Annotated in this window: 778 protein-coding genes, 27 tRNA genes, 12 rRNA genes, 25 pseudogenes and 2 riboswitches (1 of these 844 only partly in view); of the genes and pseudogenes, 511 read left to right on the top strand and 331 right to left on the bottom strand. The window is 51.5% G+C overall.

Annotation, left to right across the window (positions count from 1 at the left end; all coding sequences use genetic code 11):
• Genes dnaA through gyrB form a run of 4 tightly spaced genes read left to right on the top strand, consistent with a single transcriptional unit; the run spans position 1 to position 6,074 of the window.
• Positions 1 to 1,398, top strand: coding sequence for a chromosomal replication initiator protein DnaA (gene dnaA / locus LOZ86_RS00005; RefSeq protein WP_039485130.1), 1,398 nt, complete (start codon positions 1 to 3; stop codon positions 1,396 to 1,398).
• 4 nt (positions 1,399 to 1,402) lie between these two features.
• Positions 1,403 to 2,503, top strand: a complete 1,101-nt coding sequence (dnaN, locus tag LOZ86_RS00010) for a DNA polymerase III subunit beta (protein WP_039485132.1) — start codon at positions 1,403 to 1,405, stop codon at positions 2,501 to 2,503.
• A 49-nt stretch (positions 2,504 to 2,552) separates the two neighbouring features.
• Entirely contained in the window at positions 2,553 to 3,638 is a 1,086-nt protein-coding gene (gene recF, locus LOZ86_RS00015; protein WP_039513873.1) for a DNA replication/repair protein RecF, read from the top strand.
• 18 nt (positions 3,639 to 3,656) lie between these two features.
• Positions 3,657 to 6,074, top strand: coding sequence for a DNA topoisomerase (ATP-hydrolyzing) subunit B (gene gyrB, locus LOZ86_RS00020; protein ID WP_039513870.1), 2,418 nt, complete (start codon positions 3,657 to 3,659; stop codon positions 6,072 to 6,074).
• A 136-nt stretch (positions 6,075 to 6,210) separates the two neighbouring features.
• Here gyrB and pdxR (LOZ86_RS00025) read toward each other — a convergent pair whose 3' ends face one another.
• The gene (gene pdxR, locus LOZ86_RS00025) at positions 6,211 to 7,638 is read right to left on the bottom strand and encodes a MocR-like pyridoxine biosynthesis transcription factor PdxR (protein WP_039485138.1); all 1,428 of its coding nucleotides are present in this window, start codon (positions 7,636 to 7,638) and stop codon (positions 6,211 to 6,213) included.
• Positions 7,639 to 7,729: 91 nt separating this feature from the next.
• On the opposite strand from pdxR (LOZ86_RS00025), the gene LOZ86_RS00030 reads away from it, so the two are divergent.
• Positions 7,730 to 8,161 carry a GNAT family N-acetyltransferase gene (locus LOZ86_RS00030; RefSeq protein WP_039485141.1) on the top strand — a complete coding sequence of 144 codons (432 nt, stop codon included), beginning with the start codon at positions 7,730 to 7,732 and terminating at the stop codon, positions 8,159 to 8,161.
• Here LOZ86_RS00030 and LOZ86_RS00035 read toward each other — a convergent pair.
• Entirely contained in the window at positions 8,145 to 8,309 is a 165-nt protein-coding gene (locus LOZ86_RS00035; protein ID WP_159105492.1) for a hypothetical protein, read from the bottom strand. The genes LOZ86_RS00030 and LOZ86_RS00035 overlap by 17 nt on opposite strands.
• 19 nt (positions 8,310 to 8,328) lie before the next feature.
• Here LOZ86_RS00035 and LOZ86_RS00040 point away from each other — a divergent pair, with 19 nt between their 5' ends.
• The gene (locus tag LOZ86_RS00040; RefSeq protein ID WP_039485143.1) at positions 8,329 to 8,760 is read left to right on the top strand and encodes a carboxymuconolactone decarboxylase family protein; all 432 of its coding nucleotides are present in this window, start codon (positions 8,329 to 8,331) and stop codon (positions 8,758 to 8,760) included.
• Positions 8,761 to 8,832: 72 nt separating this feature from the next.
• Here LOZ86_RS00040 and LOZ86_RS00045 read toward each other — a convergent pair whose 3' ends face one another.
• The 3 genes from LOZ86_RS00045 to LOZ86_RS00055 all read right to left on the bottom strand — a co-directional run bounded on the left by LOZ86_RS00045 (position 8,833) and on the right by LOZ86_RS00055 (position 13,721).
• Positions 8,833 to 10,023, bottom strand: coding sequence for an MFS transporter (locus LOZ86_RS00045; protein WP_039485145.1), 1,191 nt, complete (start codon positions 10,021 to 10,023; stop codon positions 8,833 to 8,835).
• Between the two features lie 290 nt (positions 10,024 to 10,313).
• Positions 10,314 to 12,317 (bottom strand): methyl-accepting chemotaxis protein, encoded by a 2,004-nt coding sequence (locus LOZ86_RS00050; RefSeq protein WP_039513880.1) that lies wholly within the window; start codon positions 12,315 to 12,317, stop codon positions 10,314 to 10,316.
• A gap of 390 nt (positions 12,318 to 12,707) precedes the next feature.
• Positions 12,708 to 13,721 (bottom strand): LacI family DNA-binding transcriptional regulator, encoded by a 1,014-nt coding sequence (locus tag LOZ86_RS00055; protein WP_039513868.1) that lies wholly within the window; start codon positions 13,719 to 13,721, stop codon positions 12,708 to 12,710.
• Positions 13,722 to 13,932: 211 nt separating this feature from the next.
• Between LOZ86_RS00055 and LOZ86_RS00060 the strand changes: the two genes are divergently transcribed.
• The 5 genes from LOZ86_RS00060 to yidA all read left to right on the top strand — a co-directional run bounded on the left by LOZ86_RS00060 (position 13,933) and on the right by yidA (position 18,699).
• A complete protein-coding gene (locus LOZ86_RS00060) occupies positions 13,933 to 14,238 on the top strand; it encodes a PTS sugar transporter subunit IIB (protein ID WP_039485150.1) in 306 nt (101 codons plus the stop codon).
• A 16-nt stretch (positions 14,239 to 14,254) separates the two neighbouring features.
• Positions 14,255 to 15,568 carry a PTS sugar transporter subunit IIC gene (locus LOZ86_RS00065; RefSeq protein ID WP_230242743.1) on the top strand — a complete coding sequence of 438 codons (1,314 nt, stop codon included), beginning with the start codon at positions 14,255 to 14,257 and terminating at the stop codon, positions 15,566 to 15,568.
• The gene (locus tag LOZ86_RS00070; RefSeq protein ID WP_039485158.1) at positions 15,558 to 15,914 is read left to right on the top strand and encodes a PTS lactose/cellobiose transporter subunit IIA; all 357 of its coding nucleotides are present in this window, start codon (positions 15,558 to 15,560) and stop codon (positions 15,912 to 15,914) included. Before LOZ86_RS00065 ends, LOZ86_RS00070 begins: the two co-directional genes overlap by 11 nt.
• Before the next feature lie 159 nt (positions 15,915 to 16,073).
• On the top strand, positions 16,074 to 17,516 hold the full coding sequence (locus tag LOZ86_RS00075; protein WP_039485159.1) for a 6-phospho-beta-glucosidase: 1,443 nt from the start codon (positions 16,074 to 16,076) through the stop codon (positions 17,514 to 17,516).
• A gap of 367 nt (positions 17,517 to 17,883) precedes the next feature.
• Positions 17,884 to 18,699, top strand: a complete 816-nt coding sequence (yidA, locus tag LOZ86_RS00080) for a sugar-phosphatase (RefSeq protein ID WP_010281188.1) — start codon at positions 17,884 to 17,886, stop codon at positions 18,697 to 18,699.
• A gap of 54 nt (positions 18,700 to 18,753) precedes the next feature.
• Here yidA and LOZ86_RS00085 read toward each other — a convergent pair whose 3' ends face one another.
• Both LOZ86_RS00085 and LOZ86_RS00090 read right to left on the bottom strand, forming a co-directional pair.
• Complete coding sequence (locus LOZ86_RS00085) at positions 18,754 to 19,356, bottom strand: lytic polysaccharide monooxygenase (RefSeq protein WP_039485332.1); 603 nt, start codon at positions 19,354 to 19,356, stop codon at positions 18,754 to 18,756.
• A gap of 995 nt (positions 19,357 to 20,351) precedes the next feature.
• Positions 20,352 to 21,248 (bottom strand): LysR family transcriptional regulator, encoded by an 897-nt coding sequence (locus LOZ86_RS00090; RefSeq protein WP_230242744.1) that lies wholly within the window; start codon positions 21,246 to 21,248, stop codon positions 20,352 to 20,354.
• A 142-nt stretch (positions 21,249 to 21,390) separates the two neighbouring features.
• Here LOZ86_RS00090 and LOZ86_RS00095 point away from each other — a divergent pair, with 142 nt between their 5' ends.
• The 7 genes from LOZ86_RS00095 to LOZ86_RS00125 all read left to right on the top strand — a co-directional run bounded on the left by LOZ86_RS00095 (position 21,391) and on the right by LOZ86_RS00125 (position 29,666).
• Positions 21,391 to 22,941: an ABC transporter substrate-binding protein gene (locus LOZ86_RS00095; RefSeq protein ID WP_039485163.1), complete on the top strand. Its 1,551-nt coding sequence runs from the start codon at positions 21,391 to 21,393 to the stop codon at positions 22,939 to 22,941.
• Positions 22,942 to 23,012: 71 nt separating this feature from the next.
• Positions 23,013 to 23,897 (top strand): dihydrodipicolinate synthase family protein, encoded by an 885-nt coding sequence (locus tag LOZ86_RS00100; protein WP_039485165.1) that lies wholly within the window; start codon positions 23,013 to 23,015, stop codon positions 23,895 to 23,897.
• A 103-nt stretch (positions 23,898 to 24,000) separates the two neighbouring features.
• A complete protein-coding gene (locus LOZ86_RS00105; protein ID WP_039485168.1) occupies positions 24,001 to 24,954 on the top strand; it encodes a nucleoside hydrolase in 954 nt (317 codons plus the stop codon).
• A 1-nt stretch (position 24,955) separates the two neighbouring features.
• Entirely contained in the window at positions 24,956 to 25,945 is a 990-nt protein-coding gene (locus LOZ86_RS00110; RefSeq protein ID WP_230242745.1) for a nucleoside hydrolase, read from the top strand.
• Entirely contained in the window at positions 25,945 to 26,922 is a 978-nt protein-coding gene (locus LOZ86_RS00115) for an ABC transporter permease (RefSeq protein ID WP_010296900.1), read from the top strand. The genes LOZ86_RS00110 and LOZ86_RS00115 overlap by 1 nt, the downstream gene beginning before the upstream one ends.
• Positions 26,919 to 27,827: an ABC transporter permease gene (locus tag LOZ86_RS00120; protein WP_039485174.1), complete on the top strand. Its 909-nt coding sequence runs from the start codon at positions 26,919 to 26,921 to the stop codon at positions 27,825 to 27,827. Before LOZ86_RS00115 ends, LOZ86_RS00120 begins: the two co-directional genes overlap by 4 nt.
• 39 nt (positions 27,828 to 27,866) lie before the next feature.
• A complete protein-coding gene (locus tag LOZ86_RS00125) occupies positions 27,867 to 29,666 on the top strand; it encodes an ABC transporter ATP-binding protein (RefSeq protein WP_039485177.1) in 1,800 nt (599 codons plus the stop codon).
• Positions 29,667 to 29,702: 36 nt separating this feature from the next.
• On the opposite strand, the gene LOZ86_RS00130 is transcribed toward LOZ86_RS00125, so the two are convergent.
• Both LOZ86_RS00130 and LOZ86_RS00135 read right to left on the bottom strand, forming a co-directional pair.
• On the bottom strand, positions 29,703 to 30,002 hold the full coding sequence (locus LOZ86_RS00130; RefSeq protein ID WP_010281167.1) for a helix-turn-helix domain-containing protein: 300 nt from the start codon (positions 30,000 to 30,002) through the stop codon (positions 29,703 to 29,705).
• A complete protein-coding gene (locus LOZ86_RS00135; RefSeq protein WP_039485180.1) occupies positions 29,989 to 30,360 on the bottom strand; it encodes a type II toxin-antitoxin system RelE/ParE family toxin in 372 nt (123 codons plus the stop codon). The genes LOZ86_RS00130 and LOZ86_RS00135 overlap by 14 nt, the downstream gene beginning before the upstream one ends.
• 337 nt (positions 30,361 to 30,697) lie before the next feature.
• Here LOZ86_RS00135 and dgoR point away from each other — a divergent pair, with 337 nt between their 5' ends.
• The 5 genes from dgoR (at position 30,698) to LOZ86_RS00160 (ending at position 35,844) form a co-directional block, all read left to right on the top strand.
• Positions 30,698 to 31,396 carry a D-galactonate utilization transcriptional regulator DgoR gene (dgoR, locus tag LOZ86_RS00140; protein ID WP_230243179.1) on the top strand — a complete coding sequence of 233 codons (699 nt, stop codon included), beginning with the start codon at positions 30,698 to 30,700 and terminating at the stop codon, positions 31,394 to 31,396.
• A complete protein-coding gene (locus LOZ86_RS00145; protein ID WP_039485185.1) occupies positions 31,393 to 32,289 on the top strand; it encodes a 2-dehydro-3-deoxygalactonokinase in 897 nt (298 codons plus the stop codon). The genes dgoR and LOZ86_RS00145 overlap by 4 nt, the downstream gene beginning before the upstream one ends.
• Positions 32,273 to 32,890 (top strand): 2-dehydro-3-deoxy-6-phosphogalactonate aldolase, encoded by a 618-nt coding sequence (locus LOZ86_RS00150; RefSeq protein ID WP_111778603.1) that lies wholly within the window; start codon positions 32,273 to 32,275, stop codon positions 32,888 to 32,890. Before LOZ86_RS00145 ends, LOZ86_RS00150 begins: the two co-directional genes overlap by 17 nt.
• Positions 32,887 to 34,035 carry a galactonate dehydratase gene (dgoD, locus tag LOZ86_RS00155; protein WP_005976723.1) on the top strand — a complete coding sequence of 383 codons (1,149 nt, stop codon included), beginning with the start codon at positions 32,887 to 32,889 and terminating at the stop codon, positions 34,033 to 34,035. The genes LOZ86_RS00150 and dgoD overlap by 4 nt, the downstream gene beginning before the upstream one ends.
• Positions 34,036 to 34,554: 519 nt before the next feature.
• Entirely contained in the window at positions 34,555 to 35,844 is a 1,290-nt protein-coding gene (locus LOZ86_RS00160) for an MFS transporter (RefSeq protein WP_039485188.1), read from the top strand.
• Between the two features lie 108 nt (positions 35,845 to 35,952).
• Here the strand turns inward: LOZ86_RS00160 and bhsA (LOZ86_RS00165) are convergent, their stop codons facing one another.
• The 5 genes from bhsA (LOZ86_RS00165) to LOZ86_RS00185 all read right to left on the bottom strand — a co-directional run bounded on the left by bhsA (LOZ86_RS00165) (position 35,953) and on the right by LOZ86_RS00185 (position 40,230).
• Positions 35,953 to 36,219 (bottom strand): multiple stress resistance protein BhsA, encoded by a 267-nt coding sequence (gene bhsA, locus LOZ86_RS00165; RefSeq protein WP_230242746.1) that lies wholly within the window; start codon positions 36,217 to 36,219, stop codon positions 35,953 to 35,955.
• Positions 36,220 to 36,391: 172 nt separating this feature from the next.
• On the bottom strand, positions 36,392 to 37,192 hold the full coding sequence (gene ssuB / locus LOZ86_RS00170) for an aliphatic sulfonates ABC transporter ATP-binding protein (RefSeq protein WP_039485199.1): 801 nt from the start codon (positions 37,190 to 37,192) through the stop codon (positions 36,392 to 36,394).
• Complete coding sequence (gene ssuC, locus LOZ86_RS00175) at positions 37,189 to 37,983, bottom strand: aliphatic sulfonate ABC transporter permease SsuC (protein WP_039485200.1); 795 nt, start codon at positions 37,981 to 37,983, stop codon at positions 37,189 to 37,191. Before ssuC ends, ssuB begins: the two co-directional genes overlap by 4 nt.
• Before the next feature lie 10 nt (positions 37,984 to 37,993).
• Entirely contained in the window at positions 37,994 to 39,136 is a 1,143-nt protein-coding gene (gene ssuD / locus LOZ86_RS00180; RefSeq protein WP_039485202.1) for an FMNH2-dependent alkanesulfonate monooxygenase, read from the bottom strand.
• A 59-nt stretch (positions 39,137 to 39,195) separates the two neighbouring features.
• On the bottom strand, positions 39,196 to 40,230 hold the full coding sequence (locus LOZ86_RS00185) for a sulfonate ABC transporter substrate-binding protein (protein WP_039513853.1): 1,035 nt from the start codon (positions 40,228 to 40,230) through the stop codon (positions 39,196 to 39,198).
• 434 nt (positions 40,231 to 40,664) lie between these two features.
• Here LOZ86_RS00185 and LOZ86_RS00190 point away from each other — a divergent pair, with 434 nt between their 5' ends.
• The 3 genes from LOZ86_RS00190 to LOZ86_RS00200 are packed head-to-tail and all read left to right on the top strand — an operon-like array spanning position 40,665 to position 43,751.
• Positions 40,665 to 40,988, top strand: coding sequence for a PTS sugar transporter subunit IIB (locus tag LOZ86_RS00190; protein ID WP_072012396.1), 324 nt, complete (start codon positions 40,665 to 40,667; stop codon positions 40,986 to 40,988).
• Positions 40,985 to 42,313 carry a PTS sugar transporter subunit IIC gene (locus LOZ86_RS00195; RefSeq protein ID WP_230242747.1) on the top strand — a complete coding sequence of 443 codons (1,329 nt, stop codon included), beginning with the start codon at positions 40,985 to 40,987 and terminating at the stop codon, positions 42,311 to 42,313. The genes LOZ86_RS00190 and LOZ86_RS00195 overlap by 4 nt, the downstream gene beginning before the upstream one ends.
• 25 nt (positions 42,314 to 42,338) lie before the next feature.
• Positions 42,339 to 43,751: a glycoside hydrolase family 1 protein gene (locus tag LOZ86_RS00200; protein ID WP_039513851.1), complete on the top strand. Its 1,413-nt coding sequence runs from the start codon at positions 42,339 to 42,341 to the stop codon at positions 43,749 to 43,751.
• A 205-nt stretch (positions 43,752 to 43,956) separates the two neighbouring features.
• Here the strand turns inward: LOZ86_RS00200 and bhsA (LOZ86_RS00205) are convergent, their stop codons facing one another.
• Complete coding sequence (bhsA, locus tag LOZ86_RS00205) at positions 43,957 to 44,214, bottom strand: multiple stress resistance protein BhsA (RefSeq protein ID WP_010296876.1); 258 nt, start codon at positions 44,212 to 44,214, stop codon at positions 43,957 to 43,959.
• A gap of 235 nt (positions 44,215 to 44,449) precedes the next feature.
• Here bhsA (LOZ86_RS00205) and LOZ86_RS00210 point away from each other — a divergent pair, with 235 nt between their 5' ends.
• Entirely contained in the window at positions 44,450 to 45,730 is a 1,281-nt protein-coding gene (locus LOZ86_RS00210) for a YidR family protein (RefSeq protein WP_192828431.1), read from the top strand.
• 35 nt (positions 45,731 to 45,765) lie between these two features.
• Here the strand turns inward: LOZ86_RS00210 and LOZ86_RS00215 are convergent, their stop codons facing one another.
• Entirely contained in the window at positions 45,766 to 46,137 is a 372-nt protein-coding gene (locus LOZ86_RS00215) for a YceK/YidQ family lipoprotein (RefSeq protein WP_039485222.1), read from the bottom strand.
• Between the two features lie 388 nt (positions 46,138 to 46,525).
• Between LOZ86_RS00215 and ibpA the strand changes: the two genes are divergently transcribed.
• The 6 genes from ibpA (at position 46,526) to dcuR (ending at position 52,913) form a co-directional block, all read left to right on the top strand.
• Positions 46,526 to 46,939 (top strand): small heat shock chaperone IbpA, encoded by a 414-nt coding sequence (gene ibpA, locus LOZ86_RS00220; RefSeq protein ID WP_039485224.1) that lies wholly within the window; start codon positions 46,526 to 46,528, stop codon positions 46,937 to 46,939.
• 147 nt (positions 46,940 to 47,086) lie between these two features.
• Positions 47,087 to 47,515, top strand: a complete 429-nt coding sequence (gene ibpB, locus LOZ86_RS00225; protein ID WP_230242748.1) for a small heat shock chaperone IbpB — start codon at positions 47,087 to 47,089, stop codon at positions 47,513 to 47,515.
• A 256-nt stretch (positions 47,516 to 47,771) separates the two neighbouring features.
• Positions 47,772 to 48,227 carry a hypothetical protein gene (locus tag LOZ86_RS00230; RefSeq protein WP_230242749.1) on the top strand — a complete coding sequence of 152 codons (456 nt, stop codon included), beginning with the start codon at positions 47,772 to 47,774 and terminating at the stop codon, positions 48,225 to 48,227.
• Positions 48,228 to 48,968: 741 nt separating this feature from the next.
• A complete protein-coding gene (locus LOZ86_RS00235) occupies positions 48,969 to 50,381 on the top strand; it encodes an anion permease (RefSeq protein ID WP_230242750.1) in 1,413 nt (470 codons plus the stop codon).
• A gap of 188 nt (positions 50,382 to 50,569) precedes the next feature.
• Entirely contained in the window at positions 50,570 to 52,198 is a 1,629-nt protein-coding gene (locus LOZ86_RS00240; RefSeq protein ID WP_111778598.1) for a sensor histidine kinase, read from the top strand.
• The gene (gene dcuR / locus LOZ86_RS00245; RefSeq protein WP_039513843.1) at positions 52,191 to 52,913 is read left to right on the top strand and encodes a two-component system response regulator DcuR; all 723 of its coding nucleotides are present in this window, start codon (positions 52,191 to 52,193) and stop codon (positions 52,911 to 52,913) included. The genes LOZ86_RS00240 and dcuR overlap by 8 nt, the downstream gene beginning before the upstream one ends.
• A 95-nt stretch (positions 52,914 to 53,008) precedes the next feature.
• Here the strand turns inward: dcuR and LOZ86_RS00250 are convergent, their stop codons facing one another.
• Both LOZ86_RS00250 and LOZ86_RS00255 read right to left on the bottom strand, forming a co-directional pair.
• On the bottom strand, positions 53,009 to 54,352 hold the full coding sequence (locus LOZ86_RS00250) for a 2-hydroxycarboxylate transporter family protein (RefSeq protein WP_039513840.1): 1,344 nt from the start codon (positions 54,350 to 54,352) through the stop codon (positions 53,009 to 53,011).
• Positions 54,353 to 54,946: 594 nt separating this feature from the next.
• Positions 54,947 to 55,630: a hypothetical protein gene (locus LOZ86_RS00255; RefSeq protein WP_230242751.1), complete on the bottom strand. Its 684-nt coding sequence runs from the start codon at positions 55,628 to 55,630 to the stop codon at positions 54,947 to 54,949.
• A gap of 976 nt (positions 55,631 to 56,606) precedes the next feature.
• Here LOZ86_RS00255 and dppA point away from each other — a divergent pair.
• The 5 genes from dppA to dppF all read left to right on the top strand — a co-directional run bounded on the left by dppA (position 56,607) and on the right by dppF (position 62,384).
• Positions 56,607 to 58,214: a dipeptide ABC transporter periplasmic-binding protein DppA gene (gene dppA, locus LOZ86_RS00260; protein ID WP_039513836.1), complete on the top strand. Its 1,608-nt coding sequence runs from the start codon at positions 56,607 to 56,609 to the stop codon at positions 58,212 to 58,214.
• A 233-nt stretch (positions 58,215 to 58,447) separates the two neighbouring features.
• A complete protein-coding gene (gene dppB / locus LOZ86_RS00265; RefSeq protein WP_039513834.1) occupies positions 58,448 to 59,467 on the top strand; it encodes a dipeptide ABC transporter permease DppB in 1,020 nt (339 codons plus the stop codon).
• Positions 59,468 to 59,480: 13 nt separating this feature from the next.
• On the top strand, positions 59,481 to 60,383 hold the full coding sequence (gene dppC / locus LOZ86_RS00270) for a dipeptide ABC transporter permease DppC (protein WP_039513832.1): 903 nt from the start codon (positions 59,481 to 59,483) through the stop codon (positions 60,381 to 60,383).
• A 13-nt stretch (positions 60,384 to 60,396) separates the two neighbouring features.
• On the top strand, positions 60,397 to 61,377 hold the full coding sequence (dppD, locus tag LOZ86_RS00275; RefSeq protein WP_039513829.1) for a dipeptide ABC transporter ATP-binding protein: 981 nt from the start codon (positions 60,397 to 60,399) through the stop codon (positions 61,375 to 61,377).
• On the top strand, positions 61,374 to 62,384 hold the full coding sequence (gene dppF, locus LOZ86_RS00280) for a dipeptide ABC transporter ATP-binding subunit DppF (RefSeq protein ID WP_039485240.1): 1,011 nt from the start codon (positions 61,374 to 61,376) through the stop codon (positions 62,382 to 62,384). Before dppD ends, dppF begins: the two co-directional genes overlap by 4 nt.
• A 59-nt stretch (positions 62,385 to 62,443) precedes the next feature.
• Here the strand turns inward: dppF and LOZ86_RS00285 are convergent, their stop codons facing one another.
• The 9 genes from LOZ86_RS00285 to ltnD all read right to left on the bottom strand — a co-directional run bounded on the left by LOZ86_RS00285 (position 62,444) and on the right by ltnD (position 76,592).
• The gene (locus tag LOZ86_RS00285; RefSeq protein WP_039513826.1) at positions 62,444 to 64,684 is read right to left on the bottom strand and encodes an NEL-type E3 ubiquitin ligase domain-containing protein; all 2,241 of its coding nucleotides are present in this window, start codon (positions 64,682 to 64,684) and stop codon (positions 62,444 to 62,446) included.
• Positions 64,685 to 64,976: 292 nt separating this feature from the next.
• Entirely contained in the window at positions 64,977 to 66,647 is a 1,671-nt protein-coding gene (locus LOZ86_RS00290; protein ID WP_039485244.1) for a methyl-accepting chemotaxis protein, read from the bottom strand.
• A gap of 805 nt (positions 66,648 to 67,452) precedes the next feature.
• Positions 67,453 to 69,123 carry a methyl-accepting chemotaxis protein gene (locus LOZ86_RS00295; protein WP_039485246.1) on the bottom strand — a complete coding sequence of 557 codons (1,671 nt, stop codon included), beginning with the start codon at positions 69,121 to 69,123 and terminating at the stop codon, positions 67,453 to 67,455.
• Positions 69,124 to 69,401: 278 nt separating this feature from the next.
• Complete coding sequence (locus LOZ86_RS00300) at positions 69,402 to 71,081, bottom strand: methyl-accepting chemotaxis protein (protein ID WP_039485249.1); 1,680 nt, start codon at positions 71,079 to 71,081, stop codon at positions 69,402 to 69,404.
• Between the two features lie 310 nt (positions 71,082 to 71,391).
• Positions 71,392 to 72,750: a GntP family transporter gene (locus tag LOZ86_RS00305; RefSeq protein ID WP_039485252.1), complete on the bottom strand. Its 1,359-nt coding sequence runs from the start codon at positions 72,748 to 72,750 to the stop codon at positions 71,392 to 71,394.
• A 193-nt stretch (positions 72,751 to 72,943) separates the two neighbouring features.
• On the bottom strand, positions 72,944 to 73,726 hold the full coding sequence (gene otnI, locus LOZ86_RS00310; protein WP_230242752.1) for a 2-oxo-tetronate isomerase: 783 nt from the start codon (positions 73,724 to 73,726) through the stop codon (positions 72,944 to 72,946).
• A gap of 27 nt (positions 73,727 to 73,753) precedes the next feature.
• A complete protein-coding gene (gene otnC / locus LOZ86_RS00315; RefSeq protein WP_039485257.1) occupies positions 73,754 to 74,410 on the bottom strand; it encodes a 3-oxo-tetronate 4-phosphate decarboxylase in 657 nt (218 codons plus the stop codon).
• Entirely contained in the window at positions 74,407 to 75,681 is a 1,275-nt protein-coding gene (gene otnK / locus LOZ86_RS00320; protein WP_039485261.1) for a 3-oxo-tetronate kinase, read from the bottom strand. The genes otnC and otnK overlap by 4 nt, the downstream gene beginning before the upstream one ends.
• Positions 75,678 to 76,592, bottom strand: a complete 915-nt coding sequence (gene ltnD, locus LOZ86_RS00325) for an L-threonate dehydrogenase (RefSeq protein WP_014917036.1) — start codon at positions 76,590 to 76,592, stop codon at positions 75,678 to 75,680. Before ltnD ends, otnK begins: the two co-directional genes overlap by 4 nt.
• A 338-nt stretch (positions 76,593 to 76,930) precedes the next feature.
• On the opposite strand from ltnD, the gene ygbI reads away from it, so the two are divergent.
• On the top strand, positions 76,931 to 77,692 hold the full coding sequence (ygbI, locus tag LOZ86_RS00330; RefSeq protein WP_230242753.1) for a DNA-binding transcriptional repressor YgbI: 762 nt from the start codon (positions 76,931 to 76,933) through the stop codon (positions 77,690 to 77,692).
• 35 nt (positions 77,693 to 77,727) lie between these two features.
• Here ygbI and LOZ86_RS00335 read toward each other — a convergent pair whose 3' ends face one another.
• From LOZ86_RS00335 to LOZ86_RS00360, 6 genes are all read right to left on the bottom strand, one after another.
• Positions 77,728 to 78,918 carry an aminotransferase-like domain-containing protein gene (locus LOZ86_RS00335; protein ID WP_039485266.1) on the bottom strand — a complete coding sequence of 397 codons (1,191 nt, stop codon included), beginning with the start codon at positions 78,916 to 78,918 and terminating at the stop codon, positions 77,728 to 77,730.
• A 128-nt stretch (positions 78,919 to 79,046) separates the two neighbouring features.
• Positions 79,047 to 79,748 carry a high-affinity branched-chain amino acid ABC transporter ATP-binding protein LivF gene (gene livF / locus LOZ86_RS00340; protein ID WP_230242754.1) on the bottom strand — a complete coding sequence of 234 codons (702 nt, stop codon included), beginning with the start codon at positions 79,746 to 79,748 and terminating at the stop codon, positions 79,047 to 79,049.
• A gap of 5 nt (positions 79,749 to 79,753) precedes the next feature.
• Positions 79,754 to 80,524, bottom strand: a complete 771-nt coding sequence (livG, locus tag LOZ86_RS00345) for a high-affinity branched-chain amino acid ABC transporter ATP-binding protein LivG (RefSeq protein WP_039485270.1) — start codon at positions 80,522 to 80,524, stop codon at positions 79,754 to 79,756.
• Complete coding sequence (locus LOZ86_RS00350; protein ID WP_039485273.1) at positions 80,521 to 81,795, bottom strand: high-affinity branched-chain amino acid ABC transporter permease LivM; 1,275 nt, start codon at positions 81,793 to 81,795, stop codon at positions 80,521 to 80,523. Before LOZ86_RS00350 ends, livG begins: the two co-directional genes overlap by 4 nt.
• A complete protein-coding gene (livH, locus tag LOZ86_RS00355; RefSeq protein ID WP_230242755.1) occupies positions 81,792 to 82,718 on the bottom strand; it encodes a high-affinity branched-chain amino acid ABC transporter permease LivH in 927 nt (308 codons plus the stop codon). Before livH ends, LOZ86_RS00350 begins: the two co-directional genes overlap by 4 nt.
• 158 nt (positions 82,719 to 82,876) lie before the next feature.
• Entirely contained in the window at positions 82,877 to 83,989 is a 1,113-nt protein-coding gene (locus LOZ86_RS00360; RefSeq protein WP_039485285.1) for a branched-chain amino acid ABC transporter substrate-binding protein, read from the bottom strand.
• A 404-nt stretch (positions 83,990 to 84,393) separates the two neighbouring features.
• On the opposite strand from LOZ86_RS00360, the gene panM reads away from it, so the two are divergent.
• Entirely contained in the window at positions 84,394 to 84,840 is a 447-nt protein-coding gene (gene panM, locus LOZ86_RS00365) for an aspartate 1-decarboxylase autocleavage activator PanM (RefSeq protein ID WP_039485287.1), read from the top strand.
• Positions 84,841 to 84,923: 83 nt separating this feature from the next.
• Here panM and rpoH read toward each other — a convergent pair whose 3' ends face one another.
• The 4 genes from rpoH to ftsY all read right to left on the bottom strand — a co-directional run bounded on the left by rpoH (position 84,924) and on the right by ftsY (position 89,287).
• Positions 84,924 to 85,781: an RNA polymerase sigma factor RpoH gene (gene rpoH / locus LOZ86_RS00370; protein ID WP_010681389.1), complete on the bottom strand. Its 858-nt coding sequence runs from the start codon at positions 85,779 to 85,781 to the stop codon at positions 84,924 to 84,926.
• 347 nt (positions 85,782 to 86,128) lie between these two features.
• Entirely contained in the window at positions 86,129 to 87,097 is a 969-nt protein-coding gene (gene ftsX / locus LOZ86_RS00375; RefSeq protein ID WP_230242756.1) for a permease-like cell division protein FtsX, read from the bottom strand.
• Positions 87,087 to 87,758, bottom strand: coding sequence for a cell division ATP-binding protein FtsE (gene ftsE / locus LOZ86_RS00380; protein ID WP_010306560.1), 672 nt, complete (start codon positions 87,756 to 87,758; stop codon positions 87,087 to 87,089). The genes ftsX and ftsE overlap by 11 nt, the downstream gene beginning before the upstream one ends.
• 5 nt (positions 87,759 to 87,763) lie before the next feature.
• The gene (gene ftsY / locus LOZ86_RS00385) at positions 87,764 to 89,287 is read right to left on the bottom strand and encodes a signal recognition particle-docking protein FtsY (protein ID WP_039485290.1); all 1,524 of its coding nucleotides are present in this window, start codon (positions 89,285 to 89,287) and stop codon (positions 87,764 to 87,766) included.
• Positions 89,288 to 89,636: 349 nt separating this feature from the next.
• Here ftsY and rsmD point away from each other — a divergent pair, with 349 nt between their 5' ends.
• Entirely contained in the window at positions 89,637 to 90,212 is a 576-nt protein-coding gene (rsmD, locus tag LOZ86_RS00390; protein WP_010306568.1) for a 16S rRNA (guanine(966)-N(2))-methyltransferase, read from the top strand.
• Positions 90,213 to 90,241: 29 nt separating this feature from the next.
• On the top strand, positions 90,242 to 90,517 hold the full coding sequence (locus tag LOZ86_RS00395) for a DUF1145 family protein (RefSeq protein ID WP_161547145.1): 276 nt from the start codon (positions 90,242 to 90,244) through the stop codon (positions 90,515 to 90,517).
• A 3-nt stretch (positions 90,518 to 90,520) separates the two neighbouring features.
• Here the strand turns inward: LOZ86_RS00395 and LOZ86_RS00400 are convergent, their stop codons facing one another.
• On the bottom strand, positions 90,521 to 90,880 hold the full coding sequence (locus tag LOZ86_RS00400; protein WP_039485293.1) for a DUF2500 domain-containing protein: 360 nt from the start codon (positions 90,878 to 90,880) through the stop codon (positions 90,521 to 90,523).
• The gene (locus LOZ86_RS00405) at positions 90,880 to 91,200 is read right to left on the bottom strand and encodes a DUF1820 family protein (protein ID WP_039485294.1); all 321 of its coding nucleotides are present in this window, start codon (positions 91,198 to 91,200) and stop codon (positions 90,880 to 90,882) included. The genes LOZ86_RS00400 and LOZ86_RS00405 overlap by 1 nt, the downstream gene beginning before the upstream one ends.
• A gap of 191 nt (positions 91,201 to 91,391) precedes the next feature.
• On the opposite strand from LOZ86_RS00405, the gene LOZ86_RS00410 reads away from it, so the two are divergent.
• A complete protein-coding gene (locus tag LOZ86_RS00410; RefSeq protein ID WP_039485295.1) occupies positions 91,392 to 92,021 on the top strand; it encodes a lysoplasmalogenase in 630 nt (209 codons plus the stop codon).
• Between the two features lie 237 nt (positions 92,022 to 92,258).
• Positions 92,259 to 94,613, top strand: a complete 2,355-nt coding sequence (locus LOZ86_RS00415) for a zinc/cadmium/mercury/lead-transporting ATPase (RefSeq protein WP_039485336.1) — start codon at positions 92,259 to 92,261, stop codon at positions 94,611 to 94,613.
• 134 nt (positions 94,614 to 94,747) lie between these two features.
• Here LOZ86_RS00415 and tusA read toward each other — a convergent pair whose 3' ends face one another.
• Positions 94,748 to 94,993, bottom strand: coding sequence for a sulfurtransferase TusA (tusA, locus tag LOZ86_RS00420; RefSeq protein WP_039485296.1), 246 nt, complete (start codon positions 94,991 to 94,993; stop codon positions 94,748 to 94,750).
• A 216-nt stretch (positions 94,994 to 95,209) separates the two neighbouring features.
• Here tusA and LOZ86_RS00425 point away from each other — a divergent pair, with 216 nt between their 5' ends.
• On the top strand, positions 95,210 to 95,887 hold the full coding sequence (locus tag LOZ86_RS00425) for a 7-cyano-7-deazaguanine/7-aminomethyl-7-deazaguanine transporter (RefSeq protein ID WP_039485298.1): 678 nt from the start codon (positions 95,210 to 95,212) through the stop codon (positions 95,885 to 95,887).
• Positions 95,888 to 96,074: 187 nt separating this feature from the next.
• The gene (locus LOZ86_RS00430) at positions 96,075 to 96,641 is read left to right on the top strand and encodes a DcrB family lipoprotein (RefSeq protein ID WP_039485300.1); all 567 of its coding nucleotides are present in this window, start codon (positions 96,075 to 96,077) and stop codon (positions 96,639 to 96,641) included.
• Between the two features lie 41 nt (positions 96,642 to 96,682).
• Here LOZ86_RS00430 and LOZ86_RS00435 read toward each other — a convergent pair whose 3' ends face one another.
• On the bottom strand, positions 96,683 to 97,879 hold the full coding sequence (locus LOZ86_RS00435; RefSeq protein ID WP_039485302.1) for an MFS transporter: 1,197 nt from the start codon (positions 97,877 to 97,879) through the stop codon (positions 96,683 to 96,685).
• A gap of 129 nt (positions 97,880 to 98,008) precedes the next feature.
• Here LOZ86_RS00435 and yhjD point away from each other — a divergent pair, with 129 nt between their 5' ends.
• A complete protein-coding gene (gene yhjD / locus LOZ86_RS00440; protein ID WP_111778596.1) occupies positions 98,009 to 99,025 on the top strand; it encodes an inner membrane protein YhjD in 1,017 nt (338 codons plus the stop codon).
• Positions 99,026 to 99,192: 167 nt separating this feature from the next.
• Complete coding sequence (gene kdgK / locus LOZ86_RS00445; RefSeq protein WP_039485305.1) at positions 99,193 to 100,125, top strand: 2-dehydro-3-deoxygluconokinase; 933 nt, start codon at positions 99,193 to 99,195, stop codon at positions 100,123 to 100,125.
• Between the two features lie 97 nt (positions 100,126 to 100,222).
• On the opposite strand, the gene LOZ86_RS00450 is transcribed toward kdgK, so the two are convergent.
• The 6 genes from LOZ86_RS00450 to bcsE all read right to left on the bottom strand — a co-directional run bounded on the left by LOZ86_RS00450 (position 100,223) and on the right by bcsE (position 108,712).
• Positions 100,223 to 101,740: a M16 family metallopeptidase gene (locus tag LOZ86_RS00450; RefSeq protein WP_111778595.1), complete on the bottom strand. Its 1,518-nt coding sequence runs from the start codon at positions 101,738 to 101,740 to the stop codon at positions 100,223 to 100,225.
• Between the two features lie 340 nt (positions 101,741 to 102,080).
• Positions 102,081 to 103,373, bottom strand: a complete 1,293-nt coding sequence (locus LOZ86_RS00455; RefSeq protein WP_039485308.1) for a dicarboxylate/amino acid:cation symporter — start codon at positions 103,371 to 103,373, stop codon at positions 102,081 to 102,083.
• A gap of 319 nt (positions 103,374 to 103,692) precedes the next feature.
• A complete protein-coding gene (locus LOZ86_RS00460; protein ID WP_039485338.1) occupies positions 103,693 to 104,844 on the bottom strand; it encodes a diguanylate cyclase domain-containing protein in 1,152 nt (383 codons plus the stop codon).
• Positions 104,845 to 105,211: 367 nt separating this feature from the next.
• Positions 105,212 to 106,873, bottom strand: a complete 1,662-nt coding sequence (bcsG, locus tag LOZ86_RS00465) for a cellulose biosynthesis protein BcsG (protein ID WP_039485311.1) — start codon at positions 106,871 to 106,873, stop codon at positions 105,212 to 105,214.
• 1 nt (position 106,874) lies between these two features.
• Positions 106,875 to 107,093: a cellulose biosynthesis protein BcsF gene (gene bcsF / locus LOZ86_RS00470; RefSeq protein ID WP_039485312.1), complete on the bottom strand. Its 219-nt coding sequence runs from the start codon at positions 107,091 to 107,093 to the stop codon at positions 106,875 to 106,877.
• Positions 107,090 to 108,712: a cellulose biosynthesis protein BcsE gene (bcsE, locus tag LOZ86_RS00475; protein WP_039485313.1), complete on the bottom strand. Its 1,623-nt coding sequence runs from the start codon at positions 108,710 to 108,712 to the stop codon at positions 107,090 to 107,092. Before bcsE ends, bcsF begins: the two co-directional genes overlap by 4 nt.
• A gap of 340 nt (positions 108,713 to 109,052) precedes the next feature.
• Here bcsE and bcsR point away from each other — a divergent pair, with 340 nt between their 5' ends.
• The 9 genes and pseudogenes from bcsR to LOZ86_RS00520 all read left to right on the top strand — a co-directional run.
• A complete protein-coding gene (bcsR, locus tag LOZ86_RS00480) occupies positions 109,053 to 109,262 on the top strand; it encodes a cellulose biosynthesis protein BcsR (RefSeq protein ID WP_039485316.1) in 210 nt (69 codons plus the stop codon).
• 2 nt (positions 109,263 to 109,264) lie between these two features.
• A complete protein-coding gene (bcsQ, locus tag LOZ86_RS00485) occupies positions 109,265 to 110,002 on the top strand; it encodes a cellulose biosynthesis protein BcsQ (RefSeq protein WP_039485317.1) in 738 nt (245 codons plus the stop codon).
• Positions 109,999 to 112,698 (top strand): UDP-forming cellulose synthase catalytic subunit, encoded by a 2,700-nt coding sequence (gene bcsA, locus LOZ86_RS00490; protein WP_039485319.1) that lies wholly within the window; start codon positions 109,999 to 110,001, stop codon positions 112,696 to 112,698. Before bcsQ ends, bcsA begins: the two co-directional genes overlap by 4 nt.
• A 74-nt stretch (positions 112,699 to 112,772) precedes the next feature.
• Positions 112,773 to 115,100 (top strand): cellulose biosynthesis cyclic di-GMP-binding regulatory protein BcsB, encoded by a 2,328-nt coding sequence (gene bcsB / locus LOZ86_RS00495; protein ID WP_039485321.1) that lies wholly within the window; start codon positions 112,773 to 112,775, stop codon positions 115,098 to 115,100.
• 6 nt (positions 115,101 to 115,106) lie between these two features.
• Complete coding sequence (gene bcsZ / locus LOZ86_RS00500) at positions 115,107 to 116,222, top strand: cellulose synthase complex periplasmic endoglucanase BcsZ (RefSeq protein WP_230242757.1); 1,116 nt, start codon at positions 115,107 to 115,109, stop codon at positions 116,220 to 116,222.
• Positions 116,204 to 119,698 (top strand): cellulose synthase complex outer membrane protein BcsC, encoded by a 3,495-nt coding sequence (bcsC, locus tag LOZ86_RS00505; RefSeq protein ID WP_039513809.1) that lies wholly within the window; start codon positions 116,204 to 116,206, stop codon positions 119,696 to 119,698. Before bcsZ ends, bcsC begins: the two co-directional genes overlap by 19 nt.
• Positions 119,699 to 119,947: 249 nt before the next feature.
• Positions 119,948 to 121,630, top strand: a complete 1,683-nt coding sequence (locus LOZ86_RS00510; protein WP_230242758.1) for a ShlB/FhaC/HecB family hemolysin secretion/activation protein — start codon at positions 119,948 to 119,950, stop codon at positions 121,628 to 121,630.
• Positions 121,631 to 121,669: 39 nt separating this feature from the next.
• Positions 121,670 to 122,509, top strand: a pseudogene (locus LOZ86_RS00515) (filamentous hemagglutinin N-terminal domain-containing protein); the annotation flags it as partial.
• 95 nt (positions 122,510 to 122,604) lie between these two features.
• A pseudogene (locus LOZ86_RS00520) lies at positions 122,605 to 123,323 on the top strand (IS630 family transposase); the annotation flags it as partial.
• A gap of 37 nt (positions 123,324 to 123,360) precedes the next feature.
• On the opposite strand, the gene LOZ86_RS00525 reads toward LOZ86_RS00520, so the two are convergent.
• Positions 123,361 to 124,448 (bottom strand): IS3 family transposase gene (locus LOZ86_RS00525; protein ID WP_230242759.1). Its coding sequence is split into 2 segments (ribosomal slippage): positions 123,361 to 124,196 and positions 124,196 to 124,448, totalling 1,089 coding nucleotides; the frame shifts between segments, so codons are not numbered across the junction.
• A gap of 410 nt (positions 124,449 to 124,858) precedes the next feature.
• Here LOZ86_RS00525 and LOZ86_RS00530 point away from each other — a divergent pair.
• The 4 genes from LOZ86_RS00530 (at position 124,859) to LOZ86_RS00545 (ending at position 131,606) form a co-directional block, all read left to right on the top strand.
• On the top strand, positions 124,859 to 127,837 hold the full coding sequence (locus LOZ86_RS00530; protein WP_052012123.1) for a hypothetical protein: 2,979 nt from the start codon (positions 124,859 to 124,861) through the stop codon (positions 127,835 to 127,837).
• A 293-nt stretch (positions 127,838 to 128,130) separates the two neighbouring features.
• Positions 128,131 to 130,155 (top strand): formate-dependent uric acid utilization protein AegA, encoded by a 2,025-nt coding sequence (aegA, locus tag LOZ86_RS00535; protein WP_039487857.1) that lies wholly within the window; start codon positions 128,131 to 128,133, stop codon positions 130,153 to 130,155.
• Positions 130,152 to 130,673 carry a 4Fe-4S dicluster domain-containing protein gene (locus LOZ86_RS00540; RefSeq protein WP_039487855.1) on the top strand — a complete coding sequence of 174 codons (522 nt, stop codon included), beginning with the start codon at positions 130,152 to 130,154 and terminating at the stop codon, positions 130,671 to 130,673. Before aegA ends, LOZ86_RS00540 begins: the two co-directional genes overlap by 4 nt.
• A 189-nt stretch (positions 130,674 to 130,862) precedes the next feature.
• On the top strand, positions 130,863 to 131,606 hold the full coding sequence (locus tag LOZ86_RS00545; protein ID WP_039487853.1) for a 4'-phosphopantetheinyl transferase family protein: 744 nt from the start codon (positions 130,863 to 130,865) through the stop codon (positions 131,604 to 131,606).
• 55 nt (positions 131,607 to 131,661) lie between these two features.
• Here the strand turns inward: LOZ86_RS00545 and LOZ86_RS00550 are convergent, their stop codons facing one another.
• Positions 131,662 to 132,999: an NCS2 family permease gene (locus LOZ86_RS00550; protein WP_230242760.1), complete on the bottom strand. Its 1,338-nt coding sequence runs from the start codon at positions 132,997 to 132,999 to the stop codon at positions 131,662 to 131,664.
• A gap of 381 nt (positions 133,000 to 133,380) precedes the next feature.
• Here LOZ86_RS00550 and yieH point away from each other — a divergent pair, with 381 nt between their 5' ends.
• Positions 133,381 to 134,049, top strand: a complete 669-nt coding sequence (gene yieH, locus LOZ86_RS00555; protein WP_039487849.1) for a 6-phosphogluconate phosphatase — start codon at positions 133,381 to 133,383, stop codon at positions 134,047 to 134,049.
• Positions 134,050 to 134,068: 19 nt separating this feature from the next.
• Here yieH and LOZ86_RS00560 read toward each other — a convergent pair whose 3' ends face one another.
• The 6 genes from LOZ86_RS00560 to LOZ86_RS00585 form a co-directional block, all read right to left on the bottom strand.
• Positions 134,069 to 134,797, bottom strand: coding sequence for an amino acid ABC transporter permease (locus LOZ86_RS00560; RefSeq protein WP_039487847.1), 729 nt, complete (start codon positions 134,795 to 134,797; stop codon positions 134,069 to 134,071).
• A 1-nt stretch (position 134,798) separates the two neighbouring features.
• Positions 134,799 to 135,542: an amino acid ABC transporter permease gene (locus tag LOZ86_RS00565; protein ID WP_039487846.1), complete on the bottom strand. Its 744-nt coding sequence runs from the start codon at positions 135,540 to 135,542 to the stop codon at positions 134,799 to 134,801.
• Positions 135,543 to 135,822: 280 nt separating this feature from the next.
• Positions 135,823 to 136,659: an ABC transporter substrate-binding protein gene (locus tag LOZ86_RS00570; protein WP_039487845.1), complete on the bottom strand. Its 837-nt coding sequence runs from the start codon at positions 136,657 to 136,659 to the stop codon at positions 135,823 to 135,825.
• 198 nt (positions 136,660 to 136,857) lie between these two features.
• Positions 136,858 to 137,346: a type II toxin-antitoxin system YhaV family toxin gene (locus tag LOZ86_RS00575; protein ID WP_039487843.1), complete on the bottom strand. Its 489-nt coding sequence runs from the start codon at positions 137,344 to 137,346 to the stop codon at positions 136,858 to 136,860.
• Positions 137,347 to 137,370: 24 nt separating this feature from the next.
• Positions 137,371 to 137,712 carry a type II toxin-antitoxin system PrlF family antitoxin gene (locus LOZ86_RS00580; RefSeq protein ID WP_039487859.1) on the bottom strand — a complete coding sequence of 114 codons (342 nt, stop codon included), beginning with the start codon at positions 137,710 to 137,712 and terminating at the stop codon, positions 137,371 to 137,373.
• A gap of 332 nt (positions 137,713 to 138,044) precedes the next feature.
• Positions 138,045 to 139,223 (bottom strand): benzoate/H(+) symporter BenE family transporter, encoded by a 1,179-nt coding sequence (locus LOZ86_RS00585; protein WP_230242761.1) that lies wholly within the window; start codon positions 139,221 to 139,223, stop codon positions 138,045 to 138,047.
• A gap of 91 nt (positions 139,224 to 139,314) precedes the next feature.
• On the opposite strand from LOZ86_RS00585, the gene LOZ86_RS00590 reads away from it, so the two are divergent.
• Positions 139,315 to 139,881, top strand: a complete 567-nt coding sequence (locus LOZ86_RS00590; RefSeq protein ID WP_230242762.1) for a helix-turn-helix domain-containing protein — start codon at positions 139,315 to 139,317, stop codon at positions 139,879 to 139,881.
• 60 nt (positions 139,882 to 139,941) lie between these two features.
• On the opposite strand, the gene phoU is transcribed toward LOZ86_RS00590, so the two are convergent.
• The 8 genes from phoU to glmU form a co-directional block, all read right to left on the bottom strand.
• Entirely contained in the window at positions 139,942 to 140,673 is a 732-nt protein-coding gene (phoU, locus tag LOZ86_RS00595; RefSeq protein ID WP_039487837.1) for a phosphate signaling complex protein PhoU, read from the bottom strand.
• Positions 140,674 to 140,685: 12 nt separating this feature from the next.
• Entirely contained in the window at positions 140,686 to 141,459 is a 774-nt protein-coding gene (pstB, locus tag LOZ86_RS00600; protein ID WP_039487836.1) for a phosphate ABC transporter ATP-binding protein PstB, read from the bottom strand.
• 86 nt (positions 141,460 to 141,545) lie between these two features.
• Positions 141,546 to 142,433, bottom strand: a complete 888-nt coding sequence (gene pstA / locus LOZ86_RS00605) for a phosphate ABC transporter permease PstA (RefSeq protein ID WP_039275952.1) — start codon at positions 142,431 to 142,433, stop codon at positions 141,546 to 141,548.
• On the bottom strand, positions 142,433 to 143,392 hold the full coding sequence (pstC, locus tag LOZ86_RS00610) for a phosphate ABC transporter permease PstC (RefSeq protein ID WP_039487834.1): 960 nt from the start codon (positions 143,390 to 143,392) through the stop codon (positions 142,433 to 142,435). The genes pstA and pstC overlap by 1 nt, the downstream gene beginning before the upstream one ends.
• Before the next feature lie 161 nt (positions 143,393 to 143,553).
• Positions 143,554 to 144,594 carry a phosphate ABC transporter substrate-binding protein PstS gene (pstS, locus tag LOZ86_RS00615; RefSeq protein WP_039487833.1) on the bottom strand — a complete coding sequence of 347 codons (1,041 nt, stop codon included), beginning with the start codon at positions 144,592 to 144,594 and terminating at the stop codon, positions 143,554 to 143,556.
• Positions 144,595 to 144,806: 212 nt separating this feature from the next.
• Positions 144,807 to 146,234, bottom strand: a complete 1,428-nt coding sequence (locus LOZ86_RS00620) for a DUF4026 domain-containing protein (RefSeq protein WP_039487831.1) — start codon at positions 146,232 to 146,234, stop codon at positions 144,807 to 144,809.
• 167 nt (positions 146,235 to 146,401) lie between these two features.
• Positions 146,402 to 148,234 carry a glutamine--fructose-6-phosphate transaminase (isomerizing) gene (glmS, locus tag LOZ86_RS00625; RefSeq protein WP_039487830.1) on the bottom strand — a complete coding sequence of 611 codons (1,833 nt, stop codon included), beginning with the start codon at positions 148,232 to 148,234 and terminating at the stop codon, positions 146,402 to 146,404.
• A 201-nt stretch (positions 148,235 to 148,435) separates the two neighbouring features.
• Positions 148,436 to 149,806: a bifunctional UDP-N-acetylglucosamine diphosphorylase/glucosamine-1-phosphate N-acetyltransferase GlmU gene (glmU, locus tag LOZ86_RS00630; RefSeq protein WP_039487829.1), complete on the bottom strand. Its 1,371-nt coding sequence runs from the start codon at positions 149,804 to 149,806 to the stop codon at positions 148,436 to 148,438.
• 324 nt (positions 149,807 to 150,130) lie between these two features.
• On the opposite strand from glmU, the gene pelX reads away from it, so the two are divergent.
• Positions 150,131 to 152,365, top strand: a complete 2,235-nt coding sequence (gene pelX / locus LOZ86_RS00635; protein ID WP_039488116.1) for a pectate disaccharide-lyase PelX — start codon at positions 150,131 to 150,133, stop codon at positions 152,363 to 152,365.
• 301 nt (positions 152,366 to 152,666) lie between these two features.
• Positions 152,667 to 153,875: an IS256 family transposase gene (locus LOZ86_RS00640; RefSeq protein ID WP_230242335.1), complete on the top strand. Its 1,209-nt coding sequence runs from the start codon at positions 152,667 to 152,669 to the stop codon at positions 153,873 to 153,875.
• A gap of 104 nt (positions 153,876 to 153,979) precedes the next feature.
• Here LOZ86_RS00640 and LOZ86_RS00645 read toward each other — a convergent pair whose 3' ends face one another.
• The 14 genes from LOZ86_RS00645 to asnC all read right to left on the bottom strand — a co-directional run bounded on the left by LOZ86_RS00645 (position 153,980) and on the right by asnC (position 166,481).
• Positions 153,980 to 154,600: a hypothetical protein gene (locus LOZ86_RS00645; RefSeq protein WP_131522968.1), complete on the bottom strand. Its 621-nt coding sequence runs from the start codon at positions 154,598 to 154,600 to the stop codon at positions 153,980 to 153,982.
• Between the two features lie 364 nt (positions 154,601 to 154,964).
• Positions 154,965 to 155,384 (bottom strand): F0F1 ATP synthase subunit epsilon, encoded by a 420-nt coding sequence (locus tag LOZ86_RS00650; protein ID WP_005976558.1) that lies wholly within the window; start codon positions 155,382 to 155,384, stop codon positions 154,965 to 154,967.
• A gap of 19 nt (positions 155,385 to 155,403) precedes the next feature.
• Positions 155,404 to 156,786 (bottom strand): F0F1 ATP synthase subunit beta, encoded by a 1,383-nt coding sequence (gene atpD / locus LOZ86_RS00655; RefSeq protein WP_010681463.1) that lies wholly within the window; start codon positions 156,784 to 156,786, stop codon positions 155,404 to 155,406.
• Positions 156,787 to 156,832: 46 nt separating this feature from the next.
• Positions 156,833 to 157,696: a F0F1 ATP synthase subunit gamma gene (gene atpG / locus LOZ86_RS00660; RefSeq protein WP_039487788.1), complete on the bottom strand. Its 864-nt coding sequence runs from the start codon at positions 157,694 to 157,696 to the stop codon at positions 156,833 to 156,835.
• Positions 157,697 to 157,748: 52 nt separating this feature from the next.
• Positions 157,749 to 159,290, bottom strand: a complete 1,542-nt coding sequence (gene atpA, locus LOZ86_RS00665; RefSeq protein ID WP_230242763.1) for a F0F1 ATP synthase subunit alpha — start codon at positions 159,288 to 159,290, stop codon at positions 157,749 to 157,751.
• Positions 159,291 to 159,302: 12 nt separating this feature from the next.
• Positions 159,303 to 159,836, bottom strand: a complete 534-nt coding sequence (atpH, locus tag LOZ86_RS00670; RefSeq protein ID WP_039487787.1) for a F0F1 ATP synthase subunit delta — start codon at positions 159,834 to 159,836, stop codon at positions 159,303 to 159,305.
• A gap of 14 nt (positions 159,837 to 159,850) precedes the next feature.
• Complete coding sequence (atpF, locus tag LOZ86_RS00675; protein WP_010681466.1) at positions 159,851 to 160,321, bottom strand: F0F1 ATP synthase subunit B; 471 nt, start codon at positions 160,319 to 160,321, stop codon at positions 159,851 to 159,853.
• A gap of 63 nt (positions 160,322 to 160,384) precedes the next feature.
• Positions 160,385 to 160,624, bottom strand: a complete 240-nt coding sequence (atpE, locus tag LOZ86_RS00680) for a F0F1 ATP synthase subunit C (protein ID WP_005976545.1) — start codon at positions 160,622 to 160,624, stop codon at positions 160,385 to 160,387.
• Positions 160,625 to 160,673: 49 nt separating this feature from the next.
• Positions 160,674 to 161,474, bottom strand: a complete 801-nt coding sequence (atpB, locus tag LOZ86_RS00685; RefSeq protein WP_039487786.1) for a F0F1 ATP synthase subunit A — start codon at positions 161,472 to 161,474, stop codon at positions 160,674 to 160,676.
• Positions 161,475 to 161,496: 22 nt separating this feature from the next.
• Positions 161,497 to 161,880 carry a F0F1 ATP synthase subunit I gene (gene atpI, locus LOZ86_RS00690; RefSeq protein ID WP_039487785.1) on the bottom strand — a complete coding sequence of 128 codons (384 nt, stop codon included), beginning with the start codon at positions 161,878 to 161,880 and terminating at the stop codon, positions 161,497 to 161,499.
• 623 nt (positions 161,881 to 162,503) lie between these two features.
• The gene (rsmG, locus tag LOZ86_RS00695) at positions 162,504 to 163,124 is read right to left on the bottom strand and encodes a 16S rRNA (guanine(527)-N(7))-methyltransferase RsmG (RefSeq protein ID WP_039487783.1); all 621 of its coding nucleotides are present in this window, start codon (positions 163,122 to 163,124) and stop codon (positions 162,504 to 162,506) included.
• Positions 163,125 to 163,206: 82 nt separating this feature from the next.
• Positions 163,207 to 165,096 (bottom strand): tRNA uridine-5-carboxymethylaminomethyl(34) synthesis enzyme MnmG, encoded by a 1,890-nt coding sequence (mnmG, locus tag LOZ86_RS00700; RefSeq protein ID WP_039487781.1) that lies wholly within the window; start codon positions 165,094 to 165,096, stop codon positions 163,207 to 163,209.
• 390 nt (positions 165,097 to 165,486) lie between these two features.
• Positions 165,487 to 165,930, bottom strand: coding sequence for an FMN-binding protein MioC (mioC, locus tag LOZ86_RS00705; protein WP_039275940.1), 444 nt, complete (start codon positions 165,928 to 165,930; stop codon positions 165,487 to 165,489).
• Positions 165,931 to 166,019: 89 nt separating this feature from the next.
• Positions 166,020 to 166,481: a transcriptional regulator AsnC gene (asnC, locus tag LOZ86_RS00710; protein WP_010300103.1), complete on the bottom strand. Its 462-nt coding sequence runs from the start codon at positions 166,479 to 166,481 to the stop codon at positions 166,020 to 166,022.
• Positions 166,482 to 166,633: 152 nt separating this feature from the next.
• On the opposite strand from asnC, the gene asnA reads away from it, so the two are divergent.
• On the top strand, positions 166,634 to 167,626 hold the full coding sequence (asnA, locus tag LOZ86_RS00715) for an aspartate--ammonia ligase (protein ID WP_230242764.1): 993 nt from the start codon (positions 166,634 to 166,636) through the stop codon (positions 167,624 to 167,626).
• On the opposite strand, the gene viaA is transcribed toward asnA, so the two are convergent.
• Complete coding sequence (viaA, locus tag LOZ86_RS00720; RefSeq protein ID WP_230242765.1) at positions 167,623 to 169,101, bottom strand: ATPase RavA stimulator ViaA; 1,479 nt, start codon at positions 169,099 to 169,101, stop codon at positions 167,623 to 167,625. The two genes, asnA and viaA, sit on opposite strands and share 4 nt — an antisense overlap.
• A gap of 5 nt (positions 169,102 to 169,106) precedes the next feature.
• Positions 169,107 to 170,606 carry an ATPase RavA gene (gene ravA / locus LOZ86_RS00725; RefSeq protein WP_230242766.1) on the bottom strand — a complete coding sequence of 500 codons (1,500 nt, stop codon included), beginning with the start codon at positions 170,604 to 170,606 and terminating at the stop codon, positions 169,107 to 169,109.
• 333 nt (positions 170,607 to 170,939) lie between these two features.
• Between ravA and kup the strand changes: the two genes are divergently transcribed.
• Positions 170,940 to 172,808, top strand: coding sequence for a low affinity potassium transporter Kup (gene kup / locus LOZ86_RS00730; RefSeq protein ID WP_039487773.1), 1,869 nt, complete (start codon positions 170,940 to 170,942; stop codon positions 172,806 to 172,808).
• A 176-nt stretch (positions 172,809 to 172,984) separates the two neighbouring features.
• On the opposite strand, the gene qseC is transcribed toward kup, so the two are convergent.
• Together qseC and qseB are read right to left on the bottom strand one after the other, a co-directional pair.
• Positions 172,985 to 174,334, bottom strand: coding sequence for a quorum sensing histidine kinase QseC (gene qseC / locus LOZ86_RS00735; RefSeq protein WP_230242767.1), 1,350 nt, complete (start codon positions 174,332 to 174,334; stop codon positions 172,985 to 172,987).
• Complete coding sequence (gene qseB, locus LOZ86_RS00740) at positions 174,331 to 174,993, bottom strand: quorum sensing response regulator transcription factor QseB (RefSeq protein WP_165707564.1); 663 nt, start codon at positions 174,991 to 174,993, stop codon at positions 174,331 to 174,333. Before qseB ends, qseC begins: the two co-directional genes overlap by 4 nt.
• Positions 174,994 to 175,282: 289 nt before the next feature.
• Here qseB and LOZ86_RS00745 point away from each other — a divergent pair, with 289 nt between their 5' ends.
• The 12 genes from LOZ86_RS00745 to rrf (LOZ86_RS00800) all read left to right on the top strand — a co-directional run bounded on the left by LOZ86_RS00745 (position 175,283) and on the right by rrf (LOZ86_RS00800) (position 187,435).
• Complete coding sequence (locus LOZ86_RS00745) at positions 175,283 to 175,678, top strand: YgiW/YdeI family stress tolerance OB fold protein (RefSeq protein WP_039487769.1); 396 nt, start codon at positions 175,283 to 175,285, stop codon at positions 175,676 to 175,678.
• 204 nt (positions 175,679 to 175,882) lie between these two features.
• The gene (gene rbsD / locus LOZ86_RS00750; RefSeq protein ID WP_039487767.1) at positions 175,883 to 176,302 is read left to right on the top strand and encodes a D-ribose pyranase; all 420 of its coding nucleotides are present in this window, start codon (positions 175,883 to 175,885) and stop codon (positions 176,300 to 176,302) included.
• Positions 176,303 to 176,309: 7 nt separating this feature from the next.
• A complete protein-coding gene (gene rbsA / locus LOZ86_RS00755; RefSeq protein WP_039514210.1) occupies positions 176,310 to 177,815 on the top strand; it encodes a ribose ABC transporter ATP-binding protein RbsA in 1,506 nt (501 codons plus the stop codon).
• Positions 177,816 to 177,822: 7 nt separating this feature from the next.
• The gene (gene rbsC, locus LOZ86_RS00760) at positions 177,823 to 178,791 is read left to right on the top strand and encodes a ribose ABC transporter permease (RefSeq protein WP_039487764.1); all 969 of its coding nucleotides are present in this window, start codon (positions 177,823 to 177,825) and stop codon (positions 178,789 to 178,791) included.
• A 25-nt stretch (positions 178,792 to 178,816) separates the two neighbouring features.
• Positions 178,817 to 179,704 carry a ribose ABC transporter substrate-binding protein RbsB gene (gene rbsB / locus LOZ86_RS00765; RefSeq protein WP_015842314.1) on the top strand — a complete coding sequence of 296 codons (888 nt, stop codon included), beginning with the start codon at positions 178,817 to 178,819 and terminating at the stop codon, positions 179,702 to 179,704.
• 195 nt (positions 179,705 to 179,899) lie between these two features.
• Positions 179,900 to 180,826, top strand: a complete 927-nt coding sequence (rbsK, locus tag LOZ86_RS00770) for a ribokinase (protein ID WP_039487763.1) — start codon at positions 179,900 to 179,902, stop codon at positions 180,824 to 180,826.
• A 3-nt stretch (positions 180,827 to 180,829) separates the two neighbouring features.
• Positions 180,830 to 181,825, top strand: a complete 996-nt coding sequence (gene rbsR / locus LOZ86_RS00775) for a ribose operon transcriptional repressor RbsR (RefSeq protein ID WP_039487762.1) — start codon at positions 180,830 to 180,832, stop codon at positions 181,823 to 181,825.
• A 430-nt stretch (positions 181,826 to 182,255) separates the two neighbouring features.
• Positions 182,256 to 183,797: ribosomal RNA gene (locus LOZ86_RS00780) — 16S ribosomal RNA — on the top strand.
• Positions 183,798 to 183,870: 73 nt separating this feature from the next.
• Positions 183,871 to 183,947, top strand: a tRNA-Ile gene (locus tag LOZ86_RS00785).
• Between the two features lie 42 nt (positions 183,948 to 183,989).
• A tRNA-Ala gene (locus LOZ86_RS00790) sits at positions 183,990 to 184,065 on the top strand.
• A gap of 220 nt (positions 184,066 to 184,285) precedes the next feature.
• A 23S ribosomal RNA gene (locus LOZ86_RS00795) occupies positions 184,286 to 187,195 on the top strand.
• Between the two features lie 124 nt (positions 187,196 to 187,319).
• Positions 187,320 to 187,435 (top strand): 5S ribosomal RNA (rrf, locus tag LOZ86_RS00800).
• The 16S, 23S and 5S rRNA genes sit together here with 2 tRNA genes alongside, the layout of an rRNA operon.
• A 190-nt stretch (positions 187,436 to 187,625) precedes the next feature.
• Here the strand turns inward: rrf (LOZ86_RS00800) and mobB are convergent.
• A complete protein-coding gene (gene mobB, locus LOZ86_RS00805) occupies positions 187,626 to 188,147 on the bottom strand; it encodes a molybdopterin-guanine dinucleotide biosynthesis protein MobB (RefSeq protein WP_039513310.1) in 522 nt (173 codons plus the stop codon).
• Entirely contained in the window at positions 188,137 to 188,715 is a 579-nt protein-coding gene (gene mobA, locus LOZ86_RS00810; RefSeq protein ID WP_039513312.1) for a molybdenum cofactor guanylyltransferase MobA, read from the bottom strand. The genes mobB and mobA overlap by 11 nt, the downstream gene beginning before the upstream one ends.
• Positions 188,716 to 188,927: 212 nt before the next feature.
• Between mobA and LOZ86_RS00815 the strand changes: the two genes are divergently transcribed.
• From LOZ86_RS00815 to spfP, 5 genes are all read left to right on the top strand, one after another.
• Complete coding sequence (locus tag LOZ86_RS00815; RefSeq protein ID WP_005968263.1) at positions 188,928 to 189,197, top strand: YihD family protein; 270 nt, start codon at positions 188,928 to 188,930, stop codon at positions 189,195 to 189,197.
• 78 nt (positions 189,198 to 189,275) lie between these two features.
• A complete protein-coding gene (locus LOZ86_RS00820; RefSeq protein WP_039487436.1) occupies positions 189,276 to 190,262 on the top strand; it encodes a serine/threonine protein kinase in 987 nt (328 codons plus the stop codon).
• A gap of 24 nt (positions 190,263 to 190,286) precedes the next feature.
• The gene (gene dsbA, locus LOZ86_RS00825; RefSeq protein WP_039487437.1) at positions 190,287 to 190,910 is read left to right on the top strand and encodes a thiol:disulfide interchange protein DsbA; all 624 of its coding nucleotides are present in this window, start codon (positions 190,287 to 190,289) and stop codon (positions 190,908 to 190,910) included.
• A gap of 378 nt (positions 190,911 to 191,288) precedes the next feature.
• Positions 191,289 to 194,078, top strand: coding sequence for a DNA polymerase I (gene polA / locus LOZ86_RS00830; protein ID WP_039487438.1), 2,790 nt, complete (start codon positions 191,289 to 191,291; stop codon positions 194,076 to 194,078).
• Between the two features lie 162 nt (positions 194,079 to 194,240).
• Positions 194,241 to 194,288 carry a small protein SpfP gene (gene spfP, locus LOZ86_RS21615; protein ID WP_071892919.1) on the top strand — a complete coding sequence of 16 codons (48 nt, stop codon included), beginning with the start codon at positions 194,241 to 194,243 and terminating at the stop codon, positions 194,286 to 194,288.
• Positions 194,289 to 194,492: 204 nt separating this feature from the next.
• Here spfP and yihA read toward each other — a convergent pair whose 3' ends face one another.
• Complete coding sequence (yihA, locus tag LOZ86_RS00835) at positions 194,493 to 195,128, bottom strand: ribosome biogenesis GTP-binding protein YihA/YsxC (protein WP_072012453.1); 636 nt, start codon at positions 195,126 to 195,128, stop codon at positions 194,493 to 194,495.
• Positions 195,129 to 195,331: 203 nt separating this feature from the next.
• Between yihA and yihI the strand changes: the two genes are divergently transcribed.
• The 3 genes from yihI to hemN all read left to right on the top strand — a co-directional run bounded on the left by yihI (position 195,332) and on the right by hemN (position 197,586).
• Positions 195,332 to 195,886: a Der GTPase-activating protein YihI gene (gene yihI, locus LOZ86_RS00840; protein WP_039487444.1), complete on the top strand. Its 555-nt coding sequence runs from the start codon at positions 195,332 to 195,334 to the stop codon at positions 195,884 to 195,886.
• 3 nt (positions 195,887 to 195,889) lie between these two features.
• Positions 195,890 to 196,066: a hypothetical protein gene (locus LOZ86_RS00845; RefSeq protein ID WP_165708164.1), complete on the top strand. Its 177-nt coding sequence runs from the start codon at positions 195,890 to 195,892 to the stop codon at positions 196,064 to 196,066.
• A 146-nt stretch (positions 196,067 to 196,212) separates the two neighbouring features.
• Positions 196,213 to 197,586, top strand: coding sequence for an oxygen-independent coproporphyrinogen III oxidase (gene hemN, locus LOZ86_RS00850; protein ID WP_230242768.1), 1,374 nt, complete (start codon positions 196,213 to 196,215; stop codon positions 197,584 to 197,586).
• 183 nt (positions 197,587 to 197,769) lie between these two features.
• Here hemN and LOZ86_RS00855 read toward each other — a convergent pair whose 3' ends face one another.
• The 4 genes from LOZ86_RS00855 to glnA all read right to left on the bottom strand — a co-directional run bounded on the left by LOZ86_RS00855 (position 197,770) and on the right by glnA (position 202,209).
• The gene (locus tag LOZ86_RS00855; RefSeq protein ID WP_010298130.1) at positions 197,770 to 197,892 is read right to left on the bottom strand and encodes a YshB family small membrane protein; all 123 of its coding nucleotides are present in this window, start codon (positions 197,890 to 197,892) and stop codon (positions 197,770 to 197,772) included.
• 143 nt (positions 197,893 to 198,035) lie between these two features.
• Positions 198,036 to 199,448, bottom strand: a complete 1,413-nt coding sequence (gene glnG, locus LOZ86_RS00860) for a nitrogen regulation protein NR(I) (protein WP_039487448.1) — start codon at positions 199,446 to 199,448, stop codon at positions 198,036 to 198,038.
• A gap of 8 nt (positions 199,449 to 199,456) precedes the next feature.
• The gene (gene glnL / locus LOZ86_RS00865; RefSeq protein WP_010298136.1) at positions 199,457 to 200,506 is read right to left on the bottom strand and encodes a nitrogen regulation protein NR(II); all 1,050 of its coding nucleotides are present in this window, start codon (positions 200,504 to 200,506) and stop codon (positions 199,457 to 199,459) included.
• A gap of 293 nt (positions 200,507 to 200,799) precedes the next feature.
• Complete coding sequence (glnA, locus tag LOZ86_RS00870) at positions 200,800 to 202,209, bottom strand: glutamate--ammonia ligase (protein WP_014913638.1); 1,410 nt, start codon at positions 202,207 to 202,209, stop codon at positions 200,800 to 200,802.
• A gap of 369 nt (positions 202,210 to 202,578) precedes the next feature.
• Here glnA and typA point away from each other — a divergent pair, with 369 nt between their 5' ends.
• The 4 genes from typA to fabY all read left to right on the top strand — a co-directional run bounded on the left by typA (position 202,579) and on the right by fabY (position 206,758).
• A complete protein-coding gene (gene typA, locus LOZ86_RS00875) occupies positions 202,579 to 204,402 on the top strand; it encodes a ribosome-dependent GTPase TypA (RefSeq protein ID WP_039487451.1) in 1,824 nt (607 codons plus the stop codon).
• 162 nt (positions 204,403 to 204,564) lie between these two features.
• Positions 204,565 to 205,176, top strand: coding sequence for a glucose-1-phosphatase (yihX, locus tag LOZ86_RS00880; RefSeq protein ID WP_230242769.1), 612 nt, complete (start codon positions 204,565 to 204,567; stop codon positions 205,174 to 205,176).
• Between the two features lie 64 nt (positions 205,177 to 205,240).
• Positions 205,241 to 205,678 (top strand): D-aminoacyl-tRNA deacylase, encoded by a 438-nt coding sequence (gene dtd, locus LOZ86_RS00885; protein ID WP_010281657.1) that lies wholly within the window; start codon positions 205,241 to 205,243, stop codon positions 205,676 to 205,678.
• A gap of 138 nt (positions 205,679 to 205,816) precedes the next feature.
• A complete protein-coding gene (fabY, locus tag LOZ86_RS00890; protein WP_039513316.1) occupies positions 205,817 to 206,758 on the top strand; it encodes a fatty acid biosynthesis protein FabY in 942 nt (313 codons plus the stop codon).
• A gap of 98 nt (positions 206,759 to 206,856) precedes the next feature.
• Here the strand turns inward: fabY and LOZ86_RS00895 are convergent, their stop codons facing one another.
• From LOZ86_RS00895 to gmk, 7 genes are all read right to left on the bottom strand, one after another.
• On the bottom strand, positions 206,857 to 208,548 hold the full coding sequence (locus LOZ86_RS00895) for an AsmA family protein (RefSeq protein WP_039513318.1): 1,692 nt from the start codon (positions 208,546 to 208,548) through the stop codon (positions 206,857 to 206,859).
• A gap of 157 nt (positions 208,549 to 208,705) precedes the next feature.
• Complete coding sequence (locus LOZ86_RS00900) at positions 208,706 to 210,094, bottom strand: nucleobase:cation symporter-2 family protein (protein WP_039513320.1); 1,389 nt, start codon at positions 210,092 to 210,094, stop codon at positions 208,706 to 208,708.
• 166 nt (positions 210,095 to 210,260) lie between these two features.
• Positions 210,261 to 212,342: an ATP-dependent DNA helicase RecG gene (gene recG, locus LOZ86_RS00905; RefSeq protein WP_161546732.1), complete on the bottom strand. Its 2,082-nt coding sequence runs from the start codon at positions 212,340 to 212,342 to the stop codon at positions 210,261 to 210,263.
• A complete protein-coding gene (trmH, locus tag LOZ86_RS00910; protein ID WP_230242770.1) occupies positions 212,342 to 213,034 on the bottom strand; it encodes a tRNA (guanosine(18)-2'-O)-methyltransferase TrmH in 693 nt (230 codons plus the stop codon). The genes recG and trmH overlap by 1 nt, the downstream gene beginning before the upstream one ends.
• Before the next feature lie 5 nt (positions 213,035 to 213,039).
• Complete coding sequence (gene spoT, locus LOZ86_RS00915; protein ID WP_111778830.1) at positions 213,040 to 215,139, bottom strand: bifunctional GTP diphosphokinase/guanosine-3',5'-bis pyrophosphate 3'-pyrophosphohydrolase; 2,100 nt, start codon at positions 215,137 to 215,139, stop codon at positions 213,040 to 213,042.
• Between the two features lie 18 nt (positions 215,140 to 215,157).
• Positions 215,158 to 215,433: a DNA-directed RNA polymerase subunit omega gene (gene rpoZ, locus LOZ86_RS00920; protein ID WP_005968230.1), complete on the bottom strand. Its 276-nt coding sequence runs from the start codon at positions 215,431 to 215,433 to the stop codon at positions 215,158 to 215,160.
• A 53-nt stretch (positions 215,434 to 215,486) separates the two neighbouring features.
• A complete protein-coding gene (gmk, locus tag LOZ86_RS00925; protein WP_111778831.1) occupies positions 215,487 to 216,110 on the bottom strand; it encodes a guanylate kinase in 624 nt (207 codons plus the stop codon).
• A gap of 321 nt (positions 216,111 to 216,431) precedes the next feature.
• Here gmk and ligB point away from each other — a divergent pair, with 321 nt between their 5' ends.
• The 4 genes from ligB to LOZ86_RS00945 all read left to right on the top strand — a co-directional run bounded on the left by ligB (position 216,432) and on the right by LOZ86_RS00945 (position 221,248).
• Entirely contained in the window at positions 216,432 to 218,123 is a 1,692-nt protein-coding gene (gene ligB, locus LOZ86_RS00930; RefSeq protein WP_111778832.1) for an NAD-dependent DNA ligase LigB, read from the top strand.
• A 256-nt stretch (positions 218,124 to 218,379) separates the two neighbouring features.
• Positions 218,380 to 220,059, top strand: a complete 1,680-nt coding sequence (gene eptB, locus LOZ86_RS00935) for a kdo(2)-lipid A phosphoethanolamine 7''-transferase (protein ID WP_165708168.1) — start codon at positions 218,380 to 218,382, stop codon at positions 220,057 to 220,059.
• A 131-nt stretch (positions 220,060 to 220,190) separates the two neighbouring features.
• A tRNA-Pro gene (locus LOZ86_RS00940) sits at positions 220,191 to 220,267 on the top strand.
• Between the two features lie 450 nt (positions 220,268 to 220,717).
• Entirely contained in the window at positions 220,718 to 221,248 is a 531-nt protein-coding gene (locus LOZ86_RS00945; protein ID WP_039487475.1) for an Ail/Lom family outer membrane beta-barrel protein, read from the top strand.
• A 43-nt stretch (positions 221,249 to 221,291) separates the two neighbouring features.
• Here LOZ86_RS00945 and LOZ86_RS00950 read toward each other — a convergent pair whose 3' ends face one another.
• Both LOZ86_RS00950 and LOZ86_RS00955 read right to left on the bottom strand, forming a co-directional pair.
• Positions 221,292 to 222,896, bottom strand: a complete 1,605-nt coding sequence (locus LOZ86_RS00950; protein ID WP_039487476.1) for an EAL domain-containing protein — start codon at positions 222,894 to 222,896, stop codon at positions 221,292 to 221,294.
• A gap of 92 nt (positions 222,897 to 222,988) precedes the next feature.
• Complete coding sequence (locus LOZ86_RS00955; RefSeq protein WP_039487478.1) at positions 222,989 to 224,188, bottom strand: BaiN/RdsA family NAD(P)/FAD-dependent oxidoreductase; 1,200 nt, start codon at positions 224,186 to 224,188, stop codon at positions 222,989 to 222,991.
• Positions 224,189 to 224,466: 278 nt separating this feature from the next.
• Here LOZ86_RS00955 and pitA point away from each other — a divergent pair, with 278 nt between their 5' ends.
• On the top strand, positions 224,467 to 225,972 hold the full coding sequence (gene pitA, locus LOZ86_RS00960) for an inorganic phosphate transporter PitA (protein WP_039487480.1): 1,506 nt from the start codon (positions 224,467 to 224,469) through the stop codon (positions 225,970 to 225,972).
• Between the two features lie 186 nt (positions 225,973 to 226,158).
• On the opposite strand, the gene uspB is transcribed toward pitA, so the two are convergent.
• Positions 226,159 to 226,494, bottom strand: coding sequence for a universal stress protein UspB (gene uspB / locus LOZ86_RS00965; protein ID WP_010281678.1), 336 nt, complete (start codon positions 226,492 to 226,494; stop codon positions 226,159 to 226,161).
• 682 nt (positions 226,495 to 227,176) lie between these two features.
• On the opposite strand from uspB, the gene uspA reads away from it, so the two are divergent.
• The 4 genes from uspA to LOZ86_RS00990 all read left to right on the top strand — a co-directional run bounded on the left by uspA (position 227,177) and on the right by LOZ86_RS00990 (position 232,962).
• Complete coding sequence (uspA, locus tag LOZ86_RS00970; RefSeq protein ID WP_230242771.1) at positions 227,177 to 227,614, top strand: universal stress protein UspA; 438 nt, start codon at positions 227,177 to 227,179, stop codon at positions 227,612 to 227,614.
• Positions 227,615 to 227,905: 291 nt separating this feature from the next.
• Positions 227,906 to 229,249, top strand: a complete 1,344-nt coding sequence (gene gdhA, locus LOZ86_RS00975; protein WP_180742130.1) for an NADP-specific glutamate dehydrogenase — start codon at positions 227,906 to 227,908, stop codon at positions 229,247 to 229,249.
• Positions 229,250 to 229,423: 174 nt separating this feature from the next.
• Entirely contained in the window at positions 229,424 to 230,737 is a 1,314-nt protein-coding gene (locus tag LOZ86_RS00980) for an NAD(P)/FAD-dependent oxidoreductase (protein ID WP_039487485.1), read from the top strand.
• Positions 230,738 to 231,531: 794 nt separating this feature from the next.
• Complete coding sequence (locus tag LOZ86_RS00990; protein ID WP_230242772.1) at positions 231,532 to 232,962, top strand: hypothetical protein; 1,431 nt, start codon at positions 231,532 to 231,534, stop codon at positions 232,960 to 232,962.
• A 25-nt stretch (positions 232,963 to 232,987) separates the two neighbouring features.
• Here LOZ86_RS00990 and LOZ86_RS00995 read toward each other — a convergent pair.
• The 4 genes and pseudogenes from LOZ86_RS00995 to LOZ86_RS01005 all read right to left on the bottom strand — a co-directional run.
• Positions 232,988 to 233,227: pseudogene (locus LOZ86_RS00995) on the bottom strand (hypothetical protein); the annotation flags it as partial.
• A pseudogene (locus LOZ86_RS21440) lies at positions 233,208 to 233,390 on the bottom strand (class I SAM-dependent methyltransferase); the annotation flags it as partial. The pseudogenes LOZ86_RS21440 and LOZ86_RS00995, both read right to left, overlap by 20 nt.
• On the bottom strand, positions 233,371 to 233,469 hold the full coding sequence (locus LOZ86_RS21445; protein ID WP_425353168.1) for a hypothetical protein: 99 nt from the start codon (positions 233,467 to 233,469) through the stop codon (positions 233,371 to 233,373). The pseudogene LOZ86_RS21440 and the gene LOZ86_RS21445, both read right to left, overlap by 20 nt.
• A 90-nt stretch (positions 233,470 to 233,559) precedes the next feature.
• Positions 233,560 to 233,697, bottom strand: a pseudogene (locus tag LOZ86_RS01005) (M3 family metallopeptidase); the annotation flags it as partial.
• A 46-nt stretch (positions 233,698 to 233,743) separates the two neighbouring features.
• Here LOZ86_RS01005 and LOZ86_RS01010 point away from each other — a divergent pair.
• Complete coding sequence (locus LOZ86_RS01010; RefSeq protein ID WP_230242773.1) at positions 233,744 to 234,385, top strand: NAD(P)/FAD-dependent oxidoreductase; 642 nt, start codon at positions 233,744 to 233,746, stop codon at positions 234,383 to 234,385.
• 205 nt (positions 234,386 to 234,590) lie between these two features.
• Here LOZ86_RS01010 and LOZ86_RS01015 read toward each other — a convergent pair whose 3' ends face one another.
• The 3 genes from LOZ86_RS01015 to prlC form a co-directional block, all read right to left on the bottom strand.
• A complete protein-coding gene (locus LOZ86_RS01015; protein ID WP_039483328.1) occupies positions 234,591 to 236,486 on the bottom strand; it encodes a bifunctional metallophosphatase/5'-nucleotidase in 1,896 nt (631 codons plus the stop codon).
• A 167-nt stretch (positions 236,487 to 236,653) separates the two neighbouring features.
• Complete coding sequence (gene rsmJ / locus LOZ86_RS01020; protein ID WP_165707378.1) at positions 236,654 to 237,400, bottom strand: 16S rRNA (guanine(1516)-N(2))-methyltransferase RsmJ; 747 nt, start codon at positions 237,398 to 237,400, stop codon at positions 236,654 to 236,656.
• Complete coding sequence (gene prlC / locus LOZ86_RS01025; protein ID WP_230242774.1) at positions 237,397 to 239,439, bottom strand: oligopeptidase A; 2,043 nt, start codon at positions 239,437 to 239,439, stop codon at positions 237,397 to 237,399. Before prlC ends, rsmJ begins: the two co-directional genes overlap by 4 nt.
• A 323-nt stretch (positions 239,440 to 239,762) precedes the next feature.
• Here prlC and LOZ86_RS01030 point away from each other — a divergent pair, with 323 nt between their 5' ends.
• The 4 genes from LOZ86_RS01030 (at position 239,763) to LOZ86_RS01045 (ending at position 245,012) form a co-directional block, all read left to right on the top strand.
• On the top strand, positions 239,763 to 242,312 hold the full coding sequence (locus tag LOZ86_RS01030; protein ID WP_111778833.1) for a TonB-dependent hemoglobin/transferrin/lactoferrin family receptor: 2,550 nt from the start codon (positions 239,763 to 239,765) through the stop codon (positions 242,310 to 242,312).
• 179 nt (positions 242,313 to 242,491) lie between these two features.
• Complete coding sequence (locus tag LOZ86_RS01035) at positions 242,492 to 243,004, top strand: sigma-70 family RNA polymerase sigma factor (RefSeq protein ID WP_161546735.1); 513 nt, start codon at positions 242,492 to 242,494, stop codon at positions 243,002 to 243,004.
• A complete protein-coding gene (locus LOZ86_RS01040; protein WP_039483319.1) occupies positions 243,001 to 243,990 on the top strand; it encodes a FecR domain-containing protein in 990 nt (329 codons plus the stop codon). The genes LOZ86_RS01035 and LOZ86_RS01040 overlap by 4 nt, the downstream gene beginning before the upstream one ends.
• Positions 243,991 to 244,190: 200 nt before the next feature.
• Complete coding sequence (locus LOZ86_RS01045) at positions 244,191 to 245,012, top strand: energy transducer TonB (RefSeq protein ID WP_039483317.1); 822 nt, start codon at positions 244,191 to 244,193, stop codon at positions 245,010 to 245,012.
• 10 nt (positions 245,013 to 245,022) lie between these two features.
• Here the strand turns inward: LOZ86_RS01045 and LOZ86_RS01050 are convergent, their stop codons facing one another.
• Positions 245,023 to 245,316, bottom strand: coding sequence for a DUF2623 domain-containing protein (locus tag LOZ86_RS01050; protein ID WP_005968196.1), 294 nt, complete (start codon positions 245,314 to 245,316; stop codon positions 245,023 to 245,025).
• A 220-nt stretch (positions 245,317 to 245,536) separates the two neighbouring features.
• Here LOZ86_RS01050 and LOZ86_RS01055 point away from each other — a divergent pair, with 220 nt between their 5' ends.
• Positions 245,537 to 247,228 carry a molecular chaperone HscC gene (locus LOZ86_RS01055; RefSeq protein ID WP_039483315.1) on the top strand — a complete coding sequence of 564 codons (1,692 nt, stop codon included), beginning with the start codon at positions 245,537 to 245,539 and terminating at the stop codon, positions 247,226 to 247,228.
• 167 nt (positions 247,229 to 247,395) lie between these two features.
• Here LOZ86_RS01055 and LOZ86_RS01060 read toward each other — a convergent pair whose 3' ends face one another.
• The gene (locus LOZ86_RS01060; RefSeq protein ID WP_161546738.1) at positions 247,396 to 250,122 is read right to left on the bottom strand and encodes a J domain-containing protein; all 2,727 of its coding nucleotides are present in this window, start codon (positions 250,120 to 250,122) and stop codon (positions 247,396 to 247,398) included.
• A complete protein-coding gene (locus tag LOZ86_RS01065) occupies positions 250,122 to 250,919 on the bottom strand; it encodes a DUF1266 domain-containing protein (RefSeq protein WP_225969813.1) in 798 nt (265 codons plus the stop codon). Before LOZ86_RS01065 ends, LOZ86_RS01060 begins: the two co-directional genes overlap by 1 nt.
• A 261-nt stretch (positions 250,920 to 251,180) precedes the next feature.
• Here LOZ86_RS01065 and LOZ86_RS01070 point away from each other — a divergent pair, with 261 nt between their 5' ends.
• The 5 genes from LOZ86_RS01070 to LOZ86_RS01090 all read left to right on the top strand — a co-directional run bounded on the left by LOZ86_RS01070 (position 251,181) and on the right by LOZ86_RS01090 (position 256,473).
• Complete coding sequence (locus LOZ86_RS01070; protein WP_106389058.1) at positions 251,181 to 252,536, top strand: alkyl/aryl-sulfatase; 1,356 nt, start codon at positions 251,181 to 251,183, stop codon at positions 252,534 to 252,536.
• 120 nt (positions 252,537 to 252,656) lie between these two features.
• Positions 252,657 to 253,040, top strand: coding sequence for a TfoX/Sxy family protein (locus LOZ86_RS01075; RefSeq protein WP_039483309.1), 384 nt, complete (start codon positions 252,657 to 252,659; stop codon positions 253,038 to 253,040).
• A 289-nt stretch (positions 253,041 to 253,329) separates the two neighbouring features.
• Entirely contained in the window at positions 253,330 to 254,172 is an 843-nt protein-coding gene (locus LOZ86_RS01080) for a 23S rRNA (adenine(2030)-N(6))-methyltransferase RlmJ (protein WP_039513345.1), read from the top strand.
• A gap of 128 nt (positions 254,173 to 254,300) precedes the next feature.
• Positions 254,301 to 255,653, top strand: a complete 1,353-nt coding sequence (gene gorA / locus LOZ86_RS01085) for a glutathione-disulfide reductase (protein WP_039483303.1) — start codon at positions 254,301 to 254,303, stop codon at positions 255,651 to 255,653.
• A 430-nt stretch (positions 255,654 to 256,083) separates the two neighbouring features.
• Positions 256,084 to 256,473, top strand: coding sequence for a Mor transcription activator family protein (locus tag LOZ86_RS01090; protein ID WP_039513346.1), 390 nt, complete (start codon positions 256,084 to 256,086; stop codon positions 256,471 to 256,473).
• Positions 256,474 to 256,541: 68 nt separating this feature from the next.
• On the opposite strand, the gene LOZ86_RS01095 is transcribed toward LOZ86_RS01090, so the two are convergent.
• The gene (locus LOZ86_RS01095) at positions 256,542 to 256,901 is read right to left on the bottom strand and encodes a hypothetical protein (RefSeq protein WP_039483297.1); all 360 of its coding nucleotides are present in this window, start codon (positions 256,899 to 256,901) and stop codon (positions 256,542 to 256,544) included.
• A 64-nt stretch (positions 256,902 to 256,965) separates the two neighbouring features.
• Entirely contained in the window at positions 256,966 to 257,568 is a 603-nt protein-coding gene (locus LOZ86_RS01100; RefSeq protein ID WP_039483294.1) for a hypothetical protein, read from the bottom strand.
• A 457-nt stretch (positions 257,569 to 258,025) separates the two neighbouring features.
• Here LOZ86_RS01100 and LOZ86_RS01105 point away from each other — a divergent pair, with 457 nt between their 5' ends.
• Positions 258,026 to 258,931, top strand: a complete 906-nt coding sequence (locus LOZ86_RS01105; RefSeq protein ID WP_039483290.1) for a siderophore-interacting protein — start codon at positions 258,026 to 258,028, stop codon at positions 258,929 to 258,931.
• A gap of 84 nt (positions 258,932 to 259,015) precedes the next feature.
• Here LOZ86_RS01105 and LOZ86_RS01110 read toward each other — a convergent pair.
• From LOZ86_RS01110 to ghrB, 11 genes and pseudogenes are all read right to left on the bottom strand, one after another.
• Positions 259,016 to 259,336 (bottom strand): annotated as a pseudogene (locus LOZ86_RS01110) (disulfide isomerase DsbC N-terminal domain-containing protein); the annotation flags it as partial.
• A 110-nt stretch (positions 259,337 to 259,446) separates the two neighbouring features.
• Entirely contained in the window at positions 259,447 to 260,487 is a 1,041-nt protein-coding gene (locus tag LOZ86_RS01115; protein ID WP_039483287.1) for a type II toxin-antitoxin system HipA family toxin, read from the bottom strand.
• Positions 260,484 to 260,798 (bottom strand): HipA N-terminal domain-containing protein, encoded by a 315-nt coding sequence (locus LOZ86_RS01120; protein ID WP_039483284.1) that lies wholly within the window; start codon positions 260,796 to 260,798, stop codon positions 260,484 to 260,486. The genes LOZ86_RS01115 and LOZ86_RS01120 overlap by 4 nt, the downstream gene beginning before the upstream one ends.
• On the bottom strand, positions 260,783 to 261,109 hold the full coding sequence (locus tag LOZ86_RS01125; RefSeq protein ID WP_039483282.1) for a helix-turn-helix domain-containing protein: 327 nt from the start codon (positions 261,107 to 261,109) through the stop codon (positions 260,783 to 260,785). The genes LOZ86_RS01120 and LOZ86_RS01125 overlap by 16 nt, the downstream gene beginning before the upstream one ends.
• A 187-nt stretch (positions 261,110 to 261,296) precedes the next feature.
• Positions 261,297 to 262,430 (bottom strand): alkylhydroperoxidase domain protein, encoded by a 1,134-nt coding sequence (locus tag LOZ86_RS01130; RefSeq protein ID WP_039483273.1) that lies wholly within the window; start codon positions 262,428 to 262,430, stop codon positions 261,297 to 261,299.
• Positions 262,427 to 263,461 carry a putative FMN-dependent luciferase-like monooxygenase gene (locus LOZ86_RS01135; RefSeq protein ID WP_039483271.1) on the bottom strand — a complete coding sequence of 345 codons (1,035 nt, stop codon included), beginning with the start codon at positions 263,459 to 263,461 and terminating at the stop codon, positions 262,427 to 262,429. Before LOZ86_RS01135 ends, LOZ86_RS01130 begins: the two co-directional genes overlap by 4 nt.
• A gap of 47 nt (positions 263,462 to 263,508) precedes the next feature.
• Positions 263,509 to 265,170: a dipeptide ABC transporter ATP-binding protein gene (locus LOZ86_RS01140; protein WP_165707380.1), complete on the bottom strand. Its 1,662-nt coding sequence runs from the start codon at positions 265,168 to 265,170 to the stop codon at positions 263,509 to 263,511.
• Positions 265,167 to 266,027, bottom strand: coding sequence for an ABC transporter permease (locus LOZ86_RS01145; RefSeq protein ID WP_039483266.1), 861 nt, complete (start codon positions 266,025 to 266,027; stop codon positions 265,167 to 265,169). The genes LOZ86_RS01140 and LOZ86_RS01145 overlap by 4 nt, the downstream gene beginning before the upstream one ends.
• Positions 266,024 to 266,968: an ABC transporter permease gene (locus LOZ86_RS01150; protein WP_039483264.1), complete on the bottom strand. Its 945-nt coding sequence runs from the start codon at positions 266,966 to 266,968 to the stop codon at positions 266,024 to 266,026. Before LOZ86_RS01150 ends, LOZ86_RS01145 begins: the two co-directional genes overlap by 4 nt.
• A gap of 20 nt (positions 266,969 to 266,988) precedes the next feature.
• Positions 266,989 to 268,626, bottom strand: a complete 1,638-nt coding sequence (locus LOZ86_RS01155) for a TIGR04028 family ABC transporter substrate-binding protein (protein WP_039513352.1) — start codon at positions 268,624 to 268,626, stop codon at positions 266,989 to 266,991.
• Between the two features lie 308 nt (positions 268,627 to 268,934).
• Complete coding sequence (gene ghrB / locus LOZ86_RS01160; RefSeq protein ID WP_039483362.1) at positions 268,935 to 269,897, bottom strand: glyoxylate/hydroxypyruvate reductase GhrB; 963 nt, start codon at positions 269,895 to 269,897, stop codon at positions 268,935 to 268,937.
• Between the two features lie 340 nt (positions 269,898 to 270,237).
• Between ghrB and LOZ86_RS01165 the strand changes: the two genes are divergently transcribed.
• Positions 270,238 to 272,199, top strand: coding sequence for a methyl-accepting chemotaxis protein (locus LOZ86_RS01165; RefSeq protein ID WP_039483258.1), 1,962 nt, complete (start codon positions 270,238 to 270,240; stop codon positions 272,197 to 272,199).
• A 20-nt stretch (positions 272,200 to 272,219) separates the two neighbouring features.
• Here LOZ86_RS01165 and LOZ86_RS01170 read toward each other — a convergent pair.
• Both LOZ86_RS01170 and LOZ86_RS01175 read right to left on the bottom strand, forming a co-directional pair.
• Positions 272,220 to 272,707 (bottom strand): annotated as a pseudogene (locus LOZ86_RS01170) (N-acetyltransferase).
• A complete protein-coding gene (locus LOZ86_RS01175) occupies positions 272,704 to 273,267 on the bottom strand; it encodes a DNA-3-methyladenine glycosylase I (RefSeq protein WP_039483256.1) in 564 nt (187 codons plus the stop codon). The pseudogene LOZ86_RS01170 and the gene LOZ86_RS01175 overlap by 4 nt, the downstream one beginning before the upstream one ends.
• Positions 273,268 to 273,568: 301 nt before the next feature.
• Here LOZ86_RS01175 and LOZ86_RS01180 point away from each other — a divergent pair, with 301 nt between their 5' ends.
• From LOZ86_RS01180 to LOZ86_RS01215, 8 genes are all read left to right on the top strand, one after another.
• Positions 273,569 to 274,375 (top strand): sulfite exporter TauE/SafE family protein, encoded by an 807-nt coding sequence (locus tag LOZ86_RS01180; protein WP_039483253.1) that lies wholly within the window; start codon positions 273,569 to 273,571, stop codon positions 274,373 to 274,375.
• A gap of 126 nt (positions 274,376 to 274,501) precedes the next feature.
• Complete coding sequence (gene glyQ, locus LOZ86_RS01185) at positions 274,502 to 275,416, top strand: glycine--tRNA ligase subunit alpha (RefSeq protein ID WP_230242775.1); 915 nt, start codon at positions 274,502 to 274,504, stop codon at positions 275,414 to 275,416.
• A gap of 9 nt (positions 275,417 to 275,425) precedes the next feature.
• Positions 275,426 to 277,495: a glycine--tRNA ligase subunit beta gene (glyS, locus tag LOZ86_RS01190; protein WP_039513354.1), complete on the top strand. Its 2,070-nt coding sequence runs from the start codon at positions 275,426 to 275,428 to the stop codon at positions 277,493 to 277,495.
• A gap of 325 nt (positions 277,496 to 277,820) precedes the next feature.
• Positions 277,821 to 278,537 (top strand): DUF3053 domain-containing protein, encoded by a 717-nt coding sequence (locus LOZ86_RS01195; protein ID WP_039483249.1) that lies wholly within the window; start codon positions 277,821 to 277,823, stop codon positions 278,535 to 278,537.
• A 436-nt stretch (positions 278,538 to 278,973) separates the two neighbouring features.
• Positions 278,974 to 280,884, top strand: coding sequence for a PTS mannitol transporter subunit IICBA (locus LOZ86_RS01200; protein WP_230242776.1), 1,911 nt, complete (start codon positions 278,974 to 278,976; stop codon positions 280,882 to 280,884).
• A 61-nt stretch (positions 280,885 to 280,945) separates the two neighbouring features.
• Positions 280,946 to 282,094 (top strand): mannitol-1-phosphate 5-dehydrogenase, encoded by a 1,149-nt coding sequence (locus LOZ86_RS01205; RefSeq protein WP_039483245.1) that lies wholly within the window; start codon positions 280,946 to 280,948, stop codon positions 282,092 to 282,094.
• Between the two features lie 116 nt (positions 282,095 to 282,210).
• Positions 282,211 to 282,777, top strand: coding sequence for an MltR family transcriptional regulator (locus tag LOZ86_RS01210; protein WP_131522958.1), 567 nt, complete (start codon positions 282,211 to 282,213; stop codon positions 282,775 to 282,777).
• 214 nt (positions 282,778 to 282,991) lie between these two features.
• Entirely contained in the window at positions 282,992 to 283,354 is a 363-nt protein-coding gene (locus LOZ86_RS01215; protein WP_039483242.1) for a YibL family ribosome-associated protein, read from the top strand.
• Between the two features lie 99 nt (positions 283,355 to 283,453).
• Here the strand turns inward: LOZ86_RS01215 and LOZ86_RS01220 are convergent, their stop codons facing one another.
• From LOZ86_RS01220 to fdhD, 3 genes are all read right to left on the bottom strand, one after another.
• On the bottom strand, positions 283,454 to 285,346 hold the full coding sequence (locus tag LOZ86_RS01220; RefSeq protein ID WP_039483240.1) for a methyl-accepting chemotaxis protein: 1,893 nt from the start codon (positions 285,344 to 285,346) through the stop codon (positions 283,454 to 283,456).
• A gap of 299 nt (positions 285,347 to 285,645) precedes the next feature.
• Positions 285,646 to 286,272, bottom strand: a complete 627-nt coding sequence (gene sodA, locus LOZ86_RS01225; RefSeq protein ID WP_039483238.1) for a superoxide dismutase [Mn] — start codon at positions 286,270 to 286,272, stop codon at positions 285,646 to 285,648.
• 235 nt (positions 286,273 to 286,507) lie between these two features.
• Positions 286,508 to 287,341: a formate dehydrogenase accessory sulfurtransferase FdhD gene (gene fdhD / locus LOZ86_RS01230; RefSeq protein ID WP_039483236.1), complete on the bottom strand. Its 834-nt coding sequence runs from the start codon at positions 287,339 to 287,341 to the stop codon at positions 286,508 to 286,510.
• A gap of 419 nt (positions 287,342 to 287,760) precedes the next feature.
• Between fdhD and exaC the strand changes: the two genes are divergently transcribed.
• Together exaC and LOZ86_RS01240 are read left to right on the top strand one after the other, a co-directional pair.
• On the top strand, positions 287,761 to 289,296 hold the full coding sequence (gene exaC, locus LOZ86_RS01235) for an acetaldehyde dehydrogenase ExaC (protein ID WP_039483235.1): 1,536 nt from the start codon (positions 287,761 to 287,763) through the stop codon (positions 289,294 to 289,296).
• A gap of 221 nt (positions 289,297 to 289,517) precedes the next feature.
• On the top strand, positions 289,518 to 290,510 hold the full coding sequence (locus LOZ86_RS01240; protein ID WP_039483233.1) for an acyltransferase: 993 nt from the start codon (positions 289,518 to 289,520) through the stop codon (positions 290,508 to 290,510).
• A gap of 10 nt (positions 290,511 to 290,520) precedes the next feature.
• Here the strand turns inward: LOZ86_RS01240 and xylB are convergent, their stop codons facing one another.
• Positions 290,521 to 291,978, bottom strand: a complete 1,458-nt coding sequence (xylB, locus tag LOZ86_RS01245; protein ID WP_039483230.1) for a xylulokinase — start codon at positions 291,976 to 291,978, stop codon at positions 290,521 to 290,523.
• Between the two features lie 73 nt (positions 291,979 to 292,051).
• Positions 292,052 to 293,371, bottom strand: coding sequence for a xylose isomerase (xylA, locus tag LOZ86_RS01250; protein WP_230242777.1), 1,320 nt, complete (start codon positions 293,369 to 293,371; stop codon positions 292,052 to 292,054).
• Between the two features lie 352 nt (positions 293,372 to 293,723).
• On the opposite strand from xylA, the gene xylF reads away from it, so the two are divergent.
• Positions 293,724 to 294,719, top strand: coding sequence for a D-xylose ABC transporter substrate-binding protein (gene xylF, locus LOZ86_RS01255; RefSeq protein ID WP_039483224.1), 996 nt, complete (start codon positions 293,724 to 293,726; stop codon positions 294,717 to 294,719).
• Here xylF and LOZ86_RS21325 read toward each other — a convergent pair.
• A complete protein-coding gene (locus LOZ86_RS21325; RefSeq protein WP_258210311.1) occupies positions 294,716 to 294,838 on the bottom strand; it encodes a hypothetical protein in 123 nt (40 codons plus the stop codon). The two genes, xylF and LOZ86_RS21325, sit on opposite strands and share 4 nt — an antisense overlap.
• A 1-nt stretch (position 294,839) precedes the next feature.
• Between LOZ86_RS21325 and LOZ86_RS01260 the strand changes: the two genes are divergently transcribed.
• The 3 genes from LOZ86_RS01260 (at position 294,840) to xylR (ending at position 298,855) form a co-directional block, all read left to right on the top strand.
• Positions 294,840 to 296,381 (top strand): xylose ABC transporter ATP-binding protein, encoded by a 1,542-nt coding sequence (locus LOZ86_RS01260; protein WP_039483221.1) that lies wholly within the window; start codon positions 294,840 to 294,842, stop codon positions 296,379 to 296,381.
• Positions 296,382 to 296,409: 28 nt separating this feature from the next.
• Positions 296,410 to 297,540, top strand: a complete 1,131-nt coding sequence (gene xylH, locus LOZ86_RS01265) for a xylose ABC transporter permease XylH (protein ID WP_230243142.1) — start codon at positions 296,410 to 296,412, stop codon at positions 297,538 to 297,540.
• A 136-nt stretch (positions 297,541 to 297,676) separates the two neighbouring features.
• Entirely contained in the window at positions 297,677 to 298,855 is a 1,179-nt protein-coding gene (gene xylR, locus LOZ86_RS01270) for a D-xylose utilization transcriptional activator XylR (RefSeq protein WP_039483217.1), read from the top strand.
• 83 nt (positions 298,856 to 298,938) lie between these two features.
• Here the strand turns inward: xylR and LOZ86_RS01275 are convergent, their stop codons facing one another.
• Positions 298,939 to 299,514 carry a DJ-1/PfpI family protein gene (locus LOZ86_RS01275; RefSeq protein WP_039483215.1) on the bottom strand — a complete coding sequence of 192 codons (576 nt, stop codon included), beginning with the start codon at positions 299,512 to 299,514 and terminating at the stop codon, positions 298,939 to 298,941.
• Between the two features lie 412 nt (positions 299,515 to 299,926).
• Here LOZ86_RS01275 and argG point away from each other — a divergent pair, with 412 nt between their 5' ends.
• Both argG and carI read left to right on the top strand, forming a co-directional pair.
• The gene (gene argG, locus LOZ86_RS01280; RefSeq protein WP_039483212.1) at positions 299,927 to 301,273 is read left to right on the top strand and encodes an argininosuccinate synthase; all 1,347 of its coding nucleotides are present in this window, start codon (positions 299,927 to 299,929) and stop codon (positions 301,271 to 301,273) included.
• 269 nt (positions 301,274 to 301,542) lie between these two features.
• Complete coding sequence (gene carI / locus LOZ86_RS01285; RefSeq protein ID WP_039483208.1) at positions 301,543 to 302,193, top strand: acyl-homoserine-lactone synthase CarI; 651 nt, start codon at positions 301,543 to 301,545, stop codon at positions 302,191 to 302,193.
• Here carI and LOZ86_RS01290 read toward each other — a convergent pair.
• The 3 genes from LOZ86_RS01290 to ftrA all read right to left on the bottom strand — a co-directional run bounded on the left by LOZ86_RS01290 (position 302,177) and on the right by ftrA (position 305,484).
• Positions 302,177 to 302,905, bottom strand: a complete 729-nt coding sequence (locus LOZ86_RS01290; RefSeq protein WP_039483205.1) for a helix-turn-helix transcriptional regulator — start codon at positions 302,903 to 302,905, stop codon at positions 302,177 to 302,179. The two genes, carI and LOZ86_RS01290, sit on opposite strands and share 17 nt — an antisense overlap.
• Before the next feature lie 377 nt (positions 302,906 to 303,282).
• Complete coding sequence (pemB, locus tag LOZ86_RS01295) at positions 303,283 to 304,485, bottom strand: pectinesterase PemB (RefSeq protein WP_039483202.1); 1,203 nt, start codon at positions 304,483 to 304,485, stop codon at positions 303,283 to 303,285.
• Positions 304,486 to 304,488: 3 nt separating this feature from the next.
• Positions 304,489 to 305,484, bottom strand: coding sequence for a transcriptional regulator FtrA (gene ftrA, locus LOZ86_RS01300; protein ID WP_039483197.1), 996 nt, complete (start codon positions 305,482 to 305,484; stop codon positions 304,489 to 304,491).
• 119 nt (positions 305,485 to 305,603) lie between these two features.
• Between ftrA and LOZ86_RS01305 the strand changes: the two genes are divergently transcribed.
• Positions 305,604 to 305,993 (top strand): rhodanese-like domain-containing protein, encoded by a 390-nt coding sequence (locus LOZ86_RS01305; RefSeq protein ID WP_039483193.1) that lies wholly within the window; start codon positions 305,604 to 305,606, stop codon positions 305,991 to 305,993.
• Positions 305,994 to 306,036: 43 nt separating this feature from the next.
• On the opposite strand, the gene LOZ86_RS01310 is transcribed toward LOZ86_RS01305, so the two are convergent.
• Positions 306,037 to 306,378, bottom strand: a complete 342-nt coding sequence (locus LOZ86_RS01310; protein ID WP_039483189.1) for a GlpM family protein — start codon at positions 306,376 to 306,378, stop codon at positions 306,037 to 306,039.
• Positions 306,379 to 306,579: 201 nt separating this feature from the next.
• Here LOZ86_RS01310 and LOZ86_RS01315 point away from each other — a divergent pair, with 201 nt between their 5' ends.
• The 13 genes from LOZ86_RS01315 to LOZ86_RS01375 all read left to right on the top strand — a co-directional run bounded on the left by LOZ86_RS01315 (position 306,580) and on the right by LOZ86_RS01375 (position 320,585).
• A complete protein-coding gene (locus LOZ86_RS01315; protein WP_230242778.1) occupies positions 306,580 to 307,593 on the top strand; it encodes a ketoacyl-ACP synthase III in 1,014 nt (337 codons plus the stop codon).
• Positions 307,590 to 308,618: an NAD-dependent epimerase/dehydratase family protein gene (locus LOZ86_RS01320; protein WP_039483184.1), complete on the top strand. Its 1,029-nt coding sequence runs from the start codon at positions 307,590 to 307,592 to the stop codon at positions 308,616 to 308,618. The genes LOZ86_RS01315 and LOZ86_RS01320 overlap by 4 nt, the downstream gene beginning before the upstream one ends.
• Complete coding sequence (locus tag LOZ86_RS01325; protein WP_039483182.1) at positions 308,611 to 309,417, top strand: MBL fold metallo-hydrolase; 807 nt, start codon at positions 308,611 to 308,613, stop codon at positions 309,415 to 309,417. The genes LOZ86_RS01320 and LOZ86_RS01325 overlap by 8 nt, the downstream gene beginning before the upstream one ends.
• Positions 309,414 to 310,700, top strand: coding sequence for a F390 synthetase-related protein (locus LOZ86_RS01330; protein WP_161546750.1), 1,287 nt, complete (start codon positions 309,414 to 309,416; stop codon positions 310,698 to 310,700). The genes LOZ86_RS01325 and LOZ86_RS01330 overlap by 4 nt, the downstream gene beginning before the upstream one ends.
• Positions 310,697 to 311,353: a phosphatase PAP2 family protein gene (locus LOZ86_RS01335; RefSeq protein ID WP_165708178.1), complete on the top strand. Its 657-nt coding sequence runs from the start codon at positions 310,697 to 310,699 to the stop codon at positions 311,351 to 311,353. Before LOZ86_RS01330 ends, LOZ86_RS01335 begins: the two co-directional genes overlap by 4 nt.
• Positions 311,354 to 311,357: 4 nt before the next feature.
• The gene (locus tag LOZ86_RS01340) at positions 311,358 to 312,482 is read left to right on the top strand and encodes a sterol desaturase family protein (protein WP_039483173.1); all 1,125 of its coding nucleotides are present in this window, start codon (positions 311,358 to 311,360) and stop codon (positions 312,480 to 312,482) included.
• Complete coding sequence (locus tag LOZ86_RS01345; protein ID WP_230242779.1) at positions 312,475 to 313,614, top strand: fatty acid desaturase family protein; 1,140 nt, start codon at positions 312,475 to 312,477, stop codon at positions 313,612 to 313,614. Before LOZ86_RS01340 ends, LOZ86_RS01345 begins: the two co-directional genes overlap by 8 nt.
• Positions 313,611 to 314,711 (top strand): acyl-CoA desaturase, encoded by a 1,101-nt coding sequence (locus LOZ86_RS01350; RefSeq protein ID WP_039483168.1) that lies wholly within the window; start codon positions 313,611 to 313,613, stop codon positions 314,709 to 314,711. Before LOZ86_RS01345 ends, LOZ86_RS01350 begins: the two co-directional genes overlap by 4 nt.
• A 59-nt stretch (positions 314,712 to 314,770) precedes the next feature.
• Positions 314,771 to 315,700: a lysozyme inhibitor LprI family protein gene (locus tag LOZ86_RS01355; protein ID WP_039483165.1), complete on the top strand. Its 930-nt coding sequence runs from the start codon at positions 314,771 to 314,773 to the stop codon at positions 315,698 to 315,700.
• Positions 315,701 to 315,984: 284 nt separating this feature from the next.
• On the top strand, positions 315,985 to 317,424 hold the full coding sequence (gene aldA, locus LOZ86_RS01360; RefSeq protein WP_161546753.1) for an aldehyde dehydrogenase: 1,440 nt from the start codon (positions 315,985 to 315,987) through the stop codon (positions 317,422 to 317,424).
• 103 nt (positions 317,425 to 317,527) lie between these two features.
• Positions 317,528 to 318,688, top strand: a complete 1,161-nt coding sequence (gene lldD / locus LOZ86_RS01365) for an FMN-dependent L-lactate dehydrogenase LldD (protein ID WP_039483161.1) — start codon at positions 317,528 to 317,530, stop codon at positions 318,686 to 318,688.
• Between the two features lie 103 nt (positions 318,689 to 318,791).
• A complete protein-coding gene (locus LOZ86_RS01370) occupies positions 318,792 to 319,292 on the top strand; it encodes a GrpB family protein (RefSeq protein WP_230242780.1) in 501 nt (166 codons plus the stop codon).
• 93 nt (positions 319,293 to 319,385) lie between these two features.
• Positions 319,386 to 320,585 carry an AI-2E family transporter gene (locus LOZ86_RS01375; RefSeq protein ID WP_230242781.1) on the top strand — a complete coding sequence of 400 codons (1,200 nt, stop codon included), beginning with the start codon at positions 319,386 to 319,388 and terminating at the stop codon, positions 320,583 to 320,585.
• Positions 320,586 to 320,651: 66 nt separating this feature from the next.
• Here the strand turns inward: LOZ86_RS01375 and LOZ86_RS01380 are convergent, their stop codons facing one another.
• Entirely contained in the window at positions 320,652 to 321,014 is a 363-nt protein-coding gene (locus LOZ86_RS01380; protein WP_230242782.1) for a DUF596 domain-containing protein, read from the bottom strand.
• Between the two features lie 49 nt (positions 321,015 to 321,063).
• Positions 321,064 to 321,450: a hypothetical protein gene (locus LOZ86_RS01385; protein WP_181892613.1), complete on the bottom strand. Its 387-nt coding sequence runs from the start codon at positions 321,448 to 321,450 to the stop codon at positions 321,064 to 321,066.
• Between the two features lie 115 nt (positions 321,451 to 321,565).
• Here LOZ86_RS01385 and LOZ86_RS01390 point away from each other — a divergent pair, with 115 nt between their 5' ends.
• Positions 321,566 to 322,111: a hypothetical protein gene (locus tag LOZ86_RS01390; RefSeq protein WP_039483148.1), complete on the top strand. Its 546-nt coding sequence runs from the start codon at positions 321,566 to 321,568 to the stop codon at positions 322,109 to 322,111.
• 42 nt (positions 322,112 to 322,153) lie between these two features.
• On the opposite strand, the gene LOZ86_RS01395 is transcribed toward LOZ86_RS01390, so the two are convergent.
• The 5 genes from LOZ86_RS01395 to LOZ86_RS01415 all read right to left on the bottom strand — a co-directional run bounded on the left by LOZ86_RS01395 (position 322,154) and on the right by LOZ86_RS01415 (position 325,808).
• Positions 322,154 to 322,711 (bottom strand): hypothetical protein, encoded by a 558-nt coding sequence (locus LOZ86_RS01395; protein ID WP_039513374.1) that lies wholly within the window; start codon positions 322,709 to 322,711, stop codon positions 322,154 to 322,156.
• Positions 322,712 to 322,745: 34 nt separating this feature from the next.
• The gene (locus tag LOZ86_RS01400; RefSeq protein ID WP_207783057.1) at positions 322,746 to 323,186 is read right to left on the bottom strand and encodes a type II toxin-antitoxin system VapC family toxin; all 441 of its coding nucleotides are present in this window, start codon (positions 323,184 to 323,186) and stop codon (positions 322,746 to 322,748) included.
• Complete coding sequence (locus tag LOZ86_RS01405) at positions 323,186 to 323,425, bottom strand: type II toxin-antitoxin system Phd/YefM family antitoxin (RefSeq protein ID WP_039483142.1); 240 nt, start codon at positions 323,423 to 323,425, stop codon at positions 323,186 to 323,188. The genes LOZ86_RS01400 and LOZ86_RS01405 overlap by 1 nt, the downstream gene beginning before the upstream one ends.
• Before the next feature lie 452 nt (positions 323,426 to 323,877).
• On the bottom strand, positions 323,878 to 325,296 hold the full coding sequence (locus LOZ86_RS01410) for a Fic family protein (protein ID WP_039483139.1): 1,419 nt from the start codon (positions 325,294 to 325,296) through the stop codon (positions 323,878 to 323,880).
• Positions 325,297 to 325,481: 185 nt separating this feature from the next.
• The gene (locus tag LOZ86_RS01415; protein ID WP_111778839.1) at positions 325,482 to 325,808 is read right to left on the bottom strand and encodes a helix-turn-helix domain-containing protein; all 327 of its coding nucleotides are present in this window, start codon (positions 325,806 to 325,808) and stop codon (positions 325,482 to 325,484) included.
• A gap of 97 nt (positions 325,809 to 325,905) precedes the next feature.
• On the opposite strand from LOZ86_RS01415, the gene LOZ86_RS01420 reads away from it, so the two are divergent.
• Positions 325,906 to 326,163: a helix-turn-helix domain-containing protein gene (locus tag LOZ86_RS01420; protein WP_111778840.1), complete on the top strand. Its 258-nt coding sequence runs from the start codon at positions 325,906 to 325,908 to the stop codon at positions 326,161 to 326,163.
• A gap of 15 nt (positions 326,164 to 326,178) precedes the next feature.
• On the opposite strand, the gene LOZ86_RS01425 is transcribed toward LOZ86_RS01420, so the two are convergent.
• From LOZ86_RS01425 to LOZ86_RS01435, 3 genes are all read right to left on the bottom strand, one after another.
• Positions 326,179 to 326,496, bottom strand: a complete 318-nt coding sequence (locus LOZ86_RS01425; RefSeq protein WP_039513379.1) for a helix-turn-helix domain-containing protein — start codon at positions 326,494 to 326,496, stop codon at positions 326,179 to 326,181.
• 483 nt (positions 326,497 to 326,979) lie between these two features.
• Positions 326,980 to 328,233 (bottom strand): DNA (cytosine-5-)-methyltransferase, encoded by a 1,254-nt coding sequence (dcm, locus tag LOZ86_RS01430; RefSeq protein WP_039513381.1) that lies wholly within the window; start codon positions 328,231 to 328,233, stop codon positions 326,980 to 326,982.
• Between the two features lie 76 nt (positions 328,234 to 328,309).
• Complete coding sequence (locus LOZ86_RS01435; protein ID WP_039513383.1) at positions 328,310 to 329,026, bottom strand: PmeII family type II restriction endonuclease; 717 nt, start codon at positions 329,024 to 329,026, stop codon at positions 328,310 to 328,312.
• A gap of 383 nt (positions 329,027 to 329,409) precedes the next feature.
• Here LOZ86_RS01435 and LOZ86_RS01440 point away from each other — a divergent pair, with 383 nt between their 5' ends.
• Entirely contained in the window at positions 329,410 to 330,255 is an 846-nt protein-coding gene (locus tag LOZ86_RS01440) for a DUF8743 domain-containing protein (RefSeq protein ID WP_230242783.1), read from the top strand.
• Positions 330,256 to 330,440: 185 nt separating this feature from the next.
• Here the strand turns inward: LOZ86_RS01440 and dinD (LOZ86_RS01445) are convergent.
• Positions 330,441 to 331,112: pseudogene (gene dinD, locus LOZ86_RS01445) on the bottom strand (DNA damage-inducible protein D); the annotation flags it as partial.
• 76 nt (positions 331,113 to 331,188) lie between these two features.
• Here dinD (LOZ86_RS01445) and LOZ86_RS01450 point away from each other — a divergent pair.
• A protein-coding gene (locus tag LOZ86_RS01450; protein ID WP_103164902.1) for an IS3-like element ISEca11 family transposase occupies positions 331,189 to 332,297 on the top strand; the annotation gives its coding sequence in 2 pieces (ribosomal slippage) (positions 331,189 to 331,441 and positions 331,441 to 332,297; 1,110 coding nt in all).
• A gap of 16 nt (positions 332,298 to 332,313) precedes the next feature.
• Here the strand turns inward: LOZ86_RS01450 and dinD (LOZ86_RS01455) are convergent.
• Both dinD (LOZ86_RS01455) and LOZ86_RS01465 read right to left on the bottom strand, forming a co-directional pair.
• Positions 332,314 to 332,469, bottom strand: a pseudogene (gene dinD / locus LOZ86_RS01455) (DNA damage-inducible protein D); the annotation flags it as partial.
• 290 nt (positions 332,470 to 332,759) lie between these two features.
• A pseudogene (locus LOZ86_RS01465) lies at positions 332,760 to 332,846 on the bottom strand (YicC/YloC family endoribonuclease); the annotation flags it as partial.
• Between the two features lie 109 nt (positions 332,847 to 332,955).
• On the opposite strand from LOZ86_RS01465, the gene abiEi reads away from it, so the two are divergent.
• Positions 332,956 to 333,480: a type IV toxin-antitoxin system AbiEi family antitoxin gene (gene abiEi / locus LOZ86_RS01470; protein ID WP_039483130.1), complete on the top strand. Its 525-nt coding sequence runs from the start codon at positions 332,956 to 332,958 to the stop codon at positions 333,478 to 333,480.
• A gap of 28 nt (positions 333,481 to 333,508) precedes the next feature.
• The gene (locus LOZ86_RS01475; protein WP_039483127.1) at positions 333,509 to 334,396 is read left to right on the top strand and encodes a nucleotidyl transferase AbiEii/AbiGii toxin family protein; all 888 of its coding nucleotides are present in this window, start codon (positions 333,509 to 333,511) and stop codon (positions 334,394 to 334,396) included.
• A gap of 105 nt (positions 334,397 to 334,501) precedes the next feature.
• Here LOZ86_RS01475 and LOZ86_RS01480 read toward each other — a convergent pair whose 3' ends face one another.
• The 10 genes from LOZ86_RS01480 to ycjG all read right to left on the bottom strand — a co-directional run bounded on the left by LOZ86_RS01480 (position 334,502) and on the right by ycjG (position 345,899).
• Complete coding sequence (locus LOZ86_RS01480) at positions 334,502 to 335,365, bottom strand: YicC/YloC family endoribonuclease (protein WP_039483124.1); 864 nt, start codon at positions 335,363 to 335,365, stop codon at positions 334,502 to 334,504.
• A 98-nt stretch (positions 335,366 to 335,463) separates the two neighbouring features.
• Positions 335,464 to 336,372 carry a LysR family transcriptional regulator gene (locus tag LOZ86_RS01485; protein WP_039483122.1) on the bottom strand — a complete coding sequence of 303 codons (909 nt, stop codon included), beginning with the start codon at positions 336,370 to 336,372 and terminating at the stop codon, positions 335,464 to 335,466.
• Between the two features lie 213 nt (positions 336,373 to 336,585).
• Positions 336,586 to 337,533 (bottom strand): isoaspartyl peptidase/L-asparaginase family protein, encoded by a 948-nt coding sequence (locus LOZ86_RS01490; protein WP_039483119.1) that lies wholly within the window; start codon positions 337,531 to 337,533, stop codon positions 336,586 to 336,588.
• Positions 337,534 to 337,589: 56 nt separating this feature from the next.
• Entirely contained in the window at positions 337,590 to 338,411 is an 822-nt protein-coding gene (locus tag LOZ86_RS01495; protein ID WP_039483117.1) for a M55 family metallopeptidase, read from the bottom strand.
• 26 nt (positions 338,412 to 338,437) lie between these two features.
• Positions 338,438 to 339,496, bottom strand: coding sequence for a DmpA family aminopeptidase (locus LOZ86_RS01500; protein WP_230243143.1), 1,059 nt, complete (start codon positions 339,494 to 339,496; stop codon positions 338,438 to 338,440).
• A gap of 26 nt (positions 339,497 to 339,522) precedes the next feature.
• Positions 339,523 to 340,422, bottom strand: coding sequence for an ABC transporter permease subunit (locus tag LOZ86_RS01505; protein WP_010300708.1), 900 nt, complete (start codon positions 340,420 to 340,422; stop codon positions 339,523 to 339,525).
• Positions 340,423 to 340,430: 8 nt separating this feature from the next.
• Positions 340,431 to 341,351: an ABC transporter permease gene (locus LOZ86_RS01510; protein ID WP_014913740.1), complete on the bottom strand. Its 921-nt coding sequence runs from the start codon at positions 341,349 to 341,351 to the stop codon at positions 340,431 to 340,433.
• An 18-nt stretch (positions 341,352 to 341,369) separates the two neighbouring features.
• On the bottom strand, positions 341,370 to 342,911 hold the full coding sequence (locus LOZ86_RS01515) for a glutathione ABC transporter substrate-binding protein (RefSeq protein WP_039474573.1): 1,542 nt from the start codon (positions 342,909 to 342,911) through the stop codon (positions 341,370 to 341,372).
• Positions 342,912 to 343,017: 106 nt separating this feature from the next.
• Entirely contained in the window at positions 343,018 to 344,889 is a 1,872-nt protein-coding gene (locus LOZ86_RS01520; RefSeq protein ID WP_230243144.1) for an ABC transporter ATP-binding protein, read from the bottom strand.
• A 44-nt stretch (positions 344,890 to 344,933) separates the two neighbouring features.
• Positions 344,934 to 345,899, bottom strand: coding sequence for an L-Ala-D/L-Glu epimerase (ycjG, locus tag LOZ86_RS01525; protein WP_230243145.1), 966 nt, complete (start codon positions 345,897 to 345,899; stop codon positions 344,934 to 344,936).
• A 203-nt stretch (positions 345,900 to 346,102) separates the two neighbouring features.
• Here ycjG and rph point away from each other — a divergent pair, with 203 nt between their 5' ends.
• Positions 346,103 to 346,819 carry a ribonuclease PH gene (gene rph / locus LOZ86_RS01530; protein ID WP_102117023.1) on the top strand — a complete coding sequence of 239 codons (717 nt, stop codon included), beginning with the start codon at positions 346,103 to 346,105 and terminating at the stop codon, positions 346,817 to 346,819.
• Positions 346,820 to 346,876: 57 nt separating this feature from the next.
• Complete coding sequence (pyrE, locus tag LOZ86_RS01535) at positions 346,877 to 347,518, top strand: orotate phosphoribosyltransferase (protein ID WP_111778842.1); 642 nt, start codon at positions 346,877 to 346,879, stop codon at positions 347,516 to 347,518.
• A 227-nt stretch (positions 347,519 to 347,745) separates the two neighbouring features.
• Here the strand turns inward: pyrE and slmA are convergent, their stop codons facing one another.
• The 3 genes from slmA to coaBC form a co-directional block, all read right to left on the bottom strand.
• On the bottom strand, positions 347,746 to 348,342 hold the full coding sequence (gene slmA / locus LOZ86_RS01540; RefSeq protein ID WP_039483111.1) for a nucleoid occlusion factor SlmA: 597 nt from the start codon (positions 348,340 to 348,342) through the stop codon (positions 347,746 to 347,748).
• Between the two features lie 128 nt (positions 348,343 to 348,470).
• On the bottom strand, positions 348,471 to 348,929 hold the full coding sequence (gene dut / locus LOZ86_RS01545) for a dUTP diphosphatase (RefSeq protein ID WP_010285710.1): 459 nt from the start codon (positions 348,927 to 348,929) through the stop codon (positions 348,471 to 348,473).
• Positions 348,907 to 350,154 carry a bifunctional phosphopantothenoylcysteine decarboxylase/phosphopantothenate--cysteine ligase CoaBC gene (gene coaBC / locus LOZ86_RS01550; protein ID WP_039513389.1) on the bottom strand — a complete coding sequence of 416 codons (1,248 nt, stop codon included), beginning with the start codon at positions 350,152 to 350,154 and terminating at the stop codon, positions 348,907 to 348,909. The genes dut and coaBC overlap by 23 nt, the downstream gene beginning before the upstream one ends.
• Positions 350,155 to 350,337: 183 nt before the next feature.
• Between coaBC and radC the strand changes: the two genes are divergently transcribed.
• The 6 genes from radC to LOZ86_RS01580 all read left to right on the top strand — a co-directional run bounded on the left by radC (position 350,338) and on the right by LOZ86_RS01580 (position 355,055).
• On the top strand, positions 350,338 to 351,003 hold the full coding sequence (gene radC, locus LOZ86_RS01555; protein WP_039483106.1) for a RadC family protein: 666 nt from the start codon (positions 350,338 to 350,340) through the stop codon (positions 351,001 to 351,003).
• A gap of 238 nt (positions 351,004 to 351,241) precedes the next feature.
• Positions 351,242 to 351,478, top strand: coding sequence for a 50S ribosomal protein L28 (rpmB, locus tag LOZ86_RS01560; RefSeq protein ID WP_039278630.1), 237 nt, complete (start codon positions 351,242 to 351,244; stop codon positions 351,476 to 351,478).
• Between the two features lie 11 nt (positions 351,479 to 351,489).
• Positions 351,490 to 351,657, top strand: a complete 168-nt coding sequence (rpmG, locus tag LOZ86_RS01565; protein WP_002208990.1) for a 50S ribosomal protein L33 — start codon at positions 351,490 to 351,492, stop codon at positions 351,655 to 351,657.
• Between the two features lie 149 nt (positions 351,658 to 351,806).
• Entirely contained in the window at positions 351,807 to 353,168 is a 1,362-nt protein-coding gene (locus LOZ86_RS01570) for a DUF6880 family protein (protein ID WP_161546758.1), read from the top strand.
• Positions 353,169 to 353,193: 25 nt separating this feature from the next.
• A complete protein-coding gene (gene mutM, locus LOZ86_RS01575; RefSeq protein WP_103160455.1) occupies positions 353,194 to 354,003 on the top strand; it encodes a bifunctional DNA-formamidopyrimidine glycosylase/DNA-(apurinic or apyrimidinic site) lyase in 810 nt (269 codons plus the stop codon).
• Between the two features lie 65 nt (positions 354,004 to 354,068).
• The gene (locus LOZ86_RS01580; protein WP_039490167.1) at positions 354,069 to 355,055 is read left to right on the top strand and encodes a glycosyltransferase family 9 protein; all 987 of its coding nucleotides are present in this window, start codon (positions 354,069 to 354,071) and stop codon (positions 355,053 to 355,055) included.
• Here the strand turns inward: LOZ86_RS01580 and coaD are convergent.
• The 18 genes from coaD to rfaD form a co-directional block, all read right to left on the bottom strand.
• Positions 355,052 to 355,531, bottom strand: coding sequence for a pantetheine-phosphate adenylyltransferase (coaD, locus tag LOZ86_RS01585; protein ID WP_039490165.1), 480 nt, complete (start codon positions 355,529 to 355,531; stop codon positions 355,052 to 355,054). The genes LOZ86_RS01580 and coaD overlap by 4 nt on opposite strands.
• 39 nt (positions 355,532 to 355,570) lie before the next feature.
• Positions 355,571 to 356,848: a lipid IV(A) 3-deoxy-D-manno-octulosonic acid transferase gene (gene waaA / locus LOZ86_RS01590; protein WP_039483094.1), complete on the bottom strand. Its 1,278-nt coding sequence runs from the start codon at positions 356,846 to 356,848 to the stop codon at positions 355,571 to 355,573.
• A 122-nt stretch (positions 356,849 to 356,970) separates the two neighbouring features.
• On the bottom strand, positions 356,971 to 358,224 hold the full coding sequence (locus tag LOZ86_RS01595; protein WP_103160457.1) for a hypothetical protein: 1,254 nt from the start codon (positions 358,222 to 358,224) through the stop codon (positions 356,971 to 356,973).
• Between the two features lie 572 nt (positions 358,225 to 358,796).
• Entirely contained in the window at positions 358,797 to 359,543 is a 747-nt protein-coding gene (locus LOZ86_RS01600; protein ID WP_052012044.1) for an acylneuraminate cytidylyltransferase family protein, read from the bottom strand.
• A complete protein-coding gene (locus LOZ86_RS01605; protein ID WP_230242784.1) occupies positions 359,512 to 361,026 on the bottom strand; it encodes an N-acetylneuraminate synthase family protein in 1,515 nt (504 codons plus the stop codon). The genes LOZ86_RS01600 and LOZ86_RS01605 overlap by 32 nt, the downstream gene beginning before the upstream one ends.
• Positions 360,971 to 361,663 carry an inositol monophosphatase family protein gene (locus LOZ86_RS01610; protein ID WP_052012042.1) on the bottom strand — a complete coding sequence of 231 codons (693 nt, stop codon included), beginning with the start codon at positions 361,661 to 361,663 and terminating at the stop codon, positions 360,971 to 360,973. The genes LOZ86_RS01605 and LOZ86_RS01610 overlap by 56 nt, the downstream gene beginning before the upstream one ends.
• Positions 361,664 to 361,810: 147 nt before the next feature.
• Complete coding sequence (locus LOZ86_RS01615; protein ID WP_039483085.1) at positions 361,811 to 362,584, bottom strand: CatB-related O-acetyltransferase; 774 nt, start codon at positions 362,582 to 362,584, stop codon at positions 361,811 to 361,813.
• Positions 362,585 to 362,623: 39 nt separating this feature from the next.
• Positions 362,624 to 363,607, bottom strand: a complete 984-nt coding sequence (locus LOZ86_RS01620) for a WaaS/CpsH family glycosyltransferase (RefSeq protein WP_039483082.1) — start codon at positions 363,605 to 363,607, stop codon at positions 362,624 to 362,626.
• An 11-nt stretch (positions 363,608 to 363,618) separates the two neighbouring features.
• Positions 363,619 to 364,620 carry a glycosyltransferase family 8 protein gene (locus LOZ86_RS01625; protein WP_039483079.1) on the bottom strand — a complete coding sequence of 334 codons (1,002 nt, stop codon included), beginning with the start codon at positions 364,618 to 364,620 and terminating at the stop codon, positions 363,619 to 363,621.
• Between the two features lies 1 nt (position 364,621).
• On the bottom strand, positions 364,622 to 365,644 hold the full coding sequence (gene waaO, locus LOZ86_RS01630; protein WP_039483076.1) for a lipopolysaccharide 3-alpha-galactosyltransferase: 1,023 nt from the start codon (positions 365,642 to 365,644) through the stop codon (positions 364,622 to 364,624).
• An 18-nt stretch (positions 365,645 to 365,662) separates the two neighbouring features.
• Positions 365,663 to 366,757 (bottom strand): lipopolysaccharide 1,6-galactosyltransferase, encoded by a 1,095-nt coding sequence (gene waaB / locus LOZ86_RS01635; RefSeq protein WP_039483072.1) that lies wholly within the window; start codon positions 366,755 to 366,757, stop codon positions 365,663 to 365,665.
• Positions 366,758 to 366,778: 21 nt separating this feature from the next.
• Positions 366,779 to 367,579 (bottom strand): lipopolysaccharide core heptose(I) kinase RfaP, encoded by an 801-nt coding sequence (rfaP, locus tag LOZ86_RS01640; RefSeq protein ID WP_039483069.1) that lies wholly within the window; start codon positions 367,577 to 367,579, stop codon positions 366,779 to 366,781.
• Between the two features lie 9 nt (positions 367,580 to 367,588).
• Positions 367,589 to 368,710: a glycosyltransferase family 4 protein gene (locus tag LOZ86_RS01645; protein WP_039483067.1), complete on the bottom strand. Its 1,122-nt coding sequence runs from the start codon at positions 368,708 to 368,710 to the stop codon at positions 367,589 to 367,591.
• On the bottom strand, positions 368,707 to 369,780 hold the full coding sequence (gene rfaQ, locus LOZ86_RS01650; RefSeq protein ID WP_230242785.1) for a lipopolysaccharide core heptosyltransferase RfaQ: 1,074 nt from the start codon (positions 369,778 to 369,780) through the stop codon (positions 368,707 to 368,709). The genes LOZ86_RS01645 and rfaQ overlap by 4 nt, the downstream gene beginning before the upstream one ends.
• Before the next feature lie 192 nt (positions 369,781 to 369,972).
• Positions 369,973 to 371,226, bottom strand: coding sequence for an O-antigen ligase family protein (locus tag LOZ86_RS01655; RefSeq protein WP_230242786.1), 1,254 nt, complete (start codon positions 371,224 to 371,226; stop codon positions 369,973 to 369,975).
• 163 nt (positions 371,227 to 371,389) lie between these two features.
• Complete coding sequence (rfaC, locus tag LOZ86_RS01660) at positions 371,390 to 372,361, bottom strand: lipopolysaccharide heptosyltransferase RfaC (protein WP_165707393.1); 972 nt, start codon at positions 372,359 to 372,361, stop codon at positions 371,390 to 371,392.
• Complete coding sequence (rfaF, locus tag LOZ86_RS01665; protein WP_039483057.1) at positions 372,358 to 373,461, bottom strand: ADP-heptose--LPS heptosyltransferase RfaF; 1,104 nt, start codon at positions 373,459 to 373,461, stop codon at positions 372,358 to 372,360. Before rfaF ends, rfaC begins: the two co-directional genes overlap by 4 nt.
• A 23-nt stretch (positions 373,462 to 373,484) precedes the next feature.
• On the bottom strand, positions 373,485 to 374,417 hold the full coding sequence (gene rfaD / locus LOZ86_RS01670) for an ADP-glyceromanno-heptose 6-epimerase (RefSeq protein WP_039483054.1): 933 nt from the start codon (positions 374,415 to 374,417) through the stop codon (positions 373,485 to 373,487).
• 242 nt (positions 374,418 to 374,659) lie between these two features.
• Between rfaD and LOZ86_RS01675 the strand changes: the two genes are divergently transcribed.
• Complete coding sequence (locus tag LOZ86_RS01675; RefSeq protein WP_039483051.1) at positions 374,660 to 375,856, top strand: glycine C-acetyltransferase; 1,197 nt, start codon at positions 374,660 to 374,662, stop codon at positions 375,854 to 375,856.
• A gap of 10 nt (positions 375,857 to 375,866) precedes the next feature.
• Positions 375,867 to 376,892, top strand: coding sequence for an L-threonine 3-dehydrogenase (tdh, locus tag LOZ86_RS01680; RefSeq protein ID WP_230242787.1), 1,026 nt, complete (start codon positions 375,867 to 375,869; stop codon positions 376,890 to 376,892).
• Between the two features lie 175 nt (positions 376,893 to 377,067).
• Here tdh and LOZ86_RS01685 read toward each other — a convergent pair whose 3' ends face one another.
• A complete protein-coding gene (locus tag LOZ86_RS01685) occupies positions 377,068 to 378,015 on the bottom strand; it encodes a divergent polysaccharide deacetylase family protein (protein ID WP_165707395.1) in 948 nt (315 codons plus the stop codon).
• A gap of 2 nt (positions 378,016 to 378,017) precedes the next feature.
• Complete coding sequence (envC, locus tag LOZ86_RS01690; protein ID WP_165707396.1) at positions 378,018 to 379,319, bottom strand: murein hydrolase activator EnvC; 1,302 nt, start codon at positions 379,317 to 379,319, stop codon at positions 378,018 to 378,020.
• A 245-nt stretch (positions 379,320 to 379,564) separates the two neighbouring features.
• On the opposite strand from envC, the gene LOZ86_RS01695 reads away from it, so the two are divergent.
• The 6 genes and pseudogenes from LOZ86_RS01695 to LOZ86_RS01720 all read left to right on the top strand — a co-directional run bounded on the left by LOZ86_RS01695 (position 379,565) and on the right by LOZ86_RS01720 (position 384,900).
• Entirely contained in the window at positions 379,565 to 379,996 is a 432-nt protein-coding gene (locus LOZ86_RS01695; RefSeq protein WP_010300789.1) for a rhodanese-like domain-containing protein, read from the top strand.
• Between the two features lie 219 nt (positions 379,997 to 380,215).
• Positions 380,216 to 380,686 carry a protein-export chaperone SecB gene (gene secB, locus LOZ86_RS01700; RefSeq protein WP_010283737.1) on the top strand — a complete coding sequence of 157 codons (471 nt, stop codon included), beginning with the start codon at positions 380,216 to 380,218 and terminating at the stop codon, positions 380,684 to 380,686.
• Positions 380,686 to 381,705: an NAD(P)H-dependent glycerol-3-phosphate dehydrogenase gene (gene gpsA, locus LOZ86_RS01705; RefSeq protein ID WP_230242788.1), complete on the top strand. Its 1,020-nt coding sequence runs from the start codon at positions 380,686 to 380,688 to the stop codon at positions 381,703 to 381,705. Before secB ends, gpsA begins: the two co-directional genes overlap by 1 nt.
• A 266-nt stretch (positions 381,706 to 381,971) precedes the next feature.
• Entirely contained in the window at positions 381,972 to 382,793 is an 822-nt protein-coding gene (gene cysE, locus LOZ86_RS01710; protein WP_039483029.1) for a serine O-acetyltransferase, read from the top strand.
• A gap of 475 nt (positions 382,794 to 383,268) precedes the next feature.
• Positions 383,269 to 383,754, top strand: a pseudogene (gene pagP, locus LOZ86_RS01715) (lipid IV(A) palmitoyltransferase PagP); the annotation flags it as partial.
• A 246-nt stretch (positions 383,755 to 384,000) separates the two neighbouring features.
• Complete coding sequence (locus LOZ86_RS01720) at positions 384,001 to 384,900, top strand: carboxylate/amino acid/amine transporter (RefSeq protein WP_039483022.1); 900 nt, start codon at positions 384,001 to 384,003, stop codon at positions 384,898 to 384,900.
• Here the strand turns inward: LOZ86_RS01720 and metR are convergent.
• Positions 384,806 to 385,741 (bottom strand): HTH-type transcriptional regulator MetR, encoded by a 936-nt coding sequence (gene metR / locus LOZ86_RS01725; RefSeq protein WP_039483019.1) that lies wholly within the window; start codon positions 385,739 to 385,741, stop codon positions 384,806 to 384,808. The two genes, LOZ86_RS01720 and metR, sit on opposite strands and share 95 nt — an antisense overlap.
• Positions 385,742 to 385,845: 104 nt before the next feature.
• On the opposite strand from metR, the gene metE reads away from it, so the two are divergent.
• The 3 genes from metE (at position 385,846) to LOZ86_RS01740 (ending at position 392,594) form a co-directional block, all read left to right on the top strand.
• Entirely contained in the window at positions 385,846 to 388,110 is a 2,265-nt protein-coding gene (metE, locus tag LOZ86_RS01730) for a 5-methyltetrahydropteroyltriglutamate--homocysteine S-methyltransferase (protein ID WP_230242789.1), read from the top strand.
• A gap of 518 nt (positions 388,111 to 388,628) precedes the next feature.
• Positions 388,629 to 390,251 (top strand): methyl-accepting chemotaxis protein, encoded by a 1,623-nt coding sequence (locus LOZ86_RS01735; RefSeq protein ID WP_230242790.1) that lies wholly within the window; start codon positions 388,629 to 388,631, stop codon positions 390,249 to 390,251.
• Between the two features lie 681 nt (positions 390,252 to 390,932).
• Positions 390,933 to 392,594 carry a methyl-accepting chemotaxis protein gene (locus tag LOZ86_RS01740; protein WP_039483010.1) on the top strand — a complete coding sequence of 554 codons (1,662 nt, stop codon included), beginning with the start codon at positions 390,933 to 390,935 and terminating at the stop codon, positions 392,592 to 392,594.
• A gap of 102 nt (positions 392,595 to 392,696) precedes the next feature.
• On the opposite strand, the gene LOZ86_RS01745 is transcribed toward LOZ86_RS01740, so the two are convergent.
• The gene (locus LOZ86_RS01745; protein ID WP_039483007.1) at positions 392,697 to 393,524 is read right to left on the bottom strand and encodes a dienelactone hydrolase family protein; all 828 of its coding nucleotides are present in this window, start codon (positions 393,522 to 393,524) and stop codon (positions 392,697 to 392,699) included.
• Between the two features lie 326 nt (positions 393,525 to 393,850).
• On the opposite strand from LOZ86_RS01745, the gene udp reads away from it, so the two are divergent.
• Complete coding sequence (gene udp / locus LOZ86_RS01750) at positions 393,851 to 394,621, top strand: uridine phosphorylase (protein WP_039483005.1); 771 nt, start codon at positions 393,851 to 393,853, stop codon at positions 394,619 to 394,621.
• A 149-nt stretch (positions 394,622 to 394,770) separates the two neighbouring features.
• On the top strand, positions 394,771 to 395,553 hold the full coding sequence (locus LOZ86_RS01755) for a tyrosine-protein phosphatase (protein ID WP_039483002.1): 783 nt from the start codon (positions 394,771 to 394,773) through the stop codon (positions 395,551 to 395,553).
• Positions 395,554 to 395,710: 157 nt separating this feature from the next.
• On the opposite strand, the gene ppc is transcribed toward LOZ86_RS01755, so the two are convergent.
• Positions 395,711 to 398,350 carry a phosphoenolpyruvate carboxylase gene (gene ppc, locus LOZ86_RS01760; protein ID WP_039482999.1) on the bottom strand — a complete coding sequence of 880 codons (2,640 nt, stop codon included), beginning with the start codon at positions 398,348 to 398,350 and terminating at the stop codon, positions 395,711 to 395,713.
• Positions 398,351 to 398,590: 240 nt separating this feature from the next.
• Positions 398,591 to 399,979: a PTS transporter subunit EIIC gene (locus LOZ86_RS01765; protein WP_039482998.1), complete on the bottom strand. Its 1,389-nt coding sequence runs from the start codon at positions 399,977 to 399,979 to the stop codon at positions 398,591 to 398,593.
• Between the two features lie 322 nt (positions 399,980 to 400,301).
• Between LOZ86_RS01765 and LOZ86_RS01770 the strand changes: the two genes are divergently transcribed.
• Positions 400,302 to 401,501: a starvation-sensing protein RspA gene (locus LOZ86_RS01770; protein ID WP_039513432.1), complete on the top strand. Its 1,200-nt coding sequence runs from the start codon at positions 400,302 to 400,304 to the stop codon at positions 401,499 to 401,501.
• Positions 401,502 to 401,504: 3 nt separating this feature from the next.
• Here the strand turns inward: LOZ86_RS01770 and LOZ86_RS01775 are convergent, their stop codons facing one another.
• Both LOZ86_RS01775 and argE read right to left on the bottom strand, forming a co-directional pair.
• Entirely contained in the window at positions 401,505 to 402,218 is a 714-nt protein-coding gene (locus LOZ86_RS01775) for a GntR family transcriptional regulator (protein ID WP_039513423.1), read from the bottom strand.
• Positions 402,219 to 402,272: 54 nt separating this feature from the next.
• The gene (gene argE / locus LOZ86_RS01780; RefSeq protein ID WP_131522957.1) at positions 402,273 to 403,424 is read right to left on the bottom strand and encodes an acetylornithine deacetylase; all 1,152 of its coding nucleotides are present in this window, start codon (positions 403,422 to 403,424) and stop codon (positions 402,273 to 402,275) included.
• A gap of 202 nt (positions 403,425 to 403,626) precedes the next feature.
• On the opposite strand from argE, the gene argC reads away from it, so the two are divergent.
• The 12 genes from argC to hemB all read left to right on the top strand — a co-directional run bounded on the left by argC (position 403,627) and on the right by hemB (position 415,442).
• Positions 403,627 to 404,631: an N-acetyl-gamma-glutamyl-phosphate reductase gene (argC, locus tag LOZ86_RS01785; protein WP_015842152.1), complete on the top strand. Its 1,005-nt coding sequence runs from the start codon at positions 403,627 to 403,629 to the stop codon at positions 404,629 to 404,631.
• A gap of 37 nt (positions 404,632 to 404,668) precedes the next feature.
• Entirely contained in the window at positions 404,669 to 405,442 is a 774-nt protein-coding gene (argB, locus tag LOZ86_RS01790) for an acetylglutamate kinase (protein WP_039482987.1), read from the top strand.
• A 61-nt stretch (positions 405,443 to 405,503) separates the two neighbouring features.
• Positions 405,504 to 406,877: an argininosuccinate lyase gene (gene argH, locus LOZ86_RS01795; protein ID WP_039482984.1), complete on the top strand. Its 1,374-nt coding sequence runs from the start codon at positions 405,504 to 405,506 to the stop codon at positions 406,875 to 406,877.
• A 219-nt stretch (positions 406,878 to 407,096) separates the two neighbouring features.
• Positions 407,097 to 408,659 (top strand): DNA recombination protein RmuC, encoded by a 1,563-nt coding sequence (rmuC, locus tag LOZ86_RS01800; protein WP_039482981.1) that lies wholly within the window; start codon positions 407,097 to 407,099, stop codon positions 408,657 to 408,659.
• Between the two features lie 132 nt (positions 408,660 to 408,791).
• Positions 408,792 to 409,547, top strand: a complete 756-nt coding sequence (gene ubiE, locus LOZ86_RS01805) for a bifunctional demethylmenaquinone methyltransferase/2-methoxy-6-polyprenyl-1,4-benzoquinol methylase UbiE (RefSeq protein WP_039482979.1) — start codon at positions 408,792 to 408,794, stop codon at positions 409,545 to 409,547.
• Between the two features lie 12 nt (positions 409,548 to 409,559).
• Positions 409,560 to 410,183 carry a ubiquinone biosynthesis protein UbiJ gene (gene ubiJ / locus LOZ86_RS01810; RefSeq protein ID WP_039482976.1) on the top strand — a complete coding sequence of 208 codons (624 nt, stop codon included), beginning with the start codon at positions 409,560 to 409,562 and terminating at the stop codon, positions 410,181 to 410,183.
• Positions 410,180 to 411,820: a ubiquinone biosynthesis regulatory protein kinase UbiB gene (gene ubiB / locus LOZ86_RS01815; RefSeq protein WP_165708198.1), complete on the top strand. Its 1,641-nt coding sequence runs from the start codon at positions 410,180 to 410,182 to the stop codon at positions 411,818 to 411,820. The genes ubiJ and ubiB overlap by 4 nt, the downstream gene beginning before the upstream one ends.
• 82 nt (positions 411,821 to 411,902) lie before the next feature.
• The gene (tatA, locus tag LOZ86_RS01820) at positions 411,903 to 412,163 is read left to right on the top strand and encodes a Sec-independent protein translocase subunit TatA (protein WP_039364213.1); all 261 of its coding nucleotides are present in this window, start codon (positions 411,903 to 411,905) and stop codon (positions 412,161 to 412,163) included.
• Positions 412,164 to 412,166: 3 nt separating this feature from the next.
• Positions 412,167 to 412,757 carry a Sec-independent protein translocase protein TatB gene (gene tatB, locus LOZ86_RS01825; RefSeq protein WP_161546773.1) on the top strand — a complete coding sequence of 197 codons (591 nt, stop codon included), beginning with the start codon at positions 412,167 to 412,169 and terminating at the stop codon, positions 412,755 to 412,757.
• Positions 412,758 to 412,760: 3 nt separating this feature from the next.
• Positions 412,761 to 413,513 carry a Sec-independent protein translocase subunit TatC gene (tatC, locus tag LOZ86_RS01830; RefSeq protein ID WP_039498460.1) on the top strand — a complete coding sequence of 251 codons (753 nt, stop codon included), beginning with the start codon at positions 412,761 to 412,763 and terminating at the stop codon, positions 413,511 to 413,513.
• A 106-nt stretch (positions 413,514 to 413,619) separates the two neighbouring features.
• Positions 413,620 to 414,402 (top strand): 3'-5' ssDNA/RNA exonuclease TatD, encoded by a 783-nt coding sequence (gene tatD, locus LOZ86_RS01835; protein WP_039482965.1) that lies wholly within the window; start codon positions 413,620 to 413,622, stop codon positions 414,400 to 414,402.
• 17 nt (positions 414,403 to 414,419) lie between these two features.
• Positions 414,420 to 415,442, top strand: coding sequence for a porphobilinogen synthase (gene hemB / locus LOZ86_RS01840; protein WP_230242791.1), 1,023 nt, complete (start codon positions 414,420 to 414,422; stop codon positions 415,440 to 415,442).
• A gap of 127 nt (positions 415,443 to 415,569) precedes the next feature.
• Here the strand turns inward: hemB and rfaH are convergent, their stop codons facing one another.
• Positions 415,570 to 416,058 (bottom strand): transcription/translation regulatory transformer protein RfaH, encoded by a 489-nt coding sequence (gene rfaH / locus LOZ86_RS01845; RefSeq protein WP_039482962.1) that lies wholly within the window; start codon positions 416,056 to 416,058, stop codon positions 415,570 to 415,572.
• Between the two features lie 200 nt (positions 416,059 to 416,258).
• On the opposite strand from rfaH, the gene ubiD reads away from it, so the two are divergent.
• Both ubiD and fre read left to right on the top strand, forming a co-directional pair.
• A complete protein-coding gene (ubiD, locus tag LOZ86_RS01850; RefSeq protein WP_039482959.1) occupies positions 416,259 to 417,755 on the top strand; it encodes a 4-hydroxy-3-polyprenylbenzoate decarboxylase in 1,497 nt (498 codons plus the stop codon).
• A gap of 52 nt (positions 417,756 to 417,807) precedes the next feature.
• A complete protein-coding gene (gene fre, locus LOZ86_RS01855; RefSeq protein ID WP_230242792.1) occupies positions 417,808 to 418,509 on the top strand; it encodes an NAD(P)H-flavin reductase in 702 nt (233 codons plus the stop codon).
• A 90-nt stretch (positions 418,510 to 418,599) separates the two neighbouring features.
• On the opposite strand, the gene fadA is transcribed toward fre, so the two are convergent.
• Positions 418,600 to 419,763: an acetyl-CoA C-acyltransferase FadA gene (fadA, locus tag LOZ86_RS01860; protein ID WP_039482958.1), complete on the bottom strand. Its 1,164-nt coding sequence runs from the start codon at positions 419,761 to 419,763 to the stop codon at positions 418,600 to 418,602.
• Positions 419,764 to 419,774: 11 nt separating this feature from the next.
• A complete protein-coding gene (fadB, locus tag LOZ86_RS01865; RefSeq protein WP_230242793.1) occupies positions 419,775 to 421,964 on the bottom strand; it encodes a fatty acid oxidation complex subunit alpha FadB in 2,190 nt (729 codons plus the stop codon).
• Positions 421,965 to 422,149: 185 nt separating this feature from the next.
• Between fadB and pepQ the strand changes: the two genes are divergently transcribed.
• From pepQ to birA, 10 genes are all read left to right on the top strand, one after another.
• Positions 422,150 to 423,481 (top strand): Xaa-Pro dipeptidase, encoded by a 1,332-nt coding sequence (pepQ, locus tag LOZ86_RS01870; RefSeq protein WP_039482954.1) that lies wholly within the window; start codon positions 422,150 to 422,152, stop codon positions 423,479 to 423,481.
• Complete coding sequence (locus tag LOZ86_RS01875; RefSeq protein WP_230242794.1) at positions 423,481 to 424,092, top strand: IMPACT family protein; 612 nt, start codon at positions 423,481 to 423,483, stop codon at positions 424,090 to 424,092. The genes pepQ and LOZ86_RS01875 overlap by 1 nt, the downstream gene beginning before the upstream one ends.
• Positions 424,093 to 424,135: 43 nt before the next feature.
• Complete coding sequence (gene trkH / locus LOZ86_RS01880) at positions 424,136 to 425,587, top strand: Trk system potassium transporter TrkH (RefSeq protein WP_230242795.1); 1,452 nt, start codon at positions 424,136 to 424,138, stop codon at positions 425,585 to 425,587.
• A 21-nt stretch (positions 425,588 to 425,608) separates the two neighbouring features.
• Positions 425,609 to 426,148 (top strand): menaquinone-dependent protoporphyrinogen IX dehydrogenase, encoded by a 540-nt coding sequence (hemG, locus tag LOZ86_RS01885; RefSeq protein WP_039482948.1) that lies wholly within the window; start codon positions 425,609 to 425,611, stop codon positions 426,146 to 426,148.
• A 394-nt stretch (positions 426,149 to 426,542) separates the two neighbouring features.
• Positions 426,543 to 428,078, top strand: a 16S ribosomal RNA gene (locus LOZ86_RS01890).
• A gap of 141 nt (positions 428,079 to 428,219) precedes the next feature.
• Positions 428,220 to 428,295, top strand: a tRNA-Glu gene (locus LOZ86_RS01895).
• A 232-nt stretch (positions 428,296 to 428,527) separates the two neighbouring features.
• Positions 428,528 to 431,434, top strand: a 23S ribosomal RNA gene (locus LOZ86_RS01900).
• Positions 431,435 to 431,558: 124 nt separating this feature from the next.
• Positions 431,559 to 431,674: ribosomal RNA gene (rrf, locus tag LOZ86_RS01905) — 5S ribosomal RNA — on the top strand.
• Between the two features lie 158 nt (positions 431,675 to 431,832).
• Entirely contained in the window at positions 431,833 to 432,870 is a 1,038-nt protein-coding gene (gene murB, locus LOZ86_RS01910; protein WP_039488106.1) for a UDP-N-acetylmuramate dehydrogenase, read from the top strand.
• A complete protein-coding gene (gene birA / locus LOZ86_RS01915) occupies positions 432,867 to 433,826 on the top strand; it encodes a bifunctional biotin--[acetyl-CoA-carboxylase] ligase/biotin operon repressor BirA (RefSeq protein ID WP_039488109.1) in 960 nt (319 codons plus the stop codon). Before murB ends, birA begins: the two co-directional genes overlap by 4 nt.
• Positions 433,827 to 433,856: 30 nt before the next feature.
• On the opposite strand, the gene coaA is transcribed toward birA, so the two are convergent.
• Complete coding sequence (gene coaA, locus LOZ86_RS01920; protein WP_039488110.1) at positions 433,857 to 434,807, bottom strand: type I pantothenate kinase; 951 nt, start codon at positions 434,805 to 434,807, stop codon at positions 433,857 to 433,859.
• Between the two features lie 211 nt (positions 434,808 to 435,018).
• On the bottom strand, positions 435,019 to 435,567 hold the full coding sequence (locus tag LOZ86_RS01925; protein WP_230242797.1) for a GNAT family N-acetyltransferase: 549 nt from the start codon (positions 435,565 to 435,567) through the stop codon (positions 435,019 to 435,021).
• A gap of 330 nt (positions 435,568 to 435,897) precedes the next feature.
• Between LOZ86_RS01925 and LOZ86_RS01930 the strand changes: the two genes are divergently transcribed.
• The 14 genes from LOZ86_RS01930 (at position 435,898) to shiA (ending at position 451,697) form a co-directional block, all read left to right on the top strand.
• Positions 435,898 to 435,973: transfer RNA gene (locus tag LOZ86_RS01930), tRNA-Thr, on the top strand.
• Between the two features lie 15 nt (positions 435,974 to 435,988).
• A tRNA-Tyr gene (locus tag LOZ86_RS01935) sits at positions 435,989 to 436,073 on the top strand.
• A gap of 131 nt (positions 436,074 to 436,204) precedes the next feature.
• Positions 436,205 to 436,279: transfer RNA gene (locus LOZ86_RS01940), tRNA-Gly, on the top strand.
• 6 nt (positions 436,280 to 436,285) lie between these two features.
• Positions 436,286 to 436,361: transfer RNA gene (locus LOZ86_RS01945), tRNA-Thr, on the top strand.
• 107 nt (positions 436,362 to 436,468) lie between these two features.
• The gene (gene tuf / locus LOZ86_RS01950; protein WP_039512662.1) at positions 436,469 to 437,653 is read left to right on the top strand and encodes an elongation factor Tu; all 1,185 of its coding nucleotides are present in this window, start codon (positions 436,469 to 436,471) and stop codon (positions 437,651 to 437,653) included.
• A 236-nt stretch (positions 437,654 to 437,889) separates the two neighbouring features.
• Complete coding sequence (secE, locus tag LOZ86_RS01955) at positions 437,890 to 438,273, top strand: preprotein translocase subunit SecE (RefSeq protein WP_039514147.1); 384 nt, start codon at positions 437,890 to 437,892, stop codon at positions 438,271 to 438,273.
• A 3-nt stretch (positions 438,274 to 438,276) separates the two neighbouring features.
• Positions 438,277 to 438,822 carry a transcription termination/antitermination protein NusG gene (gene nusG, locus LOZ86_RS01960; RefSeq protein WP_039487717.1) on the top strand — a complete coding sequence of 182 codons (546 nt, stop codon included), beginning with the start codon at positions 438,277 to 438,279 and terminating at the stop codon, positions 438,820 to 438,822.
• 161 nt (positions 438,823 to 438,983) lie between these two features.
• Entirely contained in the window at positions 438,984 to 439,412 is a 429-nt protein-coding gene (rplK, locus tag LOZ86_RS01965; RefSeq protein ID WP_039487715.1) for a 50S ribosomal protein L11, read from the top strand.
• Positions 439,413 to 439,415: 3 nt separating this feature from the next.
• The gene (rplA, locus tag LOZ86_RS01970; RefSeq protein WP_039487713.1) at positions 439,416 to 440,120 is read left to right on the top strand and encodes a 50S ribosomal protein L1; all 705 of its coding nucleotides are present in this window, start codon (positions 439,416 to 439,418) and stop codon (positions 440,118 to 440,120) included.
• Between the two features lie 317 nt (positions 440,121 to 440,437).
• Positions 440,438 to 440,935 carry a 50S ribosomal protein L10 gene (gene rplJ, locus LOZ86_RS01975; protein ID WP_005970333.1) on the top strand — a complete coding sequence of 166 codons (498 nt, stop codon included), beginning with the start codon at positions 440,438 to 440,440 and terminating at the stop codon, positions 440,933 to 440,935.
• Positions 440,936 to 441,001: 66 nt separating this feature from the next.
• Positions 441,002 to 441,367, top strand: a complete 366-nt coding sequence (rplL, locus tag LOZ86_RS01980; protein ID WP_039487711.1) for a 50S ribosomal protein L7/L12 — start codon at positions 441,002 to 441,004, stop codon at positions 441,365 to 441,367.
• Between the two features lie 327 nt (positions 441,368 to 441,694).
• Positions 441,695 to 445,723: a DNA-directed RNA polymerase subunit beta gene (gene rpoB / locus LOZ86_RS01985; protein ID WP_039487708.1), complete on the top strand. Its 4,029-nt coding sequence runs from the start codon at positions 441,695 to 441,697 to the stop codon at positions 445,721 to 445,723.
• A 106-nt stretch (positions 445,724 to 445,829) separates the two neighbouring features.
• A complete protein-coding gene (rpoC, locus tag LOZ86_RS01990) occupies positions 445,830 to 450,053 on the top strand; it encodes a DNA-directed RNA polymerase subunit beta' (protein ID WP_039487706.1) in 4,224 nt (1,407 codons plus the stop codon).
• Between the two features lie 246 nt (positions 450,054 to 450,299).
• Positions 450,300 to 451,697 (top strand): shikimate transporter, encoded by a 1,398-nt coding sequence (gene shiA / locus LOZ86_RS01995; RefSeq protein ID WP_039487704.1) that lies wholly within the window; start codon positions 450,300 to 450,302, stop codon positions 451,695 to 451,697.
• Positions 451,698 to 451,794: 97 nt separating this feature from the next.
• On the opposite strand, the gene LOZ86_RS02000 is transcribed toward shiA, so the two are convergent.
• Complete coding sequence (locus LOZ86_RS02000) at positions 451,795 to 451,986, bottom strand: DUF1127 domain-containing protein (protein WP_010285501.1); 192 nt, start codon at positions 451,984 to 451,986, stop codon at positions 451,795 to 451,797.
• A gap of 173 nt (positions 451,987 to 452,159) precedes the next feature.
• Here LOZ86_RS02000 and LOZ86_RS02005 point away from each other — a divergent pair, with 173 nt between their 5' ends.
• Positions 452,160 to 453,596, top strand: coding sequence for an aminotransferase-like domain-containing protein (locus LOZ86_RS02005; RefSeq protein WP_039514148.1), 1,437 nt, complete (start codon positions 452,160 to 452,162; stop codon positions 453,594 to 453,596).
• A gap of 269 nt (positions 453,597 to 453,865) precedes the next feature.
• Here the strand turns inward: LOZ86_RS02005 and thiH are convergent, their stop codons facing one another.
• The 7 genes from thiH to LOZ86_RS02040 form a co-directional block, all read right to left on the bottom strand.
• Positions 453,866 to 454,987: a 2-iminoacetate synthase ThiH gene (gene thiH, locus LOZ86_RS02010; protein ID WP_039487701.1), complete on the bottom strand. Its 1,122-nt coding sequence runs from the start codon at positions 454,985 to 454,987 to the stop codon at positions 453,866 to 453,868.
• Positions 454,984 to 455,769 carry a thiazole synthase gene (locus tag LOZ86_RS02015; protein WP_039487699.1) on the bottom strand — a complete coding sequence of 262 codons (786 nt, stop codon included), beginning with the start codon at positions 455,767 to 455,769 and terminating at the stop codon, positions 454,984 to 454,986. The genes thiH and LOZ86_RS02015 overlap by 4 nt, the downstream gene beginning before the upstream one ends.
• A gap of 1 nt (position 455,770) precedes the next feature.
• Positions 455,771 to 455,971 carry a sulfur carrier protein ThiS gene (thiS, locus tag LOZ86_RS02020; RefSeq protein WP_039487698.1) on the bottom strand — a complete coding sequence of 67 codons (201 nt, stop codon included), beginning with the start codon at positions 455,969 to 455,971 and terminating at the stop codon, positions 455,771 to 455,773.
• Entirely contained in the window at positions 455,968 to 456,747 is a 780-nt protein-coding gene (locus LOZ86_RS02025) for a HesA/MoeB/ThiF family protein (RefSeq protein WP_039487697.1), read from the bottom strand. Before LOZ86_RS02025 ends, thiS begins: the two co-directional genes overlap by 4 nt.
• Position 456,748: 1 nt before the next feature.
• Complete coding sequence (thiE, locus tag LOZ86_RS02030) at positions 456,749 to 457,390, bottom strand: thiamine phosphate synthase (protein WP_039487695.1); 642 nt, start codon at positions 457,388 to 457,390, stop codon at positions 456,749 to 456,751.
• Positions 457,387 to 459,351: a phosphomethylpyrimidine synthase ThiC gene (gene thiC / locus LOZ86_RS02035; protein WP_039514155.1), complete on the bottom strand. Its 1,965-nt coding sequence runs from the start codon at positions 459,349 to 459,351 to the stop codon at positions 457,387 to 457,389. Before thiC ends, thiE begins: the two co-directional genes overlap by 4 nt.
• A gap of 158 nt (positions 459,352 to 459,509) precedes the next feature.
• A riboswitch (TPP riboswitch) is annotated at positions 459,510 to 459,663 on the bottom strand.
• 122 nt (positions 459,664 to 459,785) lie between these two features.
• Positions 459,786 to 460,247 carry an Rsd/AlgQ family anti-sigma factor gene (locus tag LOZ86_RS02040; protein WP_039514151.1) on the bottom strand — a complete coding sequence of 154 codons (462 nt, stop codon included), beginning with the start codon at positions 460,245 to 460,247 and terminating at the stop codon, positions 459,786 to 459,788.
• Between the two features lie 108 nt (positions 460,248 to 460,355).
• Here LOZ86_RS02040 and nudC point away from each other — a divergent pair, with 108 nt between their 5' ends.
• From nudC to LOZ86_RS02070, 6 genes are all read left to right on the top strand, one after another.
• Positions 460,356 to 461,138, top strand: a complete 783-nt coding sequence (gene nudC, locus LOZ86_RS02045) for an NAD(+) diphosphatase (RefSeq protein ID WP_039487691.1) — start codon at positions 460,356 to 460,358, stop codon at positions 461,136 to 461,138.
• A 148-nt stretch (positions 461,139 to 461,286) separates the two neighbouring features.
• The gene (hemE, locus tag LOZ86_RS02050; protein ID WP_039487690.1) at positions 461,287 to 462,351 is read left to right on the top strand and encodes a uroporphyrinogen decarboxylase; all 1,065 of its coding nucleotides are present in this window, start codon (positions 461,287 to 461,289) and stop codon (positions 462,349 to 462,351) included.
• 15 nt (positions 462,352 to 462,366) lie between these two features.
• Complete coding sequence (gene nfi / locus LOZ86_RS02055; protein ID WP_039487689.1) at positions 462,367 to 463,056, top strand: deoxyribonuclease V; 690 nt, start codon at positions 462,367 to 462,369, stop codon at positions 463,054 to 463,056.
• Positions 463,057 to 463,133: 77 nt separating this feature from the next.
• Positions 463,134 to 463,724: a YjaG family protein gene (locus LOZ86_RS02060; RefSeq protein ID WP_039487688.1), complete on the top strand. Its 591-nt coding sequence runs from the start codon at positions 463,134 to 463,136 to the stop codon at positions 463,722 to 463,724.
• A gap of 204 nt (positions 463,725 to 463,928) precedes the next feature.
• Positions 463,929 to 464,201, top strand: a complete 273-nt coding sequence (gene hupA / locus LOZ86_RS02065) for a nucleoid-associated protein HU-alpha (RefSeq protein WP_005970302.1) — start codon at positions 463,929 to 463,931, stop codon at positions 464,199 to 464,201.
• A gap of 4 nt (positions 464,202 to 464,205) precedes the next feature.
• Positions 464,206 to 464,892 (top strand): DUF1481 domain-containing protein, encoded by a 687-nt coding sequence (locus tag LOZ86_RS02070; RefSeq protein ID WP_072012459.1) that lies wholly within the window; start codon positions 464,206 to 464,208, stop codon positions 464,890 to 464,892.
• Positions 464,893 to 465,097: 205 nt separating this feature from the next.
• On the opposite strand, the gene purD is transcribed toward LOZ86_RS02070, so the two are convergent.
• On the bottom strand, positions 465,098 to 466,384 hold the full coding sequence (purD, locus tag LOZ86_RS02075; protein ID WP_230242805.1) for a phosphoribosylamine--glycine ligase: 1,287 nt from the start codon (positions 466,382 to 466,384) through the stop codon (positions 465,098 to 465,100).
• Positions 466,385 to 466,401: 17 nt separating this feature from the next.
• On the bottom strand, positions 466,402 to 467,991 hold the full coding sequence (gene purH / locus LOZ86_RS02080) for a bifunctional phosphoribosylaminoimidazolecarboxamide formyltransferase/IMP cyclohydrolase (RefSeq protein ID WP_039487719.1): 1,590 nt from the start codon (positions 467,989 to 467,991) through the stop codon (positions 466,402 to 466,404).
• Between the two features lie 606 nt (positions 467,992 to 468,597).
• Between purH and LOZ86_RS02085 the strand changes: the two genes are divergently transcribed.
• From LOZ86_RS02085 to yjfF, 10 genes are all read left to right on the top strand, one after another.
• Positions 468,598 to 470,139, top strand: a 16S ribosomal RNA gene (locus tag LOZ86_RS02085).
• 141 nt (positions 470,140 to 470,280) lie between these two features.
• A tRNA-Glu gene (locus LOZ86_RS02090) sits at positions 470,281 to 470,356 on the top strand.
• 232 nt (positions 470,357 to 470,588) lie between these two features.
• Positions 470,589 to 473,498 (top strand): 23S ribosomal RNA (locus tag LOZ86_RS02095).
• Between the two features lie 124 nt (positions 473,499 to 473,622).
• Positions 473,623 to 473,738: ribosomal RNA gene (rrf, locus tag LOZ86_RS02100) — 5S ribosomal RNA — on the top strand.
• Positions 473,739 to 473,790: 52 nt separating this feature from the next.
• Positions 473,791 to 473,867, top strand: a tRNA-Asp gene (locus LOZ86_RS02105).
• Positions 473,868 to 473,921: 54 nt separating this feature from the next.
• A tRNA-Trp gene (locus tag LOZ86_RS02110) sits at positions 473,922 to 473,997 on the top strand.
• A 440-nt stretch (positions 473,998 to 474,437) separates the two neighbouring features.
• Entirely contained in the window at positions 474,438 to 475,394 is a 957-nt protein-coding gene (gene ytfQ / locus LOZ86_RS02115) for a galactofuranose ABC transporter, galactofuranose-binding protein YtfQ (RefSeq protein WP_010283932.1), read from the top strand.
• Positions 475,395 to 475,584: 190 nt separating this feature from the next.
• Positions 475,585 to 477,105: a galactofuranose ABC transporter, ATP-binding protein YtfR gene (ytfR, locus tag LOZ86_RS02120; protein ID WP_039487966.1), complete on the top strand. Its 1,521-nt coding sequence runs from the start codon at positions 475,585 to 475,587 to the stop codon at positions 477,103 to 477,105.
• Positions 477,092 to 478,102, top strand: a complete 1,011-nt coding sequence (ytfT, locus tag LOZ86_RS02125; RefSeq protein WP_039487949.1) for a galactofuranose ABC transporter, ATP-binding protein YtfT — start codon at positions 477,092 to 477,094, stop codon at positions 478,100 to 478,102. Before ytfR ends, ytfT begins: the two co-directional genes overlap by 14 nt.
• Complete coding sequence (gene yjfF, locus LOZ86_RS02130; RefSeq protein WP_230242807.1) at positions 478,102 to 479,064, top strand: galactofuranose ABC transporter, permease protein YjfF; 963 nt, start codon at positions 478,102 to 478,104, stop codon at positions 479,062 to 479,064. The genes ytfT and yjfF overlap by 1 nt, the downstream gene beginning before the upstream one ends.
• Before the next feature lie 21 nt (positions 479,065 to 479,085).
• On the opposite strand, the gene hdfR is transcribed toward yjfF, so the two are convergent.
• Entirely contained in the window at positions 479,086 to 479,913 is an 828-nt protein-coding gene (gene hdfR / locus LOZ86_RS02135) for an HTH-type transcriptional regulator HdfR (protein ID WP_039487968.1), read from the bottom strand.
• A 120-nt stretch (positions 479,914 to 480,033) separates the two neighbouring features.
• On the opposite strand from hdfR, the gene LOZ86_RS02140 reads away from it, so the two are divergent.
• Entirely contained in the window at positions 480,034 to 480,372 is a 339-nt protein-coding gene (locus tag LOZ86_RS02140) for a MaoP family protein (protein ID WP_010283921.1), read from the top strand.
• A 57-nt stretch (positions 480,373 to 480,429) separates the two neighbouring features.
• Here the strand turns inward: LOZ86_RS02140 and LOZ86_RS02145 are convergent, their stop codons facing one another.
• On the bottom strand, positions 480,430 to 481,956 hold the full coding sequence (locus LOZ86_RS02145) for a YifB family Mg chelatase-like AAA ATPase (RefSeq protein WP_039487954.1): 1,527 nt from the start codon (positions 481,954 to 481,956) through the stop codon (positions 480,430 to 480,432).
• 407 nt (positions 481,957 to 482,363) lie between these two features.
• Between LOZ86_RS02145 and ilvL the strand changes: the two genes are divergently transcribed.
• The 7 genes from ilvL to LOZ86_RS02180 all read left to right on the top strand — a co-directional run bounded on the left by ilvL (position 482,364) and on the right by LOZ86_RS02180 (position 489,863).
• Entirely contained in the window at positions 482,364 to 482,462 is a 99-nt protein-coding gene (gene ilvL / locus LOZ86_RS02150; RefSeq protein ID WP_072012468.1) for an ilv operon leader peptide, read from the top strand.
• A 140-nt stretch (positions 482,463 to 482,602) separates the two neighbouring features.
• Complete coding sequence (gene ilvG / locus LOZ86_RS02155; protein WP_039487955.1) at positions 482,603 to 484,249, top strand: acetolactate synthase 2 catalytic subunit; 1,647 nt, start codon at positions 482,603 to 482,605, stop codon at positions 484,247 to 484,249.
• Positions 484,250 to 484,327: 78 nt separating this feature from the next.
• Positions 484,328 to 484,588, top strand: a complete 261-nt coding sequence (gene ilvM / locus LOZ86_RS02160) for an acetolactate synthase 2 small subunit (protein ID WP_039487958.1) — start codon at positions 484,328 to 484,330, stop codon at positions 484,586 to 484,588.
• A gap of 25 nt (positions 484,589 to 484,613) precedes the next feature.
• Positions 484,614 to 485,540, top strand: a complete 927-nt coding sequence (locus LOZ86_RS02165) for a branched-chain amino acid transaminase (RefSeq protein WP_014916970.1) — start codon at positions 484,614 to 484,616, stop codon at positions 485,538 to 485,540.
• A gap of 73 nt (positions 485,541 to 485,613) precedes the next feature.
• Positions 485,614 to 487,464: a dihydroxy-acid dehydratase gene (ilvD, locus tag LOZ86_RS02170; RefSeq protein WP_230242809.1), complete on the top strand. Its 1,851-nt coding sequence runs from the start codon at positions 485,614 to 485,616 to the stop codon at positions 487,462 to 487,464.
• Between the two features lie 5 nt (positions 487,465 to 487,469).
• Complete coding sequence (gene ilvA / locus LOZ86_RS02175) at positions 487,470 to 489,014, top strand: threonine ammonia-lyase, biosynthetic (protein WP_161546774.1); 1,545 nt, start codon at positions 487,470 to 487,472, stop codon at positions 489,012 to 489,014.
• Between the two features lie 105 nt (positions 489,015 to 489,119).
• On the top strand, positions 489,120 to 489,863 hold the full coding sequence (locus LOZ86_RS02180) for a DUF2461 domain-containing protein (RefSeq protein WP_039514214.1): 744 nt from the start codon (positions 489,120 to 489,122) through the stop codon (positions 489,861 to 489,863).
• 18 nt (positions 489,864 to 489,881) lie between these two features.
• On the opposite strand, the gene LOZ86_RS02185 is transcribed toward LOZ86_RS02180, so the two are convergent.
• On the bottom strand, positions 489,882 to 490,682 hold the full coding sequence (locus LOZ86_RS02185; protein WP_039487963.1) for a lysozyme inhibitor LprI family protein: 801 nt from the start codon (positions 490,680 to 490,682) through the stop codon (positions 489,882 to 489,884).
• Positions 490,679 to 491,569, bottom strand: coding sequence for an HTH-type transcriptional activator IlvY (ilvY, locus tag LOZ86_RS02190; RefSeq protein ID WP_039363271.1), 891 nt, complete (start codon positions 491,567 to 491,569; stop codon positions 490,679 to 490,681). Before ilvY ends, LOZ86_RS02185 begins: the two co-directional genes overlap by 4 nt.
• Before the next feature lie 167 nt (positions 491,570 to 491,736).
• Between ilvY and ilvC the strand changes: the two genes are divergently transcribed.
• Positions 491,737 to 493,215 (top strand): ketol-acid reductoisomerase, encoded by a 1,479-nt coding sequence (ilvC, locus tag LOZ86_RS02195; RefSeq protein WP_039487964.1) that lies wholly within the window; start codon positions 491,737 to 491,739, stop codon positions 493,213 to 493,215.
• A gap of 68 nt (positions 493,216 to 493,283) precedes the next feature.
• Here the strand turns inward: ilvC and LOZ86_RS02200 are convergent.
• Positions 493,284 to 494,606, bottom strand: a pseudogene (locus LOZ86_RS02200) (IS4 family transposase).
• A 122-nt stretch (positions 494,607 to 494,728) separates the two neighbouring features.
• The gene (locus LOZ86_RS02205; RefSeq protein ID WP_230242810.1) at positions 494,729 to 495,391 is read right to left on the bottom strand and encodes an NADPH-dependent F420 reductase; all 663 of its coding nucleotides are present in this window, start codon (positions 495,389 to 495,391) and stop codon (positions 494,729 to 494,731) included.
• 103 nt (positions 495,392 to 495,494) lie between these two features.
• On the opposite strand from LOZ86_RS02205, the gene LOZ86_RS02210 reads away from it, so the two are divergent.
• Positions 495,495 to 496,382 (top strand): LysR family transcriptional regulator, encoded by an 888-nt coding sequence (locus LOZ86_RS02210; RefSeq protein WP_039486675.1) that lies wholly within the window; start codon positions 495,495 to 495,497, stop codon positions 496,380 to 496,382.
• Between the two features lie 347 nt (positions 496,383 to 496,729).
• Positions 496,730 to 500,698, top strand: a complete 3,969-nt coding sequence (gene putA, locus LOZ86_RS02215; protein ID WP_230242816.1) for a trifunctional transcriptional regulator/proline dehydrogenase/L-glutamate gamma-semialdehyde dehydrogenase — start codon at positions 496,730 to 496,732, stop codon at positions 500,696 to 500,698.
• Positions 500,699 to 500,790: 92 nt separating this feature from the next.
• Here the strand turns inward: putA and ppiC are convergent, their stop codons facing one another.
• Entirely contained in the window at positions 500,791 to 501,072 is a 282-nt protein-coding gene (gene ppiC, locus LOZ86_RS02220; RefSeq protein ID WP_039486678.1) for a peptidylprolyl isomerase PpiC, read from the bottom strand.
• 160 nt (positions 501,073 to 501,232) lie between these two features.
• Between ppiC and rep the strand changes: the two genes are divergently transcribed.
• Positions 501,233 to 503,254 carry a DNA helicase Rep gene (gene rep / locus LOZ86_RS02225; protein ID WP_039486680.1) on the top strand — a complete coding sequence of 674 codons (2,022 nt, stop codon included), beginning with the start codon at positions 501,233 to 501,235 and terminating at the stop codon, positions 503,252 to 503,254.
• A gap of 22 nt (positions 503,255 to 503,276) precedes the next feature.
• On the opposite strand, the gene ppx is transcribed toward rep, so the two are convergent.
• On the bottom strand, positions 503,277 to 504,773 hold the full coding sequence (ppx, locus tag LOZ86_RS02230; RefSeq protein WP_039486682.1) for an exopolyphosphatase: 1,497 nt from the start codon (positions 504,771 to 504,773) through the stop codon (positions 503,277 to 503,279).
• Positions 504,774 to 504,779: 6 nt separating this feature from the next.
• Positions 504,780 to 506,069, bottom strand: a complete 1,290-nt coding sequence (gene rhlB, locus LOZ86_RS02235; RefSeq protein ID WP_039486683.1) for an ATP-dependent RNA helicase RhlB — start codon at positions 506,067 to 506,069, stop codon at positions 504,780 to 504,782.
• 118 nt (positions 506,070 to 506,187) lie between these two features.
• Here rhlB and trxA point away from each other — a divergent pair, with 118 nt between their 5' ends.
• The 18 genes from trxA (at position 506,188) to LOZ86_RS02325 (ending at position 523,276) form a co-directional block, all read left to right on the top strand.
• Positions 506,188 to 506,514, top strand: coding sequence for a thioredoxin TrxA (gene trxA / locus LOZ86_RS02240; RefSeq protein ID WP_039486685.1), 327 nt, complete (start codon positions 506,188 to 506,190; stop codon positions 506,512 to 506,514).
• 465 nt (positions 506,515 to 506,979) lie between these two features.
• Positions 506,980 to 508,239 carry a transcription termination factor Rho gene (rho, locus tag LOZ86_RS02245; protein ID WP_011095682.1) on the top strand — a complete coding sequence of 420 codons (1,260 nt, stop codon included), beginning with the start codon at positions 506,980 to 506,982 and terminating at the stop codon, positions 508,237 to 508,239.
• Between the two features lie 343 nt (positions 508,240 to 508,582).
• Positions 508,583 to 509,680 (top strand): UDP-N-acetylglucosamine--undecaprenyl-phosphate N-acetylglucosaminephosphotransferase, encoded by a 1,098-nt coding sequence (gene wecA, locus LOZ86_RS02250; RefSeq protein ID WP_106389079.1) that lies wholly within the window; start codon positions 508,583 to 508,585, stop codon positions 509,678 to 509,680.
• Positions 509,681 to 509,701: 21 nt separating this feature from the next.
• On the top strand, positions 509,702 to 510,748 hold the full coding sequence (gene wzzE, locus LOZ86_RS02255; protein ID WP_039512694.1) for an ECA polysaccharide chain length modulation protein: 1,047 nt from the start codon (positions 509,702 to 509,704) through the stop codon (positions 510,746 to 510,748).
• 56 nt (positions 510,749 to 510,804) lie between these two features.
• On the top strand, positions 510,805 to 511,935 hold the full coding sequence (gene wecB / locus LOZ86_RS02260; RefSeq protein ID WP_039486688.1) for a non-hydrolyzing UDP-N-acetylglucosamine 2-epimerase: 1,131 nt from the start codon (positions 510,805 to 510,807) through the stop codon (positions 511,933 to 511,935).
• Between the two features lie 254 nt (positions 511,936 to 512,189).
• Positions 512,190 to 513,452: a UDP-N-acetyl-D-mannosamine dehydrogenase gene (gene wecC, locus LOZ86_RS02265; protein ID WP_039486689.1), complete on the top strand. Its 1,263-nt coding sequence runs from the start codon at positions 512,190 to 512,192 to the stop codon at positions 513,450 to 513,452.
• Positions 513,443 to 514,516, top strand: coding sequence for a dTDP-glucose 4,6-dehydratase (gene rffG / locus LOZ86_RS02270; protein WP_181892630.1), 1,074 nt, complete (start codon positions 513,443 to 513,445; stop codon positions 514,514 to 514,516). Before wecC ends, rffG begins: the two co-directional genes overlap by 10 nt.
• 67 nt (positions 514,517 to 514,583) lie before the next feature.
• Positions 514,584 to 515,315: a dTDP-4-amino-4,6-dideoxy-D-galactose acyltransferase gene (gene wecD, locus LOZ86_RS02275; RefSeq protein ID WP_039486690.1), complete on the top strand. Its 732-nt coding sequence runs from the start codon at positions 514,584 to 514,586 to the stop codon at positions 515,313 to 515,315.
• Between the two features lie 4 nt (positions 515,316 to 515,319).
• The gene (rffA, locus tag LOZ86_RS02280; RefSeq protein WP_039486691.1) at positions 515,320 to 516,450 is read left to right on the top strand and encodes a dTDP-4-amino-4,6-dideoxygalactose transaminase; all 1,131 of its coding nucleotides are present in this window, start codon (positions 515,320 to 515,322) and stop codon (positions 516,448 to 516,450) included.
• A gap of 1 nt (position 516,451) precedes the next feature.
• Positions 516,452 to 517,702 (top strand): lipid III flippase WzxE, encoded by a 1,251-nt coding sequence (gene wzxE, locus LOZ86_RS02285; RefSeq protein ID WP_230242817.1) that lies wholly within the window; start codon positions 516,452 to 516,454, stop codon positions 517,700 to 517,702.
• Complete coding sequence (locus LOZ86_RS02290; RefSeq protein ID WP_039486693.1) at positions 517,699 to 518,784, top strand: TDP-N-acetylfucosamine:lipid II N-acetylfucosaminyltransferase; 1,086 nt, start codon at positions 517,699 to 517,701, stop codon at positions 518,782 to 518,784. Before wzxE ends, LOZ86_RS02290 begins: the two co-directional genes overlap by 4 nt.
• The gene (gene wzyE, locus LOZ86_RS02295) at positions 518,781 to 520,169 is read left to right on the top strand and encodes an ECA oligosaccharide polymerase (RefSeq protein WP_230242818.1); all 1,389 of its coding nucleotides are present in this window, start codon (positions 518,781 to 518,783) and stop codon (positions 520,167 to 520,169) included. The genes LOZ86_RS02290 and wzyE overlap by 4 nt, the downstream gene beginning before the upstream one ends.
• Positions 520,166 to 520,915 (top strand): lipopolysaccharide N-acetylmannosaminouronosyltransferase, encoded by a 750-nt coding sequence (wecG, locus tag LOZ86_RS02300; RefSeq protein WP_230242819.1) that lies wholly within the window; start codon positions 520,166 to 520,168, stop codon positions 520,913 to 520,915. The genes wzyE and wecG overlap by 4 nt, the downstream gene beginning before the upstream one ends.
• A gap of 306 nt (positions 520,916 to 521,221) precedes the next feature.
• The gene (gene thrP / locus LOZ86_RS02305; RefSeq protein WP_039512693.1) at positions 521,222 to 522,613 is read left to right on the top strand and encodes a bifunctional threonine/serine APC transporter ThrP; all 1,392 of its coding nucleotides are present in this window, start codon (positions 521,222 to 521,224) and stop codon (positions 522,611 to 522,613) included.
• A gap of 139 nt (positions 522,614 to 522,752) precedes the next feature.
• Positions 522,753 to 522,829: transfer RNA gene (locus LOZ86_RS02310), tRNA-Arg, on the top strand.
• A 122-nt stretch (positions 522,830 to 522,951) separates the two neighbouring features.
• A tRNA-His gene (locus tag LOZ86_RS02315) sits at positions 522,952 to 523,027 on the top strand.
• Positions 523,028 to 523,069: 42 nt separating this feature from the next.
• Positions 523,070 to 523,156 (top strand) — tRNA-Leu (locus LOZ86_RS02320).
• Between the two features lie 43 nt (positions 523,157 to 523,199).
• Positions 523,200 to 523,276, top strand: a tRNA-Pro gene (locus LOZ86_RS02325).
• A gap of 123 nt (positions 523,277 to 523,399) precedes the next feature.
• Here LOZ86_RS02325 and LOZ86_RS02330 read toward each other — a convergent pair.
• Positions 523,400 to 524,707: a histidine-type phosphatase gene (locus LOZ86_RS02330; RefSeq protein WP_039486697.1), complete on the bottom strand. Its 1,308-nt coding sequence runs from the start codon at positions 524,705 to 524,707 to the stop codon at positions 523,400 to 523,402.
• 247 nt (positions 524,708 to 524,954) lie between these two features.
• Between LOZ86_RS02330 and purB the strand changes: the two genes are divergently transcribed.
• The 7 genes and pseudogenes from purB (at position 524,955) to LOZ86_RS02365 (ending at position 532,542) form a co-directional block, all read left to right on the top strand.
• Entirely contained in the window at positions 524,955 to 526,319 is a 1,365-nt protein-coding gene (gene purB / locus LOZ86_RS02335) for an adenylosuccinate lyase (RefSeq protein ID WP_010294611.1), read from the top strand.
• 9 nt (positions 526,320 to 526,328) lie between these two features.
• Entirely contained in the window at positions 526,329 to 526,871 is a 543-nt protein-coding gene (locus tag LOZ86_RS02340) for a GNAT family N-acetyltransferase (RefSeq protein ID WP_039486698.1), read from the top strand.
• Positions 526,868 to 527,659, top strand: coding sequence for an amino acid ABC transporter substrate-binding protein (locus tag LOZ86_RS02345; RefSeq protein WP_039486699.1), 792 nt, complete (start codon positions 526,868 to 526,870; stop codon positions 527,657 to 527,659). Before LOZ86_RS02340 ends, LOZ86_RS02345 begins: the two co-directional genes overlap by 4 nt.
• Before the next feature lie 138 nt (positions 527,660 to 527,797).
• Entirely contained in the window at positions 527,798 to 528,469 is a 672-nt protein-coding gene (locus tag LOZ86_RS02350; protein WP_039486752.1) for an amino acid ABC transporter permease, read from the top strand.
• A gap of 9 nt (positions 528,470 to 528,478) precedes the next feature.
• A complete protein-coding gene (locus tag LOZ86_RS02355) occupies positions 528,479 to 529,240 on the top strand; it encodes an amino acid ABC transporter ATP-binding protein (protein ID WP_039486701.1) in 762 nt (253 codons plus the stop codon).
• Positions 529,241 to 529,317: 77 nt separating this feature from the next.
• Positions 529,318 to 530,475, top strand: a complete 1,158-nt coding sequence (locus tag LOZ86_RS02360; RefSeq protein WP_039486702.1) for a M20 peptidase aminoacylase family protein — start codon at positions 529,318 to 529,320, stop codon at positions 530,473 to 530,475.
• A gap of 740 nt (positions 530,476 to 531,215) precedes the next feature.
• Positions 531,216 to 532,542: pseudogene (locus LOZ86_RS02365) on the top strand (IS4 family transposase).
• 51 nt (positions 532,543 to 532,593) lie between these two features.
• Here LOZ86_RS02365 and hemY read toward each other — a convergent pair.
• The 4 genes from hemY to hemC are packed head-to-tail and all read right to left on the bottom strand — an operon-like array spanning position 532,594 to position 536,616.
• Positions 532,594 to 533,787 (bottom strand): protoheme IX biogenesis protein HemY, encoded by a 1,194-nt coding sequence (hemY, locus tag LOZ86_RS02370; protein WP_039486704.1) that lies wholly within the window; start codon positions 533,785 to 533,787, stop codon positions 532,594 to 532,596.
• Between the two features lie 2 nt (positions 533,788 to 533,789).
• On the bottom strand, positions 533,790 to 534,914 hold the full coding sequence (gene hemX / locus LOZ86_RS02375; RefSeq protein WP_039486705.1) for a uroporphyrinogen-III C-methyltransferase: 1,125 nt from the start codon (positions 534,912 to 534,914) through the stop codon (positions 533,790 to 533,792).
• 23 nt (positions 534,915 to 534,937) lie between these two features.
• Positions 534,938 to 535,678 carry a uroporphyrinogen-III synthase gene (gene hemD / locus LOZ86_RS02380; protein ID WP_039486706.1) on the bottom strand — a complete coding sequence of 247 codons (741 nt, stop codon included), beginning with the start codon at positions 535,676 to 535,678 and terminating at the stop codon, positions 534,938 to 534,940.
• Positions 535,675 to 536,616: a hydroxymethylbilane synthase gene (hemC, locus tag LOZ86_RS02385; RefSeq protein ID WP_039486707.1), complete on the bottom strand. Its 942-nt coding sequence runs from the start codon at positions 536,614 to 536,616 to the stop codon at positions 535,675 to 535,677. Before hemC ends, hemD begins: the two co-directional genes overlap by 4 nt.
• A 332-nt stretch (positions 536,617 to 536,948) precedes the next feature.
• On the opposite strand from hemC, the gene LOZ86_RS02390 reads away from it, so the two are divergent.
• Both LOZ86_RS02390 and LOZ86_RS02395 read left to right on the top strand, forming a co-directional pair.
• Positions 536,949 to 539,507, top strand: coding sequence for a class I adenylate cyclase (locus LOZ86_RS02390; RefSeq protein ID WP_111778519.1), 2,559 nt, complete (start codon positions 536,949 to 536,951; stop codon positions 539,505 to 539,507).
• A 45-nt stretch (positions 539,508 to 539,552) separates the two neighbouring features.
• Positions 539,553 to 540,725, top strand: coding sequence for an MFS transporter (locus LOZ86_RS02395; protein ID WP_111778518.1), 1,173 nt, complete (start codon positions 539,553 to 539,555; stop codon positions 540,723 to 540,725).
• 34 nt (positions 540,726 to 540,759) lie between these two features.
• Here the strand turns inward: LOZ86_RS02395 and cyaY are convergent, their stop codons facing one another.
• Positions 540,760 to 541,080, bottom strand: coding sequence for an iron donor protein CyaY (gene cyaY, locus LOZ86_RS02400; protein ID WP_039486710.1), 321 nt, complete (start codon positions 541,078 to 541,080; stop codon positions 540,760 to 540,762).
• Positions 541,081 to 541,139: 59 nt separating this feature from the next.
• On the opposite strand from cyaY, the gene lptM reads away from it, so the two are divergent.
• The 10 genes from lptM (at position 541,140) to LOZ86_RS02445 (ending at position 550,299) form a co-directional block, all read left to right on the top strand.
• Complete coding sequence (gene lptM, locus LOZ86_RS02405; RefSeq protein ID WP_039486713.1) at positions 541,140 to 541,325, top strand: LPS translocon maturation chaperone LptM; 186 nt, start codon at positions 541,140 to 541,142, stop codon at positions 541,323 to 541,325.
• 64 nt (positions 541,326 to 541,389) lie between these two features.
• A complete protein-coding gene (gene dapF, locus LOZ86_RS02410) occupies positions 541,390 to 542,214 on the top strand; it encodes a diaminopimelate epimerase (protein WP_039277685.1) in 825 nt (274 codons plus the stop codon).
• Complete coding sequence (locus tag LOZ86_RS02415) at positions 542,211 to 542,915, top strand: DUF484 domain-containing protein (protein ID WP_039486715.1); 705 nt, start codon at positions 542,211 to 542,213, stop codon at positions 542,913 to 542,915. The genes dapF and LOZ86_RS02415 overlap by 4 nt, the downstream gene beginning before the upstream one ends.
• A complete protein-coding gene (gene xerC, locus LOZ86_RS02420; protein ID WP_039486716.1) occupies positions 542,912 to 543,847 on the top strand; it encodes a tyrosine recombinase XerC in 936 nt (311 codons plus the stop codon). Before LOZ86_RS02415 ends, xerC begins: the two co-directional genes overlap by 4 nt.
• Positions 543,847 to 544,563: a 5-amino-6-(5-phospho-D-ribitylamino)uracil phosphatase YigB gene (gene yigB, locus LOZ86_RS02425; RefSeq protein WP_039486718.1), complete on the top strand. Its 717-nt coding sequence runs from the start codon at positions 543,847 to 543,849 to the stop codon at positions 544,561 to 544,563. The genes xerC and yigB overlap by 1 nt, the downstream gene beginning before the upstream one ends.
• Positions 544,564 to 544,643: 80 nt before the next feature.
• A complete protein-coding gene (gene uvrD, locus LOZ86_RS02430) occupies positions 544,644 to 546,806 on the top strand; it encodes a DNA helicase II (protein ID WP_039486719.1) in 2,163 nt (720 codons plus the stop codon).
• A 144-nt stretch (positions 546,807 to 546,950) separates the two neighbouring features.
• Entirely contained in the window at positions 546,951 to 547,697 is a 747-nt protein-coding gene (locus LOZ86_RS02435; RefSeq protein WP_039486720.1) for a cyclase family protein, read from the top strand.
• Between the two features lie 186 nt (positions 547,698 to 547,883).
• A complete protein-coding gene (gene ysgD, locus LOZ86_RS21450; protein WP_349814568.1) occupies positions 547,884 to 547,940 on the top strand; it encodes a YsgD/CorL family protein in 57 nt (18 codons plus the stop codon).
• Positions 547,941 to 548,106: 166 nt separating this feature from the next.
• Positions 548,107 to 549,057, top strand: a complete 951-nt coding sequence (gene corA, locus LOZ86_RS02440) for a magnesium/cobalt transporter CorA (protein ID WP_039486722.1) — start codon at positions 548,107 to 548,109, stop codon at positions 549,055 to 549,057.
• Positions 549,058 to 549,240: 183 nt separating this feature from the next.
• On the top strand, positions 549,241 to 550,299 hold the full coding sequence (locus tag LOZ86_RS02445) for an AbrB family transcriptional regulator (RefSeq protein WP_230242820.1): 1,059 nt from the start codon (positions 549,241 to 549,243) through the stop codon (positions 550,297 to 550,299).
• Here LOZ86_RS02445 and rarD read toward each other — a convergent pair.
• Together rarD and LOZ86_RS02455 are read right to left on the bottom strand one after the other, a co-directional pair.
• Positions 550,265 to 551,194 carry an EamA family transporter RarD gene (gene rarD / locus LOZ86_RS02450; protein ID WP_039486725.1) on the bottom strand — a complete coding sequence of 310 codons (930 nt, stop codon included), beginning with the start codon at positions 551,192 to 551,194 and terminating at the stop codon, positions 550,265 to 550,267. The two genes, LOZ86_RS02445 and rarD, sit on opposite strands and share 35 nt — an antisense overlap.
• A gap of 98 nt (positions 551,195 to 551,292) precedes the next feature.
• Entirely contained in the window at positions 551,293 to 551,781 is a 489-nt protein-coding gene (locus LOZ86_RS02455; RefSeq protein WP_039486726.1) for a thioesterase family protein, read from the bottom strand.
• A 429-nt stretch (positions 551,782 to 552,210) separates the two neighbouring features.
• On the opposite strand from LOZ86_RS02455, the gene pldA reads away from it, so the two are divergent.
• The 3 genes from pldA (at position 552,211) to rhtC (ending at position 555,706) form a co-directional block, all read left to right on the top strand.
• Entirely contained in the window at positions 552,211 to 553,077 is an 867-nt protein-coding gene (gene pldA, locus LOZ86_RS02460; protein ID WP_039486728.1) for a phospholipase A, read from the top strand.
• 132 nt (positions 553,078 to 553,209) lie between these two features.
• Positions 553,210 to 555,039 (top strand): ATP-dependent DNA helicase RecQ, encoded by a 1,830-nt coding sequence (gene recQ / locus LOZ86_RS02465; RefSeq protein ID WP_039486729.1) that lies wholly within the window; start codon positions 553,210 to 553,212, stop codon positions 555,037 to 555,039.
• A 43-nt stretch (positions 555,040 to 555,082) separates the two neighbouring features.
• A complete protein-coding gene (rhtC, locus tag LOZ86_RS02470) occupies positions 555,083 to 555,706 on the top strand; it encodes a threonine export protein RhtC (protein WP_039486730.1) in 624 nt (207 codons plus the stop codon).
• Between the two features lie 87 nt (positions 555,707 to 555,793).
• Here rhtC and rhtB read toward each other — a convergent pair whose 3' ends face one another.
• The gene (gene rhtB / locus LOZ86_RS02475; RefSeq protein WP_039486731.1) at positions 555,794 to 556,414 is read right to left on the bottom strand and encodes a homoserine/homoserine lactone efflux protein; all 621 of its coding nucleotides are present in this window, start codon (positions 556,412 to 556,414) and stop codon (positions 555,794 to 555,796) included.
• A gap of 130 nt (positions 556,415 to 556,544) precedes the next feature.
• On the opposite strand from rhtB, the gene pldB reads away from it, so the two are divergent.
• Together pldB and yigL are read left to right on the top strand one after the other, a co-directional pair.
• Positions 556,545 to 557,582 carry a lysophospholipase L2 gene (gene pldB / locus LOZ86_RS02480; RefSeq protein ID WP_039486733.1) on the top strand — a complete coding sequence of 346 codons (1,038 nt, stop codon included), beginning with the start codon at positions 556,545 to 556,547 and terminating at the stop codon, positions 557,580 to 557,582.
• Between the two features lie 102 nt (positions 557,583 to 557,684).
• Positions 557,685 to 558,485, top strand: coding sequence for a sugar/pyridoxal phosphate phosphatase YigL (yigL, locus tag LOZ86_RS02485; RefSeq protein WP_039486735.1), 801 nt, complete (start codon positions 557,685 to 557,687; stop codon positions 558,483 to 558,485).
• 178 nt (positions 558,486 to 558,663) lie between these two features.
• Here yigL and glpQ read toward each other — a convergent pair whose 3' ends face one another.
• Complete coding sequence (gene glpQ, locus LOZ86_RS02490) at positions 558,664 to 559,731, bottom strand: glycerophosphodiester phosphodiesterase (protein ID WP_039486737.1); 1,068 nt, start codon at positions 559,729 to 559,731, stop codon at positions 558,664 to 558,666.
• A gap of 75 nt (positions 559,732 to 559,806) precedes the next feature.
• The gene (glpT, locus tag LOZ86_RS02495) at positions 559,807 to 561,156 is read right to left on the bottom strand and encodes a glycerol-3-phosphate transporter (RefSeq protein WP_039486738.1); all 1,350 of its coding nucleotides are present in this window, start codon (positions 561,154 to 561,156) and stop codon (positions 559,807 to 559,809) included.
• Positions 561,157 to 561,590: 434 nt separating this feature from the next.
• Here glpT and glpA point away from each other — a divergent pair, with 434 nt between their 5' ends.
• From glpA to LOZ86_RS02540, 9 genes are all read left to right on the top strand, one after another.
• On the top strand, positions 561,591 to 563,261 hold the full coding sequence (glpA, locus tag LOZ86_RS02500; RefSeq protein WP_039486740.1) for an anaerobic glycerol-3-phosphate dehydrogenase subunit A: 1,671 nt from the start codon (positions 561,591 to 561,593) through the stop codon (positions 563,259 to 563,261).
• Positions 563,251 to 564,513, top strand: coding sequence for a glycerol-3-phosphate dehydrogenase subunit GlpB (glpB, locus tag LOZ86_RS02505; RefSeq protein ID WP_039486742.1), 1,263 nt, complete (start codon positions 563,251 to 563,253; stop codon positions 564,511 to 564,513). Before glpA ends, glpB begins: the two co-directional genes overlap by 11 nt.
• Positions 564,510 to 565,721: an anaerobic glycerol-3-phosphate dehydrogenase subunit GlpC gene (glpC, locus tag LOZ86_RS02510; RefSeq protein WP_039486743.1), complete on the top strand. Its 1,212-nt coding sequence runs from the start codon at positions 564,510 to 564,512 to the stop codon at positions 565,719 to 565,721. The genes glpB and glpC overlap by 4 nt, the downstream gene beginning before the upstream one ends.
• 1,008 nt (positions 565,722 to 566,729) lie before the next feature.
• Positions 566,730 to 567,599: a thymidylate synthase gene (locus LOZ86_RS02515; RefSeq protein WP_207783085.1), complete on the top strand. Its 870-nt coding sequence runs from the start codon at positions 566,730 to 566,732 to the stop codon at positions 567,597 to 567,599.
• Entirely contained in the window at positions 567,589 to 568,146 is a 558-nt protein-coding gene (locus LOZ86_RS02520; RefSeq protein WP_111778517.1) for an inosine/xanthosine triphosphatase, read from the top strand. The genes LOZ86_RS02515 and LOZ86_RS02520 overlap by 11 nt, the downstream gene beginning before the upstream one ends.
• Positions 568,139 to 568,813, top strand: coding sequence for an HAD family hydrolase (locus LOZ86_RS02525; protein ID WP_052012091.1), 675 nt, complete (start codon positions 568,139 to 568,141; stop codon positions 568,811 to 568,813). Before LOZ86_RS02520 ends, LOZ86_RS02525 begins: the two co-directional genes overlap by 8 nt.
• Complete coding sequence (locus tag LOZ86_RS02530; RefSeq protein ID WP_052012092.1) at positions 568,806 to 570,095, top strand: amidohydrolase family protein; 1,290 nt, start codon at positions 568,806 to 568,808, stop codon at positions 570,093 to 570,095. Before LOZ86_RS02525 ends, LOZ86_RS02530 begins: the two co-directional genes overlap by 8 nt.
• Entirely contained in the window at positions 570,092 to 570,721 is a 630-nt protein-coding gene (gene purN / locus LOZ86_RS02535) for a phosphoribosylglycinamide formyltransferase (RefSeq protein ID WP_039486746.1), read from the top strand. Before LOZ86_RS02530 ends, purN begins: the two co-directional genes overlap by 4 nt.
• A complete protein-coding gene (locus tag LOZ86_RS02540; protein ID WP_207783084.1) occupies positions 570,702 to 571,901 on the top strand; it encodes an MFS transporter in 1,200 nt (399 codons plus the stop codon). Before purN ends, LOZ86_RS02540 begins: the two co-directional genes overlap by 20 nt.
• A 275-nt stretch (positions 571,902 to 572,176) precedes the next feature.
• On the opposite strand, the pseudogene LOZ86_RS02545 reads toward LOZ86_RS02540, so the two are convergent.
• A pseudogene (locus LOZ86_RS02545) lies at positions 572,177 to 573,505 on the bottom strand (IS4 family transposase).
• A 661-nt stretch (positions 573,506 to 574,166) separates the two neighbouring features.
• On the opposite strand from LOZ86_RS02545, the gene LOZ86_RS02550 reads away from it, so the two are divergent.
• The 4 genes from LOZ86_RS02550 to LOZ86_RS02565 all read left to right on the top strand — a co-directional run bounded on the left by LOZ86_RS02550 (position 574,167) and on the right by LOZ86_RS02565 (position 578,401).
• Positions 574,167 to 575,312: an HlyD/EmrA/EmrK family protein gene (locus tag LOZ86_RS02550; RefSeq protein WP_039512687.1), complete on the top strand. Its 1,146-nt coding sequence runs from the start codon at positions 574,167 to 574,169 to the stop codon at positions 575,310 to 575,312.
• Positions 575,305 to 576,846, top strand: coding sequence for an MFS transporter (locus LOZ86_RS02555; protein ID WP_052012095.1), 1,542 nt, complete (start codon positions 575,305 to 575,307; stop codon positions 576,844 to 576,846). Before LOZ86_RS02550 ends, LOZ86_RS02555 begins: the two co-directional genes overlap by 8 nt.
• 40 nt (positions 576,847 to 576,886) lie before the next feature.
• Positions 576,887 to 577,995 (top strand): IS3-like element ISEca11 family transposase gene (locus LOZ86_RS02560; protein ID WP_103164902.1). Its coding sequence is split into 2 segments (ribosomal slippage): positions 576,887 to 577,139 and positions 577,139 to 577,995, totalling 1,110 coding nucleotides; the frame shifts between segments, so codons are not numbered across the junction.
• 73 nt (positions 577,996 to 578,068) lie between these two features.
• Positions 578,069 to 578,401, top strand: a complete 333-nt coding sequence (locus LOZ86_RS02565) for a DoxX family protein (protein WP_039484787.1) — start codon at positions 578,069 to 578,071, stop codon at positions 578,399 to 578,401.
• Between the two features lie 75 nt (positions 578,402 to 578,476).
• Here the strand turns inward: LOZ86_RS02565 and LOZ86_RS21455 are convergent, their stop codons facing one another.
• Both LOZ86_RS21455 and LOZ86_RS02570 read right to left on the bottom strand, forming a co-directional pair.
• Positions 578,477 to 578,887, bottom strand: a complete 411-nt coding sequence (locus LOZ86_RS21455) for a pirin-like C-terminal cupin domain-containing protein (RefSeq protein WP_039484783.1) — start codon at positions 578,885 to 578,887, stop codon at positions 578,477 to 578,479.
• A complete protein-coding gene (locus LOZ86_RS02570; protein ID WP_165708366.1) occupies positions 578,788 to 579,261 on the bottom strand; it encodes a pirin family protein in 474 nt (157 codons plus the stop codon). Before LOZ86_RS02570 ends, LOZ86_RS21455 begins: the two co-directional genes overlap by 100 nt.
• 98 nt (positions 579,262 to 579,359) lie before the next feature.
• Here LOZ86_RS02570 and LOZ86_RS02575 point away from each other — a divergent pair, with 98 nt between their 5' ends.
• The 7 genes and pseudogenes from LOZ86_RS02575 to LOZ86_RS02605 form a co-directional block, all read left to right on the top strand.
• Positions 579,360 to 580,286, top strand: coding sequence for a LysR family transcriptional regulator (locus LOZ86_RS02575; protein ID WP_039484780.1), 927 nt, complete (start codon positions 579,360 to 579,362; stop codon positions 580,284 to 580,286).
• Positions 580,287 to 580,516: 230 nt separating this feature from the next.
• Positions 580,517 to 580,750, top strand: a complete 234-nt coding sequence (locus LOZ86_RS02580; RefSeq protein WP_080728070.1) for a YdgH/BhsA/McbA family protein — start codon at positions 580,517 to 580,519, stop codon at positions 580,748 to 580,750.
• A gap of 351 nt (positions 580,751 to 581,101) precedes the next feature.
• Positions 581,102 to 581,797: a pirin family protein gene (locus LOZ86_RS02585; protein ID WP_039484777.1), complete on the top strand. Its 696-nt coding sequence runs from the start codon at positions 581,102 to 581,104 to the stop codon at positions 581,795 to 581,797.
• A gap of 161 nt (positions 581,798 to 581,958) precedes the next feature.
• Positions 581,959 to 582,954 (top strand): gluconate operon transcriptional repressor GntR, encoded by a 996-nt coding sequence (gene gntR / locus LOZ86_RS02590; protein WP_039484773.1) that lies wholly within the window; start codon positions 581,959 to 581,961, stop codon positions 582,952 to 582,954.
• A gap of 163 nt (positions 582,955 to 583,117) precedes the next feature.
• Positions 583,118 to 583,216 (top strand): annotated as a pseudogene (locus tag LOZ86_RS21460) (DDE-type integrase/transposase/recombinase); the annotation flags it as partial.
• Between the two features lie 125 nt (positions 583,217 to 583,341).
• Positions 583,342 to 589,908, top strand: a complete 6,567-nt coding sequence (locus LOZ86_RS02600) for a hypothetical protein (protein WP_039512683.1) — start codon at positions 583,342 to 583,344, stop codon at positions 589,906 to 589,908.
• A gap of 68 nt (positions 589,909 to 589,976) precedes the next feature.
• A pseudogene (locus LOZ86_RS02605) lies at positions 589,977 to 590,233 on the top strand (IS6 family transposase); the annotation flags it as partial.
• A 135-nt stretch (positions 590,234 to 590,368) separates the two neighbouring features.
• Here LOZ86_RS02605 and LOZ86_RS02610 read toward each other — a convergent pair.
• Positions 590,369 to 590,881, bottom strand: coding sequence for a gluconokinase (locus tag LOZ86_RS02610; protein ID WP_039484770.1), 513 nt, complete (start codon positions 590,879 to 590,881; stop codon positions 590,369 to 590,371).
• 157 nt (positions 590,882 to 591,038) lie between these two features.
• Here LOZ86_RS02610 and LOZ86_RS02615 point away from each other — a divergent pair, with 157 nt between their 5' ends.
• On the top strand, positions 591,039 to 592,415 hold the full coding sequence (locus LOZ86_RS02615; protein WP_039484767.1) for a GntP family permease: 1,377 nt from the start codon (positions 591,039 to 591,041) through the stop codon (positions 592,413 to 592,415).
• A 341-nt stretch (positions 592,416 to 592,756) separates the two neighbouring features.
• On the opposite strand, the gene LOZ86_RS02620 is transcribed toward LOZ86_RS02615, so the two are convergent.
• The gene (locus tag LOZ86_RS02620) at positions 592,757 to 593,350 is read right to left on the bottom strand and encodes a YhgN family NAAT transporter (RefSeq protein ID WP_039484765.1); all 594 of its coding nucleotides are present in this window, start codon (positions 593,348 to 593,350) and stop codon (positions 592,757 to 592,759) included.
• Between the two features lie 299 nt (positions 593,351 to 593,649).
• On the opposite strand from LOZ86_RS02620, the gene asd (LOZ86_RS02625) reads away from it, so the two are divergent.
• Both asd (LOZ86_RS02625) and LOZ86_RS02630 read left to right on the top strand, forming a co-directional pair.
• Entirely contained in the window at positions 593,650 to 594,753 is a 1,104-nt protein-coding gene (asd, locus tag LOZ86_RS02625) for an aspartate-semialdehyde dehydrogenase (protein WP_039474155.1), read from the top strand.
• A gap of 172 nt (positions 594,754 to 594,925) precedes the next feature.
• A complete protein-coding gene (locus LOZ86_RS02630; RefSeq protein ID WP_039484760.1) occupies positions 594,926 to 595,726 on the top strand; it encodes an MBL fold metallo-hydrolase in 801 nt (266 codons plus the stop codon).
• Positions 595,727 to 595,730: 4 nt separating this feature from the next.
• Here the strand turns inward: LOZ86_RS02630 and LOZ86_RS02635 are convergent, their stop codons facing one another.
• Entirely contained in the window at positions 595,731 to 596,219 is a 489-nt protein-coding gene (locus LOZ86_RS02635) for an amino acid permease (protein ID WP_131522962.1), read from the bottom strand.
• Between the two features lie 40 nt (positions 596,220 to 596,259).
• Between LOZ86_RS02635 and LOZ86_RS02640 the strand changes: the two genes are divergently transcribed.
• Positions 596,260 to 596,655 (top strand): hypothetical protein, encoded by a 396-nt coding sequence (locus LOZ86_RS02640; protein ID WP_052012070.1) that lies wholly within the window; start codon positions 596,260 to 596,262, stop codon positions 596,653 to 596,655.
• 334 nt (positions 596,656 to 596,989) lie between these two features.
• On the opposite strand, the gene LOZ86_RS02645 is transcribed toward LOZ86_RS02640, so the two are convergent.
• Together LOZ86_RS02645 and LOZ86_RS02650 are read right to left on the bottom strand one after the other, a co-directional pair.
• Positions 596,990 to 597,880 carry a hypothetical protein gene (locus tag LOZ86_RS02645; RefSeq protein ID WP_039484755.1) on the bottom strand — a complete coding sequence of 297 codons (891 nt, stop codon included), beginning with the start codon at positions 597,878 to 597,880 and terminating at the stop codon, positions 596,990 to 596,992.
• A gap of 370 nt (positions 597,881 to 598,250) precedes the next feature.
• Positions 598,251 to 599,969, bottom strand: coding sequence for a sensor histidine kinase (locus tag LOZ86_RS02650; RefSeq protein WP_039484752.1), 1,719 nt, complete (start codon positions 599,967 to 599,969; stop codon positions 598,251 to 598,253).
• A gap of 386 nt (positions 599,970 to 600,355) precedes the next feature.
• Here LOZ86_RS02650 and glgB point away from each other — a divergent pair, with 386 nt between their 5' ends.
• The 5 genes from glgB (at position 600,356) to glgP (ending at position 609,814) form a co-directional block, all read left to right on the top strand.
• Positions 600,356 to 602,533: a 1,4-alpha-glucan branching enzyme gene (glgB, locus tag LOZ86_RS02655; RefSeq protein ID WP_039484749.1), complete on the top strand. Its 2,178-nt coding sequence runs from the start codon at positions 600,356 to 600,358 to the stop codon at positions 602,531 to 602,533.
• Complete coding sequence (glgX, locus tag LOZ86_RS02660; RefSeq protein WP_039484747.1) at positions 602,534 to 604,510, top strand: glycogen debranching protein GlgX; 1,977 nt, start codon at positions 602,534 to 602,536, stop codon at positions 604,508 to 604,510.
• 35 nt (positions 604,511 to 604,545) lie between these two features.
• The gene (gene glgC, locus LOZ86_RS02665; protein WP_039484744.1) at positions 604,546 to 605,823 is read left to right on the top strand and encodes a glucose-1-phosphate adenylyltransferase; all 1,278 of its coding nucleotides are present in this window, start codon (positions 604,546 to 604,548) and stop codon (positions 605,821 to 605,823) included.
• 28 nt (positions 605,824 to 605,851) lie between these two features.
• Positions 605,852 to 607,291 carry a glycogen synthase GlgA gene (glgA, locus tag LOZ86_RS02670; RefSeq protein WP_230242821.1) on the top strand — a complete coding sequence of 480 codons (1,440 nt, stop codon included), beginning with the start codon at positions 605,852 to 605,854 and terminating at the stop codon, positions 607,289 to 607,291.
• A 75-nt stretch (positions 607,292 to 607,366) separates the two neighbouring features.
• Positions 607,367 to 609,814, top strand: coding sequence for a glycogen phosphorylase (gene glgP / locus LOZ86_RS02675; RefSeq protein ID WP_230243146.1), 2,448 nt, complete (start codon positions 607,367 to 607,369; stop codon positions 609,812 to 609,814).
• Between the two features lie 89 nt (positions 609,815 to 609,903).
• Here the strand turns inward: glgP and glpD are convergent, their stop codons facing one another.
• On the bottom strand, positions 609,904 to 611,403 hold the full coding sequence (glpD, locus tag LOZ86_RS02680) for a glycerol-3-phosphate dehydrogenase (protein WP_010277863.1): 1,500 nt from the start codon (positions 611,401 to 611,403) through the stop codon (positions 609,904 to 609,906).
• Between the two features lie 309 nt (positions 611,404 to 611,712).
• Here glpD and glpE point away from each other — a divergent pair, with 309 nt between their 5' ends.
• The 5 genes from glpE to malQ all read left to right on the top strand — a co-directional run bounded on the left by glpE (position 611,713) and on the right by malQ (position 618,392).
• A complete protein-coding gene (gene glpE, locus LOZ86_RS02685; RefSeq protein ID WP_010277860.1) occupies positions 611,713 to 612,036 on the top strand; it encodes a thiosulfate sulfurtransferase GlpE in 324 nt (107 codons plus the stop codon).
• A 68-nt stretch (positions 612,037 to 612,104) separates the two neighbouring features.
• The gene (glpG, locus tag LOZ86_RS02690; protein ID WP_039484738.1) at positions 612,105 to 612,938 is read left to right on the top strand and encodes a rhomboid family intramembrane serine protease GlpG; all 834 of its coding nucleotides are present in this window, start codon (positions 612,105 to 612,107) and stop codon (positions 612,936 to 612,938) included.
• 24 nt (positions 612,939 to 612,962) lie between these two features.
• Complete coding sequence (locus tag LOZ86_RS02695) at positions 612,963 to 613,721, top strand: DeoR/GlpR family transcriptional regulator (RefSeq protein ID WP_010299419.1); 759 nt, start codon at positions 612,963 to 612,965, stop codon at positions 613,719 to 613,721.
• 42 nt (positions 613,722 to 613,763) lie between these two features.
• Positions 613,764 to 616,292, top strand: a complete 2,529-nt coding sequence (gene malP, locus LOZ86_RS02700) for a maltodextrin phosphorylase (protein WP_080728069.1) — start codon at positions 613,764 to 613,766, stop codon at positions 616,290 to 616,292.
• A gap of 12 nt (positions 616,293 to 616,304) precedes the next feature.
• Complete coding sequence (malQ, locus tag LOZ86_RS02705) at positions 616,305 to 618,392, top strand: 4-alpha-glucanotransferase (protein WP_039484734.1); 2,088 nt, start codon at positions 616,305 to 616,307, stop codon at positions 618,390 to 618,392.
• Positions 618,393 to 618,459: 67 nt separating this feature from the next.
• Here malQ and nfuA read toward each other — a convergent pair whose 3' ends face one another.
• Together nfuA and gntX are read right to left on the bottom strand one after the other, a co-directional pair.
• Entirely contained in the window at positions 618,460 to 619,035 is a 576-nt protein-coding gene (gene nfuA, locus LOZ86_RS02710; protein ID WP_039484731.1) for a Fe-S biogenesis protein NfuA, read from the bottom strand.
• Positions 619,036 to 619,095: 60 nt separating this feature from the next.
• On the bottom strand, positions 619,096 to 619,797 hold the full coding sequence (gene gntX, locus LOZ86_RS02715; RefSeq protein ID WP_039484729.1) for a DNA utilization protein GntX: 702 nt from the start codon (positions 619,795 to 619,797) through the stop codon (positions 619,096 to 619,098).
• Between the two features lie 100 nt (positions 619,798 to 619,897).
• Here gntX and bioH point away from each other — a divergent pair, with 100 nt between their 5' ends.
• From bioH to LOZ86_RS02795, 15 genes are all read left to right on the top strand, one after another.
• Entirely contained in the window at positions 619,898 to 620,665 is a 768-nt protein-coding gene (bioH, locus tag LOZ86_RS02720) for a pimeloyl-ACP methyl ester esterase BioH (protein ID WP_230242822.1), read from the top strand.
• 183 nt (positions 620,666 to 620,848) lie between these two features.
• Complete coding sequence (gene acrD, locus LOZ86_RS02725) at positions 620,849 to 623,971, top strand: multidrug efflux RND transporter permease AcrD (RefSeq protein ID WP_039512679.1); 3,123 nt, start codon at positions 620,849 to 620,851, stop codon at positions 623,969 to 623,971.
• Positions 623,972 to 624,065: 94 nt separating this feature from the next.
• Complete coding sequence (locus LOZ86_RS02730) at positions 624,066 to 625,811, top strand: alkaline phosphatase (protein ID WP_230242824.1); 1,746 nt, start codon at positions 624,066 to 624,068, stop codon at positions 625,809 to 625,811.
• A 12-nt stretch (positions 625,812 to 625,823) separates the two neighbouring features.
• Positions 625,824 to 626,303, top strand: coding sequence for a hypothetical protein (locus LOZ86_RS02735; protein ID WP_039484708.1), 480 nt, complete (start codon positions 625,824 to 625,826; stop codon positions 626,301 to 626,303).
• Positions 626,304 to 626,311: 8 nt separating this feature from the next.
• The gene (locus tag LOZ86_RS02740; RefSeq protein ID WP_039484706.1) at positions 626,312 to 627,004 is read left to right on the top strand and encodes an ABC transporter ATP-binding protein; all 693 of its coding nucleotides are present in this window, start codon (positions 626,312 to 626,314) and stop codon (positions 627,002 to 627,004) included.
• Entirely contained in the window at positions 627,001 to 628,374 is a 1,374-nt protein-coding gene (locus tag LOZ86_RS02745) for an FtsX-like permease family protein (RefSeq protein ID WP_039484704.1), read from the top strand. The genes LOZ86_RS02740 and LOZ86_RS02745 overlap by 4 nt, the downstream gene beginning before the upstream one ends.
• 1,013 nt (positions 628,375 to 629,387) lie before the next feature.
• Positions 629,388 to 630,122, top strand: a complete 735-nt coding sequence (carR, locus tag LOZ86_RS02755; RefSeq protein WP_039512675.1) for a carbapenem biosynthesis transcriptional regulator CarR — start codon at positions 629,388 to 629,390, stop codon at positions 630,120 to 630,122.
• A gap of 187 nt (positions 630,123 to 630,309) precedes the next feature.
• A complete protein-coding gene (gene carA, locus LOZ86_RS02760) occupies positions 630,310 to 631,827 on the top strand; it encodes a carbapenam-3-carboxylate synthase (protein ID WP_039484700.1) in 1,518 nt (505 codons plus the stop codon).
• Positions 631,824 to 632,576, top strand: coding sequence for a carboxymethylproline synthase (gene carB, locus LOZ86_RS02765; RefSeq protein ID WP_039484699.1), 753 nt, complete (start codon positions 631,824 to 631,826; stop codon positions 632,574 to 632,576). The genes carA and carB overlap by 4 nt, the downstream gene beginning before the upstream one ends.
• 13 nt (positions 632,577 to 632,589) lie before the next feature.
• Positions 632,590 to 633,411 (top strand): TauD/TfdA dioxygenase family protein, encoded by an 822-nt coding sequence (locus tag LOZ86_RS02770; protein ID WP_039484696.1) that lies wholly within the window; start codon positions 632,590 to 632,592, stop codon positions 633,409 to 633,411.
• Between the two features lie 54 nt (positions 633,412 to 633,465).
• Positions 633,466 to 634,596, top strand: a complete 1,131-nt coding sequence (gene carD, locus LOZ86_RS02775; protein WP_039484694.1) for a carbapenem biosynthesis protein CarD — start codon at positions 633,466 to 633,468, stop codon at positions 634,594 to 634,596.
• A complete protein-coding gene (locus LOZ86_RS02780; RefSeq protein ID WP_039484692.1) occupies positions 634,596 to 634,874 on the top strand; it encodes a 2Fe-2S iron-sulfur cluster-binding protein in 279 nt (92 codons plus the stop codon). The genes carD and LOZ86_RS02780 overlap by 1 nt, the downstream gene beginning before the upstream one ends.
• A complete protein-coding gene (locus LOZ86_RS02785; protein WP_072012388.1) occupies positions 634,868 to 635,734 on the top strand; it encodes an SUMF1/EgtB/PvdO family nonheme iron enzyme in 867 nt (288 codons plus the stop codon). Before LOZ86_RS02780 ends, LOZ86_RS02785 begins: the two co-directional genes overlap by 7 nt.
• Positions 635,724 to 636,257: a carbapenem self-resistance protein CarG family protein gene (locus tag LOZ86_RS02790; protein ID WP_039484689.1), complete on the top strand. Its 534-nt coding sequence runs from the start codon at positions 635,724 to 635,726 to the stop codon at positions 636,255 to 636,257. The genes LOZ86_RS02785 and LOZ86_RS02790 overlap by 11 nt, the downstream gene beginning before the upstream one ends.
• Positions 636,254 to 636,808 carry a hypothetical protein gene (locus tag LOZ86_RS02795; protein WP_039484687.1) on the top strand — a complete coding sequence of 185 codons (555 nt, stop codon included), beginning with the start codon at positions 636,254 to 636,256 and terminating at the stop codon, positions 636,806 to 636,808. The genes LOZ86_RS02790 and LOZ86_RS02795 overlap by 4 nt, the downstream gene beginning before the upstream one ends.
• 90 nt (positions 636,809 to 636,898) lie before the next feature.
• Here LOZ86_RS02795 and kduI read toward each other — a convergent pair whose 3' ends face one another.
• The 4 genes from kduI to LOZ86_RS02815 form a co-directional block, all read right to left on the bottom strand.
• Entirely contained in the window at positions 636,899 to 637,735 is an 837-nt protein-coding gene (gene kduI, locus LOZ86_RS02800; protein WP_039484686.1) for a 5-dehydro-4-deoxy-D-glucuronate isomerase, read from the bottom strand.
• Positions 637,736 to 637,747: 12 nt separating this feature from the next.
• Positions 637,748 to 638,704 carry a 2-keto-3-deoxygluconate transporter gene (gene kdgT, locus LOZ86_RS02805; protein WP_039484683.1) on the bottom strand — a complete coding sequence of 319 codons (957 nt, stop codon included), beginning with the start codon at positions 638,702 to 638,704 and terminating at the stop codon, positions 637,748 to 637,750.
• A 352-nt stretch (positions 638,705 to 639,056) separates the two neighbouring features.
• Positions 639,057 to 639,845: an IclR family transcriptional regulator gene (locus tag LOZ86_RS02810; protein WP_039484681.1), complete on the bottom strand. Its 789-nt coding sequence runs from the start codon at positions 639,843 to 639,845 to the stop codon at positions 639,057 to 639,059.
• Between the two features lie 227 nt (positions 639,846 to 640,072).
• The gene (locus LOZ86_RS02815) at positions 640,073 to 642,406 is read right to left on the bottom strand and encodes a Tex family protein (RefSeq protein WP_230242825.1); all 2,334 of its coding nucleotides are present in this window, start codon (positions 642,404 to 642,406) and stop codon (positions 640,073 to 640,075) included.
• Between the two features lie 343 nt (positions 642,407 to 642,749).
• On the opposite strand from LOZ86_RS02815, the gene LOZ86_RS02820 reads away from it, so the two are divergent.
• Complete coding sequence (locus LOZ86_RS02820) at positions 642,750 to 644,036, top strand: citrate synthase (RefSeq protein ID WP_039484679.1); 1,287 nt, start codon at positions 642,750 to 642,752, stop codon at positions 644,034 to 644,036.
• 59 nt (positions 644,037 to 644,095) lie between these two features.
• Here the strand turns inward: LOZ86_RS02820 and LOZ86_RS02825 are convergent, their stop codons facing one another.
• Entirely contained in the window at positions 644,096 to 645,763 is a 1,668-nt protein-coding gene (locus LOZ86_RS02825; RefSeq protein ID WP_039484676.1) for a methyl-accepting chemotaxis protein, read from the bottom strand.
• A 336-nt stretch (positions 645,764 to 646,099) separates the two neighbouring features.
• Positions 646,100 to 647,815, bottom strand: coding sequence for a bifunctional ornithine lipid synthase OlsF (gene olsF, locus LOZ86_RS02830; protein WP_039484673.1), 1,716 nt, complete (start codon positions 647,813 to 647,815; stop codon positions 646,100 to 646,102).
• 174 nt (positions 647,816 to 647,989) lie between these two features.
• Between olsF and greB the strand changes: the two genes are divergently transcribed.
• From greB to envZ, 3 genes are all read left to right on the top strand, one after another.
• A complete protein-coding gene (greB, locus tag LOZ86_RS02835; protein ID WP_039484670.1) occupies positions 647,990 to 648,484 on the top strand; it encodes a transcription elongation factor GreB in 495 nt (164 codons plus the stop codon).
• 125 nt (positions 648,485 to 648,609) lie between these two features.
• Positions 648,610 to 649,329, top strand: a complete 720-nt coding sequence (ompR, locus tag LOZ86_RS02840; RefSeq protein ID WP_230242832.1) for an osmolarity response regulator transcription factor OmpR — start codon at positions 648,610 to 648,612, stop codon at positions 649,327 to 649,329.
• Positions 649,326 to 650,687 carry a two-component system sensor histidine kinase EnvZ gene (gene envZ, locus LOZ86_RS02845; RefSeq protein WP_230242835.1) on the top strand — a complete coding sequence of 454 codons (1,362 nt, stop codon included), beginning with the start codon at positions 649,326 to 649,328 and terminating at the stop codon, positions 650,685 to 650,687. Before ompR ends, envZ begins: the two co-directional genes overlap by 4 nt.
• A gap of 338 nt (positions 650,688 to 651,025) precedes the next feature.
• Here the strand turns inward: envZ and pckA are convergent, their stop codons facing one another.
• From pckA to LOZ86_RS02870, 5 genes are all read right to left on the bottom strand, one after another.
• The gene (gene pckA, locus LOZ86_RS02850; protein ID WP_039512669.1) at positions 651,026 to 652,645 is read right to left on the bottom strand and encodes a phosphoenolpyruvate carboxykinase (ATP); all 1,620 of its coding nucleotides are present in this window, start codon (positions 652,643 to 652,645) and stop codon (positions 651,026 to 651,028) included.
• 197 nt (positions 652,646 to 652,842) lie between these two features.
• A complete protein-coding gene (hslO, locus tag LOZ86_RS02855; protein WP_039484663.1) occupies positions 652,843 to 653,712 on the bottom strand; it encodes an Hsp33 family molecular chaperone HslO in 870 nt (289 codons plus the stop codon).
• Between the two features lie 85 nt (positions 653,713 to 653,797).
• Positions 653,798 to 654,208, bottom strand: a complete 411-nt coding sequence (gene hslR / locus LOZ86_RS02860) for a ribosome-associated heat shock protein Hsp15 (RefSeq protein WP_039484660.1) — start codon at positions 654,206 to 654,208, stop codon at positions 653,798 to 653,800.
• Between the two features lie 115 nt (positions 654,209 to 654,323).
• A complete protein-coding gene (gene yrfG / locus LOZ86_RS02865; protein WP_039484657.1) occupies positions 654,324 to 655,010 on the bottom strand; it encodes a GMP/IMP nucleotidase in 687 nt (228 codons plus the stop codon).
• Between the two features lie 127 nt (positions 655,011 to 655,137).
• Positions 655,138 to 657,285 carry an intracellular growth attenuator family protein gene (locus LOZ86_RS02870; protein ID WP_039484654.1) on the bottom strand — a complete coding sequence of 716 codons (2,148 nt, stop codon included), beginning with the start codon at positions 657,283 to 657,285 and terminating at the stop codon, positions 655,138 to 655,140.
• Between the two features lie 437 nt (positions 657,286 to 657,722).
• Between LOZ86_RS02870 and nudE the strand changes: the two genes are divergently transcribed.
• Entirely contained in the window at positions 657,723 to 658,280 is a 558-nt protein-coding gene (gene nudE, locus LOZ86_RS02875; protein WP_014916864.1) for an ADP compounds hydrolase NudE, read from the top strand.
• Positions 658,281 to 658,380: 100 nt separating this feature from the next.
• Here the strand turns inward: nudE and mrcA are convergent, their stop codons facing one another.
• A complete protein-coding gene (mrcA, locus tag LOZ86_RS02880) occupies positions 658,381 to 660,936 on the bottom strand; it encodes a peptidoglycan glycosyltransferase/peptidoglycan DD-transpeptidase MrcA (protein ID WP_039484652.1) in 2,556 nt (851 codons plus the stop codon).
• 240 nt (positions 660,937 to 661,176) lie between these two features.
• On the opposite strand from mrcA, the gene pilM reads away from it, so the two are divergent.
• From pilM to trpS, 12 genes are all read left to right on the top strand, one after another.
• Complete coding sequence (pilM, locus tag LOZ86_RS02885; protein ID WP_039484649.1) at positions 661,177 to 662,028, top strand: type IV pilus biogenesis protein PilM; 852 nt, start codon at positions 661,177 to 661,179, stop codon at positions 662,026 to 662,028.
• Positions 662,029 to 662,030: 2 nt separating this feature from the next.
• Positions 662,031 to 662,600: a PilN domain-containing protein gene (locus LOZ86_RS02890; RefSeq protein ID WP_039484647.1), complete on the top strand. Its 570-nt coding sequence runs from the start codon at positions 662,031 to 662,033 to the stop codon at positions 662,598 to 662,600.
• A complete protein-coding gene (locus LOZ86_RS02895; protein ID WP_039484643.1) occupies positions 662,593 to 663,180 on the top strand; it encodes a hypothetical protein in 588 nt (195 codons plus the stop codon). Before LOZ86_RS02890 ends, LOZ86_RS02895 begins: the two co-directional genes overlap by 8 nt.
• Positions 663,177 to 663,554 (top strand): HofP DNA utilization family protein, encoded by a 378-nt coding sequence (locus LOZ86_RS02900; RefSeq protein ID WP_039484639.1) that lies wholly within the window; start codon positions 663,177 to 663,179, stop codon positions 663,552 to 663,554. The genes LOZ86_RS02895 and LOZ86_RS02900 overlap by 4 nt, the downstream gene beginning before the upstream one ends.
• A gap of 100 nt (positions 663,555 to 663,654) precedes the next feature.
• A complete protein-coding gene (hofQ, locus tag LOZ86_RS02905; protein ID WP_080728067.1) occupies positions 663,655 to 664,929 on the top strand; it encodes a DNA uptake porin HofQ in 1,275 nt (424 codons plus the stop codon).
• Positions 664,930 to 665,280: 351 nt separating this feature from the next.
• Positions 665,281 to 665,802, top strand: a complete 522-nt coding sequence (aroK, locus tag LOZ86_RS02910; RefSeq protein ID WP_230242836.1) for a shikimate kinase AroK — start codon at positions 665,281 to 665,283, stop codon at positions 665,800 to 665,802.
• A gap of 52 nt (positions 665,803 to 665,854) precedes the next feature.
• Complete coding sequence (gene aroB, locus LOZ86_RS02915; protein ID WP_039484635.1) at positions 665,855 to 666,940, top strand: 3-dehydroquinate synthase; 1,086 nt, start codon at positions 665,855 to 665,857, stop codon at positions 666,938 to 666,940.
• 183 nt (positions 666,941 to 667,123) lie between these two features.
• Entirely contained in the window at positions 667,124 to 668,140 is a 1,017-nt protein-coding gene (locus tag LOZ86_RS02920) for an SPOR domain-containing protein (RefSeq protein WP_039484632.1), read from the top strand.
• Positions 668,141 to 668,219: 79 nt separating this feature from the next.
• A complete protein-coding gene (gene dam / locus LOZ86_RS02925) occupies positions 668,220 to 669,032 on the top strand; it encodes an adenine-specific DNA-methyltransferase (RefSeq protein ID WP_039484628.1) in 813 nt (270 codons plus the stop codon).
• 112 nt (positions 669,033 to 669,144) lie between these two features.
• Positions 669,145 to 669,822: a ribulose-phosphate 3-epimerase gene (rpe, locus tag LOZ86_RS02930; protein WP_039484625.1), complete on the top strand. Its 678-nt coding sequence runs from the start codon at positions 669,145 to 669,147 to the stop codon at positions 669,820 to 669,822.
• Positions 669,815 to 670,519: a phosphoglycolate phosphatase gene (locus tag LOZ86_RS02935; RefSeq protein ID WP_039484623.1), complete on the top strand. Its 705-nt coding sequence runs from the start codon at positions 669,815 to 669,817 to the stop codon at positions 670,517 to 670,519. The genes rpe and LOZ86_RS02935 overlap by 8 nt, the downstream gene beginning before the upstream one ends.
• The gene (trpS, locus tag LOZ86_RS02940) at positions 670,516 to 671,520 is read left to right on the top strand and encodes a tryptophan--tRNA ligase (RefSeq protein WP_039484620.1); all 1,005 of its coding nucleotides are present in this window, start codon (positions 670,516 to 670,518) and stop codon (positions 671,518 to 671,520) included. Before LOZ86_RS02935 ends, trpS begins: the two co-directional genes overlap by 4 nt.
• Positions 671,521 to 671,595: 75 nt before the next feature.
• On the opposite strand, the gene LOZ86_RS02945 is transcribed toward trpS, so the two are convergent.
• The 8 genes from LOZ86_RS02945 to nirB all read right to left on the bottom strand — a co-directional run bounded on the left by LOZ86_RS02945 (position 671,596) and on the right by nirB (position 681,147).
• Complete coding sequence (locus LOZ86_RS02945; protein ID WP_039484618.1) at positions 671,596 to 673,053, bottom strand: M20 family metallopeptidase; 1,458 nt, start codon at positions 673,051 to 673,053, stop codon at positions 671,596 to 671,598.
• 94 nt (positions 673,054 to 673,147) lie between these two features.
• On the bottom strand, positions 673,148 to 674,017 hold the full coding sequence (locus tag LOZ86_RS02950; protein ID WP_014701663.1) for a transporter substrate-binding domain-containing protein: 870 nt from the start codon (positions 674,015 to 674,017) through the stop codon (positions 673,148 to 673,150).
• A 76-nt stretch (positions 674,018 to 674,093) separates the two neighbouring features.
• Complete coding sequence (locus LOZ86_RS02955; protein ID WP_039484615.1) at positions 674,094 to 674,858, bottom strand: ABC transporter ATP-binding protein; 765 nt, start codon at positions 674,856 to 674,858, stop codon at positions 674,094 to 674,096.
• Positions 674,855 to 675,589 (bottom strand): ABC transporter permease, encoded by a 735-nt coding sequence (locus LOZ86_RS02960; RefSeq protein ID WP_039484613.1) that lies wholly within the window; start codon positions 675,587 to 675,589, stop codon positions 674,855 to 674,857. The genes LOZ86_RS02955 and LOZ86_RS02960 overlap by 4 nt, the downstream gene beginning before the upstream one ends.
• A complete protein-coding gene (locus LOZ86_RS02965) occupies positions 675,589 to 676,305 on the bottom strand; it encodes an ABC transporter permease (protein ID WP_039484611.1) in 717 nt (238 codons plus the stop codon). Before LOZ86_RS02965 ends, LOZ86_RS02960 begins: the two co-directional genes overlap by 1 nt.
• Before the next feature lie 518 nt (positions 676,306 to 676,823).
• Complete coding sequence (cysG, locus tag LOZ86_RS02970; protein WP_039484608.1) at positions 676,824 to 678,203, bottom strand: siroheme synthase CysG; 1,380 nt, start codon at positions 678,201 to 678,203, stop codon at positions 676,824 to 676,826.
• 26 nt (positions 678,204 to 678,229) lie between these two features.
• Entirely contained in the window at positions 678,230 to 678,598 is a 369-nt protein-coding gene (gene nirD / locus LOZ86_RS02975) for a nitrite reductase small subunit NirD (protein WP_039484605.1), read from the bottom strand.
• On the bottom strand, positions 678,595 to 681,147 hold the full coding sequence (nirB, locus tag LOZ86_RS02980) for a nitrite reductase large subunit NirB (RefSeq protein WP_039484604.1): 2,553 nt from the start codon (positions 681,145 to 681,147) through the stop codon (positions 678,595 to 678,597). Before nirB ends, nirD begins: the two co-directional genes overlap by 4 nt.
• Before the next feature lie 636 nt (positions 681,148 to 681,783).
• Between nirB and LOZ86_RS02985 the strand changes: the two genes are divergently transcribed.
• The 7 genes from LOZ86_RS02985 (at position 681,784) to ppiA (ending at position 689,215) form a co-directional block, all read left to right on the top strand.
• On the top strand, positions 681,784 to 682,938 hold the full coding sequence (locus LOZ86_RS02985; protein ID WP_039484602.1) for a mandelate racemase family protein: 1,155 nt from the start codon (positions 681,784 to 681,786) through the stop codon (positions 682,936 to 682,938).
• A 99-nt stretch (positions 682,939 to 683,037) separates the two neighbouring features.
• A complete protein-coding gene (locus tag LOZ86_RS02990; RefSeq protein WP_039484600.1) occupies positions 683,038 to 684,648 on the top strand; it encodes an ABC transporter substrate-binding protein in 1,611 nt (536 codons plus the stop codon).
• 132 nt (positions 684,649 to 684,780) lie between these two features.
• On the top strand, positions 684,781 to 685,821 hold the full coding sequence (locus tag LOZ86_RS02995; protein WP_039484597.1) for an ABC transporter permease: 1,041 nt from the start codon (positions 684,781 to 684,783) through the stop codon (positions 685,819 to 685,821).
• A gap of 38 nt (positions 685,822 to 685,859) precedes the next feature.
• Positions 685,860 to 686,741 carry an ABC transporter permease gene (locus LOZ86_RS03000; protein WP_095701977.1) on the top strand — a complete coding sequence of 294 codons (882 nt, stop codon included), beginning with the start codon at positions 685,860 to 685,862 and terminating at the stop codon, positions 686,739 to 686,741.
• Positions 686,713 to 687,600 carry an ABC transporter ATP-binding protein gene (locus LOZ86_RS03005; protein WP_080728066.1) on the top strand — a complete coding sequence of 296 codons (888 nt, stop codon included), beginning with the start codon at positions 686,713 to 686,715 and terminating at the stop codon, positions 687,598 to 687,600. Before LOZ86_RS03000 ends, LOZ86_RS03005 begins: the two co-directional genes overlap by 29 nt.
• 44 nt (positions 687,601 to 687,644) lie before the next feature.
• Positions 687,645 to 688,421: an ABC transporter ATP-binding protein gene (locus LOZ86_RS03010; RefSeq protein WP_170310727.1), complete on the top strand. Its 777-nt coding sequence runs from the start codon at positions 687,645 to 687,647 to the stop codon at positions 688,419 to 688,421.
• Between the two features lie 221 nt (positions 688,422 to 688,642).
• A complete protein-coding gene (ppiA, locus tag LOZ86_RS03015; protein ID WP_039484588.1) occupies positions 688,643 to 689,215 on the top strand; it encodes a peptidylprolyl isomerase A in 573 nt (190 codons plus the stop codon).
• Between the two features lie 86 nt (positions 689,216 to 689,301).
• Here ppiA and pelZ read toward each other — a convergent pair whose 3' ends face one another.
• From pelZ to pelA, 4 genes are all read right to left on the bottom strand, one after another.
• Positions 689,302 to 690,579: a pectate lyase PelZ gene (pelZ, locus tag LOZ86_RS03020; RefSeq protein WP_039484586.1), complete on the bottom strand. Its 1,278-nt coding sequence runs from the start codon at positions 690,577 to 690,579 to the stop codon at positions 689,302 to 689,304.
• A gap of 168 nt (positions 690,580 to 690,747) precedes the next feature.
• On the bottom strand, positions 690,748 to 691,872 hold the full coding sequence (gene pelC, locus LOZ86_RS03025) for a pectate lyase PelC (protein WP_039484584.1): 1,125 nt from the start codon (positions 691,870 to 691,872) through the stop codon (positions 690,748 to 690,750).
• Positions 691,873 to 692,580: 708 nt separating this feature from the next.
• Positions 692,581 to 693,708 carry a pectate lyase PelB gene (gene pelB, locus LOZ86_RS03030; protein WP_039484582.1) on the bottom strand — a complete coding sequence of 376 codons (1,128 nt, stop codon included), beginning with the start codon at positions 693,706 to 693,708 and terminating at the stop codon, positions 692,581 to 692,583.
• Between the two features lie 668 nt (positions 693,709 to 694,376).
• Positions 694,377 to 695,501: a pectate lyase PelA gene (pelA, locus tag LOZ86_RS03035; protein ID WP_039484581.1), complete on the bottom strand. Its 1,125-nt coding sequence runs from the start codon at positions 695,499 to 695,501 to the stop codon at positions 694,377 to 694,379.
• Positions 695,502 to 696,351: 850 nt separating this feature from the next.
• On the opposite strand from pelA, the gene LOZ86_RS03040 reads away from it, so the two are divergent.
• The 6 genes and pseudogenes from LOZ86_RS03040 to LOZ86_RS03070 form a co-directional block, all read left to right on the top strand.
• Positions 696,352 to 696,603, top strand: coding sequence for a hypothetical protein (locus LOZ86_RS03040; RefSeq protein ID WP_039484579.1), 252 nt, complete (start codon positions 696,352 to 696,354; stop codon positions 696,601 to 696,603).
• A 610-nt stretch (positions 696,604 to 697,213) separates the two neighbouring features.
• Positions 697,214 to 697,456: a 2Fe-2S iron-sulfur cluster-binding protein gene (locus LOZ86_RS03045; protein ID WP_284145705.1), complete on the top strand. Its 243-nt coding sequence runs from the start codon at positions 697,214 to 697,216 to the stop codon at positions 697,454 to 697,456.
• Between the two features lie 12 nt (positions 697,457 to 697,468).
• Positions 697,469 to 698,143, top strand: coding sequence for a hypothetical protein (locus tag LOZ86_RS03050; RefSeq protein WP_039512666.1), 675 nt, complete (start codon positions 697,469 to 697,471; stop codon positions 698,141 to 698,143).
• Positions 698,144 to 698,994: 851 nt separating this feature from the next.
• Complete coding sequence (locus LOZ86_RS03060; protein ID WP_039484576.1) at positions 698,995 to 699,273, top strand: CopG family ribbon-helix-helix protein; 279 nt, start codon at positions 698,995 to 698,997, stop codon at positions 699,271 to 699,273.
• Positions 699,273 to 699,548, top strand: coding sequence for a type II toxin-antitoxin system RelE/ParE family toxin (locus LOZ86_RS03065; RefSeq protein ID WP_039484573.1), 276 nt, complete (start codon positions 699,273 to 699,275; stop codon positions 699,546 to 699,548). Before LOZ86_RS03060 ends, LOZ86_RS03065 begins: the two co-directional genes overlap by 1 nt.
• 78 nt (positions 699,549 to 699,626) lie before the next feature.
• Positions 699,627 to 699,725: pseudogene (locus LOZ86_RS03070) on the top strand (IS6 family transposase); the annotation flags it as partial.
• Between the two features lie 35 nt (positions 699,726 to 699,760).
• Here LOZ86_RS03070 and LOZ86_RS03075 read toward each other — a convergent pair.
• Positions 699,761 to 700,039: pseudogene (locus tag LOZ86_RS03075) on the bottom strand (Tn3 family transposase); the annotation flags it as partial.
• A gap of 15 nt (positions 700,040 to 700,054) precedes the next feature.
• Here LOZ86_RS03075 and LOZ86_RS03080 point away from each other — a divergent pair.
• Positions 700,055 to 700,267, top strand: a pseudogene (locus LOZ86_RS03080) (helix-turn-helix domain-containing protein); the annotation flags it as partial.
• Between the two features lie 445 nt (positions 700,268 to 700,712).
• Here LOZ86_RS03080 and LOZ86_RS03085 read toward each other — a convergent pair.
• A pseudogene (locus tag LOZ86_RS03085) lies at positions 700,713 to 700,793 on the bottom strand (IS1 family transposase); the annotation flags it as partial.
• A gap of 1,314 nt (positions 700,794 to 702,107) precedes the next feature.
• On the opposite strand from LOZ86_RS03085, the gene LOZ86_RS03090 reads away from it, so the two are divergent.
• Together LOZ86_RS03090 and argD are read left to right on the top strand one after the other, a co-directional pair.
• A complete protein-coding gene (locus LOZ86_RS03090; RefSeq protein ID WP_014916837.1) occupies positions 702,108 to 702,683 on the top strand; it encodes an aminodeoxychorismate synthase component II in 576 nt (191 codons plus the stop codon).
• 119 nt (positions 702,684 to 702,802) lie between these two features.
• Positions 702,803 to 704,029: a bifunctional acetylornithine/succinyldiaminopimelate transaminase gene (gene argD / locus LOZ86_RS03095; RefSeq protein WP_039484568.1), complete on the top strand. Its 1,227-nt coding sequence runs from the start codon at positions 702,803 to 702,805 to the stop codon at positions 704,027 to 704,029.
• A 157-nt stretch (positions 704,030 to 704,186) separates the two neighbouring features.
• On the opposite strand, the gene crp is transcribed toward argD, so the two are convergent.
• Positions 704,187 to 704,819, bottom strand: coding sequence for a cAMP-activated global transcriptional regulator CRP (crp, locus tag LOZ86_RS03100; RefSeq protein ID WP_005969523.1), 633 nt, complete (start codon positions 704,817 to 704,819; stop codon positions 704,187 to 704,189).
• Between the two features lie 374 nt (positions 704,820 to 705,193).
• Here crp and LOZ86_RS03105 point away from each other — a divergent pair, with 374 nt between their 5' ends.
• Complete coding sequence (locus LOZ86_RS03105) at positions 705,194 to 705,601, top strand: OsmC family protein (protein ID WP_039484565.1); 408 nt, start codon at positions 705,194 to 705,196, stop codon at positions 705,599 to 705,601.
• Positions 705,602 to 705,714: 113 nt separating this feature from the next.
• Here LOZ86_RS03105 and LOZ86_RS03110 read toward each other — a convergent pair whose 3' ends face one another.
• From LOZ86_RS03110 to LOZ86_RS03120, 3 genes are all read right to left on the bottom strand, one after another.
• Positions 705,715 to 706,584 (bottom strand): phosphoribulokinase, encoded by an 870-nt coding sequence (locus LOZ86_RS03110; protein ID WP_230242837.1) that lies wholly within the window; start codon positions 706,582 to 706,584, stop codon positions 705,715 to 705,717.
• 124 nt (positions 706,585 to 706,708) lie between these two features.
• On the bottom strand, positions 706,709 to 706,945 hold the full coding sequence (locus LOZ86_RS03115; protein ID WP_039484561.1) for a YheU family protein: 237 nt from the start codon (positions 706,943 to 706,945) through the stop codon (positions 706,709 to 706,711).
• On the bottom strand, positions 706,942 to 707,982 hold the full coding sequence (locus tag LOZ86_RS03120) for a hydrolase (RefSeq protein ID WP_111778909.1): 1,041 nt from the start codon (positions 707,980 to 707,982) through the stop codon (positions 706,942 to 706,944). Before LOZ86_RS03120 ends, LOZ86_RS03115 begins: the two co-directional genes overlap by 4 nt.
• Before the next feature lie 106 nt (positions 707,983 to 708,088).
• Between LOZ86_RS03120 and LOZ86_RS03125 the strand changes: the two genes are divergently transcribed.
• Positions 708,089 to 708,691 carry a LysE family translocator gene (locus LOZ86_RS03125; protein ID WP_039484556.1) on the top strand — a complete coding sequence of 201 codons (603 nt, stop codon included), beginning with the start codon at positions 708,089 to 708,091 and terminating at the stop codon, positions 708,689 to 708,691.
• A 25-nt stretch (positions 708,692 to 708,716) separates the two neighbouring features.
• Here LOZ86_RS03125 and LOZ86_RS03130 read toward each other — a convergent pair whose 3' ends face one another.
• The gene (locus LOZ86_RS03130; protein WP_039484553.1) at positions 708,717 to 710,630 is read right to left on the bottom strand and encodes an ABC transporter ATP-binding protein; all 1,914 of its coding nucleotides are present in this window, start codon (positions 710,628 to 710,630) and stop codon (positions 708,717 to 708,719) included.
• A gap of 125 nt (positions 710,631 to 710,755) precedes the next feature.
• Here LOZ86_RS03130 and kefG point away from each other — a divergent pair, with 125 nt between their 5' ends.
• The 4 genes from kefG (at position 710,756) to slyD (ending at position 714,079) form a co-directional block, all read left to right on the top strand.
• Entirely contained in the window at positions 710,756 to 711,307 is a 552-nt protein-coding gene (gene kefG / locus LOZ86_RS03135) for a glutathione-regulated potassium-efflux system ancillary protein KefG (protein ID WP_039484551.1), read from the top strand.
• A gap of 1 nt (position 711,308) precedes the next feature.
• Positions 711,309 to 713,120, top strand: a complete 1,812-nt coding sequence (kefB, locus tag LOZ86_RS03140) for a glutathione-regulated potassium-efflux system protein KefB (protein WP_039484548.1) — start codon at positions 711,309 to 711,311, stop codon at positions 713,118 to 713,120.
• Between the two features lie 62 nt (positions 713,121 to 713,182).
• Positions 713,183 to 713,377: a YheV family putative zinc ribbon protein gene (locus LOZ86_RS03145; RefSeq protein WP_039484546.1), complete on the top strand. Its 195-nt coding sequence runs from the start codon at positions 713,183 to 713,185 to the stop codon at positions 713,375 to 713,377.
• Positions 713,378 to 713,497: 120 nt separating this feature from the next.
• The gene (slyD, locus tag LOZ86_RS03150) at positions 713,498 to 714,079 is read left to right on the top strand and encodes a peptidylprolyl isomerase (protein ID WP_039484544.1); all 582 of its coding nucleotides are present in this window, start codon (positions 713,498 to 713,500) and stop codon (positions 714,077 to 714,079) included.
• A gap of 119 nt (positions 714,080 to 714,198) precedes the next feature.
• Here slyD and LOZ86_RS03155 read toward each other — a convergent pair whose 3' ends face one another.
• A complete protein-coding gene (locus LOZ86_RS03155; protein WP_010297012.1) occupies positions 714,199 to 714,417 on the bottom strand; it encodes a protein SlyX in 219 nt (72 codons plus the stop codon).
• A gap of 282 nt (positions 714,418 to 714,699) precedes the next feature.
• Here LOZ86_RS03155 and fkpA point away from each other — a divergent pair, with 282 nt between their 5' ends.
• Positions 714,700 to 715,518 (top strand): FKBP-type peptidyl-prolyl cis-trans isomerase, encoded by an 819-nt coding sequence (gene fkpA / locus LOZ86_RS03160; protein WP_039484793.1) that lies wholly within the window; start codon positions 714,700 to 714,702, stop codon positions 715,516 to 715,518.
• Between the two features lie 138 nt (positions 715,519 to 715,656).
• Here fkpA and pdxR (LOZ86_RS03165) read toward each other — a convergent pair whose 3' ends face one another.
• Positions 715,657 to 717,150 (bottom strand): MocR-like pyridoxine biosynthesis transcription factor PdxR, encoded by a 1,494-nt coding sequence (pdxR, locus tag LOZ86_RS03165; protein WP_039484541.1) that lies wholly within the window; start codon positions 717,148 to 717,150, stop codon positions 715,657 to 715,659.
• Between the two features lie 224 nt (positions 717,151 to 717,374).
• On the opposite strand from pdxR (LOZ86_RS03165), the pseudogene LOZ86_RS21465 reads away from it, so the two are divergent.
• Positions 717,375 to 717,572: pseudogene (locus LOZ86_RS21465) on the top strand (YggS family pyridoxal phosphate-dependent enzyme); the annotation flags it as partial.
• A 112-nt stretch (positions 717,573 to 717,684) separates the two neighbouring features.
• Here LOZ86_RS21465 and pmrB read toward each other — a convergent pair.
• From pmrB to eptA, 3 genes are read right to left on the bottom strand one after another with little or no spacing between them, the layout of a single operon-like run.
• Positions 717,685 to 718,779 carry a two-component system sensor histidine kinase PmrB gene (gene pmrB / locus LOZ86_RS03175; RefSeq protein ID WP_230242839.1) on the bottom strand — a complete coding sequence of 365 codons (1,095 nt, stop codon included), beginning with the start codon at positions 718,777 to 718,779 and terminating at the stop codon, positions 717,685 to 717,687.
• Positions 718,776 to 719,444, bottom strand: a complete 669-nt coding sequence (pmrA, locus tag LOZ86_RS03180) for a two-component system response regulator PmrA (protein ID WP_039484538.1) — start codon at positions 719,442 to 719,444, stop codon at positions 718,776 to 718,778. Before pmrA ends, pmrB begins: the two co-directional genes overlap by 4 nt.
• A complete protein-coding gene (gene eptA / locus LOZ86_RS03185; protein WP_039484537.1) occupies positions 719,441 to 721,087 on the bottom strand; it encodes a phosphoethanolamine transferase EptA in 1,647 nt (548 codons plus the stop codon). The genes pmrA and eptA overlap by 4 nt, the downstream gene beginning before the upstream one ends.
• 371 nt (positions 721,088 to 721,458) lie before the next feature.
• Between eptA and LOZ86_RS03190 the strand changes: the two genes are divergently transcribed.
• The 39 genes from LOZ86_RS03190 to LOZ86_RS03380 all read left to right on the top strand — a co-directional run bounded on the left by LOZ86_RS03190 (position 721,459) and on the right by LOZ86_RS03380 (position 743,111).
• On the top strand, positions 721,459 to 722,181 hold the full coding sequence (locus LOZ86_RS03190) for a helix-turn-helix transcriptional regulator (RefSeq protein WP_039484791.1): 723 nt from the start codon (positions 721,459 to 721,461) through the stop codon (positions 722,179 to 722,181).
• Positions 722,181 to 722,570 carry a sulfurtransferase complex subunit TusD gene (gene tusD / locus LOZ86_RS03195; protein ID WP_039484536.1) on the top strand — a complete coding sequence of 130 codons (390 nt, stop codon included), beginning with the start codon at positions 722,181 to 722,183 and terminating at the stop codon, positions 722,568 to 722,570. Before LOZ86_RS03190 ends, tusD begins: the two co-directional genes overlap by 1 nt.
• A gap of 9 nt (positions 722,571 to 722,579) precedes the next feature.
• Complete coding sequence (gene tusC, locus LOZ86_RS03200; RefSeq protein WP_039484535.1) at positions 722,580 to 722,939, top strand: sulfurtransferase complex subunit TusC; 360 nt, start codon at positions 722,580 to 722,582, stop codon at positions 722,937 to 722,939.
• Between the two features lie 20 nt (positions 722,940 to 722,959).
• A complete protein-coding gene (gene tusB, locus LOZ86_RS03205; protein WP_039484533.1) occupies positions 722,960 to 723,247 on the top strand; it encodes a sulfurtransferase complex subunit TusB in 288 nt (95 codons plus the stop codon).
• A 131-nt stretch (positions 723,248 to 723,378) separates the two neighbouring features.
• Positions 723,379 to 723,753: a 30S ribosomal protein S12 gene (rpsL, locus tag LOZ86_RS03210; RefSeq protein WP_005969567.1), complete on the top strand. Its 375-nt coding sequence runs from the start codon at positions 723,379 to 723,381 to the stop codon at positions 723,751 to 723,753.
• A gap of 96 nt (positions 723,754 to 723,849) precedes the next feature.
• A complete protein-coding gene (gene rpsG, locus LOZ86_RS03215) occupies positions 723,850 to 724,320 on the top strand; it encodes a 30S ribosomal protein S7 (protein WP_009111198.1) in 471 nt (156 codons plus the stop codon).
• A 96-nt stretch (positions 724,321 to 724,416) separates the two neighbouring features.
• On the top strand, positions 724,417 to 726,531 hold the full coding sequence (gene fusA, locus LOZ86_RS03220; protein ID WP_039484528.1) for an elongation factor G: 2,115 nt from the start codon (positions 724,417 to 724,419) through the stop codon (positions 726,529 to 726,531).
• Between the two features lie 69 nt (positions 726,532 to 726,600).
• The gene (tuf, locus tag LOZ86_RS03225) at positions 726,601 to 727,785 is read left to right on the top strand and encodes an elongation factor Tu (protein WP_039512662.1); all 1,185 of its coding nucleotides are present in this window, start codon (positions 726,601 to 726,603) and stop codon (positions 727,783 to 727,785) included.
• Between the two features lie 204 nt (positions 727,786 to 727,989).
• Entirely contained in the window at positions 727,990 to 728,184 is a 195-nt protein-coding gene (bfd, locus tag LOZ86_RS03230; RefSeq protein ID WP_072012467.1) for a bacterioferritin-associated ferredoxin, read from the top strand.
• A 72-nt stretch (positions 728,185 to 728,256) separates the two neighbouring features.
• Positions 728,257 to 728,730 (top strand): bacterioferritin, encoded by a 474-nt coding sequence (gene bfr / locus LOZ86_RS03235; protein ID WP_010286186.1) that lies wholly within the window; start codon positions 728,257 to 728,259, stop codon positions 728,728 to 728,730.
• 303 nt (positions 728,731 to 729,033) lie between these two features.
• A complete protein-coding gene (gene rpsJ, locus LOZ86_RS03240; RefSeq protein WP_001181005.1) occupies positions 729,034 to 729,345 on the top strand; it encodes a 30S ribosomal protein S10 in 312 nt (103 codons plus the stop codon).
• A 32-nt stretch (positions 729,346 to 729,377) separates the two neighbouring features.
• Positions 729,378 to 730,007, top strand: a complete 630-nt coding sequence (gene rplC, locus LOZ86_RS03245; RefSeq protein WP_039487899.1) for a 50S ribosomal protein L3 — start codon at positions 729,378 to 729,380, stop codon at positions 730,005 to 730,007.
• A 10-nt stretch (positions 730,008 to 730,017) separates the two neighbouring features.
• Positions 730,018 to 730,623, top strand: coding sequence for a 50S ribosomal protein L4 (gene rplD, locus LOZ86_RS03250; protein ID WP_039362752.1), 606 nt, complete (start codon positions 730,018 to 730,020; stop codon positions 730,621 to 730,623).
• Entirely contained in the window at positions 730,620 to 730,922 is a 303-nt protein-coding gene (gene rplW / locus LOZ86_RS03255; RefSeq protein ID WP_039487902.1) for a 50S ribosomal protein L23, read from the top strand. The genes rplD and rplW overlap by 4 nt, the downstream gene beginning before the upstream one ends.
• A gap of 17 nt (positions 730,923 to 730,939) precedes the next feature.
• On the top strand, positions 730,940 to 731,761 hold the full coding sequence (rplB, locus tag LOZ86_RS03260; protein WP_039487903.1) for a 50S ribosomal protein L2: 822 nt from the start codon (positions 730,940 to 730,942) through the stop codon (positions 731,759 to 731,761).
• Between the two features lie 16 nt (positions 731,762 to 731,777).
• Positions 731,778 to 732,056, top strand: a complete 279-nt coding sequence (gene rpsS, locus LOZ86_RS03265; protein WP_039487905.1) for a 30S ribosomal protein S19 — start codon at positions 731,778 to 731,780, stop codon at positions 732,054 to 732,056.
• Between the two features lie 14 nt (positions 732,057 to 732,070).
• Positions 732,071 to 732,403, top strand: coding sequence for a 50S ribosomal protein L22 (gene rplV, locus LOZ86_RS03270; protein WP_005970275.1), 333 nt, complete (start codon positions 732,071 to 732,073; stop codon positions 732,401 to 732,403).
• Positions 732,404 to 732,420: 17 nt separating this feature from the next.
• Positions 732,421 to 733,122 carry a 30S ribosomal protein S3 gene (gene rpsC / locus LOZ86_RS03275; RefSeq protein WP_039487907.1) on the top strand — a complete coding sequence of 234 codons (702 nt, stop codon included), beginning with the start codon at positions 732,421 to 732,423 and terminating at the stop codon, positions 733,120 to 733,122.
• 12 nt (positions 733,123 to 733,134) lie between these two features.
• Positions 733,135 to 733,545 carry a 50S ribosomal protein L16 gene (rplP, locus tag LOZ86_RS03280; RefSeq protein WP_005970273.1) on the top strand — a complete coding sequence of 137 codons (411 nt, stop codon included), beginning with the start codon at positions 733,135 to 733,137 and terminating at the stop codon, positions 733,543 to 733,545.
• Entirely contained in the window at positions 733,545 to 733,736 is a 192-nt protein-coding gene (rpmC, locus tag LOZ86_RS03285) for a 50S ribosomal protein L29 (protein ID WP_005970272.1), read from the top strand. Before rplP ends, rpmC begins: the two co-directional genes overlap by 1 nt.
• Entirely contained in the window at positions 733,736 to 733,990 is a 255-nt protein-coding gene (gene rpsQ / locus LOZ86_RS03290; protein WP_010286161.1) for a 30S ribosomal protein S17, read from the top strand. Before rpmC ends, rpsQ begins: the two co-directional genes overlap by 1 nt.
• A 161-nt stretch (positions 733,991 to 734,151) precedes the next feature.
• On the top strand, positions 734,152 to 734,523 hold the full coding sequence (rplN, locus tag LOZ86_RS03295) for a 50S ribosomal protein L14 (protein WP_000613954.1): 372 nt from the start codon (positions 734,152 to 734,154) through the stop codon (positions 734,521 to 734,523).
• 10 nt (positions 734,524 to 734,533) lie between these two features.
• Complete coding sequence (gene rplX, locus LOZ86_RS03300) at positions 734,534 to 734,848, top strand: 50S ribosomal protein L24 (RefSeq protein ID WP_005970267.1); 315 nt, start codon at positions 734,534 to 734,536, stop codon at positions 734,846 to 734,848.
• A 14-nt stretch (positions 734,849 to 734,862) separates the two neighbouring features.
• Positions 734,863 to 735,402, top strand: coding sequence for a 50S ribosomal protein L5 (gene rplE / locus LOZ86_RS03305; protein ID WP_039487909.1), 540 nt, complete (start codon positions 734,863 to 734,865; stop codon positions 735,400 to 735,402).
• A gap of 13 nt (positions 735,403 to 735,415) precedes the next feature.
• A complete protein-coding gene (rpsN, locus tag LOZ86_RS03310) occupies positions 735,416 to 735,721 on the top strand; it encodes a 30S ribosomal protein S14 (protein WP_010286114.1) in 306 nt (101 codons plus the stop codon).
• Positions 735,722 to 735,754: 33 nt separating this feature from the next.
• The gene (gene rpsH, locus LOZ86_RS03315; RefSeq protein ID WP_039487911.1) at positions 735,755 to 736,147 is read left to right on the top strand and encodes a 30S ribosomal protein S8; all 393 of its coding nucleotides are present in this window, start codon (positions 735,755 to 735,757) and stop codon (positions 736,145 to 736,147) included.
• A gap of 12 nt (positions 736,148 to 736,159) precedes the next feature.
• Entirely contained in the window at positions 736,160 to 736,693 is a 534-nt protein-coding gene (gene rplF / locus LOZ86_RS03320; RefSeq protein WP_005970259.1) for a 50S ribosomal protein L6, read from the top strand.
• Between the two features lie 9 nt (positions 736,694 to 736,702).
• Positions 736,703 to 737,056: a 50S ribosomal protein L18 gene (gene rplR / locus LOZ86_RS03325; protein WP_039487912.1), complete on the top strand. Its 354-nt coding sequence runs from the start codon at positions 736,703 to 736,705 to the stop codon at positions 737,054 to 737,056.
• 14 nt (positions 737,057 to 737,070) lie between these two features.
• Positions 737,071 to 737,571: a 30S ribosomal protein S5 gene (rpsE, locus tag LOZ86_RS03330; protein ID WP_005970257.1), complete on the top strand. Its 501-nt coding sequence runs from the start codon at positions 737,071 to 737,073 to the stop codon at positions 737,569 to 737,571.
• Positions 737,572 to 737,576: 5 nt separating this feature from the next.
• Positions 737,577 to 737,756 carry a 50S ribosomal protein L30 gene (rpmD, locus tag LOZ86_RS03335; protein ID WP_004846568.1) on the top strand — a complete coding sequence of 60 codons (180 nt, stop codon included), beginning with the start codon at positions 737,577 to 737,579 and terminating at the stop codon, positions 737,754 to 737,756.
• A 3-nt stretch (positions 737,757 to 737,759) separates the two neighbouring features.
• Positions 737,760 to 738,194 carry a 50S ribosomal protein L15 gene (gene rplO / locus LOZ86_RS03340; protein ID WP_010286086.1) on the top strand — a complete coding sequence of 145 codons (435 nt, stop codon included), beginning with the start codon at positions 737,760 to 737,762 and terminating at the stop codon, positions 738,192 to 738,194.
• A 7-nt stretch (positions 738,195 to 738,201) separates the two neighbouring features.
• Positions 738,202 to 739,533 (top strand): preprotein translocase subunit SecY, encoded by a 1,332-nt coding sequence (secY, locus tag LOZ86_RS03345; protein ID WP_010286083.1) that lies wholly within the window; start codon positions 738,202 to 738,204, stop codon positions 739,531 to 739,533.
• Positions 739,534 to 739,566: 33 nt separating this feature from the next.
• On the top strand, positions 739,567 to 739,683 hold the full coding sequence (rpmJ, locus tag LOZ86_RS03350) for a 50S ribosomal protein L36 (RefSeq protein ID WP_002227352.1): 117 nt from the start codon (positions 739,567 to 739,569) through the stop codon (positions 739,681 to 739,683).
• A gap of 146 nt (positions 739,684 to 739,829) precedes the next feature.
• Complete coding sequence (gene rpsM / locus LOZ86_RS03355) at positions 739,830 to 740,186, top strand: 30S ribosomal protein S13 (protein ID WP_005970252.1); 357 nt, start codon at positions 739,830 to 739,832, stop codon at positions 740,184 to 740,186.
• A gap of 16 nt (positions 740,187 to 740,202) precedes the next feature.
• On the top strand, positions 740,203 to 740,592 hold the full coding sequence (gene rpsK / locus LOZ86_RS03360; protein ID WP_002919257.1) for a 30S ribosomal protein S11: 390 nt from the start codon (positions 740,203 to 740,205) through the stop codon (positions 740,590 to 740,592).
• 30 nt (positions 740,593 to 740,622) lie between these two features.
• Complete coding sequence (gene rpsD / locus LOZ86_RS03365) at positions 740,623 to 741,243, top strand: 30S ribosomal protein S4 (protein WP_039487914.1); 621 nt, start codon at positions 740,623 to 740,625, stop codon at positions 741,241 to 741,243.
• A 25-nt stretch (positions 741,244 to 741,268) separates the two neighbouring features.
• Positions 741,269 to 742,258, top strand: coding sequence for a DNA-directed RNA polymerase subunit alpha (locus LOZ86_RS03370; RefSeq protein WP_005970247.1), 990 nt, complete (start codon positions 741,269 to 741,271; stop codon positions 742,256 to 742,258).
• Positions 742,259 to 742,298: 40 nt separating this feature from the next.
• A complete protein-coding gene (gene rplQ, locus LOZ86_RS03375) occupies positions 742,299 to 742,691 on the top strand; it encodes a 50S ribosomal protein L17 (protein ID WP_005970246.1) in 393 nt (130 codons plus the stop codon).
• Between the two features lie 207 nt (positions 742,692 to 742,898).
• Positions 742,899 to 743,111, top strand: a complete 213-nt coding sequence (locus LOZ86_RS03380; RefSeq protein ID WP_039487916.1) for an alternative ribosome-rescue factor A — start codon at positions 742,899 to 742,901, stop codon at positions 743,109 to 743,111.
• A gap of 30 nt (positions 743,112 to 743,141) precedes the next feature.
• Here LOZ86_RS03380 and mscL read toward each other — a convergent pair whose 3' ends face one another.
• The 5 genes from mscL to def all read right to left on the bottom strand — a co-directional run bounded on the left by mscL (position 743,142) and on the right by def (position 747,919).
• Positions 743,142 to 743,555, bottom strand: a complete 414-nt coding sequence (gene mscL, locus LOZ86_RS03385) for a large-conductance mechanosensitive channel protein MscL (RefSeq protein WP_039487918.1) — start codon at positions 743,553 to 743,555, stop codon at positions 743,142 to 743,144.
• Between the two features lie 90 nt (positions 743,556 to 743,645).
• Positions 743,646 to 745,022: a Trk system potassium transporter TrkA gene (gene trkA / locus LOZ86_RS03390; RefSeq protein ID WP_010304922.1), complete on the bottom strand. Its 1,377-nt coding sequence runs from the start codon at positions 745,020 to 745,022 to the stop codon at positions 743,646 to 743,648.
• Positions 745,023 to 745,078: 56 nt separating this feature from the next.
• The gene (gene rsmB, locus LOZ86_RS03395; RefSeq protein WP_039487920.1) at positions 745,079 to 746,368 is read right to left on the bottom strand and encodes a 16S rRNA (cytosine(967)-C(5))-methyltransferase RsmB; all 1,290 of its coding nucleotides are present in this window, start codon (positions 746,366 to 746,368) and stop codon (positions 745,079 to 745,081) included.
• Positions 746,369 to 746,435: 67 nt separating this feature from the next.
• Positions 746,436 to 747,383: a methionyl-tRNA formyltransferase gene (fmt, locus tag LOZ86_RS03400; RefSeq protein WP_039487922.1), complete on the bottom strand. Its 948-nt coding sequence runs from the start codon at positions 747,381 to 747,383 to the stop codon at positions 746,436 to 746,438.
• A gap of 23 nt (positions 747,384 to 747,406) precedes the next feature.
• Positions 747,407 to 747,919, bottom strand: coding sequence for a peptide deformylase (gene def / locus LOZ86_RS03405; protein ID WP_039487925.1), 513 nt, complete (start codon positions 747,917 to 747,919; stop codon positions 747,407 to 747,409).
• A gap of 128 nt (positions 747,920 to 748,047) precedes the next feature.
• Here def and dprA point away from each other — a divergent pair, with 128 nt between their 5' ends.
• Genes dprA through LOZ86_RS03435 form a run of 6 tightly spaced genes read left to right on the top strand, consistent with a single transcriptional unit; the run spans position 748,048 to position 751,855 of the window.
• Positions 748,048 to 749,169: a DNA-protecting protein DprA gene (gene dprA, locus LOZ86_RS03410; protein WP_039487926.1), complete on the top strand. Its 1,122-nt coding sequence runs from the start codon at positions 748,048 to 748,050 to the stop codon at positions 749,167 to 749,169.
• On the top strand, positions 749,141 to 749,614 hold the full coding sequence (locus tag LOZ86_RS03415) for a DUF494 family protein (RefSeq protein WP_039487928.1): 474 nt from the start codon (positions 749,141 to 749,143) through the stop codon (positions 749,612 to 749,614). Before dprA ends, LOZ86_RS03415 begins: the two co-directional genes overlap by 29 nt.
• A 20-nt stretch (positions 749,615 to 749,634) precedes the next feature.
• Positions 749,635 to 750,192, top strand: coding sequence for a DNA topoisomerase family protein (locus LOZ86_RS03420; protein WP_039487930.1), 558 nt, complete (start codon positions 749,635 to 749,637; stop codon positions 750,190 to 750,192).
• Positions 750,185 to 750,754, top strand: a complete 570-nt coding sequence (gene tsaC / locus LOZ86_RS03425) for an L-threonylcarbamoyladenylate synthase type 1 TsaC (RefSeq protein WP_039487932.1) — start codon at positions 750,185 to 750,187, stop codon at positions 750,752 to 750,754. The genes LOZ86_RS03420 and tsaC overlap by 8 nt, the downstream gene beginning before the upstream one ends.
• Before the next feature lie 19 nt (positions 750,755 to 750,773).
• Positions 750,774 to 751,601, top strand: coding sequence for a shikimate dehydrogenase (gene aroE, locus LOZ86_RS03430; protein WP_039487933.1), 828 nt, complete (start codon positions 750,774 to 750,776; stop codon positions 751,599 to 751,601).
• Entirely contained in the window at positions 751,598 to 751,855 is a 258-nt protein-coding gene (locus tag LOZ86_RS03435; protein ID WP_039487935.1) for a DUF1488 family protein, read from the top strand. The genes aroE and LOZ86_RS03435 overlap by 4 nt, the downstream gene beginning before the upstream one ends.
• On the opposite strand, the gene LOZ86_RS03440 is transcribed toward LOZ86_RS03435, so the two are convergent.
• Positions 751,840 to 752,388, bottom strand: coding sequence for a gamma carbonic anhydrase family protein (locus LOZ86_RS03440; RefSeq protein ID WP_039487936.1), 549 nt, complete (start codon positions 752,386 to 752,388; stop codon positions 751,840 to 751,842). The genes LOZ86_RS03435 and LOZ86_RS03440 overlap by 16 nt on opposite strands.
• A 491-nt stretch (positions 752,389 to 752,879) precedes the next feature.
• Here LOZ86_RS03440 and LOZ86_RS03445 point away from each other — a divergent pair.
• The 10 genes from LOZ86_RS03445 (at position 752,880) to aceK (ending at position 764,652) form a co-directional block, all read left to right on the top strand.
• Positions 752,880 to 754,414, top strand: a 16S ribosomal RNA gene (locus tag LOZ86_RS03445).
• A gap of 71 nt (positions 754,415 to 754,485) precedes the next feature.
• Positions 754,486 to 754,562: transfer RNA gene (locus LOZ86_RS03450), tRNA-Ile, on the top strand.
• A gap of 42 nt (positions 754,563 to 754,604) precedes the next feature.
• Positions 754,605 to 754,680 (top strand) — tRNA-Ala (locus tag LOZ86_RS03455).
• A 220-nt stretch (positions 754,681 to 754,900) separates the two neighbouring features.
• A 23S ribosomal RNA gene (locus tag LOZ86_RS03460) occupies positions 754,901 to 757,803 on the top strand.
• Positions 757,804 to 757,927: 124 nt separating this feature from the next.
• Positions 757,928 to 758,043, top strand: a 5S ribosomal RNA gene (gene rrf, locus LOZ86_RS03465).
• Positions 758,044 to 758,160: 117 nt separating this feature from the next.
• Positions 758,161 to 758,463, top strand: coding sequence for a hypothetical protein (locus tag LOZ86_RS03470; protein WP_225969801.1), 303 nt, complete (start codon positions 758,161 to 758,163; stop codon positions 758,461 to 758,463).
• Between the two features lie 206 nt (positions 758,464 to 758,669).
• Positions 758,670 to 759,599, top strand: coding sequence for a homoserine O-acetyltransferase MetA (gene metA, locus LOZ86_RS03475; protein ID WP_039487251.1), 930 nt, complete (start codon positions 758,670 to 758,672; stop codon positions 759,597 to 759,599).
• A gap of 290 nt (positions 759,600 to 759,889) precedes the next feature.
• A complete protein-coding gene (aceB, locus tag LOZ86_RS03480) occupies positions 759,890 to 761,488 on the top strand; it encodes a malate synthase A (RefSeq protein WP_039487250.1) in 1,599 nt (532 codons plus the stop codon).
• A 31-nt stretch (positions 761,489 to 761,519) separates the two neighbouring features.
• Entirely contained in the window at positions 761,520 to 762,827 is a 1,308-nt protein-coding gene (aceA, locus tag LOZ86_RS03485) for an isocitrate lyase (RefSeq protein ID WP_039487248.1), read from the top strand.
• Between the two features lie 49 nt (positions 762,828 to 762,876).
• Complete coding sequence (aceK, locus tag LOZ86_RS03490) at positions 762,877 to 764,652, top strand: bifunctional isocitrate dehydrogenase kinase/phosphatase (protein WP_039487246.1); 1,776 nt, start codon at positions 762,877 to 762,879, stop codon at positions 764,650 to 764,652.
• A 271-nt stretch (positions 764,653 to 764,923) separates the two neighbouring features.
• Here aceK and iclR read toward each other — a convergent pair whose 3' ends face one another.
• Positions 764,924 to 765,754: a glyoxylate bypass operon transcriptional repressor IclR gene (gene iclR, locus LOZ86_RS03495; protein WP_039487245.1), complete on the bottom strand. Its 831-nt coding sequence runs from the start codon at positions 765,752 to 765,754 to the stop codon at positions 764,924 to 764,926.
• Between the two features lie 364 nt (positions 765,755 to 766,118).
• Here iclR and metH point away from each other — a divergent pair, with 364 nt between their 5' ends.
• The 3 genes from metH to foxA all read left to right on the top strand — a co-directional run bounded on the left by metH (position 766,119) and on the right by foxA (position 773,629).
• On the top strand, positions 766,119 to 769,754 hold the full coding sequence (gene metH / locus LOZ86_RS03500; protein ID WP_230243147.1) for a methionine synthase: 3,636 nt from the start codon (positions 766,119 to 766,121) through the stop codon (positions 769,752 to 769,754).
• A 618-nt stretch (positions 769,755 to 770,372) separates the two neighbouring features.
• Positions 770,373 to 771,329, top strand: a complete 957-nt coding sequence (locus tag LOZ86_RS03505; protein ID WP_039487242.1) for an AraC family transcriptional regulator — start codon at positions 770,373 to 770,375, stop codon at positions 771,327 to 771,329.
• 191 nt (positions 771,330 to 771,520) lie between these two features.
• On the top strand, positions 771,521 to 773,629 hold the full coding sequence (foxA, locus tag LOZ86_RS03510; protein ID WP_039487241.1) for a ferrioxamine B receptor FoxA: 2,109 nt from the start codon (positions 771,521 to 771,523) through the stop codon (positions 773,627 to 773,629).
• A gap of 71 nt (positions 773,630 to 773,700) precedes the next feature.
• Here the strand turns inward: foxA and LOZ86_RS03515 are convergent, their stop codons facing one another.
• A complete protein-coding gene (locus tag LOZ86_RS03515) occupies positions 773,701 to 775,155 on the bottom strand; it encodes a DASS family sodium-coupled anion symporter (protein WP_230242841.1) in 1,455 nt (484 codons plus the stop codon).
• Between the two features lie 306 nt (positions 775,156 to 775,461).
• Here LOZ86_RS03515 and LOZ86_RS03520 point away from each other — a divergent pair, with 306 nt between their 5' ends.
• A complete protein-coding gene (locus LOZ86_RS03520; RefSeq protein ID WP_039487262.1) occupies positions 775,462 to 777,108 on the top strand; it encodes a Na/Pi cotransporter family protein in 1,647 nt (548 codons plus the stop codon).
• Positions 777,109 to 777,151: 43 nt separating this feature from the next.
• On the opposite strand, the gene lysC is transcribed toward LOZ86_RS03520, so the two are convergent.
• Positions 777,152 to 778,528: a lysine-sensitive aspartokinase 3 gene (gene lysC, locus LOZ86_RS03525; RefSeq protein ID WP_039487259.1), complete on the bottom strand. Its 1,377-nt coding sequence runs from the start codon at positions 778,526 to 778,528 to the stop codon at positions 777,152 to 777,154.
• A gap of 115 nt (positions 778,529 to 778,643) precedes the next feature.
• Positions 778,644 to 778,837, bottom strand: a riboswitch (Lysine riboswitch).
• A 198-nt stretch (positions 778,838 to 779,035) separates the two neighbouring features.
• Here lysC and pgi point away from each other — a divergent pair.
• Positions 779,036 to 780,685 carry a glucose-6-phosphate isomerase gene (pgi, locus tag LOZ86_RS03530; RefSeq protein WP_039487236.1) on the top strand — a complete coding sequence of 550 codons (1,650 nt, stop codon included), beginning with the start codon at positions 779,036 to 779,038 and terminating at the stop codon, positions 780,683 to 780,685.
• Positions 780,686 to 780,728: 43 nt separating this feature from the next.
• Entirely contained in the window at positions 780,729 to 781,073 is a 345-nt protein-coding gene (locus LOZ86_RS03535) for a DUF4156 domain-containing protein (protein ID WP_039487234.1), read from the top strand.
• Positions 781,074 to 781,133: 60 nt separating this feature from the next.
• On the opposite strand, the gene epmB is transcribed toward LOZ86_RS03535, so the two are convergent.
• A complete protein-coding gene (epmB, locus tag LOZ86_RS03540; protein WP_039487233.1) occupies positions 781,134 to 782,186 on the bottom strand; it encodes an EF-P beta-lysylation protein EpmB in 1,053 nt (350 codons plus the stop codon).
• Positions 782,187 to 782,227: 41 nt separating this feature from the next.
• Between epmB and efp the strand changes: the two genes are divergently transcribed.
• The 4 genes from efp to LOZ86_RS03560 all read left to right on the top strand — a co-directional run bounded on the left by efp (position 782,228) and on the right by LOZ86_RS03560 (position 784,842).
• The gene (efp, locus tag LOZ86_RS03545; protein ID WP_039279757.1) at positions 782,228 to 782,794 is read left to right on the top strand and encodes an elongation factor P; all 567 of its coding nucleotides are present in this window, start codon (positions 782,228 to 782,230) and stop codon (positions 782,792 to 782,794) included.
• Between the two features lie 211 nt (positions 782,795 to 783,005).
• On the top strand, positions 783,006 to 783,530 hold the full coding sequence (locus tag LOZ86_RS03550) for a hypothetical protein (protein WP_052012104.1): 525 nt from the start codon (positions 783,006 to 783,008) through the stop codon (positions 783,528 to 783,530).
• Between the two features lie 513 nt (positions 783,531 to 784,043).
• Positions 784,044 to 784,175: an entericidin A/B family lipoprotein gene (locus LOZ86_RS03555; protein WP_014701586.1), complete on the top strand. Its 132-nt coding sequence runs from the start codon at positions 784,044 to 784,046 to the stop codon at positions 784,173 to 784,175.
• A gap of 313 nt (positions 784,176 to 784,488) precedes the next feature.
• On the top strand, positions 784,489 to 784,842 hold the full coding sequence (locus LOZ86_RS03560; protein WP_005972979.1) for a DMT family protein: 354 nt from the start codon (positions 784,489 to 784,491) through the stop codon (positions 784,840 to 784,842).
• 235 nt (positions 784,843 to 785,077) lie between these two features.
• Here the strand turns inward: LOZ86_RS03560 and blc are convergent, their stop codons facing one another.
• From blc to frdA, 5 genes are all read right to left on the bottom strand, one after another.
• Positions 785,078 to 785,662 carry an outer membrane lipoprotein Blc gene (gene blc / locus LOZ86_RS03565; protein WP_039487231.1) on the bottom strand — a complete coding sequence of 195 codons (585 nt, stop codon included), beginning with the start codon at positions 785,660 to 785,662 and terminating at the stop codon, positions 785,078 to 785,080.
• A 125-nt stretch (positions 785,663 to 785,787) separates the two neighbouring features.
• On the bottom strand, positions 785,788 to 786,144 hold the full coding sequence (gene frdD, locus LOZ86_RS03570; RefSeq protein ID WP_039487228.1) for a fumarate reductase subunit FrdD: 357 nt from the start codon (positions 786,142 to 786,144) through the stop codon (positions 785,788 to 785,790).
• Between the two features lie 14 nt (positions 786,145 to 786,158).
• On the bottom strand, positions 786,159 to 786,554 hold the full coding sequence (gene frdC, locus LOZ86_RS03575) for a fumarate reductase subunit FrdC (RefSeq protein ID WP_039487256.1): 396 nt from the start codon (positions 786,552 to 786,554) through the stop codon (positions 786,159 to 786,161).
• A gap of 13 nt (positions 786,555 to 786,567) precedes the next feature.
• A complete protein-coding gene (locus tag LOZ86_RS03580) occupies positions 786,568 to 787,305 on the bottom strand; it encodes a succinate dehydrogenase/fumarate reductase iron-sulfur subunit (RefSeq protein ID WP_039487225.1) in 738 nt (245 codons plus the stop codon).
• Positions 787,298 to 789,094 (bottom strand): fumarate reductase (quinol) flavoprotein subunit, encoded by a 1,797-nt coding sequence (gene frdA / locus LOZ86_RS03585; RefSeq protein ID WP_039487223.1) that lies wholly within the window; start codon positions 789,092 to 789,094, stop codon positions 787,298 to 787,300. Before frdA ends, LOZ86_RS03580 begins: the two co-directional genes overlap by 8 nt.
• A 477-nt stretch (positions 789,095 to 789,571) precedes the next feature.
• On the opposite strand from frdA, the gene epmA reads away from it, so the two are divergent.
• Positions 789,572 to 790,549: an elongation factor P--(R)-beta-lysine ligase gene (gene epmA, locus LOZ86_RS03590; RefSeq protein WP_039487220.1), complete on the top strand. Its 978-nt coding sequence runs from the start codon at positions 789,572 to 789,574 to the stop codon at positions 790,547 to 790,549.
• Positions 790,550 to 790,600: 51 nt separating this feature from the next.
• Here epmA and mscM read toward each other — a convergent pair whose 3' ends face one another.
• From mscM to rsgA, 3 genes are all read right to left on the bottom strand, one after another.
• The gene (gene mscM, locus LOZ86_RS03595; RefSeq protein WP_039487218.1) at positions 790,601 to 793,924 is read right to left on the bottom strand and encodes a miniconductance mechanosensitive channel MscM; all 3,324 of its coding nucleotides are present in this window, start codon (positions 793,922 to 793,924) and stop codon (positions 790,601 to 790,603) included.
• Positions 793,925 to 793,980: 56 nt separating this feature from the next.
• On the bottom strand, positions 793,981 to 795,009 hold the full coding sequence (gene asd, locus LOZ86_RS03600) for an archaetidylserine decarboxylase (protein ID WP_039487216.1): 1,029 nt from the start codon (positions 795,007 to 795,009) through the stop codon (positions 793,981 to 793,983).
• 140 nt (positions 795,010 to 795,149) lie between these two features.
• Positions 795,150 to 796,199: a small ribosomal subunit biogenesis GTPase RsgA gene (gene rsgA, locus LOZ86_RS03605; RefSeq protein WP_039487213.1), complete on the bottom strand. Its 1,050-nt coding sequence runs from the start codon at positions 796,197 to 796,199 to the stop codon at positions 795,150 to 795,152.
• A 183-nt stretch (positions 796,200 to 796,382) separates the two neighbouring features.
• Between rsgA and orn the strand changes: the two genes are divergently transcribed.
• The 9 genes and pseudogenes from orn to LOZ86_RS03650 all read left to right on the top strand — a co-directional run bounded on the left by orn (position 796,383) and on the right by LOZ86_RS03650 (position 805,952).
• Positions 796,383 to 796,925 carry an oligoribonuclease gene (gene orn / locus LOZ86_RS03610; RefSeq protein WP_039487211.1) on the top strand — a complete coding sequence of 181 codons (543 nt, stop codon included), beginning with the start codon at positions 796,383 to 796,385 and terminating at the stop codon, positions 796,923 to 796,925.
• Between the two features lie 216 nt (positions 796,926 to 797,141).
• Positions 797,142 to 797,217 (top strand) — tRNA-Gly (locus LOZ86_RS03615).
• 76 nt (positions 797,218 to 797,293) lie between these two features.
• Positions 797,294 to 797,369, top strand: a tRNA-Gly gene (locus LOZ86_RS03620).
• A 440-nt stretch (positions 797,370 to 797,809) separates the two neighbouring features.
• On the top strand, positions 797,810 to 798,355 hold the full coding sequence (locus LOZ86_RS03625) for a hypothetical protein (RefSeq protein WP_039487209.1): 546 nt from the start codon (positions 797,810 to 797,812) through the stop codon (positions 798,353 to 798,355).
• A gap of 243 nt (positions 798,356 to 798,598) precedes the next feature.
• Complete coding sequence (gene soxR, locus LOZ86_RS03630; RefSeq protein WP_039487208.1) at positions 798,599 to 799,066, top strand: redox-sensitive transcriptional activator SoxR; 468 nt, start codon at positions 798,599 to 798,601, stop codon at positions 799,064 to 799,066.
• 311 nt (positions 799,067 to 799,377) lie between these two features.
• Entirely contained in the window at positions 799,378 to 800,523 is a 1,146-nt protein-coding gene (locus tag LOZ86_RS03635; protein ID WP_111778525.1) for an efflux RND transporter periplasmic adaptor subunit, read from the top strand.
• Positions 800,520 to 803,597: pseudogene (locus tag LOZ86_RS03640) on the top strand (efflux RND transporter permease subunit). The gene LOZ86_RS03635 and the pseudogene LOZ86_RS03640 overlap by 4 nt, the downstream one beginning before the upstream one ends.
• Positions 803,590 to 805,101: an efflux transporter outer membrane subunit gene (locus LOZ86_RS03645; protein WP_052012103.1), complete on the top strand. Its 1,512-nt coding sequence runs from the start codon at positions 803,590 to 803,592 to the stop codon at positions 805,099 to 805,101. The pseudogene LOZ86_RS03640 and the gene LOZ86_RS03645 overlap by 8 nt, the downstream one beginning before the upstream one ends.
• A gap of 224 nt (positions 805,102 to 805,325) precedes the next feature.
• Positions 805,326 to 805,952, top strand: coding sequence for a superoxide dismutase (locus LOZ86_RS03650; protein WP_039487206.1), 627 nt, complete (start codon positions 805,326 to 805,328; stop codon positions 805,950 to 805,952).
• Between the two features lie 228 nt (positions 805,953 to 806,180).
• On the opposite strand, the gene LOZ86_RS03655 is transcribed toward LOZ86_RS03650, so the two are convergent.
• Entirely contained in the window at positions 806,181 to 806,789 is a 609-nt protein-coding gene (locus tag LOZ86_RS03655; protein ID WP_052012102.1) for a hypothetical protein, read from the bottom strand.
• A 168-nt stretch (positions 806,790 to 806,957) separates the two neighbouring features.
• Between LOZ86_RS03655 and LOZ86_RS03660 the strand changes: the two genes are divergently transcribed.
• Positions 806,958 to 808,190, top strand: coding sequence for an MFS transporter (locus LOZ86_RS03660; protein ID WP_072012443.1), 1,233 nt, complete (start codon positions 806,958 to 806,960; stop codon positions 808,188 to 808,190).
• 784 nt (positions 808,191 to 808,974) lie between these two features.
• Positions 808,975 to 809,604, top strand: a complete 630-nt coding sequence (locus tag LOZ86_RS03665) for a hypothetical protein (protein WP_039487202.1) — start codon at positions 808,975 to 808,977, stop codon at positions 809,602 to 809,604.
• A gap of 129 nt (positions 809,605 to 809,733) precedes the next feature.
• Here the strand turns inward: LOZ86_RS03665 and LOZ86_RS03670 are convergent.
• Positions 809,734 to 810,635, bottom strand: a pseudogene (locus LOZ86_RS03670) (IS256 family transposase).
• Positions 810,636 to 810,977: 342 nt separating this feature from the next.
• On the opposite strand from LOZ86_RS03670, the gene LOZ86_RS03675 reads away from it, so the two are divergent.
• The gene (locus tag LOZ86_RS03675; protein WP_039487266.1) at positions 810,978 to 811,607 is read left to right on the top strand and encodes a hypothetical protein; all 630 of its coding nucleotides are present in this window, start codon (positions 810,978 to 810,980) and stop codon (positions 811,605 to 811,607) included.
• A 798-nt stretch (positions 811,608 to 812,405) separates the two neighbouring features.
• Positions 812,406 to 813,035: a hypothetical protein gene (locus LOZ86_RS03680; protein WP_230242843.1), complete on the top strand. Its 630-nt coding sequence runs from the start codon at positions 812,406 to 812,408 to the stop codon at positions 813,033 to 813,035.
• A gap of 98 nt (positions 813,036 to 813,133) precedes the next feature.
• Here LOZ86_RS03680 and LOZ86_RS21470 read toward each other — a convergent pair whose 3' ends face one another.
• The gene (locus LOZ86_RS21470) at positions 813,134 to 813,337 is read right to left on the bottom strand and encodes an integrase core domain-containing protein (protein ID WP_072012444.1); all 204 of its coding nucleotides are present in this window, start codon (positions 813,335 to 813,337) and stop codon (positions 813,134 to 813,136) included.
• Positions 813,338 to 814,237: 900 nt separating this feature from the next.
• On the opposite strand from LOZ86_RS21470, the gene LOZ86_RS03685 reads away from it, so the two are divergent.
• The gene (locus tag LOZ86_RS03685; RefSeq protein ID WP_230242844.1) at positions 814,238 to 814,867 is read left to right on the top strand and encodes a hypothetical protein; all 630 of its coding nucleotides are present in this window, start codon (positions 814,238 to 814,240) and stop codon (positions 814,865 to 814,867) included.
• 136 nt (positions 814,868 to 815,003) lie between these two features.
• On the opposite strand, the gene LOZ86_RS03690 is transcribed toward LOZ86_RS03685, so the two are convergent.
• The 4 genes from LOZ86_RS03690 to LOZ86_RS03705 all read right to left on the bottom strand — a co-directional run bounded on the left by LOZ86_RS03690 (position 815,004) and on the right by LOZ86_RS03705 (position 820,509).
• Positions 815,004 to 815,447, bottom strand: coding sequence for a hypothetical protein (locus tag LOZ86_RS03690; RefSeq protein ID WP_039487273.1), 444 nt, complete (start codon positions 815,445 to 815,447; stop codon positions 815,004 to 815,006).
• A 1,027-nt stretch (positions 815,448 to 816,474) separates the two neighbouring features.
• Complete coding sequence (locus LOZ86_RS03695; protein ID WP_111778535.1) at positions 816,475 to 818,619, bottom strand: alpha-galactosidase; 2,145 nt, start codon at positions 818,617 to 818,619, stop codon at positions 816,475 to 816,477.
• Between the two features lie 222 nt (positions 818,620 to 818,841).
• Positions 818,842 to 819,846, bottom strand: coding sequence for a LacI family DNA-binding transcriptional regulator (locus tag LOZ86_RS03700; RefSeq protein WP_039487278.1), 1,005 nt, complete (start codon positions 819,844 to 819,846; stop codon positions 818,842 to 818,844).
• Positions 819,847 to 819,900: 54 nt separating this feature from the next.
• Positions 819,901 to 820,509, bottom strand: a complete 609-nt coding sequence (locus LOZ86_RS03705; RefSeq protein WP_039487279.1) for an HD domain-containing protein — start codon at positions 820,507 to 820,509, stop codon at positions 819,901 to 819,903.
• Positions 820,510 to 820,909: 400 nt separating this feature from the next.
• On the opposite strand from LOZ86_RS03705, the gene trhA reads away from it, so the two are divergent.
• Positions 820,910 to 821,557 carry a PAQR family membrane homeostasis protein TrhA gene (trhA, locus tag LOZ86_RS03710; protein ID WP_039487281.1) on the top strand — a complete coding sequence of 216 codons (648 nt, stop codon included), beginning with the start codon at positions 820,910 to 820,912 and terminating at the stop codon, positions 821,555 to 821,557.
• A 191-nt stretch (positions 821,558 to 821,748) separates the two neighbouring features.
• On the opposite strand, the gene ygfZ is transcribed toward trhA, so the two are convergent.
• Positions 821,749 to 822,750, bottom strand: coding sequence for a tRNA-modifying protein YgfZ (ygfZ, locus tag LOZ86_RS03715; RefSeq protein WP_039487282.1), 1,002 nt, complete (start codon positions 822,748 to 822,750; stop codon positions 821,749 to 821,751).
• Positions 822,751 to 822,985: 235 nt separating this feature from the next.
• Here ygfZ and sdhE point away from each other — a divergent pair, with 235 nt between their 5' ends.
• The 3 genes from sdhE (at position 822,986) to rlmF (ending at position 824,650) form a co-directional block, all read left to right on the top strand.
• The gene (sdhE, locus tag LOZ86_RS03720; RefSeq protein WP_039487284.1) at positions 822,986 to 823,252 is read left to right on the top strand and encodes an FAD assembly factor SdhE; all 267 of its coding nucleotides are present in this window, start codon (positions 822,986 to 822,988) and stop codon (positions 823,250 to 823,252) included.
• Positions 823,233 to 823,646 (top strand): protein YgfX, encoded by a 414-nt coding sequence (locus LOZ86_RS03725; protein WP_039487287.1) that lies wholly within the window; start codon positions 823,233 to 823,235, stop codon positions 823,644 to 823,646. Before sdhE ends, LOZ86_RS03725 begins: the two co-directional genes overlap by 20 nt.
• Before the next feature lie 68 nt (positions 823,647 to 823,714).
• On the top strand, positions 823,715 to 824,650 hold the full coding sequence (gene rlmF, locus LOZ86_RS03730) for a 23S rRNA (adenine(1618)-N(6))-methyltransferase RlmF (protein ID WP_039487289.1): 936 nt from the start codon (positions 823,715 to 823,717) through the stop codon (positions 824,648 to 824,650).
• A 65-nt stretch (positions 824,651 to 824,715) separates the two neighbouring features.
• On the opposite strand, the gene LOZ86_RS03735 is transcribed toward rlmF, so the two are convergent.
• The 4 genes from LOZ86_RS03735 to LOZ86_RS03750 form a co-directional block, all read right to left on the bottom strand.
• Entirely contained in the window at positions 824,716 to 825,039 is a 324-nt protein-coding gene (locus LOZ86_RS03735) for a hypothetical protein (RefSeq protein ID WP_039487292.1), read from the bottom strand.
• Between the two features lie 28 nt (positions 825,040 to 825,067).
• Positions 825,068 to 825,586, bottom strand: a complete 519-nt coding sequence (gene fldB, locus LOZ86_RS03740) for a flavodoxin FldB (RefSeq protein WP_230243148.1) — start codon at positions 825,584 to 825,586, stop codon at positions 825,068 to 825,070.
• A gap of 331 nt (positions 825,587 to 825,917) precedes the next feature.
• Complete coding sequence (locus tag LOZ86_RS03745) at positions 825,918 to 826,304, bottom strand: acyl-CoA thioesterase (protein WP_039282122.1); 387 nt, start codon at positions 826,302 to 826,304, stop codon at positions 825,918 to 825,920.
• Positions 826,305 to 826,528: 224 nt separating this feature from the next.
• The gene (locus LOZ86_RS03750) at positions 826,529 to 827,851 is read right to left on the bottom strand and encodes an MFS transporter (protein WP_039487297.1); all 1,323 of its coding nucleotides are present in this window, start codon (positions 827,849 to 827,851) and stop codon (positions 826,529 to 826,531) included.
• A 311-nt stretch (positions 827,852 to 828,162) separates the two neighbouring features.
• On the opposite strand from LOZ86_RS03750, the gene xerD reads away from it, so the two are divergent.
• The 19 genes and pseudogenes from xerD to LOZ86_RS03845 all read left to right on the top strand — a co-directional run bounded on the left by xerD (position 828,163) and on the right by LOZ86_RS03845 (position 848,666).
• A complete protein-coding gene (xerD, locus tag LOZ86_RS03755; RefSeq protein WP_039487298.1) occupies positions 828,163 to 829,062 on the top strand; it encodes a site-specific tyrosine recombinase XerD in 900 nt (299 codons plus the stop codon).
• Between the two features lie 137 nt (positions 829,063 to 829,199).
• Positions 829,200 to 829,916: a bifunctional protein-disulfide isomerase/oxidoreductase DsbC gene (gene dsbC / locus LOZ86_RS03760; protein ID WP_010279866.1), complete on the top strand. Its 717-nt coding sequence runs from the start codon at positions 829,200 to 829,202 to the stop codon at positions 829,914 to 829,916.
• A gap of 6 nt (positions 829,917 to 829,922) precedes the next feature.
• The gene (gene recJ / locus LOZ86_RS03765; RefSeq protein ID WP_181892624.1) at positions 829,923 to 831,668 is read left to right on the top strand and encodes a single-stranded-DNA-specific exonuclease RecJ; all 1,746 of its coding nucleotides are present in this window, start codon (positions 829,923 to 829,925) and stop codon (positions 831,666 to 831,668) included.
• 308 nt (positions 831,669 to 831,976) lie between these two features.
• A protein-coding gene (prfB, locus tag LOZ86_RS03770; RefSeq protein WP_099606242.1) for a peptide chain release factor 2 occupies positions 831,977 to 833,075 on the top strand; the annotation gives its coding sequence in 2 pieces (ribosomal slippage) (positions 831,977 to 832,051 and positions 832,053 to 833,075; 1,098 coding nt in all).
• An 8-nt stretch (positions 833,076 to 833,083) separates the two neighbouring features.
• Positions 833,084 to 834,601: a lysine--tRNA ligase gene (gene lysS, locus LOZ86_RS03775; RefSeq protein ID WP_039487301.1), complete on the top strand. Its 1,518-nt coding sequence runs from the start codon at positions 833,084 to 833,086 to the stop codon at positions 834,599 to 834,601.
• Between the two features lie 282 nt (positions 834,602 to 834,883).
• Positions 834,884 to 835,639 (top strand): AraC family transcriptional regulator, encoded by a 756-nt coding sequence (locus LOZ86_RS03780; RefSeq protein WP_039487302.1) that lies wholly within the window; start codon positions 834,884 to 834,886, stop codon positions 835,637 to 835,639.
• Between the two features lie 62 nt (positions 835,640 to 835,701).
• Complete coding sequence (locus LOZ86_RS03785; RefSeq protein ID WP_039487305.1) at positions 835,702 to 836,385, top strand: LysE family translocator; 684 nt, start codon at positions 835,702 to 835,704, stop codon at positions 836,383 to 836,385.
• A gap of 81 nt (positions 836,386 to 836,466) precedes the next feature.
• A tRNA-Gly gene (locus tag LOZ86_RS03790) sits at positions 836,467 to 836,540 on the top strand.
• Between the two features lie 108 nt (positions 836,541 to 836,648).
• A pseudogene (locus LOZ86_RS03795) lies at positions 836,649 to 836,852 on the top strand (integrase); the annotation flags it as partial.
• A 324-nt stretch (positions 836,853 to 837,176) separates the two neighbouring features.
• Positions 837,177 to 838,883: a DUF6138 family protein gene (locus LOZ86_RS03800; protein ID WP_039487312.1), complete on the top strand. Its 1,707-nt coding sequence runs from the start codon at positions 837,177 to 837,179 to the stop codon at positions 838,881 to 838,883.
• A gap of 69 nt (positions 838,884 to 838,952) precedes the next feature.
• Positions 838,953 to 839,879 carry a D-2-hydroxyacid dehydrogenase gene (locus LOZ86_RS03805; protein ID WP_111778532.1) on the top strand — a complete coding sequence of 309 codons (927 nt, stop codon included), beginning with the start codon at positions 838,953 to 838,955 and terminating at the stop codon, positions 839,877 to 839,879.
• A gap of 213 nt (positions 839,880 to 840,092) precedes the next feature.
• The gene (locus LOZ86_RS03810) at positions 840,093 to 841,562 is read left to right on the top strand and encodes a hypothetical protein (protein WP_039487316.1); all 1,470 of its coding nucleotides are present in this window, start codon (positions 840,093 to 840,095) and stop codon (positions 841,560 to 841,562) included.
• 288 nt (positions 841,563 to 841,850) lie between these two features.
• Positions 841,851 to 841,926 (top strand) — tRNA-Gly (locus LOZ86_RS03815).
• Between the two features lie 459 nt (positions 841,927 to 842,385).
• Positions 842,386 to 842,538 (top strand): hypothetical protein, encoded by a 153-nt coding sequence (locus LOZ86_RS03820; protein ID WP_159105496.1) that lies wholly within the window; start codon positions 842,386 to 842,388, stop codon positions 842,536 to 842,538.
• Between the two features lie 400 nt (positions 842,539 to 842,938).
• Positions 842,939 to 843,844 carry a hypothetical protein gene (locus LOZ86_RS03825; protein ID WP_039487319.1) on the top strand — a complete coding sequence of 302 codons (906 nt, stop codon included), beginning with the start codon at positions 842,939 to 842,941 and terminating at the stop codon, positions 843,842 to 843,844.
• Positions 843,845 to 844,007: 163 nt separating this feature from the next.
• Positions 844,008 to 844,709: an ABC transporter ATP-binding protein gene (locus LOZ86_RS03830; RefSeq protein WP_039487323.1), complete on the top strand. Its 702-nt coding sequence runs from the start codon at positions 844,008 to 844,010 to the stop codon at positions 844,707 to 844,709.
• On the top strand, positions 844,702 to 845,949 hold the full coding sequence (locus LOZ86_RS03835) for an ABC transporter permease (protein ID WP_039487325.1): 1,248 nt from the start codon (positions 844,702 to 844,704) through the stop codon (positions 845,947 to 845,949). The genes LOZ86_RS03830 and LOZ86_RS03835 overlap by 8 nt, the downstream gene beginning before the upstream one ends.
• The gene (locus LOZ86_RS03840; RefSeq protein ID WP_230242846.1) at positions 845,942 to 847,408 is read left to right on the top strand and encodes a TolC family protein; all 1,467 of its coding nucleotides are present in this window, start codon (positions 845,942 to 845,944) and stop codon (positions 847,406 to 847,408) included. The genes LOZ86_RS03835 and LOZ86_RS03840 overlap by 8 nt, the downstream gene beginning before the upstream one ends.
• The gene (locus LOZ86_RS03845; RefSeq protein ID WP_111778531.1) at positions 847,401 to 848,666 is read left to right on the top strand and encodes an HlyD family secretion protein; all 1,266 of its coding nucleotides are present in this window, start codon (positions 847,401 to 847,403) and stop codon (positions 848,664 to 848,666) included. The genes LOZ86_RS03840 and LOZ86_RS03845 overlap by 8 nt, the downstream gene beginning before the upstream one ends.
• Positions 848,667 to 848,723: 57 nt before the next feature.
• Here the strand turns inward: LOZ86_RS03845 and LOZ86_RS03850 are convergent.
• A pseudogene (locus tag LOZ86_RS03850) lies at positions 848,724 to 849,625 on the bottom strand (IS256 family transposase).
• Positions 849,626 to 850,268: 643 nt separating this feature from the next.
• Here LOZ86_RS03850 and LOZ86_RS03855 point away from each other — a divergent pair.
• The 12 genes from LOZ86_RS03855 to cptA all read left to right on the top strand — a co-directional run bounded on the left by LOZ86_RS03855 (position 850,269) and on the right by cptA (position 864,906).
• Positions 850,269 to 850,345: transfer RNA gene (locus LOZ86_RS03855), tRNA-Met, on the top strand.
• 218 nt (positions 850,346 to 850,563) lie between these two features.
• Positions 850,564 to 851,016 carry a ribosome maturation factor RimP gene (gene rimP / locus LOZ86_RS03860; RefSeq protein ID WP_010279686.1) on the top strand — a complete coding sequence of 151 codons (453 nt, stop codon included), beginning with the start codon at positions 850,564 to 850,566 and terminating at the stop codon, positions 851,014 to 851,016.
• Between the two features lie 21 nt (positions 851,017 to 851,037).
• Positions 851,038 to 852,567, top strand: a complete 1,530-nt coding sequence (gene nusA, locus LOZ86_RS03865) for a transcription termination factor NusA (protein WP_039485969.1) — start codon at positions 851,038 to 851,040, stop codon at positions 852,565 to 852,567.
• A gap of 25 nt (positions 852,568 to 852,592) precedes the next feature.
• Positions 852,593 to 855,295 (top strand): translation initiation factor IF-2, encoded by a 2,703-nt coding sequence (gene infB, locus LOZ86_RS03870; protein WP_039485967.1) that lies wholly within the window; start codon positions 852,593 to 852,595, stop codon positions 855,293 to 855,295.
• Between the two features lie 74 nt (positions 855,296 to 855,369).
• A complete protein-coding gene (rbfA, locus tag LOZ86_RS03875; protein WP_039485963.1) occupies positions 855,370 to 855,768 on the top strand; it encodes a 30S ribosome-binding factor RbfA in 399 nt (132 codons plus the stop codon).
• A complete protein-coding gene (truB, locus tag LOZ86_RS03880) occupies positions 855,768 to 856,712 on the top strand; it encodes a tRNA pseudouridine(55) synthase TruB (RefSeq protein ID WP_039485960.1) in 945 nt (314 codons plus the stop codon). Before rbfA ends, truB begins: the two co-directional genes overlap by 1 nt.
• 122 nt (positions 856,713 to 856,834) lie before the next feature.
• Positions 856,835 to 857,104, top strand: a complete 270-nt coding sequence (gene rpsO / locus LOZ86_RS03885; protein ID WP_005971532.1) for a 30S ribosomal protein S15 — start codon at positions 856,835 to 856,837, stop codon at positions 857,102 to 857,104.
• Between the two features lie 249 nt (positions 857,105 to 857,353).
• Complete coding sequence (gene pnp, locus LOZ86_RS03890; RefSeq protein WP_101781482.1) at positions 857,354 to 859,474, top strand: polyribonucleotide nucleotidyltransferase; 2,121 nt, start codon at positions 857,354 to 857,356, stop codon at positions 859,472 to 859,474.
• A gap of 131 nt (positions 859,475 to 859,605) precedes the next feature.
• The gene (gene nlpI, locus LOZ86_RS03895; RefSeq protein WP_039485954.1) at positions 859,606 to 860,490 is read left to right on the top strand and encodes a lipoprotein NlpI; all 885 of its coding nucleotides are present in this window, start codon (positions 859,606 to 859,608) and stop codon (positions 860,488 to 860,490) included.
• Positions 860,491 to 860,601: 111 nt separating this feature from the next.
• Positions 860,602 to 860,673, top strand: coding sequence for a protein YrbN (yrbN, locus tag LOZ86_RS21475; protein WP_223193433.1), 72 nt, complete (start codon positions 860,602 to 860,604; stop codon positions 860,671 to 860,673).
• A complete protein-coding gene (locus LOZ86_RS03900; protein ID WP_039485952.1) occupies positions 860,666 to 862,597 on the top strand; it encodes a DEAD/DEAH family ATP-dependent RNA helicase in 1,932 nt (643 codons plus the stop codon). The genes yrbN and LOZ86_RS03900 overlap by 8 nt, the downstream gene beginning before the upstream one ends.
• Positions 862,598 to 863,187: 590 nt before the next feature.
• On the top strand, positions 863,188 to 864,906 hold the full coding sequence (cptA, locus tag LOZ86_RS03905) for a phosphoethanolamine transferase CptA (protein WP_039485950.1): 1,719 nt from the start codon (positions 863,188 to 863,190) through the stop codon (positions 864,904 to 864,906).
• A 65-nt stretch (positions 864,907 to 864,971) separates the two neighbouring features.
• On the opposite strand, the gene LOZ86_RS03910 is transcribed toward cptA, so the two are convergent.
• From LOZ86_RS03910 to ubiU, 3 genes are all read right to left on the bottom strand, one after another.
• Positions 864,972 to 865,985: a luciferase-like monooxygenase gene (locus tag LOZ86_RS03910; protein ID WP_039485982.1), complete on the bottom strand. Its 1,014-nt coding sequence runs from the start codon at positions 865,983 to 865,985 to the stop codon at positions 864,972 to 864,974.
• A 165-nt stretch (positions 865,986 to 866,150) separates the two neighbouring features.
• Positions 866,151 to 867,029, bottom strand: a complete 879-nt coding sequence (locus LOZ86_RS03915) for a U32 family peptidase (RefSeq protein WP_039485949.1) — start codon at positions 867,027 to 867,029, stop codon at positions 866,151 to 866,153.
• Between the two features lie 11 nt (positions 867,030 to 867,040).
• Complete coding sequence (gene ubiU / locus LOZ86_RS03920; protein ID WP_039485947.1) at positions 867,041 to 868,036, bottom strand: ubiquinone anaerobic biosynthesis protein UbiU; 996 nt, start codon at positions 868,034 to 868,036, stop codon at positions 867,041 to 867,043.
• 356 nt (positions 868,037 to 868,392) lie between these two features.
• On the opposite strand from ubiU, the gene ubiT reads away from it, so the two are divergent.
• The gene (ubiT, locus tag LOZ86_RS03925) at positions 868,393 to 868,917 is read left to right on the top strand and encodes a ubiquinone anaerobic biosynthesis accessory factor UbiT (protein WP_039485946.1); all 525 of its coding nucleotides are present in this window, start codon (positions 868,393 to 868,395) and stop codon (positions 868,915 to 868,917) included.
• Positions 868,911 to 869,453, top strand: coding sequence for a GNAT family N-acetyltransferase (locus LOZ86_RS03930; protein ID WP_039513441.1), 543 nt, complete (start codon positions 868,911 to 868,913; stop codon positions 869,451 to 869,453). The genes ubiT and LOZ86_RS03930 overlap by 7 nt, the downstream gene beginning before the upstream one ends.
• A gap of 24 nt (positions 869,454 to 869,477) precedes the next feature.
• Here the strand turns inward: LOZ86_RS03930 and LOZ86_RS03935 are convergent, their stop codons facing one another.
• Positions 869,478 to 869,777: a GIY-YIG nuclease family protein gene (locus LOZ86_RS03935; RefSeq protein ID WP_039485943.1), complete on the bottom strand. Its 300-nt coding sequence runs from the start codon at positions 869,775 to 869,777 to the stop codon at positions 869,478 to 869,480.
• A 610-nt stretch (positions 869,778 to 870,387) separates the two neighbouring features.
• Here LOZ86_RS03935 and deoC point away from each other — a divergent pair.
• The 4 genes from deoC to deoD all read left to right on the top strand — a co-directional run bounded on the left by deoC (position 870,388) and on the right by deoD (position 874,667).
• On the top strand, positions 870,388 to 871,167 hold the full coding sequence (deoC, locus tag LOZ86_RS03940) for a deoxyribose-phosphate aldolase (protein WP_039485941.1): 780 nt from the start codon (positions 870,388 to 870,390) through the stop codon (positions 871,165 to 871,167).
• Positions 871,168 to 871,260: 93 nt separating this feature from the next.
• On the top strand, positions 871,261 to 872,589 hold the full coding sequence (gene deoA, locus LOZ86_RS03945; RefSeq protein WP_039470747.1) for a thymidine phosphorylase: 1,329 nt from the start codon (positions 871,261 to 871,263) through the stop codon (positions 872,587 to 872,589).
• Between the two features lie 89 nt (positions 872,590 to 872,678).
• The gene (gene deoB / locus LOZ86_RS03950) at positions 872,679 to 873,902 is read left to right on the top strand and encodes a phosphopentomutase (RefSeq protein WP_039485939.1); all 1,224 of its coding nucleotides are present in this window, start codon (positions 872,679 to 872,681) and stop codon (positions 873,900 to 873,902) included.
• Between the two features lie 45 nt (positions 873,903 to 873,947).
• Positions 873,948 to 874,667, top strand: a complete 720-nt coding sequence (gene deoD, locus LOZ86_RS03955) for a purine-nucleoside phosphorylase (protein WP_039485937.1) — start codon at positions 873,948 to 873,950, stop codon at positions 874,665 to 874,667.
• A 51-nt stretch (positions 874,668 to 874,718) separates the two neighbouring features.
• Here deoD and LOZ86_RS03960 read toward each other — a convergent pair whose 3' ends face one another.
• The 7 genes from LOZ86_RS03960 to LOZ86_RS03990 form a co-directional block, all read right to left on the bottom strand.
• Positions 874,719 to 876,467, bottom strand: a complete 1,749-nt coding sequence (locus tag LOZ86_RS03960) for an ABC transporter ATP-binding protein/permease (protein WP_039485936.1) — start codon at positions 876,465 to 876,467, stop codon at positions 874,719 to 874,721.
• 48 nt (positions 876,468 to 876,515) lie between these two features.
• The gene (locus tag LOZ86_RS03965) at positions 876,516 to 879,011 is read right to left on the bottom strand and encodes a TonB-dependent siderophore receptor (protein WP_039485934.1); all 2,496 of its coding nucleotides are present in this window, start codon (positions 879,009 to 879,011) and stop codon (positions 876,516 to 876,518) included.
• A gap of 152 nt (positions 879,012 to 879,163) precedes the next feature.
• Positions 879,164 to 880,126: a FecR domain-containing protein gene (locus LOZ86_RS03970; protein ID WP_039485932.1), complete on the bottom strand. Its 963-nt coding sequence runs from the start codon at positions 880,124 to 880,126 to the stop codon at positions 879,164 to 879,166.
• Positions 880,123 to 880,665: a sigma-70 family RNA polymerase sigma factor gene (locus LOZ86_RS03975; RefSeq protein ID WP_039485930.1), complete on the bottom strand. Its 543-nt coding sequence runs from the start codon at positions 880,663 to 880,665 to the stop codon at positions 880,123 to 880,125. The genes LOZ86_RS03970 and LOZ86_RS03975 overlap by 4 nt, the downstream gene beginning before the upstream one ends.
• 240 nt (positions 880,666 to 880,905) lie before the next feature.
• A complete protein-coding gene (locus LOZ86_RS03980) occupies positions 880,906 to 881,385 on the bottom strand; it encodes a discoidin domain-containing protein (protein ID WP_230242848.1) in 480 nt (159 codons plus the stop codon).
• 201 nt (positions 881,386 to 881,586) lie between these two features.
• Positions 881,587 to 882,030: a ribosomal protein S18-alanine N-acetyltransferase gene (gene rimI, locus LOZ86_RS03985; RefSeq protein WP_014914153.1), complete on the bottom strand. Its 444-nt coding sequence runs from the start codon at positions 882,028 to 882,030 to the stop codon at positions 881,587 to 881,589.
• Positions 881,999 to 882,412: a DNA polymerase III subunit psi gene (locus LOZ86_RS03990; protein WP_039485928.1), complete on the bottom strand. Its 414-nt coding sequence runs from the start codon at positions 882,410 to 882,412 to the stop codon at positions 881,999 to 882,001. The genes rimI and LOZ86_RS03990 overlap by 32 nt, the downstream gene beginning before the upstream one ends.
• A gap of 159 nt (positions 882,413 to 882,571) precedes the next feature.
• Here LOZ86_RS03990 and rsmC point away from each other — a divergent pair, with 159 nt between their 5' ends.
• Entirely contained in the window at positions 882,572 to 883,621 is a 1,050-nt protein-coding gene (rsmC, locus tag LOZ86_RS03995; protein ID WP_039485926.1) for a 16S rRNA (guanine(1207)-N(2))-methyltransferase RsmC, read from the top strand.
• Between the two features lie 33 nt (positions 883,622 to 883,654).
• On the opposite strand, the gene LOZ86_RS04000 is transcribed toward rsmC, so the two are convergent.
• A complete protein-coding gene (locus LOZ86_RS04000; RefSeq protein WP_039485924.1) occupies positions 883,655 to 884,647 on the bottom strand; it encodes an aldo/keto reductase in 993 nt (330 codons plus the stop codon).
• Positions 884,648 to 884,760: 113 nt separating this feature from the next.
• Between LOZ86_RS04000 and LOZ86_RS04005 the strand changes: the two genes are divergently transcribed.
• From LOZ86_RS04005 to LOZ86_RS04020, 4 genes are all read left to right on the top strand, one after another.
• On the top strand, positions 884,761 to 885,669 hold the full coding sequence (locus tag LOZ86_RS04005; protein ID WP_039485922.1) for a LysR family transcriptional regulator: 909 nt from the start codon (positions 884,761 to 884,763) through the stop codon (positions 885,667 to 885,669).
• A 100-nt stretch (positions 885,670 to 885,769) separates the two neighbouring features.
• Positions 885,770 to 885,856: transfer RNA gene (locus tag LOZ86_RS04010), tRNA-Leu, on the top strand.
• A gap of 79 nt (positions 885,857 to 885,935) precedes the next feature.
• Positions 885,936 to 886,022: transfer RNA gene (locus LOZ86_RS04015), tRNA-Leu, on the top strand.
• Between the two features lie 43 nt (positions 886,023 to 886,065).
• Positions 886,066 to 886,152 (top strand) — tRNA-Leu (locus LOZ86_RS04020).
• Between the two features lie 146 nt (positions 886,153 to 886,298).
• On the opposite strand, the gene LOZ86_RS04025 is transcribed toward LOZ86_RS04020, so the two are convergent.
• Both LOZ86_RS04025 and LOZ86_RS04030 read right to left on the bottom strand, forming a co-directional pair.
• Positions 886,299 to 886,589 (bottom strand): DUF1435 domain-containing protein, encoded by a 291-nt coding sequence (locus LOZ86_RS04025; RefSeq protein WP_029369019.1) that lies wholly within the window; start codon positions 886,587 to 886,589, stop codon positions 886,299 to 886,301.
• A 106-nt stretch (positions 886,590 to 886,695) separates the two neighbouring features.
• Positions 886,696 to 887,598, bottom strand: a complete 903-nt coding sequence (locus LOZ86_RS04030; protein ID WP_039485920.1) for a LysR family transcriptional regulator — start codon at positions 887,596 to 887,598, stop codon at positions 886,696 to 886,698.
• A gap of 129 nt (positions 887,599 to 887,727) precedes the next feature.
• On the opposite strand from LOZ86_RS04030, the gene budA reads away from it, so the two are divergent.
• Together budA and alsS are read left to right on the top strand one after the other, a co-directional pair.
• On the top strand, positions 887,728 to 888,510 hold the full coding sequence (gene budA / locus LOZ86_RS04035; protein ID WP_039485917.1) for an acetolactate decarboxylase: 783 nt from the start codon (positions 887,728 to 887,730) through the stop codon (positions 888,508 to 888,510).
• Positions 888,511 to 888,531: 21 nt separating this feature from the next.
• Positions 888,532 to 890,211 (top strand): acetolactate synthase AlsS, encoded by a 1,680-nt coding sequence (alsS, locus tag LOZ86_RS04040; RefSeq protein ID WP_039485916.1) that lies wholly within the window; start codon positions 888,532 to 888,534, stop codon positions 890,209 to 890,211.
• 80 nt (positions 890,212 to 890,291) lie between these two features.
• On the opposite strand, the gene fucO is transcribed toward alsS, so the two are convergent.
• Positions 890,292 to 891,443 carry a lactaldehyde reductase gene (gene fucO / locus LOZ86_RS04045; protein WP_039485913.1) on the bottom strand — a complete coding sequence of 384 codons (1,152 nt, stop codon included), beginning with the start codon at positions 891,441 to 891,443 and terminating at the stop codon, positions 890,292 to 890,294.
• A 550-nt stretch (positions 891,444 to 891,993) separates the two neighbouring features.
• On the opposite strand from fucO, the gene gcvT reads away from it, so the two are divergent.
• The 3 genes from gcvT (at position 891,994) to gcvP (ending at position 896,759) form a co-directional block, all read left to right on the top strand.
• Entirely contained in the window at positions 891,994 to 893,109 is a 1,116-nt protein-coding gene (gcvT, locus tag LOZ86_RS04050; protein WP_039513448.1) for a glycine cleavage system aminomethyltransferase GcvT, read from the top strand.
• Between the two features lie 247 nt (positions 893,110 to 893,356).
• Positions 893,357 to 893,749, top strand: a complete 393-nt coding sequence (gene gcvH / locus LOZ86_RS04055; protein WP_111778392.1) for a glycine cleavage system protein GcvH — start codon at positions 893,357 to 893,359, stop codon at positions 893,747 to 893,749.
• A gap of 118 nt (positions 893,750 to 893,867) precedes the next feature.
• Positions 893,868 to 896,759 carry an aminomethyl-transferring glycine dehydrogenase gene (gene gcvP / locus LOZ86_RS04060; protein WP_230242849.1) on the top strand — a complete coding sequence of 964 codons (2,892 nt, stop codon included), beginning with the start codon at positions 893,868 to 893,870 and terminating at the stop codon, positions 896,757 to 896,759.
• 218 nt (positions 896,760 to 896,977) lie between these two features.
• Here the strand turns inward: gcvP and LOZ86_RS04065 are convergent.
• From LOZ86_RS04065 to rlmE, 6 genes are all read right to left on the bottom strand, one after another.
• Positions 896,978 to 897,064 (bottom strand) — tRNA-Leu (locus LOZ86_RS04065).
• Between the two features lie 24 nt (positions 897,065 to 897,088).
• Positions 897,089 to 897,421, bottom strand: coding sequence for a preprotein translocase subunit SecG (gene secG, locus LOZ86_RS04070; protein ID WP_039485909.1), 333 nt, complete (start codon positions 897,419 to 897,421; stop codon positions 897,089 to 897,091).
• A gap of 249 nt (positions 897,422 to 897,670) precedes the next feature.
• A complete protein-coding gene (gene glmM / locus LOZ86_RS04075) occupies positions 897,671 to 899,008 on the bottom strand; it encodes a phosphoglucosamine mutase (RefSeq protein WP_039274136.1) in 1,338 nt (445 codons plus the stop codon).
• Between the two features lie 7 nt (positions 899,009 to 899,015).
• The gene (folP, locus tag LOZ86_RS04080; protein WP_039485908.1) at positions 899,016 to 899,849 is read right to left on the bottom strand and encodes a dihydropteroate synthase; all 834 of its coding nucleotides are present in this window, start codon (positions 899,847 to 899,849) and stop codon (positions 899,016 to 899,018) included.
• 117 nt (positions 899,850 to 899,966) lie between these two features.
• On the bottom strand, positions 899,967 to 901,916 hold the full coding sequence (ftsH, locus tag LOZ86_RS04085; RefSeq protein ID WP_230242854.1) for an ATP-dependent zinc metalloprotease FtsH: 1,950 nt from the start codon (positions 901,914 to 901,916) through the stop codon (positions 899,967 to 899,969).
• A gap of 47 nt (positions 901,917 to 901,963) precedes the next feature.
• Positions 901,964 to 902,593 carry a 23S rRNA (uridine(2552)-2'-O)-methyltransferase RlmE gene (gene rlmE, locus LOZ86_RS04090; RefSeq protein ID WP_039513450.1) on the bottom strand — a complete coding sequence of 210 codons (630 nt, stop codon included), beginning with the start codon at positions 902,591 to 902,593 and terminating at the stop codon, positions 901,964 to 901,966.
• A 143-nt stretch (positions 902,594 to 902,736) separates the two neighbouring features.
• Between rlmE and yhbY the strand changes: the two genes are divergently transcribed.
• Positions 902,737 to 903,030, top strand: a complete 294-nt coding sequence (gene yhbY / locus LOZ86_RS04095) for a ribosome assembly RNA-binding protein YhbY (RefSeq protein ID WP_010283039.1) — start codon at positions 902,737 to 902,739, stop codon at positions 903,028 to 903,030.
• Positions 903,031 to 903,158: 128 nt separating this feature from the next.
• Here yhbY and greA read toward each other — a convergent pair whose 3' ends face one another.
• A complete protein-coding gene (gene greA, locus LOZ86_RS04100) occupies positions 903,159 to 903,638 on the bottom strand; it encodes a transcription elongation factor GreA (RefSeq protein WP_039485903.1) in 480 nt (159 codons plus the stop codon).
• Positions 903,639 to 903,906: 268 nt separating this feature from the next.
• Between greA and dacB the strand changes: the two genes are divergently transcribed.
• Positions 903,907 to 905,340 carry a serine-type D-Ala-D-Ala carboxypeptidase gene (gene dacB / locus LOZ86_RS04105; RefSeq protein WP_039485900.1) on the top strand — a complete coding sequence of 478 codons (1,434 nt, stop codon included), beginning with the start codon at positions 903,907 to 903,909 and terminating at the stop codon, positions 905,338 to 905,340.
• Between the two features lie 67 nt (positions 905,341 to 905,407).
• Here the strand turns inward: dacB and cgtA are convergent, their stop codons facing one another.
• From cgtA to rplU, 4 genes are all read right to left on the bottom strand, one after another.
• Positions 905,408 to 906,580, bottom strand: a complete 1,173-nt coding sequence (gene cgtA, locus LOZ86_RS04110) for an Obg family GTPase CgtA (RefSeq protein ID WP_039485897.1) — start codon at positions 906,578 to 906,580, stop codon at positions 905,408 to 905,410.
• Between the two features lie 260 nt (positions 906,581 to 906,840).
• A complete protein-coding gene (locus tag LOZ86_RS04115) occupies positions 906,841 to 907,803 on the bottom strand; it encodes a DMT family transporter (RefSeq protein ID WP_039485894.1) in 963 nt (320 codons plus the stop codon).
• 89 nt (positions 907,804 to 907,892) lie between these two features.
• Complete coding sequence (gene rpmA, locus LOZ86_RS04120) at positions 907,893 to 908,150, bottom strand: 50S ribosomal protein L27 (protein ID WP_005971498.1); 258 nt, start codon at positions 908,148 to 908,150, stop codon at positions 907,893 to 907,895.
• Between the two features lie 19 nt (positions 908,151 to 908,169).
• On the bottom strand, positions 908,170 to 908,481 hold the full coding sequence (gene rplU / locus LOZ86_RS04125; RefSeq protein ID WP_009114476.1) for a 50S ribosomal protein L21: 312 nt from the start codon (positions 908,479 to 908,481) through the stop codon (positions 908,170 to 908,172).
• Positions 908,482 to 908,737: 256 nt separating this feature from the next.
• Between rplU and ispB the strand changes: the two genes are divergently transcribed.
• Entirely contained in the window at positions 908,738 to 909,709 is a 972-nt protein-coding gene (gene ispB / locus LOZ86_RS04130) for an octaprenyl diphosphate synthase (RefSeq protein ID WP_230242855.1), read from the top strand.
• 69 nt (positions 909,710 to 909,778) lie between these two features.
• Here ispB and LOZ86_RS04135 read toward each other — a convergent pair whose 3' ends face one another.
• Both LOZ86_RS04135 and LOZ86_RS04140 read right to left on the bottom strand, forming a co-directional pair.
• On the bottom strand, positions 909,779 to 910,153 hold the full coding sequence (locus LOZ86_RS04135) for a DNA-binding protein (protein WP_039485888.1): 375 nt from the start codon (positions 910,151 to 910,153) through the stop codon (positions 909,779 to 909,781).
• 249 nt (positions 910,154 to 910,402) lie between these two features.
• Positions 910,403 to 910,789 (bottom strand): DNA-binding protein, encoded by a 387-nt coding sequence (locus tag LOZ86_RS04140; RefSeq protein WP_039485885.1) that lies wholly within the window; start codon positions 910,787 to 910,789, stop codon positions 910,403 to 910,405.
• A 187-nt stretch (positions 910,790 to 910,976) separates the two neighbouring features.
• Here LOZ86_RS04140 and LOZ86_RS04145 point away from each other — a divergent pair, with 187 nt between their 5' ends.
• Positions 910,977 to 911,240: a helix-turn-helix domain-containing protein gene (locus LOZ86_RS04145; RefSeq protein WP_039485882.1), complete on the top strand. Its 264-nt coding sequence runs from the start codon at positions 910,977 to 910,979 to the stop codon at positions 911,238 to 911,240.
• A gap of 188 nt (positions 911,241 to 911,428) precedes the next feature.
• On the opposite strand, the gene mdh is transcribed toward LOZ86_RS04145, so the two are convergent.
• Positions 911,429 to 912,367, bottom strand: coding sequence for a malate dehydrogenase (gene mdh, locus LOZ86_RS04150; protein WP_039485880.1), 939 nt, complete (start codon positions 912,365 to 912,367; stop codon positions 911,429 to 911,431).
• Positions 912,368 to 912,836: 469 nt separating this feature from the next.
• On the opposite strand from mdh, the gene argR reads away from it, so the two are divergent.
• The gene (gene argR, locus LOZ86_RS04155) at positions 912,837 to 913,307 is read left to right on the top strand and encodes a transcriptional regulator ArgR (RefSeq protein WP_010283010.1); all 471 of its coding nucleotides are present in this window, start codon (positions 912,837 to 912,839) and stop codon (positions 913,305 to 913,307) included.
• Between the two features lie 73 nt (positions 913,308 to 913,380).
• On the opposite strand, the gene tsaD is transcribed toward argR, so the two are convergent.
• Complete coding sequence (gene tsaD / locus LOZ86_RS04160; RefSeq protein WP_039485878.1) at positions 913,381 to 914,394, bottom strand: tRNA (adenosine(37)-N6)-threonylcarbamoyltransferase complex transferase subunit TsaD; 1,014 nt, start codon at positions 914,392 to 914,394, stop codon at positions 913,381 to 913,383.
• 228 nt (positions 914,395 to 914,622) lie between these two features.
• Between tsaD and rpsU the strand changes: the two genes are divergently transcribed.
• From rpsU to rpoD, 3 genes are all read left to right on the top strand, one after another.
• Positions 914,623 to 914,838, top strand: coding sequence for a 30S ribosomal protein S21 (gene rpsU, locus LOZ86_RS04165; RefSeq protein WP_001144069.1), 216 nt, complete (start codon positions 914,623 to 914,625; stop codon positions 914,836 to 914,838).
• Between the two features lie 154 nt (positions 914,839 to 914,992).
• Positions 914,993 to 916,744 (top strand): DNA primase, encoded by a 1,752-nt coding sequence (gene dnaG, locus LOZ86_RS04170; protein WP_039485875.1) that lies wholly within the window; start codon positions 914,993 to 914,995, stop codon positions 916,742 to 916,744.
• Positions 916,745 to 916,897: 153 nt separating this feature from the next.
• Positions 916,898 to 918,736, top strand: coding sequence for an RNA polymerase sigma factor RpoD (gene rpoD / locus LOZ86_RS04175; RefSeq protein ID WP_039485872.1), 1,839 nt, complete (start codon positions 916,898 to 916,900; stop codon positions 918,734 to 918,736).
• 94 nt (positions 918,737 to 918,830) lie between these two features.
• Here rpoD and mug read toward each other — a convergent pair whose 3' ends face one another.
• Positions 918,831 to 919,334 carry a G/U mismatch-specific DNA glycosylase gene (gene mug / locus LOZ86_RS04180; RefSeq protein ID WP_039485870.1) on the bottom strand — a complete coding sequence of 168 codons (504 nt, stop codon included), beginning with the start codon at positions 919,332 to 919,334 and terminating at the stop codon, positions 918,831 to 918,833.
• Positions 919,335 to 919,474: 140 nt separating this feature from the next.
• On the opposite strand from mug, the gene LOZ86_RS04185 reads away from it, so the two are divergent.
• Positions 919,475 to 919,550: transfer RNA gene (locus LOZ86_RS04185), tRNA-Ile, on the top strand.
• Between the two features lie 1,070 nt (positions 919,551 to 920,620).
• Positions 920,621 to 921,544 (top strand): kdo(2)-lipid IV(A) palmitoleoyltransferase, encoded by a 924-nt coding sequence (gene lpxP, locus LOZ86_RS04190; RefSeq protein WP_039485868.1) that lies wholly within the window; start codon positions 920,621 to 920,623, stop codon positions 921,542 to 921,544.
• A gap of 66 nt (positions 921,545 to 921,610) precedes the next feature.
• Here lpxP and LOZ86_RS04195 read toward each other — a convergent pair whose 3' ends face one another.
• Positions 921,611 to 922,746 carry the 3' portion of an NCS1 family nucleobase:cation symporter-1 gene (locus LOZ86_RS04195; protein ID WP_039485866.1) on the bottom strand. The gene runs 349 nt beyond the window's last position, so the window shows 1,136 of its 1,485 coding nt (coding positions 350-1,485); its start codon lies beyond the right edge, outside the window; it ends in the stop codon at positions 921,611 to 921,613.

The raw sequence follows: 922,746 nt of genomic DNA on the forward strand, positions 1-922,746 counted from the left end.
GTGTCACTTTCGCTTTGGCAGCAGTGTCTTGCCCGTTTGCAGGATGAGTTACCTGCCACAGAATTCAGTATGTGGATACGCCCGTTGCAGGCGGAGCTGAGTGATAACACTCTGGCGCTCTACGCCCCCAATCGCTTTGTGCTGGATTGGGTCCGTGATAAATACTTAAATAATATCAATGTCCTGCTGAATGATTTCTGCGGGATGGATGCCCCTTTACTGCGTTTCGAAGTGGGGAGCAAACCGTTGGTGCAGACGGTAAGCCAGCCTGCGCAGTCGCACCACAATCCTGTCAGCGTTCCACGGCAACAGCCAGTGCGTATGGCACCAGTACGGCCAAGCTGGGATAACTCGCCTGTACAGGCAGAGCATACCTACCGTTCGAATGTGAACCCCAAGCATACGTTTGATAACTTCGTTGAGGGTAAATCGAACCAGTTAGCCCGCGCAGCGGCGCGTCAGGTGGCCGATAACCCTGGCGGCGCATATAACCCGCTGTTTCTTTATGGCGGCACTGGCTTGGGTAAAACGCACTTATTGCACGCGGTGGGGAATGGCATCATTGCCCGTAAGCCCAACGCAAAAGTGGTTTACATGCACTCCGAGCGTTTCGTGCAGGATATGGTTAAAGCATTGCAGAACAATGCGATTGAAGAATTCAAACGCTACTACCGTTCTGTTGATGCGCTGCTGATCGATGATATCCAATTCTTTGCTAATAAAGAGCGTTCGCAGGAAGAGTTCTTTCATACCTTTAATGCGTTGCTGGAAGGCAACCAGCAAATCATCCTGACGTCTGACCGCTACCCGAAAGAGATCAACGGCGTGGAAGATCGCCTGAAATCCCGCTTTGGTTGGGGTTTAACGGTCGCGATTGAACCGCCAGAGCTGGAAACCCGCGTGGCGATTCTGATGAAAAAAGCGGATGAAAACGACATTCGTCTGCCTGGTGAAGTGGCGTTCTTTATTGCCAAACGCCTGCGTTCTAACGTGCGTGAGCTGGAAGGCGCGCTGAACCGCGTTATCGCGAATGCCAATTTTACTGGCCGCTCGATCACCATTGATTTTGTGCGTGAAGCGCTGCGCGATCTGCTGGCGTTGCAGGAAAAACTGGTTACTATCGACAATATTCAAAAGACCGTGGCGGAATACTATAAAATTAAGGTAGCCGATCTGCTGTCTAAACGTCGTTCCCGCTCGGTGGCGCGTCCGCGCCAGATGGCGATGGCGTTGGCGAAAGAACTGACGAATCACAGCCTGCCGGAAATCGGCGATGCCTTTGGCGGGCGTGACCATACGACGGTGTTGCATGCCTGCCGCAAGATTGAGCAGTTGCGTGAAGAAAGCCACGACATCAAAGAAGATTTTTCCAATTTAATCAGAACTCTATCGTCATAACACTATGAAATTTATTGTTGAACGCGAACGTCTGTTAAAGCCATTACAACAGGTCAGCAGCCCGCTGGGCGGCCGACCAACTTTACCGATTCTGGGCAACCTGCTGATTCAGGTGACGGAAGGCGTGCTGTCGCTGACCGGTACCGATCTGGAAATGGAGATGGTGGCGAAGGTTGCGCTGACGCAGCCGCATGAACCGGGTGCCACGACCGTCCCTGCCCGCAAACTGTTTGATATTTGCCGGGGTCTGCCGGAAGGCGCGGAAATCACGATTATGCTGGATGGCGATCGCATGTTGGTGCGCTCTGGCCGCAGCCGTTTCTCGCTGTCCACGCTGCCCGCAGTGGATTTCCCTAATCTGGACGACTGGCAGAGCGAGGTTGAATTCTCTCTACCGCAGGCGACGATGAAGCGTTTGATCGAAGCGACGCAGTTTTCGATGGCGCATCAGGATGTCCGTTACTACCTCAACGGTATGCTGTTTGAAACCGAAGGTGAAGAGCTGCGCACGGTCGCGACCGATGGTCACCGTTTGGCGGTTTGCTCAATGCCGGTTGGCCAATCTTTACCGTCACATTCGGTGATCGTGCCGCGTAAAGGCGTGATGGAGTTGGTGCGTCTGCTGGATGGTGGTGACACCCCGCTGCAGCTGCAAATCGGCAGCAACAATATTCGTGCGCATGTCGGTGACTTCATTTTCACGTCAAAGCTGGTTGATGGTCGTTTCCCTGATTATCGCCGCGTATTGCCGAAGAACCCGGATAAAACGCTGGAAGCCAGCTGCGATTTGCTCAAGCAGGCCTTCTCCCGTGCGGCGATTTTATCGAATGAAAAATTCCGCGGTGTGCGTCTGCATCTGATTAAGAATCAGCTCAAAATTACTGCTAACAACCCAGAGCAGGAAGAGGCGGAAGAGATTCTGGATGTGCAGTACGACAGCACCGAGATGGAAATCGGCTTTAACGTTAGCTACGTACTGGATGTGCTAAACGCGCTGAAATGTGAAGGTGTGCGTTTACTGCTGACCGATTCCGTTTCCAGCGTGCAAATCGAAGATAGCGCCAGCCGGGCGGCGGCTTATGTCGTCATGCCAATGCGGTTGTAGAATTATCGGGCAAGTTTACTTGCCCTTTCATCATTAAGATAACTGCAACATGGCTCTTACTCGTCTTCTCATCAAAGATTTCCGCAATATCGAGGCGGCCGATCTGGCGCTGGTTCCCGGCTTTAATTTTTTAGTCGGTGCCAACGGCAGTGGTAAAACCAGCGTGCTGGAAGCGATTTATACGCTAGGGCACGGGCGGGCGTTTCGTAGCATTCAGGCGGGGCGCGTGATTCGTCACGATCAGCCGGAATTTGTACTACATGGTCGTATTGACGGTACGGAAACGGAGCGATCCGTTGGGTTAAGCAAAAACCGTCAGGGCGACAGCAAGGTGCGGATTGACGGCAGCGACGGCCATAAAGTCGCTGAATTGGCGCAACTGCTGCCGATACAACTGATCACCCCAGAAGGATTTACCCTGCTCAACGGCGGCCCGAAATTTCGTCGTGCTTTTCTCGACTGGGGCTGCTTCCATAATGAACCCGGCTTTTTCGCGACCTGGAGCAACATGAAGCGTTTGTTGCGCCAGCGTAATGCGGCGCTGCGTCAGGTGAGTCACTATGGGCAACTCAGAGCCTGGGATCAGGAACTGGTGCCGCTGGCGGAACGTATCAGCGAATGGCGTGCGCAATACGCTAAGGCGATTGCCAATGATATCGCCACGACCTGTACGCAATTTTTGCCTGAATTTTCTCTCAGTTTCTCTTTCCAGCGTGGCTGGGATAAAGAAAGTGAGTACGCCGAACTGCTGGAACGGCAGTTCGAACGCGACCGTATGTTAGGTTATACGGCGCTGGGGCCGCATAAAGCCGACTTCCGCATCCGCGCCAGCGGTGTGGCCGTCGAGGATATGCTGTCCCGTGGCCAGCTCAAGTTGCTGATGTGCGCGCTGAGGCTGGCTCAGGGTGAATTTCTCACCCGTCAGAACGGACTGCGCTGTCTGTATCTGATCGATGATTTTGCTTCCGAACTGGATAGTACCCGCCGCCGTTTGCTAGCCGAACGGTTAAAAGCCACCCATGCACAGGTTTTTGTCAGTGCGGTCAGCGCTGAACAGATCGAGGATATGGTTGGTGAAAAGGGCAAGATGTTCCGCGTAGAACAGGGTAAAATAACGGTTCAATCACAGGACTAAAATGAGCGAGAAACGTTGATGTCGAATTCTTATGACTCCTCAAGTATCAAGGTATTGAAAGGGCTGGATGCGGTACGTAAACGCCCAGGTATGTATATCGGCGATACGGACGACGGTACCGGCCTGCATCACATGGTATTCGAGGTTGTGGACAACGCTATCGACGAAGCACTCGCTGGCTATTGTAAAGACATTATCATCACCATCCATGCTGATAACTCGGTATCTGTGCAGGATGATGGCCGTGGTATCCCGACCGGCATTCACGAAGAAGAAGGGATCTCCGCCGCCGAAGTCATCATGACCGTGCTGCATGCGGGCGGTAAATTCGATGATAACTCGTATAAAGTCTCCGGCGGCCTGCACGGCGTAGGAGTTTCCGTGGTTAACGCCCTGTCGGAAAAACTGAAACTGGTTATTCACCGCGACGGGAAACTTCACGAACAAACCTATAAACACGGTGTGGCGCAGGCTCCGCTGGCTGTGACGGGTGAAACCAACAGAACCGGTACGACGGTACGTTTCTGGCCGAGCCATGAGACGTTCACCAACGTGGTGGAATTCGAGTATGAGATTCTGGCCAAGCGTCTGCGCGAGCTGTCGTTCCTGAACTCCGGCGTGTCTATCCGCCTGATCGACGAGCGTGAGAAAGATAAAGCCGATCATTACCATTATGAAGGCGGCATCAAGGCGTTTGTTGATTACCTGAACCGTAACAAGACGCCAATTCACCCGAACGTGTTTTATTTCTCGATGACGAAAGACGACATCGGCGTGGAAGTGGCATTGCAGTGGAATGATGGTTTCCAGGAAAATATTTACTGCTTTACCAACAACATTCCGCAGCGTGACGGTGGTACGCACTTGGCCGGTTTCCGTGCCGCGATGACCCGTACGCTGAATAACTACATGGATAAAGAAGGCTACAGCAAGAAAGCCAAAATCAGCGCCACCGGTGACGATGCGCGCGAAGGGCTGATTGCCGTGGTTTCCGTGAAAGTGCCGGATCCGAAATTCTCCTCGCAGACCAAAGACAAGCTGGTTTCTTCCGAAGTGAAAACCGCTGTTGAATCGCTGGTAAACGAAAAGCTGGTGGATTATCTGATGGAAAATCCATCGGATGCCAAAATCGTGGTCGGTAAAATTATTGATGCTGCCCGTGCCCGTGAAGCGGCGCGTAAAGCACGTGATATGACGCGTCGTAAGGGTGCGCTCGATCTGGCTGGCCTGCCGGGCAAACTGGCGGACTGTCAGGAACGTGACCCCGCGCTGTCTGAACTGTACTTGGTGGAAGGGGACTCAGCGGGCGGCTCTGCTAAGCAGGGGCGTAACCGTAAGAACCAGGCGATTCTGCCGCTGAAGGGTAAAATCCTGAACGTTGAGAAAGCCCGATTCGACAAGATGCTTTCCTCACAGGAAGTCGCGACGCTGATCACCGCGTTGGGCTGCGGCATTGGCCGTGATGAATACAACCCGGACAAACTGCGCTACCACAACATCATCATCATGACCGATGCTGACGTGGATGGTTCGCACATCCGTACTCTGCTGTTGACCTTCTTCTATCGTCAACTGCCTGAAATTGTTGAGCGTGGTCACGTGTATATTGCGCAGCCGCCGCTGTACAAAGTGAAAAAAGGCAAGCAGGAACAGTACATCAAAGATGATGAAGCGATGGACCAGTACCAGATCGCACTGGCGCTGGACGGCGCGACGCTGCACACCAATGCACAGGCTCCTGCGCTGGCGGGTGAACCGCTGGAGAAACTGGTTTCTGAACATTACGCCGTACAGAAGATGATTGGCCGTATGGAGCGTCGCTTCCCGCGTGCGTTCTTGAACCGTCTGATTTATCAACCAACATTGGCTGAAGCCGATTTGGGCGAGCGTGAAAAAGTACAGGCGTGGGCGGAATCGCTGGTTAGCGGCCTGAACGAAAACGAGATTCACGGCAGCACATACAGCTTTGTCATTCATCATGATGAAGAGCGCAGCGTATTTGAACCGGCGCTGCGCGTGCGTACGCACGGTGTGGATACCGATTATCCGCTGGGTGCAGGCTTCGTCGCGGGTAGCGAATACCGCAAATTGAATCAGCTGGGCGAAAAACTGCGCGGCCTGATTGAAGAAGATGCGTACATCGAACGTGGCGAGCGTCGCCAGCCCGTTGCCAGTTTTGAACAGGCGCTGGAGTGGCTGGTGAAAGAATCCCGCCGTGGCTTGACCGTACAGCGTTATAAAGGTCTGGGTGAAATGAACCCGGATCAGCTGTGGGAAACCACGATGGATCCGACCAGCCGCCGCATGCTGCGTGTCACAGTGAAAGACGCCATTGCTGCCGATGAGCTGTTCACAACGCTGATGGGTGATGCCGTTGAACCGCGTCGTGCGTTTATCGAAGAGAACGCCCTGAAGGCGATGAATATCGATATCTAATTCGATCTACGTTGTTATCGTTATCTGAACCAGCTCCCTGTGGAGCTGGCTTTTTTACGCCACTAAACTTACCAAGTCCGCAGTCGATCCCGCTACAGAGAAGGCGGCAGTGCTGGCTAACCGTCGGATAGCGCTTCTACTGTGACTGAATGGCAGCCATCAATCGGCAGACCAGTGTTTTCGCCATCTCCGGTTCGGTCACGTTGGCGAATCCCATCAGCAGCCCACTGTGTGATGTCCTGCGAATTTGCCACTGGCTCAGAGCCTGAATGGCAAGGCCGTTAGATTGGGCCGCCGCAGCCAGCAATTTGTCATCCTCCCGCTGAGCCAGCTTCGCGAGTACATGAATACCACCTGCCTGCGGCTGGATGTCCAGACGTGAACCTAACGCCTGCAAGAGTGCATCGACCAAATAGCCGCGTCGCGTTGCATAAAGCGAGCGCATCCTTCGTAGGTGGCGAGCAAAGTGCCCTTGATCCATGAAATCGGCCACCGTTGCCTGAGGCAGAATCGAACCAGGGCCACAAAGGTGATTTGCCGCGTCCCTAAACCGCTCGACCTGCGGTTCAGGAACAACCAGATAGGCCAGACGCAAGCCTGGGAACAGCACCTTGCTGAAGGTGCCTGTATAAAGCACGCGTCCATCGCGATCCAGGCTTTTTAGCGGTGGTAGTGGTCGGCCGTGGTAACGGAACTCACTGTCGTAGTCATCTTCAATGATCCACGCTTGGCGGTGGCTGGCCCATTCTAGCAGTTGTAACCGCCTTGGCAGGGATAGTGCTACCCCCATCGGACTTTGGTGCGTCGGTGTCACCAAGGCAAAACGTGCATCGGCAGCTCGCTGTTGGCCGATGTCTACATTCAAACCGTCTTCATCTACGGGCACAGGCTCCAGATTCATGCCCGCACGCTCCAGAAACTGGCGGGCGAAAATGTAGCCAGGATCTTCGTACCACCCAACATCACCGGGTTGTAACAATGCGCGGCATACCAGTTCCAACGCACCCCGGTAGCCGGGTGTAATGAATACCTGCTCGTGCGTGCAAGTGATGCCACGTGAGATAGCGAGATAGGTCGCAATGGATCGGCGCAGAGGTTCGTATCCCACAGGATCGGGATAATTCATGGCTACCGTATCCAGCGTGCGAAGATTGTGGCCGGACAAACGTGTCCAAACCTTGCGTGGAAACGCATCTAGTGCCGGCAAACCCAGTTGGAAAGGCTGGGGGGAATCGACCGCCAGCGCTTTCGGCTGAGAATGCGCCTTGGCGGCAGGTTGGGACACCGTGACAGGCAGTGACTCGCCAAGACTGTCCAGATGGGGCGAAACGATCGTGCCTGCCGGGCCACGAGCCAGAAAATAGCCCTCACTGATGAGAATCTGGTAAGCCATTTCGACCGTACCCCGTGCCAGATTCAGTTCACTGGCGAGGCTGCGAACGGAAGGTACGCGATCTCCTGGATGGAGTTTTCCGGCGGCAATCGCGTCTCGGTAGCGTCGATACAACTGCAAATAGATCGGCGCATCGTGCTTTCGGATTGGTCTCAACGGCTGAATATTCATATGCCATGTCCTATTTATTTATTCATTTTTTGCACCTTTTTACTAGGTCATTATTTTCCTAAAGTACGGATTCCATGACAAGGAGATCGACATGAGCCACTTCCGATTGAGCCTTATTGACAGCGAGCAGGACTACTTGGCCTGTTTTGACAGCATGCACGAACTGCGACCTCATCTTCTCGATGCTGCCACATTCGTGGCACAGGTTCGCCGCCAAGCCCTGCAAGGCTATCGTCTGATGGCAGCTTGGCAGGGCGATCGGGTCATGGCGGTGGCGGGTTATCGCATCCAGGAAAACCTGCTGTATGGACGGTTCCTCTACGTCGACGATCTGGTCGCCGTTGCGGGAGCCCGCCGTCAGAGTCTGGGCGGCATGCTGATTGAGGCGCTGCGTGAGGAAGCTCAGCGGCAAGACTGCGCCCATCTGGTTCTCGATACCGCCTTGGGGAATGCCCTTGCGCAACGTTTCTATTTCCGCCAAGGTCTGCTGTCCAAAGGGTTGCATTTTAGCCAAGCGTTATAGGTACAACGAACGATGCATCCACTTCTTTTTCTGGAATACCGCCCTGTTCGTCATGGATATTCGCAACATGCAGCTCGTGTACTTGCAGAGCTGTCCGAAGCATTGGCCAAAACACGCCATGCGTTGATTTCGTTTCTTGTTCTTTCACTTCCTACCGGAGACCTTCCATGAGCACACTTCGCTTGCCTTACCAAACTCTCTCGCCTGAAGCCTACCAAGGGCTTACCCTCACCAAGAAAGCGCTGGACAAGAGCAGTCTTGGAAAACCGTTGATCGAACTGGTCTATTTGAGGATTTCGCAAATCAATGGCTGTGCCTTCTGCCTGGAGATGCACGCAGCGGCCTTGCGTGCTGGCGGCGTACCGGATGCTAAGCTAGACAGCCTGGCTGGCTGGCGTGTGAGCGATCATTTCAGTGAACGCGAGCGCGTGGCGTTGGCCTGGACGGAATCGCTGGTGGATGTGGCTCGTAGCCACGCACCTGATGAGGATTTCGAACCACTTAAGGCACATTTCAGCGATACGGAAGTTGCCGACCTGAGCTTTGCCATCTCGCTGATGAGCGCTTTCAATCGCTTGGCGATCGGCATGCGTCAGTAAGACGTGGGTATACGGATGGCTTTGCCGCCATCCGCCGTTTGAGCATGTGCCGTGTCTCTTCACCGCCTTTCATCAGGCCAGCGCGCGTCGTTTGGCGCTGCGCATTTCCTGTAGCAGGGTGATGAAAGACGTGATCAACATAAAGATGACGGCAGACCAGAAAATGGCGTGAGGATGGCCGTTATCCAGCAGCCAGCCGAACAGCACGGGCCCCGCTGCGCCACCCAGATTAAAGCCGGTGGAGACAATCCCAAACACCCGACCTTCCGCCCCCGGTGGGGATGCGGCACGCACCAGCATATCCCGAGAAGGGGCAATCATGCCGGAGAGGAAACCGGCAGCTGCCAGCAATGGCACAAGCACGATAGTCGGTAAGGAATACATGGCAACGATACTGACCAGCACGGCGGTTACGGCTAGCGCAGCCGTCGCCACCAGCCCGTGACGCTTGGTTTTATCCGCCAGTGAGCCGCCAGCCAATACGCCAAAGGCGCTGGCGAACAGGAACGCGGTCAGCGCTACGTTAGCTTGTGAAAGGGACAAATCGTAGCCCGTGACTAACGCTGTTACCGAGAAATTCTGGATCGAGCCCGTACTTAAATTCAGCAGCAGGAACAGAATGAGCAGCGCCAGAATCGGTAGCGTGAAAACGGGTGCGCGCGATTTGCTCGGCTGCGTACCTGTTGCCGCCGCAGGTTTCACTCGACTGGGTTCATCATGATCTGTCATAAGCAGCGGTATCGCCAGTAAGCCGAGGACGCCGGAAACGATGAATGCGCTACTGATGCCGGAAAAGGCGGCAACGGACAGCAAAATACCGGGTGCAATGGCGGTGCCCAGAAAGCCGGAAAACGTATGCACGGAGAAGGCGCGGCCCATGCGTTTCTCATTAATCCCACGCGACAGCAAGGCGTAATCCGCCGGATGATAAACCGCGTTCGCCACCCCAGCGAATCCCATCACGGCGACCAGCCAAACGTAGCTGCCTGAAAAACCGAGTGAGAGAAAACAGAGGCTCCCGAGCGTGATCCCTGCGGTTAACGTGCGTCGCGCCCCGATGCGGTCTACCATAAAACCAATCGGCGTCTGCACGCAGGCGGAGACAATGTTGAATACGCTGAGCGCAAATCCAAGTTCAACAAAGCTGATATCGCGCTGAGCTGACAGCAGCGGAATGAGCGCGGGCAGCACCATCATGTGGAAATGACTCACCAGATGCGCCGATGAGATTTGCGCCAGTAGCGGTAGTTTTATGAATTTCATGTTGTTTTTGCAGCTTACAGGTCTGTAGATTTTATTATCGTGAGAGCTGGCGCGGGAACAGGGCGTCACTCCCTGGCAAATGGATCATAAGGTTAGCATATTATTTATATCATCTATGGCGAATACTGATACTTGCCTTTTCGGCAGAATAGGGAGAGGACGGCGTGACGATCAACGCGTATTTGGGTGGATGTTTATGTGGTCAGATTCGTTCGAGGATTGCTGCCCACGCTGGGAATAACGCACGGGCCGTTTCCGGCCCGTGCGGGGGAGTTGGTGAAGAGTGGTGATTACGAGAGCTTAAATACCAGCACCGTTTGCGCGAGCTGTCTGGCTTGCTCTTCCAGTGACGCGGCTGCTGCCGTGGCTTCCTGCACCAGCGCGGCGTTCTGCTGGGTGACACCGTCCATCTCGTGAACCGCCTGCGTCACTTGGCTGATTCCGCGCGATTGTTCATCCGACGCTGAGACAATCTCGTCCATGATGTCTTTTACCGACGTGACGGCACTCAGCATTTCCTGCATGGTCTCACCGGCGTTCTGAACCAGCGTAACGCCACTATCGACGCGGCTGGCGGATTCTGTAATCAGCGCGGTGATGTCTTTTACGGCACTGGCGCTACGCTGCGCGAGGTTACGCACCTCGTTGGCAACAACGGCAAAACCGCGCCCTTGTTCGCCCGCTCTGGCGGCTTCCACCGCCGCGTTGAGTGCCAGAATATTGGTCTGGAACGCGATACCGTTGATGATGCTAGTAATGTCGGCAATTTTCTTCGAACTGTCGTCGATCTCACTCATAATGTGAACAACCTGACCGACTATCTTGTCGCCTTTCTGAGCGATCTGCGCAGCATTCTGTGCCAGCGTTGTGGCGTTATGAGCGTTATCCGCATTCTGTTTCACCGTTGCCGTAATCTGTTCCATGCTGGCAGCGGTTTCTTCCAACGCCGCCGCCTGTTGCTCGGTGCGGGAAGCCAGATCGGTGTTGCCTGCTGCAATTTCCGTCGCACCGTGGCTGACAGATTCGCTGGTGCTAATCAGCTGCTCGGCGATATCTCTCAACTGCGTCTGCATGGCGTTCATGGCGTAAAAAATACTGCTGTCGTCCTTCGGTTGCACAGGGATAGTCTGTGTTAAATCCCCTTGTGCGACGGACAGGGCGATTTGCGCGGCCTGAGCAGGTTCGCCACCGATAGGGCGCGCGACCTTGTGGTTAAAGATGATGCCCAGCACGCCGGAAACCACCACGATGCTCAGTATCATAAGCAGCAGGCCCACGTTGCGCTGCTGCACCGTTTCCGCCATCACCACATTGACGGGGGCGGACAGGCCAAGCATCCAGGGCGTACCGGTATTGCCGATTTTTACCGGCACATACACGTTAAACGCTGGCGTGTTCAGCACAGCATTATCACGTTCGATCTGATACGGTTGACCTGTGGTGACATGCTCAAGCAGCGTTGAGTCGTTTGCAATTTTCTTGGTTATCCGAGCCTTGTCGGGATGAGAAATGTAGGCACCGGTGTGGGACAGCAGTTGCGCGTAGCCCGTGCCTTCATAGGGTTTGATGTTGTTGGTGAGCTGTTGCAGTGTATCCAGAGAAAAATCCGCTGTGACGGAGCCGTAAAACTTGTTGTTGATGATGATGGGCACGGCAATGGAGGTCAGCAGAACATCGACGCCGTTGTAAGGGTAGCTATACGGTTCCAGAATCACTTCTTTCTGGAGTTTTTTCGGCAGCAGATAGTAGTCGCCGCTACCGGGCGTTTCATAATCCACCAGATTATGCAGGGCAACGTTGCCTGCGGTATCGCGGTCAACGTAGCGGACGAAGCGACCTTGCGGGTCCTGATCGGGTTGACCGACGTACTCCCGATCTTTGCCGTCAAACGCATCGGGTTCCCACGCCAGCGACATCGAAAGGAAATCAGGATGACTCTTTAGCACATTCTTCAGCAGTGTCTCAGCGGTTTTTCGGTCGGCGTTGCCTGCTTCTTGCAGACTGACAACGCTCTGCACCAGATTACGTGCCGCATGTAGCGCGACATCCAGCTTTTGCTGAATCAGGTAGCTGTTGGTATACGCCGTTTGCTCAAGATACTGCTGTGCGATGGTCTTTTGCTGCTGGCCAGATTGCCAAATCAGCAGGCCGATGGTGAGAATAAAACCGAGTGCGATAGTGGTGACGCCCGCCAGAAGCATGAGCATACGTGTGCTGAGCTTTCTTTTTAACGTGGCTGGCGAGGCATGAATGGATGGGTTGCTGTGGTTAACCGGTAACAGTGTTGTAGACATATGCATAATATCCCCTGGGATATAAGCGCCTATACCCGTCATACTTCAAGCTGCATGTGCGTTGGCTGTGCTTGCTCACCCGAATCACTTACTCAAGTAAGCTCATCGGGATTCCCTCGCTTGCCGCCTGCCTGCAACTCGAATTATTTAGGGTCTATAGGTACTTTTTTTATAAAAAGAATCAATCGATTGTCTTCCTTTCTGTTTTTGGGTCATTCCCTTGCGCGACTCGTCATTATTTGTGATGTAAGTCACAAATAAATTATCGGCGAGAAACAATATCTCTTTAGGTTGTTCACGAAAATGTCACAAATCAGCGAGGGGCATAAATCGGTATCGCTGTGAACGGACAGAACAGCGAGGCAGGACGCCTCATCGCGTGAGTGAGGATTAGGCGGCGGGGCCTTTGCTGACGGAATCGCGGATAATCAATTCGCCTTTGAAGGCTGGTGCAGGCGCGACGGTTTCACCCTCCAGTCGGCACAGCAGCTTCTCAAGGGTATAGCTGATCATCTTGGCGACGGGCACATGCACGGTAGTGAGGGGCGGGTAGAACCATGATGCCATCGGTAAATCATCAAACCCCAGCAGCGAGACATCCTGCGGAATCGCGAGGCCGTGTTCGCGCAGCGCTTTGGCTGCGCCAATCGCCATATCGTCATTGCTGGCGACGAGAGCGCTAAAGGTGGCAGACCGCTGAAGCAGGATTTTTGCCGCCGTATAGCCGCTGTCATGGGTCCAGTCACCTGGCGCAACCAGCCCCTCATTATAGGGAACCCCGTTTTCCTCCAGCGCCTGCCGGTAGCCCGCCAGTCGGCTTGTGCCGGTAGGGGAGTTCGCCGCTCCGCAGACAAACGCGATATCACGGTGGCCCTGTGCAATCAGGTAATTGACGGCATCATGGCAGTGCTGCTGGTGATCGGCGCAGATACCATTATCGCCGTGCTGATGCAGTGTGCGATTCACAACCATGATCGGCTGGTCGTGCTGTTCGATAATCTCTTCCAGTTCATTCGTAGAGAGAAAACGCGGATAGATAATGACGGCATCGCAGCGTAAATCGAGTAGGAACTGGATCGCTTCGCGCTCTTCTTCCGCGCTGTGCTTGCCATCCGCCATGATGAGCTGCCGCCCGTATTTTTCCGTCATGGTTGCCGTTTGGAACAGCAGTTCGCTGAAATAGGGGCCGCTGTACAGCGTGTTGGTCACAACCAAACCAATAATTTGCGATTTGCTCGTGGCGAGCTGGCGCGCCAGCAGATTGGGCCGATAGCCAATCTCTTCAATCGCCTGGAATACCCGATCCCGCGTGGTCTTACTGACGTAGTTATTCCCTGTCAGCACGCGTGATACGGTGGCTTTGGATACACCGGCTTTTTTCGCTACATCGAGCATGGTTACCATCGTACTTTCCCGTTCTCCTGTACTGCCTGATGTCGTCATTATAGGGATATTTCCTCTCTTTTTATCATCAATACAGAATAGGGGGATAAAAATATTCCCCGATTTCGCTATTTATGATCGTCTTCAAAAAATAGTAAAAACAATATGAGACCGGTTGCATATTATTTTGTGTCTTGCTTGAATAATAAAAAAACGGACGGTGAGGTGCAGTATGAATAAGATTTTACTCTGTTGCGCAGCAGGAATGTCTACCAGCATGCTGGTACAGCGGATGGAAAAGGTCGCCGAGAAAAATGCGATCGCTGTTGAGATAAAAGCCGTGGGTTTTGAAGAGTTTAATGAGCTGATTGATCAATATGATTGCTGTCTTTTGGGGCCGCAGATTAAGTATAAATTACCTGAATTCAAGGTGATAGCTGACGAGAAAGCGAAGCCGATCGCGGTCATTAATATGGTTGATTACGGCATGATGAATGGGGAGAAAGTCCTCAATGATGCCCTGGCGATGATCAATTAGTATAACGGGAGGAATAATGAGTAAATTAAGCGAGTCATTATTCAGCGTTATCGAAAACCGTATTAGCCCAATTGCGGCAAAGCTCTCTAGCCAGCGCCATGTTGTAGCAATTAAAGATGGCTTCATTGCCTCTATGCCGTTTTTAATTGTCGGTTCTTTTATGATGTTATTCGCTCACCCACCTTTTAGCCCGAATAGTGAATGGGCTTTTGCGCAGTGGTGGCTGGGGATGGTGGAACGCCACGGCGAACAAATCATGATGCCCTATAACATGACGATGGGCATTATGGCGGTGTATATCACCAGCGCCATCGCTTATAACCTGGCGCAGAGCTATAAAATGAACGGTTTTATGGCGGCCAGTCTGTCGCTGATGTCCTTCATGGTGGTGGCCGCTCCGCAAATCGACAAAAGCCTGCCGGTCGGGTCGCTGGGCGGCGAGGGGATTTTCACTGCGATTATCGTGGCGATCTATTCGACGGAGCTGATGCATTTCTTGCAGAAGCGCAATATTGGTATTCGCCTGCCTGAACAGGTGCCGCCGAAAATTCGCCAGTCTTTCGATCTGCTGATCCCGATTCTTGCCATCTTCCTGACGCTTTTCCCGCTTAGCCTGTTTATGCAGAGCCAATTCGGCATGCTGTTACCGCAGGCAATCATGGCCGTCTTCGCGCCGATTATCTCGGCATCCGACTCGCTCCCCGCCATCCTGATCGCGGCGCTGCTCTGCCATCTGCTGTGGTTTGCCGGGATTCACGGCGCGGTTATCGTCGGCGGCATTTTGCAGGCGTTCTGGCTGACCAACTTAGGGATCAATCAGGAAGCATTTAACGCGGGCGCACCGATCACCAAAATCTTTATTGAACCCTTCTGGCAGTTCTTCATTACGGTGGGCGGCTCGGGAGCGACCATGGGGCTGGTCTTCCTCTATCTGCGCAGCCGTTCTGCTCACCTGCGCGCTATCGGCAAGCTGGCCGTGGTGCCAAGCATGTTCAACATCAACGAACCGGTGATTTTTGGTTCACCTATCGTGATGAACCCGCTGATGTTTATTCCGTTTATTACCGCGCCGTTGGTGAACGCCACCCTTGCCTATATCGCGTTAAAAACCGATTTGGTGCACCGCGTGATTTCTCTCGCACCCTGGACAACGCCGGGCCCGATTGGCGCAGCCTGGTCTACGGGGTGGGACTGGCGTGCGGTGGTGCTGGTGGGGGTACTGATTGTCGTCTCGTCCTTAATCTATTACCCCTTCTTCAAAATGTATGAACGTCAGCTGATCGCACAAGAAGTGGGGACAGCAGAGGAGGCAGTGAGTGATGCGCGATGAAACCATGCTTGATGAAACGACGGTAATGGAACTGATTATCTATGCGGGAGAAGCGCGCTCCAGCTCGATGGAAGCGCTGAGCGCCGCCAGAAAATACGACTGGGACAAGGCTGAGGAACTGCTGAACACCGCTTCCGTTGCCGCGCGCAAAGCCCATCAAATCCAGACGGCCTTGATTGGTGCCGATGAGGGCAGCGGGAAAATCCCGGTCAACCTGATTCTGGTTCACGCGCAAGATCACCTGATGAACGCGATGCTATGCCGTGAACTGGTGGAGGAGCTGATTCAACTGCATCGGGAAATCTCCGCCCTTAAAAAGTCAGTTAATGAAATCGTTTGTAAGTGAACAATACATATACCCTAAATAATTCGAGTTGCGTGAAGGCGGCAAGCGAGCGAATCCCCAGGAGCTTACACAAGTAAGTGACTGGGGTGAGTGAGAGCAGCCAACGCACAAGCAGCTTGAAGTATGACGGGTATGAACCTGAAATGAGAAGGAAATAACATGTCTGTTCAACAATTACCGAAAGACTTTCTGTGGGGCGGCGCGGTAGCGGCGCATCAAGTTGAAGGTGGTTGGGATCAAGGCGGCAAAGGCGTCAGCATTTGCGATGTCCTGTCCGGCGGTGCCCACGGCGTTGACCGTGTGATTACCGATGGCGTACAGCCTGGTGTCAGTTATCCAAACCATCAGGCGGTGGAGTTCTACTCCCACTATAAGCAGGATATCGCCCTGTTCGCCGAAATGGGCTTCAAATGCTTCCGCACCTCGATTGCCTGGACGCGTATTTTCCCCAATGGCGATGAGCTGGAGCCGAATGAAGCAGGCCTGCAATTCTATGACGACCTGTTTGATGAGCTGCTGAAATACAATATTGAACCAGTGATTACGCTGTCTCACTTTGAAATGCCGCATCATCTGGTTAAGCAATACGGCGGCTGGCTGAACCGTAAAGTGGTGGATTTCTTTGTTCGCTATAGCGAAGTGGTCATGAAGCGTTACCAGTCCAAAGTGAAATACTGGATGACCTTCAATGAGATCAACAACCAGCGTAACTGGCAGTATCCGCTGTTTGGCTACTGCTGTTCCGGCGTGATTTTTACCGATCACGACAAGCCAGAGCAGGCGATGTACCAAACGCTGCACCACCAGTTTGTCGCCAGTGCGAAAGTGGTGAAGCTGGGTCATGAGATTAACCCGAACTTCAAAATTGGCTGCATGCTGGCGCTGGTGCCGATCTATCCGTGGTCGTGCCATCCGGATGACGTGATGTTTGCACAGGAAGCGATGCGTGAGCGTCATCTGTTCGGTGACGTGCAGCTGCGCGGCTACTACCCGTCTTACATTCTGAAAGAGTGGGCGCGCAAAGGCTATCAGATTAATATGGAGCCGGAAGATGAACAGACGCTGCGCGCAGGCTGCACGGACTATCTGGGCTTCAGCTACTACATGAGCAGCGCGGTACAGCTGTCGGCGAAAGGCCAGAAAAAAGAAGATGCGATTACGGGTTTTGACGGCGGCGTGAAAAACCCGCATGTGAAGGCATCGGAATGGGGCTGGCAGATTGACCCGGTTGGCCTGCGCTATACGCTGAACAGCTTCTACGAGCGTTATCAGAAACCGATGTTCATCGTCGAAAACGGCTTTGGCGCGGTAGACAAAGTGGAAGCTGACGGCAGCATTAACGATGATTATCGCATCGAATATCTCAAAGCGCATATCGATCAGATGAAGAAAGCTGTCGTCGAAGACGGCGTGGAGTTGATGGGTTATACCCCGTGGGGCTGCATCGACTGCGTGTCCTTCACCACGGGTCAGTACAACAAACGCTACGGTTTCATCCACGTGGATAAACACGATGATGGCACTGGCACGTTCAAGCGCTCGAAGAAAAAGAGCTTTGACTGGTACAAGCAGGTGATCTCCAGCAACGGCGCTGAGCTATAACGGCTATATTTCAAACCTATCTGTAGAACGGAAACGGGATTAACGGAATAGAAGAGTAAAGCGTTTGCGCCATGGACAAAAACGTTAGGAACGTTTTTGAACGTCGCTTGCGACGGCCCTGCAAGGGTGAATCTCAGGGATGAGATTCATATCTGCGCAATCCGAGCTTACAGGGACGTACTTGCAGCGTCTTTACGATCTATCCGTTACTCCCGCTCTACGGACTTTGTCAGCAATCTCAGCCGTGCTTAACCGCACGGCTTTTTACGTTGTGTGTCATACGCCTGTCACCCTGCCGTATTTCACTAACGACTTCATCGCTGAATCGCGTTAGCATGAAAACAGATAACTTGATGCTGGAAAAATTATGTCTGTAAAACTGATCGCTATTGATATGGACGGGACGTTACTGACGCCCCAAAATCAAATTTCACCTGCGGTAAAAGCCGCGATTGCTGCTGCCAGAGAGAAAGGTGTGCAGGTGGTGCTGGCTACCGGTCGCCCCTACATCGGCGTTGAGCGCTACCTGATGGAGCTGGATTTGCAGCAGGAAGGCTGTTATTGCATCACCAATAACGGTGCGCTGGTGCAGCGTACGGTCAATGGTGACTGTGTGGCGCAAACGGCGCTGAGCTTTGACGATTATCTCTACTTCGAAGCGCTGGCCTGCAAACTGGGTGTCCATTTCCACGCGCTGGACTTCAATTTCGTCTATACCGCCAATAAAGACATCAGCCCTTACACCATTCATGAATCTCACCTGACCGGGATGCCGTTGAAGTATCGCGCGGTAGAAGAAATGGATCGCAGCCTGACGTTCCCGAAAGTGATGATGATTGATGAGCCAGAGATATTGGATCGCGCCATCAGTCAACTTCCACCGGAAGCCTTTGAACGCTACACCATCATGAAAAGCGCCGAATACTATCTGGAAATTTTGGATAAGCGCGTCAACAAAGGTGAAGGCGTGAAGATGTTGGCGGAGCACCTCGGCATTCCACGCGAAAGCGTCATGACACTGGGCGACCAGCAGAACGATCTGGCGATGATTCGCTATGCGGGTATCGGCGTCGCGATGGGCAATGCCATCGACGAAGTGAAAGAAGCCAGCCAGTTCGTCACCAAAACCAACATGGAAGACGGCGTTGCTTATGCGATCGAGAAATTTGTGCTGAATGCCTGATTAGAGAGAGCAAATAAAAATAGCCATCATTGATGGCTATTTTTACGGATTAAGTTACTTAATGTTTGCATCAATAACTTGATAGAAGGCATTACCTGTGTCTGCAATGTTCCAAACGGCTAAAATAATATAATAGCCCGACTTAACATTAGGAACTACACACTCCACGTTTACTGTACTGGTGGGTACTTTTCCGCTATCACTTCTTTCGCAGAATGCTGTCAAATTAAGTTGCTCTCTGGATAATGGTTGATTAGGGTTCCAATTTTCTTTAGTAATATAGAATTTCCACGATTCTGTAGAATGAGGGGCAGTCAAATTCCAGGTAAATGTCTGTTTTCCAGTGTTAATATCAATATGGCGCCAGCGCGTTGCGCTCTGCGCGTTTAATTCATTAAAACTTAATTTTCCTCCACTGGCAATTTCACCATCCTTAGGACCAGCGCTAGGGAACCCTTTAGATCCTTCTACAGATTGTGGTTCATATTGAACTCCACCGCAATTTTTGTTCAAATTCCCGCCCCCTGCCGAGCATAAAAAAGCTCTACTTGGAGGATTATTAACAAACCCATGACGGGGACTGATATTTTCTGCATAAGCAGATGACATCATTAATAGTGCACCTGAAATAATACTGGTATGTAATAACTTTTTCATGAGACACCTATTTATTGAGATAGCTAGATAATATTTATACTCATCATTTTCCAGGTTCGCATTTGTGCTGACAGATTTGTCACTCACTCGGCTCAGCTTACCTTACCTGGGTAAGCTAATCGGTATTCCATATCTTGCCGCCTTCCTGAAACTAAAATTATGTAGAGCATAGTAAGTTAACGAATTAGAATGATTCATCATATTGGTTACTCATGGGCAATTGCTGGTTTTAATTTTAGCCTGATATAATTTATTTTTTTTTGAACTCCCGAATGTGATTTTTATATCCGTTTTTTTATTAAAGATGTTGTGGGTAAATTTGTCAATTGTAAAGTTAAATTTTAAAAGTGGTGATTAAATTAGTAATTATCTATATATTTTCCGTAATGAATATTAATTAATAAAAAATATATATTTTCAATAAATGCATCGATAAGCTTTTATGCAAGAAGCTGAGCGTTTTTCAGACAAGGTGATTAATGCGAGTTATTTACGTCAGGTTCTTGAACTTAATGCATTGAATTAAAATAGGATATTGGCATCGTTGAAAGCCATTTCGGTGATCTTTTCTTTGAGATTTGGTCATGCTCATAAGTGATCAGAAATACGCGATGGTAGTCACGGCAGAGAGATTTTTCATGGCCTTCAAGGTTCTGAGCATGGTGATAAACCGAAGTATACCCTTCACACTGCACGTGTGTTGGCTGTATTATCAGGTTCTTCTATGAGCCACGCCTCGTTGGGACTGCTGTAAGCAGTGTTTAAGGTAGACTTGTCAACTGCTTTAATAAATTACCTGAGTAATATTATCGGAATTCCCTTTCTCCGCCCTCCTACAACTTGAATTATTTAGGATATAGATGAAGCAGAATAGCTATCAACGGTGGCTATTTTTATTTAAAAAAATAATTTTGATATTTATTTTTTATAAATCTATTTCTTGATAGTCATTGTTTAATAAATATATTAATGAAAATAACAGCTTTGGCTGAAAATTATTTTAATTCTAGACTACTTACTATTTTTCCTTTCATCACCTGAGTGATGTGATTAACTACCTGGCTGCGGGGAATTTGGGGTGGGTAAACTGCGCAATACGCCATTTTTATATCAGGGTTGAAAGGTTTAACGATGACGGGGGACGGGCTGTTCAAGGCGGTAATGAAATCCACCACGCCGATACCGACGTTTCTTGAAGCCAGCACGCAGCAGTTAGCCATTGAGGTTTCGATGGGGTTATGCAAATAGATCTGTCCTTTTCTGGTGGCGATATCGATCTGCGCCCGCAGTGGAGTAGTCCTTCCCGGCAAAATAGCGCGCGTACCGGCCAGGTCGGCAAGTGTAATTTCATCCGCCGTGGCAAGAGGGTGATCCACCGCTAACACCGCGACAGCACTGGCATCCGCCAGTGGTTCAGCTTCCAGCCCTTTGATGCCCGGTTGGCCAAAAATAAAACCAACATCATACTGATTTTCAGCAATCGCATTCGTAATATGGCTGCTGCTTTCGATGTCTAAAAACAGGGAAAGATCGGGGTATTTCTTGAGTAAAGTAGGGATAACCTGATCTGAACAAAGAAACGAGAGCGCCTGAACGGCGGCGATGCGCAGCACGCTGCCCTTGGCGTGGCGAATTTCATCCGCGATCATCCCGATGTGATCCAACCCCAGATAAAGACGCTCGACTTCGCGATACAGCTTCATCGCCTCCGCGCGCGGAATCAGGCCGCGCCCGTCCCTATCGAAAAGCTTAAGATTCAGTGCGTCTTCAAAGTCCTTAATCAGTCGGCTAACCGCAGGCTGGGTGATGTACATCATGTTGGCGGCAGCGGTGATGCCTCCGGTGAGGATGACTTTATGAAAGGCTTCAACCTGGCGGGGATTGATACGCATGCTCGTCACCTTAAAACATAACATTTGGTTATCAATTTAACACAAAATGCAATTTTTCATTATCCAATCTAGCGCATAGACTCACAATCATAAGATTTAATACACTTCATCAGTACTCAATCATGGAATAGAGGATTAGTGAATGAAGAAATCGACTCTGGCGTTATTGTTTACCGTTTTATTTTCATCTTCACCTTTGGCTTATAGCGCGGACCTGAATATCGGTTTGGCTTCCTCCACCACATCAATGGATCCGCAGTTTTATGTGAGTGGGGCGAATAGCGCAATGGCGCGCAATATTTTTGACGGTTTGGTTGTACAGGATGAAAAACAGCAGATTGCACCTGCCCTGGCAACTAGTTGGAAAGTGATTGACGACAAGACGTGGGAGTTTGTATTGCGTCCAGGCGTCAAGTTTCACGACGGCAGTGATTTTACGGCTAAAGATGTGATTGCCAGCATTAAGCGTGTTGCGCTGGCATCGAAAAACAGCCCTAGCTCTTACGCACCTTACGTCAGCGACATTGCTGAAGTAATAGAAGTGAATCCATTAACGGTGCGGATTAAGACAAAAGAGGCTTCGCCACTGCTGCTGAATAATTTAAGTCGGATTTCCATTTTACCGGCCCGACTTGAGAACGTCCCGACGGAAACGTTGAATTCAGGAAAAGATGTGATTGGTACAGGGCCATTCAAATTTGTTTCCTGGGTGCCGGACGACCGGGTAGTCCTTGTTAGAAATGACGATTACTGGGGAGGAAAAGCAGAGTGGGACAACGTTACTGTCCGTGTATTTAAAAACAGTAGTGCACGTGTAGCAGCAGTATTATCCGGTGATGTGGACATGATCGAAAACGTTCCAACAGCCGACAGCAGTAATATTGAAAAAAATCAGCAGTTAAAAACGATTTCAACACCAGGGAATCGTGTTATTTACCTTCACATGGACCAGCAGCGAGATGAATCACCGTTCGCCAAAGGTCCTGATGGTAAAAACCCATTACTAAAAAAAGAAGTACGCCAGGCGATGTCTTTAGCTATTAATCGTCAGGCAATCGTCGACCGTGTGATGGAGGGGCAGGCTGTTGTTGCCTCTCAGCTTGTACCGAAGGGGTATCTCGGGTATTCCGCTTCCATTCCTGCGCCGGTTTATAATCCGGAGAAAGCCAAACAGGAACTGGCAGCGGCGGGTTACCCCGACGGCTTCACGCTGACCTTCCACGCGTCGAACGATCGTTATCCTAATGATTCTAAAATTGCTCAGGCCATTGGCCAAATGTTCACACGTGCCGGTATCAAAACCGAGGTTGTTACGATGCCCGGCAGTGTGTACTTCTCACGTGCGTCCCGTCTCGAATTCAGTTTGATTATGGGTGGGGCCGCGATTGAAACTGGGGAAGCTTCTGGAGTATTGGGGCCATTGTTAGAAACCTTTGGCCCCAATGCAGGACAGGGTAATCGTGGTCGCTATTCCAATCCTGTCTTTGATAAAAAGCTGAACGAAGCACGTGTCACGCTGGATGAAACCAAACGTGGTGCGCTGCTGGCTGAGGCGATGAACATTGGCATGAACGATCTGGGTGTGATTCCGGTGATGTTCCTGTCCAACACCTGGGCGATGAAAAAGCAGTATACCTACGTGGGCCGTTCCGATGCCTACACGCTGCCGTACTTCGTCCGTTCTGCCAAATAGTCACCTGTCATTTATGATTCAAGTAAGGGGTGAGTATTCACCCCTTATCTATCCGTAACAAGGAGAGCGGAGTGAATACATTTAGCGGTGTTTTTCCCTATCTGGTGTCACCCGTCAGGCCCGATGGTCAGGTTGATAAGCCCGTTCTGGCGCAGCTCACTGAACATCTGATTCAATGTGGTGTACATGGCGTCGTGCCGTTAGGCAGCACCGGTGAATTTGCCTATCTCTCTGCGGCCCAACGTCTGGATGTCGTCAAAACAGTGATCGAAACGACGGCGGGCCGTGTGCCGGTCATCGCTGGTGTCGCGTCGACAACGATTCAGGATGCCGTTGAGCAAACGAAACGTTACGTCGAACTGGGTGCGGATGGCATTCTTGCGGTACTGGAAGCCTATTTCCCCCTGAAAGACGAAGGCGTCGAACAATATTTCCGCGCCATTGCTGAAGCCGCACGGGGTAAACCTGTGGTGCTCTACACCAATCCTCAGTTCCAGCGCTCCGATTTGAGTTTGCCCGTCATCGAACGCCTAAGCCATGTTAGTAACATCCGCTATATCAAAGACGCCTCGACCAATACCGGGCGCTTGCTTTCCATCATCGAACGTACCCGTGGCCGCATGGACGTCTTCTCCGCGTCCGCCCATATTCCCGCTTGCGTCATGCTGATTGGCGGCGTGGGTTGGATGGCTGGCCCGGCGTGTATCGTTCCCAAGCAGAGTATTGCTTTGTACGAAGCCGCCCGCGCGGGTGACTGGAACAGAGCAATGGAGCTTCAGCGTCCGCTGTGGCGCATCAATGAAATCTTTGCCCGTTATTCTATTGCCGGCTGTATTAAAGCGGCGCTGCAATTGCAGGGATTTGCGGTAGGCGATCCGTTGCCGCCTCAGCAACCGTTGGATGAAAAGGCGCGTAAGGAGATCGCTGACGTTTTGGCGTCTGTCGATTCCCTCTAACGCAAAATACATTTTGTTATTTTTCACGCTGTAGAGGTGTGGGTCTTTCTGCACCTTGATGTTCGGTAGTACCTATTAAAAAGAGAAAAGGAATCATCGAAGGATGAGCGCTTTACCTATTATTATTGATTGTGATCCGGGGATAGATGACGCGATTGCGTTATTAAGTGCATTTGTGTCACCAGAGTTGGATATTCGCGGTATTTGCGCGGTGTGTGGTAACCAGCCTGTGGAAAAAACGGTGCGTAATGCGCTGCAAATTGTTGAGCTGGGTCAGCGCACTGATATTCCCGTTTTCGCTGGCTGTCATCGGCCGCTGTTGCGTGATCCTATTCATGGCCAGTTCCACGGAGAAAGTGGGCTGGGCCAGACGGTGCTGCCTGCGCCGCAAAAACAGGCCGACGCACAGCATGCGGTGAGTTTTATTATTGCGCAGTGTAAGCAGGCGATCGCTGATGGCACGCCGATCACGCTCTGTACGTTAGGGCCGTTAACCAACGTGGCGATGGCGCTGCGCATGTCTCCTGACATTGTCGACGGTATTGCACGCATCGTGATGATGGGCGGCGCGTACCGCGAAGCGGGCAACCGCAGCCTGACCTCTGAATTCAATATGATCGCCGATCCGCAGGCGGCCAAGGTCGTGTTCGACTCGTCGATTGCCATCGTCGCGCTACCGCTGGACGTCACGCATCAGGTGATTTTAACGCCGGAATTAGTGGCACGTTTCATTGCGCTATCCGGGCGTATTTCCGGCCCATTGGGTGAAATGATGGCGTTTTGGGATCGTAATGACATCCGTCGCTATGGCTCACGCGGCGGCCCGCTACACGATCCGCTGGTCATCGCCTGGGTGCTGGCGCCGCATTGCTTCACGACGGAAAAAGCCAGCGTTTACATTGAGCAGGAAAGCGAGCTGTGCATGGGGCAGACCGTTGCTGACTGGTACGGCAAAACCGATCGGCAGCCGAATGTGGATGTGGTGACGGGCGTTGATGCCAAACAGGTTGTTGAGCTGTTTGCTGACTTACTGAGCCGCTACGGAGAGGGTGTCTGACATGGTTCGAGAGCGCATTATTATTGATACCGATCCCGGCGTTGACGATGCGATAGCCATCTGGCTGGCATTGGCTTCACCTGAACTGGACGTACTTGGGATTACCGTTGTGGCAGGCAATGTACCGCTTGCCGCCACGCTGCCGAATGCGTGCAACGTGGTGGGTGTGACGGGCAGAACCGATGTGCCGATTTTTGCTGGCGCTTCGCGCCCACTCCTCCGCGATCAGGTGTTCGGTAAGTACGTCCATATCGGCAAGTTCACCTCTGAGTGGGTGCCAGAAAGCACGCTGTCGCCGGAAGAGGAACACGCCGTCGATTTTTTGGTGCGGATGACGCGTCAGGCGGCGGCCGACAATAACCCGATCACCATTTGTTCACTCGGGCCACTGACGAATCTGGCGTTGGCGCTGTGTTTCCACCCTGATGTCGCACGTGGCATTAAACAGATTGTGTCCATGAGCTGTGCCTTTACCGCAATGGGGAATCGCGTACCGTGGGCGGATTTTAACGTCTATGCCGATCCGCATGCGGCGGAAATCGTTTTTTCTTCCGGCGTTCCCATTGTCATCATGCCGCTGGATGTGACCTTTCAGGCGCTGATTCAGACGGAACAAGTTGATGATATCGCACGCAGCGGCGGTGCGCCGGGTAAGGCGATGGCCGCGCTGCTGCGTATGTTTGACCGTAGTGAGGTGGAGCGCTTTGGCCGTGAAGGTGGACCGATTCATGATGCGACCGTCATTGCGTGGCTGTTGAAACCTGAGCTGTTCAAGTCAAAACGTGCTCACCTAGGGGTAGAAGTTTCCGGTAAGACTGCGGGTTACGCGTTCGCCGATTTTTATCACAAACTGAGCGAGCCGGAGAATGCGCTGATCATGCGGGAAATCGACGAACAAGGATTCCTCGGGCTGATTGCCGATCGCCTGCGTCGCTATGGCTCTGAAGCAATCAATGATGTTAAAGCAATCAATGGATCTGAGGAGCGCTGATGGTCGCCTACCTGCTGAGCCGAATCGGACAAACGCTGCTGACGCTGGCTGTGATGTCGGTGCTGGTGTTTGTAGGTGTCTATCTGGTCGGTAATCCGGTCGATATGCTGTTGAGTGCGACGGCCACGCCAGCGGAACGGCTGGCGGTGATTCAGTCCTTTGGTCTGGATAAGCCCGTCTGGGAACAGTACGGGCTGTTTGTCTGGAACGCCTTGCAGGGCGACATGGGCAACTCGTTTATCTTTAACCAACCCGCGCTGACGCTCATTTTTCAGCGCATGCCAGCCACGCTCGAACTGGCGATGGTGGCGTTCGTGATGGCGCTGGTTGTCGGTATTCCGCTGGGGATTTACGCTGGCCTGAAGCCAGACAGCGCGGTGTCCAAATCCATCATGACCTTTTCCATCCTCGGCTTTAGCCTGCCCACGTTCTGGATTGGGCTGGTGATGATCATGCTGTTCAGCGTGAAGCTCGGCTGGCTGCCGTCCTCTGGCCGGGGCGATACCCACGAGCTCTTCGGTATTCCATTCAGTTTTCTGACCCGCGATGGTCTCGAACACCTGCTTTTACCCGCGTTTAACCTCGCGCTGTTTAAAATTTCGCTGGTTATCCGTCTGATGCGTGCGGGCGTGATGGAGTGTCTGCAACAGGATTATGTGCAGTTTGCCCGCGCGAAAGGGCTGTCGGAAACCCGCATCGTGCTGGTTCATGTGCTGCGCAACACGCTGATTCCACTGATTACCGTGCTAGGGCTGGAACTGGGGTCGCTGATCGCATTCGCCGTGGTCACGGAAACCATTTATGCCTGGCCGGGCATGGGCAAGCTGATTATCGACTCGATTGCCGTGCTCGACCGCCCGGTTATCCTGGCTTATCTGATGATTACCGTCGTGATGTTTAGCGTGATTAACCTGCTGGTCGATTTGCTGTATGTGCTGGTCGATCCGCGTGTGCGGCTGGGAGGAGACAAGGGATGACGGGGAATACGATACACCAGCCCGCTGCGGTGCAAAAAACCACACATCCGGTGATGCGCGTCATCGTGGCGCTGATTAACGATAGGCTGGCGCTGTGTGGGCTGATCATGCTGGCGATTTTTGTGCTGCTGGCACTGCTTGCTCCGCTTCTTTCGCCGCAGAATCCCTACGATTTGATGCAGCTCGACATCATGGATGGCCGGCTCGCACCGGGTGCGCAGAGCATGGCGGGCATGATGTATTGGCTGGGGACGGACGATCAGGGGCGCGACCTGTTCAGCGCGATTCTGTACGGCACCCGCATCAGCCTGATAGTGGGCTTCTCCAGTGCGGTACTCGCGCTGCTGATTGGTGCCTCGCTGGGGCTGATTAGTGCCTACGTTGGTGGAAAAACGGATGCCACGATTATGCGCATCGTCGATATCCAGCTTAGTTTCCCCCCCATCCTGATTGCGTTGATCCTGCTGGCGGTGCTGGGGCAAGGGGTCGATAAGATCATCATGGCGCTGGTGGTGACCCAGTGGGCTTACTACGCGCGCACGATTCGCGGTTCAGCGCTAGTGGAACGTCGCCGCAGCTACGTGGATGCGGCGCGCAGCATGGCGTTGTCCAACCGCCGTATCCTGTTTCGCCATATTTTACCGAACTGTCTGGCACCGCTAATCGTGGTGGCAACGATGCGCATCGCCTATGCCATCATGCTGGAAGCCACGCTTTCGTTTTTGGGGATCGGGCTGCCAGTGACGGAACCGTCACTGGGGCTGCTGATCTCAAACGGTTTTGAATACCTGATGTCGGGCGACTACTGGATCAGCTTCTTCCCAGGGTTAACGCTGTTGCTGCTGATTGTGGCGATCAATCTGGTCGGGGATGCGCTGCGCGACATCCTCAACCCGCGGAATTAATCTGTGGGAACGCCCATAGGAATAAGGGGTAACGAACGCATGACAGTGCCGATTATGTCCGTTTCGCATCTGACCACCGCCTTTCAGGTGAACGGCGAGTGGATGAACGTGGTGCGGGATTTGTCCTTCACGATTGGCGAGAAAGAGACGGTCGCCGTGGTGGGGGAATCTGGTTCAGGGAAAAGCGTGATGGCGAAATCCATCATGCGCTTACTGCCACCTGGCCAAAGCCGGGTTGAAGGTCAGATTCATTTCGGCGACACCGAGCTGCTGTCGCTCCCCAGCAAAGCGATGCAGGATGTGCGCGGCAACCGCATTGGCATGATTTTTCAGGAGCCGATGACCAGCTTGAATCCGGTTTTGCCGATTGGCTACCAGATTACAGAAGTGCTGCGTCGCCATCGCGGCATGGGGAAAGCTGAAGCGCGTGCCGAAGCGGTGCGCCTGCTGGAAAAAGTCCGCATTCCGGCGGCAAAATCACGGCTGAACGAATACCCGCAGAGCTTCTCCGGTGGTATGCGCCAGCGCGTGGTGATCGCGATTGCGCTGGCCTGCCACCCGAAACTGCTGATTGCCGATGAACCGACGACGGCGCTGGACGTCACGATTCAGGCGCAAATTCTGACGCTGATAAAAACCCTTCAGGAAGAAGAAGGGATGTCGGTACTGTTTATCACCCACGACATGGGCGTGGTGGCGGAAGTGTCCGACCGCACGCTGGTGATGTATCAGGGCGAAATGGTGGAAAACGCCGTCACGCGGGAGATCTTCCACCATCCGCAACAGCCCTATACCCGCATGCTGCTGTCTGCCGTGCCTAAACTCGGATCGATGTCCGGCAGCGCGTGGCCGCAGCGCTTCCCGCTGGTCGACCTCAAGACGGGCGAGCGCCAGCCAGTGCCGGAGGCGGTGAATACCGTATCGGGCGAGGAGCCGGTGCTGACGGTAAAAAATCTGGTTACTCGATTTGATATCCGATCAGGATTTTTCCGTCGGCTGTCGGGGCGCGTTCACGCGGTGGAGAATGTCTCGTTCGATCTCTGGCCGGGAGAAACACTCGCACTGGTCGGGGAGTCGGGCTGCGGTAAATCCACTACCGGTCGGTCGATTATTCGCCTCAACGACGCCGTCAGCGGCGATATTCAACTGCTGGGAAAAAATATCCTGACGGCGGATAAGCGTGAGCTGACGGATTCGCGGCGGCAGATTCAGATGGTGTTTCAGGATCCGTATGAAAGCCTTAACCCGCGCATGCGGATAGGGGAAGCTATCGCTGAACCGATGCTGCTGCACGGTCTGGCGACCCGACAGGATGTTAATGCAAGAGTGAGCGCGCTGCTGGAACAGGTGGGGTTATCCGGCGATATGGCCTCACGTTTCCCGCATCAGTTCTCCGGCGGGCAGCGGCAGCGCGTCTGCATTGCCCGCGCACTGGCGCTGGAGCCGAAAGTGATTATTGCCGATGAATCGGTGTCGGCGCTGGATGTGTCCGTCAAGGCGCAGGTGATCAACCTGATGCTGGATCTTCAGCAGAAGCTGGGGCTGTCATTCCTGTTTATCTCGCACGATATGGCGGTGGTCGAGCGTATCAGCCACCGCGTTGCGGTGATGTATCTTGGTGAAATCGTGGAGATCGGGCCACGTTCGGCGATTTTCGACAATCCGCAGCATGATTACACCCGACGTCTGATTTCTGCGGTACCCGTGCCTGACCCGGACACCCGTCCGGTGCGTAATATCACCAATGATGAATTGCGCAGCCCGGTACGCGCTCCCGATTTCCACCCTCCCGCACGTCGCTATAATCAAGTCGGAGAGGGGCATTTCGTTCTGGAGTGAACGAATCGCGTTTACTGAAAATCCAGAACGACTTAATTACAAAGTAAGCGCGATACGCTTGCCATCAGGCAAGGTCACATCTAGCGTAAGCTTGCCGCCTAGGGCGGTGACATAGCGTTTCAGCGTTGATAGTTTTGGGTCATTCTCTACCTTCTCCATCTTAACAATGGATGGCTGCTTGACGCCCAATGCTAGCGCAAGCTGAGTTTGCGACATGTTCAGCTCTTCGCGTAGTTTCGCTAAAGTGATTTCCTGACGGATCTCAGCCGTGCGCGCTTCAATGCGGGCGCGGCTCTCCGGTGAACGTTTAGCCATCATTTCTTTAAGCGTTGCCATCTTCTTTTACCTCCGGTGATATCAGATGCGATGTAAACTCAGCGTCTGCGATCTTAATCATACGTTCGTAGAACAACTTTTCATCTTCGCCTTTCTTATCTCCCGCACATAAAATAATCGCCTTACGTGTCCGGTCAAACGCGAAGAATGTTCGAAATGGGTGGCCGCCAACCTGAACCCGAAGCTCCTTCATGTTTTTGTATTTTGAGCCTTTAATCTGATCAACTTGTGGTCGTCCTAGCTGTGGGCCATCCTCTTCGAGTATAGCGAGGTGTGCCAAAATCTCTTCCTGTACCGCTTCGGTTTGTTCATCAAACCAAGTATCGAATAGCGCCCGTGTGACTATTTCCCATGCCAATCTGTAAAACCTCCATGTCCTACACGCTGTAAATACATTATAACCCACAGGCTATATTGACAAGCAAACCTTGTTAACAATAATGGAGCCGCCTTCCAACTTCGCACATCCCAATCCCTCTGGATGTTGAAATCTGGTAACGCACGATGTTGCTAAATTGTATTGATTGTCCGTTTTGTGATCCACATTGTAGTACAGCATATATAAATGGTACTACAATCAAGCCAAGAAAAGAGGGAAGGATGCGGTTATTGTGCAACAGTTCGACGACGTCAGGCGGCATGGCGGGTAAAGTAAGTGCAGTGATATCAATCCGTTTTGTCTCGTTGAGGTGATGATGAATAAGCAGGAATTAAGCAAAACCGACCGCATCATTCTGGATATTGGCCAACAGATCGTTGGCGGTAAATACGCGCCGGGTACGCCGTTACCCACAGAAGCTGAGCTATGTGAAGAATTTCAGACCTCGCGCAACATCATTCGCGAAGTGTTCAGAGCGCTGATGGCGAAAAGGCTGGTGGAAGTGAAGCGGTATCGCGGCGCGTTTGTGGCCGCGCGTAACCAGTGGAATTACCTGGATACCGACGTTCTGCAATGGGTTCTGGCAAGCGACTACGACCCACGTCTGATCAGCGCGATGAGCGAGGTGCGTAATCTGGTGGAGCCGACGATTGCCCGCTGGGCTGCCGAACGGGCGACTTCAAGCGAGCTGGCAGTGATTGAAGCGGCGCTGAACGACATGATTTCCAACCATCAGAATCGCGACGCATTTAATGAAGCGGATATTCGCTTCCATGAGTCGGTATTGGCGGCGGTGCACAACCCGGTGCTACAGCAGTTGAGCGTCGCGATCAGTTCGTTGCAGCGTGCGGTGTTTGAGCGCACCTATATGCCGGACGAAGACAACATGCCACGGACATTGCGTGAGCATCAGGATCTCTACGATGCCATTCGGCATCAGGATATTGAAGCAGCAGAGCGGGCGGCGTTAACCATGATCGCCAGCTCGACCAAACGGTTAAAGGACATTACATGAGTGAAAGCTATATCGCCATTGACTGGGGTTCGACCAATCTGCGGGCGTGGCTGTATCTGGACGGCGTCTGTATCGACAGCGTGAAGTCTGAAGCGGGCGTCACACGTTTGAACGGTCAGACGCCGCAGCAGGTTTTTCAGCAGATCGTTGCGCCGTGGCAGCAGCACAACGTGCCTGTCGTGATGGCGGGTATGATTGGCAGCAATGCGGGCTGGCTTTCCGTGCCGTATCTGTCATGTCCGACTCGCCTGACCGATGTCGCCCACCGTCTAACGCGTGTGGAAGAAGCCCAGCCGCTGGCCGCCTGGATCGTGCCGGGGTTGAGTATCGCGCAGGACGATAACTGCAATGTGATTCGCGGTGAAGAAACCCAGCTGATTGGCGCGTATAGCGAATGTCCTTCCTCTCTTTATTTGATGCCGGGAACCCACTCGAAATGGGTGCGGGCCGATGACAGCAACGTGCTGGATTTCCGCACGGTGATGACCGGTGAACTGCACCACCTGCTGATGACACAGTCGCTAATTGGCGTGGGGCTGACCGAACAGCAGCTGTCCCCCGATGCTTTCCAGCAAGGGCTGGAACTGGGCTTTACCGATGACAACATTATCCGCTGCCTGTTTGAAACCCGCGCGGCGCATGTGTTGGGGCGTCTGGAGAAAAGTGCCGTGAGCGACTGGCTGTCCGGGCTGCTGATTGGTAACGAAGTCTCACAAATGCAGCGCCACTATCAGGTAGTGGCGGGAGAAAGCATCACACTCATCGGCTCCCCTGCGCTGACCGCGCGCTACGAAAAAGCATTACAACAAGCTGGATTGCGCTGGCAGCAGCTGGATGGCGATCGGGCTTTTCAGGCAGGAATAAGGAGCATTGTTAATGAGCTGGAATACTAATCTTCCCTTGATTGCGATTCTGCGCGGTATCACACCGGATGAGGTGCTGGAGCATGTCGCGGCGCTGCTGGATGCCGGATTCGATGCGGTAGAGATCCCGCTGAATTCGCCGAATCCGTATGAAAGTATTCAACTGGCGGTAGAGCATTTTGGCGATCGCGCCCTGATTGGCGCAGGTACGGTACTAAAAGCCAAATATGTCGACAAATTGCAGGAAATTGGCAGCAAGTTAGTCGTTACGCCTAACATTTCACCTGAGGTGATTCGCCGGGCGGTGGGTTACGGCATGACGGTGTGCCCAGGCTGTGCCACCGCGACAGAAGCCTTTGCGGCGCTGGATGCGGGTGCGCAATCGCTGAAAATTTTCCCGTCATCCGCGTTTGGGCCGGACTACATCAAGGCGCTGAAAGCGGTATTGCCAAAAGACGTTCCCGTCTTTGCCGTCGGTGGTGTCACGCCCGAAAACCTGAAGGATTACCTTAGTGCGGGCTGCGTCGGTGCCGGGTTAGGCAGCGATCTGTATCGAGCCGATCAGTCGGTTGACGTCACTGCGCAAAAAGCACATGCATTTGTTAACGCCTATAAGGACGCTGTTCAATGAAAATTACCAAAATCACCACGTACCGGCTGCCGCCACGCTGGATGTTCCTGAAGATTGAAACCGATGAAGGCATTGTTGGCTGGGGCGAGCCAGTTATCGAAGGCCGTGCACGTACGGTTGAAGCTGCCGTTCATGAGTTGTCTGACTATTTGATCGGGCAAGACCCAGCGCGCATCAACGATATCTGGCAGGTGCTTTACCGCGCGGGCTTCTACCGCGGCGGCCCGATCCTGATGAGTGCGATCGCGGGTATCGATCAGGCGTTGTGGGACATCAAAGGCAAGGCGCTGGGTGTACCGGTTTATCAGTTACTGGGCGGACTGGTGCGCGATAAGATCAAAGCGTACAGCTGGGTGGGCGGCGATCGTCCTTCCGAAGTGATCGCAGGCATCAAGAAGCTGACCGAGATTGGCTTCGATACCTTCAAGCTGAACGGCTGTGAAGAGATGGGCATCATTGATAACTCGCGCAAAGTGGATGCAGCGGTGGCCGTGGTCGCGGAAATTCGCGAAGCCTTTGGCAACAGCATCGAGTTCGGTCTGGATTTCCACGGTCGTGTGGATGCGCCGATGGCGAAAATCCTGATCAAAGAGCTGGAACCGTACCGTCCGCTGTTTATTGAAGAGCCCGTGCTGGCTGAACAGGCGGAATACTATCCTCGTCTGGCGGCGCAAACCCACCTGCCGATTGCGGCGGGCGAGCGTATGTTCTCACGCTTTGATTTCAAACGCGTGCTGGCAGACGGCGGACTGGCTATTATTCAGCCTGACCTGTCTCACGCAGGTGGTATTACCGAATGCTTTAAAATTGCCGCCATGGCGGAAGCCTATGATGTCGCGTTGGCACCACATTGTCCATTAGGCCCAATTGCATTGGCTTCCTGTTTGCACCTCGACTTTGTGGCACGTAATGCCGTATTGCAGGAGCAAAGTATGGGCATCCATTATAATAAAGGTGCCGAGCTGTTGGATTATGTTATCAATAAAGAAGACTTTGCCATGACCGACGGCCATTTCTATCCGCTGAATAAACCTGGCCTCGGTGTGGAAATTAATGAAGAACTGGTTATTGAACGTAGTAAAAATGCGCCAGACTGGCGTAACCCGGTGTGGCGTTATCCTGATGGTGCCGTCGCCGAGTGGTAATACCCGTCATTCGTGTTGGTTTGCCTGCAACTCGAATTATTTAGGGTGTAACGAAAACAATAGGTTAGGTGTTGAATAACAAGTAATACATAACGCATTTCCCCGGCGCGACGGAATAGAACACGCATGGATTATCACGAAATACATTATTTCGTGAGGGATTACTGTTTTATTTTATTAGCGTCGGGGAAAGTAATCTTCCATTTATCATGAGTAAGCCACCACCGGGATTTTAAAAATAAAACGCCATGATCAATAAAGGAATGTATTGACTGTGTGCGGTTATTTATTTCATTAGAAAAAATAAAGCATACCAATTGCTGGTGTTGTTGATCGTTCAAAAATAGCGGGCAATAAATATATACCCTAAATAATTCGAGTTTCAGGAAGGTGGCAAGGGAAGGAGTCCCGATGAGCTTACTCAAGTAAGTGATTCGGGTGACTGAGCGAAGCCAAAGCACATGCAACTTGAAGTATGACGGTTATGACTGTCCGTTTAATAAATAACAGGAACATAAGATGGATATGACATTAACTACCCGTCCTACAAAACGGCGTTATTTCACCTTGCTGATGATTTTTATTACGGTCGTCATCTGCTATGTGGATCGCGCCAACCTGGCTGTGGCGTCGGCACATATTCAGGAAGAGTTCGGCATTACAAAAACACAAATGGGCTATATCTTTTCCGCGTTTGCCTGGACCTATACGTTATGCCAAATACCCGGCGGCTGGTTCCTTGACCGCGTCGGTTCAAAGGTCACTTATTTTATCGCCATCATGGGATGGTCGATTGCCACGTTGCTGCAAGGCTTCGCCACCGGTCTGGCGTCGTTAATTGGTTTGCGTGCGGTGACCGGGCTATTTGAAGCGCCTGCGTTTCCGACGAACAACCGTATGGTGACCAGCTGGTTCCCTGAGCAAGAACGTGCTTCTGCCGTTGGATTCTATACGTCAGGACAGTTCGTTGGTCTAGCATTCCTTACGCCATTGCTCATCTGGTTGCAGGAAATCCTGAGTTGGCACTGGGTATTCATCGTCACCGGCGGTGTCGGTATTGTGTGGGCAATTATCTGGCACTTTGTTTATCAGTCACCGAAGAAAAGCAAAGGGATCAATCAGGCTGAACTGGATTACATTGCCGAAGGCGGCGGAATCATCGATGGTGATGCCCCGACTGAGAAAAAAGCGCGTACGCCGTTAACGGCAGCCGACTGGAAACTGGTGTTTAACCGCAAACTGGTGGGTGTGTATATCGGGCAGTTTGCCGTGACCTCTACGCTGTGGTTCTTCCTGACGTGGTTCCCAAACTACCTGACGCAGGAAAAACAGATTAGCGCACTGACGGCAGGCTTTATGACGACGGTGCCTTTCCTGGCGGCGTTCGTTGGCGTGCTGCTGTCCGGCTTTGTGGCGGACCGTCTGGTGCGTAGCGGAAAATCGATCGGTCTGGCGCGTAAAACGCCGATTATCTGTGGCCTGTTGATTTCAACCTGCATCATGGGGGCGAACTACACCAACGATCCGGTATGGATTATGACGTTGATGGCAGTGGCGTTCTTTGGTAATGGCTTTGCCTCCATCACCTGGTCGCTGGTGTCGTCGCTGGCACCGATTCGCCTGATTGGTCTGACGGGCGGGGTGTTCAACTTTGTCGGCGGTCTGGGCGGTATCACGGTGCCATTGATTATTGGCTATCTGGCACAGGATTACGGTTTTGCTCCGGCACTGACCTATATTGCTGGCGTAGCGCTGGTTGGCGCACTGTCTTACATCTTACTGGTGGGCGAAGTGAAGCGTGTAGGCTAATGCTCGTCACTTGCGTGCGGTAGGGTTCTGACAAAAGCTATAACAAAACGGACTTTCCTCTTGGTTGAGGAAAGTCCGTTTAATTTTTTGATTGTCTTTTCGTGCGCATTATTTGTAGATAATGGCGGTGCCGCGCAGTTGGTTATCACCGGTGGCAGACGTAATGGTGAACGCGTTGGCACCGGCTTTCTCTGCTTTCTCTGCTTTCTGAGCCAGCTGCGCTTGCAGTGAATCCAGGCTGTGTGCGGTAGCGCTAACGACACCGACTTTTTCCAGACTCTGTGCCTGTTGTGAAGACACCTGATCGGCAGCGAAAGTGCCAAAAGACAGAGCAGACAGTACGGCAGCAGCGGCGAAGAGTTTTACGTTTTTCATGTGATGTATCCTGTTCAATGTTGTTTGGAGTGAAAGGTCATTTCCTTTCGATGAAGAGGATATTACGCCGATGCGGAGAGAAGGAAAAACGGAGTGTTTTGAGAATATTTGTCAATATTTTTGATGTTAAATCTGGCGATAAGCTATCCCGTCTCGATCGCCAGAATGAAAGCTATATTGCCGCCTGCTGAGGTAACGGCGGTGAGGTGGGTGCCAGCACTCGCTCCAGCACGCGGGCTTCTAGTTCCGCCAGCTTCGCCGATCCGCGACGCCGTGGTCGGGGTAAATCGACCGTGATATCCAACCCTACGCGGCCTTCTTCAATCAGAATAACCCGGTCGGCCAGCGCAATAGCTTCGGAGACATCGTGCGTCACCAGCAGTACGGTGAACCCGTGTTGGAGCCACAGATTTTCGATCAGGCTTTGCATCTCGATGCGGGTCAAGGCATCCAGCGCTCCCAGCGGTTCATCTAACAGCAGCAAACGGGGATGGTGAATGAGCGCGCGTGCCAGCGCGACGCGCTGTTTCTGACCGCCGGACAGCGCCGCTGGCCAGTCATTCGCACGATCTGCCAGCCCGACGGAGACCAGCGCCTCCTGCGCTTTCTCACGCCATTTGCCGCGCAGCCCCAGCCCGACATTATCGATCACCTTTTTCCACGGTAGCAGCCGTGCTTCCTGAAACATCAGCCGCGTGTCGTCTTTTGCGCTGCTGAGCGGCGCGGTGCCGGTCAGTAGTTCGCCGCTGCTGGCCGCTTCCAGACCGGCAAGCAGGCGCAGCAGGGTGCTTTTGCCGCAGCCGCTGCGACCGACGATGGCAACAAACTGCCCGGACGGAATGCGCAGCTGCACGTCATTCAGCACGGTGCGGTGGCCGTAGTGCTTGGTGATGGCATCGAGCGCCAACGGCGCCCCCTTGGTGAGCGGCGATGGTGAATGCGCGTGCGTTACAGAATCGGTAAAGGCGGTCATGATGCGTCCCCCGATGAGGTTTGATAAGCCGGATTCCAGCGCAGCCAAATGCGCTCCAGCCCTTGAGCGCTGACATCGGCCAGTTTGCCGAGCAGGGCGTAAAGAATGATGGCGACCACCACCACGTCTGTTTGCAGGAATTCGCGGGCGTTCATGGCGAGGTAGCCGATGCCGGAGTTGGCAGAGATAGTTTCCGCGACGATAAGCGTCAGCCACATAAAGCCCAGCGCAAAGCGGATGCCGACCATGATGGACGGCAGCGCGCCGGGCAGCACCACCTGAGAAAATAGGCTCAGGCCGGACAGCCCGTAGCTGCGCGCCATTTCCAGCAGGCCGCGATCGATGTTTTTAATGCCGTGATAGGTGTTGAGGTAAACCGGGAACAGCGTGCCCAGCGCCACCAGAAATATCTTGGCCGCCTCATCAATGCCGAACCACAGAATCACCAGTGGGATCAGCGCCAGGTGAGGAACGTTGCGGATCATCTGCACCGAGCTGTCCAGCAGACGCTCGCCCCAGCGCGACAGACCGGTGATAAAGCCGAGCACCAATCCGATGCTGCCGCCGATAGCAAATCCGATTAGGGCGCGCCAGCCGCTGATAGCCAGATGCTGCCACAGTTCGCCGCTAGCGATGAGCGACCAGCCTGCGGTAATCACCGAACTGGGCGCAGGCAGAATCCGATTGGATAGCCAGCCGAACTCGACGGATACCTGCCACGCAACCAGCAGCGTCACGGGGAGCAGGAAAGGCGCAAAGCGCTGTGCCAGTGAAGAGAGCGTTCTTGCCATGATCGATTCCTCAGCTTTGCGAGACTTTGCGCGGCACATAGCGGTTAGCAATCAGCTCTCCCGCAGTATTCACCGTATGCAGCGGTGTGGGCTGCTGCGCCAGATCGAGGTGCGGGAATAGCAGTTCACCCACGCGATACGCTTCTTCCAGATGCGGGTAGCCGGACAGAATAAAGGTATCAATGCCGAGATCCGCGTATTCCTGAATGCGTTCGGCGACCGTCGGGCCATCGCCAACCAGCGCCGTGCCCGCGCCGCCGCGTACCAGACCAATGCCTGCCCACAGATTCGGGCTGATCTCCAGTTTGTCCTTCTTGCCGCCGTGCAGGGCAGCCATGCGCTGCTGACCGACGGAGTCGAAACGCGCCAGTGCCGCCTGCGCATCGGCGATGGTTTTTTCATCCAGATGGGAAATCAGCCGATCGGCAGCCTGCCAGGCTTCCTCGGTGGTTTCCCGCACGATGACGTGCAGGCGAATACCGAAGCGAACCTCACGCCCCTGCGCCGCTGCTTTGGCGCGGACCTCCGCCAGCTTTTCTTTAACCTGCTCAGGCGGTTCGCCCCACGTCAGGTAGAGATCGACCTGTTCTGCCGCCAGATTCTGTGCCGCTTCGGAAGAGCCGCCAAAGTAGAGCGGCGGGCGCGGTTGTTGGACGGGTGGGTAAAGCAGTTTGGCGTCTTTGACCTGAATGTGTTTGCCTTCGAAATCGACGGTTTCACCTTCCAGCAGTCTGCGCCAGATATGTGTGAATTCTGCCGAGGCTTCATAGCGTTCTTCATGGCTGAGGAACAGCCCTTCGGCAGCCAGTTCTTCCGGGTCACCGCCGGTCACCAGATTGAACAGCGCCCGTCCGTTAGACAGCCTGTCCAGCGTCGCGGCCTGACGCGCGGCGATGGTGGGGGAAATCACGCCGGGGCGCAGGGCGACGAGAAATTTCAGCCGCTGCGTCACCGGAATGAGCGATGCCGCGACTAGCCAGGAATCCTCGCAGGAGCGACCCGTCGGCAGCAGCACGCCGCCAAATCCTTGCCGCTCGGCAGCTTGCGCCACCTGTTGCAGATAGCTGTGATCAACATGACGTGCGCCCTCGGTGCTACCAAGATAGCGACCGTCTCCGTGGGTGGGCAGAAACCAGAATACGTTAAGACTCATGGTGTGAACTCCTTGAACTGTCTTGTTTGGGGTAAACAAAAGGGTGCGTGATAGGCAGATTAATTAGCCTGAGGACGCCAGACGCGCTCTGCGATATTGACCTTCACCGGCACCAGACGATTTTCATAAAACAGGTCGGCCGTGGATTGCTGTGCCTTGATCGTGGCGGCATCCAGCGGTTCGACGGTAGTCGGTGGGCGATGGTCGAGCGCCGTTTCAATCACTTTTTCCGGCAGCCCCACCGCATTTGCCAGCAGCGTGACGCTCTGCGCCCGGTCGCTGATTGTTAAGGCATCAGCCTTGGTCAGCACATCCAGCACCTGACGAATAAAGGTGCCGTGCGCCTCGGCGTAAGGGCGTCCAGCCAGATAGAAGGAGCCGGTTTTCTCCAGCCCGCTGCTGTCGATCAGCACGCGAACGCCGCCTTCCAGCAGCGCGGCGGAATAGTAGGGATCCCAGATTGCCCATGCATCAACGTTGCCTTGCTGGAAGGCCGCGCGAGCATCAGCGGGAGTCAGGTAGGTCGGTTTGATATCGGTGAATTTCAGCCCGTCGCGTTGCAGCGCGCGCAATAGCGTGTTGTGTGCGCTGGAGCCTTTCTGGAAGGCGACTTTGCGGCCTTTTAAATCGGCAACGGTTTTCACCGGGCTGTCTTCCCGCACCAGAATCACTTCTGCCTGAGGCTTAGGCGGCTCGACGCCGACATACAGCAGATCAGCGCCAGCGGCCTGCGCAAAAATAGGGGGGATATCACCGGTGCCGCCTAGATCGATGCTGCCCACATTGAGTGCTTCCAGCATCTGCGGTCCTGCGGGGAATTCAACCCAGCTGATTTTGGTGTTGGGGAACTGCTTTTCCAGCAACTGGTGCGATTTTGCCAGCACCAGACTGACCGAACCTTTCTGATAGCCGACGCGTAGCTGCGTTGGCTCGCTGTCCTGGGCATAGGCGGTGGAGACGAGCAGTAGGGCGCTGGCGGCCAGTATCGCGGGGAGCTGGCGCAGCCGCGCCATCACGTTTTTCCATAATGGCGTGCTTTGCCGCGCTGTTCCATCACGTCCTTCCGTGACCGATTTTTTCATCATCAATGACATGCTTATGACCTCTCCCTTATAACGAAAAATTAAAATACAGCGAGAAAATGCAACATCGGGTGATAAACATAGCAGGGGGAGGGCGGGCTTTTTAAATCTCAATTTGTCGTTTTTATAGCCAAAAGTAGAAAATGCCTGAAATCAGCGCACTTAGCGTAATAAGCGCTGCAATAGTGGGCTTTACCTGCCCTTCACGTCTGAAATACGTTTTCCATGACCTGCCTCACATTGTTTCCCGCAATGTCTATCATTTCGTGAACCTATTCTCATATATTGGTTTTTTTCATGGAAAACGGTTTCCGTTTTGTTTCCAATGGCCGTGTTTCCAATGCATGTATGTCCACTGGACGTGTTTATTCACGATGCTTTTATTGATGACGTTTTTTATTCATAACGCTTTTTATTCATAACGTACGTACGACGGGGTGTTGAAAATGAAAAGGATCATGCTTTGTTGTTCCGCTGGGATGTCTACCAGCCTTTTAATGAGAAAGATGAAGGAGGCGGCCAGCGCACGTGGTCTGGACGTTGATATTGCCGCTTACGCCGCCCATGAATTTGACGAGCAGGTCGGGAAATATGACGTTGTGCTGCTGGGGCCACAGGTGAAATATATGCTGGCGTCATTCAAGGAAAAAGCCGAGGGAAAAGGTGTGCCCGTGGCAGCGATAGACATGATGGATTACGGTATGCAGCGCGGTGACAACGTGCTGGATTTTGCCTTTTCACTGATCGAAAAATCAGGACAACCGCTATGAGTGGCCTCTATCAGTCGATGGTGAATATCATCGAGCAAAAAATTACCCCGCTGGCGGGTGTGGTGGGACAACAGCGCCACATTATCGCGATTCGTGATGGGTTTATCGCTGCGCTGCCTTTCATGATCATCGGTTCGTTTATGCTGGTGTTCATCTTCCCGCCGTTTGCACCGGATACCACACTGGGATTTGCCCGCGCATGGCTCGATTTCTCCGTTGCCTACCGTGAACAACTGATGCTGCCGTACTACCTCAGTCTGGGGGTCATGACCTTCTTTATCTCGGTGGGGATTGGGGCCAGCCTTGGCAAGCACTACAAGCTGGATCCGATCATGACCGGTCTGCTGGCGCTGATGGCATTCTTGCTGGTGGCCGCGCCTTATCAGGATAAGCAAATTTCCACCCAGTACTTCTCTGGCGAGGGGATTTTCACCGCGATTCTGACCGCGATTTATGCGGGTGAAGTCTATGCCTGGCTGAAGAAACGCAACATCACGATCCGTCTGCCGAAAGAAGTGCCGACTGGCGTGGCGCGTTCGTTTGAAATTCTGATTCCCGTGCTGGTCATCGTCGCGACGCTGCATCCGTTTAACCTGTTCATCCAGTCCTCAACCGGCATGATTATCCCTGAAGCCATCATGCACCTGCTGGCACCGCTGATTTCGGCGTCGGATTCGCTGCCTGCGATTCTGATTTCGGTATTTATTTGCCAGATTCTGTGGTTTGCCGGGATTCACGGCGCGCTGATCGTCACCGGGATTATGAATCCGTTCTGGATGACTAATCTGGCGCTGAATCAGGCTGCGCTTTCGGCCGGTGCGCCACTACCGCATATTTATTTACAGGGATTCTGGGATCACTATCTGCTGATCGGCGGGGTCGGTTCCACGTTGCCGCTGGCCTTTTTGTTAATGCGTAGCCGCGCGATTCACCTGCGTACCATTGGCCGGATGGGCGTGGTACCGAGCTTTTTCAATATCAACGAACCGATTCTGTTTGGTGCACCGATCATCATGAACCCGCTGCTGTTCCTACCGTTTATTTGCGTGCCGATGGTCAATGCCGTCATTGCCTATACGGCGACGAAGCTCGGTTGGATCGCGCAGGTCGTTTCCCTGACGCCGTGGACGACGCCTGCGCCAATTGGGGCATCATGGGCAGCGAACTGGGCGTTCAGCCCGGTGATCATGTGTCTGCTCTGCATGGTGATGTCGGCCGCGATGTATTACCCGTTCCTGAAAGTCTATGAGCGCACGCTGCTTAAGCAGGAGCAGGAGAAACAACAGCAGGCCGCAGGCGAAGCCAGCGCCAGCGCCAGCGCATAAACACGAGTGAAGCAGAGAGGAACGTATGCACGATCATCTTCAGAACGATTTTCGCTTTCCCGCGAATTTTTGGTGGGGTAGCGCCAGTTCGGCACCGCAAACGGAAGGCGAAAGCCTCAATTATGGTAAAAGCGCCACCGTGTGGGACGAATGGTTTGCCACGCAGCCCGGCCGTTTTCACCAGCAGGTTGGGCCGGCGGAGACTTCCACGTTTTATCAGCACTGGCGTGACGATATCGCGCTGCTGAAGACGCTGAATCACAACACGTTCCGAACGTCGATCTCGTGGGCGCGGCTGATTCCCGATGGTGTCGGTGAACCGAACCCGCAGGCAGTCGCGTTTTATAATCAGGTCATTGATGAAATGCTGGCGCAGGGCATCACGCCGTTTATCAATCTGTTCCATTTTGATATGCCGATGGTGATGCAGCGGCTGGGTGGCTGGGAAAATCGGGCGGTGGTGGTGGCCTATGCGGGCTATGCGGCGACCTGCTTCCGCCTGTTTGGCGACAGGGTAAAACACTGGTTTACGTTCAATGAGCCGGTGGTGCCGGTGGAAGGCGGGTATCTGTATGATTTCCACTACCCGAACGTGGTGGATTTCAAGCGTGCGGCGACGGTGGCGTACCACACGATGCTGGCGCACTCGCTGGCGGTGAGGGCGTATCGCGAGCAGTCTCAGGGTGGGGAAATTGGCATTATTCTCAACCTGACGCCTTCCTACCCGCGTTCCCAACATCCGGCCGATGTTAAAGCCGCCAACATCGCCGATCTGATGTTTAACCGCAGCTTCCTCGATCCCGCGCTGAGGGGCGAATACCCGCAGAAACTGGTCGATCTATTGCACCGATATGGCCAACTGCCGAGCTGCCAACCTGACGATCGCGCGCTGCTGGCCGATGGGATTGTCGATCTGCTGGGGATTAACTACTACCAGCCGCGCCGAATCCAATGCCGCGACAGTCTGGTCAATCCCGATAGTCCGTTTATGCCCGAGTGGTTCTTTTCCAGCTATGACATGCCGGGACGAAAAATGAATCCCTATCGCGGTTGGGAAATTTACGAACCGGGTATCTATGACATTCTAACCAACCTGCGGGTGAATTACGGCAATCCACGCTGCTTTATTTCGGAAAACGGTATGGGCGTCGAGAACGAACAGCGTTTCGACGCCAACGGTCAGATTCAGGATGATTACCGCATCGATTTTGTCCGCGAACACCTGAAGTATGTACACAAAGGCATCGCGGAAGGCAGCAATTGTCTCGGCTACCATATGTGGACGTTTATCGATAACTGGTCGTGGTCGAATGCCTACAAGAATCGCTATGGCTTTGTGCAGTTGGATTTGGCGACGCAAAAGCGCACGGTGAAGAAAAGCGGAAAATGGTTCGCGGCGACAGCGGCCGAGAATGGCTTTCAAGGTTCAACGTCGTAAGTCTTTGTTCACTTCGGTGTGGCACTCTGCCACACCGTATTAATCGTCCTTCCAGCTTCCCCACAGTCTCCCTTCCACATAAAAATCACACATAAAAAAACGGCTTGCCCTGATGAGGAGGCAAGCCGGAAAGAGGGTAATACGCGATGTCTTGCAGGTGTTTCTATAATGGCATAGCGGGATAAAAATTCAGGGTAAACAACGATTAGTTGTAGATTACCGCAGAGCCACGCAGCTGATCGTTACCGGTTGCAGACGTGATGGTATAAGCTTTAGCGCCCGCTTTTTCTGCTTTCGCTGCGAGCTGAGCTTGCAGTGAGCTCAGGTCCTGAGCCGTCGCGGTAACGACGCCCGCTTTTTCCAGGTTCTGAGCCTGAGAAGCAGATACGTATTCAGCAGCAGAAGCACCGAAAGTCATGGTAGCGAGAACAACAGCAGCGGCGATGGTTTTTACGTTTTTCATGATGTCTTATCCTTTTCTGTTTGATAGGTGAAAGGGGGCTGCCCTTTCGATATGAAGAATGTTACGCCGATGCTAATGAATTAAAAAACGGATGTTATTGAGAGAGTCTTTCTATTTTTTTGAATGATAATATCGGTTGTTGTTTGTTTTTTTTAAATAAAAAACAATAAGTTATACATAAAACTGAAATTGATTTACAAACTATTGACTGATATTTAATAAGTGGGGTGATGTCTTGTCTGTTGAAGTTCAACTAACGTTTAATGCTGCTGGTCATCAACTTACCAACATTAATTGCTGGTCATGTGATGGAGAGTGGCTGGTTTATGACGTCCGGCCTTATGGATCTTCATTCACAGGGCTGACCATTGAGCGAGTGCACCTGAAAAGCCGCAAAACCGAGGTAATTTATCGGGCAACGGCGGGGGCGCATGTGGGCGTGGTGACCTGTAGCCCGCAGGAACCGCTGCGCTATGTTTTTATCCACGGGCCGGAAAATCCGAATAGCGAGTGGCAGTATGATTTTCACCATCGCCGTGGAACGATAGTGGTGGATCGTCAGCGTGATGAAGCCGTCACGCTTGATGCCTTCTCCATTACGCCGCCTTATCAGGCTGGGGCGCTGCGCGGTGGTACGCATGTCCACGTCTTCAGCCCGGATGCCAGCCGCCTGAGTTTTACCTATAACGACCATGTACTGCATGAACATGATCCTGCCTTGAACTTGCGTAACGTGGGCGTGGCCGTGCCGTTACAGGGCGTTGTTGTTGAGAAAAGCCATCCGCGTGAATATGACGGCAGCCACTATTGTGTGCTGGTCAGTAGAACGACGCCGCAACCGCAGCCCGACAGCGATGAGATCAATCGCGCCTATGAAGAAGGCTGGGTAGGAACGGCGGGCTATATCCGACAGGATGGTTCTCGGCAGCGCTGGGCGCTGGCGTTTATTGGCGATACGCGGGCGGCGGACGGGACAACGGTTCCTGAAATTTTTATCGTCGACTTGCCGGAGGCGCTGGAAGAGTACGCCAAAGCGGGTGATGCGCCACTGGCTGGCACGGCAACGTCAATGCCTGCGCCGCCAGCGGGCGTGCAGCAGCGGCGTTTAACCTTCACGCACTCGCGTCGTTATCCTGGCCTGGTGAATCAGCCGCGCCACTGGCTGCGAACCTCGCCCGACGGCAGTGAGATTGCTTTCCTGATGCACGATGAAGCGGGCGTGGTGCAGTTGTGGACGCTTTCCCCGAATGGTGGTGAGCCAAGACAGGTAACGCGTACGGAACACGGCGTACAGTCTGCTTTTAACTGGCATCCGAGCGGGCGTTCTCTGGCGTTTGTGTGTGACAACAGCATCATGCTGTGTGATGCGAAAAGTGGGGAGCTTGCTCGACTGACGGCGCGGACGGACAGCGCGCCGAGTGCGGATGCTGTGGTCTTTTCCCCAGATGGGAAACAGATTGCGTATATGCGGGAGATTGACGGTTTTAATCAGCTTTTCGTCGTGGCAACGGCGTAACCGGTACGCGCGAGTTCATGGCGAGTGCGGTGCTATCAAAGCTGATTATGAGGCATGGTGTTATGAGGCATAGTGGCGAGCTGTGAACTGGCGGTCTGGTTTTGCTCTTCACTGTGCGAAATGCGCTCACGCGTAGACAGTTTGTTCTTATCGCTGCCTGTGCGGTAGTAATCGTAGGGCAGCAGCAGCGTGTCGGCCACCGCCGAGAACGGCAGGTCGATAGCGACCAGCGGCATCATGGCCCAACTGGTATCGTCGTCACGCAGCATATCCACACTGGCGCGCGTGCCGGAATAGTATCCCTGCTCGCTTCCGGTATGCGTCATCACGCTGGAGCAACCGCTGGTTGCCACCGCACCGCTACCGGTAATAAGGAAAGAGAACAACGCACTTTTCAGTAAGGTCATATTCCTGTCCATTAAGAACCGCTGCCAGAGCGGGTCAAAGCCTAAGACTAGTCACTTAAGTCCGTTTTTAGGGGAAACACAGGGGGAGGTTCCCGCAGGGAGACCCCACCCCTGTGGTCGCTCCGAGTATCTCAATGTTTAAACGATCGGCATGAGATCAAAGCCAGTCTATCCTGAGTGTATGTGATAACGCCTACAGCGTGAGTGAATTTTGCATGAAACCTGGCAATTTTTCCTTTTGGCCTCTTGAAAGTCTGAGAGGGGTCACCATATTGATGATAAGCCGGAAGATAAACGATATGCCGTCAGGGTATCTGTCCCGGTTGTGAACCTGTCCTTATAAGGAAGGTAAAAATAAATCCTCGCTGCATGTTTAGGAGGCTGTTTTATGCGTAACCCCGATTTTTCCCCACTGTACCGTTCTGCTATTGGCTTCGATCGCCTGTTCAATCTATTAGAAACCGGCCAGACCCAGAGTAATGGCGGCTATCCTCCCTACAACGTCGAACTGGTTGACGAGAACCAATACCGGATTGCGATTGCCGTAGCCGGCTTCGCCGAGCAGGAACTGGATATCACCGCGCACGACAATTTATTGATTGTAAAAGGGGCTCACGCCGGTGAGCAGGTTGCCCGCAACTACCTGTATCAGGGGATTGCCGAGCGCAACTTCGAGCGTAAATTCCAACTGGCCGAACATATTCAGGTAAAAGGCGCCAATCTGGAAAACGGGCTGCTGTATATCGATCTCGAACGTATCGTGCCGGAAGCGATGAAGCCGCGTCGGATTGACATCAAGTAAGTCAACACATTGCATTGCCTGAAAGAGCAGCGCCATGAATGAACATCTCGTCTGCCGAATGGGGACGACGCCAGTCATCGAATAGCGGCCGGCATAAAGTACGCCCGTATGGGCATCTTAATCTCGCTTCTTAGAAGGAGTCATATTATGCGTAACTACGATTTATCACCTTTACTACGTCAGTGGATCGGTTTTGACAAATTAGCCAGCTCAATGCAGGGCAGCCAGGAACCGATTGACTTTCCTCCGTACAATATCGAGAAGAAAGACGACAACCACTACCGCATCACGCTCGCGCTGGCAGGGTTCCGGCAGAACGATCTGGATATCGAAGTAGAAGGCCCGCGCCTGACCGTGAAAGGCAGCCCGGCACCGTCCGAGAAAGCCGTGGAATATCTGCATCAGGGGCTGGTGTTTAAGCCTTTCTCGCTGAGCTTCACGCTGGCCGAACATCTGCATGTGTCCGAGGCACATTTTGAAAATGGCCTGCTGCATATCGATCTGGTACGAGACGTGCCGGAAGCCTTGCAGCCTCAGCGTATCGCCATCAATAGTGACCAACCAGCAGCCTGCTGAAGATGCCTCATAACGCGATATCCGCATTATTTGTTTGATGATTTCCCGCGCTCGTATCATTACGGGCGCGGTTTTGTGTGTTTAATCCTGATATTCGTTTGAATTGAAAATAGCAACCGTTTCCGCCACGCTTTTCATGTTTCGACTATCACCGTCGGCACATTATATCCCAGCGAAGGGAAAGGCTTTTTTTGATTGAATCAACCCTGGTATTTGACATAATTACACTTTATTACATAGTTAGAATCATCAGTATATGAACCTATTTAGCATTATTCTCCCAGCGAAAAATCCCCCAATAACTTCAGATGTTACTTATGATTCATCTGTAAAAAAGAAGACGTCATCGATAAATTTTGCCAAAAAGATAAAAAAAATCACTAATTCTGTATTCTTTTGCATAAAGAAGGGGGCGTATTTTCCTCAAGAAACCTATATTTCAAGACCAAGAAGCAGTAGCGTATCTAAATGTGTATTTCGCGAGGTGCCAGAGAAATTAGAACCTTATTGTAACGATGGTAAGATAGAGCTTGATAATCACTTCTTTCTTAAAGAGAGTATCGCTTATGTTTCATCAGTGGATTGCTCCATGATAGGTACACAATTGCCTGAAAACAATGATGGCTCCCTGGTGTTAATTGAAGAAGGAGAGGGGCGAAAAACGTACACGACAAGACAGTGGGATATGGCACCCAACAATGCATGGGGCTAATAAAATCAATAGGCTACACAGTATTGACACTGGCAATTTCTCTGGTTTGAGAACCAAATAACAGAAGTCATTTTTTTCTACTTGCGTCATGCGTTAGCGGCGGTGTTGTGTCATACGACAGTTTATTTTCTGGCTACATCAATAAGTGCCCAATTAGGAAGACTTTAAATGTTATCAGCTGGATAAAAAATAATATTTTTTTGCCGAATAATGGCGATTTATTTCTTTATTTTTTGAATAGAGGAATACCTGAGTGAATAAATAAGGAATGGATAACTCACTGTCTGGAAAAGAATTATATTACTACTATTAGGTATAAGGTTTTTTTTATCGTTGATGTGTCGCTAATTTCGTTAATTTTATGTTCTCTAAATGTCAATTATTATTGAATTTTAAGGGTTTTTTATCGGTAAATTAAAACCGCGATAGTTTCTTAAATAAACTAATGAACCACTTTAGTAACTAAAGTTACGCTATTTTATAGGCGCATTATAATAATATCTCTTCATTAATCACTTGATTTGATAAGACGAGAGAAGCACCTTGAACCCTTGTTTTCTCGTCTTTTTTTTCCGCAGATGATTCCTGTTGCGTTGTTTTCAGCAGGGTGACGAAGGAAGAATAACGAAATACCCCTCCTCCGCACGGGACATCCGTCGTGAATATCTCCTGAATAATTTGAGTGTGACTCGAAGTATGACGGGGAATACAGAATCCGTTTTAATGAAGAGTGGTGTTCTTATGTCTGCGAATAACAGCAGGTTGATAAAGCTTCTAGTTATCCTTTGTATTGCCGGTGGCTTATGGTTATTTCCGGTTCCTGATGGGGTTAAACCCGATGCCTGGCATCTGATGGCGATTTTCATTGCCACGGTTGTCGGTCTGATTCTCTCTCCTTACCCGCTTGGCGCGATGGCGATGTTCAGCCTGACCTCGGTCGCCATATTAGGGTTATTACCCATTAAAGATGTGCTGGCGGGCTTTAGCGATCCCACCATTTGGATGATCGCCTGCGCCTTCTTTATCTCTCGCGGCTTTATCAAAACCGGCTTTGGCCGACGCATTGGTCTGCTGTTCATCAGCAAGCTGGGGAATAGCTCACTCGGTCTGGCGTATGGTCTGGTGTTTACCGACCTGATGTTCGCTCCGGCCATGCCTTCCACGTCTGCACGCTGCGGCGGGATCATCACTCCGCTGTTCCGGTCTATTGCCGAAGCCTATGACTCCACGCCGGAAAAAGGCACGCAGCGTCGCATTGGTGCGTTTCTGGTGCAGTCCATTTTCCAGTGTAACGCCGTGACCTCTGCGATGTTCATGACCTCCATGGCGGGTAACCCGATGGTGGCGAAGCTGGCTTCTCAGTTTGGTATTCACATCAGTTGGACGGATTGGGCGTTAGCAACACTGCTGCCGGGCTTCCTGTCTTTGGCACTGATTCCTTACCTGATCTACCGTTTCTATCCGCCTGAACTGAAGAAAACCTCAGAAATGCGTGCGATCGCCGTCGAAAGACTGCGTGAAATGGGCAAAATGACCCGCGACGAGTGGGTGGTGCTGGGCGTGTTCCTGGGTCTGGTGACCTTCTGGGTGCTGGGTTCCACGCTGAACATCGATGCAACCCTGACCGCGCTGGCGGGCCTGAGCGTGCTGTTGCTCAGCCGTGCGCTGACCTGGGACGATGTCGTCAGTGAGAAAGAAGCCTGGCACACCGTGGTGTGGTTTGCCGTGCTGATGACGCTGGCTGGCCAGCTCAACAAGATGGGCCTGATTGCCTGGCTGGGCGGATTGGCCGGTAATGCGGTGAGTGGGATGCACTGGCTGCCAATGCTGGGTCTGTTGCTGCTGGTTTACTACTACAGCCACTACCTGATGGCGAGTGCGATTGCCCACATCAGCGCCATGTATGCGATTTTTGTCTCTATCGCGCTGGCAGCGGGTGCGCCGCCGATGCTGACCGTACTGGTATTCGGTATCTTCAGTAACCTGTTTATGTCCACGACCCACTACTCCAGTGGCCCGGCACCGATTTTGTTCGGCACTGGCTACGTGCCGCTGGGAACTTGGTGGAAGATCGGCTTCCTGGTCAGTCTGGTCATCATCCCTATCTGGCTGGGTGTTGGCGGAATGTGGTGGAAACTGCTCGGTTTCTGGTAAACGCAGTACTGCTGGCTTTCCTGATGCGAAACATGCCTGACACAAGAAATGTACCGCAACGTTAAGCCAAATTTCCTTTCTTCAAGCCTACGCCCTGTCCTTGTGACGGGGCGTATGCATCACGGCACGCGAAACGCGACGAAACAGTATAAGATAACGGTGTGATGATGGTGGTTTCGGAGAGTGACATGGGCAAGAAAAAGGCACCGCTAAAGCTGGGAACATCGGTGTTTCTGATGGTGTCGGTTGTGCTTGGCGCGGCGTTGCTGGTGGTCTATTCCTTGCTGTTTTTTCGCATTAATCAGCTTTCAGAAGATCATCTGCGAGAAAAAGCCTTTGCCATTGCTCGCACATTTGCAGCCTCTCCCGTGGTTATTGATGAACTGAAAGGGATTGGTCGGCCTGAGGAAGTGCAGATTGCGGCGGAGACGATTCGTCAGCGTAATCAGCTGCTCTTCGTTACGGTCACGGACATGGATACGGTGCGCCATAGCCACCCTGAACCGGAAAGAATTGGTGAGCATTTTGCCGGTCGGGATATCTACCCCGCGCTGCTGGGTATGGAAAATACCGCCATCAACCGGGGTACGCTCGATCCCGCGCTGCGGGTTTTTACGCCGGTTTTCGACAACAACCATAAGCAGGTTGGCGTCGTCGCGCTGGGGATTGCCTTAACCAGCGTGCAGGAGGTGATCAGCGATAACCGCTGGATGATTCCCTGGACGCTATTGGCGGGGGCGCTGGTCGGCTGGCTGGGCACGTTGATTCTGGTGAAGGTGCTCAAGCGCATTATGCTGGGATTCGAGCCGTTTGAGATCTCGAACCTGTTTGAACAGCGTAACGCGATGCTCAAACACATCAAAGAAGGCGTTATCGCGGTCGATCAGCATGGTCGGATTACGGTCATCAATGATGAGGCGCGACGGCTTTTCCGGCAGAATAAGCCACAGGGCAGTGAAACGCCGGCTTCGAAGCCAACTGAACGCGTCAGCGACCAGTGGCTTGAACATCTGCACCTGAAGCAGGTACTGGAGAGTGGTACGCCGCGGCGCGATGAAGAGATTAGCTTTAACGGCCACCTGCTGCTGACTAACACCGTTCCGGTTTTTGTGAAGGGCGACATTATCGGTGCGATTGCGACATTCCGTGATAAAACGGAGATCAGCCAGTTACTGCAACGGTTGAGTGGGATGTCCTACTATGCGGATGCGCTGCGTGCGCAGTCGCACGAGTTTATGAACAAGCTGCACGTGATCTTGGGGATGCTGCACTTAAAATATTACTCGCAGCTGGAAGATTATATCCTGAAGACCGCCAATAATTATCAGGCGGAAATTGGTTCGATTATTCGTAAAGTGAAATCGCCAGTGATTGCCGGCTTCCTGTTGGGTAAAATCAACCGCGCACGCGATCTCGGCATTACGCTCTCCATCAGCGAGGAGAGTCTGCTGCCGGATACCGATGATGTCGATGCCACGAATGAATTGATTACCGTGTTGGGTAATCTGATTGAGAATGCGATGGACGCGATTGATAGGCAGGAAAACTGCGAAATCAGCGTGAGCTTCCACCATCAGAATGGCCGCCTTCACTGTACCGTGGGGGATGACGGCCCCGGCATTTCGCCGGAGAGTCAGGCGCGCATTTATGAACAGGGATTCTCTACCAAAGGCAGCGGGCGCGGTATCGGCCTGTACCTGACCAAGCAGAGTCTGGAGAAGATTGGCGGCACTATCGAGTTTGAATCAGAACCTGAGGTGTACACCCAGTTTTTCGTTACTATTCCTTATCAAGCAAGGCTGTTTGACCATGATTAATGTACTGATTGTTGATGACGATGCCATGGTTGCAGAGCTTAACAAATCTTATCTGAACCAGGTTTCTGGATTTAGCTGTTATGCGACCGTCCCCACATTGCAGCAGGCGCGAAACCTGCTGATGCAACCTGACTCGGAAATCGATTTGGTACTGTTGGATATTTATATGCAGCAGGATAATGGACTGGATCTGCTGCCGACTATCCGTGAATTCAGTGAAAAGACGGACGTCATCATCATCTCGTCTGCCAGCGATGTGTACACCATCAAGAAAGCGCTGCACTACGGTGTGGTGGACTATCTGATTAAGCCTTTCCAGTTCTCGCGTTTCGAGCAGGCGCTGACCGCCTATCGCGAAGAGGCGAACTTGTTCAAGCACCGCGATTTTGTTGGGCAGTCGGATATTGATAACCTGATTCGTCGTACCAGCAGTAGCACGGTTAGCGAACGTAAGAAATTGCCGAAAGGGCTGACCAGCCTGACGCTGCGTACCGTCTGCGAGTGGATTGAAGGCAATCAGGGCATCGAGTTCTCTACCGAAATGCTGGCGAACGCGATTGGTATCTCCCGCGTCTCCTGCCGTAAATACCTGATCTACCTGTCTGATACTGGCATCTTGACCACCAATATCCTGTACGGCTCTACCGGCCGACCGGTTTATCTGTATCGTCTGCTGCCAGAAAAGCAGGACTCACTGCACCAGTATTGTGAATAGAAGGCTGTGAATAGGCCTTGATGAATAAAGAGCGGTAAATAAAAACGCCACGGCAATCACCGTGGCGTTTTCGTTAGTGGGGAACCGTGGTTGGGTTAGACAACCCAGCCCAGCAGCAGCGTTGCGGCGATGACGGTAGATGCACCGCCGATACGGGTAGCGATCTGTGCGAACGGCATCAGAGACATACGGTTAGAAGCGGACAGAATCGCCACATCACCTGTACCGCCCAGCCCGCTGTGGCACGTGGTTACGATGGACGCTTCAATTGGATACATGTTCAGGTAAGGCGCAATCAGGAAGCTCACCAGCGCCATGGACAGCACCACAGAACCACAGACGATGACATAACCCACAGAGAATACCGCTACGACGCTTTCTAGCGGGATATACAGCATGCCCAGTCCGATCATCAGCGGCCACACCAGAGAACTGGAGACGAACTTATAAACGCTGTGTGCGCCCGTTTCCATAATCGCTGGAATTACGCGTCCGTATTTGCAGAAGACGGCGATCAGAATCATCAGAACGGGGCCTGGGATGTGTACCAGTTTCTCAAACAGGCCACCGACGATGAAGAAGGCGCAAATCATCAACAGTCCGCCGCCCATTAGGTGAAAATCGACCGGCTTTGGCGCTTCGTTGACGGCAAACATGGCATTGTCTTCATCGCTGCGAACCAGACGGCCTTCGCCGTTCAGATCCTTGCGGCGCATACCCAGACGGGACAGCACGCCAGCACACAGAATCGCGAAGATGTTACCGACAACGGCTGCGGGCGCTAGCTGAGCGACATAGACATCCGGGCTTTCTCCCAGAATCGCAGAATAAGCTAAGGATAACGGCAGGATGCCTTCGCCAATACCACCGCCGATGATTGGCACGATGATGAAGAAGAAAGTGTGATAAACGCTGTAGCCGCACAGTTTACCAACCAGCAAACCGGTTGCCAGCGCGGTTGCGGTGCCGACGACCAGCGGGACGAACATGCGTACCATCCCCTGAATCAGGATCTTGCGGTTCATACCCAGGATACTGCCGACCACCAGACAGGCGATGACGAAATACAGGAAGTTCGCCTCTTTCATCAGCAGGTGGACGGTTTTCATGGTGTTATCGTTGAACAGCTCAAAATATACCATAACGGAAGGCACCATCAGGCACAGAATGGCCGGGCCGCCGATATCTTTGAACACGGGAATATTGCTGCCAATGTGTGCCAGTAAAAACCCCATTGTCATGATGATGGCGAAACCGCCAATCATATTTTTAGGCAAATATCCTTCGTAGGCAGCGATAGCGACAATGGCGGCAATCGCCATAAAAAGCGCAACGGGAACGGAGCCGATTTTCTTTTTAAAAAATCCCCCGATAAACGATTCTTGTGTTTCCAGAGCGAGATCGTTCCCACATAAAATATCAGTTTCAATTTTTTTCATTATATTCACCCTGCTAGGACAGTTGGTACAGAAAGAAATGACATACCTGCCGTGTAATCTCGTTGAGATATTGGTAACGCATCGTTATCGACGCATCTTATTGGCTTTTTGCTTGCCGATATCGGTGTGGGTATCGAGCGTTGCTAATGCCAATGGCGGCAGGATGTTTATTATAAGAAAGCAGAAAAATACGTTTTTTTGTTTTTTATCAGTTAGTAACAAAAAGATAAGAAATAGTTGATGTTATTTAACAATGAATCATGTTGGAGGGTAATCTAGCATGAGGGAATGTTAAAAATAATACGTTAATTACGTATTTGTGAACTTATCAGCAACTCCATTTTAAATAACTTATATTATTTTTTTGTAATTAAAATAATTTATTGAGAGGATATGGGGAATTAAAACAGAAGGAGAGGTAAATCACAGAGTGAAAATACCACTTTATGAGAATAAGTAAATAGCGTGTTTTCATTTTAGTGAGAATATTTATTTAACTAAAATAGCCAACTAATTATTGAGCAATATCATTGTCTGCCAGTAGATACCCTGCCACGGGGATAACCCGAGAGGGCAGGGACTCTGGCTGACATATTACTTTTTCAAACGATAAATGCCGTCAAAATGGACATTCATTCCGCCACATTTACCATTATCTTCCACGATCAAATTGCCGTTAATCAGCTGCATTACGCCTTTGCATTCAAACTCCTCAAGCGAATCACCCCATTGGAGCCTATTGCCGTTTGGTATTGCCGAGGCAGAAATGTTTCCGTAATGGACAATTCGTTCACCATAACTTGATACTCCACCATGCCATGTGGCCTTACCTTTTAGATGAAGCGTGCCGTTTTTCCCGCGGGTAATTTTTATGCTATCACTATACTGATGCCACGAACCGAGCCAGGCGTTGATGCCTGCCGTGTTGATGGGCTGTTTTTCAAGATAACTCGATTGCATCCAGCCGACGAATTCGGATTGTTTGCCAAAATGCCAGACGCAGGACCAACCGTCTTTTTCCTGCGCCACCAGCACGCTGTCACCTGCTTTCAGGCTGGTTTTACTCTGGCAAACCGCCTTATTATCCGGGCATCCATCCCTTACATCATCATCGTAAAAGTGGACTTTATCGCCATGCGCCGCCGTGATTTTGGCGACAGAGTATTGGCCTGAATAACTGGGAAACCCGCCGTTACGGCACATCACCATCTCATAATCAGTACTCGCAAAACTTGAGAATGGGATACATAAAAATAAAACAGTCACTATTCCTTTCATCGCCCCGTTTTCCTTGTCAAAAACATTCCAGTACAACGATAAGTATTGCTACTTTAATTAATTTTATCAAAAGCTTATTTGATACGCATCGTCAAAATATGAAAGGTAACATCGTGTCTGATCTCGGCGAGAAATGGGGGTGATATCCACGGTGTATAGCAAATCAAGTAAGAGCAGAGAGTATTGAACGGAATAATGTGTGTTTGCGGCCCATTAAAGGAGGGGGAAACCACGTTTTTTATGTCGTATAGAGTTTTTTTATGTAGCGTAGATAGTCATTTGGCTACTTATGGTACCGTGGTAAATATCAGAATTTCTTATTATCTGTCAGAGTTTTCACCTGTTGTTAACGTTTTTAACAAAAAATAGTGCTCAAATCTTGGACATGTAAGACCAGATGACTATAGTTTTTTTAATGGTGATAATTTCTTTATGTCTGCAATGTATCGGTTTTTATCGCTGTTTTTTCATCAAAAGACAAAACATCTGCCTTCATTGGGGTGGTGAACGTGTATTTTCTCTTTTAAGAAAATGTAAGGAAATTTTGTAAATCCTTACAGCTTATATTGACGTCACCGCCATCTGTTGAGAAATTGAGGGCGTCATAGGGATATAAGGAGGAAAGCAGCGGCTTGTCTGAATGATTCTACGTCTTCATCCAGCATCCGTGAGCGGGTTGTGGCGCTTCAAGGTATACGTTGTAGTTATTATGACTATATCCAACAGCGTGGCGGCCATCGGTTTTGGTAACCACCTTTCCTCTTCCTCATTATTTGAATTTTGCCTTCGGGCGACAGGGTACAGACCACAGCACCTAAAAATACAGGTCTGGCCAACCATACCCAATTGATTTCGAGATGCATGACGGAATATCAGAGCTGTTAACCACTGTGCGTTTAACGACAGTATTAACGCGTATGCAGCTTGGAGTATGGCGGGTATAGCACACAACATCATCCACAATGGAGCACAAGTAATGGAAAAATCCCTGGTTAAATCAAGGGTGTTGAAGTTCGGCCTTGGCTTGCTTGCCATGTCCGTCGCTGCAGGCGTTCAGGCAAAGACGCTGGTGTACTGCTCAGAAGGCTCCCCAGAAGGTTTTAACCCGCAGCTGTTCACCTCCGGTACCACGTTTGATGCCAGCTCTATTCCTATTTATAACCGTCTGGTGGAATTTAAAGACGGCACCACGGACACCGGTCCGGGTCTGGCTGAAAAATGGGATATTAGCGAAGACGGCAAAACCTATACTTTCCATCTGCGCAAGGGCGTGAAATGGCAAGACAGCAAGGATTTCAAACCTTCTCGTGAATTCAATGCCGATGATGTGATTTTCTCCTTCATGCGTCAGCAGGATGCCAACCATCCGTACCACAAGGTATCTGGCGGCAACTATGAATACTATCAAGGCATGGGGATGCCAGAACTGGTCAGCAAAGTCGAAAAAGTAGACGACTACACGGTTCGCTTTGTGCTGAGCCGCCCTGAAGCGCCGTTCCTGGCAAACCTGGCGATGGACTTCGCGTCCATCCTGTCAGCGGAATACGCGGATAAGATGCTGAAAGCCGGTACACCAGAGAAGATTGACCTGAACCCAATCGGTACAGGCCCATTCCAGTTGCAGCAGTACCAGAAAGATTCCCGTATTCTGTACAAAGCCTTTGACGGCTTCTGGGGCACCAAGCCGGGCATTGACCGTCTGGTCTTCTCTATCACGCCAGATGCATCTGTACGTTACGCCAAGCTGCAAAAAGACGAATGCCAGATCATGCCGTATCCAAACCCGGCCGATCTTGCTCGCATGAAAGAAGACAAGAACATCACGTTGATGGAACAGCCTGGCCTGAATGTCGGCTACCTGTCTTACAACGTTGAGAAAAAACCGCTGGATAACGTCAAGATTCGCCAGGCGCTGAACTATGCGGTGAACAAGTCTGCCATCATCGATGCGGTCTATCAGGGCGCCGGCCAAGCCGCAACCAACCTGATCCCGCCGACCATGTGGGGCTACAACAACGACGTTAAAGACTACAGCTACGATCCTGAAAAAGCGAAAGCACTGCTGAAAGAAGCGGGTATGGCTGACGGTTTCTCTATCGACCTGTGGGCAATGCCGGTACAGCGTCCGTACAACCCGAACGCCCGTCGTATGGCGGAAATGATTCAGTCCGACTGGGCGAAAGTGGGTGTGAAGGCCAAGATCGTCACCTACGAGTGGGGCGAGTATCTGAAGCGTGCGAAAGACGGCGAGCACCAGACCGTGCTGATGGGCTGGACTGGCGACAATGGGGATCCAGATAACTTCTTCGCGACCCTGTTCAGCTGTGACGCTGCCAAAAATGGCTCCAACTACTCCAAGTGGTGCTACAAGCCGTTTGAAGATTTGATCCAGCCAGCGCGTGCCGTTTCCGATCACGAAAAACGTATTGAGCTATACAAACAAGCGCAGGTTGTGATGCACGATCAGGCTCCGGCGCTGATTGTCGCGCACTCCACCGTGTACGAGCCAGTGCGTAAAAATGTGAAAGGTTATGTGGTTCAGCCACGTGGCGTGCATAGTTTCAACAACGTGACATTGGATTAAGTCAGCCACTCGTTTTTCACGGACATTAAAAACCCCGACCTTGCGGTTTCTCGTTAGAGGAGCCGTGGAGGCGGGGTTTCTTGCCCGTTAAATTTTATGGTGGGTTTCCTCCCCACCACCCTGTGGACCGTCGTACACGACGTTTAAAATCGTTCCTGACGATTTTTTATGCTGTGAGCAATGATAAGCCTGATGGCCAATGAGCCAACGGGCATGAATAGAGAGTTCGGGATATGTTGCAGTTCATACTCCGGCGTTTGGGGTTAGTTATCCCAACGTTTATTGGTATCACCCTATTAACCTTCGCATTCGTGCACATGATTCCGGGCGACCCGGTGATGATCATGGCGGGGGAGCGGGGTATCTCCGCCGAGCGTCATGCGCAATTGCTGGCTGAAATGGGGCTGGATAAGCCGCTTTGGCAGCAATACCTCCACTACATTGGCGGGGTGATGCAGGGCGATCTGGGGATCTCCCTCAAGAGTCGTATCCCCGTGTGGGAAGAATTTGTGCCTCGCTTCAAAGCGACGCTGGAACTGGGTATCTGCGCGATGATGTTTGCTATCGCAGTGGGGATTCCGGTTGGTGTGCTGGCTGCGGTCAAACGCGGTTCCATTTTCGATCATACCTCTGTTGGCCTGGCGCTGACGGGCTACTCCATGCCTATCTTCTGGTGGGGCATGATGCTGATTATGCTGGTCTCCGTTCAACTTGACCTTACCCCCGTTTCGGGACGCGTCAGCGACACGATTTTCCTTGATGACAGCATGCCGCTGACCGGCTTTATGCTGATCGATACCCTATTCTGGGGCGAGAAAGGCGACTTTATCGACGCGGTTGAACACATGATCCTGCCTGCCATCGTGCTGGGTACGATTCCACTGGCGGTGATTGTGCGTATGACGCGCTCCGCGATGCTGGAAGTGCTGGGCGAGGATTACATTCGTACCGCGCGCGCCAAAGGGCTGAGCCGTCTGCGCGTGATTGTCGTGCACGCTTTGCGTAATGCGATGCTGCCAGTGGTAACGGTAATCGGTTTACAGGTCGGCACCATGCTGGCCGGGGCGATCCTGACGGAAACCATTTTCTCCTGGCCGGGGCTGGGACGGTGGTTGATCGATGCGTTGCAGCGTCGTGACTATCCGGTGGTTCAGGGCGGCGTACTGCTGGTGGCAACCATGATCATTCTGGTGAACCTGCTAGTAGATGTGCTCTACGGTGTGGTTAACCCACGCATCCGTCACAAGAAATAAGGGGAAGGCTAAGATGACACACGTCACTGAACCTGTTGTAAATAGCGCACCGAAGCCGATGACCCCGCTACAGGAATTCTGGCACTATTTTAAACGTAACAAAGGGGCGGTTGTTGGCATGGTGTATGTCGTGCTGATGCTGATTATCGCCATTGGTGCCAACGTGTTGGCACCGCATGCGCCCGCCGAGCAGTTCCGCGATGCGCTGCTTCGTCCGCCGGTCTGGCAAGAGGGCGGAAGCTGGCAGTTTATTCTGGGAACGGACGACGTCGGGCGTGATGTCCTGTCCCGTCTGATGTACGGCGCACGTCTGTCGCTGTTGGTTGGCTGTCTGGTCGTCGCGCTGTCGCTGGTGCTGGGCGTGATCTTCGGCCTGCTGGCCGGATATTTCGGCGGTGTGGTCGATGCGCTCATCATGCGTATCGTCGATATCATGCTGGCGTTGCCGAGCCTGCTGCTGGCGCTGGTGCTGGTGGCCGTCTTCGGACCTTCTATTGTGAACGCCTCGCTGGCGCTGACCTTCGTGGCATTGCCGCACTATGTCCGTTTGACCCGCGCCGCGGTGCTGGTGGAAGTCAACCGCGATTACGTCACGGCTTCACGCGTGGCGGGAGCCAGTTCGGCACGCCAGATGTTCGTCAACATTCTTCCGAACTGCCTGGCACCGTTGATTGTGCAGGCTTCTCTCGGCTTTTCTAACGCCATTCTTGATATGGCTGCTTTGGGTTTCCTCGGTATGGGCGCACAGCCGCCAACGCCAGAGTGGGGCACCATGCTGTCGGACGTTTTGCAGTTTGCGCAAAGCGCCTGGTGGGTGGTGACGTTCCCCGGCGTAGCAATCTTACTGACGGTATTGGCGTTTAACCTGATGGGGGACGGCTTGCGTGACGCTCTCGACCCCAAACTCAAGCAGTAGTAGAGGTAGAGAGATGGCGTTGCTCAATGTAGATAAACTGTCGGTTCACTTTGGTGATGAGGATCTGCCGTTTCGTGCGGTCGATCGTATCAGCTATCAAGTGGAAGAAGGGCAGGTGGTCGGTATCGTCGGGGAATCCGGCTCTGGTAAATCCGTCAGCTCGCTGGCGATTATGGGGCTGATTGATTACCCCGGCAAAGTGATGGCCGACAAGCTGGAATTTAACCAGCGTGATTTAACGAAAATTTCTGAGAAAGAACGGCGTAATCTGGTGGGTTCTGAAGTCGCGATGATTTTCCAGGACCCGATGACCAGCCTGAACCCGTGTTACACCGTGGGCTACCAGATCATGGAGGCCATCAAGGTGCATCAGGGCGGTAATCGCAAAACCCGTCGTCAGCGAGCGATTGACCTGCTGACGTTGGTCGGGATTCCCGATCCGGGTTCGCGTCTTGACGTGTATCCGCACCAGCTTTCCGGCGGGATGAGCCAGCGCGTGATGATCGCGATGGCGATTGCCTGTCGGCCGAAGCTGCTGATTGCCGATGAACCAACCACGGCGCTGGACGTGACCATTCAGGCGCAGATCATCGAACTGCTGCTCGAATTGCAGCAGCGCGAGAACATGGCGCTGATCCTGATTACGCATGATTTGGCGCTGGTGGCCGAAGCGGCACACCACATCATCGTGATGTACGCTGGGCAGGTGGTTGAATCAGGCAAAGCGGCGGATATTTTCCGCGCACCTCGTCATCCGTATACTCAGGCGTTGCTGCGTGCGCTGCCGGAGTTTGCGGTGGATAAAGCTCGCTTAGCATCGTTGCCGGGTGTGGTGCCGGGGAAATATGACCGCCCGAACGGCTGTCTGTTAAACCCACGCTGCCCCTATGCACAGGAGCGCTGCCGTCAGGAAGAACCTGGGCTGCGCGATATTCCTGGTCGTCAGGTGAAATGTCATACACCGCTCGATGATGCGGGGAGGCCGACCCTATGAGTGAACTGAACGCAACACCGCAGCCGTATTTGCTGCATGCGATTGATTTAAAGAAACACTATCCGGTGAAAAAGGGCTTTTTCGCGCCAGAGCGGATGGTGAAAGCGCTGGACGGCGTTTCCTTTACGCTGGAACGCGGTAAAACGCTGGCGGTGGTGGGAGAATCTGGTTGTGGAAAATCCACGCTGGGTCGCCTGCTGACGATGATCGAAACCCCATCGGATGGCGAACTGTACTATCAGGGGCAGGATCTGCTGAAGCACGATCCGCAAGCGCAGAAACTGCGTCGGCAGAAGATCCAGATCGTTTTCCAGAATCCTTATGGATCGCTTAATCCACGTAAGAAAGTCGGTCAGATCTTGGAAGAACCGCTCCAGATCAACACTGAGCTGTCAAAAGCCGAACGCCGTGAAAAAGCGCTGGCGATGATGGCGAAAGTGGGGTTGAAAACGGAGCATTACGATCGCTACCCACATATGTTCTCCGGCGGCCAGCGTCAGCGTATCGCTATCGCCCGTGGGTTGATGCTGGATCCAGATGTGGTGATTGCTGATGAACCCGTTTCGGCGCTGGACGTGTCGGTTCGCGCACAGGTGCTGAACCTGATGATGGACTTGCAGCAGGATCTGGGGCTGTCTTACGTCTTCATCTCGCACGATCTGTCCGTTGTCGAACATATCGCTGATGAAGTGATGGTGATGTATCTGGGCCGCTGTGTCGAGAAGGGCAGTAAAGATGCCATTTTCAACAACCCGCGTCACCCGTATACGCAGGCGTTACTTTCTGCGACGCCACGCCTGAACCCAGATTTACGCCGTGAGCGCATCAAGCTGACGGGTGAGTTGCCTAGCCCACTGAACCCACCGCCGGGATGCGCGTTCAATGCCCGCTGCCAGCGTTGCTTCAGCACCTGCACCCAGTTCCAGCCACAGCTGAAAACCTACGGTGAGCAGCAGGTTGCCTGCTTTGCTGTCGATCAGGATGAACAGGGTACGGTTGTAGCCTAAGGTTCCTCGTCCCCCACGCGGCGTTGATAAGGCGTGGGGGAACGTGATGCGCTTAGGTGTTATCGCTGCTCTGGTGCTGTTTTTTGTTTCCAGTACGGGGTGAAAAGTGTGTGGGGGAGTATTTTCTTGGTCATGGCTTCAAACACGGTTTCTTCGGTCTTTTTGAGCACTTCTACACCTAGATCGCGTATGGCATCATCGTCGTTTTCCATCTTCAAAGGTTTGAGTTTGGTTTCAACCGATTCGCTAAACGCTTTCTCATAGTGTTGGTGTTTTTCGTCATTTGCTTTTTCCCATTCATCAGGGGCTATGCGCTCCACGGTCTTATGCCATGCGCGCCACTGCGAAAACCAAGACAAAAACTTGTTGTTTTCAGCATTTTTGACAGAATTTTCGGCATTAATTAGGTCATCTTCAGTGATATTTGAAATCTCAAAGAATTTCATTTCAGGGGTGATGGTAGTCAATTTAAGCTTATTTCTCAGGCTGTTCTGGTAGCCAAGGCCCACTTCAATTTCATCTACTTTTACTTTGCCGTCCTTATCCCATTGCTGAATTTTTTCTCTGGCAATGCCTTCGAGGCTATCAAGGCGAAATTTTTCCCGCCCAATATCGACCAGTTTGGGAAGGTCGTTATCGTACTTGCCGGATTCAGCATGGTGTGTTCTTTCTGCACTTTTCATCTCATGGTAGGTCAAAGTAACCCGGTCTACACAGCTTGTGGTGGCATCTATCGCAATATCGAAGGTTTTCTCCCTCATGCTGCTGTCATTGACGAGTCGCGTAAGCCAGTCGGAAACCTCCTCTTTGAATTTGGGATGTTTTTGTGCGGTTTCTGTCTCACTGAGCCTGTCCAAAAAGGCGCTGAATGCAGGGGCATCTTGCTCATCGTTGAAGGCTGCCCATTTGTCCGATATCGCAACAGTTTGCCAATCTTTAACGGATTCTGGCAGTGGCCTCGGGGGGAAGGGGTTATGGCTGACGTCAAGGTAGATTATTCCCTGTGGCAGGGAGACTGGCAGAGTCTCCAGTCTGTTATAGCTGGCATCAAGGTAGGTTATTTTCTGTGGCAGGGAGACTGGTAGAGTCTCCAGTCCGTTAGCGCTGACATCAAGGTGGGTTGTTTCCTGTGGCAGGGAGTCTGGTAGAGTCACCAGTCTGTTATCGCTGATATTAAGGTAGGTTATTTTCTGTGGCAGGGAGACTGGTAGAGTCACCAGTTTGTTAGCGCTGACATCAAGGTGGGTTGTTTCCTGTGGCAGGGAGTCTGGTAGAGTTTTCAGTCTGTTATTGCTGATATTAAGGCGGGTTATTTTCTGTGGCAGGGAGGCTGGTAGAGTCTCCAGTCTGTTATCGCTGAGATTAAGGTGGGTTATTTTCTGTGGCAGGGAGACTGGTAGAGTCACCAGTTTGTTAGCGCTGACATCAAGGTGGGTTGTTTCCTGTGGCAGGGAGTTTGGTAGAGTTTTCAGTCTGTTATTGTTGATATTAAGGCGGGTTATTTTCTGTGGCAGGGAGACTGGTAGAGTCTCCAGTCCGCAATTTCTGGCATCAAGGACGACTATCTGCTCCGGCAGGATGTTTGGCAGGGCAGTCAGTGGGTTATCGCTGACATCAAGGTGGGTTGTTTCCTGTGGCAGGGCTGGCAGAGTAGTCAGTAAGTTATCTCTGACACAAAGGTGGGTTATGCTCTGTGGTAGGGTTGGCAGGGTAGTCAGTGAATTATTTTCGACATTAAGGTAGGTTATTCCCTGCGGCAAGGTGTCTGGCAGGGTTGTCAATTCTAAACTTGCTAAGTTTAACGAAGTGAAATTATTCTTCCAGCATGCCTGAATCCATTTTTCAGCAACGTGACGCTTTTCAGCTTCTCCGTCAGGAGACGCACATACCCATTTGTGCAGTGCTATTAGCCCCTGTGCAGCGTTGTGGTCATATTCACTCAGCGTGAGCGCGATAGACGTGGGGGTATCATTGCCACTGGGGACGATGGTGCAGACTGTCTCCCCTTTTCCGCCCAGGCGCTCGGTGACGAGGTTATTTTGATATTCCGGAGAAAGTAGCGTCTGCAACTGCAAAAAGTTGAATAATCGATCCCGTGGTGAAACGTCGGTGGCTGGCTGGTAAAAATCACGCAGTAGTGCTTCAGCGTGAGTCTGATTTGACAGAGGGAACCATTCTTTTGTTATCTCTGCCCACAACGGAGAGTCTTTGGATTGATGCTGCTGGTCTCTGACGTTGTTTATCTGACAGCCGTTTGTGGTTGTGTGAGAAGATGCAGGATATATATTGAAGTTTGGCATAAACTTTCCTTTGTAAGATTCCCCAGTGGCTTGCCGAGGTTGTTTTTAAATCAAAGGAACAGTTTGTTGAGTATCTCATGGTGGGGATATCAAAAAACGGGAAAGGGGACGTCTGTCACACGTCGGTGCATCATGTGTAAAATCAACCGATCGGCTTTGATGCTGCTATCTACGCTCTGGCGGATTAAAATAGGGAAAGATATTGCGTTTGTAGTTCGTGAACGCTAAAAATCAAATCAACCCATTTAAAACAATGGGTTGATTTGATTTTGGACTGTCTTTTGATTAACGGTTAAAAGGTTTCCCAGTTATCACGGCTTGAGCTGCCTGACTTGCCAGCCAGAGCCAGCCTCGGTGCCGTCGGCTTCTTCGCCTGTGACGTCAGCCGTGGCGCTGGCGTCTGAACGCCGCTGATTTTGAACACGCCCATTAATTCCAGCAGCGTTCTGGCCTGCTCACTCAGGCTGTCGGCGGCGGAGGCGGATTCTTCAACCAGCGCGGCGTTCTGTTGGGTCACCTGATCGAGCTGATTCACCGCATCATTCACCTGAGATACGCCCTGTTCCTGTTCGTGCGTGGTCAGGCCGATCTCATTGAGCAAGTTGGCAACCTGCTGAGATTTTTCGACAATGTCTTTGATGGTGATGCCCGCGTCGTTAACCAGCTTCTCACCCATTTCCACGTTAGCCACGCTGACGCTAATCAGATTTTTGATTTCCCGCGCGGCGGAAGCGGAACGCTGCGCCAGAGAGCGTACTTCACCGGCGACCACGGCGAAGCCACGGCCTTGTTCACCGGCTCTGGCTGCTTCAACGGCAGCATTGAGCGCCAGAATATTGGTCTGGAAAGCAATGCTATCGATGACGCCAATAATATCGCCGATCTTACGCGAACTGGTGGTGATATCTTCCATAGTGCGCACAACGTTACTGACCGCATCGCCGCCTTTTTGCGCCGTCGTGCTGGCGGAATGGGCCAGTTCTGTTGCGGTGCGCACGGTCGCAGCATTCTGCTTCACCGTGGTATTCATTTGTTCCATTGAGGCGGCGGTTTCCTGAAGATTCGCGGCCTGCTCTTCTGTACGCTGGCTCAGATCGGTGTTGCCCATCGCAATCTGCGTCGCGCCCGTGGCGATAGATTCGCTGCTCTGATGCACCTGACCGACGAGGTTGCTCAGGTTTTGACGCATATCTTCCATCGCGGCCAGCACGCTAGTGGTATCGCCGTCGCGCAGTTCAATCGAGACGGCCAGATTCCCTTGTGCAACCTGACGCGTGACTTCCAATGTGTAGGCTGGCTCTCCCCCGATCTGACGTTTAATGGTTCGGGTAATCCACCATGAGATCATTGCCCCCAGTACGACAGAAAGCAGGGCGATAATCACCATCAGTGTACCTGCGCTAGTGGCATTCTTTAAAGACTGGTCGGCGATTTCCACTGTAAGTTTTTCTTGCCAGTTAACCATGTCATTCAGAGCCTTGAAGACGGCATCCTGCTTGGCCCGCACATCGGTTAATAACAGATGTTGAGCCTCGCTGTTCTTGTTCGCCATTGCCAATGCGATGGCGTCTGTATAGCTACTGCTATAGGCTGGGCGCACGCGCTCCAATACCGCGACCAGTTCCTGAGCATGTTTATCGACGGCGCTGTCGTGGATTTTTTTGAGTAGCACGTTATTGCGGGAAATCATCTCCTCAATACGCACTTTCTCTTCCTGCAATTGCCGACTGTCTTCCAGCATCGTCAGGTTTCTGATGGCAAGGGCATTGGTGTTTATGTTGTCTTTAAACTCCTGCATTATCAGGAGATTGGTAATGCGGACCTGCGACAGCAGCTGGATGTTTTCCCCAAGCTTGTCGAGCTGGATGCGGCCAAATATAGCCACCAGAAATCCGATAGCGATGACCAGGGTAAAGCCAGTCCCTAGCATTTTACCCAGGCTACTATTCTTGATGAGATTCATTATGTCCCTTATTATATGTTGAGAACGAATATGGTTGGTACTGGCGTGCTTTAAATGTGAAATAGGCGTTGCGAAAATGTATTTATTTTGCAAGTACTATCACGTTGATACCCTAAAGATTCGCGTCGCAGAAAGATGAATAAACATGCGGCTTGAAGAATGACAGGTATATCCTTTCCCGTAATCGTTGCCTGTTTTCCTTGGCTAATAAACTTATCCTAAGTTTACTTTTTCCTGTCACGCTTTCCGGTAAGGGGTTGTCGTGTCTGGTGCGGTGGTACATATACAAATAAGGGTAAATGATGGCGCAGGAGTATAAAAGGTGGCGGTAAAAGCCGCAATATCTCTATGGGTTAGAGAAAAAATAAACTGGGGTCAGGCTGTAATGCTAAATTGACAATCATGTTAATATATCCGTCATACTTCGAGTTGCATGTGCGTTGGCTGCGTTTACTCGCCCGAATCACTTACTTGAGTAAGCTCATCGGGACTCCCTCGCTTGCCGCCTTCCTGAAACTCGAATTATTTAGAGTATAAACGCGGTGGTTATGATTTTTTGCTTATTTATTCAACGTTAAAAATTGTTTGTTTTTTATTCATTCTTTTTTTCGAACAACATGATGTTTTTACCCTCATATATTTGATGTTTTTATCATCGAAAATTGCCATTCCTCGTTTTTATTGATTTTATTCAACGGCGCTTAATATAAAACGCATTGCTGGTTTTCCTCTTTATTCATTGTTTTTCCCTATTGAAAAAAACCGCCGATTGCTCAGCGGTTTTGGGGATTCTTTTGACTGGCCGTTAAAAGGTTTCCCAGTTTTGCTTATCGTTTCCTGCGCTGCTTTTAGGATTGGCGAGAGAGAGTTTGGCGCTGGTAGGTCTTTTCAGCTGTGGTGCAATGCGCTGTGACGACCCGCCCTCAACGGCGAAGGTCTTCATCAGCTCGACCAGATGGGCCGCTTGATCGCTCAGGCTATCGGCAGCGGAAGCGGATTGCTCAACGAGCGCGGCATTCTGCTGCGTCACCTTATCAAGCTGGTTAATCGCATCATGAATCTGCGAGACGCCGGATTCTTGTTCCTGCGTGGTGACGCCAATTTCGTTAATCAGATCTGCAACGTTGCGCGCCTGACGCACCAGTTCTTCAATCGTCGTTCCTGCATCGCTGACCAGTCTGGAGCCAACCTCGACTTTCTCGACGCTGTGACCGATTAGTTCTTTAATCTCTTTGGCCGCTGTTGCGGAGCGCTGTGCCAGCGAGCGAACCTCGCCTGCTACCACCGCAAAGCCACGACCTTGCTCACCCGCTCGGGCGGCTTCCACCGCGGCGTTAAGCGCCAGAATGTTGGTCTGGAAAGCAATACCGTCGATGACACTAATGATGTCGCCAATTTTGTGCGAGCTGTCGGTAATTTCTTTCATGGTGATAACGATATTACCGACGGCTTCACCGCCTTTAGCCGCGGTATTGCTGGCGGCCTGCGCCAATTGAGCGGCATTGCGCACCGTATCGGCATTCTGACGCACGGTTTGGCTCATTTCTTCCGTTGAGGCGGCGGTTTGTTGCAGATTCGCGGCCTGCTCTTCCGTGCGCTGGCTGAGGTCAGTGCTGCCTGCGGCAATCTGGCTGGCACCGGTTGCGATAGATTCGCTGCTCTCACGCACTTGCTCCACAATGCTGCTTAAGCTTTTGCGCATGTTATTCATCGCAAACAGCAAGCTGGTATTGTCACCCGACGCCAGATCGACCGGTATCGCGAGATTACCTTGCGCGATTTCCTGTGTGACCTGTGTGGCATAGGCGGGTTCACCCCCCAGTTGCTTCTTGATGTGGCGGGTAATTAGCCAAGCGATGCCTGCACCAAACAAGGAGGCGATGACGGCCAGAACCAGCAGTGAATTGCCATCATAGTAGGACTCTTCAATGGCGTTGGTTGCCGTTTGCGTGGTGTAGTCTTTCTGCAACTGAATCATGCTGTTCAGATTGTTAAAAAGCTTGGTTTGTATGGGTTCAAGCTGGGTTTTAACCAACTCAATAGATTCAGCCTGCCTATTGCTGAGTGACAGCGCGACAGCCTGGCGGCCAACGGTGGCAAATTCAGTACGATTTTGCTGAAGTTCACCCAGAATATTGCGAACCTCGGTTGCCCGTAAATTTTCTTCCAACTGAGTGACGAGCTTCGTGTTTTTGGCGCTCGTGGCTTCAATCAGTTTTTGATTGTCTTCCAGAACCTTTTGTTCGGTCGCGATAAGCATACGCAACGTGGCTTTGATCGTGACGTTAAGGTTATCTTTCAATTCTTGTAGCACGATGAGGTTGGCAAGGTGGTGTTTGGCCAGCCTGTCAGTGGTATTACCGAGGCCAACCAGATGCATTCTGCCGAAAATGGCCACTAATAGGCCGATAACAATAACAATGGCAAAACCCGAACCGACCTGAGTACCCAGTTTCATTTTTCTTTTATTCTGCATGTTATCCTCATGACTTATTGACACTATTTATTGTTATTGCGCGTGTTTTCTTCTGCACGACGAGAGCAATGTACGGCTGCGGTTTCTAAATCCTTCTGATGAATAACCAAGCAGTCCACTCTAGGATATCGGCATAACCAGCGAAAACATTGATTTTAATTGTCGATATTGCCGCAGGCGGATGAGGAAAAAACAGGAAACGCAGGGAATGGATGATGCTGGCGGTGAAGGGGTGTGAAAGTAGAGTGGGGGATGCGCGATCCATCCCCCGCGTAGAATTAGAACTGCTCCCAGTTTTGGCTATCGCTTCCCATGCTGCTTTTAGGATTGGCGAGAGAGAGTTTGGCGCTGTCAGGCCGTTTCAACGGCGGTGCAATACGCTGTGACGATCCGCCTTCAACGATGAACACTTTCATCAGTTCGACCAGACGGGCAGCCTGATCGCTCAGGCTATCGGCGGCGGAAGCGGATTGCTCAACGAGTGCGGCATTCTGCTGCGTGACCTGATCAAGCTGGTTAACGGCATCATGAATCTGTGAAACGCCAGATTCTTGTTCCTGCGTGGTGACGCCAATTTCGTTAAGCAGACCGGCAACATCCTGTGCCTGGCGCACCAGTTCTTCAATTGTCACGCCAGCGCTGTTCACCATGACGGAACCCGCTTCCACTTTCTCGACGCTGTGGCCGATCAGCTCTTTGATTTCTTTCGCCGCGGAAGCAGAGCGTTGCGCCAGAGAACGCACTTCCCCTGCTACTACCGCAAAACCACGGCCTTGTTCGCCAGCCCGTGCGGCTTCCACTGCGGCGTTAAGCGCCAGAATGTTGGTCTGGAAAGCGATGCCGTCGATGACGCTAATGATGTCGCCAATTTTGTGCGAGCTGTCAGTGATTTCTTTCATGGTTATCACGATATTGCCGACGGCTTTGCCCCCTTTGGCGGCGGTATCGCTGGCGGCCTGCGCCAACTGCGTGGCATTACGCACCGTCTCGGTGTTTTGGCGGACGGTCTGGCTCATTTCTTCCATTGACGCTGCGGTTTGTTGCAGGTTGGCCGCCTGCTCTTCCGTACGCTGACTGAGGTCGGTGCTGCCAGCGGCAATCTGGCTAGCACCGGTTGCGATCGATTCACTGCTCTCACGCACCTGTTCAACAATTCCACTTAGGCTTTGGCGCATACCGTTCATGGCTGCCAGCACGCTGTGGTCATCACCGGGGCGCAGATTGACGGCTACTGCCAGATTTCCCTGCGCAACTTCTTGGGCGATATGTGCGGCGTAAGCCACTTCGCCACCCAGCAGGTTTTTTATCGTGCGAGTGATCAGGATGGAGATAAAAATCCCGATGAAGACCGCGAACGCCGCGAACAGCAGCAGCGTATTTCCATCGTCCCTAGCTTTATTTATGGCGTTGGTCGTCGTTTCCATCGTCTGTTTTTTCTGTAACGCAGTCAGTCCGTCCAGAGCCGCGAAAACCGAAGCCTGTGCAGGTGGCATTTCATTGACCATGACTAACGCGGCCTGCACTTTCTCTTCTGGCACCCCAGAGAGGCTTAATTCAATGGCCTTATTTACCGCTTTCAGATAAGCCGGACGTGCCTGCGCGAGCTGTTCCAGCAAGGCACGTGCCTCCGGTTCGGCAAGCTGTTTGTAGACTTTCGCTAAGGCTTCGTTATTACGGATAATTTGCTGGTCGAAGAGGTGTTTTTCTTCCTGGATACGGGCGCCGTCTTGTGAGAGCCCGATATTACGGACGACACGGGCGACAACCTCAAAACCACTCTTGGTGTCCTGAATCAGAAGCAGGTTGGCCAGATTTTTTTCAGAGAGCGATTCAATATCTTTACCCAGATTGGCGAGATGGACGCGTCCCAGAATGGCAACCATCAGACCGATGATGATGACAGAGGCGAAACCTGCGCCCAGCATGGTGCCAAGTTTCATTTTTGATAGAAAATTCATAATGTTCCTTTATTATTTTTCATTGATTGATGCAGGCTTTGCCTTACAGATTGGTCATCCTTTACGACAGGTCAGGAATGGGGTGCACGTCTGATTACATAATGTGTGCGGTATGCCAATTTGCGAGAATGGGCAGGAAAACGCGTTGTTGCTTACCCAAGCGATATTATAAAGGCAGAATAAAAACGGGCAGATGTGGAGTATAGGAGTAAAAAGGGCGCATTTTTTAGCATAAAAGGGGTAGGTACATGCAGTATTCAGTTGATACCAATGAGGAAGCCGCCGCCTCCCCATTGTGAAATTTCACACTTTACAGCACCAGCCACAGCGCCCAGGTGAAGAGGAACCCGGCCAGCCCGAGGATAGTCGTCAGCACTGTCCAGGTGCGCAGGCCATCGGCGACGGACAGCCCAAGATATTTGGTGACGATCCAGAAGCCGGAGTCATTGACGTGCGACAGGCCCAGCCCGCCAAAGCAGGCAGAGAGCGTCACCAGCACCAGTTGCATCTGGTTCAGGCCGCTAACGGCTTCGCTCAGCAGGCCGCAGGTGGTGAGAATGGCAACGGTGGCCGAACCTTGCGAGGCACGCAGCGCCAGCGACAGAATAAATGCGGCAGGCACCAGCGGCAGGTGAATGCTGGTCAGCGTATCCGCCAGCGCTTTACCGATGCCCGATTCCACCAGCACTTTACCGAACACGCCACCGGCACCGGTCACCATAATGACCACGGCAGCAGCAGGCATCGCATTGCCCATAATGTTGCCGGTTTTTTCAAGCGACCAACCTCTTCGCATAGCAATAAAGTAAAAGGCTAGCGCCAGCGCGATAAGCAGTGCAACGGTAGGGGAACCGACCAAGGTGGTAATATTGCGTAGTGGATGGCCTGCTGGGAACAGCGTCGCCGCCACGGTGCCGAGCATAATAATGGCGATAGGAATGACGATCAGCGCAGTCACCAGGCTGGCGGAAGGTGCATTCTTATGTGACACCCCTTCGCTTTTGTCTTCGCTTTTTGCTAATTGCAATTGCTCCAGCACATCAACAGAGAGTGTGTACTGCCGACGGTTAATATATTTGGCAGCCCAGAAACCGATGATGCCGACAGGAATAGAGATCGCCAGCCCTAATATCGTTAACCAACCCACATCGGCTTTTAACAAACTGGCTGCGGCAACCGGGCCAGGATGAGGAGGAAGAGCGACGTGAACCGTTAACATCACGCCCGCGACGGGTAGACCGAATTTAAGTGGAGAGACTTTGGCGACTTTTGCGAAGCCGTAAATAATCGGTGCCAGAATAATAAAACCAACGTCAAAGAATACCGGAATACCGAGAATAAATGCCGCTATGGTTAATGCAGCAATGACGCGTTTTTCTCCCAGCGTTTGCGTGAATGTCTTCGCCAAAGACTCAGCACCGCCAGAAACTTCGATCATTTTTCCCAGCATGGCACCTAGTCCAATGATCATGGTGATCGAACCGAGCACCCCCCCCATTCCACTGGACATCACTTTCATTATTTCTTCTGTGGGTATCCCAGTAGCTAATGCAACCAATAGGCTGACAACCAGCAGGGCGACAAAGGGCTGAATTTTAAATGTAATGACCATCAGCAGCAGGAGTAATACCCCGGCGATAGCGATGCAGAGTAAGAGCGAGGTGGCCATGTTCTTATCCTCATTGATCCCGTCTTTTCAATTCAGAGGCTGAAAAGGTAGTGGGTTATTGTTTTATTTGAAGAAAAGGGTGACCTGATTCCCGCATCGGAATAATGCGGGAACCTGACCTTTTCTCGATATTTTATAAATATGTCTCTGGTGTTTATTCTTTTATGGGAACAGCAATATTTTCCGCGATAACTTATTTCTTCAGATAGGGTTTAGCCCATCCCAACCCGTCTTCGGTTTTCCCGCGTGGGTTATATTCACAGCCAACCCAGCCGGAATAATTCACGCGATCCAATTCGGCAAAGATGAACGGATAATTAATTTCCCCTTCATCGGGTTCATGTCGCGCAGGAACCGAAGCAATTTGAATATGTCCGATGCGGCCAGCCAAATCGTGAATAATTTGCGTCAGGTTGCCATCGACAATTTGTGCGTGGAAGAAATCCAGCTGGATATAAACGTTTGGGCGATCGATCAGATTGGCTAATTCCAGCGCCTGATACTGACTGGCGAACAGATAATTCGGTTTCACCTTCGCACTCAGCGCCTCAATCATGATGTTGATGCCGTGTGGTGCAAATTTATCGGCGGCGTAGCGTAGGTTATCGATGAAAGTTTGCTGATAGGCGGCACGGTCTTCACCGGGCGGCACGACGCCCCCCCTCACCAGCACCGAAGGACAGTTGAGCGCCAGCGCATATTCCAGAGCGTTATCGATATCCCGGCGGGCATCTTCAACACGGTCGGGCAGGGCAGAAACGCCCCATTCACCCACCGCAATATTGCCGGGCGCGGTATTGAACAACACCTGCTTCAGGCCATTTTCCCGCAGCTTTTCCGCCAGCAGCGGTGCCGGATATTCATAAGGAAACAGGTACTCGACCGAGGTGAAACCCGCATCGGCAGCGGCTTTAAAACGATCGAGAAACGGTACGTCGGTAAACAGCATAGAAAGATTGGCAGCAAACTTAGGCATGGTTAACTCCTCGGTAAAAATGTCTCATCAAGAGAGCTCTGCAATATCGTCAGCGGTGAGGTAGCGAATTTTTCGGTCACCGAGAATAAAAATCAGCTTGGCGGTTTCTTCCAGCTCTTCCATGTTGTCCGCCGCTGCACGTAGATCTTTGCCAGTGACGACGGGGCCGTGGTTAGCCAATAAGAACGCCTTGTAACGCGAAGCCAGCTTCGCCAGATCTTCACCGAGTCGCGCATCGCCGGGGCGGTAATAAGGAACGACGGGCACTTTACCGACGCGCATCACCACATAAGGTGTGAACGGCTTGATAGCATCCTGTGTGTCCAGCCCTTCCAGACACGAGAGCGCCGTCAGGTAGGTGCTGTGCAGGTGAACGATCGCCTTACAGTCTGGGTCGTTACGGTAAATCGACAGGTGAAAGCTGACTTCTTTCGACGGCTTATCCCCGGAGATCCACTCGCCGCTCAGGCTGACTTTGGACAGCCGCTCGGCATCCAGTTCGCCGAGGCAAGAGCCGGTCGGCGTTGCCAGCAGCGTGCCGTCATCCAGTAGCAGTGAGAGATTGCCCGCGGAACCGGTGGCGTAGCCGCGCTGGAAAAAGGACGCGCCCAGCTTGACCATTTCCGCGCGTGCGCGCTGTTCGCTGTTTAGCGCAGCCTCGGTGCTGTGGTATTTTTCACTCATGCGGCAAACTCCTTTTGGGCGCGGGCAAAAAAGTCTTCATCACCGAAATTGCCGGATTTCAACGCCAGCGAGAGCGGATGATTGGTGGAACGCACCCACGGCACGCCGGGAGAAATGGACGGCCCGATATGGAACGCGTGAATGCCCAGCGTTTGCACCACGATGCTGGAGGTTTCACCGCCCGCGATGATGAAGCGCTGGAAGCCATCCTGCTGAAGCTGGTGGGCGACGGCGGCAAATAGCTTCTCCACCGCCTGACTGCTGGCTTCCGCCCCCCAGCGCTGCTGAATCTGCGCCAGTTCATCGGGTGATGAAGTGGCGTACAGCAGCGGAGCGAGTGCGTCGCCACGATGTGCTTTTACCCAGTCTGCCAGTTCCTGCACGTAGGCTTGTTGAGCGTCATCGCTTTCTAAGCAGCGAGCGACGTCAATCGCGTGCCCCGCTGCCTGTTTCAGATAGTGGGCAACCTGCTTGTTGGTCATCACCGAACAGGAGCCGGACAGCACAACGCCTGCGCCGGGCTGCGGCTTACCCGCCTCGGTTGCGGAACCCGTTTGTGTCGCGGGCTCTGCCCACTGGCGTGCCAGACCAATTGCCAAGCCGGAACCGCCGGTGACCAGCTTCATGTCGCGCAGCGCTTCGCCCTGTGTCAGCAGGTGCTGTTCGTTCAACGTATCCAGCACCACATAGCGTATGCCTTGTTCTTTCAACTGCGCCAGTCGCTGCTTAACGGCCTCTGCACCCTGATCCATCACGGCATACGGCACTAGCCCGCAGCGTCCGGCTGCCTGCTGCTCCATAACGCGCATCAGGTTGCTGTCCGTCATCGGCGTGACTGGATGGTGGCGCATCCCGGATTCAGACAGCAACTGATCCATCACGAATAAATGTCCCTGATAGACCGTTCTGCCGTTCACCGGCAGCGCCGGAGAGATGATGGTTTGCGTTTCGCCAAGCTGCGCTAACAGCGCATCGGTCACCGGACCGATGTTGCCTTTCGCGGTGCTGTCGAAGGTGGAGCAATATTTAAAGTAGAACTGCTGGCAGCCTTGCTGTTGCAGCCACGCCAGCGCCTTGAGTGAATCCGCCACGGCCTGCTCCGCCGGGCAGGAGCGCGACTTCAGGCTAATCACCACGGCCTGCGTCTCAACCTTAAAGTCGGACGGCGGTATGCCGTTGAGCTGCACGGTCGGCAGCCCGTTGTTGACCAGAAAGCTGGCGATATCCGTGGCACCGGTAAAATCGTCGGCAATCACACCTAGCTTGATCATGGCGCCTCCTTCTTTTCCGGCAGCGTAATGCCGTTAAAAATCTTGATGACCGCGCTGTCGTCTTCTTTACCGAATCCAGCGTTGCTGGCGGCGGTAAACATGTTGAACGCGGTGGAAGCCAGCGGCAGCGGGAAATGGAGTGATTTGGCGGTGTCGGTGACCAGCCCCAGATCTTTCACGAAGATATCAACGGCGGATTTCGGCGTGTAGTCACCGTCTACCACATGGCGCATGCGGTTCTCAAACATCCAGGAATTCCCGGCGGCGTTGGTCACCACGTCGTACATGATATCCAGCGGGATATCGGCACGCGCGGCCAGCGCCATCGCTTCTGCCCCAGCGGCGATGTGTACGCCTGCCAACAGTTGGTGGATAATTTTAACGGTCGCACCCAATCCGATCTCTTCACCGATGCGGTAGACCTTGCCTGCGACGGCGTCGAGCACGGGTTTCAGTTTCTCAAAAGCCAAATCGGAGCCGGATGCCATCACCGTCATATCGCCTGCGGCGGCTTTCACCGCACCGCCGGATACCGGTGCATCCAGCATGATGAGCTGATGCTCAGCCAGACGCTGCTCGATATTTTTGGCATCCTGCGCGGAGATAGTGGAAGACACCATGACTACGGTGCCGGGCTTGAGTTTCGCCGCGACCTGCGGTTCACCGAACAGAATCCCATTCACCTGTGCTGCATTCACTACCAGCAGCACGACGGCATCCAGCTTGTCAGCGAAGGCATCAATACGCGTGTCGGCCTGTGCCGCACCCGCCTGACGTAAGCGCTCCAGTGCCTGCGGATTGATATCGACGCCGTATGTCGTCAGGCCAGCGTTGATGCAGGACGCCGCAGCGCCAAAGCCCATGGAACCCAGACCGATAACGGCGACAGCATAATCAGAAGTCTTTTTCATCGTGGTTGCCTTGTTAAAATTAGTGATTTTTTGTTCTCTGGTGTTAAATATAAGGACTATCAGAACAAATTGTGGTGATTTTTATCACATAAATTAACATTGAGGGCGTGATGATTCAGTGTAGCTGAACCACGCTGGGAAGATGATTTCCATTATTATTTTTATATATCAGTAGATTATTTCTATTTTGGCAGCGAGTGGTGAAAAAGGTTGTTATGTCTGGCGTGGTTTCTGACGTGAATTTATGATAATTATCGTCATCAAACGGGGTGTTTCTCACAATATTTATCAGCCCCCATATTTATCAGACCAGCACAATCAAACAGGGAACGGACAGCGTGATTCCAGTAGAACGTCATCAACAGATTCTGGCGCTGATCGCCGAGCGTGGCGCAGTAAGCATTAACGAGCTGACCGAGCGACTGGGCGTGTCGCATATGACGGTGCGGCGTGATGTGCAAAAACTGGAACAGGATGGCCTGTTGCTGAGTGTCTCCGGCGGCGTGCGCTCGCCCGAACGGCTGGCGATTGAGCCGTCGCATCAGGATAAATCGGTGATGTTCAGCCAGCAGAAAGAGGCGATTGGCAAACTGGCGGCGCAGCATATCCCGTTCAATAGCTGCATTTATCTGGATGCGGGCACTACCACGCTATCACTGGCGCGCGAACTGGCAGAGCGCGACGATCTGCTGATTGTCACTAACGATTTTGTTATCGCTGCCTTTCTGATTGAGTCCAGCCAGTGCCGCATGATCCATACGGGCGGCACGCTGTGTCGGGAGAACCGATCCTGCATTGGTGAAGCTGTCGCTCAGGCGCTGCGCAATCTGTTTATCGACATCGCCTTTATCTCCGCCTCTTCGTGGAGCCTGCGCGGGCTGTCCACGCCGAATGAAGACAAAGTCGTGGTGAAACGCGCGGCGGTCGACGCCAGCAGCAAGTGCGTCCTACTGTGCGACACCTCAAAATACGGCCGCATCGCCACCCCTCTCGCCACGCCCCTCAACGTATTTGACAGCATCATCACTGACGACGGCCTACCCGCCGCCGCCAAAGACGCGCTAAGCAAAATGGGGGTTGAGGTGCTGGTGGCAGGGTGATGAAAGAGCCTACCTGAGTGGGCCACTATCAGTGATTACAGCGCCCGACGCAGGCGAGCCACCGCTTCATGCATTTGTTCATCCGTTGCTGTCGCAAAGGACAGACGCAGCGTTGAGTAATCGATATTGTCTGGGAAGAAGAACTCACCCGGCACGAAGACAACGCCCTGCTCCAGCGTCCTCTTCAGCCATTCCGTCGTGTTGAAATCGTCTTGACGGAACTTCGCCCACAGGAACATCCCGCCCTTCGGCTGGTTGAAGGTGATGACATCACCCAGTTCCTTCTCGACCAGCTGTGCCAGCAGTTCGCCTTTGTGCTTATACGCGTGGCGAATTTTCTCGATCTGCGTATCCAGACGTCCCAGCCCCAGATAGCATTCCGCGACGGTCTGCGACAGTGCGCTGGCATGCAGGTCAGCGGCCTGTTTGATAATCGCGACTTTGTGCAACAGCCAATCCGGCAGAATCGCCCAGCCGAGACGTAATCCCGGCGCCAGCACCTTCGAGAACGTAGAGGTATACAGCACGTATTCCGTGCTACCCAGTTTCTCTTCCGCCAGTTGGAACAGCGTTGGGTTGCGCTCTTCGGTGAAGCGCAGCTCACCATAGGGATCGTCTTCGATAATGACAAAACCGTAGCGCTCTGCCAGCTGAATCAATTTCAGGCGACGTTCATAGCTCAGCGTCACGCCGCTCGGGTTACCGAAGTTCGGGACAATATAAACGCCTTTGATGCGCTGTTTCTTCAGTAGCTCTTCCAGCTCATCGACCACCATGCCGTCGGCATCGGACGACACAGACATCACCTGCGCCTGTGCCAGTTCCAGCGTTTGCAGCGCTGCCAGGTAAGTCGGGCGTTCAACGACGAACACGTCGCCCGGATCGACCATCGCACGCATGATCAGATCCAGCGCCTGCTGCGAACCGGCCGTCACAACAATGTCGTCACCGCGCGTTTTTACGCCGCGTACGGCGCACAGCTCGGCAATGCGATCGCGCAGCACGCTGCTGCCTTCGGTTAAGCCATACTGGAATGCCGTTTTCGGCTGTTCGGTAATCGCTAACTGCGTGGCCTGACTTAGCCCTTCGAAATCAAATAATGCATCTGACGGAATCCCGCCAGCCAGCGAGATAATATTTTCCATCTTGCTGTGTTTCAGCAGTTCACGGATGGCGGAACTTTTTAACTGAGCGATGCGGTGCGCTAACAACCCTTCAATGGCCATCTCTTCTTAACCCTTCTACGAAACAGGCTGGTAAACCGGCCCGATAACGATTCCCCCTGTCATCCTTCAAGCGGCATGCGCGTTGGCGTTCCGCTGCTCGAATGATTTAGGGTAGATCTGCTCTAAAATTATCCGCCCAGATAGGCCGAACGTACCGCTTCATTAGCTAACAATGCCGCTCCGGTATCTTCCAACACGACATGGCCATTTTCAAGTACATAACCCCGATCAGCCAGTTTCAGCGCCTGATTGGCGTTTTGCTCCACCAGGAAGATGGTCATCCCCTCTTCACGCAGTTGCTGGATCGTGTCGAAAATTTGCAGAATGATGATCGGTGCCAGACCCAGCGACGGCTCGTCCAGCAGCAATAAACGCGGCTGGCTCATCAACGCACGGCCAATCGCCAGCATCTGCTGCTCACCGCCGGACATCGTGCCGGAACGCTGGGCGCGTCGCTCGAACAGACGAGGGAACAGATCGTAGACGCGTGCAATGCGTTCCTGATACTGATCGCGCTCGGCAAAGAACCCACCCCTCGCCAGATTTTCTTCTACCGTCATGCGGGAAAAGACGCGACGCCCTTCCGGCACAATCGCGATAGCTTCACGCATAATCTGCGCGGTCTGCCAGTTTGTGATGTCCTTACCGTCAAACGTGATGGTGCCTTCCGTCGCGCGCGGATCGCCGCACAGCGTGCCCAGCAGCGTGGTTTTACCGGCACCGTTCGCGCCGATCAGCGTGACTATCTCGCCCTGATTAATGTGCAGGCTGACCTGATGTAGCGCCTGAATTTTTCCGTAGTGGGCCGAAACCTGATGTAATGACAGCATAAACGTTATCCTTCACCCAGATATGCACGGATGACATCCGGGTTGTTACGAATTTCAGCTGGGGTGCCTTGTGCCAGCGGTGTTCCCTGATTGACGACATAAATCCGGTCAGAAATTCCCATCACCAGCTTCATATCATGTTCAATCAACAAAATGGACACCTGATGACTATCGCGCAATTCCGCAATCAGCTGATTTAACTCGTCAGTTTCTTTCGGGTTCAGACCGGCAGCAGGCTCATCCAGCATCAGCAGCTCAGGCCGTGTCACCATGCAGCGGGCGATTTCCAGACGGCGCTGCTGGCCGTAAGACAAATTCCCCGCCTGACGGTTCGCTAACTCTAACAGACCGATACGCTCCAGCCACACCGCGGCGCGCTCTTGCGCATCGGCTTCCGCACGACGAAAGCCCGGTGTTTTCAAAAGCCCGGCAAATACGCCGCTTTTCAGGTGCTGATGCTGTGCTACCAGCAGGTTCTCGATCACCGTCATTTCACGGAACAGGCGAACGTGCTGGAATGTGCGCACTACGCCCATTCGGGCAATGGCCTGTCCGGGTAATCCTTCCAGATGACGATCGCGCAGCATGATGGTGCCGCCGCTTGGGCGATAAAAACCGGTCAGGCAGTTAAAGACCGTGGTTTTCCCCGCCCCGTTCGGGCCGATCAGCGAGACGATTTCGCCAGCATGAATATCCATTTCAACGTTGTTGACCGCCAGCAGGCCGCCAAAACGCATCATCAGACCTCTGACTGATAATAGTGGCTGCGTGCTCATGCTTGCTCTTCCTTCTTCGCGACTTTCAACTTCATCTCAGGACGCTTCATCGGCAGCAGGCCTTGCGGACGCCAAATCATCATCAGAACCATCAGCGCACCCAACAACAGCATGCTGTATTCATTCAGATCGCGCATCAGCTCGCGGGACACGACCAGCAAGATTGCAGCGAGAATGACCGCAAACTGCGAGCCCATTCCGCCCAGCACGACGATGGCCAGTACAAAGGCAGATTCAGCGAACGTGAATGATTCCGGGCTGACGAAGCCCTGACGCGCGGCAAACAGCGTACCGGCAAAACCCGCGAACGCGGCGCTGATGGTAAACGCAGTCAGCTTAATGCGCGTTGGGCTCAGTCCCAGAGAACGACAGGCGATTTCATCATCGCGCAGCGCTTCCCAGGCACGTCCTAGCGGCATCCGCAGCAGACGGTTAATCACAAACAGGGTTAACACGACCAGCAGCAACGCGACCAGATACAGGAAGATGACGCGATCGCTCGGGTCATATTGCAGACCAAAGAAATTGTGGAACGTATCCCAACCACCATCGCGCGCGTTACGGCCAAATTCCAGACCAAAGAAGGTCGGTTTAGGGATCTGGCTGATGCCGTTCGGACCACCGGTAATTTCAGTGTTGTTCAGCAGCAGGATACGGACAATTTCGCCGAACCCGAGCGTCACAATCGCCAGATAGTCACCGCGCAAACGCAGCACCGGGAAACCCAGCAGGAAGCCTGACAGCGCCGCCACCATGCCTGCCAGCGGCAGACTTTCCCAGAAGCCCAATCCGTAATAGTGGTTCAGCAACGCATAGGTATACGCACCAATGGCGTAAAACCCGCCGTAACCCAATACCAGCAGGCCGGACAGGCCAACCACAACGTTCAAACCCAGACCCAGCATCACGTAAATCAGCGTGAGGGTGGCGATATCCACCGTACCACGCGACACCAGAAACGGCCAGGCGATAGCGGCGATAATCAATGCCGCCGCTAATATCTTCTGTCGTGGCGTACTGCCATCAAAGCTTGGCAGCACCAGTGACGGTGCAGAGAATTTCTTGATGCTTTGCTGGAAGAACGGGCGAATCAACTGGAAGAAGAACACCACGATGCAGCCCGCGCCAATCCAATACCAGCGGACTTCATCGGCACCGCGCACCACCAATTTGGTGCCATCCAGCGCCAACTGCATGCCCATTAAGAATGAGGCCAGCACCAGCAGCATGAACGCGGAAACCAACGCATTAAACAGGTTGAGCTGCTTCATACTTTCTCAACCTCCGGGCGACCCAGAATACCGGTTGGCATCACCAACAGCACCACAATCAGCAGCGCAAACGACACCGCATCTTTGTATTCCGTGCTCAGGTAAGCGGACGTCAGCGCTTCGGCTACGCCCAGAATCAGCCCACCGATCATCGCACCAGGGATGCTGCCGATTCCGCCCAGTACCGCCGCCGTAAAGGCTTTCATCCCGGCCATAAAGCCGATATAGGGGTTGATAACGCCGTAGAATTGCCCCAGCAGTACACCCGCAACGGCGGCCATGAGCGCACCAATGACGAAAGTTAGAGAGATGACGCGGTCGGTATTGATACCCAGCAGGCTTGCCATTTTCAGGTCTTCCGCACAGGCGCGACAGGCGCGACCCATACGGGAATAGCGAATAAATAGCGTCAGCGCCAGCATGGCGAGGAACGTCACGATCCAGATGGTCAACTGCATGGTGCTAATCGTCGCGGCAAAGCCATTGCTTTCGCCCAGCACCCACTGGCCAGTCACCAGACTCGGCAGTGCAACATCACGCGAGCCCTGATTCAGGCTGACGTAGTTTTGCAGGAAAATTGACATCCCGATGGCAGAAATCAGCGCAATCAGACGCTTTGACGTTCGAACCGGTCGGTAGGCCACCCGTTCGATACTCCAGCCATAGGCGCTGGAAATGACCACGGCGGCAATGAAAGCGGCACCAATCAGGAGCCAGCCAGCATCGATACACATCATCATCAGGGCCGCAATCACAATAAAGGAGACGTAGCTACCGATCATATACACTTCGCCGTGTGCGAAGTTAATCATGCCGATAATGCCGTAAACCATGGTGTAGCCAATGGCGATCAGCGCATAGGTGCTGCCCAACGTCAGGCCGTTGAACATCTGCTGAAAAAAGTAAAGGAACTGCTCGGACATACCTTAAACCTTAAATGCTGCCCCCGCGCCTTGCGGCAACGGGGGCTTCGGTATTGAGGGATTATTATTGGTACACACTCAGCGGGCGGAGAATGCTCTCCACGCCGAAGAGGCAGACAACGGCGTCTTCACCCGTTACCCGCCTCCCGGCATGATGATTATTTCACTGCGCTGGAAGTACCGTCTTTGTGCCACTCAAATACGCCAAATTCAAACCCTTTCAGGTCGCCTTTTGCATCCCAGCTTAATGGTCCCATTACCGTATCCACAGGATTCGCTTTCAGATCTGCGGCCAGTTTTTCCGGCTCATCGCTACCAGTACGTGTCATCGCGGTGGTCAGCGATTGCAGCGCGGCATAGGTCGTCCAAACGAACGGACCGGTTGGATCCAGTTTCTTGGCTTTCAGCGCATCAACAATCGGTTGGTTAGCAGGAACCTGATCGTAACGCTTCGGCAGCGTCACCAGCATGCCTTCAGAGGCATCGCCTGCGATGTTGGACAGCGACGAGTTACCCACGCCTTCTGGGCCCATGAATTTGGTGGTCATGCCAGCCTGACGCGCCTGACGCAGAATCTGCCCCATTTCTGGGTAGTAGCCGCCGAAATAGACGAAGTCGACGTTCTCTTTCTTCAGACGCGCAACCAGCGTAGAGAAATCTTTATCACCCGCCGTCACACCTTCAAACAGCACAACATTCGCACCGGCTTTTTTCAGGCTATCCTGAACAGATCGGGCCAAACCTTCACCATATTGCTGTTTGTCATGAACCACGGCGATACGCTGCGGTTTGATGGTTTCGACAATGTATTTTGCTGAAGTTGGTCCCTGATCGGAATCCAGCCCCGTTGTGCGCAGCACCATTTTGTAGCCGCGCGTGGTTAAGTCGGCGTTGGTTGCCGCAGGCGTAATCATGATCACGCCTTCTTCTTCATAGATATCAGACGCAGGCTGCGTTGAGGAGGAACACAGATGGCCAATCACATAACGGATACCGTCATTGATGACTTTGTTCGCGACGGCAACCGCCTGTTTAGGGTCGCACGCGTCATCATATTCAACGCCAACCAGTTTGTTACCGTTTACGCCGCCTTTTGCGTTGATGTCTTCAATGGCCTGACGCGCGCCAATGAATTCCATATCGCCATACTGTGCAACTGGGCCAGACATGGCACCCACAACTGCAACCTTAATATCGGCAGCGCTGACTGCGTGACTCAACGCCGCAGCCATACAACCCATCAGCAATACTTTACCTTTACTGAATTTCATTCTTTTTACCCCATCTGTCATTATGGATATTGCCGAAAACCTGACCGCCTTCCGCCATAACCTGCTATTTTCTTATAAGTAAGAAAGGCTTAGGTTATTATTAGTAATGATTTCTAATAAGGCTTTATTTTTCATATTATTAAACAGGAATATTATGCTGCAAATCAACTCGCGCTGTCAGAAACAAGCGGAGCAAACAGCACAAAATGCCAGATGCAAAAACCAGCATTCAATTTATATATAGTCAGATATTCTACTTTGTGCATTAATTGTTGATGGATTACTCGAAAAACAGAGAATGGGAAAAACATTTACCCTATTAACCATAACGATCAAATTACACAACTGTTCCACTACAAGACAACTACATTATTCTTCACTCATATGATGGAGTGCCGATAAAAATGAAACTAACCGTTGAATGCCTCACCCGATTCAGCCCTCAGGATAAAATTGATCTGGCAAAGATTTGGCCGCATCAGAACATTGATTTACTCGAGGAAGAACTCACCCCCGATCGGCGATTATTTGCCGCCCGTTTTAACGATCGGTTATTAGGCGGCATGCTGGTCGAGCTTGAAGGAGAATATGCGGAACTGAGCGATCTCATGGTGCGGGAAGTCACGCGGCGGCGGGGCGTCGGGAAACTCTTGATTGATGAAGTGCGCCATCAGCTTCCTGAGGTGAAAGAGTGGTGGCTGGCCACGGCCGATCATGCTGCGATCAAAGAGGAAGTGCTGGCGCGGTTTATGGTGTCCTGCGGTTTCTCACCGGTGTCCGGTGGCTGGCGCTATATTCGCAGAAACGAAACGCCGTTGATTCTTGACCAACTCAACCCAGAGAAGCCATAACTCGAGCTTTGCGGACTGACATCAGACAAAAACAAAACGGCCGGGCATTACCCGGTCGCGACAGAAAGAGACGATGAGAGCGATTAGGCTTCTATCGCCGCTCGCAGTTTTTTCATCGCATTCTTTTCTAGCTGACGCACACGCTCTGCGGAAACGCCGTATTGATCGGCCAGTTCCTGCAAGGTGGATTTGTTGTCATCATCCAACCAGCGGGCGCGAATAATGTGCTGGCTGCGTTCGTCCAGCCCTTCCAGCGCGTAGGTGAGCTTATCAGCCGCATGCGTTTCCCAGTTATCTTCTTCAATGCCATCGGCAAAATCAGACGATTTATCCTGTAGGTAAAGCATCGGCGACATCGCCTTGCCGTCGTGCGAATCTTCTTCCGGCGTCGGATCGAACGTCATGTCCTGCGCCGCCATGCGGGATTCCATCTCGCGCACGTCTTTGCTGGTCACACCAAGCTCACGCGCGACCAGTTCGACTTCATCCTGATTAAACCAGCCGAGGCGCGTTTTCGACTTACGCAGGTTAAAGAACAGCTTACGCTGTGCTTTAGTGGTTGCGACTTTCACGATACGCCAGTTACGCAGCACGTATTCATGAATTTCGGCTTTGATCCAATGCACGGCGAAAGAAACCAGACGCACACCAACTTCAGGGTTAAAGCGACGTACCGCTTTCATCAGGCCGATGTTCCCTTCCTGAATCAGGTCCGCCTGCGGCAGGCCGTAGCCGGAATAGTTACGGGCAACGTGAATAACAAAACGCAGGTGTGACAGAATCAGGTGCTTAGCAGCCTCCAGATCGCCCTGATAATGCAGCCGTTCAGCCAGCGCCCGCTCTTCCTCCGCCGTCAACATCGGATAGGCATTGGCGGCACGAATATACCCTTCCAGACTGCCCTGGGGAACTAAGGTGAAAGTTTGCATATCTTTGGTCATTCAACCCTCTCAGTTACTCTACTCGTCATATTGCAGTTGGTTATCTTAGCACTGCTTCACCGCATCGTTTTGCGCGAAGATGGCAAAACACGGCACCTTAAAGCTTATTTTAAGAAAAACCTTAAAACCAGATTAATCAAATCCTAAAATCTGTCTATTCAGACTGTGATTTCGCTCGCAAGTTCCTCTCATTTTATTCACCTCATGCCAGAGATCAAGCAGGAGAAAAACGAGACATTAACACACGAGAAACCAAGGGGAAAACACTGCGCGAAAAAGAGATGTCACTGAGGAATTGCCCCTGCAATACGGTCTGAATTACAGGGAACAATTATAGCAGAAAATGCTTACTGTGGTGTAAAACGGCGTAAATGTTGTACCGTTGCCAGCCAGGCGGCCAACCAGCCAATCATACCAGCGATTAACAGCAGCAGCAGAGATTCATCCCAGCTCAGCCCTTTGACGGCAAACGTCGTACCAAAAACAGCGGCAACCTGCGCCACCACGGCATCTAGCTTCCAGACCAGCGCCTGTGATAAAATCAGCGACAGTACCGCGCCGCCCACACCCATCGCTGCCCCACCATTCAGGAACGGACGCAGAATAAAACCGTCCGTCGCACCGATCAGCTTCATCACGTTGATGGTTTCGCGGCGGCTGAAAATACTCAAACGCACGCTGTTGCCGATCACCAAGAAGACGGCGACGATCATCAGGACACCAATCATCGCGGAAATTTGCCCGACCAAATTGGTCAATGCCACCAACCGCGCAAACCAGCTATCGTCCATCCGTACTTCATCCACGCCCTGCGTCGCTGCCACTCGGTCGCGCAGCGTCGTCAGCGTAGTGGAATCCTGAAAACTCATTTTCGGCGTGATAATCGCCACGGCTGGCAGCGGATTCTCTTCCAGCATATCGAGCGCGCCGCCAAAACCGGACCAGTTGCGGAATTCGCCCATCGCTTCAGTGCGTGACAGGTAATTGACTTTATCGACGCCGTCTTCAGATTGAAGCTGCGTGATAACCGCCTGCGCCGCGTTGTCATCCAGCGATTTATCCAGATACACCGTCAGCTGAGGCGAGGGATACCACTGTGTAGCCGCCTGCCTGACGTTTTTCCATACCAGATAGCAGATGCTGGGCAACGCCAACGAAATAGCAATGACCATCACGGTCAGAAAGGTAGCCAGCGGCTGACGCAACATATCAGCCAGCGTATTCGTCCAGGCATAGCGCCACTGTTCCTGCCAGCCGCCGCGCAGCGCTTTGGCTTTTGCGACAGGCTTTTTCGCATTACGGACGTTATTCGCCATTGTGGTTTCCCCCCACCATGCGACCATCCGACAGCGTCAGCACACGGTAATTACGGCGGGCGATCAGCCCAGTGTCATGCGTCGCCATCAGGACGGTAACGCCAACGCGATTGAATTCTTCAAACAGGCGCAAAATGCCTTCTGACAGCGCTTCGTCGAGGTTGCCGGTCGGTTCATCCGCCAGCAACACCGCGGGTTTGTTCACCACCGCGCGCGCAATGCCAACGCGCTGCTGCTCACCACCGGACAGCTGGATAGGATAATTTTTCGCTTTATCCAGCAGGCCAACTTTGTCCAGCGCGGCGGATACCCGGCGACGGATATCCTCACTGCTGGCACCCGCGATGATGAGCGGCATCGCGACGTTGTCATAGACCGTGCGTTCCATCAACAGATGGTGATCCTGAAAGATCATGCCGATCTGACGTCGCAGGAACGGGACTTCGCGCTTTTTCAGGCGGCTGATATTGTGGCCGCCAAACAAAATCTGACCCGCGCTGGGACGTTCAATGCCACAAATCAGTTTCAGCAGGGTACTTTTCCCTGCGCCGGAATGACCGGTCAGGAACGCCATTTCCGCTGGGCGCAGATGGAAATCCACTCCTTGCAATGCCTGACGCCCACCGAGGTAAGCTTTACTGACCTGTTCAAAACGAATCATCCGTTTTAATCCTCTCGGGCAAAAAGTGCCTCAATAAAATCGTCGGCCTTGAATGGCCGTAAATCTTCAATACCTTCACCTACCCCAATATAGCGGATAGGAATAGCGAACTGGTCGGCAATGGCGAAAATCACCCCGCCTTTCGCGGTGCCGTCCAGCTTAGTTAAGGTAATACCCGTCAGTCCAACCGCTTCATTAAACAGTTTGGCCTGACTCACTGCGTTCTGCCCGGTGCTCGCATCCAACGTCAGCATCACTTCATGCGGCGCGTCTTCATCCAGCTTCTTCATCACGCGCACAATCTTTTTCAGCTCTTCCATCAGGTGCGCTTTGTTCTGCAAGCGACCGGCTGTGTCCGCGATCAGGACATCAACGCCACGCGCTTTCGCTGCCTGAATCGCATCGAAAATCACCGATGCCGAATCCGCACCGGTATGCTGTGCCACCACCGCCACGTTATTGCGCTGTCCCCAGACTTGCAGTTGCTCGACCGCCGCCGCACGGAAGGTATCCCCCGCCGCCAGCATTACGGATTTGCCCTGCGCCTGGAACTGACGTGCCATCTTCCCGATGGTGGTGGTTTTACCCACACCATTAACGCCAACCATCAGAATGACATACGGCGTTTTGCCTTCGATATTCAGCGGGGCGTCCACCTTAGCAAGAATCTCCGCCATTTCTTCTTTCAGCTTCACAAAAAGCGTATCAGCATCTTTCAGTTGGCGGCGGCTGGCGTGCTCCGTCAGGCTGCCGATGATCTTACGGGTCGTCTCAACCCCGACGTCGGCAATCAGCAACTGTTCTTCCAGTTCGTCAAACAGATCGTCGTCGATTTTCTTACCGCGAAACAATCCGATAAATCCGGAACCGAGGTTCTGGCGCGTTTTCACCAGACTGCGTTTCAGACGAGCAAAGAAACCTTCTTTCGTAGGACGTTCCTGCTCTTGCGCCACGACAGGCACATCGTCTGGCTGCACCTGTTCTGGTTCTTCATATTCTTGCTCTTCCTGCTGCGCAACGTCCGGCTCTGCATCAACCACCGTCGCACTTTCGGAGATCTCAGTCTGCACGATCGGATCGACGACATCCCGATCGAGAACGTCATGGTCGATCGCGTCACGATCGTCGGTTGCGGAAATAATGGGGGCAGACGCGACAGGTTCAGAGGCAATAGGCTCAGAAACATTGGCTTCTGGCACAACGACGGCCGGTTCGTCAGCCGCTGCGGTAACGTCACGCTCGGCGACCGGTTGGATCAGCGCTTCCGCTTCAACCTTTATGTTTTCTTCAACAACAGACGCTTCCGGCAGCGGTTTCTCTACCGGCTCCGGCGCGTGCTCAACGGTCTGGTGAGCCGATGCAGCAGCATCCGACTCCGCCGCTGACGGCTGTTCTTCAACAATAATCTTCTCTTGAACAGTCGGCTTATCTTGAACAACAGGCTGCTCTTGCGGTTGCTCTTGTTGTTTTTCTTCCTGTTTCCCTAATCCCAGCCAGGAAAAAAAACCGCGCTTCTTTTCTTTTGACATGTGCGATCGCGCTCCACGCTGCTCACCGCAGCGAATCAATCAATGAAAATCATATTTAAACAACAAGTTTAACACTTTCCTGCCGACAGCAACACGCAGCCAACGGGGGCAATGACAGACAATTCTCGGTGCTGCCGACAATCTTCGTAACGAAAGGCAATGTCCGTAACGAAGTGTGTCAAACACCGCACGTTATCGAAAGCCCGCAGACAGCACAAAATTTTGAGTTAAGCGCCTTAACGTCCATCTTAACATTCCCTCTACACGTAACCGCCGCTAGAATAGCGCCAGAAATTTCCTGCCCGTATCCACACCACGATGATGCGGCACAACAATAACCCTGTGAGCTATGGCTAAAAAAAATGCATCGTCAGCCGCCGGACAAATCCGAATTATCGGTGGTCAATGGCGCGGCAGAAAACTTCCGGTTCCTGATAGCCCCGGTTTACGTCCCACCACCGATCGCGTGCGGGAAACGCTGTTTAACTGGCTGGCTCCCGTCATTCAGCAGGCACGCTGTCTAGACTGCTTTGCCGGCAGCGGCGCGCTCGGGCTGGAAGCCTTATCCCGTTATGCTGCACACGCCACATTATTGGAGATGGAGCGTGCAGTCGCGCAGCAGTTAACGCAAAATCTGGCATTGCTTCGGGCGGAAAACGCCGAGGTGGTCAATACTGATGCCCTGAGCTGGCTGGCGAAGCCAGGCACGCCGTTTGACGTCGTGTTTCTCGATCCACCGTTTCGCAAAGAACTGCTGAACAACACGCTTGCCCTGCTGGAACAACAGGGTTGGCTGGCACCCGACGCGTGGATTTACGTGGAAACCGAGGCGGAAAATGCGCAGTTGACTATCCCGGAGAATTGGCAACTGCACCGTGAGAAAATTGCGGGTCAGGTCGCCTACCGTTTATACATTCGTCAATGATCTTCGCAGCAACGTAAGGGTAAGAGATGATTTTGATTAACCTTGGCAGGCTATTGATGCTGGGCGTGTGGGGATTTTTGTTGCTTAACCTGATTCAGCCATTCCCTAAGCCGTTGAATATCTTCATGACCGTGGCGATGGTGTTTATGATCCTGATGCATGGTTTTCAACTGCTGCTGTTAAAATCCAGCCAGCCGAAAGACAGCCCCGCGCTGAACCGCGCACTTCAGGCACGCATTTTCCTTTTTGGCGTGTTTGAACTGCTGGCGTGGCAGAAAAAGCAGCCTAAGCCACCGAAGTCGTAATCGCTACTTCTGCTGGGGCACAAAGCGGATAAAGCGTGTGCCCTTTAGCTGCAACGACCCCTGAATGCCAGTATCAAGCTGGTGATAATCCGCGTTCTCAAGGCGCAACGTGATGATCGCGCCGCCGGTAATCGGCCTGAACGTGACCTCATAAAGCATATCCTCTACAACCATCACCTGATGTTCGTGCGCCCGTCGACGGCTACGGGGAAATTCGCGTTTGTGTTTCACCTCGGCGGCCACGATCCGCAGCGGAGCCGCGTCATTCTGCGCTTCCCGCTGGCGTTGGCGTCGATATTGCCGCGCCGCCAGCACCACAATCGCACCGACGGCCAAGGCCAACAGCCAGGGAAAGTCACTCATCAGGGTTTCTTGCCGGGAAGATAAGGGAACGCGGTAACGTTATTGCCTAAATCAGAAATGCGGGCGCTGCCTTTTTCCGTCACGGCATCGATGCGAATGATCGCCTGTAGAGGAATAAAACTGCGGCTAACGCCGGAGAATTCCGTTTTCAATTTCTCGGTTGACGGGTCAACCAACACCGTAGACTGGCTATCAAACACGAAGTCGGCAATTTCAATAAAACCGAATAGGCTGCTCTGCACCAACTCACGCACGTAAAGCTGGTAATTCTTACCGTTATTTATAAATTGAATACGATAAAGCGCGGATTCATTACTCATTCAACACAATGCTCCCTTCTAGACTTCACGGCGCCCATCTACAATAAAAACAGGCGATAACATAACATGAAGCTCACAGAAGTCGCATCCGTCTCACCTCGTGTTGTTTAACTTCCCCACAATCCCCTACACTGAACAAAGAACGGCTTATTTTTATCCTGACACAAACAAAAACACAAAAAGGACACGCTATGCTTTGGTCATTTATTGCTGTGCTTTTTTCTGGTTGGTTGTATGTGGACGCCAGCTACCGTGGTCCAACGTGGCAACGTTGGTTATTCAAACCGGTCACGATGCTACTGCTGCTGGCTCTGGCTTGGCAGACGCCACTGCTTGGCGTGCCGGGCTATCTGATTGTGCTGGGGCTGCTGGCAACGCTGGTCGCAGACACCCTGCTGTTGCTGCCAACTCAGCGCCTGCTTTACGCATTTGGTGCCTATTTTCTCTCACATCTTCTGTACACCATTAGCTTTTTTACCGGACAAATTTCACTCACGTTCTTCTGGCCGCTGGCATTAATGCTCGTCATTCTGGCCGCGATCCTGATCGCTATTATCTGGGGACGGCTGGAAGCACAGCGCTGGCCCGCCTGCGCATTTATCATCATGACGGCGCTGATGGTCTGGATTGCTGGCGAGCGGTATTTTGCGCTGGGGACAAACGCGAATTTCTCCCTGCTGACGGGCACCGTACTGCTATTTATCGCCCATGCGGCCTGGCTGATTCACCATTACCGTTTTCCGTTCCGCGCCCATCAGGCGATTGTGGCAGCGGGCTATTTTGGCGGCCATTTCCTGATCGTTCGCTCCCTCTATTTCTGACGTTCGCGGCACTCACGAAAATCTGGCTAAGCATTGAGCGGCGGTGTAAAGTTCCTGATGAGAATCGTAATCACTAAGAAACTATTCCAGTAGGCGTTATTGGTGCAGCCAGTTTGGACTCGGACAGCGCGCAGAAACCGGAGCGTACAGTAGTACGTGAGGATTTCGAGCACTGCCCAGGTTCAAAATGGCAAATGAAATAGCCCTAATGGGATTGGTTCAACAATGGAGGAAGATATGCACTCTCATCAACATAACCACAGCACTGAGAAATCAGCCTGCTGCAATAACAGCGTTCATCACGCGCCACGCAGCGCCAAAAGCTGCTGCAACGAGCACACGCAGCATTCAAATCACGCCGACCACAGTTGCTGTTCAACCAAACACACGTCTGACGCCGTAGTGCAGAGCGCGAGTGGCACAGATCAGTCGTCGTCAGACAGCGGCGGTAGCGCGGATTCAGATGACCCCGACGGCGGAGACAGCGACAGGCCCCGATCCCACCAGCGTTTCAGTTGGAAAATCAGCGGGATGGATTGTCCCAGCTGCGCACGTAAAATCGAAAATGCAGTAAAAAATCTCACCGGAATTGAACAGGCCAAAGTGCTGTTCGCCACCGAAAAATTGGTTGTTGATGCCAACACCGATATTCGACTTCAGGTTCAACATGCCGTTCAGCAAGCGGGTTTCACCTTGCAGGACACCGCACTCCCTCTCGCTCCACCCGACACGTCGACCGTACGTCGCTTCGTACATGAATATGGTTTCTTAATACTTTTCACTCTGCTGGCTGCTGCAAGCTGGGGACTTTCCCTGCTAAGCGAGCGCGGCGGGCAGATCGCGTTTATCGCGACCACGATTGTCGGGCTGATTCCGATACTGAAGAAAACGGTGCAGCTCATTCGCACGGGCACGCCCTTCGCGATTGAAACGCTGATGAGCGTGGCTTCCATCGGGGCGCTCTTGATTGGCGCCACCACCGAAGCCACCGTCATCCTGCTGCTGTTTATGTTGGGCGAACATCTGGAATCTTACGCGGCAAACCGCGCACGACGGGGCGTAACGGCGCTGATGGCGCTGCTTCCCGAAGATGCCACGGTCGTCGGCAACGGGCAGCGACGCCTCGTTCCCGTTGCCAGTCTGGTTCCCGGTGACGTGATTGAAGTCGCGCCAGGTGGACGACTCCCCGCCGATGCCGAGCTCTTGAACAGCGACGCCAGCTTTGATGAAAGCGCCCTGACCGGTGAATCGGTTCCCGTTGAGCGTACTCCGAGTGAGAAAATTGCCGCAGGCAGCCTGTGCGTCGATCGGGTCGTGCAACTGCGCGTGGTGTCACAGCCGGGCAACAGCGCTATCGACCGCATTCTGCAACTGATAGAAGAAGCGGAAGAGCGCCGTGCGCCGATAGAGCGCTTCCTCGATAAGTTCAGCCGTTACTACACGCCAGCCATCATGCTGCTGTCGCTGCTGGTGATTCTGGTACCGCCGTTGCTGCTGGCGCAGCCGTGGCAAGAGTGGATTTATCGCGGCCTGACGCTGCTGTTAATTGGCTGTCCGTGTGCGCTGGTGATCTCAACCCCTGCGGCGATTACGTCCGGGCTGGCCGCCGCAACGCGTCGTGGGGCGCTGATTAAAGGCGGTGCAGCGCTGGAATCGCTGGGCAGCATCAAGACTATCGCATTCGATAAAACGGGCACGCTGACGGAAGGCAAGCCGCAGGTGACGGACGTATTGCCCGCCGCTGGCGTTAGCGCAACGGCGCTGCTGACGCGCACCGCCGCCGTGGAATCCGGCTCACACCATCCGCTTGCCAAAGCCATCGTCCAGCATGCGCGCTCCAGCAGCACGTTCCTGCCAATGGCGGAAAACCGCAAAGCGCTGGCAGGAGTCGGCGTGGAAGGCACGATAAGCGGCAAGCGGATTCAGGTCAGCGCGCCGACTCGCGTCGCGCCCGATCTGCTTGATGCCGACTGGTTGCAACGGGTTGAGGCGCTGGAAAACGAAGGGAAAACCGTCGTGGTGGTGCAAGAGGACGATAACCTGCTCGGCGTGCTGGCGTTGAGCGATACGCTACGCCACGATGCGCGTGAAGCGCTGGATGCTTTGCAGCAGTTGGGGATTCGTGGCGTCATGCTCACGGGTGATAATCCCCGCGCAGCAGCAGCGATTGCGGCGACATTAGGGATCGATTACCGCGCCAGCCTGCTCCCTGCCGATAAGGTCACGGCGGTCAGCGAATTGAGTCAGCAGCATCCCGTGGCGATGGTTGGCGACGGCATCAACGACGCACCAGCGATGAAAGCCGCAACGATCGGAATTGCGATGGGAAGCGGTACGGATGTGGCGCTGGAAACGGCCGATGCAGCCTTAACGCACAGCCGCCTGACCGGGCTGGCAGCGATGATTAGCCTGTCGCGGGCGACGCAGCACAATATTCGCCAGAACATTGCCATCGCGCTGGGGCTGAAAGCCGTCTTTCTGGTCACCAGCATTCTGGGCATTACCGGACTGTGGCTGGCGGTACTGGCGGATTCCGGCGCAACCGCGCTAGTCACCGCCAACGCGCTGCGGCTATTGAGAAAACAGGACTGATATTACCGTTGCTGGCTGTGAATTGAAGGATCGAGATACACGGAGCGACCACGGGGCGAGGCCTCCCTACGGGAACCTCATCCCCGTGTTTCTCCTAATCACACACGTCAACGAACGATATAACGCACTGAGTATTATTGGCCTTTGCGCAGCAGATACCGATAGGGAAGTTGTTCGGTCTCCTGTGACAGAAGCTCATGCTCCATGAACACACAAAAACCGGGAATATCGCGGGTTGTGGCAGGATCGTCGGCAATAATCAGCAGCGTTTGCCCGGTTTCCATCTGGCGTACGGTCTTACGCACCATCATTACAGGCTCAGGGCAGCGCAGTCCCTGTGCATCAAGGGTTTTATCCGGGTTGGTAAATGGATCGGTCATCAACGTTCTCAGTACAGGAATCAAAAAACCGCCTTAGTTTACGCTGAGGATTTCCCGACGCAAGCGACGACAACGTTTGCGCAGAAAACAACCATCTTTTCCTGGCAAAACACATTGCATTAACGAAGCAATTGCGTATTATGCCGCCGCGTTGCAGCATAAATCTGCACGTTATCTCTTGGGTTCCCTAACCCCAATAACCAAAAAGGTCACATCATGTATCGTTTTACTCCCCAGCAGCGGCTTACGGCGCTGATCTGGCTATCGTTGTTCCATGTCCTGATCATTACGTCGAGTAATTATCTGGTCCAGCTTCCGGTATTGATTTTCGGTTTTCATACCACCTGGGGCGCGTTTACCTTTCCGTTTATTTTTCTGGCAACTGACCTGACGGTACGGGTTTTCGGTGCGCCGCTGGCGCGTCGTATTATTCTGACCGTGATGGTGCCTGCGCTGGTGATTTCCTATCTGGTGTCGTGCCTGTTTTATCAGGGATCGTGGCAGTCGTTCGAGGCATTAAGTCAGATAAATATCGTCGTGGCGCGTATCGCCTGCGCCAGCTTCATGGCTTATGTTCTTGGTCAGATTCTGGATGTTCACGTCTTCAACCGCCTGCGCCAGAAACGCGCGTGGTGGGTTGCGCCGGCGGTGTCGACCGTGTTTGGTAATTTCAGCGATACGCTGGCCTTTTTCTTCATCGCGTTTTACCGCAGCACCGATGCCTTCATGGCGGCAAACTGGGTTGAAATCGCGATGGTGGATTATGCCTTCAAGCTGCTGATCAGCCTGGCATTTTTCCTGCCGATGTACGGCGTCATGCTGAACATGGTGCTCAAACGTCTGAGCGAGCAGAAAGGCACACCCGACTATCACTCCGTCAGCAGCCACCATTAATGCCAATCGGGCGGCCATCTGCGCCGCCTTTTCCCCCACAGTCACTCATCGTTTTGTAAAAATAACGCAGGTACTAACAACGGTTTGCAACAACAAAATGCTTGTTTTTGCTATCTGAATAGGGTGCCATACTGTTATTACCTGTTTAAAACGATTATCTGTTTCAAAAACGAGAGAAAGGGATCCCATGTCGAATGTAATCAAATACCTCGGTGTCGGCTTGCTTGTCGGCCTGCTTGCTGCCTGTGATGGCAAAACGGATGACGCTGCAAAATCGGGCGCACAAGATAAACCTGCCGCAGAAGCTGCCGCGAGCCAGAACATTGAATTAATGGGTGGCAAGGTGGCGTTTACCCTGCCGGCCGATATGCGTGATCAAAGCGGTAAAGTCGGCACGCAGGCGAACAACATGCACGTTTACGCCAATGACAATGGACAGAAAGCGGTCATCGTGATTCTGGGCGACAACACTACGGAAGAGTTAACCGTGCTGACACAGCGTCTGGAAGATCAACAGCGCACGCGTGACGCCAACCTCCAGGTCGTCACCAACAAGACCATCGACGTTGACGGCAAGAAGCTGCAACAGCTCGACAGCATTATCACTAGCAGCGGACAGCAGGCTTATTCCTCTGTCGTGCTGGGTAAAGTGGAAAACCAGCTGCTGACCTTGCAGATCACGCTGCCAGCCAACAATCAGCAACAGGCACAGAGCGAAGCAGAAGGCATCATCCACACTCTGAAGCTGAAGTAATCATCGTTATCGAATAACAGTAGCCACCAAGGTGGCTACTGTTATTCGATGGCTGTGCGCTGGGTCAGTCGCCACGTCAGCGCTAAGCCGCCTAGCCCCAGCAGCGCCGCCGCCAGATAAATAGAGGCGATACCGGTATAAGCCATCAGCACGCCCGCCACCGGCCCGACGATGCCCAGCGATAAATCGAGAAATATCGTATAGGTTGCCAGTGCACTGCCCTGATTCTGCGGTGATACCGCCTTAACGGCGACAACGCCTAATGCCGGGAACACCAGAGAGAACCCCGCCCCCGCGAGAAACGCACCGACTTCCGCCATCAGCGGCTGCGTCGCCCCCCAGACCAGCAATAACCCGACGATTTCAACCACGAAGCACGCTATTGCCACGCGCAGTCCGCCAAACCGCTGAATACTGTTAGGAAACACCAGCCGTGCACCGACAAAGGCAACGCTGAAAATGGTTAGCGTCAGCGCCGCACCTTCCCAGTTCCGATCCGCATAAAACAGCGTGATGAAGGTGGCGATCACACCAAAACCCGCAGAGGCGATCGCCAGAATAATGCCGTAAACCCAGACTTTCCCCAGCACTTCGCGGAAGGGAATCTTTTTCCCCGGCGCGACCTGCACCGCGGGGCGCGGCAGCGCGAGAACAATCGCCACGGCTGCGATCAGGATAATGCATACGGAGAGCAGCTTTAGCCCACCGATATGGTTGAGCCAGACGCCGAGCGGTGCACCAATCGCCATCGCGCCATAGGTGGCAATGCCATTCCATGAAATCACGCGCCCAATGTGTCGGGAACCGACCACGCCGACGCCCCAGAGCGTCGCGCCTGTACCGGCAAAGCTCTGTCCGGCACCCAGCACCACACGCCCGATGCACAGTAGCAGCAGCGTGATGGCAGGCGAGGCGTCGCTAAAGGCGGCCATCAGATAAAACACCCCGCTCAGCATGACGCCAGCCAGCCCCCAGACGACGATTTTCTTCGGTCCTTTTTCGTCGGCGCTGCGGCCCGCATGCGGACGGCTTACTAGCGTGGAAAAGTATTGCAGGCTGATCACCAACCCAGCCCAGAATGCACTGTAGCCGAGATGATCGTGCACATATCCCGGCAGCACCGCCAACGGCAGGCCGATATTCAGATAGCTGGCGAAGTTGAACGCCACAATCGAAACGATGCGCAGATTAAGGCGCAGACCGCTCAGCGCCGGTTCGGAGGGGGAAGGTGTTGGCATGGAAAATTCACTCGCTTAACGTCCGTGTATGACGTACGTTCAGAAAAACATCGAAAAGTAACATTCTTATATTGTTGGTTATAATCAACCTTATGCTACTAAACTAATCCCGAACACAGGAGAAACGCAATGCCTGTACCGGCAGACCCGGATCGCCAGTCAACATCGTCAACCCCAGAAGGGGATAAATCACCACAGAAACCTCTCTCGTTTCTGGGCAAGAGCAAGCGTCTGGTCGCACGTATTCAGGCGATCCCCAGCGTGGCGCACCTGATTCGCGCGGGCGAACGTTTCAACGATCGGATGGGCAACCAGTTTGGCGCGGCCATTACCTATTTTTCCTTTCTGTCGCTAATCCCGATTCTCATGGTGTCTTTTGCCGCCGTGGGTTTCGTGCTGGCTTCTAACCCCGATCTGCTGACGGGGCTGATTAACCGTATCGTCAACAGTATCAGCGATCCTAATCTGGCCAATACGCTGAAAAGTACCGTTAACACCGCCGTGCAGCAGCGTACTACCGTGGGGATTACCGGTTTGCTGATCGCACTTTATTCTGGCATCAGTTGGATGGGAAACCTGCGTGAGGCGATTCGCGCCCAGTCGCGCGACGTGTGGGAACGGAACCCGAAAGATGAAGAGAAGATTTACTTTCAGTACACGCGGGATTTCCTGTCGCTGACCGGCCTGGTCATTGCGCTTATCATCACGCTTTTCCTGACCTCCGTTGCTGGTACCGCGCAAAACATGATTGTGACCGCGCTGGGGCTAGATGGCATCGAGTGGCTGCGCCCCGCGTTGACGCTGATTGCCCTGTCAATCTCCATCTTCGCCAACTATCTGTTATTCCTGTGGATATTTTTCGTTTTACCGCGCCATAAACCCAAACGCAACGCGCTCTTTCGCGGCACGCTGATCGCCGCCGTGGGCTTTGAAGTCATCAAATTCGCGATGACCGTCGCGCTGCCTAAATTGGCCAGCTCGCCTTCCGGTGCCGCGTTCGGTTCGGTCATTGGCCTGATGGCGTTCTTCTATTTCTTCGCTCGTTTGACGCTCTTCTGCGCCGCCTGGATCGCAACGGCGAACTACAAAGGCGACACCTCGACGGATAAGAATGAGCAGGAGAAAGAACCGCCCTCCGATCGCTAAAAGCAGCGGGAAAGCACTGGTTTTCCGATCTGCGTCATGAAAAAATAAAACATCGTTTCAAGACTATTGACTCAGTCTCGCGTAATGTTGAGACTGACGTTAATTTCCGCATTTTTTATACCCAATAACATCAGGTGCAGGGTACCTTTTCAAACAGGCCAAAAGTGATGACAACTACTAACATTGCCGTAATCGGCGAATGCATGATCGAACTGTCGCAGAAGGGCACGGATCTTAACCGTGGATTTGGCGGCGATACGCTGAACACTGCCGTTTACATTGCCCGTCAGGTAAACGCCGATAAGCTGGGCGTGCATTACGTGACCGCACTCGGTACCGATAGCTTCAGTACCGAAATGGTTGCCGCCTGGCAGAAAGAAGGGGTGAAAACCGACCTGATTCAGCGACTGGACAACAAGCTGCCCGGTTTATACTTCATTGAAACCGACGATAGCGGCGAGCGTACGTTCTACTATTGGCGTAATGATGCCGCGGCCCGCTACTGGCTGGACAGCCCAGAAGCAGAAAAAATCGGTCAGTCGCTGGCACAATTTGATTATCTCTACCTGAGCGGCATCAGTCTGGCGATTCTGAACGCCGAAAGCCGTCAGCGTCTTCTCGCCCTGCTGCGCGCCTGCCGCGCCAACGGCGGTAAAGTGATTTTTGATAACAACTACCGTCCACGTCTGTGGCAGAGCAAGGAAGAAACGCAGCAGGCCTACACTGATATCCTGTCCTGTACTGATATCGCTTTCCTGACACTGGATGACGAAGACATGCTGTGGGGCACGAAGCCGCTGGAAGCGGTGCTGGACCGGACGCACGGTTTGGGCGTTAACGAAGTGGTCATCAAACGCGGTGCCGATTCCTGCATCGTGTCTGAACGCGGACAAGCGCTGGTTGATGTTCCAGCGATCAAATTGCCAAAAGAGAAAGTGGTCGATACCACCGCCGCAGGCGACTCTTTCAGCGCAGGTTATCTGGCAGTACGTCTGAACGGCGGCAGCACGCAGGAAGCCGCACAGCGCGGTCACCTGACAGCCAGCACGGTCATTCAATATCGTGGCGCGATTATCCCGCTAGAGGCAATGCCTGCATAAACAGGATGTCACGTGATAATAAGTTAAAGGCCGCAATCGCGGCCTTTTCTATTTACTGATTAATGATTTACTGATTAGTGACTTACTGATTAATAAATTACTGTGCGGCGGGTGCCGTTTCCTGCGGTTTTGTTCCGTCAGAAACTGCGCCTTCAGATGCCGCGGCTCCAGCGCTGGCAACTGGCTCGGTCATCGGCGTCATAATCCGGTCGTAGGCTTCCTGCAATGCCTTCATATTCGCTTCCGGCTCACCGGGCTGTTGGATCAGCATCAGCGTCGTATCCTGTACCAACTGCTGATGCAGTTCCTGATTCAGCATATCGAGCGTCAACGCGGACAGATAGGTCTGGCGCAGTTTCTGATACTGCTCGGGAGAAATATCCACGACGCCATTCTGCTGGGAGCGCAGGCGCTGATCCATCAGGATGTCCGTGCTGGTCCGCGCATAGGTCGCAAACAGCTTACTCAGCTCGTCCGTCTTGCGCGCAATCAGCGCATCAAACTCTTGCTGTGTCAGCCCTTTTTCACGCAGCGTCGCCAGCTCACGCGCCATAAACGTCACGCCCGGTTCAACGCCCTCACTATTCGGTACATCCATATGAATCGCGCACTGAGAACGGGTATAAAACACATTGCAGTCGAAGCGGAGATTGTTGCTCTTCAGCGGGCTCTTCTCCAGCGCCTGCTGTAGGTGCCAGAACATCGCCTCCCGCGTCATATCGCCCAGCCAGTAGCGAACCAGCGCCTGCGATTCACGAATCGGGTGCCACGGGGCATCCCACATCAGCGACAGCGTATCCTGCTGGACGTTGTTATTCATCAGGCTGATCGCCTGCGGTGGTAGCGGGCTGAGTGTCGGCAACGGCGCTGGCGCTTCACGTTTCCCTTCCAGCGGAGAGAAGACTTTCCCGATTTGCTCGATCACGCTGCGGTTATCCACATGACCGACGATGTAGAGCGTCATCGCATCTGGCGTGTACCAGGCTTTATAAAATTGCTGGAGCTGCTCGCCATTTAACGGCGGTTTGACGTCCTGAGCAGGATCGTGTGCCAGCAGGGGTGAGCCTTTCAGGCGATAGCGCCAGCTCGGATCCTGTGGGTTAACCGGAAAGGTTGCCACCTGATCGGGCACCTTTAACGCAGCCTGTAGACTTTTTTCGTCGAACGCTATCTGCCCTGCGCTTTCCGAAAGCCACGTCAGCGCTTCTTTCAGCAGTTCAGGGCGATTATTCGGCAAACTCAGGTTATACGACGTGAAGTCGTACGAGACAATGACAGGAGGCAGGACGCGTGAGCTGTTAGCGTCTCGCATCCACATGGAAGGCCGCTGGGCGGCGGACAGCTTATCGCCGGGCGCTAAGGCCAGACGGGGAAGAAAATGGGCAAAGCCTACCTGCTGGGCATTTTCCAGCAGCGATCCAGCATTAACAACCAGACGCAGCTCAACCCGATCGCCGGGGCGCTGTGGTGTGGTTAATAACTGCCAGGTAAAACCATTATCAAGCTTACCCTGCTGCCAGGCAGGATCGGGCTGTAGTGCTTCAGCCTGCACGCCACTGCTGACTGCGGCCAGCAACAAACCACCAACGAAAAGCGCCTTTTTGGTGCCCTGCATGTGAACCCCTACTAATAGCTATCCAACATAATAAATGTGGTTATTGTTGATCATTATGGTGGCCTTGCGTCTGCCACCGCACACTCTCGTGGATATATCACGGAAAAAATTAAGACGCGAAGTGTACCATTCCCTTAGACCGCGCGCTTTTGTCTATGTCACTCCAGAAGACGAAATAATCTGCAAAAAAGGTAAAAATAGTCATATTTAACAATATTTTTACCTTTCATGGCGGGTAAGGAAAGAGGGATAAACGGTTTGGTTCGACGTGTTGGCAGGCAAAAAAATTCCCCACGGGCGTTAGCGCCGTGGGGAACTGATTTAGAAAACGGTATCGGAATTATGACTGTGCAGTCGGTGTAATCCCATTATCGTTCTTGTTGGTGCCAGACAGCTCAGCATCCAGTTTCTTCTCGTCCAGCTCGCGGCAGTATTTTGCTACCACGATAGTTGCCACACCGTTACCAATCAGGTTGGTCAGCGCACGGGCTTCTGACATAAAGCGGTCAATACCCAGAATCAACGCCAGACCAGCAACTGGCAGGTGGCCCACGGCAGACAGCGTTGCCGCCAGCACGATGAATCCACTTCCCGTCACGCCCGCTGCACCTTTAGAGGACAGCAGCAGTACCACCAGCAGGGTAATCTGATGCCAGATATCCATGTGGCTGTTGGTCGCCTGAGCAATAAATACCGCGGCCATTGTCAGATAGATGGAGGTGCCATCCAGGTTGAACGAGTAACCGGTAGGAATTACCAGACCCACGACAGATTTTTTACAACCGACCTTCTCCATCTTCTCCAGCATACGTGGCAGCACGGATTCAGAAGAGGATGTGCCCAGTACGATCAGCAGTTCTTCACGGATGTAGCGAATGAATTTGAAGATACTGAAGCCCGTCGCTCTGGCAATACTGCCCAACACCAGGAACACGAACAACACACAGGTGATGTAGAAGCAAGCGATCAGCTGTCCCAGCTGTATCAGCGTACCGACACCGTATTTACCGATGGTGAAGGCCATTGCACCGAAAGCACCCAGCGGAGCCAGTTTCATGATCATGTTAATGACGCCGAAAATGACCTTGGAGAAGCTATCGATCACATCAAAAATCACTTTGCCTTTTGGCCCTAAGCGGTGCAGCGCAAAGCCGAACATCACAGCAAACAGCAGAACCTGCAATATATTACCGCTAGCAAACGCACCGACCACGCTCCCCGGAATCACGTCCATCAGGAACGGAATCAGACCCTGTTGCGAAGCCTGTTGGGTATAGACCGCCACCGCAGACGCATCAAGCGTACTTGGATCGATGTTCATGCCCACACCAGGTTGCACCACGTTGACCACGACCAGGCCGATAATCAGCGCAATCGTACTCACGACTTCAAAATACAGCAGGGCGACCGCACCAGTACGACCGACCGACTTCATACTTTCCATGCCTGCGATACCGGTGACTACCGTACAGAAGATAACCGGCGCAATAATCATTTTAATTAATTTAACAAACCCATCGCCCAGCGGCTTCATTTGCTCGCCAAGCTGGGGGTAGAAATGCCCCAACAGTATCCCTATTGTAATGGCGGCAAGAACTTGAAAATAAAGACTTTTAAAAATTGATGTTTTCATACATACGTCCTATGGTGGGGAAAACACAGGAGGGGAATAGGGTACGAAAATGCCGCCTGTGATTGCGCCGGAAAGTAACATTGCAATAACAAGCTGAGAATGTTTTATAAGTTTAGTTTGTGAACGATAGGTTAAAAACAAGAGCTGAATCACGTCAGCAGGAATTATAAAGAAACATCAGTGCAACTTACTTGTAACAGATGCGCATTTTTTCGGCAGCTACGTCGCCTTAAAAAGCCCTCAAACCTCCGTCACACGGGGAATACGCCTTTCCGGAAACCCATCTATAAAAAGTAACATTTGCGTTACCTGTGAATACTCAGGAAGGTACCGTGAGAGGATGAATACCGGATTTTTTATCACGCCGCGCCAGCTGCATAGCAAAACGTGCCTGTGATAAAAGCAGCGCCGCGTCCTCGGGTCGAGGATCGGTAATGGTGAGGATACCGACGCTGATAGCCCGCGCAGGCTGTGAGCCCGCAGGCAAAAAGGGTGAATTAATCGCCAGCATCACATTCTGCGCCCAATCTTGCGCCTGTCCGGCGGATTGCAGTTGCTTCCCGATGATAGCGAACTCATCACAGTCGAGGCGCGCCAGATAGATAGGCCCAGCCTCGTTTTGTTCTTCAATCACTTCGCTGAGTTGCTTCGCTAGCGTGTCTACCTTGCCCTGTTTGCTGGCGGAGGAATCAAGCCCGAAAACCAGCAGACTGAACGGTGTCGCATCGGCCAAACGCTGTTCAAGGCGTCGCATAAAGTGTGCGTTGTCCGGCAATCCCGCGCCTTCGGTTCCAGCAGAAAGCGACTGTGCCAACAGCTGTTGATTGCGGTTATAGCTGCGCACCAGCGCGCCCAGCTCATCATCCTGATGCCAGGGCGGCAGCGTAAGCGGACGGTGGAGCATGTCATCCGGCGGTAGATTCTGTAACTCGACAATAATCCCACGCAGCGGGTGTATCAGCAGGCGGTTAATGCACCAGGTAATGGCGATCGACATAATCAGCGCCAGCAGCAGATACGTCGCCAACATGGTTGAAAAGGTGCTGACGATAAATTGATACATCCGGTAGGAATCCGCCTGCAACACCAGATGCGCCAGCGGCGCCGAATACTGCGTCTGCGGCGGCGAATAGAGCGGAATAGATATGCGGATCGGCAGCTTAAAGACCCGTGCAATCCAGTCTGGCACCGGACGTTCTTTCGGGAAATTCGCATGCAGCGTCTGGAAATCATCCGGCAGCAGCACATCTGCCCGGCTCAGAAAGGCAACCGGTAATAAGCTGTCCAGAATATTGCCCGCCCGCTGCACTTCCCCTTGTAACACCGCATCTGTCAGCGGTTGACGCACAGAATAGGCGATGCTCTCCAACTGCTTGGCATAATCTTCACGGCGCTGATGAACAAAGTGAAAGAGCTGTATGACGATAAACAGGCTGATCGTCACCAGTGCCACGGCAGACACGGCTGTCATCTGTTTAATCGTTAATGAACGTCTGAGCCGCAAGCGCTTTCTCCGTCAACCTGTTATGCAGACCTGGATACCTGGCCCACCAAGCAACAAACAGGTGAGCAATATACAACGCGAAAAATGCGCACGCGTTACACTCGGCAACACGATTTACACGCGCAAACAGTATAAGGCAGCTTATCGCCGCCTTAACGCTGTTTTCTGCTGATATTCGGGGGATTTCATCTTAATCCTAGGCTACCTTTGGCAACAGCGGTAACGCGGCCTCAGAATAGGGGATATCCCCTGCATAAGCCAGTATCGCTATTCGGGGAGCAGACTGAAGGATCGGGCAGGATGCTCGCCTGCCCGATAACGTCATGGGAGGGGGTTATTGCGGGTAAGGCACCCAGTCTCCGCCGTTCAGACGAATGTAAGGTTTTCCCTGATATTGCATCACGATAGCGTTCTCATTTTCCGAGATCGCTTCCGTTTGCGGCAATGCGCTCGTCAGTGTTTGCCAGTCAACGGAAGGCGCGGTGAACACTTTGCCGTCGACCAGGCGCGCCACCAGCTCCGAAATCGCCAGATAGCTGCTCGGCGACGCAATCTCCAGCGCGTTGCCCTGATGCGGTGCCTGTAGGCCAAACAGTTTCACGCCGACAGGAATATGCGTGATGCTCGGACTCGGAATATCGCGCAGACCGGACATTTGCATCTTATCCCCAGCCAGCGCCGCGCCGTGCTCCGGCACCACAATCACCATGACTTTACGGCCGGATTTTTGCAACTTGTCAAAAAACGCATCCAGTTGGTCAAACAGAATCTTCGCGCGTGGCGCATAGTCCGCCGACTGGTTGCTGCCGACAAAGCGGTTGCCGTCATGCAGCGGAATCAGGTTAAAGAAGGTCGCGTTACGGGTTGTCGTCGCTTTACCCCGCTCGCCCAACCAGCGATTTAACAGCTCCAGATCGTTATAAATCGGCTCACCGTCGAACGACGTAATCTGGTGACTGATGCCCTCCTGCGACAGCATTGGGATCTGGATATCGCCCTCTTCACGCACCTCACGCAGGTAATTCCCAAAGACGCCGGAATGGTCGAGCATCAGCTGTTCTTCAAAGCCCAGCTTCACCAGATTACTGAACAGGTAACACTGCTGATTCACTGGCTGATACAAATCGGTGTGGGACTGTTGGCCGCAGCTTGCCCGCAGCAGGCGAATGGATGCCGGCCCGCTATACGCGGTGGCGGAGTTAAACTGACGGAACAGAATATCGAACTTCTTCCACAGCGGATGGTTTTCCAGCTGCGCCACGTCCAAATCCGACCACGATAGCGAACAGATATTGATAATCAGGAGGTCAAAAGGCTGTGCATCCTGCGGCAATGTAGCGGGGAACGCCGTGGTTCGCGTTTTTTCTCGCGTATAAAACTGGTTGAGATAAGCCGTGAGATTGGCGTTCGTTGGCGGTAAGGTGGCCTCGGGCAGCGCAGCGTCTCCGCCCGTTGGGGAAGCCGCCGCTGATGAGGTGGACGCCGTCGATACCGCGGGCATCAGCGATACCGCCGGGCCCGCCAGATTGACGATGTTTAACCACGCCAGCGCCGCTACGGTAAACACCGTAATACGAATCCACTGCGCGAAGAACAGGTAGGCCACGGTAATGACCGCCGCCGCACCAACCATTTGCCAGTTAATAAAGCGATTGAACAGCTCCAGCAAGTAGGCCGCGCTAAAGCTCGCAACCTGCGACCCCTGACTGAGAATGCTGTTGATACCCGGCAGCCAGGTATCGTGGTAAAACAGCCCGATACCGAGCGGGATGGCAATAATATGACGCCAGCGGTGCAGCGTGACATTGGGGATCGGGAACAGCAGAAACGCCAGAAAGACCAGATTAAGCAGCGGATGAAAATTGAGGTAGCCAAACCATAACAGGGCAAATTTCAGCAAAAAATACACATTCCAGGCACCGAGCCCACGCCAGTAGCGCCATATATTTTGCTGTTTTTGCGTATCCTGTTGCTGCGTAGGTTTTTTTTCGTCCATTTTATTTTTTAGTCTCTGCTGAAGTCGGCTTGGTTGAGACCGTCTTTGTTGAAGAAGTGCTGCGCATCCAGACACTCGCAGGCTTCAGGTAGCGCGGTGACAGCAGCCTGTTTTTCCAGTACTGAAGCCAGTGGGGAATCACACGGTGCGCCAGATAGCCAAGCGTAAAGAAAACGACCGCGCTCAATAACACCAGTTGAACGATATCAATCAGGTTCATGACGGCTCTCCCGGTGCGCGGGCCCGTAAATCGGAACCCAATAGATCGGATGCCAATAGATCGATAGCAATCGGTTCACGCCGCGGCACCTGGCGGCTCGGTGCAGATTCGGTCTGCTGCAATTGGACATAATCGTTAATCTGCCGCTCTTGCTCCAGCGTATCGTCCTGCACCAGCGATTTAACTTCTGCCAGAATCTGTAAGTCTTGTGACCAGACAATCCGATTGCTGAACGCTTCATCCACCGGCAGGCGGAAAATGGATTTCAGCGCGATATCCAGTTCATTCAGGCGGCAATTGGACAGGAACAAAAACAGGCGACCCTGCGCGATCGTGACGACATCACCAAAGCGTCGCAGCGTGCACAGCGTCAATGCCTGCGCCGCCCGCACGCCCGGCACGGGGCGCAATGCAACCAGCACGCCCTTGCTGCCTTCCGGCATCAGCGTGTTATCAATCAACATCTGCACAGACTGCCGAAAGATATCAGGGGGCTGGTAGCCCTTAATCTGTAGCGGCCGCATGGTGGTCAGCAAGACTTCAACATCGACAGGAACGTGTTTGGTAAAGCGCTGTCCCTGCACGCTTTCAATCCGCGTCAGGAAACGGGATAGCGGCTCGGAATGAGAGACAATAATATTCGCGCCACATGCCAATAGCAGGCGCTCGTCGCTAGCGCGCAGGCAAGGCTTCATTTCCCGCACCACAATCTTCAGCAACTCACCACGCTGCCGCCGCAGGCTGTGAACTTGCTTGACGAGCGTATCCACCTGACTGGTTTGATTGAGTGCAAAAACGAGGGTAGCCGCATGGGTCAGCATGCCGGTTTGTACCAAAATGTCGTTGTCGTCCAGTAGCTGCCAGTGTTCTGACAGCGCAGGTGCGCCTTCCATCACGCTCTTTTCCATCAGAAAGAGCCCATCATCATCCAGAGACGGCGTGAGGATCGGTTCCTCTTCCTTCAGCATGTACCACCCATCACTGTCGGATTGCAGCATCTGCACCTTATTCGCCCGCACGCCCCTTTCCGTTGCCCACCATGACACCAGATACTGGGCGCGATCCTGCTGCCATTGCAGGCTGGCTAAACCGTAAAGTCCGCGATGTTGGGAAATCAGCATATTCCTCAGGCGGGTTACGCCACTGCTGTGGCTGATCACCACCAGCGTACACTGGCGCTGATGCAGCCATGCCGCAGTGTCATCGATCCAGCGCTGGAGCCCTTCCGGCGAGATATCCCGCCACAGGCTAGCTGGAGCATAAAGCACCAATAGACGATTTTTAGGGCGCAATGCGCGCATTAAATCATCGGTTAAATTCAGCAACGCGGCTTTATTTTCCGGTATTGCATAGCACGATAATTGTTTCTTTCCGGTGTTATTATTTTCTGTCGTAAACTTATTGTCTGTCGTAAACAATGCCGTCAGAAGAGAATCAGATCGTTCCCCACAGCCGATTAACGCCACTCTCGCGTCGTTATTTTGGCCGTGCATGACTTGCTGGCAAAATAATGCGGCATCAATTTGCCGATCAATATTCACCCAATAAAAGCCCGCCAACTGGAGCGTAACCAGCTCATCCCAAAGGTCACGAATACCTAATGAAAAGTTCTGCTTCATAGACTGATTTCTTTTCCGTTAATGGCAGCATTTCACCTTAATAACACAGTCAAAATAAACTCTAGCAGCCCCCCGAGGGATCACAACTGTGCGCTATAAATTATTCCTATCCCTTGATAAATCACCGATTACTATTTTTCCCCATTCACATTGCAATCATGAATTCATTGCTATAGTTAACGGGCACACCTGACTCCTTATTAAAGACAGCAGAGGCGTAACTCTTCATCTGCCAGACTGTCTGTTCTGGGTGCAGTAAAAGACGCACCACATCTGCTATTTGGATGTTTTCCCTTTATCGATCTCAATGATAATGGATAGCCTATTTCAGAGGCATGGGATGAATAACGCACCGACTCGTATAGATACCAGCGCGCACGCCGATTTAACCGAAAATGCAAGAACCGACGACGATCTACGGGTTCTCAGTCAGGCTTTTTCTTTACCTGAAATAAACTATATCGATATCGCCCGTCAGGCGCGTCTCAGCCAAATGATGGCTCGTTGGCCGCTGCTCGATGAATTAAAAGAACCGGCCGGGAGTGACTGACGATGCCCGTGATTGCTTTGCAGGGAATCCGTGGAGGCGTAGGCACCACCTCAATCGCCGCCGCGCTGGGTTGGGCTTTCCAACGGCTGGGCGAATCCGCGCTGGTGATTGATTTTTCGCCGGACAATTTGCTGCGCATTAATTTCAATATGCCGTTTGAGCAACGCCGCGGCTGGGCACGGGCGGAAGCCGATGGCGCGCCGTGGCAAACCGGTGCCATGCAGTATCTCCCCGGTCTGGATTTTCTGCCGTTTGGTCGTCTGAATACACAGGAGATCGCGACGCTCCAGCAGCATTACCACCAGCACCCTGCACTCTGGCAAAACAATCTGGCACAGCTCAGCGCGGCAGGCCACCATCGCTGGATATTGATTGATGTACCGGCGGACAACAGCCCGCTCACGCGGCAGGCGTTAGCCACCGCGAATACCGTTTTTCAGGTGGTGGTGGCCGATGCCAACTGCCATTCGCGCTTACATCAGCAGGCGTTACCGCGTCAGTGCCATTTTCTGGTGAATCAATTTTCTACGCTCAGTACGCTTCAGCAGGATTTGCATCAGCTCTGGCTGCACACGCTGTCACACCTGCTGCCGCTGGTAGTACACCGTGACGAAGCTCTGGCAGAATCGCTGATGCTGAAGCAGCCGCTGGGCGAATGTCGCCCGGACAGCGTGGCAGCGGAAGAGATCATGACGCTGGCAAACTGGTGCCTGATTCACGTTAAGGAAAACGGCGTATGAGCGGGATCCTGCGCCTCTTTCTCGTCCCGCCCGCCAGACAGGCGATTCAGCAGCGCTACCGCGGCTATCGTCAGCAAGGTGCCTCCGCCTTTGCTGCCTTTTTCGCCACACTGTTTGCGATACTCGGCTGGATCTTCCTGCGGCTGGAGTCTGAGGGCTGGCAACAGATTCGCGCGCAGCGAACCTACTGGTTCCCACACATTTCGCCTCAACGCCCGCGTCCGGCCGATATTCTTCGCTATCTGACGCAGGGTCTTTGGCTGCTGACCATCAAAAACGGCCAGTTGCCGACATCGCGCCGCAATTACTTCTCCGCGCTGCCGCGCTGGCGGCAACGCTACATGAACGCGCAGCAAGCGCTGTTCGCCCGCTTTAGCCACGCGAATACTGACGATCGCGAAGACCGTGAGTCAGGCTCCGCCAAGACAAGCCGCCTCCAGAGGCTGGTGACGGTCGCGCTGAGCCTGCTGTGTGCGGCGCTGGCGCTGCTGTGCATCACGCAGCCGTTTGATTTGCTGTCACAGTTTATTTTCATGACGCTGCTGTGGTGCATCGCCATGCTCGTTCGCAACATGCCGGGACGCATGCCGACGCTCATGATGATCGCCCTTTCTTTCACGGTTTCCTGCCGTTACCTATGGTGGCGCTACACCGAAACGCTGAACTGGGACGATCCGCTGAGTCTGATCTGCGGCCTGCTGCTGCTGGCAGCGGAAACCTATGCCTGGGTCGTATTGGTTCTGGGCTATTTCCAGACGATCTGGCCGCTGAACCGCCACCCGGTTTCACTGCCGGAAGACAGCAAAACGTGGCCGACCGTCGATCTCATGATCCCGACCTACAATGAGCCGTTGAGCGTCGTGAAACCGACGGTGTATGCCGCGCTAGGCATCGACTGGCCTAAAGACAAGCTCAATATTTATATTCTGGATGATGGCGGGCGCGCCGAATTTAAAGCCTTCGCAGAAGAAGTCGGCGTCCATTACATTGCCCGCGTCACGCACGAACATGCCAAAGCCGGGAACATCAACAACGCCCTGAAACAGGCGAAAGGCGAGTTCGTCGCCATTTTCGACTGCGACCACGTCCCTACCCGCTCCTTCCTGCAATTAACCATGGGCTGGTTCTTCAAAGACAAAAAGCTGGCGATGCTGCAAACGCCGCACCATTTCTTCTCGCCCGATCCGTTCGAACGCAATCTGGGACGTTTCCGCCGCACGCCTAATGAGGGCACGCTGTTCTACGGTCTGGTTCAGGACGGTAACGACATGTGGGATGCCACGTTCTTCTGCGGATCCTGCGCCATCCTGCGGCGTAAACCGCTGGATGAGATTGGCGGGATTGCGGTCGAAACGGTGACGGAAGATGCCCACACCTCACTGCGCCTGCATCGCCTTGGCTACAGCTCGGCGTATATCCGCATTCCACAGGCCGCCGGACTCGCGACCGAGAGCCTCTCGGCCCACATCGGGCAGCGTATTCGCTGGGCGCGCGGCATGGTGCAAATCTTCCGGTTGGATAACCCCCTATTTGGCAAGGGGCTGAAACTGGGGCAACGGCTATGTTATGCCAACGCCATGATGCACTTTCTGTCCGGTATTCCGCGGCTGATCTTCCTTACCGCACCGCTGGCGTTCCTCCTGCTGCATGCCTACATCATCTTCGCCCCGGCGCTGGCCATCGCGCTCTACGTGCTGCCACACATGGTGCACGCCAGCCTGACCAACTCGCGTATTCAGGGCCGCTACCGTCACTCGTTCTGGAGTGAAATCTATGAAACCGTGCTGGCGTGGTACATCGCTCGCCCGACTACCGTCGCGCTGTTTAACCCGCACAAAGGGAAATTCAACGTAACAGCCAAAGGCGGGCTGGTGGAAGAACAGCATGTTGACTGGGTGATTACGCGGCCTTATCTGGTGCTGGTGCTGCTGAATATCGCTGGAGTGATGTATGGCATCTGGCGTCTGATTTACGGGCCACCGGAAGAGATCATGACGGTGCTCATCAGCCTGCTGTGGGTCGTATACAACATGACCATTTTAGGCGGAGCCGTCGCGGTTGCCGTAGAAGCCAAGCAGGTGCGTCAGGCCCACCGGGTGGAAATGTCGATGTCCGCCGCGATCCTCCGTGCCGATGGGCATCTGTTCCCCTGCGTCCTGCGCGACTATTCCGATGGCGGCGTGGGCGTTGAAGCCCGCGAGTCGGGCATTCTTCAGGTCGGGGACAGCGTCTCGCTGTTGCTAAAACGCGGTCAGCAGGAGTACGCCTTCCCGTTCAGCGTCACCCGCGCGTTCGACAACAAGATTGGCCTACGCATGACCAACCTGACCATCGGCCAGCATATTGATTTCATTCAATGTACGTTTGCCCGCGCCGACACCTGGGCGCTCTGGCAAGACAGCTTCCCGCAGGATAAACCGGTCGAAAGCCTGGTTGATGTGCTGGCGCTCGGCTTTCGCGGCTACCTGCGCCTGGCCGATTACGCGCCGCCCGTCATACGCAACATTATCCTGGCGTTCCTCAACATCGTGGTGTGGGTGGTGTCCTTCATTCCGCGCTATGTAGGGAAACGCACCGTAGCAGCTCCACCGGGCGCTGCGCTGCCGGAAAAAGCCGTACATCAGGGCAAGACACCGTCTGCCCATGAAACGCGATTTGCACAAGAGAACCTGTTTGCAGAAAAGACAGTGGCTTGATTGCCATTCACAGGCCGTGATCAACGGTCTTTCTCCTGACAACGAGAAAGGCCCTTAACATTGATGATGACACGATGACGAAAAAAATAATCTGGTTCACTGCATTGGCTTTAGGCGTCAGCTCATTATCTCAGGCTGTCACCGCACCGCACGCCCAAACACCGGCCACGGGGGACGCGACCCTGCCGCCCACCAACGCTGCCACCACAGCGCCAGCGACGACGATACCAGTGCTTCCTCTGGCGCCACCGGCGACCAACGCCGCCGTGCGCAACGTGGTGATGCCGTTTGCGCAAATCGCGCCTGCGCCGGGCACCTTTGCGCTGCGCGGTGTCGATCCCAACGGGCAGATTGAGTTCGGCGTTCGCAGCGACGAAGTGGTCACACAGGCGTCGCTTGACCTCGAATTTACGCCGTCACCAGCGCTGATTCCCACCGAGTCGCATATCAAGGTTTACCTGAACAATGAGCTCATGGGCGTCACCACGATTAGCAAAGAGCAGATGGGGAAATCCAACCGCGTTCGCCTGCCTATCGATCCGCGCTACATCACGGACTTTAACAGCCTGCAATTGGTGTTTGTCGGCCATTATCAGAACATCTGTGAAAACCCAGCCAGCACCAGCCTATGGCTGGATGTCAGCAAAGCCAGCGCGCTCAACCTGCAATTCCAGAAGCTGACGCTGAAGGACGATCTGTCGCCGTTCCCTGCACCGTTTTTTGACAGCCGCGATACCCGCCCGCTGACGCTGCCCATCGTCTTTGCCGACCAGCCGGATCTGGTGCAACAGCGTGCCGCCGCGGTACTCGCCTCGTGGTTTGGCAGCAAAGCACAATGGCGCGGGCAGTCTTTCCCTGCCCTCTTCAACCAGTTGCCGAATAGTCACGGTATTGTGTTCGCGACCAACGATAAGCGGCCGGATTTCCTGCGTGATACTCCCGCCGTGAACGGCCCAACGGTATCGATCATCAGCCACCCCAACGATCCTTACGTGAAGCTGCTGCTGGTTCAGGGGCGTGATGACAATGAACTGCTCACCGCCGTGCAGGGCATCGCACAGGGGAACCCGCTGTTCCGTGGGCAAAGCGTCACCATCGATAAGGTCGAACAGCTCGCCCCACGTCAGCCGTATGATGCGCCAAACTGGGTTCGCACCGACCGCCCGATGACCTTCGCCGAACTACAGCAATATAACGAACAGCTGCAAACCGACGGTATCGTGCCCCGGCCGATTTCGCTGGCCATGAACCTGCCGCCCGACCTGTTCCTGATCCGCAGTCAGGGAATCGATATGCGTCTGAAATATCGCTACACCGCGCCGCAGGTTCAGGACGGTTCGCGCCTGAGCATCAACCTGAACAACCAGTTCGTACAGGCCTTCTCGCTGGCACCGGAACAGGACCAGAACTCCCTGTTGATGCGCCTGCCGCTCACGCAGGGGCTATGGGATTCCGACAAGAGCCTGTCCATTCCGGCGCTGAAACTGGGCACCACCAACCAGTTGCGCTTTGATTTCAACTACACCACGCTGCTCTCTAGCGGCACAGCCGACCGCTGCGAAACCTATACGCCGGTCGTCAATCACGCCGTCATCGACAGTAACTCGACGATTAACTTCTCTGGCTATCGTCACTTTATGGCAATGCCGGATCTGCGTGCCTTTGCCAATGCGGGCTACCCGTTCAGCCGACTGGCTGACCTGTCACAAACGCTGGTGCTAGTGAACAAGCAGCCACAACCGGCTCAGGTCAGCGCCATGCTGAACGCCATCGGTAACATTGGCGCGCAAACCGGCTACCCAGCGTTGGCAGTACAGCTCAGCGATGACTGGACGCAGGCAGACAAACAGGACCGCGATATTTTGATGATCGGCGCTATCCCGCCAGAGCTGCACGACAACAGCAAAATCAACCTGCTGGTCGAGCAAACGCAAAGCTGGATCAAGCAGCCAACGCGTCAGACCGCGATCCCGGATAGGGACGCACCCGCATCTGACGCGACGCCAGACAGCAAAACCACCGTCAGCGGTGACGGCGCGATGTCGGCGATTATCGGCTTCCAGTCTCCGTATCACGATCAGCGCAGCGTGGTCGCCTTGCTGGCCGACAGCTCGCAGGGTTATACGCTACTCAACAACACGCTGATTGATGGCGAAAAAAGAGCCTCGTTGTTCGGTTCTGTTTCCGTGATCCGCGAATCGGGCATCAATAATCTGCGCGTCGGCGACGTTTACTACGTCGGCCACCTGCCGTGGTGGGAACGTATCTGGCACGCCTTGGCGCAGCATCCCGTCTGGCTGGCGATCATATCGACCCTTACCGTCATTATTGTTGCCTGGCTGCTGTGGCGTGGCCTGAAATTCTTCAGCCGCCGTCGCCTGTCGCCGGATGAAAGGGACTAACGCCCCATGCCACGCGTGCTGCGTTACCTGATCGCCACGCTGCTGTGGCTCTGGGCTTCCCTGGCCACCGCCGCTGTCTGCGACTGGCCAGCCTGGGAGCAGTACAAGCAGTATTACATCAGCGAGGAAGGACGGGTGATTGATACCTCAACACCCAATAAAATCACCACGTCCGAAGGGCAAAGCTACGCCCTGTTCTTTGCGCTGGTTGCCAACGATCGCGTGATGTTTGATCGACTGCTGAAATGGACGGAAGACAACCTGTCCGCAGGCGATTTGCGCGCTAATCTGCCCGCCTGGCTGTGGGGAGAGAACACGGATAAGCAGTGGACGGTGCTGGATCCAAACTCCGCATCCGATGCCGATCTGTGGATTGCCTACAGCCTGCTTGAAGCGGGTCGGCTGTGGAAAGAGGCGCGCTATCAGACGCTAGGCAGCGCGCTGCTCGCACGCATCGCCAAAGAAGAAGTGGTGACGATTCCGGGGCTGGGCGTGATGTTATTGCCCGGCAAAGTGGGCTTCGCAGAGAAAGAGAGCTGGCGCTTGAACCCCAGCTACCTTCCGCCGCAGCTGCTGGCGCGTTTTGCTCCGCTGGGTGAGAAATGGAAAGCGATGCAGCGCACCACGCAGCGCCTGCTGTTGGAAACCGCGCCAAAAGGATTTTCGCCTGACTGGGTCATCTGGCAAAAAGACAAAGGCTGGCAACCCGATACCACCAAACCCAATATCGGCAGCTATGACGCCATCCGCGTCTATCTGTGGGCGGGGATGATGGCCGATAGCAGCAGAGGAAAAACCGATTTGCTCAAACAGTTTCAGCCGATGATTCAGCAGACTATCCAACAAGGGCTACCGCCCGAAAAAGCGGACACCGCGACAGGCACCGTCACCGGACAGGGATCGGTAGGCTTTTCCGCTTCACTGCTTCCGATGCTATCCCGTCAACCGGACGCCCTAGCTGCCCAGCGACAGCGGCTCGCCGCCAACCCACCGGGTGACAATGCGTATTTCTCTGCCTCTCTGACGCTCTTTTGTCAGGGATGGGATCAGAAGCGCTACCGCTTCACTTCACAAGGCCAACTTTTACCGTCTCGGGGCAGCCAATGCACAACAACACCGTAAACTGGCTGCGCCTCCTGCCGTTCTTACTGATTGCGGCACCGCAGCTAACCAGCGCGGAAACTGCATCGCCAGAACAATTTCTGATGGAACAGGTGCGTCTGGGAGAAGCCAGCAACAAAGACGATCTCGTGCGTCAGTCGCTTTATCGGCTGGAGCTGATTAACCCGGATAACCCCGACGTTATCGCCGCCAAACTGCGACTGGCACTGCGTCAAGGCGATCAGGCACAGGCGCGCCAGCAGTTGGACAAGCTGAAGACTGTGGCTCCCGATTCTGCCATTTACCGGCAGGCAGAGATGACGCTGGCGCTGACGCAGGAAGCCACGCGTCAGCAATTACAGCAGGCGCGTTTGCTGTCTACCGCCGGGCGTTACGCGGAAGCCAAAGCGCAGTACGACACGCTCTTTCACGGCGAGCCGCCCACGCTCGATCTCGCCGTGGAGTATTGGCGTCTGGTTTCTCGTTTGCCGAACCAGGTCCCCGTCGCGATTAAGCAGTTGGAAGCGTTGGATCAGGTTTACCCCAACAATGTTCCGCTGCGCATGGCGTTATCACGCCAGCTCTTCAGTCAGGCTCGCAACGAACAGGCCTACCCGCTGCTGAAACAACTGTCTACCGATCCCGTCGGACGCAGTCAGGCGGCATCGCTCTGGCTGGAAATTATTGGTCGGATGACGGTTACCCCGCAGAGCGTGGCGGAACTCAACCGCTTCCTGACGGTATTTGATGACGGTGAACAGGCAGAAACCGCGCGAAAAGAACTCAACCGCCAGCAGGGAATGTTGGCCGATCCCACGTATCAGGGGCGTCTCCGCAGTCTGGCGGAAGTTGAAAGCGGCGGGGGCAACCGCGCCACGCTCGGTGAGTTAAATCAAGCGCTGGCCGTTACACCCAACGACCCCGAGCTGATCGGCGCAGTGGGTCTGGTTTACCTGCGCGAAGGCGATCGGGTAAAAGCGCTGGCACAGTTCCAGAAGGCACTACAGGCGGATGTTAATCGCCTGAACAGCGGCAAGTGGGAAGGACTTATCCAAAGCACGCAATATTGGATCACCATTGCGGAAGGCGACAACGCGCTAAAAACCAATAATCTCCCGCTGGCACGCCAGAAGTATCAGCAGGCACGCCAGATGGATAACACCAATCCCTATGCGCTGATTGGTCTGGGTGATGTTGCCGTCGCCAGCCAAAACGATACCGCTGCCCAGCCGCTCTATCAGCAGGCTTTGCACCTTGAACCCGGCAACGATAACGCCCTGCGCGGTCTGGTCGGGATTTATCAGCGGCAGTCACCGGAGAAAGCACTCACTTACCTCAACAGCCTGTCGCGCAGCCAGCAGAACACAATGCGGGAGACGCTTACTGCGCTACAACTCAATATCCTGAAACAACAGGCGGACCAACTTGCGGAACAGCAGCAGTGGACGCAGGCGGAAGAGAAGTATCGTCAGGCGAACCAGCAGGATCCGAACGATAGTTGGTTTGCCTATCGCTATGCCCAGACGCTGCGCCAGTTGGGGCAAATGCAGCAGGCCGACAGCGTGGTACAACGCGCGACTGCCGTGCCACCGGCCGACGCGCAGAAGAACTACGTTTACTCACTTTACCTGTCATCGACCAATCGCGATGAGCAAGCACTCGCTCACCTGAACACGCTTCCCGTAGCACAGTGGAGTGACGACATGCGCGATTTATCCCAACGTCTGACGATGCAGACCACGCTGGCGAAAGCGGAAGCGATGCGCGATGCGGGCGATGAACCCGCCGCGATGGCTTTCCTGCGCCAGCAACCAGCCGATACCCGTATCGATCTGCTGCTGGCAGACTGGGCGCTGGCACGAGGTGAATACGCGACGGCGCTGGCGGATTATCAACGCATCCGCACACGGGAGCCGCAGAACCCCGACGCACAATTAGGTGAGATCGACGCGTTTATCGCGCAGGGTCGGCAAGATGACGCACGTCAGCGTCTGAACCAGCTCCCAGCGCAGGCAGCAGATACGCTCAATGCGCAGCGGCGCGTCGCCAACGCCTGGCAAGCGGTCGGAAATCCGCAAAAATCGACGGCGCTTTTCCGTCAGCTAAAAATCGACGTGCAGAAAGAGCCCGTCGGTCAAACTCCTATCGATCAAACGACAGCACTGATCTATCGCGATGCGGCACGCGTTGAACAGCAACGATCTCAACCTGAGCAGGCGCAGCAGGACTATAAACAGGCGATGGTCGCCAGCGGCATCACGCCCGCTCTGCCGCAAAGTGACGATGACTACACCCGACTGACGCGCAATCAGACAGGGGACGACTGGCTACAGCGCAGCATCCGCGCCGATGCGGCGGACCTGTATCGTAAGCAGGATGTGACCGTCACGCTTGACCACGATTACTCGAGTTCGAGCGGTACCGGCGGCGTTTCCAACCTGAGCGCCCACAACACCCTGTTGCAGATAGACATGCCGCTGTACGACGGCCGCGCTTTCCTCCGCACCGATACCGTACAGATGGACGCCGGTTCCTTCTCGACGGACAGCAACGGTGCCTATCGGGAAACCTTCGGCACCTGTGCCACGCAGGACTGCTTCGACGGAAAATCGCAGAAAGCCACCGGCACCAGCGTCGCAGCAGGCTGGAAGAACGATCGCTGGTCGGGGGATATCGGCACCACGCCGCTTGGCTTTGACGTGGTCGATATCGTCGGTGGCGCAAGCTACAGCGGTGACTGGCGGCAAATCGGCTGGACCGCGACGGCATCGCGCCGCCCCATCTCCAGCTCATTGCTGGCGTTCGGCGGCACCAAAGACCCAGGCACCGGTGTTACTTGGGGCGGCGTGCGTGCCACAGGCGTCAGCCTCGGGCTGAGCTACGATCGGGGCGAAGCGCACGGCGTCTGGAGTGATTTCAGCGTCCACCAGATTACTGGTAAAAACGTGGCCGATAATGACCGCGCCCGCGCCATGGCAGGTTATTACTACAAGCTGATTAACGAGGATAACCGACGCGTCACGGTCGGCCTAAACAGCATGTGGTGGCGTCACCAGAAGGATTTAAGCGGTTACTCGCTCGGTCAAGGCGGCTACTACAGCCCACAGCAATACTTCTCGCTGGGCGTGCCGGTGAACTATCGGCAGCGGACGGAAAACTGGTCGTGGGAACTCGGCGGCTCGCTGTCGTGGTCACGTTCTTCGACCAAAGATCAGCGTCGCTATCCGTTGACTGGCCTGCTGGGCAATGCCGCGATCACCGACCGAGACGCCATCGAACAGGGCAGCAGCAGTTCCGGCTTCGGCTACACGGCGCGTGCCATCGTCGAACGCCGCCTCAGCTCACACTGGACGCTGGGCGTCGGTATCGACATTCAGCAAGCGAAGGACTACACCCCAAGCCACGGCCTCATCTACCTGCGCTACTCCGCCTCCGGCTGGCAGGGCGATCTCGACAGCCCACCGCAGCCACTCACGCCGTACGCGGACTTTAAGTAATCTTCCCCCTCATTGGGTTTCCAGAACAGCGGAAACCCAATGATAAATATCAAAATTACTCTATCTTGCGATATAGGTATCTGTCCATATATATAAAAATGATAATGACTATCATTTTTATTCTCATAAATTAAGTTTCTCAATGCATTCTGTCGAATTTCTATTGGAAATCGATTTTACCTAGCCACGGAATAAGGCATTTGTGTATATAAGCGCAAAATGTAAATCAACGTAAGGATTGCGTTCATTTTGTGTAAAACCCTTTCTTTTATAAGCATTATTCTTTTGAGCATCAGCAGTTCAGCCTTTGCCGCTACCGCCATCAGCCCAACGGATCGAGATGCGCTAGAGCTCCAGCAAAAATCGTTACTGGAGCAGGCCAAGCAGCAGCGTTTATCGTTGGAAAACAGCACCACCTTAACGATACCCACGGTCACTGCACCAACAGTAAAAGATGCCGCCTGCTTCCCCATCCAACGCATTGTCTTTCACGGTGCAGACGCCTTCTCGACGAAAGATCGGACCGCTCTCCAGCAACGCTACCAAAATCGCTGCCTTGATTTAGTCACCATCCATAACGCCGTGAGGGAAACGACCAACACCTACCTCAATCACGGCTTTGTCACCAGTCAGGCCTATTTACAGGAGCAAGACCTCTCCGGTGGCACACTCATCATCAGCGTCAGCGAGGGAAAAATAGAAGCCATCCGCATGGAAGGGGAAACACCCTTGGCAATCCGGATGGCATTCACCGGACTGGAAGGACGTATTCTTAATCTGCGCGATATCGAACAAGGGATGGAACAGCTGAATCGCCTGCCTTCGCAACAGGTGGCGATTGATATTCAGCCGGGAAAACACGCCGGAAGTTCGATTGTTTATCTAAAACGCACCACGCAATCCCGCCCTGTGACCGTGTATCTCAGCACGGACAACAGCGGACAAAAAAGCACGGGTCGCGAACAGCTGTCCACTCATCTCACGCTCGATAACCCGCTGCGACTCGCTGACCGCTGGTGGCTCACCGCCAGCCGCGATAGCGCTTTCAGCCACAGCTACGGCAGCAAAGCCTTATCGGGCGGGATGTCCTTGCCTTATGGCTACTGGACACTCGGCTATCAATACGCTTGGAACGACTTTTTCCAGCCGATCCCGATTGGCAGCAGCGCGTATCGCTATGAAGGCCAAAGCAATACCCACCGCCTAAGCCTTAACAGTACGCTCTACCGGGAGGGGAAGCAGAAGCTGGCGCTGGATAGCGCGCTTTCTCGTCGACGCACCGAGAACCGCATGGCAGGTGAACGCCTTGAAGTCAGCAGCCCGACGGTCAGTAGCGCCAGTATCGGACTGAGCTACAGCACCACGCTGGCGGGTGGGTATTTTACGCTCAACCCGATGCTAAGCCACGGCTTGAGGAGCTGGGGCGCGACGGATGACACAAAGGAAAACAGTGGCCTGCCACGCAGCGAGTTCCGTAAATTGAGCGTCAGCAGCAGCTATTTCTACCCACTTACACCCTCGCTGACCTTCCTGACTTCCCTTTACGGCCAAACCACGCCGGACAACCTGTATACCAGCGAACGTGTCTCGCTCGGCGGCGAGTATTCCGTGCGGGGCTTTAAGGAACAAACGCTGACCGGCAATCGGGGTTTCTACTGGCGTAACGAAGTGAACTGGCAATTCGCCACGCTGCCGCTCCTGGGTGATATCGCGCTCACAACAGCAGTGGATAGCGGATGGATCGCCGGAAAAACCGGCAAAGTCGATGGCGGCAATATGACCGGTGCTTCCGTCGGCCTGTCCGCGTCTTCACGTTGGGTAAGCCAGTCGGTGTCGCTCGGCGTACCGCTGCATTTCCCGGACGATCTCCATCCCGATAACGCCGTCGTTTACTGGCAACTCTCCCTCCCCATTACGGCACTTTTTGATTAAGTCATTGATTCACAGCAAAAGGAAAACAAGGAAAGTCACATGGAAAAATTCAATAACCGCACTACACGCGGGCTTAGCTACCTGCTGATCTACCTGACCGCGATCCAACCGTTACACCCCGCGTTCGCGGTGCTCACGCCAGACAGCTCACGCACGCAGGTCAATAACGCGGGTGCCGTCCCGGTCATCAATATCGCAACGCCAAATGCGGCAGGTGTTTCTCACAATACCTATAAAGACTTCAGCGTCGGGACACCCGGTGCTGTGCTCAACAACAGTACCGTTGCTGGGAAATCGCAGCTGGCCGGACAGGTAAACGCTAACGCCAACCTCAATGGCAAAGCGGCCGATCTGATTATCAACGAGGTGACGGGCTCCACCCGCTCAGACCTGCAAGGGAAGATAGAAGTCTTCGGGAATAAAGCCAACGTATTGATTGCCAGACCGAACGGTATCACCTGTGATGGATGTGGGTTCATCAATACGCCTTCCGCCACGCTGACGACAGGGAAACCGGTGTTAGACCAGCAAGGCGCACTTGAAGCGTTGGAAGTGAAAAAAGGCAGCATCACCATTGGTGGCAAAGGCCTAGACGGTTCAGCAACGGATTATGTCGATATCCTCAGCTGGGCAACCGAACTGAACGGCAAAATCAATGCGAAAAACCTGACGCTGACTCAAGGCAGCAATCGGGTCGATTTCAAAACCGGCACGATCGCTCCTATCGCCGGAGAAGGTGCAAAACCACTGCTGGCGGTCGACACCAAAGCGCTCGGCGGCATGTATGCAGAGCGCATCCGACTCGTGGCAACCGAGGATGGTGTTGGTGCGAACGTCGCTAACCTGACCAGTTCTCAACAGGGCATTACGCTAAATAGCTGCGCGGAATAGTAGATCACTTTGAGGGAACTCAGCCCGGATTGTGCGATCTGATCAATCGCCAAATCAAAACAAATCACCAACCGGACTGAGCAATGCCGATCATAGCACCCATTCCTCGCGACGAGCGACGCCTGATGCAGAAAGCTATCCATAAAACGCGCGATAAAAATCATGCCGCAGACTCACCGCTATACTGATGTTGCACCGAGGAGACCGTGTCAGCGATGTCGCCAAAACGCTCTGTTGCGCCCGTTCATCCGTCGGACGCTGGATTAACTGGTTTACGTTGTCGGGTGTTGAAGGCCTGACATCCTTACCCGCAGGGCGCTCCCGTCGCTGGCCTTTTGAGCACATCTGTACCTTATTACGGGAACTGATAAAGCACTCTCCCGCTGATTTTGGCTATCAGAGTTCACGCTGGAGCACCGAACTTCTGGCAATAAAAATCAATGAGATAACGGGGTGCCGGTTACACGCCGGAACCGTCCGTCGCTGGCTTCCGTCAGCGGGGCTTGTGTGGCGCAGAGCCGCGCCTACATTGCGTATCCGTGACCCGCATAAAGATGAAAAAATGGCGGTAATCCGTAAGGCTCTGGATGAATGTAGCATTGAACATCCGGTGTTTTACGAAGATAAGGTGGATATCCACCTTAATCCAAAAATCGGTGCAGACTGGCAGTTGCGTGGTCACCAAAAGCGTGTAGTTACGCCGGGGCAGAATGAAAAATACTACCTGGCCGGAGCGTTGCACAGTGGTACGGGTAAAGTCAGTTACGTTGGCGGCAACAGCAAGAGTTCGGTACTGTTCATCGGTAATCCCCCATTTTTAGCGGAGGTGATAAGTAGAATCAGGTTATGCGTTGAATATGCTGCATCGGTGTGTAGCCATTCAACGCCATATTCGGACGTTCGTTATTATAAAACCATTGCCACTGAGTGGCATAATTCTGCAATTCATCCAGTGATGTAAATAGGTATTGCCCCAGCCAGTCATAACGCACCGTCCGGTTATATCGTTCAATATAGGCATTCTGCTGAGGTTTGCTGGGCTGAATAAAACGAAGGGTTATATTCTGATGAACCGCCCACGACATCAGCATCTTCCCCGTATATTCTGGCCCGTTATCACACCGTATTGCCGTCAGTTTTCCTTTCCACTCAATGCGTTGTTCCAGCGTTCTGATTACCCGACTGGCGGGCAGGGAAAAATCCACCTCAATTGCCAGTGCTTCACGATTAAAGTCATCAATAACATTCAGCAAACGGACTGAACGACCATCCGATAGCTGATCATGCATGACGTCCATCGACCAGCATTCGTTTCTGTTTTCAGGCACCGCCAGCGGTTCAGGTTTATCCCGTTTCAGTCGTTTTTTCGGCTTGATTCGCATGTTCAGCGACAACTCGCAATAAATCCGGTACACCCTTTTGTGGTTGAACCTGAAGCCTTTGACATTACGCAGGTACAAAAAACACAGACCAAATCCCCAGTTGCGCTGACTGTCAGTGATGCGGAGCAGCCAGTCAGCAATGAGGTCATTTTCTTCATTCAGATGAGGCTGATAGCGATAACAGCTTTCGCTGACAACAAACAACTGGCAGGCAAAACGCACACTGACGTTTCGGTTTCTGACCGCGTCCTGTGCCATCTGCTTTCGACACGATGGCATCACCACTTTTTTGCCATGGCCTCCTGAATGATTTCGGCTTTGAGCCGTTCTTCAGCATACATTTTTTTGAGGCGACGGTTTTCGTCTTCCAGTTCTTTCAGACGGGTCATCATGGAGGCGTCCATACCGCCAAAGCGAGAACGCCACTTATAGAAACTGGCATTGCTCATACCATGCTCGCGGCACAGTTCGGCCACAGGTGTTCCGGCCTCGGCTTGCTTCAGGATGGACATGATCTGGCTGTCAGTAAAACGTGATTTTTTCATAGAGATCTCCCCAGTTCAGATTACGAGAAAATTCTACTTATAAACACACCGCTTTTTCGGGGGGATTACCCCTCTGTTGATTAACACACATCAATGTTAGTAATGTCTTCATTTCAAGTGCTTCGAGCAGTATATTGTGGTCTTAGAATGGCCAGTTCCTCATCTCATTCAGCTAACTGCCGCTTAAGACAAGTAAACCCCGTAGACATTCACGTAAAATAATCTATTTTTCTCATTCAGTTTAGACATATTAGAAAATCTACCAGAACCTTCATAGAAAAAACATGTCTCCTACTAATTAGCATTACCAATAAATAATATGAATTAAAAAACACTAACAATAGTTATTTTCTGATAGTTATAAATGGATAAAAATTGTATTTTTTATTTTCAGCCAAAGAGGAAAAAAAATGCCAATATCCCAGTCACAATATCGTACATCAACAGAAAGATACCAAAGTAAATTTAATAAAAAAAATATAGATCATGTTTTTCATAAGGAAAATGTGAATAGAAACAGTTCAGATAATCAGGATAGCATGTACAATACTATCCCACTGGTTAACCACGCCAAAAACTCCCCAAGCGTGTTAAATATTCAAGCCAATCCGTGCTATTTCAGGAAAAATGCCGTTGCCACAACGATCCAGTTAATGCTGCTACTTAATTATATTCGGCCAACGAATGCTTTATTATCCACAACCAGAGAGACAACATTATCGGCGACAAACAATCACCTTCAAGCTGCGGAAATCGACGATTCTTTACCTGAAAAAAAAGAACGTAAAAGGGATGTAACTAATACATATAACAACAAAAAATATAATTTATCGAATAAGATAGACAAAAAGATTCCAGTCAATATGACTACAAAAGAAACATATGGATTGCAAAACGAAGTTTTCATCAAAGCAATAGATTCTCTCGTAAAAGAACATAGAAATGCTTTAATAGAAAACAACAAAAGCAAGAAAAATAACATTAATGATATTTTTATAAAAAATAAAACCACACCAGATTATTTTAGATTCACAGTATTAAATCATATAAAAAAAACCGAAAGGATAATAAAAAAAGAAGAAAGAAAAGATGATGACGTTAAAATAGAAAAAATAGATTACACTTGCCTGGAAGAGCGAAAAAATATGACACTAGGCGATATTTTAAGAAAAATAGGGAATACACTATCGAATCCAGTAAGTGAATTATCACAAGAAATTCAAGTGATTTATTATTACGAAAAATTTGGACGATGCGCTTCAAAAGAAAAAATAGAAAATCTTAAAAAAGCAACTTTATTTGCAGATAAAGTAATTTCCTCTATACTATCATTAATACCTGGTTCTAATCATATAGTATTATTGCAAAATATAGGTAGCCCTTTGCTAAGACTGATAGCCGATGATCTGGAGAATAAAGAACACAATCCAGAAGACATACAAAATTTAATCGGTCAATCTGCCTTTATGGCAAAAATAATCGTTGATTCATCTCCTAAAAACAGTAATGGTATAGTTATAGAAAATGAAATTAGCCCACCAGAAAACTTTATTTTTATAAAAAACAAACCATACATAAAAATAGAAAATAAAGAGTATGCAATTTTATATAATGGAAAAGGATATGTTATCGAAAAAAATAATATAGAACAAGAGGTTATCTATTCAACAAAGGAAAAAAAATGGCAGTACTCAAGAAAGGGTAAAGCATGGGAGTTAGAAAGAAAAAAAATCCTCTTTGGTGAAGGAAATGTGTACAACATAATAAAAACGGAAAATTTACTATCACAGCTATCAATTAAAAATAAAAATTATAAAAAAACAGATGAAATAAATGAATACAATCTATATTACACAAAACAATCAAATGGAAAATTATTAGCATGTATAAAAATGGATAACTACCTTGTACCAATTAGATCTGGGGGAAAAAACATCGGAGGTGTTGAAGTTTATGATTATAAAAAACCCAATAAAATAGGCTATCCAATATATTTGGGTGAGAATAAAACCTGGCATTTTGGTAAAAAAAACAACATACTAATGAGAAGCAGATCTAATTCTCAATTATATTCTAATGTTTCCATACATCTTAAAAAATCCATCCCCTCATCTTTCTACAAAACAGACCTAAACCTGCATGACTGTAATCCAATAGACAACCGAGGAATCGTAAAATTACAATATGAAGAAAAATACTTACGACTAGAAGATGGATATGTAAGGATAAGAAAACATCCACTTTTCCCTCATCTTTTTGAGCTAGGCTCAGATCAGTTTGACAAAATACTTTGTTACTTTGATAAAGCTGATAATATGTTTTATTCTGTCCCAGAAGAAAAAAGTATATCGGAGACCAATAAGCTTGAAAAGCTTATTAATGAAAATAAAAAAACACTTGGCTCTGAGTTGATTATTAAATTTAAAAAACAAGTAAAATTAAAAAGCTACCGAGAAGGATTTAGAACATTAGATTTTGAAGATTATAAAAAAATAAACATCATAGATAAGAACATTAATAGTAATTGCGAGAAAATCCATTTCTATGGTTTAAATAGAGAAGAAACATCTCAAAACTTAAAATATCAAGAAGTAGCACAAAACATAAAAATCGATGTAATTAACTCGCAAGAAATTACTGAAAAAGTGAAACGCATCCTTCTAAAGGGTGAAAAAGAAAACTATATCGCAGAATATCTAAATAAAAAAATTAAATGTAAGAATAGTAAGGAGTCAAATTACATACTAGAAATGCTAATTGATAAAACTTCTAAAATCAATGAAGTTCTTAGAAAACATATTGATGATGATTGCAGTAGAGTCTGGTTAGTCGAACACAAAAATATAGATGTTTATGGTTTAACAAATACAGAAGATCCACTTAGTCGCATATATATAAATTTAAAAATGAGCGATGCATTTATACGTAAAAATAGAAAAAATATTTCCTGTAAATTATTTTGTACTGTCCCCTCAGAGGGGGATGATATTGCAACAATTATCCATGAAGCATCTCATACTGGGGCAAATACCATTGATTCCTTCTATATGGCTAGAAATACCCTTGAATCAGAACTGGAACGACTATCTACTGGCGATATGTCAAGCAATGAAGTCAGAGATATTCTCAATAGTGACGCAGCATCAAAAGCTCCGCCCTACTTAGGAAGTGCCAGAGAACAAGCCAGAAGACTTTTCAATAACAACTCCGATGTAAGAGGAGAGTTTCTCCTTAATAATGCCGACTCACTCACGCAGATCATCCTCGATATCTATAACAAAGGCTCAAAAATTAACAAGCGAGATACTCAACCCAAAAAAATCATCAATGCTGAGATGCTATATCTCTTTGTTGCTCAAGGGCTATCTGAAAGGAAACACCGCCTTTGAGAAACTAACCTTACAAAAGCAATGATCCACAGCCCATCTCGCTACAGAGGTGGGTAAACACATCCATACCACTCTCTCACTTATGATTGAAACATGATTAAAAACAACATGATAGAGACTTAATATTTACCTTATGACAACAATACAACCAATTGAAATTATTCGATAATTTATAAAAAAACGACTTAGTTTTAACATTAACCGACTTTTTACCTGCTCTATATCAAGGTCAGGGTGTTATCCAACTATTAAGATAAAGGCCACGATCGAGGGATCCAGAGTGGGAAAAGGTAATGAACCGATTTGTTATTGCCAGTACTCAAGACTGTATAGGGTGCCATGCATGCGAAATCGCCTGTGTCATTTCACACAATGACGAGCGCTATCCAGATAGCGCCGCGGTGTTTCAGCCCAGAATTAAGGCATTCAATACGCCAACGCTGCGGGCTGCGGTGACCTGCCGTCACTGTGAAGATGCCCCTTGCGCCAGCGTGTGCCCAACACAGGCCTTGATCAGAAAAGACAATAGCATTCAGCTCGTTCAGGAAAAGTGCATCGGCTGCAAAAGCTGTGTACTGGCTTGCCCGTTTGGCGCAATGTCCATGGTAACAAGCCCTGTAGACAACAGCGCCATCGCCCACAAATGCGATCTCTGCGCCGATCGTCCAGAAGGGCAAGCGTGCGTAGAAGCCTGCCCGACTCAGGCCTTACAGCTTGTCAGCGAGCAAACGTTAGCTGCCCGCCGTCAGGAAAAACAGCAGGTAATGGCGCTGCGTTCCTCCGCTCACTGGCAGCGTGAAACGCCCGTGCTGAAAACGCTGACGACCCATCCGCTCAGCAAAAGAAAAAACTGGCCGCGCCGGGATGCCGAGAAGAAGTCGCTGACCCAGAGAACATCCACGTTTGATGAAATCTATCATGGCTTCTCCATGCAGCAGACGGAAGATCAGGCTGACCGCTGCCTTTCTTGCGGCAAACGCGCGATCTGCGAGTGGACCTGCCCGCTGCATAACAATATTCCCGAGTTGCTGAGTCTAGCCAAACAGGGGCGCATTCTTGAAGCCGTAGAACTATCACACCAAACCAGCAGCCTGCCGGAAATCTGTGGCCGAGTGTGCCCGCAGGATCGGTTATGTGAAGGAGCCTGTACGCTGGGTAAGGAGTACGGTGCGATTACCATCGGTAACGTTGAGCGTTACATTACCGATACCGCGATAAAAATGGGCTGGTCGCCCGATATGACGAATGTTGTTCCCAGCGGCAAACGCGCGGCGATCGTCGGTGCTGGTCCTGCTGGGCTAGCCTGTGCCGATGTGCTGGCACGCAACGGTGTGCAGGCCGTGGTGTTCGATCGTCACCCGGAAATTGGTGGCTTACTCACGTTCGGGATTCCGTCATTCAAGCTGGATAAAGACGTCCTGATCCATCGTCGCGAAGTGTTCAGCGCTATGGGAATCGAGTTCCGACTGAATACCGAAGTGGGGAAAGATATTTCTCTGGCTCAGTTGCTGGATGATTATGACACCGTGTTCCTCGGCGTAGGCACCTACCGCTCCATGAAAGCCAACATTGATAATGAAGAGGCTCCCGGCGTCTTCGATGCGCTGCCGTTCCTGATCGCTAATACCAAACACGTCATGGGGCTACCTGAATTAGAGGATGAGCCTTATATCTCGATGGCGGGCAAACGCGTCGTGGTGCTCGGCGGCGGCGATACTGCGATGGACTGTCTGCGCACGTCCGTTCGCCAGGGCGCAGCATCCGTCACCTGCGCGTATCGTCGCGATGAAGCCAATATGCCAGGATCGAAAAAAGAGGTGAAAAACTCCCGCGAAGAAGGCGTGGAGTTCCTGTTTAACGTTCAGCCACAAAAAATCTGCCTCAATGAACAGGGCGAAGTATGCGGCATTAGTCTGGTTCGCACCGAACTGGGCGAGCCTGACGCCAGCGGCCGCCGTCGCCCGCGCCCTATTCCTGACTCAGAATTCGTGCAGCCTGCGGAAGCCGTGATAACCGCATTTGGCTTTCAGTCACACAACATGCCGTGGCTGGAAGACGCCGACGTCGGTCTGGATAGCTGGGGATACATCACCGCCCCGCTTGATAGTCAGATACCTTGCCAGACCAACCATCCGCGTATTTTTGCCGGTGGTGATGCCGTACGCGGTGCCGATCTGGTCGTGACCGCCATTGCCGACGGGCGCAAAGCCGCATTGGGAATGATTGCGACGATGGGGCTGACCGCCGTCACGGGAACCATTCCCGCACACCCGCAGCGCCCCGAAATGAACGCAACCCTCGAGGAGCTTCGCTCATGAATCAATTTGTTATCGCCGAAGCAGAAAAGTGTATCGGCTGCCGGACCTGTGAGATCGCCTGCGCGGTAGCCCATAGCGGTGGCCATAGTGCACAGCTGCGGCCTTCTCACTTCTTTCCCCGCCTGAAGGTCGTTAAAAGCGCTAGCGTCAGCGTCCCCGTTCTTTGTCGCCAGTGTGAGAACGCGCCCTGTGCCAGCGTATGTCCGAATGACGCGCTGGTGCGCGATCGGGATAGCATTCAGGTTATTCAGTCCCGCTGTATCGGCTGCAAAAGCTGTGTCGTCGCCTGTCCTTTCGGAGCCATCAATGTGGTGACAAAAGCATCGAATGACGAGGGGGAAACACACCTCATGCAAAGCAAGGTTCACAAATGTGATTTATGCGTGGATGTTGCCCAGAGCCCTTCCTGCGTCAGCGTGTGTCCGACATCGGCGCTGCGATTAGTGACAGCGGATGAGTTGCGCAAACAGACGCTGGAAAAACAGCGGCGTTCCGCACTGGGGTGGCCGAGCCATTAAAACAGACTGGAAGGTGGCGGACAGGGAAGGATCGCCACAAAACACATGATGCAGAAAATTCGGTGTGCCTAATTAATAATTATCGCCGATTTATCCATCGATTTTTCTTTAGATCACATATTAGTCTGATAATATGCATCGGTAATGCCTGATAGGTTCCCATCTTTTATCACGATCACGGAGTGAACAATGACCTGCCATTTTGTCAGGTGGACAAGCACGGAAGCGCTTCCTGACTTACAAAGACTGCCCGATAGACTCATCTCATCAACACAGGGTTTTTCAGCCAAACGCCGCGAGCGTTATCTGAAAAGTCGCGTGCTGCTGGCTGAGATGATGTTCTATTTTTTCGGCTATCCGCTGTTGCCCACGTTACTCGTTTCCCCTGAGGGACGCCCTTATTTTGCCGAGCCCAATATGCCCAATTTCAGCATTGGCTATGCAGGCAATACTATCGCCATCCTCCTGAGCGAAGAAGGCAGCGTCGGTATGGATATCGAAATCGTTCATGTCAGGCCAACGAATCAGGTCGTCCCACAGATGCAGGCGCAGACACAGGCCGAACAGGCGTGGATCGACGCGCAGCGCGATCCGCTGGAAGCTGCAACGCAGCTATGCACTATCCGCCAGTCATTGATGAAGATCCCTGGCGTGAACAGCCACCCTCCCAATAACCTGAAACTCCACCCCGCCTCTGGCAGGCTGCGTTCAACCTGCACCCCCGCCGTAGAAGTGATGAGCGATGTTGATGATTACCTTGCCTGGGCCTGCGCCCATATCCCCACACTTAACCGATTGATCATGTGGAAATACACGTCAGCAACGGGCATGAGAAAGTCGGGAGAAATACTACAGCAGCAGCGCCAGTCTTTACGCTATATGAAATTAACCAGCCATACGATAGAAAAAGCCACCTCTACCGCCTCACAGTAGCCAGCCGCCTTGTCGCAGGCTGAGGCTCCGGGAAAGCCCCGGAGCCACGAACACATTAATGCCCGTCGATAAACACAATTTTCAGCAGGAACAGCAGCGCAACCACGACCACGCAAGGGCTGATTTCACGCCAGCGACCTGTCGCCAACTTCATCACACAGTAAGAAATGAAGCCCAGCGCGATCCCTTCAGTAATAGAGAAGCTGAACGGCATCATCACCGCGGTAATAAAGGCCGGAACGGCTTCCGTCAAGTCATCCCACTTCACGCGTGCCAGGCTGGACGTCATCAATACGCCCACGTAAATCAGTGCGCCAGCAGCCGCATAGGCAGGCACCATCCCCGCCAACGGTGACAGGAAGATCACCAGCAGGAACAGCAGACCCACAACTACGGCGGTCAGGCCGGTACGTCCGCCCACGGACACGCCAGAGGAGCTTTCAATATACGCCGTAACGGATGACGTTCCGATAAACGAACCGGCTACAGAGCTGATGCTATCGACATACAGCGCCTGCTTCATGCGCGGGAACTTACCGCGAGCATCAACCAGACCGGCTTTATCCGTCACGCCAATCAGCGTACCGGAGGAGTCAAACAGGTTAACCAGCATGAAGGAGAAAATAATGCCGGACATCCCGAGGTTCAGCGCCCCAGCCAGATCGACCTGCCCCACCACCGACATGACGCTCGGCGGCATGGAGAACACGCCAGAATACGTCACATCGCCCAGCAGCAGGCCAATTGAGGTGGTCACCACGATGGAGATCAGTACCGCGGCATGAATATTACGTGAAGCCAGTGCCACAATAATGAAAAAGCCCAGCGCACCCAGCAGCACGCTGTGTGACGTCAGGTTACCAATCGTCACCAGTGTTTCAGGGTTAGGAACGATAATGCCGGCGTTTTTCAGGCCCATCATGGCAATGAACAACCCGATACCGCTGGCGATACCCAAACGCAGGCTAAGCGGGATATTAGCGATCATCCAATAGCGAATCTGGAAGATGGTCAGCAACAGGAAACCGATTGCGCCCCAGAAAATAGCACCCATCGCAACCTGCCATGGCAGACCCAGCGCACCGACGACGACAAACGCGAAAAATGCATTCAGCCCCATTGCAGGTGCCAACGCCACAGGCAGGTTAGCCAGCAGCCCCATCAAAATGCTGCCGAATGCCGCAATCAGACAGGTGGTCACAAAGACCGCTTTGGTATCCATTCCCGCCACACCCAGAATCTGCGGGTTAACAAAAACGATGTAGACCATCGTCAAAAACGTCGTGAAACCGGCAATCGTTTCCGTACGTGCTGTCGTGCCGTGTTGTTTAAGTTTAAACACGCGCTCCAGCAGGCCTTGCTCGGTAGCAAGACCGGGTTGTGATTTATTCATGAGTAACAATCCAAAGAAGGGAATAACTGTCGTCGGGTATCCTATAACAAAACGCTGCGTTTTTACGTTGATCCCACGTTTTTTTTCATCGAATAAGAAGAACCTATTAACGTCATGGCTATTGCCCCGCCATCCCTCGATTGAAACCCCTTAATTTTATGCAAGATCGCTCTGAAAATGGCTTTGTATTCTCTAAATAATTCGAGTTTCAGGCAGGCGGCAAGCGAGGAAATCCCGATGAGCTTACTCAGGTAAGTGATTCGGGTGACTGAACGCAGCCAACACACATGCAACTTGAAGTATGACGAGTATAGGTCGCAATATCGGGTCAATTGGTTAAAGTAGGAGCCTCATCTTTTATTTCATCGATAAGGATTGGTCATGCCCCGTATTGAATGCGTCTTCTTCGACTGTGATGGCACGCTGGTTGATAGCGAAGTGCTGTGTTGCCAGGCTTATGTGAATATCTTCATCCCGTATGGGGTGAACTTATCGCTGGAGGAGGTGATAAAAACCTACAAGGGCGTGAAGCTGTACGACATTATTGCCCGCATCAGCCAGGAGTATGGTTTAACGGTATCGGTAGAAGAGGCAGAGCGCCATTTCCGACAGAATGTGAAACAGCTGTTCGATGATTTCCTGCAACCTATTGCTGGCGCACGCGAATTAGCACAATCCATCACGGTCCCGATGGCCGTGGTGTCCAACGGACCAGTCAGCAAGATGCAGCATTCGCTCGGCCTGACGCACATGCTCGATCTGTTTGGCGACCATCTCTACAGCGGCTACGATCTGAAAAAATGGAAGCCCGATCCAGCCGTGCTGTATCACGCCGCCGAGCAATTACAGCTCCCCATCGAGCGCTGCATTCTGGTTGAAGATTCCGCCGCTGGCGTACAGGCGGGCATCGCTGCGGGCATTCCCGTGTTCTATTACTGCGCCGATCCCCACAACCAACCGATCCATCACCCGCTGGTCACGATGTTCGACGACATGCGAGAACTGCCGCAAATCTGGCGCGAAAAAGGCTGGAATATCACCGCGCAGTAGCTGCCATTCAAAGCCAGCCTCAGGCTGGCTTATTCCACCACCATAGCAAACGGCGCTTCGGCTGCTTTTCCTGCTGGTTAAAACGGGCGTTAACCCCGTTCGCCAGCAGTTCCAGCGACAGACAAAACACAAAGTAGACCAGCGCGACAAACAGGAAAACCTCCATCGGGTAGACCATGCTGCGGTTATTGACCTGCGTAGCGAGGAACGTCAGCTCGCCGACCCCGACAATGTAGGCCAGTGACGTATCTTTAATCAGAGAAATCCATTGGTTGATGAAGGAAGGCACCATCATCCGCAGCGCCTGCGGCAGGACAATCTGCCACAACACCTGCCAGCGGCTTAACCCTAGCGATAGCCCCGCCTGCCACTGGCCGCGCCCAATGGCGAGAATGCCCGCCTTCACGCCATGCGCCAGATACGCCGAGGCGATCAGCGCCAGCGCACACACTACAGTCGTAATTTCAGGGATATCGACACCAAAAACGATCGGCAGCAGGAAGTACGTCCAGAAAATCAGCATGATGACGGGAATCGCACGGAAGAACCCCAGCACCATCGCCAACAGCGCACTCCACCCGCCCCGAGACATCGCCAGCGCCACGCCCAAAATCGTCCCCAACATCGCAGAGGCGATGCCCGCCAGCAGGCTCATCACCAGCGTCAGCGCCGCGCCACCCAGCGGGCCATCCGAGAACGTGCCCCACAGTAAATAGTCGATGTTATCGGTGATAACGGTAAAATCCATCTTAGTGTTTCTCCGCCAGACTACGCTGCTGACGCCACATGCCCCAGCCTTCCATCACCGCAATAGTCACGATGTACAACAGAGTCGCTACGCCAAACGCCTGAAACGTGCGCAAGGTTTCCGTCTCCACCTGACGTGACGCGTAGGACAATTCAGCGACGCCAATTGCCATCGTCAACGATGAATTCTTAACGATATTCATGTACTGCCCAAGCAGCGGCGGCAGGACGATTTTTAGCGCTTGCGGCAGCACCACATAACGCATGGATTGCCAGCCCGTTAACCCCAGCGCCTGCGCGGCATACTTCTGCCCACGCGCAACACCACGGATACCGGAGCGGATTTCCTCCGCAATAAACGCGCTAGAGTAGAGAGTCAGCCCAGCCAATCCCGCCAAAAACTCAAAAGAAGGCCACGCTAACGTCATCCCCAACAGCGAAATAACATGCGGGGTGTTCAGCCATTGCATCATCCCTGAGGGAAAAAGCTGCCCGGCACCGAAATACCAGAAAAACAGCTGCACTAGCAGCGGCGTATTACGAAATAGCGAGCTATAGGCCACCACAACGCCGCTCAGCAGCCGAATCTGGCTGTCTCTGGCGGCGGCCAACAAAAATCCCAGCACCGTAGACAGTACGATCGTACTCAGGGAAATGCCCAGCGTGATCAGGAAACCGTGCCACAGCCAGATGAGGTATTGAGGAGCCAACAGCCACGATTCAAGCGATTGCAGCGCCGTATCCATGTGTTTTATCTCTCTTTGTCATTATTACGAGGTATAAATAGAAACGCCCCTGCAATGCAGAGGGCTGAAGTTGCTGACAAAGTCAGTCGAGCGGAAGTAACGGATAGATCGTAAAGACGCTGCAAGTACGTCCATGTAAGCTCGGATTGCGCCATCCCTGGCGCAAACGCTTTACTCTTCTATTCCGTTACTCCCGTTTTCGTTCTGCAAATAGGTTTGTCAACGGTCTGTGCCCTCTGGGTGCAGAGGGCTGGGATCATAATATTGAAAGCATCAGCTATCAGGATTTAGGTTGCTGATCCAACGGGGCAAAGGTGAAATCGCCGCGCGGCTGGGATGATTTTGTGCTCGGCCCGAACCAGCGATCGTAAATCGTCTTCGCTTCACCCTGTTTTTCCAAATTAATCAGCGTATCGTTAATTTTCGCCGTCAGGCGCTCTTCGCCCTTAGGGATCCCGATGCCCTGATATTCTTTGGTAATGCTGAACGGAGATATTTCAAATTCCGCTTTCTGTGCATCAGGCACATTAGCCAGCAGGCCGACCAGTTTGGCATCATCCTGCGTGATGGCCTGAACGTTGCCGTTACGCAGTGCGGCGAAAGCCAGCGGCGTATCGTCGTAGGAAATCACTTTGGCCGTCAGATAATGTTCGCGCAGGGTAATTTCCTGCACCGTGCCTTTATCCGCGCCAATACGCAGCGTTTTGATGTCTTCTGGAGTTTTCAGCACGCCTTTACGGGCGATGAATTTTTGTCCGGTAGCGAAGTAAGGAATACTAAAGTTAACCTGCTTGGCTCGCTCATCGGTAATGGTGAAGTTCGCGGCGATCAGATCGACCTTCTGCGAGCTTAACAGCGGAATACGGTTAGCCGGGTTAGTCGCACGTAGCTCAACCTTGACGCCCAGCGCCTTACCGATCTCTTCGGCGATATCCACGTCATAACCCACCAGCTTTTTGCTCTGCGGATCGACATAGCCAAACGGCGGATTGCTATCGAAGACGGCAATTTTCACCACGCCCGCCTTCTGAATGTCATCTAATTTATCAGCCTGTGCAGCACCAGAAACGGAAGCCAATCCGGCCAATAAAGTCACTGTAAAAATATGCTTTTTCATTCCCTGCCCCTTAATTATTGCTGTATTAATCGCAGGCTATCAGCAGGGCGAAAACGCGGGAAAGAACATAAATAGCTATAATATAACCTTATGTTACTTAGGTATTCTGGCAGATTATCCTGATTTAAGAGCGCCCATTGGCAGTGTGGTGGTTCATTTGGAGAAACGGCAAAGCCCGTCATCACAGGCTCTGTAGATTTATTTTCCAAGGAAACCTGGAATAGACGTTGTGGCAGTAATTGCTTTTGCCTCGTTGAGTAGTTTCTCCCAGTCATCTGGCGGTTCGCCTGCCCTTAACATCCCTGCAAACACCTTATAGGCATCTGTCTTTGAACCGTAAGCGCGAAGCGTATCGAAATCATTTACCCAACCGATAATGATAGTCTTATGTTCCGCGCTGCAACGATAAAACAAACGGAACTGCGACAAGAATTTGGCACGGAACCAATGTTTGAATTCATCGCCTAAAGTATCTCCCTGACGGTATTGTGGATTGAGAGGATCGACTGCTATCCATTCCTCAATCACACGCTCAATCGCATGTAGGAGCTTTGTTTCCTTCTTGCCAAGGTATTCATCGGGCTTTGCAGCTTTTAACTCAACAACCTTTTGAGCAAGTTCTGCAATCTGCTGCAAAAAGCATGAATGAAAGCAGATTTTCCAACCATTTACGTCTAAATACTCCATGTCTTACCGCCTTGCTTTTTTTAGTTAGTCATCAGTAAGCGGCGCATCTAAATCGACCTCAACTCCAGCAGTTAATGCTTTGACGCTTTCCCAGAAAGCCACCGGTATGGAGTGGATGTTCTGTGGGTTTTTCTTCATGTCATTTTCGAGAAAAGTTAGAAACTGCGATACAACGGGGTCGTCCTGTTCTTCTTCCTGTCGAGACATGATGACTTTGCCACCTGCAAGCAAGGTGTACTTAATGTATTCACCTGGCTTGAGATGCAAAGCATCGCGTATTGCTGCCGGAATCGTTGTCTGACTACGTTCGGTGAGTCGAGACTCAGCGCGCAGTGACACGTCCGCCGTATTAATTTGAATCGCCATTGATTGAACCCTCTTTATTCCCACGTCCTCCATCACGAGGATGCGAATGCCTCGTTCGCCGGGAATATGTTCATTATCATGTACCCAGAACTCTCATACTGCGGAGTCATCGGTTTGCTAAACCACTGGGACTTTGCCTCTTAATTTTTAGTCGCATAAGTTGCGATTGCTCAGATGAGCACGGCAATTATAATGCACTTGCATTACACAATGCAAATGCATTCCCTTAACTAAAAACAGGCTTTAAATGATGTAAGTGTCTGGCTGTCTCGATCACTGCCTCCATTTAAGACACATTGCGCTCTCGTGTGCTTTCCTTTGCGCATTTAGCTCTAACTCTTTTCCCTTACTGACAGAATAAACCAGGTCATCATCCCGCCAATCAGTCCCCAGAACGCTGCGCCGATTCCCCACAACGTCAGCCCGGAGGCGGTGATCAGGAAGGTGATGACCGCGGCATCGCGCTGCTTTTCATCCAGCAACGCGCGGTACAGGCTGCCCGAAATGGTGCTGAGCAGCGCCAAACCAGCGATAGCGTGAATCAGCGGCTGTGGCAACGCGGTGAAAAGCTGCCCGATAGAGCCGCCAAAAACGCCCGCCAGCAGATAAAAGCCACCAGCCGCGACGGCAGCAAGATAGCGTTTCTTCGGATCGGGATGCACGTCCGGCCCCAGACAGATCGCGGCAGTAATCGCGGCGATACACACGGAAAAACCACCGAACGGCGTCAAAACCAGCGCGATTAATGCAGTAATAGTAATCAGTGGCGAGATAGGAACCTGATAGCCTGCCGCTTTCAGCGTGGCAACGCCCGGCGCGTTCTGCGATGCCATCGTGACAATGAAAAACGGAATACCTACACCCAGCAGAGACGCCCACGAAAAATGCGGCGTAATGAATTCCGGTACGGTGAACACCAGCGGCGAATCAGAAACCGCAATTTGCCCACGAAATAAGGCCAGCAGCAGGCCAGCAAGCAGCGTCAGCACAATGGCAAAGCGCGGCAGCAGCCGACGGCTGAGCAAATAGGTCACGCACATCGCAAAAGCCAGCCAGAAATCCTGTTGCAGGGAAAGAAAAGCATCCGCGCCAAAACGCAGCAGAATCCCCGCCAGCATTGCAGCAGAAATGGCTTGCGGAATAACATTCATCAAGCGGGCAAAGAGACCTGTGATCCCACAGATAAAGATAAGTGCGGAGGCAAACAGGAACACACCGATCGCTTCATTGAGCGACGTACCCGGCAGGCTGGTGACCAGCAGCGCCGCCCCCGGCGTTGACCACGCCGCCAGTATCGGCGCACGGTAGTACAGCGACAGGCTAATCGACGCCAGCCCTTGGGCAATCCCCAACATGCTTAACCAGCCGCCGATCTGCACCGCACTGGCACCCGCCGCTTCCGCTGCCTGAAAAATGATGGCGGCTGAGCTGGTGTAGCCCACCAGCACCGCAACGAAGCCAGCGATGAGGGTCGAAAAGGTGACATCTTTTAGCGCAAATGACGCAGGCATGGTATACCTTCACTCTTGTCGTGCGTTATAACGCACAGAAAGCGTTAACATAGCAGCGTGCGCTATAACGCACAAGCAGGAGCCAATATTGATGTCTGATGAGTTAACCAGCCACATTGGCAATACGTTGAAAACGTTAAGGCAAGAGAAAGGCTGGAGCCTCACGCGAGCGGCAGAAGAGACGGGTGTGAGCAAAGCAATGCTCGGCCAGATCGAGCGCGGTGAATCCAGCCCGACGGTCGCCACGCTGTGGAAAATTGCGACCGGCATGAATGTCGCGTTTTCTACCTTTATCGAACCGACGCTCGCGGATGAAGACGTGACCTATCGCTCGGGTGCGGGATCGTCATTCAGGGAAAACGAGGCGGGAATGCACGTGGTTCCCCTCTTCCCCTTCGACGAAAAACTGCGTTTTGATATGTTGGTTATTGAGCTGGCGGCGGGTGCAAGCAGCACCTCATCGGCGCATGAAAACGGGGTGATCGAGCATATTATTGTGCTGGAAGGCCAACTGGAGATGACCGTTGATGGACAGACTCATGTGTTGTCCGTCGGGGATGCGCTACGATTTGCCGCCGACAGAGAACACCGCTACCACAATCCTGCCGACACCGCAGTACGCTTCCACGATTTGATTCATTACCCTGATAAAAACTAAATCCTGATAAAAATAACGCCCTGCAAGCAGGGCGTCAGCATGATAAGCGTAAGAACGGGCTTACTCTTCTTCTTTCTTATCTTTCTGCGCCAGCAGTTTTTCCAGCGCATCACCGCCCAAATGACGGAAATCCTGACCTTTGACGAAATAGAAGATAAATTCACAGATGTTCTGGCAACGGTCACCTATACGCTCGATAGAACGGGCGCAGAACAACGCCGTCAGTACGCTTGGGATGGTGCGAGGATCTTCCATCATGTGGGTCATCAGCTGACGCACAATCCCTTCGTACTCTTTATCCACTTTTTTGTCTTCGCGATAAATACGAATCGCTTCGTCCAGATCCATGCGGGCAAACGCATCCAGCACGTCATGCAGCATCTGCACGGTGTGGCGCCCTAATGATTCCAGACTTACCAGCAGCGGCTGATGCTGATGGGAGAACTTCTCCAGCGCAGTGCGGCAGATTTTATCTGCCACGTCACCGATACGTTCCAGCTCGGAGATGGTTTTGATGATCGCCATCACCAGACGCAGATCGCTGGCAGTAGGCTGGCGCTTCGCAATAATGCGCACGCAGGCCTCATCAATCGCCACTTCCATCAGGTTAACTTTGGCATCGCCTTCAATAACCTGCTGAGCCAGCTCCGCATCCTGATTATGCATCGCGGTAATCGCATCACTCAGCTGTTGCTCCACCAGCCCACCCATGGTCAGGACCTGCGTGCGGATGTGTTCCAGTTCGGCGTTAAACTGACCGGAAATGTGTTTGTTCAGATTCAGATTATCCATGATGTTTCCTAATCAACCGTAACGGCCGGTGATGTAATCTTCAGTCTGTTTCTGCCGTGGAGCAGTAAACAGGGTATCAGTATCGCTGAACTCAATCAGCTCACCCAAATACATAAACGCCGTATGATCTGAACAACGCGCCGCCTGCTGCATATTGTGCGTCACGATGACCACCGTGTAGTCTTTTTTCAGCTCGGAGATCAGCTCTTCAATACGGCCAGTAGAAATCGGGTCGAGGGCTGAGCAAGGTTCATCCAGCAGCAAGACATCCGGGCGAATCGCGATACCGCGCGCAATACACAAACGCTGCTGTTGACCACCGGACAGGCTATAGCCGCTCTGGTGCAGTTTATCTTTCGTCTCTTGCCACAGCGCCGCTTTAGTCAACGCCCACTGAACGCGTTCATCCATATCAGCACGAGACAGCTTTTCAAACAGGCGCACACCAAACGCGATGTTGTCGTAAATGGACATCGGGAATGGCGTCGGCTTCTGGAATACCATGCCGACTTTGGCGCGCAACAGCGCGATATCTTGCTTATCCGTCAGGATGTTATTGCCATCCAGCAGGATGTCGCCTTCGGCGCGCTGCTCAGGATAGAGCTGATACATTTTGTTCATCGTACGCAGCAGCGTGGATTTACCACAGCCGGACGGGCCGATAAACGCGGTAACCTGATTCGCGGCAATATCCAGCGTAATATTTTTCAACGCATGGAATTTTCCGTAATAGAAATTCAGATCGCGTACCTGGATTTTGTTGGATGTCTCAGTAGCCATACTCATCAAGACTTCTCTCTTTTTCCTGGCGCTGCCTGGCAGCACCTTGAATTTATTTAATGTTTCTCAGAAAACGACTTTTTCTTAGCGAATTAGTGCTTCTTGGCAGAGAAAATAACGCGCGCCAGAATATTCAGCAGCAGTACACACATCGTAATCAGCAGTACACCCGCCCAAGCCAGCTGTTGCCACTCCACAAACGGGCTCATGGCAAACTTAAATATGGTGACCGGCAGGTTAGCAATCGGATGCATCATATCCGTGCTCCAGAACTGATTCGACAGCGACGTAAACAGCAGCGGCGCGGTTTCCCCAGCAATACGCGCGATGGCTAACAGTACCCCGGTGATGATGCCCGATACCGATGCCTTCAGCGTAATTGCAGAAATCATTTTCCATTTCGGCGTACCCAGCGCATAAGCCGCTTCACGCAGGCTATCCGGCACCAGTTTAAGCATGTTCTCGGTGGTACGAATCACAATCGGCACCTGCAACAGCGCCAGCGCAATCACGCCCGCCCAGCCGGAGAAGTGCTGCATTTTTGCCACCACTAGCGTGTAGACAAACAGACCCACCACAATCGACGGTGCTGACAGAAGAATATCGTTGATGAAACGAATCACTTCGGCGATCCAGGATTTACGACCGTATTCCGCCAGATAAATACCCGCCATAATCCCCAGCGGTGTACCCAGCAGCGTTGCCCACAGAATCAGTAATCCGCTCCCGACGATGGCATTCGCCAACCCGCCACCCGCCGTATTAGGCGGCGGCGTCATTTCGGTAAACAACGCCAGAGACATGCCATCCACGCCTCGGGTCACGGTCGAAAACAGAATCCAGACCAGCCAGAACAGGCCGAACACCATCGTGGACATGGATAAGAACAGCGCAATGCGGTTTTTCTGGCGACGCCAGGCCTGCATTTTACGCCGCGAACGCTCCAGAGCAGCGTCTTGCTCTATGCCTAATGTAGCCATTAGCGCGCCCCCTCATTTTTAGCCAGACGCATAACCATCAGCTTTGAACATGCCAGAACAATAAAGGTAATCACAAACAGAATCAGCCCCAGCTCCATCAGCGCCGCCGTGTGCAGGCCGGATTCCGCTTCGGCGAATTCGTTCGCCAGCGCAGAAGTAATACTGTTGCCTGGCATATACAGTGACGCGCTGTCGAGCTGGTAGGTGTTACCGATGATAAAGGTCACCGCCATGGTTTCCCCCAACGCGCGCCCTAATCCCAACATCACCCCGCCGATCACACCGTTTTTGGTGTAAGGCAGCACAATGCGCCAGATTACTTCCCACGTCGTACAGCCAATGCCGTAAGCGGACTCTTTCATCATCACCGGCGTTTGCTCAAACACATCACGCATCACCGCCGCAATGTACGGGATAATCATGATGGCCAGAATGACGCCAGCCGCCAGAATACCGATCCCGAATGCCGGGCCGGAGAACAGCGAGCCAACAATAGGAATGCCGGACAGGACATTGCCTACCGGCTGTTGGAAATATTTGGCAAACAGCGGAGCGAAAATGAACAGCCCCCACATGCCGTAAACAATACTCGGTATGGCCGCCAGCAATTCAATCGCCACGCCAAGCGGACGCTTCAACCAAGCTGGTGCCAGTTCTGTCAGAAATAGCGCAATCCCGAAGCTAATCGGAATCGCAATAATCAGTGCAATCAGTGAGGTAACGATGGTGCCGTAAATCGGAACCAGTGCACCAAACTGCTCTGCGGGCGCATCCCACTCTTTCGTCCACAAGAAGGCAAAACCGAACTTCTCGATGCTAGGCCAGGACGCCACAATCAGGGAAACAATGATGCCACCCAATAGCAGTAGCGTGACCAGCGCCGCCAGTTTTACCAGCGCGCTGAAGAGGATATCGCCATACTTTCCCGGGGCTTTGATAGTTGGCTTGTACTCCGCCATACGTCTCTCTTCTCGTTTTAACTACATTTGATAAGCTATTGAAGGCAGAGAGGTTGCTATCACCTCTCCGCCCCGATACGACTTGTTATTCCACTACGCATTTCCAGAACCTGACAACCTCATCACGCTCTGGGTATCAACACGACGTGTCGATACAATAATTAGTACAGTGCTTTACCGCTGCTGTCTTTTACCTGAGTTTTCCAGGCAGCACGGATTTGCTCAACCACTTCTTTTGGCAGTGTGGCGTAATCCAGTGCTTCAGCTTGCTCACCGCCTTTTTTGAACGCCCAGTCGAAGAATTTCAACACTTCAGTGCCCTGCTCAGGTTTTTCCTGTTTGGTGTGAACCAGGATGAACGTGGTTGAAGTGATCGGCCATGCATCAGCGCCTTTCTGGTTAGTCAGATCCTGAGCGAAAGACTTGCTCCAGTCGATCTCTTTAGCTGCGTTGCTGAAGCTTGCGCCAGTTGGGCTAACCGCTTTGCCATCAGCAGAAATCAGTTTGGTGTAAGCCAGGTTGTTCTGCTTGGCATACGCGTATTCTACGTAACCGATAGAACCAGGCAGACGCTGTACGAACGCCGCGATACCATCGTTACCTTTACCGCCCAGACCGGTTGGCCAGTTCACGGTAGAACCTGCGCCAATCTTCTCTTTCCACTCTGGGTTCACTTTTGCCAGGTAGCTGGTGAACACGAAAGAGGTACCAGAACCGTCAGCACGACGAACCACAGCGATATCCTGATCCGGCAGCTTGGCATTCGGGTTCAGTTTAGTGATTGCTGGGTCGTTCCATTTTTTGATGTTGCCCAGGTAGATATCACCCAGCGTTTTACCATCCAGCGTTAAATCGCCAGATTTGATACCAGGAACGTTCACTGCCAGCACTACGCCACCGATAACGGTTGGGAACTGGAATAAACCATCCTGTGCTAATTTGTCGTCAGCCAGAGGCGCGTCAGAAGCACCGAAATCGACCGTTTTAGCGATAATCTGTTTTACACCGCCAGAAGAACCGATGCCTTGATAGTTAACTTTATTACCGGTTTCTTTTTGATAGGAGTCAGCCCATTTAGCATAGACAGGCGCTGGGAATGTCGCACCGGCACCGGTGAGGTTAGCAGCAGCTAAAGCAGAAAATGCCGTCAGAGAAAGGGTTGCCGCAACAACACTGGCAAGAGTGGTACGCATCGGTTTCATAATCCCTCCTGTGGGATACTCAAACATGTCGACGTAACGTCGTTATCTATCAGAGTTATCAAATCAGAGTGTAGTTCGCAGGAGGAAAAATAGGACAATTTGGTGACAGTAAAATGTACGTAATATGACAGTTTTATGACAAGGACACAGAAGGCAGGGAAATTCAGACCTGACCAGCCAGAACAGGCGTTCTGACTGGGGAAGGAAAGAGGTCAGTGGGTCTGGCTATGGCTCAGCAATTTGTAAATTGTATCAGGCTTATAGCTATCGCCCTGATAATAAATCGCCCAGTCGGTTACCCACGATATATCAATAGAGTAAACACCGCCTTCCTGCATATCCTCAACGTAGAACGGATGATTGATTAATGTCCCGGTGACGACCGCATCGTCGATTTTTTCGGGCACAAACCACATGTGTTCACGCTCTTCCCCCTCTTCACCATGAGGAATGCCAAACTTCACCATAAAGCGCCATTCACTTTCGACAGGCTCAAGTGCTTTTTTGAGTAGTTTCGCTAAAAAACCCGGCTTAGCGGGTTCGTCACTCACATGGTAGTTTTTAAACATATTAACGAAATAGTGCCAGCGCAGCTGTGCCTTACGTGACATTTCTGCCGTTTCCGCATTCGTGCGCCAGAACATGATGGCATTCTGCTCATCAAATCCTTTAAAGAACGTTTGCAGTACAGGGTTTTCTTCGTTGGTACGAAACAGCATACAGGAAGGCTCCTGATGCACGTCATCTCGATCGGCGCGATCGCCCAGAAACACGCCTTCCGGCGTCCCTTCCAGATCGTAGCGCATGTCTTCCAGAGGCCGCAGTTGGTCAATCGGCGTGGATTGATTCACATGCCGTAGCCCTTCTTCAAACGGCAACGCCACCAGATATTCATAGCCGCTGTCCGTTTGCCCACACAGAATCGGCTCGTTAAAGGTAATTTGCTGATTTTGAATGGCATTATTGACAAAACTTCTGAATAAATCCGGGATGCCATAATACGAACTGAGCGTCTCGGGAATGACTAATTCAGCCTCGGTCAGGCCGCATCGCGCCAGACCATGCGAGTGAAACCAGAATGTCGTTGGCGGATCGTTCTCGGTGTCGTACACGGCATGAATGGTATACAGCGATTCAATTTCTGGCAGGACATCATCTTCCAACTGAAAACGCAGCCATTCACGGGTAAACACATTACTGCCAGCAGAAATATCGATGCCCAAGAGGAAATCCGGTACAACGGCGTTTAATAAGCGCAACTGGTGAACGTAGTCTTCCAGCGGATTTGGCCCAAAAATACATTCAACCATCACTTCTTGCGTGGCCGCATTCGCCTGCGCCAACAACTCGGGCGAAATCGGGTCGGTTGAATACGCTGGCACGATTTGGTTCTCGGGGTCGCGCCCTGAAATCTCAAGATAAAACGCCAGCTCGCGCTCATGATTCCGACAGGTATAAAAGAATCCACCCTGTTCCTGCTCGGTATAGCTTATTTCGCCATCAGTGAAAAATGATTGCGCCTCTAACAAGCTCTCCAACAGTGGATAGCTCATCTCCCGTGAGGAAAAAGCCACCATCGTTGAAGGCGCTTTATCACCCTTCCCTTCGGCGATATCCAGATATTGTTGTTTGTTATTCATATAAAGAACGTATCAATATTCAATATGGTGTAAACCAATATACCCAATAAATTTTGATGAGGAGAGCGGGAAAACCTAAAAAAGAACGAGAATGAAAAATGGGGCTTACGATGAAAATTGAATGAAGGTAGATAATATGATAGTTATTTACCTTCATTTTCAATAAGTTACTCTACCGTAACAGATTTCGCCAGGTTACGTGGCTGATCGACATCGGTGCCTTTAATCAGCGCGACGTGATAAGACAGTAGCTGCAACGGCACCGTATAGAAGATTGGCGCAATCACTTCTTCGATATGCGGCAGTGGAATAATCTTCATATTTTCGCTGCTGGTGAAACCCGCATCTTCGTCAGCGAAGACATACAGCTCACCGCCGCGCGCACGAACTTCTTCGATGTTGGATTTCAATTTCTCCAACAGCTCGTTGTTCGGTGCCACGACAACAACCGGCATATCTGCATCAATCAAAGCCAACGGGCCGTGTTTCAGCTCGCCTGCCGCATAGGCTTCCGCATGGATGTAAGAGATCTCTTTCAGCTTCAGCGCCCCTTCCATCGCGATCGGGTACTGATCGCCACGGCCGAGGAACAGCGCATGGTGCTTGTCAGAGAAACCTTCCGCCAGAGCTTCGATGAGTTTGTCCTGAGACAGCATCTGCTCAATACGCGCTGGCAATGCCTGCAAACCATGAACGATTTCATGCTCAATTTTTGCATCCATACCGCGCAGACGGCCAACACGCGCCACCAGCATCAGCAGAACGGTAAGCTGGGTGGTGAAGGCTTTAGTTGAGGCCACGCCAATCTCTACGCCCGCTTTGGTCATCAGCGCCAGATCGGATTCACGCACCAGCGAGGAGCCAGCAACGTTACAGATAGCCAGCGACCCCAGATAGCCCAGCTCTTTGGACAAACGCAGCGCTGCCAGAGTATCCGCCGTTTCACCGGATTGAGACAGGGTAATCATCAGGCTGTTCTTACGCACGGCAGGTTTGCGGTAGCGGAATTCGGAAGCAATCTCCACGTCGCACGGAATCCCAGCCAGTGCTTCAAACCAGTAACGGGAAACCATACCGGAGTTGTAAGACGTACCACAGGCGATAATCTGAACGTGTTCAACCTTCGCCAGCAGTTCATCCGCTTTCGGGCCTAATTCAGACAGATCGATCTCGCCATGGCGGAAACGCCCTTCAAGGGTGTTCTTGATCGCCATCGGCTGTTCGTAAATCTCTTTTTGCATGTAGTGACGATACGCACCTTTGTCACCGGCATCGTAATTCACTTTTGATTCAATTTCTTCGCGTGCGGCAAGCTGGCCGGATTTATCAAACACGCGCACATCACGACGAGTGATTTCCGCGATGTCGCCTTCTTCCAGGAACATGAAACGGCGAGTCACAGGCAGCAGCGCCAACTGATCGGAGGCGATGAAGTTTTCACCGACACCACGGCCAATCACCAGCGGGCTACCAGAACGTGCGGCAACCAATACGCTTGGGTCGCGGTTATCCAACACCACCATGCCATACGCACCGCGCAGCTGTGGGATCACGCGCTTAACGATTTCAACCAGCGTTCCGCCATTCTGCTGCTGTTCAAAATGAACCAGATGGGCAACCACTTCCGTATCGGTTTCGGATACAAAACGATAGCCGCGACCGATCAGCAGTTCGCGCAGCGGCTCGTGGTTTTCGATAATGCCGTTATGAACGATAGTGATATGTTCAGAAACATGCGGGTGTGCGTTCTCTTCAGAAGGTTCGCCGTGCGTTGCCCAACGGGTATGAGCAATGCCGGTACCGCCGTGCAATTCATGCTCTTCGGCTGCCTGAGACAGCACCTGCACTTTCCCCAGACGGCGCAAACGGGCGACATTTCCTTCGCTGTCAACAACCGCCAGGCCCGCAGAGTCATAGCCGCGGTACTCAAGACGGCGTAAACCTTCCAACAAAATTTCAGCAACATCACGTTGCGCAACTGCGCCTACAATTCCACACATCGATGGTATTCCTATAAAAGTGACATATTGTGTCACCAGGGATGTCTTAGACCTGATTGTTCCGGTTTTTCCGGGTTCCCCGAGCCTTGTAGAGAGTTGGGGATTATTATGTTTTGTTCTGTACTCTGGGATCGACCCCACAGAGGGATCGGCCAAAGTACAGGACAAAACTGCCTCCGCTACGTGCAGAGGCATTAAATATTATTTCTTTTTCACCGGACGTTGCCAGCCGGAAATATGCCGTTGTTTCACGCGACCGACCACCAGTTCATTCTCTGCCACGTCGCGCGTCACCGTCGTTCCAGCGCCGATAGTCGCACCGCTGGCAACGCTAACGGGTGCCACCAGTTGACTATCCGAACCGACAAAGACATCGTCACCAATAATCGTTTTATGTTTATTCGCGCCGTCATAATTACAGGTGATCGTTCCCGCGCCAATATTAACACCGGAACCGATATCCGCATCACCCAAATAGCTAAGGTGACCCGCTTTTGATCCTTTACCTAAACGCGCTTTTTTCAGTTCGACAAAGTTGCCAACATGCGCGCCCTCAGCCAGTTCCGAGCCTGGACGCAGGCGGGCAAATGGGCCAACGGTACACTGTGCTTCTAACACCGCGTCTTCCAACACGGAATAAGGGCTGATCTCACTGTCATCGCCAATGATGCAGTTTTTGATCACACAGCCAGCACCGATTTTCACTCGGTTACCCAGCTTAACATGGCCTTCCACGACAACATTGACATCAATCACGACATCGCGACCATGAGTCAACTCACCACGCAGATCAAATCGTGCCGGATCGAGCAGCATCACACCGGCCAGCAGCAGCTTATCTGCCTGTTCACGCTGATAAACCCGCTCCAGTGCCGACAGTTGCAGGCGATTATTGACGCCCTCAACTTCGCTCAGTCGCTCGGGATGGACCGCTTCAACACGCTGGCCTTCTTCCGCCGCCATCGCAATAATATCGGTGATGTAAAACTCGCCCTGTGCGTTGTTGTTATTCAACTGGCTTAACCAACGCTTCAGATCTTTGCCGTTCGCAATCAAAATGCCGGTATTGATCTCGTTAATCTGGCGCTGTTCTTCGCTGGCATCTTTGTGCTCGACGATCCCGACAACAGCACCCTTTTCACGCACAATTCGCCCATAGCCCGTCGGATCGTCCAGCTTCACCGTCAACAGACCGATACCGCCCTGCGGCTTGGCCTCACGTAAACGCCCCAGCGTTTGCGATGAAATCAGCGGCACATCGCCATACAACATCAAGATATCTTCATCATCAGCAAAATGAGGCGCGGCTTGCTGCATCGCATGCCCGGTTCCCAGCTGTTCTGCCTGCAATACCCAGTTCAACGCCGGATCGGCCAATTCACGTTTTAGCAAATCGCCGCCGTGGCCATAGACCAGATGAACGTGCTGTGCGCCTGTCGTCATAGCAGCGTCAATAACGTGCTGAACCATCGGCTTACCCGCCAGTTTATGCAACACCTTGGGAAGGTCGGAATACATACGGGTTCCTTTACCCGCAGCAAGGATCACCACACTCATCGCACTATTTGACATAAGTATCCTGACAGTTCGGAGCCACCGCTCCGCAAGAATAAAATGACTAGCCTGTTACGGCATGAATAACCAGAGTTTACCGAAACTCATGCATAACGCAGATACTTTTTAGTGAGTTTTTTCTGAAAATTTTGCTTAAAACGACGAATGTTCATGAGGAGAAGATACAAGCACCATACTCTCAACCCAAACAGAAATGACACAGAGTTTCATAAAAAACAGACTTTGTTTTTAAGTATTTCCATTTGTGACATACACAAAAGAAACAGCGTTTCATTTATAGCAATATACGCGGGCGAATAATTCAATAACGAAGGAGACACAATGAAACGTTGTTCTTCACAAAAATGTGATTCATTACGGAAACACCGTTCTTCACGCCTCGCAGCCGTCGCGTTGACGAATGCATTACTCTTTAGCTTTAGTACACACGCCGCGACAGAATCAACCCCTGTCTGGCACGGCATCGCCTTTGGTCAATCAACAGACGTAAACTTCTCATCCAATGTCCTGCCGGAAAAAATTGGCGTCAACGACGTCACCATTAACGGTAAGAAATTAGCGCCGGGGGATAACGCTGATTTGTCCGCCCCTATCACGATCGAAAGTCGTGGCGGAAAGATTGCCAACACCCATGACGGGCTGACGTTCTTCTATACACAGCTGCCTGCAAATGTGAATTTTACGCTTCAGTCTGATATTACCGTGGAACAGTTTGGGCCAGAAAACGGCGCCAAGCCTGCTGCTCAGGAAGGGGCGGGGATTCTGGTGCGCGATATTATTGGCATACCGCGTCAGGAACCGCTGAAAGAAGGGTATGAGGAATTCCCTGCGGCATCCAACATGGTGATGAACGCCATCATGACGCAGGATAAAAAGTCTCATACCGAAATCAAACTACAGGCGATTTTGCGTAATGGCGTCACGCAACCGTGGGGCAACGCGGGCGCGAAAATTACCAAAACCAGCTACCAGGAAAATGTGAATCTGGAGCAAACGCCGACGTTCCGTCTGAAACTGGAACGCACCAACGATGGCTTCATTACCTCTTATGCGCCGAAAGGCACTGACAACTGGGTATCAAAAGAAGTCAAAGGTGCGGACGTCGTCACCAAGCTGGATAAAGACCATTACTACGTCGGTTTCTTTGCTTCCCGTAACGCCAAAATCACCGTCAGCAATGCACAGTTGACCACGACGCCAGCGCAAACCAAGGCCTCACCGGAGTTTAAAGCCAAGGATTATGATCCTTTGCTTCAGGTGATGTCATCGCCTAAAACCACCAGCGAGCACTATGTGGTTCAGGCAAGAGCCAATTACGATGGCACGATCGCGGTTTCGCAAGACGGTAAATCTCTGGGTGATGCGAAGCAGGTAAAAGCGGGAGAAACCTTATCTCTGCCAGCGAAAATTGCCGCTAACGGTGCTGAGTTCAAAATTGCCTACCAGCCTGCGGAAGGCGATGATAAAGCCGTAAAAGAGAGCACGTTCAAGGTTGAAAGAGTGGCCTACGCAGACGCTAAAAATCTGTATGTTTCACCACAAGGTTCAGCCAGCAATGACGGCAGTAAAAATACACCGATCGATTTAGCCAGCGCCGTCGCCGCTCTGCCAGCTGGTGGCACAATCTGGCTCAACGATGGTGATTACAGCGCAACTGAAATCCCTGTCAGCGCCAGCGGTCAGCAAAAAACCGTTAAGAACCTGTTTGCTGTCGGCAATAAAGCCGTGATTCATGGCCTACAGCTGAAAGCGAGCCATTGGCATGTTAAAGGGATTGAAATCACAGAGAAACCGTTCCGTATCGAAGGAAGCTACAACACCATCGAACGCGTTCTAGTGCACCACGCTGACGATACCGGTATTCAGGTGACCTCGACTGGTGATGTGGGTAGACCACTGTGGGCCAGCCATAACCTGATTCTGAATTCAGAATCTCACAGCAATCAGGACCCAGGTAAAATTAACGCCGACGGCTTCGCGGTGAAAATGCGTGTGGGTGAAGGCAACGTGATTCGCGGCGCGTTCTCGCACAACAACATCGATGACGGCTTTGACCTGTTTAACAAAATTGAAGACGGCGCAAACGGCGTTGTGGTGATCGAGAATTCAATTGCCATGAACAACACCAGCAACGGCTTCAAAATGGGTGGCGAAGGCCAGCCAGTGGCGCATCAGGTCAAAAATAGCATTGCTGTGGGCAACAAACTTGATGGTTTCACTGACAACTTCAACCCTGGTGCATTGATCGTTGAAGACAACATTGCGTTAGATAACGAACGCTTTAACTTCATTTTCCGTCCAAGCCCTTACTCTGGCCCGGAAAAACAAGGCATCTTCAAGAACAACGTTTCGCTGAAAACCAAAGCGGGTAAATATGATGATGCGGTTGTCGGCAATATCGATAACACCAACTATTTCATCAAAGGCGACCGTTCGGTTAACGCGCAAGGTAAGGAAATCACCGTAAATAATTTCGTGTCAGTAACCATCCCTGAGACGTTTACGCGTGACGCCAAAGGCAATCTGGTACTTGGCGACTTCCTGAAGAAAAAATGATAATTACGCAGGAAAAAGAATTCATTATTAAAGGCGTAAAATGATGTCGATACTTCATGAAGATAATTCGACATCATTTATATACTAAATAATTCAAGCATGGGAAAACGATAAGGGAAGGTTAAATTCTTCAGGAAGGAATTTGGCTAGCCAACAACTGGCCTTCGGTGAGAGATAGGATGTCTCTCATTTCCGGTGAGTTTACTTAGTAAATCTGTCGAGGCCGAGTTGGAGACTGTAATTAAAATTGTGTAATTGCCTGTTTTTGATATGTTCACTCCAGCAAAGGAGACAGGCAATTATGGACGAAAAGAAACTCAAAGCCCTCGCGGCTGAACTGGCTAAAGGTCTTAAAACCGAAGCCGACCTCAATCAGTTTTCCCGTATGCTGACGAAATTAACCGTCGAAACGGCGCTCAATGCGGAGCTGACTGACCACCTCGGGCATGAGAAAAACGCCCCCAAAACAGGTTCAAACACCCGTAATGGCTACTCGTCAAAAACGGTGTTGTGCGATGACGGCGAGATAGAACTGAACACGCCGCGTGACCGTGAAAATACCTTCGAACCGCAGCTGATTAAGAAGAACCAGACGCGCATTACGCAGATGGACAGCCAGATTTTATCCCTCTACGCCAAAGGAATGGCCACCCGCGAAATCGTCGCTACCTTCAAAGAAATGTACGACGCTGATGTGTCGCCCACGCTGATATCTAAGGTCACCGACGCGGTAAAAGAGCAGGTTACTGAGTGGCAAAACCGGCAACTGGATGCGCTGTATCCCATTGTTTATATGGACTGCATTGTCGTAAAAGTCCGTCAGAATGGCAGTGTGATAAACAAAGCTGTTTTCCTGGCCTTAGGTATTAATCTCGAAGGCCAGAAAGAATTACTGGGTATGTGGCTGGCCGAAAATGAAGGCGCAAAGTTTTGGCTGAACGTGCTGACGGAGCTGAAAAATAGGGGTCTTCAGGACATCCTGATTGCCTGTGTGGACGGGCTGAAGGGCTTCCCGGATGCGATAAACAGCGTCTACCCCCAGACCCATATCCAGCTGTTCATCATCCATATGGTGCGTAACAGCCTGAAATACGTATCCTGGAAGGACTACAAAGCGGTCACCAGCGGGCTGAAGGCGGTTTATCAGGCCCCGACCGAAGAGGCGGCACTGATGGCGCTGGATGCGTTCGCGAAAGTCTGGGACGATAAATACCCGCAAATCAGCAAAAGCTGGCGTGCGCACTGGGAAAACCTGAATACGTTCTTCAACTATCCACCGGATATCCGCAAGGCCATCTACACCACAAACGCTATCGAATCGCTGAACAGCGTAATCCGTCAGGCAATAAAGAAACGTAAAGTGTTCCCGACAGATGACTCGGTACGGAAAGTGATTTATCTGGCGATCAGGGATGCGTCGAAAAAATGGAGTATGCCGATCCAGAACTGGCGACTGGCGATGAGTCGTTTTATTATCGAGTTCGGTGACCGCCTGAGCGATCACCTTTAACGACTGGGCAGTTACACAGAATTACTGACAGGCTCTTTAACGCTGCTTGCAGCGATCCTTCAAGACGAGTATTTAAGCACCCTCAAAATGAAAACCCCATTAAACTATTTATAATTCAGATTATTAGCCCATTCCTTAATCTTATTTATATGGTCTTTCACTTTCTGCAACGTTTCATAATCGTAGTTCTTTTCATTGCCAAAACATCGAAATTTATCTTTATCTGTTATATACTCTTCTAAAAAACGAGTAGAGTCTGAAGCAAGTTTTTCTTCATTTACTAAAGTAAGGCATGTTAGGTTGGTGACAATTCTTCGGATTCCCCCCGTATTTATATTTTCATCATTAGTAACTTTATTGCCCGCATCTACAATTCCTTTTTTCATATCAGAAATATGCTGAGGAGAACGCATAAATTTATTCATATCATCACGGCAATCATTCTTCCCAGCATGAATGTTACTATCTAGTAAGATATTTAATTTTGATGGAAAAGGAGAGGTTTTATTTAGATGTTCGATTATCTCGTTGTATTTAATTGATTTTCCTACGTTGTAGGTTTCATTTGTTGATGTGATTTTATTTATTTTTTTTAAAATAAGTTTCTCGGCAAAACATTGATGTCTATGATTTTTATTTTTTTCTGCTAGTTTAACCGCAGCATTTGAACTATTGAATAAATGAGCCTTCACATAAGTACTAATATTCATTTTTACATCACTCAAAATTAAAATCCTACATTTTATTTAATATCGCCTATATAAAAAAACGATTTTTTGTAGCGAAATAAAAGGCTCAGTTGCAAATATGATGAAGAATAAGCCTCTTTCTGTTTATGTCGATATTTTATCTGTATTGATAAATTGCAGGATCTGCCCCGTTTAACATTACTTAAAATGTTAGCGCTGCTGTTACGACGGAAAGAGAGGTAAAAATTGACATTATAGCCTCTACATCAACCCTGTTAAATTTAAATCAAAAGACAAAAACCTACGAATAACCACGTCCACATGACGTGGTTATTCGTTCGCATTGAAAAAAGGCCAGTCAGTGTAAACTGACTGGCCTTTTTTATTGCAAGCTTATCTGTTACATCGCTTTTCTGGTCAGCTCGATAACACGCAGCTTCGCAATCGCTTTAGTCAGCTCTGCAGAAGCCTGAGCATAATCCACATCACCATGCGAATTGCGGATATGATCTTCGGCTTTACGTTTCGCTTCCAGCGCTCGAGCTTCATCCAGATCCTGCCCACGAATAGCGGTATCGGAAAGCACGGTGACCATATTCGGTTGCACCTCAAGGACACCGCCAGAAAGATAGATATACTCTTCCTCACCGTGCTGCTTAACGATACGAATCATACCCGGCTTAATGGCAGTGAGCAGAGGGGCATGTCCCGGATAAATACCCAGTTCGCCTTCGCTCCCCGTGACCTGGATCTTCTGCACCAGACCGGAGAACATTTGCTGTTCCGCACTCACGACATCCAGATGGTAAGTCATAGCCATGTCACCCTCCTACAAGGCGTTACAGTTTCTTGGCTTTTTCCACGACTTCATCAATGGAACCAACCATGTAGAACGCCTGCTCTGGCAGGTGGTCGTATTCGCCTTCCATAATCCCTTTAAAGCCACGGATGGTGTCTTTCAGAGAAACGTATTTGCCCGGAGAACCGGTAAATACTTCCGCTACGAAGAACGGCTGAGACAGGAAGCGCTGAATCTTACGCGCACGGGATACCACCAATTTGTCTTCTTCAGACAACTCGTCCATACCCAGAATCGCAATGATGTCTTTCAATTCCTGATAACGTTGCAGAATAGACTGCACGCCACGGGCAACATCATAGTGTTCCTGACCAACAACCAGCGGATCCAACTGACGGCTGGTGGAATCCAACGGGTCAACGGCCGGGTAGATACCCAGAGAAGCGATCTGACGGCTCAGTACCACGGTTGCATCCAAGTGAGCAAAGGTGGTGGCTGGCGATGGGTCAGTCAAGTCATCCGCAGGAACGTAAACGGCCTGAACGGAGGTGATAGAACCGGTTTTGGTTGAGGTGATACGTTCTTGCAGAACGCCCATCTCTTCCGCCAGCGTCGGCTGATAACCTACCGCAGAAGGCATACGACCCAGCAGTGCGGATACTTCCGTACCGGCTAGGGTATAACGGTAGATGTTATCGACGAACAGCAGTACGTCACGGCCTTCATCACGGAATTTTTCCGCCATGGTCAGACCGGTCAATGCTACGCGCAGACGGTTACCCGGCGGCTCATTCATCTGGCCATACACCAGTGATACTTTATCGATTACGTTGGAGTCGGTCATTTCGTGGTAGAAGTCGTTACCTTCACGGGTACGCTCACCTACGCCAGCAAACACAGAGTAACCGGAGTGCTCGATCGCAATGTTACGGATCAGCTCCATCATGTTTACGGTTTTACCTACGCCCGCACCACCGAACAGACCCACTTTACCGCCCTTCGCAAACGGACACATGAGGTCGATAACCTTGATGCCCGTTTCCAGCAGTTCCTGTGAGTTTGACAGCTCTTCATAGCTCGGAGCTGAACGGTGGATAGCCCAACGCTCTTCTTCGCCGATGTCGCCTTTCATGTCGATTGGGTCACCCAATACGTTCATGATACGACCCAACGTTGCTTTACCTACCGGTACTTCGATCGGGTGGTCCAGGTTATTCACGTTCAACCCGCGACGCAGGCCGTCAGAAGAACCCATTGCGATACAACGAACAATGCCGCCGCCCAACTGCTGCTGCACTTCCAGCACCAGTTTTTCAGCGCCGTTCTCTACCTCAAGCGCATCGTACACTTTCGGTACGGCATCTTGCGGGAACTCGACGTCCACCACGGCGCCGATTACCTGGATAATCTTTCCAGTAGCCATCTTGAATCCTCTACGTAATTCGACAATACGTAATTCGTAAACCTGCTTAAACCGCGGAGGCTCCCCCGACGATTTCGGTGAGTTCCTGGGTGATGCTGGCCTGACGAGCCTTGTTGTATACCAACTGAAGCTCTTTGATCAGGCTACCGCCGTTATCGGTCGCGGCTTTCATCGCAACCATTCGCGCGGCCTGCTCACTAGCCAGATTTTCTACGACGCCCTGATAAACCTGAGATTCTACATAACGGCGCAGCAGGGTATCCAGCAGCGACTTAGGATCGGGTTCATACAGGTAATCCCAGGCTTTCTTCTTCAACTCACCGTCATCCGAAGGCGGTAACGGTAACACTTGAACAACAAGCGGTTCCTGAGACATGGTATTAATAAACTTGTTGCTGACGATATACAGCTTGTCCAGACGACCTTCGTCATAGGCTTGCAGCATAACTTTAACCGGGCCGATCAATTCTGATACGGAAGGGTTATCCCCCATACCGGTAACCTGAGCAACAATGTTTCCGCCTACCGAACCGAAGAAAGAAACAGCCTTGGAACCAACCAGCGCTAAATCAGTTTCAACGCCTTTGTCGCTCCAGGATTTCATATCAGCCAGCAGTTTCTTGAACAGGTTAATGTTCAAACCACCGCACAGGCCACGGTCAGTAGACACCACCAAATACCCAACGCGCTTAACGTCGCGTTCTTCCAGGTACGGGTGTTTATATTCCAGATTTCCTAACGCAAGGTGACCAATCACATTGCGTATGGTTTCCGCATAAGGACGGCTGGCCGCCATACGATCCTGCGATTTACGCATTTTGGAAGCGGCGACCATTTCCATTGCTTTGGTGATCTTCTGCGTATTTTGGACGCTTGCGATCTTACTACGTATCTCTTTTGCGCCGGCCATCTTTGCTTCTCCTCAAAGCCTTGCGGCCTGCTTTACAGCAGGCCACCGGGCGTTACCAGGACTGGGTTGCCTTAAAAGTATCGAGGATGCCTTTAAACTTGCCCTCGATCTCATCGTTATAAGCGCCAGTCTGGTCGATTTGTTGCAGAAGTTCGCCATGCTCACGGTCAGCATAAGCCAACAGTGCCGCTTCAAAGCTACCGACTTTCGACAGCTCAACATCTTCCAGATAACCACGTTCTGCCGCAAACAGAACCAGAGACTGCTGTGCGACAGACATCGGCGCATACTGTTTCTGTTTCAGCAGCTCGGTCACTTTCTGACCGTGGCTCAACTGCTTACGGGTTGCATCATCAAGATCGGAAGCGAACTGAGAGAATGCTGCCAGTTCACGGTACTGTGCCAGAGCGGTACGAATACCACCGGACAGTTTCTTCATGATCTTGGTCTGTGCTGCACCACCCACACGGGATACGGAGATCCCTGGGTTAACTGCAGGACGAATACCGGCGTTAAACAGGTTGGATTCCAGGAAGATCTGACCATCGGTAATAGAAATTACGTTGGTCGGAACGAACGCAGAAACGTCACCCGCTTGCGTTTCGATGATCGGCAGAGCAGTCAACGAACCGGTTTTCCCTTTCACTTCACCCTTGGTGAATGCTTCAACGTAATCGGCGTTAACGCGCGATGCACGCTCCAGCAAACGGGAGTGGAGATAGAAAACGTCACCAGGATAAGCTTCACGACCTGGCGGACGACGAAGCAGCAGAGAAATCTGACGATAAGCAACGGCCTGTTTAGACAGGTCATCATAAATAATCAGCGCATCTTCACCGCGGTCACGGAAGTATTCGACCATCGCACAGCCAGCATACGGTGCCAGATATTGCAGAGCAGCAGACTCAGACGCGGTAGCAACAACAACAATGGTGTTTTCCAGTGCGCCGTGCTCTTCCAGTTTACGCACCACGTTAGAAATCGTGGAGGCTTTCTGGCCGATAGCGACGTACACACATTTGATGCCGGAATCACGCTGGTTAATGATGGCGTCGATGGCCAGTGCGGTTTTACCCGTCTGACGGTCACCGATAATCAGCTCACGCTGACCACGACCAATTGGAATCATGGCATCAACAGACTTATAGCCCGTTTGTACCGGCTCATCAACGGACTGACGTTCGATAACGCCAGGCGCAATCGCTTCAACCGCAGAGAAACCGTCGTGATCCAGTGCGCCTTTACCGTCAATCGGTGCGCCCAGTGTGTTGACCACACGACCCAGCAGGCCGCGGCCAACTGGAACTTCAAGAATACGGCCGGTGCATTTTACTTTCATGCCTTCAGCCAGATCCGCATACGGACCCCTAACTACCGCACCAACGGAGTCGCGCTCCAGGTTCAGTGCGATCGCATAACGGTTACCCGGCAGAGAGATCATCTCTCCCTGCATCACGTCTGCCAGACCGTGGACGCGGATGATTCCGTCGCTGACGGAAACAATAGTACCTTCATTGTGAGCTTCGCTCACCACATTGAACTGAGCAATGCGCTGCTTGATCAGTTCGCTGATTTCGGTGGAATTCAGTTGCATGCTCCAGTCCCCTTAAGACTGCAAGACGTCTGCCAGACGTTCCAGACGACCGCGAATGCTGCCATCTATCACCATATCGCCCGCGCGGATAACCACGCCGGCCATGACAGACTTATCAATTTTGCAATTCAGCTTCACTTTGCGTGACAGACGTTTTTCCATAGCGGCAGCGATCTTTGATTGCTGCTCCTCACTCAACGTGCTGGCAGAAATCACATCGACGTCAACCGTCGATTCCAGAGTTGCCCGCAGTTGAATAAATTGTTCCAGTACTTCAGGAAGCACTGGTAAACGTCCGTTTTCGGCCATCACCTTAATCAGGTTCTGACCGGCTTCATCAAGTTGATCACCACAAACGGCAATAAATGTTTTCGCCAGCTCAATCGGTGCAACCGCACCGGAAAGCAGCTCGGCAATTTGCTCATTGCGCGCCACTTCGGCCGAAAACGCCAGCATGTTCTGCCAGCGATCCAAGGCCTGATTCTCAACCGCAAAGTCAAAAGCTGCTTTGGCGTAGGGGCGAGCTACCGTGACAAATTCAGACATCAGCCCCTCCCTCCTTACAGTTCAGCGACCAGTTTATCAACGATGTCGCTGTTAGCAGCTTCATCCACGGAACGTTCAATAATTTTCTCGGCACCGGCAATCGCCAATACGGCAACTTGCTTACGCAGCTCTTCACGAGCACGTTTACGTTCGGCTTCGATTTCAGCCTGCGCCTGCGCCACAATCTTGTTACGTTCAGCTTCCGCTTCAGCTTTCGCCTCATCCAGGATCTGAGCACGGCGTTTGTTCGCCTGCTCGATGATAACCTGAGCATCCGCTTTGGCTTTCTTCAGTTGATCTGTCGCATTGGCCTGAGCCAAGTTCAAATCTTTTTTGGCACGTTCAGCAGAAGCCAGACCGTCAGCAATTTCTTTCTGACGTTTCTCGATGGCTGCCATCATCGGCGGCCATACATACTTCATGCAGAACCAGACAAACAGGACGAACGCAATGGCCTGGCCGAGGATTGTTGCATTAATATTCACAGCACAATGCCTCTTTCAAAGTTAAATAAGTTGATGTTTTAACCTCAGCAGAAAACATTCTGCTTAGGCCACCGCAAACATCACATACAGCCCCAGACCAACAGCGATCATCGGGATGGCGTCAACCAGACCCATGACGATAAAGAACTGTGTACGCAGTAAAGGAATCAGGTCAGGCTGACGAGCAGCACCTTCCAAGAATTTACCACCCAGAATGCCGATACCGATCGCAGCACCGATTGCCGCCAAACCCATCATTAACGCGGCAGCCATGTACAGCAGATCCACACTCAGGTTTTCCATGACAGTCTCCAGTTTGTTTCAGTTAAAAACGTTATTTGTTGAAAGAAAATCAATGCTCTTCAGATGCCATCGAGAGATAAACAACCGTCAGAACCATGAAAATAAAAGCCTGAAGCGTAATAATCAAAATGTGGAAAATAGCCCAAGGCACATTTAACAGCCATTGTGACCACCACGGCAACAGACCGGCAATCAGGATGAAGATCAACTCACCCGCATACATATTGCCAAACAGTCGCAAGCCTAAAGAAATAGGTTTGGACAGCAGGCTGACACCTTCAAGAATCAGGTTGATAGGAATAAATACTGGATGGTTGAACGGCTGCATGGTCAGTTCTTTAACAAAACCACCGAGCCCCTTCATTTTGATGCTGTAGAACAGAACCAGAACAAACACCCCAAGCGCCATCGACAGCGTGATGTTCACGTCAGCTGTCGGCACAGCACGCAGATAAGCATGCGCCGGATCGTATCCCAACAGGCTATAGATGCCCGCCCAAGCTTGCGGCAACAGATCGATAGGCAGCAGATCCATCAGGTTCATCAGGAAAACCCAGACGAAAATGGTCAGTGCCAGAGGAGCAATCAGTTTGCTTTTGCCATGGAACATATCGCGTACGGTGCCATCAACGAAACCGATAATCAGTTCGACAGCCGTTTGCAGCTTACCTGGCACACCGCTGGTCGCACGTTTCGCTACGCGGTGAAAGATAACCAGAAAGAGGACCCCAAGAGCGATGGAGAAAAACATCGAATCGACGTTGATCGACCAAAAACCCGTCCCGACCTGCAAATGCTGCAAGTGGTGACCGATATACTCTTGCGGAGTAGAGATTTCTCCAGCAGCCATGATGTCTCTTACCCTTTTGTTGTTAATTACGGTAACGATTAATTACGGCCGGTGCCACGATCTGCATAACCAGCACCGATAAATAAGTCAGGCCAAGCGGAAAGAATGCCGCTTTAAACACGCCTAACGCCACCACTAACAGCGCAATGGTGATAAATACCTTGAGCGCTTCGCCAATCGCGAATGACCAGGCCACACGCCCATCAGCAGGCTTGTGTGACTGATGACGCAAGGCAAACAACACAAACAACACATTCGGTAACCAGGCTGCCAATCCTCCGCCTAATGCAGAAGCAGCAGCGTTGACGCTATTGAGGCTGAAAGCAGCACTCAACAAAGCAAAAGTCACTAACTGTAACAACAGCAGCCTTAAGGCTACTTTTCCGCTGTAAAGGGATACAGGCATGACGTTTGCTCTCTCCGTACCTTTTCAGAGGTATACCGAATGACGTATAAAACTGCCTTTACACCACTGAGTCAAGCGGCAAAAAACGAGCAAATTATACGGGTCACACCTGCGAATTCAATCGATAAGTAGCGAAAAGGTGAACAATTATTTAAATTTCTTTCTGAAGCCCCGTTTTTACTAACAATCCTCACGACTCATGCCTGGTGTCATTAATTTCTAAAGGCCTCTAATCTGTGATATGACTCACATAAAAGGGCTTACGAATATTTACAACAGGATGTATCTTTTTTTGTCCTTAGCAATAAAACGTATTTATTTTATTTAATTTCAATAATTTAATAAAAAACTTATCCCAAAAGCGCAATAAACAACGTTTCAACCACCTATTGACATTATTGATATCGTTTTTTTACTCAATTAACACAAAAATAACTAAATTTTGATGCCGATGATTTATTTTCGCTCGTTATTATTCAGTGCGAAAGCAAAAGGACAACGCTGAAAAAACGAAGATGTAAAATTTCAGTGATCGCGATGCGTTTTGGAACAATGCCACCGATAGATGAGATAGCATCCTGACATGCAATATTTAGTTATAATTTTTTTGATAAAAAACAAAATTAGTTTGGTTTAAGCACGACCAAATGGCGTTCACCTTCCAGATCGGGAACGGATAAGCGAACAACCTGATCCAATAGGACATCTTGTGGCAAGGATGACAATTCATCCTCTGGAAGTACACCTTTTAGAGCATAAAACCGACCTGTCGGTCTGGCTGGAAGATGGCTGCACCAGCTAATCATGTCCTGCAAAGAGGCAAATGCTCGGCTGATCACCCCATCAAAAGGTGGCTCTGCTGGAAACGCCTCAACGCGACTCTGCACTGGTGTGATGTTTTCAAGCTGTAGTTCATGCTGAACCTGACGCAGAAAGCGCACACGCTTACCCAGGCTATCCAGCAAAGTGAAATGCGAATCAGGGCGAACAATCGCCAATGGAATTCCCGGTAACCCAGGCCCGGTACCTACATCGATAAAACGCTGCCCGTGTAAATGTGGCTCAACCACGATACTGTCCATGATGTGGCGGACAAGCATTTGCTGCGGATCGCGTACCGACGTCAGGTTATAAGCTTTGTTCCACTTATTCAGCATGTCAACATACTGTATCAGAAGGTTTTTTTGCTTATCTGAAATCGCCATACCAGCCGCGTTTAGCAGATTATCGAGTGTGTTGCGCACAATAAGATCCCGATGAAAAATATGAGGTTAATAATAAAAATAGCCGGAGAACCGACTATTTAGGGGATAAGTTTACTTTAAATCAGGCGCTGCGACGCAGCAGACCCTGTTTTTTAAGCCAGATCAGCAGAATGGAGATCGCCGCAGGCGTAATGCCAGAAATCCGTGAAGCCTGACCGATCGACGAAGGTTTATGATCATTCAGCTTGGCAATCACCTCATTGGACAATCCACTCACCTGTTTGTAATCCAGATCGGCAGGCAGCAGTGCATTTTCATTGCGCTGCTGTTTCTCAATTTCATCCTGCTGACGAGCAATATACCCTTCGTATTTGACCTGAATTTCAACCTGTTCGGCAGCCTGCTCGTCGGTTAATCCTGGGGCAAACAGCGGTAGCGCAGTAAGCTGAACGTAATCCACTTCCGTGCGACGAAGCAGCTCTTCACCGTTCGCTTCACGGGACAACGGGGTCTTCAGCAGTGAATTGATTTGGTCTAGCTGCTCAGATTGTGGGTGAACGTGAATGTCGCGCAGGCGCTGACGCTCTTTTTCAATACTCTCGAGCTTCTCGTTGAAACGTGCCCAGCGATGATCGTCGACCATTCCCAGCTCACGACCCATTTCAGTCAAACGCAGATCGGCGTTATCTTCGCGCAGCATCAGACGATATTCAGCGCGTGAGGTAAACATCCGGTAGGGTTCTTTCGTCCCCAACGTACAGAGATCGTCAACCAACACGCCGAGATAAGCTTGATCGCGACGTGGAGACCAGCCTTCCTTATCGGCAGCCAGTCGAGCTGCATTTAGCCCTGCCAGCATGCCTTGTGCGGCGGCTTCTTCATAACCTGTTGTTCCGTTGATCTGTCCAGCGAAGAACAGGCCATGAACAAATTTGTTTTCCAGCGTAGGTTTCAGATCGCGAGGATCGAAGAAATCGTATTCAATCGCATAGCCAGGACGAACGATGCGTGCATTTTCCATCCCAGCCATTGAGCGAACAATCTGCCACTGGACGTCAAACGGCAAACTGGTTGAGATCCCATTAGGGTAAATTTCGTTGCTAGTCAGTCCTTCAGGTTCAAGAAAGATCTGATGCGTATTTCGATCGGCAAAGCGCATGACTTTGTCTTCGATCGATGGGCAATAGCGTGGTCCGATCCCTTCGATGATCCCGGCATACATCGGGCTGCGATCCAGATTATTACGGATCACATCATGGGTCTTCTCATTGGTATGCGTGATGTAGCACGGCATTTGTGCCGGATGCTGGCTCGCACTCCCCAGGAATGAGAAAACTGGCATCGGGTTGTCACCGTGCTGTTGAGCCAGCACGCTAAAATCAATCGTTCTGGCGTCAATTCGTGGCGGCGTACCGGTTTTCAGGCGGTTGACGCGCAGAGGCAGTTCACGCAGGCGGCGCGCGAGTGGAATGGAAGGCGGATCGCCTGCACGCCCACCGCTGTAGTTATCCAGCCCAATATGAATTTTGCCATCAAGGAAAGTGCCTACCGTCAACACCACGGCTTTTGCACGGAATTTGAGTCCCATCTGGGTAACGGCACCGACGACGCGATCGTTTTCCACGATCAGATCGTCAACAGCCTGCTGGAAGATCGTCAGGTTTGGCTGATTCTCCAGTGCGGTGCGAACAGCCTGACGATAGAGCACGCGATCCGCTTGTGCGCGCGTTGCTCTGACGGCTGGGCCTTTACTGCTGTTTAGTATCCTAAACTGTATACCTGCCTGATCGACGGCACGCGCCATCAAGCCTCCCATGGCATCGATCTCTTTAACCAGATGACCTTTCCCAATACCGCCGATCGCCGGGTTGCAAGACATTTGTCCCAGCGTGTCGATATTGTGTGTGAGCAAAAGCGTCTGTTGGCCCATTCGGGCAGAAGCCATTGCTGCTTCTGTTCCGGCATGACCGCCACCGATCACGATGACGTCAAATGGATCTGGATAAAACATGGTACTGCTCCTCGCATTATTGCGAATGATGAGTGGCGAACGATCGTTATTTGCCCTGGGGAGGGGATTCTACTCAACTTTGAGCCAACGACCAAGTCCGTTGGATCCTCGTTAATTAAAGAAAGATCTTTTTATTTAAAGATCTCTTTATTAGATCTCTTATTAGGATCGTCATGTTGTGTGGATAAGTGATTATTCATATTAAAGATCAAGAGAATGGGGATGATCCTTACCTGTGAATGATCGGTGATCCTAGCCAGTATAAGCTGGGATCTTAATGCGGAGTTATGCACAGGACAAAAAACATACTCGGGTTGTTATTGGGATAACTACTGCTTTTACACCTGAAGTAAGCATAGTTATCCACATTCAACTGCCGAATATTTCATCTTATTTGAGTAAATTAACCCACGATCCTAGCCATTCTTCTGCTGGATCTTCTGGAATTTGATGCTGGGTGATGTCGATCTCGAGGATTTCACCGATCCGTTTGGCCCCTAATTGAGCCAGTACACGATCCGCTGTTTGGATCGCGCCACAGAACGTGTCGTACTCTTTACTACCGATCCCCACTGCACCGAAACTCACCTGAGAAAGATCGGGCTTTTGCTGTTCCAGTTGTTCAAACAGTGCTTTCAGATTGTCAGGGAATTCCCCTGCACCGTGTGTAGACGTCACCACCAGCCATACACCGCTTTCAGGCAGTGCATCAAGCGTGGGGCCATGGAGAGTTTCAGTGGAAAAATCATCCTTCTCCAGCAGTTCAGCCAAATGCTCTGCAACATATTCGGCACTGCCAAGGGTACTGCCACTGATTAAGGTAATGTCTGCCATAGCGATCCCATCCGATAAAAGACGGGACATTGTACGCTGTGATCTGGCTGGGATCTACCTGTGGATAATATGGGTATAGGAAAAAAGCATTACGGCGCGATCGTCCGCATGATGGGGTTTTGCAGGGAGATCAGCGTTTCAGTGGACTGAATTTCATCAATTGTTTGGATCTTGTTGATAAGCACATGTTGCAGTGCCTCGATCGAGCGACACATTACCTTAATAAAGATGCTGTAATGCCCAGTGGTGTAGTAGGCCTCGACCACTTCTTCCAGATTGTTCAGCTTCTCTAGCGCAGAGGGATAATCTTTGGCACTTTTCAGAATGATGCCGATAAAACAGCATACGTCATAGCCCAGCTGTTTTGGATTCACATCCAGACGTGTACCGACAATGATGCCTGCCTGCTTCATTTTTTCCACCCGAACGTGGATCGTGCCTGGACTGACGGAAAATTGTTTTGCCAGTTCGGCATAAGGCGTGCGTGCATTTTCCATTAAGGCGGAAAGAATGCCGCGATCGAGATTATCGATCTGATAAATTTCTGCCACTTTGAGCCCCCTATTTTATCGAATAATGATTTTATACCGCTATAAAATGACGGATTAAAAGCACAAGTGCAATTTATCCATAAGATTATTGAATGACTGGTGGTTTTTATTGCTTAATGAATAACTAAATACGATGAATAAGAGACGCGGCAATGAAAAAGCAGTACATCGAAAAACAACAGCAAATCAGCTTCGTTAAGTCTTTCTTCTCCAGCCAGCTGGAGCAGCTTCTGGGATTGATTGAAGTCCAGGCTCCGATTCTCAGCCGTATCGGCGACGGTACGCAGGATAACTTGTCCGGTACGGAAAAAGCGGTGCAGGTTAAGGTTAAAGCCCTGCCAGATGCCACATTTGAAGTGGTTCACTCACTGGCGAAATGGAAACGTAAAACCCTGGGCGCGTATGATTTTAGCTTCGGCGAAGGTATCTATACCCACATGAAGGCACTGCGCCCGGACGAAGATCGTCTGAGCCCTATCCACTCGGTCTATGTCGATCAGTGGGACTGGGAGCGCGTGTTGGGGGATGGCGAGCGTCATGCGGAGTATCTGAAATCGACGGTGACGCGTATTTATCAGGGCATTAAAGCGACGGAAGCTGCGGTACATCAGGCGTTTGGCATTCAGCCTTTCCTGCCGGAACAGATTCACTTTGTGCATACCGAAACGTTGCTACAGCGCTATCCCGATCGGGATGCCAAAGGGCGTGAACGCGCTATCGCTAAAGAATTGGGTGCAGTCTTCCTGATTGGGATTGGCGGTAAGCTGTCCAGCGGACACTCTCACGATGTGCGTGCGCCGGATTATGATGACTGGACGACGCCAGGCGAGCAGGAACTGGCGGGTTTGAACGGCGATATCGTCGTGTGGAACCCGGTTCTGAACGATGCATTTGAGATTTCATCCATGGGAATCCGTGTCGATGCGGAAGCGTTAACACGCCAGCTGGCGCTGACGCAGGATGAAGAACGTCTGAAGCTGGAATGGCATCAGGCGTTGCTGCGCGGTGAAATGCCGCAAACGATCGGTGGGGGAATTGGTCAGTCTCGCCTGGTCATGCTGTTGCTGCAATTGCCGCACATTGGTCAGGTTCAGTGCGGCGTGTGGCCACAGCCGCTGCGTGAGTCAGTTTCCGGCCTGCTTTAATAAGCCTTGCCGTGCTGCCAACGGCGCATTAAGCGGCTTTTTAACCCGGTATCAAAGCGCCAGATATGGTCAAAGATGTGCATGATGCCGGGTTTGCCATGATCGGACATCGCTACAGCATGGAAACGATGCTGTAGCTGTTTCTGGCGGCTTTTCACCTTATTTACCACCTCATCCGGCAACCGCTGGGCGATAAAATCCGAAATCACCACCGCGTCGGCATCATGCCAGAGTGCGTCATCCATCTTATCCAACAATGCTGACAGACAGGCGCTCATATCCGTGCCGCCGCGGAAGGACTGGCTGAGAAAACGTATCGCCTGCTCTAATCCGTCCGCAGACGTGAGCTCGTATTTCACCACGCCGGTAGAAAATAGCATGATGTAGCAACGGCGGTTGTCGGCGAGCGCGATGCGCATCAATGCCAGACAGAAAGCTTTGGCACAGCGCTCATTAAAGCCGCCCATGGAACCTGACGTATCAACGCAGACGATAAACGGGCCACGCGGCTGCTGTTCGTTTTGCTGATGCACCACGGGGCGCTCGGTGATTTTCTCGCGCCAGCTCTCCCCCTGTAAGCGATAGGTCAGCAGCCGATGTTCCAGCAGGCGACGATAGAATTCATATTCCAGCTCGCTAATGCCCAGCGTGACCAGCTCCGTCGGCATCAAACGCAAAATGTCATCGCTCTGATGCACGCCGCTCACCTGCTCAGGCACGGTGGCAGGTTCCCGTACTCTGACCCGGAAGGCTTCTTTCGGCGCTTCCTGCGTGAGGATGGATTTGGTTTCTCGGCTGCGACCCAGGCGTTCCGCCAGTTTTTGTAATGCAGGCTGGCGTTGCAGGAATGCCCCGAAATCCAGTAAGGGACGGGGATCGGTGTGAATACGCTGTGCGGCGCTGAGATCCCAGAGTCGCCCGGCCGCATTTTCGTTTTCAGCCAGAATAGGTTCGAGTTTGCCGCTGAGGGTCAGCCGCTGTTGCAGTTCATCCAGCAGAATTTCCCGCTCTTGATCCATCAATTGCTGATGCAGTGTAACAGTTTGCAGAGTGAGGCTTAGCCGCCAGCGCTGAAGAAAGAGCGCGTGAAGCCCGCTCGTGATCTTCTGCCCTAAGGTTCTCTCTGGAGAGGCCATGAGCTGTGAGGCCTGCGTCAGAAAAGGGGATTCTACGGTGTTCAGCATATCCATAATCGCAGGCAGGCGCGTCTGAAAAGCCTGATTGTCGATCGATTGCGAACGCTGGTAGCAGCTAAATTCTTTTTCCAGCTCCGGCGGTACCTGTGTGGCATGCAGGCGCTGTTTTAAGGTTTCTTTCCAGTGGGGGAGATCGTTGAGTAACGCGGACTTCAGGCTGGGATACTTTTCAAAGAAGAAAGCGAGCTGGGGCGTTGCCAGCAGTGTGACGACAAGATCGTCCAGTAGCTCGTTTTCATCGATAGACAGCAGCATCTCCAGTGATTCCAGCGTGATCATCGGCGTTAGTCCTGTTGCTCTGATTGCTGGATCTGCTCGGCGACCTGTTGCAGGCTGGCTTCTATTTTGGCCAGCCACTCACTGGGTACGAACAGGCAAGGCTGATGCTGGCTGAATAAGCGGCGCTGTTCGCGCAGTTGCATGTTCAGCTTTTCGTATTCATCGATAATGTCGGCAGGAAGCGCACAGTCGCGTTTTTCCGGCAGAGAAAGAATGGAGGATTGCAGGCTGATATCACGAATAGCCAGATGTTGGCGATCGTCCACCAGCAGATCGAGACGTTGGGTAAAACCGATGCCGTTGAGCTTGCCCCGGATTTCTCCCCCTTTTTGTAGCCAGCCTTGCAAAGTATTCTTCTCAATGATCAGGTGGTTAACTTCAATATCGTGCAGGATCAGCGGGCGTTGTAGCACCAGATCCAGCGTTTCAGCGGCGATCGCATCAGGCAAGGTGTAATGGAATTTCCGTCCGAGGAAGTGCCCCTGTTTCTCCACCGAGAATGCCTGTAATTCGCTTTGTTCACGCTGGTATTGCTGACGTCGGGTATTCGCCTGTTGCAGCCGGAACAGCAGACTTTTCTGCTGGTAAGCGTGCTCGGTAATCAGTAGCTCAAGCTGATGTTCGATGAGCGTCAACGTGCTTTGGTCATGCCAGAGACAGTCTTTCAGCAGAATGATATCAACCGGTGTTATGGCATCCCGTCCGCAGAAAAATGCGCTGGCTTGAAGCAAGCGCAGGGCTTTTTTCCAGCGTCGATCGGAAATGTAAGGGGCCTGTTCCAACGCATCGAGCTGTTGGCGCAGCGTGTAAATCAGCTCGAAACCGAACTCCGGCAATGCGATATGCTCAATATCCTTCTGCCACTGTTGGTACTCTTCATCGCTGACGCTGAGAGCGGGCGGGACGGGGTTATCGCGTTCGCTGCTGTTATTCACGAGCAGTGCACGGAAATTCTGTTTTTCCTGCACGCGATCGAGCCACAGACGGATGAGCATTCGGTCATAGAGCGCTTCCAGACCGCCATCAGCTTCCGGTAGTTCATTCGACGCGGCGACCAGCAGGCGCATCGGAATGGTGTCTTCGCTGTTGCCATTACGGAAACGCCGCTCGTTAATGGCCGTCAGCAGGGTATTCAAAATGGCGGGGCCCGCTTTCCAGATCTCATCCAGAAACACGATTTCGGCTTCTGGCAGGTAACCCGCGGTCAGACGCTGATAGCGGCCTTCGTCTTTTAATGCCTGAATAGAAAGGGGACCGAATACCTCTTCCGGGGTGGAAAAGCGGGTCATCAGGTACTCGAACGCATTCGCATGACGAAAAGCGAATTTAAGACGTCGTGCGATCATACTTTTGGCTATACCCGGCGGCCCCAGAAGAAAAACACTTTCCCCGCTTAGCGCTGCCAGTAGACAGAGACGAATGGCGTGCTGTCTTTCGTAGAGTCCGTGCTCTAGCGCATGACTGAGACGAGAAATTCTTTCAGCCAATGCCGCGGTTTGACGCATAATTAATCCGTTAGTCCCATGATGTGATGTACCGAAATCGTTTATTTTTGAATCTGGTTGCTCGACTGAAAGCGGTGTCTCAGAAAAACCCTACTTTCAGAAAGACAATAGTAATAATAAACGGCAGATCACAGATTTTTATTAGAATACTTTTACGGATTATTCACCCTAACGGGGTAAGTAAGCAATAAACCACCCTTTACAGGATGTTTCGTATACAGGTGACCGCACAATAAAAATGGGTTTTTACCCTGATTTGTGCATACTGTGCGCTCTTGGACGAGTTGCTGTGAATGACGCGCTTCGCGGACTGATTAACAACAGAAGATAGATATGAGCTCAGAACATAAACGTTCGCTTCCGGCTGTCACGCTGGCGGCCATCGGGGTGGTTTATGGAGATATAGGAACCAGCCCTCTTTATACGTTAAGGGAATGTTTATCAGGGCAGTTTGGTTTTGGGGTCGAACCTGACTCGGTCTTTGGTTTTCTTTCACTGATCTTTTGGCTGTTGGTTCTTGTTGTTTCGCTGAAATATCTGACCTATGTGATGCGTGCCGATAACGCAGGCGAAGGTGGGATTCTGACATTAATGTCGCTAGCCGGGCGCAATACCTCCGATCGCATGACGTCTGTGCTGGTCATCATGGGGTTGATCGGTGGCAGCTTCTTTTATGGGGAAGTCGTCATCACGCCAGCTATCTCAGTGATGTCGGCGATGGAAGGGCTGGAAATCGCCGCGCCGTCGATGGACAGCTATATCGTTCCGCTCTCGATTGTCGTCCTGACATTACTGTTTATCATTCAAAAACACGGTACGGGTAGCGTCGGCAAGCTGTTTGCGCCCGTGATGCTGATCTGGTTTTTGACGCTTGGCGTACTGGGTGCGCGCAGCATTATTGCTAACCCCGAAGTCTTGCAGGCGTTGAACCCGATGTACGCCGTGCGCTTCTTTATCGAATATAAAGCGGTGTCGTTCTTCGCGCTGGGGGCGGTGGTGCTGGCGATTACCGGGGTCGAGGCACTGTATGCTGATATGGGACACTTCGGTAAATTCCCCATTCGTCTGGCCTGGTTTACGGTGGTGCTGCCGTCGCTGGTGTTAAATTACTTCGGTCAGGGCGCGTTGCTGTTAAAAGATCCTGAAGCAATCAAGAACCCCTTCTTCCTGCTGGCGCCAGACTGGGCGCTGATTCCACTGATGATATTGGCCACGCTGGCGACAATCATTGCCTCGCAGGCGGTGATTTCCGGTGTGTTCTCACTGACTCGTCAGGCGGTGCGGCTGGGCTATTTGCCGCCGATGCGTATCGTACACACGTCAGATATGGAATCCGGCCAGATTTATATCCCTGCCATTAACTGGATGCTCTATATCGCCGTTGTCATCGTGATTGTCAGCTTTGAGCATTCAAGCAATCTGGCGGCGGCTTACGGAATTGCAGTAACGGGCACGATGGTGATTACCAGCATTCTGTTCTGTACGGTGGCGGTGAAGAATTGGCTCTGGAATCGCTATCTGGCGTGGGTGTTGCTGGCGGGCCTGCTGATTATTGACGTGCCGATGTTTTTGGCAAACGTGGTCAAGATCCTCTCCGGCGGCTGGCTGCCGCTGGCGTTGGGTATGGTGATGTTTATCATCATGACGACGTGGAAAAGCGAGCGCTTTAGGCTGCTGCGCCGGCTGCATGAGCATGGTAATTCGCTGGATGCCATGATTGCATCGCTGGAGAAAACGCCGCCGACGCGTGTGCCGGGGACCGCCGTGTATTTCTCGCGCGCGACTCGTGTGATTCCGTTCGCGCTGCTGCATAACCTTAAGCACAATAAAATCCTGCATGAGCGCGTGGTGCTGTTGACCATGCGAACAGAGGATGCGCCCTATGTGCTGAACGCACGTCGAGTAACGGTTGAACAGCTTTCGCCGACGTTCTGGCGCGTGATTGCCAACTATGGCTGGCGTGAGACGCCGGATGTGGAAGAAGTCTTTCAGCGCTGCTGGCAGGATGGGTTAACCTGCCAAATGATGGAAACGTCTTTCTTTATGTCCAATGAATCGCTGATTATCGGTGAGCGCCCGTGGTATCTGCGCTTGCGCGGTAAGTTATTCATGATGCTCAGCCGCAATGCGCTGCGGGCGGCGGATCAGTTTGAAATACCGCCGAACAGGCTGATTGAGTTAGGGATACAGGTCGAGATTTAAGTGATCCCACGATTAGGGCGTTATGTTGGGATAAGATCGAGATACACGGTCGACCACGGGGCGAGGCGTCCCTGCGGGAACCTCATCCCCGTGTTTCCCTAATAACAAACTTTGAGTCGCTGCCTGTTGGGTGGGGCATGTTGCTGCCAGCGTGTTAATGGTAGAGAGAATAGCCTTTACCAATTTATGGCGACAATCAGCCCGCCTCTGGGCTGATTGGTGAACGTTACCCGCATGTGGTGCAGTTTGGCGATGTTATTTACGATGGAAATTCCCAGACCGCTGCCGGATTTCTCCTGCCCCGGCGGGCGATAAAAGCGTTCGCCAATTCTTGCCAGCGCCTCCTCGCTAATGCCCGGTCCTTTATCGGCAACCTGAAAACCGCGCTCTGTCAGCGTCAGGCTTACCGTTCCCCTTTCATGGCTGTAGCGAATGGCATTATCCAGCAGATTGCGTACCAGCAAAGCCAGCAGCAGCGGGTGGCCCTGCCGGATGACCGAAGTATCCGGTAAATCCAGCGTCAGCTCGATACCCGCGATTTGCGCCGTGTGGTAATGCGCGATCACCGCTTGTTGCAGTAGTTCATTGAACTGGATGGGCTGCATCCCTTCGGGGGCCGATTCGGCATCCAGACGCGACAGCGTCAGGAGCTGATCCACCAGCCGTGTGGCCCGATCGATACCTTTGTCCAGATTGATCAGCGCATGATGCCGCATGGCTTCATCGTCATGCGCTAGCTGTGCGACTTCAGTTTGAACTTTCAACGCTGCCAGAGGGCTACGTAATTCGTGAGCTGCATCGGAGGTAAAACGACGTTCACGAACCAGCATGTCGCTGATGCGGGAAAACAGATGGTTTAATGCGTTGACCAACGGGCGAACTTCTTGCGGGATGTGCTGCGTCTCCAGCCGCGTGCTTTCATCAGGTGAACGCTGTTGAAGCTCGGCGGTAATGCGTTTTAGCGGTGAGAGTTCACGCGTGACCAGCCAGAACAGCAGGGCCAGCATGATCGGCAGGGCGAACAGCCAGGGCATCAGGTTGGTTTTTACAATATCCAGCGTCATATCCTGACGATATTCCCACTCCTGCCCGACAGCAATCACATAGCGATTATCCGCCGTCGTCAGCCAGACGATACGCCAGGCGTCATTGTCATCGCGTAGCCTGCCGTCAGTAAAGCCGTTGCGCGTATAGTTAAAAATGAAATCCTTGCCATTATCACCATCATTCAGCACCATTTCACCATCGCGGGTAAAAATGGCGAAGGCCAGCGCATCATCTTCCTGCTTTCCCTGATTCTCATGTACCAGACTTTTGGTTTTGGGCAGAGAAACCGACTGGATGCGCAATTCATCAGGATTCATGGTGGCCAGGTGTTTGGCAAACAGCATTTGCTGGGTATCAAATAGCTCATTGATGTTATGGCGTGTTTGATGCCACGAAAGCAGACTGGCTACGCCCCAGCAAAGTAATGTCAGCAGCGTAAAACCTGCAATTAGGCGTAAACGCAGGCTGAGTCGGTTCATGGCGCATCTCCCAGAATATAGCCAACGCCATGCACGGTTCGGATAAACCCGCTGCCCAGCTTTTTGCGCAGGTGGTGGATATGTACTTCTACCGCATTGCTGGAGACATCATCGTCCCATCCGTAGAGCTTTTCTTCCAACTGCGCGCGTGTGAGTATGCGGTTCGGATTGAGCAAAAACAGTTCCAGTAACGCCAGTTCGCGGGATTTTAGTATCAGTGGTTCGTTGTTAAGCGTGACACTCCGCGATCCCGGCTCAAGGGAAACCACGCCGTGCGTTAATGTCGGTTGAAGTTGGCCATGACGGCGGCGAATCAGCGCCTGCAGGCGAGCGGCTACTTCTGTCAGCGCAAAGGGCTTACATAAATAATCATCGGCACCTCGCTGTAGCCCTTCCACACGCTGTTCCAGCGCATCGCGGGCGGTCAGAATCAGTACCGGTTCGTCATGCCCAGCCTGACGCCACTGGCGCAGAATATCCACCCCGTCTATGCCCGGCAGGCTGAGATCGAGCACTACCGCATCATAGGGTGCAGCCTTCAATGCCGCGGCACCCGCTTTACCTTCCATAAACCAGTCGATATTAAAGCCCAGTTTGTTCAACCCAGCTTTCAGACCGTCACCAATCAAGCGATCGTCTTCGATTAACAATATTCTCATGGCTGCCTCGCAGAGAATGCGCTGCTGTTGCGCTTATGCCTTTTCCGGTTTTATACGAAATAGAGAGGCGGTGTGTACAGGCCAAATCACTGAAACTGGGCAATATCCGGCAATATAAAAAAACAACAATGCGAGAACTGACGCTTTAAGATTCCGTTAAGAAAAATTTGTTTTACTCTTTTACCAAGACCGATAGCTCCCGCAGGTTGACTGCGAAACCATTGACTGTGAAACAGTTAACTTTGAAACGTTTAATTGTGAAACAACAGGCAAAAAAGGAAGGGTGAACATGAAAAAAGTCGCTGCGTTACTCGTTATTACTGCTCTGGTTTCCGCACCAGTATTTGCTGCACAAAGTGGCGGTGGTTTTGTCAATCCAGAAACACCAGCCGTTGGTGCACATCAAGGGGGATTCACCGATTCGCAGAGTTCCCTCACCACGGTAGATAAAGCTAAAGATTTGCGTGATGACAGTTGGGTGACGCTGAGAGGGAATATTGAAAAACGGATCGGCGATGAAAACTACCTGTTCCGCGATTCAACGGGCACGATGGAAGTCGAGATCGACCACAAACGCTGGAATGGCCAGATGGTTTCACCTAACGACAAAGTGGAAATTCAGGGTGAACTGGATAAAGACTTCAATTCCGTCGAGTTGGATGTGAAGCAGATTCGTAAACTCTAACGCATTATCCTCTGTTCCTTATTGGCGGGCTTTGACCCGCCATTTCTCTATTTATCAATCTCCTATACCCGCCTCTCATTACCTTTCTTTTTTTATTAGCGAAACGTTTCGATGGTGATCACATTTTTTTTATCTCTTCATTGCCTTTCTTGCTTCTTTTTCTAGAATGTTATTAGCGAAACGTTTCGCTGGTGGGGTGAGAAGATGAAAAAAGCAGCATTATTGAATTCAGATATTTCTTCCGTGATTTCTCGACTGGGGCATACCGATAGCCTTGTTATTGGCGATGCCGGTTTACCGATTCCTGAAACGACGACCCGTATCGATCTGGCGTTGACGCATAACGTGCCGACTTTTTTGCAGGTCGTTAGTGTTGTCATCAGCGAAATGCAGGTCGAGGCCGCTATTCTGGCGGAAGAAATTCTTGAAAAGAACCCCGCCGTCCATGACGCATTACTCGATCAATTGAAGCAACTTGAACAACACCAGGGAAACTCAATTGCATTGCACTATGTCAGCCATGAAGAATTTAAAACCCAAAGCGGCAAAAGCCGGGCCATCATTCGCAGCGGAGAGTGTTCTCCGTATGCCAATGTCATCCTTTGTGCTGGCGTAACGTTCTGAGGTATCAATGCAACCTTTACTGCAACTGCAAGGCATCACGAAATCTTTTCCCGGCGTTAAAGCGCTTTCCGGTGCGGCACTCAACGTCTATCCGGGAAAAGTGATGGCGCTGGTGGGCGAGAACGGTGCGGGCAAGTCCACCATGATGAAAGTCCTGACCGGGATCTATCGTAAAGATGCCGGCAGCATCCATTTTCTGGGGAAAGAGGTGGATTTCAGCGGGCCGAAAGCGTCCCAGGAAGCAGGTATCGGTATTATCCATCAGGAACTTAACCTGATTCCCCAACTCACGATTGCCGAGAATATCTTCCTTGGTCGTGAATTTACCAACCGCTTCGGTCGTATCGACTGGAACAAGATGTATGCGGAAGCCGATAAGCTGCTGAAACGCCTTAATCTGCGCTATGACAGCCGTCGTATGGTCGGGGATTTATCGATTGGCGATCAGCAAATGGTAGAAATTGCCAAGGTGCTGAGCTTTGAATCGAAAGTCATCATCATGGATGAACCGACCGACGCCCTGACGGATACTGAGACCGCTTCGCTATTCAGCGTGATCAAAGAGCTGCAATCTCAGGGATGCGGCATTGTCTATATTTCCCACCGTCTGAAAGAAATCTTTGAAATCTGCGATGACATTACCGTGTTCCGCGATGGTCAGTTTATCGGCGAACGTCCGGTCAGTGACTTAGAGGAAGATACGCTGATTGAAATGATGGTCGGCCGTAAGCTGGAAGATCAGTACCCGCGTTCGAATAAAGCGCCGGGAGAGGTTCGCCTTAAGGTGCAGAACCTGTCAGGGCCAGGTGTCGACAGCGTCAGCTTTACGGTGCGGAAAGGCGAAATTCTGGGCGTCGCAGGGCTGATGGGCGCGGGCCGTACCGAACTGATGAAGATTCTTTACGGCGCACTGCCGCGAACTGGCGGTAATGTGACGCTGGATGGACGCGATGTAGTGACCCGTAAACCGCAGGATGGCTTGGCGAACGGCATCGTTTACATTTCCGAAGACCGCAAGCGCGATGGTCTGGTGTTGGGCATGTCAGTAAAAGAAAACATGTCGTTAACCGCACTACGTTATTTCAGCCATGCGGGTGGTCGTCTGAAACACGCCGAAGAGCAACTGACGGTTGCCGACTTTATTCGCCTGTTCAACGTGAAAACGCCTTCGATGGAGCAGCCTATCGGCCTGCTTTCCGGCGGTAATCAGCAGAAAGTGGCGATTGCCCGTGGCCTGATGACGCGCCCAAATGTCCTGATCCTCGATGAACCGACGCGCGGCGTCGATGTCGGGGCGAAGAAAGAGATTTACCAGTTAATCAATCAATTCAAAGAAGAAGGGCTGAGCATCATATTGGTGTCATCCGAAATGCCCGAAGTCTTGGGAATGAGCGATCGCATCATTGTGATGCATGAAGGGCGCTTGAGCGGGGATTTCCCTATTGAGCAAGCAACCCAGGAAGCACTGATGGCCGCGGCCGTTGGTAAGCAATACGGCGCAAAGCAGGAGTAAGTCAGACATGAGTTCTCAATCTATCGCGGCAAAACGCTGGTTCAGCAAAGAGTGGTTACTGGAGCAGAAATCGCTGATCGCGCTCCTGATCCTGATTGCGGTTGTTTCCGCCATGAGCCCTAACTTTTTTACCCTGAACAACCTGTTCAATATTCTTCAGCAGACGTCGGTGAACGCCATCATGGCCGTCGGCATGACGCTGGTGATTCTGACCTCGGGCATCGATTTGTCAGTGGGTTCACTGCTGGCATTGACCGGTGCCGTAGCGGCTTCCATCGTCGGGCTTGAAGTCAATGCGCTGGTGGCGGTGTTTGGCGCGCTGGCGCTGGGGGCGCTGATTGGTGCGGGTACGGGGATCATTGTATCCAAAGGCAAAGTGCAGGCATTTATTGCCACGTTGGTCATGATGCTGTTACTTCGCGGTGTGACGATGGTCTATACCAACGGTAGCCCGGTTAATACCGGCTTTTCTGACGTGGCAGATGCGTTTGGCTGGTTTGGTATCGGTCGTCCGCTGGGGATTCCGACGCCAATCTGGATCATGGCTATCGTGTTCGCGGCGGCTTGGTACATGCTGCACCATACGCGTCTGGGGCGCTATATCTATGCGCTGGGCGGCAACGAGTCTGCTACCCGTTTGTCTGGTATCAGTGTTGATAAAATCAAGATTATTGTCTATTCCCTGTGTGGGCTGCTGTCTGCCCTGGCGGGAATTATCGAAGTCGCACGTTTGTCCTCTGCACAGCCGACGGCGGGTACAGGGTATGAGCTGGATGCTATCGCGGCTGTAGTATTGGGCGGCACCAGTCTGGCTGGAGGAAAAGGACGTATCGTTGGCACGTTGATCGGCGCACTTATCCTTGGCTTCCTCAACAACGGACTGAATTTATTAGGTGTTTCTTCTTACTACCAGATGATCGTTAAAGCAGTCGTCATTTTGCTGGCGGTTCTGGTAGATAACAAAAGCAGTAAATAACCTTCATTCACACAGGAATTGAGTTATGAATATGAAAAAGCTGGCTACTCTGGTTTCCGCTGTTGCGCTGAGCGCGACTGTCAGTGCTAATGCCTTGGCCAAAGATACGGTTGCTCTGGTGGTTTCTACGCTGAATAACCCGTTCTTTGTTTCAATGAAAGAGGGTGCGCAGAAAGAAGCTGACAAGCTGGGTTACGAGCTGATTGTACTGGATTCCCAGAATAACCCAGCAAAAGAACTGGCTAACGTTCAGGATTTGACGGTGCGTGGAACCAAAGTTCTGCTGATCAACCCGACTGATTCTGATGCAGTAGGTAATGCGATCAAAATGGCTAATCAGGCCAAGATCCCGGTTATTACGCTGGACCGCGTTGCCAGCAGCGGTGAAGTTGTGAGTCACGTGGCTTCTGATAACGCCTTCGGTGGTAAAGTTGCTGGTGACTTCATTGCCAAGAAATTGGGTGAAGGTGCCAAGGTGATTCAGTTGGAAGGGATTGCCGGAACGTCTGCCGCGCGCGAGCGTGGGGCTGGCTTCATGAAATCTGCTGAGAAAAATAAATTCGTTATGCTGGCCAGCCAGCCAGCTGATTTCGACCGTACTAAAGGGCTGAACGTGATGCAGAACCTGCTGACCGCGCACCCTGACGTTCAGGCCGTATTTGCTCAGAACGATGAAATGGCGTTGGGCGCACTGCGTGCACTGCAAACCGCAGGTAAAACAGATGTGCTGGTCGTTGGTTTTGACGGCACTCAGGATGGCGTGAAGGCCGTTGAGTCAGGCAAGCTGGCGGCAACCGTTGCTCAGCGTCCTGATCAGATCGGTGTGATCGGTATTGAAACCGCTGCGAAAGTGCTGAAAGGCGAAAAAACGCAGGCCATCATTCCGGTCGACCTGAAGCTGGTTGCAAAATAATTAAAAATATACCCTAAATAATTCGAGTTGCATGAAGGCGGTAACCGAACGAATCCCCAAGAGCTTACACAAGTAAGTGACTGGGGTGAGTAAGGGCAACCAACGCACAAGCAGCTTGAAGTATGACGGGTATAAAGCAGGGCTCGCGCCACCCATTTGTGGTGGCGCATTATTAACGTAGCGGGATTCGACATAATGAAAACGGGTAAGCTGGTGGTGCTGGGCAGTATTAATGCTGACCATATTCTCAATCTTGAGCAATTTCCCCGCCCGGGCGAAACGGTGATCGGTGAGCAATATAGCGTTGCTTTCGGTGGGAAAGGTGCCAATCAGGCCGTTGCTGCGGGTCGAAGCGGTGCAGACATCGCCTTTATTGCCTGCGTTGGAGAAGATGATATCGGCACCCGTATTTGCCAGCAGCTATCCAAGGACAATATTGATGTTTCCGCCGTTGAGGCTATCTCCGGGGAAACAACCGGCGTTGCGCTGATTTTTGTTAACGCCGACGCTGAGAACATGATTGCGATTAATGCCGGCGCGAATGCTGCTGTGACGCCTGATTACCTTCATCGTCATCAGCAACACATTATTGATGCTTCAGCATTGCTTATGCAGCTTGAGTCTCCGTTGGAAACGGTTATTGCAGCCGCTAAACTGGCGCATGAACACCAAACGAAAGTGATTCTGAACCCCGCGCCAGCCCGTGAACTGCCCGATGAACTGTTATCGCTGGTCAATATGATCACGCCGAATGAAACCGAAGCACAGTTCCTGACGGGAATTACCGTTGAGACGGAAGACGATGCGGCTCGCGCAGCACAGGTTCTGCACGATAAAGGAATCGAAACGGTGCTCATCACATTGGGTAGCCGTGGCGTATGGTTAAGTGAAAACGGTCAGGGTCAGCGAATTCCGGGATATCGTGTAAAAGCCGTGGATACTATCGCTGCTGGAGACTCGTTTAATGGCGCGTTAGTGACTGCATTGCTGGAAAATAAACCCATGTCCTCCGCAGTAAAATTTGCCCATGCGGCAGCTGCGATAGCCGTTACTCGCCGAGGCGCTCAGCCCTCTGTCCCGTGGCGTGAAGAGATCGACGCATTTTTGCAAACCCAGGGGTGATCTTTGGCCACCATGAAAGATGTCGCCCGTCTTGCGGGCGTTTCTACTTCTACCGTATCTCACGTCATTAATAACAATCGCTTTGTCAGCGATACCATTCGCGAAAAAGTGATGAAGGCCGTTGAGGATCTCAACTATGCGCCGTCTGCGCTGGCCAGAAGTCTGAAAATAAACCAGACCCGCACTATCGGCATGTTGCTCACTGCCAGTAATAACCCGTTTTATGCCGAAGTGGTGCGTGGCGTAGAGCGCTGCTGTTATGAGCGAGGCTATAGCCTGATTCTGTGCAACACCGAAGGCGACCGCGACAGAATGAGCCATAGTCTCGAAACGTTGCTGCAAAAGCGAGTCGACGGCGTACTGCTGATGTGTACCGAAAGCCATCGCCCTTTGCCCGAAATGATGAGCCGCTATCCTTCTATACCTATGGTCATGATGGATTGGGCACCTTTTAAAGGCGTTATGGACGTCATTAAAGATAACTCCCTGCTCGGTGGAGAGATCGCGACCAATTACCTCATTTCTCGTGGTTATAAAAAGATAGCCTGCATTGCGGGTCCGAAAGATAAGACGACAGCCTATAACCGATTAGAAGGTTATCGACAGGCGATGAAGTTCGCTGGGCTATTCGTTCCCGCTGATTATGAAATTTTCGGTGATTTTGAGTTTGAAGCGGGCTACCGCGCTATGCAGCAGTTGTTAGCGCTGGAAGATAAACCTGAAGCAGTGTTCACCAGTAACGATGCGATGGCCGTTGGCGTTTACCATGCGCTTTATCAGGCTGGACTTTCTATTCCGCAAGATATGGCAGTTATTGGTTACGATGACATTGAGCTGGCCCGCTATATGTCTCCACCTCTTACTACCGTTCACCAACCTAAAGATGAACTCGGCGAATTAGCGGTGGATACACTTTTATATCGTCTAGAGCATCCCAATACTGAACCTAATGCGCTGGTGTTGACGCCGGAATTGATGGTGCGTCAGTCTGTCCGGTGAAGATTTCGCCCAATTAGCGGCGAAAAATCCGGCATAACGGCGTCTTTTAATTCGCTTTGCTGAAAAAAAAATCACTCGGTAACTTTTTTGCATTTAGCGCTTGTCAGCGTGCGGGAAGTCCCTATAATGCGCATCCACTGACACGGCAACAGCGACACGCGGTTGTGGTGACAGCAAAAAGATTCAACGAAGCAGTCAGTAATGACTTGACTTCACAGCGGAAAAGCATAATATATGCACCCCGCGCCACCGATGAAGTGGCACTGCTCTTTAACAATTTAATCAGACAATCTGTGTGGGCACTCACAAGACCGTATCTTAACGATATAAAAAGTCTTGAAGAGTGAACAACAGTGAAATTCATTACGAATGAACAGTTACTAATTCTTTGAGCATCGCTTCTCGAGTAGAAGCAAATCAAACAAATCTTAAATTGAAGAGTTTGATCATGGCTCAGATTGAACGCTGGCGGCAGGCCTAACACATGCAAGTCGAGCGGTAGCACAGGAGAGCTTGCTCTCTGGGTGACGAGCGGCGGACGGGTGAGTAATGTCTGGGAAACTGCCTGATGGAGGGGGATAACTACTGGAAACGGTAGCTAATACCGCATAACCTCGCAAGAGCAAAGAGGGGGACCTTCGGGCCTCTCGCCATCAGATGTGCCCAGATGGGATTAGCTAGTAGGTGAGGTAATGGCTCACCTAGGCGACGATCCCTAGCTGGTCTGAGAGGATGACCAGCCACACTGGAACTGAGACACGGTCCAGACTCCTACGGGAGGCAGCAGTGGGGAATATTGCACAATGGGCGCAAGCCTGATGCAGCCATGCCGCGTGTGTGAAGAAGGCCTTCGGGTTGTAAAGCACTTTCAGCGGGGAGGAAGGCGGTAAGGTTAATAACCTTATCGATTGACGTTACCCGCAGAAGAAGCACCGGCTAACTCCGTGCCAGCAGCCGCGGTAATACGGAGGGTGCAAGCGTTAATCGGAATGACTGGGCGTAAAGCGCACGCAGGCGGTCTGTTAAGTTGGATGTGAAATCCCCGGGCTTAACCTGGGAACTGCATTCAAAACTGACAGGCTAGAGTCTTGTAGAGGGGGGTAGAATTCCAGGTGTAGCGGTGAAATGCGTAGAGATCTGGAGGAATACCGGTGGCGAAGGCGGCCCCCTGGACAAAGACTGACGCTCAGGTGCGAAAGCGTGGGGAGCAAACAGGATTAGATACCCTGGTAGTCCACGCTGTAAACGATGTCGACTTGGAGGTTGTGCCCTTGAGGCGTGGCTTCCGGAGCTAACGCGTTAAGTCGACCGCCTGGGGAGTACGGCCGCAAGGTTAAAACTCAAATGAATTGACGGGGGCCCGCACAAGCGGTGGAGCATGTGGTTTAATTCGATGCAACGCGAAGAACCTTACCTACTCTTGACATCCAGAGAATTTGCTAGAGATAGCTTAGTGCCTTCGGGAACTCTGAGACAGGTGCTGCATGGCTGTCGTCAGCTCGTGTTGTGAAATGTTGGGTTAAGTCCCGCAACGAGCGCAACCCTTATCCTTTGTTGCCAGCGATTCGGTCGGGAACTCAAAGGAGACTGCCGGTGATAAACCGGAGGAAGGTGGGGATGACGTCAAGTCATCATGGCCCTTACGAGTAGGGCTACACACGTGCTACAATGGCGTATACAAAGAGAAGCGACCTCGCGAGAGTAAGCGGACCTCATAAAGTACGTCGTAGTCCGGATTGGAGTCTGCAACTCGACTCCATGAAGTCGGAATCGCTAGTAATCGTAGATCAGAATGCTACGGTGAATACGTTCCCGGGCCTTGTACACACCGCCCGTCACACCATGGGAGTGGGTTGCAAAAGAAGTAGGTAGCTTAACCTTCGGGAGGGCGCTTACCACTTTGTGATTCATGACTGGGGTGAAGTCGTAACAAGGTAACCGTAGGGGAACCTGCGGTTGGATCACCTCCTTACCAAAAAGATGTGTGTTAAGTGAAGTGCTCACACAGATTGTCTGATGAAAATAACGAGCAGAAATACCTTAATAGGCTTGTAGCTCAGGTGGTTAGAGCGCACCCCTGATAAGGGTGAGGTCGGTGGTTCAAGTCCACTCAGGCCTACCAACTCTCCCATGAGTGGTATCTAAGGTATCTGTAAGCAACGATGGGGTTATAGCTCAGCTGGGAGAGCGCCTGCCTTGCACGCAGGAGGTCTGCGGTTCGATCCCGCATAGCTCCACCATCAATACTCGCTATATAGAAAACTTCAGAGTGTACCTGTTTGGGTGCACTGCGACGTTTTGCTCTTTAACAATCTGGAACAAGCTGAAAATTGAAACATGACAGCTGAACATGCATTGATGCCTACGGGTATGAATGGCGTGTCAGTGTGTCAATGAGTCTCTCAAATAATCGCAGCACGACAGTGACTTTGATTAATCAAAGACACCTTCGGGTTGTGAGGTTAAGCGACTAAGCGTACACGGTGGATGCCTAGGCAGTCAGAGGCGATGAAGGGCGTGCTAATCTGCGATAAGCGTCGGTAAGCTGATATGAAGCGTTATACCCGACGATACCCGAATGGGGAAACCCAGTGTGTTTCGACACACTATCATTACGTGAATACATAGCGTAATGAGGCGAACCGGGGGAACTGAAACATCTCAGTACCCCGAGGAAAAGAAATCAACCGAGATTCCCCTAGTAGCGGCGAGCGAACGGGGAGGAGCCCAGAACCTGAATCAGTTTGTGTGTTAGTGGAAGCGTCTGGAAAGTCGCACAGTAAAGGGTGATAGTCCCGTACACAAAAATGCACAGATTGTGAGTTCGATGAGTAGGGCGGGACACGTGACATCCTGTCTGAATATGTGGGGACCATCCTCCAAGGCTAAATACTCCTGACTGACCGATAGTGAACCAGTACCGTGAGGGAAAGGCGAAAAGAACCCCGGCGAGGGGAGTGAAATAGAACCTGAAACCGTGTACGTACAAGCAGTGGGAGCCTTGATTAATCAGGGTGACTGCGTACCTTTTGTATAATGGGTCAGCGACTTATATTCTGTAGCAAGGTTAACCGTATAGGGGAGCCGTAGGGAAACCGAGTCTTAACTGGGCGTTAAGTTGCAGGGTATAGACCCGAAACCCGGTGATCTAGCCATGGGCAGGTTGAAGGTTGGGTAACACTAACTGGAGGACCGAACCGACTAATGTTGAAAAATTAGCGGATGACTTGTGGCTGGGGGTGAAAGGCCAATCAAACCGGGAGATAGCTGGTTCTCCCCGAAAGCTATTTAGGTAGCGCCTCGTGAATTCATCTTCGGGGGTAGAGCACTGTTTCGGCTAGGGGGTCATCCCGACTTACCAACCCGATGCAAACTACGAATACCGAAGAATGTTATCACGGGAGACACACGGCGGGTGCTAACGTTCGTCGTGAAGAGGGAAACAACCCAGACCGCCAGCTAAGGTCCCAAAGTCATGGTTAAGTGGGAAACGATGTGGGAAGGCACAGACAGCCAGGATGTTGGCTTAGAAGCAGCCATCATTTAAAGAAAGCGTAATAGCTCACTGGTCGAGTCGGCCTGCGCGGAAGATGTAACGGGGCTAAACCATGCACCGAAGCTGCGGCAGCGACACTTAGGTGTTGTTGGGTAGGGGAGCGTTCTGTAAGCCGTCGAAGGTGGCCTGTGAGGGCTGCTGGAGGTATCAGAAGTGCGAATGCTGACATAAGTAACGATAATGCGGGTGAAAAACCCGCACGCCGGAAGACCAAGGGTTCCTGTCCAACGTTAATCGGGGCAGGGTGAGTCGACCCCTAAGGCGAGGCTGAAAAGCGTAGTCGATGGGAAACAGGTTAATATTCCTGTACTTGGTGTTACTGCGAAGGGGGGACGGAGAAAGCTAGGTTATCCGGGCGACGGTTGTCCCGGTTTAAGCGTGAAGGTGGATGACTTTGGTAAATCCGGGTCATCATTAACACTGAGGCGTGATGACGAGTCACTACGGTGATGAAGTAACCGATGCTACGCTTCCAGGAAAAGCCTCTAAGCTCCAGGTAACATTAAATCGTACCCCAAACCGACACAGGTGGTCAGGTAGAGAATACTCAGGCGCTTGAGAGAACTCGGGTGAAGGAACTAGGCAAAATGGTGCCGTAACTTCGGGAGAAGGCACGCTGATGGTAGGTGAAGTGACTTGCTCACGGAGCTGAAATCAGTCGAAGATACCAGCTGGCTGCAACTGTTTAATAAAAACACAGCACTGTGCAAACACGAAAGTGGACGTATACGGTGTGACGCCTGCCCGGTGCCGGAAGGTTAATTGATGGGGTCAGCCGCAAGGCGAAGCTCTTGATCGAAGCCCCGGTAAACGGCGGCCGTAACTATAACGGTCCTAAGGTAGCGAAATTCCTTGTCGGGTAAGTTCCGACCTGCACGAATGGCGTAATGATGGCCAGGCTGTCTCCACCCGAGACTCAGTGAAATTGAACTCGCTGTGAAGATGCAGTGTACCCGCGGCAAGACGGAAAGACCCCGTGAACCTTTACTATAGCTTGACACTGAACCTTGAGCCTTGATGTGTAGGATAGGTGGGAGGCTTTGAAGCGTGGACGCCAGTCTGCGTGGAGCCAACCTTGAAATACCACCCTTTAATGTTTGATGTTCTAACGTAGGCCCGTAATCCGGGTTGCGGACAGTGTCTGGTGGGTAGTTTGACTGGGGCGGTCTCCTCCCAAAGCGTAACGGAGGAGCACGAAGGTTAGCTAATCCTGGTCGGACATCAGGAGGTTAGTGCAAAGGCATAAGCTAGCTTGACTGCGAGAGTGACAGCTCGAGCAGGTGCGAAAGCAGGTCTTAGTGATCCGGTGGTTCTGAATGGAAGGGCCATCGCTCAACGGATAAAAGGTACTCCGGGGATAACAGGCTGATACCGCCCAAGAGTTCATATCGACGGCGGTGTTTGGCACCTCGATGTCGGCTCATCACATCCTGGGGCTGAAGTAGGTCCCAAGGGTATGGCTGTTCGCCATTTAAAGTGGTACGCGAGCTGGGTTTAGAACGTCGTGAGACAGTTCGGTCCCTATCTGCCGTGGGCGTTGGAAGATTGAGAGGGGTTGCTCCTAGTACGAGAGGACCGGAGTGAACGCACCACTGGTGTTCGGGTTGTGATGCCAATTGCATTGCCCGGTAGCTAAGTGCGGAAGAGATAACCGCTGAAAGCATCTAAGCGGGAAACTTGCCTCGAGATGAGTCTTCCCTGGGCACTAGATGCCCCTGAAGGGCCGTTGAAGACGACGACGTAGATAGGCTGGGTGTGTAAGCGTAGCGATACGTTGAGCTAACCAGTACTAATGACCCGAGAGGCTTAACCTTACAACACCGAAGGTGTTTTGAGACGACTCAAAGAGATTTTGATAATCAGCTTGTTCAAAGATTGGTTCTGATGGTTGTGCACACTGAAAAGTGAGGTATAACGGTTGGAATGAAACAGAATTTGCCTGGCGGCGATAGCGCGGTGGTCCCACCTGACCCCATGCCGAACTCAGAAGTGAAACGCCGTAGCGCCGATGGTAGTGTGGGGTCTCCCCATGTGAGAGTAGGGAACTGCCAGGCATCAAACACGTGGAAAGCCTCTGTCGAAAGACAGGGGCTTTTTGCTATCGGGAATTTTTGGTGGGTTTACAAAAGCCTGCAGATCACATGCTGGATACAGTGCATGGGAAAGTTTGGTTTTTGGGTTCAGAAGCCCATTTTCTGCTAGGCATTACCTAATGATTCAGAGTGAACGGTAGCCTATTCCGCACTACCGACGGTTATTTTTGAGCCATTGGTGGATAAAAGTAGCAACCTGCTCTGGTTGATTGATATCAAGCACTGGAAGCATGGTGTCGATCTCACCATCTGCTGCAATCGCGATGACATACTCATCGATCAAATCACTTAATTCTCCACCCAACGATTGGCGAAATAAGGCTATTTTAGCGATCTTCTCATGTTTGAACCCCTCAACCAGCACCAAATCGAGAGTAGACGCATCCATTTTTCCAGCTAGATGGTAAATATTGGGTTCTTCCTGATCAGGAGTCTCCGTCATCAGCGCCCACCTTTGGCTGCTGGCAACAATCGTTTGTGCTGCGCCTGCCTTACGGAGCTCATAGCTATCTTTACCTGGCGTATCAATATCCATCTGATGATGTGTATGTTTAATGAGTCCGACTCGAACACCATGCTGAGTCAGTAGCGGGATGACGTGTTTAAGTAATGTCGTTTTACCTGTGCCGCTATAAGCAGCAATAGCGAGCAAGGGGACACGATTAGGATTCACGGTGTTGCTCCTCCCAATTGGATAAATCTTCAGGCGAATTCATATTGCGAAAGGCTTTAGGCTGATCGCTAAATGAAACTGCGTTTGCTCCAATCTGTTCCATAAATAGCATCAGCTTACGGTTTCCAAGATGCAGATAAGCTTCCAGCGACTCAATAAGGTTTCTATTGATTAAGAGTAATGTGGGATGTGGACGTTCTCCGTCTGTGGCATAAGCCGCATTTGCTTCCCCACGTGCTTGCCACAAGCGGTGTACCAGATCGAAGGGGAGTGCGGGGACATCGCAAGGGACAAATACGACCCATTCGGATGGGGAGGCATGTAACCCACTCAGAATGCCCGCCAACGGGCCAGGAAAGCTTGCATCAAAGTCACCAATAATGCGGCAGCCACTTTGTGCATACATAGCCTGATTGCGATTAGCGCTGATCATGACCTTATCGACCTGTGCTTTAAGCCGAGACAGAACGTGCTGGTATAGCGGTACACCGTTCAGTGCTATCAGACCTTTATCGTGCCCGCCCATGCGTGTTGCCCGTCCACCTGCGAGAATAACGCCAGTAATCATTTTACTTTCCAAGTATCTATACTCACTTTCTTCTGTTCTGAATGTTTTGAGGGATAAACCATGCGTTATTCTCTAAAAACTTTCTCTGAAGACCAAGTTCTTTCCTCATGTGCACAAGGCTGTTATTTTTATCACTATATGCTCAATATCGTTCAAGCAGCTTCCGGCATCTTGAAATTTATTGAGTACAAATCGTTTTTAAGGAGAAAAAAATGAAATGCCATCGCGTTAATGAGCTGATTGAACTGCTGCATCCAGCCTGGCAAAAAGAACCCGATTTAAATCTGGTGCAATTTTTACAAAACCTTGCACAGGAGGCGGGGTTCGAGGGGCAGTTAAATGAACTGACTGATGATATCCTTATTTACCATCTAAAAATGCGTGATGCAGATAAAGAACAAGTCATCCCCGGTTTGAAGAAGGACTACGAAGAAGATTTTAAGACAGCTTTGCTTCGCGCCCGGGGAGTTATTAAAGACTAGTGGAAAGGAATAACACGTTCATGATGCTAACTATTGCACGCATATCTCTTACGTCGCCTCTAACCATTTGTGGCCGTGATGAATAGTTCGATATTTAATTTCCAGACGCTATTCCCCGATCTGATCGTGGATGCCTTGCTGGATGTTGGTCTGCGCGTTGATTCTGGTTTGACGGCATTAAACAGTTATGAGAATCGGGTGTACCAGTTTGCGGATGAAGATCGTAAACGATTCGTGGTGAAATTTTATCGCCCGGAACGGTGGAGCGCGGCACAGATTCAGGAAGAGCATATTTTTGCCCAGCAATTGGCAGAAGATGAAGTCCCTATTGTCGCGCCCGTCTCGCTTAATGGGCAGACGTTGAATGTCTATGAAGGATTTCATTTTGCCGTATTCCCCAGCGTGGGCGGGCGGCAGTATGAAATGGACAATGAAGACCAGCTAGAGTGGGTTGGTCGTTTTCTCGGCCGGATTCACCAGACGGGTCAGAAATCGTTATTCACCGAGCGCCCGACGATCGGGGTAAATGAATATCTGCATGAACCTTATCGGCTGTTGGAGACATGTCCGCTAATACCGAAAATACATCGACATGATTTTTTACAGGCGACCCGTCAACTGATTGATACAGTTGAAACTTATTGGCATAACGACTGGCGACCACTGCGTCTGCATGGGGATTGTCATCCAGGCAATATTTTGTGGCGTGATGGTCCGCTATTTGTAGATTTGGATGATGCCCGCAATGGTCCAGCAATTCAGGATTTATGGATGCTGTTGCATGGTGACCGTCGTGAACAACGTATTCAACTGGATATCTTGTTAGAAGCCTATAGCGAATTTGCGGAATTTCAGGAGAAAGAGCTCGCGCTGATTGAGCCTCTTCGTGCGATGCGGCAGGTTTATTATCTAGCCTGGGTTGCTCGTCGCTGGGAAGATCCTGCTTTTCCAAAAAATTTCCCCTGGATGACGGATGCTGATTTCTGGTTGAAGCAAACGGCAATATTTATTGGGCAAACTCAGCTGTTGCAGGAACCTCCTCTACAGCTAATGCCAATGTACTGAAATTAAATGGAGAGAGTGAAATTTATGAAAAGATTATGGCTTGCGCTGATTGGCGTTGTTCTGGCATTTAGTGCTTCTGCTGCAGAGTTTTCTGACGGCAAGCAATATGTAGAATTAGATAAACCTGCAACCCAAGAGCCTCAGGTTCTTGAGTTCTTCTCATTCTATTGCCCGCACTGCTATCAATTTGAACAGGTTTACCACGTTCCAGATGCAGTAAAAAAAGCGTTGCCAGAGGGTACGAAGATGACACGTTATCACGTGGACTTCTTGGGCCCGTTGGGTAAAAACCTGACGCAGGCATGGGCTGTCGCTATGGCGCTGGGCATTGAAAATAAAATTACCCCGCTGATGTTTGATGCAGTTCAGAAAACACAGACTGTACAAAAACCGGATGATATTCGCGAAGTCTTTGTGAAAGCTGGCGTGAGTGCGGAAGAATTTGATGGTGCTCTGAATAGCTTTGTTGTGAAATCTTTGGTTGCCCAGCAGGAAAAAGCGGCGGCAGATTTACAATTACGCGGTGTTCCAGCCATGTTCGTTAACGGTAAATATATGATCAAGAATGATGGTCTTGATACCAGTTCAATGGATGGGTATGTAAAACAGTACGCTGACGTGGTGAAGTTCCTCATTACCAAGAAGTAATTATTTAATAAGTCATGCGGGTAAAACCGCATGACCTTATACCTTCCCGTTTTTCATCTTCTTATCTTTTATATCTCATTAGCCCGCAATATCTATTTATCTTTTTGTTTATATCCACAAATTGGATGACGGTTTTTCATGCCTTAAAAACAAATAGGTTATATTATAACTTCATGAAATTAATGAATATAAAAAAACAGCTTAAGATAATAGGAAAAATTAGCAATTAAGTGGGTAAAACTATTCACAAAGTTATCCACAGGAAGATCTTGCGAGGATCCATGCAAAATCAGCCAATATCTCACGTTAAGGATCGTCTCTTTCCCTGACCTATGGCATGCTTAGCGCTATGACAGACAACAACGATCACGGCAGGCTATGGCTCAGATTGCAGAAAACCCTTTAATACTGGTAGACGGTTCATCCTATTTGTATCGTGCTTATCACGCTTTCCCACCGTTAACAAACAGCGCGGGAGAAGCAACCGGTGCAATGTATGGCGTACTGAATATGCTACGCAGTTTGCTGTTGCAATATCAGCCCAGCCACGTTGCCGTTGTTTTTGATGCGAAAGGGAAAACGTTTCGCGACGAGCTGTTCGAAAACTATAAAGCTCACCGTCCACCTATGCCGGAGGATCTACGCGAACAGATAGAGCCTCTGCATAAGATGGTGAAAGCGATGGGACTACCGCTTCTGGCAGTTTCCGGCGTAGAAGCGGACGATGTGATCGGTACGCTCGCGGTGCAGGCGGAAAAAGTGGGTAAGTCGGTGCTGATTAGTACCGGCGATAAAGATATGGCGCAGTTGGTGACGCCAAGCGTGACGCTTATTAATACCATGAATAACTCGATTCTTGGCCCACAGGAAGTGTGTGATAAGTACGGTATTCCTCCTGAGCTGATTATCGATTTCCTTGCGCTGATGGGAGATGCATCGGATAACATTCCTGGTGTACCTGGCGTGGGCGAAAAAACGGCTCAAGCGCTATTGCAAGGGCTCGGCGGGCTGGACTCGCTATATTCCAATCTTGATAAAATTGCCGGGCTTTCCTTCCGTGGTGCGAAAACTATGGCGCCGAAGCTTGAACAGCACAAAGACGTGGCCTACCTCTCTTATCAGCTCGCGACCATTAAAACGGATGTCGAGCTGGAGCTTACCTGCGATCAGCTTACCGTTAACGAGTTGGATGTGGATGAGTTGCATCGTCTTTTTTCCCGTTATGAATTTAAGCGCTGGTTATCAGATATTGAATCAGGCACTTGGATGCAGGGTAAAAAGAGTAGCCAGCCTGTTCAGGCGGCGAGTAACGCGGTGGTTGAGCAAGTTGCTGAAGAAAACAACGCGCCTACGCTTTCTGCCGACGGTTATGTCACGATTCTTGATGAGAAAACGCTGCTCGATTGGGTTGAGCGTTTAAAACAGGCTGAGGTTTTCGCTTTTGATACGGAAACCGACGGACTGGATACACTCACGGCTAATCTGATTGGTTTGTCATTTGCGATTAAGCTGGGTGAAGCGGCTTATTTGCCGCTGGCACATGACTATCTGGATGCGCCGGAACAGTTGGATCGCACCAAGGTATTGGCCTTGTTCAAACCGCTGCTGGAAGATGAGAAGCTGCTTAAGATTGGTCAGAATCTCAAATTTGATAAAGGCGTGATGCAGCGGTATGACATCGATTTACGCGGCATCGCGTTTGATACCATGCTGGAATCTTATGTGCTCGACAGCGTGGCGGGCCGCCATGATATGGATAGCCTGGCTGAACGCTATCTGAGCCACAAAACCATTACCTTTGAAGAGATCGCGGGTAAGGGTAAAAATCAGCTGACGTTTAATCAGATTGCGCTGGAACAGGCTGGGCCTTATGCCGCTGAGGATGCGGACGTTACGCTGCATCTGCACCAGAAGCTCTGGGGGAAACTCCAGCCGCATGCCGATCTGTGTCAGGTCTTCCAGACTATCGATATGCCGCTGGTGCCGGTTTTATCCCGCATCGAGCGTACGGGCGTACTGATCGATCCCGTGATTCTGGCAGAACATTCAAAAGAACTCACAGCACGTCTGGCGGAGCTGGAAATCCAAGCGTATGAGCTGGCGGGTGAAGAATTCAATCTCTCATCGACCAAGCAGCTACAGGGCATTCTGTATGAAAAACAAAAGCTGCCGATTCTGAAGAAAACGCCAAAAGGCGCGCCATCAACCAATGAGGAAGTGCTGGCTGAGCTGGCGCTGGATTACCCTCTGCCGAAGCTGATCCTGGAATATCGTGGGTTGGCCAAGCTGAAATCTACTTACACCGATAAGCTGCCACTGATGATCAATCCGGCGACGAAGCGTGTTCATACGTCTTATCATCAGGCTGTTACTGCGACCGGGCGTTTGTCTTCCAGCGATCCGAACCTGCAAAACATCCCGGTGCGTAATGACGAAGGGCGCCGTATTCGTCAGGCATTCATTGCGCCTAAGGGCTACAGCATTGTTGCGGCTGACTACTCGCAGATCGAACTGCGCATCATGGCGCACTTATCGGGTGATAAAGGGCTGTTGAACGCATTCGCGAACGGGCTGGATATCCACCGGGCAACGGCGTCAGAAGTGTTTGGCATCGTGCTGGATAAGGTGACATCTGAACAGCGTCGCAGTGCGAAAGCGATCAACTTCGGCTTGATCTACGGCATGAGCGCATTTGGCTTGTCGCGTCAGTTGAATATTCCGCGTAGCGAATCGCAGAAATACATGAACCTGTATTTTGAGCGTTACCCTGGTGTGCAGGATTACATGGAGCGGACTCGCCAACAGGCTGCTGAGCATGGCTATGTGTCCACTTTGGATGGTCGCCGTCTCTACCTGCCAGATATCCATTCTCGTAATGCGATGGCGCGTAAAGGCGCAGAACGTGCGGCGATTAACGCCCCAATGCAGGGCACCGCTGCTGATATTATTAAGAAAGCGATGATCGCGATTGACGATTGGCTACAGAAAGACACGCCGAAGGTGAAGATGATCATGCAGGTTCACGATGAATTGGTTTTCGAGATTCATGATTCGGTTATTGAAGAATCCATTAGTAAAATCAAAGCATTAATGGAAGGTTGTATGCAATTGAATGTTCCGTTACAGGTAGACATCGGTACGGGCATGAACTGGGATGAAGCACATTAATGGCCGATTTTTATGCTATTTCTGTAATTAAATAACAGTATTGTGTGACCTGGTTTAACTTTGTGTAATCGATAACCATTTTCTATGAAAGTAAACAACAAAAAAGCCTTTGTTCCCGTGAAAAAATAGGGTAGAGTTAAAGACGTAGGGTACAGAGGTAAGATGTTCTATCTTTCAGACCTTTTACTTCACGTAATCGGATTTGGCTGAATATTAGCCGCCCCGCTCAGTTTTGAGCGGGGCGTTTTTTATGGGCTTTATTCAGGATTTTTTACCCTCAAAACGCCAGTAACTGCCTGATAGAAAGCAGTGGGTCAGCACGGTTTCGAGTGTGAAGAGCGTCTCTGGTGGGCAATCATTGCGGGAAAGTCGGGGCGTGATGCGAGTGATGATACACTGCACCACGTGAAAGGATTATTCTGCTTCTTGTTCTTCTTCAGCGTGTGGCAGCGTGCTGAACCAGTTGTCCAATTTCTGCTGTAGTTTATCGACGCCGAGTTTTTTCAGTGACGAAAATGCTTCGACCTGAATATCACCCATAAATGGCAAGACGGCCTCGCGAACCATATTCAACTGTGTCTTACGTGCGCCTGAAGCCAACTTATCGGCTTTGGTCAGCAGCACTAAGACTGGAAGTTCAACATCGACAGCCCACTGAATCATTTGCTGATCGAGATCTTTCAGCGGATGGCGAATATCCATCAGCACAACCAGACCCTTAAGGCTGTTACGCTTTTGCAGGTATTCACCGAGCGCACGTTGCCATTTGATCTTCATTTGCTCCGGCACTTCGGCATAGCCATAGCCGGGAAGGTCGACCAAACGTACGCCGTCTACCACCTGGAACAGGTTAATCAACTGAGTACGGCCTGGTGTTTTACTGGTTCGTGCCAGGTTTTTCTGGTTGGTCAGCGTGTTCAGTGCGCTGGATTTTCCGGCATTAGAGCGCCCAGCAAAGGCCACTTCAATACCGCTATCTGTTGCCAGATGGCGAATATCCGGGGCGCTGATGATAAAACGCGTCATGTGGTAGTTATATTGCTGGGTCACGGTGGTTATCTCTATCTGGATCTCTGTCTGGTTGGGGATTATACCTGTAACTGACAATAAAGGCGGCTTTATCTGTCTCGAAATGCAGCAGACTGATGCGAAAAGAAAAGCCCAGCTGTCTGATGTGGACGCTTTTTTATTCGCGGGCTTTCTGCTAGATTCCGCCGCACTTCCCTTATATCTGTGTACCTGAGAACAATATTATGAACCGACCTGTCAAAGGGGCTGCCGATCAGGCAGGGAAACCCAAAGTAAAAAGAAAGACCCGCGAAGAGCTGGAGCGTGAAGCGCGCGAGCGGAAAAAAGATAAAAAGCATCGTGGCCACGCGTCGGGCAGCCGAACTCAGGAAAAAGCATCCGCCGATCCGCGTTCCGGTCAGCGTAAAGCTGCCGATCCGCGTATCGGCAGCAAAAAGCCTGTACAGCTTGGCGTGTTGGATAGCGATATCGCTAAACCGAAGCCTAAGTTGAAGCCTTCTGAGCCTGTGGAGAAAGTCGTTGCGGCCAAGCCGACGATGTCACCGGAAGAAGAGCTGGAAATGTTAGAAAACGATACGCGCCTGGATGCCTTGTTGGATCGTCTGGATAGCGGCGAGACGCTGAGCGCCAAAGAACAATCATGGGTTGATGAAACGCTGGATCGTATCGACATCCTGATGGAAGAGCTTGGAATCGAGCTGGGTGATGATGACGAAGAAGAGCAGCAGGAAGATATGTTGCAGCTTTTGAAGCGTAATAACCCGAAAGACACGTTCTAATCAATGAAATGGCTGTTTCTGTTCCTGATATTGCTGCTTGCGTTTTATCTGCTCTGTCTGTTCAGTAAACTATGGCTATTGTCGAAGCGTAAGCACCGGTTGCATCGCGCCCTGTTTAACGGGCGCGTGAATCAGGTGCTACGCCTACGCCCGAGACAAAAACGCCGGGAGCGTTTTTGAACGTCACAACGTGACGGCCCTTAGGGCGAGTCTCAGGGATGAGACGAGTAACAAAACGCCGGGAGCGTTTTTGAACGCCATTTTTTGGTGATCTGAAGGAGGGGAAGGATAACCCACCGAGTAAAAACTGGAAGGAGTGAGCGAATATGTCGATACCGTCCGTTGACTGGGATCTGGCCCTGATTCAAAAATATAACTATTCTGGGCCGCGTTATACGTCTTATCCCACAGCGTTAGAATTCAGTGAAGCTTACGATGAGCCTGCGTTTCAGCATGCCATTGCCCGTTATCCGCAGCGACCGCTGTCGCTGTATATCCACATCCCTTTTTGCCACCGGCTGTGCTATTTCTGCGGCTGTAATAAGCTGGTTACGCGTCAGCAGCATAAAGCGGATGAATACCTTGATGTTCTTGAGCTGGAGATTCGCCAGCGTGCGCCGCTATTCGTCGGACGAACTGTGACGCAATTGCATTGGGGTGGCGGTACACCAACCTACCTGAATAAAGTACAAATCAGTCGGCTAATGTCGCTGCTGCGTGAGCTGTTCTCTTTTTCCGATCAGGCTGAGCTGTCGCTTGAAGTCGATCCGCGAGAAATTGAGCTGGACGTCCTCGATCATCTGCGGGCTGAAGGATTCAACCGCCTTAGCATGGGCGTGCAGGATTTTAATAAAGACGTTCAGAAGCTGGTCAATCGTGAGCAGGATGAAGATTTTATTTTTGCTCTTATTGAGCGAGCAAAAGCGCTTGGCTTCACCTCAACCAATATTGATTTGATTTACGGCCTGCCGAAACAAACGCCGGAAAGCTTCGCGTTTACGCTACAGCGCGTTGCGGAATTAAGCCCGCACCGGCTTAGCGTCTTTAACTATGCGCATTTACCCAGCCTGTTCGCGGCACAGCGCAAGATTAAAGAGGCGGATTTACCGAGCGCGGAACAAAAGCTGGATATTCTGCAACAGACGATTGGATCGCTGACGCAGTCAGGCTATCAGTTTATCGGTATGGATCACTTTGCTCGGCCGGACGATGAACTGGCGGTGGCACAGCGAGAAGGGAAGCTGCATCGCAATTTCCAGGGCTATACGACACAGGGTGATAGCGATCTTCTCGGTCTGGGTGTGTCGGCGATTAGTATGATCGGTGATAGCTATGTTCAGAACCAGAAAGAGCTGAAACAGTATTACGCGCAGGTTAAAGACCAAGGAAATGGCTTGTGGCGTGGGCTACAGCTGACACGTGATGACTGCCTCCGCCGCGATGTGATTAAGACGCTCATTTGTAATTTCCAGCTCAGCTATGCGCCCATTGAAGCGGAATACGCTATCGATTTTAAAACCTACTTTGAGCAGGATTTAGCGCTGCTGGCACCGCTGGTGGCCGATGGACTGGTCGATAGTTATGAAGACGGGCTGGTGGTGACACCGAAAGGACGGTTGCTGATCCGCAATATTTGTATGTGCTTTGATGTTTATCTACGTAGCAAGCTCAGAACACAGCAATTTTCCCGTGTGATTTAGTCAAAAAAACAGCCAGTCGGTGCAAACACCGACTGGCTGTTCTCAAACGTTTATACCCGTCATACTTCAAGTTGCAGGTGTGTTGGCTGCGTTCACTCACCCGAATCACTTACCTGTGTAAGCTCATCGGGATTCCTTCTCTTGCCGCCTGCCTGAAACTCGAATTATTTAGGGTATATTGGATCAACTAAAGAAGTTAATCAGTGCGGCACACAAAACGGCGGCAATAGCAGCCTGCGGCGAATGGCTTGCCGCGGAGCCAATTTCAGCGCCATGTGTTGCCGCGGAAATCAATGAATCCAGCATGGTGTTCCTCCCGAATCAGCGACACGATCATACTGCTGACTCGAGGCAAGTAAAGTACAAATTAATGACAATTTCGTGCGCCAGATTGTATTTTTTATCACCAAATTACTTGTTAACAATTGAGCAATAAAAAAGCAATCTCGCTACTCCATTCCCAGCTCTTTTAATTTACGCGTCAGAGTATTTCTGCCCCATCCGAGTAATCTTGCCGCTTCCTGTTTATGCCCCTGCGTGTGCCGCAGTGCCGTCGTCAGCAACGTCCTTTCCATTTCTGGCTGTGCTTCTGCCAACAGGTTTTGATGACCGGAACGCAGCGCGCGATCGGCCCATTGTGCCAATAGCGTGGCCCAACTGTCCGGCAGAATATGCACGGTGGAATCAGGTGCGGTGGTTTCGAACAATTCAGGCGGCAGATCCTGAATCAGCACTTCCTGACCGGCTGCCATGACTGTCAACCAGCGACATGTGTTTTCCAATTGGCGCACGTTGCCGGGCCACGGTAAACGGGTTAGCGCTGTTTCCGCTTCTGAATGTAGATTCTTCGGCTCGACGCCCAGTTCTTTGGCCGTAGCCTGCAAGAAATAACGTGCCAGGCGTGGGATATCTTCCCGACGTTCACGCAGCGGTGGCAGATGAACGCGGATCACATTCAGGCGGTGAAACAGGTCATCGCGGAATTTGCCTTCCTGCACGCGTTGTTCAAGATTTTGGTGCGTTGCCGCGATAATACGAACATCCACTTTTACTGCGGCATAACCGCCAACGCGATAAAACTGCCCGTCTGCCAATACGCGCAGCAAACGTGTTTGTACGTCTAGCGGCATATCGCCGATTTCATCCAGAAACAGCGTACCGCCATCGGCTTGCTCAAAGCGGCCCTGACGAATCTGGTTTGCGCCTGTAAACGCGCCTTTTTCATGGCCGAACAGTTCTGATTCGATCAGATCCTTGGGAATGGCCGCCATATTCAGCGCGATAAAAGGGGCTTTTGTACGCGGGCTGTGGCGATGCAGGGCATGTGCCACCAGCTCTTTACCGGTTCCCGATTCGCCGTTAATCAGCACGCTGATCGACGAGCGAGACAGGCGGCCGATGATGCGAAAGACATCCTGCATCGCGGGGGCTTCGCCAATAATATCCGTTGTCGGGCCATTGATCGGCTGGTTGCGTACCGGCTGCTGCTGTTCCAGATAATGACTGATCGCTCGCTCAACCAGCGCAACGGCTTCATCAATATCGAACGGCTTCGGCAAATAGTCGAACGCACCCTGTTGATAAGCGCTGACGGCGGCATCCAGATCGGAATGTGCCGTCATAATGATGACCGGGAGCATTGGGTGGCGCTGTTTGATTTGCTGTAAGAGCGCTAATCCATCCATCCCTGGCATACGGATGTCGGACAGCAGAACGTCAGGCGTTTGTGTCGCCAGCGCATGCAGTACCTGATTTCCGTTCTCAAACGTTGCGCAGGTTAAACCCGCACCAGCAAGCGCGCGCTCAAGCACCCAACGGATGGAGCTATCGTCATCGACAATCCAGACTATCCCTCGTTGCATTGTGAACCTCACTGGCGAATGGGCAGGTAAACCGAGAATTCGGTGTGTCCTGGCCAACTGTTAAATTCAATTTTACCGGAGTGCTGGTCGATAAGACTGCGGGCGATGGAAAGCCCTAAACCGGTTCCCCCTTCGCGTCCGCTCACCATCGGGTAAAACAGTGTGTCCTGTAGTTGAGCAGGTACGCCGGGGCCGTCATCTTCCACGTCAATACGAGCGGCGAGACGATAGCGCACACCGTGTAACGTGAGCTGAAAAGCCGTGCGGGTACGTATCGTAATCGTTCCGCCTTCCTCGCCCAGCGCCTGTAGCGCGTTGCGGGTAATATTCAGCAGTACCTGTTCAATCTGATCGGGGTCGTGCGTCAGCTCTGGCAGGCTGGGGTCATAGTCTTTCACCAGCGTCACGTTATCCGGCTTCTCCAGTGAGACAAGCTGGCAAACGCGTTCAGCGACCTGATGGATACTTTGGGTGACGTGCAGGCCGGGCTGCTGTGGCCCGAGCAGGCGATCAACCAGATTACGCAGGCGATCCGCCTGTTCGATAATGACCTTGGTGTATTCCGTCAACGCTGGGTCAGGCAGTGCTTTAGCAAGCAACTGCGCGGCACCGCGCAATCCGCCAAGCGGATTTTTTATCTCATGCGCCAGACCTCGGACCAAATCACGGGCGGCCTGCTGTTGTGCATGTTGAAGCTGTTCCTGACTGAGACGGCGCTGGTTATCCATCGGTGCCATTTCCAGTAGGATAAAATCGTTCTGTACCCGCTGAGCGGTGAGCGACATGATGTGCGCTTTGCCATCTACGACGATGGTGACTTCGTTATCCGTAAAACCTTGTCCTGAATCCAGACTTTCACGCAGTAAATCGATATTCAGAGAAAAATATCCCAGCAAATCGGGCAGCGGCGTGCCGGATAATTTACGCGAACTTTGTGCCAGTAATTGCTGTGCTGCCGGGTTGGAATAGTGAATCGCCAGATCGTTATCCAGCAATAAGATGCTGTTTATCAGGGAATTTAGGATCTGCCCAGCATCGGGCAGCGTGCCTGTTGCCATAACGCAGACTCCCGCACCGTCGTGGTGCATTGTAGTGTGAATGATGGATGTTACGTCGCAACGGCCAATGCCGGTGGTGAAAAAAGCCCATCCGAAGAGGGGCTGAAGCGTTTCCACGGCAACAAAAAATTTTCAGGAAAAATTTTTGACGTCGCTCTGCGACGGCCCATACAGGGGTGATGGGCATGGATAGCCCATCACAAAAAAACTTCTTAGTATTCTGTTGTTTATCGGTCATGGTCGGGTATCAGCACACCCAACCACGCCGAGGTAGAGATTAGACGCTGTCGTTATTAGACGCTGTAGTACAGTTCGAACTCAACTGGGTGCGGTGTCATACGAACGCGGTCAATCTCAGATTTACGCAGTTCGATATACGCTTCGATAGCGTCATCAGTGAACACACCACCACGGGTCAGGAACTCGCGGTCTTCGTTCAGTGCAGCCAGGGCCTCGTCCAGAGAACCAGCAACTTTTGGAATCTCTGCTTCTTCTTCCGGTGGCAGGTCGTACAGGTTTTTGTCCATCGCATCGCCAGGGTGGATTTTGTTGATGATGCCGTCGAGGCCAGCCATCAGCAGTGCAGCGAAGCACAGGTACGGGTTAGCCGCTGGATCCGGGAAGCGTGCTTCGATACGACGTGCTTTCGGGCTAGCAACCACTGGGATACGGATTGAAGCAGAACGGTTACGGGCAGAGTAAGCCAGCATAACAGGTGCTTCGTAGCCTGGGACCAGACGCTTGTAGGAGTTGGTGGTCGGGTTAGCCAAGGCGTTGATGGCTTTAGCGTGCTTGATAACACCGCCGATGTAAAACAGCGCCATTTCAGACAGGCCGCCGTATTTGTCGCCAGCGAACAGGTTAGTGCCGTCTTTAGACAGAGACATGTGGCAATGCATACCAGAACCGTTATCACCGAACATTGGTTTTGGCATAAAGGTCGCGGTTTTACCGTAGGCGTGAGCCACGTTGTGCACGACATATTTGTAGATCTGAATTTCGTCAGCTTTTTTGGTCATGGTGTTGAAGCGGGTAGCCACTTCGTTCTGACCAGCGGTAGCCACTTCGTGGTGGTGAGCTTCAACAACCAGACCCATTTGTTCCATGGTCAGACACATAGCAGAACGGATGTCCTGTGATGAATCGACTGGTGGAACTGGGAAGTAGCCGCCTTTCAGACCTGGACGGTGACCTTTGTTACCGCCTTCGTATGCTTTACCGGAGTTCCAGTAAGCTTCGACATCGTCGATAGCGACGTGGGAACCGGACGTGCTGCTGCCGAAACGGATATCATCGAACAGGAAGAATTCTGGCTCAGGCCCGAACAGGACGGTATCGGCAATGCCGGAAGAACGCAGGAAATCTTCCGCACGTTTCGCGATAGAGCGCGGGTCGCGGTCATAACCTTGCATTGTGCCTGGCTCGAGGATGTCACAACGAATGATCAGTGTAGAATCTTCGAAGAACGGATCGATCATTGCGGTGCTGGCATCGGGCATCAGAACCATGTCTGACTCGTTAATACCTTTCCAGCCGCCAATCGAAGAACCATCAAACATTTTACCTTCTTCGAAGAAGTCGGCATTGACTTGATGAGCCGGAATGGTGACGTGCTGCTCTTTACCTTTAGTATCAGTGAAGCGTAAATCAACAAACTTCACTTCGTGCTCATTCAGCATCGTCAAAACATGTTCTGCGGACATACTTGGTTCTCCCGATTGGTCATTTATCGTCGTGGAACGAATATCGTTGTGGATTGATGTTGTTGCCGTGAGTAGACTAAAGCTAAAAGTGTGCCAACTTTTTAAATGTGTGCAATGTGTTGCTCCTTGGGGCTTTCTCACGTAAACCCACTGCACCATTATAGTCTAAAGCACCAAAATGGTGCTCCATATGTGAATTATTGCACTTATTTGGTGCATTCATGTTCGCTTGTAGCGCTTTTGCACCGTGAAAGGGATCACAAAGCAGGCAGCTCTAGGTTGTTTATCATAGATGCTTGTGATCTTGTTTAGTCCCTCGATTAATACGTGTACAATAGCGCGCTATTTCTAAATGCCTGAGGCAAAGCTGTGATCGAAAATTTGCGTAACATCGCCATTATTGCGCACGTTGACCATGGGAAAACCACCCTGGTTGACAAGCTGTTGCAACAATCCGGAACGTTCGGTGAACGTGTCGAAGCAACCGAGCGTGTAATGGACTCCAACGATTTGGAGAAAGAGCGTGGAATTACCATCCTCGCAAAAAATACCGCCATTAATTGGAAAGACTACCGTATTAACATCGTAGATACCCCGGGACACGCCGATTTCGGCGGCGAGGTTGAGCGTGTAATGTCGATGGTTGACTCGGTACTGCTGGTTGTTGATGCGATGGATGGCCCGATGCCGCAAACGCGTTTCGTGACCAAAAAAGCATTTGCCAACGGTCTGAAGCCAATTGTGGTTATCAACAAAGTTGACCGTCCTGGCGCGCGTCCTGACTGGGTTGTCGATCAGGTATTCGACCTGTTCGTGAACCTGGATGCGACTGACGAGCAGCTGGATTTCCCGATCATTTATGCTTCTGCGCTGAATGGTATCGCGGGTCTTGACCATGCTGACATGGCGGAAGATATGACTCCGCTGTATCAGGCGATTGTCGATCACGTTTCTCCGCCTCAGGTTGAGATGGATGCGCCGTTCCAGATGCAGATCTCTCAGCTGGACTACAACAACTATGTTGGCGTTATCGGTATCGGCCGTATCAAGCGCGGTAAAGTTAAGCCTAACCAACAAGTCACTATTGTTGATAGCGAAGGCAAAACTCGTAACGGTAAAGTCGGTAAAGTTCTGACTCACCTGGGTCTGGAGCGTATCGACGCGACTGAAGCAGAAGCAGGCGATATCATCGCGATCACCGGTCTGGGCGAGCTGAACATTTCCGACACCATCTGCGATCCGCAGAATGTCGAAGCGTTGCCAGCACTGAGCGTCGATGAGCCTACCGTCACCATGTTCTTCAACGTTAATACTTCACCATTCTGCGGTAAAGAAGGTAAGTATGTCACGTCGCGCCAGATTCTGGAGCGTCTGAACAAAGAGCTGGTGCACAACGTTGCTCTGCGCGTTGACGAAACCGAAGACGCTGATGCGTTCCGCGTTTCTGGTCGTGGTGAATTGCACCTGTCAGTTCTGATCGAAAACATGCGTCGTGAAGGCTTTGAACTGGCCGTATCACGTCCGAAAGTTATCAACCGCGTTATCGACGGTCGTAACCAAGAGCCGTTTGAAAACGTGACGCTGGACATCGAAGAACAGCACCAGGGTTCAGTCATGCAAGCCATGGGTGAGCGTAAAGGTGATGTGAAAGACATGATCCCAGATGGCAAGGGTCGTATCCGTCTGGATTACCTGATCCCAGCTCGTGGTCTGATCGGTTTCCGTACCGAATTCATGACCATGACGTCTGGTACCGGTCTGCTGTACTCCACGTTCAGCCACTACGATGACGTGCGTCCCGGTGAAATCGGTCAGCGTCAGAACGGCGTGCTGGTTTCCAACGGTCAAGGTAAAGCGGTCGCGTTTGCACTGTTCAGCCTGCAAGATCGCGGTAAGCTGTTCCTCGGACACGGTGCAGAAGTGTATGAAGGCCAGATCATCGGTATTCACTCACGTTCTAACGATCTGACAGTAAACTGTCTGACCGGTAAGAAACTGACCAACATGCGTGCATCGGGTACCGATGAAGCAACCACACTGGTTCCGGCTATCAAAATGTCTCTGGAACAAGCGCTGGAATTCATTGATGACGACGAACTGGTTGAAGTTACGCCACAGTCTGTCCGTATTCGTAAGCGTCACCTGACCGAAAACGATCGTAAACGCGCTAGCCGCGGCAGCAAAGACGTCTAATTTCAGACGGATTTGTCTTGTTACGCAACAGGGCACCTTCGGGTGCCCTGAATTTTATGCGCTTTCTTCCACTTTAACCTTTCCTTTATATTTCCTCCCTGTTCAGTTTCTCCATTTCCCGCTACAGTGAAAATCCTACGATTACTTCAGGAGGTCACTGCCATGCTGTATATCTTTGATTTAGGCAATGTCGTCATAGATATTGATTTCAATAGAGTATTGGGTGTCTGGAGTAATCTGAGCAGCGCGCCGCTCGCGACGTTGCAAGAGCGTTTTGTCATGGGCGAGGCGTTTGAACAGCATGAGCGGGGTGAGATCAGCGACGAGGAATTTGCCACCAGACTGTGCCAGGAAATGGGCATCGCCCTGAGCTTCGAACAATTCACCGCTGGCTGGCAGGCTATTTTTGTCGCGTTGCGTCCTGAGGTTATCGACATCATGCAGCGCCTGCGTCAGGAAGGGCACCGCGTGGTGATTCTGTCGAATACTAATCGTCTCCACTGTTCACACTGGCCTGCGCTATTCCCAGAAGTGGCGACGGCGACCGACAAGCTCTACCTGTCGCAAGATATTGGATTACGTAAGCCGGAATTGGCGATTTATCAATATGTCCTGACAGAGGAAGGCGTTCCGCCTGCGCAAGCCGTCTTTTTTGACGATAATGCCGCGAACGTCGATGCGGCACAAAGCCTGGGCATTCACAGCATTCTGGTGACCGATCGTCAGGTGGTGCCGGATTTTTTCGCCATGCAGGCGACGACGGCTAAAGCATGATTTATATCGCAGGGGCGGACACAGCCCCTATTGGGAATGATAACATCAGGAGTAGTTGGGTTTTATGATTGCGCTAATTCAACGAGTATCCAGCGCCAGCGTTACGGTAGAAGGCAGTGTGGTTGGGGAAATCGATAAAGGTTTACTGATCTTGCTGGGCGTTGAGCAGGGCGATGACGAACAAAAAGCCACGCGACTTTGCGAACGTGTATTGGGTTACCGCATATTCGGCGACGATGACGGGAAAATGAATCTCAATGTTCGTCAGGCTGGCGGCAATGTGCTGGTGGTTTCGCAGTTTACGCTAGTTGCCGATACGCAGCGTGGCATGCGGCCTGGTTTTTCTCGCGGTGCGCATCCCTCAGAGGCCGATCGCCTCTATCAATATTTTGTCGGACAGTGTCGTGAGCAAGGCGTTCACACGGAAACGGGGCAGTTTGCGGCAGATATGAAAGTGGCATTGGTGAATGACGGCCCGGTGACGTTCTGGCTACAGACATAGCATTGTCGCGTCATCGGTCTGTAATGTCATGGTGTTGTAACGTGCTATTACCATTGCCGTTCTGCGTATAAATTTGCTTCAACAGTCTGATTTCATGAACCCTGATGCAATGAGGCATCTCGGTATAGAGGAAGGGTTATGTATCATTTGAGAGTACCTGAAAGCGCGGAAGAACTGGATGCGTACTATCAATTTCGCTGGGAAATGCTGCGTAAACCTCTGCACCAGCCGTTGGGCTCCGAACGTGATGCCTATGATGCTTTGGCACATCACCAAACTGTGGTGGATGAACAGGGAAGGCTGGTTGCGATTGGGCGTCTTTCTATCAATGCGGATAATGAAGCGGCAATCCGTTTTTTAGCTGTTCACCCCGACGTCCGAGGGAAAGGGTTAGGCACGCTGCTTGCGATTACCCTGGAGTCAGTCGCGCGTCAGGAAAGCGTCAAGCGCGTGGTCTGTAGCGCCCGTGAAGACGCAATAGATTTCTTCTCCAAGCTGGGCTTTGTTAATCAGGGGGAGATCACCGCGCCACAAACCACCCCCGTGCGGCACTTCCTGATGATTAAACCGGTGGCGACGTTGGATGACATTTTGCATCGTCCTGATTGGTGCGGACAGCTGCAGCAGGCGTGGTACGAGCACATTCCCCTGAGTGAAAAAATGGGCGTGCGGATAAGCCAGTACACTGGAAAGCAATTTATTACCACCATGCCTGAAACGGGCAACCAGAACCCGCATCACACGCTTTTTGCCGGCAGCATGTTTTCTCTCGCTACACTTACTGGTTGGGGATTGATCTGGCTGTTGCTGCGTGAACGGCACCTCGGTGGAACGATTATTCTGGCGGATGCGCACATTCGTTACAGCTCGCCAGTGAGTGGCCGACCGAGCGCTATTGCCGATTTAGGGTCGCTGAGTGGCGATCTGGATCGCCTCGCTCGTGGACGTAAGGCGCGTGTGCAGTTAAACGTCGAGCTCTTCGGTGATGATAACAAAGGGGCGTTGTTCGAAGGAGTTTATATCGTACTGCCTGCTCAACCGGACGCGCCGCTGGAAGAAGGTGGGTCAGTAGTGGATTAACCCTAATCTCGATCGCTTAAAGATCGAGATACTGGGGGCTACCACGGTGCGAGGCATCCCTGCGGGAGCCTCATCACCGTGTTTTGAAAACGTAATAATTATGGCGTTTCTGTCACGGTTCCCTGATGCATTTGCTGTCTGACAGGGTGGTCGTTGCTATCCACGCCTTGCAGCGTACCGTTTAGCGTCGGCTTCAGCGGCGTATCGGCGGCAAGTCGCCCATTCAACTGCAATTGCAGATTCGTATTACCTGTCGGTGCGGTTGCGGGTTCTGGCCATCCCCAACGCGTCAGAACATCCAGCGGTACGGCGCGTCCTGTCAGTGACAGGGAGAAATTGCGAGTAGGTTGCTGGTTGATCGTTGCCTTGGCATCCAGCATGCCATTTTGCGTAAACGCGCTGAGTTCGTTAATAGCGATCTGATTATCGTCGGCTACCAGTGCCATCGAAGGACGGCGCACATCGACTTTATTAAACGTCGCGTCGCTGGCATTAAGATTCAACGATCCTGTCCACATTCCCCACTGGTGGTTGCGAGCCAGCAGCAAATCGCTGCCGTAGCCATCCAATGCGGTTAGCTGGAAGGGGAAATCTGGGTTGATATCGATCAGCAGATTGCGATTCGCCGTGAATTTTCGCACATTCACTTCTGCCAGCCATGGTGGCAGGGTCGCTTGCCAGCGCTGACGCCAATCGCCGGGGAGCGTGTACTCCATCCCTGCGACAACAAATTCATTCAGCTGTAAACGGTGGTTACTACGCTGCCAACTGCCGTTGGTTCGCAGCAAGCCGCCTTCCCAGCGCGTAGAAAACTGCTTGATGTTAACGCCCGCCGGTGACAAATCCAAATTCACGATAGGGTCGATAAGGTGCATGTTGCCGTTCACAATGTCAGTCGCATTGAACGACAGCGTTCCCCCTTCGCTCTGCCAGTCATTCTGCTTAAACGTGACATTTTGCAGGGCAACATCGAGGTCAATAAACGCCCATCCCGGCCCTTCAATACGGGCATCAATCAGATCAAAGCGGTCAACGGTAACAGAAGGCAGTTCGGTAACGGGCTGCCAGAAGGCCTCCGGCGTTCTCTGCGTTTGTAAACGGACATTGCTGAGTCGCAGGCTACCGATCTGCCAACTGCCGTCTTCTGCGCGGCTGGCGTTGCCTGTTAGCTGCCCTTGAGCAACATCCGCGCCGAAATTGCTCAAAATAAGCTGGTTGTGATTGATTTCGCCCTGAACCAATACCTGACTGGCGGGAATATCGTTGAGTTCGAGTGAACGTGCGCTGAGCTGGAACTGTCCCTGTTTACCCAGCAGGTAGCCGGCTTCGGGCTGCCACGGCATCATTCCGCCGTTGATCTGTTGACCATTCAGACGCCAATCGCCGTCCTTTGCCTGCAACGCCATGGTACGCAGCTGTAGCACATCGGCTTCGATAGGGAGTGTGGCGGCCTGTGAGGAAAGGTTTAGCGTACCGCCTTCCAGTTCGAGACTGGCGAAGTGGCGCGGCTCGGTAATTTGACGGGCGCTAAATCCGGCTGAAATCTGCTTTGCAGTGAGTGTTGGCGGCTGATTTTTCTGGCCAAAACTGACATCGGTGAGTTGGATATGATCGGCTGTTGACCAGTCATGATTAATTTTGCCCAGTGACAACTGGTAGTCGGTATTCTGGTTTACCCAATTGCTTACCCAGCCTGCTGCCCAACTGGTTTGCAGTAATACATATACGACCACCAGCGCTAAAAAGGCCAGCAGCAGTAGGGTCAGCAATAATTTCCCGATAAATTTCATCGTGTCAGTCCATGCCAATCGTCAGGGAGAACTGTTCTTATGCCGCAATTTCCCTGAAGGCTCAATAGGTAATGCTGTTACAGACAGTAAAAAGCGAGCGGTGTTGCATCACCGCTCGCTTTTACATGAACTGAACTGAAATTATTGCGGGCTGGCGCTATTTTTCTTCGTGTGGGAAGACGATATTCAGCACGATTGCGGTAATCCCGCCAGCGGCGATACCGGAAGACAGTAATGTTTTAATCCAATCCGGTGCGAACTGCAGAATCAGCGGCTGCTGTGATACGCCAAGACCAACAGCCAGCGACAGCGCAATAATCATGATCGCACGACGATTCAGCGGCTCACGGGACACAATGCGCACACCAGAAGCGGCGATCGTACCAAACATCACGATAGTGGCACCGCCCAGAACTGGTTCTGGAATATGCTGCACAAATCCACTAACGGCAGGGAACAGCCCCAGCGCGATCAGCATCAGTGAAACCACGAAGCCCACATAGCGGCTGGCAACACCGGTAAGCTGGATGACGCCGTTATTCTGGCCGAAGCAAGAGTTAGGGAAGGTATTGAATACGGCAGAAAGGCAAGAGTTCAAGCCGTTTGCCAGCACGCCGCCTTTTAAGCGTTTCATGTACAGCGGGCCTCTGACTGGCTGCTCTGAAACGTCGGAGGTCGCGGTGATGTCACCGATGGTTTCTAACGATGTCACCATGAAGACCAGCATCAGCGGAATCAACAGGTTCCAGTCAAAGCCTAGACCGTAATGCAGCGGTGTAGGCACCATAATAATCGTGTCATTTTGAGCAGGGGCGCTTTCCGGCAGCATTCCCATCAACCAGGCACCTAGGTAACCCACCGCCATGGCAATCACCAGCGAGGCGACGCGCAGGTAAGGGTTACGTTGGCGGTTAAGCAGAATAATAACCAGCAGCACCGCACCCGCTAATAGTAAGTTCTTGGGCGCGCCGAAGGTGTTATTACCCATTGCGGCATAGCCGCCGCCGATGGAGGTCAGGCCGACCTGAATCAGTGACAGACCAATGATCATCACCACAATGCCAGAAACCAGCGGGGTAATAATGCGTCGGGTTAAATGCAGGAAGCGTGAAAGAATGATTTCGGTGAAGGAAGCGACCATCAGCGTACCGAACAGTGCTGCCATCATCGTGGGAACATCCGCCCCGCCGTTTTTCAGCGCCAGTCCACCCATAATCAGCGGCGTCACGAAGTTAAAGCTGGTGCCTTGAATAGACAGCAGACCAGAACCAACAGGGCCCCAGGTTTTAATTTGTAGAATAGAGGCCAGACCGGAAGCGAAAAGCGACATGCTGATGATGCGCTGCGTATCCTCAGCGGGTAAACCTAATGCCTGGCAGATCAGTAGCGCGGGGGTAATCACCGCAACAAACATGGCAAGCAGGTGCTGACTGGCGGCGAACAGAGTTTGCGGCAGTGGCGGTCTGTCTTCAAGATGATAGATGAGTTCACTGCGCTGAGGTGCGGCAGCGGCTTCTGTTTGGGACGTTTCCGTGGTGGTAGTCATGATGTAAGTTGGCGTTCCTGAAACGACAAAGAGCGCATTTTAATGATCTCTTTGCTGAAAGCAAACGTTTGCTAACTCATCTTTTCGATATGAATTTTGTCTGATGAGCAAGGCCTTATTATTTAAGGGGATACTTTTAAGAAAAATGAAGAATGCGCTGCGGCGATTAGGCGTTGGTGTACCGTGCACGCTCTGGTAGCCAGCGTTCGATTAGCGCAATGGCATGCTCGGGATAGTGTTCGTGCAGGTGGCGAGCAACGCGCTGCACCTGTGGGATCAGTTCCTGATCGCGCAGGAGGTCGGCCACTTTGAACTCGGCATTGCCCGTTTGCCGCGTTCCGAGTAATTCACCCGGCCCGCGAATTTCTAGATCGCGCTGCGCGATAACAAAGCCATCGTTGCTGTCGCGCAGAACCTGGAGCCGTTTTTGTGCGGTCTTGCTCATTGGCGTTTTGTAGAGCAGCACACAGTGAGATGCCACTGCGCCGCGTCCGACGCGCCCACGCAACTGGTGCAGCTGCGCCAGACCCAGACGCTCCGGGTTTTCAATGATCATCAGGCTGGCATTGGGTACATCTACACCCACCTCGATGACGGTAGTCGCCACCAGCAGTTGCAGCTCGCCCTGTTTGAAGGCCTGCATTACTGCCTGCTTTTCCTGTGCTTTCATGCGACCGTGGACCAATCCGACCTTGAGATTCGGCAGGGCTGCCTTCAGTTCTTCTCTGGTGGCTTCTGCGGCCTGTGCTTCCAGGAGGTCGGATTCTTCGATCAGCGTACATACCCAATAGGCCTGCCGCCCTTCCTGCTGACAAGCATTACTCACGCGCTCGATAATGTCGCTGCGGCGTGAATCTGGTATCGCGACTGTGGTGACAGGGGTTCTGCCCGGTGGCAGTTCATCAATGACGGACGTATCCAGATCGGCATAGGCCGTCATCGCCAGCGTACGGGGAATCGGTGTCGCGGTCATAATCAATTGATGGGCATGAAAGCCCTGTTCTTCGCCTTTTTCCCACAGCGCAAGGCGTTGATGCACGCCAAAGCGGTGCTGTTCGTCGATGATGACCAATGCCAGCCCGTTGAATTTCACCTGCTGCTGAAAAATAGCGTGCGTCCCGACAACCATGGAAACCTGACCGTTGGCGATGGCATCCTGCTGCACCTGACGCGCTTTCCCTTTTTGTTTGCCAGCTAGCCAGCCCACTTCAAGCCCTAGCGGTTCAAACCACTGACGGAAATTATGGGCGTGCTGTTCGGCCAACAGCTCTGTTGGCGCCATCAATGCAACCTGTTTACCGTTGGCAATGGCACGTAATGCTGCCAGCGCAGCGACCAGCGTTTTTCCTGAGCCGACATCGCCCTGCACCAGACGCATCATTGGGAAGTCTTTCGCCATATCCGTTTCAATTTCGGCTACGACACGTTCTTGCGCCTGTGTGGGTTTGAACGGCAGGGCAGCGAGCAACTGTTGCTTCAAACCGTCTTGCGCCTGTAGCGGCGAGGCTTTATGCCGCTGCTCCCCCGCTCGTACCGCGAGCATACTCAGGTTATGCGCTAACAGTTCTTCCATAATCAGCCGCTGTTGCGCCGGGTGTTTCCCGTGCTCAAGCTCGCTGATCTGCATATCCGGCGGGGGACGATGTAACGTACGCAATGCGTCCGGCAAGCTAATGAGCGATCGGCTCAGGGACTCAGGCAGCAACTCATCAATGTGGTTTGCATCGAGCAACGCCAGCGCCTGATCGGTGAGTTTGCGGAGTGTTGCCTGACGAACGCCCTCTGTGGAAGGGTAAACCGGCGTGAGCGACTCTTGTAACTCGACCTGCGTACTATCCCCCTGAACACGATATTCAGGATGGATGATTTCCGCACCGATTTTGCCACGCTTGATTTCGCCGTAAGCGGTAACGCGCTGTCCCGGTGCGAGGCTGTTTTTCATCGCGGCGCTGAAATTGAAGAAGCGCATGGTCAGCATGCCGCTGCCGTCGCTGATTTGGCAGGTCAACATGCGACGGCTGCCAAAGGTGATGTCATTGCGTAGGATTTCACCTTCCACAGTGGCATACATACCGGGGAGGAGGTCGCCAATCGGGTAAAGATGCGTGCGGTCTTCGTAGCGCAGAGGTAAGTGCAGTAGGAGATCCTGCACGGTTTCCAGCCCAAGTCGTGCGAGCTTCGCTGCCTGACTTGCACCCACGCCAGTAAGTGTACTCAGCGGTTGGGTGTTCAGCAGGCGGCCTTTCATCAGCACTCCGACGATTGCATCGCGGCCCACCACGGGGTATCCGCTACAATCTGACCCTGATGGTCAATATAAGGGCGAGGCAGCCCTTTACGTTTTGCGACGCGCGCCAGTACCGGGTAGCCCCCTTCAAAAAGCAGGCGCTGCTGCTCTTCTTCATCAAGCGGGCTGTCTTCACGCTGGTACATACCGGCGATTTGGCGCTGGCGCTGGGCTTCATACAGGATCAACGCCGAGGCTACAGACACATTCAGCGACTGCACCATGCCAGTCATCGGAATGATGATATCCCGATCGGCCAGTTTGAGCGCTTCGGCTGTAATACCGGTTTTTTCTTGTCCAAGCAGAATACAGGTCGGGCGGGTGTAATCAATTTCCCGAAAATCGACCGCGTGCTCAGACAAATTGGTCGCCAGAACCTGCATGCCTTCGGCCTTCAGGTGACCAACCGCATCACTTATGTTGCGATGGGTTTTAACCTGCACCCAACTATTGCTGCCTGCGGCGGAGGAGACCAGCGTTTTCATCCGGCTGGTGGGCCAAATCGCATGGACTTCATGCACACCGACGGCATCCGCTGTACGGATAACCGCAGAAACGTTATGAGGCTTATGCACCTGCTCCATGCAAATCGTCAGATCGGGCTGACGACAGTTGAGCATTTCTTTTATGCGTGCATAACGTTGAGGAGTCATAACGATTAATTTCGGTTACGGTTAACTTTGATGACATCCGGCATTACGCGAATTTTACGCATAATATTGGCCAGATGAACGCGATCGAGGGTGGTGAGGCGGATGAAGACGCTGTATACGCGACCGTCTCTCTCTTCCGTGTTGATGCTCTGAATATTGGAGTTTGCAGCGTTGATCGCGGCCGTCAGATTCGCCAGTGCGCCCTGATGGTTGAACATATCCACTTTTATTTCGGCGATGAACTCTTGTTCCGTCACCTTATCCCACTCTACCGCCATGAATTTTTCAGGTTCTTTCTGATAGCCGCGAATATTGCGGCAGGATTCATGGTGAATAACCAGCCCTTTACCGGGGCTGACGTGGGCAATAATCGGGTCGCCGGGGATGGGGCGGCAGCATTTGGCAAATGAGATCATGACGCCATCTGCGCCCTTGATCGGCAACTTGCGCAGCCCGGTTGTGCCCAGTTCAGATTGTTCGTTCAGCAGATTTTTTGCTACAACGACGCTCATGGCATTACCCATACCAATTTCCGCCATCAGATCGTCCAGCGTGGCGAGCTTCATGCGCTCAAGCTCAAGCTGAATCGACTTTTCAGGGATGTCGGAGAGTTTGCGGCCATTGCCTAATGCATGGTTCAGCAAGCGGCGGCCGAGACTCACGGAATCATCACGCTTGAGGTTTTTCAGCATCTGGCGAATTTTGGAGCGTGCTCTGGAGCTAACCACAAAGTTAAGCCACGCGGCATTCGGTCTGGCGCCAGGTGCGGTAATGATTTCAACGGTTTGACCGCTGGTGAGCGACTGTGACAGCGGGTAAGGCTGGCGGTCGACGCGTGCGCCGACGCAGGCGTGGCCAATATCGGTGTGTACTGCGTAGGCAAAATCGACGGGCGTCGCGCCTGCGGGGAGTTCCACAATACGGCCTTCTGGCGTAAAGACGTACATCTCGTCAGGGAAGAGATCGGACTTAACGCTTTCGATAAATTCAAACGAGCTACCGGCACTTTGCTGGAGTTCCAGCAGGCTTTGCATCCAGCGTTGGGCGCGTACCTGTGCGGTGGTGCTGCTTTCGCCTTCTTTATAGGCCCAGTGTGCGGCGACACCCATTTCCGCCATTTGATCCATATCATCGGTGCGAATCTGCACTTCGACTGGCACGCCGTGCGGGCCAATTAGAGAAGTATGCAGTGATTGATAGCCGTTGGCTTTGGGAATGGCGATATAGTCTTTTACCCGGCCCGGGCGGGGTTTATACAGGCTGTGAACCTGACCGAGCACGCGATAACAGGTGTCCTGCTCTTTCACGATGACCCGAAACGCGTAAATATCCATGATGGAATGAAAACGCTGCTCTTTCAGGTGCATTTTGCAGTAGATGGAGTACAGGTGTTTTTCGCGACCGCTCACGCGGCAGGCAATCCCGGCTTCGGTCAAACGTCCTTCAATTTCCGACAGGATTTTCTGAATCATTTCCTTGCGGTTACCGCGTGCGGCCTTGACGACCTCTTTAATGACGCGATAACGGTTCGGATACAGCGCCTCAAAACCCAGCTCTTCCAGCTCGGTTTTGAGGTGATGGATACCCAACCGGTGTGCCAGCGGGCTGTATATTTCCAGCGTTTCTCGGGCAATGCGGCGGCGCTTGTCCGAGCGCAATGAGCCCAGCGTGCGCATGTTATGGGTACGGTCTGCGAGTTTGATCAGGATGACTCGAATATCTTGTACCATCGCCATGATCATTTTGCGAAAGTTTTCAGCCTGCGCTTCTTTCTTATCGCGGAACTTCAGCTTGTCCAGCTTGGACACGCCCTCTACCAGTTCAGCAACGCTTTTACCGAAAAGCTGTTCCATGTCCTGATAGGTGGCGGGGGTGTCTTCTATGACATCATGCAGCAGTGCTGCCATCAGCGTTTCGTAATCGAGACGCATCTCCGCCAAAATACAGGCGACGGCAACGGGGTGCGTGATATAGGGTTCACCGCTGGAGCGAGTCTGCCCCTCGTGAGCATCACGTGCAACTAAGTAAGCCTGCTGTAAACGTTTGATCTGATCTTCTGGCAGATAACGTTGAATCAGCAGATTAAGGCTTTCGAAAATGTACAAGGGCGACTCGTGGTGTGATTAACGACGGCCTTCAGCAATCGCGGTAACCGCCTGAATCTCTGCGGCTTCCTGCTCTTGCTGTTCCTGACGGTCACGAACATCCAGAATCTGGTTGTTGATCAGACCTTCTTCGATTTCACGCAGTGCGATCACGGTGTACTTATCGTTTTCTTCAGGAACCAGCGGATCTTTGCCGCCAGTCTGGATTTGACGGGCGCGACGAGCAGCCACCAACACCAGATCAAAACGGTTACCAATTTTCTCTACAGCGTCTTGAACAGTTACGCGTGCCATAATGTGCTACTCCACAGGAAATAAAATGACTGGGCATCATACTGAAAGAGGCGTCAGTCTGCCAATAGTTTGGTGATTAATGCATCATGCCGAACCTGTTGTCTGCTCAAACGCAGACGTTCGGCGCGAATAATGGTTTTTAGATCGAGCAGCGCCAGATCAAAATCATCATTCACAATCAGGTAATCATACTCGCCGTAGTGCGTCATTTCAGCCACAGCCTGAGACATACGACGGGCAATAACTTCATCGCTGTCCTGTCCACGGCCACGCAGGCGGCGAGCCAGTTCTTCTTTTGACGGCGGCAGAATGAAAATACTGCGCGCGTGCGGCATTTGGGCGCGGATTTGCTTGGCACCTTGCCAGTCGATATCCAGAAAAACATCAACGCCAGTCGCTAATACCTGCTCAATTTCTGGCCGAGATGTACCGTAGTAATTACCGAAGACTTCAGCGTGTTCCAAAAATTCACTGTTCTGAATCATACGCTTGAATTCATCGACTTCGACGAAGAAATAGTGTTCGCCGTGGTTTTCTCCCGGTCGTTTAGCTCGCGTGGTATGCGAAATCGATACCTGAGTGTCGTAAAGCGGCTGAGTTTTTAATAACGCCTGAATCAGGCTGGATTTCCCAGCTCCACTGGGAGCAGAAACGATATATAACGTGCCTTGAGCCATAATGAAGTTTTATTAACGGTTACGATGGTGAATGGTGATATGCAGCAGAAAAATGCGCATTTCCCCGCATTATACACGCCTATATGTCATCAGTCGCGCTGCGATAAATTCTCCGGTGACTGTTTTTTCGTTATGCCATCAGGAAAACTTTTTGCCAACGTGTCTTTTTTAGATTGCGAAGCGCGTTCCCGTCTTTTTTATTGCTGCTGCAAACGATGAAGCATCTTGCGGCGCGTTTGGCATTTCTCCTTTTTCCACCTCGTATTTTTCTCTCCGTTGCTCTGTACTGCGGCCATTCGCTAATGGATGGCAGGAGGTTTTATGTGGCTCAGGATCCGCACATTTTTGATCATCATCGTCGTTGGGGGTATCAGCAGTTTCCCAACTGTGGCCGCGGTGTGCCCTGATTGGGATAACACACGGGTTGGCAAAGAAATTGATGCATTGCGTCAGCAGTTAGAACAGTGGGATGACGTGTATTACACCGAAGGGAAAAGCCCGATAGAAGATGACGTTTATGATCAGCTGCGGGACCAGTTAAACCAGTGGTTAGGCTGTTTTCAGCCCCAAAACTCGATTCCCGTACGGTTACCCGATAATGGCAAGCAGCCTCATCCTGTTGCTCATACGGGACTGAAAAAATTGTCCGAGCGTCGGCAACTGGTGCAATGGATCGCACAGCGTGAGGATTTATGGATTCAGCCAAAAGTAGATGGTGTAGCCGTCACACTCGTCTATCAGCACGGCAAGCTCATGTCCGCGGTTAGCCGAGGTAACGGCCTGCAAGGTGAAGACTGGACGGAAAAAGTGCGCCAGATTCCGGGAATTCGTCATCTATTAACCGATGCGCCTTCCTCATTGGTATTACAAGGGGAACTATTCCTGAAGATGACCGATCATCGACAGCGTACTCAGGGCGGCGTTAATGCCCGTTCGGTCGTGGCCGGTGAAATGCGTCGTCATCAGCCATCTTCTGTGTTGTCGCAAATTGGTCTGTTTGTCTGGGAATGGCCGGATGGACCAAAGACGATGCCCGAGCGTCTGGAGAAATTGAAGGAAATGGGGTTTGCGATGACGGCGGACTATACCCATGCTATTGGGTCATTCGCTGACGCGGAGAAATGGCGCCATCACTGGTACCACAACCCACTGCCTTTTGTGACGGATGGTGTGGTTATCCGCCAGACTAAAGAGCCTCAGGGGCGCTATTGGCGTAATATATCGGCCGACTGGGCGATCGCATGGAAATATCCGCCTGTTAATCAGGTTGCGGAAGTAGCTGATGTGGCGTTTTCTGTCGGACGGACGGGTAAGATCGCCGTGGTGTTAAAACTCAATCCTCTTAAATTGGATGATAAATCGGTCAGCCGGGTGAATGTGGGCTCGCTGTCTCGTTGGAAACAGTGGGACGTGTTGCCTGGCGATCGGGTGAGCGTCAGCCTGGCGGGGCAGGGAATTCCACGTCTGGATAATGTGGTATGGCGTGGCACTGAGCGGCCAGCCATCGTTTTTCCCGGTGAACATGATTTCCATGCTTTTAGCTGTTTTCGGTATAGCGCGGTTTGCCAGCAGCAATTTCTGGCGCGCTTAGTCTGGTTGAGTGGAGAGCATGGATTAAATCTGGCGGGAGTGCGTGAAGGGATGTGGCTGCGCCTGATACAACATGATTTACTGGAGGATGTGCTGTCATGGCTATCTCTGACGGAGGCACAGCTTAATGCGGTCAATGGCATGGGCGATAAGCGGGCGCGAGATATCTATGATAGCTTACAATCGGCACGGCAGATGCCGTTATCCCGCTGGCTCCTTGCGCTGGGTATTCCTGTTCCTCGCTCCGCCATTAACGCATTGGATGATATGGATTGGCTGGCGTTACAGCAGTGGACAGCACAACAGTGGCGACAGTTCTCCGGTATTGGAGAGCGACGTGCAGAAGAGATTATGGCGTTCCTGAAGCACCCTATCGTGGTGGAATTAATTACCCGATTAGATCGTGAAGGCATACATAGATAAGCAGTGATGATTTTTCAGAATTGATTGGGATCGCATCTTTTATTTTTTCGTGGATTCATTCACAGAAAAGGACAATTTTTTTCTGTTCCCCCTACTTAATCATAAGTAAAATTTACGAATTAAACGATGTGAATCTATTTGCTGTTTTACGATATAAAAATGTCTGAGAGTCTGATTATTTCTGTTGAACTCAGGCATTGGGATGTTGTCGTATAGCTTCAGATAATAAGAAAGGTTTGTTGGAGCACTTGTCATAATGAAGTTTGTAGCATCTTTTTCGCAACCCAGATTATCGTTTGTCCTGGCAGTCTATATTGGTCTTTTTCTCAATATCTCAGTGTATTATCGCCGGTTTGATTATTTCTCACTCTCTGCTGGTAGCCAGGTTCCAACGTTTATTCCCGCTCTTGTCGAATTGACCGCGAGTATTTTATTTACCTTTTTCCTGATGAGGATTATTTCACTTGGGGGACGTCATTTTTATCGGATAGTTGCTTCTCTCTTGGTGCTGATTTCCGTTGCTGCCAGCTATTACATGACGTTTTTTAATGTTGTGATTGGCTATGGCATTATTGCGGCGGTCATGACCACGGATATTGATCTTTCTAAAGAAGTTATTGGCTTCCGTTTTCTTCTGTGGATGTTGGTGGTGAGTGCGCTGCCGCTGTTTTTGATCTGGAAGAACTCTCTGCGTCATACGCTGATCGAACAGCTTAAATCACCAGGGAAGCGTTTTGTTCCTCTTGTGGTTCTTGCCGCTGTTGTTGCGCTGGTTTGGATGCCGCTTCGCTATATGGACAACGTTCAATCGATATCCGAGCGAGAATCCAATGTGGATTTGCCCAGCTATGGCGGTGTAGTGGCTCACTCGTATCTGCCTTCTAACTGGTTATCCGCATTAGGATTATTTGCGTACACCAAGTATGACGAGAGCCAGGACTCCTCCAATCTTTTCGATCCAGCTCTGCATTTTACCTATGTCCCGCCGAAAGGCATTGACGATACCTACGTGGTTTTCATTATCGGTGAAACAACCCGCTGGGATCATATGGGGCTGTTAGGCTACGAGCGAGACACGACGCCAAAGCTATCAAAAGAAAAAAACCTGGTCGCATTCCGTGGTCAGTCGTGTGATACCTCAACCAAGCTTTCCATGCGCTGTATGTTTGTGCGAGAAGGCGGTACGGAAGACAACCCGCAGCGAACGCTGAAAGAACGGAATATTTTTTCCGTACTGAAAGAGCTGGGCTTTACCTCTGAGCTGTTTGCTATGCAAAGTGAGGTATGGTTTTACAATAGCATCGAGGCAAACAACTATTCTTTCCGTGAAATGATTGCGTCAGAGAAACACAATGACGGTAAGTCGGTGCAGGATATGTTGCTGGTCGATGAAGTTAAGGAATCGCTGGCACGCTACCCCAAAGGTAAGCACTTGATTGTGCTGCATACCAAAGGTTCTCACTACCTGTACTCCATGCGATATCCCCGCAGCTATGCACGCTATCAGCCAGAATGTATGGGCGTTGATGCCTCCTGTACGCGTGAGCAACTGATTAATGCTTTCGATAATAGCGTGCTCTATACCGATAGCTTTATTGATAGCGTGATCGACCAGGTGCGGGATAAGAAAGCGATTGTGTTCTATGCCTCCGATCACGGTGAATCCATCGATGATAACTATCATCTGCACGGCACGCCGCGTCAGATGGCACCGCCTGAACAGTTCCGTTCACCGATGATGGTTTGGACATCGGATAAGTTTCTGGCTGACGCCGATAATCAGCATGCGTTCGAGCAGTTGAAGGCTCAGCAGCGCGTTGGCAAAACACATCGTCATGAAGAGCTGTTTGATACGATTCTTGGATGTGTGGGATACACATCGCCTGACGGCGGTATTAACCCTAAAAATAACTGGTGCCAGAAACCAGCGAATTGACATGAATCACGGACAAGGACGTCGGTTTCAGGCTGTAAATACAAGAGATGGACACTTTAACGGCAGCTGAAATCCTTTTGCTAAAAAGGTATTGACGCTCTAATAAGGTAGCAGTAATATGCGCCCGCATTCGGCGAGTAGCGCAGCTTGGTAGCGCAACTGGTTTGGGACCAGTGGGTCGGAGGTTCGAATCCTCTCTCGCCGACCACCACCCTCTTTCAGTAAATCATTCTCAGCTTTTCTCCTGTTTTAATTATCGTCTGCTCACACTATCTGTTTAAAAACACCCTATCTGTTTAAAAAATAGTCTCGCTTAAAAAGCACTTTCGTTTAAAAAATAGCCGCTTGTAAGAAACCTTTATAAAGTTAGGGTTTATTTCAATATTCTTTGGCGTCGAAAATTTCCATATTCCCTCTGTATTTAGTTCAGAATCTTCCCAAAAACATCGTGAAAAAGCGCACGCTAATTATCAAGAATAATGCCTATATTTTTGTTTTTTAATGATTTTATTGAAATAAATCTCAGTTTTTTAAAAATAAGACTGACTTTACCTCTCTGTATTTAAATGTAAATTTATGTGCGGGCAACATTCGCGATACTTATATATTCGCGTTGTTGAAACCGTCTTTTTATTCAAATATGGAAGATGTTTCGATCATGAAAAAAACAACACTGCTACTCTCCACTTTGATTGCTTGTGCCATGGGAATGTCTGCTGCTCAGGCGACACAAACGGTGTCTTTGGGTTATGCTCAGGCGAAAATCGATGACTTTAAAGATCCAAAAGGGATTACGGCCAAATATCATTATCAGGGCGATTCTGCACTTGGTATTATCGGCTCTTTCACTTATCTGGGAGCAAAAGAAGATTATTATGATCGTGACTTCAACTCCAACGATACGACTAAAATCAAATACTACTCCTTGATGGCTGGGCCATCTTACCGTTTTAATGATGTCGTCAGTGTTTATGGCCTGGCGGGCATTGGTCATGGCAAAGTGGATTGGAAATACGATTACGGTGCTTTTGCTGATTCTGGTAGTGAGAAGGAAACGCGCTTTGCTTACGGTGCCGGCATTCAAATCACACCAGTAGCAAACTGGGCGATTGATATTGGCTATGAAGGCACGAAGATTTATGAAACGCGTATAGATAGCTTTAATATTGGCGTCGGTTACCGTTTCTGATTTGCCGATTATTGAATACCGGTGGACAAGTTTCTGCCGGTTATTACTGCTTTTTCCCTTCTTTGTTTTTTTTTATAAAGCTCTCAATCGATTTATTGCCATTATAGTGAAGCCAGACCAGCAACGATTCATTGTCCATTGGCTTGGCATAAAGGAATCCCTGTATATATTTGACGCCGCGCCGTTGTAAATACATGAGCTGTTGTTCGGTTTCCACACCTTCTGCTACGGATTGAAGCTTGATGCGATGGCTCAACGCAATAATGGCATCAAGAATAGGGGCTTCTTCATCCGGTGATGAAACCGCGCCGACGAATCCCTGATCTATTTTCAGGCAATCCAGCGGAAAATTTTGCAGATAAGAAAGTGAACAATGCCCGGTGCCGAAGTCATCAATGGCAATCATAAAGCCATCTTCACGCAGCTGATGCAGGCGCTGTATGATTTCAGGACCGTTGCTGATGAGGTTACGTTCTGTCAGTTCCAGCGTAATGCTTAATGAATGAGCGGCGACTTTCTCTGCGAAGCGGTGTACGTCTGATACGAAGCTCGGGTGATGCAAATGCTCTGCTGCAACGTTGAGCCCCAGATGGAAACCCGGTTTTACCTGCCAACTGGCGATATCTGACGCCACCAAATCAAATAAATGCCGAGTGATGGGAATGATCATACTTTCTGCTTCGGCGGCAGAGATAAATATATCGGGTCTAATCCAATGCCCATCGCTGCGTCGCCAGCGCAGTAGCGTTTCTACTCCGGTACAGGCTCGTGATTCCGTGTCATAGATAGGCTGGTAATAGACGGAAAATTCGCCGTTAGCGATGCCCTTACGGATTTCTTCGCGGAAGAATAACTTACGTTTTTGCCAGTACCACATCGCCGTCGTGAAAAGCAGAGAGAGAATAATGGCGAGTGGCAGAAACGTGAAAAATGCCTGCTTCCAGTTGGTGATTTCTTGGGTGGCGGGGGCGGTAACATTGAGGGTAATCGGAAAGCGGCTCGACTTAATTTCAAGCGCAGAGGTAGAAAATAGGCTCCTGTGCGGCGTAATGGTTGGGCCCGTTTGAATCGGGTGACCGTTATCCATTTGCAGGATAAGTTGATAGCCGCGAATCTTGCTAATCGCAGTCATGAGGTCGATCAGATATTGCGCATCGACCATGGCGTAAGCGCCGTATCCCGTAGGAGGCATCTGGACGAAGATCAGCGCTGGGCGTTCTTTCACGTTGTCTGAACCGGCAATCGACAGGCTCCAGCGTTCAGAATAGGTCTCCGGTAGCGGCTGTTGAATGACGCGGCTGAGTGGTGTCAGCGTGCTGCCAAACGTTGAAGAGCAATAGACGTCAGTATTATGGATAACGCCGATAGCGCGGAAGTAAGAAAAGACCGAACCAAGACGCTGTAGTTCATCGCCGATGACGTCGCAGGGCTGACCATGAAAGCGCTGGAGGCGATCTACCATCTGCCATGCCTGTGTCGAAATATTTTCGGCATGATTCATTGCGATTTGCGCAGTGGATTCCAAATCGCGCTTTACCATTAATCTGGACTCAACAAAAGTGAACAATAAACCCAGCAGCAGTGGCAGCATGGCTGCAACCAGTAACAGCAATATGTTGATTTTATGTTCGCTATGTCTGGTGCTCATCCACATCTCCTGTCTGGCAGCAGAGGCCTATGTAGAGACGTCCTTTTCTCCGTGAATCAAAGGAGAGTGCTGAATAGAGATTATTATAGTGGTTATTTGCTGAAAGGCAGCGACTGCGCACATGCCCATGCAGAGCTCCACGCCCATTGGAAGTTATAGCCGCCGAGCCAGCCGGTTACATCGACCACTTCACCGATGAAATACAACCCCGGCACCGCGCTGGCTTCCATGGTTTTGGAGGACAGCGCGCGGGTGTCAATGCCGCCGATGGTCACTTCGGCCGTGCGATAACCTTCCGTACCGTTTGGCTGCACGCGCCACTGTTGCAGGCTCTGTTCAATCTGCGTTTGCTGTGCGCTGTTGAGCTGTTTCAACGTGACGTCCGGCAGTTGTCCTAACTCCTGTAGGCATTCAACCAGTCGTTTAGGTAGCCACTGTGCCAGCGTGTTTTTCAGGCTTTGGTTCGGGTGAGCGGTGCGCTCGTCATTAATAAGCTGGGTAAGATCGCGGTCAGGCAGCAGATTGATGGTGACGAATTCACCCGCTTGCCAGTAGCTGGAGATCTGCAAAATAGCCGGGCCAGACAGCCCGCGATGCGTAAACAGAATGTTTTCACGGAACGTCACACCGTTTTCTGCTGTGACGACAGTCGGCACCGAGACGCCGGAGAGCGTTTGCAGCTGTTCGAGCAGCGGTTTGTGCAGCGTAAAGGGTACCAGTGCAGCACGAGTTGGGAGCACGTTGATATCGAACTGTGCGGCGAGCTGGTAGCCAAACGGCGTCGCGCCCAGGCCGGGCATCGACAGGCCGCCGCAGGCAACGACCAACGATGCGCTTTGGAATGATGTGCCGTTGCTTAGCTGGACGGTGAACAAATCGTCTGATTTCTCCACCGAGGTCACTTCACTGCGCAGACGGAGGGTGACGTCCGCCCGCTCGCACTCTGTGACCAGCATGTCCACGATTTGCTGTGCGGAATCATCGCAGAATAGCTGACCGAGCGTTTTCTCGTGATAAGCGATGCGGTGGCTGTTGACCAGGCTGATGAAATCCCATTGGGTATAACGCGCCAGTGCCGATTTACAAAAGTGAGGATTGTGAGACAGATAGGCCGCGGGCTCTGCATGCATATTGGTAAAGTTGCAGCGACCGCCGCCGGACATAAATATTTTCCGGCCTGCCTTCTTGCCGTTATCGAGCAGTAGAACACGCAGTCCGCGTTGTCCTGCCTGTGCTGCACAAAACATGCCTGCTGCACCGGCACCGATGATGACAGCGTCAAACTGTTCCACAATGCATTTCTCCGATGAGTGAGTGGATCTTCTTGGATGGCCGCAGGCCGATAAGCCGTAGGGCGGCAAATTGTAGTGTTGGTTTTTGTTCGATACCAGCGTAACAATTTGCATATTTTAGTAAAAATATATAATTATTTGATTTTTATTGATTAAGTGATTTCCCCATCGATCCCCATCACATATTAAGTCAAAAAAAATTCATATTTTGCTTTTCCCGACCCCTGCTTGTCGCCGATAATGCGCCACGTTCATGACCACTAAATGGCCTAACGTTTATGCTACATTTATTTGCCGGTTTGGATTACTACACTGGCCTGATGTTGATATTGGCTTTGTTGTTTGTACTGATGTATGAAGCCATCAACGGTTTTCACGATACTGCGAATGCCGTTGCTACTGTTATTTATACCCGAGCCATGCGTGCCGAGTTTGCCGTTGTTATGGCGGGTGTCTTTAATTTCTTCGGTGTATTGCTGGGCGGCCTGAGCGTGGCCTATGCAATTGTTCACCTTCTCCCCACTGATTTATTGCTGAACGTGAGTTCGGCGCACGGTCTGGCGATGGTCTTTTCCATGCTGCTGGCTGCCATTATCTGGAATCTGGGTACCTGGTATTTCGGTATTCCTGCCTCCAGTTCTCACACGCTGATCGGCTCCATTATCGGTATTGGTTTGACTAACGCACTGCTGACGGATACCTCTGTCGTGGATGCGTTGAACGTGCCGAAAATGATCAGTATTTTCCTGTCGCTGTTGCTCTCGCCGATTGTGGGGATGGTGGTTGCAGGCCTGCTGGTGCTGGTGCTGCGTCGGTTCTGGAACGACAGTAAAAAACGCAAACGCGTGCATCTGACGCCTGTCGATCGCGAAAAGCAGGACGGCAAACGTAAGCCGCCGTTCTGGACGCGTACCGCGCTGATTTTATCGGCGATTGGGGTGAGCTTCTCTCACGGTGCAAACGACGGTCAGAAAGGTATCGGCTTGATTATGCTGGTGCTGATTGGTGTCGCGCCTGCTGGGTTTATTGTCAACATGAACGCATCTGGCTATGACATCAGTCGTACCCGTGATGCCGTTGTCAATTTACAGGAATACTACAAGCAGCATGGCGACGCGCTGACGCACGTTATCGATCTGTCTCCGCCAGTGATTCCTACGCCAGAAAGCACGATTCCCGGCAACGGTCAGAAAGAGTTTCACTGTGACAGTTCACGCGTGATGATTGCGATTGACCGTACACAGGGTCTGCTGAATAACCTGAAAAGTTACGACCAGTTGAACCCTGACGATCGTAGCAGAGTACGTCGTTTGCTGATGTGTATCTCTGACACGATGGATCGGGTGATCAAGCTGCCAGAAACGTCGGGCGAAGATAAGCGCTACCTGAGCAACCTGCGTAAAGACATGCTGCAGACGGTTGAGTATGCGCCTCTTTGGATTATCGTCGCTGTCGCATTGGCGCTGTCTCTGGGCACAATGGTGGGCTGGAAACGCGTGGCTGTGACCATCGGTGAGAAGATTGGTAAGAAAGGCATGACCTACGCACAGGGCGTTTCGGCGCAGGTGACGGCGGCCTTATCGATTGGCGTTGCCAGCTACACCGGTATGCCGGTTTCCACCACACACGTATTGTCCTCGGCGGTTGCTGGGACGATGATTGCGGACGGTGGTGGCGTACAGGGCAAAACGATCAGAAGTATTCTGCTTGCCTGGGTGCTGACGCTGCCTGTCTCAATGCTGATGTCCGGTACGTTGTACTGGCTGGCGTTGAAGCTGATCTAACGGCGTTAATTCATCACGCATAAAAAAACGTAGGGAACGTTGTTCAACGTCGCTTGCGTTATAAAAAAGGCGATTCTGTGGGGAATCGCCTTTTTACTTTTTATCGACGTTCATGGTTGTCATACCAATGAGGGTGTTAATAACAATAGTTATGTTAATACCAGAGAATTGTGTCAGTACCCGCGTTTAATACCATATTGTCATCGCAAACAGACTGATGACGATAAGGCCACACAGGGCGGTCGTAAGTAGAAACTGTCCCCGCACTCGCTCGCAACGGCGAATAAATTCAGGGTCGTGATGATCAAGATAGCGTTGCGCGTAGATATAGCGTACCAGCCGGATTTGTTTACTTGGCTGGCCGTGCGATGTAAAGAAGCCACCCCCGTCAACGTATTGGTAAAGCAGCGGGTCACAGTCACGCAAAATCAGCAGTAACACGCGTAATGAAGAGTAGTACCTCGCCATATTAATGATGCAGACGATACATAAAGCCCAGAAAAGCGCAAATGTACTAATCATGCTTCCCTCCCGGTCGTTCTATTCGTCAGATTCGATGGTCATATCTTCCGATTGCCCACCTGTCACCGATGATAAGCGTTACTCTTTATTTATCCGCGACGCTTATCTATAACGTTTTTCTGCGACATTTTTCTACGAATAGTTATGCCACGCGCTTGCGCACGATTTTATTGTCATTTTGGATAGCCAACGGCATCACGGCTAGCCCCATTCTCGTTTTCCATCCCAGGGTGCAGTGGACAGGCTCACCGCTCCCTACTTCTAGTGTAGAAGAAGAATGTTCGTTTGTGCCAGAGAGGCTGGCGCAATCGGCATGAAGGACGATTTTCGACGAGATAATGCCCTTTCCGAAAGGAGAAGCTGCGCGATTTAACTGTGAAAAGGAGCAGTTTCTACTACACTTATCAATAGAATTAACAGGTTTGAAAACAGGTTGTGATCGACTGAACATACCGATAGCGCGGACGAGTGCTACCTTATACCCGTCATACTTCAAGCTGCTTGTGCGTTGGCTGCCCTTACTCACCCCAGTCACTTACCTGAGTAAGCTCTTGGGGATTCGCGCAGTTGCCGCCTTCACGCAACTCGAATTATTTAGGGTATATAACTCTCTGTTAAGTATTAGAGCGGCAGGAGAAATATCTGCTAACCCTTAATTAGTCTTTACGGAAGGAGTCTTATTATGGCTTACAAACACATCCTTATTGCTGTTGATCTTTCTCCAGAAAGCAAAGTGTTAGTGGAAAAAGCCGTTTCAATGGCAAGACCGTACAATGCGAAAGTGTCGTTAATCCACGTCGATGTGAACTACTCTGATCTTTACACAGGGCTGATTGACGTCAATCTGGGTGACATGCAACAGCGTATCTCCGAAGAAACCCAGAACGCGTTGACTGAGCTGTCTAAAAACGCGGGCTATCCCATTAGCGAAACGTTGAGCGGTAGCGGCGATTTAGGGCAGGTGCTGGTTGATGCGATCAAGAAATACGACGCCGATCTGGTGCTGTGCGGCCACCATCAGGACTTCTGGAGCAAACTGATGTCTTCTGCTCGCCAGCTGATTAATACCGTACATGTCGACATGCTCATCGTGCCGCTGCGCGATGAGGAAGACGAATAAAAATTAGCTTTTTTTGCATTTTTTTTCAGTGACGAAAGGCACGGCTTCTTAGCTGTGCCTTTTGTTATATAACAAAAACTTATAGCAAATTTCTCTTCTCAAACAGCCAAAAAACCCTTCCTATCCCATTGGATTATAACGTTTATCTTAAAAGAAAACGCTTGCTTAAATATCCACCGCCAGTGTTATAGTCCAGAGGACACAACATCATTTTCACCGATCCCACAAGCTTCTGCGTGTCTAAAAATAAAGAAGCAGACGGGAACTTATTCGTTCAATCAGGAGCTGTTCATGGCACAAATCGTATCTCTGGCAAGTTTTCTTGATTCTGTTCAACAACGCGATCCGCATCAGCCTGAGTTTCTACAGGCCGTCAATGAAGTCCTTTCCACTCTGTGGCCTTTTTTGGAACAGAACCCTCACTATGCGGATTACAGCCTGCTGGAACGATTGGTAGAACCGGAACGCGTGATTCAGTTCCGCGTTGCATGGACGGACGACAAAGGTCAGGTACAGGTGAACCGCGCCTGGCGTGTCCAGTTCAGCTCCGCGATTGGGCCATACAAAGGCGGCATGCGTTTCCATCCGTCCGTTAACCTGTCGATTCTGAAATTCCTTGGATTCGAGCAGACGTTCAAGAATGCGCTGACAACGTTACCAATGGGCGGCGGTAAAGGCGGCTCGGACTTTAACCCGAAAGGGAAAAGCCAGGGTGAAATCATGCGCTTCTGTCAGGCGCTGATGACGGAACTGTATCGTCATCTGGGCGCGGATACAGACGTTCCGGCGGGCGACATCGGCGTGGGTGGCCGCGAAGTCGGCTTCATGACCGGCATGATGAAGAAGCTGACCAACAACACCGCGTGCGTCTTCACCGGTAAAGGGTTGTCGTTCGGCGGTAGTCTGATCCGTCCTGAAGCGACGGGCTACGGCCTGATCTACTTCACGGAAGCGATGCTGAAACGCCACGGTTTGGGCTTTGAAGGCATGCGTGTTGCGGTATCCGGTTCCGGTAATGTGGCGCAGTACGCGATTGAAAAAGCGATGGAGCTGGGTGCGCGTGTGGTTACGGCATCGGATTCCAACGGCACGGTAGTGGATGAGAACGGGTTTACCCCAGAGAAACTGGCGCTGCTGGAAGAGATTAAAAACAAACGCTATGGCCGCGTGGAAGATTATGCGCGTGAAGCGAAGCTGACCTACCTTGCAGGCAAAACGCCGTGGGAAGTACCAGTAGACATCGCGCTACCGTGTGCGACGCAGAATGAGCTGGATCTGCCAGCGGCGCAGACGCTGATTGCTAACGGTGTGAAAGCAGTGGCAGAAGGTGCCAACATGCCAACCACGATCCCTGCGACCGACGCGTTCCTGGATGCTGGCGTGTTGTTTGCGCCGGGCAAAGCGGCTAATGCGGGCGGCGTGGCGACATCTGGTCTGGAAATGGCGCAGAACGCGGCACGTTTGGGCTGGAAAGCAGAGAAGGTGGATGCGCGTCTGCACCACATCATGCTGGATATTCACAATGCCTGTGTGCAGTACGGCGGTGAAGACAGCCAGACTAACTATGTGCGCGGTGCCAACGTAGCGGGCTTTGTAAAAGTGGCCGACGCGATGCTGGCGCAGGGCGTCGTGTAACACCTGCTTTACTTAAAGCGCCTGTATTCGCAGGCGCTTTGATTTCTCACTTATTTATCTAAATTTTAGCGACATTTCTTGCTGGACACCGCTTCCTGCCTTTCTTTATCTTAATCAGCATTGCGTATCGTCAGTCTTCTGGTACAACCCGTTCTCTTCAAGGCTTACACCATTGTGAAAATCAAACATCTTCCTTTCGATCAGAATCGTAATGGCTGGTCGGCAGATCTTATCGATAAACCGAATTACCCGCAGCAGCGTGGAAAAACAACGGCGGACTGGCTGGTGATCGGCGCGGGCTATGCGGGGATTGCCTTTGCACAGCGTCTGGCTGAACAGCGCCCGGATAAACACATTATCCTGCTGGATGCGGGCGAGATTGGCGACAATGCCTCCGGTCGTAACTCCGGTTTCGTTATCGATTTGCCGCATAACATCGGTAGCTCGACGGCCGAGCTGGAAAAAGCGGCGGCTTATCGTCGTCTGTTGCAGTCCGGTGTGGCGCATCTGAAAGAGAAGGTGGATCGCCATGCGATTGCGTGCGACTGGAGTGTGGCGGGGAAATATCACTGCGCCGTCAGTTCAACGTTTAACGGCCTGATCGATACCTATGTCCGTGAATTGAACGATCTGGGTGAATCCTATCAGGTGGTGGAAAAAGATGAACTGGCTCGCCGCCTCGGCACGTCTTTCTATCATCGCGCCGTGTATACCCCTAATTGCATTCTGCTAAACCCGGCGGCGCTGGTGGTCGGGCTGGTGGCGAACTTACCTAAGAACGTGACGGTTTACGCCCATTCACCTGCGCTGAATATCGAGACAGGATCGCGTATTCGCGTGGAAACGCCGTACGGCGAGATTCAGGCAGATAAGCTGATGATGGCGATTAACGGCGCGGCGCGCGGCCTGCCGTTGTTCAATGGCCGGGTATTTGCCGTGGCGACCTTCGCGACGCTGACAGAACCGCTGAACGCAGAGCAGATAGCACGCATGGGTGATATGCCGGACTGGGGGCTGACGCCGGTCAATGCGCTGGCCAGTGCGACGCTGCGCTATACGCGCGACCATCGTTTCCTAATTCGGGAGCATGTGAAATTTGCCCCGGAGCTGGTCAATAGCTCGGTAGAAACCGGACGCCACGCGCGTCGCCACGCCGCTATTTTTGCCCGGATGTTCCCGCAGTTGAGCGATGTGAAGATGGCGCATACCTGGTCAGGTTTGATTAGCGTAACACGCAACGGCGCGCCAATTTGGGGGCAGCTAAGCGACAATGTGTACGCGTCCGCAGGCTGTAACGGGGCGGGGCTGTCGAAGCAAACCGCTGCCGGACATATTCTGGCGGATTTGGCGCTGGGTGAGGACAACCCGCTGATTGGCGATATGCAATCGCTCGGACAGGCGAACTACCTGCCACCGCGTCCTTTTCTGGATGTCGGCGTGAACGGCTACCTGACGAGCGAACGCTGGAAAGCCCGCAGCGAGAGATGACACAGCCTGCCAATGGCAGGCTGTGCAGCGTCTTTACGATCACACGAGTGTTGCCAGATGAATCACCTTTTACACAGGGTCATCTGCTGGGAACCCTTTACGTTTATTTATCGCCTGCTTGAGCACAATTCAGCGATTTGATGGAGTTTGTCGTATAGGGCGCTTTATGGATGTCAGGTGGGTAGCCGAAGATTTCTCAGTACGCTCGCCAGATTTTTCTGATTGACAGGTATTTTTCACTCCAAACTCCGTAAAAATTGTCCAGCACCATCAGCGAACCACACAGCTTAACCCGTTGGAGATCTCTACTACGCGTACTTCAGGCTTTTTCGCACCATGCGGATGAGTATATAAGTGGGTGTGAGTCTACGGATGCATTTGAGAAGCAACACTAAATACTGCTCCACTTTGGCGAATGCTTGTGGCACAAGGAGTCAAAGATATCTACAAACGACCGCCTGATGGGGCTTAGCCGTTAATCTTGATAACCTGAAAATGACGGCTGTATATTCATACAGCCACCTGTTATTGTTCATTGCTATTTAGCAATCAGAATGTCCTCGATTAAAGCGTTTTATTAAATACATTCCGATGTAAATATGCTTCAATTCCACATTATTTTAAATGTTAATAATGAATGTTTAAGATAAAGATTTTGGTAATTGGTAGGGGTTATTGTTTTTTGTAATATCAACTGGATACTAGGGAAAAATAATTAAAAGAAATTGGAGAAATAACAATTATAGTTGATATATACCTATAAATTTAATGATTATAATTAGGAATGAGTAATAATGGCGACTATAAATACTTCAGCAAGAGGTGTTTCTGTACAACCCTTGAATCAGGTAATACCTGATTCAAATAAGGGTAAGTGTATCAACAAATTAGTGGGAAATACGGAGAAAGTTAAAAATAGTTCTACTGGTTTTTCTCAACAAGGTGCTCGATCAAAATCGAGTTGTTACTTGGTTAAGTTTGTAGAATACGTTAGAGGAGTGTTTAGTAAATTACTAACTAGTCAGGGGGGAAAATCAGAGAGGGCGGCATATGGGCGTGCAGCGTCTGAGGCCAGAATGAAATCTGCGACCAACGCAGAGTCTGTGGATAAAGCGAAACAGAAAACTGCTGGGGTAGAGAAAGCGAACAAATCGCCGGTTATCCTCAAAATGGATGCGAAGAGTATTCCTTTACCGCCACCGCCACCGCCACCGCCACCGCCACCGCCACGGTCCAAGAGTGCACCCTCGTTATTATCCGGCCGGATCACCGCCTCGAATAATATAAACGCCAATAAGGGGGGACAAGTTAAAGGTTCTCAGGGTGGTCTATTAGACGGGATCTCGGCAAAACTGGCAAAGCGAGCGGATAAAGAAAACATAATGGATAACAAAACAACCGCCTCGAATAATATAAACGCCAATAAGCTCGGAAATAAGGGGGGACAAGTTAAAGGTTCTCAGGATAGTCTAATAGACGAGCTCTCTGCCAAACTGGCAAAGCGAGCGGGCGCAGAAAACATAATGGATAAAAATACGCCTCCCCAGGAGCTGAAACCGTGGCAGAAGGAGCTTGCTGAAGAGAGGGCGGCATATGCACGTGGAAAGTCTGGCAGGGAAGCGGCTGATGCCAAAGAAGAGACCAGAGTGGCATCTGCGATCAAAGCAAAAAAAGCGAAACAGGAAGCTGCTAAAGCTGCTGAGACAGAGAGAGTGAACAAATTGCTGGTTCCCCTCAAAATGGATGCGAAGGGTATTCCTTTACCGCCGCCGCCGCCATTGTCACGGTCCTTGAGTTATCCCTTGGTATTATCCAACCGAACCGGCACCTCGGATAATATAAACGCCAATAAGCTCGGAAATAAGGGGGCACAAGTTAAAGGCCTTCAGGATGATCTATTCGCAGAGCTCTCGGCTAAACTGGCAAAGCGAGCGGGCACAGAAAACATAATAGATGAAAAAACAACCAGTCAGGCGCAGAAACCGTGGGAGAAGGAGCTTGCCGAACATAGGGAGACATATGCACGTGCAGCGTCTGACCGAGCAGCGTCTGAGGCCAAAGAAGAGGCCAGAGTGGCATTGGCGCTTAAAGCAGAAGCTGTGGAGAAAGAGAAACAAAAAGCTGCCGAGGCAGAGAAGGCGAACAAATCGTCGGTTATCCTTAAAATGGATGCGAATGGTATTCCTTTACCACCGTCCCCAGTTGGTAATTACCGGACTCTGTAAATAATTCTGTGTAATTGCCATCCCGTTAAAGGTGGCCGCTCAGGCGGTCACTGAACTTGATAATAAAACGACTCATCACCTGCTGCCAGTTATGGCGCGGCATACTCTGTTTTCTCGATGTTGACTGGATTGCCAGATAAATATCTTTCCGTACTGAGTCGCCTGTCAGGGACACTGTGTGTCTCTTTATCGTCCGTCGGAACACGCTATTCAGTGATTCGATGGCATCCTTCGTGTCGCTCGCTTTACTGATGCCAGGCGGGAAGATAGAAGTCGAAGCGATGGCTTTTGGTTTCCAGCATAGACTGTGCCGGTACGCCAGCCAGCGGCGGCGCATAGCCAGGTCGCTTCACCACGACGCGTTTTTTCGCCAGCGCGCGGGCGAGTTCCAGCAGCGCATCGGCATCGTCATCCGCACCCACCAGCGAAATCGACGAAGATAGCGCCAAGCTTCGGTTCGTCCTGCTTGCGCAGTTCCAGACGTTCCGCAGTCAGCACCAGTGCCATGACCGCATCGGGATCGGAAACCAGCTCCCTGCGTGCGGCCAGAGAAGAAGGCGCCACTATCGGCGCCTTCTTCTGCGATTAAGCAGATGCTCATCCTTTGATGCCATAATGCGCGAGCATGGCATCCAACTGCGGTTCACGGCCACGGAAGCGTTTGAACAGCTCCATCGGCTCTTCGGAACCACCGCGGGTCAGGATGTTATCCAGGAATGACTGACCAGTTTCACGGTAGCTCGACGGCCGAGCTGGAAAAAGCGCGGCGTATAGTCGCCTGTTGCAGTCCGGCGTCACGTATCTGAAAGAGAAGGTGGATCGCCATGCGATTGCGTGCGACTGGAGCGTGGCGGGGAAATATCACTGCGCCGTCAGTTCAACGTTTAACGGCCTGATCGATACCTATGTCCGCGAATTGAACGATCTTGGCGAACCCTATCAGGTGGTGGAAAAAGACGAGCTGGCTCGCCGCCTTGGCACAGCTTTCTATCATCGCGCCGTGTACACTCCCAATTGCATTCTGCTAAACCCAGCGGCGCTGGTGGTTGGGCTGGTGGCGAATCTGCCGAAGAACGTGACGGTTTACGCCCATTCACCCGCGCTGAATATCGAAACCGGATCGCGCATTCGTGTGGAAACGCCGTACGGCGAGATTCAGGCAGATAAGCTGATGATGGCGATTAACGGTGCGGCTCGCGGCTTGCCGCTGTTCAATGGCTGGGTGTTTGCCGTGGCGACCTTCGCGACGCTGACAGAACCGCTGAATGCAGAGCAGATAGCACGCATGGGTGACATGCCGGACTGGGGGCTGACGTCGGTCAATGCGCTGGCCAGTGCGACGCTACGCTATACGCGCGACCATCGCTTCCTTATTCGGGAGCATGTGAAATTTGCCCCGGAGCTGGTCAATAGCTCGCGCTGATTGGCGATATGCAATCGCTCGGACAGGCGAACTACCTGCCACCACGTCCTTTCCTGGATGTGGGCGTGAACGGCTACCTGACGAGCGAACGCTGGAAAGCCCGCAGCGAGAGATAATACAGCTTGCCAATGACAGGCTGTGATCTATCCATTATCACCGCTCGACGCACGTTGTCAGCAGTCTTGGATTCCCGTTGAGGCGTCGGTTAGTTAATGGCCGCGATAATCGTCAGCTGATCGTTCAGCCGCTGTTTGGTCAACGCGTTGGTGGCGTTGTCGCGCTGTTGCGTCAGCTCCGCCACGCGTTTCTCCTTCTGCGCGGCATCCGGCAGCAGCAATGCTTTCACGTTGATGGATTGCACGTTGCTGTAGCGGCCATCGTCTGAGGTCGGTACGCTGATCTTTCCGCTGTTGAGCAGCGCTTCGACGATGTGGCGTTCGCGCTCATAGCCCTGCAATCCCGCCATCTTCCAGCGCTGCGGCACCGTACCCTCGTATTGGCCTTTTTTCACCTCGGTCAGATAACGGATTGTCAGGTTACGAATCGTGCCAGCCTCTTCGCCATATTTTGCTTTGGTATCCGACAGCACTGGGAACTGCATGCCTTCCAGCACGCCGCCTTTCTGCGTCAGGTGGCCCATGCGATAGCTGTTCATACCCAGACGAATCGGCATGTCGTCGGTAACGGGCATGCCGTTATTCATTTTCAGGTCGGTGATGCGCTGCCCGGCGGGTTTCGTCAGGTCGATGGTGTACGTCACGCCGTCGAAGAAATCGTTAGTGGAATACTTGGACGCGCGGCGCTGCGGATTGAAGCTGTAAGTCACATCGCCGTCCTGTAGCTGGTTGAAGTAACCCGCTGACCATTCCATGTATTTCTTCAGTTCTTTTCCGGTGAGCTGATAAACCGTGATCTCGCCGCCAGCGTATTGATAGTTAAAGGCAATGTCCTTCGCGGCGATGGTGCCGACGTTCAGCTTGGGCCGATCGTTATCAATTTGCAGCGCGATGACCTGCGCTTTCGGGGCGTAATGGCGGCTGGCTTCCTGGAATAGGGCGCTGATGCCCGTGTCCTGCACGTGTACCTGAGGAATGCCTTTCACGGCATCTTGCGGCACCAGATCGTGCCCGAGAAGCTGCGCAATCGGACGGTTAGCGTTGGCGCGCAGGGTATTGTGATAAGGCTCGTAGATGTCTTCCATCTTGCGGTCAGAATCCACGTCCTTGATCGAATAGGTATAGCTGTCTTTGTTGATCACCACGTACTTGCCGTTCTGCTGCTCAAACTGCAAATCGATGCGCGACAGTGCACGGCCATATCTGTCCGGTTCGGTGACGATCACGCCATTAATGATCTCTTTGTCCACTTTTACGTGCATATGGCCTGCGACGATGGCGGCTAATTCAGGATTTGCGCGAGCGATATCACCGACGCCAGTGCCCGGTCGCTGGTTCTCGTTATCGATTCCCATATGGGCGACCAGCACGATGGCATCCACTTTGCCGTGGAGTTGCTGGATAACGGTTTTTACCGCCCCGACAGGATCGGTAAAGTTCAGCCCTTTCACGCGGTCAGTGCCTTTGGCGAATTCTGCGGTCATCGGCGTATCCATACCGATGATGCCAATTTTCACGCCCTGCCGTTCGATTATTTTATAGGCGGGTAAGTAAGGTTTACCGCTTTCCCAAAAAATGTTGCCCGCCAGTGCGGTGCCTTTGAATTGGTCAAGCGAGGTGGAAAGCACGTTCAGGCCGAAATCGAACTCGTGGTTGCCCAGTACCCAGACATCATAATTCAGGGCGTTAAAACCGAGGATCATCGGGCTGGTGTTGTCATTTTTGAAGGTTTCGACAAAGTTGCCCTGAATGGTATCGCCCGCATCAACCAGAATCACATTCGGCTGCTGTGCGCGAACCTTATGCACCTGCGTGGCGATTTGGCTCAGGCTGCCAGCCATATTGGCGGTGTCGGTGGCGTAATCCCAGGGAACAAAGGTGCCATGCAGATCGGATGTCCCCAGAATCGTAATATTGACGGGTTCTTGAGCGGCCATAGCAGAAGTACTCAAACAAAGCAGAAGTGACAGAAGCGTTTTTTTCATTATGTCATCTTAGTGTCATAAATGGTGATAGCGCGGAATTATGCGATTTGCTTCCCATTTGTGCCATATTTTTTCAAACAACATCGCCTTTGCAAAAACAGCATAGAAAATGCGAAGCAGGGTAAGTTTTTAGCCGCCGATGCGCTTAGCAGCACAGCGGCGAGGGGTCAGGCGGGGAGATAGAAATCGAAGCGGTGGCTTTTGGTTTCCAGCATAGACTGTACCGGTACGCCAGCCAGTGGCGGCGCATAGTCTGGTCGCTTCACCACGACGCGTTTTTTCGCCAGCGTGCGGGCGGGTTCCAGCAGCGCATCAGCGTCGTCATCTGCACCCACCAGCGACTGAAACACCCGCATCTCTTTCTTCACCAGCGCGCTCTTTTGTTTGTGCGGAAACATTGGATCGAGATAAACCACATCCGGCGGCGGCGTGATATCGCGCAGCGCAGTCATACTCGATGCGTGCAGCAGCGTTAGCCGCTCCCGTAGCCACGGGCCAATTTCTGCGTCCTGATAGCCACGCTGTAACCCGTCGTCCAGTAGCGCCGCAACCACCGGATTGCGCTCCACCATGCGTACGTGGCAGCCTAATGCGGCCAGCACAAAAGCATCGCGCCCTAGTCCAGCCGTCGCATCCACGACATCCGGCAGGTAATCTTTTTTGATCCCTACGGCTTTGGCAACCGCCTCGCCGCGTCCGCCGCCAAAGCGACGACGATGCGCCATCGCCCCACCAACGAAATCGACGAAGATAGCGCCAAGCTTCGGTTCGTCCTGCTTGCGCAGTTCCAGACGTTCAGCTGTCAGCACCAGCGCCATGACCGCATCGGGATCGGAAACCAGCCCCCAGCGTGCGGCCAGAGAAGATAAGGCGCCACTATCGGCGCCTTCTTCTGCGATTAAGCAGATGCTCATCCTTTGATGCCGTAATGCGCGAGCATGGCATCCAACTGCGGTTCACGGCCACGGAAGCGTTTGAACAGCTCCATCGGCTCTTCGGAACCGCCGCGGGTCAGGATGTTATCCAGGAATGACTGACCGGTTTCACGGTTGAAGATGCCTTCTTGCTCGAAGCGGGAGTAAGCATCCGCCGCCAGCACGTCGGCCCACAGGTAGCTGTAGTAGCCTGCGGCATAACCGCCTGCGAAGATGTGGCTGAACGCGTGCGGGAAGCGGCCCCAGCTTGGGCTTGGCACCACGGCCACCTGCGCTTTGATTTCAGCCAGCGTCGGCAGAATCTGTGCGCCTTTCGCAGGATCAAACTCGGCATGCAGGCGGAAATCGAACAGGCCGAATTCCAGCTGACGCAGAATGAACAGCGCAGCCTGATAGTTCTTCGCCGCCAGCATTTTATCCAGCAGTTCCTGTGGCAGCGGTTCACCGGTTTCGTGGTGGCCGGAGATAAAGGCCAGCGCTTCCGGTTCCCAGCACCAGTTTTCCATGAACTGACTCGGCAGTTCGACTGCATCCCACGGTACGCCGTTGATGCCCGCGACACCGGCGGTATCGATCTGGGTCAACATGTGGTGCAGGCCGTGACCGAATTCGTGGAACAGCGTGGTGACTTCGTCGTGAGTGAACAGGGCTGGTTTGCCGTTGATCGGACGGTTGAAGTTACAGACCAGATAAGCGACCGGTTTTTGCAGTTCGCCGTTGCCTTTACGCAGTTTACCCGCGCAGTCGTCCATCCAGGCTCCGCCGCGCTTGTGTTCACGGGCGTACAAATCGAGGTAGAAGCTGCCGCGCAGTTCACCGCTTTCATCGAACAGATCGAAGAAGCGAACGTCTGCGTGCCAGACATCAACGTCTTTACGCTCTTTGGCGGTGATGCCGTAGATGCGTTTAACCACTTCGAACAGGCCGTTCACCGCGCGTTCTTCCGGGAAGTACGGACGAAGCTGCTCATCGCTGATGGAATACCGATGTTGCTTCTGCTGTTCGCTGTAGTAGGTGATATCCCAGGCCTGCAATTCATCCACGCCGTAGTGTTCTTTGGCGAAGGCACGCAGCTGCGCGAGTTCTTCTTCAGCCTGTGGACGGGCTCGTTTAGCCAGATCGGTCAGGAAATCGAGCACCTGCTGCGGGTTTTCCGCCATTTTGGTCGCCAGCGACTTATGCGCATAGCTGTCGAAGCCCAGCAGCTGTGCCAGTTCGTGACGCAGTGCCAGCTCTTCTGCCATCACCTCGCTGTTGTCCCATTTGCCCGCGTTCGGCCCCTGATCGGAGGCGCGGGTGCCGTAGGCACGGTACATCTCTTCACGCAGCGCCTGGTTGGTGCAGTAGGTCATTACTGGCAGGTAGCTTGGGATATCCAGCGTCAGCAGCCAGCCGTCTTGTTCTTTGGCTTCGGCCTGCGCTTTGGCTGCTGCCAGCGCGCTTTCCGGCATGCCATCCAGCTCGGCGACGTCGGTAATCAGCTTGCTCCAGCCCATAGTGGCATCCAGCACGTTGTTGCTGTATTGCGAACCGAGTTCGGACAGACGAGCGGAGATTTCACCGTAGCGTTTCTGTTTTTCTGGCGACAGGCCGATACCGGACAGCTCAAAATCGCGCAGCGCGTTATCAACGGATTTCTTCTGTGCCACGTTCAGTGCGGTGTAGTGTTCGCCGTCGTGCAGGCTGCGGTAAGCCTGATAGAGTCCGGCATGTTGGCCGACCCAGGTGCTGTGTTCAGACAGCAGCGGCAGACATTCTTCATAAACTGCACGCAGCTCTGGGCTGTTTTTCACCGCGTTCAGGTGGCTGTTGGGTGAGAAGATGCGGCCAAGACGATCGTCGCTGTCTGCCAGCGGTTGGCACAGATTATCCCATGTAAACGGCCCCGCTTGCGCCACCACGCGTTCTACTGTCTCGCGGCATTCATCCAGTGCGGACTTCACCGCAGGAACAATATCTTCCGTTTTGATACTGGAGAACGGGGGCAGGGTAAATGAGGTCAGTAATGGATTCGTCATGGTGCCGTCCTGATAATTGTGGGTGATCTCGTTGCCGGTAAGTGAAATCCGTTGCAGAGAGAAACTGGCAAGGCGGATATCTATTGCGGATTAATCACTAAGATGAGGTCAAGCGCCGTGAAAATCAATGGCGGAGGGGATGCTGTTCGTGACCGAAGGTGCGTTTTACGGTGATGGGGAAGCCCCGTTTGTCACCTGAACACGGTCGCGAATACCGCGTTGAAGAGGTTTCCCTGAAATTTTTTGCACTTTTTCTGCCCGATTTGGTTTTTCACGTGACCTACCTGATGTGTCTTTTTTTTCAATACTTCAGGGGAATGACAATGGCGATAAATAATCATAATGGCGGGCGCATCGCGCACAAATCCGCTTTGACGGTGGCGCGGGCAGTGCATCTGGCACTGTCTGGCGTGTTGATCTTGAGTGCCGGAACGGTTGGCTCGGCGCTGGCGGCGGAAACGGCCGCTACTGCCGCAGCACCGACAGTGACGTTTTCCATTCCGGCAGGGCCGCTCGGATCCACGCTGCAGGCCGTTGCCAGCCGTGCCAATGTCATTCTCACGTTTTCTCCCGATCAAACACAGAATAAAACCAGCGGGAGCGTACAGGGAACCTACACCGTTCAGGCTGCGTTTGCGGCTGCACTGGCCGGAACGGGGCTGAGTGCGGTCCAGACGGCCACGGGCTATCGGTTGGAATCCGCGCTTGCCGCCGAGGGAAGCGACGGTAGCCTGATCATCCCGACGCTTTCGGTTGTTGGCGGCACATCGGATAGCGCCGCCGCTGGACGTTCCGTGCTGCGTCAGGCCGATGTTGATCGCGTGCAGGCCGATAATATTGCTGGCCTGCTCGATAAACTCCCCGGCGTGTCGATGGCGGGTTCTCCCCGTCCGGGTGGGCAGAGCCTGAATATCTGGGGCATGGGCGATATGGAAGACGTCAAAGTCGTGTTGGACGGTGCGCCAAAAGGCTTTGAGAAATACCGTCAGGGCTCGGTGTTTATTGAGCCTGAGCTGATTAAGCGGATCGACGTCGATAAAGGGCCGCATGATATTCGCAGCGGCAACGGCGGCTTCGGCGGCACCATTCACGTTGATACCAAAGACGCCAGCGATCTGCTGCTGCCGGGAGAAAATTTCGGCGGGATGATCAAATACAGCTATCACACCAACGATCGACAAAATATCTACAGCGGCGCGCTGTATGGCCGCACGGAAGACGGGATGGCTGATGGCCTGCTCTATATGAGCAAGCGCGATGGTGACAACATTGAACGCCCTGACGGCACACGCTTTGTCTACTCGACCAGCGATATGGCGTCCTATTTACTGAAGACCAACATCTATCTGACGGATGCTCAGACGCTGACGCTCTCTGCGATGCGCTCCGAATCTGACGGCTGGCAGCCGTTTGCCGCTAAGCGTGATGACATGGCGACACCGACACAGGCGGAAGTCGATCGCTATGGTTGGGAAGAAGCCTGGCGACGTAAGCTGGTTCACCGCGATCAGGTGGATAAGAACTACTCGTTGAAATGGAATATTGCGCCGGAAGACCAGCCGTGGCTGAACCTGACGGCGTCATTTGCCACCTCAAAAACCGAACAGCACGACCGACGCTCCGATACGGCAGCACAGGGTAGCTATCTGGGCACGCTGGGGAATGAGAGCTGGGTGAGCTACAAAGATCAGCTCGCGGAAGTCAGTAATGAAAGTCGTTTCAGCACCGGCCCGTTCGACCATGCAGTGTTGGTCGGGATGCGCTGGCACCAGCATAAGCGCAATACGCTGATGTATTACCCGTCCGGTAAGAATAGCGCCGAGTATAATTATGGCTATTTCCAGCCTTACTACATGCCAGCTGGCGAACAGGAAACGCGCAGCGTCTACCTACAGGATGCGGTGACGCTGGGCAGCGTGACGATTACGCCGGGTGTCCGCTATGACCATGTGACTAACACTGGGCAGCCCAACATTGCCTCTCGTTATAACAGCAGCCTTCCGTCTGCCGGACATGACTACAGCAGCGTGACCTACACCGGCTGGTCGCCGCGTATTGGGGCGCTGTGGAAGGCGACGGACAACCTGTCGCTGTTTGCCGATGCCAGCCGTACCTGGCGCGCGCCCGTCATCGATGAACAGTATGAGGTGCAGTCGGCGGCCTCGGGTGTGCCGGGAAGCAGCCGTAATCTGGACGTAGAAAGCATTAAAGCATTTCGTCTAGGGGCGATTCTGGACTTCAACAACCTGATGCTGGAAGAGGACAGTCTGCAAATCCGTACCACGCTGTTCCGTAACCGCGGTAAAAACGAAATTTTCAAACGTACCGGTGTGTATTGCGAGGCATCTTCCCAGACGGGCAGCAATTCCTCCTGCGCTGGGCCGCTGTCGATTTACCGCAACCTGCCGGGATACACCATCGAAGGGGTCGAGATTGAATCCTTCTACGACAGCCGCTGGCTGTTTGGCAGCCTGTCCTTCTCCTCGATTCGTGGCGAACGTGATGCGTCACCGCGTAACCCGTGGGGCAATAGAACCTGGGTCGCCGAAATCCCACCAACGACAGCACACGCCACGCTGGGCACCAAAATTCCGCGTCTGGATATGGCCGTAGGCTGGACGGGCGACTTTGTGCGCAAGCAGGATCGTTCACCTACTGACGGCGATCCGCTGGCTTCTGGCTGGGCGTTACCGAAGACGAAGGGATACGTGCTGCATGGCCTGTTTGCTAGCTGGCAGCCGCAGGCAATAAAAGGATTTGAAGCACGTGTGACGGTCGATAACCTGCTGAATACTGACTACTACCCGTATCTGGGCGAATCCGTATCCGGCGTAGGACGTAACGTAAAAATCAGCGTGTTACAGCGTTTCTAATCGCGGTGCTCGGGGCGGATATCCTTGCCGCCCCGTTAGCGAGGGGATGTTGCGTGGGCGTAATGTAAATTCAGCAAATTTGAATAATTTTCGTTTCGGAACTTGACAGTCAGAGGGAAAAACATAAATAAGAACGATTATCATTCTTATGTTTAAATAGTGCTCTGGGGTAAAGTTCGATGGTGAGGAAAGCGACGGCCAGCGTTAATGACTTTGCCCAGCAGCTCTATTTCGATCACCACCGCTGGTTGTGTAACTGGCTGCGCCATAAACTGGACTGCGCCCAGCATGCGGAAGATCTGGCACAGGACACGTTCCTGAGCGTGTTGATGAATCAGGAACTGCTCACGATTCGCCAGCCGCGCCCGTTTCTGGCTACCGTGGCTCGCCGTTTGGTCGCCAATCATTATCGTCGTAAAAAGATTGAAGATGCCTATCTGGACGTGCTGAGCACGCAGCCGGATACCTGCATGCCCTCCCCGGAAACGCGTCTGCTTACCCTCGAAATTCTTGAACAGCTTGATGCCGCGTTGGACGGCTTGCCTGCATCGGTCAGGGAAGCGTTTTTGCTCGCGCATCTCCACGGCATGCGCTACAGCGATATCGCCGAACGCTTGCGGGTTTCCAGCAGTTCGGTGAAACAGTATCTGCAACGCGCCAACCTCCAGTGTTTCTTTGCGCTGCCGCTATGAACGATCGTACTTTTTATCGTGACCGACAGGGTCAGCCGATTCAGCCGGACAGCGCGCGTGAAGCCGTGGCGTGGCTGACGCAACTGATGTCCGACAGCGTTACGGAACAGGATCGCCGCGAGTGGCAGCGTTGGCGGGACGCCTCGGCGGATAACGAACAGGCGTGGCAGCATATCGAATCCGTGTGTGCCAATCTGGGTCAGCTTAATGCGCGGGCGGCACACCAGAGCCTGTCGACGCTTAACGGTATGCAGCGCCGCAGCGTACTCAAAGCGCTGGCGATTCTCTGTCTGACCGGAGGCGCTGGCGTGGCGGGATCGCGCACCGACCTCTGGCAGTCGTTGACGGCGGATTACCAGACGCAGGTGGGCGAACAGCGCCATGCGCTATTGGATGATGGCACGACGCTGTTGCTGAATACGCAGACGGCGCTGAATGTGGCCTACGGTGACGATCTACGCCAGCTCACGCTGATTCGCGGTGAAGTTATGATCGAAACCGGTCAGGCGGAGAAGACCGCGTTATATCCGCGCCCTTTCATTGTGACGACGGCACAGGGAAAAGTGCAGGCGCTGGGGACGCGCTTTAGTCTGCGAGTGCAGGATGAACACACACAGGTGGCGGTGTATGACGGTGCGGTGAGGCTTCATCCGCAGCGTAACGGTCAGGATGTACAGGTGGTGAAAAGCGGACAAACTGCGACGTTCACTACGCAGCGCTGCGGCCAGATCGAGACGGCGAAGGCAGAGCCTGCCTGGGTGAAAGGGCAACTGCTGGCGGATAATCAGCGTCTGGTGGATTTTGTTGATGAACTGAGCCGCTATCGCAGCGGTGTCATTCGTTGCCAGCCCGAAGTGGAGAGCCTGCGGTTTTCCGGCGTCTTCCCACTGTCTGATACCGATAATATTTTAGCGGCGCTGATGGAGGCGCTGCCTGTACAGGTGCGTTATTTCTCTCGCTACTGGGTTCAGATTGCTGCGCGATAAAATATCCTGCTAAAACGTAATAACATTACTTTTTATGCTGTTTTCACTTTTTTTCTGCCCGATCCTCGTAGCTGGACGACCTACTATTATCTCTATCCATTTTATACCTAACGATGTGATGAAGAACGCATGATGATCTCCTCAGAATCCCATTCATTGAGAGTGCAGCTCCTGTCTCCACGGCGAGGGGCGGTAGACTAATGGCTGCACAGACGCGGCAATACAATACGGCTCAGCCCGCCACGACGGTTCGTTGGGGCAGCGGCTGGCTGCTGGCATTGGCGCTACACGCGGGGGTGATTGTCTGGGTTAGCTACCATGCGCTTGATTCCTCCATTGAAGCACCACCGCCTGCGATGATGTTAATGGTGGCGGATAGCGTGCAATCGACTCCCAGCCCTCAGGATGCGCCTGTCGGCCCGCAACAGACGCTGTCCACGCCGCAAGAAGCGACGGCTCAACCGGAAAAAATGATGCAGGATGCGCCGCCGCTTGCACCCGCGCCGAAACCGGTGATAACGGCAGCGCAAAAGGAAAAGCCGCAGCCGCAGAAAAAAGTGCAGAAAAAAATGGAAAAGCCGGTGCAGGAGACGACACCACAGGAAGAGATTGCGCCATCGGAAAAACCGCCCGCACCGGTTACCAGCGCGCCGCTGCCGGGCAGCAGCCAGCAAGTTGCTGCGCCGTATAACAGCGATGCCGCGCAGATGCGTAAAGGGGTGGCGGACTGGAGCAGCCAGCTACTGGCACACCTGAGCCGCTATAAGCGTTACCCGGCGCAGGCGGTGCGGCAGCGATTGCAGGGCGTCACCCAGATTCGTGTGACGTTGGATCGGGCGGGGAATGTGCTGGCCGCCTCGTTAGCCAGCAGCAGCGGTGTGATGCCGCTGGATAAGGAATCTGTCGCCTTGCCGCAGCGCGCTCAGCCGCTTCCGGCTCCGCCAGCAGAGGTGATAGGAGATAATGCGCAGCTCACCATCACCATCCCTATTAGCTTTGATTTACGGGATGTGCGCCGCTAACGGGCATTCACTAGCGCGGCGTGTGCGCATCATAGCCTGCATAAAAAAACCGAATCGCGTACGGGTTGCCTTGTTCGGTAAAGAACTCTGCGACTCTCTCCCGTTCCAGCCCGTAGCGGCGTGACAACAACCCTGCCTCGAAGGCGGCCTGCTGGCGGTCGCCTTTGGTTTCCGCCAGATTGTGAGCATAGCCACAGATATAGCCGCGCCGGTAGTCGTAGCAGTAAGGATTAATGTCGTTGGTGGATTTTGGATTGGCCGATCTCAGCCCCGCGAGGACGCCTCGCTCAAAATGGTTTCCCATGATAATGCTCCGTAAATAGCCGTTATATAGTAAATAATATAACGATTATTTATCACCCACCAGATCTGTTGAAAAATATTCCTGAATCCGTCGTGCGCGGTCTTTTCCCGATCAAGATGTATATACTGTTGCCCTGTTCGCCGAACGGGCTAGCGATCTGCGCCTGATGGGCACTCTGGGAATAGTTAGTGTACGGAATGGTTAAATAAGGAATAACAGCATGACGCACCCGCAAGACGCTTCTCTGGCGATTGGTATCGATCTGGGCACGACGAACAGCCTGATTAGCGTTTGGCAAAATGGCGAGGCCCGCCTGATACCGAATGCGCTGAATGACAACTCCACTCCCTCGGCCGTCAGCATTGATGAAGACGGCAGCATTCTGGTTGGTAAACCCGCGATTTCCCGTTTGACCACGCACCCGCAGGTCTCGGCGTCGCTGTTTAAGCGCTACATGGGGAGCAAGAAAGCCTTCCGGCTCGGGGATAAAACGTTCTCTCCCGCCGAGCTGTCGGCCATGGTGTTGAAATCGCTCAAAGCCGATGCGGAAAGTTACCTCGGGCACCCCATCAAGGACGTGGTGATCTCCGTGCCAGCCTATTTCAGCGATGAACAGCGTAAGCAGACGCGTTTTGCGGCAGAACTGGCAGAGCTGAATGCGGTTCGCTTAATCAATGAACCCACCGCTGCCTCTATGGCCTACGGCTTACACATGCAGGAACTGGGGCGTACGCTGGTCTTCGATTTAGGCGGCGGCACTTTTGACGTCAGCGTGCTGGAATACGCGTTTCCGCTGATCGAAGTACACAGTTCGGCGGGCGACAACTATCTGGGGGGAGAAGACTTCACGCAGGCGATGGTGAAAACCTGTCTGAATGCGTGGAAGCTTGAGGATTCGGCGATTCCTGCGACGGATCTGGCACGTCTTTACAGCCATGCAGAAGCGCTGAAATGTCAGCCCGGCTTTCCTTCTCAATCGAATGAGCTGGTATGGCACTGGCGCGAGGAAGAATGGCGCATCGTACTGGATAATGAAGACATCGAAGCGGCCTGGCTGCCGTTGATGAACCGCATTCGCGCACCGATAGAACAGGCGCTGCACGATGCCCGCCTGAAACCGGAGCAGCTAGACCACGTGGTGCTGGTCGGCGGGGCATCAAAGATGTCGATTATCCAGAAGCTGGTGGTCAGGCTGTTTGGCAAATTACCTTATCAGCATCTGGATGCAGATACCGTTGTCGCCAAAGGCGCGGCGGTGCAGGCCGCTTGTCGGCTGCGCAAGCAGGACATCGAAGAGGTGATTCTGACGGATGTTTGCCCGTACACCCTCGGGATTAAGACCGCCAACGATAAGCAAAATGGCCTGTTTTCTCCGATACTGGAGCGCAATACGGTGGTGCCGACCTCGCGGGTCGAGACGTTTTCTACGGGCTCCGCTGGGCAGGACAACATCTGCATCGCGATCTATCAGGGGGAAAGCCCTTACGTCGATAACAACGTGTTTATCGATGAATTCACCATGCCGATAAAAGCGAAAACGTATAAGCAATCCATTGAGGTACGTTTCAGCTATGACATCAATGGGCTGCTGGAAGTGGATGTTAATCTGCCGGACAGCGGCGATAACTTCACGAAAGTGATCGATCGCAGCCCGACCGGCCTGAGTGCCGAGCAGCAACAGAAAAGTCACCACAAGCTGCAAACGCTGAAGATTCACCCCAGAGATAACCTGATGAACCGCAACCTGCTGGCGCGGCTGGAAAAAGCCTGGGCGCAGACGCGTCTGGAAGAGCGGGAGCAGATTGGCTTCTGGCTGCGGGATTTTGAACAGGTGCTAGCAGGGCAATACGCCCCTGCGATTGACGAAACGCGGCAGCGTATTGAGCGCTATCTGGATGAGGTATCCCGCTAAATATACCCGTCATCTTTCAAGCAGCAGGTGTGTTGGCTTCGCTTACTCACCCCAGTCACTTACTTGAGTAAGCTCCTGGGGATTCCTGCGCTTGCCGCCGTCCTGCAACTCGAAATCTATTGGGTATATGCATGCGTATAATTGCTACGCCGCCCGAGTTATTGTCGTCAGCTAGGCATGGTGTCCGTTTCGGTTTTCTTGCCAGCCGGCGGCGGACCGAATTGGTTCCAGCGGTTAAGGCTCGGTGTCAGCAAGGGGAGCAGCAGAAATAGCGGTATGAGTAGGGTGAAGAAACTCATCACCCACGGCATATTGGAACCGATATCGTTATAGCGGCGACGCGTCGCACTCAACAGATTGAGCACGATGAGCACCATCAGCAGCCCTTGAATAGACGCCGGTGGCGACCCGATCCAGTCACTCGCGCGATAGAGAAAATAGCTTCCCAACCCAGCCTGCATCAGAAAACCGAGACGGCCGATGCGAGCGTTCGTGCGCCAGAGTTGCCACCAGTAGCTTTTTTTAGCCTGTGATGCTTGGAACTGACGTTCGCGCCGATCGGCACATTGCAGCAGCACTTTCGACACCAATCTTAGCGTAGCGTCTCCGTGCGGATAGGACAGATACTCGGTTAGAAATTCCTGATCGCTGTTATCGAATAAGGATGTGTCATCCTTCGCACAGTTCTGAATCAGCTTGCCGATGAGCGTGACCCGTTTGTCGTCGGAGAGCTGTTTTAGCCGTTTATCCAGTTCATCCGACCCTTCGGTAAAGGCGGTACGGATCGCATCTTCCTGCTCCGTTTCTACGGGAATAGCGGCAAGCCGCTCAAGGTGTTGCTCGGCCTGTTCTTCCTCTCCCACAAGGGCATAAGACGCGTGGAAAAAGATCTGGTAGATGATGGGCGATTTCGCCAGTTCCGCCTGCCAATGCTCATCGGTAAGATAAAAATGGCTTGCAGCAGACTCGCTGTAAGTCTCTCTGCTGCCGAGATATTCCTCAATAGAAACGGGGAAGTTCATCCAGCAGTGATAGTGCAGCGGATCGGTGAGTTCCAGCTGTTTTTTCAACGGCGTCACCACATCACCATCGTGGTATTCCGCCTTGCGGAAGAATCGAGAGAGCGAATGCGCAGGGTGGCTTAAGGCCAGTTCGGGCAGCACCGATTGACGCGGTAAACCCAGACAAGACGCTGGATCGGTCATCATTAATGCGATCAGAATAGCCTGTCTCAGTTCCTCTTTAGCGCTGAGATCCTGCGGCTTCTCCGCCCCTTGCGGCACCAGAGACACATCGCACTGATAGCGTGCGGACAGCTCGACCAGACAATCGTTGATCGGGTCGATTTCCTCCGTATGTATGCCGCTGCTATACAGCTTGTTAAGCTGATTCAGCGACAGCGGGCGCCATTGTCGCAGCCAGGTTTGCGCTTGTAGCCAGGCGGACGATTTCTGGTTAGTGAACACGCCAGGTAACGCCTCTTCTGACGGCGAATACAGCCATTCCGTGAAGGCGTGAATCGCGCCGGAGGTGTCCAGCCAGGATAGGCGCTGTGTCGCCTGAAACTGTAATCCCTGTAAGATCAACGCATACAGCGGTTCCTCAGGCAATGGTTGCGCCAGAATGTCCTGCAACAGGCGTTCATTACCCACGGTTAACATGCTGGCGTGCCAATACAGGCGATCCTGAATCGCGTCCCCGCTGTGTAGCAGCAGGTGTCGGTAGATGTCCTGCAGCTCCTGTTTGCCCAGCTTCCAGCGGGCATAGCTTTCCGCCATCGGCGACAGCGACAGCTTCAGCGCTTCTCCCCAGCGTATCAACATTTGGGTGTTGTGCTGAGAAATGAAGAAACGCTGGCGCGGATCGTCCAGCGCTAGCCCTGTCAGGTCCGGCGCTGGCGTGTGGTTGAACGACTGAATCAGTAAGGGAAGCGCATCCGGCTGATGCTGTTTGCACCAGTTAATCAGCCAGTATTCCGCTTGTGCATGGTGGGTTTGCTGATAAAGCGTCAGCCACAGCGTGAAGGCCTGCTCGCTCTCTCCAGTCAGTGAGCAGAGGCTGGCGCTGAGTTCGAGCCATTCCGCGTCGTTCGGAGCCGCATCCAACTGTTGTAGACAGTAATCGCGCAGGATGGCGTTGGGCACATCGGCGTGGCTGTGCCAGCGCGCGAGCTTTTGCATCAGCGTCGGGCTGTCGGGCCAATAAATCGCGGTCGGGGTGCGCAGCAGCGTGCCCAACATAAATGCGGGTCGATTCCAGTACATCCCGTTGGCCTGCTGGAAATAGAAGATAGTTTCCAGCTGTGCGGGCAGGCTCAGGTGAGATAGCAGGGAAAAATCGAACAGATCTTCATAGCCGAGCGAGTCGAGGAAGTGGCGGACATCTTCCACCCCGTCGCCGGACAGTTCCCCTTGTCGCTGCTGCCAGCGCAGGCGTTCGGCCAGTATGCGGACACAGAGGATTGAGATACAAGATTCGCGCATCAGGCGCTTAAGCAGCGGCCAGCGAATGCGATCGATCACCTCGAAATCCTGCTGATTCAACAACTGAATGTAGCGCTCCCAGTGCAGCGGAACGAAACGTTCAACTGGGTTGCTTAACAGCTGCTCAAACGCGTTAACCAGCGCTTTTGACTGGGGATCGGCCTGCTCGGCGGAGGTATTTTCGGTTGCCGAGGAGGCGTGTGATTCGGTGGCCGTATGTGCTTCATCATCCGTTGGTACGGGATTTTTCGCCAGCTTACAGGCGGTATCATACGCGTCGCGCAGCTGTTTAAAGCCCTCGGGGTCGGTTTCCGGGTGAAACTGCGGCACTTTCTGACGATAAGCCTGACGGATAACATCCAGATCCTGAGTCGGCTCAATGCCTAGCCGCTGCCAGCACAGTGTGTCCATTATATTTCCGCTTCTGGTAAGGACTCGGGCTTATCCATTTCTATCGGATCAACATCCCAGTCGAGGTCATGAATCGGGCAGTCTGGGTGGGTATAGAGCGTGCCGATCTGGTCAATGTAGTCAGGAATCTGGCTACAGTTGCTGAAAATGTAGCGCTGGCATTCCGGATCTTCCTCATCCGAGCCGAGCCAGTAGGTGCGGCCGATCAGGAATGCGGCGTAATAATTTTCCCAACTGCGGTAATAGTAACGCGCCCTGTCGGCCAGCCGGGTGTGAATCCACAGGTTCTCTTTTTCGCTAATCCAGCCGTTGAGTAATCCTATGCGGCTCAGGAAACTCATACGTCCCAGATCCCAGGCGCGGATCCCGCCTTCACCGCACAGCGCGGCCGTTTCGGTCACTAGCGCGAGTGCACCCTGTACGTCTTCAGATTGATTGGCGCAGTGCTGCTGCCATTCGGATGCCGTCAGGTGGTGCCAAAGGTGATAGTAATACGCCAGACGCTCGGCGTGGCCGCCGTCTGTCATATCGTTAATCATTGCGATCAGGCCTTCGCGGGAGGTGATACCCCAGCTGTTGCTCAGACTGATGGGTTCACCGGGCTCATAAAAGGTCGGCTCGCAGAAGCGGGCACCGTACTTGATATTGAGTGCGACCATCGGGGCGGAAAGCGCCATCAGCCAGCGCTGATATTCAGGTTCCATCAGAATAACGTCCAATTCCATCATGGTTAGCGTGCGATCGTACTGTATGTGACCCGTCTGGGAAACGAAAAATATCCCACGCGCAATGGGCACGTTTTCCAGACTCCAGAGTAAGGTGATGACGCCTGTCAGGTGAAGGCTCGAAACGGAACGCTCCTCTCACTACACCCTCTCACTTATGAGAAGTGGACTGTCATTTATGACTATACCTTTTTGGCTCTGCTGCTTTTATGCTGCGGGGATTACGGAATCCTGCCAATTCGCTAGGTTTTGCGTGGGTTTTGTTCCTGTCCCTCCCGTTTTTGATACATGAATCAGAAATAGGACTCAGAGTCGTGAATTGACGGAGAAAAGATGACACAGTATTTCGACGGAAAACTGAGGAAAGCGACATTGTTGCTCACAACGGTTATGGCACTGACGGCGGCAGGCTACGCAGGCGCGCATGAAGAAACGGCGGGTGCAAAAACGCTGCTCGCACATAATGCCGATTTTCAGAAGCAGATAGTGGAAGTCGCAAAAGGCGTTTATGTGGCCGTTGGGTATTCGGCTGCAAACGTGACCCTTATTCAGGGAAAAGAGGGCGCGATTATCGTGGATACGTCGGCAAATCCTGTGGATGCAAAAGCGATCATTGAAGCATTCGGTAGCCGTATGGTTCGGCCTGTGCAAGCCATCATTTACACACATAACCACCCCGACCACTCCGGCGGCGCGACGGTTTTTGCCGGTAATGACAAGCCAGAAATTATCAGCCACCGTCTTTTGGTTACAGCAAAACCGGATACTGGCCGTGGAAAGCGTGAGGGCGGTGATGCCTTCGGGACTTCCTTGCCCGATGACCAATTTATCAATGCGGGCACGCAGCTTGAATACGGTCGTAAAACGCCACACACCCGTGAAGGTTTTCTGCCACCGACCCAAACATTTGACGGTGACAGCAAGAACCTGACCCTTTCAGGCGTAAAAATGGAACTTCTCCATACGCCGGGTGAGTCTGACGAAAACACCGCGGTCTGGTTGCCTGAGCAGAAGGTCTTGCTGGCGGGTGATAATTTTCTGAAAACCTTTCCGAACATCGCCCCGCTGCGTGGTCTGCCAACTCGCAAGATTGATGAGTGGATTACCAGTCTGGACAAAATAATTGCACTGAACGCAGAGCACCTCATTCCTGGGCACATGCAGCCAGTCAGCGGTGCCGCCGACGTCAAGGCCGCGCTGACCGCTTACCGTGACGGTATCAAAAGCGTCTGGGATCAGACGATGGCCGGTATCGCCAAAGGAATGACGCCGGATGAACTGGTACAGACGGTGAAACTGCCGCCAGAACTGGCAGAAAATCCTTATCTACAGGAATATTACGGCAGCGTAGCGTTTACTGTACGTGGTATTTATGTGCAGCAGGCGGGCTGGTTTGATGGCAATGCCACACACATCTATCCGCTGACTGAGAAAGATCGTGCCACACGGTTACTGGCTATGACCGGAGGTCAGGCGAACATGCTTAAAAGCGCGGAGAAAGCACTGTCGTCCGGCGATTTCCAGTGGGCTGCCGAGCAGGCGGATTATGTGCTGGCCGTTGAACCACATAACCCAGAAGCCAGAAAGATTAAAGCGGATGCGCTGACCGAGTTGGGCGAACGTCAGGATAACGCGACTGCGCGTAATTATTATCTGACCGCGGCGCGGTATCTGAAGAAAAATCTCTAACCTGCTACCTTTACTTTAATATTCTTATAGAATGCCGGATTTATCCGGCATTCTGCGTCCATCAACGCCTATTTAGGTGCCTGTGAACCTGTCCAGCGTACCGCGTCAAAGGAGACTGATATGAATATTTCCGGAGAGTTGACCACGTTCATCATGGATCAGCTCTCACCACTCGGCCGTTTTGTTCCGCGTAAGATGTTTAGCTGTCTGGCGATTTTTTACGATGGCCTAATGGTTTTACTTATCAACAATCAGGGTGAGATTTTCGTTAAAACAGACGACCTGAATCGCAGTCTTTTTGATAAGGCAGGGTGTCAGCCGTTCACCTATACCCGCCGTGGAGAGGATGGCAAGCTCAAAACCATTTGTTTATCTTTCTCACAGCTGCCGGATGACGCGATGGAAGAGCAGGAAACGTTTGTCCGTTGGGCAGCATCTGGCATTGAGGCCGCACGACGCACTGCACACCTGAAAGGTAAATCTACCCACGCGCTAACCCCGTGAATGTTTTTACCTGTCCGTAAGAGGCTACCGAGCAAAACGCAGCTCTAGTGTGGTTGATTTTCCGAGTACTATGTTGCCCCTTTATCTGTCCGAATATCGCTAGCTTTCAATCGAATGAAAAACGGCCATGTTTCTCAATTTACTGATTTAAGAAGATAAAAATGGCCGGTTTGCGGGGCGGCTCGCAGGGTGAGGTGTTGTTTCGGTATTGAGGGGATATTTTCCGTCGCAGACGGTTATACTGTCGGTTAATCGACGTTATTTATAAAAACTTCACCGGAAAGCAAGCATGCTAAGTTACCGCCACAGTTTCCATGCCGGCAATCACGCCGACGTGCTGAAACACACCGTTCAGAGCCTGATCATCACTGCCCTGAAAGAGAAAGAGAAACCTTTCCTGTATCTGGATACCCACGCGGGTGCCGGTCGCTATCAGCTCAGCGGCGAACATGCCGAGCGCACGGGCGAGTATCTGGATGGCATCGCGAAAATCTGGCAGCGTGACGACATTCCGGCTGAACTCGAACCCTACATGCAGGCTGTGCACACCTATAACCACAATGGGCGGCTGCGTTATTACCCCGGCTCCCCGCTGATTGCCCGGCAGCTGCTGCGTGAACAGGACAAGCTCCACCTAACCGAGCTGCACCCCAGCGATTTCCCGCTGCTGCGCAATGAATTCCAGAAAGATTCGCGTACCAAAGTGCTGCGTGGCGATGGCTACCAGCAGTTGAAATCACAGCTGCCGCCGCTTTCCCGTCGGGGATTTGTGCTGATCGACCCACCGTATGAGCTGAAAACGGACTATCAGGCCGTGGTGAAAGGCATTCAGGAAGGGCATAAACGTTTTGGCACTGGCGTATTTGCGCTGTGGTATCCGGTGGTGCTGCGTCAGCACATCAAACGCATGCTGAAAGAGCTGGAAGCCACGAGCATTCGCAACATTCTGCAAATTGAACTGGCGGTGCTGCCGGACAGCGATCGCTACGGCATGACGGCGTCTGGCATGATTGTGATTAACCCGCCGTGGAAGCTGGCATCTCAGATGAAGAGCGTGCTGCCGTGGTTGCATAGCGTGCTGGTACCGGAAGGCACCGGACATACGCTGGTGGAGCAAATCGTACCGGAGTAATACACGCGATTGCGGTGGGCGATGCTGTCGTTTTTTCCTATTGCAACCATAGGCATAACCTTTATTCGGCGTAGGGCTCTGGCGTTACACTCTAGGCAAATTTTATTCACTTAAGCATGGATACACTGATGACCAAACACTATGACTACCTTGCTATTGGCGGCGGCAGCGGCGGTATCGCGTCTATCAACCGCGCGGCGATGTATGGACAGAAATGTGCGTTGATCGAAGCAAAATATCTGGGCGGCACCTGCGTCAATGTCGGCTGTGTGCCGAAGAAAGTCATGTGGCATGCGGCGCAGATTGCCGAAGCGATCCAGCAGTACGGGCCGGATTACGGGTTCGATACCACGGTAAACCAGTTTAACTGGGGCACGCTGGTTAAGAACCGTAGCGCCTATATCGATCGCATCCACCAGTCGTACGACAACGTGCTGGGTAAGAATAAGGTAGATGTTATCCACGGTTTTGCCCGCTTTGTCGATGCGCACACGGTTGAAGTGAACGGCGAAAAAATCACGGCTGACCATATCCTGATTGCGACGGGCGGTCGTCCGGTTCACCCTGCTATTCCCGGTGCGGAATACGGTATCGATTCCGACGGCTTCTTTGAGTTGGATGCGCTGCCGAAGCGCACGGCTATCGTCGGTGCAGGCTATATTGCGGTGGAGATTGCTGGCGTGCTAAACGGGCTGGGCTCTGAAACTCACCTGTTTGTACGCAAACACGCGCCGCTGCGCAGCTTCGATCCGCTGATTGTCGATACGCTGGTGGAAGTGATGAACACCGAAGGGCCGACGCTGCATACCGAGTCGATCCCGAAATCGATTGTGAAGAATGCCGATAGCAGCCTGACGCTGGAGCTGGAAAACGGCCAGTCACAAACCGTCGATTGCCTGATTTGGGCGATTGGTCGTGAACCCGCGACGGATAATCTGAACCTGAGCGTCACCGGTGTAGAGCTGAACGACAAGGGCTATATTAACGTCGATAAATTCCAGAACACCAACGTTCCTGGCATTTACGCAGTAGGCGATAACACCGGTGCCGTCGAGCTAACGCCGGTTGCTGTTGCGGCAGGGCGCCGTTTGTCCGAGCGTCTGTTTAATAACAAGCCGGATGAGCATCTGGATTACAGCAATATCCCGACTGTCGTCTTCAGCCACCCGCCGATTGGTACCGTTGGGCTGACCGAACCGCAGGCGCGTGCGCAGTATGGTGACGATCAGGTGAAAGTGTATAAATCTGCCTTCACCGCGATGTACACCGCCGTCACGCAGCACCGCCAGCCGTGCCGCATGAAGCTGGTCTGCGTGGGTAAAGAAGAAAAAATCGTCGGCATCCACGGCATCGGTTTTGGTATGGACGAAATGCTGCAAGGTTTCGCGGTCGCCGTCAAAATGGGCGCAACCAAGAAAGACTTCGACAACACCGTCGCCATTCACCCGACTGCGTCAGAAGAGTTTGTGACGATGCGGTAATGGAGTAGGGAAGCGGGTTTACTGCTTTTCTGAAAAATGAAAATAGGCTGGTCGAATAGTGAACTATTTGGCCAGCATTTTTGTATGTAAGGCAAGGAATATAATACAGTTAATTTTTTCAGGTAGTTTTTTCTATTGGTGTTGAGCAATCTATTTTTTGCCAATAAATAGATAGAAAATCGTTTTTTCAAAAACAATATGTGTTTTTAATAAATTTATTGCTAATAAAATCGCCTATTATAAAGTGTTTCCATTCATTTTTTCTACGGAAGTAAGCTATTTTATAGCTCTCTCATTGCTGAAAAATTTCATGATTAGGTCACTTGTCTTACATCTAAAAACAATCTATAGCATGAATTGTTTCCCCATCGTTTGAGCGTTGTAAATGTGATGTCATCAAACTCACAGGAACAACACAAGGAATGGTTCTATGAGCTATAAAGAAAGTACGACACATAATGATTTTTTCTATGGACTTGATATAAAGAAATTACCGGATCAACTTCAGGAACTAATTAATATCATGGGGCTGGAGGATGCCTATATTTTCTCAAGGTTATTTGGTGGTCAGTGTAAATATATTCCCAAGTCACCAAAGTTTTTTTGTTTAGATATTAATGGGGATTCTGTTGAAAGATTATGCCATGAATTTGGTGGTTTAAGCATTGATGTTCCTCATGCAAAAAATATTGACAGGCAGTTAAGGAATCGTGAAATTATCAATTTATTGGATAGAGGGAAATCTCGCGCTGAAGTTGCTAAGATATACAATCTCGGTGTAAGGCAAGTTGCTAATATAAAGAAAACTGTGTGTAAATAAAATCCATGAATAGTGTTATAAAATAAAAAGCATCCAACTGGAGTTGGATGCTTTTTATTTATGACTTTTTAGATGCTAATAGTTTTACCTAATTTAAAATATCCAGACTTCTGTCCGAAATCGCTTAATAGATAAGACGTTGCGGTTGTATGTTCTCCCATTGCGATCAGGTATTTATCTGTTCCGGCATGGTAGAAAAAGATACTCACGCTTTTTTGACCATTGCCAGAAGAGGCATGTAGCACAGGGTAAGTATTATAGGTGTAGTCGCCCGTCACTTTTCCTTTTCCAGATGTAACGTCATTCATGGCTTGCTTCATATTGGCGTAGCGATTTCTTTCAAGGTAGTCTTCTAATTCCTTTTCTGTCTCAGCCTGATTGAAAGGACCGCTTTGTACACCTTGATCAATGATATAAATATTAGACATATTGTTTCTCCAAAAAAATAGGGGATGAAGAAGGCAGGAACTTACCTGCCTTCCGATTGCTGGATCAGGAAATAGACCAAGTATTATTTTGTTGCAGTGTAGCGATAACGTTGTAAATGTTGGGTTCGAACACTAGTTCAACGGCATCGCTGATTTGCTCAACATCCAAAATTTCACCTTCTTCATAGTTACCAAATACAATCCAGTAAGAAGGGTGTGGGATAAACTCAAGATGCAAATTTGGCTGTGCCGCCTGTACGAAAGTCCCTGCGTTGCTCATTCCGATACCAACAGCCGCCTGCTTGAGTGGAACGTTACCGCTTTCATCAATATAGAGTGAACCCGCTTGGCCTGTGAATGATGTCGAGCCAAAGAAATATCCTCCATTATAGTCCAATGTGATGGTGTTAGCTGACTGAAGGTTGGCAGGAATTTCTTCACCGCCTTCAAAAATAACACCAGGTTTGACTACACCGGTATCTGACCAGACGAAAGAGTAATCAATGTTCCAGCGGAAGGTTTCATGCACATTCGGATTCACGAACTTGCTGAACCATGCTAGTGAGAAAATATTCCGTGCCTTCTGGTCAGGCGCTTTTTGGAAAATTGCCACATTGCCTGAATTACTTGATTTATTGATAAATTCAACGCTGTATTGATTAGACATAGTGTGTTCCTTTTATTATGAACCCGATATTAGGTTCGATTGCTATTATCCATGTCTCTCTGTCTAACATAACGGGGAATTAAATCCTGTTAATTATATATTTCATTTTTTTTGAGATTAAAAAATTATTTCTTTTAATTAAAATTATTATGATAATTAGTAATTCCGTAAGATAAATAATCGATATACCACAGATGTTTATTAGAAATGATGTAGCCTAATGCTAACTCTCACACTCTCCTGTATATAAAGCGTAGGGAGTTAAAAGCAGAAATCAGAGGATGAGGTTAGGTCGATACAACGAGGCTAACTTGGCTTCCTATCAGTGTGCGTCTCAGCATTTTGAGATAATAGACTGATAATGATTATCGTTAGTGTTTTGTTTATGGTAAGTTGCGGCAATGGGTTTGATCCCGCTAACTGATTTTTTCTTACAAAACATACCGGTTTTCCCACTATGTCTTTAGCTAATCGCACGACGTCTTCCGCCTATCGGCTGTTCAACTTACGCTTAGAGAGTAAGACGCTACTCTCGCCTTCATTGGCTCGCTGTGTGTTCACTGGCCCGGAAGTGTGCCAGATGAAACTGGACGCGCCGGATCAGCGCATCAAGCTGCTGCTCGCTAGTGAAAGCGGGGAGCTGACCCCAATGGCCGTGAGCGATACCTGGTATCAGGACTATCTGGCGCTGCCGCGTGAGCGTCGTCCAACTTTGCGCACTTATACGCTGCGTTCCGTCTCACGCGAGTCACTGCAGGCAACGATCGATTTTGTGCTGCATGGCGATACTGGACCAGCATCTCGCTGGGCGGGCCATGCTAAGCCGGGTGATGCGCTACAGATTGTCGCGCCCAATGCAGAGGCCGGTAGCGACAGCGGCGGCTATGAGTGGGCACCGCACGAGGGTGTAGAACAAGTGCTGCTGATTGCGGATGAAACGGCGCTGCCTGCAGCAATGGGGATTCTTGAACAGCTGGTTACCCAGCCTTCTCCGCCGTCAGTGCAGGCTTTTTTTGAAGTACCAAAAGCGGCTGACTGCGTGACACCGGGCGACTTCCCGTTTGCGCAGATTCACTGGTTGCCGCGTGAGGAAATGGGCAGCACAGTATGGGGCGAACGCCTGCTGGCTGCGGTGCAACAGGACGTGAATATTCCCGCCAGTGCTTGTATCAACCGTGATGAGATCGCACAGGAAACGCCGGAAGACGAGCTACTGTGGGAACGGGCAACGGCACATCGTCCGTTTTACGCGTGGGCGGCGGGAGAGTCTTCCGCCATCAAAAGGCTGCGCCGCTATCTGCTCGACGAGCGGCACCTCGATAAAGAGACGATCAACTTTATGGCGTACTGGTCGCATCGCTAAGAGAAACGTCAGGAGGGAGATTCCCTCCTGTGTTTATTTCCCCATCATCTCCGCCAACTGCTGTGCATCCGGCAGCTCGACCACTTGCTGTAATTTCTGCCACATTTTCCGACCGACAGGCACATACACTTCCTGCTGAATTAGCGCTTCACTCAGGTTGTTGCCGTGTTCGTCATACCTATAGCCCGAAATGGCATGCTTACCGTTCGGCGCTAAGTAGATGGTCACCCCTACGCCCTGATAGCTGCCCAGCCAGCCTTGCACGCCGCTGGGTGCAATGAACGGCTTGATGATCGTAATACCTTGTTTTTCGATGCTCTTCATCACCTCTGGCAGGGCATCTTGCGCCAGTGACGATGCTGAAAGCGTCAATAAAGCGAGCGTGAGGAAGAAGCGTTTTATCATGGTGTTGCGCCTGTATCGTGAGTCATTGCCTGCCGGATAGCGTAGCGGTAAGTTCTGCGCCACTGCACCGATACCTACAGTGACGCAGCAAGACGTTTGATTCTAAAGCACTAAATCCGTTCTGCATCGAGAATGCTCATAAGCTTCAGGCGGTGTCGATAGCACCGCAGCGTTGTCTCAATAGCATCCGCAGGCATAAAGGAATCCCGATAGGTTGATTCAACACATTCAGCTTCTTTGAGAAAGTCTGCCAGTAGTTTTTTGGTCAGGTTTTCACTCAGCCCGATACGCTGCCCGAACAGAATGAAATCCATACCAAGGTATTCTCCGTATGCGGTTTCAAATCCTGGCGCGAGTGCTTCATCCCCCTCTTCTTGAATCAGTAGCGGTAGTGCCATGAAGCAGGAAGAAAAATAGGTGGGATAGGGGGCGACGGAAACAAAATCATAAATGGGAGCCAGCATTAACGAACCTGAGCGCGAATGTATCAAACCAAAATTACGCAGGTGCATGTCGTTGTTACCCAGCATGTAGGCGTAAGCGATACGGCGAAACAGATCTATTTTGAAGACGATATTGTCATTAACGTGTTTGCTAAGGAATAAAGCCAACCGCTCATAACTGACGTATTGTCTGCCATCTGTGTGTATTTTACCGAATTTTTCACCGATCCCCATTGCACCGTCCAACTGTTCCTGATGGATAGGGTGACCCGTTTTTTCATCGCGGTCGAAGCGTTTAATAACGAAAGCAAACTCAGGTTCGTCATCAGCCTGCTCCGGTTTAAAACGGAGTAACCCGTGTGGTGGAACGGCAAATCTCAGGCGTGCCATTAATGTCATCGTGGCGTGTTCGTTTTCTGCCAAATGGGGAAATTCAATCGGAGAAGGCTTGAGGATGTACAGCCCTTGATGATCAACGACGGTAAACGCCCGTTCTTCTAATACCATCTGAATTTTGGGCTGATAGCCAGAGATGCTCATGCCTTTCTGTGCTTGTGGCAGGTCGTGCATAAATTGCTGGCGAGTGAAACGTAAGGTCGAGGAAGCGTGCATTGATCCCGTCAGATGCTTTAACCCTTTACGGCTATAGCCTGTGGCGATTTCTTCTTCGTGTGTCAGCGGTGTCAGCAAAATTCGACATCTTATCATGACTTATCCTCCGCGATCAGTTGCACGGCACCGATCAGGTTCTTACCATTTTGAATGAGGATGCCAAATAAATCCTTCTCATCTAGGTGCTGAAGCTGGCTGTACTGTCGCCGGAGCCAGCCTTCGGGAGCTAACGAGGCAAAGTAGGGCGGTAATGTTTTGCTGTGAAATGTGCCGGTCTGTATTGGTAGGCTCAATGATAATGGCGGGCCGATGTAGGACTTTTTATATTCAAACAGATAACCTTCATCGTCCTGACTTAACTGGCCGATGTGGACACCGTAAAGATAGACCTTTACTTGACGGCGCATAGCTTTATCCCTAACGCGGAACAGACGCTATAAACTGTGGAAAACTTCACCTGAGAGGGATCGTTGAATAAACGTTTTAACGTGGAGATGGATACACCCGTCTGTAGCTCTAGCGTAGTGAGTTCGATGCCCAACGTTTTACGTCGCGTATTTAGCTGAATGCCAAATACATCCAGCGAATGAATGTGATCTTCCAGCATAACCTCTTTGCTGGAGGCATCGCTACGCGCGAGTTCGTGCCGGAGCTCGTCGATAGCTTCGCTAATGGCGTCGAGCTTTAGTAATGTTGGTGCAGTAGTGGCTGTGTTCATAAATGGACTCTACTTTTGAATCTAACCCGTTAATGGGTTAAGTATAGTCCGTGAATTTTCTTAATGTCCACCTGTAATACTTATTGGTTGTTTTTTACTTAATTTGGCTCATTTATGACACTGAAAATAAATCACATCAGGCGACGCAGATGTGGTGTCGCCTGATTTGCTATCGCACAAGGTCGATTTAATGCTCCGGCCAGAACGGTTCGCCTAGCGTGAGCATCAGTCGGTTGGCCCATGAGAAGAAGGCGGCTGACTGCACCACATCGACAATCTCCAGCGTATCCAATCCCTGTTCTTGCAGCAGCTTCAGGTCGTTTGCGTTGACCTGTGCGGGCGTGACGGAAAGGCGTGCCGAGAAATCGATAATCGCCTGCCAGCGCGGGCTTTGGCCGATGCTTAAATCCCCGCCGGGGACAACGTCCAGAAGCCGTTGTACGTCGCCGTCCTGCTTGGAGAGCTGACTGGCTTTACGCGCGTGCACCGAGGCGCAATAGATGCAGCCGTTGACCTTACTGGTGACGGCGGCAATCAGTTCGCGTTCTTTACGCGGCAGGCCACCAGCGGTATAGAAAATCCCTTTATCTGTCAGCGTGCGCTGTTCGAGCACCGGAAGGTTGCGTCCTAACAGACGGAAATAGTCCGAATCCGTGTGGCCGAAGCGTGCCAGAACCGCCTGCTCATCCGCATTGAAAGCGGCCAGCGGTTTGGGCTCGATCCACGGTTCCCAGCCCAGTTCCGCCTGAGTGAACGCCTGCGGTGCAGACTTGCCGCTGTGCGTCTGCGGTTGGGTATGCCACTGACCTGCAACAGCGGCCTGTGAATGCGGTTGGCTGACGCGATGACCGGCAATCAGGCGATAGCCGCGCAGCAATCGGCTTTGAAAATTCACAAATGCAATGAGCTGCGACAGCGTCACGATGTTGTCTACCGACCAGCCCGCCTGCTCCAGTGCGTCGACGTGTGACGCCGAAGCTTGCACGGGCGTTTTCGTCAGGCGTTCGGCATGGTCCAGCGCCAACTGTAGCGCGGGTGTCAGTGCGGGCTCCGGGAAGTCCGTCAGTCGCTCGGCATAAAAATGCTGTAGCTGCTCGTCCTGCTGCCAGCCGCTGATTTTGGTCGCAAACCAGAAGCGCAGCGATAACGGTAATGTCGCGTCGTCTGCGGCGTCGGCGTTAAACAGTGCGTCGTAGCTGCCTTGGGTGTGGCGGGTTGCCGCATCACGGGTTTTTCTGGCGGCGGCGAGGGCGGAATCCGGGCTGATTTCAGCCAGCGCATCCAGTACGTCATGGGTGTGTAACGTGTTAGCGTGCGTCATGCAATCTCCTGCCCGATCGGGCTTTTCTGTTTGACGGCGGGCTTCCAGCCCAAAGCCGGGGCAACCTGAGTGGCTATCAGTTCAAGTGAACGCAGAATCAACTCATGCGGTGGATCGATGGAATGCACCTGGAATGTCACATCGGTCGCACGCTCCAGCGAACTGTCTGCCCGCAGTGACGCGATGACATCCTGCGCGGTGCCAACATGGCTATCGAAGGAGGCGATCAGCGCCTCTACCGAGTCGTGAGGAATTGGGCGGAATGTGCCGGAACGGGCGGCGGAGCGATTAAGCCCTTTCTCTGCCAGACTCAGCGCTACTTGACGATCGTCAGCCACGAAAACGCTGCGTGAGCTGAGGATGCGCGGTGCGACGCCAGCGGGCAGCGCGGCCAGATAGGCGTCAATCATCGGATTTTGCAGATCGGCGAGCGTGGCATCTGGGAAATGTTCCGGGCGCGGCTGGGTGCGAGAGAGCATCAGGCCATCGCCTGCTTTACCGGCACGCTCCGCGCCTTCAAGAGAAAACGTGGCCTGCCAGACGCGTTTATCCAAATGCGGCGCGGCAGGGTAGAGCTGATTACCGTCTTCACTCAATGCCTCTCCCCGCCACGCGGCACGCAGTTTTTCCAGATAGCGCCCGAGGATCTGCCCGCGCTGTGCGCTGTCGTGACCGAACGCGGCAAATGAGGACGGCGTGCCGCCGGAACCGACGCCGACTTCCAGCCTGCCGTTGCTGAGTAAATCGAGCACGGCGGTGTCTTCCGCCACGCGTAGCGGCTCTTCCATCGGCAGCGTAATCACGCCAGTACCGAGTTGGATGCGTTGAGTGCGGGCGGCGACCAGCGCCAGAAACACCAGCGGTGAAGGCAGCCCGCCTTCATCAGCGTGAAAGTGGTGCTGCGCGACCCAGGCGCTGTCGAATCCGAGTTGTTCGGCTTTGACGATCTGTTCCGTCGCCAGCCGATAGCGCTGCTGGGCGGATACGTCATCCAGCAATCGCGTGAAAAATCCCAGCCGTTTCGTTGTCATTCTACAGTCCTTGGTTTAGTACGACTTTTTTTCAAAGTGAATGTGTTTCAGTGTGAATGTGAGCGGGCAAAAGCTGGGTGTTGCTGCCCAGGGATGGCCTCGATGAGTTCACGGGTGTAGCGATGTTCGGGTTGGGCGAAGATCTGCTCCACTGGGCCGGATTCAAGCTGCTTGCCGTGGTACAGCACGGAAACGGTGTCGGCGATTTGGCGTACCACCGCTAAATCGTGCGAAATGAACAGGTATGTCAGCCCGAGTGATTCCTGTAGCTCGGCCAGCAAACGCAGAATCTGCGCTTGTACGGTGACGTCCAGCGCCGAGACGGCTTCGTCCAGCACCAGCACCTGAGGTTCCAGCACTAGCGCGCGGGCGATAGCGACACGCTGGCGTTGGCCGCCAGACAGTTCACGCGGCTTGCGTGACAGCAGCGCGACTGGCAGGGCAACGCGCTCGAACATCTCATGAATTTTTCGCTCCCGCTGCGCGGCGGTATGGCGATTAAAATTGCGCAGCGGTTCCTCGACGATGTCGTATAACCGCTGTGACGGATCGAGCGAGCTAAAAGGGTTTTGATAGACCAGTTGGATTTTTTGCCGGAACTGACGCAACGCTTCACCTTTCAGATGCGTGATATCGGTGCCGTCGATCAGAATGCGCCCCGCACTAGGATGATGGAACCCGAGCAGGCTACGCGCCGTGGTGGTTTTACCGGAACCGGACTCGCCAACAATGGCGTGCGTTGTGCCGCGCGCCACGCTGAAAGAGACATCATCCACAGCCCGAAAATGTTCCCCTTTACGGCCCGACAAGGGAAAGGTCTGCACCAGATTTTCGACCGAGACAATAATGTCAGGAACCGATGCATTGGCACGATGTGGTCGCGGGTTGGAGTTGAGCGACGGAACATTCGCCAGCAGCGTACGGGCATAGTGGCTTGAGGGCGCGCTGAGCACCTCAAGCGTTGGGCCCTGTTCCTGAATGTAGCCGTTCTGGAAAACCAGCAGCCGATCGGCGCGTTCGGCCGCCACCCCCAGATCGTGCGTGACGAATAGCACCGCCGTGCCATTTTCGCGCCGCAGTTCATCAAGCAGATCGAGAATACGTTTCTGCACCGTGACATCCAGCGCGCTGGTGGGCTCATCGGCAATAATCAGCGCGGGTTTTAGCGCAATCGCAATTGCGATCAGGACGCGTTGTTTCATGCCGCCGGACAGCTCGTGCGGATACTGCTTCGCCCGCAGCTCCGGCTGGTTTAGTCCCACGCGCTCCAGCAGCGCCAGCGTTTTCTGGCGGGTCGTCTGGCGATCTTCCCGCTGATGAATACGCAGAATCTCGTCCACCTGCTCGCCGATGGTTTGCACCGGATTCAGGGAGCTAGTGGGATCTTGTGGGATCAGGCTGATCTGTGCACCGCGCACGCTATCCAATCGCTTCTGTGACCAGCCGCTGATATCTACGCCGTTTAGCCGAATGGTACCGCGCGTGAGCCTACCGTTCTCGGCGAGTAAACCGATGACGGCCTGCGCAGTGGTCGTCTTCCCTGAACCGGATTCCCCCACCAGCGCCACCACTTCACCGGGCTGAATATGGAAAGAGACGCCTTCGACCACGGTCTGCTCGCGGTCATCGCTGCGATAGGCAATCGTGACATTCTCCAGAGCTAGCACGGGCACGGCTGCGCTGGTTTGTAAGCTGGCTGACAGGCTCATCGTTCCGTCCTCCTGATCGACTGGCTGATACGGTTAGCGGATAGCACAACGAGTACGACAATCAGGCCGGGGAAGGTGGTTAGCCACCAGGCAGTGGCGATGTAGTTGCGGCCCTCGGCGATCAGAAGCCCCCATTCCGGCGTGGGCGGTGGTGCGCCGTAGCCGAGGAAGCTCAGCGTGGAGATAGCCAGAATCGCGCTGCCGAATTGCAGGGCGGCAAAGGCGAAAACGGTGGTCAGCGAGTTCGGCAGAATGTGCCTCCACAGCACGCTAAAAAAGGTGCCGCCGCTGCCGTAGGCAGCTTCGACGTAGTCGCTGTGGCGCACGCGCAGCACTTCTGAACGCACCAGTCGGGTGAAACTGGCGACGGAGGTGACGCCCACGGCAATCGCGGCGTTAACCGTGCCGAAACCCAACAGGATGATGACGCTCAGCGCCAGCAGCAGGCCGGGAATGGCTAGCAACACATCAATGCTGCGCATCACGACGCTATCCAGCCAGCCGCCAACGGCACCCGCCAACAGGCCGAACAGGCTGCCGAGCACCAGACCCAGCCCGACGGCGATAACCGCGCCCGAAAGCGAGTGCACCGCGCCATAAACGATGCGTGCATAGAGATCGCGCCCCAGTTGGTCGGTGCCGAGCCAGTAGTCGGCGTCAGGTGCCAGCCGCTGTGCGCCTGCGATGCCTTCCGTCGGGCTATAGCCAGTAAACCAGCCGGGAAACAGCGCCCAGAGTGCGACGGTCAGCATGACCAGCCAGGCCAGCGCCAGCCCCGGCTGAAAGGCGTAGCGACGCAGAAGCGGTCGTTTGCGCAGAAGAGGAAACGTGATTTTTTCCAGCTGTACGGTAGTCATAGCGTGGCTCCTGGCGTTCTTTTCAGACGCGGATCGAGAAGCGGATAGAGCAGGTCGACGGCCAGATTGACGACAACAAAGGCGGCGGCAGAAATCAGCACGATGGCCTGCAATACGCTGCTGTCCTGATAGTTCACGGCTTCCTGCGTCAATTGGCCGAGCCCGTTACGGCCAAACACGGTTTCGGTAATCAGTGCCCCCGCAATCAGTTCACCCAATAGCAAACCGGCGATGGTCAGCGTGGGCAGCATCGCGTTACGGGCGATATGTCGCCAGAGCACGCCGCTGCGGCTGGCTCCTTTGGCGCGAGCGACGGCAACAAACGGCTGGGTTTGCACCTGATCGATGCTGCGCATCAGCACCTGAGCAAGCGGGGCAGAAATCGGCAGCGCCAGCGTGAGAACCGGCAAAATCAGTCCTTCCCATTCGCCGGGGTTAATCACTGGAATCAGCCCCAGACGGAAAGAGAAAATCTGAATCAGCACGATGCCCAGCCAGAAGGTCGGCATGGAAATAAACAGCGACGGCAATGATTGCAGCGCGGTTCGCAGCCACTGGAACGGCGTTAGCGTCGATAAGAACGCGAGGGCAAATGCCAGCAGTCCGGCAGCAATAAAACCCAGCACAGCGAGCAGCAGCGTGGGCGGCAGATTTGCGGCAATCAGTTCAGTGACTGGCACGCCCGCCTGAAGAGAGAGGCCGAGATCGCCACGGAGGAGCTGGGCTATCGCATGAGAATATTGTGTGATTACCGGCGTATCGGCACTGTAGGACAACCGCAACTGCGCGATCTGCTCGGCACTCAGGCCGAGCTCTGGGTTTTGGAATTTGATCAGTACCGCATCACCCGGCATTGCCTGAAGCAGGATAAAAGACAGGGTAAATGCCGCCCACAGGACGAGCAGTGCCTGACCGATGCGCAGTGCCAGATATCGGTTCATGATAGCTTCTCTCTTCTGTATTACTTATCCAGCCAGGTGTTGTAGAAGCTGGGACGACCAACGGCTTCAAACGCGATGCCTTTTGTGGTGGGGGCGCCCGCAAACACCTGCGGTTCTTCAAAAATAGGAATGACGTAGGCCTGATCGATCAGGTAACTCTGCACCTCTCCAACCAGCGCCAGCCGCTTGCTGCGGTCGGTTTCCGCCGCGATGCCATCCAGCAGCGTATTCAGATGTGAATCTACAAAGGTGTTCACCTTGTCGCTGGAACCGCCTTTTTGCAGCAGGACGTTACGTACCGTCGGGTAATACTGGCTTTTCAGCACATCCGGGTCGGCACGGCCTACCATCGCGGGAGCCACGCCGGTTTTCAGCGGATCGAGGCTATCGACGGTCTTGCTACCCGCATCGCCTGCCAGCACATTCAGCTTCACGCCGACTTTTGCCCACTGTTGAGAAACCAGCTGTAAGGTTTCTTTATTCTGTGGCTGCGGCAGGGATTCATAGGCGGTCAGTTCCAGCGTTTTGCCGTCTTTTTGCCGCAATCCTTGTGAACCGGTTTTCCAACCTGCGTCATCTAACAGTTTGTTGGCCTGCGCGGGATCGAACGTGAGCTTGCTGGAGAGATCGACATAGCCTGCGGCGGTTTTAGCCAGCGGTGATGTGGCCTGCGGGTAGTTGTCAGAGAACAACGTATCGATGATCTCTTTGGTGTTGGTGGCGTGCAGCAGCGCTTGGCGCACGCGGATATCGGCGACCAGTGGGTTATCCGGGCGGAAAACCACGCTGTTATTGACGCCGCGCGTCGGCGGGGCATAAAGATTGAAGCCCTGACTCTGTACTCGCTTCTCATCATAGGCCTGAATCTGACGAATGAAGTCAGCCTGACCAGAGACCAACGCGCCAATACGCACGCTGTCTTCCGGGGTGACCAGATAGGTAATGCCGTCCAGATAGGCGCGCCCCTGATGCTTCGATTTAACCGGAGCCCAGTTGTAATCCTTACGAGCTGTCAGTTTCAGTTCGCGTCCCAGTTTCTCGCTGCTCACCACGAACGGGCCGGAGCCAATAATGTTTTTAGCATTGCCTAACTGATTGAAATTGCGCTCCAGCGTACTGAGAGAAACCAGACCGGAACCGATGGTCGCAGTACCTTGCAGAAAGCCCGGAGACGGCTTCTTAAAGTAAAATTTCACCGTGAGCGGATCGATAACTTCACTGCGCAGGTAGTTATTGATGACCTCTGAAATCGGCTGGTTGAGCGCTGTATTCCCTAATCCATAGGTATCGAAGTTTTTCGCTACTGCGTTGGCATCCAGCGGCGTGCCGTCAGAGAAGCTGACGCCGGGACGAATCTTGAACGTGTATTCGGTGTTATCCGCGTTAATGGTCCAGGATTCTGCAATCCACGGCTCGACCTCCAACGTTTCGGGATTCTGATACGTCAGTTTATCGGTAATCTGATTGAGGATGCCGCCGTTCGGGTAAAACCCGCCCGCGGGTGTATAGAGATTGGTATGCGCCTGCTGCTCCAGATAAATCAGCGTGCCGCCGATTTTCGGCGCGTCGTTCGCTGCCTGTGCGCCCAACGCACCACCCAGAAGAAGCAATGAGGCAAAAATAGTGAGTTTCTGATGAGGATGCAAAAAAGTCGCCACGATGGTTTTCCCTACATGTGATGGTTTTTATTAAATTTCTTGGTTTATCAGGTGAATATGCAGGTTGATTACGTCCTGAAACGAGGGAGTAAAGCAGGAAACGTTAACCGCTCGTTAACGTCGATATTTCCATAGGCGGCAGGAAACAGCAAAGAACAAAACCGGCATTGGTTATCCAGTTTTTAAGTAGGAAAAAGAGTGGTTTTTGCGAGAAATCGCAGTGTTTTGCGTGTAATAACGATGAGTTTGGTGAGTGGAGAGAAACAGCGCTGCGAAAGCGTCGTCGCAGCGCTAAGATCGACCTAAGGCTATTTCAACACCTGCGGATTTACGCAGTTTTCTTTTACCTGACCGCTCAGGGCGGCAATCAGGTTGTCAACGGCGCAGGCGGCCATGCCGTAACGGGTTTCGTGCGTGGCAGAACCGATGTGCGGCAGCGCTACTACGTTAGGTAAATCCAGCAGTGGAGAATCGACGGGCAGTGGTTCTTTGACAAAAACATCCAGCCCTGCGGCCTGAATTGTTCCTTTCACCAAAGCTTCCGTCAGTGCTTCTTCATCCACAACGGCACCACGACCGATATTAATCAAAATGGCGCTGGGTTTCATTTTCGCCAGCTGTTCGCGGCCAATGAGATGGTGAGTTTCTGCCGTGAGCGGCAGCGTGATACAGAGGAAATCAGATTCGGCCAAGAGCGTATCGAGATCGCAGTGGCGGGCATTAAAGCGCTGCTCCGCTTCGGCATGATGGCGGCGTGCGTTGTACAGAACCGGCATGCTGAAACCAAAGTGGGCGCGCTGCGCGACGGCCAGACCAATGCGACCCATCCCCAGAATACCGATGGTTTTATGGTGAACGTCGGTGCCAAACCAGTCGCTGCCGACTCCTTCTTTCCATTCGCCTGCTTTGACCCGTTCGGCCACTTCCACGACCCGGCGGGCGCTGGCGAGCATCAGTGCCAGAACGGTATCCGCCACCGTTTCCGTCAGCACAGTCGGGGTGTGCATGAGAATCACCCCTTTTTCATTCAACGCGTCGACGTTAAAGGTGTCATAACCGACAGAAATGGTGGAGGCTGCGCGTAAACGCGGGGCGTGTTGCAGGAAGTCTTTATCGACTTTACCGCCGGAACCAATGATGCCTTCAGCCGTTGCCAGAGCAGGGTGGTCGAGTGAGGGAAAGGCGTCAAGTTCAGTGACGGTGAAGTGTTGGTCTAAACGAGCGCGTAGGTCGTCAGCAATTTTTTTATACAGGATAACGCTAGGTTTCATCACAAACTCCAGCAGATTAAGGAAGTTAACGTAGAAATAGCTCATCGAATAATCGCGTAGCTGGCGAGAGACTGCAAGCGATACTGCCCCCGCATCTGCCCAAGGTTAACCGTGATTAATGGGGGATTTGCACGATTGCGATGATGAACGATCGCAGACAGACGCGCCACCGCCGCATGTGGGGTGCCCCGCGAGCGGCGCGAGGCTTCTTTATGGCTAATTGATTAATATATTTCCTTTGTGATTATTATCACTCGTTTTCAGGTAAAGCATTACCGTAAAAAACCGATAACCCTATCTACGGGGATGTTTTAGGCATGGTTTTTTAATGGGGGCGGAAATGCATTTTTTTACCAGAATTATGAGTAACCTCAAGGTTTCTCATAAGCTGTACGGCGGTTTCGGGATTGTCCTGTTGTTGGTCATGATCGCGTCTGGCGTTGGCGCTGTACGATTTTTTATCATCCACGATCTGTATGTTAAAACGACAATTTTGAATGAAATGAATCACTATCTCGATCAGTCAAAAATGGCGAGGGTAAAATATTCATTCACCTTTGCGGATGACAATATCAAGAATCTCAATACCTACATTAGTCAGGCAAGCCAGCAAAAAGAAAAAGCGAAAGCACTCACGTGGGAAACAGAATATCTGTCTGATTTTAATAAACTTGATCAAGATTTTGCAGATTATGATACCGATCTGAATACCATGAAAACGGCCGCAAACGCGGTGGTCGAGACGGCAAAGAAAATCAGCCAGATGAATGCCTCCGATGCGTTAACCGCATTTATGACCAATCTCTCTGTCGGCGCGGATGAAAATGCGTTGTCTATGCAGAAGGAAGCCTTCTCGCTGTTGTTCCTGAAACTGGTCAACAGCACCTACACCTTACAAAGAGAGAATAGTGAAGCGGCGTTTAACGCGCAGAAGCAGGTCTATGCCGAATCTAAGACATCCTACGATGCATTAGCCTCGTCGGTCAGCGACGATCGCCGTCGCGTAGTGGATTCATTTTGGCAAGCATTTGAAAATTATCATCAAACGGCAGAGCAGTACTACGCGCGGCTGGGGCAGTTAAAAACCACAGATGTTAAATTCCGGGCAACCGGAGACAGAATGACGAGCGATATCGGCAGTATTCTGCAAAAGCTCGGTGCGAAGAATGATGACATTATCAATAGTTCCGTGCTGCAAACGCTGATTTTAGGGGCGATTGCCATCGTATTCGGTTTATTGATCGCATGGTCTGTCACTCGACAAATTACCCGACCTATTATCACCAACCTGAAACTGGCGGAACGGATTGCAGGTGGCGATCTTTCAGCGAATGTCACGGTGGAACGGCATGATGAGCTGGGGCAATTAACGACAGCCATGATGGTGATGACGGAGAAATTACGTCATTTAATGACTGATATTCGTCAGAGCGTGTACAGCGTTGAGAGCGCTTCCTCTGACATCGCATCGGGCAATAATGATTTGTCATCGCGTACTGAGCAGCAATCAGCGGCGATTGTAGAAACGGCAGCCAGCATGGAAGAGTTAACGGCTACCGTGAAGAACAACGCCGATAATGCCCGGCATGCCAGCCAGATTGCCGGAGAAGCCTCAACCAACGCTAACCGTGGCGGGGATATTATTAACCGCGTGATTAACACCATGAGCGATATTTCAGGGAGCTCGAAAAAGATCTCTGATATCACGACGGTCATTAATAGCATCGCGTTCCAGACCAACATTCTGGCATTGAACGCGGCGGTGGAAGCGGCCCGAGCCGGTGAACAAGGACGAGGCTTCGCGGTGGTCGCCAGTGAAGTTCGTAGCCTTGCTCAGCGCAGTTCGCAGGCGGCAAAAGAGATTGAAAGCCTGATCTCAGAATCGGTTTCGCGCGTCGATACCGGAACCGAGCTGGTTTCTCGGGCGGGAACGACGATGGATGACATTGTGGCTTCCGTGAGCCGCGTGAATGACATCATGGGCGAAATTTCCTCCGCATCGGATGAACAGAGTCGCGGTATTGCGCAAATCGGTAGTGCGGTGGCTGAAATGGATACCACTATCCAGCAGAATGCCTCTATGGTGAGCGAATCCTCTGCCGCGGCGAATTCGTTGCAGGAACAGGCCTCGAAGCTGGCAAAACTGATGTCGGTTTTCCGCATCTCTGATTCGGATGTTGCCGGTCTGCCAAGGTTGCAAGGTTCGAACACCGGCAACGGGAATTCGGGCAACAAAGCTGCGCCTCGTCTGCCGACGCTCGCGTCGCGGGATAACGGGAACGATAACTGGACAACGTTCTGATATCACGCTGAGTCGATGGCTCAGAGATGATCGATTGAACCAGAGGGAGTGGCATTGGTTGCTCCCTCATTCGTCCACTGCATGATCAGCGCGGTGGCCTGTGTATCCTGATTGACGTTTTCCTCAACGATGGCAAACCCCTGCTTATGGTAGAACCGGCAGGCGCGCGTATTCTGCTGATACACTTCCAGACTGAGTAAGGGGTACTGTGCCTGAACATGCTGGATCAGCGCTGTGCCAATCTGCTTTCCATAATAGGCTTGTTCCACAAACAGCGCGCCAATGAACCGTTCCTCCAGCACGCTGATAAAGCCGATGAGGCTTCCCTGCTGCTCATAAACCCAAGTCTGCGACTGGGGAATATAGATCTCACGTACCGCGCTGGTACTTTCTTGCCCGTTATCTTCATGAATAAACCTTCACGAATAAACGGATGTGCCAGCGTGGTGCTCTTTAGCCAAAGCTGCATCAGCGGGGCAAGATCGGGGTCGCGGTAAGGTCGAATCATGAGGTGCTTTCCTGATGACAAAAGCAGTCGGTGACATGGTCGTTGACCAATCCACCCGCCTGCATGAAGGCATAACAGATGGTTGAACCGATAAATTTGAAGCCGCGTTTCTTCAGGGCTTTGGACATGGCATCCGAAATGTCGGTTTTGGCTGGTACTTCTGCGAGCGAAGTGGGGTGATTGAGACGCGGTTGGTGTTCGACGAAAGACCAAATGAAGTGCGAGAAGCTTTCACCCTGACTTTCCATCGCCACCCACACTTTTGCATTGGTGATAATCGCCTCGATTTTTCCGCGATGGCGGATAATGCTGCTGTCCTGCACCAGCCGATCCACGTCATCCTGCGTCATCTGTGCCACTTGCTCAGGATCGAACTGGTGGAAGCAACGACGATAGTGTTCGCGTTTTTTCAGGACGGTGATCCAGGAAAGACCCGCCTGCTGACCCTCCAGACACAGTAACTCAAACAGCTTCTGGCTGTCGGTGCAGGGCTTCCCCCACTCGTTATCGTGGTAATCCTGATATAAGGTGTCTTGTGTAACCCAGCCGCAGCGTTGCATACCTTTCTCCTGATTAGGGTGAGCCGTTCATTGTAAGGCGGTCTGTCGCAGTAGGATTCGATCATGGCACTTATGATGCTGTATATGCAACCAGTGTTTTGCGGGCGTGCTCGCAGATATGAAAGGCCGTTTGCGGTTGGGGCAGAAAGTCGTCGCGGAATCATGAATAATGTTTTGCCAACAGCTCAGGGCTGTTTATTTATTCGCTCAAGGCTGTTCATTAGCTCAGGGCTGGTTTATTAGTTCAAAGCTGTTTAATCGATCATAAGAAAAACATAGACAAGAGACAGGGGTACAGGGAATGGCAGTAGAGTGGATAGCAGCCTATCTGGCATTAGGCGCGGTGGTAGGTTTTATGGCGGGGTTATTGGGCATTGGTGGCGGTGGGATTATGGTGCCAGTGCTAACGGCGCTGTTTGCCGCGCAGGGTGTGGATAATACGCATTTGGTGCATCTGGCGTTGGGAACGTCAATGGCGGCCATCGTCGTCACGGCAATTTCCAGCCTACGTACCCATCATCAACATCAGGCGGTGCTTTGGCCTGTGGTGGTGAGGATTACGCCTGCCATCCTGATAGGGACATTCGCGGCTACCTGGCTGGCGACGCTGCTGCCGACGCGGACGCTGGCGATCTTTTTCTCCTGCTTTATGGCCTACGTTGCGCTGCAAATGGTGCTGAATATCAAACCAAAACCGCAGCGCCAACTGCCCGGTACGGCAGGCGTTTCGCTGGCGGGATTGGTCATCGGCAGTATTTCGGCGCTAGTGGCTATCGGCGGCGGGTCACTCACTGTGCCGTTCCTGACGTGGTGTAACGTCCGTATTCAGCAGGCGATTGGCACATCGGCGGCGGTCGGGTTACCGATTGCTCTTTCCGGTGCGCTGGGCTACATGATTAACGGCTGGTCGTCGACTGGGTTGCCTGACTACAGCGTCGGCTATGTCTCTCTGCCCGCTGTTCTCTTGATTTCTGCCGTCAGCTTCTTCACCGCGCCCGTTGGGGCTCGTTTGGCGCACCGTCTGCCTGTGGCGACGCTGAAAAAGGCCTTTGCCGCGCTGCTGTTGCTGCTGAGCCTGAAGATGTTGCAGACCGTTTTTTCAGGCTGATCCTGAAATTTAAAAGATGATGGCGGGGATTTGCACTTGTTGCCGCATTCTGGCTGTATATCTTGCGGTCAGAGGGTATACTGGCGAATTCCTTATAAATCCACTTGTATCGCGCGCGAATCCAACATGCAAAAGTTTGATACCAAGACCTTCCAGGGCCTGATCCTGACGTTACAGGATTATTGGGCTCGCCAGGGCTGCACCATTGTTCAACCATTGGACATGGAAGTCGGCGCAGGCACTTCACACCCTATGACCTGCCTGCGGGCACTGGGACCGGAGCCGATGGCTGCCGCCTACGTGCAGCCTTCTCGTCGTACGACCGATGGGCGCTACGGCGAAAACCCGAACCGCTTACAGCACTATTACCAGTTTCAGGTCGTCATTAAGCCATCACCGGAAAATATTCAGGAGCTGTATCTCGGTTCTCTGAAAGAACTGGGCATGGATCCGACCATTCACGATATCCGCTTCGTGGAAGACAACTGGGAAAACCCAACGCTGGGCGCATGGGGCCTGGGCTGGGAAGTCTGGTTGAACGGTATGGAAGTCACGCAGTTTACCTACTTCCAGCAGGTTGGCGGTTTGGAATGTAAACCAGTGACCGGTGAGATCACCTACGGCCTGGAACGCCTGGCGATGTACATTCAGGGCGTTGATAGCGTTTACGATCTGGTCTGGAGCGATGGCCCGTTAGGGAAAACCACCTACGGCGACGTGTTCCATCAAAACGAAGTTGAGCAATCGACCTACAACTTTGAACACGCTGATGTCGATTTCCTGTTCAGCTGCTTCGAGCAATATGAGAAAGAAGCGCAGCACCTGCTGGCGCTGGAAAAACCGCTGCCTTTACCGGCTTACGAACGCATTCTGAAAGCGGCGCACAGCTTTAACCTGCTGGATGCGCGTAAAGCGATCTCAGTTACCGAGCGCCAGCGCTACATTCTGCGTATTCGTACCCTGACCAAAGCGGTCGCGGAAGCCTACTATGCCTCGCGTGAGGCGCTGGGTTTCCCGATGTGTAATAAGAAAGAGAGCTAAGAGGCAGCCATGACTGACAAGACTTTTCTGGTGGAAATTGGCACGGAAGAGCTGCCGCCGAAGGCTCTCCGTAATCTGGCAGAATCCTTTGCCGCTAATTTCACGGCGGAGCTGGATGCCGCCAATCTGGCACACGGTGACGTAAGCTGGTTTGCCGCACCGCGCCGTCTGGCGCTGAAAGTGGCACGCTTAAGCGCCTCTCAGCCCGATCGTGAAGTAGAAAAACGTGGTCCGGCGATTTCACAAGCGTTTGATGCTGAAGGCAAGCCGACCAAAGCGGCAGAAGGCTGGGCGCGTGGCTGTGGTATCACCGTTGAGCAAGCTGAACGTTTGACGACCGATAAAGGCGAGTGGCTGCTGTATCGTGCCCACGCGAAAGGCGAACAGGCACAGGCGCTGCTGGCTGGCATGGTAAGCACCGCATTATCGAAGCTGCCGATTCCAAAATTGATGCGCTGGAGCGACAAAGAAACGCAGTTCGTGCGTCCGGTTCACACGGTAACCATGCTGCTGGGTGAAGAACTGATCCCCGGTCAGGTGTTGGGTATCAATTCCGCTCGTACTCTTCGCGGCCACCGTTTTATGGGCGAAGCTGAATTTACGATCGATAACGCCGAGCAGTATCCGCAGATTCTGCTGGAGCGCGGTAAAGTCGTCGCCGACTACGATACGCGTAAAGCTAAAATCAAAGCTGATGCAGAAGAAGCTGCACGCAAGATTGGCGGCAATGCCGATCTGAGCGAGAGCCTGCTGGAAGAAGTCACTTCGCTGGTGGAATGGCCAGTGGTGCTGACTGCGAAATTTGAAGAAAAATTCCTCGCTGTGCCGTCCGAAGCGCTGGTTTACACCATGAAAGGTGACCAGAAGTATTTCCCGGTTTACGACAACAGCGGCAATCTGCTACCAAACTTCATCTTTGTTGCCAATATCGAATCCAAAGATCCACAGCAGATTATTTCCGGTAACGAAAAAGTGGTGCGCCCGCGTCTGGCTGACGCCGAATTCTTCTTCAATACTGACCGTAAGAAGCGTTTGGAAGATCATCTGCCGCGTCTGGAAACCGTCTTGTTCCAGCAGCAGTTAGGTTCATTGCGCGACAAAACTGACCGTATTCAGGCGTTGGCTGGCTGGGTTGCTGGTCAGATTGGTGCTGATGTGAATCACGCGACGCGTGCGGGTCTGCTGTCCAAGTGTGACCTGATGACCAACATGGTGTTCGAATTCACCGACACGCAGGGCGTGATGGGGATGCACTATGCGCGTCATGATGGCGAAGCGGAAGATGTTGCCGTTGCGTTGAATGAGCAATATCAGCCGCGCTTTGCGGGTGACGAACTGCCGTCTTCTGCGGTGGCGTGTGCGCTGGCAATTGCCGACAAGATGGATTCGCTGGCAGGGATTTTTGGCATCGGGCAACACCCGAAAGGTGACAAAGACCCATTTGCGCTACGTCGTGCCGCCCTCGGTGTGCTGCGCATCATCGTCGAGAAACGTCTGCCGCTCGATTTGCAGACGCTGACCGAAGAAGCGGTGCGTTTGTATGGCGATAAGCTGTCTAATGCCAAGGTTGTGGATGACGTGATTGAGTTCATGCTCGGCCGCTTCCGCGCCTGGTATCAGGAAGAAGGCCACAGCGTGGATACCATTCAGGCGGTATTGGCGCGTCGTCCTACCCGTCCAGCCGATTTCGATGCCCGCGTCAAAGCCGTCAGCCACTTCCGTTCGCTGGATGCCGCCGCGGCGCTGGCAGCGGCTAACAAGCGCGTTTCCAACATTTTGGCGAAGTCTACCGATACGCTGAACGAGAGCGTCAATGCTGCCGTATTGAAAGACGCGGCAGAAATTACGCTGGCCACGCACCTTGTCGTGCTGCGCGACAAACTGACGCCGCTGTTCGCTGAAGGTCGCTATCAGGAAGCGCTGGTTGAGCTGGCCTCACTGCGTGAGCCTGTCGATGCGTTCTTCGATCAGGTGATGGTCATGGCGGAAGATGAGCAGGTTCGAGTGAACCGCCTGACGCTGCTGAGCCAACTGCGTGAGCTGTTCTTGCAGGTTGCAGATATTTCCGTCCTGCAATAACGACAATAGCGTTACGTAATCCCAACCCCCGAGTCGGTTCGCCCGTTCGGGGGTTATTTTTTTCCGCATTACAGATGTCCCCCCACCCCGTGGTTTCGATCCGTATCGACCAGCGACTCCGTTGGCAAAATCCGATGGTCGTCCCGTGTCTCTCGATGCTTAAACAATCGGTATTCGTTGTCAGACCTGGCCTTTTCCTGCACAGCCGGCCTGATTCGACTATGCTTATGTCGTAGAAAATCTTGTCATGGAAAATCCGTCGTCAGCGTGTTTTTGTCTGAGTAAAGCACGGCTGGCGGGGCAGTAAGCATAACAGGAGTAGGGAATGAGAAGGCTGATGACGTACCGTTCACGCTGGCTGTTGCCAGTTCTGGTTATTCTGGCGGCATTGCAGTTGGCTGCCTGTGGTGACAGCGAAGCCGATCAGCGGAAGGCATTCGTTGCGTTCCTGCAAAGCGTGCAGTCGCAGCAGGATGGGAAATTGCCGACACTGACGGAAGAGCAGAAGAAGAGTTTTGGCAATTTCACCAACGATTACGCGATTTTAACCACCTTTTCTCAGCAGTTTAATCAGGCGGTGTCCGGCAGTTTGACGCCGATGCTGGGGCAAATTTCCCGCATTCGCGTCCCTAAAGACTATCTGACGCAGCGTGACGACCTTCGCCAATCCATCGGGGCAATGAACCTGTTGAGCCAGCATGTGCAGGCGGCGAAAGTGCAGGCGGACAACACCCACCGGCTGCTAAAACAGCCCGAAGAGGTGCAGATACCCTATGAGCGGTTGTATGCACGCACGGTAATACAGCCCACCAATGCGCTGTTACCCGCCATTCCGAATGCGATTGCCTTCGCACAAAGCCTGATTCAGATCGGCGATTTCCTTCAGGCTCAGGGCGATCAGGCTGTGTTTAATGGCGCGTCTGTGCAATTCCGTACGCCGCAACAGGTGGCGCAATATAACAGCATGGTGGCAGCGCTACCTCTACAGCAGCAGAATTTAATGAATGCGCTCAGAGGAATAACTGGCGTGAATTATCCCTAACCGCATCGTGCTCCGGCACTTTAGCGATGCAATAGGGCAGAGAGCTATTCTGGGTAAGATGCGTGTGGCTGGTGAGAGGGTAAAAATAAATTGTGATTAACATCACATAAATAAAACAAATACATGCCTGTAAAGTGTGACTTGAATCACATATAAAGCGCGGTGTTTGTCTAAAAATCTGTTTAGTTTTTCATTTTTAACGATTTTTTGTGAAGTAAATCACCTATTTGTATCGTTGATGTAGGGTGGTTGTGTGATTTTTGTCACGTTACCGCCATGGAGTTGCGGTATGAAAACAGCGTGTTAGAGTCCGCGCTGCATACAGTAATAATGACGGAAGTCTTCTTGTGGTAATCGGTGCTTTTATTGCCACGCCGTCTCACGATAATTACCACGCGCTCTTATTGTTAGCGCGTTTCAATAGGGGTGTGTTTTTATGCTTTCACCAGATATTAAGATCAAAGTGCAAAACTTTGGTCGCTTCCTCAGCAATATGGTGATGCCCAACATTGGCGCATTTATCGCCTGGGGTATTATTACCGCGCTGTTTATCCCTACCGGCTGGTTCCCCAATGAAACGTTGGCGAAGCTCGTCGGTCCGATGATTACCTATTTGCTGCCATTGCTGATTGGTTATACCGGTGGACGTCTTGTATTCGGTGAGCGTGGTGGTGTGGTGGGTGCCATTACGACGAGGGGTGTGATCGTCGGGACGGATATCCCGATGTTCCTCGGCGCCATGATTGTGGGCCCGTTGGGCGGCTGGGCGATCAAGCGTTTTGACCACATGGTCGACGGTAAAATCAAAAGCGGCTTTGAAATGCTGGTCAACAACTTCTCTGCCGGTATCATCGGTATGTTGTTGGCCATCCTGTCATTTTTGGCAATTGGTCCGCTGGTTGAAGTCTTCTCTCAGGTGCTGGCTTCCGGCGTTAACCTGATGGTACAGAATAACCTGCTGCCGCTTACGTCCATCTTCGTTGAACCGGCGAAAATCCTGTTCCTGAACAACGCCATTAACCACGGTATCTTCTCACCGCTGGGCATTCAGCAGGCGACGGAAACCGGCAAATCTATTTTCTTCCTGATCGAAGCGAACCCAGGCCCGGGTATGGGCGTGCTGATGGCTTACATGTTCTTCGGTCGTGGTAACGCGAAAGAGTCAGCACCAGGTGCGGCGATTATCCACTTCCTGGGCGGGATTCACGAAATCTACTTCCCTTATGTGCTGATGAATCCGCGTCTGATTATTGCGGTGATTCTGGGTGGGATGACCGGCGTGTTTACGCTGAGCGTGCTGGGTGGCGGTTTGGTTTCTCCTGCGTCTCCAGGTTCCATTCTGGCGGTGCTGGCGATGACGCCAAAAGGCGCTTACTTCGCTAACCTCGCGGCCATCGCAGCGGCTTTCGCAGTGTCCTTCCTTGTGTCGGCGATTCTGCTGAAAAGCACCAAGCAAAAAGAAGAAGACCTGGGCGACGCAACGCGCCGCATGCAGGAAATGAAAGCGTCTTCTAAAGGCACGGCGACTAACGCTGGTGTCAGCGGTGATATGAGCACCGTGCGTAAAATCATCGTAGCGTGTGACGCCGGTCTGGGTTCCAGCGCGATGGGTGCGGGTGTGCTGCGTAAGAAGGTTCAGGATGCCGGGCTGGCCAACATTTCGGTGACTAACAGCGCGATCAATAGTCTGCCGGACGATGTCGATCTGGTGATTACGCACCGCGATCTGACCGAACGTGCGATGCGTCATGCGCCGCAGGCACAGCACATTTCTCTGACTAACTTCCTTGATAGCGGTCTGTATAGCGATCTGGTAGCACGTCTTACCGCAGCACAGGGTGCCGTGAAGTCTGAAGCCGTCGTGACGTCAGCACCTGCTGCTCTAGCCGACGCACAGACTAACCTGTTCCAACTGGGTGCAGGCAATGTGTTCCTGAATCAGCATGCGACAGACAAAGAGCAGGCAATCCGTTTCGCCGGTGAGCAACTGGTGAAAGGCGGCTATGTCGAGCCTGCGTATGTTGAAGCGATGTTGGAACGTGAAAAGCTGACCTCCACCTATCTGGGCGAGTCGATTGCTGTGCCGCACGGCACGATTGAAGCGAAAGACCGCGTGCTGAAAACGGGCGTTGTCTTCTGCCAATATCCTGAAGGTGTCCGCTTTGGCGATGAAGAGGATGAGGTTGCGCGTCTGGTTATCGGTATTGCCGCTCGCAACAACGAACATATTCAGGTCATCACCAGTCTGACCAACGCGCTGGATGATGATGCCGTCATTGAACGTCTGGCACAGACCCAGGATGTTCAGGAAGTACTCGACTTACTCTCCGGTAAAAAGAGTGCCTAATTGATGTGGCTAGGGCCGCCTGCGGGCGGCCTCTTTTTATGTTTTTTTAAGGTTATGTCTCATGAAAGCATTACACTTTGGCGCGGGTAATATTGGCCGTGGGTTTATTGGAAAATTGTTGGCTGATGCCAACGTCGAACTGACATTCGCTGACGTCAATCAGCCGCTGTTGGATGCCCTGAACAGCCGTACAAGCTACACGGTGCGGATTGTCGGTGATAACACGCAGGTTGATACCGTTAGCAACGTTAGCGCCGTTCACAGCGGCAGCCAGGATGCTGTCGCGCTGATTGCCGTGGCCGATCTGGTGACGACCGCTGTGGGGCCGCAGATTCTGGAAAAAATCGCCGGAACTATCGCTCAGGGGCTGGTTAAGCGTCATAACGACGGTAATACCCGGCCGTTGAACATTATTGCCTGTGAAAATATGGTGCGTGGCACCAGCCAGTTAAAACAGCATGTGTTGAAACTGCTGCCGGAAGGTCATCAGGAATGGGTTGTTGAGCATGTCGGATTCGTGGATTCCGCCGTGGATCGCATCGTTCCTCCTTCCGAAGCCGGTAGTGACGATGTGCTGGCGGTGACGGTAGAAACCTTCAGCGAATGGATTGTCGATAAAACCCAGTTCTGCGGTGAGCCGCCAGCGATTCCCGGTATGGAACTGACCGACAATCTGATGGCGTTTGTCGAGCGTAAGCTCTTCACGCTGAACACTGGCCATGCGATTACGGCCTACCTCGGCCAGCAGGCGCGTCATCAAACGATTCGTGATGCGATTCTCGATCCGAAAGTCAGAGCCGTGGTCAAAGGCGCAATGGAAGAGAGCGGTGCGGTACTCATCAAGCGCTACGGTTTTGATGCGGATAAGCATGCCGCCTATATCAACAAGATTCTCAGCCGCTTTGAAAACCCGCATTTGCACGATGACGTAGAGCGCGTTGGCCGCCAGCCGCTGCGCAAGCTGAGCGCAGGCGACCGTTTGATCAAGCCGCTGCTCGGCACGCTGGAATACCAGTTGCCGCATGACAACCTGATTACCGGTATTGCTGCCGCGATGCATTATCGCAGTGAACAGGATCCGCAGGCGTTGGAACTGGCTGAGTTAATCCGTACTCAGGGGCCGCAGGCGGCGCTGGTGCAGATTTCTGGTCTGGATGCTGACAGCGAGGTTGTCGCGCAAGCAGTGAATGTGTATAACGCCATGCAGTAATCGGCGTGTCTCGTCATCAGGCAGGTGTGGTCTTTTCGACACGGTGTAAGGTATACGGGCGACGTCGGGGATAGGATGTCGCCACACCTGCCGGTAAGCATGTTGCCGAGATGGGGATGCTGTGGGCGGGGTTAAAGGGTCGAGAAGTGACGATGGAAGAAACACAGGCGTTTGAAAACCGGGTTCTGGAAGCGCTGAACTCAGGGAAGACCGTGCGCGACTTTATGCTCTGCGCCGTCGAATTGCTGGCTGAAGCGGTCAGTATCCTGATGTTGCAGGTGTTCCGTAAAGATGACTATGCGGTGAAGTATGCCGTTGAACCCCTGATGACGGGAACGGGCCCGCTGGGCGACCTTTCCGTGCGCCTGAAACTGATTTATGGCCTGGGAATGATCAGCCGTAAAGAGTACGAAGATGCGGAGCTGTTAATGGCGCTTGGCGAAGAGCTGGCACATGACGATCGGCATTACCGTTTTACCGATGATGAAATTCTGGGGCCTATCGGCGAGCTGCACTGCGTGGCGGCGTTGCCTACAGAGCCTGCCTTGCCGCTGGGGGCCGACGCCGCCGATCCGCTTTTGGTGAGTATGCAGCGGCAGCGTTATCAGCAGATGGTGCGTTCCACGCTGGTGCTATCCCTGACCACCTTGATTGCGCAAATCAGTCTGAAAAAGGCGTTTTAATCCCACTCTGTTTTATTACGTCATTGCGTCATGTCAGGCGTTTATACTTGCCATCCTTCACGCGGCATAGGTGTGGCTGGTCTTACTCAACGCAGTCACTTACCCGAGTAAGCTCCGGGGGGCGTGCGGTTCCCGCCTTCACGCAACTCGAATTATTTAGCGTATAGTGTATGCTGTGCCCCGCATTATTCTCCCGTTATATAGGTTATCTTTTATGAAAGAGCAGGAAAAAGCAGAGATCAAACGCCTTAGCGACCAATTGGATAAGCTGACGCATAAGCAGACCACGCTGCTGGAACAAGGTGATGCTGAAGCAATCGCCCTCAATCTGGAGGCCTGCGAGAAGCTAACGGCTGAAATCGAGCGCCTGCGTAACGTGAGAGAACAGAAGCTCAGCAAAGAAGCACAGAAACTGGCGAACCTGCCTTTCAAACGTGCGATTACTAAAAAAGAGCAAGCTGATATGGGAACGTTGAAGAAAAGCGTTCGCGGTTTGGTGGTAGTGCACCCGATGACGGCTCTGGGGCGCGAGATGGATTTAAAAGAGATGACAGGCTTCGCGCCGAAACCGTTCTAAGGTTTCTTCTCTGCGCAGGCCGATGCTGGTGATAGATTCGTTGATGAAGCCCCTGTTTAACAGGGGCTTTGTCGTTTTTAGTACGTTGTAGTGTTGATATTAGCGCGGTGCGTGCAGACGATGCGTTTGGTCGGCAAACGCGATACCCGCTGGGGTGTCATCATGCTGCGAGTTTGCCAGACGGAAGACGGAAACCGCCTGCTTCAGCAGTCTTGCCTGCTCTTCCAGCGAGTCGGCAGCGGCAGAGGATTGTTCAACCAGTGCGGCGTTCTGCTGCGTGGTGCTGTCCATCTCAACAATTGCCTGGCTAACCTGGCTAATTCCCCGGCTTTGCTCATCCGATGCGGTAGCAATTTCACCCATGATGTCATGCACCTGCGTGATCGAGGTGACGATATCATTCATCGTTTTACCGGCATTGCCAACCAGCGTCGCTCCGCGTGATACCTGAGTAACCGATTCAGAGATCAAGCCTTCGATTTCCTTCGCGGCCTGAGAACTGCGCTGGGCAAGGCTACGGACTTCGCTGGCAACCACGGCAAATCCACGGCCTTGCTCACCGGCGCGGGCGGCTTCCACCGCGGCGTTCAATGCCAGAATGTTGGTCTGGAAGGCGATGCTGTTGATGACGGACGTGATTTCCGCGATACGCTTAGAACTGCTCTCAATCGCCGTCATGGTTTGCACCACGTTATTCACCTGCTCACCGCCTTGTTTTGCGGTTTGAGATGCGCTGATTGCCAGCTTGTTCGCGTGGTGTGCGTTATCCGCGTTTTGCTTAACCGTCGCGGTGAGCTGCTCCATGCTGGCGGCGGTTTGCTCAACGGCAGCGGCCTGCTGTTCGGTACGCGATGACAGGTCGGTGTTGCCCGCGACAATCTCGCTGGATGCGTTAGAAATCTGGCTGACGCCGACGCGAATGTCATCGATCATATTGTGCAGGTTGTCATTCATTTTCGACATCGCACTCATCAACTGACCCAGCTCATCTTTACGCGTCGTGTTGATGGACATGGTGAGATCGCCTGTTGCGATTTTTTCAGCCATGCGCAATGTGTTGCCAAGCGGTGTGGTGATCTGGCGTGAAATGAACCAGGAAATCAGCAGGCCAAGCAGTAGCGTAATCAGCGCAGCGATACTCATTTGCAGCGTTGCACTGCGAATATCTTCCTGCGATGCTGCTAACTGATCGCTAAGCAATCCTTTAACAACGCTGTTCAGCTGTTCGGCAACCCCCCGCATTTGCCCCGCCTGCGCCATTTCCTCCTCATAGGCCGGCATATAGGCCAGGACCTGCTCTTCATAATTGTTCATTATTGCCAGAACGGGAGACAGTGTTTCACGCTGTTCGGCAGACAGGCTTTGATACAGGAAGGTCAATGACGTTTGTGCTGCGTTGATGGCATCCGTCAGCTTTTCTTCAGATTCTTTATTGGTAGACAGTAATAATCCACGAACGTGGTAGCGGACGGAAATAAGTTTTTGGTTCAGGTCTGAAAGTAATAATTGAAGGTTAGCGCTGTTGTTGTCTATTTTTAATTGATCGTTAAGCTGTTCCAGTGGTTTTTCCGTTGTTGATATATTCCAACTTTTTCTGACGGCATCCTTTTTTCCCACTGCATTAATATAATTACTTTGTTTTTCCTGATAGCTGGTAATTAATGTTGGGATACTGGCTATTTTCTTGGTGTCGCTTTCTGGCCAGTTAAATTCTTTTGCCTTTTCAGCGAGTTTACTGACATTGGCAATGTGCTCAACGTTCTTTTTTATATCATCAGGATTGTAGGTGGTGCCGTATAATGCGCGGTAATATTTAGCCTGATTAATTTCATCATTAATATCGTTGCTTAAATTAACTTTATCAATACTGTCTTTCAGCGAGCCAATATGCATAATGCCCGCACCAGCAATCGCCATGGTCATCAGCAGAATCAGGAAAAAGCCTAATCCTAATTTTTTACCGACTTTTAGATTGTCAAAATTCATAGCCATCACATCCCACCACTATATCGTATTGAGTCGAATTCACTATCCTGATGCACACTTGCTTAGCGGTGTTAGCATCTCGGATTACCGCTTACCAAGCTTATCCCTGCACAACAACATGATAAAAACCCGCAGTAGATATCGGCACGCTACTCCGAAACTTTATGCGTTAGTGAGAGAGGAATGCCAGCGTACATGCTGCTCGACGTTTAGAGAGGGATAATAAAAAACTGGAATAACAGACTGTTATTCCAGTTTATATTCAAACGCAGAAGAGGCCTGATGGTATCAGGCACTCAACGGTTTTATTTTTGCGCGCTAGCGAAACGAGCAGCAGCTTCGTCCCAGTTCAACACGTTCCAGAATGCTTTAGCATAAGCTGGACGAAGGTTCTGATATTTCAGGTAGTAAGCGTGCTCCCATACGTCCAGACCGACGATTGGGTAGCCAGACGCACCAGAAACGGCTTCACCCATCAGCGGGCTGTCTTGGTTTGCAGTAGACACGACGGCCAGTTTGCCGTCGTCTTTCAGTACCAGCCACGCCCAGCCAGAACCAAAGCGGGTTGCTGCTGCTTGCTCAAATTTCTCTTTAAATGCATCAACGCTGCCGAAATCACGTTCGATGGCGGCTTTCAGATCGCCAGTCAGCGTCGTGCCTACTTTCAGGCCTTTCCAGAACAGGCTGTGGTTAACGTGGCCACCTGCGTTGTTACGCAGTGCTGTTCTTTTCTCCGCAGGAACTTTATCCAGTTGAGCGATCAGCTCTTCAGCAGACAATGCAGCCAGTTCAGGCAGAGATTCCAGCGCGGCGTTAGCATTATTGACGTAAGCCTGATGGTGTTTGGAATGGTGAATTTCCATCGTTTCTTTGTCGAAATGCGGTTCCAGTGCGTCATAAGCATAAGGCAGCGATGGCAGTGAATAACTCATGTTTAGCATCTCCATGGTAAAAAAAATGTTACGGCACTGTGTTGTTAGTACCGCGTAAGCAATACCTTCATTATAGTTAATTAAATGATATTGAAAATGATTATTCTCGAACGTGTGGCATGAATCAGATTGCTTTACTTCATGATAACAAACGCTTATGTCGTTATTGCACTATGTAAAAACAAATTAATCTATACCCGTCGCCTGCAAAACGCCGCTGCGCTGGTGGTGTATCTTACGTGCTCAGACGCTGCGGATGCGTGTAGATAGTCGCATGTCCCGGCCGACAAAAACCGACCAGCGTCAGGTTGCAACGCTGTGCGACCTCTACGGCCAGCGAGGTCGCCGCTGAGACAGCAAACAGGATTTCCACGCCGCACATGGCGGATTTTTGGACCATCTCATAGCTGGCTCGGCTGGAAACCAGCGCTGCGCCTTGCTGCCACCCCTGTTTCGCTCGGGTACCCAGCAGCTTATCCAGCGCGACATGGCGGCCGACGTCCTCACTCCCCCCGGACAGCGTGCCGTCTGGCGCGACCCAGCTTGCGGCGTGGGTGCAACCCGTCACTCGACCGATCTTCTGCACATCGCGCAGCCGCACCAGTGCATTTTCAAGTTTGCTAATGGAAAATGTCTGCGTGAAGGGCAGAGGCGCGATCGGTTTGCCGATTTCCGCAAGTTGCTCTACGCCACATACGCCGCAGCCTGTGCGGCCATCCATCGCCCGGCGGCGTTCTTTTAGCCCAGCGAAGCGTCGGCTCGAAAGCTCAATCTGTACTTCGATGCCGTTACAGGCGGTCTGTACATCAATGCCGTAGATATCAGCCGGTGATTGAATAATGCCTTCAGATAAGGAAAACCCGAGAGCGAACTCCTCCAGTTCCTTCGGTGAGGCCATCATAACGATATGCGATATGCCGTTATAAACCAACGCAACGGGCACCTCTTCCGCCAGCCAGTCAGACTGTGGCTGATGCAGCGAATCGAGATGATAGACTGAATGTTGCGTTGCGCCTTCAAGGGCGGCATCCGCTGGTAAATGAACCCCTTCCACCTGAAATACCTGCATGTTAGTAACCCTGGAAATTAAAAGTATTATACCCGTCATACTTCAAGTTGCATGTGCGTTGGCTGCACTCAAATACTCGGCCCGTCGTGGGCCTCGCCCTGAAGGGCCGCTGCAAGCAGCGTTCAAATCTGCTCCTGGCAGATTTGTCACCCGAATCACTTACCTGAGTAAGCTCATCGGGATGCCTTCTCTTGCCGCCTGCCTGAAACTCGAATTATTTAGGGTATATCTCACTGTGCCTGAAGGGATGCGACTTTTTCTCGTAAGAAACTGTGCGTTAACTCGAAGAGTTGCCTTCTTCTCTGGCCGAATCCTGTCGCTAACCCCATACCCCGTATAGGCTTAATTTAACTGCTTACTGTTTGCCTCTTTTTTCACTGCGGCATGGCCGCTCACCCAGAAATGCAAAGGAGACTGAAATGGCGCACGATAATCTCGAAGGCCGATCCGCATCTGGCGAATATGGCTCTCTCAATCTGAAAAAACGCTATGACAATTTTATCGGCGGAGCCTGGGTACCACCTGACGCTGGTCAGTATTTTGTCAATTTGACGCCAGTAACTGGCCAACAGCTGTGTGAAGTGGCCAGTTCGTCAACGCGAGATATTGACCACGCGCTGGATGCCGCTCACAAGGCAAAAGCGGAATGGGGTGGCCTGTCGGTGCAGGAACGCGCATTGGTGCTTAACCGAATCGCTGACCGGATGGAGCAAAATCTTGAGCTGCTGGCGCAGGTGGAAACCTGGGATAACGGTAAACCGATACGCGAAACTAGCGGGGCGGATGTGCCGCTGGCGATTGACCACTTTCGCTATTTCGCGGCCTGTATCCGCGCGCAAGAAGGGGGAATTAGCGAAATTGATGGCGATACCGTGGCCTATCATTTTCATGAGCCTCTCGGCGTTGTCGGGCAAATCATTCCCTGGAATTTCCCGCTGCTAATGGCCTGTTGGAAGATGGCACCAGCGCTGGCTGCCGGTAACTGTATTGTGCTGAAACCCGCCAAGCTGACGCCGATGTCAGTGTTGATTTTGATGGAGCTGATTCAGGATCTGCTGCCACCAGGTGTCATCAATGTCGTTAATGGGTCGGGCAGTAAAATTGGTGAATATCTGGCGACGTCGAAACGCGTTGCGAAAGTGGCATTCACCGGGTCGACCGAGGTAGGCCAGCAGATCATGAGTTATGCGGCGCAGAACGTGACGCCAGTAACGCTGGAGCTGGGCGGCAAATCGCCGAACATCTTCTTTGCCGATGTGATGGACAAGGAAGACAGCTTCTTTGACAAAGTGCTTGAAGGCTTCACGCTGTTTGCCTTCAATCAGGGCGAGGTCTGTACCTGTCCGAGCCGCGCGCTGGTGCAGGAATCTATCTACGATCGTTTTATGGAACGGGCAATCAAGCGCGTTGAGGCTATCCGCATCGGTAACCCACTGGATAGCAAAACGATGATGGGGGCGCAGGTGTCCGCAGGTCAGCTTGACACCATCCTTAACTACATTGATATCGGTAAGAAAGAGGGCGCACGCGTGCTCACGGGCGGCCAGCGCAAGGCGATGCCGAGCGGGCTGGCAGAAGGATACTATCTGGAGCCGACGATCTTGTTCGGTAAAAACAGTATGCGCGTCTTCCAGGAGGAAATTTTCGGACCGGTGCTGGCAGTCACGACCTTCAAAACGATGGATGACGCACTGGAGATCGCCAACGATACGGAATACGGTCTGGGGGCTGGCGTGTGGAGCCGCAACGGCAATATCGCTTACCGGATGGGGCGCGGTATTCAGGCTGGGCGCGTTTGGACCAACTGCTATCATGCCTATCCGGCGCATGCGGCGTTCGGCGGTTACAAGCAGTCCGGTATCGGGCGTGAAAACCATAAAATGATGCTGGAACACTATCAGCAAACCAAGTGCTTGTTGGTGAGTTACTCTGATAAGCCGATGGGGCTGTTCTAACACCATACTCCATAAGATCCTGCGCGCGCTTGCCACTGGGGTGAGCGCGCATCGCTTTAAATTCATGCGAGTTTTCCGTATGAACCTGCCCTTGTCACTCAGACTTTCCCGATTGTTGAGCGCTGGTTGTGGATAGTTGCTGGTTGTTAATAATCGATTGTGTCAGCGCTTAACAACGGCTACGCTGTTTTGAATAGCGCTTTTCTTTCAAGAGGTTGTGCATGACGGATAAGATCGGCTGGATTGATAACCTGCGGGCGCTGGCCTGCATGATGGTCGTTCTGATTCATAGCACAACGTACTATATTACGGCGGGTGGCACGCCGGGCGACGGGCACTGGGATGTAGCGAATATCCTGAATTCTGCCTCGCGCGTCTGCGTTCCGCTGTTTTTCATGATCTCGGGCTATTTATTCTTTGGTGAACGTCGAGCGGGGAAGAAGCATTTTCTGCGTATCGGCTTATGTCTGCTTTTCTACAGTACGGTCGCGCTGATCTATATTGCGACGCTCACGCCAATTAATGGTCTGAATTCATTGCATCTTGCGCTGCAAAAACCGATCTTTTATCATTTGTGGTTTTTCTACGCGATTATCGTGATTTATCTGCTTTCTCCGCTTATTACCATCAAGCCGGTATCAGGTAAGTATTTAGCTGTCTTGATTATCTTGCTGGCCGTTGTCGCTAACCCCAGTACGGGGCGAGTGGAATTTGAAGGGTTTAAATTACTGCCCGTTAACCTCTATATTTACGGCGATACGTTTTACTATGTGCTGTACGCCGCGCTGGGGCGTGCGCTGGGCGTGCTGGAAGTACCAAAGAAAGTCGTGCTAGCTGCTATCCCCTTCTTCATTGCGTGTGTCGCGTTGATTGCGATGGGAACGAAGCACCACACATTACTGAACGAGACGTTCACCCAGACGTTTTACATCTACTGCGGCCCGCTAGTGTTTCTGGCTGCGGTCAGCCTTCTGGTGGTGTTTAAGCATTACGGTAGCCAACGGATTTTACCAGGCTTTGCCACTATTTCGCGCCACTCGCTGGCGATTTACGGCTTCCACGCGCTGATCATTCACTATCTGCGCACGCATGATGTGATGCTGCCAGCTCACCCGGTTCTCAACATCTTCTCTGTTTTTGCCATCGCGCTGGGGGCCAGCCTGCTGCTTTCGATGGCGCTACAGAAAATCGATGTGCGACGCTGGGTGAGTTGACGATACTAACCTACATCAGCGGACTAAGCTGCTGGTAGAGTGCTTTAAATGTACGCCTCCGTTCGGCATAGTCGGCGTGACGCTGGGGATCCGGTTGATGAATCTGTTCCAGCGGTAGCGGTGGCAGAAGGTCTGCCAGTGGCGTGTGTGGATGCATGGCGATTTGCGCCAGACGCGCGGCACCCAGTGCAGGGCCGACATCCCCTCCTGTGCGGTACTCCAGCGTTTGACCGCTGATATCCGCCAGCATTTGCCGCCAGTAGGCGCTGCGTGCGCCGCCGCCAATCAGCGTAATGCTATCGGGTTTGAGCCCCGTCATATGCAGTGCATCCATGCCGTCGGCAAGCGCAAAGCCCACACCTTCCAATACGGCTTTTGCCAGTTCCGGGCGGCCATGCTGATGGGTGAGCCCCCAGAATGCGCCTTTGGCATCGGGATTATTGTGCGGCGTGCGTTCGCCGGAAAGATAGGGCAAGAACCACACTGGCGTTATTGTGTCATCGACTGGCGTCGAGGCGATTTCCTGTAGCAGCGCGGGAACGCTCTCTGCGTGCGTCAGGCGGGCGACCCAGTCGAGGCAGGAGGCAGCGCTTAGCATTACGGACATCAGGTGCCAGGTATTCGGCAACGCGTGGCAGAAACTGTGGACGGCATGCTGCGGATTGCTGAGAAAGCCGTCGCTGACGGCGAAGTAAACGCCGGATGTGCCGAGAGACAGCATCGCCTGACCGGTTTGATACAGCCCGACGCCAATCGCGCCTGCCGCGTTATCCCCACCGCCAGCAATGACGGGGACGGGCTCCATACCCCAGCGGCTGGCGATGTCAGCTCGCAGATAGCCGGTAATCTGGCTGCCTTCATACAGCGTGGGCATATGTTTGCGGTTCAGCGAGCAGGCTTCCAGTAGGGTATCGCTCCAGTCTCGTTTGGCAACGTCTAGCCAAAGCGTTCCAGCCGCATCGGACATATCGCTGGCAAATTCCCCTGTCAGACGCCAGCGGAGATAGTCTTTCGGCAGCAGAACTTTGTCGATTTGACGAAAGATATCACTTTCGTTTTCTTGCACCCATTTCAGCTTGGGCGCGGTAAAGCCCGGCATCATCAGGTTGCCGGTAATCTGACGCGATGTTGGTACCAACTGTTCCAGCGTTCGGCATTGAGCCGCGCTGCGTCCGTCATTCCAAAGAATCGCAGGGCGCAGTACGTTCTGGCGAGCATCCAGCAAGGTCGCCCCGTGCATTTGCCCGGTCAACCCCAGCGCTTTCACGGCACGAAGGCTATGTGCTGCCGCCAACCCCTGTAGTGCCTGGTCGGTTGCCTGCCACCAGTCTTCAGGCGCTTGCTCTGACCAGAGCGGATGCGGGCGGGAAATGCTCAGCGCGGCGCTATGGCTGGCAACTACCTTGCCTGCTTCATCCAGCAGGATGGCTTTCACACCGGAAGTACCCAGATCAATACCGATATACATAGTGGCTCCTGATAAGCCTCTGCGACAGGGTTTAGTCTGTCGCAGTAGGTGTGGCGTAGATGAGCGTACCGTTTTAGCCAAATAGATGGCGGTTAACCAGATTTTCCAGCAATTCCTGCTGGCCACTCTGGTGCTGCGGTGCCAGTTGATGGCTTTCCGCATAGCGGGTAAGCGATTCCAGCGAGGCCTTACCTTGCAGGATTTGCTGACCCAGTTCCCCGTTCCAGCCCGCATAGCGTCTAGCGACCAGCTGATTGAGCTTATCATCTTCAATCATTCTGGCGGCAGCCTTGAGCGCCAGTGCCATCGTATCCATCGCGCCGATATGCGCATGGAAAAGGTCATAGCGATCGGTACTCTGGCGGCGAACTTTGGCATCAAAGTTTAGGCCACCTGTTGTGAAGCCACCCGCTTTGAGAATTTCGTACATGATCAGCGCGTTCTCTTCCACGCTGTTAGGGAACTGATCGGTGTCCCAGCCGAGTTGCGGATCGCCGCGGTTTGCATCGACAGATCCGAAAATACCCAGCGCGACAGCGGTGGCGATTTCATGATGGAAGGAATGGCCTGCCAGCGTAGCGTGGTTGGCTTCCACGTTGACTTTAATCTCTTTTTCCAGCCCAAACTGCTTCAGGAAACCATAAACGGTGGCGACATCATAATCGTATTGGTGTTTGGTCGGTTCCTGCGGCTTCGGTTCGATGAGCAGCGTGCCCTGAAAGCCGATTTTGTGTTTATGCTCGACGACCATCTGCATGAAGCGGCCAATCTGTTCACGTTCCTGACGCAGGTCGGTATTGAGCAGGGTTTCATATCCCTCACGCCCGCCCCACAGCACATAGTTTTCGCCCCCCAGTTTTTGGGTCGCGTTCATGGCGGTGAACACCTGCGTGGCGGCCCAGGCAAAGACGTCTGGGTCAGGATTGGTGGCTGCGCCTGCGCCGTAGCGGGGAGGGGTGAAACAGTTAGCGGTGCCCCACAGCAGCTTCACACCGCTATCCTGTTGTTTTTCCGCCAGTACATCAGTAATGACCGCAAAGTTATGCAGATACTCTTTCAGTGAGTTCCCTTCCGGCGCAACATCGACGTCATGAAAGCAGTAGTAAGGCATGCTGAGCTTTTGAAAAAATTCGAATGCGATATCCGCCTTGCGCTTCGCCAGCTCCAGCGCGTCGCCTGACTGCTGCCACGGCCGGGCAAAAGAGCCGACACCGAACATATCCGCGCCGTTCCAGCAGAACGTGTGCCAATACGCGACGGCAAAACGTAAGTGGTCCGCCATACGTTTACCGAGAATTTCCTGATCGGGGTTGTAGTGACGAAAGGCGAAGGAATTGTTGCTTTGGTTACCTTCATAACGGACTTTTTCGATCTGTTCAAAATAGGCTTGCATCGTTAACTCCTTAGAAACCACCCAGACGGAAGAGACGGGAATGTGATTAATTTTCGGAGTGGATGAGTGTTTCCTCAATTACGTTATTTCACACTGAAATTCAGAGAATTATTAAATGTGCGCTGTATCGCAAAAATAACGGTGTTTTACTCTGAATACGCTTCGCAATAGGTAACAAAATGAAAATGTGACACGACAATAAAATATGACCCGTATCAAAAAACGGAAATTAAACCAAAAAACATAATTGGAGGATAAAAATCTGTAATTGATGGAGGGATGTTTAGCGACAATACTTTGCTGGCGATTGGAGTCTTAGGCCCTGCATCTTAAATAAAAAAGGTACTCTATGATGAAAGTTAACCATTTTTTACTCTCAGCTTGTGCCGTATTCATTCTTGCTTGTCAGCCCGGATTCGCGAAGGACGTTAAAATAGGCATGGCGATTGATGATTTGCGTCTTGAGCGTTGGCAGAAAGATCGCGATCTTTTTGTTGAGCAAGCCAAAAAGCAGGGCGCTGATGTTTTTGTTCAATCAGCAAACGGCAATGAAGCGACGCAAATTTCTCAAATAGAAAACATGATTAATCGCGGTGTCGATGTATTAGTGATTATTCCTTATAACGGTCAGGTACTTGGTAATGTTATTGCGGAAGCAAAACGTGAGGGAATAAAAGTGCTTGCTTACGATCGCATGATTAATAATGCGGACGTGGATTTTTATATTTCATTTGATAATGAGAAGGTTGGCGAACTACAGGCGAAATATCTCGTCGATAAAGTGCCTGGCGGGAACTATTTCTTAATGGGGGGCTCACCGGTCGATAATAATGCGAAACTGTTTCGTCAGGGGCAAATGAAAGTGCTCACGCCACTGATCGAGAGTGGGAAAATAAAAGTGGTCGGCGATCAGTGGGTTGATGCCTGGCTACCAGAGAACGCGCTGAAAATTATGGAAAATGCGCTAACGGCGAACAGCAATAAGATTGATGCTGTTGTGGCGTCGAACGATGCCACGGCGGGTGGGGCGATTCAGGCGCTTGCCGCACAGGGATTGGCAGGGAAAGTGGCGATTTCTGGTCAGGATGCCGATCTGGCGGCAATCAAACGTATTGTGGCAGGCACGCAAACCATGACGGTCTATAAGCCGATCAGCAAGCTGGCGAAAGACGCCGCAGATATTGCCGTGGCGCTCGGTTCCGATAAAGCCCCGGAATCCAACGCTAAATTAAACAATGGGTTGAAAGACATTCCTTCCTTCTTACTGACCCCAATTCCCGTCGATAAATCCAATATCGATTCCACCGTCATTGCCGATGGCTTCCACAAAAAAGCGGATGTGTATTAACGCACTCCACCGCCAATAGATTTCAGGATGTAGGAAAGAGGATTACCGAGCCACGACATAACGTTGTGGCTTGCCACTGTCGCAGGCGAGGCCTGAGACACCTGAATCACGGAGGCCATGATGCCGCATCTGCTGGAAATGAAAAACATCACCAAGGCGTTTGGCGTGGTGAAAGCCGTAGACAACGTTAGCCTGATGCTGGACGCGGGTCAGGTCTTGTCGCTGTGTGGCGAGAATGGCTCAGGGAAATCCACCTTAATGAAGGTGCTGTGTGGCATTTACCCGTATGGCAGCTATGACGGGCAGATCGTGTTCTCTGGCGACGAGCTGCGCGCTAACCATATTCGCGATACGGAGCAAAAAGGCATCGCGATCATTCATCAGGAACTGGCGCTGGTGAAAGAGATGACGGTGCTGGAGAACCTCTTTTTGGGTAACGAGTGGACGCGTTTTGGCGTGATGGATTACGACAATATGTACCTCCGCTGCCAGCGCATGCTGGAGCAGGTCAAGCTGGCCGTTGACCCGAATACCAAAGTGGGTGAGCTTGGATTAGGCCAGCAGCAACTGGTGGAAATCGCCAAAGCGCTAAACAAGCAGGTGCGTCTGCTGGTGTTGGATGAGCCAACGGCCTCATTGACCGAACGGGAGACCGCAATCCTGCTGGAGATCATTCAGGATCTGCGCGATCACGGTATCGCCTGCATCTATATCTCGCACAAGCTCAACGAAGTTAAAGCCATTTCTGATGTGATTTGTGTGATTCGCGACGGGAAGCCGATTGGTACGCGTCCGGCGGTCGAGCTGAGCGAAGACCAGATCATCGCCATGATGGTGGGGCGGGAACTGACGGAGCTTTATCCCAATGAACCGCATGTCGTTGGTGAAGAAGTGCTGCGCGTAGAACACCTGACCGCCTGGCACCCTGTGAATCGCCACATTCGTCGGGTAGATGATGTCTCGTTTGCTCTACATCGAGGCGAAATTCTCGGCATTGCTGGGCTGGTTGGGTCAGGGCGTACGGAAACGGTGCAGTGCCTGTTTGGTGCCTATCACGGCCATTGGCAGGGCGACATTTTTATTGACGGTAAGCCAGTGACCATCAGCAATTGCCAACAGGCGATGGCACTGGGTATTGCGATGGTGCCGGAGGATCGTAAGAAGGACGGCATAGTCCCGGTGATGAGCGTGGCGCAGAACATGACGCTGGCGGCCCTCGACCAATTCACAGGGGCGTTTTCCATGCTGGATGATGCCCGTGAGCAGGACATCATCCGGCAGTCGCTAGCGAACCTGAAAGTGAAAACCTCCAGCCCGGAACTGGCGATTGCCCGGTTAAGCGGCGGCAACCAGCAAAAAGCGGTGCTGGCGAAATGTCTGCTGTTGAACCCCCGCATTCTGATTCTCGATGAACCCACGCGCGGCATCGACATCGGTGCCAAATATGAAATCTATAAGCTCATTAATGCGCTGGTAAAACAGCACATTGCCGTCATTGTCATTTCTTCTGAATTGCCCGAAGTGCTGGGATTGAGCGATCGGGTATTGGTGATGCATCAGGGGCGGATCAAAGCGGATTTGGTCAATCGTGCTTTAACTCAGGAACAGGTTATGGAAGCTGCATTGAGGAGTGAACATCGTGCTGAAAACATCGCAGTCTGAACAACAACATATCGCCGGCTCTGCCTTGATGCTGCAACGGTTGAAAAGCATCAATCTTCAGGTCTACGTGATGATTGCCGCCATCATCGCCATCATGCTCTTTTTCACCTACATGACCGATGGGGCGTATCTCAGCGCACGTAATCTTTCCAATCTGCTGAGGCAAACGGCGATCACCGGCATTCTGGCGGTCGGTATGGTGTTTGTCATTATCTCCGCTGAAATCGATCTGTCGGTCGGCTCGATGCTGGGGTTACTGGGCGGGGCGGCGGCGATTTTTGATGTCTGGTTTGGCTGGCCCTTGCCGTTGACCATCGTCGTGACGCTCGCGCTGGGATTATTGCTGGGCGCGTGGAATGGCTGGTGGGTCGCCTACCGGAAAGTCCCTTCGTTTATCGTGACGCTGGCGGGGATGCTGGCTTTTCGCGGCATTCTGATTGGCATCACCAACGGGACCACGGTTTCCCCGACCAGCGAAGCAATGTCGCAGATTGGGCAAAGCTATCTGCCTTCCGGTATAGGTTTTATGTTCGGTGCCATCGGACTAATGGTGTTTATTGCCTGGCAGTGGCGTCGGCGCAGCAGTCGCGCCCGATTAGGGTTACCGGTAAACCCACCCGCAGGCGATATTGGCCGTCAGACATTTACGGCACTGGTGGTGCTGGGCGCGATCTATCTGCTGAATGACTATCGCGGGGTGCCAACGCCGGTTCTGGTGCTGACGCTGTTGATGCTGGGTGGTATTTTTCTGGCGACGAGAACCGCGTTTGGCCGCCGTATCTATGCCGTGGGCGGGAATATCGATGCTGCCCGCCTATCGGGCGTGAATGTCGAGCGCACCAAAATGGCGGTGTTTGCGATTAATGGCTTGATGGTCGCAGTTGCCGGGCTGATTCTCAGTTCACGACTGGGGGCGGGTTCGCCATCCGCCGGGAACATTGCCGAGCTGGATGCGATTGCCGCCTGCGTGATTGGCGGCACCAGTCTGGCGGGCGGCATTGGTAGTGTCGCGGGCGCGGTGATGGGGGCATTTATCATGGCGTCGCTGGATAACGGGATGAGCATGCTGGATGTGCCGACGTTCTGGCAATACGTCGTTAAAGGCGGAATCCTGCTGTTGGCGGTGTGGATGGATACCGCAACAAAGCGGCGTGTATGACGCAACGTCGAGTCTGCTAAGGAAATACGTGGCGGCTCGCAATAATCAGCAATTTATTTTGGCCTCTTGGGGCGCTGTGCTATTCAAGGAAGAAGACTTTATTCAAGGAACTTGCGATTAATGAGCGCCCACTGCCATGTTTGAAAAACGCTATCGCATCACGCTGCTGTTCAACGCCAATAAAGTGTATGACCGTCAGGTGGTTGAAGGCGTTGGCGAGTATTTACAGGCTTCCCAGTGTGACTGGGACATCTTCATTGAAGAGGATTTCCGTTGCCGCATTGATAACATCAAAGAATGGCTGGGCGACGGCGTGATTGCCGATTTTGACGATGGCGAGATCAAGCGGCTGCTACAGGATGTGAATGTTCCGCTGGTGGGGGTGGGCGGTTCTTACCATCAGCCCGAAGATTATCCGCCCGTGCATTATATCGCGACAGATAATTATGCACTGGTGGAAAGCGCGTTTATGCACCTCAAAGAGAAAGGGCTGAACCGCTTTGCGTTTTATGGCCTGCCGGCATCGGGCGGGAAAGGCTGGGCGCAGGAACGGGAGCACGCTTTCCGACAACTGGTTGCGGCAGAAAAGTATCAAGGCGTGGTGTATCAGGGAATGGAAACCTCGCCGGATAACTGGCAATACGCGCAAAATCGGCTGGCTGACTGGGTGCAGGGGTTGCCGCCGCAGACGGGAATTATCGCGGTGACGGATTCCCGCGCGCGCCATCTGCTGCAAGTCTGCGAACACCTGAATATTGCCGTACCGGAAAAGCTGTGCGTCATCGGGATCGATAACGAAGATCTGATTCGCTACCTTTCACGCGTTGCGCTCTCGTCGGTAGCGCAGGGTACACGCCAAATGGGATATCGTGCAGCGAAACTGCTGCACCAACTGCTGTTGAATCAGTCTGATGTACCGCTACAGCGTATTTTGGTGCCGCCAGTTCGGGTGGTTGAGCGTCGCTCAACGGATTATCGCTCCGTGCACGATCCTGCTGTGATTCAGGCGATGCATTTTATCCGCTATCACGCCTGCAAAGGGATTAAGGTCGAGCAGGTGCTGGATGCGGTAGGGATTTCCCGCTCGAACCTGGAAAAACGCTTCAAAGACGAAGTCGGCCAGACCATTCACGGCATGATTCATGAGGAGAAGCTGGATCGGGCGCGTAACTTGCTAATATCGACCTCACTCTCGATTGGTGAGATCTCATTGATGTGTGGCTACCCTTCGCTGCCCTATTTTTATGCCGTCTTTAAGAAAGGGTATGACATCACGCCGAAAGAGTATCGCGAGCGTTATGGGGAAGGTTATTAAGGCTATCTATAAAAGAAGGTCATGCTGGAAGGTCACACAGGAAGGCGCGAGGGTGCGCGCCTTATCATTCGGTTGGTGAACGGTTACGCTGGCACGCGCCAGTAATCGTAATCGATGTGCTCAACCTGGAAGTTGGCGTTTTCTTTGTCACCGGTCAGACGGCTGGCGATGGTAAAGGCAAAGTCGAATGTGACCCCCAGCCCCTTGCCGCTGATCAGATTGCCGTCTTCCACGACTTTCTCGTCAACATAAACGCCATCGGTCACGTCCTGCCATAAATTCCCAGAGCAAACGTAGCGGCGGCCTTTCAGCAGTTTGTTACCCCCCAGCACGCGAGCGGCTGCGGAGCATAGTGGGCAAATCAGTTTCCCCGCGTCGTCGTGGCGACGGATAAACTCGACGACCATCGGGTTTGCGGCCAGATTTACCGTTCCCTGTGGGCCGCCAGGAATGACTACGGCATCAAACAGCGTGTCCTGGCTTCTTTCCAGCAGAGCATCGGCAAACATGCGAATATTGTGATAACTGTGCAGCTCCAGTCTGTCATAGCATGACAGCATGGTGACTTCTATCTTCATACGGTGCAGTACATCAATCACCATAATCGCTTCTGCTTCTTCAAACCCAGGAGCCAGCAGAACGGCGACTTTCTTAGACATAGCATCTCCAGCGATATGCAAGGGAAGGTGTTAACCGCAAGAGAATAGCAAAGAAATATCGACAAAATGAAACGATGTTTTATTAATGTCGAGTGGGTCGCGTAAACGATTTTTGCTGCTTAGCCTGAAGAGAAGATAGCGCTATACTTGCTAACTTGGTCGTGAATTGGCCACGAATTTTTTTGCATGAAAGTATGACTCTTCTCTTCCTGTCCCGCCAAAAAGATGTTTAAATTATCACTCACTTATTTTGCATAAATATGCATTTGTGAGTGTGTCGATGTTGGTCATCGACCGGCCCGTTTGATGCAGGATGTGCACAGGGCCCGAACGCTCATAAATGTATGGCGTAACATAATGGTGTGGGCGACTCAGCTTATATCCAGAGATCTTTCGAGCAGGGATTATATATATGACAACGATTCTCAAGCATCTTCCGGTTGGTCAGCGTATTGGTATTGCGTTCTCGGGTGGTCTGGATACCAGCGCTGCACTGCTTTGGATGCGTCAAAAAGGCGCGGTTCCTTATGCGTATACCGCGAACCTGGGGCAGCCAGACGAGGATGACTACGAGGAAATCCCACGTCGGGCTATGGAATACGGCGCAGAAAATGCTCGCCTGATCGATTGCCGTAAGCAACTGGTTGCTGAAGGTATCGCTGCGATTCAGTGTGGCGCATTCCACAACACGACGGCGGGCGTGACCTATTTCAACACCACGCCGCTGGGCCGTGCGGTTACCGGTACGATGCTGGTTGCTGCAATGAAAGAAGACGGTGTAAACATCTGGGGCGACGGCAGCACCTATAAAGGCAACGATATTGAACGTTTCTATCGTTACGGCCTGCTGACTAATGCTGAACTGAAGATTTACAAGCCGTGGCTGGATACCGATTTTATTGATGAGCTGGGCGGCCGTCAGGAGATGTCCGAGTTTATGTCACAGGCAGGGTTCGGCTATAAAATGTCGGCCGAGAAAGCCTATTCCACCGATTCTAACATTCTGGGTGCGACGCATGAAGCGAAGGATCTGGAATTCCTGAATTCCAGCGTCAAAATCGTTAACCCGATTATGGGCGTGAAGTTCTGGGACGAAAACGTCAAAGTGCCGGCAGAAGAAGTGACCATTCGTTTTGAACGCGGTCACCCGGTTGCGTTGAACGGCAAGACCTTTGCCGATGACGTTGAACTGATGTTGGAAGCGAATCGCATCGGTGGCCGTCACGGTCTGGGCATGAGCGATCAGATCGAAAACCGTATCATTGAAGCGAAAAGCCGTGGCATCTATGAAGCGCCGGGAATGGCACTGCTGCACATTGCCTATGAGCGTCTGGTCACCGGTATCCACAACGAAGACACCATCGAGCAATACCACGCCAATGGCCGTCAACTGGGTCGTTTCCTGTATCAGGGACGCTGGTTCGATTCTCAGGCGCTGATGCTGCGTGATTCTTCTCAGCGTTGGATCGCCAGCGCCATCACGGGTGAGGTTACGCTGGAGCTGCGTCGTGGTAATGATTACTCCATCATGAACACCGTGTCTGACAATCTGACCTATAAGCCAGAACGTCTGACCATGGAGAAAGGCGACTCGGTCTTCTCGCCAGACGACCGTATCGGCCAACTGACCATGCGCAATCTGGATATTACCGACACGCGTGAAAAACTGTTTAATTATGCTGAAACGGGCTTGCTCTCTTCCTCCGCCAGCACGGGTTTGCCGCAGGTAGGGCAACTGCAGGATAAAGCAGAGAAGTAACGCACAGATTGAGTAATATAAAAATCCGGAATCGTCTCGCGTTTCCGGATTTTTTTTATCTGTTTATCATATGTTTATATTGGATTTTCTCGCGGTGTCTTTTTTTTTATGAACTCTTGCTGACAATGCAGGTTGCATCTGTACAACCGCCTTGGAAAGCGACAGAATACCTATAAATAATCAGCCAAGATAATAATCTGAAGGCTAAGGATCTGTGGGATGGCGTATCGTTTTTTGAGGTTATGCATTAACTTTTCGATGGAGGAAAAATGTTAGAGATATTTGATGTAAATCACACTTTGTTGTCAGAAAAGAAATCAGAAGAGCTATTTACCCTCAGAAAAGAGACGTTTAAAGATCGACTGAATTGGGCCGTGCAATGTACTGATGGAATGGAGTTTGATCAGTATGATAATAATAACACGACTTATCTTTTTGGCATCAAAGATAACACCGTTATCTGTAGTTTGAGATTTATTGAAACAAAATACCCTAACATGATTACTGGGGCGTTTTTTCCTTACTTTAAGGCGATAAATATCCCTGAAGGGAATTATCTGGAATCTAGTCGGTTCTTTGTCGATAAATCACGAGCGAAGGATATTCTCGGCAATGAATACCCAATTAGTTCGATGTTGTTTCTTTCGATGATTAATTACTCAAGGGACAAGGGCTATGATGGAATATATACGATAGTGAGTCACCCTATGCTGACCATATTAAAACGATCTGGCTGGGGAATTCGCGTGGTCGAACAAGGTTTGTCAGAAAAGGAAGAAAGGGTCTATTTAGTTTTTCTTCCCGTTGATGATGAGAATCAGGAAGCGTTGGCTCGTCGTATTAATCGCAATGGGAGATTTATGAGTAATGCGTTGAATCAGTGGCCTCTAAGGGTACCTGCCGCTATTGCACAGGCTTGATGAGCTGTAACTCAACGCCGAGCCTGATGGCATGCTTGGCATTCAGGACGCCAAGTTTTTTCACAACGTTGCCGATATGAAATTTTACCGTGCTGGTTTTGATACCGAGAATAATAGCAACCTCCAGATAGGTTTTACCCATACTGGCCCAGTAAAGGATTTCATTTTCTCGCTGAGAGAATATTTCTTTATTATTTAATTTTTTTTTATTTCCAATCATCTCTCTGCAAAGGGAGATGATTTTTTCATATGCATTAATTAATAGCATCTGAAAGGTGTCTTTTTTCTCTTCAATGAATGTATCAACATCATCTGGATAGGAGCTGTCCACGATAATTGATAGCATAGCCAGATTGTCGCCATGATCGTGAAGTACAAAAGTATATCCGTTGATAATATTATATTTTTTAGAGAGGTCGAATATCTTGGCAAGCTGTAGTCGTGTGTTAATAACCAGACTCTTCTCCCAAGAGAAAGGTGATATTTTATTAAATGAAGCAAGAACAACAGGATCAATGTGCTGATATTTATTTTCTTTGTAGAGATTAACCCATTCATCGGGATAACTGGAAATAATGATCATTTCAGAGGGGTTTTTCTTATTCAGAACCATAAACGAGAATTTAATGCCATCGTAGTGTTCCAGATTTTCATTAAAATGCCCTTTGATTACCCTGCTTATTATTTCGCTACTGGAGAATAATGGCGACATCTCATGACCTCAGTCTGAAGAATCAACATCCTTGTAACGGAAAAGTATATACCTATACCTATAGGTATATCTATAAGAACCTATACCGATAGTCTTAACTATACCTTAGTATGGCTTTTCTTTGAGGTGGAAAAACATACAATCTTACGACGATTTTAAGGGCGTAAAGTAAAAGAAACAAACACTGCTCAGGATAAGCGTGATGATTGACTAACATCAGGGAATGAAAATTAAGCTAGATTTATCAATAGTATAATGAAAATAACTTTTTCTCCTCTATGGTCTGTGTCGTTTTACAAGCCCATCAGGTCTCAATTACATTCGTTGTCTTCATGAGTAACACTCACTTTTCATATTGTTATCCCTTTCGCTGTACCTCACGCTTTGTCGATATTGTGGTATTCCCACAGCCGATTGAAATGCACATCGTCGAGATTGCGGCCGGAATCCGCGTTACCCGCAAAGGGCCGTGCGGTGGTTGCCGCAGCGCCCCATGGCCGTTCTCTGTCATAGCTGGCGTCAATCGTGCTGTCGCGAATCACTAACTGACCGTTTGCCGTCTGGCTCGGCTGATATCCCGTCTGCCTTGCCCCCTGATCCCAGGCGCGCCCCAGTTTGGCCTTTCTTTCTCCGTTGAAACCTTTGTCTCCCGTGAAACGACACGCCACTGCCAGAAAGCCGTATTGCACCCACGGCATGCTGTCAGGCGCGAAGACGTGAATATCTTTCGCCCCACGGCTGGAAACGGTATGAAAGTGGACACGCTCGAATACCGCAGTTGCGCGCCCAAAAACGTAATCGACATCGCCCTCAATGTAGCTGTCTTTAATGTAGGCTCGGCTGTAGCGGTCCGTGACGTACTCATTCTGAAGGTTGCTGGTATTGACGAAAAACGTATCCTGACGACCGATGAGGCGTACTCTTTCAAGTTGAACCTTGTCGCCGTCGGTGCGCAACGCAACGGCCTGATGTGCACGACTATCTACCGAATCCAGCAAGGTATTCACCACCGTCAGGTTCTTCATCTGGAAATTGTCGCTTTGCGACCAGACCACGGCGGCACAAATGGTATCAATCGTCGCGTTTTGTTTTGATGCACAGAGATCGTACTGGTACCAGGCGGGGTCACCGGGCTGATATTCACCGTGCGAATTTACCGTTTCCCGATAGATCGCGGGTGAAAACATCGAATCCAGCGCGAGTTGAATCACTACGTCATTCGGTTGTTCTCCCGTCCCAAACAGCGTGAGCGGTGGGGCATCGGCAGGGATATAGACTGTGCCGGTATAGATGCCCGGCAGCAATTTAATCTCAATACGCGCCCGACCCTGCTGCGCCCGCAGCGCGGCGTTCACCGCCTGTTGAACATGGGCGTGCGTTGCGCCATCCACCCCGATCTGTGGCCCGACAACCCAGGGCGTCGCCGGATCGACCTCAATCGGTGCGGGCTGCCAGATGTCAGCTTTTGCCTGATCATCGTATCCACGTAGTGTGAAATAGTGCGGGAGCGTGAAGCGTTCGGCTTCCTGTTCGGAGAGAATGGGGCGATGAACCGTGCCGGGGTACGTTGTTTTTGTCATGAACTATCCTCTCTTAGCGGCAAGATTCTCTGGGATATCATCGGCTCTCTGCCCGAAGCGCAACCGATAGGTTGAGGGCGTGAGATCGAGCTGCTGGCGAAAATGGTGGCGTAACGAGGCTGCGGTACCGAATCCTACCGTTTCGGCAATTTTCTCTATTGATAAGCGCGTGTTTTCCAGTAAATCGCGTGCGGTATTCAGCCGTTCGGCCAGTAGCCAGCGCGCTGGCGTCGTACCCGTAGCGGCAGAAAAACGGCGAAGGAACGTGCGTGGGCTCATACAGGAAATTGCCGCCAGCTTTGTAACGGAATACTCTTCCGCGAGGTTGGCTCGGACATGATCGATAAGCGGCCCGAGTCGCGAGCGTTCGTAGTCTACAGGTACTGCTTTCTCAATATACTGCGCTTGCCCACCATCACGATGCGGTGCGACCACCAATCGGCGAGCCACTTGGTTGGCCGCTTTGCTGCCGTAATCCCGACGGATGAGATGCAGCCCCAGATCGATACCCGCCGCACTCCCGGCTGACGTAAGAATCGTTCCTTCATCAATATAAAGCACGTCTGGCTCGATGTTGATATCAGGATATTGCATTTTTAACGTGTCGCTGTAGCGCCAGTGTGTCGTGGCGCGTCGCCCGGAAAGCAGGCCGGTCGCCGCGAGGACAAAAACGCCAGAACAGATAGAGAGCAGCCTGGTACCTTGCTGATGTGCTCGGCGTAATGCATCGACCAGATGTGTGGGGACGGGCACATCACTGCCTTTCCAGCCGGGAATGATAATTGTCCCTGCCTGTGTTAACAGCTCAAGGCTGCCATCGGCAACCACATGGATGCCACCCGTTGCCCGCATCGCGCCACGGTCTAAACCCGCAACGGCAAACTGATACCAATTTTCACCCATTTCGGGGCGTGGCAGGCCGAAGACTTCAACAGCGATACCGAATTCGAATGTACACAAGCCATCATAAGCGAGTACGACAACAAGCGGATTGAACATCGATTTCCTCACCTCAATAACTTGTCATGATATTGACGATATATGGCAATAATGCCATCTGCCAGCCTTTATGTATCCGTTTTATAGTCGAGCCTCATTCCAATCAGTGAGAAAAATCGATGAGTTACGTGACTGAATATCCCTTTGCTGCTTCTGATATCGCCCTATCCCATTTTTCACGTCGTCTGTCTGTGGAAACGGACTGTGCGGATGTCGCGGGATCGCTCTCTGACACTCAGCAGGACTTTGTGTTATTGCATGTGGTGGGATCGACGAAGCACTTTAGCGCGCGCCATATACCGGGGGCGATTCACCTTCCGCACCGTGAAATTACACCTGAGCGTATGGCCGAGTGGCCTGATGATACGCGGTTTGTCGTCTATTGCGCGGGACCACACTGTAATGGTGCAGATCAGGCGGCGTTAAAGCTGGCACAACTCGGTCGCCCGGTAAAAATTATGATAGGGGGAATCACGGGATGGGAAGATGAAGGCTTCGCCTTCGCCTGAGATCACCTGCCTATGGCAGAGGGGCCATCCCTTCTGCCAACACCTAATTCCCCTGATACCACGTCCAGATTTTGACTAGCAGTGCCGCTGATATACTCCAACACACGACCGCTGCAAACAGCGCCTGTGGCAATTTCATCCACGCGGTAAAGTAATAAAGTGAGATGAGATAAACCAGATAAGGAATCACGGACCAGATGCCAAACAGGATGGTGGCGCGCAGCGCTTCCAGTCCACGTTCGGTGCCAACGATATAATGTGCGATCAGCGCAAACGTGGGAAATAGCGGTACCAGCCCGGCAATATAATAGTTTCGGCTTTTCGCCAGTACGCTGATGAGCAATACGATTAGCGCGCCAATAACTGATTTGATAAACAATGACATAAGTATAACTTCTGGCTTAATTAAGCATCGCGAATGCGCAGAGAATAGCGAAAAAGTGTCGGGATGAAATAGGGCGACCGCACAGCTTAAGATTTCAATTCGCGGTGATTTCGTTATTCTTAGCGACAGAATGAATAAATACCGTACGTGATAGCCTGCTCAGTACGGGTAAAACGATAATAAATCTGGAAAGGATTGAAGTTGAAGACGCAAAGTCATGCAGTCACTCAGGGATTGGTTCCACTCAAAATTATTTCTACCGGCAGCGCGCTTCCTGCGCAGCGGGTGACATCGGCTGAATTAGATGTGCGGCTCAATAAGCCCGCTGGTTATGTCGAAAGCCGTTCAGGCATTATTTATCGCCATCATGCGGATAATCATGCCAGCCAGGCGGAACTCGGTGTGGCGGCGTTAAATGACGCGCTGGCGCGGGGCGTTATTCCGCCAGCGTCCATCGATCTGCTGCTGTTTGCTTCCGCGATTCCGATTCAGGCGCTGCCTTATAGCGCCAGCCACTTATTAAAAGCGTCGTCTCTGCCAAAAGGGACGGCCAGTTTCGATATTAACAGCAGCTGCGTCAGCTTTATTTCCGCGCTTCAGGTGGCGGCCGGGCTGTTAAATACCGGTGCCTATCGACGCATTGCCATCGTCTCTACCGAACTGGCTTCGCGCGGTATCGATTGGGATGATGAAGAGTCGTCGCTGATTTTTGGCGATGGTGCCGCGTGTGCCATTGTCGAACGCGGCGATTGGCGCAGCGGGATTGCGGCGTGTCTGCTGGAAACCTACCCGAAGGGCAACGAACTGTGCCAGATCCGCGCTGGCGGTACCTTGCGTAACCCACGAGCAGGGATGGAACTGCATGATTTTCTGTTCCATATGCAGGGAAAACGGCTATTCAGGCAGGCTTCTGCCCTGATTGAGGGCTATCTGCAACGGCTGCTGGATGCCAGCGGTTATTCGCTGGATCAGATGGCGGCGGTGGTTCCGCATCAGGCCAGTCACCTGTCGCTGGAGCATATGCGTAAGCGGCTGGCGATCCCGACCGAAAGGCTGATCGATATTTACCGCTATCACGGTAATCAGGTGGCGGCCTCGATTCCGACGGCGCTGCATCATGCCATCGTGACGCAACGCCTGCCTGAAGGTGAACCCGCGATGCTGGTCGGTACGGCCGCCGGGTTGACGCTGGGCGGGATGGTACTGATCCCATGAGAGTCTTCGTCACGGGTGCAACCAGCGGGTTGGGGCGTAACGCGGTGGAATGGCTGCTCCAGGCTGGGCATCAGGTGCTGGCTTGCGGGCGCGATCGCACGGTGGGGCAACAGCTTGAAGCGCAGGGTGCGCAGTTCGCCCGCATTGATTTGGTGGAAACGTCGGTAGAGCAGTTTCGAACGCTGATGGCGGGCTGTGATGTGGTCTGGCACTGTGCCGCAAAATCATCACCGTGGGGTCAATATAATGATTTTTATCAGAATAATACCGAGGTAACGGCGCGACTGGCTGAAGCCGCGGGTCAGTTGGGCATCCCGCGTTTTGTGCACATCTCCACGCCTGCGATTTACTTTGATTATCAGCACCACCTGAATATTAATGAAAGCTACCGCGCGGTGCGTTTTGCCAATCACTATGCACAGACCAAATTTCTGGCGGAAGAACGGCTTCAGGCGCTGACGTCGCGCTACCCGCAAACTACCTACGTGATTCTGCGTCCGCGTGGCCTGTTTGGCCCACATGACCGTGTGATTCTGCCGCGTGTTCTGGAGCAGATCGCGGTGGGCGGCGGCGTGCTGCGCCTTCCGCGCGGTGGTGAAGCGCTGCTGGATCTGACGTTTGTCGGCAACGTGGTAGAGGCGATGGCGCTTGCCAGCCAGCGCACGGGATTGGTTTCAGGTTCGGCATACAACATTACCAATCGTGAGCCCGCACGCCTTGCAGACATGCTTCAGCAACTGCTGAGCGGGCAACTAGGGATGAACTATCGCGTCAGGGTGGTACCGTATCCGCTGCTGCACGTGGTGGCGGGTGGCATGGAGCTGTTTTCGTGGTTTAACCGGAAAGAGCCGCTGCTGACGCGCTACAGTGCGGGAGCGGTGAATTTCGATATGACGCTCAGTGCGGAGAAAGCCAAGCAGGAGCTGGGCTATCAGCCGCGTTTCTCCCTTCAGCAGGGCATCGAGCTAACGGGTAACTGGTTCAACGCGCACCTTGCACAGCGGGGTACTGACCGACATGGCTAATATTTCGACGTTTGAAGTCGGGTACTGTCTGCATCCGGGCTGCATGGCACTGCGTGGTGCGGGATGGAAAGTGTGCCGTTTTCCGGCGCGCGTCTGGATGTTAGAAAGTCAGGGTAAGCGCTGGCTGTGGGACACCGGCTATGCCCAGCATTTTACCGATGCCACGCAATCCGGCCTGTTTCAGCTGTACCGCAGAATGACGCCGGTGCATTTCGAGACGAAAGACGCGCTGATTCACCAGCTACACGGGCAGGGGATTCAACCTGCGGACATCGACGGCCTGATTATTTCCCATTTTCACGGCGACCATATCGCGGGGCTGCGGGATTTCCCTGACGTGCCGTTTATCTGTTCGGCGCTAGGTTGGCGGCAGACGCGGAATTTGCGCGGTTTCGCGGCCTTGAAGCGGGCGTTTGTGCCCGCGCTGATCCCAGAACATTTTGAGCAGGCGCTTCAGTTTGTTGAGAACTTCCCGCTTACCGATCTGCCTGCCGAGTTGGCACCGTTTACGCAAGGCTATGCGCTGCTGGGTAGCGATAAAGAGATCGTGCTGGTGCCGTTGCCCGGCCATGCCGCCGGACACCTCGGCGCATTTGTGCTGACTGAAAACGGCTGGGTGTTGCTGGCAAGCGATGCCGCTTGGTCGCCGCACAGCTATCGCGAAGGGCGTGGGCCGTCGCGCTTGGCGAATCTGGTGATGGACGATCCGAAAGCCTATTACCACACGCTCGGCCAACTGCACCAGTTGCACCTGAATGGACAAGTCGAGATTCGGCTGTGTCATGAGGGCGACCTATGATTCCGCTGATGACGATCTGGCACTATTTCCGTGCCAGACGCCTGACCTTTTCTACTCGTCAGGCGCTTGAACGCCATCAGCAGCGCCAGCTTTCTCGTTTTGCTCGGCGCGTGCTGGCGCGTAGTCCCTATTTTCGTCCTTACTGCCAGCTACCCATGACATCCTGGCCGATGATGGATAAAGCCGTGATGATGGCCGAATTCGATCGGATGAACACCGCCGGGCTTAAGCGGGATGAACTGCTCGCCTGCGCGCGCCGCAGTGAGGAAGATCGCGACTTCACGCCGAATGTGGGCGGGTTTAGCGTTGGGCTGTCGTCCGGTACCTCTGGGCAGCGTGGTCTGTTTGTCGTCAGCCCGCGTGAACAGCAGGTCTGGGCGGGAGGCATGCTGGCGAAAATGCTGCCGGACGGCTTACGCGCCGGTGAGCGGGTGGCGTTGTTCCTGCGGGCGGATAACAACCTGTATCACAGCGTGGATAACCGCTGGCTCAGCCTGTCGTTTTACGATCTTTTCGCGCCGTTTTCCGAACATGTTTCGCGGCTGGAAGCGTGGCCGCCATCGATTATCGTCGCCCCTGCGCAGGTGCTGCACGAACTGGCGCTGGCGGTACAGCGCGGTGAGCTACGGCTGGCGGTCAAAAAAGTGATTTCCGTGGCCGAGGTGCTGGAACCGCAGGACAAGCAATTGCTCCAGCAGGTCTTCGGGCAGGTTGGGGAGGTGTATCAGGCGACGGAAGGCTTTCTGGCATCGACCTGCGAGCACGGTACGCTGCATCTTAACGAAGAATTTATTCACATCGAGCCGCAGTGGCTGGGTGGCGAACGCTTTACGCCCATCATCACCGATTTCACTCGCAGCACCCAGCCGATTGTGCGCTATCGGCTGGACGATGTGTTGGTGAAGCAAAAAACGCCCTGCGCGTGTGGCCGAGTGACGATGGCGATTGCCCGCATTGAAGGGCGTAGCGATGACCGTCTGCGACTGCCGGACAGTAACGGCGAGCCTCAGACCGTGTTTGCCGATCTTTGTAGTCGAGTGATCGCCAATGCGCTGCCGCTGCATGCCGACTATCGGCTGGTGCAGCAGGGCGATGCGACGCTGCATTTATCTGCCGCGTGTAGCCTGCCGGAGCTGGAAGCCTGTCGGGACAGTCTGTCGCAGCAGTTTGCGTTGCAGGGTATTGATGCGTCGCGGTTACATTGGCATCTCACCGCTGGTGAGATTGCGCCAGAATTTACGCAAAAGCGCAGACGGATTACCCGCCTGAAGGAGAGTGCATGAGGCTATTTCCGCAAAAAACGCTGCTATTGCGACTGAAAGCGTTGCTCTTCGGCTGGGGAACGGTCGGGCTGGTATATCAACTGAGCGCGCAGTTTCAGGGGCAGGGAACGGTGCTGCCGACGTCATTCGTTGATGAATGGATTCCCTTTAGCGCCTCGGCGATCTGGCTGTATCTCTCGTTTTTTATCATCGTGCCGCTATCTTATTTATCCTGCCCGATTACGCGTCTTGCAGGATTACGCCGGGCAACGCAGCTTACCGCCTTGATTGCGGGCGCGGTGTACCTGATTTTTCCGACCACGATGGTGTATCCACAGGTCGTCGGGGACGATCTCTCTACCCGTGTGCTACAGCTTTTACTGCGTATTGACTCGCCGCAGAATTGCCTGCCGTCGCTGCATATTGCGCTAACGGTGCTGGCGGTGTGGGCAATGAGTGATGGCCAGCAGAAGGTGAAAACCGGTTTGTATCTTCTGTGGGGAGCGGCGATAGCCCTTTCTATCCTGCAACTGCGCCGACACCTGTTCATCGATCTGGTGACCGGCGCGATGCTGGCAGGGATCGCTGGTTGGGTCTTTCTGCGTCGCCGAGAGGCGGTGAAGGCCATTTCCCCAGCGGCTCCGCTGCCTAACGATAAGCGCCATCAGGAATGACATCATGATCGATTTGGCATTACCCATTGTCTTTATGCTGGTTGTGGTGATTGGCGAAGCGCTGGTTCTACAGTGGATGCAGCGTGAGACGGTGAACTGGCATGACGTGGTTTTTAACCTGAATTCAGGGCATATCATGCTGTGGCTTTTTCGCAGCGTGGAAATTTTTTGCTATGGCTATGTTGCGGCGCATTTCAGTTTTGGCTGGGTGGACACCTGGCCACCGGTGCTGATGTGGCTGTTCGCGCTGCTCGCCTGGGATTTCGGTTTCTATTGGCTACATCGCCTGCACCATACCTTCGGCGTGCTGTGGGCTGTGCACGTGGTTCACCATCAGGGTGAACATTTCAATCTGTCGCTGGGCGTGCGTAACTCCTGGTATTCCTCGCTGACCTCGATTCCGTTCTTCCTGATTCTGGCATTGCTCGGCGTTCCGCTGTACGTGTTTGTCACCGTTTCCATCCTGCATTACAGCGTTCAGCTCTTTAACCATAATGCGATGACGCCCAAACTGGGCTGGCTGGAAAAGGTGTTGGTGACGCCCGCACACCATCGCGTACATCACGTGAACGACCGTGCGTACGCCGATAAGAACTTCGGCGGCACCTTCATTTTTTGGGACAAGCTGTTTGGCAGCTTTTGTCCGCAACTGCCTGATACGCCTTTCCGCTATGGCGCAGGCAGAGAAACGCCATCGAACAATCCGTTTTGGGCCAGTAACCTGCCTTTTATGCAGTACCTGAAGCTGTCGGTGCGCCGTACACGTCAGGCAACCTTTCACTGTACGCCAGTGGCGTTGATTGCCGGAGCGATGCTGCTGTTTGCGCTGGTAGTGGGCTATGTCTACCTGTATGGCTACGGCTATGATTCCGCCAATTTGTCGCAGGCGGTGCTCTTCCTGCTGCTGGTGGCAGGTGCGGTTGCGCTGGGCGGGATTTCCGAAGGACGGCGTTGGGGCATTTACGTTTGGCTCGTGGTGGTGCTGCTATTCCCTGCCGTGTTTCTTGTCTATCTGGGCTGGGAAGCGCTCTACTGGAGGATTGCGATGCTGATGCTGGCGCTGCACGGGCTGGCGATGGCGGCTGGCTGGGGCCGACGCCCCCTGACTGGAGAGCCTGAAAATGTCTAGTGTGCTTCCCGCCAAACCCTATCCCGCCAAGGGCGAACAGGCTTTTCATCGGGCATTACAGCGGGAAACGTCGGCCTATCTCCGCGCTAATCACGATCATCGTTTTGCCGATAGCGGGCAGTTCGTTAAGGCCGGATTACTCTTTTTATGCTGCATCGCCTGTTATGCCGTTTGCTTAGTGCAGCAGACGGCGTGGGCGTTCTTCCTGAGCTATTTTGCTTTCATCATGCTGTCGATGTTATTGAATATCATCGTTAATCATGACGCCTCCCCTAATACCTTTTTCCGCAATCGAACACTGAATCGCGTGGTCGGGCGCATCGTCACGTTGCCGTTAGGCATCGATCCCGATTACTGGCGTTTGCGTCATGTGGACTTCCACCACATCTATCCGAATGTGGAACATTACGATCTGGATACGGAAGAGAATGGCGTTTTCCGCCAAACGCCTTTTCAGCGCCACCGTTCCTACATGCGTTATCAGCATCTTTACTGGCCGCTGGTGGCTGCGTTCTCGCTCCCTTATATCGCCTGGATTTTTGACTGGGCCGATCGCTTGGGTAAAACCCCCGTCAATGCCCGTTCAGTACAGTTAGGCTACCGCGGATGGATGATTTTTATCGGCAGTAAAATCGGTCATGTCCTGCTGTTACTGGTGATTCCCATTATGGTGGGGGCGGCACACGGCATTAGCCCCGGCATCGTGCTATTGAGCTATTTGTTGGGTCAGATGTTGGCCTCGTTGCTGGTGGTATTTTTGCTGCTGGGCACACACTGGGCTGAGGCTGAGTTCTATACCATTACCGATACGGAAACGATGCCTCAGGGCTGGTATCAGCACAACTTTGCGACAGCCTGTGACTGGCTACCGACGCCGCGCTGGCTTGAGCGCTGGACGGGAGGGCTGCATTTACATCTGACGCATCATCTTTTTCCGGGATGGCATCATCGTCATTATCCTGCGTTAGCCGATATCTTACGGCGCGTGGCCGCCGAGCATGGCATGAACTACCGCTGTATTACCTATCGTGAGCTACTAGCCAGCCAGCGCCGGTTTTTAAAATTGAGGGGCGAAGGTAACGATCAGCGGACTGCGCAACGTGTCATGAAAGCGGGAGCGGAGAAAGAATGACGCTCGCCCCGCTAAAGCCGCTCCGCTATGAACAAGGTCGCGATCTGGCGTTGCATCGGGCGTTGATGAAGGCTGCGAATGATTATCTGGCGGAAACGGGTGACCACCGTTTTGCCAATACCGAGTTTATCGGCAAAATGCTGTTTCTGGTGGCGCTGTGTCTAGCATTTTATGGTTTCAGCCTCCGGCAGACGACGCTGTGGGGTTTTGCGGGCTGCTACTTTGCCTTTATTTTTACCGCCATGTTTCTGGCGGTGAACGTGGTGCATGATGCCTCGCATAACGTCTTTTTCCGGCGGCCGTGGGCGAATCGCCTGCTCAATATCGTGGTGAGTATTCCGCTCGGTATGGATTCCGACTGCTGGCGAGTGCGGCATGTGATTTTTCATCATGCGCATGTCAACGTGCAGCACTACGATCTGGATATCGAAGAGAACGGCGTCTTGCGGCAATCGCCCTATCATCGGTTTCGCTTTTTTATGCGCGCCCAGCGCTACTACTGGCCTATGGTGGCATCGCTGACATTCCCCTGCATCATCTGGTTCTTTGACTGGCTCGATCGCTCGGGGAAAACGCAGGTGACGCGCAATATGACGCTTCAGGGCGCTAAGGGCTGGGGTGTTTTTCTGTTATCAAAAGCGCTGCATGCCCTGCTGGCGCTGGCGATACCTTATTGGCTGTTGTCGCCGACACCTGTCAGTGCTGGTGCGCTGTTGCTGGTTTATCTGCTGAGCCAAATGCTGTCATCGCTGATTTTTGTTGTCCTGATTCTGGGGTCGCACTGGGCAAAAGGCACGTTCTATCAGGCACCGGACGATGGCCTATTCAGGCATGGCCGCTATCAGCACGTCTTTTCCACCACGGTGGACTGGGCTACACGTCCCGCCTGGCTTGGCTACTGGCTGGGGCAGCTTAATATGCACCTGACTCACCATATTTTCCCCAACTGGAATCATCGACACTACCCTGCGTTATCGAAAATTATTGCAGACGTCGCCCCACGTTACGGCATTGATTATCAATGTATTACGTTGAAAGCGATTTTGGTTGAGCAGCAGCGTTTTCTTAAAAAGATGGGAAATGGCAGCAAGAAATAGCCCGTTATCCGTTTTATCAATCAGTTAGGTTTCATCTGTTTTTCAAGGAGCGATACTTCATGCGTTATTTATCTCTGGCCGCTTCATCCCTGCTGTTCTTTTGCACCTCGTCCGTCTGGGCAATAGATTGCAGTAAGGCCAGTACAGACACTGAGAAAATGATTTGCGCCAGTAGCCGTTTACAGCAACTTGATACGGTATTAAACAAGGCCTATCAGGGTTACGCGAAAAAAGAGGGCAAAGCGCAGGCGCTCCTGACGCAGCGCGCGTGGCTGGCCGAGCGTGACCGCTGTAAGGATGACGTTTGTTTGGGGAATGAGATGGTTTCCCGTATTCAGGCGCTTTCCGGTAGTGAAAATATCTCTCTGATTACTCAGGCATCAGACCAGTGGGACTTCGTTCTCAGCGTGGCGACGTGCACGCTCGCTCCTTCTTACTCAACCTGCGAAGGCCCTGGCACGCTGGATATCTTTAAGAAAGGACGTGGTGATCTGTTCCAGCGTATCACGATGGAAAATATGTTCATCGAGCTGAACAATAAGGGCGAAGTGACCGCGAATCTGGTTGAGGTCTATGGTGAGAACAACAGCGGACTGGTGATTGATGACGCTAACTTCGATCATCATGCGGATATCATGCTGCGTAATGGCAATAACGGCGCTTACGGTGGGCCGTCTTACGATGTGTACCTGTTTGATGTGGAAAAGCAGCAGTTTACCCAGAACGCGCCGCTGACCGAGTTAGCCAGTTCCAACCTCGGCCTGTTCGAGATTGATGAGAAGAGTAAGACCATCACGACGTTTACCAAAAGCGGCTGCTGTTGGCACCAATGGTCTACCTACCAGATAGCGAATAATAACCCTGTCCTGATTGTCGAAAGCACGGAAGCCTACTCCGAAGAGAAGCAGGCGATGGTTGCCACCACCCGCGAATTAGTGGGCGGCAAGTGGAAGGTGAAGGAAGAGATCGTGAAAGTCGACGAACCGTAAAATTCCCCTGCTCAACAGACAGGCGCTGTAGGCTGGCGTCTGTCACCGCCTCGCTCGCGTCACACTCTCGTTATTCCCCCGCCAGTTTTCGATACTTTGCAAAAGTGTTACGTCAGACGTTCTCAGCATGACTTTTTTGCCACTTGCCAGACCGAAATGGCAGCGATGAAAAGGTAAATGCCGCTCAGAACGCGCAGCATGGCAAAACTTCACAAAAAAAACGTGTTTTGTTAACAACTCGTTTATGCGTGGTATTCCCTTACCCTACTTTGGAGACGCCTGACATGAGCACCACCCAGAAACGTATGTACATCAACGGTGAGTTTGTTGAAAACAGAAGCGGGAAGTGGATTGATGTGGTGAACCCGGCCACAGAGCAAGTTATTTCACAGATCCCAGAAGGCTCTGCTGACGACGCAAAGAAAGCGATAGAAGCGGCAGAGGCCGCACAGCTGGGCTGGGAAGCATTGCCTGCGGTTGAGCGTGGTGTCTGGCTGCACAAGATTGCCGACGGTATCCGCGAGCGCGAAGCCGAACTGACCGACATGATCATCGCGGAAGGCGGTAAGACGCACGGTCTGGCGCAGACGGAAGTGCTGTTTACCGCTGACTACCTCGACTACATGGCAGAGTGGGCGCGTCGTTACGAAGGCGAGATCATTCAGAGCGACCGCCCGAATGAAAACATCTTCGTCTTCCGTAAAGCCATCGGCGTTACGACGGGTATTCTGCCGTGGAACTTCCCCTTCTTCCTGATCGCGCGTAAAGCGGCACCGGCACTGATTACGGGCAACACCATCGTTATCAAACCGAGCGAGATCACGCCCAATAATGCAGTGATTTTCGCCGAAATCATTCACAAAATCGGCCTGCCGAAAGGTGTCATCAATTTTGTTACCGGCTACGGCCCGACGGTCGGGCAAGAGCTGGCCGCTAACCCGAAAGTCGGCATGGTCAGCCTGACCGGCAGCGTGGCAGCGGGCATTGCGACCATGACGGCAGCGGCGCAGAACGTGACGAAGGTGTCGCTGGAACTGGGCGGCAAAGCGCCCGCTATCGTGATGGACGATGCCGATCTCGATCTGGCGGTCAAAGCGATTGTCAGTTCCCGCGTCATCAACAGCGGGCAGGTGTGTAACTGCGCCGAGCGCGTTTACGTGCAGAAAGGCATTTACGACGAGTTTATCTCCCGTATTAAAGCCGCGATGGAGCAGGTGACTTTCGGCAACACGGCGGAGAAAAAGGCGCTGGATATGGGGCCGCTGATCAGTGCGGCGGCGCGACAGCGTGTAGAAGACAAAGTGGCGAAAGCGGTATCGCAGGGCGCGAAAGTGTTGCTCGGCGGCCAGCGTGCAAGCGGTACGGGCTATTTCTATCCGCCTACGCTGCTAGTGGACGTCAAACAGGACATGCCGATCATGCACGAAGAGGTGTTTGGTCCGGTGCTGCCCGTCGCGACCTTCGACACGCTGGAAGAGGCGATTGCGATGGCGAACGACAGTGAATATGGCCTGACGTCGTCGATCTATACTCAAAACATCAACACCGCAATGAAGGCGCTGAAAGGGCTGAAATTCGGCGAAACCTACATCAATCGCGAGAACTTTGAGGCGATGCAGGGCTTCCATGCGGGCTGGCGTAAATCCGGTGTGGGTGGAGCGGACGGCAAGCACGGCTTGCAGGAGTATCTGCAAACGCATGTCGCGTACCTTCAATTTCACTAAAAGCAGTTCCACTAAAGGGCAATTTCACTCAAAGCAGTTCCACCCACGGTCATTCCACTTACCGTAACAGTGGCACAAACAAGAAGAAGGATGGGAAAGGACGATGATCATCTCTGCTTCAACGGACTACCGAGCGGCGGCGCAGCGTAAGCTGCCGCCGTTTCTTTTCCATTACGCCGATGGCGGTGCGTATGGCGAGCACACGCTCAGGCGTAATACCGCCGATCTGGCGGATATCGCACTGCGTCAGCGCATCCTGAAAAATGTCTCCGACCTGAGTCTGGAAACGCAGCTGTTCGGTGAAAAACTGGCGATGCCGGTGGTGCTGGCACCCGTTGGCCTGACCGGTATGTACGCCCGACGCGGCGAGGTACAGGCTGCCCGTGCGGCGGCGCAGAAGGGCATTCCCTTTACGCTGTCTACCGTCTCCGTCTGCCCGATTGAGGAGGTTGCACCTACTATCGATCGGCCGCTGTGGTTCCAGCTCTACGTGTTAAAAGACCGCGGCTTTATGCGCAATGTGCTGGAACGCGCGCAGGCGGCAGGGGTTAAGACGCTGGTGTTTACCGTGGATATGCCGACGCCGGGCGCGCGCTATCGTGATGCCCATTCCGGCATGAGCGGCCCGAACGCGGCGATACGGCGCATTTTACAGGCGGTTACTCATCCACAATGGGCGTGGGATGTCGGGCTGAACGGTAAGCCGCACGACCTGGGGAATGTTTCCGCCTATCGCGGCACGCCGACGACGCTGGAAAACTATATCGGCTGGCTGGCCGAGAATTTCGATTCCTCTATTTCGTGGCAGGATTTGGCGTGGATCCGCGAGATGTGGAAAGGGCCGATGATCATCAAAGGCATCCTCGACCCGGAAGATGCCAAAGAGGCGGTGAAATTCGGCGCAGACGGCATCGTGGTTTCCAATCACGGTGGTCGCCAACTGGACGGCGTGCTGTCGACGGCACATGCGCTGCCTGCCATCGCCGATGCGGTGAAAGGCGATATCACCATTCTGGCAGATTCTGGTATTCGTACCGGGCTGGACGTGGTGCGTATGATCGCACTGGGTGCGGACGGCGTGATGCTCGGGCGCGCGTTTGTCTACGCGTTAGCGGCAGCGGGCGAGGCGGGCGTGGTTAATCTGCTGAACCTGATCGAAAAAGAGATGCGTGTGGCGATGACGCTTACCGGTGCCAAATCCATTGCCGACATCACCACCGACTCGCTGGTGCACGCGACCCAGCGGCGGTTGGATGGCCTGTAAGCACGAATCACGTGGTGAGAGGCATTTACCGCGTAATGGTTTTGAACCTTCCCCTGAACGTTGGTAGCCTTTGCACGATAAAGCTGCGTTGGGGGATAGGTGAATGGGTGGGCGAACAGTTACTGTGGTGGATTACGATCCACAGTGGGCAACGAAGTATGAAACGGCGGCGTGTGCGATAGCACAGGCGCTTGGTGAGGTTGCGGTGAGGCTTCATCATATCGGTAGCACGGCCGTGCCGGGATTACCCGCCAAACCAGTGATTGATATGCTGCTGGAAGTGATTTCGCTGTCCGATTTGGACCGATTGGATCATGTCATGGTCGATTTGGGCTATCGTCCCCGTGGAGAAAATGGGATCGCGGGGCGTCGTTACTATACTAAGGGCGGCGATGATCGTACGCATCACCTGCACGCCTTCGTGGTGGGTGACGGGCATATTCAACAGCACTTGGCTTTCCGTGATTATCTGCGTGCAAACCCTTCTGTATGTACAGAATATGCGGAAATAAAGCGTGCTGCCGCACGGGCTTGTGACAACGATGCCGCACGATATAGTCAGTTAAAAGATGACTTTATCGCGATGCATGAGGCGCTTGCGTAGCCATTTCCGCCGAATCCGGTGTTTTTTCCTATATTGCAAACGCCACACTTCGTTCTATATTTCGAGAGCAGATTGAACGAAGGGGGAATCGTTGTGAATATTAAAGGGCTTACGAAGGGATTCTTCATCCTTATCTTATTTATCGTCACGCTGGCGTTTTTTGACATCCTGGCACCGTATTATTACGCCATCTTATGGGCGGCGGTGCTGGCCATTATCTTCCATCCGCTGAAAAGCAAAATTCGGCAAAAATTGAACGATCGCAACGGCGTTGCCTCGTTGCTGACCGTCCTGATCATCTTCCTGATCGTCTTCATTCCGTTGGGGATTATTGTTTCCTCGCTGGTGGTTGAAATTAACGGGGTTTACACCCGATTGCAGGACAGTAATACGCAATTCCCGGTGGTGCTGGCGGAGCTGATTCAGCATCTGCCGAAGTGGGCGCGACATTTCCTGGCGGAACACAATCTGGATAACGCCGCCAAAATACAGCAAGAGCTTTCTCAGGTTGTGCTGAAAGGTGGGCAATATCTGGCGGGAAGCGTGCTGCTGATCGGCAAAGGGACATTCACCTTCTTCATTGGTTTCGGGGTGATGCTCTACCTGCTTTTCTTCCTCCTGAAAGACGGTGCCTATCTGGTCAACCTGATTTTGGAATCGCTACCGCTTTCTACCTATGTTAAACATCACCTGCTGGTGAAGTTTGCCGCTGTATCTCGGGCGACCGTGAAAGGCACCGTGGTGGTGGCGATTGTGCAGGGGACACTGGGCGGGATTGCGTTCTCCATTGCAGGAATAGAAGGCAGCCTGCTGTGGGGCTCGCTGATGGCGTTCCTGTCGCTTATTCCCGCTGTGGGGTCGGCGATTATCTGGGTGCCTGCTGCTATCTTCCTGTTCGCGACGGATATGCTGTGGCAAGCCATCTTCATTGTCGCGTTCTTCGTGCTGGTGATTGGGCTGGTGGATAACATTTTGCGTCCGCTGTTGGTGGGGAAAGACACCAAAATGCCGGATTACCTGATTCTGATCGCCACGCTGGGCGGCATGGAAATCTACGGCATCAACGGTTTTGTGATTGGCCCGCTGATTGCTGCGCTGTTCATCGCCTGCTGGAACATTCTCTCCGGTCGCGATAATCAGGAAAATATTGAAGGTATCGACGAAGATTTTATCGAGGAAGGTCGCCAGCATCCGAGTATGGCGAAGCCGGAACAGGATGAGGAGCTAGAGGGTCAGGTAGTGAAAGGCCAGGCAGCGGAAGGTCAGGAGGTTGAACGTAAGACCTCGGAGTAAGTTCGCCGCTAGTCATGATATTCGGTCGTGAGTAAGAGGAATTGGCTCTGGTTTGGCTGATTCCTCTTACGTCCAACTCTCTTGCCCTTCGGACGTGATCCACACGACGCCTGCGGGCGCTTTGGCTAAGAACCACAGGCCATATTCGTCGACATCATCAAATTCATCATCGGACATTTCAGGTGGAAAGGCGTTACGGAGCCGATCGACCTGATGTTTCGGGTCACCTTGCAGAGTGTCTCCCTGACTGGCAAGCCTGATTCTGCCTTCCTCGATGAGCTGCTCCAGCAGCGTAAAAAACAGCGCCTGACGCTGGGCGTAGGTTCTGGGATTTCCCCGACACTCCACCGCAATATGTTGCCATATCGCACCCATCGACAGCCCGTATGCGCTAGTCGCAACAGCATCGTAAATGTCGTTGTCGTCCATCTCACCCTTCCTGTTTCCTGTTTCCTGTTTTTGTCAGAGGCCCACGTTTCTAACGCGCAGGGTCATAGGCATTGACCTCATGGCTCCACGGAATAGCACGATCGTCGACCGCGACGTACCATTCACAGTGTGTCAAAACGCCGCGGATTTCGGATAAACACTGGCACCAGTGCTGTACGCCAATCCAGGCGGCTTCTTCATCGCTATCGGGAAGTTTGGTCGAGCCTGAGAACACGATTCCTTTTCTGAAAACGTTACCGATTTTCACGTTGAGGGCAAAATTAAATGATTCCCAGTTTATGCCGTCGCCGGTCGTCAGATATTTCTCAATGTGTTCATTAACGGAATGGCGTTGGACAATCTCCTTCACGGCAGATATCTCTTTTGGGCTCAGGGATTTTTTACGTCGTGCGGTGTAATAGAGAGAAATTGCCACGTTGCCTCGTTTATCATTAGTGTTTAAGGTGAGGGGTAATACAACATAAATTTTCGAATAAAAAGCGGCGTAAAATAATCAGGATGTTCTGATTTTATAAAGGTAAGGGACGGTTATGTTTGGGAAAATGCTTCTGATAGGAATAAGTGCGGTATTAGTCAGCGGATGTTCGGTTGCGACCTATAGTCATAAACTGGAGGATTATCAGGGTGCTGAACGCGTGGGTATGACGTTCGATAACCGCAATCTCGACTATGTTCGCGTTTATCCGACGACCGACAGATGTATTAATATTGATGCACCAGAAAATGGCTATACCAATAATGCGTTTGGGTTCCAAACTAAGCTCAATAATAAAGCACTCGGCTTCCCTGAAATCCCCGAAACACCTACGATGATCCGTGAGTTTTGGGTCAGTGCGCAACACAATATTGCGGTCAGAATGATTGCGGCCAATGGTGGGTTTAGTACCGTTACGTTTAAACCTGTGGTCGGGAATTACTATTATGTCACTGGCGAATTTGCCGGTGCTTATTCGCCACGCCGCCTCGAAGTCTACGAGGTGTTCAAGACCGAAAAAGGCTACTACGACCGCAGACCCGTCAAAGATTTGATGCTGAAGAACTGCGGACAATTTTCTTCCAGAATGCAGCATTTTTAATGCTTGGCCAGACAGTGATGCTGTCTGGCCGTCTCACCGAACTTACGTTAGCTGTTTTCCAGAAAACGTACCGGCATACCAGGCATCCATCACCGATAGCAGGTTTTTCACTTCATCCACGGTCAGGCCATACGAGTCGGCGTTTTCATGGGGTTTAACGACGAGTAGCTGAACATCGGCACGCGTATGCAGATAATCGAACTGATATTGCACTTCCTTGTTGTCGTACAGACTCCCGCCAACGTTTCCGGCTTTGCGTAACTGAGTGATCTGTTTATCCTTCGTGGCCGGATCGTGCGCCCAAATCAGAAAATCACGCAGCGGCTGTGTCTGCCGGGCAAAATCATCACGCGTGAAGCCAAAATAGGCGTAACGCTTTCTGACCACTAACGCGATTTTGCTCTTATCATCGGATATCTTGACGTCAAAAGATCGCTTACCTACGGTACAGTCGCGGAATTTAGGCTTGTAGTCGCAGGCGGAAAGATTCTCGGCTTCATACACTTCGTAAAGACGCAGCGTGGCATATTTGTCGAAGGTGGTTATCGCCTGACAGCCGGTTAAGGCAAGAAGAATGAAGGGGAGGACAAGATAACGCATGTTGGTTGTTTTTCCCTGTCTTGTTGCGGGTGTACTAACAGCACTCGATCACGTTGATATACCCTGAACAATACTTGATGATATTTCCATCGTTCGTTATCAACGCCAGACCTTCTATTTTCGCCTGAGAGACTAACATTCGGTCAAACGGGTCTTGGTGCATTTCGGGTAAGGCAGCGAGGTTATAGGCGTGAGTTGCATTCATCGGAAGCTCCAGATAACCCGCTGATAATAAACCTTTCGTCATAGCCTCAGCATCAATGCTAAAGCTGGGTTTGTTCAACGCAGTTTTGATTGCTATCTCTTGTATGCTGACGGAAGAGAAGTAAAAACGGTTATTGTCATCGGAAAGAATGGCGATTGTGTCGCTGCTAAGTTTTTCCGGCTCACCTGCTAACCAAATCAACGCGTGCGTATCTAACAAGTAGCTAGTAGAACGTCGTTTTGGTACATCGTCCTTGTTGATTGCCATCATTATTTCCCATTAAACATGTCGATAATTTCTTCTTTATTCAAATCATTAAAATTCTCTGGGGCTGAAATTTGGCCCTTCATGAAACCAATGCGTGGCGTTTTCTCGGTAACGGTAAGAGGAACGATCTTAGCTACAGGTTTACCGTTGCGGGCGATAACATAGGATTCTCCCGTTTCAGACACATGGTTGATAATTTTAGAGAAATTGGTTTTTGCCTCGTAGAGATTGATTTTCTGCACAGGTCCTCCGAAGAGTTGGTCAAATTCTTCAAAAAAGTTGGTCTATATGAATGAGTCTACTGGTCATATGAGAATTGGTCAATCTATGACCTATTAAAGTGTGGAAAGATTTTTTGTGTCGCTTTCATCGACCGAGAAAATAGGACTGTATTCCCATCTTTGGCAATATTATGGGAATATAGCCCCGATTTGATTATTTTTTGCTCACCGATAGAGGCTGAAAGTTATCACTAGCCTTCGAGGTGATCGATTTCTTCCGTTTAAGCCGCGAGGACGCCACTCGTATCTATGACGAGGTACTTGGCGCAGTGAAAGGTTGGCAAACTGTTGCAAACCGATTGGGTATCAACCGCAGCGAGCAACTTGGCAAACAAGAGGCGTTTAATGTGTAGGGCAGGTCGGTTTCTCTATTAATCAGCGTTTCGCTGGTGCTGCCGTGCCCTTTAGTTCATTCAATTATTTTTCCACTCAATAAACATTTTTTCTGTAATGCCAAGTCCAACGATTGATCCAACATGAAGTTGAGCTAAATCACTGAGTGTCATGGCAATAAATTTATCGGCAGAAGGAATATCATTTTCTGCACAATATTTCTTAAGATATTGTTCTGCAAGCTGTTCATTAAGATTTTCCCGGATAATACTTCCCATCGCCACTTTTCGTACCGCGCGATGTTGTATGCGATAAATATCAATTTCGCCAATCGACTCTTTTACTACATCATATTGCTCGCAAGATCTCGTATAGGCCCATTTGAACAGCTCCAAAGCGGGCAGGAGCTCATTGGTTTCATAGAAATACAGCAATGCTTTAAAGTAATCCTCTTGCGGTACATCAATAAAACTTAACGGGCAAAAATTGTGCTTAATAAAAGGGATATTGCAGGATAATCGAGCAGTTCGCTTGTTTACGTCTTCAAAGGCTTGTAAATACGATAGATGAATGAATAAGAAAAAGCTTTGTTCAAAGGGATCGTGGATTTGTTCTGCTTTGCGTAGCAATAGAGAGAAGTATTCCTCGAGTTGATGGGGGTTGTTTAGCGGAAAATAGGCCGATCTTCCAATAGAGACTTCTATTTGCCTGATATTACCGCATGCGTTGGGATTGGCGAGTAAATCTTGCGAAAGCAGGGCGTGAATATTTCTGATTGTGAAGGGATTAATTATTATCTCTTCGGCATTTTCAATTAAAAATTCAATCGCTTCTTTGTGGTTCATGATCATGATGGTTTCTTCATGAACTTTACCATCGGCTGTCAGCCCCTGCTCTATGAGTTTTTGTGTATCACGCTTGGAGTAGGTATTACCTTCTAGTCGACTAGAGTTATAAGACAAATCAATAAGTAGACGTTGACTAATATTCCTCGCGTAAGTTCCTGCTGCCAGTGTGTCATCACATCGTTTCCCCATTTTCGCCAGCGTTGTTTGTATCTGATTCGGCAGGTACTGAGTGACGTTGGGTAAATAATTATCCAAAATATCAAATTGATAGCTGGATTTTTTACGTGCATATGAAGGCGTATCTAAATAGGCGAGCTGTGAGATAGCCTCTTTGGAAAAGATGGGGTGATTGTCCTCATCTGCACGTATTGTCCTTATGTTGTTATCGATAGTGTCCTTATCGAATGACTTAAGGACACGCAATGAAGATGAGTTGTCCTTATTTGCATAATATTTAGTATTGCGTTTTTCCCCTACCGTCACGATCTGCCCGTCGTCGTACAGCTCTTTAAGCCGGCGCTGTAGTGTTTTCTTATTTATTGAAAAAAATAGAAATTCTTCAATTTCGCCCAGGCTTTTTGCTTCATCGAACTGAAGCATTGCTTTCAAAATTGCTATTTTCTCTTGCTGTATACGATTGTCTTGGCTCATTTTTATCAGGACAGAATAGTCGTCGGTGTCTCTAAACGTAGTAGAGATAAGGACAAAATCAAGCTAATAAGGACAATTCATAGAAATTTTGTCCTTATTAGGGTCGGATAGAGACAGTTTAGGTGAAGTTTGCCGTGCGGTAACAAAATCTAAAGCAGAGTTCAGGGATAACACTTAACAGCCTGTCATGTGTTTCTTTCATTTTTCACCAACGCCAAAACTTCTGCTCTTTTCTCTGGTGACAATGTCAAAAACGTCAGCATCATTTCGGCTAACTCATCGTTCTCTGTGTAGAAGTAGGCGAGCGGCACATCCAGCACTTTTGCTAACTGTTGAGCCGTCTCAATACTTGCTTCGTGAACGCCTTTCTCATAGCGATTGATGCGCGTGCTGGCGACGAATTCATCGATACTAGCAGCGATGCCGAGTTTTTTCTGCGATAAGCCTTTTGCCAAGCGAGCCTGTTTTAGTCGTTGGCAGAAAACGTCATGGTAATTTTGTCTTGTCATCATGACTACGAGAATCGTAGTTTTTTCTTGAGTCAGATACTACGAATAACGTAGTATTCGTAGTGCATGTTCCTTTAATGATGAACAGTTAGGAGGTTAGATGAAAAAGGATTGGCACAAAGCGGATATTATTGCTGCATTACACAAGAAAAGTACTTCAATGGCTGCGCTTTCACGTTCTGTAGGTTTGAGTTCGTCAACGCTGGCAAATGTATTGACGCGTCCTTGGCCTAAAGGAGAGTGGTTGGTTGCAGGCGTACTTGGCGTGCATCCCGCCGAAATATGGCCAAGTCGCTATTATGACATTGAGGGGAGTTTACTTGATCGAAAGTCGAAGATAAGGGGCGATAAGACGTAATGAACGTCTGGCAGATTATTTATTTTCCAGCGAATTGAGTAGCGCTGTTTGCTCTGCTGCGGATAGCTCTGCGAATGTCAGAATCATTCTTGCTAGATTATTATCAGTGGCATAGAAATAGGCGAGGGGAACATCCAGTGCCTCAGCCAAACGGCTGGCGGTGACGAGGTTGGCTTCATGCACGCCTTTCTCATAACGGTTAATTCGGGCGCTTGCTACGAACTCATCAATTCCGGCTGCAATACCCAGCCCTTTCTGAGACAGCCCCCTTAACAATCGGGCATCTTTGAGACGTTGACTGAAAATATCACGATGTTGCTGACGAATATTCATAGCTACGATATTCGTAGGTATGAAGGGTCTTAGATACTACGTATATCGTAGCCTCTGGTTTTGGTTAGTGATAAAAAATGAAAACTCACCTTCTCAGAAGGTGAGTTTGGCTGAACGGGTTATTAGGTGAAAGCCAAATGACTTTTTTAATGAACTCGGGTCATTACTTGCTACATATTGATTTGATGATACCTACTTTGAGGAAGGAAGCGGCTTGCGTGTTTGAGATGCTGGTTGAAGGGCTAAATCGCTTTCGGTTAAATTGGGGTAGCCAAACTACATCATTTTCGAAGCGAAAAGGATGATTTTTATGCGGTTATGAGTCGTGCAAGTGTTCACGCTCGACTTTTTTCTCAGCAGTGATAAATATTTTTATAGCAGATGAATATGGCCTCGTTGCTACAAAAATAAAGCATCTTCAATAATCTCAGGCATAAGTGGTCTGTTCTGAGTTTTTTCAGAACAGACATCTCAGCTAATCTATCAAGCTACTTGCTTAGCTGCGGTACTCTCGATGTCGTTTAATAACCTAATTAATGAACGACCTACAGCATAAGCAAGGTTTACAGGTACAGCATTTCCTATTTGTTTGTACTGGGCTCCTAGAGGGCCTGTAAACACCCAATCATCTGGAAATGTTTGAATTCTTGCGTATTCTCTTACAGTTAAAGGACGGGTTTCATCTGGGTGACAGCGTTCAGTCTGTTTTTGAGCTGGGGAACATGTTAACGTAAGAGATGGTTCATCCCATGCTAAACGTCGCGCCATGCCTGTTTTTCCACCGCCGAGATAATAGCTTTTCATCATAAATTCTTTCTGTAAGGCTTCCGGCAAATCTTTCCAATAACCGCCTTCCGGGACGTGATTTAATATATCTACTTTTCGTTTAGGATATTTTTGGCCTTCTGATATAGGAACATCACTATTATATAAAAAACCCTTTTTAAGTGCATCCCTTAAGGTCATTATTCTTGTGTATGGAGATGGCCAAATATAATCTACGTTGGATGATATGTCCTTTCGTATTGCGATTAAAAATAAACGTTCCCGCTTTTGTGGAACTTGAAAAAAAACAGCCTTGAGTATTCTTGGCTCAATAAGGTCATAACCTAGCTCATTTATTGTATTCTTTATAACTTCTAGGGTTTTCCCATTTTCATGGTTTAATAGACCTCTAACATTTTCAGCTAGAATTATCTTTGGGTTTATTTCTTTTACTGCTCTGGCGAATTCAAAAAAAAGGGTGCCTCGAGTATCTTCAAATCCCATTTTTTTTCCAGCATACGAAAAAGACTGGCATGGGAATCCTCCAGATACTATATCTACCTTGTTATAATATGATGAAAAGTCTAAATTGGTAATGTCACTTTCAACAACATTCCAATCTTCCCTATTTTTTCGTAGAGTTTGGCAAGCATGTTTATCAATTTCATTAAGCATAACAGAGCTGAAGCCTGCTTTATTCATGCCTATAGCAAGCCCTCCTGCACCAGCAAATAATTCTACCAGTGTATATGCTCTATTAGGGACTACGCTGATTTCTTTATCCCATGAGCTATTGAATAAAAGTTGCGCCTGTTCGAAGTTCTCTAGCTGAGAACGGTGGTAATAACGATAGTTGTTATCATCATGGCGTGATGCAATCAACGCCCCATTATTATCCCATCTGCGAAGGGTTTCTTTTGAAACCCCTAATATATCAGCAACTTGTGATATTGAATAATACTCTGGAATCATGTTATATAGTCCATGTAGGCTGATCATGGTTACTACTGTATAAAGATATAGCCCATTAGTCAAACCTTACTCATGGTTATTTTATTTTTTTTATTGCCTCTGTATTTGCAAGTGCATTCACCACCTTTTCTAGTTCTTTACTATATCCCGAACCTGTTATTGCTTCATCAATGGCTTTCGCTAAGTCTTGGTAAAAATTTTCATCACCAGTTAGTCTATGCCAAAAATCTTTCCCGGTAATAACTGGGAAATGATATTGCTTAGTTATTCTTTTGTAATGGCTACTTAAATCAAATTTTTCCCCGTAAATTACTCCAACAATCATATTGTCAAAGCCTAATTTTAGGTTGTTAGTTCTGCCTAAATTTATTATTCCCTTGAAATGGCCTGCAATTGTTTCTACATCATCTTTATTTATTGTGTTTGGTCCGGCTTTTAATTGACAATATTTTCTTAGTCCATCTATTTGATCAGTGAATTCAATATCTATGCCACTAGTGGTGCTTCCGAAAACATCTAAAACATCGCTTGTGAAACTTTGTATGTTTTGCCCAAAAGATGTTGTGATTGATGTTCCTAACACTCTTGGGTATATAAGTGCTTTTGCTATGCTTTCTGGGGACGAATTACCTGTAAGGAAATTAGCTAAGTAAACATTCAGGAATGGGTTTATCTTAAATTCCGCAGGGTCAATTAATTTTTCTGTGTTTTTTATATGATTTTTTATAATTGTATCCGTAAACCATACTTTTGCTTTTTCGAGAATTTCTTCTTTTTTTTCTTTATTTAACATGATGTTATTTTAGTTAGTGTTTGAACCGAACTATGAGAATAGTTTTTTTTATCCTAAAATTCAATGCATATTGCATATGAAGTGGAATTCTAAATAGCTTCGCATAATAATATTCCACTGTATGGGAATACAGCCTTTTGCAAATTACCAAGATTAACGGCTAGCCCCCATCTGGTGGTCGTTTGCCGATGAAACATCCCCGACGCCTTATGCCACAAGCCTTCACTAAAGTGGACATCAAAATGGCGAAAAGCAGGTAGATACACTGGCGTTGACATCCTCCTTGCTAGATTTGCAGCAGTAGGACAGGCAGATAGCGGGTCTCTGCCAACAAGGAACCTGTAAGTCCGGATGGCTGGGAGTCGGACGATGCCATTAACCAAATGCACCGTTACCGTGATGCGTTGATCCGTATTACACAAGATAAATCATCCGTTGGGGGCCAGAAAAGTCGCCCAGTGTTTGGCGCATTTGCCCTCTATCCCGGTTTTTTTAACCAAAACGTGGAAGATAATCCTTACTTCGATGCGATTTCTGAGGTGGGAATTGGAGCGTTTGCGCTGCTTCCGAACGACGATGGACAGGTTGGATGCCGCTGGATTGTTGATTTTCTAAAGCGTCAGCTTGGTGTTGCGGGAAATAACTACAGCACGCAAAAATTACAAGAACGCTTATATTTGCAAGAAGCTGCACGCATCCCTTATTACGGAATGGGGCAAACGCTTTATCCCGATCTCGTGATGACGGCATCCTTGGGCGGCACGAAAGGACGAGCCAGCACGTATTTTGCTAATTTTGAAAACGGTACATCAGCGTGGTATCACACAAGAGCTGAGACATTTAATGCGGCGATGAAAAAGTCAAAAAATCACGTAGTCGCAGAAATACGTTATTTAGCCATCGCCTCAACGAGTGGTGTTGATCATCACTGGAAGTCCATTAAGAAGATATGGCCCGTTAAAAGCCAAAAAATCGTTAAAAGAAATGAACTAGGCGTTGAGCACACGGGCAAGTTAAGTGTCGATACCTATGACTGCATTTTATTTGAATTAGGTAAACCGCTGTCGCTAAACACACCGATTGAAAACGTTCCTCACAGACCAATCCGTAACTCGATGAAGCTAACAACATTGGGTGCACTGGAGGAAGCCCAGCAATTTAATACGGTGAAAGAGGTTTATGAGGAAGCATTGACCGTACCGCCTTCGGGAATGAGGGAAGGGGCGTAATGCGCGTTCTTGCTTCTTCATGATGATCGCCAATAAGAAAAAACTCCCTGAAAACAGGGCATTATATAAGCGGCTTACGCGATACTAAAATTACTCGATATTGTGAGTCGGTGGGGTAAAGCCTTGCTGTAAGCGTGTTTGTGATCATGTGTTTTTGCTATGTGTACACGGTAAAATCAAGTGCTCTATTTTTTATCCAGTTTTTTTGCAGCAGACTCTAGCTGTTTGATGCTTTTTTCTGGCGCAGGTAGATTCTCTGGCATAGTCCCGCCCAATTCCTTGATTGTTTGCCTTACTTTCTTTCCCACTTCAAAGTGAATGTCATTGGCTTTTTGCTTTGATTTAACATTATCCCTGCGGAGCTTCTCTTCAGCCTGGGTTGCTCGGAATAGGTTGGCTGCTAATTCAGTGGACCCTATGTGGTCGAGTATCTTTTGGCTTTTCTTGAGGCCTTTCCGTTGATGTATGGCCTTTTGGTCTAATCCGCCGTACAGCCCTTGATAACCATGATTTTGAAAAATAGCAAAATCTAACGTGGTTTCAACTCCGGCTTGTTGTGCCGCCTCAACCAATTGTTTGTTATGTTCTTTTAATTCGTTTCTAAGAAAAAGGCGCTTTTCGTCTTCGCGTAGCCGCTTAAATGTCTCATCGTCAGCTAGCTCCTGCCGCCTTGTCTGTATTGCAAAGTATGTTTGCCCTGCTGCTATGACGGGTTTTGTGGGGTCTCCGTTTTGCACAACTAAGTAGCAAGCGTATCGGGAAAGCCTTATATCCTTTAATTCTCTTTGCGCACCTGAACCAATTTTGACCATACCGAGGACATCCTCGAAATGGTCATCAACATTGTGCCCGCTGTTGATGTAGTCCCCCCTAAATTTAGTCTTACCGCTTAATGGAGTTCTCTGGTTAAAATACAACCAATGGAGGCTCATCATGAAGAAAGCGCGTTTCACTGAGACTCAGATCCTGCGGGTTTTGAAAGAAGTTGAAGGTGGTCGGCATGTGAAGGATGTGTGCCGTGAAAACGGTGTGTCGGAAGCCAGCTATTACAACTGGAAATCTAAATACGGCGGCATGGAGTCCTCTGATATCAAACGGATGAAAGAGTTGGAAGAGGAAAATCGCCGGTTAAAGCAAATGTACGCATCCCTGAGCTTAGATCATGAAATTCTTAAGGATGTTGTTTCAAAAAAACTTTAACGGTGCCTGAGAAGCGTGAACTGGTGCATTATGTTATGACGGAACATCAGGCCAGCGAACGACGCGGGTGCCGGATTATCGGTATCAGTCGAAGTCTGTTGCATTATTGCCCGAATACGGCGCGGGATCTGCCTGTAGTCGAGGCGCTACAAAAACTGGCGCATCAGTATCCGGCCTATGGTTTTGGACTTATGTTCAATAAGTTACGACAGGCAGGGTTACTGTGGAATGCAAAGCGGGTTTACCGGATCTATCGATTGTTGAAACTCAACTTTCGGCGCAAAGGGAAAAAACGTTTACCTAACAGGCATCCACAGCCGTTAGTTATACCGCATAAAATGAACCACTGTTGGTCAGTTGATTTTATGAGTGATGCCTTGAGCGACGGGCGGCGATTCAGGTTATTTAACGTCGTTGATGACTTTAATCGGGAAGCGCTGGCCATCGATGTTGATTTGAATATACCGGCTCATCGTGTTGTGCGAATTCTGGAACGATTAAGCGCAGAACGAGGCTACCCGGCTTTTATACGAAGTGATAATGGGCCAGAGCTCACCGCCGCAGTCTTAGCCGAATGGGCAGAACGCCACGGTGTGAAACTCGATTTTATTCAGCCCGGAAAGCCGATGCAGAACGGATTTATCGAGCGATTTAACAAAACGCTACGAACAGAAATACTCGATATGTATCTGTTCAGAACCTTGTCTGAAGTGCGTGAACTCACAGAGGACTGGCGCACAGAATATAACGAAGAACGCCCGCATAGCTCACTGGGTGATATGCCACCTGTTATCTATGCGCGGCAAAAACTGGCCGGAGATCCTCATTGGCGGTGGTACTAAAAACCGGAGGGACTACATTGAGGCAGGCTTCTTTTGCTCGTTCTAAAACAGGAGTGAAATGACGATACTCTGAGTAATCCAGCAGCTTTGCTAGCTCTCGCGCTGACTAATATTCTGCTCCTTCGTCATCAACTTGCTTGATTTCTTCAAAAGGCTGGTGGTGCTCGTTCATCGCTCACTCCATGTATTTTGCGCTGGTGGGTTTTGTTTTAGTCACTGGATCTGCGGAATGTTTGCTTCAATATCCCACATTCTGATTATTGTATGATAGACCTCTCCCACAATAAGGAACCACACCAGCCAGAGAATGACAGCCACAAAAAAGAGATAATCGGCTTGTGCAGCTGGTCTGGTTGATAACGCGCATCCCCATGAATCCCTGAATAACCTGACGCCGGAAGAATACCAACTGATGGCTGAAAATCCGGAAATCTCAAAAAGTGCGTGGAACTAAAACAGGTGTGCCATCAGAACCAGTTCCTGTTCCAGACGGTTATTTTCCAACTGTACCTGCGCATCTTCCTGCTTGCTTTGCAGACGCTCGCGCTGACCAGCAGAATATGCCAGTATGCTGACAACTTATTAAGTAATAATCTGTATACCTTTGTCTTGCGCAGGTCTACACTACATTACTTATTTGGTAATGTAGTGTAGACCTATGGCTAAATCTGATGAGCTATTAAACGCGTTGGCCAAAGCAGTGAACGCCGGTGGCGGCATTCACAGTGTAACAGAGCTGGCTTTTATGCAGGGTGTGCCTTGTGACTCAGCCTTTAGAAAATTCCTGGCAGATTGCGTAAAGAAGGGGTTGCTAAGACGAGTGGTGAAAGGCTTCTATGAAAGTGTTATTACACCACCTGAGCCTGAGACTGCCATTTATAAAATCATCAAAAAGTTGCGCAGCAGCGTATTGAGCTACATCAGCTTAGAAAGTCAGCTCAGTCATACCGGTGATATTTCACAAGTTGTGATGGGTAGAGTCACTGTGGTGACTAAAGGTCGAAGTGGTTGTTTTGATACGCCTTATGGCGTGATCGAGTTTACCCATACTAAAAAGCCAGTCGAGCAAATTGCACCTAATTTGTATTATGACCCCGACATCAAAATGTATCGCGCATACAAGGAACAAGCGATTGCAGATCTAAAACACTGCCAGCGCAATCTACATATGTTGGAGAGCTAAGCATGGGGGAGTGTATGGGAGATAACGTATGCTGAAGCAACAAATTCGCCAAATTGTCCAGTCAAACCCTGACTATGCCGCAGTGACACCCGTCATAGAAAAAGAGATCTTGCATCATGACATTATGGATGTGCTGATCAAACAGGGCGTCATGCAGCGGTTAACGTTCATTGGCGGCACCTCATTACGAATGTGTTACAACAGCAGCAGGCTATCAGAAGATCTTGATTTCAATGGTGGTCATGATTTCAAGCCCTCAGCGTTTGAGGGGCTGGAGTCCGAAATCCAAACCTATATTCAGAACAAGTATGAAACCGAGGTTTGGGTAAACAAACCTTCTGGCGAGCAGCAAGGGGATACCGTTTCTTGGAAAATTAGTATCGTAAAAGAAGCTAATCGTCCTGATTTTCCTCGGCAAAAAATGCATATTGACGTCTGTGCTATTCCGTCATTTGATATTGAAAAGCGCCCGCTAATCAATCATTACGACATTGTTGTACCGACTGAAGGGATCTTGGTTCCGGTACAGTCGTTACAAGAAACATTGGCTGATAAGCTGATCGCGTTAGCGTATCGGGCAAGACGTATTAAACCTCGTGATATCTGGGATATTATTTGGATTAAGCAGCGCGGTATTGATTTATCCAAGACACTGGTTGAAAAGAAGCTCACCGCCAGACAGAAGCAAATAGAAGACTTTCGACAGGCGTTGTCTATTCAGTTAGCCAAGCTAATGTCGGAAGATGAAGTCCGTGACGACTTCAATATGGAAATGAGCCGCTTTATCCCTAAGCCAATTAAAGAGAGAACTCTCGATAATCCTGAATATTGGGCTTATGTTCAAGGCGAGGTGCATGCCATCGCGTCTGAGTTACTGAATGACGGAATACCAAAAAATCCATTTGATATGGGTTAGCCCCATGTTTTTCTCCCTCCATCATAAAACAAAAAAGGCCATGATTTACAATGGCCTTTTTATCCTGACAATACTTAGTGAGACAACGCGAGATCGCGTGAAACGTTACTCGATGTTCTGAATCTGTTCCCGCATTTGCTCGATCAGTACTTTCAACTCAATCGCTGAAGCGGTGACGTCGGCGTTGATGGATTTTGAGGCCAGCGTGTTCGATTCGCGGTTGAATTCCTGCATCATGAAGTCGAGGCGGCGGCCGACGGCTTCTTCTTTTTTCAGGATTTTGTAGGTTTCTTTGACGTGAGCGTCGAGGCGGTCGAGTTCTTCCGAGACGTCGACGCGCTGTGCCATCAGAACCAGTTCCTGTTCCAGACGGTTATTTTCCAGCTGTACCTGCGCATCTTCCAGCTTGCTTTGCAGGCGCTCACGCTGCCATAGCAGGATGTTCGGCATCTGGGCGCGCACGTTGACGACTTCGGCGCTGACACCGGCCAGACGCTGTTCGATCATCCCTTTCAGCGCATCACCTTCGCTTTCACGGGCGGCGATGAAATCATCCAGCGCGCCTTCCAGTGCGGTCAGCAGTTCGGCGCTGATGGTGTCCAGATCCTGCTCTTCCGCTGACATCACGCCGGGCCAGCGCAGGATATCAACCGGATTGATCTCCCCTTCATCGCTCTGCATCTTGACCCAGTTAGCGGCATTAACCAGCTGTTTAGCCAGCTTTTCGTTCAGGATCAGCGCACTTTGCGCACTTGGGTCGAGCTCAAAACGCAGGTTGCATTCGATTTTGCCACGGGTTAAACGGGCACGGATGCGCTCACGCGCAACAGGTTCGAGGCTGCGGAATTGTTCTGGTAAACGAAGATAGGTTTCCAGATAGCGCTGGTTAACGGAACGCAGTTCCCAGGCTGCGCTTCCCCAGTTGCCCTTGATCTCTCGGCGGGCGTAAGCGGTCATGCTGCGAATCATTGGTGCATACCTGTAAAGCAAATGATGAGAAGGATTATAGCGTTGAGTCCCGTGCAGGGGATAGGAAAAACCGTTTGCCTAGTGCTACCCGTCGAGAATCAGGCAGCGTAAAGTAAGGCTTCGTTCTGTCTGGCGATGTCGCGACAGCGGTTTTTCATCATCTGTTTCAGTTGCAGCGTCGCCTGTGATTGTGGGTTATCACGGCGGCTGATCAGCGTGACTTCAAAAGGCAGTGGCTGGTCGATAGGGACAATTTTTAGCTGGTCGGCATAGCGACAGGCGGTAAAGAGATCGACGATGCCCGTGCCGCCACCCGCCAGCACCATGTCAGCAATCACCGAGTAGGTTTTGATGTAGAGCGAAGCCGCTGGCTGTAGCGCTCTGTCGCGCAGCGCACGGTGTAGCACCTGACCGAGCGGATCCTTATGCTGCATCATCAGCAGATTGTTGTTGCACAGCCATTCCAGCGAGACGGGGCCATTTATCGGGCTGTCTTTCGGCAGCAGGGCAACCATCGTGGACTGGAACAGCGGTTCTGCCAGCAGCTCGGGTGGTACCTGCTGACCAAAAATCAGCGCGAAATCGAGCTGGTTTTGCAGGATGTTCTGGCACAGCGTGCTGAAGTGTTCGGTAACCAGTTCAACGTTAACCGAGGCTGCCTGCTTATGAAATTCCACCAGCGTTGGGGCCACGATCATTTGCCCGAATGCGTGCGCTGCACCCAGCCGTACGGAGTGGGCCTTGCTGGTTTTGATTTGTTCGGTGAGTGAACTGATGCTTTGCAGATGGCTGAAAAGCTCCTGCACTTTCGGTATCAGACGCAGCCCTTCTTCGGTGGCGATCATGCCCTGTGTGCGACGTTCAAACAGGGAAAAACCGAGCTGCTGTTCTGCGTGATTCAATACCCGGCTGACGTTCGGCTGCGAGACGTTGAGCAAGCGGGCCGCGCCGCTGATGGTGCCTGCCTGAACAATGGCCTGGAAAATTTCAATATGGCGTAATCGCATGAGTGCAGGCTCCGGCTGATGCTTTCTAATGAGCATCGTATGAGTAATAACCAAAATGCCTGCAATTATTACGCCAGTTTCTAATTTTTTTCCTGCGCGGCCCGCGGCGTTTCCTAATGATTAGGATGCACAATTATGGTGCGCAATGATCCATAATTGTGCGTCATGGTCGAAGATGGTGCAATTCGACCTGTGTATGATAGCGCGACAGATTTAGCGATAAATATCGGCGACGGGTTCTTCACCCACATAGCCATAGCCGCGGTACATGCCTTCGCTGTTAAACGGCAGGGCGATGTTGCCGGCTTTATCGACGGCAATCAGTCCGCCGCTACCGTCCATTTGCAGTAATTTTTCCATGACTACGCGATCGCTGGCCTGCTGTAGCGTGAGTCCGGCATATTCCATCAGCGCCGAGACGTCATAGGCGGCGACGGCGCGCATAAAGACTTCGCCCGTGCCGGTGCAGGAAACCGCCACCGTCTGGTTATTGGCGTAACAGCCCGCGCCGATGATTGGGCTGTCACCCACGCGTCCGGCCTGTTTGTTGGTCATGCCGCCCGTCGAGGTTGCTGCCGCGAGATTCCCTGCGCTGTCCAGTGCTACCGCGCCGACGGTGCCGAATTTACGGTCGGGATCGATAGGGTCGTTCTGGCCGTCATGATCGAGGATGACGCGGCCTGAGCCTGCCTGCGCGTTATGGAGCTGCTGGCGGCGTTCGTCGGTGGAGAAAAACGCCGGATCAACCATTTCCAGATCGTGCTGCTGCGCAAAGGCTTCCGCGCCGTCGGCAGTAAACATCACATGCTGGCTGGCTTCGAGTACGGTACGCGCGGCCAGAATTGGGTTACGGATATGGCTGACGCAGCTTACCGCACCGGCATCCAGCGAACGTCCGTCCATGATGCTGGCGTCCAGTTCGTGGGTTTCCGCGTGGGTGAAGACCGAGCCGTGTCCGGCATTGAACAACGGACACTCTTCCAACAGGCGGACGGCTTCCGTTACGGCATCCAGCGCGCTGCCGTTTTCAGCCAGAATGCGTTGTCCGCTGGCGACAATCTCGGACAGCGCCGCCAGATAGCGTTGCTCTTTTTCAGCACTCATAGCTGAGCGGGTCAGCGCACCTGCGCCACCGTGGATCACAATCACGGGCTTTGTCATGCGATAAATTCTCTTTTCAGTCGGTTTACGCCCCGGAATAAGGGGCGAATAGGCCATCAGTTTTGCGTTGTCGCCAGATAGGAAAAGGCACCCAGCAGGCTGGTGATTTCCCGCATGCTCTGCGCCGTATAACCTACGGTTATGGCATCCAAACGTTCAACATTCGGCAGCAGACAGAATAGATCGGCCAGTACCGGTTTTGCCACCATCAGTTCAAGACGGTAGGGGGCCTGAATCCGTGAGTTCAGCGTCCGGTGTGTTTTTTCCACTGCCGCTTTTGCTGCGTCACGAATCACCTGACGCGCCTGTTCAGTGCTGAGGGATTCGGCCGCGTGCTGCGAGATGGCGCGTTTGACGCAGGCGTAGTCGGTGGCAGGGTAGTAGCGGGCGATCCAGCTCTGGAGCGTGTCGTCACCGCTGACCAGCCAGAGCGGCGTCTTCTGTTCCACGCCGGCGGCAGCGTAGATGTCGCTCTCGCCCATGACTTCACCGTTGATGCGCACGCGGTAGAACGCCCGGCCGTTGATGGTATGCGACAGCACGCCAAACTCGCCTGCGGCGCTGTGGTAGCCGATGAACATCAGGCCGTCGAACTGCTGTTGCTCCAACCCTTCGACCATCGAGTAGCCGCGCGGTTTGCCCTGTACCAGTCGGGCGCGAGCGTCGATGTTCTCCGCGCGCAGATTGACCATTGCCGCATGGCTGTCGGCGACCACCACCTCTGTTGCGCCACCCGCGAACGCACCGTCAATCGCGGCGTTCACTTCCTGTTCCATCAGGCCGCGTGCCAGCTGGTATTCCGCGGTGCCGGGGCTGCACTGTTCTGGGCGCATCACGCCAGCGATCCCTTCGATATCAGCAGAGATAAACACTTTCATCATCAGTTTCCTACGGGAGAATTTGCTTATGGATAAAGAGTTGCAGCCAACCGATCCAACGCCTGTGGCAGCGTCGGGCGATGATGGCCGCGAAAACCGGTCACGGCGTCTGCCTGAAGCATGGCGTCGAGCACTGCGTGTTCGGTCGCGTCGGCGGCGGCGCTTAACAGCGATTCAAGCTGCGCATCCTCCGGCGGCTGTGGCTGTGGACAGGTAGAGAACGCGACGGCGATATCGCCGGAACCGTGTCCCCAATAGCTGCCGAGCCGACCTAATCCTGCACCAGCACGCTTGGCGATGCGCTTGAGCTGACGGGCATCGAGCGGGGCATCCGTCGCCATGATAATGATGATCGATCCCGCGTCCTGCTGCGGTGCGAGCTCGGGCAGGATAGGCGCGATAGCGTTCCCCCTCTGCACGCCGTCTAGCGTCAGCGAAGAAAGCGTGCCGAAGTTTGCCAGCACCAGTACGCCGAGCGTGGCGTTCAATTCGGGAATCAGGCGCGATGCGGTGCCGATGCCGCCTTTCAGGCTAAAGCAGCTCATCCCGCGTCCAGCACCGACGCTGCCGCGTGTGAAGCTCTCTGCCGCATTGTCCAGCGCCTGTCGCGCCATGTGTTCCGTCACCGCCAGCGCCTGAATGTCGTTCAGCCAGCCGTCGTTGCACTCCAGCGCCAGCGGGTTCACCGTCGGCAGCGTGCGACCCAGTTCAGGATTACGGGCAATGGCATCGCGCACCAGCGTGGTAAACAGCGTGCCGGTTGCCAGCGTGTTGCTGAGCAGGATAGGCGTTTGCAGTAATCCCAATTCTTCGATCTGTACCAGTCCTACGGGTTTGGCGAAGCCGTTCAGCACCGCCGCGCCGCAGGGCAGAGGCTGGGTGAACAGGTTCTCGCCGGGCGGCACAATTGCCGTGACGCCAGTTTGCACTTCGCCTGCCGCCAGCGTGCAGTGGCCGACGCGTACGCCTGCCACATCACTGATACTGTTATGCGGCCCGCTTGCCGAGCGCGGCGAACCCAATTGCCGCGTCGTTTTCCAGCGTTTTAGCAACAGCGCCTGCTGCTGTTGCTGATAGTCGTTCATCTGGTGATCGCCGTGCATCGCCTTCCTCAGCTTTTCAGTTTGGGATCGAGCGTATCACGCAGCGCATCCCCGAGCAGGTTAAACGCCAGCACGGTGAAGAAGATCGCCAGACCTGGGAACACGCTAACGTGCCAGGCGCCCGCCATCATCAGGCTGCGGCTCATGGCGAGAATGTTGCCCCACTCCGGTACGTCCGGCTCCGGCCCGAGGCCGATGAAGCTCAGGCCTGCCGCGGTCAGAATACTGGTGCCGATACGCATGGTGAAATAGACGATCACGTTAGGTAGCGTACCGGGCAGGATGTGGCGCATCAGCACGATGCGATCCGGCGCACCAGCGCAGCGTACCGCTTCCACATAGGCCGCCTGTTTTAGCGACAGCGTAGAGGCACGCACGATACGGGCGAAGACCGGTACGCTGAAGACCGCGACGGCGATAATCACGTTATTCAGGCCGGGGCCGAGGATCGCGACGACCGCAATCGCCAGCAGCATGCCGGGGAAGGCGAACAGCACGTCGGAACCGCGCATGATCAGCGTATCCACCCAACGGCCGTAGTATCCCGCCAGCAGGCCGAGCACGATGCCGACCAGCATGCCCAGCGTGACGGAAAAGATGCCGATATATAACGAGATGCGTGCGCCGTAGATGATGCGGCTCATCACATCGCGTCCGAGATCGTCGGTACCCATCCAGTGCGCTGCTGAAGGCGGTGAAGCCAGCGATGCCCAGTCAGGCTCCATGGGGTTCCACGGTGCCAGCCAGGGGGCGAAAATGGCGACCAGTACCAGCAGCAGGACGAAGCCGCTGGAAACCAGCGCCATCGGGTTACGGATAAAGACCTGAACGAAGTCGCGCCACGGCGAACGTATCGTCTCTTCATCAAGCGTGGCAACGGCCACGACGGGTTCTGGAGGAAGGTTCATCGTGTCTCCTAACGTAGGCGAATCGCCGGATTGACCACCGCGTACAGCAGGTCCACCAACAGATTAATGACAATAAATTCAAACACGAACAGCATCACCAGCGCTTGAATGACCGGCTGATCCTGCGTTTTGATTGATTCAATCAGCAGCCAGCCCAGACCCGGCCAGCTAAACACGCTCTCGACCACGATGGAGCCACCGAGCAGGAAGCCGAATTGCAGCCCGAGCATGGTGATGACTGGAATCAACGCGTTACGCATCACGTGCTTCCAGGTGACTAGCCGATTGCGCAGCCCCTTGGAGCGCGCGGTGCGGACGTAGTCTTCCTGCGCAACTTCCAGAAATGCGGAGCGGGTAAAGCGTGCCATAACGGCCGCTACCGATGCCCCGAGCGTCAGCGCGGGCAGAATGATGTCGCTGGGCTGATTAAAGCCGCTAACGGAAAAGACGCCGAACGGCATGGCGACAAACTGAATCAGCAATAGACCGAGCCAGAACGGCGGCATCGAAATTCCGCCGACCGCGAAGCTCATCAGCGTCCAGTCCTGCCATTTCCCCCGCTTGAGCGCGGAAACCACGCCAATCAGCAGGCCGAGCAGCACCGACCAGACAAAGCCTGCCAGCGCCAGCCACATGGTGGGCATAAAGCTCTTGCTGATGACGTCGATGACGGGTTGCTGGGTGCGGTACGTCACACCCAGATCGCCACTGAACAGGCCGCCGAGCCAGTGGACATACTGCTGCGGCAGCGGGTCGTTCAATCCTAACTGCTGACGGGCGGCTTCCACCGCCTCAATGGTCGCGTCAGCACCTGCGTAAATACGTGCCGGGTCACCCGGCAACAGTTTTATAAAACCGAACACTAACAGGGAGACCACCAGTAGAACCGGGATCATTTCCAGCAAACGTCGGACGATATAAGCAAACATGGCGTTCTCCCTGACCGATTACTTAAATTCAGCCTGATCGAAGATCAGTGAGCCATCAGCCAGCATGTACACGCCGTCGAGGTTCTTGGTTTTGCCGACAACGTTGTCCGGCGAGCCCAGGAAGACCACAGGCGCATCCTGCCAAATCTGACGTTGTGCATCAGCGTAAGCCGCGGCACGTTTGTCTGCATCGGCAGTTGCCAGCCCAGCGGTAATCGCTTTATCCGTTACCGGATTGCTGTAGTAGGAAACGTTATACGCAACCGGAACCCAAGACTCTGTCGCGAACAGCGGACGCAGCGCCCAGTCAGCATCACCGGTAGACGGAGACCAGCCGTTGTAGAACAGGTCAAATTCGGCGTCTTTCGGATCTTTTACGCCAAACAGCTTGGCGTTACGCATCCCTGAATCCATCGGGGTGACGGTGACCTTGATGCCGACCTGCTCTAACTGCTGTTTGAAGAACTGTGCGCTACGGATGTAGTCGGTGCGGTTCGTCGTCCACAGCTTCAGGCTCAGGCCATTGGCGTAGCCCGCTTCTTTCAGCAGTGCCTTGGCTTTTTCTGGGTTATAGGTGTAGTTCGGTGAGCTTTGGCGTGCGAAGAACTGCACGTCTGGTGCCATCGCAGAAGAGGCAGGAACGCCCATGCCTGCAAAGCCAACTTTCAGCCAGATGTCACGGTTGATGGCGTAGTTGAGCGCCTGACGCACGCGGATATCGTTCAGTGGCGGACGCAGGTTGTTCATCGCCAGCCAGAATTGATAAATACTCGGGTCGCGCTGAATCGCCAGCTTGCTGTCATTTTGTACGGTGCCGATCAGGTCGGAAGGCAGCGGATAAACGGCATCAACCTGGCCGGATTTCAGTGACGCCACGCGGGTGGAATCTTCCGGCGTTGGGTAGAAGGTCACGCTGTCGACTTTCGGCCAGCCTTTCTGCCAGTAGTTGTCGAATTTCACCAGCTTCACGTCTTTACCCTGCTGCCATTCGGTGAACTTGAACGGGCCAGTACCGACTGGGTTCACGCGCAGCTGTGCTTCGTCTGGGTATTTCTTCAGCGCTTCCGGGCTGTGCATAACGGCAGACGGGTGCGCCAGCGTGTTCACAAAGGCACCGAAAGATTTGTTCAGCTCGATTTTGACCTGCGTCGGCGACAGCACGGTGACGGTTTGTACCATGTTAAACAGGCTGTTGCGTTTTAAGCCTTTGCTCTGATCGGCCAGACGGTCAAGGTTAGCTTTAACGGCGTCGGCGTTGAACGGCGCGCCGTCCTGGAAGGTGATGCCTTCACGCAGCGTCACGACGAACTCGGTTGCGGTGTCATTACTGGTGTAGCCCGTCGCCAGACGCGGCACCAGCTTCATTTTATTATCGAACTGGAACAGACGCTCGAAGATGCCGCTCTGAATGGAGTAGCTCAGCGTGTCCGAGGTATCGTGCGGGTCGAGCCCGGTGATATCGGCATAGATGGAAATGCGAAGGTCTTGCGCCTGGGCTACAGCCGCCAGACACAGTGAGAGCCCGAGGGCAACGGCAGAGCGGCGAACGAATGGCTTCATGGTTTCTCTCCTGGTCAGTTATGAACGTGTGTTGTGTTTTATGAATACGTTGTTTTTTATAAATAAATTGTGTTTTATGGCTATTTTTTTGTCATGACGTCGTGTTTCAGGCTGCCGATTCGTTGTCGGCAACCCAGTGCTGCGGCGCAACCTCTCGGTAGCGCGTTTTGGCGACGGCCTCGCCTGCTTTACGCAAAGGTGAGGGGATTTCGCTGTCGTCAAACTGGCGTGTGCCGCGACGGGTTGGATCGGCAATTGGAACCGAGGCCAACAGGCGGCGGGTATACGGATGCTGTGGGTCGTTAAACACTGACTGACGCGGGCCGATCTCCACAATCTGGCCGAGGTACATCACCGCGACACGGTTGGCGATGCGCTCGACAACCGCCATATCGTGCGAGATGAAAATCCACGACACGCCGGTTTTCTTCTGGAGATCCATCATCAGGTTGACGACCTGTGCCTGAATCGACACATCGAGCGCCGAAACGGCTTCGTCAGCAATGATGACCTGTGGCTGTAGCGCCATGGCGCGGGCAATCGCGATACGCTGACGCTGCCCGCCGGAAAATTCGTGCGGATAACGGCGCGCGTGCTCTGGCAGCAGACCGACGCTTTTTAACAGCGCCTGCACCTGTGGTGTCGCTTCTTCCAGCGATTTCACCAGCCCGTGCAGCAGCAGCGGTTCGGCGATGGTGAAGCCGACCGTCAGGCGCGGGTTGAGCGAGGCGTACGGGTCTTGAAACACCATCTGCATTTCCCGACGCAGCGGCTGGAAATCCCGCTCTTTCATCTGGGAAATTTCGTTACCCTGAAAATGAATGCTTTCGGCTTGGCTCTGTACCAGACGCAGCAAGGCACGTCCGGTGGTGGATTTGCCACAGCCACTTTCCCCCACGATAGCCAGCGTTTCGCCCGGCCAGACATTGAAATCAATCTGCTCTACCGCATGAACGTGGTGGGTAACGGTGGATAGAATCCCGCTGCGCATCGGGTAATACACCCGCAGCCCGCGAATATCCAGCAGTGGCTCGGCGTCATAGCGGGCGGTAATCTGCTCACTATTTTCTGGGTCGGCAGCCTGCCCTAATAAAGGAAAGCGTTTTGGCCAGAGGCTATCGCGCATATCGCCTAGCTTCGGCACCGCAGCCAGCAGCGATTGGGTATAAGGGTGTTGCGGTGCGGCAAAAATCTGTTCAACAGTGCCTTGCTCCACGATCTCGCCGCGGTACATCACCACCACACGATCGGCTATTTCCGCCACCACACCCATGTCGTGGGTGATAAACAGCACCGACATGTCGCTCTGCTGTTGCAGGTCGCGCAGGATTTGCAGAATGCGTGCCTGCACGGTGACGTCCAGCGCGGTAGTTGGTTCATCGGCAATCAACAGCTGTGGATCGCAGGCCAGCGCCTGTGCAATCATCACACGCTGGCGCATCCCGCCGGACAGCGAGTGCGGGTAGCTTTTCATCACGCGATCGACGTCTGCGATGCGCACCTTGTGCAGCAGCTCACGGGCTTTTTTGTCCGCGCTGGCGGCATCGCAGATTTTGTGGTCAAGCAGCGCTTCAGTGAGCTGATCGCCAACTTTCAGCACCGGATTAAGCGACGTCATCGGTTCCTGAAAAATCATGGCGAGATCGCGACCGCGCAGCTTACGACGCGCTTCCGCTTTCATGCTCAGCAGGTCATGCTGCTTGCCGTCGCGTGCGGTGAAACGGAGCGCACCGCGTTCGATGTTGGCAGAGTCCGCCAGCAGCCCCATGACGGCGAGTGACGTCACGGACTTGCCTGAACCACTTTCGCCGACCACGGCGACCACTTCCCCTTTATTTACGGTAAAGGAAATGCCTTTTAGCGCCTGATGCGTGCCGGAACGGCCGCTAAAGCTGACGCTCAGGTCATCGATTTCCAGTACAGGTCTGGGGGCGTTACCAGGTGCTGTGGCGGCACCCGCGTGCATGATATCCGTCATGGTCACTCCGGTTGATGGTTTCATGGTTGCTTCGGTTGATTGCGTCATAGCCAAATTCGGCCGAGGTTATAGGTCAGATAAGGCGAACTGTCGGCGGCTAGCCAAATAGGGCCATCGAGATCGACGTGCTCGGCATCTGCGGCGACGGGCAGGGCGGCTTCCATCGCCATTGATGAGCCCAGTGTGCAGCCGACCATAATGCGCAGGCCGTGAAAGTGGGCTTCGCGCACCATCGCCAGCGCTTCGGTCAGCCCGCCACACTTGTCCAGCTTGATGTTGATCATGTCGTAACGACGGCGCAGCCCGACGATGTCTCCGCTGTGGCGGCAGCTTTCGTCCGCGCAGATCGGAATCGGGTGAGAAAACCGCTGTAAATCCTCGTCTTTACCGACAGGAAGCGGTTGCTCAATCATGGCGACCTGATAAGGCAGCAGGGCCGTGGACAGGCTATGTAAATCGAGTCCACTCCAGCTTGCTCTCGCGTCGATAATCAATCTGGCGTTAGGCGCGGCGGCACGAATGGCGGCGACCTTCTCCAGAATCAGCTCGCGATCCAGTTTGATTTTCAGCAACAGGGCGCCGTGGGAAACGGCATTGGATGCGGCGGCGGCCATTCTCTCCACGCTGTCGAGCGCCAACGTTTGCGCACAGATCACGGACGTGGGGGGATGAATGCCGATGCGCTGCCACAGCGTCTGTTTTTCCAATGCGGTGTTGAGCCGCCACAGGGCGCAGTCCAGCGCATTTCTGGCCGCACCCGGTGATAAATCTTTCTGGAGCTGTTCGATGGTCAGGCCGTGTTCTATTGCCTCACGGACCGCAGAGAGCTGGCGACATACGCTGTCGGCGGACTCGCCATAATGGGCGACTGGCGTACATTCGCCTTGTCCAATAAATCCTTTTTCTTCCAACGCGACGCGGATAACGGTAACCGCGCGACGCGTCCCGTTATCAACCGCCATAGGACGGGCTAGGGGCAGATTGACCGTTTCAATTTGCATATGCCGCATCATGTTTTTTCTCATCAACGTTCAGGGGATGAACGGACTATTTCATGATGCATCATCATTGACGAATACTTGTTCATCAGTAGGGTATAACCTCAGGTTATACCCTAAGTTCAAGGTATGGCTTTCTGATACCGCTTTCCCGCAACGCGAAGGATTTCGTGTATAATACGCGCCAGTTTTCATTGACCCACCGGAGATGAGCCATGCGCCCAACAGGCCGAAGTGCACAGCAAGTACGCCCCCTTACATTCACCCGTCATTACACGAAACACGCTGAAGGTTCCGTTTTAGTCGAATTTGGCGATACCAAAGTGTTATGCAATGCCACGGTAGAAGAGGGTGTTCCGCGCTTTCTGAAAGGCCAGGGACAAGGATGGGTCACCGCCGAATACGGCATGCTGCCGCGTGCGACGCACAGCCGTAACGCGCGTGAAGCCGCCAAAGGTAAGCAGGGCGGTCGGACGCTGGAGATTCAGCGCCTGATTGCACGTTCTTTACGTGCGGCAATCGACCTGAAAGTACTCGGCGAATACACCATTACGCTCGACTGCGATGTCTTACAGGCGGATGGCGGCACGCGTACGGCGTCTATCACCGGTGCCTGCGTGGCGCTGGCCGATGCGCTGAACCAGATGGTTGCCAAGGGTAAGCTGAAAAAGAACCCGATGAAAGGCATGATCGCCGCCGTGTCCGTCGGCATAGTGAACGGCGAAGCGCTGTGCGATCTGGAATACGTGGAAGATTCCGCTGCGGAAACCGACATGAATGTGGTCATGACCGAAGACGGCCGCATGATTGAAGTGCAAGGGACGGCTGAAGGTGAGCCGTTCAGCCACGAAGAATTGCTCACCCTGCTGGCGCTAGCCCGAGGGGGAATTGATACCATCGTTCAGGCGCAGAAAGCCGCCTTAATCGATTGATTTTATAAGCGACCAATTGGTCGCTTTTTTTATATCTGAAGACGAGGAGATGCAGTAATGAAAGCCTACCAGCGCCAGTTTATTGAGTTTGCACTCAGCAAACAGGTATTGAAGTTCGGCGAGTTCACCCTGAAATCCGGGCGCATTAGCCCCTATTTCTTCAACGCCGGGCTGTTTAATACCGGGCGTGACCTGGCCTTACTGGGTCGTTTTTATGCGGCAGCGCTGGTGGATTCTGGCGTGGAGTTCGATTTGCTGTTCGGACCGGCTTACAAAGGTATTCCGATTGCGACTACCGCTGCTGTCGCGCTGGCAGAACACCACGATCGCGACCTGCCGTACTGCTTCAACCGCAAAGAAGCTAAAGACCACGGTGAGGGCGGCAGTCTGGTTGGTAGTCCGTTACAGGGCCGTGTGATGCTGGTGGATGACGTGATTACGGCCGGTACGGCGATTCGCGAATCGATGGAAATCATCGGTGCGCACGGGGCGACGCTGGCGGGTGTGATGATTGCACTGGATCGTCAGGAACGCGGTCGTGTTGATTTATCCGCGATTCAGGAAGTTGAACGCGACTATCAGTGCAAGGTGATTTCGATTATTACGCTGACGGATTTGATCGCCTATCTGGCAGAAAAACCAGAGATGGCAGCGCATCTGGATGCAGTAAAAGCCTATCGTGAGCAGTACGGGATTTAACGTTGTGAGTCAGGAGCCCGAGGTTGCTGACCAAGCCTGTAGAGCGGGAGTAACGGATAGATCGTAAAGACGCTACAAGTACGTCCCTGTAAGCTCGGATTGCGCCATCCCTGGCGCAAACGCTTTACTCTTCTATTCCGTTACCCCGTTTCCGTTTGGCAAATAGGTTTGTCAACGGTCGAACCCGCCAGAAATATCTGGCGGGTTTTAATATCTAAGAGCGGCGTTTAGTTCAGCTGTGCCGCCAACAGTGGCCAACGGGTGTTGAATTCCTGCGTTGGACGATAGCGGAATTCAGAGCGAATGAAGCGCGACAGCATCCCTTCGCAAAACGCTAACAGCTGGCTAGCCAGCAGCGTTTCATCATGCTGAAAGCCTTTGCCATCGCGTAGCTTATGCTCGCGCAATACCTGCCGCAGCTGCGATTCAATACGCTCAAACAGCTGGTTAATACGCCCTTGCAAGCGATCCTGTTCAAACATCAGTGCGTGACCGGTCATGATGCGAGTCAGACCCGGGTTCCGTTCCGCAAACCCTAAAATAAGCAGCAAAATCAGACGAAGACGATTAAACGTTTCTTTTTCATCTTGCAGAATCAGGTTAATGCGGGTGGTCAGGCTATCCTCAATAAATTCAATCAGGCTATCAAACATCCGCGTTTTACTGGGGAAATGCCGGTAGAGCGCTGCTTCGGACACGCCGACGTTCGCCGCCAGTTTTGCTGTGGTGATGCGTTGGCTGCCGTCGCTGGATTCCAGCATCTGTGCCAGCGCCTGCAAAATTTCCTCGCGGCGGTTCCTTTTCGTATTTTCTTTTTCTGCCATGTCTGAAAAGACCCTTGCTAAATATTTGACTGACAAGCACCCGTTAGTGCCACAGTAGCCATTTCTTTTTGGATAGATAGGCGCTGTGGCTTATAGGAATTTTTTACACTATGGGTGGCTGGATCGCGTTAGCTACGGCCGGAGTGGCCGAAGCCGCCTTCTCCACGTTCGCTGCCGACAAAATCTTCGACCAGATTGAATTCGGCCTGAACGACGGGCACAAAAACCATCTGTGCGATGCGCTCGCCCGGCTCAACCGTAAACGTTTGTTGACCACGGTTCCAGACGGAAACCATCAGCTGTCCCTGGTAGTCCGAATCAATCAGCCCCACCAGATTCCCCAGCACTACGCCGTGCTTATGGCCCAGCCCGGAGCGAGGCAGGATAACCGCCGCCAGCCCAGTATCGGCAATGTGAATCGCCAGCCCGGTTGGGATCAACGTGGTTTCCCCTGCTTTAAGTTCAATCGCCTGATCCAGACAGGCACGTAGATCGAGCCCGGCAGAACCCGGTGTGGCATAGGTTGGTAACGGAAATTGCTGCCCAACGCGTGGGTCAACAATCTTAACGTCGATTTTTTTCATCATAACGGCTGATAATCTCGTCGATTAATTTTTGGCCAAGCAGACGCTTGTCGCACTGCGGCAACGGCGTGTCACCACCTTGCCAGAAAAGGTGTAACGCATTGGTTTCACTATTAAAACCATGCCCGGAAAGAGAGACGTTGTTCGCACAAATCAGATCCAGCTTTTTACGCGCCAGTTTTTGTCGGGCGTATTCTTCCACATTCTGGGTTTCGGCAGCAAACCCGACAACATAAGGACGATTTTTCGTCATGGCTGCGACACCGGCGATAATATCTGGATTTTTGACCAGAGTGAGAGTCATTTCATCGCCCTGCTGGTTCTGTTTTTTAATCTTCTCATCGGCGATGTGTTTGGCGCGGTAGTCGGCAACCGCCGCGCAGCCAATAACAATGTGCTGCTGGGCCGCGTGTTTCATCACCGCATGCTCCATCTCCAACGCGCTGCCGACGTCAATGCGTGTGACGCCCTGCGGTGTAGCGAGCGAAACGGGGCCGCTTACCAGTGTGACATTCGCACCACGGGCGGCAGCGGCCTGTGCGATAGCAAAGCCCATTTTCCCTGAGCTGTGGTTGGTGACAAAGCGAACGGGATCCAGCGCTTCCCTCGTCGGCCCGGCGGTGACCAGAATGTTCAGATGTTGCAGATCGTTGATGGCAGAAAAATGACGCTGCGCCAGCCCGACAATATCCATTGGGTCGATCATGCGACCCGGCCCAACGTCGCCACATGCCTGGCTGCCGCTATCCGGCCCCCAGATCGGTAAACCGCGCGCGGCCAGCGTGCGCAGGTTGTCCTGCGTGGGCTCTGCGCGATACATCTGCTGATTCATCGCAGGGACAACGGCGATAGGGGCGGATGTTGCCAGACAGATCGTGGTTAGCAGGTCATTCGCCATGCCGGCGGCGATTCGTGCGATCAGATCGGCAGTCGCTGGGGCGAGAATGACTAAATCAGCCCATTTTCCTAACTCGATGTGGCCCATTGAGGCTTCTGCCGCGGGGTCGAGCAGGTCGTCTGATACTGGGTAGCCGGAGACAGCTTGCAGCGTTAGTGGCGTGATGAAAACTTTAGCGGCAGAGGTCATGACAACACGTACGTCGGCTCCGCCATCGCGCAGACGTCGCACCAGTTCCGGGCACTTATACGCGGCGATGCCGCCGCTGATACCCAGCACGATTCGTTTGCCGGAGAGTGCGTTCAGGCTGGAAAATTCCGTCATCATCATGGTCCGATTGAAAGTCAGAAGATGCGCTATTTTACCATAACCTTGCGGCCAGATAGGAATCTTAAGGTTGTTGCCGTGATTTCCCTAAGAAGATTGCGAAGCGCTTCGCAGCCTTTTATCACCGGTGTCGTCCGGTTTTTACGGGCGTGACATGATGCCGTCGAGCGGTATAGGGAGAAGGTGATGGGCTGGGAAAAGGGATTGGCACCGCGTGAAAAATTGGTGCGTTTAGGGGCTGAATCGTTGACGGATGTCGAATTGCTGGCGATTTTTTTGCGTACGGGATTACCAGGCGTACATGTGATGCAACTGGCAGAGGATTTGCTGGTGCAGTTCGGATCGTTATATCAACTGATGACGGCCGATCAGTCCGCATTTCGTACCGTCAAAGGAGTGGGAATATCAAAATATACGCAGCTCAAGGCGATCGCAGAGCTGTCGCGGCGGCTGTTTTTCTCTCGTCTGGCGAAAGAGGACGCCATGCTGAATCCGGAAGCGACCGGTCAATATTTGCAGTTGTTGTTGTCCCGGCGTGAGCGTGAAGTTTTTTTAGTTCTATTTTTGGACAATCAGCACCATGTTATTCGCCATCAGGAGATGTTTGTTGGTACGATTAGCAGCGTGGAAGTCCACCCACGTGAAATTGTGCGTGAAGCGCTAAAGGCCAATGCCGCTGCGCTGATATTGGCGCATAATCACCCGTCGGGCAAAGCAGAGCCGAGTCAGGCTGACCGTGCGATAACCGAACAGATTATCAAAGCGTGTCTGTTAATGGAGATCCGCGTACTCGATCATTTGGTCATTGGGCATGGCGAATACGTTTCTTTTGCCGAGCGCGGCTGGATTTGACCGATATTTCCGCGATCCAGTGGGATCTTTAGCTGTTCGGGACTTGAGCACTTACGCTTCAGAGCGTATACTACGCCACCTTTGAGAATCTTGGGTGTGGCGTTAAGAGCCTATCTCAGCAGGTTTATCCTGATGACAGAGTCTTTTCAGTGAAGTTGCTGAGATGGGCTCTAAAGCCTGACGAGGCGGCCAAACCCTATACGAAGCTCGAGCTGATTTTGATTTTTGGAGAATAGACATGTCCCGAGTCTGCCAAGTTACTGGCAAGCGTCCGGTGGCCGGTAATAACCGTTCCCACGCAATGAATGCGACCAAACGCCGTTTTCTGCCAAACCTGCACTCACATCGTTTTTGGGTTGAAGGTGAAAAACGCTTTGTAACGCTGCGCGTATCTGCAAAAGGTATGCGTGTTATCGACAAGAAGGGTATTGAGACGGTTTTGGCCGATCTACGTGCCCGTGGTGAAAAGTATTAAGGAACTGAATCATGGCTAAAGGTGTTCGCGAGAAGATCAAGCTAGTTTCTTCTGCTGGTACTGGTCACTTCTATACCACTACGAAGAACAAGCGTACTAAGCCGGAAAAATTGGAACTGAAGAAATTCGATCCAGTTGTCCGTCAGCACGTACTCTACAAAGAAGCTAAAATTAAGTAATTTCTGCTTCTTGATGAAAACCCAGCCTTGGCTGGGTTTTTTTTTGAACTTATTTTCTCATTCTTCCTCTTGTATCCCTTTTTGCATTATGCCAATTTTCTGGGCTCTGGCTTCTACAACCATCCGATAATGAAAATATGGACTCGATATTGCACCAGCTTTTGTTAGCGACACCACAGACGCAGCTCTCACTTTTGATCGAAGCGATTTATGGTTTAGATCCAAAGGTAGACCAGCGTATTGAAGCGCTGTTGTATCGGCAGGATACGGTGAAGCAGGAAAAATTGCTGAAAGAACGTATTGCATCTATTGCTCGTGGTAAACGATTTATTGATTATTATCAGAGCCATGGCTTTGCTATGGAGCTTGAGGCGCTGGTTGGTGATATCGGCTATCTGATCGACGACGCACCGAAAAAAGCATTTGCACTGATTGATGCACTGATGTCCACGCATGCTCGTGTTTATGAGCGAGTGGATGATTCCGATGGAGCTATTGGTGAGGCATATGCGGCGGCGCTTTCGGTTTGGGTTAAGGCAGCCAGCCAGTGGCGAGCACAAGGTGGAAAGACGTGGAATTGGCCTGATGAGGTAAGAAAACGGCATGATGAGAACGATTATGCCGTGTGGGATGATTTGATTGCACAAAGTGGCACGTTACTTACCGAGCCAGAGTTGCGGCAACTGGCGCAGGACTTTGAACGTGAATATGCTGCCGCCTTGGCCTCTGCACCGCACAAGGAATATAACTTTCGTGCTGCGCATGCCACTCTCGGTATTTCTGGGGTGGCACAAGCTCTGAAAGATGTCACGCTCTTTGAGCGCGCTACACTTTTAGGCTCTCCAAAGCCTAATGAATTGCAAAAGCTCCACATTGTGGAATTCTGCCTGTCGATCAATGAAGCGCAGTCGGCGCTGAAGTGGATATCGGAACCTTTCCAGCATTACGCCGAGGACAAACGGCAGGCACTGCTGGATAAAGCCTACGTCCAGCTTGGCGATCAAGACGCACTCCTTGCGTTACGGCGCGAGGCCTATCGGCAACGTCCCGATTATACTCGGCTACAAGCACTGCTTGCCGTCTTGCAAGATGAGACGGAACGAGAAACGTTACAGAATCAGGCGGCTACCCATGCGTTGGCGATGGAAGATATTGAATCCAGAATTGATACGTTATTGGCACTGAATGATTATGGGCAAGCATCAGCACAACTGCTTGCCCATTGGGAATCACTCAATGTCTTCTTCGGCGTATTGTTGGGTTGGGCAGAGCAATTTCATGATGCGGAATGCCCTTTAGCTGAAGTAATTTGCTATCGTCTGCTACTCGACGATATTTTATCTGCTGGCCGGAGTAAGGCATACGATCACGCAGCAAATTATTATCGTCAGTTGGAGAAATTGGCTTCTCGGATAACAAGCTATGCGCCACTATTGGAATGGGCGGATTATCAGGAACAGCTAAAACAGCAGCATGGCCGAAAATATTCATTTTGGCAGCGTTTGCAATAATTGAGATACTCCCCAGAGAGAGAATATGCCTGAATTACCTGAGGTTGAAACCAGTCGTCGGGGTATTTCCCCTTATCTCGTTGGTCACACCATCCTTTATGCGGAAGTGAGGAACACGCGCCTGCGCTGGCCGGTATCCGCTGAGGTTCTCTCGCTGAGCGATGAACCCGTTCTCAGCGTGCGTCGGCGGGCAAAATATCTGCTGATTGAGTTGACTCGCGGCTGGATTATTGTGCATCTCGGCATGTCTGGCAGCCTGCGGGTGTTGCCGGAATATAGCGAACCGGAGAAACACGATCATGTTGATTTGGTGATGGATAGCGGTAAGGTGCTGCGTTATACCGATCCTCGGCGTTTTGGTGCCTGGCTGTGGACGGATAACCCTGAAACCTGCTCGGTATTGGCGCATCTCGGGCCAGAACCGTTAGAGGCGGAATTCTCAGCAGATTATCTTTATCATGCTTCACGCGGTAAAAAGACAGCAATCAAACAGTGGATTATGGATAACAAAGTCGTCGTCGGCGTAGGTAATATTTACGCGAGCGAATCGCTGTTTGCTGCGGGTATCCATCCTGACAGAACGGCTGGATCGTTAAATGAAAACGAGGCAGCCATATTGGTGAGCGTGATTAAACAGGTGCTACAGCTTTCGATTGAGCAGGGGGGCACGACGCTGCGTGACTTTTTGCAATCAGATGGCAAACCCGGTTATTTCGCGCAGGAGCTGCGAGTCTATGGCCGCAACGGTGAACCTTGTCGGACATGCGGAACGCTGATAGAAACCGCAAAACACGGGCAGCGCAGCACGTTTTTCTGTCGCCGCTGTCAGAAGTAATCGGCGTTACAGATAAAATCTCAGACAAATAACAATGACGAAAATTCTTTTTAAGGGAAAAAAGCATGCGGCGCATTTTGTTGATAAGAATCGATTTTCTGGGGGATATGGTATGTACCACAGCGTTGATTCATTCTTTGAAAAGAAAATGGCCAACTGCCGACATTCATGTATTGGCGAATAAGTATAATTCATACGCGCTTGAAGATAACCCAGACGTAAAAGAAGTGCATCGTTACGTTTACAGCAAAAGCCGAGAGAGAAATAATCGTAGTGGTTTAATCAGCTCATTAATCGATAAGTTTCTTTTGATTATGCATTTAAAACGTTTGAATTTTGATTTGCTGATTATTCCTAATGGTGGGATGAATAAGAATGCAATTCAGTTCGCCAGATGGATGGATATTCCTGATAAACGTTGGCACACGGCTGAGACAGAGTTTGACGATCGCAAGATCGAACATGTTGCTAATCGGCCAATAAAACATGAAGTATTAGCTGGGTATGACTTAGTGCCAGAGCTTGGTGTGACGAGCACAGATGATTTACGTCTTTATGTTTATCCTTCTCTGGGATTAAAAAATAAATGGTCAGAAACGTTAGAAAATAACGGTAAAGCGAATATCGGATTTTTTATATCAAATAAAGCACATGAGCGCCGTTGGCCGTGGGGAAATTGGTATTCGCTCGCTAAGTTACTTGGCGATGATTTCAATATTATTATTTTCTCTAATCCTGGCGAGAAGCCGGAACAAGATGCGCTTAATGGCATTACGGTTCAGTGTATCGATACTGAAACAGTGCCTGATCTTATCGCAGCGATGAGCCGATTAGATCTGGTTGTTTCGGCTGATAGTGCACCTGTTCACCTTGGTGCGGCGTTGCAGATACCGGTTGTCGGTCTATTCGAAGCAAGACCAGAGAAATACTTGCGTTGGTATCCGATTGGCGTAAACCATGTTCTGTTGCATTCAGGTAAATGCATCGACAGCATCAGCGTGGTGGATGTTAAAGACGCGGTTATTTCTCTTATTCCGCAAACGTATGATTAGTGAAGCTTTTCCATTAAGGCACTAACGATAGCATCGGGTAAGAAATGCGATACGTCACCGCCGTGACGGGCCACTTCCTTAACCAAAGAAGATGAAATAAACGACCATTCTTCCGACGGCATCAGGAACACGCTTTCGAGTGTCGGCATCAGGTGGTGATTCATTTTTGCGAGCTGGAGTTCATATTCGAAATCGGCAACGGCTCGCAAACCCCGCACAAGAATATTGGCGTTTTGCTGCTGTGCGAAGTGCACCATGAGATCGCTAAAACCAACCACTTCAACGTTCGGTAAATGCTGTGTTGCACCTTTTGCCAGCGCCACGCGCTCATCCAGAGTGAAAAGCGTATGCTTGCTCGGGCTGGCAGCGATGGCCAGCACCACCTGGTCGAACATGCGTGATGCGCGCGTCAGCAGATCCAAATGACCGTTGGTTAATGGGTCGAACGTTCCAGGATAAATTGCTTTGGTTGTCATCACGTCAGCCCTTCATTCACTGTATAGGTAGCCACTGCTTTACTGTGTCCGCTGGGGCAAATAAGGTTCCAGTAGCGTTAGCAGCATCTGTAGTGCGCCCTGATTTTGGTGTAATACTTCCACGGCGTGTCGACCATAGTAAAGACGATAATCTTCGTCAGCGAGCAGTTTCCCGACTTCTTTTCCAAGTGAGTCTGCATCGGTCACAGTAATCAGCCCGTCTGCCTGATCGAGTTTGTTGCAGATGTCTTTGAAATTGAACGTGTGTGGCCCCATCAATACCGGAATAGCATGCGCTGCCGCTTCTAGCGGATTATGTCCGCCTCGTTCAACCAAGCTTCCACCAACAAAAGCCAGATCGGCGATGCCGTACAGCAGCATCAGTTCGCCCATAGTGTCCCCAATGACGACCTGCGTGTTTGCAGGAGGCTGTTCACCGCTGCTGCGTAGCGTGTAGGTGAACCCCAGATTTTCTGCCAGCATTTGCGTGGTGGAGAAACGTTCTGGGTGGCGAGGCACCAGAATCAGTAATAAGTCAGGGTAGGTGTCGAGCAGCTGTCGATGAGCGGCCAGAACGACCGCTTCTTCGCCCTCGTGCGTACTGGTGGCGATCCATACTGGGCGACGTGGTGCCCATTGTCGACGTAATGTAATGGCTCTAGCCGCCAGTTCCGGCGTCACGGAGATATCAAATTTGAGGCTGCCGGTTACTTTCAGGTTTGAGCGCTTCAGGCCAAGATCGATAAATCTGTCTCCGTCTTCCTGATTCTGTGCGGCAACGAGGGTAATTCGCCGCAAGATATGGCGCATTAGCTTCCCGATCTTTTTGTAACCCGCTGCGGAGCGTTCTGACAGCCGGGCATTCGCAATGACCAGCGGAATTTCGCGTTTATGCAGTTCCGCGATTAGATTTGGCCACAGCTCGGTTTCCATAATGATGACGATTTTTGGACGAACTTGGTCAAAAAAGCGCTTCAGAGCACAGGGCAAATCATAAGGCAGGTAAACGTGATAGACCGTGTCGCCAAATGCTGAACGCACGCGCTCGGAGCCGGTTGGCGTCATGGTTGTTACCGTGATCGGCAGATTGGGGTAACGATGGCGTAGTGCTCTCACTAAGGGAATAGCGGCCAGTGTTTCACCCACCGACACCGAATGCAGCATGATGCCGTCTGGCTTGACCTTCTCTGCACAAAAACCGTAGCGTTCACCCCAGCGTCGACGATAGGCTGGAGCCTTACGGCCACGAAGCCACAGGCGAAGCCAAATCAACGGTTGGATGAGGTACAGGATGATGGTGTAGAGAGTTTGTAGCATAAGGTTTACTGTTATCAGTTATCGCTGGAGTGATTTTATAGGGTTCGTGATGCGATTGCTATGAGTTATCAGAGTGATATCTCTTCATATACTCAAAGATTTAATATATTTCTATGTGATTTTTATGAGGGTGCTGAAGACGCAAGGGAATCAGAATAATTATTTATTCCATACCCAGTGGCATAATGTAATTTATTTTTTATATTAATCCACGTGTTTTCATTGTTAGATTCTTCTATTATTATTTTTAATTGAGCTAATAACTCAGCTTTGGAGGAGAAACTGTCATTTTCCATAATGTTGAAATTCATTTCATTTCTATCATTTTTGTATTTTAATGCAATTATATTATTCATGTAAGCATCATAATATGCAGTCGAATTATAAGTAATGACAATATCAAATTTTTTTGAATTTAGAGCATCACTCACAGAACTAGACTCATAAAATTTTAACCCGAATGAATCTGATATTTTTCTATATTCTTCTATATCTAACCCAGGGTGTGGTTTTATTGTGACGTCAATATCTATTTCGTTAAGGCAAGAAGATATAATTCTAATTATTTTAATGTTTTCATCGCTATAAATTTTTCTAGAACATAAGAATAAAATTCTACATCTACCTTTTATTTCGTATGGGGAGAGATTTTTTATTGGGTGTGGATACCCACTAATTTTTATCTTCGCTGGGGGGATGTTACCGTACCTTAAAAACTCATCCTTTGTGTATTCCCCCCAACATAATATATAATCAGAAGGCATGTTGTCGAGAGTGACAATGTCTATTTGAGGTGTGTTAGGAAATGAGTAAATAGCATGTTGCAGGGTGTATGTTGTGACATTATGTAATCTGAAATAATTATCAATAATAGCTTCTAAAGGCAATGAGCTACAAAAGCTACAATATTTTTTGTATTTCCATGATATTGATTCCTTTTGTAATAATTCTATAGTGTTTATATAGTGCAACATGGTTAGGAATAATATCAATTTGCTTTTAATTGGTAGGTCTATCTTTCTTTTAAAAAATTCCAATATCGTAAATTTAAATCCTTTAAGAGAAAATAAAAATTCAAGTTTTGGTTTCTCCTCCACCTTGAATATGTTTTTAATATCAACTTCAGACATTGCGTGATGTATTATTTCATTATAGTCCACTCTTTTTCCATATGGTCCCATGCTAAATAAAATATCATCATTAAATAATGGGATGGATATTTTTTGCGCAAAAAAGATGTTGGTTAAATGTTTGCGGAATGATTTCTTCTGTCCATAAGATAGGCATGCTATATCAAAAGACATTATGTTGGACAAATCATATCCATTATAAATAAGAGACATTTCCTTTCTATTTTTTAGGTATTTTTTATACATTATTCCATTATCACTTTTTTAGTTATATTTTACATGGCAAGAAGATTATGTCGGTAAGTGTCAATGCAGTTGTTGCCTTAAGTTAATTTGCGCTGCTTGTTTTTCCCGCTTTGGATTTAACGTCACGCTTTTCTGCCATTGCCAGTTTTGCGCCTGCTGTGAACAATATTTGGGTTGGCTGCTCCCGCTACTTGATAAACCTCGGTGCACTAACAACGCTTGTATGCCGCTGCAACTGCCTCGCACCAAGGTGATGTCTCACGCCCATACCTGACAGGAGTCGGATGCCCTGAGCGTGGTTAATGGTTTTACCCGACTCTGCTTGATGTGATGGCTGCTGTGGTGAACTATCCATGGCGACACAGCACTTGATAAAAGGTCGATTCACTCGCCAGATAAATCCCTTTATTTGCCAGTATTTTGCTAGGTGCTCAATATCGCAGTAGACCACCAGCCCAACTGGCACGGGCAGTTTATCCACGCGCGAAACTTACGTTCTGAGGAAATACGTTTCATTTGTCATTTTGTCGCCCTCTGGGTTCATTTTTAGGAGGGATAACAAGGGCGCTGTGTTAATACTTGTTAAGGTATGGGCCATATATTTTTCTTCCATGTTCTGTAGACAGCAAATAATTTATATAATCTATATCTTCTTTATAATCTATATCAAATTTGCAAACGTCTGGGGAAACAACATAACCAATTTTTTCCCCTAAAAATTTCTTTTCATATTGTCCTGGGAACTTAAATAATTCACCTGAGAATATCCTAAATGACGGTTCACAATCCTGTCGTCTAACCATAGAACGGTCTTCAAACTCTTTTATTAATGGTGTCAATATATGATTGTTTTCTTTAAATATTCTAGGGTCTTCTCTTGTAACAATGCAAATAGAGCTAAATTCTTCAGTGCGATATTTTTTATATGCGTCTAAGAATGTTTTTTTATCTCTAAAAGGATGTGTTGGGCGTAGCCAAAGAATATGGTCGGGAGGCGTAATTCCATTTACGATACATTGGTTTAAAATATCTAAAAGAACATCCTCCTCCATTGAGTCATCTTTTGCTGCATTAGAGCTCCTAAGAAAAGGAATCTCAGCGCCATATCGTTTTCCTATAACAGAGTATTCATTACTGTCAGTAGAAAGAATGACTTTATTTACAAATGGTAATGACTTCGCAAACATAATTGAATGTGCAAGAAGGGGAGTGTTATCTAATGGATATATATTCTTCCCAGGAAATCCTTTAGAGCCACATCTGGCAGGTACTACGGCCCATAAATTATTATTTTCTATATTTATGATGTTCACTTTCATTCACCTTTTTCTCACTAGAACCTAATATTGTTTCTGCATCCCGAATTTGATCAACATATTCTTTGAATGCTGAAGTGGTTAAATCAATAGCTACTGCATCAAAGTGCGCCCATTCCGTATTCCCGAGCTTAACATGTTTTTCTACCATCTTTGCCCCAGCTGCAACCGCTAAAGCAGACGCTTTCCATCCGAAGTCATGGCTTGAGTAACCTGGAATGATGCGAGGATCTGCTTTGGAAAGTTCATGATAATGTCTCACAACTGCGATATTACAATCTTCAAGTGGGGTTGGATAAGCAGAGTTACATTGCAATAGATATAAATTTTCGCAATGAATAAATTTTTCTGTTATAAATTTCTCATATTTACTGTCAGTCATTCCCGTTGATAAAACGACCGAACCTCTATAATTATTGGCAACATAAGTGAGGTAATCAGTATGCTCTGAAATTGTCGATGGTAATTTTACCATTGATAAGCCAATATCCATCATGAACTGAAACGATGCTTTATCTAAAACAGAAGCAAACCAGTTTATATTGAGATCTTTACACAAATTATTAACGAATTCAAAATCATCTTTACTCAGTTCTAAGTGGTGTCGATAATCAGAGAATGTTTTACCAAATGGTGAAATGTACTGCGATTTCAACTGCTCTTTAGTATAAAAACTATTAACATCCCTTTTTTGTAATTTAATAAAGTCAGCTCCGGCCGCTTTGCTCGCTCTTATCATTCTCTCCAAGCGAAGGCGATCACCGAAATGATTAGTTGTTAGTTCAGCAACAATAGATACATCATACTTATTTTTTCCTTGAACCTTGCGTTCTACCGTTTGGTTCATTTCATCTGGTGTCAGTGAGCTAAATCCGCGTTTTCCAACATGGTTGACGGAAATATTGGTGTCGCGTAGAAAATATAATGCATTAATAAAATAAAATTCTTGTAATGATATTTTAATGGTTTTTTCTTCTTCGCGATATGGCGAATAATCATGGCCAAGTTGTTTACTGTATCCAGCATTAGGGTCAAAATCAAATCCGATCATGTAAACATTTTGAGGTTTTCCTCGAATATCTGCTACATTACGAGCTACTTTTAGCGCGGTCATAAACAGCATATCTTCGATATACAGTTCATGGCTCATTAGACGCTGCATAATTAACTCTGAGGACTCCTGCGTCAATGGAATATATGGTGCGTGTACAATCGTCCGGTTTTTCGGGGAGAAATCACTCATCGAGGTGATGTACAGTTGGGAACGGAATTCACCTTCTTGTAGTCCTGCAGCCACCCAGTTCTCATGGAAAATAGTAATATCAGTTGGCGCAATACGTTCAGAATCATTTATGCCAATAACTAATGATCCTGCATAAATTTCTGGGCGGACGAGATCTGCAGAAGGGCCTTTACCCAAAATGAAAATATTATTGGTGCTGTATGTCGACGCGATATTTTTTAGTTGGCTCAAGAAATTGTCCATGGAATGGCTCATCGTTTACTTTAATCTCACAGTTATGTTCAAGTGCAATCATTAATCCAGGTAATAAATCCCAAGCGTAAGCACCTTTAGGATTAATAAAGCGCTTAAATGCGCCCCTTGCTACGTTGTATAAATTATAAACCGCGCAGCCTGTCACTCTGTATTCTTCTGCTAGGCACATACCTTTTGGTATGTCTTCATGAAATGATGAAGAAAACCCAGTAATTCGTGAATTTAAATAAGGGATTTTATCCCCTGTAACAAGTCTTTCGTTTAATTCTGGCATCATCAGCATACTACCAAGGTGTTGGCCATCCCTCCATATTCCTAGCGATGTTCCCCATTCTTTTAGGCCGGAACAAAAATTCTCTGTACCATCAATAGGATCGAGTAGTGCAACGTAGCCATCATATTTTTGAGTCCTGAAATCAAAACTTTCTTCACCTACAAATGTGAGGTTTGGTAACTTATTTTTCAGCCATTCAGAAATGTAATTTTCAATAAATCGATCTGCTTCTGTTACCGGACTATTATCTTCTTTATATTTTATTTTATAACGTAATTTTTTAATTTCAGATAAGTTATTTTTTACGATATAGGCACATTCATCTAATAAATTTCTTATTTCAATTTCCACATTATATCCTTATTAAATTTCTTATGATAAGTGTTAGGGGAATATTAGGAAAGCCTGTAGTCTGCAGGTGCCGACGATAGAGGAACCAATTTGTTGCCGATTTTTTCAAAAAAATAATTTATTTTTTTTGAAAATAAATTCATAAATTCATAAATTCATAAATTCTTCGGATAAGTTTATTTTAGTATGGGTTTTTTTATGTATTTCTTTGTTTTCTATTTTATTTTCTAGTGAAAAAATAAAATCTTTAATATTATGAAGATGCCTAAATGGAATGTCGGTATACTGGTATTCCCACCATGCTAAAGATAATAATTTTTCTATTATGTCATTGTTAAATCTAAACCTAATAACTTTAGCGGGTACTCCGATAACTACAGCATAAGGTGGTACATCTTTTGTAACAACCGCATTCGCGCCGACGATAGCTCCGTGTCCAATTATAATTCCTCCTTTTAGAACGACATTCTCTCCAATCCAAACATCATGTCCGATAGTTGGAAGTGGTAGGTTTTCATTAAATTCATGTATATTATTTTCATTTTCTAATTTCAGTATTTTTGAAAACTCTTTATTGTATGTTAATGGGCTTGTTGTAAATCTGTCGGTTGGATGCATGGTTCCCATGATAGTCACTTTTGACGCAATGCTACAAAATCTACCAATCGACATTTCATTCGGAAAAGCACTGCTGCTATATGAATAAGCACCTATTGAGCAAAAACTTTTATGTGGCATAGTTGCGTATGGTTCAGCGAAGATATCACAAGTTAATGTTATTTTTTTACCAGGTCTTAGCAATAGGAGATTTCTTTTCTTGTAAACGTTTTTTATTCTAAATATAGAGTCAAGGAATATATTTTTAGATATACAAAAGTTTTCGTGTTTTTTTGTCCATCTAAATGTAAATGGATAACTCATTTTTTTATCTCAATGCATTTGAGTGTTATTAATAGGATGTTAAAATAAATCGAAATCCTTTTTAATATGCTGAAGCATATGTTCTGCTGTGTGTTTTTTTATTATCTCAATTTTTTCCTCTTCTATTTTGCAAGAAAGAAAAGTATGGAAATTATCTTCGGTATCATAGTCTAATATAAAAAATCTATTTGGTGTGTAAAAATCATAGTCCATTACTTTAATATTGTTTGTTATTATTTTTTTATTAAATGTAAGGGCTTCAATAGTTCTTAATGTCAATCCATCTTGCCCTTTGTGATTGATCTCTACTACTATTTCTGAAGAAATAACCTTTTCTATATTTTCTTCATAGTTTAGCTGTTTCCCATTGAAATAATTACCCCCTTCATTTTTTCTATCAATAAGATAAAAATCTGAGATGTATTCATTTTTTTTCAATAATGAATCTATGGATTTTAAATATTCTTCTCTATCTTTTCTGTACTCGCCGACAAAGAAACAGTTTCTATCTTTTTTCTCAATCAATAATGAAGAGTTGAGCTTCATATTTATTACATTGGGGTATGTAAATGGTAAAAACTGATTCAAATATATTAAGTTATATTTTTGACAGTCACTTGGATCAAAACTATAAATTTTATCAAAATGGTCTTTGACCTCATTTATGAACCCATTTCCCGATATAAGCCATTTTTTTCTATATATCATTTCATTTTCAAGATGAATTATCGTATCTCGAATAACTAATGCTTTATTACATTTTATTTTTTTTATTAAATCTAAAAAACCTAAAATACTGTATCCATTGCAAATCAAAAGATCGTCTTTTTTTATTTTTCTTAACTTTAGAAAAACATGAATATTAACAAACCAAGAGTTAATGCCAATTTTTTTTAATTTTATGTTTTTTTTTGTGAAATGCTTCATAGCATTATTGATGTCTATAACACCATATTCATTCTTTAAATTCGTAATCATCAACTTTTCATAGCTTGCATTCCATTCTATAAAAAATACCTTCATATATTCTCCTTTTATCTAAAAAGATAATAATGTGCTCTGCTCAATATCCCTTTTAAAAATTTGAATTTTTTAAATTCATGTTTTGATTTTTTCTTCCATTGTAATGCTGTTATTGGTTCAAGTAACGGCACATTGTCCCATGTGGACTCTATATGTGCTTTTTGAAAAAAGTATGTTGAAGGATATGTACTCCAACTATGCCAAGGTTTAGTGGCGCCTACATAATGAATGAATATACTTTCCTCTGTGATTATTTCCTTATATTTCTGGTGTGTTTTATCTTTTAGTTCGCTTTTAATTGAGTAAATACAATTAAATTTACGTGGTAAGATAATTGTTCTTTTTAAGAAGAATAGATTCAATACGTCTTGATCTTGATATTTTAAATTTTTCCCTTTTATAGGGTCAGATAACAGCGATATCGCTTTTTCTGTAAGTCCATGTTTTTCCCATTCTTCTAGATTTATATATAAAAATCCAGCATTGAAATATAATCCATTTATTTCCTCCACTTCAAGTCTCTCTGCCGCTAGAGCTTGCATTGGCTCAATGTCTGGAACGACGCATGCAAATTTATTATCTAGGTTTATTTTTAAAAGATCATTAATAGGACCTTTGCAAATAATATCTGCATCGAGATAAAGAAGTTTAGATATTGTACTGCTAAGTAATTTGAAAATTATAAATCTAAAATATGTTGCCAGTGGCCATTTTTTACTTGGTAACTCTTTAAGATAGCTCGAATCAATTAAGTAGATTTCTATTATAGTATTAAATTTTTTACTTAACTCCCTTGATCTTTCAATATAATCATCATTTATGTAATCCGTAAATATATGAAATCTGAAGTTAATTTTTTTATTATTAATAATCAATGATGTGATTGAAATGGCTGCGCCAAATAAAAAGTTTCTATCTACGCCATATGAAACGTCGAGAAAATAGTCTGAGTGAATATTTTTCTCGTTAATGGATGTTTTTTTTAAAATAATATTTTCGATTTCAAATTTCATGTTATTCTCTGTTTGTTTTCTTTATAAAATATAGCATGTAATGCTTTATGCTTTTTAGTATCTTTATTTTATGCATTTCATGCTTTGCACTGTAACGAAGTTGATTAGCTGACGTGGCTTTTTCCAGTGGGACATCTTTCCATGGCGAAGACGACTTAGCACTATAAAAATAACGTGAGCTAGGATACTGGGCCCACTCATGCCAAGGTTTAGTTGGCCCAATATAATGGATAAAAACTGTCGAGTCCGTTATGGGGTGTGGATAGGCTTCACCCGTTTTGCATTTCAACTCATAATTAAGGCTAAACTGTGTGTTATATTTTTTATCCAGAAACTGAATATAACCCGGTAAAAGCATATTCAGGATGTCTTGATCCGGATAAGAGATCCTATTTGCGATTTGGGGATCTGATAACATGGTCATTGTTTTGGTTGTAACATCATGTTTATGCCAGTTAGCCAGATTAATGAGTAGGAAACCGGAGTTAAAATAGCCATTTTTAATACCTGGTGTTTCCAGACGCTGTGCACATTTTCCCCACCACGGACTTTCGCCTTCGGCGACGGCAGCGACAATATTTTCGCCGATATCAAGCGTGGCGAGTTCTTGCAGGGAACCGTTGCATACAATGTCTGAATCAAGGTAGATAATCTTATCGAGTTGTTGATAAAAATAGTCAGTAACGAGAAAGCGAAAATAAATAGCGTATGACCAGTTCTTGGTGCTAGGCAGACGTTTGAGCCACTCACAGTTAACGTTATATAAGGTAATGGTGGTGTGGTATTGCTCGGCGAGTGCTTGAAAACGTTTTCTGCTATCTTCGTTTAATGTGTCGGTAAATATGTGAAATGCTAGCTGCTGCTCTGGGTTTTTAATCAGTATTGAAGTAATCGCAATCGCACAGCCAAATAGAAAATTTTTATCGGTGCCAAATGCAATATGCAACGCATTTTTATCGGAGTCCACCGGAATATATGAGAAACAGAGTGTTTCCGTTATGACATCTTCTTTTTTGAAATACATAAGAAATCCAGTAGGTGATTATTCCATCACTTGGTGGTGAATGGCGGCATTGATAACTGCTTTCATTTCTTTGTAATAGGTTTCATCATAGAAACGGTAGATGGATGCTGCGATCTGCGCTGCATCCGGCAAAGGCTGCCGATCGACCACGTCCTGCAAACTGCTCCGCAGTGCGGTCGTCTCACCGGGTGGATAAAGCTGCCCATTTACGCCATTCTTGATGATGTCGCTGGGTCCTGAAGGGCAATCGCTGCTAACACAATAGATACCGTAAGACATGGCTTCAAGTAGCGTCATGGGTAGCCCTTCAAAGGCAGAACTCATGACGAAAGCGGAAACATTTTTAATATTCTCTTGTACATATTCCCACGGCGCTGCCTGCCAGCCATGCCAGTGAACGTGTGCGGCAATGCCCAATTTTTTGGCATACTCCTGACATATCTCAGCATCGGAGCCGTCACCAACAAAATGGCATTCCCAACCGCCTTTCAGCCCAGAAAAGGCATCCAGCATATCTTTGAGGCGTTTTTGCCCTTCAAATTTAAGCCGTCCGACGTAGATAAATACCGCTTTTTCTGTCTCTGCGGGTCGGGGGATCACTGTCGTTTGTGGTGTCACGGGATTGAAAACGACCGCCACTCGATTGGCAGGAACACCCCGCTCGACCAACTGTTGTTTGATACCGGAACTGATTGCCAGGTGGTAATCGGCAGCTAGCACCTGCTCGGAATGCTTTTTATGGTCAAGCGAGTAGTGCATCCAGGAAATCAGCGGCAGTGCTTGCTTGCTTGCACGAATGGCTTGCGCAGCGATACGGCACGAAGGCGAATCAAAGGCAATAATGACATCCGGTTGGCTCTGTTTAATATGCTGTGCCAGCGCACAGGAATGGCTCAGACGACGTAGAAATGAAATCTTGATGTTTGAACGGTGGCAAACGAATTTTTTCCCTTCTAGCCACGCTTTGTCCATGCGGTCGTCGCGACATAAAAAATATAGGGTGTAGTCGTTTTTTGTCTCGACGTCATTTTCAAGAAAGCCAGTTACTTTTTTCAGCACGGTTTCTATACCGCCGAACCCAGAAGTGGCTTCACCAACAAAGAGTATGTTCATAAGTGTTATCAGGCTAAGGCATTACAATGCCTTGCGCTCCGTTCGCACGCGAATTTTTTCTGCTTTGACGCGCGCATGTTGAAATAGAGGCTGCTCGTGTTGCAATGTGCTGCGCAATGTTTGTCGATCAAAGTAGATCTTTAAAAACCACAGCAGATCATTTTTCGTTAGCCCAATATCAGTCGATGAAAAATAAAGGCCGATAAGATCTTTATTACGCCAGCGTAGTGGAACCCTGCGGCGAAGTTGTGCCCGATGTAAATCAATAACTGAAATTTTAAATTGCGTGTCTGTGGGCTGATAAGGCAGATGCAGTAAAAAATGGCAGATATAACAGTCACGGTGATTAATCCCGCCGGCGTGCATGTTGCGTACCATTTCTGCAACGCGACGGATAAGCCGACGTTTTTCTTTCACAGAGGGCGGATTAGCCAGCCAGTTTGCACAATAGTCTTCCAGGCTCATCGAAGGGTTAAGATCTTCGGTAATGATGAAGGAATGACGTCGTAGTGGGTTTAACCCACGTTGGCCGAATCCAATACCCTTCATGGTATCTACGCCCAGATCTGCCAGACGATGGATGGCTTGCCATTCACGATCGGCACCGAGTACGGGCAGTCTGAGTGATAGCAAATTCTTCAACACTTCTTTGAGCGCGGTGCCACGATGTATTTTGATGAAGTAGGATTTTTCTTTCAGTACAAAACGCAGCGTCCGGCGACTTTCCAATGCACGAAAAACGTCGCCATCCAATTTTTCAACTTCTTCGAAGGGATCGCGATCTTTCCATTCCGATGCAAACGGCTCTTTTAGTTCAATCATGCTGTTTATTCACTTATCACTGCCTGAAATCAGCATTGCTGCTTTTTCAGGCAGGCTGTATAAATCTTCGCTATCGGCGAAATGGCGGGCGTTGTTAGCCCAGTTCAGTAATGTTTCCGGTTGATTCAGAGCATCATGTAAGGCCGTGTTCAACGATGTTTGGGCATAAGGTGAAGGGATAACAACCCCTGCCTGCGCCCTGTCGATATAGGGGGCGTAGCCACACACGTCAGTGACTATCACCGGTAATCCAGCGGCAATCGCTTCAAGCAGTACAATCCCCGCGGCTTCCTGATAAGCCGGGTGCATAAGCAAGTCTGCTGCGGCCATGAAATCAGGGATGTCATCACGTCCTGAAAAGAAGCGTACGTTATCCCCGATGCCAGACTGCTTGGCTAATGACAGATAGCGCTCAGGCTTATCTTGCCCGACAACGAAAAAAACGACTTTCTGGCGTAAGCCGTCAGGCAGACTGGCGATAGCCTGAATACTGCGCTCTACGCCTTTACGTTTAAAATCAGATCCTACCTGAAGCAGGAGGATAGCGTTGTCGTTGATGCCTTGTGCACGGCGAAAGGTTTGTCGAACGTCAGATGCTTGACGGTCGTATTTTCTGTCGAGGGCGATGCCTGGTGGCAAAATAAAAAAGCGTTCATCTTGTGTGTTGTAGTGCTTCTTGAAATCTGCGATTTGTCGCTGCGTTAACATCAGCATTTTTGTGTGGCTATCGCGTTTAAAGACCGCCTTTTCAAAGGCGGCATAATGCCTGTAGCGTGGCATTAAGCGGTAGATAGCCCCTTTCTCTTGCTCGACTTTCTCTGCGTAACAAACATCGGCGGCATAGTAGAAATCCAGCCCTGGCATTTTATTAAAACCAACAATCCGATCGACAGGATATTGTTGGAGATGGCATTGAACCCATTCACTGTAACGTTGATTACGCCGGTTATTGCTCATGCCCGATGCGGGAACGAAAACAATCTCAAGGTTATCTGGCTGTTCACCTTGCCATGATAAAACGTAGATGCGGACATGATGTCCGAGCTTTACGCAAGCTTGAGCAATACTATAAAAGTCACGTTGCAGTCCGCCAAAAGGGAAATATTTATACAGGCAGATGGCAATATTCATTGCACTTCCTCGTTTGTCGAACGATCTGCCAATAGGCTATTTACCGCTTGAATGACCTCTTGTGCAGGGATGCAGGAAAGATATTTTTGGTTCCTATCGAGATTTTTTCTTTCCGGCATCGGTTGATAGTCCCCAGCCCAAATAACGATACTGTTGTCAGACCAGGGTCGCCATTTTTTATGATCTGTCGGTCCAAATAAGCAGACTAACGGCGTATTGAGCGCGGCGGCCATGTGCATCGGCGCAGAGTCGACGCCGAGATAAAGTTTGGCTCTATCGATTAATGCGGCGAGTTCCAGAAAACTCGTTTTACCTGCAAAGGTTATATTCGGTTTGTGTTTGCATAGAGCATGGATATCTTGAATAACATGAAGATCGTCCTGAGACGGGCCGCAGGTCAGTACCACTTCGAGGCCTCTTACTTTCAGGTCGTCAATGACGGTCGAAAATTTATCATTATCCCAGCATTTAAAAGACTGTCTCGCCGTAGGCTGGATGACAATATAAGCTTGCTCGCGTAGCTGTGGAGAGATGCTGAACATACGGTCGGCATCTTCCTCTCTGTAATACAGCGACATGCGATCTTTTTGCGCGGTCGGTTGTAAGTTGAGAGGAGAAAGCACGGAGCGGTTTTGCTCAACAATATGCGTGCCCCTTGCTGAAACGCAGGTGCTGAAAAGCGAGCGCCACATTTTTCCTTTCAATGTATCGCCCCGATCGAGAGCAATACTGCGGCACCCCAATGATTTTACTAATAGGGCAATGGGCCACTGGTCAGCTAAATTGACGATCAGATCGTAATTGTTGTGCTTAAGCTCTCGCCTGACTTCTTGGAAATTACGGATCTTTTCCAAAAGCGTGCCCGTTTTTCTTTTGAGCACATAGAGCTGATGTATCTCTGGGTTTGCAGAGAGAATCGGCATCGTATCCTGGTACAGCAATACGTCGATTTTGGCATCAGGGTAGTTGGCTTTCAGCGTACTGATGAGCGGAGTGGTCAGCAGCATATCGCCATGATATCTGAGCTTCACCACGAGAATCCGGTGATAAGAGATGATGCGTTGACTCACTCGTTTTCCTTCATCTAATCAAAGGTTATTATTTTACAGGCACGCTACCGCCTTTGGCTCAACAGCTACCAAAAGACTGATCCTATCCATGTGGCGCGACAGCATGGATAGCTAATTTTCCCGCTATGGTACTAAAACCCATTCCCCTCTCACAGAGGTAAATGCGACTGCCACACGCTAATTATAACAGGGCTAATTCTTTAGCCATTTTCCGGTCAGCGTGGTGCCGAGGCAAAACGCCATAAGCCACGCGATAAGCATGTCTCGTGAATAGAGAATGACATCGCTAAGTCCATACATCAGCAGGGCAAAAAGCAATGCGGCGGAGAGGTGGCTGCGTAGAACAAAAAATGAAAAATAAAATAAGGAGGCATAGAGCAACACGAGCAATATTGCTCCCGGCAACCCCTTAAGGGAGAAAGCATCAATCACTTCGTTATGCAGATGGACATTCAAAAATTCAACGGCACCCGCTAAATTCGGCTTTTGTTCTGCTTGTGCAATGATTCGCTCTGCACGCTGTTCGGCAGATTGTCCCAATAAGGCTTCTTCCCCTGCTTCGATACCTGAGTGATACATCGCGATTCGTGCACCCACCGAGGTTCTGCTGTTATTCATGCTATAGCTGTGTACGTCAGTAATCAGATCGTTGAGGCGCTGATGAATCGTTTCCTGGAAAAGGAATAAACACAGGAGAAGCGTGGCCGATGAGCCGACTAGCGCTTTTATAAATAGCGGCTTACTGTGTCTGACTTCTGACAGTAAAATGGTCGCGCCAACAAGGGGATAAACAAATATGGCTGCCCGAGTTTCTGTCAACAGAATGGCGACAGTCACTAACAGGAAATGCCCCAGATAGAGATAATACTTATAGGTTGAATCGAGCTTTAGCAGTGCTTGTGCGCTTAACGCACCAATAAAGGTAAGAAAATAGGCTGCGCTCGTTGCGGTACCAAATACCAATCCGATACGGTGCATTCCGCTGAATAATGACTGATAGAACGCGTAGCTTAGCGCGAGAATACAGATTGCGATGATGTAGAAGAGTGGCTGGTGCCGATTTTTTTGCGAGATATGCAGGACCGTCAGCAGGATGAATGCCCCCAGAATACCGGCATGGGCGGATGTCCTGTAGGCGTTATACACATAATGTAACAGGCTATCGGGTTGATAATAGTGGTGATACCAAATGAGATTGGTTAAGCCGATAGCCAGCAGGCAAAGTGGGATCAGCAACAGCCGCTTAGCCGCTATTATTGTTCTTAAGTGTGTCGCCACATAAAAAACAGATAGCGAGCCCGTGAGATAAAAAAGCCACCCGGCAATAATGCTACTAAATGGCATAATGGCTAATGTGAGTAAACAGCCGGGGAAAACCGCTTTAAGCGCGACAGCCGAACTGATGCTGGGCGTTTTTCCCAGTTCGTACCTTAATTCATTGAGCATGTATTTGTTCACAGTCGGGAGCGATATCACTCGTCTGATGCAGGTAATTCTATACCCGTCATACTTCAAGTTGCATGTGCGTTGGCTGCGTTCACTCACCCGAATCACTTACCTGAGTAAGCTCATCGTGATTCCTTCTCTTGCCGCCTTCCTGAAACTCGAATTATTTAGTGTATATCAGCTTCTCTAATTTCTGATGGACGAGGCTAGCGGGAATAGTCTCCATTTTCTGGCTTTCAGACATTTCCACCACTTGATTCATCCCGTAGCCGCCAATCAGCCCCGGGTCTGTTGGTCCGTATAGGGTGATATTTGGACGATCCAGCGCTGCCGTCAGGTGGCTAAGCCCGGTATCGACGGAGACAACCGCGCTGGCACCTGCGAGTACCTCGGCAACCTGTTGCAGCGTAAGGCGTGGTAAGACTTCAACGTGCGGAAAGCCTTCCGCCAGCCGCAATGCGCGCTGGTGCTCATGCTCCGCTCCCCAGGGGAGTTTGATGTGTAGTCCACTCGGTGCTAATAGGGCCATCAGTTCACGCCAGTGTGCTTCCGGCCAGTGTTTTTCATCACGCGTCGTGGCGTGGAGAAACACCAGATAGTGGTTGGTGTCTGCGGGCGACTGGGAGAGAAAACGCGAGGCAATCGCGTAATCGCCACGCTCGGTGGGTTTCCGATAGTTCAGGCTGGCAGCAAACAGTTCCCGTACGCGCTCGACGGCATGTTGTCGGCGGCTTATTGGGTGGCGATAGTTATAAAACCAGCTTGCCAGCGGCTCGCGCGCGCTTTTGCAGTCCAATCCGTGTTTTTTTCCGTTGGCGAGTCGCGTAACCAGCAGCGCACTTTTAATCAGCCCTTGTGCGTCGATAACCGCATCATAGCGGTACTGGCGTAGCTGGCGGGTGAACTCTGCACGTTCCTGACGTATCGGGGCACTGAACCAGCTTTTGCGCCAGCGGCGTATCGCGACTGGAATGACGCGGGAAACCGCTGGGTGCCAACTGGGAACTTGTGCGAAGCCTTCTTCAACCACCCAATCGAACTGGACACCGGGAATCGCCTGCATCGCGTCGGTTAAGGCTGGCAAGGTGTGCAGCACATCGCCCATCGACGACGTTTTCACGATCAGCACTCTCATGCATCTGCTCCCGGCACCCGGCTTTCTCCTGGAACGAGACTTTCTCTTGGAGTGAGACTTTCTTTTGGAATGAGATGGTTATCCAGTGCGCTTAGCACGCGCTCGGGCTGAATGTCGATCAAACTCTGGTGATAGCCCTGTTCAGCATCCCCTTTGCGCACCCGGTGATAGCCGGTAATCAGTCGAATCACCTCGGCCTGATGGGACAGCGGCGGGGTAAAATCAGGGCTGCTTGGACCGTAAAGTGCCACCAGCGGACGATGAAGTGCCGCAGCAACGTGCATGAGTCCAGAGTCATTGCTGACGACAGCGTGACAGGCGGCAATGAGCACCACCGCCTGTTCCAGCGAGGTTTTCCCTGCCTGATTAGCGCAATGCTGTCGTGCGTCTTCCGTCAATCCTTGAAGGATGTCGTCACAGGCCGAACGGTCATTGGCTGAGCCGAACAACGCTATCTGGTAACCGCGTTCAATCAGTGATTGTGCCAGCGCCGCATAGTGATAATGCGGCCAGCGTTTGGCAGGGCCGAATTCGGCACCGGGGCAAAAACCGATGATGGGGCGCGCATCGCTGAGGTTAAACGCCTGCGTCATGTCCGCAATTTCGGCCTGATTGACCTGCAACTGCGGCCACAGTAACGGCTGCGGCAGATCCTCAGCACGGCGGATACGGCTACGATCGTAGGCTAACGCGGTATAGCGCTGAACCATCAGCGGAAATGCGGTTTTATCCAGCACGCGTACGTCGTTCAGCAGCCCGTAACGCATTTCGCCACGCCAGCCTGTACGCTGCGGAATGTTAGCAAAGAAAGGGACTAGCGCGGATTTAAAGGAGTTGGGCAGCACGTAAGCGCGGTCATAGCCCGCATCGCGCAGCGATACGCCAAGACGGCGACGTTCGCCCAGCTCAAGTACGCCGTGACCGAGCGGCATGGATAACGCCTGATTGACTTCCGGCATCCGTGCCAGTAGTGGACGGCACCAGGCTGGCGCCATCACGTCAATGACCGCTTCCGGGTGTTCAGCCTTCAACGTGCGATAAAGGCTGTGCGACATCATCATATCGCCGACCCAGGAAGGGCCGATGACCAAAATTTTCATACCGCTTATGAATCCTTATCCGATTAAACGGTACGGTTCAGCCAGGCCATATATTCCGCCACGCCTTCGGCGACGGTTTTGAACGGCTTGTCATAGCCTGCGGCACGCAAATTGGTGAGGTCGGCTTGTGTATAAGCCTGATAGCGGCCTTTCAGTTTCTCAGGAAATTCGATGTATTCCACGCTGCCTTTCTGATGGAAGGCGAGGGTGGCATCGGCAACAGCCTGGAAGGATTCGGCGCGACCGGTACCGCAGTTGAAGATGCCGGAAACACCGTTTTGCCAGAACCACAGGTTGACGGCGGCGACATCACCGACGTAGATAAAGTCACGTTGGAAGTTCTCGCTACCGGAGAACAGCTTCGGATTTTCACCCTGGTTAATCTGGTTGTTCAGATGGAACGCGACACTCGCCATGCTGCCTTTGTGGCCTTCGCGTGGTCCGTAGACGTTGAAATAGCGGAAGCCGCAGATCTGCGATTCAGCTTCTGGGAGAATTTCACGCACGTACTGATCGAACAGGAACTTGGAGTAGCCATAGACGTTCAGCGGCTGCTCGTATTGGCGCGCTTCGATAAAGTTATCGTTACGACCGCCGTAGGTTGCGGCAGACGAGGCATACAGGAACGGAATGTTGCGATCGAGGCAATAGTGCAGCACGTCTTTAGAATACTGATAGTTGTTATCCATCATGTATTTGCCATCCCACTCGGTGGTGGAAGAGCAAGCGCCTTCATGGAATACGGCTTCGATATCGCCCAGATCGTCGCCTGCAACGATGCTGGCGATGAAATCTTCTTTATCCACGTAATCTGCGATGTCCAGATCGACCAGATTGGCGAACTTGGTGCCGTCTTTCAGGTTATCGACAACCAGAATGTCCCGATAGCCGATGTCATTCAGAGATTTTACGATATTGCTGCCGATAAAACCGGCACCGCCAGTAACGATAATCATGGGCGCGACCTTTATTAATCTTGCTGGTGAGGCACCGCGCCCCACACTGTTTATGACCGCTATAATAGCATTTCATTTTACCGCAAGCAGCCAGAGCTTAATTTATCCCGTGTTGCCCCGGCATTTTTAAGATGATTCAGGTCGTGACGAAGCCAGCATTTTCAGACTGTTTACCCCGCATTTCTGCCCACATCCGCTAGCTTAAAAACCATAAAGCGATCTTTTTATGGGAGAGTGACGCTATGCCTGCCGCGTTTTATCAACAACTTACTACACAAATCATGGCCGCACGTACCGAGGGCGTGTTCAAGGAGGAACGCATCATCACCTCTGCGCAGCAGGCTGAAATCGAGGTGATGGACAGCGACCGCCTGCTCAATTTCTGTGCCAATAATTATCTTGGTCTGGCGGACAGCCCCGAGCTGATTGCCGCTGCAAAAGCCGGATTGGACAGCCACGGTTTTGGTATGGCTTCGGTGCGCTTCATCTGTGGAACGCAGGATATCCACAAACAGCTGGAGCGTAAGCTGGCGGATTTTCTGGGAATGGATGACGCGATTCTTTATTCCTCCTGTTTTGATGCCAACGGTGGGCTGTTTGAAACGCTGATGGGGCCGGAGGATGCCATTATTTCCGATGTGCTCAATCATGCTTCGATCATCGACGGTATTCGGCTATCGAAGGCGCGACGCTATCGCTATGCCAATAACGATATGAGCCAGTTGGAAGCACAGTTGCAACTGGCCAGAGCGGAAGGGGCAAGACACGTGATGATCGCCACCGACGGCGTGTTCTCGATGGATGGTGTGATTGCCGATTTGCAGGGGATTTGCGATCTGGCGGATCGTTATGATGCGTTAGTGATGGTGGATGATTCGCATGCGGTGGGATTTGTCGGTGAACAAGGGCGTGGAACGCACGAACGCTGCGGGGTGATGAATCGCGTCGACATCATCACTGGGACGTTAGGCAAGGCGTTAGGGGGCGCGTCGGGCGGCTATACGGCGGGCAAGCATGAGGTGATCGACTGGCTGCGACAACGCTCTCGACCCTATCTTTTTTCCAACTCGCTCGCACCAGCCATTGTCACCGCGTCGCTCAGGGTACTGGATCTGCTGGAACAGGGTGGAGAGCGGCGTGAACGTCTGTGGGCAAATGCCCGTCTATTCCGTGAAAAGATGACGGCCGCAGGGTTCACGCTGGTGGGGGCCGATCACGCCATTATTCCCGTCATGTTGGGGGAGGCGCAGTTGGCACAAGACTTTGCGCAGGCGCTACAGCGGGAAGGCGTTTATGTCGCAGGCTTTTTTTATCCCGTTGTCCCCCTCGGTCAGGCGCGTATTCGTACTCAAATGTCAGCCGCCCATACGCCGCAGCAAATCGAATTCGCCGTTGAGGCTTTTATCCGCGTGGGCAAACGTCTGGGTGTAATCATCTAAGGAAACCATCATGAAAGCATTGGCAAAACTGCGGCCGGAAGAGGGAATCTGGATGGTGGACTCGCCCACGCCGGAGCTCGGGCATAACGACATCATGATTAAAATCCGCAAAAGCGCGATCTGCGGAACAGATGTGCATATCTATAACTGGGATGAATGGTCGCAGAAGACCATTCCCGTTCCGATGGTCGTCGGGCATGAGTACGTGGGTGAAATTGTCGCTATCGGCCAGGAAGTGAACGGTTTTCATATTGGCGATCGTGTCTCTGGCGAAGGGCATATTACCTGCGGCTACTGCCGCAACTGTCGTGCCGGACGGCGTCATTTATGCCGCAATGCCATTGGCGTCGGGGTAAACCGTCCCGGTTCGTTCGCGGAGTATCTGGTGATTCCTGCCTACAACGCGTTCCGCATTCCCGACAATATTTCTGACGAACTGGCCGCCATTTTCGATCCCTTAGGTAACGCGGTGCACACCGCACTGTCCTTCGATTTAGTGGGAGAGGATGTCTTGATTGCCGGAGCAGGGCCGATAGGCATGATGGCAGCGGCGGTGTGCCGTCACGTGGGGGCAAGGAATGTCGTGATTACCGATGTGAATGCGTACCGTCTGGATCTCGCCAGTAAAATGGGGGCAACGCGCGCCGTCAATGTGGCACAGGAAAATCTGGCTGACGTGATGATAGATCTGGGCATGACCGAGGGGTTTGATATTGGTCTGGAGATGTCGGGCGCGCCATCAGCCTTTCGCGCCATGCTGAAAGCGATGAATCACGGTGGACGCATCGCCATGCTGGGCATTCCGCATGAACCGATGTCGATTGACTGGGGGGACGTGATTTTTAAAGGACTGTTTATCAAAGGTATCTATGGACGGGAAATGTTCGAAACCTGGTACAAAATGTCGGCGCTGATTCAGTCTGGATTGGATTTGTCACCGATTATCACCCACCGCTTTCACATTGATGAGTTTCAAAAAGGCTTTGATGCCATGCGCTCGGGTCAGTCGGGCAAGGTTATTCTCAATTGGGATTAGGCATATACTCGTCATACTTCGAGCTGCATGTGCGTTGGCTGCGTTCACTCACCCGAATCACTTACCTGAGTAAGCTCATCGGGATTCCTTCTCTTGCCGCCTTCCTGAAACTCGAATTATTTAGAGTATAACCCTGCCGTGGCGCGCGATGGCAAAGGGAAACGCTCGCCTGACATTATGGCTGTTTGTGCGTTTCGGCCTCGGCTGGCTCAATCCAGGTCTGCCAGCGGTGCTTGATAAACATCACCGGTGCGCTTTCCTGAATACTGCTGCTCACCAGCTTGAAGAACACATCGTTCTTCACCGGTTCCGGCGGCTGTTTGACCTGACATTGCTGTATACCGCGGAACGGATTACGCGGTTTGACTGGCTGCTGCGGTTGAGGCTCATACTGCCGCGTCGGCTCATTCAGCAACTGGCTGGGGCGGACTAAGACAATATCGGCATCCAACGTGGGCAACATCTGCTGTAAGACGCGGATGGTTGAAGGATGTGGGTGCCCGATAGCGATGGCGGAACCGCTGCGGCGGGCGATTTGCACCGCGCGGGTAAACTGTTTGCGAATCTCGGCTTCGTTTTGCGAATCATCCAGAAAGACTTTGCGTTTGATGACTTTGACGTTCGTTCCTGCCGCGGCCTGGCTCGATTGGCTGCTGCCAATGGTCATGCTATCGAGGAAATAGAGCTGGTAGGCGCTCAGCGCCTGCATGACTTTTTGCATGCCGGGCAGGCTGGCGGTCATCGCGCTGCCCATATGGTTGTTCAACCCCACGGCGTAAGGCACGTTATTGACTGATTGGCGAATAATGCGCTGAATTTCGTCGCTGCTCATGTCCGGGCGTAACGTATCGCGCTCCAGCGGCTGCTTGCTCATCGGTGTCATCGGCAGATGGATCAGCACTTCTCGCCCTTGCTGGTGGGCCTTGGTTGCCATTTCACGGGCGTACGGCGCGTTGGGTAATACCGCGACGGAAATCGCTGTTGGCATCGCCAGAATCTGGTTCTCATTGTGCGGGCGATAGCCGAAGTCATCGATGACGATGGAGAGTTTTCCGGCCAGCGCCAAAGGAGACAGGGCGAGCAGACTCAACGCCAATAGCGGTGTTTTGGTTAAATAAGACAAGACTATCTTCCCAGCCAAGGTTGTGGATTGACCGCCTGACCCTGGCGACGGATTTCAAAATACAGTCCAGGCTGGCTCTGCCCGCCGCTGGTGCCGACCAGCGCAATAGATTGTCCGGCTTTGACTTGAGCGCCAACGGAAACCAAGGCGCTCTGGTTATAGCCGTACAGGCTCATATCGCCTTTACCATGCTGCACAACAACGACCAACCCGTAGCCCTGTAGCCAGTCGGCCATTAGTACGGTTCCGTCGGCGATCGCCTTCACTTCCGTCCCTTCCGGTGCGGTAATCACCATGCCCTTCCAGCGTAACTCGCCCTGTAACGGTTCACCGAAGCGGTGCTCGATGCGGCCGTTAACCGGCCAGATGGCTTGACCAGAAGGCCGTCCTAAACCGCCGGTTCGGGCCATAAGTGAACGTTCACCTTCAGTGGGTTTGTAGCTGCTGCCGCTGCGTTTGGCCTGTTCTTCTTTAGCGCGAACCTTGGCGGCCTCACGCGCTTCCCGTTCAGCGCGGGCTTTCGCTTCTCGCTCAGCACGGGCGATTTGATCGCGCAACCGAGTTTCATTCTGGCGCAGTTCAGTCAACTGCTGCTGATCTTTTTCCAGCGAGCTTTCCAGCGTCGACAGCGTTTTCTTCCGATCGGACTGTGCCTGCTCCAGCGTCTGCTGTTGCTGCTGTTGGTCGCTCAGCAGCGTTTTTTGCTGCGTCTGTTTTTGTTCCAACTGACGTTTTTGGTCAGCCAGCTCTACGCGCGTTTGCTGCAATTCATTGATAGATTTCTGCCGCGCTTCATTCAGGTAGCCGAAGTAGGCGAGGATGCGCTCGTTGCGCTGGCTTTCTTCTCCACTCAGCATTAATTGCAGTGCGCTGTGCTGACCTTGCCGGAAGGCTGCATCAAGCTGACGGGAAAGTAGCGTTTGTTGCTTATCCTGCTGAGATTGCAGTTTTGCGATAGAGGCGCTGAGGCTGATTAATTCTTTATTGAGCGTAGACAGCGTATTGCGCGTTTCATGCAGTTGACGACTGGCCTGAGAGATGGACTGCTCCTGCTTTTTCAACTGCTGGACTAAGGCACCACGCTGCTTTTGTTGTTCTTGAACGCTTTTTTCTTTCGCGGCGATATCTTGTTGCAGGGTCTTAAGCTGTGCCTGATTATCTTCAGCCTGGCTGAGCGCAGGCAACAGCAAAACGCCAACGCAGAGTGCGCTGACGCAGCGGGTGAGTAGCCTTTGTAATGCGGATAAATGGCGATCGGCGCTACATGCCACTCGACTCTGTACAAATAACGCGTTTTTACTCATAGCGGTGAATTATTCCACGATGAACAGCGGCTTACCAGTTGTCTCTTGTCTGATTTCTATTTCCAGACGTGACAAGCATGGCACAAAGGCGGGCGTCTGGGCGCATCAATAGATAGATAAATGGAAAGCTCGCCGCAGATTCGATACGCTATATTGGCTTACTGGCTGTAATTGCCGTATCGCGCAGGTATACTCAGGAACCTTATATTTTTGTTGCTTAACTGATCCGGGAGTCGTTACACCCCATGCAAGAGATTATGCCATTCATTAGCAAGCACCCTATTTTGAGCATTTCCTGGGTTGCACTGTTGGTTGCGGTCATTGTGCTTACAGTGAAGAGTAAACTGTCGAACGTAAAAGAAGTGGTTCGCGGTGAAGCGATCCGACTGATTAATAAAGAAGATGCTGTCGTCGTTGATATCCGTAACCGTGACGACTATCGCCGTGGCCATATTGCCAGCGCATTTAACCTGTTGCCGAACGACATTAAAAACGGCAGCGTAGGTGAACTTGAAAAACATAAGTCGCAACCGATTATCGTGGTATGCGCCAACGGCCTCTCTTCACGCGAAGCGGCCGAGAACTTGCATAAAGCTGGTTTTGAGCGTGTGCAGGTACTGAAAGACGGTCTGGCTGGCTGGAGCGGTGAGAATCTGCCTTTAGTCCGCGGCAAATAAAACAGTTTGTGGTAAAACTATCCGCATCGTGCCAAGTGTATCAATCATACACAGCGAAAATGGCGGCGATTTTGCAGGATAACCGACAGGCTGATTGCAGTACTACCGTTATTGCAACTACAGTGATTGCAGTATGACAATGACAGAAATGTGCTGACGTCCGCCCACTTATGACGACGGAAGACGTCAAGAGAATCTAACAAAAGGGTATTACTTAACATGTCTGAACAAAACAACACAGAAATGGCTTTCCAAATCCAGCGTATCTACACCAAAGATATCTCTTTTGAAGCGCCGAATGCGCCTCAGGTGTTCCAGCAGGAATGGCAGCCGGAAGTAAAACTGGATCTGGATACGGCCTCTAGCCAACTGGCTGATGACATCTATGAAGTCGTACTGCGTGTGACCGTAACGGCTTCTCTGGGTGAAGAAACTGCATTTCTGTGTGAAGTTCAGCAAGGTGGTATCTTTACCGTTGGCGGTATCGAAGGAACTCAGCTGGCGCACTGCCTGGGTGCATATTGCCCGAACATTCTGTTCCCTTACGCGCGTGAGTGCATCACCAGTCTGGTTTCTCGCGGTACCTTCCCGCAATTGAATCTGGCGCCAGTGAACTTTGATGCGCTGTTCATGAATTACCTGCAGCAGCAGACCGAAGGTGAAGGTGCTGCGCAGCCTCAGGATGCCTGATGAACGCGTCTGACGCTTCAATGACCGTCATCGGTGCCGGTTCGTACGGCACCGCGTTGGCCATTACGCTGGCGCGTAATGGCCAACGAGTCGTGCTATGGGGTCACAACCCTGTGCACATTCAGGCGTTACAGGCTGCTCGCTGTAATCAGGCATTCCTGCCGGATGTGCCTTTCCCCGATTCGCTACAGTTGGAAACCAACCTTGCGCAGGCGCTTGCTGCCAGCAGAAACGTGCTAGTCGTTGTGCCGAGCCATGTGTTCGGTGATGTCCTGCGTCAATTGAAACCTCACTTGCGTGCCGATGCACGTATCGTGTGGGCGACCAAAGGGCTGGAAGCGGAAACGGGACGCTTGTTGCAAGATGTCGCACGCGAAGCGTTGGGCGAAACCATCCCGCTTGCGGTGGTATCCGGCCCGACATTTGCCAAAGAATTAGCGGCAGGTATGCCGACGGCGATTGCGCTGGCATCAACAGACAGTGAATTTGCTGACGACCTGCAACGATTGCTGCACTGTGGGAAGAGCTTCCGCGTTTACAGCAACCCCGATTTTATCGGCGTGCAGCTGGGCGGCGCGGTGAAAAACGTCATTGCTATCGGTGCCGGGATGTCTGACGGCATTGGATTTGGTGCGAATGCACGTACTGCGTTGATCACCCGCGGGCTGGCGGAAATGACCCGGCTTGGTGCGGCGTTGGGTGCAGACCCCACTACCTTCATGGGGATGGCAGGGCTTGGCGATCTGGTGCTGACCTGTACTGATAATCAGTCCCGTAACCGGCGCTTCGGCATGATGCTGGGGCAGGGAATGGATGTACAGAGCGCGCAGGAGAGCATTGGTCAGGTTGTTGAAGGGTACCGCAATACGAAAGAGGTTCTGGCATTAGCGCAGCGCTACGGCGTTGAAATGCCGATTACTGAGCAACTTTGGCAGGTGCTGTATTGTGGGAAAGACGCCCGAGAGGCGGCGCTGAGCCTGTTGGGGCGCACGCGTAAAGACGAAACCGCCAAGTTATAAAACACGTCGTTCCATATTCTAAATAATTCGAGTTTCAGGCAGGCGGCAAGGGAAGGAATCCCGATGAGCTTACTTAGGTAAGTGATTCGGGTGGGTGAACGCAGCCAACGTACATGAAACTTGAAGTATGACGAGTATATCTGAGCTTCCTAATCTGGGAGGCTCATAGTATCTTCATTTTCTTGTATACGAGCGGTAGCGCTAATAAGCCTGCCGTTTGAGAACAGATATACGTTGTGGTGTGTGGTATCTCGGAGAGTAAGGCAATGTCGACAGAAGAACTGGAACTGGTGTGGACCAATATCAAGGCAGAAGCGCGCAGTCTCGCGGACTGTGAGCCAATGCTGGCCAGCTTTTTCCATGCCACATTGCTAAAGCACGAGAATTTGGGCAGCGCACTGAGCTATATGCTGGCAAACAAGCTGGCAAACGCGATCATGCCTGCGATCGCCATTCGAGAGGTGGTGGAAGAAGCCTATCGTGCCGATCCGCAAATGATCGTTTCTGCTGCGTGCGATATTCAGGCCGTCTGTCTGCGCGACCCCGCAGTGGATAAATATTCTACGCCGCTGCTCTACCTGAAAGGGTTTCATGCATTACAGGCTTACCGCATTGGTCACTGGCTTTGGTCGCAGGATCGTAAAGCGCTGGCGGTCTATTTTCAGAATCAGATCTCGGTTTCTTTCGGTGTCGATATTCACCCTGCGGCGAGAATCGGCTGCGGGATCATGCTCGATCATGCAACGGGCATTGTGATCGGCGAAACCGCTGTTGTTGAAAACGATGTCTCCATTCTGCAATCCGTGACGCTGGGCGGTACGGGTAAAACGAGCGGCGATCGTCACCCTAAAATTCGCGAAGGCGTGATGATTGGTGCAGGTGCGAAAATTCTGGGAAATATTGAGGTTGGCTGTGGCGCGAAAATTGGCGCTGGGTCTGTCGTGTTGCAATCGGTGCCTCCACATACGACGGCGGCAGGTGTTCCGGCTCGTATCGTCGGTCGCCCAGAAAGCGATAAGCCTGCTATGGATATGGATCAGTATTTCAATGGGGTCAATCGCGGCTTCGAATATGGCGATGGTATCTAATCCCACGGCATAGGCGATTCGCCGTCTTGCTATCTATTTGGATCGGGCCTCGGACAGAATATAAACCACCGATAAATAAGGTGGTTTTTTGTTATTTCGGCTAAGAAACGTCTGAAAGCACCTCTGAACCCACTATCTATTTAAGTACAGTTGTTCTTTATCCCTTCATAATAGGCCGCTTTAGTTTCCTGTTTATATAGGCAGATTGCGTAAGTTGAACTATATATTTTGATAACGACCAAGAATAGCTTTGTCTGGATTGCCATTTTTTTGCATGGAATCGTGACGCAGTTACAGAGAACCTTATATGTATTTGAAGCGAACTTTAATCACGTTGAGTGTGATTACACTACCCGTTGTCCCTTTTTTGAGCTATGCGGCAGAAAGCATAAATAATGTAGGGGAAAATAATATTCACAGTACGGTAAATTTCGCTCCCATCGCAGTTGATTCCAGTGATTCGGCGTTGGACTCACAGAGTGAAAGCTGGTGGGAGAGAAGTAAAAATAACCTGTCTATGACTTGGAGTTCGCCGCAGAGCCACGATATTTATATCCCGGCGATCACTTGGCATAACCGCTGGACATACGATAAAGAAAAGACGGATAGGTATAACGAAAAACCGTGGGGGGCGGGCTATGGCGTTTCCCGCCTGGATAAGGATGGGGATTGGCACGGGCTTTATATTATGGCTTTTAAAGACTCATTTAATAAATGGGAACCTATCGGTGGCTATGGTTATGAAAAGCGCTGGCGGCCAACCAGCAATCAGGATTTTCAACTGGGACTGGGTTTTACGGCTGGCGTAACGATGCGTGACAATTGGAACTATATCCCAGTCCCTGTATTGTTGCCTCTGGCATCAATAAGTTATAGCAAACTGTCTTTTCAGGCGACGTATATTCCTGGAACGTACAATAACGGTAATGTTTTCTTTGCCTGGTTCAGATGGCAGATTTAATTCTTAGGCATACACCTCTTTTTTTACAAAAGAGAGGCTCTATTTTCTCGGTAACGATAAGTATTAATAGAGTATATTTAACGGCACAGATGCTATTTCGGTAAAGGTTATTTAACGCAGTGTCTCTTGATTGTTGAGTTTATTTTTTGTTTGTCTTTTTTTTAATCCAATGTAAACCACATTGACTGAAATTCATTCAGTCATCTCCGTTACAATGGCGATACTTTTTCCTAAGCGGATGTTGTTGTGCCATTACTTACTATCACCACTATTTTGTGGGCATTTTCATTCAGCCTGATTGGCGAATATCTGGCGGGTCAGGTTGATAGCTGGTTTTCTGCGATGTTCCGTCTGACTGCCGCAGCCGTGGTGTTTTTGCCGTTCTTACGCCTGCGGGGCTATACGCCGCGCGTCATTTTCTTGTACATGTTAGTGGGTGCTTGCCAACTGGGTATCATGTACCTGTTCGTATTCCAGGCTTACCTGTACCTGACCGTACCTGAGTTCTTACTCTTCACGGTGATGACGCCGCTGTACGTGACGCTGATTTACGATCTGCTTGCCCGACAGCGCCTGCGCTGGGGCTACGTGATGAGCGCTTTGCTGGCGGTATTCGGAGCGGCTGTGATCCACTATCACGGCGTGAGTGAACATTTCTGGTGGGGATTCTTGCTGGTTCAGGCGGCGAATGTGTGTTTTGCCGCGGGTCAGGTGGGTTATAAGCGCCTGATGGAGCTCCATCCTGTGCCGCAGCATTGCGCGTTTTCCTGGTTTTATCTGGGGGCGGCGATTGTGACGATAGTTGCGTGGCTGCTCTTCGGTAATCTGGATAAATTACCCACTACAACCTTGCAATGGGGCGTGCTGGCCTGGTTGGGGATTGGCGCTTCTGGCCTGGGTTATTTTATGTGGAACTACGGCGCAACTCAGGTCGATGCCGGAACGCTTAGCATAATGAACAACTTTCACGTGCCGGCCGGACTCTTGGTTAACTTCGCTATCTGGCATAAAACGCCAGACTGGCTGAGCTTTATCGTGGGGACGATAATTATTACGTCCTCACTGTGGGTACACCAGCGTTGGGTCGTGAAGCGTCCTTTACAAACGGTAAGTGCTCACAAGCGTGCTGACGCGCCGAACGAATAAACGCATCAATCACCGGTTGGCGCTGCTCTCCGTCACGGACGGCGGCGTACAACCGGCTCCACAGCCCGTCACCCAGCGATTTAGTCACAATCAGCCCCTGACGCTCGAAGCTTTCCACCACCCAGTGCGGTAGCGCGGCGATGCCCATACGGGCGGCGACCATCTGAATCAACAGCAGCGTATTGTCCACGCTTTTCAGCGTAGGACTGACGCCTGCCGGTTGTAAAAAGTGACGCCAGACGTCCAGCCGTTGCCGCTGTACCGGATAGATCATCAAGGTCTCGGCGGTGAAATCCTCCGGTTCGATTTTCTCTTTTCCCGCCAGCGGATGGTCGGGAGCCAGCACCAACCTGACTTCAAAATCAAACAGAGGCGAATAGTGCAGACCGCTGCGCGGCATGATGTCGGAGGTCATGACCAGATCCAGTTCGCCTTGCTGGAGCGCGGGCTGAGGATCGAACGTCACGCCCGATTTAAAGTCCATCGCAACCTGCGGCCAGTGCTGGTGGAACTCGTCTAGCGCAGGCGTCAGCCACTGAATACAGCTATGACACTCAATAGCCAGACGCAGCGTGGTTTGGTGCGGCTCATGGCATGACTGCAACGCCTGCTGGATTTGCGGTAACACCTGCTCTGCCAACTGCAACAGAATTTCTCCCTGAGGCGTAAAGCGCAGCGGCTGGCTTTTACGCACGAATAGCCTGAACCCAAGGCGCTGTTCCAGATCGCTGAACTGGTGGGATAACGCCGATTGGGTTTGGTGAAGTGCAGCGGCAGCGGCGGCTAACGATCCAGTATTGCGCAGTGCTTGCAGCGTTCGCAGGTGTTTAAATTCGATCATGAGAGTCCTTCACAGTGACAGTGAATAAATTGCGCTTGTGATTACTACAGTACCTGCGGATTATGGATGTGTAAACATCTGGACGGCTAAATGAGGAATTAACGATGGCGATTGTGAATCACACACTGGGTTTTCCGCGCGTTGGATTACGCCGTGAACTGAAAAAAGCGCAGGAAAGCTACTGGGCAGGTAATGCAACAAAGGAAGCGTTGCTGACCGTTGGCCGCGAGCTACGTGCGCGTCATTGGCAACAACAGAAGGATGCTGGCGTTGATCTGCTGCCAGTGGGTGATTTCGCTTGGTACGACCATGTGCTGACCACGAGTCTGTTGCTGGGTAACGTACCAGCACGCCATCAGAATGAAGACGGCTCGGTCGATCTGGATACGCTGTTCCGCATTGGCCGTGGACGTGCGCCAACCGGTCAACCTGCTGCTGCGGCAGAAATGACCAAGTGGTTTAACACTAACTATCACTATATGGTGCCGGAATTCACCAAAGGGCAGCAGTTCAAACTGACCTGGACACAGCTGCTGGATGAAGTCGATGAAGCACAGGCGCTGGGCCATAACGTGAAACCTGTCCTGTTAGGTCCGGTGACCTACCTGTGGCTGGGCAAAGTGAAAGGTGAGCAGTTTGATCGTCTGTCTCTGCTGCAGGACATTCTGCCAGTTTACCAGCAGGTGCTGGCTGAGCTGGCGAAGCGCGGCATTGAGTGGGTGCAGATTGATGAACCTGCACTGGCGCTGGAACTGCCGCAAGAATGGCTGACCGCATTTAAACCCGCTTACGATGCACTGCAAGGTCAGGTGAAACTGCTGCTGACGACCTACTTCGATAGCATTAGCCAGAATCTGGAAACGATCAAAACGCTGCCGGTTCAGGGGCTGCATATCGATCTGGTTCACGGTAAGGATGATGCCGCGACGTTGAGCGCCCAACTGCCTGCTAACTGGGTCCTGTCTCTGGGTGTGATTAACGGTCGTAACGTATGGCGTGCAGACCTAAGCAGCTGGTTCGAGCGCTTACAACCGCTAGTGGGGACGCGCGATCTGTGGCTGGGCAGCTCATGTTCACTGCTGCATAGCCCTATCGATCTGAGCGTGGAAGTACGTCTGGATGATGAAGTGAAGAGCTGGTTTGCCTTTGCCATTCAGAAATGTGCGGAGCTGTCACTGCTGTCTCAGGCACTGAACAGTGGAAATGGTCAGGCACTGGAAGCCTACAGCGCGCCAATTCGCGCTCGTCGTACCTCGCCGCGTGTGAATAACGCGGCTGTTACACAGCGTCTGGCGGCAATTACCGCGCAGGACAGCCAGCGTCAGAACGTGTATTCGGTTCGTGCTGATGCCCAGCGCGATCGCTTTAATCTGCCAGCATGGCCGACGACTACGATTGGTTCTTTCCCGCAAACCACCGAAATTCGTGGCCTGCGTCTGGACTTCAAACAGGGTCGTCTGGATGGCAATAACTATCGCACCGGCATTTCCGAGCACATCAAGCAGGCCGTGGCTGAGCAAGAGCGTCTGGGGCTGGACGTACTGGTGCACGGTGAAGCCGAGCGTAACGACATGGTGGAATACTTCGGTGAGCATCTGGAGGGGTTCGTCTTTACCCAGAACGGCTGGGTGCAGAGCTACGGTTCTCGCTGTGTGAAACCGCCAGTCATCATTGGAGATGTGAGCCGTCCAGAGGCGATTACCGTTGAGTGGGCGAAATACGCACAGTCTCTGACCGACAAGCCGATGAAAGGCATGCTGACAGGTCCGGTGACGATCCTGTGCTGGTCTTTCCCACGTGAAGACGTCACGCGTGAAACCATCGCTAAGCAGATTGCACTGGCGCTGCGTGATGAAGTGGCAGATTTGGAAGCCGCAGGCATTGGTATCATCCAGATTGACGAACCGGCGCTGCGTGAAGGTTTGCCGCTGCATCGCTCTGACTGGGATGCTTATCTGGCCTGGGCGGTGGATGCCTTCCGTCTGAACGCTGCGGTGGCGAAAGATGATACGCAAATCCATACCCACATGTGTTATTGCGAGTTCAACGACATCATGGATTCCATCGCTGCGCTGGATGCCGACGTGATTACGATTGAAACCTCGCGCTCCGATATGGAATTGCTGGAGTCGTTTGAAGAGTTCGAATACCCGAATGAAATCGGCCCGGGCGTTTATGATATCCACTCCCCGAACGTACCGAGCGTGGAATGGATGGAAGCTCTGCTGAAGAAAGCGGCGCAGCGTATCCCCGCTGAACGCCTGTGGGTGAACCCAGATTGCGGTCTGAAAACCCGTGGCTGGCCTGAAACGCGTCAGGCTCTGGCGAATATGGTTCAGGCAGCACAACGTCTGCGTGAAACCCAGTAATCGTTAGACATCAGGGAGGCTATGGCCTCCCTGATTTTTTACACCTATAAAATACGCACTATTTCCCCAACCTTCCGACTGTTTATTATTTCTGCCCTACAAATCTTCTTCCTTTCCGAAAATTAACTATATTGTCTTTCCTTTAATAAAATCGCCGCGCTATCCCCCTTGTTTTTCTGCATCGACTGGTAGGTTGTTTCTCGAAAAGGATTATTTATCCGCTATCAATATATTTATTGTTCGGTGGGGTTAATCGATGTCGTCATAAAGCTAGGGAATATTGTGCCGATAAGGTAGACGGCATGGAGGCAGCTCTGGATGTACCAATAGAGTGAGGTTGTTTGTATTTTTTAACGTTTTACTTATGTTGAAAGTGCACCTGCAATTACTCATTTATGGGTATTAATATACACCCATAAAGCATATTTATTTTCCCGAAAAAAACGATAATTCCCCACTCTGCGGCGTTATTAGACGAGCAGTAGTCATTATTATGTATTACCTAAAAGGAGTGAGACATGAGTTTAGCGAATTGGCGAATTGGCTATCGATTAGGAGGCGGGTTTGCCATCTTGATTCTGATGCTATTTACCGTGAGTATTTTTTCTTTGTCTAAATTGTCATCCTTTCAGGATGGTGCCAGAGATATCGTCAAAGAGGTTTATCCGCAAACGGTAGATGCTAATGATCTCATCGATAACGTGAATGGGCATTTTGTCGCTTATTTACAGATGCTGCTGGTATCCGGTCAGGAACAGCGTCAGGGATATGTCGATCGGATTATGGCGTACCGCAAGGAAATTAGCCGTCTGCTCGACAATCTGGAAAACAATGCCTCAGGCGAGCTTGCCCGCAAGCAGGTGGCGGTTGTTCGTGGGTTTCGTGCCGAGTTCATCAAGTCTGGCGATAAAATTATTAGTGATGCGCTGGCGGGTAATAACGACGTCGCTGTCTCGGAATTCAATAACACCCTGAACGTGATTCAGCGCAATTACCGTGACTCGGTGAAGCAGCTGGTGAATTACCAAAATGATGCGATGGATAACTCTGTCGAGACCATGGCTGCCGTATACAACAATACTCGCATGATTTTGCTGATTATTTTGGCGCTGGGTGCCGTATTTGGGGCGCTGATTGCCTGGGCGATCACGCGCAGCGTAACCCGCCCAATAGAGCAGGCTTTGCAAGTCGCAGACAGAGTGGCACAGGGCGATCTGACTTCACACATCACGGTGATCAGCAAGGATGAAACCGGATTGCTGCTGCAATCGTTGGATCGCATGAATACCAGCCTGAGCTCGATTGTCGGCCAGGTGCGTGATGGCGCGGAAACGATCTCGACGGCGGCGTCACAAATTACGGCCGGTAACCAGGATCTGTCATCGCGTACCGAAGAGCAGGCCAGCTCGCTGGAAGAAACCGCTGCCTCAATGGAGCAACTGGCATCCACCATTAAAAACACTGCGGAAAACACCCAACAGGCGACGGAAATTGCCAATAAGGCAACCGGTGCGGCGAAACAAAGCGGTGATGTCATGCTTTCCGTGACGCAAAAAATGCGCGGCATTCGTGATTCATCCCAGCGTATGGCGGAAATCATCGGTGTGATCGACGGCATCGCTTTCCAGACCAATATTCTGGCGCTGAACGCCGCTGTTGAAGCCGCGCGTGCGGGTGAACAAGGGCGTGGTTTTGCCGTAGTAGCAGGGGAAGTGCGTTCACTGGCACAGCGCAGTGCGACCGCCGCGCGGGAGATTAAGGATTTGATCGACGACTCTGTAAGCAAAATCCGTGAAGGCATGGAGCTTGTTGATACCGCTGAAGAAACGATGAGCGGATTAACGGCCCACGTGAAGGACGTACACGACATTATCAGCGAGATTTCGCAGGCCAGTCGTGAACAGAGCGACGGGATTAACCAGATGAATCTGGCGATTGGACAGATTGATACCACGACCCAGCAGAATGCGGCTCTGGTTGAAGAATCGGCCTCTGCGGCGCTGTCTCTGCAATCACAGGCTTCCGTTCTGGCGGAAGCGGTGAGCGCGTTTAAAATACAGTCGTACAGTAGTCACGCTGGGTCTTATGCGCCGATGTCGATGAGCACACCTGCTCTGTCTCTGGCGTTGGCAAGAAAATAGTAAATTTACTGCCATCGTTTGACGGCGTTGTAACGTAGCATCTATTGCCACAGGGAGGCGACAGCCTCCCTGATTCTTTTCATGTGCTATATAGCGTAAATGCGTTTTTTACTCTTCTTATTCAGTTTGTTATCCTTTACTAAGAAATATTCCCACCTCTTTGTTTTTAATATCAAATATATTTGACTATCATTTTATGTAATTGGCGCGTTATTTCTGTTAATAGCTCGTAGAGTAATATGTATTTTTCCCGATCGAAATTAACTATTTGATAGTCATTGGCTATTTATTATTTACTTTTAAATGATTTAAACGATCAAATGATAAAGATCATGGGCGGTGTGCCGATAAGATGGATAACACAGGAGCGGCCATGTCTGCATGAGTTCGGAGAGGGAAGGCCATTATTATCACCTCAATAACGTCTCTGCGGTCTTATCCGTTGTATTTGTAGCATTGTTAGATTTATTTCCACTTTTGCACCTCAACACCTGAGGGAAACGACTTGATAGCGCCTCTCATGCTGAGAGCGTGCGTAAAAATGCCTGCCTTAAGGTATCTCTGGCGCGTTAGAAGGTCTGTTCGCCTTCGGATCGCCAACCATTCTCCGCCCTGTGGTTCCATCAATCTGCGACATGTGCGCAATTGACATTGCTATGCATTACCTAAAAGGAGTGAGACATGAATTTAGCGAATTGGCGTATCGGCTATCGACTGGGAGCTGGGTTTGCCGTCCTGATTTTGATGTTGTTTGTCGTGAGCGTTTTTTCCCTGTCCAAGCTATCCGGTTTCCAGGATGGGGCCAGAGGCATTGTGAAAGAGGTTTATCCACAAACGGTTGATTCAAATAGTCTTATCGATAATGTAAACAGTATTTTGGTGGCCTATCAGCGGCTGATGCTGGTTTCAGGTGAGGATAAAATTAAGGAAAACGTCGATCGTGTAAATGAATTCCGCCAGGAAATTGGCCGCCTGCTGGATAAGCTGGAAAGCCACACTGTTGAAGAGCGTTCAATCTCTCAGCTGCGTGCTATCCGTGCGATCCGTACCGAATTTTTGAAATCCGGTGACAAAATTATCAGCGAAGTGGTGGCTGGCAATCGAGAAGCGGCGATTGAGGAGTTCAACAACAACCTGAATGTTGTCCAACGTCAGTACCGTGATGCGGTAAGACAATTGGTTAACTATCAGGATGATGCGATGGATACCTCCATTGAAGCCATGGCTGAGGTGTACAGCGAGACCCGCATTATTTTACTGCTCATTTTAGCGTTGAGTGCTGTGCTTGGTGCGCTGATTGCCTGGTCAATTACGCGTAGCGTAACCCGACCGATACAGCAGGCTTTGCAAGTGGCAGACAGAGTGGCACAGGGTGACCTGACCTCACGTATCACTGTTACCAGCAAAGATGAAACTGGATTGCTGCTGCAATCGTTGGATCACATGAACACCAGCCTGAGCACGATTGTCGGGCAGGTACGTGACGGGGCGGAAACGATCTCGACGGCGGCCTCGCAAATCGCCGCGGGTAATCAGGATTTATCATCGCGCACCGAAGAGCAGGCCAGCTCGCTGGAAGAAACGGCGGCATCGATGGAGCAGCTGACGTCTACCATCAAGAACACGGCGGAAAACACCCAGCAGGCAACAGACATTGCGAATAAAGCCTCTGGTGCGGCGAAGCAAAGCGGCGAGGTTATGGTTTCCGTGACGCAGAAAATGCGCGGCATTCGTGATTCATCCCAGCGTATGGCGGAAATCATTGGCGTGATTGACGGCATTGCGTTCCAGACCAATATTCTGGCGCTGAACGCTGCGGTTGAAGCGGCACGTGCGGGCGAGCAAGGGCGTGGTTTTGCGGTGGTAGCAGGGGAAGTGCGTTCTCTGGCACAGCGCAGTGCGACCGCTGCGCGTGAGATCAAGGATTTGATCGACGACTCTGTGAGCAAAATTCAGGAAGGCATGTCGCTGGTGGATACCGCTGAAGAAACGATGAGCGGATTAACGGGCTATGTGCGGGATGTGAATGAGATCATCAGCGAAATCTCCCAGGCCAGCCGTGAACAGAGCGATGGGATTAACCAGATGAATCTGGCTGTGGGGCAGATTGATACCACGACCCAGCAGAATGCGGCTCTGGTTGAAGAGTCGGCCTCTGCGGCACTGTCTCTGCAATCACAGGCCTCTGTGCTCGCGGAAGCGGTAAGCGCGTTTAAGTTGCAGTCGTATGGCAACGGCAAAACCGCTTCTTATGCATCGGCACCAACGCGTACGCCAACGCTGTCTTTAGCGCCAGCAGCGGCGAAAAATAAGGGCAATGACGGCGACTGGACGACGTTCTAAGGCAGTCTGTCTCTGTAAAACCGTCAAAAGGTAAAATCCCAACGCCCCCGTTGTTCGGTGGCGTTTTAGATCGTGGAATAAGACGTAAAACGAGTGAAAGTGTTACGCCACGCCGTTTTTCTGGAACCATGCCAACATACGCTGCCAGCCGTCGCGTGCGGATTCTTCATGATAGCTGGGGCGGTAATCGGCATGGAAAGCATGCCCGGCATCGGGATAGACGATGATGTCTGCCGCCGCGTTGGCCGCACGCAGCGCCTGCCGCATGGTATCGACCTGTCCTAACGGAATCCCTTCGTCTTTCGCACCGTACAACCCCAGTACTGGGGCTTCTAATTCCGTTGCGATATCGACCGGATGTTTAGGGCTATTCAGCGTTTTCTCACCTGTACACTTGCCGTACCAGGCAACGGCTGCCTTGAGCTGTGGGTTGTGTGCCGCGTACAACCAGGTGATGCGTCCGCCCCAACAGAAACCCGTTATCGCCAGCTTACTCGTGTCACCGCCCTGTTTAATCGCCCAGTTGGCTGTGTGATCAAGGTCGGACAGCACCTGAGAATCTGGAACTTTATAAACCAGCTCGGTCAGGATTCCCTGAATATTGTCATATTGGCTAGGGTCGCCCTGACGAAAATACAGCTCTGGCGCAATGGCCATGTAGCCCTGCTTGGCTAGCCTGCGGCAAACATCCTGAATGTGTTGATGAACGCCGAAAATCTCCTGCACCACCAAAACGATAGGGAGCGGCCCGTCGTGGTTTGCTGGTCTGGCGATATACGCGGGTAGCTGCTCACCCTGAGAAGGAATGGTGGTTTCGCTGGCAATGATACCGACAGAATCCGTGGTAATGATGGAGGCGGTCTGCGGTTCTACTGCTGGGGTTAGCCCCTGTGGAAGATGTTTGAAGGTCGTCTGTTCATCAGTCTTCATTACGCGCTCTCCTGTTATCGGCCAGCCGGTTTTCATGTGAAAGAGGGGTTTCGAAATCGCTATGATAAATACTATCAATGATTAAAGAATCTACACTAGAAGACAATTAATCGGCAAAAATGAATTCCCCACCCAATAAATAGTGATTTAAGTCACATTTTTTATGTATGTTGATGTTTGTTTCTTTTTCATCGGTGACTATCGTCACTTAAAAAAACGTAATGATGCGCTAGAGTCTTTTTATTGAACGGACGCTTACAGACTGCGTTGATGAGGCGTTCGGCGCGATTTCTCTGAATACCCAATTGATTGCCCGGGAGGCAGTTATGTCTACATCTGATGTGTTCCATCTTGGTCTGGTCAAGAACGATTTACAGGGCGCGACGCTGGCTATCGTCCCCGGCGATCCAGAGCGTGTTGAAAAAATTGCTCGATTGATGGATAACCCGGTACATCTGGCATCACACCGTGAATTTACGTCTTGGCGTGCAGAGTTGGATGGCAAGGCAGTGATTGTTTGCTCGACCGGTATCGGCGGTCCGTCAACGTCAATCGCGGTAGAAGAATTGGCACAGCTTGGCATCCGTACTTTCCTGCGCGTTGGCACGACGGGGGCGATTCAGCCCGGCATCAATGTCGGTGATGTGTTAGTGACCACCGCCGCCGTCCGCCTTGACGGGGCGAGCCTGCACTTCGCGCCGATGGAATTCCCAGCTGTTGCTGATTTCGGCTGTACCACCGCACTGGTGGACGCAGCGAAGGATTCAGGTATTGCCCTTCACATCGGTATCACAGCGTCTTCCGATACGTTCTACCCGGGTCAGGAGCGCTATGACACCTTCTCTGGACGCGTTGTCCGTCGCTTCCGCGGATCGATGGAAGAGTGGCAGAGCATGGGCGTTCTGAATTATGAAATGGAATCTGCCACGCTGTTGACCATGTGTGCCAGTCAGGGACTCAAAGCAGGGATGATTGCTGGAATTATTGTGAACCGTACCCAGCAGGAAATCCCGGATGTGGCGACCATGAAACTAGCAGAGACGAATGTGATCAAGGTACTGCTGGACGCGACTCGTCGTTTGTTAGCCGCTGAATAAGCACAATAATTGATGGTATTTGGGGCTGGTCATCACCGATGCCAGCCCGTATCCTGATAGCCTCTTCAGGTTCATCGGGTTAACCTGCACCGTGCTTAGCGCGTGTAATACGGTTGCCTTGCTCGCCTTTCAACCTCGCAAGGAGATGTATGACCGAACCAACGTTGCTTCATCCCTCTTTATTACCGCTGGACGGCGGAATCAACTTCCGCGATTTAGGCGGCAACCGCGCTGCTGATGGGCGGCTTATCCGACACGGTAAACTTTTTCGCTCCGGCTCGCTGGATCTACTGAGTCAGGCTGACTGCGAGCACCTTGCTGGCGTGCCGATTTCTCACGTGGTGGATTATCGGGATGCCGATGAAATTGCGCAGAAGCCCGATATATTGTGGACCGGAGCCAACTACCACGCCTATCCAGCCAATCCATTACGCCACGAAGTGACGGCTAATCTGGATTCATTGGGATCTGATGTGCTGGCAGCGTTTGATTCCCGCGCGTTTATGTTGGAGCTCTACCGCCGTCTGCCTTTCGATAATTCTGCCTATAAACAGCTGGTATCGCTGCTATTACGGCCGGATGAGGGCGGGCTGGTGCAGCACTGCGCCGTGGGCAAAGATCGCACGGGCATCGGTTCGGCGCTGGTGATGTTTGCGCTGGGGGCAGATGAGCAGACGGTGATGGAAGATTACCTGCTCACCGAGACGACGCTGACGCCATTCCGCCAGCAGCTACTGGCGCATTTATCAAAAACGCTGAATGAGAAAGCGCTGGGGCAGTTCTCTTATGTGCTGTCGGTACAGGAAGAATTCATCGTGACGGCGCTACAGGCCATCTACGAACGACACGGCTCGATCGATAGCTGGCTTGAAGTGGAATACGGTCTGGATAATCGTGCGCGGAACTATTTGCAGGATAAATACTTGGCGTGAGGTATTCACAGCGGCTTTACGATCTATCCATTATCACCGAGTGACTGATTTTTTCCGCAAAAGAGGCCGGTCAATTGACCGGCCCTTGTTTTTGATGACGGTATAGTTTTTCTAACGGTATCGTTTTGATAACGATATAGTTTTACTGCTCGCGCAATTAACCCGTATTACGCATACCTGCCGCGACACCGGCGATAGTCACCATCAGCGCCAGTTCCAGATCGGCATCCGGTTCTTCCTGCTGACGTGAACGATGCAGCAACTCAGCCTGCAACACGTTCAGAGGATCGGTATAGACGTTACGCAATGCGATCGACTCGGCGATCCACGGCAGATCCGCCATTAGGTGATCGTCGTTGGAGATCGCCAGCACAACGTTAATATCGGCGGCCAGCTGATCGCGCAGCTGTTTCCCTAACGGCCACAGCTTCTCGTCTACCAGACGCTGATCGTAATACTCCGCCAGCCACAGGTCGGCTTTGGCGAACACCATCTCCAGCATACCGATACGCGTCGAGAAGAACGGCCAGTCGCGACACATGGCTTCCAGCTGTTCCTGCTTACCGTCATCCACCACTTTCTGCAACGCGGCACCGGCGCCCAGCCACGCTGGCAGCATCAGGCGGTTCTGCGTCCAGGCGAAAATCCACGGGATAGCACGCAGGCTTTCCACGCCGCCGTTCGGACGACGCTTCGCCGGACGTGACCCCAGCGGCAGTTTACCCAGCTCCAGCTCCGGCGTAGCGGCGCGGAAGTAAGGCACGAAATCCGGGTTCTCACGCACATAGCCACGGTACATATCGCAGGACACGCGAGAAAGATCGTCCATCACCTCGTGCCATTCCTGTTTTGGTTCCGGCGGCGGCAGCAGGTTCGCTTCCAGAATTGCACCGGTATACAGCGCCAGGCTACTGATGGTGACTTCCGGCAGGCCGTACTTAAAGCGGATCATCTCGCCCTGCTCCGTCACGCGCAGGCCGCCTTTCAGGCTACCCGGCGGTTGTGACAACAGCGCAGCATGAGCCGGTGCGCCACCGCGACCGATGGAACCGCCGCGTCCGTGGAACAGCGTCAGTGCGATACCCGCTTTCTCACAGGTTTTGATCAGCGCGTCCTGTGCACGGTACTGCGCCCAGGAAGCGGCCATCACGCCCGCGTCTTTTGCGGAGTCGGAATAGCCGATCATGACCATCTGCTTGCCCTGAATAAAGCCGCGATACCAGTCGATGCTTAGCAATTGCGTCATGACATCATCAGCGTTGTTCAGGTCGTCCAGCGTTTCAAACAGTGGCGAGACCGGCAAGGCAAACGGGCAACCCGCTTCTTTAAGCAGCAGGTGAACGGCCAGCACGTCAGAAGGCGTTCGTGCCATTGAAATAACATAGGCGGCGACGGAACCGACTGGCGCTTTGGCAACGACACGACAGGTATCCAGCACTTCTTTGGTATCCGCACTCGGCTCCCAGTAGCGCGGCAGGAGTGGGCGCTTGGAGCTAAGTTCACGGATCAGGAAGGCTTGCTTATCAGATTCAGACCAGCTTTCGTAGTCGCCCAGACCCAGATAGCGGGTAATTTCAGCCAGCGCTTCGGTGTGGCGGGTACTCTCCTGACGGACATCGATGCGTACTAAAGGCACACCGAAGCAGCGCACGCGACGCAACGTATCCAGCAGGCGACCATCGGCGATGATGCCCATGCCGCAGGTTTTCAGTGATTGGTAGCAGGCGTGGAGCGGTTCCCAAAGTTGTTCATTGGTGATCAGCAGATCTTTAGGCGGCAGACGCTCCTCACCCGTCAGGCGTGCTTCCAGATAGCTCAGCGTACTGCTCAACTGCGAACGCAGCGACTTCATGATGGCGCGGTACGGTTCCTGTACTTCGCTGCCGCCGGCCAGTTCCAGCAGTTCCGGCGTACACTCGGACATCGACAGCTCGGAAACCAGTACCTGAATATCACGCAGGAACAGATCGGCCGCTTTCCAACGGCTGAGTAACAGCACGTGGCGAGTGACTTCCGCCGTGACGTTCGGGTTACCGTCGCGGTCGCCACCCATCCAGGACGTAAAGCGCACCGGAACCGCATCGACGGGCAGACGATAGCCGAAAGCCTGTTCCAGCTGTTCATCCAGCTCGCGTAAAAACGCAGGCACACCTTCCCACAGGCTGTTTTCCACTACGGCGAAGCCCCATTTGGCTTCATCTACTGGGGTAGGACGAATTTTACGGATTTCATCGGTATGCCAGGACTGCGCGATCAGCTGGCGCAGGCGGCGCATGATCTGATTGCGTTCATAATCAGCCAGATCGTTGTGGTCGAGCTGCTTGAGGCAGGTATTCACTTCTACCAGCTTGTGGATCAGCGTCCGACGGGTAATTTCGGTCGGGTGCGCGGTCAGCACCAGCTCGATCGACAAGGATTCTACCGCGTCACGGATATCGCGTTCGGTCAGATCTTTATTTTCCTTCAGGCGCTCAAACGCGTGGGAAAGTTGTGCTGGGTTACTCGCGGCTTCACCGTGCGGTGAAATCGTATGATATTGCTCAGCGGTATTGGTCAGGTTAAGGAACTGGCTGAATGCGCGGGCAACAGGCAACAGTTCATCGTTAGACAGGTTTTGCAGCGTGGTCAGCAGCTCCTGACGATGTTTTTCATTACCTGCGCGGGAAGACTTTGACAGCTTGCGGATTGTTTCGACTTTATCAAGGATGTTTTCACCCAGCGCTTCCTTGATGGTATCGCCGAGAAGCTTGCCGAGCATACTGACGTTACTGCGCATTGCGGAATATTGTTCGTTCATAGTTACCCTGACCATCCTTACCATTTTTGTAAGTTTATTTCACTTGACATATTTTTACGCACTGCCTCCATCTAGCCACGATAAGGCGGGTTCGTCAATTGACGATTCTTTCTTCTCCTTATTCTTTGTACTTGCATTGAGGTGGGCTTGGCAATTTGTGAAATTTAATTACAGGGGCGCGGATATTAGGGTTGCTAATTAGCGAGGGGATGGCGGGGCGCAAAGGCCCCGCGAGTGCGGTTACGCCTGTTTGGACGCTCTGACGACCAGAATATAAGTCAGCGTGAAAGAAAGCACGATGGCGATGGCCATGCCGGATACCGCGTAGCTAAAGTACGGGCCGATATAGGCTGGCAGGCTGAAAATACTCGACAAGATGTAGCCATACAGCCGGACACCGAAGTACGCGATAAAGGCCGAGGCGATGGAACTGGCAATAGTCGCGGAGATAAACGCTTTTTTATACTTGGTCAGTACGCCGAAGAGTGCAGGTTCGGTAATACCGAGCAGCGCGGAAACCCCAGCAGACAGCACGACAGATTTGTCCTGACGGGTTTTGGCATGGAAGTAGATGGCAAATGTGGAACCCGCAATCGCCATGTTCGCCATACACATCATTGGCATCAGCATATCAAAGCCCTGATTGCTGAAATTTTGCAGCGCAATGGGCGTCATGGCGTGATGCATGCCAGTCAGAATCGCGACAGGCCGAATCGCACCGACAACGAAACCAGCAAAAATAGACGACACATCGAACAGGCTCTGAATAAACAGTGCCAGCAGTTTACCGAGGTAGATCCCGAATGGCCCGATAACGGTGAGCGACACCAGTGCGGCGATAAACAGCGTCAGCGTTGGGGTAAACACGGTTTTCAGTACCGAAGGCATGATGCGGTCGACCCAACGATGGATATAGCTCAGTGCCAGCACGGAGAAAATCACCGGGATGACGCTGGCAGCATAGTTAAACACCGGAATGGGTAGCACACCGATGAAGTAAAAGGCGCTGACTGCATTAGGGCTATTGCTGGCTAGTGCTTTCGCCGCTTCTATCAACGACGGGTACATCAGGCAGGCTGCAACAGCCGCTGCCAGATATTCGCTTGTTTTAAATATCCTGGCTGCGGAGATAGCGAGGAAGAAAGGTAAGAAATAGAACACACCGCTGGCGATCAGGTCGAGGACGATCACGGTATCGGTTTTGGCAGAGACCACTTTCAAGGCGATCAGCCCTGCCAGCAGCCCTTTGATCATCCCGGCACCCGCGATGGCAGGGACGATCGGACCAAATACGCCGGAAACGGTATCCATGAACAGCGAAATCAGCCCCTTCTTCTGCTTCTGCACGTCTGGCTGCGATGTCGCTGTAGGCGAAAGCGTTGTGGAGGAAAGCTGGGCGTTCAGCAGTTCGTAATACTCATTGACCTGCGGCCCGATAATAATCTGAAACTGTTCACTCTGGTGTTGCGCACCTAATATACCGGGCAGATTCTTGATCGCCTCGGTTTGCACTTTACTTTCATCAATTAAATCAAACCGAAGCCGCGTCATGCAGTGCCAGGCTTTATTAATGTTTTCGCTTCCGCCAACCAGTTTAATGATTGACTGAATAACGTCATTTTTTCCCATGAAATAAACTCCCCGCATAGCCTTATGTTATTTTGGGCCGAATTATTTCCACCGATAGTAAAAACTTAAAGAATAAAAAACAAACCAATAAAACATGATGCTCGTCACATGGTTAGTATGTTAGGGGCTGTTTGTTGCCATTATTCGATAATTGGTCTGGTTTTTTAATCAATTAGATGGCTTTTACAAACCAAAATAAATCTTTTAAATAAGAGGTTTACAATAAAAGAAAAAATAAGTAGAAAACAAAAAAAGAAACTGATTTTAGACTGTGTTTTTTCCGGGTATCGCTATTCCGGTAAATGCTCTGGAGGATATTTTTGTGTTGCCGACAATCATTACTGACATTGAATGTCTTGTTACCCGCCCCGACCGTCATAATTTAGTGACGGTGGTAGTTCACACGGATAAAGGCGTGACGGGTTATGGATGTGCGACCTTCCAGCAGCGCCCGCTGGCCGTCAAGGCGATGGTGGACGAGTACCTCAAACCGCTGCTGCTAGGACGAGATGCTAACCACATTGAAGATCTGTGGCACATGATGATGGTCAACGCCTACTGGCGTAACGGGCCGGTGATCAACAATGCGGTGGCGGGCGTCGATATGGCGCTGTGGGACATCAAGGGCAAGCTGGCGGATATGCCGCTCTATCACCTGTTTGGTGGGAAATCTCGCGATGCCATTGCCGCTTACAGCCATGCTGCCAGCGATACGCTGGACGGACTGTATCAGGAAGTGGATCGGCTGTATGCGCAGGGCTATCGTCATATCCGCTGCCAGCTAGGATTTTATGGCGGTAATCCCGATGCGCTGCACAGCACGCGGCAGCCAACGGAAGGTGCCTATTACGATCAGGAGCAGTACATGGCTAACACGCTCGCCATGTTCCGTGCGCTGCGTGAGAAATACGGCGATCGCTTCCACATCCTGCATGATGTTCATGAGCGTCTGTTCCCGAATCAGGCAGTACAGTTCGCCAAAGCGGTAGAAGTGTATCGTCCCTATTTTATCGAAGACATTTTGCCGCCTGCGCAAAATGAGTGGCTGGCGCAGATCCGCAGCCAGAGTGCGGTGCCGCTGGCGACCGGGGAGCTGTTTAATAACCCTGCCGAGTGGCAGAATCTGGTGATTAACCGTCAGGTTGATTTCATTCGCTGCCATGTCTCACAGATTGGCGGGATCACACCAGCACTGAAGCTGGGCGCGTTCTGTCAGAACTTTGGTGTGCGTCTGGCGTGGCACTGCCCACCGGATATGACGCCCATCGGCGCGGCGGTCAATATTCACCTGAATATCCATTTGCACAATGCCGCCATTCAGGAGTTTGTCGCTTACCCAGAAAATACTCGCAAGGTCTTCCCGCAGGCGGTGGAGCCGGAGAAGGGCTATCTGTATCCGATTGAACGCCCCGGTATCGGCGTTGGGATCGATCTGGATGCGGCACGGGAATTTCCCGTCGTCTATCGTCCGCACGAATGGACGCAAAGCCGCCTGCCGGATGGCACGATGCATACGCCCTGAGTCTTACGGCGACTGGCGGAAGGTTAAGTTATCGCGGTTGAAGGGGATGACGTAGGTGCAGGCGTAGTTAATGTCGATGATGTCGCTCGATTCGTACACGCGACCGCCCTGTAAAATACCGCGATTAAGAATATGCATCGCCGCCGTGCCTTTCTTGCAGCCCAGTAGCTCAGCCTGTGCTTTCGTGACGTTAACCGCCTGATAATGCGTCAGATAGTGTGAAATCGCATAGCCCTTGCTGAGCACATACTGCTGAATAGAACCTTCAATAATCTTCTGGCTCATGTCTGGGAAGTCTGCGGCAGGCATTTTCGAGATCTCGATCTGTACTTTACGGTTATCGACGTAGCGTAATCGGCTGAATTCCCAGATGAACGTATTTTCGCTGATAGCAAAAACCTGCTGCTCTTCCCGATTCGGTAGCCGCTTATGCAGGCTAAGCAGGCGAGATGAAATCTGAGTGAATTTCTTTTCGGTAATCGAGTTATACACCAGCGGATTGCTGCGTACACCCTGATTAATGAAGTTACCCGAGCCTTGCACCAGATGGATCGCGCCGATGCTGGCGAGCTTTTCCAGCGCCTGACGGATGGTAAAGCGCGACACGCCGTATTCTTCCGCCAGTTGGCGTTCCGGCGGCAGCTTTTCTGGCAGCGGATCGGTGTGCTGATAGATTTTGCTCAGTAAATCCTGTGCGATGAAGTCTTTCTTTTTCATGAGCTGTCTCAAAATAGCCTTGCCAGCGTGACTGACAAGGCCACTTGCGTCGGATCAGTGGTGACAGAAGTGATGAATAACCTGTGAAATCAGCTCCCGCGTTGGTTTGATAAACGCGGTATCAATATATTCATCCGGCTGGTGCGCCTGTTCGATCGATCCCGGCCCAAGAACCAGCGTCGGGCACAGCGTCTGAATAAACGGTGCTTCGGTACAGTAGTTCACGATTTCCGTTTTTGTCCCCAGCAGCTTCTCTACGACGGACACCAGACGGTGATCGGGTGGGCATTCATAGCCGGGAATCGGAGGATGCAGCTCGCTGATGGTCAATCGGCCCGGCCAGCGCTGGCTGACAGGTTCAAGCGCTTCTGACAGCAGTCCATCCAAATCGTTAAGCGTAATGCCCGGCAGCGGACGGATATCCATATGCAGCTCACAGCAGCCGCAGATGCGGTTAGCGGCATCGCCGCCGTGAATGTGGCCGAGGTTCATGGTCGGGTGAGGAATGTGGAAAATCGGGTTGTGATAGCGTTCCTGTAGCGTATTGCGCAGCACCAGCAGGTGAGAAATGGCTTCGTGCATCAGCTCAATCGCGTTCACGCCGCGCGACGGATCGCTGGAGTGACCGGACTGCCCCTGAATACGGATCGCGTTGGACATGTGGCCCTTGTGGGCGCGCACCGGTTGCAGCGAGGTCGGCTCGCCGATGATGGCGCAGTCCGGGCGAATCTGCGTGGATTCGGAGAAATACTTGGCACCGGCCATCGTCGTCTCTTCATCTGCCGTTGCCAGCACATAGAGCGGTTTCGTCAGCTTGGTCGGATCGATATCGCGTAAAGCATCCAGAATAAAGGCAAAGAAGCCTTTCATATCCGCCGTACCCAGACCGTACAGCTTGTTGTCGTGTTCGGTCAGCGTGAACGGGTCGCGCGTCCAGCGACCGTCGTCGAACGGGACGGTGTCGGTATGGCCTGCCAACAATAAACCGCCTTTTCCTTCACCAATCCGCGCCAGCATATTAAATTTATTAAGAGTGCTGGGGACCGGTTGGACTTCCACATGGAAGCCAAGATCGCCGAACCAGCCTGCCAGCAGGTTGATTAACGTATGATTACTTTGATCGAGCGCGCTGTCGGTGGCACTGATGGACGGTGTGGCGATCAATGCCCGATATAGCTCAATAAAAGGGGGTAAATTCATCTTCACTGTTGACAGCCTCTGGTTAGGATAGTATCAATATTCATGCATTTATTTTGAATAAAAATACAATAATGCTCGGCGAAAGGAAACCCAAAGGTACGGCGATGACGATTCGTCACTTTCACTGAGTTTCGCGGGTGAACAGCGTACCGACGCTGGTGAGCCCTGTTACCGGTTCCATAGATAAGTAAGAAGGTATACGGATCCCATGCTGAATACGCTGATTGTTGGTGCAAGTGGTTATACCGGCGCTGAGCTTGCGCTCTACCTGAACCGTCACCCACAGATGAACATAACCGCTTTGATGGTTTCTGCGCAAAGTGTCGATGCAGGAAAATTGATTTCTGATTTACATCCGCAGCTCAAAGGCATCATCGATGTTCCGGTAAAACCGCTGACCGATGCGGAAGAAGCGGCGAAAGGCGTGGATGTCGTTTTTCTGGCGACCGACCACAAAGTCAGCCACGATCTGGCCCCTGTTTTTCTGGCGGCAGGCTGCACTGTTTTTGATTTGTCCGGCGCGTTCCGCGTACAGGATGCCGAATTTTATCGTCGCTATTATGGCTTTGAGCATCAGCACCCTGACTGGCTGGCAAAAGCGGTTTACGGGCTGGCCGAATGGCGTGCTGAAAGCGTAAAACAGGCGCAACTGATTGCCGTGCCGGGCTGTTATCCAACGGCTGCGCAGCTGGCGCTGAAGCCGCTGCTGGATGCCCAACTGCTGAACCCGGCTCAGTGGCCAGTGATTAATGCCGTGAGCGGCGTGAGCGGGGCAGGGCGTAAAGCGTCTATGACCAACAGCTTCTGTGAAGTCAGCTTCCAACCGTACGGTATTTTCAACCACCGTCATGAACCTGAAATTTCAACGCACCTCGGCACGCCGGTCATCTTCACGCCGCATTTAGGCAACTTCGCTCGCGGTATTCTGGAAACCATCACTTGCCGCCTGCAACCGGGCGTCACGCAGCAGGATGTCGCCGAAGCCTATCACAATGCCTATCACGATAAGCCGTTGGTTCGCCTGTATGATAAGGGTGTTCCGGCGCTGAAATCCGTTGTCGGCCTGCCGTTCTGCGATATCGGTTTCTCCGTCGATGGCGAGCACCTGATCGTGGTGGCAACCGAAGATAACCTGCTGAAAGGCGCGGCGGCACAGGCTGTGCAATGCATGAACATTCGTTTTGGTTTCCCTGAAACCCAATCGTTAATTTAATGACTACTGGTCCCGACATTTCGAGGCGCGAAGCATAATGAATCCGTTAATTATCAAACTAGGTGGCGTTTTACTGGATAGCGAAGAAGCACTGGAGCGTCTGTTCACCGCGCTGGTGGCTTACCGTCAGGAACATCAGCGTCCGCTGGTGATTGTGCACGGCGGCGGCTGTCTGGTTGATGAGCTGATGAAGAAACTGTCTCTGCCTGTCGTGAAGAAAAACGGCCTGCGCGTCACGCCTGCCGATCAGATCGACATCATCACCGGTGCGCTGGCGGGTTCCGCCAACAAGACGCTGCTGTCATGGGCGAAGAAGCATGATATCAACGCAGTCGGCCTGTGCCTGGGCGATGGCGGCAGCACGACGGTCACGCAGCTCGATGAGTCTCTGGGCTTTGTGGGCAAAGCGGAAGCGGGATCGCCTGCGCTGCTGAACACGCTGCTGTCTGCGGGCTACCTGCCTGTCGTCAGCTCCATCGGCATTACGGCACAGGGCGACCTGATGAACGTCAACGCTGACCAAGCGGCGACGGCACTGGCGCAAACGCTGGGCGCGGATTTAATCCTGCTGTCTGACGTGAGCGGCATTCTGGACGGTAAAGGCCAGCGTATTGCCGAAATGACGTCAGAGAAAGCCGAGCAGCTGATTGCTCAGGGCATCATCACCGATGGCATGATTGTTAAGGTTAACGCCGCGCTGGATGCTGCACGTGCACTGGGGCGTCCGGTTGATATCGCCAGCTGGCGTCATGCTGAGCAGCTACCTGCGCTGTTCAACGGCGTGTCGATTGGTACACGTATTCTGGCGTAAGTCGTTTCTGGGTATGGCATGATGCGATACCAACATGAATTAAATTCTGGGAGTAATCGTTATGGCTTTGTGGGGCGGTCGGTTTAGTCAGGCAGCAGATCAGCGTTTTAAACAATTTAATGACTCACTGCGGTTTGATTACCGTCTGGCAGAACAGGACATCGTTGGCTCGATCGGCTGGTCGAAAGCGCTGGTGACGGTCAATGTGCTTAGCGAGCAGGAGCAGCAGCAGCTGGAACAGGCGCTGAATGCGCTGCTGGTTGAGGTTCAAGCTGATCCTGAGATGATCCTGCAAAGCGATGCAGAAGACATTCATAGCTGGGTTGAACTGCGTCTGATTGAGAAAGTCGGCGATTTAGGTAAAAAGCTGCATACCGGTCGTAGCCGTAATGATCAGGTCGCGACTGACCTGAAACTGTGGTGCAAGGCGCAGATTGCAGAACTGCTGCTGTCGGTACGCCAGCTGCGTCAGGCGCTGGTCACGACGGCGGAAGCCAATCAGGATGCGGTGATGCCGGGTTACACCCACTTGCAGCGTGCGCAGCCGGTGACGTTTGCACACTGGTGCTTGGCTTACCACGAAATGCTGGCGCGTGATGAAAGCCGTCTGGAAGATACGCTGAAGCGTCTGGATGTCAGCCCGCTGGGCTGTGGTGCGCTGGCAGGAACGGCTTATCCGATCGACCGTGAGCAACTGGCGGGCTGGCTGGGATTTGCCTCGGCCACGCGTAACAGTCTGGACACGGTTTCCGATCGCGATCATGTGCTGGAACTGTTGTCCGATGCCTCAATCGGCATGATCCACCTGTCGCGTTTTGCCGAAGATCTGATCTTCTTCAACAGCGGTGAAGCGGCGTTCGTTGAGCTGTCTGACCGTGTGACATCAGGTTCTTCCCTGATGCCACAGAAGAAAAACCCAGATGCGCTGGAGCTGATTCGCGGTAAATGTGGTCGCGTACAGGGCGCGTTGACCGGCATGATGATGACGCTTAAAGGCTTGCCGCTGGCGTATAACAAAGACATGCAGGAAGACAAAGAAGGGCTGTTTGACGCGCTGGATACCTGGCACGACTGCCTGATGATGGCGGGTCTGGTGCTGGAAGGCATTCAGGTGAAGCGTCCGCGTTGTAAAGAAGCCGCCGAGCAAGGCTACGCGAACTCGACAGAACTGGCGGATTACCTGGTCGCGAAAGGCGTTCCGTTCCGTGAAGCGCACCATATCGTGGGTGAAGCGGTGGTTGAAGCCATTCGTCAGGGCAAAGCATTGGAAGCGTTGCCGCTGGCCGATCTGCAAAAATTCAGCGCCGTGATTGGCGAGGATGTGTACCCGATTCTGGCGCTACAATCCTGTCTGGATAAGCGTGCGGCACAAGGTGGCGTATCACCGCAGCAGGTTGCCAAAGCGATTAGTGATGCGAAGCAGCACTTAGCCTAAGTTGCCCTCTTCTGTTTCAGTTCCCCCAACGTGGTGTTTCGCGTTGGGGGATTTCTGCGTTACCGATCTGATTCTTCTGCAAATTATCATCTATCCATTTTCATATGGAATGCGGCTCGCATTTTTCTGCTCAGCATCTTCCCCACCAGAATTGTTTCTGGACATCCATACAGTATCATTTTACCTTGACCGACAGCGTGAAAGGCCTGCGGAGGCAAAGTGGATATCAGCATATTTTATGGTCTGGGCGGCAGTGCGGTCGGGCTATTGGTCGGGTGGTTAATTGCCAGCCTGATTCATCAGCAGAAGTTGTCGCGGCATGACACCGAACAGCAGTTGCTGGCGCAGACATTGCAGCAGGCTCAGCAGTCACTCAGCGAACAGCAGCAGGCAAAACAGCAGGACGAACAGCGGCTACGGCAAAACGAGCTGGAGCTGCGCACGGTTCACGCTCAACTCTCTGCCAGCCATGAAAAGCTGCAACAGCTTGCTGAACTCCGCGAGGAATGTGTGCAGTTAAATCAGGAACTGCGAACGCTGCGTGAAATCAACAGCTCGCAGGAAGCGGAGCTGCGGGAAGTCACCATTCGGCTGGAAGAAACCCGTATGGCGGCGGAAGAAAAGCAGCGTCTGCTGGCAAACAGCGAACAGCGGTTGACGACGCAGTTTGAGAATCTGGCGAACCGGATTTTTGAACATAGCGGCCGCAAAGTGGATGAACAAAATAAACAGAGTCTGGATAAGCTGCTGATGCCGCTGCGTGAGCAGCTTGATGGTTTCCGCCGTCAGGTGCAGGACAGCTTTGGTGCGGAAGCGCGCGAGCGTCACACGTTGGCGCATGAAATCCGCAATCTGCAACAACTGAACGCGCAGATGGCACATGAAGCTATCAATCTGACGAAAGCACTGAAAGGCGACAATAAGACGCAGGGTAACTGGGGCGAGGTGGTGTTAAGCCGCGTGCTCGAAGCCTCCGGCCTGCGTGAAGGCTACGAGTATCAAACTCAGGTTAGCGTGCAAACAGGCACAAATAGCCGCCTGCAACCGGATGTCATCGTGCGTTTACCGCAGGGCAAAGATGTTGTGATCGATGCCAAAATGTCGCTGGTGGCCTACGAGCGCTATTTTAATAGTGACGATGATGCAGAGCGGAGTGTGGCGCTGAACGAACATTTGCTCTCGGTTCGCAGCCATATTCGGCAGTTGAGCAGCAAAGATTATCAGCAGCTTCCGGGTCTGCGTTCGCTAGATTATGTGCTGATGTTTATTCCGGTCGAACCTGCCTTTCTGGTCGCTATCGATCGCCAGCCCGAATTGATCAACGAGGCGTTAAAGCACAATATTATGCTGGTCAGCCCGACCACGCTGTTGGTGGCATTACGCACCATCAACAATTTATGGCGCTATGAACAACAGAGCCGTAACGCACAGCAGATCGCCGAGAAAGCCTCGCGGCTGTACGATAAACTGCGGTTGTTTGTCGATGATATGGAAGCGCTGGGGCTGAGTCTGGATAAAGCGCAGGGCACTTATCGTCAGGCGATGAATAAACTTTCCTCTGGGCGTGGTAACCTTATTGGCCAGGCTGAGGGGTTCCGTGCGCTGGGTGTAGAAATCAAACGCACGATTAGCCCGTCATTAGCAGAAAAAGCAACGGCCCATGAGCACGCTGAACGCGATGAATTACCGGATTCCGTAGCACCCGACGCTGTTTCGCCAACCGTGAAAACGGAGGGCGAAGAAGGGGAAATCCCTTTCGCTGCCCGTACTGATTCGTACTAAATAGGTATGAATTTCGTGGGCTTGGGCACCATGCTATGCGAAATTAGTGCAGTGGGGTTTTTATACGGGTCTGGTACACTCTCACCATTAATGGGTAGACCCGAAATTTGACTGAAATAGTAGGCGGATAAGATGGCAAGTGAGCAGGAGAAAACGGCCGACTTTGGTTTTCGGACTGTCGCCAGAGATGAAAAAGAAGTCATGGTGGCTGAGGTTTTTCATTCTGTAGCAGCAAAGTATGACTTGATGAACGACCTGATGTCCTTTGGTATCCACCGTGTCTGGAAGCGTTTCACTATCGAATGTAGTGGCGTAAGACGTAACCAGCGAGTTCTGGATCTTGCCGGAGGCACAGGGGATTTAACTGCCAAGTTCTCCCGTATGGTTGGCGAAGGTGGTGAGGTCATTCTGGCGGACATCAATGCATCAATGCTGAAAGTGGGCCGCGAAAAACTGCGTAACAAAGGCATTATCGACAACATCAACTACGTGCAGGCCAATGCTGAAGCGCTGCCGTTCCCTGATGACTTCTTCGACTGCATTACTATCTCCTTTGGTCTGCGCAACGTGACGGACAAAAACAAAGCGCTGCGCTCAATGTACCGCGTGCTGAAGCCGGGTGGTCGCTTGCTGGTTCTGGAGTTTTCCAAGCCGATCATTAAACAGCTGAGCACCATTTACGATGCGTATTCATTCCATATCCTGCCGAGGATTGGCGAAGCCGTGGCGAGTGATGCCGGGAGCTACCGCTATCTGGCGGAATCTATCCGCATGCACCCCGATCAGGAAACGCTGAAAGGGATGATGAGCGATGCCGGTTTTGACAGTGTTAACTATTTCAACCTCACCGGTGGAATCGTTGCGCTGCATCGTGGGTTTAAATTCTGATTGGAAACGCCAATGCTGATAACGTCTTTTCTGACTGCTACGCTGGAAACCGCGCTGAATCAGCTGCTTTTTCACGACACGGTTTCTTGCGATCGCAGCATGAAGTCTGCTCGCCAGCGCTTACAGGGAAAAACACTCCAGATCGAGCTGGCTGAACTGGATATGCCCTTGGTGCTGGTGTTTAACGAACAGCGGCTGGACGTGATCAGCCAATGGGGCGAGCCAGCGGATTGCTGCCTGAAAACACGCGTGCCGGTTCTGATGAAATTACGCGATCGTCAGCAGCTATCGTCGCTGATGCGCAGCGGCGAGCTGGTGATAGAAGGCGATATTCAAGTTGTTCAACAGTTCATCGTGCTGGTTGATCTGGCGGAGTTCGATCCGGCGGAGTGGTTGTCCCCCTATCTGGGCGATATTGTTGCTCAGGGGCTTACCCAAACGGCACAGAAAACCCTGAGTTTCCTGAGACGCTCATTACATCAGCAGCAACATTTCTTGTCTGAGACGCTAACGGAAGAGTGGCGACTGGCTCCAGGAAAACTGGAAAACGCCTGGTTCCATGAGGAAATTGTTGCGCTGGATAAATCCGCCGATACGTTGTCCGAACGGCTGGCGAAGCTGGAGACTTTACGATGACGCCCAGTGAATTACGCCGCCTTTACAGCATTGTGCGTGTGCTGTTGGGCTATGGTCTGGACGAACTTATTCCTAAAATGCGACTGACGCTGCCGCTACGTGCGGGTCGTCGTCTGCTGTTCTGGTTACCCAATCGTCACCGCACTAAGCCTTTAGGGGAACGCCTGCGTTTGGCGCTTCAGGAACTGGGGCCCGTGTGGATCAAGTTCGGACAAATGATGTCTACACGCCGCGATCTGTTCCCACCGGCTATCGCCGATCAACTGGCGATGTTGCAGGATAAGGTTGAGCCGTTTGATGGCAAATTGGCGCGCGAGCAAATTGAGCTGTCGATGGGTGGAATCCCCCTTGAAGAGTGGTTTGATGATTTTGATATTAAACCGCTGGCCTCTGCCTCGATTGCACAGGTGCATACCGCATGCCTGAAAAGCACGGGAAAAGAGATCGTTATCAAGGTTATTCGCCCGGATATTTTGCCTGTCATCAAGGCGGATATGTGCCTGATGAAACGTCTGGCGGGGTGGTTACCTCACCTGTTGCCGGATGGTCGTCGCCTGCGTCCGCGCGAAGTGGTTCTGGAATATGAAAAAACGCTGCTTGATGAGCTGAACTTGCTGCGAGAAGCGGCAAACGCCATCCAACTGAGGCGTAATTTTGAGAACAGCCCGATGCTGTATGTGCCGGAAGTTTATTCGGATTATTGCAGCGAAAGCATGTTGGTGATGGAGCGAATCTACGGTATTCCGGTTTCTGATGTCGATGCGCTGACAGCCAATGGCACGGATATGAAGCTACTGGCAGAACGCGGCGTTCAGGTTTTCTTCACGCAGGTGTTCCGCGACAGTTTCTTCCACGCAGATATGCATCCCGGCAATATCTTTATCAGCCACGAGCACCCGGAAGACCCGCAATACATTGGTATTGATTGCGGTATCGTCGGTTCGTTGAATAAAGAAGATAAGCGCTATCTGGCTGAGAATTTCATTGCCTTCTTCAACCGTGATTATCGTAAAGTTGCTGAACTGCATGTGGATTCGGGTTGGGTGCCTGCGGACACGAATGTTGCAGATTTTGAGTTTGCTATTCGTACGGTCTGTGAGCCGATCTTCGAGAAGCCGTTGGCGGAAATTTCGTTCGGTCATGTATTATTGAATTTGTTTAATACGGCGCGTCGCTTCAATATGGAAGTACAGCCGCAGTTAGTGCTGCTGCAAAAAACGCTGCTGTATGTCGAAGGCGTGGGTCGGCAGCTTTATCCGCAGCTCGATCTGTGGAAAACCGCCAAGCCGTTTCTGGAAAACTGGCTGAAACAACAGGTCGGTTTGCCTGCGGTTTTCCGTGCGCTCAAAGAAAAGGCGCCGTTCTGGGCTGAAAAATTGCCGGAAGTCCCTGAGCTGTTTTATGACGGCCTACGTCAGCATAAGATGTTAAAGCAAAGCGTCGATAAGCTGGCCTATGAGTTGAAGACGCAGCAGTCTCGGCAAGGACAGTCACGATATCTTTTGGGTATTGGCGCAACGCTGCTAATCAGTGGTACGTTGTTACTGATCAGCCGTGTTGAAGCCGATATGGTTCCCTCAGGGTTGATGGCCGCAGGAATTGTTGCCTGGATTATCGGCTGGCGTCGAACTCGTTGAAGCAGATCATGATGCACGCCAGAATTACCCGATATAATTACGGGAATTCTGTCGTTCCCCTTTTTGAAAAGAGGTAAATGTTATGGGTGGTATTAGTCTCTGGAACCTGTTGATTATCGCAGTCATCGTCATCTTACTGTTCGGAACCAACAAGCTGAGAACGCTGGGTTCGGATCTGGGTGCATCCATCAAAGGCTTTAAGAAAGCGATGGGTGACGATCAACCGTCCACTAGCGCAGACAAAACGCAGCCAGATGCCGATTTCTCTACCAAGTCTATCGCTGACAACCAATCAGACGTCAAGCCGGGCGAAACGAAGAGCCAGCATAAAGAGCAGGTGTAATCTGTGTTCGATATCGGTTTTGGTGAATTGCTATTGGTGATGGTTCTCGGCCTGATTGTTCTCGGGCCTGAGCGTTTGCCTGTGGCAGTCAGAACGGTTGCAAGCTGGATCAGGACGCTGCGTTCGCTGGCGTCTACGGTTCAGAATGAACTGTCGCAGGAGCTGAAACTCCAGGAGTTTCAGGAAAGCCTGAAGAAAGTCGAAAAAGCCAGTTTGCAGAATTTGTCGCCTGAGTTGAAAGCCTCAATGGATGAACTCAAAGAAGCGGCGGAAGCGATGAAACGCGGCTATACCGAGACAGTGTCGCTGCAAAAGACAGAGCACCAAACGCCAGAGGGTCATAGCCCGACGGTGGAACCGCAGCACAGCACCCCGCTGAGCGATCCCGAAGCAGCCTACGATGGGGTGATTGAAGCGGAAACCGCAGTACGTCCGGCAGTCAGTCAGCCTAAACCTGAAAGCGCTGCTGTGGCTGAACATCACCATGATGATCGCAACGCCACGAGTGATAATGCTGTCAGCAGCAATAATGTCAAACCTGAGCAGTCCCAGTCTTCTGCTGTTTCTGCCCGCCAACCGAGCGATAGTCGTTAGTTTATGGCCGATGAAGAGACTCAACCGCTAATTAGCCACCTGATTGAGCTACGTAAGCGGCTACTGAACAGCATTATCTGTGTGCTGGCGGTATTTATTTCGCTGGTGTACTTTGCCAACGACATTTATCAACTGGTTTCCGCCCCGCTCATTGAGCAATTGCCTGCGGGTGCCAGCATGATCGCGACCGATGTCGCCTCACCTTTCTTTACACCGATAAAGCTGACGATGATTGTCTCAGTGTTTGTCGCTGCGCCGCTGGTGCTGTATCAGGTGTGGGCATTTGTCGCTCCAGCCCTGTATAAACACGAGCGTCGCTTAATGATGCCGTTGCTGGTATCCAGCAGTCTGCTGTTTTATATGGGCATGGCGTTCGCGTACTTCGTGGTGTTCCCGCTGGCGTTTGGCTTTTTTGCAAAAACCGCGCCTATTGGCGTGCTGATTGCGACGGACATCAACAACTACCTCGATTTTGTTATGGCGCTGTTCATGGCGTTCGGGATATCGTTTGAAGTGCCCGTTGCCATTGTACTGCTTTGTTGGAGTGGAGTGGTGACGCCAGAAGATCTGAAAAAAAAGCGCCCTTATATTTTGGTCGGCGCGTTCGTTGTTGGTATGTTGCTAACGCCGCCGGATGTTTTCTCGCAGACGCTGCTGGCGATTCCCATGTATCTGCTGTTTGAAATCGGCGTCTTCTTCTCGCGGTTTTATGTTGGCAAAGGCCGACGCGCTGAAACCGAAGAGCCATCGCAGTAACGCACGGTTTCCTGCGGTAGGACGGTAAAATGACCTCTCTTTGAGAGGTCTTATTTTTTTATTCGCCGGCGTGAAATCGGCGAACGGTCACGGGCAGGTGAGAGTCATGTTTGATATCGGTGTCAACCTAACCAGTTCTCAGTTTGAAAAAGACAGGGAGCAGGTTGTCATCCGGGCAAAGGAAGCGGGTGTCAGTGGCATCTTGATCACCGGAACAAACGCTCAGGAAAGCCATCAGGCCATGTTACTGGCGCAAGCCTACCCCGATTACTGTTGGTCAACGGCAGGTGTTCATCCGCATGATGCCAGCCAATGGAATGACGCTATCGCCGAACAGGTTCATCACATGGCAAGCGCCGACGGCGTGGTTGCCATCGGCGAATGCGGGCTGGATTTCAATCGTAACTTTTCGACGCCAGAAGAGCAGGAACGGGCATTCAGTGCGCAGTTAGCGATAGCGGCCGAACTGTCCATGCCGGTTTTCCTTCACAGTCGTGATGCCCATTCCCGCTTTATCTCTCTGCTGACGCCGTGGTTGGGTCAGTTACCTGCCGCCATCGTTCACTGTTTTACCGGCAATCGTCATGAGTTGGATGAGTGTCTGGCTGCGGGGCTGATGGTTGGCATTACCGGCTGGGTTTGCGATGAGCGTCGCGGGCTTGAGCTGCGCGCCTTACTGCCGCATATTCCTGCCGATCGGCTGTTGGTGGAAACCGACGCACCTTATCTGTTACCGCGGGATTTACGCCCTAAACCGGCCTCCCGCCGTAACGAACCCTGTTATCTGCCTCATATTATTCGCCAGATTGCGGAGTGGCGTGGAGAAGATGCCACATGGTTGGGACAGACAACAGATGAAAATGCCCGCCGGGTTTTCCGGCTGGCCTGATTCAGGAGAATAATGACATGAGCACTGCTTTTCCCGGCACTTTCCCCGGCCGACGTATGCGTCGCATTCGCCGCCATGATTTCAGCCGTCGCCTTGTTGCTGAAAATCAACTGACGGTGAATGATTTGATTTATCCCGTTTTCGTGATGGAAGGGACAAATCATCGTCAGGAAGTTCCCTCAATGCCGGGGGTATACCGGATGACTATCGACGTGCTTCTGAAAGAAGCCGAAGAGATCGCTAAGCTCGGCGTTCCGGTGCTGTCGCTGTTCCCCGTTATTGAAGCGGATAAGAAATCGTTATATGCCGAAGAAGCCTATAACCCGGATGGTCTGGTTCCTCGCACGATCCGCGCGTTGAAAGACGCCGTCCCAGAGCTGGGTTTGCTGACGGATGTGGCGCTCGATCCCTATACCACGCACGGGCAGGACGGGATTATCGATGCGGATGGTTATGTGATTAACGACGTCACCAAGGAGATTTTGGTGCGTCAGGCGCTGTCCCACGCTGAAGCTGGAGCCGAAATTATTGCGCCTAGCGACATGATGGACGGTCGCATCGGCGCTATTCGCGACACCCTTGAAGCACAAAACCTGATCAATACCCAGATCATGGCGTACTCAGCTAAGTATGCATCGTGCTATTACGGGCCTTTCCGTGACGCTGTGGGCTCAGCGGGTAACCTGAAAGGTGGCAACAAGAAAACCTACCAGATGGATCCGGCCAACAGCGATGAAGCCTTGCAAGAAATTGCGCAGGATTTGCAGGAAGGGGCGGATATGGTGATGGTCAAACCGGGGATGCCTTATCTGGACGTAGTGCGTCGCGTCAAAGACACCTTTGGCGTGCCGACGTTTGCTTATCAGGTATCTGGTGAGTACGCGATGCACATGGCGGCGATTCAGAATGGCTGGTTGCAAGAACAGCCAGTAGTGATGGAGTCTCTGCTGTGCTTTAAACGCGCAGGTGCCGAGGGGGTGCTGACCTATTTTGCCAAACGTGTCGCACAGTGGCTGCACGATCAGCATATGCAACGCTAAGCTTGTTCTCATCCGGCGCGGGATAAACGCGCCGGGTAGGGCAAACAGACAAGGAACGTCGGACTACGTTTTTCGAAGGACTATTTTTTCAAAGTGCTATGTTTTCAAAAGACTATCTTTCAAAGGGCTAGGCTTTGCGAAACTCGCGGTTATCGATGCTCTGTCTGACCTGCTTGTTCAACATATTCAGCAATAGCATCGAGCGGGCTTCGCCGTCAGGTTCGGTATAGATAGCCTGAAGACCAGAGAAAATACCGTCGGTAATGACCACGCTATCGCCGGGCTGCGGAGTCAGTGGGTCAATGATTCCCTGAATAGGGCGAAGTGATAATTCATCGATAACCTGCTGCGGAATGGTCGCAGGCAGTGCACCGAATCGCACAAAGTTGCTCACCCCACGCGTTGCGCTGATGGTGGTGGTGTGGATGCGTTCGGGGTCGAACTCCACAAACAGGTAGTTCGGGAACAGCGGTTCACATACTTCCGTTCGTTTACCACGAACGATCTTATCCAGCGTGATTATCGGGCTCACGCAGGTGACATCCTGACGTTCCAGATGCTCTTTCGCTCGCAGCAGTTGACCACGTTTACAATAGAGTAAGTACCAAGCTTCCATAATTTCGCAGACTTATGATTCCGACGAGCAAGCATAACAAAAGCGAGCACGGATAAAAAATTTTCGGCAGATATTTTTGTTACCACATTTTGGCGATCGGATTCTTGATAGTGAGCAGATTCTTACCATAAATAGGCGCTGCGGGAAGCGACAGGTTGGCGAAGAGACTTTATAATAGCCAGAACGATAGACTGCCCCCGATGAATAGCATGAAATACCGTGACTTACGCGAATTCCTCTCACTGCTGGAAGAGAGAGGGGAGTTAAAACGCATTACCCAGCCCATCGATCCCTACCTTGAAATGACGGAAATTGCCGACCGAACGCTGCGTGCGGAAGGTCCTGCGCTCCTGTTTGAAAATCCCAAAGGCTATGACATGCCGGTGCTGTGCAATTTATTTGGCACGCCGAAACGTGTTGCATTGGGAATGGGGCAGGAAGACGTCAGCGCATTGCGCGAGGTGGGCAAGCTGCTGGCGTTTCTGAAAGAACCGGAGCCGCCCAAAGGGTTCCGCGATCTGGTGGATAAAATGCCGAAGTTCCGTCAGGTATTGAATATGCCGACGAAGCGTCTGTCTTCTGCGCCGTGTCAGGAACAGATTTGGCAGGGGGATGACGTTGACCTGCGCCGGATTCCAGTGATGCAGTGCTGGCCGGAAGATGCCGCACCGCTGATTACCTGGGGGCTCACTGTGACGCGCGGGCCGCATAAAGAACGGCAGAATCTGGGGATCTATCGCCAGCAGGTGCTGGGAAAAAACAAATTGATCATGCGCTGGCTATCTCATCGCGGCGGCGCACTGGATTTTCAGGAGTGGTGTCAGGAAAATCCCGGTCAGCGTTTTCCGGTGTCTGTCGCACTGGGCGCTGACCCTGCGACGATCCTCGGTGCGGTGACGCCTGTCCCTGATACGCTATCGGAATATGCTTTTGCGGGTTTGCTGCGCGGCCATAAGACCGAGGTGGTGAAGTGTCTGTCGAACGATTTGGAAGTGCCCGCCAGTGCGGAAATTGTTCTGGAAGGCTATATTGAACCGGGAGAAATGGCAGCAGAAGGCCCTTACGGCGACCATACCGGCTATTACAATGAAGTCGATCACTTCCCAGTCTTTACCGTCACGCATATTACTCAGCGCCAGAATGCTATTTATCACTCGACTTACACCGGCCGGCCACCGGACGAACCTGCTGTTTTGGGGGTGGCGTTGAACGAAGTTTTCGTGCCGATCCTGCAAAAGCAGTTTCCTGAGATTGTTGATTTTTATTTGCCACCGGAGGGTTGCTCTTACCGTCTGGCGGTCGTTACCATGAAGAAACAGTACCCTGGCCATGCTAAACGCGTCATGATGGGCGTTTGGTCTTTTTTACGCCAGTTCATGTATACGAAATTTGTCATTGTCTGCGATGATGACGTCAATGCGCGTGACTGGAACGACGTCATATGGGCGATCACGACGCGTATGGATCCGGCGCGCGATACGGTATTAGTAGAAAATACGCCGATAGATTACCTTGATTTTGCCTCGCCGATTTCTGGTCTGGGCTCCAAAATGGGTCTGGACGCCACCAATAAATGGTCTGGCGAGACGCAGCGCGAGTGGGGTCGCCCCATCAAGAAGGATCCACAGGTTTGTGCCCGCATTGATGAAATATGGGATGAACTGGCCATTTTTAGTGACAGAGAGCCTCGGCGTTAAGGGCTGCTGCTCTGTTCTCAGTTTTGCTTTTATGACCCTATAGAGGGAATGCATGACAACATTGAGCTGTAAAGTGACTTCGGTCGAAGCCATAACCGATACGGTTTATCGCGTTCGTTTGTTACCTGAAGCGCCGTTTTCCTTTCGGGCTGGCCAGTATTTGATGGTAGTGATTGGCGATCGAGATAAACGTCCTTTTTCACTGGCATCGACCCCGATGGATAAAAACTTTATTGAATTGCACATTGGGGCGTCCGAACTGAATCTTTACGCGATGGCTGTGATGGAACGCATTCACAAGGAAAAAACCCTGACGGTCGATATCCCGCATGGCGAAGCCTGGCTGCGAGAAGAGAGTACGCGTCCGCTGGTGTTGATTGCGGGTGGAACCGGATTTTCGTATGTGCGTTCTATCCTGCTGACCGCGCTGTCGCAGCAACCCGAGCGCGATATCGCTATTTACTGGGGTGGGCGTGAATCCCAGCATTTGTATGACTTACCCGAGCTTGAAGGCTTTGCGGCTAAGCACCCCAATCTGCGGGTGGTGCCAGTCGTCGAACAGCCAGAAGAGGGAGGGGATGGCAGAACGGGCACCGTTCTGAGCGCGGTATTGCAGGACTACGGCTCACTGGCAGAGCAGGATATCTATATTGCTGGTCGCTTTGAAATGGCAAAAATTGCCCGTGAACGTTTTTGTAACGAGCGCGGTGCGCTGGCAGCCAATATGTTCAGCGACGCATTTTCGTTTATTTAAAGCAGTTAAGGCATAAGCAAGTAAAAATAAAAATCCCACGGCTGTGGGATTTTTGGTTTCTAGCCGTTCTCTGACAGAGCTTTCCTGTGTTTAGACTCGCTCAAACACGGTCGCAATACCTTGTCCCAGCCCGATGCACATCGTCGCCACGCCAAACTGAGCATCGCGACTTTCCATCAGATTAATCAACGTGGTAGAGATGCGTGCGCCCGAGCAGCCGAGCGGGTGACCCAGCGCAATCGCGCCGCCATTGAGATTGACCTTTTCATCGAGCTGTTCCAATAGACCCAGATCTTTAATACAGGGTAGCGTCTGGGCGGCGAATGCTTCATTCAGTTCAAAGAGGCCGATATCAGCCAGACTGAGTCCTGCCCGTTTCAACGCCAGTTTGGTTGCTGGGACGGGGCCGTAACCCATAATCGAAGGATCGCAGCCAACCACGGCCATCGCCCGGATGCGTGCCCGTACGGGTAAGCCTAACGATGCCGCGCGGGATTCACTCATGATCAACATGGCTGCTGCGCCATCGGACAGCGCCGAGGATGACGCGGCTGTCACCGTGCCGTTAACCGGATCGAATGCTGGTTTGAGCGCGGCAAGGCTATCGACGGTGGTGTCTGGGCGAATGACTTCATCATAATCGAAACGTTGCAGCGCGCCGTCTGCGTCATGCCCCGCCGTAGGGACAATTTCATGACGGAATGCTCCTGACTGGGTGGCGCGGTGGGCGCGCTGGTGTGAACGCGCGGCGAACTGATCCTGCATCTCACGACCAATATTGTGCATACGTGCCAGCATCTCAGCCGTCAATCCCATCATACCCGCGGCCTTAGCCGTGGTGCGGCTCAGTCCCGGATGAAAATCGACGCCATGATTCATCGGCACATGTCCCATATGCTCAACGCCGCCAATTAAGCAGACATTGGCGTCGCCAACCATAATGGCACGGGCGGCATCGTGGAGCGCCTGCATGGAGGAGCCGCACAGCCGGTTAACCGTGGTGGCGGGGACACTCACCGGAATTTCTGCCAGCAAAGCAGCATTACGGGCGACGTTGAAGCCTTGCTCCAGCGTCTGTTGCACACATCCCCAATAGATATCGTCGATCTCACGGGCATCCAGCGCCGCGTTACGGCTCAACAGGCTACGCATCAGGTGTGCGGACAGATCTTCGGCTCTCACCTGGCGGAAGGCACCGCCTTTGGAGCGTCCCATCGGCGTACGTACGGCATCAACAATCACTACCTTTTCCATATTTCCTGCCCTCATGCCGGTTGACCGTAAGAAACGTCCGCGTGTGGCGCGACCGAGGGGTAATAGCCTTCATTACTTTTGGCTTTTTGCTGCAAGCCGTCAGGCACCTGATAGATTGCACCGAGGTGCGCCAACTGTTGCGCCATCTCGACGTAGTGTTCGCTGCCTAGTGTATCCAGATAGCGGCAAGCTCCGCCGTGGAAGGGAGGGAAACCTAACCCATACACCAGCGCCATGTCCGCTTCGGCGGGGCTAGCGACGATACCTTCTTCCAGACAGCGCGCGACTTCATTAATCATCGGGATCATCATGCGAGCGATAATCTCTTCTGCGCTGAACGCTTTTTTCGGCTGACTGATGTCCTTAAGCAGTGTTTCGACAGCCTCATCCTGTTCTTTACGCAGCTTCCCCTTGCTATCCGTTTGATAACGGTAGAAGCCGTGACCATTCTTCTGCCCGAAGCGCTGGTGTTCAAACAGCGCATCAATCGCATCGCGATAGTCTTTCGCCATGCGTTGTGGGAAGCCTTCAGCCATCACGGCCTGAGCGTGGTGAGCGGTATCAATACCGACAACGTCCAGCAGATAGGCTGGGCCCATCGGCCAACCGAATTTTTTCTCCATGACGCTATCAATATCGCGGAAATCGGCACCGTCTCTGAGCAATAAGCTGAACGCCGCAAAATAGGGGAACAGCACCCGATTCACGAAGAATCCGGGGCAGTCGTTCACGACAATCGGCGTTTTGCCCAACTTGCTGGCGTAAGCCACCACGCTGGCGATAGTGCTGTCGCTGGTTTGAGGGCCGCGAATAATTTCGACCAGCGGCATGCGGTGTACCGGGTTAAAGAAGTGCATGCCGCAGAAATTTTGCGGCCGTTTTAGCGATGCAGCCAGTAAAGCAATCGGGATCGTTGAGGTGTTCGACGCCAGAATCGTATTCTCGCTCACGTGCGATTCGGTTTCTGCCAACACGCTGGCTTTGATTTTCGGGTTCTCAACCACGGCCTCAACGACGATGTCGGTGCGCTCGAACCCGGCGTAATCCAGCGTTGGCTGAATACTCGCCAGAATCGTCGCCATTTTCATTCCGTCCAACTTGCCGCGTTCCATTTGTTTATTCAGGAGCTTGGCTGCTTCATTCATCCCCAGCGCGAGCGGCTTCTCGTTGATATCCTTCATCCGAATCGGCACGCCTTTGAACGCGGACTGATAGGCAATGCCGCCGCCCATAATGCCTGCCCCTAGCACGGCGGCCTGCTTCGGTACGGATGTCTCGCCAATCAGCTTTTTCGCTTTGCCTTTAACATATTGATCGTTGAGGAAAATGCCGACGAGTGCGCGAGCTTCATTTGAACGTGCCAGTTGAACGAAGTGCTGCGTCTCAAGCTGCAATGCGTCGTCCCGCGTCATGGTGGCGGCTGCTTCAATGGTTTTTACCGCTAGCATCGGTGCCGGATAGTGTTTGCCCGCCGTTTGTAGCACCATCGCTTTGGCGGTGGTAAAGCTCATCATGGCTTCGATCTTATTGAGCTTCAGCGGTTCAAGCTTCGGACGTCGGTAAGCCTGCCAGTCCAGTGAGCCGTTAATCGCCTGTTTCAACATCTTGATGGCTGCGGGAACCAGCTTGTCATTGGTCACCACGGCCTGCACCAGCCCCACTTTTAAGGCATCGGCTGCGCCGATGTCTTTGCCTGCGGCGATAATCTCCAGCGCGCTGTCCGCGCCCAGCAGGCGTGGTAGCCTGACCGTGCCGCCAAATCCCGGCATGATCCCCAGTTTGGTCTCAGGCAGCCCGATGCGTGCATCCGTCGTTGCCAGCCGAAAATCGGTTGCCAACACGCATTCACACCCGCCGCCCAACGCATAGCTATTAATCGCGGACAGCGTGGGAACGGGCAAGTCCTCAAGACGGCTGAAAATTCGGTTGGCGAAGACAAGCCATTCATGCAGCTTTTCAGCTGGTGCGGCAAAAAGAGAAAGGAATTCTGTGATATCGGCACCGACAATAAATGCCGGTTTATCAGAACGTAGCAGTAAGCCCTTCAGGTTCGGCTGTTCCGCCAGAACGTCCAGCGCCTTACCCAGGCTGGCAACCGTGCGGGTATCTAGCTTGTTTACGGAGCCAGGGGCAGAAAATACCAGCTCGGCAATGCCGTCCTCAAGCCAGTTAAGGTAGAGGGATTCACCTTGATAAAGCATGTTTATCTCCGCTGTTTGTGTGAGTGATCTGGTATGACCAGATAATCGAATTGTGGTTTTAATGTTAACGTTTTGCAAACGAGAGATTAATTTTTTGCCGAATCGATCACAAAGCACCGGACGCTGCCCTTGGGGAATGCCTGTGTTAAAATGGAGAGATCATGTTGTGACGTACAAGGATACTCATGGAAAAGCTGGCTTCTTTATATCATCACCATCTGGCTACGCTGCAAGCGCGTGCTCAGGCGGTTTTAGCGCGCCATCAGCTTGACGCATTACTGATTCACTCTGGTGAGCTGTTGACCGTTTTTCTGGACGATCACGACTATCCTTTTAAAGTTAACCCGCAATTTAAAGCTTGGGTGCCCGTCACGCAGGTGCCGAACTGCTGGCTCTGGGTTGATGGCATTAATCCGCCGAAGCTGTGGTTCTACTCACCGGTGGATTACTGGCATAACGTTGCACCCGTCCCCGAGAGTTTTTGGACTGAAGACATCGATATTACCGTGCTACGGAATGCGGATGATATTGGACAACTGCTTCCCTCGCAGCGCGAGCGTGTTGCCTATATCGGCTACGCCCCGCAGCGTGCGCAGGATTTGGGGATTCGTGCAGACAATATTAACCCTCAGGGCGTGCTGGATTATCTGCACTACCATCGGGCTTATAAAACGGATTACGAGCTGGCCTGCATGCGTGAAGCGCAGAAGACCGCCGTTATCGGTCACCGAGCGGCGCATGAAGCGTTCCTGTCCGGGATGAGCGAATTCGATATTAACCTGGCGTATCTGACGGCCACCGGTCATCGGGATATCGATGTTCCTTACGGGAATATCATTGCGCTAAATGAGCACGCCGCGGTGTTGCACTATACCCAGCTCGATCATCAGGTGCCTTCCGATGTCCGCAGCTTCCTGATTGATGCGGGTGCCGAATATAACGGCTATGCCGCCGATCTGACGCGTACCTATTCCGCGCAGAGCGATGGCGCGTTTGCCTCGCTGATTAAAGATCTCAATCAGGAAATGCTTTCGTTGATTGATACCGTTCAGGCGGGAGTGCGTTATACCGATTACCACCTTCAGATGCATCAGCGGATTGCGAAGCTGCTGAAATCACATCAGCTGGTGCGGGACATCAGCGAAGAGGCCATGGTGGAGCAGGGGATGACATCGCCTTTCCTGCCGCACGGCCTTGGCCACCCGCTGGGCTTGCAGGTGCATGATGTCGCCGGATTTATGCAAGACGATCGCGGCACACATCTGGCGGCACCGTCGCAGCATCCTTATCTGCGTTGTACCCGCGTGCTTGAACCCGGCATGGTCATGACGATCGAACCGGGCATCTATTTCATCGAATCCTTGCTTGCTCCGTGGCGTGAGGGAGAATTGAGTCAGCACTTTGACTGGCAAAAAATCGATGCGTTGAAACCGTTTGGCGGTATCCGTATCGAGGATAATATTGTCATTCATGAAGGGCGCGTGGAGAACATGACGCGCGACCTGAATCTGGCCTGATGCAAGCGTATCCCATTCCTGCTGCGCCAGTGAGCTTCAGCGAGGAAATCAAGAAAAGCCGCTTTACGACGATCCTGGCGGCAACGCCGGGAATCGATGCGGCAAAAGCGTTTATCCAGCACGTCAGGGAGGAGCATGCTTCGGCGGGTCACCACTGCTGGGCGTTTGTTGCGGGCGCGCCTGATGATTCCCAGCAGCTTGGCTTTTCTGACGATGGCGAGCCTTCCGGCACGGCGGGTAAGCCGATGCTGTCGCAGCTGAGGGGAAGTGGTATCGGTGAGATTACGGCCGTGGTCGTACGCTACTACGGCGGAATCCCACTGGGCACGGGTGGGTTAGTGAAGGCGTATGGCGGTGGCGTTCAGCAAGCGTTGAAGCTGCTATCGCTGCAAGAGAAAGTATTGCAAAAAGAGTATGGCTTACAATGTGACTATGCACTGTTGCCCCAGGTGGAATCATTGATCTTCCAGCTTGGTGGAAAAGTTCTGCATAGCGAGTATGGCGTGGAAGTCGTATTGCGCTTCTCTATCCCCGTTAGGGGAACCGAGGAGGCGGCAATGAAATTGCGTGATTTAAGCCGCGGCGCGTTGCATTTATTGCCGATTCCATAATAATCCCAGCGCTTTTTATGAATCATTAAGGAAATTCCCTGCGATGCACTTGCGCGCCATAACTCGTATTGTCGGCCAGTTGGTTATCCTGTTTTCGGGGACGATGGTTATTCCTGGGCTGGTGGCGTTAATTTATCGCGATGGCGCAGGCCGGGCGTTTACGCAGACATTTATTGTCGCGCTGGCGATTGGCATCATGCTGTGGTTACCAAACCGTAAACAGAAGCATGAACTGAAATCTCGTGAAGGTTTCCTGATCGTTGTCCTCTTCTGGACGGTGCTGGGAAGCGTCGGTGCGCTGCCTTTCCTATTTGCGGAACATCCTAATCTGGGCGTAACGGATGCTTTTTTCGAATCGTTCTCTGGGTTAACGACGACGGGTGCGACTACGTTGGTCGGGCTGGATTCACTGCCTAAAGCCATCTTGTTTTATCGACAAATGCTGCAATGGTTTGGTGGGAGGGGGATCATCGTACTCGCCGTTGCCATCCTGCCGATTCTTGGTGTCGGTGGGATGCAGCTTTATCGCGCGGAGATGCCGGGGCCGCTGAAGGAAAACAAAATGCGCCCGCGTATTGCCGATACGGCAAAAACGCTGTGGCTGATTTATCTCTTACTGACGATTGCCTGTGCCGTCGCGCTTTGGCTGGCTGGCATGCCGATATTCGATGCGATTGGTCACAGCTTCTCTACGGTGTCCGTCGGAGGGTTCTCTACCCACGACGCCAGTATCGGCTACTTCAACAGCCCAACAATCAACACCATCATCGCGATATTCCTGCTGATTTCCGGCTGTAACTTTGGTTTGCACTTTGCCCTGCTGAGCGGCCGCAGCCTGAAGGTATACTGGCGTGACTCGGAATTCCGCATGTTCATCTTTGTTCAGTTGTCGCTGGTGGCTGTGTGTACGATTGTCCTGTGGTTCCACCACGTTTATGACAGCGGAATGCAGACGATCAATCAGGCGTTCTTCCAGGTTGTCTCTATGGCGACAACGGCAGGGTTTACCACGGATAGCATTGCATCGTGGCCGCTTTTCCTGCCGGTTTTGCTTCTGTGCTCTGCATTTATTGGCGGTTGTGCGGGCTCAACCGGGGGTGGCTTGAAAGTGATTCGTATCCTGCTGCTTTTTCTACAAGGATCACGTGAGCTTAAGCGTCTAGTGCATCCGAATGCGGTTTATACGATTAAGCTAGGTCATCGGGCGTTGCCAGAACGCATCCTAGAAGCCGTGTGGGGATTCTTTTCCGCATATGCGCTGGTTTTTATTGTCAGCATGCTGGCCGTCATTGCGACAGGTGTTGATGATTTCTCTGCGTTTGCTGCGGTTGCGGCCACATTGAATAACCTGGGGCCAGGGCTGGGCGTCGTCGCTGAGAATTTTACGTCGATGAATGATACGGCGAAATGGATTCTGATACTGACGATGTTGTTTGGTCGTTTGGAAGTCTTCACGCTTTTAGTGCTGTTTACGCCAACCTTCTGGCGGGAATAGTCCCAATAAGGATAAAGAACAATGAAAGCTTTGATCGTGTTTTCGAGTCGGGATGGGCAAACAAGAGCGATTGCCTCCTATATTGCAAATACGCTGAAGGGAACCCTGGAGTGTGATGTTGTTAACGTACTCAATGCGAATGATATCGATCTGAGCCAATACGATCGGGTTGCGATTGGGGCATCGATTCGATATGGGCGCTTTCATCCGGCGGTAAATCAATTTATCCGTAAGCATCTGACTTCTCTACAGCAGCTACCCAGCGCATTCTTCTCCGTGAATCTCACCGCACGTAAACCAGAAAAGCGCACAATACAAACCAATGCCTATACGCGTAAGTTCCTGCTGAATTCCCCTTGGCAGCCAGATTTGTGCTGTGTGTTCGCTGGTGCCCTACGTTATCCACGTTACCGCTGGTTTGATCGGGTAATGATTCAACTTATTATGCGTATAACGGGTGGGGAAACGGATAGCACTAAAGAAATTGAATACACTGACTGGCAGCAGGTTGCCCGTTTTGCTCAGGATTTCGCCCAATTAGCGGCGAAAAATCCGGCATAACGGCGTCTTTTAATTCGCTTTGCTGAAAAAAAAATCACTCGGTAACTTTTTTGCATTTAGCGCTTGTCAGCGCCCGAGAAGTCCCTATAATGCGCATCCACTGACACGGCAACAGCGACACGCGGTTGTGGTGACAGCAAAAAGATTCAACGAAGGCAATCGGTAATGACTTGACTTCACAGCGGAAAAGCATAGTATATGCACCCCGCGCCACCGATGAAGTGGCACTGCTCTTTAACAATTTAATCAGACAATCTGTGTGGGCACTCACAAGACCGTATCTTAACGATATAAAAAGTCTTGAAGAGTGAACAACAGTAAAATTCATTACGAATGAACAGTTACTAATTCTTTGAGCATCGCTTCTCGAGTAGAAGCAAATCAAACAAATCTTAAATTGAAGAGTTTGATCATGGCTCAGATTGAACGCTGGCGGCAGGCCTAACACATGCAAGTCGAGCGGTAGCACAGGAGAGCTTGCTCTCTGGGTGACGAGCGGCGGACGGGTGAGTAATGTCTGGGAAACTGCCTGATGGAGGGGGATAACTACTGGAAACGGTAGCTAATACCGCATAACCTCGCAAGAGCAAAGAGGGGGACCTTCGCCTCTCGCCATCAGATGTGCCCAGATGGGATTAGCTAGTAGGTGAGGTAATGGCTCACCTAGGCGACGATCCCTAGCTGGTCTGAGAGGATGACCAGCCACACTGGAACTGAGACACGGTCCAGACTCCTACGGGAGGCAGCAGTGGGGAATATTGCACAATGGGCGCAAGCCTGATGCAGCCATGCCGCGTGTGTGAAGAAGGCCTTCGGGTTGTAAAGCACTTTCAGCGGGGAGGAAGGCGGTAAGGTTAATAACCTTATCGATTGACGTTACCCAGAAGAAGCACCGGCTAACTCCGTGCCAGCAGCCGCGGTAATACGGAGGGTGCAAGCGTTAATCGGAATGACTGGGCGTAAAGCGCACGCAGGCGGTCTGTTAAGTTGGATGTGAAATCCCCGGGCTTAACCTGGGAACTGCATTCAAAACTGACAGGCTAGAGTCTTGTAGAGGGGGTAGAATTCCAGTGTAGCGGTGAAATGCGTAGAGATCTGGAGGAATACCGGTGGCGAAGGCGGCCACTGGACAAAGACTGACGCTCAGGTGCGAAAGCGTGGGGAGCAAACAGGATTAGATACCTGGTAGTCCACGCTGTAAACGATGTCGACTTGGAGGTTGTGCCCTTGAGGCGTGGCTTCCGGAGCTAACGCGTTAAGTCGACCGCCTAGGGAGTACGGCCGCAAGGTTAAAACTCAAATGAATTGACGGGGCCCGCACAAGCGGTGGAGCATGTGGTTTAATTCGATGCAACGCGAAGAACCTTACCTACTCTTGACATCCAGAGAATTTGCTAGAGATAGCTTAGTGCCTTCGGGAACTCTGAGACAGGTGCTGCATGGCTGTCGTCAGCTCGTGTTGTGAAATGTTGGGTTAAGTCCCGCAACGAGCGCAACCCTTATCCTTTGTTGCCAGCGATTCGGTCGGGAACTCAAAGGAGACTGCCGGTGATAAACCGGAGGAAGGTGGGGATGACGTCAAGTCATCATGGCCTTTACGAGTAGGGCTACACACGTGCTACAATGGCGTATACAAAGAGAAGCGACCTCGCGAGAGTAAGCGGGCCTCATAAAGTACGTCGTAGTCCGGATTGGAGTCTGCAACTCGACTCCATGAAGTCGGAATCGCTAGTAATCGTAGATCAGAATGCTACGGTGAATACGTTCCCGGCCTTGTACACACACACCGCCCGTCACACCATGGGAGTGGGTTGCAAAAGAAGTAGGTAGCTTAACCTTCGGGAGGGCGCTTACCACTTTGTGATTCATGACTGGGGTGAAGTCGTAACAAGGTAACCGTAGGGGAACCTGCGGTTGGATCACCTCCTTACCAAAAAAGATGTGTGTTAAGTGAAGTGCTCACACAGATTGTCTGATGAAAATACTGAGCAAGCGCACCTGTTGATGTCATGAGTGTAGACTCATACTGACGCGAAAGTGCCGGGTTTATGATCCGGTACGGATTTTTCGTGTCCCCATCGTCTAGAGGCCTAGGACACTGCCCTTTCACGGCTGTAACAGGGGTTCGAATCCCCTTGGGGACGCCAATCCGATAATGAGTGAAAGACATTATCACGAATATCTTAAAGATGATTCTTCGGAGTCATGTTTACGATATTGCTCTTTAACAATCTGGAACAAGCTGAAAATTGAAACATGACAGCTGAACATGCATTGATGCCTACGGGTATGAATGGCGTGTCAGTGTGTCAATGAGTCTCTCAAATAATCGCAGCACGACAGTGACTTTGATTAATCAAAGACACCTTCGGGTTGTGAGGTTAAGCGACTAAGCGTACACGGTGGATGCCTAGGCAGTCAGAGGCGATGAAGGGCGTGCTAATCTGCGATAGCGTCGGTAAGCTGATATGAAGCGTTATACCCGACGATACCCGAATGGGGAAACCCAGTGTGTTTCGACACACTATCATTACGTGAATACATAGCGTAATGAGGCGAACCGGGGGAACTGAAACATCTCAGTACCCCGAGGAAAAGAAATCAACCGAGATTCCCCTAGTAGCGGCGAGCGAACGGGGAGGAGCCCAGAACCTGAATCAGTTTGTGTGTTAGTGGAAGCGTCTGGAAAGTCGCACAGTAAAGGGTGATAGTCCCGTACACAAAAATGCACAGATTGTGAGTTCGATGAGTAGGGCGGGACACGTGACATCCTGTCTGAATATGGGGGATATCCTCCAAGGCTAAATACTCCTGACTGACCGATAGTGAACCAGTACCGTGAGGGAAAGGCGAAAAGAACCCCGGCGAGGGGAGTGAAATAGAACCTGAAACCGTGTACGTACAAGCAGTGGGAGCCTTGATTAATCAGGGTGACTGCGTACCTTTTGTATAATGGGTCAGCGACTTATATTCTGTAGCAAGGTTAACCGTATAGGGGAGCCGTAGGGAAACCGAGTCTTAACTGGGCGTTAAGTTGCAGGGTATAGACCCGAAACCCGGTGATCTAGCCATGGGCAGGTTGAAGGTTGGGTAACACTAACTGGAGGAATGAACCGACTAATGTTGAAAAATTAGCGGATGACTTGTGGCTGGGGGTGAAAGGCCAATCAAACCGGGAGATAGCTGGTTCTCCCCGAAAGCTATTTAGGTAGCGCCTCGTGAATTCATCTTCGGGGGTAGAGCACTGTTTCGGCTAGGGGGTCATCCCGACTTACCAACCCGATGCAAACTACGAATACCGAAGAATGTTATCACGGGAGACACACGGCGGGTGCTAACGTTCGTCGTGAAGAGGGAAACAACCCAGACCGCCAGCTAAGGTCCCAAAGTCATGGTTAAGTGGGAAACGATGTGGGAAGGCACAGACAGCTAGGATGTTGGCTTAGAAGCAGCCATCATTTAAAGAAAGCGTAATAGCTCACTGGTCGAGTCGGCCTGCGCGGAAGATGTAACGGGGCTAAACCATGCACCGAAGCTGCGGCAGCGACACTTAGGTGTTGTTGGGTAGGGGAGCGTTCTGTAAGCCGTCGAAGGTGGCCTGTGAGGGCTGCTGGAGGTATCAGAAGTGCGAATGCTGACATAAGTAACGATAATGCGGGTGAAAAACCCGCACGCCGGAAGACCAAGGGTTCCTGTCCAACGTTAATCGGGGCAGGGTGAGTCGACCCCTAAGGCGAGGCTGAAAAGCGTAGTCGATGGGAAACAGGTTAATATTCCTGTACTTGGTGTTACTGCGAAGGGGGGACGGAGAAAGCTAGGTTATCCGGGCGACGGTTGTCCCGGTTTAAGCGTGAAGGTGGATGACTTTGGTAAATCCGGGTCATCATTAACACTGAGGCGTGATGACGAGTCACTACGGTGATGAAGTAACCGATGCTACGCTTCCAGGAAAAGCCTCTAAGCTCCATAGTAACATTAAATCGTACCCCAAACCGACACAGGTGGTCAGGTAGAGAATACTCAGGCGCTTGAGAGAACTCGGGTGAAGGAACTAGGCAAAATGGTGCCGTAACTTCGGGAGAAGGCACGCTGATGGTAAGTGAAGTGACTTGCTCACGGAGCTGAAATCAGTCGAAGATACCAGCTGGCTGCAACTGTTTAATAAAAACACAGCACTGTGCAAACACGAAAGTGGACGTATACGGTGTGACGCCTGCCCGGTGCCGGAAGGTTAATTGATGGGGTCAGCCGCAAGGCGAAGCTCTTGATCGAAGCCCCGGTAAACGGCGGCCGTAACTATAACGGTCATTATAAGGTAGCGAAATTCCTTGTCGGGTAAGTTCCGACCTGCACGAATGGCGTAATGATGGCTAAGGCTGTCTCCACCCGAGACTCAGTGAAATTGAACTCGCTGTGAAGATGCAGTGTACCCGCGGCAAGACGGAAAGACCCCGTGAACCTTTACTATAGCTTGACACTGAACCTTGAGCCTTGATGTGTAGGATAGGTGGGAGGCTTTGAAGCGTGGACGCCAGTCTGCGTGGAGCCAACCTTGAAATACCACCCTTTAATGTTTGATGTTCTAACGTATACCGTAATCCGGGTTGCGGACAGTGTCTGGTGGGTAGTTTGACTGGGGCGGTCTCCTCCCAAAGCGTAACGGAGGAGCACGAAGGTTAGCTAATCCTCGGACATCAGGAGGTTAGTGCAAAGGCAGCTAGCTTGACTGCGAGAGTGACAGCTCGAGCAGGTGCGAAAGCAGGTCTTAGTGATCCGGTGGTTCTGAATGGAAGGTATCGCTCAACGGATAAAAGGTACTCCGGGGATAACAGGCTGATACCGCCCAAGAGTTCATATCGACGGCGGTGTTTGGCACCTCGATGTCGGCTCATCACATCCTGGGGCTGAAGTAGGTCCCAAGGGTATGGCTGTTCGCCATTTAAAGTGGTACGCGAGCTGGGTTTAGAACGTCGTGAGACAGACAGTTCGGTCCCCTATCTGCCGTGGGCGTTGGAAGATTGAGAGGGGTTGCTCCTAGTACGAGAGGACCGGAGTGAACGCACCACTGGTGTTCGGGTTGTGATGCCAATTGCATTGCCCGGTAGCTAAGTGCGGAAGAGATAACCGCTGAAAGCATCTAAGCGGGAAACTTGCCTCGAGATGAGTCTTCCTGGGCACTAGATGCCCCTGAAGAGTAGTTGAAGACGACGACGTAGATAGGCTGGGTGTGTAAGCGTAGCGATACGTTGAGCTAACCAGTACTAATGACCCGAGAGGCTTAACCTTACAACACCGAAGGTGTTTTGAGACGACTCAAAGAGATTTTGATAATCAGCTTGTTCAAAGATTGGTTCTGATGGTTGTGCACACTGAAAAGTGAGGTATAACGGTTGGAATGAAACAGAATTTGCCTGGCGGCGATAGCGCGGTGGTCCCACCTGACCCCATGCCGAACTCAGAAGTGAAACGCCGTAGCGCCGATGGTAGTGTGGGGTCTCCCCATGTGAGAGTAGGGAACTGCCAGGCATCAAACACGTGGAAAGCCTCTGTCGAAAGACAGGGGCTTTTTGCTATGGGGAATTTTTGGTGTATGTTGTTTATACCTTACCTGTGGTAAAAGACAGTCGGTATCTTGCGTAGATCAGGTAGACTATGTGATATCTGAATTAGTAGGTATTTCCAGCATGGTGTCGAGCATTATTTCATTGAAGTCTCATAACTCTTTCTCATTATCTGTGTCTGCGTCCCGCATTACGGTAGCGGATACTCAAGAGAAATTGATCGAAGAATGGCGTGTCGCCTGCGTATCACAAGAGCCCATTTTATTGCTAGGAGAAGGAAGTAATGTCCTTTTTCTGGAAGATTTTTTAGGTACTATTCTGCTAAATCGGCTCAAAGGTATAGATGTTCGAGAAGAGAGCGATGGCTGGTATCTTCATATTGGTGCAGGTGAGAATTGGCATCAATTAGTTGAATATACGCTTAAATACGGTATTACCGGGTTAGAAAATCTAGCGCTAATTCCTGGATGTGTAGGGTCTGCACCGATACAAAATATTGGTGCGTATGGTATTGAACTACAAAATGTCTGTGATTATGTGGAATTGCTGGATCTGGCTGAAGGTAAGGTCATGCGTCTTAGCACTGAGGAATGCCAGTTTGGTTACCGTGAAAGTATATTTAAGCATCAATACCGCTCTGGGTTTGCGATTACCGCTGTAGGGCTTTTTTTAAAGAAAGAGTGGCATCCAGTACTTAACTACGGCGATTTGGCAAAACTGAATCCTGAAACTGTGACGCCACAACTGGTATTTGATTCTGTCTGTCATATGCGTCGAAGTAAACTCCCAGATCCTGTAGTGACAGGTAATGCTGGTAGCTTCTTCAAAAATCCAATAATTACACAACAGCATGCCGAACGTATTTTACGAGAGTATCCGAATGCTCCTCAGTATTTACAAGCCGATGGTAACGTTAAATTGGCCGCTGGGTGGTTAATTGATCAGTGCAAGCTTAAAGGATTCCAGCTTGGTGGTGCTGCTGTTCACGAGAAACAGGCATTAGTTCTGATTAATAAGAATAATGCAAAAAGCTCGGATATTGTTGAATTAGCTCGTTACGTCCGCAATCAGGTTGCTGAAAAATTCTCCATACAGCTGGAGCCTGAAGTTCGCTTTATTGCTGCGTGTGGAGAGGTCAATGCCATCGAGGTATTATCATGAAAGATATTACAGTTCCTCTTAAATTAATTAAAATCCTCTCTGATGGTGAGTTTTATTCCGGTGAGCTACTTGGCGAAATGATGGGGATGAGCCGAGCTGCGATTAATAAACATATTCAAACTATACGTGATTGGGGAATTGATGTTTTTACTGTAACGGGTAAGGGCTATTCTTTGCCAGCACCTATGCAGTTATTAGATGAAGAAGTCATTCTTAAGCACCTACCGGAAGGTGGCGTGACGGTTTTACCTGTCGTTGATTCTACGAATCAGTACATTTTAGAACGATTGGATACGCTGTCATCCGGTGATGCATGCCTTGCTGAGTATCAGCAGTCGGGGCGTGGTCGTCGGGGGAGGCAATGGTTTTCACCCTTTGGTGCGAATTTGTATTTGTCCTTATATTGGCGTCTAGAGCAGGGGCCCGCTGCGGCTGTTGGCGTGAGCTTGGTTATCGGTATCGTAATGGCCGAAGTGCTACATAAGCTTGGTGCTGATGGTGTTCGAGTCAAGTGGCCGAATGATTTGTATCTGAAGGATAGAAAGTTGGCTGGCATTCTTGTCGAACTTACCGGAAAAACGGGAGATGCTGCTAATTTGGTAATTGGTGCAGGCATTAATTTACAAATGAGAGAACCTGCTCCAGATACGATTAATCAAGGCTGGATAAATTTACAACAGGCAGGTATAGAGATTAATCGTAATACTCTTGCTTCGACTCTTATTTCTGAATTAAGAAGCGCTTTGGTTATCTTTGAACTACAAGGTCTTGAACCATTCATTTCCAGATGGGAAAAATTGGATAACTATTTTAATCGCCCGGTCCGTTTGATTATCGGTAATCGCGAAATACATGGGATAGATCGAGGAATAGATCGCCAAGGTGCATTGTTATTAGAAAACGATGGTCTGATAACACCGTATATTGGTGGGGAGATTTCTCTGCGTGGTGCATAAAAAAGGGGGAGATATCCCCCTTTTGCATATTCATTTTCTTAATCTAACACATTCAACGGCATGGTTAGCGCTTTTAGTCATAATAAGACTAGCTCTCTCTCGAGTAGGGAGAATATTTTCTTTTAGATTAAGTCCGTTAATTTCCTTCCATAATTGAGATGCAACACCGACAGCTTCTTCTTCCGTCAATTTTGCATAATTATGGAAGTATGAATTTGGATTTGAGAATGCACCCTGCCTGAATTTCAAAAATCTATTTATATACCATGTCTGTAACAGTGTTTCAGGTGCATCCACATAAATAGAAAAATCCACAAAATCAGAAACGAAAACCCTATGTGGATCATGTGGATAATCCATTCCACTTTGTAAGACATTCAAGCCTTCTAATATTAAAATGTCAGGTTGCTCCAGCACTTTATTGTTATTAGGGACGATGTCATATGTCAGGTGGGAATAAGTTGGGGCGGTGACTTTATGTGTCCCTGATTTTATATCAGAAACAAATTTCACCAAGCTATGCATATCGTATGACTGCGGAAAGCCTTTTTTCTTCATCAAGTCGCGTTCTTTTAGCACCTTATTTGGATGAAGAAACCCATCGGTTGTAATAAGTTCTACACTGCGGTGTTCCGGCCAGCGACTTAATAACGCCTGGAGCACACGAGCTGTGGTACTTTTCCCTACAGCGACACTACCTGCAATACCGATTATGTAAGGTATCTTTTGGCCATCAGTTCCTAAGAACTGCTCAAGCACTGCCTGACGTCGTAAATTAGAGCTGATATAGAAATTGAGCAGGCGAGATAGCGGCAGATAAATTTCCGCGACTTCGTCTAATGAAAGATCTTCGTTAATCCCTTTGAGCTTAACGATTTCTTCCTCTGTCAGCGTTAACGGGACGGAATCGCGCAAGGCGGCCCATTGGCTGCGGTTAAATTGTAGATATGGCGTGGCCAAAGATTGCTCTCTATTGCTCATAAGTCGTGTTCTGCCTGCTTAACAGGTAAGAAAAGGGACTCTTAGCTCAGCGAAGAAAACGGGCTATTAGTTTAGCCAACGCAATGATCGCGGCACCTTCTCTTATGTAATAAATTTTTGATAATGGGCAGATTAACACTTTGCTGCTAGAAATAAGAAGAGAAAATCGGTGCTGTACCCGATGCTGTTATGTTTACGCATCGGGTGCTCGCTAACTAGCGATGGCTTTACCTAAACCATTCACGGCAAAGAGGCGCTTATAATAAATGGCCGTTGGGTGATAGTAGCCATCGGGTGTGCAAGCATAGTCTGGTAATTCTCCCAGATGGCGATAGCCCAATGCACGGTAGAACGCTTCTGCGGGGGAACCTGCTTGAGTATCTAAGTAGAGTAAGCCCCTCTGTTGTGAAAGCGCGCTCTGTTCCAATAGTTGAATGAGCAGTCGGCCTATTCCTGCTCTTCTTGTGCGACTGTGAACCAATAATTTTTGAATTTCAGCTCTGTTTTTCCCATTTGGCTTTTGACACAGCTCAAGCTGTACGCTTCCGACGACACCCTCCTCATCGCGCGCTACCCAGAACATGCGTTCACCGCTGGCGACGGATGTTTGCAAACTATGAAAATATTCCGTGGCTTCTTTGTGGGGCAGTGGCGAGTGGTATCCAACAGAAGCACCTTTTTCTACAGCATCTATCAGTAGGCTAGCCAGTTCCTCACGATAGACAGGTAAGGTTGCGGCATTGAGTTGAACGGTTTTCATCGTATTTTTCCTCTTCGACAGAAATTTATTTCTAACCAAGCAAAATGCATTCCAGGTTCATTCCCTTAGAAAAGCGAGCAAAATAGCATCGGTCAGTGCAGTGCGTGCTCTTCTAAAGAGCAAAACGGTATTTTAGGTGCAAGAGGCATAGGCGGAAATTTGATGGCGAACTTCTACTTTACTGGATGGAGTTGGTGGTTCTTTGCGCTAATTCTTACTGTTACTCTAGATTTATAGCCGGATTTGGATAAAATCTAAGCGATAGCGCATTTTACGCAATTTTTTTGTTGCATCAAGCGTTCTGTCTACCTAGAATGCGCAGCACTTGATGCCGGCTTAGCTCAGTAGGTAGAGCAACTGACTTGTAATCAGTAGGTCACCAGTTCGATTCCGGTAGCCGGCACCATCAAGTATACAATCAGGTGGGGTTCCCGAGCGGCCAAAGGGAGCAGACTGTAAATCTGCCGTCACAGACTTCGAAGGTTCGAATCCTTCCCCCACCACCAAATTCAATCTTGGCAACAGGATACTCGATACGGTAGCAAGAATAAGCCGGATCGACGAAGGCGGGGGTTTATAAAATCTTATTCCCCAACTTCAAAATCTACAGAAAAATTAGGTAGCCGAGTTCCAGGATGCGGGCATCGTATAATGGCTATTACCTCAGCCTTCCAAGCTGATGATGTGGGTTCGATTCCCACTGCCCGCTCCAAGATGTGCTGATATAGCTCAGTTGGTAGAGCGCACCCTTGGTAAGGGTGAGGTCGGCAGTTCGAATCTGCCTATCAGCACCACTTCCTTTTCCTCCTCCTGATTTTCTTTCTGTGAATAAATTCAGCAAGCTATTGCTTGGTTGATGTGGTGATACCACCGATTTATCCGTGTCTTAGAGGGACAATCGATGTCTAAAGAAAAATTTGAACGTACAAAACCGCACGTTAACGTCGGTACTATCGGCCACGTTGACCATGGTAAAACAACGCTGACTGCTGCAATCACTACCGTTCTGGCTAAAACCTACGGTGGTTCTGCTCGTGCATTCGATCAGATCGATAACGCACCAGAAGAAAAAGCACGTGGTATCACCATCAACACCTCTCACGTTGAATATGATACCCCTGCTCGCCACTACGCGCACGTTGACTGCCCAGGCCACGCCGACTATGTGAAAAACATGATCACCGGTGCTGCACAGATGGACGGCGCTATCCTGGTTGTTGCTGCGACTGATGGCCCAATGCCTCAGACCCGTGAGCACATCCTGCTGGGTCGTCAGGTTGGCGTTCCTTTCATCATCGTGTTCCTGAACAAATGTGACATGGTTGATGATGAAGAGCTGCTGGAACTGGTTGAGATGGAAGTGCGTGAGCTGCTGTCTCAGTACGATTTCCCAGGCGATGACACCCCAGTGGTTCGTGGCTCTGCTCTGAAAGCGCTGGAAGGCGAAGCTGAGTGGGAAGCTAAAATCATCGAACTAGCGGGCTACCTGGATTCTTATATTCCAGAACCAGAGCGTGCGATTGACAAGCCGTTCCTGCTGCCAATCGAAGACGTATTCTCCATCTCCGGTCGTGGTACCGTTGTTACCGGTCGTGTAGAGCGCGGTATCGTTAAAGTTGGTGAAGAAGTTGAAATCGTTGGTATCAAAGATACGGCGAAATCTACCTGTACTGGCGTAGAAATGTTCCGCAAACTGCTGGACGAAGGTCGTGCAGGCGAGAACGTTGGTGTTCTGCTGCGTGGTATCAAGCGTGAAGAAATCGAGCGTGGCCAGGTACTGGCTAAGCCGGGTTCAATCAAGCCGCATACTCAGTTCGAATCAGAAGTGTATATCCTGAGCAAAGATGAAGGCGGCCGTCATACTCCGTTCTTCAAAGGCTACCGTCCTCAGTTCTACTTCCGTACGACTGACGTAACGGGCACCATCGAACTGCCAGAAGGCGTAGAGATGGTGATGCCGGGCGACAACATCAAAATGGTTGTTACCCTGATCCACCCAATCGCGATGGATGACGGTTTGCGTTTCGCAATCCGTGAAGGCGGCCGTACAGTAGGCGCGGGCGTTGTTGCTAAAGTTATCGCTTAATCGCTGATAACGTTTGACGCGACACGCGATAAAAGGGCATCATTTGATGCCCTTTTCTACGCTGCCATGGTAGAACCTATCTCATCAGCGATTGTGAGATATAATCATTGGTGAGATAGGCTCTGTAGATACGGCGTAAATACCGAATTATTCGTTTTACAGAACATCTTTCGGTTTGGTTGCCCCGTGGTTACGGGGCAAAGTTATTTGTCTGAATCATTGTGACAGGTTGGTTTATGAGTGCGAATACCGAAGCTCAGAATAGTGGGCGTAGCCTGGAAGTGATTAAGTGGCTAGTAGTAGGTGCCTTGCTGGTCGTTGCGATTGTTGGCAATTATTATTACCGCGAATTTAGTCTTCCTCTGCGTGCGTTGGCCGTTGTTATCCTGATCGCCGCAGCCGGTGGTGTGGCCCTGCTGACCACAAAAGGCAAAGCAACCGTAACGTTTGCTCGCGAAGCGCGTACTGAAGTACGCAAGGTAATTTGGCCGACTCGTCAGGAAACGTTACACACCACGCTAATCGTTGCCGCGGTTACTGCCGTGATGTCACTGATTTTGTGGGGACTGGATGGTATTCTGGTTCGTCTGGTATCGTTTATCACTGGCCTGAGGTTCTAAAAGATGTCTGAAGCTCCAAAAAAACGTTGGTACGTCGTTCAGGCGTTTTCTGGTTTTGAAGGTCGCGTAGCTCAGTCTCTGCGCGAGTACATCAAACTCCATAATATGGAAGAGCTTTTTGGCGAAGTCATGGTTCCTACTGAAGAAGTAGTTGAGATCCGTGGTGGTCAACGTCGCAAGAGCGAACGCAAGTTTTTTCCTGGTTACGTTTTAGTACAGATGGTTATGGAAGATGCGAGTTGGCATCTTGTGCGCAGTGTACCTCGTGTTATGGGGTTCATTGGCGGCACATCTGACCGTCCAGCTCCAATCAGTGACAAAGAAGTGGATGCGATTATGAATCGTCTCCAGCAGGTTGGTGATAAGCCTCGTCCGAAAACGTTGTTTGAACCGGGTGAAATGGTTCGCGTCAACGATGGTCCATTTGCCGACTTTAACGGCGTTGTTGAAGAAGTCGACTACGAGAAGAGCCGCCTGAAGGTGTCTGTTTCTATATTTGGTCGTGCGACACCTGTTGAACTGGACTTTGCTCAGGTCGAAAAAGGCTAATTGCCTGACAAGACTTGCTGAAAATAGCGACTTGCCTATGGCGCGAAATTAACCTATAATTTCGCGCCTTTTGTTTTTCAGTGGCCTCAACGGCGTCTGAAACGTAATACAAACCACGGGAAGCCTTTTACTAGGCGCTATACCCAATCGAGGAAAGTTAAATGGCCAAGAAAGTACAAGCCTACGTCAAGCTGCAAGTTGCAGCTGGTATGGCTAACCCGAGCCCACCGGTAGGTCCGGCTCTGGGTCAGCAAGGTGTTAACATCATGGAATTCTGTAAGGCGTTCAATGCTAAAACTGAAAGCCTTGAGAAGGGTCTGCCGACCCCAGTTGTTATTACCGTTTATTCTGACCGTTCTTTCACCTTCGTTACCAAAACGCCTCCAGCAGCTGTTCTGCTGAAGAAAGCGGCTGGTATCAAGTCTGGTTCTGGCAAGCCGAACAAAGACAAAGTAGGTAAAGTAACGAGCGCTCAGGTTCGTGAAATCGCAGAAACTAAAGCTGCGGACATGACTGGTTCTGATGTAGACGCCATGGCGCGCTCTATCGCAGGTACTGCTCGTTCCATGGGCTTGGTAGTGGAGAATTAATAAATGGCTAAGCTGACCAAGCGCATGCGCGTGATCCGTGACAAAGTTGATGTAACTAAACAGTATGACATCAACGAAGCTGTTGCTCTGCTCAAAGAGCTGGCCACTGCTAAATTCGTAGAAAGTGTAGACGTAGCTGTTAACCTCGGCATCGATGCACGTAAATCTGACCAAAACGTTCGCGGCGCAACCGTTCTGCCTCATGGCACCGGTCGTTCTGTTCGCGTAGCAGTCTTCACCCAAGGCGCAAACGCTGAAGCGGCTAAAGCTGCTGGTGCTGAATTTGTGGGCATGGAAGATCTGGCTGACCTGATCAAGAAAGGTGAAATGGGCTTTGACGTTGTTATTGCATCTCCAGATGCAATGCGCGTTGTTGGCCAATTGGGCCAGGTTCTGGGTCCACGCGGCCTGATGCCAAACCCGAAAGTGGGTACTGTAACTCCTAACGTTGCTGAAGCAGTTAATAATGCTAAAGCTGGTCAGGTTCGTTATCGTAACGACAAGAACGGCATCATCCATACCACTATCGGTAAGGTTGATTTCGATTCTGACAAATTGAAAGAAAACCTGGAATCTTTGCTGGTTGCGCTGAAAAAAGCAAAACCATCTCAGGCGAAAGGCGTATTCATCAAGAAAGTTAGCTTGTCTACCACTATGGGCGCTGGCGTTGCCATCGACCAGAGCGGTCTGAACGCTGCTGCGAACTAATAGCTTTTGTTCCGCTTTACTCGGGTGTGGGATTTACCTATAATTTTACGCCCGTTGTTCTTCGAGTGGAATAACGCAAGAATTTTTCGGTTGGAGCCTGGCCTATCCAGGCCTCCGTCCAAGACCGCAGGTGTTTCGTAAGAAACTTAATTTTCCTGCGTAGACGGTGACAGAGCCTAAATAACGTTTTTCTTTTTTATAAAGAATAATTTTTTACTGGATTCTGCTCACCGTGTTTCAACGCTTATCTCTAATTTTGGCGATAAGTGAAGTGAGTTCCGGAGAGTTTCTCCGGCCATATCCAGGAGCAAAAGCTAATGGCATTAAATCTTCAAGACAAACAAGCGATTGTTGCTGAAGTCAGCGAAGTAGCCAAAGGTGCACTGTCTGCGGTTGTTGCTGATTCTCGTGGCGTTACCGTTGATAAAATGACCGAACTGCGTAAAGCAGGTCGTGAAGCTGGCGTTTACATGCGTGTTGTTCGTAACACCCTGCTGCGCCGCGTCGTTGAAGGCACTCAATTCGAATGCCTGAAAGACACGTTTGTTGGTCCGACCCTGATTGCATATTCTCTGGAACACCCGGGCGCTGCTGCTCGTCTGTTCAAAGAGTTCGCGAAAGCGAATGCAAAATTTGAGGTCAAAGCTGCAGCCTTTGAAGGCGAGCTGATCCCGGCGGCTCAAATTGACCGTCTGGCAACGCTGCCGACTTACGAAGAAGCACTGGCACGTCTGATGTCGACCATGAAAGAAGCCGCTGCCGGCAAACTGGTCCGCACTCTGGCTGCTGTTCGCGATGCAAAAGAAGCTGCGTAATAGCGCTTTTTTTTCTAACGTACTTGCTAACGTATAAACTATTTCTGATTCTTAGGAACAATTGTTATGTCTATCACTAAAGATCAAATTCTGGAAGCAGTAGCAGCTATGTCTGTAATGGATGTTGTTGAGCTGATTTCTGCTATGGAAGAAAAATTCGGTGTTTCTGCTGCTGCTGCTGTCGCTGTTGCCGCTGGCCCAGCTGAAGTTGCTGAAGAAAAAACTGAGTTCGATGTTGTGCTGAAAGCTATCGGCGCTAACAAAGTTGCTGTAATCAAAGCTGTTCGCGGCGCAACTGGTCTGGGCCTGAAAGAAGCCAAAGATCTGGTTGAGTCCGCACCAGCAGTGATGAAAGAAGGCGTGAGCAAAGATGACGCTGAAGCATTGAAAAAATCACTGGAAGAAGCTGGCGCAGAAGTTGAAGTTAAATAAGCCAACCTTTCAGGTTGCAGCCTGATTTATTAGGCTGATGGCTGGTGACTTTTTAGTCACCAGCCTTTTTGCGCTGTAGGGCATCAATGGGGTTTCACATTATTTAGCCATTGATTTCCCCCAATATTTTTTTCTATTGACGACTTAATATACTGCTTTCCTGCATGGGCTCCATGCCTAAGCAAGAGTAACGAAATGGTTTAAGAGTAATAGAAAGACGTATTACGGAAAGTTCTCTATTTTCCGACCAACATAAATAGTGTTGCATGAACTGTCCTTGTTAGGGCAGACAGAGTGGTTCGACTTGTCAGCTAGCTGAGGAACCCTATGGTTTACTCCTATACCGAGAAAAAACGCATTCGTAAGGATTTTGGTAAACGTCCACAGGTTTTGGACATACCTTATCTCCTTTCTATCCAACTTGACTCGTTCCAGAAGTTTATCGAGCAAGACCCGGAAGGTCAGCACGGTTTGGAAGCTGCATTCCGTTCTGTTTTTCCCATAAAAAGCTATAGCGGTAATTCAGAGCTGCAATACGTTAGCTATCGCTTGGGCGAGCCAGTATTTGACGTTAAAGAATGTCAGATCCGTGGTGTGACGTTCTCTGCGCCGCTGCGCGTGAAACTACGTCTGGTGATCTACGAGCGTGAAGCGCCTGAAGGCACCGTTAAAGACATCAAAGAACAAGAAGTTTACATGGGCGAAATTCCGCTCATGACTGATAACGGCACCTTCGTGATCAACGGCACTGAGCGTGTAATCGTGTCTCAGTTACACCGTAGCCCAGGTGTGTTCTTCGATAGCGACAAAGGTAAAACCCACTCTTCAGGTAAGGTGCTGTATAACGCACGTATTATTCCTTACCGTGGTTCCTGGCTGGATTTCGAGTTTGATCCGAAGGATAACCTGTTTGTCCGTATCGACCGTCGCCGCAAATTGCCTGCGACTATTATCCTGCGCGCGTTGGGTTATTCCACCGAACAGATTCTCGATCTTTTCTTCGATAAAATTGTCTATGAAATCAATGGCAATAAATTGCAGATGGATCTGGTTCCTGAGCGCTTGCGTGGTGAAACCGCGTCGTTTGATATCGAAGCGAACGGTAAAGTTTATATCGAAAAAGGTCGCCGCATCACTGCACGTCATATTCGTCAGTTAGAGAAAGACGGTATTGAGCGCATTGAAGTGCCTGTTGAATATATCGCTGGCAAAGTACTGTCCAAAGACTATATCGACGAGAGCACCGGTGAACTGATCGGCTCAGCCAACATGGAGCTGTCGCTGGATCTGCTGGCTAAACTGAGCCAGTCTGGTCACAAGCGTATTGAGACGTTGTTCACTAACGATCTCGATCATGGCGCATACATGTCTGAAACTGTGCGTGTCGATCCGTCAAGCGATCGTCTGAGCGCGCTGGTTGAAATCTATCGCATGATGCGTCCTGGTGAACCACCAACGCGTGAAGCAGCAGAAACGCTGTTTGAGAACCTGTTCTTCTCTGAAGACCGCTACGATCTGTCTGCGGTTGGTCGTATGAAGTTCAACCGTTCTCTGTTACGTGATGAGATCGAAGGTTCCGGTATCCTGAGCAAAGATGACATCATCGAAGTGATGAAGAAGCTCATTGATATCCGTAACGGTAAAGGCGAAGTGGATGATATCGACCACCTCGGCAACCGTCGTATCCGTTCCGTCGGTGAAATGGCAGAAAACCAATTCCGTGTTGGTCTGGTGCGTGTAGAACGTGCTGTAAAAGAGCGTCTGTCTCTGGGCGACCTCGATACGCTGATGCCACAGGACATGATCAACGCCAAGCCGATTTCGGCTGCCGTGAAAGAGTTCTTCGGCTCAAGTCAGCTGTCACAGTTTATGGACCAGAACAACCCGCTGTCCGAGATTACGCACAAACGTCGTATCTCCGCACTGGGCCCAGGCGGTCTGACGCGTGAACGTGCTGGCTTTGAAGTTCGTGACGTACACCCGACTCACTACGGTCGCGTTTGTCCTATCGAAACGCCGGAAGGTCCTAACATCGGTCTGATCAACTCCCTGTCGGTTTATGCGCAAACGAACGAATACGGTTTCCTTGAAACCCCGTATCGTCGTGTGCGTGAAAATGTGGTGACGGATGAGATCCATTACCTGTCTGCGATTGAAGAAGGTAACTTCGTTATCGCACAGGCGAACACCAATTTAGACGAAGAAGGCCGCTTCATCGACGAACTGGTTACCTGCCGTAATAAAGGTGAGTCCAGCTTGTTCAGCCGCGATCAGGTTGAATACATGGACGTTTCCACACAGCAGATAGTTTCCGTCGGTGCATCTCTGATTCCATTCCTGGAACACGATGACGCCAACCGTGCCCTGATGGGTGCGAACATGCAACGTCAGGCTGTTCCGACCTTGCGCGCTGATAAGCCGCTGGTTGGTACGGGTATGGAACGCGCTGTTGCGGTTGACTCCGGTGTAACTGCCGTAGCCAAACGTGGTGGTACAGTACAGTACGTCGATGCCTCTCGTATTGTAATCCGCGTTAATGACGATGAAATGTATCCGGGCGAAGCCGGGATCGACATCTATAACCTGACCAAATATACCCGTTCTAACCAGAACACCTGCATCAGCCAGATGCCGTGTGTGTCACTGGGTGAGCCGGTAGAACGTGGTGACGTTCTGGCAGATGGCCCGTCCACCGATCTGGGTGAACTGGCGCTGGGTCAGAACATGCGCGTGGCATTCATGCCATGGAATGGTTACAACTTCGAAGACTCCATCCTCGTTTCCGAGCGTGTGGTTCAGGAAGATCGCTTTACGACCATCCACATTCAGGAACTGGCCTGTGTGTCTCGTGACACCAAGTTAGGGCCTGAAGAAATTACTGCGGACATCCCGAATGTGGGTGAAGCAGCACTTTCTAAACTGGATGAGTCCGGCATTGTTTACATCGGTGCGGAAGTGACTGGCGGTGACATTCTGGTTGGTAAGGTAACGCCGAAAGGCGAAACCCAGCTGACGCCAGAAGAGAAACTGCTGCGTGCGATCTTCGGTGAGAAAGCGTCTGACGTTAAAGACTCTTCTCTGCGTGTACCAAACGGTGTTTCCGGTACGATTATCGACGTACAGGTCTTTACCCGCGATGGCGTGGAAAAAGACAAACGTGCGCTGGAAATCGAAGAAATGCAGCTGAAGCAGGCGAAGAAAGACCTGACTGAAGAATTGCAGATTCTGGAAGCAGGCCTATTTGCCCGTATCCACGCTGTGCTGGTTTCCGGCGGCGTAGAAGCTGACAAACTGGACAAACTGCCGCGCGAGCGCTGGTTGGAACTGGGTCTGACTGATGAAGATAAACAGAATCAGTTGGAACAGCTGGCAGAACAATATGATGAGCTGAAGCACGAGTTTGAGAAAAAACTCGAAGCTAAGCGCCGTAAAATCACCCAAGGCGATGATCTGGCACCGGGCGTGCTGAAAATCGTTAAGGTTTATCTGGCCGTTAAACGTCAGATCCAACCGGGTGACAAGATGGCAGGTCGTCACGGGAACAAAGGTGTTATCTCCAAGATCAACCCGATCGAAGATATGCCTTACGATGAGAACGGTACGCCGGTCGATATCGTACTGAACCCGCTGGGCGTACCTTCACGTATGAACATCGGTCAGATTCTGGAAACTCACTTGGGTATGGCTGCGAAAGGTATCGGCGAGAAAATCAACGCCATGCTCAAACAGCACGAAGAAGTGACCAAACTGCGTGAGTTCATCCAGAAAGCCTATGACCTGGGCGACGATGTGCGTCAGAAAGTCGACCTGAGCACTTTCTCAGACGAAGAAGTTATGCGTCTGGCTGAAAACCTGAAGAAAGGTATGCCAATTGCAACGCCAGTATTTGACGGTGCAAAAGAGAAAGAAATCAAGGAACTGTTGCAGATGGGCGGTATCCCTACCTCCGGTCAGATTACTCTGTACGATGGACGTACCGGAGAGCAATTTGAGCGTCAGGTTACAGTGGGCTACATGTACATGCTGAAACTGAACCACTTGGTTGACGATAAGATGCATGCCCGTTCCACCGGTTCTTATAGCCTGGTTACTCAGCAGCCGCTGGGTGGTAAGGCGCAGTTCGGTGGTCAACGCTTCGGTGAGATGGAAGTGTGGGCGCTGGAAGCTTACGGTGCAGCTTATACCCTGCAAGAAATGTTGACCGTTAAGTCTGATGACGTGAACGGCCGTACCAAGATGTATAAAAACATCGTGGATGGCAATCATCAGATGGAACCAGGCATGCCGGAATCCTTCAACGTATTGTTGAAAGAAATCCGCTCGCTGGGTATCAACATCGAGCTGGAAGAAAAGTAATTCCAGCCCGTTGTATTGCTGGCATTCGTCATAGGGACACCTGAACGTTGTTTTTAACAACATAGTTCAGGTGTCTATCAGGTCTAACTCCGACAGGAGCCAATCCGTGAAAGACTTATTAAAGTTTCTGAAAGCGCAAACTAAGACCGAAGAGTTTGATGCGATCAAAATTGCTCTGGCCTCGCCAGACATGATCCGTTCGTGGTCTTTTGGTGAAGTTAAAAAGCCAGAAACCATCAACTACCGTACGTTCAAACCTGAACGTGACGGCCTTTTCTGCGCCCGTATCTTTGGGCCAGTAAAAGATTATGAGTGCTTGTGCGGTAAGTATAAGCGCCTGAAACACCGCGGTGTTATTTGTGAGAAGTGCGGCGTTGAAGTGACCCAGACTAAAGTGCGCCGTGAGCGTATGGGCCACATCGAGCTGGCTTCTCCGACTGCGCACATTTGGTTCCTGAAGTCACTGCCTTCCCGTATCGGTTTGCTGTTGGATATGCCGCTGCGTGATATTGAGCGAGTGCTTTATTTTGAATCTTATGTCGTGGTTGAAGGCGGCATGACCAACCTTGAGCGTCGTCAGATCCTGACTGAAGAGCAGTATCTGGATGCGCTGGAAGAGTTTGGTGATGAATTCGACGCGAAAATGGGCGCCGAAGCAATCCAGGCTCTGCTGAAGAATATGGATCTGGAGCAGGAATGCGAGCAGCTGCGTGAAGAGCTGACCGAAACCAACTCCGAAACCAAACGTAAAAAGCTGACGAAGCGTATTAAGCTGTTGGAAGCGTTCGTACAGTCTGGTAACAAGCCAGAGTGGATGATCCTGACCGTTCTGCCGGTACTGCCGCCAGATCTGCGTCCGTTGGTTCCGCTGGATGGCGGTCGTTTTGCGACTTCCGACCTGAACGATCTGTATCGTCGCGTGATCAACCGTAACAACCGTTTGAAACGTCTGCTGGATCTGGCTGCGCCGGACATCATCGTACGTAACGAAAAACGTATGTTGCAGGAAGCAGTTGATGCCCTGCTGGATAACGGTCGTCGCGGTCGTGCGATCACCGGTTCTAACAAACGTCCTCTGAAATCTTTGGCCGATATGATCAAAGGTAAGCAAGGTCGTTTCCGTCAGAACCTGCTCGGTAAGCGTGTTGACTACTCCGGTCGTTCTGTAATCACGGTTGGTCCATACCTGCGTCTGCACCAGTGTGGTCTGCCGAAGAAAATGGCACTGGAGCTGTTCAAACCGTTCATCTACGGCAAGCTGGAACTGCGTGGTCTTGCTACCACCATTAAAGCCGCCAAGAAAATGGTTGAGCGTGAAGAAGCCGTCGTATGGGATATCCTGGACGAAGTCATCCGTGAACACCCAGTACTGCTGAACCGTGCACCAACACTGCACCGTTTGGGTATTCAGGCATTTGAACCTGTACTGATCGAAGGTAAAGCCATCCAGCTGCACCCGCTGGTTTGTGCGGCTTATAACGCCGACTTCGATGGTGACCAGATGGCTGTACACGTACCGCTGACGCTGGAAGCCCAGTTGGAAGCGCGTGCGTTGATGATGTCGACCAACAACATCCTGTCCCCTGCGAATGGTGAGCCAATCATCGTTCCTTCTCAGGACGTGGTATTGGGTCTGTATTACATGACGCGTGACTGTGTTAACGCCAAAGGCGAAGGCATGGTGCTTACGGGTCCGAAAGAAGCTGAACGCGTTTATCGCGCCGGTCTGGCCTCTCTGCATGCGCGTGTTAAAGTGCGTATCACGGAAGAGATCAAGAGCATCGAAGGCGATGTTACGCATCAGACGTCTATTATTGATACGACGATCGGTCGTGCCATCCTGTGGATGATCGTACCGAAAGGTCTGCCGTATTCGATCGTTAACCAGCCTTTGGGCAAGAAAGCGATCTCCAAAATGCTGAACACCTGTTACCGCATTTTGGGTCTGAAGCCGACGGTTATCTTTGCTGACCAGACTATGTACACCGGTTTTGCTTACGCGGCGCGCTCAGGTGCTTCCGTAGGTATCGATGACATGGTTATCCCGGAGAAAAAAGCCGAGATTATCGAAGAAGCAGAAACCGAAGTTGCCGAGATTCAGGAGCAGTTCCAGTCTGGTCTGGTTACCGCGGGCGAACGCTATAACAAAGTGATCGATATCTGGGCAGCGGCGAACGAACGTGTTGCGAAAGCGATGATGGAAAACCTGTCCGTTGAGGATGTGATTAACCGTGATGGCGTAGTTGAGCAGCAGGTTTCTTTCAACAGCATCTTTATGATGGCCGACTCTGGTGCGCGTGGTTCTGCGGCACAGATTCGTCAGTTGGCGGGTATGCGTGGTCTGATGGCGAAACCAGATGGTTCGATCATCGAGACGCCAATTACCGCAAACTTCCGTGAAGGTCTGAACGTACTCCAGTACTTCATCTCGACGCACGGTGCGCGTAAAGGTCTGGCGGATACCGCACTGAAAACAGCGAACTCCGGTTATCTGACTCGTCGTCTGGTTGACGTTGCGCAGGATCTGGTTGTAACCGAGGACGATTGTGGTACCCATGAAGGTATCATGATGACACCGGTTATCGAGGGTGGCGATGTTAAAGAGCCACTGCGTGAGCGCGTACTGGGTCGTGTAACGGCTGAAGACGTGATCAAACCGGGCACCGCGGACATTCTGGTTCCACGTAACACGCTGCTGAACGAGCAGTGGTGTGACATGTTGGAAGAGAACTCCGTTGACGCCGTTAAAGTACGTTCAGTGGTAAGTTGCGAAACCGACTTTGGCGTGTGCGCCAATTGCTACGGTCGCGATCTGGCTCGTGGTCATATCATCAACAAAGGTGAGGCTATCGGGGTTATCGCGGCACAGTCCATCGGTGAACCGGGTACACAGTTAACCATGCGTACGTTCCACATCGGTGGTGCGGCATCGCGTGCGGCTGCTGAGTCCAGCATTCAGGTGAAAAACAAAGGTAGCCTGAAACTGAGCAACGTGAAGTTCGTTATGAACAGCAACGGTAAATTGGTTATTACTTCACGTAATACCGAGCTGAAACTGATCGACGAATTCGGACGTACTAAAGAAAGCTATAAAGTGCCTTACGGTGCAGTGATGGCGAAGGGTGACGGCTCAGAAGTTATCGGTGGCGAAACCGTCGCCAACTGGGACCCGCATACCATGCCAGTGGTGACCGAGGTAAGCGGTTTCATTCGCTTTGCTGATATGATTGACGGTCAGACCATTACGCGCCAGACCGACGAACTGACTGGTTTGTCCTCTATCGTGGTTCTGGATAGCGCAGAGCGTACCGGTAGTGGTAAAGATCTACGTCCAGCACTGAAAATCGTTGATGGCAAAGGCGAAGATGTACTGATCCCTGGTACTGATATGCCTGCTCAATACTTCCTGCCGGGTAAAACAATTGTTCAACTGGAAGATGGGGTTCAGATTGGTGCCGGTGATACATTGGCGCGTCTCCCTCAGGAATCCAGTGGTACCAAGGACATTACCGGTGGTCTGCCACGCGTAGCCGACCTGTTCGAAGCCCGTCGTCCGAAAGAACCGGCAATTCTGGCAGAGATCAGCGGTATCATTTCCTTCGGTAAAGAAACCAAAGGTAAGCGCCGTCTGGTAATTTCTCCGTTGGATGGCAGCGATGCTTACGAAGAGATGATTCCGAAATGGCGTCAGCTCAACGTGTTCGAAGGTGAAGTTGTGGAACGTGGTGACGTTGTTTCCGACGGCCCAGAGTCTCCGCACGATATCCTGCGTCTGCGTGGTGTACATGCAGTAACGCGTTATATCACCAACGAAGTTCAGGAAGTTTACCGTCTGCAAGGCGTTAAGATTAACGATAAACACATCGAAGTTATCGTTCGTCAGATGTTGCGTAAAGGCACCATCGTTAGCGCAGGTGGAACGGAGTTCCTGGAAGGCGAACAGGCAGAATTCTCTCGCATCAAGATTGCTAACCGTCAGTTGGAAGCGGATGGCAAGATTACGGCAACGTTCAGCCGCGATCTGCTGGGTATCACCAAAGCATCTCTGGCGACTGAGTCCTTCATTTCTGCGGCATCGTTCCAGGAAACCACTCGCGTACTGACCGAAGCCGCTGTTGCTGGTAAGCGTGATGAACTGCGTGGCCTGAAAGAGAACGTTATCGTAGGTCGTCTGATCCCAGCGGGTACGGGTTATGCGTATCACCAGGATCGTATGCGCCGCCGTCAAGCGGGTGAAGCGCCTGTCGTACCTCAGGTGAGTGCCGATGAAGCTTCAGCTAACATGGCTGAACTGCTGAACGCAGGCTTTGGTCGCAGCGACGACGAATAAGTCTCTTTACGCTGCACTGTCATGCGGTAAATAACAGAAACCCCGACTATTATGGTCGGGGTTTTTTTATAGCTGCTTCCCTGCGGACGACCCGCCGCAAGCGATGTTAAAAATTTATGGAAGGCGTCCTTGCCTTCCACCCTAGCGGGCCAACGCTGTGCGTTGTTATAAAACGCTCCCGGCGTTTTATTTCTTCCTGAAATTTTTTGTTGTACAGTAGTGTAAAGTAAATAGAACGGAACCGACATGGACACCTCAACTACGCCAACACTCTCACAGCCTGGCGGCTCATTACCTCAGCAAGATGACTCACTTTCTTCTGATAAAACCCTACAAACACAGTCAGTAAGCCATTCTTCACATCGAGCAAAACGCGCTGCATGGGGCAGTTTTGTGGGTGCTGTTGTCGATTGGTACGATTTCCTGCTGTACGGAATTGTTGCCGCTCTTGTATTTAATACCGAGTTTTTCCCACAAATTAGCCCGACGATGGGGACGCTGGCGGCATTTGGTACGTTCGGCGTTGGTTTCCTGTTCCGACCGCTAGGCGGCATGGTGTTTGGTCACTTCGGCGATAAGCTGGGCCGTAAACGAATGTTGATGATCACGGTCTGGATGATGGGCATTTCTACTGCGCTGATTGGCCTGTTGCCGTCGTTTGATTCCATTGGCTGGTGGGCACCCGTGTTGCTGGTGACGCTGCGTGCAATTCAGGGCTTTGCGGTTGGTGGCGAATGGGGCGGGGCTGCGCTGTTGGCGGTAGAAAATGCGCCGAAGAAGAAGAAAGCCTTTTACAGCAGCGGCGTACAGGTTGGCTTTGGGGTCGGGTTGTTGCTAGCCACTGGGTCGGTATCGGTGGTGAGCAATTTGACGACCAATGAAGAATTTACTACCTGGGGCTGGCGTCTGCCGTTCTTATTCAGCCTGATTCTGGTGGCTATCGCCTGGTGGGTACGTAACGGGATGGATGAGTCTCAGGAATTTGAGGCGAATAAAACGCTGGGTGAAAGAGCAAACAAATTGCGTTCGTTCCCTATCATGGAAGCACTTCGCCAGCACCCGAAGGCATTCCTGCTGATCATTGCGCTACGGCTTGGCGAGTTGCTAACGATGTATATCGTCACCGCGTTTGCCCTCAACTATTCCACGACCCATCTTGGTCTATCGCGAGATATCTTCCTGAATATTGGGCTGCTGGTGGGGGCGATCAGCTGTGTGTCTATTCCTTTCTTTGCCTATCTGGCGGATAGCTTTGGCCGCCGCCGTATCTATGTTACTGGCGCACTGATTGGCGCCGCGAGTGCGGTGCCATTCTTTATGGCGCTGGAAAGCCATAACACGCTGCTGATTCTGTTCTTTGCCATCATGCTGGCGAATATTGCTCACGATATGATTGTTAGCGTACAGCAGCCGATGTTTACCGAGCTATTTGGTACGGCGTATCGCTATAGCGGGGCGGGTGTGGGTTATCAGGTCGCCAGCGTGGTTGGCGGTGGGTTTACACCTTTTATCGCCGTTCTGCTGGTACAGTTTATGGATGGTTCATGGCATGCGGTGGCAGCTTATCTTGCCATTGGCTGCTTACTGTCGGCGATTGTCGGGATGCGGATGAAGGCAACATCGTCGGACGCCTTGCCTGACTAACCTCTTCACTTCACCCATCTCGCGTGCCGATACCGATGCAAAGTCTGTATCGGCACATCGTTACTATTTTTTTAGTCTACTGTTTTTTGCCGTGGCGCTATCTGAACCGATCAAGATCGCTTCTTTTCAGTCCGATATCCTTGAGTCCGTCATCGCTCATATTTCGTAGTATCTTCAACGTTTGCGCTCTTGCCCGCCAGGCTTTCCACAAGCGGTACGGCAAAATCAGCATGAGCCAAAACGGTGACTCGCGGAACGGTTTTTGTGATCGATTCTCATGAAATTCCATATTTTCCCCCTCGCCAGTGAATGATCGCTATGATGAGGCGAAAGGCATTTTCAATACAGACGCAAAAAATCCATTTTTTTAGCATACAGATTGTGTGATATTGCATCTGAATGGTAATTTTTAGTTGAATCTGTACTGGTTACCGCTGTGAATCTTGATAGGGAATGATACTGATGACGCGTTATCAACACCTGGCTGGGCTGTTAGAGCAACGGATCGAACAAGGTTTGTACCAAAGCGGGGAACGCCTGCCTTCTGTGCGGGCGCTGAGTACAGAACATGGTGTGAGCATCAGTACCGTACAGCAAGCCTATCATCTGCTGGAAACCCGACAGTTGATTATGCCGCAGCCGCGTTCGGGATATTTTGTCGCGCCGCGTAAGGCAACGCCGCCCGTACCCGCGCTGACGCGTCCTGCCCAACGCCCGGTTGAGATCACGCAGTGGGAATCGGTGCTGGAGTTGGTGAATGTGCGTCTGGAAACCAACGTGCTGAAATTTGGCAGCGGAATGCCGGATGTGAGCCAGCCGACCATCAAACCACTGTGGAAAGAGATGAGTCGCCTCTGCCAATATCAGGATCCTCGGGTCTTACAATATGACAGCGTATATGGCGTGCCTGCGTTGCGTGAACAGATTGCCCGTCTTACCGTCGACTGCGGCTGCCAGCTGACTCAGGATGATATTGTGATCACTACCGGATGTCAGGAAGCCTTATTTGTTGCCGTCCGCGCCGTTTGTCAGCCCGGCGACATCGTGGCCGTTGAGTCACCGGCTTTTCCGGGTACGATGCAGATCCTCCGTGGGATGGATATCAAAGCGATCGAGATCCCGACTGACTCGGTGACGGGGATCAGCCTTGAAGCGTTAAGGCTGGCGCTGGATCAGTGGCCGATCAAAGCCGTGCTTCTGGTGCCAAGCTGTAACAATCCGCTTGGCTTCATCATGCCTGACGCCCGTAAAAAATCGCTGGTGACGTTGGCGCAGCATTTTGATATCGCGATTATTGAAGATGATGCCTATGGTGAGCTGGCCTATGAGTATCCGCGTCCCCGCGCGATAAAATCATTTGATGAAGATGGACGTGTATTGCTATGCAGCTCGTTTTCAAAGAACCTGGCACCCGGTTTGCGCGTCGGCTGGATCGCCCCGGGGCGCTATCTGGAGCGCGTGATTCATACAAAATACATCAGTACGGGATCGACCGTGGTACAGCCCCAGCTAGCCGTGGCGGAATTTATTCGTAACGGACACTATCAGCCTCATCTACGCCGTATGCGCGCTCAGTACAAAGCGAATCTGGATACGTTTACCTGCTGGGTACGTGAGTATTTTCCATCCAATATTTGTGTGAGTCGTCCGCAAGGTGGCTTTCTGATGTGGATTGAGCTGCCCGAATATTTTGATTCGCTCAAGCTCAGCCGTGAGGTCAGAAAAGCGGGCATACAGATCGCCGCGGGTTCGCTCTTCTCCGCCTCAGGAAAATACCGCAATTGTCTTCGGCTCAATTATGCCAATCGCTTCACAGAAGAGATGAGGGAAGGGTTGCGCATCGTGGGCAGTGAAATCGCGAAGATGATGCACACTTTTCCTGACCAGAACGTAACCTGATTAATTTTAAGGAAGGGCCGATACGGGTAAGGATAAGCCCCGTATCGGCGGGTTGATGTGCAGAGTCGATAAGTAGCAAACGGCTCCGGCCAGCAAGCTCTGTCATCATGCTCAGGCTTGCCAACGACGCTACTGTATTCTTCGTCGAAGGCCGTGACGATAGGCTGAATGTCATCTTGCGTGGCGCTATCCTGAGAATGTCACCTTCCGTGTAATTCTCATTCCGGCCTGCGAGCCGCTTCGCAAATCATGCATATCGCCACGGTTTGCTACCGACCCAAATAACCGTCCCAGTCTTTCCATACGGGCTGGAGACCTGCGCGTATGATGGCCTGCGCTACCTCTTCAGGGCGTCGTGAATCATGGGGTGAAAACTGTTCCAGTTCAGGGTGGTCGTCGGCGTAGCCACCCGGTTGAGTTTTGGAAAATGCGCTGACGTTGTTAATCGCGATAGGAATGGCATGATCGCGAAAGAAAGGCGATTCACGCGTGGACAGCGACAGCTCAATATCTGGTGACAGCAACCGGAATGCGCAAATCACCTGCATGAGCTGCGCTTCATCCATGAGTGACGCCGGTTCAATGCCGCCCGCACAAGGGCGCAGACGAGGGAACGAGATAGAATAACGGCTCTGCCAGTAACGCTGTTGTAAGTGCAGCAGGTGTTCCGCCACCATATAGCAGTCGGTGCGCCAGCTATTGGACAGACCGATTAAGGCACCCAGCCCGATCTTGTCGATCCCTGCTCGACCCAGTCGATCCGGCGTGGCGAGTCGCCAGTGGAAATCCTGTTTTTGTCCTTTTAGGTGGTGCAACTGGTAGGTCGCCGGATGATAGGTTTCCTGATAGACCATCACGCCATCCAGACCCAGTGCTTTCAACTCGGCGTACTCGTCCTGCGATAAGGGCTGAACTTCGATCATCAACGAACTGAAGAGTGGGCGGATCAGCGGAAAAACGCGACGAAAATAATCCATGCCTACTTTACGCTGGTGTTCGCCGGTCACGAGCAACAGGTGTTCAAACCCCAGTTCCTTGATAGCGGCGCATTCACGCAGGATTTCTGCCTCATCCAGCGTTTTTCGCTTGATGTGGTTACTCATCGAAAAGCCGCAGTAGGTACAGTCGTTGGAGCACAGATTGGACAGGTACAGCGGGACATAGAAGCTCACCGTATTGCCGAAACGCTGTCGGGTGAGCTGCTGTGCCCGTTGGGCCAACGGTTCCAGGTAGGCGCTGGCGGCAGGTGAAATAAGCGCCATAAAATCGTCACTCGTCAGGTGTGGTGCCGCAAGCGCTCGTTCAACATCGCGTGCAGTTTTACCGTTGATGCGCAGCGTTAGGTCATCCCAGTCGAGCTGTTCCCAGACGGTTTGAAAGTCGGTGTTCATCGCTCTACCTCTTCCGTTTGCTGATGCAGAAAACCAGTGAGCGGGCTGGTGGCGCTGGCGACAAACTGCTTACTCCCCAGACCAGCCTGACGAGCAAGCGCACCAGCATCGACTGCCAGCCTGAATGCCTGTGCCATTGCCACGGGATCGCGTGCAACGGCGATGGCCGTGTTGACCAGTACGGCGTCGGCGCCCATTTCCAGCGCGTCGGCTGCATGGCTGGGCGCGCCAATGCCCGCATCGACAATCACCGGAATGCGAGCCTGTTCGATGATGATGCGGAGAAAATCACGCGTTTGCAGTCCCTGATTGGAGCCGATCGGTGCGCCCAGCGGCATCACCGCCGCGCAGCCGACTTCTTCCAGCCGTTTGCACAGTACTGGGTCGGCACCGCAGTAGGGCAGCACCGTGAATCCCTCTTTTACCAGCTGTTCGGCGGCCTTCAGGGTTTCGATAGGGTCGGGCAGCAGGTATTTCACATCGGGGTGAATCTCCAGCTTCAGCCAGCGAGTGCCCAGCGCTTCTCGCGCCAATCGGGCTGCAAAAATGGCCTCGTCTGCGGTTTTAGCCCCTGAGGTATTCGGCAGCAGTTTAGCGCCGAGCTGGCGTAGCGGGGCGAGAATAGCGTCGTTGCCGCCGTTCAGGTCAACGCGCTTCATCGCCATGGTGACTAACTGCGAGCCAGAAGCCTCAAGTGCTGCCAGCATCAGTTCTGGCGTGGCGAATTTCCCGGTGCCGGTCAGCAGCCGTGAAGTGAATGTCGTATCGGCAATGTGCAGCATGTCATCCTCCCGCTATTGCCTGAAAAAGCAAAATATCATCACCGTCCTGCACCTGATGCTGTGACCAGATGGCGTGCGGGATAATGGTCTGGTTGATGGCCAAGGCTGTGCCAGGCTGGAGCCGATTTATCTGGCTCAGCAGCGCCTCAACCGTGATGGCCTCTGGGCATTCAAAGGTCTCGTCATTCAGCGTGATTTTCATGCCGATCCCCCGCATACCGGGCAATGGGGGGCGCGCGTCAGTTGGAGCGTGTTCCAGCTCTGTTGTTTGCCATTGAACATTCTCAGCTTGCCGTCCAACGGAGACGGCATACCTGCCAGCAGCTTGATCGCTTCCAGCGACTGGAGCGTGCCAATCACGCCGACCACCGGACCCAGCACACCTGCGGTACGGCAGTTGCGCTGGGGTTCGGACGTATCGGGATACAGGCAGGCGTAGCAGCCAGCGTGATAAGGCGGCGTGAAGACGGCGAGCTGGCCGCTGAAACCGACGGCACTCCCGCTGATGAGCGGCTTGCCTGCGCTAAAACAGGCGGCGTTAACCGCATGGCGAGTGGTCATGTTATCGCTGCAATCCAGCACCAGATCGACGCGGCTAACGGCGCGGTGTAACGCCTCGCCGCTGAGTCTCTCGGTAATCGCAATCGCTTCTGAGTTTGGGTTTAACGCCTGTAGCTGACGCTGGGCTAGCACGGCTTTGGGCTTGTCGGTGTCGCAGGTGCGATACAGAATCTGGCGTTGCAGATTGCTGATATGCAGCGAGTCATCATCGGCAAGCAGCAGCGTGCCGACCCCTGCGGCTGCCAGATAGAGTGAAGCGGGCGCACCCAATCCACCCAGCCCAACCAGCAGAACGCGGGCGGCTTTGAGCTTCTCCTGACCGTCCGGGCCAATATCTTCCAGCATCAGCTGACGGCTGTAGCGCATGAACTCGCTATCGCTCAGTCCGGCAGACGTTGGATGGGGATTCGTTACCATGTCATTCCTCCCGTCCTTCAATCATCCTGAGCAGCGTCGCGGTTGCCTGCCGCCAGTCCGGTGCCTGCGTAATAGCGCTGACGACGGCAATACTGCCGACGCCCGTTTTCAGCACCGCAGGCACTCTGTCGATGCTGATGCCGCCAATCGCAACGGTGGGGAAACGGTCTTGCAGATCGGCTATGTGGCGCGTCAGTTCGGCCAACCCTTGCGGCGCTGATGGCATATCTTTGGTTTGTGTCGGGAAAATATGCCCCAGCGCGATGTAGGACGGGTTGATTGCCACCGCACGCGCCAGTTCACGATCGTCGTGCGTGGAGACGCCTAAACGCAGGCCGGCTTTTTTTATCGCGTCCAGATCGGTAGTATCCAGATCGTCCTGACCCAGATGTACGCCGTATGCCTGATGTTTGACGGCCAATCTCCAATAGTCATTGATAAAAAGCTGCGCCTGATAGCGGTGACCCAAGGCGATCGCCTGGATCACCTCGGCTTCGGCTTGTTCATCTGACCGATCTTTGATCCTGAGTTGGATCGTTTTCACCCCGACGCCGAGTAGTCGCTCGATCCACTCCACGCTATCGACGACGGGATAAAGCCCCAGCCGCTGCGCCGTTGGGGCAAAAGGCATTGAGTCCGTCATTTGCTTACCTCGGTTTGCAGGCTGGTGGCGCTGTGATAGAGCTCGCTGCCGCGTGAGCGGAATGCTTGCGACATCTGTTCCATACCGACTTCAATCGGTTTGGCTTCCGCTTCCTGTTTTGCCGCGTAGTCGCGTACTTCCTGTGAGATTTTCATCGAGCAGAATTTGGGGCCACACATGGAACAGAAGTGGGCGACTTTACCGGATTCTTGCGGCAGGGTTTCATCGTGGTAGGCGCGAGCGGTTTGGGGATCGAGCGCCAGATTGAACTGGTCTTCCCAGCGGAATTCGAAGCGTGCTTTTGACATGGCGTTATCACGGATCTGCGCGCCGGGGTGGCCTTTCGCCAGATCGGCGGCGTGGGCGGCGATCTTATAGGTAATCAGCCCCTGTTTGACGTCTTCTTTGTTCGGCAAGCCAAGATGTTCCTTCGGCGTCACGTAGCAGAGCATCGCGCAGCCGAACCAGCCGATCATGGCAGCCCCGATGCCGGAGGTGAAGTGATCGTAACCCGGTGCGATATCAGTGGTGAGTGGGCCGAGCGTATAGAACGGCGCTTCGTGGCAGTGCTCCAGTTCTTCGGTCATGTTGCGGCGGATCATCTGCATCGGAACGTGGCCGGGGCCTTCGATCATCACCTGAACGTCGTATTCCCAGGCAATCTTGGTCAGCTCGCCCAGCGTATGCAGCTCGGCAAACTGGGCTTCGTCGTTGGCATCCTGAATGGAGCCCGGACGTAAGCCGTCCCCCAGCGACAGCGCGACGTCGTAAGCGGCACAAATTTCACAGATTTCACGGAAGTGCTCGTACAGGAAGCTCTCTTTGTGATGCGACAGGCACCACTTCGCCATAATGGAACCGCCGCGTGAGACGATGCCAGTCAGGCGTTTGGCGGTCATCGGGACGTAGCGCAGCAGCACGCCGGCGTGGATGGTGAAATAGTCCACGCCCTGTTCCGCCTGCTCCAGCAGCGTATCGCGGAACATTTCCCAGTTCAGGTTTTCCGCCACGCCGTTCACTTTCTCCAGCGCCTGATAAATCGGTACTGTCCCGATTGGCACGGGGCTGTTGCGCAGAATCCACTCACGGGTTTCGTGAATATAGCGACCAGTGGAGAGATCCATCACCGTATCCGCGCCCCAGCGGGTAGACCAGACCAGCTTTTCTACCTCTTCTTCGATGGAGGAGGTCACGGCGGAGTTACCGATATTGGCGTTAACCTTCACCAGAAAATTACGACCGATAATCATCGGTTCCGATTCTGGGTGGTTAATGTTGGAAGGAATAATGGCACGGCCGACTGCCACTTCCTGACGAACGAATTCCGGCGTGATGTTTTCTGGCAGGAGAGCACCGAAACTTTGCCCTGGATGCTGCTGGCGCAGCACATCGCCGCGAATGCGCTCGCGTCCCATATTTTCGCGAATGGCGATAAATTCCATTTCGGGGGTAATCACGCCCTGTCGCGCATAGTGAAGTTGAGTAACGCGTTTGCCCGCTTTAGCACGTAAAGGTCGTGGCAAGTGCTCGAAGCGCAGATGATCCAGACCGGCATCCGCCAGACGCTGTTGGGTGAAATCGGAGCTGACGCCAGATAGCGCTTCGGTGTCGTGACGTTCTGCAATCCAGCTGGCGCGCAGCTTCGCTAACCCAATGCGGACATCGGGTTGCGCGGCGGGATCGCCATAAGGCCCTGACGTATCGTAAACCGGGATTGGCTCATTGGGTTCGTATTGGGGATTGTTTTTACTGCCGCCGAGTAGCGTCGGGCTAAGCTGAATCTCCCGCATCGGTACGTGGATGTCATCACGCGAGCCCGCAAGGTAAATGCGTTTGGAATTGGGAAAGGCGGTTCCCTGTAAGGTTTCAATAAACTGCTGGGCGGCGGCACGCTGTTCACGGCGACCCGATTTGGATGCTGTGGATAGCTCTGGTTTTACAGATAATGGTTCTGTAGACAATGGGTTTACAGATAACGGTTCTTTAGACAAGGGTTCTGTAGACATAGCAAGTTCCTGTAAGACGTAAAGGGAAGATTGCTTGTCTGGAGCCGGAGGGAGTAATAATGATATTGAGTGTCAGAGCAGGTAGGTGGGAATACACAGCCTTGGGCTCAATGAGGTGCATTACTCTTGTTCCCTTCGCAGGTATTAACCCGATCAGGTTCCGCGGATCCCGAATTAACGGTCTCAGCCTGTGCGCTCATAAGTTTCGTAAAACGATTGATTTCGTAAAACAAAACATGAGCACGCTAGGCACTCCGACAAGATATGCCCGTCTCTTAAACGGGCCAATAAAACCCCTACACTGTATGTCGGCAAAACGCGGATGTCAAAGCGTGCCGCTTTTGCCTGTGCAGCGTGTGATGATTTACTTAAATAGCGTCAAAGAACCACTATTTGTCGTAAATCTGCTGGATCATGTTGTCTTCTAACGTAAAACGCTCTTCCAATGCTTCGCCGACGTGAGAGAGTGCCTGCTGGAATTCGAGGCAGTTATCATGGTCGATGGCTGCCGCCAGATGGCTATCGTAAAACGTCATGATTTGCTGCGTGTTATTTTGCAGGGCGAGGTCGAGCTGGGTGGAAAGCGCTAATACTTGTTCGCTGTGGGCCGATGCTTCATGCAGCATTTTTTCGTATAAATGAAAGTGGCCGGTAGAAAGATAGTCCACCAGATTCTGGCAAAAATTATCCAATGCCTCTTCATCCAGAAGAGAAAGCGTTTCCTTGTTCGGCTTGATGCCAACCAGATGATAGTAAGCCACCAGAAGCCGCTTACGCGCTTGTAGCCATTGGTCGATTAACGCATTATTGCTACCAACGTATTCAGTTAGACTTTGTAGCTGGTTTAGCATTGTTGACTCCGTGAACGGTAAGAAATAACTGAAATCCCAGTTATAAAACTTATGTAATCACTCTGAATGTAAAATGCCAGTGAAGTGGCAGTGGAGCAATAAAAAGATATGGAACAGACGCTAAAAGGTGACGAAACCGGCTGGTGGGTGGTTAGCGATGCGGTACAAATCTGGCTCCCTCAGGGAGAATTGCCGCGCGGAACGGCTACGGCGTGGTCGTTGCAGGGGAAAACGGCTCGTCAAATCGGTGAATGGCAAGGGCTGCCTGTCTGGCTGGTCTGTCAGGGACGAGATTCCGATATGGCATCAGTTCGCCAGTTGCTCGATCAGGACGTCGGCTTATTCCAACTGGCGGGGCGAGGCGTACAGCTGGCTGAATTCTATCGCTCCCATCGTTTTTGCGGTTATTGCGGCCATGAAATGGTGCGGAGTAAAACCGAGCTGGCGTGCTTATGTCACCATTGCAAAGAGCGCTATTATCCGCAGATCGCGCCTTGCATCATCGTCGCGATTCGCCGTGGCGAGGAAATTTTGCTGGCACAGCACAATCGACATCGCGGAAACATGTACACCGTGCTGGCCGGATTTGTCGAAGTGGGCGAAACGCTGGAGCAGACGGTCGTGCGTGAGGTGATGGAAGAAAGCCAAATTCAGATAAAAAACCTGCGCTATGTGAGCTCGCAGCCTTGGCCATTCCCCCATTCACTGATGATGGCGTTTATGGCCGACTATGCGGGTGGCGAAATCAAGCATGACCCGAAAGAGCTGCGTGACGCGGGCTGGTTCCGTTATGACCAACTCCCGCAGTTGCCTCCTCTGGGCACCGTGGCGCGTCGGCTTATCGAAGATACGGTGGTACTGTGCCGTGCTTATCATGAGAACGAAGGCTGACGTGGTACTATTGGCGTCATGAATGGCTCGCGTACACCGCGCACCTGCGTCATCGCGTATTCGCTTCATAAAGCGTTCGCCTTATAACGTATCCGTTTCATCACATCTATCCGGTGTCGAACCGCCGTGAGGTTGAAAGGAAAAGAATATGACTGATCTGAAAAACGATCGCTATTTGCGGGCGTTATTACGCCAACCCGTTGATGTCACCCCGGTGTGGATGATGCGTCAGGCGGGGCGCTATCTGCCGGAATATAAGGCAACGCGTGCGCAGGCGGGTGATTTTATGTCGCTGTGTAAAAACGCAGAACTGGCTTGCGAAGTCACGTTACAACCTTTACGGCGCTATGCGTTGGATGCGGCGATCCTGTTCTCCGATATCCTGACTATCCCTGATGCCATGGGCCTAGGGCTTTATTTTGGAGCAGGGGAAGGCCCACGCTTTCATTCTCCGATCACGTCTCATGCCGATGTGGTTAACCTGCCGGTTCCCGATCCAGAGCAGGAACTCGGTTATGTGATGAACGCGGTGCGGACGATCCGTAAAAGTCTCGCTGGGGAAGTGCCGCTTATCGGCTTCTCGGGCAGCCCGTGGACGCTGGCAACCTATATGGTTGAAGGCGGTAGCAGCAAAGCGTTTACCGTCATCAAGAAAATGATGTTCGCCGAGCCTAAAACGCTACACCTGTTGCTGGATAAGCTGGCTGATAGCGTCATTCTTTATCTCAACGCGCAGATTCGTGCGGGTGCGCAGGCGGTGATGGTCTTCGATACCTGGGGCGGCGCGCTGAGCGGACGCGACTACAAAGAGTTCTCCCTGCATTACATGCATAAGATCGTTGACGGTTTACAGCGTGAGAACGAAGGCCGCCGTGTGCCCGTGACGCTCTTCACCAAAGGCGGAGGACAGTGGCTGGAGGCGATGGCGGAAACGGGCTGCGACGCGTTGGGGCTAGACTGGACGAGCGATATTGCTGATGCACGCCGTCGCGTAGGCGATAAAGTCGCCCTGCAGGGAAACATGGATCCGTCTATGTTGTATGCCGATCCGGCACGGATCGAGCAGGAAGTGGCGTCGATCCTGGCTGGGTTTGGACAAGGTAACGGCCATGTTTTCAATCTGGGTCACGGCATTCATCAGGATGTGCCGCCGGAGCATGCGGGCGTGTTTGTTGAAGCTGTGCATCGGTTGTCCCGCGCTTATCACGCATGATTGACAGGAGGTGATGTGATTGATACACAACGGCTGCGGGCTGAACAGTTGGCCCGCGCTTCTGATGTGATTCGGCACGACGATTTACCTTTTGAGCAGCCCGCGTTTATCGCGGGTGCGGATGTTGGCTTTGAGCAAGAAGGCTCAGTAACCCGCGCTGCGATTGCGGTAATGCGCTATCCTTCGTTGGAACTGATAGAATACAAGATTGCGCGTATCAGCACGACAATGCCTTATATCCCCGGTTTTCTTTCGTTTCGTGAATGCCCCGGGCTACTCGCTGCGTGGGCGTTGCTTGAACAGAAACCGGATCTGCTGTTTGTCGATGGGCATGGGATTTCCCACCCGCGTCGCCTCGGCGTTGCTAGCCATTTCGGCCTGTTAGTTGATGTTCCGACGATTGGTGTGGCGAAAAGTCGGCTTTGTGGCCGGTTTGAGCCGTTGGCAGAGGGCGTTGGCAGCCAGCAGCCGTTACTGGATAAGGACGAGCAGATTGGCTGGGTATGGCGCAGTAAAGCGCGCTGTAATCCGCTGTTTGTGGCGACGGGGCATCGAGTCAGTCAGGATAGTGCATTGCACTGGGTGCAATCTTGTATGCGTGGCTACCGTTTACCGGAGCCGACTCGTTGGGCTGATGCTGTCGCATCAAATCGTCCCGCGTTTGTGCGTTGGCAACGGCAGCAAGCCGCTAACGTATTGTCGTAAAACTTTAGGAATTCAGGCATAGGGCGTCACTGTGATTTCAGGTACACTGCCGTCCGTCGCCGTTAATGAGCATAAAAATGTTACGTAACCCCATTCATTTACGTCTGGAAAAGCTGACGAGCTGGCAACATGTCACTTTCATGGCATGTCTTTGTGAACGTATGTATCCAAATTACCACGAGTTTTGTCGTCAAACAGAATTCGGCGACGCGATGGTTTACCGTCGCATTCTCGATCTGGTATGGGAAACATTGGTTGTTAAAGATGCGAAGGTCAATTTCGATAGCCAGTTGGAAAAGCTGGAAGAAGCGGTTCCCGCTGCTGAAGATTACGATCTTTACGGCGTTTACCCGGCTATTGATGCCTGCATCGCACTGGGCGAGCTGATTCATTCGCGTTTAAGCGGTGAAACGCTGGAACATGCGATAGCGATTAGCGAAACGTCTATCCGCACGGTTGCCATGCTGGAAATGACGCAGGCGGGCAAAGAAATGACCGACGATGAGCTCAAGGTTTTGCCTGCAATTGAAGAAGAATGGGACATCCAATGGGAGATTTTTCGCCTGTTGGCGGCTTGCGAAGAACGGGACATTGAGCTGATCAAAGGGCTCCGTTCCGATGTGCGCGAGGCCGGAAGTAGTAACATCGGGATAAATTTGCATCAATAACGCGATAAAACGTGATTTAAGGCCTGAAATGGCCTGTCTTAAGGCTTCACATTCGCACCCTGTCTGGTCTACATTTGGGGGGCGTAAAAAAAGTGGCTGTCGGTGCGTGTATGCAGGAGAGTGCTATTACACCCTGAAACGGGAAAGGGCATATCCGTCGCACTCGATGCTTAGCAAGCGATAAACACACTGTAAGGATAACTTATGAATAAGACTCAACTGATTGATGTAATTGCGGACAAAGCTGATCTGTCAAAAGCACAGGCTAAAGCAGCTCTGGAATCAACTTTGGCGGCAATTACCGAGTCTCTGAAAGAAGGTGATGCAGTACAATTAGTTGGTTTTGGTACGTTTAAAGTGAACCATCGTAATGAGCGCACTGGCCGCAACCCACAAACCGGTAAAGAAATCAAAATTGCTGCTGCCAACGTGCCAGCGTTTGTTTCTGGCAAGGCTCTGAAAGACGCTGTTAAATAAGCCCATGCCGGTTAAAAGTTTAAGCAGAGGGGCGTTTTCGCCCCTTTTGCTTTTACGACGTTTGTGTGGCGCAGGCCTCGTGCTGATAGCCGTGGTAGCTTGTAGTAGCCGCACCGCACCGCCGGACGTTTTCGCCAGCGGCTACGTTGCCGATCGTGGTGTTGTGCGTTTGTGGCGCAAGGATGATGCGCAGAATACGACGGCGCTGACCACCGTATACAACCCGCTTCAAGGCAATGCTCTGGTGGTGACGCGCTATACGTTCCAGCAGGATAAGCTACGCGAGATACAGCGTAATCAGCTCGGGGCGCAACAAGAAGATATGCGTTTGCGCTTTGCAGAAGATGGAACCGTCAGCTTTATGCAGCGGCAGCTTGCCGAAAGACGTGAATCGGTTTCTGATGATGAAATCGCGCTCTACCAGTTTGATGCTAAGCGCATGCTGGAATTGAGCGATGTATTGCGTGCAGGCAAGGTGAGATTAAAGCAAGGAAAATGGCTGGAAGGGCAGGTGCAGTCTTGTGACGGTACGGTGGTTCGCCCTGATTTTGACAATGACTCGCGTGAATGGATCGCGCAGCAAAAAGCGCATGCAACGCGCCCGCTAAACGTCGCGTGGCTGGAAGCGCCAGAAGGGACGCAGTTATTGCTGGTGGTGGAAGATGATGTATGCCAGTGGCAACCTAAGTAGCCATACCCGTCATACTTCAAGTTTCATGTGCGTTGGCTGCGTTCACTCACCCGAATCACTTACCTGAGTAAGTTCATCGGGATTCCCTCTCTTACCGCCTTCCTGAAACTCGAATTATTTAGGGTATACAAAAAAGTCTGGCTATAAAAAACCCGGATTTCTCCGGGCTTCAGTATTTATCAGACAATCGTTATCGCATCGCTTATCAGGCTTGCTCGCGCTCAATAGCACGGTAGCCGATGTCTTTTCGACAGAATACTCCTTGCCACTGAATACCCGCTGCTATTTCATAAGCTCGTTGTTGCGCTTCAGCCACGGTATTGCCTAATGCAGTGACGCACAGTACACGGCCGCCGTTGGTCACGACATCAATGCCGTTCAACTTGGTACCAGCATGGAAAACTTTGCCATCCTCGGCATCCTGCTGCGGTAAACCAGAAATGACATCGCCTGTATTGTAGCCAGCCGGATAACCGCCTGCTGCCAATACCACGCCCAGAGACGGACGTTCATCCCAGACGGAATCTTTCTGATCCAGCGTACCGTCACAGGCCGCCAGACACAGTTCTACCAGATCGGAGCGCAGGCGCAGCATAATTGGCTGTGTTTCTGGATCGCCAAAGCGGCAGTTGAATTCGATCACTTTTGGCAGGCCATCGGCAGAAATCATCAGACCGGCATACAGGAAACCGACGTAGGTATTTCCCTCTGCGGCCATGCCGTTGACGGTTGGCCAAATCACCTGGTCCATCACGCGCTGGTGGATTTCATCGGTCACGACCGGAGCCGGTGAATAAGCGCCCATACCACCGGTATTCGGGCCAGTATCTTTATCCCCAACGCGTTTATGATCCTGGCTGGTTGCCATCGGCAGCACATTCTTGCCATCCACCATAACGATGAAGCTGGCTTCTTCGCCATCAAGGAACTCTTCCACCACGATACGGTGTCCGGCATCGCCGAATGCATTTCCCGCCAGCATATCCTGAATGGCGTTCTCTGCTTCTTGCAACGTCATGGCGACAATCACGCCTTTACCAGCGGCTAATCCGTCGGCCTTGATGACGATCGGTGCGCCTTTGCTGCGTACATAGGCCAGCGCGGGTTCAACTTCGGTGAAGTTCTGGTATTCCGCTGATGGAATATTGTGGCGTGCCAGAAAATCTTTAGTAAAGGCTTTAGAGCCTTCTAACTGTGCAGCGCCCTGCGTTGGGCCAAATATTTTTAGACCTGCGCTCTGAAATGCATCGGCAACACCGATAACTAACGGTGTTTCCGGGCCAACGATGGTTAAATCGATGTGGTTTTCTTGGGCAAACGCGACTAACGCTGGAATATCCGTGGCGGCGATATCGACGTTGGTCAGCGCTGGCTCAAGCGCGGTGCCCGCGTTGCCTGGAGCGACATAAACACGTTTCGCCAGTGGTGACTGTGAGGCTTTCCAGGCTAGCGCGTGCTCGCGTCCGCCATTACCAATTACTAAAATGTTCATTTCGGTCAGCTCCAGAATTAATGGCGGAAATGGCGCATGTCGGTAAAGATCATCGCAATGCCGTGTTCGTTGGCGGCAGCAATGACTTCATCATCACGAATCGACCCGCCCGGTTGGATCACGCAGGTAATGCCAACGGCCGCAGCGGCATCAATACCATCACGGAATGGGAAGAACGCATCAGACGCCATAGCAGAACCTTTTACTTCTAGCCCTTCATCGCTCGCTTTGATACCGGCGATTTTCGCTGAGTAAACGCGGCTCATCTGGCCAGCACCTATCCCGATGGTCATGTTGTCGCGTGCGTACACAATCGCATTGGATTTAACGAACTTAGCCACTTTCCAGCAGAAAAGGGCATCACGTAATTCCTGCTCGCTCGGCTGGCGTTCGGTCACGACACGCAACTGAGACGCATCGACCATGCCCAGATCGCGATCCTGAACCAGCAAACCGCCGTTGACGCGTTTGAAGTCCAGCCCAGGAGCGCGTTGTTGCCAGCTACCGCTAGTCAGGACGCGTACGTTCTGTTTGGCTGCGGTCACCTTCAATGCGGCCTCGCTGGCAGATGGGGCAATAATGACTTCGACAAACTGGCGGCTAATGATGGCCTGCGCCGTCTCTTCATCCAGCTCGCGGTTGAAAGCGATAATGCCGCCGAATGCAGATGTTGGGTCGGTTTTATAGGCGCGCTCGTAAGCATCAAGAATTGAGTCGCCAATTGCTACACCGCACGGATTCGCATGTTTAACGATAACGCAGGCCGGTTCGGCAAATTCTTTCACACATTCTAGCGCCGCATCGGTATCGGCGATGTTGTTATAAGACAGTGCTTTGCCTTGTAACTGTGTTGAGGTAGCGACAGAGGCCTCGTGAATATTCTCTTCTATATAGAAGGCAGCTTGCTGATGGCTGTTTTCGCCGTAGCGCATGTCCTGCTTTTTGATGTAGTTCAGGTTCAACGTGCGGGGGAAGTGGCCCGATGGCTTATCGGTATCACCGTGGTAAGGCGGAACCAGTGCACCAAAGTAGTTGGCAATCATACTGTCGTAAGCTGCAGTGTGTTCGAAGGCTTTGATCGCTAAATCGAAACGGGTTTCGTAGGTCAGTGAACCTTCGTTGGCGTCGATTTCATTAATGATGGCACTGTAGTCGCTACTCTTGACCACGATAGCCACATCTTTATGGTTCTTGGCGGCGGAGCGAACCATCGTTGGCCCACCGATATCGATATTCTCAACCGCATCTTCTAATGTGCAGTTCTCACGAGCGACGGTCTGAGCAAACGGATACAGATTCACAACGACGATATCAATGGGTTTGATGTCGTGCTGCGTCATTATCGCATCATCTTGATCGCGTCGTCCCAGAATGCCGCCGTGTACTTTCGGGTGCAGGGTCTTCACTCGCCCATCCATCATTTCTGGGAAGCCGGTGTAGTCAGAGACTTCAGTCACCGCTAAGCCAGCGTCAGCCAGCAAACGGGCGGTTCCACCAGTTGAAAGGAGCTCGACGCCACGTTGGGACAGAGCTTGAGCAAATTCGACAATACCTGCTTTGTCAGAAACGCTGAGCAGAGCGCGGCGAATTGGACGGCGTTGTTGCATGATGATGTTATCCCCTGGATTTGGGTAGTCAGTAAAGAACGGTATGTGAATATCGTCTTTGTCAGAGCCATAATTGCGGAATAAAGAGAAATATTCAGTTAGCGTTCGCAAAAATACGACGATTTTGAACGGGGTGAATTGTAGCGAAAACGTTTGCGTGATGCTCGTCAATTTTTGAATAGAATGCTTTCTGTGGATAAGTTTGTGCAAAAATAGGTATAAAGCGGGGTTTTGCTGTGGAATGCAGCAAACAGTCATTTTTCTTTAAAACACCTATTGCGGCCTGACGAGAAGTCCCTATAATGCGCATCCACTGACACGGCAACAGCGACACGCGGTTGTGGTGACAGCAAAAAGATTCAACGAAGCAATCAGTAATGACTTGACTTCACAGCGGAAAAGCATAATATATGCACCCCGCGCCACCGATGAAGTGGCACTGCTCTTTAACAATTTAATCAGACAATCTGTGTGGGCACTCACAAGACCGTATCTTAACGATATAAAAAGTCTTGAAGAGTGAACAACAGTAAAATTCATTACGAATGAACAGTTGCTAATTCTTTGAGCATCGCTTCTCGAGTAGAAGCAAATCAAACAAATCTTAAATTGAAGAGTTTGATCATGGCTCAGATTGAACGCTGGCGGCAGGCCTAACACATGCAAGTCGAGCGGTAGCACAGGAGAGCTTGCTCTCTGGGTGACGAGCGGCGGACGGGTGAGTAATGTCTGGGAAACTGCCTGATGGAGGGGGATAACTACTGGAAACGGTAGCTAATACCGCATAACCTCGCAAGAGCAAAGAGGGGGACCTTCGGGCCTCTCGCCATCAGATGTGCCCAGATGGGATTAGCTAGTAGGTGAGGTAATGGCTCACCTAGGCGACGATCCCTAGCTGGTCTGAGAGGATGACCAGCCACACTGGAACTGAGACACGGTCCAGACTCCTACGGGAGGCAGCAGTGGGGAATATTGCACAATGGGCGCAAGCCTGATGCAGCCATGCCGCGTGTGTGAAGAAGGCCTTCGGGTTGTAAAGCACTTTCAGCGGGGAGGAAGGCGGTAAGGTTAATAACCTTATCGATTGACGTTACCCGCAGAAGAAGCACCGGCTAACTCCGTGCCAGCAGCCGCGGTAATACGGAGGGTGCAAGCGTTAATCGGAATGACTGGGCGTAAAGCGCACGCAGGCGGTCTGTTAAGTTGGATGTGAAATCCCCGGGCTTAACCTGGGAACTGCATTCAAAACTGACAGGCTAGAGTCTTGTAGAGGGGGGTAGAATTCCAGGTGTAGCGGTGAAATGCGTAGAGATCTGGAGGAATACCGGTGGCGAAGGCGGCCCCCTGGACAAAGACTGACGCTCAGGTGCGAAAGCGTGGGGAGCAAACAGGATTAGATACCCTGGTAGTCCACGCTGTAAACGATGTCGACTTGGAGGTTGTGCCCTTGAGGCGTGGCTTCCGGAGCTAACGCGTTAAGTCGACCGCCTGGGGAGTACGGCCGCAAGGTTAAAACTCAAATGAATTGACGGGGGCCCGCACAAGCGGTGGAGCATGTGGTTTAATTCGATGCAACGCGAAGAACCTTACCTACTCTTGACATCCAGAGAATTTGCTAGAGATAGCTTAGTGCCTTCGGGAACTCTGAGACAGGTGCTGCATGGCTGTCGTCAGCTCGTGTTGTGAAATGTTGGGTTAAGTCCCGCAACGAGCGCAACCCTTATCCTTTGTTGCCAGCGATTCGGTCGGGAACTCAAAGGAGACTGCCGGTGATAAACCGGAGGAAGGTGGGGATGACGTCAAGTCATCATGGCCCTTACGAGTAGGGCTACACACGTGCTACAATGGCGTATACAAAGAGAAGCGACCTCGCGAGAGTAAGCGGACCTCATAAAGTACGTCGTAGTCCGGATTGGAGTCTGCAACTCGACTCCATGAAGTCGGAATCGCTAGTAATCGTAGATCAGAATGCTACGGTGAATACGTTCCCGGGCCTTGTACACACCGCCCGTCACACCATGGGAGTGGGTTGCAAAAGAAGTAGGTAGCTTAACCTTCGGGAGGGCGCTTACCACTTTGTGATTCATGACTGGGGTGAAGTCGTAACAAGGTAACCGTAGGGGAACCTGCGGTTGGATCACCTCCTTACCAAAAAAGATGTGTGTTAAGTGAAGTGCTCACACAGATTGTCTGATGAAAATACTGAGCAAGCGCACCTGTTGATGTCATGAGTGTAGACTCATACTGACGCGAAAGTGCCGGGTTTATGATCCGGTACGGATTTTTCGTGTCACCATCGTCTAGAGGCCTAGGACACTGCCCTTTCACGGCTGTAACAGGGGTTCGAATCCCCTTGGGGACGCCAATCCGATAATGAGTGAAAGACATTATCACGAATATCTTAAAGATGATTCTTCGGAGTCATGTTTACGATATTGCTCTTTAACAATCTGGAACAAGCTGAAAATTGAAACATGACAGCTGAACATGCATTGATGCCTACGGGTATGAATGGCGTGTCAGTGTGTCAATGAGTCTCTCAAATAATCGCAGCACGACAGTGACTTTGATTAATCAAAGACACCTTCGGGTTGTGAGGTTAAGCGACTAAGCGTACACGGTGGATGCCTAGGCAGTCAGAGGCGATGAAGGGCGTGCTAATCTGCGATAAGCGTCGGTAAGCTGATATGAAGCGTTATACCCGACGATACCCGAATGGGGAAACCCAGTGTGTTTCGACACACTATCATTACGTGAATACATAGCGTAATGAGGCGAACCGGGGGAACTGAAACATCTCAGTACCCCGAGGAAAAGAAATCAACCGAGATTCCCCTAGTAGCGGCGAGCGAACGGGGAGGAGCCCAGAACCTGAATCAGTTTGTGTGTTAGTGGAAGCGTCTGGAAAGTCGCACAGTAAAGGGTGATAGTCCCGTACACAAAAATGCACAGATTGTGAGTTCGATGAGTAGGGCGGGACACGTGACATCCTGTCTGAATATGTGGGGACCATCCTCCAAGGCTAAATACTCCTGACTGACCGATAGTGAACCAGTACCGTGAGGGAAAGGCGAAAAGAACCCCGGCGAGGGGAGTGAAATAGAACCTGAAACCGTGTACGTACAAGCAGTGGGAGCCTTGATTAATCAGGGTGACTGCGTACCTTTTGTATAATGGGTCAGCGACTTATATTCTGTAGCAAGGTTAACCGTATAGGGGAGCCGTAGGGAAACCGAGTCTTAACTGGGCGTTAAGTTGCAGGGTATAGACCCGAAACCCGGTGATCTAGCCATGGGCAGGTTGAAGGTTGGGTAACACTAACTGGAGGACCGAACCGACTAATGTTGAAAAATTAGCGGATGACTTGTGGCTGGGGGTGAAAGGCCAATCAAACCGGGAGATAGCTGGTTCTCCCCGAAAGCTATTTAGGTAGCGCCTCGTGAATTCATCTTCGGGGGTAGAGCACTGTTTCGGCTAGGGGGTCATCCCGACTTACCAACCCGATGCAAACTACGAATACCGAAGAATGTTATCACGGGAGACACACGGCGGGTGCTAACGTTCGTCGTGAAGAGGGAAACAACCCAGACCGCCAGCTAAGGTCCCAAAGTCATGGTTAAGTGGGAAACGATGTGGGAAGGCACAGACAGCCAGGATGTTGGCTTAGAAGCAGCCATCATTTAAAGAAAGCGTAATAGCTCACTGGTCGAGTCGGCCTGCGCGGAAGATGTAACGGGGCTAAACCATGCACCGAAGCTGCGGCAGCGACACTTAGGTGTTGTTGGGTAGGGGAGCGTTCTGTAAGCCGTCGAAGGTGGCCTGTGAGGGCTGCTGGAGGTATCAGAAGTGCGAATGCTGACATAAGTAACGATAATGCGGGTGAAAAACCCGCACGCCGGAAGACCAAGGGTTCCTGTCCAACGTTAATCGGGGCAGGGTGAGTCGACCCCTAAGGCGAGGCTGAAAAGCGTAGTCGATGGGAAACAGGTTAATATTCCTGTACTTGGTGTTACTGCGAAGGGGGGACGGAGAAAGCTAGGTTATCCGGGCGACGGTTGTCCCGGTTTAAGCGTGAAGGTGGATGACTTTGGTAAATCCGGGTCATCATTAACACTGAGGCGTGATGACGAGTCACTACGGTGATGAAGTAACCGATGCTACGCTTCCAGGAAAAGCCTCTAAGCTCCAGGTAACATTAAATCGTACCCCAAACCGACACAGGTGGTCAGGTAGAGAATACTCAGGCGCTTGAGAGAACTCGGGTGAAGGAACTAGGCAAAATGGTGCCGTAACTTCGGGAGAAGGCACGCTGATGGTAGGTGAAGTGACTTGCTCACGGAGCTGAAATCAGTCGAAGATACCAGCTGGCTGCAACTGTTTAATAAAAACACAGCACTGTGCAAACACGAAAGTGGACGTATACGGTGTGACGCCTGCCCGGTGCCGGAAGGTTAATTGATGGGGTCAGCCGCAAGGCGAAGCTCTTGATCGAAGCCCCGGTAAACGGCGGCCGTAACTATAACGGTCCTAAGGTAGCGAAATTCCTTGTCGGGTAAGTTCCGACCTGCACGAATGGCGTAATGATGGCCAGGCTGTCTCCACCCGAGACTCAGTGAAATTGAACTCGCTGTGAAGATGCAGTGTACCCGCGGCAAGACGGAAAGACCCCGTGAACCTTTACTATAGCTTGACACTGAACCTTGAGCCTTGATGTGTAGGATAGGTGGGAGGCTTTGAAGCGTGGACGCCAGTCTGCGTGGAGCCAACCTTGAAATACCACCCTTTAATGTTTGATGTTCTAACGTAGGCCCGTAATCCGGGTTGCGGACAGTGTCTGGTGGGTAGTTTGACTGGGGCGGTCTCCTCCCAAAGCGTAACGGAGGAGCACGAAGGTTAGCTAATCCTGGTCGGACATCAGGAGGTTAGTGCAAAGGCATAAGCTAGCTTGACTGCGAGAGTGACAGCTCGAGCAGGTGCGAAAGCAGGTCTTAGTGATCCGGTGGTTCTGAATGGAAGGGCCATCGCTCAACGGATAAAAGGTACTCCGGGGATAACAGGCTGATACCGCCCAAGAGTTCATATCGACGGCGGTGTTTGGCACCTCGATGTCGGCTCATCACATCCTGGGGCTGAAGTAGGTCCCAAGGGTATGGCTGTTCGCCATTTAAAGTGGTACGCGAGCTGGGTTTAGAACGTCGTGAGACAGTTCGGTCCCTATCTGCCGTGGGCGTTGGAAGATTGAGAGGGGTTGCTCCTAGTACGAGAGGACCGGAGTGAACGCACCACTGGTGTTCGGGTTGTGATGCCAATTGCATTGCCCGGTAGCTAAGTGCGGAAGAGATAACCGCTGAAAGCATCTAAGCGGGAAACTTGCCTCGAGATGAGTCTTCCCTGGGCACTAGATGCCCCTGAAGGGCCGTTGAAGACGACGACGTAGATAGGCTGGGTGTGTAAGCGTAGCGATACGTTGAGCTAACCAGTACTAATGACCCGAGAGGCTTAACCTTACAACACCGAAGGTGTTTTGAGACGACTCAAAGAGATTTTGATAATCAGCTTGTTCAAAGATTGGTTCTGATGGTTGTGCACACTGAAAAGTGAGGTATAACGGTTGGAATGAAACAGAATTTGCCTGGCGGCGATAGCGCGGTGGTCCCACCTGACCCCATGCCGAACTCAGAAGTGAAACGCCGTAGCGCCGATGGTAGTGTGGGGTCTCCCCATGTGAGAGTAGGGAACTGTCAGGCATCAAATTAAGCAGTAAGCCGGAGCAATCTGGTGGTTGTAGAGAAATTCGGTGGAGCGGTAGTTCAGTTGGTTAGAATACCTGCCTGTCACGCAGGGGGTCGCGGGTTCGAGCCCCGTCCGTTCCGCCACTTATTAAAGATTATGCCTGCTAACTTTAGCAGGCATAATGTTAAGCGTAATTTAGGGGCGTAGCTCAGTTGGTAGAGCACCGGTCTCCAAAACCGGGTGTCGCGAGTTCGAGTCTCTCCGCCCCTGCCAAATAAAACCCTTCACGTTATCGTGAAGGGTTTTTTTTGATCTTTACTTTATGCTCGATCCTGTCTTGTACTCCTCTTTCCAATTTCTCCGTTATTTCTCCCCTTTGGATATCTAATTAATCTAACGTGTTGTTATTTAACAGATAAAACCCGCTGATGTACTGCTGACAGATCGTGCTGATTTAGCTGTAAATATGCACAAAATCACCGTAATACCAGGTTGTGAACTTGCTCATTCACCTTGTTCGATATTTGAACTAAAACTATCTACAACCTGAGTGAAAGGATAATTGTTTTTCAAAGCGATCCTTCAGGTTGCATTCACTTGTTCGTTGTATCTGCCAACATCACATCGATAGCGCTATAGCAGAAATTCGTAGCGCTATGCTGTACCTGAAATCTGACTAAGTAGCTGTAAGACTACACAGAAGGAGTTTAAGTATGTACAGACGTTTACTGGTAGCTGTTGCTGTAAGCACTGCGTTATGTGGTGCCGTACAGGCAAAACCCTTAACGGTTGGGTTTTCCCAGATTGGTTCAGAATCAGGATGGCGCTCTGCGGAAACTAAAGTGTCAAAGCAGGAAGCCGAGAAGCGTGGGATAACGTTAAAAATAGCTGATGCCCAGCAGAAGCAGGAGAATCAGATTAAGGCTGTACGGTCGTTCATCGCTCAGGGTGTCGATGCCATATTTATTGCACCAGTCGTTGCTACTGGTTGGGCACCGGTCTTACAGGAAGCTAAAGAAGCAAAAATCCCAGTGTTCTTGCTTGATAGAACGATTGAGGTAAGCGATCCATCGTTGTATACCGCAGCTATCGCCTCTGATAGCGTCTATGAAGGAAAAGTGGCAGGGGAGTGGCTTGTGAAAGAGGCCGCTGGCAAACCTTGTAATGTTGTTGAGTTACAGGGAACGGTTGGCGCTAGCGTTGCTATAAACCGTAAGAAAGGGTTTGCTGACGGTATAGCTTCAGATCCACAGATAAAAATTATCCGTTCACAGTCGGGAGACTTTACTCGTAGTAAGGGTAAAGAAGTCATGGAGAGCTTTATTAAAGCTGAGCAGAACGGAAAAAATATCTGTGCGGTTTATGCACATAATGATGACATGGCAATAGGCGCCATTCAGGCAATTAAAGAAGCTGGCCTGAAACCTGGTTCACAAATAAAAGTTGTCTCCATTGATGGTGTCCCTGATATTTTCAAAGCTATGATGAATGGCGAAGCTAATGCCACCGTTGAATTAACACCTAATATGGCTGGGCCTGCTTTTGATGCTTTATTAGCGATGAAGAAGGATGGGAAACAGCCTGAAAAATTCATTCAAACCGAATCACGCTTATTGCTGCCTGATACGGCAAAACAGGAATATGAAACCAAGAAAGACCTGGGTTATTGATATTTATATTGTAGATTTATCATTGATATAAATTTTGCTAAATACTTGGCAGAAATATGAATATGGGGAAGTGGGCTTGCGATGTTTTCTGCACCGTTCAATCACGGAACAGTGAATATTGTCAGCCTACTTACCATAATATTGCTCAGGTGTGACGTAGCCTTGTTAAGTTGTCGCATAGGTGATGCTGATGGAAACGACACGGTTGTTAGATATTCGGGGCATGAGCGTTGAGTTTCCGGGGGTAAAAGCATTAGATCAGGTAGACTTCACGCTTAATCGCGGCGAAATAGTGGCGCTATTAGGAGAGAATGGTGCAGGGAAGTCAACGTTAATTAAGGCGTTGACTGGCGTTTACCATCGCTCAACGGGTGAAATTATCCTCGATGGTATTGCGATTAATCCTGTCAATACGGCCCATGCTCAGTCATTGGGTATTGGTACGGTCTATCAGGAGGTCAATCTATTACCGAATCTGTCCGTTGCGGCAAATCTATTTATTGGCCGTGAGCCCACACGCTGGGGCATCGTTGATCAACATAAAATCCTGCGTCAGGCCGAAGCCCTCTTATTGAATTATGGACTGACGATCGATGTTAGCCATCCACTTGGTAATTATTCCATCGCGGTTCAGCAAATTGTAGCGATTGCCAGAGCTATCGATCTTTCCGCTAAAGTTTTAATTCTTGATGAACCTACCGCAAGCCTTGATGCCAAAGAAGTCGATATGCTGCTGGATATATTGCGGAAGTTGCGCGATCGTGGAATCGGTATGATATTTGTGACGCACTTTCTGGATCAGGTTTACCGCATTAGCGACAGAATTACTGTTTTACGCAATGGACGGCTAGTTGGAACATTGCCTGCCGCAGAATTACCACGTATTGAATTAGTCCAAATGATGCTGGGGCACAGTTTTGATGAAACGTTACTGAAACATGGTGAGCATAGTGATGTCTCGGGTGAGCCCATCGTGCAGTTTAAACACTATGGTCGGCGTGGCTCGATTAATGACTTCGAGCTTTCCGTGCGCCCAGGAGAAATTGTTGGCCTCGCTGGTCTACTGGGTTCCGGCCGGACAGAAACCGCGCAGCTGATATTTGGTATTAACGTGCCTGATGCCGGTGAAGCCAGAGTGGATGGCAAACAAGTCAGCATTCGCACGCCGCGTGCAGCAGGAAAGCTCGGCTTTGGCTATTGCCCTGAGGATCGCAAGACTGACGGCATTGTCGGTGCGGCAACGGTACGAGAGAACATCATTCTGGCACTTCAGGCGCAGCGCGGTTGGCTGAAGCCCATTTCCCTACGTGAGCAAACCCGTATCGCTGAAAAATTTATCAGCCTATTAGGGATTCGTACGCCCAGTTCAGAGCAGGAAATTCAGTATCTATCGGGGGGGAATCAGCAAAAAGTCCTGCTGTCGCGCTGGCTGGCAACAGAACCACGCTTCTTGATTCTGGATGAGCCAACGCGAGGAATCGATGTCGGTGCGCATGCTGAAATCATTCGCCTGATCGAAAAACTGTGTGAACAGGGGATGGCGTTACTCGTGATCTCTTCTGAATTGGAAGAACTGACGGGTTATGCGGATCGTATCATTGTGCTGCGAGACAGGCAGCACGTTGCGCATCTTGAACATAATGAGATCTCGGTTGCCGCAGTGATGCAGGCAATCGCAGTACAAACGGGAGCAGCCGATGACAGACAATAACGTCAAACCTGCCAAAAAAGTCCGCCTAACGTTCACCAAAGGGGGGCCACAGCTTCTGGCGCTCGTTGCCATCTTGCTGATTGATAGTATGGTCGCGCCCAACTTCTTCTCCCTCCACATTCAGGATGGGCGCTTGTTCGGTAGCCTTATCGACATCCTTAACCGCGGCGCGCCCGTTGCGCTGCTGGCATTAGGTATGACGTTAGTGATTGCAACCGGCGGAATCGATTTATCGGTTGGCGCGGTAATGGCGATTGCAGGCGCGACGGCCGCAACGCTCACTGCTGCTGGTCATCCGCTGCCTTCTGTACTGCTGATTGCGCTATTGGTTGGCGCATTATGCGGGCTATGGAACGGTTTTCTGGTTGCGGTGTTACAGATTCAGCCGATTGTAGCGACCTTAATGTTGATGGTTGCCGGACGAGGCATTGCTCAGCTGATTACCGAAGGTCAAATTATCACGTTTGATAACGCCGGGTTGGCTAAGTTGGGCAGCGGAAGCCTGTTCTATCTCCCCATGCCAGTGATTATTGCCTGCGTGATGCTGCTGGCGTTGTGGATTTTGACGCGTAAAACGGCGCTTGGACTATTTATCGAATCTGTCGGTATTAATTTGCGATCGGCTCGCAACGCTGGCGTGAGTACGAAGCTGGTATTGGTCGCAGCTTATGTCATATGCGGCGTGTGTGCCGCCGTAGCGGGCGTTATCGTGACGGCAGATATCCGTGGGGCGGATGCGAACAACGCGGGCCTCTGGCTGGAATTAGACGCGATTTTGGCTGTGGTGATCGGTGGCGGCTCGCTACTTGGGGGCCGTTTTAATTTGCTGCTCTCTGTCGTCGGTGCCTTGATTATTCAGAGTATGAATACCGGCATCCTGCTGTCTGGCTATCGCCCGGAATTCAACCTGGTTCTGAAGGCACTCGTCGTTCTGCTGGTTTTGGTTATGCAATCTCCGCGTATTTCGTTACAGCACCTGTTCAGGAGGAAAACATAATGCTGAAACGCCACTTCCCCCTGTTGATGACGATTCTGGTCTTTATTGCTGGCTATTTATTCTGTCTCAGCCAGTTTCCCGGCTTTGCGTCGACGCGAGTTTTCTTTGATTTACTGACGGATAACGCTTTTCTAGGGATCGTGGCGGTTGGGATGACGTTTGTCATCCTGTCTGGCGGGATCGATCTCTCTGTAGGGTCAGTCATTGCATTTACCGGTGTGTTACTGGCCAAATTGATCGGTACGTACGGCATTGATCCTTTCTTTGCGTTCGCAATAGCGCTGGTGATGGGCGCCATGTTTGGCGGTGTGATGGGATGGATTATCGACACGCTGAAATTGCCTGCCTTTATTATCACGCTGGCAGGTATGTTTTTTGTCCGAGGAATGAGCTTTATCGTCTCACAGGAGTCGATTCCAATCGATCATCCGGTCTATAGCCAGCTGGCGGGTTTAGCATGGCGCATGCCGGATGGGGGACGATTTACCTTTCTGGCGTTAGTGATGTTGATTGTGGTGCTGTTGGGGATTGTGATAGCGCATCGAACCCGTTTCGGTAACCGTGTTTATGCGATTGGTGGTAGCAGCTATTCTGCGGACCTGATGGGGGTGCCTGTCAGGCGGACGACGATTCATATCTATATGCTTTCCAGTACGTTAGCGGTGCTGTCAGGTATTGTTTTCTCTCTCTACACCTCCGCGGGTTATGCCCTGGCTGCAAGCGGTGTAGAGTTGGATGCCATCGCTGCCGTTGTCATCGGCGGCACACTACTGACCGGTGGTGTTGGTACCGTATTGGGAACCCTATTTGGCGTACTGATTCAGGGCCTGATTCAAACGTATATCACGTTTGACGGGACCTTGAGCTCATGGTGGACAAAAATCGTCATTGGCTTCCTGCTGTTTGCTTTTATTGGGTTACAGAAAGCGTTAAGCACATTCTGGTTAGCCAGACGTGCTTAAGTTGGTTGCGAGCAAAATCAGTCATGGATTAATCACAATAGGCGTTTTCAGCAACTGACGAATCATCGTCTGCTGATCGCTATTTTGTAACCAAACAGCGTAAAACGGGCGCACAACGGGCTGACTGTCGCCGACTATCCGCAGGTTGGAATAGGTTTGTAACCAATGGCTGGGTAAAAACGCGCAGCCACCGGTTGTTTCAAGCAATTGGCGGGTTAACTGGGCCGACGTTGTTGTCAAAACAGGAAGCTGATCGCTGGTTAATAGTCGGTGTTCCTGCTGATGAAAGTCTGCGCCCCACTCCAATTTTATATAAGGCAGTTCCTGTCCGGGTGGATGCGCTTCTGCTGCAAACAGCGAAAGGGAGAAATTGCCCAGCAGCTGGCTTGCCAATTCTTCCATTTTTGGCTGTTCGGTCGTAATCAACAGATCCAACTGGCGCTCATGGAGTTGTTTTACCAGCGAGTGGCGTAAGGCAATGCGCGCTTCTAGCTGGAGCAGCGGACGCTGTTGGTACAGCGATTGTAACCAGGGAGTCAGATAGGCTTCCCAGAGCGACGCGGTTGCCCCCACCGAAAGCAGGCTGTGTTGCTGCGAGCGTGCGACTTCTTTTTTAGCAATCTGCCAGGTACCGATAAGACTTTCCGCATAGGGCAGAAGCCGTTCGCCGGCGGGCGTCAGGCGTATGTTGTTCCGATGGCGCGTGAACAGGTTGGCACCAAGCTGCGTCTCTAACTGGCGAATCCGAAAACTCACCGCTGACTGCGTGAGATACAGGGATTCGGCGGCACGGCCAAAGTGTCTTGTCCTGCTGACTTCCAGAAAGGTTTTTAGTAATTCGGTATCCACGCCCATCTCCAAAAAAATTTTGTCGTAATGATTTAAATGTTTTGTTTTACACAATGTCAAGCCTATCTAATACTCCGCGCCATAAACAACACGACCATAGAAGAATTAGGAGCGTGTAAGATGGCAGAAAGCTTCTCTACCACTAATCGTTTTTTTGATAACAAGTTCTACCCGCGTGGTTTTTCCCGACATGGCGACTTTACGATTAAAGAAGCACAACTGTTGGAGCGCCACGGTTACGCGTTTAACGAGCTGGATTTAGGTAAACGTGAACCAGTGACTGAGGAAGAGACATCGTTTGTTGCAATGTGCCGCGGCGAGCGTAAAGCAGAAACGGAACTGGAAAAAATCTGGTCCAAATATTTGGATCGTATCCGCCGTCCTAAACGCTTCCATACGTTGTCTGGTGGTAAGCCGCAGATGGATGCAGTGGAAGAATACACTGAAAGCGATGATTAATTAAGAATGGGGCTAAGGCCCCATTTCCTTTTGTGGCGAATAAACGTTGTACTCTCGCTATTCAAGGCTTTTGTGGAGCTGGATGAGCAATCGATCCATACAGCGATAGCTCAGCGCTTCGGCAAGGTGTTTTCTCTCTATGTTGTCCCGATCGCCGAGGTCAGCGATCGTGCGCGCAACTTTCAATATCCTGTGCCACGCACGTACGGATAAGCCAAGTTTGTTCATCACCTCTTCCAAATAGGTCGCATCAGCCATCTCCAATCCGCAGTGTTTTTCTATTTCGCGTGACGTGAGCAGTGCGTTGATTTTATTTGCCCGCTTCAGTTGTATCTGCCGTGCGGTCAGCACGCGCTCACGAATTGTCGCGCTGCTTTCGCCTTGGTAATGCTGCTGAGATAAAACCCCTGGTGGTAGCAAAGGGACTTCGATAGAAAGGTCAAAGCGATCCAAAAAGGGACCGGAAAGTTTGCTGAGATAGCGCAGTATTTGCTGTGCGGGTAATCGGTTATGAATGCCCTGATAGTGGCCTGACGGGCTGGGATTCATTGCGGCGACGAGTTGCACCCGTGCTGGGTAGCACACTTTGGCCCGAGTGCGGGAAATGATAATTTCACCGGACTCCAGAGGCTCTCGTAGTGAGTCCAGTACGCGTCGCTCAAACTCCGGTAATTCATCCAGAAACAGTACGCCGTTGTGGGCGAGCGAGATTTCTCCGGGTTTGGGCAGTGACCCTCCGCCCACGAGTGCAGCCATGGAAGAGCTATGATGAGGTGCTCTGAATGGTCTTTCTCGCCAGCGCGTCATGGTGGCATCAATGTTGATTAGGCTATTGATGGCTGCGCTTTCCAGCGCTTCTTCATCGCTTAATGGCGGCATCAGATTGCCTAATCGACTCGCCAGCATGGTTTTCCCTGTTCCCGGAGGTCCTAGCAAAAGCAGATTGTGACCGCCTGCCGCCGCGATTTCCAACGCGCGTTTAGCTTGCTCCTGACCGATGATATCCTTCAGATCGAGCGCATCTTCCCCGATCTGTGGAACCGGCGTCATGTCGGAGCAACTGAGCAATTCCTCTTCTCCACTGAGAAAAGCACACACGTCCAATAAATGCCCGGCCATCAGCGCTTCACCCTGCGGTATCAATGTCATCTCCCGTTTATTGTCATCTGGCAGGATAAGCTGACGGCCTGCTTTTATGGCTTCCAATGCCGCGGGAATCGCGCCATTGACGCCACGTAAGGTGCCAGACAGGCCGAGTTCGCCAAGAAACTCGTAGCGGCTTAGCTTTTCACCATCGATTTGTTCTGAGGCCGCCAGAATCGCCAGAGCAATCGGCAGATCGTAGCGTCCTCCTTCCTTTGGCAGGTCTGCGGGGGCGAGATTGACCGTGATGCGCTTTGCTGGAAACGTAAATCCGCAATTGATGAGTGCGCTGCGCACGCGATCGCGCGCTTCCTTGACGGTGGTTTCTGGTAAACCCACCAGCGTTAGGGCTGGTAGCCCGCTGCTGATGTGAACTTCGATATAAACGCCCGGCGCTTGTACACCAATCATTGCCCGAGTATAGGTAACTGCCAATGACATGCTATTTCCCCTTTGCTGATGGTTTGCATCATGTCCGGCAAGCGAGAAGAAGTAGAGACCGTCTTTGCCAGTCTGCGCGGCGATGTCATGAAATAATCCACTGTTGCAGTAATGAGTAAAATTTGTGCGCGATTCGTCGCAATTATCTAAGGTGAACCGATTGCTTAACGTTATCCGACGATCGACGACGCCTGTTTTCATCTGCTACGTTTCTCATACAACGCTCATTTTTACGCCAACAGGCGAAAATAATTTGATGCGCTTCTACCTTATGATTACGTTGTATTTTTTCCCGTATCATAGGCCATCCTTACGGGTGGCAATGAAAGAAAATTGTTGTCAGGCCATGTCTGACTGTGATAACTCTGTAGGCATTCGTTCGACAGAAGATTAATGAACAACCTATTATGAAAGCCCTATCCCTAGTGATTAACCTAGTCGTGATTAGCGTGGTGGTGATTATTATCCCACCGTGCGGGGCTGCACTTGGACGAAGAATGGCTTAGAAATCAAGGCCTAATTCAAGAAAACCCCCGCACCGAAAGGTCGGGGGTTTTTTGTTGGGCGTAATCTATAACGGAAAGGAACAGAAAATGAACATCAGCATAAAATTCTGTTATTCCCATAAGATGTCGGGGAAATAACTATGAATGGAGCACAGTGGGTGGTTCAAGCGTTGCGAGCGCAGGGAGTGGAAACCGTTTTTGGTTATCCAGGGGGCGCGATAATGCCAGTCTACGATGCACTTTATGACGGCGGCGTTAAACACCTGCTGTGTCGCCACGAGCAAGGCGCGGTGATGGCGGCGATTGGCTATGCCCGCTCCACGGGTAACGTGGGCGTCTGCATTGCGACATCTGGCCCAGGAGCAACGAACCTGATTACTGGTTTGGCTGATGCGCTGCTGGATTCTGTGCCTGTGGTGGCGATCACCGGACAGGTCGGGTCGGCGCTGATTGGCACCGATGCTTTCCAGGAAATCGACGTGCTGGGGCTGTCGCTGGCCTGTACGAAACACAGTTTTCTGGTTGAGTCTCTCGAATCACTGCCGGAAGTGATGGCAGAAGCGTTCGCGATTGCCAACAGCGGTCGTCCAGGCCCTGTTTTGGTCGATATTCCTAAAGATATTCAGCTGGCGGTGGGGGATTTCACTCCAAACTTTGCACCTGTTGTTAACGATATCGATTTCCCCGATCAAGATATCGCGCAGGCATATGCCCTGTTGGCGAAAGCACAAAAACCGGTGCTGTACGTTGGCGGCGGTGTTGGTATGGCAAATGCAGTTCCGGCACTGCGTGAATTCCTGAGCGTAACGGATATCCCGTCCGTTTCTACCCTGAAAGGACTGGGTGCCGTGGATGCCAATCATCCCTATTACCTCGGTATGATTGGTATGCACGGCACGAAGGCGGCGAACCTGATTGTGCAGGAGTGCGATTTGTTAATCGCGGTCGGGGCACGTTTTGATGACCGCGTGACCGGCAAGCTGAACGCCTTTGCGCCTCATGCCAGCGTTATTCACATGGATATCGACCCAGCAGAATTGAGCAAATTGCGTCATGCTAATGTCGCGTTGCAAGGCGATCTGAAAGCGATATTACCCGCGCTGCAACAGCCGCTGATCGTCAGCGCGTGGCGCGAGCAGGCGACCATGATGAAGGCGGAATACCCGTGGCGTTATGATCATCCTGGCCAGGCGATTTATGCGCCCGCGCTGTTGAAAATGATCTCTGAACGAATGGATGCAGACACGGTGGTCACGACCGATGTGGGCCAGCACCAGATGTGGGCTGCACAGCATATGACGTTCAGCCGTCCTGAGAATTTCATCACCTCCAGCGGCCTCGGCACGATGGGCTTCGGCGTACCCGCTGCGGTAGGCGCACAGGTTGCGCGCCCGGACGACATGGTTATCTGCATTTCCGGCGACGGTTCTTTCATGATGAACGTTCAGGAATTGGGCACCATCAAACGAAAACGGCTGCCGTTGAAGATCGTGCTGCTGGATAACCAACGGTTAGGCATGGTGCGTCAGTGGCAGCAGTTATTCTTTGATGAACGCTACAGTGAAACCGACCTCTCCGATAACCCTGATTTCCTGACGCTGGCAAGCGCGTTTGATATCCCCGGCCAGCGCATCACCCGCAAAGATCAAATTGATGTCGCGCTGGATGCCCTGTTTAACAGCGAAGGACCCTATTTATTGCACGTATCGATTGATGAATACGAAAACGTTTGGCCGCTGGTTCCGCCGGGTGCGGGTAACGAAACGATGCTTGATAAAACCAAGTAAGGCTCGATAAAACCAAACTAAGCTCGACAAAACCGAACAATGGCCGACTTACACAGAATAAGTGCTGGAGACAACAGAATGACACACCATCAACTTTCGATTCAGGCGCGCTTTCGTCCCGAGGTTCTGGAGCGTGTATTGCGTGTTACCCGCCATCGCGGTTTCAAAGTTTGCGCGATGAATATGGTGCAAACCACCAATACCGATCACATTAATATTGAACTGACCGTTGCCAGCCATCGTTCGGTGGATTTATTGTCAACGCAATTGAGCAAGCTGTTGGATATTTCCTGCGTTGACATTCAACCGATGACGACATCACAGCAGATCAGCGCCTAACGCAAAAGAGTAAGGAAAAAGAAGAATGACAAAAAAAGCGGACTACATTTGGTTCAATGGCGAGATGGTTCCATGGGCTGAAGCAAAAGTACACGTCATGTCGCATGCTCTGCATTATGGCACCTCCGTCTTTGAAGGCGTTCGTTGCTACAATTCACATAAGGGGCCGGTAGTTTTCCGTCACCGTGAGCATATGCAACGCCTGCGTGATTCGGCAAAAATTTACCGTATGCCCGTCGCGCAAAGCGTGGATGAGCTGATGGAAGCCTGCCGTGAAACGCTGCGTAAAAATAACCTGACCAGCGCCTATATTCGTCCACTGGTGTTCATTGGTGATGTGGGCATGGGCGTTAACCCGCCAGACGGTTATCAAACCGACGTCATCATCGCGGCCTTCCCGTGGGGGGCGTATCTGGGTGAAGAGGCGCTGGAAGCCGGTATTGATGCGATGGTGTCGTCCTGGAATCGTGTGGCGGCGAATACCATTCCAACCGCTGCGAAAGCGGGTGGCAACTATCTATCCTCCCTGCTGGTGGGTAGCGAAGCACGCCGCCATGGCTATCAGGAAGGGATCGCGTTGGATGTCCACGGTTATGTTTCCGAAGGTGCGGGTGAGAACCTGTTTGAAGTGAAGGACGGTATTATCTTCACGCCGCCGTTTACCTCTTCGGCGCTGCCGGGCATTACGCGTGACGCCATCATCAAGCTGGCGAAAGATGCGGGATATGAAGTGCGTGAGCAGGTGCTATCCCGCGAGTCACTGTATCTGGCCGATGAAGTCTTCATGTCCGGTACTGCGGCAGAAATTACCCCAGTGCGCAGCGTCGACGGCATTCAGGTCGGTGCTGGCAAACGCGGCCCGGTCACCAAAGCCTTGCAGCAGGCGTTCTTTGGCCTCTTTACGGGTGAAACCGAAGATAAATGGGGCTGGTTGGATCCGATAAATCAGTAAGCAGTCAAGACAGACAGTCAGGCGGTGACGCGTTCCGTCATCGCCAAATTCGTAATTTTTGGAGTAAAAGAGTATGCCTAAGTACCGTTCAGCCACAACCACTCACGGCCGTAATATGGCTGGTGCCCGAGCCTTGTGGCGCGCCACCGGGATGACCGACGACGATTTTGGTAAACCGATTATCGCGGTGGTCAACTCCTTCACCCAATTCGTGCCTGGCCATGTGCACTTGCGCGATCTGGGTAAACTGGTTGCCGAGCAGATCGAAGCCTCCGGCGGCGTCGCGAAAGAATTTAACACCATTGCCGTTGATGACGGCATCGCGAGGGGACACGGCGGCATGCTCTATTCCCTGCCTTCCCGTGAACTGATCGCCGACTCCGTGGAATACATGGTCAATGCTCACTGTGCGGATGCCATGGTGTGTATTTCCAACTGCGACAAAATCACCCCGGGGATGTTAATGGCGTCGCTGCGCCTGAATATTCCGGTAATTTTTGTTTCTGGTGGCCCAATGGAAGCAGGGAAAACCAAGCTTTCTAACCAAATTATCAAGCTCGATCTCATCGATGCCATGATTCAGGGTGCAAACCCTAACGTCAGCGATGCCGACAGTGAGCAAATTGAACGTTCCGCCTGCCCGACCTGTGGTTCCTGTTCGGGGATGTTCACGGCGAACTCCATGAACTGCCTGACCGAGGCCCTGGGGCTCTCTCAGCCAGCCAATGGCTCATTGCTTGCAACGCATGCCGACCGTAAGGATCTGTTCCTGAACGCGGGCACGCGCATCGTAGGTCTGGCGAAGCGTTATTACGAGCAGGATGATGCAAGCGTATTGCCGCGCAACATCGCGAATAAAGCCGCGTTTGAAAACGCCATGATTCTGGATATCGCCATGGGCGGTTCCACTAATACCGTATTGCACCTGCTGGCCGCGGCGCAGGAAGGTGAAATTGATTTCACCATGTCGGATATCGACCGCCTTTCACGTAAGGTGCCACACCTGTGTAAAGTCGCGCCTAGCGGTCAGAAATACCATATGGAAGACGTACACCGTGCTGGTGGGGTTATCGGTATTTTGGGCGAGCTGGACAGAGCCGGTCTGCTGAACCGTGAAGTCAACAACGTGCTGGGTAAAACGCTGCCGGAAACGCTGGAAGCCTACGATGTGATGCTGACGAAAGATGAAAGCGTGAAACGTATGTATTCTGCTGGCCCAGCGGGTATCCGTACAACCAAAGCGTTTTCTCAGGATTGTCGCTGGGATTCACTGGATACCGATCGTCAGGAAGGCTGCATTCGCTCACGTGAATATGCTTACAGTCAGGATGGCGGGTTGGCCGTGCTGTACGGCAACATCGCGCTAGATGGCTGCATCGTGAAAACCGCAGGCGTTGATAAAGATAGCCTGATTTTCCGTGGCCCGGCAAAAGTCTATGAAAGCCAGGATGACGCGGTAGAGGCGATTCTGGGCGGAAAAGTCGTGGCGGGCGATGTGGTGGTTATCCGTTACGAAGGGCCGAAAGGCGGGCCGGGCATGCAGGAAATGCTGTATCCGACCACCTACCTGAAATCGAGGGGCTTGGGTAAAAGCTGTGCACTGATCACGGACGGCCGCTTCTCTGGTGGTACGTCAGGGCTGTCTATCGGCCATGCGTCTCCTGAAGCCGCAAGCGGTGGCACCATTGGTCTGGTACAAGATGGCGACATGATTGCCATTGATATCCCAAACCGCAGCATTGTGCTGGACGTTGCGGAGAATGAGCTGGCAAGCCGCCGCGAAGCGGAAGAGGCGAGAGGTGAACAGGCCTGGACGCCACATAACCGTGAACGCCAGGTCTCTTTTGCGCTGCGTGCGTATGCCATGCTGGCAACCAGCGCAGATAAAGGCGCTGTGCGGGATAAAAGCAAGCTGGGAGGCTAATGCTGATGGCTGTGTCACAACCTCTTCCTGCCGCGCCGAGAGGCGCGGAGTACCTGCGGGCGATCTTGCGATCGCCGGTGTATGAAATCACGCAGGTCACACCGCTGGAGAAGATGGAAAAGATCTCTTCGCGGCTGGGTAATGTCATTCTGGTAAAACGTGAAGACAGACATGCGGTGCACAGCTTCAAGCTGCGCGGCGCGTACGCGATGATGGCAGGCCTGAGCGATGAGCAAAAATCCCACGGCGTGGTGACGGCATCTGCTGGTAACCACGCGCAAGGTGTTGCGCTTTCTTCCAGCAAGCTGGGGATTAAATCGCTGATTGTGATGCCAGTGGCGACGGCTGATATCAAGGTCGATGCGGTGCGTGGTTTTGGCGGCGAAGTGCTGCTACACGGTGCCAACTTTGATGAGGCGAAGGCGAAGGCGATTGAGCTGTCACAACAGCAGCATATGACCTTTCTGCCGCCGTTCGATCACCCTGCGGTGATTGCTGGGCAGGGCACGCTGGCGATGGAACTGCTACAGCAGGATGCGCATCTGGATCGCGTGTTTGTGCCGGTCGGCGGTGGTGGTTTGGCTGCCGGTGTTGCCGTACTGATCAAACAGCTGATGCCGCAGATTCAGGTGATCGGCGTAGAAGCGGAAGATTCCGCCTGTCTGCGTGCCGCGCTGGATGCCGGGCAGCCGGTCGATCTGCCGCGTGTCGGGCTGTTTGCCGAAGGCGTGGCGGTGAAGCGCATTGGCGATGAAACGTTCCGCCTGTGCCGGGAATATCTGGATGACGTGATTACCGTCGACAGCGATGCCATCTGTGCCGCAGTGAAGGATCTGTTTGAGGATGTCCGCGCGATTGCTGAACCATCAGGCGCGCTGGCGCTGGCGGGGATGAAGAAATACATCCAACAGCATCAGATTCAGGGTGAACGTCTGGCGCATATTCTGTCTGGCGCGAACGTCAACTTCCACGGGTTACGCTACGTTTCCGAACGCTGCGAGCTGGGTGAACAGCGCGAAGCCTTGCTGGCCGTGACGATCCCCGAGAAACAGGGCAGCTTCCTGAAGTTTTGCCAACTACTGGGTGGTCGTTCCGTTACCGAGTTCAACTACCGCTATGCGGATGCCAAAGACGCCTGCATTTTTGTCGGTGTGCGTCTGACGCGTGGCTATGCGGAGCGGCAGGAAATTATCGCCGAGCTGTCCGCAGACGGTTATGAAGTGGTGGATTTGTCCGATGATGAAATGGCGAAGCTGCACGTTCGTTATATGGTCGGCGGACGCCCTTCCAAACCGCTGCAGGAAAGGCTGTACAGCTTTGAGTTCCCAGAGTCGCCGGGCGCATTGCTGAAATTCCTGCAAACGCTGGGCACGCACTGGAATATTTCACTGTTCCATTACCGCAGCCACGGCATGGATTTTGGCCGCGTGCTGGCCGCTTTTGAGTTGGATGCAGGCGATCGGGAATTCGAACAGCACCTACAGGCGCTAGGCTATGAATGCCACGACGAAACCAATAACCCAGCATTTCGCTTCTTTTTAGCGGGTTAAGTTAGCGGTTAAATGTTGAGTGTTCCCCTAACGCCGCCGATGGTGTTTCGCCGTCAGCGGCGTTATCTTTATGTCATCTGACAGCAACAGGGATAGCATTTCTTTATGGCAACGCAGTTCACGGGTTTTTCTCAAGCGGGCTTAACGTTTCTTCAGCAGGTGCGTCAGTACAACGATAAAGCGTGGTTTGACGAGCACCGTGCGGTTTACGATGAGCAACTGGTTGCGCCGTTTCGCACGCTGGTGGATGAGCTCAGTTTGACCATGTTGCAGATTGACGACCATTTTGAAACGCGTCCTGCCATCGGCAAAACGCTCTCCCGTATTCACCGCGACACGCGTTTTTCTCACGATAAATCCCGCTATCGCAGCCAAATGTGGCTCACTTTCAAACGTACTCGCAAAGATTGGACGGACGCGCCGGTGTATTTCTTTGAAATCACGCCGGATACCTGGCGTTACGGGCTGGGCTATTACAGCGCGACGCGTAATACGATGGACCTATTCCGTCAGACGCTGCGCGGTAATCCGTCACAGTTTCTTGAAGTCGCAAGCTGTCTGGGAAAGACCTTCACGCTGGAAGGCGAAAGCTACAAACGCCCGCTGATTAAAGGTCAGGAACCGGAGTTGGCTGATTGGTACAACCGTAAGTCGTTTGCCGCGATAGATACCCGACAGGATATGGATGCGTTGTTTTCCGGCGATCTGGTGACGGTTCTGTCACAGGGTTTTACCCAGCTTGAACCGCTCTATCATTACCTGATGAACGTCGAAACCATGAAGAAAGCCGCGCAGGAAACAGAGTCCGATACGCGGGCCTTTTCGGCGGATAAGTGGTTTGAACGCTAGAACCAGAGCTAGCCAACACTACGGCGTTTTCTGCGGATCCAGTGGCATTTTATCGCGCTCTAACAAATAGTTAAACAGGTAACCTTCTTCCCGATTGCTGCCGAAGGTGGCGATTTGCAGATGATCATCGTCAATGCAGGTGAGCAGTATTTTCACCTGCTGGTCGAAGCTGCTTTCGCCTTTGCCAATCGCCTGGATATCGCTCATCTGACGAGCCGTGAAGGCAGAATCATCCAGCTTGTTACCGTAGCGGAATGCAATGGATACGCCGCCTTCAATCTTGCCGCGCTGGTTGGTCATCGTCAGGCTGACGGCATGATAGGGGGCTTTCTGGTCGTACATTTCCCGAAAATATTCCCCCAGATCGCGGTACTCCTCGGCGGAAAGCCCTGACATCACATACTCATAGCTGAACGAACCGTGGAAGCAAGCGGGGCTTTTCACGGGCGTAATCGACGAAGGGAGTGCGTGTTGTGCGATGTCATTCAGATAGCGTAGCCGATTTAACTGCTGCTGATAGCGTTGGCGCAAACAGTCTTCGTCTTTGCACTGGTCGCGTGTGGTCAGCCAGCTGCGCTGAAACTGGTTGAGCGTTTTTTCCCACGGCGCGCTGTTGTCGTACGCCGTCAGGAACGCGCGGGAGGTCTTCCAGGCCTGTGCCAGTTCTTCATCGAGCTGCCCGAGCAATGGGCTGGCACAAATCAGCTTTTCCTGAACTGAAGCGGCTTTGTCGCAGGAGAAACTGGCGGCTTGCGCATTATGGCTGAGGGAGGCCAGCGTCACCCCTGCGGCGATGAGGGCAGTGAAGGCTATCTTCATGGGGTGTCCTGTAATATGTCCCAAAAGGCGGCAATCAGCGGTTCGCTAAGCCGTTTTTTCTGGACGCACACGCCGAGTTCAAGCGGCTCCATCACCTGTTCAACAAAGACGGAGACGCGGTTGCGTACCGGTTCTGGGCTGTTCTCCAGTACCACGTTTGGAATCAGCGCGATGCCGCAGCCTAGCGCGACCATCGATACCATCGCTTCATGCCCGGAGATGGTGGCGTAAATTTGCGGGTTGGTGATGTGGTTGCGTCGGAACCACAGATCGATGCGCTTACGCACCGGGCCGTGCTCCGGCAGGATGAACGGAATCTGCGACCAGTCTGGGTCTGCCTGCCGCACCAGCGACTGCACGGGGCAGGGAAGTGCCGGGATAATCAACGCCAGAGGTAATTTATCGAGCGGCATGAAGTCAACGCTGGCAGGCAGCGCTTCCGGGCGTCCCGCAATCCCCAAATCCCCATCGTTCGACTGAATTTTCTCAACGGCATCGGCGGCATCACCCGTCGTCAGTTTAATTTCTACCAGCGGGTGCAGCGCCCGAAAGCGATCCAGGATCGGCGGCAGGTGGCTGTAGGCGGCGGTGACGGAACAGAAGATCCGCAGCTCGCCGCTTAATGACGGCCCGTGCTGGTCTATCGTGTGGCGTAGCTGCTGATATTGCAGCAACGTTTGCTGGGCAAACAGCTTCAGGTGCTCTCCGGCATCGGTGAGCTGCACGGTACGGTTATCGCGCAGAAACAGCGTCTGCCCTAAATCCTCTTCCAGCCGCTGAATTTGCCGCGATAGCGTGGACGGGCTGATGTGCATCGCCTTGGCGGTACGGCCAAAGTGTCGGCTTTCCGCGAGGTGCAGGAATAATTTGAGATCACGTAAATCCATGCGATACAGGCCCCGTTTTTTATCTTGCAGATAGTGCAATGTGACGTTGTTAATATATCAATTTAAGCAACGCAATTCCTGTCATATGATGGGGTCATAGTGAATTCCCGTCTGGTGGGAATCCTTTCTCGAATAACAGATAAACAAAACCGTATACGGAGCACGACATGGCTAACTATTTCAACACATTAAACCTGCGTCAGCAGCTGGATCAATTGGGCAAGTGCCGCTTCATGGGGCGTGATGAATTTGCCGATGAGGCGAGCTACCTGAAAGGGAAAAAAGTGGTGATCGTCGGCTGTGGTGCTCAGGGTCTGAACCAGGGTCTGAACATGCGCGATTCTGGTCTGGATATCGCTTACGCCCTACGTGCTGAAGCCATTGCCGAAAAACGCGCATCATGGCGCAAAGCGACCGAAAACGGCTTCACCGTTGGCACCTACGAAGATCTGATCCCGCAGGCTGACCTGGTCGTTAACCTGACGCCGGACAAACAGCACTCTGCAGTGGTTCAGGCGGTACAACCGCTGATGAAACAGGGCGCAGCGCTGGGCTACTCTCACGGTTTCAACATTGTTGAAGTGGGTGAGCAAATCCGTAAAGACATCACCGTCGTGATGGTGGCACCGAAGTGCCCGGGTACGGAAGTTCGTGAAGAATACAAACGTGGTTTCGGCGTACCCACGCTGATCGCGGTTCACCCGGAAAACGATCCGAAAGGCGAAGGCATGGCCATCGCTAAAGCCTGGGCTGCGGCAACCGGTGGTCATCGCGCTGGCGTTCTGCAATCTTCTTTCGTTGCAGAAGTGAAATCTGACCTGATGGGTGAGCAGACCATTCTGTGCGGTATGTTGCAGGCGGGTTCTCTGCTGAGCTTCGACAAACTGGTTGCTGAAGGCACCGATCCGGCTTATGCAGAAAAACTGATTCAGTTCGGCTGGGAAACCATCACCGAAGCGCTGAAGCAGGGCGGGATTACGCTGATGATGGATCGCCTGTCTAACCCAGCGAAACTGCGTGCTTACGCACTGTCTGAGCAGCTGAAAGGCATCATGGCGCCGCTGTTCCAGAAACACATGGATGACATCATTTCCGGCGAATTCTCCAGCGGTATGATGGCTGACTGGGCGAACGATGACGTGAAACTGCTGACCTGGCGTGAAGAGACTGGCCAAACGGCATTCGAAAACGCACCGCAGTTCGACGGTAAAATCGCTGAGCAAGAATACTTTGATAACGGCGTGTTGATGGTTGCGATGGTGAAAGCGGGCGTTGAGCTGGCGTTTGAAACCATGGTGAGCTCCGGCATCATCGAAGAGTCGGCTTACTACGAATCACTGCATGAGCTGCCGCTGATCGCCAACACTATTGCGCGTAAGCGTCTGTATGAAATGAACGTGGTTATCTCTGATACCGCAGAGTACGGTAACTACCTGTTTGCTAACGCTGCCGTACCATTGCTGAAAGATGCGTTCATGGCCTCTCTGCAGCCGGGCGATCTGGGCAAAGCGGTAGCGGGCACCGAAGTGGACAACGCGCAACTGCGTGATGTTAACGAAGCGATCCGTAACCACCCAATCGAAACCGTAGGCCACACGCTGCGCGGTTACATGAAAGACATGAAGCGTATCGCCGTTGCGGGTTAATGTTATTTTGACGTTTACCGAAACACGATGATTTCTATGCTGCTCCCTTGGGGAGTAATGCCAGTCAGTTAAGCAACTGACTGGCTGTTTTTCTTCGCTTTTCGATATTTATAAGGCCTTTCTTTCACCACTCTCGGGAAGGTTCTTTCTCTTCTTATCGGCAGCTTCACCATCTGTCCCATACTCTCCAGATCTCGCAGTAGTTCAGGGATACGACCCGGCGATGCACCCTGAAGCGTCATCAACATCCTCATGACCAGCCCGCAGGATTCTGAGAAGCTCAGCTGATTTGGCCAGTAACCTTTCAGTTGACTGGCCATTTTAATCATCTGATATCTCACGAGATTATACGCCAGCAGCACACCCCATAACTCCTGCTCCACAAGTTCCGGTTTTTTGCTTCTCAGTGTCAGTCTGCTCAGTTGCATTGTCTGTTTGATTTCACGGTAACCCAACTCGATTTCCCAACGGTGACTGTAAAGCTCAACCATTTCACCTCCCGGATAACGCATGCCATCAGTCATCGAAGTCAGTAACTGATAGATTTTTCCTTTACGGCTATAGGTCAGTAATCGGGCTGTCACTTCTGTACTCAGTCCCGGCCATTTTTTGCGGGATTGTGGCGTAGTTTTCAACTGTACCAGATGATCGCCTTTTCCCAGTTTCCGGGTATCCTCGTAACGGGTACCTTTCTTAAGCGGTATCATCCAGTGTCGGTGTTCTCCCGCACGCTTCCAGCATTCAGCAACCCTAATGAGTAATACCCTTTATCGAGCAGCGTCAGCGTATTATCTGCGGTCTGGTCTATCAGTTGCTCAGCCAGGTATATTCGCTGTCTTTCATCGTACCGAAGGCTGCTGCGGTTATCAGATGGCTGGTCAGCTCCATCTGACAGACCATTTTGACCTGCGGGTAGGTAAGGTTGGCCGCAGTAAGTCTGGCGCGGGAAGGCGGTATCATTTTCAGGTGTTTCCTGTGTGCGCCAGACGACGCCATCCATCGCCAGTAACGTCAATCCACACCAGTGGGGATGCGCCACAGCGTTGTGCCACAAGTGAGCGGTGTGCGTGAACACCCGTCGAACGGCGTCACTTCCGAGCCGCTGTCGAGCCGATAACCGCGCTGGGAGCAACAAAGGGACGGTTACCGGGCAGCATAATATCCAGCCGATTGACAATCTGATGAAGCGGCTCCTTACGTTCAAGCGCCATGCCGACAACGCACCAGACCATCATTTCGAGAGGAAGACGGCGTTTACGCAGGGTGACCACGCCGGACTCAGCAAGGCAACGGGCAATAAGTTCTGGGTCAAGAAAGTCGCCAAGAGAAGTCAAAGGATTACGGGTCGAATCGTAACGTGAAACGAGGTCGATGGCCTGAGAGATACGCATAAAAAATCCGGAAATGAAGAACACTTCCGGATTCTTACACAGCTATTGGATCGTTCAACTGATCCTTAACTGATCAGCATTACTCCCTTGGGGAGCAGCATTTTTTTATCTGCGGTTATCCCTCATCTCGCGTTATCTACATCCTGTACTGGCAGTGTGTTGCGTGAGGCAAGCGCCAGCGCCGTGGTTAATTCTGCTTTCGTCATCCGTATGCAGTAAGACGGCATGTTTCTTTCAAAACGCCAGCCTTCAGACAAGGCCCCTGCGTCTACCCCCTCAAATCCGAACGCGTCATAAAGTTCAGCCACAATCATTTTTCCTTGAAGATCATCACCTGCAAGCGGTAGCGCTCGTCGCTCGGGATGACCCGCCGGTAAACCGTGGCTTTCCAGATGCGTCATGGTAATCGCGTTAAATGCTTTGATGATTTTTGCACCGGGTAACGTATCGGCAAGGAGTTCGCTGGTCGTTGTTTGCTGTGCATCAAGAGCGATGACGCTTCCGTCTCGTTCTGGGTAGTAGTTGACGGCATCAATCGCAAATTTACCCTGTAATGCCTGTGTAGGGAGATTGCCGATAGCGGAGAGCGGAACCGCGATAACGACAATATCGCCAAATGCAGCGGCTTGTGTGGGCGTTCCAATATCGCAGCCGATCATAGGCCGTAGGCTGAAAAGCGTTTTGGGGTCACGCGAATTGCTGAGCATGGTTGGATGCCCCGCTTGGATCGCCAGTTTAGCGATCACCCGCCCGACAAAACCCGCGCCAATAATGCCAATTTTCATCTTTTTTCACCTTCAATGGTTTTGAGACGAAAAGGTTAATCCTCTACTTTTTGAAGATAAAGTGTGTTATCTGAGGGGGATAAACAACAAAAATGAGGGAATCATGGATCGGTTTACCAGTATGAACATTTTTGTCAAAACCGTGGAGCTGGGATCTTTTGCTGCCGCCGCGGATGCGCTCACCCTTTCGCCACAGATGGTCGCAAAGTATGTGGCGTGGCTTGAGGCTCGGCTTGGTTCTCGGTTACTCAACCGCACTACCCGTCGTCAGAGCCTGACGGATGTCGGTCAGCGCTATTACGAACGCTGCAAAGTCGTTCTTGCTGAATTGCAGGCGGCGGATGATATTGCCCGGGAAATGCAGACGACACCTTCGGGTATTATTCAGGTCAACGCCCCGGTGACCTGGGGATCGCATTTGCTTGCGCCGTTTATCACCCGTTATCTCGAACGCTACCCCGATACGCAGATCGCATTAACGTTAAACGATCGTCAGGTTGACCCCATCGAGGAAGGGTTTGAGGTGATTATTCGTATCGGCGAGTTGGCCGATAGTACGATGGTTGCCTGGCCGCTTCAGCCTTATTCGCTAATAGCATGTGCATCGCCAGATTATGTGGCGCGGGCTGGCCTACCTGATACACCATCAAGCCTCGCACACCATACCTGCCTGATTTATGGTGTAAAATCCGTCCTTGCACCTTGCCGATGGGTTTTTCAAAAAGAGGGGAAAACGGAAGAAGTCAGGCCGAAGGGCAGACTGTACGCCAACGACTGGAATGCGTTATTGCATGCCGCGATAGAAGGGTATGGCGTTACCCTTGGGCCAGAAGCGGTACTGCGCAAGGAAATTCAGAGCGGGCGTCTGATTCAGGTGTTGTCTGATTATGACGGGCCGGTGCGTCCCGTGCACGTCATGGTGCCTTCTGTGAGGCGCACAACGGTCAAAGTGAAAACGTTTGTTGATGCGATCAGAACGCATTTCGGATAGTGGCGGTATGCTCTGTAATGAGCGAAAAAAGCCGCTAAGAGCTTCAGAATATGGAGTAAAAAGGCCATCGTATGAGATGTCATGCTGATCGGTTGCTTAGCTGACTGACACTAATCAGCGCGTGTGTACTTATTGTCATTTAACTTGCCATACAATTCCCCACATTCTTTTTTGTGCCGCTGCCGCGGTGACGCTGCGTTTTATAGTCATCACTCGGGTTGGAACGGGATCTGAAGGTAATGATGGGTTTCAACGGATCTATTTGTTAACAAGGTTGCACAAGGTTGCAACATGGCTAATATTGACGTTATCCCGATGTGCATCTTCTCATGACAGGAGTGGACTCTATGGGTTCTACCACGATGGGTGTAAAACTCGATGAGGAAACGCGTGAACGTATCAAGACGGCAGCACAGCGTATTGATCGTACACCGCACTGGCTGATCAAACAGGCTATTTTCCATTACCTCGAATGCCTCGAAAATGGCCTCGATACGCCTGAAACACCGCAATGGGCGAACGTCAGCCACATTGAAGCGGAAGAGATTATGCCGCAATCTCAGGAAGAAGAAACCCACCAACCCTTTCTTGATTTCGCCGAACAGGTGCTTCCTCAGTCAGTTATCCGCGCCGCCATTACTTCTGTTTACCGCCGCCCCGAAAGTGAACTGGTGCCTATCTTGCTCGAACAGGCAAGACTTACCGATGAAATGTCGCAGTTAACGCAGAAGCTGGCTTATCAACTGGCAGAGAAATTACGCGGTCAGAAAGCCGGAAATGGGCGTGCGGGCATTGTGCAAGGGCTGCTACAGGAATTCTCTCTTTCTTCTCAGGAAGGGGTGGCGCTGATGTGCTTAGCCGAAGCGCTGCTGCGCATTCCTGATAAATCCACGCGCGATGCGCTGATCCGCGACAAGATCAGTCGGGGAAACTGGCAGGCACATCTTGGCCAAAGCCCGTCACTCTTTGTGAATGCTGCAACCTGGGGGCTGCTGTTTACCGGAAAGCTGGTGGCGACGCACAACGAAGTGAACCTCTCGAATTCGCTGAATCGCATCATCGGGAAAAGCGGTGAGCCGCTGGTCCGCAAAGGTGTCGATATGGCTATGCGGCTGAGGGGGGAGCAGTTTGTCACTGGGGAAACCATTGGTGAAGCGCTGGCGAATGCCCGCGAACGGGAGAGTAAAGGCTTCCGTTACTCTTACGACATGTTAGGTGAAGCTGCGCTGACGGAACACGATGCTGCCGCGTATCTGACGGCCTATCAGCAGGCGATTCATGCTATCGGCAAAGCCTCGAATGGGCGCGGGATTTATGAAGGGCCGGGCATCTCCATCAAGCTGTCGGCGCTGCATCCCCGCTATAGCCGGTCGCAGTATGACCGGGTGATGGAAGAACTTTATCCACGTTTGTTGATGCTGACGTTGCTGGCGCGCCAGTACGATATCGGGATCAATATTGATGCGGAGGAAGCAGATCGACTGGAGATCTCACTCGATCTGCTGGAAAAACTCTGCATGGATCCGCAGTTGGCGGGGTGGAATGGCGTTGGGTTTGTCATTCAGGCTTATCAGAAACGCTGCCCGTATGTGATTGATGCGCTGATTGAGCTGGCACAGCGCAGCCGTCGGCGGCTGATGGTTCGTCTGGTGAAAGGGGCGTACTGGGACAGTGAAATCAAGCGTGCGCAGGTTGACGGGTTGGAAGGCTATCCGGTCTACACGCGTAAGGTCTATACCGATGTGGCGTATCTGGCGTGCGCCCGCAAGCTGTTGGCCGTACCGAATCTGATTTACCCGCAGTTCGCCACGCACAACGCGCAGACGGTAAGCGCGATCTACCACATGGCAGGCAACAATTATTATCCCGGTCAGTATGAGTTCCAGTGCCTGCACGGCATGGGCGAACCGCTCTACGATCAGGTGGTGGGCGCGGTGGCTGACGGCAAGCTGAACCGTCCGTGCCGTATTTATGCCCCAGTCGGAACCCATGAAACGCTGCTGGCTTATCTGGTGCGACGCCTGCTGGAAAACGGCGCGAATACCTCGTTTGTTAACCGCATTGCAGATACCTCAATGGCGCTGGAAACGCTGATTGCCGATCCGATTCGTGGCGTAGAGGCGCTGGCAAAAGTGGAATGGATCATGGGCGCACCGCATCCCAAAATTCCTCTGCCGCGTCAGCTATATGGGCAGGAACGGCAAAATTCGAGCGGATTGGATCTCTCGAACGAGCACCGGCTGGCTTCGCTCTCCAGCGCGTTGCTGAATCATGCGTCACAGCCGTGGTATGCCGTGCCAGTGATTGAGGGGGAAAGCGAGGCGAGTGAAGAAAGGCCTGTCGTGAATCCCGCAGATGTGCACGATGTGGTGGGCTACGTTCTCGATGCTTCGGTGGCGGATGTTGAGCTGGCGGTAGACGCGGCGGTACATGCTGGCACTATTTGGTTTGCGACGCCACCCGCAGAGCGGGCCGCGATATTGAATCAGGCCGCCTCGCTGATGGAAGGGCAGTTGCAAAGTCTGCTGGGGCTGCTGGTGCGGGAAGCGGGTAAATCCTTCAGTAACGCGATTGCTGAAGTGCGCGAAGCAGTGGACTTCTTACGCTATTACGCTGCTCAGATTCGGGACACGTTCACTAACGATACTCATCGTCCGCTGGGGCCGGTGGTTTGCATTAGCCCGTGGAATTTCCCGCTGGCGATCTTCACCGGTCAAATTTCTGCCGCACTGGCGGCAGGCAACAGCGTGCTGGCGAAACCGGCTGAACAGACGCCGCTGATCGCGGCACAGGCGGTGCGTATTTTACATGAGGCGGGTATTCCTCAGAGTGTGCTGCAATTACTGCCCGGACAGGGAGAAACGATTGGTGCGGCGTTGGTGAACGATGAACGGGTACGTGGCGTGGTGTTTACCGGGTCGACGGCCGTTGCCAAAACCCTGCAACGCAGCATCGCGGGCAGGCTCGATCCACAGGGGCGTTTGACGCCGCTGATTGCCGAAACGGGCGGCCTGAATGCGATGATTGTCGATTCGTCTGCGCTGACGGAGCAGGTGGTGAATGACGTTATCGCCTCCGCGTTCGACAGCGCCGGACAGCGTTGCTCGGCGCTGCGCCTGCTGTGCCTGCAAGAGGATATCGCGGATCGTACTCTGGCTATGCTGCGTGGCGCGATGGCGGAGTGTCGAATGGGGAATCCTGAACGGTTATCGACCGACATCGGCCCGCTGATTGACGCAGAAGCGAAAGAGAACGTGGAACGGCATATTCAGACGATGCGGGCGAAAGGCCATACCGTATTTCAGGCAGCGTATCCGCAGGATGAGGAGACGTGGCGGCACGGGACGTTTGTGAAACCGACTCTGATCGAACTGGGCAAAATAGACGAGCTGAAAAAAGAAGTTTTTGGTCCAGTTTTACACGTCGTTCGCTACCAAAGCCAGCAGTTGGATGCAGTGATTGAGCAGGTCAACGCAGCGGGATACGGCCTGACGCTGGGTGTGCATACCCGCATTGATGAAACTATTCTACGCGTGACGGGCAAGGCGAAGGTGGGTAATCAATATGTGAACCGCAATATGGTCGGTGCCGTTGTCGGTGTTCAACCGTTTGGCGGAGAAGGCTTATCAGGAACCGGACCAAAGGCGGGCGGGCCGCTTTATCTGTACCGCTTGCTGACACATCGGCCGGACGGCGCGCTTGCGGCAGAATTCGCACAGCAGAACCGTGAGCAAGCGCTGGATGCGTCTGCCCGATCGTCGCTGCTGGTGGGGCTACAGGCGCTGGAAGACTGGGCGATTACCGGAGAGCGTCATGGGCTGGCGACGTTATGCCAGCGCTACAGAGAATATAGCGTTAGCGGGACAACGCGATTGCTGCCCGGCCCGACAGGGGAAAGTAATTCCTATACGCTGCTGCCACGTGAGCGGGTTCTGTGTCTGGCAGATAATGAGGACGATCGCTTGATTCAGATGGCGGCGGTGCTGGCGACGGGCGGGAAACTGCTGTGGCCGGAAGGTGAGCACGAGAAAAGGCTCTATGACAGCTTACCCGCAGGCGTGCAGTCGCATATTCAGTTCACGCCTGACTGGCAGCGGCACGAGGTGTCTTTTCATGGCGTCATTTATCATGGGGACGCCGATCGGTTACGGCAGCTTAGTCAAACGCTTGCAGAGCGCGATGGCCCGATTATCCAGCCGTTAGGCTATGTGCAGGGCGATACCCACGTTCAGTTGGAGCGCCTGTTGACCGAACGTTCTCTGAGTATCAATACCGCCGCCGCGGGCGGCAATGCCAGCCTGATGACGATAGGTTAATAAGGCATTTAATAGAAAAAACGCGCCAAACCAGAAGGTCGGCGCGTTTTTCATGTTCGGGCGTCGGTGTGACGACTTAATTACGACACAACTTAGTTGCGGTACAACACCTTGACCACATGGTAACCAAACTGGGTTTTCACCGGACCAAACGGTTTCAGCAATTCGCAGGAAAATACCGCCTTATCGAAAGCTGGCACCATATCGCCTTTACGAAACTCACCTAAATCGCCGCCGTTGCGTTTTGACGGGCAGGTCGAGTGCTTCTGTGCCAGTTTCTGGAAGTCTGCACCTTTTTCCAGTTGCGCAAGAATGTCATTAGCTTCCTGCTCAGTGTCTACCAGGATGTGTAGGGCTGCTGCGGTATTGGCCATGTTATTACCTTTTTTGCAAAAGAGATTCCGGCGCGCAATGTAACATTTGCAACGCAAGATGTGGACTGCGATGTGCTTTCCTTAATAACAAATCCCTGGTCAAGATCGATACGGCTTTCTGCTACAATCGCCTTCCGTTTTATGAGTGAGCAAGATCGTTATGCGCTTAAACCCCAGCCAACAACACGCCGTCGAATTTGTCACCGGACCTTGTCTGGTGCTGGCGGGCGCAGGTTCAGGCAAGACCCGCGTTATCACCAACAAAATCGCGCACCTTATTCGCCAGTGTGGCTATCAGGCTAAGCACATTGCCGCCGTGACGTTTACTAACAAAGCGGCGCGTGAGATGAAGGAGCGCGTGGCGCAAACGCTGGGACGTAAAGAAACGCGTGGGCTGATGATCGCGACCTTCCATACGTTGGGGCTGGAGATCATCAAACGTGAATACGTCGCATTGGGCATGAAATCCAATTTCTCATTGTTTGACGATCAGGACCAGATGGCGCTGCTGAAAGAACTGACGGAGCAGTGGCTGGAAAACGATAAAGTTTTGCTGCAACAGCTGATCTCGACGATCTCAAACTGGAAAAACGATCTGATCGATCCTACCGGTGCGGCAGCAACCGCTCGCTCCGAACGCGATAAGCTGTTTGTGCATTGCTACTCGCTCTATCACGACCATCTGCGCGCCTGTAACGTACTGGACTTCGACGATCTGATTTTGCTGCCCACGCTGCTGCTGAAGCGGAATGTTGAGGTGCGTGAACGTTGGCAGAACCGCTTACGCTACCTGCTAGTGGATGAATATCAGGACACCAACACCAGCCAGTATGAACTGGTTAAGCTGCTGGTTGGCACCCGCGCGCGTTTTACCGTCGTAGGTGATGACGATCAGTCAATTTACTCCTGGCGCGGTGCACGACCACAGAATCTGGTGTTGCTACAGCAGGATTTCCCCGCGCTTGACGTGATCAAGCTGGAACAAAACTACCGCTCGTCCGGGCGTATTCTGAAAGCCGCTAATATTCTCATCGCTAATAACCCGCACGTCTTTGAAAAGCGTCTGTTCTCGGAGCTGGGTTACGGTGATGAACTCAAAGTCATTACTGCCAACAATGAAGATCACGAAGCGGAGCGGGTCGTTGGTGAGCTGATTGCCCATCACTTTATTAAAAAGACCCAGTACGGCGACTATGCCATTTTGTATCGTGGTAACCATCAATCGCGTCTGTTTGAAAAGATGCTGATGCAGAACCGTATTCCGTATCGCATCTCCGGTGGCACGTCGTTTTTCTCCCGACCTGAAATCAAAGATTTACTGGCCTACCTGCGCGTACTGACCAACCCAGAAGACGACAGCGCGTTCTTACGCATTGTGAACACACCTAAGCGTGAGATTGGCCCGGCAACGATGAAGAAGCTAGGCGAGTGGGCAGGACAGCGCAATAAAGGCCTGTTCAGTGCGAGCTTTGATCTTGGGCTGAGCCAGTCGCTGACCGGTCGTGGGCTGGAATCCCTACAACGGTTCACCCAGTGGCTGGCGGAGATTGCCCGTCTGGCAGAGCGTGAACCGGTCGCCGCCGTGCGAGACCTGATCCATGGGCTGGACTACGAAAGCTGGCTGTATGAAACCTCACCCAGCCCAAAAGCCGCAGAAATGCGGATGAAGAACGTCAATCAGCTATTCAGCTGGATGACGGAAATGCTGGAAGGGTCCGATCTGGATGAACCGATGACGCTGACGCAGGTGGTGACGCGTTTCACGCTGCGGGACATGATGGAACGTGGAGAGAGTGAAGAGGAACTGGATCAGGTCCAGCTAATGACGTTGCATGCGTCCAAAGGACTCGAATTCCCGTACGTCTTTTTGGTTGGGATGGAAGAAGGTTTGTTGCCGCACCAAAGCAGCATTGATGAAGATAACGTCGACGAAGAGCGCCGTCTGGCCTACGTGGGGATTACGCGCGCTCAGCGCGAACTGTTCTTCACATTGTGCAAAGAACGCCGCCAGTATGGCGAGTTGGTGCGCCCCGAACCGAGTCGTTTCCTGCTTGAACTGCCACAGGATGATGTGGTGTGGGAAACGGAAAGAAAAGTGGTTAGCGCACAAGAACGTATGCAGAAAGGTCAGACGAACGTCGCCAGTATCCGGGCTATGTTGGCGAAAGCAAAAGGGGAGTAAAGCGCGCTCCCCTATGTGCTCGTTAAGCAGGGGTTTCTTCCAGCATCAGCGGCCAGTGTACGTAGCTCTGCCAGCGGCTTTCCTGTTCCAGCATTTCTGTCCGTAACGGGTGCTGAGCCAGCCAACCAGCGGGCAGAATCAAACGCAATGCTTCGCCTTCTACGCGCAACCGCACTGCTGGCAGCGTGTCATCGCGGCGGCGGCTGGCAAAAATAATCGCCAGACGCAACAGGCGGCACAGGCGCTGTGCCTGATTGACTGGCAGCGCATTTTGCTGACTGAGCGGCATTAAATCGACAGGGTTAATCTGGTTTTGCAGGAGTGTAGCTAATAACTTCTTCTGGGCGGGTGTAAAACCGGGGAGATCGCTATGACGAATCAAATAGGCTGCATGCTGGGGCGATTGGCGAAAATCGATGCTCAAACCGATTTCGTGTACCAGACAGGCGCTGCGCAGTAACTCGCGACATCGACTATCTAACTGCCAGTCACGGGCAACCTGTTGTAGAAAGTTGTCCGCGAGAGTGCTAACGCGTTTAGCCTGTTCGGTATCCAGCAGATAACGGCGTTGCAGCGTCGCTAACGTACGGTGACGAATATCCTGATCAACGGGCAGATGCAGCATGCCATAGACCAGTCCTTCACGCAGCGCGCCTCCGGCCAGCGTCATCGTTTTGATGTCGAGCTCTTGGAAGATCGCCAGCAGAATGGCTAATCCGCTGGGGAAAACCAGCGCGCGTTCCAGCGTCAGGCCATCAATCTCCAATTCTTCCAGCTTATCGCACTGAATCGCGTGCTCTTTAAGCTGTCTGAGTTTCGGCAGAGTAATGTATTCATCCATTCCCTGCGCGACCATAATTTCCTGTAGCGCCTGAACTGTGCCGGAAGCACCGACGCAGATTTGCCAGCCCTGTTCGCGCAGAGAAGCCGCGACAGGACGCAGCATTTCACGCGCCGCCTGTTCAGCGCGTTCAAAGTTACCGGCTTCCAGATTGCGGTCGCTGAAATAGCGATCCAGCCAGGTTACACATCCCATCGGGAGGCTGATCAACTGGGTCGTTTTTGCGCCGATTCCCGTTGCCAGTTCGGTACTGCCACCGCCAATATCCACGACCAGACGCGCATCCGGGCCGCCTGTCGTATGTGCCACGCCTTGATAAATCAAGCGTGCTTCTTCTTCACCGCTGATAACCTGAATCGGCAAGCCCAGAATTTCCTGAGCCCGTTGCAGAAACTCATCAGCGTTCGTTGCCAGCCGCAGAGTTGCAGTAGCGACGACGCGCACCTGATCCTGCGGAATGTCCTGCAACCGTTCGGAGAACAGTTGTAGACACTGCCAGCCACGCTGCATCGCTTCCTGCGAGAGCCGATTCTGCTTATCCAGCCCCGCCGCAAGGCGGACTTTACGCTTTATTTTCGCCAGCGTCTGAATGCTGCCTGCGGTTTCCCGGGTGACCAGCATATGGAAGCTGTTCGAGCCGAGATCGATGGCAGCGTAAAGTGAAGAAGAGCTCAGCATCGACGGTTATTCCGCTCGTTTACGGTTATTACGGGGCGCTCCGCTGCGGCGCGGCGCATTGTGTCGGCGCGGGCCATTATTGGAACGCGGTGGGCGCGTTAAACGCTTCGGCGCAGGTAAATCATTCATCAGCGCGTCACTGTTGTATTTGCTGACTGGGATACCGTGACCGATATAGGTTTCGATAGCCGGGAGATTCAGCGCGTACTCTTCACAGGCCAGGCTGATAGAGAATCCGCTTTGTCCCGCACGGCCCGTACGGCCAATACGGTGAACGTAGTCTTCACAGTCATCCGGCAGGTCGTAGTTGAAAACGTGGGTCACAGAAGGAATATGCAAACCGCGTGCTGCAACATCCGTTGCCACCAGAATGTCCAGACTGCCTTGGGTAAATTCTTCCAGAATACGCAGACGTTTTTTCTGCGCGACGTCGCCCGTCAGTAGCCCAACGCGATGGCCGTCGGCAGCCAGATGGCCCCAGACGTCTTCGCAGCGATGCTTGGTATTTGCGAAAATAATGCAGCGGTCCGGCCACTCTTCTTCCAGCAGCGTTTGGAGCAGGCGCATTTTTTCTTCGTTGGACGGATAAAACAGTTCTTCTGTAATACGGTGGCCGGTTTTCTGTTCCGGTTCGACTTCCACGTACTCGGCGTTATTCATCTGTTCAAACGCGAGTTCACGCACCCGGTAGGAGAGCGTAGCGGAAAAGAGCATGTTCAGGCGCTGTGCCGCTGCGGGCATGCGGCGGAATAGCCAGCGAATATCTTTGATGAAGCCGAGATCGTACATGCGATCGGCTTCGTCCAGCACGACAACCTGAATCGCGCCGAGATTGATATGGTTCTGTTTGGCGTAGTCGATCAGGCGACCGGTGGTGCCGATCAGAATATCAACGCCGCTTTCCAGCACTTTAAGCTGTTTGTCGTAGCCGTCGCCACCGTAGGCTAAACCTAATTTTAGCCCAGTTGCATGAGACAGCGCTTCTGCATCAGAGTGAATCTGGACAGCCAGTTCACGGGTCGGTGCCATAATTAAAGCACGTGGCTGGTTGGTCTGACGCTCTGCATTTGCAGGGTGTGAAAGCAGATAATGGAAAGTAGACGCAAGAAAAGCCAGCGTCTTGCCGGTACCGGTTTGCGCCTGACCCGCAACATCACGCCCTGACAGAGCCAATGGCAGAGCTAACGCCTGAATAGGCGTACAATTATGAAACCCTTTACTTTCAAGAGCTTCAATAACCTGCGGGTGCAGGGCGAAGTCGGAAAACTTCTGTTCAGTTAAGTGTGTTTTGCTCATAGTGTGGTAGAATATCAGCTAACTATTGCTTTACGAAAGCGTATCCGGTGAAATAAAGTCAAGCCGTTGTTGGTTAATGCTATACCAACAAGGTAGAAATAATCCTGCGGAGTAAAATATGAGCGATAAAATAATTCACCTGACTGATGACAGCTTCGGCACGAAAGTATTGCAAGCTGAGGGCGCTATCTTGGTTGATTTCTGGGCTGAGTGGTGTGGTCCTTGCAAAATGATCGCTCCTATTCTGGATGAAATTGCCGAAGAGTTTGAAGGCAAATTGGCGGTTACCAAGCTGAACATTGATGAAAATCCGGCTACTGCACCAAAATATGGTATCCGTGGTATTCCTACTCTGTTGCTGTTTAAAAACGGCGAAGTCGCTGCGACAAAAGTCGGCGCACTGTCCAAAGGGCAACTGAAAGAGTTCCTGACGGCGAATCTGTAATTAGCTTTATACCCCCAAAAAAGGGTATTACTGGCGGGCGCAATCTGGCAATATGCAATTCTCACATTGACTGCTTGCCGCTCGTCGGGAAGCGTGCTAGATTCTTCATCACTGCATATCGTACTTGCCTATGTTTAAGCCCTTAGGCTTAAGCCTGAAAGTTAGAGTCTAAAGCATTATTCTGTGTCGAAATCGAAAAATCATTGTTTTACAAAGTAATTTTCTACAACACGTTTGTGATCCGATTTGGGCAGTCTACTAGTATTTATAATACTTGGTTTTATGTGTCTTCGATCTCCTGCCGTTGATTTATGCGGATGCTGTTTTGCGCGGATGTAATGCGCTTCAGGTGTGAAACTAGACAGGAATCCGGTGGTTGAAGGCTGTTATAGAGGCACGGATGACCCTGCCATACTATTCACATTAATAGTTCGAGATTTACCCCGAGTTAAAGAACCCACCACTATGAATCTTACCGAATTAAAGAATACGCCAGTTTCTGAGTTAATTACTCTTGGCGAAAATATGGGCTTGGAAAACCAGGCCCGCATGCGTAAACAGGATATTATCTTCGCTATTCTGAAACAGCATGCCAAAAGCGGCGAGGATATTTTCGGCGATGGTGTGTTGGAGATATTGCAGGATGGCTTCGGCTTTCTTCGCTCCGGAGACAGCTCCTACCTCGCAGGCCCCGATGATATCTACGTTTCTCCCAGCCAAATCCGTCGTTTTAACCTTCGTACTGGTGACACCATTTCTGGCAAGATTCGTCCGCCAAAAGAGGGGGAGCGCTATTTTGCGCTGCTGAAAGTTAACGAAGTTAACTACGACAAACCTGAAAACGCCCGTAATAAGATCCTGTTCGAAAACTTAACACCACTGCATGCAAACTCTCGTCTGCGTATGGAACGTGGTAATGGTTCCACAGAAGATTTGACGGCGCGTGTGCTGGATCTGGCTTCGCCAATTGGCCGTGGTCAACGTGGTCTGATTGTTGCTCCGCCGAAAGCGGGTAAAACCATGCTGCTGCAAAACATCGCGCAGAGTATCGCTTACAACCATCCTGACTGCGTGCTGATGGTGCTGCTGATTGACGAACGTCCGGAAGAAGTGACCGAGATGCAGCGTCTGGTGAAAGGCGAAGTCATTGCGTCAACGTTTGACGAACCGGCTTCCCGTCACGTTCAGGTTGCTGAAATGGTGATCGAAAAAGCGAAGCGTCTGGTTGAACATAAGAAAGACGTTATCATCCTGCTGGACTCCATTACTCGTCTGGCGCGTGCCTATAACACCGTGGTTCCGGCTTCGGGCAAAGTGTTGACGGGTGGTGTGGATGCCAACGCCCTGCATCGTCCGAAGCGTTTCTTCGGTGCGGCGCGTAACGTTGAGGAAGGCGGTAGCCTGACAATCATCGCCACCGCGCTGGTTGATACCGGTTCTAAGATGGACGAAGTAATTTACGAAGAATTTAAAGGTACAGGTAATATGGAACTGCACCTGGCGCGTAAAATCGCAGAAAAACGCGTGTTCCCGGCGATTGATTACAACCGTTCCGGTACGCGTAAAGAAGAACTGCTTACCACCTCTGAAGAATTGCAGAAGATGTGGATTCTACGCAAGATCATCCACCCAATGGGTGAGATCGACGCGATGGAATTCCTCATCAACAAGTTGGCGATGACGAAAACCAACGATGAATTCTTCGATATGATGAAACGTTCATAAATCCGAGCGTTCATCTATATATACCCTAAATAATTCGAGTCGCAGAACAAAACGCTAGCGTTTTGAACGCCGCTTGTGGCGGCCTCTCAGGGCGAGGCTCGGAGATGAGCCGAGTATTGCCAACGCACATGCAGCTTGAAATATAACGGATACATTACGGATAACTCGGGGAACGCCACGCTGGGTCGTGGCGTTTTTTTATCCCCCAATTGGTCAGATGTGAAGAGGCTTTCTACTGGGAAGTTGCGGTTATCACTCAATTTGTACTGGCGATCAACGTGGGCGATAGGATATAAGGCGTAAACCGAGTCTATACTGAACAGCTACAGCGCAGCTGTTAACGGTGAACTTACTCACTATGAGTATCGAACTACTATTTATTTTCTTGTTTTCTCTGGGCTTTCTTTTTTTTGCTCGCAGCATCGCGGGTAAAATAGGGCTTGTCGATCGTCCCAACTACCGTAAACGCCATCGGGGTCTTGTGCCTCTGGTTGGCGGTATTTCCGTGTATGCGGGTATCTGTTTTACCTACCTTATTACCGATCAATATATCCCCAATTTCCGTCTTTATCTGATGTGCGCGGGTGTGCTGGTGTTTATCGGCATGCTGGACGATCGTTTTGATATCAGCGTGAAAATTCGTGCCGTTGTGCAGGCGTTTGTCGCCGTGGTGATGATGGCTTTTGCTGGTTTGACGATACACAACCTGGGATACATTTTTGGCCCATGGCAGATGGGGCTGGGGCCGTTTGGTTATCTGGTCACGCTGTTTGCGGTTTGGGCGGCGATCAATGCGTTCAATATGGTCGACGGGATCGATGGATTGCTCGGCGGATTGTCCAGCGTCTCATTTGGGGCGATGGGGATTTTGCTGTACCTGAGCGGCCACACGAATCTGGCATTGTGGTGTTTCGCCATGATTGCGGCGACGTTGCCTTATATTTTGCTTAACCTCGGCATGTTTGGGTCACGCTACAAGGTCTTCATGGGCGATGCGGGTAGCACGATGATTGGCTTCACGGCTATCTGGCTCCTGATTCAAACGACACAAGGCCCGCAGCATCCGATTAACCCGGTTACGGCACTGTGGATTATCGCTATCCCGCTGATCGATATGATCGCCATTATGTATCGGCGCTTGCGCAAAGGGATGAGCCCGTTCTCGCCTGACCGACAGCATATCCATCATTTAATGATGCGGGCTGGCTTTTCTTCCCGTCAGGCGTTTGTGCTGATTACGCTTGCTGCCGCCTTGTTGGCTGCGGTCGGTGTGTTGGGAGAATATTTCTTTTTCATACCCGAATGGTTCATGTTGGCATTATTCTTGCTTGCATTTCTACTGTATGGCTACTGCCTGAAACGAGCATGGCGGGTCGCCCGTTTTATCAAGCGAATCAAACGCCGTATGCGGCATTCTGATGAGCAAAAGCAGTCATCCTGACCAAATAATTTTGGGGAAGTAATGAAATCAGAGAACTTGTCTACCGGGAATGCGTTGATTGATAACGAATTGGATGTCCGTGGTTTATTTCGCCTGCTGTGGCGTGGAAAGGTATGGCCGATAGCGATCGGCCTGCTTTTTGCCATTGTAGCATTAGGCTATTCCTATCTTGTTAAACAGGAGTGGAGCGCGACAGCGATTACTGACAAGCCGACGGTCAATATGCTGGGCGGGTATTATTCGCAACAGCAATTCCTGCGTAACCTCGACGCCCGCTCTTTTTCCACGCCTCAGCCAGAGCAACCGTCTATTTCGGCTGATGCTTATGACGAATTCATCATGCAATTAGCGGCCTATGATACCCGCCGCGATTTCTGGTTACAGACTGACTATTATAAGCAGCGTCTGGAAGGTGATGGAAAAGCTGATGCGGCTCTGCTGGATGAACTGGTTAACAACATTCAGTTTACGCCTCGCGACAGCGGGAAAAAAACCAATGATTCTGTGAAGCTGGTGGCGGAAACCTCTGCGGATTCCAATACGTTGCTTCGTCAGTACGTGGCGTTTGCCAGCCTGCGTGCAGCCAGCCACCTGAATGAAGAGATCAAGGGTGCTTGGGCTGCCAGAACCATTTTCATGAAGTCGCAGATCAAGCGTCAGGAAGCGGTAGCAAAAGCGATTTACGATCGCGAAGTCCGCAGCCTTGAACTGGCACTGAAAATCGCACAACAGCAAGGTATTAGCCGTAGCCAGACGGATACGCCAGCAGACGAAATCCCCGCATCAGAAATGTTCCTGCTTGGCAGGCCGATGCTTCAAGCCCGACTGGAAACGTTGCAGACCAGCGGCCCGCACTATGAACTGGATTACGATAAAAATCGCGCGATGTTGGCGACGCTGAACGTCGGCCCAACGCTTGAGGGCAGTTTCCAGACATATCGTTATTTGCGTACGCCGGAAGAACCGGTGAAGCGCGACAGCCCGCGTCGGGCATTCCTGATGGTGATGTGGGGTGCGATTGGTGCGCTCGTTGGGGCGGGTGTTGCCTTGGCTCGTCGTCCGCGCTAACCAGCTTGCTGATGCTCAGTGAGCGTCAGCGTCTAACCTGATTAAAGAGATTCAATGTGAAAGTATTGACTGTTTTCGGCACACGGCCAGAAGCCATAAAAATGGCGCCGCTGGTTCATGCCCTGGCTCAGGATGGAGCCTTTGAATCGAGAATTTGCGTAACAGCCCAGCACCGGGAGATGCTGGATCAGGTGCTGCGTTTGTTCGACATTACGCCAGATTACGATCTGGATATTATGCGACCGGGACAGGGACTCAGTGAGATATCCTGCCGGATTTTATCGGGACTTGAACCTGTTATGGCGGAGTTCAAACCCGATCTGGTGTTGGTGCACGGCGATACTACCACGACGTTGGCAACCAGCCTGGCGGCTTTTTATCAGCGTATCCCCGTCGGCCATGTAGAAGCGGGATTGCGTACTGGCAATCTGTACTCGCCCTGGCCGGAAGAGGCTAACCGTAAACTGACCGGACATTTGGCGATGTACCATTTCGCCCCAACGGAAAATTCCCGCCAAAATTTACTGCGTGAGCATCTGTCTGATCGGCATATTTTTGTGACGGGCAATACGGTGATTGATGCGCTGTTCTGGGTGCGCGATCGTATTCTCGGGGACGCCGTGCTACGCCGCAGCCTCGACGAGAAATATGCCTTTTTAGACGATAACAAGAAGCTGATTCTGGTTACCGGACACCGCCGCGAAAGTTTTGGCGGCGGCTTCGAGCGCATTTGCAGCGCGCTGGCCGACATCGCCCGTCGACACCCCGAAGTACAAATTGTGTATCCGGTCCATCTGAACCCTAACGTCAGTGAACCGGTGAATCGCATCCTGAGCGGCATTGATAATGTGATGCTGATTGCGCCGCAGGACTATCTGCCTTTCGTGTATCTGATGAATCGGTCTTACATGATTTTGACCGACTCTGGCGGCATTCAGGAAGAAGCGCCGTCGTTAGGCAAGCCTGTATTGGTGATGCGTGATACGACAGAACGGCCAGAGGCGGTTGAAGCCGGTACGGTTAAGCTGGTAGGGACAGAAGTAACCAGCATTGTCGATGCGGTATCTATGCTGTTGACGGATGAAGAGGCGTATCAGGCAATGAGCCGTGCTCACAATCCTTATGGTGATGGTCAAGCCTGTCAACGCATCGTTGATGCTTTAAAAAATCGCCAGGAGCGATTTTAAATCGTCGTCCCGCGGCGGCCCGATTTACAGAATGCAAACGGTGATAATGGAATAGAAGAGTAAAGCGTTTGCGCCAGGGACAAAAACGTTAGGAACGTTTTTGAACGTCGCTTGTGCAGATATGAATCTCAGGGATGAGATTCATATCTGCGCAAGCCGAGCGTACAGGGATGTATTCACAGCGTCTTTACGATCTATCCATTATCACCGCTCAATGCATCTATCAGTATCCGAGAAATAATTATGGTGACACTATGAGCTTTACTACCATTTCCGTAATCGGTTTGGGCTACATCGGTTTACCCACCGCCGCGGCGTTTGCGTCGCGCCAGAAAAAAGTCATCGGTATCGATGTGAACAAACTGGCGGTCGAAACCATCAATCGCGGCGAAATCCATATCGTCGAGCCCGATCTGGATGCGTTGGTCAAAGTGGCAGTGGAAAATGGTTACCTTCAGGCGCTGACAAAGCCTGTGCCAGCCGACGCTTTCCTGATCGCCGTTCCTACCCCATTCAAAGGCGATCACGAACCCGATTTGGCCTACGTTCAGGCGGCTGCGGCGTCCATCGCGCCCGTGCTGAAGAAAGGCGATCTGGTGATTTTAGAATCGACATCCCCCGTGGGTGCAACCGAGCAAATGGCCGAATGGCTGGCCGACGCACGCGCGGATTTGACGTTTCCGCAGCAGGTTGGGGAAACGGCGGATATCAACATTGCCTATTGTCCTGAACGTGTGCTGCCGGGACAGGTTGTGGTCGAGCTGATTAAAAACGATCGTGTCATTGGCGGCATGACTCCAGTGTGCTCTGCTCGTGCGAGCGAACTGTACAAAATCTTCCTCGAAGGTGAGTGTGTGGTTACTAACTCCCGCACCGCCGAAATGTGCAAGCTGACGGAAAACAGCTTCCGCGACGTCAATATTGCGTTCGCCAATGAACTCTCGCTGATTTGTGCCGAACAAAACATTAACGTATGGGAACTTATCCGATTGGCAAACCGCCATCCCCGCGTCAATATCCTGCAACCCGGCCCTGGCGTCGGCGGGCACTGTATTGCGGTCGACCCTTGGTTTATCGTGGCGCAGAATCCGCAGCAGGCTCGGTTAATTCATACAGCCAGACTGGTTAACGATGGCAAACCGCTCTGGGTGGTGGATCGCGTAAAAGCGGCCGTGGCGGATTATCTGGCGCAAACGGATAAACGTGCCAGCGAGGTTACCGTGGCCTGCTTTGGGCTGGCGTTCAAGCCTGATATTGACGATCTGCGTGAAAGCCCAGCAGTAGGGATTACGTCCATGATTGCACAGTGGAACACTGGTGTGACGTTAGCCGTCGAACCGAATGTTAAACACCTACCGTCCGTGTTGGCCGGACAGGTAAAACTGGTCGATACCAGCAGTGCATTAAAAGAAGCCGATGTGCTGGTCATGCTGGTTGATCACCGTCAGTTTAAAGCGATTAACCCAGAAGATGTGAAACAACAGTGGGTTATCGATACCAAAGGAGTATGGCGTTGAAACGTATTTTAATTACTGGCGGAGCAGGGTTTATTGGTTCAGCGTTGGTCAGATACATTTTGACTGAAACGCAGGACAGCGTCGTCGTTGTCGATAAGCTGACCTATGCGGGCAACCTGTCTTCGCTGGCACCCGTCGCTGATAGCTCACGCTTCGCGTTCGAGCAGGTTGATATCTGCGATCGTGCTGAACTGGACCGTGTCTTTATGGCTTACCAGCCTGCGCTAGTGATGCACTTGGCGGCAGAAAGCCACGTCGATCGCTCTATCGATGGCCCGGCAGCATTTATCGAAACCAATATTGTCGGCACCTATACAATGCTGGAAGCGGCACGTCACTATTGGCAGAACTTAGCTGATGCAGACAAGCGTGCGTTCCGTTTTCACCATATCTCTACCGATGAAGTGTTTGGTGACCTGCACGGGACGGACGATCTGTTTACAGAAACCACGCCTTATGCGCCAAGCAGCCCTTATTCCGCATCGAAAGCTTCCAGCGACCACCTTGTTCGCGCCTGGCTGCGCACCTACGGGTTCCCGACGGTTATCACCAACTGTTCGAATAACTACGGTCCTTACCATTTCCCAGAGAAGTTGATTCCGCTGGTGATCCTGAATGCGGTCGCGGGCAAACCGTTACCGGTTTACGGTGATGGCGCGCAAATCCGTGACTGGCTGTTTGTCGAAGACCACGCTCGCGCGCTGTACAAAGTGGTGACGGAAGGCGAAATCGGCGAGACGTACAACATCGGTGGTCACAACGAGCGTAGAAACATTGAAGTGGTGCAGACCATTTGTGCGCTGCTGGAAGAGCTGGCGCCGAATAAGCCCGCTGGCGTAGCGCATTACCGCGATCTCATCACCTATGTGAAAGACCGCCCAGGCCACGATATGCGTTACGCGATCGATGCCGGGAAAATTGAACGTGAGCTGGGCTGGCGTCCAGAAGAAACGTTTGAGACGGGCATGAGAAAAACCGTCAGTTGGTATCTGAATAACGAAAAATGGTGGCGCAGCGTGCAGGATGGTTCTTATACCGGCGAGCGTTTAGGGTTGAACGACTAAACCCGTGTCAGACGTTGGCAAACCGGAAGTTGGAAAACCAGATGGCGGAAAAGAAAGGAGCGAAACGATGATCCATCCGATATCAATTGGAAAGGGAGAGATTCGCGCCACGGTTGAACCGCTGAGCTGGGAGAGCGAATTCTTCCAGATTGACAGCGGTAAGCTGAATTTTTCATCATCTGCGCCTGTGTTAACACCCGATGCGCTGAACGCATTTACACTGACGCAGGCTAAAATCGCAGCGGACAATCTGGTGCTGGCAGATGCACTTGCCGATCTAGGTTTTCGATTGGTGGAAGGCGAGGTCGACCTCAGTCTGCTGCTGCAACGGACTACGGTTGTTACGCCGCTACCGCGCTGGCGCGAAGCCACACCCGACGATATCCCTGCACTGAGGGACGCGGCGTCACGTGTTTTTGCGCTGAGCCGTTTCCGTTCTCCGTGGTATCAACCGGAGGATAGCGGGCGTTTCTATGCGCAGTGGATTGAGAATGCCGTGCGCGGTACGTTCGACCACTGCTGTTTGCTGGTGGAAGGCGCCGCAGGCAATCCACAAGGCTGGGTCACGTTACGCAGAGTGAATGACTCGGATGCCCGAATAGGGCTACTGGGCGTTTGGCCGGGTGTTACCGTACGGGGCATTGGTTCACAGCTGATGGCGCTGGCGGAAGCGTGGTGCCGACAACAAGAGTTGATATGTCTTCGGGTCGCGACACAGGTTAGCAACGTGGCGGCGCTTCGTCTTTATCTTCGCCGTGGTGCCATGATTGAGAGCACGGCGTATTGGTTATACAGGTGATCACATGATTCCATTTAACGCGCCACCGATTGTCGGTACGGAACTGGATTATATGCAGGCTGCCATGAGCAGCGGCAAATTGTGCGGCGATGGTGGCTTTACCCGCCGTTGTCAGCAATGGCTGGAACATTATTCCGGTAGCAAAAAAGTCCTGCTCACGCCTTCCTGCACCGCTTCACTGGAGATGGCTGCTATCCTGCTGGACGTTAAGCTCGGCGATGAAGTGATCATGCCGAGCTATACCTTCGTTTCTACCGCCAACGCCTTTGTGCTTCGTGGTGCGAAGATCGTGTTTGTCGATATCCGGCCGGATACCATGAACATTGACGAAACGAAGATCGAAGCCGCCATTACGGAAAAAACGCGCATTATCGTGCCGGTTCACTACGCGGGCGTGGCCTGCGAGATGGACGCGATTATGGCACTGGCGAAGAAATACGATTTATATGTCGTGGAAGATGCCGCGCAGGGCGTGATGTCCAGCTACAAAGGCCGCGTTCTGGGGTCTATCGGCCATATTGGCTGCTTCAGCTTTCACGAAACCAAGAACTACACCTCGGGCGGTGAGGGCGGAGCCACGCTGATTAATGACGCAAGGCTGGTGGAGCGTGCGGAAATTGTCCGTGAAAAAGGCACCAACCGCAGCCAGTTCTTCCGTGGGCAGGTGGACAAATACACCTGGCGTGATATCGGTTCAAGCTACCTGATGGCGGATATTCAGGCTGCCTATCTTTGGGGACAGTTGGAAGCGGCGCGACCGATCAACGAACGTCGCCTGAAGCTGTGGCAGAACTACTACGCGGCATTCAAATCGCTGGCCGATGCCGGGCGTATTACCCTGCCGACCGTGCCTGCCAATGGGATTCACAATGCGCACATGTTTTATATCAAACTGCGCGATCAGGATGACCGCAGTGCGTTTATCAATTACATGAAAGAAGCCGAAATCATGACGGTCTTTCATTATATCCCGCTACACAGTTGCCCAGCCGGTTTGAACTTCGGTCGTTTCTCCGGTGAAGATCGCTACACCACGCAGGAAAGCGAACGGTTGGTACGTTTACCGCTGTTCTACAATCTGTCAGACGTCAATCAGCGGACGGTGATCAATACCATTCTGAGCTTCTTCTCCTGATATGTCGTTGGCGAAAGCATCGATATGGACGGCAGGCTCCACGCTGATAAAAATCGGCGCGGGGCTGGTTGTCGTCAAACTGCTGGCGGTCATGTTTGGCCCCAGCGGCGTGGGGATGGCAGGGAATTTTCGTCAGCTTATTACGGTTCTGGGCGTGTTAGCCGGTGCGGGGATCTTCAACGGCGTCACCAAATACGTCGCGGAGTATCAGCAGCAACCGGAACGGTTGAGGCCGCTGCTCGGAACGTCAGTCACGCTGGTGCTGGGGTTCTCCACGCTGCTAGCGATTCTTTTTCTTGCTGCCGCAACACCTATCGCCAATCTGCTGTTTGGGCATGATAACTATCGAGATGTGGTGCGTGCGCTGGCGTTTATCCAAATGGGTATCGCTTACGCCAACCTGTTTCTGGCGATTCTCAAGGGCTATCGGGATGCGATAGGCAACGCGCTGGCCGTGATCGGCGGCAGCCTGATCGGGCTGGCGGCCTTTTGGCTCTGCCTGCAACTGGGCGGCTACGTTGGCGCACTGGCCGGGCTGGCGCTGGTGCCCGCGCTGCTGGTGATTCCGGCAGGCATCATGCTATATCGGCGGACTCCGCTGTCGCTGATATCGCTGAAACCCGCGTGGGATCGCGCGATTGCCGGGCAGTTGGGCAAATTTACGCTGATGGCGTTGATGACGGCGGTAACGCTGCCTGTTGCGTACATCATGATGCGTAACCTGCTGGCGGCACATTACAGCTGGAATGAAGTAGGTATTTGGCAGGGCGTCAGCAGTATTTCCGATGCTTATCTGCAATTCATTACCGCCTCCTTTACCGTGTATTTGTTGCCGACACTCTCGCGTCTGACGGATAAAGCCGCGTTGTCGCAGGAGATTGTTCGCTCGCTGAAGTTTGTGCTGCCCGTTGTGGCAGGCGTCAGCTTTTGTGTGTGGTTGCTGCGAGATTTTGCCATCTGGCTGCTGTTCTCCAGCGAGTTCACGGCAATGCGAGATCTCTTCGTTTGGCAATTGGTAGGCGATGTAATGAAAGTGGGCGCTTACGTCTTTGGCTATCTGGTCATTGCGAAAGCGGCGCTGCGCTTTTATCTGCTCACGGAAGTGAGCCAGTTTCTCCTGCTGACTGGGTTTTCCCACTGGCTGATTCCGCTTTATGGCGCACAAGGTGCGGCGCAGGCCTATATGGCAACCTACCTGGTCTATTTTTTGCTTTGTTGTTGCGTATTCATTATTTACCGTAGGCGAGCATGACGACACTGATTCATGTATTGGGATCTGACATCCCGCATCATAACCAGACCGTTTTACGTTTTTTTAACGACGTACTGGCGACGGAACTCCCCGAGCAGCAGATTCGGCATTTTATCGTGGCTGCTCACGATGGCATTTCATCGGCTGATTTTCCCGCGCTGCGTATCGAAACCTGCGTAGATAAGAAAACGCTGGCTGAGGCAGTCATCGCCAGAGCCAAAGCGAACCGCAAAATGCGCTTTTTCCTGCATGGGCAGTTTAATCCCACGCTGTGGCTGGCGTTGCTAAGCGGAAAAATCAAATCCGAGCAGGTTTACTGGCACGTCTGGGGCGCGGATTTGTATGAAGAGGCGAGCAGCCTGAAATATCGTCTGTTTTATCTGCTGCGGCGTATGGCGCAAAAGCGTGTCGGACACGTGTTTGCTACGCGTGGCGATCTGGCGTGGTATCAGCAGCGTTCACCTCGCGTGCCGACGTCATTGCTGTACTTCCCAACGCGAATGAATCCGGCGCTAACGGGCATGCAGGTGGATAAACCGCTGGCAGGGCCGATGACGATTCTGGTCGGCAATTCTGGCGATCGCACGAATCGCCATCAGGAAGCGCTGCGGGCGATTCACAAGCAGTTCGGAAAAAATGTGCGGGTCATTGTGCCGATGGGCTACCCTGCGAATAACGAGTCCTACATCGCGCAGGTGGAAAAGGACGGTTTGGCGCTGTTTGGCGTGAAAAATTTCCAACTGCTAAAAGACCAACTGGCATTTGATGATTATCTCAACATGCTGCGCACCTGCGATTTGGGCTATTTTATTTTCGATCGCCAGCAGGGAATCGGGACGTTATGTCTGCTGATTCAGTTTGGCGTGCCGTTCGTGATCAGCCGACAAAATCCGTTCTGGCAGGATCTGACGGAACAAGGGCTGCCCGTGCTGTTTTACGGTGACGAGTTGGATGAAGCGCTAGTGCGTGAAGCGCAGCGCCAATTGGCATCAGTCGATAAGCACCAGATTGCGTTCTTTAATCCCAATTATCTGCAAGGCTGGCGCGATGCGCTGGCGTTGGCGGCGGGAGAACCAACATGACGCTGGGGCAATTTGGTGGGCTGTTTGCTGTCTACCTGATTTCAGTCATCTTTATCCTGAGCCTGACCTGGATGGAGTTTCGGCGGGTGCGTTTTAATTTTAACGTGCTGTTTTCCCTGCTCTATTTATTAACGTTCTATTTTGGTTTTCCGTTTACCTGCGTACTGGTATTCCGCTTTGGTGTTGAAGTGGTTCCCGTGCAGTTCCTGCTTCAGGCGATGCTGTCTGCGACGGCGTTCTATGCGATCTATTACGTCAGCTATAAGACGCGGTTACGCCAGAAAGCTTCCGCGCCGCGTAAGCCACTCCTGACGGTGAATCGGGTTGAAGCCAATCTGACCTGGCTGCTGCTGGCGTTGATTGCGGTCGCCACCGTCGGTATTTTCTTCCTCAACAACGGCTTCTTGCTGTTTAAGCTAAATTCTTACAGCCAGATATTCTCCAGCGATGTGTCCGGCGTGGCGTTGAAACGCTTCTTCTACTTCTTCATTCCGGCGATGCTGGTGGTGTATTTCCTGCGGCAGACGCAGCGTGCGTGGATAATGTTCCTCATCGGAACGGTCGCGTTTGGGATGCTGACGTATGTAATTGTGGGCGGAACACGTGCGAATGTGATTATCGCCTTCGCTCTATTTCTGTTTATTGGCATTGTGCGCGGCTGGATTACGCTCTGGATGCTGGTTGCGGCTGGTGCGTTCGGGATTGTCGGGATGTTCTGGCTGGCGCTGACGCGCTATGGGCTGGACGTCAGCGGTGATTATGCCTTTTATACCTTCCTGTATTTAACCCGTGACACTTTCTCGCCCTGGGAAAATCTGGCGCTGCTGTGGCAGAACTACGACAAGATTGAATTCCAGGGGCTGGCACCGATTGCCCGTGATTTCTACGTCTTTATTCCTTCCTGGCTATGGCCGGATCGTCCGAATCTGGTGTTAAACAGTGCGAACTATTTCACCTGGGAAGTGTTGAATAACCGCTCCGGGCTGGCGATTTCCCCCACGCTATTGGGCTCGCTGGTGGTGATGGGCGGGGTGCTGTTTATCCCGCTCGGCGCGATTGCGGTAGGGCTGGTTATCAAATGGTTCGACTGGGTGTACGAGTTAGGGAAGAACGACAGCAATCGCTATAAATCCGCTATTTTGCAGGCGTTCTGCTTCGGGGCGGTGTTCAATATTATTGTGCTGACGCGTGAAGGCGTCGATTCTTTTGTTTCACGTGTGGTGTTTTTCTGTCTGGTATTTGGTCTGTGTCTGCTGGTTGCCAAACTGCTCTATTGGCTGCTGGAAAGCGCCGGACTCATCCGGCAGCGTCTGATGCGTATGCGTGCCACGCCGCTCGCGCCGACACCCAACACCGTGGATCCTGTGATAAAGGAGCAGGTATGACAGCGTTAAAAACCCCAGAGACCATTCCTCTGTATACCATTCGTGGTTTGCCCATTCACGGTTTTCGCAATATGGCGCAGTTTGTTGATTACCTGTTTGCGGGCGAGCGGGTTGAAACGGGCACGCTCGTCGCGATTAATGCTGAGAAAGTGCTAACGGCGGAAAAAGACGTGGCGCTGCGTGCGTTGCTCGATCGTGCAGAGTACAAGTATGCGGACGGCATCAGCATCGTGCGCTCCATTCGACGCAAATACCCGCCGGCTGATGTCACGCGAGTTGCGGGGGCTGACCTGTGGGAAGCGCTAATGGAACGAGCGGGCGAGGAGGGAACGCCGGTTTTTCTGGTGGGCGGCAAACCTGACGTGCTGGCACAAACGGAAGCGAAGCTGCGGGCGCAGTGGAACGTGAATATTGTCGGCAGTCAGGATGGCTATTTTACGCCAGAGCAGCGCGATGCCCTGTTCGAACGTATCCGCGCCAGCGGTGCGCAAATTGTCACCGTCGCGATGGGGTCGCCACGACAGGAAATCCTGATGCGCGACTGTCGTCACCACTATCCCGATGCGCTGTATAGGGGTGTGGGGGGAACCTATGACGTCTTTACCGGGCATGTGAAGCGCGCCCCGCTCGTGTGGCAAAACTTAGGACTGGAATGGCTGTATCGTTTGCTGTCCCAGCCGAGCCGTATTTTTCGGCAGCTTAGGCTGTTGAAATATGTTGCCTATCACTACAGCGGTCGCCTGTAGCTTCATTGAATTGGCGCGTTAAACGCGCCAACCTTGCTCCACAATCTTTCCTCGCAATATATAAACCTGATTTCTTATTCCTATTCGATTTTAATTGTCTGTTTGCCAGTCAATCAGAAATACAGAATTCTATCTTTGGCGTATTCGTCATCCCTGATGTGTTATTCAAACTCACATTACGGTATTTTCATGCCGCTAATTTGGGGCAAGGGTACGTTCTTTCTCATCGGTAGTCGGCAGTATTTCTGAAATAAGAACAATAACCGGCAGCAGCCGGGATAAGCACAACATAAAGACAGAGGATATATGGCAGAAGATGTAAAGCAGGAAAAACTCCATCGAGGGTTGGAAGCCCGGCATATTGAGCTGATTGCGCTGGGTGGCACGATCGGCGTCGGGCTGTTTATGGGCGCGGCTAGTGCGCTGAAGTGGGCAGGGCCGTCAGTATTGCTGGCCTATATTGTCGCTGGGATCTTCGTTTTCTTCATCATGCGTTCAATGGGCGAAATGCTGTTTCTGGAGCCAGTAGCGGGATCGTTTGCCGTCTACGCGCATAAATACATGAGTCCCTTTTTCGGTTATCTCACCGCATGGGGCTACTGGTTTATGTGGATGGCGGTCGGGATTTCGGAAATTACCGCCATTGGCGTCTATGTTCAGTATTGGTTCCCCGATTTGCCGCAATGGCTACCGGCCATCGCCGCCGTTGCGCTGGTCGCGGGCGCAAACCTTGCTGCGGTAAGACTGTATGGCGAAATCGAATTTTGGTTCGCGATGATAAAAATCACCACCATCGTCGTGATGATTGTCGTCGGTGTCGGCATTATCTTCTTCGGCTTTGGTAACCACGGTCAGGCGACCGGATTCAGCAACCTGACCGAACACGGCGGTTTCCTCGCGGGAGGCTGGAAAGGTCTGCTGTTCGCACTCTGTCTGGTCGTGGCGTCTTATCAGGGCGTGGAACTGGTCGGCATTACGGCGGGCGAGGCGAAAAATCCGCAGGTGACGCTGAAGCGCGCGATCAACAACATTCTGTGGCGCATCCTGATTTTCTATGTGGGCGCGATCTTCGTTATCGTCACGATTTTCCCCTGGAATGAAATCGGCACGTCCGGCAGTCCGTTTGTGATGACATTTGCGAAGATTGGTATCACCGCGGCGGCAGGGATCATCAATTTTGTGGTGCTGACGGCTGCGCTATCCGGCTGCAACAGCGGCATGTATAGCTGTGGACGTATGCTGTATTCGCTGGCCAACAACCGCCAGCTCCCTGCCTGGTTGGGTAAAGTGACGGCCAGCGGCGTACCTGCGGCAGGTGTCATGATTTCTATTCTTTGCCTGATGGCTGGCTCGGTGTTGAACTACATCATTCCTAACCCAGAAAAAGTGTTTGTGTATGTTTATAGCGCCAGCGTGCTGCCGGGTATGGTGCCGTGGTTTGTGGTGTTAATCAGCCAGTTGCGTTTTCGTGAACAGCATCGCACTGCGCTGGCCACACATCCGTTTAAATCGGTGTTGTTCCCGTGGGTAAACTACCTGACGATGGCATTTTTGCTGTGTGTGCTGGTGGGAATGTACATAAATATCGATACGCGGATGTCTTTATTGGTCGGTGTCGCCTTTTTAGCCGTGGTCAGCCTGTGTTATTTCGCGTTGGGACTGGGCAAAAAAACGTCGCTGACAGAGGGTAAATCGTAGTATTTGGGGGCGGGAAGGGCGGAACTGTGTGTTATTTAGCTTGGAATGAGCAAATCATAATCAAACGCATCATTTCGATAAAAAAGCACTAGACAGCCAGTCGCTAAGCCCGTAATATCCCGCCCCGCAACGGCGCTAAGCGCCCGTAGCTCAGCTGGATAGAGCGCTGCCCTCCGGAGGCAGAGGTCTCAGGTTCGAATCCTGTCGGGCGCACCATTATATTCTGTATGAAGTATGTTGTGTGCAAGAGCTGCGGTGGTACACTTTTTTTCGTAAAGAAAGTATCCCGTGAAAAGGAAGTACCGCGTAATAAGTAGTTGATGTAAAGTGTGGTGATGGTGGCTATAGCTCAGTTGGTAGAGCCCTGGATTGTGATTCCAGTTGTCGTGGGTTCGAGTCCCATTAGCCACCCCAGATTTTGCAACTAAAGTAGTTGATTGACTGTTTGTGAGTTATGCGAAGGTGGCGGAATTGGTAGACGCGCTAGCTTCAGGTGTTAGTGTTCTTACGGACGTGAGGGTTCAAGTCCCTCTCTTCGCACCACACAAACAAGAACATCAGTGATGTTCAAAAAAAGCAGTACATTCGGCGAGTAGCGCAGCTTGGTAGCGCAACTGGTTTGGGACCAGTGGGTCGGAGGTTCGAATCCTCTCTCGCCGACCAATTAAGAAGAAAAGCACATCGAAATATGTGCTTTTTTTTCGTTTGTATTTTTCCTTCTCTGGCGAAAGCCTTGTCGGATTTATCAACCCGACAAGACGTTGTTGTTCCCTGCGATATCGCGTGTTACGGCGCGTAATGCACGGGTGCCAGCGCGCTGCTATCAATACTTTCTCGCATTGATTTCAGTGCGGTACCAAAAGGACACAGCGTGCCTTTTTCTGTCTGCTGGCAGCCCTGAGAGGTAAATTCCTCTTTCAGTAACGGCTGCCGATCGTCAAGCTGCGCCAGTGAACGAATCTGATCCAGCGACTGCGACTGGAAATAGGTACGTAAGAAACGCTGCTGAGTGGTGGTATCACGCCAGCGTTCGAATACCAGACTGCCTGCGGGCGGAATGTTATCGGCGGTATCGCCGGGTAGCTGCCAATGAAACTGCAATAGCGTGCGCAGATAGGCGATATTGGTGTCGTGAGCGACATACAGCAAGTAGGGGACGGCTGGTGGCTCACCTTGTGTGGTGTCTTGCGCTTCCTGCGTCCCTTGCGCCAGAGCCTGTGCGATTTGCTGCATGAATAGCGAACCGCCGCGCTGTGCGATATAGGGAACATCATTGGTGAAGTCGTATTTAGCCGTCATCAGCGCCATCAACGGTATGAGATCCTGTGTGTTGCTGACGTGACCAAAAGCGACCTGTGCCTGCGGTAGATTCTCGCTGTACTCCAGCAGGAAAACCTCGCTCATATTCGCCAGCGTATTCAAGCCGCTGATAGAAGTGGAACCGTCCTTATCCTGTTTTAGCGCCCACGGTTTATCAAACACCGGGCACGGCTTATCCGCTTCGCATACGACCTGCTTCAACAGCTCTATGCTGGGCTTAAGACGCTGATAGGCGATATTCAAATCACCGCCCATGGCTTCCAGCACCGCAGCCTTTGCCCGTTCGGGGTCAAGCGTGCCAATGCCCATTTTATCCCCGTGGAACAGCGGATCTTGCTTTTCATCCTCAACGGCATGCGTCGCAACGCCGCAGCCCGGAAACATACCGTCCATATAGGCTTGTGCCGTTGCGCGGGTGCGTTGTAGCGGACTGGCGAGCACATAAATCTGCTGTTCCGTCGGACAACCTGATGCGAACAGATGCTGTTGACGATAATACTCACCCTCGTAGCGGCCTTTTAATACGGTGGCGGCATAGCCATGCCCGGTTAATTCACCTTCCCGCGTGACCCACTGAGGCCACTGCCGTGCCGTGCCGGATTCAAGTGCCGTCGTGTTGGATTCTGTTGGAGGACGTACGCCATGACGGCTGACTTCAATGACCTTTTCCAGAAGATAGCGATCCTGCGCCTGAGCCCGAGTAGAAAAGGCTGAAATAATGATCATGGTAATCAATAAGCTACGGGGAGTACGTAATGTCGTGTGGGAAAGCATGATAATCCTTCGTCAGCGGTCATGCGGATAAGAAGTTTCATTGTAGGTGGGGAAAAGTGACAGGCAGGTTTTTCAGCAGAGGAGAGAGTGTTAGCGAACATTTCTGCATGCATAGTTTGCAATCAAACTTTTTGATCTAAGATAGATCCCAAAGGTATAAAGCGCATAATTTCCGCATGTTATATTTTTAAAAATTAAAAAGACGATATAAATCCCGCCTGATAAATCCAACACTAACGAGTTAACTATGGCATCACATCTTATTGATTTTCTTCTTATAGGGAATAATTTTGGCACGCCTGAAATGCGCGGCGTCTGGTCCGAGCATAACCGACTGACTAAACAGGTCGAAGTAGAAGTCGCTCTGGCGCTTGCCGAGGGTGAACTGGGTGTCATTCCGCTGGATGCGGCAAAAACCATTGCAGAAAACGCTGACGCAAGCGCGCTTAACGTTGAAGAGATTGCAAAAGATGCCGCGCGCATGAAGCACTCTCTGATGCCGACGATTGCCGCGATTCAGAAACAGTGCGGTGCCGCGGGTGAGTTTATTCACTACGGCGTGACCACGCAGGACATCGTTGATACCGCGACAGTGTTACAGCTGAAACAATCTTTTGATATTGTCGTCAGAGATACACAACTGCTGGCCGTTGAGTTGAAACGTCTGGCAAAGAAACACCAGCATACGCTGATGGCCGGTCGTACCCACGGTATGCAGGCGCTGCCCACCACGTTTGGCTTCAAGCTGGCCGTCTGGCTGGATGAATTTATCCGTCACCTCGAACGTCTGGGTGAAATCAAAGAACGTGTGTTGGTTGGCAACATCAACGGTGCGATTTGCACCTATGCCTCTTTTGGCGAGAAAGGGCCGGAAATCGAGCGACTGACGCTGGATAAACTGGGGCTGAATACGCCGAATATCGGCTGGCAGTCTGCCCGCGATCGCTTCTCCGAATATGCTTCTGTTACGGTTCTGATCAGCGGTACGCTGGGCAAAATCGGCAACGAGCTGTACAACCTGATGCGCACCGAGATTAACGAAATCGAAGAGCCGTTCTCTGAAGGGAAAATCGGTTCTACAACGATGCCGCATAAACGCAACCCTGCCGCGCTGGAAGGGCTGGCAAGCCTGACGGCTCCGCTGTTTAAGAGCGCCGCGCTGATTCATGAGTCCATGAAAGTTGAGCATGAGCGTGATGCGATGAGCTGGCGTGCGGAGTGGATTGCGCTGCCGGAAATCAATATCTATCTGTCTGCTCAGCTTCAGAATGCGCTTGGCATCCTGCGTGGTATGTCCGTCAACGAGAAGCAGATGCTGGCGAACCTCGATCTGCAAAATGGCCTGCTGCTGTCTGAGAAAGTGATGTTCGAGATTGGCAAACGTCTTGGCAAGCAGACTGCTCACCATCTGGTTTATGAATGTTCTATGCAGGCATTCGAGCAGAATCAGTCCTTTAAATCGGTACTGTTGGCTCACCCAGTGCTTTCTGAACAGGTGACCGCTGCCGATCTGGACGAATGGCTGAATCCGGCTAACTACGTTGGCAGTGCGCCGCAGAAGGTTGATGACGTGATTCGCTATGCGGATAACTCCGGCCTGCTGCCAGCATAAGGTGACATCATGAGTATCGTATTTCGTCAGGCTACGCTTGCGGACGATGAAACCTATCTGGGACTGGCGCTGGCGGCATTTGAGCCGATTCGCCAACTGGGTATCAACTTTTCCGCCGCCCATGCGGATATCGACATGGTGCGTACGCATATTGCCTCACACGGCGTTTATGTGATGGAAAAAGATGGAGAGATGGTGTCGTCATTTACCATCCGTTATCCGTGGGGGCCGGAACCGGGCCCGTTCGGTCTACCCCATCTGGGCTGGTTTGCGACGCACCCTGGCTATAAAAAACAGGGGCTGGGTAAGCAAATGATGAGCTGGCTGGAGGAAGAAATTCTGATTAACCAGCTCAAAGCGCCTGCCGTGTCGCTTGGTACCGCGCAAAACCATCCGTGGCTGATTGAGATGTACAGAAATTATGGTTTCAAGGAAGTCGGGCAGACGAATCTGGGAAAAGGACACCTGACAATCTGGATGGAAAAAATCCTTGATAACCAATTGTATGACCAGTGGAAAGATAAAAAATCAAAAAGAGAGGCAGTAAAATGATGAAAAAAGTAACGTTGTCTGTTCTGGCGCTGACGACCGCCTTTCTTGTTGCTGGCTGTGATTCTGGGAAGAGCGGCTCTGAGCAGGAAAAAGTATTGAAAGTGGGTTCAACAGGCCAAAGTTATCCAAGTGGCTTCAAGCAGGATAACAAGCTGGTCGGGTTTGACGTTGAAGTCACGGAAGCCATCGCGAAAGATCTGAACTACAAAGTTGAGTGGGTCACCGCCGATTTCAGCGGCCTGATGGGTCAACTGGAAGCGAGAAAACTGGATACTGTGGCGAACGTGGTAGCCATTACGCCGGCGCGTCAGGAAAAATACAACTTCGCCCAGCCGTACAGCTTCTACGGCAGCCAGATTGTGACGCACAAAGACAACGCGGACATTAATACACTGGCCGACCTGAAAGGCAAGACGGTTGCCGGGGTTCTGGGTTCTAACCACGTTAACAACCTGAAAAAAGCGTTTGCCGATGGCAGCGTGAATATTCGCACCTATGAAACACGCGATGGCGCGATGAACGATGCGCTGTCTAAACGCGTTGAAGGCTACGTGAATTCACGTCCGATTCTGTTGGCCGAAATCAATAAGCGTAACCTGCCGTTCAAGCTGGTTGGCGAGCCGCTGGTGATTGAAGAAGTGAGCTTCCCGTTCCATAAGGACGAGAAAGGTGATGCATTGCGTAAACAGTTCGATGCGGAATTGACGAAAATGCGTGCAGATGGACGCCTGAAAGCGTTCTCCGAAAAATATTTTGGTGAAGACATCACGGTATCACCGGCTAAATAACCTCACGCCGTCATTCTGGCGAGCCGTTACGTAGCCAGATGATTTGTTATGTAGCTAGATGGTTCGTTATGTAGCAAATAGTTATAACCCTGTTCCACCGGTGCAATATGGCCGGTGGAAGCATTAATGGTATTACTCATGAATATCGATCTTGCCTACCTGCTAAAGGTCTTTCCCCAGGTACTAATGTATTTGCCAACCACGCTGTTCCTTGCCGTGGTTTCGATGTTTTTTGCTATGGTGCTCGGCCTTCTCCTGGCGTTAGTCCGTGAAAGCAAGATCGTCGTGGTCGTAAAAATCGTCGAACTGTATATCTCGCTGTTCCGCGGTATTCCCTCGCTGGTTCAGCTGTTTATCATCTACTTCGGCCTGCCGCAGCTATTCCCTGGCTTATCCAATCTGGATGCGATGACGGCCGCGATTATCGGCTTTAGCCTGAAAACGTCCGCCTACATGGCTGAGATTTTCCGTGCGGGCTTGGCCTCGGTGGATTTCGGCCAGACGGAAGCGGGCTTATCCATTGGTATGAGTAAAGCGCAGGTTTATCGCCGCATCGTGTTGCCTCAGGCCATGCTGAATGCGCTGCCCGCGACGGGGAACACTTTCATCTCCCTGATTAAAGATACCTCGGTGGCTTTTGCACTGGGCGTCTCCGAACTGTTCGCGGAAGGCAAAATGATTGCTGCTGAATCTCTGCGTTTCTTTGAGACCTTCCTGGTTGTGGGTCTGATTTACTGGATGGTGATTGTTGTTTACGCCTGGCTGCAAAAACAGCTTGAGAAGAAACTGAATCACTCGCTACAGCGATAAGGGGCTGACATGATCAGTGTAAAGAATCTTTCTAAACGCTTTGGCGATCAGGTGGTGTTGGACAACATTAGTCTGGATATCGCGAAAGGCGAAGTCGTGGCAATTATCGGTCCATCTGGTTCGGGTAAATCCACGCTGCTGCGCTGTCTGAACCTGCTGGAAACGCCAGAGTCGGGCACGATTGAAATTGGCGAACAAACGCTGGATACGCGTCGTTACTCCGCTAAAGAGGCCTATGCGCTGCGCCGTCAGACGGCGATGGTGTTCCAGAGTTACAACCTGTTTAAGAACAAGACGGCGCTGGAGAACGTGACGGAAGCGCTGATTGTCGTGAAAAAAATGCCGAAGCAGAAGGCGAATGAAATCGGTCTGGCTTTGCTGGAGCAGGTCGGTCTGCTGCCGCAGGCGGCACAGTATCCGGTGACGCTATCCGGCGGACAGCAGCAACGCGTGAGTATTGCGCGTGCGCTGGCGGTGGATCCGAAGGCGATTTTGTTTGATGAACCGACCTCGGCGCTTGACCCAGAAAGGGTCCACGAAGTGCTTCAGGTGATTCAGAAGCTGGCGAAAAATGACACCACGATGGTGATTGTCACCCATGAAATGCAGTTTGCGAAAGAAGTGGCTGACCGCGTGATCTTCATGGCGGACGGCCACATTGTTGAGGAAGGCCCGGCGGAGCAGGTGATTAGCTTCTCGGATAACCCGCAAACCCAGCGTTTCCTGCGTCAGTTGACCAAGCTGCCTGAGCCGCTTGAGTACGATATTTAACGCATACGTAGACACACCTGCACGCCTGAACAAGGCAGCCCTGTCAGGCAGGGCACGATAATGTGGAGCAAGTATTCATGAGAACAGCACCTCAGCACGAGCCTCTGGCTCAGTTTATTCAGGCATTTCGCCACGATTTACACCGCAATCCTGAACTGTCGAATCAGGAGTTCGAGACCACGAAGAAGATTCGTACGGTATTGGAAAAAGAGGGCATTCGTGTCCTCGACCTGCCGCTGAAAACCGGCTTGGTCGCGGAAGTCGGCGGCTTACAGGATGGTCCACTGGTCGTGGTTCGTTCTGATATTGATGCCCTGCCGATTGAAGAAGAATCCGGCGTAGAATTTACGTCACTCAACAAAGGTGTGATGCACGCCTGCGGTCATGATTTTCACTCTTCCGCTGCGCTGGGCGCGGCGATTCTGCTGAAGAAAATCGAGCCGGAGCTGAAAGGGACAGTGCGTATTTTGTTCCAGGCTGCTGAAGAAACCGGGCTGGGTGCGCCGGAAGTCATTGCCGTTGGCGCGTTGGACAATGCGGTAGCGATTTTTGGCATTCACAACGATCCGACGCTGCCTGTTGGCGTCATCGGTGGGAAAGACGGTGCATTGACGGCGGGCGTTGACCGCTTTGAGATCAAGATCGCAGCGAAAGGCTGTCACGCTGCGAAGCCGCATGAAGGTAACGATCCGATTATCATTCTGGGTCAGCTGATTTCTGCCGTACAGACCATCATCAGCCGCACGGTATCGTCCGACAATAACGCGGTGGTGTCGATTACTCAGGTACATAGCGGCAGCACCTGGAACGTTATCCCGGACACTGCCTATGTTGAAGGTACAGTCAGAACGTTCAATCAGGCCGCACGCGATTTAATTGAACAGCGTTTCCGTCAGATTGTTGCAGGTATCGCCAGCACCTTTGGCGCAGAAATTGAGTTCCTGTGGCATGCAGGGCCGCCGTCGGTGATCAACACGCCAGAGTGGGTTGAGTTTGCGCTGAATGTGGCGAGTGACGAAGGGTTTGAAGCGCGCCGCGTGGAAGCCAGCCCGATTGGTGAAGATTTCGCGTTCTATCAGCAGAAATTGCCGGGTACGTTCATGATGGTCGGCTCCGGCGGACCGTATGCGCTGCACCACCCGAAATTCCGTGTTGATGACAGCGCGCTGTTCCCGACCGCGCACTATCTGTATCAGGTAGCGAAGCAGAGTTTAGAGCAGCTGTCCTCCCGTTAATCTCCTCTCATTAAGCCAATCCTGTCCGCGTCGGTTTCCAGGCGCGGATATTTACCCTTTTTTAAATTGAATCAACAGCTTTAATGGGACTGTCGGAAAAACACGACACTTGAGGGGTTCTGTTGTCGCAAAAAAGAGACATTTAATCCATTGATTAATAATGATTAATATTTTATTCGATAAATTCGTCTCTGAATGGCGACATGTTTTGTGAGCGCGATCTCGTTTTTGCCGGCTAACGTGTCTTAGGTCTTCTCCCAGTCGATAAATAAAAATATTATTTATTATTAGCTGGTTATCGCGATTTAATGAGTTGGTGATAATAAAATTATGCATGTTGGCATAATTTGTGCTTAAATAAGCGGGTAGATGCTCATTCCACCTTCTATGCTTGCTTCGGCTTCATAATCCTGGGAATGACGCAGAGCCAATTTGAGGTGCCTATCGTCCAACTCCAGATGAAGATGCAAATCTCCATCGGGCCTTCCGGACATAACGTTGAGTGAGGCACCATTCTGTTGTCTGACAGACCTGATATTTTCAACGCTTACCGTTTATCGGTAAGTGTTTTTTTTCGTCTGAGGAAAATGTCCGGTAACCGCCTTCTGTTGGACTATTCAGGACGGGCCATACAAAAGAATAAGGCTCCAAAAAGGAGTAATGCTGATCAGTTAAGGATCAGTTGAACGATCCAATAGCTGTGTAAGAATCCGGAAGTGTTCTTCATTTCCGGATTTTTTATGCGTATCTCTCAGGCCATCGACCTCGTTTCACGTTACGATTCGACCCGTAATCCTTTGACTTCTCTTGGCGACTTTCTTGACCCAGAACTTATTGCCCGTTGCCTTGCTGAGTCCGGCGTGGTCACCCTGCGTAAACGCCGTCTTCCTCTCGAAATGATGGTCTGGTGCGTTGTCGGCATGGCGCTTGAACGTAAGGAGCCGCTTCATCAGATTGTCAATCGGCTGGATATTATGCTGCCCGGTAACCGTCCCTTTGTTGCTCCCAGCGCGGTTATCCATACTGACAGCGGCTCGGAAGTGACGCCGTTCGACGGGTGTTCACGCACACCGCTCACTTGTGGCACAACGCTGTGGCGCATCCCCACTGGTGTGGATTGACGTTACTGGCGATGGATGGCGTCGTCTGGCGCACACAGGAAACACCTGAAAATGATACCGCCTTCCCGCGCCAGACTTACTGCGGCCAACCTTACCTACCCGCAGGTCAAAATGGTCTGTCAGATGGAGCTGACCAGCCATCTGATAACCGCAGCAGCCTTCGGTACGATGAAAGACAGCGAATATACCCTTACTGAGCAACTGATAGACCAGACCGCAGATAATACGCTGACGCTGCTCGATAAAGGGTATTACTCATTAGGGTTGCTGAATGCTTAAGAAGCGTGCGGGAGAACACCGACACTGGATGATACCGCTTAAGAAAGGTACCCGTTACGAGGAGGCCCGGAAACTGGGAAAAGGCGATCATCTGGTACAGTTGAAAACTACGCCACAATCCCGCAAAAAATGGCCGGGACTGAGTACAGAAGTGACAGCCCGATTACTGACCTATAGCCGTAAAGGAAAAATCTATCAGTTACTGACTTCGATGACTGATGGCATGCGTTATCCGGGAGGTGAAATGGTTGAGCTTTACAGTCACCGTTGGGAAATCGAGTTGGGTTACCGTGAAATCAAACAGACAATGCAACTGAGCAGACTGACACTGAGAAGCAAAAAACCGGAACTTGTGGAGCAGGAGTTATGGGGTGTGCTGCTGGCGTATAATCTCGTGAGATATCAGATGATTAAAATGGCCAGTCAACTGAAAGGTTACTGGCCAAATCAGCTGAGCTTCTCAGAATCCTGCGGGCTGGTCATGAGGATGTTGATGACGCTTCAGGGTGCATCGCCGGGTCGTATCCCTGAACTACTGCGAGATCTGGAGAGTATGGGACAGATGGTGAAGCTGCCGATAAGAAGAGAAAGAACCTTCCCGAGAGTGGTGAAAGAAAGGCCTTATAAATATCGAAAAGCGAAGAAAAACAGCCAGTCAGTTGCTTAACTGACTGGCATTACTCCAAAAAGGAGCCTTATGAAAGGGATAACGTAGTGATTAGCTGGCAGGCTGCTGTAGCGTGAGTAACAGCCCTTCGCGCCGCATTTGGGCCGCTTCATCCGGCAGATGCAACCGATCTAGCGCATCGGCACGCCAGGCATAATCATAAGCGTCCGGGCGTAATTCCAGTGCGGTGCGGAAAGCATCGCTGGCCTGCTGCCATTCGCCGTGTTTCATCAGCAACTGACCTAACGTACTGCTCAACAGCGCAGTAGCGCCTTGCTGCTTGATGTACTGGTGCAGCACTTTTTCCAGCTGTTCTGGGTTTCCGGCTTTAAGGCGTGGCATCAGCAGGATCAAACGTTCGTCATACTGGCGTTTGAGACCGTCGAGAATGATCTTCTGAGCGGTATCATGATCGTCACACTCGATCAAATGCTCAACCATCGCGACCTGAAGCGGGATCTCATGGCGTACTTTGCGGCTCTGATTATTCCACCATGATTTCAACCCTTCGCTACCACCATCCGCCATTGCCTGATTCATCAGGCCGATATACGCCTGCTGCTGTAGATCCAGCAAACGTTCTTCAGGGTACAGATTAATCTTGCGCATCGCAGGCAGAATATCCAGCAGTGCGCTGTAGGCGTGAGTACGCAGGAAAGCCTGCTCCGCTAAACGCAGCACCTCAGGATGGCGGGGCGCAACCTCCAGCAGTTTGTCCACGCCGTGACGTGCGGCATGATCTTCATTACGCGCAAGCTGAATACGCACGCGCGTAATATCTACCGGAAGCTGATCGGTATCTGCAACCTCGGCGGCACGCTCCAGATATTGCTTGGTACGGAACTCGTCACCGCGCTGCTGAGCGGCTTCGGCTGCCAGCAGGTAGTTAACCACGGGCTGCTCGGCATGATCGGCATTGCGCGTCAGTAGCTTCTCTACCTGTAAATAATCGCCCTCGGCCAGCTTGAGCAGTGCGGCTTTGGTCTGTTTTCTGGCACGGGTGCGTTTGCGGCCGAGGAACCAGCCGCGCGTGCGGGATCCGGTACGAAAGATCCGGCGGAGCACCCATTCCACCGCCAAAAAGGCGAGAAAGAACAGTACCAGCATAATGACCAGACCGGTCACGCTGGTTTGAATGTCGTAGTTATCCGTTTGGATCAGGACGTAGCCTTGGTGACCCGCGACGATCGGGCCGATCACGATGCCGGCGATCAGGATCAGGAACAGCAATAAGACTTTTAGCATGCTCATTCCCCTTGCTGTGTGGCTGGCGCCTGAGCCAGTAGGTTACGAACGCGCGTTTGCATCAGTTTTTCCAACAGCGCCTGACTTTGTAGCTCCGTTGGGACATCCAGTGAAACCGACTGCTGGCTTAAGGCATCGAGCTGATCTAAAAAGGCCTGCGTCGTGGGGTCGGTGGTATCAAAGTAGGCGCGAACCCAGGTTGCTGCCGTTTCCAGCGACTGTTTGTACACTTCATTCTGGTGGCGAGGAATGGCCTGTGCGGCAACCAGCAGACGTGAGCGGATATTCTCGCGCAGATACACATCCTGATTCGGTGCCAGCAGCGGTTCGGCAGCACTGTCGCGGCGGCGAATGGTGATAAAATCAGCCAAGAAATTGTGCCAGCTCTTGCTTAGATTTTGCCGCCACTCACTTAAGGAGGCAGACAGCTCTGTGCTGTTGGCGTCCATCGGCGCTTCATCAGTGTTGTTGTCGGCGAGCTGTAAGTTATCCAGCTGATCGGTGAGCTGATTTACTTTCAGGATGATGCCGTCAAAATCGACCTGACTCACGCCTGCCAGTGCACCGATATCGTTGGTCAGCGCGCGGCGGATTTCTATCAGGCTGGGATCGTTCATTTCCGCCAGGCTAGCGTCCGCGCTTTTCAGCAATGCGCCTGCGGTGGTGACGTCTTTGTCGCTCCACAGCTTACGTCCTGCCAGTTTCACCAGAAAATCTGCCTGAGCGATCAACCAGGTATTGGTGTCATGGCTAGAAAGCGCCGCCAGCTTATCGCGCAGCTCGTCCGACTGACGCGTTAGCGCCTCAAGACGCTGTGCGGCCGTGTCTTGTACTTTGCTTTGCTGCTGTTGAGCGTCCAGCCACTGCTGTTGCTCTTGCTTATGCTGCTGCTGCAATGCGTTTAACTGCGTTTCCAGACGTTGCAGCGCAGCGGTTTCTTTCTGCGCCTGCTGGTGGCCGTGGTAATACAAGCCCGCGCCTATTGCCAGCGCAATCACAATCGCGATCGCCCCGAGCACGGCACCGCTACGTTTGGGCTGCGGTGCAGGATCCTGTTGCTGATGCGCGGGTTCAACCCGTTCAGCAACCTCGTCGGATGGAGCTGTGGGGGTATTGTGTTCCGTCATAATGGTACATCCCATGATCAGGTTTATTGTAGTGCGCGCACGAGCGCATCGTTATCGGCGTTATCAGCCACTCGGGTATCACGCCAGCCGAGCTGACGAGCCTGTTCTGCTAGCCGTTCGCTGACGACGATCAGCTGGCAGCCGAGTAACCAGGAAGCCCGATAGTAATCAGGTACTAAAGTATAGATCCGTTGTAGCATTTCTCCGCTGGTGATCACCAGTTTGTCGATGCCTATTTGTTGCCAATGGCGGCTTTGCTCTAGCCCGTCATAGTGAACGTCTCTGCGCTGATAACATTCACAGTAGGTCACCTGTGCGCCGCGTTCGGTTAGCGTTTCTCCCAGCAGTTCCCTGCCGCCGTTGCCGCGCAGCAATAGCGCGCGTTTACCGGAAACATCTTGCAGGTCAGGAAGTTGCAGGAGCGTTTCGCTGGTTTCGCGCTCAGGCGGATACGTTACCGGGTGTGCGCTGATTTTATGTAGCGCCAGCGCGGTGGTACGGCCGATAGCGTAATAAGCGAGATGGGCAGGCCAGCTGATGCCTGTGCGTGCCAGCATCGGATCGGCGTAATGAATGGCGTGTTGTGAGAGCGCAAACACCAAATCGTCGGCGCTCAGTGCCTGTAATAGTGAAGGCAGGCTGGCGAGTTCTCGTCCGGGTGAAAACTCGATCAGCGGGCTGTGCCAGGCGTTATAGCCGAGCTTTCTTAAACGGGTCACCAGTTGTTCGCCAGTTGGTGACGGACGGGTAACCAGAATTGTCATGATGAGCTTGATCCTTGATAAACGGCTTGAAGGATGGCGCAGGCCCCTTTTGCTAACAGCTCTTCAGCCAGTGCAATGCCGAGTTGTTCGGCATCGGAGACGCTTCCTTTACGTTCACCGACGATCATTTGGCTACCGTCTGGCGCGCCAACCAGCGCACGCAGCCACAGCGTGTCGCCTTCCAGTTCAGCATAGCTGCCAATCGGCACCTGACAGCCGCCTTCAAGGCGTACATTCATGGCGCGTTCAGCCCATACGCGGGCAGCGGTAGCGGCGTGATTGAGCGGGGCGAGGAGTTGGCGGACATGTTCGTCATCCAAACGGCATTCGATGCCGATAGCGCCTTGTCCGACGGCAGGCAGAGATTCTTCTGGGCTTAACGCACAGCGGATGCGTTCTTCAAGGCCGAGGCGTTTCAGGCCGGCGACAGCAAGAATAATGGCGTCATAGTCACCGTTATCCAGTTTTGACAGGCGGGTACCGACATTGCCGCGCAAATCACGAATCACCAAATCGGGACGTCGCGCGCGTAGCTGGCACTGGCGGCGCAGGCTAGAGGTGCCGACACAGCTGCCTTCTGGTAATTGATCGAGGCTGTCGTAATGATTGGAAACAAAAGCGTCGCGCGGGTCGTCGCGTTCGCAAATGGTGGTCAGGCCGAGGCCGTCTGGGAATTCGACGGGCACATCTTTCATGGAGTGGACGGCGATATCAGCGCGCCCTTCAAGCAGCGCCAATTCCAGTTCTTTAACAAACAATCCTTTACCGCCGACCTTTGCCAGTGGCGTATCCAGGATGATGTCACCGCGGGTTACCATCGGCACCAGCTCCACGTGTAAATCCGGGTAGAGGTGGTTTAAACACTGCTGAACATATCGTGCTTGCCATAGGGCGAGCGGGCTTTGTCGGGTGGCAATTCTAATAATATTGGCTAACATGCTTGATACCGTTTTTATCATTTTCCGCCATCGTATCATTGATGGTGCGTTGGTGTCAGGTTGTGGGCATTAGCGGCGCGCCTTTTAAAACGGTCTGAAATTCGGGTGCTGCAAGTCGAGTAAAGAAGCCGTGCTGATGCAGTTGGGTAGGTAAATTCGTAATAAAGCAAGATAGGTAAGTCTAACTTTCTTTACTTTCTTTACGCCCAATCAGCAAGGTGTTAAATTGATCACGTTTCCAGCAATAATTCGCTAAACATTCTTCTAATTTCATCATGCGGATTTGGAACACGGGGTTTTTCTAGGCACTGGGATAAATCAGGCGAAACGTCTTGTACTTCTACATCGAGACTTTGAAGCAAAGACTGGATGCGATCAACCAACTGCGTGTTGACCGTGCTCTGGGAGCAATGAAACCCGCTTTTCAGCAGGTTTACAGTCTTCTGCCCATTTTATTACATCATCATCACCCGTTGATGCCAGGCTACCTTGAAGGCAAGGTGCCTCACGGTATCTGCACTCACACGCCTGATGAAAAGCAGCAACAGTACCTTGATGGCATCGCGTTGCGCTGGGGTCCGTTTGACTGTTCTCATCCACAGGGTGAACTGCCGATCACGGGCATCTATTCCATGGGAAGCACCTCGTCTATCGGGCAGAGCTGTAGCTCCGATCTCGATATCTGGGTGTGCCACCAATCCTGGCTGGATAGCGAAGAACGCCAACTCCTACAGAAGAAATGTACGCTGCTTGAGCAGTGGGCTGCGGCGCAGGGCGCTGAGGTCAGCTTCTTCCTGATGGATGAAAGCCGTTTCCGCCACAATGAAAGCGGTAGCCTGAGCGGTGAAGACTGCGGCACCATGCAGCACATTCTATTACTCGATGAATTCTACCGTACCGCCGTGCGTATGGCGGGTAAACGTATTCTGTGGAATATGGTGCCGGTCGAGGAAGAATCTCACTACGACGAATATGTGCTGTCGCTGTACTCGCAGGGCGCGTTGGCACCGAACGAGTGGATGGATTTAGGCGGCTTGAGCACGCTGTCGGCGGAAGAGTATTTCGGCGCGAGTCTCTGGCAGCTCTATAAAAGTATCGATTCCCCTTATAAAGCCGTACTGAAAACGCTGCTGTTGGAAGCCTATTCCTGGGAATACCCGGATACCAGCCTGCTGTCGAAAGAAATAAAAAAACGCCTGCATGACGGCGAGATCGTCTCTTTCGGTCTTGATCCTTACTGCATGATGCTGGATCGCGTGACGCACTATCTGACGGCGATCAACGATCCCACGCGTCTGGATCTGGCGCGTCGGTGTTTCTACTTAAAAGTGTGCGAAAAGCTCTCCAGAGAAAAAGCCTGCGTCGGCTGGCGTCGCCAGATACTGAGCCAGCTGGTGCAAGAATGGGGCTGGAGCGACGACCATCTGGCCATGCTGGATAACCGCGCTAACTGGAAAATCGAACAGGTACGCGAAGCACATAACGAGCTGTTGGATGCGATGATGCAGACCTATCGCAACCTGATTCGTTTCGCCCGCCGCAATAACCTGAGCGTCAGCGCCAGCCCGCAGGATATCGGTGTGTTGACCCGTAAACTGTACGCTGCGTTTGAAGCGCTGCCGGGTAAAGTTACCCTGCTGAACCCACAAATTTCGCCCGATTTGTCGGAGCCGAATTTAACCTTTATCTATGTTCCTACGGGTCGTGCGAACCGTTCGGGCTGGTACCTGTACAATCAGGCACCGTCGATGGATGCGATCGTCAGCCATCAGCCACTGGAATATAACCGCTATCTGAACAAGCTGGTGGCATGGGCATATTTTAATGGCCTGCTGACACCAAGCACGCGTCTGTACATTAAAGGCAACGAACTGTGCGACATCACGCGCCTGCAAGCGCTGGTGGACGACGTAGCCAGCCACTTCCCGCTGCGTCTGCCTGCCCCTACGCCGAAGGCGCTGTACAGCCCGTGTGAAATTCGTCATCTGGCGATTATCGTCAATCTGGAACACGATCCGACGGCGGCCTTCCGCAATCAGGTGGTGCATTTCGATTTCCGTCATCTGGATGTCTTTAGCTTCGGCCAGCAGCAGCAGTGTCTGGTCGGTAGTATCGACCTGCTGTATCGCAACTCGTGGAATGAAGTGCGTACGCTGCATTTCAGCGGCGAGCAGGCGGTGTTGGAAGCGCTGAAAACCATTCTGGGCAAAATGCATCAGGATGCGGCGCTGCCGGAATCGCTGGAAGTCTTCTGCTACAGCCAGCACCTGCGCGGGCTGATTCGTACCCGTGTGCAGCAGCTGGTGTCCGAATGCATTGAGCTGCGCTTGACCAGTACGCGTCAGCAGGAGCCAGGGCGCTTTAAAGCGGTGAAAGTGGCAGGGCAAACTTGGGGTTTGTTCTTCGAGCGGCTGAGTGTATCGGTGCAGAAGCTGGAAAATGCGGTCGAGTTTTATGGCGCGATTTCCAACAACAAACTGCAAGGCCAGCCGGTTCAGGTTGAAACCAACCACGTGCATTTACCGCCAGTGGTCGATGGCGTCGCCAGCGAAGGGATCATCCAGTTCTTCTTTGAAGATCTGACAGAAAATCAGGGCTTTAATATCTATATTCTGGATGAGTCGAATCGCGTTGAGGTGTATCACCATTGTGAAGGCAGTAAAGAAGAGCTGGTGCGTGATGTCAGCCGCTTCTATTCGTCTTCGCACGATCGCTTTACCTACGGTTCCAGCTTTATCAATTTCAACCTGCCGCAGTTCTACCAAATCGTACAGCTGGACGGCCGCACGCAGGTGATCCCGTTCCGCAGCAGCGCCCTTTCTCATCTGTGCATTACGCCTGTGGTGGATGATGAGGTGATGACGATGAAGCAGCGGTTACAGATTTTATAACTCTCTGATCTCCGGCTTTCAGCGTATTCAGAAAGGGACGTATTGATGGATTCGTTGCAACGCCGAAACCTGATACTGCTGGCGCTCGGACAAGGGCTGACCGGCAGTATTATTTCCCTGATGACGCTATGTTCTACGCTGGTTGGCGTATCGATGACGCCCGTTCCGCTGTTGACCACGCTACCGATTACCGCGACGGTATGCGGTGCGGCGCTGATGATCTATACCGTTTCGTCGCTGATGACAAAATATGGCAGGCGCAATGCGTTCATCATCGGCACGCTGATCGGGCTGGCGGGCGCGCTTTTGGCGGCGCTGGCGATTCTGCTACACAGCTTCTCCCTCTTTGTGTTTTCGACGTTTGTGCTGGGGATGTCCTGCGCCTTCAATCAGTATTATCGCTTCGCCGCGGCTGAGATATTTACTGATAATCAGCAGAAAAATCGTGCCATTTCGTGGGTGATCAGCGGCGGTATCCTGGGCGGTTTTCTCGGCCCGTTCGCGGCGAGCCAGTCTTCTCAGCTCTGGGCGTCGTATCCGTTTCTCGGCAGCTTTATCGCAGCGGGCTGCATCTGTGTTGTCACGTCTCTGCTGTTGCTTGGCCTGAAACTTCCTCCGATGTCCGTTGCCACGCCCACTGCCCAGCGTAGTGAACCGCTGGCGGCGATTCTGAAAAGCCGGGCATTTGTGTTGGGAACGGTAAGCTGTTCCGTTGGGTTTGTGGTGATGACGCTATTGATGAACTCCGTGCCGCTGGCGATGCACCAGCACCACTTTTCCGTCGGCCACAGCGCGACGGTTTTGCAATGGCATTTTGTGGCCATGTATGCGCCTGCGCTGCTGTTAGTGCTGTTGGCAAAACGACTGACGCCGATTCAGGTCGTGATGATTGGCATGGTGTGTAACGTCGTCGGGGTGGCGGTCGCGCTGAGCGGTTTGACGTTCTGGCACTTCCTGTTTGCGCTGATGCTGTTCGGCATCGGGTGGGCGTTTATGTTCAACGGCGGGACATTCATGCTGAACGCGTTTACCCATTCAGTGCATAAATCGCGTTTGCAGGGGATTAACTCGCTGGTGATTTACGTGCCTAACGCGCTGGCTTCGCTGTCTGCTGGCAGCCTGATGGCGCTGACCAGCGGCTGGCCGATGGTCAATATGGTAGGTATCGGCATGCTGTTGTTGCTGGTTCTGGGGCTGATAATTCTGGGACGGCGCTGATGTGTGGCGCGCCGCGGGCCCGTTGAAAAGGCAGTTACCCGAAGTGAACGGTTTCCCCGGCCTGATCCGAGCAGGCTGCTGACAGCAGCGCGATAAAATCTTCACCGCTGCGAGCGCATACCCAACGTTCTTCCTGAAGGTTGAAATGGTAACCGCCTGCTTTGGTCGCCAGCCAGATTTGGTGTAGTGGCTCCTGCCGATTAATCACGATTTTGCTGCCATTTTCAAAACTCAGCGTCATCACGCCGCCGTTGGTTTCGTAATCGATGTCGGCATCACCCTCAAACCGATCCAGCGTTTCTTCCAACTGAAGCATGAGTTCGTCGGCTAATTGGTGGAACTCGCTATCGTTCATTTTCGATTCCTATTGATTTTCATGATCCACCTGCGATTATAGAGAGCATACGAGTATTAATGACAGGTCTTAACGTGATGAAAAACGTGTTTCGCCAGTTTTTTCTGGTGTTATCAGTAGTGAGTTTATTCGGTTGTGGTCTGAAAGGTCCGCTTTATATGCCTACCGATGGCAAATCCGGTGCGTCAACGACTCAGCAAAATGAGAACCAGCCGCCGCAAAAGAAAACGTCAATGCGTCCTTAATGCGTGACGACAGTAATCAATAACAGGTCACGCGCCCGGTTAAGCAAGCGGGGGAGTCAGGATAATGCAGTTCGCTAAGATGCACGGGTTAGGCAACGATTTCATGGTTGTTGATGCCGTTACGCAAAACGTTTATTTTTCACCCGAATTGATTCGCCGTTTGGCGGATCGACACTGTGGTGTAGGGTTTGACCAACTGCTGGTTGTCGAGCCACCCTACGATCCTGAACTGGATTTTCATTACCGCATTTTTAACGCGGATGGCAGCGAAGTGGCGCAGTGCGGCAATGGCGCGCGCTGCTTTGCTCGCTTTGTTCGCCTGAAAGGGTTGACCAACAAGCGTGATATCGCTGTCAGTACGCAGACCGGCCGGATGGTGTTGTCGGTGACCGATGACGAACTGGTGCGCGTCAACATGGGCGAACCTAATTTCGAGCCGCAACAGGTGCCTTTCCGCGCGGTCAAAGCGGAGAAAACCTACATCATGCGTGCCGACGAGCACACGGTGCTGTGTGGCGTGGTGTCGATGGGCAACCCGCACTGTGTGATTCAGGTTGAGGATGTGGACACGGCGAAGGTGGAAACGCTGGGGCCGCTGCTGGAAAGCCACGAGCGTTTTCCCGAGCGTGCCAACATCGGTTTTATGCAAATTGTTGATAGCCACACTGTCCGTTTGCGGGTGTACGAACGTGGTGCGGGAGAAACACAGGCGTGCGGTAGCGGCGCGTGTGCTGCCGTGGCGGTAGGGATCCAGCAGGGATTATTGTCCGCGAACGTTCGCGTATCTCTGCCGGGCGGGGAGTTGGATATCCAGTGGGATGGGCCGGGACATCCGTTATTCATGACCGGGCCTGCAACGCATGTCTACGATGGATTTATTCATTTATGAAGAATGTCGAGGAACAGGCAGAGCGCGAGATCGCACTCAGTGACGAGATGGTTTTGCAGTTCCTGCAACAGAATCCTGATTTTTTTATCCGCAATGCGCGTCCCGTCGAGCAGATGCGCATTCCTCATCCCGTCAGGGGAACCGTGTCGCTGGTAGAATGGCAACTGGCACGTCAGCGTAACCACATTACTCAGCTTGAGGAAGAGATCACGCTGTTGATGGAGCAGGCGGGGGCGAACGAAGTGCTGTTCAATCGCCTGCTTGGGTTACAAACTGAATTGGCGTCGGCGGACAGCCTGACGGACATGTTGGATCGTTTGCAGCGCTGGGCGCGTCAGCTTGGTCTGGCGGGTGCAACGGTTCGTCTGTTCAGCGATAAATGGCGCCTTGGCGCGCCTTCTGGTTTTACCCATCTTGGGCTAAACCGCTCCACCTTTGAGCCGCTGCGCATTCAGCGCTTCGGACAAAGTAACCATTATCTTGGCAGTCTGAACGGGCCGGAGCTGCTGCTCCTGCTGCCGCAGGCCAGGCAGGTTGGGTCGGTCGCGCTATCGCTGATGGGAAATCATCACGATTTGGGCGTGCTGATTTTCAGCAGCCGCGACAGCCACCATTATCAGGATGGCATGGGAACCGTGCTGCTTCAGCAAATGGCCATGATGCTGCCGGCGATGCTGGCGCGCTGGGTTGAGCGGGTATGAGCCAGCAGCCTGCGCCATCGGAGGCTCCTTCCTCTTCGCCGTTACAAGCTGATGTTGATGCGTTCCTGCGTTACCTGAAAGTAGAGCGTCAGCTAAGCCCGCTGACGCAGACCAGCTATTTACATCAACTGTCTGCGGTTATCACGATACTCTCCGCGGCGGGTGTGGCTGACTGGCGCAAGCTGGATGCTTCAGGTGTGCGTTCCGTGGTGTCCCGCAGTAAGCGCGATGGGCTACATTCCAGCAGTCTGGCGCTACGTTTATCGGCATTGCGCAGCTTTCTCGACTGGATGGTGTCACGCGGTGTGCTGACGGCGAACCCCGCTAAAGGCGTATCCACGCCGCGAGCCGGACGGCCATTACCGAAGAATATGGATGTGGATGAGGTGAATCGGCTGCTGGAGATCGATTGGGACGATCCCCTTGCGGTGCGCGACCGCACGATGCTGGAAGTGATGTACGGCGCGGGGCTGCGACTGGCGGAGCTGGTTGGTATGGATTATCAGCATATAGATTTAGCCAGCGGTGAAGTCTGGGTCATGGGGAAAGGCAGTAAAGAGCGCAAGTTGCCGATAGGAAAAACGGCGGTAACCTGGCTGGAACGCTGGCTGGCACTGCGTGAGCTGTTTGGCCCGCAGGATGATGCCGTGTTTATCTCCAATCAGGGGCGACGCATTTCGATGCGTAACGTGCAGAAGCGTTTTGCCGAATGGGGAGTTAAGCAGGGCGTCAATAGCCATGTTCATCCGCATAAACTGCGTCACTCCTTTGCGACGCACATGCTGGAATCCAGTGGTGATTTACGGGCGGTACAAGAGTTGCTTGGCCACGCTAACCTGACCACTACGCAGATTTACACCCATCTTGATTTTCAACATTTAGCCTCCGTGTACGATGCCGCGCATCCACGCGCCAAACGAGGGAAACCCTGATGCATTTTTACCGACCTCTTGGCCCGATCCGGGCAATCACGTTCGATCTGGACGACACGCTGTACGATAACGCGGACGTCATTCGGCGCACGGGGCAAGAGTCAATCCACTTTCTACAACAGTACCATCCGGCGCTTCGTGATTTTCAGGCGGATGATTTTCAGAACTTACGCCAGACTTTGCTTGAGCGCGAACCGGACATTTATCACGACGTGACTGAATGGCGTCGCCGTGCGGCTGAACTGGCGATGTTAGAGCGCGGCCTGAGTGCGGCAGAGGCTAAGGATGGCGCAAAAGCGGCAATGGAAAACTTTGCCCACTGGCGCAGCCAGATTACGATTACCGAAGAGACGCACCAGACGTTAGCAGCGTTAGCCGAGAAAGTACCGCTGGCTGCCATCACCAACGGTAACGCTGAGCCGCACCGATTCGGCCTCGATCGCTATTTTTCTTTCATCCTGCGCGCTGGCCCGCACGGCCGTGCCAAGCCGTTTGATGACATGTACCATCTGGCGGCGCAAAAGCTCAACCTGCCTGTGCATGAGATCCTGCACGTCGGTGACGATCTCACGACCGATGTCGCGGGGTCGATCCGCTGCGGTATGCAGGCCTGCTGGATTAACCTGCGTGAAGGCTGCCTGACGCAGATTGGTGATGCCCGACTGCTGCCGCATATTGAAATTTCGCGGTTGGCATCGCTGTCGGCATTGCTATAATCACGGCATTAATCTGTATAAATCACCAGTGGAAATGCCTTGCTTATGTGGCGTTTCCCGCCACCGGATAACCCGTACCTATGGACGTTTCTGAACTGCTCGATGGCCTCAACGACAAACAGCGTGACGCGGTAGCCGCGCCGCGCAGCAATTTATTGGTGCTGGCGGGCGCAGGCAGCGGCAAAACGCGGGTTCTGGTTCATCGTATTGCCTGGCTTTTGTCCGTCGAAAACTGTTCGCCGTACTCCATCATGGCGGTGACGTTCACCAACAAAGCGGCGGCGGAGATGCGCCACCGTATCGACCACCTGATCGGCACCAGCCAGGGCGGCATGTGGATTGGCACTTTCCACGGGCTGGCACACCGCCTGCTGCGTGCGCACCATATGGATGCCAATCTGCCGCAGGATTTCCAGATTCTGGACAGCGAAGATCAGCTGCGTCTGCTGAAGCGCCTGATTCGGGCGCTCAATCTGGATGAGAAACAGTGGCCGCCGCGTCAGGCGATGTGGTTCATCAACGGTAAGAAAGATGAAGGCCTGCGCCCGCAGCACATTGAAAGCTACGGCAACCCTATCGAACAAACGTGGCAACGCGTGTATCAGGCCTATCAGGAAGCGTGCGATCGCGCTGGGCTGGTGGATTTCGCCGAACTGCTGCTGCGCGCACACGAATTGTGGCTGAACAAGCCGCATGTGCTGAACCACTATCGCGAACGTTTTACCAATATTCTGGTGGACGAATTTCAGGATACTAACCGCATTCAGTACGCTTGGATCCATATGCTGGCGGGCGACAGCGCCAAGGTGATGATTGTTGGGGATGACGATCAGTCGATTTACGGCTGGCGCGGGGCGCAGGTCGAAAATATTCAGCTGTTCCTGAAAGATTTCGCCGGCGCAGAAACGATCCGGCTGGAGCAGAACTATCGCTCGACCAGCAATATCCTGAAAGCGGCGAATGCGCTGATTGCCCACAACGGCGGGCGACTCGGCAAGAATCTGTGGACCGATGGCGCAGAAGGTGAACCCATTTCGCTGTATTGCGCGTTCAACGAACTGGATGAGGCACGTTACGTCGTCAACCGGATTAAAGCCTGGCAGGAAAATGGCGGGGCGCTGAGTGATAACGCCATTCTGTATCGGAGCAACGCGCAGTCGCGTGTGCTGGAAGAGGCGCTGTTGCAGCAGAGTATGCCGTACCGCATCTATGGCGGAATGCGCTTCTTCGAACGTCAGGAAATTAAAGATGCGCTGTCTTATCTGCGCCTGATCTCTAATCGTAACGATGATGCGGCGTTCGAACGTGTGGTGAATACGCCGACGCGCGGCATCGGTGATCGTACTCTGGACGTGGTGCGCCAGACGGCGCGCGATCGTCAGCTGACGCTGTGGCAATCCACGCGGGCGCTATTGCAGGAGAAAGTGCTGGCTGGACGGGCGGCGGCATCGCTTCAGCGCTTTATCGAACTGATCGATGCGTTGGCCTATGAAACCTCTGAGCTGCCGCTGCATATTCAAACCGACCGGGCGATTAAAGATTCCGGCCTGTGGAGCATGTACGAGCAGGAAAAAGGCGAGAAAGGGCAGGCACGAGTAGAAAACCTGGAAGAACTGGTGACGGCTACGCGCCAGTTCAGCTATCAGGAAGAAGATCAGGATTTGATGCCGCTTCAGGCCTTCCTGTCGCATGCCGCACTGGAAGCAGGCGAAGGTCAGGCGGATGCCAATCAGGACGCAGTGCAGCTCATGACGCTGCACTCGGCGAAAGGGCTGGAGTTCCCGCAGGTCTTTATCGTCGGTATGGAAGAAGGTATGTTCCCTAGCCAGATGTCGCTGGATGAAGGCGGGCGTCTGGAAGAAGAGCGTCGTCTGGCTTATGTCGGCGTCACACGTGCGATGGAAAAACTGACGATAACCTACGCGGAATCCCGCCGTTTATACGGCAAAGAAGTGAATCACCGACCTTCCCGATTCGTCGGCGAACTGCCTGAAGAGTGTGTTGAAGAAGTACGGTTGCGCGCCAGCGTCTCCCGTCCGGTCAATCACCAGCGCCTTGGCACACCGATGACGCAAAACGACAGCGGCTACAAATTAGGGCAGCGGGTCCGCCATGCGAAATTCGGCGAAGGCACGATCGTGAATTTGGAAGGCAGCGGCGATCACGCCCGCCTTCAGGTCGCGTTTCAAGGGCAGGGCATTAAATGGCTGGTCGCCGCTTATGCTCGGCTGGAAACAGTGTAATCGTCACGATGCGACTTGAGGTATGACGGGGTTATATAACTTATAAAAACCCTGTCTTAGTCTTTATCGTCATTTTCGACAATTCTAGGTGGCCTGCCGCGTATCCATGGATGTGTGGTATCACAATAAAAAAGGAGCATGCCGATGACGCTAGACCAGATTATTGCCGAACTACAGAAGAAGAAATGGGTCGACCTCACACATACGGTGACGGAGTCGATTCCTATTTTTAGCGCATTTGAAGGCGTGTTGCAGCGCAAGACCTTATTCAACGTCGAAGATCACGGATTTTATGCGCAGGCGGTGACGTTTGCGACGCAGACGGGGACGCATATTGATGCGCCGGGGCATTTTGTCGCGGGTAAGCGCTATCTGGATCGCATTGATAATAAAGAGCTGTTGCTGCCGCTGGTGGTGCTCCACAAACAAGACGCCGTCGCACACGATCCCGATTACCGCCTGTCGGTTGATGACATTCTGACATTTGAACGCGAACATGGGGAAATTCCGTCAGGCAGCTTTGTCGCGTTTGCCAGCGGCTGGAGCACGCGCTGGCCTGATATTGACGCCTTCGCCAATAAAGATGAAGAAGGCAACAGCCATACGCCGGGGTGGTCGCTTGAGGCGCTGACGTTCCTGTTTGAAGCGCGCGGCATTAGCGCGGTCGGGCATGAGACGCTGGATACGGATTCCGCCGCTGATTTCCGTCGCAACAACGGACTTATCGGCGAGTTCTTCGTGCTGAACCAAAATGCCTGGCAGGTCGAGGTACTGAATAACCTGCATCAGTTACCGTCTACCGGCGCTTATATTCACGTCAGCTACCCTAATTTCGCCGGTGCACCCGGCTTCCCTGTCCGTGCCATCGCCTATTTGCCAGACAACGCCTGACAGATAAACGCCGTTCTTTTTACTCTGAGGACTGCGTTTTTTACCACTTTCCGCGCCGAATTTATTGGATAAACCTTATCCAGTTGACCAATATTTTACAGCGTGTTTCAGCCGTGGTTTTAAAGTTGAAGTCTTTTTCATCTCAGCGTAACATGCGCGCATCATTATTCTCAGAGGACTAACGCCTTGGACACACCCAGTCGATACTGGCTCACTAACCTGTTCATTAGGTACAACTTCTAAGGCTATCTTCCTCTGCTGATACCCTTCGTGGTTGTCAGCGATGCTATTTTTGTCGCTACGAGTCAGATCCGTCGAACGGACTGAAACCTGCTGGTGACACATCACCTCTGTTTCTGTGCTTCAATCGCGTTGTCCATCTCTGCTACTGAAAGGGGAGCTATGGCCCATGCTGAGCGCATTTAAACTGGATAATTGCCGTTTATCTCGTCTGGAACTGGATGACTCCGATGATCTCACCACGTCAATTTGGGTCGATTTGATCGAGCCGGAAGACGATGAGCGTGAAAAAGTACAAACCGAGCTGGGACAAAGCCTGGCCACCCGTCCGGAACTGGAAGACATTGAAGCATCGGCACGTTTTTTTGAAGATGAAGACGGCCTGCACATTCACTCCTTTTTCTTTTTTGAAGATGCTGACGATCACGCCGGTAACTCGACTGTAGCGTTTACCATTCGCGATGGTCGCTTGTACACCTTGCGCGAGCGTGAACTCCCTGCGTTCCGCCTGTACCGCATGCGTGCCCGTAACCAAACGCTGGTGGACGGCAATGCTTACGAACTGCTGCTCGACCTCTTTGAAACTAAAATTGAGCAACTGGCGGACGAAATCGAGAATATCTATAGCGATCTGGAATCGCTGAGCCGCATCATTATGGAAGGGCGTCAGGGTGACGAGTACGACGACGCGTTGTCCACGCTGGCGGAACAGGAAGACGTGGGCTGGAAAGTTCGCCTGTGTCTGATGGATACCCAACGTGCGCTGAATTTCCTGGTGCGTAAAGCCCGCTTGCCATCCGGTCAGTTGGAACAGGCGCGTGAAATCTTACGCGATATCGAATCTCTGCTGCCGCACAACGAATCTCTGTTCCAGAAGGTTAACTTCCTGATGCAGGCGGCGATGGGCTTCATCAATATCGAACAGAGCCGGATTATCAAGATCTTCTCGGTCGTTTCCGTGGTGTTCCTGCCACCGACGCTGGTGGCGTCTAGCTACGGGATGAACTTTGAATTTATGCCGGAACTGAAGTGGTCGTTTGGCTATCCAGGCGCGATTGTGCTGATGATTCTCGCTGGACTGGCACCGTACCTCTACTTCAAACGTAAGAACTGGCTCTAAACCTGCCCGAATGCGTCTGATGGGATTGACCCGTCAGGCGCGTCAATATTCCTTCCTTTTATCGTTCCCCAACTCGCTATTCCTGTTTATTCTTCCGCGCCTGTTCATTCTCCGGCCATCTTGTTTAGAATGGCGGACAGTCTTTCTATTCTTACTTTCGATTATTCAATACAGGTCGTGTGCATGAAAGGGATGTCTCCTTGGATGCAATGGGGAATGTTGCTGTCGGTTTCATTATCCCTTGGGTTTGGGCTACAGATTTACCACGTTCCCGCCGCGCTGTTGCTGGGGCCGATGATAGTCGGCGTCGTCATGGGGTTAAACGGTGCGACAATTCGCATCCCGCCCGTCTGCTTTGCGGGCAGCAATGCTGTTCTAGGTTGTCTGGTCGCACAAAGCCTGTCATTTTCTATCCTGAAACCGTTGATGAGCGAATGGCCGCTGGTGCTGTTCATTCTGCTGGCGACGCTGGCTGCCAGCGGGCTATCCGGTTGGCTGCTGGTCAAATTTAGCGAGCTGCCCGGAACGACCGGAACCTGGGGGGCATCGCCGGGCGGTGCGTCGGCGATGGTCGCGATGTCTGGGGAATTTGGCGCGGACGTGCGGCTGGTCGCCTTCATGCAATATTTACGTGTGCTGATGGTCACCGCGTCGGCGGCGTTCGTGGCGCGCCTGAGCTTGGGTGACGAAGCGGCGGAAAATAGTGCGATGCTGGTCTGGTTTCCCGCATTGGACTGGCCCTTTCTGGCAACGCTCGGCGTGGCATTTGGCAGTGCCTGGCTGGGAAGACGCCTGCGTATTCCATCTGGGGCGCTGCTGGGGCCGATGATTATCGGCTCAATGCTGCATGCCAGCGGCACCTTGCAACTGCAAACCCCGGAATGGCTACTGGCGTTGGCCTATGCTTTTATCGGCTGGAGTGTGGGACTCTGTTTTACTCGCCCCCTCTTTTTACTGGCGATACGTACGCTGCCGCACATGATGGCGTCGATAGTCGGGTTGATGCTGTTGTGCGGTGGAATGGCGTGGATGGTGACGAAAATGATGCCGGTGGATATGCTGACCGCCTTTCTGGCGACCAGCCCCGGCGGGCTGGATTCGATTGCGATTATTGCCGCAGGCAGTCGGGTCGATATGGCATTTGTCATCGCCATGCAGACGCTGCGGCTGTTTTCGACGCTGTTGTTCAGCCCGATCTTATCGCGCTTTATTTCCCGTCGTGTTGAGGCTGGGAAACTGTAACTGGCGTGCGCCGTAGCTTACGCTGCGTATACAGCGCATCCAGAATGAATAGCCCTAACGCGCCCCAGATAAAGGCAAAAGTAATCAGTTTGTCGCTGCTGAACGTTTCACCGTAGAACACCACCGCCAGCATGAACATGATGGTCGGGCCGAGATACTGGAAGAAGCCGAGCGTCGACAGGCGCAGGCGCATGGCCGCTGAGGTGAAAAATAGCAACGGCACGGTGGTGACGATGCCCGCCGAGATCAGCAGCAGGTTCAGCGACCAGGGGTTGGCTGTCAGATGGCTGCTTGGCGTGTCGGCAATAAAAAACAGATAAATGACCGCAACCGGAAGCAGCCACAGCGTTTCGATCAGCATGCCGGTTTGCCCGTCGATACCAATCTTCTTACGCAGCAGGCCGTATAATGCGAAGCTGAATGCCAGCCCGAGCGCGATAACGGGCAACGAGCCGAACGTCCACAGCTGAACCAGTACGCCGGTCACGGCGAGCATCACGGCCAGCCATTGCAGACGGCGAAAGCGTTCGCCCAGAAAGATCATACCCAACATGACGTTGACCAGCGGGTTGATGAAATACCCCAGACTGGCTTCCAGCATGTGATGATTATTGACCGCCCAGATGTACAACAGCCAGTTCCCGCCGATAAGCACCGCCGTTAATGCCAACAGAAACAGATGTTTGACGTTGCGGCAGGCAAGGCTCACCTGACGCCATTTCCGACCGACCGTCAGTAGGATCAGCATAAAGAAGAATGACCAGATAATACGGTGCGTCAGTATTTCATTGGGTGGAACGTGCTCAAGTAGCTTGAAGTAAACGGGAGCAATTCCCCAAATAAAATACGCGGCGAGGGCGAAAAAGATCCCCTCACGGGTTTGTTGCGCGTTCATGGGTGACTCGATAAGGACGGCGGGAAAACGCTAAGTCTACCTAAAACTGTGAGCGCTTTCACGTAAAGTGTTAATGACAATTTTTTCTAACGTAAAGGTTACCCGACAATATAGGTTGCGGTGGCGCTGGCAAGATGCGAGCCCTGTTCGTTATGCAATTCGGCGCGCGCAACGGCGATTTTATTACCGCCGCGCAGTAGCGTGCTGGTAATGGTGAAGCGTTCCCCATAGCCCGGACGTAGATAATCTACCCGCATATCAATCGTTCCCATGTGTGCGAGCCGATGGTGAAATTCCTGATCGCTGATTGTCTCGTGGCGCAGCAGCGTATTACCGACGCAGACCAGCCCAGCGGCAACGTCCAGCCCAGCGGCGATCACGCCGCCATGCAGAATCTTTTGTGCCGCATTGCCGATGAGCTTATCTTGTCGGGCGAACGTCAGGACGGCTTTGTCGGCTTCAAATTGCTGTAATTCAAGACCTAATTCGATGTTGAATGGCATCTTGTAAATGAAAATCTCGCCAACGAGCTGGCGCACGCTCTCTCTGGTTAATGTGATTCCCTGAAATGATGGTACGTCAGCCATAGTGGTTTCCCGCTCGGATAAGAGACACACATTAAATGTGTGAGGTTGCTGACAAAGGTCGCCGAGCGGGAGTAACGGATAGATCGTAAAGACGCTGCAAGTACGTCCATGTAAGCTCGGATTGCGCCATCCCTGGCGCAAACGCTTTACTCTTCTATTCCGTTACTCCCGTTTTCGTTCGGAAATAGGTTTGTCAACGGTCTGATATATTAAATGTGGTTGATTTGATGTGTTTACGTTATGCGAATGTTTATTTTATGCATTGATTTTGTTTCTTTCCAGAAAAGGCCGAGAAACGAGAGAACGATACTTCAAACGTCGTTGAACTGTGTAGAATGGCCGGCTTGAGTGGGGAAATACTCATCACTAATTGGTTAAAACGAGCGTCGGTTAAAACGAACGTCGTATAAAAAATGTCGGAGAAAATGAATGCGTAAAATAGTACTCGTACTGGCAGCATTACTGACGGCACAGGCTCATGCCGAAGACGCAACAAACGCGCCTGCGCCAAATCAACCTGCGGTACGTGGCAGCATTATTGCCAGCCTGTTAGAAGAGCACAACACCCCGTTTGTTCTCTATCCTTACGAGAGCAACTACATACTGTATACCTATACCAGCAACATCAATAAAACGGCGATACAGAGCTATAACTGGGGTGATGAAGCACGTAAAGATGAAGTGCATTACCAGTTGAGCCTGGGGTTCCCGATCTGGCGTGGCATTCTGGGTGATAACTCGTTGCTGGGGGCTTCCTATACGCAGCGCTCATGGTGGCAGTTGTCTAATAAGAGCGAGTCTTCTCCGTTCCGTGAAACCAACTATGAGCCACAGGTCTTTTTGGGCTGGGCAACGAACTATACCTTCGCGGGCTGGACGCTGCGGGATGTGGAGATGGGCTTTAACCACCAGTCTAATGGCCGTTCCGAACCGACATCGCGCAGTTGGAACCGTGCTTATGCCCGCCTGATGGCGCAGAACGGCAACTGGCAGGTTGATGTGAAGCCGTGGGTGCGTTTCTCAGACAGTCAGGATGACAATCCAGATATCACCAAATACATGGGCCATTACCGCTTGCGCGTCGGCTATGTGTGGGGCGACAGCGTGTTTAGCGCAGAAGGGCGTTATAACTGGAACAGCGGCTACGGCGGCGGTGAACTGGGCTGGAGCTACCCACTGACGCGCCATGTCCGTTTCTACACCAAGGTGTTTAGCGGCTACGGCGAATCCCTGATTGATTACAACCACCGTCAGACCCGCTTTGGCGTTGGCGTGACGCTGAACGACATGTTCTAACGACCATGTTTTCGCGATCGGGGTTTTAGCGATTACCGTTTTAGCCCTGTCGTTTTACCAAACTAACGATTGCAGTTTTACCCAACGGCGCTGAAAATAGCGCCTGTTTGATTTCATTGAATTGGGGAAGGCGTGTCTACGGCGGAAGTATTGAATAAGGAAGCGCTGGCGGTTCAGGTTCTGCGGGACACGTTCGGCTACCAGCAATTCCGACCGGGTCAGCAGGAAATTATCAGCGCGACGCTCAGTGGGCAGGACTGTCTGGTTATCATGCCGACAGGCGGCGGCAAATCGCTGTGCTATCAAATCCCCGCGCTGGTGATGGACGGGCTGACGCTGGTGGTGTCCCCGTTGATTTCACTGATGAAAGATCAGGTCGATCAGCTTCAGGCCTACGGTGTCTCTGCCGCTTGCCTGAATTCGACGCAGACGCGCGAGCAGCAGCTTGAGGTGATGGCCGGTTGTCGTACTGGTCAAATCAAGCTGCTTTATATTGCGCCGGAACGTCTGACGACGGACAGCTTCCTCGATCATCTTGCCCACTGGCAAATTTCCCTGATCGCGGTGGATGAAGCGCACTGCATTTCCCAATGGGGGCACGACTTCCGGCCTGAATACCGGGCGCTGGGGCAGATTAAACAGCGTTTCCCTCATCTTCCTTTTATTGCGCTGACCGCGACCGCCGACGAGACCACGCGGAACGATATCGTTCGCCTGTTGGATCTCCAGTCGCCGCTGATTCAGATCAGCAGCTTTGACCGTCCGAATATTCGCTACACGCTGGTGGAGAAGTTCAAACCGCTCGACCAGCTCTGGATGTTCGTGCAGGCGCAGCGTGGAAAAAGCGGCATCATCTACTGCAATAGCCGTTCCCGCGTGGAGGACATTAGCGCGCGTTTGCAGGCGCGTGGGCTGAGCGCAGGGGCTTATCACGCTGGATTGGATAACGAACGGCGTGCACAAGTGCAGGAAGCGTTCCTGCGTGACGATCTTCAGGTGGTGGTCGCGACCGTTGCATTTGGTATGGGCATCAACAAGCCTAACGTGCGGTTCGTGGTGCATTTTGATATTCCGCGCAACATCGAGTCCTACTATCAGGAAACGGGGCGAGCTGGGCGTGATGGCCTCGCTGCTGAAGCCGCGCTGTTCTACGATCCGGCGGATATGGCGTGGCTGCGCCGCTGTCTGGAAGAAAAACAGGCTGGCCCGCAGTTAGATATCGAGCGTCATAAGCTCAATGCGATGGGCGCGTTTGCCGAAGCGCAAACCTGCCGCCGTCTGGTGCTGCTGAACTATTTCGGTGAAGGACGCCAAGAGTCCTGCGGCAACTGCGATATTTGTCTCGATCCGCCGAAGCGCTATGACGGGCTGGTAGAAGCGCAAAAGGCGCTCTCCTGCGTATACCGCGTTGGGCAGCGCTTTGGTTTAGGCTATATCGTCGAGGTGCTGCGCGGAGCGAATAATCAGCGTATCCGTGACTTCGGCCATGACAAACTGCCGGTTTACGGTATTGGTAAAGATAAATCGCAGGAGCATTGGGTCAGCGTGCTGCGCCAGTTGATTCATCTGGGCTTGCTGAACCAGAACATCACAATGCATTCCGCCGTACAGCTTACCGAATCTGCGCGCCCAGTGTTGCGGGGAGAGATGCCGCTACAGCTGGCCGTGCCGCGTGTGATTAACCTGAAACCGCGCGCCAATCAAAAATCTTACGGTGGAAATTACGACCGCAAGCTGTTTGCCAAATTGCGCAAACTGCGTAAATCCATCGCGGATGAAGACAATATTCCGCCTTACGTGGTGTTCAGCGATGCCACGCTGCTGGAGATGGCTGAAATGATGCCGATCACTGCGGGTGAGCTGCTGAATATCAACGGGGTTGGACACCGTAAACTCGAACGTTTCGGTGCGCCTTTCATGAACATGATTCGCGATCATGTCGATAATAATGATGACGAGTGATGCTCGTCTTGTCTGACTGCATTTAAAAAACAGGAAAACCAACATGCTGATGCTATTTATGACGGTGGCGCTGGTGCATTTCATTGCGCTGATGAGCCCGGGACCGGATTTCTTTTTCGTTTCACAGACTGCGGCCAGCCGTTCCCGCCGTGAAGCGATGATGGGCGTGTTAGGTATTTCTCTGGGCGTTATGGTCTGGGCCGCTATCGCGTTGCTGGGGCTGCATCTGCTGTTGCAAAAAATGGCCTGGCTGCATACGGCAGTTACCGTCGGCGGCGGGCTGTACCTGTGCTGGATGGGCTGGCAGATGCTGTGCTCCGCACGAAATAAAGCACAGTTAGAAACCACGCAGGAAACGGCGGTGGTGCTGCCTCAGCGCGGTAAAACCTTCATGCGTGGGTTGTTGACGAATTTGGCGAACCCAAAAGCACTGATCTATTTCGGCAGCGTGTTCTCGCTGTTTGTCGGCGACAGCGTCGGCAGCGGTGCGCGTTGGGGCTTGTTCGCGCTGATTTCGATTGAAACGCTGATCTGGTTCAGCCTGGTCGCGATGGTTTTTGCCCTACCGGCAATGCGTCGTGGCTATCAGCGTCTGGCGAAATGGGTGGATGGCGTGGCGGGCGTGCTGTTTACCGGGTTCGGCCTGCACCTGATTTTCTCTCGCTAATCTTCCCTGTGAGAATATCCCTCTAAGATCATTTTCTTTAGAGAAAAAAAGCAGCGCGCCGCAGTTTGATACGGCGCGCTGCCGTTATCAGGCCTTTCTCGCCGTAGCGAGTAACGCGCCAACCAGCACGAACAGTGAACCAAATATCCGGTTGAGCGTCTTCATCTGCCGTGGGCCTTTCAGCCATCCGGCGATACGCGTGGCCAGCGTGGCGTAGCCAATCATCACGATGATATCGACCACCACGGTGGTGATGCCCAACACCAGATACTGTGCGGCCTGCGGCTGGTGGGGAATAATGAACTGTGGGAACAGCGCCGCCAGAAACACGATGCTTTTCGGGTTGGTCAGATTTACCAGCACCGCACGTTTAAAGAGTCGACGACGCGGCATGGCGCTGGCGATCGCCTGAAGGTCAAGTGCGCCTGCGGCGCGCCATTGCTGAATCCCCAGCCAAATCAGATAAGCCGCGCCCAGCCATTTCAGTACATCGAAAGCCAGTACAGACTGGTTAAGCAACGCGCCTAACCCAATGCCGACCAGCACGATATGAATCGCCAGCCCGACCTGTAAACCACAGATCGAGGCCGCCGCGCCGCGATAGCCGTGGCTAATTCCGGTGCTCATGGTGTTGATGGCACCAGAACCGGGCGACAGGCTGAGAATAAGCGTTGTGAGTAAGTAGGTTAACCACCAGTCCAATGTCATGAAGCATGCCCCTGAATCGCGTTCTGTATTACGAGAGTCTGTCTGTTTTTTATGTCACAATACGCTTGTGCTCCACTGCTTGTCATGTTCTTCCGCTAGCTTTGTTTTCCCGCGTCACCGGAGAGGTGTGATGATTCAACGCCACAATACGTTGTTTACGTCGGAACGGTTAACGCCTGAATGGTTAACCTCGAACCTGTTAACGCGAGAAGCGCAGTTTGCCGCTTTTGCTACCGGAGAATTACTGGATTTCTGGCGTCAGCGCGAAGAGGGTGAATTCTCTGGCGTAGACGATGTGCCGATCCGGTTCGTTCGCTTTACCGCGCCGCAGCACGACAAAATTGTCGTTGTCTTTTCAGGTCGTATCGAAAGCTATGTCAAATATAGCGAAGTGGCTTACGACCTCTTTCATAGCGGCTATGATGTGCTCATCATGGATCACCGTGGGCAAGGGCGGTCGGGGCGAGTATTGCAAGACGGCCACCGTGGACATGTGCTGCGCTTTAGTGACTATGTCGATGATGCCGAAACGCTGTGTCAGCAGCATATTGGCCCGAAACACTATACCCGCCGGTTTGCCTTAGCGCATTCAATGGGGGGCGCGATTCTGGCGCAGCTTTTGATTCGCCAACCTGAAACGTTTGATGCCGTGGCGCTGTGTGCGCCGATGTTTGGTATTCGTTTGCCGCTTCCTCACTGCGTTGCGGGTTGGATCGTCGATTGGGCGGAGCGTCGCCCGGCGATACGCGATTACTACGCCATCGGCACTGGGCAATGGCGTCCTTTGCCTTACCGGATGAATGTGCTGACGCACAGCCGTGAACGCTACCAGCGCGGTATTCGCTTTTATGCGGATTCACCGGATTTACGCATCGGCGGCCCCACCTATCATTGGGTGCGAGAGGCGATACAGGCGGGGAAACAGCTACTGGCTCAGGCCAGCGCCGTCACCACGCCGCTTCTGCTGTTACAGGCGGGAGAAGAGCGCGTGGTGGATAACCGCAGCCAGAATGCGTTTTGTCAGGCACTGGCACAGAGCGGTAACGCCAATTCAAACGGCGTTTTGCAGGTTATCCACGGTGCGCGGCATGAAATTCTCTTTGAAACGGATAACCTCCGCGCTCAGGCATTTGCGCTGATTCTGGCGCACTTTGCGCGTTATCATTAATTTTAGACTGTTGGCAAGTCGTTCAACGGACGCTGCCAGCAACCTCGTTAATTTTTTGCGGCGCGTGCCGCCACAACACACCAGAAGTGAGATCTCATCGCTATGTACCATGTCGTTGCTTCCGATTTAGATGGCACACTGCTGTCACCTGACCACTCACTGTCCCCGTATGCGAAAGAAACCCTCAGGCTGCTGACGGAAAAAGGGATTCACTTTGTGTTCGCTACCGGACGGCACCACATGGATGTCGCGCAGATCCGCGACAACCTCGGTATCAACGCGTTTATGATTACCTCGAATGGTGCACGCGTGCACAACTCGCAGGGCGAGCTGATTTTCAGCCACAATCTGGATCAGGACATCGCCCGCGACCTTTACAGCGTTGTACACAATAACCCCGATATGCTGACGCACGTTTACCGCGATGATGAGTGGTTTATGAACCGTCCGCGTGCAGAAGAAGAGCGTTTCTTCAAAGAGTCGATCTTTAAATACAAGCTGTTCGAGCCTGCACTGCTCGAAACCGATGGCGTCAGCAAGGTGTTCTTTACCTGTGATTCCCATGAACAACTGTTACCGCTGGAAGAAGCGCTCAACGCGCGCTGGGGCGACCGCGTCAACGTGAGTTTCTCGACGCTTACCTGTCTGGAAGTGATGGCGGGCGGCGTGTCTAAAGGCCATGCGCTGGAGCAGGTGGCGAAGATTATCGGCTTCTCGCTCAAAGAGTGCGTGGCGTTTGGTGATGGCATGAACGACTACGAAATGCTGTCGATGGCCGGAAAAGGCTGCGTGATGCAGAACGCGCATCAGCGCCTGAAAGATATGCTGCCAGATCGCGAAGTGATTGGCTCTAACGCGGACAGCGCCGTGCCGAATTACCTGCGTGAACTGTTTCTGAAATAATCGATGTGTTATCGAGTCAACGTATCATCAGGCACATCGTGCCCGATGGGAAAGCGGAGCCTCAGCGATTGTTTAAGGATCGAGATACCGAGGGCGACCACGGTGCGAGGCATCCCTGCGGGAGCCTCATCATCGTGTTTCCCTCTAAATCCATGCTTAAGCGACCAGTATTAGCGCTTCAGCGCGGTTTTTTCAGGAAATCGACTGCTTTGTCGGGAAAGTCGGTGAACAGGCCGTCAACATCCGCCTGATAGTAGAGGATATTGTAGAGACTATCGATATCGTTGGCGTACGCCGGTAGCCTGTCGGCCCTTGCCGTGAACGGGTGCACTTGAAGTTTATGCTGGTGGGCTTCCTTCACCATGTCGGTAAAGGTGATGTGGTCAGGCGTCGAACCTTTCTGCACGAGCATGTGATAGTCCGGGCCGATACCGTCGGCATAGGTCGCAATTTGCTGCATAGCGCCGGGCTTTTGCATCCAGTCGTAGTGGTAATTCACCCACGTTCCATCGGCCTGCTTCTCGTAGGTTTCATGCCAGTCGGTATAGGCAATCAGTTGAATCAGGTTCAGATCCATCTTCATCTGCGGCTGCAATTCGGTTTTGATGCGCTTTAGCTCGGCAACATCAAACGATTGCAGGAAGACCTTATCGCTTTTTTTCGTATAGCCATACTGCTTCAACACGGCCAGCGTTTCGCGCGCGATGTCTTTTCCTTCCTGATGGTGAAACCACGGCGCTTTGATTTCGGGATAGAGTCCGATGTTTTTGCCAGTTGAGTGGTTCAGCCCCTGAATAAATTCAATTTCTTCCTGAAAGGTATGAATACGGAAGTCGGATTTCCACATCGGAAAACGGTTCGGGTAGCTCTGTACCTGCTTGCCGTCTTTGATGTCGAACCCTTCGGTAAATTTCAGTGACTTGATTTCTTTCAGCGTGAAATCGATGGCGTAAAAGCGTCCATCTTTGCGGGCGCGCTGCGGAAAGCGTTCTGCCACGTCGGTCACGCGATCCAGATAGTGATCATGCAGGACAATGAGCGCGTTATCTTTGGTGAGCACCAGATCTTGCTCCAGATAATCGGCCCCCTGAGCGTAGGCCATCGCTTTCGCCGGAAGCGTATGCTCGGGCAGATAGCCGCTGGCACCACGGTGGGCAATAACGATTTTGTCGGTTGATGAAGCGGAAGCACTAAAGGAAACGGAGAGCGCGAGGGCGGAGAGTAGGGATATTACGGTAACGTTCATGCGATCAAACCTCTTTCTGTTGAGAGAAAGGCGGCGTCATCAGGACGCCGCCAGAGGGATGCTTACAAGAGCGGGTTAGGCGCGATTGGCTAACTCTGCTTTATGCTTTTTCTCATTCAGCATAACAACAACCAGCAGAAGTACAGCCAGAATGCTGCCGCCGATCATGACCATGAAGCCGCCGTCCCAACCGAAGAAGTCAACGGTGTAGCCGACGATGGCGCTAGCGGCAACAGAACCGCCGAGGTAGCCGAACAGGCCGGTGAAGCCCGCTGCGGTACCCGCTGCTTTTTTCGGTGCCAGTTCCAGTGCATGCAGACCAATCAGCATGACCGGGCCGTAAATCAGGAAGCCGATGACGATCATACAGGCCATGTCCACACCCGGGTTACCGGCTGGGTTCATCCAGTAAACGATAGTTGCTATTGTCACCAGCGTCATGAAGAACACGCCTGTTGCACCACGGTTACCTTTGAAGACCTTGTCGGACATCCAGCCGCACAGCAGTGTGCCCGGAATACCTGCATATTCGTAGAAGAAATAGGCCCAGGAAGACTTATCCAGTGCGAAGTGTTTAACTTCCTTCAGGTAGGTCGGTGACCAGTCGAGGATACCGTAACGCAGCAGGTAAACGAAGACGTTGGCGATCGCGATGTACCACAGCAGTTTGTTGGGGAAAACGTACTGCATGAAGATCTGCTTAGCCGTCAGTTCTTCTTCCGCTTTTTCATTGTAATCAACCGGATAATCGTTTTTGTACTCTTCAATCGGTGGCAGGCCACAGGATTGCGGCGTGTCACGCATCAGTGCAAAAGCGATCATGGCAATCAGAATGGCGGCGAAGGCCGGCATATAGAGTGCAGCTTTCCAGTCGTTGAACCAGGCCATACCCAGCAGGAACAGCAGAGGAGGAATACCACCGCCGACGTTGTGAGCACAGTTCCATACGGACACGATGCCACCACGTTCTTTCTGCGACCACCAGTGAACCATCGTACGTCCGCACGGCGGCCAGCCCATACCCTGGAACCATCCGCACAGGAACAGCAGGACGAACATAATCGCAATGCTGGATGTTGCCCACGGCACGAAGCCCATGAACAGCATGACCGCCGCTGACAGAATCAGACCCGCAGGCAGGAACACGCGCGGGTTAGAACGGTCGGATATCGATCCCATGATGAATTTGGAAAAACCGTAGGCAATGGAGATGCCCGACAGCGCAAAACCGAGGTCACCGCGTGAGAAGCCCTGGTCGATCAGATAAGGCATGGCAAGTGCGAAGTTTTTACGCACCAGATAGTAGGCGGCGTAGCCAAAAAAGATCCCCATGAAAATCTGCCAACGCAGGCGGCGATAGAGCGGATCGACGTGTTCTTGCGACACGCGCGGCTGGTGGGCGGCGGGCCTAAAAATACTCAGCATAGATATCTCCAATGCGAAAAAAAACGAGAGCTTTTTTGTTCTATTACGAACGTTATTGTAAGGGGGTAGCGTGCAAATGAGTGTGATTCATGACGCTGATGTTACACTTTTATGAAACTGTGACGATTTTTGTGCTCATGTTAACAGAATCGAAAAATTACACAGTGCGGTTTTAGTGACCCAAATCACACTTATTGTTTTTAAACCCCGTCTTGTTTTCGTTTAGTGTTCGTTTTTGCTCTTTATCAAACATTAACCCTTCTTTTTGTGTCCCAATAGCAACATATACGCCCTAAATAATTCGAGCTGCGTGAAGGCGGCAACCGCGCGAATCCCCAGGAGCTTACTCAGGTAAGTGACTGGGGGGAGTAAGGGCAGCTAACGCACAAGCAGCTTGAAGTATGACGGGGATACCATCCGCCTGGAGCGAGAACATGATGCAAAATACGGGGAACTGGCGTGAAACTGACGTGGTTGTCATCGGCGGTGGTGCGACGGGGGCGGGTACGGCACGAGACTGTGCCCTGCGCGGACTGCGCTGCCTGCTGCTTGAACGTTATGACATTGCGACCGGGGCGACCGGGCGTAATCACGGCTTATTACACAGCGGCGCCCGCTATGCGGTAACCGATGGTGAGTCTGCCCGCGAATGTATTGAAGAAAACCAGATTCTCCGGCGGATTGCTCGCCACTGTATTGAGCCTACCGACGGTCTGTTTATCACCTTGCCAGAAGACGATCTCGGCTGGCAGGCGCAGTTTATTACCGCCTGCCAGCAGGCTGGGATTCACGCTCAGGCGTTGGATCCGCAGGAAGCGCTACGGCTGGAACCGGCGGCAAACCCGACGCTGATTGGCGCGGTGCGCGTGCCGGATGGTTCGGTCGATCCTTTTCGCCTGACGGCGGCCAACATGATTGATGCCTGCGAGCACGGTGCGGAAGTACTGACCTATCATGAGGTTATCGGGCTGATTCGTCAGGGCGACCGTATTACCGGCGTGCGCGTTTTCGACCATAAAAAAGGTGTAGAAACAGAAATCTATGCACAGGTGGTGGTCAACGCGGGCGGTATCTGGGGGCAACACATTGCGGAATATGCCGATCTGCGCGTGCGTATGTTTCCGGCAAAAGGCGCGCTGTTGATTCTTGGACACCGCATCAACAACATGGTGATCAACCGCTGCCGTAAACCGGCGGATGCCGACATTCTGGTACCGGGCGATACCATTTCGCTGATTGGCACCACCTCAACCCACATCGATTACGATCAAATCGACAATATGCTGGTAACGCCTGCTGAGGTGGAAACGCTGATGCGGGAAGGTTCGATGCTGGCACCGAAGCTGGCGAGCACGCGCATTCTACGCGCCTATGCGGGCGTCCGACCGCTGGTTGCCAGCGATAGCGACCCCAGTGGACGCAGCGTGAGCCGTGGCATTGTGCTGCTCGACCATGCCAGCCGCGATGGGCTGGAAGGGTTTATTACCATCACCGGCGGCAAGCTGATGACCTACCGCCTGATGGCGGAGTGGGTGACTGACGCTATTTGCAAAAAGCTGGGTCATGACGTGGCTTGCTCAACGGCACAGACGCCGCTGCCTGGTTCTGAATCGCTGGAGGCGGTGAAATCCGCGCCTCACGCCCTGTCTGCTTATCCTGCGGCAAAACCGCTCTCTGCGCCGCTGCGCGGTTCGGCGATTTATCGCCACGGTGAACGTGCTGGGAGAATGTTGTCCGGTGAGCGTCTGGACCGCAGTCTGGTGTGTGAATGCGAGGCGGTGACGGCGGGAGAAGTGCGCTACGCCGTGGAATCATTGCAGGTGAATAACCTGATTGACCTGCGTCGGCGTACTCGCGTGGGTATGGGCACCTGTCAGGGCGAACTGTGCGCCTGTCGGGCGGCGGGTCTATTGTGCCGTCTGGGCACCGCGACGCCGGAGCAATCGCTCACGCAGCTCAGCCAGTTTTTGAACGAACGCTGGAAAGGCATTCGCCCGATTGCGTGGGGCAATGCGCTGCGCGAAAGCGAATTTACCAGCTGGATTTATCAGGGATTGTGCGGCCTGTCGGCCAGCGACAGTCAGGAGGATCGTCATGCGCTATGACGTTGTGATTATCGGTGGCGGACTGGCGGGATTGACCTGCGGGATTCGCTTATTGGAGCAGGGGAAACGCTGCGCGATTGTCAGCGCGGGGCAGAATGCACTGCATTTTTCTTCCGGCGCGCTGGATTTACTCTCCCATCTTCCCGACGGACAGCCTGTGAGCCAGCCGCTCGATGCGCTGGATGAATTGGCGCGTCAGGCCCCTCATCACCCTTATTCCCGGATGGGCGCGGCGGCAGTGGCGGCCCTGTTGCCACAGGCCGAGGCGCTGCTGGCACGCAGCAATATCACCCTGCTGGGCAATCATCAGCAGAACCATTGGCGCATGACGCCGTTAGGCAAGTTTCGCGCCTGCTGGCTGAGTCCGGTCGATGGCGTAACGCGTGGTTTGCTGGATTCCCGCTTTGGCGACAATCCGCTGATTGCGGGAATCGAAGGCTTTCTGGATTTTCAGTCCCGTATTGTGGCCGGCACGCTTCAGGCGCAGGGGATCGCGGCACGCAGTGATGAGCTCAAGCTGCCCGTGCTGGATCGGTTGCGTCAGAGCCCCAGCGAATTCCGGTCGGTCAATATCGCCCGCGTACTTGACCGACCGGAAAATCGTTCGGCACTGGTGGAAGAGCTGTCGCTTCTGGCTAACGGGAACGATGCCATCATCATGCCCGCCTGTCTGGGATTGGACAGCCCTGAAATCATCAATGAACTCGCTGATGCGTTAGGTAAACCGGTGCTGCTGTTACCGACATTGCCGCCGTCATTGCTCGGATTACGTCTGCATCAGGCGCTGTCGCAGCGCTTTCGCCAACTGGGTGGCATGGTGATGCCGGGCGATCGCGCGGTGCGCGCCTCGCTGTCGCCGCAGGAGATTGCGATTCATAGCCACCATCATCGTGATATTCCGCTGCGGGCGAAGCACGCGGTGCTGGCGAGCGGTAGCTTCTTCAGTAACGGGCTGGTGACGCAGTTTGATCGGGTGACCGAACCGGTCTTTGGGCTGGACATTCGATTCGCTGACCAGCGCGAGGGCTGGAGCCAGCAGGATGTGTTTGCGCCGCAGCCTTATATGCAATTTGGCGCGATGGTCGATGAACATCTGCATCCGCGCATTGGGGGTGAAACGGTCAACAACCTGTACGCGATTGGCTCGGTGCTGGAAGGCTTCGACCCGATTGTGCAGGGATGTGGAGCCGGGGTTTCCTTGCTTAGCGCACTTCATGTTGCCGAACAGATTTTGAAGGAGGGCAACCCATGAGCCTGCTTAGCGATAATAGTTTTGAAGATTGCATCAAGTGTACGGTCTGTACCACGTACTGCCCAGTTTCGCGCGTGAATCCGCTTTATCCCGGCCCGAAACAGGCTGGGCCGGACGGCGAACGCCTGCGGCGTAAAGATCCGGCGCTGTATGATGATGCGCTGAAATACTGCACCAACTGCAAACGTTGTGAAGTTGCGTGCCCGTCGGATGTCAAAATTGGCGACATTATTCAGCGTGCAAAGGGGACGCACAGCACTCACAAGCCGACGCTGCGCGATGCGATTCTGAGCCATACCGATCTCATGGGGTCGATAGCCACGCCGTTTGCACCGCTGGTCAATACGGCGACCAGCCTGAAGCCGGTGCGCCAGCTGCTGGATAAAGCGTTGAAAATCGACCATCGTCGCCAGTTACCGAAATATTCATTCGGCACCTTCCGGCGCTGGTATCGCCAGCAGGCAGCAAAGCAGCGGGCTTATGATGAGCAGATCGCCTACTTCCACGGCTGCTATGTGAACTACAACCATCCACAGCTGGGTAAAGATCTGGTTCAGGTTTTTAACGCGATGGGCATTGGCGTCCAGTTGCTGAATAAAGAGAAGTGCTGCGGCGTTCCGCTGATCGCCAATGGTTTTCACGACAAGGCCAGAAAGCAGGCACACGCCAATATCAAATCGCTGGATGAAGCGATCAATCAGAAATCCCTGCCGGTGGTGGCGACGTCATCCAGCTGTACGTTCACGCTGCGAGACGAATATCCACATCTGCTGGGCGTGGATAACGGTCATGTGCGTGATGGTGTCGAACTGGTGACGCGCCAGCTCTACCGCCTGCTGGAAGAAGAAGGACGCACGCTGCCGCTGGGTAAATTGCCGCTGCGGGTGGCGTATCACACGCCTTGTCACCTGGAACGTATGGGCTGGACGGCGTATACCCTGGCGCTGCTGCAACGCATCCCCGGTCTTGAGCTGGTAATGTTGGATTCCCAGTGCTGTGGCATTGCGGGCACCTACGGCTTCAAGAAAGAGAATTACGCCACGTCGCAAGGCATTGGTGCACCGCTGTTCCAGCAGATTGAAGAGAGCGGCGTCGATATCGTGGTGACGGACTGCGAAACCTGTAAATGGCAGATTGAGATGTCGACCAGCAAACGGTGTGAGCACCCAATCACTCTGTTGGCGAGGTCACTGGCGCAGCCAGAGTAAAAATCTGGCAGAAACGTGTTTCCGGGCATGTAACGATTGGAAACACGAAGCGTCGCGGGCCTCACTCTGAAGGGGCGCTGCAAGCAGCGTTCAAATCTGCTCCTGGCAGATTTGTCACCCGAATCATTTACCTGAGTAAGCTCATCGGGATGACATGAGAGACATCCTGTCTCTCATCGAAGGCCAGCCGTTGGCTGGTCAAATTCGTTCCCGATGAATTTGTCCTTCTCTTGCCGCCTTCCTGAAACTCGAATTATTTAGTGTATAGAATCATATTTTTATAAATTAACGAATTACCATGATGAGTGACGTGATTAATTAATTTGTTCATATAATTAACTTCGTAAATATATAGCTATCATATTTCCTGGTTGCATGTACTTCCCTCACAGGTAGGGGCTATAAGCCGTATTCAAATCCGCCTTTAGCCGATTTGTCAGCACCCGAATAACTTACTTTTGTGTAAGCTTCGGGATGCCCTATCTTTCCGTGTTATGAAGCGCTTGCCCTAAATAGCTTTGCATAATAGCGCTACACTTGCTGAAGGCAAGTCCGCCAGTACTGGCCTTGCACGATGAGAAGTGAAGCATCAATGTGCAAAATTATTTAGCCGGCCAATGCGCTGCGTTGTTCAAAACGCTAACGTTTTGCCCTGAAACTCGAGTTACTTGGAGTTGAATAGAGGAATAGTTTTATTTCTTTATTTATACACATCCAACTATTCATAATATAATAATGTGCATGTTTATATATAATGATTTATTTTTATTAAAGGAGTAAATTTATTAAAAATCATTTGATAAAATTTATTTTTGAATATAGATTCTAAAACCTTCCTCTGTTTTTTGTTTTTTAACATTATTTCACCCTACAGTACTCGAGTTGCATTGCAGCGGTAGCTACAGTATTCCTCAAAAGCTTGTGTCAGTAGGCCGCTGGGGGTAAGAGAATCTATATATGTAACTTGACGTATGGCGGGTATTAAGCTTTATGATACAAGGAGAGAACATGAGCTTTGATATTGCAGAAACCCCCCCTTCAGAGATTCAGGATTTTGTGACCATCAGTGGATATTCCGTTGATGAGCTTGTAAAAAAAGGAATTTCTCACATTCAGGCTTCTGGAAAGCGAATTTCATCCAGAGCGGGTAATGCATTACAGTCCTATGGGGTAAATTATATACTTAAAGATCCACGTAACCGACTTCATCATCTTCGCGATGGAGCAATAAAGTATCTTTCTCGTGAGTTTTTGGCTTATTTTAGTGGGAGTCTTAAAGCTGAAGCAGGGCTTGCGAAAGCATCCAGATTTTGGATGACGCTTGTAGATGACGATGGGAATGTAAATTCTAATTATGGATACTATGTTTTTTATGAGGCGGTTGAGTCGTATGGTAATCAATATAATTGGGTGAAAGGCGTCCTCCTTAAAAATAGGGACTCCAGAAGAGCAATTATAAATATAAATCAAAATTACCATAAGTCTGACACAAAGGATTTCCCCTGTACGCTTGGAATGCAGTTTTATATAAAAAATAATAAATTGTTTTGTGAAACGATCTCCCGTAGTACAGATGTAATTACTGGTCTTCCATATGACATAGGTTTTTTCTCTTTTATTCATGAGTTGGTTTGGAAGGATTTGACTGAAAATGGAGTTAAAAATCTTGGCTTGGGATATACGATAATGAAAACTACGTTTACCCAAATATATGATAAGAATATTTCAAAGGCATATGAGGCTATAGAAAATGTTTCTGATGATATCTCAATGACGAGAATGCCTGCTATTGAGTCAGCAAGTGAAACGCTGTCAGATATTTTGACTGGTAATAAAAAGACTAACGTTATTAATTGGGTTCATACTCATGCAGAATGAAAATGTCACCATCATTTTGGGATCAAATAACGAAGCGAAAATATCATCTACACGGAATATATGCAGTAGTATTTTCTCGAACTTCACACTTAATCATCATATAGCATCCTCTGGTGTAAGTGAAACGCCTGAAACTGATGACGAAGCTATAAAAGGATGCTATATACGAATTGGTAATATTGAGAGTACTATCAATCATCATGTTGATTACATTATTGCTTTAGAGGGGCTAACGGGAAGAACGCCTTTTGGCAGTTTTGTTTATGGGTGGGCTGTTATTAAAGATACGGAAAAAAATAAGTATCACTATGGCTGTAGTGGAAAAGTCATGTTGCCTGAAGATGTCGCAGAAAAATTTTCAAAAGATACCCGATTATCAGACGTAGTTCTTAATTTATATCCACATATATCAAAAGTAGATATGGATCGGATTGGCACCAATGGTGTACTCACCAACGGGCTTTATACGCGAGTTCACGAATTTGAAACAGCGTTGAAATGTGCATTTGGCTCACTTGCTCTTGAGAAAGGTAAGATGGGTGATTAAATTAATTTTATTTGATATTGATGATACGCTCGTGGATCATCAAGCTGGTGCCTTTCAGGCCATGCAGAGAATATCTAGCCTAATGATTAAGCTGAATTATGCTGATGATCGGTATGACTTTAGTGAATTTATTCGTAGCTATGAGACAATGAGTCATACTCTTTGGTCACAGTTTGAGTTGGGTGAAGTTGATATTTCCACATTACTAGAAAAAAGATTTATCTATATATATGATTGGTTTGGTGTTAAAGGTTTTGACTTCGGTTTTATTGAAAAAGAATACTGGAACACATATATAGAAAATTGCTCACTGAAAAATGAATGGCTTCCTTTACTTCAACAGTTAAGCTCTACATTTCCTTTGGCGATATGTAGCAATGGGATGGAATTTGTTCAACGTAGAAAGCTTGTATATACTAATATTTTACCATTCTTTAGCCATTTTTATTTTGGAAACTATTACCCTGATTGTAAGCCAGATGAACGTTTTTTCAAAAAAATTCTTCTGGATTTTAATTTACAGCCAGAAAACGTCCTTATGATCGGAGATAGTCTTAATAACGATATTTCCCCCTGTAAAAATTTAGGGGTGAGAACACTACATTACACGGGTTCTGCTTCATTTCAATCGATTAGACAATCAATTATGGAGCTCATCAATGGATAAAAAATTCATCTTTAGAGATATAAGCTACCTTGATTCAGCTTCAATGAGGCTAGTTCAAGGAGATATTTCGATGATAGGTGGAGTGATCACTCACGTAGGTGAAAGGGAACAGGATGATGCTGAGGGAATAATTATACCATCGGAGCAACTCATCGTCTTTCCTGGGCTAGTTAATGCCCACCTTCATCCTAGCAAAGAGATTTACGGAAGTATCTTAGATTCGTCGCCTATTGATGTGGTGCTTGATTCTGTACATCGGAATAATACGCTGGAGGACTCTGAAGGCCAGTATGTTGCTTCGCTTAAATCGTTAATGATGGCTATGAAGAAAGGTATAACGACAGTTGGTATTTTTACAAGCCGAATTGAAAGCGATATACGTGCAGCACAACAGATGAAAAATCGATGTGTAATGAATTTTTGTCAGAGTAATCAGTGGGTGGGAAGTGGTAAAGGTCCAGAAAATAAAAGTTCTGAAATGATAGTTAATAAATATCTTCTTGCTGAAGAAAAATACCAATCTGAATTAATTACTGTTCTACCGGCTACAGCATCTGAACTTTCTGCCGATGATATTTTACTTAAAAAATTACATGAGCTGGCTCGCCACCATAAAAAAAAGTTTACTCTTCATATCCATGAGGGATCACATCAGGTTGATGCTCACCGAAACATGTTTGGTGTGAGCGGTGTGGAGCGTTTTGCGTCCTTGGGTATTCTTAATAAACATACCACGCTTATTCACTGCTGCCACCTATCCGATAGTGAGCTAGATCTTCTATTATCAGCACAATGTCACATTATCCATTGCCCTGTGAGTAATAGTTTTGTTGGAGCAGGCACTTTACCATTACGCCGACTCTCTCCTCATCTGGAGTTGGGGCTTGGTACAGATGCTGCAATGGTGAATCCTGGAAATGATCTGACTTTTGACGCACTTTTTGCCTTATACCATCATGGTGATGCTGATTTTGACACGAAAGTAGATGCTGGAAAAATTCTTCATATGATGACAGAGGGGGGGGCGAGGTCTCTCGGTCTAATGGATGTGGGTAGAATTACTCGTGGTTTTAAAGCAGACCTTATTTTCTTTGATAAGACATGTATCGATGGTGACTATATCAATACACCTATTTCGTTACTGAAAATGCTGCACTATGAGAACCCCTGTAAAGTAATCGTAAATGGCGAAACTCGTCTGAACAATTGTCAATTCATAGATCCTCTTTTAGAAGGTAACAACCCAAAATTTTCTGCCATTAGAAGGAAGATTATCATATGAAAAGCATCGCTTTTTTATTTTCAGGGCGAGGAAGTCTTTTAACCTCTGTACAAGGTGCTATCAACGATGCGCCTTCTCAGGCAAAGCTGGGCTTGGTTTTAACAAATAACCGAGATTTTTCCCCAGAAGGCAACCCTATCTTTGATAGCGTTGTGGTTACAAAAATAACTCACCATGATTATAAACATCGATATGACTTCGAAGAGAAAATTGCGGAAAAACTAATAGAAGCAGATGTTGATTTAATTATTTTGGGTGGTTTTCGCAGGATTTTCTCTCCCGAATTTGTCGGTCAGTTTGGCTATAAAACAATGAACACCCACCCATCACTTCTTCCTGCTTTCCCCGGCGATAAGGCACAACTTAAAGCATTGCAAGCAGGACTGAGAGTAACTGGGGCGACGCTGCATTTTATTAATGATGACGTTGACGCTGGCCCAATAGTTGATCAAGAGCCTGTTAGGATAACCAACGGGATGACCGAATCTCAGCTTCGAGAGGATATTATAGAAGCTGAAAAGAAAATGATATATAACGCCATCCGTGCTTTTTTGTCTGGGAAAATAAAAATCGTGAATGATAAAGTCATCTATGAAGGATATGCTGATGTACAAGATAAAAAATAATATTATTGCTGCGATCTGTGTTGCAAGTATACTATTTTTAGCTATTGTCAGTCTGGGGTTGTCGCTGGCAATCCTTCCTTTGTATGTTAACAAAGTACTTGAGTATTCTGCATTTTATGTTGGCCTTGTAGTTGCGGTCGAATCTGTGTCCACGTTGTTATCACGCGCACTCGCTGGTCGATATTCTGATAACCATGGCCCGAGGAAAGGGATGGTGGTAGGGTTATTATTAACGGTTTTTTCTGGTTTATTATGCTATTTATCATTTGCGTTTCTAGAACCAGGAAAGATGGTTTTTACTGTAATAATTATTTCTCGTATACTTATGGGGATAGGTGAAAGTCTTATTTTTACCTGTAGTGGAACTTGGCCAATTGGTTTGGTTGGAAGGGCGCATGCGGGTAAAATTATGTCTTGGGTTGGCATCGCAATGTTCCTTGGATTAGCTATTGGTAATTATTTCGGTATATGGTCTTATTATCACTCAGGTATTACTCTGTCCGCAATTATAATGACGCTGTTACCTGCGCTGGGGTTTATCGTCGTTTTGATCGTCAGGCCTGTAGCTGTTCATCCCAATAAGACACAAGCGACACTGTTATTTTCTGTTAAAAGAATATGGAAAGCCGGAGTCGGTTTTTCATTAGCTAATATTGGTTATGCTTCTATTACCACCTTTTTAGTCCTTTATTTTATACAAAATGGTTGGGGAGAAAATTCGGCTTTTGCGCTTGCTTTGTTTGGTGTGGGCTATGTCGTGTCGAGGCTGACTCTTGGTTGGAAGGCTGACAGTTCAGGGTTAAAAATGACACTGTTCTCACTGACAATTGAGGCTGCAGGCTTGTTATTGATCGGTTTATCATCCCATCCGTACGAGGCAATGTTGGGTTCTTTCCTCACAGGATTCGGTTTATCTATGGTATATCCGTTACTTGCTCTTCCTGCTTTAAAAAGTATGCCGGAAGAACATCTCGGTCTTGCCCTTAGTACCTATGAATCTTGTTTTGATATTGGCATTTTATTTTCTGGATTTGTCGGAGGCATCATCGTTTCTGTTTTTGGCTATCCGGCTATGTTTATCTTCTCATTTTGTTGTTGCCTGCTGGCGTTGTTCTCGTCGACGTTGGCGTACCGACAGGTGTCATTGCCTAGTTCTATTCACCAGGCTCAATCTTCTTAGCTGATGAACTCATTGGATGAGACGGGTAAGCAAAGCTCTGAGAGCATGCGATCCACTTCTTAGTCCGTATTGAGAATAAGAATTTATCGCAAAAAGCACTTTACAAGTGCGAATGATAATGATTATTATTGCTATGCGTTCTGGGGAACGATGTCATGCGCCTGTGTTAGTTATTGATGGTGTTCATGACGATCCGGCTTCCCTGTGAAGGCACGACATTGCTCACATTGCTTCCAGTATTATTTAGCCAGCTCGGGTGCTGTAATGCCAGTCAGTTAAGCAACTGACTGGCTGTTTTTCTTCGCTTTTCGATATTTATAAGGCCTTTCTTTCACCACTCTCGGGAAGGTTCTTTCTCTTCTTATCGGCAGCTTCACCATCTGTCCCATACTCTCCAGATCTCGCAGTAGTTCAGGGATACGACCCGGCGATGCACCCTGAAGCGTCATCAACATCCTCATGACCAGCCCGCAGGATTCTGAGAAGCTCAGCTGATTTGGCCAGTAACCTTTCAGTTGACTGGCCATTTTAATCATCTGATATCTCACGAGATTATACGCCAGCAGCACACCCCATAACTCCTGCTCCACAAGTTCCGGTTTTTTGCTTCTCAGTGTCAGTCTGCTCAGTTGCATTGTCTGTTTGATTTCACGGTAACCCAACTCGATTTCCCAACGGTGACTGTAAAGCTCAACCATTTCACCTCCCGGATAACGCATGCCATCAGTCATCGAAGTCAGTAACTGATAGATTTTTCCTTTACGGCTATAGGTCAGTAATCGGGCTGTCACTTCTGTACTCAGTCCCGGCCATTTTTTGCGGGATTGTGGCGTAGTTTTCAACTGTACCAGATGATCGCCTTTTCCCAGTTTCCGGGCCTCCTCGTAACGGGTACCTTTCTTAAGCGGTATCATCCAGTGTCGGTGTTCTCCCGCACGCTTCGCATTCAGCAACCCTAATGAGTAATACCCTTTATCGAGCAGCGTCAGCGTATTATCTGCGGTCTGGTCTATCAGTTGCTCAGCCAGTAAGGGTATATTCGCTGTCTTTCATCGTACCGAAGGCTGCTGCGGTTATCAGATGGCTGGTCAGCTCCATCTGACAGACCATTTTGACCTGCGGGTAGGGGTAGGTTGGCCGCAGTAAGTCTGGCGCGGGAAGGCGGTATCATTTTCAGGTGTTTCCTGTGTGCGCCAGACGACGCCATCCATCGCCAGTAACGTCAATCCACACCAGTGGGGATGCGCCACAGCGTTGTGCCACAAGTGAGCGGTGTGCGTGAACACCCGTCGAACGGCGTCACTTCCGAGCCGCTGTCGAGTATGGATAACCGCGCTGGGAGCAACAAAGGGACGGTTACCGGGCAGCATAATATCCAGCCGATTGACAATCTGATGAAGCGGCTCCTTACGTTCAAGCGCCATGCCGACAACGCACCAGACCATCATTTCGAGAGGAAGACGGCGTTTACGCAGGGTGACCACGCCGGACTCAGCAAGGCAACGGGCAATAAGTTCTGGGTCAAGAAAGTCGCCAAGAGAAGTCAAAGGATTACGGGTCGAATCGTAACGTGAAACGAGGTCGATGGCCTGAGAGATACGCATAAAAAATCCGGAAATGAAGAACACTTCCGGATTCTTACACAGCTATTGGATCGTTCAACTGATCCTTAACTGATCAGCATTAGCTCGGGTGCTGGCTTTTTTTTGCCTGTCGGAAATTAGCGTGAAAAGGTAGAAAACGGTAGTAAGAGCGTATAGGTAGCTAAATCTCACACCAGATTTAAGGCGAGATAAACCCTTTCAAGTCCCTCAAGATCCCCGCAACTTCCAATCTACGCCGATGGGTTTTATTTTCCCTGTGTTTTTTATCTGAATATTTTTCGCAGAGAGAATAATATTATTTTAGTTTAAGTTAGAATATTAATTAATAAAAAACTGGCTGTGTTGTAGCGCGACTGTGAAAAATAAAACTAATTTTTGTTGAGTTATTAATAATAAATATATTAGATAAATAATTTATTTTATTATGATAAGTTTCATGTTGTTGAAAACATAAAGTGTTAGCGCTTCATTGGGCTCTTGATTATTCCCTGTCGTGTGGATGTTAAGTATTTTTATTATATTATTCATCAGTGTGAATCTGCTGTTAAATTTAATTATTTACCATTGTTTCATATTTGAGACGTTTTGTCTTATATATGGATCTTGATAATAAATTTCACGAAGAATAATACCCTGCGAAGTTATTATCAGGATTAATTAAATGCAAGACGAAAGAAGCGACAATAAAAAGTCAGGAAAAAAAACGGCTTTATTCATTTTACCTGCGGCCCTCGCTATTTGCATGGTCACATTTTTTTTATGGACCTATGTGGGTAGTCATACAGCAACAACAGAGGATGCCTACGTGGAGGGTAATCTTGTCCAGGTTACTAGCCAGGTGGGAGGCACTATCACCGATATCAAAGCTGACAATACGGATTATGTTAAGCAGGGTGATGTAGTCGTTGCAATAAACCCAATTGACACCAAAGTTCAACTTGATAAAGCCAAAGCCCAGCTCGCCAGCACAGTACGAGCTGTCCGAAATCAGTTTGCCAATTTGCAGCAACTTGCCGCAGCTATCGAAGTGAAAAAAGCTGACTATAACAAGGCTACTGCGGATTATCGCCGTCGTTCAGGTCTAAGTAAAAGTATGGCTATTTCTGTCGAAGACATGAACCATGCTAGCGACGCTGTTAATGTGGCAAAAGCAGCAGTTAAAGTTGCAGAAAGCCAATATAATGCAGCACTGGTATACACATCCAATACCACACCAGATTCTCACCCTGATGTGCTGGCCGCCGAAGCTGTTTTTCGACAAGCTTGGTTCGACTGGCATAGAACGAATGTCATTGTACCCGTCAGTGGCGTTATTGCTCAGCGTAGTATTCAGGTTGGACAGCATATTTCATCTGGAAGTACCTTGATGTCAATTATCCCACTGGATTCAATCTGGGTTACGGCCAACTTCAAAGAAACACAACTCGGAAATATCAAAGTAGGTCAGAATGTCACGCTTACGTCTGATGTCTACGGAAGGGGCGTTCAATATAAAGGAAAAGTTCTGGGGATCGAGCCAGGCACTGGCAGTGCTTTTTCATTGCTGCCTGCCCAGAATGCTACAGGTAACTGGATTAAAGTTGTGCAACGCATTCCTGTCAGAATTGAGTTAGATAAAAACCTGTTAAGCCAATATCCTCTGCGCCCTGGTCTATCAATGAAAGTAAAAGTAGACACCAGCAGTATCGGGACTGGGGAAATTCGACCTTATAACGTAACGACTCAGAAATGGAAGACTGATGTATATAACAATGAAGATGTGGAAATTGATGGGTTAATTAAAAAAATTGTGAAAGAAAATGAATAATGAAAGTTGGTTTGTCACCCATCCAGTAAGGCAAAAAGTGCTGTTGGTTACTATATTTTTGCTGACAACCTTGGAGTTTCTCCAGGCTGGAATGATCGCATTTGCGGCTTCGCCAATCATGGGCGAAACCGGTACATCACCGGAAGAGTACAGCTTTATTACGGCCACCTATGCCTGTGTGGCGATTATGATGATCTCAAAACAACGATGGATCGTTGAAAGAACCGGATGGCGCCTCTATATATGGTCTTCACTGATTGTTTTTATCACTGGTGCCCTATTCTGTGCTGAGAGTAGTACATACCATGCTTTCATGACGGGACGAGTTATAATGGCAATAGGTGGAGCCTCTTTTATGACGGGGGCCAGAGTGCTTGTGAATTTATTACCTCCCAGCCCATTACGTTTTAGCGGTATTAAATACTTTGCAACTGGCTTAGCTGTTGGTACTGCTTTGTCACCCTGGCTTGCATCACTGTCAGTAAGCGAGGATACATGGGATGCCATATTTTACATACTGATTGCAGTCGCAATTTTAACATTTATTACATCGTCATTCTGTTTACCTGATTCGTCTCCACCAGACAAGATGAAAAGCGATACCCATCCATTCCTTTTGATGTGGTTAGCTGGTGGGACGTTCAGCATTTTGTGGGTTTTTCAACGGTCTAATTATAATTTCTTTAGTGATTCAATTATATTAATAACAATTCTTTGTACAGGATTTACAACACTTTTTTATTTTTTTAGAAGCATATCTAAATATAATGGAAAACCGCTTTTAATGGTCAGGTTACTTTTTAGTAATAAAAAATATATCGCTGGAGTTGGTGTTTTTGCACTCTGCTACCTAGTGTTGGGTGCTAACAATTATATCATTCCACAGATATTACAGGCTGGGCTCGGTTTCTCCTGGATAACGATTGGAAAATGGCATGCAATAGGATTGTCTTCAGCATTGATTGCCTGGTTTGTTATGAGTTGGCTAATGCCAAAGAGGCCTTCATCTAAAAAATTCTTTGTCATCGGATTTCTGGCGTTAGCTGTCTATGGATGGATGATGAGGGGATTAACACCGACAGCAAACCTTATTACGGATATCTTGCCGGCACTACTGTGCAATGGCATTTTCATCATGCTAGTTATGGCGACAACGGCTATGCATACTTTCAGAGAAGTGCAACATGATGAAACGGTTTTCTCACATGCACAGCAAGTTAAAAATATGATAGCTCAGTTCTTTATGGCTTTGGGTATAACCTTTGCCACCCTGATGATGCAGTGGAGAACGACAATTCATTATGCTGTTCTCAACACCGATATAAAGAAGGATAATCCACTCTATCAGGATGTCCTGTTTCGTATTACGAATTTATATCAACATCACCTTTCGCTCAGTAAATCACAATCAATTGCATTTTCATGGATAGCCCAAGCAGTAAAACAGCAGGCAACAATACTTGCCGGTATGGATTATTTTACAATCATTACGGTTACGGGTGTAGTCCCCCCTAAATTTAGTCTTACCGCTTAATGGAGTTCTCTGGTTAAAATACAACCAATGGAGGCTCATCATGAAGAAAGCGCGTTTCACTGAGACTCAGATCCTGCGGGTTTTGAAAGAAGTTGAAGGTGGTCGGCATGTGAAGGATGTGTGCCGTGAAAACGGTGTGTCGGAAGCCAGCTATTACAACTGGAAATCTAAATACGGCGGCATGGAGTCCTCTGATATCAAACGGATGAAAGAGTTGGAAGAGGAAAATCGCCGGTTAAAGCAAATGTACGCATCCCTGAGCTTAGATCATGAAATTCTTAAGGATGTTGTTTCAAAAAAACTTTAACGGTGCCTGAGAAGCGTGAACTGGTGCATTATGTTATGACGGAACATCAGGCCAGCGAACGACGCGGGTGCCGGATTATCGGTATCAGTCGAAGTCTGTTGCATTATTGCCCGAATACGGCGCGGGATCTGCCTGTAGTCGAGGCGCTACAAAAACTGGCGCATCAGTATCCGGCCTATGGTTTTGGACTTATGTTCAATAAGTTACGACAGGCAGGGTTACTGTGGAATGCAAAGCGGGTTTACCGGATCTATCGATTGTTGAAACTCAACTTTCGGCGCAAAGGGAAAAAACGTTTACCTAACAGGCATCCACAGCCGTTAGTTATACCGCATAAAATGAACCACTGTTGGTCAGTTGATTTTATGAGTGATGCCTTGAGCGACGGGCGGCGATTCAGGTTATTTAACGTCGTTGATGACTTTAATCGGGAAGCGCTGGCCATCGATGTTGATTTGAATATACCGGCTCATCGTGTTGTGCGAATTCTGGAACGATTAAGCGCAGAACGAGGCTACCCGGCTTTTATACGAAGTGATAATGGGCCAGAGCTCACCGCCGCAGTCTTAGCCGAATGGGCAGAACGCCACGGTGTGAAACTCGATTTTATTCAGCCCGGAAAGCCGATGCAGAACGGATTTATCGAGCGATTTAACAAAACGCTACGAACAGAAATACTCGATATGTATCTGTTCAGAACCTTGTCTGAAGTGCGTGAACTCACAGAGGACTGGCGCACAGAATATAACGAAGAACGCCCGCATAGCTCACTGGGTGATATGCCACCTGTTATCTATGCGCGGCAAAAACTGGCCGGAGATCCTCATTGGCGGTGGTACTAAAAACCGGAGGGACTACACGGGCATCGCGGGAATGCTTATCATGATTAAGCAGAATATTATGAAGTAGGAAAAAATGATTATTTATAACCCTGAGATTGTGTCGAAATGGATCGTTATTCTTGTGTTTTTAGTCGGAGGTATCTTGAATACGATTGGAATTCAGTCTGTCAGAGATGAATTTTCCCGATGGGGATTAAGTTCATGGATTAGGATAGGAGTAGGGCTTTGTGAACTGGCCATCGCAATTTTATTAATTATGAATGTTTGGGGTTATCAAAACCTGATTTTTGCTGCATTAATTATTATTTTCGCGGTTCTTATTATCGCATATAATAAAGAGTATGCAAAAACATGCCTTCCTGCCGTTGTGTTGCTTGTTATTATGATATCTCTGTCATTACAATAATATAATGGTTTTTGTTATACCTATGTCTCCCTATTTTTTATAAAACAAAATAAATAAAAATTTTATATATCTTAATCACATATTTCCATTCCTGTATTTCTCAAGAGTGGAATTTATTTGTTCCTGGGAATTCATGGCTAAATAACCTAAGAGGATAGATTTTTCATTTACTTCTTTTGCTCTGAGAATAAGCACTTGTGCCCGTTTTTTTGTGTCAATTTTAAAATCACTCTTACTGGAGTGAGATAACGCGATGAAATATTTTTCACTCAGTCGATTCTTCTTTCCATAAAACTCAGTGACTATTTCCCCTGACAGAACGTAAATGAAAATTCGTTCGTTACTCTCGATGCCGAATTTTTTTATTTCTGTTAATGTGAAAATGTCTAGTCTGAATTCACCGAGGCCATTTTTTTGACCATCAATACATAATGTCTCATTGTTTCTTTTAGGATGGTATTGAAACTTTTCAGTCCTGTAAGACATTTTTTTAATGTTGAATGTGTGTTAAGCAAGATAGAAATTCCATGGACATAGCAATTTACAGAACTTACTCTCTCCTCATAAACAACGCCAGATCCTGAATTCATGCAAAATAATTCTCCTGGTGTTAACAACTGGGTGTCCTCACCGACACAGATAGACAGTGAACCCGTTGAATCTGGCAACAGTAAAGTAAGGCGGAGAACGCCAGCATGTGGTGAGGGCTGAAAAACTGGACCGGAAATGATAAATTCTTCGAATTTTATCAATGGATTAAGGTCGCATGCATCGTTCTTCAGGTCTATTAAGGCAGTCTCATAATGAGCGCTGTGGCGTTGGTTTTCAATATGAGTTATGGATACGATATCTTTTATCATAAAATAAGCCATGGGTAATTGTAGAATAATTATATATCCCAGCTTATTATTCTAAATAGTGTAAATTGAGATGCAGGGTATTATTTTTAGGACAGCATATGGATTTTAACGACCTTTATTTTTTTTACTTGATAGCTGAACATGGTGGCTTCACTGCTGCAGAAAGAGTTTCTGGGGTGACAAAATCCTTACTAAGCCGGCGCATTGCTAAACTTGAAGAAAGGACAAATGTCAGGCTAATTCAGAGAAACAGCCGTAGTTTCAGTCTAACCAGTGCAGGTAAGGTTCTGTTCGAGCATGCCGCGCAGATGGTTAAGGATGGCCAGTTAGCCTATGAATCTGTAAGCGAACTCATTGCCGAGCCAAGTGGAACCATCAAGGTAAGTTGTCCTACTGTTCTGGCACAGTATAACCTTGCTCCTATATTACCTGGTTTTATGGCTAGGTATCCGAAAGTCAATGTTGTCATTGATGCAACAGACCGGCATGTACAGATTATCGAAGAAATGTTCGATTTTGCGCTAAGGGCTAAGGCTAGCCTGGATGACGAACCTGGATTAATTGCCAGAACATTGGCAACATCGAGGCTTATTCTTGTCGCCAGTCCTAGTTTTTTAAATCATTATACTCTTCCTGAGTCACCTGATGATTTAGGAATGATGCCCACTATCAGTTCTGTACTGGATCGTTACGAAGGTGAGCAAAAATGGAAACTCGTTAATACAGAAGGTACGGCTGTCATTATTAAACATCGGCCCGTACTTTATTGCTTAAATCCAAGAGTTCAGCTTGAAGCCGTCCTTCATGGCATTGGTGTAGGTCTAATCCCCGAATCGATAGCATTTCCTTCTGTTCGTGAAGGTAATCTCGTACAGATTCTAAAGGAATGGACTATATTTGACCATATCATTCATGCAGTATATCCCAGCAGAAAGCATATGAATCCTGCTGTACGTGCATTTCTAGAATACCTTCTGACTCACCTGCCAACTAATATGAAAAACGCACATTATGGTTCATCCTAAATTTGAGATGTAGCCTTCTATTTGTGATTATTGATCTCATGCGTTAGCTATTATAAATTTTATTCCGTAACGTAGTGTTATGAAGGAAAAGTTACTTTCTCGTTTGGTATTATTGATTGCCGGCGCCAGAGCCGGATTTTTTTAATTCAAAGTGTATTTATACTGTTTTAAAGTAAGGAATAATTATGTTGAGATCTTTGGCTTTAGTTGGCTTGACGTTTGTTTAATCTATGTCTTTTGCTGCAGAGTTAGTGACACATGAAGAAGTAGCAAAACTAAATCTTGTGAAAATTGAGACTATTTCAGTTGGCTCACGAGTCGGTGAGGATATAAAATCGCCAAGTGATGTCCGCAATAATGTTTTTTCTGAGAAAGCGGATGCCAAGGGTGGGAGTTATTACGAAGTTGTGTCCGTTCGTGAGCAAGGTCAAACACTAGTGGCAACAGCGATTGTTTATAAGTAAAATATAAATTAATGGCTGAGGGCCATATTTATATTTTTAAATCCCTCTACCTACCCTCAGGTACTATCTCATTTTTAATTAATATCTCTCTGTATTTAAATTTAATATTTTTTAGATTCTGTGGCTTTGTTGAATAAATCGAACTTTTGGTCAGCACGTTGAACCAAGCACACTGCATTCCTGACGATACTCTGGTATCCCGTGGCAAAGAAAAAATTCAAAATTACCAGTTGAGCAACCTGCATACGCCATCCTGTTCTGATTTTTCGAACAGAGCGGTGAGTTTTTTGCGCTATCTTATTTATCGCCGCCCGTTACACTTTCCTTATCAAAAACGCGGGAGGAAATAACATGATCTATTTACGTCAAGCGCGAGATCGCGGACATGCGAATCACGGCTGGCTCGACAGCTGGCACACGTTCTCATTCGCCGATTATTACGATCCTGATTTCATGGGATTTTCGGCACTGCGCGTCATTAATGAAGACTATATCGAAGGCGGTCAGGGCTTTGGCACACACCCGCATAAAGATATGGAAATTCTGACCTATGTATTGTCTGGTGCGGTTGAACATCAGGACAGCATGGGAAATAAAGAGCAGGTTCCAGCGGGCGAATTCCAGATTATGAGTGCGGGCACGGGCATTCGTCACTCTGAATACAATGCCAGCAAAGACGAACAGCTGCACCTGTATCAAATCTGGATTCTGCCGGAAAAAACCGGGCTGACGCCGCGCTACGAGCAGAAGCGCTTTGATGTGCAGCAAGGGCGTCAGCTGGTGCTATCCCCGGATGCGCGTGAAGGCTCGCTGAAAGTCTTTCAGGACATGACGCTGTGGCGCTGGGCGCTGAAAGCGCAGGAGCAATCGGTGTACCAGATTCAGGCTGACCGCCGCGTCTGGGTTCAGGTGGTGCGCGGTACGGTAGAGATTAACGGTCAGAAAGCAGAAGCCAGCGATGCATTCGCGGTCTGGGACGAAACGGCGATCTCCGTACACGCCAGTGAGGACAGCGAAATCCTGCTGTTTGATCTGCCGCCAGTATAACGGCGAGTGAGAAAAGTGAAGAAGCCCGCGTAGGAAAGGACGCGGGTTTTTTATTTGTTACAGCCTGACGCCATCATTCAGATTCTACCCCTTTGCCTTTACTTTCTTTATGCTTTTTTTGGTAGACTTAGACTACTGTTTTTCAGGCATTTTAGTCGACGATGAAGAAAAAAAGACCCGTTCTCCAGGACGTTGCTGACCGCGTTGGAATTACCAAAATGACGGTCAGCCGTTATTTGCGTAATCCCGCTCAGGTGTCTGCCGCGTTGCAGGAAAAGATCGCTATTGCATTGGATGAGCTGGGCTATATCCCCAATCTCGCGCCGAATATGCTCGCCAGCTCCACCAGCCGGGCGATTGGCGTGCTGCTGCCGTCATTAACCAATCAGGTTTTCGCCGAAGTCTTGCGCGGGATTGAACGCACGGCGGAAGCGCACGGCTACCAGACCATGCTGGCGCACTATGGCTACCATCCTGACAGAGAAGAACAGCGTCTGACGTCACTGCTGTCGTATCACATCGATGGGCTTATTCTGGCCGAACGAACCCACACGCCGCGAACGCGCCAGATGCTGGACGTTGCCGGCATTCCGGTCGTCGAGCTGATGGATTCCGTCTCGCCCTGTCTGGATATGGCTGTCGGATTTGATAACGTTGAAGCTGCCCGGCAGATGACGCTGCGTATGGTCGCGTTGGGGCATCGCCATATCGTCTATCTCGGCGCGCGTCAGGATGAGCGGACGATTATGCGCAGTCAGGGTTACGAGCAAGCGATGTGGGAAAGCGGGCTTAAGAGCTATTGCGTGATGAGCGAGCAGGCGTCTTCCTATTCGCTCGGTGGCGAACTGCTGCGGCAGACGCAGGCAGAATACCCGCAGGTTGATAGCGTATTTTGCACCAATGACGACTTAGCCGTCGGTGCGATGTTCGAATGTCAGCGGCAGGGGCTGCGCGTGCCGGATGACATTGGCGTAGCCGGTTTCCACGGGCACGACATTGGTCAGGCGATGGTGCCGAAGCTGGCTAGCGTACTGACGCCGCGTGAACATATGGGACGCGTCGGCACCGAACAGCTGCTGGCTCGTCTGCGGGGCGAGCCAGTCGCGCAGGATAGGGTCGATGTCGGCTTTACCGTGCTGGACGGCGAAAGCCTCTAAGCTGCTGTGTTAGCCTGCCGCGCGCAGTGCATCAACGCAGCGCTGCACGACGTCTTCTCGCGTGCCGTCAATATCGACTTTCAGGACATCCGGCTCATCGCTGCTCGGCGAAAAGTGACTGCGCTGGTACTGGCGTCAGACTTCTGGCTTCGGCTTATGACACCTCGATAAAACCTACGTGAAGGTCAACAGAAAGTAGGCTTATCTGTACCGCACCGTCGACAGCAGGGGCTGCACCATTGATTTTTATCTCTCTTCATCCCCAAGGTGAGATGCGTCTGGTGAGCAGAGTCTTTGACATGTAAGCCGGTAGTTACAGGACTAAAGGCTTACCCATCTTAATATTTGCAACAGTGCAAAAAATACACTGAAGAGAAACCGAAAGAGATGACACAGGTCAGTATGTATCAATTGGCCAGACAGGAAGGTGCAAGCGTTTTACCACCTAATGAGAGAGGGGGGCTAACGGCCGGAAGTAACAATGACCGTTTATTCGCTGTGATTCGCGAAGTGCACCTGCAAGAAGCTCAGGAATTCAGGCGAAAAGGGTATAACAGCAAGGTACCCGAAGTTGACGCAGAATTGCTGACGCAGCTTCGTGGCGTCCTGGTTGCTGCCAAATCACAACTTTGCTCCGAGGCAAGCGTCAGGAGGCCGCTGGGTTCTCTATGGCTTCTGGAACAGGTAGAACAGATAACACGTCTTTCCGACCACCTTTCAGCGGATGTCATAAAGCACTGGGTTGAGCGTGAGCTGCCGGGCAAAAATGGTGGGGAAGCAGCAGAGACTGAATTGGGAAGCCGGCGTACGGCTCAGTCGCTGGTCGAACGGCTGGAGTCAAACCTGCAGACGCTGATATGTGTTGTCCATACTCTGCGCGCTATTGATGACCACAACCTCCCAGACAAACGGCACGACATGCTTGTTACTGAGCTTACCGACGCGTTCTCCTCCAGTGATAAAAGTGCGGTGATACAGGCTCTGGTGAGGATGACGGCGGAGCCTTCAGGTCATACTGCCTGGGCTTCCCTTATGCAAGCCAGGGCAGAGGAATGGGAGGGCAGTTTGTCGACCACCGTCGATGCGATGATCGAGACCTTGCGGTATGAAGCGAAAAAAGCCAATCAAAAAGCCCGTGAGCTAAAGGGCGATTCACAGACCTTTTTTAGTCATGTTGCTGCATATCTCCAAAGTCTTTCCAGAGATTTGGCAAAAGCATCGATTAACACGTGCCAGAACGCTTCTTCCCCAGCCATGTCGTTCATGAATACAGATAAGATGGTCGCACCGTTGTCACGAGCAGACTCACTCACGCAGAGGATCAGGTCGGATCTCAAGAAAAAACAGAAGCAAGGAGAGATTGTCTCTGCACTGGCCAAAAATATGGTGTACAGGTGGGGGGGGGGCATACGGCGTGGCCATATGACTAAAGAACCATCAAAAAAACCTGAACATGTTATTACCGATTCCATCATCAGAAGTATTTTATGGCAGTGGCAGCAGCCAGCAATCAAACTTCAACATACCAGTGGTGCGTTGTTATCAAAAGTGAATGAACTGCAAAAAATTGCAGGGATGTTTGTACCGGTGGATTATAGGGAAAGCTTGCAGGTGAGCCGAAATACATCGGTTAGTCATGCGGGTGAGAATGACATGGATACGCAGGTTAGGGAATGGGTGAGCTACAGCATTGCGCAGGGAAAACCCGAAAACCAGCTAATTGCAAAAGTAGAGACGCTGGAGCGTTTGCTGGATGGTGACATAGCCAATGCCCGCAACCTAGTGAAGCGCTTGGGCATAGCGGAGGAGAGTATTCAGAATATGCTTCGGAGGCAGCGGGATGTTGTCCTGAAAATGATGGTTGAACACCTGCCTGCCGTTACCCTCTTCCTGGAAGCTATGGATGAATTACTGTTAGATATGGCAAGGAGCCTCACTGCGAGCATTACTGCTCTTGAAAAAGCCTGTCAGGTAGCGGAATACCCTACCCGCGACTTTGCTGAAGCCAAAAAACAGGCCGGTTACGCACAACAGCTGGCGATAAAGGTTAAAGAAAGTCTGTCGGCTGAGTCTGCACGGCTTACCGAAAGGCCATTGAATGAACATTCACGGAGTTCACGCCTTGCGAAACATTGGGCGAGCCTCGTTAATGAACAGTGCACTGGTAATGATCCGCTGCCTGATACAGAGCTGGTTTTTTCCTCCCTGAAAAAAGAGGGGCTATTAGTCGGAACCCTTTCAAGCGGAGATCCTGAGGGATATCTCTTCGCCACCCGGCTGACCAGTGAGCTTGAAAATGCCCGCAATGATGAGTTGAAGTTACCGATGAGCCCAGAACAATATACTGCATTAGAGAAGGGCCTTGTTGAGTATATAGTGAAGTGGGGGCAAAGGAGAACTGTACGCGGGATAACCCGTATCATTATTGAGCTGTCCTTTGAGCAGGCGCTGGATACGGTGTCGTTCAACGTGTCTAGCCTCTTCCAGCTACCCTATAAAACACTGAAGGCTTTGATAAAGATACCGTACGATGTTAATAAGATTAATAATTATACCATGCCCGGCCACGATAAGCCCTATAAGGCGATTGATGGTTTGCTAAAAAAAAAATTAAAGCAGCTTGGCTTTAATTTACTGATAGCGCCGGTACCTGGTGTGATCAAACTTGCGACAGGTGTTGGGGTCAGCACAGGCGCGGCCTTATATAATTTACATGTCGGGAATAGAGAAAAAACGTTCAGCGCGGTTTATCAACGTGTGACAGAAGGGAAACACAGCGAAAAAATAAAAATGGACTCAGTGGGAAGGATGATTTTTGATTCAGTTGCCGACAGCACCACTATGGTTGCTTTTAAAGGGGCACGAAGCACTTGGCAACGAGGGAAAAGTGAAAAAAAAATTATTCCCGATAACGCGTTCGTTAGCGAATATTTTGATGAAAGCAAGGAGAAGATGTACCCGCAAGCGCAGCGGAATGAAATAGTCGCCGAAAATAAGGAAGAAGCCGTGCCAGTGAGTCCCCCATCTTCGTTACATCAACAAGAAGATGTCAGGCCGTGCTCTGGTAATGATGTTTCGACTCCCTTAGTCAGATGTCGACGGGCTGTGATGGATAAGGTTGCCGCTCAGCCTCATGAAGAACCTAATATGGCTCCAGCCAATGCAATTCTGCAGTCAGAGTTTTTTAATCCTGAGCATGGAGAACGTTATCAAGATTTAACAGACAATAATAAAAAACAAACCTATTTATATGGCATTAAATTTATTTTGCTTAAAATAGAAGCAGATACATCTCTTTCGCGAAATATTAGAAATAATGCCTATAAAGCTAGGATCGGTATGAATATGGTCGTTCCTGTTGATATTGATGGATACAAGCTTAATAACACATTTCTTCTCCCTGATAATCCTGGGTCAAAATCTGGAATTCTTGTCAGTTTGGATTTAGAAAAACCGTATCATTATATCAGTAAAGGAGAAGATATCTGTGGATATATAATATTTTCCATGCCAGATATAGCTTGGAAAAGGAGATTTAGCCCACAAGGAGGAATACCCTCTGGCGTGACGAAACTTCAATTATTAAGAGATGGGAAGGTAAGTTTTGAAGATGAGTTCAATTCTTTTTCACCAAGGGCGATGAGTATTACTGCTCTTTCTGAAAGGCTCGCTAATATAATTGAGGAAGATTATAGTTCCACAGGAAAGGCTATAAAAAATAAATTGTTAATGTCCAGAGCGATTGCAGGAGCCCACACTCCTGTGTCAGAGGTCAGTGCAACCCCTGTAATATATCATGTTGAACTCACTTGGGATAACATGACTCCCGCAGAGTATTTAAATTCATTCGCAAAACCATTCTGCATTCTAAGCGGGAATATGCAGTTAATCTCCAGTTCTATTAAAGGGGAAACGATACAGGAAACAGAGCAGCATGTACATGAGGCTGAGTATATAGGGAGCTGGATTGACGCCACTGTCGGCGCAGTGACTGCATTTACGCCGCAAGGTGTTGTGCTCAATACTGCGCAATCAATAGCCGCTATTGCTGCTGATTTGACAGAAGGTAAGGATCCTGACGTATTAGCAATTGCTGGGGTGGTTTTAAATTGTATTCCGGGAGGAAGAATTGCAGCTAAAATAGGAAAGTTCAGCAGTATTGGCGGTAACGCTATTAAATATGGTCTGATGCTGGGAAATAAGGTTGTCGATCTTGCAACGGTAGGGAGAAGCATTAAGATAGCGGTGGATACTGGTGAGCCACTTGCTGTTTACCAGGCATTGCTGGCCAGCGGTATAAGTATTAAAAATTCTTATGAGATGGCAAATAATATCTCCTCAGATCTAAATATCAGCAAGACAATGGAGGAAAGTGCTCAGCTGATACAACTTGAAGCGCTCAATTGCAATACCGGCGATTATTATATGAGTTCAAGAATGCCAGTGCGCACATTCAGAATTGGACGGACAGAACTGAATGGTAGAATAGAAGGGGGAGAAATTGAGATATCCAGCGACAATGGCGTGAACTGGAGACGCGGAAACCAACTCCATTTGTTAGCATACCGACTGCAAAATGCTGGCGGTGTGTTAGGGCGTCCTGAAGCAGAAACACCCGAGCCTAAAAATGGAAGAAATTACAACGATTCGGTAGTTGCGGTGGATCATGAATCACTTGAGGAGAAAGTGTTTGACGAAAATTTAAAATTTGACTATATCGACAGTGAACTGAGCAGTACTGAGAGATATTTACAGCGTAAGATTTTTTCAGAAAGCCCCCATGCGGGAAGGATGCAGGCATTTCGAGATAATCCCAAGACATCTTGCTACGATGCGATGCTAGAATCATTTACTATTCTTGGTTCTCAACAAGAGAAGCCCAAAGTCATTGCTATGCTGATGTATAAAAATCCTCTGGATGAGGGTGCCGCCAATCATTATGCCACTCTTTTTACTAAAGATGGCGATAGTTTTGTTATTGATCCAACTATTCGTCAGTTTGATCCTGACCTTCCCGATAGTGCAACTATATTGCCATATTTAGCATGGGAAAAGGTAATGAAGGATAAAGCGGTAACGAGCGGGGATGGTATTATCATTATTAAAACGTGTGATAATCCTTTGCAAGCCAGAAGAATCGCAGGGGGATTGGATGGAGTGGTTGGGAGTTTTTATCAAACGGCGATGATCAATGAAAATGATATAAATATATTGAAATATAGTAATAAATTTAAAAATGCAATTATTTTAGAATTGAACTCGAAGGAGAAACAATTTCGTCAATCTAAAAATAACTCTAATGATGAAAAGAGTTTACAGAATTTACAGAAGGACATTAATACGCTTAAAAATCTTAAGGCGAAATTTAATTTAGTTTCCCCTAGTGAGGTCAATATTTCAAAAAAGATTGGCTTTCGGGCAATGTTGGTGCTATCTGACTATGCCTCTCATGAGAGGGAGGTTCCGGCGTTGACATCCGTAGGGGATGATAAAGATATTCTTACCAGTATCTATGGGAGGAATTATATAAAAGTAGCTAACGATAATTATGTGCAGGTTATAACCGATCCGACGGGTAATTATGCGCGAACAGCAAAGCTATTTCATAACAAAACTGAGAAAAAACTTATTCTGAAATTTAATACTTCAAGGAAAAGATGGGAGGCTTGTAGTAAAGAGGTGATTGAGCTTAATAACCTGATACAGTTATCAGATTCAGATTTTTCCTCTAAAGTTATCTATGAAAATACTGCTTCAAGTATGATTAACGTAGAGGAGAATGATGATGCCCTAGCGGGTCCAAGCGGACAGGTTATAGATAATACGAATAAATATATATCAGAGTTTGTCCCTGTCGCTAAAAATAATATTAGTCACTTAATGGTAAAATTTTCTCAGACAGAAAAATTCAATAATTTCTTTAGGGGTAATAAATATTCTGTACTTAAGGGTTTTGACTCTGAATACAAAGAAATGGAAAACACTTACTTCCCTGAAGTTATTCCTATAATTGAAAAAGGGTGCGATTTTTCGGAAAGTATTGTTCAAAAAGCATTAAATAGACTGTCAGAATCTAAAAATAATCCTGAAGTTATGAAAGAGTTACAAGCATATTTTTCCGGGGCACTGGGTACAACAGATAAAAAGATAATTTCTGAAGCCGTTAGCAGAATTTCGCTTATAGCAGAAAATGCGCAAGAAATAATGAACTTTAGCAAAGGGAATAATTATAATAACATAGCCATCAGCAGTAGTATCAGACCATTAAACCCTACTACCAACAGTTTTTCAGATACTTTCAAAAGAGAAGAACTAAAAACAAAAACGGTGGCATTTGTTTTTCCTGGAGATAACGGGAATACCATTTCCATTAATGGAGATATGATTTCAGTAGGCATCAGAGATTACCCTGATCGTAGTAAATATGTAGGTTATACTTTACTGCATGAAACTTCTCATTTAGCGACAGTAACTTCAGATTTTAAATATTTCCCTACATCCAGAAAAAATACTGATAATGCTGAGATGATAAAAAATTCCTTTGTTGAGGCGATAAATAAAAAAAATCTCGATATATCTGAATTAAGTAAATTTATTACCCAAGTTAGTAAGGTCAATCGTCAGTTTGGCCTAGGTCATGACGATGAGATCTATGACGCATTGAAAACGGATACTATGTTACGGTCGAATCTCATGCTATCTAATGCTGATAGCGTTGCCGCTTATCTTATCGATATCGCTAATGAGAGAACATTTAATACTGATTCACCCAGATTACTGGAGCCAGAAATTACGCTTGCCGCTTCTGGTGTGGAACAGCAGGGCAAGGTTAAAGTGGGACCACCGCCAGTAAATATTTCCAGAAAAAAATATAAACGCTCGGCGCAAAATCAGGAGCCCGCATTAAATTTCAACTTGGTATTTCTGACTTTACTTATCGATCAGGCTCTTTAAAAATGGCACTATCGCAAAGGTTCCAGTTACTATAATTTTCCCATATTATTCAACACTATATATGCGGTATGAACATATTCAAAGGTCGTCACTTCATCCAAGATATCATCCTGTGGGTCGCCCGCTGGTATTGCAAATATGGCATCCGCTATCGAGAACTGCAGGAAATTCTGGCCGAACACGGTGAGCATTGACCCTACTATGCTTTACCAGTGGGTTCAGCGTTATGCGCCTGAAATGGAAAAGCGGCTGCGCTGGCTTCGGCTTATGGCACCTCAATGAAACCTACGCGAAGGTCAACGGAAAGTGGGCTTATCTGTGTCGACAGTAGGGATTGCGCGTGCCGGAAGATATTGGCACCGAACAACTGCTGGCTCGTCTGCGGGGCGAGCCAGTCGCGCAGGATAGGGTCGATGTCGGCTTTACCGTGCTGGACGGCGAAAGCCTCTAAGCTGCTGTGTTAGCCTGCCGCGCGCAGTGCGTCAACGCAGCGCTGCACGACGTCTTCCCGAGTGCCGTCAATATCGACTTTCAGGATATCCGGCTCATCGCTGCTCGGTTCTTCCAGCGCATCGAACTGGCTTTTCAGTAGATCTGTCGGCATGAAGTGACCTGCTCTGGCTTTATGACGCTCCAGAATCAGCTCAAAGCTGCCTTTCAAATAGATAAACACCATCTTTTCGTTGCCTTCGCGCAGGCGGTCACGGTAACGCTTTTTCAACGCGGAACAGACGATGATGCCGGTCTCGTTTTTGTGCGCCAGGCTGTAGGCAACATCGCTGAGTCGCTCCAGCCACGGTGCGCGGTCGTCGTCATTCAACGGCGTACCGCTGGCCATTTTCTGGATATTCGCGCGCGGATGCAGATCGTCGCCGTCAATAAATTTTGCCTGAATGGCGCGGCCAAGTTCAGCGCCAACTGAGGATTTTCCACTGCCTGATACGCCCATCAGAATAATGCTTCGACCTGACATAATTTGATCTCTATCTCAAAATGTAAATTAAATGGTGTTTGATAGTTCCTGATTTTAACATGTTACCCGTATCATGTTACCGGTATCAAATGATGGTGTGATACACCTCACAAACAATCAGCCAATCCAGACCGGGTGCCTAAAGAGATTATTAACGATGACAGAAATAACATCCGCCTATAGCGCCAGTGTGCTATTAACCATCGCCGCAGGTGCGGTCGCGCTGTTACTGGTACTGATTATGCGCTTCCGCGTCCACGCGTTTTTGGCGTTGACGCTGGTGAGCCTGATCACGGCGCTAGCGACGAAAACCCCTTTTGAGAAACTCGTTCCTACGCTGCTCAGCGGTTTCGGCAGTACGCTGGCATCTGTTGCCTTGCTGGTTGGTCTGGGGGCAATGATTGGTCGCCTGCTGGAAGTGACCGGTGGTGCAAATGTGCTGGCGGATACGCTAATCAATAAATTTGGTGAGAAACGTGCGCCTTTCGCGCTGGGTCTTGCCTCTCTGCTGTTCGGCTTCCCGATCTTTTTCGATGCCGGGCTGATCGTCATGCTGCCGATTATTTTCAGCGTGGCGAAACGTTTTGGCGGCTCAACGCTGACCTATGCGTTCCCTGCTGCGGGCGCATTTGCCGTTATGCACGCCTTGCTGCCACCGCATCCCGGTCCGGTTGCTGCCAGTGAACTGCTGGGTGCCAACATTGGCCTGCTGGTGCTGGTTGGTGCCGTGATTGCTTACCCTACCTGGTATCTGGGCGGTTATCTGTTCGGCCTGTGGGCAGGTAAGAAATTCCATTTGCCGTTGCCGTCTACCTTCCTGACCGAAGTTAAAGCGGATGAGAAGCATACGCCGCCAGCGTTTGGCGTGGTGATGTGGGTGCTGTTGCTGCCGCTGATCCTGATTTTCCTCGATACCGGATTGAATACCTTGACGGTAATGGGCGTCATCAGCGGCGATAGCGGTCTGGTACAGTTCCTGCGTATGTTAGGGAAAACGCCGATTGCACTGCTGATTACGGTCTTGTTTGCCATGATTATGTTTAGCGGCCAGCATAGCCGTCGACACCTTGAGAAGATCTGTGAAGGCGCGCTGGGTCCGGTTTGTTCGATTATTCTGGTCACCGGTGCGGGCGGGATGTTCGGTGGCGTTCTGCGTTCCAGCGGTATCGGCAATGCGCTGTCTGGCGCACTGGCGGATACCGGTATGCCGGTGATCGTTGCCGCGTTTGTGGTGTCTGCTGCACTGCGTGTGGCGCAGGGTTCTGCAACGGTAGCACTGACGACCACGGCGGCGCTGATGGCACCGGCGGTAGCGGCGACGCCTGGCCTCAGCCAGTTCGATCTCTGTTTTATCGTGGTAGCGATTGCGGGCGGTGCGACCGTGCTGTCGCATGTGAACGACTCAGGCTTCTGGCTGGTTGGCCGTTTCCTCGAAATGGATGAGAAAACGACCCTGAAAACCTGGACGGTGATGGAAACGCTGCTCGGCACCATCGCGTTCCTGATCGCGTTAGTGGGAAGTATTCTTCTTTGATGTGTTTAACCTTCTTCTTACAGGGGAAGGTTTTGACATTAATCCGGCGTAAAAATTATGCAGCGGTGATCATGAGCACCGAGTGAGCGGCATGGACGCCGCGAAAGCCAGTGCCGCGTATGGAACGCGTCACTGGCGGCTCGAATTGTGCTCATGAACACCGATGGCATCGCGTAGCGGCATGATTTAGCCGGAAGCCTGGGTTCGCAGGGCGGCGGCGACTGAGCGCCCTGCGTCGGGCGCGTGCTACGGGGTAGCATGGAAATGACGGTATTATCGCGCACGAAACCGTCTCTTAGTCGGCATAAAAAATGTGACTAAGGCACAGGGTAACAACGCGGCTATAACTTCATATAAGCACGGATGCCGTCGAGGAACATCTGCGTCGATAGCATCACCAGAATCAGGCCCATCAATTTCTCCAGCGCACTCACGCCTTTCTCACCTAGCAAACGTAAGAACAAATCAGACATCAGCAGGATGATGAACGAAATCGTCCAGGCGATAAACAGCGCCAGCGTCAGGTGAGGTAGCTGATTGGGATACTGGTGAGACAGCAGCATCAGCGCCGCGAGGATCGACGGCCCCGCGACCAGCGGAATCGCCATGGGCACCAGAAACGGTTCCTCTCCGGCAGGCAGACCGCTGCTATTGCCTTCCTGCGAAGGGAAAATCATACGAATCGCGATGAGGAACAGCACGATACCGCCGGAAATCGACACGGTTTCGGTGCGCAGATTCAGGAACGCCAGAATGTGTTCACCGGCGAACAGAAAAATCAGCATCAGTCCGAGTGCGATCAGCATTTCACGGATCAGCACCACACGTCGACGTTTGGGGTCGAGGTGTTTGAGTACGGACATGAAAATCGGCAGGTTGCCGAGTGGATCCATAATGAGCAACAGCAGCACTGTTGCGGAGATCATTTCTGTCATTTTGGTTTTTTACTCCCGAAACCTTGTTTCCTGACCTGGGCCATCTTTACGGGCTGACCAACGTGATTATCCTGCGTCAGGTTGATGATATTAGAATGACTGCTGAAAAAGGGCGTACTATCGAATAAATTCACTTGCGACTTTATGTACATTTTGTAAGGTTGAATGACACGATTATTTACAGGTTTACGACACGACGCGCGCGCGACCTCTGCGGGAGATCACCGAGCCAGCAATCACTAAGCGCTATCGACGTTAGCCAGAATTCTTTTTGTTACCCCCAAAGCAGGACAGTTACCATGAAAAATGTTGGTTTTATTGGCTGGCGCGGTATGGTCGGCTCGGTTCTCATGCAGCGCATGGTGGAAGAACGCGACTTTGATGTGATTCACCCGGTATTCTTTTCGACTTCTCAGCACGGCGACGCTGCTCCAGCGCTGGGCGGTCATAAAGGCGTGTTGCAGGATGCTTATAATATCGAAGCCCTGCGCGCGCTGGACATCATCATTACCTGTCAGGGCGGCGATTATACCAATGAAGTTTACCCAAAGCTGCGTGAAAGTGGCTGGCAGGGTTACTGGATCGACGCCGCATCCTCACTGCGTATGAAAGATGACGCGATTATTATTCTGGATCCGGTGAACCACGGGGTGATTCAACAGGGTCTGGATAAAGGCATCAAAACCTTTGCAGGCGGTAACTGTACCGTCAGCCTGATGCTGATGTCATTGGGCGGCCTGTTTGCTAACAATCTGGTGGAGTGGGTTTCTGCTGCGACGTATCAAGCGGCTTCTGGCGGCGGTGCGCGTCACATGCGTGAACTGCTGGCCCAGATGGGTTCGTTACACGGTGAAGTGGCGAAAGAGCTACAGGATCCTGCTTCTGCGATTCTAGATATTGAGCGTAAAGTGACAGCGCTGACCCGTAGCGGCTCACTGCCGACCGATAACTTCGGTGTGCCATTGGCGGGCAGCCTGATTCCGTGGATCGACAAACAGCTGGATAACGGCCAGAGCCGTGAAGAGTGGAAAGGTCAGGCGGAAACCAACAAGATTCTGAGCACCAGCAGCGTCATTCCTGTTGACGGTCTTTGCGTCCGTGTCGGCGCACTGCGCTGCCACAGCCAGGCGTTCACCATCAAACTGAAAAAAGACGTCGCGCTGCCGGAAATCGAACAGCTGCTGGCAACCCACAACGACTGGGTGAAAGTGGTGCCGAATGATCGCGACATCACCATGCGTGAACTGACGCCTGCTGCGGTAACGGGCACGCTCTCCACGCCGGTGGGTCGTCTGCGTAAGCTGAACATGGGGCCGGAATACCTGTCCGCCTTCACGGTTGGCGATCAGTTGCTGTGGGGAGCCGCTGAACCGCTGCGCCGTATGCTGCGCATCCTGCTGTAATCCTGCTGCTTTTCTGGCGCAACATCGGTTGGTGTTGCGTCATATCTTGATGAACGTCATACGTGTTACATGAATGCCGCAAAGCGTCAACCGTCTGTTAGATTAGTTAGCGACAGTTGCCCAGTCCGCGCTCATAATGCATTGAACTATAGTGGAATGGGATTCCCTGTATATGACATTAAAAATGAGCGTGTTAGTTGATAACCATAAAGCTGTTGGTGCTGATAATAATCTGATAACCAGACCAGGATTTAGCCTCCTTCTTCGCTCTGGTACCGATTCCGTTTTATTTGATACAGGTCCAGACGACACTTTCCTTCACAACGCGAAATTGATGGGGATATCATTGGATTCGTTATCTGCTGTTGTGTTGTCTCATGGTCATTATGATCACTGTGGTGGTGTAAAATGGTTGCTTGATAATACGAAAATCATTTGCCATCCGAATATAAACAGTAAGCGTTATGCGGCACTTGATTTTATGGGGCACATAAAAAAAGTAAAATCTTTATCAGTCAATAACGATTATTCTCGGTTTGCTATGCAATACACTCGCGTGCCTTTTCAAATAAGCGAAAAATTGATATGGTCTGGTGAAATCAAAGTTGATAATCCTGTCGCTTACGGTTATTTAGAAAAAGAAGAGAGTGTGCCTGACTATATTGATGATGAAGGTGCGCTCATCTATCTTTCTTCAAAAGGTCTCGTTATTATTACGGGGTGTGGGCATCGAGGGATTATTAATATTGTTCGTCATTGCCAGAATATTACTGGGGTCCGTCATATCCATGCTTTGGTCGGTGGTTTTCATCTCAGACGTGCATCAGTTATGAAATTATTGGAAATAAGGCGATTTCTGAAAATAATAAATCCAGACTTTATTATGGGATGCCATTGTACTGGTCACTGGGGACGATTGTGGCTACCAGAATGTAGCCATCCAGCAACCGGAAGTGAGATTGTAATTTCATGATTTTTTATGGGTAAATAAAAAATAATACGGTAATTCCACTGCATAATACAAAAGATGCAGTGGCCTTCATTACATATCCCCCATTTTTTATAAAATAAACTGAAGGGATGATAAATACGGTTGCTATAATGATAGGAACAGACAGGTTGGAGATTATTTTTATAATGCTTGGATTTATTGTTCCAACAGCGATACAAATTATAGCATTAACAATAAGAACAAAAAATCTATTTTTAAAACCTAGTGACTCAGCACTGTCTACTATTCCCATTAATGTTCCGGCATATGCACCGGAGGTTACGCAAGCTATCAAAAGCGTAGATGCGATACAGATAATGTAGTTATTGGTGTGTTTTGCCGCATATGATAGAGCGTCATTATTATTTTCTTTTATAATAAATAAATCATGGATAGAAAGCACCTTGCTTAGAGAAAATATTGTCAGAGACACAAATAAAAAAATAATAATTACTCCAGTAATAATTGTGCTCACATCTTTCTTCGCATGGCTATCCATTCTGGAAAAACGCTGGATGCATGGTGAAAAATTAAATATAAATAAAACAATTGGGATAAGTGAAAATAGGTTTATGTTACTATCCATAATCGTTGATGGGGGAGTATATCTAGGCTGCGAAGTTATAAAAAAAGTAGAAATAATTAGAATGATAATCACGGAGGGTAAAAATATTTTTGATATTAATTTCTCTATTTCTTTGTTGTATTTGAATGAACCCATTGAAAGTATATATATTATTATGCACGAAATTAAAAATCGATTAGTGAGCGAGTCTTCAAAATATCCAATGATAAGATTGACGAGAGTGATGAAATTTATTAAAGCAATCAATAACATAGAAAACAAAAATAGCAAACATAAAACTCTAGCAGCATGTTTTCCTATGAATAGTGATGTGGAGGTAAGATAATCATTCTGTGGGCATGCTCTGATGAATTTTAAAAAAAGAATATGTGCCAAACATGAGGTGATTGCTGCAGAGATCATAAGGAATAAAAAATAGTTTGTTCCAACAATATTAGGCCCGACAGACTGGGGGAGAAAAAATATTCCGGCACCAAATGCGGTCGAAAAAAAAGTTACGGGCCAATAAAAGTAAGATATTCTCATATCAATCTTCCTAGTGTTGCTAGTTGCAAATGTTCAACTAACTCAGTCCATATGTGTCATATTTCAAGCTGTATGTGCGTTGGCAATGCTTCACCGTTTGCCTACAACTCGAGCTATTTAGGGCATAAATGTGTCTATTGAAAGCAAGATTTACCAAAAAATACTAATAGTGAGGGAAGTTCAAAGTCATCGTAAAATGCTGATGCTGCACGATAACCGTTAAGAACGTTTTGCTTTGAGCATAAAGGGAATACACCAATATGTGACGTATAGTTGTCTGCAGTTTTATTTGGGGAGATTCGATATCTTATCGCTCGGAATGTCGCTGCATTACCTGCTACACAGGTTGGTTTATTGTTTTTTATAACTTCGAATTCTTCTCCTCCTACATTCATGTATAAAGTTTCGTTTATTTTTTTAAATAACACATTATTCTTTTGGTTTTTTATATGTCGTTTAAAACGATCCGCCATATTTTTTTCACTAACGTAAAACGATGTGATATCCGTGTTGTTTTTCATACAGCTATCTTTAATATAACGGTTGATCCTCTCTGGTATAATATAGGGGGATGTCGCTATTTTTCTAAAATGATTTTCTTTACCTATTTCACTTCCATCACTTTTTTCCATGTAAAAATCATTAATTTCCATTAAAAAATCAGGTTTTATTTTAAACTTCTTTATAGATTTTATGATGTAATCGATACAAAATTTTGCAGACCTTTCAACTTCTGGACTTACAGAAAATCGGTCATTAAGATTCACAACGGTGTGCCCACCTGATATGATAATTTTCTCACTGAGATAATGTGGTGATAGTTCAAGCAGTGTATTTAAATTATTTTCATTTATGTTGTTGTTAATAACTTCAGTGATACCTGATTTGTCCGCTTTGTACACAATGAAACGATCCTCATCTTTCCAGCCTTTTTTACAGTTACACTGATAATCTTCAAAAATAATTTTTTCTGCTGTTTTATAAAACTCAATATTTTTTAAAGGCATTAATTCAAGATCTGGCATTTCCTATTCCTCACAATAAAAGACATTATTATAGTCTAATTGAAACTAAAATTTGTGAGCAGTAAGTTTTTATTATCGATGGTAGATAGGAATGTTTATGGGGATTGATGTATGTCAATTTTTCAGCAAAAAAATTACTTTCTTGATAATAATCTCATTTTTTTATATTAAAGCGCCCCGAATACCTATAAGTAAACGCTGATCTTTCCGACGTAGACTTCTCTCTTCAACTGAGATTTTTCTACATAGATGTAAAAATAAGCCTTGTTAGCACACGTTAGGCTATATTTAAAATAAAATAGATAATGCAAATATTATTGCATTATCTATAAGGATGGCAGGTAAGGAGAGATCGTCTCTGATTGTGCGTTTACGCCACGCTATCCAACTGTTCCAATGCCTGACGGGGTGAGATCAGTGGGACGCGAACTTCTACGCGGGTGAATTTATCCGCTTCGCTGACTACCGTGATGCCATAGCGGTTGCCGTAGCGTGCTTTGATGCGGCGGTCGACCAGATTCATACCTAACCCATCGCCGCCGCTGCGGGGCTGATAGGTGCCAGCGTTATCTTCTACGGACAGTTCCAGCGTGTTGGCGTGCAGGCGTCCGCTGATGTGGATGTGCCCGTTTTCAATCATCTGCGAGATACCGTGCTTAATCGCATTTTCGACAATCGGTTGCAGGGAAAACGCGGGTAATCGCGCCTCACGCAGCGCTTCCGGCAGCGAAATGTCTACGGTCAGGTGATCGGCAAAGCGCGCCTTTTCGATTTCGAGGTAGGCGTTAACGTGCTCCAGCTCGTCATTAAGCGACACTTCATCGTTGCTGCGCTTGAGGTTTTTACGGAAAAACGTCGATAGGGACAGCACCAGCTGGCGAGCGTGAGCAGGATCGCGTCGTATCACCGCGGACAGCGTATTCAGTGCGTTAAACAGAAAATGCGGGTTGACCTGCGCGTGTAGCAGCTTGATTTCCGACTGGGCCAGCAGCTGTTTCTGCTGTTCAAAACGGCCCGTCAGAATCTGTGCGGAAAGCAGGTGGGCGATCCCTTCCCCTAGCGTGCGGTTAATGCTGGAAAATAGCTTATTCTTGGGCTCATAAAGCTTGATCGTGCCGACAACGCGCTGATCTTCGCCCCGCAGCGGGATCACCAGCGTGGAACCGAGTTTGCAGTGTGATGAAACCGAACAGGTATAAGACACCTCGTTGCCGTCGGCGTACACCACCTGATTGTTATCTATCGCCCGACGGGTGTGTGATGACGTGATAGGCGCGCCGACGTTGTGGTGGTCGTCGCCCAGTCCGATGAAGGCCAGCAGCTTGTCACGATCGGTAATGGCTACGGCACCCACACCTAACTCTTCATATAAAATACGGGCAACGCGCATACTGTTTTGCGGGTTAAATCCCTGACGCAGCGCCCCTTCGGCGCGGGCGGCGATTTGCAGCGCCTTGGCGGAAAACGCGGAGGTGTATTTTTCAAAAATGGCGCGTCTGTCGAGCAGGATGCGCATGAACATGGCAGCACCGATGGTGTTGGTGATCATCATCGGTAAGGCGATATCTCGAACCAGTTCAACCGCATTATCAAACGGACGGGCGACCAGCAGGATAATCGCCATTTGTAGTATCTCCGCAACCAGCGCGGTCAGGCCGACGACGAGGGGCTGAAACAGCAGGTCGATGCGGTTGCGGCGTGCCAGATAGCGGTGTAACAGCCCGCCGAGCAGGCCTTCGGCAATCGTCGACAGCATACAGGCCAGCGCGGTCATGCCGCCCATCGAATAGCGGTGTAATCCACCCGTTAACCCGACGAGAAAACCGACAGAAGGGCCGCCCAGCATGCCGCCGAGCACGGCACCCGTCGCGCGGGTATTGGCAATAGAATCGTCTATATGCAGGCCGAAATAGGTTCCCATAATGCAAAACATGGAAAAAACCAGATAGCAGACCAGCTTGTGCGGCAGACGGATGGTGACCTGCATCAGCGGGATAAAAAGCGGTGTTTTACTGAGCAGATAGGCGATAACCAGATAAACGCACATCTGCTGTAAAAGGGAAAGAATCAGATCAACCTGGCTAACCATGGACGGGGTCTCTTCACACACAATTTGCAACATACATAATCGCCAAATTGTACTGCTTTTTGCTAGCGGACGAATCGATCTTTGAACAAAAGATGCTAATCATCCTCTGTCATAACTTATTCATATAAATATAAACGGAAAATTTCATCCGTTCTCGGATATTTCTCCGTTCTTTGACTACGCTGAATTAGGGGGCGTGGTTCAAGAACTCTTTCATAGTATTCATTATTTTTACACGACGCCGTTATTCATTAGCAAGCTAATAACTCGTTATTTTTATTGGCTTTTTGTTAAAAATAAGTAACGGGAGAATATAAGCGCAGTGTAATGCGCTTTTTATATTACTTATTTATTTAATTCAAATGGTTAATCAGAGGATGGATACCATGTCAGCGTTTTCTGAGGCGATTAATTCACTTATTTCCGGGCATTATGCCGACCCGTTTTCGCTGTTAGGTATGCATCATTCCTCCAAAGGTCTTGAAGTTCGGGCACTGCTGCCGGATGCGCAGGCAGTCTGGGTTGTGGATGCCAGCAATGGACGAAAAATCGTCGAGCTGGATCGTGTAGACGAACGCGGTTTTTTTTGTGGTCTGGTGCCGCGTCGGAAAAATGCTTTTCACTATCAATTGGCCGTGACCTGGGGTGAAGAAACCTGGGTGATTGAAGATCCCTACCGTTTTGGCCCGCTGTTGCAGGATATGGACATTTGGCTTTTGGCCGAAGGCACGCACCTGCGACCTTACGAGCGGCTAGGCGCACATCTGGAAACGCTGGACGGTGTTGAAGGCACGCGCTTTGCCGTCTGGGCACCGAATGCTCAGCGCGTTTCCGTGGTGGGGCAGTTCAACTTCTGGGATGGCCGACGTCACCCGATGCGGCTGCGACAGGAAAACGGTATTTGGGAACTGTTTCTGCCCGATGTGAAAGCAGGGCAGCTCTACAAATATGAAATGATCGACAGCCACGGCAGCGTCCGGCTGAAGGCCGACCCGTATGCGTTTGAAGCGCAGATGCGCCCAGATACCGCATCGCTGATTACACCGCTGCCCGAGAAAGTCCCGACCAACGATGCCCGGCGTGAGGCGAACGGTCTGCGTTCACCCATTTCCATTTATGAAGTTCACCTCGGTTCCTGGCGGCGGCATACGGATAACAATTTCTGGCTGAGCTATCAGGAACTGGCGAATCAACTGATTGATTATGTGCAGTACATGGGCTTCACGCATGTGGAGCTGATGCCAATTAACGAACACCCGTTCGATGGTAGCTGGGGTTATCAACCGCTGGGGCTGTATGCGCCCACCCGTCGTTTCGGCACCGCGTCGGAGTTCAGAGCCTTTGTTGATGCGCTCCATGAGGCGGACATCAACGTTTTGCTGGACTGGGTGCCGGGGCATTTTCCCGGCGACGAATACGGTTTGGCGCAGTTTGACGGCACCGCGCTGTATGAATATGCCGATCCACGCGAAGGCTATCATCAGGACTGGAATACGTTGATTTATAACTATGGCCGCCATGAAGTACGTAACTATCTGGCGGGCAATGCGCTGTTCTGGATGGAGCGCTATGGCATCGACGGCCTGCGGGTCGACGCCGTGGCTTCCATGATTTACCGCGACTACAGCCGCAGCGAAGGTCAGTGGGTGCCGAACCATTACGGCGGCAAAGAGAACCTCGAAGCTATCTCGTTTCTACGCTACACCAACCACATGCTGGGTCATGCGGCGCCAGCGGCGATCACGCTGGCCGAAGAGTCCACCGATTATCCGGGCGTCACGTTGCCACCGGACTGCAACGGTTTAGGATTTCACTACAAGTGGAATATGGGCTGGATGCACGACACGCTGACCTATATGCAGCTCGATCCGGTTCACCGCAAACACCATCACGATTTACTGACATTTGGCATGTTGTACGCCTATAGCGAGAATTTCGTGTTGCCGCTGTCTCACGATGAAGTGGTGCACGGCAAGCACTCGCTGCTGGATCGTATGCCCGGCGATGTCTGGCAGAAATTTGCCAATTTGCGCGCGTATTACGGCTTTATGTGGGCATATCCCGGCAAGAAGCTGCTGTTTATGGGCGGCGAATTTGCGCAAGGGCGTGAGTGGAACCACGACGCCAGTCTGGACTGGCATCTGCTGGATGAGCCGGAAGGCTGGCACCGCGGCGTGCAGACACTGGTGCGCGATCTCAACCACTATTATCGCCAGCAGCCGTCGCTGTATCAGCTGGATTTTCAGCCGCAGGGCTTTGAATGGCTGGTGGTGGATGACCGGGAAAACTCGGTCTTTGCCTTTATCCGGCGTGATGAGCAAGGCAACGAAGTGCTGGTCGTCAGCAACTTTACGCCAGTGCCGCGCTATGGCTATCGGATTGGCATTAACCAGCCGGGTGGCTGGCGAGAAGCGATCAACACGGATTCGGTTCACTACAACGGGAGTGATTCGGGCAATGTCGGGACGATTTACAGCGAGGAGCAGGCTAGCCACCAGCGTCAGCATTCTCTGGTTCTGACCATTCCGCCGCTTGCCACGCTGTATCTGGTGAAGGAGACATAAATGGCGGAATTGCAGACGGGCAAGCCGACGCCGCTGGGAGCCAGTTTTGATGGACAGGGCGTGAATTTCGCTCTGTTTTCGGCAGATGCCGAGCGGGTTGAGCTATGCGTGTTTGATGAACGTCAGCAGGAACAGCGCATCGAACTGACCGCACGCAGCGGCGATATCTGGCATGGCTATCTCCCCGATGCACTGCCGGGGCTACGCTACGGTTTCCGGGTCGATGGGCCGTTTGAACCGTCGCAGGGTTTGCGCTTCAATCCGCATAAACTGCTGTTGGATCCGTGCGCCCGCCAGCTCGATGGCTGGGTGGTGGATGACGCTTGCCTGCAAGGCGGGATTGACCAACGTGATGAGCGCGATAGCGCTGCCATCATGGCGAAGTGCGTCGTTACGGCTGAGGATTACGACTGGCAGGATGACCAGCATCCGCACACGCCCTGGAATCAGACGGTGATTTATGAGGCGCATGTCCGCGGGCTGACGCAGCTGCATCCCGATATTCCCGAAGATATTCGCGGTAGCTATGCGGCGTTAGGCCATCCGGTGATGATTGACTATCTGACATCGCTGGGTGTGACAGCGCTGGAACTGCTTCCGGTGCAGCAGCATGCGGATGAACCCCGGCTTCAGCAACTGGGGCTGCGTAATTACTGGGGCTATAACGTGCTGCTGCCGTTTGCCGTCGATAACAGTCTGGCGGCGGGTGACGACGCGCTGAATGAATTTCGCGATGCGGTGAAAGCACTGCATCACGCGGGTATCGAGGTCATTCTGGATGTGGTGTTCAACCACAGCGCCGAGCTGGACGTCGAAGGGCCTACGCTGTGCCAGCGCGGCATCGACAACCGCAGTTATTACTGGCTGGGTGACAACGGCGAATACCATAACTGGACCGGCTGCGGCAATGTGCTGCGCCTGAATCATCCGGCGGTGATGGATTGGGTGATGGACTGCCTGCGCTTCTGGCGCGAGGTCTGCCACGTTGATGGTTTCCGCTTCGATCTGGCAACGGTGCTGGGGCGTACCCCGGATTTTACCGCCGACGCGCCGCTGCTGTCCGCCATGAAAAATGATAGCCGCTTGCAGGGCTGCAAGCTGATCGCCGAACCGTGGGATATCGGGCATGGTGGTTACCAACTCGGTCAGTTCCCGACACCGTTTGCCGAGTGGAGCGACCGCTACCGTGACGACATGCGCCGCTTTTGGCTGCATGGTGATATTTCTCTCGGTGCATTTGCCCGCCGCTTTGCCGCCTCCAGCGACATCTTCCAGCAGCGCGACCGCCTACCTTACGCCTCTATCAATAAACTGACCGCCCATGACGGCTTTACGCTGCGCGATCTGGTGAGTTTCAACCACAAGCACAACGATGCCAACGGCGAGGGCAACCGCGACGGCACAGGCAGCAATTTCAGCAATAACCACGGTACGGAAGGGCTGGAAGCGGACGACGACATTCTTCAACGCCGACTGGCCAGCCAGAAAGCGTTGCTGGCGACGCTGATTCTGTCGCAGGGAACGCCGATGCTGCTGGCGGGTGATGAACTGGGACACAGCCAGCAGGGCAACAACAACGCCTACTGTCAGGACAACAAATTGACTTGGCTACACTGGGAAAACGCGAATAGCGCACTGCGTGAATTTGTCGCCGGATTGATCCAGTTACGCCGCACGATTCCGGCATTACAGCAGGAAACGTGGTGGCAAGAAGGGGATGGCGCGGTGCAGTGGCTGAACCGAGAAGGACAGCCTTTGACGCCGCAACAGTGGGAGCAGGGGGAGCACCAGCTACAGATTTTACTTTCCGGTCGTTGGCTCGTGTTGTTTAACGCCAGCCTGCATGCCGGTGCGTTCATTTTGCCAGAAGGCCACTGGCAGGTTTCACCGCCGTTTGATGAGACGAATCCGCCTGAGGGTGGAATTTGGCACGGACAAGCGCAAGCGGTAGGCGTCTTGATAAAACAGACCGCCTAAGCGCAAGCCATTAAAAGAATAATCAGGAGATAGCCATGGTGAATAACGACAAGCATGACCCTCTGATGTTGGCAAGACAGCTCCCTTTGAAATCCGTGGCATTAATTTTGGCCGGAGGCCGTGGAACGCGACTGAAAGGGCTGACGGCATTGCGTGCCAAGCCCGCCGTCCATTTTGGCGGCAAATTTCGCATCATTGATTTCGCGCTCTCTAACTGCCTGAATTCCGGTATCCGTCGTATTGGCGTGATTACGCAATATCAGTCGCATACGCTGGTGCAGCACATTCAGCGCGGCTGGTCATTTCTGAATGCGGAAATGAACGAATTTGTCGATTTGCTTCCTGCGCAGCAGCGCCATTCTACCGATCACTGGTATCGGGGAACGGCGGACGCGGTTTGTCAGAATCTCGACATTATTCGGCGCTACCGTGCGGAGTATGTGGTGATCCTCGCGGGCGATCACATCTACAAGATGGACTACTCACGTATGCTGATCGATCACGTGGAGAAGGGGGCGGAATGTACGGTCGCCTGCCTGCCCGTGCCGTTGGAAGAAGCCAGCGCCTTTGGCGTCATGAGTGTGGACAAACAGCATCGTATCCTCGATTTTTCCGAAAAACCGGATAACCCGACGCCGATGCCGGATAACCCCGATATGGCGCTCGCGAGCATGGGGATCTATGTTTTTAATGCGGACTATCTTTATCAATTACTGGAAGCGGATCGTAACGCGACGGACTCTGCCCACGACTTTGGGCAGGATCTGATCCCGAAGATTGTCTCGCAGCGTCTGGCCTGGGCGCACCCTTTTACGCTGTCGTGCGTCACGTCAGGTGAGGATGAACACCACTATTGGCGGGACGTCGGCACGCTGGAAGCTTACTGGCGCGCCAATCTCGATCTGGCGTCAGTCACGCCGGAGCTGGATGTCTACGATCAGGACTGGCCGATTCGCTCCGCGATTGAATCGCTGCCGCCCGCCAAATTTGTCCAGGATCGTTCCGGCAGTCACGGCATGACGATGAACTCGCTGGTATCCGGGGGCTGCATCGTCTCCGGTTCTGTTGTCACGCATTCCGTGCTGTTCCCGCGCGTGCGGGTGAATTCGTTTTGCAGTATCGATTCGACGGTGATCCTGCCGGACGTCAACGTGGGGCGCTCCTGTCGTTTACGCCGTTGTGTGATCGATCGCGCCTGCCACTTGCCGGAAGGCATGGTGATTGGTGAAAACGCGGAAGAGGATAGCCGCCGTTTTTACCGTTCGGAAGAGGGGATCGTGCTGGTCACACGATCAATGTTGGAAAAGCTGTAAACACCATCGGAACAAAACGGGAGTAATAATGCGGGTCTTACATGTTTGTTCGGAGCTATTTCCATTATTGAAAACCGGTGGACTGGCGGATGTGGCTGGTGCGTTGCCCGGCGCGCAGATTGCGGCGGGGATGGATGCCCGTGTCATCCTGCCTGCCTTCCCCGATCTGAAAAAAGGCATCGCCAACCTACAGGTTGTGCGTGAGCTGGATACCTTCGCGGGACACGTCACGCTGCTGTTCGGCCATTTTAACGGCGTCGGTATTTATTTGATTGACGTGCCTGAGCTGTATGAACGTGCGGGCAGCCCTTATCACGACCCGGCGCTTTATGCGTACGCCGACAACTACCTGCGGTTTGCGCTGCGGGGGTGGATGGGATGCGAAATGGCTGGCGGGCTGGATCAGTATTGGCGACCTGATGTTGTGCATGCTCATGACTGGCACGCGGGGCTGACCTGCGCCTATATGGCGGCACGCAACCATCTGGCGAAATCGGTCTTTACCGTTCACAACCTGGCCTATCAAGGGCTGTTTGAAGCCCGGCATATGCCGAATCTCCAACTTCCGAGCGATTTCTTTCAGGTGTACGGGCTGGAGTTTTACGGCCAGATTTCCTACCTCAAGGCGGGATTGTACTACGCTGACCATATTACGACCGTGAGCCCAACCTACGCGCACGAGATTACGCTGCCAGCTTATGGCTACGGCATGGAGGGCTTGCTGAAAACGCGCGAAGAAGAAGGACGGCTGTCCGGTATCCTCAATGGCGTAGACGAAACGATTTGGAATCCGGCGCACGATCCTTTACTCACCAGCCATTACACCCGAGATGCCTTAGCGGACAAAGCCGCAAACAAGCGGCATCTGCAAACGGCGATGGGCTTGAAGGTTGACGACAAGGCACCGGTTTTTGCCATCGTAAGTCGCCTGACCAGCCAGAAAGGGCTCGATATCGCGCTAAGCGCGGTGCCGGACCTGCTGGAACAGGGCGGGCAACTGGTGGTGCTGGGCGCAGGAGATGCCGATTTGCAGGAGGGCTTTCTGGCGGCGGCGGCGGAATATCACGGTCAGGTTGGCGTACAGATTGGCTATCACGAGTCCTTCTCGCACCGCATTATTGGCGGTGCGGATGTCATCATGGTGCCGAGCCGATTTGAGCCTTGCGGGTTAACGCAGCTCTACGGCCTGAAATATGGCACGTTGCCGCTGGTGCGCCGAACGGGCGGGCTGGCGGATACGGTATCGGACTGTTCGCTGGAGAATCTGGCGGATGGGCTGGCAAGTGGGTTCGTTTTTAACGATTGCAGTGTGGGATCGCTATCCCGCGCGATTCGTCGTGTGTTTGTGTTGTGGTCCCGACCCACGCTATGGCGCTATGTGCAGCGTCAGGCGATGGCGATGGATTTTGGTTGGCAGGTTTCTGCTCAGGCTTATGGTGCGCTATATCAACGCTTGTATACCCACTAGTTTTCCCACTGCGCGTCATCCTCGTGCAATCTGAAAACGACAGGGTAGGGTAACACTCACTTGGGAATGAATATTATGAACTCGCCGTTTATCTATACTTCACCAACGCTCAGTGTGGAAGCGCTGAAACACTCTATTGCTTATAAGCTCATGTTTAGCGTAGGGAAAGATCCTTCCATTGCAAACAAACATGACTGGCTGAACGCCACGCTGCTGGCCGTGCGTGACCGGATGGTGGAGCGCTGGCTGCGCTCGAACCGGGCACAGCTTTCGCAGGATGTGCGGCAGGTCTATTACCTGTCGATGGAATTTTTGCTGGGGCGGACGTTGTCGAACGCGCTGCTAGCGTTGGGATTGTATGACGATCTGAAAGCCGCGCTGGATGGCATGGGGCTGGAACTGGACGATCTGCTACAGGAAGAAAACGATCCCGGCTTAGGGAACGGCGGTCTGGGGCGGCTGGCTGCCTGTTTCCTGGATTCGCTGGCGACGATGGCGCTGCCGGGGCGAGGCTACGGTATTCGCTACGAATACGGTATGTTCAAACAGAATATCGTTAACGGCAGACAGGCGGAATCGCCGGACTACTGGCTGGAATACGGTAATGCGTGGGAATTCCCGCGTCACAGCACGCGCTACAAAGTGCGCTTCGGCGGCCGAATCCAGCAGGAAGGCAGCAAAATGCGCTGGCTGGAAACGGAAGAAGTTATTGCGTGCGCCTACGACCAAATCATTCCCGGCTTTGATACCGATGCGACCAATACGCTGCGTCTGTGGGGCGCGCAGGCCAGTAACGAAATCAATCTGGGTAAATTTAATCAGGGCGACTATTTTGCAGCGGTGGAAGATAAAAACCACTCGGAAAATGTGTCGCGCGTGCTGTATCCCGATGATTCCACCTATTCGGGCCGCGAGCTGCGTTTGCGTCAGGAATACTTCCTGGTTTCCGCCACGGTGCAGGACATTCTCAACCGCCACTGGATGATGCATAAAACGTACAACAATTTGGCGGAGAAGTTCGCCATCCACCTGAACGATACGCATCCGGTGCTGGCTATCCCTGAGCTGATGCGTTTGCTGATTGATGAGCATAAATTCAAATGGATAGAGGCGTGGACCGTGGTGAGGAAAGTCTTCTCCTACACCAACCACACGCTGATGCAGGAAGCGCTGGAAACCTGGCCGGTGGATATGCTGGGTAAAATCCTGCCGCGCCATCTGCAATTGATTTTCGAAATTAACGAACATTTTCTGGAGTACGTCCAGAAAGAAGTCCCCGATGACAACGAACTGTTGGCGCGGGTTTCCATCATTGATGAAAACAACGGGCGTAAAATACGCATGGCATGGCTAGCTGTGGTTGCCAGCCATAAGGTGAACGGTGTATCGGAGCTGCATTCGGATCTGATGGTGCAGTCTCTGTTTGCCGATTTCGCCCGCCTCTTCCCTAACCGGTTCTGCAATAAAACCAATGGGGTGACGCCGCGGCGCTGGCTGGCGCTCGCCAACCCATCGCTCTCCAAGCTGCTGGATGACACCATTGGGCAGACCTGGCGCACCGATCTGAGCCAATTGAGCGAACTGAAACAGCACATCGATTATCCGGCATTTGTGCAGAAGATCAGTAAGGTGAAGCTGAAGAACAAAGTGCGTTTAGCGACCTATATGGCGGAAAACCTGAATATTGTGGTTAACCCGGAATCGCTGTTTGATGTGCAGATTAAGCGTATTCACGAATACAAGCGGCAACTGCTGAACGTGCTGCACGTCATCACACTCTATAACCGCATTAAGGATGACCCCGAGATCGAGCGTGTGCCGCGAGTCGTCATTTTTGCGGGCAAAGCCGCATCAGCCTATTACATGGCGAAGCACATTATTAATTTGATCAACGACGTCGCGAAGGTGATCAACAACGATCCGACGCTGCACGATCGGCTGAAAGTGGTCTTCATCCCGAACTACAGCGTGAGTCTGGCACAGATGATCATCCCGGCGGCGGATCTCTCTGAACAGATCTCGCTGGCGGGGACGGAAGCATCCGGGACCAGTAATATGAAATTTGCTCTGAACGGTGCGCTGACGATCGGCACGCTGGATGGGGCGAATGTCGAAATGCTGGAACATATTGGCGAAGAGAATATGTTCATCTTCGGTAACACGGCCGATCAGGTCGAAGCGTTGCGTCAGAACGGTTACAACCCACGGCAATATTACGATCAGGACGAAGAGTTGCACCGCGTGCTGACGCAAATCACCACGGGCGTCTTCAGCCCTGATGATAGCCGGCGTTACAGCGATCTGTTTGATTCACTGGTGAATTTTGGCGATTACTACCAGCTACTGGCAGACTATCGCAGCTATGTGGATACGCAGGATCGGGTTGATGAGCTGTATGAGAAAAAGGACGAATGGGCGCGCTGTGCCGTCCAGAATATTGCCAACATGGGCTATTTCTCGTCCGACCGTACTATCGGCGAATACGCAGAGGATATCTGGAATATCAAACCGATACGGTTGTGATTGTGCGTTGATGATATGAAAAAGCGCCGTAGGCAAAAACCTACGGCGCTTTTGTGTTTGCACTAAAAGGCGCTTGTGATAACCGCGGATTAGCCCGCTTTTGCTATCTGCTGGTAATGGTTTGCCAGCCAGTCGCTGATGCGTTGTTTCTGTGCGTCATCGAAGCGCATGCCCAGTTTGGTACGGCGCCAGATGACGTCATCAAGCATAACGGCCCATTCTTTTTCGACCAGATAGCGCAGTTCCGCTTCATACAGGTCATGACCGAAATCTTCACCCAGATCGCTGAGGCCTTTCACGTTTGCCAGAATCAGTTCGCTGTTTGAACCGTAGGTGCGGCTGTAACGACGCGTCAGTGATTCCGGCAGATTGAAGCGGCGACGCAGCGCGGCGGCGTAGTCATCACGCGTGCCCGCGATATCACCACCCGGCAGTACTGCACCTTTCGTCCAGGCTTTCCCCGCTTGCGGGTAGTATTTGTGCAGCTTGTCCAGCGCGTGCTCTGCCAGTTTACGATACGTCGTCAGTTTGCCACCAAACACAGAAAGCAGCGGGGCCTGACCGTTATCATCATCGACCGACAGCGTGTAGTCACGGGTAATCGCCTGCGGAGAATCGGACTCGTCATCACACAGCGGACGCACGCCAGAGTAAGTCCAGACGATATCGTCACGCGTAAGCTGCTGTTTGAAATGGTCGTTATACACATCCAACAGATAGGCGACTTCGTTGTCATCGATCTTCACATCGTGCGGATTGCCTTTGTACTCCACGTCGGTCGTGCCGATGATTGAGTAGTCATCCTGCCACGGGATCACGAACACAATACGGTGATCTTTGTTTTGCAGAATATACGCCTGCGGCTGGTTATGAACTTTTGGCACTACGATGTGGCTGCCTTTGATCAAACGGATGCCGTAAGGTGATTTCAGTTGCAGGCCGTCATCAAAGAATTCTTTCACCCACGGGCCAGTGGCGTTCACCAGACCTTTGGCGCGCCAGGTGAAGGTTTCTCCGGTCAATGAATCAACCGCATCCACAATCCATACGCCTTGCTCACGGCGAGCGCGGGTCACTTTGGTGCGGGTACGGACTTCTCCGCCGCGTTTTGTCACTTCCTGCGCGTTTAACACCACCAGACGCGCATCGTCCACCCAGCAGTCAGAATATTCAAAGCCCTGCTTCAGTTCAGGCTTAAGCACAGAATCTGCACCGAATTTCAGTCCTTTACTGGCAGGCAGGCTGACGCGTTTGCCGATGTTGTCGTACATGAACAGGCCGATACGGATCATCCAGGCCGGACGCAGGTGCGGCTGATGGGGCAAACGAAAGCGCATAGGGAAAATAATGTGCGGGGCCATTTTCAGCAGCGTTTCGCGCTCAGACAGCGCTTCGCTGACCAAACGAAACTCATAGTGCTCAAGGTAGCGCAGGCCACCGTGAATCAGCTTGGAACTGGCGGAGGACGTGGCACAGGCAAGATCCTGCGCTTCCAACAACAGGACTGATAACCCTCGCCCAGCCGCATCTGCGGCGATGCCTGCACCGTTAATTCCGCCGCCGATAACGATTAGATCTTTGGTTTCCACGTTTCTTCCTCCACCCTCGAATAAATCAAAATGTTCGTTTTCGAGCATTATGATAATCGAAAACAAACAAATCAGCCAACGGTTAACCAAATAAAAACATTTATGCGTGACGAACCTAACAATATGATGATAGTTGTCACATTAAAAGCATGGGTATTGGGCTGTTTTATCGTCACTCTCCACATTAGTGAAGCACTGTTTTTATAAATAACCTTATAATCAGATGGGTTTTATGCCGTTGAAGGCGGGTTACAATGACGCCAGTTGTTACTAACATCCCTTCCATTATTAACAAGGTTGTCACTTTCGATGGAACAATTTGAAGCTATCAGTATTGATCAAGCCCATTCCCGCTGGCAGGAAGGGGGCGTTGTTGTTGATATTCGCGATCCACAGAGCTTTGCCGCAGCCCATGTTCCCGGCGCGACGCACCTGACGAACGAGACGCTATCTGACTTTGTGCGCGGCGCTGACCTCGAAGCGCCGGTCATGGTGATTTGCTACCACGGTATCAGCAGCCGCAATGCCGCACAGTACCTGATTAGCCTGGGGTTTGATTCGGTGTACAGTATCGATGGTGGCTTTGAGGCCTGGCAAAACCGCTACCCGCAAGACACGCAGGCGCAAGCCTGATCGCATGACGATTAAAGAACCTTTATTATCATGCTCCTAACTCAACTTACTCACTGGCGCTTCCCGCTATGATGATTCGCGTTATTGCTCTCTCCAACCCGCGTCTGGCTCAGGCATTTGTTGATTACATGCGTACGCAGCAGGTCCATCTGGAAATGCGGCCTCAGGGGCATGAAGCTGAACTGTGGCTGGAGGATGAAACTCAACTGAGCAAGGTTCAGGGAGAACTCGAGGTTTTTCTGCGCGACCCGACAAACCCGCGCTATCTGGCGGCCAGTTGGCAAACGGGATCGATGGATACCGGCATTCAATACCAACGCTACTCTTACCTGCAAACGCTGAAGCAAAAGGCAGGCCCGCTGACGCTATCCCTGATGGTCGTGACGATCGCGGTGTTCATCCTGATGCAAATTTCGGGCTATGAGAGTGTGATGGTGTGGCTGGCGTTCCCGGCTGAAGGGCAACAGATAGAGGTGTGGCGCTGGTTCAGTCATGTTTTGTTGCACTTTTCCCTGCTGCACATTTTGTTCAATCTCATGTGGTGGTGGTATCTGGGCGGCCCGGTTGAGAAAGTTCTGGGAACCGGAAAGTTGCTGGTCATCACGCTGGTTTCCGCGCTGGTGAGCGGCTGGGCGCAGTCCTGGTTTAGCGGCACCCATTTTGGTGGCCTGTCTGGCGTGGTTTATGCCCTGATGGGCTATGTCTGGCTGCGAGGGGAACGAGAGCCTGACGGTTATTTATCTATGCCGCGCAGTTTGATGGCCTTCGCTTTACTGTGGCTGGTCGCCGGATATTTCGATATTTTAGGCATGTCGATCGCGAATGCGGCGCATGTGGCTGGTCTGGTTGTCGGGCTATTGATGGCCTTTTGGGACACGTATAATAAAACAAACCCTCGGTAAATCGGGGCGTCTTAGGGGATAAATGTGAAGCAGACACAACGGCATGACGCCATTATTGAGCTGGTGCGCCAGCAGGGCTATGTCAGTACTGAAGAGCTAGTGGAGCATTTTGCGGTGAGCCCGCAGACCATTCGTCGCGATCTGAACGAGCTGGCCGAGCAGAATAAAATCCATCGCCATCACGGCGGCGCGGCATTGCCGTCCAGCTCGGTTAACACGGCCTACCATGACCGTAAAATGATGTGGTCGGATGAAAAAGCGCGCATTGCCCGTCGGGTGGCGAGCCAGATTCCAGACGGTGCCACGTTGTTTATCGATATCGGCACCACGCCTGAAGCGGTGGCCTATGCGCTGATGCAGCATAAGGATCTGCGCGTCGTCACCAATAACCTGAATGTGGCAACGCTGCTGACGGCAAAAGAGGATTTTCGCCTGATCTTGGCCGGTGGCGAAGTGCGTACCCGTGACGGCGGTATCATGGGTGAGGCGACGCTGGATTTTATCTCTCAGTTCCGTCTGGATTTCGGCATTTTGGGCATCAGTGGTATTGACATGGATGGGTCATTACTGGAGTTTGATTACCATGAAGTGCGCACAAAACGGGCGATTATTGAAAATTCTCGCTGCGTCATGCTGGTGACGGACCATTCCAAGTTTGGCCGTAATGCGATGGTGAATTTGGGCAACATGGATTTGATCGACTATCTTTTTACCGATCAGTCACCACCACCCAGCGTACTGAAAATCATTGAACAACATAAGGTACAGTTGGAGTTGTGTTGAACCCGATGTGCCTTTTCCATGATGGACAAAGGAGGAGGCACGATGTCAGATTCTTCAAGAAAGTCGGATTCTGCAAAAGTATCAGGATCGTCAAAACGTTCAGCGGCTGCAAAAAAGCCAGAAGCTTTAACGCAGCCCGTTTCCTCCGCTCATCCCGCCATCGCCTTTGATGCATCAGAATTTACCGCCGCGCTGCGCCGCCAACAGCGGCTCGATGGCGTCGCGTCCCTGAAAGCGATGACGCCAGTGCAGTGCTGGCGCGCCGTCAGCCTTGCGCTGTCTGAACAACTGCTGATGCACTCCGCTTCGCCAACATCTCCTGTTGCCCATACCAATACGCCTCAGCGTCATGTGAACTACCTGTCGATGGAGTTTCTGCCCGGTCGTCTGACGGGCAACAACCTGCTGAATCTGGGCTGGTATGATGCGGTAGCCGCCGTGCTGGCCGAGCAAGGTCTTAACCTGAGCGATATTCTGGAGCAGGAAACCGACCCGGGGTTAGGCAATGGTGGATTAGGTCGGCTGGCGTCCTGCTTTCTGGATTCGATGGCAACGGTGGGGCAGCCTGCAACGGGTTACGGCCTCAACTACCAATACGGCCTGTTCCGTCAGCATTTTGCGCAGGAAAAGCAGCAGGAAACTGCTGATGACTGGCAGCGCGATACCTATCCGTGGTTTTTACCACGCGCGGAGCTGGCGGTGGATGTCGGGTTTGGCGGGCGTTTACAACCTCAAACTGACGGAACCTTGCGCTGGCTACCGGATACCGTTTTCAGAGGTGAAGCCTGCGACCTGCCGGTGATTGGCTATCACAACGGTGCGGCGCAGCCGCTGCGTTTGTGGCGTGCGACGCATCGCGATCCGTTTGATCTGACGCTATTCAATGAAGGGCACTATCTGCGTGCGGCACAGGCGGGGATTTCCGCTGCCAGCCTGACCAGCGTGCTGTATCCGAATGACAATCACGCGGCGGGCAAACGCCTGCGCCTGATGCAGCAGTATTTCCACTGCGCCTGTTCGGTGGCCGACATTCTGCGCCGCCATCTTAAGGCGGGGCGCGCGCTGTCCACGTTACCGGATTATGAAGTCATCCAGCTTAATGATACCCACCCGACGTTGGCGATCCCCGAACTGATGCGTCTGCTACTGGATGAGCATCAGATACCGTGGGATGAAGCCTGGTCGATAACCGGACGCACCTTTGCCTATACCAACCACACGCTGATGCCGGAAGCGCTTGAGCGCTGGGACGAACGGCTGTTGGGCCGCCTGCTTCCGCGCCACCTGTCTATCATTCGGCAAATTGATACGCAGTTTAAGGCGCAGGTCGAACAGCAATGGCCTGGCGATCGGCAGGTATGGGCGAAGCTCGCGATTCGCCACCAGCGCCAGATTCGCATGGCAAACCTGTGTGTCGTCAGCTGCTTCGCGGTCAACGGTGTGGCGGCGCTGCATTCGGAACTGGTGGTGAAAGATCTGTTTCCTGAATATCACCAGCTGTGGCCGACCAAATTCCATAATGTCACCAACGGCATTACGCCACGCCGCTGGCTAAAGCAGTGTAATCCTGCGCTGTCCGCGCTCATCGACGACACGCTGCCTACGCCGTGGGTGAATGATCTGCCCGCGCTGAAAGGGCTGGAACCCTATGCTGACGATGCTGGCTTTCGTGAGCGCTATCGACAAATCAAGGCCGATAATAAAATGCAGTTGGCGACCTATCTCCGCCAGCAGTACGACATCGTGATCGATCCGCACGCGCTGTTTGATGTGCAAATCAAGCGATTGCATGAATACAAACGTCAACACTTAAATTTGCTTCATATTCTCGCGCTATATCGTCAATTGCGTGACAATCCGCATCTGGATATAGTGCCGCACGTCTTTTTGTTCGGTGCCAAAGCGGCGCCGGGCTATGTATTAGCGAAAAATATCATTTATGCCATTAACCGGGTCGCTGCGGTTATTAATCAGGATCGCCGCGTTAACGATCGCCTGAAGGTTGTCTTCCCGCCGGATTATCGCGTCTCGCTGGCTGAACGGATGATTCCTGCCGCAGATGTCTCTGAGCAGATTTCAACGGCAGGTAAAGAAGCATCCGGCACGGGCAATATGAAGCTGGCGCTGAACGGCGCGCTGACCGTCGGCACGCTGGACGGGGCGAATGTCGAAATGGCGCAGCAGGTCGGTGAAGGCAATCTGTTCATTTTCGGTCACACCGTCGAACAGGTAAAAGCGCTACAGGCGCAGGGCTATGAGCCGTCTGACTACCTTGCTGTGACGCCGCTGCTGCGTGAAGTACTGAACGAGCTAGCGAGCGGTGCGTTCAGTCAGGGGGATAAAAATGCGTTTGCCCCGCTGTTGGATAGCCTGCTGAAGCTGGGCGATCCCTATATGTTAATGGCCGATTTTGCACCGTATTGTGAGGTGCAGCAGCGTGTTGATGCGCTTTACCGTGAGCCGGATGAATGGACGCGCCGCTGTGTGCTGAATACCGCCAGAATGGGGATGTTCAGTTCAGACCGGGCGATTCATGATTACCAGACGCGCATTTGGCAGGCGTATCGTTAGGAAAAGGAGAGGGTGTTCAAGGTGGATAAACTGGCAAGCCAGCAGACAGGCATCGCGGAAAGCTATACCGATGCGTATGGCAAAGAGCACATGGTTGCGGCCGCAATCAGAAACCAGATTCAGGCAATGATGGACGTTTCTGATAGCGATAATGCACCCTTGCCACCTGTTCGGGTCTTTTTGCAAGGCCGGGATGCGGTCATCGAGCTTGCTGGTCACGGTGAATACCTCTGGACGCTGATGTATGAAAACGGCGGTCAAATTCAAGGACAGATAACGGGCGGTTCAACGCTGGCGCTGCCGGGCGTGCTGCCGCTGGGTTATCACTACCTGACGCTGACGCAGGCCGACCAGCGCTGGAGCTGCCGGATTATTGTCGCGCCGCACCGCTGCTATGAACCCGAATCCTTACTACAGGGAAAACGCTGGTGGGGCGTGACCGTCCAGCTTTATACCTTGCGCTCGCAGAACAACTGGGGCGTCGGGGATTTTGGCGATCTTCGCCAGCTGATTGAGCAAATTGCCCGACGCGGCGGTGCCTTTGTGGGGCTGAACCCGCTGCATTCGCTGTATCCCGCGCTACCAGAGGCCGCCAGTCCTTACAGCCCTTCCTCCCGACACTGGCTGAACATTATTTATATCGATGTGAATCGGATCGATGATTTCCAGCAGAGCGGTGAAGCGCAGGAATGGTGGCACCGTGAGGATACGCAAAGTGCGGTTACTTCGCTGCGTGCAGGCCGCTGGGTCGATTATGAACCGGTGACGGCCCTTAAACTGACGGCCTTGCGGCTGGCTTTTCGCTACTTTACGACGCGCAGTGCGCTGGACCCGCGTATTAGCGCCTTTCGCCAGTTTGTCGTGAGCGGTGGGCAGAGTCTGCAACTTCAGGCGACGTTTGATGCATTGCAGGCTTACCTGAAAAAACAGGGTGAGAATTACGCGGACTGGCACCAATGGCCTGCCAGCTACCATGATGTACACAGCGAAACCGTGAAGTCATTCCGCCGTGAAAACAGCGATGAGATTACGTTCTACAGTTGGCTGCAATGGGTGGCGCACGAGCAATTAGCGGAGTGCTACGCGCACAGTAAACAGCTTGGCCTGCCGCTCGGTCTGTATCGTGATTTAGCCGTTGGCGTTGCACAGGGCGGCGCGGAAACCTGGGATGAACGGCAGCTCTATTGCCTTGATGCCTCTATCGGTGCACCGCCGGATCCGCTCGGGCCGCAGGGACAAGACTGGCAGCTTGCCCCGATGAACCCTACCATGCTTCAGCTTCGTGGCTATCAACCGTTTATCGACGTCCTGCGCAGCAACATGGCGCACTGTGGCGCGCTGCGTATCGATCACGTGATGGCGCTTTTGCGCCTGTGGTGGATACCCAAGGCGGAGTCGGCGGGCAACGGGGCTTACGTGCATTATCCGGTCGACGATCTGCTGGCGGTGCTGGCGCTGGAAAGCCAGCGCCATCGCTGCCTGATTATCGGTGAGGATTTAGGCACGGTGCCACCGGAAATTGTCAGCAAGCTGCATGATTACGGTATCTATTCTTACAAGGTGCTGTTCTTTGAAAAGGACGAAGAAAACCACTTCCGCGCACCGCAAGACTATCCGCGTCAGGCGATGACAACTATCACGACGCACGATCTCCCAACGCTGCGCGGCTACTGGCAAACCGTGGATCTATCGCTGGGGCGGGAATTAGGGCTGTACCCGACGGAAGCGTTACTGCAAGAACAAATGCAGCAGCGTGAGAAAGCGAAACAGGGGCTGCTCAACGCGTTGCACGAATTCGGGCTATTGCCGCAGCGGGTTGGCCGCAACTCGGCGCTGACGACAATGGGCGCACCGCTAAGCCGTGGCGTTCACCGCTATGTCGCCGATAGCGCAAGCGCACTGGTGGGATTCCAACTGGAAGACTGGCTGGACATGGCGACACCGGTTAATGTGCCGGGCACCAATCGTGAATACCCCAACTGGCGGCGCAAGCTCACGCGTCCGCTGGAGTCGATCTTCACTGATCGCTGCCTTGAACGACTGGTTCGGGATATGGATTTGCGTCGTGGCGCGCCGATGAAAGCGCAGAAAGCCGAATAACAGAATGAATACTCTTCCTCCCCTGAGTCGGGGAGGAAAAGCGAAGATCAATCAGCAGGGGAGAGGATTAATAGTAGGAGTGCTCGCCGCGCTGGTGTTCGGTGAGGTCTCTCACGCCTTTCAGCTCAGGGAATGTTTGCAGCAGCTCTTTCTCAATCCCTTCTTTCAGCGTGACGTCAACCATAGAACAGCCGTTACAGCCGCCGCCAAATTGCAGAATCGCCAGACCGTCATCGGTAATTTCCATCAGCGTCACACGGCCGCCGTGGCCAGCCAGCTGTGGGTTGATCTGTGATTGCAGCACATACTCAACGCGTTCCATCAGCGGGGCATTGTCGTCCACTTTACGCATTTTGGCGTTCGGTGCTTTCAGCGTCAGCTGAGAACCTAACTGGTCGGTCACGAAGTCGATTTCAGCGTCTTCCAGATAAGGGGCGCTGAGTTCGTCCACGTAAGCAGAAATCTTTTCAAACTTCAGTACGGTATCGCTGGCTTCTACGGCATCCGGCGGGCAGTACGACACGCCACACTCGGCGTTTGGCGTACCTGGATTGATAACAAATACGCGAATCTCTGTGCCTTCTTCCTGTTTTGCCAACAGTTTCAGGAAATGCTCCTGAGCAGCATCGGTAATACGAATCATAAGAGTAAGCTCGATAGTTGACTGCACTTATCGGTTATAATACGCCCATCCTCCCCCCACCTACAAGGTTCGGCACAAACACCAGACCTGAACGCCCGCTGCACCTTGAGCCAGCAGCAGCCTGCTGATTTCGGCGGCGGTACTGCCCGTCGTGACCACATCATCCAGTAAAACCACCTGCTGCCCAGACAGCGAGACATCACAGGAAAATGCACCCCGCAGATTTCGCCGTCGCGCGCTGGCGCTGAGCGTTTGCTGTAGCGGCGTGCGTCGGGAGCGCTGCAATTCTCGTGGCGCGTAAGCACAGTTCAGCCAGCGGGCGAGAGGCCGAGCGAGCAGCTCGGTCTGGTTGAAGCCGCGTCGCCACTGGCGGTTCCGGTGCAGGGGAACGGTGAACAGACGGTCAGGACGGAACAGGGGAACCCGCCCGGTGAGCTTTCTCTCGCGGTAGGCCATCTGCCAGCGCAGTAACAGCTGTCGGGCGAGCACCGCTGCCAGCTCGGTTTTATCGTGGAACTTAAAATGCTTCAGCAGCGTGTTGAACGGCGGCGCGTAGTCGCTGATGAAGGTCATCGATTGCCAGGGCGGCGGGTTTTGCAGGCAGCGCCCGCACTGATGCGTGGTGTCGCCGGAGGGCAAGCCACAGCGCGGGCAACAGGTGGGCAAGCGCGGCAAATGGCGCTGGCAGTACGAGCAAATTCCCTGCTGGCTGTGATGAAGTGGCAATAAGCATAGCCAGCAGCGTGCGGAGATGGTTAACATGGTTTTCCTTAACGATCGTTTTCCCTAAATACGGGTTTTCCCTGAAATATATTGACCCCATGCAAACGTGAAGGGGTTTCCTGAGGAAGGAAGATAACTGATGGCAGCGTTGTATTGGCAGACCGAAGGCGCAGGAAATACGGATCTTGTGTTGCTGCACGGGTGGGGATTGAATGCGCAGGTATGGCAAAGCATTATTGCGCGACTCGCGCCGCATTTTCGTCTGCATTTAGTCGATCTGCCGGGCTATGGCAGAAGTCAGGGATTCGGGCCGATGTCGTTGAGTGACATGGCGGACTACGTGCTGGCGCAGGCACCGGAACGCGCCGTCTGGCTAGGGTGGTCGCTGGGTGGACTGGTTGCCAGCCAGATTGCGTTGAGCGCCCCTGCGCGGGTGGAAAAGCTGATTACCGTGGCGTCATCCCCCTGTTTCAGTGCACAGGACGGCTGGCTGGGAATTAAGCCAGATGTCTTGCAGGGGTTTCAACAGCAACTTAGCGAAGATTTCCAACGTACGGTCGAGCGGTTTCTGGCGCTGCAAACACTGGGAACGGAGAGCGCACGGCAGGATGCCCGGCTGTTAAAAAGCGTGGTGCTGGAACAGCCGATGCCATCAGTCGAGGTATTAAACGGCGGGCTGGCGATTTTGCGTGAAGCGGATTTACGCCAGCCGTTAGCCGACCTGGCCGTGCCATTTCTGCGGCTTTATGGTGCCTTAGACGGGCTGGTGCCGCGCAAGGTTATCGGATTGCTGGATGATCAGTGGCCGAACTCAATCTCGGTCGTTATTCCAAAGGCTGCGCATGCGCCGTTTATCTCGCACCCTGATGCCTTTACCGAGCAGGTGATCGCGTTTGCTCAGGCGTAGCCGACGATAATTTACATTTTCTCCTCAATTTCTCCACGATTTAGCCGACGTCGACAGTTAAGGTAATTCGGCACTCTGTGCGCAGGGTTTTTCTCTGGGTTAAATGAATCCGATTTCGATCGAATATAAGTAGGCTGCTCGTGAAGCAGCCACGTCAAAATATGGCTGAGGAGTGTTGGAGAGATGGCGAACTTTTTTGTCGACCGTCCCATTTTTGCGTGGGTGCTGGCTATCCTTCTCAGCCTGTGCGGTATGTTGGCTATCAAGTCATTGCCGCTGGAACAGTATCCCGATCTGGCCCCGCCCAGCGTGCGGATCACCGCGAGCTACCCCGGCGCGTCGGCGCAGACGCTGGAAAATACCGTCACACAGGTTATCGAGCAGAGCATGACGGGGCTGGATAACCTGATGTACATGTCCTCGGACAGCAGCAATACCGGGCAAGCCAGAGTCATGCTGACCTTCGAGGCAGGCACTGACCCCGATGAAGCCCGTCAGCAGGTGCAAAACCAACTTCAATCCGCTATCCGCAAGCTGCCACAGGATGTCCAGCAGCAGGGCGTCACCGTCAGTAAAACGGGCGATACCAATATCCTGATGGTCGCGTTTGTTTCTACCGATGGCAGCATGGATAAGCAGGATATCGCTGATTATGTCGCGACGAATATTCAGGAACCGATCAGCCGCATCAGCGGGGTGGGCGAGGTTTCTGCCTATGGGTCACAGTATGCGATGCGCATCTGGCTGGATCCGGCCAAACTGATGGATTATGCGCTGACCACCAGCGATGTAGTACGGGCCATCGAATCGCAGAACAGTCAGGTCTCGGTAGGTCAGGTCGGCGGCGTGCCGTCGGTGGATAATCAGGCGCTGAACGCGACGATCAACGCACAATCGTTGTTAGAGACGCCGCAGCAGTTTCGCGATATCACGCTGCGCGTCAATCAAGACGGCTCTGCCGTGACGCTCGGCAATGTCGCAGAAGTCGAGCTTGGTGCAGAGCGCTACGATTTTCTCAGTCGTCTCAACGGTCAGTCCGCCTCCGGTCTGGGGGTGACGCTGGCGTCCGGTGCGAATGAGCTGGAAACCGATAAGCGCGTCAGAGAACGTATCGAGGAGCTGTCGCAATACTTCCCGCACGGGCTGGAAGCCAAAATCGCCTTCGAAACCTCCCCCTTTGTTAAAGCCTCGATTACCGATGTGGTGAAAACTCTGTTTGAAGCGGTGCTGCTGGTCTTTCTGGTGATGTACCTGTTTTTGCAGAATTTCCGCGCTACGCTGATTCCCACGATTGCGGTGCCGGTGGTATTGCTCGGCACATTTGCCGTGCTGTATGCCTTCGGTTTTAGCCTGAATACGCTGACGATGTTCGCGATGGTGCTGGCGATTGGCCTGCTGGTCGACGATGCCATTGTAGTGGTGGAAAACGTAGAGCGAGTGATGAGCGAGGAAGGGCTCTCGCCACGCGAGGCGACGCGGAAATCGATGGGTCAGGTGCAGGGCGCGCTGGTCGGGATCGCGCTGGTGCTGTCCGCCGTGTTTGTGCCAATGGCCTTCTTTGGTGGCACCACAGGAGCGATTTACCGCCAGTTCTCCATCACGATTGTGACCTCAATGATCCTGTCGGTGCTGGTGGCGATGACGCTGACGCCCGCGCTGTGTGCGACGCTGCTTAAGCCGCTCGCCAAGGGTCAACATCACGGCCGCAAAGGGTTCTTCGGCTGGTTTAACCGGAGCTTTACCCGCATGTCGCTGAAGTATGAACGCGGCGTCGGCAAGATATTAATCAGCAGCGGGCGCTGGCTGCTGCTGTATATGGGCATCATCGGGATTATGGCTTTCCTGTTTTTCCGGTTGCCGACCTCGTTTCTGCCGCAGGAAGATCGCGGTGTGTTCACGACACAAGTGCAACTCCCGCCGGGCTCGACGCAGCAGCAGACCTTACAGGTGGTCAACAAGATCGAGCAGTACTATCTCACGCAGGAAAAAGACACCGTGACGTCCGTGTTTTCCACCATTGGCTCAGGGCCGGGCGGAAACGGGCAAAACGTAGCGCGGCTGTTCGTGCGCCTTAAAGACTGGGATGAACGCACCACGCCGGAGAGCAGTTCGTTTGCCGTGATTGAACGCGCGACCAAAGCGTTTCGCAAGATTCAGGAAGCGCGCGTGTTCGCCAGTAGCCCGCCATCGATTAACGGGCTGGGGAGTGCTGCGGGTTTCGGTATGCAGCTACAGGATCGCGGTGGACTGGGTCACGATGCGCTGATGGCGGCGCGGGATCGGCTGTTAAACATGGCCGACAGCAATCCCGAACTGACGCGCGTGCGCCACAACGGTCTGGATGACAGCTCGCAGCTGCGGATTCATATCGATCAGCGCAAAGCGCAGGCGCTGGGTGTGTCGGTAGATGATATTAACAGCACGCTGAAAACGGGCTGGGGCTCGACCTATGTGAATGACTTCCTTGACCGTGGCAGGGTGAAGAAAGTCTACGTTCAGGCGGCGGCGAAGTTCCGCATGCTGCCGGACGATGTCAGCAAATGGTATGTGCGCAACAACCGCGGCGGCATGGTGCCGTTCAGCGCGTTTGCGCAAACCGTCTGGGAAACCGGATCGCCGCGCCTTGAGCGTTACAACGGTTATTCCTCGCTGGAGATTGTCGGTGAAGCGACGCCGGGCGTCAGTACGGGTACGGCGATGAATATTATGGAATCGCTGGTGGCGCAACTGCCTGAAGGCTTTGGGGTGCAGTGGACAGGTATGTCGTTGCAGGAGCGATTGAGCGGGGCACAGGCACCGGCGCTGTATGCCATTTCGCTGCTGGTGGTGTTCCTGTGTCTGGCCGCGCTGTATGAAAGCTGGACGGTGCCGTTCTCCGTCATGCTGGTGGTGCCGATGGGCGTGCTGGGGGCGCTGGTGGCAACCTGGGCGCGCGGTCTGGAAAACGATGTCTATTTTCAAGTTGGGCTACTGACGGTGGTCGGACTATCGGCGAAGAACGCCATCCTGATAGTGGAGTTCGCCAACGAAATGAACCAGAAAGGGAAGGATTTGGTTGAGGCCACGCTGGAAGCTTCCCGACAGCGACTGCGGCCGATCTTGATGACGTCGCTGGCGTTTATTTTCGGCGTCTTACCGATGGCGACCAGCAGCGGCGCAGGCTCAGCCAGTCAGCATGCGGTGGGAACGGGTGTGATTGGCGGCATGTTGGCCGCCACCTTCCTTGCCATCTTCTTCGTGCCGCTGTTCTTTGTCGTCGTGCGTCGCCGTTTCCCGCTGAAGGAGAAGGCACCGCAACAGGATTAGATACAGATGCAATAATTTATGGGGAAATTCATCAAACTGTAAAAAAAGGTAACTACGTTATGTCCAGCTCAATGACGCAACCAAGGACATAACAATGAAAGCTCGCTGGTTACTGCCTTTACTGATTTCTGCTGCTCTGCCGGGAATGGTGCAGGCTCAGGCCATTTATCCCATTGACCGCGCCACCATGCTGGCAGGCGGAAAATTCGATTTTAAAGTCGAGTTTGATGAAGTACTTAAGCCGGAAGATATTCGTATTCTGATCAACGGCAAGGATTACCAGCAGGTGCTGGGTAAAACGGCCTCGTTTGTTGAGCGTGAAGACGGCGGTAACGCGTCCACGATCTGGCTGCGAGACGTGAACTTGCCGGAAGCCGGCAAGTATGTGGTAGAAGCGGAAGCCAAAGGCAAGAAGACGCTGGTGAACTGGGAAGTTTATTCAGCGGCTGGCACGCGTAAAGCCAAAAACGTGATTCTGTTCATCGGCGATGGCCTGTCCGTTGCGCACCGTACTGGCGCGCGCATCCTGTCTAAAGGGGTGACGGAAGGGAAAGCCGACGGCCGTCTGGCGATTGATGACCTGCAATACATGGCGTTTGCCGGTACGTCCAGTACCGACTCTATCGCAGCGGATAGCGCCAACACCATGAGCGCCTATATGACCGGTCACAAATCCGGTGTGAACGCGCTGGGTGTGTACGTCAGCCGTAGCAAAAGTTCACTGGATCACCCGAAGCAGGAAACGCTGGGTGAGCTGTTAACCCGTTCAACCAAGATGTCTGTCGGCGTCGTCAGCGATGCTGAACTTCAGGACGCTACACCAGCGGCAGTCGTCTCTCACACGCGTCGTCGTGCGGATAAAGCTGAAATCGTTGAGATGTTCTACAACGTGCAGCCTACGGTCATGCTGGGCGGCGGTTCTGCCTACTTCCTGCCGAAAAGCACGCCGGGTTCTAAGCGTAAAGACGAAACCAACTACGTTGAGAAATTCCAGCAGGCAGGCTATTCACTGGTCACCGATGCGGATTCACTGAAGAAAAATGCTGCGCAGGCTACCAAACTGCTGGGGCTGTTCCACACCGGCAACATGGATGGCGTGATGGATCGTCGCTTCCTGAAAAATGACGTTGCCAAGAAATTCCCGAACCAGCCTGACCTGACCGACATGACGCAGGCGGCGCTGGATGTACTGTCCAAAAACCAAGACGGCTTCTTCCTGATGGTGGAATCCGCGCTGATCGACAAAGCGTCTCACCCCCTGGATTGGGAACGTGCTTTCACCAGCACCATTATGCTGGATCAGTCTGTTGCCATCGCCAAGCAGTTCGCGGAGAAAAACCCGGATACGATGATTATCGTGACGGGCGACCATACTCACGGCCTGTCTATCATCGGTACGGTGGACGACAGCAAGCCGGGCACCGAGATGCGTGAGAAGATCGGCGTGTATGAAGAAGCGGGCTATCCGAACTATAAGGATGCCAACAAAGACGGCTACCCAGATGATCTGAACGTCTCCAAACGTCTGGCCGTGTTCTTCAACAACTACCCAGACTATTACGAAACGTTCCGTCCGAAGCTGGATGGCCAGTTCGTGCCTGCTATCAAGAACGAAAAAGATCAATACGTTGCCAACAAAGCCTACGAGAACGTGCCGGGCGCGGTATTCCGTGAAGGGATCCTGCCACGCTCTTCCGATACGGGTGTTCATGCCGTTGACGACATGGTGATTCAGGCGAGCGGCCCAGGTGCAGAGCGTATCCGTGGTTACATGGAAAACACCGATCTGTTCCGGGTGATTGTTGATGCACTGGCGGTAAAACCGCAGGACAAAAAGTAATCCTACGACGCTATGAATAATGCGAAATGCAGCAAAGCGGGGGCGACCCCGCTTTTATTCTCTTGGCTGCGCGCGGTGCTGGTGCTCCTCCTCATCGGTGGTATCGCCCCGGTGAAAGCCGCGCAGTCTGAACTCTCCTTCGACAAGCTGTATGCCTCTTACGGCGTGCTGGGTCTGGAATTCTCCAATGAAGTCAAAACGCTCTCCGGCAAACGGGTCAAGATGCGCGGCTTTATGGCACCGCCGCTCAAGGCGGAGTCACAATTCTTTGTACTAACCAAAATGCCAATGGCGCTGTGCCCCTTCTGTTCGTCTGATGCGGACTGGCCTGAGGATATCCTCGTCGTTTACCTCGCCAAACGTCAGACCTTCGTACAGAACAACACCATGATTGAGGTGGAAGGCGTGCTGGAACACGGATCGTGGACCGACCCTGAAACGGGTTTTGTCAGCCTGCTGCGACTGCGTGAAGCCACGTTCGATACCCTTTAGGAGCGCTGATGGCTGAGTTATTGATTCAACACCTGAGTGTGACTTTCCCCGATACGTCCGAGGCCGTGCTGGCTATTCCCGCGCTGTCTATTCGTTCTGGCGAACGGGTCGCGGTGATGGGGCCTTCCGGCTCCGGTAAGACCACGCTGGTGAATGCTATCACCGGAATGGATCACAGCGGAACGGGCTGTGTGCAGTGGGAAAAGCAGGACATCTGGCAGATGAATGAAGCGGAGCGCGACCGCTGGCGGGCGCAGCATATCGGGTTGGTGATGCAGGATTTCCACCTGTTCCCCGGCCTGAGTGCGATAGAGAACGTCTTACTGCCTGCGCAGTTTCACCACTGGCGGATACCTGCGGCGCTCAGGCAGCGGGCGGCAGATTTGCTGGCACAGGTGGGGCTGGATACCGCGAAACGTCCGATTGAAGTGCTATCACGTGGCGAGAAGCAGCGGGTGGCGGTCGCGAGAGCGTTGCTCAGCAAACCTGACATCATTATTGCTGATGAGCCAACGGCCAGTTTGGATGCGCAGAGCGGCGAGCAGATCGCCGACCTGTTGGTGACGCTGGCGCGTGATAGCCGGGCGACGCTTATCGCGATTACGCACGATGCGCGTCTGGCTTCGCAGATGTTGCGCTGTATTCAACTGGAAAAAGGACGCCTCATGGCGGACACGCTGTATCAGGAGGATCGCGCATGATTCCTTGGCGTCTTATCTGGGTCGACTGGCGTCGGCTCTGGCCGGGTGTGCTGGTCGTGGTGTTGCTGATCGCTGTGGCGACAGCGTTAAGTATTTCGGTGAGTTTGCAGGAAAGGGCGCTGCGTATGGGCAGCGCCAAAGCAGCTGACCGTTTCGATCTGGTGATCGGTGCGCCGGGGAGCGAAACCCAGCTGGTGCTGTCGTCCGTGTTCCTGCAACCGTCGGCATTGACGCTGATTCCTGCGCAGGTGCTGACCGATCTGGAAAAGAACCCGCTGGTTGCCTGGGCGGCACCGGTCGCGTTTGGTGATTTCTATCAGGGGATGCCGATTATCGGCACCACACCTCCGCTGGTCACGGATAACGGCAAGCGACAACTCACCGCCGGACGCGTGTTCAACGACGGCTTTGAGGCCGTGGTAGGCGCGCAAACGGGGCTGACGGTGGGGAGTACATTTAGCCCGATTCACGGTCAGGTGGGGACGGAAGGGGCGCACGCGCACGATGACGTCATCTACACCGTTGTCGGTGTTTTACCTGCTGACGGCAGCGCATGGGATAAAGCGATTCTGGTGCCGGTGAACGCGGTGTGGCGAGTACACGGCATCCATCCACCGCATGCTGCGGACGATGATCACGACCATAACGAGCATGCCGATCATGCTCATGGCGCACATGAGCATGAGGGTGAACATGACGGCCATGATCACGATGAAACCGCGCAGGCGGAAGGCGCGGAAAGCGGTGACCATCATGCGGATGCCGCTCAGCCAGTAACGGCGTCACACGCTGATGAACACGGCGAAGCCGAAGCACACGGACACACACATCAGGCTGGTTTGCCCGCTATTGTCGTTAAACCGAAAACGATCGCGGGTGCCTATCAACTCCGTTCGCTATATCGCAGCAACACGACGCTGGCGGTGTTCCCCGGCGAAGTGCTGGTGAAACTCTATTCGATGCTGGGTGATATTCGTGAACTGCTGACTTACATCTCACTGGGCACGCAGGGATTAGTCGGCGTTGCGGTGGCGATGGTGGCGGTTATCCATTTACGGCAGCGGCAGAAACAGATCGGTGCACTGCGTGCCTTTGGCGCGCCGCGCTACGGTATTTTCACGCTGATTTGGAGCGGGCTGATGTCGCTGGTGAGCATCGGCGTACTGCTGGGCGTCGGCCTGGGTTACCTTGCTGCCCGTGCGATTGCGGTAGTGATGAGCGAGAAAAGCGGCTTTGTCCTGCCGGTGACGCTGGAATGGGAAGACATCCACTTCGTCCTGCTCCTGTTGCTGGTCGCCGCCGTAGTACTTACCATTCCCGCGATGCTGTCTTACCGCCAATCTCCCGCAACGGCGCTACGCGGCGAGTAAGTGTGGCGATTAAGCCGCGACGATAGCTCTATTAGCATCGGACGTGTAGTTTCTGCGTCCGGTGTTCTCTTTTTCCTTACCTGTTAACACTCACCCGATTGCCATACTCATACTTAGTAAATAGCTTTTCTCTCTTCGGTGTTATGGCATGGGGTCAGTAACATGCAGTAATCCTGTTACTATTATTTATTTCGATAAATAATATCATGAATAATAGTGACCTAATTAATATCGCGTCAAGCTGTATATACCCAATAAACCTTAAATTGCAGGTTTGAGTACCTGAAAATGATTATGAATTAGGGGCGAGAATGAACTCACTATTTTTGGCAATGTGGTTGAGAAAAATTTGAATATCTCATCCCGAAAACAAAATAGCGATTATTCTGTGTGTGTTCTTTCATCACTTTCCATAAGCGCTCTATCATATTCAGCCTGTAAGGCGATAAATAGTGAAGCTCTATTTTCTTCACTGCGTTTATGCGATGTCTGCCAGCTTTTTGTGGATGTGATGGAGTAAATTCTGAGATGGGTGATTAGTCAGGCTTGCTGTTTGCTCAACATTAAGCCGGCTTGCAGACTTCGCCGTTTTAGATTTGAGTTTGAAGGTATTGACGTAATCGTTGATATGCTGGTTTACCACTCGTTTTGTGCAGGCGCAGAGCTTGTGCAACCATCGCAGAGATCCAGCCTACGTAGTCCAGAAGTATAGCTTTAATACGCTCGCAAACACACTTATTACGACTGGTGTCATGATGGTGTTCACGTTCAGATCTCTGTTCGTCGGTAATAAATATTATCATAGTGGATAAGCACTATCTTCTTACTACATAAAATCAATCATCGCCAATGATAATGGGTATAAAATGTTGACTATTTGTAAACTAGTTGATAGCTTGCATTTTGCTAAACATATATTGATTATATCAGATGTGACTAAAAATAATTATACCTACTCCTTGGGGAATAGTTGGTTTTTTTCTCGTCGAGAAAAATTGGTAAGAGGACGTAATATGGATCAAGAAATCTATTCGTTTATAAAAAGGAAGTTGAAAGGAGTCGGGGACGTATGGTTTTCTTATTTCATGATGAGCAAAATCTCTACCAAGCATCCTTATATTATTTCTAACTATCCAGAGCCGTGGATGAATGAATATATAAAAAAAGAGATGTTCTTAAGTGACCCTATAATCGTTGCCTCACTAGCGCGTATTACGCCGTTTTCCTGGGATGATAACGATCTTGTTACGCTAAGAGCTAAGAATCAGGATGTTTTTATTTCTTCCGTACAGCACGATATAAGTTCAGGTTATACCTTTGTCTTACACGACCATGATAACAATGTAGCGACGCTGAGTATAGCTAACCATTTGGAAGATGCAGATTTTGAAAAGTGTATGAAGAGCCATGAAAATTATTTGCAGATGCTACTAGTGAATGTTCATGAAAAAGTAATGGCCTACCAGCGAGCTATCAAAGATCAAGCCAATCCCCCCGATAGCTCAAGGAATGTCTTACTTTCCCCGCGTGAAACCGAAGTGCTTTTCCTTGTTAGTAGTGGACGAGCTTATAAAGAGGTCTCTCGTATATTAGGTATTAGTGAGGTTACCGTTAAATTCCACATTAATAATTCAGTCAGAAAGTTGGGCGTTATCAATTCCCGCCATGCTATAACTAAAGCACTTGAGTTAAATCTTTTCAATTCCCTGTGTGAACCTGTAGTGATGAAGCATATGGAATCTCGCTAGGATGGTGCCTTTTTATTCATCTTTGTTGATAGAGGAAACTATCCAAAAGAATAGTAACTTCCTATCTAAAAGAAAATCGTTAGCTGAGCTTTTATACGGTTAATATTTGTATTTACCTTTTTTATGATGTGTGACGGATTTAAACATTATCTTCTCTCATGTCGTTATTAAGGTAAGGGTTATTACTGTGAGCAATAATTTTTGCGTCGTTTATAAAGGTTCTGATGCCGATATAAATAATATCCAACGCGACTTCGGCGGGAAGGGCGAAGCATTATCTAATAGCTATCTTTTTATCGAACAGAATGGCCATTATCAGAAATGTGAGATGGAAAAAGGGTCGGCTTATCTGATTGGTTCTCTGTACAACCGAGAGTTTCTGAGCGGATTGGTTGGAGTGTGGGAAGGTGAAGCTTATCTGGCTAATGATGCTGAGTTGTTAGCGTTGTTGCTTACTCGCCTAGGGGCTAATGCGCTAGCGCTGGCTGAGGGGAATTTCTGCTTTTTCATTGATGAACCAAACGGTGAATTGACGGTAATCACCGAGTCTCGTGGTTTCTCAGCTATTCATGTAGTGCAGGGCAGAAAGACCTGGGTTACCAATAGCCTGAAGCTGGTTACCGCGGCAGAAGGCGAAGACGCGCTGCTATTCGAAAATGAAGCACGGGTGTGTCAGTCACTGATGCGGGCAGATAATTACACGCCAGTGAAAAATGCGCAGCGCCTCAAGCCAGGGGCGGTACATGTACTTACGCACGATAGCGAAGGTTACCCCTTCGTTGAGAGCCGCACGCTTACCACACCCGCAAGCAATCAAGTGTTAGCTTTGCCGCGTGGGCCATTGTTGGCGCTGATTGAGCGTTATCTGAATGCACCACTCAGGGATGTGGCACAGCGCTTTGATACGATCGGTATCCCACTTTCCGGTGGGCTGGACTCCAGTCTGGTAACGGCGCTCGCCAGTCGCCATTTCAAACAGTTGAATACTTATTCAATCGGTACGGAACTCAGTAATGAGTTTGAGTTTTCTCAGCAGGTTGCAGATGCGCTCGGCACGCGTCATCAGGTGAAAATTCTGTCCGAAGCCGAAGTGATCAACGGCATCATTGAATCCATCTATTACAACGAAATATTTGACGGCTTATCTGCTGAAATTCAATCGGGATTGTTCAATGTGTATCGTCAGGCTGAGGGGCAGGTGTCTTGTATGCTCACTGGTTACGGTTCCGACTTGCTCTTTGGCGGCATACTGAAACCGGGAACGCATTATGAGAACCCGAATCAGCTTCTCGCCGAGCAAGTGTATCGCACACGTTGGACGGGGGAATTCTCTACTCAGGGTGCTTCCCATTACGGTATTGATATACGCCATCCGTTTTGGAACCACGCTTTAATCACGCTATGTCATTCGCTAAATCCTGATTACAAGATGTACGACAACGAAGTAAAAAACATCTTGCGTGAATACGCCGATTCGCTGCAATTGCTGCCGAAAGATATTGTCTGGCGCAAGAAAATCGGCATTCACGAAGGTTCCTCCGTTAATCAGGCATTCGCTAATGTTCTCGGGTCAACGGTTGATAACTACCAGACCAAAAGTCGCTTTACCTACCGTGTTTATCAAGCCTTCCTCCGTGGCCGCCTCTCCATTACAGATGTCACGCCATCTCAGCTCAAGGAATTGATCAAAAAGGACTCATTATGATTTTGGAAGAGAATGCCGATGGAGTTCGGATTATTACGCTGAACCATCCGAACAAACATAACCCCTTTAGTCGTTCACTGGAAACCAGCGTGAAGGACGCACTGACGCGAGCCAACGCTGACGACAGCGTGCGAGCTGTCGTGGTGTATGGCGGGGCAGAGCGTTCCTTTTCCGCTGGCGGAGATTTCAACGAAGTTAAACAGCTATCGCGCAGCGAGGACATCGAAGAGTGGATTGACCGCGTGATTGATTTGTATCAGTCCGTACTGAACGTGAATAAACCGACTATTGCGGCAGTAGATGGCTATGCGATTGGTATGGGGCTCCAGTTTGCCCTGATGTTTGACCAGCGACTGATGGCGTCGACAGCAAATTTTGTGATGCCGGAGCTTAAGCATGGTATCGGGTGTTCGGTTGGTGCCGCCATCCTAGAATTCACCCATGGGTTCAGCGCAATGCAGGAGATTATTTACCAGTGCGAGTCGCTTGATGCCCCACGCTGCAGGGACTATCGGCTGGTTAATCAGGTGGTGGGGAGCCATGCGCTGCTGGATGCCGCGATCACACAGGCGCACGTGATGGCCGGCTACCCGGCTTCTGCATTCATCAATACGAAGAGGGCGGTAAATAAGCCATTTATCCAACTTTTGGAACAAACCTGTGAGGCTTCCAAGTTGGTACATAAGGCTGCGTTTCAGGCTCGCGATGCGCAGACGCATTTTCAAAATGTTCTTGGCAAGAAATATTAAGGAAGGGAAGAAAATGAGCGAAATAGTGAAGTTTAATCCGATCATGGCGTCTGGTTTTGGCGCGTATATCGAGCATCGAGACTTTCTAGAAGCCAAGACGGAAACGATTAAAAACTTACTGATGCGTCAGGGATTTGTCGTGGTCAAAAATCTCGATATCGATGGTGACACATTCCGCGATATCTACTCGGCTTACGGAACGATTGTGGAGTATGCGGATGAAAAGATCGGTGTAGGCTTCGGCTATCGCGATACGCTGAAGCTGGAAGGGGAAAAAGGAAAAATCGTTACCGGACGTGGTCAACTTCCTTTCCATGCTGATGGAGGACTGCTCCTGTCACAGGTGGATCAGGTTTTCCTCTACGCGGCCGAGATTAAAAACGTCAAATTCCGTGGTGCGACGACGGTATGCGACCATGCTTTGGCCTGTAAGGAAATGCCGCCCCACCTGTTGCGAGTACTGGAAGAGGAAACATTTGAAGTTCGTGTGCTGGAGCGGGGCTATTACGTGGATGTTTCTCCAGACGGTTGGTTCAAGGTTCCCGTCTTCACCGATTTAGGATGGGTTAGAAAGATGCTGATTTATTTCCCATTTGATGAAGGGCAACCGGCTAGCTGGGAGCCGAGGATTGTCGGTTTCACCGATCATGAAACCCACACGTTCTTCCAGGAACTTGGGGCGTTTTTAAAACAGCCACGCTACTACTACAAACACTTCTGGGAAGATGGTGACCTGCTGATTATGGACAACCGTCGTGTCATTCATGAGCGTGAAGAGTTTAACGATGACGACATCGTACGTCGTTTGTATCGCGGACAAACTGCCGATCTTTAATTCTCATGATTCCGGCGCGAAAACGTGCCGGATTGATATAGATCTGGAACCATCATGCATAACGATCTTTACGCTATCTATAATCGTTACACGTCAAGGACACTGTTTTTCAAATACTGTGCGACAGCAACGTTGACGCACAGGCTGACACGCAGACTGTCACTTTTTACGCTGAAAAAATTCCTTGCACGGCCTAGAGGGCGCCTTTTTTCGCTAGTAAACAGTATTTATTTTGGTGGGGAAACGCTGGAAGAAGTGCAGAGCACGGTAACCTTTCTGGCGTGCTCTGGCATTGCCTGCGTATTGGACTATGCCGTTGAAGGGGAAAATGACGAGACGCAGTTCGATAAGGCGATGGAGAACACACTACGCCTTATCGAGATGTCGCAACAAACGGATAGCCTGCCTTTTGTTGTAATCAAACCATCGTCCCTAGGCAGCGTGGCTGTGTATGCCCGACAAAGCGAAGGATTAGCGCTGGATGAAGTATCCGCTAGCGCGTGGTCACGTATCGTCACGCGTTTCTCACACCTATTCGACTATGCCCGTTCTCATGGCGTACGTGTGATGGTTGACGCGGAGCAGACCGCGATTCAGCCTGCGGTAGACCGTCTGATTCTAAACATGATGCGCGAGTTTAACCGCGATAGTGCGGTTATCACCCTGACGCTGCAATTTTATCTTAAGAACCAGCTGCGTTTCCTAGATGAGTGCTATCAGCGGGCATGCCAGGATGACTTTATTCTCGGGGTGAAAGTTGTGCGCGGTGCTTATCTGGAAGAAGAGAAAAGAGTGAACGGCGGGACTCGTTGTTTTGCGACCAAGCAAGAAACTGACCATAGTTATAACGCTACGGTGAACTATATTGCACAACGCTTAGATCGAATAGCGCCGTTTTTTGCTACGCACAATGAGGAAAGCCTCGCATTGATTGTGAAGAGCGAGCCGTTACGCGCAAAGCATATCTGGATAGGGCAGCTTTACGGACTAGGCGATCATATTGCTTATTCACTACTGCAAACCGGTTTTCGCGTCTGCAAATATCTGCCTTACGGTCCACTCGACAAGTCGTTGCCCTATTTACTCCGCCGGATCGAAGAGAATGCGGTTGCCTCCGCAACATTCAAAAAGGAAAATAAACTCTTGCAGAAGGAGTTACTGCGCCGTCTTGTGGGAGGGTTGTAATGTCAAAATTTCACTGCCATATTCGCGATACCACTATTGATTTTCCGGTGTCAGAGAATGAAAGCATCCTGAGTGCCGCGTATGAAGCGGGTGTCGAACTGCCTTATCGCTGTGCCTCCGGTTACTGCGGTGTATGCAAGGTGCATCTGATGTCCGGCAACGTCAACATGGATCATTCTGGTGGGATCTCACGTAAAGATATTGCTGATGGCTACATTCTGCCTTGCTGTTCTGTGCCGCTCTCTAACCTTGAAATTGAGCCTGTATCGTTATGCTGAAGAAAACACTAATCGTTGGACTGTGCTGTGCCTTTCCCCTCTTCGCCGCTCAAGCGGCGAATGCTGTTCCTGACGAGGTGGTGGTTAAAGGCGGTAATTTCTATGTTGGATCGGTCTTTGGCCAGGAAGACTATGCCGCCCATGCCAATACGTCTATTGCCTCTTTTGCCATGACGAAAACGGAAATCACCTACCGGCAGTACCATGCGCTGCAAGCATGGGCAGACGCGCACGGCTATGAACTCAGTGGCGGTTGCAACGGAGCCACGTTTGAGGATTGCCTGCCGCCTGAGCAGGATGGTGGACAGCATCCGGTCACCAATGTGTCATGGTGGGACGCGGTGATTTTCGCCAATGTGCTCAGCGAACGGCAGCAATTGCCACCTTATTACCTCACGCTTGACGGTAAGACGCTGAAGCGCGTGCCGGAGGACGATAACGATAAACTCATACGCGAGAACCCACAGGCTTTGGGTTACCGCTTGCCAACGCTGGCGGAATGGCAGGTTGCTGCCAGAGGCGGACGTAAGGGGCTGGCGGAAGCCACCTACGGCCAGCGCTATGCAGGCAGCGAACAGCCGGAACGCGTAGCACATTTTCCCTCTGATTCATCGTTGTTCGGTACGGTGCCTGTGGCGTCGAAGCGCCCCAATTCACTGGGGATTTACGACATGAGCGGCAATGTATCCGAGTGGCTGAATGAGTCTTATGCGGTGGAGGGCGGCAAAACCATGTACTACTTTTGCGGCGGAAGTTATCTGGAGCGGACGCACAGCCTAGCGAGCTGCGATTTGCATACGCCCGGTTTCTTCATGCCGGATATTGGTTTTCGATTAGTAAGGACGCTTGATGGTAAATAAATTCGTAGGGTGGCTGGCGCTCTGCGCTATCAGCAGCACGGCTACTGCACTATCCCCAGTGGCATTGAAAGACGGCATCAATCGGGTAGATCTCAATCAGGACGGCGGGAAGGATTATGTCGTCGTCGCCCAGTTTGACAATAATACCTCGCACCCCAATCTCGGGATGACTTTCTTTGTCCGACGCCCGGACGGCGGACACAGCATTATGCCAGTCGCCAACAGCAATACGTTTACCTGGTTTGATTATCGACTATCTGCTGCGGCGGATTTTTTAGTGCAGGATAATCGGTTATTTATGTCTGGAAAGCATTACTTTCTGGTGACGGCAAAGAAGCAAGGGGAAAACGTCTTTGATCCCACGAAAGTCCTTTTGACGATTTACGGCTTTAAAGCCTCGCGGGACGATCCGGGTGTGCCGCTCTATGAATGGTCAGAACGAAAGCGAGTGATAACGCAAGATACCTACCAATCCGTTGATGAAGCCTACAAGGAAGTGGATGAGGTAATGTTGGCAAAATGAAAACATCGATATTAATTGTATCTGGGCTATTGTTGCCCCTCGGTGTGTGGGCGCAGCTCAGCGAGCAGAATTACCAGCAACGTATACAGGAGTTTTTTGATGCGGAGCCGCCGCTGTGTCTGGGTGAGAAGCAGTGGCCAGTGCACAGTCCTAAAGATGACTCGCCTTGGAACAGTGGACGTTTGCACGCGCTAGTGGAGGCTGGGTTGGCACAGGCCACGCCGGAGGGAACAGGCAAGGTGTACCGTCTATCACCAGTGGGTGAGCAGAATTGGCGTCAGTACGGCGACCTGTGTTACGGCCGTATGCAGGTGAGCAGCATCGAGAAAATCGATCGAGTGAATCAGGAGCTGGCGGTGGTGTACTTCACATATCACCTGACACCGTTGGAAAGTTGGGCGTATAACCGTTCGTTACGTTTTGCCTTTAGCGAGCTGGATAATCTTGTTGGTGGAATGGAAACCACGCGCTATTCGGCTACGATTCGTGAGACGTTGGGTGGTAGCGCCAAGTTGCAGGACTACCCCGTGCCGGTAGAGCTGGATTACTAACGCGATAGCTTACCGTCGTGACATAAAAAAGCAGGGTGAACGTGGTTCACCCTGCTGCATTTTACTCTCTTGACGTGATGCCAGAGGGGATTAGCGTAAATCCAACATCGCGATATGGTCCATATCGTCAAACGTCAGGTTTTCGCCGATCATGCCCCAAATAAAGGCGTAGTTTTTGGTGCCGACGCCGGTGTGAATCGACCAACTCGGGGAGATCACCGCTTGCTCGTTATGCATCACCAGATGGCGCGTTTCATGCGGCTCACCCATCATATGGAAAACAATGGTGTCTTCCGCCATATCAAAATAGAAGTACACTTCCATTCTGCGCTCATGGGTATGCGTCGGCATTGAATTCCAGTTGCTGCCTTCCGCCAGACGCGTTAATCCCATGCTCAGCTGGCAAGTTTCCACCACTTCCGGCACCAGATATTTGCAAATCGTCCGCTTGTTACAGGTTTTGACATCACCCAGTGGTGCCTTGATCGCCTGATCCTGCGTAATAATGCGTGTCGGGAAAACGGCATGTGCTGGTGCGCTGTTATAATACAGTTTCGCTGGCTTGGCGCTGTCTAGGCTGCTGAACGCTAAGGCTTTCGTGCCCTTTCCGACATAGAGCGCTTCCTCATTGCCAACTTCGTAGCTTGTGCCGTCGATAACGATTTTTGCCGGGCCACCGATATTGATAAGCCCCAACTCGCGACGCTCAAGAAAATAGTTCACGCCAAATTGTTTGCCGATGCCGTCATCAAACGTTATCTCGCCATCCACCGGCATGATCCCGCCCACCACGATACGGTCGATGTGGCTGTAGGTCATGGTGTATTGGTTTGGCGTAAATATCTGCTCAATAAGAAATTTCTTTCTCAGCTCAGTGGTATCAAGCGTTTTCGCATGTTCACTGTGTACACTTTGTCGTACGTCCATTTTGCTACCTTCTTATGCGGTTTTAGGTGAAAAGCGTTTTGCCCATACTGCCGTAAGGATGGGTACCAGTACTGATGTCACGATCACACTGGTGGCGACTAACGCTGTTGCCTGTTGAGCGACCGGAGCGAATTCCGGAGCCATATTCGCGATCAACAGAGGAGTGGCGACGGCGGCACCCGCGCTGCTGGATGCGGCCACGCCTGCGGTTCCATTACCACCGCCGATAAATTTATCCGCCAGAATCAACGGAATACCTGTAACAACAATCACCAACAGGCCGAGGAAGATACCTGCAAAGCCCGTCTGGAGGATCACGGATAAATTAATGGTGTTACCTAATGCAAAGGCAAAGAAAGGAATCAGCGTTTGTACTGAATTACCGAACAGCTTTCTCAGGTCCGGGTCCAGGTTGCCCAATGCAAAACCAATCAGGAAGGGCAGTACGGCACCGACAAATAACTGAGGTTCAAAGGTGGCGATACCGCTGGCACCCAGAATGACCATGGTCATCAACGGGCCGGATTCCAGAGACATCAGTACGAACGCGCCCGCTTCTTCTTTCGAACCGTATTGGTTCATCAGTGCAGCGTACAAACCGCCGTTAGTCATGTCCATTGCCGCGACCAGCGCCAGCACGGAGATCCCAGCCAGCATCCCGTTTTGGATGCCGTCACCCGGTAAGAATGTGCCCGCGATCAGCGCCACAATCCAGGCGGTAGCGATTTTGGTAACCACCAGAACGCCTGATTTTCTCAGCATCGTTCCCGTTGCTTTAAATTCAATGGACGCGCCCATGCAGAAAAACCAGACTGCCAGAATAGGGATTGTGCCAGTAATCAGACCGTTACTGAAAGAACCTAAGAATTTCCCGGCTCCTGGCGTAAAGGTATTACATAACGCGCCCAAAAAGAGCGGCACCAGCATTAATCCCCCAGGGATTTTATCAATAGCTTGTTTGATTTTCATAAAAGACCTCATTAAAAGATAAAAGCATGTTCAGCCCGCTTTCAGTGAAAGCAGATGGAGTATTGGTATAAAGTAATAAATAGGGGGGAATAAAACCCAAGGGGTTATTACCCGATTTCATTAACTATTGAAGATGGTTGTCCCCATTATAAAATTGATAATTAATAATTTTCGTCACCTTAATGATGACTTCTGTAATGTGTTTTTTAGTTATAGTTGGCCTTCCCGTAATGCTTAATTAGCGTTTACAGGTCATTATGTAGTGACATATCCGTCACGCTATTTACGCGACTATGATGAATTTCAATAAATCACAAAGTGAAATCCACTAGGATTATTTTCACTAAATATATTATCTAATATCAATATTCCGGCTGTTAATATGAGCGGTAATCGCTTTGCTGGTTTTAATCAGGCTTGCCAGATGCTTTTCTTTTTTTCCATTAGCATATTGCGACTGCATACCGTTAACGCCAATAGCGGCGATAACTTCACCATTTTGGTTAAAGATCGGCGCGGCCATGCAGCAAATCTCTTCTATATCTTCGCCGTCGTCTATTGCCCAGCCCTGTTCCTTGACGGTTTTCAGGTGTTGTAGAAAATCTTCTTTGTTGGTAATTGTCCGAGGGGTCAAATACTCAAAGGTGCAATCGGCAATCAGTGATTCAATTCTTTCCTGTGGCAGCCAGGCGACGAGCACTTTTCCCAGAGACATACGGTTAAATACAATTTTCTTACCTTCCCAGGATGTTTTTACGATGGCCTTGGGCGATTCGACTTTACTCAGGAAGAAACCGTTATCGCCGTCCATAATACCAAGATGGCAGGTCAACTCTGTCTCTTTGACTAATTCATGCATAAAGTTAATCGTGTCTTTACGCAGATCAATATTCTTTATTACCAAACCGCCAAGCTCAAACAGTCTCAATCCCAAAACGTAACGACCGTCAGCACGCTGACGTAACAATTGCGTAACCACCAACACTTCCAGTAGATGATGTACGCTGCTTTTGGGTATAGACAAATCAGTACAAATCTCAGTGAAGCTAGCTTCGTCATGTTTGGCGATGTAGTCAATAATCATCACTAAACGGACGGCTGCTGGTGCTTTACTGTGTTCGAGCTGTTGGAATATATTCATGGGTGTTCTATATATAAAACTATGGTTTCCTATATAGAACAATAATAACGCAACGGTAATTTATTTACCTAGATGCAGATCACAAAATAATCGCGAAGTGGTTGAATATTTCAATATAAATGAAACGTGGTTTTATTAGGGAAACAAAATGGCGGTATTTTGGCAGGAAAGATGCCTGACCTTATGAAAATGAGGTCAGGCATTTTTTAATAATAGTGAGAGCTGCGTTAACGCTTTTTAAAGGCAGCGGCCAGCGCATCACCCATCGCGCTGGTGCCGGCGACAGGGGCGCTAGCGGGACGAGGACGTGATTTAACTGCTGGCTGACGCGATGAAGTATTGCTATCGCTACGCGCATTGCCACCGCCACGACGTGATGCGGTGTCGCCGGGCTGCTCATCAAGGCGCATGGTCAGCGCGATACGCTTACGTTGCATATCCACTTCCATCACTTTCACTTTGACGATATCGCCTGCTTTCACGACCTTGTGCGGATCGTCGACGAAATGGTCGGCCAGTGATGAGATGTGTACTAAACCGTCCTGATGGACGCCGATATCCACAAACGCACCAAAGTTGGTGACGTTGGTGACCGCGCCTTCCAGAATCATGCCCGGCAGGAGATCGTTTAAGGTTTCCACGCCGTCGGCGAAGCTGGCGGTTTTGAACTCAGGACGTGGATCGCGACCCGGTTTTTCCAGCTCTTTGATGATGTCGGTCACCGTCGGCACGCCGAAACGCTCATCGGTGAAATCTGAGGGTTTCAGGTTACGCAGCGCGTTGGGATTCCCCATTAGCTCCTGCAACGCCTGTTCGGTCGCGGCCAGAATGCGCTCTACGATCGGATAGGCTTCCGGGTGAACGGTAGAGGCATCCAGTGGGTTGTTGCCGTGGTTGATACGTAGGAAGCCCGCACACTGTTCAAAGGCTTTTGGCCCTAGGCGGCTGACTTTCAGCAGCTGTTCGCGGTTGTGGAAGCGACCATTCTCATCACGCCAGGTCACAATATTTTGCGCCATCATGCGCGTTAGCCCGGCGACACGCTTTAACAGCGCCACGGACGCGGTATTCAGATCAACGCCGACGGCGTTTACGCAGTCTTCGACCACCGCATCCAGTTTCTTCGCCAGCAGGCTTTGGCTTACGTCATGCTGATACTGACCCACACCGATGGATTTCGGGTCGATCTTCACCAGTTCCGCCAGCGGATCCTGCAAACGGCGGGCGATAGAGACTGCGCCACGCAGCGAGACATCCAGATCCGGGAATTCCAGCGCGGCCAGTTCGGAGGCGGAATACACCGACGCGCCGGCTTCGCTGACGATCACTTTTTGCGCGTTGATCGCCGGGAACTGTTTCTGCGTGTCGAGGAAGAAGCGCTCGGTTTCACGTGAGGCGGTGCCGTTGCCAATCGCTACCAGCTCAACCTGATATTTGAGGCACAGTGCGGCAACAATCGGAGCGGCTTTCGCTGCTTGACCGGTATGCGGATAAATCGTATCAGTCGCGACCAGCTTGCCGGTGGCATCCACCACCGCGACTTTTACGCCAGTACGTAGGCCGGGATCGAGACCCATTGTGGCACGCATACCCGCAGGCGCGGCCATCAGCAGGTCGTGCATGTTGCGGGCGAAAACGTTGATCGCTTCGTCTTCCGCTTTCTCACGCACGCTGCCCATCAGCTCGGTTTCAAGGTGCAGCAGCACTTTAATGCGCCACGTCCAGCTAATGACGGCGCGCCGCCAGCTGTCCGCTGCGGCATTCCCCAAACGCAGGTTCAGGTGGTCGATAATAATCTGTTCGCAGTAGCTCTCACGCGGCGCTTCTTCATGCTGTGGATCGGCGTTCAACGCCAGTTGCAGTACGCCTTCGTTACGGCCACGGAACATCGCCAGTGCGCGGTGTGAAGGCACCTGAGCAATCGGTTCGTGATGATCGAAATAATCGCGAAACTTCGCGCCTTCTTCCTCTTTCCCTTCCACGACGCGGGACACCAGATGGGCGTTTTTCCACAGGTAGTTACGCACTTTTGCCAGCAGCGTGGCATCTTCGGCAAAGCGCTCCATCAGGATGTAACGTGCGCCGTCCAATGCGGCTTTCACGTCCGCTACACCTTTCTCGGCATCGACATAAGCCTGTGCCGTCAGCTCCGGCTCCTGGCTTGGGTCTTGCCACAGGCCATCGGCCAGCGGTTCCAGACCCGCTTCAATCGCGATCTGCCCGCGCGTGCGGCGCTTAGGTTTATACGGCAGGTAGAGATCTTCCAGTTCGGTTTTGCTCAGCGTGCCTTTTATGGCGGTGGCGAGCTGTGGGGTTAATTTCCCCTGATCGTCGATGGATTTCAGAATAGTCTGGCGTCGGTCTTCCAGTTCACGCAGGTAACCGAGGCGCGTTTCGAGCTGGCGCAGTTGGGTGTCATCCAGCCCGCCGGTCACTTCTTTACGGTAACGGGCGATAAAAGGGACGGTGTTTCCTTCGTCCAGCAGGCGGACTGCGGCGTCTACCTGCTCCGTACGCGCCTGCAATTCGCGGGCGATAAGTTGGCTTAATGAATCATTCATAGGTCTGATATCAGTCGTCGTCAAATTAGTGGAATAAAAGGTAGTGGAATTAAGTAGTGAGTGAAACCAGTGAGGACAGTTATACGGATTGAGCGTGCAAAATGCCAGCCGCTGCCGTCTGGAAAACGCGGATGATCTCGCGTTGTTCAGTGCAACAAAATTTACCTACATCAATATTCCTTCAGATTCTTGCAACCCACTCACGAATTTAGCGTATGACATACGTTGGCTTTGTGTTGCTTTAAATTGAGCGCTGTAAATTGAGTGCCGCACGGGATGTCCTATCCGGAAGCCCGTAAGAGCGGACGAGAACAACATCATTATTCGGGCAGGAGAAAGGTTCATGACAGTCAGAACGTCCACGTTGACGGCAGAAGGGCAGGCGGATATCACGCTGGATATGCGTTCCGGCGTACTGGGGAAAACGGCGGTGGATATTCGCCCACTCGCTGGGCACGGGCTGTGCAGCTATGACCCCGGTTTTGCCAATACGGCAGGGTGTGAGTCGGCGATTACCTATATTGATGCGGTGAATAGCGTGTTGCTGCATCGGGGTTTCCCTGTCGAACAGCTCGCCGAGCAGTGTGACTTTACTGAAGTCTGTTACATCCTGCTGCATGGCGAAGCGCCTTCGGCGGAAGCGTATGCGAAATTTGCCGACAACATCACCCGCCATACGCTGGTTCATGAGCAAATTTCCCGCATGTTCAGTGGTTTTCGTCGCGATTCCCACCCGATGGCGTTGATGTGCGCGGTGGTCGGTGCGCTGGCCGCGTTCTATCACGATGTATTGGATATCCATAACGCAGAGCACCGCGAGCTGGCGGCCGTGCGGCTGTTGTCGAAAATGCCGACGCTGGCGGCGATGTGCTACAAATATTCCATCGAACAACCGTCCGTGTATCCCCGTAATTCGCTCTCCTATACCGGTAATTTCCTGCACATGCTGTTTTCGATTCCGGCGGAGAAATATGAAGTGAATCCGGTGCTGGAACGAGCGATGAACCGCATCCTGATTCTGCATGCCGATCATGGTCAGTGTCCGTCTACGATGGCAGTCAGAGCGTCGGGTTCCTCCGGCGCCAACCCGTTTGCCTGCATTGCGGCTGGGCTGGCATCGATGTGGGGACCGCTGCACGGCGGGGCGAACGAAGCCTGTATGCGCATGCTGGAAGAGATTAAAACGGTCGATCGCGTCCCTGAATTTGTACGACGCGCGAAAGACCGCTGTGATTCATTCCGCCTGATGGGATTCGGTAACTCGGTCTACCAGCATTTCGATCCACGCGCGGCGATTCTGCGTAAAACCTGTTACGAAGTACTCAATGAACTCGGCACGGAAGACAGTCTGTTGCAGGTAGCGATGGAGCTGGAACATATCGCCATGACCGACGCCTATTTTCTGGAGAATAAGCTCTACCCGAGCGTCGATTTCTATACCTCGGTCATTCTCAAAGCGATGGGGCTGCCGCCGTCAATGTTTACGGTTATTTCCACTGTCGGCAGAACGATCGGCTGGATTGCGCATTGGGATGAGATGCATAAGCAGGATGAAATCAGCATCTACCGTCCGCGCCAGATTTATACCGGGCAGCCGCGTCGGGACTATGTTTCTTCGTTGAAGGACTGAGGCGATTGTCACCATGATGCCGCAGCATAGGCATCATGGCGATCGCGGGCAGGGTAAGCCTAGAATTTTTCCCAGTTATCTTGTGCGTTGCCGACCGGCGCAAGCGCTAAACGAGTTGGTTGGGCTTTTTTCGCCATCGGCGCTGGGCGGACGGTTGGCGTGCCGCGCAGGTGGAAATGGTTCATGAGCGTAACCAGATGAGAGGACTGCTCGCGCAGGCTGGTTGCCGCATTGGCGGATTCTTCCACCAGCGTCGCGTTCTGTTGAGTAACTTGATCGAGCTGGTTCACGGCATCATGAATTTGCGAAATACCGGATTCCTGCTCCTGTGTTGTTGTCCCGATCTCACTGATTAAATCTGCCACGCTGCGCGCCTGACGTACCAGCTCATCAATGGTGCTGCCCGTGTCTTCAACCAGACGATTCCCCGCTTCCACTTTTTCTACGCTAGTGTTGATCAATACTGCGATTTCTTTAGCTGCTGAGGCGGAGCGTTGTGCCAGCGAGCGTACTTCCCCAGCCACGACGGCGAAACCACGACCTTGCTCACCCGCGCGCGCGGCTTCGACCGCCGCATTCAGCGCCAGAATATTGGTCTGGAAGGCGATGCCATCAATGACGCTGATAATGTCGCGGATTTTGTGTGAACTGTCGGAGATCTCTTTCATCGTAATGACCATATCGCTGATGGCATCGCCGCCCTTGGTCGCCGTTTCGCTGGCCTGGCTGGCAAGTTGAGTGGCGCTACGCACGGTATGCGCATTCTGACGAATCGCCTGGCTCATCTGTTCCATTGAGGCGGCCGTTTGCTGCAAACTGGCGGCCTGCTCTTCCGTACGCTGGCTCAGGTTTTCGCTGCCTGCGGCGATTTGGCTGGAACCGGAGGCGATGGCTTCGCTGCTCTGCCGCACCTGCTCGACGATATCGCCCAGGTTATGGCTCATATGACGCATGGTGGCTAACAGGCTGCTGTGGTCGTTCGGCTTGATGTTGATATCGACGGCCAGATCGCCATCGGCCACCTGACGGGCAACGTGGGTGGCGTAGAGTGGTTCGCCCCCCAGCTGGTTTTTCAGCGTGCGGGTAATCAGCCAAGCCACGGCAGCAGCCATGACGGCGGCGGCAAGCGCGAGAATCAGCATGATGACGCTGCCGGACTGCGCATCCTGCTGCGCCCCGCTGACAATCTCATTGGTATCCTGCTGCTGCGAGGCCATCATCGCGTCCAGCACCTTGAACAGTGCGTTTTGTGCCGTCTGCATCTCATTGAGAATAATGGTGTTACCCTGCAGACGCTGCTGTGGATCGGTGGATTGCACCAGCTCCATCGCTTTCAAAAAGGCGGCAAGGTAGGGCGGGCGGGTGTCCTGAAACTGTTTCAGCAGTGTGCTGGTGCCTTCGGTATCCAGCTGTTGCCCCAGTTTTTTCAGGTTGGCTGTATTGCGGGCGATTTGCTCGTCGACGAACTGCTTTTCCTGCTTGATTTGTGCAGGGTCGGTGCTGAGTGCCATATTACGGATCAGGCGAGCATTGGCGTCAAAGCCGGCTTTAACTTCCTGAATCAATAACATATTCGCCAACGTGGTGCCGGAAAGCCGGTTGATGTCGTTACCCAGCCCAACCAGTTGGAGTCGTCCGAAGAATGCCACCATCAGGCTGATGATAATAACCAGAGAAAATCCCATACCCAGCATCTTGCCGAGTTTGATTCTGTTCAGCATATTCATAAACATCCTTAATTTTTTGACATGCTATGAAGGCACAGCAGAGGGGGCTTGCTATCGTAATCGATGCAAGTAATGACGAGGAATTATAGCTATGTTTCGCATTTTCGGGATACATCGGTAACTCCCGCGTTCAAAAACATATTGATAAGAATATCTTTAATATCGGCAAGAAAAGCGTTCAGTTGATCACGTAAATTACGGCGAATGGGATTTCGTATGAAATGTGTGATCTGAGAGACAAAATGCGTGCGGGTATGGCGTTGGCTAATGGGAATAATGAGAAAAACGTGGGAGAGTGGTGCGTTAACCCCTTTATGAAGTTAACGCACCGATCAATCAGGATGCTTTATCGCTGACAAAAGGGGCGATATAGCGCTGATAGCGTGATTCTTTCAGCTGTTGCAGGTCGACTAGCACCAGACCGTCGATGCAGTTGTTGAAATCGGGGTCGATGCCGAAGTCGATAAACCGCACGCCTCCCGGCTCACACAGCTCCGAATACTGCTTGTAGAGCGTGGGGATCGCACAACCCATGTTGCTGAGCATGCTTTTCAATCGCGTGAGATCCTGCTGGTAGTCCGTTCCTTCAAACTGTTTCAGCACGTCAGGTAGCGAGGCTGGATAAGGGCGACGCGACGTAGCCAGCGGCTGATCGGGCGTGAAATGCAGGCGATAAAACGCAACCAGCAAATCACGGGCATGCGGCGGCAAGGTGCCGGAAAGCGACACCGGACCGAACAGGTAGCGGTGTTCTGGATAGCGCGCCAGATAGGCACCAATGCCCAGCCAGAGATAATCCAGTCCGCGTTTACCCCAGTATTTAGGCTGAATAAAGCTGCGTCCCAGCTCAATGCCTGACGCCAGTATCGGATCCATTTCGTCGCCGTACTGGAACAGGCTGTGGCTGTAGAGGCCGCTTTTCCCTTTTTCTGCGATCAGGTTTGCCGTCGAGACAAAGCGATAGGCTCCGACAATCTCCAGTTCGCGGTCATCCCACAGGATCAGGTGCAGATAGTCATCGTCATAGCTGTCCAGATCGCGGCGTTGGCCGGATCCTTCGCCCACGGCTCTGAAAGCGATTTCGCGCAGGCGTCCGAGTTCGCGCAACAGCGGCACGTAATCTTCTTCACCGCGACGATACAGATAGACAATCTTGCCATCCGGCGTGGTGCCCAGCGTTTCACACTCTGACAGCGCGCGCTTCAGCAGCACGCGATCTTCGGCCAGTGCAATGGGCTTTTCACCGGTAAAACAGCCGGGCTTTCCTTGTCCCAGTCGATAAACGTGACGCCGGAAACGAGCCGCCAGATCGTTGGCGTTCCATTCGCCCTGACTCCAGGACGCATAGGGAATTCTGGCACCGATACGCAGCTTGAGGGTTTGGTCGCGCTGACCAAACATTTCTCTCACCAGCAAGAGGGTGGAGAGCGGGCGATAAACCATGGAAGAGAGATAGAACAGCGCGCTGTTGCGTCCGCCGATATGAATCGGCACCACGGGCGCGCGGGCTTTGCTCGCCATGCGGATAAATCCGTTGTGCCAGTGACCGTCGCGAATACCTTGCAGGCTGGCGCGTGAAACTTCACCCGCGGGGAAGACGATGATCGCGCCGTCGCCTTCCAGATGCTGCTGGATGGCGCTGATTTGCTGACGTTTGGTGCGGTTATTGAAGTTATCGACGGAAAAAAACAGATTTTTGAGCGGGGCGACATAAGAGAGTAGCTGGCTGGCGACGATGCGGACGTCGGGCCTGACGCTGGCGACGGTGCGCAATAGCGCCAGACCGTCCAGTGAACCAATGGGGTGGTTGGCAACCAACACCACCGGTCCCTGACTGGGGATATTTTCTAAATCCCCTTCGACCATTTCACAATTAAAGTTGAAGTAGTCAAGAATCTGTTCGACTAAATCCAATCCCTTCAAATGCGGGTAACGCCGCGCAAATTGCTGCATTTCATTTTCAAATAGCAGAGAACGCAAAACCGTTTTCTGCCAGGGTGGCGTATGGCGATGCGGGACAAGATCTTGCAGAATGGCGTCTAAGCTAAACATAAATCGTTCTCCGTAGCTTTCCGTGGCTAAAAGTACGGGATAGAAATGACATATTTATGTCTGTTGATAGATTATTAGCCAAAACTGTAAATCTGTGTAATGAACGCGCGATTTTTTCGGGCGAGGGATATCGAAGCATGTTGTACGCACTAAGAGCCTAACGGGGTTACTGACTTGAAAACCAATCTGATTACCCGCGAGGGATATGAAAAACTGCGGGCAGAGCATGAGCATCTCTGGAATGTAAAGCGCCCGGAAATTACGAAAATTGTCTCTTGGGCGGCCAGTCTGGGGGATCGCTCAGAAAATGCGGACTACACCTATAACAAGCGTTTATTGCGCCAGATCGATCGTCGTGTACGCTACCTGAGAAAATGCCTGACGGAATTGAAAATCGTTGATTACTCGCCGCAGCAGGATGGCAGCGTATTCTTTGGCGCCTGGGTTGAGATCGAGAATGAACAAGGGGAGACGAAGCGTTTGCGTATTGTCGGCCCGGACGAGATCTACGGCGACAATAAAGACTATATTTCGATCGATTCCCCGATGGCGCGCGCCATGCTGAAAAAAGCGGTTGATGAGGAATTCACCGTGAATACGCCAGACGGCCCGCGTGAGTGGTTTGTTAACGCGATTGATTACGAGTCTTATCGTGGCGTAAATTCTTGATTATAAGAATTTTAATATGCTTTGTAACAATTTTGCCTAGAATGTATACCAGAAACGACTGTCAGTAATTCGTATGTTTCTGAACAATAGCATCGTCGGCGCTATTACGCCTTTGGAGAAAGAGAATGCAAGAAAACTATAAAATTCTGGTTGTAGATGACGACATGCGCTTACGTGCGCTGTTAGAACGTTATCTGACTGAGCAGGGTTTTCAGGTACGTAGCGTAGCCAATGCTGAACAGATGGACCGTTTACTGACCCGTGAATCCTTTCACCTTATGGTGCTGGATCTGATGCTGCCCGGCGAAGTTGGGCTGTCCATCTGCCGTCGCTTGCGCAGCCAGAGCAATCCGATGCCGATCATTATGGTGACGGCAAAAGGGGAAGAAGTTGATCGTATCGTCGGGCTGGAAATCGGCGCGGACGATTATATTCCTAAACCTTTCAACCCGCGTGAGCTGCTGGCTCGCATCCGTGCGGTGCTGCGTCGTCAGGCGAATGAACTGCCAGGCGCGCCGTCGCAGGAAGAAGCCATTATCGCGTTTGGCAAATTCAAGCTGAATCTAGGCACGCGCGAAATGTTCCGTGATGATGAGCCGATGCCGTTAACCAGCGGCGAGTTTGCCGTGCTTAAGGCGCTGGTGAGCCATCCGCGTGAACCGCTGTCTCGCGATAAGCTGATGAACCTGGCCCGTGGTCGTGAATACAGCGCGATGGAGCGTTCCATCGACGTACAAATTTCTCGTCTGCGCCGCATGGTGGAAGAGGATCCGGCGCACCCGCGCTATATCCAGACCGTGTGGGGTCTTGGCTACGTGTTTGTCCCGGACGGCAGTAAGGCATGATGCAATGGCGCTTTTCTCCGCGCAGCTCATTTGCACGGACGTTGCTACTGATTGTCACGTTGTTGTTTGTCAGTTTGGTTACCACCTATCTGGTGGTGCTCAACTTCGCTATTCTGCCGAGTTTGCAGCAGTTCAATAAAGTGCTGGCATACGAAGTAAGAATGCTGATGACGGACAGTCTGCAACTGGAAGATGGCTCCACGCTTGAGGTGCCGCCTGCGTTCCGACGTGAGATTTATCGCGAATTGGGTATATCGCTGTACACCAATGCAGCGGCGGAGGAAAGCGGCCTGCGTTGGGCCCAGCACTACAAGTTTTTGAGTGACCAGATGGCGCAACAGCTGGGCGGCCCGACGGATGTACGGGTTGAAGTCAGCAAAAACACGCCGGTGGTGTGGCTGAAAACCTGGCTGTCACCGGATATCTGGGTGCGCGTTCCGCTCACTGAAATTCATCAGGGCGATTTCTCGCCGCTCTTCCGCTATACGCTGGCGATTATGTTGCTGGTGATTGGCGGCGCGTGGCTATTTATTCGGGTGCAGAACCGACCCTTGGTTGAACTGGAGCATGCAGCTTTGCAGGTCGGGAAGGGCATTATTCCGCCGCCGCTGCGTGAGTACGGTGCTTCCGAAGTGCGTTCTGTGACGCGCGCCTTTAACCAGATGGCTTCCGGCGTGAAGCTGCTGGCTGATGACCGCACGCTGCTGATGGCGGGCGTCAGTCACGACCTGCGTACGCCACTGACGCGAATTCGTCTGGCGACCGAAATGATGGGCAAGGAAGATGACTATCTGGCGGAGTCGATCAATAAGGATATTGAAGAGTGTAATGCGATTATTGAGCAGTTCCTTGACTACCTGCGTACCGGTCAGGAAATGCAGACGGAAGTGGCCGACCTGAACGCGATTATGAGCGAAGTAGTGGCATCGGAAAGCGGTTATGAACGCCAGATCGACAGCGATTTTGCTACCGGCGAACTGCTGGTGCGCATTAGCTCCCTTTCGATCAAACGTGCGGCGCTGAATCTGGTCGTGAATGCGGCGCGTTACGGGAACGGCTGGATAAAAGTCAGTACCGGGCGTGAGCTACAGCGCGTTTGGTTTCAGGTAGAAGATGACGGAGAAGGTATCGCGCCCGATCAGTTACAGCACCTGTTCCAGCCGTTTGTGCGTGGCGATAGCGCGCGAACCACGAGCGGTACAGGGCTGGGGCTGGCGATTGTGCAGCGTATTATCGATGCGCACAATGGTGTGCTGGATGTCGGCAGCAGCGAACGCGGTGGGCTCTGCGTCCGCGCGTATCTGCCGCTGCTATCGGACATCGCGGTAGCGGATGCGGGTGTCGCAAAAGAGTCATAAGTATTTTAGGCAGTACTGGCATGAATAAGAAAGGCGCGGATTCCGCGCCTTTCTTCGATTACGACAAAGACCGTCGAGCGGTAGTAATGGATAGATCGTAAAGACGCTGTGAATACGTCCATGTACGCTCGGTTTGCGCAGATATGAATCTCATCCCTGAGATTCACCCTTTCAGGGCCGTCGCTAGCGACGTTCAAAAACGTTCCTGACGTTTTTGTCCATGGCGCAAACGCTTTACTCTTCTATTCCGTTACTACCGTTTTCATTCGGCAAATAGGTTGTCAACGATCTGAAGGCCCGGATTCCGCGCCTTTTTCGTGATGGTTTTTCTTCAGCGTTTACCGCTTCGGCCCTGCTTTCACCAGTGATGCACCTGCCGGCGCATCAGTGTATTTATCGAAGTTGGTGATAAAGCGTTGTGCCAGATCGTCTGCTTTTTCCTGCCATTGTTCGACGCTTGCGTAGGTATCACGCGGGTCGAGAATGTCAGGATTGACGCCGGGCAGCGAGGTCGGAATCGCCAAATCGAAGACAGGCAGCGTCTGCATTTCTGCATCATCAATACTGCCGTTCAGAATGGCGTCAATAATCCCGCGCGTATCCTTAATGGAAATACGTTTGCCGCTGCCGTTCCAGCCGGTGTTCACCAGATAGGCCTGTGCGCCAGCCGCCTTCATGCGTTTCACTAGCACTTCAGCGTACTGCGTCGGGTGCAGCATCAGGAATGCTGCGCCGAAGCAGGCGGAGAAGGTTGGCGTCGGTTCCGTCACGCCGCGCTCGGTTCCCGCTAGTTTGGCGGTAAAGCCGGACAGGAAGTGATACTGCGTCTGATCGGACGTCAGGCGAGAAACCGGTGGCAACACGCCGAACGCGTCTGCCGTCAGGAAGATCACTTTCGTTGCATGGCCCGCTTTAGAGACTGGCTTAACGATATTCTGAATGTGGTAGATCGGATAAGAGACGCGGGTATTCTCGGTTTTGGAACCGTCGTTGAAATCTACGGTGCCGTCTGCTAGCACGGTGACGTTCTCCAGCAGGGCATCGCGTTTGATCGCGCCGTAGATATCCGGCTCGGCTTCTTTGGATAGCTTGATGGTTTTGGCATAGCAGCCGCCTTCAAAGTTGAAGACGCCGTCGTCGTCCCAGCCGTGCTCGTCATCGCCAATCAGCTGGCGTTTCGGATCGGTGGACAGCGTGGTTTTACCCGTACCGGACAGGCCAAAGAAGACCGCCACATCACCTTTTTCGCCGACGTTTGCCGAGCAGTGCATAGAAGCGATGCCTTTCAGCGGCAGCAGGTAGTTCATGATGGAGAACATCCCTTTCTTCATTTCGCCGCCGTACCAGGTGCCGCCAATCAGTTGGATGCGCTCCGTCAGGTTGAACGCGACAAAGTTCTCGGAGTTCAGCCCCTGTTCCTGCCAGTTTGGGTTGGTGCATTTTGCGCCGTTCATCACGATGAAATCCGGCTCAAAGCCTTCCAGCTCTTCATCGCTCGGGCGGATAAACATGTTTTTGACGAAATGCGCCTGCCAGGCCACTTCCGTCACGAAGCGTACGCTGAGGCGGCTGTCTGGGTTAGCACCGCAGAAGGCATCAATGATGAACAACCGCTTGCCGGACAGCTGCGTAGTAACGAGCTGCTTCAGGTGCGTCCAGGTTTCCTGACTCAAGGGCTGGTTATCGTTCTTACCTTTACCTTGATCGGACCACCACACGGTGTCGCGGGTCACGTCATCGCGCACGATGTATTTATCTTTCGGGGAACGGCCAGTAAAGATGCCGGTATTGACGGCTACCGCATCCAGTTGGGTTTCGATGCCGCGTTCATAGCCTTGTAGGGTAGGGGAGCGTTCTTCTTCAAAAAGCAATTCATAGCTGGGATTGTAGACAATATCGCGGACATCATGGATTCCATAAGCCGTCAGGGCTTGCGGGGTAATACCGTTGATCTGCATGTTGCTACTCCTCAAGTTATAGTCGTACTACTAAACATTGTAGGGAGTGAGCTTATTTTAACCGCGATAGCAATCATAAAATTAAATAAATTCATTAATAACTTTGCTTATTTAGGGTGTGTGAAAAATAATCACGGCGGTTTATAAGTGGGAAAATAAGCAAAAGAAAACGGGTACTGTCGTACCCGTTAGAAAGATTAATGCAACAGATTTCCTGATGAATCGTGCCGTATGGCGCGGATGTCCAGCGAATTAAACAGGTAGTGCGTGCCGCAATAATCACAGTGCATATCGATTTCACCGTCCTGCTCGATCATCTCATTCACTTCCTGATCGGACAGCGTCATTAATGCATCTGCGCAACGATCGCGCGAACAGTGACAGCGGAATTCGACATCCTGCGGCTCATACACGGTTACCTCTTCCTGATGGTAAAGGCGGTACAGCACCTCGGTGGCAGGCAGGGTAAACAGCTCGTCGGCTTTGACCGTCGTGGTGAGCTGGGCCAGATGATCAAAATCATTACGATCGGCGTCCTGTGCGGGCAATACCTGGAGCAGCATGCCTGCGGCGGCCTGCTTCCCATCGTGTTGACCCGTACGGATAAACAACCGCGTCGGTAACTGTTCGGACTGCTGGAAATAGCTCTCCAGACATTCGGCGACGGTTTCACCTTCTAAACCGACGACGCCCTGATAACGCTCACCGTCAGTCGGCGTAATGGTAATGACCAGATAGCCATTGCCGACCATCTCTTTCAGCGAACTCCCCGGTGCGATATCCCCTTGCAGACGGGCAACGCCGCGCATCTGCTGCTGGTGATTACCGTTAATCACCGCCAGTTTCAGTGGGCCATCGCCCTGAAGCTGAACGGTAATATCGCCGCTGAATTTCAGCGTGGCCGTCAACAGGCTGGTGGCAACCAGCATTTCGCCTAGCAGCGTTTGTACCGCAGCTGGGTAGTCGTGGTTGGTCAAAATACGTTGATACGTTTCGTTAACTGTCACCAACTCGCCACGAACGGCATAATTTTCAAACAGATAACGATGTAGTTGGTCGTGAGCCATAATATTTTCTCGTCGTTGTGCAGAGATGAGTTGTGTTGCGATGAGTGGTGCGGCGATCGCGGGGTCTTCTCTGAAGGGCGGAGCACTATTCCTGATCGCTGTATTTAAATTTAATCAGATCGCGTCGCTCTTTTTTGTCAGGGCGGCGATCGGGGTGTGGCATCGTCAGCACATTCATTTTCCGCGCCTGCGACAGTTTTTCTCGTTTCTCAATGCTTGCGGCCGTTTCCTGGTACAGCGCCTGCGCCTCTGTTGCGCTTCTGCGCTTGCCGCTGACGGCCAAAATGATAACGGTGCGTTCATCATTGCCCTGACGCAGTTTGATCTCGGCATTCAGTTCGACCTGTTTGCTCGGCTTACCACGTTGCCCGTTATAGTGCACTTTGCCGCCGTCGATCATCTCGCGAGCCATCGCCCGGGTTTTATAGAAACGGGCGGCCCAAAGCCATTTGTCCAGACGAACGGCATCGTCGGTCTGCTCGGTAGCTTTCACCATAAATCCCCCTGATTACCCTAATGCCGATCGTTTGAGGATCGAGATATCGGGGCTACCACGGTGCGAGGCGTCTCATCACCGTGTTTCCCCTCAACTCCTGCTTAAATGACCTACATTACCCTTCGTTAACGGAGTGACGCAGGGCTGGTAGCAGCGCAAGGTAGTCGTTCATTGACGGATGTTGCAGGAATGCCTTTTCCTGCTGGCTGGAATCGGGATTACGCACGCCCAGACAGTAATGGATACCGAATGTTTTCGCGGCATCCAGAATCGGTTCGCTGTCATCCACGAATAGCGTTCTGGCGGGGTCGAAGCCAGTCTGCTGCTGTACGGCCTGCCACAAGCGCTGATTCTCTTTCGGATACCCATAAATATGGGTGGAAAGTAATAAATCAAGGTGCTGATCCAGCCCGGTGTGTTCGATTTTTACCGCCAGACTGTGTGGATGGGCGTTGGTCAGCAGAATCGTCTCTTTACCGCATTCGCGCAGCGCCGCTAAAAACGGCGTTGTGTCATCGCGCAATCGGGCTCGCGTGCCGATATCCGTCGTCATTTGATAGATATCTAGATCGAGACGTTCTGACCAGTAATCGAAACAGTACCAGTTTAGCGTGTGCTGAACGGCCTGGTACTCCTGTTCGATAAGCTGCTGCGCCTGTTCAAGGCTGATGCGACGTTTTTCACTGAGCGACTGCGGCACCAGTTGAAGCCAGAAATAGCTGTCAAACGCCAGGTCGAGCAGCGTGCCATCCATATCCAGTATCACGGTGTCAATGTCGTGCCAGTTAACGTGGGGATTCATAACGACTCCTGATGTTGCGCCGTGCTATAGGGATGATGCAGCAGAAGGCGCGCAATGCAATTGTGACAGTAGTGACGGGAAATTGATGCCGCTAGGTTAGCATAACCGCAGAGCGGGCACGATGCCGTTAGCGGGGGAGCTGTGGGCGATTGTCCGAGAATAAATTCGTCATCATATTGAACCGTGAGGCGTAATAGCGTTGAATATCGGTCACTCGCTTCTGGCTTTTATGTATCTTAATACCGGTCAAAACTGCATTAACGATAAACGTTGCGGAAAAGAGCAGCAGCAGCAGACAACTGCCGAGATAGCGCCAGACGGTAATGACGTCAGGCTCGCTGTGTAGGCTGATGTGCTGGGTTCCGTTGGCATCCGTATTGAGCTGTGTGATAACGCCTGTGGCATTAAACGGTGTATGTAATAGCATCGCGGAAAGCCGTTGGAGTTCCTGCCACTGATCTGATGGACGATATTCACTCAGCGGCTTCGGAGGGAGCGGATGGTTAACGAACTGTCGGCCTTCGTCGCTGCGAATCAGGAATCCACCGGGCGGTGGGCTGTTCAACGAATCTGCCGCGTTATTGATTTCCTGATAGAAGAATTGATCGGTAGAACTGTTGACCAAGGATTCCAGCGTTTCTGCGCTGACGGCGGGCAGCACCACATTCATGCCTTTCAGCGTGCCGGAATTGGCGTCTTTTACCAACGTATTCCAGTTCTTGACGTCGCTTAGATTCACCAGCGCATTTTTCAGGCGGGAGCAATCGTTTTCCTGCCGACACAAATCTTGTGTTCTCAGGACAACTTCAGCGAAGTTTTTCATCAGAATCAGCCCTGATTTCTGGATCGTAGACGCTAACTGAGAGTTAACCTGACCTTCTTTGTCGGCTTGCGGATGAAGTTGACTGTTGACGGATTTCAGCAGGGCAGACGCTTTTTCAATTGTCTCGGATTCCGGTAATGGCAGCGGCGCGGCTTTATTCCAGTAAATGGCGGAACAGTCAAAAGGGCTGAACGCATACGACGACGGTGCGGAGACGGGATGAATGCCAGCGGGCACGTAGCACATGCCGTTGCCACGGACAGCCAGTGTGTCGCCAATGCGGAGCTGAGCGGTTTCCAGATCGCTGACCTGCGTGACCTGAATGCGCTGCGCGCCCTGAAGCCAGGCCAGACTGAGTTTTAGCGGTAGTTCAAGCGGCACGTTAGTGACGAGCAAAATCAGGCTGAGTAGTGAACCTGCGGCCAGCAGTAGATTCCTGCCCCAGCGTTGTAGCGGGAAATATTTCACTTCATCATGCAGCGACAGGTGCTCTCCTTGACGGATCACCTGTCGGTTGAGATAGATATCGACATCTGTTTTCCGCCCGAGATCCTGCGTGATATAGGGCTGCCAGTGCGGTGGGTAAATCAGATCGATATTACCGAGCGAGATATTGCCGAGCGGCCCCTGATTGGATTCGCCAAACAGACCCAAGCCTTGTGGTGTGCCGTGAAGGCAGTGCACATCGCGCAGTTCCTGAGCGGACGGCGATCGGAAAAGCTGCCACAGGCTCCAGCTTGCTAATAATGCTGCGGTACCGATCAGCCAGGGGAGCAGGGCGATGGGGCTATTCAGGCTAATGAACAACAGTAGAAAAGACACGCAGAGCACGGCCGTTTCCTTCAAGCCCCCAGAGTGGTGCATGGCGTGTTCTTCACGCGTTTCCTTACGGATGGTGACCAACTCGGCATGCTCACTGCCTTCCTGACGGATGGAGGCATTCGGAACCGGGACTTCGCTCGGCAGGGGGGTGAGTGGACGATCATCGAGGCACTCGGTTAGCGAGTGTCCATTCAAGGAAATGACCAGCGGGATCGAGCGCGTCTTAATCAGTTCGACGGTGTTATTTTCGGTAATGAACGGTTCCCAACTGGGCGGCAAATGAACTTCTTGTGTATCAATATAGTAGCGCCACTTATTCTGAGCATCGGTGCTCAGGCCATAGCGCGTAATCGTATGGGTGATGGGGTAAACCCGATTACTTTGCAGGGAACGCGGCAGTTTGGGCTGTGCATTGGGCGTATCAAGCGGCGTGGTTTGTTGACTGTTTTCCTGAGCCAGATAACGCTCAACGGCGATCCGTTCATCTTCAGTTAACCGTCGGGGAAGCGATTGCGAAACGGGTAACGGCGGAGCGGATAAGAAACGGTGTCGCATACGGTAGGCCACAAGACCTCCGACAACGATCAGACAGGCAAGCAATATCGCCAATAGGGTAAATATTGTGCTCATGTCATCTCCATTCCAAAACGCGATGCTCCTTGTTCTCGTCTGAGTTTAACAAAATTATACAATCGATGATAACCCGTATGGCATTGTTTTTTTAGATTAATAACGTAATTGTGAGCAGAATTAATCGCGTAAGGCGATGATAGTAACAAGCAAAAAATGTCTCTTAAATGAGGATATTCCTATTTTTTTTAAGTTATTGACTTTTTCTGGTGGTTTCTCATACAGGATGTATCCTTCATGTTGCCCACACGTAAATTCATCGTCACGATAGTTGCAGCGGAGGCTGCTGTTAACGCACAATGTGAACAGAATCAAAAAAGAATATTTACGATCTCTTCTTATTCAACAGCATGCCATGTTCAGGTTGCAATAAACGCCGTCTTTCATGCACGTTGGGCTAAGGTGCCGTTCTGGTCGTAACTCTCTGGGGGGCATCAATGAGTCATAACCTGAAAAAACCTAAAATCCTCAAGGTAGAAACGGTAGCGCATTCGCGCCTGTTCAATGTGGAATCCGTCGATCTTGAATTTAGCAACGGGGTACGGCGGGTTTATGAACGGATGCGCCCAAGCGGCCGACAAGCGGTGATGATTGTCCCGATCATTGATGATGAACTGCTGTTGATCCGCGAATACGCTGTCGGTATCGAAGAATACGAGCTGGGCTTTCCCAAAGGGCTGATCGATCCCGGTGAAACGGTCTTTGAAGCCGCTAACCGCGAGCTGATGGAAGAAGTCGGTTTTGGGGCGGAAAAGCTGGAGTTGCTGGCGACGTTAACGATGGCGCCCTCCTATTTTTCCAGCCAGATGAATATCGTGGTGGCGCGTGGGCTGTATCCGCAGAGTTTGGAAGGCGATGAGCCGGAGCCGATGCCGCAAGTCCGCTGGCCGATAGATAACATGATGTCGCTGCTGCAAGAGCCTGATTTCCGCGAAGCGCGTAATGTCAGCGCGCTGTTTCTGGCCCACGACTGGCTGCGTCGTACACCCCGCTAATTTTTAATAAACCAACCTGTTTTTCATAAGCCAACATAGCAAAAAAGAAGGCGCAGTTTCCTGCGCCTTCTCTGCCTTGTCTGATGCTGTCGAACGCTGGCTAGAATAATTCTTCGCTTTGTCCGTTATCCATCAGTGTAGTGCCGACTTCATGCACTTCGTATTCTTTCGGCTGCGTTCCGTCAATGAAGTACTCAGAACGACTATTACCACCACCGTTGGACAGCTTGCCGCTGCTGCGGTCAATCACCACACTGACGATACCTGCTGGCGGCGTCAGCGGTTGTTCCGGTACGCCATCCAGCGCGGTTTTCATGAAATCATCCCACGCAGGCTGCGCTGATTTCGCACCGCCTTCATAACCAGAGATCTGATCTTTGATAGCGCCAGATGCGCTGCTGGCACCCAGATCGCGACGGTGATCGTCGAAGCCGATCCAGACTGACGTCACCAAATTCGGGCCATAGCCGGAGAACCAGGCGTCTTTGGAACTGTTCGTTGTACCGGTTTTACCGCCGATATCACGACGTTTCAAATCACGACCTGCGCGCCAGCCTGTTCCCATCCAGCCCGGTTCGCCGAAGACGTTGCTGTTCAGTGCGTCTTTAATCAGGAACGCCAACGGCGTGTTGATCACATGCGGTGCGTAAGGCTGAGCGGCGTTTTGCTGTGCGGCCTCTGGCGTAACAGGTTCCAGTTCTGGCTGTGGCAGGCCTATCGGCGGTGCTTCGTTTGACGTGGCAACATCTTCAACGTTAGTGGTCGCTAACACTGGAGAACTTGGCGTTTCATCGTAGACCAGCGGGAGATTACAGGTATCGCAGACCACTTTTGGCGTCGCGGTAAACACCGTACCACCCGCCTCGCTCTCTATCTTGCTAATCAGATAAGGATCGACCAGATAGCCGCCGTTTGCCATGACGGCATAGCCACGTACGACCTGTAGCGGCGTAAACGAGGCGGCACCCAGCGCCAGCGATTCGGTATGGACGATATTCTGCTCCGGGAAACCGAAGCGTTGCAGGTAATCCGCCGCATAGTCCACGCCCATCGCCCGCATGGCACGCACCATCACCACGTTTTTGGATTGACCCAGCCCCTGACGCAAACGGATCGGACCATCGTAGGTTGCCGGTGAGTTTTTCGGCCGCCAGTCAGATCCTGCACCAGCATCCCAACGGGTGATCGGGACGTCGTTCAGAATCGTCGCCAGCGTTAAACCTTTGTCCATCGCAGCGGTGTATAGGAACGGTTTGATGTTGGAACCAATCTGACGCAGTGCCTGCGTCGCACGGTTGAATTTGCTTTGGTTAAAGTCAAAACCGCCAACCAGCGCTTCTATCGCACCGTTTTTCGGGTTAAGCGAGACGATGGCAGAGTTGACGTCCGGCACCTGTGCCAGCCACCAGTCATCGTTCACTTTACGCACCCAGACCTGCTGGCCTGCCTGTACCACGTCCGTGACGCGCTTCGGTGTTGGCCCTTGCTGCGTATCGGAACGGTATGCACGTGCCCAGCGCATGCCCGCCATTGGTAGAGCAATATTGCTGCCGTCAGACATGAGCGCAATCGCGTTGTCAGCCGTGGTACTGGTAACGATGGCCGGAGACAGCGGGCCGTAGACCGGCAACGCTTTCAGAGCGGCAATCATCTTCGCCTGATCCCAGACGCCTTCGCCGACTTTCCACAGCACTTTGCTCGGGCCGCGGTAACCGTGGCGCATGTCATAGGCGAGGATGTTATTACGCAGCGCATCCTGTGCGGCGGTTTGCAATTTTTTGGTCACCGTCGTGTAGACCTTATAACCGTCGTTATAAGCATCTTCGCCGTAGCGTTTGAACATCTCCTGTCGCGCCATTTCTGCGACATACGGTGCGGAGAACGAAATATCCGGTGCGTGGTAGTTCGCGACCAGTTTTTCGTTACGCGCGGCATCGTATTGCGACTGCGTGATGTAGTTTTCATCCTTCATACGTGCAAGGACGACGTTGCGACGGGCAACGGCACGGTCGTAGGAATAGAGCGGGTTGAACGTCGATGGTGCCTTCGGCAGACCGGCGATCATCGCCATTTCGCTCAGCGTCAACTGGTCAACAGGGCGGCCAAAGTAAACCTGTGCCGCCGCGCCAACGCCATAAGCGCGATAGCCGAGGTAAATCTTGTTCATATAGAGCTCAAGGATTTCATCCTTGGTCAGCAACTGCTCAATACGGATAGCCAAAAACACTTCTTTGATCTTACGAATTAGGGTGCGTTCCGGGCTCAGGAAAAAGTTCCTGGCGAGCTGTTGCGTAATGGTACTCGCCCCTTGAGAGGCGTGACCCGATGTGAGCGCGATAGACGCGGCGCGGATGATCCCGACGGGATCGACACCGTGGTGATCATAGAAGCGGCTGTCTTCGGTCGCGATAAAAGCGTGTACCAACTCAGGGGGAACCTGGTCCAGCTTGACCGGGATACGGCGCTTTTCACCAAACTGAGCGATCAGTTCGCCATCGGCGCTGTAGACCTGCATAGGCGTTTGCAGCCGAACATCTTTCAGTGCGGCGACATCGGGCAGTTGGGGTTCGATATAACGGTACAAACCGTATATCGAGGCAGCTCCCAGCAGAATGCAAGAGACTGCAAGGATGAATAGATACTTTACGAACTTCACCTGGGATTTTCCATTCAGTAGCGTTTGGACAGTTTATAAACAATCGGGCGCTAGTATAAAGGTAAGCCAGCACTGTGGATACGTTCTTTTATACCCGTCATCTTTCACATTGCAGGTGCGTTGGCTTCGTTTGCTCACCCGAATCACTTACTGGAGTAAGCTCATCGAGATTCACTCACTTGCCACCTGCCTGCTACGTGAAATCTATAGGGTATATTAACTAAGGAAATTGGGTTGAACATGGCTTATCACATCTGGCGGGTTGGAGTAGATATACAAAACGGCTTCATGCGCGCGCTGGCGGTTCAGCGCCGCCGCGATGGCTGGCAGCTTCGTCACTGGTGGCTATATCCGCTACCAGACGACACCTTGCGCACGGGTAGTCTACACCATACTGAGGCGCTTTGTGAGGCCTTGCGAACATGGCGTCGTTTACTGCCTGGACACATTTCGCTACGGGTGGGGTTTCCTGCTCAGTTGATTTTACAGCAGCATTTACCGATGCCCGACCAGCGTTTACAGGAGCCAGAGCGTAGCCTCTACATCGAAACTATGGCGGCTCGTAAGCTGCCGATCAGCAGCGAATCGCTGGAGATAGACTATCGGGAAGACCCGCAGATGCAGGGTTCGCTGCTGGTGACAGCCGCGCGCCGACAGGAGATTGATAAATGGCTGGCATGTCTGAATAGCGCGGGGCTACATCCCGATGTGCTTGAGGTCTCAACGTGCGCACTTCGGGCGATGGCGCAGCGGGCTGGGCTTGAAACTCACCGTCTGCTTCTGCATCGCTTGTTGGATAGCTGGCTGTGGGTTGCCCCGTTGAACCACGCTTTTCACTCGGGCGTGATACACCTTGATGAGCTGAATGACGAGGCCGATATCTTATCAGTTGTAAGCACTCGCTATCAGCATGATGTCGATGGAATAGCCTATTACTCTAGCGTCTCGCCCGATTTACCCAGCCAGCAGACCGACGTATTACAGCCGTGGTCGCCGTTAACGGTGTTTAACCACATGCAGCCGCCGTTGCCGAGTTTCCCCTCGGCTTTTGCGATTGCGGGTGGGTTGGCATTGCGTCCTGAGGATGCCTGACTATGCTGCTGATTAATCTTTTACCCTGGCGCAAAACACATATGCGCCAGCGGGCTCGTCGTTGGTTAGGGCTGCTGTGGCTACAGATGGGGTTGATGCTATGCCTTATCGCCGCGAGCTATCTGTTTTGGCAACACAGACAGCAATGTGCGCAGGATGAACTCAATGCGGTGCTGGCCCAACAGCAGCAACTGACTGCTCGGTATCAACAAACGCATCAGGCGCGAGAAGCGCTACGTCGCTATCAGGAACAGGAACGCGCTGAGGCGATAGTCCAGCATGACAATCGTCGTAATCTCCATCTGTTCGACCAGCTTGCTGGCATGATGCCCACGCGTCTATGGCTGACGGAAGTCGCCGACCGCGGCTCGCATCTGCTGCTGTCCGGCGTGAGTGAAAACTATCACGATATCATTACGCTACAGCACGCGTTATCACGCCATGTTTCTGTTGAGCGTGTACAACTGCTGCATACGTCCCGAGAGCGCGGTGTGAATACGCAGTTGCGCTTTTCCTTTCAGGCCAACTGGAGCGATACGGGTATTTCCTCACTGGGGGAAGGCCATGATTAATCAAGCTATCGTGACTCACGTCGTACTGAATCGACCTGGACTAGTGAATAAACCGCTCTGGCAGCAGTTAGCGCTTCAATTGGCGTTTGTTGCCGCTGCTGGACTGCTAGCTGGCTGGTTCCTCATCGGTGAAGTACGGCTGGTGGTGATTGGCATAGAAGAGCAAACCGTTCAGGTGCGTCTGGACGTCGGGGAACTCCAGCAAAAACTCGATGCGATGCCTCTGCTCTCGGTGCTACGCATGCAATTAGCGGCGAAAACCGCGCAAGACGAGCCCTTTCAGCCCGAGAGACTGGCACAGCTTATCGCTGAGCCTCTGTCGCTGGCGGGGGCTTCGCTTCTATCCTGGCAGCCCGCTCCGCCTCATGCGGGAGCACCCCATCAGGAACGTTGGCAACTGGCATTTAGCGCGAATTATACAGGCGTGTTGCAGGTGCTTCATGAGCTAGCGGCGCTACCTTATGTGCTGCGAATAACGCAACTGGCCATAAAGCCTGACGCTGCTCCAACGGCGTTGTCATCAGAAATACCACGATTGCAGGTTGAGCTATCGCTAATCAGGCCAGAGGCGGTGCCATGAGTCACATAACTCGTTGTATCGCATTGATGCTGTTCTTCGTACCCAATAGTGTGCAGGCAGAAAAACTCGCAGAACGTATCGACCCTTTTCAGCCTCTGGCTGCGGCGCGTTGTCTGCCTTCAGCGACATTGCCACCATGGCAGCTAAAAGGCGTGATTGGCGCTGGTGACCGTTGGACTGGTTGGCTAGCGCAGCCGGAGGTTGGTTGGATCAGGCTGACACGCGGCGAAACGATTCCCCCAGGAACTTGGTTGGTCAGTCAACTGGATAAATCAGGTGCCAAACTTGTCCCGACGGCGCGTGAGGCAGGCTGTGATGGCCTGCCAGATAGCTTGCTGCTGATTTCTCCGTTTATCACTAAGCCAGTGAAATAGGTGAAGTCTGCCTGACGACAGGTATTTTGAACGCAGTCTTTGGACAACCGTTCTTTGAAAACAACGCTGGCAACAGAGTATCTCGATAACAAGGAAGGTTATGAATATGAGGATGTTATGTCGGGTGGTGGCGTGGAGTGGCTTACTTCTTCTCGCCGCGCCGTTTCAGGCCAGTGCGGAAAGTTCGGTATCGATGGCGTTTGAAGATTCACCGATACCTCGGGTGCTACAAGCGTTAGCCGATCACCAACAGCTCAATGTGGTGATCGCACCGGGTGTGACGGGGAATCTTAGTCTGAGGCTGGCAGATATTCCCTGGCAGCAGGCACTGGATATTGTTCTACGCATGGGGAAGCTCAGCGCCGAGCGTAACGGCAACGTGCTGATGGTTTTCCCTGCCGGACACCTTGAGTCCTTGCAGAAAGAACGGGACGAACATGCAGCGGAACAGGCGCAGAAATTGCCGCTGCATAATATCTCTGTTGCATTGCAATATGCTGATGCGACGGAAGTGGCGGCCAGCGTTCAGGCTCAGCGTGGGACATTGCTGTCTATGCGCGGCAGCGTAACCGTGGATAAACGGACGAATACTTTATTGATTCGCGATACGGAAGAGGCTCTGGCACAGCTCGAACTGTGGGTGAAAGAACTCGATCTGCCGTTAGCGCAGGTACAGCTGGCGGCGCATATCGTCACCATCAGCAGCGAGCACTTGCAAGCGCTGGGCGTGAACTGGGGACTGGGAGAAGGGGGCGCGGCGAACAAGGCGCTCAGGCTGAATAATTTTAACGTTGGCCTGCCAGTCGATACGCCCGCGATCAATGCCGGATTCCATTTGGCACGCTTGAATGGTCGCCTGCTGGACTTAGAACTAATGGCGCTGGAACAGGAAAGCCAGGTTGAAATTATCGCCAGTCCTCGCTTGTTTACCGCTCACCAGCAGACCGCCAGTATTAAACAAGGTACGGAAATTCCGTATCAGGTCTCCAGCGGAGCAAGCGGATCGACGTCTATCGAGTTCAAAGAGGCGGTATTAGGGATGGAAGTCACGCCGGACATTCTGCGAGCCGGCCGGATTACGCTGAACCTGAAAATCAGCCAAAACATGCCGGGGCAGACGATTAAGCAGGGCGATAATGGCGAAGCATTAGCGATCGATAAACAGGAAATCCAAACCCACGTGACGGTCGCTGATGGAGAAACCATCGTTTTAGGCGGCATTTTCCAGCAGCAAAAAAAGAATAGTGACAGACAGGTACCAATATTGGGTGAGGTTCCCGTATTTGGTCATCTGTTCAGAAACCATACTCAGCAGCATACGCGACGAGAATTGGTCATTTTCATTACGCCGACGCTGATACCCGCGTCATCGTGAGTAAACCCAGGCGGGCTCTGATGTTGTACGGTATTTTTTTTTCGGATCGGGTGCAATATTTTGTCACGTTCGGCGCTTATGCGTTTGACGCTGCGGCGGATTTAGCTTACAAGGGTTAGCGAATTGAGCACTGAAGTGTTGTTCCACCGAAAATGTCGATAAAACATACTACATTGACCACCTGTGGTCGGTGTGACATTTTATTCGGTTGCCAAACTACCCTGAGTCTTGAGATAATTTTTTGTCTGATTCTCGCACTATCGCTCATGAGGTTTCAGTTTAGGTCCCGCCGCTGGGTTGATTGGCGGGGCGGGTTATCATTAACGAATTGTCTTAGTAATACCAAAAAACATGGCAGAGAAACGCAATATCTTTCTGGTTGGGCCTAGGGGTGCCGGCAAAAGCACTATTGGCCGTCAGTTAGCTCAGCAACTCAATATGGAGTTTTTCGACTCCGATCAAGAAATTGAGCGACGCACTGGGGCTGATGTGGGCTGGGTATTCGATGTGGAAGGCGAAGAAGGCTTCCGCGATCGTGAAGAGAAAGTCATTAATGAATTGACGGAAAAGCAAGGCATCGTACTGGCGACAGGCGGTGGCTCAGTCAAATCACGTGAGACGCGCAATCGTCTTTCCGCGCGCGGCGTTGTCGTTTATTTGGAAACGACAATCGAGAAACAGCTGGCCCGCACGCAGCGTGATAAGAAGCGTCCGTTACTTCAGGTTGAAACCCCTCCACGTGAAGTATTGGAAGCGTTGGCGAAAGAGCGGAATCCGCTTTATGAAGAAATCGCTGACGTTACCATTCGGACTGACGAGCAAAGTGCCAAGGTCGTTGCTAACCAGATTATCAATATGCTGGAAAGTAACTAAGAGCATACCTTAATCCGCATTGAGCGGATCCTGAACGGGTTGTTTAACGAGCATGGAAAGAATTACCGTAACACTAGGGGAACGTAGTTACCCCATTACGATAGCCGCTGGATTATTTGATGATTCGGCTTCTTTTATGCCGTTGAAAGCGGGGGAGCAGGCCATGCTGGTGACGAACCAGACGTTGGCTCCTCTGTACCTTGACCGCGTTCGTGGTGTGTTGGAAAACAGTGGCGTGCATGTCGATCAGGTTATCTTACCTGACGGCGAGCAGCACAAATCGTTGACCGTATTGGATCAGGTTTTTACCGCGCTGTTGGCGAAACCGCATGGTCGTGATACGACGATTATTGCCTTGGGTGGCGGTGTCATCGGCGATTTAGCCGGTTTTGCCGCGGCCAGCTATCAGCGTGGCGTCCGGTTTATTCAGGTGCCGACAACGCTGTTATCGCAAGTAGATTCCTCCGTCGGTGGTAAAACCGCCGTCAATCACCCGTTGGGTAAAAACATGATCGGGGCGTTCTACCAGCCCGTATTGGTCGTGATCGATCTGGACTGCCTGAAATCTTTACCCGCACGGGAATTGTCATCCGGGCTGGCGGAAGTGATCAAGTACGGCATTATTCTGGATCGCGATTTCTTTATTTGGCTCGAAGAAAACATTGAAGCCGTGCGTGCGCTACAGCATGACGCGCTGGCTTACTGCATTCGTCGCTGCTGTGAGATTAAAGCGGCGGTGGTTGCAGCAGATGAACGTGAAAGTGGTATGCGTGCGCTGCTCAACTTGGGCCATACTTACGGGCATGCCATTGAAGCAGAAATGGGCTACGGTAACTGGCTTCACGGCGAAGCGGTTGCGGCAGGCATGGTGATGGCTGCGCATACGGCACGTCGTCTCGGGCAGTTCTCCGCCGAGGATGTCGAGCGAGTCAAGTCTCTGCTGATTCGCGCTGGCTTACCAGTAAACGGCCCAACGCAAATGACACCTGAATCCTATCTTCCTCATATGATGCGCGATAAGAAAGTGCTGGCAGGTGAGTTACGCTTAGTGCTGCCAACGGCGATTGGTCAATCAGAAGTCCGTGGTGGCGTCGCGCATGACATGGTGTTGGCTTCGATAGCTGATTGTCTTGCCTGATGCGTAATGCTATCGGGTTATAAAAGACAATCCGCTATGAAAGACTATCCATTATGAAAGATAAGTATTAACGACAGACAAGCCCTGATGGGTTATGGTTAATAAAATACAATGCGTTACGATTCAATGATTCGCCTTGGCGACCGCGTGGCGAATTCGAGCTTTTTAGTGGGGAGATGTTAAATGGATGAGTTCAAGCCGGAAGATGAGCTGAAGCCTGATACCAGTGACCGTCGACCTACTCGTCAGCAGAAAAGCAGCAACTTCGCGGTACCTAAGATCGCGCTTTCCAGACAGCACCTGATGATTGGCATCGGAATCGTGGTGCTGGTGTTGCTGATCCTAGGTATTGGATCGGCTTTGCAGGCACCTTCTCAGCCACAGACATCACAGACGCAGAATCAAGCGGGTGGTGAGCGAAATATCGATCTCTCTTCCTCGTCCGCAATGACCCAGAACGCGCAGCCTTCCTCACAGAGTGAAAGCCCTGCGGCCGTTTCCGGCGAGGCCAGTCATGGTCAAATGTCAGGGCAGGCGTCTTCTCAAACGCCGACGTCGCCTCAGACATTAAGTGCTCCACCGATTTCCGGTACGCCGACGGATGCACAGATTCAACCGCCGGTGGCAGGCCAGCAGCGTATTGAGCTGCCGGGCAATATCACCGATGCGCTGTCGCAACAGCAAGGGCGCGTTAGTGAATTCTCTCAGGGTGTGGCAGGAAACTCGACGCTTCCAACGGCGCCTGCGACGGTTGCTCCAACGGGGAAAACGCCTGCGGCGACATCCGCTAAAAATACGCACAATACGACGCCTGCACACGCTAGCAACGCTAAGCCTGCTGCGAACAGCGCGCCAAAAACGCCAGTTGCAAGCAAACCTGCGGCTAACGCAAAAGCGGCTCCTGCGGCGGCCGGACAGAACGTCTCCGTACAGAATGCGCCTGCCAGCAGTTTTACGTTGCAACTGAGCAGCGCTTCACGCTCGGATACGCTGAAAGCCTACGCAAAACAACATAATCTCGCCCATTCGTGGGTGTATGAAACGAAACGAGATGGAAAATCCTGGTATGTGTTAGTGACCGGAGTCTATGCTTCTTCTGCGGAAGCGAAACAGGCGATTGCCGCGTTGCCCGCAGAGGTTCAAGCGAAAAAACCATGGGTTAAGCCGATCCGCCAGGTGAAGCAGGACTTGAATAAGTAACACCAATTTTAGCCCTGATGTGCTGTCTGACACAGAGTACAATCCGCGGCTCTGAAACGTATGAGTAACTAACGACGGCATGAAGAAGAACCGCGCTTTTTTAAAATGGGCTGGTGGTAAATATCCGCTGGTAGAAGAAATTCGTCGCTATTTACCTGCAGGAGACTGTCTCATTGAGCCCTTTGTTGGCGCGGGTTCCGTATTTTTGAATACGGAGTACGATCGCTACATACTGGCTGATATTAATAGCGACCTGATTAATCTCTACAATATCGTTAAATCGAATACAGATGAGTTTGTTGCCGATGCCCGTAAACTTTTTACGGATGAGGTCAACACGTCAGAGACGTTTTATCTGCTGCGTGAAGAATTTAACCTTTGCAGCGATGCCTATCGGCGCGCGCTGCTGTTTCTCTATTTGAATCGCCACTGCTATAACGGCCTGTGCCGTTACAACATGCGCGGTGAATTCAATGTTCCTTTCGGGCGCTACAAGAAGCCCTATTTTCCTGAAGAAGAAATTCGCTGGTTCGCTTTCAAAGCGAAAAATGCCACTTTCGTCTGTGAGCATTATCAGGACACGCTGGAAAAAGCAGAGAAGGGATCGGTCATTTATTGCGATCCGCCTTATGCGCCGCTGTCTGCGACCGCGAATTTTACGGCCTATCACACCAATAATTTCAGTCGTGCCGACCAGCAGAGTTTGGCGCAATTGGCGCGCCGTTTGTCAGCAGAAAGCCAGATTCCGGTACTGATTTCCAATCATGACACGTTGTTGACCCGTGAGTGGTATCAGGAAGCTGTGCTGTATGTTGTTAAAGCGCGCAGAACGATTAGCCGTAATATTTTAGGGCGTAGTAAAGTAAACGAGTTATTAGCCCTATATCGGTAATACCGTTTGGGGTACACAGAGCGCGGTGAGTCGGTTAATGCCGTCTGAGAAGCGTCATTAGCCGAGAATAGGTTACCCGCAGGCATTCAGACTTTATCGTTTGGAGAAATGAATGAAACCGTTTTTAATCGCGCCGTCCATTCTGTCGGCTGATTTTGCCCGTCTTGGTGAAGATACCGCTAACGTATTGGCTGCCGGGGCTGATGTGGTCCATTTTGATGTCATGGATAACCACTATGTGCCAAATTTGACGATTGGCCCGCTGGTTCTGAAATCCCTGCGCGATTATGGCATTACCGCGCCGATTGACGTTCACCTGATGGTGAAACCGGTCGATCGTATCATCCCGGATTTCGCCAACGCGGGAGCCAGTTTCATTACCTTTCATCCCGAAGCTACGGATCATCTCGATCGTTCACTGCAACTGATCAAAGATCACGGCTGCAAAGCCGGGCTGGTGTTTAACCCGGCGACACCGCTGAGCTATCTCGATTACGTCATGGATAAGCTGGATATCATTCTGCTGATGTCGGTTAACCCTGGATTTGGCGGCCAGTCCTTTATTCCTAGCACGCTTGATAAACTGCGTCAGGTTCGTCGCTTGATCGACGACAGCGGTTACGACATTCGACTGGAAGTCGATGGCGGCGTAAAAGTAGAAAATATCGGCGCGATTGCTGAAGCGGGCGCGGATATGTTTGTGGCGGGATCGGCTATTTTTGGTCATCCAGATTACCGTGCCGTCATTGATCAAATGCGTAGTGAAATTTCAAGGACGATACATGACTGAATTAACCGCAGTTCGCGGATTGGCTTTTGATTTGGATGGGACGCTGATTCACAGCGCACCGGGTCTGGCGGCCGCTATCGATCAGGCCTTAGTGGCGCAGTCGTTGCCTGCTGCGGGTGAAGCTCGTGTCGCAACCTGGATCGGTAACGGTGCGGACGTGATGGTTGAGCGGGCGCTGCGCTGGGCTGGCGTTGAGCCAACTGCCGCACGTTTGCAGGAAACCCGTGAGCGGTTCGATAGCTATTATGCGCAGACCGTGGATAGCGGCAGTACGCTGTTTCCACAGGTAAAAGAGACGCTGGCGCAGTTGGCGCAGCAGGGCGTTCCGATGGCGGTGGTGACCAATAAACCCACGCCGTTTGTTGCGCCGCTCTTGGCAGGATTAGGGATTGGCGACTATTTTTCGCTGATCATCGGTGGTGATGACGTCATTGTGAAAAAGCCGCATCCTGCACCGCTCTATCTGGTACTCGGTAAGCTGGGGCTGCGTGCCAGCGAACTCCTGTTCGTCGGCGATTCCCGCAATGATATTCAGGCGGCACAGGCGGCGAGCTGCCGCAGTGTCGGCATGACGTATGGTTATAACTATGGTGAAGCGATCGAGCTGAGTCAGCCGGATGTCGTTCTGGATCGTTTTGCCGATATTTTGCCCCTGATCGGGCATTCTTCTTCACACAATCAGGAACCCTTAGTATGAGCAAGCCCATTGTATTTAGCGGTGCGCAGCCGTCTGGTGAATTGACCATTGGTAACTACATGGGAGCGTTACGTCAGTGGGTCAACATGCAGGACGATTACGACTGCATCTATTGCATTGTGGATTTGCATGCCATCACGGTACGTCAGGATCCGCAGGCGCTGAGAAAAGCGACGCTGGATACGCTGGCGCTGTATCTGGCCTGCGGCATCGATCCGAAAAAGAGCACCATTTTTGTTCAGTCGCACGTGCCTGAGCACAGCCAACTGAGCTGGATACTGAACTGCTACGCGTATTTCGGCGAACTGAGCCGCATGACGCAGTTCAAGGATAAATCCGCACGTTATGAAGAGAACATCAACGCCGGTCTGTTTAGTTATCCGGTGCTGATGGCGGCGGATATCCTGCTGTACCAAACGAATCAGGTTCCCGTGGGTGAAGATCAGAAACAGCATCTGGAGCTGAGCCGTGACGTCGGGCAGCGTTTCAACAGCCTGTATGGCGACATTTTCAAAGTGCCAGAACCGTTCATTCCGAAATCGGGTGCCCGCGTGATGTCGCTGCTGGAACCGACCAAGAAGATGTCCAAGTCTGATGATAACCGCAATAACGTTATCGGGCTGCTGGAAGATCCGAAAGCGGTGGTGAAGAAGATCAAACGCGCGATGACGGATTCCGATGAGCCGCCAGTCGTGCGTTATGACGTTGCGAATAAAGCTGGGGTATCCAACCTGCTGGATATTCTGTCTGGCGTGACGGGAAAAAGCATCCCTGAGCTGGAGCAGGAATTTAACGGCCAGATGTATGGTCACCTGAAAGGCGCGGTGGCGGATGCCGTATCCGGTATGCTGTCTGAGCTGCAAGAACGTTATCATCGTTACCGTAACGATGAGGCTTTCCTGCAACAGATCATGCGTGAAGGGGCTGATAAAGCGAGTGCTCGCGCACAGGAAACGCTGAAGAAGGTCTATGACGCTATCGGTTTTGTTTCCCGTCCGTAAGTCTTAATTACCGTCAGGAGGCTCTCTCCTGACGGTGTCCTGCTACTGTTTATCTAATTCCTTCGAATCGACCTCTTATCCCTGTGGGATCGGTGCAAACACGTCGTCTGGAATTGGGTTCTCAAACGGTGTCTGCTGCAATCTTTCCTGATGGTCGGCTTTCGCCTGCGCAATCAATTCGGGCGTGGCCAGCAGATCGATAGCCAGTGAGGCCATTGCTTTCGCTGCGTACTCCGTGCCTTTGTGTGCGGCCCCGGTTTTCCCCTGTGCGACCAACTGCCATGAATGCGCTGGCGTGCCGATGGCGTAAGTGGCGCTGCGAATCTGCACGGTCGGCACAACCCAGCTAACCGTTCCCACGTCGGTAGAACCGATGAAGGCATCATTCGGGCTATACAGCGGATAAATTCCGTCGTGCAGCGTTAAGCCCGGCTGCGGTTTAACGCCGAAACGCGCGTAGGATTCGGCAATGTCTTCGGCGCTCAGCGCGGTCTGGAACATTGCTGCCATTTTGCGGTCTTCGTCATCGAACGGTATCGGGCCGAGCGCCAGCAGATGTTCGTGCATACGCGCTTCCAGCGGCGGGTTCGCCAGCAGATTGGCATCACCGCTAATCACTTCGCTGCTGACTTCGGTTTCCGTCATCAGCGCTGCACCTTCGGCAATTTTCTTCACGCGTTTGACCAACTGGTGCAGTTCCGGCAATTGACGAGCCCGTACGAGGTAACGCACGGTAGCGTTGGCCTGAACGACGTTCGGAGCGTGGCCGCCGCTGTCGGTAATCGCATAGTGGATACGGGCAGAGGACGGCATGTGTTCGCGCATGTAGTTGACGCCGACGTTCATCAGTTCCACGGCATCCAGCGCGCTGCGTCCCAGATGTGGGCTGCTGGCGGCATGAGCCGCACGACCTTTAAAGTGAAAATTCAGTTCGTTACAGGCCAGCGATACTGGGCTGTTAACACCGGTGAAAGTCGCCGGGTGCCAGCAGAGGGCGATATCAACGTCGTCAAAAACGCCTTCCTTGACCATAAAACCTTTGGACGATCCGCCTTCTTCCGCAGGGCAGCCGTAAAAGCGCACGGTTCCAGCCAGTGCGTGCTTTTGTAGATAATCTTTCACTGCCGTCGCCGCCTGTAGTGCCGCGGTGCCGAGCAGGTTATGTCCGCAGCCGTGGCCGTTGCCACCGTTTTCCAGCGGCTTTGGCTCAGCGACATTCGCCTGCTGACTCAGACCCGGTAGCGCATCGTATTCACCCAGAATGGCGATAATCGGCAGACCTTCGCCGAATTCTCCCAACAGCGCGGTTGGCATGTCGGCGATGCCTTTCGTCAGACGGAAGCCTTCTGCTTTCAGGATGGTTTCGTGCTGTGCCGCCGAACGATGCTCTTCGTAGTTCAGCTCTGGCGTATCCCAGATGCCGTCGCTCAGCGTACAGAACTGCTGCCGCTTGGCGGCAATCAGATCGCAGATCTCTTCCACGGTCTGGCGATTGACGGCCGGCAGCGTTCCTTCATTGTGTGTTGCATTCATGCGTGGTGTGCTCGTTTGATTTCTTTGATGGCATTGGCGAGGAGCGTGTCACAGCCAGTCAGCCATGACACGCGATTCAGCGATTGGGTAGCGCTTAGAGCGGCGTGGTATCCATGCCGAACCATTTTTCGCTCAGCTTTCTGATGGTACCGTCTTGTTTAGCCTGATCGATTGCCTTGTCGAACATGGCTTTCAGCTCAGGATCGCTTTTACGCAGGCCAACGGAAGAACCGCTGCCCAGAATGCCGCCGATGAACTGTGGTCCTGGCATCACGATATTGTCATTGCCCGGTTTGTCCGTTGTGCTTTTCAGGTAAGGCGCGGAAGCGATGACCAGATCCACACGGCCTGCTTTCAGATCCAGATCGTGTTCCTGTGTGGTTTTATATTCGCGTACTTTCATCACGCCTTTCATGTATTTATCCAAAAAGGCGCTGGCGATAGAGGCGGACTGCACGCCGATGGTTTTGCCTTCCAGCAGCGGTTTCAGCTTCTCAACTTCTGCCAGTGCTTTCGCTTCATCAGCGGGTTCAATGGAGAAACGCACGCCCGCGTCTGGGAAATCTTTGGCAAGTGAGCTGGATTTCAGCACGGCGAAAGTTTGCCCTGCCTGCGTGTACGGCTGGCTGAAATCGATCACTTCACGACGTTTTGCCGTGGCGGACATACCGGCAATGATCGCATCATATTTACCCGCGTTCAGCGCAGGAATGGCGCTGGCGAAGGGTTGAACCATGATCTCGCATTTCACCTGCATGTTGTTACACAGCACTTTGTACAGCTCGATCTCCATGCCATCCAGCGTACCGTCTGGTTTGGTGAAGTTATACGGGTGGTAAGCGCCTTCGGTCGCGATGCGGACGGTCGTCCATTTTTTCTCTTCTGCGGAGGCGGTGAATGAGGCGGCCAGCGTGCCTGCCATACACAGCGAGCAAGCGAGCAGTGTGAGTTTTGATTTGATCATTGGTGTTCTCCCGGCGTGTTATATCGTTATATTTTGTTTATTTCCCACCACTGTCACGATAGTGGTGGGATTGTGTTTACCAACTGGCAATAAATTGCCGGAAGCGAGCTGACTGGCTGGCAGTGAAAACTTGCTCCGGTGTTCCCTGTTCTTCAATTTCCCCCTGATGGAGGAAGACGATGCGGTTGGAGACTTCGCGGGCAAAATCCATTTCGTGGGTCACGACCAGCATGGTCATCCCTTCGTCCGCCAGCGTGCGCATGACGCGCAGCACTTCGCCGACCAGCTCTGGGTCGAGCGCGGAGGTCGGTTCATCAAACAGCATCACTTTCGGTTCCATAGCCAGCGCACGGGCAATCGCGGCGCGCTGCTGCTGTCCACCGGACAAATGCGCGGGATAGTAGTGACGCTTATCCGCCAGACCGACTTTCTCTAACAGCTGCTCGGCGTGTTCTATGCACTCCGCCTGTGGACGCTTTAAGACGTGCACGGGCGCTTCGATGATGTTTTCCAGCACGGTCTTGTGTGACCAGAGGTTAAAATTCTGGAACACCATGCCCAACTGCGTACGAATTCTGTCGATCTGTTTGAGGTTCGACGGGCGGTTCTGTCCTTTGCGGTTCGGCTTCATTTCAATCGCTTCTCCGCCGACGATAATCTCGCCCTGATCGGGAAGCTCAAGCAGGTTGCTACAGCGCAGCAGCGTCGATTTACCGGAACCGGACGATCCCAGAATGGAGATGACTTCCCCCTGATTGGCCTCAATCGAAATCCCTTTCAGGACGTCCAGAGAGCCGAAGCTTTTATGAATGTTGCGCAGGCTAATGGCGGGTGTCGTCATTGCAGATCTCCCAATTTCTTAATTTTTTTCGCTGCCGGTTGCGCACCCGGCGCACGGAGATGAGGGGTAAGCGTAAATTCTGTCCACATCAGTAAACGTGTCAGAATAAGGTTAATAAACAGATAAATAGCACCGGCGACTAGGAACACTTCGAGCGCCCGGTAGGTTTCCGCGATGAGGCGTGCGGCGATCCCAGTGATTTCCATCAGCGTGATGATGGACGCCAGCGAGGTCGATTTGACCATCGAGATCAGTTCGTTGCCGTAAGCGGGGAGTGCCTGACGGATTGCCAGTGGAAAAACGATACGTTTGAAAATCATGAACGACGGCATGCCGCAGGCGCGTGCCGATTCAATCTGACCAACCGGAACGGACTGCAATCCGCCACGGATAATTTCACTGGCATAGGCACCGGTACACAGGCTGAGCGACAGCAGGGCGCACCAGTGTGGTTCCCGCAGGAATGGCCAAAGTATACTTTCCCGAACCCAGGTGAATTGCCCCAGCCCGTAGTAAATCAGGAACAGCTGAACCAGCAGCGGCGTACCGCGGAAAAACAGTACGTAGGTCCGAGCAATGGCGCGCAGTACGGCAAAGGATGACAGCTGCATCAATGCCAAGCCCAGTGCCAGAAAGAAGCCCAGAAAGACCGAGCTGACCGCCAGTTGCAGGGTTAACGGGATACCGGGAATAATCTCCAGAAACGTTTCGTACAGAAAAGGAAAATCCATCAGCGTTTCACACCCCGGGAATAATGAGACTCAGCACGGCGCATAATCCAGCCGGAACAGATTGAGATAACCAGATACAGCAGCGCGGCCGCCATGAAGAAATCAAACGGTTTGCCGGTAGAGCCTGCACCGGTTTGCGCCTGCGTCAAGAGTTCAGCAACGCCAGTAACGGAAACCAGCGCGGAGGTTTTCAACACCAACTGCCACACGTTGCCGAGTGGGGGGATCGCGTGGCGTAGCAGGAGCGGTATGATGATGCGGCGCAGGCGCAGTAGCGTTGGCATACCGCAGGCTTTGGCGGCCTCAATTTCCCCTTTGGAGACGGCGTAGAAGGCACCGCGGTAGACTTCCGTCTGCTGCGCGCCGGAGGAAATGCCGACGGCGATTACCCCGGCGAGGAAACCGGGAAAGCCAAAGAACTCATTGCTGCCAAACAGTTTGGCGAGCAGAGTTAACGCAGAGCTGCCGCCGAAATACAGCAGGTAGATGATGAGTAGATCGGGGACGCCACGGATAAGCGTCGTGTAGCCATCAGCCAGATAGCGCACGGGGCGATTGCCGCAAATTTTGGACCAGGCACCGATCGTGCCGATCACTGCCCCCAGCAAGAAGCCGCCGATCGCCAGTGCGAGCGTCATTCCTGCCCCGATGAGTAATAATTTCCCCCAGCCCTGTTCACCAAAACTGATGAGCTGCCAGAAAGTAACGTCTTCCACAAGTGACTCCAAACTGCTTGCTTATTGTTCTGCTGAACAGAACTGTTTTTGTGATGAGAGGACGACATACTCCGTTCAGGAACGAGAGTAGAAATACGTCATGACGCGATGTATCACCTTTCGATATGGACTCATTCGATGAGGCACTAATTTCGATAACCCGCGTTTCGATAAACCATGTTTCGATAAACCACGATGGCTTGACGATGAAATCGGTTCGATAGGAACGATTCAGAGGTCGTGCCGCGAATCTATTAGAAAGCTAAGCAATAGTCGGGCCACGTTTTACGTAAACGATTATTGATTATTTATTCATATAGTCTGCTTATTAATGGGTTTTGTTTTAGTCAAAATAAGGCAGATGTGGCCTGCGGTAAAGCATTAAAGTGACATTTTGTAAGGGAGTATGTTCAAAATAGTGCATTATTATGCTATTTGGCGGGGCATTGCATTATGATGGTGCAATAACCGCTATCCGGCAGAACGGATAGCGGGTCAGTAGAGCGGTAGGGAGAGGATTATGCTGTCTGGTCAGAGAACCAGCTCAATTTTTCCCGCAGCCCGACAACGTTGCCGATGATGATCAAACTCGGGCTGCTGGCCTGCTGTGCTAATTCGCCCAACTGGGAGAGCTGTCCACTCAGCACGCGCTGTTTGGTTGAGGTGCCGTTTTCGATAATCGCGACAGGCACGGTTTCCGGTAACCGCTGCTCGATGAGCTTACTTTGAATGTGCTCAGCCTGCTGAAGACCCATGTAAAACACCAGCGTTTGTTTTTCCGCTGCGAGGCTGGACCAGTCCAGATCGGTGTCGTGTTTGACGTGTCCGGTGATCAGCCTGACACCCTGGGAGTGATCGCGATGGGTGAGCGGGATACCGCTGTAGGCTGAACAGCCCGACGCGGCAGTAATACCGGGGACGACGGAGAACGGTATGCCCGCCTGTTGCAGGTATTCCAGCTCTTCGGCACCACGGCCGAAGATAAAGGGGTCGCCGCCTTTCAGCCTGACAACCCGATGACCGGCGCGTGCCTTTTCTTCCAGCAACTGATTGATTTGATCCTGAGGAACGCTGTGATAGCCAGACTCTTTACCGACGAAGATTCGCTCGGCGTCGCGGCGTGACAGGTTGAGGATCTCTTTCGATACCAGCCGATCGTAAACGACGATGTCGGCCTGCTGGAGATGCTGTAGGCCTTTTAACGTCAGTAATCCTGCGTCGCCCGGCCCAGCGCCGACCAGTGTCACTTCACCCCGGTCATCAAGCGGCGCGGAGAAAAGCAGTTCAGTCAGTTGGTTAACGCTCTGGCTATTGTCGTTTGCCAGCGCCTGCGCCAGCCGATCGTGTATGAAGAGCTTTTCCCAAAAGCGACGGCGCGCGCTCATATTGCGGAATCGGCTTTTGACCCGACTGCGCAATTCACCTGCATATGTCGCCAGTTTACCGAGATTTTGCGGCAGAATACTTTCCAGTTTTTCCCGCAGCAGCCGAGCTAATACCGGTGCAGCGCCGCCAGAAGACACCGCGACCATCAGCGGTGAACGGTCGATGATCGACGGCATAATGAAGCTGGCGCGTTCTGGTGAATCCACCACGTTACAGAAAATTCGGCGCTCGCTGGCGCTGGCATAGACATGGTTATTAACGTCCTGATCGTCGGTAGCGGCAATCACCAGCCACACGGCGTCCAGTAACGTGGGATCGAAAGTGCCGTGTACCAGCGTTAATTGAGCATCCTGCTCCCACGCCCGAAATTGATCGTTAAAATCGAGCGCATTGACGGTAATCACTGCGCCAGCATCCAGCAATAGCCGGGCTTTACGCTCGGCTATTTCACCCCCTCCTACCAATAGACAAGGTTTATCGTGCAACTGACAGAATATTGGTAGGTAATCCATGTAACGCCTCTTAAAAGCTCAGGTTATTAGGGTAATGGTTGGCTATTATCAACCGCGATGTCACGGTCTGCGATGGATATTTGCACATTACCGTTTGTTACCTGAGTATCATAAGCTGCAACAGAATAGGCTCCATCCTCCAGACAGAAGCCATCATAAAGGCGGAAATGCTGTTTTTTCAATGGGCTTGCGACCCAAAGATCGTCTTGATGCTCGCCCACTATCCCGCGACTTAATACGCTAGCCTGCGCGAATGGGTCGATATTACTGATGGCGTAAACCTGCTCATCGTTACGTGGGCGGAACACGGCAACCTGTTGCTGCTCGACGAGGGCGCAAACGCCAGTGCCGGGCAGGATGTCGTCTAACTTACATACGGTCGTCCACTGGCTCATGCGTTTTCCTCCTCTAACTCAATCTGTTTCACCGGAATGCGCTCGGCAGGGCGCGCCGGACGGTGTTGTTGACGTTCACCCACCATTTGCACATTCGGGTCACGCTCTGGGCTGTTAATGAAGTGGGCAAAGCGTTTCTGTGCGTCTGGATCTTCCAGCGTCGCCTGCCATTCGCAGAGGTAACCTTCCCGCAGACGTGCGATATCGGCTTCAAGCTGATCGTTAATACTCAGTTTGTCTTTCACAATCACATTGCGCAGATAGTCGATGCCGCCTTCGAGATTATCCAGCCAGACGGACGTACGCTGGAGCTTATCGGCCGTGCGGATGTAGAACATCATGAAGCGGTCCAGATAGCGGATGACCGTTTCGCGGTCTAAGTCGGCTGCCAGCAGGTCGGCGTGGCGCGGCTTCATCCCGCCGTTGCCGCATACATAGAGGTTCCAGCCTTTTTCGGTGGCGATAATCCCCACGTCTTTACCCTGTGCTTCTGCACATTCCCGCGTACAGCCGGAGACGCCAAATTTCATTTTGTGCGGGGTGCGGATGCCTTTGTATCGGTTTTCCAGCTCGACGCCAAAGCCCACGCTGTCGCCGACGCCAAAGCGGCACCAGGTGCTGCCGACGCAGGTTTTTGCCATACGTAATGCTTTGGCGTAAGCGTGGCCGGTTTCAAATCCAGCTTCGATGAGCTGAGCCCACACGTCAGGCAGGTCGCCTTTCTGTACGCCGAATAGCGCCATGCGCTGAGAGCCGGTCATTTTGGTGTACAGGTTATATTGCTTCGCGATGCGACCAATGGCGATCAGGCCATCCGGCGTGATTTCCCCGCCTGCGGAGCGTGGGATCACGGAGTAAGTGCCGTCTTTCTGGATATTGCCGAGGAAGTTATCGTTGGAATCCTGCAATGGCGTGTGCTGCGGTTTGAGCACGTACTCGTTCCAGCAGGACGCCAGCAGGGACGCCACGGTCGGTTTACAGACCTCACAGCCGTAGCCTGAACCGTGTTTCTCCAGCAGTTGATCGAACGTTTTAATTTTTTCGATTTGGATCAGGTGGTACAGCTCCTGACGCGAATAGGCGAAGTGCTCACACAGGTGATTATTGACTTCGATCCCCTGTTTGCTGAGTTCTGAATTTAACACCTGCGTAAGCAGCGGGATGCAGCCGCCGCAGCCCGTACCGGCTTTGGTGGTTTCCTTAAGCGCCGCGACAGTGTGACAGCCGCCGTTAATCGCTTTGATGATGTCGCCTTTGGACACGTCGAAGCAGGAGCAGATTTGTGCACTTTCCGGCAGAGCATCGACACCCAGCGTCGGTTTCGCACTGCCAGCGGACGCAGGAAGAATCAGCGCTTCAGGGGAATCCGGCAGCGGGATTTTGTTCAGCATGAATTGCAGCAGGTTGCCGTAATCCCGCGTGTCGCCGACCAGTACGGCACCGAGCAGCGTTTTATTGTCGGCGCTGACGATCAAGCGTTTGTAGGTTTCTTTATTTTCATCCAGCCACATGTAGCTGCGAGAGCCCAGCGTATGGCCGTGTGCGTCGCCAATCCCGCCGACATCGACGCCCATCAGCTTGAGCTTGGCGCTCATGTCGGCACCCTGGAATCGGTTTTCATGCCCTAACAGGTGGTCGACGGCAACCTGCGCCATCTTGTAGCCGGGGGCGACCAGACCAAATGGTCGGCCATGCCAGGCGGCACATTCGCCGATAGCATAGACGTCCGGGTCGGAGGTCTGGCACCAGTCGTTAATCGCGATACCGCCGCGTGGGCCGATTTCCAGCGCACACTGACGCGCCAGTTTGTCCTGTGCGCGGATACCGGTAGAGAACACGATAAAGTCGACTTCCAGCGTGCTGCCGTCGGCAAACACCATCGTCTTGCGGTTTTCCAGACCGGAATGCTGAATGGCCTGCGTATTCTTGCTGGTGTGCACACGCACACCCATGTTTTCAATCTTGCGTTGTAGCAGGGCGCCGCCCTGTGCATCCAGCTGTTCGGCCATGAGCACGGGCGCGAACTCAATAACGTGCGTTTCCACGCCAAGGTGTTTCAGTGCGCCAGCGGCTTCCAGACCTAATAGACCCCCGCCGATCACCGCGCCGCGTTTGCTACGGCGTGCGCAGTTTTCGATGGCGTTTAGATCTTCAATGGTGCGGTAGACGAAACAGTCTTGCCCGTTTGATCCTTTGATTGACGGGATCCACGGATAAGAGCCGGTTGCCATGATTAACTTGTCGTAATACACGGTACGGCCGGAATTGGAGTGAATGGCTTTTTCACTGCGGTTGATGGTGATGGCGCGTTCACCGAGCAGGACTTTAACGCCATTTTTTTCGTAGTAGCCTTCGCGTACTAAAGAGAGCTCTTCTACCGTGTGGTGCGCGAAGTAAGAAGAGAGGTGGACACGATCGTAGGCGACGCGGGGTTCTTCACAAAAAACGGTAATATCGTAGGTGGATGTCGGGGCCTTATCCAGCAACTCTTCGATAAAACGGTGGCCAACCATCCCGTTACCGATAACAGCGAGTCTGACTTTGTTCATTTTTGCCTCAAAATTGCTTCTTCTGAGGTTACCTTATCGCTCCACACTGGGCGCTTATTGATGTACATCAAATAGTCTTTTATATACTACTTTATGAGTATGTTGATGATTTTACTTATTTTTTCTTAAGCCTTGGTTTTTGTTGGGGTTTTAGCGATTAGCAAAAATGAGACCTATAGCACGCTTTTGGTCAGAAGCCGACTGATTAGCGGCCAATCCGCTATCAGAGTAATCGTCCCCCTCGTCAATCATTCACGTTCCTGAGCGCTTAAAAATAAAACTAAGGGATTATCCATTTGTTTAATAAGGATATGAAATGTTCTGGTGATAATGCTCACAAGGTTGTGTGCAATTGCACAGTTATCGGCGACATAATTTCGTCATATGGAAGAAATTGCCTAATGACTAACGGCGTCGCAACCTTAATAATTGAAAATAAAACAGCATTTTTTTTTAATTAGCACGCTATTTCTTTTTCTGTGATGTTGATCGACTTATGAGGCCGTACCAGAAAAATAGCGATGTTTTTTATCGACAGGACCAACACAGTTAGTGAAGTTATTCTTTAATTATTTATGTGGCTTACATTCGTCATCGTGTACATGAGTTGTGTTAAACATCAAGGCAGGTAACAACGTGAAAATAGAATCAATTGATGTCACCGTCTTCACTTATCCCACACGCCGTGTTTCCGACAGTGCGGGTCATTCACACCCGGGACCTGAAAATCAGGCTAAGATGGCGCTGTTAACCATCACGGCAGATGATGGGCAAAAAGGTTACGCTTTCGCTCCGCCGGAAGTGATTCGTCCTCATATCGTTAATGCTTTCTTCCGCAAAGTGCTGATCGGGCAAAACCCGTTCGACCGTGAGCGCCTGTGGCAGGATCTGGTGCACTGGCAACGCGGTAGCGCCAACCAACTGACCGACCGCGCGCTGTCGATTGTGGAGTCTGCATTGTGGGATCTGCAAGGTCGCGTGCTGAATATGCCGGTGCATAAACTGCTCGGCGGCTATCGTGAAAAAGTCCCTGCTTACGGCAGCACCATGTGTGGTGATGAGCTGGAAGGCGGTTTATCTACGCCGGATGAGTTTGGCCAGTTTGCAGAAAAACTGGTGCAGCGCGGCTATAAAGCCATCAAGTTGCATACCTGGATGCCGCCAGTGTCATTCGCGCCTAGCCCGAAGATTGACGTACAAGCCTGTGCGGCAGTCCGTGAAGCGGTCGGCTCAGATATCTGCCTGATGCTGGATGGTTACCACTGGTACAGCCGTAGCGATGCGCTGTACATCGGCCGTGAACTGCAAAAGCTCGATTTCACCTGGTTTGAAGAGCCGATGGAAGAACAGAGCATGGCATCCTACAGCTGGCTGACCAAGAGCCTGGATATCGATGTGATCGGGCCGGAAAGTCTGTCAGGCAAATACTTCAGCCGTGCTGACTGGGTTAAAGAAGGTGCATGCGACATTTTACGTGCGGGCGTGCAAGGCGTGGGCGGTCTCTGGCCGTGTATGAAAGTTGCGAGTCTGGCGGAATCCTTCGGTATGGATTGCGAAATTCACGGTAACGGTGCACCAAACCTCAACGTCGTTGGCGCGATCAAAAACTGCCGCTGGTATGAGCGCGGACTGCTGCATCCTTTCCTCGATTACGACGAACCTGCTGCTTATCTGAATTCGATTGTCGATCCAATGGACGACGAGGGCTTTGTGCATCTGCCGCAACGTCCAGGGCTGGGAGAAGATATTAATTTTGACTGGATTGAGGAGCATACCCTAAGTAAAGAATAACGTTTTGTTCTAATGGCTTTTTGTTCGACCTGAAAGATAGCCTTACCTAAAAAATAAAAAGTTGTCGTCTTCCATGCTCCCACACCTTGGAGAATAATGATGAAAGCACGAGCAATACTCCGTACCCTGCTGTTAGGTTCACTCTGCATGGCCGCCACGCCGGCCATTCTATCGGCAAAAACCCCTGACGATCAGCTGATCGTGGGGATGAACATGAACAACATGCTCTCACTCGATCCGGCCGCCATGACCGGTAACGAAGTGGTGGGCATTATCGTCAACCTCTATGACTCGCTGGTGGTGCTGGATCCCGCCAACCTGAGTAACATCCAGCCTTCTCTGGCGAAAAGCTGGAGCGTCAGTGATGATGGGAACGTCATTACCTTCAATCTGGTGGATAACGCCAAATTCCATTCCGGTAACCCCGTAACAGCGCAAGACTTCGCCTGGTCGATGAAGCGTCTGCTTAACCTCAACATGGCACAGGCCACGACGTGGAAATCCTACGGCTTCACCGCGGAAAACGTGGAGAAAATGATCCGCGCCAAAGATGCTCACACCGTTGAAATCGAACTGCCAAAACCGAACGATCCGAAACTGGTGCTCTACTCGCTGGCAACGCTGGGTAGTGGTTCCGTGCTGGATAGCAAAACGGTGATGCAGCATGAGAAAAACGGCGACTGGGGTAACGGCTGGCTGACCACGAACGAAGCCGGTTCCGGCCCGTTCAAGCTGGATGTGTGGCAGGCGAAAGATGTGCTGCGCATCAGCAAGGTTGAGAACAACTGGCAGGGTGACGCGAAAATGCGTCGCGTGATTTTCCGTCACATGACTGAATCACAGGCGCTGCGCCTGATGATTGAAAAAGGCGATATTGACGTTGCCTCTGGGATGTCGGTGCCGGATATCAATGCATTAAAACAAGATAAAGACGTTGTGGTTGATGAGGTGAAAAAAGGCACGTTGTACTACGTTGCAATGAGCCTGAAAAACGAATACTTCGCTAAACCGAAAGTGCGCGAAGCGGTTCGTTACCTGATTGATTACGATGGCGTCAATAAGACGGTAATGCCTGGCTATGGTTTCTATCATCAGCGCCCTATCCAGAAAGGGATGGATGCGACGTTGCCGGATCCTGGCTATAAGCTGGACGTGCCACGCGCCAAGGCACTGCTGGCTGAAGCGGGCTACCCGAATGGATTTGAAACCACGCTGCGTGTCTTGTCCGATCAGCCGTTCCTGAATTTGGCGACGTCGGTACAGTCCACGCTGGCACAGGCGGGCATCAAAGCCAAAATCATCTCCGGCACCGGTAATCAGGTTTACGGCGCAATGCGCGATCGTAACTTCGATATGCTGGTTGGCCGCGGCGGTGGCGGCGTCGATCCGCACCCTCACTCCAGCCTGCGTTCTGTTGTCTATAACCCGGATAACAGCGACGAAGCCAAACTCACCAACTTCCAGGGCTGGCGCACGTCTTTCTACGACAAGCCTCTGAACGACATGATCGATCAGGCGCTGTTGGAGAAAGACCCTCAGAAACAGAAGCAGATGTATATCAACGTACAGAATCGCTACGAAGAACTGTTCCCGGCCATCATTCCGGTGTCGCAGATGATCGATTCTGTGGTGTTGCGTAAGGACGTGAAAGGCTATGTGCCGCATCCGTCTTCTACGACGCATCTGCGTGAGGTGTATAAGCAGCGCTAGTGTCCACACGTTAAACAGGATGATTAGCCGATACGTTCCCGGTTAATCATCCCGATCAGATACGTTAAAAAGAGATGACCGCGTGAGTGGTGGTTTGCTGTCGCCGCTCACCGGGATATCAGGAGAAAGAACATGGTTTTCTCTGATTGGATCAAGCCGGGTGGAGTACTGCGTCGTTTGGCAAAACGTCTGTTTCAGGTCGTCGTCACGCTGTTCGGATTATTAATCCTGACCTTCGTGATCGGCCGCGTGATGCCAATCGATCCAGTCTTGGCTATTGTCGGACAGGATGCCGACCAAAGTACCTATCAACAGGTTTACCAACAGCTGGGGTTGGATAAGCCACTGTATGTACAGTTCTTTATTTACTTCAATTCTCTGATGCATGGGGATTTGGGCAATGCCCTCCTGACCGGGCGACCGGTAATGGATGACATTATCCGCGTTTTCCCTGCCACCATCGAACTTGCCACCATGGCGATTATTGTCGGTGCGGGTCTGGGCATACCACTCGGCGTGCTGGCTGCGGCGCGACGCGGCAAGTGGGCGGATTATGTGGTGCGTTTTATCAGTCTGGCCGGTTATTCCACGCCAATATTCTGGGTCGGGATGATGGGGCTTCTGGTGTTCTATGCCTGGCTGAACTGGGTTGGCGGTGCCGGACGGGTTGATATGGCCTACGACGGCCTGGTGGAGAACCGTACCGGTCTGCTGCTGGTGGATTCGCTACTGGCGGGCGAGTGGGATGTGTTCCGCAGCGCGCTGAACCATCTGGTGTTGCCTGCCACGATTCTCGGTTTCCACTCGCTGGCCTATATCAGCCGTATGACGCGTAGCTTCATGCTGGCGCAGCTTTCGCAGGAATACATCATTACCGCGCGAGTGAAAGGGCTGTCTGAGTTCCGCGTTGTCTGGGCGCACGCGTTTCGCAATATTCTGGTTCAGCTTCTGACGGTGGTGGCGCTGGCGTATGGCTCGCTGCTGGAAGGGGCGGTACTGATCGAAACGGTCTTCTCATGGCCTGGCTTTGGCTCCTATCTGACAGGCAGCCTGCTGCTGGGGGATATGAACGCGGTTATGGGATGTGTGCTGCTAGTCGGGTTGATCTTCGTGACGCTTAACCTGCTGTCGGACATGTTGTATCAAATCTTTGATCCGAGGACGAACGCATGAATATTTCCTCTGAGCCGCCGGTCAGCCGTGAATCGGTAATGCGGACACCGCCGGAAAAACGTGTGAGCCGCCTGCGGCTACGCGGTGCGCGAATCGGCGGGTTTCTCTTGACGATGATGCGCAATCCGCTGACTGCGATTGGTTCTGCGATTGTGCTGGTTTTGATTCTGGTCGCTATTTTCGCCCCGTGGATCGCCACGCACGATCCGCTGGTACAGGATTTGGCTAATGCGCTACAGGCCCCGAGTGCGGCGCATTACTTTGGCACCGATGAGTTTGGGCGCGATGTGTTTAGTCGTCTGGTTTATGGTTCACGCATCACGCTGTATATCGTTGCGCTGGTGTCGGTAACCGTGGGGCCTATCGGGCTGGCGCTGGGCGTGGTGGCAGGGTATTACGGTGGTATCGTCGATACCATCCTGATGCGTATCACCGATATCTTCATTTCGTTCCCGAGCCTGGTGTTGGCGCTGGCGTTCGTTGCGGCGCTTGGCCCGGGTCTGGAGCATGTGGTGATTGCGATTACGCTGACAGCCTGGCCGCCGATTGCCCGTCTGGCAAGGGCGGAGACGCTGTCGCTGCGTCACGCGGACTTTGTGTCTGCTGTGAAGCTGCAAGGCGCATCCTCTATCCGCATCCTGCTGCACCACATTGTTCCGCTGTGTCTGCCGTCGGTGATTATTCGTATCACGATGAATATGGCGGGCATCATTCTGACAGCGGCGGGTCTGGGCTTTCTGGGGTTGGGGGCACAGCCGCCCGATCCTGAATGGGGCGCGATGATCTCTGCGGGTCGTCGTTACATGATGGAGTGCTGGTGGTTAGTAACTATTCCGGGGCTGGCGATTTTGATTAACAGCCTGGCGTTCAACTTCCTTGGAGACGGCCTACGTGACATCCTCGATCCCAGAACTGAATAAGTCTTCTCAACCTGCGCCGGGAAGCTCGCCCCTGATGGAAGTGGAAAATCTGCGGGTAAGCTTCGTGAACCGTGGTGCTGTGACGGATGCCGTGCGCGGCGTCTCCTTCACGCTGGGCTGTGAAAAGCTGGCCATTGTCGGCGAATCCGGCTCCGGTAAATCGACGGTCGGCCGTGCGCTGCTGCAACTGCATCCGCACAGCGCGCGGATTACGGCAGACAAACTGCGCTTCGGCGATACCGACCTGCTGAAAGCAGATGAGGCGCGGATGCGTCAGATCCGCGGCAAGCGCATTTCCATGATTATGCAGGACCCAAAATATTCGCTGAACCCAGTGGTGTGCGTTGGCGATCAGATTGCCGAAGCCTATCTGGCGCACCACCGGGTGTCGCACCGCGAGGCAAAGGCGAAGGTCATGGCGATGCTGGACGTGGTGCGTATTCGTCAGCCAGAGCGCGTATACAATCTGTACCCTCATGAGATCTCGGGCGGGCAGGGGCAGCGCATCATGATTGCGATGATGCTGATTACTGAACCCGAAATCGTGATTGCCGATGAACCGACCTCCGCGCTGGATGTGTCCGTACGTCTGCAGGTGCTGGCGATGCTGGACGATCTGGTCAGCGAGCGCGGTCTGGGGCTGATTTTCATCAGCCACGATATCAATCTGGTACGCAGCTTCTGCGATCGGGTGTTGGTGATGTATGCCGGACGCGTCGTGGAATCCATTGCCGCCGCCGATCTGGACAACGCGCAGCATCCTTATACGCGTGGGTTGCTGAATTCGCTGCCGGATATCGACCATCGACGCCCGCGGTTGCCGGTGATGAATCGCGATCCAGCCTGGATCAATGGATAAAGGGGATAATCATGGCAACTGAAGCAATGAGTCAGCGCAAGCCGATGATCGAAGTGAATAACCTGAATCTCTCTTTTGGGCAGGGCAGCACGGCGAATCAGGTATTGTACGATGTGAACCTTACCGTCAACGATGGCGATATCTTTGGTCTGGTAGGGGAATCGGGTTCCGGTAAAACCACCGTGCTGAAGTGTCTGGCCGGGCTGTTTAATCACTGGGAAGGCACGCTGCATATTGACGGGAAGAAACTGGCACACCGAATCGATCAGGCGCGCTGTCGCCGGGTGCAGATGGTGTTTCAGGATCCGTACGGATCGCTGCATCCCCGTCATACCGTGGAGTCGATTCTGGAAGAGCCGCTGTCGATCCACCGCTTTGACGATCGTGATGATCGTATCGATACCTTGCTGGAGAAAGTAGGACTGGGAACGCACTTCCGCCGCCGTTATCCGCACCAGCTTTCGGGTGGGCAGCGTCAGCGTGTGGCGATTGCCCGAGCGCTGATTCTGGAGCCGAGAGTGCTGCTGCTGGATGAGCCGACGTCGGCGCTGGATGTGTCGGTGCAGGCGGAAATTCTCAACCTGCTAACGGAGTTGCAGCAGCAGGAAAAGCTAACCTACCTGATGGTGACGCATGACTTGGGCGTGATTTCCCATCTGTGCCATAAAGTGGCGGTGATGCAATACGGTAAAATACTGGAAACGTTGGAAACCGATGACCTGACCAGCGATATGCCGAAGGACGCTTATACCTCCATGCTGGTGGACGCTAGTCGTCAGTACAGCCGCGATCTGGCGGTGCGTTCGGAGCGCATGGGCTAGGTACGTATGGACTAAGTACGTATGGACTAGGCGCGTTGCGCGATAATTATTATGAGGGCCGAGCAATCGGCCCTTTTTTTATCTTGGGCACAGTTTTTCGCTCACAGTGGGTTACGAACAGACTTTTATACGTAAAAAAAGGTAAATGGGTAGCGTTGAAGAGTGCGGATACTTACAATCATTACGCTTTCTGTAGTCGGCCTCTTCAAAAAGGAATTCTCATGTTCAAACGTACTCTGGTTGCTGCGGCAGCCCTTATTTCACTGACGGCATTTTCTCCCGCTTTTGCGGCTTCCGACGCCACTACGCGTGTGCTGTTGACGACGTCTGCGGGCAATATCGAACTGTCTTTAGATAATCAAAAGGCACCGGTTTCGGTAAAAAATTTCGTCGAGTACGTTAACAACGGTTTTTATAACGGGACGACATTTCACCGTGTGATCCCTGGCTTTATGGTGCAGGGCGGCGGTTTTTCTGGCGAAATGAGCCAAAAAGCGACGAACGCACCGATTAAGAATGAAGCCGATAACGGTTTACGTAACCAGCGCGGCACGATTGCGATGGCGCGCACGTCTGATAAAGACAGTGCGACCAGCCAGTTCTTTATCAACATCGCGGACAATGCGTTCCTCGATCACGGCCAGCGTGATTTTGGCTACGCCGTGTTCGGTAAAGTCGTGAAGGGCATGGATGTCGTGGATAAGATCTCTCAGGTGCCAACGAAGAATGTCGGGCCTTACCAGAATGTGCCGACCGCACCCATCGTGATTCAGTCTGCGAAAGTGCTGCCCTGATTGACGAGATAGATAAGCAAAGAACCGAGAATACGAAAAAGGCCACTGATGTGGCCTTTTTCGATCTTAACGTACCAACGGCTGCATTATTCCAGCGCTTTAGCCATCTGCTGTAGCCAGGCATCCACGCCAGTGCTCGGCACATTCAACTGACGATAGGTCGCGGTTGCAACAGGATAGCCGCCGACGTCTTCCTGGCTGTTCACGAAGCCACCTTTCCGCTGTTTGAAATTCTCCACGATACGTTTATCAACGGCATCACGATCTTTAGGACGTGCGCCTGCGCTTTGCAGTACCTGATTGGTGACGGCGCTGGCCGGTGATGCCGTTAAGCCCGCAGGCCAAATAGGGGACACTTTGAGTAAATTAATCCCGCTGCCTGACGTTTGCGGTGCGGCTTTGCCCTTGGCATCGTACGCGAGGTTATCTGACATCCAGACATCGCCGGAGCTGTTGCTTCCTACCAGTCCTAAACCTGCTTTGGTATTGGCACCGTAGTGCATCACGTTACCCGCAACGGAGACGCGTGGGCTGGCGGGCATGGTTTTCCCTTCCCACTCTTTCGCTACTCCACCGACGCGAAGACTCCAGATGCCGGGGTTATAGATCAGGTTATTGACCATGACGCCCGTAGAGCCAGCCTTGAACCAGGCGTTGCGCTCGTTGTTGTGCGCATAGAGGCTGCCCACGATCGATACGTCAGTCACGTTATCGTGAACCAGCGTCCCCATCGAGTGAATACCTTTGGTGTGAGCCGAATCGTATAGGCCTTCAGCAACGATATTATTCGAGAGTGTGATGCGGTGTGCGGTGCCCTGAGGCCCGTCATAGCGTGGGCCGGAAATAGACAGGTTTTCGTCTGTACCCCAGGCGAAACTAGAATGGTCGATCACGACGTTGTAGGCATCTTTGCCGTTGATGGAAACATCGCGTTCAAAGCCACTTTTTTTACCCGTACCGGCATCGCCGATGCGGAAACGAATATGCTGCATCAACACATCGTGTGTGCTGATCCCCATTCCACCGCGAATGATGGTGATACCGGGAGAAGGAGCGGTCTGACCGGCGATGGTGACAAACGGCTCTGCTAACCGGAGGTCACTTTTATTCAGGTCGATAATGCCGCCAACCTCAAAGACGATAATGCGCGGCCCTTTGGCGGCCAGCGCTTCCCTGAGTGAACCTGCACCGGAAGAAGCCAGCGTTGTGACGCGAATAATACGTCCACCGCTGCCTGCAACGGTATCCGTTCCGAATCCTTTCAACTCTGGTGCTGCCGGTGTGGCGGCGCTAGCCATCGGTATGCCGACACTGAATACTAATCCAGTGCTGAACAGTGTGGCGAACAGAAGAGAACGTTTCATTTCATTTCCTTGAATATTAACGATAAAAATGAGCGAGCCCTTAGGGCTCGCTCAAGTGCAGCCCGAACGATAAACCGACGGGCGTTAAGCTTGTTTGCAGGCCCGGTTAGCACAGGACAATGAGGGACGGAGCCTGCAATTCGCTTATTTACCTTTCACGCTTTGCAACTAGTTGCAATTTGCTGCTGTCAGCACGGCAAGGTTTTTGTTCACGCCAGCATAGTTCGCCAGTTTGTCCTTCACGCACTGTGGAGAAACTGGAGAGTAGCTGTAAGGAACAGAAGCGAACGTACCGGTGCTTTTCCAGTCTTCCGCATTCACGTAGGGCTTGGAATCTTTATCCCAGGTGATGTTGTATTTAGCGAAGTCGGCTGGGCTCATGACGTTGTTATTACGCAGTTCCCAGGTACCGAAGTTGGAACCGTCATAACGTGAGGTCACTGGGTTTTTCGCATTCTCGAACCAGTTACGTTCGATCAGTGCAATCCCTTTCTGACGCACGTTCAGGCCAGAACTGGTGATGCCGGTATACAGGTTGTTGTACGCGTGAACCTGGCCGCCACGTTGCAGTGGGAGGCGAGCGTTAACGTCGTCGTAAATATTGTGATGGTAAGTCAGGTCACGGCCCGTATCGCTGCTGCTGAAGCCGCTCAGCCCCACTTTTTTGATGCCATGAATGTAGTTGTACGAAATGGTCACATTGGTCGAGGCTTTCTTAATATCAATCGCGGATTCGAATGTGGTGTCACCGTCTTTTGTACCTGCGCATTCAAAGTTTTTCGCGAAGATCTCGTTGTGGTCAATCCAGACGTTCGGCGTGTTATCGATACGAATGGCATCACCATCCTGCGCGCCGCCCGGCATGTAACCAAAGCGCATATTACGGATGACGATATCGGATGATTTTACCAGCCAGATCCCGAAGTTGGCGGACGATCCGTTAGTTCCAAGGATGGTAATCCCTTTGGTGAACTCTTTGATTTCTACACCTCGGGCATCCTTACTCCACTGGCCGCAGATGTTGGCCTCAGCGGCTTTGATCAGCGCGTCTTCATTACCGTTATAGGTGATGACGAGCGGGTAAGCGCCGCCTTTGACTTTCTTACCGTTTGCGTCCTTTTTTGCTTCTTCGATGATATCAATAATATCTTGCATGGAGCGCGCTGTTTTTTTCACGGCACCGGCAACGTCACCACCGTCAGTGGTGGCATAACCCCCCGTATTTGCCGCCATCGTTGGTTGGGCCGCAAGCAATAACAGCCCAGCGGCTGCAGAAGGCAGTAGGTATTTCATTAGGGTACTCTCCTTGGAATTGAATTTTTGTTTGGGCATTTATGATCCACATAGCCCAGATTATATTATTTTGGTGTTTCAATAAAAATGAAATCAAGGTTTATTGAAATCCCAATTAATTCTTACCATAAAAGTAAAAGAATTCAATATTTCGATATTAAATATATAGGGTGAATGACGTCGTAAATCCCAAAGACTAATAAGTGACTATTTTAAATGATAATATTTTTTTCATTTTTTCTAAAATCAGGTCATTGAGAGTTTTATGAAAAATAAAATTATATTTCGTTTTATTACTCGTTGTTGGATGCGATTTGATAGAGGTGACAACTGTGAGCGACATCAATAAATAAGTAAAATTTCCTCGTTGAGAGGATGGCGTCAGAAATAGTTGATGCCGATCAAATTATTAATTAATCACGTGTTGATGGCTGTTGTTATTTCTATCGATTAATCCTTAATTAAAGGATGGTTTTCTTCATTAATAAATCAAGCTATTAATTTAATATCTAAATAATTAGTCTGGTATTTAATTTGTGCATTCGCTTTAGGAATACATATCCATTCTCATGCGTGGGTTCCATAAAAAACAAGCGAGCTCTTAGAGCTCGCTTGGGGAGAACCATGCTTCAGTATGAAGAGTCACGGCCGCGGGATATTCAGGCTTATTGCTCCTGTCTTGCTGCGACGGAGAAAGCCTGACCGCATTTATTTGCAGTTAGCTGCTGTCAGTACTGCCAGGTTTTTACCGACGCCAGCATAGTTTGCCAGTTTATCCTTCACACACTGCGCAGAAACGGGTGTGTACTTATAGGAGACGGTAGGGAATTTTCCTGTGGTCTTCCAGTCATCCGCATTGATGTGAGGGGAGGACGGTTTGCCCCAGGTGATTTTGTATTTAGCGAAGTCTGCCGGTTTCATGATGTTGTTGTTACGCAGATCCCAAGTACCGAAGTTGGAACTGTCGTTACGTGCCGTCACTGGGTTCAGCGCATTTTCGAACCAGTTGCTTTCGATGAGGGCTTTCCCTTTCTGACGGACGTTAAAGCCTGAACCGGTGATGCCGTCATACAGGTTGTTGTACGCATGAACCAGACCACCACGCTGTAGTGGCAGGCGTGAGTTAACATCGCGGTAGATATTGTGATGATAAGTCAGGTTACGCGCTGTCGTATCCGAACTACTTGAACCGCTCAGGCCGACTTTCTTGATGCCGTGGATGTAGTTATAGGACACAGTGACGTTCGTTGACCCTTTCTTGATATCAACCGCTGATTCAAAGGTGGTGTCATCGTCTGGCGTGCCTTTACACTCAAAGTTCTTGGCAAAGATCTCGTTGTGGTCGATCCAGACGTTTGGTGAGTTATCAATACGAATGGCATCGCCGTCTTGCGCGCCGCCCGGCATATAGCCAAAGCGCATGTTACGTACCACGACGTTAGAAGAATTCACGATCCAAACACCGAAGTTGGCGGATGAGCCATTGGTGCCCTGAATCGTAATGCCTTTGGTGAACTCTTTGATTTGTACGCCGCGAGCGTCTTTACTCCACTGGCCGCAGATATTCTTTTCAGCCGCTTTGATTAATGAATCTTCATTACCGTTATAGGTGATGATGAGCGGATAAGCACCGCCTTTGACTTTCTTGCCTTTTGAATCCACTTGCGCGGCTTCAATAATATCCACAATCTCTTTCATAGAGCGTGCCGTTTTTTTCACAGCACCGGATACTTCCCCACCATCCGTGGTGGCATAGCCGCCCGTATTTGCGGCCATCGCGGGTTGAGCAGCGAGTAATAACAACCCAGCGGCTGCCGTAGGCAATAGATATTTCATTATGACTGTCTCCTTGGAATAGAATTTTCATGGGCATTTATCGATCCCTATGCCCGATGTAACAGGTACACATTTTTCAACAAAAATGAATGTCAATTTTGGTGAAAAACCAAGGGGAGTGTGGTCAAAAAATAAGTTCAGTTCAAGGGTGAAATGTTAAATGTATCAGGTCTGAAACATTTTGTAATACTGATGATTGGATAATTTGGATTTTATAAGAAACGATTTTCTTTTAAAGTAACCGAAAATCATAAGGTTATTTTTTTGGTGGGGAATAAATGCACTCAGGTTTCTTTATTGATTGGTTTTTAATTTTTTATTTTTCCTGTAGTAATCGCTGCCGCTAACGTAAGAAAGCCATCTTAAGTCAAAATATACTATCACAGGCATATTCAATATTGTTTACGTGATGAATCAATTTTATCGTGAATTTTAGTTTGTTAAAAAATAATTATTATTAGTCGCTATATGGCATTTCTTTATGCGATAAGCAAAAAAATAGACCTCATTATTCATTGCGGTTTATTAGCTAAATGATCATTAGCATGACGTCTATTTTCATGAAGGCCACGCTGACAATCTTGTGTGGATCTCTTAAAAATGAGCGAGGCCGAAGCACTCGCTCAGGAAGAACCCGACGCAAAATGAATGCGTCGGGCTTAGCGCGTTTATTTACAGTTGGCTTCTGTCAGTACTGCCAGGTTTTTACTTACGCCTGCGTAGCTTGCCAGTTTATCCTTCACGCACTGTGCAGAAACTGGGGTGTATTTGTACGGAACGGCCGGGAATTTACCGGTGCTCTTCCAGTCATCCGCATTGATGTGCGGGGTGGATGGTTTACCCCAGGTGATCTTGTATTTAGCAAAATCAGATGGGCTGGTAATGTTGTTGTTACGGAGTTCCCAGGTACCGAAGTTGGAATCGTCGTTACGTGCGGTCACTGGGTTGAGTGCATTTTCGAACCAGTTACTTTCGATCAATGCGATCCCTTTCTGACGGACGTTAAACCCTGAACCTTTTATACCGTCATACAGGTTGTTATACGCATGCACTTGGCCACCACGTTGCAGCGGCAGACGTGAGTTAACATCGCTGTAAATATTGTGATGGTAAGTCAGGTTACGACCGGTATCCGTGTTGCTTGAGCCGCTCAACCCTACCTTTTTCACGCCATGGATATAGTTGTACGACACGGTGACGTTGGTTGAGGCTTTCTTGATATCAACCGCTGATTCAAAGGTGGTGTCGTTGTCTGGCGTACCAGCACATTCGAAGTTTTTGGCGAAGATCTCGTTATGATCGACCCAAACGTTCGGTGTGTTATCGATACGGATGGCATCGCCATCTTTGGCACCGCCAGGCATATAGCCGAAACGCATGTTACGTACGACAACGTTGGAAGAGTTAACCATCCAGATACCGAAGTTAGCGGAAGAACCGTTGGTACCGAGGATGGTGATCCCTTTGGTGAACTCTTTGATTTCTACACCGCGTGGATCTTTGCTCCATTGGCCACAGATGTTAGCTTCAGCAGCTTTGATTAGCGCATCTTCATTACCGTTATAGGTGATGACGAGCGGGTAGGCGCCACCTTTGACCGCTTTACCGCTTGAGTCCTTTTTCGCGGCCTCAATGATATCGACGATCTCTTGCAGAGAGCGTGCGGTTTTTTTCACAGCGCCGGAAACGTCGCCGCCGTCAGTGGTGGCATAACCTCCCGTATTTGCCGCCATTGTCGGTTGGGCAGCGATCAGCAACAGCCCAGCGGCTGCAGAAGGCAGTAGGTATTTCATTATGTACTCTCCTTGACATAGAATTTTTTTGGGTATTTACCACTACACACCCTGTGTAATAAAAAGGCTGTTTCAACAAAAATGAAATTAAGGTTTGTCTATAAGCCGAGCTAAGTGTTAACAGAAAAAATAAACAATACAAGACGGGGCGTTAAATATATTAATTAAATAACAGAGGACAGCTGAGAGGATTTGTGTCTATTACTTTTAAATAGAAACTAATTTCCACTTAAATCATTTTAAATCATATGTTTATGTTTTTTAATATTTATTGTTTCAATCTGGATTCTTTATTTTTTATCCATTTTACATGCGTGGTTTATTCGCTTGTTGAGCAATTGTGACCGCTATCAAGAATTAAAGATAAATCTCACTTAGAAGGTTTTTTTACCCGTCACTCTCTTTTTTTTTAAATTAATTAATTCATGGGTTTTTTTTGTTTATTATTTTTTTTGTTAGAAATGATTTCAGAGTAATCATTTGCTATAGATAATCTAATAATTAATACCTATTAATAAAGGTGGTGATTACGGGAATAAATTATTTATGATCTATATAATTATTATCGTGCTAACTTTATATTCTGACTTCGCGTAAACACATAGCCCCGATTTTCCTATGTCTGCAGATAGTGTGTATCGTTGAATATTGTTGTTCCTGCTGTGAGGCGCTAAGAAAAAACTAAAAAATAGAGAAGCCATCGATGGGCCGCAGACGTTGAACTGCATAAATATTTTTCGCCACATATTTTTTGTTGACAAGGTATGTTTTTCTTGACTGTTAAATGTGTGAGGGGTAGCGTTATTAGAATGCATGGAAGCCATTTTCGACACGCCACTAGGATCGTAAGATGTTCATCTCAGATAAAAATATCGCAGAAAATTTAATTGAAAAATCAATTGTTCTTATTGAGCAAATCAAAGCAGAATTAGTCGTGCTGAAAAGCTCTTTGCCTCAGGAGGAATATGAAAAGTGTCGGCATATTGCTGGGCACTTAATTTATACGTTAACGGGTAAGGTTATAAATGATATTTCAATTGATCATCCAGATTTAAAACCAGATGGCTTCACGGTTTATGTGAATAAGGATGTCAATCTGTAGGTTATTTGTAAAATGGTTTATTTTTTTCATGAAAATTATAATTTCCCTAAGTTTTCTTGGCTGTGGGAGTATAAGGCCAAGAGTTAAAAATATTAATTAACATACTTTTAAAGGATTGAGTTGTGTTGAACGTATCCCCTCCGATGGCATTAATTCTATTGTTGTTTTCTGGTAACGCAATTAGCTCGGATAGCAAACTACTTCCTATCGATTTTTTAAAAGGAAAGATAAATTTTATAGAAATAAACAATTCTTGTATTGTTAAAAATAGAAAAGTGAATAAGGTTTTCATTAACGAGAAATATTCACTATCCGAAGTTGATAGATGTATCGCCGAATGTTCATACCTATTAAATATTCCTGGTGATTATGGAAGTACAAATTTTCATAGTTGCGTTGCACAATGTAAAGGACAGATTCCGTCGTGTGACTTCTAATTTTTATATAAATAAAATATAAAGGTGGTAATTTCATATTGTTTTTATTGAGTTTTTATTTTGTTAATTATTAATTAATGTGGTTAATTTTTATTAATGATTTTAAAAGGATGATATAAGTCATGGCTTCATATAAGATAAATATTTTGGGGTGCAGTGGTACCCAAGAAATAATGTGTCCAGATGATCAATATATACTTGATGCTGCTGAAGAGGCTGGGGTGGATCTTCCTTATAGTTGCCGAGCTGGGGCGTGCTCATCATGTGCATGTAGGGTGATTTTTGGAAGTTATGATGATAGTGACCAATCTTTCCTCAATGGAACTCAGAAAGGAACGTTTATATTATCTTGTGTAACATATCCTTCATCAGATATGACAATAATGTCTCACGCTGAGGCTGATTTGGCTGGGTAGGAGGATTGACTAATGATTAGCAGAAGGAATTTTATCTTATCTAGTGTAGCACTTAGTCTGTGCGGTCTGACATATCGTGCCAATAGTGAACCCAATGAAAAATTTATAATAATAAATGCAGCATTAATTAATAACAAGGATGATATTAATGAACGGTTGGATAAATTTATATTTAAAAACGGGCAATGTAATTCCGTTAAATCAACGCAGCAGGACGCTGTAAAAGTTATTATTAATGTTATCCGTAAGTCTACAATGGAGCCTTTAATCGGAAGCAGAGTTGGCTTATGCCTTTCAGATGCTTTCAAAGCGAAAGGAAAGCTTGCTTCTGCGGCTGAGAGCTGCAATGTAACGTGGGCTGAAATTAGAGATGAAGCACCTGTTGAGTTCATTACCTACATTCCTAAATTGTCCTTAAAAGGTAAGAAGGTGATGAATCCTATGGATGTTATCATTAGAGAGGGAAATAAATTTGGCGTCTATCGGTTTAATTTCCCTCTGGATTATCTATCATCAATCGGTGTATTCCAGTCTAGCGCGAAAGAGGCGGTAACGACTAAGACTCTGACAGATGTAGCTATCGAGCTATATGGGAAAAAGCCAGAGAACTCAGTTGCTGAGCTAAGGCCTGAATATGTTGATGGTTTTTATCATGTACCAGTAACCTTTATCCTGGATGATGCTTAACGATCGTTCATGATTGTGCTCGTTACTTGAATCAATATCGAACCACACCAGAGATTCCGCATTGTTCTCAAATTTCATTCGGAATCTCTGTCTCCTATCATCCACGTATCTCTTGATGCAGCTAACGTCAACTTCGTGTCATCTTGCTAATCACGTATACAGGTACAATAACCTGTGTTGCACTCGCCTATGAAAAGCGCATCGACATAATTTTCGGGTATCATTGCTGGTATCAAACGTGGAGTTAATTAAAATAACCAATATCTATCAACATATTAAGTCAATATTCTGCTGTTTGTCAGTACCGTTGAGCTTCGCAAAGCAGAATGGCGTGAATTTGATCTGGATGGATCCGAGGTGGCGAATCCCTACTGGGAGAATGAAGATGCGTGAAGAGCATATCGTCCCGTTATCTAAGCAGGCAGATTGTTCTGCTAGAGAACTACAGACATACACCGGCGGACGTGGGGGGTTGTTTCCGAATGATGGCGGCAATGGGAAAACCAGAGACCTGGGTTGGTGATTTGTGTAAAGAACTGGGTATCACGCGACAGACATTATACCGACATCTTTCGCCAGCAGGAGAGCTGCGGCCTGATGGAAAGAAACTACTCAATTAGCCCTGAGTTACCGTCGTGGGTAGCCAGTGCATCCCACTTCTGACATGTCGTGCAGTTGTCTTCTGAAAATGACATTAGGGCTGGTATTATCGGTTAATACAGTACCGAATTAAACTAGTTTGGTATAGAAATACTTAAACAAAACTACCAGACGGAGATATATGCAATCACATTTGATTCATAGTGATTAACTATGATTAAAAATAAATCAGTATTAACCGGAGTAAATAAATGAAGAACGATACGCAGGTAGTAACTAGGGTGCTGACAGCTCATGTGCCATTGCCCATAGCTGATAAGGTTGATCAAATTGCAGCCCGACTTGAACGTTCACGAGGCTGGATCATGAAGCAGGCGCTTTCCGCATGGATAGCCCAGGAAGAGGAGCGAGACCGCCTGACCCAGGAAGCGCTGGCAGATGTGGATGCGGGACGGGTTATCGATCACCAGGCCGTGCAGGCATGGGCTGACAGCCTTGGAACCGACAAACCATTGCCGGTTCCGCGTTGATGGAAATTAAATGGACAAGTAAGGCACTGTCAGATTTAGCTCATTTGTATGAATTTCTGGCTCTGGCTAACAAATCTGCTGCTGCAAGAGCAGTTCAAGAATTGACTCAGGCTCCGGCCATCCTGTTAACCAATTCACGCCTTGGGGAGCAATTATTCCAGTTCGAGCCCCGGGAAATCAGACGATTTCTGGTTGGAGAGTATGAGGTCCGCCATGAAATTGAGAAGTCCGTCATCTACGTGCTGCGCATCTGGCATGCCAGAGAGGATCGCTAAACATGACCCTCGAAGGTACTGTTGCAAATAGCCAGTGATGATAAACTGAACACTCCTTTTTTGCAGCAGGAACAACGTATGACCCCTTTCCATGGCCGGCATTTTCAATGCGAGATCATCCTGTGGGCTGTTCGCTGGTACTGTAAATACGGCATCAGCTACCGCAACCTGCAAGAAAAGGGGTCTGACGCTCAGTGGAACGAAAACTCACGTTAAGCAATGTTTTCTTCCTCTGACGCCTCTTTTAATGGCCGCAGATGTCCTTTTGTCACCAGCTCTGCCAGAGTGAAGGAATAATGGCCGAGCATATTGATATGTCCGTGGCAAAGCGGTGAGAGGCGTGCAATATCTTCATCATTTAGGGTTTCCCCCTGTGCCCTGAGATGATCCAGGGCTGCCTGCATATAAATAGTGTTCCACAGCACCACTGCGTTAGTGACCAGCCCCAGTGCTCCCAGTTGATCTTCCTGACCGTCGGTATATCGTTTTTTTCAGCTGTTGCCTAGGCAGAGCGGCGGAGAATCCTGGAACGCACCAATGAAGGCCGACAGGAAGCAAAGCTGAAGGGCATCAAATTTGGCCGTAGGCGCACAGTGGGCAGAAGCGTCGTACTGACGCTTCACAGGAAAGGCAATGGGGCAACAGAAATTGCCCGTAAGCTTCACATTGTCCGCTCCACGGTTTATAAAATTCTGGAAGATGGAAAGGTGCTTAATTAGATCTTTATTTATAGATTGACATCATTGATAAAAATGATGTTTAATATTTTATGAAACATTTTAAGGAAATGTGTGAACCTTTCCAAAATTCCTCGGTATCATAAAAATATGGTACCGAGGAATAATTAAGGTATTAGCTATATCACCCAACGCCTGTGCAAATACAACCGGTGAGAAGAGTACATACTTGAATCTGCCCTTCGCCACAACGTTCAGCTGCAAAAGAAGAAAATGATAATATTAAAGCAGGTAAAATAAACTTTAAGCTTTTCATGTTAATAACCTCTGTAGTTTGTTTGATAATAAGCATAAAATTAATTCTTATCATCTACAGCCTATATAAAGTAAAAATAATAATAATAGAAACGCTTATGTGCTGTCGCACACCGAGCTTGAAGGTTAATAAATTAAAAAATAGTTGTGTATTCAATAAGTTGATATGGCATAAAACGTAGTGCTTTCGTTCGATGTAAATACCGATGATCCTATCGTGCATTTCGAATGATTTTGAATATCCCAGTGTCTTACTAGGGGTTCCGCTCCCATTTCCTCCAAAATGCCCATTCATGACATAAAAATCATTACTTATCATGCATTTATTTACTTGATCTTTATTCTGCATCTTCTTCAACACTCAGCGGCTCAACGCCTTCCAGAAGACTGTCCAGATTTGAGATCGCTGTTTTATCTTCAAATGAATAATTTCCGCCAAGAAGAATGTGTCCCCACGCGACTGGAGATAAATTTTCCAGAACTGATTGAATACACGACCTACGCGGGCACTAAATAGTGCTACTGAGATTACCTTTTATGTTTTTCATTAAAAAACTGAATATAAAATCATCATGCTGCATGTCTGTAATAATCGGATTTTCATGTCCTTTGATAAATATTTTAGTTAACCGCCCATGGCTTTTAATCATAATTATATCGCAAATCCTCATTGTAATTTTAACACCATAAATTGTTTCTACAGTAATCAAAATAAAACCCCTTCTAAACTAATTGCGATTTTCGCTATATCCCGTAACTACCAAAATGACATAGCATATAAATTAAAAAATATCTAGGGTAGATTCAACCATTAGATAAACTAGGGGCGAGTTAATTCTTCGCGCCATATCTTTTTTTTGAATATTATTAATTAAATAAAACTACCAGAATAATGCAAATAATTCCTTCAAAAAATAACCGTTTTATCGTTTTTTATAATAAAAGTGGGTGAGCGATTATCCAGACTCATTCAATTCCTTAGCGTGAGTTTTCGTTCCACTGAGCGTCAGCCCCCGAAAAAACACGCTCAGTTGCGTGTGGTAAATTTGCCAGCCTTTGAAAGCAGATACCACCGAGTAGCTTGAACGCTGTTGCGAGCGTGGTGATGCAAGTTCGTTTTGACTATTTTACTTCAAGCCCAACATTGCCATGGGCTTACCATACCCAGGCAGAGAGCGGCTTCCATACCGTAGGAGACTGGCCGTAGCTGCAACGTTTATCGTTGTGGTGATTTCACTTCATCAGCGGCTTAAACAGTGTTTATCCTCGTAAGTTCGCGTTATTGTGCTACTCGTCTCAATGATTTGCGTCTGCACCGGCGTCACTTTTTCCGTGTCAACGGATGAAGGTGACACCGCAGCCGAAGAACCCATTATCTCCATGAGACATGCACCTCAACCGCTGTGTCATGAATCTGACACACCCTTTTCATGCTGGAGACGGGTACAATAGTTTCTCCGTTTTAGCCCAAATAAGAGGGTATCGAAAAAAATTGCGGGTATTACAGCGGGTATCAAAAAGGTATTTAAATTATAAATTCATTATTTATAAATAACTTAAGTAAAATATGCTGCTAATTATCGATAACTACGACTCCTTTACCTACAACCTTTACCAATACTTTTGTGAGCTTGGCGCGCAGGTTGTGGTGAAGCGTAATGATGAACTGACGCTGCGTGAGATTGAACAGCTTGCGCCTGAGCGGTTGGTTATTTCACCTGGCCCTTGTACGCCGGACGAGGCGGGCATTTCACTGGCTGCCATTCGTCACTTTGCTGATAAATTGCCTATTCTGGGCGTGTGTCTTGGCCATCAGGCGATGGGGCAGGCGTTCGGCGCGCGCGTGGTGCGGGCACGGCAGGTCATGCACGGGAAAACCTCAGCGATTGCGCATAGCGATACGGGGGTTTTCACGGGGTTGGCTCAGCCTTTGACGGTCACCCGTTATCATTCACTCATTATTGATTCCGCCTCGCTACCCGATTGCTTTGAGGTCACGGCCTGGAGCGAACATGAAGGAAAGCGTGATGAGATTATGGGGATCCGCCATCGCGCATTGCCACTGGAAGGGGTGCAGTTTCACCCAGAGAGCATTCTTAGCCAGCAGGGGCATCAGCTTTTGGATAATTTCCTTAAAATTTAGTGATATAGAAAGTTATTCTCCTCAGTAGCCGATTTAATATTGCCTGTAATTGATTTTTTATGCATATTTGTTGACTATATTTTCATTTAGATATGATGGACAGCAGAGTGAGGCAGCAAATGGCAGCAGAGCAGAAAGCAGTGACACGGGATACTCATGATAAAGTGATTTTGCCAGTTTATGCACCCGCGAAGTTTGTACCCGTGAAAGGTAAAGGGAGCCGCGTCTGGGATCAGGACGGCCGCGAGTATATCGATTTCTCCGGTGGTATTGCGGTCACGGCGCTGGGTCACTGCCATCCTGCATTGGTGAACGCGTTGCAGCAGCAGGGTGAAACGCTGTGGCACACCAGCAATATTTTCACTAATGAGCCTGCGCTACGCCTCGCCAGCAAATTGATTGATGCTACTTTTGCCGACCGCGTGTTCTTTGTTAACTCCGGTGCTGAGGCTAACGAAGCTGCCTTTAAGCTGGCACGTCACTATGGGATTAAACGCCATAGTCCGTATAAAACCAAGATCATCGCCTTCTACAATGCATTCCATGGTCGGACGCTGTTCACCGTCTCGGTCGGCGGACAGCCTAAATATGCCGACGGTTTCGGGCCTAAGCCTGCCGATATTGTTCATGTTCCCTTCAACGATCTGGCTGCTGTTAAAGCGGTGATGGACGATCACACCTGTGCGGTTGTACTGGAGCCGATTCAGGGGGAAGGGGGGATTACGCCCGCTACGCCTGAGTTTTTACAAGGCGTTCGCGATCTGTGCGATCAGCACAAGGCGCTGCTGGTGTTTGATGAAGTGCAGAGCGGAATGGGGCGCACTGGCAAACTATTCAGCTACATGCACTACGGCATTACGCCAGATATCCTCACAACGGCTAAAGCATTGGGCGGTGGTTTCCCGATTAGCGCGATGCTGACGACGGAAGAGATCGCATCGGCCATGACGGTTGGGGTACACGGCACCACTTATGGCGGCAACCCGCTGGCCTGTGCGGTGGCGGAAGCTGCGCTGGATATTATTAACACACCAGAAGTGCTATCAGGTGTGGCGGATCGCCACGATCGCTTTGTTAGTGAGCTTGAGAAAATCAATCAGCAGTGCGGAATATTCGAGCAGGTTCGCGGTATGGGGCTGCTGCTGGGTGCCGAACTGAAACCGCAATGGCATGGTCGCGCGGGCGAGTTTCTGGCTGCGGCAACGTCTCAGGGGCTTATGGTGCTGATGGCTGGGCCGAACGTAATCCGCTTCGTACCATCTTTGATTATTGATGAAGAGGATATTGCGCAGGGGATGGCGAAATTCGCTAAAGCCGTCGCGCAGGTCGTTAACGCAGCAAACTGATTATGCTCTCAAAAGATCAGCCATAAAAAAACGTAGGGAACGTTTTTCAACGTCGCTTGCGACGACCCGCAGGGTGGCGAGCAGGAAGCTCGCCATAAAAAAAGCGTGAGGCCAAGGCTTCACGCTTTTTTTATTGGTAGGGTACCGCGACAGGGGTTTAGCGAGTGCCGTAAACGACAATCGTTTTACCGTGTGCAGAGATCAGGTTCTGGTCTTCTAACATTTTCAGAATGCGGCCCACGGTTTCACGCGAGCAGCCAACGATTTGCCCAATTTCCTGACGGGTAATTTTTATTTGCATGCCATCTGGATGTGTCATGGCATCAGGTTGTTTGGCCAGGTTGAGTAGGGTTTGGGCAATACGGCCAGTCACATCAAGGAAGGCGAGGTTGCCGACTTTTTCAGAGGTAACCTGAAGTCTGTTTGCCATTTGTGCAGACAGACGCATGAGGATATCCGGGTTAACCTGGATGAGTTGGCGGAATTTTTTATAGGAAATTTCAGCCACTTCACAGGCGGTTTTTGCCCGAACCCAGGCGCTGCGTTCCTGACCTTCTTCAAACAGGCCGAGCTCGCCGATAAAATCGCCCTGATTGAGGTAGGAGAGAATCATTTCCTTGCCTTCTTCATCTTTGATTAGCACTGCGACAGAGCCTTTCACGATGTAGTAAAGCGTTTCTGCTTTTTCACCTTGGTGAATCAGCGTGCTCTTCGATGGATACTTGTGGATATGACAATGGGAAAGGAACCATTCGAGAGTTGGATCTGTTTGCGGTTTGCCGAGAACCATTCGCTATCATCCTCTGTTGTAATTCACTGCGCAAATTACAGGGGTCAGAGTTCCCTGTACGGCGTGTTTAACTGCTAAAAAAATAAAATTCAGTCTAGGCAGAATGACGTCAGGGAATATACTGAAACCTCTGTACCCTTTATTTTCCGGTTGCTGCCTTGCCGCACCGTAAAAATGGCTGGGTATGTCTGGCCAGGTCATCATCTTCTTCGTTTCTGGGTTTGTCCAGAAAAGGTCTATTCTATTTTCGTTTTAACACAGCTTTAAGGACGTGTCTTGTGTTGTCTCGCTTCAGCATGACAAAGCGCTGATTAACGCTGGTTTTTGTACAGTAACGGTATAAATTTTCAAAAAATTTTTAGTGGAGAGGCATCATGCAGGCACGGGTAAAATGGGTTGAAGGCTTAACGTTTTTGGGCGAATCCGCATCAGGACATCAGATATTGATGGACGGCAATTCCGGTGATAAAGCGCCGAGTCCGATGGAAATGGTGTTGATGTCCGTAGGGGGATGCAGCGCGATTGATGTGGTGTCGATTCTGCAAAAAAGCCGCAACGATGTAGCGGATTGTGAAGTGAAATTAACGTCAGAACGTCGGTCAGAAGCGCCGCGTTTATTCACCCATATCAATCTGCATTTTATCGTGACGGGAAAAGGATTGACCGACAAAGTTGTCGAGCGAGCCGTCGCACTGTCGGCAGAAAAATACTGCTCAGTAGCATTGATGCTGGGCAAAGCCGTTGAGGTGACGCACAGCCACGAAATTAGAGTGCTGGCATAATCCCTGTCTCTGGGCACTAATTCTGGTCACTTAAGCCTGTTATTAGGGGAAACACAGGGGGTGGTTCCCGTAGGGAGGCCTCACCCCTGTGGTCGCCCCGTGTATCTCGATGCTTATTCGATCGTTTTCCCTTCAATTAACCGCTGCACCAGCGGTGCCATGATTAATTCCATCGCCAATCCCATCTTCCCACCGGTAACGACCAGCGTGTTGATGTGGGAGATAAAGGAACCCTGCAACATAGCGAGCAGATAGGGGTAATCAATATTATCCAACCCCTGAAAATGAATCACGACGAAGCTTTCGTCCAATGAGGGAATCGATTTGGCGGCGAACGGGTTGGAGGTGTCCACGGTGGGCACGCGCTGGAAGTTGATGTGTGTGCGAGAGAACTGTGGCGTGATATAGGTGATGTAGTCTTCCATTGAGCGGACGACGGAATCCATCACCGCTTCACGCGAGTGGCCGCGCTCATTAACGTCACGAATCAGCTTTTGAATCCATTCCAGGTTGACGATCGGCACCACGCCGACGAGCAAATCGACATGCTGTGCCACGTCGTTTTGCTCGGTGACCACGCCGCTGTGCAATCCTTCATAGAACAGGATATCGGTGGGTTCTGGCATCGGCTCCCACGGCGTGAACGTCCCAGGAACCTGATTATAGGGAATGGCTTCATCGTAGGTATGAAGGTATTTACGCGTCTGGCCACGCCCGTGCAGGCCATATTCAATAAACGACTGTTCCAGCAGGCTGAAATCATTCGCTTCTGGGCCGAAGTAGCTGATGTGGCGTCCTGAATCACGCGCTTTACGAATTGCCATATCCATTTCCGGGCGGGTATAGCGGTGAAAGCTATCGCCTTCCAACTGGGCTGCGCGCAGATCAAACTGCTGGAAAATCTTACGGAAGGCCAGACTGGTTGTCGTGGTTCCCGCTCCGCTGGAGCCGGTAACCGCAATAATCGGATGTTGATGTGACATAAAGTGCGTGACTCCGTGATCGCGATGCCCGCATAGACCGAAGGCCTGCGCGCATCCTCAAAAAAGACGTAATTATCATCATTGTTAGCATGTTTGGCGCGTTCTTTCACGACTTTCGGCGTGCTCAATAAGGGGCATGTCCTCCGGAATTGAGCTGATTACGCGGCATGATATTGAGGGTTTCATGTAACTCAGACCACACCAACACCACCTCGCCAGATTGGAGTTGGCCGCGGATATCTTCCACTTTCTGCGCCAGCGAACGCTCCTGTTCGCCGTAATCGGTGCCTTCCCGCAGAACGAAAGATTCGATGATGCTATCCAGCGTTTCTGGGTCGAGCTGTTGCCAGGGAATAATCACGCTATGTTTCCTGATTCAAAGGGTTTCTGAGTAAAAACGGCTCCTGAAGAAAAAGAGTCGCTGGCCTGGTCCAAAAATGGGCTAAGCCAGTTGGGAATGCGCTGTTCCAGCCACATTTCCGGTTTCAGCAACGTTCCACCGACGAAGCCAACATGCCCGCCATGTTCCGTTAGCTGATACTCAATATTAGACGGTAACTGAGACAGATCGGGAATCACCTCTGATGTCATGAAAGGATCGTCCTTCGCATGGATGATGAGCAGCGGTTTTCGTATCTGAGGCAACAGTGGCAGAGCGCTACAGCGTCGATAGTAGTCGGCCGCATCGCGGAAGCCGTGGATACGTGAGGTAATGACGTCATCAAACTCTCGCAGCTGTCGGATTCGCTTCAACTGCGGCAACTGAATCGGTAGCGTGTCCGGGTAAGCCGCCAGCTTGCGACTGGCGTTTTGTTTCAACAGGCGCAGTAGGTAATGCTGATAGACGCGAGAGAAGCCTTGTTCCATCCGACGGCTACAAGGTTCGAGCATCAGTGGTGCAGAAACAATGACGGCCGCTGACAGGGAACAGGCTTCGCCTTGCTGCGCGAGCAGGTAGGCTAGCATGTTACCGCCGAGAGACACGCCGATGGCAGCCGTAGGTGTATCGCCCAGCGTCTCCTGCATCCAGCGCAGGAAATAGCTGGCATCGCTGGTTTCGCCGGAGTGATAAATACGCTTCATCCGGTTGGGTTTGCCGCTGCATCCGCGGAAATGCATGATGACTGCCAGCCAGCCGCGCTGCTTACAGGCATGTAGCAGGCCGTGAGCGTAAGGGCTATGAAAGCTGCCTTCCAGCCCGTGGAACAGCACCACGCGCGGTTTGTGCCGCGCCTGTTCAGGGGCTTCGCTCCAGGCCAGATCGACGAAATCGCCATCCGGTAATTCCAGTGACTGCCAGACTGGCGAGAATTGCGCATGGCGGCGGATCAGACGCGGTAATAGCGTTTGCAGATGTGGATTATGCGCGCCGCTCAGCGGACGGAAATGGTCATACATAAAGGATAGATAAATCTTGTTGTCGGCTCTTGTACGATCAATATCACACTGTTAGCTTCAATGCTGCCAGTTGGTACGACATTTGGGTCAGGAGCGCCTACAAATAATGGAACTGAGTTTATTTCTTTCGATGTTGGGGTTTTTGTGGGTAGCGGCCATCACACCGGGGCCTAACAATATGCTGTTGACCACCTCGGGCGCGAATTTTGGCTTTATGCGTTCACTGTGGCTGATGGTCGGCATCATGCTGGGCATGCAGAGCATTTTGCTGCTGGTGGCATTCGGTGTCGGTGGTTTGATTCTGATTTACCCTTCGCTGCATTTTATCTTGAAAGTCCTCGGCAGTGCCTATCTGCTCTGGCTGGCGTGGAAAATCGCCACGGCGGCTTACGAACGTCTGGAAACGTCCGTTGCACCGCCCAAGCCGATCCGGCTTTATCAAGGGTGGTTGCTGCAATTCCTGAACCCGAAAGCGTGGCTCATGGCGCTGGGCGCGGTTGCCAGCTTTAGTCTGGCGGGGGAAGGCTATAACCAGTCAGTGATCGCGATAAGCATCGGGATTGTGCTGGTCAATCTGGTGTCCGGTGTCATCTGGCTCGGATTCGGCACGATGATTGGACGACTACTGCGCAGTAAAAAAGCGTGGATTATCTTTAATGTGTCAATGGGCTTGCTGACCGCCGCCTGCGTGCTGTTGATTTGGCATTAAGGCGACGCTTTTCAGGCAACTAATATCAAAACGAGTCGCTCTGCATCATCTGCTCTAGCTGTTCCTGCGCGTCCAGCCAGGATAGCTCCGTTTCTTCCAGCTCGATTTTGACTTTGGTTTGCTGTTGCAGGCAGTCGGTGAGTTCGGCTTTACGGCTGATGTCGTAGATGGCACTGTCCGCCAGTCGGGCTTCCAGCGTTGCCAGCGTTTCCCCCAGCTTTTCCATCTGCTGCTCAAGCTTGGTTATCTGTTTGCGCAGCGGTTGCGTTTGTGTTCTCAATTCGGCTTCGCGGCGTTTCTGATCTTTTCTGCCCTGTGCGCTGTTGGCGATATTCTCTTTTGGCGTTTCATCGGCCGCATTTTCCTGACGTTGCAGGCCGACCAGCCACTGCTGGTAGTCTTCCAAATCGCCGTCGAACGGTTCTACTTTTTGGTCGTGTACCAGATAGAGATCGTCCGTAGTAGAACGGATCAGGTGTCGATCGTGCGAGACGACAACCAGTGCACCTTCAAAATCGATTAATGCTTCGGTCAACGCCTGACGCATATCCAGATCGAGGTGGTTGGTTGGTTCGTCGAGCAGCAGGAGATTCGGGCGCTGCCAGACGATCAGTGCCAGTACCAGACGGGCTTTTTCGCCGCCAGAGAAGCGCTCGGTGATCTCGGTGACTTTGTCGCCCTGAAAACCGAAGCCGCCGAGGTAGTCGCGCAGCTGCTGTTCCGTTTCCCGCTCTGCCAGACGCACCAAATGCTGTAATGGCGATTCGTCCGCACGTAGAAACTCTAACTGGTGCTGGGCGAAATAACCGAGCTTCACACCTTTCGCCAGCCCAATTTCCCCTTTCAGTGGGGCGAGCGTGCCAGCAAGCAGTTTGATCAGCGTGGACTTACCCGCTCCGTTATGGCCGAGCAGCCCGATGCGAGAACCCGGCACTAAATTGAGTTTGATGGATTCCAGAATCAGCTTGTCGTTATAGCCTGCGCTGACCTTTTCCATCTTCATCAGTGGATTGGGTAACGACTCCGGGGCGCGAAAGCTGAAGCGGAAAGGGTTATCGACATGCGCTGGTGCAATCATTTCCATGCGTTCCAGCATTTTTATCCGGCTTTGCGCCTGCTTGGCTTTGGTTGCTTGTGCGCGGAAACGGTCGATGTAGTGTTGCAGATGCGCGACGCGCTCCTGCTGATGTTCATAGAGCGATTGCTGCTGTGCAAGACGGGTGGCGCGCTGGCGTTCAAACGAGGAGTAGTTACCCGTGTACTCATTGAGCGACTGCTGCTCGATGTGCAGAATCTTGGTCACTACCGGATCGAGGAAATCGCGATCGTGCGAGATCAGGACCAGCGTGCCGGCGTAGTTTTTCAGCCACTTTTCCAGCCAGATAACCGCATCCAGATCGAGGTGGTTGGTCGGTTCATCCAGTAACAGCAGGTCTGAACGACAGATCAGCGCCTGTGCCAGATTCAAACGCATCCTCCAGCCGCCGGAAAAGGCGCTGACGGGTTGTTGCAACTGTGGCTGAGAAAATCCTAGCCCATTGAGTAGGCTTGATGCTCTGGCCTGAATCGTCCAGGCCTGAATCGCATCCAGCTTGCCGTGCAGCGTGGCAATGGCGTTGCCATCGTTTTCTTCGTTGGCGGTCTGCAACGCGGCTTCCAACTGGCGAAACTCTCGGTCGCCGTCAATCACGTAGTCCAGCGCGGGTTTATCCAACGCAGGCGTTTCCTGATTGACCCAGGCCAGTGACCAGTTTTGCGGGAAGGTTGCGGTGCCACCGTCGGCGCTGATTTCGCCTTTCAGTAATGACAGCAGCGTAGATTTACCACAGCCGTTTTTGCCAACCAGACCGACTTTTTGGCCAGGATTAACCGTTGCTGTCGCGTTATCGATCAGAACGCGTACACCACGTCGAATTTGCAGCGAAGAGAAAACAATCATAAAGCGCCGTATGTTCAGAGTATGTTAAATTATGGACATATCAGGACACGCGGTGTCCCGTTTTTAGTCGTTGCGCTGCATGGTAACGGAAAACGATTATTATGACGACGCTTTGGAGGGGAATGATGTCGCAGCCACCGAAGATTTTGCTGCTGTATGCCCATCCGGAACCACAGGACTCGGTAGCGAACCGGATTTTATTGCAACCGGCGCAGCAGTTGGCGAATGTAACCGTGCACGATCTGTACGCACACTATCCTGACTTTTTTATCGATATTCATCATGAACAACAGCTGCTGCGTGAGCATCAGGTCATTGTTTTCCAACATCCGTTTTATACCTACAGCTGTCCGGCGCTGCTGAAAGAGTGGCTCGATAGGGTGTTATCTCGCGGCTTTGCTAATGGGATTGGCGGGAATGCGCTGGCGGGGAAATACTGGCGCTCGGTGATTACGACCGGTGAGCCGGAAGATGCCTACCACGCTGATGGGAGCAATCGCTACCCGATGGACGATTTGCTACGCCCGTTTGAGCTGACGGCGGAAATGTGCCGTATGCATTGGATGCATCCCATGATTATTTACTGGGCGCGTCGGTTACAGCCCGATGTGTTGTTGAGTCAAGCCAAAGCTTACGGTGAATGGCTATCCTCCCCTTTACCTAAAGAGGAACGCTAGTATGGAGAGTTCTTCGCTCCTGACCGCCGGAGTCTTGTTTTTGTTTGTGTCGGTAGTCGCCGTACCGATCGCTGCCCGAATAGGGATTGGCGCCGTATTGGGCTATTTGATCGCTGGGATCGCCATTGGCCCTTGGGGGCTTGGCTTTATCCGTGATGTGGAAGCCATTCTGCACTTCTCGGAGCTGGGTGTCGTTTTTCTGATGTTCATCATCGGTCTGGAGTTGAATCCCTCCAAGCTCTGGACGCTGCGCCGCTCGATCTTTGGCGTTGGGGCGGCTCAGGTCGGACTGAGTGCGCTGATTTTAGGCGGAGGCCTGTATTTGACGGATTTCTCGTGGCAGTCCGCACTGATTGGCGGCGTGGGGTTGGCGATGTCGTCAACGGCCATGGCGCTGCAGCTGATGCGCGAAAAGGGCATGAACCGTAATGAGTCGGGGCAACTAGGTTTCTCCGTTCTACTGTTTCAGGATTTGGCCGTTATTCCTGCGCTGGCGCTGATCCCGATTCTGGCCGGTGTGCAGGGTGATTTCGGCGATTGGGAACGGATTGGGCTGAAGGTTGCTGCGTTTCTCGGCATGCTAATCGGTGGTCGCTATTTGGTGCGTCCGCTGTTCCGCTTTATTGCGGCATCTGGCGTGCGCGAAGTATTCACCGCCGCCGCGCTGTTGCTGGTGCTCGGCTCTGCGCTGTTTATGGAAGCGTTAGGGCTTTCTATGGCATTAGGCACCTTTATCGCCGGTATTCTGCTGGCGGAAAGCGAATATCGGCATGAATTAGAAATTGCCATTGAGCCGTTCAAAGGCTTGCTGCTTGGGTTGTTCTTTATCTCTGTAGGAATGGCGCTGAATCTCGGGATCCTCTACACCCATATCGTGAAGATTATGTTTGCGGTGCTGGTGCTGGTGGCCGTGAAAGCGGCTGTGCTGTATTTCCTTGCGCGAATTAATCGTATGCGCCGATCCGAGCGTTTGCAGTTTGCCGGGGTGCTGAGTCAGGGCGGTGAGTTCGCCTTCGTCCTGTTTTCTGCTGCGGCTTCATTCAACGTTTTGAAAGGTGAGCAACTGCCGCTGTTGTTGGTGACGGTGACGCTATCCATGATGACGACGCCGCTGCTGATGCAGTTAATCGACCGCATTCTGGTACGTCGCTATAACGTGCAGGATGTGCCGGATGAGAAACCGTATGTCGAGGATGACGAACCGCAAGTGATCGTGGTGGGCTTCGGGCGTTTCGGACAGGTGATTGCTCGCTTATTAATGGCGAACAAAATGCGGATTACGGTTCTGGAGCGTGATATCAGCGCCGTGAGCTTGATGCGCAGCTATGGTTATAAGGTTTATTATGGCGATGCCACGGAACTGGAACTGCTGCGCTCGGCGGGCGCGGATAAAGCGCGCTCCATTGTGATCACCTGTAATGCGCCGGAAGATACGATGGAGATTGTGCATCTCTGTCAGCAACACTTTCCAAATCTGGAGATTCTGGCACGGGCACGCGGGCGTGTTGAAGCCCATGAGCTGTTACAGACGGGCGTAAGACATTTCTCGCGCGAAACCTTTTCCAGTGCGCTGGAACTGGGGCGAAAAACACTGGTGACGCTGGGCATGCACCCGCATCAGGCGATGCGCGCGCAACAGCACTTCCGCCGTCTGGATATGCGCATGCTACGTGAGTTGATGCCGCAACTGACGGGGGATGTCGCGCAAATCTCCCGTGTGAAAGAGGCTCGCCGTGAGCTGGAGGATATTTTCCAGCGAGAAATGCTGCGCGAGCGACGTCGGCCGAGTGTGTGGGATGAGGACGACGAGTAAGAACCAATAACGCCTATTGGAGTTCTTTACAGATGCTGGAACGGTGATGAATTGGAGTTATCATGCGTAAACGCTTTATTGCAGGGGCCGTGTGCCCGACGTGTCAGGCTCAGGACACACTTGCCGTTGGACGAGAAGATGATATCGAGGTTGTGGTGTGCGTGAAGTGCGGATATCGCCAGAGTCAGGCAGATGAACCCACGGCGGCACCCGCCCCACAGGCTAGCGATATCATCGGGATCTTCCGGCCAGAATGAGGGATGAGTGCCGTGGTGGTATTGTCACCAACCGTTGGCGTTTTTTGATTCCAGACGGTACATAGGGACATTTTTCAGCTACAATTTGCGCCAGTTTGATTTCCAACGGTAGGAGATATCATGAAAAAAGTAGCAAAAGGTCTGGTAGTTAGCCTGGCCTACCAAGTACGTACAGAAGACGGTGTGTTGGTTGATGAGTCTCCGGTGAGCGCGCCGTTGGACTATTTGCACGGTTACGGCTCCCTGATTTCTGGTTTGGAAAGCGCGCTGGAAGGCCATGAGGCTGGTGATAAGTTTGATGTGAACATTGGTTCCAACGACGCTTACGGCAACTATGATGAAAATCTGGTTCAGCGCGTACCGAAAGATGTCTTTATGGGCGTTGACGAGCTGCAAGTTGGCATGCGTTTCCTGGCTGAGACCGATCAGGGTCCAGTACCTGTTGAAATTACCGAAGTGGAAGACGACCACGTTGTTGTCGACGGCAACCACATGCTGGCAGGCCAAAACCTGAGCTTCAATGTTGAAGTCATTGCTATCCGCGAAGCAACGGAAGAAGAGCTGGAGCACGGCCATGTTCACGGTGAACACGACCATGAACATGGCGACGGCTGCTGTGGCGGTCACGGCCATGACCACGATCATGACCACCAGCACGGTAAAGGCGGCTGCGGCGGCAACGGTGGATGCGGCTGCCACTAATATATTGTAGCGCATAAAAAAACCTCAGGTTGATGAAGATCACCTGAGGTTTTTTTATTTATTTACTTTTAGATCGGGATCTGGCCTGTATCGAGCGCCAGCATAACGGGTCGCGAATCTCAGTAATGCGGCGGCGGCGTTTCTTCTGCCTGTGATGCGACGAGTGAGGTTTGCTGGCTGCGTAGTCGGTCGGTGAGTAGACGGACATGTTCACGCAGGCGGCTAATTTCCCGCTCGTGCTGAATAACCGTTTGGTTAAGCTCTTCTATGGTTAATTCCTGAAAAGCCTGTCGGCTTTCCAACTGTTCGAGTCGTTCTTCAAGTGCTGATGGTGACATCGGTATTCCCCTTACCTCTTGTTACCCGCGAGTTTGTCAGAAAGCGGAAACTTCTGGTAGTAAAAACGGTCGCAGTAGGGCGCAATGCACTATCCGGAATGGGGCATATCGTTGCCAGAAGGCCTTAGGACGACACAAATGATGTCAGAGAAGCTTCCTGACGTTTTTTATCAAAGGATTGTCGCGTGCGTCGTTGTGTTGTCTTCGTCCGCACAGTTATAGTAGGCGCGAATTTATTTTAATGATGGCTGGAGCGCGTCGCTCCAGATGCTGGAGAAATGGATGAAATCACTGTTTAAAGTAACGCTGTTAGCAACAACGATGGCTCTGGCTCTGAACGCAGGCCAGGCTCTGGCGGCAGACAAAGCGCAGGCATCTGACACCACTGCGGCAGCCAAATTCAAGAACGATGAGCAGGCAGCGGCTTATGCGTTAGGTGCATCTTTAGGGCGTTACATGGATAACTCTCTGAAAGAGCAAGAAAAATTAGGTATAAAACTGGATAAAGATCAGCTGATTGCTGGCGTTCAGGATGCCTTTGCTGATAAGAGCAAGCTGACTGACGAAGAAATCGAGAAAACGCTGCAAGGCTTTGAAGGTAAAGTGAAAGCCGCAGCTGAAGCCAAGATGAAGCAAGATGCGAAAGATAACGCTGATAAAGGCACCAAGTATCTTGAGTCCTTCGCTAAAGAAAAAGGCGTGAAGAAAACTGAATCTGGCCTTCTGTATCAGGTTGAGAAAGAAGGTAGCGGCAACGCGCCGAAAGACAGCGATACCGTTGTGGTTAACTACAAAGGTACGTTGGTTGACGGTAGCGAGTTCGACAACTCCTACAAACGTGGTGAGCCACTTTCTTTCCGTCTGGACGGCGTGATCCCAGGTTGGACTGAAGGTCTGAAGCACGTTAAGAAAGGCGGCAAAATCAAGCTGGCTATCCCGCCAGCACTGGCCTATGGCGAAAACGGCGTGCCTGGCATTCCGGCTAACTCCACGCTGGTATTTGACGTTGAACTGCTGGACATTAAATCTGAAGCTGACCTGAAAGCAGCGGATGATGCGAAAGCTGAAAAACCAGCAGCCGAAGCGAAAGCGGCTAAATAAGCATCGCGATAATGGCGATATAACCGCAGGCTTCGACCTGCGGTTTTTTTGTTTTTCACTATCACTTCCCTGCGATTGAATCCTTTTCCCGTTAACCGTGACGGCACCTATCTGTCATCTACCACCCGCGACCCAACATCAGCACAGCGCGCGTAGTACCTTCGCCAACGTCTTGACCGACGTTTCCAGTTCATGCGGTGCGTGGGCAGCAAATCCCATGAGGAAACCGGCTTTATGCTGGCCCGACGCATATAGTGCTGTCAGCCCGAGCAGATCGATACCGGCCCGACGCGCGGATTCCACCGCGTCATGTTCAGAGATGTCACGGATGAAGATACAGGGCATCTGCATGCCTCCGGCTGGCACTCGTGGCTCCACGAAGTCAGCCAGATGCTGACGCACCAGCCGTGCCAGCATATCACGGCGTTCCGCATAAACGGTGCGCATCGTGCGTACATAGGCACCGAAGTGGCCTCCTTCTATAAAACGCGCCAGCGTGAGCTGTGGAATGGGCGCGCTGTGCCCATCCATCAGCGTGCGGGCCACCGTCATGGGGGCAACCAGCTGTGGCGGCAGTACCATGTATCCGATGCGCAGGCCGGGAAACAGTGATTTGGTGAAGGTGCCGATATAGATCGTTCGATCGTGCGGGTCGAGCCCCTGCACGCAGGCGGTAGGTTTACCTGCATAGTGGAACTCGCTGTCGTAGTCGTCTTCAATAATCCAGCTCTGGTTCTGCCGGGCCCATTCAATCACGGCAAGCCGTCGATCCAACGTCAGCGTTGCACCGGTTGGGAACTGGTGTGAGGGTGTCAGGAATACCGCTTTAGCGGACACGTTGTGGGCGTTGCTTGCCTCAAGCAGGTGATCAATCTGCAAACCATCGGCATCTAGTGGGATCGGTACACAGGCAAGTCCGGCGGCTTCGAATGCCTTGCGGGCGCCGTGGTACACGGGATCTTCAAGGAAGATCGGATCGCCAGCATCCAGCAATACCGTCGCACACAGGGTGAGTGCTTGTTGGGAACTGGTCAGCACCAGTACGCGATCGGGCGTAGCACGGGCTCCCCGCTCGAGATTGACATAATCTGCGATGGCACGTCTCAGCACTTCCATGCCCTGTGGCGGGCTGTGTAGCAGCGCCCGCGTGCCATATTCTTTTAGCACCTGTCGTTCTAGCCGTTCCCATGTCTGGAGTGGAAAGCTGCGGGTTTCCGGCACGCCGGGCGCGAACGCGCGCGGGATGATGAAGTCGCGAACGCCACCATTCTGGAACATAGCGCTGCCGCGTTGACTGAGGCGCAGTTCTGCTTTGCTATCTCCCGTTTTTCGGGCTTTACCACGTCCCGGCAGACGCTTTGCCCGCGCTGACACGAAACTGCCGCTGCCGACGCGACGTTCGATAAATCCTTCTGCATGCAGCTGGCTGTAAGCCGACTCGACCGTATCACGTGACACTCCCAGTGATGTAGACAGTGCGCGTGAGGCGGGTAAAGGCTTGCCCACATCAAGAACGCCATCGAGGATTAACTGGCGAATCGCTCGCTGGATACGAGCGTGTAAGGGCAAAGCACCTTGTGCGGGGTCGCCAATCCAGGCTTTGACCGATTCAAGCTGGGCATGTTTGAACAATTGGTCTGCCTCTTATCAAGAAAATGGTGGGGAACATCCTGCTATTTTAAATCTATAAATACGTTTCACAATCCATTCATCCTCTTCGTCAGGAGTGACGCTGATGTCGATATCCTCCAATACACAAACTCGCCACGACAGGCACGGTTGTTATCCCGACGCTGCCACGGTTGACGATTTCCAGCTCAATCTGGCGGCAGTTCAGGCCCGCATTTTCTGAGCTACGCGTGCGTCAGTGCTTTATACGACTGCGCCAGTTGCGCGAACGATTGCAGTAAAGCGCACCTACTGCTATCGAGCTGGATGAGTTATCCATGGGGATGTTCGGCGATTTTGAGATCGCGATTGAGGAAGGTGCCACCGTGGTGCGCGTCGGGCAGGCGATCTTTGGTGCACGGCCTCTGCCGGATAGCTACTACTGACGCTGATAGCGCCATTACAGAATCACATTGTTAAAAACTCCATGATTAACGCATAGGACGATGCCCATGTATGACGCTTCTCTTACTCTTACCGACTTCGACCCGTTGCTCTTCAGGCCTCATCCAGGAATTTGTCAGGGGCGGTGAGCACCACGCGAGCGAGGGCACCGGAACGTTGCGGCCGGTTGCAGAGGAAAAATTTTCCATCGTGCAACTGAGCAATGCGCGTCACGATACTTAGCCCGAGGCCGATGCCGCCATAGCGGCTATCCATGCGAACAAACGCCTTACTCAATTCACCGACTTTGCTTTCATCGATTCCCAGCCCCTCATCCTCAACCTGTAGTTCAATATGTTGCGGCGTGCTCATGCTCACGGTGATCTGACTTGATTCCGGGCTATAGCGATAGGCGTTTTCTACCAGATTGCGTAGCAGTAGTTGGAGCAACGTCGCATCGCCGCGCAGAGTGATATCTTCTGGTGGCAATATCCACTTTAGCGTCTGCTGGCGTTTTTGCAGCATCTCGGCCAGTTCATCCTGCATAGGAAAAATGACGTCTTTCAGGAACTCGACATTTTGGTGATGGCCCGCTGAAAACTCTTGCCCAACACGCGCAAGCAGCAAAAGCTGCTCCACCGTTTTCACCATTTTATCAATGCGTTTGATGAGCGAACTACAGTCAATCTGATGTTGCTGCTGGTGCAGTTCGAGGTGCAGTCGAATACCGGATAGCGGAGTGCGTAACTCATGAGCGACATCCGCAGTAAATTGTCTGTCGCGTTTCAACGTTTCGTCCAGACGTTGAAAAAGTTGGTTGATGGTATGGGTGACAGCTGCGATTTCTTTAATGTCACTCTGCTGTGGCAGCGGTTCTAGGTTTTCGGCCGTGCGATCCTGCAATTCTTCCTGTAGGCGGGAAAGCGGACGAGTGATCCAACTGACCGCCTGAAAGCACATGAGCAATGTCAGAATGACCATCACCAGACTTGGGATACTGAGCGAGGCAATCGCCTCATTGATCTCTTGATCGATCTGCATATTCTGGGCGCTGGCGCTCAGGGATTTATCAACCAGTAGGCTGATCTGCTCTTCGCTTTCGTGCCAAAGCCAGAATACGCTGATCATCTGACAGACGAGCAGGATGCCGCCCAGTGCCAGCACCAAACGACGGCGCATGCTGGTGACGGTGTCGGCATCGTTCGTCATGGTTGTTCGCCTTTAGTCAGCAGATAGCCAAAACCTCGCAGGGTTCGGATGCGGTCTTTCCCTATCTTGTGACGCAGATTATGGATATGCACTTCCAACGAGTTAGAGGATGGGTCATCGTTCCAGGCGTAGATATCCTGATGCAGAACCTCGCGGTGTACCTGAGAACCGGCTTTCAACACCAGACGGGACAGGATCGCAAACTCTTTTGGCGTCAGCACCACTGGCTTGTCGTCCAGTAACACCTGTTGATTGTTTAAATCCAACGTAATGTTGTCGACCTGTATTGTGCTGTTGCTTGAACCCTGATTGCGGCGAATCAGGGCGCGTACGCGCGCCTGTAATTCGGTCAGTGCGAAAGGCTTGGCAAGGTAATCGTCTGCGCCGACATCCAGCCCGCTAACGCGATCGTTGACCTTATCCCGCGCCGTTAAGATGAGTACGGGATGCTGGTAATGATTCTTACGCCAGCGTGAGAGCAGGGTGAGCCCGTCTTCATCCGGTAAGCCAAGATCGAGAATAACCAGACTGTAATGCGCGCTACTGATGAGCGCGTCTGCTTCTTTGGCTGTGCCTGCACAATCGCAGGCATAACCTTCATGACTCAACGCCAATAATAATCCTTCCTGCAACAGCTTATCGTCTTCAACAATCAATAATTTCATGTTGCCTTGTCCCTGCACGGATGAAGGATATCAAGTTGAGGCTGATATTCTTTCGTGGCGATAGTAAACATCCCCAGTATGGTATGGAAAAGATTATCTTGCGAGTAATCCAGCTGTTTTGCATTCTGGCGCAGACAGGTATCCTGGATGCCTTGTTGCTGCTGATAACCTATTGATAACCACATCAACATCGGTACGTGTGTTTGCTGCTTCGGCGCAATTGAGTAGGGCATGCTGTGCAGGTAGATGCCGTTTTCCCCTAACGATTCGCCGTGGTCTGACAGATAAACCAGCGACGTATTAAATTTATCCTGATGCTGTTTCAGTAAATTGATCGCTTTATCCAGAACAAAATCGACATACAGGACCGTATTGTCATACGTATTGGTCAGCGCTTCCTGCGTGCAGGTCTGAATCTGATTGGTATCGCACGTTGGCGTAAATTTCTTAAAGGCGTCAGGGTAACGCTGGTAATAGCTCGGGCCGTGGCTGCCTATCGTATGTAATACGATAATTCCGTCGTTATCGAGCTTGTTAATATAGTCTTCTACACCGTGGAATAACGCTTCATCGTGGCATTCGCCGTTGGTGCATAATCCCGGCAGCTTTAATGATGTCACATCAACCGTCGGCACACGTGTACAGGCATCCTTGCAGCCGCCGTCGTTTTCCTGCCAGAGCACGTTAACCTTTGCCCGTTGTAATATATCCAGCAGCCCTTCCTGATGGCTGGCTACGTCACCATTAAAGCTTTGGCGCGGCATGTTGGAAAACATGCAGGGAACGGAAACGCCCGTTGAGGTACCGCACGATGAGGTGTTTTCAAAATAAACCACATTGTCTTTTGCCTGCAGCGGATTCGTTTCTTTCCCGTAGCCGCCCAGCGAAAAGTTTTGCGCCCGGGATGTCTCACCAACGACCAGAATAACCAGATTCTTTTTTGCCGTCGGGGACGGTAGGGCCGCTTTGTGGGCATCCAGACCAATTTGCTCCAGAGGTAAATTAGCTAGCACACTATGTTTATGGTAGGACAAGCTGGCCGCCACAATATTGCTGGGCGTAATCGCTTTTACCAACTCTTTGTTATTACGCATGAACGAGGCGTAATCTTTATAAAAGAATGCTGCGATAGATAAAATGGCGAATAACGAAATAATGATGCTAAGAAAACGCATGCCAATATAGAGCGTTGTTGGCTTGGCAGGCTTTATTTTTATCCAGACGGCGAGCGCCGCAGGAATGACGCCAATAAAGAATACCCAGGCGACAAGCTGTGGCGTAAGCAGTGAAAAGGATTCACCAGCTGTTGTCTCCAGAATATTCTGGATCATGGTGCGGTCAATGATAATGCCGTAGTTCAGCATAAAGTATTGCGCAGCGGCACCCGTCAGCAGGAAGAGAACAATAACGGCCTTACGCAGATAAGGGACTGCCAGAAGTGTGAAAATGATATTCAGCACCGCGAAAATCACAACGGGCATGCTGAGAAAGAAAGGGATAGTAACCCAGTCTGTCATGTCCAGCAGTTGCAGTGTCTGACGGTAGTAGGCAATGTTTTGGACCAGAGTAATAAAGGCAGAAAATATCAGCACGAACGTGATGCTACTCACGTGTGGTCTGCCCATCGGTATTGGGTTTTTCATACACGTCTCTCGTGATTTCCATGATGGAGAGGAAAGAAGACGCTGACTCTAGCGGGGGTAAATTAATACAACCTTAAGAGGTAGCCCGTTAAATTCAGGGACGCGAGTGTGGACATTTGCTAGACTATGCCCCTTGTCAATACAAAATAAATAGACCCGTCATACTTCAAGCTGCTTGTGCGTTGGCCGCCCTTACTCACCTCAGTCACTTACTTGAGTAAGCTACTGGGGATTTGCGCGGTTGCCGCGTTACAAGGCCATAAATGGGCCTTGCCCTAAAGGGTCAACGCAGAGCGTTGTTCAAAACGCTAACGTTTTGTCACGCAGCTCGAATTATTGAAGGGATAATGATGTTGAGGGTGGTGTCTGCCATGTCTAATTCGCTTGTATCTGGCGAATCTTATGAGCTTGATTTGCTGGATGAACGTCCTTTCAGTCAAACGGACTATGAGATCCTGAAATCGTATGAAGCGGTGGTTGATGGCTTGGCCATGTTGATTGGCGAGCATTGTGAGATTGTGTTGCACTCGCTTGAGGATCTTAAATGTTCTGCCGTGCGTATTGCCAATGGAGAACATACTGGTAGGAAGATTGGCTCGCCGATTACGGATCTTGCATTGCGTATGCTGCATGATATGGCAGGTGAAGATAGCAGCGTGTCGAAAGCCTATTTTACTCGCGCAAAAAGCGGCGTGTTGATGAAGTCAGTGACGATTGCCATTCGCAATCGCGATCAGCGCGTGATTGGGCTACTGTGTATCAACATGAATTTGGATGTGCCTTTCTCCCAGATTGTGCAGACCTTCATTCCACCTGAAACGCATGATGTCGCCTCTGCAGTTAACTTTGCGTCATCCGTTGATGATCTCGTGGCACAAACGTTGGAATTTTCGATTGAGGAAGTCAATGCGGATCGCAACGTCTCCAATAATGCGAAAAATCGCCAAATCGTACTGAGCCTGTATGAGAAAGGTATCTTTGATATTAAAGACGCCATCAACCAGGTCGCCGAACGTCTCAATATTTCCAAACACACAGTCTACCTTTATATTCGTCAATTCAAAAGCGGCGACTTCAGCGGGCACGAACGTTAATGCTGAGTTACTGTTTGCTGGTGACTGGCCCGGCTTATGGCACACAGCAAGCAAGCAGCGCGTTGCAGTTTGCGCAGGCGCTGTTAGCTGAAGGGCACAAACTGAAAAGTGTGTTCTTCTATCGGGAAGGCGTGCTAAATGCCAACCAACTGACGTCACCCGCTAATGATGAGTTTGATCTTGTACGCGCCTGGCAGCAGTTGGGTGCAGCGCATCAGGTAGTGCTGAATGTCTGTGTTGCCGCGGCGCTGCGACGGGGCGTGACCGACGCACAGCAAGCGACTCAGCTCAACCTTGCAGGCGCGAATCTGCAACCCGGCTTTGTTCTGAGCGGGTTGGGTGAACTGGCGCAATCGGTGCTGACCTGCGATCGGGTTATTCAGTTTTAAGGTAGCGTTATGAAGCGAGTCGCATTTGTTTTTACGCATTCTCCACATGGGAGTGCTTCCGGGCGAGAAGGGCTGGATGCGCTATTGGCGATGTCAGCACTGACGGAAGAGATTGGCGTATTTTTTGTTGGTGATGGCGTACTTCAACTGCTGCCGCATCAACAGCCGGAAAAGATTTTGATGCGTAATTACATCGCAACGTTTGGCGTGCTGCCGTTGTACGATATCGAATGTTGTTATCTGTGCGAGACTTCTGTGCGCCAGCGTGGGTTGAGTATAGAAACAGACTGGGTTTTGGATGTAGAGCTATTAGCGCCGCAAGCATGGCGTAGTAAGTTGGCCGATTATCATTCCATCCTTTCATTCTAGCGACGGATTTCTCCTTTTATATGCTACATACGCTCTCACGTTCTCCTTATCACGTTGACCTGGATGCACTTCTGCTCAGTTTGGGTCAGGGTGATGCGTTGGTCTTACTGCAAGACGGTATTATCGCTGCGCTAGCTGGTGGAGATATTATTCAGCGTCTTCTTGATTCAGCGGTTCTTCTCTACGCGCTCCAGCCTGATACGGCGGCAAGAGGAATGGCTGAACAAATTTCAAACAATGTGATGCTCATTGACTATAATCAGTTTGTTCAACTGACAGTGGAACACCCGCAGCAACTCGCGTGGTAACGCCGAATTTTTGTATATTTCTTGACTCCTTCCACTGCCAGCCCTAAAATTCTGCGTCCTCATACTTTGCCTTGCGCAAACATGAGGCGATTTATTACGTGTTTACGAAGCAAAACCCAGGAGCTTTTTGAATGGCAACGATTAACCAGCTGGTACGCAAACCACGCTCCCTGAAGGCTGCTAAAAGCAACGTTCCGGCGCTGGAAGCATGCCCGCAGAAACGTGGCGTATGTACCCGTGTATATACTACCACCCCTAAAAAACCGAACTCCGCACTGCGTAAAGTATGTCGTGTTCGTTTAACCAACGGTTTTGAAGTTACCTCCTATATTGGTGGTGAAGGTCATAACCTGCAGGAGCACTCCGTGATCCTGATCCGTGGCGGTCGTGTTAAAGACCTGCCAGGTGTGCGTTACCACACCGTTCGTGGCGCGCTGGACTGCTCAGGTGTTAAAGACCGTAAGCAATCCCGTTCCAAATACGGCGTGAAGAAGCCAAAGGCTTAATGGTTCTTCGTTAAGTAAGGCCAAACGTTTTAACTTAAATGTCAAACTAAACTCGTAGAGTTTTGGACAATCCTGAATTAACAACGGAGTATTTCCATGCCACGTCGTCGCGTCATTGGTCAACGTAAAATTCTGCCGGATCCTAAGTTCGGATCAGAACTGCTGGCCAAATTTGTAAATATCCTGATGGTAGATGGTAAAAAATCTACTGCTGAAGCAATCGTCTATACCGCGCTGGAGACCCTGGCTCAGCGTTCTGGTAAAGATCATCTGGAAGCTTTTGAAGTAGCTCTGGACAACGTTCGCCCGACTGTCGAAGTTAAGTCGCGCCGCGTTGGTGGTTCTACTTATCAGGTACCAGTAGAAGTCCGTCCGGTTCGTCGTAATGCGCTGGCAATGCGTTGGATCGTAGAAGCTGCTCGTAAACGCGGTGATAAATCTATGGCTCTGCGCCTGGCGAACGAACTTTCTGATGCAGCAGAGAACAAAGGTACTGCTGTTAAGAAACGTGAAGACGTTCACCGTATGGCCGAAGCTAACAAGGCGTTCGCTCACTACCGTTGGTAATCCCTTCGTTGTAGTCATGCTAACCAAGCGGGCGCTAAAAATAGCCAACCCGCTTGGGTTAACTAAATTGAACGCCCTAGTAAACAGAGGATACAAATGGCTCGTACAACACCCATCGCACGCTACCGTAACATTGGTATCAGTGCGCACATCGACGCCGGTAAAACCACTACTACCGAACGTATTCTGTTCTACACTGGTGTAAACCATAAAATCGGTGAAGTTCATGACGGCGCAGCTACCATGGACTGGATGGAGCAGGAGCAGGAGCGTGGTATTACTATCACTTCCGCAGCGACTACTGCATTCTGGTCTGGTATGGCTAAGCAGTATGAACCGCATCGTGTAAACATCATCGATACCCCAGGACACGTTGACTTCACTATCGAAGTAGAACGTTCTATGCGTGTACTTGATGGTGCGGTAATGGTTTACTGCGCAGTTGGTGGTGTTCAGCCGCAGTCTGAAACCGTATGGCGTCAGGCAAACAAATATAAAGTTCCACGCATTGCGTTCGTTAACAAAATGGACCGCATGGGTGCGAATTTCCTGAAAGTTGTTGGTCAGATCAAAGCTCGTCTGGGCGCGAACCCTGTTCCGCTGCAGCTGGCAATTGGTGCTGAAGAAGGTTTCACTGGTATTGTTGACCTGGTGAAAATGAAAGCCATCAACTGGAACGATGCCGATCAGGGCGTGACCTTCGAATACGAAGATATCCCGGCTGATATGCAAGAACTGGCTGAAGAGTGGCACCAAAACCTGATCGAATCAGCAGCAGAAGCTTCTGAAGAGCTGATGGAGAAATACCTGGGTGGTGAAGAACTGACTGAAGAAGAGATCAAAAAAGCTCTGCGTCAGCGCGTTCTGAACAACGAAATCATCCTGGTAACCTGTGGTTCTGCATTTAAGAACAAAGGTGTTCAGGCGATGCTGGATGCGGTAGTTGACTACCTGCCATCCCCAGTTGACGTACCTGCGATCAATGGCCTTTTGGATGACGGTAAAGACACGCCGGCTGAGCGTCACGCAAGTGATGACGAGCCGTTTGCTGCACTGGCGTTCAAAATTGCTACCGACCCGTTTGTTGGTAACCTGACGTTCTTCCGCGTGTACTCTGGTGTGGTTAACTCCGGTGATACCGTACTGAACCCAGTTAAATCAGCACGTGAGCGTTTTGGTCGTATCGTTCAGATGCACGCTAACAAGCGTGAAGAGATCAAAGAAGTTCGTGCGGGCGATATCGCTGCTGCTATCGGTCTGAAAGATGTAACGACGGGTGACACTCTGTGTGATCCAGACAACGTCATCATTTTGGAACGTATGGAATTCCCTGAACCGGTAATTTCCATCGCGGTAGAACCGAAAACCAAAGCTGACCAAGAAAAAATGGGTCTGGCATTGGGCCGTCTGGCTAAAGAAGACCCGTCTTTCCGCGTATGGACTGACGAAGAATCTAACCAGACCATCATCGCTGGTATGGGTGAGTTGCACCTCGATATCATCGTTGACCGTATGAAGCGTGAATTCAACGTTGAAGCGAACGTGGGTAAACCACAGGTTGCTTATCGTGAAGCGATTCGTGCGAAAGTTACCGATATCGAAGGTAAACACGCCAAGCAGTCTGGTGGTCGTGGTCAGTATGGTCATGTCGTTATCGACATGTACCCGCTGGAGCCGGGCTCAAATCCGAAAGGTTACGAGTTCACCAACGACATTAAAGGTGGTGTAATTCCTGGTGAATACATCCCTGCCGTTGATAAAGGCATTCAGGAACAGCTGAAAGCAGGCCCACTGGCTGGTTACCCAGTTGTGGATCTCGGCGTGCGTCTGCACTTCGGTTCTTACCATGACGTTGACTCCTCTGAGCTGGCGTTTAAACTGGCCGCTTCTATCGCCTTTAAAGATGGCTTTAAGAAAGCGAAACCTGTTCTGCTTGAGCCGATCATGAAGGTTGAAGTTGAAACGCCGGAAGAGAACACTGGCGATGTCATCGGTGACCTTAGCCGTCGTCGTGGTATGCTACGTGGTCAAGAATCCAACGTTACTGGCGTTGTGATTCACGCTGAAGTTCCGCTGTCTGAAATGTTCGGATACGCAACTCAACTGCGTTCTCTGACCAAAGGCCGTGCGTCTTACTCCATGGAATTCCTGAAGTACGATGATGCGCCTAACAACGTTGCTCAGGCCGTAATTGAAGCCCGTGGCAAATAAGCCTCAGGGTTAAAACAAAATCCCGTGCTCTCTCCATAGGGGGAGAGCATTTGAGTAAGGAATATCGCCGTGTCTAAAGAAAAATTTGAACGTACAAAACCGCACGTTAACGTCGGTACTATCGGCCACGTTGACCATGGTAAAACAACGCTGACTGCTGCAATCACTACCGTTCTGGCTAAAACCTACGGTGGTTCTGCTCGTGCATTCGATCAGATCGATAACGCACCAGAAGAAAAAGCACGTGGTATCACCATCAACACCTCTCACGTTGAATATGATACCCCTGCTCGCCACTACGCGCACGTTGACTGCCCAGGCCACGCCGACTATGTGAAAAACATGATCACCGGTGCTGCACAGATGGACGGCGCTATCCTGGTTGTTGCTGCGACTGATGGCCCAATGCCTCAGACCCGTGAGCACATCCTGCTGGGTCGTCAGGTTGGCGTTCCTTTCATCATCGTGTTCCTGAACAAATGTGACATGGTTGATGATGAAGAGCTGCTGGAACTGGTTGAGATGGAAGTGCGTGAGCTGCTGTCTCAGTACGATTTCCCAGGCGATGACACCCCAGTGGTTCGTGGCTCTGCTCTGAAAGCGCTGGAAGGCGAAGCTGAGTGGGAAGCTAAAATCATCGAACTAGCGGGCTACCTGGATTCTTATATTCCAGAACCAGAGCGTGCGATTGACAAGCCGTTCCTGCTGCCAATCGAAGACGTATTCTCCATCTCCGGTCGTGGTACCGTTGTTACCGGTCGTGTAGAGCGCGGTATCGTTAAAGTTGGTGAAGAAGTTGAAATCGTTGGTATCAAAGATACGGCGAAATCTACCTGTACTGGCGTAGAAATGTTCCGCAAACTGCTGGACGAAGGTCGTGCAGGCGAGAACGTTGGTGTTCTGCTGCGTGGTATCAAGCGTGAAGAAATCGAGCGTGGCCAGGTACTGGCTAAGCCGGGTTCAATCAAGCCGCATACTCAGTTCGAATCAGAAGTGTATATCCTGAGCAAAGATGAAGGCGGCCGTCATACTCCGTTCTTCAAAGGCTACCGTCCTCAGTTCTACTTCCGTACGACTGACGTAACGGGCACCATCGAACTGCCAGAAGGCGTAGAGATGGTGATGCCGGGCGACAACATCAAAATGGTTGTTACCCTGATCCACCCAATCGCGATGGATGACGGTTTGCGTTTCGCAATCCGTGAAGGCGGCCGTACAGTAGGCGCGGGCGTTGTTGCTAAAGTTATCGCTTAATCGCTGATAAACTCAATGCATGAAAAAGGCACTTCGGTGCCTTTTTTTACGTCTTAATGATTAAATGTAAATTGAAATAAAAATAATTCTTATTTAGAATAACTCAGTTGGTTAAAAAATCGCTAGGAGCGGTTTCAAATACCGTTTGCAGTGTCCTGAAAGGTAGTGTGAAAGACACTCGCGATAACAATGAGTCATTCTGGTATGTATGTTTGTTTGTGTAACGCAATTTCTGACAAAGTCATTCGTAATGCTGTTCGTCAGCACCAGCCTCAATCTATGCAACAATTACGCAAGCTCGTTCCTATTGGGACAGATTGCGGTAAGTGTATTCGTCAGGCGCGTGTCATTTTTGAGGAAGAGCAGGTTAAAATTCCTGATATGTATGAAGTAGCATAAAATGTAGGGTCGTTTTTTTGACTCTCTGCTTACCGGTTCTACACTTTAAGAACTGGAGCGGAGGATCATGTCATGAAAGGCGATAAAAAAGTCATCACACACCTGAATAAGTTATTGGGCAACGAGCTGGTAGCTATTAACCAATATTTTCTTCATGCCCGAATGTTTAAAAACTGGGGCTTAACCCGTCTAAACGATCACGAATATCATGAGTCTATTGACGAAATGAAGCATGCTGATCGCTACATCGAACGAATCCTATTTCTTGAAGGCATCCCGAATCTACAGGATTTGGGCAAGTTAAATATTGGCGAGGATGTCGAAGAGATTTTACGTTCTGACCTTCAACTTGAATTGGATGGCGCAAAGAATTTGCGTGAAGCAATTGCTTATGCTGATTCGGTGCATGACTACGTCAGTAGGGATTTAATGATAGAAATTCTTGCCGATGAAGAAGGGCACATCGACTGGCTGGAAACAGAATTAGATTTGATTTCACGTCTTGGCATACAAAACTATCTCCAAGCTCAGCTAAAAGCTGAGTAACATAGCAGGTACGATGCTATGTATTGTCACCCCCCTCCGGCTGGAGTCGTACATATCGTCCGGCCGGATTTAAAATCATTTCATCCCGCTTGTTGCTTCCCCTGCCAATTTGCGTATAATGCGCGAGCTTACCGAAACTAGGTAAGCCTGATTCAATCTGAATCAGGAGGTCAATATTCATTTATTGTCCAAAACAATACTCCCGATATGGGGGTTATGTGCTGACGATTACACTCCCCCATCAATCGAAATGGGTGTGAGTAGTAATCATTTACGTTTATAAATAATTGGAGCTCTGGTCTCATGCAGAACCAAAGAATCCGTATCCGCCTGAAAGCGTTTGATCATCGTCTGATTGATCAATCAACTGCGGAAATCGTCGAGACTGCTAAGCGCACTGGTGCGCAAGTACGTGGACCGATCCCGCTGCCGACCCGCAAAGAGCGCTTTACCGTTCTGATTTCTCCGCACGTCAATAAAGATGCGCGCGATCAGTACGAGATTCGCACTCACAAGCGTCTGGTTGACATCGTTGAGCCAACCGAGAAAACCGTTGATGCTCTGATGCGTCTGGATCTGGCTGCTGGTGTAGACGTGCAGATCAGCCTGGGTTAATCAGGTCATTGAGCGATTGAGAGGTTGAAACAATGATTGGTTTAGTCGGTAAAAAAGTGGGCATGACCCGTATCTTCACTGAAGATGGCGTATCTATCCCCGTAACCGTTATCGAAATTGAAGCAAACCGCGTAACTCAGGTTAAAGACTTGGCTAACGACGGTTACCGCGCTGTGCAAGTAACTACTGGTGCTAAAAAAGCAAACCGTGTTACTAAGCCAGAAGCAGGTCACTTTGCTAAAGCTGGCGTAGAAGCTGGCCGTACTCTGCGTGAATTCCGTCTTTCTGAAGGCGAAGAGTTCACTGTAGGTCAGAGCATCAGTGTTGAAATTTTCGCAGACGTTAAAAAAGTAGACGTTACTGGCACATCTAAAGGTAAAGGTTTTGCTGGCACAGTTAAGCGCTGGAATTTCCGTACTCAGGATGCTACTCACGGTAACTCCTTGTCCCACCGCGCTCCGGGTTCTATCGGTCAGAACCAGACTCCGGGCAAAGTGTTTAAAGGCAAGAAAATGGCAGGCCAGCTGGGTAACGAACGTGTAACCGTTCAGAGCCTGGACGTAGTGCGTGTTGACGCTGAGCGCAACCTGCTGCTGGTTAAAGGTGCTGTTCCGGGAGCTACCGGTAGCGACCTGATCGTTAAACCAGCTGTGAAGGCGTGAGGAGATAGCAATGGAATTAGTATTGAAAGACGCGCAAAGCGCGCTGACTGTTTCCGAAACTACCTTCGGTCGTGATTTCAACGAAGCGCTGGTACATCAGGTTGTTGTTGCTTATGCAGCAGGTGCCCGTCAAGGTACTCGCGCCCAGAAAACCCGTGCTGAAGTAACTGGTTCCGGTAAGAAACCTTGGCGTCAGAAAGGTACTGGCCGTGCGCGTTCTGGTTCTGTTAAGAGCCCGATCTGGCGTTCCGGTGGTGTAACCTTCGCTGCTAAGCCACAGGATCACAGTCAGAAAGTTAACAAAAAGATGTACCGCGGCGCGCTGAAGAGCATTCTGTCCGAACTGGTACGTCAAGATCGTCTGATCGTTGTCGAGACGTTCTCTGTAGAAGCGCCGAAAACTAAGTTGCTTGCTCAGAAACTGAAAGAAATGGCACTGGAAGACGTGTTGATCATCACCGGTGAACTGGATGAGAATCTGTTCCTGGCCGCTCGTAACCTGTACAAGGTTGACGTGCGTGATGCAGCAGGTATCGACCCAGTTAGCCTGATCGCCTTCGACAAAGTCGTTATGACTGCTGACGCAGTTAAGCAAGTTGAGGAGATGCTGGCATGATCCGTGAAGAACGTCTGCTGAAGGTGCTGCGTGCACCGCACGTTTCTGAAAAAGCGTCTGCTGCGATGGAAAAAACCAACACCATCGTTCTCAAAGTTGCTAAAGACGCGACCAAATCAGAAATCAAAGCCGCTGTACAGAAGCTTTTCGAAGTGGAAGTAGAGGTCGTTAACACCCTGGTAGTTAAAGGGAAAGTTAAACGTTCCGGGCAGCGTATTGGTCGTCGTAACGACTGGAAAAAAGCTTACGTCACCCTGAAAGAAGGCCAGAATCTGGACTTCGTCGGCGGCGCTGAGTAAGTCGGAGGAGAAGAACAATGGCAGTTGTTAAATGTAAACCGACATCTCCGGGTCGTCGCCATGTAGTTAAAGTGGTAAACACGGAGCTGCACAAGGGTAAACCATTTGCCCCGCTGGTAGAAAAAAACAGCAAATCCGGTGGCCGTAACAACAATGGTCGCATCACTACCCGTCACATCGGTGGTGGTCATAAGCAGGCTTACCGTATTGTTGACTTCAAACGCAACAAAGATGGTATTCCAGCAACTGTTGAACGTCTTGAGTACGATCCGAACCGCTCCGCGAACATCGCGCTGGTTCTGTACAAAGACGGCGAGCGCCGTTACATCCTGGCCCCTAAAGGCCTGAAAGCTGGCGACCAGATCCAATCTGGCGTTGATGCTGCGATTAAAGCGGGTAACACCCTGCCGATGCGTAACATCCCAGTTGGTTCAACGGTCCACAACGTAGAAATGAAACCAGGGAAAGGTGGCCAATTGGCTCGTTCTGCTGGTACTTACGTTCAGATCGTTGCTCGTGACGGTTCTTACGTTACCCTACGTCTGCGTTCTGGCGAAATGCGTAAAGTCGAATCCGACTGCCGCGCTACGCTGGGCGAAGTTGGCAACGCTGAGCACATGCTGCGCGTTTTGGGTAAAGCTGGTGCTGCACGCTGGCGTGGTATTCGTCCTACCGTTCGCGGTACGGCAATGAACCCAGTTGACCACCCACACGGTGGTGGTGAAGGTCGTAACTTTGGTAAGCACCCGGTTAGTCCGTGGGGCCTTCAGACCAAAGGTAAAAAGACCCGCAGCAACAAGCGTACTGATAAATTTATCGTACGTCGCCGTACTAAATAATCTTAGAGGATAAACCATGCCACGTTCTCTCAAGAAAGGTCCATTTATTGACCTGCACTTGCTGAAGAAGGTAGAGAAAGCGGTGGAAAGCGGAGACAAGAAGCCTTTGCGCACTTGGTCCCGTCGTTCAACGATCTTTCCAACTATGATCGGTTTGACCATCGCTGTCCATAATGGTCGTCAGCACGTTCCGGTGTTTGTTTCCGATGAAATGGTCGGTCACAAACTGGGTGAATTCGCGCCGACTCGTACTTATCGCGGCCATGCGGCCGACAAAAAGGCCAAGAAGCGCTAAGGTAGGAGGAAGAGATGGAAACTATCGCTAAACATTGCCACGCTCGTTCTTCTGCTCAAAAGGTTCGCCTGGTGGCAGACCTGATTCGCGGTAAGAAAGTGTCGCAAGCTCTGGAAGTTCTGACCTACACCAACAAGAAAGCTGCTGGTCTGGTTAAAAAAGTGCTGGAGTCTGCAATTGCTAACGCAGAACACAACGATGGCGCTGACATTGATGATCTGAAAGTCGCGAAAATCTTCGTTGACGAAGGCCCAAGCATGAAGCGCATTATGCCGCGTGCTAAAGGTCGTGCGGATCGCATCCTGAAGCGTACCAGCCACATTACTGTGGTTGTGTCCGATCGCTGAGACTCTGGAGACTAGCAATGGGTCAGAAAGTACATCCTAATGGTATTCGCCTGGGTATTGTCAAACCTTGGAACTCTACCTGGTATGCGAATACCAAAGAATTCGCTGACAACCTAGACAGCGATTTTAAAGTTCGTAAATACCTGACGAAGGAACTGGAGAAGGCTTCCGTTTCTCGTATAGTTATCGAGCGTCCGGCAAAAAGCATCCGTGTGACTATTCACACTGCTCGCCCTGGCATCGTGATCGGTAAAAAAGGTGAAGATGTTGAGAAACTGCGCAAGGTCGTAGCGGATATCGCTGGCGTACCTGCACAGATCAATATCGCAGAAATTCGTAAGCCTGAACTGGACGCAAAACTAGTTGCTGACAGCATCACTTCTCAGCTGGAGCGTCGTGTGATGTTCCGTCGTGCTATGAAGCGTGCTGTACAGAACGCCATGCGTCTGGGCGCTAAAGGTATTAAAGTTGAAGTAAGTGGCCGTCTTGGCGGCGCTGAAATCGCGCGTACCGAATGGTACCGTGAAGGTCGTGTTCCATTGCATACACTGCGTGCGGATATCGACTACAACACCTCCGAAGCGCACACCACTTATGGTGTTATCGGTGTGAAAGTGTGGATCTTCAAAGGTGAGATCCTGGGTGGTATGGCTGCCGTTGAACAACCGGAAAAACCGGCTGCTCAACCTAAAAAGCAGCAGCGTAAAGGCCGCAAGTAAGGAGAGTCGCTGATGTTACAACCAAAGCGTACAAAATTCCGTAAGGTGCACAAGGGCCGCAACCGTGGTCTGGCGCAGGGTACGGATGTTAGCTTCGGCACTTTCGGTCTGAAAGCTGTTGGCCGCGGTCGCCTGACTGCTCGTCAAATCGAAGCTGCACGTCGTGCCATGACTCGTGCTGTTAAGCGTCAAGGTAAGATCTGGATCCGTGTATTCCCGGACAAACCGATCACCGAGAAACCGCTTGAAGTTCGTATGGGTAAAGGTAAAGGTAACGTGGAATATTGGGTTGCCTTGATTCAGCCAGGTAAAGTCCTGTACGAAATGGACGGTGTGCCGGAAGAGTTAGCCCGTGAGGCATTCCAACTGGCAGCAGCGAAACTGCCTATCAAAACCACCTTTGTAACTAAGACGGTGATGTAATGAAAGCAAATGAGCTGCGTGAAAAAAGCGTCGAAGAGCTGAACACTGAACTGCTCGGCCTGCTGCGCGAGCAATTTAACCTGCGTATGCAGGCTGCCAGTGGTCAGTTGCAACAGACTCACCTGGTAAAACAAGTGCGTCACAATATTGCACGTGTTAAGACTTTACTGACTGAGAAGGCGGGTGCGTAATGACCGATAAAATCCGTACTCTGCAAGGTCGTGTTGTAAGCGACAAAATGGAGAAATCCATGGTTGTTGCTATCGAACGTTTTGTGAAACACCCGCTTTACGGTAAATTCATTAAGCGTACGACTAAGCTGCACGTACATGACGAGAACAATGAATGCGGCATCGGTGACGTGGTTGAAATCCGCGAATGCCGTCCGCTGTCCAAAAATAAGTCTTGGACACTTGTTCGCGTTGTAGAGAAAGCGATTCTGTAATAAAGTAGCGCTCTTCTCTTATGGTAAACGGCTCTGTAAAGGGCCGTTTATTTTTTCTACCCAAACCAAGGAAGCGGTGTTATAATGCCGCGCCCTCAATTATGGGGTATTTAATGGCCCGAAAGGGTCCTAGAGTAGTAGTTGACAAGCGGAGCACTAAAATGATCCAAGAACAGACTATGCTGAACGTGGCCGATAATTCGGGTGCACGTCGCGTAATGTGTATCAAGGTTCTAGGTGGCTCGCACCGTCGCTACGCAGGCGTCGGCGATATCATCAAAATTACCATCAAGGAAGCAATTCCTCGCGGTAAGGTGAAGAAAGGCGATGTTCTGAAGGCGGTAGTGGTGCGCACCAAGAAGGGTGTTCGTCGCCCGGACGGTTCTGTCATTCGCTTCGATGGCAATGCTTGCGTTATTTTAAACAATAACAGCGAACAGCCTATCGGTACGCGTATTTTTGGGCCGGTAACTCGTGAACTGCGTAATGAGAAGTTCATGAAAATTATCTCTCTGGCACCAGAAGTACTTTAAGGAGCGAATCATGGCAGCGAAAATCCGTCGTGATGACGAAGTTATTGTGCTAACCGGCAAAGATAAAGGTAAGCGCGGTAAAGTAAAAAATGTCCTGTCTGCTAGTAAGGTCATTGTTGAAGGTATTAACTTGGTTAAAAAACATCAGAAGCCGGTTCCGGCTCTGAATCAACCAGGTGGCATCGTTGAAAAAGAAGCTGCAATTCAAGTTTCTAACCTTGCAATCTTCAATGCGGCAACTGGTAAGGCTGACCGTGTAGGCTTTAGATTCGAAGACGGAAAAAAAGTCCGTTTCTTTAAATCTAATAGCGAAACTATCAAGTAATTTGGAGTAGTACGATGGCGAAACTGCATGATTACTACAAAGACGAAGTAGTTAAAAAACTCATGACTGAGTTTAGCTACAATTCTGTCATGCAAGTCCCTCGGGTCGAGAAGATCACCCTGAATATGGGTGTTGGTGAAGCGATCGCTGACAAGAAACTGCTGGATAACGCAGCAGCCGATCTGGCAGCAATCTCCGGTCAAAAACCGTTGATCACCAAAGCACGCAAATCTGTTGCAGGCTTCAAAATCCGTCAGGGCTATCCGATCGGCTGTAAAGTAACTCTGCGTGGCGAACGCATGTGGGAGTTCCTTGAGCGTCTGATTTCCATTGCTGTACCGCGTATTCGTGACTTCCGTGGCTTGTCCGCAAAGTCATTCGATGGTCGTGGTAACTACAGCATGGGTGTGCGTGAGCAGATCATCTTCCCGGAAATCGACTACGATAAAGTCGATCGCGTTCGTGGTTTGGACATTACCATCACCACTACTGCGAAATCCGATGATGAAGGCCGTGCGCTGTTGGCCGCCTTTAACTTCCCATTCCGCAAGTAAGGTAGGGTTACTAATGGCTAAGCAATCCATGAAAGCACGCGAAGTTGTTCGTGTGAAACTGGCTGAAAAATACCGCGCTAAACGCGAGGAATTAAAAGCTATCATCTCTGGTGTGAACTCATCCGACGAAGATCGTTGGGATGCGGTTCTTAAGCTGCAGACTCTGCCGCGTGATTCCAGCCCGTCTCGTCAGCGTAACCGCTGCCGCCAAACTGGTCGTCCGCACGCTTTCCTGCGGAAGTTCGGGTTGAGCCGTATCAAGGTCCGTGAAGCCGCTATGCGCGGTGAAATTCCGGGTCTGAAAAAGGCTAGCTGGTAATTGTCACCAATTGAATCACGGGAGTAAAGACAGATGAGCATGCAAGATCCGATCGCGGATATGCTGACCCGTATCCGTAACGGTCAAGCCGCGAACAAAGTTGCGGTCACCATGCCTTCCTCCAAGCTGAAAGTGGCAATTGCCAACGTGCTGAAGGAAGAAGGCTACATTGAAGATTTCAAAATCGAAGGCGACACCAAGCCAGTTCTGGAATTAGAACTTAAATATTTCCAGGGTAAGGCAGTGGTAGAAAGCATTCAGCGAGTAAGCCGTCCAGGTCTGCGCATCTATAAAAGAAAAGATGAGCTGCCAAATGTTATGGCCGGTTTAGGTATTGCTGTTGTTTCTACCTCTAAAGGTGTTATGACTGATCGTGCAGCTCGCCAAGCTGGTCTTGGTGGCGAGATTATCTGCTACGTAGCTTAATCGGGAGGAAAAATGTCTCGTGTTGCAAAAGCACCCGTCGTCATTCCTGCCGGCGTAGAGGTAAAACTCAACGGTCAGGATGTTTCGATTAAGGGTAAAAACGGCGAGCTGAGTCGTAAGATCCATGATGCTGTTGAAGTGAAACAAGCTGACAACGCTCTGACTTTCGCTCCGCGCGAAGGTTTCGTTGACGGATGGGCCCAAGCGGGTACCACTCGCGCTCTGTTGAACGCAATGGTTATCGGTGTTACCGAAGGCTTCACTAAGAAGCTGCAACTGGTTGGTGTTGGTTACCGTGCTGCTGTTAAAGGCAATGTGGTTAACCTGTCTCTTGGGTTTTCTCACCCAGTAGAGCATGCACTGCCGGCAGGTATTACTGCAGAATGCCCAAGCCAAACTGAAATCGTACTGAAAGGTGCTGATAAGCAGGTTATTGGTCAGGTTGCTGCGGAATTACGCGCCTACCGTCGTCCTGAGCCTTATAAAGGCAAGGGTGTCCGTTACGCCGACGAAGTCGTGCGTACCAAAGAGGCTAAGAAGAAGTAAGGTAACACTATGGATAAGAAAGCAGCTCGTATCCGTCGTGCGACCCGCGCACGCCGCAAGCTCCAGGAACTGGGTGCGACGCGTCTGGTGGTACATCGTACACCACGCCATATTTATGCGCAGGTCATCGCACCGAACGGTTCTGAAGTCCTGGTAGCCGCTTCTACTGTAGAAAAAGCTATCGCTGAACAACTGAAGTCTACCGGTAATAAAGACGCAGCTATCGCAATAGGTAAAGCTATTGCAGAACGCGCGTTAGAAAAAGGCATCAAAGATGTCTCTTTCGACCGTTCCGGTTTCCAATATCATGGTCGAGTCCAAGCACTGGCAGATGCTGCCCGTGAAGCTGGCCTTCAGTTCTAAGGTAGAGGTGTAAGATGGCTCACATCGAGAAACAAGCTGGCGAACTGCAGGAAAAGCTGATCGCGGTAAATCGCGTATCTAAAACCGTTAAAGGTGGTCGTATTTTCAGCTTCACCGCACTGACTGTAGTGGGTGATGGTAACGGCCGCGTTGGTTTTGGTTACGGTAAAGCTCGCGAAGTTCCAGCAGCGATCCAGAAAGCGATGGAAAAAGCCCGTCGCAATATGATGAATGTCGCGCTGAACAACGGCACCCTGCAGCACCCGGTTAAAGGTGCTCACACGGGTTCTCGTGTGTTCATGCAGCCAGCTTCCGAAGGTACCGGTATTATTGCCGGTGGTGCAATGCGCGCCGTTTTGGAAGTTGCAGGGGTTCACAACGTATTGGCTAAAGCCTATGGTTCCACTAACCCGATTAACGTGGTTCGTGCAACGATTGATGGTTTGGCCAATATGAAGTCCCCGGAAATGGTCGCTGCCAAGCGTGGTAAATCCGTTGAAGAAATTCTGGGGTAATGACCGTGGCAAAGACTATTAAAATTACTCAAACCCGTAGTGCAATCGGTCGTCTGCCGAAACATAAGGCGACACTGCTTGGCCTGGGTCTGCGTCGTATTGGGCATACAGTTGAACGTGAGGATACTCCTGCGGTTCGCGGTATGGTCAACGCGGTTTCCTACATGGTTAAAGTAGAGGAGTAACAGATGCGTTTAAATACTCTGTCTCCGGCCGAAGGTGCTAAACACGCACCGAAGCGTTTAGGTCGTGGTATCGGTTCTGGCTTGGGCAAAACCAGTGGTCGTGGTCACAAAGGTCAGAACTCTCGTTCTGGCGGTGGCGTACGTCGTGGTTTTGAAGGTGGTCAGATGCCTTTATATCGTCGTCTGCCGAAATTCGGTTTTACTTCTCGCAAAGCGATGATCACGGCAGAAGTTCGTCTGTCTGATTTAGCTAAAGTAGAAGGCGACGTGGTTGACCTGAATACGCTGAAAGCCGCTAATGTTATTGGCATTCAGATTGAGTTCGCGAAAGTGATTCTGTCTGGTGAAGTTGCTCGTCCGGTAACGATTCGTGGTCTGCGTGTCACTAAAGGTGCTCGTGCTGCTATCGAAACTGCTGGCGGTAAAATTGAGGAATAAGTAGCAGATGGCTAAGCAACCAGGATTAGATTTTCAAAGTGCTAAAGGCGGAGTTGGTGAACTGAAGCGCAGACTTTTGTTTGTTATCGGTGCGCTAATTGTTTTCCGTATTGGCTCTTTTATCCCAATTCCTGGTATTGATGCCACTGTGCTTGCCAAATTGCTTGAACAGCAGCGAGGCACCATCATTGAAATGTTTAACATGTTCTCTGGTGGTGCTCTCAGCCGTGCTTCTATCTTTGCACTGGGTATTATGCCGTATATTTCGGCGTCGATTATTATCCAGTTGCTGACGGTGGTTCATCCCGCGTTGGCAGAAATAAAGAAAGAAGGGGAAGCTGGCCGTCGTAAGATAAGCCAGTATACTCGCTACGGTACCTTGGTATTGGCTATATTCCAGTCGATCGGTATTGCTACCGGTTTGCCGAATATGCCTGGAATGCAAGATTTGGTGATAAACCCAGGCTTTGCTTTCTACTTTACTGCTGTTGTGAGCCTAGTTACTGGGACAATGTTCCTGATGTGGCTAGGAGAACAGATTACGGAACGTGGTATCGGTAACGGTATCTCGATCATAATCTTCGCTGGTATTGTTGCGGGACTACCGCCGGCCATTGGCCATACCATCGAGCAAGCTCGGCAAGGCGACCTGCACTTCCTCCTGTTGCTGTTGGTTGCAGTTTTAGTGTTTGCAGTAACCTTCTTCGTTGTTTTCGTTGAGCGTGGTCAACGTCGTATCGTTGTTAACTATGCAAAACGTCAACAGGGTCGTCGTGTTTATGCAGCACAGAGTACGCATTTACCGCTGAAGGTGAACATGGCTGGGGTTATCCCTGCAATTTTCGCCTCCAGCATTATTCTGTTCCCAGCCACGATTGCATCTTGGTTTGGGGGCGGTACCGGTTGGAACTGGCTGACAACTATTTCGCTGTATTTGCAGCCCGGACAACCGCTTTATGTGTTACTCTATGCGTCTGCAATCATCTTCTTCTGTTTCTTCTACACTGCGTTGGTTTTCAACCCTCGTGAAACAGCAGATAACCTGAAGAAGTCCGGTGCATTCGTGCCAGGAATTCGTCCGGGAGAGCAAACGGCGAAATATATCGATAAAGTGATGACTCGCCTTACTCTGATTGGTGCGATGTATATTACTTTTATCTGCCTGATCCCGGAGTTTATGCGTGACGCAATGAAAGTGCCTTTCTATTTTGGGGGTACGTCTTTATTGATCGTTGTTGTCGTCATCATGGACTTTATGGCTCAAGTGCAAACTCTAATGATGTCGAGTCAATATGAGTCTGCTTTGAAGAAAGCAAACCTGAAAGGCTATAACCGTTAATTAGGTGAGCTTGAGAAGTTACGGAGAGTAAAAATGAAAGTTCGTGCTTCCGTCAAGAAATTATGTCGTAACTGTAAGATTGTTAAGCGTAACGGTGTCGTTCGTGTGATCTGCAGTGCCGAACCGAAGCATAAACAGCGTCAAGGCTGATTATCTCGAATATTTTTCTTGCAAAGTTGGATTGAGCTGGCTAGATTAGCCAGCCAATCTTTTGTATGTAGCTGCAACATTATTTGAGTATCCTGAAAACGGGCTTTTCAGAATGGTGTTGCCGTATAAAATTGTAGGAGTGCATAGTGGCCCGTATAGCAGGCATTAACATTCCTGATCATAAACATACCGTTATTGCATTAACGTCGATTTTCGGTATCGGTAAAACTCGGTCGCAGGCTATTTGTGCTGCAACAGGAATTGCCGAAAATGTTAAGATCAGTGAGCTGTCTGAAGAGCAAATCGATAAGCTGCGTGACGAAGTTGCCAAGTTTGTTGTAGAAGGTGATCTGCGTCGTGAAGTTACCCTGAGCATCAAGCGTCTTATGGATCTTGGTACTTATCGTGGTTTGCGTCATCGTCGTGGTCTGCCGGTTCGCGGTCAGCGTACCAAGACTAACGCCCGTACCCGTAAGGGTCCGCGCAAACCGATCAAGAAATAATCGGGGTGATTGAATAATGGCAAAGGCACCTATTCGTGCACGTAAGCGTGTCAGAAAGCAAGTCTCTGACGGTGTGGCTCATATCCATGCTTCTTTCAACAACACCATCGTAACCATTACTGATCGTCAGGGTAATGCGCTAGGTTGGGCAACTGCCGGTGGTTCCGGCTTCCGTGGTTCTCGCAAATCCACTCCGTTCGCAGCTCAAGTTGCAGCAGAACGCTGTGCTGAAGCAGTGAAAGAGTACGGTATTAAGAACCTGGAAGTTATGGTTAAAGGACCTGGTCCGGGCCGTGAGTCTACTATCCGCGCGTTAAACGCGGCTGGTTTCCGCATCACTAATATTACTGATGTGACTCCGATCCCTCATAACGGTTGTCGTCCGCCGAAAAAGCGCCGCGTATAACGCCGCTTTTAGGATTGTTGGAGAAAGAAAATGGCAAGATATTTGGGTCCTAAGCTCAAGCTGAGCCGTCGTGAAGGCACCGACCTGTTTCTGAAGTCTGGTGTTCGTGCGATCGATTCCAAGTGTAAAATTGAACAAGCTCCTGGCCAGCACGGTGCGCGTAAACCGCGTCTGTCTGACTATGGTGTACAGTTGCGTGAAAAGCAAAAAGTTCGCCGTATCTACGGTGTTCTGGAGCGTCAGTTCCGTAACTATTACAAAGAAGCTGCACGTCTGAAAGGCAACACAGGTGCAAACCTGCTGCAACTGCTGGAAGGTCGTTTGGATAACGTTGTTTATCGTATGGGTTTTGGTGCTACTCGTGCTGAAGCACGTCAGATGGTAAGCCACAAAGCTATCATGGTAAACGGTCGCGTTGTTAGCATCGCTTCTTATCAGGTATCCCCGAATGACGTAGTCAGCATCCGTGAGAAAGCGAAAAAGCAATCTCGCGTGAAAGCCGCTCTGGAGCTGGCTGAACAGCGTGAAAAGCCAACTTGGCTGGAAATTGATGCTGCCAAGATGGAAGGTGTGTTCAAACGTATTCCTGAACGTACCGATCTGTCTGCGGACATTAATGAACACCTGATCGTCGAGCTTTACTCCAAGTAAAGCTTAGTACCAAAGAGAGGACACAATGCAGGGTTCTGTGACAGAGTTTCTAAAACCGCGCCTGGTTGATATCGAGCAAGTGAGTTCGACGCACGCCAAGGTGACCCTTGAGCCATTAGAGCGGGGCTTCGGCCATACTCTTGGCAACGCACTGCGCCGTATTCTGCTTTCATCCATGCCAGGTTGCGCGGTGACCGAGGTTGAGATTGATGGTGTACTACATGAGTACAGCACCAAAGAAGGCGTACAGGAAGATATCCTGGAAATCCTGCTCAACCTGAAAGGGCTGGCGGTGAGAGTTCAAGGCAAAGATGAAGTTATTCTTACCCTGAATAAATCTGGCATTGGCCCTGTGACAGCAGCCGACATCATCCATGATGGTGATGTCGAAATCGTCAAGCCGCAGCACTTAATTTGCCACCTGACCGATGAAAATGCATCTATTAGTATGCGTATAAAAGTTCAACGTGGTCGTGGTTATGTGCCGGCATCTGCCCGTATTCATACGGAAGAAGATGAGCGCCCGATCGGTCGTCTGTTAGTTGATGCTTGCTACAGCCCTGTAGAGCGTATTGCCTACAATGTTGAAGCAGCTCGTGTAGAACAGCGTACTGACCTGGACAAGCTAGTCATCGAAATGGAAACCAATGGTACGATCGATCCTGAAGAGGCGATCCGCCGTGCGGCTACTATTCTGGCTGAACAACTTGAAGCTTTTGTTGACTTACGTGATGTTCGTCAGCCAGAGGTTAAAGAAGAGAAACCAGAATTCGATCCGATTCTGCTGCGCCCTGTTGACGATCTGGAATTGACTGTCCGCTCTGCTAACTGCCTTAAGGCAGAAGCTATCCACTACATCGGTGATCTGGTACAGCGTACCGAGGTTGAGCTGCTCAAAACGCCTAACCTTGGTAAAAAATCTCTTACTGAGATTAAAGACGTACTGGCTTCCCGTGGTCTGTCTCTGGGCATGCGCCTGGAAAACTGGCCACCGGCAAGCATTGCTGATGAGTAACCAGATCACAGGTTAAGGTTTTACTGAGAAGGATAAGGTCATGCGCCATCGTAAGAGTGGTCGTCAACTGAACCGTAACAGCAGCCATCGTCAGGCTATGTTCCGTAACATGGCTAGTTCTTTGGTTCGTCATGAAATCATCAAGACGACCCTGCCGAAAGCGAAAGAGCTGCGTCGCGTTGTTGAACCGCTGATTACTCTTGCCAAGACCGACAGCGTTGCTAATCGTCGTCTGGCATTCGCCCGTACTCGTGATAACGAGATCGTGGCAAAACTGTTTAATGAACTGGGCCCGCGTTTTGCGAGCCGTGCCGGTGGTTACACTCGTATTCTGAAGTGTGGCTTCCGTGCTGGTGACAATGCGCCGATGGCATACATCGAACTCGTTGATCGCTCAGTTTCGCAGACAGAAGAAGTTGCTACTGCAGAGTAATCTGTAAGAGCGTAAAAAAACCGGGGAAACCCGGTTTTTTTATATCTGAAATAAGTCATGCTTTCGCATAAATATACCTGGTAAGCAACTACTTGTGTCTGAGTGAACTGAAAAATACATCCCACCTGTTCTCATCTACCCATTTCGACTATATACTCTGCACGTTTTATTGATGTACATACCAACCCGAGTTCCTTAGGAGTAATGATGACCACATACCGACATAAACGTGGGGAAATTCAGGACAACGCCATTGAGGCATTGCTACATGACCCACTGTTTCGCCAACGAATTGAAGTGAATGAAAAAGGGAAAGGAAGCTATCGTAGAAAAGAGAAGCACATGAAGAAAGGTAATTGGGAGGCCAGTGGTAAGCAATCAAATGATTATTTACCTCTGGCCTTTCTACTTTCTGCGTAATGACACTGAGTCTAAGCAGAAACTAAATTCTTACTGTCTAGTCTGTTGTTCTTTTAGTAAGTCGCGAATTTCAGCTAAGAGCTTTTCTTCTGCGCTACGTTTTGGCGGTGCTGCAGGGATATCTTCCTGTTTGCGTCGCATTTTATTCATAAGCTTGATAGCTATAAAAATTGCGAAAGCGACGATGGTAAAGTCGAAAATATTCTGGATGAAAGCGCCATAGCTCATGACAACAGGGGGAATTTCGCCTTGGGCATCACGAAGAATTAGGCTGAATTGTTTAAAGTCGACCCCGCCAATCAAAAGCCCAAGTGGCGGCATAATAATATCTGATACCAGCGAAGAGACAATTTTGCCGAAAGCAGCACCAATAATGACACCCACCGCCAAATCGACAACGTTGCCACGCATGGCAAACACTCTGAATTCTTTGATGATGCTCATATCTGTTCTCCTTGCCAAAAATGTAAATTAATTCTAACCAATAGCCATATCTTTGCCAGATTATTGATTCACGATGAATCTGTTCCTACATTACAAAAAGAAGGGGCTTGGTTGAAATAGTCGTTCAACATCAGGTACAAATTTTTTATCAGCTAAGAACATGATGACATGATCACCTTGCTCGATTTTGCTATTTGCATTAGCAATGATGACGTCGTCACCACGAACAATTGCGCCGATAGTGGTACCAGGTGGAAGCTTAATATCTTCGATCATTCTGCCGACAACTTTCGATGTGCCCTCATCACCGTGAGCGATGGCCTCGATTGCTTCAGCTACGCCACGACGTAAAGAAGATACGCTAACGATATCCGCCTTGCGGACGTGACTGAGTAGCGCAGAAATTGTTGCCTGCTGTGGGGATATTGCGACATCGATGACGCTGCCCTGAACCAGATCAACATAAGCTCGACGCTGGATAAGCACCATTACTTTTTTCGCGCCCATGCGTTTAGCCAGCATAGCTGACATAATATTCGCTTCGTCATCGTTGGTAATTGCGATGAATACATCGATCTGCTCGATATGTTCTTCGGCTAGGAGCTCTTGATCTGAAGCATCACCATGGAACACGACTGTATTTTGCAGGAGCTCAGCCAGCTCCACAGCCCGGTCTGCATTTCGTTCAATCAACTTGATGCTGTAGTCTTTTTCTAACCGCTGCGCTAATCCTGCACCGACATTCCCACCACCAACGATCATGATCCTTTTATACGGTTTTTCGAGGCGCTGCAACTCGCTCATCACCGCACGAATATGCTGCGAAGCGGCGACAAAAAACACCTCATCTCCAGCTTCAATGATGGTGGAACCCTGTGGGCGAATCGGACGATCGTGACGGAAAATAGCGGCAACACGGGTATCTACATGAGGAATGTGTTCACGGAGAGAGGTGAGAGCATTACCGACCAGTGGACCACCATAGTAGGCGTTGACGGCAGCAAGACTCACTTTGCCTTCAGCGAAGTTGACGACCTGAAGTGCTCCAGGATATTCGATCAGTTTGTAAATGTTATCAATCACCAACTGCTCTGGGGAGATTAAGTGATCGATGGGAACTGCTTCGGGTAAAAACAGCTGTTCTGATTCACGTATGTACTCAGCGGCACGAATGCGCGCAATCCGGTTTGGTGTTTTGAAAAGAGAATAAGCGATCTGACAGGCTACCATATTCGTTTCATCTGAATTAGTAACGGCGACCAGCATATCGGCATCTTCTGCTCCCGCTTCACGTAGCACTCGTGGGTGAGAGGCATAGCCCGTAACGACGCGCAGATCAAACTTATCTTGAAGCTGACGTAACCGGTTTGCATCGGTATCAACGACAGTGATGTCATTGTTTTCACCCGCTAGATTTTCCGCCAGTGTTCCGCCGACCTGACCCGCGCCAAGAATGATAATTTTCATAATAAGCCATGCCGTTTATTGATTGCTGTCTGTTGCAGACAATACTGGGTTCAATATCAGTTTTTTACCAGCTTCGCATAAAAGAAACCATCGCCACCATCGGGATAGGGAAGCATCTGTATGCCCGGTATTTCTCTTGTTCCTGTATCAACAAGCGTTGCATCGGTATGGCGAGTCAGGAAATCAGCAACTTGTTGGGCATTTTCTTCCGGCAGAATAGAGCAGGTAGCGTAGACCATCGTGCCGCCTGTTTTGAGATGTGGCCAAATTGCATCAAGAATTTCTTTTTGCAATGCCACTAACTCCTCGATGTCTCTGTCTCGTCGCAACCACTTAATATCAGGATGACGACGAATGACACCAGTGGCTGAGCAAGGGGCATCCAACAGAATGCGATCAAACACACGTCCTTCACACCATGAATCAGGATAACGTCCATCGCCTTGTTTTACTTCGGCATGCATTTGTAGCCGCAGTAAATTTTCTTTTACCCGGCCTAAACGTGTTTCATCAACATCGACAGCGAGTACATGAGATTTTGGTGCTGCTTCTAAAATGTGTGTTGTTTTTCCACCGGGTGCAGCACAGAGATCGAGGATCTGTTCACCATCTTGTGGATCGAGCCAATAGGCGCAGCCTTGAGCCGATGCATCCTGTACCGTTGCCCACCCTTGTGAAAATCCTGGCAATTGATCGACTGCACAGGGAGCCGCAAGTCGTATCGCATCGCTGTATTCAGCATGAGGAAATGCTTCAATTCCCTCTTGTTCTAACAAGTTTAAATACGCTTCACGTGAGTGGTGTAACCGATTCACACGTAGCCACATTGGAGGGCGTTGATTATTCGCCTCAACGATGTTTTGCCAGCGATTTGGATAGGCATGCTCGATGCGAGCCAGCAGCCAGCTTGGGTGCTGGTAGTGAGATGAGTGAGTTGCCTCACGTTGAATCAGTTCTTCCTGTTGACGCTGAAATTGGCGTAATACGCCATTAATCAGCCCCTTGAGCTGTGGCCGCTTTAATGCGACAGCACCTTCTACTGTTTCTGCCAGGGCCGCATGTGGCGGGATCCGAGTGTAATGTAGCTGGTAGATGCCGACCATGATGAGGTAGTGCAGCGTGCGTTGTTTGCCCGTCAGGGGCTTAGCCATCAGTTGTTGAATACACCATTCCAACTGCGGTAAAACGCGTAATACGCCGAAGCAAAGCTCCTGCAAAAGTGCGCGATCTTTATCGGAGACTTCACGCTGATGAACAGGTAATAAGGCACTGAGTGATTGTCCCTGATCCAGAACCTGTCCCACCACTTTTGCGGCAATACTGCGTAGATTGTATGAGCTTTTCATGTGTTAGCGATGACGTATACGTAAAATAGAGAGGATATACCGGTTTGGCACCGGTATGAAAAATAGATTAGTCCAGTGTATTACCGGGAACGAACCACTCACGACGTGAATTAAGCAGATCTTGCGCGCCCATGACTTTTTTGCCTGCGGGCTGCAATTCCTGAATATTCAAGATGCCATCGGCTGTTGCTACCTGAATGCCCTGCTTGTCTGCCTGTATGGTGGTGCCAGGTTGTGAGCCATGTACTTTGGCGATGACTTCAGCTTTCCAGACTTTCACTGGCTGTTCATCTACGATGAAATAGCTGACTGGCCAAGGATTAAAAGCACGAATACAACGCTCAAGCTGCTCGGCAGATAACTGCCAGTTGAGACGAGCTTCTTCTTTGCTGAGCTTTTCTGCATAGGTGGCAAGGGCATCATTTTGTGCTTCAGCAACAGCGCTGCCATCAGCAAGCTGTTCCAGTGTTTCCAATAAGCCACGTGGGCCCAGTTCAGCAAGTTTATCGTACAACGTTGCACTGGTATCCTGTGGCAGGATTGGGCACGAAATTTTGTGCAGCATTGCACCCGTATCGAGTCCAACGTCCATTTGCATGATCGTCACGCCGGTTTCACTATCTCCTGCCCACAATGCACGCTGAATCGGTGCCGCACCACGCCAGAGAGGCAACAGAGAGCCGTGTACATTAATGCAACCAAGGCGAGGCATGGATAACACGGGCTGCGGCAGAATTAAGCCGTAGGCGACAACGGCCATAACATCAGCATTTAACGCTTGAACCATCGCCTGACTTTCTGCCGATCGCAGAGATTTTGGCTGAAAAACGGGGATGCTGTGTTGCTCTGCCAGTACTTTTACCGGGCTAGGGGTTAGCTTGTTGCCTCTGCCTGCCGGACGGTCAGGCTGGGTGAAAACGCCAACGACTTCATGGCCCGATGATAAAAGCGCGTCTAGATGACGCGCTGCAAAATCAGGGGTTCCGGCAAAAATGATACGTAAAGAATCAGACACGGTGCTTCCTGTCAGGATGAAAATTATTGGGCTCGGCTATTCTGCTTAGCCAATTTTTCCAGTTTTTGACGAATACGCTGGCGTTTAAGCGGGGAAAGGTAATCAATAAACAGTTTCCCAACCAGATGATCCATTTCATGCTGGATACAAATGGCGAGTAGCTCGCTTGCTTCAAGTTCGAACGCCTTACCTTCACGATCCAATGCGCGCACTTTTACACGTTCTGCACGAGGGACCAGCGCACGCGTTTCAGGGATCGACAAGCAACCTTCTTCGATGCCCGTATCGCCGCTCTTTTCAATCAACTCGGGATTGATCAGTACCAGTCGTTGGTCTCGTTCTTCGGAGACGTCGATGACAATAATACGCTGATGAATATCCACCTGTGTCGCGGCCAGGCCAATACCTTCTTCTTCGTACATGGTATCGAACATATCATCCACGATACGTTGAATATCTGCATTGACTTCTTTTACGGGTTGCGCAGTGATGCGGAGCCGCTCGTCTGGAAAATGTAATATCTGCAAAACTGCCATATATGTTTAGATCTGTATCTGAATAGTGGGAGAGTCTTGGCGTTCATTCTAGACATTTCCTGCCCCGATTGACAGCATCAGCACTGAATTGCACCACTTATCTGAACATAGCGGAATAAGGGATACCGATGCTATCAACGGAAATCTGGCTACGTATGACATGCGTAAGGCACCTGAGAGCCAGACGTGCCTGGGCGGTTGTCAGAAAGCTTATTGATTTAAATACGTTCGATAACGAGAGCTTGGGTGCGTTAGGTCTGTCCGATGCTCAAATTGCCCAATTCTGTTCCTATGATCGTAAGATCCTAGAAGAAACTCTCACCTGGTTGTCTCATCCCAATAATCATATCGTGACGTGCGAAGATGCCCTTTATCCCTTTCTGTTGAGCAATATTCGTGATTTTCCGCTGTTGCTTTTTGTATCTGGTTCTCCTGAATTGCTGGCATCGCCACAAATATCGATTATTGGTAGCCGGGGGAGCAGTGCTTACGGCGAGCGGTGGGGATGCTTTTTCGCCCAGGAGCTTGCTGCGAATGAACTCACTGTGACAAGCGGGCTAGCGATTGGCATTGATGGTATTGCTCATCGTGCTGCGTTGGATGCGGGAGGCAAAACCATTGCGGTGCTGGGAAGCGGGCTGGAGAATGTTTATCCCAAGCGGCACGCTAAGCTTGCCGAACGTATCTGTGGCGGTGGTGGCGCGCTGGTTTCCGAATTTCCCCTCGCGATGCCGCCTTTCCCAACCAACTTTCCCAGAAGAAATCGTATTATCAGCGGGCTAGGGCTGGGTGTTCTGGTCATTGAGGCGTCTATCCGCAGTGGGTCGTTAGTCACTGCGCGTTATGCTTTGGAGCAAGGACGGGAAGTTTTTGCTCTGCCGGGGCCGATTGGTAACCCGATGACTGAGGGAACACACTGGTTGATCCAGCAAGGAGCCAGCTTGGTTACACATCCGAAAGATGTTCTTGAGCAGTTGGTGAGTGAGTTACAGTGGCTGCCGATGGAAAGCGGGCAAACTATTTCTAACGAAGAAGAGGATGGCGAATTGCCATTTGCCGACGTGTTGGCTAACGTAGGAGATGAGGTTACACCTGTTGACGTTGTCGCTGAACGTGCCGGCCAACCTGTGCCAGAGATAGTCACTAAGCTATTAGAGCTGGAGTTAGCAGGGTGGATCGCAGCAGTACCCGGCGGCTATGTCCGATTAAGGAGGGCAGGCCATGTTCGACGTACTCATGTACTTGTTTGAGAGCTACATCCACAATGAAACTGAAATGCGTGTCGATCAGGATACGTTAACTGATGACCTCACCCGCGCTGGATTCCATCGTAACGATATCTATAGCGCGTTGAGTTGGCTGGAAAAATTGGCCGATATTCAGGAAGGGCAGACTGCGCCGCTTCATTTGGCGAACGATCCGCTGGCTATGCGGATCTATACGCAGGATGAGGCGCTGCGTCTTGATGCGGAATGTCGTGGCTTTTTATTGTTCCTTGAGCAAATTCAGGTTCTGAACCTTGAAACGCGGGAAATGATTATTGAACGCGTCATGGCGTTGGAAACGCAGGAGTTTGATCTGGAAGATCTGAAGTGGGTCATTCTCATGGTGCTTTTCAATGTACCTGGTTGTGAGAATGCTTATCAGCAAATGGAAGAATTACTCTTTGAGGTCAATGACGGTTATGTGCAATAGCCAGAGGAATAACAGTTCGAATGGCTAAGCCTGCGCTGTTTGCTGAAAAAAAACAGGAAATGTGTCCAGACTGTGGGTCAGTGCTGGTTATACGTTCTGGTCGGCACGGCCCATTTCTTGGCTGTTCTGCGTATCCAGAATGTGAGTTCATTCGCCCGCTGAAAGCACAAGCTGATGGACATATCGTCAAAGTGTTAGATGGGCAGCAATGTCCGCTTTGTCAGTCGACCTTGGTTTTACGGCAAGGCCGTTATGGGATGTTCATCGGCTGTGGCAATTACCCTGAATGCTATCATACCGAGACTATCGATCGCCCTGATGATACGGCGATTCGATGTCCACAGTGTAATGAAGGAACGCTGTTGCAGCGCAAATCTCGCTACGGCAAGGTATTTCATTCTTGCGATCGCTATCCCGATTGCCAGTTTACGTTAAACCATAAGCCGATAGCGGGTGAATGCCCTTCTTGCCATTACGCTTTATTGTTTGAGAAAAAAACGGCACAAGGCATCAAGCTATTTTGTGCCAGTAAATTATGTGGAAAACCGATAGCGGCAGAAGTTGATAAGAATGAGTGATGTGTCTGATGAACTAATGATTCCCGTTTTGCGGGAGTTACACAACGAGCAGGTTATTGCGTACCCGACTGAAGCGGTATTTGGGTTGGGGTGCGATCCTGATAGTGAAGTGGCGGTTAATCGCCTGCTGGCGTTAAAACAACGTCCTTGGCAAAAAGGCTTGATCCTGATTGCGGCAGATTTTAGCCAATTGGCTCCTTATATTGATGACAGTGCGTTATCCGCTGAGCAGAAGGCTGTGATGTTTTCCACATGGCCAGGTCCGGTTACTTGGGTATTGCCAGCAAAACGCACGACTTCGCAGTGGTTAACGGGGCAATTTTCTTCACTTGCGGTGCGCGTTAGCGACCACTCATTAGTCAAGGAACTGTGCCAGCGTTACGGTAAACCGTTGGTGTCGACCAGCGCCAATTTAAGTGGCCAACCGCCTTGCCGCACGGTTCAGGAAGTTTCTCTACAGTTTGGTGATGATTTTCCTGTGCTAGTTGGGGATGTCGGCGGAAGAATGAACCCATCAGAAATCAGGGATGTATTAACAGGCGAGCTTATTCGTCAGGGATAACGACAAGTTGGAGAGGAACGTGTCTGAAGTAACGTCTTTTGCGGTTTTTGGCAATCCGATTGCGCATAGTAAATCACCTCGTATACATGAGCTATTTGCTGCACAGACGGGGATAACGTTGACGTACCAGCGCGTGTTAGCGCCTCTGGATAATTTTGAGCAGATGCTGCGCCAGTATTTTCGTGATGGTGCTGGTGGGGCGAATGTAACAGCGCCCTTTAAAGAGCGGGCCTTTGCCGAAGCCGATGAGTGTAGCGAATGTGCTGCGCTTGCGGGGGCAGTCAATACATTGAAGAGATTGAGCGATGGTCGCCTGTTTGGTGATAATACCGATGGCATCGGTTTGCTCAGCGATCTACAACGATTGGCGCTGGTGAAGCCGTTGGATCGTGTTTTGCTAGTTGGTGCAGGTGGTGCGGCGCGGGGTGTTATCCAACCCCTGCTGGCCTATGGTTGTACAGTGGTGCTGGCGAATAGGACCTTTTCCAAGGCCGATGCCTTAGCTAAGATCTTCCGTGATATTGGTGATATTCACGCTGTTGCTTTCGATGATTTACAGGGGCAGTCGTTCGATCTGATCATCAACGCCACATCTTCTGGTATGTACGACAGCGTTCCTAACTTACCGCCAGAACTCATTTCGCCGGAAACGTGCTGTTATGACATGTTTTACCTGCCACAACTAACCCCCTTTTTGTCATGGTGCGTACAGCATGGCGCTCTCCATTATGCAGATGGTTTGGGAATGCTGGTGGGGCAAGCGGCACATGCGTTTAAACTTTGGCATGGTGTTATGCCGGACGTGGAGCCAGTGATTGCTTTACTAAAGCTGGATCTTGCTAAATGAATCAGGCGATCCAGTTCCCCGATCGTGAAAGCTGGGATGATAAGGTCATGGCGATCCGCTTTCCCGTTTTAGTGAATGGCTTTCAGCAGGAATGTTTAGTGAGCGCGGAGCTGCTCCAGCAACGTTATGGCGGTGATAGCCCTGAACGGTGGCTGGCACTGTTCAGGGAATATCGATGGGATCTTGAAGATGAACTGGAAAAAATGATCGTTGCTGAAGAGTGGGATGATGAAGGTTGTTACTCGTTGTCCTGAGCAAGGTATTCATCTTTCCAACGAACATAGTTGTTTGCCGAGTAAATCAACCCCTCTATTTCTTCTTGTGTTAGTGGTCGAATTTTTTTGACTGGGCTGCCGAGGTATAGATGCCCCTTCTCTAGCCGTTTTCCTGGGGGGACCAAGCTACCAGCGCCAATCATGACGTCATCTTCAACAACCGCTCCATCCAGAAGTATTGATCCCATTCCGACCAAAACCCGATTTCCTATTTGGCAACCGTGCAGCATCGCTTTATGGCCTACCGTGACGTCTTCACCAATAATAAGTGGATTACCTTCTGGTTTTTTCTCTGAGCAGTGGGTGATGTGAAGTACAGATCCGTCCTGAACATTACTCCTTGCACCAATAGTAATGTAGTTAACATCACCGCGTATGGCGACAAGAGGCCAGATGCCGACATCATCGCCTAGTGTTACCTTACCAATCACCACGCTGGAATGATCGACCATGACTCTTTCGCCTAAAACGGGAGAAATGCCGTTATAACGACGGAATGTTTTTGTACTCATCGACAACCTCGTAGTTATTTGCCACATACTGATGATTCGTTATTAAACAAAATATCGACAGATATGGGATGTCGGCAACTGAAAAGTGGTGTGGATCGAGCAAGATCTCATCGAAAGGGTCGAAAAACACGCGAACAGAAAAAAAGATCAAGAAAGTTGTTGTGTAACGAAAACGGATCCCTATAATGCGCCTCCATCGACACGGCGCTGCGAACACACAACCGGGTGGATAAAGAAAGAGAAAATGCTTTAAAATAAGCGTTGACTCCGAAGGTGGGAAGCGTAATATACGCCACCTCGCGAAGTGGTTAAGGCCACAACGCACTGCTCTTTAACAATTTAATCAGACAATCTGTGTGGGCACTCACAAGACCGTATCTTAACGATATAAAAAGTCTTGAAGAGTGAACAACAGTGAAATTCATTACGAATAAACAGTTACTAATTCTTTGAGCATCGCTTCTCGAGTAGAAGCAAATCAAACAAATCTTAAATTGAAGAGTTTGATCATGGCTCAGATTGAACGCTGGCGGCAGGCCTAACACATGCAAGTCGAGCGGTAGCACAGGAGAGCTTGCTCTCTGGGTGACGAGCGGCGGACGGGTGAGTAATGTCTGGGAAACTGCCTGATGGAGGGGGATAACTACTGGAAACGGTAGCTAATACCGCATAACCTCGCAAGAGCAAAGAGAGGGACCTTCGGCCTCTCGCCATCAGATGTGCCCAGATGGGATTAGCTAGTAGGTGAGGTAATGGCTCACCTAGGCGACGATCCCTAGCTGGTCTGAGAGGATGACCAGCCACACTGGAACTGAGACACGGTCCAGACTCCTACGGGAGGCAGCAGTGGGGAATATTGCACAATGGGCGCAAGCCTGATGCAGCCATGCCGCGTGTGTGAAGAAGGCCTTCGGGTTGTAAAGCACTTTCAGCGGGGAGGAAGGCGGTAAGGTTAATAACCTTATCGATTGACGTTACCCGCAGAAGAAGCACCGGCTAACTCCGTGCCAGCAGCCGCGGTAATACGGAGGGTGCAAGCGTTAATCGGAATGACTGGGCGTAAAGCGCACGCAGGCGGTCTGTTAAGTTGGATGTGAAATCCCCGGGCTTAACCTGGAACTGCATTCAAAACTGACAGGCTAGAGTCTTGTAGAGGGGGTAGAATTCCAGGTGTAGCGGTGAAATGCGTAGAGATCTGGAGGAATACCGGTGGCGAAGGCGGCTACTTGGACAAAGACTGACGCTCAGGTGCGAAAGCGTGGGGAGCAAACAGGATTAGATACCCTGGTAGTCCACGCTGTAAACGATGTCGACTTGGGTTGTGCCCTTGAGGCGTGGCTTCCGGAGCTAACGCGTTAAGTCGACCGCCTGTGGAGTACGGCCGCAAGGTTAAAACTCAAATGAATTGACGGGGCCCGCACAAGCGGTGGAGCATGTGGTTTAATTCGATGCAACGCGAAGAACCTTACCTACTCTTGACATCCAGAGAATTTGCTAGAGATAGCTTAGTGCCTTCGGGAACTCTGAGACAGGTGCTGCATGGCTGTCGTCAGCTCGTGTTGTGAAATGTTGGGTTAAGTCCCGCAACGAGCGCAACCCTTATCCTTTGTTGCCAGCGATTCGGTCGGGAACTCAAAGGAGACTGCCGGTGATAAACCGGAGGAAGGTGGGGATGACGTCAAGTCATCATACTCTTACGAGTAGGGCTACACACGTGCTACAATGGCGTATACAAAGAGAAGCGACCTCGCGAGAGTAAGCGGACCTCATAAAGTACGTCGTAGTCCGGATTGGAGTCTGCAACTCGACTCCATGAAGTCGGAATCGCTAGTAATCGTAGATCAGAATGCTACGGTGAATACGTTCCCGGCCCTTGTACACACCGCCCGTCACACCATGGGAGTGGGTTGCAAAAGAAGTAGGTAGCTTAACCTTCGGGAGGGCGCTTACCACTTTGTGATTCATGACTGGGGTGAAGTCGTAACAAGGTAACCGTAGGGGAACCTGCGGTTGGATCACCTCCTTACCAAAAAGATGTGTGTTAAGTGAAGTGCTCACACAGATTGTCTGATGAAAAACGAGCAGAAATACCTTAATAGGCTTGTAGCTCAGGTGGTTAGAGCGCACCCCTGATAAGGGTGAGGTCGGTGGTTCAAGTCCACTCAGGCCTACCAACTCTCCCATGAGTGGTATCTAAGGTATCTGTAAGCAACGATGGGGTTATAGCTCAGCTGGGAGAGCGCCTGCCTTGCACGCAGGAGGTCTGCGGTTCGATCCCGCATAGCTCCACCATCAATACTCGCTATATAGAAAACTTCAGAGTGTACCTGTTTGGGTGCACTGCGACGTTTTGCTCTTTAACAATCTGGAACAAGCTGAAAATTGAAACATGACAGCTGAACATGCATTGATGCCTACGGGTATGAATGGCGTGTCAGTGTGTCAATGAGTCTCTCAAATAATCGCAGCACGACAGTGACTTTGATTAATCAAAGACACCTTCGGGTTGTGAGGTTAAGCGACTAAGCGTACACGGTGGATGCCTAGGCAGTCAGAGGCGATGAAGGGCGTGCTAATCTGCGATAAGCGTCGGTAAGCTGATATGAAGCGTTATACCCGACGATACCCGAATGGGGAAACCCAGTGTGTTTCGACACACTATCATTACGTGAATACATAGCGTAATGAGGCGACCGGGGGAACTGAAACATCTCAGTACCCCGAGGAAAAGAAATCAACCGAGATTCCCCTAGTAGCGGCGAGCGAATGGGGAGGAGCCCAGAACCTGAATCAGTTTGTGTGTTAGTGGAAGCGTCTGGAAAGTCGCACAGTAAAGGGTGATAGTCCCGTACACAAAAATGCACAGATTGTGAGTTCGATGAGTAGGGCGGGACACGTGACATCCTGTCTGAATATGGGGGGAAATTCATCCTCCAAGGCTAAATACTCCTGACTGACCGATAGTGAACCAGTACCGTGAGGGAAAGGCGAAAAGAACCCCGGCGAGGGGAGTGAAATAGAACCTGAAACCGTGTACGTACAAGCAGTGGGAGCCTTGATTAATCAGGGTGACTGCGTACCTTTTGTATAATGGGTCAGCGACTTATATTCTGTAGCAAGGTTAACCGTATAGGGGAGCCGTAGGGAAACCGAGTCTTAACTGGGCGTTAAGTTGCAGGGTATAGACCCGAAACCCGGTGATCTAGCCATGGGCAGGTTGAAGGTTGGGTAACACTAACTGGAGGACCGAACCGACTAATGTTGAAAAATTAGCGGATGACTTGTGGCTGGGGGTGAAAGGCCAATCAAACCGGGAGATAGCTGGTTCTCCCCGAAAGCTATTTAGGTAGCGCCTCGTGAATTCATCTTCGGGGGTAGAGCACTGTTTCGGCTAGGGGGTCATCCCGACTTACCAACCCGATGCAAACTACGAATACCGAAGAATGTTATCACGGGAGACACACGGCGGGTGCTAACGTTCGTCGTGAAGAGGGAAACAACCCAGACCGCCAGCTAAGGTCCCAAAGTCATGGTTAAGTGGGAAACGATGTGGGAAGGCACAGACAGCTGGATGTTGGCTTAGAAGCAGCCATCATTTAAAGAAAGCGTAATAGCTCACTGGTCGAGTCGGCCTGCGCGGAAGATGTAACGGGGCTAAACCATGCACCGAAGCTGCGGCAGCGACACTTAGGTGTTGTTGGGTAGGGGAGCGTTCTGTAAGCCGTCGAAGGTGGCCTGTGAGGGCTGCTGGAGGTATCAGAAGTGCGAATGCTGACATAAGTAACGATAATGCGGGTGAAAAACCCGCACGCCGGAAGACCAAGGGTTCCTGTCCAACGTTAATCGGGGCAGGGTGAGTCGACCCCTAAGGCGAGGCTGAAAAGCGTAGTCGATGGGAAACAGGTTAATATTCCTGTACTTGGTGTTACTGCGAAGGGGGGACGGAGAAAGCTAGGTTATCCGGGCGACGGTTGTCCCGGTTTAAGCGTGAAGGTGGATGACTTTGGTAAATCCGGGTCATCATTAACACTGAGGCGTGATGACGAGTCACTACGGTGATGAAGTAACCGATGCTACGCTTAGGAAAAGCCTCTAAGCAGGTAACATTAAATCGTACCCCAAACCGACACAGGTGGTCAGGTAGAGAATACTCAGGCGCTTGAGAGAACTCGGGTGAAGGAACTAGGCAAAATGGTGCCGTAACTTCGGGAGAAGGCACGCTGATGGTAAGTGAAGTGACTTGCTCACGGAGCTGAAATCAGTCGAAGATACCAGCTGGCTGCAACTGTTTAATAAAAACACAGCACTGTGCAAACACGAAAGTGGACGTATACGGTGTGACGCCTGCCCGGTGCCGGAAGGTTAATTGATGGGGTCAGCCGCAAGGCGAAGCTCTTGATCGAAGCCCCGGTAAACGGCGGCCGTAACTATAACGGTCCTAAGGTAGCGAAATTCCTTGTCGGGTAAGTTCCGACCTGCACGAATGGCGTAATGATGGCTAAGGCTGTCTCCACCCGAGACTCAGTGAAATTGAACTCGCTGTGAAGATGCAGTGTACCCGCGGCAAGACGGAAAGACCCCGTGAACCTTTACTATAGCTTGACACTGAACCTTGAGCCTTGATGTGTAGGATAGGTGGGAGGCTTTGAAGCGTGGACGCCAGTCTGCGTGGAGCCAACCTTGAAATACCACCCTTTAATGTTTGATGTTCTAACGTATACCGTAATCCGGGTTGCGGACAGTGTCTGGTGGGTAGTTTGACTGGGGCGGTCTCCTCCCAAAGCGTAACGGAGGAGCACGAAGGTTAGCTAATCCTGGTCGGACATCAGGAGGTTAGTGCAAAGGCATAAGCTAGCTTGACTGCGAGAGTGACAGCTCGAGCAGGTGCGAAAGCAGGTCTTAGTGATCCGGTGGTTCTGAATGGAAGGCCATCGCTCAACGGATAAAAGGTACTCCGGGGATAACAGGCTGATACCGCCCAAGAGTTCATATCGACGGCGGTGTTTGGCACCTCGATGTCGGCTCATCACATCCTGGGGCTGAAGTAGGTCCCAAGGGTATGGCTGTTCGCCATTTAAAGTGGTACGCGAGCTGGGTTTAGAACGTCGTGAGACAGTTCGGTCCCTATCTGCCGTGGGCGTTGGAAGATTGAGAGGGGTTGCTCCTAGTACGAGAGGAATGGAGTGAACGCACCACTGGTGTTCGGGTTGTGATGCCAATTGCATTGCCCGGTAGCTAAGTGCGGAAGAGATAACCGCTGAAAGCATCTAAGCGGGAAACTTGCCTCGAGATGAGTCTTCCTGGGCACTAGATGCCCCTGAAGGCCGTTGAAGACGACGACGTAGATAGGCTGGGTGTGTAAGCGTAGCGATACGTTGAGCTAACCAGTACTAATGGCCCGAGAGGCTTAACCTTACAACACCGAAGGTGTTTTGAGACGACTCAAAGAGATTTTGATAATCAGCTTGTTCAAAGATTGGTTCTGATGGTTGTGCACACTGAAAAGTGAGGTATAACGGTTGGAATGAAACAGAATTTGCCTGGCGGCGATAGCGCGGTGGTCCCACCTGACCCCATGCCGAACTCAGAAGTGAAACGCCGTAGCGCCGATGGTAGTGTGGGGTCTCCCCATGTGAGAGTAGGGAACTGCCAGGCATCAAATAAGTGGAAAGCCTCTGTTGAAAGACAGGGGCTTTTTGCTATGGGGAATTTTGGTAGATTTCACCGTTTGTACGTCGAAACCCATACGGAATAATAAATATAGGGAAATAAATGACGATCTTATATATCCAGATCCGTAAGAATAAAATGGTTGTGCGTAATCCTGAGACGCATCAGGAAGTAAGTGACTCTAGCCAGGTTTTTAGTAATTCACGCTTATTGGTTGCTGACTTTTTTCGTGCAGAGAAGGTTCTTCAGGATTTAGCCCACAAATTTATCAAACGTGGCTGGTTTACATTCGGCCAGGATGTGCTGGTTATGCATGCGCTTGAAATGAACGAAGGGGGCTATCACAGGTTGAAGAACGTATTCTTCTGGAAATCACTGTTGCGGCTTCACCGAGAGCACGGCTGATTATAATAGAACACTCCCGGGTGTTGGTTGATGCGGAAGTGATTGAGCTGGCAAGGAAAAAAAGATAAAGCATGTAGCGCGTTCTCTGGGCACAGTGAAACATTTTCACCTTATGCGCTGAGCACTCGACATTAGTACAAAAACTCGCTATCTTCGGGCATCTGGATGTCTAAACGTTTAAACGTATGCTTTGAGGATATAAGGTTATGCCAATTCGGGTTCCTGATGAGTTACCAGCTGTCAATTTTCTGCGGAATGAGAACGTCTTTGTGATGACGTCCTCGCGTGCTAAAACGCAGGAAATTCGCCCCCTCAAAGTGCTGGTTCTGAACCTGATGCCTAAAAAGATCGAGACTGAAAACCAGTTTCTGCGCCTGTTATCCAACTCCCCCTTACAGATCGATATCCAACTGCTACGTATCGATAGTCGCGAGTCGAAGAATACGCCAACCGAGCATTTGAATAACTTTTACTGTAATTTCGACGATATTCAGGACGAAAATTTTGATGGCCTGATTGTGACTGGCGCACCGCTGGGATTGGTTGATTTCTGCGATGTTGTTTATTGGCCACAGATCGCACGTGTCATCGAATGGGCAAAAGAGCATGTGACCTCCACACTATTCGTGTGTTGGGCTGTGCAGGCTGCTCTCAATATCCTTTACGGCATCCCCAAAATGACCCGCAAGGAAAAGCTATCCGGCGTTTACCTACATCAAACGTTGCAACCTCATGCCTTGTTGACCCGCGGCTTTGATGAAACATTCCTGGCACCACATTCACGCTATGCAGATTTCCCCGCTGATGTAATTCGTCAGCATACGGATTTAGAGATTTTGGTTGAGTCGGAGCAGGCCGGAGCCTATCTGTTTGCCAGCAAAGATAAGCGTCTGGCGTTTGTTACCGGGCACCCAGAGTATGATGTCTTGACGCTCGCGGGCGAGTTTTTCCGTGACTGTGACGCTGGATTGGATCCGGCCGTTCCGGTGAATTATTTCTCCGATGACAACCCTGAACTGGCACCGAAAGCGAGCTGGCGTAGCCACGGTCATCTGCTTTTTGTTAACTGGCTGAATTACTATGTTTACCAGATTACGCCTTACGATTTACGTCGGATGAACCCTACGTTGGACTAACCCGTTCCCCTTCTTTTCTCTAAGGCACCTTCAAGGGTGCCTTTCTTTTTTGTGCTGAACCCTTTCATTTCTGTTGGTTAGTGAAAGTCATTTCTCTTCCTTTTGGATTTTAATTTTCATTTTTATCATGCTGTTACTTTCTGTTTTTAATTAAAATGGAAATTGTTTTTGTTTTTGATTTTGTTTTTTGTTGTATTACGCTTAATCCTGTCGGCTAAGAAATGTACATACTGGTTTTGCCGATTTGGCGGTTGTTGATAAATGAAGCGGAATCTGAAAAGGAACCACGAATGATGCAGCAGACGATAAACAGAGAATTGGCGTTTAGTCAGCGTTTTGGCGAAGGTGAGAAGCAAATTCTTACGGAAGAAGCGATTGATTTCTTAACGGAGCTGGTCGCGCATTTCACGCCAGCCCGTAATCAATTACTCGCCGAACGGCAGGTACAACAGCGTAATATCGATCAGGGTAAGTTGCCTGATTTTATTTCAGAAACGGCTTCCATTCGTGATGAGGCATGGACAATACGCGGTATTCCCGATGACCTTCAGGATCGTCGTGTTGAGATTACCGGTCCGGTCGAACGCAAGATGGTGATCAACGCATTGAATGCCAACGTGAAAGTTTTTATGGCGGACTTTGAGGATTCGTTGTCACCGAGTTGGGAAAAGGTGATCGACGGGCAAATCAACTTGCGTGATGCCGTACGCGGTACGATTTCCTATATCAATGAAACAGGAAAAATCTACCAGTTGAAGCCCAATCCTGCCGTATTGATTTGCCGGGTACGCGGTTTGCATTTGCCTGAAAAACACGTGTCCTGGCAGGGGGAAGCGATTCCCGGCAGCCTGTTCGACTTCGCGCTGTATTTTTTCCACAACTATCAGGAATTGCTGAAGAAAGGTAGCGGCCCTTATTTCTATCTGCCTAAGACCCAATCATGGCAGGAAGCGGCTTGGTGGAATGATGTCTTCTGCTACACGGAAGATTGCTTTGATCTGCCGCGCGGGACGATCAAAGCGACAGTGTTGATTGAAACGCTGCCTGCCGTTTTCCAGATGGACGAAATTCTCTATCACTTACGTGACCACATCGTTGGGCTGAACTGCGGCCGCTGGGATTATATCTTCAGCTATATCAAAACATTAAAGAACCACAGCGATCGCGTTCTGCCCGATCGCCAGTCGGTGACGATGGAAAAACCCTTCCTTAGCGCTTACTCACGGCTGTTGATCAAAACCTGTCATCGCCGTGGCGCGTTCGCCATGGGCGGGATGGCGGCGTTCATCCCAAGTAAGGATGCGGAACGCAATAACTGGGTGTTGGATAAGGTACGTAAAGACAAAGAGCTGGAAGCTCACAATGGTCATGACGGCACTTGGGTGGCCCACCCGGGGCTGGCAGATGCCGTGATGGAGGTGTTCGATAGGGCGTTAGGCGAGCGTAAAAATCAGCTCGATATCAGTCGTGAACACGATGCGCCCATCCGCGCAGAAGCGCTGCTGGAGCCTTGCCCAGGAGAGCGCACGGAAGTGGGGATGCGCGCGAATATCCGTGTGGCGGTGCAGTACATCGAAGCATGGATATCCGGCAATGGCTGCGTCCCGATTTATGGGCTGATGGAAGATGCGGCAACGGCAGAAATTTCCCGTACCTCAATCTGGCAGTGGATTCGCCACGGCAAGACATTGAGCGATAGTCGAGTGATCACCAAAGCGCTGTTCCGCCAGATGCTGGCCGAAGAGATGTTTGTGATTCAGGAGGAGCTCGGTGATGCCCGTTTTAGCGGAGGGCGCTTTGATGAAGCCGCTCGGCTAATGGAGCAAATTACCACGCAAGATGAGCTGATCGACTTCCTGACGCTACCCGGCTACGCATTGCTTGATTAATCCTGACTGATAATAAAAAGGAACCTCTGCTATGACGACCTCTCGTACCCAACAAGTCCAGCATATCGAAAAAGAGTGGAAAACCGCCCGCTGGGAAGGTATTACGCGCCCCTACAGCGCAGAAGATGTGATTAATCTACGGGGATCGGTGAACCCGGAATGCACGCTCGCGCAGCTCGGCGCAGCAAAACTATGGAACCTACTGCATGGCGATTCTCGCAAAGGCTATGTGAATTGCCTGGGCGCGCTGACGGGAGGACAGGCTTTACAGCAGGCGAAAGCGGGCATCGAAGCGATTTATCTTTCCGGCTGGCAAGTGGCGGCGGATGCTAATCTGGCGTCCAGCATGTATCCCGACCAGTCGCTCTACCCAGCGAATTCCGTACCTGCGGTGATTGAGCGCATCAATAACACTTTTCGGCGCGCCGATCAGATTCAGTGGTCGAACCGCATTGAGCCGGGTGATAAGCGTCATACTGAATACTTTCTGCCGATTGTTGCGGATGCGGAGGCAGGGTTCGGCGGTGTGCTGAATGCGTTTGAGCTGATGAAATCGATGATCGAAGCGGGTGCCGCGGCGGTTCACTTTGAGGATCAACTGGCATCGGCGAAGAAATGCGGGCATATGGGGGGCAAAGTGCTGGTGCCGACTCAGGAAGCCATTCAGAAACTGGTTGCGGCGCGTCTGGCGGCGGATGTCTTGGGCGTGCCGACCTTACTGGTTGCGCGCACCGATGCGGATGCCGCGGATTTGCTGACTTCCGACTGTGATGAGTATGACCGTGATTTCATCACCGGAGAACGTACGGTGGAAGGCTTCTATCGCACGCGTGCTGGGATCGAGCAGGCAATCAGCCGCGGTCTGGCCTACGCACCGTATGCCGATCTGGTATGGTGCGAAACCTCAACGCCGGATTTATCGCTGGCGCGTCGTTTTGCCGAGGCCATCCACGCGAAGTTCCCCGGTAAGCTGCTGGCGTACAACTGTTCCCCTTCGTTTAACTGGAAGAAGAATCTGGATGACAGCACGATCGCACGTTTTCAGGATGAGCTGTCGGCGATGGGCTACAAGTACCAATTCATTACGCTGGCCGGCATTCACAGCATGTGGTTCAACATGTTTGATCTGGCGCATGCCTATGCGCAGGGTGAAGGGATGCGGCACTACGTAGAAAAAGTGCAGCAGCCTGAATTTGAAGCGATTAAAGACGGCTATACCTTCTCATCGCATCAGCAGGAAGTGGGTACAGGCTACTTCGATAAGGTGACGAACATCATTCAGGGAGGCGAGTCTTCAGTGACGGCGCTGACGGGATCGACGGAAGAACAGCAGTTCTGATCCTAGCCCGGTCAGTGTTCGGCTGGCCGGGTTTCATCGGGAGATCATGATGACGCGTGACCTTGAAAAGCTGGTGGCGCAGACGATCCTGCAAGGGTTTGATGCGCAATATGGACGTTTTCTCGAAGTGACGGCGGGTGCGCAGCAGCGCTTTGAACAGGCTGACTGGCCTGCCGTACAACAGGCAATGAAACAGCGTATTCACTTATACGATCACCATGTTGGTCTGGTGGTCGAACAGCTGCGCTGTATTACCGGTATCCGCTGCAATGATGCGGATTTTTTAGCACGTGTGAAGCATATCTATACCCGCTTATTGCCGGATTATCCACGTTTTGAGATTGCAGAGAGTTTCTTTAATTCCGTCTACTGTCGGCTGTTCAACCATCGGGAACTGACGCCTGATAAGCTGTTTGTTTTCAGCTCTCAACCTGAACAGCGCTTTCGTGAAATTCCTAGGCCTATTGCCAAGACGTTTGTGCCCACTGACGGCTGGCAGAACATGTTGGAAAAGCTGCTGAGCGACGTGCCGCTGCGTTTACCGTGGGAAGATTTGCCGCGTGATATTGGTTATATCACGGCGTATTTGCAGCGTACCTTCTCAGCGGAGCAGCTTGTGCAGGCGACATTACAGCTGGCTAATGAGCTGTTTTATCGTAACAAAGCGGCCTGGCTGGTAGGGAAATTGTCGCTCCCTGACGGTGTTTTTCCGTTCCTGCTGCCAATTCACCACAACGAACGCGGGGCGCTATTTATTGATACCTGCTTAACCAGTCAGGCGGACGCCAGCATTGTGTTTGGTTTCGCCCGCTCTTACTTCATGGTGTATGCCCCGTTGCCGTCGGCGCTGGTGGCCTGGCTGCGTGACATTTTACCGGGGAAGACGACGGCGGAGTTGTATCTGGCGATTGGCTGCCAGAAGCACAGTAAAACCGAGTATTACCGCGAATATCTGCACTACATTGCCGAATCAGAAGAGCAGTTTATTATCGCGCCCGGTGTGAAAGGTATGGTGATGGTGGTGTTTACGCTACCGTCGTTCGATCGCGTATTTAAGGTCATTAAAGATCGTTTCGCGCCGCAGAAAGAAGTGAGTGCGGAGCGGGTAATGGCGTGCTATCAGCTGGTGAAAGAGCACGATCGCGTGGGGCGCATGGCGGATACGCAGGAATATGAAAACTTCGTCATCGATAAGCATCGTATCAGTCCAGAATTGCTGGATGAGCTTTGGCGTGAGGTACCGGAAAAGCTCGAAGATCTGGGCGATCAATTGGTGATCCGACACTTGTACATGGAGCGCCGGATGACGCCACTGAACCTCTATCTGGAGCATGCAAGCGCACAGCAGCTGCACGATGTGATTGAAGAATACGGTAATGCCATCAAACAGCTGGCCGCGGCGAATATTTTCCCCGGCGACATGCTATTCAAGAATTTCGGCGTCACACGTCATGGGCGAGTCGTATTTTATGACTACGATGAAATCTGCTACATGACGGAGGTGAATTTCCGCAAAATCCCGCCGCCGCGTTACCCAGAGGACGAACTGGCCGCCGAGCCGTGGTACAGCGTCGCGCCGAATGACGTGTTTCCCGAAGAGTTTTCGCATTTCCTGTGCAGTGATCGCCACATTCGCACGCTGTTTGAGGAAATGCACGGCGATTTGTTTTGCGCGGATTACTGGCGAGCATTACAGCAGCGCATCAGGGACGGGCACATTGAGGATGTTTACGCCTACCGTCGTCGGAAGCGTTTTAGTCTGCGTGTTGAGCCGCTATACACCACAACTGAGAATGATTCAGGCCTTTGCCGTCATCCGGCGTAAAAATTATGCTGAGGAGATAGCAGGCTTAGGATGAGCCGCAGGACGCGGCGAAAGCTTGCACCACGTAGGGAACATGTCGCAAGCGGTCCGTTAAGCCTGATACCGACGAAGGCACCGCGTAGCGGCATAATTCCCGCCGAAAGCCTGGGTACACAGGGCGGCGGCGACTGAGCGCCCTGTGTCGGGCGCGTGCTACGAAGTAGCATGAAAATAACGGTATTATTGCGCACGAAACCTTCCCACAGTCTGCATAAACATGCGCCTAAAAGGCTTATAACCCGCTGTATTCCTGCATGACTTGCTTCGCTGCCTTGATCACCAGCGCGCCGAGTTCTGTGACGCGGTCGTCCGTTATGCGCGACACGGGGCCAGAGATGGAAATGGCGGCGAACGCTTCATGATGTTCATCCAGAATACAGGCCGCGATGCAGCGCAGTCCCAGCGCGTGCTCTTCGTCATCGAACGAATAGCCCTGCTTGCGAATCAGCGACAGGTTTTCTTTCAACGCTTGTGGCGAGCTGAAGGTGTGTGGCGTGTAGCCATGCAGCCCTTTCTTGTGCAGCAGTTGAGTGACCTGAGCATCGGGTAAATGCGCCAGAAACGCTTTCCCTGCACCCGAAGCATGCATTGGCAACTTACCGCCGATCGGTGCGGACATACGCATCAGCGCCGTACACTGTACCTGATCGATGATGATCGCTTGGCTGTCGGTCTGATCGAGCACGGCCAGATTGACGGTTTCTCCCGAGTCTTCCATTAATTTGCGTACTATCGGATGCACAATCGCCAGCAGGTTGCGGCTTTGCAGAAAGCTGCTGCCGACGATAAACGCGTGTGAAGCAATCGTCCACAGCCCCAAGTCGCCAACCTGACGCACAAAACCCTGTTGCTGCATGGTGGTGAGCAGACGGTGGGTCGTGGAATTCGGTAAACCGGCCTGCTGAGCGAGATCGGTTAGCGCCACACTGCCGTTGGCTTTGGCGATATATTCAAGCAGCGTCAGGCCACGGGTCAGCGACTGAACCTGCCCGGTTGGCTGTGCAGCGGTGCCCACGCTGGCTCTGGGTTTTTTCCCGCGTTTGGCTGGCTCTGGTGGCGTCATGGCGTCGATTCCTTTTTATGGTAATGGAATTGATTTTCGTTTTTTTACCGCAGAATGCAACTCTTCTTTCTCTGCGCTTTTTATCGGCAAATGACCTGAAAAAGTCTCATGCTACACCGCGTTAGCGTGCTCATAACTTATGCTAGGATATACCCGTCATACTCCAAGCTGCATGTGCGTTGGCTTCTCTTACTCACCCCAGTCACTTACTGATGTAAGCTCCTGGGGATTCGTGCGATTGCCGCCTTCCTGCAACTCGAATTATTTTGGGTAGAGACACAACATATCGTATTTATTGGCCGGGAATGGGGTTCGCGTGAGTAATCGGGTAGACGAATTGCGGCGTCAGTTGGCGCAACGCATTATGGTGCTGGATGGTGGTATGGGAACCATGATCCAGGGTTATCGCCTGGAGGAAGCAGATTATCGCGGTGAGCGCTTTGCTGACTGGCCGAGCGATGTGAAAGGGAATAACGATCTGCTGGTGCTGACCAAGCCCCAGGTGATTAGTGAAATCCACGACGCCTATCTGGAAGCTGGTGCCGACATTCTCGAAACCAACACCTTCAACGCCACCACCATTGCGATGGCGGACTATGATATGCAGGCGTTGTCAGCGGAAATTAATACCGTTGCTGCACAGCTGGCGCGTGCCAGTGCGGACAAATGGACAGCCTTAACGCCGGATAAGCCGCGTTATGTTGCTGGTGTGCTCGGCCCGACTAACCGTACCGCGTCGATCTCTCCCGATGTTAACGATCCAGCGTTTCGTAACGTTAGTTTTGATCAACTGGTGGAAGCGTATCGCGAGTCGACACGCGCATTGATCGCGGGCGGCGTCGATCTGATCATGATCGAAACCATCTTCGATACGTTGAATGCCAAAGCGGCGAGCTTTGCGGTAGAAAGCGAGTTTGAGGCATTAGGGATCACACTGCCGGTGATGATTTCCGGCACGATCACGGATGCGTCAGGGCGTACGCTATCCGGCCAGACAACAGAAGCGTTTTACAACTCCTTACGCCATTCCCGCCCGCTATCTTTCGGCCTGAACTGTGCGCTGGGGCCGGATGAACTGCGTCAGTATGTCGCTGAACTGTCACGTATTTCAGAATGCTATGTGAGCGCACACCCGAACGCAGGGCTGCCCAACGCCTTCGGAGAATACGATCTGGATCCGGCCGATATGGCGAAACATATTGGAGAATGGGCGCGATCCGGTTTTCTGAATATTGTTGGCGGTTGCTGTGGATCGACGCCGGCGCATATTGCCTCGATGGCAAAAGTGGTGGAAGGCGTGCCGCCGCGTAAGCTGCCGGAGATTCCGGTGGCCTGCCGCCTGTCTGGTCTGGAACCACTGAATATCGATGCCAACACGCTGTTTGTTAACGTCGGGGAGCGGACAAATGTCACCGGCTCCGCACGCTTTAAGCGTCTGATCAAAGAAGAAAAATATAACGAAGCGCTGGATGTCGCCCGTCAGCAGGTGGAAAGCGGTGCGCAGATCATCGACATCAATATGGATGAAGGCATGCTGGATGCGGAAGCGGCGATGGTCCGTTTCCTGAATCTGATTGCCGGTGAACCTGATATTGCCCGTGTGCCGATCATGATCGACTCCTCTCGGTGGGAGGTGGTTGAGAAGGGGCTTCAATGTATTCAGGGCAAGGGAATTGTTAACTCGATTTCCATGAAAGAAGGCGTTGAGGCCTTTGTGCATCACGCCAAACTGGTACGGCGCTACGGCGCGGCTGTGGTGGTTATGGCGTTTGATGAAGTCGGTCAGGCGGATACCCGCGCACGTAAAATTGAAATTTGTAGTCGGGCGTACCGCATCCTGACGGAAGAAGTCGGTTTCCCACCGGAAGATATCATTTTCGATCCAAATATTTTTGCTGTGGCAACGGGGATCGATGAGCACAACAACTACGCGGTGGATTTCATCGAAGCCTGTGCGGACATCAAGGCGCAGCTGCCGCATGCGATGATCTCCGGCGGCGTATCTAACGTTTCCTTCTCATTCCGCGGCAACGATCTGGTGCGTGAAGCGATCCACGCCGTTTTCCTCTATTACGCGATCCGTAATGGTATGGACATGGGGATCGTGAACGCCAGCCAGTTGGCGATCTATGACGATCTCCCTGTTGAGCTGCGTGATGCGGTTGAAGATGTGATCCTTAACCGTCGCAGCGATGCCACCGAGCGTATGCTCGATCTAGCAGAAAAATATCGCGGCAGCAAAACGGAAGATGAAGGCAGTAAAACACAGGCGGAGTGGCGCGGCTGGGACGTGCGGAAGCGTCTGGAATATTCGCTGGTTAAAGGGATTACCGAATTTATCGAGCTGGATACCGAAGAAGCGCGCCAGCAGGCGACGCGGCCGATCGAGGTGATTGAAGGCCCGCTGATGGACGGCATGAACGTGGTTGGCGATCTGTTCGGCGCGGGGAAAATGTTTTTGCCGCAGGTGGTGAAATCTGCCCGTGTGATGAAGCAGGCGGTGGCTTACCTCGAACCTTATATTGATGCCAGTAAAGACAAAGGCTCGTCCGCTGGGAAAATTCTGCTGGCGACGGTAAAAGGCGACGTCCACGATATCGGCAAGAATATTGTCGGCGTGGTGCTGCAATGTAACAACTACGAGATTATCGATCTGGGCGTGATGGTGCCGACGGATAAAATCCTGAAGACCGCGCGTGAAGAGAATGTCGATATTATCGGGCTGTCTGGGCTGATTACGCCGTCGCTGGATGAAATGGTCAACGTGGCGAAAGAGATGGAGCGTCAGGGCTTTACGCTGCCGCTGCTGATTGGTGGTGCGACGACATCTAAAGCGCATACCGCTGTGAAGATTGAGCAGAACTATAGCGGCCCGACGGTCTACGTGCAGAATGCTTCGCGTTCTGTCGGCGTGGTCTCGGCGCTGCTGTCCAGTGCGCAATATGACGACTTTGTTGCTCGTACCCGTAAAGAGTACGAAACCGTGCGTATTCAGCACGCGCGTAAAAAGCCGAGAACACCACCGGTGACGCTGGAAGCGGCTCGCGCTAACGCCTCCGATCTAGACTGGGAAAGCTACACGCCGCCCGTTGCGCATCGACTGGGCGTTCAGGAAGTGACGGCCAGTATTGAAACGCTGCGCAACTATATCGACTGGACGCCGTTCTTTATGACCTGGTCGCTGGCTGGGAAATATCCCCGCATTCTGGAAGATGAGGTGGTGGGTGAAGAGGCCAAACGCCTGTTTGCCGATGCCAACGCGATGCTGGACGATTTGTCCGAACGAGGTGCACTTAACCCTCGTGGTGTGGTTGGCTTATTCCCGGCGAACCGCGTTGGCGATGACGTGGTGATTTATACCGATGAACGGCGTGAAACGGTGTTGTCAGTGAGCCACCATCTGCGCCAGCAGACGGAGAAAACCGACTTCCCGAACTACTGCCTGTCTGATTTTGTGGCGCCGAAATCCAGCGGTAAGCCGGATTATCTCGGGGCGTTTGCGGTGACCGGTGGGCTGGAAGAAGATACGTTGGCCGATCAGTGGGAAGCTCAGCATGATGATTACAACAAGATCATGGTGAAGGCGATCTCTGACCGTCTGGCGGAAGCCTTTGCAGAATACCTGCATGAGCGTGTGCGTAAGGTCTACTGGGGCTATGCGCCGAATGAGAACCTCAGTAATGAGCTGCTGATCCGCGAGAACTATCAGGGCATCCGTCCTGCGCCGGGCTATCCAGCGTGCCCGGATCACACGGAGAAAGTGCAAATCTGGCAGTTGCTCGATGTAGAAAAGCATACTGGCATGAAGCTCACCGAATCCTATGCTATGTGGCCGGGCGCGTCGGTATCCGGCTGGTACTTCAGCCACCCGGACAGCAAATACTTCGCCGTCGCGCAAATCCAACACGATCAGGTAGAGGATTACGCGGTGCGTAAAGGGATGGATGTGAGCGAGGTTGAACGCTGGCTGGCGCCGAATTTGGGCTATGATGCTGACTAAGGTGCCAGTAAAAGAAATAATATCTATGGGCTAACAAGTGTTGGTTTTCAACTGGCGTTAAAATTCTGCTGAGGTGGGCGTGGCCGCCGAGTGAGCCGCATGGACGCGGCGAAAGTCAGTGCCGCGTCGGACAAAAACGTCGAGACGTTTTTGAACAGCACTTGTGCTGGCCCGAAGGGCGAGCCCCGTTTTTGGGGCGAGTAAACGCGTCACTGACGGCCCGAACAGCGACCACGAACGCCGAAGGCACCGCGTAGCGGCAGAATTCCGCCAAAAGCCTGGGTTCTCAGGGCGGCGGCGATTGAGCGCCCTGAGTCGGGCGTGGTGCTGACGGCACAGAGAAATACTTGGCTTACTACGCACGAAACATACGCTTTTTTGCATAGTTGTACTGGTTTCGTGATTGAGTCCATGCAATATCTTCCCCGCTGATGATCCTGTGTTACGCGAACACCATTTCAATGAGAATAGTTATCAGTCTTATTGATGCTATTTCATGGTAATGGTAAGGTGAGCACCAATTAAGCAGAAAGCATTTTTCTGTCTTCATTCCACGCATTTCCGCTAACCGCAGGCCTGATTCTGGGCGTTAAACAGGATGAGGGTATCTTCCCGCTCATGCTCAAACGACTCTTTTCCATTGAAGATTTCTTCGATATCGGTGAACGTTACGGGATTGATTACCACTTCCCGCAGCTGTCGTCCTGCCGTGAGCGCGCGAAAGAAAAGCGTATCGTGGTGCAGGGTGACGTCGAAGAGATGACGCTGTCCTCTGGGATTTGCCTGACGAATTCCAACGTGCAGGTGTTGCAGCCTTATGAATCGACGTCTTTGCATTGCTGTCCGTTTTATACGCTGGTGGTGCTGGAAGGTCGCGTCGCGCTGCGTCTGAACGGCAAGGAATTTGTTGTGCGCTCAGGTATGGCATTCAGCACCCGGCTGGGTGACCCGTTAATCATGAACGCTAACCACCTCGCGGACTGTCATCTGCGCACCGTATCGCTGGGTATTTTCCCCACCACTTTTGCTTTGGATCCGCTGTTGGGCTCGCTGCTGAATGAGTGGGAGCAAGGCGGTAATCCGACATTTCTATGGCAGGTTCCCGGCTATTTATTATCTGGGTTGCAGCACGCGCTGGAAAACACCGTGCCGGGATTATCGCGCCAGCTGATGCTGGAAGGCGTGATGCTACAGCTGCTAGGGCAAGGTCTGTCATTCGGGCAACGTGGGGGAGAGCGGCGCGTCTTACCTCCGCCCGGCGAACAGGATCGGCTGGAGAACGTTCGGCGGCTTCTGGCGCAACAGCCTGAAAAAGAGTACACCCTCAATGAATTGGCGCAGCTGGCCGCGATGAGCACCAGTAGCCTGCGTACCAAGTTTCGTCAGGCGTATGGTCATTCGGTCTTTGACTATCTGCGTGACTGTCGGCTGGAACTGGCTCGGCGCTATCTGGTGCAGGGATACAGCGTTCAGCAGGCGGCCTGGATGTCGGGCTACCAGCACGCGACCAACTTTGCCACGGCTTTCCGGCGGCGTTACGGTATGGCACCGAGCGATGCGCGTATGGTCAGCTAGCGTTTCCTTTCTTATCACTCTCCTGAGCCCTATTTATGCCAGATATTGCCACTTGGCTGTCCGCTTGACGCTTTCTTGCTGAGTTCCCGTTTTGTCATTACGCATACGCAAGTTGTCACTGCGCATAGCTATCGCAAGACTAAAAACAGTAATAATTCTTATTTACAATAATAAGGTCTGTGGAGATTCCCATGTTCAGAAAAACGCGGCTGGCGCTGGTGGTTGGCTGTTTCACCAGTGGATTAACAGTGCCGGCACTGGCGCAGGATACGCCATCCTCTTCTTCTCAGGGCGATACGTTAGTCGTGACGTCTCAAACGCAACGCGGCGCGACTAAGCTGGAAACGCCCGATATCGAGACTCCTCAGGCCGTTTCTATCATTACGCGCGACCAGATTCAGGAACAGGGTGCGACCAGCGTTCGTCAGGCGGTCGGCTATACGCCGGGCGTGTACAACAACCAAATCGGCGCGTCCAACCGCTTTGACTACATGGTGCTGCGCGGCTTTTCCGACGGCAGCCTCGATAACGTCTATCTCGACGGGCTGAAGATGATGGGGGATACCAACTCCCATAGCTCGCTGGTTATCGATCCCTGGTTCCTCGACAGCATTGAAGTGGTCAGAGGCCCCGCATCCGTACTCTATGGCCGTTCTTCTCCGGGGGGGATTGTGGCGCTGAATTCCCGTCAGCCGTCGTTCGATCGCAGCGGACAGATCAAACTGTTTGCAGGCAATAATGCGCAGCGCGGTGCGGCGTTTGACGTTACCGGTCCGCTGAATGATGACGAACGTTTTGCGTTCCGTCTGGGCGGGATGGTTCGTGAGGCGGATACCCAATTTGGGCCACTGAAAGAAGAACGCTATGCGATTGCACCTAGTCTGCTGTGGCGAATTTCCGACAAGACCCGTCTGGAGTTGATGGCGTACCTGCAACGCGATCCTGAAGGCGGCAGTCACTCGGGTTTGCCGTATGAAGGTACGGTGGTCGCGCACAACGGGCGGAAAATCTCGAACACCTTCTATGAAGGGGAAGAGAACTATGAGAAATACGACCGTAGGCAAAACATGGTGGGATACAACGTTGAGCATGGTTTTGATAGCGGCTGGGCAGTGCGCCAAAAAGTGCGTTATCTGCGTACCAAAGTGCATTTGGATCAGGTGTACGCCTATGGCTGGACGCAGCCGACCGCTGATACGTTGACCCGCTATTACTCCGGTTCCCGCGAGTCGCTGTCTGCGCTAACGTTAGATAATCAGCTCGATGGCAGCGTGGATACCGGTGCGGTGAACCACCGTCTGCTGGTGGGGATTGATTATCAACAACGTCATAATGATGTGGATTGGCCTTCGGGTTCCTTCCCGGCGCTCGACGCGTTTAATCCCGTTTACGGTTCCGGTCCAACGGCCATGTCCGGCACGCTGGAAAAACACAAGCTGCAACAGACGGGGATCTATCTACAAGATCAAATGAGCTGGGAGCGTTGGCGTTTAACGTTGGGCGGTCGTCACGATCAGGTAAAAATCACCACTATCAATAAAAATAGCGGTGACCGTGGTGAGCTGGATGAGAATAATTTTAGCTCACGTGCCGCATTGCTCTACCTGTTTGATAATGGCTTTGCGCCTTATGTGAGCTATTCCACGGCCTTCACGCCAACCAGCTTTGCTGATGCGAGTGGCAACATCCTTGAACCGATGAAAGGAAAACAGTGGGAAGCGGGCATGAAGTATCAGCCGGAAGGATCGCAAAACCAGTATAGCCTGTCAGTATTCCGTATTAATCAGAAAAATGTCGCGACGAAGAATCAGCCCAGCGATCCGTATCGTTCCATTGGTGAAATCGAATCGGAAGGCGTGGAGCTGGAGGCTGTGAGTCATATCACCGAAAACCTTCGTTTGCAGGCGGCCTATACCTATACGGATATCCGCTATAAGAAGAGTGATGATGTGAATGAACAAGGCAGACGTGCGGTCTACGCACCGCGTAATCAGGCTAGCGCCTGGGCTAGCTATGATGTCAAAAGCGGTCCGCTGGACGGCCTGACGATTGGCTCCGGCGTGCGTTACGTGAACGGCGTGACCTCCGATCGCGCCAACACCCACACGCTGCCTTCTTATACGCTGGTGGATATGGCGGTGGGATACGATCTCTCGAAGGTCGGTCTGAAAGGGCTGAGTGCACAGCTTAACGTCAACAACCTGACCGATAAACGCTACGTAGCGGCCTGTAACTCGCTGGAGTTCTGCTATTTCGGTGCGGAGCGCAGCGTGGTCGGTAGCATCTCTTATTCGTTCTGATCGCGCGTGTTGCAGCAATGAAACGAAAGCCGGGGAAACCCGGCTTTTTCACATGTTATGTTAGCTAACGATCAATACAGGCCAATCGCTTTCCACCACAGCAGACCCGCGCTCATGAAGATCGCCTGATTCACCAGACTGACGACGAAACCGGTGCGCCACCATACGGCGGTGGGCACGTAGCCCGCGCCGAACAGGAGGGGGCCGCGAGCGTGGGTATATTGCGTCAGTGAACAGTACAGGCTGCTGGTAAACGCCAGCATGAACGCCATCGGCACCGCCGGGATATTCAGGTTGATACCGACACTGAGGAACACGGCAAAAAGTGCGGCGATCTGCGCGTTGCCGCTGGCGAAGAAATAGTGTGTGTAGAAATAGGCCGCATTCAGCAGCAGCAACACCAATACCCAGCTGGTTCCCTGCATCAAGTGGCCGATGTTGCTGCCGATGAGATCGCCAAACCAGTTGGTGAAGCCGAGCTTTTTCAACTGATTCGCCATCATCAGTAGAGCGGCGAACCAGATCAGCGTATCCCATGCCCCTTTCTCGCTCTTCACGTCTTCCCAGCTCAGTACGCCGGTTAATAGCAGGAAAGACAGCCCGACGAACGAGGCCGTCGTGGCATCCACGCCTAATTTATCGCCAAAAATCCACAGCACCAGCAGCAGGACGACGGTGAATGCCATCAGCCATTCACCGCGGCTCATGTTGCCCATTTTTGCCAGTTCGGCGACGGCCAGTTTTGGCGCATCTGGCGTATGGCGAATTTCCGGCTTGGTCAGCCAGTAGACGAGCAGGGGAACAACCGCCAGAGAAATCAAACAGGGTACGAGAGCCGCCAGAAACCAGCTTCCCCAGGTAATGGTCACGCCCGCGTTTGCGGCGAGCTTCACTGCCAGCAGGTTGCCGGTGTAAGCGGTCATAAACAGCGCCGCCGTCACGTCGTTAACGTTCCCGATGCAGGTAATCAGGAAGGTGCCAATCTTACTGCGCGAGGCATCTTCCGGTTTGGAGTCGAAGCTGCGCGACAGTGAATCGGCAATGGGATAAATAATCCCGCCGCAGCGGGCGGTGTTGCTCGGCATCGCGGGAGAAAGTACCAGATCGGCAAAGGCCAGCCCGTAAGCCAGACCCAGCGTGCGTTTTCCCAACATGCGGATCATCTGCAAGGCGATACGGCGGCCCAGACCTGTTTTGATAAAACCGCGCGCGATCATGAAGGCAACAACAATCAGCCAGATCAACGAGCTGTTCAGGTCGCTGAGTGCGGTTTGTATCGCGCCGCTGGCCGTTGTATCTCCCGCAGCGTACGTCAGTGCAAAGAGCGTGATACTGATAATACCGATAGCCCCAATCGGGAGAACATTCGCGACAATGCTCACGATCGTGGCGACGAAGAGGACGGCGGAGTGCCAAGCTGCGGGGCTTAAGTCAGTTGGGGGTTCCATGTGCCAAAAAAAGGTGGCGATGGCGAGAATAATGATTAGCGGAAGCCAGTTCAGTCCATATAAGGTTTTCGTCTTCATCCATTTTCCTTACTCGAGGGCTGCAAGATTGTGCAGCGTTATAACCCATAAGAGTTATAGGGATGAGGAGAGCATAGCGTTAACTGAGAGAGGTGTGAGGTGAAACTGTCTACTTATTGATTTGGATTCTGTTTTTTTAATATTGTCAGCTAAGTAATTTTTATCAGTAATTGATTGCTGAGTGATTTTGCTCTGACGCGGGCTGCCTCGCAGTACGGTCTGCCAACATCTGGTAAGATGATGGTTCATTACGTCATCAACACATTCTATTTCATCAACACACGTTTAGCTGGAGGCGCGGATTTTTTGTTAACACTGCTGAATCTCCTTTCTGCGATTGCGTTACTGGTGTGGGGTACTCACATTGTCCGTACCGGTATCATGCGGGTTTATGGCACCCAGTTACGGCGGGTTCTCAGCGATAGCGTTGAGAAAAAACCGTTGGCTTTTATGGCCGGTATTGGCGTAACCGCGCTGGTGCAGAGCAGCAATGCTACCGCGTTGCTGACGACCTCTTTTGTCTCACAGGGGCTGGTGGCATTAACGCCTGCGCTGGTGATTATTCTCGGGGCGGATGTTGGTACAGCACTGATGGTGCGTATTCTGACGTTCGATCTGTCCTGGCTTTCTCCGTTGCTGATTTTTCTGGGCGTAATATTTTTCCTTAGCCGTAAGCAGACGCGGGTGGGTCAGGTTGGTCGCGTGGCGATTGGGCTCGGGCTGATTTTGCTGGCGCTGGAAATGATTGTCGTGGCTGCGGCTCCGATCACGCAAACGTCGGGCGTGAAAGTGCTGTTTTCCTCGTTGACGGGCGACGTCATGCTGGATGCACTGGCTGGCGCGCTGTTCGCGGTGATTACCTATTCCAGTCTGGCAGCGGTGCTGCTAACGGCAACCTTGACGGCAAGCGGTGTGATCTCGCTGGAAGTGGCGATGTGCTTGGTCATTGGTGCCAATCTGGGCAGCGGCTTACTGACGATGATGAGCACCTCGACGCAGAATGCGGCAGGCCGGCGTGTGGCGCTTGGCAGCATGTTGTTCAAGCTGATAGGCTGTTTGGTCGTGCTGCCGCTGGTTGAACCGCTTTCGCGCTGGCTGACGCGTATTCCGTTAAACGCCGAAGAACTGGTCATCTACTTCCACTTGTTCTACAACCTGATTCGCTGTCTGCTGCTGATCCCGCTAACCGGCGTGGTGGCGCGGCTGTCCTGCGCGATGATTGCTGACTCGCCGCAGGTCGATCTCCAGATGAAACCGCGCCATCTCGATACCAGTTCTCTGGATACGCCAGCGCTGGCGCTGACCAACGCCGCGCGGGAAACGCTGCGCATTGGCGATGTGCTGGAGCAAATGCTGCGTCTGTACCGTGAAGTCTTGCAGGGCGACCATATGCAGCGGCGTGAGATTCGCAGACTCGATGATGATGTCGATATCCTTTACACCGCGATTAAGCTCTATCTGGCGCAGATTCAGAAAGACGGCTTGGATGAGCGAGATTCCCGGCGCTGGGCTGAGGTGATCGAAGTGGCGCTGAATCTGGAGCAGGCGGGAGATATTATCGAACGCATGGCAGATGACATTGCCAATCATTCCTCGGGCGTACGCATGGCGTTTTCCGCACAGGGACTGGAAGAGTTGAACCATCTGCACGAACAGCTGCTGGCGAATTTGCGTCTGGGGCTATCGGTTTTTCTGTCGGAGGATGTCACCAGCGCGAAACGCCTGCGCCGTGCCAAACACCGTTTCCGCATTATGAACCGCCGTTATGCCCATGCGCATGTCGATCGCTTACATCAGCACAACGTACAGAGTCTGGAAACCAGCTCGCTCCATTTGAGCTTACTTGGGGACATGAACCGACTGAATTCACTGTTCTGTGCGGTAGCGTATAACGTCTTGATTGTGCAAAAGGATGGGGACGAAGAACGCGAAGAATCACCGCTGACGTTATGACAGAATCTTGTGGGGGATGTTTCCCCCACAAGATAGACGTTGCTTACTCGAATAGGCTGCGGTGCAGCGTTTGCACGACTCGCTCGGCGTCATCACCCGGTACCAGGAAGCACAGGTTGTTGCTGCTGGCGCCGTAGCAGATCAGGCGAATACGGAAGGGTTCCAGTACGCCAAATACTTCTTTCCCGACGCCACAGGCCTGAGACAGATTGTTGCCGATCAGCGCGACCAGCGACAGATTCTCTTCAACCTCTACCCGACACAGCGATGACAGCTCGGTCAGTAAGGCGCTGGACAGCAGGCTGCCGCCCGTTGAGGTGGAGCCGGTTGTATCGAGCGTCAGCGCGACGTTGACTTCTGACGTGGTGATCAGGTCAACGGAGATGTTGTGACGCGCCAGAATGCTGAACACTTCGGCCAGAAAACCGCGTGCGTGCAGCATGTTCAGGCTATACAGCTTAAGCAGCGTTTGTTTACGACGCAGCGCTAGCGCGCGGAACAGCGGCGGGTTTTCGGTTTTATTACACACTAGCGTACCGCCAGCAGCCGGATCTTTGCTGGAACCGACGAAAACAGGAATATCGCTACGCACCGCAGGCAGCAGCGTGGCCGGGTGCAGGACTTTCGCGCCAAATGTCGCCATTTCGGCGGCTTCTTCAAACATGATTTGGTCGATGCGTTTTGCGGTCGGCACCACGCGCGGATCGGTGGTGTAGATGCCGGGAACATCGGTCCAGATATCAATCCGGCTGACGTTGAGCGCTTCGCCCAGCAGCGCCGCCGTATAATCGCTACCGCCGCGGCCCAACGTGGTCGTGCGACCTTTCGCTTCGCTGCCGATAAAGCCCTGAGTGATCACCAGACCTTGCTCAAGACGCGGCTGCAACTGGCTGCGAGTCAGTTCACCTAAAACCTCGAAGTCCGGTTGAGCACGGCCAAAGTGATCGTCGGTACGCATGATTTTGCGCACATCGAACCATTCTGCAACGACATCGCGCTGGTGCAGAATCTCGACAAACAGCAGGGTAGACATCAATTCGCCGTGGCTGACCAGTTCATCGGTCAGGGCGTTTGACGTCGCGAGCGCCGTCGCTTCTGACAGGGTGGTGATGCTGTCCAGCATGCGATCAATCTCATCGCGAATAACGCTTTGGTCGGTCAGTTTGTCGATGATGGCGTATTGGATTTGGCGGATTTTCGCCAGATGCTCGGCGCGCGTTTCCGGCGTTTGGCCTTCCGCGAGCGCGACCAGTAAATTCGTAATACCCGCTGATGCTGACAGCACCACAACGCGCACATTCGGGTTGGATAACACCACATCAGCACTGCGATTCATGGCGTCAAAGTCCGCCACGCTGGTGCCGCCAAATTTGGCAATAACGGTAGAGTTCGCGTTTGCGGATACTTCAATTGCAGACATGTCAAAAAACCTCGTGTCAGGGGGTAGGCTGTTTTCAATAAACAGCATTCCATTAATCAGCCTTGGCACAGGGGGAGAGCAAAAGTAGGGGGCAGGCGTAGAAAATGACTACGATACACCCAGAAGCGCTCCACCTTGCTGGACGTCCATCAGGACAAATCCGGTGACAACCCAGAGGATTCAGCCTCTGTAGTCGACAGGGTGAAAACCGTATTTTCACCGCATCTCGGCGTCGCTCCCCCTCGGATATCATCAACGGATTACGGTTCCTCCGATATCTTACCTGGGCGACGCGCCTCTTCTGGCTTGCACACCGAGTGTGCAAGTACGGTGTTAGAAATAACGGGTTATGCCGTTTCTGTCAATAAACAATCTGTCAGTGAACAATCTGTCAGTGAACTACAGGGCATAAATCGCTTTTAGCAAGAAAAGGGATCTCAATCCGGATTTTAAGGGATACAATCGATTCAGTCACTTTGAACTCATGCTTAGAGAGAAAGTCGCATTATGAAAAATATTAATCCAAGCCAAACTGCCGCCTGGCAGGCATTACAACACCATTTTGACGCGATGAAAGACGTGCAAATCAGCGAGCTGTTTGCACAAGATAGCGATCGTTTCGCGCATTTTTCCGCGACGTTCGACGATCAGATGCTGGTGGATTACTCCAAAAACCGCATCACGGCAGAAACGATGGAAAAACTGCACGCGCTGGCACGCGAAACCGACCTGTCTGCCGCGATTAAATCCATGTTTGCCGGCGAGAAAATCAACCGCACGGAAGACCGCGCCGTTCTGCACGTTGCCCTACGTAACCGCAGCAACACGCCGATTCTGGTGGATGGCAAAGATGTGATGCCGGAAGTCAACGCGGTGCTGGCGAAGATGAAAGATTTCAGCGAACGCGTGATTGGCGGTGAGTGGAAAGGCTATACCGGCAAAACCATTACCGACGTGGTTAACATCGGTATCGGTGGCTCCGATCTGGGCCCGTTCATGGTAACGGAAGCGCTGAAGCCTTATAAAAATCACCTCAACATGCACTTTGTCTCTAACGTTGACGGCACACACATCGCGGAAACGTTGAAGCCGCTGAACCCAGAAACCACGCTGTTCCTCGTCGCGTCGAAAACCTTCACCACGCAGGAAACCATGACCAACGCGCACAGCGCTCGCGGCTGGTTCCTGAAAACGGCGCAGGACGATAAACACGTTGCCAAGCACTTTGCTGCGCTGTCCACCAACGCGAAAGCCGTCGGCGAATTTGGTATCGATACCGACAACATGTTCGAATTCTGGGACTGGGTTGGCGGACGCTACTCTCTGTGGTCGGCGATTGGGCTGTCGATCATTCTCTCTTTGGGCTTTGATAACTTTGAAAAATTGCTCAGCGGCGCGCACGCGATGGACAAGCACTTTGCTTCCACGCCAGCGGAGAAAAACCTGCCTGTGCTGTTGGCGCTGATCGGCATTTGGTACAACAATTTCTTCGGTGCTGAAACTGAAGCGATCCTGCCGTATGACCAATACATGCACCGTTTTGCCGCCTATTTCCAACAGGGAAATATGGAGTCCAACGGGAAATCGGCCGATCGCAACGGCAATCCAGTGGATTACCAGACCGGGCCGATTATCTGGGGTGAGCCGGGCACGAACGGCCAGCATGCCTTCTACCAGTTGATCCATCAGGGCACCAAGCTGGTTCCGTGTGATTTCATTGCACCGGCGATTAGCCATAACCCATTGAGCGATCACCACAGCAAGCTGCTGTCGAACTTCTTTGCACAGACGGAAGCGCTGGCGTTCGGTAAGAGCCGTGAGGTGGTGGAAGCAGAATTTGCAGCGGCAGGAAAAAGTCCAAAAGAAGTGGAACACGTCGCGCCGTTTAAAGTATTCGAAGGCAATCGCCCGACCAACTCTATCCTGCTGCGCGAAATCACCCCGTATAGCCTGGGAGCGTTGATTGCGCTGTATGAGCACAAAATCTTCACTCAGGGCGCCATCCTGAACATCTTCACATTCGATCAGTGGGGCGTGGAGTTAGGGAAACAACTGGCGAACCGTATTCTGCCAGAGCTGGAAAATGACAGTCAGATCGACAGCCATGACAGTTCTACTAACGGACTGATCAACCGCTTCAAGGCGTGGCGTAACTAATCGGGCCTGTGCCCTTTGGTTTTTCAATCGCAAGGAGGAAGACATGCAGGTTCGTATTTTGTTGGGGCTATCAGCAGCCGTTTTGCTGGCGGGGTGCAGCAGCACCAGTCAACTCAGCGCTGCTGGACAAGCCGTGGCGTTCACGGATACCAAACCAGGAAGCGAATGTCAGCTGTTAGGGCAAGCCAGTGGTAGCCAGTCTAACTGGCTGGCAGGAAACCATAGCGACGGCAGTTCTATGCGCAGTGCGGCAAACGATCTGCGCAATAAAGCGGCGGCGATGGGGGGTAATACCATCTATGGCACAACCAGTTCGAGTGAAACCTTCTGGTCAAGCTTTGCGCCGCTAGACAGCAAGATGAACGGCAGCGTCTACAAATGTCCTTAAGCTAAAGAAAAACCCGGTGAGAGTGACATGTTGCTCTCACCGCTTTTCCTAACGTATTGCTCAACCGACTATCCCAGCGTCATCCTGATTCTGCTTCATCCCTAAATCCAGCGGTGTTTTGCTGGCTTCTCCACCGATTTCCCGTGCCAGACGCGGCACCAGATAGCCGGATACCTTCTTCAGCAGCGCTTTAACCAAGATGCGCGCTTCGTTGTCATCGACCAGAAAATGCGCGGCACCCTGAACCTTATCCAGTACGTGTAGGTAATAAGGCAGAATTCCTGCGTCAAAGAGCGCATTACTGAGCCGCGCGAGTGTCTCTGCGTTGTCATTCACCCCGCGTAGCAGCACGCTTTGGTTGAGCAGCGTCACGCCCGCACGGCGCAAGCGTGCCATACTTTGTGTTAAATCAGGATCAATTTCCTGCGGGTGGTTAATATGCGTCACCAGCAGCACCTGAAGCGAACTGCGTGACAGGCGATCGCATAGCGCGTCGGTAATACGTGCAGGGATCACCACAGGCAAGCGGCTGTGAATGCGCAGACGTTTCAAATGTGGGATGTGTTCCAGTTTGGTGATCAGCCAGTCCAGCTCGTGGTCTTTGGCCATCAGCGGGTCGCCACCGGAAAAAATAATTTCATCCAGTTCTGGATGCTGGCGGATATAATCCAGCGCCTGACGCCAATTCGCCTTGTTGCCCTGATTATCCTGATAGGGAAAATGGCGGCGGAAGCAGTAGCGGCAGTTTACCGCACAGCCGCCTTTAACCAGCAGCAGGGCGCGGTTGTGATATTTGTGCAGTAGCCCCGGCACGACGCTGTGTTGCTCATCAAGCGGGTCATGAGTGAAGCCTGGGGTGGCGATAAACTCCTCACGCGCGGTCAATACCTGTAGCAGCAACGGATCGTCAGGATTGCCTTTTTGCATCCGTGCAGCGAATGCGCGCGGCACACGCAGCGCAAAAAGCCTGCGCGCATCACTGCCTTGCCGAAGTTTAGCGTGATCGTTCAGTGACAAAAGTTGCAGTAATTCATCAGGATCGGTAATTACCTCTGCAAGTTGCTGCAACCAATCTTCTCTGGAAGGTATATTTAGGGTTACAATGTGTGCCATTTTTTGGCTTCGTACCAGTATTAAAATTATAGAGGGCCTTTATGGCGACTTATTCTAGCAACGATTTCCGTTCCGGTCTTAAAATCATATTCGAAGGCGAACCGTATGCCGTCGAATCCAGTGAGTTTGTTAAGCCGGGTAAAGGCCAGGCTTTTGCTCGCGTAAAAATGCGTCGCCTGTTGACGGGCTCTCGCGTTGAAAAAACCTTCAAGTCTACCGATTCTGCAGAAGGCGCAGACGTCGTTGATACCAACATGAACTACCTGTACAACGACGGTGAGTTCTACCACTTCATGCACCCTGAGACGTTTGAACAGCATCAGGTTGAAGAGAAGACCGTTGGTGATGCGGCAAAATGGCTGCAAGACAACGCAGAATGTATCGTCACTCTGTGGAACGGTAGCCCAATCACCGTTCAGCCACCGAATTTCATCGAAGCTGAAATCACCGATACCGATCCAGGCCTGAAAGGCGATACTGCCGGTACGGGTGGTAAGCCAGCAACGCTGAGCACTGGCGCAGTCGTTAAAGTGCCATTGTTCGTGCAGATCGGCGAAGTTGTCAAAGTTGACACCCGTTCTGGTGAGTACGTTTCACGCGTTAAGTAATGAGTATAAAGAAGGGCGCCTTTATATGTATCGGTGCGCCCTTCTTTTCCCTTATTCCCCATCGAAATATAGCGTTAAATAGAACAGAAAATTGTTTTAAAAAACGAGTTAAGGTAATGAACGTCCATCTTTTCTTATGGTTAAGAATGATTGGAAAAATTAACTGTCAACTATCCTCCCCTTTAACTCACGTCAAGTTAGATAACAATGCGTGTTTAGAGAGAAAACCTTAAAAAATAAAATCACTGGTTCTACGATTAATGTAAAGAACATTGACGCTGATTTTTGCATTGTCCTTAAAGAAAAATCTCTAGTCAAAGAAATAGAAAAAAACTCTAATTTGGCAGGTTTGGCAAATATTAATGAACAAAAGAACTCAAATACTCGACTCTGGTCTATTGGCATGGCAGTAAGCGCAATATCTAATTCAGATTTAGGTAAAAATCGATTTTATGTAGATAGAAAAGTAAAAGAAAAAGCTGATGAGATATGTGATAAAAACCCTCGAGATGGTAACGTCAAGGATGTAAATTTTGATCGTGCAATAAACAAACGGGGTGAGGAGTATATCCGTTCTTTTCTTAATGCGAAAACCGACGTTGATTCTACTAACTATGCTACGGGGCTCAGAGCAGCATCTGATTTGGTAGAATATCCAAACGATCTAGCTCTGAGAAAACATTTCGGTTTTTTATGGGAGCAGCGTCTTGCCAAATTAAGTAATTCGCGTGACTGAGCATAGCCAGCTCACATGCAACTTGAAGTATGATGAGTGTAGTAAACTATGGTGAAATTCTAGACGTGTTGTTATGCGTTTTTCAATCATGCAGGGGGGGTATTATAAGTAGATTGGCCTCATTCACGTGGCAATAACATATAATTTTTACGCCCCCCGAAATTTTATAAGCTAGGGGAAAAGAGTGAACTGTAGAGATATATCGATAGTTCCAGTTTTTGGTCGATAGTGCGTTATCGATGGCATATTGTGAAAAAATTTTCACAATAATTAAGCTATTGGACGACAGATTTCATAAAATGGTGGGGCATGTTTATCGTTTCCTGCCACATTTGCTTAAGGCCATCGAAAGGCATATCAGAGAGAAAAAGGGTATTACTTAACGCGAATATTGCTCTTCTGAGTATTAGAGACTTCATCCGAAAAATTTCCATAAATATCAAAATTGGCTACGCTTAAAAAGCAGTCCTTTTGTACCGTTGAAATCCTACTCTCATAAAGAAGGAACCGAGTATGTTGAAGAAAGCGTTTGTTACCATTTTCTCTCTGGTTATTCTCTCTGCGGTGGTTGGGTGCAATACCACCCGAGGCGTCGGGCAAGATGTTGAAGCGGGTGGGAAGGCTATTCAGCGCAGCGCCCAATAGCCCATACCCGTCATACTTCACGCTGCATGTGCGTTGGCTTTCCTCGCTCACCCCAGTCACTTACTGATGTAAGCTCCTGGGGATTAATGGACCTCATAAATGAGGTCCACCCTTCGGGCCAGCGCTAGCGCTGTTCAAATCGGTCTCTAACCGATTTGTCGCTACGTTGCCGCCTGCATGCAACTCGAATTATTTAGGGTGTGTTTTAGGAAATAAGTCGTAATAACTTTTCCGAGTGGAAGAAAATGCCGTTTATGGTGTTTTCTTCCCCACTGCGAGATAATGTGAAAGTGGATCACTCGGAGAAGTAACAATGTCGCCTCTTTTCATTACTGTCGGCATGCTGACGTTGAGTAATATATTTATGACGTTCGCTTGGTACGGGCATTTGCGCTATTTCAGTGGCCGAACCTGGATAATTGCTGCGTTGATCAGTTGGGGTATCGCATTATTTGAATATCTCTTGCAGGTGCCAGCAAATCGGATTGGTTATCAGGTCGCCTCTGCCGGTCAATTGAAAATATTGCAGGAAGTGATCAGCCTTTCCGTATTTATCCCTTTCTCCATGTTCATTTTAAAAGAACCGTTCCGCACCGATTATATTTGGGCGGGGCTGTGTCTGCTAGGCGCGGTTTTCTTTATGTTTCGCGATAAGATTATGGGATAACGCATACCCGTCATACTTCAAGCTGCTTGTGCGTTGGCCGCCCTTACTCACCCCAGTCACTTACCTGAGTAAGCTCCTGGGGATTCGCTCGGTTGCCGCGTTACAAGGCCATAAATGGGCCTCGCCCTAGCGGGTCAACGCTTTGCGTTGTTCAAAACGATAACGTTTTGTCACGCAGCTCGAATTATTTAGGGTATAGCCGTTTCATTTCTGTGTTGTGGTCAACATGCTCAGATTACTGATTGACCCAGATAAGTGCTTCTGTCGGGAAGCCGTAGCGTTTGGCTGTGGCGACCAGTTTGTCGCGTGTCGCAGCATCTAACGTTGGCGTGCGTGAGAGAATCCACAAGTAGTTGCGGTTCGGCCCACAAATCAGGGCGTAGCGGTAGTTGTCGTCCAGTTCAATAATGTTGTAACCGCCATAGAACGGTCCGAAGAACGACACTTTTAGTGCGCCCCGATGAGGCGAACCCGTGAAATACGCTTTCCCAATGCTCTCTTTCCATTCTTGTTTTTCGACGTTAAAGCCACGATTGATCACCTTGATTCCGCCGTCATCCCGCGGGCTGTAGGTTGCCGTCACACGTTCCATATTGCGTTCAAAGCGGTGGTCGAGACGGGCGATCTCATACCATGTGCCGAGGTAACGATTGACGTCAAAATTTTCCACGACGGTGACGTTATCGGGCGTCGTCACACTACAGGCGACGGAAAAAAGTGCTATCAGCGCGGCAACGCACGCTTTCCCACGTCGTCTGATTTTGAAGAGAAGGCTTTTGAATAACGTGGTGTTAAAGCGAGTAGTGCTAAAAGGCATCATATTGACATCTCATCGTTTTCATCTTTGTTCCAGTGTAGACGATGGATGTGGTCAGGCGGGGAAATAATACGGCCTGCAATAGCGTACAGGCCGTTAAGTACAGATTCACATCTACAACGTTGTCTCTACAGAGTGACAACGCCGATGACGGTAACCACACTCAGGATGGTTGCCAGACCGTAGAACACCCATTTCCCGGCAGGGACGTGGATTTTCAGGTCATGCATCGCGTGGTGGATACGGTGCAGGCCACACCAGAGCGGCAGTACAATCATCAGAAGTAAAAAGACACGGCCGATAAAGCTCTGGCTGAACGCGGCGATGCGCTCATAGGTTAACGCGTCTGGGAACAAGCCCAGAGGCAGCATCACACCGACCAACAAAATGATCACTGGGGCGAAGAACGCGCTCCACATCCCACCGGCGCCGAAGAGACCCCAGAAAGGCGGTTCGTCAGAACGTTTTGGCGTTGGGTTAATCACATTATTTCTCCTGTTCAGAATAGTAAGGCGATCGCCAGAACGGCTACGGTTACCACCACGGTGACAGCCCACAGCCCTTTAATGATCGGCTCTGGACCCATTTTCTCATCTTTAATTACGATGATGCTGGCCTTCGGTGCCAGTTCAAACCAAGTTTTGGTATGCAGCGCGGCAGCAAGCAGAGCAACGATATTGATCAGCAGCACCAGTGGGTTTTGCAGGAAGCTGACGAAGCCTGCCCAGCCTTCTGGCCCGTTTTTCAGCGCGAAAACGCCGAACATCAGTACGATGCTGAACCAGACTGCAGGGACGGCAGTCCCTTCACGCACCATATAAAAGCGGTAGAACCCCAGCTTTTTCCACCAGGTCGGCGACATACCACGAACATACGCTTTACGTTTAGATGTCATCATTGTCCCTCCCTTATTGTGGTTTCAGCATGGCGATCATGAAGTCTTTCGCGCTTTCGACTTTGCCTTGCTGGATGGCAGCGGCAGGATCGACGTGCTTCGGACACACTTCTGAGCAGTAGCCCACAAACGTACAGGTCCAGACACCGTTATTTCCGTTCAACTGCGCCATACGCTCTTTCTTGCCGTGATCGCGGTTGTCCAGGTTATAACGGTGTGCCAGCGTAATTGCCGCTGGGCCGATGAACTCAGGGTTCAGGCCGAACTGCGGGCATGCCGCATAGCACAGGCCACAGTTAATACAGCCGGAGAACTGGTGATACTTCGCCATTTGCGCCGGAGTCTGCTTGTTCGGGCCATCAGCAGGTTTACGATCGTTGCCGATGATATACGGCTTGATGGCTTCCAGACTCTCGATAAAGTGGGTCATATCGACCACTAAATCGCGCTCGATAGGGAAGTTGCCCAGCGCTTCGACCTTCAGACCGTTCGTGTATTCACGCAGAAAGGTTTTACAGGCCAGTTTAGGGACGTTATTCACCATCATGCCGCAGGAACCACAGATTGCCATACGGCAGGACCAGCGGTAGGAGAGGTCCGGTGCCAGGTTATCTTTGATGTAACCCAGCGCATCCAGCAGGGACGTCTGCGTGTTGTACGGAACATCGAACGCTTCAAAATACGGTTCATTGTCCCGTTCAGGGTTATAGCGCATGACTTCCATTTTCAGGGTTTTGATCATCTCAGCCATTCGCCTGCTCCTTCTTGCTGCCTTCCTGTGCATCACCTTCTGCACCGTATACGCGTTTAGCCGGTGGAAGTTTGGTAATCTTCACATCGCTATACTCCAGGCGAGGTGCGCCTTCTGGGTTATAGAATGCTAGCGTATGCTTCAGGAAGTTAACGTCATCACGTTCGGTGCAACCGTCATCCAGACGCTGGTGTGCGCCGCGGGATTCTTTACGGTTGATTGCCGAGTGCGCCATACATTCCGCAACATCCAGGCTATGGCCCAGCTCAACGGTGTACAGCAGGTCGGTGTTGAACACGCTGGAGCGGTCAGTGATTTTCACGCGTTTGAAGCGTTCTTTCAGCTCAGCCATCTTATCGACGGTTTTCTGCATCAGATCGGTGGTGCGGTAAATACCGCAGCCTTCTTCCATCGACATGCCCATTTCGTCGCGGATTTTCGCCCAGCTTTCGGTGCCTTCCTGATTCATCAGATCATGCAGGCGTTGTTCGATGTCGCGCGTTTGTGCATCCAGCGCCGTGCCGTTGGCCGGTGCCGCCGCCTGTGCGCGCTGTACGGCGTGTTCACCTGCAACACGACCGAAGACCACCAGTTCGGCCAGCGAGTTGGAACCGAGACGGTTCGCGCCGTGCAGACCAACCGAGGAACATTCGCCGACGGCGAACAGACCCTTGATGCGGGTTTCGCAGTTCTGATCGGTTTCAATGCCGCCCATCGTGTAGTGAGCAGTAGGACGGATAGGAATTGGCTCTTTCACCGGATCGACGCCAACATAGGCTTTTGCCAGTTCGCAGATAAACGGCAGACGTTCCTTAAGTTTCTTCTCGCCGAGGTGGCGCAGATCGAGGTAAACCACATCGCCCAATGGGGTTGAGACAGTGCGGCCTGCGCGCCATTCGTGCCAGAATGCCTGCGAGACTTTATCGCGCGGCCCCAGCTCCATGTATTTGTTTTTCGGCTCGCCAAGCGGCGTTTCCGGGCCCATGCCATAGTCTTGCAAATAGCGGTAGCCATCTTTGTTGACCATGATACCGCCTTCTCCGCGACAGCCTTCGGTCATCAGGATACCGGAGCCGGGCAAGCCGGTCGGGTGATATTGAACGAATTCCATATCACGCAGTGGAACACCGTGGCGGAACGCCATGCCCATGCCGTCGCCTGTGACGATGCCGCCGTTGGTGTTGTAACGGTACACGCGACCTGCGCCGCCTGTCGCCAGCACCACGGCGTTAGCACGGATCTGAATCAGCGAACCTTCCATCATATTGATGGCAACAAGGCCGCGCGCCTGGCCGTCATCGACCAGAACGTCGAGGACAAAGTGTTCGTCGAAGCGTTGGATTTGCGGATATTTAAGGGAAGTTTGGAACAGGGTATGCAGCATGTGGAAGCCGGTCTTATCGGCGGCAAACCAGGTGCGTTCGATCTTCATCCCGCCAAAGCGGCGAACGTTGACAGAACCATCCGGTTTACGGCTCCAGGGGCAGCCCCACTGTTCTAATTGAATCATCTCTTCCGGGCAGCGCTTGACGAAGTGCTCAACAACGTCTTGTTCACACAGCCAGTCTCCGCCAGACACGGTGTCGTTGAAGTGATAATCGAAACTATCGTGTTCCTGAGTCACTGCTGCTGACCCACCTTCTGCCGCCACGGTATGGCTACGCATTGGGTAGACTTTTGAGATCAGCGCAATTTTCAGTTGAGGGTTGGCCTCTGCGGCAGCAATTGCCGCTCGTAGGCCAGCCCCTCCGGCCCCGATAATGGCCAAATCGGCGTTAAAGGTTTGCAATGCATTCCTCCAGTTACTTAAGTTAATTAAGTTAAAATAAAAAAATAATATCTATCCGTTTCTGTCTTTAATATCCGAGCTTAATATCAAACATGCTGAAAATTATGTGATAGAGGTATAAAGAATAGATAAACCTATAATTTTTGTGTGGGAATGATTATACCGAATTGTAGGTAGATTAATTTGATGTGATCCCGCATTTTGTGGTTTTTTCAGCGAGTCTCGTATTCAAGAGTAAAAATGTGATCGAAAGGATTGTGTATGAAGAAATAGTGCGCCCATGCTTTCAATAATAATATTTTTGAGAAAGATATAAGAAAACGATTCACTGAGTGTAATTGACGGCTGCTATCCTGAACGCCTTTTCCTGAAGGGGGAGATTCAGCTTTGCTGAGAAACTCGTCTGGCCTTTTTCCGCTGGAAATTTGGGCTGATGCGGGTAGACTGCACCCCCTGTTTGACTTTGGAGTAAGAACCATGAGCGAGATGACAAGTTGGCAACCTAGTGCTTCTGTCGCTAATTTGTTGAAACGAGCGTCGATCATTGCTGCTGTTCGACGTTTCTTCACCGATCGTGGTGTACTGGAGGTCGAAACGCCCGCGATGAGCCAGGCTACGGTAACGGATATTTTCTTATACCCGTTCCAGACCCGCTTCGTGGGTCCCGGTGCTGCGGATGGCATGACGCTGTATTTGATGACCAGCCCAGAATACCACATGAAGCGTCTGCTGGCTGCCGGCAGCGGGCCGATCTTTCAGCTATGCCGTAGTTTCCGTAATGAAGAATCAGGCCGACACCACAACCCAGAATTCACGATGCTGGAATGGTATCGCCCTCACTATGATATGTACCGCTTGATGAATGAGGTCGATGACCTGTTACAGCAGGTACTGGATTGTGAAAGTGCGGAAATGCTCTCCTATCAGCAGGCGTTTTTACGCCATCTGGAGATTGACCCTCTGTCTGTTGATAAAGCGCAGCTGCGCGAAGCAGCAGAAAAACTCGGGCTGGGCGATATCGCCTGCCGTGAAGACGATCGCGATTCGCTGGTGCAGATGCTGTTCACCTTTGGCGTTGAGCCGCATATCGGGCGTGACAAACCGGCGTTTGTCTACCATTTCCCGGCAACACAGGCCTCGCTGGCCGAGATCAGTTCGGAAGACCATCGCGTTGCCGAGCGTTTTGAAGTCTATTTCAAGGGGATAGAGCTGGCTAACGGCTTCCGTGAATTGACCGATGCCGATGAGCAACGTCAGCGCTTCGAGCAGGATAACCGCAAGCGTGCCGCGCGTGGTCTGCCACAGCAGCCGATTGATGAAAACCTGCTGGCGGCGCTGAAACACGGTCTGCCGGAGTGTGCCGGTGTGGCGTTAGGTGTGGATCGTTTGATCATGCTGGCGCTAAATGCCGAGAGGCTGAGTGATGTGATCGCGTTCTCCGTCGATCGTGCGTAATCCATTTGAAGTAGGGCGGGGCCATATCTGGCCGCCGCCCGTTTTCCCTTCTTATAAGCTGCCCGGCGTCCGCTGCCGTGGCGTCAGTGTTTTTCCACTGCGCGACAGATTGTCCATTTTCACCTGGAACGGTGGGAAAGGAAGCTCCAGATTATGTTTGCGGTAGTTTTCCAGAATCAGCTGATGCAGTTCGTGGCGCAGCGGCATACGGTGCCCCATTTCGGCGGCGAACACGCGCAGCTCGAAAATCTGAATCCCCTGTTGCAGGTCAACTAGGAAAGCTTCGGGCTCTGGCATGTCCAGAATCAGTGAACAACGCTTCACTGCGTCCATCAGCAGCTCCGTGACTTCCTGACTGTTCGCATTTGCCGGAGCTGGCACCGTCATCACCACACGCGTGACCGAATCTGACAGCGACCAGTTGATAAACTGCTCGGTGATAAATGCCTTGTTCGGCACGATGATCTCTTTGCGATCCCAGTCGGAAATGGTGGTGGCGCGGGTATTAATACGCATAACGCTACCCGTGAGATCGCGGATCGTGACCGTATCGCCGATGCGGATCGGTTTCTCAAACAGGATGATCAGGCCGGAGATAAAGTTGGCGAAGATCTCCTGCAAGCCGAACCCGAGCCCTACACCCAGTGCGGCAACCAGCCATTGCAGTTTCGACCATTCGATCCCGATCAACGAGAAGCCCATCAGACAGCCAATCAGCATCAGAATATATTTGCTGATGGTGGTAATGGCGTAGCCGCTACCCGGCGACAGATCCAGATGCTGTAGGATCGCCAGCTCCAGCAGGGCGGGGAGGTTACGTACCAGCTGCGCGGTAATAATGAAGATCAGAATCGCGATCAGTACCGATCCCAGCGTAATCGCCTGCACGCTTTCCACGCCTTTGACCGTGCTGGAGACATCCCACAGGCTGATATTTTCCAGGAATGCGAAGGCAGAATGAATTTCCGACCACAGCGCGATAACGGAAACCAGCGCAATCAGCGTCAGAATGGAGCGCACCAGCTGCAAGGATTTGGCGCTGATGGCGTCCAGATCGACGACGGGTTCTTCCACCGCTTCCGAACTACTTTCATGGGACGACGCAGACGTCGTGTCTTCTTCACCTTTAGCACGCTGCGCCAGAATTTCAGAACGTCGCTGTTTGGCGCGATCGAAGGCGATGCGGCGACGCTGAATCAGCATCCAACGGCGAATAATGTGGTAAACCACCAGCAGGAAGAACCAGATAGAGACGGAGGTTTCCAGACGTGCCAGCAGCGCCTGTGCGGTCGCCAGATAGCCGATGCAGGAGGCCAGCGCGGCAACGAGCGGCATGGCGATCAGGATGTTCCACATCGCACGGTTAACGGAGTTTTCCCCTGAGCCTTCTTTATCAAGATGCAGCGGGATACCCGCGCGTTTTAGCCCAGCGGTGACCAAACTCAACGCCATACAGAGCAGGATGAAGCAGAGCCGCCCCAGCGTGCTGGAAAACTCGCGATCGTTGAGTTTATCGAACGTAATCAGCGCCATAATCAGCGGCACGATAAAGGCAATGGAGAGGCGATAGTAGCGCATCGCTCTGGCTACGTGCTCTGGCGACCAGCGGAAGTGGACAATGAACAGCCCCTGCGGATGCGAGAATGAGGCGCTGATCATCACCAGCCACATCAACGGCACGGTAGCGGTCACGCTGTCGCCGATAGCGACGGCAATCGGATAAGGCCAGGCGTTTTGTAGCCCGTATCCCAGCGCGGCCCAGAGCACTGGCAGCGGCAAGGCGGTAAGGATGGACCAGAACACGGTACGCAGCGTCAGCATAAAGTGATCGAGTGTGACCTTGCCGACACGGCTGCTGGCACGCTCCATAAACGCATGATAGTGACGACGAGAGCTGATACTAAAGCCAACCAGCAGCAGTGCGCCCAGCAGCGGCAGCACGGTTTCCTGACTGGTCACCATCATCACCTGCGCGCTACCCAGCTGCGTCAGCGTATCTAATGACAGCAGGCGCGTCAGATCCTGTACCAGTTTGAGCGGATAAGCGAACGTCACGGGCTCGACATCCGCAACCCAGAACAGGTCACGATGAGCCGCTTCCCGTGTTTCGGTTAGTGCATCCGACAGCTGGTTATTGGCGACTTTGAGTTTGGTTAACTCCAGTATTTGCGAATCACAGCCGGAGATCAGTGAGGTCAGCAGGTCGCGCTGAGTTCGCATCTGGTCGGCCAGAATACGCTGCTGTTCGCTGGTCAGCGGATCGCCGTTATCCTGTTTGGCGCTATCAGGATCCTGCGGTTTGTTGATCAGATCTTCAAAGTGCAGGCGCTGTACGCGCAGCTGTGCCATATCGCTATCCAGCAACTGAGGCTTGGGCATTTCCGGCAGGCGGGCGATCTGTGCCCGTAAGGTTTCACCCAATATCGGTGAAACACCGAGCCACTGTGCCTGTTCGCGAATGGTGCTCAGCGCCTGACGAACCTGAATGGTGTGCGTGGCAGCCTGACGCTGCTGAGAAGCAATGAGGTCCATCCGCTGTGCTTGCTGGTTCAGCGCGACGGAGAGCTCGCGGTTAACCTGTAGCTGTTTGCTGATGACACTAGGTAAATCGCCACTTTGTTCGGCGAGCAGCTCTGTGCGCTCTAATGCCTGTTCGGCTTCGCGCTGGCGCAGGTTGTTGAGTCTGCTGCGTAAATCCTGTTGCAGCAGATCCAGCCTGTCGTAGCGCTTTTTATACAGTTCGACACGTAGCCGGGACAGCTCCTGACGATTGCTGGCTGACAGCTGTGCCAGCTCCAGTTCGTCCACCCGGCTTTTGCGCAGGGCAGATTCGGCCTGAAGCGCGACGAGCTGCGCTTGCCCCTGCGGGGTAGCAGGGGTACCGAGAGACTGAATACGGCGTTCCGCATCGTTTTGCATGCGGCTGGCTTCAGTTTGCTGCTGCGGAAGCTGGCTCAGTGAGTCGCTGATTTCACGCAGACGATCCTGTTCCTGCTGGAGCTGGCGGGCCTGTTCCAACAGCTGGCTGCTGGTTTGCAGTAACTGCTGTTCGAGATCGTTGCTGGAGAGACTTTCTGAAATAGACGACGATTTGCCGTCTTCGGCATTAAGCTGGCGACGCAGCTCTTGAACCAGCTTAGGGAAATCATCAATGACGCGCTGATACTGTGTGGCGCGCTCCAGTGACTCTTTGCGGTCCTGCAGGGTGTTCAGGGCAGCCTGATATTCTTCAACGACTTTCGCCTGATCGGCTGCACCTTTGTTGGCTTCCGCCTGTTGTAGCTGCTGGCGTAACTGCGCCTCATTGGGCGCAGTGGCAGCCAACGTAGCCGTTGATAATAAACATCCCAAAAGAAAAGTCAGAATCAGACGCACGTTAGTTACCTTTATTACAAACAACACTCTTACAAGCGACGAAAGTCGGACGTTATTTACGGCGCGTCGGGTTTGTGGCCCGTCTGGCCGGCTGCATCAGCCGCAGGATGTTGTCCCTCAACCTGAACAGGCTCAGACGTTGCCGCGACAGGAGATGGTGCGGCATCGTTTTCTTCCAACTCGGTTCCTTCCGGGAAAACAACAGGCGCTTGTTCATCCTGACGGACTTCGGCAAACGGTTCGCCCATACGCGTCACGCTCATCGTATTCAGGTGTGCAGCAAACTGGAGATTATTGCCTGCGGCAAACAGGTTAATTACGGTTGAACCCAGCTTGAAGCGACCCATTTCCTCGCCTTTCGCCAGCACGACTGCACCTTCTTCACCCGCCTGTGGGTAAGTCCAACGCTTGATGATGCCTTCACGCGGTGGCGTCACCACGCCCGACCACACGGTTTCGATGCTACCGACAATGGTCGCACCGACCAGAATCTGTGCCACTGGGCCGAATTCAGTATCAAACAGGCAGATGACACGTTCGTTACGTGCAAACAGATTCGGCACGTTATCGGCCGTCAGCAGATTGACGGAGAACAGGTCACCCGGCACATAAATCATCTCGCGCAGCACGCCGTCGCACGGCATGTGGAGGCGGTGGTAATCACGCGGCGAAAGATAAATGGTGGCAAACAGGCCGTCGCGGAACAGATCCGCCATCACATAGTTGCCAGCCAGCAACGCTTCCAGCGTGTAGTCGTGATTCTTCGCCTGAATCAGCTTGCCGTCGGTAATGGGGCCAAACTGCGACAGTACGCCGTCAGCGGGCTGCACCAGACGGTGCGCGTGGGGATCGACAGGGCGAATGCCTTGGCGCAGAGGGCGAACGAAAAATTCGTTAAACGTGCGGTAGGAGGCGGTATCCGGCTGCTGCGCTTCCTGCATGTTGACGTTGTATTGGCGGACAAACAGATCGATCACCAGCTTGGTGAGTTTTCCCGCACGCTTGTTTGCTCCCCAGCCCGCTAAGCGGGTCAGCCAGATCTTGGGAAGCCAATACTGTAATTTGATTTTGATATTATCCAGCACTGTGAGCCTCTTGGATTAATAGTGCGCTATAAAAAACTATCTGGGGAACACACTTGACGCTGTCAGCGGTAGCCCAGAGAGAATAAGCGGATTCACTTATCCTCAAAGGGGGCGCATTGTAGCGACGGTTATGATAAATGTCAGTTATCTGTATCCGAAAAGCCTTTACGAGTTTTTACTTGCGCCATGCTTTCCAGAATCCGGTGATAGTTATCAAAGCGCTCTGTGGCTATCTCTCCGCGCGCAAGTGCGGCATTGATCGCGCAGCCTGGATCGTTTTCATGTTTACAGTCGCGGAACTTACACGAGCCGATGTGTTTACGTAACTCAATGAAACCACTCGTCACCTGTTCAGGCTCCAGATGCCACAGACCAAATTCACGCACGCCTGGTGAGTCGATCACGTCGCCGCCGTGCGGGAAGTGGTAAAGCCGGGAGGCGGTGGTGGTGTGTTGCCCCAATCCTGAGTTATCAGACACCTCATTTACCAGAATGCGTTCTTCACCCAGTGCAAGCAGCGCATTAAGCAGGCTGGATTTCCCGACACCTGACTGTCCGGCGAAAATACTGATACGGTCAGTGAGTGCCTGCTCCAGTTCAGGGATACCCTGTTGAGTATGGCTGGAAACCATCAGCACGCGATAGTCGAGGGCGCGGTAGATATCCATTTGTTTATCAACAAACTGGCAGGATTTATCATCCAGCAGGTCAATTTTGTTCAGCACGATCAGCGGATCGATCTCCAGCGTTTCGCAGGCGACCAGATAGCGATCGATAATGTTCAGCGACAGCTCAGGCAAGATCGCCGAGACGATCACGATCTGATCGATATTAGCGGCGATCGGTTTAATGCCATCGTAATAGTCGGGGCGAGTCAGGACGGAATGGCGAGGGTGAACGGCTTCCACGATCCCGCTGATGCCAGCGAGTGATTCATGGCCAGGACGCCAGACGACGCGGTCGCCCGTGACCAGCGATGAAATGGTCCGACGAATGTTGCAGCGGTGCACCACGCCATCGGCGGCTTCCACATCGGCGTGCATACCGAATCGGCTGATGATAATGCCTTCCTGCGCATCGCCCAGTTGGCTATCTTCCCATTCGACTTTGCTTTCCGTTTTTTTCAGGCGACGCTGGTGGTTTGCGCTAACCCGACGCTGCTGACCTTTCGACAGTTTCTTTTTGCTCACTGAGCCTCACTTAAGACGATTTATCGTTCACGACAGCGGATTGTCGCTCGCCGCGTTTGAACGGACTATAATACACCCTATTTGATTTTAATTAACTGATACCACCTTGTCGGTATCAGCATTGAGATTGTTACTGGTATCCTTGTATCGACGACAGGGCACAATGCAACAGGAATTCCCACGATGTTAGATGAAAATAACCTGATCTGGATCGATCTCGAAATGACGGGTCTGAACCCGGATCACGATCGCATCATTGAGATCGCAACGCTGGTAACGGATGCAAACTTGAATGTGTTGGCTGAAGGGCCGGTCATGGCGGTGCACCAGTCAGACAGCCAACTGGCGCTGATGGATGACTGGAATGTGCGTACACACGGTGCCAGCGGCCTGACGGATCGCGTCAAAGCCAGCACCACGGATGAACGCGCTGCCGAGCTGGAAACGCTGGCGTTTCTACAAAAATGGGTACCGGCGGGTAAATCACCAATCTGTGGCAACAGCATCGGTCAGGATCGCCGCTTCCTGTTCCGCTATATGCCAGAGCTGGAAGCCTACTTCCACTACCGCTATCTGGATGTCAGCACGCTCAAAGAACTGGCGCGACGCTGGAAGCCAGAAATTCTGACGGGCTTTAAGAAGCAAGGTACGCATCAGGCGATGGACGACATTCGCGAATCACTGGCGGAACTGGCTTATTACCGTGAGAACTTTCTGCGACTGTAGTCGGTGAAGCAAAACGGGTAGGGTGTGATGCGCAGCGATCTGCTGCTATTTACGCCATAACGCCTGTTTTACCAGCGTATTGTTTTTTTTATCAGCAGTCAGACAATTTTTCATTTTGGGGGGCTTGCGGTTAAACGGATTTCTCGTATAATGCGCACCCCATACCGATGAAGAATTTCAATTAAAGAACTTCAACATCGCGTAAAGATTCCCCGGGCGGGAATAGCTCAGTTGGTAGAGCACGACCTTGCCAAGGTCGGGGTCGCGAGTTCGAGTCTCGTTTCCCGCTCCAAGTTTTATCACTGTTTGTCACCATACAAACAGTGCGCAGTAATCAGACGTAACGCCTGTTAGTGTCTGTCCGATATGCGGGAATAGCTCAGTTGGTAGAGCACGACCTTGCCAAGGTCGGGGTCGCGAGTTCGAGTCTCGTTTCCCGCTCCAATCTTTTAGTCTCTTTCTCTGATTCAGTATCCTTTTCTCTTTTGACGTATAAAACCCGTTAGACATTTTCTGCTTTTTTCATCGCGTAAGAAACCCATGCTGTACGCTGAGTGATGTCTCTGGGTTGTGCCTTGATCGTTGATATCGTAGATAAATCATTTTATTAAATACTTAGCTTGATTATATTTACCCATGTTGTTTATTTTCATATCGATTTGATTTTGACGTAACATTGAAATTTGACTATGTTTATAACCAGAATGAATTTATAAAATCAAAATAATTTAAAATGATGCCAATTTTTATTGTCTTTTTCCATTCGAGTTTATCTGGGAAATATCATTTAAATTTCATGATGCATACCGATTATTTATTTAATAAATAATCGATTGTTACCATGGATCATATGGTTGTCCCTACAGGTAAATGAGGATGAAAAAATGAATGCGATGAATAGTACTATTTTACACGCTATAGCAACGGCGACGCTGATGATGAGCGGTTTTGCTCAGGCTGACGACACGGCAAAAGCACATACCGGAAAAGATCAAGTTGAACTCAAACATATTCACGCTGTCCTGCAAAATGGAACACCTAGCCCGCAGCACGATGCGATGTGTGAGAAACAGCTGAATATGCCTGAATCCAAATACGTCGGCATGAAAGTGACAACAGAATATAACATTAATACCCAGTCAATGATGATGTCAGCAAAATCCATGTTCCCTTCGCCACATAGTACGCAACCAATGGAATTAACGGCCGACTTATCCCCTCTCGGTTTATCTGATAGCTACTCGTTTGGTGCATTCAAACCTAGTTCCTTACCCAATGCTTATATTATTTTCTCTGTTGATAAAAAAATGAAAAATCCGGTGAGCACTTTTATGGTTATTAATGAAAGTGAAACTTATAACTGTGTTATTAGCAGTTCAAAGGATGGCCTAAGCAAAGAGGCAATGAAAAGCATTGAAATGAAGAAATAATAATTCTTTATTTCCTATCGTAAATTGCAGGTTGTTGCCTGCAATTTACGGCTATTAACTTGACCCACATAGCCATTCAGAAGGCGAGCGGATATCGCCGTGCCAAATCGGACGACATTCAGTGGTTGACTGGGGAGCTATGTGGAAAAACAGAGTGATGGGCGTGAGCGTCCCGCCCTGATTGCCGTGTGACCATCGGTCGTATAAAATCTCAACCTAACTTCATGTCTTGGGGAATTGACGATGTCTAAGGTTGCAGAAGGCAAAGGCGCTGGACTGCCGCGTTTGCTGAGCGTTGGGGAAGTCTCTAAACGTACCGGCGTAGCGGTTTCTGCGCTCCATTTCTACGAGTCGAAAGGGTTGATCAGCAGTATACGAACGCCTGGCAACCAAAGACGGTATACGCCCGGTGTGATGCGCTATATCGCGATCATCAAGGTCGCACAGCGTGCTGGGATTCCGCTCGACGAGGTGCATGAAGCATTGGGCGACTACCAGCCTCTTGTTCGAGTCAGTACCGATCAGTGGAAGGTGCTTGCTTCTCGCTGGCGTCAAAGCCTCAATGACAGAATAACCAAACTACAGCGACTTCGTGATGAGCTGGATAGCTGCATCGGGTGCGGATGCTTGTCGTTGTCGGATTGTCCACTGCGTAACCCCAATGATGAACTGGCTCAAAAAGGGCCTGGCGCTTATTTACTTGAACGTTAGTCAACTCGAGCCTGCTGGCGAGGTTATCCCGTGGCAGGTACAGGAAACACGCTGTCCTTCCCCTCCGCTATGCGCCGATGATGCTTCGGTTGCAGCACTTCATTGATGAACAAAAGCTCTTGACCTCAAGTTAAGTTGAGGCTTTATAAAAGCACCGATTTCTTGGAATGAGCGCCAAGCGTCGGTGTCTGTGTACTGCTGTTCTCTAACGATAAGTGACTGTTATTTTAGGCACGTTTCGATGGTGATGCTGTATGGGTCAACGAATGCCTGATGCCTATACGTCGTAACGTTATGTGGAGAGCAGCAAAATGAGTGAGCCATCGCCGGGCGGTCCTGCCCGCAAGCCATCTGGATTTAATGCTATCGTCATCGCGGGTGTTGTAGTCACCCTGATTGCCGCCAGCCTATGGTATTGGCGGTCTGCGCGCCAGAGTCAGGGGGGCTGGGCTGGCGGAGGGCCGATTGATGTGGTGGCGACGACACTGCACGCGCAGGCTGCGCCAGTAAGCTTGGAGGGCTTGGGTGAACTGCGTGCGGTTCGTCAGGTGATGCTGTCGGCTGAGGTGGCTGGGCGTGTCGCCGCGATTTCATTTGAGCCCGGCCAGCGAGTCAAAGCGGGAATGGTGTTGGTACAGCTGGATGATGCGACTGAGCAGGCCGATTTGGCTGCGGCCAAAGCATCTGCTGGCTTCGCTCAGGGTCAGCTCACTCGGGCGAGTGAACTGGCTCGGACGGGCGCTACGTCTCGGGAGATGTTGCAGCAACGTCAAGCTGAGCGTGACCAGACTGCGGCGCAAGTTCAGCAGTTAGAAGCACGTATCCGTCAAAAGCGTATACGTGCGCCGTTTGACGGAGAGCTTGGCTTACGCCGCATCGATCTGGGGCAGTATCTCAACCCCGGTGATGTCGCGGTGACATTGACCGATTCAAGCCAGTTGTACGCCAATTTCGACATACCTCAGCAAGAGCTGGCGAGAGTGACAGTGGGGCAGACAGTGCAGGTGCGCATCGACACAGCTGGTGTTGCGCCAGTGCAGGCCACTATCAGCGCCATTGAGCCACAAGTGGGGCGAGATACGCGTAATGCTTCCATTCAGGCAAAAGTGGACAATCAGGGGCGCACGTTGCAGCCGGGCATGTACGCGACGGTGGACGTGATGTTACCGGCTGAGCCCGATGCATTGACGCTACCTGTCTCGGCCGTTATGACTTCTGCCTCGGGCGATGCTGCCGCAGTCGTGCGTGGGTTCACGCCTGAGAAGACCGGTAAGGCCGAGATCGTGCCGATTACGGTAGGGCGGCGCATTGGCGATACGGTGGTCATTGCGCGTGGCCTAAAAGCTGGCGATATCGTGATCACCGAAGGCCAACTACGGGTGCGTCCGGGGGCCGATCTGCGCGTGGTGGATAAGCCTGTTGCCGAGGGGGCTCCGGCCACTGGGGGCCAGCCATGACATTCACCGATCTGTTCATCAAACGGCCGATCCTGTCGATCACGTTGAGTACCCTCATTCTGTTGATCGGTCTCGCAGCGCTGTTCTTGTTACCGATGCGCCAGTATCCGGCGATGGAAAGCGCGACGATTGTTGTCACGACTAATTTCCCCGGAGCTTCGCAGGATGTGATGCAGGGCTTCGTCACAACACCTATCGCTCAGGCGATTGCCAGCGCTAACGGCATCGAATATCTGAGTTCAACGTCCACGCTTGGGCGCAGCGAGGTCAAGGCAAAACTGGTTCTTAATGCGGATGCGGATCGGTCCATGACCGAAGTGCTGGCCAAAGTGCAGCAGGTTAAGTACCGCTTGCCCGAAGGCGTATACGATCCAGAGATCAAAAAGATCACCGACGGTGTGTCGGCAGTGCAGTATCTGTCCTTTGTTAGCGATCAGCAGAGCATTCCCGAGATTACGGATTTCATCAACCGCGTGGCACAGCCGCAGATTACTTCGGTGCCGGGCGTAGCGTCGGCGGAGACAGGTGGCGGGCAAACCATTGCAATGCGCCTCTGGGTCGATCCGATCAAACTGGCCGCTCGGGGGATGACCGCTAGCGATCTGGCCGCGGCACTGCGTGCAAACAACGTGCAGGCCGCCCCCGGTGCTCTACGTGGCCGTGATAACCTGATTCCGATCACGGCCGCTACTGACATGCGTAGCGTGCAGGACTTTCGTGATCTGGTGATCAAACGTGGAGACAACGGTGTTGTACGAGTCGGTGATATCGCCACAGTCGAGCTGGGTGGCCAGAACTACGACAGCAGTTTTTTGAACGATGGTGCGCGTGCGGTAGCTATCGCTATCTCGCCTACGCCTGATGGTAATCCGCTGGAGATCGTGGCTGGCGTTGACGCATTATTGCCGGATTTGCAGCGTGCCGCGCCTCCTGGTTTGAAGGTGGTCAATAATTTCGATACCGCACGCTTCGTCAATGCGGCGATTGATGAAGTCATGAAGACCTTGCTGGAAGCGGTTGTCATCGTGGTGGTGGTGATCTTCCTGTTTCTGGGGACTTTCCGCGCCGTTCTCATTCCCATTGTCACCATTCCGCTATCGCTTGTCGGCACGGCCTCACTGATGCTGGCCTTCGGTTTCTCAATCAACCTGTTGACCCTGCTGGCGATGGTACTGGCCATAGGGTTGGTGGTGGACGATGCCATTGTGGTGGTGGAGAACATCCATCGACATATTGAGGAAGGGCTGTCGCCGGGCAAGGCGGCTATCGTGGGTGCGCGTGAGATCGTCTGGCCCGTCATTGGCATGACTGTCACGCTGGCAGCGGTTTATGCGCCCAGTGGTATGATGGGTGGCATCACCGGTGCGCTCTTTAAGGAGTTTGCTTTCACGCTGGCATGCTCGGTGATTGTCTCTGGCGTGATTGCCTTGACGCTGTCGCCCATGATGAGCAGCTATATGCTCAACTCGCAGATGTCTGAGGGCCGCATGACCAAGGCTGTTGAACGCACGATGCACAATCTGGCCGTGCGCTATGGCCGTCTTTTGGGCTACGTACTGCATGCCCGAGCGGCAGTGATGATGGTCTGTGTGGCAGTACTGGGTGGCATTGTTGTTCTGTTCATGGGGGTACAGCGCGAGCTGGCACCGGGCGAGGATCAGGGCTACGTGTTCGTGCAGACAAAGTCACCTCAGTACGCCAACGTGAGCTACACCGAGCGGACCGGGGTGGCGGTCGAAAGCATCTTTCGTTCGCTTCCTGACTATCAGGGCAGTTTCATGGTCAATGGCTATAACGGCCAGAATGCGGGGTTTGGCGGCGTTGTGCTTAAGCCCTGGGAAGAGCGGCAGATGACGGCAAATCAGGTCGAAGGCTCGCTGAATGCAGGTAGCGGCAGCATTACCAGCTCCTTTGTTACCGCTTTCCAGCCCGCGGCTTTACCTGCTGGCAGCGACGGCTTGCCAGTACAAATGGTTCTCCGTTCACCCGCAGATTTTACTGAGTTATATGGCGTTCTTGAAAAGATCAAGGGTGCGGCATGGGGCAGCGGTCTGTTCGCATTCGTCGACAGCGATCTGGCTTTTGACAGTCCGCAGGCTCGGCTGACTATCAATGCCGCTAAAGCGGGTGAGATGGGCGTCACGATGAACGCGGTGGCGGATACGCTGGCGGTACTGGTCGGCGAGAACTACATCAACCGTTTCAACTGGTTTGACCGTTCCTACGACGTTATCGCGCAGGTTCCGCAGGACAAACGCCGCGCGCCGGGCGACCTGACGGGATACTACGTGCGTGCCGAATCGGGCCGCTTGGTACCGCTGTCCACCGTGGTTGATGTACAAGTGCAGCCGCAGGCCAACCGTCTACTGCAATTTAACCAGATGAACGCCGTGACGCTCTCGGGTGTGCTGCTACCGGGTGTCACGATGGGACAGGCTGTCGATTTTCTGAAAGCGTAGCCTTTGCCACCGAGTACGCAGGTAGACTGGCTCTCCGATAGCCGCCAGTTCGTCAAGGAAGGCAATCGCCTGATTGTCTCGTTTGGCTTCGCGCTGATCGTTATCTTTCTGGTACTGGCTGCGCAGTACGAGAGCTTCCGCGATCCGCTGGTGATTCTGGTGACGGTGCCGCTTGCCATCTGCGGGGCGCTGCTGCCGCTGTGGCTCGGGTTTGCCACCATGAACATTTATACCCAGATCGGACTGGTAACGCTGATAGGACTGATATCCAAGCACGGCATTCTGATGGTTTCCTTCGCTAATGACATCCAGAAGCATGAAGGCCTCAGCCCGATGGAAGCCATGCACAAGGCGGCCATGATCCGTATGCGACCAGTGCTGATGACCACTGCTGCCATGGTCGCTGGCCTCATCCCGCTGCTGTTCGCTGGCGGAGCTGGTGCTGCCAGCGGCTACTCTATCGGTATTGTGGTGGTCGCTGGCCTGATGATTGGCACGCTGTTTACGCTATTTGTTCTGCCAACGATTTATACCCTACTGGCGCGTGACCATCGTGCGTCTGCCGCCTCCGAGCGTGAGCGTGAACTGAATGATGAGGTTTCTAAACATGCGTAATCCTCCACGTAACGTTTACGTAAGACCTATTCTGACGGCTTTGGCTACGGCGCTGCTGCTATCAGGCTGCTCTCTGGCACTCGTGGATCAGCGGCCCGCTGCGCCGATTCCCTCGCAGTGGAGTGATGGCGCTGAGGGAAGCAACGTCGGTGCGTCGGGAAAACAAAGCGCCTCAGCCACCACCGAGTTGGACTGGCAAGCCTTTGTCACTGATGACGGGCTGCGTGGGCTGATTACGCTCGCGTTGAACAATAACCGCGACTTGCGCCAGACTCTGCTTAACGTCGACGCGGCGCGTGCGCAGTACCGTGTGCAGCGTGCCGACCGATTACCGGGTGCCCAGATTGACGGAAGCGGCATGCGTCAGCGCATCCCTGAAGATCTTCGTACGCCGGGTGCTTCATCGGTGCAGAGCAACTATCAGGCCGGTGTGGGGCTGACTTCCTTCGAACTGGATCTGTTCGGGCGCGTTCGCAATCTCTCTGAAGCGGCTATGCAGGAATATCTGGCAACCGAGGAAGCTGCACGTAGCGCACAGATTAGCCTGGTTACCGAAGTTATACAGGCCTACCTGACGCGCGATAGTGCGCAGCGGCGCTATCTGCTCGCCATCCGTATCCTTGAGGCGCGCGAAGCGTCACTCAGGTTGATTGATCAGCGCCGTTCGCTTGGCGCAGCCAACGAGCTGGACTATCAGGAGAGTCTGGGCCAGACCCAGCAGGTGCGTGCTGATTTGGAACGTATCGATCGTGAATTCCGTCAGGCAAGCAATGCGCTGGCACTGTTGGTTGGAGTGAACGATGTACGGCCACATCTGCCTGCGTCTTCAGGTACTGGGACTCTGTTGGTGCAGGCGCTTGCACCGGGGACGCCGTCGGACCTGCTAGAGCAGAGGCCGGATATTCGTGCCGCAGAGCATCGGTTGCAGGCGCGCAATGCCAGCATCGGTGCTGCTCGCGCCGCGTTCTTCCCACGTATTTCCCTGACTGGCCTGTTCGGCAGTTCGAGTTCTGAACTGTCCAACCTGTTTGAGTCTGGTCAGCGGGCGTGGTCCTTCGCACCGCAGATTACGCTGCCGATCTTCGATGGCGGGCGCAACCGCGCCAATCTGGATCTGTCTCTTGTTCGCAAGGATATCGCCATTGCCGATTATGAGCAGGCGATTCAGGTGGCATTCCGCGAGGTATCGGATGCGCTTGCTGCGACCGACACGTTACGTCGCGAAGAACAAGCGCAGCGTGCGTTCGCTCAATCAAGCTCTCGGGCGCTACAGCTTGCGGAAGACCGTTACCGCAGCGGTGCTGACGATCATCTGCGGCTGCTCGACGCGCAACGTAACGATTTTGCCAGCCAGATGACACTCGTCCAGATAGAAACCCAGAGACAGATCGCGCTGGCAACGCTCTTTCGTACCTTAGGCGGCAGTTGGCGAGGCGATGTGCCTGCGCAGGGTAGAGGGCAAACCGGTAGCAATCAGGCTTATGCAAGCATAGCGAGTCGATGACGCGTGTTGAAAATAGCGCCCGGCCTTGATTGGCCGGGTTGCTTTTGCCGCGCTGAAATCAGAGGAGCATCGCTTCGCTCACTTTCCGAAAAATAGTTGAATAACAGGACTGACCTTAAGTTAGGTTGAGGTTGTATAAACACAGATGCACTTGTCATGACGATGTGGTGCAGAGACGGCAAGCCGTCGTATTAGCTGATTTTTTCCCTATTGGAGAGTTTCCTATGTCTTACGTCTTACCTTCGCTTACTTATGCATTTGATGCGCTGGAACCCCATTTCGACGCCCGTACGATGGAGATCCATTACTCTAAGCATCACCAGACCTACGTGACCAACCTCAATAACGCGGTGGCCGATGCGGGCGACCAGCAGGTGTCGGTGGAGGTGTTGATCGCCGATATTGCGGCACTGCCGGAAAACATTCGAGTCGCCGTGCGTAACAATGGCGGAGGGCACGCGAATCACTCACTGTTCTGGACCGTGTTAAGCGCACGGGGAGGCAAGCCCGAGGGTAAGCTGGCTCAGGCCATCGACAGCGATCTGGGTGGGTATGAGGCTTTCAAAGACAGCTTCACTAAGGCGGCGCAGACCCGTTTTGGCAGCGGCTGGGCGTGGCTGACGGTGGGGCGCGATGGCAAATTGCTTGTCGAGAGCAGCGCGAATCAGGATAACCCTCTGATGGGCGACTTCGCTGGCCTGTCAGGCGGTACTCCGATTCTGGGGCTGGATGTTTGGGAGCATGCTTATTACCTGAATTATCAGAACCGCCGCCCTGACTATATCTCAGCGTTCTTCTCCATCATCAACTGGCAGGAAGTGGCTCGACGCTACGAAGACGCCACCAAATGAGTGAGGCTGCCAGCGAAGCATTTTTGCTGGCAGTTCGCTTTTGGCGTTTAATTGGTTTTTTATTATACGTTGCCAATATTATGTACAGTTGAGAAAAACATGTATCTCTGTTTATGCACCAATTTCTATTCTACTTTCCGGTCTTAGGCTTTTATGAGTTATTCTCCATGCCGTTGTTAAGTTAACGCGTTCGATAATAATAAATGGGGCGCTAACTTGCCTAATCGGTCAACAAAGCGAAAGAAATTTAGCTAGCCGACTCAACGCATTAAGTTCGCTTCTGGAAGCCGACTTTGAGAGCAGTAGACGATAGTCATAAGCACGCAGGGTGCTTTTAACTGCATTGGTTGAAACCTGGCTAAATAATGCCGACTCACTAAAATCACTCTCAATAGTGACAATCGAATATTGTCCTTTTGTACTCCATTGATTAAAGCGAATGACGACAGAATCCCCGACTATAACGGCTCCTTCTTTCTTATCCTCTGAAAAATAAAAATCAAAAACAGGTTCAGCAATCCCATCGGCTAAACAAACGGCCTTATAGCATCTCAAAAGAGAAATAAGGCTCGCACCCCGTCCTATTGAGAAACCGTTTCCGGCATTTTCATCGAGATAAAAATAGCGTTTAAAAACAATATTCAGCTTTTTATTATGGTAGCCAACAACATAGTCCTTCTCATAAAAATGGAAATCAGTCGGATCGCCGACTAACTCGTATCCTTGAGAAACCAGTTCTGTCGGCGAAAAGTCCTTAAGACCAAAAATGTCTGGATGCTGAACGGTCGATGCTTTTAGATACCTGATAAAGAGAGTGAAGAAAGAGATTTTCAACATTGTTTACCCACCGCGTATTGCGCCCCTGCGCACAATGTTACCTGTTTGTATAAGAATGTAATGGTATCATCTCTGTTCAGATGGCCAAATTTAGTGTGTTACTACTATTCCGTTTGTTACTACATTCCGTGTGTTACGACAGGCCAGTGTTACAGGTAAATAATTATTTTGAGTGCAAATCGAATCCAAACCTCGTCTCTCCCCGTGTTAAAGCTCCTCGCACTTGCGACAGCCGCGTTTCTGACCTTACTCACTGAGATCATGCCAGCAGGGCTTCTCAGTTCGATCGCGACGGGTCTTGATGTCTCTGAAAGTCTGGCCGGCCAGTTCATTACCGCGTTTGCTCTGGGAGCGCTGTTATCTGCGATTCCTGCTACGGCGCTGACGCGTGGCATGCGGCGCAAGCCCTTGCTGCTCATCACGATTAGCGGATTTGCCGTCGTAAATGCGGTGACCGCCTTTTCCGACAACTACGTTTTATCACTGGCTGCCCGCTTTGTGGCCGGTCTGTTCGGTGGCGTGGTCTGGTCGATGCTGGCCGGGTACGCCTCCCGTATGGTTCCCCGGTGGTTACTCGGGCGTGCAATCGCTATTGTCGGTGCGGGATCTACGGCAGCGCTGGTTCTCGGCGTACCGATTGGCGGCCTTCTCGGTTCAGTCATCGGCTGGCAGGGTGCTTTTGGACTTGTGTCTGTCATTGCGGTGCTTCTTGTGGTCTGGATCGTGCTTTTTGCTCCCGATTTTCCGGGTGAATCGGCGGATAAACGGCTATCGCTGCCTCAGGTTGCCGCCAAGCGTGGCGTCGGGGCGACGCTTGCGCTGATCCTTACTTACATCGTCACGCACAATATTCTGTATATTTATATCGAGCCTTTCCTTGTGGCTTCCGCCATGGGGGACTGGCTCAACGGTGTGTTGTTCATTTTCGGTGCGGGTGCGGTCTTTGGCCTTGTACTGTCAGGCATTATCGTCGATGGAAATCTTAAGCGTCTCGGCCCTGCTGAGGTGTTCTTATTCGCCGCGGCGACGCTCCTTCTGGGCCTTTGGTCCGATGTACAGGTCATTCTGATTCTGGCAGTCTTTATGTGGGGCATCTCTTTCGGGGGATTCTCCGTCGTCACGCAAACGGCAATGACTCACCTTTCTTCTGACGCTGTGGACGTCGCACAGTCGATGTCTACCACATCGTGGAACACCGCGGTGGCCTCAGGGGGCGTCATTGGAGGATTACTTCTCAGCAGCGCAGGCCCGGGCGCGTTTCCGTGGGTGATGATCGGGCTATTGACGCTATCATTCCTCGTTGTGCTTCTGGGCGTTAACCGTGCGCTGACCGCCGCTAAGCCAGCGCAGTCCGTCTCCGTCAGAAGTGATTCCTTGATGCAGAGTAACCAACATTTATGAAATACCGCCATTTCCTGTTCGACCTTGACGACACGCTGTTGGATTTCAAAGCCTCTGAGCGTCTTTCGTTTGCGCGTACGTGTCGATATTAAAAATATGACTTTGTTTGCAGACTATCAGCCCGTTTAAAGAAATCGAGTCGATTATTGTGGGCGACAGACTGGTGCTGATATCTTTGGGGTAACCACTACAGGCATACTGCTTCAATGCTGGTGGAGTCGCTAACGGGCGCTTCAACCTACAAGGCCGCGCGCCTTAGGAGGAAAAAGAGGCAGCTTTGATGCGGACGATAGCGTTTGTTTTTTTGCTCGGTAGTGATAAATATGTTCATATTGGAAAGCGTAATATTCTTACTACGTAAAGCTAAGTATCCTCAATAAATATGGAAAACAATATTAATTATCTAGGTTTATATTTAAATAATTACCCGGTTATATAATGAGCGTGGGCATTAATGACTTTAAGTTGTATTTGCATTGACCATTTTAAATTAATTGTATTAAAGACGTGGTAGGTGTGAATAAATATATCTGGCTAATGATATCGCGTCGTTAGTGGTTGCTGGGTTGTGTTTTTTCGAGTGTGTCGTTATGCTTTTTTATGTGTTGAGTATTCAGATTGTAATTGTTTATTTTCCTATTTAATAGGGATGGGATTTAAAAATACATTTGCAAAGCACAAGCTTTTGACAATACTTAAATTGTTAATTCTAGATGGGAATGTATTTTAAGCTATCTTTAACTACCGTCCCCATATCTCATGTATATTGAAAGGAAATAATTTCATGTCTTCCTATAATATCTCTGTGTCAAATGAAAGTGGTGCTGCAGCAAGCATTGCCATCTATCAAACTTACCCTAATATCACCAATGGTTTGCCTCTGGTTTGGCTACGCCAAACGATCAACGATGGAAATACCAATGTCTACAGTTGGTCCGTCGACTGGGCTTTGAATTGGGGGACAACTGAGCAGCCTTTGGCTCCGGGGGTTCAATGGCGCTCTGGTGGGCCGATACAAAGCATGGACCCTACAACGTCCAGTGGATACAACGCGATGGGAATCCGTTATTCCGATGGTCAGTTCCAAACATCACCTTTGGCGTACTATGATGAAAACGTACCTAGTGGCAGTATGTTAATAAATACAGATACATCATTTACCGTAAGAGATTCAAAAGCGCTAAGCCTTGCTGTTTATATGAATTCTTTGCCTGCATTTGCTATGCAAGGTAAACCAAATGGAAATTTTGTGTTTGATACACACCCCGTCTATTGGATTTGTTGCACAGATTCAAAACAAGGGGTTGCTGTTCAGGGCACGTTTGTCAGCAGCCCAACCCAGCTTTCCTTCCCTGATGGTGTAAAGTCGTTAAGTTTCACACTCAATGAAACGTTGAGATTTATTAAGAAATAATATTTTAGCCTCCTTAAGGAGAAAATAGCGCCTCATTGCGCGTGAATAAGTACTCCCTTCGTATAGTTGGGGCCGTATGCGTTCGTAACAGGCTGGTTCTGTAAATAATCCAGTGTAATTGCCATCCGATTAAAGGTGGTCGTCCAGGCGATCACCGAACTCAATAATAAAACGGCTCATCGCCAGCCGCCAGTTCTGGAGCGGCATGCTCCATTTTTTTGACGCCGATTGTATCGCCAGATAAATAACCTTCCGCACAGAGTCGTCGTTAGTGGTGTCAATAGCCTTGCGAATATCCGGCGGGTAGCCAAAGAAGGTATTTATCATCCCAGACACAGGAGAATTCATCCAGCGCCATCAGCGCGGAGAAGCCTGAGACACCGCTTTCAACCCGCAGGTGACCCCTTTGTAATCTTTCCACGACACGTATTTCAGGCAGTTGCGCACCATGTGGATGATGCACAACTGGATATGTGTCTGGGGATACACGCGGTTTATCGCATCCGGGAAGCCTTTCAGACCGTCCACGCAGGCAATGAGAATATCCTGAAGCCCCCGATTTTTAAGCTCAGTCAGGACACTCAACCAGAACTTCGCGCCTTCATTTTCTGCCACATGCCCAGCGCGAGGAACTCCGCCTTGTTTATCACGCTGCCACTGTGCCGAACCTTCACCACGATACAGTCAAGATAAACAATGGGATACAGCGAGTCTAACGGAAGATTTTGCCATTCGGCCACCTGTTCTTTAACGGCATCAGTCACTTTGGATATCAGCGTGGGCGAGACATCTGCGTGATGCGCGTCTGATTTTTCTTAATTAACTGAAAAAGAGCTTTCACGGTCACGTGGTGTATTGATTTCAAGCTCACCGTCATCGCAGAGCCACGTTTTTGTCGAGTAACCGTTTCGGGTATTAGAGCCTGTTTTAGGTGTGTTTTTCTCGTGACCGAGATGGTCGGTGAGTTCCGCATCTGTTTTGAGGCCTTTGGCCAATTCGGCAGCGAGTGCCTTAAGCTTCTTTTCGTCCATATTTTGCCTGTCTCCGTTGTTGGAGTGAACATATCAAAAACAGGCAATGACAACATTTAAATTACTGCCTCCTCTAAGTGCAACACTAAGTCACCATTTAATTAGCATTATTACCTCTCATTGAATTTATTGTGGTAATTATTTACGTGCCTATTATTAAATTTATAAATAACTATTTTATTACCTATTAAATAGGGAGGTGTTGTTTTTTAAATTTTAAAAACACATTTGCAAAATATGAGATGTTGACAATAATTAAATTGTTCTTTCCGGAACGGGGTTTTTTAATTTGGCTTTAAATGCCGTTCCCATACCTCATTGATATTGAAAGGAAATAAAACTATGTCTTCTTATAATATTTCAGTGTTAAATAAAAGTGGTGATGAAGCAAACATTGCTATCTATCAAACTTACCCTAATATCACCAGTGGTTTGCCCTTGGTCTGGTTACGACAAACGGTCAACGATGGAAATATCAATACCTACAATTGGTCCATTGATTGGGCGCTGAATTGGGGGACAACTGAGCAGCCCTTGGCCCCAGGAGTTCAATGGCAATCCGGTGGGCCGATGCAAAACATGAATCCTACCGTGTCTGAAGGAAAAAATGCGATGGGTGTTAGTTACTCCGGTGGTCAGTTCCAAACATCGCCTTTGGGACATTATAATAAAGATGTACCTAGTGGCAGTATGCTAATAAGTACAGATACATCATTTACCGTAACAGAATCAAAAGCGATGAGTATTGCTGTTTACATGAATGCTTTGCCGACATTTGCTATGCAAGGCAAACCAAATGGGAATTTCTTGTTTGATACACACCCCGTCTATTGGATTTGCTGTACTGATTCAAAAGTGGGCGTTGCTGTTCAGGGTACATTTGTCAGTAGTCCAACCCAGTTTTCCTTCCCTGATGGTGTAACATCGTTGAATTTCACACTTGATGAAACGTTGAAGTTTGTTCAATCCTAATATTGTGGTTTTCTTCAGAAGAAAATAGAGCCACGTGTGCATAAGAAAACCAATCTGTCGTAAACGATAGATTGGTTTTCTCAATTTTATGTTGAGCTATAAGAACCTATCTCAATAGGCATTATCAGGATGATGCCTCTCATTATTGTGGCTCAGTATGCAGTTCTTGCTTCTAAAGCTCTTTCATGATCGGCATTAATGTCCGTTGTCTCTGTTGCTGGTCTGCTTAGGTTTATCACCATAGTCTGAGTCCTTAAAGGTGATGACGACCACCATGTGTATACCTATGAACCTTGCAAACCGGCTATCAAAGAGCAGAGCGCCGAAATGGTTTCTAATAGTGTCTGTTTCGCTGTGAGTTTAACGTATTGAATGCAACATTCTGACGTAAAGAGTTCGAGTTAAGCATCTCGTCCGAAAAGTGTTCTTCTTCTTAAATTTGATTTATTTGTGTAAAAATAACCGATATATTAATTTAAAAATATATACTCTGAGAAATAGAATGGGGTTTTTAAATAAAGTTAAGTGTATAAGTAAGTATCGGTGAATTAATTTTCATTTAATAATGATAGCTTGTTAATAATTTAAAAGTAATTAATTATTTATAGTGTATATGTGCGAGTTTGTTTTTTTGTGTATATTATTTAAAATAACAATTAGCTTCGTTACTAAATATTTTTTATTTTTTTTAATTGAGAAATATATTTGCAAAGTTAGAGATATTGGCAATAATTAAATTGTTCCTTCTAGATTGGAATATCGCTCCCACACCTCATCTATATTGAAAGGAAATAAATTATGTCCTCTTATAATATTTCTGTATTAAATAAAAGCGGTGACGCAGCAAACATTGCTATCTATCAAACTTACCCTAATGTTGTGAGTGGCTTGCCTTTGGTCTGGTTACGGCAAACGGTCAACAATGGAAATACTAATACCTACAATTGGACCGTCGATTGGGCTTTGAATTGGGGGACAAGTGAGCAGCCCTTGGCTCCGGGGGTTCAATGGAATTCTGGTGGGCCAATTCAAGCGATGGATCCTACTACGGCTTCTGGGACAAATGCGATGGGCGTCCGTGCTTCCGGCGGTCAGTTCCAAACATCACCGTTGGCGCACAATGATAGAAGTGTACCTAGTGGCAGTATGCTAATAAATACAGATTCATCATTTACCGTAACAGAGTCAAAGGCGCTGAGTTTTGCTGTTTACATGAATTCTTTGCCGACATTTGCTATGAGAGGCAAGCCAAACGGGAATTTCTTGTTTGATACACACCCCGTCTATTGGATTTGTACCACTGATTCAAAACAAGGTGTTGCTGTCCAAGGTACATTTGTCAGTAGCCCAACTCAGTTTTCCTTCCCAGATGGCGTAACATCGTTGAATTTCACACTTGATGAAACGTTAAAGTTTGTTCAATCCTAATATTGTAATCTTCTTCGGAAAAAAATAGGGCATTTTACGTATGATAAAACCGATCTGTAATAAACGACAGATTGGTTTTATCCATTTTACATTGAGACCTAGTAGTCTATGTAGCTCCCTAGTTTTGAGTACCTCCCAGTTAATCCAGTTAATAATGAAACTCTGCCAATTTTTCCTCGTATAAATAATGGGGGCATATTACCCTGTGAGCTATGTAGGTGTTTCTCGTTATATTTTGTGCGCCAGTCTTCTGTTAACACATGCATTTCAGACAATGTTCGGAGCAGGTACATATAGAGCATTATGTCGTGCAGCTCAGATCATTTAGCTAAGGTGGCAGTACATTTTTGACCGTTGCCGCTTGAGTAGCCTCTGTTTGTATTTAATCGCTGGGGACATGTACAATACGGAGTGCAGGTACTTGAACCACCTCTTTCATACATTTGACATCATAGGACTCTATATTGGCGTTTCCAATTGTAATTGATCGCCGTCCTTGAGGTACACGCCCGCGACCTCAAGCTTCTTTCAGAACTCGCAAGATATGAGTTTCAATGAAATGCGATTTATTCATGATGAGTTCGATTTGGTTGTATTTTAATCAGTAAAGGGTAGTGACAAAAAAGTGGTGAATCAAGCGTGTTACAGAGTCATAGCGTAAAGCCATTATGAGTATAAATCCTTTACTTTAAACGCCTATAAATTATAAAACTATAGCGATGAAAATATTTCCTCATAGATATATTATAATTTTATGTTGACTAATTTAATATTTAAATGGTTGTTTGTAATTATAATTAATCGTGTTTTTATTTATGGTTTGAATGAGATTTCATAGAATTACATGATGATTTATGTGTATCAACTATATTGATGTGGAAGTGTTTTTTATTTGTCTGTTTTATGTGATATTAAGTGCATTTAAATAGTGGTAATTGAAAGTTAAATAATTAATTTTAATGGTTTTTTTGTTATTTGCATCCCATTAAATACATTCATGATATTTTTATTTTCAAATGACGTTAGTGATAAATAATTACTTCACTCACTATTTATTTTGGAGTGATTTTTAATTTAAAAATATATTTGCAAAATATGAATGTTTGACAATAATTAAACTGTTCCTTCTGGATTGGAATATATCTTTACACGGGTTTAAATGCCTTTCCACCCCTCAATTACATATTGAAAGGAAATAAACTATGTCTTCCTATAATATTTCTGTGTTAAATGACAGTGGCGCTGCAGCAAATATTGCCATCTATCAAACTTACCCTAATATCAATAATGGTTTGCCTCTGGTCTGGTTACGGCAAACGGTTAATGATGGAAATACTAATACCTACAATTGGTCCGTCGATTGGGCACTGAACTGGGGGACAAGTGAGCAGCCCTTGGCTCCGGGAGTTCAGTGGCAATCTGGTGGGCCGATTCAAAATATGAATCCTACAACGGCCGGAGGACAAAATGCGATGGGAGTTCATTACTCCAGTGACCAGTTCCAAACATCACCGTTGGCGTACTATGATAAAACGATACCTAGTGGCAGTATGCTAATAAATACAGATACATCATTTACTGTAAGAGATTCAAGCTCGTTGAGTTTTGCTGTTTATATGAATGCTTTGCCGACATTTGCCATGCAAGGCAAACCAAACGGGAATTTCTTGTTTGATACACACCCTATCTATTGGATTTGTACCACTGATTCAGAACAGGGTGTTGCTGTCCAGGGAACGTTTGTCAGTAGCCCAACCCAGTTTTCCTTCCCAGATGGCGTAACATCGTTGAAGTTCGTCCTTGATGAAACGTTGAAATTTGTTCAATCCTAATATCTTGATTTTACTTGAAAGAAAGTAGAGCAGATTGTGCATGAGAAAACCAATCTGTTGTAAACGAAAGATTGGTTTTCTCAATTTTATATTGAGGGTTGTGGGCATACGCTCTGATTTTTATATGCCGTTCATTTCAATACTGGCTGCGCCAATAATATTTCCCGAGATAGACTGTTGCATGGTTTTGTGTGCAAGGTAAAAGTGTTGTATTTATGTTATCGGGGCAAGGTGGCGTTGTTGTTAAATTCGACGATTGCAATTTTTTTTTGCCCATAATGAAATTTATTCTATCTATTTTTTTATTGTTCTCATATATGTATTTTTCTGTCATTTCTATTCTATTGATGTTATTCCCATGTATATATCTTTCTATCGAAGATATATGTTCTGTTATTGATTCTATTTCTCTGTTTTTTTTCTGCATTTTTATTATTTTTTCATCCGCTATTTCATTTTTTTTATTAATTATTGAAGTTGCAAAGGCGCTATATTTTTTTGGGTCTTTCAACGCTAGTTTATAAGCGGAATTTATATTATTGTTGAATAAATGAGCTCGTAAGTGGCTTAATATTCTCATTTGAAAGAATTCCTTTTGTATATGTTGAATTTTATCTTTGGAAAAAGACTAGTTGTTTTTTAGGTTTTTTATACCAAAAAACGATTGTGTTTGATTATTTTATAATTAGATAAAATGTATCGTTATGGGGCTAGTAGTCAGCACCACATGGTCTGCGGTAAAATGTAGCGTATTCCTCCATCTCATCCCCGTGGATCATAATATTTCATTTGTTAAGGAAAAACATCAAATATGGCAGTTGGGGGGGGGCGCCGTCATCTGATAGCTTAACCAGATTTTCTTTACCTTTTTCATTTAGATGTAATATCATTGTTAATACACTTAATTTAAAAATTATGGAGATATGATTGGGTCATTAATTCAATAAGAAGACAATGCGTAAATTCATGTGGAAATTTACTACTTAATAGCAAAGTTGATATGAGAGGGATTTTATCCCAAGTAAGTGAAATTTCAAATTCTCAGACTGGAATAAATTTATTTCGGGGGAATTATACGCTAACTGTTCAACATCAACGCTCTCCAATGGAAAAAGTAATGAATAAACATGGTACCTTTTTTCAGGGGCTAAAATCTGATCGTCAAATACCCATTTCAAAAGATGATGAAAGCCTTAAAAAGGTTAATACTGGGTTTACCCCTGAATATTATAAGCTTACATTCGAGCCTGTCGAACTCTGATGACGGCTCGGGTTATCCCCCCCGAAAGCCATGTCTATGTTACCCAAATAATTTTAAATACGGTCGCTCTGGACGTGGTTTTCTGTTGCCATTCTGTGCAAGGTGTTCGGGTTCATTGTAGCCGCTATAAATACTGGCGCAAGCCAAGATCACGATACTACTTGAGCGGTGTTACTGAGTCTGGTGCGTGAAGTTCATCGTGTAAGTAGTTGAAAAAACGATTCTGAGTGACACAGATCGCAAACAAACCTGCTTGCACGTGTCTTTACGATCTACCCTGTACACCGCTCGACATTACCTTTAATATGAAGCCTAAGAATTCATACCCGTTGTACTTGGAAAAAGACTAACTTCTGGTGGTGTCCGGCACCGCGGAAAGCGCGACCAGAATGGCGGTTTCCGGCGTCAGGACGGGTAGGGCAAGGCCGGCCTGCATCAGCCAATCGCCGGAAACCACGATCGGCTGACGTAACCAAGGCGGGAGCTCACGCATGGTACCGCCGCCTTCACGCACCGTTTTGATTTCCGGGCCGTCCAGTAGTGTGACCTCATAACGTGCGTCGGGGAGCAGGCCGGGGATGCGGAGCGTCCCCGCCAGCGAATAATCCGGCATACGTAGCTGAGCTACCTGGAAAACGGCGTGCTGCTGATTGCGGCTTACCACGCCGGTGACCTGCACCGTATCGTCCGGCATCTCGACCCGCCAGGTGGTGCCGCTGTGCAGCAGCGGGCGCAGCGTTTTGTGCAACTGAATGTAGTGGCGGTAGCCTTCCAGCTCGTCGTCGTCAGCCTTCACGGGATCCAGCTCGATACCCATATGGCCGAACAGAGCCGTCAGGCCGCGAAAGGCGATGGTGTGACGCCGATACGTGGCGTGGCAGCGAGCGTGCCCGATGTGTTGTCCCATGACTTCTGGTGGAAAGAAGTAGCTCATGCCGCGCTGGATGGTCTGGCGCTCCAGCGCGTCGTTGTTATCCGATACCCAGAAGCGCTGGGTTCGCTCCAGCACGCCGTAGTCGATGCGGCCGCCGCCGGAGGCGCAGGATTCAAATTCAACATGGGGAAAACGCTGGCGCAGGGTATCGAGCAGACGATAGAACTGTCGGGTTTGCGCATCGGCGGCCAGACGCCCTTCATGGCCGGGTTGCACCAGTTCGCGGTTCATATCCCACTTCACATAATCGACCGGGTGCTCACCCAGCAGCCAGCTCAGCCGCTCCAGCAGATAAGCGAAGGCCTCGGGCTGGTTTAAATTCAGCACGTACTGGTAGCGGCCTGTTGGCTGTGCGTAGCCGGGCAATTGCAGCACCCAGTCAGGATGGGCGCGGAACAGGTCGGAATCGGGGTTGATCATCTCCGGCTCGACCCAAATGCCGAACTCCATCCCCAAGGCTTTGACGTGCTCAATTACCGGCATCAGCCCGTTAGGGTATTTTTCCTCGTCCAGATACCAGTCGCCGAGCGCGGCTTGGTCGTGGTGACGCCCACGGAACCAGCCGTCATCGATAATGAAGCGCTCTACGCCGACGTCTGCGGCTTTGCTCGCCATCTGCATGATGTACTCAGGGTCGTGATCGAAATAGATCCCTTCCCACGTATTGAGGTGTACCGGGCGTGGTTTATCGCCGCTGAATTGGATCAGGGACTGGCGCAGGAAGGTGTGATAGCGCTGGCTCATGCCGTTTAAACCAGAATCGGAAAAGGCGGCATAGACCCACGGCGTCGTGAGGGATTCCGACTGTGCCAGCGTGATTTCTCCCGGCAGATACAGAGCTTCCGCTTGAATGACGCGACGGCCATCCGTTTTGATATCGGCACGCAAGCGGTGGTTGCCGCTCCAGCCTAAATGCACGCCCCATACCGATCCACGCTGTTCGCTGAACGCGGACTCGCCGAGGATAAAGGCAGGAAAATATTCGTGGGAGCTTCTTCCCCGACGGCTTTCCTGAATAAAACCGCCGTGCTGCAACGTGAGACGATGGGCCTGAAACTCACGCAGCCAGCGGCCGTGGAATGCCATGACGTCGCTCGCTCGTTCCGGGACGGGCAGCGTGACGGCGAGGCGCTGTACTTGCCAAGCGTCCGTACGCAGATTCTCTAGCGTATGACGTAGTTGTAGGACGTCGGTCTGCGGATCCAGACGCAGTTCGCTGATCAGGCGAAGCCCGGCCTGTGTATCTTCCGCCGTGATGGTGAGCGTATTGTCCTGAACATCAGCTCGCGTCGTCGTGAAGATCGGCGCGGCGTCATAGCCTGAACGGTGCCCCTCAATACCCGGCGAACCGAACTGACCACGCCCGTATTCCATCGCCAGCGTTAGAGGAAGATCCACATCCAGGCGACCGTTAGCGACGGGGCGTTGCAGAGAAACGATATCTTCTGGCGAAAAACCGCGCAGCCGTGGCCCCCAGTAGAGAATTTCTGCCGCTGGGGCGCAGCGTAAGATGACATCGCACTGCGCGCTGGTTAATTGAACAATATCACGCATCATGAGGAATGCTCCAATTACGACGATCAAATTACGAAGAGTGGATCTCAGTGAAAACTTAAACGTTTAAGTCATCAACTTAAACGTTTAAGAAATGTGATGTTGTTAAAATAATCGTTAGGAAATGGAAAAAGGTTGCAATGAAGAAGTGAAGATCATCTCGCTGACGGCTGACGTAGCAAACCAACCGATGGCTTTATGAAATGTGGCAGATAACGGAATAGATTAGGCGGGAAAGCTGGTGTTACCCATGCGCAACGTTGGTTGCCATAACACCTGCAAGTTTTCTACGGCTTCGCCCGCGATCAGCGCCTGCATCATGCTGGCAATCTGTTCGCCAACTTGCTCGCGTGTCGCCTGCTCGATGGCGGTCACGTTGAGGTCGGTCAGGCTGTCCTGTGGCAAGCCGTCATACATCACTAATGCGATGGGGTGTGAACCGGAAAGCCGGCCGGCCTGCTGTAATGCGGCAACGGCGCCATCGCCGTGAACGTTGCCGTCCATCACAATCGCGGTGGGCGGTTCAGGCAGCGCCAGAAAATCGAGCATGGCCTGATAGCCCGCGCGGCGCGTGGGGTTCACACAGCGCAGATAGGCGTCGTGAAACGGCAGGCCGTGGCGTTGCAGGGTATCGCGATAGCCCTGACGACGCTGCATGATAAATGCCTGCGGGTGATCTTCGCTTAACATGGCGATACGGCGATGGCCGAGTTCAAGCAGATGCTCGGTCGCCAGCGCCATGCCTGCGCGGTTGTCAAAATCGAACCAGGCGTAAGGATGGGGGAGCTGGCTGCGCCCCAGCGCCAGAAACGGGACGTTGTTACGTTGCAGTAAGGTCAGTCGCGCATCCTGTTCGCACGTATGCGCCACGATCAGCGCATCGATACGGCGGCTGGCGATCAACCGGGCGGCACCCTGACAGGCGTCTTGCTCGTCTGCCAGCAGGAGAAAATCGACTTCATGCTGCGCCAGCTTGCGGCTGATCGCGCCAATCATCTCAAAAAAGATATCGTTACTCAGAGAAGAGGCGTAGGGATAGACCAGCCCAACCGCGTCGCTCTTGCCCATTTTCAGGCGGCGCGCGTGAGTATTAGGGCGATAGCCAATGCGTTCTGCTTCTTCCTGAATCCGCTGGCGCGTGGCGTCGGAGATATCCCGATGGCCGTTCAGCGCACGACTCACCGCCGCCACGGACAAACCCAGGTTATTTGCGATTGTTTTTAAAGACATCACCCTCTCCTGACGTGAATGCCCAGCGACGGGGCGTCTAGCGGGAAAACCGAATTATAGCAACCAGCCCTTGGCTTTGGCGTCTTCCAGATGTTGCTGGAGGTATTGCCACAGTTCCGGATTGATCGTGGCGATGAACTCGGCGCGGTCGAGAACTTGTTCCAGACGGATGCCATTTTCTACCCAGCTTTGGCCGCCGTTGTACAGGTTCATCAGCATCGGCATGACGCGATCGAGCACCAGAGCGAACTGGGCGCTGGGAGTTTCATTCGCTTCGTATTCTTCCCACAGATCGTGGAATTGCTGGCGCTGTGGTTCAGGCAGCAGGCCGAAAATACGGGCAGCGGCAGCCACTTCCTGATCGTGAATCGCCAGACGAGCGGAAAGATCGTAAACGATCACATCGCCTGCATCGATTTCGACGATATCGTGAATCAGTGCCATTTGGATCACGCGCTGGATATCCACACCTTCACCGGCATAAGGCGCTAATGCCATCGCGGCGACGGCAAAATGCCAGCTGTGTTCGGCAGAATCTTCGTGACGTTCGCTGCCGATAATCTTGGTACGGCGCTGTACGCTTTTTAATTTATCGATTTCTATCAGAAAGCCGAAAACATCGGTCATGGAACCGAAATTCAGAGTAGACGGGGTAGATGACATGAAAAACTTACCTCTTGCAGTGAAAACGATGCAGTAAAAATCATGCAGTGAAACGAGACGTAGTGAAAACCAAAACGATATGTAGTGAAAACTACAGGAAGGCGCTGTGAGCGTGAGAACCGGATGACCGTTAACGCGAATAACCGGTAAAAACGGCAGAGCCCTTCAAAAAACAGGGAGATATCAACGCCGATCATTGTAGGGGATGTTGCCTGAGATTGACACGCATGATTGCACGTTAAGTAAGAGAGAAGGCCGAAGGTAAAGCGAGAGTAAATATTTTAGCTTACACGTGTACACTGAAACTATTCTCAGTTAATCTGCTCAAAGGTTAAACACCTGCGCTTGCTTCGTTTTGCACAAGAGCGTGGATTATTGCCGAATACTGCGGAATCGATTGATGTCAAAAAATGCACAAATGCCGGATTACTCTCTGGCAGAGGAAATTGCGAACAGCATAAGCCATGGAATCGGTGTGATTTTCGGGATTGTGGGGCTGATTTTATTGCTGGTGCAGGCGGTCAACAATGACGCTGGCAGCGTGGCAATTACCAGCTACAGCCTCTATGGCGGCAGCATTATCCTGCTGTTTCTGGCATCGACGTTGTATCACGCGATTCCGTCTCAGCGTATTAAGCCGTGGCTGAAAAAATTCGACCATTGCGCTATCTACATCTTGATTGCTGGAACCTATACGCCGTTTTTGCTGGTAGGGCTGGATTCACCGTTGGCGCATGGTCTGATGGTTGTCATCTGGGGAATGGCGCTGCTGGGCGTGATCTTCAAACTGGCGTTTGCTCATCGTTTTGAAGTGCTGTCGTTGATTACTTATCTGGTGATGGGTTGGCTGTCGCTGGTGGTGATTTACCAGATGGTGATGAAGCTGTCGGCAGGAAGCGTGACGTTACTGGCGGTGGGCGGCGTAGTGTATACGCTGGGCGTGATTTTCTATGCCAGTAAGCGGATTCCCTATAATCACGCGATTTGGCACGGGTTTGTTTTAGGCGGCAGCGTCTGCCATTTTCTGGCGATTTATCTTTATATCTAATCTTCGCGTGCCTGCTGGCGGTGTACGGCATGCAGTGATAATGGGGAGATCGTAAAGACGCGGTGAATACCTCCCTGTACGCTCGAGCCGCGACATCCCTGTCGCGGACGCTTTACTCTTCTATCCCATTATCACTGTTATCGTTCTGAGAAGAGATTTGCCACCTTCATGATGTGGCTTAACTCGTCGGATTAATCCGTTATTTCATACGGCAGGGGCTGAACCGTGAGCTGGCTTTCGGCATCTTCACGGACGCGCAAAACGTTCTCTGCGGTGAGATCGTTATTCAACACTGCCTGTACCCACACATCACCGTTCTGCAATTGGCTGGCTGCCAACACCGTACCGGTACGACGCCAGTTCTCTCCAAGCTGCAATTCGAGATCGTCCCCCGCTTGCGGTACCTTATTCGCCTTACCCGCCAGCCAGTAAAGCGCACGCTTGTTGGCTCCGCGATATTTCGCCCGAGCGACCATTTCCTGACCGGTATAGCACCCTTTGCTGAAACTAATCCCATTTAATGCCTGTAGATTAGTCGCTTGCGGGATGAACTGCGCACTGTTTGCGCTGTCAATGATGGGCTGACCTGCTTCAATATCCAGCGCCAGCCATTGGCGGCTGTCATTCAGGCTGACTTTATCGCCGAGCTTTTCAAGCAGCGATGTATTTTGCTCAGGAGACAGCACCAGCAAGAAACGTTCTGCAGGATGGGTGAAATGCAGTAAGGTAGCCCCTTCGTGCTGCACGACAGGGTGTTCAGCGTCTGGAAGCTGGCTAAATACAGAGGCCAGCAGTTCGCGGATGCCCGCACCCGCCGCGCCCAGCAGGATGGTGTTGTCGTCCGGTGCGATGGTCGTTTTCGAGAAAACGGCGTATTTTTTCAGTTCGCTAAGCTGGGCGTCGCGTAGATTGCGACGCTCAATAAACGCAAAGCCTTCGCCGTGATGGAACAGACGCAGGTTGCTCCACATTTTCCCTTTTGCGTCGCAGTGGGCGCAAAGCGTGTGCCCATCGTCAGGCAGTGCGCCGACATCTGCGGTGACCTGTCCCTGAAGATATTTGACGGTATCCGGCCCGACGAGTGTGACCAGTGCCCAGTCATCCAGTGAGATGAGCGTGGCGGCCAGTTGGGCGGAAGCAAATGGGAGCTGTGATGCAAAAGGAAGTTGATAAGCCGTATGTTGGTTAACCATATAGTACAATCCTGCGCTAAGGGCGATACCCGAATGGCCTAATGGTAAAAGAGCGCTCAGGGTTTGCAAGTGGTTATTCACGCAGCGTTATTGCATAGCACATCCTGAGACAGGTGAGCGCACTTGGCGCGGTGCCCGTCGGTAAACTATGTCAAAATGTTACTATTAGTTGATGCCCGCTACCGGAATCGGAGTACACTAGCGGCAAGCAGCGATAACAAGGTGGACATGAAATATGGAAATCGATAATAAATCACGCATTCATTGGGCATGTCGCCGTGGTATGCGCGAACTGGATATCGCGATCATGCCGTTTTTTGAGCATGACTATGACACACTTAATGACACGGATAAGCGCACGTTTGTCCGCTTGTTACAAAGCGACGATCCCGATTTATTCAACTGGCTGATGAACCACGGTGAACCGGAGGACGGAGAGCTGAAACGCATTATTTCCCTTATTCAGACGCGAAATAAAGATCGTGGCCCAGTGGCAATGTGACCTTCGTGTTTCCTGGCGCATGCAACTGCTGTCATTGGTTGTGCATGGCCTATTAGTATTGCTCATTCTGCTGGCACCGTGGCCGGACGGCTATGCATGGCTATGGCTATGCCTGGTCACGATGGTGATGTTCGGTTTTATCCGTAGCCAAAAGAATATCAAATCCCGACAGGGGGAAATCGTTCTGCTTAGCGAAACGACCCTGAACTGGCGGCAGCAGGAATGGCAGATCGTTAAACGACCGTGGCTGCTGAAGAATGGCGTATTGCTGTCATTGCGAGCGGTTAACGGTAAAGACAAGCAACAGCTGTGGCTGGCATCGGACAGCATGGGTGATGAAGAGTGGCGTCACTTGCGTCAGCTTCTTTTGCAGCAGAAACACTGGGCAAGATAGCAGCGCGTTGGAAATATTTTTATTCGGTCATCGTTTGGCCGTGCTTTGAAATTGATTGGATATAACTGATGACTAAGCCCGCAGTGCAAAAAAATGGTCTGCATCCTCGTAATCGCCATCGCGACCGTTATGATTTTCCCGCGCTCAAAGAGAGCTATCCTGCACTGATTCCGTTTGTAAAGGTGAATGCCTACGGTGATGAATCCGTGGACTTTGCCAACCCCGAGGCGGTGAAAACGCTGAATCAGGCGTTGTTACAGCATTTTTATCAGATTGCGCACTGGACGATTCCAGACGGCTTTCTGTGTCCGCCAATTCCTGGCCGCGCCGACTATATCCACCATCTGGCTGACTTGCTGGCGGAAGATAACCGTTCAGTTGTGCCGCGTGATGCGTCCGTGTTGGATGTCGGCTGCGGTGCGAACTGTGTCTACCCGCTGATTGGGCATCGCGAATACGGCTGGCGTTTTACCGGCAGCGAGATCAATCCGCTGGCGATGAAAGCGGCCAATGAGACCATTGAGGCGAACCCCGGCTTGAATCGGTCGATTCGCCTGCGTCGTCAGAAGAACAGCAAAGCAATACTGGCAGGTATCATTCACAAGAACGATACGTTTGATGCCGTCATGTGTAATCCACCGTTCCATGCTTCCGCTGAGGATGCCCGTCAGGGATCGCAGCGCAAACTGCATAATCTGGGACTGGATAAGCGCTCACCGCTGAATTTTGGCGGGCAGCAAGATGAGCTGTGGTGTGAAGGTGGCGAGTCCGCTTTCATTGGTCAGATGATCAAAGAGAGCACCGGTTTCGCCCGTCAGTGCCTGTGGTTTACGTCGCTGGTGTCACGCAAAGAGAACCTGCCGGAGATTTATCGCGCGCTGGAAGCGGTTGACGTGGAGAAGATCAGAACGATAGATATGGCGCAAGGCCAGAAGCAAAGCCGCTTCGTCGCGTGGAGTTTTCTTGATACCGCTGCGCGTACCCGCTGGTTACAAAAGCGCTAAGCCACTTCAACGTCTACAAATATCAATATTCGCGGATACCGGCCACAACGGTATCCGTGAACGTGTTACTCGACGGTAATCGTATCCGGTTCCTGTTGAGTCACCTTCAACGACGTTCCCTGAATAGCCATAAACACCGCTTCCCGTCGGGTCAGATAGCCTTTGACGGGATGCGGTTTAATCGCGCCAGTCAGCGTGGTCTCGGTGATGATGCCACAGCCTGTTGCGTGCGCGATTTGCTGCGCTGTCTCATCAAACCTTGAGAAATCGATAGCGTAATGCTGCGGCACATCGCATTTCCCGCCCAGATTTCTGGCGTATTCTTGCGTGCCTGTTTGAGCACAACCAGCAAGCAACAATCCTGCGACCGCAATGAGTAACATTTTCATCGTGCTTACCTCTGTTGAGTCGTACGGTTTACAGCAGTGATGCCATTTCTTGCAGGATCTGTTCGCACCACTGTTCCAGCCGTTCATCGCTGAGATCGTATTGGTTCACTTCGTCCAGCGCCAGCCCGACAAAGTGTTTGCCGTCGGCGGTCAGCGGTTTTGGGCTGGTGAATTCGTAGCCCTCTATCGGCCAGTACCCAATGAATGTGACACCCAGCGGCAACAGTTGGTCATGCAGCATGCCCAGCGCATCAAGGAACCATTCGCTATAGCCAAGCTGGTCGCCCAGACCGTAGAGCGCGACGACTTTGCCTTTGAGGTTTAGCGTCGCCAGTTGACCCCAAATGTTCTCCCAGTCTTCCTGAATCTCACCGAAATCCCAGGTAGGGATGCCGAGAATCAGCGTACTGTAATCTTCCATGCGTTGAGGATCGACATCCTTAACGTTGTGCAGATCCACCAGTTCTTCGCCCAGAATGTCGCGAATTTTTTCCGCCGCCATTTCGGTGTAACAGGTGCTTGAGCCGTAAAACAGACCAATTTTCATACTATCCATAAGTCCATGATTTAATTATTTTCTACAATCAATGCGTTGATTCAGTCTCTGCGCGGCGATGTCACTGCAAGCCCATCGTTCATTTGCAGCAGAAAACAGGCAATGGGTGCCATATTCGATGATATTGAGGTCTTTTACAATCGCTGGTGAAACACGCAGTGCAGAGCTATTGGCTTAAATGGAGGGGGAAAGAACCGTATTGAGGGGATGATTTACAGGGTCGGAAGGGCGTATCGCATTACAATATTCAGGATCTCTGCATTAGCACACCCGCGTATATGTTGAGTGTGCTAACGAAGAGAACTCATGGCAACACGAACGCTTAAAGCGCTAACGCATTCACTACCGCTTCCGGCATGGATGGGCGACCATTGGTCAGGCAAGTAGCGACAAACGTGGCTTCTGCGTAAGGGACGCCGCCAACCTTGATTTGCTGAACGAAATTGACACGATTGCGTTTTTCGTTCTTTTCCAACTGGCAGGTCACTTCTAATTGATCGCCTTTTTGCAGGCTTTTACGAAAGCGCAGAGTGTACTCAAGCACCATATAAATCTTTCCCTGCTTGAACTCTTCTTCAATATCAATGCCCAGCGCCTCTTTCATAAAGGCATGGCGCGTCCACTCCATATAAAACGGGTAGTAGAGGCCGTCTACGACGCCCTGAAAGTCGATATGACTGTCCTCAACTTCATAATGTTTTGAAAACATTTTTGCATCCCAATTTGGCTGTTGTATCGAACTGATTTGTTGTATCGAACGGATTTGTTACACCGACAGGCCTGTTGGTATACCTCACTTGATTAGCGTGGTAAATGCGAAAATGTATCAAAGTGATAATAACGTGGAGTTATGATTTGTGTGGGGATGGACGGTTTGGTGACATCGTGAAAAGGAAAGAAGCAGTGAGGGCCGTAGCCCCCACTGAAGGGAAATTATCCCAGAGACTGGTGACGCGTTTCTTTGGTGAGAAGCAGTGCAATCAGCGTCAGCGACGCCATGGCCGCCAGATAAACGCCGACGTAGAACAGGCCATAGTTAGCCGTCAGCCACGCCGCGATATACGGTGCGACCGATGCACCCAGAATCGACGAAACGTTATAGGAGAATGACGCGCCGGTGTAGCGCACTTCCGTCGGGAACAGCTCCGGCAGCAGCGCACCCATCGGGCCGAACGTCAGTCCCATGATGCTCAGACCCAGCACCAGGAAGCCCATCACCAGCGCCTGATTACCTGAACCAAGCATGTAAGGGAACAGCATGGCGAAGACGATCATAAGGCAGGTGATGGTAATCATGGTCTTACGGCGGCCAAAAGCATCCGCCAGATAGCCGGCTACCGGCACCATCAGACCAAAACCGATCACCGCAATCATCAGCATCAGCAGGAAACTGTTACGCGAGAAGCCAAGCCCTTTAGGCTCTGGCGTCGTACCGTACGTCATGGAATAAACGGTCATGATGTAGAACAACGTGTAGGTCGCCAACATGATGAAGGTGCCGAGGATCGTGACTTTCATATGCTTGCTGAGCAGTGTGCCTAGCGGCATACGCACCTGCTTGCCGGCTTTGACCGCTTTGGTAAAGACCGGAGCTTCGTGCAGAGAAATACGAACATACAGGCCAACTAGCACCAGCGCGGCGGACGCGACGAACGGCACGCGCCAACCCCAGGTCATGAACTGCTCTTCCGTCAGCAGCCAGGACAACAGCAGGAAGGTACCGTTAGCGAAGAAGAATCCAATCGGTGCGCCAAGCTGGGGGAACGACCCATACAGCGCACGTTTATGGGACGGGGCATTTTCGGTCGCCAGCAGCGCCGCGCCGCCCCATTCACCGCCCAGACCCAGCCCTTGGCCGAAGCGCGCCAGTGCCAGCAGAATCGGGGCAAAAATACCGATGGTTTCGTAGGTCGGTAACAGCCCAATCAGAACGGTTGAAACCCCCATGGTCAGCAGAGAAGCGACCAGAGTGACTTTACGTCCGACGCGGTCGCCAAAGTGACCGAAGACTGCCGAGCCAATCGGGCGAGCAATAAAGGCAATTGCAAAGGTTGCCAGCGACTGTAGCGTAGCGGCAGTCGGATCGCCCTGTGGGAAGAAAATGTGCGGGAAAATCAGCACCGCGGCGGTGGCGTAGATATAAAAATCGAAAAATTCGATGGCGGTGCCAATTAATGACGCAACAATCACTTTATTGCGTGAGTTTACGGGTGGTGCTTCCGCTTCGGCATCGAGAGTGGTGGTGGTGGCTTGCATAATGTTTCTTTATTTTAACAACACGAACGGCCATTCTACGCACAGAAAAATCGGCTTTTCAACGTTGATTAAGTAAGGTCAATACCAGTCGGCACGCGGCTTCAAGGAGCCTGTTCCGATATATTGACTATACATAAAATATAATGTGCCGCGGCCTTGTTTTTGCCGGAGAATGTTATGGCGATGTTGGTGTTCGCGGAATATGTGAGATCGCGCACAATTCTGTTTGCGAGAGAATGCGGACTCGATGAAGGTGTAAAGTCGCCGCTTCATCGGCATAATATTGCCAATCAGTGAAGAGGGACACAGCGATGCAAGAACACGATCAGGCGCTTATCGAACAGTTTCTCGATGCGTTGTGGCTGGAAAGAAATCTGGCAGAGAATACGCTGGCCTCTTATCGGTTGGATCTGCGAACGCTCGCGGAGTGGCTTGCACATCATGACAACGATTTGTTGCAGGCGCAGTCGCTCGATCTTCAGGCGTTTCTCGCTGACAGAGTTGAGGGGGGCTACAAGGCAACCAGCTCGGCTCGTTTGCTGAGTGCGATGCGCCGCTTCTTTCAGTACCTTTACCGGGAAAAGCTGCGCAGCGACGATCCGAGTGCGGTGCTGTCATCGCCAAAACTGCCACAGCGCCTACCCAAAGATTTGAGTGAGGCGCAGGTGGATACGTTGCTCAACGCCCCAAGCATTGAACAACCGCTGGAATTACGCGATAAGGCCATGCTTGAGGTATTGTATGCGACAGGGCTGCGTGTTTCTGAGCTGGTCAGTTTGACGATGAGCGATGTCAGCCTGCGGCAGGGCGTGGTACGCGTGCTGGGGAAAGGCAATAAAGAACGGCTGGTGCCGCTGGGTGAAGAAGCAGTGTACTGGATCGAGTATTATCTGGAACATGGTCGCCCGTGGATGCTAAATGGGCAGACGCTGGATGTGCTGTTTCCCAGCAATCGCGCACGGCAAATGACGCGTCAGACGTTCTGGCACCGCATCAAGCATTATGCGGTACTGGCGTCCATCGACAGCGAAAAGCTCTCGCCGCACGTCTTGCGCCACGCGTTTGCGACCCATTTATTGAACCACGGCGCGGATTTACGGGTCGTACAGATGCTCTTGGGGCATAGCGATCTTTCCACGACGCAGATTTACACCCATGTCGCGACGGAGCGGCTGAAACAGCTGCATCAGCAGCACCATCCGCGCGCCTAGGGATAACATAACTAATCGAGTCACTATCAGAGTAACAGGACGTTATCTGGCTGACGGGACACCCCGTTCACTATCACAGCGCATTGGTACAAGGCTATTTTGCTACGAACCATGTTGCGACAAACAGGATTGATGAAATGAAAAAAGGGTTATTACTGCTTTCTTTGCTGGTGGCGACGGCGACCAATTTTGCGCACGCCGATGATGCTGCGATCAAGCAGACGTTAACGCGTCTGGACATGCAGGGGGCGGAAATCCTGCCTTCGCCGATGGCGGGCATGAAAACCGTCATTACCGATAGCGGTGTGCTGTACATCAGCGAAGACGGCAAGCATTTGCTGCAAGGCCCGCTTTATGACGTGAGCGGCACCATGCCAGTTAACACCACCAATAAGATCCTGATCGGCAAGCTGGATGCGCTACAGGAACAGATGATTGTGTATAAAGCCGCGCAGGAAAAACACGTTATCACCGTGTTCACCGACATCACCTGCGGCTATTGCCACAAACTGCATGAACAGATGAAAGACTACAATGCGCTGGGCATTACCGTGCGCTATTTGGCTTTCCCGCGTCAAGGTATGAAATCGCCGGCAGCGAAAGACATGCAATCCATCTGGTGCGTGGCCGATCGCAATAAAGCATTTGATAGCGCGATGAAGGGCGACGCAATCTCGGCAGCAACGTGTAAAACCGATATCGCCGCGCATTACCAACTGGGCATACAGTTTGGCGTGCAGGGCACCCCTGCCATCGTGCTGCAAGACGGTATGGTCGTGCCGGGATATCAAGGGCCGAAAGAGATGCTGGCGATGTTGGAAGCACACAAAGCTTCGAAGAAAACCGGCGGTTAATACTACGTGGATATGATTACCCAACTCCGTCGGCGCCCGCTGGCGGAGGATATTGATTTACCTGACACCGTTCCGCCTTTGCTGCGTCGCCTTTATGCGCAGCGCGGTGTGAAAGGTGCGCAGGAGCTGGAACGTAGCCTGAGTGGTTTGCTGAATTATCGTTTGCTCAGCGGCATTGATAAAGCGATTGACCTGCTGCAACACACGCTGGCCGAGAAGCGCTGTATCGTCATCGTTGGTGACTTTGATGCAGATGGTGCCACCAGCACGGCGCTCACCGTATTAGCGCTGCGCAGTATGGGCGGCGTGAACGTGAAATATCTGGTGCCGAACCGTTTTGAAAACGGCTACGGGCTAAGCCCAGAAGTGGTGGCGCAGGCTGCCGCGCTGGGTGCTGAAGTGATTGTGACCGTGGATAACGGGATCTCTTCTCACGCGGGTGTCGAAGATGCGCATCGGCGCGGTATCGCGGTGCTGGTGACCGATCACCACCTGCCGGGCGAAATTTTGCCTGATGCCGATGCGATGATTAACCCCAATTTGCCTGACTGCCAGTTTCCCTCCAAGGCACTGGCTGGCGTAGGCGTCGCGTTTTACCTGATGATGGCACTGTTCGTGCGCCTGCGTGACAGCGACTGGTTTACGCAGCAGGGGCTTGCGAAGCCGAATCTCACCGAACTACTGGATCTGGTCGCGCTGGGCACGGTGGCTGACGTGGTGCCGCTGGATGCCAATAACCGCATTTTGGTCGCTCAGGGGCTGAATCGCATTCGTGCGGGTGAGTGTCGTCCGGGCATTCGGGCGCTGTTGGAAGTGGCGAACCGCGATGCCAGCCAGCTAGTCGCCAGCGATTTAGGCTTTGCGTTAGGCCCACGGCTGAATGCTGCTGGGCGATTACACGACATGAAGATCGGTGTCGACTTGCTACTCAGCGATGACATTGTACAAGCCCGTATCCTTGCCAACGAACTGAATGAAATGAATCAGGATCGTCGGGAGATCGAACAGGGTATGCAGGTCGAAGCGCTGCGCCTGTGCGAATCGCTGGAGCGCACTCGTACGGAGTTGCCTTACGGGTTGGCGATGTATCACCCAGAGTGGCATCAGGGCGTTGTCGGCATTTTGGCGTCGCGTATTAAAGAGCGTTTTCATCGTCCGGTGATTGCCTTTGCACCTGCTGGCGACGGTATGCTGAAAGGGTCAGGACGTTCCATTTCCGGCCTGCATTTGCGTGATGCGCTGGAGCGATTGGATACGCTGTATCCCGGTATGATGCAGAAATTCGGCGGACACGCGATGGCGGCAGGGCTATCGCTGCATGAAGATCGGTTTGAAGATTTTCGTCAGCGCTTCGGCGAACTGGTTGGCGAATGGCTCGATCCGTCTCAGCTTGAAGGTGTCGTCTGGTCTGATGGCGAATTGATGTTGCCGGAACTGGATCTGCTCTCAACGGCAGAGATGTTGCGCTATGCAGGGCCGTGGGGACAGGCGTTCCCCGAACCGACGTTCGATGGCTGCTTCCGTATTCTGCAACCCCGCCTACTCAAAGAGCGCCATTTGAAAGCGATGTTTGAACCGATCGGCGCAACCGGGCAGGTGCCGCTGCTAGACGGTATTGCGTTCAATATCGATACCACCATCTGGCCAGATCCAAGTATTAAAGAAGTGGAAATGGTGTACCGACTGGATATTAACGAGTTTCGCGGTAAACGCTCGGTGCAATTGATGATCCAGCATCTGTGGCCGCGCTGATATACCCGTCATACTTCAAGCTGCTTGTGCGTTGGCTGCCCTTACTCACCCCAGTCGCTTACTTGAGTAAGCTCCTGGGGACTCGCGCGGTTGCCGCGTTACAAGGCCATAAATGGGCCTTGCCCTAAAGGGTCAACGCAGAGCGTTGTTCAAAACGATAACGTTTTGTCACGCAGCCCGAATTATCTAGGGTAGAGCGTGAACGGAATACGGCGGGCAGAAAGTCTATAAAATAGGCCTTTTATCCGCTAGAATGGCGGGTTACACCATTCCGTTGTCAACGACTTAACGTAAGAATATAAAAAATCATGTTTGAAATTAATCCGGTAAAAAACCGCATTCAGGATCTGTCTGAACGTAGTGCCGTTCTTAGGGGGTATCTTTGACTATGATGCCAAGAAAGAACGCCTCGAAGAAGTAAACGCCGAGCTGGAACAGCCTGATGTCTGGAATGAGCCTGAACGCGCTCAGGCATTGGGAAAAGAACGTTCCTCGCTGGAAGCTATCGTCGACACCATCGATCAACTGGCTCAGGGCCTGGAAGATGTGAATGGTCTGCTTGAGCTCGCGGTGGAAGAAGACGACGAAGAGACGTTTAATGAAACGTCGGTAGAACTGGATGCGCTGGAAAATAAATTAGGCCAGCTCGAGTTCCGTCGCATGTTCTCCGGCCAGTACGACAGTGCGGATTGCTACCTGGATATTCAGGCGGGTTCTGGTGGTACGGAAGCGCAGGACTGGGCCAGCATGCTGGTGCGTATGTACCTGCGTTGGGCGGAAGCCAAAGGGTTTAAAACCGAAATTATTGAAGAGTCAGACGGTGACGTGGCTGGTACGAAATCCGCCACCATCAAGATCATCGGTGACTATGCGTTTGGCTGGCTGCGTACTGAAACGGGCGTACACCGTCTGGTGCGTAAGAGCCCGTTCGATTCCGGCGGCCGCCGTCACACCTCATTCAGCTCCGCGTTTGTCTACCCGGAAGTGGATGACGATATTGATATCGAAATCAATCCAGCCGACCTGCGTATTGACGTTTACCGCGCATCCGGTGCGGGTGGTCAGCACGTTAACCGGACAGAATCCGCGGTGCGTATTACCCACATTCCGACCAACATTGTCACGCAGTGTCAGAATGACCGTTCCCAGCATAAAAACAAAGATCAGGCGATGAAACAGCTGAAAGCGAAGCTGTATGAGTTTGAGATGCAAAAGAAAAATGCTGAGAAACAGATGATGGAAGACAACAAGTCTGATATCGGCTGGGGCAGCCAGATTCGTTCCTATGTTCTGGATGATTCGCGCATCAAAGATTTACGTACCGGCGTGGAAACACGTAACACTCAGGCGGTACTGGATGGCGATCTGGACAAATTTATTGAAGCAAGTTTAAAAGCGGGGTTATAAGAATTCACATGGCTGAATCACAATCACAGGGTGCCGATCAGGCGCAAGATCTGAATAATGAATTAAAAGCGCGTCGTGAAAAGCTGGTGGCGCTGCGTGAAACCGGGATCGCATTCCCGAATGATTTCCGCCGTGACAGCACGTCCGATCGTCTGCACGCTGAGTTCGATGCCAAAGAGAACGAAGAGCTGGAAGAATTGGGCATCGAAGTGACTGTCGCGGGCCGTATGATGACCCGTCGCATCATGGGCAAAGCCTCTTTCGTGACCTTGCAGGACGTCGGTGGCCGTATTCAGCTGTATGTTTCCCGCGACGATCTGGCGGAAGGCATCTATAACGAGCAGTTCAAGAAATGGGATCTGGGCGATATTCTGGGCGCGCGCGGCAAGCTGTTCAAAACCAAGACCGGCGAGCTGTCCATCCACTGTACCGAACTGCGTCTGCTGACCAAAGCGCTGCGTCCGCTGCCGGATAAATTCCACGGTCTGGCCGATCAGGAAACCCGCTATCGTCAGCGTTATCTGGATCTGATTGCTAACGACGAATCACGCAATACCTTCCGCATCCGTTCTAATGTGATGGCTGCAATTCGCCGCTTCATGGTGGATAACGGCTTTATGGAAGTTGAAACGCCAATGATGCAGGTGATCCCCGGCGGCGCATCTGCCCGTCCGTTCATCACGCACCATAACGCGCTGGACATCGACATGTACCTGCGCATCGCGCCGGAACTGTACCTGAAGCGTCTGGTTGTGGGTGGTTTTGAGCGTGTGTTCGAGATCAACCGTAACTTCCGTAACGAAGGTGTTTCCCCGCGTCACAACCCTGAATTCACCATGATGGAACTTTATATGGCGTATGCCGATTATAAAGACCTGATTGTGTTGACAGAAAACCTGTTCCGCACGCTGACGCAGGACGTGTTGGGCTCGACGACGGTGCAATACGGCGACCAGACATTCGACTTCGGTAAGCCGTTCGAGAAGCTGACGATGCGCGAAGCGATCTGCAAATACCGCCCTGAAACCAACGTTGCCGATCTGGACGATCTGGAGAAAGCGACCGCGATCGCTCAGTCTCTTGGGATCAAGATTGAGAAAAGCTGGGGTCTGGGCCGCATCGTGACTGAGATCTTCGAAGAAACGGCAGAAAGCAGCCTGATCCAACCAACCTTCATCACCGAATATCCGGCTGAAGTGTCGCCGCTGGCGCGTCGTAACGATCAGAACCCAGAAATCACCGATCGCTTTGAATTCTTCATCGGCGGCCGTGAAATCGGTAACGGCTTCTCCGAGCTGAACGATGCCGAAGACCAGGCAGAGCGTTTTGCTCAGCAGGTGAATGCTAAAGACGCGGGTGATGACGAAGCGATGTTCTACGACGAAGACTACGTGACCGCGCTGGAACACGGCCTGCCGCCAACAGCGGGTCTGGGTATCGGTATCGACCGTATGGTGATGTTGTTCACGAACAGCCACACCATTCGCGACGTGATCCTGTTCCCAGCGATGCGTCCGCAGAAATAAGGCGCAGGGCGTAAAAAATAAGTCTGACGCTGTCGTCAAACTTCATGAAGCCGGTGCAACTGCACCGGTTTTTTATTATCGACAATGCCAAATTTTAGAGGAAACACGGGGATGAGGTTCCCGTAGGGACACCTCGCACCGTGGTAGCCCCGTGTATCTCGATCTCACCTCGATAGTATTATCACCACGTTTTACCTCCGCATTCTCGCCGTCATTCTGTGATTGTCGCCCAACGGGCGAAGATGCTATTTTCAGGCATTCATTCACTGCCGGAACACCCTCATGATGACGTACCGCGATGCCTGGTTCGAGCTGGCGCTGTTGACCAACGGCCGCAGTTTTCCACGGCATACACACGACGAGTTCGTTATCAGCGCCAATCTCAGCGGATTGGAAACGGTCTGGCTGGATGGAGAGACCTTTGTTGCCACGAACGATATGGTGACGACCTACAATCCTGATCAGCTACAAGGCAGCGACAACGAATTTGACCGCTGGCAGTGCGCATCGCTGTACGTTCACCCACAGGCATTCGAGCATTATTTCCACCAAACCTTTCGGTTCTCACGGGGCTGGAATCCGTCGGCGCAATTGGCGTCTGAGTTAAAACAGCTCGTCACCTCTGACTTGGACGATAGCACGCGTCAAGAGCGCATTATCCTGCTGCTCGCGGGGTTGATGGAAAACCAGCATCATGTACCGTCTCAAGGTCAGGTCAAAGAAGCTGAGCGGATCACGCGGATCAAAGATGGGTTGCTGAACGATCTCAGTGATGTCCCCACGCTCGACCAGCTCGCGCAGCAGGAGAATCTGTCGGTCGCACATCTGGTACGCTCGTTTAATCAGGCGGTTGGGCTGCCACCACTGGCGTGGCTGATGCAGCGACGCATGTGTAAAGCGAGGGAACTGCTGCGGCAGGGCACCGCGATTAGTCAGGTTGCGGGCGATGTCGGGTTTGCCGATCAGGCGCATTTCACGAAGGCTTTCAACCGTTATAACGCTATGACGCCGGGGCAGTTCCGTCGTATCAATTTTTGACAATACAGCGTTTCCCTTCGGCTCTACACTCGCCTTATTGCTTAACGCTCGAAGGGAATACCATGCTGTTAGTTGTCTTCACGGGGATGCTGCTATCCCTGTCACTCTGTCTCGATCTGGGAATGGTCAATACCGCGATTATTAACCGTGGACTGCGGCACGGCGCGCGCTCGGCGTTTTATATCGGGCTGGGTTCCTGTTTCGGCGATCTGTTTTATGCCACGCTGTCGGTGCTGGGGCTGGCGGTGGTCTTTAACCTAACGCCCGTCCGCTGGGTGCTATGGATTGGCGGCGGGCTGATTCTGCTCTGGATGACGTTCAGCATGGCGCGTGCAGCATGGCGTGACTATCAGGTTAAACGCTTCGCCGACCTATCTGCGACAGCGAATGCGGCGGATGTTACTGCGCCACCTGCCCGATATACCGAATTTCTCAGCGGCGTCGGCATGGCGCTGGCGTCACCGACGGCGCTGCTATGGTTTGCGGCGATTGGCGGCACGATTATCGCACAGTCTACGGATGGCTCAGCCTTCATGATTAGCCTGTTTCTGCTGGGCTTTTTCGTCGGCGGCGTGCTGTGGACGTTCTTCCTTGCCGCGCTGGTGAAGTACGGCCAGCGCCTGCTGAAAGAACGGATTTCATTCTATTGCAGCCTGATTTCCGCGCTGTTATTTGCCTACTTTGCCTGGCACGTCATTTCCAACGGCTATGAGACGCTGTTTTTGCCGCTCTCCACTGCTGCATAACCGGCTAAAATATCAGCACTTTGCCGAGTTTTTTACTTGCTCGGCAACGGCATAGCGCTATAATGCCAATCGCTTCTGTGTGCGAGTGTAGTTCAATGGTAGAACGGCAGCTTCCCAAGCTGCATACGAGGGTTCGATTCCCTTCACTCGCTCCATGACCTTCTTTCAGTACCTATCTTATTGAATTCATTAGGGACGTGGCGTAAGGCCTGTCTACAGTAGCTGACTGTAACCTACTGTGTAACCTTTATGGGCTTACAAGCATGATTCAAAGCAATGTAACGAATCCGTCCAATGTTTATCTTTACCAGAGGAATGGTATTTACTATTTCAGGGTTAAGAACCGTCAAAAGATGACCTCATTTTCACTGCGTACCCGAGACAGAAGAACAGCTATGGCCCACTCACGGCAAATCAAAGCGACAATTAAGGTTATCTATGCTGATAATCCTAATATAACTTATGAAGCCGATGAGAGAATATCTCAAGGAAGGGGGGCACTTTATGTGGGAATGTCATTGGGGTACATTTAGCGGGGAACTTAGGATAAACTATATCTATATGAATAAATTGGTATTAATTCTATTTTTATTTCCTTATCTGCGAAAAGACCGTTTAGAATAAATATTTATTCTGGTTTAACTCTCCTGCTATTTTCGTTTTCTCTCACTGCTACAGAAAGGCCAAAAGTAGTACTTTCTTGCTACCTTTTTGGCGGTTGGTAAATCTCATCAATACCGTGCTTTGGGACAACATTTCATCTGCGATAAATAATAAGGAAAAATAGAAAAATGACGGATAGGCATTCAAACGAAACTGGGGTATCACCACAACACGACCTGCCGATGCGGGATGAATCGCTTACGGCAATCAACAAATGGTTTGATACGCAGGAGCAAAGGGCTGGGCTCGATGAGATTCTATCGCGAACAACATTGCAGGCTGGCATCCATGACGATTTGATACTGGATTATGCTCCGGGGCGAACGTCGATATCCTCTGAAGCGAAGCCGGATGCCGATGGGCTGTCGCCCGGTAGTCGAAAAGAGGCACTGAGCGTCGCGCAGATACAGGAAAGAATCGTTCCTGTGCTGGCTCAGGCTATCGCGCAGCGTGTTGAGAAACTGGCAGATACGGCGCTGATTGACTACCGGTTTTGTTTTCGGGCTGTATTTCCGGCAACGGAAGGTCGCCTGCTGGTTACGCTGTTTACATTCACCAATGAGGTGAAAAAACAGCGGTTACTTGAGTCTATTTACGCCTATACCGATCGGCACCTGACGCATGGCAATGCGCCGACGGAGTCGCTGCAAACGTTCTTTCTGGCTCGTCACCTGCTTGATGTACAGCTCTTTCCCTCGCAGGATATCCACCGGATCATGACGCAATTTGAGCAAATTCAGCAGCGAAACGCCGGGCATGCTGAGTTGTCGGAGCATCGGCGCAATATTATCGGTGCATTAAAAACGTGGGTAGAACAGCAATTTCTGTTGCGGTATTGCGATGTGTCCCAGCCTGAGCATTCTTTTGAGCCGGAAATCTATACCCTCAAGCCTGGGATCACACTGGCGTTGCAGGATCCACAAATGCTTCACCCCATAGAGCTCGTCCTCTATGCCGCCATCATGATTCTGCGTTATGAGCCTTCCTACAGTAAGTCTCAGGCGCTGGAATATCTGGATATCGCGAAGCAGTTGGGCTATCCGCGTGCGCTAAGCATCATGGAAGAGGGAAGTGGTGCTTTTGAGAAAGCGCAGATTAACCTGAAGAACGAATCGGTGGAATGCGTGGCGAATGATGTGTTCTCGACCATCACCGTCCGTATTCGTCAGGAAAGCGCCAAAGCGTATGAGCAGGCGCTACTTTTTATTACGCGCTTACTGACGCTCGGTTTTCCAAAGAGCTACAAGATCGTCCTGAAATCTTCGGTGCGACAGTATCTTCCCATCAAGGGGTTGGCAAAATCAGATACCCATCGTTTTTTTGCTAACGCGTTGCAGTATGAATCGAACTATCCCCTTCTTGAGGATTATGCGCGTACTGCGATTGAAGCATTTGAATGGTACGCGGATTCTGAAGGTGAAAAGTGCTGTATGCCGGGAAGCTATGCGGTATTCGGGCTGGGTTTGACCGATGCGGGGTATTTCCCTCTCGTAAAAGCGTATATGGAAAGCGTGGATGATGAGCATCAATCGGTACAGGATGCCTTCATTCGTGCGTTTTTCGATAAGCATAGCGTGACGGCGCAGAACGTGGCGACGCTGGTTGCCTGCTTGAGCCATGCAACAGAAAGCCTAAAGTTGAATATGTTGCCTGCGTTAGAGGATGACGTGCTGTTCGAACAACTGGTCGAAGAAGTGCGGCGGAGGGAACCCGCCGTGATCGAACATATTTTATATCTCATCTGGGGCAACACCAAAAAGCTCGCTGCACTGGTGAAAAAATCGGAAGCGAAGCGCGGCGCGCTACTGACGTCGCTCATTCAGGCTTCTGCCTAATCCTAAACGTAATGACGACAACGATCGGGGTGAGGCTGAAGGTGCCTCACTCTGCTAAGGAACGTGCTTATGACCGCTATTCTGCTGCTGGACTCGCGAGCCGATGAGATTGGTTCTGTCTTAAATCATGCTGCACCGGAGCTTGAGCTGCTGCTCTCAAACGGTACGGCAGAGCAGGCCGCAAGCTGCCCGATTTGGCTGGGTGAACCTGATACCGCTGCCGCATTGCTGGCTCAGGGAGCCAAACCCAAGTGGCTACAGTCGACCTGGGCAGGGTTTAAACCGCTGCTGGCCAATGAGTTGCCGCGTGATTACCGTTTAAGCCGTGCCATTGGCGTGTTTGGCCAACCGATAGCCGAATATGTGATTGCCTACATGCTCAGGCATGAACTGCGTTTGGGGGAACGGCAAATCAGTCAGGAAGAGCGGCGCTGGGATCACCGTTTGCCAGGATCGCTGGCGGATAAAAACGTGCTGATTGTCGGTGCGGGAGAGATCGGCTGTGAGGTCGCCGGCTTTCTACGGCCTTTTGGCGTTGAGCTATACGGTATCGTCAGTACGCCAAGACAGCGGCCTGATTTTAAACGGATTATGAGCTTAGCGGAGTTAGCTGCTGCTGTACCGAAGGCCGATTATGTCATCAACCTTCTACCGGACACTTCAGCAACCACCGATATCTACGATACTAATTTGTTTGCCGCTATGAAGCCTTCGGCGCTGTTTATCAATGTCGGGCGGGGTAGCGCCGTGGTAGATGATGATTTACGGGCGGCGCTATGTGATGCGCAAATTGCGGGCGCGGTGCTGGATGTATTCAGGCAAGAGCCGCTACCGTACAGCCATCCGTACTGGAAAACGCCTAACCTGACGTTGACGGCACATATTGCCGGACCGATGGTGCCGGGGCTGATGGGAGGATTATTCCTGGAGAATCTTGCTCGCTTCCATGCCGATGACGCGCTGCGTGGCGAGGTGGATTTTAGTCGCGAGTATTGAATAATTATTGAATGAATTATAAATGATAGAATTAATTATAATTTCAATTCTCTCATTTAAAAAATTTCATTTTGAATATTGTTGTAAGATTTTATTGAGATTATCCGGCGTGTCGGTGTAATACTACTTCCGCTTAACATTCAGTATTTGTTAATTATTAAATAATAAGTCTGCGTTCTATTTGAGAATACTCAAAGATAAGGAAATATTGGGATGAAATTCCATCGTTTAAATGTATATCTTGCTGCTGCCGGATTGGCATTCTGCATGGGCTCAGCGATTGCTGAAACCAGCGTTTCTGTCGAAGTGAAGGATATTGGGAAACTGCAAAAGAAAGGCACGGTTTCTGTATTTGATGCCCCTAACAGTATACAGGCGCATGCTGCAAGTAATTATAAATTCCACAAAGCGGAAAATGAGGGGGTTGTCGTTATTGCTCCCACTGCGCAGGCTGATGCAAAAAGCGCACAAAAAAAACCGTTATCTAGCACTCAACCTCTTGCTAATAACGCTGCATTTACCCCTTTGTGTCCAACCCTTGCCGTAAATTCCATTTATACGCTGGATGGGCTGCAAAGTGGAGGCAGCGCCTGTTATCACTTTGAAATCACTCAGCGTTCTAAAACAACCGCTTTCGTCGTAGGCATGAGTCCTGAAACCGATATTGCTCTTAGTTTGATGCGGGATGATGGTCAGAATAATGTGACAGCAATTAATTATTCAAATCAAGCGGGGAATGCTGATGAAGCTACGTTGGATTTAACGCCTCCGGGGCACTATTACTGGTTTATGGAGGCCAATACGGCAGATGGTTCTGCTTTTAATTTTGGTGCTATCGTTAATCCGAATATAGATGCTTATGAACTGAATGATATTCCTTCTCTGGCATATCCTTTGTCGGACTCACTAAATCGTATTGCCGGGAATTCTGATAGTGATTCCGATGCGGATTACTACACCTTTACTGCAATACATGGTCAGCAGGTTTTGCTGCGCCTTGATGGGGTGACGAGCGGAACGAATAACAACTGGTTACTTGCATACTCAACTAACGGCGGAAATTCTTGGGTCACCAGTAATACAGGACAGGAGATTACTATTATACCCTCTCAGCCAAATGAAAAAATCTTGGTGAGAGTGTTGCCTAACCCATCGAAATTGCCGACGGTCTCTCAGCTTTATATATTGGCTTTAGGCTCAAAAATTGCTGGGTTTACTTCTTCCGTTGAAGGAGAAAGTACCGTTCTGCGTATCCCAAATGCAGCACCGACAGCTTATGGTTTTATGACCACGCAAGCCTATCGCGATGTTACCTGGCGTGTTCGTATGACAGATTCAACGGGAGTGGGTATTCCCAATATTAAAGCCGATCTTTACCTCGACCAGCGAGAAAGCAATGGTGAATTGGTGTTTGATGAAAGTAATCGTCATAGCATAACAACTAATTCAAATGGAGATGCTTCAGGGACGGTGAAGTTGGATGCTTGTCAGGCTGATTACACCACGCAATTCCAAGACTACAGCCTGGGTTATATCAATACATGGAGAACAACCTATGATGTTGGAGGATGGAAGATTGCTGTTGCTGCTCAGGATGATGTCGGTGTGGGAGGGAAGAACAGCACTCACGTCACATTTGGGCACATCTGTAAGCACACCTTGCTGAAAAGCGTAAAATCCTGATACGCAGGAGCAAATGAAATATCAGGCCGCCTTAACTTTAGGCGGCCTTGTTGTCGGAGCTCTCATTGCTTTGCCTCCACAGCGTTGGAGCTGATTGAAACTGGGCGGTAAGGTTTTCGGTGAAAAGGGCTTGCCACGTAAAGTTGGTTGGTACATAATGCTGTCCGTTGAATTACTTGTTTGATAAATAATTATTAAATTCATTTAGTTACGAGTGATTTGGCAGGGTTTAATAAATTTTTATTTCAGTGTGGTTTGCTGAAGTAAAGATAATAAATCCGATTCTCTGCGGGAATAGCTCAGTTGGTAGAGCACGACCTTGCCAAGGTCGGGGTCGCGAGTTCGAGTCTCGTTTCCCGCTCCAAAATTTTTTATCGTCTTCATACTCTTCCTCCCAATCTTATATCTGTCTTTTATTGCTTATAATGCTTTGTTTATCTTTATCAAACGCTCGAGGCTTTCGCGCCGAAATGAAGCGGCTACCTACCTGATAATAGGTATGTAGGTAAAAATATACTGGCTCTACGAATATAGTTACTTCTCTTATTGTACTGATATGTTGGTATGGCGTTTATCACTGTTATCGACTAAATAAACTAAATTTAACAATAAGATATAGCCATAGCCACTTTTTATTAGTATCAGGTAACATGTTAATTTAATTAGCTTATTAATAATAAGCGTGATTAATGTTATTCGGTATTGAAAGTTATTTTTTCCTAAAATTTTTTTTAATTATGCCGTTTATTTGTTTCGGGTTTTATATCTAAAAATTATTTTTAGATATAATGAGTAACGTAAAAAGCTAATCAATGGATGATTCATGAAACAAAAATTACTTTCTCTGCCTTTGCTTATTATTGCTGCTGCTATTACTTTCCCTGCACAAGCCGCTACTGGCAGCATTACGAAATCAGAGTCGGCAAAAATCATTTTTATTCTCTCAACTGGCGAGGGGTTATCGGGGGCTGAATAGTTTTTTCGCTAATTCAGGAAATTTCACCCCTGGTACGCTTAACAAGCCCAAAACGTTGACACAAGTAAGATATGAGGTAGCGGCTTATCCTCAGGCTCTTACAGACTCTGTTCAATTATGCTACTTACAACCTTATCAAAGCCTACCGACAAGATGTATTACAGTACCAAGCGGCTCGTCTGGCACGACTACACAGTTCAATGATCTACGTTTTGACACTGGCATAGGTCTACAAATTCGGCATGAGGTTACCGGTCATCCTAGCAATAATGTTCGACCTTCTCGTCAAGAAAATGTGACGTGGGATTATAGCTACTAATCTTTTGTTTGCATTCGTCTGTGGCGATAGTGCTGCTATTGCCATTTAATTTCGGCTAAAAATACAAAAGAGACATACACCATGAAAGTCAGCACGGCATCAACGGCTTATACCCAGACGACGAATTCAGAAAATACTATTAAAAAATCAAAAACATCATCGGCTTCACAAACGGCAAGCGCGCAAGGTCAAGCTTCCTCAACTTCCGGGCAAATTACACTCAGCGGTAAAGCGATTATGCTGTCCCGATTGTTTGGCGATTCGAATTCCGAACCCTCGGTGCAAACGCAACTGACGCAGGCCACAATGTCTTTGCCTTCCACCCATTTTCTTACCCGTAGCGATCGTGACATGCTCTCCGAGCTTTATTCTGAAGCACAACAACAGGGCGTAGATTTGAATTATGTTGATGACCTTGCAAGCGATCTAGGGAATTATCGTATGTTTGGTGGTGTGATGGCGAATGTAAACGATGGGGGGATGTACGATGTGAATGGACATGCACAACGTTTTCATTTCACTGATTCCGATGATGCGACGGGCACGCGAATTCTAACGGGGCAAGGTATATCATCTACAGGTTTGGACCAAGGGTTTCTGCGTTATCAACTCGATCCCGGTTTTTCATTCAATCACCGTACAGATTTCGCGTTTCTTGAACAGGTGGTCAATAAATTTGGTTCGGGCGCTCTTGAAGCGGGTCAATCTATTGATGCTAAATTCTCTACTTACACACATCAGGGGAAGGATAACTTTGTTATCGAAACTTCCAATGATGTTGTTCTTGCTGTCGAAGAACCGGATGTGCGTTCTGTAGACGGTGTTTTCATTATTACCGATACTGGACGCAAAAACGGGTTTGAGATGGTTAATGGCGAACCTGTTCAGCGCCTTGTCGAAGGCACTCATTCCATTATCGATATCCTACGTGCTGCTAAAACCAGCGAGACGAGTATCCTGCGTTGGTGGCAGAACTTCTTGCAGTAGTGTGAGTGTGAATCTGAGTATATAAGGATAACTTCATTTATTGAAAACTAATGGATTGGTCTACCTCTAATGGAGAAAGCGCCTTAGGCCGCTTTTCCTAAAGCACAAACAGTAGGATAATTCGACTACTGTGATGTTTTCGAGGATCAGCAAAGAGGCAAGGATGTCTGATGAAAGAATAACGGATCTGATCTGTTTACAAGGTATTTCACACACCTACAGTACCGGCGCTTCCTCTCAATCGGTGCTGCACGATATTTCACTGTCCATTCCTGCCGGGCAAAGTTGTGCGATCGTGGGCGCATCGGGTTCCGGCAAAAGTACCTTGCTCAATATTATCGGTTTGCTCGATCAGCCTGTGTCTGGCCGTTTATTGATCGCTGGGCAAGATATGTCTCAGGCGAGTGCTGATGATCGTGCGATCGTGCGCAATCAAGTCATTGGCTTTGTCTTCCAGAGCTTTAATTTACTGCCGCGTCTGGATGCGTTGGACAATGTTGCTCTTCCCCTGACCTATCGTGGCGTCTCGCGGCAGGCCGCCCGACAAGCCGCGCAAGTACAGCTAGCGCGCGTTGGTCTTGCCGAGCGAACCCACCATCGGCCAGCCGATCTGTCTGGCGGCCAACGTCAGAGGGTGGCGATTGCGCGAGCACTGGTTGGTGAACCCGCACTTTTGCTAGCGGATGAACCGACTGGCAACCTCGACAGCCAAACGGCTGATGACATCATCACGCTATTGCTGGCATTGAACCGCGAACAGGGGACGACGCTCGTGATGGTGACGCATGACGAAGGCATGGCTTGCCGTATGACCCGACGCATTCAGGTACAAGATGGTCGAATCCATGAGGTGAATCATGTCTGATTCTCGTTCACGTATGGAAGATCGTCAGATGCGCCAATACCACTATGGTCCTTCACTGCAACAGCGTCTGCTTGAGTCGTTGAACAGCCTTATTCTTCTTGGTCGGCGTGCTGTGCTGGCTCTACTGGGGATCGCCGTGGGATGCGGTTCCGTTGTCGCTTTGCTTAACGTTGGCCACAATGCGGAAACCGAAGCCATGGGGGTGTTCAGAGGAATGGGTAGCGATCTGTTGGTCGCTGCCGTTCAGAATCGGATGGGAAACCATGCAATTAGCTCGGCTCCCGCTGACCTGGATATCCCCGTTTTGCGACAAAATCTGCCTGATATCAAGGCGGCAACAGCGTTAATTGTTACCTCGACTGAGGCTCGGCTGCGCGGCCGTTCACTCAGTACTATGGTGGTGGGGAGCAGAGCGGAATTGTCGGAGGTATTAGAGCTGAAGCTTGCGCAGGGCCGCTACCTGAGTGATTTCGATGAGCAAAGTACCTACATCGTGTTGGGGGCGAATGTTGCGGAACAGTGGGCATCGCAGGGTGGCGTAGCCGCCTTGGGTGAGCGCGTGCAGGTGAGTGGATACTTATTTGAGATCGTAGGCATTCTTCAGCCACAGGGGCGCAATCCTCTGGTTCCCGTCTCGGTTGATGACTCCATCCTGATGCCTATCTCAGGTATGCGCCGTGTCATGTCAACACCGCAGATTGTCAGTGTGATTGCGCGTAACAGCGGCAGCGATACGCTAGTGCAAACGGGTTCACAGTTAAAAGATTATTTGACCCCTCTGATGCCGAAGCTTGATATCGATGTGCAAATCCCACAGCAGCTACTGGAGGGAATGGCGCAGCAGTCCCGCATGTTTTCATGGTTGCTGGCGGGGCTGGGAGGGATTTCCCTGCTGGTCGGTGGGGTGGGGGTGATGAACGTCATGGTGATGAATGTGTCCGAGCGGCGTCGTGAAATTGGTGTTCGTATGGCATTGGGTGCGCGACCGCGTGATATTGCGGGGCTGTTTTTGCTGGAGGCTGTTGTGTTGTCTGCTTGTGGAGCCCTGATCGGGGCGGTGTGTGGCGTTGCGGCAGCGTGGCTGTTTGTCTTTTTTTCAGATTGGTCCACCTTTTCACTTTCGGTATTGTCACTTCCCCTTGGCATTGGCAGTTCATTGGCGATTGGTCTGTTTTTTGGGCTTAACCCAGCAATGACTGCGGCTCGGCTCGAACCCGTACAGGCGCTACGCGATGCGTAAATCTATCCTGTTTTTACTGATTCTGTTTTCAGGCCATCAAGGGTATGCAGAAACGGCTTTGAATCCTTCTCAGGCGACGCGGCAGGGGCTGGAGGCAGTCAGTACATCTCTGAATGCACAAACTATCGATCTCACGTTGAGCGATGCGATTTATCTTGGGCTACGTGACAATCGCGCGATCCGTAGCGCCTATCTGGATCGTATCGCGCAGAAATTTGATCTTCGTGTTGCGGAGGATCGTTTTACGCCCAAACTGTCGCTGACGGGCAGCTACCTTTCCAATCGTAATCAAAGCGATCGCTATCGGCAGGGCAATTTAACGCCGACGTCGACACTGCTTACGCCTTATGGCACCCGCTTCAGTCTGGGCTGGACCTACCGCCACACGCAGGCTGATAGTGTGGGGCTGTCACGTAATGATGGAGCGAACATCACGGTGATTCAGCCTTTGCTTCGCGGTGCTGGTAAAGATGTCACGACTGCCCCCATTCATATTGCACAGCTGGCTGAGCAGTTAAATCGTCTGACGCTGAAATCCACCGTTTCACAGACGATTACCCAGATTATTGCTGCCTATCGGGAACTGCTGCGCTCGCAGGAACAGCTGCAAATCGCGCGTGATGCGCTGGCACGTGCGCTCCAACTGGTTGAGGTCAACCGTGCGATGATTTCTGCAGGGCGCATGGCTGAATTTGAAATTGTGCAAACCGAAGCTGAAGTTGCCACACAGGAGCTGGCGCATGAGGAAGCTAGAAACCAGCTGGATACCGCGCGCCTTGCGTTGCTGCAACTTCTGGCACTGGATTTAAATACGCTGATTGTGGCAACGGAATCGATGCAAGCACAGCGCGTTGATGTCAATGCCGTGCAGGCGTTGAAACAGGCCGAAGCCTCCCGACCGGCCTATCTGGCGCAGATCATCGCCAACGAGCAGGCGGCGCTCGGTTTGGCGGTGGCACGTAACGATCGCCTGTGGGATGTTTCGCTGATTGGGGGGGCGAGCCAGGTGCGCGATCGGGCAGCACAGAGCAGCACCTCACGTACCTGGGAGAATTATGTTGGCGTTCAGGTGGAGATCCCTATCGGCGATCTAAGTACCCGTCAGGCGGAGCTACAAGCACGAGTCAATGTGCGTAACCAGCACATTCAACTGGATGAAGTCAGGCAGCAACTTGAACGCGATGTTGCCAATGCGGTGCGTGATATTGGTACTCGCTGGCGGCAGTTTGAGATTTCCCAACGCGCGCGGGATTTGTCGCGCCGCAAGCTGGAGATTGAACGAGAAAAGCTCACGGTTGGGCGTTCCAGTAACTTTCAGGTGCTGAGCTTCGAGAACGATTTACGCAACGCTGAAAATGCCCGTCTCGATGCACTGATCGGCTATCTCAATACGCAGGCTGAACTGGATGAAACGCTGGGCACCACATTACAAAGCTGGGATATCGCACTCAATGATTAGGCATCATTTTCTGTCTCGCCTGCGTCGGCGTCACCTTATGGTACTGCTGCCGATCGTAGCGTTTGGCACGTTCATCTGGCTGCTGACAGGGCGTACGAACGAGCAGGAAAACGCGCCTCAGGGGCAGTGGCTCTCTATTCAGCCCCAGTTGTTGGAAAATCAATTAGGGCTGGTTGGACGAATCCAGGCTGCGACGCAGACCACGCTGGCGGCCCCTTTTGAAGGTATTATCCGCGAGGTACTGGTTCGTGAGGGCCAACGAGTCGAGCAAGGGCAAACGCTACTAATACTGGACCCTGGGCAAATTGAGATTCAGTTACGTCAGGCGCAGGCCGAAGTGCTCAAGACACAGCGCGAGGTACAATCGCTCAGGCACTGGGAGCAAAGCGCTGAGGTATCACGTGCGAGGCGTGCGGTAAGCTCAGCTCGGTCTACTTTTAGCAATACGCAAGCCAATCTTCGGGATACACAGGCGCTGTTCGAACGTGGCATCGTCGCGCGTATGGAGGTTGATACGTTGAAGCAGCAAATTCGTTCGCAGGAGCAGGATCTGATCGCAGCACAAGAGGAGTTACGAACGGTGCTGGCGCGTGGGAACGGTGAGGATCGTACGATTGCGGAGATGGAACTGACGAATGCACAGGTGCGCTATCAGACGCTGGCTACTCAGGTTGAACGACAGACCGTCAAGGCACCGTTTAGTGGTTTTGTGGTGCGCTCGGCTACGCCTGATAACGGCAAACCTGTAGTCATCCAACCTGGTTTGCTGGTCAGCCAGGGAGCGCCGTTGTTTGGCGTCATTGCTCAGGACTGTTTTCAGGTAGCGACTCGGGTAGAAGAGACTGATCTGCATCAACTGCAAGAGGGGATGGTGGTTAACGTGACCGGGGATGGGTTTGCTGGACAAACTCTGACAGGAAAGGTTGCTTCGATTGATATGCAAGCCGATGCTGCTGAGATGTCAGGTAGCGGCGCTTACTATGATGTGGTGGTGTCACTTGATACGCCGTTGGCGGATTTAAGGCAAAGTATTCGACTGGGGATGAGCGCGCGGCTGGCTATTATTGTCTATCGTAACGAGCAGGGCATCGCGGTGCCTGCACAGGCCGTGCGTACTGACGAGAATGGCCGTACCTATGTGATTTACCGTCCGACCGCTGACGCTTCGCCAAAGAAAATCAACGTGAAGCTGGGGAAAACCGTGGCGCAGGGCGTAGAAATCGCTGGGCTGGAAGCGGGTGAGGTACAGATTCCTTAGTTATCTGTTTCAACATGTGGTTGGCTCTGTAAATAATCCAGTGTAATTGCCATCCGATTAAAGGTGGTCGTCCAGGCGATCACCGAACTCAATAATAAAACGGCTCATCGCCAGCCGCCAGTTCTGGAGCGGCATGCTCCATTTTTTTGACGCCGATTGTATCGCCAGATAAATAACCTTCCGCACAGAGTCGTCGTTAGTGGTGTCAATAGCCTTGCGAATATCCGGCGGGTAGCCAAAGAAGGTATTTATCATCCCAGACACAGGAGAATTCATCCAGCGCCATCAGCGCGGAGAAGCCTGAGACACCGCTTTCAACCCGCAGGTGACCCCTTTGTAATCTTTCCACGACACGTATTTCAGGCAGTTGCGCACCATGTGGATGATGCACAACTGGATATGTGTCTGGGGATACACGCGGTTTATCGCATCCGGGAAGCCTTTCAGACCGTCCACGCAGGCAATGAGAATATCCTGAAGCCCCCGATTTTTAAGCTCAGTCAGGACACTCAACCAGAACTTCGCGCCTTCATTTTCTGCCACATGCCCAGCGCGAGGAACTCCGCCTTGTTTATCACGCTGCCACTGTGCCGAACCTTCACCACGATACAGTCAAGATAAACAATGGGATACAGCGAGTCTAACGGAAGATTTTGCCATTCGGCCACCTGTTCTTTAACGGCATCAGTCACTTTGGATATCAGCGTGGGCGAGACATCTGCGTGATGCGCGTCTGATTTTTCTTAATTAACTGAAAAAGAGCTTTCACGGTCACGTGGTGTATTGATTTCAAGCTCACCGTCATCGCAGAGCCACGTTTTTGTCGAGTAACCGTTTCGGGTATTAGAGCCTGTTTTAGGTGTGTTTTTCTCGTGACCGAGATGGTCGGTGAGTTCCGCATCTGTTTTGAGGCCTTTGGCCAATTCGGCAGCGAGTGCCTTAAGCTTCTTTTCGTCCATATTTTGCCTGTCTCCGTTGTTGGAGTGAACATATCAAAAACAGGCAATGACAACATTTAAATTACTGCCTGATGATTTATCTGGCAATAAAATGGCTCTTTGAAACTGAGGCTTTTTTCAGGCTCATCAGGTGCAGCTCTCATTACGGTTTGGGAGCATGCTCCTAATAAGACGTCGGATGGATTTAAGCAAGCTCACGATACATTAAGATCAGTGCTATAAAAAATGGAGGTGACCATTGATTTAATATATCTCGTTCATCAGTAACCCGCCTCAGCCTATTCTGGGGGGCGTATCTTGGCCTTATCATCAGGCAAGGTCTGGTTGATTGCAGAATTTGGGCCGTACTGCTTTATTCACGCATCATGTATAGGATGGCGAATAGTGACATCAAAATATGTTGTCGCGTTTGAAATCAAGTGATCGCGATTAGCAATCTGTTTGATTGCTTCAATTTTAAACGCGTCGAGATAGCTTTTACCGCGCATGGATATCCCCTTTGAGCCATTTTAAATGGCTCAAAGGGCGATGGCTGGTTCTTGACAAAGGCATGTATTGCACGTATAAAAATTGCCTTAGAACCAATCCTATGGATGACTTGCATTTATGCGGTTGTCAGCGTAGTATTTGCCACGTTTTCGGACGCGGGGTGGAGCAGCCTGGTAGCTCGTCGGGCTCATAACCCGAAGGTCGTCGGTTCAAATCCGGCCCCCGCAACCACTTAACTTCCAGTAAAGTGTTTTTTCAAATACGTTCTTCACTCAATTTCTATCTCTTTTTGCAGTGATTTTTGAAAAAATCCTTCACCGAAAGTTATACCGCACTGGTTAGCGGTATTAGGGTCCAGTTGCATAAAGCCCCGATTTTTCGGGGTTTTTTGTTATTTGGCAACAAACAACTGGGCTATTAGGCCCTTTTTTTATGTCTTGGGGGTGGACTTGTCCACATTAGAGCAAAAATTAACAGAGATGATTTCAGCACCCGTTGCCGCATTAGGCTACGAATTGGTTGGGATTGAGTTCATCCGTAGTCGTCAATCGACGCTGCGTATCTATATTGATAGTGAAGATGGGATCACTGTTGATGATTGTGCTGATGTCAGCCACCAGGTCAGTGCGGTATTGGACGTAGAAGATCCAATCACTGTCGCCTATAACCTGGAGGTTTCGTCTCCAGGGCTTGAGCGTCCCTTATTCACGGCAGCACATTACCTGCATTTCGTTGGTGAAGAAGTCACAGTGGTGCTGCGTATGGCAGTCCAGAATCGCCGTAAATGGTTGGGTGTGATCAAAGCTGTTGACGGCGAAATGATCACCATAACAGTGGAAGGCAAAGATGAAGTATTCGCGCTGAGCAACATTCAGAAAGCGAATCTTGTACCCCACTTTTAAAGTTTGGATGAGGCAACTAGGATGAACAAAGAGATTCTGGCTGTTGTTGAAGCAGTTTCCAATGAGAAATCCCTTCCGCGCGAGAAGATTTTTGAAGCGTTGGAAACCGCACTGGCGACAGCGACCAAGAAAAAATATGAGCAGGAAATTGATGTCCGCGTCAGTATCGATCGCAAAACGGGCGATTTTGATACCTTCCGTCGTTGGTTAGTGGTAAATGAAGTCACTCAGCCAACGCGCGAAATTACGCTTGAAGCGGCGCAGTTTGACGATCCTGCTCTTGATGTTGGTGGTTACGTTGAAGATCAAATCGAATCCGTAACTTTTGACCGCATCACGACGCAAACGGCAAAACAAGTTATCGTACAGAAAGTTCGTGAAGCAGAACGTGCGATGGTTGTTGATCAGTTCCGTGAGCAAGAAGGCGAGATTATCACCGGTGTCGTCAAGAAGGTGAACCGTGATAATATTTCGCTTGAAGTACGACCAATCGATGGCTCTAACACCAGTGCAGAAGCGGTAATTGGCCGCGAAGATATGCTGCCTCGTGAGAATTTCCGCCCTGGCGACCGTATTCGTGGTGTGCTGTACTCTGTTCGCCCTGAAGCTCGCGGTGCTCAACTGTTCGTCAGCCGTTCCCGTCCGGAAATGCTGGTTGAACTCTTCCGCATTGAAGTGCCGGAAATCGGTGAAGAAGTTATCGAGATCAAGGCCGCAGCCCGCGATCCGGGTTCACGTGCGAAAATTGCAGTGAAGACGAATGACAAGCGTATCGATCCCGTCGGTGCTTGTGTGGGGATGCGCGGTGCACGTGTTCAGGCTGTTTCCAGTGAGCTGGGCGGTGAGCGTATTGACATCATTCTGTGGGATGATAATCCTGCACAGTTTGTCATCAATGCCATGGCACCTGCCGATGTGGTATCGATCGTGGTTGATGAAGATACCTGCACGATGGATATCGCTGTTGAGTCGAGCAATCTGGCTCAGGCGATTGGTCGAAACGGGCAGAACGTACGTTTGGCTTCCCAACTGTTGAAACAGCATCGTTCAGACGATCGTTGGGAACTGAACGTGATGACAGTGGAAGATCTTCAAGCCAAGCATCAGGCTGAAGCACATGCTGCAATCGACGTCTTTACCAAGCACCTTGATATTGATGAAGAGTTTGCCACCGTGCTGGTTGAAGAAGGTTTCTCTTCACTTGAAGAACTGGCTTACGTGCCAATCAAGGAACTGTTGGCTATCGAAGGCTTTGATGAAGAAACCGTTGAAGCATTGCGTGAGCGTGCGAAAGCCGCATTAACAACGCTGGCACTGGCGCATGAAGAAAGCCTTGGTGACGGTCAACCTGCTGAAGACTTGCTTGGCTTGCCTGGGCTGTCGCGTGAGTTGGCGTTCAAGCTTGCTGCGATCGGTGTTTGTACGCTGGAAGATCTTGCTGAACAGGGCGTTGACGACCTGACAGATATTGAAGAGCTCAATGATGAGCAAGCGGGCGAATTGATTATGGCCGCACGTAATATCTGTTGGTTTGGCGACGACAACGAATAACGAACTGTAGCAGGAAAGGAACAGCATGACAGATGTAACCGTAAAATCGCTGGCCGCAGAGATTCAAACTCCGGTTGACCGCCTGGTACAGCAGTTTGCTGATGCGGGAATGACCAAGTCTGCATCGGACGCTGTGACCCAGCATGAAAAAGAAACATTATTGGCGCATCTGAATCGCGATCGCGGTAATGCGCCGAGTAAATTGACGTTGCAACGTAAAACGCGTAGCACGTTAAATGTCCCTAGCACCGGCGGAAAAAGTAAGTCGGTGCAGATCGAAGTCCGCAAGACACGCACTTATGTAAAACGCGATCCGATTGATGCCCAACAGGCAGAAGAGGAAGAGCAGGCACGGCGTGAAGCGGAAGAACAGGCACAACGTGCCGCTGAAGAGCAGGCTAAACGCGAGGCCGATCTGCGCGAAGCTGCTGAGAAAGCGAAGCGTGCTGCCGACGAGCAAGCCAAACGTGAAGCCGCTGAAAAAGCTAAGCGTGATGTAGCGGAAAAAGAAAAAGTGACGAACCAACAAAACGAAAATATGACCAAGCCGGCTCAGTCTGAGAAAGCGAAACGTGAAGCGGAAGCTGCCGAACTTAAGCGTAAAGCAGAAGAAACTGCACGTCTTAAAGTTGAAGAAGAAGCTCGCCGTATTGCTGAAGAAGCTCGCCGTATGGCTGAAGAAAATGCAGGACGTTGGGAAGCGGAAAGCGCGACTAAACCTGAAGAATCTGCTGATTATCATGTGACGACGTCTCATCATGCCCGCGAAGCGGAAGATGAAAATGACCGTCAGGTTGAAGGTGAGCGCCGTACCCGTACTCGCGCAGCCAAAGTCACCAAGCAGAAGAAAGGTAATCGCCAGTCTGAGTCCAAAGCTGACCGTGAAGAAGCGCGTGCCGTTACCCGTGGTGGTAAAGGTAAACGTAAGCCAAGTACACTGCAGCAGAGCTTCAATAAGCCAGCTCAGGCAGTTAACCGTGATGTGGTAATCGGTGAAACGGTTACCGTTGCTGAACTGGCTAACAAAATGGCAGTTAAAGGCTCTCAGGTCATCAAAACGATGATGAAACTGGGCGCAATGGCAACAATCAACCAGGTCATCGACCAGGAAACCGCGCAACTCGTGGCGGAAGAAATGGGCCATAAAGTCATCCTGCGTCGTGAGAACGAGCTGGAAGAAGCGGTAATGAGCGACCGTGATATGGGTGTTGCGGCAGAATCGCGCGCGCCAGTCGTGACCATCATGGGCCACGTTGACCACGGTAAAACCTCTCTGCTCGACTATATTCGTTCAACCAAGGTAGCAGCAGGTGAAGCAGGTGGTATTACCCAGCACATCGGTGCTTACCACGTTGAAACCGACAACGGTATGATTACGTTCCTGGATACACCGGGACACGCCGCGTTTACCGCAATGCGTGCTCGTGGTGCTCAGGCTACGGATATCGTTGTCTTGGTTGTGGCCTCGGATGATGGTGTAATGCCTCAGACCATCGAAGCTATCCAGCACGCGAAAGCGGCTAAGGTACCGGTTGTCGTCGCAGTAAACAAAATCGATAAGCCTGATGCCGATCCAGATCGTGTGAAAACCGAACTGTCTCAGTACGGTATCATGCCAGAAGAGTGGGGTGGTGAATCTCAGTTTGTCCACGTATCCGCTAAAGCGGGCACGGGGATCGACGAACTGCTGGATGCGATTCTGTTGCAGGCCGAGGTTCTGGAACTGAAAGCGTTCCGTAGCGGCATGGCGAACGGTGTTGTGATCGAATCCTTCTTGGATAAAGGTCGTGGCCCGGTTGCAACCGTACTGGTACGTGAAGGTACGCTGAATAAAGGCGACATCGTTCTGTGCGGCTTTGAATATGGCCGTGTCCGTGCGATGCGTGATGAGTTAGGCCGTGAAATCACGTCCGCAGGTCCTTCTATTCCTGTTGAAATTCTTGGTCTGTCCGGTGTGCCTGCCGCAGGTGATGAAGCGACGGTTGTTCGTGACGAGAAAAAAGCGCGTGAAGTAGCCTTGTATCGTCAGGGTAAATTCCGTGAAGTCAAACTGGCTCGTCAGCAGAAATCTAAACTGGAAAACATGTTTGCCAACATGACGGAAGGTGAAGTTTCTGAACTGAACATCGTTCTGAAATCTGACGTTCAGGGTTCTTGTGAAGCGATTTCCGATTCACTGCAGAAACTGTCTACTGATGAAGTGAAAGTGAAGATCGTCGGCTCCGGTGTCGGCGGTATCACAGAAACGGACGCTACGCTGGCAGCAGCATCGAATGCGATTATCCTTGGCTTTAACGTTCGTGCAGATGCATCAGCTCGCCGCGTCGTTGAAGCGGAAAGTCTGGATCTGCGTTATTACTCCGTCATCTATGATTTGATCGACGAAGTGAAACAGGCGATGAGCGGTATGTTGGCGCCGGAATATAAGCAAGAGATCATCGGTCTGGCTGAAGTGCGTGATGTCTTTAAATCACCGAAATTTGGTGCCGTCGCGGGTTGTATGGTGACTGAAGGTATCGTTAAGCGTCACAACAAGATCCGTGTACTGCGTGACAACGTGGTTATCTATGAAGGCGAGCTGGAATCTCTGCGCCGCTTCAAAGATGACGTTGGCGAAGTCCGTAACGGCATGGAATGTGGTATCGCTGTGAAGAACTACAACGACGTTCGTCCTGGCGATATGATCGAAGTCTTTGAAACGATTGAGATCAAACGTACGATCGCATAATCCGTTTTCAGCGACGATGTAAGTTATTAGTAAGGGGGGCCTAGTGCCCCCCGATTTTTACTTGAGGATTTATCATGGCAAAAGAATTCAGCCGCACCCAGCGCGTCGCGCAGGAAATGCAAAAAGAAATCGCCATTATTATTCAGCGTGAAGTGAAAGATCCGCGCATCGGCATGGCGACTGTCTCCGGTGTGGAAGTGTCTCGCGATCTGGCGTATGCCAAGGTTTTTGTGACCTTCCTGAATGATAACGAACCAGAGCAAGTTCAAATAGCAATAAAAGCACTGCAAGATGCGTCTGGCTTTATCCGTAAGCTGATTGGCAAGGCAATGCGCCTGCGTGTTGTTCCAGAATTGACCTTCTCCTACGACAACTCATTGGTTGAAGGGATGAGAATGTCCAATCTGGTGACCAATGTGGTCAGAAACGATACGGAACGTCGTCCTGTTACGGGCGAAGATCAGGAGGATTAATGAGTCGTCCTCGCCGCCGTGGCCGTGATGTACACGGCGTATTGTTATTAGATAAGCCACAGGGCGTGTCGTCTAATGATGTTTTGCAGAAGGTAAAACGGATTTTTAACGCGAACAGAGCGGGCCATACGGGGGCGTTGGATCCATTAGCAACCGGTATGCTGCCGATTTGTCTTGGGGAAGCGACGAAGTTTTCCCAGTATTTGCTGGATTCTGATAAGCGCTACCGTGTTATTGCTCGCCTTGGGCAACGGACCGACACCTCTGATGCCGATGGTAACGTGATTGAAGAGCGGGCGATTGGTTTTTCTGCTACGGATTTGGATCAGGCGCTGGAAGGCTTTCGTGGCACCACGCAGCAAGTGCCGTCCATGTACTCGGCGCTGAAATACCAAGGGCGCAAGCTGTATGAGTATGCCCGTCAGGGGCTGACGGTTCCACGTGAAGCACGTGAAATCACCGTTTACGAACTGCAGTTCATTCGCTGGGAAGGTGATGAACTGGAGCTAGAGATTCACTGCTCGAAAGGGACGTACATCCGTACCATCATTGACGATCTGGGCGAAAAGCTGGGCTGTGGTGCACATGTGATTTATCTGCGTCGTTTGCAGGTTGCTACGTATCCTACTGAAAGAATGGTGACGTTGGAGCAGTTAGCGGCTTTGGCCGAGCAGGCTCAAACACAAGAAGACCCACTTTCGCTGAGTCTCGATCCGCTGCTCATGCCGATGGAAAGCCCAGTTATTGATTTTCCCGAAGTGAATTTGACGCCGGTTGTTGCTGGCTATTTGAAACTGGGGCAAGCGGTTCAGGCCGCGAATACGCCATTGGACGGCATGGTGAGAATCACCGAAGGTGACGAGCACAAATTTATTGGGATGGGTGAAATCGACAGCGATGGCCGCGTTGCGCCGCGTCGTTTGGTTGTTGAGTTTCCAGTGTAAACCCGCCCGTTGCTGCCTTGCTATCGCAGAACGCTGAGGGTAGAATAGCGCGGCTTGACTATTGGGTGGCTGAATTAGAGATCGGCGCCTGTTTTTTTATCTATAATGTTTGGAGTATTACAATGTCTCTAAGTGTTGAAGCTAAAGCTAAAATCGTAGCAGACTTCGGTCGTGGCACTAACGATAGTGGTTCTACTGAAGTTCAGGTTGCTTTGCTGACTGCGCAGATCAACCATCTGCAAGGCCACTTTTCTGAGCACAAAAAAGATCACCACAGCCGTCGTGGTCTGCTGCGTATGGTTTCTCAGCGTCGTAAGCTGCTGGACTACCTGAAGCGTAAAGATGTAGCACGTTACACCAGTCTGATCGCGCGTCTGGGTCTGCGTCGCTAAGTCTTCTGTGTTTCAGTGGGAAGGGGCCTCTTTTGGCCCCTTTCTTCTAGGAAGCGTTAGCAAAACAGAGTAGTGTATTGTTGTTAATATGATCTTTCATTACAGAGGTTCGCGCGGCTAATGAGAGGCTTTATCTGCATAAGCAAGATAAGGGTTGTCATTAGTCGTGAGAATGTAGTGCAAAGGTCGGGAGTTCACCGGCGCGTTTATCTTGAATACGTGTAGCGCGCCCCAGCTAAGGATATAATTTTGCTGAATCCGATCGTTCGTAAGTTCCAATATGGTCAGCATACCGTCACGTTAGAGACCGGTATGATGGCACGCCAGGCTACCGCCGCTGTGATGGTAAGCATGGATGACACCGCGGTATTCGTTACCGTTGTAGGCGCTAAAAGTGCTAAGCCGGGTCAAAGTTTCTTCCCGTTGACAGTTAACTATCAGGAGCGTACCTACGCTGCTGGACGTTTCCCTGGTGGTTTCTTCCGTCGTGAAGGCCGTCCAAGTGAAGGCGAAACGCTGACTTCTCGTCTGATTGACCGCCCGATTCGCCCTCTGTTCCCAGAAGGTTTCCTGAATGAAGTTCAGGTGATTGCGACCGTTGTTTCTGTTAACCCACAGGTTAGCCCTGACATCGTTGCCATGATTGGTGCCTCTGCGGCGCTGAGCCTGTCTGGTATTCCGTTCAACGGCCCTATCGGTGTTGCACGTGTTGGTTACCTGAACGACCAGTATGTCCTGAACCCAACGATGGACGAGCTGAAAGAAAGCCGTCTGGATCTGGTTGTTGCCGGTACAGAAGGCGCGGTTCTGATGGTGGAATCTGAAGCTGAGCTGCTGAGCGAAGATCAGATGCTGGGTGCGGTGGTGTTTGGTCACGAGCAACAGCAGATCGTTATCCAGAACATCAACTCACTGGTTGCTGAAGCGGGCAAACCGAAGTGGGAATGGCATGCGCCAGAAGTTAACGTTTCTTTAGAGCAGCGTGTACAGGCTTTGTCCGAAGCACGTCTGGGTGACGCTTACCGCATCACTGAAAAACAAGAGCGTTATGCACAAGTTAATGTTATCAAAGCGGATGTTGTTGCTGCTCTGCAGGCTGAAGACGAGACCCTGAGTGCGGGTGATATCCAGGAAATTCTGGGTGACGTTGAGAAAAATGTCGTACGTAGCCGCGTGCTGGCTGGCGAGCCGCGTATCGATGGCCGTGAAAAAGACATGATTCGTGGTCTGGATGTTCGTACTGGCGTACTGCCGCGTACTCACGGTTCAGCACTGTTCACTCGTGGTGAAACGCAGGCGTTGGTAACCGCAACGTTGGGAACTGAGCGTGATGCGCAGAACATCGACGAGCTGACTGGCGAACGTACCGATCGCTTCCTGCTGCACTATAACTTCCCTCCGTACTGTGTTGGTGAAACGGGTATGGTAGGTTCGCCTAAGCGTCGTGAAATCGGTCACGGTCGTCTGGCTAAGCGTGGCGTGTTGGCCGTTATGCCTAAGGCGAACGAATTCCCGTACACCGTGCGTGTCGTGTCTGAAATCACAGAATCCAACGGTTCTTCTTCTATGGCGTCTGTCTGTGGTGCTTCTCTGGCACTGATGGATGCAGGTGTGCCAATTAAATCAGCCGTTGCGGGTATCGCGATGGGTCTGGTGAAAGAAGGCGATAACTTTGTTGTTCTGTCCGACATTCTGGGTGACGAAGACCACCTGGGCGATATGGACTTCAAAGTTGCCGGTAGCCGTGAAGGTATCACTGCGCTGCAGATGGATATCAAGATCGAAGGGATTACCCGTGAGATCATGCAGGTTGCTTTGAATCAAGCCAAAGGTGCACGTTTGCACATTCTGGGTGTGATGGAGCAGGCGATCAGCTCACCGCGTGGTGATATCTCTGAATTCGCACCACGTATTCACACCATCAAGATCAGTACCGATAAGATTAAAGACGTGATCGGTAAAGGTGGTTCTGTGATTCGTGCGCTGACGGAAGAAACGGGCACGACCATTGAAATCGAAGACGATGGTACTGTGAAAATTGCTTCAACTGACGGCGAAAAAGCGAAACACGCAATTCGTCGTATTGAAGAGATCACTGCTGAAATCGAAGTCGGTCGCGTGTATCAGGGTAAAGTTACCCGCATCGTTGATTTTGGTGCTTTCGTCGCTATTGGCGGCGGCAAAGAAGGCCTGGTGCATATTTCTCAGATCGCCGATAAGCGCGTAGAGAAAGTGACTGACTACCTGCAAATGGGTCAGGAAGTGCCGGTCAAGGTTCTGGAGGTTGATCGCCAGGGCCGCGTGCGCTTAAGCATCAAAGAAGCAACTGCACAAACTCAGGAAGCGGCAGCCCCGTCTTCTGAGGAATAAGATAACGATCTTATGGCACCTTGCTTGATTATCATGGCAAGGTGCTGCGTGTATCGTAAGGGAACGGATGTCCTTGCGTTGAGCGGTCCGGGACAGGATGTTCATCCAATGTTTGTCTTCGGGAGTGGGAAATGAAGCCTTTCTTGCGCTGGTGTTATGTTGCAACAGCACTCATGCTGGCAGGATGCAGCAACATGGATTGGCGTAAAGACGCAGTATTGGCGATTCCGTTACAGCCTACTTTGCAGCAGGAAGTGATCCTGGCACGAATGGAACAAATCCTTGCAAGCCGGGCATTAACCGATGATGAGCGAGCACAGCTATTATATGAGCGCGGAGTGCTGTATGATAGTCTCGGGTTACGGGCATTGGCGCGGAATGATTTTTCACAAGCGCTGACGATCCGCCCTGATATTCCAGAAGTTTTTAACTATTTGGGTATCTATTTAACGCAGGCAGGCAATTTTGATGCTGCCTATGAAGCGTTTGATTCTGTACTAGAGCTTGATCCAACTTACAATTATGCGCGTTTAAACCGAGGCATCGCTTTGTATTATGGCGGTCGCTACCTGTTAGCGCAGGATGATCTGCTGGCGTTTTATCGAGACGATCCGAATGATCCTTTCCGTTCGTTGTGGCTGTATCTTGTGGAGCGAGAAATCAATCCAGAGACGGCCAAAATTGCGTTGAAGAAACGCTATGACGACGCCAAGAAAGGGCCTTGGGGATGGAACATTGTCGAATTCTATCTGGGCAGTATCAGTGAAAAAACACTGATGCAGCGTTTACAGGTAGAAGCTACGGATAACACTTCGCTCGCTGAGCATCTCAGTGAAACTGACTTCTATTTAGGTAAGCACTACCTAAGTCTGGGGGACAAGAACACCGCTTTGGCGCTGTTCAAGCTGACGGTTGCCAACAACGTCCATAACTTTGTTGAGCACCGCTATGCATTGTTGGAATTGGCGCTATTAGGCCAAGAGCAAGACGACCTATCAGGATCGGACCAGCAATAGCTGACGAACACTTAATCAGCCTGAAAAAACTTCGGTTATCACCTTCACGGGTGAGGGCTTTTTTGTTCGCTTTTTAATCCAATTTGAGCCAGTTCACACTTTTCAATGAAAATGACTGAAAATTTTCACGATGAGTTATGTAGACTGGCCGCCATGTTTAATGAGGCACGTGTACATGACTGATTTATTTACTTCTTTTTCCGATTTGGGGCTGTCTGCTCCTATTATTAATGCCCTGACCGATCTGGGCTATGAAAAACCGTCGCCAATTCAGGCTGAATGTATTCCCCACCTGCTGAACGGTCGCGATGTGCTGGGTATGGCACAGACCGGCAGTGGTAAAACTGCGGCTTTTGCTCTGCCATTACTCAATAATTTAAAGCCTGAGTTAAAAGCGCCGCAGATGTTGGTGTTGGCTCCAACCCGCGAACTGGCTGTTCAGGTTGCTGAAGCCTGTAATGATTTTGCCAAGCATATGCATGGCGTTAACGTCGTTGCCCTGTACGGTGGCCAGCGTTATGACGTGCAACTGCGCGCTTTGCGTGGTGGAGCACAGATCGTTGTTGGTACGCCGGGCCGTCTGTTGGATCACCTGAAGCGTGGTACGCTGGATCTGTCCAACCTGAGTGGTTTGGTGCTGGACGAAGCCGATGAAATGCTGCGTATGGGCTTCATCGAAGATGTTGAAAACATCATGGCTCAGATCCCTGCCGCGCATCAGACTGCGCTGTTCTCTGCAACCATGCCGGAAGCGATTCGCCGCATTACGCGTCGTTTCATGAAAGATCCGCAGGAAGTTCGCATTCAATCAAGCGTGACTACGCGTCCAGACATCAGCCAGAGCTACTGGACTGTGCAGGGCATGCGTAAAAATGAAGCGCTGGTACGTTTCCTCGAAGCGGAAGATTTTGATGCGGCGATTATTTTCGTTCGTACCAAAAACGCGACGCTGGAAGTGGCTGAAGCACTGGAGCGTAGTGGTTACAACAGTGCTGCGTTGAACGGTGACATGAATCAGGCGCTGCGTGAACAAACGCTGGAGCGTCTTAAAGATGGTCGTCTGGATATCCTGATTGCAACCGACGTTGCGGCGCGTGGTCTGGACGTTGAGCGTATCAGCCTGGTCGTCAACTACGATATCCCAATGGATTCTGAGTCTTACGTCCACCGTATTGGTCGTACTGGCCGTGCAGGTCGTGCCGGTCGCGCACTGCTGTTTGTTGAAAACCGTGAACGCCGCCTGCTGCGCAACGTTGAACGCACAATGAAGCTGACGATTCCTGAAGTGGAATTGCCAAATGCAGAATTGCTGGGTCAACGCCGTCTGGCTAAATTTGCCGCTAAAGTACAGCAACAGCTGGAAAGCAGCGATCTGGATATGTACCGTGCGCTGCTGACGAAACTGCAACCGCAGGAAGAGTTGGATGTTGAAACACTGGCTGCTGCGCTGCTGAAAATGGCGCAAGGCGAACGTCCTCTGATTCTGCCACCAGATCCGGCATTCCGTCCGCGTCGCGAATACCGCGATCGTGATGAGTCTCGTAGTGATTCACGTGGCGATCGTCGCCGTGAACCTCGCGATGCTCGTGATTCACGCGATTCCCGTGAACCCCGTGACGGTGACCGTCCACAGCGTCGCGAGCGTCGTGATGCGGGTGAGATGCAACTGTACCGTATCGAAGTGGGTCGTGATGACGGCGTTGAAGTTCGCCACATTGTTGGTGCTATCGCCAACGAAGGTGATATCAGCAGCCGCTACATCGGTAACATCAAGCTGTTCGCGTCTCACTCGACGATTGAACTGCCGAAAGGTATGCCGGGCGACCTGTTATCACACTTCACCCGCACGCGTATTCTGAACAAACCAATGAATATGCAATTGCTGGGTGATGCAGTCGCACAGCCAGAACGTCGTGGTGGTGGTCGTCCTGCGGGGGCAGGCGGTGAACGTCGTGATGGCGCAGCGCCACGCCGCTCTTTCGGTGGTGGTGAACGCCGTGAAGGTAACGCTAACGGCGGTGAGCGTCGCGAACGTTCTTTTAATCGTGATTCAGCTGCAGCTGCACCGCGTGCTCCACGCCGTCGTCCTGCTGACGCTGGTCAATAAAACTAACATCGGGTAATAAGCGTATTGTCTTACCGTTCGAAGTGAAGTTAAACACTTCGCTTCAAATAACAAAATGGTGCCTTACGCAATCTTTACCCTTGGTTTTTGTTATAAAAAGCGGTCTGTCGATAACGATGGACCGCTTTTTTTGTGACTCACCTCACCGGTCTATCTTAATTTTATAATTAAGGGACGATTCACTCCGAAGTGCAATGCTAAGTCACCATTCTTAATATCTCGAACACTTTTGATGACTGCCTAAGCTCAGTACATTTACGCGGTACTGCTCAGCCGTCCTGATAGCCTTTTATCTCTTCTTCCGACACCGTTCTCGGGGTAAACTGCTGATACTTCATGTTACTCGCTCGTCTTCGGTAGGAAGAACAAGATAGCTTATCGGTATCTTCACTCCCAGCCAGTCAAAACCAAATGTTGCAGTTATTAGCTAGATTTATCAGGTTCTAAACGGATAATATTGATCTTTGGCGTTGTTTATTCTGGTGCCGAAAGAAGTGTAATCAAAAAAGACCTAATTAAAGTAGTGCCATTTGGCGCTGCATAAAAAATAACAACGTTGTGTGGAATTAAACATGTCTGAACTCTTTGCTAAAGAGCGCTTTAGTTGGTGCTCGCTCGGATGGCTTTTACTCTATTTTTGGTTTTTCTCCTGCGCACTACAGCTTGTCATTGTTCTGACCGGACATAGCGGCACCACGGGATTACGTGATTCGCTACTCTACAGTTTGCTGTGGCTGCTCCCCGTTTTTGTTTTCCCTGCTCGAACCAGAATCATCAGTGGCGTATTGGGTATTCTATTATGGACTACATCCTTGATCGCACTTGGTTATTACTCGATTTATAAACAAGAGTTCTCACAAAGCGTAATGTTTGTGATGTTCGAGTCTAATAGTAAAGAAGCTGGCGAGTATGTAAGCCAATATTTCAGTCTGAAAGTGTTGGCTATATTGTTTTTTTATACGGTGATCGTTGGGTTTCTGTGGCGAAAACTGCGGCCAGTTTATTTACCGCTTAAATATAAAGTGACAGCTTGTTCATTAATTGTTGTGGTGCTATTTGGTATTCCCCTTTATAAAAAAATGCACAATGAGGGGCAGACGTTGGTAGAAGCCAGCGGCTATCTGGCAAGTCGCATGTCCACTACTGCCCCATGGCAGTACATTGCTGGTTACGTAGAGTACCGCCAGCAATTGGGAAGCATGACTGAAATGCTCAGGCAGAATGCGGCGCTGCCACCCCTTGCAAACCTGAAAGATGCGAACGGCAATACACCGCGCACACTGGTATTGGTAATCGGTGAATCAACCACCAGTAGCCGTATGAGCCTGTATGGTTATGGCCGACAGACCACGCCGCGACTGGATGCACTGCGTAAAAGCGATGCCAATCTGGTGGTATTCAACGATGTGGTGACCTCACGTCCGTACACCATTGAAATCTTGCAGCAGGCACTGACGTTCGCCGATGAGCAGCAACCGGATCTCTATCTGAGCAAGCCTTCGCTGATGAACATGATGAAACAGGCTGGATACAAAACGTTCTGGATTACCAATCAGCAGACGATGACCAAACGTAATACGCTACTGACGGTGTTCTCCCAGCAAACAGACGAACAGTTCTATATGAACAATCAGCGCACGCAAAGCGCGCGGCAATACGATGACGTGGTGTTCGCGCCGTTTGAAAAGGTGCTGGCCGATCCCGCTGAGAAGAAATTTATTGTTGTGCACCTGCTAGGCACTCATATGAAATATAAATTTCGCTATCCGGAAGAGGCGACTCAATTTGTTGGGCGAGAAGGGATTCCTGACGGCGTGAATGACAACGATGTTGAAGTCTATAACGACTACGATAATGCTGAGTTGTACAACGATTACGTTCTTGAAACGCTGATCCGATCCTTTGAAAAAACGCAGCCGAATGGCTTCCTGCTCTATTTCTCGGATCACGGTGAAGATGTTTACGAGACGCCGCCGCACAACGTGCTGGGGCGAAATGAGACAGCACCGACGCGTACTATGTATACCGTGCCGTTTATTCTCTGGACTTCACCGCAGTGGCAGAAAGATCATCCGATCGATTATTCCCCATATGTTGATCGGAAATACAGCAATGCGCACCTGCTGCATACCTGGTCAACTTTGGCTGGGCTTAGCTACGATCTTCAGGAACCTGAAAAAAGCCTGGTTAGCCCTGTATTTCGTGAATCAGAGCGTTGGATAGGCAACCCGTACAGTAAGAAAGGGTTGAGCACCTTTGACAGCTTGCCTTACACCACAGGCGGTAAATAACCTCCAGGCAATAACCGAGGTGGAGAAGGGATGCTTTCTCCACCTACTCGGCCCTGCGGAGGGGGCTAACCGATCACGTCCTGACGTATCTGCATGATCCGCTCGAAGGAGTCTTTTCGCGCCTGATGGTCAAAGATTTGGCCATTGATCATCACTTCATCCGCCTGCGTTTCACGCAAAAGGCTCTGCAATCCATGACGGACTTTCGCGCTATCGCCAACAATCGACAGCCGCAGTGCTTGCTCTGCCCCAAACTGCTCGGCAGGCGATCCGACCGTGTCGATATTTTCTACTGGGGCGGGCAGCGGGCCCGGCGTGCCACGGCGCAGATTGATGAACTGCTGCTGCATCGAGGTGAAGAGGAAACGTGCATCCCGATCGCTATCGGCCGCAACCACATTGACGCAAACCATCGCGTAGGGCTTGGCGTGGGTGGCTGAAGGGACAAAGTTTTCACGGTAGAGGCGGAATGCTTCCAGCAACATATCGGGGGCGAAATGGGCGGCAAAGGAGAAAGGTAAACCCAGTCTCGCGGCCAGCTGTGCGCTATACAGGCTCGATCCTAATAGCCAGATCGGAACGTGTAGACCTTGTCCCGGGACGGCCTGCACTGCCTGGCCCGGCTGTGCATCGGCGAAATAGCGTTGTAGCTCCTGCACATCGCGTGGGAAATCTTCAATACCGGCATTGAGGTGGCGACGCAGCGCCATCATGGTGCGCTGGTCGGTGCCGGGCGCGCGACCTAATCCCAAATCGATACGGCCAGGATACAGCGATTCCAGCGTACCGAACTGCTCGGCGATGACGAGTGGTGAGTGGTTCGGTAGCATCACGCCGCCGGAACCGAGGCGGATGCGCTGTGTTCCCGAAGCAAGATAGCCGAGTAGCACCGAAGTCGCCGCGCTGGCGATACCTGTCATGCTGTGGTGTTCCGCCAGCCAATAACGGTGATAGCCCCATTTTTCTGTATGCTGCGCCAGATCCAGCGAGCGATGGAAGGCGTCATGTGCTGTCGCACCTTGCGGAATAGGCGCAAGATCGAGGACGGAAAACACGGCGGATTGAGAAGGTGTAGACATAATATGGCTCACTTTGTTGTTCACTGACTCCACCCATTCGGTGGATGCTAACGCCGTCAGTCAATGATGAAAGTCAGAGCAGTATGAGGGAATGTTGCAGTGCTATGTAATTCAAAAGGTGCGTTTAGGAAGGAAGGGCGGCTGACCGCCCTGATAGCAAATGAGTTATTGAACGAGCTCAAGGCCAGCGACGCGACGCCAGTAGCCGTTGCAATCCGATTGATTTTCCAGCGTTAATGGCGCATTGCCTTGTTCGTTAGCGCGGAATTTATCCAGCATCGCCGGAGTGCTGATATCGTTTGGGGATAGCCGGACAATATCGACCAGATCCTGCATTGACGTCAGTTCGTTGCCGAGGTTGTAGCAATAGCCGCTTTGCGTCTGGATGCCGTTGAGGACAAAGACCTGCTGATTCTCCTGCGACAGCATTTTTCTGCCTTGTGGATAGCTGAGGCAGCAGGTTTCGCATTCATCTTTTGGCCGATCTTCTGAACGTGCGGTGAAGCAGCGGGCGGAATAGGCTAGCGGTAAATGGCCATAGCTGAGCACTTCCACTTCAAACTGATGGCGAAAGCCAAGCTCGTCACACTGATTCAGTAAGTTTTGCAGCCAGTCTCGGGAAAGCTCGACCGGCATACACCAGCGCACCATGCCTTGTTTATGAAGGACTCGCAGGGTGTAAGCGTTGTAGCAGTTGAGCGCGTGTCCGGCGACAAACGGCAAATTGCGTTCGGCGGCGATATTAACGGTGCCCAGATCGTTCGCTTCCAGCAAGAACTCGCCGTTATCCACATAGCGTTTTAGCTCGGTAAGTTCAGATGGAGCCTGTAAGAGCGCGAGCGTAGAGATCACCACCTGTTTACCGCTGTTAGCAACCTCGCGGGCAACGTTGAACCAGTCTGCCACCTTCATCAGGCGGCGCTTGCTGCACACTGTTTCGCCGAGATAAATGATATCGGCGCTGCTGCTCACCGCTGCCTGATAAAACGCCTCAACGTCCTCTTTCGGCCAATAGTAGAGAATATTCCCTAATGCGTATTTCATGTGTTCTCCTGCTACTGCCATTTACGGTGATAAGCGCCGAGCGTGGTTTGCGTGCCTTCTGCCACCGCGCCTAACGCATCCATCCAGGCTTGAGTGGGAACGAATGTCTCGGGATTGGCACGACAGCGATCGATCGCCTGTCGCCATACCTGCGTAATCTGGCTGACGTAGGCTGGGCTACGTTGGCGGCCCTCTATCTTCACGGAGGCAATATTGGCGGCCATCAATTCAGGCAGCAGCTCCAGCGTGTTCAGGCTGGTTGGTTCTTCCAGTGCATGGTAGCGCTGTCCATCGACTAAATAACGCCCTTTACACAGCGTGGGATAACCGGCGTTTTCATCGTCCTGATAGCGGTCGATAAGAATGTCATTCAGGCGCGATTCCATGCCGTTTTCCGTCTGCTGCCAGCGTACAAATCGCGCTGGTGAGCAGGCACCCACTGTATTCGGTGATTCACCGGTCAGATAAGAAGAGAGATAGCAACGGCCTTCCGCCATGATGCACAGGCTGCCGAAGGCGAACACTTCGAGTGGCACGGGGCTAGTGCGGGCGATTTGTTTCACCTGATGAATAGACAGCACGCGAGGTAGCACGACGCGTGAGACATCGAAATGGCGATGATAGAAACGGATCGCTTCGGTGTTTGTCGCGGAAGCCTGCACTGACACGTGACGCTCGATGTTGGGATAGCGCTCAGCGGCATATTCCAGCATGGCGAGATCGGCGAGGATCAGCACGTCAGCCCCGATTTGCGCAGCCATGTCCACGGCACGCTGCCAGCGCTGATAGCCGTCCGGGTGCGCAAACGTATTGATGGCGATATGCAGCTTACGCCGGTGGCGGTGCACGTACTCGCGAGCTTCCTGTAGCTTCTTATCGGTAAAGTTCAGCCCGGCAAAATGACGTGCGTTGGTGTCATCTTTCAGGCCGATATAGACCGCATCTGCGCCATTATCGATGGCAGCTTTCAGTGCCGGCAGGTTGCCAGCGGGGCAAAGCAGTTCCATACACAATCCTTCATTAATCCCTTTGGAGCCGTAGCGGCTCGGTACGATCAATGATGTTCAGACTGACGATCGCGTTTATGACGGGCGTTCTGCCTGCCACCCTTGCGGGTCGACGTAAGCGATTTTTTATCAGTCGATGAATGTTGTTAACGATTGGGAATCTTAATTAACCAAATCGGTAAGGACTTTGATTTAAGGCAGTTTATGGTGCTAATCGTCGCGCAAGGACAAAATCTGTTGGGCATAATCGGATAACCGACTAAATTATTGACATAGACCTCTGCCGCGTGCGGTGGATGTGGCAAAATGTTTGCAGATTATCTGAACAGTCAGATTGCTTTAAGAGGAGTACGCCAGTGTTGGAAAAACTACGAGCGCAGATTGTGCGTCAGGGGCCGAGCTTATTAGGTAAGCCACTCAAGTTCACCCCCTTTGCGCTACAGCGTCAGGTTTTGGAACAGATGTTGGGCTGGCAGTTCCGTCAGGCGCTGGAAGAGGGCGATCTGGCATTTCTCGAAAGCCGCTGGCTGAAAATTGAGGTGCGTGATGTCGGCTTGCAGTGGTTTATGACCCTGCGCGATGGCCGTTTGGTCGTGAGCGATGCTGAGACGCCGGATGTCAGCTTCAGTGCAGACGCGAACGATCTGATTTTGATCGCCGCGCGTAAAGAAGATCCCGATACGCTCTTTTTCCAGCGTCGTTTGCGCATTGAGGGCGATACCGAATTAGGTTTGTATGTGAAGAATCTGATGGACGCTATTGAGCTGGAATCTATGCCTGCGCCGCTGCGCATTGGCCTGCTGCAACTGGCGAACTTTGTTGAAGCTGGCTTACAGGAGGGCGCAGTGCAACCAGCGAACCACGCGCCAGTATCATGCTAGTTCGGGTTGAAATTCCCGTTGATGCCGCAGGGATCGATAATTTATTGCGCCGTGCTTTTCCAACGTGCGCAGAAGCGGATCTGGTTCACCAACTGCGTGAAGATGGCTTATTGACGCTCGGCGTTGTGGCGACTGACGATGAAGGTGGTGTGGTGGGCTACGCGGCATTCAGCCCGGTGCTGATCGACGGTGAGGATCGCCAGTGGGTGGCGCTTGCGCCGTTGGCGGTAGACGAAAGCCTGCGTCGGCAGGGCGTGGGGGAGAAGCTGGTCTACGAAGGGCTGGATGCGCTGAATGAATTTAGCTATACCGCCGTTGTCGTACTGGGTGAGCCAACGTACTATTCTCGCTTTGGTTTCGTTCCGGCTACAGAACATCAGTTGCACTGCCGCTGGCCAGACAGTGAATCGGCTTTTCAGGTTTACCCGCTGGCGGATAATCATGTTGTCGGTGAAGGGCATTCTGAGGGAGAAAGCGGGTTTGAAAGCGCGAGCGGGCTGGTGGAATACGCCGAACCGTTTAACCGCTTTCTCTAACGTGATTCGTTAGCCGATAGCGCATCAATACATTTTGTCTGAAATGCATAGCGTCTTGGGCTGGTCTTGTACCAGCCTTTCTTTTTGTTTTTTGCTCAATTGCTTAATGCGATATTCCAGTTTCAGGGCATCTGAGCGATTGCCCACCAGACAGTGAAACACCAGCGCTAACTCGCCTTTTCCCCGCAGCGCTTTTGCCCCTTTTCCCGTTTGATGCTGATTCAGGCGTCGGCTGACATCCGTTGTGATACCCGTGTACAGCGCCCCTGCGACCGTGCGCAGTATGTACAGATACCAGTGAGAATCTTCGGCGTGTTCAGTCATGGCGTTGTCTGTCGTTTCTCGAAAGCCGTGGTATTGGGAGGAGTTTAGAGCGCTTATCCCGCTGTGTGAAGTAGCAAGCCACCGTTGTTTTTACTGTTGCAGTGTGGATTGTTTTTTGAAAAAACCGCTATGCTTACTCCATGGTATCCATCCGCAGCAGGCGGTTTCTATCCCGCGCGTGGCCCGTGGTTGACCCCTTCTTTTTCCCGGTATAAAGGGATCGTTTGGCCGACAAGGCTGTCACGGTTAATTCATCGGATGAACCTTATCTGGGGAAGTATGTGTGATAAAAATCACATATAATCACTATCTATTGCATTTCTCTTACATCAAGTGTGAATGAATGCACAAAATAGTCCGGCATGGCGTGTTCAAATGTCTGATGAGTCGTCTTTTATTTAATGAATAAATAGGTTTCTTTCGGTGTTGAAATAATCACAGAATGAAGGGTAGAGGAAGGCTGATTGCGGTGAGAAGGATCTCGGTGCCGCTACAGGTTGTTTCGCCTGGGCGCTATCTTCAAGGAACCAAGTCCGCTCGCCAAACGTGCTGGTTTTGCACCAGTTAATGTTCAGGGCCGGTTAGACCGGCTGACGAGTTGGAGTGTTGTATGACCAAGCTGACCACTGCCGCGCAACGTGCGCTGGCGCTGATGGATTTAACCACGCTGAATGAGGATGATACGGATGAAAAAGTGACGGCGCTCTGCCGTCAGGCGAACAGCTCGGCTGGAAAAACGGCTGCTATCTGTATCTATCCACGTTTTATCCCTCTGGCGAAAAAAATCCTGCGTGAGCAGGGGACGCCGGATATCCGCATCGCGACGGTGACCAACTTCCCGCATGGCAATGATGATGTAGCAATTGCTGTTGCTGAAACCAAGGCGGCAATCGCCTACGGCGTTGATGAAGTTGATGTCGTATTCCCTTACCGCGCGCTGATCGCAGGCAATGCGCAAATCGGTTTTGAGCTGGTGCAGGCATGTAAAGCCGTGTGTCAGGATGCCCACGTGCTGCTGAAGGTGATCATCGAGACGGGCGAGCTGAAACAGGAAGCGCTGATCCGTCAGGCGAGCGAGATTGCTATTGATGCGGGTGCCGATTTCATTAAAACCTCAACCGGTAAAGTGCCGGTGAACGCGACGCCAGAAAGCGCGGCGATCATGCTGAAGACGATCCACGATAAAGGTGTAGGCGAGCATGTCGGCTTTAAAGCGGCTGGCGGCGTGCGTAACGCGGAAGATGCCGCCATCTACCTGCAACTAGCGGACGATATCATGGGCGCGGAATGGGCGACGGCACAGCATTTTCGCTTTGGCGCATCCAGTCTGCTGGCAAGCCTGCTGACCACGCTTGGCCACGCGACAGCGGCTCCGCAGGGTAGCTACTAATTACGTGCACGCAGCGTACGATTTTGTTCACAGCAAATGTGCTCGCAGCGATAGGCTGCTGAGCCACATCAGAATTCATCAGGAGTACAGACCTTGTTTCTGATTCAAGAAATTATTCGTAAGAAGCGTGACGGAAAAGCTCTGAGCGAAGAAGAGATCCGCTTCTTTATCAACGGTATTCGTGACAATACCGTCTCCGAAGGCCAGATAGCAGCGCTGGCGATGACCATCTATTTTCACGACATGTCGATGGACGAGCGCGTGGCGCTGACGCTGGCAATGCGTGACTCCGGCACGGTGCTGGACTGGAAGAGTCTGAACCTGAACGGCCCGCTGGTGGACAAACACTCTACCGGCGGTGTCGGGGATGTCACTTCGCTGATGCTGGGGCCGATGGTCGCTGCCTGCGGGGGCTACGTCCCGATGATCTCCGGGCGCGGCTTAGGACACACCGGCGGCACGTTGGATAAGCTCGAAGCGATTCCGGGATTAGATATTTTCCCGAATGATGAAGATTTTCGCCGCATTATCCAGCAGGTTGGCGTCGCGATCATTGGACAGACCTCATCGCTGGCTCCGGCGGATAAACGCTTTTATGCCACGCGTGACATTACCGCCACGGTCGATTCCATCCCGCTGATCACCGCGTCAATTCTGGCAAAGAAACTGGCTGAAGGGCTGGATGCGCTGGTGATGGACGTCAAAGTGGGGTCGGGAGCGTTTATGCCGACCTATGAACTGTCCGAGCAGTTGGCGCAGGCGATTGTCGGCGTAGCGAACAACGCGGGATGTCGTACCAGCGCATTGCTGACAGACATGAATCAGGTGTTGGCTTCTAGTGCGGGTAATGCGCTAGAAGTGCGGGAAGCCGTGCGTTTCCTGACGGGGGAGAGCCGCAATCCGCGCCTGTATGATGTTACTATGGCGCTATGTGGCGAGATGCTGCTGGCGGGCGGACTGGCCAGCTCGGCGGACGATGCGCATTCACGTCTGCAAGCCGTGTTGGATAACGGCAAAGCTGCCGAAGTCTTTGGTCGCATGGTCGCCGCACAGCGTGGTCCGGGCGATTTTGTCGAACACTACGATCGTTACCTGCCGGTAGCGACATTAAGTAAACCGGTCTTCGCGACGCGTGAAGGCATCGTAACTGGGATGGATACTCGAGCGCTGGGCATGGCTGTTGTTTCGCTGGGCGGCGGACGCCGTCAGGCCACGGATACGATCGATTACAGCGTCGGTCTGGATAGCATGATCAGTCTGGGTGAGCGCGTTGATGCGCAGCGCCCGCTGGCGGTGATCCACGCCAATACGGAAGCGCAGTGGCAGCAGGCGGCGAATGAAGTTCGTGCTGCGATCCAACTGGGCGACACAGCGCCAGAAAAGACCCCGATGGTCTATCGCCGAGTGAGCGCAGAAGCGTGATCGCACAGGGCCAGTTAGTGGTCGTCTTGAATTGATTTTCCCCTGCCTCTCGGCAGGGCGTTAGCGCATAGCTGCGCAGGAGAAAAAGAATGAAACGTGCATATATTATGGTTCTCGACTCGTTTGGGATCGGCAGCAGTGCTGATGCAGAACGTTTTGGCGATGTCGGTTCAGATACGCTGGGCCATATCGCTCAGGCGTGTGCCGCGGGGACGGCGGATAAAGGGCGAAGTGGCAAACTGCATTTGCCGAACCTGAGCCGTCTGGGGCTGGGTAAAGCCGCTGAGGCCTCAACGGGAACCTTCCCGCCAGGGCTGGATGAAAACGCAGATATCATCGGTGCTTACGCGCACGCCAGCGAAATCTCCTCGGGTAAAGATACGCCGTCGGGCCACTGGGAAATTGCCGGTGTGCCTGTCCTGTTCGACTGGGGCTATTTTAAAGATGAAGAAAACAGTTTTCCGCAGGAACTGCTGGATAAACTGGTGAAGCGCGCCAATCTGCCGGGCTATCTGGGCAACTGCCACTCTTCCGGTACGGTGATTCTGGATCAGCTGGCTGAAGAACACATGAAAACCGGCAAGCCGATTTTCTACACCTCTGCGGATTCCGTGTTCCAGATTGCCTGCCATGAAGAAACGTTCGGTTTGGATAAGCTGTATGAGCTGTGTGAAATTGCCCGCGAAGAGCTGACCGAAGGGGATTACAACATCGGGCGCGTGATCGCACGTCCGTTTATTGGCGACAAACCCGGCAATTTCGAGCGTACTGGCAACCGTCACGATCTGGCCGTTGAACCGCCAGCGCCGACCATCCTGAAAAAAATGGTGGATGAAAAAGGCGGCGAAGTGGTTTCCGTCGGTAAGATTGCGGATATCTACGCGCAGGTCGGTATCACGAAGAAAGTGAAAGCTACCGGCATCGATGCGCTGTTTGACGCCACGCTGAAAGAAATGGATAGCGCAGGCGACAACACCATCGTGTTTACCAACTTTGTTGATTTCGATTCCGCCTACGGTCACCGCCGCGATATTCCGGGCTATGCTGCCGCGCTGGAGTTGTTTGACCGCCGCCTGCCAGAAATGCTGTCCCGCGTGAAGGGGGACGACATCCTGATTCTGACGGCTGACCACGGCTGTGACCCGAGCTGGCACGGCACCGATCACACTCGTGAGAACGTACCGGTGTTGATCTATGGGCCGAACGTGAAACCGGGGTCATACGGTCACCGTGAAACTTTCGCCGATATCGGGCAGACGGTCGCGGCCTACTTTGGCCTGTCGCCTATGGACTACGGCAAATCGATACTGTAAAACACACCGTTTTTTACGTGAACTTGATTAATAAGGAATAAACGCATGGCAACGCCACATATTAATGCAGAAATGGGTGATTTCGCGGACGTTGTACTGATGCCGGGCGACCCGCTGCGTGCTAAGTACATTGCGGAAACCTTTCTGGAAAATGCCCGTGAAGTGAACAACGTGCGTGGCATGTTAGGGTTCACGGGGACTTACAAAGGCCGTAAAATTTCGGTGATGGGTCACGGTATGGGTATCCCATCCTGCTCAATCTATGCGAAAGAACTGATCACCGAATTCGGCGTGAAGAAGATCATCCGTGTGGGTTCCTGCGGCGCGGTACGTGAAGATGTTCAACTGCGTGACGTGGTGATCGGTATGGGCGCCTGTACGGATTCCAAAGTGAACCGTATGCGTTTCAAAGATCACGACTACGCAGCGATTGCCGATTTCGACATGGTGCGTAATGCCGTTGATGCTGCTAAAGCTCGCGATGTTTCTGTCCGCGTTGGTAACATCTTCTCCGCCGATCTGTTCTACACGCCAGATCCGCAGATGTTCGACGTGATGGAAAAATACGGCATTCTGGGTGTGGAAATGGAAGCGGCCGGTATCTACGGCGTAGCGGCAGAGTTCGGTGCGAAAGCGCTGGCCATCTGTACCGTTTCTGACCACATTCGTACCGGTGCACAGACTACGTCAGAAGAGCGTCAAAACACCTTCAATGAAATGATCGAAATCGCGCTGGAATCCGTTCTGCTGGGTGATAACGAGTAAGTTCACATCAGCCCGGACGTTCGCACCGGGCTGTTTTTTCCTGTTTTCCCTTCACATCTTTCCATAAGCAACCTGCTGACTGTCCGCCGTTGGCGGTGCAACCGAAGGCTCGTCTGTGTGGTTCTCTGTGTGCGCTTTCTTCTCTGCTTCGAGCGGTGTTAACCGTACCTGATGTCTGAAACTGGCCTGTACGGCAGGCTGGTGGCTGACGGCCAAGACAATGGTTTGTGGCAGCGTAATCCTGATGTGTTCTAGCAACTGAAGCGCCGCCGCGTCATCGAGCTGGCTAGTAGCTTCATCCAGACAAAGTAGCGTCGGGCGCAGCAGTAGCGCACGCGCGAGCGACAGGCGCTGTTGTTCACCACCCGATAGCTCCCGACTCCAGTTTGCCTTGTCGTCCATACGGGGAATCAGCGCGGTCAGCCCGGTTTGTTCCAGCACCGCGACCAGCTGTGCAGTATCCGCTAACTGCGCCTGCGGATAACACAGTACCTGACGCAGCGTGTCCTGTGGTAAATAGGCCTTTTGCGGCAAAAACAGCGCGCGGCCCGCCGGGAAATGCCACTCGCCTTGTGAGACAGGCCACAGCCCCGCCAACGCACGCAGCAGCGTGGTTTTTCCCGTGCCGCTGGCTGCGTTAAGCGTCGCCCATTCGCCAGCCTGAAGCGTGAGCGTCAGTGGGGCGAAATACGGCGAACCATCGGGGCGCGGTACGGACAGCGCGTTGATATGCAGAGTATGGCCTTCATGGTGCGGAGCGTCTGGTGTTGGCAGTTGTTGTAAGCGGTGCTGGAATTCCCACAGGCGTTCAATCGTGGAGGACCACTGAACCAGCTGGCGATAGGCATCGATAAACCAGCCAAAGGCATCCAGCACATAGCCGAAGGCGGATCGCGCCTGCATAATCGCCCCGAGGCTAACCTGACGAGCGAGAAACAGCGGCAAGGTAGCGAAAACCGGAATAATCAGGCTGAAGCGGAAATAGCTGGTCGTAAAGCTTTCCAGCCGGAATTCCCGCGCCATTAAGCGCTGCCAGTTTTGCACGATGGGCTGGAAATACTGCCGCATCCGCTGCTGCTCAGCGTCACTCCCCTGATAAAACGCAATCTGCTCGCTGTTATCCCGTACCCGCAGCAGCGTGGCGCGATAGTCGGCCTCTGTCCGCTGACGCTCAATGTTCAGCTTGTGCAGGCGGTGCCCCAGCAGGTGCGTCACGATGCTGGCTACTGCGGCGTAAACCAGCGCGATCCACACCAGATAGCCGTGTATCGTGATGGTGTAGCCGCTCAGTGTGAAGGTATGGACGCCGGAAAGCTGCCAGAGAATGGCGATGAAAGAGAAAAAACGGGCGGTGTTTTTCAGCAGCGAAAGCAGGAGTTCGAGGCTTTGTTCGATCAGCAGGCGAATATCTTCCGCGATACGCTGATCGGGGTTATCCAGCCCTGAGTTGAGCTGATAGTGGGCGTGATGGCGCAGCCAATCCTGCTCATACTGCTGCGTCATGGTATCGCGCCAGCGGATAATCAGCTGTTTCTTGAGCCAGTTGCCGCAGATGATCACCAGCACGAACAGCAGCGTATAGGCCAGATAGCGCACGGCCATATCGTAGACTGATGCGTGCTGAAAATAGTCGGCCAGCGCGTCGTAAAAATCCCGACTCCAGTTATTGTACTGCACGCTGATCCACACGACGGAGAGCGTCAGGCTCATAATCAGCAACAGCAAAAACCACAGCAGCGTGGCGCGTGTAGTCAGCCAGAAAGGCGCGACCAGTGAATAAAAGCGTCTAAGCGTTTGCATAATGGAGGGGGCGATGGCCTGCCAGCAGAAGCCGGCAGGCGTGTTCGCTTAGAAATTCCACTTCGCGGTCAGCATGAAATTACGCGGATCGCCGTAATAGTTGTTGCCGCTAAGATGGCGGTTGTTCAGGTTTAAGAAGTAGGTTTTATCTGTCAGATTATTACCCACCAAATTGAAGCTCAGGTTTTTGCTGTGTTGATAACGGATATTGGCGTTAAACAGGGTGTAGCCGCCCTGATGCAGGCCATAAGCCCGATTAGGGTAGGTTTGCGTTTCGGTCTGTGCCGTCATACCCACGCCAATCGTCCATTGGTTCAATTCACTCGGCAGATTGTATGAGGTGTAGAGCTTGAACATATGCTTCGGCGTGCGGGGGCTGAACTGTGCGGCTCTTTCACTCGCGCTGCCTTCAAGATATTTACTGTTGGTCAGGGTATAACCCGCCTGAATCTGCCAGCCTTCGGCTAGTTTGCCCGTGACATCGAACTCGACTCCCTGGCTACGTACTTCGCCTTGAGCTTGGGAGCAGCTTGTCCCGATCAGGCAAACCGAGCTATCCGCGACCGCCATCGCACGGTTCGCCTGAATAATGCGGAACAGCGCCAGCGAGGTATTCAGATCGCCATCAAAGAACTCGCCCTTCACGCCGGTTTCATAGTTTGTGCCGGTAATAGCGGGCAGCAGATTACCGCGGCGGTCTTTTTCGCTCTGCGGCTTGTAGATCTCGGCGTAGCTCAGATACCAGGTGTAGTTGTCGGCGAAGTCCCACAGCAGGCCACCGTAAGGCACAAATTCATTGCTGGCATGCAGGCTGCTGAGTGAGGATGTATTGCGGAAATGGTTAGTGAAATATTCGTCGTAGCTGTAGGCGCTGTAGCGGCCACCCAGAATCAGCTTCCAGTCATCCGCCAGCTCGAATCTGGCCGTGGCGAACGCGCCGCGCTGATATAAATTAAAGCGGTCGTTGTAGTGATTGCTGTAGAGACTCGTATTTGACCAGTCTGGTTCTGCCAGCGAATTCGGCTGCCAGTTGAAGATATTCACGGTGCTGGTGTTGTTGATGCGGATGTGGTTGTTATCGAAGTTCTCTTTCTGATAATCACCGCCTACCACCAGTTCATGGTTGCGTCCCAGCAGTTCGAACGGGCCATTCAGGCTCAGGTTGTAACCCCACTGTTCTGCCTTATTGTCGTAGCGCAGATTATTGTTCAGCGACGAATTTCCTGTTGCCGTATTGACGCCGCTTGTGCCGTTCATGATGCCGATATAGCTGCTGTCTGCGCGGGAATGGATATAGTTCAGCGCAGTTTTCAGCGTCCAGTCGTTATCGAAGTGGTGCTCCAGTTCGACAAACGGGTTAATTTTTTCAAATTCGATACGGTTCCAGCTTGCGCCCAGATAGGTGGATCGCGGCAGATTCAGGCTGCTTTTATTGGTGGCGAACGGGATGCCATATACATCAGGCACGCCCCGGGTCTTTTGCCAGTTGATGCCGCCGGTGACCGTGGTGGACGGCGTCAGATCGTAGGCCAGCGTACCGAACAGCACTTTTCTTTCGCTGTGCTCGTAATCTTTAAAGCTCTGTCTATCCTGATAAACCCCAACGAGACGGCCGCGCAGGCTGGCATCGTCGTTCAGCGGCCCGGAGACATCGAGCTCGCTGCGGTAATTATCCCAACTGCCCGCGCCAACGCTGCCGGATGCCTGAAAGTTGTGGGTAGGCTGTTTGCGCACCAGATTAACGGTGCCGCCGGGTTCGCCATTGCCTTGTGACAGGCCGGACGCGCCGCGCAGAATCTCGACGCGGTCATAAATCGCCAGATCGGGTGATTCGCTAGAAGCCTGCACCGCGCCCATGTTGGAGACGCTGTTGTGGCTGGAGAAGTTCACTCCGTCTTCCTTGATATTATCCATCACGAAAGCACGCGATTCGTATTTCACCTGATAGCTATTCTGATTGACCACGTTAATGCCGGTGGTTTGCTTCATCGCCTCATCCAACGAGGTCATATTCTGATCGTCCATCCGCTGGCGTGTGACGACGCTCACCGACTGCGGCGTTTCTCGCGGCGACAGATTCAGCTGCGTTGCGGTGTTCATGCTGCGCGTGGTGTAGGACTGGGTGCCTTCAGTCACGCCGTGGCGGTTGACGCCCGCTACGACCAGCATTTCATCCCCCTGCGGTATTCTCTGTAAGCGCCAGACGCCGTTAGGCTGCGGAATCACCTGAAGCCCGCTTCCTGCCAGCAGTGCCGAAAACCCACCATCGACGCTGTAATTCCCTTGCAGGGACGGCCCGGTTTTTCCGGTTGCCAGCTGTGCATCGCCGACCAGATAAACGCCCGACTGGGCGGCAAATTGGTTTAGCTGCTGGTTAAGCGGCCCGGCAGAGATGGAATAGGTTTTGGGTGCCGCCGCGACTGTCGTTTCTGCTGCGATGGCAGTGAAATGGACGAACAGCGGTGCGCCGCACAGCAGCAGATGAACGGCAATTGCCAGTTTGGACGGTGTGCGCTGTGTAGAGAAAAATGGAATCAATGCCATGAAAATTCGCCTTCTGACCCAGAGTAAAAATTGGTGGTTTTACTGTGAATCGAACGACAGTGGAAAAAGGGGAACTCAAAAGAGAAAATTTTTTGGCTGTCTCCCAAAAAAACGGTATCCAAAAAAAGTGGTATCCGAAAAAGAGGGCGAGTTCAGCGCGGCTCGACGGTCACCCACCACGGAAAACGGCGATGGATGCGGACCGGGAAGGCCTGCGCCAGCATGTTCAGTGCCATGTCGGTGTCGGTTAGGGGGAAGGTGCCCATCACGCGTAAATCCGCGATGGCTGGCTGGCACGCCAGATAGCCGTGGCGATAGCGGGACAGCAGTGCCACGACGTCCCCCAACTGCATGTTGTCTGCCTGGAGCACGCCGTGTGACCAGTCTGCATCGTTCTGCTGGTTGGGTGAGATGTTCCCCTGACCGTCGGCGTTAAAACTCAGGTGATAGCCCGCGTTGACCCGACGTGCGGCGGAGGCGTACTTGGCGCTGACGTCGACCGCGTGTTGGTAAACGGTCAACGTGGTGGTGTCTGGCTCCTGTGCAACGCTGAAGCGTGTGCCCAGCGCCTGCAAGCGCCCTTGTGCGGTGGTGACGAAGAAGGGGCGAGCGTCGGCGGCGGTATCAATCAGAATATCCCCCGCCAGCAGGGCAATTTCCCGCCGCTGGTCGCTGTAGCGGATATCAATCGCGCTGGTGGTGTTCAGCCACAGTCGAGTGTTGTCCGGTAAGGTCAGCGGTTTGATTTCCCCAACGGCGCTGTGATGATCGGCCGTCATCGCTAGCAGTGAGCTTTTTAGCGGCGTGTGACGGTAAGTCAGCCAGGACAGCAGTGAACCGGTGCTGAGCAGGGCGGTGAGCTTGAGCGCACGGCGGCGAGTCATCGGTGCAGGCTGGTGCAGCAGCGTATTCAGCGCGGGTTGTTGACTGTCGCCACGCAGCGGCTGGAAACGCTGGCTGACCGTTTGCACGTATTCCCAGGCCTGACGATGTTCCTCGCTTTCGTCTATCCAGCGCTGCCAGTGGTGATAGTGCTCGTCGTCAGGTTCCCGATCGCACAGCTGGGCGTACCATTGCGATGCCTGCTGCAAGGCAATAAAGCTGGGCTTGTTCATGAATGAACGGCCTGACCGTCCGCGTCTATCTCCGCTTCCAGCAGCACACAGTGCAGCATGGCCTGCGCCATGTATTTTTTCACCATACGTTCGGAAACGCCCAGCGCCGTAGCAATTTCCCGATAGGGCAATCCCTGAACCTGCGCCATGATAAAGGCGGCGCGCACCTTTTCTGGCAGCGCCCGCAGCATGGCATCGACCTGATACAGCGCTTCGAGAATGATATTGCTGTCTTCCGCCGACAGGGCAACTGGCTCCGGCTGTTCGGCTAATGAGGTGAGCCAGACGCGCTCAATTTCCCGTTTGCGCCAGAGATCGACGCACATGCCTTGCGCCATCACGCTCAGGTAAGCCCTCGCGCCTGCGTGGCTGTCGAACTGGCGCGGTTTCAGCAAGAGCCGTAAAAATACATCCTGCGCCAGATCGGCCGCATCACACAGATTCCCCAGCCGTTTGCGCAATAGCCCTTGCAGCCAGCCATGATGCTGACAATAGAGCTGATGCAGATCTGCTGAGGTATCAATATTGGCTGATGACATGTCTGGTGCCTGAAACGGAGCGATAGTAGGTCAAATTTCAGGCGCATATTAGTTGAGAATGATTTTTATTTCAATGCTAAGGAAAATGTGGGTACTGATGGGGAGAGGGAAAAGGGAGGGGCAGTAAGCACGCTCGGTGATGCAAGGCGGGAATGCACCACACTCGATAGTAGCGTCGGGCGTGGTGCTTTCAACGACATCAGAAGCGATTGGCCTAAGTGCCAGACGATTCCGACAGTGTTACTTAATGGCCTGAGCCGGAACCTGTGCGGCGCTGTTAAAGCTGATCTCGTTGATGGCGCTCCATTTGTTCACATCGGTGCCAAACGTATCCAGCTTGAAGAATTTCGCTTTAACGGCAGGGAAGGTGAATTTTTCACCGTCTTTGGCATTGTTGGAGGTCACCAGATTGTCGGCCAGTTTTTGCCAGGTTTTCCCATCGGTGGAGTAGTAAACGGAGAATTTCAGTTTGCGCTCGTCCGCTTTGAAAGGAACCAGAACAAAGTTCTCAACCGACTGTTCTTTATCCAGTTCTAACTGAACCCAACTCTCACCATTTGCTGCCCAGCGCGTTTTTACGTCGCCATCGGCAATGTTGGCAGGTTTGTGGCCCTTGTCTGAATCATAAGCGGAAGCTGTCACCGCCGTTACTTGTACCGCGTAAGCGGAAAGAGAGAATAAGCCGCACAGGAGCGTCGTAGCCAGAGTGTATTTTTTCATATTATTCCTCGTAGATAACGGATAAACCATGCATGCCTGCAAACCAGAAACATGAAATGGAATCACATTGTGATAAAAAAGAAACGAGGTTTTATTTATGACGATCACGTTGCGGGGATTTTTCTGGCAGGAAAAAAGGCAGAGCGGGATGGGGCGCACATTATGGCACCCGCCAAGTAGCGAGTGCCGTAGATAAAGGTGTTAGCCGAGCGGCAGCGCCATGAGAATGGCGTCTTCCCGACCCTGTGCCGTGGGGTAGTAATCTCGGCGCACGGAGACTTCGTTAAATCCCAGACTTTCATACAGCGCGATGGCGCGCGCGTTTGACTCGCGGACTTCCAGCCACAGCGTCAGAATTCCGCGTCGCTCCATTTCGTCGATTAGGTGTTCCAATAGCTGGCGGCCCAACCCTTGGCGCTGATGATCGGGGTGCACCGCGATATTGAACAATGTCGCTTCATCCAGCACGACCTGCGTGATGGCGTACGCAGCAAGCTGCCCGTCATGCTCCAGTTTCAGGTTGAAATAACGCTCCCCCTGATTGCTGATAAACGTCTTTTCCGACCAGGGAAAAGCGTGGCTGACTTGTTCAATTTTAAAGGCTTGTGCCAGGTCAGCTGGCGTCAGAGAAGATATCGTGTTCATGTTCACAGATCTGTTGCCACAGCGCCCGTTTGGCGTCGGCATTTTGATAAAGTTCGGAAAGCAGAGGGCTGGAAAGCTGAACGCCCTGTAGCGCAATGGGTTCCGTGATGCCCAACCGCCAGCTGTGGCAGCGTGCATCGGCGGGCAGCATTTCGATCTGCTGTGGCGTCAGGCGATAGGCTTGCGCAGGCGTGAGCGCCAGACTGTGCAGCACGTCGGTCAGCAGCGGTTCATCATCGGCCAGCGGCTCGGCGGAGACGATCACCAAACGCACCTGTTCGGGCAGACTGACGGCGATTTCGCCTTGCAGCACTGTCGGGCGACGCAGCGTCCACTGCGTAATCCCCAGTTGCTGTAGCAGCCTGTCACGTCTTGATTCCATGCGTTATCCTGTCTGGCGTGCGAGAAAATAATTCGTGCCTATGCTAACAAACCCCGTCAGGCTGCGCCAACGTCGATGCGGTTATTTCCTCTCCGCTCTGCAACTTCGGGGACGAAGCGTATATAATCCCCCGCTCAATGATTAAGGAGCCGTAGCCCGATGTCCGCATTAACCCCCGCCAGTGAAGTCATACTGCGCCATAGTGACGAATTTCTTTCACGCCGAGTTCTGTTTGCCGGTGATTTGCAGGATACCCTGCCCGCGCAATTTGAGGCGGCGTCAGTGCGTGTCCATTGCAACCAATATCACCACTGGCAACAGATGGTAAAGCCACTTGGGGATAACGCTCAATATGGTCTGGTTGCGGATGCGGTGCTGGTGGCGGATAGCGACACGCTGATTTATTACTGGCCGAAGAGCAAACAGGAAGCAGAATTCCAACTGCGTAACTTGCTGTCCCTGATGCCGGTCGGTGCGGAAATCTTCGTTGTTGGGGAAAACCGCAGCGGCGTACGTAGTGCTGAACCCGTGCTGTCTGACTTCGTTGAGCTGGCAAAAATCGACAGCGCACGTCGCTGTGGGCTTTACCACGGTCGAATTGACAAGCAGGCCAGCTTCACGCTGGACGATTGGTGGGACGAGTATGTGACGGACGACGTGACCGTCAAAACGCTTCCGGGCGTCTTCAGTCGTGATGACCTGGATCCGGGTAGCCGACTGCTGCTGTCTACGTTTGAACCGCACATGAAAGGCAAAGTGCTGGATATCGCCTGTGGTGCAGGCGTGCTGGCATCGGTACTGGCGAAACAGTCGCCGAAAATCCGCCTGACGCTGAGCGATGTTAGCGCCGCCGCGGTGGAGTCCAGCAAGGCAACGCTGGCAGCGAATGCGTTAGAAGGCAGCGTGATTGCGAGTAACGTCTATTCAGACATCGACGGTCGCTTCGATATGATCGTGTCTAATCCACCATTCCATGACGGCTTGCAGACTAGCCTGCAAGCCGCTGAAATGCTGATTCGTGGCGCGGTGACCCATTTATCGATTGGCGGACAGTTGCGCATCGTCGCTAACGCCTTCCTGCCTTATCCAGCGCTGTTAGATGCCGCCTTTGGTAGCCATGAAGTGCTGGCGCAGACCGGGCGCTTCAAGGTATACCAAGCCATCGTGGGCCGCCCGCCGCGCAAAGGCACTAAAGGCCGTCGTCGGTAGTTCTTACTGATACTTCCTTTATTGATATTTCCTTTACTGATTTAGTGCTGCCATACTCTCCTTGCCGTAGCGTTCACCTGCTGCGGCATCGGGCGGGAAAATGGCATCAATGGCGGCCAGTTCCTCTTTCGTCAGCGTGACATCCAGTGCCGCGACGTTCTCTTCCAGATAGCGGCGGCGTTTAGTGCCAGGAATCGGCACGATATGTTCACCCTGTGCCAATACCCATGCCAGCGCCAGCTGTGATGGCGTAACCTGCTTTTCCTGCGCCAGTTGGTTGATTTTCTCTACCAATTGCAGATTTTTGCCGAAATTTTCCCCCGAGAAGCGTGGATTGGTACGACGGAAATCGTCGGCGGCCAGGTCGTCTGGGCTGCGAATCGCGCCGGTCAGGAAGCCACGCCCCAATGGGCTGTAAGGCACAAACCCGATACCCAGACGCTCACAGGCAGGCAGAATCTCGGCCTCCATATCGCGGGTCCACAGTGAGTATTCGCTCTGTAACGCCGTAATAGGGTGCACGCGATGCGCACGTTCCAACGTGGTGACGGAGGCTTCACTCAGGCCGATGTAGCGAATCTTGCCTTCCTGAACCAGTTCAGCCAGCGTGCCGACCGTCTCTTCAATGGGAACGGTTGGATCGATGCGGTGCTGATAGTAAAGATCGATAACGTCCGTACCGAGTCGCGTCAGGCTGCCTTCCACCGCGCGGCGGATGTAGTCTGGTTTACCGCAGACGCCGCGTGCGTTGGGGTTTGCCGGGTCGCGTACAATGCCGAATTTGGTCGCCAGAAAGACCTGCTCACGCTTGCCTTTTATCGATTTGCCGAGCAGCAGCTCGTTGGTGTGGGGGCCATACATATCGGCGGTATCCAGCAGCGTGACGCCCAGTTCCAGTGCGCGATGCAACGTGGCAATGGATTCTTTTTCATCCTGCGCGGTGGAGTAGAAATCACTCATTCCCATGCAGCCTAGCCCAATAGCCGAAACCTGCGGGCCGTTCGCGCCTAATTTGCGTTGTTGCATTGTCATCTTCCTCATCTCGTTGGCAGTGAAAGCAGTCTGGTTGTTTATCCAACAAAGATAAATACCGCTTTTTATGCAACACTATTCAAAAATAACCAACAATGGTGGCGGCGATGGATCACATTCAGGCGATGCGGGTTTTTGTGCGTATTGTCGAGCTGGGCAGCTTCAGCCGCGCGGCGGAGCGACTGACGTTGCCACGCGCGACGGTGAGCAACACCATCAAACAGCTTGAAGCTCGGCTGGGGGTTCGTTTGCTGCAACGCACGACCCGTCAGGTGCAGATCACCGATGAAGGGCGCGTTTATTATGAACGCTGCCTGCAATTGCTCGCGGAAATTGAAGAGATAGACACGCTGTTCACGCAGCAAAAGCAGCAGCCGGTGGGTAAAGTGCGGGTGGATATGCCGCACTCGCTGGCGCGGGAGATCGTCGTTCCGGCGCTGGGCGAGTTCTACGCGCGCTATCCGCAGGTGACGCTGATGCTGAGTGCCAACGATGCGGCGATTAACGTGCTGCGTGAAGGCGTCGATTGTGTGCTGCGCGCCTGGCAGACGGACGACGAAACGCTGGCGACCCGCCATCTGCCATCAATGCCGCAGATGACCTGTGCGTCGGCCGGCTATCTGGCGCGATACGGCGTGCCGCGTTCGCTTGATGAGCTGTCGGGGCATCAGATGGTCGGCTATTTCTCTTTGCGTACCGAACACCGTTATCCGCTGGAATTCATGTCAGGCGATGAGTGCATTACACGTATGTTGCCCGGTGCGTTGCAGGTTAACGGCACTGATGCCTACATCGCCAGCGCGCGTGCCGGGCTGGGGATTATTCAGGCACCGCGTCGCGGCCTACGCCCGTTTCTGGAAAGTGGGGAACTGGTGGAGATCCTGCCGGAAATGCCGCCGCCTGCGATGCCACTTTACGTGATGTATGCGCCCGGTCGTTTTCTCGCGCCACGGATTCGGGTGTTTATAGAATGGCTCGATGAGCTCTTTACGCGCAACGCCGCAGCGAGATGGTGATTTTTGCAGCAAACCCCGCATTCCAGAGGAAATAATCATTGACGTGAACGCGAAAACCTCTAGAATTCGCCCCCGTAGTGATATTGCGTAAAGCAGTGTTGCGAAGGTGGCGGAATTGGTAGACGCGCTAGCTTCAGGTGTTAGTGTTCTTACGGACGTGAGGGTTCAAGTCCCTCTCTTCGCACCAACATCACTACAGCGGTTCTGGTTTGTCGAACCGAAGTAGTAAATCAATATCACGTAGTAAAAAATTGCATGACAGAGTTGCGAAGGTGGCGGAATTGGTAGACGCGCTAGCTTCAGGTGTTAGTGTTCTTACGGACGTGAGGGTTCAAGTCCCTCTCTTCGCACCATGTCGTGATAGATTTATTGTATAAGACAAACAACGTTCTCAGTGCGAAGGTGGCGGAATTGGTAGACGCGCTAGCTTCAGGTGTTAGTGTCCTTACGGACGTGAGGGTTCAAGTCCCTCTCTTCGCACCACAGATTCCCTCTGTGCTCCCCTGATTTTCTTCCCTATTTATTCTCTCTTATCCCGTTTCTGGCTATGTCGTTTTCTTGCGATATTTACCATTCTGGGCTTGTGTACTATCCCTCGTTTATTGATCCATTTACTGATCAACATACATTTACAGCGTCGTTAGATTAAACGTGACGGACAGCGCCGCCAAACCGCCAGCCAGCGCAATGCAGGATGGCAGTAGTAAATAGTGGCGTAAGCGTTGATGGAACAGCATGACAAGCGTCGCCAGCAGGGCGATGGCGATAATCACTTTTAAATGCGTCAGGTTTAGGTTGAGCAGCGCCAATAGCGGCATGATAGCGCAAGGCAGCAGCACGCCCCACGCACTAGACAGATGCTTCCCCATACACCAACTCACACCCCATAGCCCGCAGGCTGTGATCATTGCTGTCAGCATTTTTCCATCCGTCAAAAATGATAATGATAACTAATATCATATAAGAATTTATATCAATTACTAGCTTTTTGACGAGCAGATTGTTGGAATTTTCTACCTAGGCGCGTTAATCGGGATGTTGAGTGCTTAAATGCTGGCGTATCAGGTGGATCATATTCACGATAGCGGCAGATCGTTCATGTTTACGCCAGATAGCCGCAATTTGTGTATGGATTTCGGGCATGCCAATATCATGATAGGTCACATTATCTGCCTTAATACAGGCGAGAGATTCCGGCACAAGCGTGATGCCGAACCCTGCGGCGACCATCCCGATGGTGGCCGTTAACTGCGGAGCAAATGGACTGGGTCTGGGGCCATAGCCTGACAGATAGCAGGTGCGGATAATCATATCGTGCAGCCCCGGGCATACCTCGCGCGGGAAAATAATCAGTGGCTCCTGACGCAGTTCGCTGAGTGAAACCTGTGCTTTATGGCTAAGCGCGTGTCCTGCGGGTAACACCAGCTTCATCGGCTCTTCGGCCAAAATTTCCCCGTTAATATCATCACTGAGATCGCAGGGTAGGCGCAGAAATGCGATGTCGATATTGCGTTCTTGCAGCGCCGTGATGAGCGCAGCCGGATTTTCCTCCTTTGGCAGCGGCTGAACGTGTGGATGCTGCTGACAGTAACGATGCAGCAGCGCAAGCACGGTCGGGTGGAACATGGCCGACGGCGAAAACCCCACGTTCAGGCTACCTTTCTCACCTCGCGCAATGCTTCTTGTCCGCGCGATTGCCGAATCGGTCAACTGCAAAATCTGACGTGCATCTTCATACAGCGCTTGTCCCGCTTCCGTCATTTCTACGCCGCGCGTCAGGCGCTTGAACAGCGGTGTGCCGATCTCCTGCTCGAATTTCTTGATCTGCTGGCTGAGGGGCGGTTGTGACATCCCCAGATTTTCTGCTGCACGCGTGAAATGCTTTGCTTGGGCAACGGCGACAAAATAGCGCAGATAACGTAGCTCCATTTACGTAACTCCATATGTTTCCGATCTTGAAATGACCTTTATTGCATATTGGAATTTTGTTCTCTTCCGCGTCAATCTTTATCTAAATATTAGTAACGTTTAAGTAATTGGTGCAGGAAGAAGGAATGTATGAAAACGAGTATTGGTGAGGAATCCTGTGAGGAAGCCTTTGTTAAGTATGCTTATGATTTCCATAAACAGCATGCAGACAGCGTTATTTATCAGACCTCATTAATGAGTGGGCTAATAAATGGCGTCTATGAAGGCCGTCGAACGATGGCTGAATTGCTGGAGCATGGCGATTTTGGATTAGGAACTTTTAATAGTTTGGATGGGGAACTGATTGCGCTGAATAGCCAGATTTTCCAACTGTTATCCGACGGTAGCGCACGAGCGGCGAAGCCGGATCAAAAAACGCCGTTTGCGGTCATGACGTTCTTTCGCCCGACGGAAACGATCCGTTTTGATCGCTGGACCTCGCGTGAAGAAGTGCACCGTCAGATCGATGAGATTGTGGGAACAGATAATTTGTTCTGTGCGTTACGGGTTGATGGGAATTTTCGCTGTGTTGAAACGCGTACCGTCCCCCGGCAGTGTCGGCCTTATAAACCGATGCAGGAAGCTGTTGAAGGACAGCCGACGTTTCATTTTGAACACCGTAACGGCAGTGTTATTGGGTTTCGCAGCCCAGCTTATACTCAGGGAATTAATGTCGCGGGTTACCACGAACATTTCATTACTGACGATCGCCAAGGCGGCGGCCATATTCTGAATTATGACGTTGAAAACGGCACGCTGACATTTGGTGTGATTGCCAAATTGATTATCGACCTGCCTCAGGATCGGGAGTTTCTCAATGCCGATCTGTCATCAGAAAATCTCAATAGCGTAATCCAGTCAGTAGAGAGCTAGTCATTTCATCGGAGTCATGTCATGGAAAAGTCCACCGAACAGCAAAGCTGGAGTAGCGGAGCCGAGCTGATTGTAAAACACCTGGAAGCGCAGGGCGTGAAGCATATTTTTGGTATTCCCGGCGCAAAAATCGATCGCGTGTTTGATGAGCTGGAAGACTCGACGATTCAAACGATCCCAGTACGCCATGAGGCAAACGGGGCGTTTATGGCGGCGGCGATAGGTCGTCTCACAGGGAAAGCGGGGGTGACGCTGGTGACATCCGGCCCCGGCTGTTCAAATTTAGTGACTGGGCTGGCAACGGCGACCGCAGAGGGAGATGCCGTTGTGGCGCTGGGCGGGGCGGTTAAGCGGGCAGATAAGCTCAAGTTGACGCACCAGAGTCTGGACACCGTCAGTCTGTTTCAGCCGGTCAGTAAATTTAGTGCGGAGGTCACGGCTTCCTCCGCCATATCGGAAGTGTTAGCGAATGCTTTCCGGGCGGCGGAAAGTGGGCGTCCCGGGGCGGCGTTTGTCAGCCTGCCGCAGGATATCGTCAATGAACCGGTTATTAGCCCGGTATTGGCCTGTCCGAACTTGCCGCTATTAAACGGCGCACCGCAGAGTGACATTGCCGAAGCGGCCAAGCGGCTGCGGCAGGCTAAAAATCCGGTATTGCTGCTCGGATTAATGGCCAGCCAGCAGGAAAATGCACAGGCACTGCGTCGTTTTCTGCACCATAGCCAACTACCAGTTACCAGCACGTATCAGGCTGCTGGTGTGATCGATCAGCAACAGTTCGATCACTTTGCCGGACGTGTCGGGTTATTCAACAATCAGGCCGGTGATAAGCTGTTGCAACAGGCGGACGTGATTGTCACCGTGGGCTACAGCCCGATTGAGTACGATCCGGTTTTGTGGAACAACGGCAAGGCAACGCTGATTCACATCGATGTACTGCGAGCGGAGATCGACAGTGCCTATCGCCCTGATATCGAACTGCTAGGGAATATTGCGATGACGGTGGATGCGCTGAACACCTGTATCAGCGAACCGTTTATCTTGTCTTCTGGCACGCAGGCAGTGTTACAGGATCGCCAACGTCAGCGCCACGATCTTAGTACGCGCGCTATCAACATGGCAGGATTTGCGATCCACCCTTTGCGGCTGGTGCGGGCGATGCAGGATATTGTGAACGAGGATGTCACGCTGTGTGTGGATATGGGGAGTTTCCATATCTGGCTGGCGCGTTACCTGTATAGCTTCCGGGCGCGACAGATTCTAATGACCAACGGACAGCAGACGATGGGGGTTGCGCTACCGTGGGCAATTGCCGCATCGCTGGTGCAGCCCGGCAAAAAAGTGGTGTCTGTTTCCGGTGACGGCGGGTTTATGCAGTCCAGTATGGAGCTGGAAACAGCGGTACGCCTGAAAAGCAATCTCTTGCACATCATCTGGGTGGATAACGGCTACAACATGGTGGAAATCCAGCAAGTGCACAAATACCATCGTCCGGCAGGTGTGGCGTTCGGGCTGATAGATTTCAAAGCGTATGCGGAAGCGTTTGGTGCGAAAGGGTTTGCGGTGGAGTCAGCTGATGAACTGGTCAGCAAACTCCGTCAGGCAATGGATGTTGACGGCCCCGCTGTGATTGCGATCCCCGTTGATTATTCTGATAACCACTGGTTGATGAAGAATCTAAATATTAGCGTGCTGATTTAGTTTGTATAAATTTTTTGCCCGCTTATTTGTGCCCGCGTAATAACGATTGCGGGCACAAAACAGAGCCTTGTTATAACGCGTTAATAAATCGACTGATACAGCGCGTTAATCTCATCGATATTCGTATCGCGCGGGTTGCCGCCGGTACAAATGTCATCAAAGGCGGCCTGTGCCAGTGCGGGAATATCTTTTTCTCTTACCCCAACATTGCGCAGTCTCGGTGGAATATCTACATCGTGGGAAAGCTGCCTCACGGCGTTAATTGCGGCTTCCCGCGCTTGAGTAATCGGCATCTCTGCTGCGCCTTTTACCCCCATTGCCACGGCGATGTCTCGGAATTTTTCACCAGTATAATCGGCGTTGTAGGCCATGATATGCGGCAACAGGATCGCGTTAGCAACGCCGTGTGGCGTGTTGTAAAACGCGCCAAGCGGGTGCGCCATACCGTGTACCAGCCCAAGCCCGACGTTCGAGAACCCCATGCCAGCGATGTATTGCCCCAGCGCCATCTCTTCCACGCCTTTTGGTTTCCCGGCGACGGAATCGCGCAGTGAACGGCTGATAATTTCAATGGCCTTCAGGTGTAGCGTATCGGTCAGCTCCCAGGCAGCTTTAGTGGTGAAGCCTTCAATGGCGTGCGTCAGGGCGTCAATCCCCGTAGCGGCTTTCAGCGAGGCAGGCATGCTCATCATCATGTCGGGATCGACGATGGCGACAATCGGAATATCATGCGGATCGACGCACACGAATTTGCGGCGTTTTTCTTCATCCGTGATGACGTAGTTGATAGTAACTTCTGCGGCCGTGCCGGAGGTGGTCGGGATCGCGATAATCGGGACGGCAGGGCGTCGGGTGGCCGCAACGCCTTCCAGACTGCGGACATCGGCGAATTCAGGGTTATTGATAATAATCCCGATAGCCTTGCAGGTATCCTGCGGTGAGCCTCCGCCAACCGCGATCAGGTAATCGGCCTGCGATGCCTTGAAGCGTTCGACGCCCTTTTCCACCACGGCGATAGTTGGGTTGGGAATCACCTCATCGTAGATATCGTAGGGTAAGCCTGCTGCATCCAGCTTCGCCGTGACGTTGGTCGCGACGCCAAATTTTACCAAGTCCTTGTCCGTCACTAGCAGCGCTTTTTTGAACCCCCGTCGCTTCACTTCATCGACGATGTGCGCAATCGCGCCCGTGCCAAAGTAGGACGTTTCGTTAAGGATCATTCTGTTAGCCATCATCTATCTCCTAATCACGTTTGATTTTGATAAAGCGAAAAATACATGCTGCGCAATTCCTTGCTATTAGTGTGGGATAAATCGGTTATCAGCGCCTTCCGTCAGGTGCCATGTCATCTTGTTCGTTGGCACTGAGGTAAAGACGCCTGAGAAGCGGTTCACAGAATGCAAGTGAGGAGGGAGTCAGGTTGGGAGTCGTTGTTGGTTTTTGATTGAAAAAATCTAATTTAGGTTTGTTTTTATCATTATATTATCTAATCCGGACGGCGTTTTCAGTTGGGTGTCAATGCCTGCGTTAGCCAGTTTTAATGTCATTAATTTGTGGTTTTCTCTGATTTAAATAAATTACGTGCTTATTTTTGTCATTTATTAAGAATATTACGCTGCTTTGTTTTTTGTGGGCGGCTCGACTTTCTTTGTCTTCTATATAATTTATCTTATGCCTAAGAGAGTGGTTTAACCTGCGCGTCGGTGGTAAGTTCAGTCATAAGATATCGTTTGCGCAGTGTGTTTTATCGCCTGAACGCCATGCGCTGAAGAGGGATGAAGAATGGCAAAGCAGACCCCGTTGTACCAACAACATTTGGCCGATGGCGCCAAAATGGTGGATTTTCACGGCTGGATGATGCCGCTGCATTACGGCTCTCAACTGGATGAGCACCACATTGTGCGTCGGGAAGCCGGCATTTTTGATGTCTCCCACATGACCATCGTCGATTTGCACGGCGTGAGAACGCGTGAATTCCTGCGCTATCTGCTGGCGAATGATGTCGCCAAACTCACACAGCTGGGCAAAGCGCTTTATAGCGGCATGTTGAATGCCTCCGGCGGCGTCATCGACGATCTGATCGTTTATTTTCTCACGGAAGACAATTTCCGTCTGGTCGTGAACTCCGCGACCCGTGAAAAAGATCTCGCCTGGATCGAGCAGCACGCTGCACCGTTCGGGGTTGAAATCCGTGAGCGCGACGATCTGGCGCTGGTTGCGGTGCAAGGTCCGCAGGCGCAGGAAAAAGTGCAAGAAATCCTGAAGGCAAAAGGCCTGAGTGATGCAGACGTGGCTGCTGTCGCCAGCATGAAGCCATTTTTTGGCAAGCAGGCGGGCGACTTCTTCGTTGCCACAACAGGTTATACGGGCGAAGCCGGTTATGAAATCGCGCTGCCGAATGAGCAGGTGGTCGATTTCTGGCAACAACTGCTGGCTGTTGGCGTGAAGCCATGCGGACTGGGCGCACGCGATACGCTGCGGCTGGAAGCGGGGATGAACCTGTACGGTCAGGATATGGATGAAGGCATTTCGCCGCTGGCGGCCAATATGGGCTGGACAATCGCCTGGCAGCCGGAGGATCGCGAGTTTATCGGGCGTGAGGCATTAACGCATCAGCGTGAAAAAGGGACCGATCAACTGGTTGGTTTAGTGCTGACGGAAAAAGGCGTATTGCGCAATGATTTACCTGTGCGCTTTACTGATAGTGATGGTGTGATGCGAGAAGGGGTCATCACCAGCGGATCGTTCTCGCCGACGCTTGGCGTGAGCATCGCGCTGGCGCGTGTTCCGGTGGGGATTGGTGAGCAGGCGATTGTGCAGATTCGTCACCGCGAACTGCCTGTCCACGTGACCAAACCCGGCTTTGTCCGCGCCGGAAAAGCCATCGTTCAGTATTGAATAACTTCTTATGTCATACCCTAAATAATTCAGGTTGCAGGAAGGCGGCGACACAGTGAATCCCCGGGAGCTTACACAAGTAAGTGACTGGGGTGAGCGAGGACAAATTGGCTTAGCCAATTTGAACGCCGCTTGCGGCGGCCCGTCAGGGCGAGGCTCAGCGATGAGCCGAGTATTGCCAACGCACATGCAGCTTGAAGTATGACGGGTAGCGCACGGGATTAACGACTTTAGGAAAGGGGATGCAATGAGCAACGTACCAGTAGAATTAAAATACACCACGTCGCACGAATGGGTGCTGCACGAGGGCAACGGTGTCTACAGCGTGGGCATTACCGAACACGCGCAAGAGCTTCTGGGTGACATGGTCTTTATCGATTTGCCGGAAGTGGGCACAGTCGTCGCCGCAGGCGATGACTGTGCGGTGGTAGAGTCGGTAAAAGCGGCGTCGGATATTTATGCGCCCATCAGCGGTGAGATCGTGGAAGTTAACGAAGATCTGGAAGGCTCCCCAGAGCTGGTCAACAGCGCGCCTTATACTGATGGTTGGCTGTTCCGCATCAGAATTTCTGATGAGTCTGATTTGGACGAACTGCTTGATGCAGAAGGCTATCAGGCGTCGCTAGAAGAAGACGAGTAGTTATCGCGCTCCCGGTTTTGCTGAACCGGGGGCGTTTTGTTTTATTCGCCCGCGTCATCTTTCAGCGCGGCAGCGATCACGATTGATGCAAGCACGATTAATGCAGGAAATTACTGTAATGACCCAGACACTCAGTCAACTCGAACATGACGGCGCGTTTATCGAGCGCCATATCGGTCCTTCCGTCAGCCAACAGCAGCACATGCTGTCGGTGGTCGGCGCGACGTCGCTGGATGCGCTGATCCGCCAGATTGTCCCGGTGGACATTCAATTGCCCAGCCCGCCAGCGGTGGGAGAGGCGGTGACGGAACATGAAGCGTTAGCTGAGCTGAAGGCCATTGCAGGACGCAATCAATGTTATAAAAGCTACATCGGCATGGGCTACAGCGCGGTGCTGATGCCGCCAGTGATTTTACGCAACGTGCTGGAAAATCCAGGCTGGTACACCGCCTATACGCCGTATCAGCCGGAAGTCTCTCAGGGGCGTCTTGAGGCGCTGCTGAATTTCCAGCAGGTCACACAGGATTTAACCGGTCTGGATTTGGCCTCCGCGTCGCTGCTGGATGAAGCGACCGCTGCGGCGGAAGCGATGGCGATGGCTAAGCGCATCAGCAAACTCAAACAGGCCGAACGTTTCTTCGTCGCCGACGACGTGCATCCGCAAACGCTGGACGTGGTGCGTACCCGTGCAGAAACTTTCGGTTTTGAAATTGTCATCGGTAAAGTTGAAGAAGCGTTGAAAGACGATGCAGTGTTCGGTGTTCTGCTGCAACAGGCAGGGACAACGGGCGAACTGCATGATTACAGCGACCTGATGGCCGCACTGAAAGCACGAAAGGTCGTCAGCTGCGTGGCGTCGGACATCATGGCGCTGGTATTGCTGACTGCGCCGGGCAAGCAGGGCGCGGATATCGTCTTCGGCTCCGCACAGCGCTTTGGCGTACCGATGGGCTACGGTGGGCCACACGCGGCGTTCTTCGCCTGCCGTGATGAACATAAACGTGCCATGCCGGGACGTATTATCGGCGTGTCGCGCGATGCGACAGGTAATACCGCGCTGCGCATGGCGATGCAGACGCGTGAACAACACATTCGCCGCGAGAAGGCGAACTCCAATATTTGTACCTCGCAGGTGTTGCTGGCCAACATTGCGGGGATGTACGCGGTATTCCACGGGCCGGAAGGGCTCAAACGTATCGCAGGACGCATCCACCGTCTGACCGATATTCTGGCGGCGGGATTAACACAGGGCGGACTGCTGCTGCGTCATCGCAGCTGGTTCGACACGCTGACTATCGAAGTCGCGGACAAAGACGCGGTGCTGAGCCGGGCATTAAGTTTTGGCATCAACTTGCGCAGCGATCTGGCGAGTGCGGTAGGCATCACGCTGGATGAAGCGACCACGCGTGAAGATGTGCTGGCGCTGTTTGCCGTGCTGTTAGGCGACGATCACGGGTTGGATATCGATGCGCTTGATGCGGCCATCGGCCAGAAAGCGGCAACGATCCCTGCTGGGCTGGTGCGCCACGACGCGATTCTGTCGCATCCGGTGTTCAACCGCTATCACAGCGAAACCGAGATGATGCGCTACCTGCACCGTCTGGCGCGTAAAGATCTGGCGCTGAATCAGGCGATGATCCCGCTCGGTTCTTGCACCATGAAGCTCAACGCAGCGGCGGAAATGTTGCCGATTACCTGGCCGGAATTTGCCGAGCTGCATCCATTCTGTCCGACGGAACAGGCGCTGGGCTATCGTCAGATGATCGAACAGCTATCGGGCTGGCTGGTGCAACTGACGGGCTATGACGCGATTTGCATGCAGCCCAACTCAGGCGCGCAGGGTGAATATGCGGGGCTGCTGGCGATCCGTCGCTATCATGAAAGCCGCAATGAAGCTGGCCGTAATCTTTGTCTGATTCCTAGCTCCGCCCACGGAACGAACCCGGCATCGGCGCAGATGGCGGGGATGGACGTGGTAGTAGTCGCCTGTGACAAGCAGGGCAATATCGATCTGCACGATCTGCGTGAGAAAGCGCAGGCGGCGGGCGAACAGCTTTCCTGCATCATGGTGACCTATCCATCCACTCACGGCGTCTATGAAGAGACGATCCGCGAAGTGTGCCAGATCGTGCATCAATACGGCGGTCAGGTGTATCTGGACGGTGCGAACATGAATGCGCAGGTTGGCATCACGACGCCGGGCTACATTGGTGCAGACGTCTCGCACCTGAACCTGCATAAAACTTTCTGTATTCCACACGGCGGCGGCGGGCCGGGCATGGGGCCGATTGGCGTGAAAGCGCATCTGGCACCGTTTGTACCGGGTCATCAGGTGGTAAAAATCGAGGGAGTGCTGACGGAACAAGGCGCGGTCTCTGCTGCACCGTTCGGCAGTGCGTCTATTCTGCCGATTAGCTGGATGTACATCCGCATGAGGGGCGCGGAAGGGCTAAAACAGGCTAGCCAGATGGCGATCCTGAACGCCAACTACATCGCGACGCGCTTGCAGCAGGCGTATCCGGTGCTCTACACCGGCCGTGACGGTCGCGTGGCGCACGAGTGCATTCTGGATATTCGTCCGCTTAAAGAGAGTACGGGTATCAGCGAGATGGATATCGCCAAGCGCCTGATCGACTACGGTTTCCATGCACCGACCATGTCGTTCCCGGTAGCGGGCACGCTGATGGTAGAACCAACGGAATCGGAGAGTCAGGTAGAGATCGATCGCTTTGTTGACGCGATGCTGGCGATCCGTGCTGAAATCAACCGCGTCGCGCAGGGCGAATGGCCGCTGGATGACAATCCGCTAGTCAACGCGCCGCACACGCAGGCGGAGCTGGTAGCCGACTGGGCGCATCCGTACAGCCGCGAGCTGGCGGTCTTCCCAGCAGGCAGCGAACACAAATACTGGCCGAGCGTGAAGCGTCTGGACGACGTTTACGGCGACCGTAACCTGTTCTGCTCGTGTGTGCCGATGAGCGACTATGCACTTTCACCTGAGTCAGTGTAAAGGGAAGAGTATGCTTCATGATATGACGGTATAGCAGATAAAAGGCGATGAAAATCGGTTATGTGATTATGGCGAGGGAGCACTCATAACGTCAATATATACTGATAAATCTATTGATATGAGCTGAGTCAGGTTGATGGAGAAATAGAAGAGAAAGCCAATAAATCCTTGGGATTGGGACAAAAAAATAGACGTCTATTGACGTCTATTTTTTATGTTGGTACCGAGGACGGGACTTGAACCCGTAAGCCCAATCGGGCACTACCACCTCAAGGTAGCGTGTCTACCAATTCCACCACCACGGCATCACAATTACTGCTTTAAAACGCTTACTTCGGAATGTCACTCACCGGCGTTGAAGGCGAAGCAGGCGTTATCGTCTGCTCTGCTTTTTCTGGCTGGTTCAGGTTGTCCCATGTACCGCCTCTTTTCTGCAGCGAACTTAAGTTGCCCAGAATGAGACTGATAATGAAGAACAGGGTTGCCAGTATCGCTGTCATGCGGGTCATGAAATTACCAGAGCCGCTCGAACCGAACAAAGTGGCAGAAGCACCTGCTCCGAACGAGGCCCCCATATCAGCACCTTTACCCTGCTGAAGCATGATCAAGGCAACCAGCCCGATCGATACTAACAGGAAAATCACTAATAGAGCTTCGTACATAGTCGTACCCGTTAACCGTTTTCCCCATGATTCATGGAGGTGCTATATTCTGGCGGTAAACCGCGTGTCATTCCGCTAAGCAGGATGTAGAACATCCCTTATCAAGCGGGTCTGAATACTAACCAAAGGATGTAGCGTACGCAAGGGTAATTTGGTCACCACAGGTTGATTGCAGAAAAAAACAGCGGCTTTCGACGCAAGAGACCTATCGAAAGCCTTATCTACCTGATTGGCGAATCAAAAAAGCCCTCAACCGACGGCTTTCACCGCATCAGCAATACGATTTGCCAACGCGATTACCGTCTCTTCGTGTTCACCCTCAACCATGACGCGGATGAGTGGCTCAGTGCCGGATTTACGCAGCAATACACGCCCGCGTCCGGCCAGTTCTTTTTCCACATCCTGCGTAATCTGCTGCACATTTTTGTCTTCCAGCGGATCGTGTTCACCCGTAAACCGCACATTGACCAGAATCTGTGGAAACAGCTTCATACCGCTGCATAAATCATGCAGACTCATATGGTTTTTCACTATCGCGGTAAGGACTTGCAAACCGGCAATCACACCGTCGCCCGTCGTGGTTTTGTCCAGCAGGATCACATGGCCAGAGTTTTCTGCCCCGATGCGCCAGCCTTTTGCCTGCATCATTTCTAATACATAGCGGTCACCTACTTTGGCACGAGCAAACGGGATACCCAGCTGCTTTAACGCAACTTCAAGCCCCATGTTACTCATCAGCGTGCCAACAGCGCCGCCACGTAGTTGCCCTTGGCGTAAACCTTCGCGAGCAATGATATACAGAATCTGATCGCCATCGACCTTGTTGCCTAAATGGTCGACCATGATGAGCCGATCGCCATCGCCGTCAAACGCCAGACCAACGTCCGCTTTCTCAGCTAGCACACGCGCCTGTAGCTGTCTGACATCCGTCGCACCGCATTCTTCATTGATGTTCATCCCATCTGGCTCACAACCAATCGCGATGACTTTAGCGCCAAGCTCACGCAGTACGCTGGGGGCGATATGATAGGTCGCACCATTGGCGCAATCGACGACAATCTTTAAACCATTAAGGCTCAGCTCGCTCGGGAACGTTCCCTTGCAAAATTCGATGTAGCGTCCGGCGGCGTCAACAATGCGGCTGGCTTTGCCTAATTCAGCAGACTCAACACACGTCAGCGGTTTTTCCAGTTCAGCTTCGATTGCTTCTTCTACGTCATCCGGCAGCTTGGTGCCGTCAATTGAGAAGAATTTAATGCCGTTGTCGTAATACGGGTTGTGAGAAGCAGAAATCACGATACCTGCTTCAGCACGGAACGTACGAGTAAGATAAGCAACCGCAGGCGTCGGCATCGGGCCGGTAAAAGAAGCCGACAATCCCGCAGCAGCCAGCCCTGCTTCCAGCGCAGACTCCAGCATATAGCCAGAAATACGGGTATCTTTGCCGATAATAATCTTACGAGAGCCATGTCGCGCGAGAACTTTCCCAGCAGCCCAACCCAGTTTAAGCACAAAATCAGGGGTAATCGGCGTATCGCCAACCTTGCCACGTACGCCATCGGTACCAAAATATTTGCGGTTACTCATCTCGTTTTTATTCCTTCGCAGAAAGGGTGGCCTCAACAATGCGCATGGCATCAGCCGTTTCTTTAACATCGTGCACGCGAATAATCTGTGCTCCCAGCATCGCCGCGATCACTGCGCAGGCGATGCTGCCATGAACACGCTGCGCAGGCGGTACGTTGAGGATCTGTCCAATCATGGATTTCCTCGACATGCCAACCAGAAGAGGCAGTTCAAAACGATGTAACTCGCTCAAGCGAGCCAGAAGCGCATAATTATGGGCAAGATTCTTACCGAATCCGAACCCAGGATCCAGCAATAGCTTACTTTTCGGAATATTGGCGTTCACACAGCGATCAATCTGCTGCTGCAAGAAATCGCCAATGTCCTGCATAAGATCATCATAGTGCGGTTTGTGCTGCATGGTTCTCGGCATACCCTGCATGTGCATTAGGCATACTGGCAAACCTGTAGCCGCCGCAGCCTCCAGAGCTCCGGGCTCTTGCAAAGCGCGGATATCATTAATCAGATGTGCTCCCGCCTGCGCCGATGCCGTCATCACTTCCGGCTTTGAGGTATCGACCGATATCCATACGTCAAAGCGTTTAGCAATGGCTTCAACCACAGGCACTACACGGGCTAGCTCTTCTTCCGTACTAACTTCAGCCGCACCGGGACGCGTCGATTCACCGCCAATATCGATCAGGGTCGCACCTGCGGTAACCATCTCCTGAACGTGCAGTAATGCCGCATCGAGCTTGTTGTGTTTACCGCCATCGGAAAAAGAGTCCGGCGTGACGTTAAGAATACCCATGATGTGTGGGCAGGAAAGATCCAGCGTTGAATCTCTGGCAACCAGCTGCATGATTTACCTCCGCATTCTGGTGTAGTTAGCATGAAATGTGATTCGAAGAACGCTCCCAGTAAAAAACCCCAGCCTGAGCTGGGGTTTCATAAGTTACAGATGTCAATCGCAGGCGAATTATTTGTCGTCCACTTGCTCAGACATTGTATTACCAGGATTAGGCGTCTGCGGCTCATCCACTGGTGTAGGGGCTTTAGGTGTACCGCCACCGTTGCCAACATCGTTGTCAGAACGAGACTCTTCCCAACCTGCTGGTGGACGAACGTCTTTCTTACGTCCCATCAGGTCATCGATCTGCGGCGCATCAATGGTTTCATACTTCATCAACGCATCTTTCATTGAGTGAAGAATGTCCATGTTTGCCATCAACAGTTCGCGAGCACGCACGTAGTTACGTTCAACCAGAGATTTTACTTCCTGATCGATGATACGCGCCGTTTCATCTGACATGTGCTTAGCTTTTGCCACGGAACGACCGAGGAAGACTTCACCTTCTTCTTCCGCATAAAGCAATGGGCCCAGTTTTTCGGAGAAGCCCCACTGCGTCACCATGTTACGAGCAATCGACGTTGCAACCTTGATATCATTGGACGCGCCTGTCGAAACATGTTCCACGCCGTAAATAATTTCTTCGGCCAGTCGACCGCCGTACAGCGTAGAGATCTGGCTTTCCAGCTTCTGACGGCTAGCGCTGATCGCATCGCCTTCAGGCAGGAAGAACGTCACGCCCAGTGCACGGCCACGCGGAATGATCGTCACTTTGTGGACTGGATCGTGCTCTGGCACCAGACGACCAATGATCGCATGTCCAGCTTCATGATACGCCGTCGATTCTTTCTGCTTCTCAGTCATTACCATGGAACGGCGCTCTGCACCCCTCATGATTTTGTCTTTAGCTTTCTCAAATTCGACCATCGAAACAACGCGTTTGTTACCACGAGCAGCGAACAATGCAGCTTCGTTAACCAGGTTAGCCAAATCCGCACCAGAGAAACCTGGCGTACCACGTGCAATCACTGACGCATCGATATCTGGAGACAGCGGCACGCGACGCATGTGAACTTTCAGAATCTGTTCACGACCGCGAACATCCGGCAGACCAACCACAACCTGACGGTCAAAACGACCTGGACGCAGCAACGCGGGGTCAAGAACATCAGGACGGTTAGTTGCCGCGATGACAATAATGCCCTCGTTGCCTTCAAAGCCATCCATCTCAACCAGCATTTGGTTCAGCGTCTGTTCACGTTCATCGTGACCACCGCCCAAACCTGCGCCACGCTGACGGCCAACGGCGTCGATTTCGTCGATAAAGATGATACAAGGCGCAGCTTTCTTCGCCTGTTCGAACATGTCACGGACACGGGAAGCACCGACACCGACAAACATTTCAACGAAGTCAGAACCGGAAATCGTAAAGAAAGGCACTTTTGCTTCACCGGCAATCGCTTTTGCCAGCAGCGTTTTACCTGTTCCCGGCGGGCCGACCATCAGAATGCCTTTCGGAATTTTACCGCCCAGTTTCTGGAAGCGGCTAGGTTCGCGCAGGTACTCGACCAGTTCGCTAACCTCTTCCTTCGCTTCGTCACAACCCGCTACATCAGCAAACGTCGTCTTGATCTGATCTTCAGTCAGCATGCGCGCTTTGCTCTTGCCGAAGGACATAGCGCCTTTACCGCCGCCGCCTTGCATTTGACGCATGAAGAAGATCCAGACGCCAATCAGTAACAGCATCGGGAACCAAGAAATAAAGATAGAAGCCAGCAAGCTCGGTTCTTCCGGCGGCTCACCAACGACTTTCACGTTCTTCGTTAGCAGGTTATCCAGTAGCTTGGGGTCATTGACAGGAATGTAAGTCGTGTATCTGTTGCTGTCTTTTTTGATAACACTGATCTCACGCCCGTTAATACGTGCTTCACGGACCTGATCCTGATTCACTTCAGTCAAGAAGGTTGAATAATCCACCCTACGGCCATTCGACTCGCTGGGCCCAAAGCTCTGGAAAACAGACATCAGCACAACTGCGATGACTAACCAGAGAATTAGGTTTTTCGCCATGTCACTCAAGGGATTAACCTCATATTACAACTGTGTTAAAAAACAGCGTTAGGGTACTACAGTTTGCGCCCTGTCGCTACAATATACACTTCACGAGACCGAGCACGTGAAGCGTCTGGTTTACGAACTTTCACCTTCGTAAACAGGGAGCGAATTTCCCGCAGGTATTCATCAAAGCCTTCTCCCTGAAACACTTTCACCAGGAAACTTCCGCCTGGTGCTAATACATCCCGACACATACCAAGTGCTAATTCAACCAGATACATCGACTTCGGAATATCAACGGCTGGTGTACCACTCATGTTAGGGGCCATGTCAGACATCACCACCTGAACTTTGCTATCGCCAACCCTTTCAAGCAAGGCTTTGAGGACCAGTTCATCACGAAAGTCCCCTTGCAGGAAATCGACGCCGACAATCGGATCCATTGGTAAAATATCACACGCGATAATTCGGCCATTTCCACCAATTTGCGTGACTACATATTGTGACCAACCGCCAGGTGCAGCGCCTAAATCCACAACCGTCATACCAGGTTTAAACAGTTTGTCGCCCTGCTGTATTTCGTCAAGTTTAAACCAAGCGCGTGAGCGCAGCCCTTTTTTCTGAGCCTGCTGCACATATTTATCGCTAAAGTGTTCCTGCAACCAGCGACTGGAGCTTGCAGAACGCTTTTTATTCGCCATCAATTTTCCAACTATTCTCAGTAACACGCTCGTGGTGGGGAGAAACTTCTCACATATTACCAATCAGAACAGTCAAATTGGTTATAATCATGAGATGGCGGTAGAATGACCCGTTTTCAATCCCAACCTAAGTAAAAAAGACAATGAACCTAAGTAATAAACAAAAACAGCACCTGAAAGGCTTGGCACATCCACTCAAACCGGTTGTCATGCTAGGCAATAACGGTCTCACCGAAGGTGTTCTGGCTGAGATCGAACAAGCATTAGCACACCACGAACTGATCAAGATAAAGGTAGCAACAGAAGATCGCGAAACCAAAGCCTTGATTGTTGAAGCGATTGTTCGTGAAACGGGTGCCGCTAACGTCCAGGTTATCGGCCATACGCTGGTGCTCTACCGTCCTGCGAAAGAACGTAAAATTGTGTTACCACGATAACACTTTTTATTTCAGGATACTCTGTTTTAACAGAAAGGTGACATGCCTCTCGGTTAGAGAAAAGGCCGCAAGCGGCCTTTTTCTTTTCTTTACAATATTTGCTGTTTTAATCAACAATACGGCAAAGTTTACAGATATTCGACCTTCAGGATTTCATATTCCACGTCGCCGCCCGGCGTACGGATGACTACGACGTCATCTTGCTCTTTGCCGATCAGGCCACGTGCGATAGGAGAGTTTACAGAGATCAGATTCTGCTTAAAATCTGCTTCGTCATCACCAACAATCCGGTAAGTTTGCTCTTCCTCATTATCCAGATTCATCACCGCTACAGTCGCGCCAAAAATAACACGCCCGTTGTTCGCTGACATTTTCGTGACATCGATAACCTGTGCATTAGACAGTTTTGCTTCAATGTCTTGAATACGTCCTTCACAAAAGCCCTGCTGCTCGCGGGCGGCATGATATTCTGCATTTTCTTTCAGATCGCCGTGCTCACGCGCTTCGGCAATCGAGGCAATGATTTCAGGTCGACGCACAGATTTCAGGTGGTCAAGCTCTTCGCGCAATTTTTCAGCGCCACGTAACGTCATCGGAAATTGTTTCATATTGTCTATACCTCTAAAAAAGTCCGTAAGACTCAAATAATCGTCATCCTGACGCGCTAAAAATCAAAGGCGACGGAGTCTCTGCAACGTGCCAGTCCTCACTGGACATAAAACAAAAGCAACCAGCCCCAGAACAAAATTTCCAGGCTAGCAGCGGTTTTGCATTTTGATACGTATTTTACCCCAGAGTTCAATGAGGGTCATCGTTTACTTTAGACCTTATTGCGCCGTAGTATGACCACACGTTACCCCGTTATTAGCTGAGATTATGCGTTTTTCATCGATTGTTACCGGACTTGCCTGCGCTTTTGTTCTGCATGCCAATGCAGCTTCTGTTGAGGATCATCGCCAATATTTACCAGATGGTGCCAATTTGGCGCTATTGGTACAAAAAGTTGGCGCAACAACACCCAGTATGGCCTTCAATAGCCAGCAAATGGCGCTTCCGGCCAGTACGCAAAAGGTGATAACCGCATTAGCTGCATTACTACAGTTGGGTCCAGATTATCGATTCATCACCACGATGGAAAGCCACGGGCCTGTCACCAGCGGTATTCTTAACGGTAATCTCATCGTACGGTTTAGCGGCGATCCTACGCTTAAGCGCCAGCAAATACGTAATATGGTGCAGGAATTAAGAAAGCGCGGGATACAAGAAATCTCAGGTGATGTGCTGATCGACACCTCGGTGTTCGCCAGTCACGATAAAGCGCCAGGCTGGCCCTGGAACGACATGACACAGTGTTTCAGCGCCCCTCCGGGTGCTGCGATTGTCGATCGCAACTGCTTCTCCGTCTCACTCTACAGTGCGCCTAAAGCGGGTGATAATGCGTTTATCCGCGTTGCATCCTATTATCCAGTGCAAATGTTCAGCGAAGTCCGCACGCTGGCTAAAGGCTCAGCCGATGCCCAATATTGCGAATTGGATGTGGTACCCGGGGAATTAAATCGCTTCACGCTTACAGGTTGTCTGGTTCAGCGCACAGAGCCGCTTCCGCTGGCATTCGCGATTCAGGATGGCGCCAGCTATGCCGGTGCTATCGTTAAAGATGAGCTACAGCAGGCAGATATTCGTATTAAAGGCAGCCTTCGCCGTCAGACGCAGCTAGGTCCAGCAGGAAGCGTACTGGCCCAGACACAATCGCCTCCGCTGCACGACCTGCTCACTATCATGCTGAAAAAATCAGACAACATGATTGCCGATACGGTCTTTCGTACTATTGGGCACGAGCGTTTTAGCGTACCAGGAACATGGCGCGCTGGCGCTGATGCCGTGCGACAAATTCTGCGCCAGAAGGCAGGTGTCGATTTAGGAAACAGCATTGTTGTAGATGGTTCAGGCCTGTCACGACATAACCTGATTTCACCGGAAACGATGATGCAGGTCTTGCAGTACATCGCACAGCACGATAATGAACTGAATTACATCACGATGCTTCCGCTTTCCGGCTATGACGGCACGCTGCGTTATCGTGGCGGCCTGCATGAAGCTGGCGTCGATGGCAAGGTTTCGGCTAAAACTGGGGCATTGCAGGGCGTATATAATCTGGCAGGCTTCATTACTACCGCGAGCGGCCAGCGCATGGCATTCGTCCAGTTCCTGTCCGGCTATGCCGTGCCACCAGAAGACCAGCGCGCACGTCGCGTCCCTCTGGTGAGATTTGAAAGCCGTCTCTACAAAGATATTTATCAGAGTAATTAAAATAACAACGCGGCCTTACTTTGAGGGTAAGGCCGCGTTGGCGAGATCTGACTAGCAGGAGAACGAATTATTTTTGATAGATGATCTCAACACCTTCATCATCTTCATCGTCCCAATCATCATCCCACTCTTCTTCGGCTTCTTTTTCTACTTCTGCCAGTTGTTCACGGTGATAATCATCCCACATGAACTCCACTTTTTCCGGCGCGCTTTCAGCGATTGCCGTCATTTTCGGATTGGCTTTCAGGAAGTTCATCACGTCCCAGCAAAGTGGGTTGACGCCTTCACGGTTCGCCGCAGAAATCAGATAGTATTTATCATCCCAGCCAAGCGCGGCCGCAATCTCTTTAGCACGTTTTTCCGCTTCAGCCTTATCGATCAAGTCAACCTTGTTGAAAACCAGCCAACGCGGTTTTTCTGCCAAGCCAGCGCCATACTGCTCTAACTCGTTGATAATGATCTTGGCATTTTCAATCGGATCTGACTCATCAATCGGTGCCAGATCAACCAAATGCAGCAGAACACGGCAGCGTTCAAGGTGTTTCAGGAAACGAATCCCCAGCCCAGCACCGTCGGATGCGCCTTCAATCAGACCTGGGATATCCGCTACAACAAAGCTCTGCTCGCTATCCATACGGACAACACCAAGGCTCGGCACCAAGGTGGTGAACGGATAATCGGCCACTTTCGGCTTCGCTGCTGATACTGCGCGGATAAAGGTCGATTTACCTGCATTAGGCAGGCCAAGCATTCCCACGTCAGCCAACAACAGCAGTTCCAGCGTCAGCTCACGCTCTTCGCCTTTTGTACCATTGGTTTTTTGACGCGGAGCACGGTTGACTGACGATTTAAAACGCGAGTTACCCAAACCATGCCAGCCGCCTTTCGCGACCATCAGATTCTGTTGATGGCGAGTCATATCGCCCAGTACTTCGCCCGTTCCCTGATCAAGAACACGGGTACCGACAGGAACTTTAATCGTAATATCTTTACCGCGTTTACCCGTACAGTCGCGACTTTGCCCATTTTGTCCACGCTCAGCGCGGAAAGATTTTTCAAAACGATAGTCGATCAACGTGTTCAGGTTTTCGTCTGCCAGCAGGTAAACGTCACCGCCATCCCCGCCGTCACCGCCGTCTGGGCCACCGTTAGGAATATATTTTTCACGACGAAAGCTGACACAACCGTTACCGCCATCGCCTGCCACAACGAGAATTGTGGCTTCATCTACAAACTTCATTGATTCTCTCCGCAAAAAACCAATAGAGAATATCTACGTGTTTTAGGCTTGTTATTGGTTCTTATTGGCGTAACTTTTTGATTTTAAGGCATGTAGCGTGTTTCTACTTACCATTAAAAAACTGACGCACCAGAACGCATTCCAGCAAAGGAGCAGGATTGTACCTGCCCGCCCCAATAATTTCATCTGTATTAAAAATAAACAACACATGCAGACTGTCAAAAAATAGCTGTGACCGCTGCAATACGTTTTCTCTTAAGCTATTTTTTTGCTACCAATGGCAACACAGGCTCTTTCTTTCCAGGAAGGAAACGATGCCCAATAGCGGAAAACATGGCGCCAGCAACAACCACAAACGCACCGACGTAACCAATCCAATTCAATACTGGCGCAGCAAAGAAAGTCGGCCACCCTAACGCCAGCAGATCGGAAAACAGCAGCGTAAACAACGGCGTCAGCGTAATGACCGCACTAACCTGCGACGCCTGCCAGCGAGCCATTGCTTCCGCCAGCGCACCATACCCAATCAACGTATTCGCACCGCAGAATAACAGGCAAATAAGCTGCCAGTTGCTCAGTTGAAAAATAACCTCAAGCTTGGCAAAAGGCGTGATAAAGACGACACACAGAACATATAACAAAAACAGAATCTGCTGTGATGTCAGGCGTCGCAATAGAACTTTCTGCGCTACGCCATAGGATACCCATACCGCCGAGGCGCAAACACCCAGCAGCACGCCCAACGTGTAGTCTGTCAGTCGGGTAAAAATCTCAATCAGGCTGGTATTAAAGAACAGGAGCAGACCACAGATCAGCATGATCGCGCCAATGATCTGCGTGCCGCGCATCTTTTCCTTTAGGATAAGTACGCTGGCGAACATCATGCCTACAGGGGAAAGCTGCCCGATAACCTGAGACGCTGTCGGGCTCAGATATTGGAGAGACGAGCTAAAGAAAACAAAGTTGCCCAGTAGCCCAGCCGTCGCAATCAGTAGCAGAACCCACCAGCGCCGATGCCGGAAAACCCGCATTGGCGGCAATTTCTTACGGGATGACAGAATAATGCCGAGTCCAATGGAAGCAATGAAAAAGCGATACCAAACAATCGTATAAGGTTCCATCACTACCAGAACCTGTTTCATGGCTATCGGTAACGCCCCCCAGCAAACAGCCGTAGTCAGCGCCAGACAAAGACCGATGCCCGTCTGTTGTTTAGTATTCATACTTATCCAGATGGTTTACTCAGAATCAGAATGTAAAAAGCCCCGCAAAGAATTGCGGGGCTTAAATCCGTCAGACCTAACGCGAAAAATTATTCAGCAACGATGCTGATAAATTTACGGTTTTTTGGGCCTTTAACTTCAAACTGAACTTTACCATCAGTCAAAGCAAACAGAGTATGGTCTTTCCCGCAGCCAACGTTAGTTCCTGCGTGGAATTTGGTACCACGTTGACGAACGATGATGTTGCCAGCCAGTACACTTTCGCCGCCAAAACGTTTTACGCCCAGACGTTGTGCGTTAGAGTCACGACCGTTACGGGTTGAACCGCCAGCTTTCTTGTGTGCCATTTAATCCGCTCTCCTAATCTTAAGCGCTGATGCCGGTAATTTTCACGTCAGTGAACCACTGACGGTGGCCTGCTTGCTTACGGTAGTGTTTACGGCGACGGAACTTAACGATCTTCACTTTTTCGCCACGACCATGAGCAACAACTTCAGCTTTGATTTTACCGCCATCGACGAAAGGAACGCCGATTTTGATTTCTTCACCGTTGGCAACCATCAGAACTTGGTCAAACTCAATGGCTTCACCAGTTGCGATGTCCAGCTTTTCCAAGCGAACGGTTTGACCTTCGCTTACTCGGTGTTGCTTACCACCACTTTGGAAAACTGCGTACATATAAAACTCCGCTTTCCGCGCACCCGTTAATAGGTTTCAGAGCGCGCTATAAATATTCATAATAGGGCGCGAATTCTACGCAAAAATACTGAGGATGACAAGTGCATAATCAACGGATGTGAAGAAAAAGAATACAACGTATCAACTGCCGTTTATCTCTCTCATTTTTCAAGTACAATCGGCTCAATAAGTTCCGTCTTGCCGATATGCAACAGCAATCTTACGGCAGTGTTGAAGACATACGTTGGCACAAACCATGAATCTAGAACAAATTACAACATTAACTACGCAGGATATGACAGCGGTTAATAACGTCATTCTTGAACAACTGAATTCTGACGTCGTTTTGATAAACCAGCTTGGACATTACATCATCAGCGGTGGTGGAAAACGTATACGCCCGATGATTGCTGTCCTTGCGGCCAGAGCCCTTGACTATACTGGTGATAAACATGTCACTGTCGCCGCGCTGATCGAATTTATCCACACTGCAACACTGCTGCATGATGACGTGGTAGACGAATCCGACATGCGCCGAGGTAAAGCAACGGCAAATGCCGCCTTTGGCAACGCAGCAAGCGTGCTAGTTGGGGATTTCATTTATACCCGCGCCTTCCAGATGATGACCAGCCTCGAATCATTACGCGTTCTGGCGCTGATGTCAGAAGCGGTGAACGTGATCGCTGAAGGCGAAGTCTTGCAGCTAATGAACTGCAACGACCCGGATATCACTGAAGAAAGCTATATGCGCGTCATTTACAGTAAAACAGCGCGTTTATTTGAAGCCGCAGCGCAATCATCATCAATCCTTGCCGGCGCGACGCCAGAGCAAGAAAAAGCGCTTCAGGACTATGGCCGCTACCTGGGCACCGCGTTCCAGTTAATTGACGATCTGCTCGACTACAGCGCGGACGGCAAAACGCTGGGGAAAAACACGGGCGATGACCTCAATGAAGGCAAGCCAACGCTGCCGCTGCTGCACGCAATGCGTCATGGTACTGCAGAACAAAGCTCGATGATTCGCAAGGCGATTGAAGAAGGAAACGGGCGTCATCTGCTGGGGCCGGTTCTTTCCGCCATGCAGCAATGTGGTTCACTTGATTATACGCGTCAGCGTGCCGAAGAAGAGGCTGATAAAGCGATTAGCGCACTACAGTTGCTGCCGGAAACGGCACACCGCATGGCGCTCGAAGGCCTTGCTCACTTAGCCGTACAGCGCGATTTCTAACGTGGTATAAATGATTTAACCTAAGTAGCGCGAGTAGCGCTGCCTTGCAGCGCTACTCGTTCGCCAGACTTAGGCAGTCTGGTCGAGTGTGACATCATCCAGCCGAGACAGCATCGCTATTGTCCCTTCACGCAAGATGAAATTAATCAGCCGGCTTCGTTCATCAACGGAAAGTTGATGGAAAATATGCACCCACGATGACAGCAGGGTCGGCTCATTATCGATACGATAATACTCGGTTGGCGGATTTTCTTTTACCAGTAGAGAGTTCCTGACCTCGTTTGGCAAACTGCGAATAGAATATTCGACACCGCGCCCTTGAACCCCTTTCCGCCTGCGCTTTTCCCAACCATCGTCTCGCGCCCGTTTGTTCAGCCCCTGCGGCGACTTAGGCAATCCACCTACGCCAACCAGCTCACTTGTTGCAAACCACTCTTTGTCCATACTCGTCACTCCCTTGTTTGTTTTGAACAGGCATTACGTCAACTCGCCCAAAAGTTTCCATATAGTAGACTATAATTACCTAAGCCGCTAACTTTTACACGTTACCGACACACCTAAGTAATAGAAGAAATGATTAAATCCAGCGTGATGTCCAACCACCGCAGCCAGAGAAAGTGCTACAAAGCGACAGAAAATACAGGTTCCTTTTCATCACTGAGGCTAACGTTCAGAAAGATCGCCAGTCGCGAATCAGTCAATCACCATCGATGAGATAGGTTCCCCATCCGACGGTGTAATGCCTAACTGACTCAGCGTGGTAGACACACCGACTCGCAGAATATAAGCGATTAGCTCATCTCTTTCTTTTTCAGATAGTTGCTGATAAATCTGCATCCATACGGCCAGTGCCGCAGGCTGTTTCGCCGAGTAGGCGGAAGGCTTGATTTCGAGTAATAGGGATTTTTTTACCGTATCCGGCAAGCTGTGAATTGAGTACTCCACTCCTCTTCCCTGGACGCCTTTACGGCGACGCTTCTCCCATCCATCCTCGCGGGCGCGCTTATTTAATCCTTGTCTTGATTTCGGAAGGCCGCCGACTCCAACCAATTCGCTGGTAGCAAACCACTCTTTTTTCATTGCCTTTCATCCTGATAGTGCCATCCCTAACAAAAACGCCCTTATTTGGAAATTAATTGAGAATTTTAAGGGAATCTAATGCTATATTATTTCCAAATAATAATGTCATGTTAGTTCGGCATATAACTAACATCCGTTATTTATACCACTAATCTACAGTCGTCTTATAGCAAATAAGGGAAGGATTATGATTTTAAGGAAACAAGACTGGCATCCCGCTGATATCATTGCTGCACTGCGCAAGAAAAACACGACGCTGGCGGCGGTATCGCGAGCGGCCGGATTAAGCTCATCTACGCTAGCTAATGCACTCTCACGCCCTTGGCCCAAAGGGGAGTGGCTTATTGCCGATGCGATGGGTATTCACCCATCAGAGATTTGGCCCAGCCGGTACTACAATCCAGAAACCAATGAGCTTATCGACAGAAAAAAACTCATCCGTCCCGATTAAAAAAGAAAAAGCCGGAGATCGACATCTCCGGCTTTTTATTCTGCGAATGACTAACACTCGCTCATACCCTAAATAATTCGAGTTGCAGGAAGGCGGCGACGCAGCAAGTCCCCAGAAACTTACATCAGTAAGTGACTGGGGTGAGCGAGGAAAGCCAACGCATATGCAGCTTGAAGTATGACGGGTATTTAGTTCTTGATGAACGTCTCGCCTAGCTCAATATCCTGCTTCAGCGTATCCAGCATGCTGTTCAGCGCATTTTGCTCAAAAGCGCTTAATGTGCCGATGTCTTTACGCTCGGCGACGCCGTCTTTGCCTAACAGAATCGGTTGAGCGAAGAAGCGGGCATATTTGCCATCGCTTTCAACGTATGCACATTCCACCACACCGCTTTCGCCTTGCAGCGCACGAACCAGAGACAGACCAAAACGTGCCGCAGCCTGACCCATCGACAACGTAGCCGATCCGCCACCTGCTTTGGCTTCAACAACCTCAGTACCCGCATTCTGGATACGCTTGGTCAGATCAGCCACTTCCTGCTCGCTGAAGCTGATACCAGGAACCTGAGACAGCAGCGGCAGAATCGTCACACCAGAATGTCCACCGATAACTGGCACATTAATGTCCTGCGGCTGTTTGCCTTTCAGCTCAGCAACGAACGTGTTGGAACGGATGATATCCAGCGTTGTAACGCCGAACAGTTTGTTCTTGTCATATACGCCAGCTTTTTTCAGTACTTCGGCTGCAATGGCAACGGTCGTATTCACTGGGTTGGTGATGATACCGACACAGGCTTTCGGGCAAGTAACCGCAATTTGCTCAACCAGATTACGCACAATGCCAGCATTGACGTTGAACAGATCGGAACGATCCATACCAGGTTTACGTGCCACACCCGCGGAGATCAGCACGATATCTGCACCAACAAGCGCTGGTTTAGCATCTTCACCGCTATAGCCTTTGATCTTCACTGCTGTAGGAATATGGCTCAGATCGACGGCAACACCCGGCGTTACTGGGGCGATATCGTAAAGGGATAGTTCTGAACCTGAAGGAAGCTGGGTTTTGAGGAGGAGTGCGAGTGCCTGACCGATACCACCTGCTGCTCCGAGAACTGCAACTTTCATCCTAAACTCCTTATTATCATAAAATAAAAAAGTGCCGTGAATTCATTTGGTTATAAACAGAATATAAAAATGGGGATACGAGCAACCTACTTATCTTTCCATAAATGACACGAGAGACAAAAAATACGCTATGTCTCTAATAATAAATCAAAAACAACCATTCGTTTGAAAGGTAAGTAAAGTTAATAAGCTATTGAGCTATAACGCGGTGTTCATTCACGTGCGTTTAACCGGTGCGCTACATTACACCGATCAATGGCGTCCGAACAACATCATTCTGATAACATTTGATTTACTTTTATGTGACGCAGGACGCATTTTTCGGACTGCCCGAGAGTCGATTTTTTTTGAAAACAGCGACTAACGCATATCTGGTGAAAGGGACTGGAATTATACGCGATTTAATTGCATAAAAATTCACACAACTGCATAATAGGAAGATTAACCATAACAATTAATCCGGTGCAGAATGCGAAATTCGACAAAACAAGAAGACCTCGTTAAAGCGTTCAAGGCGCTGTTAAAAGAAGAGAAGTTCAGTTCTCAAAGTGAAATTGTTCAGGCATTGCAAGACGAAGGATTTGAAAACATCAACCAATCCAAGGTGTCACGCATGCTAACGAAATTTGGCGCCGTGCGCACACGCAATGCCAAAATGGAGATGGTGTATTGTCTCCCTGCCGAACTTGGCGTCCCGACGACATCCAGCCCGCTGAAGAACCTTGTGCTCGACGTGGATTACAATGATGCCGTCGTCGTGATCCATACCAGCCCTGGCGCCGCGCAGCTCATTGCTCGCCTGCTGGATTCACTAGGTAAGTCAGAAGGCATTCTCGGCACTATCGCGGGTGATGACACTATTTTTACCACCCCAGCAAGAGGCTTCAGCGTCAAACAGCTCTACGAAGCTATTCTGGTGTTATTCGAACAAGAGTTGTAATTCGCTTTTTTGCTACGCTTTCTTCACTACGTGTAGACCCGAGATCTACACGTAGTGATTACCGCTCGAACGCTCACACCGCAGGCAATTCAGCCAACGGCCAACGTGGCCGAACAGATACGCCCAGCGTCTGGCTCGCGCCATGCACAAGACGCACACTGCCTGCGTAGGCAATCATCGCGCCATTATCCGTACAAAATTCAGGCCGCGCATAAAACACTTCACCACCGCGTTTCACCATCACTTCACCTAAGCGCTGGCGCAGTGTCCGGTTTGCACTCACGCCTCCCGCCATGACCAGTCGTTTAAAACCCGTCTCATCCAACGCACGACGACATTTTATCGCCAGCGTATCTACGACGGCGTCTTCAAACGCACGAGCAATGTCAGCACGCGTTTGATCGTCATCACCATTGCTACGAATCGTATTGGCAGCAAACGTTTTTAGCCCAGAAAAGCTGAAATCCAGCCCCGGCCGATCGGTCATCGGGCGCGGAAACGTAAAGCGTTGGGAATTCCCCGCCTGCGCCATTTTCGACAGCATTGGACCACCGGGGTAATCTAATCCCAGTAACTTCGCCGTTTTATCAAACGCTTCACCCGCCGCATCATCAATCGACTCGCCCAGCAAACGGTACTCACCAATGCCTGTCACGCTGATGAGCTGCGTATGACCACCAGAGACCAGCAGCGCCACGAAAGGAAACGCCGGCGGGTTATCTTCCAGCATCGGCGCCAGCAAGTGCCCTTCCATATGGTGCACAGGAATCGCCGGTACACCCCAGGCGAATGCCAACGACCTACCGATCGTCGCGCCCACTAATAGCGCGCCAACCAAACCAGGGCCGGCGGTGTAAGCCACACCATCGATATCGTCAGCCTGTAGCCCAGCTTCACGCAGCGCCGCCTGAATCAACGGAACCGTTTTACGCACGTGATCTCGTGAGGCGAGCTCAGGCACTACGCCGCCGTAATCAGCATGCAATTTGACCTGGCTGTATAACTGATTGGCGAGCAAACCGGTTTCCGTGTCATAAATGGCCACACCGGTTTCATCACAGGATGTTTCGATACCCAATACGCGCATTGCTGTTCCTAACTTTGATGATGATACGAGCATGCGTTAAATGCCGCTTGCTTCAAACTGCGGATAGTCTACCATAAGCGACCTGATTTCTGCGCTGGCCGTGGCTGGGCGTTTTATGATCACCGCAATGCTTTACAAAGACGTCAGGTTTGCAGTAGAATTCCGCACCATTTTGAAAAGGCTGGCACAAGGCCAGCGGCAAACCGAATTTATTGAGGTGAGAGGCACATGCCGGTAATTAAAGTACGTGAAAACGAGCCGTTCGACGTAGCTCTGCGTCGCTTCAAACGTTCCTGTGAAAAAGCAGGCGTCCTGGCTGAAGTTCGTCGTCGTGAGTTTTATGAAAAACCAACGACCGAACGCAAGCGCGCTAAAGCTTCTGCAGTGAAACGTCACGCGAAGAAATTGGCTCGAGAAAACGCACGCCGCACTCGTCTGTATTAATTTTCAGGAGGGTTTCCCTCCAACGCGTGATTAATCCGCAGACTTAGCAGTTGCATACGTAAGGCCGTGCTTTCCAAAAGGAAGCGCGGCTTGTTGTCGTTTATAAGCTATATCCAATGTAATCACCTTACAGAAGGGTATACACTAGGGGCTTATGGCTGGACGAATCCCACGCGTATTTATTAATGACCTGCTGGCTCGCACCGACATCGTCGATCTCATTGACGCGCGCGTCAAACTGAAGAAGCAGGGCAAAAACTACCATGCGTGCTGCCCGTTCCATCACGAGAAGACCCCCTCATTCACCGTAAACAGTGACAAACAGTTCTATCACTGTTTTGGCTGTGGCGCACACGGCACAGCCATAGACTTTTTAATGAATTACGATCGTCTCGAATTCGTTGAAACCATTGAAGAACTGGCTACGATGCATGGTTTGGAAGTGCCTTATGAAACTGGCACAGGCCCAACTAAGCAAGAAATTCACCAACGACATAATCAGTACGAGCTGATGGGGCACATCAGCTCGTTTTATCAGCAAGCACTGCAACATTCCGTCGGAGTTCCTGCGTTGCAGTATCTGCAACAGCGTGGTTTAAGTGCAGAGGTGATCAGCCATTTTTCAATTGGCTTCGCTCCATCCGGCTGGGATAACGTTCTCAAGCGGTTTGGTGAAGGTAGCGATCGCAACGTATTGAACGATGTCGGTATGCTGGTGACTAACGATCAGGGCAGAACGTACGACCGCTTTCGCGAGCGCGTGATGTTCCCCATCCGCGACAAGAGGGGAAGAGTGATTGCCTTCGGCGGACGCGTGTTAGGTCACGATACTCCGAAGTATCTGAACTCACCAGAAACGGGCATTTTCCATAAAGGTCGCCAGCTGTACGGCCTGTATGAAGCACAGCAAAACCATAAAGATCTCAAACGACTCTTGGTTGTTGAAGGTTATATGGATGTGGTGGCGTTGGCGCAGTTTGGTATTGATTATGCGGTGGCATCGCTGGGTACCTCCACGACTGCCGAACACATTCAGTTACTCTTTCGCGCCACCGATCTGGTGGTGTGTTGTTACGACGGAGACCGTGCCGGACGCGAAGCGGCATGGCGCGCGCTGGAAACTGCGCTACCCTATTTGAACGATGGTCGCCAGCTACGTTTTATGTTCCTACCAGATGGTGAAGATCCCGACACGCTGGTGCGTAAAGAAGGCAAAGCCGCCTTTGAGCAGCGTATGGTACAAGCGTTGCCGCTGTCGCAGTTTCTGTTTGAGACGCTGCAACAGCAGGTGGATATGAGTTCTGCTGACGGTCGAACCAAACTTGGTATTCTCGCTATGCCATTGATTGGCAAAGTGCCGGGAGAAACACAACGGCTTTACTTACGCCAGCAGCTTGGCAACAAGCTGGGTATTTTGGACGACAGCCAGTTGGATCGGCTGCTGCCCAAAGCCGCAGAGCTGGAGCAGTCTTACCAGACGCCGCAACTAAAAGTCACAACTATGCGTATACTTATAGGACTCTTAGTGCAAAACCCAAGACTGGCGGCAGAGGTGCCTGACCTCGCGCTGGAAGGTATTGAGCAAGACAAAGTCCCAGGTTTATCGTTGTTTCAGGACTTGGTGAAAACTTGTAACGCCAGCCCGAGAATGAGTATGGCTCTACTGTTAGAACAATATCGTGACAGTAAATACTATAAACAGCTTGAAACCATCGCAGTATGGAACCATATGATCGTAGAGGAAGAACTCGACGAGAAGTTCAGAATCAGCTTGGCTGAGCTCTACGATCAGCTGTTGAAACAGCGACAAGACACATTGATTGCCCGTGACAGAACGCATGGACTCAACGCCAAAGAAAAAAAAGAGCTTTGGTCGTTGCAACTGGCATTGACCAGAAAACACTGATACAGAGGCTTAATTGCCGATAAATAGCAGGGTTGAGCCCTGCAAAGAGCCGCTACAGGGGCGCGGCGATAAGAAAAATACCCCTAATGCTATTGTTAGCGAACTACGCTGACCGACACCAACCCAAATACTCTGAAGTGTGGATACCGTCTTATGGAGCAAAACCCGCAGTCACAGCTGAAGCTGCTTGTCACCCGTGGTAAGGAGCAAGGCTACCTGACCTATGCTGAGGTCAATGACCATCTGCCGGAAGATATCATCGACTCGGATCAGATCGAAGATATCATCCAGATGATTAACGACATGGGCATCCAGGTGATGGAAGAAGCACCGGATGCAGACGATCTGTTGCTGGCCGAAAACACCAATGATGCCGATGAAGATGCGGCAGAGGCTGCTGCGCAGGTTCTATCCAGTGTTGAATCGGAAATTGGTCGCACCACCGATCCGGTTCGTATGTACATGCGTGAAATGGGTACCGTTGAGCTGTTGACGCGTGAGGGCGAAATCGATATCGCCAAGCGTATCGAAGACGGTATCAATCAGGTTCAGTGCTCTGTTGCGGAGTATCCTGAAGCCATTACTTACCTGCTGGAACAGTATGACCGCGTCGAAGCGGGCGAAAGCCGCTTGTCCGATCTGATCATCGGCTTCGTCGATCCTAATGCGGAAGAGGACATTGCGCCTACCGCGACTCACGTTGGTTCCGAGCTTTCGAGCGAAGAAATGGACGATGACGATGAGGAAAAAGAAGACGAAGAGGAAGAAGAAGACGACAACAGCATCGATCCTGAGCTGGCGCGTGAGAAGTTCACCGAGCTGCGTGTGCAATATGAAACGACCCGTCAGGTTATCAAAGCTCACGGTCGTAGCCATGCATTGGCAGCACAGGAAATCCTGAATCTGTCCGAAGTCTTCAAACAGTTCCGTCTGGTGCCGAAACAGTTTGATTTCCTGGTTAACAGCATGCGTTCCATGATGGATCGCGTTCGTACTCAGGAACGTTTGATCATTAAGCTGTGTGTTGAACAGTGCAAAATGCCGAAGAAAAACTTCGTCACGATGTTCACTGGCAATGAAACCAACGACACCTGGTTTGCCGCAGCAGTCGCAATGGGCAAGCCATGGTCTGAAAAGCTGAATGATGTTGAAGAAGACGTCACCCGCAGCCTGCAAAAACTGCAGCAGATCGAAGAAGAAACTGGCCTGACGATCGAGCAAGTTAAAGACATCAACCGTCGTATGTCGATTGGTGAAGCGAAAGCGCGTCGCGCCAAGAAAGAAATGGTGGAAGCCAACCTGCGTCTGGTTATTTCTATCGCGAAGAAATACACCAACCGTGGTTTGCAGTTCCTCGACCTGATTCAGGAAGGCAACATCGGTCTGATGAAAGCGGTAGATAAGTTTGAATATCGCCGTGGTTACAAATTCTCGACCTATGCCACCTGGTGGATCCGTCAGGCGATCACCCGTTCTATCGCCGATCAGGCGCGTACCATCCGTATTCCGGTACACATGATTGAGACGATCAACAAACTGAACCGTATCTCTCGTCAGATGTTACAGGAAATGGGTCGCGAGCCAACGCCGGAAGAGCTGGCTGAGCGTATGCTGATGCCGGAAGACAAGATCCGTAAAGTGCTGAAAATCGCGAAAGAGCCGATTTCAATGGAAACCCCGATTGGTGATGATGAAGATTCACATTTGGGCGATTTCATCGAAGATACGACGCTGGAGCTGCCGCTGGATTCCGCCACGTCGGAAAGCCTGCGTTCTGCGACACACGACGTACTGGCTGGCTTGACCGCACGTGAAGCAAAAGTCCTGCGTATGCGTTTCGGTATCGATATGAACACCGACCATACGCTGGAAGAAGTGGGCAAACAGTTTGACGTTACGCGTGAACGTATTCGTCAGATCGAAGCGAAAGCGCTGCGTAAACTGCGTCACCCAAGCCGTTCCGAAGTGCTGCGTAGCTTCTTGGATGATTAATTCATCCTCAGCTAATCCACACGATAGATAGCCACACTAAATAGCCTCGGTTCGCCGGGGTTATTTTTTGCCTGTCAGAACGCTCAGATTGAATTTATACGTTATCCTGCAACGCCTGATGCAATTCCTGATACGACACTACCAGCGACTCCAGCGTCGTACGATTCAGCCCGCTAGGGTTCGGCAGTACCCAAACCTGCGTTTTGCCAATACACAGCTCCTGACGCCCCCAGGAAACCTTCTTGATACCAAACGCCTGACTGAACGCCTGCTTCCCTAACACCGCCAGCGCACGCGGCTGATAACGTGTCATTTTCTCAATAATCGCATTTCCGCCTTGCAGCAACTCGTCCTGCTCCAGCTCGGTGGCTTCAACCGTTGGGCGCTCCACCAGCATGGTGATGCCGCATCCGGTGTCCAGCAGATGTTGTTCTTCCGCAGGTGCCAGCAAACGTTCGGTAAAACCCACCTGATGAATCACTTTCCAGAAGCGATTACTGGGGTTAGCAAAGTGGTAACCGTGATGGGCCGTCGACAGCCCGGGATTGATGCCGCAGAAAATAACCTGAAGATTCATAGCCAGAATATCGGTAATCATGTCTTTCCCTACTTCTGTTGACTACAGCCATCGTAAATTCTAATAGGAATAACAACAAGCTATCTTGGGTATAAAACCACCATCCGGCAGATAGGCTATAGACCTCCCCCTGTACATTACCGTATAATCATTGCCCATTCGGCCCCTTAGCTCAGTGGTTAGAGCAGGCGACTCATAATCGCTTGGTCGCTGGTTCAAGTCCAGCAGGGGCCACCAAATTTTAGCTTTAAAATCATATGATTAGGCCACCTTTCGCAAGGTGGCTTTTTTGTTAATTGTGGTCACTGCCCCCTTTTTGTCCCCCTAGTTTTCAGGCTCCCCCTATAATTAGTCGGGTAAACGCTGATCATCCAATTCAGTGGCAGAGAGAGCGATTAAAAAAACCACCAAAAAAGAACAGAATACTTTTCAGTTTTCAAAACGCCCAGATTTGCCATGAAACCCGTGCCAGTTCTGGCTTTGCGGGTTTTTCTTTTCTTGCGACCATGCGCTAATTTTGATCCTTTAAACTCACGTAAAATAAAAAAAACCTTTTAATATCTGATTATTATGATTTATCGCCGATCCTTTTTAGATCCTCAAAACTGAAAAAACCTGAAATTCCTTTCAATTCTTTCAGTTTGAGACTTTTACCAAACCCCAGCAGTGGCGCAGGCTGGCGTATCCTTTTTTAGAAAAATAAAACTGAAAAATGTTTATGATCCGAAAACCGCAGGCGGGTGCGGTGTAGCGCCGATTTTGTCATGTGAGCGTTTATTTCATGTGTGTACTAACGGCGCATGTATATGGCTCATAACATTTGTACTTAACGGTTGCTGTAAGGCTTCACAAACAGTAAACGCCATAACAGGCATCCCGGTGATCAGTGCGGTTAGCATAGGGAGGCGAGAAGGGAGAGAAAAAGTCATTTTCCATCAATTCCTTGATTATGGTGTGGCTTGTCGCCAGCGCTATTTTAGCGGCCAGAAAGCCAATCGCTGTTTTTGACATATACCAAGATGGTAGCGTTAGACGGCGTGATATTGCGAATATTTCTTGTCCGACCACTCCATTATTAAGTGTGAATCGGGTATGATGCCGCTGCCGTTAACCGTTCATCGGCTGCTCAAAATCCCCTCAGTGTTATCAGCATGTTTATCCTGCTTTTTAACCTCACGCGCGATAACGGTCAGAAACAGTTTTCCACACAGTTGAAACGATCCCTATAAAAAAGTGTCATGATAGATGTAGCGCGATGAGAACGACTCTTTATGCGGTACGCTGTTAATCACTTAAAGACGAGTATCATGAAGATTAAGCAAACATTTACCTGGGCATTACTCCACCCGCGCTATTGGATGACTTGGTTCGGCCTTGGCGTGCTGTTTTTATTAGTTCAACTCCCTTACCCGCTGCTGATGAAGCTCGGAAGCAGTGCGGGTCGTTTATCCCGCGTCTTTCTGAAACGCCGGGTGTCGATTGCCAGACGCAATCTTGAATTGTGCTTCCCTACGATCTCTGATGACGAAAGAGAAGCGATGATCGACAGTAACTTCGCTTCGCTCGGAATGGCATTGGTTGAAACCGGCATGGCCTGGTTTTGGTCCGATCGCCGCGTGCGCCAGTGGTTTGATGTTTCAGGGCTGGAGCATTTACAGCACGCGACCGCAAAAGGTCAGGGCGTAATGGTGATTGGTATTCACTTTATGTCGCTGGAACTGGGTGGCAGGGCGATGGGGCTGTGTCAGCCAATGATGGCGATGTACCGTCCGCACAATAATAAAGCGATGGAAATGGTCCAAACCTGGGGGCGTTCTCGTTCCAACAAAGCGATGATCGACCGTAAAGATCTGCGTGGGATGGTACAAGCGCTAAAACGGGGTGAAGCGGTATGGTTCGCGCCCGATCAGGATTACGGCCCTAAAGGTAGCGTTTTTGCGCCGTTCTTTGCGGTGAAAAATGCGGCGACCACTAGTGGCACGTACACCATTAGCCGTCTGGCAAAACCGGCGATGATGACGACAGTGTTGATCCGCAAGCCCAATGCTTTAGGTTATCAACTGGTGATTCAGCCTGAATTACAGGATTATCCTTATCACGATGAGCAGGCTGCGGCGTGCTACATGAATAAGGTGATTGAGACAGAAATCATGCGTGCGCCTGAGCAGTATCTCTGGCTGCACCGCCGCTTTAAAACCCGTCCGGCAGGGGAAGTGTCGCTCTATGCCTGATGCGAACTACGCCTGATACGCAGTGCCGCACCGGTTTTCATACGGTGCGGCACTGCCGATGGTGCTTTATTCTTTTTCTAACAGTAGTCCGCGTGGAGCGAAGGATTTTTTCATTGAACCAACGTATTCGTGGCGAGCCAGATAGCGGTAGCAGCCAGCGGCAAGGAATGCGCCGATAAACCAACTGAAGTTGGCCGCGTCACGCCACTGTGGCGTGAAGGTGATAATCAACCCAATGGTCACCGCGGGAATCAATGCCATTATCGCATTGGGATTGAAGCCATTTCGATACCAGTACTTCCCTTTTGGCGTCGCGTCGAACAGATCGTCCACATAGATTTTCCCGCCTTTGATGACATAGAAATCCATGAGCAGAATGCCGAACAGCGGGCCGATAAAGGCACCGAGTACGTCGAGCGTGTAGTGAATCAACTCTGGCGAGTTGAAGAGGTTCCACGGCGTGAGCAGTACGGAGCCGACAGCGGCGATCATTCCGCCCGTGCGGAAGCTGATACGCTGCGGTGAACAGTTGGAAAAATCAAACGCTGATGAGACGAAGTTAGCAACAATATTGATCCCGATGGTTGCGATAATCATGGTCAGCACGCCAAGCGCGACGGCAAAACCGCTGTCAATATGCGAGACGGTTTCAATCGGGTCGGTAATCATGCGGCCGAATAATGACTGTGTTCCCGAAACAATCACCACGGTGATAATAGAGAACAGCAGAAAATTGAACGGCAGACCCCAGCGGTTTCCTCGACGGATTTCCTGCATGCTTTTTCCGTAGCGAGAAAAGTCACCGAAGTTCAACAGCGGGCCGGAAAAGTAGGAAACAACCAGTGCAGTGGCGGTGAGCATTTGCCAAAGTTGCTCGCTGGTCGTGAGTGTTTTGCTGGTCAGCGTAAAAGAAATATTCTCCCATCCGGTCTGGTAAACAATCCAGATCGCGAGCGCCGTCATCACCACGTAAACCGCTGGGCCTGCAAAATCAATAAAGCGTTTAATCGCGTTCATGCCATGCCAGAAAACAAGGGCTTGCAGGAACCACATGATGCCAAAGCAGATCCATCCCAGTGCGGACAGGCCGAGCCAGTGGCTCTGTGTCAGTGGGGCGAGCGCAGGATAAAACTTCAGCAGAACTAGCATAAGTGCATGCGCGGCCAGATACGTCTGAATGCCGTACCAGGCAAAAGCGATGA

Origin of the sequence: Pectobacterium parvum (genome assembly GCF_020971565.1) — a bacterium.
GTDB classification, from domain to species: Bacteria; Pseudomonadota; Gammaproteobacteria; order Enterobacterales; family Enterobacteriaceae; genus Pectobacterium; species Pectobacterium polare.

What these genes read in the sequence shown, in the direction of transcription:
- dnaN (WP_039485132.1), top strand. Translation starts at nt 1,403, where the DNA reads ATGAAATTTATTGTTGAACGCGAACGTCTGTTAAAGCCATTACAACAG.
- recF (WP_039513873.1), top strand. Translation starts at nt 2,553, where the DNA reads ATGGCTCTTACTCGTCTTCTCATCAAAGATTTCCGCAATATCGAGGCG.
- gyrB (WP_039513870.1), top strand. Translation starts at nt 3,657, where the DNA reads ATGTCGAATTCTTATGACTCCTCAAGTATCAAGGTATTGAAAGGGCTG.
- pdxR (WP_039485138.1), bottom strand. Translation starts at nt 7,638, where the DNA reads ATGAATATTCAGCCGTTGAGACCAATCCGAAAGCACGATGCGCCGATC.
- LOZ86_RS00030 (WP_039485141.1), top strand. Translation starts at nt 7,730, where the DNA reads ATGAGCCACTTCCGATTGAGCCTTATTGACAGCGAGCAGGACTACTTG.
- LOZ86_RS00040 (WP_039485143.1), top strand. Translation starts at nt 8,329, where the DNA reads ATGAGCACACTTCGCTTGCCTTACCAAACTCTCTCGCCTGAAGCCTAC.
- LOZ86_RS00045 (WP_039485145.1), bottom strand. Translation starts at nt 10,023, where the DNA reads ATGAAATTCATAAAACTACCGCTACTGGCGCAAATCTCATCGGCGCAT.
- LOZ86_RS00050 (WP_039513880.1), bottom strand. Translation starts at nt 12,317, where the DNA reads ATGTCTACAACACTGTTACCGGTTAACCACAGCAACCCATCCATTCAT.
- LOZ86_RS00055 (WP_039513868.1), bottom strand. Translation starts at nt 13,721, where the DNA reads ATGGTAACCATGCTCGATGTAGCGAAAAAAGCCGGTGTATCCAAAGCC.
- LOZ86_RS00060 (WP_039485150.1), top strand. Translation starts at nt 13,933, where the DNA reads ATGAATAAGATTTTACTCTGTTGCGCAGCAGGAATGTCTACCAGCATG.
- LOZ86_RS00065 (WP_230242743.1), top strand. Translation starts at nt 14,255, where the DNA reads ATGAGTAAATTAAGCGAGTCATTATTCAGCGTTATCGAAAACCGTATT.
- LOZ86_RS00070 (WP_039485158.1), top strand. Translation starts at nt 15,558, where the DNA reads ATGCGCGATGAAACCATGCTTGATGAAACGACGGTAATGGAACTGATT.
- LOZ86_RS00075 (WP_039485159.1), top strand. Translation starts at nt 16,074, where the DNA reads ATGTCTGTTCAACAATTACCGAAAGACTTTCTGTGGGGCGGCGCGGTA.
- yidA (WP_010281188.1), top strand. Translation starts at nt 17,884, where the DNA reads ATGTCTGTAAAACTGATCGCTATTGATATGGACGGGACGTTACTGACG.
- LOZ86_RS00085 (WP_039485332.1), bottom strand. Translation starts at nt 19,356, where the DNA reads ATGAAAAAGTTATTACATACCAGTATTATTTCAGGTGCACTATTAATG.
- LOZ86_RS00090 (WP_230242744.1), bottom strand. Translation starts at nt 21,248, where the DNA reads ATGCGTATCAATCCCCGCCAGGTTGAAGCCTTTCATAAAGTCATCCTC.
- LOZ86_RS00095 (WP_039485163.1), top strand. Translation starts at nt 21,391, where the DNA reads ATGAAGAAATCGACTCTGGCGTTATTGTTTACCGTTTTATTTTCATCT.
- LOZ86_RS00105 (WP_039485168.1), top strand. Translation starts at nt 24,001, where the DNA reads ATGAGCGCTTTACCTATTATTATTGATTGTGATCCGGGGATAGATGAC.
- LOZ86_RS00110 (WP_230242745.1), top strand. Translation starts at nt 24,956, where the DNA reads ATGGTTCGAGAGCGCATTATTATTGATACCGATCCCGGCGTTGACGAT.
- LOZ86_RS00115 (WP_010296900.1), top strand. Translation starts at nt 25,945, where the DNA reads ATGGTCGCCTACCTGCTGAGCCGAATCGGACAAACGCTGCTGACGCTG.
- LOZ86_RS00120 (WP_039485174.1), top strand. Translation starts at nt 26,919, where the DNA reads ATGACGGGGAATACGATACACCAGCCCGCTGCGGTGCAAAAAACCACA.
- LOZ86_RS00125 (WP_039485177.1), top strand. Translation starts at nt 27,867, where the DNA reads ATGACAGTGCCGATTATGTCCGTTTCGCATCTGACCACCGCCTTTCAG.
- LOZ86_RS00130 (WP_010281167.1), bottom strand. Translation starts at nt 30,002, where the DNA reads ATGGCAACGCTTAAAGAAATGATGGCTAAACGTTCACCGGAGAGCCGC.
- dgoR (WP_230243179.1), top strand. Translation starts at nt 30,698, where the DNA reads ATGAATAAGCAGGAATTAAGCAAAACCGACCGCATCATTCTGGATATT.
- LOZ86_RS00145 (WP_039485185.1), top strand. Translation starts at nt 31,393, where the DNA reads ATGAGTGAAAGCTATATCGCCATTGACTGGGGTTCGACCAATCTGCGG.
- LOZ86_RS00150 (WP_111778603.1), top strand. Translation starts at nt 32,273, where the DNA reads ATGAGCTGGAATACTAATCTTCCCTTGATTGCGATTCTGCGCGGTATC.
- dgoD (WP_005976723.1), top strand. Translation starts at nt 32,887, where the DNA reads ATGAAAATTACCAAAATCACCACGTACCGGCTGCCGCCACGCTGGATG.
- LOZ86_RS00160 (WP_039485188.1), top strand. Translation starts at nt 34,555, where the DNA reads ATGGATATGACATTAACTACCCGTCCTACAAAACGGCGTTATTTCACC.
- bhsA (WP_230242746.1), bottom strand. Translation starts at nt 36,219, where the DNA reads ATGAAAAACGTAAAACTCTTCGCCGCTGCTGCCGTACTGTCTGCTCTG.
- ssuB (WP_039485199.1), bottom strand. Translation starts at nt 37,192, where the DNA reads ATGACCGCCTTTACCGATTCTGTAACGCACGCGCATTCACCATCGCCG.
- ssuC (WP_039485200.1), bottom strand. Translation starts at nt 37,983, where the DNA reads ATGGCAAGAACGCTCTCTTCACTGGCACAGCGCTTTGCGCCTTTCCTG.
- ssuD (WP_039485202.1), bottom strand. Translation starts at nt 39,136, where the DNA reads ATGAGTCTTAACGTATTCTGGTTTCTGCCCACCCACGGAGACGGTCGC.
- LOZ86_RS00185 (WP_039513853.1), bottom strand. Translation starts at nt 40,230, where the DNA reads ATGTCATTGATGATGAAAAAATCGGTCACGGAAGGACGTGATGGAACA.
- LOZ86_RS00190 (WP_072012396.1), top strand. Translation starts at nt 40,665, where the DNA reads ATGAAAAGGATCATGCTTTGTTGTTCCGCTGGGATGTCTACCAGCCTT.
- LOZ86_RS00195 (WP_230242747.1), top strand. Translation starts at nt 40,985, where the DNA reads ATGAGTGGCCTCTATCAGTCGATGGTGAATATCATCGAGCAAAAAATT.
- LOZ86_RS00200 (WP_039513851.1), top strand. Translation starts at nt 42,339, where the DNA reads ATGCACGATCATCTTCAGAACGATTTTCGCTTTCCCGCGAATTTTTGG.
- bhsA (WP_010296876.1), bottom strand. Translation starts at nt 44,214, where the DNA reads ATGAAAAACGTAAAAACCATCGCCGCTGCTGTTGTTCTCGCTACCATG.
- LOZ86_RS00215 (WP_039485222.1), bottom strand. Translation starts at nt 46,137, where the DNA reads ATGACCTTACTGAAAAGTGCGTTGTTCTCTTTCCTTATTACCGGTAGC.
- ibpA (WP_039485224.1), top strand. Translation starts at nt 46,526, where the DNA reads ATGCGTAACCCCGATTTTTCCCCACTGTACCGTTCTGCTATTGGCTTC.
- ibpB (WP_230242748.1), top strand. Translation starts at nt 47,087, where the DNA reads ATGCGTAACTACGATTTATCACCTTTACTACGTCAGTGGATCGGTTTT.
- LOZ86_RS00230 (WP_230242749.1), top strand. Translation starts at nt 47,772, where the DNA reads ATGAACCTATTTAGCATTATTCTCCCAGCGAAAAATCCCCCAATAACT.
- LOZ86_RS00235 (WP_230242750.1), top strand. Translation starts at nt 48,969, where the DNA reads ATGTCTGCGAATAACAGCAGGTTGATAAAGCTTCTAGTTATCCTTTGT.
- LOZ86_RS00240 (WP_111778598.1), top strand. Translation starts at nt 50,570, where the DNA reads ATGGGCAAGAAAAAGGCACCGCTAAAGCTGGGAACATCGGTGTTTCTG.
- dcuR (WP_039513843.1), top strand. Translation starts at nt 52,191, where the DNA reads ATGATTAATGTACTGATTGTTGATGACGATGCCATGGTTGCAGAGCTT.
- LOZ86_RS00250 (WP_039513840.1), bottom strand. Translation starts at nt 54,352, where the DNA reads ATGAAAAAAATTGAAACTGATATTTTATGTGGGAACGATCTCGCTCTG.
- LOZ86_RS00255 (WP_230242751.1), bottom strand. Translation starts at nt 55,630, where the DNA reads ATGAAAGGAATAGTGACTGTTTTATTTTTATGTATCCCATTCTCAAGT.
- dppA (WP_039513836.1), top strand. Translation starts at nt 56,607, where the DNA reads ATGGAAAAATCCCTGGTTAAATCAAGGGTGTTGAAGTTCGGCCTTGGC.
- dppB (WP_039513834.1), top strand. Translation starts at nt 58,448, where the DNA reads ATGTTGCAGTTCATACTCCGGCGTTTGGGGTTAGTTATCCCAACGTTT.
- dppC (WP_039513832.1), top strand. Translation starts at nt 59,481, where the DNA reads ATGACACACGTCACTGAACCTGTTGTAAATAGCGCACCGAAGCCGATG.
- dppD (WP_039513829.1), top strand. Translation starts at nt 60,397, where the DNA reads ATGGCGTTGCTCAATGTAGATAAACTGTCGGTTCACTTTGGTGATGAG.
- dppF (WP_039485240.1), top strand. Translation starts at nt 61,374, where the DNA reads ATGAGTGAACTGAACGCAACACCGCAGCCGTATTTGCTGCATGCGATT.
- LOZ86_RS00285 (WP_039513826.1), bottom strand. Translation starts at nt 64,684, where the DNA reads ATGCCAAACTTCAATATATATCCTGCATCTTCTCACACAACCACAAAC.
- LOZ86_RS00290 (WP_039485244.1), bottom strand. Translation starts at nt 66,647, where the DNA reads ATGAATCTCATCAAGAATAGTAGCCTGGGTAAAATGCTAGGGACTGGC.
- LOZ86_RS00295 (WP_039485246.1), bottom strand. Translation starts at nt 69,123, where the DNA reads ATGCAGAATAAAAGAAAAATGAAACTGGGTACTCAGGTCGGTTCGGGT.
- LOZ86_RS00300 (WP_039485249.1), bottom strand. Translation starts at nt 71,081, where the DNA reads ATGAATTTTCTATCAAAAATGAAACTTGGCACCATGCTGGGCGCAGGT.
- LOZ86_RS00305 (WP_039485252.1), bottom strand. Translation starts at nt 72,750, where the DNA reads ATGGCCACCTCGCTCTTACTCTGCATCGCTATCGCCGGGGTATTACTC.
- otnI (WP_230242752.1), bottom strand. Translation starts at nt 73,726, where the DNA reads ATGCCTAAGTTTGCTGCCAATCTTTCTATGCTGTTTACCGACGTACCG.
- otnC (WP_039485257.1), bottom strand. Translation starts at nt 74,410, where the DNA reads ATGAGTGAAAAATACCACAGCACCGAGGCTGCGCTAAACAGCGAACAG.
- otnK (WP_039485261.1), bottom strand. Translation starts at nt 75,681, where the DNA reads ATGATCAAGCTAGGTGTGATTGCCGACGATTTTACCGGTGCCACGGAT.
- ltnD (WP_014917036.1), bottom strand. Translation starts at nt 76,592, where the DNA reads ATGAAAAAGACTTCTGATTATGCTGTCGCCGTTATCGGTCTGGGTTCC.
- LOZ86_RS00335 (WP_039485266.1), bottom strand. Translation starts at nt 78,918, where the DNA reads ATGGCCATTGAAGGGTTGTTAGCGCACCGCATCGCTCAGTTAAAAAGT.
- livF (WP_230242754.1), bottom strand. Translation starts at nt 79,748, where the DNA reads ATGCTGTCATTACATCAGGTTTCGGCCCACTACGGAAAAATTCAGGCG.
- livG (WP_039485270.1), bottom strand. Translation starts at nt 80,524, where the DNA reads ATGAGCACGCAGCCACTATTATCAGTCAGAGGTCTGATGATGCGTTTT.
- LOZ86_RS00350 (WP_039485273.1), bottom strand. Translation starts at nt 81,795, where the DNA reads ATGAAGCAGCTCAACCTGTTTAATGCGTTGGTTTCCGCGTTCATGCTG.
- livH (WP_230242755.1), bottom strand. Translation starts at nt 82,718, where the DNA reads ATGTCCGAGCAGTTCCTTTACTTTTTTCAGCAGATGTTCAACGGCCTG.
- LOZ86_RS00360 (WP_039485285.1), bottom strand. Translation starts at nt 83,989, where the DNA reads ATGAAATTCAGTAAAGGTAAAGTATTGCTGATGGGTTGTATGGCTGCG.
- panM (WP_039485287.1), top strand. Translation starts at nt 84,394, where the DNA reads ATGAAACTAACCGTTGAATGCCTCACCCGATTCAGCCCTCAGGATAAA.
- rpoH (WP_010681389.1), bottom strand. Translation starts at nt 85,781, where the DNA reads ATGACCAAAGATATGCAAACTTTCACCTTAGTTCCCCAGGGCAGTCTG.
- ftsX (WP_230242756.1), bottom strand. Translation starts at nt 87,097, where the DNA reads ATGGCGAATAACGTCCGTAATGCGAAAAAGCCTGTCGCAAAAGCCAAA.
- ftsE (WP_010306560.1), bottom strand. Translation starts at nt 87,758, where the DNA reads ATGATTCGTTTTGAACAGGTCAGTAAAGCTTACCTCGGTGGGCGTCAG.
- ftsY (WP_039485290.1), bottom strand. Translation starts at nt 89,287, where the DNA reads ATGTCAAAAGAAAAGAAGCGCGGTTTTTTTTCCTGGCTGGGATTAGGG.
- rsmD (WP_010306568.1), top strand. Translation starts at nt 89,637, where the DNA reads ATGGCTAAAAAAAATGCATCGTCAGCCGCCGGACAAATCCGAATTATC.
- LOZ86_RS00400 (WP_039485293.1), bottom strand. Translation starts at nt 90,880, where the DNA reads ATGAGTGACTTTCCCTGGCTGTTGGCCTTGGCCGTCGGTGCGATTGTG.
- LOZ86_RS00405 (WP_039485294.1), bottom strand. Translation starts at nt 91,200, where the DNA reads ATGAGTAATGAATCCGCGCTTTATCGTATTCAATTTATAAATAACGGT.
- LOZ86_RS00410 (WP_039485295.1), top strand. Translation starts at nt 91,392, where the DNA reads ATGCTTTGGTCATTTATTGCTGTGCTTTTTTCTGGTTGGTTGTATGTG.
- LOZ86_RS00415 (WP_039485336.1), top strand. Translation starts at nt 92,259, where the DNA reads ATGCACTCTCATCAACATAACCACAGCACTGAGAAATCAGCCTGCTGC.
- tusA (WP_039485296.1), bottom strand. Translation starts at nt 94,993, where the DNA reads ATGACCGATCCATTTACCAACCCGGATAAAACCCTTGATGCACAGGGA.
- LOZ86_RS00425 (WP_039485298.1), top strand. Translation starts at nt 95,210, where the DNA reads ATGTATCGTTTTACTCCCCAGCAGCGGCTTACGGCGCTGATCTGGCTA.
- LOZ86_RS00430 (WP_039485300.1), top strand. Translation starts at nt 96,075, where the DNA reads ATGTCGAATGTAATCAAATACCTCGGTGTCGGCTTGCTTGTCGGCCTG.
- LOZ86_RS00435 (WP_039485302.1), bottom strand. Translation starts at nt 97,879, where the DNA reads ATGCCAACACCTTCCCCCTCCGAACCGGCGCTGAGCGGTCTGCGCCTT.
- yhjD (WP_111778596.1), top strand. Translation starts at nt 98,009, where the DNA reads ATGCCTGTACCGGCAGACCCGGATCGCCAGTCAACATCGTCAACCCCA.
- kdgK (WP_039485305.1), top strand. Translation starts at nt 99,193, where the DNA reads ATGACAACTACTAACATTGCCGTAATCGGCGAATGCATGATCGAACTG.
- LOZ86_RS00450 (WP_111778595.1), bottom strand. Translation starts at nt 101,740, where the DNA reads ATGCAGGGCACCAAAAAGGCGCTTTTCGTTGGTGGTTTGTTGCTGGCC.
- LOZ86_RS00455 (WP_039485308.1), bottom strand. Translation starts at nt 103,373, where the DNA reads ATGAAAACATCAATTTTTAAAAGTCTTTATTTTCAAGTTCTTGCCGCC.
- LOZ86_RS00460 (WP_039485338.1), bottom strand. Translation starts at nt 104,844, where the DNA reads ATGACAGCCGTGTCTGCCGTGGCACTGGTGACGATCAGCCTGTTTATC.
- bcsG (WP_039485311.1), bottom strand. Translation starts at nt 106,873, where the DNA reads ATGGACGAAAAAAAACCTACGCAGCAACAGGATACGCAAAAACAGCAA.
- bcsF (WP_039485312.1), bottom strand. Translation starts at nt 107,093, where the DNA reads ATGAACCTGATTGATATCGTTCAACTGGTGTTATTGAGCGCGGTCGTT.
- bcsE (WP_039485313.1), bottom strand. Translation starts at nt 108,712, where the DNA reads ATGAAGCAGAACTTTTCATTAGGTATTCGTGACCTTTGGGATGAGCTG.
- bcsR (WP_039485316.1), top strand. Translation starts at nt 109,053, where the DNA reads ATGAATAACGCACCGACTCGTATAGATACCAGCGCGCACGCCGATTTA.
- bcsQ (WP_039485317.1), top strand. Translation starts at nt 109,265, where the DNA reads ATGCCCGTGATTGCTTTGCAGGGAATCCGTGGAGGCGTAGGCACCACC.
- bcsA (WP_039485319.1), top strand. Translation starts at nt 109,999, where the DNA reads ATGAGCGGGATCCTGCGCCTCTTTCTCGTCCCGCCCGCCAGACAGGCG.
- bcsB (WP_039485321.1), top strand. Translation starts at nt 112,773, where the DNA reads ATGACGAAAAAAATAATCTGGTTCACTGCATTGGCTTTAGGCGTCAGC.
- bcsZ (WP_230242757.1), top strand. Translation starts at nt 115,107, where the DNA reads ATGCCACGCGTGCTGCGTTACCTGATCGCCACGCTGCTGTGGCTCTGG.
- bcsC (WP_039513809.1), top strand. Translation starts at nt 116,204, where the DNA reads ATGCACAACAACACCGTAAACTGGCTGCGCCTCCTGCCGTTCTTACTG.
- LOZ86_RS00530 (WP_052012123.1), top strand. Translation starts at nt 124,859, where the DNA reads ATGCCAATATCCCAGTCACAATATCGTACATCAACAGAAAGATACCAA.
- aegA (WP_039487857.1), top strand. Translation starts at nt 128,131, where the DNA reads ATGAACCGATTTGTTATTGCCAGTACTCAAGACTGTATAGGGTGCCAT.
- LOZ86_RS00540 (WP_039487855.1), top strand. Translation starts at nt 130,152, where the DNA reads ATGAATCAATTTGTTATCGCCGAAGCAGAAAAGTGTATCGGCTGCCGG.
- LOZ86_RS00545 (WP_039487853.1), top strand. Translation starts at nt 130,863, where the DNA reads ATGACCTGCCATTTTGTCAGGTGGACAAGCACGGAAGCGCTTCCTGAC.
- LOZ86_RS00550 (WP_230242760.1), bottom strand. Translation starts at nt 132,999, where the DNA reads ATGAATAAATCACAACCCGGTCTTGCTACCGAGCAAGGCCTGCTGGAG.
- yieH (WP_039487849.1), top strand. Translation starts at nt 133,381, where the DNA reads ATGCCCCGTATTGAATGCGTCTTCTTCGACTGTGATGGCACGCTGGTT.
- LOZ86_RS00560 (WP_039487847.1), bottom strand. Translation starts at nt 134,797, where the DNA reads ATGGATTTTACCGTTATCACCGATAACATCGACTATTTACTGTGGGGC.
- LOZ86_RS00565 (WP_039487846.1), bottom strand. Translation starts at nt 135,542, where the DNA reads ATGGATACGGCGCTGCAATCGCTTGAATCGTGGCTGTTGGCTCCTCAA.
- LOZ86_RS00570 (WP_039487845.1), bottom strand. Translation starts at nt 136,659, where the DNA reads ATGAAAAAGCATATTTTTACAGTGACTTTATTGGCCGGATTGGCTTCC.
- LOZ86_RS00575 (WP_039487843.1), bottom strand. Translation starts at nt 137,346, where the DNA reads ATGGAGTATTTAGACGTAAATGGTTGGAAAATCTGCTTTCATTCATGC.
- LOZ86_RS00580 (WP_039487859.1), bottom strand. Translation starts at nt 137,712, where the DNA reads ATGGCGATTCAAATTAATACGGCGGACGTGTCACTGCGCGCTGAGTCT.
- LOZ86_RS00585 (WP_230242761.1), bottom strand. Translation starts at nt 139,223, where the DNA reads ATGCCTGCGTCATTTGCGCTAAAAGATGTCACCTTTTCGACCCTCATC.
- LOZ86_RS00590 (WP_230242762.1), top strand. Translation starts at nt 139,315, where the DNA reads ATGTCTGATGAGTTAACCAGCCACATTGGCAATACGTTGAAAACGTTA.
- phoU (WP_039487837.1), bottom strand. Translation starts at nt 140,673, where the DNA reads ATGGATAATCTGAATCTGAACAAACACATTTCCGGTCAGTTTAACGCC.
- pstB (WP_039487836.1), bottom strand. Translation starts at nt 141,459, where the DNA reads ATGAGTATGGCTACTGAGACATCCAACAAAATCCAGGTACGCGATCTG.
- pstA (WP_039275952.1), bottom strand. Translation starts at nt 142,433, where the DNA reads ATGGCTACATTAGGCATAGAGCAAGACGCTGCTCTGGAGCGTTCGCGG.
- pstC (WP_039487834.1), bottom strand. Translation starts at nt 143,392, where the DNA reads ATGGCGGAGTACAAGCCAACTATCAAAGCCCCGGGAAAGTATGGCGAT.
- pstS (WP_039487833.1), bottom strand. Translation starts at nt 144,594, where the DNA reads ATGAAACCGATGCGTACCACTCTTGCCAGTGTTGTTGCGGCAACCCTT.
- LOZ86_RS00620 (WP_039487831.1), bottom strand. Translation starts at nt 146,234, where the DNA reads ATGAATAACAAACAACAATATCTGGATATCGCCGAAGGGAAGGGTGAT.
- glmS (WP_039487830.1), bottom strand. Translation starts at nt 148,234, where the DNA reads ATGTGTGGAATTGTAGGCGCAGTTGCGCAACGTGATGTTGCTGAAATT.
- glmU (WP_039487829.1), bottom strand. Translation starts at nt 149,806, where the DNA reads ATGTCAAATAGTGCGATGAGTGTGGTGATCCTTGCTGCGGGTAAAGGA.
- pelX (WP_039488116.1), top strand. Translation starts at nt 150,131, where the DNA reads ATGAAACGTTGTTCTTCACAAAAATGTGATTCATTACGGAAACACCGT.
- LOZ86_RS00640 (WP_230242335.1), top strand. Translation starts at nt 152,667, where the DNA reads ATGGACGAAAAGAAACTCAAAGCCCTCGCGGCTGAACTGGCTAAAGGT.
- LOZ86_RS00650 (WP_005976558.1), bottom strand. Translation starts at nt 155,384, where the DNA reads ATGGCTATGACTTACCATCTGGATGTCGTGAGTGCGGAACAGCAAATG.
- atpD (WP_010681463.1), bottom strand. Translation starts at nt 156,786, where the DNA reads ATGGCTACTGGAAAGATTATCCAGGTAATCGGCGCCGTGGTGGACGTC.
- atpG (WP_039487788.1), bottom strand. Translation starts at nt 157,696, where the DNA reads ATGGCCGGCGCAAAAGAGATACGTAGTAAGATCGCAAGCGTCCAAAAT.
- atpA (WP_230242763.1), bottom strand. Translation starts at nt 159,290, where the DNA reads ATGCAACTGAATTCCACCGAAATCAGCGAACTGATCAAGCAGCGCATT.
- atpH (WP_039487787.1), bottom strand. Translation starts at nt 159,836, where the DNA reads ATGTCTGAATTTGTCACGGTAGCTCGCCCCTACGCCAAAGCAGCTTTT.
- atpE (WP_005976545.1), bottom strand. Translation starts at nt 160,624, where the DNA reads ATGGAAAACCTGAGTGTGGATCTGCTGTACATGGCTGCCGCGTTAATG.
- atpB (WP_039487786.1), bottom strand. Translation starts at nt 161,474, where the DNA reads ATGGCTGCTGGAGAAATCTCTACTCCGCAAGAGTATATCGGTCACCAC.
- atpI (WP_039487785.1), bottom strand. Translation starts at nt 161,880, where the DNA reads ATGCCTGTATCCCTTTACAGCGGAAAAGTAGCCTTAAGGCTGCTGTTG.
- mnmG (WP_039487781.1), bottom strand. Translation starts at nt 165,096, where the DNA reads ATGTTTTATCCAGATCCATTTGACGTCATCGTGATCGGTGGCGGTCAT.
- mioC (WP_039275940.1), bottom strand. Translation starts at nt 165,930, where the DNA reads ATGGCAGACATTACCTTAATCAGTGGCAGTACCCTTGGCAGTGCCGAA.
- asnA (WP_230242764.1), top strand. Translation starts at nt 166,634, where the DNA reads ATGAAAAAGCAGTACATCGAAAAACAACAGCAAATCAGCTTCGTTAAG.
- viaA (WP_230242765.1), bottom strand. Translation starts at nt 169,101, where the DNA reads ATGATCACGCTGGAATCACTGGAGATGCTGCTGTCTATCGATGAAAAC.
- ravA (WP_230242766.1), bottom strand. Translation starts at nt 170,606, where the DNA reads ATGCGTCAAACCGCGGCATTGGCTGAAAGAATTTCTCGTCTCAGTCAT.
- kup (WP_039487773.1), top strand. Translation starts at nt 170,940, where the DNA reads ATGAGCTCAGAACATAAACGTTCGCTTCCGGCTGTCACGCTGGCGGCC.
- qseC (WP_230242767.1), bottom strand. Translation starts at nt 174,334, where the DNA reads ATGAACCGACTCAGCCTGCGTTTACGCCTAATTGCAGGTTTTACGCTG.
- qseB (WP_165707564.1), bottom strand. Translation starts at nt 174,993, where the DNA reads ATGAGAATATTGTTAATCGAAGACGATCGCTTGATTGGTGACGGTCTG.
- LOZ86_RS00745 (WP_039487769.1), top strand. Translation starts at nt 175,283, where the DNA reads ATGAAAAAAGTCGCTGCGTTACTCGTTATTACTGCTCTGGTTTCCGCA.
- rbsD (WP_039487767.1), top strand. Translation starts at nt 175,883, where the DNA reads ATGAAAAAAGCAGCATTATTGAATTCAGATATTTCTTCCGTGATTTCT.
- rbsA (WP_039514210.1), top strand. Translation starts at nt 176,310, where the DNA reads ATGCAACCTTTACTGCAACTGCAAGGCATCACGAAATCTTTTCCCGGC.
- rbsC (WP_039487764.1), top strand. Translation starts at nt 177,823, where the DNA reads ATGAGTTCTCAATCTATCGCGGCAAAACGCTGGTTCAGCAAAGAGTGG.
- rbsB (WP_015842314.1), top strand. Translation starts at nt 178,817, where the DNA reads ATGAATATGAAAAAGCTGGCTACTCTGGTTTCCGCTGTTGCGCTGAGC.
- rbsK (WP_039487763.1), top strand. Translation starts at nt 179,900, where the DNA reads ATGAAAACGGGTAAGCTGGTGGTGCTGGGCAGTATTAATGCTGACCAT.
- mobA (WP_039513312.1), bottom strand. Translation starts at nt 188,715, where the DNA reads ATGATTACTGGCGTTATTCTCGCAGGTGGACGGGCAACACGCATGGGC.
- LOZ86_RS00815 (WP_005968263.1), top strand. Translation starts at nt 188,928, where the DNA reads ATGAAATGCCATCGCGTTAATGAGCTGATTGAACTGCTGCATCCAGCC.
- LOZ86_RS00820 (WP_039487436.1), top strand. Translation starts at nt 189,276, where the DNA reads ATGAATAGTTCGATATTTAATTTCCAGACGCTATTCCCCGATCTGATC.
- dsbA (WP_039487437.1), top strand. Translation starts at nt 190,287, where the DNA reads ATGAAAAGATTATGGCTTGCGCTGATTGGCGTTGTTCTGGCATTTAGT.
- polA (WP_039487438.1), top strand. Translation starts at nt 191,289, where the DNA reads ATGGCTCAGATTGCAGAAAACCCTTTAATACTGGTAGACGGTTCATCC.
- yihI (WP_039487444.1), top strand. Translation starts at nt 195,332, where the DNA reads ATGAACCGACCTGTCAAAGGGGCTGCCGATCAGGCAGGGAAACCCAAA.
- LOZ86_RS00845 (WP_165708164.1), top strand. Translation starts at nt 195,890, where the DNA reads ATGAAATGGCTGTTTCTGTTCCTGATATTGCTGCTTGCGTTTTATCTG.
- hemN (WP_230242768.1), top strand. Translation starts at nt 196,213, where the DNA reads ATGTCGATACCGTCCGTTGACTGGGATCTGGCCCTGATTCAAAAATAT.
- LOZ86_RS00855 (WP_010298130.1), bottom strand. Translation starts at nt 197,892, where the DNA reads ATGCTGGATTCATTGATTTCCGCGGCAACACATGGCGCTGAAATTGGC.
- glnG (WP_039487448.1), bottom strand. Translation starts at nt 199,448, where the DNA reads ATGCAACGAGGGATAGTCTGGATTGTCGATGACGATAGCTCCATCCGT.
- glnL (WP_010298136.1), bottom strand. Translation starts at nt 200,506, where the DNA reads ATGGCAACAGGCACGCTGCCCGATGCTGGGCAGATCCTAAATTCCCTG.
- glnA (WP_014913638.1), bottom strand. Translation starts at nt 202,209, where the DNA reads ATGTCCGCAGAACATGTTTTGACGATGCTGAATGAGCACGAAGTGAAG.
- yihX (WP_230242769.1), top strand. Translation starts at nt 204,565, where the DNA reads ATGCTGTATATCTTTGATTTAGGCAATGTCGTCATAGATATTGATTTC.
- dtd (WP_010281657.1), top strand. Translation starts at nt 205,241, where the DNA reads ATGATTGCGCTAATTCAACGAGTATCCAGCGCCAGCGTTACGGTAGAA.
- fabY (WP_039513316.1), top strand. Translation starts at nt 205,817, where the DNA reads ATGTATCATTTGAGAGTACCTGAAAGCGCGGAAGAACTGGATGCGTAC.
- LOZ86_RS00895 (WP_039513318.1), bottom strand. Translation starts at nt 208,548, where the DNA reads ATGAAATTTATCGGGAAATTATTGCTGACCCTACTGCTGCTGGCCTTT.
- LOZ86_RS00900 (WP_039513320.1), bottom strand. Translation starts at nt 210,094, where the DNA reads ATGACTACCACCACGGAAACGTCCCAAACAGAAGCCGCTGCCGCACCT.
- recG (WP_161546732.1), bottom strand. Translation starts at nt 212,342, where the DNA reads ATGAAAGGCCGCCTGCTGAACACCCAACCGCTGAGTACACTTACTGGC.
- trmH (WP_230242770.1), bottom strand. Translation starts at nt 213,034, where the DNA reads ATGACTCCTCAACGTTATGCACGCATAAAAGAAATGCTCAACTGTCGT.
- rpoZ (WP_005968230.1), bottom strand. Translation starts at nt 215,433, where the DNA reads ATGGCACGCGTAACTGTTCAAGACGCTGTAGAGAAAATTGGTAACCGT.
- gmk (WP_111778831.1), bottom strand. Translation starts at nt 216,110, where the DNA reads ATGGCTCAAGGCACGTTATATATCGTTTCTGCTCCCAGTGGAGCTGGG.
- ligB (WP_111778832.1), top strand. Translation starts at nt 216,432, where the DNA reads ATGTGGCTCAGGATCCGCACATTTTTGATCATCATCGTCGTTGGGGGT.
- eptB (WP_165708168.1), top strand. Translation starts at nt 218,380, where the DNA reads ATGAAGTTTGTAGCATCTTTTTCGCAACCCAGATTATCGTTTGTCCTG.
- LOZ86_RS00945 (WP_039487475.1), top strand. Translation starts at nt 220,718, where the DNA reads ATGAAAAAAACAACACTGCTACTCTCCACTTTGATTGCTTGTGCCATG.
- LOZ86_RS00950 (WP_039487476.1), bottom strand. Translation starts at nt 222,896, where the DNA reads ATGAGCACCAGACATAGCGAACATAAAATCAACATATTGCTGTTACTG.
- pitA (WP_039487480.1), top strand. Translation starts at nt 224,467, where the DNA reads ATGCTACATTTATTTGCCGGTTTGGATTACTACACTGGCCTGATGTTG.
- uspB (WP_010281678.1), bottom strand. Translation starts at nt 226,494, where the DNA reads ATGATTAGTACATTTGCGCTTTTCTGGGCTTTATGTATCGTCTGCATC.
- uspA (WP_230242771.1), top strand. Translation starts at nt 227,177, where the DNA reads ATGGCTTACAAACACATCCTTATTGCTGTTGATCTTTCTCCAGAAAGC.
- gdhA (WP_180742130.1), top strand. Translation starts at nt 227,906, where the DNA reads ATGGCACAAATCGTATCTCTGGCAAGTTTTCTTGATTCTGTTCAACAA.
- LOZ86_RS00990 (WP_230242772.1), top strand. Translation starts at nt 231,532, where the DNA reads ATGGCGACTATAAATACTTCAGCAAGAGGTGTTTCTGTACAACCCTTG.
- LOZ86_RS21445 (WP_425353168.1), bottom strand. Translation starts at nt 233,469, where the DNA reads ATGGCACTGGTGCTGACTGCGGAACGTCTGGAACTGCGCAAGCAGGAC.
- LOZ86_RS01015 (WP_039483328.1), bottom strand. Translation starts at nt 236,486, where the DNA reads ATGAAAAAAACGCTTCTGTCACTTCTGCTTTGTTTGAGTACTTCTGCT.
- rsmJ (WP_165707378.1), bottom strand. Translation starts at nt 237,400, where the DNA reads ATGAGCATCTGCTTAATCGCAGAAGAAGGCGCCGATAGTGGCGCCTTA.
- prlC (WP_230242774.1), bottom strand. Translation starts at nt 239,439, where the DNA reads ATGACGAATCCATTACTGACCTCATTTACCCTGCCCCCGTTCTCCAGT.
- LOZ86_RS01030 (WP_111778833.1), top strand. Translation starts at nt 239,763, where the DNA reads ATGGCGATAAATAATCATAATGGCGGGCGCATCGCGCACAAATCCGCT.
- LOZ86_RS01035 (WP_161546735.1), top strand. Translation starts at nt 242,492, where the DNA reads ATGGTGAGGAAAGCGACGGCCAGCGTTAATGACTTTGCCCAGCAGCTC.
- LOZ86_RS01040 (WP_039483319.1), top strand. Translation starts at nt 243,001, where the DNA reads ATGAACGATCGTACTTTTTATCGTGACCGACAGGGTCAGCCGATTCAG.
- LOZ86_RS01045 (WP_039483317.1), top strand. Translation starts at nt 244,191, where the DNA reads ATGGCTGCACAGACGCGGCAATACAATACGGCTCAGCCCGCCACGACG.
- LOZ86_RS01050 (WP_005968196.1), bottom strand. Translation starts at nt 245,316, where the DNA reads ATGGGAAACCATTTTGAGCGAGGCGTCCTCGCGGGGCTGAGATCGGCC.
- LOZ86_RS01055 (WP_039483315.1), top strand. Translation starts at nt 245,537, where the DNA reads ATGACGCACCCGCAAGACGCTTCTCTGGCGATTGGTATCGATCTGGGC.
- LOZ86_RS01060 (WP_161546738.1), bottom strand. Translation starts at nt 250,122, where the DNA reads ATGGACACACTGTGCTGGCAGCGGCTAGGCATTGAGCCGACTCAGGAT.
- LOZ86_RS01070 (WP_106389058.1), top strand. Translation starts at nt 251,181, where the DNA reads ATGACACAGTATTTCGACGGAAAACTGAGGAAAGCGACATTGTTGCTC.
- LOZ86_RS01075 (WP_039483309.1), top strand. Translation starts at nt 252,657, where the DNA reads ATGAATATTTCCGGAGAGTTGACCACGTTCATCATGGATCAGCTCTCA.
- LOZ86_RS01080 (WP_039513345.1), top strand. Translation starts at nt 253,330, where the DNA reads ATGCTAAGTTACCGCCACAGTTTCCATGCCGGCAATCACGCCGACGTG.
- gorA (WP_039483303.1), top strand. Translation starts at nt 254,301, where the DNA reads ATGACCAAACACTATGACTACCTTGCTATTGGCGGCGGCAGCGGCGGT.
- LOZ86_RS01090 (WP_039513346.1), top strand. Translation starts at nt 256,084, where the DNA reads ATGAGCTATAAAGAAAGTACGACACATAATGATTTTTTCTATGGACTT.
- LOZ86_RS01095 (WP_039483297.1), bottom strand. Translation starts at nt 256,901, where the DNA reads ATGTCTAATATTTATATCATTGATCAAGGTGTACAAAGCGGTCCTTTC.
- LOZ86_RS01100 (WP_039483294.1), bottom strand. Translation starts at nt 257,568, where the DNA reads ATGTCTAATCAATACAGCGTTGAATTTATCAATAAATCAAGTAATTCA.
- LOZ86_RS01105 (WP_039483290.1), top strand. Translation starts at nt 258,026, where the DNA reads ATGTCTTTAGCTAATCGCACGACGTCTTCCGCCTATCGGCTGTTCAAC.
- LOZ86_RS01115 (WP_039483287.1), bottom strand. Translation starts at nt 260,487, where the DNA reads ATGATAAGATGTCGAATTTTGCTGACACCGCTGACACACGAAGAAGAA.
- LOZ86_RS01120 (WP_039483284.1), bottom strand. Translation starts at nt 260,798, where the DNA reads ATGCGCCGTCAAGTAAAGGTCTATCTTTACGGTGTCCACATCGGCCAG.
- LOZ86_RS01125 (WP_039483282.1), bottom strand. Translation starts at nt 261,109, where the DNA reads ATGAACACAGCCACTACTGCACCAACATTACTAAAGCTCGACGCCATT.
- LOZ86_RS01130 (WP_039483273.1), bottom strand. Translation starts at nt 262,430, where the DNA reads ATGACGCACGCTAACACGTTACACACCCATGACGTACTGGATGCGCTG.
- LOZ86_RS01135 (WP_039483271.1), bottom strand. Translation starts at nt 263,461, where the DNA reads ATGACAACGAAACGGCTGGGATTTTTCACGCGATTGCTGGATGACGTA.
- LOZ86_RS01140 (WP_165707380.1), bottom strand. Translation starts at nt 265,170, where the DNA reads ATGAGCCTGTCAGCCAGCTTACAAACCAGCGCAGCCGTGCCCGTGCTA.
- LOZ86_RS01145 (WP_039483266.1), bottom strand. Translation starts at nt 266,027, where the DNA reads ATGACTACCGTACAGCTGGAAAAAATCACGTTTCCTCTTCTGCGCAAA.
- LOZ86_RS01150 (WP_039483264.1), bottom strand. Translation starts at nt 266,968, where the DNA reads ATGAACCGATATCTGGCACTGCGCATCGGTCAGGCACTGCTCGTCCTG.
- ghrB (WP_039483362.1), bottom strand. Translation starts at nt 269,897, where the DNA reads ATGAAACCTAGCGTTATCCTGTATAAAAAAATTGCTGACGACCTACGC.
- LOZ86_RS01165 (WP_039483258.1), top strand. Translation starts at nt 270,238, where the DNA reads ATGCATTTTTTTACCAGAATTATGAGTAACCTCAAGGTTTCTCATAAG.
- LOZ86_RS01175 (WP_039483256.1), bottom strand. Translation starts at nt 273,267, where the DNA reads ATGCAACGCTGCGGCTGGGTTACACAAGACACCTTATATCAGGATTAC.
- LOZ86_RS01180 (WP_039483253.1), top strand. Translation starts at nt 273,569, where the DNA reads ATGGCAGTAGAGTGGATAGCAGCCTATCTGGCATTAGGCGCGGTGGTA.
- glyQ (WP_230242775.1), top strand. Translation starts at nt 274,502, where the DNA reads ATGCAAAAGTTTGATACCAAGACCTTCCAGGGCCTGATCCTGACGTTA.
- glyS (WP_039513354.1), top strand. Translation starts at nt 275,426, where the DNA reads ATGACTGACAAGACTTTTCTGGTGGAAATTGGCACGGAAGAGCTGCCG.
- LOZ86_RS01195 (WP_039483249.1), top strand. Translation starts at nt 277,821, where the DNA reads ATGAGAAGGCTGATGACGTACCGTTCACGCTGGCTGTTGCCAGTTCTG.
- LOZ86_RS01200 (WP_230242776.1), top strand. Translation starts at nt 278,974, where the DNA reads ATGCTTTCACCAGATATTAAGATCAAAGTGCAAAACTTTGGTCGCTTC.
- LOZ86_RS01205 (WP_039483245.1), top strand. Translation starts at nt 280,946, where the DNA reads ATGAAAGCATTACACTTTGGCGCGGGTAATATTGGCCGTGGGTTTATT.
- LOZ86_RS01210 (WP_131522958.1), top strand. Translation starts at nt 282,211, where the DNA reads ATGCTGTGGGCGGGGTTAAAGGGTCGAGAAGTGACGATGGAAGAAACA.
- LOZ86_RS01215 (WP_039483242.1), top strand. Translation starts at nt 282,992, where the DNA reads ATGAAAGAGCAGGAAAAAGCAGAGATCAAACGCCTTAGCGACCAATTG.
- LOZ86_RS01220 (WP_039483240.1), bottom strand. Translation starts at nt 285,346, where the DNA reads ATGGCTATGAATTTTGACAATCTAAAAGTCGGTAAAAAATTAGGATTA.
- sodA (WP_039483238.1), bottom strand. Translation starts at nt 286,272, where the DNA reads ATGAGTTATTCACTGCCATCGCTGCCTTATGCTTATGACGCACTGGAA.
- fdhD (WP_039483236.1), bottom strand. Translation starts at nt 287,341, where the DNA reads ATGCAGGTATTTCAGGTGGAAGGGGTTCATTTACCAGCGGATGCCGCC.
- exaC (WP_039483235.1), top strand. Translation starts at nt 287,761, where the DNA reads ATGGCGCACGATAATCTCGAAGGCCGATCCGCATCTGGCGAATATGGC.
- LOZ86_RS01240 (WP_039483233.1), top strand. Translation starts at nt 289,518, where the DNA reads ATGACGGATAAGATCGGCTGGATTGATAACCTGCGGGCGCTGGCCTGC.
- xylB (WP_039483230.1), bottom strand. Translation starts at nt 291,978, where the DNA reads ATGTATATCGGTATTGATCTGGGTACTTCCGGTGTGAAAGCCATCCTG.
- xylA (WP_230242777.1), bottom strand. Translation starts at nt 293,371, where the DNA reads ATGCAAGCCTATTTTGAACAGATCGAAAAAGTCCGTTATGAAGGTAAC.
- xylF (WP_039483224.1), top strand. Translation starts at nt 293,724, where the DNA reads ATGAAAGTTAACCATTTTTTACTCTCAGCTTGTGCCGTATTCATTCTT.
- LOZ86_RS21325 (WP_258210311.1), bottom strand. Translation starts at nt 294,838, where the DNA reads ATGGCCTCCGTGATTCAGGTGTCTCAGGCCTCGCCTGCGACAGTGGCA.
- LOZ86_RS01260 (WP_039483221.1), top strand. Translation starts at nt 294,840, where the DNA reads ATGCCGCATCTGCTGGAAATGAAAAACATCACCAAGGCGTTTGGCGTG.
- xylH (WP_230243142.1), top strand. Translation starts at nt 296,410, where the DNA reads ATGCTGCAACGGTTGAAAAGCATCAATCTTCAGGTCTACGTGATGATT.
- xylR (WP_039483217.1), top strand. Translation starts at nt 297,677, where the DNA reads ATGTTTGAAAAACGCTATCGCATCACGCTGCTGTTCAACGCCAATAAA.
- LOZ86_RS01275 (WP_039483215.1), bottom strand. Translation starts at nt 299,514, where the DNA reads ATGTCTAAGAAAGTCGCCGTTCTGCTGGCTCCTGGGTTTGAAGAAGCA.
- argG (WP_039483212.1), top strand. Translation starts at nt 299,927, where the DNA reads ATGACAACGATTCTCAAGCATCTTCCGGTTGGTCAGCGTATTGGTATT.
- carI (WP_039483208.1), top strand. Translation starts at nt 301,543, where the DNA reads ATGTTAGAGATATTTGATGTAAATCACACTTTGTTGTCAGAAAAGAAA.
- LOZ86_RS01290 (WP_039483205.1), bottom strand. Translation starts at nt 302,905, where the DNA reads ATGTCGCCATTATTCTCCAGTAGCGAAATAATAAGCAGGGTAATCAAA.
- pemB (WP_039483202.1), bottom strand. Translation starts at nt 304,485, where the DNA reads ATGACAAAAACAACGTACCCCGGCACGGTTCATCGCCCCATTCTCTCC.
- ftrA (WP_039483197.1), bottom strand. Translation starts at nt 305,484, where the DNA reads ATGTTCAATCCGCTTGTTGTCGTACTCGCTTATGATGGCTTGTGTACA.
- LOZ86_RS01305 (WP_039483193.1), top strand. Translation starts at nt 305,604, where the DNA reads ATGAGTTACGTGACTGAATATCCCTTTGCTGCTTCTGATATCGCCCTA.
- LOZ86_RS01310 (WP_039483189.1), bottom strand. Translation starts at nt 306,378, where the DNA reads ATGTCATTGTTTATCAAATCAGTTATTGGCGCGCTAATCGTATTGCTC.
- LOZ86_RS01320 (WP_039483184.1), top strand. Translation starts at nt 307,590, where the DNA reads ATGAGAGTCTTCGTCACGGGTGCAACCAGCGGGTTGGGGCGTAACGCG.
- LOZ86_RS01325 (WP_039483182.1), top strand. Translation starts at nt 308,611, where the DNA reads ATGGCTAATATTTCGACGTTTGAAGTCGGGTACTGTCTGCATCCGGGC.
- LOZ86_RS01330 (WP_161546750.1), top strand. Translation starts at nt 309,414, where the DNA reads ATGATTCCGCTGATGACGATCTGGCACTATTTCCGTGCCAGACGCCTG.
- LOZ86_RS01335 (WP_165708178.1), top strand. Translation starts at nt 310,697, where the DNA reads ATGAGGCTATTTCCGCAAAAAACGCTGCTATTGCGACTGAAAGCGTTG.
- LOZ86_RS01340 (WP_039483173.1), top strand. Translation starts at nt 311,358, where the DNA reads ATGATCGATTTGGCATTACCCATTGTCTTTATGCTGGTTGTGGTGATT.
- LOZ86_RS01345 (WP_230242779.1), top strand. Translation starts at nt 312,475, where the DNA reads ATGTCTAGTGTGCTTCCCGCCAAACCCTATCCCGCCAAGGGCGAACAG.
- LOZ86_RS01350 (WP_039483168.1), top strand. Translation starts at nt 313,611, where the DNA reads ATGACGCTCGCCCCGCTAAAGCCGCTCCGCTATGAACAAGGTCGCGAT.
- LOZ86_RS01355 (WP_039483165.1), top strand. Translation starts at nt 314,771, where the DNA reads ATGCGTTATTTATCTCTGGCCGCTTCATCCCTGCTGTTCTTTTGCACC.
- aldA (WP_161546753.1), top strand. Translation starts at nt 315,985, where the DNA reads ATGAGCACCACCCAGAAACGTATGTACATCAACGGTGAGTTTGTTGAA.
- lldD (WP_039483161.1), top strand. Translation starts at nt 317,528, where the DNA reads ATGATCATCTCTGCTTCAACGGACTACCGAGCGGCGGCGCAGCGTAAG.
- LOZ86_RS01370 (WP_230242780.1), top strand. Translation starts at nt 318,792, where the DNA reads ATGGGTGGGCGAACAGTTACTGTGGTGGATTACGATCCACAGTGGGCA.
- LOZ86_RS01380 (WP_230242782.1), bottom strand. Translation starts at nt 321,014, where the DNA reads ATGGACGACAACGACATTTACGATGCTGTTGCGACTAGCGCATACGGG.
- LOZ86_RS01390 (WP_039483148.1), top strand. Translation starts at nt 321,566, where the DNA reads ATGTTTGGGAAAATGCTTCTGATAGGAATAAGTGCGGTATTAGTCAGC.
- LOZ86_RS01395 (WP_039513374.1), bottom strand. Translation starts at nt 322,711, where the DNA reads ATGCGTTATCTTGTCCTCCCCTTCATTCTTCTTGCCTTAACCGGCTGT.
- LOZ86_RS01400 (WP_207783057.1), bottom strand. Translation starts at nt 323,186, where the DNA reads ATGATGGCAATCAACAAGGACGATGTACCAAAACGACGTTCTACTAGC.
- LOZ86_RS01410 (WP_039483139.1), bottom strand. Translation starts at nt 325,296, where the DNA reads ATGAGCCAAGACAATCGTATACAGCAAGAGAAAATAGCAATTTTGAAA.
- LOZ86_RS01415 (WP_111778839.1), bottom strand. Translation starts at nt 325,808, where the DNA reads ATGATGACAAGACAAAATTACCATGACGTTTTCTGCCAACGACTAAAA.
- LOZ86_RS01420 (WP_111778840.1), top strand. Translation starts at nt 325,906, where the DNA reads ATGAAAAAGGATTGGCACAAAGCGGATATTATTGCTGCATTACACAAG.
- LOZ86_RS01425 (WP_039513379.1), bottom strand. Translation starts at nt 326,496, where the DNA reads ATGAATATTCGTCAGCAACATCGTGATATTTTCAGTCAACGTCTCAAA.
- dcm (WP_039513381.1), bottom strand. Translation starts at nt 328,233, where the DNA reads ATGATTCCAGAGTATTATTCAATATCACAAGTTGCTGATATATTAGGG.
- LOZ86_RS01435 (WP_039513383.1), bottom strand. Translation starts at nt 329,026, where the DNA reads ATGTTAAATAAAGAAAAAAAAGAAGAAATTCTCGAAAAAGCAAAAGTA.
- LOZ86_RS01440 (WP_230242783.1), top strand. Translation starts at nt 329,410, where the DNA reads ATGCACCGTTACCGTGATGCGTTGATCCGTATTACACAAGATAAATCA.
- abiEi (WP_039483130.1), top strand. Translation starts at nt 332,956, where the DNA reads ATGGCTAAATCTGATGAGCTATTAAACGCGTTGGCCAAAGCAGTGAAC.
- LOZ86_RS01475 (WP_039483127.1), top strand. Translation starts at nt 333,509, where the DNA reads ATGCTGAAGCAACAAATTCGCCAAATTGTCCAGTCAAACCCTGACTAT.
- LOZ86_RS01480 (WP_039483124.1), bottom strand. Translation starts at nt 335,365, where the DNA reads ATGATTCGCAGCATGACCGCTTACGCCCGCCGAGAGATCAAGGGCAAC.
- LOZ86_RS01485 (WP_039483122.1), bottom strand. Translation starts at nt 336,372, where the DNA reads ATGCGATTACGCCATATTGAAATTTTCCAGGCCATTGTTCAGGCAGGC.
- LOZ86_RS01490 (WP_039483119.1), bottom strand. Translation starts at nt 337,533, where the DNA reads ATGACAAAGCCCGTGATTGTGATCCACGGTGGCGCAGGTGCGCTGACC.
- LOZ86_RS01495 (WP_039483117.1), bottom strand. Translation starts at nt 338,411, where the DNA reads ATGAAAGTGTTTATCTCTGCTGATATCGAAGGGATCGCTGGCGTGATG.
- LOZ86_RS01500 (WP_230243143.1), bottom strand. Translation starts at nt 339,496, where the DNA reads ATGAACGACTATCAGCAACAGCAGCAGGCGCTGTTGCTAAAACGCTGG.
- LOZ86_RS01505 (WP_010300708.1), bottom strand. Translation starts at nt 340,422, where the DNA reads ATGAACCTTCCTCCAGAACCCGTCGTGGCCGTTGCCACGCTTGATGAA.
- LOZ86_RS01510 (WP_014913740.1), bottom strand. Translation starts at nt 341,351, where the DNA reads ATGTTTGCTTATATCGTCCGACGTTTGCTGGAAATGATCCCGGTTCTA.
- LOZ86_RS01515 (WP_039474573.1), bottom strand. Translation starts at nt 342,911, where the DNA reads ATGAAGCCATTCGTTCGCCGCTCTGCCGTTGCCCTCGGGCTCTCACTG.
- LOZ86_RS01520 (WP_230243144.1), bottom strand. Translation starts at nt 344,889, where the DNA reads ATGACGGATATCATGCACGCGGGTGCCGCCACAGCACCTGGTAACGCC.
- ycjG (WP_230243145.1), bottom strand. Translation starts at nt 345,899, where the DNA reads ATGCGGCATATGCAAATTGAAACGGTCAATCTGCCCCTAGCCCGTCCT.
- rph (WP_102117023.1), top strand. Translation starts at nt 346,103, where the DNA reads ATGCGCCCAACAGGCCGAAGTGCACAGCAAGTACGCCCCCTTACATTC.
- pyrE (WP_111778842.1), top strand. Translation starts at nt 346,877, where the DNA reads ATGAAAGCCTACCAGCGCCAGTTTATTGAGTTTGCACTCAGCAAACAG.
- slmA (WP_039483111.1), bottom strand. Translation starts at nt 348,342, where the DNA reads ATGGCAGAAAAAGAAAATACGAAAAGGAACCGCCGCGAGGAAATTTTG.
- dut (WP_010285710.1), bottom strand. Translation starts at nt 348,929, where the DNA reads ATGATGAAAAAAATCGACGTTAAGATTGTTGACCCACGCGTTGGGCAG.
- coaBC (WP_039513389.1), bottom strand. Translation starts at nt 350,154, where the DNA reads ATGATGATGACGGAATTTTCCAGCCTGAACGCACTCTCCGGCAAACGA.
- radC (WP_039483106.1), top strand. Translation starts at nt 350,338, where the DNA reads ATGGGCTGGGAAAAGGGATTGGCACCGCGTGAAAAATTGGTGCGTTTA.
- rpmB (WP_039278630.1), top strand. Translation starts at nt 351,242, where the DNA reads ATGTCCCGAGTCTGCCAAGTTACTGGCAAGCGTCCGGTGGCCGGTAAT.
- rpmG (WP_002208990.1), top strand. Translation starts at nt 351,490, where the DNA reads ATGGCTAAAGGTGTTCGCGAGAAGATCAAGCTAGTTTCTTCTGCTGGT.
- mutM (WP_103160455.1), top strand. Translation starts at nt 353,194, where the DNA reads ATGCCTGAATTACCTGAGGTTGAAACCAGTCGTCGGGGTATTTCCCCT.
- LOZ86_RS01580 (WP_039490167.1), top strand. Translation starts at nt 354,069, where the DNA reads ATGCGGCGCATTTTGTTGATAAGAATCGATTTTCTGGGGGATATGGTA.
- coaD (WP_039490165.1), bottom strand. Translation starts at nt 355,531, where the DNA reads ATGACAACCAAAGCAATTTATCCTGGAACGTTCGACCCATTAACCAAC.
- waaA (WP_039483094.1), bottom strand. Translation starts at nt 356,848, where the DNA reads ATGCTACAAACTCTCTACACCATCATCCTGTACCTCATCCAACCGTTG.
- LOZ86_RS01595 (WP_103160457.1), bottom strand. Translation starts at nt 358,224, where the DNA reads ATGTATAAAAAATACCTAAAAAATAGAAAGGAAATGTCTCTTATTTAT.
- LOZ86_RS01600 (WP_052012044.1), bottom strand. Translation starts at nt 359,543, where the DNA reads ATGAAAGTGAACATCATAAATATAGAAAATAATAATTTATGGGCCGTA.
- LOZ86_RS01605 (WP_230242784.1), bottom strand. Translation starts at nt 361,026, where the DNA reads ATGGACAATTTCTTGAGCCAACTAAAAAATATCGCGTCGACATACAGC.
- LOZ86_RS01615 (WP_039483085.1), bottom strand. Translation starts at nt 362,584, where the DNA reads ATGAGTTATCCATTTACATTTAGATGGACAAAAAAACACGAAAACTTT.
- LOZ86_RS01620 (WP_039483082.1), bottom strand. Translation starts at nt 363,607, where the DNA reads ATGAAGGTATTTTTTATAGAATGGAATGCAAGCTATGAAAAGTTGATG.
- LOZ86_RS01625 (WP_039483079.1), bottom strand. Translation starts at nt 364,620, where the DNA reads ATGAAATTTGAAATCGAAAATATTATTTTAAAAAAAACATCCATTAAC.
- waaO (WP_039483076.1), bottom strand. Translation starts at nt 365,644, where the DNA reads ATGTATTTCAAAAAAGAAGATGTCATAACGGAAACACTCTGTTTCTCA.
- waaB (WP_039483072.1), bottom strand. Translation starts at nt 366,757, where the DNA reads ATGAACATACTCTTTGTTGGTGAAGCCACTTCTGGGTTCGGCGGTATA.
- rfaP (WP_039483069.1), bottom strand. Translation starts at nt 367,579, where the DNA reads ATGATTGAACTAAAAGAGCCGTTTGCATCGGAATGGAAAGATCGCGAT.
- LOZ86_RS01645 (WP_039483067.1), bottom strand. Translation starts at nt 368,710, where the DNA reads ATGAATATTGCCATCTGCCTGTATAAATATTTCCCTTTTGGCGGACTG.
- LOZ86_RS01655 (WP_230242786.1), bottom strand. Translation starts at nt 371,226, where the DNA reads ATGCTCAATGAATTAAGGTACGAACTGGGAAAAACGCCCAGCATCAGT.
- rfaC (WP_165707393.1), bottom strand. Translation starts at nt 372,361, where the DNA reads ATGAGAGTGCTGATCGTGAAAACGTCGTCGATGGGCGATGTGCTGCAC.
- rfaF (WP_039483057.1), bottom strand. Translation starts at nt 373,461, where the DNA reads ATGAAAATTTTGGTCATCGGCCCTTCCTGGGTCGGCGATATGATGATG.
- rfaD (WP_039483054.1), bottom strand. Translation starts at nt 374,417, where the DNA reads ATGATTATCGTTACTGGCGGTGCCGGTTTTATCGGCAGCAATATCGTA.
- LOZ86_RS01675 (WP_039483051.1), top strand. Translation starts at nt 374,660, where the DNA reads ATGCCTGCCGCGTTTTATCAACAACTTACTACACAAATCATGGCCGCA.
- tdh (WP_230242787.1), top strand. Translation starts at nt 375,867, where the DNA reads ATGAAAGCATTGGCAAAACTGCGGCCGGAAGAGGGAATCTGGATGGTG.
- envC (WP_165707396.1), bottom strand. Translation starts at nt 379,319, where the DNA reads ATGAGTAAAAACGCGTTATTTGTACAGAGTCGAGTGGCATGTAGCGCC.
- LOZ86_RS01695 (WP_010300789.1), top strand. Translation starts at nt 379,565, where the DNA reads ATGCAAGAGATTATGCCATTCATTAGCAAGCACCCTATTTTGAGCATT.
- secB (WP_010283737.1), top strand. Translation starts at nt 380,216, where the DNA reads ATGTCTGAACAAAACAACACAGAAATGGCTTTCCAAATCCAGCGTATC.
- gpsA (WP_230242788.1), top strand. Translation starts at nt 380,686, where the DNA reads ATGAACGCGTCTGACGCTTCAATGACCGTCATCGGTGCCGGTTCGTAC.
- cysE (WP_039483029.1), top strand. Translation starts at nt 381,972, where the DNA reads ATGTCGACAGAAGAACTGGAACTGGTGTGGACCAATATCAAGGCAGAA.
- metR (WP_039483019.1), bottom strand. Translation starts at nt 385,741, where the DNA reads ATGATCGAATTTAAACACCTGCGAACGCTGCAAGCACTGCGCAATACT.
- metE (WP_230242789.1), top strand. Translation starts at nt 385,846, where the DNA reads ATGGCGATTGTGAATCACACACTGGGTTTTCCGCGCGTTGGATTACGC.
- LOZ86_RS01735 (WP_230242790.1), top strand. Translation starts at nt 388,629, where the DNA reads ATGAGTTTAGCGAATTGGCGAATTGGCTATCGATTAGGAGGCGGGTTT.
- LOZ86_RS01740 (WP_039483010.1), top strand. Translation starts at nt 390,933, where the DNA reads ATGAATTTAGCGAATTGGCGTATCGGCTATCGACTGGGAGCTGGGTTT.
- LOZ86_RS01745 (WP_039483007.1), bottom strand. Translation starts at nt 393,524, where the DNA reads ATGAAGACTGATGAACAGACGACCTTCAAACATCTTCCACAGGGGCTA.
- udp (WP_039483005.1), top strand. Translation starts at nt 393,851, where the DNA reads ATGTCTACATCTGATGTGTTCCATCTTGGTCTGGTCAAGAACGATTTA.
- LOZ86_RS01755 (WP_039483002.1), top strand. Translation starts at nt 394,771, where the DNA reads ATGACCGAACCAACGTTGCTTCATCCCTCTTTATTACCGCTGGACGGC.
- ppc (WP_039482999.1), bottom strand. Translation starts at nt 398,350, where the DNA reads ATGAACGAACAATATTCCGCAATGCGCAGTAACGTCAGTATGCTCGGC.
- LOZ86_RS01765 (WP_039482998.1), bottom strand. Translation starts at nt 399,979, where the DNA reads ATGGGAAAAAATGACGTTATTCAGTCAATCATTAAACTGGTTGGCGGA.
- LOZ86_RS01775 (WP_039513423.1), bottom strand. Translation starts at nt 402,218, where the DNA reads ATGAAAAAGAAAGACTTCATCGCACAGGATTTACTGAGCAAAATCTAT.
- argC (WP_015842152.1), top strand. Translation starts at nt 403,627, where the DNA reads ATGCTGAATACGCTGATTGTTGGTGCAAGTGGTTATACCGGCGCTGAG.
- argB (WP_039482987.1), top strand. Translation starts at nt 404,669, where the DNA reads ATGAATCCGTTAATTATCAAACTAGGTGGCGTTTTACTGGATAGCGAA.
- argH (WP_039482984.1), top strand. Translation starts at nt 405,504, where the DNA reads ATGGCTTTGTGGGGCGGTCGGTTTAGTCAGGCAGCAGATCAGCGTTTT.
- ubiE (WP_039482979.1), top strand. Translation starts at nt 408,792, where the DNA reads ATGGCAAGTGAGCAGGAGAAAACGGCCGACTTTGGTTTTCGGACTGTC.
- ubiJ (WP_039482976.1), top strand. Translation starts at nt 409,560, where the DNA reads ATGCTGATAACGTCTTTTCTGACTGCTACGCTGGAAACCGCGCTGAAT.
- ubiB (WP_165708198.1), top strand. Translation starts at nt 410,180, where the DNA reads ATGACGCCCAGTGAATTACGCCGCCTTTACAGCATTGTGCGTGTGCTG.
- tatA (WP_039364213.1), top strand. Translation starts at nt 411,903, where the DNA reads ATGGGTGGTATTAGTCTCTGGAACCTGTTGATTATCGCAGTCATCGTC.
- tatC (WP_039498460.1), top strand. Translation starts at nt 412,761, where the DNA reads ATGGCCGATGAAGAGACTCAACCGCTAATTAGCCACCTGATTGAGCTA.
- tatD (WP_039482965.1), top strand. Translation starts at nt 413,620, where the DNA reads ATGTTTGATATCGGTGTCAACCTAACCAGTTCTCAGTTTGAAAAAGAC.
- hemB (WP_230242791.1), top strand. Translation starts at nt 414,420, where the DNA reads ATGAGCACTGCTTTTCCCGGCACTTTCCCCGGCCGACGTATGCGTCGC.
- rfaH (WP_039482962.1), bottom strand. Translation starts at nt 416,058, where the DNA reads ATGGAAGCTTGGTACTTACTCTATTGTAAACGTGGTCAACTGCTGCGA.
- ubiD (WP_039482959.1), top strand. Translation starts at nt 416,259, where the DNA reads ATGAATAGCATGAAATACCGTGACTTACGCGAATTCCTCTCACTGCTG.
- fre (WP_230242792.1), top strand. Translation starts at nt 417,808, where the DNA reads ATGACAACATTGAGCTGTAAAGTGACTTCGGTCGAAGCCATAACCGAT.
- fadA (WP_039482958.1), bottom strand. Translation starts at nt 419,763, where the DNA reads ATGGAAAAGGTAGTGATTGTTGATGCCGTACGTACGCCGATGGGACGC.
- fadB (WP_230242793.1), bottom strand. Translation starts at nt 421,964, where the DNA reads ATGCTTTATCAAGGTGAATCCCTCTACCTTAACTGGCTTGAGGACGGC.
- pepQ (WP_039482954.1), top strand. Translation starts at nt 422,150, where the DNA reads ATGGAAAAGCTGGCTTCTTTATATCATCACCATCTGGCTACGCTGCAA.
- LOZ86_RS01875 (WP_230242794.1), top strand. Translation starts at nt 423,481, where the DNA reads ATGCAAGCGTATCCCATTCCTGCTGCGCCAGTGAGCTTCAGCGAGGAA.
- trkH (WP_230242795.1), top strand. Translation starts at nt 424,136, where the DNA reads ATGCACTTGCGCGCCATAACTCGTATTGTCGGCCAGTTGGTTATCCTG.
- hemG (WP_039482948.1), top strand. Translation starts at nt 425,609, where the DNA reads ATGAAAGCTTTGATCGTGTTTTCGAGTCGGGATGGGCAAACAAGAGCG.
- murB (WP_039488106.1), top strand. Translation starts at nt 431,833, where the DNA reads ATGGTGTCGAGCATTATTTCATTGAAGTCTCATAACTCTTTCTCATTA.
- birA (WP_039488109.1), top strand. Translation starts at nt 432,867, where the DNA reads ATGAAAGATATTACAGTTCCTCTTAAATTAATTAAAATCCTCTCTGAT.
- coaA (WP_039488110.1), bottom strand. Translation starts at nt 434,807, where the DNA reads ATGAGCAATAGAGAGCAATCTTTGGCCACGCCATATCTACAATTTAAC.
- LOZ86_RS01925 (WP_230242797.1), bottom strand. Translation starts at nt 435,567, where the DNA reads ATGAAAACCGTTCAACTCAATGCCGCAACCTTACCTGTCTATCGTGAG.
- tuf (WP_039512662.1), top strand. Translation starts at nt 436,469, where the DNA reads ATGTCTAAAGAAAAATTTGAACGTACAAAACCGCACGTTAACGTCGGT.
- secE (WP_039514147.1), top strand. Translation starts at nt 437,890, where the DNA reads ATGAGTGCGAATACCGAAGCTCAGAATAGTGGGCGTAGCCTGGAAGTG.
- nusG (WP_039487717.1), top strand. Translation starts at nt 438,277, where the DNA reads ATGTCTGAAGCTCCAAAAAAACGTTGGTACGTCGTTCAGGCGTTTTCT.
- rplK (WP_039487715.1), top strand. Translation starts at nt 438,984, where the DNA reads ATGGCCAAGAAAGTACAAGCCTACGTCAAGCTGCAAGTTGCAGCTGGT.
- rplA (WP_039487713.1), top strand. Translation starts at nt 439,416, where the DNA reads ATGGCTAAGCTGACCAAGCGCATGCGCGTGATCCGTGACAAAGTTGAT.
- rplJ (WP_005970333.1), top strand. Translation starts at nt 440,438, where the DNA reads ATGGCATTAAATCTTCAAGACAAACAAGCGATTGTTGCTGAAGTCAGC.
- rplL (WP_039487711.1), top strand. Translation starts at nt 441,002, where the DNA reads ATGTCTATCACTAAAGATCAAATTCTGGAAGCAGTAGCAGCTATGTCT.
- rpoB (WP_039487708.1), top strand. Translation starts at nt 441,695, where the DNA reads ATGGTTTACTCCTATACCGAGAAAAAACGCATTCGTAAGGATTTTGGT.
- shiA (WP_039487704.1), top strand. Translation starts at nt 450,300, where the DNA reads ATGGACACCTCAACTACGCCAACACTCTCACAGCCTGGCGGCTCATTA.
- LOZ86_RS02000 (WP_010285501.1), bottom strand. Translation starts at nt 451,986, where the DNA reads ATGGAATTTCATGAGAATCGATCACAAAAACCGTTCCGCGAGTCACCG.
- LOZ86_RS02005 (WP_039514148.1), top strand. Translation starts at nt 452,160, where the DNA reads ATGACGCGTTATCAACACCTGGCTGGGCTGTTAGAGCAACGGATCGAA.
- thiH (WP_039487701.1), bottom strand. Translation starts at nt 454,987, where the DNA reads ATGAACACCGACTTTCAAACCGTCTGGGAACAGCTCGACTGGGATGAC.
- LOZ86_RS02015 (WP_039487699.1), bottom strand. Translation starts at nt 455,769, where the DNA reads ATGCTGCACATTGCCGATACGACATTCACTTCACGGCTGCTGACCGGC.
- thiS (WP_039487698.1), bottom strand. Translation starts at nt 455,971, where the DNA reads ATGAAAATCACGCTGAATGACGAGACCTTTGAATGCCCAGAGGCCATC.
- LOZ86_RS02025 (WP_039487697.1), bottom strand. Translation starts at nt 456,747, where the DNA reads ATGGTAACGAATCCCCATCCAACGTCTGCCGGACTGAGCGATAGCGAG.
- thiE (WP_039487695.1), bottom strand. Translation starts at nt 457,390, where the DNA reads ATGACGGACTCAATGCCTTTTGCCCCAACGGCGCAGCGGCTGGGGCTT.
- LOZ86_RS02040 (WP_039514151.1), bottom strand. Translation starts at nt 460,247, where the DNA reads ATGCTAAACCAGCTACAAAGTCTAACTGAATACGTTGGTAGCAATAAT.
- nudC (WP_039487691.1), top strand. Translation starts at nt 460,356, where the DNA reads ATGGAACAGACGCTAAAAGGTGACGAAACCGGCTGGTGGGTGGTTAGC.
- hemE (WP_039487690.1), top strand. Translation starts at nt 461,287, where the DNA reads ATGACTGATCTGAAAAACGATCGCTATTTGCGGGCGTTATTACGCCAA.
- LOZ86_RS02060 (WP_039487688.1), top strand. Translation starts at nt 463,134, where the DNA reads ATGTTACGTAACCCCATTCATTTACGTCTGGAAAAGCTGACGAGCTGG.
- hupA (WP_005970302.1), top strand. Translation starts at nt 463,929, where the DNA reads ATGAATAAGACTCAACTGATTGATGTAATTGCGGACAAAGCTGATCTG.
- LOZ86_RS02070 (WP_072012459.1), top strand. Translation starts at nt 464,206, where the DNA reads ATGCCGGTTAAAAGTTTAAGCAGAGGGGCGTTTTCGCCCCTTTTGCTT.
- purD (WP_230242805.1), bottom strand. Translation starts at nt 466,384, where the DNA reads ATGAACATTTTAGTAATTGGTAATGGCGGACGCGAGCACGCGCTAGCC.
- purH (WP_039487719.1), bottom strand. Translation starts at nt 467,991, where the DNA reads ATGCAACAACGCCGTCCAATTCGCCGCGCTCTGCTCAGCGTTTCTGAC.
- ytfQ (WP_010283932.1), top strand. Translation starts at nt 474,438, where the DNA reads ATGTACAGACGTTTACTGGTAGCTGTTGCTGTAAGCACTGCGTTATGT.
- ytfR (WP_039487966.1), top strand. Translation starts at nt 475,585, where the DNA reads ATGGAAACGACACGGTTGTTAGATATTCGGGGCATGAGCGTTGAGTTT.
- ytfT (WP_039487949.1), top strand. Translation starts at nt 477,092, where the DNA reads ATGACAGACAATAACGTCAAACCTGCCAAAAAAGTCCGCCTAACGTTC.
- yjfF (WP_230242807.1), top strand. Translation starts at nt 478,102, where the DNA reads ATGCTGAAACGCCACTTCCCCCTGTTGATGACGATTCTGGTCTTTATT.
- LOZ86_RS02140 (WP_010283921.1), top strand. Translation starts at nt 480,034, where the DNA reads ATGGCAGAAAGCTTCTCTACCACTAATCGTTTTTTTGATAACAAGTTC.
- LOZ86_RS02145 (WP_039487954.1), bottom strand. Translation starts at nt 481,956, where the DNA reads ATGTCATTGGCAGTTACCTATACTCGGGCAATGATTGGTGTACAAGCG.
- ilvL (WP_072012468.1), top strand. Translation starts at nt 482,364, where the DNA reads ATGAAAGCCCTATCCCTAGTGATTAACCTAGTCGTGATTAGCGTGGTG.
- ilvG (WP_039487955.1), top strand. Translation starts at nt 482,603, where the DNA reads ATGAATGGAGCACAGTGGGTGGTTCAAGCGTTGCGAGCGCAGGGAGTG.
- ilvM (WP_039487958.1), top strand. Translation starts at nt 484,328, where the DNA reads ATGACACACCATCAACTTTCGATTCAGGCGCGCTTTCGTCCCGAGGTT.
- LOZ86_RS02165 (WP_014916970.1), top strand. Translation starts at nt 484,614, where the DNA reads ATGACAAAAAAAGCGGACTACATTTGGTTCAATGGCGAGATGGTTCCA.
- ilvD (WP_230242809.1), top strand. Translation starts at nt 485,614, where the DNA reads ATGCCTAAGTACCGTTCAGCCACAACCACTCACGGCCGTAATATGGCT.
- ilvA (WP_161546774.1), top strand. Translation starts at nt 487,470, where the DNA reads ATGGCTGTGTCACAACCTCTTCCTGCCGCGCCGAGAGGCGCGGAGTAC.
- LOZ86_RS02180 (WP_039514214.1), top strand. Translation starts at nt 489,120, where the DNA reads ATGGCAACGCAGTTCACGGGTTTTTCTCAAGCGGGCTTAACGTTTCTT.
- LOZ86_RS02185 (WP_039487963.1), bottom strand. Translation starts at nt 490,682, where the DNA reads ATGAAGATAGCCTTCACTGCCCTCATCGCCGCAGGGGTGACGCTGGCC.
- ilvY (WP_039363271.1), bottom strand. Translation starts at nt 491,569, where the DNA reads ATGGATTTACGTGATCTCAAATTATTCCTGCACCTCGCGGAAAGCCGA.
- ilvC (WP_039487964.1), top strand. Translation starts at nt 491,737, where the DNA reads ATGGCTAACTATTTCAACACATTAAACCTGCGTCAGCAGCTGGATCAA.
- LOZ86_RS02205 (WP_230242810.1), bottom strand. Translation starts at nt 495,391, where the DNA reads ATGAAAATTGGCATTATTGGCGCGGGTTTTGTCGGGCGGGTGATCGCT.
- LOZ86_RS02210 (WP_039486675.1), top strand. Translation starts at nt 495,495, where the DNA reads ATGGATCGGTTTACCAGTATGAACATTTTTGTCAAAACCGTGGAGCTG.
- putA (WP_230242816.1), top strand. Translation starts at nt 496,730, where the DNA reads ATGGGTTCTACCACGATGGGTGTAAAACTCGATGAGGAAACGCGTGAA.
- ppiC (WP_039486678.1), bottom strand. Translation starts at nt 501,072, where the DNA reads ATGGCCAATACCGCAGCAGCCCTACACATCCTGGTAGACACTGAGCAG.
- rep (WP_039486680.1), top strand. Translation starts at nt 501,233, where the DNA reads ATGCGCTTAAACCCCAGCCAACAACACGCCGTCGAATTTGTCACCGGA.
- ppx (WP_039486682.1), bottom strand. Translation starts at nt 504,773, where the DNA reads ATGCTGAGCTCTTCTTCACTTTACGCTGCCATCGATCTCGGCTCGAAC.
- rhlB (WP_039486683.1), bottom strand. Translation starts at nt 506,069, where the DNA reads ATGAGCAAAACACACTTAACTGAACAGAAGTTTTCCGACTTCGCCCTG.
- trxA (WP_039486685.1), top strand. Translation starts at nt 506,188, where the DNA reads ATGAGCGATAAAATAATTCACCTGACTGATGACAGCTTCGGCACGAAA.
- rho (WP_011095682.1), top strand. Translation starts at nt 506,980, where the DNA reads ATGAATCTTACCGAATTAAAGAATACGCCAGTTTCTGAGTTAATTACT.
- wzzE (WP_039512694.1), top strand. Translation starts at nt 509,702, where the DNA reads ATGAAATCAGAGAACTTGTCTACCGGGAATGCGTTGATTGATAACGAA.
- wecC (WP_039486689.1), top strand. Translation starts at nt 512,190, where the DNA reads ATGAGCTTTACTACCATTTCCGTAATCGGTTTGGGCTACATCGGTTTA.
- rffG (WP_181892630.1), top strand. Translation starts at nt 513,443, where the DNA reads ATGGCGTTGAAACGTATTTTAATTACTGGCGGAGCAGGGTTTATTGGT.
- wecD (WP_039486690.1), top strand. Translation starts at nt 514,584, where the DNA reads ATGATCCATCCGATATCAATTGGAAAGGGAGAGATTCGCGCCACGGTT.
- rffA (WP_039486691.1), top strand. Translation starts at nt 515,320, where the DNA reads ATGATTCCATTTAACGCGCCACCGATTGTCGGTACGGAACTGGATTAT.
- wzxE (WP_230242817.1), top strand. Translation starts at nt 516,452, where the DNA reads ATGTCGTTGGCGAAAGCATCGATATGGACGGCAGGCTCCACGCTGATA.
- LOZ86_RS02290 (WP_039486693.1), top strand. Translation starts at nt 517,699, where the DNA reads ATGACGACACTGATTCATGTATTGGGATCTGACATCCCGCATCATAAC.
- wzyE (WP_230242818.1), top strand. Translation starts at nt 518,781, where the DNA reads ATGACGCTGGGGCAATTTGGTGGGCTGTTTGCTGTCTACCTGATTTCA.
- wecG (WP_230242819.1), top strand. Translation starts at nt 520,166, where the DNA reads ATGACAGCGTTAAAAACCCCAGAGACCATTCCTCTGTATACCATTCGT.
- thrP (WP_039512693.1), top strand. Translation starts at nt 521,222, where the DNA reads ATGGCAGAAGATGTAAAGCAGGAAAAACTCCATCGAGGGTTGGAAGCC.
- LOZ86_RS02330 (WP_039486697.1), bottom strand. Translation starts at nt 524,707, where the DNA reads ATGCTTTCCCACACGACATTACGTACTCCCCGTAGCTTATTGATTACC.
- purB (WP_010294611.1), top strand. Translation starts at nt 524,955, where the DNA reads ATGGCATCACATCTTATTGATTTTCTTCTTATAGGGAATAATTTTGGC.
- LOZ86_RS02340 (WP_039486698.1), top strand. Translation starts at nt 526,329, where the DNA reads ATGAGTATCGTATTTCGTCAGGCTACGCTTGCGGACGATGAAACCTAT.
- LOZ86_RS02345 (WP_039486699.1), top strand. Translation starts at nt 526,868, where the DNA reads ATGATGAAAAAAGTAACGTTGTCTGTTCTGGCGCTGACGACCGCCTTT.
- LOZ86_RS02350 (WP_039486752.1), top strand. Translation starts at nt 527,798, where the DNA reads ATGAATATCGATCTTGCCTACCTGCTAAAGGTCTTTCCCCAGGTACTA.
- LOZ86_RS02355 (WP_039486701.1), top strand. Translation starts at nt 528,479, where the DNA reads ATGATCAGTGTAAAGAATCTTTCTAAACGCTTTGGCGATCAGGTGGTG.
- LOZ86_RS02360 (WP_039486702.1), top strand. Translation starts at nt 529,318, where the DNA reads ATGAGAACAGCACCTCAGCACGAGCCTCTGGCTCAGTTTATTCAGGCA.
- hemY (WP_039486704.1), bottom strand. Translation starts at nt 533,787, where the DNA reads ATGCTAAAAGTCTTATTGCTGTTCCTGATCCTGATCGCCGGCATCGTG.
- hemX (WP_039486705.1), bottom strand. Translation starts at nt 534,914, where the DNA reads ATGACGGAACACAATACCCCCACAGCTCCATCCGACGAGGTTGCTGAA.
- hemD (WP_039486706.1), bottom strand. Translation starts at nt 535,678, where the DNA reads ATGACAATTCTGGTTACCCGTCCGTCACCAACTGGCGAACAACTGGTG.
- hemC (WP_039486707.1), bottom strand. Translation starts at nt 536,616, where the DNA reads ATGTTAGCCAATATTATTAGAATTGCCACCCGACAAAGCCCGCTCGCC.
- LOZ86_RS02395 (WP_111778518.1), top strand. Translation starts at nt 539,553, where the DNA reads ATGGATTCGTTGCAACGCCGAAACCTGATACTGCTGGCGCTCGGACAA.
- cyaY (WP_039486710.1), bottom strand. Translation starts at nt 541,080, where the DNA reads ATGAACGATAGCGAGTTCCACCAATTAGCCGACGAACTCATGCTTCAG.
- lptM (WP_039486713.1), top strand. Translation starts at nt 541,140, where the DNA reads ATGACAGGTCTTAACGTGATGAAAAACGTGTTTCGCCAGTTTTTTCTG.
- dapF (WP_039277685.1), top strand. Translation starts at nt 541,390, where the DNA reads ATGCAGTTCGCTAAGATGCACGGGTTAGGCAACGATTTCATGGTTGTT.
- LOZ86_RS02415 (WP_039486715.1), top strand. Translation starts at nt 542,211, where the DNA reads ATGAAGAATGTCGAGGAACAGGCAGAGCGCGAGATCGCACTCAGTGAC.
- xerC (WP_039486716.1), top strand. Translation starts at nt 542,912, where the DNA reads ATGAGCCAGCAGCCTGCGCCATCGGAGGCTCCTTCCTCTTCGCCGTTA.
- yigB (WP_039486718.1), top strand. Translation starts at nt 543,847, where the DNA reads ATGCATTTTTACCGACCTCTTGGCCCGATCCGGGCAATCACGTTCGAT.
- uvrD (WP_039486719.1), top strand. Translation starts at nt 544,644, where the DNA reads ATGGACGTTTCTGAACTGCTCGATGGCCTCAACGACAAACAGCGTGAC.
- LOZ86_RS02435 (WP_039486720.1), top strand. Translation starts at nt 546,951, where the DNA reads ATGACGCTAGACCAGATTATTGCCGAACTACAGAAGAAGAAATGGGTC.
- corA (WP_039486722.1), top strand. Translation starts at nt 548,107, where the DNA reads ATGCTGAGCGCATTTAAACTGGATAATTGCCGTTTATCTCGTCTGGAA.
- LOZ86_RS02445 (WP_230242820.1), top strand. Translation starts at nt 549,241, where the DNA reads ATGAAAGGGATGTCTCCTTGGATGCAATGGGGAATGTTGCTGTCGGTT.
- rarD (WP_039486725.1), bottom strand. Translation starts at nt 551,194, where the DNA reads ATGAACGCGCAACAAACCCGTGAGGGGATCTTTTTCGCCCTCGCCGCG.
- LOZ86_RS02455 (WP_039486726.1), bottom strand. Translation starts at nt 551,781, where the DNA reads ATGGCTGACGTACCATCATTTCAGGGAATCACATTAACCAGAGAGAGC.
- pldA (WP_039486728.1), top strand. Translation starts at nt 552,211, where the DNA reads ATGCGTAAAATAGTACTCGTACTGGCAGCATTACTGACGGCACAGGCT.
- rhtC (WP_039486730.1), top strand. Translation starts at nt 555,083, where the DNA reads ATGCTGATGCTATTTATGACGGTGGCGCTGGTGCATTTCATTGCGCTG.
- rhtB (WP_039486731.1), bottom strand. Translation starts at nt 556,414, where the DNA reads ATGACATTGGACTGGTGGTTAACCTACTTACTCACAACGCTTATTCTC.
- pldB (WP_039486733.1), top strand. Translation starts at nt 556,545, where the DNA reads ATGATTCAACGCCACAATACGTTGTTTACGTCGGAACGGTTAACGCCT.
- yigL (WP_039486735.1), top strand. Translation starts at nt 557,685, where the DNA reads ATGTACCATGTCGTTGCTTCCGATTTAGATGGCACACTGCTGTCACCT.
- glpQ (WP_039486737.1), bottom strand. Translation starts at nt 559,731, where the DNA reads ATGAACGTTACCGTAATATCCCTACTCTCCGCCCTCGCGCTCTCCGTT.
- glpT (WP_039486738.1), bottom strand. Translation starts at nt 561,156, where the DNA reads ATGCTGAGTATTTTTAGGCCCGCCGCCCACCAGCCGCGCGTGTCGCAA.
- glpA (WP_039486740.1), top strand. Translation starts at nt 561,591, where the DNA reads ATGATGCAAAATACGGGGAACTGGCGTGAAACTGACGTGGTTGTCATC.
- glpB (WP_039486742.1), top strand. Translation starts at nt 563,251, where the DNA reads ATGCGCTATGACGTTGTGATTATCGGTGGCGGACTGGCGGGATTGACC.
- glpC (WP_039486743.1), top strand. Translation starts at nt 564,510, where the DNA reads ATGAGCCTGCTTAGCGATAATAGTTTTGAAGATTGCATCAAGTGTACG.
- LOZ86_RS02515 (WP_207783085.1), top strand. Translation starts at nt 566,730, where the DNA reads ATGAGCTTTGATATTGCAGAAACCCCCCCTTCAGAGATTCAGGATTTT.
- LOZ86_RS02520 (WP_111778517.1), top strand. Translation starts at nt 567,589, where the DNA reads ATGCAGAATGAAAATGTCACCATCATTTTGGGATCAAATAACGAAGCG.
- LOZ86_RS02530 (WP_052012092.1), top strand. Translation starts at nt 568,806, where the DNA reads ATGGATAAAAAATTCATCTTTAGAGATATAAGCTACCTTGATTCAGCT.
- purN (WP_039486746.1), top strand. Translation starts at nt 570,092, where the DNA reads ATGAAAAGCATCGCTTTTTTATTTTCAGGGCGAGGAAGTCTTTTAACC.
- LOZ86_RS02540 (WP_207783084.1), top strand. Translation starts at nt 570,702, where the DNA reads ATGTACAAGATAAAAAATAATATTATTGCTGCGATCTGTGTTGCAAGT.
- LOZ86_RS02550 (WP_039512687.1), top strand. Translation starts at nt 574,167, where the DNA reads ATGCAAGACGAAAGAAGCGACAATAAAAAGTCAGGAAAAAAAACGGCT.
- LOZ86_RS02555 (WP_052012095.1), top strand. Translation starts at nt 575,305, where the DNA reads ATGAATAATGAAAGTTGGTTTGTCACCCATCCAGTAAGGCAAAAAGTG.
- LOZ86_RS02565 (WP_039484787.1), top strand. Translation starts at nt 578,069, where the DNA reads ATGATTATTTATAACCCTGAGATTGTGTCGAAATGGATCGTTATTCTT.
- LOZ86_RS21455 (WP_039484783.1), bottom strand. Translation starts at nt 578,887, where the DNA reads ATGTCTTACAGGACTGAAAAGTTTCAATACCATCCTAAAAGAAACAAT.
- LOZ86_RS02570 (WP_165708366.1), bottom strand. Translation starts at nt 579,261, where the DNA reads ATGATAAAAGATATCGTATCCATAACTCATATTGAAAACCAACGCCAC.
- LOZ86_RS02575 (WP_039484780.1), top strand. Translation starts at nt 579,360, where the DNA reads ATGGATTTTAACGACCTTTATTTTTTTTACTTGATAGCTGAACATGGT.
- LOZ86_RS02580 (WP_080728070.1), top strand. Translation starts at nt 580,517, where the DNA reads ATGTCTTTTGCTGCAGAGTTAGTGACACATGAAGAAGTAGCAAAACTA.
- LOZ86_RS02585 (WP_039484777.1), top strand. Translation starts at nt 581,102, where the DNA reads ATGATCTATTTACGTCAAGCGCGAGATCGCGGACATGCGAATCACGGC.
- gntR (WP_039484773.1), top strand. Translation starts at nt 581,959, where the DNA reads ATGAAGAAAAAAAGACCCGTTCTCCAGGACGTTGCTGACCGCGTTGGA.
- LOZ86_RS02600 (WP_039512683.1), top strand. Translation starts at nt 583,342, where the DNA reads ATGACACAGGTCAGTATGTATCAATTGGCCAGACAGGAAGGTGCAAGC.
- LOZ86_RS02610 (WP_039484770.1), bottom strand. Translation starts at nt 590,881, where the DNA reads ATGTCAGGTCGAAGCATTATTCTGATGGGCGTATCAGGCAGTGGAAAA.
- LOZ86_RS02615 (WP_039484767.1), top strand. Translation starts at nt 591,039, where the DNA reads ATGACAGAAATAACATCCGCCTATAGCGCCAGTGTGCTATTAACCATC.
- LOZ86_RS02620 (WP_039484765.1), bottom strand. Translation starts at nt 593,350, where the DNA reads ATGACAGAAATGATCTCCGCAACAGTGCTGCTGTTGCTCATTATGGAT.
- asd (WP_039474155.1), top strand. Translation starts at nt 593,650, where the DNA reads ATGAAAAATGTTGGTTTTATTGGCTGGCGCGGTATGGTCGGCTCGGTT.
- LOZ86_RS02630 (WP_039484760.1), top strand. Translation starts at nt 594,926, where the DNA reads ATGACATTAAAAATGAGCGTGTTAGTTGATAACCATAAAGCTGTTGGT.
- LOZ86_RS02640 (WP_052012070.1), top strand. Translation starts at nt 596,260, where the DNA reads ATGCATGGTGAAAAATTAAATATAAATAAAACAATTGGGATAAGTGAA.
- LOZ86_RS02645 (WP_039484755.1), bottom strand. Translation starts at nt 597,880, where the DNA reads ATGCCAGATCTTGAATTAATGCCTTTAAAAAATATTGAGTTTTATAAA.
- LOZ86_RS02650 (WP_039484752.1), bottom strand. Translation starts at nt 599,969, where the DNA reads ATGGTTAGCCAGGTTGATCTGATTCTTTCCCTTTTACAGCAGATGTGC.
- glgB (WP_039484749.1), top strand. Translation starts at nt 600,356, where the DNA reads ATGTCAGCGTTTTCTGAGGCGATTAATTCACTTATTTCCGGGCATTAT.
- glgX (WP_039484747.1), top strand. Translation starts at nt 602,534, where the DNA reads ATGGCGGAATTGCAGACGGGCAAGCCGACGCCGCTGGGAGCCAGTTTT.
- glgC (WP_039484744.1), top strand. Translation starts at nt 604,546, where the DNA reads ATGGTGAATAACGACAAGCATGACCCTCTGATGTTGGCAAGACAGCTC.
- glgA (WP_230242821.1), top strand. Translation starts at nt 605,852, where the DNA reads ATGCGGGTCTTACATGTTTGTTCGGAGCTATTTCCATTATTGAAAACC.
- glgP (WP_230243146.1), top strand. Translation starts at nt 607,367, where the DNA reads ATGAACTCGCCGTTTATCTATACTTCACCAACGCTCAGTGTGGAAGCG.
- glpE (WP_010277860.1), top strand. Translation starts at nt 611,713, where the DNA reads ATGGAACAATTTGAAGCTATCAGTATTGATCAAGCCCATTCCCGCTGG.
- glpG (WP_039484738.1), top strand. Translation starts at nt 612,105, where the DNA reads ATGATGATTCGCGTTATTGCTCTCTCCAACCCGCGTCTGGCTCAGGCA.
- malP (WP_080728069.1), top strand. Translation starts at nt 613,764, where the DNA reads ATGTCAGATTCTTCAAGAAAGTCGGATTCTGCAAAAGTATCAGGATCG.
- nfuA (WP_039484731.1), bottom strand. Translation starts at nt 619,035, where the DNA reads ATGATTCGTATTACCGATGCTGCTCAGGAGCATTTCCTGAAACTGTTG.
- gntX (WP_039484729.1), bottom strand. Translation starts at nt 619,797, where the DNA reads ATGTTAACCATCTCCGCACGCTGCTGGCTATGCTTATTGCCACTTCAT.
- bioH (WP_230242822.1), top strand. Translation starts at nt 619,898, where the DNA reads ATGGCAGCGTTGTATTGGCAGACCGAAGGCGCAGGAAATACGGATCTT.
- acrD (WP_039512679.1), top strand. Translation starts at nt 620,849, where the DNA reads ATGGCGAACTTTTTTGTCGACCGTCCCATTTTTGCGTGGGTGCTGGCT.
- LOZ86_RS02730 (WP_230242824.1), top strand. Translation starts at nt 624,066, where the DNA reads ATGAAAGCTCGCTGGTTACTGCCTTTACTGATTTCTGCTGCTCTGCCG.
- LOZ86_RS02735 (WP_039484708.1), top strand. Translation starts at nt 625,824, where the DNA reads ATGAATAATGCGAAATGCAGCAAAGCGGGGGCGACCCCGCTTTTATTC.
- LOZ86_RS02740 (WP_039484706.1), top strand. Translation starts at nt 626,312, where the DNA reads ATGGCTGAGTTATTGATTCAACACCTGAGTGTGACTTTCCCCGATACG.
- LOZ86_RS02745 (WP_039484704.1), top strand. Translation starts at nt 627,001, where the DNA reads ATGATTCCTTGGCGTCTTATCTGGGTCGACTGGCGTCGGCTCTGGCCG.
- carR (WP_039512675.1), top strand. Translation starts at nt 629,388, where the DNA reads ATGGATCAAGAAATCTATTCGTTTATAAAAAGGAAGTTGAAAGGAGTC.
- carB (WP_039484699.1), top strand. Translation starts at nt 631,824, where the DNA reads ATGATTTTGGAAGAGAATGCCGATGGAGTTCGGATTATTACGCTGAAC.
- LOZ86_RS02770 (WP_039484696.1), top strand. Translation starts at nt 632,590, where the DNA reads ATGAGCGAAATAGTGAAGTTTAATCCGATCATGGCGTCTGGTTTTGGC.
- carD (WP_039484694.1), top strand. Translation starts at nt 633,466, where the DNA reads ATGCATAACGATCTTTACGCTATCTATAATCGTTACACGTCAAGGACA.
- LOZ86_RS02780 (WP_039484692.1), top strand. Translation starts at nt 634,596, where the DNA reads ATGTCAAAATTTCACTGCCATATTCGCGATACCACTATTGATTTTCCG.
- LOZ86_RS02785 (WP_072012388.1), top strand. Translation starts at nt 634,868, where the DNA reads ATGCTGAAGAAAACACTAATCGTTGGACTGTGCTGTGCCTTTCCCCTC.
- LOZ86_RS02790 (WP_039484689.1), top strand. Translation starts at nt 635,724, where the DNA reads ATGGTAAATAAATTCGTAGGGTGGCTGGCGCTCTGCGCTATCAGCAGC.
- LOZ86_RS02795 (WP_039484687.1), top strand. Translation starts at nt 636,254, where the DNA reads ATGAAAACATCGATATTAATTGTATCTGGGCTATTGTTGCCCCTCGGT.
- kduI (WP_039484686.1), bottom strand. Translation starts at nt 637,735, where the DNA reads ATGGACGTACGACAAAGTGTACACAGTGAACATGCGAAAACGCTTGAT.
- kdgT (WP_039484683.1), bottom strand. Translation starts at nt 638,704, where the DNA reads ATGAAAATCAAACAAGCTATTGATAAAATCCCTGGGGGATTAATGCTG.
- LOZ86_RS02810 (WP_039484681.1), bottom strand. Translation starts at nt 639,845, where the DNA reads ATGAATATATTCCAACAGCTCGAACACAGTAAAGCACCAGCAGCCGTC.
- LOZ86_RS02815 (WP_230242825.1), bottom strand. Translation starts at nt 642,406, where the DNA reads ATGAATGATTCATTAAGCCAACTTATCGCCCGCGAATTGCAGGCGCGT.
- LOZ86_RS02820 (WP_039484679.1), top strand. Translation starts at nt 642,750, where the DNA reads ATGACAGTCAGAACGTCCACGTTGACGGCAGAAGGGCAGGCGGATATC.
- LOZ86_RS02825 (WP_039484676.1), bottom strand. Translation starts at nt 645,763, where the DNA reads ATGAATATGCTGAACAGAATCAAACTCGGCAAGATGCTGGGTATGGGA.
- olsF (WP_039484673.1), bottom strand. Translation starts at nt 647,815, where the DNA reads ATGTTTAGCTTAGACGCCATTCTGCAAGATCTTGTCCCGCATCGCCAT.
- ompR (WP_230242832.1), top strand. Translation starts at nt 648,610, where the DNA reads ATGCAAGAAAACTATAAAATTCTGGTTGTAGATGACGACATGCGCTTA.
- envZ (WP_230242835.1), top strand. Translation starts at nt 649,326, where the DNA reads ATGATGCAATGGCGCTTTTCTCCGCGCAGCTCATTTGCACGGACGTTG.
- pckA (WP_039512669.1), bottom strand. Translation starts at nt 652,645, where the DNA reads ATGCAGATCAACGGTATTACCCCGCAAGCCCTGACGGCTTATGGAATC.
- hslO (WP_039484663.1), bottom strand. Translation starts at nt 653,712, where the DNA reads ATGGCTCACGACCAACTACATCGTTATCTGTTTGAAAATTATGCCGTT.
- hslR (WP_039484660.1), bottom strand. Translation starts at nt 654,208, where the DNA reads ATGGTGAAAGCTACCGAGCAGACCGACGATGCCGTTCGTCTGGACAAA.
- yrfG (WP_039484657.1), bottom strand. Translation starts at nt 655,010, where the DNA reads ATGAATCCCCACGTTAACTGGCACGACATTGACACCGTGATACTGGAT.
- LOZ86_RS02870 (WP_039484654.1), bottom strand. Translation starts at nt 657,285, where the DNA reads ATGAGCACAATATTTACCCTATTGGCGATATTGCTTGCCTGTCTGATC.
- nudE (WP_014916864.1), top strand. Translation starts at nt 657,723, where the DNA reads ATGAGTCATAACCTGAAAAAACCTAAAATCCTCAAGGTAGAAACGGTA.
- pilM (WP_039484649.1), top strand. Translation starts at nt 661,177, where the DNA reads ATGGCTTATCACATCTGGCGGGTTGGAGTAGATATACAAAACGGCTTC.
- LOZ86_RS02890 (WP_039484647.1), top strand. Translation starts at nt 662,031, where the DNA reads ATGCTGCTGATTAATCTTTTACCCTGGCGCAAAACACATATGCGCCAG.
- LOZ86_RS02895 (WP_039484643.1), top strand. Translation starts at nt 662,593, where the DNA reads ATGATTAATCAAGCTATCGTGACTCACGTCGTACTGAATCGACCTGGA.
- LOZ86_RS02900 (WP_039484639.1), top strand. Translation starts at nt 663,177, where the DNA reads ATGAGTCACATAACTCGTTGTATCGCATTGATGCTGTTCTTCGTACCC.
- hofQ (WP_080728067.1), top strand. Translation starts at nt 663,655, where the DNA reads ATGAATATGAGGATGTTATGTCGGGTGGTGGCGTGGAGTGGCTTACTT.
- aroK (WP_230242836.1), top strand. Translation starts at nt 665,281, where the DNA reads ATGGCAGAGAAACGCAATATCTTTCTGGTTGGGCCTAGGGGTGCCGGC.
- aroB (WP_039484635.1), top strand. Translation starts at nt 665,855, where the DNA reads ATGGAAAGAATTACCGTAACACTAGGGGAACGTAGTTACCCCATTACG.
- LOZ86_RS02920 (WP_039484632.1), top strand. Translation starts at nt 667,124, where the DNA reads ATGGATGAGTTCAAGCCGGAAGATGAGCTGAAGCCTGATACCAGTGAC.
- dam (WP_039484628.1), top strand. Translation starts at nt 668,220, where the DNA reads ATGAAGAAGAACCGCGCTTTTTTAAAATGGGCTGGTGGTAAATATCCG.
- rpe (WP_039484625.1), top strand. Translation starts at nt 669,145, where the DNA reads ATGAAACCGTTTTTAATCGCGCCGTCCATTCTGTCGGCTGATTTTGCC.
- LOZ86_RS02935 (WP_039484623.1), top strand. Translation starts at nt 669,815, where the DNA reads ATGACTGAATTAACCGCAGTTCGCGGATTGGCTTTTGATTTGGATGGG.
- trpS (WP_039484620.1), top strand. Translation starts at nt 670,516, where the DNA reads ATGAGCAAGCCCATTGTATTTAGCGGTGCGCAGCCGTCTGGTGAATTG.
- LOZ86_RS02945 (WP_039484618.1), bottom strand. Translation starts at nt 673,053, where the DNA reads ATGAATGCAACACACAATGAAGGAACGCTGCCGGCCGTCAATCGCCAG.
- LOZ86_RS02950 (WP_014701663.1), bottom strand. Translation starts at nt 674,017, where the DNA reads ATGATCAAATCAAAACTCACACTGCTCGCTTGCTCGCTGTGTATGGCA.
- LOZ86_RS02955 (WP_039484615.1), bottom strand. Translation starts at nt 674,858, where the DNA reads ATGACGACACCCGCCATTAGCCTGCGCAACATTCATAAAAGCTTCGGC.
- LOZ86_RS02960 (WP_039484613.1), bottom strand. Translation starts at nt 675,589, where the DNA reads ATGGATTTTCCTTTTCTGTACGAAACGTTTCTGGAGATTATTCCCGGT.
- cysG (WP_039484608.1), bottom strand. Translation starts at nt 678,203, where the DNA reads ATGGATTACCTACCAATATTCTGTCAGTTGCACGATAAACCTTGTCTA.
- nirD (WP_039484605.1), bottom strand. Translation starts at nt 678,598, where the DNA reads ATGAGCCAGTGGACGACCGTATGTAAGTTAGACGACATCCTGCCCGGC.
- nirB (WP_039484604.1), bottom strand. Translation starts at nt 681,147, where the DNA reads ATGAACAAAGTCAGACTCGCTGTTATCGGTAACGGGATGGTTGGCCAC.
- LOZ86_RS02990 (WP_039484600.1), top strand. Translation starts at nt 683,038, where the DNA reads ATGAAAGCACGAGCAATACTCCGTACCCTGCTGTTAGGTTCACTCTGC.
- LOZ86_RS02995 (WP_039484597.1), top strand. Translation starts at nt 684,781, where the DNA reads ATGGTTTTCTCTGATTGGATCAAGCCGGGTGGAGTACTGCGTCGTTTG.
- LOZ86_RS03000 (WP_095701977.1), top strand. Translation starts at nt 685,860, where the DNA reads ATGCGGACACCGCCGGAAAAACGTGTGAGCCGCCTGCGGCTACGCGGT.
- LOZ86_RS03010 (WP_170310727.1), top strand. Translation starts at nt 687,645, where the DNA reads ATGATCGAAGTGAATAACCTGAATCTCTCTTTTGGGCAGGGCAGCACG.
- ppiA (WP_039484588.1), top strand. Translation starts at nt 688,643, where the DNA reads ATGTTCAAACGTACTCTGGTTGCTGCGGCAGCCCTTATTTCACTGACG.
- pelZ (WP_039484586.1), bottom strand. Translation starts at nt 690,579, where the DNA reads ATGAAACGTTCTCTTCTGTTCGCCACACTGTTCAGCACTGGATTAGTA.
- pelC (WP_039484584.1), bottom strand. Translation starts at nt 691,872, where the DNA reads ATGAAATACCTACTGCCTTCTGCAGCCGCTGGGCTGTTATTGCTTGCG.
- pelB (WP_039484582.1), bottom strand. Translation starts at nt 693,708, where the DNA reads ATGAAATATCTATTGCCTACGGCAGCCGCTGGGTTGTTATTACTCGCT.
- pelA (WP_039484581.1), bottom strand. Translation starts at nt 695,501, where the DNA reads ATGAAATACCTACTGCCTTCTGCAGCCGCTGGGCTGTTGCTGATCGCT.
- LOZ86_RS03040 (WP_039484579.1), top strand. Translation starts at nt 696,352, where the DNA reads ATGTTCATCTCAGATAAAAATATCGCAGAAAATTTAATTGAAAAATCA.
- LOZ86_RS03045 (WP_284145705.1), top strand. Translation starts at nt 697,214, where the DNA reads ATGTGTCCAGATGATCAATATATACTTGATGCTGCTGAAGAGGCTGGG.
- LOZ86_RS03050 (WP_039512666.1), top strand. Translation starts at nt 697,469, where the DNA reads ATGATTAGCAGAAGGAATTTTATCTTATCTAGTGTAGCACTTAGTCTG.
- LOZ86_RS03060 (WP_039484576.1), top strand. Translation starts at nt 698,995, where the DNA reads ATGAAGAACGATACGCAGGTAGTAACTAGGGTGCTGACAGCTCATGTG.
- LOZ86_RS03065 (WP_039484573.1), top strand. Translation starts at nt 699,273, where the DNA reads ATGGAAATTAAATGGACAAGTAAGGCACTGTCAGATTTAGCTCATTTG.
- LOZ86_RS03090 (WP_014916837.1), top strand. Translation starts at nt 702,108, where the DNA reads ATGCTGCTAATTATCGATAACTACGACTCCTTTACCTACAACCTTTAC.
- argD (WP_039484568.1), top strand. Translation starts at nt 702,803, where the DNA reads ATGGCAGCAGAGCAGAAAGCAGTGACACGGGATACTCATGATAAAGTG.
- crp (WP_005969523.1), bottom strand. Translation starts at nt 704,819, where the DNA reads ATGGTTCTCGGCAAACCGCAAACAGATCCAACTCTCGAATGGTTCCTT.
- LOZ86_RS03105 (WP_039484565.1), top strand. Translation starts at nt 705,194, where the DNA reads ATGCAGGCACGGGTAAAATGGGTTGAAGGCTTAACGTTTTTGGGCGAA.
- LOZ86_RS03110 (WP_230242837.1), bottom strand. Translation starts at nt 706,584, where the DNA reads ATGTCACATCAACATCCGATTATTGCGGTTACCGGCTCCAGCGGAGCG.
- LOZ86_RS03120 (WP_111778909.1), bottom strand. Translation starts at nt 707,982, where the DNA reads ATGTATGACCATTTCCGTCCGCTGAGCGGCGCGCATAATCCACATCTG.
- LOZ86_RS03125 (WP_039484556.1), top strand. Translation starts at nt 708,089, where the DNA reads ATGGAACTGAGTTTATTTCTTTCGATGTTGGGGTTTTTGTGGGTAGCG.
- LOZ86_RS03130 (WP_039484553.1), bottom strand. Translation starts at nt 710,630, where the DNA reads ATGATTGTTTTCTCTTCGCTGCAAATTCGACGTGGTGTACGCGTTCTG.
- kefG (WP_039484551.1), top strand. Translation starts at nt 710,756, where the DNA reads ATGTCGCAGCCACCGAAGATTTTGCTGCTGTATGCCCATCCGGAACCA.
- kefB (WP_039484548.1), top strand. Translation starts at nt 711,309, where the DNA reads ATGGAGAGTTCTTCGCTCCTGACCGCCGGAGTCTTGTTTTTGTTTGTG.
- LOZ86_RS03145 (WP_039484546.1), top strand. Translation starts at nt 713,183, where the DNA reads ATGCGTAAACGCTTTATTGCAGGGGCCGTGTGCCCGACGTGTCAGGCT.
- slyD (WP_039484544.1), top strand. Translation starts at nt 713,498, where the DNA reads ATGAAAAAAGTAGCAAAAGGTCTGGTAGTTAGCCTGGCCTACCAAGTA.
- LOZ86_RS03155 (WP_010297012.1), bottom strand. Translation starts at nt 714,417, where the DNA reads ATGTCACCATCAGCACTTGAAGAACGACTCGAACAGTTGGAAAGCCGA.
- fkpA (WP_039484793.1), top strand. Translation starts at nt 714,700, where the DNA reads ATGAAATCACTGTTTAAAGTAACGCTGTTAGCAACAACGATGGCTCTG.
- pmrB (WP_230242839.1), bottom strand. Translation starts at nt 718,779, where the DNA reads ATGACGAACGATGCCGACACCGTCACCAGCATGCGCCGTCGTTTGGTG.
- pmrA (WP_039484538.1), bottom strand. Translation starts at nt 719,444, where the DNA reads ATGAAATTATTGATTGTTGAAGACGATAAGCTGTTGCAGGAAGGATTA.
- eptA (WP_039484537.1), bottom strand. Translation starts at nt 721,087, where the DNA reads ATGAAAAACCCAATACCGATGGGCAGACCACACGTGAGTAGCATCACG.
- LOZ86_RS03190 (WP_039484791.1), top strand. Translation starts at nt 721,459, where the DNA reads ATGTCTAATTCGCTTGTATCTGGCGAATCTTATGAGCTTGATTTGCTG.
- tusD (WP_039484536.1), top strand. Translation starts at nt 722,181, where the DNA reads ATGCTGAGTTACTGTTTGCTGGTGACTGGCCCGGCTTATGGCACACAG.
- tusC (WP_039484535.1), top strand. Translation starts at nt 722,580, where the DNA reads ATGAAGCGAGTCGCATTTGTTTTTACGCATTCTCCACATGGGAGTGCT.
- tusB (WP_039484533.1), top strand. Translation starts at nt 722,960, where the DNA reads ATGCTACATACGCTCTCACGTTCTCCTTATCACGTTGACCTGGATGCA.
- rpsL (WP_005969567.1), top strand. Translation starts at nt 723,379, where the DNA reads ATGGCAACGATTAACCAGCTGGTACGCAAACCACGCTCCCTGAAGGCT.
- rpsG (WP_009111198.1), top strand. Translation starts at nt 723,850, where the DNA reads ATGCCACGTCGTCGCGTCATTGGTCAACGTAAAATTCTGCCGGATCCT.
- fusA (WP_039484528.1), top strand. Translation starts at nt 724,417, where the DNA reads ATGGCTCGTACAACACCCATCGCACGCTACCGTAACATTGGTATCAGT.
- bfd (WP_072012467.1), top strand. Translation starts at nt 727,990, where the DNA reads ATGTATGTTTGTTTGTGTAACGCAATTTCTGACAAAGTCATTCGTAAT.
- bfr (WP_010286186.1), top strand. Translation starts at nt 728,257, where the DNA reads ATGAAAGGCGATAAAAAAGTCATCACACACCTGAATAAGTTATTGGGC.
- rpsJ (WP_001181005.1), top strand. Translation starts at nt 729,034, where the DNA reads ATGCAGAACCAAAGAATCCGTATCCGCCTGAAAGCGTTTGATCATCGT.
- rplC (WP_039487899.1), top strand. Translation starts at nt 729,378, where the DNA reads ATGATTGGTTTAGTCGGTAAAAAAGTGGGCATGACCCGTATCTTCACT.
- rplD (WP_039362752.1), top strand. Translation starts at nt 730,018, where the DNA reads ATGGAATTAGTATTGAAAGACGCGCAAAGCGCGCTGACTGTTTCCGAA.
- rplW (WP_039487902.1), top strand. Translation starts at nt 730,620, where the DNA reads ATGATCCGTGAAGAACGTCTGCTGAAGGTGCTGCGTGCACCGCACGTT.
- rplB (WP_039487903.1), top strand. Translation starts at nt 730,940, where the DNA reads ATGGCAGTTGTTAAATGTAAACCGACATCTCCGGGTCGTCGCCATGTA.
- rpsS (WP_039487905.1), top strand. Translation starts at nt 731,778, where the DNA reads ATGCCACGTTCTCTCAAGAAAGGTCCATTTATTGACCTGCACTTGCTG.
- rplV (WP_005970275.1), top strand. Translation starts at nt 732,071, where the DNA reads ATGGAAACTATCGCTAAACATTGCCACGCTCGTTCTTCTGCTCAAAAG.
- rpsC (WP_039487907.1), top strand. Translation starts at nt 732,421, where the DNA reads ATGGGTCAGAAAGTACATCCTAATGGTATTCGCCTGGGTATTGTCAAA.
- rplP (WP_005970273.1), top strand. Translation starts at nt 733,135, where the DNA reads ATGTTACAACCAAAGCGTACAAAATTCCGTAAGGTGCACAAGGGCCGC.
- rpmC (WP_005970272.1), top strand. Translation starts at nt 733,545, where the DNA reads ATGAAAGCAAATGAGCTGCGTGAAAAAAGCGTCGAAGAGCTGAACACT.
- rpsQ (WP_010286161.1), top strand. Translation starts at nt 733,736, where the DNA reads ATGACCGATAAAATCCGTACTCTGCAAGGTCGTGTTGTAAGCGACAAA.
- rplN (WP_000613954.1), top strand. Translation starts at nt 734,152, where the DNA reads ATGATCCAAGAACAGACTATGCTGAACGTGGCCGATAATTCGGGTGCA.
- rplX (WP_005970267.1), top strand. Translation starts at nt 734,534, where the DNA reads ATGGCAGCGAAAATCCGTCGTGATGACGAAGTTATTGTGCTAACCGGC.
- rplE (WP_039487909.1), top strand. Translation starts at nt 734,863, where the DNA reads ATGGCGAAACTGCATGATTACTACAAAGACGAAGTAGTTAAAAAACTC.
- rpsN (WP_010286114.1), top strand. Translation starts at nt 735,416, where the DNA reads ATGGCTAAGCAATCCATGAAAGCACGCGAAGTTGTTCGTGTGAAACTG.
- rpsH (WP_039487911.1), top strand. Translation starts at nt 735,755, where the DNA reads ATGAGCATGCAAGATCCGATCGCGGATATGCTGACCCGTATCCGTAAC.
- rplF (WP_005970259.1), top strand. Translation starts at nt 736,160, where the DNA reads ATGTCTCGTGTTGCAAAAGCACCCGTCGTCATTCCTGCCGGCGTAGAG.
- rplR (WP_039487912.1), top strand. Translation starts at nt 736,703, where the DNA reads ATGGATAAGAAAGCAGCTCGTATCCGTCGTGCGACCCGCGCACGCCGC.
- rpsE (WP_005970257.1), top strand. Translation starts at nt 737,071, where the DNA reads ATGGCTCACATCGAGAAACAAGCTGGCGAACTGCAGGAAAAGCTGATC.
- rplO (WP_010286086.1), top strand. Translation starts at nt 737,760, where the DNA reads ATGCGTTTAAATACTCTGTCTCCGGCCGAAGGTGCTAAACACGCACCG.
- secY (WP_010286083.1), top strand. Translation starts at nt 738,202, where the DNA reads ATGGCTAAGCAACCAGGATTAGATTTTCAAAGTGCTAAAGGCGGAGTT.
- rpmJ (WP_002227352.1), top strand. Translation starts at nt 739,567, where the DNA reads ATGAAAGTTCGTGCTTCCGTCAAGAAATTATGTCGTAACTGTAAGATT.
- rpsK (WP_002919257.1), top strand. Translation starts at nt 740,203, where the DNA reads ATGGCAAAGGCACCTATTCGTGCACGTAAGCGTGTCAGAAAGCAAGTC.
- rpsD (WP_039487914.1), top strand. Translation starts at nt 740,623, where the DNA reads ATGGCAAGATATTTGGGTCCTAAGCTCAAGCTGAGCCGTCGTGAAGGC.
- LOZ86_RS03370 (WP_005970247.1), top strand. Translation starts at nt 741,269, where the DNA reads ATGCAGGGTTCTGTGACAGAGTTTCTAAAACCGCGCCTGGTTGATATC.
- rplQ (WP_005970246.1), top strand. Translation starts at nt 742,299, where the DNA reads ATGCGCCATCGTAAGAGTGGTCGTCAACTGAACCGTAACAGCAGCCAT.
- LOZ86_RS03380 (WP_039487916.1), top strand. Translation starts at nt 742,899, where the DNA reads ATGACCACATACCGACATAAACGTGGGGAAATTCAGGACAACGCCATT.
- mscL (WP_039487918.1), bottom strand. Translation starts at nt 743,555, where the DNA reads ATGAGCATCATCAAAGAATTCAGAGTGTTTGCCATGCGTGGCAACGTT.
- trkA (WP_010304922.1), bottom strand. Translation starts at nt 745,022, where the DNA reads ATGAAAATTATCATTCTTGGCGCGGGTCAGGTCGGCGGAACACTGGCG.
- rsmB (WP_039487920.1), bottom strand. Translation starts at nt 746,368, where the DNA reads ATGAAAAGCTCATACAATCTACGCAGTATTGCCGCAAAAGTGGTGGGA.
- def (WP_039487925.1), bottom strand. Translation starts at nt 747,919, where the DNA reads ATGGCAGTTTTGCAGATATTACATTTTCCAGACGAGCGGCTCCGCATC.
- dprA (WP_039487926.1), top strand. Translation starts at nt 748,048, where the DNA reads ATGCTATCAACGGAAATCTGGCTACGTATGACATGCGTAAGGCACCTG.
- LOZ86_RS03415 (WP_039487928.1), top strand. Translation starts at nt 749,141, where the DNA reads ATGTTCGACGTACTCATGTACTTGTTTGAGAGCTACATCCACAATGAA.
- LOZ86_RS03420 (WP_039487930.1), top strand. Translation starts at nt 749,635, where the DNA reads ATGGCTAAGCCTGCGCTGTTTGCTGAAAAAAAACAGGAAATGTGTCCA.
- tsaC (WP_039487932.1), top strand. Translation starts at nt 750,185, where the DNA reads ATGAGTGATGTGTCTGATGAACTAATGATTCCCGTTTTGCGGGAGTTA.
- LOZ86_RS03435 (WP_039487935.1), top strand. Translation starts at nt 751,598, where the DNA reads ATGAATCAGGCGATCCAGTTCCCCGATCGTGAAAGCTGGGATGATAAG.
- LOZ86_RS03440 (WP_039487936.1), bottom strand. Translation starts at nt 752,388, where the DNA reads ATGAGTACAAAAACATTCCGTCGTTATAACGGCATTTCTCCCGTTTTA.
- LOZ86_RS03470 (WP_225969801.1), top strand. Translation starts at nt 758,161, where the DNA reads ATGACGATCTTATATATCCAGATCCGTAAGAATAAAATGGTTGTGCGT.
- metA (WP_039487251.1), top strand. Translation starts at nt 758,670, where the DNA reads ATGCCAATTCGGGTTCCTGATGAGTTACCAGCTGTCAATTTTCTGCGG.
- aceB (WP_039487250.1), top strand. Translation starts at nt 759,890, where the DNA reads ATGATGCAGCAGACGATAAACAGAGAATTGGCGTTTAGTCAGCGTTTT.
- aceA (WP_039487248.1), top strand. Translation starts at nt 761,520, where the DNA reads ATGACGACCTCTCGTACCCAACAAGTCCAGCATATCGAAAAAGAGTGG.
- aceK (WP_039487246.1), top strand. Translation starts at nt 762,877, where the DNA reads ATGACGCGTGACCTTGAAAAGCTGGTGGCGCAGACGATCCTGCAAGGG.
- iclR (WP_039487245.1), bottom strand. Translation starts at nt 765,754, where the DNA reads ATGACGCCACCAGAGCCAGCCAAACGCGGGAAAAAACCCAGAGCCAGC.
- metH (WP_230243147.1), top strand. Translation starts at nt 766,119, where the DNA reads ATGGTGCTGGATGGTGGTATGGGAACCATGATCCAGGGTTATCGCCTG.
- LOZ86_RS03505 (WP_039487242.1), top strand. Translation starts at nt 770,373, where the DNA reads ATGCTCAAACGACTCTTTTCCATTGAAGATTTCTTCGATATCGGTGAA.
- foxA (WP_039487241.1), top strand. Translation starts at nt 771,521, where the DNA reads ATGTTCAGAAAAACGCGGCTGGCGCTGGTGGTTGGCTGTTTCACCAGT.
- LOZ86_RS03515 (WP_230242841.1), bottom strand. Translation starts at nt 775,155, where the DNA reads ATGAAGACGAAAACCTTATATGGACTGAACTGGCTTCCGCTAATCATT.
- lysC (WP_039487259.1), bottom strand. Translation starts at nt 778,528, where the DNA reads ATGTCTGCAATTGAAGTATCCGCAAACGCGAACTCTACCGTTATTGCC.
- pgi (WP_039487236.1), top strand. Translation starts at nt 779,036, where the DNA reads ATGAAAAATATTAATCCAAGCCAAACTGCCGCCTGGCAGGCATTACAA.
- LOZ86_RS03535 (WP_039487234.1), top strand. Translation starts at nt 780,729, where the DNA reads ATGCAGGTTCGTATTTTGTTGGGGCTATCAGCAGCCGTTTTGCTGGCG.
- epmB (WP_039487233.1), bottom strand. Translation starts at nt 782,186, where the DNA reads ATGGCACACATTGTAACCCTAAATATACCTTCCAGAGAAGATTGGTTG.
- efp (WP_039279757.1), top strand. Translation starts at nt 782,228, where the DNA reads ATGGCGACTTATTCTAGCAACGATTTCCGTTCCGGTCTTAAAATCATA.
- LOZ86_RS03555 (WP_014701586.1), top strand. Translation starts at nt 784,044, where the DNA reads ATGTTGAAGAAAGCGTTTGTTACCATTTTCTCTCTGGTTATTCTCTCT.
- LOZ86_RS03560 (WP_005972979.1), top strand. Translation starts at nt 784,489, where the DNA reads ATGTCGCCTCTTTTCATTACTGTCGGCATGCTGACGTTGAGTAATATA.
- blc (WP_039487231.1), bottom strand. Translation starts at nt 785,662, where the DNA reads ATGATGCCTTTTAGCACTACTCGCTTTAACACCACGTTATTCAAAAGC.
- frdC (WP_039487256.1), bottom strand. Translation starts at nt 786,554, where the DNA reads ATGACATCTAAACGTAAAGCGTATGTTCGTGGTATGTCGCCGACCTGG.
- LOZ86_RS03580 (WP_039487225.1), bottom strand. Translation starts at nt 787,305, where the DNA reads ATGGCTGAGATGATCAAAACCCTGAAAATGGAAGTCATGCGCTATAAC.
- epmA (WP_039487220.1), top strand. Translation starts at nt 789,572, where the DNA reads ATGAGCGAGATGACAAGTTGGCAACCTAGTGCTTCTGTCGCTAATTTG.
- orn (WP_039487211.1), top strand. Translation starts at nt 796,383, where the DNA reads ATGTTAGATGAAAATAACCTGATCTGGATCGATCTCGAAATGACGGGT.
- LOZ86_RS03625 (WP_039487209.1), top strand. Translation starts at nt 797,810, where the DNA reads ATGAATGCGATGAATAGTACTATTTTACACGCTATAGCAACGGCGACG.
- soxR (WP_039487208.1), top strand. Translation starts at nt 798,599, where the DNA reads ATGTCTAAGGTTGCAGAAGGCAAAGGCGCTGGACTGCCGCGTTTGCTG.
- LOZ86_RS03635 (WP_111778525.1), top strand. Translation starts at nt 799,378, where the DNA reads ATGAGTGAGCCATCGCCGGGCGGTCCTGCCCGCAAGCCATCTGGATTT.
- LOZ86_RS03645 (WP_052012103.1), top strand. Translation starts at nt 803,590, where the DNA reads ATGCGTAATCCTCCACGTAACGTTTACGTAAGACCTATTCTGACGGCT.
- LOZ86_RS03650 (WP_039487206.1), top strand. Translation starts at nt 805,326, where the DNA reads ATGTCTTACGTCTTACCTTCGCTTACTTATGCATTTGATGCGCTGGAA.
- LOZ86_RS03655 (WP_052012102.1), bottom strand. Translation starts at nt 806,789, where the DNA reads ATGTTGAAAATCTCTTTCTTCACTCTCTTTATCAGGTATCTAAAAGCA.
- LOZ86_RS03665 (WP_039487202.1), top strand. Translation starts at nt 808,975, where the DNA reads ATGTCTTCCTATAATATCTCTGTGTCAAATGAAAGTGGTGCTGCAGCA.
- LOZ86_RS03675 (WP_039487266.1), top strand. Translation starts at nt 810,978, where the DNA reads ATGTCTTCTTATAATATTTCAGTGTTAAATAAAAGTGGTGATGAAGCA.
- LOZ86_RS03680 (WP_230242843.1), top strand. Translation starts at nt 812,406, where the DNA reads ATGTCCTCTTATAATATTTCTGTATTAAATAAAAGCGGTGACGCAGCA.
- LOZ86_RS21470 (WP_072012444.1), bottom strand. Translation starts at nt 813,337, where the DNA reads ATGCTCTATATGTACCTGCTCCGAACATTGTCTGAAATGCATGTGTTA.
- LOZ86_RS03685 (WP_230242844.1), top strand. Translation starts at nt 814,238, where the DNA reads ATGTCTTCCTATAATATTTCTGTGTTAAATGACAGTGGCGCTGCAGCA.
- LOZ86_RS03690 (WP_039487273.1), bottom strand. Translation starts at nt 815,447, where the DNA reads ATGAGAATATTAAGCCACTTACGAGCTCATTTATTCAACAATAATATA.
- LOZ86_RS03695 (WP_111778535.1), bottom strand. Translation starts at nt 818,619, where the DNA reads ATGATGCGTGATATTGTTCAATTAACCAGCGCGCAGTGCGATGTCATC.
- LOZ86_RS03700 (WP_039487278.1), bottom strand. Translation starts at nt 819,846, where the DNA reads ATGTCTTTAAAAACAATCGCAAATAACCTGGGTTTGTCCGTGGCGGCG.
- LOZ86_RS03705 (WP_039487279.1), bottom strand. Translation starts at nt 820,509, where the DNA reads ATGTCATCTACCCCGTCTACTCTGAATTTCGGTTCCATGACCGATGTT.
- trhA (WP_039487281.1), top strand. Translation starts at nt 820,910, where the DNA reads ATGTCAAAAAATGCACAAATGCCGGATTACTCTCTGGCAGAGGAAATT.
- ygfZ (WP_039487282.1), bottom strand. Translation starts at nt 822,750, where the DNA reads ATGGTTAACCAACATACGGCTTATCAACTTCCTTTTGCATCACAGCTC.
- sdhE (WP_039487284.1), top strand. Translation starts at nt 822,986, where the DNA reads ATGGAAATCGATAATAAATCACGCATTCATTGGGCATGTCGCCGTGGT.
- rlmF (WP_039487289.1), top strand. Translation starts at nt 823,715, where the DNA reads ATGACTAAGCCCGCAGTGCAAAAAAATGGTCTGCATCCTCGTAATCGC.
- LOZ86_RS03735 (WP_039487292.1), bottom strand. Translation starts at nt 825,039, where the DNA reads ATGAAAATGTTACTCATTGCGGTCGCAGGATTGTTGCTTGCTGGTTGT.
- fldB (WP_230243148.1), bottom strand. Translation starts at nt 825,586, where the DNA reads ATGAAAATTGGTCTGTTTTACGGCTCAAGCACCTGTTACACCGAAATG.
- LOZ86_RS03745 (WP_039282122.1), bottom strand. Translation starts at nt 826,304, where the DNA reads ATGTTTTCAAAACATTATGAAGTTGAGGACAGTCATATCGACTTTCAG.
- LOZ86_RS03750 (WP_039487297.1), bottom strand. Translation starts at nt 827,851, where the DNA reads ATGCAAGCCACCACCACCACTCTCGATGCCGAAGCGGAAGCACCACCC.
- xerD (WP_039487298.1), top strand. Translation starts at nt 828,163, where the DNA reads ATGCAAGAACACGATCAGGCGCTTATCGAACAGTTTCTCGATGCGTTG.
- dsbC (WP_010279866.1), top strand. Translation starts at nt 829,200, where the DNA reads ATGAAAAAAGGGTTATTACTGCTTTCTTTGCTGGTGGCGACGGCGACC.
- lysS (WP_039487301.1), top strand. Translation starts at nt 833,084, where the DNA reads ATGGCTGAATCACAATCACAGGGTGCCGATCAGGCGCAAGATCTGAAT.
- LOZ86_RS03780 (WP_039487302.1), top strand. Translation starts at nt 834,884, where the DNA reads ATGATGACGTACCGCGATGCCTGGTTCGAGCTGGCGCTGTTGACCAAC.
- LOZ86_RS03785 (WP_039487305.1), top strand. Translation starts at nt 835,702, where the DNA reads ATGCTGTTAGTTGTCTTCACGGGGATGCTGCTATCCCTGTCACTCTGT.
- LOZ86_RS03800 (WP_039487312.1), top strand. Translation starts at nt 837,177, where the DNA reads ATGACGGATAGGCATTCAAACGAAACTGGGGTATCACCACAACACGAC.
- LOZ86_RS03805 (WP_111778532.1), top strand. Translation starts at nt 838,953, where the DNA reads ATGACCGCTATTCTGCTGCTGGACTCGCGAGCCGATGAGATTGGTTCT.
- LOZ86_RS03810 (WP_039487316.1), top strand. Translation starts at nt 840,093, where the DNA reads ATGAAATTCCATCGTTTAAATGTATATCTTGCTGCTGCCGGATTGGCA.
- LOZ86_RS03820 (WP_159105496.1), top strand. Translation starts at nt 842,386, where the DNA reads ATGAAACAAAAATTACTTTCTCTGCCTTTGCTTATTATTGCTGCTGCT.
- LOZ86_RS03825 (WP_039487319.1), top strand. Translation starts at nt 842,939, where the DNA reads ATGAAAGTCAGCACGGCATCAACGGCTTATACCCAGACGACGAATTCA.
- LOZ86_RS03830 (WP_039487323.1), top strand. Translation starts at nt 844,008, where the DNA reads ATGTCTGATGAAAGAATAACGGATCTGATCTGTTTACAAGGTATTTCA.
- LOZ86_RS03835 (WP_039487325.1), top strand. Translation starts at nt 844,702, where the DNA reads ATGTCTGATTCTCGTTCACGTATGGAAGATCGTCAGATGCGCCAATAC.
- LOZ86_RS03840 (WP_230242846.1), top strand. Translation starts at nt 845,942, where the DNA reads ATGCGTAAATCTATCCTGTTTTTACTGATTCTGTTTTCAGGCCATCAA.
- LOZ86_RS03845 (WP_111778531.1), top strand. Translation starts at nt 847,401, where the DNA reads ATGATTAGGCATCATTTTCTGTCTCGCCTGCGTCGGCGTCACCTTATG.
- nusA (WP_039485969.1), top strand. Translation starts at nt 851,038, where the DNA reads ATGAACAAAGAGATTCTGGCTGTTGTTGAAGCAGTTTCCAATGAGAAA.
- infB (WP_039485967.1), top strand. Translation starts at nt 852,593, where the DNA reads ATGACAGATGTAACCGTAAAATCGCTGGCCGCAGAGATTCAAACTCCG.
- rbfA (WP_039485963.1), top strand. Translation starts at nt 855,370, where the DNA reads ATGGCAAAAGAATTCAGCCGCACCCAGCGCGTCGCGCAGGAAATGCAA.
- truB (WP_039485960.1), top strand. Translation starts at nt 855,768, where the DNA reads ATGAGTCGTCCTCGCCGCCGTGGCCGTGATGTACACGGCGTATTGTTA.
- rpsO (WP_005971532.1), top strand. Translation starts at nt 856,835, where the DNA reads ATGTCTCTAAGTGTTGAAGCTAAAGCTAAAATCGTAGCAGACTTCGGT.
- nlpI (WP_039485954.1), top strand. Translation starts at nt 859,606, where the DNA reads ATGAAGCCTTTCTTGCGCTGGTGTTATGTTGCAACAGCACTCATGCTG.
- LOZ86_RS03900 (WP_039485952.1), top strand. Translation starts at nt 860,666, where the DNA reads ATGACTGATTTATTTACTTCTTTTTCCGATTTGGGGCTGTCTGCTCCT.
- cptA (WP_039485950.1), top strand. Translation starts at nt 863,188, where the DNA reads ATGTCTGAACTCTTTGCTAAAGAGCGCTTTAGTTGGTGCTCGCTCGGA.
- LOZ86_RS03910 (WP_039485982.1), bottom strand. Translation starts at nt 865,985, where the DNA reads ATGTCTACACCTTCTCAATCCGCCGTGTTTTCCGTCCTCGATCTTGCG.
- LOZ86_RS03915 (WP_039485949.1), bottom strand. Translation starts at nt 867,029, where the DNA reads ATGAAATACGCATTAGGGAATATTCTCTACTATTGGCCGAAAGAGGAC.
- ubiU (WP_039485947.1), bottom strand. Translation starts at nt 868,036, where the DNA reads ATGGAACTGCTTTGCCCCGCTGGCAACCTGCCGGCACTGAAAGCTGCC.
- LOZ86_RS03930 (WP_039513441.1), top strand. Translation starts at nt 868,911, where the DNA reads ATGCTAGTTCGGGTTGAAATTCCCGTTGATGCCGCAGGGATCGATAAT.
- LOZ86_RS03935 (WP_039485943.1), bottom strand. Translation starts at nt 869,777, where the DNA reads ATGACTGAACACGCCGAAGATTCTCACTGGTATCTGTACATACTGCGC.
- deoC (WP_039485941.1), top strand. Translation starts at nt 870,388, where the DNA reads ATGACCAAGCTGACCACTGCCGCGCAACGTGCGCTGGCGCTGATGGAT.
- deoB (WP_039485939.1), top strand. Translation starts at nt 872,679, where the DNA reads ATGAAACGTGCATATATTATGGTTCTCGACTCGTTTGGGATCGGCAGC.
- deoD (WP_039485937.1), top strand. Translation starts at nt 873,948, where the DNA reads ATGGCAACGCCACATATTAATGCAGAAATGGGTGATTTCGCGGACGTT.
- LOZ86_RS03960 (WP_039485936.1), bottom strand. Translation starts at nt 876,467, where the DNA reads ATGCAAACGCTTAGACGCTTTTATTCACTGGTCGCGCCTTTCTGGCTG.
- LOZ86_RS03965 (WP_039485934.1), bottom strand. Translation starts at nt 879,011, where the DNA reads ATGGCATTGATTCCATTTTTCTCTACACAGCGCACACCGTCCAAACTG.
- LOZ86_RS03970 (WP_039485932.1), bottom strand. Translation starts at nt 880,126, where the DNA reads ATGAACAAGCCCAGCTTTATTGCCTTGCAGCAGGCATCGCAATGGTAC.
- LOZ86_RS03975 (WP_039485930.1), bottom strand. Translation starts at nt 880,665, where the DNA reads ATGTCATCAGCCAATATTGATACCTCAGCAGATCTGCATCAGCTCTAT.
- LOZ86_RS03980 (WP_230242848.1), bottom strand. Translation starts at nt 881,385, where the DNA reads ATGAAAAAATACACTCTGGCTACGACGCTCCTGTGCGGCTTATTCTCT.
- rimI (WP_014914153.1), bottom strand. Translation starts at nt 882,030, where the DNA reads ATGAACACGATATCTTCTCTGACGCCAGCTGACCTGGCACAAGCCTTT.
- LOZ86_RS03990 (WP_039485928.1), bottom strand. Translation starts at nt 882,412, where the DNA reads ATGGAATCAAGACGTGACAGGCTGCTACAGCAACTGGGGATTACGCAG.
- rsmC (WP_039485926.1), top strand. Translation starts at nt 882,572, where the DNA reads ATGTCCGCATTAACCCCCGCCAGTGAAGTCATACTGCGCCATAGTGAC.
- LOZ86_RS04000 (WP_039485924.1), bottom strand. Translation starts at nt 884,647, where the DNA reads ATGCAACAACGCAAATTAGGCGCGAACGGCCCGCAGGTTTCGGCTATT.
- LOZ86_RS04005 (WP_039485922.1), top strand. Translation starts at nt 884,761, where the DNA reads ATGGATCACATTCAGGCGATGCGGGTTTTTGTGCGTATTGTCGAGCTG.
- LOZ86_RS04025 (WP_029369019.1), bottom strand. Translation starts at nt 886,589, where the DNA reads ATGCTGACAGCAATGATCACAGCCTGCGGGCTATGGGGTGTGAGTTGG.
- LOZ86_RS04030 (WP_039485920.1), bottom strand. Translation starts at nt 887,598, where the DNA reads ATGGAGCTACGTTATCTGCGCTATTTTGTCGCCGTTGCCCAAGCAAAG.
- budA (WP_039485917.1), top strand. Translation starts at nt 887,728, where the DNA reads ATGAAAACGAGTATTGGTGAGGAATCCTGTGAGGAAGCCTTTGTTAAG.
- alsS (WP_039485916.1), top strand. Translation starts at nt 888,532, where the DNA reads ATGGAAAAGTCCACCGAACAGCAAAGCTGGAGTAGCGGAGCCGAGCTG.
- fucO (WP_039485913.1), bottom strand. Translation starts at nt 891,443, where the DNA reads ATGGCTAACAGAATGATCCTTAACGAAACGTCCTACTTTGGCACGGGC.
- gcvT (WP_039513448.1), top strand. Translation starts at nt 891,994, where the DNA reads ATGGCAAAGCAGACCCCGTTGTACCAACAACATTTGGCCGATGGCGCC.
- gcvH (WP_111778392.1), top strand. Translation starts at nt 893,357, where the DNA reads ATGAGCAACGTACCAGTAGAATTAAAATACACCACGTCGCACGAATGG.
- gcvP (WP_230242849.1), top strand. Translation starts at nt 893,868, where the DNA reads ATGACCCAGACACTCAGTCAACTCGAACATGACGGCGCGTTTATCGAG.
- secG (WP_039485909.1), bottom strand. Translation starts at nt 897,421, where the DNA reads ATGTACGAAGCTCTATTAGTGATTTTCCTGTTAGTATCGATCGGGCTG.
- glmM (WP_039274136.1), bottom strand. Translation starts at nt 899,008, where the DNA reads ATGAGTAACCGCAAATATTTTGGTACCGATGGCGTACGTGGCAAGGTT.
- folP (WP_039485908.1), bottom strand. Translation starts at nt 899,849, where the DNA reads ATGCAGCTGGTTGCCAGAGATTCAACGCTGGATCTTTCCTGCCCACAC.
- rlmE (WP_039513450.1), bottom strand. Translation starts at nt 902,593, where the DNA reads ATGGCGAATAAAAAGCGTTCTGCAAGCTCCAGTCGCTGGTTGCAGGAA.
- yhbY (WP_010283039.1), top strand. Translation starts at nt 902,737, where the DNA reads ATGAACCTAAGTAATAAACAAAAACAGCACCTGAAAGGCTTGGCACAT.
- greA (WP_039485903.1), bottom strand. Translation starts at nt 903,638, where the DNA reads ATGAAACAATTTCCGATGACGTTACGTGGCGCTGAAAAATTGCGCGAA.
- dacB (WP_039485900.1), top strand. Translation starts at nt 903,907, where the DNA reads ATGCGTTTTTCATCGATTGTTACCGGACTTGCCTGCGCTTTTGTTCTG.
- cgtA (WP_039485897.1), bottom strand. Translation starts at nt 906,580, where the DNA reads ATGAAGTTTGTAGATGAAGCCACAATTCTCGTTGTGGCAGGCGATGGC.
- LOZ86_RS04115 (WP_039485894.1), bottom strand. Translation starts at nt 907,803, where the DNA reads ATGAATACTAAACAACAGACGGGCATCGGTCTTTGTCTGGCGCTGACT.
- rpmA (WP_005971498.1), bottom strand. Translation starts at nt 908,150, where the DNA reads ATGGCACACAAGAAAGCTGGCGGTTCAACCCGTAACGGTCGTGACTCT.
- rplU (WP_009114476.1), bottom strand. Translation starts at nt 908,481, where the DNA reads ATGTACGCAGTTTTCCAAAGTGGTGGTAAGCAACACCGAGTAAGCGAA.
- ispB (WP_230242855.1), top strand. Translation starts at nt 908,738, where the DNA reads ATGAATCTAGAACAAATTACAACATTAACTACGCAGGATATGACAGCG.
- LOZ86_RS04135 (WP_039485888.1), bottom strand. Translation starts at nt 910,153, where the DNA reads ATGGACAAAGAGTGGTTTGCAACAAGTGAGCTGGTTGGCGTAGGTGGA.
- LOZ86_RS04140 (WP_039485885.1), bottom strand. Translation starts at nt 910,789, where the DNA reads ATGAAAAAAGAGTGGTTTGCTACCAGCGAATTGGTTGGAGTCGGCGGC.
- LOZ86_RS04145 (WP_039485882.1), top strand. Translation starts at nt 910,977, where the DNA reads ATGATTTTAAGGAAACAAGACTGGCATCCCGCTGATATCATTGCTGCA.
- mdh (WP_039485880.1), bottom strand. Translation starts at nt 912,367, where the DNA reads ATGAAAGTTGCAGTTCTCGGAGCAGCAGGTGGTATCGGTCAGGCACTC.
- argR (WP_010283010.1), top strand. Translation starts at nt 912,837, where the DNA reads ATGCGAAATTCGACAAAACAAGAAGACCTCGTTAAAGCGTTCAAGGCG.
- tsaD (WP_039485878.1), bottom strand. Translation starts at nt 914,394, where the DNA reads ATGCGCGTATTGGGTATCGAAACATCCTGTGATGAAACCGGTGTGGCC.
- rpsU (WP_001144069.1), top strand. Translation starts at nt 914,623, where the DNA reads ATGCCGGTAATTAAAGTACGTGAAAACGAGCCGTTCGACGTAGCTCTG.
- dnaG (WP_039485875.1), top strand. Translation starts at nt 914,993, where the DNA reads ATGGCTGGACGAATCCCACGCGTATTTATTAATGACCTGCTGGCTCGC.
- rpoD (WP_039485872.1), top strand. Translation starts at nt 916,898, where the DNA reads ATGGAGCAAAACCCGCAGTCACAGCTGAAGCTGCTTGTCACCCGTGGT.
- mug (WP_039485870.1), bottom strand. Translation starts at nt 919,334, where the DNA reads ATGATTACCGATATTCTGGCTATGAATCTTCAGGTTATTTTCTGCGGC.
- lpxP (WP_039485868.1), top strand. Translation starts at nt 920,621, where the DNA reads ATGAAGATTAAGCAAACATTTACCTGGGCATTACTCCACCCGCGCTAT.